The organism is Pseudomonas sp. QE6 (genome assembly GCF_041379005.1).
Taxonomy (GTDB): Bacteria; Pseudomonadota; Gammaproteobacteria; order Pseudomonadales; family Pseudomonadaceae; genus Pseudomonas.
Genome location: NZ_CP166873.1, coordinates 687744 through 1595688, shown reverse-complemented (window position 1 = coordinate 1595688; position 907945 = coordinate 687744). Strand labels below are relative to the sequence as shown.

General features: G+C 65.4%; 809 protein-coding genes, 3 tRNA genes, 3 rRNA genes, 1 other RNA gene and 10 pseudogenes (2 of these 826 only partly in view). 452 read left to right on the top strand and 374 right to left on the bottom strand.

Going from position 1 to position 907945, the window contains the following annotated elements:
* Positions 1–17: the start of an ATP-dependent zinc protease gene (locus ACAW63_RS07225; RefSeq protein ID WP_371232701.1), read on the bottom strand. It extends 520 nt beyond the left edge of the window; only the first 17 of its 537 coding nucleotides appear in the window; the start codon lies at positions 15–17; its stop codon lies off the left edge, out of view.
* Between the two features lie 93 nt (positions 18–110).
* Complete coding sequence (locus tag ACAW63_RS07220) at positions 111–323, bottom strand: cold-shock protein (RefSeq protein ID WP_015475193.1); 213 nt, start codon at positions 321–323, stop codon at positions 111–113.
* A 321-nt stretch (positions 324–644) separates the two neighbouring features.
* On the opposite strand from ACAW63_RS07220, the gene dbpA reads away from it, so the two are divergent.
* Positions 645–2021, top strand: a complete 1377-nt coding sequence (gene dbpA / locus ACAW63_RS07215; RefSeq protein WP_371232699.1) for an ATP-dependent RNA helicase DbpA — start codon at positions 645–647, stop codon at positions 2019–2021.
* 196 nt (positions 2022–2217) lie between these two features.
* Complete coding sequence (yccS, locus tag ACAW63_RS07210; RefSeq protein ID WP_371232697.1) at positions 2218–4413, top strand: YccS family putative transporter; 2196 nt, start codon at positions 2218–2220, stop codon at positions 4411–4413.
* A 162-nt stretch (positions 4414–4575) separates the two neighbouring features.
* Here the strand turns inward: yccS and ACAW63_RS07205 are convergent, their stop codons facing one another.
* The 8 genes from ACAW63_RS07205 to rpmE form a co-directional block, all read right to left on the bottom strand.
* Positions 4576–5310 carry a substrate-binding periplasmic protein gene (locus tag ACAW63_RS07205; protein WP_371232695.1) on the bottom strand — a complete coding sequence of 245 codons (735 nt, stop codon included), beginning with the start codon at positions 5308–5310 and terminating at the stop codon, positions 4576–4578.
* Between the two features lie 64 nt (positions 5311–5374).
* Positions 5375–6193: a phosphatase PAP2 family protein gene (locus ACAW63_RS07200; RefSeq protein WP_371232693.1), complete on the bottom strand. Its 819-nt coding sequence runs from the start codon at positions 6191–6193 to the stop codon at positions 5375–5377.
* Positions 6194–6241: 48 nt separating this feature from the next.
* Entirely contained in the window at positions 6242–7012 is a 771-nt protein-coding gene (locus ACAW63_RS07195; RefSeq protein ID WP_371232692.1) for a slipin family protein, read from the bottom strand.
* On the bottom strand, positions 7012–8355 hold the full coding sequence (locus ACAW63_RS07190; RefSeq protein WP_371232690.1) for a nodulation protein NfeD: 1344 nt from the start codon (positions 8353–8355) through the stop codon (positions 7012–7014). Before ACAW63_RS07190 ends, ACAW63_RS07195 begins: the two co-directional genes overlap by 1 nt.
* 141 nt (positions 8356–8496) lie before the next feature.
* On the bottom strand, positions 8497–9765 hold the full coding sequence (locus ACAW63_RS07185; protein WP_275609844.1) for a malic enzyme-like NAD(P)-binding protein: 1269 nt from the start codon (positions 9763–9765) through the stop codon (positions 8497–8499).
* Positions 9766–9868: 103 nt separating this feature from the next.
* On the bottom strand, positions 9869–11320 hold the full coding sequence (locus tag ACAW63_RS07180) for a M48 family metalloprotease (RefSeq protein ID WP_371232689.1): 1452 nt from the start codon (positions 11318–11320) through the stop codon (positions 9869–9871).
* Positions 11317–12084: a thermonuclease family protein gene (locus ACAW63_RS07175; protein WP_371232687.1), complete on the bottom strand. Its 768-nt coding sequence runs from the start codon at positions 12082–12084 to the stop codon at positions 11317–11319. The genes ACAW63_RS07180 and ACAW63_RS07175 overlap by 4 nt, the downstream gene beginning before the upstream one ends.
* Before the next feature lie 61 nt (positions 12085–12145).
* Positions 12146–12361 (bottom strand): 50S ribosomal protein L31, encoded by a 216-nt coding sequence (gene rpmE / locus ACAW63_RS07170; RefSeq protein ID WP_090264577.1) that lies wholly within the window; start codon positions 12359–12361, stop codon positions 12146–12148.
* A 210-nt stretch (positions 12362–12571) separates the two neighbouring features.
* Here rpmE and ACAW63_RS07165 point away from each other — a divergent pair, with 210 nt between their 5' ends.
* The 10 genes from ACAW63_RS07165 to ACAW63_RS07120 all read left to right on the top strand — a co-directional run bounded on the left by ACAW63_RS07165 (position 12572) and on the right by ACAW63_RS07120 (position 26288).
* Positions 12572–14791 (top strand): primosomal protein N', encoded by a 2220-nt coding sequence (locus ACAW63_RS07165; protein ID WP_371232685.1) that lies wholly within the window; start codon positions 12572–12574, stop codon positions 14789–14791.
* A gap of 212 nt (positions 14792–15003) precedes the next feature.
* On the top strand, positions 15004–16743 hold the full coding sequence (gene argS, locus ACAW63_RS07160) for an arginine--tRNA ligase (protein WP_371232683.1): 1740 nt from the start codon (positions 15004–15006) through the stop codon (positions 16741–16743).
* 6 nt (positions 16744–16749) lie between these two features.
* Positions 16750–17586: an SPOR domain-containing protein gene (locus tag ACAW63_RS07155; RefSeq protein ID WP_371232681.1), complete on the top strand. Its 837-nt coding sequence runs from the start codon at positions 16750–16752 to the stop codon at positions 17584–17586.
* 143 nt (positions 17587–17729) lie between these two features.
* Positions 17730–18266 carry an ATP-dependent protease subunit HslV gene (hslV, locus tag ACAW63_RS07150; RefSeq protein WP_275609839.1) on the top strand — a complete coding sequence of 179 codons (537 nt, stop codon included), beginning with the start codon at positions 17730–17732 and terminating at the stop codon, positions 18264–18266.
* A gap of 29 nt (positions 18267–18295) precedes the next feature.
* A complete protein-coding gene (hslU, locus tag ACAW63_RS07145) occupies positions 18296–19636 on the top strand; it encodes an ATP-dependent protease ATPase subunit HslU (protein WP_275609838.1) in 1341 nt (446 codons plus the stop codon).
* 92 nt (positions 19637–19728) lie between these two features.
* On the top strand, positions 19729–20100 hold the full coding sequence (locus tag ACAW63_RS07140; RefSeq protein ID WP_275609837.1) for a DUF971 domain-containing protein: 372 nt from the start codon (positions 19729–19731) through the stop codon (positions 20098–20100).
* Positions 20101–20747: 647 nt separating this feature from the next.
* Positions 20748–22427, top strand: a complete 1680-nt coding sequence (phaC, locus tag ACAW63_RS07135; protein WP_371232678.1) for a class II poly(R)-hydroxyalkanoic acid synthase — start codon at positions 20748–20750, stop codon at positions 22425–22427.
* The gene (phaZ, locus tag ACAW63_RS07130) at positions 22424–23425 is read left to right on the top strand and encodes a poly(3-hydroxyalkanoate) depolymerase (RefSeq protein ID WP_371232676.1); all 1002 of its coding nucleotides are present in this window, start codon (positions 22424–22426) and stop codon (positions 23423–23425) included. Before phaC (ACAW63_RS07135) ends, phaZ begins: the two co-directional genes overlap by 4 nt.
* 316 nt (positions 23426–23741) lie before the next feature.
* A complete protein-coding gene (gene phaC, locus ACAW63_RS07125; RefSeq protein WP_371232674.1) occupies positions 23742–25424 on the top strand; it encodes a class II poly(R)-hydroxyalkanoic acid synthase in 1683 nt (560 codons plus the stop codon).
* A gap of 249 nt (positions 25425–25673) precedes the next feature.
* Positions 25674–26288: a TetR/AcrR family transcriptional regulator gene (locus ACAW63_RS07120; RefSeq protein ID WP_371232672.1), complete on the top strand. Its 615-nt coding sequence runs from the start codon at positions 25674–25676 to the stop codon at positions 26286–26288.
* A 49-nt stretch (positions 26289–26337) separates the two neighbouring features.
* On the opposite strand, the gene ACAW63_RS07115 is transcribed toward ACAW63_RS07120, so the two are convergent.
* The 3 genes from ACAW63_RS07115 to ACAW63_RS07105 form a co-directional block, all read right to left on the bottom strand.
* On the bottom strand, positions 26338–27228 hold the full coding sequence (locus tag ACAW63_RS07115) for a phasin family protein (RefSeq protein WP_371232671.1): 891 nt from the start codon (positions 27226–27228) through the stop codon (positions 26338–26340).
* A gap of 10 nt (positions 27229–27238) precedes the next feature.
* Entirely contained in the window at positions 27239–27649 is a 411-nt protein-coding gene (locus ACAW63_RS07110) for a phasin family protein (RefSeq protein WP_371232669.1), read from the bottom strand.
* A gap of 170 nt (positions 27650–27819) precedes the next feature.
* Positions 27820–28095 (bottom strand): polyhydroxyalkanoic acid system family protein, encoded by a 276-nt coding sequence (locus ACAW63_RS07105; RefSeq protein ID WP_275609830.1) that lies wholly within the window; start codon positions 28093–28095, stop codon positions 27820–27822.
* Between the two features lie 140 nt (positions 28096–28235).
* On the opposite strand from ACAW63_RS07105, the gene ubiE reads away from it, so the two are divergent.
* The 13 genes and pseudogenes from ubiE (at position 28236) to ACAW63_RS07040 (ending at position 38979) form a co-directional block, all read left to right on the top strand.
* Positions 28236–29018 (top strand): bifunctional demethylmenaquinone methyltransferase/2-methoxy-6-polyprenyl-1,4-benzoquinol methylase UbiE, encoded by a 783-nt coding sequence (ubiE, locus tag ACAW63_RS07100; RefSeq protein WP_275609829.1) that lies wholly within the window; start codon positions 28236–28238, stop codon positions 29016–29018.
* Positions 29015–29641, top strand: a complete 627-nt coding sequence (locus tag ACAW63_RS07095) for an SCP2 domain-containing protein (RefSeq protein ID WP_371234601.1) — start codon at positions 29015–29017, stop codon at positions 29639–29641. The genes ubiE and ACAW63_RS07095 overlap by 4 nt, the downstream gene beginning before the upstream one ends.
* A complete protein-coding gene (gene ubiB, locus ACAW63_RS07090; RefSeq protein ID WP_275609828.1) occupies positions 29638–31245 on the top strand; it encodes a ubiquinone biosynthesis regulatory protein kinase UbiB in 1608 nt (535 codons plus the stop codon). Before ACAW63_RS07095 ends, ubiB begins: the two co-directional genes overlap by 4 nt.
* 83 nt (positions 31246–31328) lie before the next feature.
* Entirely contained in the window at positions 31329–31742 is a 414-nt protein-coding gene (hisI, locus tag ACAW63_RS07085) for a phosphoribosyl-AMP cyclohydrolase (protein ID WP_024766215.1), read from the top strand.
* The gene (locus ACAW63_RS07080) at positions 31732–32070 is read left to right on the top strand and encodes a phosphoribosyl-ATP diphosphatase (protein WP_045212901.1); all 339 of its coding nucleotides are present in this window, start codon (positions 31732–31734) and stop codon (positions 32068–32070) included. The genes hisI and ACAW63_RS07080 overlap by 11 nt, the downstream gene beginning before the upstream one ends.
* Positions 32071–32095: 25 nt before the next feature.
* Positions 32096–32344, top strand: coding sequence for a twin-arginine translocase TatA/TatE family subunit (locus tag ACAW63_RS07075; RefSeq protein ID WP_275609827.1), 249 nt, complete (start codon positions 32096–32098; stop codon positions 32342–32344).
* An 11-nt stretch (positions 32345–32355) separates the two neighbouring features.
* Entirely contained in the window at positions 32356–32865 is a 510-nt protein-coding gene (gene tatB, locus ACAW63_RS07070; RefSeq protein WP_371232665.1) for a Sec-independent protein translocase protein TatB, read from the top strand.
* Positions 32862–33659: a twin-arginine translocase subunit TatC gene (gene tatC / locus ACAW63_RS07065; protein WP_371232663.1), complete on the top strand. Its 798-nt coding sequence runs from the start codon at positions 32862–32864 to the stop codon at positions 33657–33659. The genes tatB and tatC overlap by 4 nt, the downstream gene beginning before the upstream one ends.
* Positions 33656–34363: a 16S rRNA (uracil(1498)-N(3))-methyltransferase gene (locus ACAW63_RS07060; RefSeq protein WP_370600547.1), complete on the top strand. Its 708-nt coding sequence runs from the start codon at positions 33656–33658 to the stop codon at positions 34361–34363. Before tatC ends, ACAW63_RS07060 begins: the two co-directional genes overlap by 4 nt.
* Before the next feature lie 145 nt (positions 34364–34508).
* A pseudogene (locus ACAW63_RS07055) lies at positions 34509–35540 on the top strand (methyl-accepting chemotaxis protein); the annotation flags it as partial.
* 48 nt (positions 35541–35588) lie between these two features.
* The gene (locus ACAW63_RS07050; RefSeq protein ID WP_371234599.1) at positions 35589–36461 is read left to right on the top strand and encodes a methyl-accepting chemotaxis protein; all 873 of its coding nucleotides are present in this window, start codon (positions 35589–35591) and stop codon (positions 36459–36461) included.
* Positions 36462–36873: 412 nt separating this feature from the next.
* Positions 36874–38451: a methyl-accepting chemotaxis protein gene (locus tag ACAW63_RS07045; protein WP_371232660.1), complete on the top strand. Its 1578-nt coding sequence runs from the start codon at positions 36874–36876 to the stop codon at positions 38449–38451.
* A gap of 99 nt (positions 38452–38550) precedes the next feature.
* Positions 38551–38979 (top strand): UPF0158 family protein, encoded by a 429-nt coding sequence (locus ACAW63_RS07040; RefSeq protein WP_275609821.1) that lies wholly within the window; start codon positions 38551–38553, stop codon positions 38977–38979.
* A 166-nt stretch (positions 38980–39145) separates the two neighbouring features.
* On the opposite strand, the gene ACAW63_RS07035 is transcribed toward ACAW63_RS07040, so the two are convergent.
* Genes ACAW63_RS07035 through mexA form a run of 3 tightly spaced genes read right to left on the bottom strand, consistent with a single transcriptional unit; the run spans position 39146 to position 44912 of the window.
* Positions 39146–40594 (bottom strand): AdeC/AdeK/OprM family multidrug efflux complex outer membrane factor, encoded by a 1449-nt coding sequence (locus ACAW63_RS07035; RefSeq protein WP_371232658.1) that lies wholly within the window; start codon positions 40592–40594, stop codon positions 39146–39148.
* Position 40595: 1 nt separating this feature from the next.
* Entirely contained in the window at positions 40596–43739 is a 3144-nt protein-coding gene (locus tag ACAW63_RS07030) for an efflux RND transporter permease subunit (RefSeq protein ID WP_371232656.1), read from the bottom strand.
* 15 nt (positions 43740–43754) lie between these two features.
* Entirely contained in the window at positions 43755–44912 is a 1158-nt protein-coding gene (mexA, locus tag ACAW63_RS07025; protein WP_371232654.1) for a multidrug efflux RND transporter periplasmic adaptor subunit MexA, read from the bottom strand.
* Positions 44913–45181: 269 nt separating this feature from the next.
* Here mexA and ACAW63_RS07020 point away from each other — a divergent pair, with 269 nt between their 5' ends.
* Positions 45182–45616 carry a MarR family winged helix-turn-helix transcriptional regulator gene (locus ACAW63_RS07020; protein ID WP_371232652.1) on the top strand — a complete coding sequence of 145 codons (435 nt, stop codon included), beginning with the start codon at positions 45182–45184 and terminating at the stop codon, positions 45614–45616.
* 52 nt (positions 45617–45668) lie between these two features.
* On the opposite strand, the gene ACAW63_RS07015 is transcribed toward ACAW63_RS07020, so the two are convergent.
* The 3 genes from ACAW63_RS07015 to ACAW63_RS07005 form a co-directional block, all read right to left on the bottom strand.
* Entirely contained in the window at positions 45669–46244 is a 576-nt protein-coding gene (locus tag ACAW63_RS07015; protein ID WP_371232651.1) for a YceI family protein, read from the bottom strand.
* 27 nt (positions 46245–46271) lie between these two features.
* A complete protein-coding gene (locus ACAW63_RS07010; RefSeq protein ID WP_371232649.1) occupies positions 46272–46826 on the bottom strand; it encodes a cytochrome b in 555 nt (184 codons plus the stop codon).
* Positions 46827–47004: 178 nt separating this feature from the next.
* Positions 47005–48492 carry a flavin monoamine oxidase family protein gene (locus tag ACAW63_RS07005; RefSeq protein WP_275609814.1) on the bottom strand — a complete coding sequence of 496 codons (1488 nt, stop codon included), beginning with the start codon at positions 48490–48492 and terminating at the stop codon, positions 47005–47007.
* Between the two features lie 191 nt (positions 48493–48683).
* On the opposite strand from ACAW63_RS07005, the gene ACAW63_RS07000 reads away from it, so the two are divergent.
* Together ACAW63_RS07000 and ACAW63_RS06995 are read left to right on the top strand one after the other, a co-directional pair.
* On the top strand, positions 48684–50087 hold the full coding sequence (locus ACAW63_RS07000; protein WP_371232647.1) for an adenosylmethionine--8-amino-7-oxononanoate transaminase: 1404 nt from the start codon (positions 48684–48686) through the stop codon (positions 50085–50087).
* 65 nt (positions 50088–50152) lie between these two features.
* Positions 50153–50872 (top strand): 16S rRNA (uracil(1498)-N(3))-methyltransferase, encoded by a 720-nt coding sequence (locus ACAW63_RS06995; RefSeq protein ID WP_371232645.1) that lies wholly within the window; start codon positions 50153–50155, stop codon positions 50870–50872.
* Between the two features lie 135 nt (positions 50873–51007).
* Here ACAW63_RS06995 and ACAW63_RS06990 read toward each other — a convergent pair whose 3' ends face one another.
* From ACAW63_RS06990 to pilG, 10 genes are all read right to left on the bottom strand, one after another.
* Entirely contained in the window at positions 51008–51619 is a 612-nt protein-coding gene (locus ACAW63_RS06990; RefSeq protein WP_371232643.1) for a LysE family transporter, read from the bottom strand.
* Positions 51620–51693: 74 nt separating this feature from the next.
* On the bottom strand, positions 51694–52491 hold the full coding sequence (locus tag ACAW63_RS06985) for a helix-turn-helix domain-containing protein (protein ID WP_371232641.1): 798 nt from the start codon (positions 52489–52491) through the stop codon (positions 51694–51696).
* 7 nt (positions 52492–52498) lie between these two features.
* Positions 52499–52984, bottom strand: a complete 486-nt coding sequence (locus ACAW63_RS06980; protein WP_371232639.1) for a chemotaxis protein CheW — start codon at positions 52982–52984, stop codon at positions 52499–52501.
* Positions 52985–53000: 16 nt separating this feature from the next.
* On the bottom strand, positions 53001–54032 hold the full coding sequence (locus ACAW63_RS06975; RefSeq protein WP_371232637.1) for a chemotaxis protein CheB: 1032 nt from the start codon (positions 54030–54032) through the stop codon (positions 53001–53003).
* Positions 54025–62436: an Hpt domain-containing protein gene (locus ACAW63_RS06970; protein ID WP_371232636.1), complete on the bottom strand. Its 8412-nt coding sequence runs from the start codon at positions 62434–62436 to the stop codon at positions 54025–54027. The genes ACAW63_RS06975 and ACAW63_RS06970 overlap by 8 nt, the downstream gene beginning before the upstream one ends.
* A 24-nt stretch (positions 62437–62460) precedes the next feature.
* Positions 62461–63324: a CheR family methyltransferase gene (locus ACAW63_RS06965; RefSeq protein ID WP_371232634.1), complete on the bottom strand. Its 864-nt coding sequence runs from the start codon at positions 63322–63324 to the stop codon at positions 62461–62463.
* Positions 63325–63383: 59 nt separating this feature from the next.
* Complete coding sequence (locus ACAW63_RS06960; RefSeq protein WP_371232632.1) at positions 63384–65432, bottom strand: methyl-accepting chemotaxis protein; 2049 nt, start codon at positions 65430–65432, stop codon at positions 63384–63386.
* An 80-nt stretch (positions 65433–65512) separates the two neighbouring features.
* On the bottom strand, positions 65513–66049 hold the full coding sequence (locus ACAW63_RS06955) for a chemotaxis protein CheW (RefSeq protein WP_275609805.1): 537 nt from the start codon (positions 66047–66049) through the stop codon (positions 65513–65515).
* A 62-nt stretch (positions 66050–66111) separates the two neighbouring features.
* On the bottom strand, positions 66112–66477 hold the full coding sequence (pilH, locus tag ACAW63_RS06950) for a twitching motility response regulator PilH (RefSeq protein ID WP_009615257.1): 366 nt from the start codon (positions 66475–66477) through the stop codon (positions 66112–66114).
* Between the two features lie 46 nt (positions 66478–66523).
* The gene (pilG, locus tag ACAW63_RS06945) at positions 66524–66931 is read right to left on the bottom strand and encodes a twitching motility response regulator PilG (protein WP_015475142.1); all 408 of its coding nucleotides are present in this window, start codon (positions 66929–66931) and stop codon (positions 66524–66526) included.
* A gap of 269 nt (positions 66932–67200) precedes the next feature.
* Between pilG and gshB the strand changes: the two genes are divergently transcribed.
* From gshB to ACAW63_RS06910, 7 genes are all read left to right on the top strand, one after another.
* A complete protein-coding gene (gene gshB, locus ACAW63_RS06940) occupies positions 67201–68163 on the top strand; it encodes a glutathione synthase (RefSeq protein WP_371232629.1) in 963 nt (320 codons plus the stop codon).
* A 56-nt stretch (positions 68164–68219) separates the two neighbouring features.
* Positions 68220–69113, top strand: coding sequence for a TonB family protein (locus ACAW63_RS06935; protein ID WP_371232627.1), 894 nt, complete (start codon positions 68220–68222; stop codon positions 69111–69113).
* 76 nt (positions 69114–69189) lie between these two features.
* Positions 69190–69759 carry a YqgE/AlgH family protein gene (locus ACAW63_RS06930; RefSeq protein ID WP_275609802.1) on the top strand — a complete coding sequence of 190 codons (570 nt, stop codon included), beginning with the start codon at positions 69190–69192 and terminating at the stop codon, positions 69757–69759.
* Positions 69756–70193, top strand: coding sequence for a Holliday junction resolvase RuvX (gene ruvX, locus ACAW63_RS06925; RefSeq protein WP_088416421.1), 438 nt, complete (start codon positions 69756–69758; stop codon positions 70191–70193). Before ACAW63_RS06930 ends, ruvX begins: the two co-directional genes overlap by 4 nt.
* Before the next feature lie 151 nt (positions 70194–70344).
* Positions 70345–70857 carry a bifunctional pyr operon transcriptional regulator/uracil phosphoribosyltransferase PyrR gene (gene pyrR, locus ACAW63_RS06920; RefSeq protein ID WP_371232625.1) on the top strand — a complete coding sequence of 171 codons (513 nt, stop codon included), beginning with the start codon at positions 70345–70347 and terminating at the stop codon, positions 70855–70857.
* A 188-nt stretch (positions 70858–71045) separates the two neighbouring features.
* Positions 71046–72050, top strand: a complete 1005-nt coding sequence (locus tag ACAW63_RS06915) for an aspartate carbamoyltransferase catalytic subunit (RefSeq protein WP_331315657.1) — start codon at positions 71046–71048, stop codon at positions 72048–72050.
* Positions 72047–73318 carry a dihydroorotase gene (locus ACAW63_RS06910; RefSeq protein WP_371232623.1) on the top strand — a complete coding sequence of 424 codons (1272 nt, stop codon included), beginning with the start codon at positions 72047–72049 and terminating at the stop codon, positions 73316–73318. The genes ACAW63_RS06915 and ACAW63_RS06910 overlap by 4 nt, the downstream gene beginning before the upstream one ends.
* Positions 73319–73496: 178 nt before the next feature.
* On the opposite strand, the gene ACAW63_RS06905 is transcribed toward ACAW63_RS06910, so the two are convergent.
* The 5 genes from ACAW63_RS06905 to pilT form a co-directional block, all read right to left on the bottom strand.
* Positions 73497–74666 (bottom strand): cystathionine gamma-synthase, encoded by a 1170-nt coding sequence (locus ACAW63_RS06905; RefSeq protein ID WP_371232622.1) that lies wholly within the window; start codon positions 74664–74666, stop codon positions 73497–73499.
* Entirely contained in the window at positions 74663–76036 is a 1374-nt protein-coding gene (locus tag ACAW63_RS06900) for a pyridoxal-phosphate dependent enzyme (RefSeq protein ID WP_371232621.1), read from the bottom strand. Before ACAW63_RS06900 ends, ACAW63_RS06905 begins: the two co-directional genes overlap by 4 nt.
* Before the next feature lie 225 nt (positions 76037–76261).
* Complete coding sequence (locus tag ACAW63_RS06895) at positions 76262–76666, bottom strand: NINE protein (protein ID WP_371232619.1); 405 nt, start codon at positions 76664–76666, stop codon at positions 76262–76264.
* A 92-nt stretch (positions 76667–76758) separates the two neighbouring features.
* Positions 76759–77904: a type IV pilus ATPase PilU gene (gene pilU / locus ACAW63_RS06890; RefSeq protein WP_371232617.1), complete on the bottom strand. Its 1146-nt coding sequence runs from the start codon at positions 77902–77904 to the stop codon at positions 76759–76761.
* Positions 77905–78010: 106 nt separating this feature from the next.
* On the bottom strand, positions 78011–79045 hold the full coding sequence (pilT, locus tag ACAW63_RS06885; RefSeq protein WP_151189058.1) for a type IV pilus twitching motility protein PilT: 1035 nt from the start codon (positions 79043–79045) through the stop codon (positions 78011–78013).
* Between the two features lie 73 nt (positions 79046–79118).
* Between pilT and ACAW63_RS06880 the strand changes: the two genes are divergently transcribed.
* From ACAW63_RS06880 to ACAW63_RS06825, 12 genes are all read left to right on the top strand, one after another.
* Positions 79119–79808: a YggS family pyridoxal phosphate-dependent enzyme gene (locus ACAW63_RS06880; RefSeq protein WP_371232614.1), complete on the top strand. Its 690-nt coding sequence runs from the start codon at positions 79119–79121 to the stop codon at positions 79806–79808.
* Between the two features lie 17 nt (positions 79809–79825).
* Positions 79826–80659, top strand: a complete 834-nt coding sequence (gene proC / locus ACAW63_RS06875) for a pyrroline-5-carboxylate reductase (protein WP_371232613.1) — start codon at positions 79826–79828, stop codon at positions 80657–80659.
* 13 nt (positions 80660–80672) lie between these two features.
* Complete coding sequence (locus ACAW63_RS06870) at positions 80673–81266, top strand: YggT family protein (RefSeq protein WP_275609792.1); 594 nt, start codon at positions 80673–80675, stop codon at positions 81264–81266.
* 51 nt (positions 81267–81317) lie between these two features.
* Positions 81318–81608, top strand: coding sequence for a DUF167 domain-containing protein (locus ACAW63_RS06865; RefSeq protein ID WP_371232610.1), 291 nt, complete (start codon positions 81318–81320; stop codon positions 81606–81608).
* A gap of 118 nt (positions 81609–81726) precedes the next feature.
* A complete protein-coding gene (locus tag ACAW63_RS06860; RefSeq protein ID WP_371232608.1) occupies positions 81727–83694 on the top strand; it encodes a dynamin family protein in 1968 nt (655 codons plus the stop codon).
* 76 nt (positions 83695–83770) lie between these two features.
* A complete protein-coding gene (locus ACAW63_RS06855) occupies positions 83771–84910 on the top strand; it encodes a homoserine O-acetyltransferase (RefSeq protein WP_343578258.1) in 1140 nt (379 codons plus the stop codon).
* 11 nt (positions 84911–84921) lie between these two features.
* Positions 84922–85542 (top strand): methionine biosynthesis protein MetW, encoded by a 621-nt coding sequence (gene metW / locus ACAW63_RS06850; protein WP_371232606.1) that lies wholly within the window; start codon positions 84922–84924, stop codon positions 85540–85542.
* A gap of 20 nt (positions 85543–85562) precedes the next feature.
* Entirely contained in the window at positions 85563–85985 is a 423-nt protein-coding gene (locus tag ACAW63_RS06845) for a DUF4426 domain-containing protein (protein ID WP_371232604.1), read from the top strand.
* Positions 85982–86575, top strand: coding sequence for an RdgB/HAM1 family non-canonical purine NTP pyrophosphatase (gene rdgB / locus ACAW63_RS06840; protein ID WP_371232602.1), 594 nt, complete (start codon positions 85982–85984; stop codon positions 86573–86575). The genes ACAW63_RS06845 and rdgB overlap by 4 nt, the downstream gene beginning before the upstream one ends.
* Complete coding sequence (gene hemW / locus ACAW63_RS06835; protein ID WP_371232600.1) at positions 86572–87759, top strand: radical SAM family heme chaperone HemW; 1188 nt, start codon at positions 86572–86574, stop codon at positions 87757–87759. The genes rdgB and hemW overlap by 4 nt, the downstream gene beginning before the upstream one ends.
* Before the next feature lie 84 nt (positions 87760–87843).
* Positions 87844–88167, top strand: coding sequence for a DUF3392 domain-containing protein (locus ACAW63_RS06830; RefSeq protein ID WP_371232598.1), 324 nt, complete (start codon positions 87844–87846; stop codon positions 88165–88167).
* 41 nt (positions 88168–88208) lie between these two features.
* The gene (locus ACAW63_RS06825) at positions 88209–88463 is read left to right on the top strand and encodes a hypothetical protein (protein ID WP_275609784.1); all 255 of its coding nucleotides are present in this window, start codon (positions 88209–88211) and stop codon (positions 88461–88463) included.
* Positions 88464–88649: 186 nt separating this feature from the next.
* On the opposite strand, the gene ACAW63_RS06820 is transcribed toward ACAW63_RS06825, so the two are convergent.
* From ACAW63_RS06820 to ACAW63_RS06800, 5 genes are all read right to left on the bottom strand, one after another.
* The gene (locus ACAW63_RS06820) at positions 88650–89996 is read right to left on the bottom strand and encodes a DUF1329 domain-containing protein (RefSeq protein ID WP_371232596.1); all 1347 of its coding nucleotides are present in this window, start codon (positions 89994–89996) and stop codon (positions 88650–88652) included.
* Between the two features lie 164 nt (positions 89997–90160).
* The gene (gene trmB / locus ACAW63_RS06815) at positions 90161–90832 is read right to left on the bottom strand and encodes a tRNA (guanosine(46)-N7)-methyltransferase TrmB (RefSeq protein ID WP_275611867.1); all 672 of its coding nucleotides are present in this window, start codon (positions 90830–90832) and stop codon (positions 90161–90163) included.
* A 123-nt stretch (positions 90833–90955) separates the two neighbouring features.
* Complete coding sequence (locus ACAW63_RS06810) at positions 90956–91762, bottom strand: thiazole synthase (protein WP_371232594.1); 807 nt, start codon at positions 91760–91762, stop codon at positions 90956–90958.
* Between the two features lie 60 nt (positions 91763–91822).
* Positions 91823–92023, bottom strand: coding sequence for a sulfur carrier protein ThiS (thiS, locus tag ACAW63_RS06805; RefSeq protein ID WP_275609782.1), 201 nt, complete (start codon positions 92021–92023; stop codon positions 91823–91825).
* A gap of 100 nt (positions 92024–92123) precedes the next feature.
* Positions 92124–92492: a DUF423 domain-containing protein gene (locus ACAW63_RS06800; protein WP_371232592.1), complete on the bottom strand. Its 369-nt coding sequence runs from the start codon at positions 92490–92492 to the stop codon at positions 92124–92126.
* 32 nt (positions 92493–92524) lie between these two features.
* Between ACAW63_RS06800 and mtgA the strand changes: the two genes are divergently transcribed.
* Positions 92525–93247, top strand: coding sequence for a monofunctional biosynthetic peptidoglycan transglycosylase (mtgA, locus tag ACAW63_RS06795; protein ID WP_371232590.1), 723 nt, complete (start codon positions 92525–92527; stop codon positions 93245–93247).
* A gap of 34 nt (positions 93248–93281) precedes the next feature.
* Here the strand turns inward: mtgA and ACAW63_RS06790 are convergent, their stop codons facing one another.
* From ACAW63_RS06790 to ftsY, 5 genes are all read right to left on the bottom strand, one after another.
* On the bottom strand, positions 93282–93896 hold the full coding sequence (locus ACAW63_RS06790; RefSeq protein WP_371232588.1) for a hypothetical protein: 615 nt from the start codon (positions 93894–93896) through the stop codon (positions 93282–93284).
* Between the two features lie 79 nt (positions 93897–93975).
* A complete protein-coding gene (rpoH, locus tag ACAW63_RS06785; RefSeq protein WP_371232586.1) occupies positions 93976–94830 on the bottom strand; it encodes an RNA polymerase sigma factor RpoH in 855 nt (284 codons plus the stop codon).
* Positions 94831–94940: 110 nt separating this feature from the next.
* Positions 94941–95951, bottom strand: coding sequence for a permease-like cell division protein FtsX (gene ftsX / locus ACAW63_RS06780; RefSeq protein ID WP_275609778.1), 1011 nt, complete (start codon positions 95949–95951; stop codon positions 94941–94943).
* Positions 95951–96622, bottom strand: coding sequence for a cell division ATP-binding protein FtsE (gene ftsE, locus ACAW63_RS06775; RefSeq protein ID WP_275609777.1), 672 nt, complete (start codon positions 96620–96622; stop codon positions 95951–95953). The genes ftsX and ftsE overlap by 1 nt, the downstream gene beginning before the upstream one ends.
* On the bottom strand, positions 96619–98034 hold the full coding sequence (gene ftsY, locus ACAW63_RS06770) for a signal recognition particle-docking protein FtsY (RefSeq protein ID WP_371232584.1): 1416 nt from the start codon (positions 98032–98034) through the stop codon (positions 96619–96621). Before ftsY ends, ftsE begins: the two co-directional genes overlap by 4 nt.
* A gap of 191 nt (positions 98035–98225) precedes the next feature.
* Between ftsY and ACAW63_RS06765 the strand changes: the two genes are divergently transcribed.
* From ACAW63_RS06765 to ACAW63_RS06740, 6 genes are all read left to right on the top strand, one after another.
* A complete protein-coding gene (locus ACAW63_RS06765; RefSeq protein WP_371232583.1) occupies positions 98226–99596 on the top strand; it encodes a M16 family metallopeptidase in 1371 nt (456 codons plus the stop codon).
* Positions 99589–101082, top strand: coding sequence for a M16 family metallopeptidase (locus ACAW63_RS06760; RefSeq protein ID WP_371232582.1), 1494 nt, complete (start codon positions 99589–99591; stop codon positions 101080–101082). The genes ACAW63_RS06765 and ACAW63_RS06760 overlap by 8 nt, the downstream gene beginning before the upstream one ends.
* Entirely contained in the window at positions 101082–101693 is a 612-nt protein-coding gene (rsmD, locus tag ACAW63_RS06755) for a 16S rRNA (guanine(966)-N(2))-methyltransferase RsmD (RefSeq protein ID WP_371232580.1), read from the top strand. Before ACAW63_RS06760 ends, rsmD begins: the two co-directional genes overlap by 1 nt.
* A 46-nt stretch (positions 101694–101739) precedes the next feature.
* Positions 101740–102747 (top strand): RhuM family protein, encoded by a 1008-nt coding sequence (gene rhuM / locus ACAW63_RS06750; RefSeq protein WP_371232579.1) that lies wholly within the window; start codon positions 101740–101742, stop codon positions 102745–102747.
* A 4-nt stretch (positions 102748–102751) separates the two neighbouring features.
* Complete coding sequence (locus ACAW63_RS06745) at positions 102752–103741, top strand: hydrolase (protein WP_371232577.1); 990 nt, start codon at positions 102752–102754, stop codon at positions 103739–103741.
* Between the two features lie 83 nt (positions 103742–103824).
* On the top strand, positions 103825–104241 hold the full coding sequence (locus ACAW63_RS06740; RefSeq protein WP_371232575.1) for a GNAT family N-acetyltransferase: 417 nt from the start codon (positions 103825–103827) through the stop codon (positions 104239–104241).
* A 110-nt stretch (positions 104242–104351) separates the two neighbouring features.
* On the opposite strand, the gene ACAW63_RS06735 is transcribed toward ACAW63_RS06740, so the two are convergent.
* Entirely contained in the window at positions 104352–105005 is a 654-nt protein-coding gene (locus ACAW63_RS06735) for a TetR/AcrR family transcriptional regulator (RefSeq protein WP_371232573.1), read from the bottom strand.
* Positions 105006–105235: 230 nt separating this feature from the next.
* Between ACAW63_RS06735 and ACAW63_RS06730 the strand changes: the two genes are divergently transcribed.
* The 6 genes from ACAW63_RS06730 to ACAW63_RS06705 all read left to right on the top strand — a co-directional run bounded on the left by ACAW63_RS06730 (position 105236) and on the right by ACAW63_RS06705 (position 111940).
* Positions 105236–106666, top strand: a complete 1431-nt coding sequence (locus ACAW63_RS06730; protein WP_371232572.1) for a coniferyl aldehyde dehydrogenase — start codon at positions 105236–105238, stop codon at positions 106664–106666.
* Between the two features lie 84 nt (positions 106667–106750).
* Entirely contained in the window at positions 106751–107296 is a 546-nt protein-coding gene (locus ACAW63_RS06725) for a twin-arginine translocation pathway signal protein (protein ID WP_371232570.1), read from the top strand.
* Between the two features lie 39 nt (positions 107297–107335).
* Entirely contained in the window at positions 107336–108931 is a 1596-nt protein-coding gene (locus ACAW63_RS06720; protein WP_371232569.1) for a GMC family oxidoreductase N-terminal domain-containing protein, read from the top strand.
* Positions 108932–109244: 313 nt separating this feature from the next.
* Positions 109245–109724 (top strand): pantetheine-phosphate adenylyltransferase, encoded by a 480-nt coding sequence (gene coaD / locus ACAW63_RS06715; protein WP_207885703.1) that lies wholly within the window; start codon positions 109245–109247, stop codon positions 109722–109724.
* 137 nt (positions 109725–109861) lie between these two features.
* Complete coding sequence (locus ACAW63_RS06710) at positions 109862–110113, top strand: YfhL family 4Fe-4S dicluster ferredoxin (protein WP_207885708.1); 252 nt, start codon at positions 109862–109864, stop codon at positions 110111–110113.
* Between the two features lie 123 nt (positions 110114–110236).
* Positions 110237–111940 carry a gamma-glutamyltransferase family protein gene (locus ACAW63_RS06705; protein ID WP_371232567.1) on the top strand — a complete coding sequence of 568 codons (1704 nt, stop codon included), beginning with the start codon at positions 110237–110239 and terminating at the stop codon, positions 111938–111940.
* A 14-nt stretch (positions 111941–111954) separates the two neighbouring features.
* Here the strand turns inward: ACAW63_RS06705 and ACAW63_RS06700 are convergent, their stop codons facing one another.
* The 6 genes from ACAW63_RS06700 to nudE all read right to left on the bottom strand — a co-directional run bounded on the left by ACAW63_RS06700 (position 111955) and on the right by nudE (position 117293).
* Positions 111955–113802: a Na/Pi cotransporter family protein gene (locus ACAW63_RS06700; RefSeq protein ID WP_371232566.1), complete on the bottom strand. Its 1848-nt coding sequence runs from the start codon at positions 113800–113802 to the stop codon at positions 111955–111957.
* An 84-nt stretch (positions 113803–113886) separates the two neighbouring features.
* Positions 113887–114228, bottom strand: a complete 342-nt coding sequence (locus ACAW63_RS06695; RefSeq protein ID WP_275609762.1) for a multidrug transporter — start codon at positions 114226–114228, stop codon at positions 113887–113889.
* Between the two features lie 83 nt (positions 114229–114311).
* Complete coding sequence (locus ACAW63_RS06690; protein WP_371232564.1) at positions 114312–114890, bottom strand: lysophospholipid acyltransferase family protein; 579 nt, start codon at positions 114888–114890, stop codon at positions 114312–114314.
* A gap of 82 nt (positions 114891–114972) precedes the next feature.
* Complete coding sequence (gene mutM / locus ACAW63_RS06685; RefSeq protein WP_371232562.1) at positions 114973–115785, bottom strand: bifunctional DNA-formamidopyrimidine glycosylase/DNA-(apurinic or apyrimidinic site) lyase; 813 nt, start codon at positions 115783–115785, stop codon at positions 114973–114975.
* 123 nt (positions 115786–115908) lie between these two features.
* Entirely contained in the window at positions 115909–116727 is an 819-nt protein-coding gene (cysQ, locus tag ACAW63_RS06680) for a 3'(2'),5'-bisphosphate nucleotidase CysQ (RefSeq protein ID WP_371232560.1), read from the bottom strand.
* On the bottom strand, positions 116727–117293 hold the full coding sequence (gene nudE, locus ACAW63_RS06675) for an ADP compounds hydrolase NudE (protein ID WP_371232558.1): 567 nt from the start codon (positions 117291–117293) through the stop codon (positions 116727–116729). Before nudE ends, cysQ begins: the two co-directional genes overlap by 1 nt.
* A gap of 125 nt (positions 117294–117418) precedes the next feature.
* On the opposite strand from nudE, the gene yrfG reads away from it, so the two are divergent.
* Complete coding sequence (gene yrfG, locus ACAW63_RS06670; protein WP_371232557.1) at positions 117419–118081, top strand: GMP/IMP nucleotidase; 663 nt, start codon at positions 117419–117421, stop codon at positions 118079–118081.
* 47 nt (positions 118082–118128) lie between these two features.
* On the opposite strand, the gene lysM is transcribed toward yrfG, so the two are convergent.
* A complete protein-coding gene (gene lysM / locus ACAW63_RS06665; protein WP_275609756.1) occupies positions 118129–118566 on the bottom strand; it encodes a peptidoglycan-binding protein LysM in 438 nt (145 codons plus the stop codon).
* A gap of 153 nt (positions 118567–118719) precedes the next feature.
* Here lysM and ACAW63_RS06660 point away from each other — a divergent pair, with 153 nt between their 5' ends.
* The 6 genes from ACAW63_RS06660 to ACAW63_RS06635 all read left to right on the top strand — a co-directional run bounded on the left by ACAW63_RS06660 (position 118720) and on the right by ACAW63_RS06635 (position 125034).
* Positions 118720–119616 carry a LysR family transcriptional regulator gene (locus tag ACAW63_RS06660; RefSeq protein WP_371232555.1) on the top strand — a complete coding sequence of 299 codons (897 nt, stop codon included), beginning with the start codon at positions 118720–118722 and terminating at the stop codon, positions 119614–119616.
* Positions 119617–119714: 98 nt separating this feature from the next.
* The gene (gene fdhD, locus ACAW63_RS06655; protein ID WP_371232554.1) at positions 119715–120563 is read left to right on the top strand and encodes a formate dehydrogenase accessory sulfurtransferase FdhD; all 849 of its coding nucleotides are present in this window, start codon (positions 119715–119717) and stop codon (positions 120561–120563) included.
* Between the two features lie 47 nt (positions 120564–120610).
* Entirely contained in the window at positions 120611–122932 is a 2322-nt protein-coding gene (locus ACAW63_RS06650) for an FdhF/YdeP family oxidoreductase (RefSeq protein WP_371232552.1), read from the top strand.
* Between the two features lie 498 nt (positions 122933–123430).
* The gene (locus ACAW63_RS06645; RefSeq protein ID WP_275609752.1) at positions 123431–123925 is read left to right on the top strand and encodes a glycine zipper domain-containing protein; all 495 of its coding nucleotides are present in this window, start codon (positions 123431–123433) and stop codon (positions 123923–123925) included.
* 122 nt (positions 123926–124047) lie between these two features.
* On the top strand, positions 124048–124509 hold the full coding sequence (locus ACAW63_RS06640) for a glycine zipper domain-containing protein (protein WP_371232549.1): 462 nt from the start codon (positions 124048–124050) through the stop codon (positions 124507–124509).
* A 165-nt stretch (positions 124510–124674) separates the two neighbouring features.
* Positions 124675–125034: a hypothetical protein gene (locus tag ACAW63_RS06635; protein WP_371232547.1), complete on the top strand. Its 360-nt coding sequence runs from the start codon at positions 124675–124677 to the stop codon at positions 125032–125034.
* A gap of 506 nt (positions 125035–125540) precedes the next feature.
* Here ACAW63_RS06635 and ACAW63_RS06630 read toward each other — a convergent pair.
* The 3 genes from ACAW63_RS06630 to ACAW63_RS06620 all read right to left on the bottom strand — a co-directional run bounded on the left by ACAW63_RS06630 (position 125541) and on the right by ACAW63_RS06620 (position 128330).
* On the bottom strand, positions 125541–125975 hold the full coding sequence (locus ACAW63_RS06630) for an acyl-CoA thioesterase (RefSeq protein ID WP_371232545.1): 435 nt from the start codon (positions 125973–125975) through the stop codon (positions 125541–125543).
* A 7-nt stretch (positions 125976–125982) separates the two neighbouring features.
* Entirely contained in the window at positions 125983–127140 is a 1158-nt protein-coding gene (locus ACAW63_RS06625) for an iron-containing alcohol dehydrogenase (RefSeq protein ID WP_371232543.1), read from the bottom strand.
* 395 nt (positions 127141–127535) lie between these two features.
* Complete coding sequence (locus ACAW63_RS06620; protein ID WP_371232541.1) at positions 127536–128330, bottom strand: thymidylate synthase; 795 nt, start codon at positions 128328–128330, stop codon at positions 127536–127538.
* A gap of 219 nt (positions 128331–128549) precedes the next feature.
* On the opposite strand from ACAW63_RS06620, the gene ACAW63_RS06615 reads away from it, so the two are divergent.
* The 7 genes from ACAW63_RS06615 (at position 128550) to ACAW63_RS06585 (ending at position 136505) form a co-directional block, all read left to right on the top strand.
* Positions 128550–129056: a sugar dehydrogenase complex small subunit gene (locus ACAW63_RS06615; protein ID WP_371232539.1), complete on the top strand. Its 507-nt coding sequence runs from the start codon at positions 128550–128552 to the stop codon at positions 129054–129056.
* Between the two features lie 2 nt (positions 129057–129058).
* Complete coding sequence (locus ACAW63_RS06610) at positions 129059–130642, top strand: GMC family oxidoreductase (protein WP_371232537.1); 1584 nt, start codon at positions 129059–129061, stop codon at positions 130640–130642.
* Positions 130643–130644: 2 nt separating this feature from the next.
* Entirely contained in the window at positions 130645–131925 is a 1281-nt protein-coding gene (locus ACAW63_RS06605; RefSeq protein ID WP_371232535.1) for a c-type cytochrome, read from the top strand.
* Between the two features lie 235 nt (positions 131926–132160).
* Complete coding sequence (locus ACAW63_RS06600; RefSeq protein WP_371232534.1) at positions 132161–133093, top strand: transporter; 933 nt, start codon at positions 132161–132163, stop codon at positions 133091–133093.
* Positions 133094–133316: 223 nt separating this feature from the next.
* A complete protein-coding gene (locus tag ACAW63_RS06595) occupies positions 133317–135674 on the top strand; it encodes a tetratricopeptide repeat protein (protein ID WP_371232532.1) in 2358 nt (785 codons plus the stop codon).
* 73 nt (positions 135675–135747) lie between these two features.
* Positions 135748–136065 (top strand): DUF2388 domain-containing protein, encoded by a 318-nt coding sequence (locus tag ACAW63_RS06590; RefSeq protein ID WP_371232530.1) that lies wholly within the window; start codon positions 135748–135750, stop codon positions 136063–136065.
* A gap of 113 nt (positions 136066–136178) precedes the next feature.
* Positions 136179–136505 carry a DUF2388 domain-containing protein gene (locus ACAW63_RS06585; protein WP_371232528.1) on the top strand — a complete coding sequence of 109 codons (327 nt, stop codon included), beginning with the start codon at positions 136179–136181 and terminating at the stop codon, positions 136503–136505.
* A 270-nt stretch (positions 136506–136775) separates the two neighbouring features.
* On the opposite strand, the gene gcvP is transcribed toward ACAW63_RS06585, so the two are convergent.
* The 4 genes from gcvP to ACAW63_RS06565 all read right to left on the bottom strand — a co-directional run bounded on the left by gcvP (position 136776) and on the right by ACAW63_RS06565 (position 142995).
* Complete coding sequence (gene gcvP / locus ACAW63_RS06580; protein ID WP_371232526.1) at positions 136776–139652, bottom strand: aminomethyl-transferring glycine dehydrogenase; 2877 nt, start codon at positions 139650–139652, stop codon at positions 136776–136778.
* Between the two features lie 75 nt (positions 139653–139727).
* Positions 139728–140117 carry a glycine cleavage system protein GcvH gene (gene gcvH, locus ACAW63_RS06575; RefSeq protein WP_371232524.1) on the bottom strand — a complete coding sequence of 130 codons (390 nt, stop codon included), beginning with the start codon at positions 140115–140117 and terminating at the stop codon, positions 139728–139730.
* Between the two features lie 63 nt (positions 140118–140180).
* Entirely contained in the window at positions 140181–141263 is a 1083-nt protein-coding gene (gene gcvT, locus ACAW63_RS06570; protein WP_371232522.1) for a glycine cleavage system aminomethyltransferase GcvT, read from the bottom strand.
* 112 nt (positions 141264–141375) lie between these two features.
* Complete coding sequence (locus tag ACAW63_RS06565; RefSeq protein ID WP_371232521.1) at positions 141376–142995, bottom strand: ABC transporter permease; 1620 nt, start codon at positions 142993–142995, stop codon at positions 141376–141378.
* A 175-nt stretch (positions 142996–143170) separates the two neighbouring features.
* On the opposite strand from ACAW63_RS06565, the gene ACAW63_RS06560 reads away from it, so the two are divergent.
* Entirely contained in the window at positions 143171–143509 is a 339-nt protein-coding gene (locus tag ACAW63_RS06560; RefSeq protein WP_371232520.1) for a hypothetical protein, read from the top strand.
* Between the two features lie 15 nt (positions 143510–143524).
* Here the strand turns inward: ACAW63_RS06560 and ACAW63_RS06555 are convergent, their stop codons facing one another.
* From ACAW63_RS06555 to ACAW63_RS06535, 5 genes are all read right to left on the bottom strand, one after another.
* Positions 143525–144526, bottom strand: coding sequence for an extracellular solute-binding protein (locus tag ACAW63_RS06555; RefSeq protein ID WP_371232518.1), 1002 nt, complete (start codon positions 144524–144526; stop codon positions 143525–143527).
* Positions 144527–144647: 121 nt separating this feature from the next.
* On the bottom strand, positions 144648–145865 hold the full coding sequence (locus ACAW63_RS06550) for a 2-octaprenyl-3-methyl-6-methoxy-1,4-benzoquinol hydroxylase (protein ID WP_371232516.1): 1218 nt from the start codon (positions 145863–145865) through the stop codon (positions 144648–144650).
* A 25-nt stretch (positions 145866–145890) separates the two neighbouring features.
* A complete protein-coding gene (gene ubiH, locus ACAW63_RS06545; RefSeq protein ID WP_371232515.1) occupies positions 145891–147075 on the bottom strand; it encodes a 2-octaprenyl-6-methoxyphenyl hydroxylase in 1185 nt (394 codons plus the stop codon).
* Position 147076: 1 nt separating this feature from the next.
* Complete coding sequence (gene pepP / locus ACAW63_RS06540) at positions 147077–148411, bottom strand: Xaa-Pro aminopeptidase (protein ID WP_371232513.1); 1335 nt, start codon at positions 148409–148411, stop codon at positions 147077–147079.
* 9 nt (positions 148412–148420) lie between these two features.
* Positions 148421–148975 (bottom strand): UPF0149 family protein, encoded by a 555-nt coding sequence (locus tag ACAW63_RS06535; protein WP_275609731.1) that lies wholly within the window; start codon positions 148973–148975, stop codon positions 148421–148423.
* Between the two features lie 186 nt (positions 148976–149161).
* Between ACAW63_RS06535 and ACAW63_RS06530 the strand changes: the two genes are divergently transcribed.
* From ACAW63_RS06530 to ACAW63_RS06515, 4 genes are all read left to right on the top strand, one after another.
* The gene (locus tag ACAW63_RS06530) at positions 149162–149371 is read left to right on the top strand and encodes a TIGR02449 family protein (RefSeq protein ID WP_371232512.1); all 210 of its coding nucleotides are present in this window, start codon (positions 149162–149164) and stop codon (positions 149369–149371) included.
* Positions 149368–149682 carry a cell division protein ZapA gene (locus ACAW63_RS06525; protein WP_371232510.1) on the top strand — a complete coding sequence of 105 codons (315 nt, stop codon included), beginning with the start codon at positions 149368–149370 and terminating at the stop codon, positions 149680–149682. Before ACAW63_RS06530 ends, ACAW63_RS06525 begins: the two co-directional genes overlap by 4 nt.
* Positions 149683–149714: 32 nt before the next feature.
* Positions 149715–149893, top strand: a non-coding RNA gene (ssrS, locus tag ACAW63_RS06520) — 6S RNA.
* A 9-nt stretch (positions 149894–149902) separates the two neighbouring features.
* On the top strand, positions 149903–150556 hold the full coding sequence (locus ACAW63_RS06515) for a 5-formyltetrahydrofolate cyclo-ligase (RefSeq protein WP_371232508.1): 654 nt from the start codon (positions 149903–149905) through the stop codon (positions 150554–150556).
* Here the strand turns inward: ACAW63_RS06515 and ACAW63_RS06510 are convergent.
* Positions 150544–150675: a hypothetical protein gene (locus tag ACAW63_RS06510; RefSeq protein ID WP_371232507.1), complete on the bottom strand. Its 132-nt coding sequence runs from the start codon at positions 150673–150675 to the stop codon at positions 150544–150546. The two genes, ACAW63_RS06515 and ACAW63_RS06510, sit on opposite strands and share 13 nt — an antisense overlap.
* Before the next feature lie 324 nt (positions 150676–150999).
* Between ACAW63_RS06510 and ACAW63_RS06505 the strand changes: the two genes are divergently transcribed.
* Together ACAW63_RS06505 and ACAW63_RS06500 are read left to right on the top strand one after the other, a co-directional pair.
* The gene (locus ACAW63_RS06505; protein ID WP_371232506.1) at positions 151000–151461 is read left to right on the top strand and encodes an EVE domain-containing protein; all 462 of its coding nucleotides are present in this window, start codon (positions 151000–151002) and stop codon (positions 151459–151461) included.
* An 85-nt stretch (positions 151462–151546) separates the two neighbouring features.
* Positions 151547–153385 carry a diguanylate cyclase gene (locus ACAW63_RS06500; protein WP_371232504.1) on the top strand — a complete coding sequence of 613 codons (1839 nt, stop codon included), beginning with the start codon at positions 151547–151549 and terminating at the stop codon, positions 153383–153385.
* 110 nt (positions 153386–153495) lie between these two features.
* On the opposite strand, the gene ACAW63_RS06495 is transcribed toward ACAW63_RS06500, so the two are convergent.
* The 4 genes from ACAW63_RS06495 to ACAW63_RS06480 form a co-directional block, all read right to left on the bottom strand.
* Complete coding sequence (locus ACAW63_RS06495; protein ID WP_371232502.1) at positions 153496–154620, bottom strand: ABC transporter permease; 1125 nt, start codon at positions 154618–154620, stop codon at positions 153496–153498.
* Position 154621: 1 nt separating this feature from the next.
* Positions 154622–157357 carry a ribosome-associated ATPase/putative transporter RbbA gene (gene rbbA / locus ACAW63_RS06490; RefSeq protein WP_371232500.1) on the bottom strand — a complete coding sequence of 912 codons (2736 nt, stop codon included), beginning with the start codon at positions 157355–157357 and terminating at the stop codon, positions 154622–154624.
* Entirely contained in the window at positions 157354–158427 is a 1074-nt protein-coding gene (locus tag ACAW63_RS06485) for an HlyD family secretion protein (RefSeq protein ID WP_371232499.1), read from the bottom strand. Before ACAW63_RS06485 ends, rbbA begins: the two co-directional genes overlap by 4 nt.
* A gap of 167 nt (positions 158428–158594) precedes the next feature.
* Complete coding sequence (locus tag ACAW63_RS06480; protein ID WP_275609722.1) at positions 158595–159002, bottom strand: flagellar basal body-associated protein FliL; 408 nt, start codon at positions 159000–159002, stop codon at positions 158595–158597.
* 148 nt (positions 159003–159150) lie between these two features.
* Between ACAW63_RS06480 and ACAW63_RS06475 the strand changes: the two genes are divergently transcribed.
* Entirely contained in the window at positions 159151–160128 is a 978-nt protein-coding gene (locus tag ACAW63_RS06475) for an NADPH:quinone oxidoreductase family protein (RefSeq protein WP_371232497.1), read from the top strand.
* A 664-nt stretch (positions 160129–160792) separates the two neighbouring features.
* Here the strand turns inward: ACAW63_RS06475 and ACAW63_RS06470 are convergent.
* The 7 genes from ACAW63_RS06470 to ACAW63_RS06440 form a co-directional block, all read right to left on the bottom strand.
* Entirely contained in the window at positions 160793–162316 is a 1524-nt protein-coding gene (locus ACAW63_RS06470; RefSeq protein ID WP_371232495.1) for a malonyl-CoA synthase, read from the bottom strand.
* Between the two features lie 9 nt (positions 162317–162325).
* Positions 162326–163645, bottom strand: coding sequence for a malonyl-CoA decarboxylase (locus ACAW63_RS06465; RefSeq protein WP_371232493.1), 1320 nt, complete (start codon positions 163643–163645; stop codon positions 162326–162328).
* Between the two features lie 27 nt (positions 163646–163672).
* Positions 163673–165133, bottom strand: a complete 1461-nt coding sequence (locus ACAW63_RS06460; protein ID WP_371232491.1) for an amidase — start codon at positions 165131–165133, stop codon at positions 163673–163675.
* A gap of 166 nt (positions 165134–165299) precedes the next feature.
* Positions 165300–166334, bottom strand: a complete 1035-nt coding sequence (locus ACAW63_RS06455) for an extracellular solute-binding protein (RefSeq protein ID WP_331315525.1) — start codon at positions 166332–166334, stop codon at positions 165300–165302.
* A gap of 21 nt (positions 166335–166355) precedes the next feature.
* A complete protein-coding gene (locus ACAW63_RS06450) occupies positions 166356–167162 on the bottom strand; it encodes an ABC transporter permease (RefSeq protein ID WP_275612058.1) in 807 nt (268 codons plus the stop codon).
* Positions 167162–168085: an ABC transporter permease gene (locus ACAW63_RS06445; protein WP_371232490.1), complete on the bottom strand. Its 924-nt coding sequence runs from the start codon at positions 168083–168085 to the stop codon at positions 167162–167164. Before ACAW63_RS06445 ends, ACAW63_RS06450 begins: the two co-directional genes overlap by 1 nt.
* A 13-nt stretch (positions 168086–168098) precedes the next feature.
* A complete protein-coding gene (locus ACAW63_RS06440) occupies positions 168099–169217 on the bottom strand; it encodes an ABC transporter ATP-binding protein (protein ID WP_371232488.1) in 1119 nt (372 codons plus the stop codon).
* Positions 169218–169446: 229 nt separating this feature from the next.
* Here ACAW63_RS06440 and ACAW63_RS06435 point away from each other — a divergent pair, with 229 nt between their 5' ends.
* Entirely contained in the window at positions 169447–170361 is a 915-nt protein-coding gene (locus tag ACAW63_RS06435; protein WP_371232486.1) for a LysR substrate-binding domain-containing protein, read from the top strand.
* A gap of 90 nt (positions 170362–170451) precedes the next feature.
* On the opposite strand, the gene ACAW63_RS06430 is transcribed toward ACAW63_RS06435, so the two are convergent.
* From ACAW63_RS06430 to trxA, 4 genes are all read right to left on the bottom strand, one after another.
* Complete coding sequence (locus ACAW63_RS06430; RefSeq protein ID WP_371232484.1) at positions 170452–171420, bottom strand: CDP-6-deoxy-delta-3,4-glucoseen reductase; 969 nt, start codon at positions 171418–171420, stop codon at positions 170452–170454.
* 125 nt (positions 171421–171545) lie between these two features.
* Complete coding sequence (ubiD, locus tag ACAW63_RS06425; RefSeq protein ID WP_275609712.1) at positions 171546–173012, bottom strand: 4-hydroxy-3-polyprenylbenzoate decarboxylase; 1467 nt, start codon at positions 173010–173012, stop codon at positions 171546–171548.
* Between the two features lie 219 nt (positions 173013–173231).
* A complete protein-coding gene (gene rho / locus ACAW63_RS06420) occupies positions 173232–174494 on the bottom strand; it encodes a transcription termination factor Rho (protein ID WP_207885760.1) in 1263 nt (420 codons plus the stop codon).
* Between the two features lie 251 nt (positions 174495–174745).
* Positions 174746–175072: a thioredoxin TrxA gene (gene trxA / locus ACAW63_RS06415; RefSeq protein ID WP_015475045.1), complete on the bottom strand. Its 327-nt coding sequence runs from the start codon at positions 175070–175072 to the stop codon at positions 174746–174748.
* Between the two features lie 190 nt (positions 175073–175262).
* On the opposite strand from trxA, the gene ppx reads away from it, so the two are divergent.
* On the top strand, positions 175263–176765 hold the full coding sequence (gene ppx / locus ACAW63_RS06410) for an exopolyphosphatase (RefSeq protein ID WP_371232483.1): 1503 nt from the start codon (positions 175263–175265) through the stop codon (positions 176763–176765).
* 212 nt (positions 176766–176977) lie between these two features.
* On the opposite strand, the gene ppk1 is transcribed toward ppx, so the two are convergent.
* Both ppk1 and hemB read right to left on the bottom strand, forming a co-directional pair.
* Positions 176978–179170 (bottom strand): polyphosphate kinase 1, encoded by a 2193-nt coding sequence (ppk1, locus tag ACAW63_RS06405; protein WP_371232481.1) that lies wholly within the window; start codon positions 179168–179170, stop codon positions 176978–176980.
* Positions 179171–179191: 21 nt separating this feature from the next.
* Positions 179192–180205 (bottom strand): porphobilinogen synthase, encoded by a 1014-nt coding sequence (gene hemB, locus ACAW63_RS06400; RefSeq protein WP_371232479.1) that lies wholly within the window; start codon positions 180203–180205, stop codon positions 179192–179194.
* A gap of 221 nt (positions 180206–180426) precedes the next feature.
* Here hemB and ACAW63_RS06395 point away from each other — a divergent pair, with 221 nt between their 5' ends.
* The gene (locus ACAW63_RS06395; RefSeq protein WP_275612057.1) at positions 180427–180987 is read left to right on the top strand and encodes a DedA family protein; all 561 of its coding nucleotides are present in this window, start codon (positions 180427–180429) and stop codon (positions 180985–180987) included.
* A 1-nt stretch (position 180988) separates the two neighbouring features.
* Here ACAW63_RS06395 and ACAW63_RS06390 read toward each other — a convergent pair whose 3' ends face one another.
* On the bottom strand, positions 180989–182227 hold the full coding sequence (locus ACAW63_RS06390) for a sterol desaturase family protein (RefSeq protein WP_371232477.1): 1239 nt from the start codon (positions 182225–182227) through the stop codon (positions 180989–180991).
* Positions 182228–182368: 141 nt separating this feature from the next.
* Here ACAW63_RS06390 and elbB point away from each other — a divergent pair, with 141 nt between their 5' ends.
* Positions 182369–183022: an isoprenoid biosynthesis glyoxalase ElbB gene (elbB, locus tag ACAW63_RS06385; protein ID WP_371232475.1), complete on the top strand. Its 654-nt coding sequence runs from the start codon at positions 182369–182371 to the stop codon at positions 183020–183022.
* A gap of 140 nt (positions 183023–183162) precedes the next feature.
* On the opposite strand, the gene ACAW63_RS06380 is transcribed toward elbB, so the two are convergent.
* From ACAW63_RS06380 to ACAW63_RS06360, 5 genes are all read right to left on the bottom strand, one after another.
* A complete protein-coding gene (locus ACAW63_RS06380) occupies positions 183163–183633 on the bottom strand; it encodes a YaiI/YqxD family protein (RefSeq protein WP_275609705.1) in 471 nt (156 codons plus the stop codon).
* A 72-nt stretch (positions 183634–183705) separates the two neighbouring features.
* Entirely contained in the window at positions 183706–185607 is a 1902-nt protein-coding gene (locus tag ACAW63_RS06375) for an FTR1 family protein (protein WP_371232473.1), read from the bottom strand.
* A gap of 128 nt (positions 185608–185735) precedes the next feature.
* A complete protein-coding gene (locus tag ACAW63_RS06370; protein WP_371232471.1) occupies positions 185736–186365 on the bottom strand; it encodes a LysE family transporter in 630 nt (209 codons plus the stop codon).
* A gap of 169 nt (positions 186366–186534) precedes the next feature.
* Entirely contained in the window at positions 186535–187293 is a 759-nt protein-coding gene (locus tag ACAW63_RS06365) for a TerC family protein (protein WP_371232469.1), read from the bottom strand.
* Positions 187294–187400: 107 nt separating this feature from the next.
* On the bottom strand, positions 187401–189311 hold the full coding sequence (locus ACAW63_RS06360) for an ATP-binding cassette domain-containing protein (protein WP_371232467.1): 1911 nt from the start codon (positions 189309–189311) through the stop codon (positions 187401–187403).
* A 47-nt stretch (positions 189312–189358) separates the two neighbouring features.
* Between ACAW63_RS06360 and ACAW63_RS06355 the strand changes: the two genes are divergently transcribed.
* A complete protein-coding gene (locus ACAW63_RS06355) occupies positions 189359–189823 on the top strand; it encodes a TIGR02444 family protein (RefSeq protein WP_371232465.1) in 465 nt (154 codons plus the stop codon).
* Positions 189824–189826: 3 nt separating this feature from the next.
* On the opposite strand, the gene ACAW63_RS06350 is transcribed toward ACAW63_RS06355, so the two are convergent.
* Positions 189827–191083: an AlgP family protein gene (locus tag ACAW63_RS06350; RefSeq protein ID WP_371232463.1), complete on the bottom strand. Its 1257-nt coding sequence runs from the start codon at positions 191081–191083 to the stop codon at positions 189827–189829.
* A gap of 127 nt (positions 191084–191210) precedes the next feature.
* Here ACAW63_RS06350 and ACAW63_RS06345 point away from each other — a divergent pair, with 127 nt between their 5' ends.
* On the top strand, positions 191211–191861 hold the full coding sequence (locus ACAW63_RS06345; protein ID WP_371232461.1) for an FKBP-type peptidyl-prolyl cis-trans isomerase: 651 nt from the start codon (positions 191211–191213) through the stop codon (positions 191859–191861).
* A gap of 58 nt (positions 191862–191919) precedes the next feature.
* Here the strand turns inward: ACAW63_RS06345 and rsd are convergent, their stop codons facing one another.
* On the bottom strand, positions 191920–192387 hold the full coding sequence (gene rsd, locus ACAW63_RS06340; protein WP_275609698.1) for a sigma D regulator: 468 nt from the start codon (positions 192385–192387) through the stop codon (positions 191920–191922).
* 254 nt (positions 192388–192641) lie between these two features.
* A complete protein-coding gene (locus tag ACAW63_RS06335) occupies positions 192642–193124 on the bottom strand; it encodes a disulfide bond formation protein B (protein WP_275609697.1) in 483 nt (160 codons plus the stop codon).
* Between the two features lie 114 nt (positions 193125–193238).
* Here ACAW63_RS06335 and ACAW63_RS06330 point away from each other — a divergent pair, with 114 nt between their 5' ends.
* Positions 193239–194324 carry a sorbosone dehydrogenase family protein gene (locus ACAW63_RS06330; RefSeq protein WP_371232459.1) on the top strand — a complete coding sequence of 362 codons (1086 nt, stop codon included), beginning with the start codon at positions 193239–193241 and terminating at the stop codon, positions 194322–194324.
* Positions 194325–194569: 245 nt separating this feature from the next.
* Here ACAW63_RS06330 and ACAW63_RS06325 read toward each other — a convergent pair whose 3' ends face one another.
* From ACAW63_RS06325 to ACAW63_RS06300, 6 genes are all read right to left on the bottom strand, one after another.
* The gene (locus ACAW63_RS06325) at positions 194570–195802 is read right to left on the bottom strand and encodes a heme biosynthesis HemY N-terminal domain-containing protein (RefSeq protein ID WP_371232457.1); all 1233 of its coding nucleotides are present in this window, start codon (positions 195800–195802) and stop codon (positions 194570–194572) included.
* Positions 195799–196908, bottom strand: a complete 1110-nt coding sequence (locus ACAW63_RS06320; RefSeq protein WP_371232455.1) for a uroporphyrinogen-III C-methyltransferase — start codon at positions 196906–196908, stop codon at positions 195799–195801. The genes ACAW63_RS06325 and ACAW63_RS06320 overlap by 4 nt, the downstream gene beginning before the upstream one ends.
* A gap of 15 nt (positions 196909–196923) precedes the next feature.
* Positions 196924–197694: a uroporphyrinogen-III synthase gene (locus tag ACAW63_RS06315; protein ID WP_371232453.1), complete on the bottom strand. Its 771-nt coding sequence runs from the start codon at positions 197692–197694 to the stop codon at positions 196924–196926.
* Positions 197691–198632: a hydroxymethylbilane synthase gene (gene hemC / locus ACAW63_RS06310; protein WP_371232451.1), complete on the bottom strand. Its 942-nt coding sequence runs from the start codon at positions 198630–198632 to the stop codon at positions 197691–197693. The genes ACAW63_RS06315 and hemC overlap by 4 nt, the downstream gene beginning before the upstream one ends.
* Positions 198633–198745: 113 nt before the next feature.
* Positions 198746–199492 (bottom strand): alginate biosynthesis regulator AlgR, encoded by a 747-nt coding sequence (algR, locus tag ACAW63_RS06305; protein ID WP_275609691.1) that lies wholly within the window; start codon positions 199490–199492, stop codon positions 198746–198748.
* A 4-nt stretch (positions 199493–199496) separates the two neighbouring features.
* The gene (locus tag ACAW63_RS06300; RefSeq protein ID WP_371232450.1) at positions 199497–200567 is read right to left on the bottom strand and encodes a sensor histidine kinase; all 1071 of its coding nucleotides are present in this window, start codon (positions 200565–200567) and stop codon (positions 199497–199499) included.
* Positions 200568–200798: 231 nt separating this feature from the next.
* Between ACAW63_RS06300 and argH the strand changes: the two genes are divergently transcribed.
* Positions 200799–202193, top strand: coding sequence for an argininosuccinate lyase (gene argH / locus ACAW63_RS06295; RefSeq protein WP_371232448.1), 1395 nt, complete (start codon positions 200799–200801; stop codon positions 202191–202193).
* Here the strand turns inward: argH and ACAW63_RS06290 are convergent.
* The 3 genes from ACAW63_RS06290 to gabD form a co-directional block, all read right to left on the bottom strand.
* Positions 202190–203416, bottom strand: coding sequence for an HDOD domain-containing protein (locus ACAW63_RS06290; protein ID WP_371232446.1), 1227 nt, complete (start codon positions 203414–203416; stop codon positions 202190–202192). The genes argH and ACAW63_RS06290 overlap by 4 nt on opposite strands.
* A 225-nt stretch (positions 203417–203641) precedes the next feature.
* The gene (gene gabT, locus ACAW63_RS06285) at positions 203642–204922 is read right to left on the bottom strand and encodes a 4-aminobutyrate--2-oxoglutarate transaminase (protein ID WP_275609687.1); all 1281 of its coding nucleotides are present in this window, start codon (positions 204920–204922) and stop codon (positions 203642–203644) included.
* A gap of 202 nt (positions 204923–205124) precedes the next feature.
* Entirely contained in the window at positions 205125–206576 is a 1452-nt protein-coding gene (gabD, locus tag ACAW63_RS06280) for an NADP-dependent succinate-semialdehyde dehydrogenase (RefSeq protein ID WP_275609686.1), read from the bottom strand.
* 658 nt (positions 206577–207234) lie between these two features.
* Here gabD and ACAW63_RS06275 point away from each other — a divergent pair.
* From ACAW63_RS06275 to ACAW63_RS06240, 8 genes are all read left to right on the top strand, one after another.
* A tRNA-Arg gene (locus ACAW63_RS06275) sits at positions 207235–207311 on the top strand.
* 166 nt (positions 207312–207477) lie between these two features.
* Entirely contained in the window at positions 207478–208713 is a 1236-nt protein-coding gene (locus ACAW63_RS06270) for a tyrosine-type recombinase/integrase (protein WP_371232443.1), read from the top strand.
* A 213-nt stretch (positions 208714–208926) separates the two neighbouring features.
* Positions 208927–209199 (top strand): helix-turn-helix transcriptional regulator, encoded by a 273-nt coding sequence (locus ACAW63_RS06265; RefSeq protein ID WP_371232441.1) that lies wholly within the window; start codon positions 208927–208929, stop codon positions 209197–209199.
* A gap of 2 nt (positions 209200–209201) precedes the next feature.
* Positions 209202–209414, top strand: coding sequence for a hypothetical protein (locus tag ACAW63_RS06260; protein WP_371232440.1), 213 nt, complete (start codon positions 209202–209204; stop codon positions 209412–209414).
* A complete protein-coding gene (locus ACAW63_RS06255; RefSeq protein WP_371232438.1) occupies positions 209402–210274 on the top strand; it encodes a toprim domain-containing protein in 873 nt (290 codons plus the stop codon). Before ACAW63_RS06260 ends, ACAW63_RS06255 begins: the two co-directional genes overlap by 13 nt.
* The gene (locus ACAW63_RS06250; protein WP_371232436.1) at positions 210271–211914 is read left to right on the top strand and encodes a YfjI family protein; all 1644 of its coding nucleotides are present in this window, start codon (positions 210271–210273) and stop codon (positions 211912–211914) included. Before ACAW63_RS06255 ends, ACAW63_RS06250 begins: the two co-directional genes overlap by 4 nt.
* Positions 211911–212474 carry a hypothetical protein gene (locus tag ACAW63_RS06245; protein WP_371232435.1) on the top strand — a complete coding sequence of 188 codons (564 nt, stop codon included), beginning with the start codon at positions 211911–211913 and terminating at the stop codon, positions 212472–212474. The genes ACAW63_RS06250 and ACAW63_RS06245 overlap by 4 nt, the downstream gene beginning before the upstream one ends.
* Positions 212475–212586: 112 nt before the next feature.
* Entirely contained in the window at positions 212587–213186 is a 600-nt protein-coding gene (locus ACAW63_RS06240) for a hypothetical protein (RefSeq protein ID WP_371232433.1), read from the top strand.
* Positions 213187–213302: 116 nt separating this feature from the next.
* Here the strand turns inward: ACAW63_RS06240 and ACAW63_RS06235 are convergent, their stop codons facing one another.
* From ACAW63_RS06235 to hsdR, 8 genes are all read right to left on the bottom strand, one after another.
* Positions 213303–213911, bottom strand: coding sequence for an HNH endonuclease (locus ACAW63_RS06235; RefSeq protein WP_371232431.1), 609 nt, complete (start codon positions 213909–213911; stop codon positions 213303–213305).
* Between the two features lie 13 nt (positions 213912–213924).
* Positions 213925–214545: a hypothetical protein gene (locus tag ACAW63_RS06230; protein ID WP_371232430.1), complete on the bottom strand. Its 621-nt coding sequence runs from the start codon at positions 214543–214545 to the stop codon at positions 213925–213927.
* Positions 214546–214595: 50 nt separating this feature from the next.
* Complete coding sequence (locus tag ACAW63_RS06225) at positions 214596–215507, bottom strand: restriction endonuclease (protein WP_371232429.1); 912 nt, start codon at positions 215505–215507, stop codon at positions 214596–214598.
* Positions 215508–215522: 15 nt separating this feature from the next.
* Positions 215523–216389, bottom strand: a complete 867-nt coding sequence (locus ACAW63_RS06220; protein ID WP_371232428.1) for a hypothetical protein — start codon at positions 216387–216389, stop codon at positions 215523–215525.
* A gap of 32 nt (positions 216390–216421) precedes the next feature.
* Positions 216422–217897 carry a restriction endonuclease subunit S gene (locus ACAW63_RS06215; RefSeq protein WP_371232426.1) on the bottom strand — a complete coding sequence of 492 codons (1476 nt, stop codon included), beginning with the start codon at positions 217895–217897 and terminating at the stop codon, positions 216422–216424.
* A complete protein-coding gene (locus ACAW63_RS06210; protein WP_371232424.1) occupies positions 217890–219437 on the bottom strand; it encodes an N-6 DNA methylase in 1548 nt (515 codons plus the stop codon). The genes ACAW63_RS06215 and ACAW63_RS06210 overlap by 8 nt, the downstream gene beginning before the upstream one ends.
* 74 nt (positions 219438–219511) lie before the next feature.
* On the bottom strand, positions 219512–220510 hold the full coding sequence (locus tag ACAW63_RS06205) for an Abi family protein (protein WP_371232423.1): 999 nt from the start codon (positions 220508–220510) through the stop codon (positions 219512–219514).
* 241 nt (positions 220511–220751) lie between these two features.
* A complete protein-coding gene (gene hsdR, locus ACAW63_RS06200) occupies positions 220752–224228 on the bottom strand; it encodes a type I restriction-modification system endonuclease (protein WP_371232422.1) in 3477 nt (1158 codons plus the stop codon).
* A gap of 930 nt (positions 224229–225158) precedes the next feature.
* Here hsdR and ACAW63_RS06195 point away from each other — a divergent pair.
* On the top strand, positions 225159–225755 hold the full coding sequence (locus ACAW63_RS06195) for a hypothetical protein (protein ID WP_371232421.1): 597 nt from the start codon (positions 225159–225161) through the stop codon (positions 225753–225755).
* 42 nt (positions 225756–225797) lie between these two features.
* Here ACAW63_RS06195 and ACAW63_RS06190 read toward each other — a convergent pair whose 3' ends face one another.
* Both ACAW63_RS06190 and ACAW63_RS06185 read right to left on the bottom strand, forming a co-directional pair.
* Entirely contained in the window at positions 225798–226529 is a 732-nt protein-coding gene (locus tag ACAW63_RS06190) for a hypothetical protein (protein ID WP_371232420.1), read from the bottom strand.
* Between the two features lie 65 nt (positions 226530–226594).
* Positions 226595–226774: a hypothetical protein gene (locus tag ACAW63_RS06185; RefSeq protein ID WP_275609683.1), complete on the bottom strand. Its 180-nt coding sequence runs from the start codon at positions 226772–226774 to the stop codon at positions 226595–226597.
* 166 nt (positions 226775–226940) lie between these two features.
* Here ACAW63_RS06185 and ACAW63_RS06180 point away from each other — a divergent pair, with 166 nt between their 5' ends.
* Complete coding sequence (locus ACAW63_RS06180) at positions 226941–227375, top strand: CBS domain-containing protein (RefSeq protein WP_371232418.1); 435 nt, start codon at positions 226941–226943, stop codon at positions 227373–227375.
* Between the two features lie 18 nt (positions 227376–227393).
* Here the strand turns inward: ACAW63_RS06180 and ACAW63_RS06175 are convergent, their stop codons facing one another.
* Complete coding sequence (locus ACAW63_RS06175) at positions 227394–228131, bottom strand: metallophosphoesterase (protein ID WP_371232417.1); 738 nt, start codon at positions 228129–228131, stop codon at positions 227394–227396.
* A 352-nt stretch (positions 228132–228483) separates the two neighbouring features.
* Here ACAW63_RS06175 and ACAW63_RS06170 point away from each other — a divergent pair, with 352 nt between their 5' ends.
* Together ACAW63_RS06170 and ACAW63_RS06165 are read left to right on the top strand one after the other, a co-directional pair.
* A complete protein-coding gene (locus ACAW63_RS06170; RefSeq protein ID WP_371232416.1) occupies positions 228484–230700 on the top strand; it encodes a TonB-dependent receptor in 2217 nt (738 codons plus the stop codon).
* Positions 230701–230714: 14 nt separating this feature from the next.
* Entirely contained in the window at positions 230715–231791 is a 1077-nt protein-coding gene (locus tag ACAW63_RS06165; protein ID WP_371232415.1) for an ABC transporter substrate-binding protein, read from the top strand.
* A 416-nt stretch (positions 231792–232207) separates the two neighbouring features.
* Here ACAW63_RS06165 and ACAW63_RS06160 read toward each other — a convergent pair whose 3' ends face one another.
* Positions 232208–232939: a class II aldolase/adducin family protein gene (locus ACAW63_RS06160; RefSeq protein ID WP_371232414.1), complete on the bottom strand. Its 732-nt coding sequence runs from the start codon at positions 232937–232939 to the stop codon at positions 232208–232210.
* A 339-nt stretch (positions 232940–233278) separates the two neighbouring features.
* Between ACAW63_RS06160 and ACAW63_RS06155 the strand changes: the two genes are divergently transcribed.
* The 9 genes from ACAW63_RS06155 to ACAW63_RS06115 all read left to right on the top strand — a co-directional run bounded on the left by ACAW63_RS06155 (position 233279) and on the right by ACAW63_RS06115 (position 241973).
* Positions 233279–234433 (top strand): LLM class flavin-dependent oxidoreductase, encoded by a 1155-nt coding sequence (locus ACAW63_RS06155; RefSeq protein ID WP_371232413.1) that lies wholly within the window; start codon positions 233279–233281, stop codon positions 234431–234433.
* A gap of 17 nt (positions 234434–234450) precedes the next feature.
* Positions 234451–235506, top strand: coding sequence for an ABC transporter substrate-binding protein (locus tag ACAW63_RS06150; protein ID WP_371232411.1), 1056 nt, complete (start codon positions 234451–234453; stop codon positions 235504–235506).
* A gap of 76 nt (positions 235507–235582) precedes the next feature.
* A complete protein-coding gene (locus tag ACAW63_RS06145) occupies positions 235583–236638 on the top strand; it encodes an ABC transporter substrate-binding protein (protein ID WP_371232410.1) in 1056 nt (351 codons plus the stop codon).
* Positions 236625–237836, top strand: a complete 1212-nt coding sequence (locus ACAW63_RS06140; RefSeq protein ID WP_371232408.1) for an MFS transporter — start codon at positions 236625–236627, stop codon at positions 237834–237836. Before ACAW63_RS06145 ends, ACAW63_RS06140 begins: the two co-directional genes overlap by 14 nt.
* Before the next feature lie 2 nt (positions 237837–237838).
* Complete coding sequence (locus ACAW63_RS06135) at positions 237839–238597, top strand: ABC transporter permease (protein ID WP_371232406.1); 759 nt, start codon at positions 237839–237841, stop codon at positions 238595–238597.
* The gene (locus tag ACAW63_RS06130; protein ID WP_371232404.1) at positions 238594–239355 is read left to right on the top strand and encodes an ABC transporter permease; all 762 of its coding nucleotides are present in this window, start codon (positions 238594–238596) and stop codon (positions 239353–239355) included. The genes ACAW63_RS06135 and ACAW63_RS06130 overlap by 4 nt, the downstream gene beginning before the upstream one ends.
* 26 nt (positions 239356–239381) lie before the next feature.
* Positions 239382–240176 carry an ABC transporter ATP-binding protein gene (locus ACAW63_RS06125; RefSeq protein ID WP_371234595.1) on the top strand — a complete coding sequence of 265 codons (795 nt, stop codon included), beginning with the start codon at positions 239382–239384 and terminating at the stop codon, positions 240174–240176.
* 106 nt (positions 240177–240282) lie between these two features.
* Positions 240283–240963, top strand: a complete 681-nt coding sequence (locus tag ACAW63_RS06120; RefSeq protein ID WP_371232402.1) for an SDR family NAD(P)-dependent oxidoreductase — start codon at positions 240283–240285, stop codon at positions 240961–240963.
* 80 nt (positions 240964–241043) lie between these two features.
* Complete coding sequence (locus ACAW63_RS06115; protein ID WP_371232400.1) at positions 241044–241973, top strand: AEC family transporter; 930 nt, start codon at positions 241044–241046, stop codon at positions 241971–241973.
* A 155-nt stretch (positions 241974–242128) separates the two neighbouring features.
* Here ACAW63_RS06115 and ACAW63_RS06110 read toward each other — a convergent pair whose 3' ends face one another.
* From ACAW63_RS06110 to ACAW63_RS06040, 15 genes are all read right to left on the bottom strand, one after another.
* Positions 242129–243658, bottom strand: coding sequence for an APC family permease (locus ACAW63_RS06110; RefSeq protein WP_371232398.1), 1530 nt, complete (start codon positions 243656–243658; stop codon positions 242129–242131).
* 122 nt (positions 243659–243780) lie between these two features.
* Positions 243781–244797 carry a DUF3445 domain-containing protein gene (locus ACAW63_RS06105; protein WP_371232397.1) on the bottom strand — a complete coding sequence of 339 codons (1017 nt, stop codon included), beginning with the start codon at positions 244795–244797 and terminating at the stop codon, positions 243781–243783.
* Between the two features lie 14 nt (positions 244798–244811).
* Positions 244812–245780 carry a 2Fe-2S iron-sulfur cluster-binding protein gene (locus tag ACAW63_RS06100; RefSeq protein WP_371232395.1) on the bottom strand — a complete coding sequence of 323 codons (969 nt, stop codon included), beginning with the start codon at positions 245778–245780 and terminating at the stop codon, positions 244812–244814.
* Positions 245777–246376 carry a dimethylamine monooxygenase subunit DmmA family protein gene (locus ACAW63_RS06095; protein WP_371232394.1) on the bottom strand — a complete coding sequence of 200 codons (600 nt, stop codon included), beginning with the start codon at positions 246374–246376 and terminating at the stop codon, positions 245777–245779. Before ACAW63_RS06095 ends, ACAW63_RS06100 begins: the two co-directional genes overlap by 4 nt.
* Before the next feature lie 461 nt (positions 246377–246837).
* Complete coding sequence (locus tag ACAW63_RS06090; RefSeq protein WP_371232392.1) at positions 246838–248274, bottom strand: sigma-54 interaction domain-containing protein; 1437 nt, start codon at positions 248272–248274, stop codon at positions 246838–246840.
* On the bottom strand, positions 248271–249392 hold the full coding sequence (locus tag ACAW63_RS06085) for a PAS domain-containing protein (RefSeq protein WP_275609661.1): 1122 nt from the start codon (positions 249390–249392) through the stop codon (positions 248271–248273). Before ACAW63_RS06085 ends, ACAW63_RS06090 begins: the two co-directional genes overlap by 4 nt.
* A 332-nt stretch (positions 249393–249724) precedes the next feature.
* Positions 249725–250720, bottom strand: a complete 996-nt coding sequence (locus ACAW63_RS06080) for an ATP-grasp domain-containing protein (RefSeq protein ID WP_371232390.1) — start codon at positions 250718–250720, stop codon at positions 249725–249727.
* A gap of 242 nt (positions 250721–250962) precedes the next feature.
* Positions 250963–251892 (bottom strand): phosphatidate cytidylyltransferase, encoded by a 930-nt coding sequence (locus ACAW63_RS06075; protein ID WP_275609658.1) that lies wholly within the window; start codon positions 251890–251892, stop codon positions 250963–250965.
* 1 nt (position 251893) lies between these two features.
* Positions 251894–252523: a lysophospholipid acyltransferase family protein gene (locus tag ACAW63_RS06070; RefSeq protein ID WP_371232388.1), complete on the bottom strand. Its 630-nt coding sequence runs from the start codon at positions 252521–252523 to the stop codon at positions 251894–251896.
* Positions 252524–252537: 14 nt separating this feature from the next.
* The gene (locus ACAW63_RS06065; protein ID WP_371232387.1) at positions 252538–252984 is read right to left on the bottom strand and encodes a hypothetical protein; all 447 of its coding nucleotides are present in this window, start codon (positions 252982–252984) and stop codon (positions 252538–252540) included.
* A complete protein-coding gene (locus ACAW63_RS06060; RefSeq protein WP_371234593.1) occupies positions 252974–254314 on the bottom strand; it encodes a phosphatase PAP2/dual specificity phosphatase family protein in 1341 nt (446 codons plus the stop codon). The genes ACAW63_RS06065 and ACAW63_RS06060 overlap by 11 nt, the downstream gene beginning before the upstream one ends.
* Before the next feature lie 11 nt (positions 254315–254325).
* Complete coding sequence (locus tag ACAW63_RS06055; RefSeq protein WP_371232385.1) at positions 254326–256083, bottom strand: bifunctional alpha/beta hydrolase/class I SAM-dependent methyltransferase; 1758 nt, start codon at positions 256081–256083, stop codon at positions 254326–254328.
* Positions 256084–256147: 64 nt separating this feature from the next.
* Positions 256148–256768 carry a CDP-alcohol phosphatidyltransferase family protein gene (locus ACAW63_RS06050; protein WP_371232383.1) on the bottom strand — a complete coding sequence of 207 codons (621 nt, stop codon included), beginning with the start codon at positions 256766–256768 and terminating at the stop codon, positions 256148–256150.
* 234 nt (positions 256769–257002) lie between these two features.
* Positions 257003–257332 carry a multidrug/spermidine efflux SMR transporter subunit MdtI gene (mdtI, locus tag ACAW63_RS06045; protein ID WP_371232382.1) on the bottom strand — a complete coding sequence of 110 codons (330 nt, stop codon included), beginning with the start codon at positions 257330–257332 and terminating at the stop codon, positions 257003–257005.
* Positions 257326–257625 (bottom strand): SMR family transporter, encoded by a 300-nt coding sequence (locus tag ACAW63_RS06040; RefSeq protein WP_371234591.1) that lies wholly within the window; start codon positions 257623–257625, stop codon positions 257326–257328. The genes mdtI and ACAW63_RS06040 overlap by 7 nt, the downstream gene beginning before the upstream one ends.
* A gap of 526 nt (positions 257626–258151) precedes the next feature.
* Between ACAW63_RS06040 and ACAW63_RS06035 the strand changes: the two genes are divergently transcribed.
* Both ACAW63_RS06035 and ACAW63_RS06030 read left to right on the top strand, forming a co-directional pair.
* Positions 258152–259795: a SulP family inorganic anion transporter gene (locus tag ACAW63_RS06035; protein ID WP_371234589.1), complete on the top strand. Its 1644-nt coding sequence runs from the start codon at positions 258152–258154 to the stop codon at positions 259793–259795.
* Position 259796: 1 nt separating this feature from the next.
* Positions 259797–260462, top strand: coding sequence for an HAD family hydrolase (locus tag ACAW63_RS06030; RefSeq protein WP_371232380.1), 666 nt, complete (start codon positions 259797–259799; stop codon positions 260460–260462).
* A 9-nt stretch (positions 260463–260471) separates the two neighbouring features.
* Here ACAW63_RS06030 and ACAW63_RS06025 read toward each other — a convergent pair whose 3' ends face one another.
* A complete protein-coding gene (locus tag ACAW63_RS06025; RefSeq protein ID WP_371232379.1) occupies positions 260472–261422 on the bottom strand; it encodes an adenosine deaminase in 951 nt (316 codons plus the stop codon).
* Between the two features lie 151 nt (positions 261423–261573).
* Here ACAW63_RS06025 and ACAW63_RS06020 point away from each other — a divergent pair, with 151 nt between their 5' ends.
* Together ACAW63_RS06020 and ACAW63_RS06015 are read left to right on the top strand one after the other, a co-directional pair.
* Positions 261574–262656 carry a calcium:proton antiporter gene (locus tag ACAW63_RS06020; RefSeq protein ID WP_371232378.1) on the top strand — a complete coding sequence of 361 codons (1083 nt, stop codon included), beginning with the start codon at positions 261574–261576 and terminating at the stop codon, positions 262654–262656.
* A 2-nt stretch (positions 262657–262658) separates the two neighbouring features.
* Positions 262659–263165 carry a nucleoside 2-deoxyribosyltransferase gene (locus tag ACAW63_RS06015; RefSeq protein WP_371232377.1) on the top strand — a complete coding sequence of 169 codons (507 nt, stop codon included), beginning with the start codon at positions 262659–262661 and terminating at the stop codon, positions 263163–263165.
* An 83-nt stretch (positions 263166–263248) separates the two neighbouring features.
* On the opposite strand, the gene ACAW63_RS06010 is transcribed toward ACAW63_RS06015, so the two are convergent.
* Both ACAW63_RS06010 and ACAW63_RS06005 read right to left on the bottom strand, forming a co-directional pair.
* Positions 263249–264268, bottom strand: a complete 1020-nt coding sequence (locus ACAW63_RS06010) for an energy transducer TonB (RefSeq protein ID WP_371232375.1) — start codon at positions 264266–264268, stop codon at positions 263249–263251.
* Positions 264269–264353: 85 nt separating this feature from the next.
* Positions 264354–265316 (bottom strand): GTP-binding protein, encoded by a 963-nt coding sequence (locus ACAW63_RS06005; protein WP_371232373.1) that lies wholly within the window; start codon positions 265314–265316, stop codon positions 264354–264356.
* A 76-nt stretch (positions 265317–265392) separates the two neighbouring features.
* On the opposite strand from ACAW63_RS06005, the gene ACAW63_RS06000 reads away from it, so the two are divergent.
* On the top strand, positions 265393–265746 hold the full coding sequence (locus ACAW63_RS06000) for an NADH:ubiquinone oxidoreductase (RefSeq protein ID WP_343576298.1): 354 nt from the start codon (positions 265393–265395) through the stop codon (positions 265744–265746).
* A gap of 158 nt (positions 265747–265904) precedes the next feature.
* Here the strand turns inward: ACAW63_RS06000 and ACAW63_RS05995 are convergent, their stop codons facing one another.
* From ACAW63_RS05995 to dksA, 3 genes are read right to left on the bottom strand one after another with little or no spacing between them, the layout of a single operon-like run.
* The gene (locus ACAW63_RS05995) at positions 265905–266534 is read right to left on the bottom strand and encodes a DUF1826 domain-containing protein (protein WP_371232371.1); all 630 of its coding nucleotides are present in this window, start codon (positions 266532–266534) and stop codon (positions 265905–265907) included.
* A complete protein-coding gene (gene zigA / locus ACAW63_RS05990; RefSeq protein WP_371232369.1) occupies positions 266534–267736 on the bottom strand; it encodes a zinc metallochaperone GTPase ZigA in 1203 nt (400 codons plus the stop codon). The genes ACAW63_RS05995 and zigA overlap by 1 nt, the downstream gene beginning before the upstream one ends.
* A gap of 29 nt (positions 267737–267765) precedes the next feature.
* The gene (dksA, locus tag ACAW63_RS05985) at positions 267766–268170 is read right to left on the bottom strand and encodes an RNA polymerase-binding protein DksA (RefSeq protein WP_371232367.1); all 405 of its coding nucleotides are present in this window, start codon (positions 268168–268170) and stop codon (positions 267766–267768) included.
* 114 nt (positions 268171–268284) lie between these two features.
* Here dksA and ACAW63_RS05980 point away from each other — a divergent pair, with 114 nt between their 5' ends.
* Both ACAW63_RS05980 and folE2 read left to right on the top strand, forming a co-directional pair.
* The gene (locus ACAW63_RS05980; protein WP_371234588.1) at positions 268285–268683 is read left to right on the top strand and encodes a hypothetical protein; all 399 of its coding nucleotides are present in this window, start codon (positions 268285–268287) and stop codon (positions 268681–268683) included.
* 69 nt (positions 268684–268752) lie between these two features.
* Positions 268753–269640, top strand: coding sequence for a GTP cyclohydrolase FolE2 (folE2, locus tag ACAW63_RS05975; protein WP_371232365.1), 888 nt, complete (start codon positions 268753–268755; stop codon positions 269638–269640).
* Here the strand turns inward: folE2 and ACAW63_RS05970 are convergent.
* Both ACAW63_RS05970 and cfaB read right to left on the bottom strand, forming a co-directional pair.
* Positions 269637–270107: a GNAT family N-acetyltransferase gene (locus ACAW63_RS05970; RefSeq protein WP_371232364.1), complete on the bottom strand. Its 471-nt coding sequence runs from the start codon at positions 270105–270107 to the stop codon at positions 269637–269639. The genes folE2 and ACAW63_RS05970 overlap by 4 nt on opposite strands.
* Positions 270108–270246: 139 nt before the next feature.
* The gene (gene cfaB / locus ACAW63_RS05965; protein ID WP_371232362.1) at positions 270247–271431 is read right to left on the bottom strand and encodes a C17 cyclopropane fatty acid synthase CfaB; all 1185 of its coding nucleotides are present in this window, start codon (positions 271429–271431) and stop codon (positions 270247–270249) included.
* 406 nt (positions 271432–271837) lie between these two features.
* Here cfaB and ACAW63_RS05960 point away from each other — a divergent pair, with 406 nt between their 5' ends.
* Complete coding sequence (locus ACAW63_RS05960; protein WP_371234586.1) at positions 271838–273256, top strand: MDR family MFS transporter; 1419 nt, start codon at positions 271838–271840, stop codon at positions 273254–273256.
* A gap of 21 nt (positions 273257–273277) precedes the next feature.
* Here ACAW63_RS05960 and ACAW63_RS05955 read toward each other — a convergent pair whose 3' ends face one another.
* Positions 273278–274585 carry an MFS family transporter gene (locus ACAW63_RS05955; protein ID WP_371232361.1) on the bottom strand — a complete coding sequence of 436 codons (1308 nt, stop codon included), beginning with the start codon at positions 274583–274585 and terminating at the stop codon, positions 273278–273280.
* Positions 274586–275153: 568 nt separating this feature from the next.
* Here ACAW63_RS05955 and ACAW63_RS05950 point away from each other — a divergent pair.
* On the top strand, positions 275154–275801 hold the full coding sequence (locus ACAW63_RS05950) for a lipid-A-disaccharide synthase N-terminal domain-containing protein (RefSeq protein WP_371232359.1): 648 nt from the start codon (positions 275154–275156) through the stop codon (positions 275799–275801).
* Between the two features lie 69 nt (positions 275802–275870).
* Here the strand turns inward: ACAW63_RS05950 and ACAW63_RS05945 are convergent, their stop codons facing one another.
* From ACAW63_RS05945 to ACAW63_RS05915, 7 genes are all read right to left on the bottom strand, one after another.
* Positions 275871–276842 (bottom strand): SdiA-regulated domain-containing protein, encoded by a 972-nt coding sequence (locus ACAW63_RS05945; RefSeq protein WP_371232357.1) that lies wholly within the window; start codon positions 276840–276842, stop codon positions 275871–275873.
* A 26-nt stretch (positions 276843–276868) separates the two neighbouring features.
* The gene (locus tag ACAW63_RS05940; protein ID WP_371232355.1) at positions 276869–278464 is read right to left on the bottom strand and encodes an ArnT family glycosyltransferase; all 1596 of its coding nucleotides are present in this window, start codon (positions 278462–278464) and stop codon (positions 276869–276871) included.
* A gap of 3 nt (positions 278465–278467) precedes the next feature.
* Positions 278468–279208, bottom strand: a complete 741-nt coding sequence (locus ACAW63_RS05935; RefSeq protein WP_343576272.1) for a glycosyltransferase family 2 protein — start codon at positions 279206–279208, stop codon at positions 278468–278470.
* Positions 279209–279232: 24 nt separating this feature from the next.
* Complete coding sequence (locus ACAW63_RS05930; protein WP_371232352.1) at positions 279233–280234, bottom strand: NAD-dependent epimerase; 1002 nt, start codon at positions 280232–280234, stop codon at positions 279233–279235.
* 500 nt (positions 280235–280734) lie between these two features.
* On the bottom strand, positions 280735–282066 hold the full coding sequence (locus ACAW63_RS05925) for an AAA family ATPase (RefSeq protein ID WP_371232351.1): 1332 nt from the start codon (positions 282064–282066) through the stop codon (positions 280735–280737).
* A complete protein-coding gene (locus ACAW63_RS05920; RefSeq protein WP_371232349.1) occupies positions 282066–284069 on the bottom strand; it encodes a transposase in 2004 nt (667 codons plus the stop codon). The genes ACAW63_RS05925 and ACAW63_RS05920 overlap by 1 nt, the downstream gene beginning before the upstream one ends.
* Entirely contained in the window at positions 284066–285040 is a 975-nt protein-coding gene (locus ACAW63_RS05915; RefSeq protein ID WP_371232347.1) for a hypothetical protein, read from the bottom strand. The genes ACAW63_RS05920 and ACAW63_RS05915 overlap by 4 nt, the downstream gene beginning before the upstream one ends.
* A gap of 639 nt (positions 285041–285679) precedes the next feature.
* Here ACAW63_RS05915 and ACAW63_RS05910 point away from each other — a divergent pair.
* From ACAW63_RS05910 to ACAW63_RS05900, 3 genes are all read left to right on the top strand, one after another.
* Positions 285680–287323, top strand: coding sequence for a TnsD family Tn7-like transposition protein (locus ACAW63_RS05910; protein WP_371232346.1), 1644 nt, complete (start codon positions 285680–285682; stop codon positions 287321–287323).
* A 282-nt stretch (positions 287324–287605) separates the two neighbouring features.
* Positions 287606–287743 carry a hypothetical protein gene (locus ACAW63_RS05905; protein WP_371232345.1) on the top strand — a complete coding sequence of 46 codons (138 nt, stop codon included), beginning with the start codon at positions 287606–287608 and terminating at the stop codon, positions 287741–287743.
* A 475-nt stretch (positions 287744–288218) separates the two neighbouring features.
* On the top strand, positions 288219–288851 hold the full coding sequence (locus ACAW63_RS05900; RefSeq protein WP_371232344.1) for a hypothetical protein: 633 nt from the start codon (positions 288219–288221) through the stop codon (positions 288849–288851).
* A 248-nt stretch (positions 288852–289099) separates the two neighbouring features.
* Here the strand turns inward: ACAW63_RS05900 and ACAW63_RS05895 are convergent, their stop codons facing one another.
* The 7 genes and pseudogenes from ACAW63_RS05895 to ACAW63_RS05865 form a co-directional block, all read right to left on the bottom strand.
* Positions 289100–289522, bottom strand: a complete 423-nt coding sequence (locus tag ACAW63_RS05895; protein ID WP_285887725.1) for a hypothetical protein — start codon at positions 289520–289522, stop codon at positions 289100–289102.
* Positions 289519–290001, bottom strand: coding sequence for an ImmA/IrrE family metallo-endopeptidase (locus ACAW63_RS05890; protein ID WP_371232341.1), 483 nt, complete (start codon positions 289999–290001; stop codon positions 289519–289521). The genes ACAW63_RS05895 and ACAW63_RS05890 overlap by 4 nt, the downstream gene beginning before the upstream one ends.
* A 434-nt stretch (positions 290002–290435) precedes the next feature.
* A complete protein-coding gene (locus ACAW63_RS05885) occupies positions 290436–290864 on the bottom strand; it encodes a hypothetical protein (protein ID WP_371232340.1) in 429 nt (142 codons plus the stop codon).
* Positions 290861–292717, bottom strand: a complete 1857-nt coding sequence (locus tag ACAW63_RS05880) for a DEAD/DEAH box helicase (RefSeq protein ID WP_371232339.1) — start codon at positions 292715–292717, stop codon at positions 290861–290863. The genes ACAW63_RS05885 and ACAW63_RS05880 overlap by 4 nt, the downstream gene beginning before the upstream one ends.
* 638 nt (positions 292718–293355) lie before the next feature.
* Complete coding sequence (locus ACAW63_RS05875) at positions 293356–293823, bottom strand: RES family NAD+ phosphorylase (RefSeq protein WP_371232337.1); 468 nt, start codon at positions 293821–293823, stop codon at positions 293356–293358.
* Positions 293823–294290 (bottom strand): antitoxin Xre/MbcA/ParS toxin-binding domain-containing protein, encoded by a 468-nt coding sequence (locus ACAW63_RS05870; RefSeq protein ID WP_371232336.1) that lies wholly within the window; start codon positions 294288–294290, stop codon positions 293823–293825. Before ACAW63_RS05870 ends, ACAW63_RS05875 begins: the two co-directional genes overlap by 1 nt.
* Before the next feature lie 320 nt (positions 294291–294610).
* A pseudogene (locus tag ACAW63_RS05865) lies at positions 294611–295589 on the bottom strand (transposase).
* 273 nt (positions 295590–295862) lie between these two features.
* Here ACAW63_RS05865 and ACAW63_RS05860 point away from each other — a divergent pair.
* The 3 genes from ACAW63_RS05860 (at position 295863) to ACAW63_RS05850 (ending at position 299890) form a co-directional block, all read left to right on the top strand.
* Entirely contained in the window at positions 295863–297122 is a 1260-nt protein-coding gene (locus tag ACAW63_RS05860; RefSeq protein ID WP_371232334.1) for an SIR2 family protein, read from the top strand.
* 146 nt (positions 297123–297268) lie between these two features.
* Positions 297269–298819, top strand: coding sequence for an ATP-binding protein (locus ACAW63_RS05855; protein WP_371232332.1), 1551 nt, complete (start codon positions 297269–297271; stop codon positions 298817–298819).
* A gap of 180 nt (positions 298820–298999) precedes the next feature.
* On the top strand, positions 299000–299890 hold the full coding sequence (locus ACAW63_RS05850) for a hypothetical protein (protein ID WP_371232330.1): 891 nt from the start codon (positions 299000–299002) through the stop codon (positions 299888–299890).
* Positions 299891–300035: 145 nt separating this feature from the next.
* Here the strand turns inward: ACAW63_RS05850 and ACAW63_RS05845 are convergent, their stop codons facing one another.
* A complete protein-coding gene (locus ACAW63_RS05845) occupies positions 300036–301064 on the bottom strand; it encodes a restriction endonuclease (RefSeq protein ID WP_371232328.1) in 1029 nt (342 codons plus the stop codon).
* 82 nt (positions 301065–301146) lie between these two features.
* Entirely contained in the window at positions 301147–301704 is a 558-nt protein-coding gene (locus ACAW63_RS05840; protein ID WP_371232326.1) for a hypothetical protein, read from the bottom strand.
* Between the two features lie 477 nt (positions 301705–302181).
* On the opposite strand from ACAW63_RS05840, the gene ACAW63_RS05835 reads away from it, so the two are divergent.
* Entirely contained in the window at positions 302182–303204 is a 1023-nt protein-coding gene (locus tag ACAW63_RS05835) for a DUF4238 domain-containing protein (protein WP_371232324.1), read from the top strand.
* A gap of 306 nt (positions 303205–303510) precedes the next feature.
* On the opposite strand, the gene ACAW63_RS05830 is transcribed toward ACAW63_RS05835, so the two are convergent.
* The 8 genes from ACAW63_RS05830 to ACAW63_RS05795 form a co-directional block, all read right to left on the bottom strand.
* Entirely contained in the window at positions 303511–304425 is a 915-nt protein-coding gene (locus ACAW63_RS05830) for a TniQ family protein (protein ID WP_371232322.1), read from the bottom strand.
* Between the two features lie 159 nt (positions 304426–304584).
* Positions 304585–306420: a glutamine--fructose-6-phosphate transaminase (isomerizing) gene (gene glmS / locus ACAW63_RS05825; RefSeq protein WP_371232320.1), complete on the bottom strand. Its 1836-nt coding sequence runs from the start codon at positions 306418–306420 to the stop codon at positions 304585–304587.
* 16 nt (positions 306421–306436) lie between these two features.
* Positions 306437–307207 (bottom strand): DeoR/GlpR family DNA-binding transcription regulator, encoded by a 771-nt coding sequence (locus ACAW63_RS05820; protein ID WP_371232319.1) that lies wholly within the window; start codon positions 307205–307207, stop codon positions 306437–306439.
* Between the two features lie 139 nt (positions 307208–307346).
* On the bottom strand, positions 307347–309254 hold the full coding sequence (locus ACAW63_RS05815) for a diguanylate cyclase (protein WP_371232317.1): 1908 nt from the start codon (positions 309252–309254) through the stop codon (positions 307347–307349).
* Entirely contained in the window at positions 309251–310123 is an 873-nt protein-coding gene (locus ACAW63_RS05810; RefSeq protein WP_371232315.1) for an endonuclease/exonuclease/phosphatase family protein, read from the bottom strand. The genes ACAW63_RS05815 and ACAW63_RS05810 overlap by 4 nt, the downstream gene beginning before the upstream one ends.
* A 10-nt stretch (positions 310124–310133) precedes the next feature.
* Positions 310134–310775 carry a thiol:disulfide interchange protein DsbA/DsbL gene (locus ACAW63_RS05805; RefSeq protein WP_371232313.1) on the bottom strand — a complete coding sequence of 214 codons (642 nt, stop codon included), beginning with the start codon at positions 310773–310775 and terminating at the stop codon, positions 310134–310136.
* 168 nt (positions 310776–310943) lie between these two features.
* Complete coding sequence (locus ACAW63_RS05800; RefSeq protein ID WP_371232312.1) at positions 310944–311549, bottom strand: cytochrome c; 606 nt, start codon at positions 311547–311549, stop codon at positions 310944–310946.
* 47 nt (positions 311550–311596) lie between these two features.
* A complete protein-coding gene (locus ACAW63_RS05795) occupies positions 311597–311887 on the bottom strand; it encodes a cytochrome c5 family protein (RefSeq protein ID WP_152219061.1) in 291 nt (96 codons plus the stop codon).
* A 191-nt stretch (positions 311888–312078) separates the two neighbouring features.
* On the opposite strand from ACAW63_RS05795, the gene yihA reads away from it, so the two are divergent.
* Positions 312079–312738 (top strand): ribosome biogenesis GTP-binding protein YihA/YsxC, encoded by a 660-nt coding sequence (yihA, locus tag ACAW63_RS05790; protein ID WP_371232309.1) that lies wholly within the window; start codon positions 312079–312081, stop codon positions 312736–312738.
* 263 nt (positions 312739–313001) lie between these two features.
* On the opposite strand, the gene polA is transcribed toward yihA, so the two are convergent.
* Entirely contained in the window at positions 313002–315743 is a 2742-nt protein-coding gene (gene polA, locus ACAW63_RS05785) for a DNA polymerase I (RefSeq protein ID WP_371232308.1), read from the bottom strand.
* A 74-nt stretch (positions 315744–315817) separates the two neighbouring features.
* Between polA and ACAW63_RS05780 the strand changes: the two genes are divergently transcribed.
* Entirely contained in the window at positions 315818–316105 is a 288-nt protein-coding gene (locus ACAW63_RS05780) for a DUF2782 domain-containing protein (protein ID WP_275609624.1), read from the top strand.
* Positions 316106–316139: 34 nt separating this feature from the next.
* Positions 316140–317090, top strand: coding sequence for a homoserine kinase (locus ACAW63_RS05775; protein WP_371232306.1), 951 nt, complete (start codon positions 316140–316142; stop codon positions 317088–317090).
* 252 nt (positions 317091–317342) lie between these two features.
* Here ACAW63_RS05775 and ACAW63_RS05770 read toward each other — a convergent pair whose 3' ends face one another.
* The 3 genes from ACAW63_RS05770 to znuA form a co-directional block, all read right to left on the bottom strand.
* A complete protein-coding gene (locus tag ACAW63_RS05770) occupies positions 317343–318029 on the bottom strand; it encodes an NrdJb (RefSeq protein ID WP_371232305.1) in 687 nt (228 codons plus the stop codon).
* A gap of 18 nt (positions 318030–318047) precedes the next feature.
* Positions 318048–320282 carry an adenosylcobalamin-dependent ribonucleoside-diphosphate reductase gene (locus ACAW63_RS05765; protein WP_371232304.1) on the bottom strand — a complete coding sequence of 745 codons (2235 nt, stop codon included), beginning with the start codon at positions 320280–320282 and terminating at the stop codon, positions 318048–318050.
* Between the two features lie 296 nt (positions 320283–320578).
* Positions 320579–321523 (bottom strand): zinc ABC transporter substrate-binding protein ZnuA, encoded by a 945-nt coding sequence (znuA, locus tag ACAW63_RS05760; RefSeq protein WP_371232302.1) that lies wholly within the window; start codon positions 321521–321523, stop codon positions 320579–320581.
* A gap of 70 nt (positions 321524–321593) precedes the next feature.
* Between znuA and zur the strand changes: the two genes are divergently transcribed.
* The 14 genes from zur to cls all read left to right on the top strand — a co-directional run bounded on the left by zur (position 321594) and on the right by cls (position 333930).
* A complete protein-coding gene (gene zur / locus ACAW63_RS05755; protein ID WP_371232300.1) occupies positions 321594–322100 on the top strand; it encodes a zinc uptake transcriptional repressor Zur in 507 nt (168 codons plus the stop codon).
* The gene (gene znuC / locus ACAW63_RS05750; RefSeq protein ID WP_371232298.1) at positions 322100–322900 is read left to right on the top strand and encodes a zinc ABC transporter ATP-binding protein ZnuC; all 801 of its coding nucleotides are present in this window, start codon (positions 322100–322102) and stop codon (positions 322898–322900) included. Before zur ends, znuC begins: the two co-directional genes overlap by 1 nt.
* Positions 322893–323681 carry a zinc ABC transporter permease subunit ZnuB gene (gene znuB / locus ACAW63_RS05745; protein WP_371232296.1) on the top strand — a complete coding sequence of 263 codons (789 nt, stop codon included), beginning with the start codon at positions 322893–322895 and terminating at the stop codon, positions 323679–323681. The genes znuC and znuB overlap by 8 nt, the downstream gene beginning before the upstream one ends.
* A gap of 37 nt (positions 323682–323718) precedes the next feature.
* The gene (locus tag ACAW63_RS05740; protein WP_371232295.1) at positions 323719–324105 is read left to right on the top strand and encodes a hypothetical protein; all 387 of its coding nucleotides are present in this window, start codon (positions 323719–323721) and stop codon (positions 324103–324105) included.
* Between the two features lie 196 nt (positions 324106–324301).
* Positions 324302–325312 carry a methionine ABC transporter ATP-binding protein gene (locus tag ACAW63_RS05735; protein ID WP_275609613.1) on the top strand — a complete coding sequence of 337 codons (1011 nt, stop codon included), beginning with the start codon at positions 324302–324304 and terminating at the stop codon, positions 325310–325312.
* Complete coding sequence (locus ACAW63_RS05730; protein ID WP_371232292.1) at positions 325309–325974, top strand: methionine ABC transporter permease; 666 nt, start codon at positions 325309–325311, stop codon at positions 325972–325974. Before ACAW63_RS05735 ends, ACAW63_RS05730 begins: the two co-directional genes overlap by 4 nt.
* Before the next feature lie 41 nt (positions 325975–326015).
* Positions 326016–326798: a MetQ/NlpA family ABC transporter substrate-binding protein gene (locus ACAW63_RS05725; protein ID WP_371232290.1), complete on the top strand. Its 783-nt coding sequence runs from the start codon at positions 326016–326018 to the stop codon at positions 326796–326798.
* A 418-nt stretch (positions 326799–327216) separates the two neighbouring features.
* Positions 327217–328029, top strand: coding sequence for an energy transducer TonB (locus ACAW63_RS05720; protein WP_371232288.1), 813 nt, complete (start codon positions 327217–327219; stop codon positions 328027–328029).
* Between the two features lie 49 nt (positions 328030–328078).
* Positions 328079–328792 carry a MotA/TolQ/ExbB proton channel family protein gene (locus tag ACAW63_RS05715; RefSeq protein ID WP_371232286.1) on the top strand — a complete coding sequence of 238 codons (714 nt, stop codon included), beginning with the start codon at positions 328079–328081 and terminating at the stop codon, positions 328790–328792.
* Position 328793: 1 nt separating this feature from the next.
* On the top strand, positions 328794–329195 hold the full coding sequence (locus tag ACAW63_RS05710; protein WP_275609608.1) for a biopolymer transporter ExbD: 402 nt from the start codon (positions 328794–328796) through the stop codon (positions 329193–329195).
* Positions 329196–329601: 406 nt separating this feature from the next.
* Complete coding sequence (locus ACAW63_RS05705) at positions 329602–330255, top strand: gamma-glutamylcyclotransferase (RefSeq protein ID WP_371232285.1); 654 nt, start codon at positions 329602–329604, stop codon at positions 330253–330255.
* Positions 330256–330373: 118 nt separating this feature from the next.
* Positions 330374–330955 carry an alpha/beta hydrolase gene (locus tag ACAW63_RS05700; RefSeq protein WP_275609606.1) on the top strand — a complete coding sequence of 194 codons (582 nt, stop codon included), beginning with the start codon at positions 330374–330376 and terminating at the stop codon, positions 330953–330955.
* A gap of 101 nt (positions 330956–331056) precedes the next feature.
* Entirely contained in the window at positions 331057–332454 is a 1398-nt protein-coding gene (locus ACAW63_RS05695; RefSeq protein WP_371232283.1) for an amidase, read from the top strand.
* A gap of 42 nt (positions 332455–332496) precedes the next feature.
* On the top strand, positions 332497–333930 hold the full coding sequence (gene cls, locus ACAW63_RS05690; RefSeq protein WP_371232281.1) for a cardiolipin synthase: 1434 nt from the start codon (positions 332497–332499) through the stop codon (positions 333928–333930).
* Between the two features lie 159 nt (positions 333931–334089).
* On the opposite strand, the gene ahpF is transcribed toward cls, so the two are convergent.
* Together ahpF and ahpC are read right to left on the bottom strand one after the other, a co-directional pair.
* Positions 334090–335655: an alkyl hydroperoxide reductase subunit F gene (gene ahpF, locus ACAW63_RS05685; protein WP_371232279.1), complete on the bottom strand. Its 1566-nt coding sequence runs from the start codon at positions 335653–335655 to the stop codon at positions 334090–334092.
* A 200-nt stretch (positions 335656–335855) separates the two neighbouring features.
* Entirely contained in the window at positions 335856–336419 is a 564-nt protein-coding gene (ahpC, locus tag ACAW63_RS05680; RefSeq protein ID WP_275609602.1) for an alkyl hydroperoxide reductase subunit C, read from the bottom strand.
* 432 nt (positions 336420–336851) lie between these two features.
* Here ahpC and xdhA point away from each other — a divergent pair, with 432 nt between their 5' ends.
* The 5 genes and pseudogenes from xdhA to ACAW63_RS05655 all read left to right on the top strand — a co-directional run bounded on the left by xdhA (position 336852) and on the right by ACAW63_RS05655 (position 343479).
* Positions 336852–338276 carry a xanthine dehydrogenase small subunit gene (gene xdhA / locus ACAW63_RS05675; protein WP_371232277.1) on the top strand — a complete coding sequence of 475 codons (1425 nt, stop codon included), beginning with the start codon at positions 336852–336854 and terminating at the stop codon, positions 338274–338276.
* Positions 338269–340608 (top strand): xanthine dehydrogenase molybdopterin binding subunit, encoded by a 2340-nt coding sequence (gene xdhB / locus ACAW63_RS05670; protein ID WP_371232275.1) that lies wholly within the window; start codon positions 338269–338271, stop codon positions 340606–340608. Before xdhA ends, xdhB begins: the two co-directional genes overlap by 8 nt.
* On the top strand, positions 340605–341441 hold the full coding sequence (xdhC, locus tag ACAW63_RS05665; protein WP_371232274.1) for a xanthine dehydrogenase accessory protein XdhC: 837 nt from the start codon (positions 340605–340607) through the stop codon (positions 341439–341441). The genes xdhB and xdhC overlap by 4 nt, the downstream gene beginning before the upstream one ends.
* A gap of 109 nt (positions 341442–341550) precedes the next feature.
* Positions 341551–342564: pseudogene (locus tag ACAW63_RS05660) on the top strand (cache domain-containing protein); the annotation flags it as partial.
* Positions 342565–342741: 177 nt separating this feature from the next.
* Positions 342742–343479, top strand: a complete 738-nt coding sequence (locus tag ACAW63_RS05655; RefSeq protein ID WP_371234584.1) for a methyl-accepting chemotaxis protein — start codon at positions 342742–342744, stop codon at positions 343477–343479.
* A 461-nt stretch (positions 343480–343940) separates the two neighbouring features.
* Here ACAW63_RS05655 and ACAW63_RS05650 read toward each other — a convergent pair whose 3' ends face one another.
* The 4 genes from ACAW63_RS05650 to ACAW63_RS05635 all read right to left on the bottom strand — a co-directional run bounded on the left by ACAW63_RS05650 (position 343941) and on the right by ACAW63_RS05635 (position 348262).
* Positions 343941–344531, bottom strand: coding sequence for a YigZ family protein (locus tag ACAW63_RS05650; RefSeq protein ID WP_371232272.1), 591 nt, complete (start codon positions 344529–344531; stop codon positions 343941–343943).
* Positions 344528–345196: a TetR/AcrR family transcriptional regulator gene (locus tag ACAW63_RS05645; protein ID WP_371232270.1), complete on the bottom strand. Its 669-nt coding sequence runs from the start codon at positions 345194–345196 to the stop codon at positions 344528–344530. The genes ACAW63_RS05650 and ACAW63_RS05645 overlap by 4 nt, the downstream gene beginning before the upstream one ends.
* A 140-nt stretch (positions 345197–345336) precedes the next feature.
* Complete coding sequence (locus tag ACAW63_RS05640; RefSeq protein ID WP_275609595.1) at positions 345337–346173, bottom strand: outer membrane protein OmpK; 837 nt, start codon at positions 346171–346173, stop codon at positions 345337–345339.
* Between the two features lie 472 nt (positions 346174–346645).
* A complete protein-coding gene (locus ACAW63_RS05635) occupies positions 346646–348262 on the bottom strand; it encodes a gamma-glutamyltransferase family protein (RefSeq protein ID WP_371232269.1) in 1617 nt (538 codons plus the stop codon).
* A 77-nt stretch (positions 348263–348339) separates the two neighbouring features.
* On the opposite strand from ACAW63_RS05635, the gene ACAW63_RS05630 reads away from it, so the two are divergent.
* From ACAW63_RS05630 to ACAW63_RS05615, 4 genes are all read left to right on the top strand, one after another.
* Positions 348340–349137, top strand: coding sequence for a helix-turn-helix transcriptional regulator (locus ACAW63_RS05630; protein WP_371234582.1), 798 nt, complete (start codon positions 348340–348342; stop codon positions 349135–349137).
* A gap of 313 nt (positions 349138–349450) precedes the next feature.
* Entirely contained in the window at positions 349451–350758 is a 1308-nt protein-coding gene (locus tag ACAW63_RS05625; RefSeq protein WP_371232267.1) for an MFS transporter, read from the top strand.
* 227 nt (positions 350759–350985) lie between these two features.
* The gene (locus ACAW63_RS05620) at positions 350986–351669 is read left to right on the top strand and encodes an SDR family oxidoreductase (protein ID WP_371232266.1); all 684 of its coding nucleotides are present in this window, start codon (positions 350986–350988) and stop codon (positions 351667–351669) included.
* Positions 351670–351819: 150 nt separating this feature from the next.
* Positions 351820–353178 (top strand): 8-oxoguanine deaminase, encoded by a 1359-nt coding sequence (locus ACAW63_RS05615; RefSeq protein WP_371232264.1) that lies wholly within the window; start codon positions 351820–351822, stop codon positions 353176–353178.
* Positions 353179–353252: 74 nt separating this feature from the next.
* Here ACAW63_RS05615 and ACAW63_RS05610 read toward each other — a convergent pair whose 3' ends face one another.
* The 3 genes from ACAW63_RS05610 to ACAW63_RS05600 form a co-directional block, all read right to left on the bottom strand.
* Positions 353253–354143, bottom strand: a complete 891-nt coding sequence (locus ACAW63_RS05610) for a TauD/TfdA dioxygenase family protein (protein WP_371232262.1) — start codon at positions 354141–354143, stop codon at positions 353253–353255.
* A gap of 81 nt (positions 354144–354224) precedes the next feature.
* Entirely contained in the window at positions 354225–355130 is a 906-nt protein-coding gene (locus ACAW63_RS05605) for a TauD/TfdA dioxygenase family protein (protein ID WP_371232261.1), read from the bottom strand.
* Between the two features lie 56 nt (positions 355131–355186).
* Positions 355187–357583, bottom strand: a complete 2397-nt coding sequence (locus tag ACAW63_RS05600; protein WP_371232259.1) for a TonB-dependent receptor — start codon at positions 357581–357583, stop codon at positions 355187–355189.
* Between the two features lie 334 nt (positions 357584–357917).
* On the opposite strand from ACAW63_RS05600, the gene ACAW63_RS05595 reads away from it, so the two are divergent.
* The gene (locus ACAW63_RS05595; protein WP_371232257.1) at positions 357918–358826 is read left to right on the top strand and encodes a LysR family transcriptional regulator; all 909 of its coding nucleotides are present in this window, start codon (positions 357918–357920) and stop codon (positions 358824–358826) included.
* A gap of 1122 nt (positions 358827–359948) precedes the next feature.
* Here the strand turns inward: ACAW63_RS05595 and ACAW63_RS05590 are convergent.
* The gene (locus ACAW63_RS05590; protein WP_371232255.1) at positions 359949–361007 is read right to left on the bottom strand and encodes an ABC transporter substrate-binding protein; all 1059 of its coding nucleotides are present in this window, start codon (positions 361005–361007) and stop codon (positions 359949–359951) included.
* Between the two features lie 248 nt (positions 361008–361255).
* Here ACAW63_RS05590 and ACAW63_RS05585 point away from each other — a divergent pair, with 248 nt between their 5' ends.
* From ACAW63_RS05585 to ACAW63_RS05495, 19 genes are all read left to right on the top strand, one after another.
* The gene (locus ACAW63_RS05585) at positions 361256–362863 is read left to right on the top strand and encodes an ABC transporter permease (RefSeq protein WP_371232254.1); all 1608 of its coding nucleotides are present in this window, start codon (positions 361256–361258) and stop codon (positions 362861–362863) included.
* On the top strand, positions 362860–363687 hold the full coding sequence (locus ACAW63_RS05580) for an ABC transporter ATP-binding protein (protein WP_371232253.1): 828 nt from the start codon (positions 362860–362862) through the stop codon (positions 363685–363687). Before ACAW63_RS05585 ends, ACAW63_RS05580 begins: the two co-directional genes overlap by 4 nt.
* A gap of 125 nt (positions 363688–363812) precedes the next feature.
* Complete coding sequence (locus ACAW63_RS05575) at positions 363813–365423, top strand: arylsulfatase (protein ID WP_371232251.1); 1611 nt, start codon at positions 363813–363815, stop codon at positions 365421–365423.
* Between the two features lie 300 nt (positions 365424–365723).
* On the top strand, positions 365724–366923 hold the full coding sequence (locus tag ACAW63_RS05570; RefSeq protein ID WP_371232249.1) for a methyl-accepting chemotaxis protein: 1200 nt from the start codon (positions 365724–365726) through the stop codon (positions 366921–366923).
* Between the two features lie 138 nt (positions 366924–367061).
* A complete protein-coding gene (locus tag ACAW63_RS05565; RefSeq protein ID WP_275609582.1) occupies positions 367062–367427 on the top strand; it encodes a response regulator in 366 nt (121 codons plus the stop codon).
* A gap of 11 nt (positions 367428–367438) precedes the next feature.
* A complete protein-coding gene (locus ACAW63_RS05560) occupies positions 367439–369292 on the top strand; it encodes a chemotaxis protein CheA (protein WP_371232248.1) in 1854 nt (617 codons plus the stop codon).
* Complete coding sequence (locus ACAW63_RS05555; RefSeq protein ID WP_371232246.1) at positions 369279–369764, top strand: chemotaxis protein CheW; 486 nt, start codon at positions 369279–369281, stop codon at positions 369762–369764. Before ACAW63_RS05560 ends, ACAW63_RS05555 begins: the two co-directional genes overlap by 14 nt.
* A 40-nt stretch (positions 369765–369804) precedes the next feature.
* A complete protein-coding gene (locus tag ACAW63_RS05550) occupies positions 369805–372219 on the top strand; it encodes a methyl-accepting chemotaxis protein (protein ID WP_371232244.1) in 2415 nt (804 codons plus the stop codon).
* A gap of 321 nt (positions 372220–372540) precedes the next feature.
* A complete protein-coding gene (locus ACAW63_RS05545; protein ID WP_371232242.1) occupies positions 372541–373383 on the top strand; it encodes a CheR family methyltransferase in 843 nt (280 codons plus the stop codon).
* A 1-nt stretch (position 373384) separates the two neighbouring features.
* Positions 373385–373966: a chemoreceptor glutamine deamidase CheD gene (cheD, locus tag ACAW63_RS05540; RefSeq protein WP_371232240.1), complete on the top strand. Its 582-nt coding sequence runs from the start codon at positions 373385–373387 to the stop codon at positions 373964–373966.
* Positions 373967–373977: 11 nt separating this feature from the next.
* On the top strand, positions 373978–375027 hold the full coding sequence (locus ACAW63_RS05535; protein ID WP_371232238.1) for a chemotaxis response regulator protein-glutamate methylesterase: 1050 nt from the start codon (positions 373978–373980) through the stop codon (positions 375025–375027).
* Between the two features lie 191 nt (positions 375028–375218).
* On the top strand, positions 375219–377207 hold the full coding sequence (gene siaA / locus ACAW63_RS05530) for a biofilm regulation protein phosphatase SiaA (protein ID WP_371232236.1): 1989 nt from the start codon (positions 375219–375221) through the stop codon (positions 377205–377207).
* A gap of 10 nt (positions 377208–377217) precedes the next feature.
* Positions 377218–377760, top strand: coding sequence for a biofilm regulation protein kinase SiaB (gene siaB, locus ACAW63_RS05525; RefSeq protein WP_371232234.1), 543 nt, complete (start codon positions 377218–377220; stop codon positions 377758–377760).
* Between the two features lie 26 nt (positions 377761–377786).
* Positions 377787–378167: a biofilm regulation phosphoprotein SiaC gene (gene siaC / locus ACAW63_RS05520; protein ID WP_371232232.1), complete on the top strand. Its 381-nt coding sequence runs from the start codon at positions 377787–377789 to the stop codon at positions 378165–378167.
* Between the two features lie 5 nt (positions 378168–378172).
* Positions 378173–378961, top strand: coding sequence for a biofilm regulation diguanylate cyclase SiaD (gene siaD / locus ACAW63_RS05515; protein ID WP_371232230.1), 789 nt, complete (start codon positions 378173–378175; stop codon positions 378959–378961).
* Between the two features lie 89 nt (positions 378962–379050).
* On the top strand, positions 379051–379857 hold the full coding sequence (locus tag ACAW63_RS05510; protein WP_371232228.1) for an NYN domain-containing protein: 807 nt from the start codon (positions 379051–379053) through the stop codon (positions 379855–379857).
* Positions 379858–379951: 94 nt separating this feature from the next.
* Positions 379952–380266 (top strand): DUF2845 domain-containing protein, encoded by a 315-nt coding sequence (locus ACAW63_RS05505; protein ID WP_275609571.1) that lies wholly within the window; start codon positions 379952–379954, stop codon positions 380264–380266.
* A 233-nt stretch (positions 380267–380499) separates the two neighbouring features.
* Positions 380500–380925, top strand: coding sequence for a GNAT family N-acetyltransferase (locus tag ACAW63_RS05500; RefSeq protein WP_371232226.1), 426 nt, complete (start codon positions 380500–380502; stop codon positions 380923–380925).
* Between the two features lie 1266 nt (positions 380926–382191).
* Positions 382192–382479, top strand: coding sequence for a BRO family protein (locus ACAW63_RS05495; protein ID WP_331315308.1), 288 nt, complete (start codon positions 382192–382194; stop codon positions 382477–382479).
* Between the two features lie 217 nt (positions 382480–382696).
* Here the strand turns inward: ACAW63_RS05495 and ACAW63_RS05490 are convergent, their stop codons facing one another.
* From ACAW63_RS05490 to ACAW63_RS05480, 3 genes are all read right to left on the bottom strand, one after another.
* Positions 382697–384193, bottom strand: coding sequence for a CoA-acylating methylmalonate-semialdehyde dehydrogenase (locus ACAW63_RS05490; protein ID WP_371232223.1), 1497 nt, complete (start codon positions 384191–384193; stop codon positions 382697–382699).
* A 176-nt stretch (positions 384194–384369) separates the two neighbouring features.
* Complete coding sequence (locus ACAW63_RS05485) at positions 384370–384678, bottom strand: cupin domain-containing protein (RefSeq protein WP_371232221.1); 309 nt, start codon at positions 384676–384678, stop codon at positions 384370–384372.
* Positions 384679–386025 carry an aspartate aminotransferase family protein gene (locus ACAW63_RS05480; RefSeq protein WP_371232219.1) on the bottom strand — a complete coding sequence of 449 codons (1347 nt, stop codon included), beginning with the start codon at positions 386023–386025 and terminating at the stop codon, positions 384679–384681.
* A gap of 137 nt (positions 386026–386162) precedes the next feature.
* Here ACAW63_RS05480 and ACAW63_RS05475 point away from each other — a divergent pair, with 137 nt between their 5' ends.
* The 5 genes from ACAW63_RS05475 (at position 386163) to argE (ending at position 391344) form a co-directional block, all read left to right on the top strand.
* Positions 386163–387083, top strand: coding sequence for a LysR family transcriptional regulator (locus tag ACAW63_RS05475; protein WP_371232217.1), 921 nt, complete (start codon positions 386163–386165; stop codon positions 387081–387083).
* A 404-nt stretch (positions 387084–387487) separates the two neighbouring features.
* The gene (locus ACAW63_RS05470; RefSeq protein WP_371232215.1) at positions 387488–388816 is read left to right on the top strand and encodes a flavin-containing monooxygenase; all 1329 of its coding nucleotides are present in this window, start codon (positions 387488–387490) and stop codon (positions 388814–388816) included.
* Positions 388817–388819: 3 nt separating this feature from the next.
* Positions 388820–389230, top strand: a complete 411-nt coding sequence (locus ACAW63_RS05465) for a RidA family protein (protein ID WP_207884764.1) — start codon at positions 388820–388822, stop codon at positions 389228–389230.
* Positions 389231–389317: 87 nt separating this feature from the next.
* Complete coding sequence (locus tag ACAW63_RS05460) at positions 389318–389992, top strand: DUF1028 domain-containing protein (RefSeq protein WP_371232213.1); 675 nt, start codon at positions 389318–389320, stop codon at positions 389990–389992.
* A 200-nt stretch (positions 389993–390192) separates the two neighbouring features.
* The gene (argE, locus tag ACAW63_RS05455) at positions 390193–391344 is read left to right on the top strand and encodes an acetylornithine deacetylase (protein ID WP_370600424.1); all 1152 of its coding nucleotides are present in this window, start codon (positions 390193–390195) and stop codon (positions 391342–391344) included.
* A 305-nt stretch (positions 391345–391649) separates the two neighbouring features.
* Here argE and ACAW63_RS05450 read toward each other — a convergent pair whose 3' ends face one another.
* Positions 391650–392294, bottom strand: a complete 645-nt coding sequence (locus tag ACAW63_RS05450) for an HAD family hydrolase (RefSeq protein WP_371232211.1) — start codon at positions 392292–392294, stop codon at positions 391650–391652.
* 86 nt (positions 392295–392380) lie between these two features.
* Entirely contained in the window at positions 392381–393460 is a 1080-nt protein-coding gene (locus ACAW63_RS05445; RefSeq protein WP_371232210.1) for a hypothetical protein, read from the bottom strand.
* A 375-nt stretch (positions 393461–393835) separates the two neighbouring features.
* On the opposite strand from ACAW63_RS05445, the gene ACAW63_RS05440 reads away from it, so the two are divergent.
* From ACAW63_RS05440 to ACAW63_RS05425, 4 genes are all read left to right on the top strand, one after another.
* Positions 393836–395428 (top strand): inorganic phosphate transporter, encoded by a 1593-nt coding sequence (locus ACAW63_RS05440; RefSeq protein ID WP_371234581.1) that lies wholly within the window; start codon positions 393836–393838, stop codon positions 395426–395428.
* Positions 395429–395888: 460 nt separating this feature from the next.
* Positions 395889–396947, top strand: coding sequence for a PA0069 family radical SAM protein (locus ACAW63_RS05435; RefSeq protein WP_371232208.1), 1059 nt, complete (start codon positions 395889–395891; stop codon positions 396945–396947).
* 275 nt (positions 396948–397222) lie between these two features.
* Entirely contained in the window at positions 397223–397939 is a 717-nt protein-coding gene (locus ACAW63_RS05430) for a carbonic anhydrase (RefSeq protein WP_275609557.1), read from the top strand.
* A gap of 183 nt (positions 397940–398122) precedes the next feature.
* The gene (locus ACAW63_RS05425; protein ID WP_371232205.1) at positions 398123–399658 is read left to right on the top strand and encodes a SulP family inorganic anion transporter; all 1536 of its coding nucleotides are present in this window, start codon (positions 398123–398125) and stop codon (positions 399656–399658) included.
* 4 nt (positions 399659–399662) lie between these two features.
* Here ACAW63_RS05425 and ACAW63_RS05420 read toward each other — a convergent pair whose 3' ends face one another.
* Positions 399663–400307 carry a hypothetical protein gene (locus ACAW63_RS05420; protein ID WP_275609555.1) on the bottom strand — a complete coding sequence of 215 codons (645 nt, stop codon included), beginning with the start codon at positions 400305–400307 and terminating at the stop codon, positions 399663–399665.
* A gap of 421 nt (positions 400308–400728) precedes the next feature.
* On the opposite strand from ACAW63_RS05420, the gene coxB reads away from it, so the two are divergent.
* The 4 genes from coxB (at position 400729) to ACAW63_RS05400 (ending at position 405030) form a co-directional block, all read left to right on the top strand.
* The gene (coxB, locus tag ACAW63_RS05415) at positions 400729–401853 is read left to right on the top strand and encodes a cytochrome c oxidase subunit II (RefSeq protein ID WP_371232203.1); all 1125 of its coding nucleotides are present in this window, start codon (positions 400729–400731) and stop codon (positions 401851–401853) included.
* A 10-nt stretch (positions 401854–401863) separates the two neighbouring features.
* Positions 401864–403459: a cytochrome c oxidase subunit I gene (ctaD, locus tag ACAW63_RS05410; protein WP_371232201.1), complete on the top strand. Its 1596-nt coding sequence runs from the start codon at positions 401864–401866 to the stop codon at positions 403457–403459.
* Between the two features lie 103 nt (positions 403460–403562).
* Entirely contained in the window at positions 403563–404120 is a 558-nt protein-coding gene (locus tag ACAW63_RS05405) for a cytochrome c oxidase assembly protein (protein ID WP_371232199.1), read from the top strand.
* Positions 404121–404142: 22 nt separating this feature from the next.
* Positions 404143–405030: a cytochrome c oxidase subunit 3 gene (locus ACAW63_RS05400; RefSeq protein ID WP_371232197.1), complete on the top strand. Its 888-nt coding sequence runs from the start codon at positions 404143–404145 to the stop codon at positions 405028–405030.
* A 109-nt stretch (positions 405031–405139) separates the two neighbouring features.
* Here ACAW63_RS05400 and ACAW63_RS05395 read toward each other — a convergent pair whose 3' ends face one another.
* Positions 405140–405349: a twin transmembrane helix small protein gene (locus ACAW63_RS05395; RefSeq protein ID WP_371232195.1), complete on the bottom strand. Its 210-nt coding sequence runs from the start codon at positions 405347–405349 to the stop codon at positions 405140–405142.
* A 44-nt stretch (positions 405350–405393) separates the two neighbouring features.
* Between ACAW63_RS05395 and ACAW63_RS05390 the strand changes: the two genes are divergently transcribed.
* From ACAW63_RS05390 to ACAW63_RS05340, 11 genes are all read left to right on the top strand, one after another.
* On the top strand, positions 405394–406158 hold the full coding sequence (locus ACAW63_RS05390; RefSeq protein ID WP_371232193.1) for an SURF1 family protein: 765 nt from the start codon (positions 405394–405396) through the stop codon (positions 406156–406158).
* Positions 406136–406699, top strand: coding sequence for a hypothetical protein (locus tag ACAW63_RS05385; protein WP_371232192.1), 564 nt, complete (start codon positions 406136–406138; stop codon positions 406697–406699). The genes ACAW63_RS05390 and ACAW63_RS05385 overlap by 23 nt, the downstream gene beginning before the upstream one ends.
* Before the next feature lie 57 nt (positions 406700–406756).
* Positions 406757–407830, top strand: a complete 1074-nt coding sequence (locus tag ACAW63_RS05380; protein ID WP_371232190.1) for a heme A synthase — start codon at positions 406757–406759, stop codon at positions 407828–407830.
* A 75-nt stretch (positions 407831–407905) separates the two neighbouring features.
* Positions 407906–408808 (top strand): heme o synthase, encoded by a 903-nt coding sequence (cyoE, locus tag ACAW63_RS05375; RefSeq protein ID WP_275609546.1) that lies wholly within the window; start codon positions 407906–407908, stop codon positions 408806–408808.
* Positions 408809–408946: 138 nt separating this feature from the next.
* Positions 408947–409582, top strand: a complete 636-nt coding sequence (locus ACAW63_RS05370; RefSeq protein ID WP_371232187.1) for an SCO family protein — start codon at positions 408947–408949, stop codon at positions 409580–409582.
* Between the two features lie 618 nt (positions 409583–410200).
* Positions 410201–411319, top strand: a complete 1119-nt coding sequence (locus ACAW63_RS05365; protein ID WP_370600420.1) for a Re/Si-specific NAD(P)(+) transhydrogenase subunit alpha — start codon at positions 410201–410203, stop codon at positions 411317–411319.
* A 69-nt stretch (positions 411320–411388) separates the two neighbouring features.
* Complete coding sequence (locus ACAW63_RS05360; RefSeq protein WP_015474896.1) at positions 411389–411703, top strand: NAD(P) transhydrogenase subunit alpha; 315 nt, start codon at positions 411389–411391, stop codon at positions 411701–411703.
* Position 411704: 1 nt separating this feature from the next.
* Positions 411705–413141 (top strand): NAD(P)(+) transhydrogenase (Re/Si-specific) subunit beta, encoded by a 1437-nt coding sequence (locus tag ACAW63_RS05355; protein ID WP_371232185.1) that lies wholly within the window; start codon positions 411705–411707, stop codon positions 413139–413141.
* Between the two features lie 186 nt (positions 413142–413327).
* A complete protein-coding gene (locus ACAW63_RS05350) occupies positions 413328–414824 on the top strand; it encodes an acetyl-CoA hydrolase/transferase family protein (protein WP_371232183.1) in 1497 nt (498 codons plus the stop codon).
* Positions 414825–414856: 32 nt separating this feature from the next.
* On the top strand, positions 414857–415150 hold the full coding sequence (locus tag ACAW63_RS05345; protein ID WP_371232182.1) for a hypothetical protein: 294 nt from the start codon (positions 414857–414859) through the stop codon (positions 415148–415150).
* Positions 415151–415181: 31 nt separating this feature from the next.
* Positions 415182–415388, top strand: coding sequence for a DUF1127 domain-containing protein (locus ACAW63_RS05340; RefSeq protein ID WP_015474893.1), 207 nt, complete (start codon positions 415182–415184; stop codon positions 415386–415388).
* 72 nt (positions 415389–415460) lie between these two features.
* Here the strand turns inward: ACAW63_RS05340 and ACAW63_RS05335 are convergent, their stop codons facing one another.
* From ACAW63_RS05335 to ACAW63_RS05300, 8 genes are all read right to left on the bottom strand, one after another.
* Positions 415461–416618, bottom strand: a complete 1158-nt coding sequence (locus ACAW63_RS05335) for a glycosyltransferase family 4 protein (protein WP_371232179.1) — start codon at positions 416616–416618, stop codon at positions 415461–415463.
* Positions 416619–417752, bottom strand: a complete 1134-nt coding sequence (locus ACAW63_RS05330; protein ID WP_371234579.1) for a glycosyltransferase family 4 protein — start codon at positions 417750–417752, stop codon at positions 416619–416621.
* Positions 417736–419127, bottom strand: a complete 1392-nt coding sequence (locus tag ACAW63_RS05325; protein WP_371232177.1) for a glycosyltransferase family 4 protein — start codon at positions 419125–419127, stop codon at positions 417736–417738. Before ACAW63_RS05325 ends, ACAW63_RS05330 begins: the two co-directional genes overlap by 17 nt.
* Entirely contained in the window at positions 419124–420386 is a 1263-nt protein-coding gene (locus ACAW63_RS05320; RefSeq protein ID WP_371232175.1) for an ABC transporter ATP-binding protein, read from the bottom strand. Before ACAW63_RS05320 ends, ACAW63_RS05325 begins: the two co-directional genes overlap by 4 nt.
* Positions 420386–421183 carry an ABC transporter permease gene (locus ACAW63_RS05315; RefSeq protein WP_371232173.1) on the bottom strand — a complete coding sequence of 266 codons (798 nt, stop codon included), beginning with the start codon at positions 421181–421183 and terminating at the stop codon, positions 420386–420388. The genes ACAW63_RS05320 and ACAW63_RS05315 overlap by 1 nt, the downstream gene beginning before the upstream one ends.
* Positions 421183–422619, bottom strand: a complete 1437-nt coding sequence (locus ACAW63_RS05310) for a mannose-1-phosphate guanylyltransferase/mannose-6-phosphate isomerase (protein ID WP_371232171.1) — start codon at positions 422617–422619, stop codon at positions 421183–421185. The genes ACAW63_RS05315 and ACAW63_RS05310 overlap by 1 nt, the downstream gene beginning before the upstream one ends.
* A 3-nt stretch (positions 422620–422622) precedes the next feature.
* On the bottom strand, positions 422623–423594 hold the full coding sequence (gene gmd / locus ACAW63_RS05305) for a GDP-mannose 4,6-dehydratase (RefSeq protein WP_243807080.1): 972 nt from the start codon (positions 423592–423594) through the stop codon (positions 422623–422625).
* Between the two features lie 217 nt (positions 423595–423811).
* A complete protein-coding gene (locus ACAW63_RS05300; protein WP_371232169.1) occupies positions 423812–424717 on the bottom strand; it encodes a GDP-mannose 4,6-dehydratase in 906 nt (301 codons plus the stop codon).
* A 292-nt stretch (positions 424718–425009) separates the two neighbouring features.
* Here ACAW63_RS05300 and ACAW63_RS05295 point away from each other — a divergent pair, with 292 nt between their 5' ends.
* The 3 genes from ACAW63_RS05295 to ACAW63_RS05285 all read left to right on the top strand — a co-directional run bounded on the left by ACAW63_RS05295 (position 425010) and on the right by ACAW63_RS05285 (position 428305).
* Positions 425010–425342 carry a GtrA family protein gene (locus tag ACAW63_RS05295; protein ID WP_371232168.1) on the top strand — a complete coding sequence of 111 codons (333 nt, stop codon included), beginning with the start codon at positions 425010–425012 and terminating at the stop codon, positions 425340–425342.
* A complete protein-coding gene (locus ACAW63_RS05290; RefSeq protein WP_371232166.1) occupies positions 425339–427216 on the top strand; it encodes a hypothetical protein in 1878 nt (625 codons plus the stop codon). Before ACAW63_RS05295 ends, ACAW63_RS05290 begins: the two co-directional genes overlap by 4 nt.
* A gap of 78 nt (positions 427217–427294) precedes the next feature.
* Positions 427295–428305 (top strand): acyltransferase family protein, encoded by a 1011-nt coding sequence (locus tag ACAW63_RS05285; protein WP_371232164.1) that lies wholly within the window; start codon positions 427295–427297, stop codon positions 428303–428305.
* A 52-nt stretch (positions 428306–428357) separates the two neighbouring features.
* Here the strand turns inward: ACAW63_RS05285 and ACAW63_RS05280 are convergent, their stop codons facing one another.
* The 5 genes from ACAW63_RS05280 to ACAW63_RS05260 form a co-directional block, all read right to left on the bottom strand.
* Positions 428358–429929 (bottom strand): hypothetical protein, encoded by a 1572-nt coding sequence (locus ACAW63_RS05280; RefSeq protein ID WP_371232162.1) that lies wholly within the window; start codon positions 429927–429929, stop codon positions 428358–428360.
* 61 nt (positions 429930–429990) lie between these two features.
* Positions 429991–430848, bottom strand: a complete 858-nt coding sequence (locus ACAW63_RS05275; RefSeq protein WP_371232160.1) for a class I SAM-dependent methyltransferase — start codon at positions 430846–430848, stop codon at positions 429991–429993.
* A 21-nt stretch (positions 430849–430869) separates the two neighbouring features.
* The gene (locus ACAW63_RS05270) at positions 430870–432027 is read right to left on the bottom strand and encodes an acyltransferase family protein (protein WP_371232158.1); all 1158 of its coding nucleotides are present in this window, start codon (positions 432025–432027) and stop codon (positions 430870–430872) included.
* Positions 432024–433622 (bottom strand): glycosyltransferase, encoded by a 1599-nt coding sequence (locus ACAW63_RS05265; protein WP_371232156.1) that lies wholly within the window; start codon positions 433620–433622, stop codon positions 432024–432026. The genes ACAW63_RS05270 and ACAW63_RS05265 overlap by 4 nt, the downstream gene beginning before the upstream one ends.
* Positions 433619–435127 (bottom strand): glycosyltransferase, encoded by a 1509-nt coding sequence (locus ACAW63_RS05260; protein ID WP_371232154.1) that lies wholly within the window; start codon positions 435125–435127, stop codon positions 433619–433621. Before ACAW63_RS05260 ends, ACAW63_RS05265 begins: the two co-directional genes overlap by 4 nt.
* Before the next feature lie 290 nt (positions 435128–435417).
* Here ACAW63_RS05260 and ACAW63_RS05255 point away from each other — a divergent pair, with 290 nt between their 5' ends.
* The 5 genes from ACAW63_RS05255 (at position 435418) to ACAW63_RS05235 (ending at position 438748) form a co-directional block, all read left to right on the top strand.
* Positions 435418–435615 carry a DUF1127 domain-containing protein gene (locus ACAW63_RS05255; RefSeq protein WP_371232152.1) on the top strand — a complete coding sequence of 66 codons (198 nt, stop codon included), beginning with the start codon at positions 435418–435420 and terminating at the stop codon, positions 435613–435615.
* A 90-nt stretch (positions 435616–435705) separates the two neighbouring features.
* Positions 435706–436026, top strand: coding sequence for a DUF2388 domain-containing protein (locus tag ACAW63_RS05250; protein ID WP_371232150.1), 321 nt, complete (start codon positions 435706–435708; stop codon positions 436024–436026).
* A gap of 100 nt (positions 436027–436126) precedes the next feature.
* Entirely contained in the window at positions 436127–436420 is a 294-nt protein-coding gene (locus tag ACAW63_RS05245; RefSeq protein WP_371232148.1) for a DUF2388 domain-containing protein, read from the top strand.
* A gap of 37 nt (positions 436421–436457) precedes the next feature.
* Positions 436458–436793 (top strand): DUF2388 domain-containing protein, encoded by a 336-nt coding sequence (locus ACAW63_RS05240; RefSeq protein ID WP_275609521.1) that lies wholly within the window; start codon positions 436458–436460, stop codon positions 436791–436793.
* Positions 436790–438748: a DUF4105 domain-containing protein gene (locus ACAW63_RS05235; RefSeq protein WP_371232146.1), complete on the top strand. Its 1959-nt coding sequence runs from the start codon at positions 436790–436792 to the stop codon at positions 438746–438748. Before ACAW63_RS05240 ends, ACAW63_RS05235 begins: the two co-directional genes overlap by 4 nt.
* Positions 438749–438841: 93 nt before the next feature.
* Here the strand turns inward: ACAW63_RS05235 and ACAW63_RS05230 are convergent, their stop codons facing one another.
* The 5 genes from ACAW63_RS05230 to ACAW63_RS05210 all read right to left on the bottom strand — a co-directional run bounded on the left by ACAW63_RS05230 (position 438842) and on the right by ACAW63_RS05210 (position 443358).
* A complete protein-coding gene (locus ACAW63_RS05230) occupies positions 438842–439243 on the bottom strand; it encodes a GFA family protein (RefSeq protein ID WP_371232145.1) in 402 nt (133 codons plus the stop codon).
* A 14-nt stretch (positions 439244–439257) separates the two neighbouring features.
* A complete protein-coding gene (locus tag ACAW63_RS05225) occupies positions 439258–439989 on the bottom strand; it encodes a phytanoyl-CoA dioxygenase family protein (protein ID WP_371232143.1) in 732 nt (243 codons plus the stop codon).
* Positions 439986–440912, bottom strand: coding sequence for a LysR family transcriptional regulator (locus ACAW63_RS05220; RefSeq protein ID WP_371232141.1), 927 nt, complete (start codon positions 440910–440912; stop codon positions 439986–439988). Before ACAW63_RS05220 ends, ACAW63_RS05225 begins: the two co-directional genes overlap by 4 nt.
* A gap of 75 nt (positions 440913–440987) precedes the next feature.
* The gene (speB, locus tag ACAW63_RS05215) at positions 440988–441944 is read right to left on the bottom strand and encodes an agmatinase (protein ID WP_371232140.1); all 957 of its coding nucleotides are present in this window, start codon (positions 441942–441944) and stop codon (positions 440988–440990) included.
* Positions 441945–441972: 28 nt separating this feature from the next.
* Positions 441973–443358: a sodium:solute symporter gene (locus ACAW63_RS05210; protein WP_371232138.1), complete on the bottom strand. Its 1386-nt coding sequence runs from the start codon at positions 443356–443358 to the stop codon at positions 441973–441975.
* Between the two features lie 264 nt (positions 443359–443622).
* Here ACAW63_RS05210 and ACAW63_RS05205 point away from each other — a divergent pair, with 264 nt between their 5' ends.
* Positions 443623–443850, top strand: a complete 228-nt coding sequence (locus tag ACAW63_RS05205) for a CopG family ribbon-helix-helix protein (RefSeq protein ID WP_275609514.1) — start codon at positions 443623–443625, stop codon at positions 443848–443850.
* A complete protein-coding gene (locus ACAW63_RS05200; RefSeq protein WP_275609513.1) occupies positions 443847–444128 on the top strand; it encodes a type II toxin-antitoxin system RelE/ParE family toxin in 282 nt (93 codons plus the stop codon). The genes ACAW63_RS05205 and ACAW63_RS05200 overlap by 4 nt, the downstream gene beginning before the upstream one ends.
* A gap of 245 nt (positions 444129–444373) precedes the next feature.
* Here ACAW63_RS05200 and ACAW63_RS05195 read toward each other — a convergent pair whose 3' ends face one another.
* Complete coding sequence (locus tag ACAW63_RS05195; RefSeq protein WP_371232136.1) at positions 444374–444661, bottom strand: DUF2218 domain-containing protein; 288 nt, start codon at positions 444659–444661, stop codon at positions 444374–444376.
* A 97-nt stretch (positions 444662–444758) separates the two neighbouring features.
* On the opposite strand from ACAW63_RS05195, the gene ACAW63_RS05190 reads away from it, so the two are divergent.
* Positions 444759–445676 (top strand): LysR family transcriptional regulator, encoded by a 918-nt coding sequence (locus tag ACAW63_RS05190; protein WP_371232134.1) that lies wholly within the window; start codon positions 444759–444761, stop codon positions 445674–445676.
* Positions 445677–445719: 43 nt separating this feature from the next.
* Complete coding sequence (locus ACAW63_RS05185; protein ID WP_371232132.1) at positions 445720–446175, top strand: GNAT family N-acetyltransferase; 456 nt, start codon at positions 445720–445722, stop codon at positions 446173–446175.
* Between the two features lies 1 nt (position 446176).
* Here ACAW63_RS05185 and ACAW63_RS05180 read toward each other — a convergent pair whose 3' ends face one another.
* Positions 446177–447127, bottom strand: a complete 951-nt coding sequence (locus ACAW63_RS05180; RefSeq protein WP_371232130.1) for an alpha/beta fold hydrolase — start codon at positions 447125–447127, stop codon at positions 446177–446179.
* 164 nt (positions 447128–447291) lie between these two features.
* Between ACAW63_RS05180 and ACAW63_RS05175 the strand changes: the two genes are divergently transcribed.
* From ACAW63_RS05175 to ACAW63_RS05160, 4 genes are all read left to right on the top strand, one after another.
* Complete coding sequence (locus tag ACAW63_RS05175) at positions 447292–447576, top strand: hypothetical protein (protein ID WP_275609508.1); 285 nt, start codon at positions 447292–447294, stop codon at positions 447574–447576.
* Positions 447577–447743: 167 nt separating this feature from the next.
* On the top strand, positions 447744–449837 hold the full coding sequence (locus ACAW63_RS05170) for a 3-hydroxyacyl-CoA dehydrogenase NAD-binding domain-containing protein (RefSeq protein ID WP_371232128.1): 2094 nt from the start codon (positions 447744–447746) through the stop codon (positions 449835–449837).
* A gap of 10 nt (positions 449838–449847) precedes the next feature.
* The gene (locus ACAW63_RS05165) at positions 449848–451038 is read left to right on the top strand and encodes an acyl-CoA dehydrogenase family protein (protein WP_371232126.1); all 1191 of its coding nucleotides are present in this window, start codon (positions 449848–449850) and stop codon (positions 451036–451038) included.
* A 10-nt stretch (positions 451039–451048) separates the two neighbouring features.
* Positions 451049–452179: an acyl-CoA dehydrogenase family protein gene (locus ACAW63_RS05160; RefSeq protein WP_370600406.1), complete on the top strand. Its 1131-nt coding sequence runs from the start codon at positions 451049–451051 to the stop codon at positions 452177–452179.
* Positions 452180–452639: 460 nt separating this feature from the next.
* Here the strand turns inward: ACAW63_RS05160 and ACAW63_RS05155 are convergent, their stop codons facing one another.
* On the bottom strand, positions 452640–453425 hold the full coding sequence (locus tag ACAW63_RS05155; RefSeq protein ID WP_371232124.1) for an IclR family transcriptional regulator: 786 nt from the start codon (positions 453423–453425) through the stop codon (positions 452640–452642).
* A gap of 208 nt (positions 453426–453633) precedes the next feature.
* Here ACAW63_RS05155 and ACAW63_RS05150 point away from each other — a divergent pair, with 208 nt between their 5' ends.
* Positions 453634–455265: an AMP-binding protein gene (locus tag ACAW63_RS05150; RefSeq protein WP_371232122.1), complete on the top strand. Its 1632-nt coding sequence runs from the start codon at positions 453634–453636 to the stop codon at positions 455263–455265.
* 47 nt (positions 455266–455312) lie between these two features.
* Positions 455313–456836, top strand: coding sequence for a 3-hydroxyacyl-CoA dehydrogenase (locus tag ACAW63_RS05145; protein ID WP_371234577.1), 1524 nt, complete (start codon positions 455313–455315; stop codon positions 456834–456836).
* Positions 456837–456917: 81 nt separating this feature from the next.
* Here ACAW63_RS05145 and ACAW63_RS05140 read toward each other — a convergent pair whose 3' ends face one another.
* The gene (locus ACAW63_RS05140) at positions 456918–458006 is read right to left on the bottom strand and encodes an aminopeptidase (RefSeq protein WP_371232120.1); all 1089 of its coding nucleotides are present in this window, start codon (positions 458004–458006) and stop codon (positions 456918–456920) included.
* 67 nt (positions 458007–458073) lie between these two features.
* Between ACAW63_RS05140 and ACAW63_RS05135 the strand changes: the two genes are divergently transcribed.
* Together ACAW63_RS05135 and ACAW63_RS05130 are read left to right on the top strand one after the other, a co-directional pair.
* Positions 458074–458490: a hypothetical protein gene (locus ACAW63_RS05135; RefSeq protein WP_371232119.1), complete on the top strand. Its 417-nt coding sequence runs from the start codon at positions 458074–458076 to the stop codon at positions 458488–458490.
* A gap of 62 nt (positions 458491–458552) precedes the next feature.
* Complete coding sequence (locus ACAW63_RS05130; protein ID WP_371232118.1) at positions 458553–458978, top strand: hypothetical protein; 426 nt, start codon at positions 458553–458555, stop codon at positions 458976–458978.
* A 95-nt stretch (positions 458979–459073) separates the two neighbouring features.
* Here the strand turns inward: ACAW63_RS05130 and ACAW63_RS05125 are convergent, their stop codons facing one another.
* The 4 genes from ACAW63_RS05125 to ACAW63_RS05110 all read right to left on the bottom strand — a co-directional run bounded on the left by ACAW63_RS05125 (position 459074) and on the right by ACAW63_RS05110 (position 461038).
* Entirely contained in the window at positions 459074–459310 is a 237-nt protein-coding gene (locus ACAW63_RS05125; protein ID WP_331315838.1) for a DUF1161 domain-containing protein, read from the bottom strand.
* A gap of 147 nt (positions 459311–459457) precedes the next feature.
* Positions 459458–459679: a DUF1161 domain-containing protein gene (locus tag ACAW63_RS05120; RefSeq protein ID WP_207884827.1), complete on the bottom strand. Its 222-nt coding sequence runs from the start codon at positions 459677–459679 to the stop codon at positions 459458–459460.
* Between the two features lie 145 nt (positions 459680–459824).
* Positions 459825–460040 carry a dodecin gene (locus ACAW63_RS05115; protein WP_017518905.1) on the bottom strand — a complete coding sequence of 72 codons (216 nt, stop codon included), beginning with the start codon at positions 460038–460040 and terminating at the stop codon, positions 459825–459827.
* Positions 460041–460147: 107 nt separating this feature from the next.
* On the bottom strand, positions 460148–461038 hold the full coding sequence (locus tag ACAW63_RS05110; protein ID WP_371232117.1) for a LysR family transcriptional regulator: 891 nt from the start codon (positions 461036–461038) through the stop codon (positions 460148–460150).
* Positions 461039–461197: 159 nt separating this feature from the next.
* On the opposite strand from ACAW63_RS05110, the gene trpB reads away from it, so the two are divergent.
* Positions 461198–462406 carry a tryptophan synthase subunit beta gene (trpB, locus tag ACAW63_RS05105; protein ID WP_371232116.1) on the top strand — a complete coding sequence of 403 codons (1209 nt, stop codon included), beginning with the start codon at positions 461198–461200 and terminating at the stop codon, positions 462404–462406.
* Complete coding sequence (gene trpA / locus ACAW63_RS05100) at positions 462403–463209, top strand: tryptophan synthase subunit alpha (protein WP_371232114.1); 807 nt, start codon at positions 462403–462405, stop codon at positions 463207–463209. Before trpB ends, trpA begins: the two co-directional genes overlap by 4 nt.
* 197 nt (positions 463210–463406) lie before the next feature.
* Here trpA and ACAW63_RS05095 read toward each other — a convergent pair whose 3' ends face one another.
* Positions 463407–464909 (bottom strand): YdgA family protein, encoded by a 1503-nt coding sequence (locus ACAW63_RS05095; protein ID WP_371232113.1) that lies wholly within the window; start codon positions 464907–464909, stop codon positions 463407–463409.
* A 179-nt stretch (positions 464910–465088) separates the two neighbouring features.
* Between ACAW63_RS05095 and ACAW63_RS05090 the strand changes: the two genes are divergently transcribed.
* Complete coding sequence (locus ACAW63_RS05090) at positions 465089–465475, top strand: VOC family protein (protein ID WP_371232111.1); 387 nt, start codon at positions 465089–465091, stop codon at positions 465473–465475.
* Between the two features lie 134 nt (positions 465476–465609).
* Here ACAW63_RS05090 and ACAW63_RS05085 read toward each other — a convergent pair whose 3' ends face one another.
* Positions 465610–466542, bottom strand: a complete 933-nt coding sequence (locus ACAW63_RS05085) for an AraC family transcriptional regulator (RefSeq protein ID WP_275609493.1) — start codon at positions 466540–466542, stop codon at positions 465610–465612.
* A gap of 311 nt (positions 466543–466853) precedes the next feature.
* Here ACAW63_RS05085 and ACAW63_RS05080 point away from each other — a divergent pair, with 311 nt between their 5' ends.
* Positions 466854–467171 (top strand): putative quinol monooxygenase, encoded by a 318-nt coding sequence (locus ACAW63_RS05080; protein ID WP_371232110.1) that lies wholly within the window; start codon positions 466854–466856, stop codon positions 467169–467171.
* Positions 467172–467187: 16 nt separating this feature from the next.
* Here the strand turns inward: ACAW63_RS05080 and ACAW63_RS05075 are convergent, their stop codons facing one another.
* The 5 genes from ACAW63_RS05075 to ACAW63_RS05055 all read right to left on the bottom strand — a co-directional run bounded on the left by ACAW63_RS05075 (position 467188) and on the right by ACAW63_RS05055 (position 472601).
* Positions 467188–469569: a TonB-dependent receptor gene (locus tag ACAW63_RS05075; RefSeq protein ID WP_371232108.1), complete on the bottom strand. Its 2382-nt coding sequence runs from the start codon at positions 469567–469569 to the stop codon at positions 467188–467190.
* Positions 469570–469809: 240 nt separating this feature from the next.
* On the bottom strand, positions 469810–470748 hold the full coding sequence (locus ACAW63_RS05070; RefSeq protein WP_371232106.1) for a FecR domain-containing protein: 939 nt from the start codon (positions 470746–470748) through the stop codon (positions 469810–469812).
* On the bottom strand, positions 470745–471266 hold the full coding sequence (locus ACAW63_RS05065) for a sigma-70 family RNA polymerase sigma factor (protein WP_371232104.1): 522 nt from the start codon (positions 471264–471266) through the stop codon (positions 470745–470747). The genes ACAW63_RS05070 and ACAW63_RS05065 overlap by 4 nt, the downstream gene beginning before the upstream one ends.
* 103 nt (positions 471267–471369) lie before the next feature.
* Complete coding sequence (locus tag ACAW63_RS05060; RefSeq protein ID WP_371232103.1) at positions 471370–471708, bottom strand: DOPA 4,5-dioxygenase family protein; 339 nt, start codon at positions 471706–471708, stop codon at positions 471370–471372.
* Positions 471705–472601, bottom strand: a complete 897-nt coding sequence (locus tag ACAW63_RS05055; RefSeq protein ID WP_371232101.1) for a LysR family transcriptional regulator — start codon at positions 472599–472601, stop codon at positions 471705–471707. The genes ACAW63_RS05060 and ACAW63_RS05055 overlap by 4 nt, the downstream gene beginning before the upstream one ends.
* A 128-nt stretch (positions 472602–472729) precedes the next feature.
* Here ACAW63_RS05055 and betC point away from each other — a divergent pair, with 128 nt between their 5' ends.
* The 3 genes from betC to ACAW63_RS05040 are packed head-to-tail and all read left to right on the top strand — an operon-like array spanning position 472730 to position 476795.
* Positions 472730–474238, top strand: a complete 1509-nt coding sequence (gene betC, locus ACAW63_RS05050) for a choline-sulfatase (RefSeq protein WP_371232099.1) — start codon at positions 472730–472732, stop codon at positions 474236–474238.
* A gap of 33 nt (positions 474239–474271) precedes the next feature.
* The gene (locus ACAW63_RS05045) at positions 474272–475228 is read left to right on the top strand and encodes a choline ABC transporter substrate-binding protein (protein ID WP_371232097.1); all 957 of its coding nucleotides are present in this window, start codon (positions 474272–474274) and stop codon (positions 475226–475228) included.
* Between the two features lie 7 nt (positions 475229–475235).
* On the top strand, positions 475236–476795 hold the full coding sequence (locus ACAW63_RS05040; RefSeq protein ID WP_371232095.1) for a SulP family inorganic anion transporter: 1560 nt from the start codon (positions 475236–475238) through the stop codon (positions 476793–476795).
* 41 nt (positions 476796–476836) lie between these two features.
* Here ACAW63_RS05040 and aroE read toward each other — a convergent pair whose 3' ends face one another.
* Positions 476837–477658, bottom strand: a complete 822-nt coding sequence (aroE, locus tag ACAW63_RS05035; RefSeq protein ID WP_371232093.1) for a shikimate dehydrogenase — start codon at positions 477656–477658, stop codon at positions 476837–476839.
* A gap of 163 nt (positions 477659–477821) precedes the next feature.
* On the bottom strand, positions 477822–478736 hold the full coding sequence (hemF, locus tag ACAW63_RS05030; RefSeq protein ID WP_371232092.1) for an oxygen-dependent coproporphyrinogen oxidase: 915 nt from the start codon (positions 478734–478736) through the stop codon (positions 477822–477824).
* Between the two features lie 173 nt (positions 478737–478909).
* On the opposite strand from hemF, the gene ACAW63_RS05025 reads away from it, so the two are divergent.
* Positions 478910–479887, top strand: a complete 978-nt coding sequence (locus ACAW63_RS05025) for an NADPH:quinone reductase (protein WP_371232090.1) — start codon at positions 478910–478912, stop codon at positions 479885–479887.
* 102 nt (positions 479888–479989) lie between these two features.
* On the opposite strand, the gene ACAW63_RS05020 is transcribed toward ACAW63_RS05025, so the two are convergent.
* The 3 genes from ACAW63_RS05020 to ACAW63_RS05010 all read right to left on the bottom strand — a co-directional run bounded on the left by ACAW63_RS05020 (position 479990) and on the right by ACAW63_RS05010 (position 482848).
* A complete protein-coding gene (locus ACAW63_RS05020) occupies positions 479990–480547 on the bottom strand; it encodes an L-threonylcarbamoyladenylate synthase (protein ID WP_371232088.1) in 558 nt (185 codons plus the stop codon).
* Between the two features lie 41 nt (positions 480548–480588).
* Entirely contained in the window at positions 480589–481683 is a 1095-nt protein-coding gene (gene dprA, locus ACAW63_RS05015) for a DNA-processing protein DprA (RefSeq protein ID WP_371232086.1), read from the bottom strand.
* A gap of 139 nt (positions 481684–481822) precedes the next feature.
* Entirely contained in the window at positions 481823–482848 is a 1026-nt protein-coding gene (locus ACAW63_RS05010) for a LysM peptidoglycan-binding domain-containing protein (RefSeq protein ID WP_371232084.1), read from the bottom strand.
* A 138-nt stretch (positions 482849–482986) separates the two neighbouring features.
* Here ACAW63_RS05010 and def point away from each other — a divergent pair, with 138 nt between their 5' ends.
* Genes def through ACAW63_RS04985 form a run of 5 tightly spaced genes read left to right on the top strand, consistent with a single transcriptional unit; the run spans position 482987 to position 487550 of the window.
* Positions 482987–483493 carry a peptide deformylase gene (gene def, locus ACAW63_RS05005; RefSeq protein ID WP_207884848.1) on the top strand — a complete coding sequence of 169 codons (507 nt, stop codon included), beginning with the start codon at positions 482987–482989 and terminating at the stop codon, positions 483491–483493.
* A 54-nt stretch (positions 483494–483547) separates the two neighbouring features.
* Positions 483548–484492, top strand: a complete 945-nt coding sequence (fmt, locus tag ACAW63_RS05000; RefSeq protein ID WP_371232082.1) for a methionyl-tRNA formyltransferase — start codon at positions 483548–483550, stop codon at positions 484490–484492.
* Complete coding sequence (gene rsmB / locus ACAW63_RS04995; protein WP_371232080.1) at positions 484489–485799, top strand: 16S rRNA (cytosine(967)-C(5))-methyltransferase RsmB; 1311 nt, start codon at positions 484489–484491, stop codon at positions 485797–485799. The genes fmt and rsmB overlap by 4 nt, the downstream gene beginning before the upstream one ends.
* Positions 485800–485844: 45 nt before the next feature.
* On the top strand, positions 485845–487218 hold the full coding sequence (trkA, locus tag ACAW63_RS04990) for a Trk system potassium transporter TrkA (protein ID WP_275609475.1): 1374 nt from the start codon (positions 485845–485847) through the stop codon (positions 487216–487218).
* 14 nt (positions 487219–487232) lie between these two features.
* Complete coding sequence (locus ACAW63_RS04985; protein ID WP_343575986.1) at positions 487233–487550, top strand: tetratricopeptide repeat protein; 318 nt, start codon at positions 487233–487235, stop codon at positions 487548–487550.
* A gap of 148 nt (positions 487551–487698) precedes the next feature.
* On the opposite strand, the gene ACAW63_RS04980 is transcribed toward ACAW63_RS04985, so the two are convergent.
* From ACAW63_RS04980 to ACAW63_RS04940, 9 genes are all read right to left on the bottom strand, one after another.
* Positions 487699–489078: an aspartate aminotransferase family protein gene (locus ACAW63_RS04980; protein ID WP_371232077.1), complete on the bottom strand. Its 1380-nt coding sequence runs from the start codon at positions 489076–489078 to the stop codon at positions 487699–487701.
* Between the two features lie 16 nt (positions 489079–489094).
* On the bottom strand, positions 489095–490552 hold the full coding sequence (locus ACAW63_RS04975) for an NAD-dependent succinate-semialdehyde dehydrogenase (RefSeq protein WP_371232075.1): 1458 nt from the start codon (positions 490550–490552) through the stop codon (positions 489095–489097).
* A 135-nt stretch (positions 490553–490687) separates the two neighbouring features.
* Positions 490688–491338 carry a 7-cyano-7-deazaguanine/7-aminomethyl-7-deazaguanine transporter gene (locus tag ACAW63_RS04970; RefSeq protein WP_371232073.1) on the bottom strand — a complete coding sequence of 217 codons (651 nt, stop codon included), beginning with the start codon at positions 491336–491338 and terminating at the stop codon, positions 490688–490690.
* A gap of 216 nt (positions 491339–491554) precedes the next feature.
* The gene (locus ACAW63_RS04965; protein WP_371232071.1) at positions 491555–492043 is read right to left on the bottom strand and encodes an Lrp/AsnC family transcriptional regulator; all 489 of its coding nucleotides are present in this window, start codon (positions 492041–492043) and stop codon (positions 491555–491557) included.
* A gap of 13 nt (positions 492044–492056) precedes the next feature.
* On the bottom strand, positions 492057–493061 hold the full coding sequence (doeB, locus tag ACAW63_RS04960) for a N(2)-acetyl-L-2,4-diaminobutanoate deacetylase DoeB (RefSeq protein ID WP_371232070.1): 1005 nt from the start codon (positions 493059–493061) through the stop codon (positions 492057–492059).
* A 4-nt stretch (positions 493062–493065) separates the two neighbouring features.
* Positions 493066–494256, bottom strand: a complete 1191-nt coding sequence (gene doeA / locus ACAW63_RS04955; RefSeq protein WP_371232069.1) for an ectoine hydrolase DoeA — start codon at positions 494254–494256, stop codon at positions 493066–493068.
* 161 nt (positions 494257–494417) lie between these two features.
* A complete protein-coding gene (locus tag ACAW63_RS04950; RefSeq protein WP_371232068.1) occupies positions 494418–495410 on the bottom strand; it encodes a cyclodeaminase in 993 nt (330 codons plus the stop codon).
* On the bottom strand, positions 495403–496377 hold the full coding sequence (gene eutB, locus ACAW63_RS04945) for a hydroxyectoine utilization dehydratase EutB (protein WP_371232067.1): 975 nt from the start codon (positions 496375–496377) through the stop codon (positions 495403–495405). The genes ACAW63_RS04950 and eutB overlap by 8 nt, the downstream gene beginning before the upstream one ends.
* Positions 496378–496668: 291 nt before the next feature.
* On the bottom strand, positions 496669–498063 hold the full coding sequence (locus tag ACAW63_RS04940; protein ID WP_371232065.1) for a PLP-dependent aminotransferase family protein: 1395 nt from the start codon (positions 498061–498063) through the stop codon (positions 496669–496671).
* Positions 498064–498447: 384 nt separating this feature from the next.
* Between ACAW63_RS04940 and ehuB the strand changes: the two genes are divergently transcribed.
* The 4 genes from ehuB to ehuA all read left to right on the top strand — a co-directional run bounded on the left by ehuB (position 498448) and on the right by ehuA (position 501573).
* Positions 498448–499302 (top strand): ectoine/hydroxyectoine ABC transporter substrate-binding protein EhuB, encoded by an 855-nt coding sequence (gene ehuB, locus ACAW63_RS04935; protein WP_371232063.1) that lies wholly within the window; start codon positions 498448–498450, stop codon positions 499300–499302.
* A 77-nt stretch (positions 499303–499379) separates the two neighbouring features.
* Positions 499380–500036 (top strand): ectoine/hydroxyectoine ABC transporter permease subunit EhuC, encoded by a 657-nt coding sequence (gene ehuC, locus ACAW63_RS04930; protein WP_371232062.1) that lies wholly within the window; start codon positions 499380–499382, stop codon positions 500034–500036.
* Positions 500036–500692, top strand: coding sequence for an ectoine/hydroxyectoine ABC transporter permease subunit EhuD (ehuD, locus tag ACAW63_RS04925; protein WP_207884865.1), 657 nt, complete (start codon positions 500036–500038; stop codon positions 500690–500692). The genes ehuC and ehuD overlap by 1 nt, the downstream gene beginning before the upstream one ends.
* A gap of 56 nt (positions 500693–500748) precedes the next feature.
* Positions 500749–501573 carry an ectoine/hydroxyectoine ABC transporter ATP-binding protein EhuA gene (ehuA, locus tag ACAW63_RS04920; RefSeq protein ID WP_371234575.1) on the top strand — a complete coding sequence of 275 codons (825 nt, stop codon included), beginning with the start codon at positions 500749–500751 and terminating at the stop codon, positions 501571–501573.
* A gap of 112 nt (positions 501574–501685) precedes the next feature.
* On the opposite strand, the gene ACAW63_RS04915 is transcribed toward ehuA, so the two are convergent.
* The 4 genes from ACAW63_RS04915 to ACAW63_RS04900 all read right to left on the bottom strand — a co-directional run bounded on the left by ACAW63_RS04915 (position 501686) and on the right by ACAW63_RS04900 (position 505100).
* On the bottom strand, positions 501686–501952 hold the full coding sequence (locus tag ACAW63_RS04915) for a PilZ domain-containing protein (RefSeq protein WP_371232059.1): 267 nt from the start codon (positions 501950–501952) through the stop codon (positions 501686–501688).
* 57 nt (positions 501953–502009) lie between these two features.
* Positions 502010–503323, bottom strand: coding sequence for an Nramp family divalent metal transporter (locus tag ACAW63_RS04910; RefSeq protein WP_371232057.1), 1314 nt, complete (start codon positions 503321–503323; stop codon positions 502010–502012).
* A gap of 109 nt (positions 503324–503432) precedes the next feature.
* Positions 503433–504320, bottom strand: coding sequence for a lysophospholipid acyltransferase (locus ACAW63_RS04905; RefSeq protein WP_371232055.1), 888 nt, complete (start codon positions 504318–504320; stop codon positions 503433–503435).
* A 231-nt stretch (positions 504321–504551) separates the two neighbouring features.
* Positions 504552–505100, bottom strand: coding sequence for a DNA-3-methyladenine glycosylase I (locus ACAW63_RS04900; protein ID WP_371232054.1), 549 nt, complete (start codon positions 505098–505100; stop codon positions 504552–504554).
* A gap of 189 nt (positions 505101–505289) precedes the next feature.
* On the opposite strand from ACAW63_RS04900, the gene glyQ reads away from it, so the two are divergent.
* The 4 genes from glyQ (at position 505290) to ACAW63_RS04880 (ending at position 509698) form a co-directional block, all read left to right on the top strand.
* On the top strand, positions 505290–506237 hold the full coding sequence (gene glyQ / locus ACAW63_RS04895; protein ID WP_275609457.1) for a glycine--tRNA ligase subunit alpha: 948 nt from the start codon (positions 505290–505292) through the stop codon (positions 506235–506237).
* Complete coding sequence (gene glyS, locus ACAW63_RS04890; RefSeq protein ID WP_371232051.1) at positions 506237–508291, top strand: glycine--tRNA ligase subunit beta; 2055 nt, start codon at positions 506237–506239, stop codon at positions 508289–508291. The genes glyQ and glyS overlap by 1 nt, the downstream gene beginning before the upstream one ends.
* 99 nt (positions 508292–508390) lie before the next feature.
* A complete protein-coding gene (gene gmhB, locus ACAW63_RS04885; protein ID WP_371232049.1) occupies positions 508391–508921 on the top strand; it encodes a D-glycero-beta-D-manno-heptose 1,7-bisphosphate 7-phosphatase in 531 nt (176 codons plus the stop codon).
* A 6-nt stretch (positions 508922–508927) separates the two neighbouring features.
* Positions 508928–509698 carry a lysophospholipid acyltransferase family protein gene (locus ACAW63_RS04880; RefSeq protein WP_371234574.1) on the top strand — a complete coding sequence of 257 codons (771 nt, stop codon included), beginning with the start codon at positions 508928–508930 and terminating at the stop codon, positions 509696–509698.
* Between the two features lie 58 nt (positions 509699–509756).
* On the opposite strand, the gene gyrB is transcribed toward ACAW63_RS04880, so the two are convergent.
* From gyrB to dnaA, 4 genes and pseudogenes are all read right to left on the bottom strand, one after another.
* A complete protein-coding gene (gene gyrB, locus ACAW63_RS04875; protein ID WP_331315138.1) occupies positions 509757–512174 on the bottom strand; it encodes a DNA topoisomerase (ATP-hydrolyzing) subunit B in 2418 nt (805 codons plus the stop codon).
* 3 nt (positions 512175–512177) lie between these two features.
* A pseudogene (recF, locus tag ACAW63_RS04870) lies at positions 512178–513280 on the bottom strand (DNA replication/repair protein RecF).
* A gap of 9 nt (positions 513281–513289) precedes the next feature.
* Positions 513290–514396 (bottom strand): DNA polymerase III subunit beta, encoded by a 1107-nt coding sequence (dnaN, locus tag ACAW63_RS04865; protein ID WP_275609452.1) that lies wholly within the window; start codon positions 514394–514396, stop codon positions 513290–513292.
* Between the two features lie 29 nt (positions 514397–514425).
* On the bottom strand, positions 514426–515961 hold the full coding sequence (gene dnaA / locus ACAW63_RS04860) for a chromosomal replication initiator protein DnaA (RefSeq protein WP_371232047.1): 1536 nt from the start codon (positions 515959–515961) through the stop codon (positions 514426–514428).
* 521 nt (positions 515962–516482) lie between these two features.
* Between dnaA and rpmH the strand changes: the two genes are divergently transcribed.
* The 21 genes from rpmH to ACAW63_RS04755 all read left to right on the top strand — a co-directional run bounded on the left by rpmH (position 516483) and on the right by ACAW63_RS04755 (position 535661).
* Positions 516483–516617, top strand: coding sequence for a 50S ribosomal protein L34 (gene rpmH / locus ACAW63_RS04855; RefSeq protein ID WP_003100258.1), 135 nt, complete (start codon positions 516483–516485; stop codon positions 516615–516617).
* A gap of 14 nt (positions 516618–516631) precedes the next feature.
* Positions 516632–517039 (top strand): ribonuclease P protein component, encoded by a 408-nt coding sequence (gene rnpA / locus ACAW63_RS04850; protein ID WP_275609450.1) that lies wholly within the window; start codon positions 516632–516634, stop codon positions 517037–517039.
* The gene (yidD, locus tag ACAW63_RS04845; RefSeq protein ID WP_275609449.1) at positions 517032–517280 is read left to right on the top strand and encodes a membrane protein insertion efficiency factor YidD; all 249 of its coding nucleotides are present in this window, start codon (positions 517032–517034) and stop codon (positions 517278–517280) included. Before rnpA ends, yidD begins: the two co-directional genes overlap by 8 nt.
* Positions 517281–517282: 2 nt before the next feature.
* The gene (gene yidC, locus ACAW63_RS04840; RefSeq protein WP_371232045.1) at positions 517283–519034 is read left to right on the top strand and encodes a membrane protein insertase YidC; all 1752 of its coding nucleotides are present in this window, start codon (positions 517283–517285) and stop codon (positions 519032–519034) included.
* 107 nt (positions 519035–519141) lie between these two features.
* Positions 519142–520509 carry a tRNA uridine-5-carboxymethylaminomethyl(34) synthesis GTPase MnmE gene (gene mnmE, locus ACAW63_RS04835; protein WP_371232043.1) on the top strand — a complete coding sequence of 456 codons (1368 nt, stop codon included), beginning with the start codon at positions 519142–519144 and terminating at the stop codon, positions 520507–520509.
* A gap of 548 nt (positions 520510–521057) precedes the next feature.
* On the top strand, positions 521058–522950 hold the full coding sequence (mnmG, locus tag ACAW63_RS04830; protein WP_371232041.1) for a tRNA uridine-5-carboxymethylaminomethyl(34) synthesis enzyme MnmG: 1893 nt from the start codon (positions 521058–521060) through the stop codon (positions 522948–522950).
* Positions 522950–523600, top strand: a complete 651-nt coding sequence (rsmG, locus tag ACAW63_RS04825; protein ID WP_371232039.1) for a 16S rRNA (guanine(527)-N(7))-methyltransferase RsmG — start codon at positions 522950–522952, stop codon at positions 523598–523600. The genes mnmG and rsmG overlap by 1 nt, the downstream gene beginning before the upstream one ends.
* Before the next feature lie 18 nt (positions 523601–523618).
* Positions 523619–524407, top strand: a complete 789-nt coding sequence (locus tag ACAW63_RS04820) for a ParA family protein (RefSeq protein WP_275609444.1) — start codon at positions 523619–523621, stop codon at positions 524405–524407.
* Positions 524408–524423: 16 nt separating this feature from the next.
* Positions 524424–525296, top strand: a complete 873-nt coding sequence (locus ACAW63_RS04815; RefSeq protein ID WP_275609443.1) for a ParB/RepB/Spo0J family partition protein — start codon at positions 524424–524426, stop codon at positions 525294–525296.
* Positions 525297–525445: 149 nt separating this feature from the next.
* Positions 525446–525853, top strand: coding sequence for a F0F1 ATP synthase subunit I (locus ACAW63_RS04810; protein WP_371232037.1), 408 nt, complete (start codon positions 525446–525448; stop codon positions 525851–525853).
* A gap of 16 nt (positions 525854–525869) precedes the next feature.
* Positions 525870–526739, top strand: coding sequence for a F0F1 ATP synthase subunit A (gene atpB, locus ACAW63_RS04805; RefSeq protein ID WP_275609441.1), 870 nt, complete (start codon positions 525870–525872; stop codon positions 526737–526739).
* Between the two features lie 109 nt (positions 526740–526848).
* On the top strand, positions 526849–527106 hold the full coding sequence (gene atpE / locus ACAW63_RS04800) for a F0F1 ATP synthase subunit C (RefSeq protein WP_003457994.1): 258 nt from the start codon (positions 526849–526851) through the stop codon (positions 527104–527106).
* A 52-nt stretch (positions 527107–527158) separates the two neighbouring features.
* Complete coding sequence (locus ACAW63_RS04795) at positions 527159–527629, top strand: F0F1 ATP synthase subunit B (RefSeq protein WP_109935329.1); 471 nt, start codon at positions 527159–527161, stop codon at positions 527627–527629.
* Positions 527630–527641: 12 nt separating this feature from the next.
* Entirely contained in the window at positions 527642–528178 is a 537-nt protein-coding gene (locus tag ACAW63_RS04790) for a F0F1 ATP synthase subunit delta (protein ID WP_275609440.1), read from the top strand.
* 18 nt (positions 528179–528196) lie between these two features.
* The gene (atpA, locus tag ACAW63_RS04785) at positions 528197–529741 is read left to right on the top strand and encodes a F0F1 ATP synthase subunit alpha (RefSeq protein WP_275609439.1); all 1545 of its coding nucleotides are present in this window, start codon (positions 528197–528199) and stop codon (positions 529739–529741) included.
* A 52-nt stretch (positions 529742–529793) separates the two neighbouring features.
* Positions 529794–530654 carry a F0F1 ATP synthase subunit gamma gene (atpG, locus tag ACAW63_RS04780; protein ID WP_015479767.1) on the top strand — a complete coding sequence of 287 codons (861 nt, stop codon included), beginning with the start codon at positions 529794–529796 and terminating at the stop codon, positions 530652–530654.
* A 30-nt stretch (positions 530655–530684) separates the two neighbouring features.
* A complete protein-coding gene (gene atpD / locus ACAW63_RS04775; RefSeq protein ID WP_109935325.1) occupies positions 530685–532061 on the top strand; it encodes a F0F1 ATP synthase subunit beta in 1377 nt (458 codons plus the stop codon).
* 182 nt (positions 532062–532243) lie between these two features.
* Positions 532244–532669 carry a F0F1 ATP synthase subunit epsilon gene (locus ACAW63_RS04770; RefSeq protein WP_275609438.1) on the top strand — a complete coding sequence of 142 codons (426 nt, stop codon included), beginning with the start codon at positions 532244–532246 and terminating at the stop codon, positions 532667–532669.
* Between the two features lie 114 nt (positions 532670–532783).
* The gene (gene glmU, locus ACAW63_RS04765; protein ID WP_371232033.1) at positions 532784–534151 is read left to right on the top strand and encodes a bifunctional UDP-N-acetylglucosamine diphosphorylase/glucosamine-1-phosphate N-acetyltransferase GlmU; all 1368 of its coding nucleotides are present in this window, start codon (positions 532784–532786) and stop codon (positions 534149–534151) included.
* Positions 534152–534282: 131 nt separating this feature from the next.
* Positions 534283–534870 carry a MarC family protein gene (locus tag ACAW63_RS04760; protein WP_015479763.1) on the top strand — a complete coding sequence of 196 codons (588 nt, stop codon included), beginning with the start codon at positions 534283–534285 and terminating at the stop codon, positions 534868–534870.
* An 8-nt stretch (positions 534871–534878) separates the two neighbouring features.
* Positions 534879–535661, top strand: a complete 783-nt coding sequence (locus tag ACAW63_RS04755) for an N-acetylmuramoyl-L-alanine amidase (RefSeq protein WP_371232031.1) — start codon at positions 534879–534881, stop codon at positions 535659–535661.
* Here the strand turns inward: ACAW63_RS04755 and ACAW63_RS04750 are convergent.
* Positions 535658–537451: an ATP-binding protein gene (locus ACAW63_RS04750; RefSeq protein ID WP_371232029.1), complete on the bottom strand. Its 1794-nt coding sequence runs from the start codon at positions 537449–537451 to the stop codon at positions 535658–535660. The genes ACAW63_RS04755 and ACAW63_RS04750 overlap by 4 nt on opposite strands.
* Positions 537448–538794 (bottom strand): sigma-54-dependent response regulator transcription factor AlgB, encoded by a 1347-nt coding sequence (gene algB / locus ACAW63_RS04745; RefSeq protein WP_371232028.1) that lies wholly within the window; start codon positions 538792–538794, stop codon positions 537448–537450. The genes ACAW63_RS04750 and algB overlap by 4 nt, the downstream gene beginning before the upstream one ends.
* A gap of 219 nt (positions 538795–539013) precedes the next feature.
* Here algB and ACAW63_RS04740 point away from each other — a divergent pair, with 219 nt between their 5' ends.
* The 4 genes from ACAW63_RS04740 to ACAW63_RS04725 all read left to right on the top strand — a co-directional run bounded on the left by ACAW63_RS04740 (position 539014) and on the right by ACAW63_RS04725 (position 541194).
* Positions 539014–539892: a BON domain-containing protein gene (locus ACAW63_RS04740; protein WP_371232027.1), complete on the top strand. Its 879-nt coding sequence runs from the start codon at positions 539014–539016 to the stop codon at positions 539890–539892.
* Between the two features lie 268 nt (positions 539893–540160).
* Entirely contained in the window at positions 540161–540427 is a 267-nt protein-coding gene (locus ACAW63_RS04735) for a hypothetical protein (RefSeq protein WP_371232026.1), read from the top strand.
* Positions 540428–540525: 98 nt separating this feature from the next.
* Complete coding sequence (locus ACAW63_RS04730; protein WP_371232024.1) at positions 540526–540687, top strand: DUF1328 domain-containing protein; 162 nt, start codon at positions 540526–540528, stop codon at positions 540685–540687.
* A 33-nt stretch (positions 540688–540720) separates the two neighbouring features.
* A complete protein-coding gene (locus ACAW63_RS04725; RefSeq protein ID WP_371232022.1) occupies positions 540721–541194 on the top strand; it encodes an inhibitor of vertebrate lysozyme family protein in 474 nt (157 codons plus the stop codon).
* Positions 541195–541388: 194 nt separating this feature from the next.
* Here the strand turns inward: ACAW63_RS04725 and ACAW63_RS04720 are convergent, their stop codons facing one another.
* Complete coding sequence (locus ACAW63_RS04720; protein ID WP_371232020.1) at positions 541389–542048, bottom strand: DUF3313 domain-containing protein; 660 nt, start codon at positions 542046–542048, stop codon at positions 541389–541391.
* A 655-nt stretch (positions 542049–542703) separates the two neighbouring features.
* Here ACAW63_RS04720 and gltP point away from each other — a divergent pair.
* From gltP to ACAW63_RS04700, 4 genes and pseudogenes are all read left to right on the top strand, one after another.
* On the top strand, positions 542704–544053 hold the full coding sequence (gltP, locus tag ACAW63_RS04715) for a glutamate/aspartate:proton symporter GltP (RefSeq protein WP_371232018.1): 1350 nt from the start codon (positions 542704–542706) through the stop codon (positions 544051–544053).
* Positions 544054–544161: 108 nt separating this feature from the next.
* Positions 544162–545391 (top strand): nucleoside recognition domain-containing protein, encoded by a 1230-nt coding sequence (locus ACAW63_RS04710; RefSeq protein ID WP_275609427.1) that lies wholly within the window; start codon positions 544162–544164, stop codon positions 545389–545391.
* Between the two features lie 260 nt (positions 545392–545651).
* Positions 545652–546027 (top strand): annotated as a pseudogene (locus ACAW63_RS04705) (GNA1162 family protein); the annotation flags it as partial.
* A 222-nt stretch (positions 546028–546249) separates the two neighbouring features.
* Positions 546250–546804 (top strand): N-acetyltransferase family protein, encoded by a 555-nt coding sequence (locus tag ACAW63_RS04700; protein ID WP_371232017.1) that lies wholly within the window; start codon positions 546250–546252, stop codon positions 546802–546804.
* 21 nt (positions 546805–546825) lie between these two features.
* Here the strand turns inward: ACAW63_RS04700 and ACAW63_RS04695 are convergent, their stop codons facing one another.
* Positions 546826–548199, bottom strand: a complete 1374-nt coding sequence (locus ACAW63_RS04695) for a M16 family metallopeptidase (protein ID WP_371232016.1) — start codon at positions 548197–548199, stop codon at positions 546826–546828.
* A 203-nt stretch (positions 548200–548402) separates the two neighbouring features.
* Here ACAW63_RS04695 and ACAW63_RS04690 point away from each other — a divergent pair, with 203 nt between their 5' ends.
* Entirely contained in the window at positions 548403–549359 is a 957-nt protein-coding gene (locus tag ACAW63_RS04690) for an NAD-dependent epimerase/dehydratase family protein (protein WP_371232014.1), read from the top strand.
* A gap of 75 nt (positions 549360–549434) precedes the next feature.
* Here ACAW63_RS04690 and ACAW63_RS04685 read toward each other — a convergent pair whose 3' ends face one another.
* Together ACAW63_RS04685 and ACAW63_RS04680 are read right to left on the bottom strand one after the other, a co-directional pair.
* Positions 549435–550469: an AraC family transcriptional regulator gene (locus ACAW63_RS04685; protein WP_371232012.1), complete on the bottom strand. Its 1035-nt coding sequence runs from the start codon at positions 550467–550469 to the stop codon at positions 549435–549437.
* Between the two features lie 106 nt (positions 550470–550575).
* The gene (locus tag ACAW63_RS04680; RefSeq protein ID WP_371232010.1) at positions 550576–552282 is read right to left on the bottom strand and encodes a Na/Pi cotransporter family protein; all 1707 of its coding nucleotides are present in this window, start codon (positions 552280–552282) and stop codon (positions 550576–550578) included.
* A gap of 359 nt (positions 552283–552641) precedes the next feature.
* Here ACAW63_RS04680 and ACAW63_RS04675 point away from each other — a divergent pair, with 359 nt between their 5' ends.
* Positions 552642–553127, top strand: coding sequence for an LEA type 2 family protein (locus tag ACAW63_RS04675; protein WP_371232009.1), 486 nt, complete (start codon positions 552642–552644; stop codon positions 553125–553127).
* Positions 553128–553149: 22 nt separating this feature from the next.
* On the opposite strand, the gene ACAW63_RS04670 is transcribed toward ACAW63_RS04675, so the two are convergent.
* The 7 genes from ACAW63_RS04670 to ACAW63_RS04640 form a co-directional block, all read right to left on the bottom strand.
* Positions 553150–553581, bottom strand: coding sequence for a hypothetical protein (locus ACAW63_RS04670; protein WP_371232007.1), 432 nt, complete (start codon positions 553579–553581; stop codon positions 553150–553152).
* A 90-nt stretch (positions 553582–553671) separates the two neighbouring features.
* A complete protein-coding gene (locus ACAW63_RS04665; RefSeq protein ID WP_371232006.1) occupies positions 553672–554433 on the bottom strand; it encodes a TerC family protein in 762 nt (253 codons plus the stop codon).
* A 32-nt stretch (positions 554434–554465) separates the two neighbouring features.
* Positions 554466–555770 (bottom strand): CitMHS family transporter, encoded by a 1305-nt coding sequence (locus ACAW63_RS04660; protein WP_371232004.1) that lies wholly within the window; start codon positions 555768–555770, stop codon positions 554466–554468.
* 405 nt (positions 555771–556175) lie between these two features.
* Positions 556176–557150 (bottom strand): AEC family transporter, encoded by a 975-nt coding sequence (locus tag ACAW63_RS04655; protein WP_371232002.1) that lies wholly within the window; start codon positions 557148–557150, stop codon positions 556176–556178.
* A 79-nt stretch (positions 557151–557229) separates the two neighbouring features.
* Positions 557230–559635 (bottom strand): carbohydrate-binding family V/XII, encoded by a 2406-nt coding sequence (locus tag ACAW63_RS04650; protein ID WP_371232001.1) that lies wholly within the window; start codon positions 559633–559635, stop codon positions 557230–557232.
* A gap of 168 nt (positions 559636–559803) precedes the next feature.
* A complete protein-coding gene (locus tag ACAW63_RS04645) occupies positions 559804–560274 on the bottom strand; it encodes a DUF1348 family protein (protein WP_371231999.1) in 471 nt (156 codons plus the stop codon).
* Positions 560275–560614: 340 nt separating this feature from the next.
* Positions 560615–561589, bottom strand: coding sequence for a GlxA family transcriptional regulator (locus tag ACAW63_RS04640; protein ID WP_371231997.1), 975 nt, complete (start codon positions 561587–561589; stop codon positions 560615–560617).
* Between the two features lie 225 nt (positions 561590–561814).
* Here ACAW63_RS04640 and choX point away from each other — a divergent pair, with 225 nt between their 5' ends.
* From choX to ACAW63_RS04615, 5 genes are all read left to right on the top strand, one after another.
* A complete protein-coding gene (gene choX, locus ACAW63_RS04635; protein WP_275609411.1) occupies positions 561815–562753 on the top strand; it encodes a choline ABC transporter substrate-binding protein in 939 nt (312 codons plus the stop codon).
* A gap of 69 nt (positions 562754–562822) precedes the next feature.
* On the top strand, positions 562823–563707 hold the full coding sequence (locus tag ACAW63_RS04630; RefSeq protein ID WP_371231995.1) for a 3-keto-5-aminohexanoate cleavage protein: 885 nt from the start codon (positions 562823–562825) through the stop codon (positions 563705–563707).
* Positions 563708–563814: 107 nt separating this feature from the next.
* Positions 563815–564780: an L-carnitine dehydrogenase gene (locus ACAW63_RS04625; RefSeq protein ID WP_371231993.1), complete on the top strand. Its 966-nt coding sequence runs from the start codon at positions 563815–563817 to the stop codon at positions 564778–564780.
* 82 nt (positions 564781–564862) lie between these two features.
* Entirely contained in the window at positions 564863–565339 is a 477-nt protein-coding gene (locus ACAW63_RS04620; RefSeq protein ID WP_371231992.1) for a thioesterase family protein, read from the top strand.
* Positions 565340–565345: 6 nt separating this feature from the next.
* The gene (locus ACAW63_RS04615; protein ID WP_371231990.1) at positions 565346–566278 is read left to right on the top strand and encodes an alpha/beta hydrolase; all 933 of its coding nucleotides are present in this window, start codon (positions 565346–565348) and stop codon (positions 566276–566278) included.
* On the opposite strand, the gene ACAW63_RS04610 is transcribed toward ACAW63_RS04615, so the two are convergent.
* From ACAW63_RS04610 to ACAW63_RS04600, 3 genes are read right to left on the bottom strand one after another with little or no spacing between them, the layout of a single operon-like run.
* The gene (locus tag ACAW63_RS04610) at positions 566275–566907 is read right to left on the bottom strand and encodes a c-type cytochrome (RefSeq protein WP_371231988.1); all 633 of its coding nucleotides are present in this window, start codon (positions 566905–566907) and stop codon (positions 566275–566277) included. The two genes, ACAW63_RS04615 and ACAW63_RS04610, sit on opposite strands and share 4 nt — an antisense overlap.
* A gap of 16 nt (positions 566908–566923) precedes the next feature.
* On the bottom strand, positions 566924–568156 hold the full coding sequence (locus tag ACAW63_RS04605; RefSeq protein ID WP_371231986.1) for a molybdopterin-dependent oxidoreductase: 1233 nt from the start codon (positions 568154–568156) through the stop codon (positions 566924–566926).
* A gap of 13 nt (positions 568157–568169) precedes the next feature.
* Positions 568170–568328, bottom strand: coding sequence for a hypothetical protein (locus tag ACAW63_RS04600; protein WP_371231984.1), 159 nt, complete (start codon positions 568326–568328; stop codon positions 568170–568172).
* A gap of 106 nt (positions 568329–568434) precedes the next feature.
* On the opposite strand from ACAW63_RS04600, the gene ACAW63_RS04595 reads away from it, so the two are divergent.
* The 6 genes and pseudogenes from ACAW63_RS04595 to ACAW63_RS04570 all read left to right on the top strand — a co-directional run bounded on the left by ACAW63_RS04595 (position 568435) and on the right by ACAW63_RS04570 (position 573070).
* On the top strand, positions 568435–569319 hold the full coding sequence (locus ACAW63_RS04595) for a LysR family transcriptional regulator (RefSeq protein ID WP_371231982.1): 885 nt from the start codon (positions 568435–568437) through the stop codon (positions 569317–569319).
* 286 nt (positions 569320–569605) lie between these two features.
* Entirely contained in the window at positions 569606–569854 is a 249-nt protein-coding gene (locus tag ACAW63_RS04590; protein WP_207884921.1) for a hypothetical protein, read from the top strand.
* Between the two features lie 188 nt (positions 569855–570042).
* Positions 570043–570165, top strand: a pseudogene (locus ACAW63_RS04585) (transposase); the annotation flags it as partial.
* 149 nt (positions 570166–570314) lie between these two features.
* The gene (locus ACAW63_RS04580) at positions 570315–571001 is read left to right on the top strand and encodes a transposase (protein WP_371231980.1); all 687 of its coding nucleotides are present in this window, start codon (positions 570315–570317) and stop codon (positions 570999–571001) included.
* A 915-nt stretch (positions 571002–571916) separates the two neighbouring features.
* Positions 571917–572603, top strand: coding sequence for a transposase (locus tag ACAW63_RS04575; RefSeq protein WP_371231979.1), 687 nt, complete (start codon positions 571917–571919; stop codon positions 572601–572603).
* 62 nt (positions 572604–572665) lie between these two features.
* Entirely contained in the window at positions 572666–573070 is a 405-nt protein-coding gene (locus tag ACAW63_RS04570) for an Imm63 family immunity protein (RefSeq protein ID WP_371231977.1), read from the top strand.
* A gap of 129 nt (positions 573071–573199) precedes the next feature.
* Here ACAW63_RS04570 and ACAW63_RS04565 read toward each other — a convergent pair whose 3' ends face one another.
* Positions 573200–573346, bottom strand: a complete 147-nt coding sequence (locus ACAW63_RS04565; RefSeq protein WP_371231976.1) for a hypothetical protein — start codon at positions 573344–573346, stop codon at positions 573200–573202.
* A gap of 137 nt (positions 573347–573483) precedes the next feature.
* Complete coding sequence (fabF, locus tag ACAW63_RS04560; RefSeq protein ID WP_371231975.1) at positions 573484–574752, bottom strand: beta-ketoacyl-ACP synthase II; 1269 nt, start codon at positions 574750–574752, stop codon at positions 573484–573486.
* A 106-nt stretch (positions 574753–574858) separates the two neighbouring features.
* Here fabF and ACAW63_RS04555 point away from each other — a divergent pair, with 106 nt between their 5' ends.
* The 3 genes from ACAW63_RS04555 (at position 574859) to ACAW63_RS04545 (ending at position 576737) form a co-directional block, all read left to right on the top strand.
* Positions 574859–575353 carry a winged helix-turn-helix transcriptional regulator gene (locus tag ACAW63_RS04555; RefSeq protein WP_371231974.1) on the top strand — a complete coding sequence of 165 codons (495 nt, stop codon included), beginning with the start codon at positions 574859–574861 and terminating at the stop codon, positions 575351–575353.
* 139 nt (positions 575354–575492) lie between these two features.
* Complete coding sequence (locus ACAW63_RS04550) at positions 575493–575897, top strand: VOC family protein (protein ID WP_371231973.1); 405 nt, start codon at positions 575493–575495, stop codon at positions 575895–575897.
* A 363-nt stretch (positions 575898–576260) separates the two neighbouring features.
* Entirely contained in the window at positions 576261–576737 is a 477-nt protein-coding gene (locus ACAW63_RS04545; RefSeq protein ID WP_371231971.1) for a Bro-N domain-containing protein, read from the top strand.
* A 181-nt stretch (positions 576738–576918) separates the two neighbouring features.
* Here ACAW63_RS04545 and ACAW63_RS04540 read toward each other — a convergent pair whose 3' ends face one another.
* Together ACAW63_RS04540 and ACAW63_RS04535 are read right to left on the bottom strand one after the other, a co-directional pair.
* Positions 576919–578025 carry a GlxA family transcriptional regulator gene (locus ACAW63_RS04540; protein ID WP_152227726.1) on the bottom strand — a complete coding sequence of 369 codons (1107 nt, stop codon included), beginning with the start codon at positions 578023–578025 and terminating at the stop codon, positions 576919–576921.
* A 374-nt stretch (positions 578026–578399) separates the two neighbouring features.
* Positions 578400–579776 carry an L-serine ammonia-lyase gene (locus tag ACAW63_RS04535; protein ID WP_371231969.1) on the bottom strand — a complete coding sequence of 459 codons (1377 nt, stop codon included), beginning with the start codon at positions 579774–579776 and terminating at the stop codon, positions 578400–578402.
* 341 nt (positions 579777–580117) lie between these two features.
* Between ACAW63_RS04535 and ACAW63_RS04530 the strand changes: the two genes are divergently transcribed.
* The 4 genes from ACAW63_RS04530 (at position 580118) to choV (ending at position 584315) form a co-directional block, all read left to right on the top strand.
* Positions 580118–581056, top strand: coding sequence for a choline ABC transporter substrate-binding protein (locus ACAW63_RS04530; protein ID WP_371231968.1), 939 nt, complete (start codon positions 580118–580120; stop codon positions 581054–581056).
* Positions 581057–581298: 242 nt separating this feature from the next.
* On the top strand, positions 581299–582237 hold the full coding sequence (locus ACAW63_RS04525; protein ID WP_275609395.1) for a choline ABC transporter substrate-binding protein: 939 nt from the start codon (positions 581299–581301) through the stop codon (positions 582235–582237).
* Positions 582238–582291: 54 nt separating this feature from the next.
* A complete protein-coding gene (gene choW / locus ACAW63_RS04520) occupies positions 582292–583131 on the top strand; it encodes a choline ABC transporter permease subunit (RefSeq protein ID WP_275609394.1) in 840 nt (279 codons plus the stop codon).
* A gap of 5 nt (positions 583132–583136) precedes the next feature.
* Positions 583137–584315 (top strand): choline ABC transporter ATP-binding protein, encoded by a 1179-nt coding sequence (gene choV / locus ACAW63_RS04515; RefSeq protein ID WP_371231966.1) that lies wholly within the window; start codon positions 583137–583139, stop codon positions 584313–584315.
* Between the two features lie 314 nt (positions 584316–584629).
* Here choV and ACAW63_RS04510 read toward each other — a convergent pair whose 3' ends face one another.
* From ACAW63_RS04510 to ACAW63_RS04495, 4 genes and pseudogenes are all read right to left on the bottom strand, one after another.
* Positions 584630–585637 (bottom strand): alpha/beta fold hydrolase, encoded by a 1008-nt coding sequence (locus ACAW63_RS04510; protein ID WP_371231964.1) that lies wholly within the window; start codon positions 585635–585637, stop codon positions 584630–584632.
* A gap of 279 nt (positions 585638–585916) precedes the next feature.
* Positions 585917–586783: a response regulator transcription factor gene (locus ACAW63_RS04505; RefSeq protein ID WP_371231963.1), complete on the bottom strand. Its 867-nt coding sequence runs from the start codon at positions 586781–586783 to the stop codon at positions 585917–585919.
* A 41-nt stretch (positions 586784–586824) separates the two neighbouring features.
* The gene (locus tag ACAW63_RS04500; protein ID WP_371231962.1) at positions 586825–588243 is read right to left on the bottom strand and encodes an aminotransferase; all 1419 of its coding nucleotides are present in this window, start codon (positions 588241–588243) and stop codon (positions 586825–586827) included.
* Positions 588244–588468: 225 nt separating this feature from the next.
* Positions 588469–589571: pseudogene (locus ACAW63_RS04495) on the bottom strand (polyamine ABC transporter substrate-binding protein).
* A gap of 197 nt (positions 589572–589768) precedes the next feature.
* On the opposite strand from ACAW63_RS04495, the gene ACAW63_RS04490 reads away from it, so the two are divergent.
* From ACAW63_RS04490 to ACAW63_RS04415, 16 genes are all read left to right on the top strand, one after another.
* Positions 589769–590416, top strand: coding sequence for a TetR family transcriptional regulator C-terminal domain-containing protein (locus ACAW63_RS04490; protein ID WP_371231961.1), 648 nt, complete (start codon positions 589769–589771; stop codon positions 590414–590416).
* Positions 590417–590525: 109 nt separating this feature from the next.
* Complete coding sequence (locus ACAW63_RS04485; RefSeq protein WP_371234572.1) at positions 590526–591266, top strand: response regulator; 741 nt, start codon at positions 590526–590528, stop codon at positions 591264–591266.
* Between the two features lie 105 nt (positions 591267–591371).
* The gene (locus ACAW63_RS04480; protein ID WP_371231959.1) at positions 591372–592127 is read left to right on the top strand and encodes a substrate-binding periplasmic protein; all 756 of its coding nucleotides are present in this window, start codon (positions 591372–591374) and stop codon (positions 592125–592127) included.
* On the top strand, positions 592124–594361 hold the full coding sequence (locus tag ACAW63_RS04475) for an ATP-binding protein (RefSeq protein ID WP_371231957.1): 2238 nt from the start codon (positions 592124–592126) through the stop codon (positions 594359–594361). Before ACAW63_RS04480 ends, ACAW63_RS04475 begins: the two co-directional genes overlap by 4 nt.
* A gap of 370 nt (positions 594362–594731) precedes the next feature.
* A complete protein-coding gene (locus ACAW63_RS04470) occupies positions 594732–596144 on the top strand; it encodes an amino acid permease (protein WP_371231955.1) in 1413 nt (470 codons plus the stop codon).
* A 368-nt stretch (positions 596145–596512) separates the two neighbouring features.
* Entirely contained in the window at positions 596513–597301 is a 789-nt protein-coding gene (locus ACAW63_RS04465) for an enoyl-CoA hydratase/isomerase family protein (RefSeq protein WP_371231953.1), read from the top strand.
* Between the two features lie 17 nt (positions 597302–597318).
* The gene (locus ACAW63_RS04460; RefSeq protein ID WP_275609383.1) at positions 597319–598479 is read left to right on the top strand and encodes an acyl-CoA dehydrogenase family protein; all 1161 of its coding nucleotides are present in this window, start codon (positions 597319–597321) and stop codon (positions 598477–598479) included.
* A 194-nt stretch (positions 598480–598673) separates the two neighbouring features.
* Complete coding sequence (locus ACAW63_RS04455) at positions 598674–600761, top strand: acetate--CoA ligase family protein (RefSeq protein ID WP_371231951.1); 2088 nt, start codon at positions 598674–598676, stop codon at positions 600759–600761.
* A gap of 243 nt (positions 600762–601004) precedes the next feature.
* Positions 601005–602615, top strand: a complete 1611-nt coding sequence (locus ACAW63_RS04450; RefSeq protein WP_371231949.1) for a 5-guanidino-2-oxopentanoate decarboxylase — start codon at positions 601005–601007, stop codon at positions 602613–602615.
* 96 nt (positions 602616–602711) lie between these two features.
* Positions 602712–603902 carry a pyridoxal phosphate-dependent aminotransferase gene (locus tag ACAW63_RS04445; protein ID WP_371231948.1) on the top strand — a complete coding sequence of 397 codons (1191 nt, stop codon included), beginning with the start codon at positions 602712–602714 and terminating at the stop codon, positions 603900–603902.
* Positions 603895–605313 carry an aldehyde dehydrogenase family protein gene (locus tag ACAW63_RS04440; protein WP_371231947.1) on the top strand — a complete coding sequence of 473 codons (1419 nt, stop codon included), beginning with the start codon at positions 603895–603897 and terminating at the stop codon, positions 605311–605313. Before ACAW63_RS04445 ends, ACAW63_RS04440 begins: the two co-directional genes overlap by 8 nt.
* A gap of 55 nt (positions 605314–605368) precedes the next feature.
* On the top strand, positions 605369–606073 hold the full coding sequence (locus ACAW63_RS04435) for an NAD(P)H-dependent oxidoreductase (protein ID WP_371231945.1): 705 nt from the start codon (positions 605369–605371) through the stop codon (positions 606071–606073).
* 558 nt (positions 606074–606631) lie between these two features.
* The gene (locus ACAW63_RS04430; protein WP_371231944.1) at positions 606632–607567 is read left to right on the top strand and encodes a LysR family transcriptional regulator; all 936 of its coding nucleotides are present in this window, start codon (positions 606632–606634) and stop codon (positions 607565–607567) included.
* Between the two features lie 181 nt (positions 607568–607748).
* The gene (locus tag ACAW63_RS04425) at positions 607749–607943 is read left to right on the top strand and encodes a hypothetical protein (protein ID WP_331315027.1); all 195 of its coding nucleotides are present in this window, start codon (positions 607749–607751) and stop codon (positions 607941–607943) included.
* A gap of 381 nt (positions 607944–608324) precedes the next feature.
* On the top strand, positions 608325–609314 hold the full coding sequence (locus tag ACAW63_RS04420; protein ID WP_371231942.1) for a hypothetical protein: 990 nt from the start codon (positions 608325–608327) through the stop codon (positions 609312–609314).
* A gap of 61 nt (positions 609315–609375) precedes the next feature.
* The gene (locus ACAW63_RS04415) at positions 609376–610353 is read left to right on the top strand and encodes a hypothetical protein (RefSeq protein ID WP_371231940.1); all 978 of its coding nucleotides are present in this window, start codon (positions 609376–609378) and stop codon (positions 610351–610353) included.
* Between the two features lie 8 nt (positions 610354–610361).
* Here the strand turns inward: ACAW63_RS04415 and ACAW63_RS04410 are convergent, their stop codons facing one another.
* Both ACAW63_RS04410 and ACAW63_RS04405 read right to left on the bottom strand, forming a co-directional pair.
* Positions 610362–611696, bottom strand: a complete 1335-nt coding sequence (locus ACAW63_RS04410) for a sigma-54-dependent transcriptional regulator (protein WP_371231939.1) — start codon at positions 611694–611696, stop codon at positions 610362–610364.
* Entirely contained in the window at positions 611693–613456 is a 1764-nt protein-coding gene (locus tag ACAW63_RS04405) for an ATP-binding protein (protein ID WP_371231937.1), read from the bottom strand. Before ACAW63_RS04405 ends, ACAW63_RS04410 begins: the two co-directional genes overlap by 4 nt.
* A gap of 105 nt (positions 613457–613561) precedes the next feature.
* On the opposite strand from ACAW63_RS04405, the gene ACAW63_RS04400 reads away from it, so the two are divergent.
* Entirely contained in the window at positions 613562–614440 is an 879-nt protein-coding gene (locus tag ACAW63_RS04400; RefSeq protein ID WP_371231935.1) for an alpha/beta fold hydrolase, read from the top strand.
* Positions 614437–614790 carry a hypothetical protein gene (locus ACAW63_RS04395; protein WP_371231933.1) on the top strand — a complete coding sequence of 118 codons (354 nt, stop codon included), beginning with the start codon at positions 614437–614439 and terminating at the stop codon, positions 614788–614790. The genes ACAW63_RS04400 and ACAW63_RS04395 overlap by 4 nt, the downstream gene beginning before the upstream one ends.
* Here the strand turns inward: ACAW63_RS04395 and ACAW63_RS04390 are convergent.
* The gene (locus tag ACAW63_RS04390) at positions 614787–615257 is read right to left on the bottom strand and encodes a DUF3301 domain-containing protein (RefSeq protein WP_371231931.1); all 471 of its coding nucleotides are present in this window, start codon (positions 615255–615257) and stop codon (positions 614787–614789) included. The two genes, ACAW63_RS04395 and ACAW63_RS04390, sit on opposite strands and share 4 nt — an antisense overlap.
* 120 nt (positions 615258–615377) lie before the next feature.
* On the opposite strand from ACAW63_RS04390, the gene pdxY reads away from it, so the two are divergent.
* Positions 615378–616247 carry a pyridoxal kinase PdxY gene (gene pdxY / locus ACAW63_RS04385; RefSeq protein WP_371231929.1) on the top strand — a complete coding sequence of 290 codons (870 nt, stop codon included), beginning with the start codon at positions 615378–615380 and terminating at the stop codon, positions 616245–616247.
* A 168-nt stretch (positions 616248–616415) separates the two neighbouring features.
* On the opposite strand, the gene ybaL is transcribed toward pdxY, so the two are convergent.
* The 5 genes from ybaL to ACAW63_RS04360 form a co-directional block, all read right to left on the bottom strand.
* On the bottom strand, positions 616416–618119 hold the full coding sequence (gene ybaL, locus ACAW63_RS04380; RefSeq protein WP_371231927.1) for a YbaL family putative K(+) efflux transporter: 1704 nt from the start codon (positions 618117–618119) through the stop codon (positions 616416–616418).
* A gap of 205 nt (positions 618120–618324) precedes the next feature.
* Complete coding sequence (locus tag ACAW63_RS04375; RefSeq protein ID WP_371231925.1) at positions 618325–618804, bottom strand: acyl-CoA thioesterase; 480 nt, start codon at positions 618802–618804, stop codon at positions 618325–618327.
* Between the two features lie 159 nt (positions 618805–618963).
* Positions 618964–619722 (bottom strand): SDR family NAD(P)-dependent oxidoreductase, encoded by a 759-nt coding sequence (locus ACAW63_RS04370; RefSeq protein WP_275609366.1) that lies wholly within the window; start codon positions 619720–619722, stop codon positions 618964–618966.
* A 396-nt stretch (positions 619723–620118) separates the two neighbouring features.
* Complete coding sequence (locus tag ACAW63_RS04365) at positions 620119–621486, bottom strand: glutamine synthetase family protein (protein ID WP_371231923.1); 1368 nt, start codon at positions 621484–621486, stop codon at positions 620119–620121.
* 143 nt (positions 621487–621629) lie between these two features.
* Entirely contained in the window at positions 621630–623024 is a 1395-nt protein-coding gene (locus ACAW63_RS04360) for an aspartate aminotransferase family protein (protein ID WP_371231921.1), read from the bottom strand.
* A 214-nt stretch (positions 623025–623238) separates the two neighbouring features.
* Between ACAW63_RS04360 and ACAW63_RS04355 the strand changes: the two genes are divergently transcribed.
* On the top strand, positions 623239–623904 hold the full coding sequence (locus ACAW63_RS04355; RefSeq protein ID WP_371231919.1) for a GntR family transcriptional regulator: 666 nt from the start codon (positions 623239–623241) through the stop codon (positions 623902–623904).
* A 91-nt stretch (positions 623905–623995) separates the two neighbouring features.
* On the opposite strand, the gene ACAW63_RS04350 is transcribed toward ACAW63_RS04355, so the two are convergent.
* The 3 genes from ACAW63_RS04350 to ACAW63_RS04340 all read right to left on the bottom strand — a co-directional run bounded on the left by ACAW63_RS04350 (position 623996) and on the right by ACAW63_RS04340 (position 625787).
* On the bottom strand, positions 623996–624208 hold the full coding sequence (locus ACAW63_RS04350; protein WP_371231918.1) for a YgdI/YgdR family lipoprotein: 213 nt from the start codon (positions 624206–624208) through the stop codon (positions 623996–623998).
* Between the two features lie 108 nt (positions 624209–624316).
* The gene (locus ACAW63_RS04345) at positions 624317–624718 is read right to left on the bottom strand and encodes an SMI1/KNR4 family protein (RefSeq protein WP_254469601.1); all 402 of its coding nucleotides are present in this window, start codon (positions 624716–624718) and stop codon (positions 624317–624319) included.
* Positions 624719–624911: 193 nt separating this feature from the next.
* Entirely contained in the window at positions 624912–625787 is an 876-nt protein-coding gene (locus ACAW63_RS04340) for a Tim44 domain-containing protein (RefSeq protein ID WP_371231916.1), read from the bottom strand.
* Between the two features lie 239 nt (positions 625788–626026).
* On the opposite strand from ACAW63_RS04340, the gene ACAW63_RS04335 reads away from it, so the two are divergent.
* On the top strand, positions 626027–627787 hold the full coding sequence (locus tag ACAW63_RS04335; protein ID WP_371231914.1) for a cation:proton antiporter: 1761 nt from the start codon (positions 626027–626029) through the stop codon (positions 627785–627787).
* Between the two features lie 96 nt (positions 627788–627883).
* On the opposite strand, the gene uvrD is transcribed toward ACAW63_RS04335, so the two are convergent.
* Positions 627884–630064, bottom strand: a complete 2181-nt coding sequence (gene uvrD, locus ACAW63_RS04330) for a DNA helicase II (RefSeq protein ID WP_371231913.1) — start codon at positions 630062–630064, stop codon at positions 627884–627886.
* Between the two features lie 178 nt (positions 630065–630242).
* Here uvrD and ACAW63_RS04325 point away from each other — a divergent pair, with 178 nt between their 5' ends.
* Positions 630243–633086, top strand: coding sequence for an EAL domain-containing protein (locus ACAW63_RS04325; RefSeq protein ID WP_371231911.1), 2844 nt, complete (start codon positions 630243–630245; stop codon positions 633084–633086).
* A 24-nt stretch (positions 633087–633110) separates the two neighbouring features.
* Here the strand turns inward: ACAW63_RS04325 and ACAW63_RS04320 are convergent, their stop codons facing one another.
* A complete protein-coding gene (locus ACAW63_RS04320; protein WP_371231910.1) occupies positions 633111–633416 on the bottom strand; it encodes a c-type cytochrome in 306 nt (101 codons plus the stop codon).
* A gap of 200 nt (positions 633417–633616) precedes the next feature.
* Here ACAW63_RS04320 and ACAW63_RS04315 point away from each other — a divergent pair, with 200 nt between their 5' ends.
* The 6 genes from ACAW63_RS04315 (at position 633617) to ACAW63_RS04290 (ending at position 639325) form a co-directional block, all read left to right on the top strand.
* Positions 633617–634414 carry a CbbQ/NirQ/NorQ/GpvN family protein gene (locus tag ACAW63_RS04315; protein WP_371231908.1) on the top strand — a complete coding sequence of 266 codons (798 nt, stop codon included), beginning with the start codon at positions 633617–633619 and terminating at the stop codon, positions 634412–634414.
* Positions 634398–634991 carry a cytochrome c oxidase subunit 3 gene (locus ACAW63_RS04310; protein ID WP_371231907.1) on the top strand — a complete coding sequence of 198 codons (594 nt, stop codon included), beginning with the start codon at positions 634398–634400 and terminating at the stop codon, positions 634989–634991. The genes ACAW63_RS04315 and ACAW63_RS04310 overlap by 17 nt, the downstream gene beginning before the upstream one ends.
* Positions 634988–635236 carry a cytochrome C oxidase subunit IV family protein gene (locus ACAW63_RS04305; RefSeq protein WP_371231906.1) on the top strand — a complete coding sequence of 83 codons (249 nt, stop codon included), beginning with the start codon at positions 634988–634990 and terminating at the stop codon, positions 635234–635236. The genes ACAW63_RS04310 and ACAW63_RS04305 overlap by 4 nt, the downstream gene beginning before the upstream one ends.
* A 113-nt stretch (positions 635237–635349) precedes the next feature.
* Entirely contained in the window at positions 635350–635790 is a 441-nt protein-coding gene (locus ACAW63_RS04300; protein ID WP_169935397.1) for a cytochrome c, read from the top strand.
* Between the two features lie 2 nt (positions 635791–635792).
* Positions 635793–637217 (top strand): cbb3-type cytochrome c oxidase subunit I, encoded by a 1425-nt coding sequence (locus tag ACAW63_RS04295; RefSeq protein ID WP_371231904.1) that lies wholly within the window; start codon positions 635793–635795, stop codon positions 637215–637217.
* A 260-nt stretch (positions 637218–637477) separates the two neighbouring features.
* Positions 637478–639325, top strand: a complete 1848-nt coding sequence (locus ACAW63_RS04290; protein ID WP_371231903.1) for a nitric oxide reductase activation protein NorD — start codon at positions 637478–637480, stop codon at positions 639323–639325.
* A gap of 101 nt (positions 639326–639426) precedes the next feature.
* On the opposite strand, the gene ACAW63_RS04285 is transcribed toward ACAW63_RS04290, so the two are convergent.
* The 6 genes from ACAW63_RS04285 to nirK form a co-directional block, all read right to left on the bottom strand.
* Positions 639427–639609, bottom strand: coding sequence for a protein DnrP (locus ACAW63_RS04285; protein WP_371231901.1), 183 nt, complete (start codon positions 639607–639609; stop codon positions 639427–639429).
* 3 nt (positions 639610–639612) lie between these two features.
* Entirely contained in the window at positions 639613–640296 is a 684-nt protein-coding gene (locus tag ACAW63_RS04280; protein ID WP_371231900.1) for a Crp/Fnr family transcriptional regulator, read from the bottom strand.
* Positions 640297–640404: 108 nt separating this feature from the next.
* Positions 640405–641076, bottom strand: a complete 672-nt coding sequence (ytfE, locus tag ACAW63_RS04275; RefSeq protein WP_371231898.1) for an iron-sulfur cluster repair protein YtfE — start codon at positions 641074–641076, stop codon at positions 640405–640407.
* A 95-nt stretch (positions 641077–641171) separates the two neighbouring features.
* On the bottom strand, positions 641172–641897 hold the full coding sequence (locus ACAW63_RS04270) for a Crp/Fnr family transcriptional regulator (RefSeq protein WP_371231896.1): 726 nt from the start codon (positions 641895–641897) through the stop codon (positions 641172–641174).
* Between the two features lie 65 nt (positions 641898–641962).
* Positions 641963–642775, bottom strand: coding sequence for an SUMF1/EgtB/PvdO family nonheme iron enzyme (locus tag ACAW63_RS04265; RefSeq protein ID WP_371231894.1), 813 nt, complete (start codon positions 642773–642775; stop codon positions 641963–641965).
* 62 nt (positions 642776–642837) lie between these two features.
* Complete coding sequence (nirK, locus tag ACAW63_RS04260; protein ID WP_371234570.1) at positions 642838–643860, bottom strand: copper-containing nitrite reductase; 1023 nt, start codon at positions 643858–643860, stop codon at positions 642838–642840.
* 376 nt (positions 643861–644236) lie between these two features.
* On the opposite strand from nirK, the gene ACAW63_RS04255 reads away from it, so the two are divergent.
* Positions 644237–646414: an outer membrane assembly lipoprotein YfiO gene (locus tag ACAW63_RS04255; protein ID WP_371231892.1), complete on the top strand. Its 2178-nt coding sequence runs from the start codon at positions 644237–644239 to the stop codon at positions 646412–646414.
* Between the two features lie 4 nt (positions 646415–646418).
* A complete protein-coding gene (locus ACAW63_RS04250; RefSeq protein ID WP_371231890.1) occupies positions 646419–647132 on the top strand; it encodes a DUF3142 domain-containing protein in 714 nt (237 codons plus the stop codon).
* 180 nt (positions 647133–647312) lie between these two features.
* Here ACAW63_RS04250 and yegQ read toward each other — a convergent pair whose 3' ends face one another.
* Positions 647313–648716 (bottom strand): tRNA 5-hydroxyuridine modification protein YegQ, encoded by a 1404-nt coding sequence (gene yegQ / locus ACAW63_RS04245; protein WP_371231889.1) that lies wholly within the window; start codon positions 648714–648716, stop codon positions 647313–647315.
* Positions 648717–648834: 118 nt separating this feature from the next.
* Entirely contained in the window at positions 648835–650307 is a 1473-nt protein-coding gene (gene zwf, locus ACAW63_RS04240; RefSeq protein ID WP_371231887.1) for a glucose-6-phosphate dehydrogenase, read from the bottom strand.
* Positions 650308–650397: 90 nt separating this feature from the next.
* Between zwf and hexR the strand changes: the two genes are divergently transcribed.
* On the top strand, positions 650398–651282 hold the full coding sequence (hexR, locus tag ACAW63_RS04235) for a transcriptional regulator HexR (protein WP_152227592.1): 885 nt from the start codon (positions 650398–650400) through the stop codon (positions 651280–651282).
* Positions 651283–651512: 230 nt separating this feature from the next.
* Positions 651513–651728 carry a PA3496 family putative envelope integrity protein gene (locus ACAW63_RS04230; protein WP_371231885.1) on the top strand — a complete coding sequence of 72 codons (216 nt, stop codon included), beginning with the start codon at positions 651513–651515 and terminating at the stop codon, positions 651726–651728.
* Here the strand turns inward: ACAW63_RS04230 and ACAW63_RS04225 are convergent.
* Positions 651682–652617: a LysR family transcriptional regulator gene (locus ACAW63_RS04225; protein ID WP_275612038.1), complete on the bottom strand. Its 936-nt coding sequence runs from the start codon at positions 652615–652617 to the stop codon at positions 651682–651684. The two genes, ACAW63_RS04230 and ACAW63_RS04225, sit on opposite strands and share 47 nt — an antisense overlap.
* 228 nt (positions 652618–652845) lie before the next feature.
* Here ACAW63_RS04225 and ACAW63_RS04220 point away from each other — a divergent pair, with 228 nt between their 5' ends.
* The 3 genes from ACAW63_RS04220 (at position 652846) to ACAW63_RS04210 (ending at position 656885) form a co-directional block, all read left to right on the top strand.
* Positions 652846–654261 (top strand): acetyl-CoA carboxylase biotin carboxylase subunit, encoded by a 1416-nt coding sequence (locus ACAW63_RS04220; protein ID WP_370600322.1) that lies wholly within the window; start codon positions 652846–652848, stop codon positions 654259–654261.
* 11 nt (positions 654262–654272) lie between these two features.
* Entirely contained in the window at positions 654273–656087 is a 1815-nt protein-coding gene (gene oadA / locus ACAW63_RS04215; RefSeq protein WP_371231883.1) for a sodium-extruding oxaloacetate decarboxylase subunit alpha, read from the top strand.
* A 231-nt stretch (positions 656088–656318) separates the two neighbouring features.
* Positions 656319–656885, top strand: coding sequence for a cytochrome c (locus ACAW63_RS04210; protein ID WP_371231882.1), 567 nt, complete (start codon positions 656319–656321; stop codon positions 656883–656885).
* Between the two features lie 43 nt (positions 656886–656928).
* Here the strand turns inward: ACAW63_RS04210 and ACAW63_RS04205 are convergent, their stop codons facing one another.
* Entirely contained in the window at positions 656929–657171 is a 243-nt protein-coding gene (locus ACAW63_RS04205; RefSeq protein WP_371231880.1) for a hypothetical protein, read from the bottom strand.
* Positions 657172–657402: 231 nt separating this feature from the next.
* Between ACAW63_RS04205 and ACAW63_RS04200 the strand changes: the two genes are divergently transcribed.
* Complete coding sequence (locus tag ACAW63_RS04200) at positions 657403–657744, top strand: zinc ribbon domain-containing protein YjdM (RefSeq protein ID WP_207884978.1); 342 nt, start codon at positions 657403–657405, stop codon at positions 657742–657744.
* A 124-nt stretch (positions 657745–657868) separates the two neighbouring features.
* Here the strand turns inward: ACAW63_RS04200 and ACAW63_RS04195 are convergent, their stop codons facing one another.
* The 3 genes from ACAW63_RS04195 to ACAW63_RS04185 form a co-directional block, all read right to left on the bottom strand.
* Positions 657869–658708, bottom strand: coding sequence for an acyl-CoA thioesterase (locus ACAW63_RS04195; RefSeq protein WP_371231878.1), 840 nt, complete (start codon positions 658706–658708; stop codon positions 657869–657871).
* 78 nt (positions 658709–658786) lie between these two features.
* Positions 658787–659815: a DUF5924 family protein gene (locus ACAW63_RS04190; protein WP_371231876.1), complete on the bottom strand. Its 1029-nt coding sequence runs from the start codon at positions 659813–659815 to the stop codon at positions 658787–658789.
* A 233-nt stretch (positions 659816–660048) separates the two neighbouring features.
* Complete coding sequence (locus ACAW63_RS04185) at positions 660049–660957, bottom strand: LysR substrate-binding domain-containing protein (RefSeq protein ID WP_371231875.1); 909 nt, start codon at positions 660955–660957, stop codon at positions 660049–660051.
* Positions 660958–661147: 190 nt separating this feature from the next.
* On the opposite strand from ACAW63_RS04185, the gene ACAW63_RS04180 reads away from it, so the two are divergent.
* From ACAW63_RS04180 to ACAW63_RS04140, 9 genes and pseudogenes are all read left to right on the top strand, one after another.
* Positions 661148–661948 carry a carbon-nitrogen hydrolase family protein gene (locus ACAW63_RS04180; RefSeq protein WP_371231873.1) on the top strand — a complete coding sequence of 267 codons (801 nt, stop codon included), beginning with the start codon at positions 661148–661150 and terminating at the stop codon, positions 661946–661948.
* 183 nt (positions 661949–662131) lie between these two features.
* Positions 662132–663622: an aldehyde dehydrogenase gene (locus tag ACAW63_RS04175; RefSeq protein WP_343575675.1), complete on the top strand. Its 1491-nt coding sequence runs from the start codon at positions 662132–662134 to the stop codon at positions 663620–663622.
* A gap of 75 nt (positions 663623–663697) precedes the next feature.
* Positions 663698–663765: pseudogene (locus ACAW63_RS04170) on the top strand (hypothetical protein); the annotation flags it as partial.
* 49 nt (positions 663766–663814) lie between these two features.
* On the top strand, positions 663815–665197 hold the full coding sequence (locus tag ACAW63_RS04165) for an aspartate aminotransferase family protein (protein ID WP_275609334.1): 1383 nt from the start codon (positions 663815–663817) through the stop codon (positions 665195–665197).
* A gap of 230 nt (positions 665198–665427) precedes the next feature.
* A complete protein-coding gene (locus ACAW63_RS04160; protein WP_371231870.1) occupies positions 665428–666480 on the top strand; it encodes an ABC transporter substrate-binding protein in 1053 nt (350 codons plus the stop codon).
* Positions 666481–666549: 69 nt separating this feature from the next.
* Positions 666550–667941 (top strand): cytosine permease, encoded by a 1392-nt coding sequence (locus ACAW63_RS04155; protein ID WP_371231868.1) that lies wholly within the window; start codon positions 666550–666552, stop codon positions 667939–667941.
* A complete protein-coding gene (locus ACAW63_RS04150) occupies positions 667938–669050 on the top strand; it encodes a class II histone deacetylase (protein WP_371231866.1) in 1113 nt (370 codons plus the stop codon). Before ACAW63_RS04155 ends, ACAW63_RS04150 begins: the two co-directional genes overlap by 4 nt.
* Before the next feature lie 434 nt (positions 669051–669484).
* Positions 669485–671062, top strand: coding sequence for a fatty acid--CoA ligase (locus ACAW63_RS04145; RefSeq protein ID WP_371231865.1), 1578 nt, complete (start codon positions 669485–669487; stop codon positions 671060–671062).
* A gap of 172 nt (positions 671063–671234) precedes the next feature.
* The gene (locus ACAW63_RS04140) at positions 671235–671627 is read left to right on the top strand and encodes a lysozyme inhibitor LprI family protein (protein ID WP_371231864.1); all 393 of its coding nucleotides are present in this window, start codon (positions 671235–671237) and stop codon (positions 671625–671627) included.
* 186 nt (positions 671628–671813) lie between these two features.
* Here the strand turns inward: ACAW63_RS04140 and fdhA are convergent, their stop codons facing one another.
* The 7 genes from fdhA to glyA all read right to left on the bottom strand — a co-directional run bounded on the left by fdhA (position 671814) and on the right by glyA (position 681180).
* Positions 671814–673013 carry a formaldehyde dehydrogenase, glutathione-independent gene (fdhA, locus tag ACAW63_RS04135; RefSeq protein ID WP_207884989.1) on the bottom strand — a complete coding sequence of 400 codons (1200 nt, stop codon included), beginning with the start codon at positions 673011–673013 and terminating at the stop codon, positions 671814–671816.
* A gap of 288 nt (positions 673014–673301) precedes the next feature.
* Entirely contained in the window at positions 673302–674159 is an 858-nt protein-coding gene (locus ACAW63_RS04130; protein WP_371231862.1) for a formyltetrahydrofolate deformylase, read from the bottom strand.
* 96 nt (positions 674160–674255) lie between these two features.
* On the bottom strand, positions 674256–674891 hold the full coding sequence (locus ACAW63_RS04125; RefSeq protein ID WP_371231860.1) for a sarcosine oxidase subunit gamma: 636 nt from the start codon (positions 674889–674891) through the stop codon (positions 674256–674258).
* A 172-nt stretch (positions 674892–675063) separates the two neighbouring features.
* Positions 675064–678084 (bottom strand): sarcosine oxidase subunit alpha, encoded by a 3021-nt coding sequence (locus ACAW63_RS04120; RefSeq protein WP_371231859.1) that lies wholly within the window; start codon positions 678082–678084, stop codon positions 675064–675066.
* Positions 678084–678413: a sarcosine oxidase subunit delta gene (locus ACAW63_RS04115; RefSeq protein WP_343575646.1), complete on the bottom strand. Its 330-nt coding sequence runs from the start codon at positions 678411–678413 to the stop codon at positions 678084–678086. The genes ACAW63_RS04120 and ACAW63_RS04115 overlap by 1 nt, the downstream gene beginning before the upstream one ends.
* Positions 678414–678544: 131 nt before the next feature.
* The gene (locus ACAW63_RS04110) at positions 678545–679795 is read right to left on the bottom strand and encodes a sarcosine oxidase subunit beta (RefSeq protein ID WP_207884994.1); all 1251 of its coding nucleotides are present in this window, start codon (positions 679793–679795) and stop codon (positions 678545–678547) included.
* Positions 679796–679926: 131 nt separating this feature from the next.
* Positions 679927–681180, bottom strand: a complete 1254-nt coding sequence (gene glyA, locus ACAW63_RS04105; protein WP_371231857.1) for a serine hydroxymethyltransferase — start codon at positions 681178–681180, stop codon at positions 679927–679929.
* A gap of 240 nt (positions 681181–681420) precedes the next feature.
* Here glyA and ACAW63_RS04100 point away from each other — a divergent pair, with 240 nt between their 5' ends.
* The 3 genes from ACAW63_RS04100 to ACAW63_RS04090 all read left to right on the top strand — a co-directional run bounded on the left by ACAW63_RS04100 (position 681421) and on the right by ACAW63_RS04090 (position 683844).
* Complete coding sequence (locus ACAW63_RS04100) at positions 681421–681945, top strand: hypothetical protein (protein WP_371231856.1); 525 nt, start codon at positions 681421–681423, stop codon at positions 681943–681945.
* Between the two features lie 65 nt (positions 681946–682010).
* Positions 682011–682688 (top strand): hypothetical protein, encoded by a 678-nt coding sequence (locus tag ACAW63_RS04095; protein ID WP_371231854.1) that lies wholly within the window; start codon positions 682011–682013, stop codon positions 682686–682688.
* Between the two features lie 109 nt (positions 682689–682797).
* Positions 682798–683844, top strand: coding sequence for a low specificity L-threonine aldolase (locus ACAW63_RS04090; RefSeq protein WP_371231852.1), 1047 nt, complete (start codon positions 682798–682800; stop codon positions 683842–683844).
* A gap of 246 nt (positions 683845–684090) precedes the next feature.
* Here the strand turns inward: ACAW63_RS04090 and ACAW63_RS04085 are convergent, their stop codons facing one another.
* Complete coding sequence (locus ACAW63_RS04085; RefSeq protein ID WP_275609320.1) at positions 684091–684408, bottom strand: heavy metal-binding domain-containing protein; 318 nt, start codon at positions 684406–684408, stop codon at positions 684091–684093.
* A gap of 927 nt (positions 684409–685335) precedes the next feature.
* Here ACAW63_RS04085 and fusA point away from each other — a divergent pair.
* Together fusA and ACAW63_RS04075 are read left to right on the top strand one after the other, a co-directional pair.
* Positions 685336–687384, top strand: a complete 2049-nt coding sequence (gene fusA, locus ACAW63_RS04080; RefSeq protein WP_371231850.1) for an elongation factor G — start codon at positions 685336–685338, stop codon at positions 687382–687384.
* A 377-nt stretch (positions 687385–687761) separates the two neighbouring features.
* Positions 687762–690275, top strand: coding sequence for a ferredoxin (locus tag ACAW63_RS04075; protein WP_371231848.1), 2514 nt, complete (start codon positions 687762–687764; stop codon positions 690273–690275).
* Here the strand turns inward: ACAW63_RS04075 and gbcB are convergent.
* A complete protein-coding gene (gene gbcB, locus ACAW63_RS04070; protein ID WP_371231846.1) occupies positions 690221–691324 on the bottom strand; it encodes a glycine-betaine demethylase subunit GbcB in 1104 nt (367 codons plus the stop codon). The genes ACAW63_RS04075 and gbcB overlap by 55 nt on opposite strands.
* Before the next feature lie 426 nt (positions 691325–691750).
* Here gbcB and gbcA point away from each other — a divergent pair, with 426 nt between their 5' ends.
* The 9 genes from gbcA to ACAW63_RS04025 all read left to right on the top strand — a co-directional run bounded on the left by gbcA (position 691751) and on the right by ACAW63_RS04025 (position 702675).
* Positions 691751–693040, top strand: coding sequence for a glycine-betaine demethylase subunit GbcA (gene gbcA, locus ACAW63_RS04065; RefSeq protein ID WP_207888184.1), 1290 nt, complete (start codon positions 691751–691753; stop codon positions 693038–693040).
* 547 nt (positions 693041–693587) lie between these two features.
* Positions 693588–694565 (top strand): dipeptidase, encoded by a 978-nt coding sequence (locus tag ACAW63_RS04060; protein ID WP_371231844.1) that lies wholly within the window; start codon positions 693588–693590, stop codon positions 694563–694565.
* A gap of 126 nt (positions 694566–694691) precedes the next feature.
* Positions 694692–695222, top strand: coding sequence for a DUF5943 domain-containing protein (locus tag ACAW63_RS04055; RefSeq protein ID WP_371231842.1), 531 nt, complete (start codon positions 694692–694694; stop codon positions 695220–695222).
* Positions 695223–695308: 86 nt separating this feature from the next.
* A complete protein-coding gene (gene dgcA / locus ACAW63_RS04050; RefSeq protein WP_275609315.1) occupies positions 695309–697369 on the top strand; it encodes a dimethylglycine demethylation protein DgcA in 2061 nt (686 codons plus the stop codon).
* 182 nt (positions 697370–697551) lie between these two features.
* Entirely contained in the window at positions 697552–699519 is a 1968-nt protein-coding gene (gene dgcB / locus ACAW63_RS04045; RefSeq protein WP_371231840.1) for a dimethylglycine demethylation protein DgcB, read from the top strand.
* Positions 699520–699652: 133 nt separating this feature from the next.
* Positions 699653–700885: an electron transfer flavoprotein subunit alpha/FixB family protein gene (locus tag ACAW63_RS04040; RefSeq protein ID WP_371231838.1), complete on the top strand. Its 1233-nt coding sequence runs from the start codon at positions 699653–699655 to the stop codon at positions 700883–700885.
* Between the two features lie 162 nt (positions 700886–701047).
* Positions 701048–701824, top strand: a complete 777-nt coding sequence (locus tag ACAW63_RS04035; RefSeq protein ID WP_371231836.1) for an electron transfer flavoprotein subunit beta — start codon at positions 701048–701050, stop codon at positions 701822–701824.
* Positions 701825–702151: 327 nt separating this feature from the next.
* On the top strand, positions 702152–702382 hold the full coding sequence (locus ACAW63_RS04030) for a hypothetical protein (RefSeq protein ID WP_371231834.1): 231 nt from the start codon (positions 702152–702154) through the stop codon (positions 702380–702382).
* Positions 702379–702675 (top strand): cell division protein ZapA, encoded by a 297-nt coding sequence (locus tag ACAW63_RS04025; protein WP_275609312.1) that lies wholly within the window; start codon positions 702379–702381, stop codon positions 702673–702675. The genes ACAW63_RS04030 and ACAW63_RS04025 overlap by 4 nt, the downstream gene beginning before the upstream one ends.
* 422 nt (positions 702676–703097) lie before the next feature.
* On the opposite strand, the gene aspA is transcribed toward ACAW63_RS04025, so the two are convergent.
* The gene (aspA, locus tag ACAW63_RS04020; RefSeq protein WP_275609311.1) at positions 703098–704522 is read right to left on the bottom strand and encodes an aspartate ammonia-lyase; all 1425 of its coding nucleotides are present in this window, start codon (positions 704520–704522) and stop codon (positions 703098–703100) included.
* Positions 704523–704734: 212 nt separating this feature from the next.
* On the opposite strand from aspA, the gene ACAW63_RS04015 reads away from it, so the two are divergent.
* Positions 704735–705649, top strand: a complete 915-nt coding sequence (locus ACAW63_RS04015; RefSeq protein ID WP_370600315.1) for a LysR substrate-binding domain-containing protein — start codon at positions 704735–704737, stop codon at positions 705647–705649.
* Between the two features lie 233 nt (positions 705650–705882).
* Here ACAW63_RS04015 and adhP read toward each other — a convergent pair whose 3' ends face one another.
* Entirely contained in the window at positions 705883–706911 is a 1029-nt protein-coding gene (adhP, locus tag ACAW63_RS04010) for an alcohol dehydrogenase AdhP (protein ID WP_371234567.1), read from the bottom strand.
* A 320-nt stretch (positions 706912–707231) separates the two neighbouring features.
* Here adhP and purE point away from each other — a divergent pair, with 320 nt between their 5' ends.
* The 4 genes from purE to ACAW63_RS03990 all read left to right on the top strand — a co-directional run bounded on the left by purE (position 707232) and on the right by ACAW63_RS03990 (position 709937).
* Positions 707232–707723: a 5-(carboxyamino)imidazole ribonucleotide mutase gene (gene purE / locus ACAW63_RS04005; RefSeq protein WP_015479603.1), complete on the top strand. Its 492-nt coding sequence runs from the start codon at positions 707232–707234 to the stop codon at positions 707721–707723.
* A gap of 56 nt (positions 707724–707779) precedes the next feature.
* Entirely contained in the window at positions 707780–708865 is a 1086-nt protein-coding gene (locus ACAW63_RS04000) for a 5-(carboxyamino)imidazole ribonucleotide synthase (protein WP_371231831.1), read from the top strand.
* Positions 708866–709064: 199 nt separating this feature from the next.
* On the top strand, positions 709065–709310 hold the full coding sequence (locus ACAW63_RS03995; protein WP_017521572.1) for a GlsB/YeaQ/YmgE family stress response membrane protein: 246 nt from the start codon (positions 709065–709067) through the stop codon (positions 709308–709310).
* 84 nt (positions 709311–709394) lie between these two features.
* Positions 709395–709937: a DUF3299 domain-containing protein gene (locus ACAW63_RS03990; RefSeq protein ID WP_275609308.1), complete on the top strand. Its 543-nt coding sequence runs from the start codon at positions 709395–709397 to the stop codon at positions 709935–709937.
* Positions 709938–710125: 188 nt separating this feature from the next.
* Here ACAW63_RS03990 and ACAW63_RS03985 read toward each other — a convergent pair whose 3' ends face one another.
* From ACAW63_RS03985 to ACAW63_RS03975, 3 genes are all read right to left on the bottom strand, one after another.
* Positions 710126–711037 (bottom strand): D-hexose-6-phosphate mutarotase, encoded by a 912-nt coding sequence (locus ACAW63_RS03985; protein WP_371231828.1) that lies wholly within the window; start codon positions 711035–711037, stop codon positions 710126–710128.
* Between the two features lie 81 nt (positions 711038–711118).
* Positions 711119–711799 (bottom strand): GNAT family N-acetyltransferase, encoded by a 681-nt coding sequence (locus ACAW63_RS03980; protein WP_371231826.1) that lies wholly within the window; start codon positions 711797–711799, stop codon positions 711119–711121.
* A gap of 13 nt (positions 711800–711812) precedes the next feature.
* Positions 711813–712262, bottom strand: coding sequence for an N-acetyltransferase family protein (locus ACAW63_RS03975; RefSeq protein WP_371231824.1), 450 nt, complete (start codon positions 712260–712262; stop codon positions 711813–711815).
* A gap of 117 nt (positions 712263–712379) precedes the next feature.
* On the opposite strand from ACAW63_RS03975, the gene ACAW63_RS03970 reads away from it, so the two are divergent.
* Positions 712380–713834, top strand: a complete 1455-nt coding sequence (locus tag ACAW63_RS03970) for a PLP-dependent aminotransferase family protein (RefSeq protein ID WP_371231822.1) — start codon at positions 712380–712382, stop codon at positions 713832–713834.
* 147 nt (positions 713835–713981) lie between these two features.
* Here ACAW63_RS03970 and ACAW63_RS03965 read toward each other — a convergent pair whose 3' ends face one another.
* The 3 genes and pseudogenes from ACAW63_RS03965 to ACAW63_RS03955 form a co-directional block, all read right to left on the bottom strand.
* Positions 713982–714170 carry a hypothetical protein gene (locus tag ACAW63_RS03965; RefSeq protein WP_331320171.1) on the bottom strand — a complete coding sequence of 63 codons (189 nt, stop codon included), beginning with the start codon at positions 714168–714170 and terminating at the stop codon, positions 713982–713984.
* A complete protein-coding gene (locus ACAW63_RS03960; RefSeq protein ID WP_371231820.1) occupies positions 714163–714723 on the bottom strand; it encodes an HdeD family acid-resistance protein in 561 nt (186 codons plus the stop codon). Before ACAW63_RS03960 ends, ACAW63_RS03965 begins: the two co-directional genes overlap by 8 nt.
* A 69-nt stretch (positions 714724–714792) precedes the next feature.
* Positions 714793–716476 (bottom strand): annotated as a pseudogene (locus tag ACAW63_RS03955) (BCCT family transporter).
* A gap of 306 nt (positions 716477–716782) precedes the next feature.
* Between ACAW63_RS03955 and betI the strand changes: the two are divergent.
* From betI to betA, 3 genes are all read left to right on the top strand, one after another.
* Positions 716783–717376, top strand: a complete 594-nt coding sequence (gene betI, locus ACAW63_RS03950; RefSeq protein ID WP_275609300.1) for a transcriptional regulator BetI — start codon at positions 716783–716785, stop codon at positions 717374–717376.
* Between the two features lie 53 nt (positions 717377–717429).
* Complete coding sequence (gene betB, locus ACAW63_RS03945) at positions 717430–718902, top strand: betaine-aldehyde dehydrogenase (protein ID WP_371231818.1); 1473 nt, start codon at positions 717430–717432, stop codon at positions 718900–718902.
* 128 nt (positions 718903–719030) lie between these two features.
* Positions 719031–720713 carry a choline dehydrogenase gene (gene betA, locus ACAW63_RS03940; protein WP_371231817.1) on the top strand — a complete coding sequence of 561 codons (1683 nt, stop codon included), beginning with the start codon at positions 719031–719033 and terminating at the stop codon, positions 720711–720713.
* 65 nt (positions 720714–720778) lie between these two features.
* Here the strand turns inward: betA and ACAW63_RS03935 are convergent, their stop codons facing one another.
* A complete protein-coding gene (locus tag ACAW63_RS03935; protein WP_015479588.1) occupies positions 720779–721183 on the bottom strand; it encodes an acyl-CoA thioesterase in 405 nt (134 codons plus the stop codon).
* Positions 721184–721449: 266 nt separating this feature from the next.
* Here ACAW63_RS03935 and ACAW63_RS03930 point away from each other — a divergent pair, with 266 nt between their 5' ends.
* From ACAW63_RS03930 to ACAW63_RS03870, 13 genes are all read left to right on the top strand, one after another.
* The gene (locus ACAW63_RS03930) at positions 721450–722769 is read left to right on the top strand and encodes an MFS transporter (protein ID WP_371231814.1); all 1320 of its coding nucleotides are present in this window, start codon (positions 721450–721452) and stop codon (positions 722767–722769) included.
* Positions 722770–723334: 565 nt separating this feature from the next.
* A 16S ribosomal RNA gene (locus ACAW63_RS03925) occupies positions 723335–724870 on the top strand.
* Positions 724871–724934: 64 nt separating this feature from the next.
* Positions 724935–725011, top strand: a tRNA-Ile gene (locus tag ACAW63_RS03920).
* Positions 725012–725038: 27 nt separating this feature from the next.
* Positions 725039–725114, top strand: a tRNA-Ala gene (locus ACAW63_RS03915).
* Between the two features lie 232 nt (positions 725115–725346).
* Positions 725347–728237: ribosomal RNA gene (locus ACAW63_RS03910) — 23S ribosomal RNA — on the top strand.
* A gap of 131 nt (positions 728238–728368) precedes the next feature.
* Positions 728369–728484 (top strand): 5S ribosomal RNA (gene rrf / locus ACAW63_RS03905).
* The 16S, 23S and 5S rRNA genes sit together here with 2 tRNA genes alongside, the layout of an rRNA operon.
* 425 nt (positions 728485–728909) lie before the next feature.
* Positions 728910–729881 (top strand): phosphate ABC transporter substrate-binding protein PstS, encoded by a 972-nt coding sequence (gene pstS, locus ACAW63_RS03900; protein ID WP_192433446.1) that lies wholly within the window; start codon positions 728910–728912, stop codon positions 729879–729881.
* Between the two features lie 395 nt (positions 729882–730276).
* Positions 730277–732310 carry an ABC transporter permease subunit gene (locus ACAW63_RS03895; protein WP_371234565.1) on the top strand — a complete coding sequence of 678 codons (2034 nt, stop codon included), beginning with the start codon at positions 730277–730279 and terminating at the stop codon, positions 732308–732310.
* A 24-nt stretch (positions 732311–732334) separates the two neighbouring features.
* A complete protein-coding gene (pstA, locus tag ACAW63_RS03890; RefSeq protein WP_371231812.1) occupies positions 732335–734011 on the top strand; it encodes a phosphate ABC transporter permease PstA in 1677 nt (558 codons plus the stop codon).
* A gap of 52 nt (positions 734012–734063) precedes the next feature.
* Positions 734064–734900, top strand: a complete 837-nt coding sequence (gene pstB, locus ACAW63_RS03885; RefSeq protein ID WP_371231810.1) for a phosphate ABC transporter ATP-binding protein PstB — start codon at positions 734064–734066, stop codon at positions 734898–734900.
* 85 nt (positions 734901–734985) lie between these two features.
* Positions 734986–735726: a phosphate signaling complex protein PhoU gene (phoU, locus tag ACAW63_RS03880; protein ID WP_371231808.1), complete on the top strand. Its 741-nt coding sequence runs from the start codon at positions 734986–734988 to the stop codon at positions 735724–735726.
* A gap of 133 nt (positions 735727–735859) precedes the next feature.
* Positions 735860–736762 carry a response regulator gene (locus ACAW63_RS03875; RefSeq protein WP_371231806.1) on the top strand — a complete coding sequence of 301 codons (903 nt, stop codon included), beginning with the start codon at positions 735860–735862 and terminating at the stop codon, positions 736760–736762.
* 114 nt (positions 736763–736876) lie between these two features.
* Positions 736877–737776, top strand: a complete 900-nt coding sequence (locus ACAW63_RS03870) for a peptidoglycan DD-metalloendopeptidase family protein (RefSeq protein WP_371231804.1) — start codon at positions 736877–736879, stop codon at positions 737774–737776.
* 227 nt (positions 737777–738003) lie between these two features.
* Here ACAW63_RS03870 and ACAW63_RS03865 read toward each other — a convergent pair whose 3' ends face one another.
* The 3 genes from ACAW63_RS03865 to phoB all read right to left on the bottom strand — a co-directional run bounded on the left by ACAW63_RS03865 (position 738004) and on the right by phoB (position 741473).
* Positions 738004–739344: a hemolysin family protein gene (locus tag ACAW63_RS03865; RefSeq protein WP_371231802.1), complete on the bottom strand. Its 1341-nt coding sequence runs from the start codon at positions 739342–739344 to the stop codon at positions 738004–738006.
* A 93-nt stretch (positions 739345–739437) separates the two neighbouring features.
* On the bottom strand, positions 739438–740742 hold the full coding sequence (gene phoR, locus ACAW63_RS03860) for a phosphate regulon sensor histidine kinase PhoR (RefSeq protein ID WP_371231800.1): 1305 nt from the start codon (positions 740740–740742) through the stop codon (positions 739438–739440).
* A 41-nt stretch (positions 740743–740783) separates the two neighbouring features.
* Positions 740784–741473 (bottom strand): phosphate regulon transcriptional regulator PhoB, encoded by a 690-nt coding sequence (gene phoB, locus ACAW63_RS03855; RefSeq protein ID WP_275609290.1) that lies wholly within the window; start codon positions 741471–741473, stop codon positions 740784–740786.
* 256 nt (positions 741474–741729) lie between these two features.
* On the opposite strand from phoB, the gene ACAW63_RS03850 reads away from it, so the two are divergent.
* Positions 741730–742098 (top strand): hypothetical protein, encoded by a 369-nt coding sequence (locus tag ACAW63_RS03850; protein ID WP_371231798.1) that lies wholly within the window; start codon positions 741730–741732, stop codon positions 742096–742098.
* A 113-nt stretch (positions 742099–742211) separates the two neighbouring features.
* On the opposite strand, the gene ubiA is transcribed toward ACAW63_RS03850, so the two are convergent.
* Positions 742212–743102, bottom strand: a complete 891-nt coding sequence (gene ubiA / locus ACAW63_RS03845) for a 4-hydroxybenzoate octaprenyltransferase (RefSeq protein WP_371231796.1) — start codon at positions 743100–743102, stop codon at positions 742212–742214.
* Between the two features lie 26 nt (positions 743103–743128).
* A complete protein-coding gene (locus ACAW63_RS03840) occupies positions 743129–743668 on the bottom strand; it encodes a chorismate lyase (protein ID WP_371234563.1) in 540 nt (179 codons plus the stop codon).
* Between the two features lie 223 nt (positions 743669–743891).
* Between ACAW63_RS03840 and ACAW63_RS03835 the strand changes: the two genes are divergently transcribed.
* The 5 genes from ACAW63_RS03835 to ACAW63_RS03815 all read left to right on the top strand — a co-directional run bounded on the left by ACAW63_RS03835 (position 743892) and on the right by ACAW63_RS03815 (position 746683).
* Positions 743892–744059, top strand: coding sequence for a rubredoxin (locus tag ACAW63_RS03835; protein ID WP_015479573.1), 168 nt, complete (start codon positions 743892–743894; stop codon positions 744057–744059).
* A 199-nt stretch (positions 744060–744258) separates the two neighbouring features.
* A complete protein-coding gene (locus ACAW63_RS03830; RefSeq protein WP_371231794.1) occupies positions 744259–744426 on the top strand; it encodes a rubredoxin in 168 nt (55 codons plus the stop codon).
* A 91-nt stretch (positions 744427–744517) separates the two neighbouring features.
* Positions 744518–745672, top strand: coding sequence for an NAD(P)/FAD-dependent oxidoreductase (locus ACAW63_RS03825; RefSeq protein WP_371231792.1), 1155 nt, complete (start codon positions 744518–744520; stop codon positions 745670–745672).
* A 202-nt stretch (positions 745673–745874) separates the two neighbouring features.
* A complete protein-coding gene (locus ACAW63_RS03820; RefSeq protein ID WP_009614168.1) occupies positions 745875–746147 on the top strand; it encodes an HU family DNA-binding protein in 273 nt (90 codons plus the stop codon).
* A 134-nt stretch (positions 746148–746281) separates the two neighbouring features.
* Positions 746282–746683, top strand: a complete 402-nt coding sequence (locus ACAW63_RS03815; RefSeq protein WP_371231790.1) for a helicase — start codon at positions 746282–746284, stop codon at positions 746681–746683.
* Between the two features lie 171 nt (positions 746684–746854).
* Here ACAW63_RS03815 and ACAW63_RS03810 read toward each other — a convergent pair whose 3' ends face one another.
* The 3 genes from ACAW63_RS03810 to oxyR all read right to left on the bottom strand — a co-directional run bounded on the left by ACAW63_RS03810 (position 746855) and on the right by oxyR (position 751357).
* Complete coding sequence (locus ACAW63_RS03810; protein ID WP_371231789.1) at positions 746855–748261, bottom strand: aminoacyl-tRNA deacylase and HDOD domain-containing protein; 1407 nt, start codon at positions 748259–748261, stop codon at positions 746855–746857.
* Between the two features lie 91 nt (positions 748262–748352).
* Positions 748353–750428 carry an ATP-dependent DNA helicase RecG gene (gene recG, locus ACAW63_RS03805; RefSeq protein ID WP_275609282.1) on the bottom strand — a complete coding sequence of 692 codons (2076 nt, stop codon included), beginning with the start codon at positions 750426–750428 and terminating at the stop codon, positions 748353–748355.
* The gene (gene oxyR, locus ACAW63_RS03800; protein ID WP_015479567.1) at positions 750425–751357 is read right to left on the bottom strand and encodes an oxidative stress transcriptional regulator OxyR; all 933 of its coding nucleotides are present in this window, start codon (positions 751355–751357) and stop codon (positions 750425–750427) included. The genes recG and oxyR overlap by 4 nt, the downstream gene beginning before the upstream one ends.
* Before the next feature lie 93 nt (positions 751358–751450).
* Between oxyR and ACAW63_RS03795 the strand changes: the two genes are divergently transcribed.
* The 3 genes from ACAW63_RS03795 (at position 751451) to ACAW63_RS03785 (ending at position 753810) form a co-directional block, all read left to right on the top strand.
* Positions 751451–752320, top strand: coding sequence for an NAD-dependent epimerase/dehydratase family protein (locus ACAW63_RS03795; protein WP_371231786.1), 870 nt, complete (start codon positions 751451–751453; stop codon positions 752318–752320).
* On the top strand, positions 752320–753120 hold the full coding sequence (locus ACAW63_RS03790; RefSeq protein ID WP_371231784.1) for an AraC family transcriptional regulator: 801 nt from the start codon (positions 752320–752322) through the stop codon (positions 753118–753120). Before ACAW63_RS03795 ends, ACAW63_RS03790 begins: the two co-directional genes overlap by 1 nt.
* Before the next feature lie 66 nt (positions 753121–753186).
* Entirely contained in the window at positions 753187–753810 is a 624-nt protein-coding gene (locus ACAW63_RS03785) for a LysE family translocator (protein ID WP_371231782.1), read from the top strand.
* Positions 753811–753971: 161 nt separating this feature from the next.
* Here the strand turns inward: ACAW63_RS03785 and ACAW63_RS03780 are convergent, their stop codons facing one another.
* The 6 genes from ACAW63_RS03780 to ACAW63_RS03755 form a co-directional block, all read right to left on the bottom strand.
* Positions 753972–754706, bottom strand: a complete 735-nt coding sequence (locus ACAW63_RS03780) for a hypothetical protein (protein ID WP_371231780.1) — start codon at positions 754704–754706, stop codon at positions 753972–753974.
* Between the two features lie 60 nt (positions 754707–754766).
* A complete protein-coding gene (locus tag ACAW63_RS03775; protein WP_089390740.1) occupies positions 754767–755147 on the bottom strand; it encodes a RidA family protein in 381 nt (126 codons plus the stop codon).
* 20 nt (positions 755148–755167) lie between these two features.
* On the bottom strand, positions 755168–757279 hold the full coding sequence (spoT, locus tag ACAW63_RS03770; protein WP_371231778.1) for a bifunctional GTP diphosphokinase/guanosine-3',5'-bis pyrophosphate 3'-pyrophosphohydrolase: 2112 nt from the start codon (positions 757277–757279) through the stop codon (positions 755168–755170).
* A gap of 60 nt (positions 757280–757339) precedes the next feature.
* The gene (rpoZ, locus tag ACAW63_RS03765; protein WP_043256481.1) at positions 757340–757606 is read right to left on the bottom strand and encodes a DNA-directed RNA polymerase subunit omega; all 267 of its coding nucleotides are present in this window, start codon (positions 757604–757606) and stop codon (positions 757340–757342) included.
* 99 nt (positions 757607–757705) lie between these two features.
* The gene (gmk, locus tag ACAW63_RS03760; protein ID WP_275609275.1) at positions 757706–758317 is read right to left on the bottom strand and encodes a guanylate kinase; all 612 of its coding nucleotides are present in this window, start codon (positions 758315–758317) and stop codon (positions 757706–757708) included.
* A gap of 50 nt (positions 758318–758367) precedes the next feature.
* On the bottom strand, positions 758368–759231 hold the full coding sequence (locus ACAW63_RS03755) for a YicC/YloC family endoribonuclease (RefSeq protein WP_371231776.1): 864 nt from the start codon (positions 759229–759231) through the stop codon (positions 758368–758370).
* A 196-nt stretch (positions 759232–759427) separates the two neighbouring features.
* Here ACAW63_RS03755 and rph point away from each other — a divergent pair, with 196 nt between their 5' ends.
* Both rph and ACAW63_RS03745 read left to right on the top strand, forming a co-directional pair.
* Positions 759428–760147 carry a ribonuclease PH gene (rph, locus tag ACAW63_RS03750; RefSeq protein WP_152227344.1) on the top strand — a complete coding sequence of 240 codons (720 nt, stop codon included), beginning with the start codon at positions 759428–759430 and terminating at the stop codon, positions 760145–760147.
* A gap of 49 nt (positions 760148–760196) precedes the next feature.
* Positions 760197–760568 (top strand): DUF4870 domain-containing protein, encoded by a 372-nt coding sequence (locus ACAW63_RS03745; protein ID WP_371231774.1) that lies wholly within the window; start codon positions 760197–760199, stop codon positions 760566–760568.
* A 78-nt stretch (positions 760569–760646) separates the two neighbouring features.
* Here ACAW63_RS03745 and ACAW63_RS03740 read toward each other — a convergent pair whose 3' ends face one another.
* Positions 760647–761426, bottom strand: coding sequence for an exodeoxyribonuclease III (locus ACAW63_RS03740; RefSeq protein ID WP_275609271.1), 780 nt, complete (start codon positions 761424–761426; stop codon positions 760647–760649).
* Between the two features lie 81 nt (positions 761427–761507).
* Between ACAW63_RS03740 and pyrE the strand changes: the two genes are divergently transcribed.
* Together pyrE and ACAW63_RS03730 are read left to right on the top strand one after the other, a co-directional pair.
* Positions 761508–762149 carry an orotate phosphoribosyltransferase gene (gene pyrE / locus ACAW63_RS03735; protein ID WP_275609270.1) on the top strand — a complete coding sequence of 214 codons (642 nt, stop codon included), beginning with the start codon at positions 761508–761510 and terminating at the stop codon, positions 762147–762149.
* A 19-nt stretch (positions 762150–762168) separates the two neighbouring features.
* Entirely contained in the window at positions 762169–762786 is a 618-nt protein-coding gene (locus ACAW63_RS03730; RefSeq protein WP_371231773.1) for a DUF4124 domain-containing protein, read from the top strand.
* Positions 762787–762796: 10 nt separating this feature from the next.
* On the opposite strand, the gene ACAW63_RS03725 is transcribed toward ACAW63_RS03730, so the two are convergent.
* The 5 genes from ACAW63_RS03725 to coaBC all read right to left on the bottom strand — a co-directional run bounded on the left by ACAW63_RS03725 (position 762797) and on the right by coaBC (position 768610).
* The gene (locus tag ACAW63_RS03725) at positions 762797–763243 is read right to left on the bottom strand and encodes an acyl-CoA thioesterase (RefSeq protein WP_371231771.1); all 447 of its coding nucleotides are present in this window, start codon (positions 763241–763243) and stop codon (positions 762797–762799) included.
* Between the two features lie 110 nt (positions 763244–763353).
* The gene (gene argB / locus ACAW63_RS03720) at positions 763354–764259 is read right to left on the bottom strand and encodes an acetylglutamate kinase (RefSeq protein WP_275609267.1); all 906 of its coding nucleotides are present in this window, start codon (positions 764257–764259) and stop codon (positions 763354–763356) included.
* Between the two features lie 20 nt (positions 764260–764279).
* On the bottom strand, positions 764280–766901 hold the full coding sequence (locus ACAW63_RS03715) for a phosphomannomutase/phosphoglucomutase (RefSeq protein WP_371231769.1): 2622 nt from the start codon (positions 766899–766901) through the stop codon (positions 764280–764282).
* A gap of 37 nt (positions 766902–766938) precedes the next feature.
* Positions 766939–767394, bottom strand: coding sequence for a dUTP diphosphatase (gene dut, locus ACAW63_RS03710; protein WP_331319564.1), 456 nt, complete (start codon positions 767392–767394; stop codon positions 766939–766941).
* Between the two features lie 7 nt (positions 767395–767401).
* The gene (coaBC, locus tag ACAW63_RS03705) at positions 767402–768610 is read right to left on the bottom strand and encodes a bifunctional phosphopantothenoylcysteine decarboxylase/phosphopantothenate--cysteine ligase CoaBC (RefSeq protein ID WP_275609264.1); all 1209 of its coding nucleotides are present in this window, start codon (positions 768608–768610) and stop codon (positions 767402–767404) included.
* A gap of 142 nt (positions 768611–768752) precedes the next feature.
* Between coaBC and radC the strand changes: the two genes are divergently transcribed.
* Positions 768753–769427: a DNA repair protein RadC gene (radC, locus tag ACAW63_RS03700; RefSeq protein WP_371231768.1), complete on the top strand. Its 675-nt coding sequence runs from the start codon at positions 768753–768755 to the stop codon at positions 769425–769427.
* Positions 769428–769449: 22 nt separating this feature from the next.
* Here the strand turns inward: radC and ACAW63_RS03695 are convergent, their stop codons facing one another.
* Positions 769450–771021: an ABC transporter substrate-binding protein gene (locus ACAW63_RS03695; RefSeq protein ID WP_371231766.1), complete on the bottom strand. Its 1572-nt coding sequence runs from the start codon at positions 771019–771021 to the stop codon at positions 769450–769452.
* A gap of 365 nt (positions 771022–771386) precedes the next feature.
* On the opposite strand from ACAW63_RS03695, the gene rpmB reads away from it, so the two are divergent.
* Together rpmB and rpmG are read left to right on the top strand one after the other, a co-directional pair.
* A complete protein-coding gene (gene rpmB / locus ACAW63_RS03690) occupies positions 771387–771623 on the top strand; it encodes a 50S ribosomal protein L28 (RefSeq protein WP_009614118.1) in 237 nt (78 codons plus the stop codon).
* An 11-nt stretch (positions 771624–771634) separates the two neighbouring features.
* A complete protein-coding gene (rpmG, locus tag ACAW63_RS03685) occupies positions 771635–771790 on the top strand; it encodes a 50S ribosomal protein L33 (RefSeq protein ID WP_017520721.1) in 156 nt (51 codons plus the stop codon).
* Positions 771791–771915: 125 nt separating this feature from the next.
* Here the strand turns inward: rpmG and ACAW63_RS03680 are convergent, their stop codons facing one another.
* The gene (locus ACAW63_RS03680) at positions 771916–772278 is read right to left on the bottom strand and encodes a cupin domain-containing protein (protein WP_371231764.1); all 363 of its coding nucleotides are present in this window, start codon (positions 772276–772278) and stop codon (positions 771916–771918) included.
* 304 nt (positions 772279–772582) lie between these two features.
* Between ACAW63_RS03680 and ACAW63_RS03675 the strand changes: the two genes are divergently transcribed.
* Both ACAW63_RS03675 and ACAW63_RS03670 read left to right on the top strand, forming a co-directional pair.
* Positions 772583–774076: an aldehyde dehydrogenase gene (locus ACAW63_RS03675; protein WP_370600299.1), complete on the top strand. Its 1494-nt coding sequence runs from the start codon at positions 772583–772585 to the stop codon at positions 774074–774076.
* 295 nt (positions 774077–774371) lie between these two features.
* Positions 774372–775541: an MFS transporter gene (locus tag ACAW63_RS03670; protein ID WP_371231762.1), complete on the top strand. Its 1170-nt coding sequence runs from the start codon at positions 774372–774374 to the stop codon at positions 775539–775541.
* Here ACAW63_RS03670 and ACAW63_RS03665 read toward each other — a convergent pair.
* The 3 genes from ACAW63_RS03665 to dadR all read right to left on the bottom strand — a co-directional run bounded on the left by ACAW63_RS03665 (position 775538) and on the right by dadR (position 779104).
* Complete coding sequence (locus ACAW63_RS03665; protein WP_371231760.1) at positions 775538–777091, bottom strand: phospholipase D family protein; 1554 nt, start codon at positions 777089–777091, stop codon at positions 775538–775540. The two genes, ACAW63_RS03670 and ACAW63_RS03665, sit on opposite strands and share 4 nt — an antisense overlap.
* 68 nt (positions 777092–777159) lie before the next feature.
* Positions 777160–778479 carry an NAD(P)/FAD-dependent oxidoreductase gene (locus tag ACAW63_RS03660; protein ID WP_371231759.1) on the bottom strand — a complete coding sequence of 440 codons (1320 nt, stop codon included), beginning with the start codon at positions 778477–778479 and terminating at the stop codon, positions 777160–777162.
* A 136-nt stretch (positions 778480–778615) separates the two neighbouring features.
* Entirely contained in the window at positions 778616–779104 is a 489-nt protein-coding gene (gene dadR, locus ACAW63_RS03655; protein WP_015479539.1) for a transcriptional regulator DadR, read from the bottom strand.
* 163 nt (positions 779105–779267) lie between these two features.
* Between dadR and ACAW63_RS03650 the strand changes: the two genes are divergently transcribed.
* The 9 genes from ACAW63_RS03650 (at position 779268) to ACAW63_RS03610 (ending at position 788894) form a co-directional block, all read left to right on the top strand.
* Entirely contained in the window at positions 779268–781832 is a 2565-nt protein-coding gene (locus ACAW63_RS03650) for a YdbH domain-containing protein (RefSeq protein WP_371231757.1), read from the top strand.
* 17 nt (positions 781833–781849) lie between these two features.
* Positions 781850–782041: a YnbE family lipoprotein gene (locus ACAW63_RS03645; protein WP_371231755.1), complete on the top strand. Its 192-nt coding sequence runs from the start codon at positions 781850–781852 to the stop codon at positions 782039–782041.
* Positions 782042–782055: 14 nt separating this feature from the next.
* Entirely contained in the window at positions 782056–782400 is a 345-nt protein-coding gene (locus ACAW63_RS03640) for a YdbL family protein (protein ID WP_371231754.1), read from the top strand.
* A 361-nt stretch (positions 782401–782761) separates the two neighbouring features.
* Complete coding sequence (gene dadA / locus ACAW63_RS03635) at positions 782762–784057, top strand: D-amino acid dehydrogenase (RefSeq protein ID WP_331319572.1); 1296 nt, start codon at positions 782762–782764, stop codon at positions 784055–784057.
* Positions 784032–784385, top strand: a complete 354-nt coding sequence (locus ACAW63_RS03630) for a RidA family protein (protein ID WP_371231752.1) — start codon at positions 784032–784034, stop codon at positions 784383–784385. Before dadA ends, ACAW63_RS03630 begins: the two co-directional genes overlap by 26 nt.
* A gap of 87 nt (positions 784386–784472) precedes the next feature.
* A complete protein-coding gene (gene alr / locus ACAW63_RS03625; protein WP_371231750.1) occupies positions 784473–785552 on the top strand; it encodes an alanine racemase in 1080 nt (359 codons plus the stop codon).
* Between the two features lie 164 nt (positions 785553–785716).
* The gene (locus ACAW63_RS03620; RefSeq protein ID WP_207886750.1) at positions 785717–786265 is read left to right on the top strand and encodes a cupin domain-containing protein; all 549 of its coding nucleotides are present in this window, start codon (positions 785717–785719) and stop codon (positions 786263–786265) included.
* Positions 786266–786441: 176 nt separating this feature from the next.
* Positions 786442–786870, top strand: a complete 429-nt coding sequence (locus ACAW63_RS03615; protein ID WP_331319575.1) for a cytochrome c5 family protein — start codon at positions 786442–786444, stop codon at positions 786868–786870.
* Between the two features lie 182 nt (positions 786871–787052).
* Positions 787053–788894, top strand: coding sequence for an acetyl-CoA hydrolase/transferase C-terminal domain-containing protein (locus ACAW63_RS03610; protein ID WP_371234562.1), 1842 nt, complete (start codon positions 787053–787055; stop codon positions 788892–788894).
* A 164-nt stretch (positions 788895–789058) separates the two neighbouring features.
* Here the strand turns inward: ACAW63_RS03610 and ACAW63_RS03605 are convergent, their stop codons facing one another.
* Both ACAW63_RS03605 and rep read right to left on the bottom strand, forming a co-directional pair.
* Complete coding sequence (locus ACAW63_RS03605) at positions 789059–789634, bottom strand: xanthine phosphoribosyltransferase (RefSeq protein ID WP_275609250.1); 576 nt, start codon at positions 789632–789634, stop codon at positions 789059–789061.
* 268 nt (positions 789635–789902) lie between these two features.
* Entirely contained in the window at positions 789903–791912 is a 2010-nt protein-coding gene (gene rep / locus ACAW63_RS03600; protein ID WP_371231748.1) for a DNA helicase Rep, read from the bottom strand.
* A gap of 290 nt (positions 791913–792202) precedes the next feature.
* Here rep and ACAW63_RS03595 point away from each other — a divergent pair, with 290 nt between their 5' ends.
* Positions 792203–793882: a putative bifunctional diguanylate cyclase/phosphodiesterase gene (locus ACAW63_RS03595; protein ID WP_371231746.1), complete on the top strand. Its 1680-nt coding sequence runs from the start codon at positions 792203–792205 to the stop codon at positions 793880–793882.
* Here ACAW63_RS03595 and ACAW63_RS03590 read toward each other — a convergent pair.
* A complete protein-coding gene (locus ACAW63_RS03590; RefSeq protein WP_371231744.1) occupies positions 793879–795264 on the bottom strand; it encodes a NorM family multidrug efflux MATE transporter in 1386 nt (461 codons plus the stop codon). The genes ACAW63_RS03595 and ACAW63_RS03590 overlap by 4 nt on opposite strands.
* A 149-nt stretch (positions 795265–795413) precedes the next feature.
* On the opposite strand from ACAW63_RS03590, the gene ACAW63_RS03585 reads away from it, so the two are divergent.
* Entirely contained in the window at positions 795414–796334 is a 921-nt protein-coding gene (locus ACAW63_RS03585) for a LysR substrate-binding domain-containing protein (protein ID WP_371231743.1), read from the top strand.
* Positions 796335–796504: 170 nt separating this feature from the next.
* Positions 796505–797554, top strand: a complete 1050-nt coding sequence (locus tag ACAW63_RS03580; protein ID WP_371231741.1) for a haloacid dehalogenase-like hydrolase — start codon at positions 796505–796507, stop codon at positions 797552–797554.
* A gap of 41 nt (positions 797555–797595) precedes the next feature.
* Here the strand turns inward: ACAW63_RS03580 and betT are convergent, their stop codons facing one another.
* The 3 genes from betT to ACAW63_RS03565 form a co-directional block, all read right to left on the bottom strand.
* Positions 797596–799569 (bottom strand): choline BCCT transporter BetT, encoded by a 1974-nt coding sequence (gene betT, locus ACAW63_RS03575; protein ID WP_371231739.1) that lies wholly within the window; start codon positions 799567–799569, stop codon positions 797596–797598.
* 234 nt (positions 799570–799803) lie between these two features.
* Positions 799804–800613 (bottom strand): redoxin family protein, encoded by an 810-nt coding sequence (locus ACAW63_RS03570; RefSeq protein WP_371231738.1) that lies wholly within the window; start codon positions 800611–800613, stop codon positions 799804–799806.
* Positions 800614–800710: 97 nt separating this feature from the next.
* Positions 800711–802159: a PLP-dependent aminotransferase family protein gene (locus ACAW63_RS03565; RefSeq protein WP_371231736.1), complete on the bottom strand. Its 1449-nt coding sequence runs from the start codon at positions 802157–802159 to the stop codon at positions 800711–800713.
* Between the two features lie 186 nt (positions 802160–802345).
* Between ACAW63_RS03565 and ACAW63_RS03560 the strand changes: the two genes are divergently transcribed.
* Positions 802346–802576 carry a DUF1127 domain-containing protein gene (locus tag ACAW63_RS03560; protein ID WP_371231735.1) on the top strand — a complete coding sequence of 77 codons (231 nt, stop codon included), beginning with the start codon at positions 802346–802348 and terminating at the stop codon, positions 802574–802576.
* Here the strand turns inward: ACAW63_RS03560 and ACAW63_RS03555 are convergent.
* Positions 802573–804063, bottom strand: coding sequence for a YifB family Mg chelatase-like AAA ATPase (locus tag ACAW63_RS03555; RefSeq protein ID WP_371231734.1), 1491 nt, complete (start codon positions 804061–804063; stop codon positions 802573–802575). The genes ACAW63_RS03560 and ACAW63_RS03555 overlap by 4 nt on opposite strands.
* 39 nt (positions 804064–804102) lie before the next feature.
* The gene (locus tag ACAW63_RS03550) at positions 804103–804384 is read right to left on the bottom strand and encodes an accessory factor UbiK family protein (RefSeq protein WP_275609239.1); all 282 of its coding nucleotides are present in this window, start codon (positions 804382–804384) and stop codon (positions 804103–804105) included.
* Between the two features lie 403 nt (positions 804385–804787).
* Here ACAW63_RS03550 and glnK point away from each other — a divergent pair, with 403 nt between their 5' ends.
* The 4 genes from glnK to sutA all read left to right on the top strand — a co-directional run bounded on the left by glnK (position 804788) and on the right by sutA (position 807439).
* A complete protein-coding gene (gene glnK, locus ACAW63_RS03545; protein WP_003457590.1) occupies positions 804788–805126 on the top strand; it encodes a P-II family nitrogen regulator in 339 nt (112 codons plus the stop codon).
* Positions 805127–805167: 41 nt separating this feature from the next.
* Entirely contained in the window at positions 805168–806502 is a 1335-nt protein-coding gene (locus ACAW63_RS03540) for an ammonium transporter (RefSeq protein ID WP_371231732.1), read from the top strand.
* 106 nt (positions 806503–806608) lie between these two features.
* Positions 806609–807034 carry a secondary thiamine-phosphate synthase enzyme YjbQ gene (locus ACAW63_RS03535; RefSeq protein ID WP_371231731.1) on the top strand — a complete coding sequence of 142 codons (426 nt, stop codon included), beginning with the start codon at positions 806609–806611 and terminating at the stop codon, positions 807032–807034.
* A gap of 78 nt (positions 807035–807112) precedes the next feature.
* Complete coding sequence (gene sutA, locus ACAW63_RS03530) at positions 807113–807439, top strand: transcriptional regulator SutA (RefSeq protein WP_207886733.1); 327 nt, start codon at positions 807113–807115, stop codon at positions 807437–807439.
* Between the two features lie 223 nt (positions 807440–807662).
* Here sutA and ACAW63_RS03525 read toward each other — a convergent pair whose 3' ends face one another.
* From ACAW63_RS03525 to ACAW63_RS03500, 6 genes are all read right to left on the bottom strand, one after another.
* A complete protein-coding gene (locus tag ACAW63_RS03525; RefSeq protein ID WP_371231729.1) occupies positions 807663–808355 on the bottom strand; it encodes an HAD family hydrolase in 693 nt (230 codons plus the stop codon).
* Positions 808352–809269 carry a tyrosine recombinase XerC gene (xerC, locus tag ACAW63_RS03520; protein ID WP_371231727.1) on the bottom strand — a complete coding sequence of 306 codons (918 nt, stop codon included), beginning with the start codon at positions 809267–809269 and terminating at the stop codon, positions 808352–808354. Before xerC ends, ACAW63_RS03525 begins: the two co-directional genes overlap by 4 nt.
* Positions 809270–809354: 85 nt before the next feature.
* The gene (locus ACAW63_RS03515; protein WP_275609233.1) at positions 809355–810056 is read right to left on the bottom strand and encodes a DUF484 family protein; all 702 of its coding nucleotides are present in this window, start codon (positions 810054–810056) and stop codon (positions 809355–809357) included.
* Positions 810057–810108: 52 nt separating this feature from the next.
* Complete coding sequence (gene dapF / locus ACAW63_RS03510) at positions 810109–810939, bottom strand: diaminopimelate epimerase (RefSeq protein WP_343578103.1); 831 nt, start codon at positions 810937–810939, stop codon at positions 810109–810111.
* 13 nt (positions 810940–810952) lie between these two features.
* A complete protein-coding gene (gene lysA / locus ACAW63_RS03505; protein ID WP_371231726.1) occupies positions 810953–812200 on the bottom strand; it encodes a diaminopimelate decarboxylase in 1248 nt (415 codons plus the stop codon).
* Positions 812201–812211: 11 nt separating this feature from the next.
* Positions 812212–812352, bottom strand: a complete 141-nt coding sequence (locus tag ACAW63_RS03500; protein WP_015479508.1) for a lipoprotein — start codon at positions 812350–812352, stop codon at positions 812212–812214.
* A 152-nt stretch (positions 812353–812504) separates the two neighbouring features.
* Here ACAW63_RS03500 and ACAW63_RS03495 point away from each other — a divergent pair, with 152 nt between their 5' ends.
* From ACAW63_RS03495 to rnk, 4 genes are all read left to right on the top strand, one after another.
* Positions 812505–813566, top strand: coding sequence for an AraC family transcriptional regulator (locus ACAW63_RS03495; RefSeq protein ID WP_371231724.1), 1062 nt, complete (start codon positions 812505–812507; stop codon positions 813564–813566).
* Positions 813563–813898: an iron donor protein CyaY gene (gene cyaY / locus ACAW63_RS03490; protein ID WP_015479506.1), complete on the top strand. Its 336-nt coding sequence runs from the start codon at positions 813563–813565 to the stop codon at positions 813896–813898. Before ACAW63_RS03495 ends, cyaY begins: the two co-directional genes overlap by 4 nt.
* The gene (locus ACAW63_RS03485; RefSeq protein ID WP_371231722.1) at positions 813876–814082 is read left to right on the top strand and encodes a DUF1289 domain-containing protein; all 207 of its coding nucleotides are present in this window, start codon (positions 813876–813878) and stop codon (positions 814080–814082) included. Before cyaY ends, ACAW63_RS03485 begins: the two co-directional genes overlap by 23 nt.
* Positions 814083–814264: 182 nt before the next feature.
* Positions 814265–814669 (top strand): nucleoside diphosphate kinase regulator, encoded by a 405-nt coding sequence (gene rnk, locus ACAW63_RS03480; RefSeq protein ID WP_371231720.1) that lies wholly within the window; start codon positions 814265–814267, stop codon positions 814667–814669.
* A gap of 50 nt (positions 814670–814719) precedes the next feature.
* On the opposite strand, the gene ACAW63_RS03475 is transcribed toward rnk, so the two are convergent.
* From ACAW63_RS03475 to ACAW63_RS03465, 3 genes are all read right to left on the bottom strand, one after another.
* On the bottom strand, positions 814720–817566 hold the full coding sequence (locus ACAW63_RS03475) for a class I adenylate cyclase (protein ID WP_371231718.1): 2847 nt from the start codon (positions 817564–817566) through the stop codon (positions 814720–814722).
* 92 nt (positions 817567–817658) lie between these two features.
* Positions 817659–817892 carry a TIGR02647 family protein gene (locus ACAW63_RS03470; protein WP_371231716.1) on the bottom strand — a complete coding sequence of 78 codons (234 nt, stop codon included), beginning with the start codon at positions 817890–817892 and terminating at the stop codon, positions 817659–817661.
* A gap of 68 nt (positions 817893–817960) precedes the next feature.
* Positions 817961–818239, bottom strand: a complete 279-nt coding sequence (locus ACAW63_RS03465; protein WP_371231714.1) for a hypothetical protein — start codon at positions 818237–818239, stop codon at positions 817961–817963.
* A gap of 87 nt (positions 818240–818326) precedes the next feature.
* Between ACAW63_RS03465 and ACAW63_RS03460 the strand changes: the two genes are divergently transcribed.
* On the top strand, positions 818327–819295 hold the full coding sequence (locus ACAW63_RS03460; RefSeq protein ID WP_371231713.1) for a magnesium transporter CorA family protein: 969 nt from the start codon (positions 818327–818329) through the stop codon (positions 819293–819295).
* A gap of 183 nt (positions 819296–819478) precedes the next feature.
* Positions 819479–820348 carry a polyphosphate kinase 2 gene (gene ppk2 / locus ACAW63_RS03455; protein WP_371234561.1) on the top strand — a complete coding sequence of 290 codons (870 nt, stop codon included), beginning with the start codon at positions 819479–819481 and terminating at the stop codon, positions 820346–820348.
* Positions 820349–820352: 4 nt separating this feature from the next.
* On the opposite strand, the gene ACAW63_RS03450 is transcribed toward ppk2, so the two are convergent.
* Both ACAW63_RS03450 and ACAW63_RS03445 read right to left on the bottom strand, forming a co-directional pair.
* Complete coding sequence (locus ACAW63_RS03450; protein ID WP_371231711.1) at positions 820353–821120, bottom strand: hypothetical protein; 768 nt, start codon at positions 821118–821120, stop codon at positions 820353–820355.
* Between the two features lie 144 nt (positions 821121–821264).
* Complete coding sequence (locus tag ACAW63_RS03445) at positions 821265–821954, bottom strand: Crp/Fnr family transcriptional regulator (protein ID WP_343578098.1); 690 nt, start codon at positions 821952–821954, stop codon at positions 821265–821267.
* Positions 821955–822029: 75 nt separating this feature from the next.
* Here ACAW63_RS03445 and ACAW63_RS03440 point away from each other — a divergent pair, with 75 nt between their 5' ends.
* Positions 822030–822554: a DUF962 domain-containing protein gene (locus ACAW63_RS03440; RefSeq protein WP_371231709.1), complete on the top strand. Its 525-nt coding sequence runs from the start codon at positions 822030–822032 to the stop codon at positions 822552–822554.
* A 6-nt stretch (positions 822555–822560) separates the two neighbouring features.
* Here the strand turns inward: ACAW63_RS03440 and ACAW63_RS03435 are convergent, their stop codons facing one another.
* Positions 822561–823364, bottom strand: coding sequence for a helix-turn-helix domain-containing protein (locus ACAW63_RS03435; protein ID WP_371231708.1), 804 nt, complete (start codon positions 823362–823364; stop codon positions 822561–822563).
* 128 nt (positions 823365–823492) lie between these two features.
* Between ACAW63_RS03435 and ACAW63_RS03430 the strand changes: the two genes are divergently transcribed.
* The gene (locus tag ACAW63_RS03430) at positions 823493–823894 is read left to right on the top strand and encodes a hypothetical protein (RefSeq protein WP_371231706.1); all 402 of its coding nucleotides are present in this window, start codon (positions 823493–823495) and stop codon (positions 823892–823894) included.
* Positions 823895–824077: 183 nt separating this feature from the next.
* Here ACAW63_RS03430 and ACAW63_RS03425 read toward each other — a convergent pair whose 3' ends face one another.
* Entirely contained in the window at positions 824078–824668 is a 591-nt protein-coding gene (locus ACAW63_RS03425) for a 2-hydroxychromene-2-carboxylate isomerase (RefSeq protein WP_371231704.1), read from the bottom strand.
* A 184-nt stretch (positions 824669–824852) separates the two neighbouring features.
* Entirely contained in the window at positions 824853–825584 is a 732-nt protein-coding gene (locus ACAW63_RS03420) for an SDR family oxidoreductase (protein ID WP_371231702.1), read from the bottom strand.
* Positions 825585–825675: 91 nt separating this feature from the next.
* Here ACAW63_RS03420 and ACAW63_RS03415 point away from each other — a divergent pair, with 91 nt between their 5' ends.
* Positions 825676–826248 carry a TetR/AcrR family transcriptional regulator gene (locus tag ACAW63_RS03415; RefSeq protein WP_371231700.1) on the top strand — a complete coding sequence of 191 codons (573 nt, stop codon included), beginning with the start codon at positions 825676–825678 and terminating at the stop codon, positions 826246–826248.
* Between the two features lie 109 nt (positions 826249–826357).
* Here ACAW63_RS03415 and ACAW63_RS03410 read toward each other — a convergent pair whose 3' ends face one another.
* The 7 genes from ACAW63_RS03410 to ACAW63_RS03380 all read right to left on the bottom strand — a co-directional run bounded on the left by ACAW63_RS03410 (position 826358) and on the right by ACAW63_RS03380 (position 833835).
* A complete protein-coding gene (locus tag ACAW63_RS03410; protein WP_371231698.1) occupies positions 826358–827107 on the bottom strand; it encodes a sulfite exporter TauE/SafE family protein in 750 nt (249 codons plus the stop codon).
* Positions 827108–827252: 145 nt separating this feature from the next.
* The gene (locus ACAW63_RS03405) at positions 827253–828242 is read right to left on the bottom strand and encodes a sulfate/molybdate ABC transporter ATP-binding protein (RefSeq protein WP_371231697.1); all 990 of its coding nucleotides are present in this window, start codon (positions 828240–828242) and stop codon (positions 827253–827255) included.
* Between the two features lie 10 nt (positions 828243–828252).
* Positions 828253–829125: a sulfate ABC transporter permease subunit CysW gene (gene cysW / locus ACAW63_RS03400; RefSeq protein ID WP_371231695.1), complete on the bottom strand. Its 873-nt coding sequence runs from the start codon at positions 829123–829125 to the stop codon at positions 828253–828255.
* A gap of 10 nt (positions 829126–829135) precedes the next feature.
* Positions 829136–829954 (bottom strand): sulfate ABC transporter permease subunit CysT, encoded by an 819-nt coding sequence (gene cysT / locus ACAW63_RS03395; protein ID WP_017520777.1) that lies wholly within the window; start codon positions 829952–829954, stop codon positions 829136–829138.
* 124 nt (positions 829955–830078) lie between these two features.
* Complete coding sequence (locus tag ACAW63_RS03390; protein ID WP_371231693.1) at positions 830079–831077, bottom strand: sulfate ABC transporter substrate-binding protein; 999 nt, start codon at positions 831075–831077, stop codon at positions 830079–830081.
* A gap of 162 nt (positions 831078–831239) precedes the next feature.
* The gene (oscA, locus tag ACAW63_RS03385; protein WP_275609213.1) at positions 831240–831422 is read right to left on the bottom strand and encodes a sulfur starvation response protein OscA; all 183 of its coding nucleotides are present in this window, start codon (positions 831420–831422) and stop codon (positions 831240–831242) included.
* A 139-nt stretch (positions 831423–831561) separates the two neighbouring features.
* The gene (locus tag ACAW63_RS03380; protein ID WP_371231692.1) at positions 831562–833835 is read right to left on the bottom strand and encodes a putative bifunctional diguanylate cyclase/phosphodiesterase; all 2274 of its coding nucleotides are present in this window, start codon (positions 833833–833835) and stop codon (positions 831562–831564) included.
* Between the two features lie 167 nt (positions 833836–834002).
* Between ACAW63_RS03380 and desA the strand changes: the two genes are divergently transcribed.
* The 23 genes and pseudogenes from desA (at position 834003) to ACAW63_RS03265 (ending at position 872275) form a co-directional block, all read left to right on the top strand.
* On the top strand, positions 834003–835184 hold the full coding sequence (desA, locus tag ACAW63_RS03375; protein ID WP_371231690.1) for a delta-9 fatty acid desaturase DesA: 1182 nt from the start codon (positions 834003–834005) through the stop codon (positions 835182–835184).
* 137 nt (positions 835185–835321) lie between these two features.
* Positions 835322–836293: a sensor domain-containing diguanylate cyclase gene (locus tag ACAW63_RS03370; protein WP_275609210.1), complete on the top strand. Its 972-nt coding sequence runs from the start codon at positions 835322–835324 to the stop codon at positions 836291–836293.
* A 1029-nt stretch (positions 836294–837322) separates the two neighbouring features.
* Entirely contained in the window at positions 837323–838735 is a 1413-nt protein-coding gene (locus tag ACAW63_RS03365; RefSeq protein WP_371231689.1) for a hypothetical protein, read from the top strand.
* 39 nt (positions 838736–838774) lie between these two features.
* Positions 838775–839869, top strand: coding sequence for a DegT/DnrJ/EryC1/StrS family aminotransferase (locus tag ACAW63_RS03360; RefSeq protein WP_371231688.1), 1095 nt, complete (start codon positions 838775–838777; stop codon positions 839867–839869).
* A 10-nt stretch (positions 839870–839879) separates the two neighbouring features.
* Positions 839880–841400: a lipopolysaccharide biosynthesis protein gene (locus ACAW63_RS03355; RefSeq protein ID WP_371231686.1), complete on the top strand. Its 1521-nt coding sequence runs from the start codon at positions 839880–839882 to the stop codon at positions 841398–841400.
* 2 nt (positions 841401–841402) lie between these two features.
* Entirely contained in the window at positions 841403–842332 is a 930-nt protein-coding gene (locus tag ACAW63_RS03350) for a glycosyltransferase family 2 protein (RefSeq protein WP_371231685.1), read from the top strand.
* Between the two features lie 31 nt (positions 842333–842363).
* On the top strand, positions 842364–844577 hold the full coding sequence (locus ACAW63_RS03345) for a polysaccharide biosynthesis tyrosine autokinase (RefSeq protein ID WP_371231683.1): 2214 nt from the start codon (positions 842364–842366) through the stop codon (positions 844575–844577).
* A 158-nt stretch (positions 844578–844735) separates the two neighbouring features.
* A complete protein-coding gene (gene rfaH / locus ACAW63_RS03340) occupies positions 844736–845257 on the top strand; it encodes a transcription/translation regulatory transformer protein RfaH (protein WP_371231682.1) in 522 nt (173 codons plus the stop codon).
* 22 nt (positions 845258–845279) lie between these two features.
* Complete coding sequence (locus tag ACAW63_RS03335; RefSeq protein ID WP_371231680.1) at positions 845280–846278, top strand: glycosyltransferase; 999 nt, start codon at positions 845280–845282, stop codon at positions 846276–846278.
* Positions 846275–847510: a glycosyltransferase family 4 protein gene (locus ACAW63_RS03330; protein WP_371231678.1), complete on the top strand. Its 1236-nt coding sequence runs from the start codon at positions 846275–846277 to the stop codon at positions 847508–847510. The genes ACAW63_RS03335 and ACAW63_RS03330 overlap by 4 nt, the downstream gene beginning before the upstream one ends.
* A complete protein-coding gene (locus tag ACAW63_RS03325) occupies positions 847479–850118 on the top strand; it encodes a hypothetical protein (protein ID WP_371231676.1) in 2640 nt (879 codons plus the stop codon). The genes ACAW63_RS03330 and ACAW63_RS03325 overlap by 32 nt, the downstream gene beginning before the upstream one ends.
* Positions 850119–850150: 32 nt before the next feature.
* Positions 850151–851242, top strand: a complete 1092-nt coding sequence (locus tag ACAW63_RS03320; RefSeq protein ID WP_371231674.1) for a glycosyltransferase family 4 protein — start codon at positions 850151–850153, stop codon at positions 851240–851242.
* Positions 851243–851278: 36 nt separating this feature from the next.
* Positions 851279–852154, top strand: a complete 876-nt coding sequence (gene rfbA, locus ACAW63_RS03315; protein ID WP_371231672.1) for a glucose-1-phosphate thymidylyltransferase RfbA — start codon at positions 851279–851281, stop codon at positions 852152–852154.
* A gap of 91 nt (positions 852155–852245) precedes the next feature.
* Positions 852246–853646, top strand: a complete 1401-nt coding sequence (locus ACAW63_RS03310; protein ID WP_371231670.1) for an undecaprenyl-phosphate glucose phosphotransferase — start codon at positions 852246–852248, stop codon at positions 853644–853646.
* Between the two features lie 42 nt (positions 853647–853688).
* On the top strand, positions 853689–854810 hold the full coding sequence (locus tag ACAW63_RS03305; RefSeq protein ID WP_371231668.1) for a polysaccharide biosynthesis/export family protein: 1122 nt from the start codon (positions 853689–853691) through the stop codon (positions 854808–854810).
* 371 nt (positions 854811–855181) lie between these two features.
* Positions 855182–856882 carry a ShlB/FhaC/HecB family hemolysin secretion/activation protein gene (locus tag ACAW63_RS03300; protein WP_371231667.1) on the top strand — a complete coding sequence of 567 codons (1701 nt, stop codon included), beginning with the start codon at positions 855182–855184 and terminating at the stop codon, positions 856880–856882.
* 105 nt (positions 856883–856987) lie between these two features.
* Positions 856988–867055 carry a filamentous hemagglutinin N-terminal domain-containing protein gene (locus ACAW63_RS03295; protein WP_371231666.1) on the top strand — a complete coding sequence of 3356 codons (10068 nt, stop codon included), beginning with the start codon at positions 856988–856990 and terminating at the stop codon, positions 867053–867055.
* A gap of 8 nt (positions 867056–867063) precedes the next feature.
* Positions 867064–867312 (top strand): MafI family immunity protein, encoded by a 249-nt coding sequence (locus ACAW63_RS03290; protein WP_371231664.1) that lies wholly within the window; start codon positions 867064–867066, stop codon positions 867310–867312.
* A gap of 539 nt (positions 867313–867851) precedes the next feature.
* A complete protein-coding gene (locus ACAW63_RS03285; protein WP_371231663.1) occupies positions 867852–868352 on the top strand; it encodes a hypothetical protein in 501 nt (166 codons plus the stop codon).
* Entirely contained in the window at positions 868349–868627 is a 279-nt protein-coding gene (locus ACAW63_RS03280; RefSeq protein WP_371231661.1) for a hypothetical protein, read from the top strand. The genes ACAW63_RS03285 and ACAW63_RS03280 overlap by 4 nt, the downstream gene beginning before the upstream one ends.
* A 1-nt stretch (position 868628) precedes the next feature.
* A complete protein-coding gene (locus tag ACAW63_RS03275) occupies positions 868629–869441 on the top strand; it encodes a hypothetical protein (RefSeq protein ID WP_371231660.1) in 813 nt (270 codons plus the stop codon).
* Positions 869442–869950: 509 nt separating this feature from the next.
* Positions 869951–870222: pseudogene (locus ACAW63_RS03270) on the top strand (hypothetical protein); the annotation flags it as partial.
* 694 nt (positions 870223–870916) lie between these two features.
* Positions 870917–872275: an OprD family porin gene (locus ACAW63_RS03265; RefSeq protein ID WP_371231658.1), complete on the top strand. Its 1359-nt coding sequence runs from the start codon at positions 870917–870919 to the stop codon at positions 872273–872275.
* A gap of 166 nt (positions 872276–872441) precedes the next feature.
* On the opposite strand, the gene aguA is transcribed toward ACAW63_RS03265, so the two are convergent.
* The 4 genes from aguA to ACAW63_RS03245 all read right to left on the bottom strand — a co-directional run bounded on the left by aguA (position 872442) and on the right by ACAW63_RS03245 (position 877199).
* Positions 872442–873551 (bottom strand): agmatine deiminase, encoded by a 1110-nt coding sequence (aguA, locus tag ACAW63_RS03260; RefSeq protein WP_371231656.1) that lies wholly within the window; start codon positions 873549–873551, stop codon positions 872442–872444.
* Positions 873552–873826: 275 nt separating this feature from the next.
* Entirely contained in the window at positions 873827–874462 is a 636-nt protein-coding gene (locus ACAW63_RS03255) for a TetR/AcrR family transcriptional regulator (RefSeq protein ID WP_371231655.1), read from the bottom strand.
* 55 nt (positions 874463–874517) lie between these two features.
* A complete protein-coding gene (locus ACAW63_RS03250; protein ID WP_371231653.1) occupies positions 874518–875579 on the bottom strand; it encodes a polyamine ABC transporter substrate-binding protein in 1062 nt (353 codons plus the stop codon).
* 240 nt (positions 875580–875819) lie between these two features.
* On the bottom strand, positions 875820–877199 hold the full coding sequence (locus ACAW63_RS03245) for a glutamine synthetase family protein (protein WP_371231651.1): 1380 nt from the start codon (positions 877197–877199) through the stop codon (positions 875820–875822).
* Positions 877200–877477: 278 nt separating this feature from the next.
* Between ACAW63_RS03245 and ACAW63_RS03240 the strand changes: the two genes are divergently transcribed.
* From ACAW63_RS03240 to ACAW63_RS03205, 8 genes are all read left to right on the top strand, one after another.
* Positions 877478–878227: a gamma-glutamyl-gamma-aminobutyrate hydrolase family protein gene (locus tag ACAW63_RS03240; protein ID WP_371231649.1), complete on the top strand. Its 750-nt coding sequence runs from the start codon at positions 877478–877480 to the stop codon at positions 878225–878227.
* A gap of 40 nt (positions 878228–878267) precedes the next feature.
* A complete protein-coding gene (locus ACAW63_RS03235) occupies positions 878268–879626 on the top strand; it encodes a glutamine synthetase family protein (RefSeq protein ID WP_371231647.1) in 1359 nt (452 codons plus the stop codon).
* A gap of 61 nt (positions 879627–879687) precedes the next feature.
* Complete coding sequence (locus ACAW63_RS03230) at positions 879688–881052, top strand: aspartate aminotransferase family protein (protein WP_371231645.1); 1365 nt, start codon at positions 879688–879690, stop codon at positions 881050–881052.
* Between the two features lie 117 nt (positions 881053–881169).
* On the top strand, positions 881170–882270 hold the full coding sequence (locus ACAW63_RS03225) for a polyamine ABC transporter substrate-binding protein (protein WP_371231643.1): 1101 nt from the start codon (positions 881170–881172) through the stop codon (positions 882268–882270).
* A gap of 226 nt (positions 882271–882496) precedes the next feature.
* The gene (locus ACAW63_RS03220) at positions 882497–883585 is read left to right on the top strand and encodes a polyamine ABC transporter substrate-binding protein (protein ID WP_371234559.1); all 1089 of its coding nucleotides are present in this window, start codon (positions 882497–882499) and stop codon (positions 883583–883585) included.
* Positions 883586–883737: 152 nt separating this feature from the next.
* A complete protein-coding gene (locus tag ACAW63_RS03215) occupies positions 883738–884892 on the top strand; it encodes an ABC transporter ATP-binding protein (protein ID WP_275609186.1) in 1155 nt (384 codons plus the stop codon).
* A gap of 26 nt (positions 884893–884918) precedes the next feature.
* Positions 884919–885800, top strand: coding sequence for an ABC transporter permease subunit (locus ACAW63_RS03210; protein WP_371234557.1), 882 nt, complete (start codon positions 884919–884921; stop codon positions 885798–885800).
* Positions 885797–886672 (top strand): ABC transporter permease subunit, encoded by an 876-nt coding sequence (locus ACAW63_RS03205; RefSeq protein WP_275609185.1) that lies wholly within the window; start codon positions 885797–885799, stop codon positions 886670–886672. Before ACAW63_RS03210 ends, ACAW63_RS03205 begins: the two co-directional genes overlap by 4 nt.
* Positions 886673–887073: 401 nt before the next feature.
* Here the strand turns inward: ACAW63_RS03205 and ACAW63_RS03200 are convergent, their stop codons facing one another.
* A complete protein-coding gene (locus ACAW63_RS03200) occupies positions 887074–889461 on the bottom strand; it encodes a penicillin acylase family protein (RefSeq protein ID WP_371231641.1) in 2388 nt (795 codons plus the stop codon).
* 121 nt (positions 889462–889582) lie between these two features.
* Here ACAW63_RS03200 and ACAW63_RS03195 point away from each other — a divergent pair, with 121 nt between their 5' ends.
* Entirely contained in the window at positions 889583–890635 is a 1053-nt protein-coding gene (locus ACAW63_RS03195) for an AraC family transcriptional regulator ligand-binding domain-containing protein (protein WP_371231639.1), read from the top strand.
* A 6-nt stretch (positions 890636–890641) separates the two neighbouring features.
* On the opposite strand, the gene ACAW63_RS03190 is transcribed toward ACAW63_RS03195, so the two are convergent.
* Positions 890642–891142: a transcriptional regulator gene (locus ACAW63_RS03190; protein ID WP_371231637.1), complete on the bottom strand. Its 501-nt coding sequence runs from the start codon at positions 891140–891142 to the stop codon at positions 890642–890644.
* Between the two features lie 85 nt (positions 891143–891227).
* Positions 891228–891854, bottom strand: a complete 627-nt coding sequence (locus ACAW63_RS03185) for a DUF6436 domain-containing protein (protein WP_371231635.1) — start codon at positions 891852–891854, stop codon at positions 891228–891230.
* 74 nt (positions 891855–891928) lie between these two features.
* Here ACAW63_RS03185 and ACAW63_RS03180 point away from each other — a divergent pair, with 74 nt between their 5' ends.
* Complete coding sequence (locus ACAW63_RS03180) at positions 891929–892867, top strand: alpha/beta hydrolase (protein WP_371231633.1); 939 nt, start codon at positions 891929–891931, stop codon at positions 892865–892867.
* A 138-nt stretch (positions 892868–893005) separates the two neighbouring features.
* On the opposite strand, the gene ACAW63_RS03175 is transcribed toward ACAW63_RS03180, so the two are convergent.
* Positions 893006–893746 (bottom strand): hypothetical protein, encoded by a 741-nt coding sequence (locus ACAW63_RS03175; protein ID WP_371231632.1) that lies wholly within the window; start codon positions 893744–893746, stop codon positions 893006–893008.
* A gap of 100 nt (positions 893747–893846) precedes the next feature.
* Here ACAW63_RS03175 and ACAW63_RS03170 point away from each other — a divergent pair, with 100 nt between their 5' ends.
* The gene (locus tag ACAW63_RS03170) at positions 893847–894470 is read left to right on the top strand and encodes a 2OG-Fe(II) oxygenase (protein WP_371231630.1); all 624 of its coding nucleotides are present in this window, start codon (positions 893847–893849) and stop codon (positions 894468–894470) included.
* Positions 894471–894480: 10 nt separating this feature from the next.
* Here ACAW63_RS03170 and ACAW63_RS03165 read toward each other — a convergent pair whose 3' ends face one another.
* Positions 894481–895029, bottom strand: a complete 549-nt coding sequence (locus ACAW63_RS03165; RefSeq protein WP_371231629.1) for a DUF6160 family protein — start codon at positions 895027–895029, stop codon at positions 894481–894483.
* 254 nt (positions 895030–895283) lie between these two features.
* Here ACAW63_RS03165 and ACAW63_RS03160 point away from each other — a divergent pair, with 254 nt between their 5' ends.
* Both ACAW63_RS03160 and ACAW63_RS03155 read left to right on the top strand, forming a co-directional pair.
* The gene (locus tag ACAW63_RS03160) at positions 895284–895778 is read left to right on the top strand and encodes a DUF523 domain-containing protein (protein ID WP_371231627.1); all 495 of its coding nucleotides are present in this window, start codon (positions 895284–895286) and stop codon (positions 895776–895778) included.
* 132 nt (positions 895779–895910) lie between these two features.
* Positions 895911–896342: a DUF4399 domain-containing protein gene (locus ACAW63_RS03155; protein ID WP_331319613.1), complete on the top strand. Its 432-nt coding sequence runs from the start codon at positions 895911–895913 to the stop codon at positions 896340–896342.
* Between the two features lie 179 nt (positions 896343–896521).
* Here ACAW63_RS03155 and serA read toward each other — a convergent pair whose 3' ends face one another.
* Positions 896522–897751, bottom strand: coding sequence for a phosphoglycerate dehydrogenase (gene serA / locus ACAW63_RS03150; RefSeq protein ID WP_275609174.1), 1230 nt, complete (start codon positions 897749–897751; stop codon positions 896522–896524).
* A 190-nt stretch (positions 897752–897941) separates the two neighbouring features.
* Here serA and ACAW63_RS03145 point away from each other — a divergent pair, with 190 nt between their 5' ends.
* The 4 genes from ACAW63_RS03145 (at position 897942) to ACAW63_RS03130 (ending at position 901646) form a co-directional block, all read left to right on the top strand.
* The gene (locus ACAW63_RS03145) at positions 897942–899336 is read left to right on the top strand and encodes an FAD-binding oxidoreductase (RefSeq protein ID WP_331319614.1); all 1395 of its coding nucleotides are present in this window, start codon (positions 897942–897944) and stop codon (positions 899334–899336) included.
* A 147-nt stretch (positions 899337–899483) separates the two neighbouring features.
* Entirely contained in the window at positions 899484–900149 is a 666-nt protein-coding gene (locus tag ACAW63_RS03140) for a fumarylacetoacetate hydrolase family protein (RefSeq protein ID WP_371231624.1), read from the top strand.
* Positions 900150–900232: 83 nt separating this feature from the next.
* The gene (locus ACAW63_RS03135; protein ID WP_371231622.1) at positions 900233–901153 is read left to right on the top strand and encodes an SdiA-regulated domain-containing protein; all 921 of its coding nucleotides are present in this window, start codon (positions 900233–900235) and stop codon (positions 901151–901153) included.
* 115 nt (positions 901154–901268) lie between these two features.
* Positions 901269–901646, top strand: a complete 378-nt coding sequence (locus tag ACAW63_RS03130) for a NirD/YgiW/YdeI family stress tolerance protein (RefSeq protein WP_275609170.1) — start codon at positions 901269–901271, stop codon at positions 901644–901646.
* A gap of 170 nt (positions 901647–901816) precedes the next feature.
* On the opposite strand, the gene ACAW63_RS03125 is transcribed toward ACAW63_RS03130, so the two are convergent.
* From ACAW63_RS03125 to ACAW63_RS03100, 6 genes are all read right to left on the bottom strand, one after another.
* Positions 901817–902848, bottom strand: coding sequence for a histone deacetylase family protein (locus tag ACAW63_RS03125; protein WP_371231621.1), 1032 nt, complete (start codon positions 902846–902848; stop codon positions 901817–901819).
* A gap of 99 nt (positions 902849–902947) precedes the next feature.
* Entirely contained in the window at positions 902948–904333 is a 1386-nt protein-coding gene (locus ACAW63_RS03120) for an APC family permease (RefSeq protein WP_275609168.1), read from the bottom strand.
* 396 nt (positions 904334–904729) lie between these two features.
* Positions 904730–905779: an extracellular solute-binding protein gene (locus ACAW63_RS03115; RefSeq protein WP_371231619.1), complete on the bottom strand. Its 1050-nt coding sequence runs from the start codon at positions 905777–905779 to the stop codon at positions 904730–904732.
* A 43-nt stretch (positions 905780–905822) separates the two neighbouring features.
* Positions 905823–906611 (bottom strand): ABC transporter permease, encoded by a 789-nt coding sequence (locus tag ACAW63_RS03110; RefSeq protein ID WP_275609166.1) that lies wholly within the window; start codon positions 906609–906611, stop codon positions 905823–905825.
* On the bottom strand, positions 906608–907522 hold the full coding sequence (locus ACAW63_RS03105; protein ID WP_371231617.1) for an ABC transporter permease: 915 nt from the start codon (positions 907520–907522) through the stop codon (positions 906608–906610). Before ACAW63_RS03105 ends, ACAW63_RS03110 begins: the two co-directional genes overlap by 4 nt.
* Positions 907519–907945, bottom strand: the end of a protein-coding gene (locus tag ACAW63_RS03100; RefSeq protein ID WP_371231615.1) for an ABC transporter ATP-binding protein. The gene runs 623 nt beyond the window's last position; only the last 427 of its 1050 coding nucleotides appear in the window; the start codon falls outside the window, past its right edge — the gene reads right to left on this strand; its stop codon occupies positions 907519–907521. Before ACAW63_RS03100 ends, ACAW63_RS03105 begins: the two co-directional genes overlap by 4 nt.

Genomic DNA, 907945 nt, shown 5'->3' with positions numbered 1-907945 from the left:
AGGACAGGCGACGACATGGATGGAGACTCCGGAAGGGATAACGGCAGCTTTAGGCAATAAAAAACCCCGGATGTTTCCACCCGGGGTTCTTTGGCTGACGCCAGGGGATCTTAGTTGATCACCTGAACGCGCTCGGCCTGCATGCCTTTCTGGCCCTGCACGACTTCGAAGCTGACCTTCTGGCCTTCGGCCAGGGTCTTGAAGCCGTTACCTTCGATAGCGCGGAAGTGAACGAATACGTCCGGGCCGCTTTCCGGGGTAATGAAGCCGTAGCCTTTGGTTTCGTTGAACCACTTGACGGTGCCGTTCTGACGATTCGACATGGTGTTCTCCTTGGAACGAATTGGAAATTAGCCACACGAGTGGCCAGGAACTGAGTTGCAAGGAGTTACAAGGAGTCGAGCAGGACGGGGTGGAATAACCGACCGCATCAGGTCACGATCGACGGCGACCCATGCAAACACAGTTCAGGCACTCTACGACAAAAATCTGCGGAAAGCGAATCTGTATAAAAAACCATATGTGCCCGGTCGCGCGTTTTCTGACGAGTGGCCGCAAAGCCTTGCACCGCCGGTATCCCGGCCCGCTGGAAGGCGCCCTCCTGCTACACTGCGCGGCCATATGGATTCACCCGGGCCTCTTTCGTGACCACCTCCGCATTCTCCAGCCTTCCCCTGTCGGCCGACCTGCTGGCCAACCTCGATTCCCTCGGCTACCGCGAGATGACCCCGATCCAGGCCGCCGCCTTGCCTGCGATCCTCAAGGGCCGCGACCTCATTGCCCAGGCCAAGACCGGCAGCGGCAAGACCGCCGCCTTCGGCATCGGCCTGCTCAGTCCGCTGAATCCGCGCTACTTCGGCTGCCAGGCGCTGGTGCTGTGCCCGACCCGCGAGCTGGCCGACCAGGTGGCCAAGGAAATCCGCCGTCTGGCCCGCGCCGCCGACAACATCAAGGTGCTGACCCTCTGCGGCGGCGTGCCCTTCGGCCCGCAGATCGGCTCGCTGGAGCACGGCGCCCACGTGGTGGTCGGCACTCCGGGCCGGGTGCAGGAGCACCTGCGCCGCGAGACCCTGAAACTCGACGGCCTCAATACCCTGGTGCTGGACGAAGCCGACCGCATGCTCGACATGGGCTTCTACGACAGCATCGCCGACATCATCGGCCAGCTGCCGACGCGCCGTCAGACCCTACTGTTCTCCGCCACCTACCCCGAAGGCATCGGGCAACTGGCGGCGAAGTTCCTGAAGAATCCCGAGCGCGTGGAAGTGGAGGCGCTGCACGACGACAGTCAGATCGAACAGCACTTCTACGAGATCGATCCGAAGCAGCGTCTCGATGCCGTCGTACGCCTGCTTCAGCATTTTCGTCCGCAGTCCTGCGTGGCCTTCTGTCATACCCGCCAGCAGTGCATGGAAGTGGTGGAGCAGCTCAACGCCCGCAAGATTTCCGCCCTGGCCCTGCACGGCGACCTGGAGCAGCGCGAGCGCGACCAGGTGCTGACGATGTTCGCCAACCGCAGCTGCAGCGTGCTGGTGGCCACCGACGTGGCCGCCCGCGGGCTGGACATTGCTGCGCTGGAAGCGGTGATCAACGTCGAGCTGTCGCGCGATGCCCAGGTCCACGTGCACCGCATCGGCCGTAGCGGCCGCGCCGGCGAGAAGGGCCTGGCGCTGTCGCTGGTCACCCCGGCCGAGGCCAGCCGCGCCCAGGCCATCGAGGACCTGCAGGGCGCACCGCTGAACTGGGAACGCATCGACTTCCTCAAGGCCAACGACGCCCCGCTGCTGCCGCCGATGACCACCCTGGCCATCGCCGGCGGGCGCAAGGACAAGCTGCGCCCTGGCGACATCCTCGGCGCGCTGACCGGCGACGCGGGCCTGAAAGGGACCCAGGTCGGCAAGATCGCCATCTTCGACTTCCAGGCCTTCGTTGCCGTGGAGCGCGACGTCGCCAGGCAGGCGCTGAAACACTTCAACGAAGGCAAGATCAAGGGCCGTTCGTTCAAGGCGCGGATTCTCTGAGTGGCTCTTCTGTAGGAGCGAGCTTGCTCGCGAACCGCACGGCATCGGTATCGCCGGCAAACACCGTTCGCGAGCAAGCTCGCTCCTACGAGAAGCCCCTCTGCGCAGCCGAGACAGCTGCGTGTAGCACTCGCGATAGCAGCGCGGCAGACGTTCCGCTAGTCTGAGCGCAGACACCCGGAAGTCCCGCACGCGCATGTTTTCCTCCCCACTGCTCCAGTCCCTGCGGCGCCTCTGGGCGCTGGACAAGTTCGCCTACAGCCTGCGGGTGTTCGTCGCCCTCAGCGGGGTCATGCTCGCGTGCTGGCTGCAGGGTCGGCCGGAGCTGGTGATCCCGCTGTTCCTCGGGGTCATCGCCAGCGCCCTGGCGGAAACCGACGATCACTGGCTGGGCCGCCTGCAGGCGCTGCTGGTGACCCTGGCGTGCTTCAGCATCGCCTCGCTGGCGGTGGAGCTGCTGTTCCCCTACCCGCTCGTTTTCGTCGCCGGCCTTGCGCTCTCGACCTTCGCCATGACCCTGCTCGGCGCGCTGGGCGAACGCTACGCGGCCATCGCCTCGGCCACGCTGATCCTGTCGATCTACACCATGATCGGGGTCGACCAGCGCGGCGGCACGCCCAGCGACTTCTGGCGCGAGCCGGCGCTGCTGGTGATCGGCGCCGGCTGGTACGGCCTGCTGTCGGTACTGTGGAACGCGCTGTTCGCCAACCAGCCGGTACAGCAGAGCCTGGCCCGGCTGTTCCTCGAACTGGGCCAGTACCTGAAGATCAAGTCGACCCTGCTGGAGCCGCTGCGCCAGCTCGACGTCGAGGCCCAGCGCCTGGCCCTGGCGCGGCAGAACGGCCGCGTGGTGGTGGCGCTCAACCAGGCCAAGGAAACCATTCTCGCGCGCCTTTCCCATGGACGACCGAGCCCGAAGATCAGTCGCTACCTGAAGCTCTACTTCATCGCCCAGGACGTCCACGAGCGCGCCAGTTCCTCGCACTACCCGTACAACCAGCTGGCCGAAGCCTTCTTCCACAGCGACGTGCTGTTCCGCTGCCAGCGCCTGCTCAACCAACAGGGCAAGGCCTGCAGGGCGCTGGCGAAGGCCATCCAGCTGCGCCAGCCGTTCGACTACAACGACAGCGAACTGGCCCTGGCCGACCTCAACGCCTCGCTGGAATACCTGCGCCAGCAGGGCAACCCGGCCTGGCGCGGGCTGCTGCGTTCCCTCGGCGCGCTGGCGGCCAACCTCACCACGCTGGACCGGAAACTCAGCGGCGCGAGCAACCCCGACGCCCTGGACGACGAGCAGGACAGCACCCTGCTCGACCGCTCTCCCCGCTCGCTCAAGGATGCGCTGGAACGCATCCGCCTGCAGATCTCGCCGACCTCGTTGCTGTTCCGCCACGCCCTGCGCCTGTCGTTGGCGCTTGCAGCCGGCTATGGCGTGCTGCACCTGATCCACCCGACCCAGGGCTACTGGATCATGCTCACCACCGTATTCGTCTGCCAGCCCAACTACGGCGCCACGCGCATCCGCCTGGTGCAGCGGATCCTCGGTACGTTGATCGGCCTGGTGGCCGGCTGGGCGCTGATCGACCTGTTCCCCAACCCGCTGATCCAGTCGCTGCTGGCGGTGGTCGCCGGGGTCGCCTTCTTCGCCACCCGCAGCACCCGCTACACCCTGGCGACAGCGGCGATCACCCTGCTGGTGCTGTTCTGCTTCAACCAGGTGGGCGACGGCTACGGGCTGATCCTGCCGCGCCTGTTCGATACCCTGCTCGGCGCGCTGATCGCCGGCGCGGCGGTGCTCCTGGTCCTGCCCGACTGGCACGGCCGCAGCCTGCACCGCCTGGTCGGCGGCACCCTGGCCTGCAACAGCCGTTACCTGCGCGAGATCATGCAGCAGTACGCCAACGGCAAGCGCGACGACCTGGCCTACCGCACTGCCCGGCGCAACGCGCACAACGCCGACGCCACGCTCTCCACCACGCTGTCGAACATGCTGCTGGAGCCCGGCCACTTCCGGAAGGACGCGGAAATCGGCTTCCGCTTCCTGGTGCTGTCCCACACCCTGCTCAGCTACCTCTCCGCCCTCGGCGCGCACCGCGACCGCCTGCCACCGGCGCCGAGCGACAACCTGATCGGCGAAGCTGCCGAACGCCTCACCGCCAGCCTCGACGACATCGCCACGCGCCTCACCGAGCAGCGCCCGGTGGCGATCTACAGCGATGAGGAAGATGCGCTGGCCAAGCGCCTGGAGGAGCTGCCCGAGGAGGAGGATGACGCGCATCGACTGGTGCAGACCCAGCTGGCGCTGATCTGCCGGCAGCTCACGCCGCTGCGCACCCTGGCGGCGCATCTGCTGAAGAAGAAGATTGGCGCGGAGCAGTCCGAAGCGGCATGAGTCCCCTGCAAGGCCGAGCATCCTCGCGAGCAGGACAGAATAGGGCGTATGACGCTCGCCGACATACGCAACCCGACCTTGTTTTCGGATCGCTCGGAGCCTGACTCCGAGTTGCCGTTTCGGGGCACTCCGAGTGCGGCTGCAGAGCCGACGATAGGCGCCCTACAACCCATGCTCCCGCAACAACGCGTCGTAGCTGCCGTCTGCCTTCATCTCGCGGATCGCCTTGTTGAACGCCGCAACGATCTTCGCGTGCTGCGGAACATGCCGTCCCACCAGGATGTGCAGGCCATTCTCAGTCAGTGGCAGCGGCAGGAACTCCAGCTGGTCCTTGAGTTCGGCAAGGTCGCCGTTGAAGTGCACGCGCGCGGTGATCTCGTCTTCCAGCGTCAGATCCACGCGCCCGGCCTGCAGCATCAGCGCCGCATTGACGAAGCTGAACACCGGCACCCGCTGCAGTTTCGGGTCGCTGTTGAAGGCCTCGGAATAGGCGTAACCACGCACCATGGCGATGCGATACGGGTAGAGATCGGCCAGTTTGGCGAAGGTGATGGGCGCGCCCCGGCGCTTGATCAGGCGCACGCGGTTGACCATATAGGGTTCGGAATACACGGCGAAAGCCTCGCGCTCCGCCGCGTACCAGGCATCGGCCACCAGGTCGTATTCGCCATTCGCCACGCCATGCAGGACACGCGGCCAGGGCACCTCGATGTATTCGCTGGCGTAGCCGGCACGCTTGAGCGCGGCCTGCACCAGGTGCACCGCCACGCCGTTGCCCGGCAACTGGCGGTCCGCGTAGGGCGGCCAACGGTCGGCGGCGACGCGCAACACTTCCCCGGCCCGCGCCGCGCTGGAAACGCACAGGAACAACAGGATCAGCAGCAGGCGCAGCGGCATCGAGGGGGTATCGTCCAGGGAGTAGCTTTCAAGACTAGACGCTGCCCACGGGGCCGCACCAACCTCAGAACAGCATCGCCGCGCGCAGGCTCATGCCACCGCCGGTCTCGGGGACCACCGTCAGGTTGTAGCGGTCGCGCTCGGGCCCTTCGAGGAACAGGTTGTAGGTGAAGTTGGCGAAGAAGTTGCCCACCGCCATGCCCACCAGCACGTCCGTGGGGTAGTGCTTGTCGCCCTCGACCCGCGCCAGCGCCGTCAGCCCATCGAGCGTGTAGAGCCCGGCCTTGGCGGTGTAGCGCAGGGTCGGGTCCATGTCGATGTAGTCCAGGTTGCGCCGGGTGAAGCTGGTGTGCACGGCGGTGACGGCGGTGTGCTTGGACGGGAAGGAGTCGTCGGGAACGCCATCGGGGCGCTCGCGTCCGGACCACTCCTTGGCCTCCTCGACGAATCCGGTCACGGCGTAGCGATCCGCCGCCAGCAGGGCCAGGTTGCGCCCGCGCCAGCTCCATTTCTCCTCGGTGTCCGCCTCTTTCGGCGCGGCAATCAGGGCACTGGCTACGCTCAGCCCGGTGGCAAGATTGAGCATGTGGTCGGCGGCCTGGTTGGCATCGCCACCGAAGAACCAGTCGTGATCGCTCGCCGAGCGTTGCCATTTGTGGTCCCAGTTTCCGGCGGCGATCACCGCGGCGCCGGCCACCGGTCCCCAGACATCCGGGCTGACCACCGCGCGCTGGGCGGAGTCGCCCACTCGCGACCAGCTCATCTGAGGTGCGCCTGCGCAACCGAGCAGGCCAGTGGCAACGGCCAGCGTCAGGGCCGTCAGCAGGGTAGGTTTCATCATTTCCCCCAGGGCGCCCACTTCGTCCTGGAATGGACGCGTCAATGCATGAGCCTGGAACTATAGACGCTGACTATCCGAAGGAATTTGCCTTCAGTCAGGCTTGTTCGACTTGCCGCCGGGCTCCAGCAGGCCCCTGAGCAACTCGATGGGCATGGGGAAGACGATGGTGGAGTTCTTGTCGCCGGCGATCGAGCCCAGCGTCTGCATGTAGCGCAACTGCATGGCGCCGGACTGGCGGCTGAGCATCTCGGCGGCCTGCATCAGCTTCTCGGACGCCTGCAGCTCGCCCTCGGCATGGATGACCTTGGCCCGCCGTTCCCGCTCCGCCTCGGCCTGGCGCGCAATGGCGCGGATCATCGACTCGTTGAGATCGACGTGCTTGATCTCGACGTTGGCGACCTTGATGCCCCAGGCGTCGGTCTGCGCATCGAGGACCTTCTGGATGTCCATGTTGAGCCGCTCGCGCTCGGCCAGCATCTCGTCCAGCTCGTGCTTGCCCAGCACCGCGCGCAGGGTGGTCTGCGCCAGCTGGCTGGTGGCGGCGAGGAAGTTCTCCACCTGGATGATCGCCTTCTGCGGGTCGAGCACGCGGAAGTACACCACCGCATTGACCTTCACCGAGACGTTGTCGCGGGAGATCACGTCCTGCGGCGGCACGTCGAGCACCACCGTGCGCAGGTCGACCCGGACCATCTGCTGCACCACCGGAATCACCAGCACCAGCCCCGGCCCCTTCACCTTCCAGAAGCGGCCCAGCTGGAACACCACCCCACGCTCGTATTCACGCAGGATTCGCAGCGCGCTGAGTACCAGGAACAGCAGCAGGATCAGCGCCACCAACAGCCCGAAGGGAAAACCCATCACACACCTCCTGAATCGTCGTTGGCCGCCACTTCGAGGCTCAGGCCGTTACGCGCCATCACCCGCACCCGCTGGCCACTGTGCAGCGGCCGGTTGGCGTGGACCTGCCACTGCTCGCCCTGCAGCAGCACCCAGCCGGCGCAGGGATCGTCATCGGCCACCCACTGGATGGTCGCCAGGCTCCCCACCAGGCCCGCCGGACCGCTGACCACGGCGCGGCGGCGCGCCTTGAGCGCAACACTGAGGACACCGGCGATGAACAGCGCGCTGACAGTCGCCAACGCCACCACCAGCCCCAGGGGAATGCCGTAGCCGGGAGCGTCGGTGTCCACCAGGATCAGCGCGCCGACCACGAAGGCGGCAATGCCGCCCAGCCCGAGGGCGCCGAAGCTGGGCATGAAGGCTTCGCCGACCATGAAGGCCAGGCCGAGCAGGATCAGCGCCATCCCGGCATAGCTCACCGGCAGCATCTGCAGTGCGTACAGCCCCAGCAGCAGGCAGATCGCACCGAGCACGCCGGGCAGCGTCATGCCGGGATTGGCGAACTCGAAGATCAGCCCGTAAATGCCGATCATCATCAGGATCAGCGCCACGCTGGGATCGGTGATCACCGCCAGCAGCCTGGTCCGCCAGTCCGCCTCACGCTGCACCAGCGCCGCTCCAGCCACCTGCAGGCGCAGGTCGTGACCTTCGACGCTGACGCTGCGGCCGTCGATCATGGTCAGCAGCATGGGAATGTCCGGCGCCACCACATCCACCACCCTCTCCTTCAGCGCCTCGTCCGCCGCCAGGCTGACCGCCTCGCGCACCGCGCGTTCGGCCCACTCCGCGTTGCGTCCGCGCAGTTGCGCCAGGCCACGGATATAGGCCGAGGCATCGTTGATCTGCTTGCGTTCGAGGGTGCTGCGGTTGTCGTCAGGCTTGGCGGCGCCCTTGTCCTGCGAGTGTTCGGGGTCGGGCATGCCGATCGCTATCGGCGTCGCCGCGCCCAGGTTGGTGCCCGGCGCCATCGCCGCGATGTGGCAGGCGTAGAGGATGTAGGTCCCAGCACTGGCGGCCCGCGCACCGCCGGGGGCGACGTAGCCGGCCACCGGCACCGGGCTGACCAGGATCGCCTTGACGATGCTGCGCATCGCGCTGTCCAGCCCGCCGGGGGTGTCCATGCGCAGCACCACCAGCGCCGCGCCCTCACCGGCGGCGCGATTGATGCCACGCACCACGTAGTCGGCGGTCGCCGGCCCGATGGCGCCGTCCACATCCAGCACCACCGCCGTGGGAGCCGCCAGCGTCCCGCCCGCGCCAAGCAGCAGGAAACAGGCGAGTCGACGGAGCAGCCTCAACATGGCGCCTCCCGGCCGCAGCCGGCGGGCGCCGCAGCGAATGGATGGACGACGCCCTTCCCTAAAGCATAGCCCTCCGGGTCCGGCCTCCCGCCAGAAACGAAAAACCCCGCCGAAGCGGGGTTTCTCGTGAGCCGTAGCGAATCAGCCGTTGAAGACGTCTTCGACGGACTTCAGCGGGTAGTGCTTCGGATACGGCAGGGTCGCCACGCCGGTCTCGATGGCGGCCTTGGCCACGGCGTCGGAAACGACGGTGATCAGGCGCTTGTCCATCGGCTTCGGAATGATGTACTCGCGGCCGAACTCCAGGGCGCTCACGCCGTAGGCGTCGCACACGTCCTTGGGTACCGGCTGCTTGGCCAGGTCACGCAGGGCCAGGGCGGCGGCGATCTTCATCTCTTCGTTGATGCGGGTGGCGCGTACGTCCAGGGCACCGCGGAAGATGAAGGGGAAGCCCAGCACGTTGTTCACCTGGTTCGGGTAGTCCGAACGGCCGGTGGCCATGATCACGTCATTGCGGGTGGCGTGGGCCAGTTCCGGCTTGATTTCCGGGTCCGGGTTGGAGCAGGCGAAGACGATCGGGTTGGGTGCCATGCGGCTGAGGTCTTCGGCGCTCAGCAGGTTGGCGCCGGACAGCCCGACGAACACGTCGGCGCCATCCAGGGCGTCGGACAGGGTGCGCTTGTCGGTCTCGGTGGCGAACACAGCCTTGTACTGGTTCAGGTCGTTACGGCCAGCGTGGATCACGCCCTGGCGGTCGATCATGTAGATGTTCTCGACCTTGGCGCCCATGCTCACCAGCAGCTTCATGCAGGAGATGGCGGCAGCGCCGGCGCCCAGGCAGACGATCTTCGCGGACTCCAGCTTCTTGCCGGCGATTTCCAGGGCGTTGAGCATGCCGGCGGCGGTCACGATGGCGGTGCCGTGCTGGTCATCGTGGAACACCGGGATGTCGCACTGTTCGATCAGCGCGCGCTCGATCTCGAAGCACTCGGGTGCCTTGATGTCTTCCAGGTTGATGCCGCCGAAGGTGATGGAGATGCGCTTGACGGTATCGATGAAGGCCTGCGGGCTTTCGGCGTCGACTTCGATGTCGAACACGTCGACACCGGCGAAGCGCTTGAACAGCACGCCTTTGCCTTCCATGACCGGCTTGGAGGCCAGCGGGCCGAGGTTGCCCAGACCGAGGATGGCGGTGCCATCGGAAATGACCGCGACCAGGTTGCCCTTGCCGGTGTACTTGAAGGCCAGCTCCGGATCACGCGCGATTTCGCGGACCGGCTCGGCAACACCCGGGCTGTACGCCAGCGACAGGTCGCGGGCGGTGGCGGTCGGCTTGGTCAGCTCGACGCTCAGTTTACCGGGGCGGGGTTGGGCGTGATATTCGAGGGCAGCGGTCTTGAGATCAGACATTTGGGCACTTCCGCTTTTGTTACTTGTTGGACAGACGGGGGTCCGAGCATACGCAGAAAGCCCGCACCTGCCAAGGTAGCCCAAGCCCCTGCTGTCAAGACCTCTAGCGTACGACCTTCAGCCAATCTCCAGATTTTGGCCGGCCGATTGGATACAAGTCATTCAATAAGCGTATACGATTTATCGAGTCAGTTTCCAGACCCGGCCCCGCTTTCGCAAACTCCTCGACAGTCTGCCCGGATTTGACCTGAACGACGGCGATCCGGCGCGGTTGCGCCAGTTTCTTCTCGTCCGCGCGCAGCGGCCGGAAGCTGCGGATCACCTGCAGGAACTGGTCGTCCACGCTCTCCAGGGAGGCGCGGCCTTTGACCGCACCCACGAACAGGTAGGCGCGATCCTTCTGGTAGATCACCGCGACGCGGCGCGCGGGCGAGCCGGGCACCACGCCGGTGGCGACGTCCAGGCCGGCCTGCTGGAAGCTCTCCTCCCCCGCCAGGCGGCCGCCCGCGCCCTTGCGCAGGAACTCCGCCGGCGTCAGCTGGCCATCGCGCTGCACCAGCTTCATGCCGATGTAGGCCTGCTGGTCGGCGGTGAAGCCCACCAGGGCGGTCGGCTGGTTGAGAATGCCCCAGCCCGCCGGGTAGGTCAGGGTGAAGTCCAGCTCGGAGTGGTAGAAGCTCTGCCCGCGGCGTACGCCACTGGAGGCCGAGTCGCCGAAGGGCATGCCGTCGATGGCCTTCAGGTAGCGCTCGGCGCCGACTTCACGCTGGCCGCTGCCGGCCAGGGCCTGGGCCGGACCGATCACCTGTTTCAGGCGCTGATCGTTGTCCGGGTGGGTGTCGAACAGGCCGTGGTAGCCCACCGGCTGGGTGGCCTGGCCCTTGCGCCTGGCCTCGTCGCGGGCGAAGTCTTCCTGGTTCTTCAACACCCGCACCACCTGGATCATCGCAGTGGGGTCGTAGCCGGCGCGAGCCAGGTATTTGGCGCCCAGTCCGTCCGCTTCCAGCTCCATGTCGCGGCCATAGCCGCGCACGAAGGCGGTACCCAGCACGTTGGTGAGGTCGGCGGCGGCGCCAACCCCGGTGCCGATGGCCACGGCCTGGCCGAGGATGTTCCAGGCGCTGGACTGGCTCTGCTGGCGCACGCTGTGGCGGGCGGTGACGTGGCCGACTTCGTGGCCGAGCACCGCAGCCAGCTCCGCTTCCGAGCCCAGGTAGGCCATCAGGCCGCGATGGATGTAGACGTAACCGCCGGGCAGGGCGAAGGCGTTGATGTCCGGGGTGTCGATGACGGTGAAGTGGTATTGCAGGTTGGGCCGGTCGCCGGCGCGGGCGACCCGTTCGCCGACCTGCTGCACGTAGGCCTGCAGCTTCTCGTCCTCGTAGCGCGGGTACTGCTTGAGGATTTCCTGGCTGTACTTCTGCCCCAGGCCGAGCTCCTCCTGCTCGCTCATCATCACGAAGTCGGTCTTGCCGGTGGCCGGGTTGACCGCGCAGCCCGCCAGGACGCTCAGCAGCGCCAGCAGGGCAAGGATTCCGAACGAGCGCACGCTCATGGCAATACCTCCATCATCGCCGGGTCGGTCAAAGGCAGCATCCAGCGTGCCTGTCCTGGTTTGATTGCACCGCGCTCGGACCGGTCGATCACCCAGCCGCGCGCTTCCACCTGTCGACCGCGCAGGTCACGCAGGGTTGCACTGTCGAAGTTCTTCAGCAGCCGTGGATCGATACGCAGCACCAGCGGGCCATCGAGATCGATCCACAGGCCACCGCCGTTACGCTGCACCTGTTCGACGCGACCGCGAACCACGGCAAAGCCGCTGTCGTGGAGTTGCTGCGCCGCCTGCACCGGCGGACGCTTCCACAGCCCCAGCCCGGCGCTGCGCGCCTCGCGCTCGGCAGCCTGCTGGCAGGCGGTGAGATCGGTATTCGGCGCAATAGCTACAAGGTAGCCCAGACCTTCGGCGAGCAGGCGGGATTCGAGATTGTCGCCGCGGGAATCATAGGCGTGGGCCAGGGTGCGGCCGTACTTGTCCTTGCCCTGGCGGCCGCTGACAAGGCCGACCTCGCCGTCGCTGGCCGCCACCAGCGCCTGCAAGCGACGCTGTGCGGCAACGGCGAAGGGCTCTTCCGGGCGCCCGCGATGGGCCAGCTCCGGGGCGTTCACGCCGATCAGGCGCACGCTGCGGCCATCGGCGAGCTTCAGGGTGTCGCCGTCCACCACCCGCGCCACGCGCACCGTTTCGGGCGACTCGGGCTTCGGGCAGGCAGCGGCAGCCCCGTCCGCCGCAAAGCAGACGGCCATAAAAAAGGCGCCCACGAGGGACGCCTTTTTCGAGATACCGTGAAAAACCATCGAGGGCCTTTCCCGGAAATCGATCTTACTTCTTGCCACCGAACATGGCGAAACGCTGGTTGAAGCGATCGATACGGCCGCCGGTGTCGACGACTTTCTGCTTGCCGGTGTAGAACGGGTGGCACTCGGAGCAGACGTCCAGGTGGATGCTCTTGCACAGGGTCGAACGGGTCTTGATCACGTTGCCGCAGCTGCAGGTAGCTTCGATTTCTTCGTACGCGGGATGGATTTCCGGTTTCATGATGTCTTCTCTCTGGTTGGTGTGCCGCCACCCAGTCTCTGTCAGAAGCCGAGCCACGGTCATCGAGGACCGCAGGCGGGATCTTTACCGGGCACCGCACAAATTAAGGGCGTGGATCATACCAGAGCTGTTTTTCCACGCAAGTCAAGCCTCGACCGATGGTCGCCGGGTGCTAAGATCGCCGCTCCCCGCCGCTCCGGAATCCGCCGCGTGCCCTCACCAGCCATTCTACGCCTCGCCCTGCCCTCGCCGCTGCGCCGCCTGTTCTACTACCTGCCCCCGCGCGGCGTCGATGTGTCGCGCCTGCAGCCGGGCGTGCGGCTGCGCGTGCCATTCGGCCGCCGCGAGATGGTCGGCGTGCTGGTGGACAAGGTGGAAACTTCCGACGTGCCGGCGGACAAGCTGCGCCCCGCCCTGGCCGTGCTCGACCGCGAACCGCCGATGCCGGCACACCTGCTGGAGCTGTGCCGCTGGACCGCGCAGTACTATCAGCACAGCCTGGGCGACACGCTGTCCTGGGCGCTGCCCAACCTGTTGCGCCAGGGCGACCCCGCCGAGGTGCGCCAGCAGCGCTTCTGGCATGCCGAACCCGGCGCCCGCGAGGACGACCCGCGCCTGGCTCGCGCGCCGCGCCAGCGCGAGACGCTGAAGGTTCTCAAGCAGCACCCCCACGGCGTCGCCCACGAACTGCTCAGCCAGTTGCAGATCAACAAGGACAGCCTCGACCTGCTGCAGGAAAAGGGGCTGGTCTCGCTGGAGGTACGCGTCCACAGCGTGCCGCCGCACCACGGCCCGTGGCTCGCGCAAGCCGAGCTGCCGCTCAATGCCGAGCAGCGCGCCGCCTTCGAGTCCGTGCGCGCCGGTTTCGGCGGCTTCCACAGCTTCCTCCTGGCCGGCGTCACCGGCAGCGGCAAGACCGAGGTCTACCTGCAGCTGATCCGCGAAACCCTGGAGGCCGGCAAGCAGGCGCTGGTGCTGATCCCCGAGATCAACCTCGGCCCGCAGACCCTCTCGCGCTTCGAGCGTCGCTTCAATGCGCGCATCGCCCTGCTGCACTCGGCGCTGACCGACCGCGAGCGCCTCGACGCCTGGCTCGCCGCCCGCGATGGCGAGGCGGACATCATCATCGGCACCCGCTCGGCGCTGTTCACCCCACTGAAGAGTCCGGGGCTGATCATCATCGACGAGGAGCACGACGCTTCCTATAAACAGCAGGAAGGCCTGCGCTACCACGCCCGCGACCTGGCCATGGTGCGCGCACGACTGGAGAACGTGCCAATCCTGCTGGGCTCGGCCACGCCGGCGCTGGAAAGCCTGCACAACGCCCAGAGCGGCCGCTACGGCCTGCTGCGCCTGACCCAGCGGGCCGGCGGCGCGCACCAGCCGAAGTTCCAGCGCCTGGACGTGAAGAGCCTGCCGCTGGATTCGGGCATCTCCATGCCGCTGCAACGCTCGATCAAGGAAACCCTGGCCGCCGGCCAGCAGGTGCTGGTCTACCTGAACCGCCGCGGCTTCGCCCCGACCCTGCTGTGCCACGACTGCGGCTGGATCAGCCAGTGCCCGCGCTGCGACGCGCGAATGACCGTGCACCAGGGCAGTGGCGAGTTGCGTTGCCACCACTGCGACCACCGCGAGCGGCCGCCGCGCAACTGCCCGAAATGCGGCACCGTGGACCTGCGCCCGGTGGGTGCCGGCACCGAGCGCGCCGAGGAGCGCCTGCGCATCCTCTTCCCCGATTACCCGGTGCTGCGCATCGACCGTGACAGCACCTCGCGCAAGCACGCCATGCGCGACCTCTTCGCCACCATCAACAAAGGCGAGCCGTGCATCCTGGTCGGCACCCAGATGCTCGCCAAGGGGCACCACTTCCCGCGCGTCACCCTGGTGGCGATCCTCGATGCCGACGGCGGGCTGTTCTCCGCCGACTTCCGCGCAAGCGAACGCATGGCCCAGCAGATCGTCCAGGTCGCCGGCCGCGCCGGGCGCGCCGAGGAACCGGGCCGCGTGCTGATCCAGACCCACCTGGCCGACCACCCGCTGCTGGTGCAGCTCACCGAACAGGGCTACTTCGCCTTCGCCGACCAGGCCCTGGCCGAACGCCGCGCCGCCGGCCTGCCACCCTTCGCGCACCTGGCGCTGCTGCGCGCCGAGGCGCACAAGCCGGGGCAGGCCGAAGGCTTCCTCGATGAAGCCTGCGCCGAAGCGGAGCGCTTGCAGGCCACGCTGGGCAGCGACGTGGAGCTTCTCGGCCCGGTGCCGGCGCCCATGGAACGCCGCGCCGGCCGCTACCGCGCCCAGCTGCTACTGATGAGCCCCGCCCGCGCACCGCTGCACCGCCTGCTCACGCCCTGGCTGCAGACGCTCGAAGGCATGCCCAGCGGACGCCAGGTGCGCTGGTCGCTGGACGTCGACCCGATCGATCTTTTCTGACGATTCGCCCGGACGATCTCTTCCCAAGAAACCGCCCGGCCTTGCGCATCCGTCCTGCATTGACTTCCATCAGCCGCGACGGACGGCACAGCGGCGAGACTGAGCAAGGAGTGCGCCGCGGTTGGCAAGCCATGCCCAGCCACGGATAATGCGCGGTTCTGAGCCCGATAACCGGTCGCGCGCGCCGGATGCACGCGAGCACGGAGAAAACCATGAAAGACACGATTCGCCACCTGATCCAGCAAGCCCTTGTCAGCCTCACCGAAGACGGCACCCTGCCGGCCGGCCTGACGCCCGACATCCAGGTGGAGAACACCAAGGACCGAACCCACGGGGACTTCGCCAGCAACATCGCCATGATGCTGGCCAAGCCGGCCGGCATGAAGCCGCGCGACCTCGCCACCAAGCTGGTCGAGGCGCTGCCGCAGAGCCCGGAAGTGGCCAAGGTCGAGATCGCCGGTCCCGGCTTCCTGAATTTCTTCCAGGACCAGGCCTGGCTCGCCGCCAGCCTCGACAAGGCCCTGGCCGACGGTCACATCGGCGTGCGCAAGGCCGGTGCCGCGCAGCGCGTGGTGGTCGACCTGTCCTCGCCGAACCTGGCCAAGGAAATGCACGTCGGCCACCTGCGCTCGACCATCATCGGCGACGCCGTCAGCCGCGTGCTGGAATTCCTCGGCGACACCGTGATCCGCCAGAACCACGTGGGCGACTGGGGCACCCAGTTCGGCATGCTGCTGGCCTACCTGGAAGAACAGCCGGTGGACGCCCAGGCCGAGCTGCACGACCTGGAAGTCTTCTACCGCGCCGCCAAGAAGCGCTTCGACGAGTCCCCCGAGTTCGCCGACCGCGCCCGTGAGCTGGTGGTGAAGCTGCAGGCCAACGATCCCAAGTGCATCGCCCTGTGGACCCGTTTCAACGACATCTCCCTGTCCCACTGCCAGAAGGTCTACGACCTGCTGGGCGTGAAGCTGACCATGGCCGACGTGAAGGGCGAGAGCGCCTACAACGACGACCTGGCCAACGTGGTCGCCGACCTCACCGCCAAGGGCCTGCTGGTCGAGAGCGACGGCGCCCTGTGCGTGTTCCTCGACGAGTTCAAGAATGCCGAAGGCGAGCCGCTGCCGGTGATCGTGCAGAAGGCCGGCGGCGGTTATCTCTACGCCACCACCGACCTCGCCGCCATGCGCTACCGCCACAAGGTGCTGCACGCCGACCGCGTGCTGTACTTCGTCGACCAGCGCCAGGCCCTGCACTTCCAGCAGGTGTTCGAAGTGGCCCGCCGCGCCGGCTTCGTCCCGGCCAGCATGGAGCTGGAGCACATGGGCTTCGGCACCATGAACGGCGCCGATGGCAAGCCGTTCAAGACCCGCGACGGCGGCACCGTGAAGCTGATCGATCTGCTGATCGAGGCCGAGGAGCGCGCCTACACCCTGGTGAAGGGCAAGAACCCCGACTTCAGCGAGCAGGATCTGCGCCAGATCGCCCATGCCGTCGGCATCGGCGCGGTGAAGTACGCCGACCTGTCCAAGCATCGCACCAGCGACTACAGCTTCAACTTCGACCTGATGCTGAGCTTCGAAGGCAACACCGCGCCGTACCTGCTGTATGCGTACACCCGCGTGGCGAGCATCTTCCGCAAGCTGGGCAAGGGCTACGACGAAGTGGGCGGAAGGATCAATCTCCAGCAGCCCCAGGAAATCGCCCTGGCCGCGCAGCTGGCGCAGTTCACCGATCTGCTCAACAACGTGGCGGTCAAGGGTGTGCCGCACATCCTCTGCGCCTACCTGTACGAGCTGGCCGGCCTGTTCTCCAGCTTCTACGAGCACTGCCCGATCCTCGCAGCCGAGGACCCGGCGCAACAGGAAAGCCGCCTGCGCCTCGCCGCGCTGACCGGCCGTACCCTCAAGCAGGGCCTGGAGCTGCTGGGCCTGGAAACCCTGGAGCGCATGTAAGCACCCATGGCGAAGAAGAAACCCGCTCCCAAGCGCGGCGCCAGCCGCTACCAGGCCCCGGCCAAGAAGAGTTCGGTCCCCGGCTGGGTCTGGCTGGTCGCCGGCCTGGCCATCGGCGGCTTCATCATGTTCCTGATGAAGCTGGAGCCGGGTCGCAACGACGTCAAACGCGAGAAGCCCGAGGCGCCCAAGGCCGTCGTGGGCTCCAACAAGCCGTCGGGCACCGTGCAGCAGCAACAGCCCGGCGCGCCGACCGGGGTGAAGCCCAAGTACGACTTCTACACCCTGCTGCCGGGCTCGGAAGTCGCGGTTCCGCCCGAGGCCGTACCGCCGCCGGCCAAGCCTGCGCAACCGCAGCAGCCGCCGACCGTGGTCGCCACCAAGGAAGAAGCCGAGAAGATCGACACCCAGCGCGCCCTGGCCGCCCTGAGCGGGCAGAATCCGCCGCCGCCCGCGGTGGTCAAGCCTGCCGCTACCCCGGCCACTCCGGCTGGCGCCGCCACCGCCAACCCGGCGGCGACGGCGCAGAAGCAGGCGCAACCGCAGCCCCCGGCAACCCCGACCGCACCGGCCAAGCCCACGCCGCCGCCGGCCGTGGCCGCCACCCAGTACTACCTGCAGGCCGGCTCGTTCCGTAAGCAGTCCGACGCCGACCACCTGCGCGCGCAGATCATCATGATGGGCCAGAACGCCCGCGTGGAATCCGGCACCGTGCGCGACGAAACCTGGTACCGGGTGATGGTCGGCCCCTATGGCGACCGCACCAAGGCCTCGGCCGCGCAGAAGCAGCTGGCCGGCAACGGCTTCAGCAATCTGCTGTTACAGCAGCGCCAGACCCGCTGATCCCTCCAGGAATCGAGCCCTGCGCCGACAGGCGGCGCGCGAAAAGCGCGTTCACCGCTCGGCGCAGGACTTGAACCCCGCCTTTGTAGTCCCCATCTGACTCTGCATTCGGGCACATCGCCCCGCAGTGTGGAGTAAGACCCTTGACCACCATCGTATCTGTCCGCCGTAACGGCAAAGTCGTCATGGGCGGCGACGGCCAGGTTTCCCTGGGCAACACCGTGATGAAAGGCAACGCGAAGAAAGTCCGCCGCCTGTACCACGGTGAAGTGCTGGCCGGCTTCGCCGGCGCCACCGCCGATGCCTTCACCCTCTTCGAACGTTTCGAGCAGCAACTGGAGAAACACCAGGGCCACCTGGTGCGTGCGGCCGTCGAACTGGCCAAGGACTGGCGTACCGACCGTTCCCTGAGCCGACTGGAAGCCATGCTCGCCGTGGCCAACAAGGACGCCTCCCTGATCATCACCGGCAACGGCGACGTGGTCGAACCCGAGCATGGCCTGATCGCCATGGGTTCGGGCGGCGGCTTCGCCCAGGCAGCGGCCATGGCCCTGCTGCAGAAGGCCAGCGACGACATGAGCGCCCGCGAGATCGCCGAGACCGCCCTGAACATCGCCGGCTCCATCTGCGTGTTCACCAACCAGAACCTGACCATCGAGGAGCTCGACAGCGCCATCTGAGGCGTTGTCGTTCCGGAGTAACGCATCAAATGTCCATGACTCCCCGTGAGATCGTCCACGAACTCAACCGTCACATCATCGGCCAGGAAGACGCCAAGCGCGCCGTGGCCATCGCCCTGCGCAACCGCTGGCGGCGCATGCAGCTGCCCGCCGAGCTGCGCGCCGAGGTGACGCCGAAGAACATCCTGATGATCGGCCCGACCGGCGTCGGCAAGACCGAGATCGCCCGTCGCCTGGCCAAGCTGGCCAACGCCCCCTTCATCAAGGTCGAAGCGACCAAGTTCACCGAAGTCGGCTACGTCGGCCGTGACGTCGAGTCGATCATCCGCGACCTCGCCGATGCCGCGATCAAGATGCTCCGCGAGCAGGAAGTGCAGAAGGTGAAGTACCGCGCCGAAGATGCCGCCGAAGAGCGCATCCTCGACGCCCTGCTGCCGCCGGCGCGCACCGGGGGCTTCGGCGACGAGCCGCCGCGCGAGGATTCCAACACCCGTCAGCTGTTCCGCAAGCGTCTGCGCGAAGGCCAGCTGGACGACAAGGAAATCGACGTCGAAGTGGCCGACATTCCCTCGGGTGTGGAAATCATGGCCCCGCCCGGCATGGAAGAAATGACCAACCAGCTGCAGAACCTCTTCTCCAACATGGGCAAGGGCAAGCGCAAGACCCGCAAGCTGAAGGTCGCCGAGGCCATGAAGCTGATCCGCGACGAGGAAGCCCAGCGCCTGGTCAATGAAGAAGACCTCAAGGCCCGCGCCCTGGAAGCGGTGGAGCAGAACGGCATCGTCTTCATCGACGAGATCGACAAGATCGCCAAGCGTGCCAACGCCGGCGGCGCCGACGTTTCCCGCGAGGGTGTGCAGCGCGACCTGCTGCCGCTGATCGAGGGCTGTACCGTGAACACCAAGCTGGGCATGGTGAAGACCGACCACATCCTGTTCATCGCCTCGGGCGCATTCCACCTGTCCAAGCCCAGCGACCTGGTGCCGGAACTGCAGGGCCGCCTGCCGATCCGCGTCGAGCTCAAAGCCCTGACCCCGAGCGACTTCGAGCGCATCCTCAAGGAGCCGCACGCCTCGCTGACCGAGCAGTACACCGCGCTGCTCAACACCGAGGGCCTGGGCATCGAGTTCGCCGCCGACGGCATCAAGCGCCTGGCGGAGATCGCCTACCAGGTCAACGAGAAGACCGAGAACATCGGTGCCCGTCGCCTGCACACCCTGCTCGAACGCCTGCTGGAAGAGGTGTCCTTCGACGCCGCCGACCTGGCCAGCGAGCACAGCGACAAGCCGATCGTGATCGACGCGGCCTACGTCAACGGCCACCTGGGCGAACTGGCCCAGGACGAAGACCTGTCCCGCTATATCCTGTAAGCGATCCGCATCGTTGCGACGGGGCACCTCAGGGCGCCCCGCTCGTTTGTGCCGGCGCTACAATGGCCACACGCACGTATCAGGAGCCGTCCATGCGCATTCCCACCGCCATCAAGCTGCACAAGGCCTCGAAGAAGCTTTCGCTGACTTATGGGGAGCAGTCCTACGACCTCTCGGCCGAGTTCCTACGCGTGCACTCCCCTTCGGCGGAGGTGCAGGGGCATGGCAATCCGGTGCTGCAGGTCGGCAAGCTCAATGTCGGCCTGTCCGGACTGGAGCCCGCCGGGCAATACGCACTGAAACTGACCTTCGACGACGGCCACGACAGCGGGCTGTTCACCTGGGACTACCTGTACGAACTGTGCACCCGCCAGGACGAGATGTGGGCGGATTACCTGGCCCAGTTGGAGAAAGCCGGGAAGTCGCGCGATCCGTCGGAGTCGGTGGTCAAGCTGATGCTGTAGGTTCCGCCTGTAGGCGCGATCGCGGACAAGGTCCGCTCCTACACCGGGAGCGTAGGGCGTATAAGGTTCGACGTTATACGCCGCCTAACCGTGGCTTCCGGCCGCGCAGGCTTCAACCAGGAATCTGTCATCGAGCGCTTCGAACCCAACCACTGCGCCAACTGACGATCCTGGTGTATCGGCGTACAACCGCGAACGGTTGTACGCCCTACGAATGCGCAGACAGTTGCCCCGGCAAGCAAGCCCCTCCAACTCATTCGAAATTTCCCTCCCCCCTCCTCCGCACAAACCTTCGTCGGGCAATCACCTTGGGGCACGCCATTTGCAACATTCGCCATGCAGACTGGTTCTTGCGTGGTTGCCGTGGACGAGTTCGGAGGATCCCCCCTCTCTAGAGCGCGTTTTCTAACTTTTCCCGACATACTCCTAGGAGAAGGCCCACGCTGCACCAGCTTGCGCGGTGAAGGAAACTCGGGTAACCAAGACAGTGCAATGCACCGCACTTGAGGTTCCTGACTTCCAGTGACGCCGCCAAGTGATGAACCGCGTGGAGTGTTCTCCACGTTCCGCCAACCCGAGCAGTACTTGGCCGCGTCACTCCAGATGAGCCTCGCCAGTATTCGTCTCAGGACAATGGAGCGTCGCCGATGACCCAGAAAAAGAACAACGATCTGCCTCAGCAAGCCGCGGAAAACACACTCAACCTCAACCCGGTGATCGGCATTCGCGGCAAGGACCTGCTTACGTCTGCCCGCATGGTGCTGCTGCAAGCGATCAAGCAGCCTTTCCACAGTGCCAAGCACGTGACCCATTTCGGCCTGGAGCTGAAGAACGTGCTGCTCGGCAAATCCGAACTCAAGCCGGCCGACGACGATCGCCGCTTCAACGACCCGGCCTGGAGCCAGAACCCGCTCTACCGCCGCTACCTGCAGACCTACCTGGCCTGGCGCAAGGAACTGCATTCGTGGATCGGCGACAGCGACCTCTCGTCGCAGGACATCAGCCGCGGCCAGTTCGTCATCAACCTGATGACCGAGGCCATGGCGCCGACCAACACGCTGTCCAACCCGGCGGCGGTCAAGCGCTTCTTCGAGACTGGCGGCAAGAGCCTGCTCGACGGCCTCACCCACCTGGCCAAGGACCTGGTGAACAACGGCGGCATGCCCAGCCAGGTGAACATGGAAGCCTTCGAGGTCGGCAAGAACCTGGCCCTGACCGAAGGCGCGGTGGTGTTCCGCAACGACGTGCTGGAGCTGATCCAGTACAAGCCGATCACCGAGAGCGTGCATGAACGCCCGCTGCTGGTGGTACCGCCGCAGATCAACAAGTTCTACGTCTTCGACCTGTCGCCGGAGAAGAGCCTGGCGCGCTTCTGCCTGCGCAACAGCGTGCAGACCTTCATCGTCAGCTGGCGCAACCCGACCAAGGCGCAACGCGAATGGGGCCTGACCACCTACATCGAGGCGCTCAAGGAAGCCATCGACGTGGTCCTGGCCATCACCGGCAGCAAGGACCTGAACATGCTCGGCGCCTGCTCCGGCGGCATCACCACGGTGACGCTGCTCGGCCACTACGCGGCCCAGGGCGAGGAGAAGGTGCATGCCTTCACCCAGATGGTCAGCGTGCTCGACTTCGAGCTGAATACCCAGGTCGCGCTGTTCGCCGACGAGAAGACCCTGGAAGCCGCCAAGCGCCGCTCGTACCAGTCCGGCGTCCTGGAAGGCAAGGACATGGCCAAGGTGTTCGCCTGGATGCGGCCCAACGACCTGATCTGGAACTACTGGGTCAACAACTACCTGCTGGGCAACGAGCCGCCGGCCTTCGACATACTGTTCTGGAACAACGACACCACCCGCCTGCCGGCCGCGCTGCACGGCGAGCTGGTGGAGATGTTCAAGACCAATCCGCTGACCCGCGCAGGCGCGCTGGAAGTGTCCGGCACGCCGATCGACCTCAAGCAGGTCACCTGCGATTTCTACTGCGTGGCCGGCCTGTCCGACCACATCACGCCCTGGGAAGCCTGCTACCGCTCCGCGCGGCTGCTGGGTGGCAAGTGTGAGTTCATCCTGTCCAACAGCGGGCACATCCAGAGCATCCTCAACCCGCCGGGCAACCCCAAGGCACGCTTCATGACCGGACCTGAGCTTTCCGCCGATCCGAAGACCTGGCAGGAAAACGCCAGCAAGCATGCCGACTCCTGGTGGCTGCACTGGCAGAACTGGCTGGCCGAGCGCTCGGGCAAGACCCGCAAGGCGCCCACCGCGCTGGGCAACAAGGCCCACCCGGCCGCCGAAGCCGCCCCCGGAACCTACGTACACGAACGATGAAGACAGAACCTGTCCCGCCCGTCGGCGCCGCCCTGGACGACGCCTCCCCGCAACCGACAGCGACCACCGAAGTGGTCGCCGGGCCCCGCCGCGCCAAAACCCGGCGCAGCAGCCCGGAGGTGTTGCCGGACAAGGCGCCGGCCGCCCAGCCCTTCGAGTTCCGCACCATCGAACTCGACGGGCAGACCATCCGCACCGCCGTGCGGCCGGGCAAGACACACATGACGCCGCTGCTGATCTTCAACGGCATCGGCGCCAACCTGGAACTGGTGTTCCCCTTCGTCGCCGCACTGGACCCGGACCTGGAGGTGATCGCCTTCGACGTCCCCGGCGTCGGCGGCTCGTCCACGCCCAACACGCCGTACCGCTTCCCCGGTCTGGCCAAGCTGGCCGCGCGGATGCTCGACTACCTGGACTACGGCCAGGTGACGGCCATCGGCGTGTCCTGGGGCGGCGCGCTGGCGCAGCAGTTCGCCCATGACTACCCCGAGCGCTGCAAGAAGCTGATCCTCGCCGCCACCGCCGCCGGCGCGGTGATGGTGCCGGGCAAGCCCAAGGTGCTCTGGCGCATGGCCAGTCCGCGCCGCTACATCCAGCCGTCCTACGGCATACATATCGCCCCGGACATCTATGGCGGCGCCTTCCGCCGCGACCCCAAGCTGGCCCTGGCGTTCGCCAGCAAGGCGCGCTCCTCGGGCAAGATGGGCTACTACTGGCAGCTCTTCGCCGGCCTTGGCTGGACCAGCATCCACTGGCTGCACAAGATCCGCCAGCCGACACTGGTCCTGGCTGGCGATGACGACCCGATCATCCCGCTGATCAACATGCGCCTGATCGCCTGGCGCATCCCCAACGCCGAACTGCATGTGATCGACGACGGCCACCTGTTCCTGGTGACCCGCGCCGAGACCGTGGCGCCGATCATCATGAAGTTCCTCCAGGAGGAGCGGCAGCGCGCGGTCATCCACCCGCGACCGTTCACGCCAAAGGCCAGCTAGGTGTCATGGCTTCGTCATGCTCGGCGGGCACCCTGCCTTGACCAATCGTTTCGCAGTTACTAACAACAAACAGGCGTGTTCGCGGGTATCGACACGTAGCGCCTGATTCGGGCCAGCAGCTCCCGGCCGCCCCAAAAGGGGCCGAACTGCTGCCCGGCTGCTGATCCGCTGCTCTGTTTTCGGGCAGTTTTTCCTCTTGCGTCGATACCCGTGCATCCCTCGAACCGGCGGCAGCCGCCTGCGATGGGGTCCCCCCGACTCCGGTACAGGCCTTGCTTTGCCATTGTCAGGTCGGCCCCTTTACGGAGTGCAGTTCATGCGAGAGAAAGCCGAGTCGGGTAGCGTCCCCGCCCCCACCGAGTTCATGAATGCGCAGAGCGCCATCGTCGGCCTGCGCGGCAAGGACCTGCTGTCCACCCTGCGCCTGCTCGCCGTGCAGGGGGTGCGCCAGCCGATCCACTCGGCGCGGCACCTGGCCGCCTTCGGCAAGCAGATGGGTCGTGTGCTGATCGGCGATTCACCACTGCAGCCCAATCCGCAGGACGCGCGCTTCCAGGACCCGTCCTGGCGCCTCAACCCGATCTACCGGCGCACCGTGCAGGCCTACCTCGCCTGGCAGAAACAGCTGCTGGCGTGGATCGACGAGAGCAACCTGGACTGCGACGACCGCGCCCGCGCGCGCTTTTTGCTGTCGATCCTGTCCGATGCCGCCTCGCCGTCGAACACCTTGCTAAACCCGCTGGCGGTTAAGGAACTGTTCAACACCGGCGGCCAGAGCCTGCTCAAGGGCGCGCAGCATCTGCTCGACGACCTGATGCACAACGGCGGCATGCCCAGCCAGGTCAACCGCAACGCCTTCGAGATCGGTCACAACGTCGCCACCACGCCCGGCGCCGTGGTGTTCCGCAACGAAGTTCTGGAGCTGATCCAGTACAAGCCGATGGGCGAGCACCTGCACGCCAAGCCCCTGATGATCGTGCCGCCGCAGATCAACAAGTACTACATCTTCGACCTGACGACGGAGAAGAGCTTCGTCCAGTACGCACTGAAGAACAATCTGCAGGTCTTCATGGTCAGCTGGCGCAACCCCGATGCGCGCCACCGCGAGTGGGGCCTGTCGACCTACGTCAGCGCGCTGGACGAGGCCATCGAAGCCTGCCGTTCGATCAGCGGCAGCCGCAGCGTCAACCTGATGGGCGCCTGCTCCGGCGGCCTGACCATCGCTGCGCTGCAGGGGCATCTGCAGGCGCGCCGGCAGTTGCGCAAGATCGCCAGCGCCACCTACCTGGTGAGCCTGCTCGACAGCCAGGTGGAAACCCCCGCCGCGCTGTTCGCCGACGAGCAGACCCTGGAAAGCAGCAAGCGCCGCTCCTACCAACAGGGCGTACTGGACGGCCGCGACATGGCCAAGGTGTTCGCCTGGATGCGGCCCAACGACCTGATCTGGAACTACTGGGTCAACAACTACCTGCTGGGCAAGGAGCCGCCGGCCTTCGACATCCTCTACTGGAACAACGACAACACCCGCCTGCCGGCCGCTCTACATGGCGACTTCCTCGACTTCTTCAAGCACAACCCGCTGGCCCGGCCAGGAGCGATGGAAGTCAACGGCACGGCCATCGACCTGAAGAAGGTCGCGGTGGACAACTTCCACGTCGCCGGCATCACCGACCACATCACGCCCTGGGACGCGGTCTATCGCTCGGCCCTGCTGCTGGGTGGCGAGAGCCGTTTCATCCTGTCCAACAGCGGGCACATCCAGAGCATCCTCAATCCGCCGGGCAACCCCAAGGCGTGCTACTTCGACAACGGCAAGCTCAGCTCCGACCCGCGCGCCTGGTACTACGACACCCAGCGCCACGAGGGCAGCTGGTGGCCGCTGTGGCTGGAGTGGATCCAGCAGCGCTCCGGCGAACGCCGGCCGGTGAGTTTCGAGCTGGGCAACGCCGAATACCCGGCGAAGGAAGACGCGCCGGGCACCTACGTGCACGTGCGCTGACGGACACCCCATTGCGGGCGGTTCGCGCCACCTGCAGCCGGCACTGTGAGAGGCACCTGTAGGATGGCGTGGAGCGAAGAGATACCCATCGATAGAGTCACGGGCATGCACCGCTGATGGGTATCGCTTCGCTCCCCCATCCTACGAAGGAGTTTCCCCAAAGCCATGCGGAAGTTTGAAATCGGCCGATTGGCAGCCACCCTCCCCTGAAGCTATCGTCGGCCCACTGCGGCCAGAACCAGAACACGGATGAAAACGCGCGACCGGATCCTCGAGTGTGCTCTGCTGCTGTTCAACGAGCGGGGCGAACCCAATGTCTCCACCCTGGAGATCGCCACCGAGCTGGGCATCAGCCCCGGCAACCTCTACTACCACTTCCACGGCAAGGAGCCGCTGGTGCTGGCGCTGTTCGAGCGCTTCCAGGACGAACTGGCGCCGCTGCTCGATCCGCCGGCAGACGTGCGCCTGGGCGCCGAGGACTACTGGCTGTTCCTGCACCTGATCGTCGAGCGGCTGGCGCACTACCGCTTCCTGTTCCAGGACCTCTCCAACCTCGCCGGGCGCCTGCCCAAGCTGGCGCGCGGCATGCGCAGCTGGCTCAACGGGCTCAAGCGCACCCTGGCGACCCTGCTGGCGCAGCTCAAGGCCCGCGGCGAACTGCGCAGCGATACCGAATCCCTCGGCCAACTGGTCGAGCAGATCACCCTGACCCTGCTGTTCTCCCTCGACTACCAGCGCATCCTCGGCCACCCGGGCGACGTGCGCCATGTGGTCTACCAGGTGATGATGCTGGTGGCTCCGCACCTGCGGGAAGAGTCGCGGCTGTTCGCCGAGCGCCTGGCCGAGCGCTACCTGGAACGCTGAAATGAAAACGCCCGGCGCGAGGCCGGGCGTGGGTACGGCGACAGGCTTATCAGGCCTGGGTCGGCGGCGTCACCGGAGCGGCGGCGGGCGTCACGGCCGGAGCAGCGGCAGGCGCCGCCGGTGCCGGAGTGGCGGCCGGAGCCGCCGGCTTGGCGGCAGCTGGCTTGGCAACAGCAGGCTTGGGCGCAGCGGCTTTCTTCACCGCCGGCTTCTTCGCGGCAGCCGGTTTCGCAGCGGCGGGCTTCGCCGCAGCGGGCTTGGCAGCAGCCTTGGCGGCCGGTTTTGCAGCGGGCTTGGCCGCCGGCTTCGCAGCCGGTTTGGCGGTAGCCTTGGCAGCAGGCTTCGCGGCAGCTTTAGCGGCCGGCTTGGCGGCCGGTTTCGCCGCAGGCTTGGCAGCGGGTTTTGCGGCAGCGGTCTTCGCAGCGGGTTTCGCGGCCGGCTTGGCTGCGGCTTTCGCGGCGGGTTTGGCAGCAGCCTTGGCTGCAGGCTTGGCGGCAGCCTTGGCAGCCGGTTTCGCGGCGGGCTTCACACTGACGCCGGTGAGCTTCTCGATCTGCTTGGTCAGGCTCTCGACCTTGCTGTGCAGGTCCTTCACCTCATTGCGGCTCGGCACGCCCAGGCGGGAAATCGCGCTGTTCAGACGCTTGTCGAACGCCTCCTCCAGCTCGCCCCACTTGTCGATCGCCTTGCCCTTGACCGCCTCGACCTTGGACTTGGCCGAACGCGCGGAAGACTTCACCGCGCCAACGGATTTGTCGACTTCGGTCTTGGCTTCCTTTTCAGCCTTCTCGCCGTCCTTGACCAGGGTCTCGAACAACTTGCTGCCGTCCTTGCTGACCTTCGAGTAGGCCCCCAAGCCGGCCAGCCAGATCTGCCGCGAGTACTTCTCGATCTCGCCGATCCAACTGGACTCTTTATCGGTAGTTTTTTTGCCAGCCATCCTGCTCTCCTTATTGAGTTCTCGCGACACGCTCGAGCGCTTCGCTCAGCGAATCCAGCTTAGCAGAGAGCGCCGCCACATCACGCCTGGAGGGAATTCCGATGCGATTGAGAGCGGCAGCGACACGGACGTCGAAAGCCTCTTCGATCCTGTCCAGGTTGAGCTTGGCCTTCACGCCGTGCAGGCGGCCCTTGACGCTGTCGTTGGCGGCATCGATCTGGGTGGTGACCAGCTCGCGGCCCTTCTTCTCCACCGACTCGCCGGACTTGACCAGTTCCTTGAAGTACTCGCTGCCTTCGTGGCCGACCTTGGCGTAGGTACCCAGGCCCGCAAGCCAGATCTGCCGCGCGTAGTGCTTGGCGTCGGTGTAGAAGGAGGATTCGAGTTCTGCGACTTTCTTCTTGCTGACTGCCTTGGCCATGGTGGCACCTCACAGGATTCAGATTCGATGATGTCGAATAGCTGCCCGCGAAAGGCGGGACTGTGGGCCAAGGTATCGGGGAAAATTAGAAAACACATACCAGCGTTCACAGGAACGCCGGCGCCGTCCGGAAAACGGCATGGCCCCGCAGGGAGCGGGGCCGCAGAGAATCACGCCAGTGCCTTGTCCAGCGCGCGCTCGATCTCGCCCTTGAGCAGGCCACTCATGGCCGAGAGCATCAGGCCCAGTTTCACGTCCACCGCGATCTTGTCCTCGCCCACCTCGATGCGCCCGTCCACGCCGCTGCGCTTGATCACCAGGGTGTCGCCCTGCCACTCGCTGCTCACGCCGTGCTCGCGAGTGAGCTTGTCGGCAAGCTTCTCTGCCTTGGCGCGGGCGGCCTCGCGGCCGAGGGAATGGGGACGTTCGACGTGGATACGGGACATGCTGGGACTCCGTGACTGACTGACCCCGCGATCATACGCGCCGCGCCGTATCGCCGCACCCCGAGGGCACGGTGACCGGGGCGGCGTTTTCTCTGCTTCCTGTTAGAATGCCCGCCACTGACTTCCAGGGTAGAAATGCCATGAGCGAACCGCGCAAGCCCCAAGCCGGCCAGGACAGCGCCGACCCCACCACGCACTTCGGCTACAAGACCGTGCGCGAGAGCGAGAAGGCCGAGAAGGTCGCCGAGGTCTTCCACTCGGTGGCGGCCAAGTACGACCTGATGAACGACCTGATGTCCGGTGGCGTCCACCGTCTGTGGAAGCGCTTCACCATCGAGCTGTCGGGCGTGCGCGCCGGCAACCGGGTGCTGGACATCGCCGGTGGCACCGGTGACCTGACCCGCCAGTTCTCCCGCCTGGTCGGCCCGACCGGCGAAGTGGTGCTGGCCGACATCAACGCCTCGATGCTCAAGGTCGGCCGCGACAAGCTGCTCGACAGCGGCGTCGCCGGCAACGTCAGCTTCGTCCAGGCTGATGCCGAGAAGCTGCCCTTCCCGGACAACCATTTCGACGCGGTGACCATCGCCTTCGGCCTGCGCAACGTCACCCACAAGGACGAAGCCATCCGCTCCATGCTGCGGGTGCTCAAGCCGGGTGGCCGCCTGCTGGTGCTGGAATTCTCCAAGCCCACCAGCAGCCTGCTGTCCAAGGCCTATGACGCCTACTCCTTCACCCTCCTGCCGCTGATGGGCAAGCTGGTCACCAACGATTCGGAAAGCTATCGCTACCTCGCCGAGTCGATCCGCATGCACCCGGACCAGGAAACCCTGAAGTCGATGATGGTGGAAGCCGGCTTCGACCGCGTCACCTACCACAACATGACCGGCGGTATCGTCGCCCTGCACCGCGGCATCAAGCCCTGATGACCCTGCTGACCCAGGCCGTGCTGGCCAGCGCCGAAGCCACCCTGAACCGCGTCCTGCGGCTGGACGGCGTGGCGCTGCAGCGCCTGGGCCGACTGGCCGGCGAAGTGCTGGAGGTGGACTGCCAGGCGCCCGCGCTCAGGCTGTTCATCCTCCCCGACGCCGACGGTCTGCACCTGGCCGCGCACTTTGAGGCCGAAGTCGACTGCACCCTGCGCGCGCCAGCCGGCAGCCTGCTGCAACTGGCCCTGGCGCGGGACAAGACCCGCGTGCTGCACAGCCCGGAAGTGGAGATGAGCGGCGACAGCGCCATGCTGCTGGAGATTGCCGACATCCTGCAGAGCCTGGAGCTGGACTGGGAATACGAAGTCTCCCGCTGGCTCGGCCCGGTGCCCGCGCACCTGCTCGGCGCACGCCTGCGCGGCAGCATGGCCTGGGCCGGAGACAGCCTGGAAAGCCTGCGCCTGAGCCTGGCCGACTACCTGGCCGAAGAAAGCCGCACCCTGGTCGGCCAGCATGAAGCCGAAGCCCGCTTCGAAGAGCTGGACCAGTTGAAGATATCCCTCGACCGCCTCGACGCGCGGATTACCCGCCTGACCCAGAAGATCAAGCCCGACGCATGAAGCTGCTCGCCTTCCGCCGCCTGCTGCGCATCCAGCGCGTGGCGATCCGCTACCGACTCGACGACATGGTCCTCGAACTGCCCTTCCTGCCCTGGTGGCTGCGACTGGTCGGCGGCCTGCTGCCGTGGCGCTGGCTGCCGCGCAAACCCTTGCAGCTCACGCGCGGCGAGCGCCTGCGCCTGACCCTGGAAGACCTCGGGCCGATCTTCATCAAGTTCGGCCAGATCCTCTCTACCCGCCGCGACCTGCTGCCGGACGACATCGCCAACGAGCTGGCGCGCCTGCAGGACAAGGTCCCGCCCTTCCCGCCCGAGCTCGCCGTGGCGCGCATCGAGGAGCAGCTGGGGGCGAAGATCGAGCAGGTGTTCTCGCGCTTCGAGCGCGAACCGCTGGCGTCGGCCTCGGTGGCCCAGGTCCACGCCGCGCAGCTCAAGAGCGGCGAAGAAGTTGTGGTGAAGGTGATCCGCCCGAACCTGGAGCCGGTGATCCGCTCCGACATCGCCTGGCTGCACATCCTCGCCCGCACCGCCGAACGCATCTCCGCCGACGCCCGCCGCCTGCACCCGGCGGAAGTGGTCAGCGACTACGAGAAGACCATCTACGACGAGCTCGACCTGCTGCGCGAGGCCGCCAACGCCTCGCAGCTGCGGCGCAATTTCGACGGCTCGCCGCTGCTCTACGTACCCCAGGTCTACTGGGACTGGTGCCGCCCCAAGGTGCTGGTGATGGAGCGCATCTACGGCATCCCGGTCACCGACCTGGACACCCTGCGCGACCAGCGCACCGACTTCAAGGCGCTGGCCGAACGCGGCGTGGAGATCTTCTTCACCCAAGTGTTCCGCGACAGCTTCTTCCACGCCGACATGCACCCGGGCAACATCTTCGTCAGCACCCGTACGCCCTGGAGCCCGCAGTACATCGCGGTGGACTGCGGCATCGTCGGCAGCCTCACCGACGAGGACCAGGACTACCTGGCGCGCAACCTGATCGCCTTCTTCAAGCGCGACTACCGCAAGGTCGCCCAGCTGCACATCGACTCGGGCTGGGTGCCGGCCGAGACCAAGGTCAACGACTTCGAGGCGGCGATCCGTACCGTGTGCGAGCCGATCTTCGAGAAGCCGCTCAAGGACATCTCCTTCGGCCAGGTGCTGCTGCGCCTGTTCCAGACCGCGCGGCGCTTCAACATGGAAGTGCAGCCGCAACTGGTGCTGCTGCAGAAGACCCTGCTGAACATCGAAGGCCTGGGCCGCCAGCTCTACCCGGAGCTGGACCTGTGGACCACTGCCCAGCCCTTCCTCGAACGCTGGATGCGCGACCGCGTCAGCCCCGGCCAGTTGCTGCGCAACGCCCAGCAACACATTGAGCAGCTGCCGCACCTGGCGCAGATGACCCGCGACACGCTCGAACGGCTATCCCGCGAACCGCAGAACGAAGCCCGCGATGGCAACGGCCAGGCCGGCATGGCCAGCGCCTGGCCGGCGCGTCTGATTGGCGCGGTGCTGGTCGCCGGCGCCGCCGAAACCGGCCTGGCCACCCACAGCCTCGCGGCCTGGCCGGCCTGGGCGATGCTGGCCGGCGGTCTGTATCTGATCCTGCGCCGATAGCCAGTCGCCGCCCCGGCTGGCACACTTAAGCGTTGTAGACAGTGGCTCCGGGCATCGCGTGTGCCCGCCGTACGGAACCCGAGATGAAAGACTGGCTGGACGAAATCAAGTGGAATGCCGATGGACTGGTGCCGGCGATCGCCCAGGACCATCGCACCGGTCGCGTGCTGATGATGGCCTGGATGAACCGCGAGGCCCTGGCCCTGACCGCGGCGGAAAACCGCGCCATCTACTGGTCGCGCTCGCGCGGCAAGCTGTGGCGCAAGGGCGAGGATTCCGGGCACGTGCAGAAGCTGCACGAACTGCGCCTGGACTGCGACGCCGACGTGGTGATCCTGATGGTCGAGCAACTGGGCGGCATCGCCTGCCATACCGGTCGCGAAAGCTGCTTCTACCGGGTGTTCGAGAACGGCGCCTGGCAGACCGTCGACCCGGTCCTGAAGGACCCGGATGCCATCTACTCCCACGTAGGTACAGGAAAACCCCATGAGCACTGATACCCTCGCCCGTCTGGCGGAAGTCCTCGAAGCGCGCAAGAATGCCGCACCGGACAGCTCCTATGTGGCCAGCCTGTACCACAAGGGCCTGAACAAGATTCTGGAAAAGGTCGGCGAGGAGTCGGTGGAAACCATCCTGGCCGCCAAGGACGCCGCCGCGAGCGGTGACTGCACGGACCTGATCTACGAAACGGCCGACCTCTGGTTCCACTCCCTGGTCATGCTCGCCGCCCTCGGCCAGCACCCGCAGGCGGTACTGGACGAGTTGGACCGCCGCTTTGGCCTTTCCGGGCACGACGAGAAGGCAGCCCGCCAACCGTCGGCCTGAACCCGATTACCTCAAGGAGAACAAGATGGGCATCTTTGACTGGAAACACTGGGTCGTCATCCTGATCGTCGTGGTCCTGGTCTTCGGCACCAAGCGCCTGAAGAACCTGGGTTCGGACGTCGGCGAAGCCATCAAGGGCTTCCGCAAGGCGATGAACACCGAGGAAGACGAGAAGAAAGACCCCAACGCCGCTGCCGGCACCCCGCCGCTGAACCAGCCGCACACCATCGACGCCACGGCGCAGAAGGTCGAAGAGCCGGCTCGCAAGGACTGATGGGATAAACCATGTTCGGTATCAGCTTCAGCGAACTGCTGCTGGTGGGCCTCGTCGCCCTGCTGGTGCTCGGTCCTGATCGCCTGCCCGGTGCCGCGCGCACCGCCGGGCTGTGGATCGGCCGGCTCAAGCGCAGCTTCAACGCCATCAAGACGGAAGTGGAGCGTGAGCTGGGTGCGGACGAAATCCGCCGCCAGCTGCACAACGAACACATCCTGCAGATGGAACAGGAAGCCAAGAAGCTGATGGCGCCGCTGACCGACCTGCAATCCCAGGCTCGGGAAACCTTCAACCCGCATCGGCAGCCGGCCCAGCCCGAAGGCCAGGGCGCGCCCGTCGAGCCGCCCGCGGCGCCGACCATCGCGCCCAACAGCCGCCTGAACAGCCTGCCGGGCGCGGGCATCGTCCCGCCGGCCGCCCCGGAATCGGCGCCTGCCGCTGCGCCACAAGCGCCGGAAGCCAGCCAACCGACTGCCGCGAGCCAGCCGCCCGCTTCGTCCGAGACGCCGCGTAACCCATGAGCGCCGAAAAACCCGACCAGCCCGAAAACGACCAGGAAATGCCCCTGGTCTCGCACCTGACCGAGCTGCGCACCCGCCTGCTGCGCTGCGTGATCGCGATCTTCGTGATCTTCATCGGCCTGTTGTACTTCTCGCAGAAGATCTATGCCCTGGCTTCCGAGCCGCTGCGGCGCTTCCTGCCCGAAGGTGCGACCATGATCGCCATCGACCCGGCGTCGGCCTTCCTCGCGCCGCTGAAGCTGACCATGATCGTCGCCGTGCTGATCGCCATGCCGGTGATCCTCGGCCAGGTCTGGGGCTTCATCGCGCCTGGCCTGTACAAGCACGAGAAGCGCGTCGCCCTGCCGCTGCTGGCCTCCAGCATCGTGCTGTTCTACGCCGGCATGGCCTTCGCTTACTTCCTGGTGTTCCCGTTGATGTTCCACTTCTTCCTCGGCCAAGCCCCGGAAGGCGTGACGCCGATGACCGACATCAACAGCTACCTGGACTTCCTCACCCTGCTGTTCGCCTTCGGCGTGGCCTTCGAGATTCCGGTGGCCACCGTGCTGCTGGTGTGGATCGGGGTGGTCGACGTGGCCTACCTGAAGAAGATCCGCCCCTACGTGATCATCGGCTGCTTCGTCGTCGGCATGATCCTCACCCCGCCGGACCCGCTGTCGCAGACCCTGCTGGCGGTGCCGATGTGGATGCTGTTCGAGGCCGGCGTGCTGTTCAGCCACCTGATCCGCAAGCGCGGCCCGGAGACGGAAGAAGACGAGTCCAAGGGCGACCAGCCGCCGGCGACCCGTCCGTGAACCTGCTGCTGCTCGACGACGCCGACTTCGTCGCGGCGGATCGCGTGATCCTGCGCGACCGCCGCCTTACCCACATGCAGGAAGTCCACCGTGCCGAAAGCGGCGACAGCCTGCGTGTCGGCCGCCTCGGCGGCCTGATGGGCGAAGGCCGCCTGCTGCGGCTGGAAGCCAACGAAGCCGAGCTGCAGGTCAGTTTCGACCAGGCGCCGCCGGCCAAGCTGCCGCTCACCCTGCTGCTCGCCCTGCCCCGCCCGAAGATGCTCCGCCGCGTGCTGCAGACCGTCGCCGCCATGGGCGTGCCGCACCTGGTGCTGCTCAACAGTTACCGGGTGGAAAAGAGCTTCTGGCAGACCCCCTTCCTCGAACCCGAGGCGGTGCGCGAACAACTGATCCTCGGCCTGGAACAGGCCCGCGACACCGTGCTGCCGGAGGTGATCATCGAGAAGCGCTTCAAGCCCTTCGTCGAGGACCGCCTGCCCGCCCTGGCCGCCGGCAGCCTCGGCCTGATCGGCCACCCCGGTCCCTGGCCCGAGTGCCCGCGCGCCCTCGCCGAGCCCGTCACCCTGGCCATCGGCCCGGAGGGTGGCTGGATTCCCTACGAAGTGGAAAAACTCCGCGAAGCCGGGCTCAATCCCGTCCAGCTCGGCGAGCGCATCCTGCGCGTCGAAACCGCCGTCACCGCGCTCCTGGCACGCCTGTTCTAGTCCAGGCTGGCTCCAGGCCAGCAACCACGCGGCATCCAGCGTGAACCACCAGTCAGAAAAACACCGCAAAACACTTTAGTTCCAGGCGCAGGCGCCGATACCCGCAGTACCGGTCGCTCCCACTCAGCGCACATCCCGCTCTGCCATGCGTACCGGCCCTGTTCATCGCTGGAGCTCCACCGCCATGTTCCGCTGGTTCAACAACCTGACTGTCAAACTCAAACTCGCCGCAGGCTTCGGCCTGGTGCTGTTGCTCACCCTGCTGATCGCCCTCACCGGCTGGATCAACCTGGGCAACGTGATCAACCGTGGCGACAAGCTCGGCGAGATTTCCGGGTTGGTGGCCGGCGCCAAGGACCTGCGCATCGCCCGCCTGAAGTTCCAGTCCACCCGCGCGCCGGAAGACGCCAAGCTGGTGGTCGACGCCCTGGACCAGCTGGACCAGCGCCACCAGGCCCTCTACGACAAGTTCAGCGAAGCGCAGGACCGCCGCAAGCTGGACCAGCAGCATGAGCTGTCCGCGGAGTACCGCCGACTGTATGACGAACTGCTGAAGTCCTTCGCGGCCCGCGACGCCGCCAAGCAGAACCTCATCCGCAACGCCGCGCTCATCACCGGCGGCCTGGAGAAGGCGGAGCAGAAACTGGTCGCCAATGGCAGCAGCGAAAGCCTGCAGCAACTGCAGACACTGGCCAGCCTGGGCCGCCAGGTGATGGCAGCGCGCTTCCAGGTGCTCGCCTACACCAGCGTCGACAATCCCGCGCTGGAAAATACCGCCATCGACGGGCTCCAGCAGGCCACCCAGGCCGTAGAAGCGGGCATGCAGCATGCTCCCGCCGACCTGGCCGCCGACTACCAGAGCGCCCTCGATGCCCTGGCCGCCTACCGCGCGGCACTCGATACCTACCGCACCGAGGTCAACGCCAGCCAGGCCGCCCGTGATCGCATGCGCGACGCTGGCGTGCAGATCGAGAAGATCAGCAACGAACTCACCGTCAGCGAAACCGCCAAGCGCGATGCCGGCGTCGCCCAGGCCAAGACCCTGCTCGGCCTCTCCGCGCTGATCGCCCTGGTGCTGGGCCTGATCGCTGCCTGGATCATCACCGGGCAGATCGTCGATCCGCTGCGCGAGGTGCTGGGCCACGCCGAACGCATCGCCGACGGCGATCTCTCCCACGACATCCACGCCAGCCGCTCCGACGAACTGGGCCAGCTGCAGAAGAGCATGCAGCGCATGAACCTGTCCCTGCGCGAGCTGATCGGCCGCATCCACGACGGCGTGACGCAGATCGCCAGCGCGGCCGAGGAGCTTTCCGCGGTCACCGAGCAGACCAGTGCCGGGGTCAACAACCAGAAGACCGAGACCGACCAGGTCGCCACCGCCATGAACGAGATGGCCGCCACCGTGCAGGAAGTCGCGCGCAACGCCGAGGAGGCCTCCGAGGCCGCCTCCGCCGCCGACCGCCAGGCCCGCGACGGCGAAGGTGCGGTGAACGAGGCCGTGGGGCAGATGGACCGCCTGGCCGGCGAGGTCGACCGCTCCAACGAGTCGGTGCTCAAGCTCAAGCGCGAAAGCGAGAAGATCGGCAGCGTACTGGACGTGATCAAGGCGGTGGCCGAACAGACCAACCTGCTGGCGCTCAACGCCGCCATCGAGGCCGCACGCGCCGGCGACGCCGGGCGTGGTTTCGCCGTGGTGGCCGACGAGGTGCGCGCGCTGGCGCAGCGCACCCAGTCCTCCACCGAGGAAATCGAGGAGCTGATCGCCGGCCTGCAGAGCGGCACCCAGCAGGCCGTACAGATGATGGAAACCAGCCGCGAACTGACCGTCAGCACCGTCGACCTGACCCGCCGTGCCGGCGAGCGCCTGGGCGCCATCACCCGCACCGTGTCGACCATCCAGTCGATGAACCAGCAGATCGCCGCCGCCTCCGAGCAGCAGAGCGCCGTGGCCGAGGAGATCAACCGCAGCGTGATGAACGTGCGCGACATCTCCGAGCAGACCGCCGCCGCCAGCGAGGAAACCGCCGCCTCCAGCATGGAGCTGGCGCGCCTGGGCAACGAACTGCAGATGCTGGTCAGCCGCTTCCGCGTCTGATTCCTGCCGTGCTGAAGAAGGCCCGCGCAATGCGGGCCTTTCTCTTTCCGTAGGGCGTACAACCGTTCGCGGTTGTACGCCGATACACCGTGATCGTCGGTTGGCGCATGGAGGTGCTTCGAAGCGCTCGGTGACTGCTTTCCGGTCGAAGTCCGTATGGCCGGATGACAAGGCCAGGCGGCGTATAACGTGGAGCGTTATACGCCCTGCGTTCCTGTGGGCTTCTCGTAGGGCATGCGGGCGGCGCCACGAACATATCGTGACCATTTCCGACCTTTAGTTTCCGAAACAGCCGCCGATAGCCTCTGGCGCGCACAGATGCGCCCCGAGAAATCCGCCTCACCTGCCCCATCCCGATCCTCCCTGCCCCGGGCCGTCGATCCCGTGGCGAAGCCTTTCTGGAGCTTTCGACATGTACGATTGGTTAGTAGTCCAGCTGGGACGTCTGAACGTCAGCCTCAAGCTGGTGGTGGGATTCGGCATCCTCCTGTTCCTCACGCTGCTGGTCCTGCTCGGCGGCCTGCGCAGCCTGGACAACCAGACCCAACGCGGTGAGCAGCTGGCGACCATCGCCGAGCTGGGCAATCTCGGCCAGCAGGCCAACCTCGCCCGCCTGCAGTTTGAACTGGGTGGCGACCGCGCCCAGGCCCAGCGGGTCGAGCAGCACAGCACGAAGCTGCTGACGCTGATCGAGCAGCGCCTGAGCGGCAGCGACATCGATGCCGCCAAGCTGAACGCCGTACGCCAGGCCGTGACCGGCTACCAAGCGGCATTCAATGGCATGACCGGTGCCGGGGGCAGCGCCTCGCAGCAGGCGCGTCAGGCCCTGGACGCCGCCAGCCAGGCGATGCTCGGCGCCAGCACCCGCCTGTACGACGACACCCTGCAACGCAACGCCGCGGAAACCGCCGCCGCCAAGACCCGGCTGATTCTCATCTCGCTCCTCGCCCTGGCCTTCGGCCTGCTCTCCGGCTGGGCCATCAACCGGCAGATCGTCCGGCCACTCCATGAGGCGCTGGAACTGGCGGAGTACATCGCCGAGGGCGACCTGTCGCGGGGCCTGGCGCGCGACCTGAACCTGCAGCGTCCCGACGAGCTCGGGCAGTTGCAGCGGGTCATGCTGCGCATGCGCGAGAACCTGGCCCGGCTGATCGGCCAGCTCGGCGGCAGCGTCGGCCAGCTGGCCACGGCCGCCGACGAGCTTTCGGCGGTCACCGAGCAGACCCGTGCCGGGGTCAATGCCCAGCGGGTGGAGACCGAGCAGGTGGCCAGCGCCATCCACGAGATGGCCGCCACCGTGCAGGAAGTCGCGCGCAACGCCGAACAGGCCTCCGCCGCCGCCCAGCAGGCCGACCAACAGGCCCGCCAGGGCGACCAGGTGGTGCAGGATGCGGTGGCGCAGATCGACCGCCTGGCCAGCGAGGTGGATCGCTCCGCCGAGGCCATGGAGTCGCTGCGCAAGGAGAGCGAGAAGATCGGCAGCGTGCTGGACGTGATCAAGTCGGTGGCCGAGCAGACCAACCTGCTGGCGCTCAACGCCGCCATCGAGGCGGCTCGCGCCGGCGAGGCAGGGCGTGGCTTCGCCGTGGTGGCCGACGAAGTGCGCGCCCTGGCCCGGCGCACCCAGCAGTCCACCGAGGAGATCGAAGGCCTGATCGCCGGCCTGCAGCGCGGCGCCCAGGATGCGGCGCAGCGCATGGACGGCAGCCGCCGCCTGACCGGCAGCTCGGTGGAACTGACGCGCCGTGCCGGCGAGGCACTGAGCACCATTGCCCGCACCGTGGCGGACATCCAGGGCATGAACCTGCAGATCGCCTCCGCCGCCGAACAGCAGAGCAGCGTGGCCGAGGAGATCAACCGCAGCGTGGTGCAGGTCCGCGAGATCGCCGACCAGTCCGCCGCCGCCAGCGAGCAGACCGCCAGCTCCAGCACCGAACTGGCGCGCCTGGGCAACGAGCTGCAGCTGCAGGTGGGACGCTTCCGCCTGTGACCCCGAACCGGTCGGTGCTCCCGCGCCGACCGGCAATGGCAGGACAGTTGTCATCCGCATGGCGTAGCATCGGTGACTCGCCACTTTGGGAGAGTGACCATGCGCCCGCTGACCATCGACCTCGACGAACTGGCCTTCGCGCTCGATACCCAGGGGATCGATCATTACCTGGACCTCTTCAGCGGCCAGGTGCTGCTGATTCCCGAAGACGATCCCGACCCGGAGCTGGCCGAACTGCTGCACCGCGAGCCGGAACGCCTGCTGCCCATCGAACCGCTGAGCAGCGGCCAGTCACTGGAGCTGATGCGCGACTTCCTGCGCGAGGTGCCCGATCCCCACGCCTACTCCGCCCTGGCCAACGCCATCGAGGGGCGCAAGCCGTTCAAGGCCTTCCGCCATGTACTGATGGGCTACCCCGAGCTGCTGCAGGCCTGGTACGCCTACCAGGCCGAACGCCTGCGCGAGTGCGCGCTGGATTGGCTGGCGGACAACCATATCCAGCCGGCGACGCGCAGCGCGATGCTCTAGTCCGGCGGGTTCGCGAGCAAGCTCGCTCCTACGAAGAGCACGGAGGCCGGCCCCTGCAGGAGCGAGCTTGCTCGCGGACCAAACTCCGACGCCCTGCGCCCGCCATTTCTGCACAAACAAAAACGCCGCCCCGAAGGGCGGCGTTTTCATTTCCAACCGGGAGCGATCAGCCCTTGGGCGCCTCGTCCTTGATCGGCTTGGCTTCCGCCGCCGTCGCCTGCCAGCCGCCGCCGAGGGCCTTGTACAGGTTGACCTCGCTGGTCAGCTGGTTCAGGCGGTCGCTGATCAGCTGCTGCTGGGCACTGAACAGCGAGCGCTGTGCATCGAGCAGGGTCAGGTAGTTGTCCACGCCGGTGCGGTAGCGCTTGTCGGCCAGGCGGTAGTAGCGGTCGCTGGCTTCCACCAACGCACGCTGCGCCTGCAGCTGCTCGCCGAAGGTGCCGCGGGCGGCGAGGCCGTCGGCGACCTCGGAGAAGGCCGTCTGGATGGCTTTCTCGTACTGCGCCACGTTGATGTCCTTCTGCACCTTGGCCAGGTCCAGGCTGGCGCGCAGGGCGCCGGCGTTGAAGATCGGCAGGCTGATGGACGGCTGGAACAGCCAGCTGCCGGAACCGGCGTCGAACAGACCGGAGAGATCCGGGCTGAGACTGCCGGCATTGGCAGTCAGGCTGATGCTGGGGAAGAACGCCGCGCGCGCCGCGCCGATATTGGCGTTGGCGGCCTTGAGCTGGTGCTCCGCCTGGAGAATGTCCGGACGGCGCTGCAGCAGGTCGGAAGGCAGCCCCGCCGGTACGCTGGCCAGCAGTTCGTCGTCCAGGCCCCTGCCTTGAGGCAGGTCGGCCGGCAGGCCGGAACCGAGCAGCAGCACCAGGGCGTTCTGGTCCTGGGCGACCAGGCGCGTGTACTGCATCGAGATCGCACGGGCGCGCTCCACCGAGGTCTGCGACTGGCTCAGGTCCAGCGCCGAGGCGGCACCCACCTCGTAGCTGCGCTTGGTCAGGTCGTAGCTCTTCTGGTAGGTGGCCAGGGTATTGCGGGCCAGCTCCAGCTGGGCCTGGTCGGCGCGCAGCGTCAGGTAGGCGTTGGCGACGTTGGCCACCAGACTGGTCTGGGTGCTGCGGCGCGCTTCCTCGCTGGCGAAGTACTGTTCCAGCGCCTGGTCGCGCAGGGCGCGCAGGCGGCCGAACAGATCGATCTCCCAGGCGGTGACGCCCAGGGTCGCGCCGTACTGGCTGCTGATCGTCGAGCTGCCGGTCTGCGACAACCTGCTCGGCACGTGCTGGCGCGAACCACTGACGCCGGCATCCACCGCCGGGAACAGGTCGGCCCGCTGGATGCGGTACTGCGCCCGGTAGGCTTCGATGTTCAACGCGGCCACGCGCAGATCACGGTTGTTTTCCAGCGACACTTCGATCAGCCGCTGCAACTGCGGGTCCTTGAAGAACTCGCGCCAGCCGATGTCGGCGCCGGCGTTGGCCGGCTTCGCCGCATCGTAGGCTTCGCCCTGCGGGTAGGCCGCGGCCACGGGCGCCTCGGGGCGCTCGTAGTCGGGGATCAGCGAGCAACCGGACAACACGCCGGCGGCGATCGCAAGGGACAAGAGGGACTTTCTCATATCAATGGCCCTTCTCGGTGGCTTCCTGTTCCTTGGACGCGGCGTCCTTGAACAGGGTACTGACCACCACGTAGAACAACGGCACCCAGAAGATCGCCAGGACGGTCGCGGTGACCATGCCGCCGATCACACCGGTACCAATCGCGTGCTGGCTGCCGGAGCCGGCGCCAGAGGAAATCGCCAGCGGCACCACGCCGAGGATGAACGCCAGGGAGGTCATGACGATCGGACGCAGACGCATCCGGCAGGCCTCGATGGCCGCCTCGACGATGCGCTTGCCCTCGCGCTCGTGCAGTTCCTTGGCGAATTCCACGATGAGAATCGCGTTCTTCGCCGACAGGCCGATGGTGGTCAACAGGCCCACCTGGAAGAACACGTCGTTGGACAGGCCGCGCATGGAGGTCGCCAGCAGTGCACCAATGACGCCCAACGGCACCACCAGCATCACCGAGAACGGAATCGACCAGCTCTCGTACAGCGCCGCCAGGCAGAGGAACACCACGATCAGCGACAGGGCATAGAGCGCCGGGGCCTGGGAGCCGGACAGCCGTTCCTCGTAGGACAGGCCGGTCCAGGCATAGCCAACGCCCTTGGGCAGTTGCTGGACGATCTCCTCGACCGCCGCCATGGCCTCACCGGTACTGCGGCCCGGAGCCGGCTCACCGAGGATTTCCATGGCCGGCACGCCGTTGTAGCGCGCCAGCTTGGGCGAGCCGTAGCTCCACTCGCCGGTGGCGAAGGCGCTGAACGGCACCATCTCGCCCTTGTCGTTGCGCACGTACCACTTGTCCAGGTCTTCCGGGCTCATCCGCGCATTCGGGCGACCCTGCAGGTAGACCTTCTTCACCCGCCCACGGTCGATGAAGTCGTTGACGTAGTTCGAGCCCCAGGCGATGGAGATAGTGCTGTTGATGTCCGCCAGCGAAACACCCAGTGCGCTGGCCTTCTCGTCATCGATCAGCAGCTTGTACTGCGGCTCGTCGTTCAGGCCGTTGGGACGCACGCGTTGCAGCGCCGGGTGCTTGCTCGCGAGGCCGAGGAACTGGTTGCGCGCCTGCATCAGCACGTCGTGGCCAACGCCCGCCTGGTCCTGGAGGAAGATGTCGAAGCCCACGGCGTTACCCAGTTCGAGTACCGCCGGCGGGGCGAAGGCGAACACCATCGCATCCTTGAAGCTGAAGAAGTGCTGCTGGGCACGCTGGGCCAGGGCGAAGACGCTGTTCTCCGCCCCCGGACGCTCTTCCCAGGGCTTGAGCATGATGAACGCCATGCCCGAGCTCTGGCCGCGGCCGGCGAAGTTGAAGCCGGTCACGGTGAACACCGAGGCCACCGAGCTGCTTTCCTTGTCCAGCAGGTACTCGCGCATCGAGTCCACCACCACCTGGGTGCGCTCGGCGGACGAGCCGGCCGGGGTCTGCACCTGGGCGAACAGCACGCCCTGGTCCTCGTCGGGGAGGAACGCGGTGGGAATGCGGGTGAACAGGTAGACCATGCCGCCGAGGATCAGCACGTACATCAGCAGGTACGGGATGCGGTGCTTGAGGATCGACGCCACGCCACGCTCGTAACCGTGGGTGGTGGACAGGAACATGCGGTTGAACCAGCCGAAGAAACCCCGCTTGTGCTCGCCGTGGTCGCCCTTCTCGATGGGCTTGAGCATGGTGGCGCAGAGCGCCGGGGTCAGGATCAGCGCCACCAGCACCGACAGGGCCATGGCCGAGACGATGGTGATGGAGAACTGCCGGTAGATCACCCCGGTGGAACCGCCGAAGAACGCCATGGGCAGGAACACCGCCGACAGCACCAGGGCGATGCCCACCAGCGCGCCCTGGATCTGGCCCATGGACTTGCGCGCGGCTTCCTTGGGCGACAGGCCTTCCTCGGCCATCACCCGCTCGACGTTCTCCACCACGACGATGGCATCGTCCACCAGCAGGCCGATCGCCAGCACCATGCCGAACATGGTCAGGGTGTTGATCGAGAAGCCGAAGGCGGCGAGCACACCGAAGGTGCCCAGCAGGACCACCGGCACGGCGATCGTCGGGATCAGCGTGGCGCGGAAGTTCTGCAGGAACAGGTACATCACCAGGAATACCAGCAGGATCGCCTCGCCCAGGGTCTTCACCACCTCATGGATGGAGGCGGAGACCACCGGGGTGGTGTCGTACGGGTAGACGATCTTCATGCCCTGCGGGAAGAACGGCTCCAGGGTCTTCAGGGTGGAGCGGATCGCCTTGGCGGTGTCCAGCGCGTTGGCGCCGGTGGCCAGCTTGATCGCGATACCCGAAGCCGGCTTGCCGTTGAACTGGGCGTTGATGCTGTAGTCCTGGCCGCCCAGGGCCACGTCGGCGACGTCCTTCAGGCGGACCTGAGAGCCGTCGGCGTTGACCTTGAGGAGGATTTCCTTGAACTGCTCGGCGCTCTGCAGGCGGGTCTTGCCGATGATGGTGGCGTTGAGCTGCTGGCCCTTGACCGCGGGCAGGCCGCCCAGCTGGCCGGAGGAGATCTGCACGTTCTGCGCCTGGATCGCCGCCTTCACGTCGGCCGGGGTCATCTGGAAGCTGTTGAGCTTGGCCGGGTCCAGCCAGATGCGCATGGCGTACTGCGAACCGAACACCTGGAAGTCGCCCACACCGGCGGTCCGCGACAGCGGGTCCTGGATGTTGGAAACGATGTAGTTCGACAGGTCTTCCTTGGTCATGCTGCCGTCGGTGGAGACGACGCCGACCACCATCAGGAAGTTCTTCACCGCCTTGGTCACGCGGATGCCCTGCTGCTGCACTTCCTGCGGCAGGAGCGGGGTGGCCAGCTGCAGCTTGTTCTGCACCTGGACCTGGGCGATGTCAGGGCTGGTGCCCTGGTCGAAGGTCACGGTGATGGTCATGCTGCCGTCGGAGTTGGACTCCGAGGAGATGTAGCGCAGATGGTCGAGACCGTTCATCTGCTGCTCGATGACCTGCACCACGGTGTCCTGCACCGTTTCGGCGGACGCACCGGGGTAGGCGACCTGGATGGCGATGGCCGGCGGTGCGATGGCCGGATACTGGTTCACCGGCAGCTTGAGGATCGACAGACCGCCCGCCAGCATGATCACCAGGGCGATCACCCAGGCGAAGATGGGCCGGTCAATGAAAAACTTCGACATTACGAATCCCCTTGATTAACCCTGCTTGGCCGGCTGAGCGGCGGCGGGCTTGTCGGCGGCGCCGGCGGTAGGCGCCACGTTCTTCGCGGGTACGGCCTTGGCCTGGACGCCCGGCTGGACGTATTGCAGGCCCTCGGTGATCAGGCGGTCGCCCGGCTTCAGGCCATCGCTGACCAGCCAGTAGGCGCCCACGGTGCGCTCGGCCTTGAGGGTGCGCTGCTCGACCTTGTCGCCCTCACCCAGCACCAGCGCGGTGGCCTGGCCACGGAAGTCGCGGGTCACGCCCTGCTGCGGAGCGAGGATGGCCTGCTTCTTCACGCCTTCCTGCAGCTGCGCGTGGACGAACATGCCCGGCAGCAGCTCCTTGTTCGGGTTGGGGAAGATCGCACGCACGGTGACCGAGCCGGTGCCCTGATCGACCGACACTTCGGAAAACTCCAGCTTGCCCTCCAGCGGATACTCCGAGCCGTCCTCCAGGTAGAGCTTGACCTTGGCGGCGTTGTCGCCGGCCTTCTCCAGCTGTCCGGCGGCCAGCTCGCGGCGCAGGCGGATCAGCGCGGTGGTGGGCTGGGTCACGTCGACGTAGATCGGGTCCAGCTGCTGCACGGTGGCCATCGCGTTGGCCTGGCCGTTCTGCACCAGCGCGCCCTCGGTCACCGAAGAGCGGCCGATGCGGCCGGAGATCGGCGAGTAGACCCTGGTGTAGCGCACGTTGATCTTGGCGTTGTCCACCGTGGCCTTGGCCTGCAGGTAGGCAGCCTGGGCATCGGCGTACTGCTGCTTGCTCACCGCCTCGTCCTTGACCAGCTCCTTGTAGCGCTCGGCCTGCTGCTGGGTGGACACCAGATTAGCCTGGGCACTCTGCAGGGTCGCTTCGTAGGTGGCCGGGTCGATCTGGTACAGCTGCTGGCCTTCCTTGACGTCGCTGCCCTCCTTGAACAGGCGCTTGAGGATGATGCCGTTCACCTGCGGGCGAACTTCGGCGATGCGATAGGCAGTCGTCCGGCCGGGCAGCTCGGTGCTCAGGGTCACCTCCTGCGATTGCAGGGTCACCACCCCGACTTCGGGGATCGGCTTCTCCTGCGGAGCCTGGCTCTTGTCACAGCCGGCAAGGGTGGCCATGGCGACGAGCAGGGCCGGGACCAGGGCGCGCATGGCTGGCTTTCGTTGCATATCGTTGTCCTCGTGAGCGAAGCATCCGGGTTGGCTGTGGGCTTGCCGGTCCGGAAAAGCTGGCAAAAATACTTACATTCAGTAGTGTCTGTAAACGTCCGAAAGCCCTGAGGGAAAACTACTGAAACGATTTAGCTTCTTGCCGAATTCGCAGTAGGTTTCCCGCAAGGCGGACGCCTGACAGCATAAAGTTGATAACATCAACTAAAATAAGAAAAATGGTTGATCCAATCAACCGGATTTACATTCCTTTTACCGTGACCGCGCCGATGACCCATACCGTGAATCCCGAGCTGCCGCAGGCCCTGATGAAGGTCTTCGACCACCTGCGCGAAAGCATCCAGGACCAGCTGTACGCCGAAGGTATCGACCTCGCGCCACCGGACATCCGCCTGCTCGAACTGATCGCCGCCGATGCCGGACAGAGCCTGCAGAGCCTGGGCCGCAAGCTGTGCCGCGACAAGGCACTGGTCACCCGCAAGATTCGCGAGATGGAAGCGCTGGGACTGGTCCGCCGCGAGCGCAACCCCGGTGACCAGCGCAGCTTCCAGCTGTTCCTCACCGAGGCCGGGCTGACCGTCGAGGCCCGCACCCAGGCCATCCTCGCACGCACCCATGACGCTCTGTTTGCGCCGCTGGACGATGCCCAGCAACAGTTGCTCACCCACTTGCTCCAGGAGTGCCTTCCGGGCCGCCCGGAGTGAGGCGCAGAAACGAAAACGCCGGCATTCGCCGGCGTTTTCGCACTGGGGCGTCTTACTGACGCACCCCTTCGACCGACAGGGTCAGCTCCACTTCCTGGGAAGCCGGACCGAGGTCGCGCTGAATGTTGAAGTCCTTCAGCTTGAGGGTGGTGGTGCCGAGGAAGCCGGCACGGTAGCCGCCCCACGGGTCGTCGCCCTGGCCGATCAGTTCAGCCTTGATGGTGACCGGCTTGGTCACGCCGTTCAGGGTCAGGTTGCCGGTGATCTCGGCGTTCTTGCCATCGGCCTTCACGGCGGTGGACTCGAAGGTGGCGGTCGGGTTCTTCGAAACGTTCAGGAAGTCCGCGCTGCGCAGGTGCTTGTCACGTTCGGCGTGGTTGGAGTTCACGCTGTTGGTGTTGATGGTCACCTTGACCTTGTCGGCGGACGGGTTCTTCTCGTCGAAGGTGAAGGCACCGTCGAAGTCGTCGAAGCGGCCATACAGCCAGCTGTAGCCCAGGTGCTTGATGCGGAACTCGATGAAGGCGTGCTGGCCTTCCTTGTCGATCTTGTAGTCCGCGGCCATGGCCTGGCCGGCGGAGAGCAGAGCGGTGCCCAGAGCCAGCGCGGCGAAGGTCTTCTTCAGCATTGAACAATCTCCCTGTGAGTGAGGTTTTTACTTCGCGGCGCGGCCGAGCATGCGCGTCAGCGTGGCGTCGCGATCGATGAAATGGTGTTTGAGGGCCGCCAGGGCGTGCAGCACGGCCAGCACCACCAGCGCCCAGGCCAGGTACAGGTGGATGACGCCCGCGACGTCGGCCTGGTCGGGCAGCCCGCTGAGGGTGGCGGGCACGTCGAACCAGCCGAACACGCTGATCGGCTTACCTTCGGCGGTGGAGATCAGGTAGCCGGCGATCATGGCGGTGAACAACAGGCCATACAGGCCGAGGTGGCCCAGCACGGTCGCCCGCCGGGTGTTCCGGCCATGAGTGGCCGGGGCCGGCGGCGGCGGGCTGACGAAACGCCAGAGCACACGCAGAACCAGCGCGATGAGCAGCAGGATGCCGATGCCTTTGTGGATGTCCGGAGCGCGGTGGTACCAGGTGTCGTAGTAGTCCAGCTCGCGCATCCACAGGCCCAGGCCGAACAGGCCGAAGACCGCCAGCGCACTGCCCCAGTGCAGGAACAGGCTGACCAGTCCGTAGCGGGAGGGGGAATTACGCCATTGCATCGATCAACATCCTTGAAAAACGGAGGCTCAAGACTAACGGCAAATCCATCGAATAAAAGTGGAAAATCCTGCTCTGAAACATCGATTCACAAGATAGATTGCCGGTGAAAGGGGCGTACCAGAGCCCCAGAAACAACAATGCCGGCTTTCGCCGGCATTGTGTGTAGGACGCTTCCGATCAGAACGGCAGCCAGGACAGGATGCCCTTCTTCTCGCCCTTGGCGGCCGGAGCCTCGCCAGCGGCCGGCTTGCTGTCGGCCACGGCCATCTTGCCTTCCAGCACCGGCGTCTTGCCGGCATACAGGTCGCGGACCTGGCTGGCGGCGCGCTTGCCGCTGCGCAGGGCGCCTTCCAGGGTGCCCGGGTAGAGCGCATCGGTGTGCTCGCCGGCGAAGGCCACGCGGGACACCGGGGTTTCCCAGACGCGCCAGAAGCGGCTGATCTGGCCCGGACCGTAGGCCAGGTAGGAGCCGCCGGTACCGACGTCGGTGCTGTAGCGGCGCATTTCATAGCCGTCGTACGCGCCGCGCATCTTCGGGTAGTACTTGTTCATGCGGATCAGCACCTGCTCCAGCACCTGGCGGTCGCCGAAGGCCTGCATCACGCGGGCGTTGTCGCCGGACAGGTTGATCAGCACGTTGGCGCCGCCCTTGGTCGCAGGCTCCACCCAGATCATGCCCAGGCCCTGGTCGCTGAAGATTTCACCGGACAGGCGCGACTTGTCGTCCCACACCGGGCGCTTGAACTTCATCAGGATCTGGTCGCGCCAGCCGTAGTTGGTGCCCTTGAGCGCCGCCTGCTGCTTCTCGTTCAGGCTCGGGATCATGGTGATGTTGCCCAGCGCACGCAGCGGCACGGCCAGCACCAGGTAATCGGCGCTGTAGCCGGTGGGGCCGACCTTGACGGTCACGCCGTCCTTGTCCTGGCTGATCGAGGTGACCTTGGCGTTGGTCTTGATGGTCTTGAGCTGCTTGACGAAGCCCTGGGCCAGCACCTGGCTGCCACCCGGCAGACGCGCGGCACGCAGGTCGCGGTCGTCGACGTTGCGGTACACGCGGCCCTGCTGGGCGAGGTACAGCAGCGACAGGCGCGACGGTTCGTCATAGCGCGAGCGGATGCGCTGGTTGACCAGCAGGCGAGCGGTCGGCGACAGGTTCAGCTTGTCCAGCCAGCGCGCGGCGTTCATCTGGTCCAGCGCGAACAGGGTCTTGCTCGACAGTGGGTTGAGCGGGTCCTCGATGGAGGCGGCCAGTTCGTCCAGGGACTTCTCGAAGCGCTCCAGATCAGCGGCGACGGCCGGCATCTTCTGCTTCAGGTCGCTGCTGGAGTAATACACGCCGTCGATCAGGTAGCTCGGCGTACGCACGAACTCGGGGGCCGGAACGGCCTTGATCTTCAGGGTATCCAGATAGCCGTTGAGCGTCGGCTGCACCTTGGCATTGCCGATCCACTCGCTGGTGGCCAGGCCCGAACGACCGCCCACCTGCGGCTTGGCCTCCAGCACGGTGACCTGCCAGCCGGCCTGTTGCAGCTCGTAGGCCGCCGACAGGCCCGCCAGTCCACCGCCGACCACGATGGCCGTCGGCTGTTTGTCCTTGCCCAGCGCCACCGCGCTGAACACCCCCAGAGCGAGCAACGCGGCAGCGCGCAGCCATCCCATTTTCATCGCCAAGCTTCCCCAGTTGGTACAAAGGCGCGAAGCATACGTGAGCGCCCGGAAGCCGAATAGCTGTCTTGGTCGGCAACCTGCGGCATGTGTCGTAGGACCCGTCCTTGTTCATCTCAATCGCATTGCATAGGCTTGCCCGACCCTCTCAAGCCGCCAGTCAGACGACCAGCCAGATAAGGAGCAGCCCCATGGGCCTGAATGCCGAGTGGATGCAGCGTGATCTCCAGGTGCTGTGGCACCCCTGCACCCAGATGAAAGACCACGAACGCCTGCCGGTGATTCCGATCCGCCGCGGCGAAGGCATCTGGCTGGAGGACTTCGAAGGCAAGCGCTACCTGGATGCGGTCAGTTCCTGGTGGGTCAACGTCTTCGGCCACGCCAACCCGCGCATCAACCAGCGCATCAAGGACCAGGTGGACCAGCTGGAGCACGTGATCCTCGCCGGTTTCAGCCACCAGCCGGTCATCGAGCTGTCCGAGCGCCTGCTGCGCCTGGCCCCGGCGGGCCTGTCCCGGGTGTTCTACGCCGACAGCGGCTCGGCGGGCATCGAGGTGGCGCTGAAGATGAGCTACCACTACTGGCACAATCTCGGCCAGCCGCAGAAGAAACGCTTCATCACCCTGACCAACAGCTACCACGGCGAGACCGTGGCGGCGATGTCGGTAGGCGACGTGGCGCTGTTCACCGAGACCTACAAGTCGCTGCTGATGGACACCATCAAGGTGCCGACGCCCGACTGCTACCTGCGCCCCGAAGGCGTGAGTTGGGAAGAACACTCGCGGACGATGTTCGCCGCCATGGAGCAGGCACTGGAGCAGCACCATCAGGAAGTCGCGGCGGTCATCGTCGAGCCCCTGGTGCAGGGCGCCGGCGGCATGCGCATGTACCACCCGGTCTACCTCAAGCTGCTCCGCGAAGCCTGCGACCGCTACGACGTGCACCTGATCCACGACGAGATCGCCGTCGGCTTCGGCCGTACCGGGACGATGTTCGCCTGCGAGCAGGCCGGCATCACCCCGGACTTCCTGGTGCTGTCCAAGGCGCTGACCGGCGGCTACCTGGCGATGAGCGCGGTGCTCACCACGGACAAGGTCTACCAGGCCTTCTACGACGACTACGCCACCCTGCGCGCCTTCCTTCACTCGCATACCTACACCGGCAACCCGCTGGCCTGCGCCGCCGCCCTGGCGACCCTGGACATCTTCGAGCAGGACAACGTCATCGAGGCCAACAAGGCCCTGGCGGCGAAGATGGCCAGCGCCACCGCGCACCTGGCCGACCACCCGCATGTCTCGGAAATCCGCCAGACCGGCATGATCCTCGCCATCGAGATGGTCCAGGACAAGGCTACGAAGACCGCCTACCCCTGGCAGGAACGCCGCGGCCTGAAGGTCTTCCAGCACGGCCTGGAACGCGGCGCGCTGCTGCGTCCGCTGGGCAGCGTGGTGTACTTCCTGCCGCCGTACATCATCACCCCCGAACAGATCGACTTCCTCGCCGAAGTCGCCAGTGAAGGCATCGACATCGCCACCCGCGACAGCGTGAGCGTGGCGGTCAGCGAACGCTTCCCCGGGCATCGCGATCCGGGCTGATCGGCTACAAGCGGCAGGCCGAAAGCTTTAAGCTTGCCGCTTTCCCCTTCTGCACCGATACCGCCATGCGCCTCTCCCGCTTCTTCATCGACGCCCCGCTCTCCCTCGGCCAGCACGAGCTGCCCGAAGCCCAGGCCCACTACATCGGCCGCGTGCTGCGCCATTCGGCGGGCGACGCCGTGCAGCTGTTCGACGGTTCCGGCCGCGAATACCTAGGCGAGCTGATCGAAGTCGGCAAGAAGACGGTGCGCGTGGAACTGCGTGAAGCATTCGACGGCCAGCCCGAATCGCCGCTGCGCGTGCACCTGGGCCAGGGACTGTCCCGTGGCGAGCGCATGGACTGGGCGATCCAGAAGGCCACCGAACTGGGCGCCAGCGAGATCACCCCGATCGTCAGCGAACGCTGCGAAGTGCGCCTGAAGGACGAACGCGCCGACAAGCGCATGGCCCACTGGCGCCAGGTGGCGATCAGCGCCTGCGAGCAGTGCGGCCGCTCGGTGCTGCCGGTGCTCAATGCGCCGGTCCCCCTAGCGGAGTGGCTGGAGGGCTGCGAGGCGCAGCTCAAGCTGGTGCTGCACCCGGTGGCGGAGCCGTTGACCAGTCATGACAAGCCGCAGAGCCTGGCTTTTCTGATCGGGCCGGAGGGTGGCTTGAGCGATGCCGAGGTGGAGCAGGCGAAGTCGGCGGGCTTCCACGCCGCCCGGCTCGGGCCGCGCGTGCTGCGGACAGAGACGGCGCCCGTCGTTGCGCTGAGCGTGGCGCAGCAGCTATGGGGCGATTTCTAAACGCATCTGCGTTGGGCGGGTTCGCGAGCAAGCTCGCTCCTACCCAAAGCGCACCGTGCCAGCCGGCTGTCGGTAGGACCGAGGGGGACGCCCAGTCCTTGCTCGCGAACAGCCCCGGCACTGAGCCCCGGCGATTCATATCCCCCGCAGCGCCAACCCCGCCAACACCAGCAATACCACCCCGCACAACGCGTGGCTCACCCGGTGCCAGCGCGGCGAAGCGTTGCGCCGCAGCCAGTCCACCAGTGCCGCGCAGAAGAAGCAGCAGAGCACCGACGCCGTCATGAAGCCGGCGAAGAACACCAGCGAGTCCCCCAGCGTCGGCACATCGTCCACCAGACCGGCCATCGCTCCACCCAGCGCGCCCCAGTAGACGATGTTCTTCGGGTTCGACAGCGACAACATCGCCCCGGAAGCGAAGGCGCCGGCGTTGTGCTCGCCGCTATCGCCCTCATCCACTACCCCGACCTGGCGGGCATCGCGCAGGCTCTGTACACCCAGCCAGGCCAGGTAGGCCGCGCTGGCCAGGGTCAGCGGCAGGCGCAGCGTCTCATGGCCCAGCAGCAGCGCCAGGCCGGTCAGGCCGATCAGCGCCCATACCGCATCGCCGATCAGCGAGCCGAACTGCACCAGCAGCGCCGGGCGGAATCCGCCCTTGAGCCCGCGGCGCAGGGTTTCGGCCAGCACGGCGCCGGGCGACAGGCAGAACACGATGCCGAACAGCAGCGCGGCGAAGAACAGGGTCATGGATTAGTTCTCGAACAGAATGGCGATGGCGCAATTCTGCCTGGGCAAAGGCTGTCGTACTTGAACCGGATTGCTCAGCGCAGGGCGCGCTGGAAGTCGCCCGGCGACACGCCATAGGCCGCGCGAAAATGCCGGTTCAGGTGGCTCTGGTCGGCGAAACCCAGTTCGTGCGCCACCTCGGTGGCCGGTAGGCCGGCACGCAGCAGCGCCTGGGCGCGGCGCGTACGCAGCTGCATCGCCCATTGCCGGGGGCTCAGGCCCACCTGCTTCTGGAAGCTGCGCAGCAGGTGGAAGCGCGACAGGCCGAGATAGGTCGCCATCTCATCCAGGCTCGGCTGTCGCGCCAGATCGGCGGCCAGCCAGTCCTGCAGGTCGGCAATCCGACCACCGCTCTGCACACCCTCCTGTGACAGGCGCACCCCCATGACACGGGCGATTTCGGCGAGCAGCAGCGTCAGGCGCTCCTCGCCGCGCTCGCGGATGAAGGCGTCACCACCCAGCACACGCTCGACGGCATCCGCCATCGCAAACGCGAGAGCGGGCAACCGCGCAGTGGGGCGCTCGAACTCCAGGCGTGTCAGACCGAGCATGGCGGCCAGCTGTTCGGGCGCGAGATAGAGGCTAACGAACTGCCAGGGCTGGTCCTCGGCGACTCCGCCGCCCTGGATCTGCCCGGGGTTGTAGCTGGTGATGACGCCAGGGCCGGCGGCGAAGGTGCGGCCGTCCAGCCACACCCGCTCCTCGCCGCGCAGGTTGGCGCTGATGACGAATTCGTCGTGGCTGTGGCGCTCGAAGGAATGTCCGCCGAGGGTGGCACTGGCCACCTCGAAGCCGGGCTCACCACCCAGCTGTGCGAGACGCAGGCCGTTCATGCCGGCATCAGATCAGGCCGGAATCGGCCAGCATCTGTTCCAGCGCGATCAGGTCGGGAATGCGCGCCTGCTCGTCGCCCAGGCTGACCGCATCCAGTTCCAGCCGCGCCAGCGGCACGTTGGCGCGCTGCAGGTCGGCGCCGACCTTCAGCGAGCGCGGAATGCCCTGCACCAGCAGGGCGAGGAACTTGACGTTGGGGCGCCCGCCGAGGGCGTTGAGCACGAGCACCCGGGCACCGGCGTTGACTTGCGCCTGGCCACCGGAAGCCGCCTCGAAGGACAGCAGCGGCAGGCGAAGTTCACGCCAGGCCACCTGGCCCAGGTACCAGGAGGGCAGGCCGTCCACCGGGTGCGGTGCGCGGTAGGTGATCAGTTCGGCCACCGCCACGTTGGGCAGCAGCAGGTTGCGGTCGGCCAGCGGCACCAGCAGGCCGGTCAGGCTGTCCGGCGCGGCAACCTGGCCGCCTTCCCTGACCACGGAAAGATCACTCATCGCAGCACTCCACGTCTCACGTTACTTCGGCCACGCACTGCGCGGCCAGGTGGTTGACCAGCGTCGCCGCGAGCTCGCGCGGGTCGCCCGAGAAGGTGCTGTAGCCCCCTTCACGCAGGCTGTCGGGCATGCTCGAACAGGCGCAGCTGTCGGCGCGCTGGGTCCAGATTTCCGCGCCCTGCCTGCGCACGTAGGCCGCCGCCGCGCTGCCATCGCTGCACATGCCACTGAAGACGATCACGCCACAGCGATCGCCGTACTGCTGGGCCAGGTTGAGCATCATCTGGTCAATGGACGGGCTGTAGGGCTCCGGCCAGGCACGTTCGAGGACGCGCATCCGCGCTTCGCCGTCGAACCCCAGCTCCTGGCTGATCGGCACCACCACCACTTCGCCGCAGCGCACCGGATCGCCGTCGCGCACGGTGTTCACGTGCCACTGGCTGTGACGGCCGACCGCCTGCGGCAGGTTGGCCTCGAACGCCGGATCGATGTGCTGGGCGTAGAGGAAACCGACCGGCAAGGCGCCGGGCAGTGCATCGAGGAAGGCCTTCACCGCCGCCGGACCGCCCAGCGACGCCGCCAGCAGCCAGACCTGCGCGGCAGGCTCACCGGCTTTCAGTGGCGATGCGGCGAGGTCGTCGGGCAGCGCCACGCGGCTGGGCCGCTGCGCTTCATCGAGCAGCGCCGCCAGGCTTCTGCCGACGCCGGCGCTGGGGTCGCCCACCAGCTTGCGCAGTTTGGAGACCAGGCGCCGCTCCCAGCGCGGGTAATGCTCGGAATGCCGCTCCGGCGCGTGCCCCTCGCCGAACAGCACGGGTATCCGCGACTGCTCCAGCAGGTTGTCCACCAGCGGCGAGTCTTCCTGCTGGGCCAGGTCCACCAGCCACAGGTCGGTCTCGCAGGCGTCCAGTTGCTCGCTGTCCAGGCGCGCCGGGTCGGCGTTGAGCACCACCTGGTAGCCGTGGCCGGCAAGCGCCTGCGCCAGCACATGGCGTTGCAGGGAGGTGTCGGCGATGACCGCGATACGCGGCGTGCTCTGCTCAGACATGGGACTTCACCAGGCTCAGGATGCTCTCCAGCAGTTCAGTTTCCTGGTACGGCTTGCCCAGGTACTGGTTGACGCCGATGGCCAGGGCGCGATCGCGGTGCTTCTCGCCAGTTCGCGAGGTGATCATGATGATCGGCAGGTCCTTGAGTTGCTCGTCGTGGCGCACCAGGGTCGCCACCTCGAAGCCGTCCATGCGCGGCATCTCGATGTCCAGCAGCATGATGTCGGGCTTGTGCTCCTGCAGCTGGGCGATGGCGTCGACCCCGTCCTTGGCGGTCAGCACGTTCATGCCGTTGCGTTCCAGCAGGCGGCTGGTGACCTTGCGCACGGTGACCGAGTCGTCCACCACCATGACCAGGGTCGGGCGCTGGTGTTCGACTTCCGCCGCGGCAGGGCCTGCCAGCTGACGGCGCGGCTGGGCTTGCAGCGCGTGGGCATGGCGCACGCGGATGGTCGCCAGCAGGTCGAGAATCACCACCACGCGGCCGTCACCGAGGATGGTCGCGCCGGAGATGCCGGCAACCCCGGCGAACTGCGCGCCGAGGCCCTTCACCACGATTTCGCGGGAGCCCGCCAGGGCATCGACCTGCACCGCCACGGCATGGTCCGCCGAGCGCACCAGGATCACCGGCAGCGGCAGCGACTGGCCCACCAGTTTCGGGTGCTGGCCGTTGTTGAGCAGGTCGCCCAGGTACTTCAGCTCGTAGTCCTGACCTGCGTATTCGAAGCGCGGCGCAGTGCTGCCCTCGGCCGCGGCCTGCTCGTAGAGCGCCTCCAGCTCGTAGGGGGACACCCGCACGATACCTTCGATGGTGTTCAGCGGCAGGGCGTAAAGGTCCTCGCCGGAGAGCACCATCAGCGCGCGGTTCACCGACACGGTGAACGGCAGGCGGATGTTGAAGTGCGTGCCCTCGCCCAGCGTCGAGTGGATGCTGATGGAGCCGCCCAGTTGCTTCACTTCGGAGGCGGCCACGTCCATGCCGACGCCACGGCCGGAGATCTGCGTGATCTTCTCGGCGGTACTGAAACCGGCTTCGAGGATGAACTGCAGCACCTCGTGGTCGGTCAGGTCGCTGTCCTCGGTCATCAGGCCGCGCTCAATGGCCTTGCGCCGCACCGCATCGAGGCGAATGCCGCCGCCGTCGTCGCCCAGGGTCAGGAGGATGTCGCCACCCTCGCGCCCCAGGGTCAGGCGGATGGTGCCGGTTTCCGGCTTGCCGGCCAGGCGGCGTGTCTCGCCGGACTCGATGCCATGGTCCACCGCGTTGCGCAGCATGTGTTCCAGCGGTGCGACGATGCGTTCGAGCACCGTGCGGTCCATCTCGCCTTCGGCGTTGCTGACCACGAACTCGACCTGCTTGCCCAGCTCGTTCGCCACCTGGCGGACGATGCGACGCAGGCGCGGCACCAGGCGATCGAACGGCACCATGCGGGTGCGCATCAGGCCTTCCTGCAGCTCGGTGTTGACCCGCGCCTGTTGCAGCAGCAGGGTCTCGGCGTCGCGGTTCTTCGCGGCCAGGGTTTCCTTCAGGTCGAACAGGTCGGAGGCGGACTCGAACAGTGCGCGCGAGAGCTGCTGCAGCTGCGAGTAGCGGTCCATCTCCAGCGGGTCGAAGTCTTCGTAGCCGGCGCGCTCGGCGTCGGCCTGGTGGCGCGAGAGGATCTGCGCCTGGGTTTCGGTATCGAGACGGCGCAGCTGGTCGCGCACACGCTCGATGGTGGCTTCCATTTCCGTCAGGGTCGAACCGACGTCGCTCACCTGCTGCTCGACCCGGCCGCGGAAGATGGAGGTCTCACCGGCGAGGTTGACCAGGCCTTCCAGCAGTTGCGCGGGGACTTTCACCAGCTCCTGCGGCGCGCGGCGGGCGGCCGCTTCCTGGGCAGCCTCCTGGGCGCGGCGGACGAACGGCAGCACCACCGGCGCCTCGACGCGCTGCGGCACGGTCGCGGCCATGATGGCTTCGGGCAGTACGCTCGGCAGGGACGCCGGCGGCGCCACTTCGAGCGGCAGCGGTGCCGGCTCGGGGGCGGTCACTTCGGTTTCGCCCAGGTGCTGGCGCAACTGGTCGACTTCGGCCTGCAACCCTTCGAAGCCGGACTGCACGTCCAGCAGCAGGCTGTCCGGCCAGGGCGCGCCCTGCTGCTGGGCCTCGGACAGGTGCTGTTCGAGGTCGTGGGCCAGGTCGCCCAGACCGCTCTGGCCGGCCAGGCGCGCACCGCCCTTGAGGGTATGGAGGATCCGCAGCAGTTCGTCCAGCGCACCGTTTTCGCGCTCGGCGTCCCAGCGGCCCAGGGCCTGTTCCATGGCGTCGAGGAGGTCGTCGGCCTCTTCGAGGAAGATATCGAGGATGTCCGCTTCCGGACCTTCCGCCAGGGCGGGTTCGGCGGTCAGGGCCTGCAGGCTGACACTGCTGGGGACGCTCAGTTGCTCGTCGGGGCTTGCACGAAATCGGTGGATCGCCTCGATCAACGAGTCGCCCTCCGGAATCCGCCGGTGCCCCTGGACGGCCTCGAGCATCTCGGCGAGACGATCGTGGCAGCGCTGCAGCAGTTCGAACAGCGTGGGGCTGGCGCGCAGGCGCCCGCCGCACAGGCCTTCGTAGAGGAATTCCAGCTCGTGGGCGAGATCGCCGATGGGACGGATCTCGGCCATTCGCGCACCGCCCTTGAGGGTATGCAGATCCCGCTGCAAAGCCTCCAGTTCGACACTGTTGTCGACGTTTTCCATCCAGCGCTGCAAGGCGCCGGAGGAGCTTTCAAGGATATCGAAACCTTCCTCGAGGAAGATTTCCACCAGCTCCTGGTCGTGTTCGTCGTCCAGCTCGTAGCCGGCGGTGGCCATCGGTTCCGGCGCACCGTCCTGCGGCGTTTCGGCGATATCCGCCTCGGCCTCGTCGAGGAAGGCCTGCAGATCGACCTCCGGCAGCGCCGCCGGGGTTTCCTCGGCTTCGGCGGCGAGCTCAGGCTCGGCGGGCAGCTCCAGCTCGATCTCCTGCGCGACAGGCTCCTGCTCCGCTTCGGCGTCCACCGCCAGCGGGGCCTGGGCCAGCGAGGCGCTCAAGCCGGCGGCGGGATTCTGCCGAAAGGTACGGATGGTCTGCACCAGGTCGGCCGGGTCGGTCAGCGCCTGCCCGGCCTGCAACTGGTCGAGCTGGGTCGCCAGGCGGTCGTGGCAGGTACGCAGCAGGCCGCCCAGCGCCGGGCTGTGCTGGAAGCGATGGTCCAGCAGTCCTTCGTAAAGCGATTCGAGTTCGTGGGACAGGTCGCCGATCTCGCGGATCTCGGCCATGCGCGCGCCACCCTTGAGGGTGTGCAGGTCGCGCTGCAGGGTCGACAGGGCCGCCAGGGCCTCGGGTGACTGCAGCCACTTCTCCAGCGCCTGGCCGGCGTTGTCCAGGATATCCACCGCCTCTTCGAGGAAGATCGCGACCATTTCCTCGTCCAGCGCTTGCGGCGGAGGCTGCGGGGCGGCATAGGGACGCGGGTCGGCGGCGGTGATGACTTCGTCGTCATCGGCAGGCTGCGCCTGCTCGGCATTGTCGTTGCGCGGCGGCCAGGTCAGGCCGTCCGGCAGGTCTTCCTCGGCCACCGGGCGGGTGTCGAGCAGGAACTCTTCGTCCTCGGCCGGGAAGTCGTCGGCGGTCAGGCTCTCCAGGTCGACGAAGTCCTGTTCCGGCTCAGCCGGCGAGTCCAGCAAGCGACGCAGGGCCTCGACCTGTTCCGGGCGGGCGCTGACCTGCAGGGCCGCGGCCACCTGGTCCATCATGCCGATCAGGGCTTCGTGGGCCTCCTCGGCGGCACTGAAGAAGGCATCGCCGACATCCAGGCGACCCTGCTGTACCGCGCCATAGACCGCCAGCAGAGCATCGGCCAGTTCGGCCATCTGCGGCAGCTCGGCCATCTGCGCGCCGCGGCTGAGGGTTTCCAGCTCGTCGTGCAGCGCGCCCAGCTCCTGGCGCTCCTGCGGATGTTCGCGCCAGCGCCGCAGCAGGTCCTCGGCGTCCAGCAGGATGTCCATGCCCTCTGCGAGGAACATACCGATCAGCTTCGGATCGCTACCCTCGCCGCTTTCGCCACGGCGCTTGGCCTCGGCGGCCTCCAGGCGCTCCTGGTGGACCTGGGCGATGCGCGCCAGCAGTTCGGCGCTGCCGTCGATGGGCGCCAGCGGGCGGCCTTCCAGCAGCTGGTCCAGGCCGACCCGGAACAGACGCTCGGCGCCGTGCAGCAGCTCGGCCTCGCGCAGGTCGATCTGCAGCAGGTTGGTCTTGAACTCTTTCATCAGCCGCTCGAGCGGCGTGGCGATTTCGGCGATCGGCAAGATGCCCGCCATGTGCGCGCTGCCCTTGAGGGTATGCAGGGCGCGCTGCAGGTCGTCGGTCACCGGCTGCGGCAGCTGCTGCGCGCAATCGGCGAGGAAGCCGACCAGGGTCTCCAGATGGGTTTCCGCCTCGTTGCGGAAGATTTCCAGCAGTTGCGGGTCGAGGCTTTCACCTTCGACTTCCGCGCTGCTCGACGCGGCGGGCGCGCTCGTCTCCTCGATGGCGGCCTCGGCAGCAGCGTCCGGCTGCGGCTGTCCACCGCCGGGCGGCGGGACCGGCTGCCCCTTGGCCAGGGCATGCGCGGTGGCGGCCAGGCGGTCGACATCGTCGCGCTGGCGCTGGGCGTTGGCGGCGAATTCCTCGACCAGCTCCGGCATCAGCGCAACCACGTCCTGCACCACCTGCTGCACGGCCGGGGTGGTGGAGATGCTGCGGTCGAGCACACGGTTGAGCAGGTTCTCGATGGACCAGGCCAGCTCGCCGATGACCAGCGCGCGGACCATGCGGCCACTGCCCTTGAGGGTGTGGAAGGCGCGGCGGATCTCGGTCAGCGCATCGCGCTCGTCGCCGTTCGCCAGCCAGGCGGGCAGATACTCGCCAATGGTTTCCAGCACCTCGCCGGCTTCTTCGATGAAGACCTCGCGCAGTTCCTCGTCCATCGGCTCTTCGTCGGCCGGTGGCGGCAGCAGGCTGGGCGGCACTTCCTGCGCCGGCGGGTTGATGGCCTGGGTGGGAGCGGCCATCACTTCGGCGAGGGACAGGGGCTTCGCCACCGGCTCGGCGACCGGCTCCGCCACGGGCGGCGGACTCGGCAGTTCGACTTCCGGCAGGTCGAGGTCGGTGATATCCAGATCGTTCCAGTCTTCCACCGGCGCGTGCGGCTCGCCGCCATCAGCGGCCAGGGCATCCAGCTCCAGCGGCGCATCCAGGCTGAAGTCGATGCCGTCGGCCAGGGCGGGCGTCTCGGACAGCTCACCGAGGGTCCAGTTGTCATCGCTGACCAGAGGCTGTTCGGCGGCGGGCAATTCGACATCCCAGCTCAGCTCATCCGCCGAGGCAATCGGCGCGACCGGGGTCGGCTCGAGGGCCGCCGGAAGCTCGTCCAGCGCCAGCGGCGCGTCCAGGCTGAAGTCGACGCCCTCGACCAGGGCGGGCGTCTCGGACAGCTCGCCGAGGGTCCAGTTGTCATCGCTGACCAGCGGCTGCTCGGTGGTCGGCAGTTCGACGTCCCAGCTCAATTCGTTCGCCGGGGCGGCGGAGGCGGTCGGAACCGACTCCAGGGTGCCCGGGAGTTCGTCCAGGGTCAGCGGCGCATCCAGGCTCAGGTCGACGCCTTCGCCCAGGGCGGGCGTCTCGGACAGCTCGCCGAGGGTCCAGTTGTCGTCGCTCACCAGCGGCCGTTCGGCGGCAGGCAGTTCGACGACATCCCAGCTCAGCTCGTCCGCCGGGGTGGTCGGCTCGGTGGCGCCCGGGAGTTCGTCCAGGGTCAGCGGCGCATCCAGGCTGAGGTCGACGCCTTCGCCCAGGGCGGGCGTCTCGGACAGCTCGCCGAGGGTCCAGTTGTCGTCGCTCACCAGCGGCTGTTCGGCGGACGGCAGTTCGACGATGTCCAAATTCAGCTCGTCAGCCAGCGTAGCGGGCGTCGGCTCGCTGACGCCGAAGCTCTCATCCAGCGCCAGCGGTGCCATGGGTTCGGTAGACGGCTGGCTCGGGTCGCTGCTCAGCCAGTCCTCTTCGACAGCGGGCGCGTTGTCGCCAGCAGGCTCCAGCGAAGCGCTCGCTTCGTCGGTCCTGGCCGGCGCATCGCTCAGCTCGGGCTGGGTGGGAAGCTCGTTGGGCTCGGTGCTCAGGTCGAGCGATTCCCAGAGGTTATCTTCCGAGGCCACGGGCTCGACGATGTTGTCCAGCTCCCAGGCCGGTTCGCCCAGGTCCGGAGCCGGGACATCCAGCGCCAGGGGTTCCAGCGGGGCATACGCCGCAAGGTCGACTGGCGCGGCAGCCGGCTCATCCAGCAGGCTTTGGCCCCAGCTCAGCGCCTCGGGCGCCTCCTGGCTGGCCTCCGGCGCAGCGTCTGGTTCGTCCAGCACCCCGGCGCCCAGATCGGCCACTGGCTCGGCATCGAGTTGCGGTGGTTCGAAGGTCGGCGCTTCGACCTGGAGATCGTCGAGGGTCAGTTCCTCCGCCGGCGCCAGGGTGCTGAAATCGTCCACCGGGGCGGCGGGCAGTTCTTCCACCGGTTCATCCAGCGCCGCCAGCAGGACGCTCGGCGCCTCCGGCTGCTCCGGCTCGACGGCGAGGTCAGCGGCCAGGGCCGCGCTGGCGAGCACGTCGATTTCATCCAGCGGATTGTCCAGCGGCGCCGGAGCCGGCGGCTCGACGGCATCGAGGATCGACGGGCGCGGCTTGAGGGAGTAGCCCAGGCTTTCCAGGCTTTCCTCGGCCACGTCGAGAATCAGGTCGCCCTGGGTGCCCTGGTCCTCGGACAGGCGCTCCAGGTAGTACTCGACGCTGGTCATGGCGTCGGCGAGGGTGTCGAGGCTGTGCCAGTCCGGCACGGCCTGGCGCACCAGCAGTTGTTCCTGGATGTAGCGATTGCAGGATTCCAGCAGTTTCGCCGCACGTTCCTGGGAGATCATCGCCAGACCACCGCGCACTTGCGTCAGCAGCTCCGGCACGCGGGCCAGGTGCTGGTGGTTCCATTGCGAGGCGATGAACTCGATGATCGCGTCCTTGGCCAGCTCCAGGCCATTGCGCGCTTCCTTGATCACCACCTGGTGGATCTGCTCGACATCGGTGGTCGGCAGGCGGCTTTCCTCGCTGCCCGGTTGCTCGCTCGGGCCGACCATGCCGGCCAGGGTCGCTTCCACGTAGAGCAGCGCGCCGGCCACGTCCATCAGCGTCGCATCGTCCGGCTTGCGCTGGCCGCGCGCCAGGGCGCCGACCACGTCGATCTGGTCGAGGATGACCTTGCGCGGCTGGCCGAAGCCCAGCACCGCGAGGGTGTCGGCGATCTGCTTGAGCGGCGCCAGCAGGCTTTCCAGCTCGCCCACCACGCTGCGGTCGCTGCGCACGAAGAGGTCGAGGCTGTCCTTGACCCGCACCAGTTCCTCGCACAATGCGCCCACCACCGAACGCATGGCGTCGCGGTCGGGGCCGGCCAGGCGGGCACGTTCCTCGTCGACCACCGCCGCGCCGGGCAGGGCGTCATCCAGGCGGTACTCGTCCTTCACCGCACGCACACGCGGCGACTGGTCGGAGGCCTTGGCCACGTAGAACAGCAGGTTCTTGATCAGTTCGTCCGGCGCCGGCTGGTTCATCGCATCGGCGCCCTGCTCGACCAGGCGCTTGAACTCGCGGTCCACCTGGCGCAGCAGGTTGCGCATGGAGGTGCCGTTGGCGATGCTGCCATTGGCCAGGCCTTCGACAATCGCCGAGGCGATCACCCACAGACGGCCCAGCGGCGCGTCCTTGCACAGCGACTCCAGGCGGGCGAAGACGCGCGCCATGTAGCCCAGGTTGGTCGGCAGGTCCTGGTTGCGTATGACGCCGACCAGGGCGACCTGCAGCATCTGCCGCAGCTTGCGCAGCAGCGTGGTGAACTCGGCGGTACGCAGCCGCGCCAGGGCGTCCACCGGCAGCGCCGTGGCACCGCGGGAGAGGTCGGGGGCGAACAGGCTGGTTTCCGACAGCAGCTTCTCGCCACGGGCGGTGCGCAGGTCGTTGAGCAGCGGCAGCACGACCATCGGCAGGTCGCGGCGGGCGCTCTGGATGCGATCCAGGTACACCGGCAGCTGCAGGATCGCCTGCATCAGCACTTCCAGGGCCTCGCCCTGGCTGGTGACGCGCTGGTCGATCAATGCCTGGGTCAGGTGCTCCATCTCTTCGGCGAGCAGTGCCGCGCCGTAGAACTCCACCATCTGCAGGGTGCCCCGCACCTGGTGGATATAGGCCAGGCAAAAGCCCATCCGCGTCGGGTCCTGGGGATTCTCGACGTAGGATTCGAGCGCCTGCCGCGCCTGCTTGAGCGTTTCGGCAATCTCGCCTTTTACCCATTCCAGGGCGACATAATCGTGCCGATCACCCATAGCCACTCCACTCATGTGTCTGTGTCATCCCTTCCGGGTAAAGGCCAGAACGCGCTCGTCGGCGACCGGTTCGAGGGCCGGATGGTGCCAATCCACCACCTCGCCGACTCCGACCACCATCAGTCCCCCCGGCGCCAGCCGCTCGGCCAGGCGATTGAGGATTTCCCGCCGCCGCCAGCGGCGGAAGTAGATCAGCAGGTTCTGGCAGAAGATCACATCCATGCCGGACATTGGCGCCTGGGCCAGTTCCAGCACATTCAGCCGGGCGCAGCAGACGCGCTCGACCAGATTCGGTACCACCTGATAACGCCCGTCGTCCCGCACGCTGAAAAAGCGCCCGGTCAACGCCGCATCGATCTCATCCAGCTTGCGTGCCGCGTACACCGCCTCACGCGCCTTGCTCAGGGCGTTGAGGCTGATGTCGGTCCCGGTCACGCCGAACAACGGCGCGCGCCCGGCGGCCTCCAGGACCTGCGTGGCGACCATGGCGAGGGAGTATGGCTCCTCGCCACTGGAACAGCCCACGCTCCACAAGGCCAGCGGCCGGCCCTGGCCGACCTCTTCGAGGCGCCGGCGCAGGTAGCGCTCGAGCAGCTCGAAGGAGGGCTTGTGGCGAAAGAAACGGGTTTCCTGAACGGTGAGACGGTCCAGCAGGTTCGACCATTCCACGGCACCGCGCGGGCCGTCGGTGACCTGCCGGTAGTAGCTGCCGTAGTCGCTGATGCCCAGTTCGCGCATGCGGGCGCCCAGGCTGGTCTGCAGGAAGGCGCGGCGTTGCTCGTTGACGACAACGCCGGTACGGTCTTCCAACAGTGCCTGCCAGTCGCGGAATTCCGCGGCCGACATGTCGGCCAACGGCTGCAACGACCAGACGCCACTTGCCTGCATGTCGCGCCCCTCGCTCAAGACAATCGTGCGCTACCGCCCGGGCAGCGCACCTCCCCTGCTCAGGCCTGTTCCGCGAGGTCCGGCAGTTTGAAGCCGGATACGGAATTACGCATTTCACTCGCCATCTTCGCCAGGTTACCGATGCTGCGCGCGGTGGCAGTGGTACCGGCGGAGGTCTGCGAGGTGATCTCCTGGATCACGTTCATGGTGTTGGAAATGTGGCCGGCGGAGGACGCCTGCTGACGGGCGGCGTTGGAAATGTTCTGGATCAGCGCCGCCAGGGTCTTGGATACCTTCTCGATCTCTTCCAGGGCCACACCGGCGTCCTGCGCCAGGCGGGCACCGCGCACCACCTCGGAGGTGGTCTGTTCCATGGAGATCACCGCTTCGTTGGTGTCGGTCTGAATGGTCTTCACCAGCGCTTCGATCTGCTTGGTCGCCGCGGAGGAACGTTCCGCCAGGCGCTGTACTTCGTCCGCTACCACCGCGAAGCCGCGGCCCGCGTCGCCCGCCATGGACGCCTGGATCGCGGCGTTCAGGGCGAGGATGTTGGTCTGGTCGGCAATGTCGTTGATCAGGCTGACGATGTCACCGATCTCCTGGGACGATTCGCCCAGGCGCTTGATTCGCTTGGAGGTGTCCTGGATCTGCTCGCGGATGTTGTCCATGCCGGTGATGGTGTTGTGCACCACTTCGTTGCCCTTGTTGGCGATGGCTACGGAACGTTCCGCTACCGCCGAGGACTCGGAGGCGTTCGCCGATACCTGGTCAATGGACACGGCCATTTCGTTGATCGCGGCGGAGGCGCCGGCGATTTCCTGGGCCTGGTGCTCGGAAGCTTCGGCCAGGTGCATGGCGGTGGCCTGGGTTTCCTGGGCGGCGGCGGCCACCTGCACGGCGGTCAGGTTGATGGTTTCCACCAGCTCGCGGAGCTGGTCGATGGAGTAGTTGATGGAGTCCGCGATCGCACCGGTGAAGTCCTCGGTCACGGTCGCGGCCACCGTCAGGTCACCGTCGGCGAGGTCGGCGATTTCGTCGAGCAGTCGCAGAATCGCCGCCTGGTTGCGGTCGTTCTTCTCGGCGGTTTCGGCCAGTCGGCGGTTGGTCTCGCGCACCATCACCAGGCCGATGAGGATGATCGCGCCCAGGGCGATCACGCCCAGCATGGCGCTGGCGACCTGGTTGAAGACACGGCCCTCGGCCAGGTTCTCGAAGCCGTTGGCCAGGCTGGAAGCCTTCTCCAGCAGGGTCTGCGAACCGCCGAAGATGGTGTTGGCCGCTTCACGGACCTGGAACAGTTCCGGCGAGGTTTCGAGGATCTCGTCCACGGAGCCGGAAACGAATTCGAAGAGTTCGGAAATCTCGTTGAGACGGTCGACGGCCTCGGCGTTGGTCACCTTGGAGATGCTCATCGCCGCGTTGCCTTCCTTCATGCCCTTGAGCACGCGGCCGAACAGGCTGGCGTCGCGGCCGAAGCTGTCGGCGGCCTGCACGGAGTTCTCGTCACCGGCCAGTACCTTGTTCACCGAGCCGAGGATACGTTCGGCCAGCAGCGACTGGCGCTGGGCTACCGCAACCTGGTCGGCCGGGGCGCCGTTTTCCAGAAGGATGTCGACGACCTCTTCGTACTCCACCTGCAGCTGCGGGATGGTTTCGGCCAGCGTCGCGGCCACCTGGTGCAGCGACAGTACGGTCTGCTCGCTGGCCAGAATGGAGTCGGTGTTCTTGCGCAGGGTGTCCCAGTCCTTCTGCACCTGGTCCATCTGCGGTTGTACCGAAGCGGGGCTGGGCGGCAGGCCGGTGGTTTCGTCACCCTTGACCAGGATGTTCCAGCGCTTCTCGAAGTCGTTGCGCGCTTCTTTCAGCAGCTTGAACGCCTCGCCCTTGCCCGCCGCGGCTTCCGTGGCGTTCTTGGCGATACGCTGGGACAGCACGCGCAGTTCGCCGGCATGGCCGATGTACTGTTTGTCGTGGTCCGCCTGGGTGTTGAGGTAAGCGAAGTTGGCGAACAGCAAGACGATCGCCACGATCAGGACCACGAAGAGTCCGAGGATCAGCGAGCTGCTACGCGTGCCCGAAAAGAGACTGCCTGCCTTGATTTTTTTCATATACGGCCCCCGCCTGGACCCCCACGCTTACGGTTTCCATGTCACACACGGGCTGGCGAGCCAGCCCAACCGGTCAAAATCTAGCTGGCGACGTCGAGAAACGCCGGGTGTTGCGCCAGCGCATGCGGGCTGAACACCAACCAGGGCTGTTCTCGATTGAAGACGCCATGAATAAAGGGTTGCAGGACCGCTTCGAGGGGCGGCAGCTGCTCGCTGAAGGTTTCCACCGGGAAGTGCTGCATGCCGAACACCTCATCGACGATGAGGCCGGCGAAGACTTCCTGGTGTTCCACCACCAGCACGCGCCGCTGTTTGCGCAGAGGCGACAGCTCCGCGCCGAGGAAGCCGCACAGGTCCATGATCGGCAACAGGCGGCCGCGCACGTTGGCGACCCCCTTCACCCAGTCACGGACACCGGGCAGCAGTGTGTAGCGCGGCTCGTGAAGAACCTCGCCGACCTCCCCCATGGGTGCCACGAACAGGCGCCCGGCCATGCGAAAGCCAATCCCGTTCCAGCTCTGCGCCACTTCGCGCTGCGCAGGCAGGCCCGCGGCCAGCAGACGACAGCGCTGATCGATCTGGACGAGAACCTCGAAAGGACTCTGGACTTCCGCCATGCCGGCCCTGGCCTTCTTTAATAATTATGTTCTTGAAGACTTTCAGCGCGTGCGGCCCGGCTTCAGCCGGCCAGCACCGCATTGATGGTCTTGAGCAGTGTTTCTTCGTCCACCGGTTTGGTCAGGTAGTCGCGCGCGCCCTGGCGCTTGCCCCAGACCTTGTCGGTTTCCTGATCCTTGGTGGTGACGATGATCACCGGAATCGCGCTGGTTTCCGGGTCCTTGGACAGCTGACGAGTTGCCTGGAAGCCGTTCAGGCCGGGCATGACGATGTCCATCAGGACCACGTCCGGCTTCTCCTGGCGGGCCAGGGCCACGCCGTCGGCGCCGTTCTCGGCCTTGAGCACCTGATGCGAATGCTTTTCCAGCATCGCGGTCAGCTTGTACATCTCGGTCGGCGAGTCATCAACAATCAGAATTCGAGCCATTGTGGTCCCCATACGGAAAAGGCGTCACCGGCGGCTGGGCCGGACTTCAGGAAGCGTGCTCCACCGGGGTAAAGTCAGGCACATGGGTCTTGATCGCGCCGAGCAGCTCTTCCTTGCTGAAGGGCTTGGTGAGGTACTGGTCGGAACCGACGATGCGACCCTTGGCCTTGTCGAACAGGCCGTCCTTGGAGGACAGCATGATCACCGGGGTGGATTTGAAGGCACTGTTGTTCTTGATCAGGGCGCAGGTCTGATAGCCATCCAGGCGGGGCATCATGATGTCGACGAAGATGATGCTGGGATGGGTATCGGCAATCTTGGCCAGGGCGTCGAAGCCGTCGATGGCTGTGATGACATCGCAGCCGACTTTCTTCAGCAGGGTTTCGGCGGTGCGACGAATCGTCTTGGAGTCGTCGATCACCATCACTTTCAAACCGTCGGAATGCTGTTCCATGTTCGCCCTTACCATCTCGGTGAATCGTTTTTCCACTTTTTATATCAGTGCGCGAGCGCCCTGCCACCGTCGGGCTGCGACCCAATCGTGGGAACCTTTTACCACAATCGTCAGAATCTTTACCACGCCCAGCAAATTCAGGCCATAAGACCCGGAACGCGCAGGCTTTTTCCTTGACCGAGCGCACATCCAGCGCCACCCTGAGCATCCTTTTTCAGCCTTTTCGACGGTGCTCTTCACCGCCCTCTTCAGTCCCAGGAGGACATCCCATGAGCGTACGCCTCGGGATCGTGATGGACCCCATCGCGCAGATCAATTTCAAGAAGGACAGCTCGCTGGCCATGCTGCTGGCTGCCCAGGCCCGTGGCTGGGAGCTGTTCTATATGGAACAGCAGGATCTTTACCAGAAGGAGAACCTGGCCCGTGGCCGCATGCGCCCCCTGAAGGTCTTCTACGATCCGGCCCACTGGTTCGAGCTGGACGCGGAAATCGACCAGCCGCTGTCGGAGCTGGATGTGATCCTGATGCGCAAGGACCCGCCCTTCGATAACGAATTCGTCTACTCCACCTACCTGCTGGAACAGGCCGAGACCGCCGGCACCCTGGTGGTGAACCGCCCGCAGAGCCTGCGCGACTGCAACGAGAAGTACTTCGCCACCCTTTTCCCGCAGTGCTCGCCGCCCACCGTGGTGAGCCGCCGGTCCGATATTCTGCGCGAGTTCGCCGCCGAGCATCGTGACATCATTCTCAAACCCCTGGATGGCATGGGCGGCTCGATGATCTTCCGCCACCGCGAAGGCGACCCGAACCTCTCGGTGATCCTCGAGACCCTGACCCGCCATGGCCAGCAGCAGGTGATGGCGCAGCGCTACATCCCGGCGATCAAGGACGGCGACAAGCGCATCCTGATGATCGATGGCGAGCCGGTGGAATACTGCCTGGCGCGCATCCCGGCGCAGGGCGAGACCCGTGGCAACCTGGCCGCCGGCGGCCGTGGCGTGGCCCAGCCGCTGTCCGAGCGCGACCGCTGGATCGCAGCGCAAGTCGGCCCGGAGCTGCGCAAGCGCGGCCTGCTGTTCGTCGGCCTGGACGTGATCGGCGAGAACCTCACCGAAATCAACGTCACCAGCCCGACCTGCATCCGCGAGATCGATGCGGCCTACGACACCCGTATCGGTGAAAGGCTGATGGCGGTCATCGACGAAAAGCTCAAGGCGCGTAGTGCGTCATAGACTTTTATAAGCCCGGTCGGCAGACTTTCGCCCCACCCTGGCCTACGCGACCTGCAATGAACGCTGCAACCCATTCCGACTTCCCCGTGTCCTCCGGCGTACGCCCGGCGGACCGGCTGGGTTTCACCCTGTTCGTTGCGGCCATCGTGCACGTGGCCGTGCTGCTGGGCGTGGGCTTCACCATGCCCATGCCCAGCCAGCTGAGCAAAACCCTGGAAATCACCCTGGCCAGCTTCAAGAGCGAGAAGGCGCCCGAGAAGGCCGACTACCTCGCCCAGATGAACCAGCAGGGCAGTGGCACGCTGGAACACAAGGCGATCCCCAAGACCACCGAGCAGGCGCCGTTCCAGGACACCGAGGTGAAGAAGGTCGCACCACCGGCCACGCCGAAGCAGGCCAAGAGCCCGGAAGCGCCCAAGACCGCCGTCGCCACCCGCAGCCCGCGCCCGGACAAGGTCCAGGCCAAGACGCAGACGCCCAAGGCGGAAACCGTCGCCAAGCCCGCGCCGCAGTTCGACTCCAGCCAGCTCTCCGCGCAGATTTCCAGCCTCGAAGCCGACCTCGCCCGCGAACAGCAGGCCTACGCCAAGCGCCCGCGCATCCACCGCCTGAGCGCCGCCTCGACCATGCGCGACAAGGGCGCCTGGTACAAGGAAGAGTGGCGCAAGAAAATCGAGCGCATCGGCAACCTGAACTATCCCGACGAGGCCCGCCGCCAGCGTATCTACGGCAGCCTGCGCCTGCTGGTGTCGATCAACCGCGACGGCTCCCTCTATGAAGTGCAGGTGCTGGAATCCTCCGGCCAGCCCATGCTCGACCAGGCCGCCCAGCGCATCGTACGACTGGCGGCGCCCTTCGCGCCCTTCTCCGGCGACCTGTCGGACATCGACCGCCTGGAAATCATCCGCACCTGGCGCTTCGAACGCGGCGACCGCCTGTCCAGCCGCTGAGCCAGTCGTGCCTGAAGGCACAGGGTGGCGTTTTCAAGGCTTGTCCCTTTGGTCCGCAGGCCTGAAACTAGCTGGCATGAAAAGCACAGCCGCAAGCTCTCTCAAGCACCACTTCCTGATCGCCATGCCACACATGGCGGATCCCAACTTTGCCCAGACCGTCACCTACATCGTCGACCACAACGAGCAGGGCGCCATGGGCCTGATCATCAACCGCCCAAGCGGTCTGAGCCTCTCCGACGTGCTCGAACAGCTGCGTCCGGACGAACTGCCGCCGGCACGCTGCCAGGGCATGGTCATCTACAACGGCGGCCCGGTGCAGACCGACCGCGGCTTCGTCCTGCACCCTGCCGGACGCAGCTACCAGGCCACCCTGGAGCTGGGCGAGCTGTCGCTGTCCACATCCCAGGACGTGCTGTTCGCCATCGCAGACGGCAGCGGCCCGGCGCAGCACCTGATCACCCTCGGCTACGCGGGCTGGGATGCCGGGCAGCTGGAAGCGGAACTGACCGACAACGCCTGGCTGACCTGCCCCGCAGACCCCGCGGTGCTCTTCGAGGTGCCGGCCGAGCAACGCCTGTCCGCCGCCGCCGAGCGCCTGGGGATCAACCTCAACCTGCTCACCGCCCAGGCCGGGCACGCCTGATGTCGAGCAAACCCCTGCGCCTACTCCTGGGCTTCGACTACGGCACCAAGCAGATCGGCGTCGCCGTCGGCCAGGCCATCACCGGCCAGGCCCGCGAGCTCTGCGTACTCAAGGCGCAGAACGGCGTGCCGGACTGGAACCGCGTGGAAGCCCTGATCAAGGAGTGGCAGCCCGACGCCATCGTCGTCGGCCTGCCGCTGAATATGGACGGCACCCCCAGCGACATGAGCGAACGCGCCGAGAAGTTCGCCCGGCGCCTGCACGGCCGCTACAACCTGCCGGTGCATACCCACGACGAACGCCTGACCACCTACGCCGCCAAGGGCGAGCGCCTGGCCCAGGGCCAGCGCGACGGCTACCGCGAGCGCCCGGTGGACGCCCTGGCCGCCGCCCTGCTGCTGGAGGGCTGGCTGGCCGAAAACGCCCCCGCCTGACCTGCGACCTGATCTGCAAAAAAGTCCCCTTGACCTGTGACAGCGCCAGGGGAGCGAAAGCCGCTAAGCTTGCCGGACCAGTCCTTCCCGGAACGGTCCGCCCCGATGGCCGCCCGCGCCGGGTGGCCTCGCCAACCGAACCGGAGACGTCATGACCCTGCCCAGCCCCGCCGAACTCCTCCCCCGCATGGCCACCGACCTGCGCAACTACCTGGCGCAGCGCAACATCGACTCGCCACGCTTCGTCGGCATCCACACCGGCGGCATCTGGGTCGCCCAGGAACTGCTCAAGGAACTGGGCAGCGACGAGATCCTCGGCATCCTCGACGTTTCCTTCTACCGCGATGACTTCACCCGCAGCGGCCTGCACCCCCAGGTCCGTCCGTCGGAGCTGCCCTTCGAGATCGACGGCCAGCACCTGGTACTGGTGGACGACGTGCTGATGAGCGGCCGCACCATCCGCGCCGCGCTCAACGAGCTGTTCGACTACGGCCGCCCGGCCAGCGTGACCCTGGTCTGCCTGGTGGACCTCAACAAGCGCGAACTGCCGATTCGGCCGGATGTCGTCGGCGAAACCCTGTCGCTCGCCCCCAATGAGCGGGTAAAATTGCGCGGTCCCGCACCACTCGTCCTCGAGCGCACGCTTCTCAGCTCCGCGCTGTAAGAACCTGCTTACGATCTTGCGAGCTAGAGCAGAACAAGGCGAAATCGGTTGAGGGAGCGGAGTTTACAAGCAGTAAATGAGCATCCCGAGAACGATTTCAACGCGGTTATGCCGACGCGCAGCAGATCGTAAACAGGTTCTAACCCCGCGCGCCCGGACATCCATCACCTACCTTCAGGGCCTGCCACATGCCGACCGACGCCAAGCGCCCGCTGCAGCTCAACGACCTGGGCCAGCTGCGCCACTTCCTCTCGCTCGACGGGTTGTCCCGCGAACTGCTGACTGAAATCCTCGATACCGCCGACTCCTTCCTCGAAGTCGGCGCCCGCGCGGTGAAGAAAGTCCCGCTGCTGCGCGGCAAGACCGTGTGCAACGTGTTCTTCGAGAACTCCACGCGCACCCGCACCACCTTCGAACTGGCCGCCCAGCGCCTGTCCGCCGACGTCATCTCGCTGAACGTGTCGACCTCCTCGACCAGCAAGGGCGAGACGCTCACCGACACCCTGCGCAACCTCGAGGCCATGGCCGCCGACATGTTCGTCGTGCGCCACAGCGACTCGGGCGCGGCGCACTTCATCGCCGAGCACGTCAGCCCCAACGTCGCCGTGATCAACGGCGGCGACGGCCGCCACGGCCACCCGACCCAGGGCATGCTGGACATGCTCACCATCCGCCGCCACAAGGGCAGCTTCGAGAACCTCTCGGTGGCCATTGTCGGCGACATCCTGCACTCGCGGGTGGCGCGCTCCGACATGATCGCGCTGAAAACCCTGGGCTGCCCGGACATCCGCGTCGTCGCCCCGCGCACCCTGTTGCCGGTCGGCCTGGAAGAGCAGTACGGCGTGAAAGTCTACACCGACGCCAACGAAGGCCTGAAGGACGTCGACGTGGTGATCATGCTGCGCCTGCAGCGCGAGCGCATGCAGGGCGGCCTGCTGCCCAGCGAGGGCGAGTTCTTCAAGCTCTACGGCCTGACCGGCAAGCGCCTGAAGCTGGCCAAGCCCGACGCCATCGTCATGCACCCCGGTCCGATCAACCGTGGCGTGGAGATCGACTCTGCCGTGGCTGACGGCGAACAGTCGGTGATCCTCAACCAGGTCACCTACGGCATCGCCATCCGCATGGCCGTGCTGTCCATGGCCATGAGCGGCCAGAACGCCCAACGACAGCTGGAACAGGAGGACGCGCAATGACCGTCAGCATCCGTGGCGCCCACCTGATCGACCCCGCCAGCGGCCTGGACAAGGTCTGCGACCTGCACATCGAAGCCGGCAAGATCATCGCCATCGGCGAAGCCCCCGAAGGCTTCCACGCCGCCCAGGAAATCGACGCCGCGGGCCTCACCGCCGCGCCCGGCCTGGTGGACCTGAGCGTGGCCCTGCGCGAGCCGGGCTACAGCCGCAAGGGCAACATCGAAAGCGAAACCCGCGCCGCCGCCGCCGGTGGCGTCACCAGCCTGTGCTTCCCGCCGCACACCAAGCCGGTGCTGGATACCTCGGCAGTGGCCGAGCTGATCCTCGACCGCGCCCGCGAAGCCGGCAACGCCAAGGTCTTCCCCATCGGCGCGCTGACCAAGGGCCTGGGCGGCGAACAGCTGTCCGAACTGGTCGCCCTGCGCGATGCCGGCTGCGTGGCCTTCACCAACGGCCTGGCGCCGATGGCGAGCAACCGCGTGCTGCTGCGTTCGCTGGAATACGCGGCGACTTTCGACCTCACCGTGATCTTCACCTCCCAGGACCATGACCTGGCCGAAGGCGGCCTCGCCCACGAAGGCCCGACCGCCAGCTTCCGCGGCCTGGCCGGCATTCCGGAAACCGCCGAGACCGTGGCCCTGGCCCGCAACCTGCTGCTGGTGGAGCAGTCCGGCGTGCGCGCGCACTTCAGCCAGCTGACCAGCGCCCGTGGTGTCGAGATGATCGCCCAGGCCCAGGCCCGCGGCCTGCCGGTCACCGCCGACGTGGCGCTGTACCAGCTGATCCTCACCGACGAAGCGTTGGCGGACTTCTCCAGCCTGTACCACGTGCAGCCGCCGCTGCGCTCGCGCAAGGACCGTGATGCGCTGCGCGAAGCGGTGAAGAGCGGCGTGATCCAGGCCATCGCCAGCCACCACCAGCCCCACGAGCCGGACGCGAAGAACGCCCCGTTCGCAGCGACCGACCCGGGCATCAGCAGCGTCGAGCTGCTGCTGCCGCTGGCCATGACCCTGGTGCAGGACGGCCTGCTCGACCTGCCGACCCTGCTGGCACGCCTGTCCAGCGGCCCTGCGGCGGCGCTGCGCCTGCCGGCCGGCAAACTGGCGGTGGGCTCGGCGGCGGACGTGGTGCTGTTCGAAGCCGACGGCCAGACCCTGGCGGGCGAGACCTGGCACTCCCGTGGCCAGAACTGCCCGTTCCTCGGCCACTGCCTGCCGGGCGTGGTGCGCTGCACCCTGGTGGACGGGCATATCGTCCACGCGGTGTAACGCCCCGTCGCCCCATGAAAAAGCCCGCCGATTGGCGGGCTTTTTCATTTGCCCCGGACCTGCAGCGAGGCCGACCACCTCTTGTAGGAGCGAGCTTGCTCGCGAACCGACCCAACTCAGGTGCTCGGGATGTTCGCGAGCAAGCTCGCTCCTACGAAAAGCGCATCAATGCAGGGCGTCAGATCATCGCCAAGGCCTTCGCCAGGTCGGCGCGCAGGTCCTCCACGTCTTCCACCCCCACCGACAGGCGGATCAGCGAGTCGCCGATACCCAGCTCCGCACGGTTCTCCGCCGGGATGCTGGCGTGAGTCATGATCGCCGGGTGCTCGATCAGGCTTTCCACCCCGCCCAGGCTTTCCGCCAGGGCGAACAGCCGGACGTTTTCCAGGAAACGCTTCGAACCCGCCAGATCGGTATTCAGGTCCAGTGAGATCATCCCGCCGAAGCCTTTCATCTGCTTACGCGCCAGCTCGTGCTGCGGATGCGACGGCAGGCCCGGATAGTAGACCCGCTTCACCTGCGGCTGCTGCTCCAGCCACTTCGCCAGTTCCAGCGCGTTGGCGCAGTGCCGTTCCATGCGCAGGGCCAGGGTCTTCACCCCGCGCAGGGTGAGGAAGGCGTCGAACGGGCCGGCGATGGCGCCCACCGAGTTCTGCAGGAAGCCCAGGCGCTCGGCGAGGTCGGGGTTGTCGCCGACGATGGCGATGCCGCCGATCACGTCGGAGTGGCCGTTGAGGTACTTGGTGGTGGAGTGCACGACGATGTCGAAGCCCAGGTCCAGCGGGCGCTGCACGTAAGGACTGGCGAAGGTGTTGTCGGCCACGCAGAGGATACCGCGCTCGCGGCAGGTGCGGGCGATGGCGGCCAGATCGGTCAGGCGCAGCAGCGGGTTGCTCGGGGTTTCCACCCAGACCATGCGGGTCTTGTCGGTGAGCGCCGCTTCCAGCGCGCCGGGCTGGGCCAGGTCGGCGAAGTGGAAATCATGCCCGGCGCTGCGCCGGCGCACCCGCTCGAACAGGCGGAAGGTGCCGCCGTAGAGGTCGTTGCCGGAAACCACGTGCGAGCCGGCGTCGAGCAGCTCCAGCACTGCCGAGATGGCCGCCAGCCCCGAGGCGAAGGCGAAGGCCTTGCTGCCGCCTTCCAGGTCCGCCACGCAGCGCTCCAGCGCCCAGCGCGTGGGGTTGTGCGAACGGCCGTAGTCCAGGCCCTTGTGCACGCCGGGGCTGTCCTGGCGGTAGGTGGAGTTGGCGTAGATCGGCGGCATGATCGCCCCGGTGGACGGGTCCGGCGCCTGCCCGGCGTGGATCACGCGGGTGGCGAAACCGAGGCGGTCGTCGTGCTGGCTCATGCGAGGGTCCTCCGCAAATGGTTGAGCAAATCGAATCGTGTGATCAGGCCATGGAAGCCCGAGGCATCGGCAATGATGGCAACCAGTCCGCGCGCCAGCACGGCTTCGAGCTCCTTGAGGCTGGCGCCCGGCGCAAGGGTTTCCGGGGCCGTGCTCATGGCGCTGGCGACGTCGCTGCGAAAATGTTCGGGGTCGTCATGCACGCCCAGCAGGATATCGGACTCGTCGATGACGCCGACCAGGCGCTGGCCGTCGAGTACCGGGAGCTGGGAGATGTCCGCCAGGCGCATGCGCTGGAAGGCGGTGAGCAGGGTATCTCCGGGGCCGACGCTGACCACCCGGCCCTCCTCGAAACGCCGCGCGACGATGTCGCGCAGGTCACCGTAGCGCTTGCGCTGCAGCAGGCCCTGGTCGGTCATCCATTGGTCGTTGTAGATCTTCGAGAGGTAGCGGGTGCCGGTGTCGCAGACCAGGCTGACCACGCGCTTGGGCTCGGTCTGCTCGCGGCAGAAGCGCAGCGCGGCGGCCAGCAGGGTCCCGGTGGATGAGCCGGCGGCGATGCCTTCGTTGCGCAGCAGCTCACGGGCGGTGCGGAAGCTCTCCTCGTCGCTGATCGAGTAGGCGTGGCGGACGCTGGAGAGGTCGGCGATCGACGGCACGAAGTCCTCGCCTATGCCCTCCACCGCCCAGGAACCGGGCGTGCCCAGCTGACCGGAGCGCGAGTACTCGGCCATGATCGAACCCACCGGGTCGGCCAGGACCATTTCCAGCTGCGGCTGGACCTTCTGGAAGAAGCGGGTCAACCCGGTCAGGGTGCCGGCGGAGCCGACGCCGACCACCACCGCATCCAGATCATGGCCGGTCTGCGCCCAGATCTCCGGGCCGGTGCCGGTTTCGTGGGCCAGGGGGTTGGCGGGGTTGTTGAACTGGTCGGCGAAGAAGGCATCGGGCAGCTCCTTCGCCAGCCGCGCGGCGACGTCCTGGTAGTACTCGGGGTGGCCCTTGCCGACGTCGGAGCGGGTGATGTGCACCTCGGCGCCCATGGCGCGCAGGTGCAGGACCTTCTCGGTGGACATCTTGTCCGGCACCACCAGCACCACCCGGTAGCCCTTGGCCCGGCCCACCAGCGCCAGGCCCAGGCCGGTGTTGCCAGCGGTGGCTTCGACGATCACGCCACCGGGCTTGAGCCGACCCTCGCGCTCGGCGGTTTCGATCATGGCGACGCCGATGCGGTCCTTGATGGAGCCGCCGGGGTTCTGCGATTCGAGCTTGAGGAACAGGGTACAGGGTCCGGTATCGAAGCGCGTGACGCGGACCATGGGGGTATTGCCGATCAGGTCGAGCACGGCGGGGCGGGATTCGTTGCTCATGGCAGCCACTCCTTCGGGGCGAGCCGGGGATCGCCCGGCGGCGCCTGCTACTGTCCTCCTGACCTTAGGCGGGCGGCGGTGCTCGCGCCAGGCGGCGCGACGAAAGACGGCGGAGTTGTTTTTCGTAGGAGCGAGCTTGCTCGCGAACGTGCTGCCCGGCAGCGCTGGCCTTGAAGCGGTTCGCGAGCAAGCTCGCTCCTACAAGGGAGGGGGTCCGCGCAGGCGTCAGATCCGCTGCGGCCCGTTGCGCTCGGAAATCTGGCTGTTCAGCGTCCAGAAGTCATAGAGCACGCCGATGAAGAACAGCCCGCCGGTGAACAGGTAGAGGATGCCGGTGAGCCACTTGCCCATGTACATGCGGTGCACGCCGAACACGCCGAGGAAGGTCAGCAGGATCCAGGCGACGTTGTAGTCCACGCCGCCAGACCGATAGCGCCGGTCTGCCGCGTCGTCCATGGAGGGGATGAGGAACAGGTCGATGATCCAGCCGATGAAGAACAGGCCGAGGGTGAAGAACCAGATAGTGCCGGTGATCGGCCGGCCATAGTAGAAGCGGTGCGAACCGGTGAAGCCGAAGATCCACAGCAGGTAGCCGATGACCTTGCTGTGGGTATCAGGGTTGGCGGACATGCCTTTCTCCCGTGTCGTTGCGGTACGCCCAGGATAAACGAAAAGCCCGCGCCAGGCGGGCTTCTCGGGTGCCATCTGTTCGGAAAGCAGGATCAGCGGAAACGGCGGTTGGGGTCGTCGTCGCTCATTTCCAGGGTCAGCCCCTGGGTCATGGTGGAGAGATGATCGGCGTCGGTTTCCGAGCCCAGCTTGATCATCAGGCGCAGGTCGTTGGCCGAGTCGGCGTAGGCCAGCGCATCTTCGTAGGTGATCTCGCCCTGGCTGTAGAGCTGGTACAGCGCCTGGTCGAAGGTCTGCATGCCCTGCTCGGTGGAGCGCTTCATCAGCGGCTTGAGCTCGTGCACTTCGCCCTTGCGGATCAGGTCGGCGGCCAGCGGGGTGTTCAGCAGCACCTCGATCACCGCGCGGCGGCCCTTGCCGTCAGGGGTCGGTACCAGTTGCTGGGCGACGATGGCCTTGAGGTTGAGCGACAGGTCCATCCACACCTGGCCGTGCCGGTCGGCCGGGAAGAAGTGGATGATCCGCTCCAGCGCCTGGTTGGCGTTGTTGGCGTGCAGGGTCGCCAGGCACAGGTGGCCGGTTTCGGCGAAGGCCACCGCGTGGTCCATGGTCTCGCGCGAGCGCACCTCGCCGATCATGATCACGTCCGGCGCCTGGCGCAGGGTGTTCTTCAGGGCCACCTCGAAGGAATCGGTATCCAGCCCCACCTCGCGCTGGGTGACGATGCAGCCCTGGTGCTGGTGGATGTATTCGATCGGGTCTTCGATGGAGATGATGTGGCCGGTGGAGTTCTTGTTGCGGTAGCCGATCATCGCCGCCAGCGAGGTGGACTTGCCGGTACCGGTGGCGCCGACGAAGATCACCAGGCCGCGCTTGGTCATCGCCAGCTTCTTGAGGACTTCCGGCAGCTTGAGGTCCTCGAAGGTCGGGATGTTGGTCTCGATGCGGCGCAGCACCATGCCCACCAGGTTGCGCTGGTAGAAGGCGCTGACGCGGAAGCGGCCGACGCCGCGGGCGCTGATGGCGAAGTTGCACTCGTGGTTCTCGGCGAACTCGCGGCGCTGCTGCTCGTTCATCACCGAGAGCACGGTCTCGCGGGTCTGCTCCGGCGACAGCGCGGTCTTGGTCACCGGCAGCACCTTGCCGTTGACCTTCATCGAAGGCGGCACGCCCGCCGTGATGAAGAGGTCGGAGGCACCCTTTTCCACCATGAGGCGCAACAGCTTCTCGAATTCCATGATCGTTCTCGCGAAGGTTCACGCTGACTGCGACAAGGCTGTCGAATCACGGAGCGAGTGCGTGTGGCGCGCTCCGTGCGCCGGGCCGGGGAGCGGCCCGGTGGGGTTAGAAGTTTTCCGGAATCTTGGCCTTCTCCTTGGCCGCCTCGCGGGTCACCAGACCCTTGGCGACCAGGCCCTTCAAGCACATGTCCAGGGTCTGCATGCCGATCGCGCCACCGGTCTGGATTGCCGAGTACATCTGCGCGACCTTGTCCTCGCGGATCAGGTTACGGATCGCCGGGGTGCCGATCATGATCTCGTGGGCCGCGACACGGCCGCCGCCGATCTTCTTCAGCAGGGTCTGGGAGATCACCGCCTGCAGCGATTCGGAGAGCATGGAACGGACCATAGACTTTTCCTCGGCGGGGAACACGTCGACGATACGGTCGATGGTCTTGGCCGCGGAGGTGGTGTGCAGGGTGCCGAACACCAGGTGACCGGTTTCCGCGGCGGTCAGCGCCAGGCGGATGGTCTCCAGGTCGCGCATCTCGCCCACCAGGATGATGTCCGGGTCCTCACGCAGGGCCGAGCGCAGCGCCTCGTTGAAGCCGAGGGTGTCGCGGTGCACCTCGCGCTGGTTGACCAGGCACTTCTTCGACTCGTGGACGAATTCGATCGGGTCTTCGACGGTGAGGATGTGGCTGTACTTGGTGTTGTTCAGGTAGTCGAGCATCGCCGCCAGCGAGGTGGACTTGCCCGAACCGGTCGGGCCGGTCACCAGCACCAGGCCCCGCGGCACGTCGGAAACACGTTTGAACACTTCTCCCATGCCCAGGTCCTCCATCGTGAGTACCTTGGAGGGAATGGTACGGAACACGGCGCCGGCGCCACGGTTCTGGTTGAAGGCGTTGACCCGGAAACGGGCGACCCCGGGGACTTCGAAGGAGAAGTCGGTCTCCAGGAATTCTTCGTAATCCTTGCGCTGCTTGTCGTTCATGATGTCGTAGATCAGCGCATGGACCTGCTTGTGCTCCAGGGGCGGCAGGTTGATCCGGCGAACATCGCCATCGACGCGGATCATCGGCGGCAGACCGGCCGAGAGGTGCAGGTCCGAAGCGCCCTGCTTGGCGCTGAAGGCGAGCAACTCGGTAATATCCATGGGACTCCCCAATCAAGAGCAAGCAGGTAGAATGCCGCAGAACTCGCAGCAGCCGGGCGGAAAAGCGACGGTAATGTCCACGATAGCAGAGAATATTGCAAAGGTTCGCGCACGCATCCGTGAGGCGGCGCAAGCTTGTGGGCGTGCCCCGGACACGGTGCGCCTGCTGGCGGTCAGCAAGACCAAACCGGCCGGCGATATCCGCGAGGCATTCGCCTGCGGATTGGCCGATTTCGGCGAGAACTACCTGCAGGAAGCGCTGGCCAAGCAGACGGAGCTGGCCGACCTGGCGCTGACCTGGCACTTCATCGGTCCGATCCAGTCCAACAAGACCCGGCCGATCGCCGAGCACTTCCAGTGGGTACACTCGGTGGACCGCCTGAAGATCGCCCAGCGCCTGTCCGAACAGCGTCCGGCGCACCTGCCGCCACTGAACGTGCTGCTGCAGGTGAACGTCAGCGGCGAGGACAGCAAGTCCGGCTGCTCCCCCGAGGAACTGCCCGCCCTCGCCCAGGCGGTGGCACAGTTGCCCAACCTCAGGCTGCGCGGCCTGATGGCGATTCCCGAACCGACCGAAGATGTTGCCGCACAGCACGCTGCATTCGCCCGCCTGCGCGAGGCGATGCACGCCCTGAACCTCGGCCTGGACAGCCTGTCCATGGGCATGAGCCACGATCTCGAAGCCGCCATCGACGAAGGCGCCACCTGGGTGCGGATCGGTACCGCCCTGTTCGGCGCCCGCGACTACGGCGCTTCGCACTGAATAAAGGAAGAGACTAAATGAGCAGCACCCGCATTGCCTTCATCGGCGCCGGCAACATGGCCGCCAGTCTCATCGGCGGCCTGCGCGCCAAGGGCGTCGAAGCCAGCCACATCCGCGCCAGCGATCCGGGCGCCGAGCAGCGCGCGAAGATCGCCGCCGAGCACGGCATCGAGGTCGTTGCCGACAACGCCAGCGCCGTAGCCGGCGCCGACGTGGTGGTCCTGGCGGTCAAGCCGCAAGTCATGAAGGACGTCTGCCAGGCCCTAGCGCCGGCGCTTTCGGGCAACGCCCTGATCGTCTCCATCGCCGCCGGCATCCCCTGCGCCAGCCTCGAACGCTGGCTGGGCCCGGTGGACGGCCAGCCGCGCGCCATCGTCCGCTGCATGCCCAACACCCCGGCACTGGTCGGCCTGGGCGCCAGCGGCCTGTACGCCAACGCCAGCGTCAGCGCCGCCCAGCGCGAGCAGGCGCAGAAGCTGCTGAGTGCCGTCGGCATCGCCCTGTGGCTGGACGCGGAGAAGCAGATCGACGCGGTCACCGCCGTCTCCGGCAGCGGCCCGGCCTACTTCTTCCTTCTTATGGAAGCCATGACCGCCGCCGGCGAGAAACTCGGCCTGTCCCGCGAGGTCGCCGGCCAGCTGGCCCGCCAGACCGCCCTGGGCGCCGCGCAGATGGCCACCACCAGCGATGTCGACCCGGCCGAACTGCGCCGCCGCGTGACCTCGCCCAATGGCACCACCGAAGCCGCCATCAAGACTTTCCAGGCCAACGGTTTCGAAGCGCTGGTAGAGAAGGCGGTAGGCGCCGCCGACCATCGCTCCGCCGAGCTGGCCGAACAACTGGGTCAATGACAAGGAGCCCTCAATGACCGGTCTTTCCACCGCCGCCATCTACGTCATCCAGACCCTCGGCAGCCTGTACCTGCTGATCGTCCTGCTGCGCTTCATCCTGCAACTGGTGCGCGCCGACTTCTACAACCCGCTCAGCCAGTTCATCGTGCGCGCCACCAAGCCGCTGCTGAACCCGCTGCGCCGCATCATCCCCGGCTTCGGCGGCGTCGACTTCGCCTCGCTGGTGCTGGCCATCCTGGTCCAGCTGGTGCTGATGATCGTCACCCTGACCCTGATGGGCTACGGCGTCGGCGGCTACATCCTGCAGCTGCTGGTGTGGTCGGTGATCGCGGTGACCTCGCTGTTCCTCAAGGTGTTCTTCTTCGCCCTGATCATCAGTGTGATCCTCTCCTGGGTCGCCCCGGGCAGCTACAACCCCGGCGCCCAGCTGGTGAACCAGATCTGCGAGCCCTTCCTGGCGCCCTTCCGCAAGCTGCTGCCGAACCTCGGCGGCCTGGATATCTCGCCGATCTTCGCCTTCATCGCGCTGAAGCTGATCGACATGCTGGTGATCGGCAACCTGGCGGCCATGACCGGGATGCCGCAGATCCTCAGCCCGTTCATGTAATTGGCAGAGGAGCTCGCCAGCCCCGGCGAGCTCCGAGAGTTCGCAAGACAGATGAGTTTCTACCACTGGGACGGCGAGGACCTGATCCTCGACTGCCACCTGCAACCCAAGGCGAGCCGTGACGAGTTCGCCGGGTTGCACGGTGAGCGCCTGAAAATCCGCCTCACCGCTCCGCCCGTGGAAGGCAAGGCCAACGCCCACCTGCTGGCCTTCCTCGGCAAGGCCTTCGGCGTGCCCAAGAGCCAGGTGAAACTGGAAAGCGGCGAGCTGAATCGGCAGAAGCGCGTGCGCATCCCCAAGCCGTCGAAGCTCCCGGAAGAGCTGGGGATTACCGCTCGGTAGCCTTGGCCGACCTTACGCGCGGTATTGTGATGAAGGCCAATTGACGCTACTTCGCGCCATCGCATAATCCGGGGTATTCATCCCCGCGCCGGACGCGCCAGCCTAAGGAAACGCCTGAATGAGCATGGAGCGTCTCAGCCAGCAGATCGATGCCTACGTTACCTGGAAGCGGGAGCTGGTCCGGGAGATCACCCGTTATCGCAGCCTGCTGGAGCGTTGCCGGCTGAACACGCCGGACATCGAGAGCCGCCTCGAACGCACCCTGCGCCTGCTGCGCATCGACCACATCACCCTGGCCTTCGTCGGCGAGTATTCGCGCGGCAAGACCGAGCTGATCAACAGCCTGTTCTTCGCCGGCTACGGCCGGCGCATGCTGCCGTCCCACGCCGGGCGCACCACCATGTGCCCCACCGAGCTGTTCTTCGACCCGCGCTCGGAGCGCCCCTACATCCGCCTGCTGCCGATCGAGACCCGCGTGGCCGATGCCAGTGTCGCGCAGTTCAAGCGCATTCCCCGGCACTGGGTGAACATTCCGCTGGACACCTCGGACCCGGCGAACATGGCCGAAGCCTTCGCCCAGGTCGCCAAGACCAAACCGCTGCCGGTGGAGCAGGCGATCCAGCTGGGCTTCCACCCGGACCTGCTGGAAACCACCGACAAGCCCGGCATGGTGCTGGTGCCGGCCTGGCGCCACGCGCTGGTCAACTTCGACCACCCGCTGCTGCGCCAGGGGCTGCGCATCCTCGACACCCCGGGCCTGAACGCCCTGGGCAGCGAGCCCGAACTCACCCTGTCCATGCTGCCCGCCGCCCAGTCGATCCTGTTCCTGCTGGCCGCCGACACCGGCGTCACCGCTTCCGACATGGCGATCTGGGAGAACCATATCCGCCAGCTGAGCGAGGACAGCCACACCACGCTCTACGCGGTGCTGAACAAGGTCGACGTGCTGTGGGACGACCTGGCCGGCGAAAGCTTCGTGCAGGGCGCCATCCGCCAGATCCAGGAAGCCACCGCGCGCCAGCTGGGCATCGCCCGCAACGACGTGCTGCCGCTCTCGGCCAAGCAGGCGCTGCTGGCCAAGGTCCGCGGCGACCGCGAGCTGCTGGCCCGCAGCCAGATGGAAAGCCTGGAGGACCTGCTCTGCGAACGCATCGTCACACAGAAGGAGCGCCTGCTCGAAAGCGCCGTGGTCGGCCAGGTATTGTCCCTGGCGCATAACACCCAGCACACCCTGCGCGTGCGCCTGGAGAAGGTGAAGGAGCAGCACGCACTGCTCGACAGCCAGCAGCACGACAGCGGTCAGTTGCTGTTCGAGCTGACCGCCAGGACCAAGGAAGACCACAGCCAGCACCACAAGCGCCTGCTCAACCTGAAGACCAACCAGCGCCTGCTGCGCCACCAGGGCGAGCAACTGCGCGAGGCGCTGCACCCCGAGCGCCTGGAGCTGCACCTGAAGCGGGTTCACCAGAAGCTGCGCGGGAGCTGGACCACAGTGGGCATCAACCAGGCGATCCTGCAGTTCTTCCACACTGTGCAGGGGGACCTGGTCGGCCTGCACCATGAGGCGGAGACCGCCAACCGCATGGTCGCGGCCATCTACCAGCGGCACAATCAGGAAAACCCGCTCAATGCCCTGGACGCCCCGCAGTTCAGCGTCGAGCGTTACCTGCGCGAGCTGGCCAAGCTGCAGGACAAGGCCGACCGCTTCCGCCTGCACCTGAAGACCCTGCTCACCGAGCAGCGCACCCTCACCCGGCGCTTCTTTGCCACCGTGGCCCAGGAAGTCATCGGCCTGCACCTGCGCCTGCGCGAGGAGGCCGAGCAGTGGGCCACCGATGCGCTGATGCCACTGATGCAGTACAGCCTGGAGCACAAGCAGTTGCTGGAAACCCACATGCTGCGGCTCAAGGCGCTGGCCCAGGAAACCCAGCAGGCACGGCAGCGCTCGCTGCTGCTGGGGCGCTATACCGACGAGCTGGAAAAGCAGCTCGCCGAGGCCTCCGACATCCTCCGCCAGCTGCGTCGCCCCTCGCCGCTGCACCGCCAGGCCAAGGTCGTCACACTGCCCGGTTCGCAGCGCGCCTGAACCCCGCCCCCAGCGCTTGCCGCTGGGGGCGGCGCTCTTTAGACTGGCTCTCCTTTTTTATTCATGAGCTGGGTCGATGCCAACAGTCTTCCCCGAAGATTCCGTCGGTCTGGTCTCCCCCCAGACGTTGCAGTTCAATGAGCCGCTGCCCCTGGCCTGCGGCAAGACACTGCCCGAATACCAGCTGGTGATCGAGACCTATGGCGAGCTGAACGCCACGGCGAGCAACGCCGTGCTGATCTGTCACGCGCTGTCCGGCCACCATCACGCCGCTGGCTACCACAGCAGCGAAGACCGCAAGCCCGGCTGGTGGGACAGCTGCATCGGCCCCGGCAAGCCCATCGACACCCGCAAGTTCTTCGTCGTCGCGCTGAACAACCTGGGCGGCTGCAACGGTTCCACCGGGCCGACCAGCCTCAACCCGGCCACTGGCAAGGTCTATGGCGCGGATTTCCCGGTGGTTACCGTGGAAGACTGGGTACACAGCCAGGCCCGCCTGGCCGATCGTCTGGGCATCGCCCAGTGGGCGGCGGTGATCGGCGGCAGCCTGGGCGGCATGCAGGCCCTGCAATGGACCATCAGCTACCCCGAGCGAGTGCGTCACTGCCTGTGCATCGCCAGCGCGCCCAAGCTGTCGGCGCAGAACATCGCCTTCAACGAAGTGGCGCGCCAGGCGATCCTCTCGGACCCCGAGTTCTTCGGCGGCCATTTCCAGGAGCATGACGCGATCCCCCGCCGCGGCCTGAGCCTGGCGCGGATGGTCGGGCACATCACCTACCTCTCCGATGACGCCATGGGCGCCAAGTTCGGCCGCGACATGAAGTCGGAGAAGCTCAACTACGATCTGCACAGCGTCGAGTTCCAGGTGGAAAGCTACCTGCGCTACCAGGGCGAGGAATTTTCCACCCGCTTCGACGCCAATACCTACCTGCTGATGACCAAGGCGCTGGACTACTTCGACCCCGCCGCCGCCCATGGCGACGACCTGGCGCGAACCCTGGCCGGAGTGAAAGCGGACTTCTGCCTGATGTCCTTCACCACCGACTGGCGCTTCTCCCCGGCGCGCTCGCGGGAAATCGTCGACGCCCTGCTGGCGGCGAAGAAGAACGTCAGCTACCTGGAAATCGACGCACCGCAAGGCCACGACGCCTTCCTGATGCCGATTCCCCGCTACCTGCAAGCCTTCAGCGGTTACATGAACCGCATCAGCGTATAAGAAGGAACGCCATGCGCGCCGACCTGGACATCATCCAAGACTGGATCCCCGCCGGCAGCCGGGTACTCGACCTGGGCTGCGGCGATGGCGAATTGCTCGCCTGGCTGCGTGACCACAAGCAGGTCAGCGGCTACGGGCTGGAAATCGACGCCGAAAAGATCGCCAAATGCATCGAGCGTGGCGTCAACGTCATCGAACAGGACCTGGACAAGGGCCTGGGCAACTTCGGCAGCAACAGCTTCGACGTGGTCGTGATGACCCAGTCCCTGCAAGCCCTGCGCTACCCGGACAAGGTGCTGGCGGAAATGCTGCGGGTGGGCAAGACGTGCATCATCACCTTCCCCAACTTCGGCCACTGGCGCTGCCGCTGGTACCTCGCGCGCAACGGTCGCATGCCGGTGTCGGACTTCCTTCCGTACACTTGGTACAACACGCCGAACATTCACTTCTGCACCTTCCGCGACTTCGAGGCCCTGTGCCGGCAGCTGCAGGTGAAGGTTCTCGACCATCTGGCGGTGGACCGCGAGCACCAGCATGGCTGGGCCTCGCGAATCTGGCCTAATCTGTTGGGTGAGATCGGTATCTACCGGGTCAGTGGCCCTGGCGTGCAGGACCATCGCATCGCCATCTGATCGCCCCCAGGAGAACTATCATGCGCCGCCTGCTTACCTTCATCGCCTGCCTGGTCTTGGCCCTGCCCGCCGTCGCCGAGCAGGTCAAACGCCTGGGTGACCTCCAGGTCCACTACAGCGTGTTCAACTCCAGCTTCCTCCAGCCCAAGGTCGCGCAGGCCGTGGGCGTGGTGCGCAGCAAGGCCCAGGGCGTGGTCAACATCGTGCCGCTGGACGCCAACGGCAAGCCGGCCAACGCCACGGTCGCCGGCAGCGCCAAGAATCTGATGGGCCAGGAAATCCCCCTGACCTTCAAGCGCGTGGTCGAGGAAGGCGCCGTCTACAACCTGGCGCAGTTCCCCATCGAAGGCCGCGAGACCCTGACCTTCACCATCCAGGTCCAGTCCGGAGGCGGAGCTCCGCAGAGCTTCGACTTCATGCAGGAAATCTTCCCCGACGAATGATCAAGCTCGAACAACTGGTGCTGGCCAGTCACAACGCCGGCAAGCTCAAGGAACTCCAGGCCATGCTCGGCGCCCACGTGAAGGTGCGCTCGATCGGCGAGTTCAGTGATGTGGAACCGGAAGAAACCGGCCTGTCCTTCGTCGAGAACGCCATCCTCAAGGCCCGCAACGCCGCACGCATCTCCGGCCTGCCGGCGCTGGCCGACGACTCGGGTCTTGCGGTGGACTTCCTCGGCGGCGCGCCGGGCATCTATTCCGCGCGCTATGCCGACGGCAAGGGCGACGCGGCGAACAACGCCAAGCTGCTCGACGCCATGAAAGACGTGCCGGACGAAGAACGCGGCGCCCAGTTCGTCAGCGTGCTGGCCCTGGTCCGCCATGCCGACGACCCGCTGCCGATCCTCTGCGAAGGCCTCTGGCACGGCAGCATCCTGCGCGAAGCCCGCGGCGAGCACGGCTTCGGCTACGACCCGCTGTTCTGGGTGCCGGAAGCCGAATGCTCCAGTGCCGAACTGCCCCCCGAACAGAAGAACCAGCTCAGCCACCGCGCCCGCGCGATGGCCCTGCTGAAGCAGCGGCTGGGTCTATGAGCCAGGCAGGAAGCCACGGGCTCGACGCCGGGCCGGTGGTTTCCGGTTTCCGCCTGCCGCCGCTGTCCGCGTACGTACACATTCCCTGGTGCGTGCGCAAATGCCCCTATTGCGACTTCAACTCCCACGCCGCCGGGCCGGAGCTGCCGGAAGACGCCTATGTCGAGGCGCTGCTGGCCGACCTCGCCGCCGACCGCGCGCACGTGCACGGCCGCAAGCTGACCTCGATCTTCTTCGGCGGCGGCACGCCGAGCCTGTTCTCCGCCCAGGCGCTGGGCCGCATCCTCGAAGGCCTGGAGAAGCAGGTCGGTTTCGAGGACGACATCGAGATCACCCTGGAAGCCAACCCGGGCACCTTCGAGCAGGCCAAGTTCGCCGATTACCGCAAGCTCGGCATCAATCGCCTGTCCATCGGCGTGCAGAGTTTCCAGGCCGAAAAGCTCAAGGCATTGGGCCGCATCCATGACGGCGAGGAAGCCGTGCGCGCCGCCGAAATGGCCCGCCGCGCCGGCTTCGACAACTTCAACCTGGACCTGATGCACGGCCTGCCGGAACAGAGCGTCGCCGATGCGCTGAGCGACCTGAAGCAAGCCATCGCCCTGGCACCGACGCACCTGTCCTGGTACCAGCTGACCATGGAGCCGAACACGGTGTTCTGGAGCCAGCCGCCGGAGTTGCCCGAGGACGACCAGCTGTGGGAAATCCAGGAAGCCGGCCAGGCCCTGCTCGGGCAGGCGGGCTACCTGCAGTACGAAACCTCCGCCTACGCCCGTGGCGGCAAGCGCGCGCGGCACAACCTGAACTACTGGACCTTCGGCGACTTCCTCGGCATCGGCGCCGGCGCCCACGCCAAGCTGAGCACGCCCGAGGGGCGCATCCTGCGCACCTGGAAGACCCGCCTGCCGAAGGACTACCTGAATCCGGAGAAGCCCTTCCAGGCCGGCGAACGCGAGCTGGAGGCGGACGACCTGCCCTTCGAATTCATGATGAACGCCCTGCGCCTGACCGACGGCGTCTCCGCGGCGACCTTCACCGAGCGCACCGGCCTGCCATTGGCCGCCATCGACGAAGCCTGCCGGCAGGCACGCAAGGACGGCCTGCTGGTCGACGACCCGCAGCGCCTGGCCCCGACCGAACGCGGCCAGCTATTCCTCAATGACCTGCTGCAGCGCTTCCTGCCTTGAGCTTTTAACGCGAGCATGGCCGGGCGACGCCATCGTCGCCCGCCGTGTACACTCCCCGGCGACTCTCGATCCCAAGGAGCCCCAATGGACTTCGCGCTCGACCTGATTGCCACCGTCTCCCGCTGGTGCCGTGGCCATTTGTCCGACATCGCCCTGGCGATCATGGCCACCGTGCTGGTGCTGTTCGGCCCGGCGATCAACGCCTGGATTCAGCAGCGTATCGGCAGCCTGAACTTCGTCTTCCGCACCCTGCTGTTCGTGCTGATCTGCGCCGTGGGCTACGGCCTGGCGATGGTCTTCGTCACCCCCTGGCTGGCCAAGGGGCTGGGTTACTTCAACAACTACACCCTGGCGCCGATCCTGCTGCTAGTGTTCTTCGTGATTGGCATGATCGCCGACCGCAGCTGACCTGCGTGCCTCCGGCGGTTGGCCCCACCGCCGGAGGACACATGAAACCGATCAAGCACCTCTACCTGCACTTCACCGACGGCCAGCGCCTGGCGCTGCGCTTCCCGCAGCAGAGCGACGACCCCGCCGAAGTGGCCCGCGGCATCCGCAAGCAGATGGAGTCGCCGGCCATCAGCATCGAGGTGGATGGCGACCTGCTGATCATTCCGCGCACCAGCATCAAGTACCTGCAGATCAGCCCAGCGCCAATGCGCATGCCGGAGACCACGGTATTGGGGGCAGAGTTGATCGAGTGACGCGCTCGGACATCAGCGGGGGCATGGGCTTTTGTAGGAGCGAGCTTGCTCGCGAACCGCCTCAACGCTGATGCAGCCGGATGGTACGTTCGCGAGCAAGGACTGGGCGCCCCCCCGCTCCTACAGCTCTGCCCACCCACGTCACGCGGATAGACAAAGGCCGCCTCACGGCGGCCTCTGCTTGCGTCAATTACCCTCGCGGCGCAGCGCCTGCGGGGTGAAGTCGCGCGGCCCCAGCGGGGCGTTGAAGTCGTACATCGGCTCGTTGTTGTCCAGGCCGTCGACGAAGTAGCGCGCGCCATCCAGGTCATACAGCGCCTCCAGGGTGCTGAGCACCGTGGGCACATCGTAGTAGTTGATCGGGTGCACTTCCTGGGCGCGGATCAGCTTGCCGTCCTGGTTGTAGATGTCGGAGGCGAGGATCTGCCAGCTGTCCTCGTCCAGGTAGAAACGGCGCTTGGCGAACGGATGGCTCATGCCCTTGCGCAGGGTCGCCTCGACCACCCAGACCCGGTGCGGCTCGTAGCGCAGCAGCTCGGGGTTGAGGGTCTTGGTGCGCAGGATGTCGGCATAGGGAATGCCCTTCTGGTGCACCGCGTAGCTGTTGTAGGGCACCAGCATCTCGCGCTTGCCCAGCAGCTGCCACTCGTAGTGATCCGGCGCACCGTTGTAGACGTCCACGGTGTCGGCAGTGGCCAGGCCATTGGTGTCCGGTTGCAGGCTGTCGTAGGCCAGGCTCGGCAGACGGCGTACGCGGCGCTCGCCACGACTGAAGCGCCAGGCCTTGCGGATCGACAGCACCTGGTCGAGGGTCTCCTGCACCACCAGCGCGGAGCCGGCCAGCTTGGCCGGGGCGACCACGTTGTACTTGTAGTAGAACAGGGTGTTGTTCAGGTCCTGCGGGGTCATGCCCTCGCGGCCGTAGTTGAAGTACACGTCGCGGCCGAGCTTGAGCAGGTTGTAGCTGCCGTTGGCGAGCACGGCGGCCTGGTTGGTGACCATGTGAATCTGCTCGCCACGGTAACGCATGATGTGGTTCCAGATCGCTTCCAGGCCGCTCTTCGGGATCGGGAAGGGCACGCCGGCGGCGGCGCCCTGCACACCATTGCCGTCGGCGATCAGCTCGGCGTTCTCGGCGTTGAAGCGGGTGGCGTCATAGATGCGCTGGGGCAAGGATGCGCTGCGGCGGCTGGGGAAAACGCGCAGGTAGTAATCCGGGTTCTCCTGCAGCAGCGCCTGGGTGCCCGGGGTGAGCAGCGCCTGGTACTGCGCCAGATTCTTGCTGTCGACCTTGTACTGCACGGCGTCGCCGGCATAGGGATCGATATGGTGGGCGCCGGGCTGGTAACCCGCCGGCGGCGTGGTGATGCCGCCCGTCCAGGCCGGGATGGTGCCGCTGGCGTTGCCGGCCTTCTCCGCCCCCATCGGCGTCAGGTCGCGGCCCAGTCGCGCCGCCTCGGCAGCGTCGACTTTCGCCTGCGTCGGCAGGGCCCACACCCCTGCCACCAGCAGTACAGCAAGTTTCTTCAACACAGCAGACTCCTTTGCGACGGACTCCTGTCCGCCACTCTTATTTTCGTCCGCGGCGGGTGCCGCTTCTGTCAGGAGGTGAGGGTGGCCTTCCCGGCCGCCGGGTGGTCCCGGTCTAGTCGATGTTCATCCATGAAAAAGGCCTGCTTGGCAGGCCTTCGGGTGGTTCAGTCGACGCGCTCGAACTTGAGGTCCCAGACGCCATGGCCGAGGCGTTCGCCGCGGCGTTCGAACTTGGTCACCGGCCGCTCGTCCGGGCGCGGTACGTAGGTATTATCCGCCGAAAGGTTGCGGTAGCCGGGTGCGGCATTCATCACTTCCAGCATGTGCTCGGCATAGTTTTCCCAGTCGGTGGCCATGTGCAGCACGCCACCTACCTTGAGCTTCTGCCGCACCAGTTCCGCCCAGGCCGGCTGGACGATACGGCGCTTGTGGTGACGCGATTTGTGCCACGGATCGGGGAAGAACAGCAGCACGCGGTCGAGACTGGCATCGGCCACGCAATCGCGCAGCACTTCCAGCGCGTCGCAGCTGTAGACGCGGATGTTGGTCAGGTTCTGCGTGAGCATGCCGTTGAGCAATGCGCCCACGCCCGGACGGTGCACCTCCACGCCGATGAAGTCCTGGTCCGGCGCGGCGGCGGCCATTTCCAGGGTGGCGTGGCCCATGCCGAAACCGATCTCGAAGGTGCGCAGCGCCTGGCGCCCGAACACCTGGTCGAAGTCCCGCAGACCGTCGGCCAGCTCCAGGCCGTACTTCGGCCAGCCCTGCTCGAGGCCGCGCTGCTGGCCCTCGGTCATGCGCCCGGCGCGCATCACGAAGCTCTTGATGGTGCGCATCGGCCGGTTTTCGCCATCGGGCTGGTTTTCGAAGGATTCACTCATGACTCGAACCTTGCGGGTAAATGCACACGCGGGCCGGTTACCAGAGGCAAACCGGCCCGCGCGCTGGGGTGGAAATACTTAGTTGATCAGGCCGGTCATCGGCGACGACGCGCTGGCATACAGCTTGCGCGGCATGCGGCCGGCCAGGTAGGCCAGGCGACCGGCGACGATGGCGTGCTTCATGGCCTCGGCCATCATCACCGGGTTCTGCGCGTGGGCGATGGCGGTGTTCATCAGCACGGCCTCGCAGCCCAGCTCCATGGCGATGGTGGCGTCGGAGGCGGTACCCACGCCGGCATCCACCAGCACCGGGACGGTGGCTTCCTCGAGGATGATGCGCAGGTTGTAGGGGTTGCAGATGCCCAGGCCCGAGCCGATCAGGCCGGCCAGCGGCATCACCGCGATGCAGCCGATCTCGGCCAGCTGGCGGGCGATGATCGGGTCGTCGCTGGTGTACACCATGACGTCGAAGCCGTCCTTGACCAGCACTTCGGCGGCCTTGAGGGTCTCGACGACGTTGGGGAAGAGGGTCTTCTGGTCGGCCAGGACTTCCAGCTTGACCAGATTGTGGCCATCCAGCAGCTCGCGGGCCAGGCGGCAGGTGCGCACGGCCTCGACGGCGTCGTAGCAGCCGGCGGTGTTCGGCAGGATGGTGTAGCGATCCGGCGGGATCACGTCCAGCAGGTTGGGCTCGCCCGGGTTCTGGCCGATGTTGGTGCGGCGCACGGCCACGGTGACGATCTCGGCGCCCGAGGCCTCGATGGCCACGCGGGTCTCTTCGAGGTCCTTGTACTTGCCGGTGCCGACCAGCAGGCGCGAATTGTAGGTGCGGCCAGCCAGGGTGAAGGGCTTGTCGACCGGCGGGGTGGAGGAAGCTTGGCTCATCGGATCACTCCTCAGGAATTGGGAAAGCTTTGCGGGGCCTGAAAGATGTGGCGGCGGACTCTAGCCGCCGCCGATGGCATGCACCACTTCCACCTGGTCGCCTTCGCTCAGGGCGGTGGCGGCGTGCTGGCTGCGCGGCACGATGTCCAGATTGAGCTCGACCGCGACACGCTTGCCGGTGAGGTCGAGACGCTCGAGCAGGTTGGCGACGGTCTGGCCGTCGGGCAGCTCGAAAGATTCGCCGTTCAACAAAATACGCATGGGCGGGACGGTCATTGCTGGAGGGGGTCGGCATTCTAGCCCGATCGCGCCCGATGACCAAGGTATCGGGCGTCGCAGCCCCGTTTTTCTGACGTCCGGGTCAGCCCAGGCGCGCGGCCGTGGCGAACAGCAGGGCCCAGCCGATGAGGAAGAACAGGCCGCCGATCGGGGTGACGATGCCCACGCTCAGGCCCGCCAGGGTCAGCAGGTAGAGGCTGCCGGAGAACAGCAGGATGCCGGTGACGAAGGCCCAGCCGGCCCATTTCACCAGCGCCCCGCCGACCTGCACCGAGAGCAGCGCCACGCCCAGCAGGGCCAGGGCATGCAGCATCTGGTAGTGCACGCCGGTCTGGAACACCGCCAGGTACTCCGGGGTAAGACGGTTCTTCAGGCCGTGGGCGGCAAAGGCGCCAAGGGCCACGCCGGTGAAGCCGAAAAAGGCGGCGAGCATGAGGAAGATGCGCAGCATGCGAAAGCTCCAGACAGATGAGTGCCGCTATAATGGCCCGCTCATCCGCCCCGGCAAAGTCTCGAATGCCCAAGCTGCTCCGCCGCCTGTTCAAGTTCGCGCTCTGGTTCGTCGCTGTCAGCGTGGCGCTGGTCATCGTCCTGCGCTGGGTGCCGCCGCCGGGCACCATGGTCATGGTCGAGCGCAAGATCGAATCCTGGTTCGACGGGCAGCCGATCGACCTGCAGCGCAGTTGGCGCTCCTGGGACGAACTGCCGGAGAGCCTGAAGATCGCGGTGATCGCCGGCGAGGACCAGAAATTCGCCGAACACCATGGCTTCGACCTGCCGGCGATCCAGCAGGCGCTGGCCCATAACGGGCACGGCGGCAGCGTGCGCGGCGCCAGCACCATCAGCCAGCAGGTGGCGAAGAACGTCTTCCTCTGGTCCGGTCGCAGCTGGGTTCGCAAGGGATTCGAGGCCTGGTTCACCCTGCTGATCGAGACCTTCTGGTCCAAGCAGCGGATTCTCGAGGTCTACCTGAACAGCGTGGAGTGGGATTCCGGGGTGTTCGGTGCACAGGCCGCCGCGCAGCATCACTTCGGGGTCGATGCCAAGCGCCTGTCGCAACAGCAGGCCAGCCTGCTGGCCGCCGTGCTGCCCAACCCGCGCAAATGGAGCGCCAGTCACCCCGGCGCCTACGTGCGCCAGCGCGCCGCCTGGATCCGCCAGCAGATGTGGCAATTGGGCGGCAGCGACTACCTCGGCCGGCTGTAACCCCCGCCGGCGCGGGACTCCCCAGTCCAGCGACTCAATGCGGCCGGGTCTTCTCGAAGGTGTTGCGCGGCACCACACGCAGCCATTGCAGCAGACCATCCTTGTGCAGCAAGGTCAGGCCCCGCTCGGGGTAGACCCAGGCTTCGCCCGCATCGGTCTGCAGGCGCAGCCTGGGATCGCCCAGGCTGGCCGCCAGACGGCCGACGGCCAGTTCTTCCTGCGGCGCCAGCGCCAATTCCGCCACCGACTTGCCTTCCAGCTGATGCATCAGCCCGGCACTCAACGGCAGGTCCTTGCTGCCGGGATGAACACCGGTGGCCTTGGCCAGGCTGTCCTGTTCAGACGTGCTCAGCTGCAACTCCGCCTCGACCTGCCAGAGACCTTCATCGGTGTGCAACTGGCCACGGTAGGACAGTTGCGGCCCGTCCTGGCTGGCGATCAGCCAGAGTTCGCCCGGCAGCCGAGCCTGGACCACGCCCAGGGTCAGGCGGCCATCGGCCAGCGGCTCGAACACCCCGTCCTTCCACTCGCCGAACCAGTGCGGCGGCTTGGGCGGCGCCGAAGTGCGGGCGACCCAGGAGCCCAGGGCGAAGGCCAGCACGGCGATGACCAGGAAGAACAGGCCGTAGGCGGGGCGAATGCGCGGCATGGAGCTCTCCGGTTGCGCGGGCAGAAAAAAACCGCACCAGGGGTGCGGTTCTCGGACTCGCCGGGCGCGCCGAAGCCGGTCAGGCTTCGATGCGACCCTTGAGTTTGTTCATCGCGTTCTTTTCCAACTGCCGGATGCGCTCGGCGGACACGTTGTACTTGGCCGCCAGGTCGTGCAGCGTCGCCTTCTCCTCGGCCAGCCAGCGCTGGTAGAGGATGTCGCGGCTGCGCTCGTCCAGGCCTTCCAGCGCCTCGTGCAGGCTGGCGGTGGAGCTGTCGCTCCAGTCCGCTTCCTCCAGCTGGCGCGCCGGGTCGTAGCGATGGTCTTCCAGGTAATGCGCCGGAGACTGGTAGGCACTTTCGTCGTCGGCATCGGCCGCCGGGTCGAAGGCCATGTCCTGCCCGGTGAGACGGCTCTCCATCTCGCGGACTTCGCGGGCCTCGACACCCAGGCTTTCGGCGACGCTGTTCACTTCGTCGTTGCTCAGCCAGGCCAGACGCTTCTTCTGGCTGCGCAGGTTGAAGAACAGCTTGCGCTGCGCCTTGGTGGTCGCGACTTTCACGATCCGCCAGTTGCGCAGGATGAACTCATGGATTTCCGCCTTGATCCAATGGACGGCGAACGACACCAGGCGCACACCCATTTCCGGGTTGAAGCGCTTCACGGCCTTCATCAGGCCGACGTTGCCTTCCTGGATCAGATCGGCCTGGGCCAGGCCGTACCCGGAATAACTCCGGGCGATGTGCACGACGAAGCGCAGGTGCGCCAGAACCATTTGCCGTGCCGCTTCCAGATCTTGCTGATAGAAGAGGCGTTCGGCCAGTTCGCGCTCCTGCTCCGGCGACAACAGCGGAATGCTGTTCACCGAGTGCACGTAGGCTTCCAGGTTCGCACCGGGAGCCAGGGCATAAACAGGTTGCAGAGAAGTGGTCATGCGAATCCTCCGATTCACGAAACTCGCGCAGTGTAGCACTGCGAAATCTGACTGCAAGCGGGTGTAAAAGTTCCTTTACACCCGCTTAACCCCAGCAAAATCAGGGGGTTTCAGCGCGGCGCCAGCTCGCGCAGGTGGCGCGCCACGGCCAGCCAGGCGCCAATCCAGCCCAGCAGCACGGCGCCGACGGTGAGCGACAGGCCATCGTCCACCGGCACCCCGGCCAGGCCGAAGTCGCTGCCGTAGAGCCCGGCCAGGTTGACCACCGCGTCGTTTAGCCAGTTCAGGCCGAAGGCCAGCAGCGCCCAGGACAGGATGCCCGCGCCCAGGCCGTACAAGGCGCCCATATAGAGGAAGGGGCGGCGCACGTAACCGTCCGTCCCGCCGACCAGCTTGATCACCTCGATTTCGTTACGGCGGTTTTCAATGTGCAGGCGGATGGTGTTGCCGATGACCAGGAGCAGGGTCAGCACCAGCAGGATCGTCAGGCCGAAGACGAAGCGGTCGCCCAGCTTGAGGATCGCCGACAGCCGTTCAACCCAGACCAGGTCCAGCTGTGCCTGTTGTACGCCCGGCAGTTCGGACAGGCGTTGACGCAAGGCATCCAGCTGGGCCTTGTCGATCTGCTTGGGAGTCACCGAGATCACCGCCGGCAGCGGGTTGTCGGGCAGCTCCTTCAGAGCCTCACCCAGGCCGGACTGTTCCTGCAGCTCTTTCAGCGCATCGTCGCGGCTGATCAGCTGCGCCTCGATCACGTCGGGCATTTTCTCGATCTGTTCGCGCAGGTCCTGGCCCTGGCTGTCAGTGGCCTTCAAATCGAGGAACAGGGAAATCTGCGCGGCGCGCTGCCAGGAGCCGCCCAGACGCTCGACGTTGCCCAGCAGCAGCGACAGGCCCATGGGCAGGCTGAGGGTAATGCCCATCACCAGGCAGGTGAAGAAACTGCCGAAGGGATGGCTGAACAGGCGGTGCAGGCTGTCGGCCAGGCTGGCGCGGTGGTTTTCCACATAGGCGGCCAGCGAGGCGCTCTGGTCCTGGTTTTCGTGCTCGTCCGGGCGCTCGCGGGTGTTGCGCTGCGGCGTGCCCTCTTCCGGGCCGTGGGGCAGGTCGTTGGCGCTCATCAGGCGGTCTCCTCGCGGTCGGCGATGATGCGGCCGCGCTGCAGGGTGATCATCCGGTGACGCATCCGCGCGATCAGCGCCAGGTCGTGGCTGGCGATCAGCACGGTGGTGCCCAGGCGATTGATGTCTTCGAATACGGCCATGATTTCCGAGGCCAGGCGCGGGTCGAGGTTGCCGGTGGGTTCGTCGGCGAGCAGCAGGGCCGGACGGTGCACCACCGCGCGGGCGATGCCGACGCGCTGCTGCTGGCCGGTGGAGAGGTCGGACGGCAGGTCCTGGGCCTTCTCCTTGAGGTTCACCCGTTCCAGCGCTTCTTCCACGCGGCGGGCGATCTCCGGCTTGGGCAGGCCGAGGATCTGCATCGGCAGGGCAACGTTGTCGAACACGCTGCGGTCGTTGAGCAGCTGGTGGTTCTGGAACACCACGCCAATCTGCCGGCGCAGGAACGGAATCTGCGCGGTGGAGATGCGCGACACGTCCTGCCCGCCGAGCAGCAGCTTGCCGGAGGTGGGTCGCTCCATCGCCAGGATCAGGCGCAGCAGGGTGCTCTTGCCAGCGCCGGAGTGGCCGGTGACGAACATGATCTCGCCGCGGGGCACGCGGAACGAAATCTCGTGCAGGCCAACATGGCCGTTGGGATAGCGTTTGCCAACCTGCTCGAAACGGATCATGCGATCTCCCGGGTCTCGAAGAGTGCGCGGACGAAGGCGTCGGCCTCGAAGGTTCGAAGATCGTCGATCCCCTCGCCGACGCCGATGTAGCGGATCGGCAGGCCGAACTGCTTGGCCAGGGCGAAGATCACCCCGCCCTTGGCGGTGCCGTCCAGTTTGGTCAGGGCCAGGCCCGTGAGCTCCACCGCGTTGTTGAACTGCTTGGCCTGGTTGATGGCGTTCTGCCCGGTGCCGGCATCGAGCACCAGCAGGACTTCGTGGGGAGCCGTCTCGTCCAGTTTGCCGATCACGCGGCGCACCTTCTTCAGCTCTTCCATCAGATTGTCCTTGGTGTGCAGGCGACCGGCGGTGTCGGCGATCAGCACGTCAATGCCACGGGCCTTGGCGGCCTGCACGGCGTCGAAGATCACCGAGGCGGAATCGGCGCCGGTGTGCTGGGCGATCACCGCGATGTTGTTGCGCTCGCCCCACACCTGCAGCTGCTCGACGGCAGCGGCACGGAAGGTGTCGCCGGCAGCCAGCATGACTTTCTTGCCTTCCAGCTGCAGCTTCTTGGCCAGCTTGCCGATGGTGGTGGTCTTGCCGACGCCGTTCACGCCGACGACCAGGATCACGTAGGGCTGCTTGCCGGACTCGATGGCCAGCGGCTGTTCCACGGGGCGCAGCAGGCCGGTCAGTTCTTCCTGCAGGGCCTTGTACAGCGCTTCGCTGTCGGCCAGTTCCTTGCGCGCCACGCGCCTGGTCAGGTTCTGCACGATGGCGGTGGTGGCCTCGACGCCGACATCGGCGGTCAGCAGGCGGGTTTCCAGTTCGTCCAGCAGGTCGTCGTCGATGGCCTTCTTGCCCAGGAACAGGCTGGCCATGCCCTCGCCGATGCTGGCGCTGGTCTTCGACAGGCCCTGCTTGAGGCGGGCGAAGAAGCCGAGCTTGGCCGGCTCGGCGGCGGCAGGCTTGGCCTGCAGCTCGGGTCCCTGCTGTGGGACAGGCTCGGGCTCCGGCTGTGCGATCACGGCGGGGGCTTCAACCACGGCCACGGGCTGGGCGGGCGCGGCGACGGGCGCAGGCTCGACCGGCTGGACGGCCGGCTGCGGAGCCTCGGCGACGACCGGTTGCGGAGCGGGCTGCGGCTCCGGCTGCACCGGCTCGACCGGCACGCTGGCCGGCACCACGTCGATTATCGGTTCGGGGGTCGGTTCAGGCGTCGGCTCGGCGCGCGGGGCTACCGGCTCGGCCTGGGCGGCGGGCGCCTGCTCGGGTGCGGGAACCGGTTCGGCGGCAACAGGCTGTTCAACCTGCGGCGCGGCTTCGGCGGCGGGTTGTTCCTCGGCCTGCGGCTTTTTGCGCCACCAGCTGAACAGTCCTTTCTTTTCCCCGGCGGGCGGGGCCTTCTTGTCGTCGTTGGAACCAAACATGTAGGGATCGAATCTCTAGGGGACGCCACGGAGGCAGGCAGCAAAAAAGCCTCGAAACAGCTTTGAGAAGCCCTGAACGTGGCCGCCCGGAAAACGGATGGGTATCCTAGCATCTCCTCGCCCGCCGGGGTTAAGAGGCTGGCCGCCAGCCTGCATAGACCCTGCGGATAGCCCGAAAGGTTCATTCGACGATGAAAACCCCTGCACGCCGCCACGCCGGCCTGCTGCTCGGTTCCCTGTTGCTGCCGCTGATGGCGATGGCCGCAGACCCACAGCCCACCCACGAATACACCCTGGACAACGGCCTGAAAGTCGTGGTCCGCGAAGACCATCGCGCCCCCGTGGTGGTTTCCCAGCTCTGGTACAAGGTCGGCTCCAGCTACGAGACGCCCGGCCTCACCGGCCTGTCCCACGCCCTGGAACACATGATGTTCAAGGGCAGCCGCAAGCTCGGCCCCGGCGAAGCCTCGCTGGTGCTGCGCGAGCTCGGCGCGGACGAGAACGCCTTCACCACCGACGACTACACCGCCTATTACCAGGTGCTGGCCCGCGACCGCCTGCCGGTGGCGCTGGAGCTGGAAGCCGACCGCATGGCTCACCTCGCCCTGCCGGCCGACCAGTTCAACAGCGAGATCGAGGTGATCAAGGAGGAGCGCCGCCTGCGCACCGACGACAAGCCCAACTCGCTGGCCTTCGAGCGCTTCAAGGCCGCCGCCTACCCTGCCAGCGGCTACCGCACGCCGACCATCGGCTGGATGGCCGACCTGCAGCGCATGACCATCGACGATCTGCGCCACTGGTACCAGGCCTGGTACGCGCCGAACAACGCCACCCTGGTGGTGGTCGGCGACGTCAGCGGCGACGAGGTGAAAGCCCTCGCGCAGAAGTACTTCGGCGAAATTCCCAGGCGCGACCTGCCTGCCGCGCGCAAGCCGCTGGAGCTGGCCGAACCCGGCGAGCGCCGTCTGACGCTGCATGTGCGCACCCAGCTGCCGAGCCTGATCATGGGCTTCAACGTGCCGAGCCTGGGCAGCATCGACAATCCGCGCGAGGTCAACGCCCTGCGCCTGCTCTCGGCGATCCTCGACGGCGGCTACAGCGCCCGCCTGGCCTCGCGCCTGGAGCGTGGCGAGGAAATCGTCACCGGCGCCTCCGCCTCCTACGACGCCTTCGCCCGTGGCGACAGCCTGTTCTTCCTCTCCGCGACGCCCAACGTGCAGACCGGCAAGACCCTCGACCAGGTCGAGGCCGCCCTCTGGCAGCAGCTGGAAGAGCTGAAGAAAACCCCACCGAGCAAGGAAGAACTGGAGCGCGTGCGCGCCCAGGTGATCGCCGGGCTGGTCTACGAGCGCGACTCCATCGCCAGCCAGGCCAGCACCATCGGCGAGCTGGAAAGCGTCGGCCTGTCCTGGAAGCTGGCCGACCAGGACCTGGAGTCCCTGCAGGCGGTCACCGCCGAGGACATCCAGAAAGCCGCCCGCACCTATTTCACCCGCTCCCGCCTGACCCTCGCCCAGGTCCTGCCGGAAGTCGCCACCGACAAGGAGCCGAGCCATGAGTGAACGCAATGGCCTGCGCTACGGCCTGCTCGGGCTGATCGTCATCCTGCTGATCGCCGGACTGGTACTGTTCGTTTCCCGCCCCGCCGCCAATACCGGGGGCGCCAAGCCGGCGCCCGAGGCGAGTACGCCCACCGGCTTGCAATCCCTCGCCGAAGCCGCCGGCAAGGCGCCCAGCCACCGCAAGCTGAACATCCAGCAATGGCAGACCGCCGAAGGCGCCCGCGTGCTCTTCGTCGAAGCCCATGAGCTGCCGATGTTCGACCTGCGCCTGACCTTCGCCGCCGGCAGCAGCCAGGATGGCGACACCTACGGCCTGGCCATGCTGACCAACGCCATGCTCAACGAAGGCGTGCCCGGCAAGGACACCAGTGCCATCGCCGCCGGCTTCGACGACCTGGGCGCCAACTTCGGCAACGGCTCCTACCGCGACATGGCGGTGGCCAGCCTGCGCAGCCTGAGCGAGCCGGCCAAGCGCGACGCCGCGCTGGCGCTGTTCGACCAGGTGATCGGTCAGCCGACCTTTCCCGAGGACGCTCTGGTGCGCATCAAGAACCAGGTGCTGGCGGGCCTCGAGTACCAGAAGCAGAACCCCGGCAAGCTGGCGGGTCTCGAGCTGTTCAAGCGGCTGTACGGCGATCACCCTTACGCCCACTCCAGCGACGGCAACGAGAAGTCGATCCCGAAGATCACCACCGCCCAGCTGCGCGCCTTCCACCAGAAGGGCTACGCCGCCGGCAACGTGGTCATCGCGCTGGTCGGCGACCTGACCCGCGAGCAGGCCGAGAGCATCGCCAACCGCGTCTCCCAGTCGTTGCCCAGGGGCCCTGCCCTGCCGGCCCCGGCCGAGCCGCAGACGCCGAAGGCCGGCGTCACCCATATCGAGTTCCCGTCCAAGCAGACCCAGCTGATGCTGGCGCAGCTGGGCATCACCCGTGACGACCCGGACTACGCCGCGCTCTACCTGGGCAACCAGATCCTCGGCGGTGGCGGCTTCGGCTCCCGGCTGATGGACCAGGTACGCGAGAAGCGCGGCCTGACCTACGGCGTCTACTCCGGCTTCACCGGCATGCAGTCGCGCGGGCCCTTCACCATCGGCCTGCAGACCCGCGCCGAGATGAGCGAGGGCACTCTCAAGCTGGTCCAGGACATCGTCCGCGACTACCTCGACAAGGGCCCGACACAGAAGGAACTGGACGACGCCAAGCGCGAACTGGCCGGCAGCTTCCCGCTGTCCACCGCGAGCAACGCCGACATCGTCGGCCAACTGGGCGCCATCGGCTTCTACAACCTGCCGCTGGACTACCTGGAAACCTTCCTCGGCCAGGTGCAGGCACTGAGCGTCGAGCAGGTGCAGCAGGCCATGCGCCGCCACCTCGACCCGGACGCCTTCGTCATCGTCACCACCGGCCCGACCGTGCCGCAGAAGCCGCTGCCGCCGCCCACCGAAAAGCCCGCCGCGCAACCTGCCGGCGTACCGGAGCACTGATGAGCAAACGACCCGGCGGCGCCCCGCGCGCCGCACAACGTCCCCACGGCGGCCAGGGCCAGCTGCGCATCATCGGTGGCGAGTGGCGCAGCCGGCGTTTCGCCTTCCCCGACGGCCCGGGTCTGCGCCCGACCCCGGACCGCGTGCGCGAGACCCTGTTCAACTGGCTGGCCGCCTACGTCCCCGGCGCCCGCGTGCTGGACCCCTTCGCCGGCAGCGGCGCGCTGTTCCTCGAAGCCCTGTCGCGCGGCGCCAGCGCGGGCCTGGCGCTGGATACCAACGCGGAAGCCGCTGCCGCCCTGCGCGGCCACCTCGGCACCCTCCAGTGCGACAGCGGCCAGGTCCTGCTGACCGACGCCCTGCGCTACCTGGAAGGTCAGCCGCCGGCCCCGTTCGACCTGGTGTTCCTCGACCCGCCCTTCCACCAGGACCTGCTGCAGAACGCCTGCAGTCTGCTGGAAGAACGCGGCTGGCTGGCCAAGGACGCCTGGGTCTACACCGAAAGCGAAGCCGCACCGTCCAGTCTCGGCCTGCCGGCCAACTGGCGGCTGCACCGGGAGAAGAAGGCCGGGGCGGTGAACTACGCGTTGTGGCAGCGGGAAGAGCCGTAGGGCGAGGAACCGCCCTCGACTATGTTGAGCGACAGGGAGGCCAACGGTGAGCGAATCGACAGTTTCTACCCCAATAGCCATTTATCAGTCCGGCAATGGGGATAAAAAAACCGAGGTTCGCCTGGAGGGTGACAGCGTCTGGCTCACCCAACGGCAAATGGGCGAGATTTTCGGCACCACTCCGGAAAACGTGCTGATTCACCTGAAGAATATTTATCGAGACGGCGAACTGGACGAGCCAGCAACTACTAAGGATTTCTTAGTAGTTCGCGAAGAAGGCACTCGAAAAGTGCGCCGCCAACTCAAGCACTACAACCTCGATGCCATCATTTCCGTCGGCTACCGGGTGAACTCCCGTCAGGGTACCCACTTCCGTATCTGGGCCAACCAGATACTCAAGGACTACCTGGTCAAAGGGTACGCACTCAACGAGCAACGTCTCACCACCCAGCAAGCCCGCATCCGAGAGCTGGAACGCACTCTGACGCTATTCCAGGAAAACCTCATCGATCAGGCCAGCCTTCCGGAAGCCAAGGGCCTGGTTTCCGTCATCGCCGGCTATGCCCGGACTTTCGTCCTGCTCAACCAGTTCGACAGCGAACGCCTACCCAGCGAAGGTTTCGACGAGAACATCCGCTATGCCATCGAGCCCTCCGAAGCGAATGGCGCTATCGCCGCGCTCAAGGCAGATCTGCTTGCCAGAAGCGAAGCGAGCGAGCTCTTCGGGCGCCCCAAGGACGACAGCTTCCTTGGCGTACTGGGCAACGTCACGCAGTCTTTCGACGGCCAGTTCCTTTACCCAAGCATCGAGGAACAGGCCGCTCACCTGCTGTATTTCGTGATCAAGAATCATCCCTTCACTGACGGCAACAAGCGTATCGGTGCCTTCCTCTTCATCTGGTTCCTGCAGCGCAACCAACATCATCTGAAGCAAGATGGTGAATTGAAGATCAACGACAACGCGCTGGCTGCCATAGCGCTACTGGTGGCGCAAAGCGATCCATCACAGAAAGAGTTGATGATTCACTTGATCATGAACCTGATCCGAAACTGACTCGATGAACTCCCCCTTCAAACCCGCCTGGTGGCTCCCCGGCCCGCACCTGCAGACGCTCTACGGCTCCCTTCTGCGCCAGTTGCCGAGCCTTGCCCGCACCCGTGAACGGCTGTGGCTGGAGGATGGCGACTTCATCGACCTGGACTGGCACGGCCCGCATGAGGCCGGTACGCCGCTGGTGCTGGCGCTGCACGGGCTGACCGGCTCCTCGTCCTCGCACTACATCCTCGGCCTGCAGCAGCAACTGGCGGCACAGGGCTGGGCCAGCGTGGCGTTGAACTGGCGCGGCTGTTCGGGGGAGTCGAACCTGCTGCCGCGCGGCTACCACTCCGGCGTCAGCGAAGACCTCGCCTCGGTGATCGCCCACGTCCGCGCCAGACGACCCATGGCGCCGCTGTATGCCGTGGGCTACTCGCTGGGCGGCAATGTGCTGCTCAAGTACCTGGGCGAATCCTCGGACAGTTGCCCACTGAGGGGCGCGGTGGCGGTGTCGGTGCCGTTCCGCCTGGATCAGTGCGCCGACCGCATCGGCATTGGTTTTTCCAGGGTCTACCAGGCGCACTTCATGCGCGAGCTGGTGGCCTACGTGCAGACCAAGCGCCAGGCCTTCGCCGCCAGCGGTCATGCGGAGAAGCTCGCCGCGCTGGAGCGTCTCGGCCCGCTGGACGGCATGCGCACCTTCTGGGACTTCGACGACCGAGTGACCGCACCGCTGCACGGTTTCGCCGACGTCCACGACTACTATCGACGGGCGTCCAGCCGCTACTACCTGGGCGGCATCCGCGTGCCGACCCTGGTCATCCAGTCCAGCGACGATCCCTTCATCCACGCCCAGAGCATTCCGCAGACCAGCGAGCTCTCGGCCTCCACCGAGCTGGAGCTGCTGGCCCATGGCGGCCATGTCGGCTTCATCGGCGGCTCGCCAGGGCGGCCGGACTACTATCTGGAACGCCGCATCCCGCAGTGGCTGCAGCAGCGGCACGGCGCCTGACTGCCCTGGATCAGCCAGCCGGGGCCGCGATGGGGCAGACTGGAGGTGTACCCAGGAGGGGAAGGCCGGACAGGAGTGATGCCATGACCGACACAGCGCTGACGATTCTGCACAACCCGGCACTAAGCGATGCGCAGTGCGCCGGGATCGCCGCGCTCTACCGCGCGGTGGGCTGGGGCTCGCCCGGCACGACCCAGGAAATACGCGAGCTCTACGAATTCTCCAGCTACACCCTGCTGGTCCAGGACGGCGAGCAGGTCATCGGCCTGCTGCGGGCCGAGAGCGAAACGGCGCAGACCACCTGGCTGGCGGAAATCGCCGTGCTGCCGGGCTTTCAGTCGCGCGGCGTGGGGCGCCTGCTGATGGCGCGGTTTCTCGCCGATCATCCGCAGCGCACGCTCTATACGGACGCCACCGAGGGCGTGGAGGAGTTTTTCCTGCGCCACGGCATCGCCCTGCGCCGGCCAAGGGTGCCGGGGCCGCGCAAGGTGGATGCTTGAGAGGGATAGCGCACGACGAGAGCCCCCAGCCCTCTCCCTCCGGGAGAGGGCTGGGGTGAGGGAGAACCAGTCACGCGAAAGCATCCGCGCCGCTCGAATCCCTCGGAAAATCAACCCTCCAGCGGCACGTACAACCGATCGAATACCGCCGCCACCGCCTCGCGCGCATCCGCGGCGATGTGTCCGCTTTCCAGCGCCAACACCTGGTACAGCCCCCGGCGCAGCTGGGCTTCGCTGAGGTCGCCGGTTACCTCGCGGGTGGTGCAGAGGAAGCGCACCCAGGAGGTGAGGATGATCCAGGCGTTGAGGGTCAGGGCTTCGAGCTGGGTGTCATCCATCAGCAGGATGCCGGCGTCGACGAAGCCCCGATAGATGGCCTTGGCGTTGACCAGCGCGCGACGGGCGAAGCTGCGGTAGTTGGCGGCCAGTTCCGGATCGGCGTCGAGCAGGTGCTCGAGGTCCCGGTGCAGGAAGCGGTAGCGCCACATCGCCTCCAGCAGCGATTCGAGGTAGTAGATCTTGTCTTCCACCGTCAGCGCACGGTCGTCCGGCACGCGCAGGAACTGGTCCACATAGCCTTCGTACTCGGCGAACAGCTCGGCGATGATCGCCTGCTTGTTGCGGTAGTGGTAGTACAGGTTTCCTGGCGAAATGCCCAGGTGCGCGGCGATGTGGTTGGTGGTGACGCTGCGTTCGCCCTGGGCGTTGAACAGCTCCAGGCTGGCCTGGGCGATGCGTTCGCGGGTCTTGATGCGTGGGGCCATTCGCGGAACTCGTGAAGACGGATTGCGGGGGCAAAGGTACACCGATTGCTACCGCGTAACACCTGGGCAGGCGCATTCCAGCTTTTCGTTGGCTGGGCCTGGCGACACGGGCACGGCATGCTGATTGACACTCTAGAGTAATTGCTCTAAAAATCCAGCGACAGTACAACAACAGGAAGCGCCTACCCACCGGACGCTTCCCCCAGTCGCTTCCGCCAAGGAGCCCCGTCATGGTCGCCGACATCGCCTACCTGCAGCAGAGCCAGCAGCAGATCAGCCAGCTGGAATCCCTCCTCGAACGCCAGCGTCAGGCCTACCGTGCCAACCCGATGCCCGACGCCGGCCAGCGCATCGCCTGGCTGAAGAGCCTCGCCAACCTGCTGGTTACCGAGCAGCAGGCGATCATCGACGCGATCAACAGCGACTTCAGCAACCGCTCGGCCGACGAAACCCTGCTCGCCGAGGTGTTGCCCAGCCTGCACGGCGTGCACTACGCGGCCAAACGCGTGAAGAAATGGATGAAGCCGTCCCGCCGCAGCGTGGGCATGCAGTTCCAGCCGGCCACGGCCAAGGTCGTCTACCAGCCGCTGGGCGTGGTGGGGGTGATCGTGCCGTGGAACTACCCGCTGTTCCTCGCCATCGGTCCGCTGACCGGCGCCCTGGCCGCCGGCAACCGGGTGATGATCAAGATGAGCGAATCCACCCCCGCCACCGCCCGCATGCTCAAGACGCTGCTGGCGAAGATCTTCCCCGAGGACATGGTGGCGGTCGTCGAAGGCGAGGTGGAAGTGGGCGTGGCCTTCTCCAAGCTGCCGTTCGACCACCTGCTGTTCACCGGCGCCACCAGCATCGGCAAGCACGTGATGCGCGCCGCCGCCGAGAACCTTACCCCGGTGACCCTGGAACTGGGCGGCAAGTCGCCGGCCATCGTCTCCACCAGCGTGCCGATGAAGGACGCCGCCGAGCGCATCGCCTTCGGCAAGTCGCTCAACGCCGGGCAGACCTGCGTGGCGCCTGACTACGTGCTGGTGCCGCACAACCGCGTCGACGAGTTCGTCGACAGCTACCGCCAGGTGGTGCAGGGCTTCTTCCCGAAACTGGAGAACAACCCGGACTACACCGCAATCATCAACGAGCGCCAGCTGTCGCGCCTGAACGGCTACCTGGCCGATGCCAAGGCACGCGGCGCCACGGTCATCCCGCTGTTCCCGCAGGCCCAGGGACGCCGTCTGCCGCAGGCGCTGCTGCTGAACGTGAACGACGAGATGAAGGTGATGCAGGAGGAAATCTTCGGCCCGCTGCTGCCGGTGATCCCCTACCAGAGCCTGGATGAGGCGCTGCGCTACATCAACGAGCGCGACCGCCCGCTGGCGCTGTACTACTTCGGCTACGACAAGCGCGAGCAGGATCACGTGCTGGCGCAGACCCATTCGGGCGGCGTGTGCCTGAACGACACCCTGCTGCACGTGGCCCAGGACGATATGCCGTTCGGCGGCGTCGGCCCCTCGGGCATGGGGCACTACCACGGCCATGAAGGCTTCCTGACCTTCTCCAAGGCCAAGGGCGTGTTCAGCAAGCCGCGCTTCAATGCCGCCCGGGTGATCTACCCGCCCTATGGCAAGTCGCTGCAGAAGCTGGTGTACAAGCTGTTCATCCGCTGAGCTTTCCGGCCGCCGGCAACCCCGGCGGCGCTACACACCGGTACCGTCCATCACAGGTACCTCCATCACAGGTGACCAACAAGAATGACAGACACCTCCCTGAGCGCACCGGGCCTGTCCCGGCGCGGCGTTCTCAAAGTCGGCCTGCTCGGTGGCGCCTTCCTCGCCACCGCCGGCATCACCGCCACCCTGAGCGGCTGCTCGGCCAGCGTGCCGGCCAACGGCTACAAGGTCCTGCGCGACTCCGACCTGCCCTTCCTGCGCGCCCTGATCCCGGTGATGCTGGCCGGCGCCGTGCCCGCCGAGCGCATGGCCGACGCGGTCAAGGGCACCCTGGAAAGCATGGACTTCGGCCTGAATCGTCTCTCTCCGGAGATGCTCAAGCTCACCGTGCAGCTGTTCGACGTGCTCGCCCTGCCGATCACCCGTGGCCCGCTGACCGGCGTCTGGGGCAGCTGGGACAACGCCAGCGCCGCCGACGTGAAGCACTTCCTCGACCGCTGGCAGAACAGCTCGATCTCGCTGCTGAAGATGGGCCACAGCTCGCTGCTGCAACTGGTCCTGATGGCCTGGTATGGCCGCCCGGAGTCCTGGGGGCACTGCGGCTACCCCGGCCCGCCGAAGGTCTGACCCGGCCAGAACAACAAGAATTCGCCTGAGAGAATCCCGATGCCTGTACCCGATCTGTTCGCCGCCGGCCTGGCCGGTGGCTGGAAAGTCCATGACGGCTCACGCCTGGAAAACGACCTGACCCTCGAAGCCGACGTGGTGATCGTCGGCACCGGCGCGGGCGGCGGCACCACCGCCGAAACCCTCAGCGCCGCCGGCTACAAGGTGCTGCTGGTGGAGGAAGGCCCGCTCAAGACCAGCTCCGACTTCAAGATGCAGGAAGCCGAGGCCTACCCGACCCTTTACCAGGAAGGCATCGGCCGGATGAGCAAGGACGGGGCCATCACCATCCTCCAGGGCCGCGCCGTGGGCGGCACCACCCTGGTCAACTGGACCTCCAGCTTCCGCACGCCGGAGCCGACCCTGGAGCACTGGGCCAAGGAGCACGGCGTCAAGGGCCACAGCGTGGCCGAGATGGCGCCCTGGTTCGAGAAGATGGAACAGCGCCTGGGCGTCGCGCCCTGGGCACTGCCGCCGAACGCCAACAACGACGTGATCCGCAAGGGTTGCGACAAGCTCGGCCTGCACTGGAAGGTCATCCCGCGCAACGTGCGTGGCTGCTGGAACCTGGGCTACTGCGGGATGGGCTGCCCGACCAACGCCAAGCAATCGATGCTGGTGACCACCATTCCAGCCACCCTCGACAAGGGCGGCGAGCTGCTCTATCTCGCCCGCGCCAATCGCCTGCTGATCGACGGTGACAAGGTCAGCGGCCTGGAATGCCTGGCCATGGACGAGCGCTGCGTCGCTCCCACCGGCCGCAAGATCACCGTCAAGGCGCGCCACTACGTGCTCTCCGGCGGCGGCATCAACACCCCGGCGATCCTCATGCGCTCCAAGGCCCCGGACCCTAACGGCCGCGTAGGCCAGCGCACCTTCCTGCACGTGGTGAACTTCAGCGCCGCGCTGTTCGACGAGGTGATCAACCCCTTCTACGGCGCGCCGCAGTCGATCTACTCCGACCACTTCCAGTGGGACGATGGCGCCACCGGGCGCATGTCCTACAAGCTCGAAGTGCCGCCGCTGCAACCCTCCCTCACCGCCACCCTGCTCGGCCGCTTCGGCGAGGACAACGCCCTGCGCATGGAGCAGCTGCCACACACCAACGTGCTCCTCGCCCTGATGCGCGACGGCTTCCACCCCGATAGCGCGGTCGGCAGCGTCAGCCTGCGCGGCGACGACACCCCGGTGCTCGACTACCAGATGACCGACTACACCTGGGACGGCATCCGCCGCGCCTTCCACACCATGGCCGACATCCAGTTCGCCGCCGGCGCCAAGGCGGTGCTGCCGCTGCATGCCGACGCCGGCTATGTGAAGAGCGCCAAGGAAGCCCACGCGCTGATCGACGGCCTGAGCCTGGAGCTGTACCGCACCCGCCTGGGCAGCGCCCACGTGATGGGCGGCTGCGCCATGGGCGAAGACCCGAAGCAGTCGGTGTGCGACAGCCTCGGCCGTCACCACCAGCTACAGAACCTGTCGATCCACGACGGCTCGCTGTTCCCCACCAGCATCGGCGCCAACCCGCAGCTGTCGGTGTACGGCCTTACCGCGCAACTGGCCGACGCCCTGGCCAAGCGCCTGGGCAAAGCCTGAAGCGATTCCCCGGCCGCCCATGCCGGCGGCCTTTCGTAGGAGCGACCTTGCTCGCGAACCAGGGTTTCCCGGAGAAATCGGAACCGGGCGGTTCGCGAGCAAGCTCGCTCCTACAAGGGGGGCAGCGACCGGGAAGCCGGCCGCGCAGGCTCTGGCACGGGCCCTGCGCGTGACTGCATGGTCCGCCGCCGATAAACTCAGGTAGTCCGTGCGCGGAAGCACTACCAAGGTCGCTTGGCCCCACGGACATGCTGCGTTACCATCCGCCCCGCTAATGCCCAGCCTGCCAACAAGAGCCGACCAGGACGCCGCGATGAATCGAGTGCTGTACCCGGGTACCTTCGACCCCATCACCAAAGGCCATGCGGATCTGGTCGAACGCGCCTCGCGACTGTTCGACCAGGTGATCATCGCCGTCGCCGCCAGCCCCAAGAAGAACCCCCTGTTCCCGCTGGAGCAACGGGTCGAGCTGGCTCGCCAGGTCACCTCGCACCTGCCCAACGTCGAAGTCGTCGGCTTCTCCTCGCTGCTCGCGCACTTCGCCAAGGAACAGAACGCCAACATCCTGCTGCGCGGCCTGCGCGCGGTGTCGGACTTCGAGTACGAATTCCAGCTGGCCAACATGAACCGCCAGCTCGCCCCTGACCTCGAAAGCATGTTCCTCACCCCGTCGGAGAAGTACTCCTTCATCTCCTCCACCCTGGTGCGCGAAATCGCGGCGCTGGGCGGCGATATCGCCAAATTCGTCCATCCCGCGGTCGCCAGCGCCCTGGCCGAGCGCTTCAAGCGCTGACACGCGCGGCCGCCAAGGATGGCGGCAGCAGCTCCTCCTCTGATCCCACTTCGCGTGCAACGAACGCGCCGATGCGGCACAATTTCACCATTGTTGCTACCGATCGCCATGGCCGCCGCCCTGGTTGGAGTTGTTCGATGTCCCTGAAAATCACCGACGATTGCATCAACTGCGACGTCTGCGAACCCGAGTGCCCCAATGCCGCGATCTCCCAGGGCGAGGAGATCTACGTGATCGACCCGAACCTGTGCACCGAGTGCGTCGGCCACTACGACGAACCACAGTGCCAGCAGGTCTGCCCGGTCGACTGCATCCCCCTCGACGAAAACAACGTCGAGAGCAAGGAGCAGTTGATGGAGAAGTACAAGAAGCTCACCGGCAAGGCCTGATCACGCGCGTTTCGACATTTTTTCATTGAGCTCTCACAAACCCTTGGGCCACGGGATTGTCTATCCTCCCTACTTCGCCCAATCAGGTTTCCAGCCGGTGCAACCGGCGGTTCGTGAGATGCCATGTCCCTGTTGAATATCCGCTCCCGCGCCACCCTGCTCGGCTTCTGCAGCCTGCTGCTGCTCAGCGCCGCCCTGCATGCCGCGGAACACCCGGCGCAGGCCGGCGTTGCCAGCGCCCATCCGGCCGCCACCGTGGCCGGCCTGGAAACCCTCGCCGACGGCGGTAACGCCTTCGACGCCGCCGTGGCCATCAGCGCCGCGCTGGCGGTGGCCGAACCCTATGGCTCGGGCCTGGGCGGCGGCGGCTTCTTCCTGCTGCGCCAGGCCGGCGACCCGCCGACCTACCGCTTCATCGACGCCCGCGAGCGCGCCCCGCTGGCCGCCCATGCGCGGATGTACGAGCGCAGCGGCAGGGTCGACCCGCAGCTGTCGATCAATGGCGCACTGGCCGCCGGCATCCCCGGCCTGCCCGCGGCGCTGGCGGACATCACCAGCCGCTACGGCAAGAAGACCCTGGCCAATAACCTGGTGCCGGCGATCCGCCTGGCCACCGACGGCGTCTCCGTCGACCGCGTCTACATCGATCGCGCGTCCTGGCGCCTGGACGCCATGCGCAAGGACCGCGAAACCGCGCGCATCTTCCTCCCCAGCGGCAACCTGCCCGAAGAATGGGACCTGGTGCGCCAGCCGGAGCTGGCGCGCACCCTGGAGCGCCTGGCCCGTTATGGCCGGATCGGCTTCTACGAAGGCGAAACCGCCGACAAGCTGGTACAGGGCGTCCGCGCCGCCGGCGGCGTCTGGAGCCTGGAGGACCTGGCCAGCTACCGCACCGTGGAGCGCCCGGCGCTGCGCTATCCGCTGGCCGGCGGCAAGGAGCTGATCAGCGCCCCGCCGCCCTCCGCCGGCGGTGTCGCCCTGGCCCAGAGCCTGGGGATGCTGCAGCAGTTGCCGTGGCAGAAGGCCGAGCCGGTGCAGCGCACCCACTATGTGGTGGAAGTGCTGCGCCGCGCCTACCGTGACCGCGGCCTGCTGGGCGACCCCGACCGCGTCGCCAATCCGCTGCCACAGCTGCTCGCTCCCGACTACCTCAAGCGCCTGGCCGGCGGCATCGACCCGCAACGGGCCACCCCGAGTGCATCGCTGCCCCCGGCGCCGGCCTGGCGCGAGGGCGACCACACCACCCACTTCGTGGTCATGGACGCGGACGGCAATGCGGTGGCCGCGACCCTCTCGGTCAACCTGCCGTTCGGCGCCGCCTTCACCGTGCCCGGCACCGGCGTGCTGCTCAATGACGAGATGGATGACTTCGCCACCGACGTCAGCGGCGCCAACGCCTATCAACTGGCCGGCAGCCAGGCCAACGCCGTGGCGGGAGGCAAGCGTCCGCTGTCGAGCATGAGCCCGAGCTTCATCGAGAGCCCCACGGAACTGGCAGCCTTCGGCACCCCCGGCGGCAGCCGGATTCCCAGCATGGTGCTGCTGGCGATGCTGGATTACCTGGATGGCAAGCCGATCCGGCAATGGGTGTCGTCCCCACGCTACCATCACCAGTACCTGCCGGACGTGATCGAGCACGAGCCGCGCGCCTTCAGCGGCAGCGAGATGGCCGAGCTTAGCCGCCGTGGCTACACGCTGAAGGATGTCGGCCGCGCCTACGGCAACCAGCAGGTGCTGCTGTGGAACAAGAAGTCCGGGGCGGTGCAGACGGCCAGCGATCCGCGCGGTATCGGCATCGCCACCGAGCTGGCGATGCCGCTGCGCTGATCAGGGGCAGCACATCAGGGGAGAATCAGGGCCGGCGCGTCGTCGTCCTGCGGCTCGAACAGGCCATGTTCGGTGCCCAGCTGCAGCACGTTGCGCAGGCTCTGGACGATGCGGCTGGCATAGCCCAGGTCGTTCATCAGCGAGCTGGTCTGCAGACCGTCCAGCTTCTGCTGGCGCACCGCAGCGAACAACCGCTGGCGGAAGGCCGCGTCGAACGCCGCGGCGCTTTCGTCGAGCAGTTGCAGGCGCGCCAGGAGCGCGTCTTCCGGCAGCTCACCACCGATCAGCGTGCCCATCGCCCGCACTTCCCGCAACATGCCGAGCAGGTGGCGGCGCAGTTCCACATAGGCCTCGCGAGTGCTCGATGGTTCGCCCTGCAGGGCCTGGCCGAGGTTCTTCTGCAGGTGCTTGGCGTCCTTTACCGCGTCCACCAGTTGCAGCGCCACCACCTGGCAGGACAGCCAGAGCCGCTGGTGCTCCTCGTCCAGCGGCACGTCCAGGCGGCCCATGAAGCTCAGCAGGTCGCCGTAGACGCCCTTGATATGGCGCTGGTAGAGCACCTCCGCGGACAGCGCGTGGCGGTCCGGCGCGGCCTGCAACTGGCCCTCGTCCACGCGCGGCTGGCTGAGCATTTCCACCGGCAGGTACAGCGCGTGGCAGATCACCTCGATGCTCAGCCGCCCCAGGTGGCGCAGCTCCTGCAGCACTGCGCTGGCGGAGGCGTCGGCGGAGTCCAGGGCCCGCTCGTTGAGGTAGCGCGCGTGGGTGCGCTCGATGCTCGGCTCGGCGGGCGCCATGTCGGTGATCAGCACCGGCGGCTCCTCCACTTCCGGCAACCAGCGCACCAGCGCCTTGGCCAGGGCACCCTGCAACGGCCAGAACAGCAGCACGCCCATGGCGTTGAACAGCGTGTGGAACAGCGCCAACTGGATCATCGGGTTGTCCGCCAGCCCGAACGGCGCCACCAGCGCGTGCACCAGCCAGGTCAGGGGCGAGAGCAGGATGAAGGTCAGCACACCGGTCACCACGTTGAACAGCACGTGCGCCAGCGCCAGCCGCTGCCCGCTGCGGTTGCCGCCCAGGGAGCCGACGAAGGCCGTGGTGACGCTGCTGCCGACGTTGGAGCCGATGGCAATCGCCAGGCTCTGGCCCAGTTCCAGCTGGCCGCCGGCCAGTGCCGCCAGGGTGAGCATCAGGGTGGCGTGGCTGGATTGCAGCACCACGGTGATCAGCACGCCGAAAGTGACGAACAGCAGCGAACCGAGCATGCCCTCGGCCTGCAGCTCGCTGGCGTCCAGGGCGTCGCCGAAGCTCTGGAAACCCTCCTTGATCTGGTCGATGCCCAGGAAGATGAAAGCGATCCCCAGGAGGATGCGCCCGGCCGCCTTGCTCTTGTCGCCGTTGAAACCCATCAGCACGCCGAATACCAGCAGCGGCAGGGCCAGCGGGCTCAGGCTGAGGTTCTGTCCGGCCAGGGCGAGCAACCAGATGCCGCTGGTGGCGCCGAGGTTGGCGCCGAAGAGGATGGCGATACCACCGGCCAGCTGGATCAGCCCGGTGCTGATGAAGGCGATGGTGAGCAGGGAAACCAGGGTGGAGGATTGCAGCAGGAAGGTGCCGACCAGGCCGAACAGCAGGCTCTTGCCACGGGTCGCGGTGCTTTTCTCCAGCCAGCGCTCCAGCTGGCTGCCGGCCAGGTCGCGCAGGCCCTCTTCCAGGCACTGCATGCCGAACAGGAACAATGCCAGCCCCGCGCCCAACTGCAGCAGACCGGCACTGGACCAGAAGCTATAGCCAAGACCAACGGCAACCAGCAACAGAAGCACGGGACGCAGGTGCTTCTTCAGCCGGGTCGTATCCATACGTTACCTGCTGCAATCGACGCATCGCCGAGGATGCGTTCGCTATCACGGGACGGCCGAAGCAGCCGTCCCCGAGGGCAGGACTCAGTCCTGCTTGTAGCCGCTCTTGGTGCAGCCCAGGCAGCGAACGAAGGCGGACTTGCCCGGCTCGACCACCAGCGCCTGGCCCGCTTCCTTGACGTTGCCACCCAGCGCACTGAACGGCAGGGTCACCACGAACGCCGCGGCCCCCACCACGGTGGCGGCGATCAGCAGCGGACGGGCGAAGATCAGGTCGCCCATCATGGCGTAGCCGGGCGGAGCCTCGACGGTGTAGATCGGGTCGCCGCTGGTGCTGGAAGCCACCACTTCTTCGGCGACGGCCGGCATCGCCGACAGCCCGCAGGTCAGAGCCAGGACAACGGCGGTGGTGCGAAACAGGTTCATGGAGAGAAGTCCTTTTTATGTAGTTGGGCAGGCAGACTGCCATTAACTATAACAGTGCTCCGTGACTTGTCGCGTGACAGCCTTCAATCGCCGAAGAATGCATATTCAGGCTTTTTCGGCACGAACGGCCGGTAGAAATCCAGCATCCGCCGCAGATCGGCCGCCTCGTCCCCCGTCGGCCAGAAAGGCTCGCCGATGACGATGCGCCGCCCCGGATAATCCAGCGCGGCCAGCACGATGGGCACGCCCGCGCCACGGGCGATGTGGTAGAAGCCCATCTTCCAGCGCTCGACCTTCTTGCGGGTGCCCTCCGGCGAGAGGATCAGCATCATCTCGCGGCTTTCGCGGAAGGCCTGCACCGCCTGGTCCACGGTATTGAGCTTGAGGTGCCGCTGGATCGGGATGCCGCCCCAGCGACGCATCAGCCCGCCCAGCGGGCCACTGAACAGGGTGTGCTTGCCGAACCACCGCGCGTTCAGGCGCAGCACGAACTTGGCGGCGAGGAACAGCATGAAATCCCAGTTGGAGGTGTGGTGGGCGCCGATCACCACGAACTTGTCGAGGGCGGGCAGCGAGCCCTCGATGCGCCAGCCCGCAACGCGCAGCATGGCATGGCCGAGCGCCTCGGCCAGCGGATTGCGGGGCAGATAATTACCGGACATGAATCACCTGGTGGCCCCCTCGAGAGGGGCCATTGTTGTTATGGATTATTTTAGAGCGACAGATTAACGGGGGGCGCGAGTGTCAACGTTGGCAGCGCGGACAGTACACGCTGGCGCGCTGGCCGAGCCGGACCTCGCGCAGGGTCGAGCCACAGACCTTGCAGAACTCGCCGCCGCGTCCGTAGACGAACAGCTCCTGCTGGAAGTATCCCGGCTGGCCGTCGCCGCCGACGAAATCGCGCAGCGTGGTGCCGCCACGCTCGATGGCGATCGCCAGGATGCGTTTGATCTCCTGCGCCAGCTTCAGGTAGCGGGCACGGGAGATGGTACCGGCCTCGCGGCGCGGGTCGATACCGGCGGCGAACAACGCCTCGGTGGCGTAGATGTTGCCCACGCCGACCACCACCGCGTTGTCCATGATGAAGGGCTTCACCGCCATGCTGCGGCCGCGGGACATCTGGTACAGCCGCTCGCCCTCGAAGGCGTCGGTCAGCGGCTCCGGGCCGAGGTGGCGGAGCAGTTCGTGCTCCAGCGGCGCCTGGCTCCACAGCAGCGCACCGAAGCGCCGGGGATCGGTGTAGCGCAACGCCAGGCCCGACTCCAGCTCGATGTCCACATGCTCATGGCGCGCCGCCGGCAGCCCGCACTCGACCAGGCGCAGGCTGCCCGACATGCCCAGGTGGCTGATCAGCGTGCCGACCTCGGCATTGAGCAGCAGGTACTTGGCCCGCCGTTCCACCTGCAGGATGCGCTGCCCGGAGAGGCGCACGTCGAGGTCCTCGGGGATCGGCCAGCGCAGTCGGCGCTCGCGGACGATCACGCGACTGACGCGCTGGCCTTCGAGGTAGGGCGCGATGCCCCGGCGGGTGGTTTCGACTTCGGGTAATTCAGGCATGGATCACGACGATAGAAGAAGGTCTTTGTAGGAGCGAGCTTGCTCGCGAACGGGTCGACCGGCAACACCGGCGTCAGGCTGGTTCGCGAGCAAGCTCGCTCCTAGGCAAAGCAGCAGGGCCAATCAGTCCAGCGCACGCGCCAGCTGGATCAGCTCCTCACGCCATTCCGCGGCCTTCGGCAGGGCGAGGAACGACGGATTGAGCAGCGTATCCCGCGCCTCATAGGTGAAGGCCTGGCCATGCAGGTCGAGCATTTCGCCGCCGGCGCCTTCCAGGACGCCCTGGGCCGCCGCCGTGTCCCACTGCGAGGTGGGCGCCAGGCGCGGATAACAGTCCGCCGAGCCCTCGGCCAGCAGACAGAACTTCAGGGAACTGCCGATATTGGCCAGCTCCAGATCGCCGAAACGCTCCGCCAGGCCGGCCAGCAGGCGCTCCTGGGCGGGACTGGAGTGGCGCTTGCTGGCCACCACGGTGAAGGCTTCGGTCGGGCTGACCCGCACGCTGATTTCCTGCGGATCGCCACTGCGCTCCTCGCGCCACGCGCCGAGCCCGGTGCCGCCGTAGTAGCAACGGCCGCTGGCGGGGATGCCGACGACACCGAACACCACCCGACCGCGCTCGATCAGCGCCACGTTGACGGTGAACTCCTCGCTGCCGGCGATGAACTCCTTGGTGCCGTCCAGCGGGTCCACCAGCCACCAGCGCGTCCACTGGGCACGCTGCTCAAGCGGGATGTCGCAGTCTTCCTCCGACAGCACCGGCACTTCCGGCGCCAACGCGCGCAGGCCGTCGGCCAGCAGGCGGTGGGCAGCCAGGTCGGCGGCGGTCACCGGCGACGCGTCGGCCTTCTGCTCGACGTTCAGATCACTGCGCCAGAACGGCAGGATCACGTCGCCGGCCTTGTGCACCAGGTCGATGACCGCGGGAAGAAAGGCATGCATCACGGTTGGTACTCTCCTCGTTGGGTCAACAGGTCGCGCACCAGATAGAGCGCGGCCAGTGCGCGTCCTTCGCTGAACTGGGCATGCTGGGCGAGGCTGGACAGCTCCCGCAGACTGATCCTGTCCACCCGCATCGGCTCCGGCTCGTCGCCGGGCAGGCTTTCGGGATAGAGATTGCGCGCCAGCACCACCTGGATGCGCTGGCTCATGTAGCCGGGCGACAGCGACAGTTCGGTGATGTGCTCGAGCTGGTGGGCGCCGTAGCCGGCCTCCTCCTTGAGCTCGCGGTCGGCGGCGGCGAGGATGTCCTCGCCCGGCTCCACCAGCCCCTTGGGCAGCGACAACTGGTATTCGTCGACCCCGGCGCAGTATTCCTCGACCAGGACCACATGCTCGGCGTCGAGCATCGCCACCACCATCACCGCGCCATAGCCCTGCCCCTTGCCCACCAGCCGCTCATAGGTGCGCTCGACACCGTTGGAGAAGCGCAATTGCAGCTCTTCGACGGCGAACAGTCGGCTTTTGGCGACGATCTCGCGGGCGAGCACCGTGGGTTTCTGACGCATGGGGCGACTCCTGGGGGTGGCCGGGTCGGCTATGATAACCCGCCTTCTCCGATTGTCCGTGTCGGATGTTGCGCGGAGCCTGCCGATTCACTGCGCAATTACGACACCCTGTTACCGAGCCCACCATGCCAAGCCTGCCCTGGTCAGCCATCGATACCGTCCTGCTCGACATGGACGGAACCCTGCTCGACCTGCACTTCGACAATCATTTCTGGCTCGAACACCTGCCCCAGCGCTACGCCGAACACCACGGCATCAGCCGCGAGCAGGCCGACGCCGAGCTGCTGCCGCTGTTCCGCGAGCATGCCGGACAACTCAACTGGTACTGCCTGGACTTCTGGACCCGCGAGCTGAAGCTGTCGGTCCGCGACCTCAAGCGCGAGGTGGCCCACCTGATCGCCCTGCGCCCGGATGCCGACCTGTTCCTCGCCGCGCTGCGCCTGCACGACAAGCGCGCGGTGCTGATCACCAACGCCCACCGCGACTCGCTGTCGCTGAAGCTGGAACGGGTCGAGCTCGCGCCCTGGTTCGACCGCCTGATCAGCTCCCACGACTACGGCTACCCCAAGGAAGATCCGCAGTTCTGGCAGGCGCTGCACGCCGACATCGGCTTCGACCCGGCGCGCAGCCTGTTCATCGATGACAGCCTGCCGATCCTGCGTGCGGCGCGGCAGTTCGGCGTCGGCCATCTGCTGGCGGTGCGCCAGCCCGACAGCCGTGGCGGGCCCAAGGACACCGAGGAGTTCGCCGCCCAGGACAGCTACCGGACGCTGATCGAAGGGCTCTGACTCCCGCTTGGCGAAAAAAGCCCGGCACCGGGCCGGGCTCCTGGGCGTTACGCCGGAATCCGCAGCACCTGGCCGGGATAGATCTTGTCCGGATGGCTGAGCATCGGCTTGTTCGCCTCGAAGATCTTCATGTAGGCGTTGGCGTTGCCGTACTCGGCCTTGGCGATGGCGCTCAGGGTGTCACCCTTCTTCACGGTGACGAAGCGCGCCTCCGGGGCCGGCGTGGCGACGGTGATGTGGTCTTCCACGCCGGAGACACCCGCGACGTTGCCCAGGGTCAGCAGGATCTTCTCCTTCTCCTCCTGGCTGGCCACCTCGCCGGTGGCGATCACCTTGTCGCCCTCGACACTGACCTGGATGTTCGGGTTGCCCAGGCCGACCTTGGCAATATGCTCCTTGAGCGATTCCGCCGCCTGCGCCTCCTGGCCCACGATGCTTTCCCACAGCTTCTCGCCGGCTTCCTTCACAAAAGCAAAAATGCCCATTTCCAATCTCCCTACGGTTACAGTGACAGGCGGCCGGCATTGGGCCGACCGCGTGCGCTAGGAGTCTAGTCGGCAAGATTGGCAACGCCCGCCGGATTATTCCCAGCCCGGCCTTTTTACTGACTGAAAGCCGCCTCCCGGAGCCATCCCACGATGGACATCAAACAGCTCAAGTTCCTCTGCGCCCTCGACGAGACGCGGCATTTCGGCCAGGCGGCGGCGCGCTGCCACGTCACCCAGCCGACCCTGTCGATGCGCCTGCGCAGCCTGGAGGAGGAGCTGGGCCTGGAGCTGGTGCGGCGCGGGCAGCGCTTCGAAGGCTTCACCGAGGCCGGCGAGCGCGTGCTGGCCTGGGCCCGCAGCCTGCTGGCCGCCCACGACGGCCTGTACGCCGAGGCCGCCGCCTGCCGGGGCCAACTGGTCGGCACCCTGCGCCTGGGGCTGGTGCCGCTGGCGGGTTTCGACCCCATGCGGCTGATCGAGCTGTTCGCCCAGCGCCACCCGGAGCTGCGCTTCCAGCTCTATGCCCTGAGCTCGGAAAACATCCTCGAAGGTCTTGGCCGCAACCAGCTGGACCTCGGCCTGTCCTACCTCGACCGCCTCGACCGTGAGCACTTCGAAGGACTGGAACTGGCCGGCACGCGGATGGGCCTGTTGCACGACCGCCGGCACTTCCAGTTCGCCAGCCCGACCCTCGGCTGGGACGCCCTGGCGGACCTGCCCCTGGGCCTGCTGTCGACCGGCATGCATTTTCGCCAGTCCATCGACCATGGCTTCCGCAGCCGTGGCCTGACACCCCGGCCGCGCCTGGAAACGGACGCCGTGCACCAGTTGCTGCAAGCCGTGGAGCGCGGCCTGTGCTGCGCGATCATGCCGCTGGGCAGCGGACTCGACGCCCAGGGCGAGCACTTCGCCCTCACCCCGATAGAGGACGCCCGCACCCTCTCCCCGCTGGGCTTGATCATTCGCCGTGGCGAGCCGCGCTCGGCCCTGGCCGAAGCCTGCTTCCGCGAAGCGGCCACGCTGCTGGACGGCTCTCCGGCGGAGTGATAGATGGCGTCGATCACGGTATCGAAACTACCCATTAGACGCTTCCCGCGTATCGGCCTAGTCTGGCGCTATTACTAGAGAACCATAGGGCTCAGCCCATGCCTTGCTTGATCGCCCGCCCGGCCGCCGCCGAGGTCCGGGCTCCCGACACGTCCGCCGACGCCGCCGTCGACGGCTACACCTACGCCGAACTCACCCCGGAAAGCGACATCGGCAGCGCCCCACTGGCCGACGAAGTCGCCCTGGCCATCGCCTACAACGGCCTCAGCCAGGCCGTGATGATGGTCTCGCCGAACGATCTGGAAGATTTCGTCCACGGCTTCAGCCTTGGCGCCGGTTTCATCGAGTCCATCGACGACATCTATGACATCCGCCTGACGCCCCACGGCGATGCAATTGCCGCCGAGGTGCAGGTCAGCAACCGCGCCTTCTGGGCGCTCAAGGAGCAGCGGCGCCAGCTGGCCGGCAATACCGGCTGCGGCCTGTGCGGTGTCGAGGCGCTGGACCAGGCGCTGCCGAACCTGCCGGTACTGCCGTCTGCACCGCTACCACCCGCCGCCCACCTGGCCGGCCTGCGCGAGCGGGTGAACGCCGCGCAGGAAATCGCCCGCCGCAGCGGCGCCGTGCACGCCGCGCTGTTCGTCGACGGCAGCGGCGAGATCCGCCTGTGCCGCGAGGACATCGGCCGGCACAACGCCCTCGACAAGCTGATCGGCGCCCTCAAGCGCCAGCGCCTGGACCTCCGCGACGGCTTCGCCGTGGTCACCAGCCGCTGCAGCCTGGAGCTGATCCACAAGGCCCTGCGCGCCGGATTGCCCACCCTGGTCAGCCTGTCCGCGCCCACCGCGCTCACCGTGCAGTGGGCCCGCGAGCACAACCTGAACCTGATCCACCTGCCCCACCGCAGCGCCCCGCGCGTCTACAGCCCGGCGCCGAAAGCCGTCTGACCGCCCCCTGAAAAAGCGCCGCCGCCGTCCTTCAAGAAAGAGCCCACATGAGCCTGCAACCCGTAAAACCCCGCTACCAACCCTACAAAGGCCCGGCCGCCGGTTGGGGCGCGCTGATCAGCGTCACCCGCTTCTGGCTGGACAGCAAGCAGCCGTTCAAGAACCTGCGCGCACTGCTCAAGACCAACCAGAGCGGCGGCTTCGACTGCCCCGGTTGCGCCTGGGGCGACTCGCCCGAGGACGGTCGGGTGAAGTTCTGCGAGAACGGCGCCAAGGCAGTGAACTGGGAAGCCACCAAGCGCCGCGTGGACGCTGCCTTCTTCGCCCGCCACAGCGTCAGCGCGCTGCGCGAGCAGAGCGACTACTGGCTCGAATACCAGGGCCGCCTGACCGAGCCGATGCGCTACGACCCGGCCACCGACCGCTACCGGCCGATCGCCTGGGACGACGCCTTCGCCCTGATCGCCGAGCACCTGAACGCGCTGGAAAGCCCCGACCAGGCCGAGTTCTACACCTCAGGCCGGGCCAGCAACGAGGCGGCCTTCCTCTACCAGCTGTTCGTCCGCGCCTTCGGCACCAACAACTTCCCCGACTGCTCGAACATGTGCCACGAAGCCAGCGGCGTGGCCCTGGGCGCGAGCGTGGGTGTCGGCAAGGGCACCGTGACCTTCGACGACTTCGAGCATGCCGACGCAATCTTCGTGTTCGGCCAGAACCCCGGCACCAACCATCCGCGCATGCTCGAACCGCTGCGCGAAGCGGTGCAGCGCGGTGCCCAGGTGGTCGCCTTCAACCCGCTCAAGGAGCGCGGCCTGGAGCGTTTCCAGCACCCGCAGAACGCGCTGGAGATGCTCACCAACGGTTCCGAACCGCTGAACACCGCGTTCTTCCGCCCGGCGCTGGGCGGCGACATGGCCGCGGTGCGCGGCATCGCCAAGTTCCTCCTGCGGTGGGAGCGCGAGGCCCAGGCCAAGGGCGAGCCGGCGGTGTTCGACCACACCTTCATCGCCGAGCACACCCAGGGCGTCGAGGCCTACCTGGCCGCAGTGGACGACACCAGCTGGGACCACATAGTCCAGCAGTCGGGCCTGAGCCTCGACGAGATCGAGCAGGCGGCGATCATGTACCGCCGCGCCGAGCGCGTGATCGTGTGCTGGGCCATGGGCATCACCCAGCACCACCATTCGGTGCCGACCATCCAGGAACTGGTCAGCCTGCAACTGCTGCGCGGCAACGTCGGCCGCCCCGGCGCCGGCCTGTGCCCGGTGCGCGGCCACAGCAACGTGCAGGGCGACCGCACCATGGGCATCAACGATCGCCCGCCGGCAGCCCTGCTCGACGCCCTCGAACGCCGTTTCGACTTCAAGGTACCGCGCAAGCACGGCCACAACACGGTCGAGGCGATCGAGGCGATGCTCAAGGGCGAGGCGAAAGTCTTCATCGGCCTGGGCGGCAACTTCGCCCAGGCCACCCCGGACAGCGCGCGCACTCACCGCGCCCTGGAGCGCTGCGCACTGACCGTGCAGATCAGCACCAAGCTCAACCGCAGCCACCTCACCGTGGGCGGAGACGCGCTGATCCTGCCCTGCCTGGGCCGCACCGACATCGACCGCCAGGCCGAAGGCCCGCAGGCGGTGACCGTGGAAGACTCCTTCAGCATGATCCACGCGTCCTTCGGCCAGCTGGAGCCTTCCTCGAAGCTGATGCGCTCGGAACCCGCCATCATCGCCGGCATCGCCAAGGCCGCCCTGGGCAACCACCCGGTGGACTGGGACGCGCTGATCGCCCACTACGACCGCATCCGCGACCTGATCGCCGACACCATCCCCGGCTTCACCGATTTCAATCGCCGCGTGGCGCACCCCGGCGGCTTCCACCTGGGCAACACCGCCGCCGACCGGCGCTGGAACACCGCCAGCGGCAAGGCCAACTTCCACGACCAGCCGCTGCCGGCGGACCTGGTCCACGAGAAGGTCCGCCAGTCCGGCCAGGAACCGCACCTGATCCTGCAGACGCTGCGCTCCCACGACCAGTACAACACCACCATCTACGGCCTGGACGACCGCTACCGCGGAGTGCGCGGCCAGCGCGAGGTAGTGTTCGCCAACGAAGCGGACATCCGCCGCCTGGGCTTCGAGCCGGGCGAGAAGGTCGACATGGTGTCGCTCTGGGCGGACGGCGTGGAGCGCCGGGTCAGCGGTTTCACCCTGCTGGCCTATGACATCCCCAGCGGGCAGGCGGCGGCCTACTACCCGGAAACCAACCCGCTGGTGCCACTGGAAAGCCACGGCGTGGGCAGCTACACCCCGACCTCCAAGTTCGTCGCCATCCGCTTCGAGAAGGCCCGACCGAGCCTGCGGATCGTTTGATGTTGTGCGGCAAGCCGGGGCCTGTGCCTTCTGTGGGCCCCGCAGGGCGTACAACCGTTCGCGGTTGTACGCCGATACACCTTGATTATCAGTTGCCGCGTGGGCGGGCTCGGGGCGTTCGGTGACAGGCCGCCAGGTTGAAGACCGGGCCAGCGGGAACCACGGTCAAGCGGCGTATAACGTCAAACGTCATACGCCCTACGTTCCTGCGAAAAATCCGCCGAAGCACGTCCCACAGGAGGAGGTTGAAAGGTAAACTCGGAAGGGACGGGCCTGTCGCGTGAAAAGCCATCATTGCAATGGCACTTTGCGTGAAAAACACACACAAAACAGAACCCTGGAATAACACTCAGACCGCGCAAAATCGAAAAAGTTCTGACCTTAAATCAAATACTTGCATTATTTGATGAAAGTCGTGTTATTCGTCGGAAGTACCTTGCCAGAGCCTTCGCACGACCCGAGGATCGCTTCCAACATCCCCACAGAGAGATCCTCTCTATGAAATACTCCTCGATGCTCCTGTTGTCTCTTGCGCTGGTTGGTGGCACCGCCTTCGCGGACGGCGACACCCGTGCCGGCGTCGGTGGCGCCCTGGGCGGGGTATTGGGTTCGGTCATCGGCCAGTCGGTCGGTGGCAGCACCGGCGCCGCCATTGGTAGTGGTATCGGCGGTGCGGCCGGTGGTGCGGTCGGTGCCCGCCATGGCAACAAGACAGAAGCCGCCATCGGCGGTGGCCTGGGCGCAGCCGGCGGCCAGGTGATCGGCAACAAGATGGGCGGCACCACTGGCGGTCTGATCGGCGCGGCCCTGGGCGGCGGCGCGGGCGGCGCGCTGGGCAACCACTACGCCGACAACAACCGCGACGACGACGATGATGACTACCATCACGGCTACCGTCGTGCCCGCTACTACGACCGCGGCGACTGGCACGATAACGGCCGCCATCGCGGCTGGTACAAGCACAAGCACCATCGTCGCCATTGGGACGATTGATTCGCGGCAGGCAAACCGCGATCAGTCCACGGAAATGATGACTGACAGCCGGGCAGGCGTTGCCCGGCTGTTTTGTGTGCGGGACAATTTCCCCATCCCATTCCTAAATTCAGGTTCGCAAGATGCGTAAGACTCTTTCTGTTCTGGCGCTGGCCCTCCTGGCCAGCCAGGCCAGCCAGGCCATGGCCGATGACACCAAGGCTGCCATTGGCAGCGGCGTAGGCGGTGCCCTGGGCAACGTCGTGGGCGGCGCCCTGGGCGGCTCCACCGGTGCGGCCATTGGCGCGGGCGTTGGCGGCGCGGCCGGCGGCGCGATGGGCGCGAAGAACGGCAACAAGACCGAGGCGGCCATTGGCGGCGGTCTTGGCGCCGCGGGCGGCTCGGTGATCGGCAACAAGGTCGGCGGTTCCACCGGCGGCACCATCGGCGCAGGCCTGGGCGGCGCCGCGGGCGGCGCGCTGGGCAACCACATGTCCGACAAGAACAACGATGACGATGATGACCACGATGGCCATCACGACAACGGCTACCACAAGGCCAAGGGTCACCATAAGCACAAACACAAGTATCACGACGACGATTGATGCTGCGTTGAGCCCAGAAAGAGCCCGCCTTCCGGCGGGCTCTTTCATTTCAGGCCTGGCGAACCGAGAGCAGCGCGCTCAGCTCGACCGGTGGCCGCCCTACCATCCGGCGCGCCTGGTATAGGCTTGCGGGTGAAGGATCACTGCCTACAAGGAGTTCTTGTCGTGAAAGTTGCTGCTGGACTGTTCCTGCCCCTGTTCATTGCACCCTGCACTCAGGCGGCGAATTGGCAGGTTTGCCGGATGGAGGTGGAGATCACCGGGAGGGTGACCCAGCCCCACCCTGCCCTGAAGGGACGGGTGGAGTCGGTGAAGGCCCAGCCGGCGTCGACCGAGTGCCCGATTCGCGGCGAAGTGATCGCCTTCGCGCCGGAGAGCGCCGATTACCAGAGCATGATTGCGCGCAGGCACTGGCCCAAGCCGGGCCAGCGGGTGTGGATGCGCTATCAGTACCTGGATGGGGAGTGCAAGAACGACGGCAATCCCAAGCCCTGCCGGATTCAGCATTACCCGATGGGATGGTGAGGCGCTGCCCTTTCCATGTGACATCGCGCCTATCGCGGACAAAGTCCGCTCCTACGGGAGCAGAGTGCCGCGCTCTGGCTCTGGCTCTGGCTCTGGCTCTGGCTCTGGCTCTGGCTCTGGCTCTTTAAGACTTCCAGAGAAATCTCCGCGCACGCCGGAACGCCCCTTCAGGAGGCCGAGTGGAATCGGAGCTTCAGGGGTTGAGCGGCATGGATGCCGCGAGAGCCGCGATGGGCCAGGGATGGCCCTTCGCGGCGTGCCCCTGAAACTTCGATGGAGCGAGGGGACCCCGGCGAAGCCGGGGCCGGATGCAGGGACAAGCGCTTTGGTTACTTTCTCGCGTTTGAGAAAGTGACTCGCCCGAGGGGGCGAAACAAAATCTCTCAGCACACGCCGAAGCGACGCAGAAACACCCAAAGCCAAGGCGGCGGATAACGCCAGAGGCGTTATTCGCCCTACGAAGAGCAAGAGCATCGCGGACGGAGTCCGCTCCTACGAAACACCGTTCAGGCGCGGAGCAATACTTCCATCGCCTCGCGCAACGGCGCGGGAATCGGCACCGGACGATTGCTCGCGCGATCCACGAACACGTGCACGAACCTGCCCGCCGCACAGGCCAGGTCTTCACCTGCGCGGAAGATCGCCAGCTCGTACTGCACCGAGCTGCTGCCCAGCTTGCCTACCCGTAGGCCGACCTCGATGCGCTCGGGGAAGGCCACGGGCGCGAAGTAGTCGCAGCTGGAACTGACCACGAAGCCCACCACCTCGCCGTCGTGGATATCCAGGCCGCCGCGCTCGATCAGGTAGGTGTTCACCGCCGTATCGAAGAAGCCGTAGTAGGTCACGTTATTCACATGGCCGTAGATGTCGTTGTCGTGCCAGCGAGTGGTGATCGGCTGGAAGTGTGCGTAATCGGCGCGGCTGGGGTGCTGTTCGCTCATCGTTCTCTCAGTAGGCGGCTCGGTAGATGGCCAGCGCATCACTCTCGCTGACCTCACGGGGATTATTCACCAGCAGGCGTTGCTGCAGCATGGCGTCGGCGGCCAGGCGTGGCAGGCTGTCCTGCGGCACGCCGGCGTCGCGCAGGCGCGAGGGCAGGCCGCAGCGCGGGCTGAGCTCGGCCAGTTCGGCGATGAGCTGCTCGGTGCGGTCCGCGTCCGCGCGCAGGCGTTCGCCCAGCAGCAACGGCGCCAGCTCGGCGTAGAGCGTGCCGGCATTGGCCGCATTGAAGCGGATCACTTCCGGCAGTACCAGTGCATTGCTCAGCCCATGGGGAATGTGAAAGTGCCCACCCAGCGGATAGGCCAGCGCGTGCACGGCGGCCACCGGGGCGTTGGCGAAGGCCTGGCCGGCCAGGCAGGCGCCCAGCAGCATGGCCTGGCGCGCCTCGCGGTTGCTGCCGTTGTGCACCGCCTCGTCGAGGTTCAGCGCCAGCAGGCGCAGGGCCTCGCGGGCCAGCAGGTCGGACAGCGGGTTCTTCTTCAGCTTGCTGGTGTACGCCTCGATGGCGTGGACCATGGCGTCGATGCCGGTGGCGGCGGTGACCGCGGGCGGCAGGCCGAGGGTGAGGTCGGCGTCGAGCACCGCCAGGTCCGGCAGCAGGTGCGGGCTGACCACGCCCATCTTGGTGGTCTCGCCGGTGGTGACGATGGCGATCGGCGTGACTTCCGAGCCGGTGCCGGCGGTGGTCGGCACCTGCAGCAGCGTCAGGCGCGGGCCGCGGGCGTTGCCGACGCCGAAGATATCCTTCAGCCCCTGGGAGGCCAGCGGATGCGCCAGCAATGCCACCAGCTTGGCCACGTCCATCGAGCTGCCGCCGCCGAAACCGATCACCAGTTGCGCAGCCATCCGGCGCGCCTGGTCGGCGGCTTCCAGCACCACGCTTTCCGGCGGATCGGCCAGCACCTGGTCGAAGACCTCCACCGCCACACCGGCGGCGGCAAAGCCCGGCAGCACGCCATCAAGCATGTTCAACCGGGTGATGCCGGGGTCGGTGACGATGAGTACACGCTGGGCGCCGCGTTCGCGGCAGAGTTCACCCAGGCGGGCGGCGGAACCACTCTCGCAGAGGATCTGCGCGGTGGTGGCGAAGCTGAAAGGCTGCATGACGGTCCCCGGTCTTGTCGTTATTCGGCGGAAAATCCGTTGGCCTACTTGGCGGCCAGCCCGGGGAGCATAGCAACCGGGCGCAGTATCACGAAACCCTGTACCGCCTGGCGAAACAGCTATTCATCAAGTGAATAGGGAGACACGATGGTTCATGGGGCGATGGAGCGGACTCCGTCTGCGATCCGGCCTCACGCTGGGTCCATCGCAGACAAAGCCCACTCCTACGAGATACATCTGCGTTTGGGTCGGCCCTCACCCAGAGGGAGAGGGCTGGGGAGAGGGAGATGCGCAGGCACGGACTCCTCCAGAAGAAGACAGTTGCTCCTGCGAAACAGGCCCCGCAGAAACAAAAAAGCCGGCATTGCGCCGGCCTTTTCTTCATCGAGGACAGGTCAGACGGCGACCGGCGCCTTGATGTGCGGGTGGGCCTCGTAGCCGACCAGCTCGAAGTCCTCGAAGCGGAAGTCGAACAGGTCCTTCACCTCGGGATTGATCTTCATGGTCGGCAGCGGCAGCGGCTGGCGGGTCAGCTGCAGGTCGGTCTGTTCCAGGTGGTTGGCGTACAGGTGGCAGTCGCCGCCGGTCCAGATGAACTCGCCCGGTTGCAAACCCGCGACCTGCGCGACCATCAGGGTCAGCAGCGCGTAGCTGGCGATGTTGAAGGGCACGCCGAGGAAGATGTCGGCCGAGCGCTGGTACAGCTGGCAGCTGAGCTTGCCGTCGGCGACGTAGAACTGGAACAGCGCGTGACACGGCGGCAGGGCCATCTCGTCGATCAGCGCGGGGTTCCAGGCGGAGACGATCAAACGGCGCGAGTCCGGGTTGTTCTTCAGCATCGTCATCAGGTTGGCGATCTGGTCGATGTGACGGCCGTCCGGCGCCGGCCAGGAGCGCCACTGGTAGCCGTAGACCGGGCCCAGGTCGCCGTTCTCGTCGGCCCACTCGTCCCAGATCGAGACGCCGTTTTCCTTCAGGTAGGCGATGTTGGTCGAGCCTTTGAGGAACCACAGCAGCTCGTGAATGATCGATTTCAGGTGGCACTTCTTGGTGGTCACCAGCGGGAAGCCTTCGGCCAGGTCGAAGCGCATCTGGTGGCCGAACACGCTGTAGGTGCCGGTGCCGGTGCGGTCGCTCTTGAAGGTGCCGTGTTCGCGCACGTGGCGCATGAGGTCGAGGTACTGTTTCATCGATGCAGTCTTATCCGGTGAGGCTCTGCGGCGCGGCTCGCGGTGGCCGTCGGGGGATCGATCCGCCCGGGCAGAATCTGAACAAGCGGCAATACTAAGGGGCGCGGCCCGCTCTCGCCACCCCGACCGGCCCGGTGGCCGCCGCAAGTTCCGAACGACACGACGCCAGCGGCGCCAGACCGCGCGCCGCCACCAATGCCTGGTGCCAGAGAGGTTCGCATGTCCGACGTTCAACGACCCGACTTTCCCCTTTCCCGCCGCCGCCTGCTGGCGGTGGCCTGCGCCGGCGCAGCAGTAGGCGGCCTGCTGCTCAGCCCCGCCGCCCGCACCTGGGCCGCGCTGACGCCCCAGGCCGAGGCGGAACTGGCCAGCTTCATGACCCTGTCCCAGCGCCTGACCGGGCGCAGCAACCTCGACCCACGCATCGGCCAGCGCCTGTTCGAGGCCCTGGCCCAGCGCGACACCGCGCTCAAGCAGAGCCTCGCCGAGCTGCAGGCGAACCTGGCCGAGCCGCCCGCCAGCTGGGGCGAGCGCCCGCAGTGGCTGGCCCGGCAGATCCTCGGCGGCTGGTACCTGGGGCAGATCGGCGATGCCAGCAACGCCACGCTGATCACCTATGAGCAGGCGCTGATGTTCAAGGCGGTGGACGACGTGCTGGTGATCCGCAGCTACTGCCCGAACAAGCCGGGCTTCTGGGCGGCCCAGCCGGCCGAGCGGGAGGTGTGAACATGGCCGAGACGCAACGCGCGGATTTCGTGGTGGTCGGCTCCGGCGTCGCCGGGGCGCTGGTGGCCCATCAACTGGCGCTGGCCGGCAAGGACGTGCTGATCCTCGAGGCCGGGCCGCGCATGGCGCGCTGGGAGATCGTCGAGCGCTTCCGCAACCAGGCGGACAAGTCCGACAACCAGGCGGCCTACCCCTCGAGCCCGCACGCGCCGCACCCGCAGTTCAAGCCGGACAACCACTACCTGATCCAGAAGGGCACCCACCCCTACGACGTGCAATACCTGCGCGTGGTCGGCGGCACCACCTGGCACTGGGCGGCCTCGGCCTGGCGCTTCCTGCCCAACGACTTCAAGCTGCTCAGCCTCTACGGCGTGGGCCGTGACTGGCCCATCGAGTACGCGGAACTCGAACCCTGGTACCAGCGCGCCGAGGAAGAACTGGGCGTCTGGGGACCGGGCGACGAGGAGCTGGACTCCCCGCGTAGCCAGCCCTACCCGATGCCGCCCCTACCGCTGTCGTGGAACGAACAGCGCATCAAGACTCTGCTCAACGCCAACGGCTACCGCGTGGTCACCGAGCCGGTGGCGCGCAACAGCCGCCCCTACGATCAGCGACCGACCTGCTGCGGCAACAACAACTGCATGCCGATCTGCCCCATCGGCGCCATGTACAACGGCATCGTCCACGTCGAGAAGGCCGAAGGCGCCGGCGCGCGGCTGGTGGAAAACGCCGTGGTGTTCAAGCTGGAGAAAGGCGCCGGCGGCAAGATCACCGCCGCGCTGTACAAGGACCCGCAAGGCAACGAGCACCGGGTCGAAGGCGGCACCTTCATCCTCGCCGCCAACGGCATCGAGACGCCCAAGCTGATGCTGATGTCCGAGGTCGGCAACAGTTCGGACATGGTCGGCCGCAACCTCATGGACCACCCCGGCACCGCCGTGCAGTTCTTCGCCAACGAGAAGCTCTGGCCGGGCCGTGGGCCGCAGGAGATGACCTCGATGGTGGGTTTCCGCGATGGCGCCTTCCGCAGCGAATACGCCTCCAAGAAGATCCACCTGTCGAACCTCTCGCGCACCGACCAGGTGGCCGCCGAGCTGATCCGCAAGGGCCCGCTGCTGCTGGGCCGCGAGCTGGAGGCGCAGATCCGCGACCGCGCCGCGCGTTTCGTGCGCTTCGACAGCTTCCACGAGATCCTCCCGCACCCGGAGAACCGCATCGTCCCCAGCGCCAGCGAGCGCGACGCGGTGGGCATCCCCAAGCCGGAGTTCACCTACGCGATGGACGACTACGTGCACAAGAGCGCGGCGCACACCCGCGAGGTGTATGCCCACGCGGCAAAACTGCTGGGCGGCACCGAGGTGGTGTTCGAGGACAACTTCGCCAACAACAACCACATCACCGGCACTACCCTGATGGGCGCCGATCCGAAGGACTCGGTGGTGGACAGCCACTGTCGCAGCCACGACCACCCCAACCTGTTCATCGCCGGCAGTGCCGTGATGCCCACCGTCGGCTCGGTGAACTGCACCCTGACCATCGCCGCCCTGGCCCTGCGCCTGGCCGATCAACTGAAGCGGGAGGCCTGACGATGAAAGCTCTCGCACTCCTCTCCCTGCTCGCCGCACCGCTGCTGAGCCACGCCGCCAATGCACTGGATCCGGCGCCGCAGGAACTGCTGCAACGTGGCGAATACCTGGCCCGCGCCGGCGACTGCGCCGCCTGCCACACCGCGCCGGGCGGCAAGCCCTTCGCCGGTGGCCTGCCGCTGGCCACGCCGCTGGGCGCCGTGTACTCCACCAACATCACTCCCGACCCGAAGACCGGTATCGGCAGCTACAGCTACGACGACTTCGCCCGCGCCCTGCGCGACGGTGTGGCCAAGGGCGGCACCCGGCTCTACCCGGCGATGCCTTATACCGCCTACGCGAAGATCAACGACGAGGACATGCAGGCGCTCTACGCCTGGTTCATCAACGGCGGCGTGCAGGCGGTGGCGCAGCCCAACCGGGACTCGGACATCGCCTGGCCGCTGGACATGCGCTGGCCGCTGGCGATCTGGAACTTGCTGTTCCACGACGACCAGGTCTATCAGCCCAATCCGAAGCAGAGCGAGGCCTGGAACCGCGGCGCCTACCTGGTCCAGGGTCTGGCCCACTGCGGCACCTGCCATACCCCGCGCGGCATGGCCTTCCAGGAAAAGGCCATGAACGAACGCGGCACCGGCTTCCTCGCCGGCGCTGCCCTGGGCGGCTGGTATGCCTTCAACATCACCCCCGACACCCACAGCGGTATAGGCGGCTGGAGCGACGCGGAGATCGTGCAGTACCTCAAGACCGGCGGCGTGCCGGGCAAGGCCCAGGCCGCGGGCCCCATGGGAGAGGCAGTCGAGCACAGCTTCCAGTACCTGACCGAAGCCGACCTGCAAGCCATCGCCAGCTACCTGCGCAGCGTCCCGGCGGTCAGCGACGGCGAGCGCAAGGCGCGTTTCCAGTGGGGCAAGCCGGCCGAGGACGTGATTACCCTGCGCGGCCAGGACTTCGCCGCACAGAAGCAGGACGACGGCGCCCGCCTGTTCCTGGGCAACTGCGCCAGCTGTCACTCCTGGAGCGGCGAAGGGGTGAAGGATGGCTACTACCCGATGCTGCTGAAGAACAGCGCGGTCGGCGCCCTGCAGCCGGACAATCTGGTGCAGGTGGTGCTCGGCGGCGTACACCGCAAGGTTGGCGACGAGGAGCTGTTCATGCCCGGTTTTGCCGGCACCCTCAACGACGAGCAGATCGCCACGCTGGTGAACTATCTCACCGCGCAGTTCGGCAATCCCGAAGTGAAGGTGGACAGCGCAAGGGTGGCGGCAATTCGGCAGCCTTGAGCACCCGCCACCTGCACTCCTGAAAATCCGGCCGAGTCCCACCCGCACGGCTTCACGGTGCCCCGTTCTGCGGACATTTCGTCGCGCCCGCTCGCCACGCCGGACCAGCTACCAAGCCCGACTTCACCCCAATGGGCGATTTCCAACTCGCAGCCGCCTCGCTAGCCTCGGCCGAAGCCGAAATCCCGACGGCCAGCCAAAAACGGACATCTCATCCAAGAGCTGGAAATACGCAATGAGAAGTCACGCGCAGCACCGCAGCCCCACTCCGGCACGCCGTCATCCGATCGCCCTCGCCGCCACGCTCGGCATCGGCATGCTGGGTCTCGTCAGCGCCCAGGCCGACAACGCTCGCGACTGGCAGAACCTGCCGATCGATACCAGCGTCGCCTTCCTGTACCTCACCGTGCTCGACTCCAACACCTCGGTGGACCAGGCCATCGCCATCAACGGCGTCTCAGTCAATGCCGACGTGTGGCTCGCCCGTTATGCCTACAGCTTCGGCGTCGACGGCCGCTCCACCGGCATCCAGGTCCTTCAGCCCTATGTCAACGGGGAAGCGGGCTTCGACGGCATTCCCGGCAAGAAAGGCAACGACGGCATGGGCGACACCACCATCGTGCTCGCCCACAACCTGTTCGGCGCTCCCGCGCTGACCCGGCAGGAGTTCGCCAGCTGGAAGCCGCAAACCTTCCTTTCCGGCGCCATCTTCGTCACCGCTCCGACCGGCGATTACGACAACAAGAAGCTGTTGAACATCGGCACCAACCGCTGGATCGTCAAACCCGAGCTGGCGTTCGGCACGCCGATCGGCAGGACCTGGCTGGAGGCCAACGCCTACGCCAGTTTCTTCCAGGACAACGACGAGTTCCTCGGCCACCACAAGCTCAAGCAGGACCCGCTGTACGCCACCGAACTGCATTACAGCTACAGCTTCAATCCCGCCCTCTGGGCCTCGCTGGACGCCAGCTACAAATGGGGCGGCGAAAGCACGATCGCTGGCGAGGAGCAGGACAACGCCCAGGACACCACTATGGCCGGCGCCTCCCTGGGCTTCATGCTCTCGCGCAACGTTGGCGGCATGATCTCGTACATGGACACGGTCTCCCGCCCGGATTCGGCGCCGGAAGCCAATACGTGGACATTCCGCATGCAATACGCATGGTGAATCAGGAAGCCGCCCCCAGCCTTGCAGAGCCGTTCGAGAGCGTTTCCGATCAGTACAACGACGAGCCGGAGGACATCGGCAGCACCAGGCCGACGCTTTCCTCTCCCCGTGCGGGGAGAGAGCCCGCCGCAAACGATCCCCCGGCCCCATCCTCCGCTCGGTTTGACATCCCTCCGGCAGTCACCGAAGCTCCTCCACTCCGTGACATTCGCCGCAGAGCCGCATGCCAAAGCCCAAGAACAACGACGCCACGAATCCTCTCGTCCGCCGCATTGCCTTTGGCCTGGCCTGCATTCTGCTGATCGCCGCCGCCTGGGCCTGGTGGTACGTGCAGAACAGCGCACCGCAGCCACAATTGGCGTCACGCCCGCAAACCCAGGCCAGGCCCACCGCGCAGGCGGAGGTCGAGACGACGGCCAGTTTCGTCGCCGAGCAGCAATGCCAGGGCTGTCACCAGGATCAGTTCAAGGACTGGCAGGGCTCCCATCACCAGCAAGCGATGAAGCCGGCCAGCGCAGGCAACGTGCTCGGCGATTTCGCCGATGTCACCTTCAAGGGCGAGGTCGAGACCACCCGCTTCTTCCGCAAGGGCGACGAATACTGGGTCAACACCCCCGGCAACGACGGCAAGCCGGCGGACTTCAGGGTGGCCTACACCTTCGGCTTCGAACCCCTGCAGCAGTACCTGCTGGAGTACCCCGGCGGCCGCCTGCAGGCCCTCGGCGTGGCCTGGGATAGCCGCAAGAACCGCTGGTTCCAGCTCATGCCCGGGCAGCGTATCGACTACAGGGACGAACTGCACTGGACCCGCCCCGCGCAGAACGCCAATTTCATGTGCGTGGAGTGCCACACCACCGGCTTCAAGCGTAACTACGACGCCAGGACCGACAGCTTCGCCAGCCACTGGAACAGCCTCGGTGTCGGCTGCCAGGCCTGCCACGGGCCGGCGTCGAAACACCTGGAATGGGCGCAGAAGCCCGACCGCAGCGCCGACAAGGGCTTCGAGGCGCCGCTGAAGAATGCCAGCCAGAGCACCGTCGTCGAAACCTGCGCCCGCTGCCATGCCCGCCGCGCGCCGCTCGGCGACGGCTACCGGAACAAGCAACGTTTCATGGACGACTACCTGCCCAGCACCCTGACCCTCGAGCTCTACGAGATCGACGGCAAGATCAAGGACGAAGTCTTCGAGTGGGGTTCCTTCACCCAGAGCAAGATGTTCGCCAAGGGCGTGCAGTGCACCGACTGCCACAACCCGCACAGCGGCGAGCTGAAGGCGCCGGGCAATGGTGTCTGCCTGCAATGCCACAACACCGCCGGCAAGCCGGTGCGCCCGCAGATCGACGGCAAGGGCCTGCAGGCGAAGAACTACGACTCGCCCGAGCACCATCACCACGAACCCGGCAGCCCCGGCGCGCAGTGCACCTCATGTCACATGCCGGGCCGCTACTACATGGTCAACGATTACCGCCACGACCACGGCTTCAGCCTGCCCGACCCCGCCCATGCCCGGCGCATCGGCGCGCCGGATGCCTGCCTGGCCTGCCACAAGGACACTCCGGCGAAGAAGGTCACCGAGCAGTTCCGCCAGTGGTACGCCAGCGAACAGCCGGCCAAGCCGAGCGCCTCCGGCAACCCCACGCCGCGCTATGACGACACCCTGTGGAAGGCCCGTGGCGGCAAGCCGGGCGCATCCCGCGCGCTGCACCTGCTGCTGGCCTCGCCGGAGCTGCCGGCGATCCGCCGCGCCACCCTGCTCGCCGAACTGCCCGCCTACCCCAGCCCGCGCTCACTGGAACTGGTGGTGCTGGGCCTGAAGGATGCCGACCCGCTGGTACGCAACGCCGCCATCGGCGCCCTCGCTGCGCTGGCTGCGCCACAGCAGCAAGCGCTGTGGCTGGCGCCGCTGCTGTCCGACCCGATCCGCGCCGTGCGCATCGCCGCCGCCTGGCAGCTGTCGCAGGTGCCGCCGCAAGCGCGTCCCGGCCTGGACGAGGCGCTGGACCAGGGTCTGCGCGAGTACGAGGACGTGCAGAAGAGCCTGGCCGAACGCGCCGAAGCCAACCTCAACCTCGCCATGCTCTACCAGCGCACCGGCCGCACCGAGCAGGTCGAGCCCGCGCTGCGCGCGGCAATGGCGCACAACCCGGACTTCCTGCCGGCCACCGTCACCCTGATCCAGTGGCTGGAAGCCAACGGTCGCCAGGCCGACGCCCGCCAACTGCTCGACGACGCCCTGCGCCAGCATCCCAACGCCGGCCTGCTGCACCACGTCAACGGCCTCGCCCTGGTGCGCCAGGGTGAACGCGCGGCGGCGCTCAAGGAGCTGCGCGAAGCGGTGCGGCTGTCCCCGGACGACGACCAGCTCCGCTACGTGCTGGCCATCGCCCTGCACGACAGCGGCGAAGCCGATGCCGCCGCCCATGAGCTGGAGGCGCTGCTGCAACGTCACCCGGCCAACCGCGCAGCGCGCCTGACGCTGATCGCCTACCTGCGCGAAACCGGACAGATGCAGAAGGTGCAGATGCTGCTGGCGGAACTGGAGCAACAGAATCCGGACGATCCCACGCTCAAGCGCGAGTGAATCTTCCGACGAACAGATGGGAACTAGCGAAGCGGCAAAAGCTCTGACAGACGCACTCAACCAAGGAGTTACCATGCGTCGCCGCTTCATCCCCGCCGTCATTGCCCTGACCCTGCTCCCCCTGGCCTCGGCCATGGCCGAAGACAACGATTTCTGGCGCTCGGTCCTGACCTCTGGCGCCACCACCGCCTCCAGCTACCTGACCAGCCATGATGACCACAAGCTGGTCGGCCCGGCCCAGGACGACGCCGCCAGCTTCATCGCCACCGATGGCGCCATCCGCGGCCCCTATCTGGAGGCCGCGCTGTTGCAGATGCGCACCAGCAACCCGGCACTGGCCAGCGCCAGCGACGCGGACCTGGCCACCGCCCTCCTCGCCAGCCAACGCTGACCGCGACGGCGCGCGCTGCCACCAGCGCAACGCGCGCCGCCCGGCGCAAAGGTGGAACTCCCCGCAAAACCCACGCATCTCACCTGTACACGGACCCTCCGGAGGTGATTCTGATGCACACCGCCAAACTGGCCACCGTTCTCGCCCTGCTCGCAGTGCCTGTTGCCTCGGCCATGGCCGACGACTTCCTGCGCGACATCATTTCGTCCGGCGCGACCACCGCGTCGCTTTACCTGACCTTCAGGCACGACGACAAACTGATCGCCGCCGCCCAGGACGACGCGAGCACCTATGTCGCCAGCGATGGCGCGATCCGTGGTCCTTACCTTGAATCCGCACTGACCCGCCTGCGCAGCGACAACCCCGGTCTGCGCCAACGCAGCGACATGGAGCTGGCCAACGCCATCCTGATCCGCGGCAACGATGCACCTGCCCAGTGAACCCCACCGGCGCGGCCCCTGGCGCTCGTCCAGGGGCGTATCGCCGTGGCTGGCGAAGCATGGGTACCGCTTCGCCCCGTCGGCACCGCGAGTCGTTCCTGCGCCGATCTGCTCGCTGTAGGAGCTCGCTCGCGAACGGTGTTTGCCGGTGAGTGCGTCGCTGGGTCGGTTCGCGAGCAAGCTCGCTCCTACGAAGAGCCTGTCCATAACGGCGAAATCGCCACCAAGAAAAAGCCGCCCGAAGGCGGCTTTTTCAGTTCGACTCAGCGATCACTCGCGATAGTCATCCACCGGCACACAGGCGCAGAACAGGTTGCGGTCGCCGTAGACGTTGTCCACACGGTTCACCGCCGGCCAGTACTTGAAGGCACGGGTGTGCTCGGTCGGGGTCACGGCTTCGGCAATCTCGTACGGGCGCTGCCAGACGCCAGTGACGTCCGCCAGGGTATGCGGCGCGCGCTTGAGCGGGTTGTCCTCCGCCGGCCATTCGCCCGCCTCGACCTTGGCGATCTCGGCGCGGATCGACAGCATCGCCTCGATGAAACGGTCCAGCTCATGCTTGGACTCGCTCTCGGTGGGCTCCACCATCAGCGTGCCGGGCACCGGGAAGGACATGGTCGGCGCATGGAAGCCGTAGTCCATCAGACGCTTGGCCACGTCTTCCTCGCTGATCCCGGTCTGCGCCTTGAGCGGGCGCAGGTCGAGGATGCACTCGTGGGCGACACGGTCGTTGCGGCCGCGGTAAAGCACCGGGAAGGCGCCGTCGAGGCGGCTGGCCACGTAGTTGGCGTTGAGGATCGCCACCTCGGTGGCATCCGCCAGCTGCGGCCCCATCATGGCGATGTACATCCAGCTGATCGGCAGGATGCTGGCGCTGCCCCAGGGCGCGGCGCTCACTGCGCCGTTGAGCGGGTTCGGGCCTTCGATGCGGATCACCGGGTGGTTGGCGACGAAGGGCGCGAGGTGCTTCTTCACGCCGATCGGGCCCATGCCCGGGCCGCCACCGCCGTGGGGAATGCAGAAGGTCTTGTGCAGGTTCATGTGCGACACGTCGGCGCCGATGTCGGCCGGACGCGCCAGGCCGACCTGGGCGTTGAGGTTGGCGCCGTCCATGTACACCTGGCCGCCCTGGGCGTGGATGACCTCGCAGATTTCGCGGATGCCTTCCTCGTACACGCCGTGGGTCGAGGGGTAGGTGATCATCAGGCAGGACAGCTGCGGACCGGCTTCCTCGGCCTTGCGCTTGAGGTCCTCCAGGTCGACGTTGCCGCCCTTGTCGCACTCGACGATGACCACGCGCATGCTCGCCATGATCGCCGAGGCCGGGTTGGTGCCGTGGGCCGAGGACGGGATCAGGCAGATGTTGCGGTGCGCATCGCCCCGGCTCTCGTGGTACTTGCGGATCGCCAGCAGGCCCGCGTACTCGCCCTGGGCGCCGGAGTTGGGCTGCATGCAGATGGCGTCGAAGCCGGTGATCGCGCAGAGCCAGCGCTCCAGCTCCTCGATCATCAGGCGGTAGCCCTCGGCCTGCTCGCGCGGCACGAAGGGGTGCAGGGTGGCGAATTCCGGCCAGGTGATCGGGATCATCTCGCTGGTGGCGTTGAGCTTCATGGTGCAGGAGCCCAGCGGGATCATCGCCTGGTTCAGCGCCAGGTCCTTGCCTTCGAGCTGGCGCAGGTAGCGCAGCATCTCGGTTTCGCTGTGGTGGCGGTTGAACACCGGGTGGGTCAGGTAGCCGCTGCTGCGCTGCAGGTCGGCGGGAATGCCGTCGGCGACCTTGCCGGCGTCAAGCTGGGCGACGTCCAGTCCGTGACCGGCACCCAGCAGGATGTCGAACAGGGTGGCGAGGGTTTCGGCGCTGGTGGTTTCGTCCAGGCTCACACCCAGGCGGTCTTCACCGACGATGCGCAGGTTCACGCGGGCAGCGCGGGCGCGCTCGACGATGGCCTGTTGCTGTGCGCCGACGTCCAGGGTCAGGGTGTCGAAGAAGTGCTGGTTGACGCGCTTCACGCCCTTGGCTTCCAGGCCGGTGGCCAGGACCGCGGTCAGGCGGTGCACGCGCTGGGCGATGCGCTTGAGGCCCTGCGGGCCGTGGTAGACGGCGTACAGGCTGGCGATGTTGGCCAGCAACACCTGGGAGGTACAGACGTTGGAGTTGGCCTTCTCGCGGCGGATGTGCTGCTCGCGGGTCTGCAGGGCCATGCGCAGCGCGGTGTTGCCGCGGGCATCCTTGGACACGCCGATGATCCGCCCCGGCATGGCGCGCTTGTATTCGTCGCGGCAGGCGAAGAAGGCCGCGTGCGGGCCGCCGTAGCCCATGGGCACGCCGAAGCGCTGGGCGCTGCCCAGCACCACGTCGGCGCCCAGCTCGCCTGGCGGGGTGAGCAGCAGCAGCGCGAGCAGGTCGCTGGCCACGCAGGCGATGGCCTGCTGGGCGTGCAGTGCGTCGATCAGGCTGCGCAGGTCGCGGACCTCGCCACGGGTGTCGGGGTATTGCAGCAGCGCGCCGAACACCGCGTGCTGGCCGAGGTTCTCCACCTCGTCGACCACCACCTCGAAGCCGAAGGCGTCGGCGCGGGTCTGTACCACGGAGATGGTCTGCGGGTGGCAGTTGGCGTCGACGAAGAACAGGTTGCTCTTGGCCTTCGCCACGCGCTTGGCCAGGGCCATGGCCTCGGCGGCGGCGGTGGCTTCGTCCAGCAGCGAGGCGCTGGCGAGGTCCAGGCCGGTGAGGTCGATGGTCATCTGCTGGAAGTTCAGCAGGGATTCGAGACGACCCTGGGCGATTTCCGGCTGGTACGGCGTGTAGGCGGTGTACCAGCCCGGGTTTTCCAGCACGTTGCGCAGGATCACCGTGGGAGTCAGGGTGCCGTAGTAACCCGTGCCGATCAGGCTGGTCCACAGCTCGTTCTTCTGCGCGTACCCCTTCAGCTTGGCCAGCGCGCCCTGCTCGTCGAGCGCGGCAGGCAGGTCCAGCGGCCGGTTCAGGCGGATGGCCGGCGGCACCGTCTGCACGATCAGGTCGTCGAGGCTGCTCACCCCCAGGGTATCGAGCATGGCCTGTTGTTCGGCGGCATCCGGGCCCAGATGGCGGACGAGGAAGGCATCGGGCTGGTGCAGCTGGGAAAGCGAAGGGGTGTTCGACATGGCGTCGGTCTCGAAAAGGTCGTTCCCTAAAAGAACAGGCCCCGACGAATCGAGGCCTGTGTGTACAGCGGTGTCTTACGCGTCGGCGTCGCAGGAAGCGCGGTAGCCGGCGGCGTCGAGCAGCTTTTCCAGCTCCGCCGGGTTGCTCGGCTTGAGCTTGAAGAACCAGGAGCCGTACGGGTCGTTGTTCACTTCTTCGGGGGTGTCGGCCAGCACGTCGTTGACGGCGATGACTTCGCCGCCCACCGGGGCGTAGATGTCCGAGGCGGCCTTCACCGACTCCACCACACCGGCTTCCTGGCCGGCGGCGAGGGTCTTGCCCAGCTCCGGCAGTTCGACGAAGACCACATCGCCCAGGGCTTCCTGGGCATGGTCGGAGATGCCCACGGTCACGGTACCGTCGGCTTCCAGGCGCGCCCACTCATGGCTGGCGGCGTAACGCAGGTCGGCGGGGATATTGCTCATCTTGTTTTTCCTCGGTGACTGGGCGACGGGCGGCGATGCCGCCCTATTCAAGTTAGATGCAATTTAGATCAGGGCTTTGCCATGACGCACGAAATTCGGCTGAACGACGCGAACCGGGTACCACTTGCCACGGATTTCCACCTCGGCGCGATCGCCGGTGGCGGCCGGCACGCGGGCCAGGGCGATGGATTTGCCCAGGGTCGGGGAGAAGCTGCCGCTGGTGATCTCGCCATCGCCGACGCCCGCGACGCGAACCACCTGGTGGGCGCGCAGCACACCGCGTTCTTCCAGCACCAGGCCGACCAGCTTGGGCGCATCGCCCGCGGCCTTCTGCGCTTCCAGGGCCTGGCGGCCGATGAAGTCGCGCTCGGCCGGTTCCCAGGCGATGGTCCAGCCCATGTTGGCGGCCAGCGGGGAAATCTCTTCGTCCATGTCCTGGCCGTACAGGTTCATCCCGGCTTCCAGGCGCAGAGTGTCGCGCGCGCCGAGGCCCGCCGGGGCGATGCCGGCGCCGACCAGTTCGTTGAGGAAGCCCGGCGCCTCGGCGGCCGGCAGCATGATTTCCAGGCCGTCCTCGCCGGTGTAACCGGTGCGGGCGATGAACCAGTCACCGTCGGCCTTGCCCTGGAAGGGCTTGAGTTCGCCGATCAGCGCGGCGCGGGAGGGAGTGACCAGTTCGGCGGTCTTCTCGCGGGCGTTCGGGCCCTGCACCGCCAGCATCGCGAGGTCCGCGCGCTCGCTCAGGGTGACGTCGAAGCCTTCGGTATGGGCCTGCATCCAGGCCATGTCCTTGTCGCGGGTGGAAGCGTTGACCACCACGCGGTAGCCGTACACGCCGAGGTAGACGATCAGGTCGTCGACCACCCCGCCCCGCTCGTTGAGCATGCCGCTGTACAGCGCCTTGCCCGGGGTCTGCAGTCGTTCGACGTCGTTGGCCAGGAGTCGCTGCAGGTATTCCTTCGCCTGCGGACCGGTGACGTCGACCACGGTCATGTGGGAAACGTCGAACACGCCGCAGTCGCGACGTACCTGGTGGTGCTCTTCGACCTGCGAGCCGTAGTGCAGCGGCATGTCCCAACCGCCGAAATCGACGATCTTGGCGCCGAGGGCGACGTGCAAATCATAGAGCGGTGTGCGCTGTCCCATGGGTGGTCTCCTTCCGGGCGAGGCGGGTGCGGAGCGCGAGAGCGGCCCGCACGAAACGCGCGCATTGTAGTCGCATGACCGGCCTGTGGACAGCGGGTCCGACAGTCGAATCTCAGCGATCGGCGCAACCGGCCGCGCGCGCCGAGCGGCGGATCAGGCCGACGACCGGGAACAACCCCACCAGCACCAGCGTCAGCGCCGGCAGCGCCGCCCGCGCCCACTCGCCCTCACTGGTCATTTCGAAGACCCGCACCGCCAGCGTGTCCCAGCCGAAGGGGCGCATCAGCAGCGTCGCCGGCATTTCCTTGAGCACGTCGACGAACACCAGCAGCGCGGCGCTCAGCGTCCCCGGCAGCAGCAGCGGCAGGTAGACCCTGAAGAATAGTCCCGCACCGCCCACCCCGAGACTGCGCGACGCCTCCGGCAGCGACGGACGGATGCGCGCCAGGGCGCCCTCCAGCGGGCCATGGGCCACCGCCATGAAGCGGATCAGGTAGGCCACCAGCAGCGCGCCGAGGCTGCCCAGCAGCAACGGCTTGCCGGCACCGCCTAGGGCGGTGGACAGCGGAATCACCGCGTGGTTGTCCAGCCAGCTGAAGGCCAGCATGATCGCCACCGCCAGCACCGAGCCGGGCAGCGCATAGCCGAGGTTGGAGATGCCGACCGCCGAACGCACCGCCGGCGTGGGCGACAGACGGCGGGCGAAGGCCAGCAGCAGCGCCACCGCCACCGTCAGCAGCGCGGCGCAGCCGCCCAGGTAAAGACTGTGCAGTATCAGCCCCCAGTAACGCTCGTCGAGGTCGAAACGGCCCTTCTGCCAGCACCAGGCCAGCAGTTGCAGCAGCGGAATGACGAAGGCACAGGCGAACACCAGCAGGCACCAGGCCGTCGCCGCGAACGCCTTCCAGCCATGCAGGCGATACAGTGCGGCACCGCGCGGCCGCTCGCTGGGCACGCCGCTGCGACCCCGGCTGTAGCGCTCGCCCAGCAACACCAGCATGACGAACAGCAGCAGCAGGCTGGCCAGCTGGGTGGCGCTGGAGAGGCTGTAGAAGCCGTACCAGGTCTTGTACACGGCGGTGGTGAAGGTATCGAAGTTGAACACCGAGACGGTGCCGAAATCCGCCAGGGTTTCCATGATCGCCAGGGCAAGGCCCGCGCCGATGGCCGGCCGCGCCATGGGCAGGGCGACCCGCCAGAACGCCGCCCACGGCGACAGCCCGAGCACCCGCGCCGCTTCGGTCAGCCCGCGCCCCTGGGCGAGGAACGCGGTGCGCGCCAGCAGGTAGACGTAGGGATAGAACACCAGCACCAGGACGATGATCACCCCGCCGGTGGAGCGCACCCGTGGCAACCGCAGGCCGCTGCCGAACCACTCGCGCAGCAGCGTCTGCACGGGCCCGGCGAAGTCCAGCAGGCCGACGAAGACGAACGCCAGCACATAGGCCGGCACCGCGAAGGGCAGCATCAGCGCCCAGTCCAACCAGCGCCGGCCGGGAAACTCGCAGAGACTGGTGAGCCAGGCCAGGCTCACGCCGAGCACGGTCACGCCAACCCCGACGCCGCCGACCAGGACCAGCGTATTGCCCAGCAGGCGCGGCAGCTGGGTGTCCCACAGGTGCGCCCAGATCTCCCGGTCGATCTCCGCCCAGCTCAGCAGCAAAACGCTGATCGGCAGCAATACCAGGGCGGCGACGAGGAAGGTGGTGGGGTACCAGCGGTTGACGCGCATGCAGCGGACTATCCAGAAACTTCAGTGGGTACTCGGGTCAGACATATCCGAATGGCGCTCGGAACACGCCGCCAGCGAGCTCGAAATCGACTGATCCTCAACGAGCAGGGATAAAGCGCAAGGTAGAGCGGTCGAATCGGCCACTTTGCCATTCCCCTCCTTCAGGAAAAAGCCCATGTTTCTTCGCCGCGCTCTGCCAACCCTGCTATTCGCCCCGCTGTGTGGACTGGCAGTGGCCGACGAGCCCACCGCCACCGAAGCCTGCCTGAACCTCGCCCACCGCTCCCTGGCCGGCGATCCGCAACAGGCGCAACGCTGGCAGGAGGTCTGGGTCGACGCGGGCCTGACGCGCGAGGAGGCCTATGATGGCGAAGTCGAAGGCCAGCAGGTCGACCGGCGCCTGCGCCTGGTACTGCGCCGGGACAACGCCGAGGACGGGTTGCTCACCTGCTTCCTGCGGGGCACCAATCAGGCCGTTTCGGCACAGTACCAGGCAAAGGCCGACGCCCCTTGAGGCGTCGGCAGGCAATCAGTTCCAGCCGGCGCGATCCATCAGTTTGATCGCCTCGGCCTGGCGCTTGCCGGCAACTTCAACCGGGATGCTGTCGGCCTTGAATGCGCCCCAGGCCGCCACTTCCTGCGACGGAGCCACCTTCGGGTTGGCCGGGAATTCCTGGTTGATACCGGCGAACAGCGCCTGGGCCTGCGGGCCGGTCATCCATTCCACCAGGTTCTTGGCCTGCTCCGGGTGCGGCGCGTACTTGGTCAGGCCGATGCCTGACAGGTTGACGTGCACGCCACGGTCGCCCTGGTTCGGCCAGAACAGCTTCACCGGCAGGTCCGGCTTTTCCTGGTGCAGACGGCCGTAGTAGTAGGTGTTGACGATGCCGACGTCGCACTGGCCGGCGGCGATGGCCTGGAGCAGCGCGGTGTCGTCGGAGAACACGTCGGTGGCCAGGTTGCTCACCCAGCCCTTGAGGATTTCCTCGGTCTTCTGCTCGCCGTGGGTCTCGATCAGGGTGGCGGTCAGCGACTGGTTGTAGACCTTCTTCGCCGTGCGCAGGCACAGGCGGCCTTCCCACTGCTTGTCGGCCAGCGCCTCGTAGGTGGAGAGCTCATCTGGCTTCACCCGCTGGGTGGAGTAGGCGATGGTGCGCGCGCGCAGCGACAGGCCGGTCCAGCTGTCGGTTCCGGAGCGGTACTGCGGCGGGATGTTGGCATCCAGTGTGGGCGAGTCGAAGGGCTGCAGGATGCCCATCTTCTCGGCCTGCCAGAGGTTGCCGGCGTCCACGGTGAGCAGCAGGTCGGCCGGGGTGTTGGCGCCTTCGGCCTTGATCCGCGCCATCAGCGGCGCTTCCTTGTCGGTGATGAACTTGATCTTCACCCCGGTCTTCTCGGTGTAGGCGTCGAACACCGGCTTGATCAGTTCGTCGATGCGCGAGGAATAGACCACCACTTCGTCGGCGGCCTGGGCAGTGCCAGCGATGGCGGCCAGCAGGAGGGTGGCGGGAAGACCTTTGCGCATGAGCATGGGCGTGTCCTTTGCGGGGAAGATATCCCGCAAATGATAAGGAACCGCATTTGCCACTGGGTCGCGCAGGTGTGTCGGGGTATTTCGGCGGGGTGCGGCTTGGGGCCGCAGGCCGCCGTTATCAGACCTGCGCCAGTGTCGGCAGATCGCCGGAAAGCCCCAGCGCCTGCCGCACGAACATGCCCTTGGCTTCATGGTGCTTGTCCACCAGCCGCAGCCCGGCATTGCGCAGCCAGCGCACCGCCAGCGGGTCGGCCTGGAACAGGCGCTGGAAGCCTTCCATCGCCGCCATCATCGCCAGGTTGTGCGGCATCCGGCGGCGCTCGAAGCGGCTCAGCACGCGCTCTTCCGCAATGTTCTCGCCCCGCTCGTAGGCATGCAGAATCACCTCGGCGAGCACCGCGGCATCGAGGAAACCGAGGTTGACGCCCTGCCCGGCCAGCGGATGGATGGTGTGCGCGGCATCGCCGATCAGCGCCAGCCCCGGCTCCACGTAGCGCTTGGCGTGACGCTGGCGCAGCGGGATGCACAGGCGGCGGTCGGCATGCTCGATGGCGCCCAGGCGGTGCTCGAAGGCCCGTCCCAGGGCGGCGCGGAAACCGTCGTCGTCCAGCGCCATGATGCGTTCGGCCTGCTCCGGAGTGGTCGACCAGACGATCGAGCACCAGTGCGCGTCGCCCTCCTTCGCCAGCGGCAGGAAGGCCAGCGGGCCGTCATCGGTGAAGCGTTGCCAGGCCGTGGCCAGGTGCGGCTTCTCGCAGCGCACGCTGGTGACGATGGCGTGGTGCAGGTAATCCCACTCGCGGGTGGCGCAGCCGGCCAGGCGGCGCACCGCCGAGTTGGCGCCGTCGGCGGCGATCACCAGCGGCGTGCGGATTTCCCGGCCATCGGCCAGGGTCAGCAGCCAGTCGTCGCCGGAATGGCGCAGCTGCTCCAGGCGCGCGCCGGGCAGCAGGCCGAGGGCGGAGTCGTGCAGGCGATCCAGCAGGGCATCCTGCACCACGCGGTTCTCGACGATATGGCCGAGCACCTCGGCATGCACGCTGGCGGCGCTGAAGTGGATCTGCCCGGTGCCCGAGCCGTCCCACACCTGCATCTCGCGATAAGGCTCGGCGCGGCGCGCGGCGATGCCGTCCCAGGCGTGCAGGCGCTGGAGGATGCGCCGGCTGGCTTCGGACAGCGCGCTGACGCGCGGCTCGAAGCTCGACTCGCGGTCAAACGGCTTGACGCTCATCGGGCTGCCGTCCAGCAGCAGGATGTCCAGGCCACTGCCTTCCAGGGCCAGGGCCAGCGCGCTGCCGACCATGCCGGCCCCGACTATTACCAGATCCGCGTGCATCGAATTTCCTTCTGACTGGGGGCTGTCACACCGGGCGGGCGCCCAGGCCCATGGCCTGGCGAGCGAACCAGCGCTTGGCCGGCGGCAGCAGGTCGAGGCCGAGCAGGCCCAGGTTGCGGCCGGTGGCGAGCAGCGGCTGGGCGTTGGAGAACAGGCGGGTGACACGGTCGGAGAAGCCGACGGTCATCTGCTGGTCCAGGCGCTGGCCGTCGAGATAACGCTGCAGCACGGCGAAATCGCCCGGCACGGCCTCTTCCTGCAACAGCCGGTCAGCCAGTGCCTGGGCATCGCGCAGCGACAGGTTGAAGCCCTGTCCGGCGATCGGGTGCAGGCTGTGAGCGGCATTGCCCAGCACCACCAGGTGCGGGCGAATCTGTTCCTCGGCCTCGATCAGGCTCAGCGGGTAGCCATAGCGGGCGCCGACCTGGCGGAAGGCGCCGAGGCGATAGCCGAAGGCTTCCTGCAATTCAGACAGGAAGGCCGCATCGGGCAGCTCGCGCAAGCGCTCGGCATCGCGGCCGTTGCGGGTCCAGACCAGCGCGCAGCGGTTTTCCGGCAGCGGCAGCAGGGCCAGCGGGCCGTTCTCGGTAAAGCGTTCGAAGGCCTGGCCACGGTGGGCTTCGGACGGACTGACGTTGGCGATCAGCGCGGTCTGCCCGTACGACGAGGAGCGCACGCCGATGCCCAGCTGCTCGCGCAGGCCGGAACGGCCGCCATCGGCCAGCACGGCGAGGTCGCAGTCCAGCTGCGTGTCGTCGTCCAGAGTCAGGCGATAGCCATCGCCGATCGCTTCCATCCGCCGCACCTCGGCGGGGCAGCGCCAGCTGACCACTTCCGGGTCCAGGGCACGCCACAGGCTCTGGCCGAGCCAGGCGTTCTCCACCACATAGCCCAGGGCCGGAACGCCCTCCTCCACCGCCGTCAGGCGCGCGGAGCCGAAGCGACCGCGGTCGGAGACGTGAATCTGCGAGATCGGCTCGGCGCGCTGGGCGATCTGCTGCCAGAGCCCCAGGCGTTCATAGATCTGCCGGCTGCCGAAAGACAGCGCGGACGAGCGCGCATCGTAGCTGGGCTGATAGGCATCGCCGGGGGCGAACGGCTCGACCAGCACGATCCGCCAGCCGCGCTCGCGTGCGCCAGCCTGGAGAATCAGCGCCAGGCTGGCGCCCACCAGGCCACCACCGATTATGGCCAGTTGCGCTCGTTGCATGTCAGGCGGCCTGGGCGCGGGCTTGCGCCATCAGTGCCTCGATCTCGGCGACGGTCTTGGGCACACCGTTGGTCAGGATCTCGCAGCCGGTCTTGGTCACCACCACGTCGTCCTCGATGCGCACGCCAATGCCGCGCCACTTCTTCGGCACATCGGTGTTGTCCGGGGAAATGTAGATGCCCGGCTCGACGGTCATCGACATGCCCACTTCGAGCACGCGCCACTCGCCACCGACGCGATACTCGCCGACATCATGCACGTCCATGCCCAGCCAGTGGCCGGCACGGTGCATGTAGAAGGCCTTGTAGGCTTCGTTGGCGATCAGTTCGTCGACATCGCCGCTGAGCAGGCCGAGCTTCACCAGGCCGGCGGTGATGACCCGCACGGTAGCCTCGTGGGCCTCGTTCCAGTGGCGGCCCGGCGCGATGTAGTCGAAGGCCGCCATGTTGGCGTCGAGCACCAGTTGGTAGATGGCCTTCTGCTCGGGGCTGAACACACCATTGGCCGGGAAGGTACGGGTGATGTCGCTGGCGTAGCAGTCGATCTCGCAGCCGGCGTCGATCAGGATCAGGTCACCGTCCTTGATCGGCGCGTCGTTCTCCCGGTAGTGCAGGATGCAGGCGTTGCGGCCGGCGGCGACGATGGAACCGTAGGCAGGCATCTTCGCCCCGCCCTTGCGGAAGGCGTAGTCGAGCTCGGCTTCGAGGTGGTACTCGCTGAGCCCCGGACGGCAGATCTGCATGGCGCGCACGTGGGCGCCGGCGGATACCTCGGCGGCGTAGCGCATCACCTTCACCTCGCCCGCGCTCTTGTACAGGCGCATGTCGTGCAGCAGGTGGTCGAGGGCGACGAACTCGTTCGGCGGCTGCGCCCCCTGGCGGGCCTTGGAGCGGATCACGTTGATCCAGTCCACCAGCCGGCGGTCGAATTCCTGGTTGGCGCCCAGCGCGTAGTAGACGCGGTCGCGGCCTTCGATCAGGCCGGGGAGGATGTCGTCGATGTCGCCAATGGGGAACGCATCGTCGGCGCCGAAGCTGCTGATCGCGCCGTCCTGCCCGGCGCGCAGACCGTCCCAGAGTTCACGCTCCGGATCGCGCTCGCGGCAGAACAGCACGTACTCGCCATGTTCGCGGCCGGGGATCAGCGCCATCACCGCCTCCGGCTCGGGGAAGCCGGTGAGGTACTGGAAGTCACTGTCCTGGCGGTAGACGTGCTCGACGTCGCGGTTGCGGATGTACATCGGCGCCGCCGGGAGGATGGCGATGCTGTTGGGTTCCATCTGCGCCATCAGCGCCTTGCGCCGACGGGCGTATTCCGACTTGGCGATACGGATCATGCAGCAACCTCAATGCAGGGACGGTTTCTCGGCCGGTGCCGGCACCTTGCCGAACTCGGAGAACAGCAGCAGCGGGGCGACGCGCAGGTACTCCTGCACTTCCATATAGTCGGCCTCGCCGTCTTCGGAATCTTCCAGCGCGCCCTGGACCTGAGCGATGGCGGCGATGTCCTGGAGCACTTCGTCGGCTTCGTCGGACAGGCTGGGGGAGCGCAACGCCAGGCCGAAGCCGGCGAGGAAACCCTGGCACCACTGGCCCAGGGCCGCGGCGCGCTCGGCCAGCGGGGCGTCGTCGTTGGGCAGCATCAGCACCACGGCCATCTCGCCGGCGCTGAAGTCCTGCTGGACCATGCCCAGCAGGCCGCCCAGGGCCGCACTCAGGCGTTCGCCCGGCTCGCCGCCGAGCAGTTCGCCGGCGGCCTGCAGCCACTCGTCCTGGTCGAAGCCGGAACCGGCGCAGACGCGGCCGAGCAGGTGGCCGTGCAGCTCGGCGGGGGAAATCGGCAGGGCGGCCTCGGCGAGCAGGGCGGAGAAGGCGGTATAGGCGGAACTTGACGTGGACATGATCGAACCCGGGGTAAGGCAGCTAGGCGCCATCGGGCGCCGCGCATAGAATGTGGTCCCGTATCCTAGCACCGCCGCCCTGTGCAAGACCATGTAACGGGTCGCCGCGTTGACCCACCCCCGCGGCGGTCCTATATAGTTTCCGGTCACTCCCATTCTTACGAGTAAAGAGCCAAGCGAGAGCCCATGGAAGACGCCGACCTGCACATGCTGATCGCCAAGTTCGACCAGCTGCTCCAGCGCCTGGAGCAGCTCAAGGCCGAGAACCGGCTGCTGCGGGCGAACGAGAAAAGCTGGCGGGAAGAACGCGCCCATCTGATCGAGAAGAACGAATTGGCGCGGCAGAAGGTCGAAGCGATGATTTTGCGACTCAAAGCCTTGGAGCAGGACTCATGAGCCAGTCGAATACCCTCAATGTTCAAATCCTCGACAAGGAGTACTGCATCACCTGCCCTCCCGAGGAACGCGTCAACCTGGAAAGCGCTGCGCGCTACCTCGACAGCAAGATGCGCGAGATACGCTCCAGCGGCAAAGTGATCGGCGCCGACCGCGTGGCGGTGATGGCCGCACTGAACATCACCCACGACCTGCTGCACAAGCAGGAGCGCCAGGACCACGACAGCAGCTCCACCCGCGAACGCGTGCGCGAACTGCTCGAACGCGTGGACCGTGCCCTTACCACCGATAAGGAGCCGGGTGAAGTCTGACCAGGGAAATTTCCTTGGGGTATAATCCGCATCGTTCCCTGGTGTGTTGGCCAGTCGGTGATGTCCCTGAGCCGATAATTGCAACAACGGGGGTTGCCAGTTGGGCTGGTGTGCATGTCCGCACGACGGAAAGCCTTAAAGCCTACTGCAACCACCACCTTGAACTCTCGGGTTCAAGGGCTAACCCGACAGCGGCATGTCCGGGGAGCTTTACCCTTCCATGATCCATTCCGACGGTCTCTCCCGTCCCGCCCTGCGCCGCCAACTGCGCCAGGCCAGACGCGCCCTAACCCCGCTCCAGCAACGCCTCGCGGCCCAGGCCTTGTATCGCCAGCTGGCGCAGCACCCGCTGTTTCGTCGGGCGAAGCACATCGCCCTGTACCTGCCGGCTGACGGCGAGATCGATCCACGGCCCCTGATGAAGGCGGCGCAGAAGCGCGGCAAGGCAACCTATCTGCCGGTGCTGTCGGACTGGCCGAAAACCCACATGACCTTCCAGCGCGTCGGCATCGGCGAACGCTGGACGCGCAACCGCTTCGGCATCGCCGAGCCGGTGCCCAACCGCGGCCAGCAACGCCCGGCGTGGGCGCTGGACCTGTTGCTGTTGCCACTGGTGGGGTTCGATCCGCAGGGCGGACGCCTGGGCATGGGCAAGGGGTTCTACGATCGCACCCTGGCCTACCTGGGCATGCGCAAAAATTGGCACACACCGACACTATTGGGTCTGGCGCACGAGTGTCAGAAGGTCGATCAGCTGGAGCTGGCCAGCTGGGACGTACCGCTGATGGGCACGGTGACGGATGGCGGCTGGTATGGCCGGCTTGCACAGGCGTCGCGATCCCTGCGACACCCGGCAGGCAATCAGGGCTGCTGAGTGACCTGGGCAGGAATACTGCCCTGGCGTTCCCAGAGGCTCTGGGTGTAACCGGTGGTGACGACCCCCAGGCCGAACAGGATTACCAGAACCCACAAAAGATCAGGCTTGCGTTTCATCGATTGCCTCCCCCTTCCAGGCAAACTGTCCACGATGGCCGGCGGTGTTTTTTTGTCCGTCCGGCGGGCCAAGCTAAAAACGGCGGCATTCTCCGACAATGAAATGCTTCTCGCAATTCTGACGCCAACCGATCGTCGGAGGAGGCGCACCTGCCAAAACTTCGGGCACTTTCAGGCAATGTTCATGCCGTTTTCCTACATTTTCTTCCTACGGTAAATCTTCCGCGAGCCGGCAGCTTGTCGCAGGGGAAACACCTACCCTTAGTCCCCGGACGGCCCGCGCCCGCTTCCGGACACTCGCCACATACAAGGAGCCCTTCGCCAATGGCACGCGCTTACTGGCTGATGAAATCCGAGCCCGACGAACTCTCCATCCACGACCTCAAGCGCCTGAAGACCGCGCGCTGGGACGGCGTGCGCAACTACCAGGCACGCAACTTCATGCGCAGCATGCAGCCGGGCGACCTGTTCTTCTTCTACCACTCCAGTTGCCCCGAGCCGGGCATCGCCGGCATCGCGCAGATCGAGGGCGAGGCCTACCCCGACCCTACCGCGCTCGATCCGCAGAGCCACTATCACGACCCCAAGGCCAGCGCGGAAAAGAACCCCTGGACCGCGCGCGACGTGGGCTTCGTCGAAGCCTTCACGGCGGTGCTGCCGCTGGCCGCGCTCAGGGCCCAGGCAGGGCTCGAAGACATGCCGCTGGTCCAGCGCGGCAGCCGTCTGTCGGTGATGCCGGTGACCGAGGAGCAGTGGCGGATCGTGCTGGGCCTGGCCCGGCACTGACGGGGGACAAGCCTGGAAATAGCCTGGCCGTGAAAGGCAGATATCACTGTGCTATTAGGTAAGGAACGCTTCCGGAATTCATCGCATGGACCGCCTGAAGTCCTCCCTTGCCACCTACCTCGGACTTGGCGGCCTGCTCTGTGTTCTGCTGCTGGCCAGCGCCTGGCTCGGCCTCGAACTGGCCAACAGCGAACGGCAACGGGTTCGCGAACGCCTGAACTTCCAGGCGCGCGCCCTCGCCCATCAACTGGAGGCCAACCTGCACGAACAGGTGCAGGGGCTGGACCTGCTGGCCGAGCTCTGGACCCACCACGGGCGCATCCAGCGCTCGGAATGGGAACTCAACGCACGCTTCTACATCGACAACTTCCCCGGCTATCAGTCGATCCAGTGGGCCGATGCGGACCTGCGCATCCACTGGGTGGAGCCCCTGCAGGGCAACGAGGTGGCGCTGAACTACTGGCTGACGCCGATGAGCCCCGGCTATGCCACCGCCATGGCCGCTCGCGACACCGGCAAGCCACACCTGAGCGACAGCATCGAGCTGCTCCAGGGTGGACGCGGCTTCGTGCTTTACACGCCGGTCTACCTGCGCGCGCCGGACGGCAACCTGCAATTCGACGGTTTCATGGAGGGTGTGTTCCGCGTCGGCAACCTGATGAACCATCTGCTGGAGCAGGCCGACAGCCAGCTGTTCAGCGTGCGCCTGCTGGAGCATGGCCAGCCGTTGTACGTCCGCGCCCAACCGGATAGCCGCGCCGAGGACACCCTGCGCCTGCCGCTGCAGCTGCTGAACAACCGCAGTTTCGAACTGGAGCTCAGCCCCAGCGCGGCACTGGTGAAATCGCTCTCCACACCGCTGCCGGCGGTCGTCTTCAGCGCCGCCGTGACCATCAGCCTGCTGTTGATCGCCGCCCTCGCCCTGGCGCGGGACAACGCCCGTCGCGCCACCGCGCTGAGCGCCAGCAACCGCCTGCTGAACCTGGAGGCCGAGCAGCGCCAGGAAATCGAGGGGCACCTGCTGGACAGCCGCGAACGCCTGCAACTGGTGCTCGACCTGACCGACTCCAGCCGCGACGCCCTGTTCATCTTCGAACTGCACACCCGCGAGCTGCTGCACATGAACTGCGCCACTTACAGCAGCCTGGGCTACAGCGCCGAGGAGTTCCGCCAGTTGCTGCGCGACGACCCGGAGCGCCTGATTCCCGGCTTCTTTGCCTGGCTGCAACTGGTACAGCAGGCCAATCGACTGAACCTGTCGATGATCTTCCAGCGCGAGATGCAGCGCCGCGATGGCAGCCTGCAGGCGGCGGAGATCAATACTCAGCTGGCCCGCCAGGGCGAACGCGAGTACCTGATCGCCGTGGCCCGCGACAACGGCGAACGCCTGCAGCTGGAAGCCCAGTTGCAGAAGCAGTCGCAGCAGGACGGCCTCACGGGCCTGTACAATCGCCGCTACTTCGACCGCCAGTTGCAGAGCGAATGGCGTCGCCTGCGCCGTTCCGACTCGCCGCTGGCGATCCTGATGCTCGACGTCGATCACTTCAAACTGTTCAACGACTGCCTCGGCCACCTGGCCGGCGACGATGCCCTGCGCCGGGTCGCCGGCGCCCTTCGCGGCTGCCTGCAGCGCGAAGGGGACGCGGCCTGCCGCTACGGTGGCGAGGAGTTCGTGATCATCCTCGCCGATACCGGCCTGGACGGTGCCGCCCACGTGGCCGCGCGGGTGCACCAGCGGATCGCCGAGCTGGGCATCGCCCACCCGGCGACGGAGCTGGGGCGCCTAGCCATCAGCATCGGCGTGGCCATCGCCAAGCCGGGGCAGGACAGCGAGCCGGACCAGCTGATCGCCCAGGCGGACCAGGCGCTGTACGCGGCGAAGCATCGGGGGCGGAACCAGACGTGCGTGTGGCCGGTGGAGTGAGGATGGCATTTCTGTAGGAGCGAGCTTGCTCGCGAACCCGCTTGACTCCGGAACTGCCGGACAGCTTGTTCGCGAGCAAGCTCGCTCCTACGAAGAGCAAAGAGCGGACATTACGCCATCTGCCCGATGGTCCGGCGGAAGCGCCACAGGGCGCCTGCGAAGAACGCCGCGCCAATCCCGATGATCGCCAGCAGCTGCGGCCAGACGATGGACAGGTCCGCCCCACGATAGAGGATCGCCTGGGCCAGGCTGACGAAGTGGGTGGTCGGCGCCGCCAGCATGATGGTCTGCACCAGCTCCGGCATGCTCTCGCGCGGCGTGGTACCGCCGGAGAGGATCTGCAGCGGCATCAGCGTCAGGATCACCAGCAGGCCGAGCTGCGGCATCGAGCGCGCCACGGTGCCAAGGAAGATGCCCATGGACGTGGTGGCGAACAGGTGCAGCGCCGCGCCCAGCAGGAACAGCCCCACCGAACCGCTGATCGGCACGTCCAGCCAGCCGCGCACCACCAGTTGCAGGGAGATGGCCGCCGCCACCAGCACCACGGTACCCATGGACCAGACCTTGGCCATCATGATCTCGAAGGCGGTCAGCGGCATCACCAGCAGGTGCTCCACCGTGCCGTGCTCGCGCTCGCGGATCAGCGCGGCGCCGGTGAGGATGATCGACAGCATGGTGATCTGGTTGATCACCTCCATCACCGCGCCGAACCAGGCCTGGGTCAGGTTCGGGTTGAACTCCATGCGCACCGCCAGGGCCGCCGGCATCGCCGCCTCGGCGCGGTAGCGGCTGACGAACTCGCGCACCTCGGTGCCGACGATGTTCTGGATGTAGCCGGCGCCGGAGAACGCCTGCCCGGTCTGGGTCGCGTCGACGTTGACCTGGATCGCCGGCTGCCGCCCGGCCAGCACGTCGCGCTGGAAGTCCGGCGGGATGTCCAGGGTGAAGGTGTACAGGCCGACGTCCATGCCGCGGTCCATCTGCGCGTGGCCGATCATTTCCGGGACACGGAAGTACGGCGGCTGGAAGGCATTGATGATGCGCGTGGAGAGCTGCGACTGGTCCTCGTCGACGATGGCGATGGGCGCGTGATGCAGGGTTTCCGGCACGCCGGTGGCGGAGCTGTAGACGCCCAGGGTGAAGGCCCAGGCGATCAGGATCAGCATCGCGTAGTCGCGGCCCAGGCTGCGGAATTCCTTGATGCCGAGGTTGAAGATATTCGCCAGTTTCTTCATCTCAGGCCTCCTGCTTCTTCAGGCAGGCCACGCTGAGCAGCGTCAGCACCACCACCATCGCCAGCAGCGGCAGGTAGTAGACCCACAGGTCGGCAAAACCCAGCGCCTTGGAAAAGGCGCCGCGACTGACGACCAGGAAGTGCGAGGTCGGGTACAGCTGGCCGATCACCGCCGCCGCGCCCTCCAGCGACGACACCGGGTGGATCAGCCCAGAGAACTGGATGGCCGGGATCATGGTGGCGATGGCGGTGCCGAACACCGCGGCGATCTGGCTCTTCATGAAGGTCGAGAGCAGCAGCCCCAGCCCGGTGCTGGTCACCACGTAGAGGAAGGCGCCGATCAGCAGCGCGAGGAAGCTGCCCTTGAGCGGCACCTGGAACAGCAGCACGGCCATGGCCAGCATCAGCACGAAGTTGATCATGCCCATGCCGATGTAGGGCAACTGCTTGCCCAGCAGGAACTCCAGGCGCGTCACCGGCGTGACGTAGAGGTTGGTGATCGAGCCCAGCTCCTTCTCGCGCACCACGCCCAGGGCGGTGAGCATCGCCGGGATCATGATCAGCAACAGCGGGATCACCGCCGGCACCATGGCCTTCAGGCTCTCCACGTCCGGGTTGTAGCGGTAGCGCACTTCGGTGCTGGCCGCCGCACTGGCGGCAGCACTGCCATTCTGTCGGGCGAGATCGGCGAGGTAGCTCGAATGCAGGCCCTGTACGTAGCCGAGCACGGTGTTGGCGCGGGTCGGCATGGCGCCGTCGATCCATACGCCGATCTGCGGATCGGCGCCGCGCTTGAGGTCGCGGCCGAAGTTCGGCGGGATCTCCACTGCCAGGCTGATCTCGCCGCTGCGCAGGCGCCGCTCCAGGTCGTCCGGGTCCTGAATGGTCGGTTTCTCGATGAAGTAGCGCGAGCCGGCGATGTTCAGCGCGTAGGCCTGGCTGGTGGTGGTCTGGTCACGGTCGAGCACCGCGTAGGTCAGGTCCTCGACGTCCATGTTGATGCCGTAGCCGATGATGAACATCAGCAGCGCGGTGCCCACCAGCGCCAGGGTCAGGCGGATCGGGTCGCGGCGCAGCTCCATGGCCTCGCGGCGCGCGTAGCTGAACAGGCGCAGCCAGCTGAAACGGTCGCTGCCGGTGTACTTCGAGGGCGTCGCGGGCGCTTGTGGCGCGGGCGCCGCCTCCGGCACCGGCGCGCTGCCGGCGGCCTCTTCCAGGTAGGCGATGAAGGTGGCTTCCAGGGTCGGCAGGCCACGTTTTTCCATCAGGCCCTGCGGAGTATCGCTGTCGAGCACCTTGCCGGCGTGCATCAGCGAGATGCGGTCGCAGCGTTCGGCCTCGTTCATGAAGTGGGTGGAGATGAAGATGGTCACGCCGTCGTTGCGCGACAGCTCCACCATCAGCTCCCAGAAGCCGTCGCGGGCCACCGGGTCGACGCCCGAGGTGGGTTCGTCGAGGATCAGGATTTCCGGCTTGTGGATCACCGCCACGGCCAGCGACAGGCGCTGGCGGATGCCCAGCGGCAGGCTGTCGGGCAGCTCGTTGCACACCTTGCCCAGGTCGAAACGTTCGAGCATCTCCTGTACGCGCGGCCCGATCCGGTCGGCCGGCAGGTGGAACAGCTTGGCGTGCAGCTCCAGGTTCTGCAGCACCGTCAGTTCGGCATAGAGCGAGAACGCCTGGGACATGTAGCCGACGCGCCGGCGGGTCTCCATGTCGTTGGCGTTCACCGGCTGGCCGAACAGCGCGCAGGTGCCTTCGCTGGCCGGCAGCAGGCCAGTGAGCATCTTCATGGTGGTGGACTTGCCGCAGCCGTTGGAACCGAGGAAGCCGAAGATTTCCCCGCGCTCGATGCGGAAGCTCACATGGTCCACCGCGACGAAATCGCCGAAGCGGCAGGTCAGTCCTTCGGCCTCGATGGCGATCTGCGGAGCGCCTTCGCTCTGCGCGCGCGGCGGAATCACCAGCGTGTGGTGAGCGGCGCGCTTGCTCTCGGGCAGCAGGGCGATGAAGGCTTCTTCCAGGTTCCGGGTGCCGGTGTGCTCGCGCAGTTCGGCGGGCGTGCCAGTGGCGAGCACCTTGCCGTCGTCCATCGCCACCAGGTGGTCGAAGCGCTCGGCCTCCTCCATGTAGGCGGTGGCCACCAGCACGCTCATGCCTTCGCGGCCGGCACGGATGCGGCCGATCAGCTCCCAGAACTGGTTGCGCGAAAGCGGATCGACGCCGGTGGTGGGTTCGTCGAGGATCAGCAGGTCGGGGTCGTGGATCAGCGCGCAGCACAGCCCGAGCTTCTGCTTCATGCCGCCGGAGAGCTTGCCCGCCGGCCGTTCGGCGAACGGCGCAAGGCCCGTGCTGTGCAGCAGGTCGGCGATGCGCCGCTCGCGCTCGGCCTTGTCGTGGCCGAACAGGCGGCCGAAGAAGTCGACGTTCTCGAACACCGAGAGCGTCGGGTAGAGGTTCTTGCCCAGGCCCTGGGGCATGTAGGCGATGCGCGGGCACACGGCGCGACGGTGGCGGGCGTCGCGCATGTCGCCGCCGAGCACCTGGATTTCGCCGTCCTGCATCTTCCGCGCACCGGCGAGCAGCGCCAGCAGGCTGGACTTGCCCACGCCGTCCGGGCCGATCAGGCCGACCATGCGGTTGGCCGGGATTTCCAGCGTGACGTCGTCCACCGCGCGAGTCTCGCCGTAGCGCAGCGAGACGCCGGCCAGACGGGCCACGCAGTCGGCGGCGTTCATTGCGGAACCTTGATCTGCAGTTCAGCCGGCCACTGCGCTTGCGGGTCGAGGCGCAGGTAGGCCATGCCCGGCACGCCGGTCTTCACGTAGGTGATGTACTTCGCAAGCAGCTGCGGATCGAGCCGCGCCTTGACGCGGAACATCAGCTTCTCGCGCTCGTTGGCGGTTTCCACGGTCTTCGGGGTGAACTGCGCGACGCTGGCGACGTAGGAGACTTTCGCCGGGATCACGTACTCCGGCACCGCATCGATCACCAGGCGCACCTCCTGGCCCAGCTCGACCTTGCCGGCCTGGCCAGACGGCAGGAAGAAGGTCATGTAGACGTCGGCCAGATCGACCATGTTGAGCAGCTTGCCGCCAGCGGCCAGCACTTCGCCCGGCTGCGCCACGCGGTACTGCACGCGGCCGTTGCGCGGGGCCTTGAGCAGGCTGTCGTCGATGTCCGCCTGCAGGCGCACGGTGCTCGCGGTGGCGGCCTCGATGGCCGACTGCGCCTCGATCACCTGGGAGCGCGCGGCGGCAATGCCGGCCTGCGCCGACACCACCTGCGAGCGCGAGGCGGCCAGTGCGGCCTGGGCGCTCTGCATCACCGCACGGTCATCATCGAGTTGCTGTTGCGGCAGCGCGTTGCGCTTGACCAGTTGCTCGGTGCGGGTGAAGCGCTTCTGCGCGGCGGTCAGTTCCGCCTGGCGCTGGGCGACCACGGCTTCGGCGGTGGCCTTCTCGCTGGTGCGCTGGGCGACCAGGGATTCGGCGGTGAGCCGGGCGTTCTGCGCCTGGCGCACCTCGGCCTGGGCCTGGGCGAGCTGGGCCTGGAGCACCTGGGTGTCCATCCTCGCCACCACCTGGCCGGCCTTCACGAAGTCGCCCTCGTCCACCAGGATTTCCGCCACCCGTCCAGGCAGTTTGGTGGCCACGTCCACCTCGGTGGCCTCGATGCGTCCGTTACCGCCGGCGAAGCCTTCGGGGAGGCCGGCCGGTTTGAACGTCTGCCAGGCCAGCGCGGCGAGCACGGCCGCAACCACCACGATCAGTCCGCGGGTGCGCCAGCTTTTTGCGATTCCTGCCATCCGATAATCCCCTTCTGCGTGCGCTCGAATTCGAGCGAATCATGAGGGGATCATCGGTAATCGGCGGCGAATGACGCTTGATACAAGTCAGGCGTGACTAGGAAATTTCCTACATGCCTGGTTTGACGGGGCTTAGGGCCATACTGCGCGATGGGCAGGCCCTGAGGTCAGGGCTGGACGATCAGGTTGTTGAACAGCAGGTCGTCCACCAGCGGCTTGCCCTCTTCCTGTTGCAGGACGCCCTGCACCTGCTTGAGAGCCTCCTGGCGCAGCTTTTCCTTGCCATCGACACTGCCGAGGGAGTCGTCGGTCTGCTGGGCGAACAGCATCACCAATTGGTTGCGGATCAGCGGCTCATGATGCTCGACCTTCTCCGAGGCCTCCTTGCCGGTGACCTTCAGGGCGATGTCGGCCTTGAAGTATTTCAGCTTCGGACCGCTGCCGTAGTTGCCCACCAGCGCCGGGGTAAGGTCGACGAAGACCGGCTTGTTGGCGTCTTCGGGCTTGGCCTCTTCTTCCGCGGCAACGAAGGGGCTGAAGGACAGGACCAGCAACAGGGCGAGGAAAGCTCTCAAGGCGATGTCTCCGGATTCGATGGCCCAAAGGATAGCCACACTCGCGCCGCCGCCCAAGCTATATCGGGGCATAAGCCGGGACCATGGTGATTTGCCCCCTCGCCATGCACTCCTACACTGGCCCGATACCTAAAGCGGAGAAATCCCCATGAAAGCCGTGCTGTGCAAAGCCTTCGGCCCCGCCGAAACCCTGGTGCTGGAAGACGTCGCCAGCCCCGAGCCGAAGAAGAACGAAGTCCTGCTGCAGGTGCATGCCGCCGGGGTGAATTTCCCCGACACCCTGATCATCGAGGGCAAGTACCAGTTCAAGCCGCCCTTCCCGTTCTCTCCGGGTGGCGAGGCCGCCGGCGTGGTCGGCGCGGTCGGTGAAAAGGTCACCCACGTGAAGCCCGGCGACCGGGTGATGGCGCTGACCGGCTGGGGCAGCTTCGCCGAGGAAGTGGCGGTGCCCGGATACAACGTGATGCCGATTCCCGACGGCATGGACTTCGCCAGCGCAGCGGCCTTCGGCATGACCTACGGCACCTCCATGCATGCGCTCAAGCAGCGCGCCAACCTGCAACCGGGCGAGACCCTGCTGGTGCTCGGCGCCTCCGGCGGCGTGGGCCTGGCGGCGGTGGAAATCGGCAAGGCCATGGGTGCGAAGGTGATCGCCGCCGCCAGCAGCGACGCCAAGCTGGAAGTGGCCAGGGCCGCCGGCGCCGACGTGTTGATCAACTACAGCGAGGGCAGCCTGAGGGACAAGCTCAAGGAAATCACCGGCGGCCAGGGCGTGGATGTGATCTACGACCCGGTGGGCGGCGAGCTGTTCGAGGAGGCCTTCCGCTCCATCGCCTGGAACGGCCGCATGCTGGTAGTGGGGTTCGCCAGTGGCACCATCCCCTCGCTGCCGGCCAACCTCACCCTGCTCAAGGGCGCGTCGCTGGTCGGCGTGTTCTGGGGCTCCTTCGCCCAGCGCCAGCCGCAGGACAACGCGGCGAACTTCCAGCAGCTGTTCAGCTGGTTCGCCGAGGGCAAGATCAAGCCGCTGGTGTCGCAGACCTTCCCGCTGGAGAAGGCGGCGGATGCGATCAATCACCTGGGCCAGCGCAAGGCGGTAGGCAAGGTGGTGGTGACCGTGCGCTGATAGCGTTCCGGCGACACCAAAAAAGCCCCGCTCAAGCGGGGCTTTTTCATTCTGTCGCTCCTGCAGGGAAATCCGGCGTTGAGCGATTCGCGAGCAAGCTCGCTCCTACGAAGAGCCCCATCTCGCCGGCTTTGGCTTTGGCTTTGGCTTTAAAAAGATTTCCAGAGAAACATCCACGCACTCCGAACCGCCCCGTTCAGGAGGCCTCGTTGAAGCGGAGTTTCAGGGGTTGAGCGACATGGATGTCGCGAGAGCCGCGATGGGCCAGGGATGGCGCATCGCGGCGTGCCCCGGAAACTTCGCTTCAACGAGGGTATTTTTCGCCCCAAGCGAAAAACCGGATGATTGGGGCAAGACCTTTGCCTCCTTTGGGTGGGGCGGCCATCCGTCGTTTGCCAAAGGAGGTCGCCCGAGGGGGCGAAACAAGAAGTCCGCGCGCACGCCAAAGCGGCGCGGGAACACCCAAGCCAACGCAGACGACCTGCAACATCAGCGCAAAAGGAAATGCCGGCCCTGCCGGCGGATTGCGTGCATGGCCCGCTCCTACAATGGGTACCGGCGTTGGGCGGTTCGCGAGCAAGCTCGCTCCTACGAAGAGCGCTCCGGCGCTAGGCCCGACCTGTAGGAGCGAGCTTGCTCGCGAACAACTGACCCGCGCGGACTATCAGGAATACAAAGCCTTGAACTGCTCGCGCAGCACATTCTTCTGCACCTTGCCCATCACGTTGCGCGGCAGCGCGTCGACCACCATCACCCGCTTGGGCTGCTTGAAGCGCGCCAGCTTGCCGTCCAGGGCGGCGAGGACCTCCGCTTCGGTCGGGGTGTGTTCCTTGTTCGCCACCAGCACGGCGGTGACGCCTTCGCCGAAGTCCGGGTGTGGCACGCCGATCACCGCCGACTCGGCGACGCCCGGCAGGGTGTCGAGGATCTGTTCCAGCTCCTTCGGGTACACGTTGTAGCCGCCGCTGATGATCATGTCCTTGCTGCGGCCGACGATCTGCACGTAGCCCTTGTCGTCGATGAAGCCGATGTCGCCGGTCATGAAGTAGCCGTCCGCGCGCAGTTCCTCGGCGGTCTTTTCCGGCATGCGCCAGTAGCCCTGGAACACGTTCGGCCCACGCACTTCGATCATTCCCGGCTCGCCCTGGGGCAGCAGTGTCGGCTCGGCCTTGGCCGGGTCGGTGATGCGCAGCTCGACGCCCGGCAGCGGGAAGCCGACGGTGCCGGCGATGCGCTCGCCGTCCAGCGGGTTGGAGGTGTTCATGCCGGTCTCGGTCATGCCGTAGCGCTCGAGGATCGCCATGCCGGTGCGCTCGGAGAATGCGCGGTGGGTCTCGGCGGTGAGCGGCGCGGAGCCGGAGATGAACAGGCGCATGTGCGCCACCGCCTCGCGGGTCAGGCCCGGTTGGTCGAGCAGGCGGGTGTAGAAGGTCGGCACGCCCATCAGCAGGTTCACCCGGGGCAGCAGCTTGAGTATCTGCGCGGCGTCGAACTTGCTCAGGAACAGCATCGAGCCGCCGGCCATCAGCAGGCTGTTGCAGGCCACGAACAGGCCGTGGATGTGGAAGATCGGCAGCGCGTGGAGCAGCCAGTCCGAGGGGGAAATCTTCCAGTAATCCACCAGTGCGCGGGCGTTGGAGACCAGGTTGCCATGGCTGATCATCGCGCCCTTGGAGCGCCCGGTGGTGCCGGAGGTGTAGAGGATCGCGGCAAGGTCGCTCGATGCGCGCTCCACGTCGACGAAGCGTCCCGGCTTGCCCTGCACGGCGTCCATCAGCGAACCGTCGCCCTGGTCACCCAGGGTCGCCACGCGGGCCACGCCGCTGGCCTCGGCCAGTTCGCGGGCCTGGGCTTCGAAGGCCGGGGCGCAGACGAACAGTGAAGGCTCGGCGTCGTCGAGGAAGTAACGCAGCTCCTCGCCGGTGTAGCCACTGTTGAGCGGCAGGTAGACCGCGCCGACGCGCAGCACGGCAAGATAGAGCATCACCGTCTCGGGGCTCTTGTCGACCTGCACGGCGACGCGGTCGCCCGGCTGCACGCCGAGTTCCACCAGCGCATGGGCGAACTGCGAGGTGCTGCGCAGCATGTCGGCGTAGCTGTAGCCGCCGCCCTCGGGGGTGCGGATGAAGGGCTTGGAAAGGTCGCTGGGCAGGTGTTTGCCGACTTCGGCGAAAAGGCTCTGGTTCATGTGCGGGTCCTAGCGTTTTGTTTTCGCCGACAGGGTGGCCAGCTTGCGGACCTCGGCAGAGGCCGTGACCGCGCCCTGGTTGGCGTAGGCTTCGTGGTTCTTTTCGATCTGGCGCAGTTCGTAGCGGTAATTGACCATCAGCCCGGCGGCCTGGCGCAGACCGGTCGCGGAGAGGTCGCCGCGCCAGTTCAGGCGTTCCAGGCGGGCACCGTTGCCCAGATGGAAGCGCGCCACCGGGTCCAGCGGCAGGCCGCCGCCGTTCTTGGCGTGCAGGAAGTATTCGGCGGCCAGCGCCAGCAGCGGGTGCTCCGTGCGTGGCGGCGGCGGTGTGTCAGGCTTGAGGGCCTTGAGCACGTCAGCGGCGGCCGCGCCCAGTTGCGGGTCCTCGCCCAGGCCATCGAGCCAGCGGCGGAAGCCGGGCACCGGCGAGAGGGTGACGAACTGGCGCAGGGCCGGAATCTCCCGCGCCAGCTCCTCCACCACCTGCTTGATCAGGAAGTTGCCGAAGGAGATGCCGCGCAGGCCGTCCTGGCAGTTGCTGATGGAATAGAACACTGCGGTGTCCGGCTCCTCCGCCGGTTGCGCTGTGGCGCCGGGTTCGAGAATGTCAGCGATGGCGCCCGGCATGGCGCGGGTCAGCGCCACTTCGACGAAGATCAGCGGCTCGTCGGCCAGGGCCGGGTGGAAGAAGGCGAAGCAGCGGCGGTCCGCCGGCTGCAGCCGGCTGCGCAGGTCGTCCCAGTCCTTGATGGCGTGGACGGCCTCGTACTTGATGATCTTTTCCAGGATCGACGCCGGGGTCGACCAGTCGATGCGACGCAGCACCAGGAAGCCCCGGTTGAACCAGGACGCCAGCAGGTGTTGCAGGTCGTGGTCCACCGCCGTCAGTTCCGGCCTGGCTTTCAATTCCTGCAGCAACAGGCGGCGCATGGCGATCAGTTGGGCGGTGCCGCCGGGCGCCTGGTTCAGGCGGCGGAACAGTTCCTGGCGTGGCGGCTCGCTGGCCTGGAACAGCGCCGTGGTGTTGGCCGAAGACGGGTCGTCGAGATAACGCTGGCAGGCTTCGGCCAGCGCTTCGCGGGATGGGGCGAAATCCTTCAGCAGGATGTCGAAGAAGGCTTTCTGCTGCGCCTGCGGGCAATCCCGATAGGCACACAGCACCTGCTGCGCCAGGGCGACGCCCGAGGCTTCGCCGTGGCTGGAGATCAGCTTGTGGCACGCCTGCGCCAGCGCCTGGGCATTGCCCGGCGCTGGCTCGCGCGACTCCAGCAATTGCCGGCCGCGCTCGCTGATGCTTTGCAGCAGTTCCTGGAAGAAGCTGATGTTCATGCGTCCCCCTCGCTGTGGATAAGTGGGTCAATCGCCCTTGAGCATGGGCGGCGGACAGCGCTGGTACCAGCGCGACGCCTGCTCGTAGGCGTGGGCCAGTTGCAGCACGGCCATGTCGGCCTGGTGCTTGCCGATGATCTGGATGCCCATGGGCAGGCCCTGCTCATTGAAGCCCACCGGCACGTTGGCCGCCGGACAACCGGACAGCGTGGCCGGAATCACCACCTCCATCCAGCGGTGGTAGGTGTCCATCGGCTTACCAGAGATTTCCTTCGGCCAGTCCCAGGTCTTGTCGAACGGGAACACCTGGGTGCTGGGCAGCAGCAGGTAGTCGTAGCGCTCGAACAACCGGCTGATGGCGCGGTACCAGTCGCTGCGCGCGGCGGAGGCACGGAACACGTCCATGGCGGAGAGCTTCAGGCCGTTCTCGATCTCCCAGATCGCTTCGGGCTTGAGCAGCTCGCGCTTGGCCGGGTCGGCGTAGGCCGCGCCCAGGGAGCCGGCGACCATCCAGTGACGCAGGGTGCGCCAGGTGTCCCAGAGCCGCTCTGCGGAGAAGCCCAGGGCGGTGTCCTCGACCTGGCAGCCGATGGCTTCGAAGTCGGTGAAGGCGGTCCGACACAGTTCCAGCACGCCCTTCTCCATGGCCAGATGACCGCCCAGGTCGCCCAGCCAGCCCAGGCGCGCCCCCTTGAAGTCGCGCTCCAGGCTGCCGGCGAACTGCTCGCCGGACTCGGCGATGGACAGCGGTGCACGGGCGTCGCCACCGGCCTGCACCGACAGCAGCAAGGCCACGTCGCGCACGCTGCGGCCCATGGGGCCTTCATAGCCGAGCTGGTCGATGAACAGGTCGGCGCTGTCGTCGAAGGGCACGCGGCCCTGGGACGGGCGGAAGCCGATGATGTTGTTGAAGGCCGCCGGGTTGCGCAGCGAGCCCATCATGTCGCTGCCGTCTGCCACCGGGACCATCTGCAGCGCCAGGGCCGCTGCGGCGCCGCCACTGCTGCCGCCGGCGGTGCGCTCCGGCGCGTAGGCGCAACCGGTGGCACCGAAGATCGGGTTGTAGCTGTGCGAGCCCAGGCCGAATTCCGGGGTGTTGGTCTTGCCGATGATGATGGCGCCGGCCGCCTTGATGCGCTCGACCATGATGCCGTCGCGCTCGGGGATGTAATCGCGGTACAGCGGCGAGCCGAGGGTGGTGCGGATGCCCCGGGTCAGCGACAGGTCCTTCACCGCGTGCGGCAGGCCGTGCATCCAGCCGTGGTACTCGCCACGGGCCAGCTCGGCGTCGCGCTGGTCTGCCTCGGCCAGCAGGCTGTCCGCCGGCCGCAGGCTGACGATGGCGTTGACCGCCGGGTTGTAGCGCTCGATCTGCCCGAGGTAGGCCTGCATCACTTCGCGGCAGGACACCTGGCGCAGGCGGATGCGCTGGGCCAGTTCGTGGGCCTGGAGCTGGACGAGTTCGTTATTGTGCTTGTACTGGCTCATGGAGCGCGGCCTTCTTTCATCAGGCTTCCGGCAGGTGGGAAGCGTCGGTCGGGTTCAGCGACCCCGCCCGCAGGCGGGGCTTGTTGCGTTCTTCAGGCCGAGCGATGCCGCTGCGCCGAGCCGGCGCACGCGCGCATCGCTTTGCCGTATTCCCGCTTGGCGGGGATCAGCGCATCAGGTTGGTCCAGATACGGTCGGCCAGGCGGATCGCGCCTTCGCCGCAGGTCTGGCTGAATACCACCTTGGTGCCTTCGGGGATGTGCAGTTCAGGCGCATCCTTCAGGCCAGCGTCGAGGAAGGGCTCCACGCCCTTGATCGGGCTCTGGTGCTTGAGGAAGTTCTGGGTCATCGCCGAGTTTTCCGGCTGGCTCATGAAGGCGATGAACTTCTTGGCGCTCTCCGGGTGTTTGGCGCCGGCCGGGATCACCAGGTTGTCCACCCAGGCCATCACGCCCTCTTTCGGGTAGAGATACTTCAGGCTCGATTTCATCTCACGCGCACGCATCGACGAGCCGCCCCAGAACATCGACATGTCGACCTCGCCCGAGGCCAGGTTCTCGCGGATCGAGCCGGCCTTGGAGCTGTAGGTCTTCACGAAGGGCTTCTGGTTCTTCAGCAGGGTGAGCACCTGCTGCATCTGCTTGGGGTCCTCGCTGCACGGCGGGATGCCCAGGTAGAGGCTGGCGGTGTCGATCACCTCGCTGGAGGAGTCGAACATGTTGATCCTGCCCTGCAGTTCCTTGGGCGGGGTGAACAGCACCGAGTAACTGTCCATCGGGCCGCTGTACCTGGCGGTATCCAGCACCACGCTGGTGGTGCCCCAGATGAAGGGCACCGAGTAGGCGCCTTCCGGGTCCCAGGTAGGCTTCTTCAGGTTGTCCACGATGTTCGCGTAGTACGGCTGGCTGACCGGATCGAAGCGCTCCAGCAGCTTCTCCTTCACCAGGATCGGCACGAACTGGTGCGAGGGAATGGCCACGTCGTAGCCGGCACCGCCCTGCTTGAGCTTGGCCAGCAGGGTCTCGTTGGAGTCGTAGGAATCCACGGTCACCTTGATGCCGGTTTCCTTCTCGAACTTCTCCAGGATCTGCGGGGTGAAATAACCACTCCAGCTCACCACGTTCAGTTGCTCGGCGGCTTGCGCGTGGACGGCCACGGCCAGCGTCAGCGAGGCCCCTACTGCTGCGATCAGTTTGCTCATCTTCTACTCCGGTATGTGGGCTCAGGCCTTCTTCTTGCCGAGCAGGAACGACAGGGTTACGAACAACACGGAAACACCGAGGATCAGGGTCGACACCGCGTTCACATCGGGCGTCACGCCCATGCGCAGCAGGCCGAAGATGAAGATCGGCAAGGTGGTGGTGCCGGCCTGGGAGACCATCATCGAGATCACGAAGTTATCCAGCGAGACGATGAAGGCCAGCATCAGCCCGGAGACGATCCCCGGGGTCAGCAGCGGCAGGGTGACCTTGCGGAAGGTCCGCCAGGGGCCGGCATAGAGGTCGGCGGCAGCCTGTTCCAGGGACAGGTCCATGTCGTTCAGGCGGGCGCGGATCGGCAGGTAGGCGAACGGGATGCAGAACACCGTGTGGGCGATGATCAGGTTGCCGTAGCCCAGCGACAGGCCGAGGGTGGAGAACAGTGCCAGGGTGGCGACGCCGACCACGATCTCCGGCAGCACCAGCGGCAGCATGATCGCCCCCATGGACAGGCGCAGGCCCTTGAACTTGGCCCCGCGCGAGGTGCCCAGCGCGGCCAGGGTGGCGATCACGGTGGACAGCACGCAGGCGCACACGGCGATCAGCAGGCTGTTGCCGGCGGCCTGGCGCAGCGCCTGGTTGGCAAAGGCGCTGCGGTACCAGTCGAGGCTGAAGCCGGTCCACACGGTGGCGGACTGGTTGGCGTTGAACGAGAGCACCACCAGCACCACGATGGGCGCGTAGAGGTAGATGTAGAACAGCAGGCTCAGGGCGCCGAAGCCACGGAAGTCCTGCACGCCCAGACGGCGTTTGGTCAGCAGCGAGAGCATCATTCACCTCCCCGGGCGATGCGCAGGCGCTCGGCGCGCATCGCGTAGAACATCAGCACCAGCATCACCGCGGCCATCAGCACCAGCGACAGCGCCGCGCCGAAGGGCCAGTTACGCCCGTCGCTGAACTGCCGGAAGATCAGGTTACCGAGCATCATCTTGGTGCCGCCGCCGAGCAGTTCGGGAGCGATCATCGCGCCCAGGCAGGGCACGAAGGTGAGGATGGCGCCGGCCAGGATGCCCGGACGGGCGATCGGCAGGACCACCTTGCGCAGGGTGCGGATGCGCCCGGCGTAGAGGTCCTGGGCAGCTTCGAGCAGGCGCATGTCCATCTTCTCGAGGGTTGCGTAGATCGGCAGCACCACGAAGGGCGCGTAGGTGTAGACCAGGCCCAGCAGCACGGCGCCATCGGTGTACAGCAGGTCCAGCGGCTGGTGGATGATGCCGAGGCTCATCAGCGTGCCGTTGATTACGCCGGTGCCGCGCAGCAGCAGGATCCAGGCGTAGGTGCGGATCAGCAGGTTGGCCCAGAACGGCACGGTGATCAGGAAGATCAGCAGGCCACGGCGATGCGCCGGCTGCATCGCCAGCCAGACCGCCACCGGGAAGCCCACCAGCAGGGTGATGAAGGTGGTCGCGGCCGCGATGCCGATGGAGCGCAGGGCGATCACCATGTAGGAGTCGGCGAAGGCCAGGCTGTCGTCGAGCTGGCGCTCGAACAGCAGCGAGACATAGGCGTCGGTGCTGAAGTGCGGGTTGACCCCGCCATAGGGGTTGGCCTGCATCAGCGAATAGCCGATCACGATGAAGATCGGCACGATCAGGAACAGCCCGATGGAGACCAGCGCGGGCGACACGCCGAGGAAGCTCCTCAGCGCCTTGCGCCGCTCCAGCGCACCGCCGGTGGTGGATATCTGGTTCATGCTCACCCCCCGCTCAGTCCAGCAGGACACTGGCGCTGCCGGTTTCGAACAGCAGCCCGGCGCGTTGCCCGGCCACCAGGCGCTGACGCTGGCCGGCGCTGTTGGGCGCACGGACGGTCAGGCGGGTGCCGTCGGCGAGGCTGACCTGGTACTGCAGGTCGGTGCCCAGGTAGATCTGCTGGGCGATGCTGCAGGGCGTGGCGGACGGGTTGTCCTCGGCCACCAGTTGCAGGCGTTCCGGGCGGATCGACAGGGTGACCTCGGCGCCGCTCCTGAGGCCGTCGCGGCTGGCAGCCTGGATCAGCTGGCCACCGGGAATGCGGAACTGCGCGCAGTCGCCAGCGATGCTCTCGACCCGGGCCGGGAGGAAGTTGGTCTCGCCGATGAAGTCGGCGACGAAGCGATTGCGCGGATGCTCGTAGATCTCGTCCGGGCAGCCGACCTGCTGCACCTCGCCCTCGGAGAGCACGGCGATGCGGTCGGACATGGTCAAGGCTTCTTCCTGGTCATGGGTGACGAAGATGAAGGTGATGCCGGTCTTGGACTGGATCGCCTTGAGCTCTTCGCGCATGGCCTGGCGCAGCTTGAGATCGAGGGCGGAGAGCGGCTCGTCGAGCAGCAGTACCTTGGGATGCGGCGCCAGGGCACGGGCCAGGGCGACGCGCTGTTGCTGGCCGCCGGAGAGCTGGGTCGGCTTGCGCTGGGCGAAGCGTTCCATCTGCACCAGGGCGAGCATCTCGCGAACGCGCTCGGCGACTTCCGCCTTGCTCATGCGCTGGCCCATCGGGTGCGATTCCAGGCCGAAGGCCAGGTTCTCGGCAATGGTCATGTGCGGGAACAGCGCGTAGTGCTGGAACACGGTGTTCACCGGACGCTCGAACGGCGGGCGGTCGGCGATGTTTTCGCCATACAGCTGGATTTCCCCGGCGGTGGGGAATTCGAAGCCGGCAATCATCCGCAGCAGGGTGGTCTTGCCGCAGCCCGAGGGGCCGAGCAGGGTGAAGAACTCGTTGTCGCGGATATCCAGGTCGACGCATTTCAGCGCCACGGGGCCGCTGGCCGGATCGCCGTAGACCTTGCGCACGGAGCGGATCGAAACCGCCGCCGTCTGCAGGCTGTGCAGGGCATTCATGGTGAAACCTCCGCATCCTTCCCGTCCGCCGCACGCTGGCGGTCGGGGGATCTTGTAGTTGTTCTGGCAGGACTAGAGAAACGCTGGAACCAGCGCCGGCCGCATGTTCGGCTCGAATTATCGTGGTGCTCCTGGAGCGGATATTCGAAGAAAGGTGGTTGAGCGGAAAGCTCAATTTTCTTACATTCGGTATTAAAAAAATTAACAGCTCACCGTCGAGGCCATTTCCATGTCGATCCAGCGCCTTCCGCCGCTCAATGCCGTCCGTGCCTTCGAGGCCGCCGCCCGGCTGGGCAGCTACGTCGCGGCCTCCCGGGACCTGCACGTCACGCAGCCGGCCATCGGCCGCCATGTGAAGCTGCTGGAGGAGTGGCTGGGCGTGCAGCTGTTCGAGCGCACCCCGCGCGGGGTCAGCCTCACGCCCGCCGGGCAGCGCTACTACGCGAAGATATCCACAGCCCTGCAGCAGATCGCCGACGCCGGCCACGAGCTCGCCCCCGGTGGCTCGGCCCGCTGGCTGAAGATCATGGCGGTGCCGGCCTTCACCAAGCGCTGGCTGATGTCGCGCCTGGAAACCCTGCGCCAGCAACGACCGGGCCTGAAGGTGGCGGTGGAGCCCAACCCCACCTTCACCGAGGTGGACGGCAAGAGCGCGGACCTGGGCATCGTCTACGGCCTGCCGGGCATCTACCCGCAATGCCACGCAACGCTGATCCGCCCGGCGGTGTTCCCGGTCTGCTCACCGTCCTACCTGGCCGAGCACGGTCCGCTGACCAGCGCTCGCGACCTGGCGCAGCACGAACTGATCCATGTGGACGACGGCGAATGGTGGAACCTCTGGCTGTCCACCATCGGCCTGGACCTGCGGGTGAGCCCGGAAGTGCTGTACGTCAGCAACGACCACGCCCTGTCGATGGCCGAGGCGGGCCACGGCATCGCCCTGGCCAACCTGGTGCTGGTCAAGCACCAGCTGGCTGCCGGCACCCTGGTGCGGCCGCTGGCCGAGGAAGTGCCGCTGGAGAGCTACCAGTTGCTGCTCCCGCCGGGACCGGTGAGCGCCGATGCGGCGTGGTTCGAGGAGTGGATTCGCGCGGCGTTGCAGGAGGAGTTTTCCACCGGCGCCGAAGCGCAGCGGGACCTGTAGGAGCGAGCTTGCTCGCGAACCGCCCAGCATCGGCATGCCCGTTTACTCTGGTTCGCGAGCAAGCTCGCTCCTACGAAAAGCTCGTTCAGGTCAGCCCCGCGGCGCGTAGGCAAACACATCCGCGCGCATCTGATGTGGATCCATGCCCGCCGCCACCAGCGCATCCAGGGTGCCGTAGACCATCGCTGGCGAGCCGCTGGCGTATACGCGCAGGCCGGAAAGATCGGAGAAGTCCTCGCATACCGCCTCATGCAGCAGGCCGCAGCGCCCCACCCAGCCGCACAGATCGCTGACGATCTTGTGCAGGTGCAGGTTGGGCACGCCCTGCCACTGTTCCCAGTGCGGCAGCTCGTAGAAATCTTCCGGGCGGCGCACGCCCCAATACAGGTGCACCGGGTGGGCGAAGCCGGCGGCGCGGCAGTATTCGATCAGGCTGTGCATCTGCGCCATGCCGGTGCCGGCGGCGATCAGCACCAGCGGGCCGTCCGGCAGGTCGGCCAGGTGGGCATCGCCGAACGGCATCTGCACGCGGGCGAAACGGTCGCGCTGCAACTGCGCCAGCAGGTCGATGGCGCTGTTCTCCCGGGCCAGGATGTGCAGCTCCAGATCGCGCCCCTCCTGCGGCGCGGAGGCCATGGAGAACGCTGCCGGGTCGCTGCCATCGCGCTCGATCAGCAGGTACTGCCCGGCGTGGTAGCGCGGCGGCTTGCCGGCCGGCGCGCGCAGGCGCACGCGCCAGACATCGCCACCCACCGGCTCGCAAAGGATCAACTGGCAGGACAGCTTGCGTACCGGCAGCTCGCCCGGTGCCAGCACGCCATCCCAATGCAGCACGCAATCTTCCAGCGGCTCGGCCAGGCAGGTGAAGAGTTCGCCGTGGTCGCGCACCTCCCCGTCCTGGCGCACGCGCCCCTCCACCAGCAGTGCCGCACAGATGTGGCAGTTGCCGTTGCGACAGCTCTGCGGGCACTCGTAGCCCAGGCGCCGCGCACCGTCGAGGATACGTTCGCCGGGCCTGAGCTCAAGCTGGGCGCCGGAGGGTTGCAAGGTCACTTTCAAGCGTTGTTCTCGTTCTTCTGATTTCTGTAGGACCGAGGGGGACGCCTTAGTCCTTGCTCGCGAACCCATTCCCGCTGCGGGGGCTGTTCGCGAGCAAGCTCGCTCCTACCGGGGGAGAGCCTGCATCAATCGATACCCAGGCTCGCCCAGATTTCATCGACGCGGCGAGTCACCGCCGGGTCCTTCTCGATCACCCTGCCCCACTCCCGGCTGGTCTCGCCCGGCCACTTGTGGGTGGCGTCCAGGCCCATCTTCGAACCCAGGCCGGAAATCGGCGAGGCGAAGTCCAGGTAGTCGATCGGCGTGTTGTCGATCATCACCGTGTCGCGCTTGGGGTCCATGCGCGTGGTGATCGCCCAGATCACATCGTTCCAGTCGCGGGCATTGATGTCATCGTCCGTGACTATGACGAACTTGGTATACATGAACTGTCGCAGGAACGACCACACACCCAGCATTACGCGCTTGGCATGGCCGGGGTACTGCTTCTTCATGGTCACCACCGCCATGCGGTAGGAGCAGCCTTCGGGCGGCAGGTAGAAGTCGGTGATCTCCGGGAACTGCTTCTGCAGGATCGGCACGAAGACTTCGTTCAGCGCCACGCCGAGGATCGCCGGCTCATCCGGCGGCCGGCCGGTGTAGGTGCTGTGGTAGATCGGCTTTTGCCGGCGAGTGATGCGCTCGACGGTGAACACCGGGAAGCGGTCCACCTCGTTGTAGTAGCCGGTGTGGTCGCCGTACGGGCCTTCGTCGGCCATCTCGCCGGGATGGATCACCCCTTCGAGGACGATCTCGGCGCTGGCAGGCACCTGCAGGTCACTGCCGACGCACTTCACCAGCTCGGTCTTGTGCCCACGCAGCAGGCCTGCGAAGGCGTATTCGGAAAGGGTGTCCGGCACCGGGGTGACGGCGCCAAGGATAGTCGCCGGGTCCGCGCCCAGGGCCACGGCCACCGGGTAGGGCTTGTCCGGGTGCTTCTGGCACCACTCGCGGTAGTCCAGCGCGCCGCCACGATGGCTGAGCCAGCGCATGATCACCTTGTTGCGGCCGATGACCTGCTGGCGGTAGATGCCCAGGTTCTGGCGTTCCTTGTTCGGCCCGCGGGTAACGGTGAGGCCCCAGGTGATCAGCGGCGCGACGTCGCCGGGCCAGCAGGTCTGTACCGGCAGCTTCGACAGGTCGACGTCGTCGCCCTCCTCGATCACTTCCTGGCACGGCGCGTCCTTGAGGACCTTCGGCGCCATGCTGATGACCTTCTTGAAGATCGGCAGCTTCGACCAGGCGTCCTTGAGCCCCTTGGGCGGCTCCGGCTCCTTGAGGAAGGCCAGCAGCTTGCCGATCTCGCGCAGCTCGGAGACGTCCTCCGCGCCCATCCCCAGGGCCACGCGCTCGGGCGTGCCGAACAGGTTGCCGAGCACGGGGATGTCGTAGCCGGTGGGTTTTTCGAACAGCAGGGCCGGGCCCTTGGCGCGCAGGGTGCGGTCGCACACCTCGGTCATTTCCAGCACGGGGGAAACCGGCGCCTGGATGCGCTTGAGCTGTCCACGCTGCTCCAGGGCGGCGATGAACTCGCGCAGGTCGCGATACTGCATGAGGGTCTCGATGCGAAGGTGAAGATGCGACAGTTTAGCCGCTAACAACGCCTCGCAGAAACACGAAGGCCGGGTTTCCCCGGCCTTGTGGCATTCAAAAGCGCGTAGCGTCGCTGACAAATCCGAGCGAAGCGGTTCTGGCTAGGCGCCTGGCCGCAGACAGTACTTCTCGTAGGGCAAGGCCAGGCAACAACGCCAGAACGGATTTGTCGGCGGCGCTTACTTGCTGCGCTTCATGGAGTCGAAGAACTCATCGTTGGTCTTGGTCTGCTTGAGCTTGTCGAGCAGGAATTCGACCGCGGCGATCTCATCCATCGGGTGCAAGATCTTGCGCAGGATCCACATGCGCTGCAGCTCTTCCTCACCGGTGAGCAGCTCTTCGCGACGGGTGCCGGAGCGATTGATGTTGATCGCCGGGAACACGCGCTTCTCGGAGATGCGACGGTCGAGGATGAGTTCCGAGTTACCGGTGCCCTTGAATTCCTCGTAGATCACTTCGTCCATCTTCGAGCCGGTTTCGATCAGCGCGGTGGCGAGGATGGTCAGCGAACCGCCTTCCTCGATATTGCGCGCGGCGCCGAAGAAGCGCTTGGGCTTTTCCAGGGCGTGGGCGTCGACACCGCCGGTGAGCACCTTGCCGGAGCTGGGGATCACGGTGTTGTAGGCGCGGGCCAGACGGGTGATGGAGTCGAGCAGGATGATCACGTCCTTCTTGTGCTCGACCAGGCGCTTGGCCTTCTCGATCACCATCTCGGCGACCTGCACGTGGCGGGTCGGCGGCTCGTCGAAGGTGGAGGCGACCACTTCGCCGCGCACGGTGCGCTGCATCTCGGTCACTTCTTCCGGGCGCTCGTCGATCAGCAGGACGATCAGGTGGCACTCGGGATTGTTGCGGGTGATGTTCGCCGCGATGTTCTGCAGCATGATGGTCTTACCGGCTTTCGGCGGTGCGACGATCAGGCCGCGCTGACCCTTGCCGATCGGGGCGCAGAGGTCGATCACCCGGCCGGTGAGGTCCTCGGTGGAGCCGTTGCCGGCTTCCATGGTCAGGCGCTTGTTCGGGAACAGCGGGGTCAGGTTCTCGAAGAGAATCTTGTTCTTCGCGTTTTCCGGGCGGTCGAAGTTGATGGTGTCGACCTTGAGCAGCGCGAAGTAACGCTCGCCTTCCTTCGGCGGACGAATCTTGCCGATGATGGTATCGCCCGTGCGCAGGTTGAAGCGCCGGATCTGGCTGGGCGAGACGTAGATGTCGTCGGGGCCGGCCAGGTACGAGGAATCGGCGGAGCGCAGGAAGCCGAAGCCGTCCTGGAGAATCTCCAGCACGCCGTCGCCGGAGATTTCCTCACCGCTTTTCGCGTGCTTCTTCAGCAGCGCGAAGATGATGTCCTGCTTGCGCGAACGAGCCATGTTTTCCAGGCCCATGGCATCGGACATTTCCAGCAATTCGGCAATCGGCTTTTGCTTGAGTTCGGTCAGATTCATAGAAGGGGACGTAAATACGCTGAAAGGGGAATAGGGAACAAGCGTGATGCTTGAAGAGCCGTGCCGCAGATGACGGACAGGATCGCTTGGAATTCGAATAGGAAGTGCGTCGGCGACGGCTTGCAGGGGACAACGTAAATCAACGTTGTGCGCCCGAATTTAACACCCGAGTTTCGGAGCGTCTAGGGGAAAATCACCGCAAAAAGAAAAAAGCCCCGCTGATTTGCGGGGCTTTTCATGCAGGCTTCGACTCAGATGTTGCTGTCGAGGAAGGCTGCCAGCTGGGACTTGGACAGTGCACCAACCTTGGTCGCTTCGACGTTGCCGCCCTTGAACAGCATCAGGGTCGGGATGCCGCGCACGCCGTATTTCGGCGGGGTGTCCTGGTTCTCGTCGATGTTCAGCTTGCAGACTTTCAGCTTGCCCTGATAGTCCTTGGCGATCTCGTCGAGTACCGGGGCGATCATCTTGCACGGGCCGCACCATTCAGCCCAGTAGTCGACCAGCACGGGACCGTCGGACTTCAGTACGTCCTGCTCGAAGCTGGCATCGGTAACATTGACGATATGTTCGCTCATGTATTCTCTCCGTCAATCGGATGCGAAAAAGTGTCCGTCATCATATCCCGCCTCGGCCCGCACCGAAAGGCACAGCTGATTGAGTCTATCTATCGCTGATGCGGCATTCGCTGATCGGTGACACCCTCTTCATTGGCACTCCTTGCCTAAAATGGCAGGATGTCTCCTGTATTTGTCCGGACCTTCAAACATGCCCCATACCCCAGCCAAGACCTTTCCCTTGATCGCGGCCATCGACCTCGGCTCGAACAGTTTCCACATGGTTTTGGCAAAGGCCGATCACGGCGAGATACGCATCCTTGAGCGGCTCGGCGAGAAGGTCCAGCTGGCCGCCGGCATCGGTGAAGACCGCATGCTCACCGAAGAATCCATGCAGCGCGGCTTCGATTGCCTGAAGCAATTCGCCCAGTTCATCAGCGGCATGCCGCCGGGCTCGGTCCGCGTGGTGGGCACCAACGCCCTGCGCGAGGCGCGCAACCGCGCCGACTTCATCCGCGTCGCCGACCAGATCCTCGGCCACCCGGTGGAAGTCATCTCCGGCCGCGAAGAAGCGCGCCTGATCTACCTGGGCGTGTCCCATACCCTGCAGGACACCTCCGGCAAGCGCCTGGTGGTGGACATCGGCGGCGGCAGCACCGAGTTCATCATCGGCCAGCAGTTCGAATCGCAACTGCGCGAGAGCCTGCAGATGGGCTGCGTGAGCTTCACCCAGCGCTATTTCAAGGACGGCAAGATCACCCCGGCGCGCTATGCCCAGGCCTACACCTCGGCGCGCCTGGAGCTGATGAGCATCGAGAACAGCCTGCGTCGCCTGGGCTGGGACGAGGCGGTGGGCGCCTCCGGCACCATCCGCGCCATCTGCCTGGCGATCCAGGCCGGCGGCCACGGCAACGGCGAGGTCAATCCCGAGGGGCTGGCCTGGCTCAAGCGCAAGATGTTCAAGATAGGCGAGGTCGAGAAGCTCGACATCGACGGCATCAAGCCCGACCGCCGACCGATCTTCCCGGCGGGTCTGGCGATCCTCGAGGCGCTGTTCGACGCCCTCGAACTGAACCGCATGACCCACTCCGAAGGCGCCCTGCGCGAAGGCGTGCTCTACGACCTGCTTGGCCGCCACCATCACGAAGACGTCCGCGAGCGCACCATCGGCGCGCTGATGGAGCGCTACCACGTCGACCCTGAACAGGCCGCGCGTGTCGAGGCCAAGGCACTGGAGTCCCTGGACCAGGTCGCCGACGCCTGGGACCTGAACGACGACGGCCACCGCGAACTGCTGATGTGGGCCGCCCGCGTCCACGAGCTGGGCCTGGACATCGCCCACTACCACTACCACAAGCACGGCGCCTACCTGCTGGAGCACTCGGACCTGGCCGGCTTCTCCCGCATCGACCAGTTGACCCTGGCACTGCTGGTGCGCGGCCACCGCCGCAACATCCCGGCGGACAAGTTCAACGAACTGGGCGACGAGGGCGACAAGCTGATCCGCCTGTGCATCGTGCTGCGCTTCGCCATCCTCTTCCACCACATCCGCGGCACCCAGCAGATGCCGGCGGTGGCCCTCAAGGCCTCTTCCAAGGGCCTGAACGTGCGCTTCCCGGACGGCTGGCTGGCCGCCAACCCGCTGACCCAGGCGGACTTCGAGCAGGAAGCCGGCTGGCTTGCCCGCGTGGGTTATTCGCTCAGCGTGAGCTGATCTCCCCCGCGACAGAAAAAGGCCCCGGCGCGCAAACGCCGGGGCCTTTTCATTCCGGGCGCCAGGCCTGGCATGACCTGTAGGAGCGAGCTTGCTCGCGAACAGCCTCCGTTGCGGGTCCATGGTTCGCGAGCAAGCTCGCTCCTACTAAGAGCCTTGGTGCCCCCATGAAAAAGCCCTGCCGAGGCAGGGCTTTGGGTGACATCCGCCGATCAGCGCGAACTGATCACCGGGGTGCACAGGCGTTCGAGCAGCATCGCCTGGGAGTTGCGGGCGTTCTGGTTGCCGCTGGGGCTCTGGCGCACGTAGCTGCCGTCGGCCTGCAGCACCCAGGCCTGGGTATTGTCGGCCAGGTATGACTCCAGCTCCTTCTTCACCCGCTGCACCAGCTTCTTGCCTTCCACCGGGAAGCAGGTCTCCACGCGCATGTCGAGGTTGCGCTCCATCCAGTCTGCACTGGAGAGGAACAGCTTCTCGTCGCCGCCGTTGAGGAAGTAGTAGATCCGGCTGTGCTCCAGGAAGCGGCCAATGATCGAACGTACCTGGATGTTGTGCGACACGCCCGGAACGCCCGGACGCAGGCAGCACATGCCGCGCACCACCAGGTCGATCTTCACCCCGGCCTGGCTGGCCTTGTACAGCGCGCGAATCACTTTGGAGTCGGTCAGCGAGTTGACCTTGGCCATGATGTGCGCCGGCTTGCCCTCGGCGGCCTGGGCGGCTTCGCGGTTGATCATCTCCAGCAGGTTCTTCTTCAGGGTGAAGGGCGCGTGCAGGAGCTTCTTCATGCGCAGGGTCTTGCCCATGCCGATCAACTGGTTGAACAGCTTGTGCAGGTCCTCGCAGAGCGCCACGTCGGCGGTCAGCAGGCTGTAGTCGGTGTACAGGCGGGCGTTGCCGGCGTGGTAGTTGCCGGTACCCAGGTGCGCGTAGCGGCGCAGTTCGCCGTCCTCGCGACGCAGGATCAGCATCATCTTGGCGTGGGTCTTGAAGCCGACCACGCCGTAGATCACCACGGCGCCGGCCTGCTGCAGGCGGCTGGCCAGCTGCAGGTTGGATTCTTCATCGAAGCGTGCGCGCAGCTCGATCACCACGGTGACTTCCTTGCCGTTGCGCGCGGCTTCCACCAGCGCGTCGACGATCTCGGAGTTGGCGCCGGAACGGTACAGCGTCTGCTTGATCGCCAGGACGCTCGGGTCCTTGGCGGCCTGGCGCAGCAGGTCGATCACCGGGGTGAAGGACTCGAACGGGTGCATCAGCAGCACGTCGAGCTTGCCCAGCACGTTGAACAGGTTTTCCTTCTTCTGCAGCAGCTTCGGGATCGCCGGGGTGAACGGCGGGTACTGCAGCTCCGGATGGCTGGCGAGGCCGGTAACGCTGAACAGGCGGGTCAGGTTGACCGGGCCGCTGACCTTGTACAGCTCGCTTTCGGCCAGGCCGAACTGCTTGAGCAGGTAGTTGGACAGGTGCGTCGGACAGGTGTCCACCACCTCCAGGCGCACGGCGTCGCCGTAACGGCGCGAGAACAGTTCGCCGCGCAGCGCGCGGGCCAGGTCCTCGACATCCTCGGCGTCCACCGAGAGGTCGGCGTTACGGGTCAGGCGGAACTGGTAGCAGCCTTTCACCTTCATGCCGTGGAACAGATCGTCGGCATGGGCGTGGATCATCGACGACAGGAACACGTAGTTGTCGCCGGCGCCGGCAACGTCTTCCGGCAGGCGGATGATCCGCGGCAGCGAGCGCGGCGCCGGGATGATCGCCAGGCCGGAGTCGCGGCCGAAGGCATCCAGGCCTTCGAGCTCGACCATGAAGTTCAGGCTCTTGTTCACCAGCAGCGGGAACGGGTGGGTCGGATCGAGGCCGATGGGGGTGACGATCGGCGCGATCTCGTCGCGGAAGAAGCGGCGTACCCAGGCCTTGATCTTCGGCGTCCAGTAGCGGCGGCGGATGAAGCGGATGTCGTGCTTGGCCAGCTCCGGCAGCAGGATGTCGTTGAGGATGCTGTACTGGCGGGCGACCTGCTCGTGCACCTGCTCGCTGATGCGCGCCAGCGCCTGGTGCGGCAGCAGGCCGTCGGCGCCGGCCTGTTCGCGGGCGAAGGTGATCTGCTTCTTCAGGCCGGCGACGCGGATCTCGAAGAATTCGTCGAGGTTGCTGGAGAAGATCAGCAGGAACTTCAGGCGCTCCAGCAGCGGGTAGGACTCATCCAGTGCCTGTTCCAGCACGCGGATGTTGAACTGCAGCTGCGAGAGCTCGCGATGAATGTAGAGGGCACTGTCGTCCACGTTGACCGCAGGAGCGGCCACCTCCGGAGGAGGAGGCGTCGCCTCGGTGGTCTCGGCCACGACGACTTCGGTGGATTCAGCTTCGATAACTTCGGTTTCGCTAAGGCCTTCGGTATTCATCGCAAGTCTCGTCGGCGGGGGTCAGCCCCCCTTTTTCAATTGTTCTGCAGCGCGTTTGGCGAAGTAGGTCAGGATGCCATCTGCACCGGCGCGTTTGAAGGCCAGCAGCGATTCCAGGATGACCGCCTCGCTGAGCCAGCCGTTCTGGATGGCGGCCATGTGCATCGCGTACTCGCCGCTGACCTGGTAGACAAAGGTCGGCGCGCGGAATTCGTCCTTCGCCCGTCGAACGATGTCGAGATACGGCATGCCCGGTTTGACCATGATCATGTCGGCGCCTTCGGCGAGGTCGGCGTAGATCTCGTGCAGCGCTTCGTCGCTGTTGGCCGGGTCCATCTGGTAAGTGGCCTTGTTGCCCTTGCCCAGGTTGGCGGCCGAACCGACGGCGTCGCGGAACGGGCCGTAGTAGGCGCTGGCGTACTTGGCCGAATAGGCCATGATGCGCGTGTTGACGTGGCCGGTCGACTCCAGGGCTTCGCGGATGGCGCCGATGCGGCCGTCCATCATGTCCGACGGGGCAACCACCTGGGCGCCGGCTTCGGCGTGGGACAGCGCCTGCTTGACCAGCACGTCGACGGACATGTCGTTCAGCACGTAGCCGTCCTCATCGAGGATGCCGTCCTGGCCGTGGCTGGTGAAGGGGTCCAGGGCGACGTCGGTGATGATCCCCAGCTCCGGGAAGCGCTCGCGCAGGGCCCGGGTGGCGCGCTGGGCGATGCCGTCGGGGTTGAAGGCTTCGGCGCCGTCGAGGGACTTCTTCTCCAGCGGGGTCACCGGGAACAGCGCGACGGCCGGAATGCCCAGCTCCACCAGCTCCTCGGCTTCCTTGAGCAGCAGGTCGATGGACATGCGCTCCACACCCGGCATCGAGGCCACCGCCTCGCGCTGGTTCTTGCCGTCGAGGACGAACACCGGAAGGATCAGGTCATTGGTGGTCAGCACGTTCTCGCGCACCAGACGACGGGAAAAGTCGTCACGGCGATTGCGGCGCAGGCGGGTGAAAGGGAAGGCACGATCGGCAGGAATGAAGCTCACGGCGTACTCCAGGGCCTGGACAGACAGGCACAGTGTGACAGTTATAGCCGTGAATTATGACCGATTGGTAACAAGCGGTAACAGTGACCCTTGGTCGCGGCATCCTGCCACACCGGCTGGCGGCCGGAGGGAGTTGCCCCAGGTCAGGGGCGCGACTGGCACGCCTTCCCCCGGAGCGACAACCGAGTTAGGCTTCGCCTTCATTTCGCTGCGTTGCCTCGATAATGCTTCAACAATTCCTGCAGGATTTCGGCTATATCGCCCTGTTCCTCGGCACCTTCTTCGAGGGCGAGACCATTCTGGTTCTGGCCGGGTTCCTGGCATTTCGCGGCTACATGCAGCTCGAATACGTGATCGCCGTGGCCTTCCTCGGCAGTTACGCGGGCGACCAGCTGTGGTACTTCCTCGGCCGCCGCCATGGCCGCAAGCTGCTCGCGCGCAAGCCGCGCTGGCAGCAGATGGGCGACAAGGCGCTGGAACACGTGCGCCGTCGCCCGGACATGTGGGTGCTGAGCTTCCGCTTCGTCTACGGCCTGCGCACGGTAATGCCGGTAGCCATCGGCCTGTCCGGCTATCCGCCGGGACGCTACCTGCTGCTCAACGGCATCGGCGCCATCGTCTGGGCCACCGCGCTGGGCTCGGCAGCCTACTACTTTGGTAGCGTGCTCGAAGGCGTGCTGGGCAACATCAAGAAGTACGAATTGATGGTGCTCGGCGGCCTGATCGTCATCGGCCTGCTGCTCTGGCTGCGCCGCCGCTTCAAGAGCGCCAGCAAGGCCTGAGTCAGGCGGCCAGGGTCAGCCGCTCGGCGCGCCGCAGACCGAGCAGCCCGATCAGGCTCCCCAGCGTGTAGAACGCCAGCGCCCAAGGCGTCCACTGCGGCAGCTCAATCCCACCCCACAGCGCCAGTGCCGCCAGCGCCGGCACGTTGAGCGCCAGGCGCAGCACTTCCATGCGCAGCGCCCAGGCGCGGTTCTCCAGCCAGCAGCCGATGGCGTAAAGCCCGAAGGCCATCCAGCTCCAGCCGATCAGCAGCGGCAACACCTGCCAGCCTTCCCCCACGCCCAGCAGCCAGGTGCCGATCACCACGTAGGTCGCAAACTGCATACCGGCGTACCACTGCCTGCCCCGCGTGAGCGGCACCTCGAACTTGCGGAAAGCCGCCAGGTCCGGCTTGGCCATGGGATAGCGCTGGGCGACGTCCTCCGGGCGCCAGCCGGTACGCATGAACCAGATGCGCAGCTTGTCCCGGACGCTGCCGGCGCGGCGCGCATCGTTCCACAGGTGCGCGTAGACCTGCAGGTTGGCCCACAGTGGGTTCCAGCTGGCCAGCGGCACGCTCACGCCGAACACCACCGGCTCCTCGTCCAGCTCCTCCTGGAAGGTGCCGAACAGACGGTCCCAGAGGATGAACACGCCGCCGTAGTTGCGATCCATGTACACCGGGTTCTGCGCGTGGTGCACGCGATGGTTGGACGGGGTGATGAAGACCCACTCGAACACGCCGAGCTTGGGAATGTGCCGGGTGTGCACCCAGAATTGATACAGCAGGTTCAGCGCGCCGACGCTGAGGAACACCAGCGGCGGCACGCCGGCCACCGCCATCGGCAGGTAGAAGATCCAGCCGAAGATGAATCCGGTGCTGGTCTGGCGCAACGCCGTGGAGAGGTTGTACTCCTCGCTCTGGTGGTGCACCGAATGCGCCGCCCAGAGCACATTGCGCTCGTGGCCCAGGCGGTGGTTCCAGTAGTAGCAGAAGTCGTAGAAGACAAAGGCGAAGGCCCAGACCGACAGGCTCCCCGCCGACAGCTCGAACAGTGCAAGCTGTTGCCAGGCCAGGGTGTAGGTCACCACCGCGAGCCCCTTGCTCAGCAGTCCGCTGGTGGTGGACAGCACCCCGGCGCTGAGGCTGTTCAGCGCATCGCTCAGGCGATAGGTGCTGATGCCCCGCCAGCGGTCCGCGAGCAACTCGATCGCGATCAGGAGGAAAAAGAAGGGTACGGCGAAGAGGATGTAGTTCATGGCGCGGCCGAGTCGTTATGCTTGTGGGTAAGGCCCTGGTTTCATCGATCCTAGCCTCTTGCCCCGCGCCGGCCCCGACCGCCGGCGACAACCCGGGCGGCATATCGCGACACGCCCGGCACCCTCGAACAGGAGCAGTCCATGCAGAAGAAAGTTGCCGTCATCCTCTCCGGCTGTGGCGTCTACGACGGCGCTGAGATCCACGAAAGCGTGATCACCCTGCTGCGCCTTTCCCAGCGCGGCGCGAAGGTGCAGTGCTTCGCCCCCAACATCGCCCAGCACCACGTGCTCAACCACCTGACCGGCGAGGAGATGGCCGAGAGCCGCAACGTGCTGGTGGAGTCCGCGCGCATCGCCCGTGGCGAGGTGAAGGACGTTCGCGAAGCCAGGGTCGAGGACTTCGACGCGCTGCTCATCCCCGGCGGCTTCGGCGCCGCGAAGAACCTCAGCGACTTCGCCTTCAAGGGCGACCAGTGCGAAGTGCAACCGGACGTGCTGGCCCTGGCCAAGGCCTTCGCCGCGGCGAAGAAGCCGGTCGGCCTGATCTGCATCGCTCCGGCCATGGCCGCGCGCATCTACGGCGCCGGCGTGGAATGCACCATCGGCAATGATGAAGGCACCGCCCAGGCGCTGACCCGCATGGGCGCCAAGCACATCGACTGCGCCGTGGAAGACATCGTCGAGGACAAGGACCACAAGCTGGTCACCACCCCGGCCTACATGCTGGCGCAGTCCATAGCCGAGGCCGCCAGCGGGATCAACAAGGCGGTGGATCGGGTGCTGGAGCTGGCCTGAAGCCATTGAGCGTCGAATGAGCAAGCTCGCTCCTACGAAGAGCGGATGCCCCCCGTAGGAGCGAGCTTGCTCGCGAACCGATGCCACACCGATCTGCCCATTGAAATAAAAACGCCCGGCAATGCCGGGCGTTTTCATGTTCAGGCCTTGCGACTCTCCGCCTCGCGCATCAACCGCGTCAGCAGCCGATCCAGGCCATTGGCGAAGGCCTGCCGGTCCTTGTCGCCGTAGGGCGCCTGCCCTCCCCCCACCTGCCCCTGCTCGCGCAGGTCGGTGAACAGGTTGCGCACCGCCAGGCGCTCGCCCATGTTCTTCTCGTCGAACTCGCGGCCGCGCGGGTCGAGGGCATCGACGCCCTTCTTCACCAGCCGGTCGGCCAGCGGCACGTCGCTGCAGATCACCAGGTCACCCGGCTCGGCCTGCTCCACCAGGTAGTCGTCGGCGGCGTCCATTCCGCTGGGCACGACGATCAGGCTGACGCAGGCGAACGGCGGCTTGGCCACGGGTTGGCCGGCGACCATCACCACCTCCAGCTTGCGCTTGAGGGCGAACTTCGCCACCAGGTCCTTGGCCGCGCGCGGGCAGGCGTCGGCATCGATCCAGATACGCATCAGGAAAACCTTCCTTCGAAAAGCACGACGGCCAGTATCGCACTGGCCGTCGTGAAGCGCGTGGTCATCGCATCAGGAGGAGGCGATGCTCTCCGCCTTGCGACGCTCGCTGAGGTAGCTGCGGCCGTAGAACAGGGCCACCGCCAGCAGCGCTACGGTCTGGGCCGACAGCGAGTAGGCGTCGGCCTTGATGCCGAGCCAGTCGAAGTCGAAGAACGGCACCGGGCGGGTACCGATCACCCCGGCTTCCTGCAGGGCGACCACGCCATGGCCGGCGAAGACCACCGACAGGGCGCAGAGCAGCGCGGCGTTGACGGTGAAGAACAGCTTCAGCGGCAGCCTGGCCGAACCACGCAGGATCACCCAGGCGATGCCGACCAGGACCACCACGGCAGTGCCCGCACCGGCGATCACCGCGTTGTGCCCGGCCGGGCCGGCCTGCAGCCAGAGGGTCTCGTAGAACAGGATGACTTCGAACAGCTCGCGGTACACCGAGAAGAACGCCAGCACGGCGAAGCCGAAGCGGCCACCGCCGCCGACCAGGCTGCTGCGGATGTAGTCCTGCCAGGCAGCGGCGTGGCGCCGGTCGTGCATCCACACGCCGAGCCAGAGCACCATCACGCAGGCGAACAGCGAGGTGAAGCCCTCCATCAGCTCGCGCTGGGCGCCGCCGATGTCGATCACGTAGGCGGCCACGGCCCAGGTGGCGAAGCCGGCGACGAAGGCCAGGCCCCAGCCGAAATGCACACCGCGCACGGCCTTCTCCTGCCCGGTGTTGCGCAGGAAGGCGAGGATGGCGGCCAGCACCAGGATCGCTTCCACGCCCTCGCGCAGCAGGATCAGCAGGGCCGAGACGAAGCTGATGGAGAAGCTCAGCGAGTCGCCGCTCAGGGCCTTGGCAGCCGCGGCCAGCTTGGCCTTGGCCAGTTCCAGCTGCTGGGCCACTTCGCCTTCCGACAGGCCGTCACGCAGGGCCTGACGGTAGGCCATCAGCTGCTTCTCGGTGGCCTTGCGCAGGTCGGCGTCGACGTTGTCCAGCGAGCTTTCCACCAGCTCGAAGCCTTCCAGGTAGGCCGCCACGGACAAGTCGTAGGCCTGGTCGTGGTCGCCTGCGCGATACACGGCGAAGCTCTTGTCCAGGGTCGCGCTGGTGTAGTCGATCTGCTGCGCAGGGCCGCGGTGCTCCAGCGGCGGATGGGCGCGCAGGGCGCGGAAGCTTTCCGCTGCGGCCTCGCCATCGCGCTCGGCGACTTCGGCCGGGGTCTGGGTCGCCAGGGTACCCAGCGGGTAGGCATGGGCTGGATCGGCCTTGGCCTGGCCGGCGCTGAGGCTCGCGACGTAGGCTGCCAGGTCCCAGCGCTGACGCTCGTCGAGCTGGTCAGCGAAGGCCGGCATGTCGGTGCCGGCGACACCCAGGCCGATGACGTTGTGCAGGTCATACAGGCTCAGGTGATCCAGGCGCGCGCGGTCGGTCAGGTTGGCCGGCGGCGGCTCCAGGCCGATGCCCGCCGGGCCATCGCCCTTGCCGGCGTCACCGTGGCAGATCGAGCACTGCTGGGCATAGGTCTCGGCGGCGCGGGACGGATCCGGCGTGATCGCCGGGGTCTGCACCACCTGGTAGATGTCCGCGACGCGCGCCTCCAGATGGCGCGCCTGCTGGGCGACCTGCGCACCGGGCTGGCGTTGCTCGATGGCCTGCCTGAGGGCTTCAGCCGCCTTCTCCAGGTCGGCACGCTCGGGGCGGGCCGGCAGGGCCAGGATCAGCGCATGGAGATTGCCGACGAATTCCAGCTGCTCCTTGTACTCGCTGGCGTCGACGATCTGGCCGTCGGCAACGGTCGCCGGGTAGTCGGCGGCGAGATAGCTGAGCAGGTGAAGGGCTTGCGAGGGGTCGACAACCGTGTCGGCATGAGCTCCAAGGCTGAAAAGGCCGAGCAGCGGCAACAGCCAGACGAGAAGTTTGGAGGGTTGCATAGCGGAAGCTAAATGAGAATGAATGAGGTTAAATTGTCACCTCAGGTTTCCATCTATGCAAGGACAATGTCCCACGACACGGCGCCCGATGAGTCTTTGACGACACCGCGGGCGCGCTGCAAACGCCCTCAGGCCGGGGCGCGGCGGACGGTGGCGAGCAGCGTGGCAGCGCCCACGAAGAGGGTAGCGAAGGTGCGGTTCATCACCTTCTGCTGACGCGGCGAACGCAGGGCGCGCAGCACTCGGGCCGCCAGACCGGTGTAGCCGGCCATGACGATCAGGTCGACGGTGATCATGGTGACGCCCATGATCAGGTACTGGATTGCCATCGGCCGGTGCGGATCGACGAACTGCGGCAGCACCGCGAGCATGAAGATCACCGCCTTGGGGTTGCTGGCATTGACCAGGAAGCCGCGCAGCACCAGGGACAGCGGCCGGCCGATCGGGCGCTCGCCACCCGCGTCCATCGCCTGCGGCGGCGAGGTCCATTGGCGGTAGGCGAGGTAGACCAGGTAGACCACGCCGAACCACTTGATCGCGCTGAAGGCGAGCGCGGAGGCGGACAGCAGCGCCCCCACGCCGGCGGCGACCACGGCGATCTGCAGGGCCAGTCCGATTTGCAGCCCCAGGGCGTTCCAGTAACCACGCCAGAAACCGTATTGCAGGCCGCAGGACATCGAGGCGATGGCCCCGGCGCCGGGCGACAGGCTGATCACCCAGCAGGCGATGAAGAAGGCGAACCAGGTACTGGCGAGCATCTCGAACCTCACGGCGCCCGAGCGAGCGCAATATCTTGTTACGGGCAGCCAGTGTGCCCTAGTCCCGGCGCGCCGCCCAGTGCCGCCGACGAAGGTCGCATTCCTCCTCGCTCCTGCGAAAAACAAAAAGCCCGGCACGAAGCCGGGCTTTTTCATCGACACGGAGCGATCAGCTCGGCACATCCTTGCGCAGCTTCACCGGCTCTTCGCCACGCTTGCGCGCCATGGCGCCGCGCAGGCGGATGTTGATTGCCTCCACCGCCAGCGAGAAGGCCATGGCGAAGTACACGTAGCCCTTCGGCACGTGGATTTCGAAGGCCTCGGCGATCAGCACGGTGCCGACCACGATGAGGAAGGACAACGCCAGCATCTTCAGCGACGGGTGCTTGTCGATGAAGGCACTGATGGTCCCGGCCGAGAGCATCATCACGCCGACCGAGATGACGATGGCGGCGATCATCACCGGCACGTGCTGCACCAGACCCACGGCGGTGATCACCGAGTCCAGGGAGAACACGATGTCGATGATCGCGATCTGGATGATGATGCCCATGAAGCCGCGCGCCTTGCCGCCCTGCTGCTCGCCGTCTTCCGCGCCCTCCAGGCTGTGGAAGATTTCCATGGTGCTCTTGAACAGCAGGAACAGGCCGCCGAAGAACAGGATCAGGTCGCGCCCGGAAATGCCGTGGTCGAACAGGGTGAACAGGTCGGCGGTCAGGCGCATCACCCAGGTGATCGACAGCAGCAGCAGGATGCGCGTGCCCATCGCCAGCGCCAGGCCGAAGAAGCGCGCCTTGGGTTGCTGGGCGACCGGCAGGCGGCTGACCAGGATCGAGATGAAGATGATGTTGTCGATGCCCAGCACGATTTCCAGGGCAGTCAGGGTCAGAAAGGCAACCCAGATCTCGGGGCTAGTGAGCCATTCCATAGTGGGGGACGTCCGTCAGTGGGGGTGGGAAGATTCGGTCCGCGCCAGCGCGGATGGATTTCTGGAAAACAGCTTGGACGCCTGCCGCAACGCAGCAGGCCCCTCCATCACTCGCTGGCCTCGAGCTGGCGCTGCAGCTCTTCGAGGGTTTCCAGCGCCATCAGCCAGCCTTCTTCCAGTTCGCTTTCGCGCGCCTTGAGGGTGGACTGACGGGCCAGCAGGTCACGCAGTTCATCCTTGCGCGCGGCTTCGTAGAGCGCGCTGTCGCCCAGGCGCTCCTCGATCTCGGCGAGCTGTTCGTGGACCTTGCCCAGCTCCTTTTCCAGCTTTTCCGCCTCGCGCTTGTGCGGTGCCAGTTGCTGACGCAGTGCGGCGGCGGCCTGGCGCTGGGCGCGCTTGTCGGTCTTGTCGCCGGCCGGTGCGGCAGGCGCGGATGGCGCCTGGCGGGCACGGAAATCCACCAGCCAGCGGGCGTAGTCGTCGAGGTCACCGTCGAACTCGCGGATGCACCCATCGGCCACCAGCAGGAACTCGTCGGTGGTGCTCTTGAGCAGGTGACGATCGTGGGACACCACCACCACGGCACCAGAGAATTCCTGCAGCGCCAGGGTCAGCGCCAGGCGCATTTCCAGGTCGAGGTGGTTGGTCGGTTCGTCGAGCAGCAGCAGGTTGGGCTTCTGCCAGGCGATCAGCGCCAGGGCCAGACGCGCCTTCTCGCCACCGGAGAAATTCACCACCGGTTCGTCGCAACGATCACCGCGGAAGTCGAAGCCGCCGAGGAAGTCGCGCAGGGTCTGTTCGCGCTCGGCCGGCGCGATGCGCGCCAGGTGCAGCAGCGGGCTGGCCTTGGGGTCGAGCGAGTCGAGCTGGTGCTGGGCGAAGTAGCCGATGGCGAGGTTCTCGCCACGGCTCAGTTCACCGGACAGCAGCGACAGGTCGCCGGACAGGGTCTTGATCAGGGTCGACTTGCCCGCGCCGTTGGGGCCGAGCAGGCCGATGCGCGCGCCGGGCACCAGCTGCAGTTTCACCTTCTCCAGCACGGCTTTTTCGCCATAGCCAAGGCGCGCTTCGGACAGGTTCAGCAGCGGGCTGGAAATCTTGTCGGACTCGCGGAAGGCAAAGTCGAACGGCGAGTCGACGTGGGCCGGCGCCAGTTCTTCCAGGCGCTCCAGCGCCTTGATCCGGCTCTGCGCCTGGCGGGCCTTGGTGGCCTGGGCGCGGAAGCGGGCGATGTACTTTTCCATGTGCGCGCGCTGCGCCTGCTGCTTCTCGTACGCCTGTTGCTGCTGGGCGAGACGTTCGGCGCGGGTGCGCTCGAAGGCCGAATAGCCGCCGCGGTACAGGGTCAGCTTGCGCTGTTCGAGATGGGCGATGTTGTCCACCACGGCGTCAAGGAAATCTCGGTCGTGGGAGATCAGCAGCAGCGTGCCCGGGTAGCCCTTGAGCCACTCTTCCAGCCAGAGGATGGCGTCGAGGTCGAGGTGGTTGGTGGGTTCGTCGAGCAGCAGCAATTCGGACGGGCACATCAGCGCCTGCGCCAGGTTCAGGCGCATCCGCCAGCCACCGGAGAAGTCGCCGACGCGGCGGTCCATCTGCTCGGGCGTGAAGCCCAGGCCGGCCAGCAGCTTGCGCGCACGGGCGTCGGCGGTATAACCGTCGGCGCTGTCCAGCTCGCTGTGCAGGCGCGCCAGGGCGGTGCCATCGTGGGCCTGTTCGGCCGCGGCGAGGTCCGCCTGGATCTTGCGCAGGTGCACGTCGCCATCGAGCACGTAGTCGACGGCGAGGCGGTCGAGGGTATCGACTTCCTGGCGCATGTGCGCGATGCGCCAGTCGGCCGGCAGGTAGCAGTCGCCGGCGTCCTGGCCGAGTTGGCTGCGCAGCAGGGCGAACAGGCTCGACTTGCCGGCGCCGTTGGCGCCGATCAGGCCGACTTTCTGTCCGGCATGCAGGGTGAGTTCGGCACCTTCCAGCAAGCGCTGGGGGCCACGCTGTAGCGTAAGATTTTGTAGTCGAATCATGGCGGCGGAGTTTATCAGCTTCGCCTGGCAATCGCTGTGGGTGGTCTATGTCTGATGATGTCTGGTCGTATGCGCTGAAACTCTACGCCCGCCCTGGGGTTGAGCCGGCTTGCCTGGCCTTGCAGGAAGCGGGGGCGGACGTCTGCCTGGCGCTCGCGGCGGCCTGGCTGGGCAGCGCGGGCGTGGCCTTCTCGCAGGCGAGGATGGATGCGCTGGACAGTGTGGCGCAGGACTGGCGCGAAGACGTGATTGTGCCGCTGCGTTCGTTGCGTCAGCGTTGGCGGGAAGCGGCGAAGCAGGATACGGAACTGGCGCCGCTGCGCGAGCGAATCAAGCAGCTCGAACTGGAAGCGGAAAAGGTGCTGCTGGAGCGACTGGAAAGCGTGGCGAAGGATTGGCCACGGGGTAATGCGGAAGACTTGTCGCGCTGGCTGGAAGCAGCGACGGGTGATGCGGGCAGCTTGCGCCGCGATGCGCGGGAGACCCTGCGCACCGCGGCGAGCCTCTCCTGAGCCTTAGGAAGCGCTGGAGGAGGTGCTGCTGGTGGTGGCCGGAGCTGCCGGTGCCGGTGCCGGAGTGGCGCTGGCGGCAGGAGCAGCGGCAGGAGCAGCCGGTGCGGTCGGTTGAGCAGCCGGTGCGGCAGGCGCTACCGGAGCGGCAGGCTTGGCGGCAACAGGCTTGGCAGCCGGTTTGGCTGCGGGCTTGGCGGCCGGTTTGGCTGCGGGCTTCGCAGCAGCAGGCTTGGCGGCCGGTTTGGCAGCGGGCTTCGCAGCAACAGATTTAGCAGCCGGCTTGGCGGCAGGCTTCGCAGCGGTAGCTTTGGCAGCCGGTTTTGCAGCGGGCTTCGCGGCAGCAGCTTTGGCGGCAGGCTTCGCAGCGGCAGCTTTGGCAGCAGGCTTGGCGGCAGCAGTTTTAGCAACCGGTTTTGCAGCGGGCTTCGCGGCAGCAGCTTTGGCAGCCGGCTTGGCGGCGGGCTTCGCAGCAGCAGCTTTGGCAGCCGGCTTGGCGGCGGGCTTCGCGGCAGCAGCTTTGGCGGCCGGTTTGGCGGCGGGCTTCGCAGCAGCAGCTTTGGCGGCCGGCTTGGCGGCGGGCTTCGCAGCAGCAGCTTTAGCGGCCGGTTTGGCGGCGGGCTTCGCAGCAGCAGCTTTAGCGGCCGGCTTGGCGGCGGGCTTCGCAGCGGCAGCTTTGGCAGCCGGCTTGGCGGTGGGTTTCGCAGCGGCAGCTTTGGCAGCCGGCTTGGCGGCGGGTTTCGCAGCGGTAGCTTTGGCAGCAGGCTTGGCGGCGGGCTTCGCAGCAACAGCTTTGGCAGCAGGCTTGGCGGCGGGCTTCGCAGCAACAGCTTTGGCAACCGGCTTGGCCGCGGCGGCCGGCTTGCGGCTGGCCAGGGACTTGCCTGCGGCTTCCTTCACCTTGGCCACGCCCTGGGCCAGCTTCAGGCTCTCCTGTACGTCGCGCTTGAGGTTGGCGATGTAGGCACGGGTTTCGGTCTGACGGGCCTTCAGGGTATCCAGCGCTTCGTCCAGCTCAGCGATGGCGGACTTCGCCTTGGCCTGGGCCTTGGTCTTACCCTCTTTGGTGGCGTCCTGCAGTTTGGTGCGTGCGTTGTGCAGCTTCTCTTGTGCCTTGCCGCGTTGTTTCTCGAGCTTGGCGAGGAGCTTTTCTGCGTCGACGAGGGCCTGCTTGCAGGCACCTTCGAGGTGATCGATCAGGCTGTGGGACAACTGCTGCAGCAGGTGCAAAGGGGTAGTGACAGGTTTCTTGTTGGCCGACATGACGTGCCTCCTGGCGGACGTGGTTGCGCCCATACTAGCCCCGTCGGAAGCGGCTCGCCACTGTCCTGATTGAGCTGGAGCCCGCGCCGGGCATAATCTCCAGCGGATTTCACCGCCGAGAGAACTCATGCATCGTCTTGCCCTGCTCTGCTTGCTGGTCACTCCTCTGATGGTCAGCGCCGCACCTCCCAAGGACGAACTGGCCTACAGCCTGGGCGTGCAACTGGGCGAACGACTGCATCAGGAGGTCCCGGATATCGCCATCGGCGACCTGCTGGAAGGCCTGCGCCAGAGCTATCGCGGCGAGCCGCTGGCACTGCCGCAGGAGCGCATGGCGACTGTGCTCAGCGCCCATGATCAGCCGCAGCAAGGTACCCCAGCAGCCACCGCTTCCGCCGACTCCGCCAGGGCTGCGGAGAAGCGTTTTCTGGTCAACGAAAAGGCGCGCTACGGCGTTCGTGAATTGCCGGGCGGGGTACTGGTCAGCGAGCTGAAAAGCGGACACGGCAACAGCAATCCGCAACTGCGCGAGGCACGGGTGAACTACACCGGCAGCCTGGCGGATGGCAGCCAGTTCGATGCCAGCAGCTCACCGCAATGGTTCCGTCTGGATGCGGTCATTCCCGGTTGGCGTACGGCACTGCAGGCGATGCCTGTGGGTGCACGCTGGCGAGTGGTGGTGCCTTCGGCGCAGGCTTATGGCGCCGACGGGGCGGGCGACCTGATTCCGCCGTACGCGCCCCTGGTGTTCGAGATCGAGCTGCTGGAAAGTCGCTGAAAATAAAACGGCGCGATCGCTTCAAGCGCTCGCGCCGTCTTCACACCCGGTGCGTCGATCAGACCGTGGCGACGTTCTGTCCGTGAGCGTTGTGCAGCACTTCGATCAGGCAATCTTCCAGTTCGAAGCGTTCGTGCAGTTGCTGACGCAGGCTCTTCAGCTCGCTGGTGAGGCAGGTGCCTTCGCGGCAGTCGCCGTTGTCGCAGCGGTCGTTGAAGTTGAGTGCGTTGGCGGTGATGGTTTCGAGACGGGGATAAATCTGCTTGGCCAGTTCCAGACCCCGGGTGTCGCCGAAGGCCTGCGCTTCGTTCATCAACTGTTCGTAGACTTCGAAGTGCCCTGCCGACACGTAGTCGAGCAGGAGCTGGCAAAAGCTCTGCAGGGATTCGGCATTGGTCTTCGGCGCCTGGACACCGTCCAGGGAATCGAATGCCCGGACCAATTCATGTCGATCCCGCAGCCAGCGATCGATCAGCTGGTGTACGCCTCCCCAACGTTCCTGGGCATTACGGCAGCTCTCGAGCATGTTGTCCTCACTTCCCTTGTCGCCGTCCCGGCAATGTCCGCCCCGGGACAATATTCTGTCGAACCTCGGTACCCGCGTGATTGGTTTTCTTCGGCGGCGGCTTTCCGGCGGAATGGAAGTCCAGAGTATGCCCGCGCGATTTCGCCTTCAAGACACCGGCGCGCGGAAAATTCATACGAGCGTTTAATCGGAAGACCGCGGCCTCTCTGGCCTGCGCCAGACAGCGCAGGCCAGAGCAGAAAGGCCTGCGACGCTCAGCCGCGGCGGAAGAACTGGAAGATGGCGAACAGCGAGAAGGCGATGAAGGCGAGCAGGCTCCACTCCGGAATGCTCAGGCTGAGCAGGGTCCAGCTGACCTCGGCGCAGTCGGCCGAACCGTGGAACATGGTGTAGATGATCTTGGTGTAGGGCATGCTTTCGAGCATGTAGTCCAGCGGCGGCAGACACGCCGGCAACTGATCCGGCGGCAGGGTCTGCAGCCAGATCTGCCGGCCCGCGGTGCCGGCACCGGCCAGCGAGAAGAGCAGGATCAGCACCGAGTACAGCCGCGGAGCACGGCCATGCAGCCCGGCGATCAGGGCGAAGAGCCCGGCGCCGGCGAAGAAGATGCGCTGCAGGATGCACAGCGGGCAGGGCTCCAGCCCGACCACATATTGCAGGTAGAAGCCGGTGCCGAGCATGGCGGCGCAGGCGAGGAAGGCGAGGAAGAACAGGGAACGAGGGCTGGCCAGGTTCATGGCGGCTCCGCTGAATGGGCTGCTGCAGGAAGGGCGCTACGGTAGAGGAAAGACCGGCGCCGTTTCAAGGCGGCTGTCTACACTGCCGGTGGCACTCATCCGGGAATCCATGCCATGCGTCGTCCGCTGCCGCTTTTTGCGCTCCTGTGCCTGGTCAGTCTTCCGGCCTGCTCGGAGAGCTCCCTGGAACACATCCGACTGCCCGAGGGCTTCCACATCAGCCTGCTCACCGATCAGGTGCCCGGCGCGCGCGCCATGACCTGGGGCGATGCGGGCACCCTCTTCGTCGGCAGCACGAACGCCGGCAAGGTCTATGCGGTGCGTCCGGACGGCCGCGTCTCGGTGGTGGCGGAGAAGCTGAAGATGCCGGTGGGTGTCGCCTTCCACGAGGGCGACCTGTATGTCTCGGCCATCAGCCGCGTGGTGGTGCTGCGCGGCATCGAGCAGCACCTCGATAGCCCACTGGCTCCCGAGGAATTGCCCGCCCGGTTCCCGTCCGAGACGGCCCACGGTTGGAAGTTCATCGCCTTCGGGCCGGACGGCAAGCTCTATGTCCCGGTGGGCGCCCCCTGCAACCTTTGCCGCCCGGACCGCGAGCGCTACGCCAACCTGCAACGCATGAACACCGATGGCAGCACGCGAGAGGTGGTTGCCTACGGCATCCGCAACACCGTCGGCTTCACCTGGCATCCGCAGACGCACCAGCTCTGGTTCACCGACAACGGTCGCGACCTGCTCGGCGATGACCGGCCCGACGATGAGCTGAACACGATCAGCCGCGTCGGCGAGGACTTCGGCTACCCCGACTGCCACCAGGGCGACCTTGCCGACCCCGAGGAAGGCAGGACGCCCTGCTCCGCCTTCACGCCGCCGGTGGCCAGGCTCGGCCCGCACGTGGCGGCGTTGGGGCTGCGCTTCTACACGGGCGACCAGTTCCCGCCGGAGTACCGCAACAACCTGTTCATCGCCGAGCACGGCTCCTGGAACCGCAGCCGGAAGATCGGCTATCGCGTGGCCCGGGTCGAGCTCAACGAGGACGGCACGCTCAAGCGCCAGAGCGTGTTCGCCGAAGGCTGGCTGGATGCGGACGGCAAGGTACACGGCCGGCCGGTCGACGTACTGGTGGCGCCCGACGGCGCACTGCTGGTGAGCGACGACCAGAACGGAGCGATTTATCGCATCAGCTACGACAAGCCCTGAGAGCCTGCCCACGATCGGCTGCGCGTCGGCATAACTGCGTTAAAAACAGGCGAGAACTGCTCATTTACAACGCGTAGGACTCCGCGTCCTCGCCTGTTTGATTCGCTGGCGCTCACCCTTCGGGCCAGCCTGCGGCTGTTACTCCAGCTGGTGGTTGCGCCTTGTTCTGCTCTAGCTCGCGAGATCGTGAACAGGCTCTGAAAAACGAAAACGGCGCCCGCAGGCGCCGTTCTCTTGCAGCGGGGTCAGGCCCGAACCGCCACCGGCAACGAGGCCGACGGCGCCAGCAGGCCCAGGCCTTCCTGGAACAGCTGGTTGCTGCGTTCCACTTCGCCCAGCTGCGCCAGCAGACGCGCCAGCTCGGCGCAGGTCTCCGCGCTGCGCTGGCGAGCAAGGCTCGCCTCCAGATACTCGCGCGCCTTGCCCCACAGCTTGTTCTGCAGGCTCAGGCGACCAAGGGTGAGCAACAGTTCAGGATCATCTCCATGCTGCTTCAGCCAGCCTTCGGCGGTCTTCAACTGGTGCGCGCCATCGCGGCCACGGGCGCGGCCATACAGATACACCAGGCGGCTGTCGTAGCCTTCCTTGAGCGCCTTGCGCAGCACGTCCTCGGCCTCTTCCGGAGCGCCCAGGCGCAGCAACTGCTCGGCGTACGCAGCCACCAGCGGCGGCTGCGCGCGAAGATTGGACGGCACGTTCTGCCAGCGCTGGGTCAGCGGTTGCAGGCTGCTCTCACCCTGCCCCACGCCCCGCTCACCGGCCTCGGCAAGCGAAGCGATCCAGCTGCGGCGCTCCAGATCGGCCAGCTCGGCGTTCTGCAGCACGCGCTCCTTGCGCAGCTCGGGCAGCAACACGCAGAGGGCCTGCCAGTCATGCTGGCTGACGTACAGCTGCTGGAGCAGACGCAGCACGGTGGGATGACGCGGATGGTCCTGGTGCAGCTTGTCCAGCACCCCGCGTGCCTGGGCGACATCGCCCCGGTTGATCAGCAACTGGGCGCGGGTCAGGCCCACGGCCAGCTCGGCGCCCGGCTCACGCTTCAGGGCGTGGTCGAGCAGCTCATCGCACTCTTCTGTCTTGCCAAGCTCGTTGGCCGCGCGGGCGGCGCCCAGAAAGTGCGGCAGCGGACGCTCGCTCAGTTCGGCGGCGCGGCGCAGGTGACGCAGCGCCTGCTGCCAGTGTCCCTCGGCGAGGTCGCGCTGGCCGTTCTCCTCGGCCAACAGCGAACGGCGACGACGGTTGAAGCGCGACCAGGGATTGACCACTCGCCCGGAGACACCCAGCAGACGCATCACCAGCCGCACCGCCAGGTAGAGCGCCCAGAGCACCACCAGCAGGGCGAGGAAGGTCCAGAGGCTGGACTCGTAGCGGAAGCTCTTGTAGGCGATCAGCACATAGCCGGACTGTTCGGCGACGGCCAGCCCGATAAGGGTGGCGGCCAGCACGACGGCCAGGATCAGTACATAGACGCGACTCATGGCTGGGCCCCCGCGTCAGGCGCGACGGTTTCCTGCTGCGCGGCAGCGGCGTCGCGGCGTGCGAGGTAGGCCTGCAGCGAGCTGAGGGCGGGGCCCAGGTCCGGCGTCTGCACGGTCACGGCCTGGCCGCCCAGTTCGTCGAGGCGGGTCGCCAGGGCGCGGCTGTCGGCAAGGTCGGCGTTGAAGAAGTCGCCAACGATCTGCCGGGCCTGTTTCAGCGCCTGCTGGTAGACCTCCTGCTTGCCGTTCAGGGCCGCCCACTGTGCCTGTTCCAGCGCCAGGCTGAGGGCCAGGCGCACGCGGTCGAGCTGCTGGCCGGAGAGCAGCGGGCGGATGTCCTGGCCGGCGTTGAAATCGATGCGGACGTAGCGCGAGATGCGCTCCCACCACTGGTCCCAGGTGCTGCTGCCGTCGCCCCAGGCAGTGCTGGCGACGGAGCCGCTGTCGTCGGCCTTGAAGGCCGGGTTGAGCGGCTGCAGTTGCGCGGCCTGGTCACGCAGGGCGCCCAGTTGCAGGAACAGCCCGGTGCGGTCCGGACGCGGCAGGCTGCGCAGCGCTTCCAGGCTCTTGGCCAGTTGCGCGCGGGCCGCGAAGGCACCCGGATCGTTCTGCAGGCGCAGGATATCGTCGGCACCCTGCACCAGCTCGGTCGCGCTATCGATGTCCTGCAGCGCGGACAGGCGCAGCGCGGCCAGACGCAGCAGGTGTTCGGCCTCCGCCAGGCGCCACTGCTGGCGGCTCTGGCCCAGCACCTGCTTGAGCTGCTTGGACAGCTGCTGCTGATCGCCCTGCAGCTCCACCACCAGGCGCCGGCGGGCCTCGAGCTCATCGGCGGTCGGCAAGGCATCCAGGCGCTTGTTCAGCTCGCTGTTGCTGTTCTGCACGCTCTGCGCCTGCCCGCGCGCATCCTCCAGCTGGGCAGCGCGCTGCTGCTCGGCAGCCTTCAACTGCTGGACTTGCCAGATACCCCAGCCGCCCGCGGCGAGGCCGGCGGCGCCGACCAGCAGGGCCAGCAGGGCAATGCCGGTGCCGCCCTTGCGCGGTACAGGCTCACGGGCCGGATTGGTCGGAGTGGGAGTCTCTTGGGGAGTGACGGCTTCGCTCACAGATCCATCCTTCGCTCAGAAATTGTTCTTGTCGGCGCTTCGCAGCGCCTCCATCAGTGCCGCAGCGCTGGCGCCCCGACAATCGATCACCCGCTGCGCGCCCAGCTCGCGGGCCTGCTCGGCCACGCGCGGACTGGGCACGAACAGTGGCAACGCACTCACCTGCGGCCAGTCCTGCCCCGCCAGGTGATGCAGAAACTCCAGCCCCTGCCCGCTGCTGACCGCCACGGCATTCAGCTGTTCTTCCCGGATGCGCCTCGGCAGTTCACCCGGGGGATAGGACGGCAACTCGCGCCGGTAGAGTTCCAGATAGTCGACCGCCACGCCTTGGCCGCGCAGGCAATCGGCGAGGAATTCTCGGCCACCTTCGCCGCGCAGGATCAGCACCTTCGGATCATGCACCTGCAAGGCCTGCTCCAGCGCCGGCAACCTCAGCAGCGCCTCGCTGTCGTCGCCGTCCGCCGGGTAGTGCACGGTCAGGCCGTAGTCTTCGAGGATAGCCGCGGTCGCCGCCCCCACGCTGAACCAGCTCTGGGTCAGCGGCGGCTGCGGCCAGTAGCGGTCCAGCCGCTCAAGGCCCAGGCGCGCCGCCGGTTTGCTGACCACGATAACCGCGCAGTAGCGGTCCAGGTCAAGGATCAGGCTGCGCTCGGCCGGCGACTCCTCCCGCGGGACTATCGCCAGCAACGGCAGACTGGCGCTGTGGACGCCCGCCTCGGCAAGGCTGGCGGCCAGTGCCGCGCACTCCTCCTCGGGGCGGGTCAGCAGCAGCCGCCAGCGGCTCACGGGTGACCGGCCTCGCCGTACACCGCCGTGAGGATTTCCTGGGCGCCCTGCTCCAGCAGGTCTTCGGCCACCTTCACGCCGAGCGCTTCGGCGTCGGCCCGCGAGGCGCGCGCTTCGGCGCGCAGCAGCTGCGAGCCATCGGGCTGGCCGACCAGGCCACGCAGCCACAACTGGTCGCCTTCGAGGATCGCGTAGCAGGCGATCGGCACCTGGCAGCCGCCGTTGAGGCGCTTGTTCAGGGCACGTTCGGCAGTGACGCGTACAGCGGTTTCGGCGTGATGCAGCGGCTTGAGCAGCGCATGGATTTCGCTGTCGGCGGTACGGCACTCGATGCCCACCGCGCCCTGACCGCCCGCCGGCAGGCTGGCTTCGACGCTGATGGAGGAGCGGATGCGAGCTTCGAAGCCGAGACGGATCAGGCCGGCGGCGGCGAGGATGATGGCGTCGTATTCGCCGGCGTCGAGCTTGGCCAGACGGGTGTTGACGTTGCCGCGCAGGAAGCGGATCTGCAGGTCCGGACGGCTGGCCAGCAGCTGCGCCTGGCGGCGCAGGCTGGAGGTGCCGACCACGCTGCCGGCGGGCAGCTCATCGAGGCTGGCGTAGGTGTTGGAGACGAAGGCGTCGCGCGGGTCTTCGCGCTCGCAGATGCAGTACAGGCCCAGGCCTTCGGGAAAGTCCATCGGCACGTCCTTCATGGAGTGCACGGCGATATCCGCCTCGTTCTCCAGCAGCGCGGTCTCCAGCTCCTTGACGAACAGACCCTTGCCGCCAATCTTCGCCAGCGGCGCGTCGAGCAGCTTGTCGCCGCGACTGGTCATCGGCAGGAGGGTTACGACCAGGCCGGGATGGGCCTGTTCCAGGCGGGCCTTGACGTATTCGGCCTGCCACAGGGCCAGCGCGCTCTGACGCGTGGCGATACGGATTTCGCGAGAAGACATGGGCATTTCCGTGCAATGGAAGCGTGCAAGAGATTGCCCGCATCATAACAGCTCGCGCGCGCAGAAACCCGGGCGGCGGGCCCAGGCTTCAGGCGGAATGCGGCACTGTGTCGCTACAGGTTATGCATGAGTCGCCGTACGCCCGCGACATGCCGGCGGCTGACGGTCAGGGCATCGCCATTGAGCCCCTTGAGGTACAGCTGGAAGTGCCCCAGCGGGGTGCGCTGCAGACGCTCGATACGCTCGCGGGAGACCAGCGCGTTGCGGTGGATACGCACGAAGCGCTCGCCGAACTCATCCTCCAGCGCCTTCAGTGGCTCATCCAGCAGCACCTCGCCACCGGCGTGGCGCAGGGTCACGTACTTGTGGTCGGCGATGAAGAAGATCACTTCTTCCAGCGGAATCAGTTCGATGCCTTTGCGGGTCCGCGCGCTGATGTGGCTGCGCGGACCGGGACCGCCGGCCGCCGGGGGCTTGGTCAGCGCCGCCAGTTGCACGCGGTTGGGCCGCGAGGCCTTCTTCAGGGCGTCGGCTAGGTCCTCGCTGCGGACCGGTTTGACCAGATAGCCCACCGCGCTGACCTGGAACGCTTCCAGGGCGAATTCATCATGGGCGGTGCAGAAGATCACCGCCGGAGGGGCTTCACGCTCGCACAGCTTGGCCGCCACCTGAAGCCCGTCCAGGCCGGGCATGCGGATATCCAGCAGGACGATATCCGGCTTCAGGCTGTCGATCAGCGTCAGCGCTTCTTCACCATTGCTGGCCGAGGGCTCCAGGACGCGATAGCCGTCCATTTGCCCTACCAGCCGGGCCAGGCGCTCTCGCGCCAGGGGTTCGTCATCGACGATCAGGACATTCATAAGCTCAGGCTTCCTGCATGAGACGCGCACATGGATAGCGTAGACAGGTGTAGTGCCGTCCGTCACGGCGCTCGACGCTGAGACTAGCTTTTGGCCCGAAAAGTGCCGCAAGTCTCGCCGCAATATTTTGCAGCGCCTGCTTGGTCCCCTTCGTGGGCAACGTCTGCGTCGACTCGTCGTACGGGTTGCTCACGCAGAGCTGGAACACACCGTCACGGTAGTCCGCCTCAACCTTCACCAGACCGCCCTCTATGCGCGGCTGGATGCCATAAATCAACGAGTTCTCCAGCAAGGGCTGCAACGTCAGCTGGGGGATCGGCACGCCATCGGGCACGCCGTCCACCTGCCAGTCCAGCTGCAAGCGGTTGCCAAGACGAAACTGCTCTATGGAAAGATAGCGTCTGGCCAACTCGAGTTCCTCCCCCCAGGAAATTAATGTTCCGGGTTTGGCCAGGCTGGCGCGGAACAGGTCCGACAGATTCAGCACCGCCTGCTCGGCCTTGCCTGGGTCGAGCTCGATCAGGCTGGCGATGCTGTTGAGGCTGTTGAACAGGAAATGCGGACGGATACGCGCCTGCAGCGACTCGATCCGTGCCCGCAGTTCGGCCTGTTCCTGGCGCCGCCATTGGCTCAGGAGATAAAAGTAGCGTAGCAACAGGGTGGACATGATGAGGGCGATCAACGCATGGCGCAGGTAAAGATTCACCTCGCCGACGCGGGACATCGGCCCGCCAAGGGAGAGATAATCGGCCGCCGCCGTGCAGGCGAGTGTCAGGGCCACTACCAGCGCACAGCTGATCACCCCGGCGCGCCAGGCGGGCCAGCGCGCCAGCAGCGGGCGCATCCGGCACAGCAGGCCGGCCGAGAGCAGTACGTTCCACTGCACGAAGAGCGAGATCAGCGACAGGCGCACCCAGTTGAAGCTCGGCGTCATCGGCTCGGCCAGCACGATCACCAGCACCAGCATCTCGGCCAGCACCACCAGGCTGAACAGCGCTTCGGGCTGGCACAGTTCGGGAATGAAGAAGTCGTCGTCGGGTGCCGGCCGGACGCCGGTCTTGGCAAGTATGGGCATCGACGCAGTTTCCGTAAGCGCCCGCACGGCGGCAAGCGCGGCGTGCGACCAGAACCGGGAAATGTCGGGCAGCGCAAGGATCGGCCGGGGCCGCGCTGCGATTCATCGCCGCTCCCCCACCCCCAACCGCCAAAGCGCCGCCGGTTTTGTGCTTCAGCCTGCTATTATCGTCGCACTTTGCCCTTCATGCAGGCCGCGCGCCGCGCCTGCCCGTTTCCGCGAGAGAGATCCATGAGCGTAGAGAAGACCAACCAGTCCTGGGGCGGCCGTTTCAGCGAGCCCGTCGATGCCTTTGTCGCCCGCTTCACCGCTTCCGTCGACTTCGACAAGCGCCTCTACCGCCACGACATCATGGGCTCCATCGCCCACGCCACCATGCTGGCCAAGGTCGGCGTGCTGACCGACGCCGAGCGCGACACCATCATCGATGGCCTGAAGCAGATCCAGAGCGAGATCGAGGCCGGCACCTTCGACTGGCGCGTCGACCTGGAAGACGTGCACATGAACATCGAAGCGCGCCTGACCGACCGCATCGGCATCACCGGCAAGAAGCTGCACACCGGCCGCTCGCGCAACGACCAGGTGGCCACCGACATCCGCCTGTGGCTGCGCGACGAGATCGACCTGATCCTCGCCGAGATCACCCGCCTGCAGCAGGGCCTGCTGGGCCTGGCGGACGCCGAAGCCGACACCATCATGCCCGGCTTCACCCACCTGCAGACCGCCCAGCCGGTGACCTTCGGCCACCACCTGCTGGCCTGGTTCGAAATGCTCAGCCGCGACTACGAGCGCCTGGTGGACTGCCGCAAGCGCGCCAACCGCATGCCCCTGGGCAGCGCCGCGCTGGCCGGCACCACCTACCCGATCGACCGGACCATCACCTGCGAACTGCTGGGATTCGAAGCGATCTCCGGCAACTCGCTGGACGGCGTGTCCGACCGTGACTTCGCCATCGAATTCTGCGCCGCCGCCTCCGTGGCGATGATGCACCTGTCGCGCTTCTCCGAAGAGCTGGTGCTCTGGACCAGCGCCCAGTTCCAGTTCATCGACCTGCCCGACCGCTTCTGCACCGGCTCCTCGATCATGCCACAGAAGAAGAACCCGGACGTGCCGGAGCTGGTTCGCGGCAAGTCCGGCCGCGTGTTCGGCCACCTCGCCGGCCTGCTGACCCTGATGAAGGGCCAGCCGCTGGCGTACAACAAGGACAACCAGGAAGACAAGGAACCGCTGTTCGACGCCGCCGACACCCTGCGCGACAGCCTGCGCGCCTTCGCCGACATGGTCCCGGCGATCAAGCCCAAGCGCGAGATCATGCGCGAAGCGGCCCGCCGCGGCTTCTCCACCGCCACCGACCTCGCCGACTACCTGGTGCGCAAGGGCCTGCCCTTCCGCGACTGCCACGAGATCGTCGGCCACGCGGTGAAATACGGCGTGGACAGCGGCAAGGACCTGGCCGAGATGAGCCTGGACGAGCTGCGCCAGTTCAGCGACCAGATCGGCGACGACGTGTTCGCCGTGCTGACCCTGGAGGGCTCGGTGAACGCCCGTGACCACATCGGCGGTACCGCGCCCAAGCAGGTTCGCGCCGCCGTCGTGCGTGGCAAGGAACTGCTCGCCGCGCGCTAAGCGTGATCGGCCGCGCCATCCGGCGCGGCCGCCTTCCTCAGCAGGCCCAGCTGCGCCGACGACAGTTGCAGCATGCGCACCGCCTTGTGCTCCGCCAGGCTCGGCAACTCGGCCTCCGGCAGACGCGCCGCATTGGCGGCCAGGTTGACGATCAATGCCTCGCGGCTGAGCACCCCGCCACTCAGGGCATAGGCCGCCGCGATCAGGTTGCGCAACTCCAGCGGCAGGCGCCAGCGGGTCCGCAACGCCGAACCAAAGCTCGCCCCATGCTCGGCCAGCGCCGCATCGACTTCACGCTCACTGAGTGCCCCGCCCGCACTACTCCAATCCTGCAGGCTGCGCAGCAACGCCAGGTCACCCAGGCAGTGCAGCAGGCCCGCCGTGAAGCAGCGGTCGGCGTCCGCGCCCAGCGACTCGGCCAGCGCAAAGGCGGCATCGGCACTGTGCTGCGAGAGCTGCCAGAAGCGCTCGGCGCGCTCCGTCAGCAACGGATCGTCCAGCGTCGCAGCACGCTGCAAGGCCACCGCCAGCATCAGGTTCAGGGCATGGGCCACACCCAGTCGCGACAAGGCCTGCAGAAGCGTCTGGCAGGGCATGCCGACGTGCCGGGCGGCACTGTTGGCGGCGGAGATCAGGCAGGCGGTGATCTGCGGATCATGGCCGAATTCCTGCTCGAGCATCTCCAGATTGATGTCGCTGGCCTCCATGCAGCGGTTCACCGCCTTGCCAACCTCGCCCATCAACGGCGCGCCATCGGTGGCGTCCCGCTCGGTCTGCAGGAAGCGCGCAAGCGACAGGCTCTGCTCCAGGGCCGGCAGCTCGCAGACGACGCTCTCACCCGGCACCAGCAGCACCGCCCGCAGGCGCGCGCGCAGATTCTCCGCGTTGTAAGGCTTCACCAGATAAGCCGTCGGCGCCAGCGGCAGCGCAGCGCGAACGCTGGCGGCGTCCGCCTTCGAGCTGATCAGGATGAAGGGCTGGGTCACCGATCCTCGGCGCAGGGCTCGGACCTGGCGCAGCAGCTCCAGGCCATCGCTGCCGGGCAGCTCCTGCTCGGCCAATACCAGGGCGAACGGCTGCCGCCGGCAGGCATCGATTGCCGCCAGTCCATCCTCGCAGAACTCCACACTGGCATCGCAGCGCACGCTGAGCACCAGCTGGCCCAGCAGTTCACGGCTCCAGGGATCGCTGGCCGCGACCAGCACGCCGGGAGATACACTCATCAATCACCTCGTTCGAAACGGACGCCAGACGCCGGCACGAACAACCGATCCAGAGCGTTCCCTGCCGGTTTGCGCGTCCTCGGATGTCGCCGGCCAATGGCCTACGAAATAACGCGCAGCGTAGTCCAAAGCCTAGGCGCTTTCCCATGAGTGCAATCAAATTCAGGCACAAAAAAAGGCCCGCTTTCGCGGGCCTTTTCATTACAGCGGCTAAACCGTCAAGGCTCAGGCCAGCTCGTCGAAGCACTCGGCCAGGATGGCCAGGCCCTTGTCCAGCTGGGCGTCCGGAATGGTTACCGGCATCAGGAAGCGGATGACGTTGTAGTAGGTGCCGCAGGAGAGCAGGATCAGACCTTTCTCACGGGCGCGAACCACGATCTTGCTGACCAGCTCGGCGGCCGGCTTGTTGTGGTCGCCGCCTTCGAACAGCTCGATGGCAACCATCGAACCCAGGCCACGAACGTCGCCGATCACCTTGTGCTTGGCCTGGATGTCGCGCAGACCAGCCTTCAGACGCTCGCCAACAGCCTGCGAACGCTCCAGCAGCTTCTCTTCTTCGAAGACCTTCAGCACGGCCAGGGCCGCGGCGCAGGCGATCGGGCTACCGGCGTAGGTGCCGCCCAGGCCGCCGGGAGCGATGGCGTCCATGATTTCGGCCTTGCCGGAAACGCCGGAGATCGGGAAACCGCCGCCAACGGACTTGGCGAAGGTGGTCAGGTCCGGAACGATGCCCAGTTGCTCGGTGGCGAAGAAGGTGCCGGTACGGCCAGCGCCGGTCTGTACTTCGTCAGCGATCAGCAGGATGCCGTGCTCGTCGCACAGGGCGCGCAGGCGCTGCATGAAGGACTTGGAGTTGACGTAGAAGCCACCCTCGCCCTGAACCGGCTCGATGATGATGGCAGCGATGTCGCGCGGCTGAGCATCGTTCTTGAAGATGCGCTCGATGCTGGCGATCGACTCGTCTTCGCTGATGCCGTGCAGTTCGCACGGAGCCAGGGCGCGGAAGATGCCGCCCGGCATCAGACCCATGCCAGCGGAGTACGGAACGACCTTGCCGGTCAGGCCCAGGGTCATCATGGTACGGCCGTGGTAGGCACCGGTGAAGGCGATCACGCCAGCGCGGCCGGTGGCGGCACGGGCGATCTTGACGGCGTTCTCAACGGCTTCGGAGCCGGAGGTGACCAGCAGGGTCTTCTTCGGGAAGTTGCCCGGAACGCGCTTGGCAATCTCTTCGGCCAGCTCGATGTAGGGCTCGTACGCCAGCACCTGGAAGCAGGTGTGGGACAGCTTGGTCAGTTGTTCCTGAACGGCGGCAACCACTTTCGGGTGCAGGTGGCCGGTGTTCAGTACTGCGATGCCGCCGGCGAAGTCGATGTACTCACGACCTTCGACGTCCCACACGGTGGAGTTCTCGGCGCGCTCGGCGACGACCGGGTGGATCTGGCCTACACCGCGCGGTACGGCGGCCTGACGACGTTGCAGCAGGGATTCGTTGGTTTTGCTCATAGCTTCCTCAGTGGCCGCTCATCGGGCGACCGGATCAAAGGATGAAAGCGGGGAGAAGCCACACACGACAGCATACGATGATCGACTGTCGCGGCACTTGCGGCCCGCCGGACGGGTTGTCCGGTGCTACCACCGGAAAACGCCGGCGCGAAGGTGGCTGTCAGCTCTTGCCTGCCACCCGCGCGCCCACGGAAAAACGGAATCAGATACCGCCGAGGCAGAGGTACTTGATCTCGAGGTAGTCCTCGATGCCGTACTTCGAACCTTCGCGGCCCAGGCCCGAAGCCTTGATACCGCCGAACGGCGACACTTCGTTGGAGATCAGGCCGGTGTTGATGCCCACCATGCCGTATTCCAGTTGCTCGGCCACGCGGAACACGCGGGCCAGGTCACGGGCGTAGAAGTAGGAGGCCAGGCCGAACTCGGTGTCGTTGGACATGGCGATGACTTCGGCCTCGTCCTTGAAGCGGAACACCGGCGCCAGCGGGCCGAAGGTTTCGTCCTTGGACACCAGGGCGCTCTTCGGTACGTCGACCAGGATGGTCGGCTCGAAGAAGGTGCCACCCAGGGCGTGCGGCTTGCCGCCGGCGAGGACCTTGGCGCCTTTGGAAACGGCGTCGGCGATGTGCTCCTCGACCTTGGCAACCGCCTTGGAATCGATCAGCGGACCGGTGGTGATGCCCTGCTCCAGGCCGTTGCCGATGTTCAGCTTGGCCACGGCAACCTTCAGCTTCTCGACGAAGGCATCGTACACGCCGTCCTGTACGTACAGGCGGTTGGCGCAGACGCAGGTCTGGCCGTTGTTGCGGTACTTGGAGATCAGCGCACCTTCGACAGCGGCGTCCAGGTCGGCATCGTCGAACACGATGAAGGGAGCGTTACCGCCCAGCTCCAGGGACACCTTCTTGATGTCCTTGGCGCATTCGGCCATCAGCTGGCGACCGATTTCGGTCGAGCCGGTGAAGGTCAGCTTGCGCACGATCGGGTTGCTGGTCAGCTCACCGCCGACTTCGCCGGCGCTGCCGGTGACGACGCTGAACACACCCTTCGGAATACCGGCGCGCTCGGCCAGCTCGGCCAGGGCCAGGGCGGAGTACGGGGTCTGCGAAGCGGGCTTGAGCACCATGGTGCAGCCAGCGGCCAGGGCCGGGCCGGCTTTACGGGTGATCATCGCGGACGGGAAGTTCCACGGGGTGATAGCCGCGGTCACGCCGATCGGCTGCTTGATCACGATGATGCGCTTGTCGGGCTGGTGGCCCGGAATGGTGTCGCCGTAGATGCGCTTGGCTTCTTCGCCGAACCACTCGAGGAAGGAGGCGGCGTAGGCGATCTCGCCCTTGGCTTCGGCCAGCGGCTTGCCCTGCTCGATGGTCATCAGGCGAGCCAGGTCGTCCTGGTTCTCGATCATCAGGTCGAACCACTTGCGCAGCTTGTTGGCGCGCTCCTTGGCGGTCAGCGCACGCCAGGCCGGCAGGGCCTTGTCGGCGGCTTCGATGGCGCGACGGGTCTCGGCGGCGCCCATCTTCGGCACGGTGCCGATGATCTCGTTGGTGGCCGGGTTGTTCACCTTGATGGTCTGGCCGTTGTCGGCGTCGACCCAGGAACCGTCGATGTAAGCCTGTTGACGGAACAGCTTGGCATCATTGAGTTGCATGACCTGTCTCCTTTCGAGGAAAGCCTGTGGACGGCGGGTCTACCTCGAGTCCCCACCTGTCTTGTTGTCTGGAATGGAGAGACCGCAGTCCCTACCGTTCATTCACCCCGACCGATCCATGTCGGTGCCAGGGGCGAAGGTCGCCACAGCAAGGGGCGACGCCAGGCGAACGGCTCTTAGTTCGCTCGGCATGCGGACACGAAAAAACACAGACGGGGTCATTGCCCGGTCTGGTCCAGTTCGCTCACGCACGGATTCCTGGATTGAGTCCAAGAAGACGTCTGCCCTACAACCTTCCGGTACGCTGATCGACGGAAGCCGCACAGGGACCTGCTGCCAGTGAAGACAAGCGGTTGGCACAACGGAAGAATGTCATCCCGCAGGCTGTTGGCCGGCTGGTGTGATGCCAATTCTCCGGTCTCCTGTTGTTGTGATGGGGAGGCGTTTGAAATCTCAAACGAATCCTAGGGCCCTCAACCGCAAAGGGCAAGAGCTTGTTCGACAAAACCCACGAAGGTATCCGATGGCAGAGCCTTTTCGGAGCATTTCTACCGACAGGCGGCACTTTTCGTTCGATATCATGAACGAGCGTACTGCTATTGGACGCCCAAGCCCGAGATGCGTATGATTGCCGCCTGCCGCGCCAGGCGCGGCATACGCATCCGTAGCTCAGCTGGATAGAGTACTGCCCTCCGAAGGCAGGGGTCGTGGGTTCGAATCCCGCCGGATGCGCCAAATAGCTGTTTCGAGCAGTCTCCAACAGTCTACGAAACACCCTGAAAAGCCCGCCCCGTGCGGGCTTTCTTGTTTCTAGCTGTATCTCCTTATCTACCTCTATGCTTGACCGCCATGTACACCAGCGTGTACACCTGATGAAAATTAGAACCGGTGGTGTACAAGCATGAAGCGCAGCGAAATCAAGCGTCGCCCCCTGGCAGATACCGCACTGGCTGGCCTGGAGCCGGAGAGCTCCCCCTACCGGGAACTTGACGGCGGCGGGCTGTACTTCCGGGTCAAGCCCAACGGTCAGAAGTCGTGGAACTTCCGTTACAAGAAACCGGACGGCAAGTGGTCATGGCTCGGCCTGGGCAGTTACCCCGAGGTGAGCGGATCGACCGCCAGGCAGAAAGCTGCCGAGCTGCGCATTGACCTGGCGGACGGCAAGAATCCCATCGCCAGCAAGCAGGCCCGCAAGGCTGCCGACCTGGTGGCCGCCAATAGCACCTTCGAGGCTCTGGCCCGGGAGTGGATAGAGATTCGGGTGGCCACCTGGGCACCGGCTACTGCCAAGCGCACCATCGGCGCTCTGGAGCTGCACGTCTTTCCGGTGTTCGGCCCGCGCTTGTATACCGAGATACTTCCCATCGAGTGGATGGAGTTCTTCAAGGCTATGGAGCAGAAGGGCATCATCGAGCAGATGGGCCGGGTGCGCCGTTCCTGCAAGGAGGTCTATGACCTGGCCCGCGTCACTGGCCGCGCTGTACATAACCCTATCGAGGGGCTGAGCCGCTTCCTGCAGAGCAAGCCGGCGGAGAACTATGCCCACGTCAGCGCTAACGAACTGCCCTCCCTCCTGCGGGCCATTGCCGCTTACCCCCATGCACACGATCTGCGTCTTGGTCTGCGCCTGCTGATGCTTACCGGAGTGCGCCCCAGCGAGCTGCGCGAAGCGCGCTGGGATGAGTTCGACCGCAAGGCAGGCTTGTGGTCGATACCGGCCGAGCGGATGAAGAAGCGGCGGGCGCACCTGGTGCCGCTCTCCCGCCAGGCACTCGAAGCGCTGGAGCAACTGCACACCCTGACCGGTGCCTACCCTTTATTGTTCCCCGGGCGCAGTAGCCGAACCAAGCCGCGCAGCAACATGGCCTTCAACATGGCCTTGCGGCGCATGGGTTACGCCGGCCGCCAGACCGGCCACGGCTTCCGCCATATCGCTTCCACCACCCTGCGCGAGCATGGTTTTGCTAAGGAGCATGTAGAAGCGCAGCTATCCCATGTTGAGGATGGAGTGGCCGGGGTCTACAACAAGGCCATCTATCTGGAGCAGCGGCGCAGCATGATGCAGTGGTACGCCGACCACCTGGACAAGCTGGCTGCTGGCAACGTGGTGCCGGTTAGTTTCGGCAAGCAGGCGTAACTGCAATCGCAGAGATCGCCGCACGGCACATGATCGTGGTGAAGTCGGGCGCTGCCAGTGAGCACGAGGGTACCTGCTATTCCCTCAAGAACAGGCTGACGCCCTAGGGGAACCACAAGGCTGTATCAGAATAAAAAATATTGGTTCTTCTTGTTTACAAGGCAGTTGAGTCACATAGCTTGCGTATCCACCTCATAAAACGTGGATACTCAAATGCCGAATCTCCGCAATCTTGTCCCCTCCTCGGCTGTTGCCACCCTTCAGCCGTTCGATCCGTCCCTGATCATCATCAGGATTCCCGAAGTCGAGCAAATCACCGGCCTCGCGCGCGCCACCGTTTACAAGCGCCTGAAGGACGATCCGACCTTCCCTAAGCCGGTCCCGCTGAGCGACAGCCAGTCGCGTGGCGCCCCTGTCGGCTGGGTTCTGGCCGAGGTTCAAGAGTGGGTGCGTAAGCGCATCGCGCTCAGGGTGGGGGGCGCCTAAGAATGACGGACAAGAAGAAGGCCGACCAACAGGTCGGCCCCAAAGATATGCGTCCCCATGATGCCAGCTGGAACGTCCAGCACGCTCGCCAGCAGGGTCCTATCAACGCCTTCGATGCCATCCGCCCTCCTTGCTTGGAAAAAGCCAGCTTACTGCTGCTGGTGCTGCATCTGGCACTGCTGATCGGTTTGGGGGTACTGCAATGGACTTCGTAATAGCCTTCCGTGACGCCCTGCAATCCGCATTCGGCCCGCTGGACTGGCTGCCAACCCCTGATGGTGCGATTCATCGTTTCCACGTCCCTGGCGACCGGACCGGATCGCGCAACGGCTGGTATGTGTTGTTCCTCGACGGCATCGCCTCGGCCTGCTTCGGCAGTTGGAGGGCGGGCACGTCGCACACCTGGAGCAGCCGCAAGCCTGCTGATCCGCTGGAGACTGAATTGATCCGCCAGCGCATCGAGCAGGCCAGGCGCCAGCGCGAGGCCGAGCAGCACCAGCGTCAGCAAGCCGTCGCCGAGTATGCCGCCCGCCTGTGGCGTGATGCTCGCCGCGCCGATCCTGTACACCCTTACCTGATCGCCAAAGGCTGCAGCCCGTACAACCTGCGCCAGCGGGGTGATGTGCTGCTGGTGCCTCTGTACTACTCGGGCGAGCTGGTGAACCTGCAATGCATCGGCTCCGATGGGCAAAAGCGCTTCCTCTCCGGTGGCCGGGTGAAGGGCTGTTACTCGCCGCTCGGGATTATCACCGTCGGCCAGCCTCTGTACCTGTGCGAAGGCTGGGCCACGGGCGCCACCCTGCACGCCGAGACGGGCCACCCGATCGCCTGCGCGATGAATGTCGGCAACCTGCTGGAGGCTGGCCGCCACCTGCAACGCCGCCACCCGAACGCCGTGTTGATCGTCGCCGGGGATGACGATCGCCAGACCGAAGGCAACCCCGGCAAGACGGCGGCCATCGCCGCTGCCGCTGCCCTGGGCTGCGGCCTGATCCTGCCGACCTGGCCCGCTGATGCCCCCCTGCACCTCTCCGACTTCAACGACCTGCGCCAATGGCGGGAGGTCCACGCATGACCGCACCCTTGATCCCGGCACCCATCTATCTCGAACCGCTGCCCTTGCTGCCCGAACTGGAGAAGTCTGCACCGTACCCGATCCATGCTTTGGGTGATCTGATCGGCCAGGCGGCAAAGGCTATTGTCGAGGCCGTACAGGTGCCCGACGTATTGGCCGCACAGTCGGTACTGTCCGCTGCGGCAATGGCCGCCCAGGCACACGGCAACGCCCAGCGCGCCGGCCAACAAATCCCGCTATCGCTGTTCGCCATGACCGTGGCGGAGTCGGGCGACCGCAAGTCGGCAGCGGATCGCCTGGCCTTGCAGGCGCACCAGCAGTACCAGCGCGAACTGCTGGAGCAGTACAAGACCGATACCAAGGAATACCGCGACCAGCGCGACGCCTACCAGAAAGCCCGCACCAACATTCTTGAAAAAGCCAAGGGCAACCCCGAGGCGGTAGCCGAACAGCTGAGTGAGCTGCTGGAGCCTGAGACGCCGCCATGGCCCTTCATCCTCTCCGAAGAGCCGACCCTCGAAGGGCTGCAAAAGTCCCTGCTGCGCGGATATCCCTCGCAAGGGCTGTTCAGTGATGAGGGCGGCCAGTTCTTTGGCGGCTATGCCACCAAACCCGAGAACGCTCTCAAGAGCGTAGCGGGCTTGTCCAAGCTGTGGGACGGCGCTCCCATCAGCCGTACTCGCGCCTCCGAGGGTGAAAGCTCGGCTCGCTATGGCTGCCGCCTCAGTGCCCACCTGATGATCCAGCCCATCGTCGCCACCGAGGTACTGAGCAACCCGGTTATGCAGGGGCAAGGCTTTCTCGCCCGCTTTCTGATCGCCTGGCCTGAGTCGCTGGCCGGCACGCGCTTCTACCGTGACGCCGACCCGACCCGTGATCCTCGCCTTAGTCGCTACTGGGAGCGTATGACCTGCTTGCTGGCGCAGGAGCCCACCAAGGATGAATACGGCGAGCTGAACCCGCCCACACTGGTGCTGGAGCCTGATGCCCTGGCTGCATGGATCGCTGCGCACGATGCCATTGAGCGTCAGCTTGGCCAGGGTGGCGAAATGCAGGAGATCAAGCCAACTGCCTCCAAGGGTGCTGAAAACCTGCTGCGTATTGCCGGTGTACTGGCCGTGGTCGAAGGCCGGAAAACCATTGGTGTTGACTTGATCAAGCGAGCTACCGAGTTGGTGAGCTGGTATCTGGCCGAGGCTATGCGCCTGACCAACCCGAGCAAGGTTGATCCGCAGTTGCTCCAGGCCCAGCGCCTGCTGGATTGGCTGCAGAACAACCACTGGCACCGCTTCGATGCTCGCTCCCTGCAACGCGAAGGCCCGCCCTTCATCCGTAAAAGTGCCAAGCAACGGGACGCGATCTTGGCCGTACTGGTTGAACACCGCTGGCTGAGCTCTGCCGATGGCAAGACCTTCAATCTCGTCCCCTCTGCGACAAGTGCGACTTTTGCGACAGCCCGCACCACTGAGAGGCCGAACGCTTGCGACACGGCTGCGACACCTTGCGACAGTGGCGCACCGACTCAGAGTTTGTCGCAGCCTGTCGCAACGTTGCTGCAACCGACGAACCCAGCAACCACTGGGCTTGTCGCAAAAGTCGCAAATGTCGCAGCCCCTGCCAAGTTGCGGGGTGTGATATGAGCGCCATCGAACTGCTGGCACTGGCTCAAGCCAACGGCGTGCTGCTGTTGCTGGTCGATGGAAAGCTGACCTGGGAGGCTGACCACGAGCCCGACGCCGACCTGCTGACCCTGCTGGCTGCACGCAAGCCTGAAATCATTGACGCTCTGAACTTGGCCAACACTCCGCCGCAGCAAGGCTGGGAATGGTTGACGCGCCTCGCCAGTCTGCTGGACTGCGCGCCGGCCGATCTGCTGGATCGTGGTTTTGTGGATCACCACGACCTGGCCGAACAGCACCAACTGCACCCTCGCTTTGCTGCGAAGTTGATCCGCTCGCACCCGCAATGGTGCCAACCCATAGCGCCTAGTGAGCAGCAGACGCCGGAGCATGGGGAGTCTAGCGAGCCGCAGCACGCCCACCACACGGCGGCCACTGCATCTCAGGCCTGGCTCACGGCCCGCGATGCTTTCCATGCCCACGCCCTGGGAGGTTGTCCGCACTGCTATCCCTCGCTCGGGCGTTACTGCGTAACAGGTGCCGAGTTGCGTGCCCGTTATGACAGCACCGCATGGAGCTAACCGATCGAGCAAAACCTCCCATCCAACAACGCAAAGGCAAAAAATCGGCTAGAGCCCCATCAGACAAGGCGCTGGTGGCCCTGGCCTATCGCAAACATCCTGGAGCCCCGTAATGAAACAAAAACGAGAGGTTGAGCCTCACCAAGCGGTGAGCTCCAACCAGTCGCTGGCCCGAACCGTTACCGGACCGGAATGCATGAGTGCCTCGGTGCTTACCACCTGTCATAACCTCGACCACTCCCAAACCAGCGAGATTATCGATGAGCTCAGACAACAGACTGCAGCCATTCACGCAGACGACCTGTCGCGCGCCGAGAGCATGCTAGTGGCCCAGGCACACACCCTAGATGGTCTGTTTGCCAGGCTAGCCGTTAAAGCGCTGGGCGCTGGACACCTAGAGACCATGGATCGCTACATGCGCCTGGCATTGAAGGCGCAGAACCAGGCGCGGGCGACCCTGCAAACCCTGGGTGAGCTCAAAACGCCGAAGCAGATCGCATTCGTCAAACAGGCCAACATCGGCAACCAGGTGCAGGTAAATAACGACAGCAGCCCCGCACGCACGCGCACGCGGAAAAAACAAAATACGCAGAACGAACTATTGGAGGTGGGACATGGCGAACAGCTGGACACCCGAGCGGAAGGCACGGCAAGCGGAGCAGATCCGGCAATGGCAGCCGTGGCAAAAAAGCAGCGGGCCGGTAAGCGCTGAAGGAAAGGCCAAATCTGCTCGCAATGCTTGGAAAGGCGGTATCCGATCGCAGCTGCGGGAGCTAAGGCAGCTCCTGCGCGAGCAGAACGAGTGGCGCAACAACCTGCCGGACTGATTCAGCGGCTCAACAGCCGCTCCAAGCCATCCCACTGAGACCGCACAGGTGCCCGCTCGCGCGGGTCACTCAGATTGAGTTCCTCTAGGCGGTAAGACATCTTGCCGAAGTTGCACGCAGCGCAACTCACCACCAGGTTATCCAGATCATTAGTGCCGCCATACGCGTGGGGCAGTACATGGTCGTACTGCGCCCACAGCGTTTGGAAGCCTGTATGCTGGGAGGCATTGGTGGAGCCCCATGTCACCTGTTCGGGATACAGCTGGCAAACCCTCTTGCGCACCTCCGGACGGATCACCGGGATGCCGCAATAACGACAGTGGTATCCATCGCGCGCATGCAGCTGAGCCATCTGCGCTTTGCTCGGCATACGCGACTGCACGCGCCGGGCCGGATCATGCGGCTGATCAGGCAAAGGTGTCAGCTGCACATAAGGACTCTTGCCGCCCCAGATGGACTCCAGCCAGGCTCGGGTCGTGTCGCAATTAGCCAGCTGGAACAGTGCAGACGCCATTTTCCGGTGGCCCGAGAGATGCGCCGAAGCACCAGCATCCAGGTAGCGTGCGGTATCTAGGATCGCCGGAATCGGCTCGCGAAAGCAGTTTCTCATGCCCACACTCCCATCAGACTTCGGCAGAAGGATGCACCTGCAGATCTGCGGCCAGGCCGTTTCTGAGTAGCGCCACGATCGGTTCCGGAGTCAGCACCGTAACCACCCCGTTAGCCAGCGCTGGAGAAAGCGGACTGTAACCGTCGAAACTCCAGCGCCACTGACGCCCGCCCCAGAGCAGCACCACTTCCCCCTCATGCTCGACCATGGTTCCTTCCGGCAATACTGCCAAGCTCGCTTGCCAGGTGCGCAGGCTGTTATCGGTATTCAAGCGAGCGGCATGCAAAACCTTGTCGATACCTGCGGCTGACTGATCCTGATCCGGGAAGGCTTTCGCCCAAGCTGCCTTGAAGGCTTTGTAGCGCTCCTTCCTGCAGTCGCCGCAGGGGCGGTGCCCAGCGGCATAGCTGGTGGGCTCATCGAGAAAGAACAGCTCGGTATAGCTGTTCGGTGCCATCAACTCACGCTTGATGCCCTGGTACTCCAGGGCACAGGTGATCCAACGGTTCAGTTTCCAGGACCGTACGATCTCGCGTGCCGCATTGTGTAACTGGCCACGATTGCCCATTAGATGGCCTCGGGCTTTGACGCTATGCAGTTGTCCCCTGGGATTCATTCGATTTTGCAGGGGCATCACGGACACTCCATGGCAACGACCCATTCAATGGTTGTTGAAGCAGTAGCTCATTCCTCGACGAAGTAATCGCTGTCCAGCTGCTTCACTTCGTAGGTGTGTTTGACGCTACAGCCGAGGTTGTTCTCGACCATCAGGCGGGCCAGTTCCACGCCGTCGATCAGCACCACTTTGATGTCCAGGCCCATGGCAGCTTCACGCGCACCGGCAGAGAATTCTGAGGTGGTGATGAACACGCCTTTGCGCGCGCGTTGGCGGGTGAGGGCGCCGATGAACTTGTCGATTTCCGGGCGGTGTACCGTGTTGGTCCAGCGCTTGGCTTGCAGGTAGATCACGTCCAGTCCTAGCTTGTCTTCCTTGATGATGCCGTCGATGCCGTCATCGTTGGTCTGCTGGGTGGCACGTCCGGCTTCCTTGCGCGAGCCGCCGTACCCCATGGCAATCATCAGATCGACCACTAGCTGCTCGAAGAAGTTGGGCGTTGCGGCGCGCACCTGGGCCAACAAATCATCCGCCAGCGACTTCATCAGAGCCTGGTGCGCCTGGCTCAATTGCTCATCGGGCGTGATGTCTTCATCAACGCTGACTGGCAGCACTTCACTGTCGGTGCTGCTGGGCCGGGCCGAGTGAAACTCAGCGAACTCCGGGTAGCGCTTCAGCCAGCCCACGGTGATGCGCTCTGGACCTGAGGTCAGGGCTTCCAGCCCGCGCGGGGTGATCTGTACCTGGCCTTTGGCTGGAATGCTCAGCAGCCCAGCCTTGTTCAGGTAGGTGCGTGCCCAGCCCACACGGTTGTTGATTACGGTCTGGCGCCCTGAAGGCAGGCGTTCATGGCATTCTGTTTCGCTGAGTTGGAATTCGTCGGCAATGCGTTCACGCAGTGCGCTCAGGCCCAGCGGTGTGCCATCGGCGACGGCATTGAGCACTGGACGCATGACGCTCTGGAAATCTGGAATAGGCATAGGGCCTCCTTGCAATCAGCGAGCTAGAGCAGTCGGCGATGGGCCGCTGCTGGGCAGGCGGGAAAAACGTTGTGTATCTATTTGCAGCCGCTCAACCACTTCGTTCAGGCCGGCGCGGAGCAGGCCTTCCTCAGCCTCGGCGCGTAGTGCATCCAGCCATGGAGAGTGTCCGGAGAAGTGCGGCCATAGCTCATGGTCAGCGGCCAGCGGGTGGGGACGGCAGCGATCCAACCAAGATGGAATCAGACCCTGGTGATGGCTCAATTGGTACAGAGAGGTGGTGTCCAACTGCGAGCGCTGGAAGATGGCGCCGTGGTAGTGGGCAATGGCCAGAACCTGCAGCAGATGCACCAGGCTGGGGTGGTGCTCGAAATGTCCGCCTCCGGCGAGGTGGAAGAAACGGCTGCAGGCAGAGTAATCATCGCCCAGCTGCTCCAATACCAGGGCGTAGTAGCCCTCACTGTCAGGGCTGATTTCGTGAGTGTCCGGGGTGATCAGATAGAGCCGAAACTCGATGCCCTCCGCCACATGGCTGTGCTGCATAAACCACTTATGCAGTTCAGCCGGAGTCTTGTAACTGAAAATCTGCTGGTGAGCGGCATTGCTCGTACCGCTCAGCCAGCCGGGCTCAAGAGCGAAATAATGGTTGATCCAGTCGAGATGCGCTTGCTGCAATACCAGCTTGAGCTGATCGGGGTTGGACCACTGGTACGCCGTTAGCTGCAGCGAGGCCGGCAGCAGTGCATTGATCTCGGTGCAAGCCACGCCGTAGGCTTCAAAGGTCGCGAGCACGCGCACAGCCTGCCGGCGAACCGGATTGCGTCGGTCACTGATCCAGCCGACCAAGCGTTGCAGTAGGTCAATCCAATCCTTGGGGTTCATGGGGCTGCTCCTTCAGCGAATCGATGGTCTGCTCAGGCCGAAGCCTTTCTGCCGCGTTTGGCTTTGGGGGCGGCGGCGCGTTGGGCCTGGATGCGCTCGAGCAGCAGACTGGCGGGTTCGTCATTCGGGTCTTGGGGCACCAGTTCGCCCCGGAAGGCCTTGGCCAGGATGCTTTGGGTCAGGCGGTCGATACGGGCCTGGGCGGTGGCGACCTTGGCTTCCAGTTGATCGGCAAAGGCGAAGAGCTGTTCGACCGAACGAACAATCTCGTCTTGCTCACTCTTCGGGGGGACTGGAACAGGGCATTTAGCGAAATCAATGATCGACAAGTGTTGAATTGCCATTCCCTGCGCTTTGTCCAGTACAAAGCGCTGAGTGAAGTCGCTATTGGAAAGCAGCTCCAGGTAACTCTTGTTCATTGCCGTAGATCGCAGCCAGCAAACCGCAACGCTTTGATTGATACAAAAGTCTTCCTCTGTTCTGACTAAGGCCGCGCGACCGATGCTGCCATCCTTGGTAATGAGTAGGTCGCCATTTTGAGGACGGTCTTTGTCCGAAAGTGATTCGAACGCATCCGTCGTTGTGAGCCCGCACTCGACAAGCTCAAGCGCGAAGCGTTGAACATCCTTGGCTGTCAGTAACTTCTTTCCTGATTCAGACTTCGGCATTGGGCGAGTGAATCCGTATGTGATCCACTCGGAAATTTTCCCCCATGTTGTAAATGCCCAGCCCTCAGGGATTGCAAAAAGATAATCCTCATCAATCTCAGACTGTATTGATGACTTCTTTTTCTTGAGTTCTGGTTGCTCCTCCAGCAGAGCCTGCTTGGCCAACTGGTCTCGCTTGATTACATCTAAGCCTGTTTCTGATGCCGAATTTACTTCTCGCCATTTCTCCGTCAACCGCCCGGAAACCGCTGCGGCGAGGACGGATTGGCGGAAGCGTTTGAGCAGGGCGGGGATGGCGTCGATGCGAGCTTTGAGGGTGTCGACCTGGGCCAGCAGTTCATCGAGTTTTTGGGCGATGCGGGTTTGTTCTGCAGCTGGCGGAACGGGCACTAAATAGCTTTCCACGAACTGCTTGGGCACTCGGCGCAAACCAACTGCGCCGGTCATGTTTTCCGCGCCTTCGCTCAGGAAATCATGGCTTTTGACCAAGGCAAGCAGATACTTGGCCGACACCCCATCGCAACTCGGCCGAAGCACGAAAAACTCGCTACTACCAGCACCGATACCGTTGGGCATTCCTTCAACAAAGGCCGCCTTGCCGTTTTCAAAGCAGGGCGTGACCTTGGCAAAAATCACGTCTCCATCTTTGAAGTTCGTGTAAGCCTTCTTGATTTCACCCCACGGGCGCTCATCGAAACGCAGCTTGTCCCGAAAGTTGGTTGGCGCATGGGACATCGGGACGAAACCCGCTGCCAGCTCATCATCAAAGCTCTGTTTGGGATTCAATTCGGCCAAGTCTTCCAAACGAGCAAGTGCCCAGCCAGCCGGCAACTCACTCATCCCCAACCTCCTGAGCCACCGCCAACCCCATCACCTCCGCCAGCATGCGCTTCTGCTGCTCCGCCTCATCCCCGGCCCCCAGCGCCTGCATCAGCTGATCCAGTTCACGCAGGGCCTCGGTCAGCTCGGCCATGGCCTCACCGGCCAGCACCTCGGGCGCCGGCAGCTCGCTGGCATCCAGACTGTCGGCATCCTTGAGCCAACTGATATCCAGCGAGTCGCCGCGTTCGCGGATCTGCTCGCGGGTAAAGACGCGGAAGCGGCTTTGCTCGGCGATGCCCTCGACATTCTCGGCGCGCGGGCTGGTGCCGTTGGCATCGGCACCGTAGGCCTCCTCGAAGGGCTTGAGGTGCTGGGCGCCGAAGGGGGTGCGCTTGCCGAAGCTGGGCATGTTGGTGCGCAGGTCGTAGATCCATACGCTGCGGGTGCAGCCCTGTTCTTGACGCGGGTTGTCCGGTGAGCCTTTCTGGAAGAACAACACATTGGTCTTCACGCCCTGGGCATAGAAGATGCCGGTGGGCAGGCGCAGGATGGTGTGCAGGTTGCACTTGTCCATCAGGTCGCGGCGCACGTCGGTGCCGACGCCGGCCTCGAACAGCACGTTGTCCGGCAATACGACCGCCGCGCGGCCGCCGGGCTTGAGGCCTCGGTAGATGTGCTGGAGGAAGGCCAGCTGCTTGTTGCTGGTCTTGTAGGTGAGGTCGTCGCGGGTGGGGCCGCCGCCGCCTTTGGCGGTGCCGAAGGGCGGGTTGGAGAGGATGACATCGGCCTTGGGCAGGTTCACGCCGGCCTGGCCGAGGGCGTTGCCCAGGTGCACCACGCCCTCGGCGTCGCCCTCCATTCCGTGCAGCAGGCAGTTCATCAGGGCCAGGCGGCGGGTGCCGGGCACCAGCTCGATGCCGACGAAGGCCTGGTTGCGCTGGAAGGCGCGCTCACGGTCGTTGAGGTCGTAGTGATCGTCGCTGTGCTCCTTGATGTAGGCATCGGCGGCAATGAGGAAGCCGGCGGTGCCGGCGGCCGGGTCTTGGATCACTTCGCCGGGTTGCGGCCGGATGACACGGATGATGCTGTCGATCAGCGGGCGTGGGGTGAAGTACTGGCCAGCGCCGGACTTTGTTTCGCTGGCGTTCTTTTCCAGCAGGCCTTCGTAGAGGTCGCCGAGGCCGTCCTGACGGGCGCTGAACCAGTCGATGCCGTCCAGGCTCTGGATCAGCTGGTCGAGGTGGCGCGGCTCCTTGAGGCGGGTTTGGGCGTCGGCGTAGATGGCAGCGATCAGCGGGTCGCTGTTCTTGCCCAGATCCAACAGCATCTGCCGGTAGTGGTTGAGCAGGTTCAGGCCGGATTTGCCGGTAAGGTCCGGCCAGCGGGCGCCTGCGGGCAGCTTGTGCTCGAAGCCGCTGCCGTTCTGCACCTGCTCGTATTCCATCTTGATGAACAGCAGCAGGACCAGTTCGGTGACGTAGTCGCTGTAGTTGACGCCGTCGTCACGGAGGACGTCGCAGAGGCTCCAGAGTTTCTGGACGATATCGGTGTTGGTCATAGCGGACTTTCTCTAATTGGCTCATGCCGTGAGCCGAATAAATGGGCTATTCGGCTCACGAGGGAAAATGGGGTTTAGCCGGGCGCTTGCCAGAACGGGTCGTTTTGCCAGTCGGGCGGGAAGCCCATGGCCGGCAGGTTGATCTCGGCAAACTCGTTCAGCAGCTCATGCAGGCGCCTGTCCCAGCTGGTATGCGGGCTGACCTGGCGCATCAGCAGGTTGAGGATGCACAGCACAGTGAACATCCGGGCATGCTGCCCCTGTTGTTGCAGATGCTGCGGCCAGAGGAAATTGACCGTTCTGGGCAGCTCGGGGCGTATGCCCAGCTCGCGGTTCCACAACCGCGCGTGATGGGCGCAGATGTTGCGGATGGTGGTCAGGGTGTGCAGCCAGGATTGCAGTAGTGGGGCCGGCAGCTTCAGGCGCTTGGCGATGGCCTTTTTGTCGGCGTCACGGGCCAGGCCTTTGTACAGGTGCGAGAGGTCGCCCAGGGTGATTTCCTCCATGGCCGCCCAGGCGGGCATGAGGTCGGGGGCGTTGTAGGTCAGGGCGTAGTGCCGCGCGTAGCTTTCCTTGGCGCGCAGGCTCTTGAGTTGCTCCTTGCGGGCATCCGGCGCTTGGGAGGCATCGATGCGCTGGCATTCCCGCAGATGATCCTGCAGTGCCTTGTCCTGCTTGCTGCGAATGCTGTCGAGCAGCGCCTGGTGGCGATAGCCCCGCTGAAAGAAACGAGCGTCCAGGTACCAGTGCGAGCCGCATTGCGGCCCCATGTGGTTGCTGATGACGGCCCTAGTGGCGACTTCAATGCGTTCGATAGCGTCCATGACCAGCAGGCGCAGCCGACGATCGAAGTCGTACAGGCGGGTGAGCGCTTGTAGGCGCGTGTTCGGTTTGAAGCCGTGATCGGCATCTTCCGATAGCTGGAACGGGCGCATGTAGGGGGTAAGGCGAAAGAAGCTGACGGCTTCCAGAAAGCAGTGCGCCTTGCCTTCATCCTGAATGATGAGCCCGCGCTGCTTGAGCAGGGCCAGCTGCGCAGGAATGTCGATGGCTGGCTTGCCGAAGGGCTTCATGCGGAAAAACTACCGGGCATAAAAAACCCGCTCAATTTGTGCGTAGCTGCCGAAGCAACCATAGGCATGGCGGGTGTGTTGCGTGAGAGGTTATGCATCAGCGCATCGTTTTGCAAGAAATTTGGCACTCTTTCGCAGGCTCTTTGGCACTGCTCTGATGGACGGACGTCCACTAGAAAGCTGCTGCGAGCACCCTGCATGCAGGAAGTATGAGTACTGAGCTGGGCGGCTATCGGAGCGCTCATACTGCGGCTGACCACAGATTGTCATTCAGGGCTTCCAGCACTCGATCCAGGTTGCCACCCAGGTTTCGATCCAGGCCTTTGAGCCCACCGTCATTTCTGAACGCGTCGTTAACCTGCTGTGGATCGATGACCACTTCATGCACCAGCTGTTTGGCCAAGCGTTCCAGCCATCTGCGTTGAACGGGTGTCCAGAGCTGCAGGGCATAGATCTTTTGCATGGCCTGCTGCACGCGCTGCTCGAACGGCAGCAGGGCTTCTCCGATAGCGGCCTGGCGGATGTAGCCGATGATGCTGGCGGCGATCTCCTGGTTGGTGGCGTTGCGCCAGGCGCTTTGCAGATTGGCCTCGCTGAAACCGGCGTTGTCCAGCAGCAGGCGTACTTCGCGCAATTGCTCGCGGGTGAGGTCGCGTGGGCGGTTGACCACCACGGCCAGCGCGGCGGACTGGTTGAGCTGGTTACGGATGAAGTCGTGGAAGCTTTCCAGGTAGTCGGCGGGCTTCTGGTTCTGCCCGTAGTTCTGCTCGCGCACCTTGAGCTCGTCAGGGTGGGTGGCGATCACCGGGTAGTTTTCTGAGGCGAGCAGGGCCTTGACGCTGTCCAGCTGCTGCAGCAGACGGCTGTGGGTTCTGACGAAGTGCGCGGCCTGCTGTGGGCCAAGTTTATGCAGGTGCTGGTGCAGTTCGGCCGGCGGCACGCCCCAGGCTTCCTGCAGCTCGTCGAGCCTCTGCTTGAGCGTGGGTTTGTGTTCGGCCTTGTGCTGCGCCTTGCGCAGGATGCGCATAACGCGCTGGCCGAGCTGATCGAGGACGTCGTCGGCATGACTGGCGCCCTCGCGGCTGCCGGGCGCCTCCAGGCTGGCGGGGTTGGCCAGCTCGGTTAGTAGCTGCTCCAGCGGCACGTTGGGGTTCTTCACCAGCGGTTGCATGGTGTCGACCGCTTCCAGCGCGGCATAGAGGTCGACGGGGTCGTAGATGCGGAACACTGTCTTGCCGATGTCGTCGCAGCGGCGGGTGGCGCGGCCCTTCATCTGTTCGTAGAGGATGCGCGAGCGTACCCGGCGCATGAACACCAGGTTGCAGATGCTTGGCACGTCGATGCCGGTGGTGAGCAGATCGACGGTGATGGCGATGTTGGGGAAGCGCTCGTTCTTGTACAGGCGGATGAGCTGGTCGACCTTGTCACTCTGCCCGGTGATGATGCGCACGGCGGCTTCGTTGTACTGCTCTTCGTAGTGGGCGGCGAAGGCGTCGTCGAGCAGGCGCTTGATGCGCTCGGCGTGCTTCTGGTTGACGCAAAAGATCATGGTCTTCTCTTCGCCGAAGGGGTCGAGCTCCTTGGCCAGCTCGCTGCAAATCACCTGGTCGAAGGCCTCGGTGATCACGCTGCGGTTGAACGACTCGATGTTGAAGTCGAGTTCGTCTTCCAGCTCTGCGCTTTCCACTTCGCCGGTCTGGGTGTCGAGCACGCTGACCGTCTCGCCCCTGGCGAAGTGGATGCCTTCAGCGGCCAGGCGGGTGACGTAGCGAATCGGCGGTTCGTGGTCGATCAGCCAGTCGTCGGCCACGGCCTCGCGGTAGCTGTAGGTGAACACCGGCTTGCCGAAGATTTCGCTAGTGTGCCGCGCAGGGGTGGCGGTGAGGCCGATCTTGCAGGCGTCGAAGTAGTCGAGCACGCGGCGGTATTGCGAGAGGTACTGGGCGGTGTCGCGCAGGGCCAGTTCACCTTCGGTCATGTCCTGGTCGAGGGTGTAACCGCGGTGCGCTTCGTCGACGATGATGCAGTCGAACTCGTCGATGGGCAGTGGGTTGTCGGACTGGAACACGCGGCGAACCATGGACTGCACGGTGGCCACCTGCACGCGGGTGGCGGCCTCGGCGGCCATGTCGCCGAGCTCCTTGATGTCGTAGATCTGCGCCAAAGTCTGGTTCTGCTCCAGCGTCATGTCGTGGAAAGCTTCCACGGCCTGCTGGCCGAGGGCGCTGCGGTCGACCAGGAAGAGAATGCGCTTGAAGCGCTCGGCCTTCAGGAAGCGGTAGAGCAGGCCGATGATGGTGCGGGTCTTGCCGGTGCCGGTGGCCATGGCCAGCAGGCAATCGCGCTGGTTGTTGGCCAGGGCCTGCTCGACGGCCTGGATGGCCTTTTCCTGGTAGGGGCGCAGCTTGAGGTAGGCGAAGCCTTCGCTTTTGAGTTTGGCTTCGGCGTCTTCGCGGCTGCGCTTGAGCAGGTCGAGCAGGCCTTCCGGGGTATGGAAGCTGGGCAGCGGGCGGCCGGTGTTGGCCGGGCTGCGCAGGTCACGGAACCAGGTGCCGGACTGTTCGGCCAGCTGCTTGATAAAGGGTCGGCCGTTGCAGGCGAAGGCGAAGGGCACGCGGAATTGGCCGCCCTGGCCGTCGGCCCAGGGCTGGCTGAGCCCGGCCAGCTCCCAGGCGGGCTGCTGTTCGCCGCTCATCGGATAGTCGCGGGCATAGCGCTCGGCCTGGGGGATGCAGGCGCTGATGTTGATGCGCTTGCGCTTGGCTTCGACGATTGCGATGGGCGTAAGGCCTGCGAACAGTACGTAGTCGGCACAGGCCTTGGGGCTGCTGGTGGGCCATTCGGCGATGGCTTTGTTCTTGCCCTTTTCCGGGCGCGCGCCCTTGGCGTGGGTGAGGTCGAGGGAGTCGGCCTCCCAGCCGGCTTCGAGCAGCTGCTGGTCGATGATGATGCGGGTGAGGTCTTCCGACAGGTCGAAATGGCTGCTGGCCTGTTGGGTCTTGTGCAGTACCTGCTGAGTGGCCTGGGGTTTGGCCTCCAGCTCGTGCTGCAGGGCTTTGAGGCTGCGCTCGTGTTCGGCGCGCAGCTGGGCGAGCGCGGCTTCATGGGCGGCAGCCTGTTCCTTGTAGCGGCGCGACTCGGCATCCATCTGCTCGGCGAGCACGGCGTATTCCTCGGCCTCGCGTTTGAGCAGTGCCGTGAGCTGCTGATTGCTTTCCACCTGCTGGCTGGACTCGTGCAGCTGCGCCTTGAGCTGTTCGATCTCACCCTGCAGCTCGCGCAGCGGCGCGCTGGGGTCGCTGGGCATCACGAAGGGGCCGGGCTTGAAGTTGCTGCCGGCCTTGCCGAGAGCCTGGTGATACCAGACGCAGAGGGCGCGGGCGACCTTGAGGCCGTCGAGGGCTTCGCGGTGCTGGGTGCGGAACTGATGGGTGGCCTTGTTGCCTTCGATGCGCAGGGTGTGGAACAGACTGCTGATGCTGCGATCCAGCTGGATTTCGCGGCCGAGCTTGTAGAGCAGGTCGGCCTGGGAGGTCTGCTGGTCGAACTCGATGCCGGCGCGGCTGGCCAGATCCTGGGCCAGGGCTTCGCCGAGCTGGCGTAGTTTGATCAGGGTGGTGTTGGGATCGGCGGCGAATACTTGTTCAGCGGTGCTGGCCAATTGCAGGAACAGCGGGTCGTGTTCCTGTAGAAAAGCGAAGTTACTACTGGCTGCCATGTTTCATCCCTTGAATCATCCGCCCGGCCATCTGGGAACGGTTTTGCATTGAAATTGGATGATGCCAGACGATAGTCGGCAGGGGTACTTCAGACAAAAGGGGCAGAAATGCACTGAAGCAGTTGGGGCAAACTACGTTGAACCAGTGTTGGAATTAGAGCCCCCATCTCCGCCTCGCGCGAAAACGAATTGGTGATGACATGAGCCTCCCGTCAGTTACGAGTGACATTTACCTAATATTGGGCGCGGCCTTGGTCGGCCTGATCTGCTATTTCTGGTGGCGCCGCAAACAGCGCCGCCTCGCCGCATTACGCCGTGAGCGGTTCGCCAAAATCCAGGCCAGCTCCGAGGTAGTGGACGATGACTTTTACTGCATCATGCGAACGAACGGCACCTGTAGCTCTGGCTACATGAAGCGCCAGTCGAGTGACTAGCGAGCCGGGCGCGGGGCAAGTAGGCGACTATGTGACCCTGCAGGCACTGACGAAGCTCTAGCGCAGTGAAGCAGACCTACAACCGTTGGTCGGCTTTGAGATCCGCCCAAACATTTAGCCAAGAAAGGGCCGGCTTCGAATGATTCCGACCCCAGCAGCCGAGCTCGTGTACACCAGCATGTACACCAGGTGAAAATTAATAAAACAAAACCATAAATATCATATAGATAGAGATTAGGTTAGAAGCTCGCCGGAGCGCCATCTCCCTGTTTCGAGCTGCCTCAAGCGGTCTGCGAAACGACCCGAAAGCCCGCCCTGAGCGGGCTTTCCTGTTTCTGGCCATTCGGCCTTGCGCATGCCCGCCGCTTCCCACCGGGTATACCGGGCAACTGGCGGATTCCAGCGCCAAAATTGCCCTCGACGCCATACGATTCATCTTCACCCGCAAAGACTGTATAAGCCTGCTGCCATCGCGCGCGAAAAGGATAAACCGCCAATGCTTCGGCTCCTGATGCCAGCCCTGCTCCTGGCCCTTGCCGGTTGCGCCACCAAGCCGCCTGCCAATCCCGACAACCTCTGCGAGATCTTTCGCGAAAAGCCGGAATGGCACGAAGCGGCGCTGAAGATGCAGAAGCGCTGGGGAGCACCGATCCAGGTGCCGATGGCGATGATGTACCAGGAGTCATCCTTCAGGCACGACGCCTTGCCGCCCCGCTACTACTTCCTCGGCTTCATCCCCTGGGGCCGGGTCAGTTCCGCCTACGGCTACGCCCAGGCCAAGGACGAGACCTGGGCGGACTACAAGAAGGACGCCGGCGACTGGGGCGCGGACCGCGACGACTTCGCCGACGCACTGGACTTCATGGGCTGGTACATGCAGAAAACCTACAGCGTCAACCGCGTCTCCAAGTGGGACGCCTACGCCCAGTACCTGAACTACCACGAGGGTTGGGGCGGCTATCGCAATCGCAGTTACGACGCCAAGCCGTGGCTGAAGAACGTGTCGCAGAAGGTCCAGGCACGCGCCTCGCTGTACAGCGCACAGTACAAGAGCTGCCAGCAGGAGCTGTCGGACGACGGCTGGTTCTGGTAGCCCCGAACGCCCGACCTAGGGCGCAGAGACGCGGCGCCGCCGTCAGCGTCCCATGATCCGCCGGTACTCGTCCCGGTATTCCTCGTAAGGCAGGTTGCGCTGCTGCAGGTCGAGGATCTGCTGCTCCTGGCTTCGCGGCGGGGCGGCGTGGGCGACGGTTTCGACCGCTGTCGGGGCGACCGGAGCGGGGACGCTCCGTTGCGGAGAGACCGGGGCGGCGGGAGTCGTGGGTGACGGCAGCGGGCGGGAAGGACGGGCGACCAGCAGGGCGCCGGTGATTTCCTCGACGATCTGCTCGGACACCGCATCCAGCTGCGCCGCCCCCATCGAGGCGAACAGGTCGCCGGTGGATTCGGCTTCGCTGTCGTAGCGACGCGAAGCGAGCAGTTGGCCGGTGAGACCGTCGTGGTAGCGCACGGTGGAGGTGACCCACTCGCCGTCGTCGGCGCGCGGGCGATTGTTGGCGCTATGGCCAGCGCCAACCTCGATCACCACCAGGGTGGACAGGGTTTGCGTGGCGCGCGGCTCGCCGTCCTGGACCGACAGCTGATAGTCCGCCGAATCCGCCTCCTCGCGCAGGGCCTCTCGCCAGTTGTTCATGAGCGTGCGCCAGCGCGGGTTGGCCGCCACCTGGGGGTCCGGCTGGAAATTCACCACCAGGTTGTGGCGGGTATCGCGGTACAAGGAAATCGGGGCGCCGCGCTCGTCAGTGCGGACCGAGGAGGAGCAGCCGCCCAGCAGGGCGAGGCTCAGGACGATGGGGAGGTAGCGCATGGTGATCCCTCTTCTGGTCTGGGGCATTCTGCCAGCACTTCATGACGCAAAGAAGCCGTCTGGAATCAGTCCTCCGGCCAATCGTCCTCATCGTCCAGACCCGACTGGTATTCCTCCGGCTCATCGTCATCCGGATGGTCGTCGAAGTACGCCGCGTCCGCGTCCAGCAGGCTGTCGAGGTCGTCGTCGAGGTCGAGCAGATGGTCATGTTCGGGCTCGGGGAGATCGCGGTCGTCGTCAGTCATGGTCGATCAGAGAAGCAGGAGGGGAAGGACAGTATAAGTCGCGCAGCCGCAGCATGACGCTTTCAATCCTCTGTACGCCGCTTTCCGACCTTGCCGGATCGCCATCTGTCCACGATTCTCTATGAACCTCGGGCATCGCGCCGTGAGACGACGAAAGGGGGCAGGAATGAAGAATGTGGCTCAGCTGTTGAACGCCAAGGCGGACCAGCAGGTTTACACCATTGGCCCGGACGCGCTGGTGATCGACGCATTGCGCCTGATGGCGGACAAGAACCTCGGCGGCTTGCCGGTGGTGGAGGCCAACCAGGTGGTCGGCTTCTTCAGCGAGCGCGACTACGCCCGGCGCCTGGCGCTGAAGGGGCGCAACTCGGAGGACACGCCGGTGCGCGAGGTGATGACTGCGCCGGTGATCACCGTGGAAACCCACCTGAACATCGACAAGTGCATGAGCATCATGACCGAGCGCCACCTGCGCCACCTGCCGGTAGTGGAGAACGGTGAGCTGCTGGGCCTGCTGTCCATCGGCGACCTGGTGAAGGCGGCCATCGCCGAGCAGGCCGACCTGATCCGCCAGCTGGAGCAGTACATCCGCGGCGAGTAAGCGTACGCCGGCGGCCGCTCAGTGGGCGGTCGCCGTTTCCACCTTCCCGCTGTGCACGTCCACCAGGCTCAGGACGCCGTCGGCATAGCCGCTGCCGGTGTCGATGTAGTGCGTGTTGCCCAGCCGGCGTACCCGGGTCTGCGCCGTGTGGCCGACATACAGACGCTCCAGGCCAGGCACCGGCGTATCGTCCTCGCCCTCGATGCGGGTGCGCGCCCACATCGCCAATGCCGCCGCGCTACGCCGGGCGGCGCTGCCCAGTTCCCCGGCCAGGGCGGCCATGCCGCTGTCCCAATCCGGGAAAGCGGGCGAGATCGGCGGTTCGGCGTGGACGATGCCGACGCGCCGCCCCTCCGCGACTTCCACTTCGATGACCAACGGCAGGCGCTGCAGGCGTCGGGCGATGCGCTCGCGTTCATCCTGCGGCAAGGCGTAGAGCCACACGCCGCCGTTGCGGTAGTGCAGGTCGCGGTCATCGCCGGCCAGCACCGAGTCGATCACCAGTTGCTCATGGTTGCCGCGCACCGAGGCGAACCAGGGGTGCTCCAGCCACTCCAGCACGCGCGGCGAATAGGGCCCACGGTCCACCAGGTCGCCAGCGGCGAACAGGCGGTCAGCGGCGCTATCGAATGCCACCCGTTCCAGCAGGCGTTCGAGCAGTTCGAAATGGCCATGCACATCCCCCACCACGAAATCGCGTCCACGCAGATTGCGCGGGAAGCGTTGCAGGGGGCGTTCCGGCAGGAGGGTATTCATTGCCAACTCCAGGACTTGCAGGACTTCAGCTTAGCAGCGGCAGATGGCGTTCCCATGGCCTTTCGACGAAAGCCGGATGACCTGCTGCCCCACTGCTGCCCACGCAGCGGCAGGCCAGCATGGGCTGCTTCCCCAGCAGCAACACATCTTCAGTCGAAATAAAAAATCCTTACATATCAATGCATTGCGGCCGACCAACAAAGCGGTACGGATGTTGCGATAGCCCCAGCAAGCCAACCGGCCTTATCACGCGTGAGCCAACACAAGAGCAACGCAATAACAGCTAGATGCCTTGCGGCGACGACCGAGCACCACAGAGCCGGCCGTCCTTTCGCCGCCCCTTGGGGACACCATGTTCAAACGCAACACCCTTTCCCTTGCCATCCTGGCGAGCCTGGCCAGCGTCGCCGTCCATGCGGCCGAGGGCGATACGCAGAACACTGAAGAGACCAGCGCCGCGCCGACCCTCGGCAAGGTGGTGGTGACCGCGCAGAAGCGCGAGGAGTCGGTACAGGAAGTACCGGCGCCAATCACCGTGCTCAGCGGCGAGAAGATCCGCGACGCCTCGCTGCAATCGGCCAATGAAGTGACCCGCTACACGCCCAACGCCTCGGCGGGCACCACCGACGGCCACGGCCGTCCGCGCTGGTGGATTCGCGGTCTGGGCACCGGCGACCAGGGCGCCAACACCGTCAGCCCGATCGGCATCTACGTCGACGACGTGTACATCGCCAACATCAGCGCCACCGGCTTCCCGCTGTTCGACCAGGAGCGCGTGGAGGTGCTGCGCGGCCCGCAAGGCACGCTGTGGGGCAAGAACACCACGGGCGGCGCGATCAATTTCATCTCGCGCAAGCCGACCTTCAGCCCCGAGGGCTATTTCAAGGTCGACATGGGCAATTACGCCAACCGCATCGTCGAGGGCGCGGTAAGCGATGCGCTGGTGGACGACAAGCTGGCCGGGCGCCTGTCCTTCCATCACCAGGGCCGCGATGGCTACACCGAGAACATCAACGACAACGACGACCAGGGCGCGCTGGAAGACGACGCCGTGCGCCTGCAGTTCGCCGCGCGGATCAACGACGACCTCGACGCCAACCTCAACCTGCACGCCCGCAGCTACCACGACACCGCCAGCTACAACACCGTCAGCTACGGCACCCGGCCCAACGGCACCAACCAGTTCGGCTATTCCATCGACCCGAAGCTGGGCAAGGCCAACTTCAACGCCAAGTACCAGGCCGAGATCGACCAGCTGGGCAGCAACCTCAACCTGGTCTGGCAACTGGGCGACCTGGAGCTGACCTCCATCACCGCCTTCGAGCACTTCACCCGCGACGGCTGGACCGACAGCGACAACACCCCGCTGGAGCTGCAGCGCAGCTACGCCTATGCCGACAGCCAGCAGTACTCCCAGGAGTTTCGCCTGGCCTCGCCGCGCACCGACCGGCTGAACTGGGTGCTGGGCTTCCACTATTTCAACGAGGACCTGCAGGCGGAAAGTGTCAACGCGGCGCTGACCAACCCCTACATCCCGCGCTCCTACAACAACGTCAGCTACGACCAGCAGAGCGAGAGCTACGCCGTCTTCGGCAGCACCACCTACAACTTCACCGATGACTTCAGCCTCACCGCCGGCCTGCGCTGGACCCGCGAGACCAAGGACATCGACCTGCTGCGCCTGCAGAACCGCGGCCCCGCGGTGTTCGGCAACGGCGACTGGTGGAAGCAGGACAACGTCCTCTCACAACTGGTCGCCAACGCCAGCCAGGACGAGAGCAACACCTGGAGCGACTACAGCTGGGACCTGACCCCGGAGTACCGCATTTCCGATAACGCCCGCGCCTACTTCCGCTATGCCCGTGGCTTCCGTTCCGGCGGCTACAACACCGGCGTGACCAGCCAGGCCACCGTCGCCACGGTGGACCCGGAATACCTCACCTCCTACGAGCTGGGCCTGAAGTCGGAATGGTTCGACGGCCGCCTGAACGCCAACGCCAGCCTGTTCTACTACGACTACGAGGACATCCAGCTCAACATCGTTACCGCGGTGAACAACCAGACCGTCTCGCGCCTGGCCAACGGCGCCCAGGGCGAGGCCTACGGCGCCGAGTTCGAACTGGAAGCCATCCCCGTGCAGAACCTCCACGTCAACTTCGGCCTGGGCCTGCTGCACACCGAGTTCACCGACTACACCTCAGGCCCCAACGACTACTCGGGCAACAACTTCGTCCGCGCACCCAACGTCTCGGCCGTGCTTGGCGCCGACTACCGCATCCCGCTGAACGTCGGCGGCGCGGTGATCCTCGGCACCGACTGGAACACCCGCAGCCGCCAGTACTTCTTCACCAACGACCAGAGCGCCAACATGCGCTCCGGCGGCTACACCCTGGGCAACGCGCGGGTGACCTACGAGCTGCCGGGCGAAACCACCCGCGTCACCGCCTACGTGAACAACCTGACCGACAAGGAATACCGCAACCACACCCTGCCGGGCGGCTTCCAGACCGCCGCCGTGATGTTCGGCGACCCGCGCACCTTCGGCGTCTCGGTCACCACCGACTTCTGAGCGAGGTAACGACCATGTCCCTGATCCATCGCACGCTGCGCCGGCTGCTGCCGGCCGCCGCCCTGCTGCTCGCGGGCCACGCCCTGGCCGCCGAGCAGCCGACCACCCTGCGCATCGCCACCGTGGCCTATGCCAATGCCGGGCAGATCACCTTCAACGGCCCGGCCTCCGTCATCGACCGCGACAAGTGGCTGCAGCAGCAACTGGCCCAGCGCGGCATCAAGCTGGAGTGGGTGCCCGCCGCCACCGCCTCGGTGGGCACCTTCGTCAACGAGGAGTTCGCCAACAAGCGCATCGACTTCGCCTTCTATGGCGACCTGCCGTCGATCATCGCCAACGCCTCGGGCGTGCAGACCCAGCTGATCGTCCCCGGCGGCATCGGCAACAACGTCTACCTCGTGGTGCCGCCGGGCTCCACGGCGAAATCCATCGCCGACCTCAAGGGCAAGCGCATCGCCCTGCACCGGGGTCGGCCGTGGGAGCTGTCGTTCGCCAAGCTGCTGGAAGCCAACCACCTGGGCTTCGAGGACTTCCGCATCTTCAACCTCAACCCGCAGGCCGGCGCCGCCGCGCTGAGCGCCGGGCGGGTGGATGCCTTCTTCACCCTGAGCGACGCCTTCCTGCTGGAAGACAAGCAGGTCGGCCGCATCATCTGGTCGAGCAAGGAGGCCCCGGCGGACTGGAAGATGCGCGCCGAAGTCTGGGCCGCGCGGGACTTCGTCAAGGACCATCCCGATCTCACCCAGTTGGTGGTGGACGCCTACCTGAAGGCCGCGTGGTGGGTCTCCCAGGACGCCAACCAGGCGGCCTACCAGGAGGCGCAATCGCGCTCCGGCGTACCGCTGAGCGTGCTGCAGCGCGAGGTGGCCGGCGAGCCCTGGTCGGCGCACTTCTCGCCGATCTACGACGAGGACCTGCGCAAGCACTACGCCGACGGCATCGCCTACAGCCAGCAGGCCAGGCTGATCCGTGGCGAGGTGAAGGTGGAGGACCTGCTGGAACCGAAGTTCGTCGAGCAGGGGCTGAAGAACCTGCAACTGGAGAGCTTCTGGCAGCCCAGCACAGGGCCCTCCGTCGCGGCCAAGCCTTGACCTTCGCATAGGAACGGATTCCGTCCGCGATGGGCCACCGGCCAGCTCCGAGCGGCCGGGAATCGATCGCGGATAAATCCGCTCCCACCTGAAACATCGCGCCGGGGCCAGCCCTCTCCCCCCGCCCTTTCCCTGAAGGGAGAGGGCGCTGTCCGTGCTGGCTGGCGCCATGGATTCATACTGCACCGTCCGGTCCCCTCTCCCTTCCGGGCGAAGGAGTTTCTCGGCACGGACCTTCAGAGAAAGACAGTTGCTCCCACAGCACAGAAGCCAACCGAACCTGTAGGAGCGAGCTTGCTCGCGAACAAGCCCAGTCGCAGGCACGGTTCGCGAGCAAGCTCGCTCCTACGAAAAGCCGCCGATTCGCAGCCATGAAAAAGCCCTCGCAAGAGGGCTTTTTCGGTTCAGGCGAATACTCAGGCCGCAGCACCCAGCAGCTTCTGGCCCTGCTCCCAGAGGCCGGTCATTTTCCACTGCTGCTCCAGCACGCCGGGACCGAATTCCTGGGAGCCGCCAAGGCCTTCGGCGAGGCCCTGGAAGTAGGCACCTTCCTCGATCAGCAGGATCAGCTTGGATGCCTTGATCAGGTCCTCGCCCCAGAAGGTCGCGCCGCCGTTGGCTTCGAGGATGGCCGGGGTGTGCGGGTTCTCGGCGATCCTGTCGAGGATGAACAGCGGCTCAGGCTGGCGGCGGTCGATGTAGATCGGCAGCTCGCGGGCCAGGGTCACGCGCTGGGAGGCGGCGTAGCGGATCGGCAGCACGCGGTGGGCGCTGGCCCAGCCGCCGAGGTAAGGGGTGTGGACGTGGATCACCACATTGATTTCCGGGCGCGCCTGGAAGATCGCCGCGTAGCGCTTACCGTTGCCGCCAGCGCCACGGCCGCTGAGCGGGGTCGCGCCAGGGATGCTTTCGTCGAGGATCACTTCGCCGTCCCAGGTGGCGATGACCGCGCGGATTTCCTGGTCGTCGGCCCAGGGGTTGGGAGCGTGGACGGCGATCACCTGGTCGCTGTCCGGCACGCGCACGTAGGCCTGGTAGGTGTTGGTGGCGGTCAGGGTGCGGCTTTCCTTGAGCACGCGGAAGGCCTTGGCGAAGTCGCGGCGGACCTGTTCGAGCTGGCTGGCGAGTTGCGGGTCGAGGGTGGACATGGAATGCCTCCTGGCAGTCGGGGATGGATGAACCGCGTGGCGGTGTTCCAGTGACTGAGCAGGACTTGTGCCACTCAAAAATACCCATACAAATCAGCTAATTACGAATCATCAAAGCGAACGGAAGGCCACCAATGGCCCGAACACCGCCGAAATTGCTGCCCGCCCAGCATCCCCTGCTGCCCCACTGCTGCTGTACAGACAAACGCCCTGCTGCCACAGCAGCACGCCACCCTGAAAGCCCCGCCACGCCTGGCCTGCAGCCTTTGGGCACAGCCCTTGCTCAAGACCCTGCACGAGCAGCACGACGCTGCCCCCGCAAAGCAAAGGAGCAAGGCCATGAGCACCGAATTCTTCTGGCGACTGCCGCTGGGCAGCGACGGTCCCTATCTCGCCTCGGACAAGAACAACCGTGGCAGCCATATCGAGCGTCCCGGCAACATCGCCCCGGGCCGCCTGCCCAACGGCGAGCCGGACGGCTTCACCTACATCGACTACATCGCCCAGGTGGCCAAGGCCGCCGAGATCGCCGGCTTCGAGGGCGCGCTGCTGCCCACCGGACCGGAGCCGTGGATCGCCGCCGCCGCTCTGGCCCGCGAGACCCGCCGGATCAAGTTCCTGATCGCCTTCCAGGCCGCCTGGACGCTGCCCGCCTACGCCGCGCAGCAGGCGGCGATCCTCCAGCACCTGTCCCGCGACCGCCTGGAGTGGAACATCATCACCGGCGGCAACCCCGCCAGCCAGCGCGCCAATGGCGACTTCCTCGAACACGACAAGCGCTACCAGCGCACCGGCGAGTTCCTCGACATCATCGACGGGCTGTGGAAGAACGAGCAGTTCTCCTACCAGGGCGAGGTCTACCAGCTGGAGAACGGCTCGCTGCCCATCGCGCTGAAGCACGTGCGCAAGCCCGGCGTGTACTTCTCCGGCTTCTCCGACCCGGCGCTGGACGTTGCGGCGAAACATGCCGACGTCTACCTGAACTGGGCCGAGCCCATCGACAAGCTCAAGCCGCACCTGGAGCGCGTGCGCGAGCTGGCCGACAAGCAGGGCCGCGAGATCCGCTTCGGCATCCGCATCGACCTGTTCGCTCGCGAAACCGAAGAGGCCGCCTGGAGCGAACTGCGCCGCCAGTACGAGCGCATCGACGCGCGCACCAGCGCCTTCATCAAGAACTTCGCCACCGGCTCGGATTCCGTCGGCGCCGCGCGGCAGACCGCCTACCACCAGAACGTCGAGCGCTTCGACGACCTGATCATCGGCCCCAACCTCTGGGCCGGCTTCGGCAAGGCCAAACCGGGGCCGACCATCGGCCTGGTGGGCAGCCACGAGAACGTCGCCGAACGCCTCGCCGAATACCGCGACGCCGGCTTCTCCACCTTCATCCTCGCCGGCAACCCGCACCTGGAAGAAGCCCTGCGGATCGGCCAGGAAGTCCTGCCGCTGGTCCAGGGCAAACGCGCCGACGTCCACGAACTCAAGGCTCGCGCCTGAGCCACAAGGAGCTGAACATGTCCCGTCCCCTCGATACCCTCTGGTACACCCGCTGCCCGGTGCCCACCGGCCTCGGCATTGCCGTGCAGAAAGGCTGGCTGGAAGAAGCCCTGGCCGAGCAGGGCACGCAGATCAGGTCGCTGCGCGAGTCCGCCGACCAGGCGGTGCGCGAGTCGCACTTCGACCACACCCTGCAGAACTCGGTGCGCCACGGCGGCAACATCCCTGCCATCTGGGCCCGCGCCAGCGGCCGCGAGACCCGCGTGATCGGCCTGTCCTGGGCCGACGAGGCGCAGCTGATCCTGACCACCGCCGAGAGCGGCATCCGCACCGTGCGTGACCTCAGGGGCCGGCGCTTCGGCCTGCCGGACTGGAGCGGCGCACAGATCGACTTCACCCGCGCCCAGGCCATCCGCGGCCTGGAAAACGCCCTGCGCCTGGAAGGCCTGGAAGTGCGTGACGTTGAGCTGGTGGACTTCGGCCTGAAGGGCACCTTCAGCGACGAGGCGCCGAGCAACATCGTCGGCATCACCGGCCACGGCGGCAGCCGCCAGCGCAGCCAGAACCCGGAGCTGGTCGGCCTGCTGCGTGGCGAAGTGGACGCCATCTTCCTCAAGGGCGCCCACGCCGTGCAGCTGGCACAGCAGTTCGGCCTGCACACGGTGATCGACACCGGCGCCCACCCGGAGCCGCTGATCCGCTCCAACAACGGCACGCCGCGCACCCTGAGCGTCGACCTCAACCTGCTGCAGCAGCACCCCGACGCCGCCAGCGCGATCCTCGCCTCTGTGCTACGCGCCGAAGACTGGGCGCACCAGCACCCGGACGAGACCCGCCGCTACCTGGCGCGGGAAACCAACAGCAGCGAGTTCTGGGTCGCCACCGCCTATGGCGAGGACGCCCACCTGCGCCTGCGCACCAACCTGGACGAAGGCTCGATCCTCGCCCTGCAGGACTTCACCGACTTCCTGCAGCGCTGGAACTTCATCCCGGCACGCTTCGACGTGCGCGAGTGGATCGACCCGCGCCCGCTGGAAGCCCTGCGCAGCCGCCTGGCACAGAAGACCGGCTGATCAACGTCACGAGGGCGATTCCCTCTCTCCGGCCCCTGCGCGACGGCGCAGGGGTTTTCTTCCCTGACGGACACCCATGAGCACACCGCTGGAAACCCTCTGGTACACCCACAGCCCCGTTCCCACGGGGCTCGGCATCGCCGTCGAATCCGGGCGCCTGGCCCAGGCCTTCCGCCCGTTCGGCACGCGCATCCAGTCGCTGCGCGAATCCTCCGAACGCGAGGTGCGCGAGGCACATTTCGACCATCACCTGCCCTACTCCGTGCGCCACGGCGGCAACATCCCGGCCATCTGGGCCCGCGCCAGCGGCGCGCGCACCCGGGTGATCGGCTTGTCGTGGAGCGACGAGGTGCAACTGATCGTCAGCGCCCCGGACAGCGGCGTGCGCAGTATCCGCGACCTGCGCCACCGGCGCTTCGGCCTGCCGAAGTGGGCCAACGTGCAGATCGACTTCACCCGCGCCCAGTCCCTGCGCGGCCTGGAGAACGCCCTGCGCGTGGAAGGCCTGGAGGTGCGCGACGTCGATCTGGTGGACTACCCCTACGGCGGCACCTACAGCGACGACCCGGTGCGCCACGTGTTCGGCGCCCAGGTGGCGCTCAAGGGCAACCGCGTGGTGCAGCGCAACAACGAGCTGATCGGCCTGCTGCGCGGCGACATCGACGCCATCTTCCTCAAGGGCGCCCACGGCCTGCAGCTGGCCCATGAATTCGGCCTGCACGTGGTGCTGGACGTCGGCTCGCACCCCGAGCCGCTGGTGCGTTCCAACATCGGCACACCGCGCACCCTGACCGTCGACCAGCAATTGCTGGACGAACATTTCGATGCCGCCGTGCGGGTGCTCGACACCGTGCTGCGCGCCGAGCAATGGGCCTGGGCGCACCCGGAGGAGACCCGCCGCTTCCTCGCCCGCGAGCTGAACACCAGCGAGTTCTGGGTGGCCAGCGCCTACGGCGAAGACGCGCACCTGCGCCTGCAGACCAACCTGGCCGAGCGCTCGGTCAACGCCCTGCGCGACCTCACCGCGTTCCTGCAGCGCTGGGAGTTCATCGGCAACCACGTCAACGTGGACGACTGGATCGACCCGCGTCCGCTGGAAGACCTGCTGGGGAAGATCGATGTCGCCATCTAGCCCGGCGCGGCCCGGCGCCTTCCTGTTCAACTTCATGCTGCTGGCGGCGTTCAGCGGCGCCACCATCGGCATGGCGAAGATCGTCACCACGCTGTACGCCATCAGCATCGGCGCCAACGCCATGCAGATCGGCATCATCTCGGCCATGGAAGCCCTCGGCATGGTGATCCTCACCCTGCCCGCCGGCTTCGTCATCGCCCGCTTCGGCGCGCGCCGGGTGTACTTCCTCGCCAGCCTCGGGCCGATGCTGCTGAACCTTGCCATTCCCCTGTTCGGTGGCTGGCTGTGGCTGGCGTTTGCGCGCCTGCTGATCGGCCTGTGCATCCCGTTCCGCATCGTCGCCATGAACAGCGCCTTCCTGCGCCAGCTCAAGCGCATCGGCAATGACAAGGCCGGCTGGTACCGCGGCTCGCTGACCCTGGGCATGGGCCTGCTCGGGCCGCTGCTGGGCAACTGGCTGAGCGGCGCGACGAGCTTCACCTGGGGCTTTGCCGCCATCGGCCTGTGCTTCGGCCTGATGGCCTTCTACAGCCTGGGCTTCTGGGAAGGCGAGGCGCCCAGCGAGGACGTACCCGTGGCCGCCGCCACCGGCGGGTTGCTGCAACAGGTCGGCGCCATGCTGGCCAATGTGGAGATCGCCGAGAGCTGCCTGATCGAACTGCTCAGCGCCGCCACCAGCGCGCTGTTCGGCACCTTCATCCTGCTGCTGGCGATGGAAGTCGCCGGCCTGTCCCAGGGCCAGGCGGTGAGCCTGGTGATGATCCAGGGCCTGGCCTCGGTGCTCGGGCTGTTCGGCTTCGGCTACTTTATCGAACGCAGCGGACGGCGCCTGGCCTATGTCGGCAGCCTCACCGCGGCGCTGGCCGCCCTGCTGTTGCTGGGCGTCGCCCGCGACTACTGGCTGCTGGCCCTGGGCGGCGTGCTGCTCAGCGCGGCGGCGGCGCTCATCCACCTGGTGAACATGGCCCAGCTGGGCGAGCACGCCATGGACAAGAGCAAGATTTCCGGGCTGTTCAACCTCGCCTCCATGTCCGGCAGCTTTTCCGGCGCGCTGCTGGGCGGGGCGATCAGCCACTTCGTCGGCCTGGACAACCTGTTCCTCTGCTGGATTCCCCTGGTGCTGCTGGCCGCGCTGTTCTGCTGGCAACGCAAGCTGCGCCGCCACAGCGCCGGGCCGCTGCTCGGCCAGGAGGGTTGAGCATGACTCGCACCCTGGATCGCCTGAGCTGGTTCGCTTCCCCGCTGCTCCTGCTGCTGGCCTGGTTCGTCGCCACCCGCGCCGGCTGGTTCCCGCCGCAACTGCTGGTGCCGCCTGCCGAAGTCTGGGCCAGTTTCAAGGACCTGCTGGCCAGCGGCGAGCTGCGCGAACACGTGGCGAACAGCCTGTCGCGCCTGGCCATCGGCTTCTCCATCGGCGCCGTCGGCGGGCTGCTGTTCGGCACCGCCATGGCCCTGTCGAAAACCGTGGAAGCCTACTGCGCGCCGTTGTTCCACACCTTGCGCCAGGTGCCGTCGATCGCGCTGATCCCGATATTCATCCTGTTCTTCGGCGTGGAGGAGACCTTCAAGATCCTGATCGTCACCAAGGCCGCCTTCTTCCCCGTGGCGCTGGCCGCCAGCGAAGGCGTGAAGGGTATCCCGCGCGGTTACTTCGAGGTCGCCAGCGTGTACCGCCTGCCGCTCTGGAGCCTGCTGCGCGACGTCGCCTTCCCCGCCGCCGCGCCGCCCATCGTCACCGGTCTGCGCATCAGCCTGAGCCGCGCCTGGATGGTGCTGGTGGCCGCCGAACTGCTCGCCGCCGACAGCGGCCTGGGGCAGCTGATCGAGCTGAGCCGGCAGATGCTGCGCATCGACATCGTGATGGTCGGCGTGGTGGTCACCGGGGCCATCGGCTTCGTCCTCGACTTCGCCTTCCGCCTGCTGGAGAAGCGCCTGCTGCGCTGGAGACCGACGCCATGATCCGTTTGCTCAAGAGTCTTCGCGGACTGCTGCTGCCGGCGCTGCTGATCGCCGCCTGGCACTGGCAGTCGCAACAGGGCGCCAGCGCGGCCTACGCCTTCGTGCCGCTGGAGCGCATCGGCGCCGGCTTCGCCGAGCTGATCCGTACCGGCGAGCTGTGGCTGAGCGTCTCCGCCAGCCTGCAACGCACCTGCCTCGGCCTGCTGCTGGGCGTGCTCGCCGGTTTCGCCCTGGGCGCCGGCATGGCGCTGTCGCGGCCGCTGGAGCGGCTGTTCGCGCCGCTGTATCACACCATCCGTCAGGTGCCGATACTCGGCCTGATCCCGCTGATCGCCCTGTGGTTCGGCAGCGGCGAGCCGTCCAAGGTGCTGATCGTCAGCCTCGCCGCCTTCTACCCGATGACGCTGAACGCCTTCGAGGGCTTCCGCGACGTGGAGAAGCGCTACCGCGAAGTGGGCCGCCTGTATGCCTTCGGCCCCTGGCAGCAGTTCCGCGAGGTGCTGCTGCCAGGGGCGCTGCCCAGCCTGAGCAACGGCGTGCTGCACGCGCTGGCCTTCGCCTGGGTCAGCTCGGTGGGCTGCGAGCTGTTCCTCTCCACCGGCATGGGCCTGGGCAACCTGATGATGAACGCCGAGACCGGATCGCGCATGGAGATCGTAGTGATCGGCGTGCTCAGCATCGGCCTGCTCGGCTACGCCATGAACCAGCTGTTCGCCCGCGCCGCGCGCCATCTGCTGCGCTGGCGCAACCTGCGCTGACCCTATTTGCCATGAGTGCCCAGACCATGAACGCGATCCTCGACCCCGCCATTCTGCCGACCCGGCAGGCGCAATACGGCGCCCTGGCCATCCAGGGCCTGAGCAAGGCCTATTCCATCGACGGCCGCAGCCTGCCGGTGCTGGAGAACATCGACCTGGCGGTGCGCCCCGGCGAGTTCGTCAGCATCGTCGGCGCCAGCGGCTGCGGCAAATCCTCGCTGCTGCGGCTGATCGTCGGCCTGGAGAACGACTACAGCGGGCGCATCCTGCTCGACGGGCAGACCGTGACCGGCACCAGCCTGGAGCGCGGTATCGTGTTCCAGGACCACCGCCTGTTCCCCTGGAAGACCGTGCAGGAAAACGTCGCCCTGGCGCTGAAGAACCAGAAGCTCAGCCGCGCCGAAAAGCGCGAGCGGGTCGCCGATCACCTGGAACTGGTGGGCCTGACCGGCTTCGAGCAGGCCTACCCGCACCAGCTTTCCGGCGGCATGGCGCAGCGCGCCGCCATCGCCCGCGCACTGATCACCCGGCCCAAGGTGCTGCTGCTGGACGAACCCTTCGGCGCCCTCGACGCCCTCACCCGCGTGCGCCTGCAGCACGAGCTGCAACGCATCTGGGTGCAGCAGCGCAGCACCATGATCATGGTCACCCACGACGTGGAAGAGGCGCTGTACCTGGGCGACCGGGTGATCGTCATGGACGCGCGGCCGGGGCGGATACGCCATGAGGTACGGGTGGACCTGCCGCACCCGCGCCAACGCGGGGATGCGCTGCTGCAACGGCTCAAGGACGAACTGCTGGGCGAGCTGATGCAAGGCTGACACCGCCCGTCCCGATCCGTCCCTGCATCTGGCGTCGGCGACCTTCCTACGCCTGGCGTGCTAACCCTATAAGAGCCGCTCTTCCAACGCCACGAGGGTGCACTCCATGAACAAGATCGTCGCCATCACCGGCGGCTTCGGCCACCTGGGCAGCGTGGTCGGTCAGGCCTTCGCCGACGCTGGCTGGCAGGTCGCCTTGCTCGACCGGGCCGTCAGCCCGCGTTATCCACAGGCCGGCGCGCTGTCCCTGGGCGGCGTCGACCTGACCGACAGCACCGCCGCCCGTACCGCCATCGACCGCGCCAGCGAGCACTTCGGCGGCCTCGACGCGCTGATCAACGTCGCCGGCGGCTTCCACTGGGAAACCCTGGCCGATGGCGACGTCGATACCTGGGACCTGATGTACCGCATCAACCTGCGCACCGCCGTGGTCTCCAGCCAGGCCGCGCTGGCGCACCTGAAGGCGCGTGGCCAGGGTCGCATCCTCAATATCGCGGCGGCCGCCGCCACCCGCGCAGCGCTGGGAACCGGCGCCTATGCGGCGTCCAAGGCCGGCGTGATGCGCCTGACCGAGGCGCTGGCGGAAGAGCTGAAAGACGCGCGCATCACCGTCAATGCACTGATGCCGAGCATCATCGACACGCCACAGAACCGCGCCGACATGCCCGACGCCGAATTCGACCGCTGGGTGCGTCCGGAGCAACTGGCGGCGACCCTGCTGTTCCTCGCCTCGGATGACGCGGCCGCGATCACCGGCGCCTGCATCCCGGTCAGCGGGCGCGTCTGACCTCAGACCGAGGTCGCATTGGACGTCGGCGGCCCCGGCCCCTATGCTCGCCGGCCGTTCCATTGTCCGGTTGTGCCGCCATGTCCCACGTGCTGTCCGTCGTCCTGCCGATCTTCGCGCTGATCCTGGTGGGCTGGCTGTGCCGGCGCACCCACCGCCTCGGCCCGCAGGCGGCCTCGGAGATCAACCGGCTGGTGGTCTGGCTGTGCCTGCCGGCGCTGCTGTTCAAGGTCACCGCCACCGCGACCTGGGCGGAAATCTGGCAGCCGGGCTTCCTCGCCGCCTTCACCGGTGGCTGCCTCCTGGTGTTCTTCGCCACCCTCGCCTGGCGCCTGCTGCAGGGCCGCCCGCTGCCGGCGGCGAGCATCGACGGACTCAGCGCGTCCTACGCCAACACCGGCTACATGGGCATCCCCCTGTGCCTGCTGGTGTTCGGCCAGGACGGCCTGGAGCCGGCGCTGATCGCCTCCCTGCTGGTGGTCTGCGTGCTGTTCGCCATCTCGGTGGTGTTCATCGAGGTCGGCCTGCAGAGCGAGAAGCACATCGGCCGCGCCGTGTGGGTGGTGACCAGAGCGCTGGGCAAGAACCCGCTGGTGGTGTCGCCGATCATCGGCGGGCTGTGGGCCGCAAGCGGCATTGGCCTGCCGGAACCGCTGCTGCATTTCCTCGACATGCTCGCCGCCGCCACCACGCCCTGCGCGCTGGTGTCGCTGGGGCTGTTCCTGGCGCAGAAGCAGGAAAGCGAACAGGTCGGCGCCTGGCCACTGGTGATGATCAAGCTGATCGGCCAGCCGCTGCTCACCGGCTTCCTCGCCTACAAGGTGTTCGACCTGCCGCCGCTGTGGGCGGACTCGGCGCTGCTGCTCAGCGCGCTACCCACCGGTACCGGGCCGTTCATGCTCGCGGAGTACTACCAGCGCGAGGCGGCGGTGGTGTCGCGGAGCATTCTGGTGTCGACCTTGGGCTCGTTGGTGACGCTCTCGCTGTGCCTGCTGTGGATTGCCAGATAGCAGGCTCGCTCCTACAAAAGCGGGCATAAAAAAACGGACCAGCCATCGCGGGGATGGTGGTCCGTTGCGCAAACGCAGGGGAGCGTCACCAGGGGAAGGTGACGATCCAGACGCAGCCCCTCAGGCGTATGGCCCGAATTGCGTCAACGTTGCGATCAAGCCGGTTCGGTCAGCGCGCCCGCAGCGCGCGCGGGTAGTTGGCGGCCGGAGATCCGGTGGGCGTCGCCCGCCGGCGCGGTGCCCTTGTCGTAGGGCTTGGCCAGCAGCATGTAGAGCAGGCCCGCGCCCAGCACCACCAGGGTGGTGAGGATCATCGAGTAGTTCATGTACCAGGGCGCATCCGGGGTGCGCGGCCAGACCATGTTGGTGATCGCCGCCACGCCGTAGACCAGCGCCGCCACGTTCACCGGCACGCCCCAGTTGCCGAGGGTGAACTGCCCGCCGGGCACCCAGCCCTTGGCGCGGGCGATCAGCGCGGCGATGACGATCAGCTGGAACGACACGTAGATGCCGATCGCGGCGAAGCCGACGATGGTGGCCACGGCATCGGCCATGAACAGGCCCAGGCAGACGATGGCCGCGGGCATGACGCCCGCCACTACCAGCGCGACCGCCGGGACGTGGTTGGTGTTCAGCTTGGACAGGGCCTTGCTGCCGACGATCATCTCGTCGCGGGCATAGGCGAACAGCAGGCGGCTGGCTGCGGCCTGCAGGCTGAGCACACAGGACACGAACGACACCATCACCACCGCCATCACCAGCTTCGAACCCACCGGGCCGAAGGCGTTGGCCAGGATGGTGGTCACCGGGTCGGTGTCTTCGCCGTTGATCACGCGCTGGATGTCCGGCACCGAGAGGATCAGCGCCAGGCAGGCGAACATCGCGGCGGCGCCGCCGATGTAGATGGTCATGCGCATGGTCTTGGGAATCATCCTGCCGGGGTTCGGGGTTTCCTCGGCGACGTCACCGCAGGCCTCGAAGCCGTAGTACTGGAACAGCCCCGCCAGGGACGCGGCGAGGAAGGCCGGCCAGTAGGAGCCGTCGACCTTGATGTCGAAGGTGTTGAACAGCACGCTGAAGTCGTTGTGGCGCTCGAAGATCAGCAGGTAGCCGCCCACCAGCAGCGCACCGCCCAGCTCGCAGATGAAGCCGAACATGGCCACGCGGGCCAGCAGCTTGGTGCCGGACAGGTTGAGCACGGTGGACAGCGCGATCAGCGCCAGGGCGATGCCGATGGCCGCGTTGCCGTGCATCTCGAAGCCAAGCATGGCCGCCATGTACGGGCTGGCGCCCACGGCGATGCCGGCGATGGAGGTGCACAGCGCCCAGGCGTACACCCAGCCCACCATCCACGCCCAGCGCTTGCCCACCAGGCGACGCGCCCAGGGGTAGACGCCACCGGAAATCGGGAACTGGGAAACCACTTCGCAGAACACCAGGCACACCAGCAGCTGGCCCAGGCCGATCAGCAGGTAGGTCCAGAACATCGGCGGACCGCCGGCGGCCAGGCACAGGCCGAACAGGGTGTAGACGCCCACGACAGGCGACAGGTAGGTGAAGCCCAGGGAGAAGTTCTCCCACAGGCTCATGCTGCGTTCGAAATTGGAGCTGTAGCCAAGCGCGGCGAGCTGCTCGGCATCGGAATCGGTTACGCCAGCGGCACGCTTGGCAGGGGACCCACTCATCGTTGTTTCCTCTCAGGGGTTGATGGGCAGAAGGCAATCGACCGGCGGGCCTCACGACGCCCGCCGATTCCCTTTTCGGGTTGGTTTCTTATGGGTGCAAAGCGACGATGCTCTTTGTGCTGTCACTTGCCGTCGTCGAACTGCGAGAGCCACTCCACCGCCTGGTCGCGGTAGCGGGTGAAGCCCTTGTAGTCCACCAGTTCCTGGTTGAGGGACTTGAGCACGCGGTGCATGCGCTTGGCCCACGCCGGGTTGGTGGCGATGTCTTCCAGGCTCAGCAGGTAGGTGCGGATCGGGAATACGATGGCGTTGCTGCGCGGCAGACGGTGCAACGGCTGCAGCTCGATGCGCAAGTAGACCTTTTTACCGGCGTTCTCGGCGGTCACCGTGGTGCGGTCCGGCGCCCACTCGGGCAGGGACTCGGCGGACACGTCCAGGCGCGGGTTGACGGTCAGCGACCAGTTCAGGCGGCGCACCGGGTGGCCGTTGCGCAGGCGCAGCAGGAACTTCAGCGCGCGGTCGAGCATGCCGGTTTCCTTCACCAGCGGCACCGGACCGTGGAATTCGTGCCAGGCCATGCCCAGGTTGAAGCGCAGCGAGTAGTCCGCGCGCTGGGTGGCGATGCCCGCGCCCCAGTACAGGGTGCCGTCGCGTTCTTCCTGCAGGACCCAGTCGCCCTGGGCCTGGCGGGTGACGTACTCCATCGGTTCATAGGGCAGGGTCGAGGGATCACCGAAGGTGAAGGTGTCGTCGATGTTCAACAGCTTGTTGGTCCAGTGCCAGCGGGTGCCGTCCTTCTCCAGGGAGAAGTACTCCGGGTAATCCTTGGCGTAGGACTCCATGATCAGTTCGAGCAGGTCCCACTGCGCCTCCATCATGTGCGGCGCGGAGACGTAGTGCATGCCCGGGTCCTTCTCCAGGGTGATCGCACGGTCGCGGCACTCGCTGATGTAGTGCTCGTCGATGTCGAACACCGCGCGGAAGGCGCCATCGCCGACGCTGACGTGCGGCTCCAGGTTCATCGAGTACATGTACTCGTCGTCCGGGAAGGGCCAGGGGGCGCGGTCGATGCATTCCTGGCTGTTGGCGTAGGTGTAGTCGTCGCGGTAGGTTTCGTCGGGGCGGAATTGGATGGTCATGGTCGTTCTCCGGCTCAGCAGTCGATGACCAGCCGCGAGCACTTGGCGCGCGACACGCAGGGCATGATTTTGGTGTTGGCGGCCTTGTCCTCGTCGGACAGCCAGTCGTCGGTGTGGAGGATCTCGCCGTCCAGCTCCAGGACATTGGTCTCGCACATGCCGCAGGCGCCGCCGCGGCACAGATACGGGATCTCGTGGCCGGCGGCCTCGGCGGCCTCCAGCAGGCTCTGGTCGGGCGATACCTGGATGGTCGCGCCGCTGCGCGCCAGGGTGACCTGGAACGCCTCGCCGACACTGCCCTGTTCGAGGAAGCGCTCGTAGTGGATGTGGCTGTCGGTCCAGCCATGGGCGTGGGCGGCGTCGATCGTCGCCTGGATCATGCCCTCGGGGCCGCAGACGTAGACGTCGCTGCCCAGCGGGCGGTCGGCCAGCACTTCGGAAATATTCAGGCGCTCGCCACGGTCGTCGCGGTACAGACGCACGGCGTCGCCGTATGCCTGCCGCAGTTCTTCACCCAGGCGCGCATGGGCGTCGCCGCGCACCGCCAGGTGCACTTCGAAGGGCGTGCCGCGCAGGCGCAGTTCGGCCAGCTGCGAGCACACCGGGGTAATGCCCACGCCGCCGGCGATGAACAGGTGCAGGCGCGCGTGCTTGCTCAGCGGGAACAGGTTCACCGGGCGGAGGATTTCCAGCTCGTCGCCTTCCTTCACCACGTCATGCATGTGTTTCGAGCCGCCACGGCCTTCTTCCACGCGGCGCACGGCGATCTGGTAGGCGCTGGCGTCGTAGGGCGAACTCATCAGCGAGTAGGCGTTGCGGTAGGTGCCGGTGGCGTGGGGCATCAGTACCACGACGTTGCTGCCGCCGGAGAAGGGCGTCAGGTGCGCGCCGTCGGTGGACACCAGGGTGAAGCGCTTGATCTCCGGGGTCACCTGCTCGATGCGGGTGACGCGGACCTTGAGGGTTCCGTTGGACTGGCTCATGTGTCGAGCTCCTCGGCTTCCGGCAGCTCACCGGGGACTTCGGCGTCGGCCTTCACCGCCTGGAAGGCGGCGAGGCGGCGGGAGTAGTGGTCGCGGACCACCAGGGTGCGAGCGCAGTGCGGGCACTCGAAGACGCGCTGGGTGACGTTCTCGGTGTAGCCGTCGCAGTGCACGCACCAGACGCGACGTACGAAGGAGCCGGCGTGTTCGCGCAGCACCTCGTCCTTGTTCAGGTTGATCGCGTCGGCGGCCTGCATGGCGGTGCCGATGAAGCTTTCCGAGCCGGCCAGATACAGGCGGGTGCCCATGCGCGACTGGCCCAGCAGCGCGTGCAGGTCATCCACCAGCGCGCGATTGCTCGGGTAGATCGCCAGCTCCACGTCGGTGATGTCGCGCAGCGCGGCGAGGTGATCCTGGCCGGAGAAAGTCTCGGTGGAATACAGCACGCGGATGGGCGCGGTGCGCGGCATCTCGGCGAGCAGGCGGAGCATGGCGGCGCCGCCGCTGCCCTGGCCGGCGATGATGTGGTGGTGGCCACCGGCGAGCGGGCGCAACTGGTCGTAGACCGGCCGGCTCTTGATACCTGTGATGAGCATTGTTCTTGTGCCTCCAGAACTGCCGGCGCTCTCGGTCAGGAGCGCCGGCGCGATTCGAGGACCCGTGCACGGTCACGGGTCGCAGGAGACAGGGCACAGACTGTGCCAAATATTTAAGTAATTGAAATTTAAAGAAAAAATAAAATCACGAGATTAGAGGTGTAAGCAGAAATGACAACGCCTGTAGGCAGGCTTGCAGCGGTGGATTGTCGCAGGGGCGCTCGTGCCTCGCGTGCGAAAGCAGCGTGACCGGTTGGTCGCGCGGATGCGTAGATGGTGAGCTTTCCGTAGGAGCGAGCTTGCTCGCGAACCGCCGCCGCGCGGGGATTGTTCGCGAGCAAGAACTGGGCGTCCCCCTCGCTCCTACAGGTACGGGAAATTCCGGCATGGTAGGCGGAACGTAGGCGCATAACCCGGAACGGGTTATCCGCCCTACGTGAGGCGAATTTTTCGGAGGACGCTCAATCGTCCCGCTGCAACTTGCGGATCAAGGTGCCGACGTCGATACCCAGGTGGATCGCCGCCTTGCGCTTGCTGCCGCACAGGCGCACCGCGCGCAGGATCACCTGGCGCTCGTAGCGCTGCACCTGGGCCTTGAGCGGCTGGTCGTCGATGGTCGCAGCCGGTTCGTCGGCGGCGACGGGACTGCCGGCCGGCGGCGCGCCGAGCAGTTCCGGCGGCAGGTGCAGCTGTTCCGCCACGTCGTCGGCCAGCACGGCGAGGCGTTCGAAGATGTTCACCAGCTCACGGATGTTGCCGGGGAAGTCGTAGGCCAGCAGGCGCTCGCGGCAAGCCGAGGACAACCGCAGCAGCGGCTGACGGTCGCGGTTGATGCGTGCCAGGAGGATGTCCATCAGCACCGGCAGGTCGTCGCGGTGGGCGCGCAACGGCGGGATTTCCACCGGCAGCACGGCCAGGCGGTAATAGAGGTCGGCGCGGAACTCACCGGCCGCCACCAGGGCGCGCAGATCCTTGTTGGTGGCGGCGATCACCTGCACCTGGACCTGCTTGGACAGCGGCGAACCCACCGGCTGGATGGTGCCGTCCTCGAGGAACTTGAGCAGCTTGGCCTGCACCTGCAGCGGGATTTCGCCGATCTCGTCGAGGAACAGCGTGCCGCCCGAGGCGCTCTCGATATAGCCACGCTTGCCCGACTGCAGCGCGCCGGTGAAGGCGCCGCGCTCGTAGCCGAACATCTCCGACTCGAACAGGGTTTCCGGGATGCTCGCGCAGTTCACATCGATGAAGGGCCGGTCGCCCCAGCCGGCGGCGCGGTGGATGTGCCGGGCGATGGCGGTCTTGCCCACGCCGGGCTCGCCGAGCAGCAGCAGGCGCGCGCGGCGGCGGAAGGCGCGCACGCCCATGTCGGCGATGGATGACAGCAGCGGCGACATGTGCAGCGCGTTGTCCTGCGGGTCGCCCAGGCCCTGCAGGTCGGTGGTCGAGGCGCGCCCGGAAGGGCTGCGCAGGCTGCCCGCGGTGCCCGGCTCGTACTCGCGCTGGATCAGCAGGCTGTAGGGCTTCTCGTAGGCCGTGGTCGGCACCGCCTGGGCGCGGGTGAGGAATACCCGGCCATCGCGCGAACGGGTCAGCGCGCTCTTGCCGCCACGCCGCAGGGTCTGCTGGAAATCGTCGAACTGCAGTGCCGAACGCTGGAAGAAGTCCACGTCCGGCAAGCCCAGCACGTCCACGCGAGTCACGCGGTTGACCCGCTCCGCTGCCAGGTTGATGAAGCGCACCCGCGATTCACCGTCGCAGACGATCAGCGCCTCGCTGAAGCTGTCCAGCAGGGCATGCAGCGCCGGCGTCTCCAGCAGCGCGGAGAGCATCTCCCCGGAAGCGCTGACCGAGGAGCGCATGCCCATGCGCGGGGACGCGAAGAAACCTTCTTCGCTCATGGATGCAGCTCCGTCGCCTTGTTCGCCTGGCGCAGCACGAAGACGCGCCAGGCCACGCCCTCGCGGATGAGGATGCGCGAGCAGTGGCTGTTGAAGGACTGGTAGTTGCCGAACTGGTCGGGCAGGTCGAGCACCTGCCAGGTGCGCTCCGGCAGCGGCATGCGGTTCAGGGTCGAGGCCAGGCCGGCCGCGCGAGTGATGCCGAAGGTCTGCTCGAAGGCCGCGTTGCGCCATTGCGGCTGGGCCGCCTCGTCGATCACCAGCACGGCGTCGGGCACCGCGTCGAACACCCGCCGCAACGCTTCGATGCGCTGCTCGGCATCGTGCTGCATGCGCAGTTCCTGGCTGACGTCGCGCAGGCTGCCCCACATCCGCAGCATGCGGCCGTTGTGGATGCTGGCGCGCACGTCGTTCTCCACATAGGCGGGCGAGCCGTCGTGGCGGCGGTCCACCGACAGCGCGCCGTCGACGTGGAAGTCCGCCTCGATCAGGCGCCGCACGAACTCTTCGTTGGCCGGGCTGCGCGGCCAGTACAGGCGCACCGGTTGCTCGCTGAAGTCGACGTCGGCGGGCATCTCGTAGATGTTCGCCATGGCGCGGTTGCACATGCGCCAGTAGGAGCGATTCTCGAACACCTGGCGGACGATCTCGTCGGGCGTCTCGCGCACGTCCACCGACTCGGCGAACTCGATGCACCAGTAGGCCACCCGCGCGCTGAAGAGCATCTGGCTCATCACTTCGTTGGCGCTCTGCAGCTCGCCCAGGCGGCGGCTGATCGGGCCCAGCGGCATCTTCACCAGGTGCAGGCGCGCCGGCTCGCCGTCGCGCCACTGCAGCACGCCGCTGGCGAGCACCGGCAGCAGGCCGCCGTTGTGGCGGATCAGGGTCAGCTCCAGGTCCTGTACGCGCTCATCCGCCGGCGGGTTGGCGAACAGCTGCATCAGCGCGTTCAGCGAGTCGGCGGTGTAGATCAGCTCGGCGCCCTGGCCATCCAGCGAACCGGGCGCATAACCGAGCTGGTCGGTCTGCTCGGCGGAAACCTCGATGAAGCGTCCCTGGGACGTCAGGCTGTCGGACAGCAGCAGGCCCCTGTCCAGCAGCAGTTTTAGCGGGTCCATTTCCCTCTCCAATGCAAATTCCCAACACGACGAAGCGACCGCTCGAGTTCGCCCGGCGGCTCTCAAGAAGATCAAGGCATGTTGCATGCCAGCCTGAAACGCCCGTGCGCCGTGGGCTGGAGCGGAAGGATGTATGCAAGAACGCAGCACTGCGCGCAATCGTGCAGCACAGATTGCAGGGTATCCGCTGCATGACTGCAGCGGAGCGCCGGACGATGAAAGATAGGGAGTTTAGCGCCACAAAATCACGGCCCAGCAGATCACCGATGACGCGGCGCACCCGGGATTGAACCCGCGCGCAGCGCACCATGTGGTATCACGGCCAGGAACGCCTAAGTCCCGCTGACGGTGGTGACCTCCACGTAATGCCGCGCATGGATGGCCGGCGCGGGCACGACAGGCGCATCCAGTTGGCTCCGCGAGAAGCAGCGGAAATGATTGAGCACCATGTCGTAGCCGGAGAGCCTGGTGAAGGCGATCCCACCGGAAAACCTCGGGTTGACGTCCATCAGCAGCGCGTCGCCCTCATGGACGAGGAACTCCATGTTGATGCAGCCATTCACGCCGAGCACCTGTGCGACCCGGCCCGCGGCTTCGACCAGCGACGCATCGGGCAGCATCTGCACGGTCAGGCCGGCGCCGTTGGAGGTACGAACCAGCTCCTGCCGGGCCATGCCGGCCCACTGCCCGCTGCCGGCATGCCGCACCACGTCGACGACGCACACCTCGCCGGGCAGCAGCGGCTGCACGATGTAGTCGCGATCCTGGCACTTGTCCTGGATGTAGCGCAGGTAGTCCAGGTCGTGGATACGCACCAGCCCTTCGCAGTTGCGGCCATCGCAGGGCTTGGCGATCAGCGGCAGCTCCAGTCCCGGCACCGGCAGGTCCTGCAGGCGCCAGGTGGGAATGGCGCGGATGCCCTGGACGTCCTGGAATGCCTGGAACACCCGCCACTTGTCACGGGCGACGTGGATGGTATCCAGCGGCGGCATGCACAGCGTGATGCCACGGGAGGTGAACGTCTCATGATGCAGTGCGAACGCGTCGATCTCGGGGTCGATCTGCGGCAGCACATGGGTTACCCGCTCGGCCTCGCAGATCGACAGTACGCGGCGGATGTAGGCGGTCACGTCCCTTGCGGGGGGCACCTGGTAGGCAGCATCCAGCAGCGTCGAGGTGGTGCACCACTCCGGGGGCTGGATATTGGTCCCGATGAGCCGCGCAGTGGAGTGGCGCCGCAAGGAAGTGATCACCGCCTCGGTGCAGAACGCGCCGGTGGCCGTGATCAGGCAGGCGGGGGAAAAAACGCCGTCAAATAGCGTGCTCATGGGCGAACTCCGCCGAAAGCACGCCGAAAGAGCTCAACAATGAAGTGAGTTCCCATGGTTCGTGGCCTCGCAGTGAGTAGACTGGCTGCCCCCCTGGCGTACCGCTGGCCCCACGGCAATTTGCCAGCGATCCCATCAAGCGTAGCCGCGAACCCGTCCCCGCAACGGCAACGACATCGGCCAGGGCAGGAAAAACTCCCTCACCCTGGCTCCAGGCCCCGTCCTGTCTGGCCTGCCGCTCGTCAGGTCCACCAGTAGCGCACGAAGTGGAAGAACACCGGCGCCGCGAAGCACACCGAATCCAGGCGGTCGAGCATGCCGCCGTGGCCTTCGATCATATGGCCCCAGTCCTTCACGCCCCGGTCGCGCTTGATCGCCGACATCACCAGCCCGCCGAAGAAGCCGAGGATGTTGATCATCAACGCGATCAGCAGCGCCTGCCAGGGCTTGAACGGCGTGATCCACCACAATGCGCCGCCGACCAGGGTAGCCAGCGCCACGCCGCCGACGAAGCCTTCCACGGTCTTGGACGGCGACAGGTTCGGCGCGATCTTGCGCTTGCCGAACAGCTTGCCGCAGACGTACTGCAACACGTCCGAGAGCTGCACGACGATCACCAGGAAGGCGATCAGCAGCAGGTTGCGGCCCTCGTAGCCGGCGATGTCCAGCGTCAGCAGCGCCGGCACGAAGGATATGCAGAACACCGCCAGCATCAGCCCCCACTGCACCTTCGAGGCACGTTCGAGGAAATGCTTGGAGTCGCCGCCCAGCGAGGCGAGGATCGGCAGCAGGAGGAACATGTAGACCGGGATGAAGATGGAGAACAGCCCGTACCACTGGATGCCGATCAGCAGGTACTGCATCGGCAGCACGAAGTAGAACGCCGCCACCAGCGCCGGGTAGTCGCTGCGGCGGGTCGGCATCAGCGTGAGGAACTCGCGCAAGGCATAGAAGGACACGCCGTAGAACAACAGGATCACCGCCCAGTGACCAAGCGCGAAGGCACCGCCGATCACCGCGACCATCACCCACCAGGCGTTGATCCGCGCGTTGAGGTTGTCGATCACCGCATGCGGTCCAGGCGGCGCCTTCCAGCGCAGCACCGCGCCGACCAGCGAAGCGAGAACGAGGATGGCGCCGATGCCACCGAAGAGTAGCCAGGTCTGGTTCATCTCAGTGGCCCTCCGGCGCAGCGAGCTTGAGCAGCGCCTCGCGGGCGCGTTCGAGGAAGGCCTCCTTGCCCTCGCCCTCCTGCACCGCCAGCGGCGCACCGAAGCTCAGAGTGCACAGCAGCGGCAACGGCAGCGCGCGCCCCTTGGGCATCACACGGTTGAGGTTGTCGAGCCACACCGGCACCAGCTCCACCTCTGGATGTTTTTTGGACAGGTGATAGATGCCGCTCTTGAACGGCAGCAGGCGCACCTCCTCGTCGAGGTTGCGCGTACCCTCGGGGAACAGGATCAGCGAGTCGCCGTCGGCCAGCGCCTGCTCCACCGGCTCCAGCGGATTGCGGCCTTCGGCCGCGCCCTGGCGGTCGATCAGCACGCCATGGAACACGCGATTGATGATGAAGCCACGCAGGCCGCCCTTGCCCCAGTAGTCCATGCCGGCCACCGGCCGGGTGCGGGCGCGCAGCTCGGGGGGCAGCGAAGCCCAGAGCAGAACGAAATCGCCATGGCTGCTGTGGTTGGCGTAGTAGATGCGCTGCGCCGGAATCGGCGTGGTGCCGATCCACAAGCTGCGCAGGCCGGTCACCGCGCGGGCGCCGGCGATGATGGCGTAGGCGAAGAGTCGTTCCAGCATTCCGGGTACGTTCCTCAGGATTGGAAGGTCAGGGTGATCAGGCACAGCAGCGCGAGCAGCCACTGCGCCGCACAGAACAGCGCCTGCCGGCGCAACAGGGCGAGCGCGCCACGACTGCGCTCGCTCCAGGGGCGGCCGGCTTTATCCGCAGGTACGCCGGCGTAGGTGGCGAGTGCGTCGTCCAGCTGACGGGTTTTCTCCGGCAACGCATCACCGGCATTCGCCATGGCCTGGAACAGATCGGCGTCCAGCGCCACGCGCATGGCGTAGAACTTCTGCACCAGGCCCAGCAGCACCAGCAGCGCCATGCACAGGCTGAACGCCAGTGTGGCGCTGGCCATCAGCACACCGTAGAAGCCGAGCGCCAGGGCGAGCACGGTCAGCGCCGAGGACAGCCCATTGAGGCTGCCGCCACGGCGCAGCAGGCTGGCAACCAGGATCAGACCCGGATCAACCGACATGGCTCACCTCCTGCGGCTCGTGCGGCTGGCCGGCGATCTGCGCCAGCACCGCCAGTTGTTCGGCCTTGAGCACCACCTGCGGGCGCGCCCGGCGCAGCTGCGCCACGGCGTCATCGACGGTGGCGGCGCGTCCGGAAATCAGCAGCCAGGCGGCGACCACCGTGGCACTGCGCGAATAGCCCAGCGCACAGCACACCAGCAGCGGGCCATGGCGGCGCAACGTCTCGATCAGTTCGGCGCCGATCCGGCACTCTTCGGCACCGGGCGCCAGCAGATCGAGCAGCGGCAGCGTGGCATAGCCTTCGCCGTGCGCCGCGCACGGCAGCTCGGCACACAGATCAAGAACGGCGAGGTCCGGCCTTGCTGCCAGATCGGCGGCGCCGGGCAGGCGGCCGAGCCAGAGGCCGGGCAGCACTTCGTCCGGCTGGGGATGGCGGCGCGTCCAGGCGCGGGAGTTGATCCAGGCGGCCAGCAGATAGGGCGCCAGCAGCCAGGACACTGCCAGCGAATGCCGACCGTCCGCGCGCTTCTGGAAGCCCTCCGCGCCGATGCCCAGGTAGCAAAGCGCGACCAGCGCCAGCGAAACCGCTGGCCAGCACAGCCAGAGCCAAGCCCCGCCAGCGGCGGATGCCAGCCACGCGCACAATGCCGATCCGATGGCGTAGAAGGCCGCCAGGCGCAGCCGGCGCGGATCGCCGCTCAACTTCCAGGCGGCAATGGGCGAGCGGCCCTCGCGCGGCCACAGCCAGACACACAGCCAGCCGGCCAGCGCGCCGGTCGGCACATCGATGAAGTGGTGCTGCCAGGTGGTCAGTACCGACAGGCCGATCAGCGCGAACCAGCCGTGCAGCAGCCAGCGCCACAGGCCGCCGGCATAGCGGCCGTAGGCGACCCAGAGGATCACCAGCAGCGCGATGTGCAGCGAAGGCGCCTGGTTGAAGGGCTTGTCGAAGCCCATCAGCAGGTCGAACAGCCAGCCGAACACGCCCTCCAGCGCCGGACGCTCGAAGCTGAAGCGCAGCGGGAAGAGCAGGAAGCAGCTCACCGCGATCACCTGCGCGCTGAGCAGGCGCAGGGCGTGGCTGTCCAGCTCGCGGCGGGTGCGCGGCAGCAGGAAGGACAGGCCATAGAGCAGGTCGATGGACCAGTACGGGATGATCGTCCAGGGCCACAGCGGCATGCCGCGCTCCCAGTCGAACACCCATACGCCGACCGCCTCGCGCTGCGCCGCTGCCCAGTTGGCGAAACCGTAGCTGGCGAAAAAGAACGGCCCGAGGAACACCAGCCAGATCACCGCCCGGCGCAGCACGCCGGGATCGCGCGCCGGCATTGCTGCCGCCATCAGCTGCGCTCCCGGCGGGCCAGGGACACGGTGAAGATGCCGTCCTCGTCGATGCGCTGGGCCAGCTTGCGGAAGCCGGCGGCCTCCACCAGCTGATCCATCTCCAGCTGCGTGCGCCGGCGCATCACCCAGGCCTGGCCGGCGCGATGGCTGGTCAGGGCGCGGGCGATCAGCTCCAGTTGCGGGTGCCAGGGCTGGCCGGTGTAGATCAGGTAACCGCCCTCTTCGACCGCCTCGCCGAGGCCGGCCAGCGAGCCGCTGACCATCGCGTTGTCGGCGAACAGCTCGTAGAGGCCGGAGACCACCGCCAGACTCGGTTTGGGTTCGACGGCGGCCAGGTCGGCGCCATCGAAGGCGTCGCCCTGGACGAAGCGGGCGCGGTCCTTCAGGCCCAGCCGCTCGATCAGTGCCGAGCCTTCGCGCACGTTCAGCTCGCTGTAGTCACGCAGCAGCACGCTCTCCGGCAACGGCTCGACGCCCTGCAATGCTTCGAGGATATAGCGCCCGTGGCCGGCGGCAATGTCGAGGATGCGCACCTCGCGGCCCTGCTTGCGCAGCTCGGCCATGGCCAGGCGCAGCAGTTCCTCGATGTTCACCTTGCGCTGGCGGATACCGCGCCAGCCGGCGGATTCCAGGTAGGTCCTGTCGATCAAGCGACCCACGGGGCCAGCGCCGGTGGGCTGGTTGCGGTAGACGTAGTCGAGGGTGCTGCCCGAGTCGAAGCCGGTCTGGAAGCCCAGGTTGATGCCGTCGGACAACAGCCGGCCGAGGCGCATGTTGGCGCGGGTCGCGCGCCAGTAGAGGTCGCGGATCGACCAGGTCGGCAACGGCGTGGCCAGCGCCTCGGCCTCGGCACAGGTGTAACCGAAACGGTCGGCATCGCGCAGGTCGGGGCGCTCCGGCGCGCGGCCGAAGCATTCGAGCATGAAGCGCCGGGCGCGGCCCACCGCCTGCTCGCGGTTCAGCTCGCCGAGGGTGTCGTGGAAGAAGCCGGGCAGGATGTGCAGCTCCTTGCGCGCCGTACCGAGGTTGTCGAAGAAGCGCTGCTGCGGCTTTCGGTGCACCACGAAGTCGGAGCCCGAGATCAGCAGCTGGGTCGGCACCTTTATCGCCTGGGCGTCGGCCACCACGCGCTCGGCCGCGTCATAGAGGCCGAGCAGCACGTTCACCGAGATGGCCCGGGCGATCAGCGGGTCGTTGTCGAAGGAGGCGATGCGCTCGGGGTCGTGGGTCAGGAAGTTGGATTTGACGTAGCTGTTGACGAAGAAGTTGCCGCGCCACCAGCGGGCCAGCTTCAGCCCCGGCCGGGCGAAGGGCACGTAGAGCTTGACCTTGAACGCCGGCGAGGCGAGCACCAGGCTGCGGATCGGCGGTGCGTAGTCGTGCACCCAGGTGGAGACCAGCACCGCACCGACGCTCTGCGCCACCACCGCCATCTCGCAGATGGCGATGCCATGGGTCGCGGCGATGTGCTCGACGAAGGTCTGCACGTCGCGCACGCTGGTGCCGAAGCTCGGGCTGTCGCCGCGCGCGCCGGGGGACTGGCCGTGGCCGCGGGCGTCCCAGGCGAAGATGTCGAAGCCGGGCATGTCCAGTTCGTCGGCCAGGTGGGCGATGCGCCCGGAGTGCTCGTGGCCGCGATGGAACAGCAGTACCGCGCGGCGTGGCGCATCAGCGGCCGGCGCAGCGGGCCAGTGGCGATAGAACAGCTCGACGCCGTCGTGGGTAACGAAGTGGTGATTCGAAGATTCGCGCATGACTTCCTCTGTTCGATGGCTTCGGGGACGATCCCATCCCCGCCGTTCAGGCCGTGAGACGCGCTCAGGCGGCCGACTTTTCCCGCTGCTCCGACAGCCCGTGGCGCACGCGATTGACGATAGTCAGGACCAGCAGCACCGCCACCACCACCAGCAGGTCGTTCAGCCAGTCCAGCGGCAACAGTCCAATCGCCAGCCCCGCACCGAAGAGGCCGAAGCACAGCGCGCGATCGCTCTTGCCCATCGGGCCGTCATAGCGACGCGAGGCACCGACCATCACGCCCAGCACACCGGCGTATTCGCTGATGACCGCCAGCAGCACCACCAGCACCACCAGCCCTGGCGAAACACCCGGCAGCAGGGCGAACGGCAGGTACAGGGCGCTGTCGGCGATCACGTCGGTCAGTTCATTGAGGTAGGCGCCCAGCTTCGACTGCTGGCCGAATTCACGGGCGAGCATCCCGTCCATGGCGTTGAGCGCCATGCGCACGAACATCCACAACGGAATCAGCAGGAAGACCCAGGCATGGGCACTGAGCAGCGCTACGACCAGTGCGACCAGCAGCGAAGCACCGCACGCGGCGAGCGTCACCTGGTTGGCCGTCACGCCGCGCTGGTGAAGGCGCGTCACCTGGGGACGCAGGAGGTTCTGGAAGCGGGACTTGAGTTGGTAGACGGAGATCATGAAGGTCCTTCTCGTCGATCGGAACGAACTATCCACAGCCCTGTGGACCCACCGAGCATAGCCTCACAGTGGAAGCGGAGCTGTAGGAAGTGTCTCAGTACAATAGATGAACGATCCCACCTACAAAGACACAGATCCAGTCCACGGCGCCGAGCACGATGACAGTACGGCGCCACGAAAAAAGGCGGAGCCCCCCCCTTTCGGAGACTCCGCCTTTTCGTCACTACGGGCTGATCAGGCCAGCTTCAGCAGTCCCATGCCCAGGATCAGCATCGCCAGACCCAGCCAGCCGCGCCAGGACAGGCGCTGGCCGAACAGGGCCCAGCCCATGGCCACGGTGGCGAGGATGCCGAAGCCGCCCCACACCGCGTAGGCCACCGACAGCTCGATGCCACGAACCGCCTGCGACAGCGCGGTGAAGGCACCGAGCACGAAGAGAATCGAGGTGACGCCGAGGATGCGCTTGCGGAAGCCGTCGGAGTATTTCAGCAGCAGGTTGGCGATCACTTCCAGGACGATGGCCAGGCCCAGCCAGGCCATCGGAATCAGGTCATGGTTCAGCATGCTACGGCCTCCATGTCGGTCTCACGCTCGTTCTTGCGGGTGCCGGACTTCACCAGCAGGATGCCGGCGATCATCACGACCAGGCCCAGCCCTTTCTCCAGGGTCAGGTCCTCGCCCAGCCAGGCGGCGCTGACCAGCGAGATCAGCACGATGCCGATGCCTTCCCAGAGGGCGTAGGCCACGCCCACCGGTACATGCTTGATGGCCAGGGACAGGAAGTAGTACGACAGGCCGACCATCAGGTACATCAGCAGCAGACCCGCGACCGGGTACAGCGCATGGGTGAATTTCATCGAAGTGGTGCCAACGACCTCAAAGCCGATGGCGGCAAACAGATAGATCCAGGAACGCATGGTGCAAGCCCTCCCACGGGCGGCCGCGCGCAGTCTCGCTAAGAGCATCCTTGCGGCGGTTTTCGGTTCGGGTTCGGTGGCGCCGACTCGGGCAGCGGAGGTTCCGCCGCGCTTGGCGCCACCAACAGGTGGCAGCCGAAGGGAGGGGCTAGAGGTCGCCGGTCCAGTAACGCTCGCGCGAAACCAGGCGGGAAGTGGGAAGAGGTAGAGCCTTGATGTTCAACATAATGAACATATTGTGCCAATTTTCCGGTCAACTGGCAAATCGACGGCCTCGATACTCATCATGAACGCCCATATACAGGCGTCTGCGGAGCGACCCGGACATCAGGCGCCATCAGGGTTGTGCAATATTCTGATCACGCTGTTCAACCTGCGACAGCACGCCGCGGCCATGACCTGCGCCACCACCCGCCCGCGCGCCGCCCTGTTAGTATCTGCAGCCAGTACCCCGTCGGAGACCGCGATGATCGCCCTGCTGGACGCCTGGAAGGCCGGCCTGTTCGGCCGTGAGCACTGGACACGCAACCTGGTCGCCGGCGTGATAGTCGGTGTGGTGGCACTGCCGCTGGCCATGGCCTTCGCCATCGCCAGCGGGGTCAAGCCGGAACAAGGCATCTATACGGCGATCCTGGCCGGCGCACTGGTCTCCCTGCTGGGCGGCAGCCGGGTGCAGATCGCCGGGCCCACCGGCGCCTTCATCGTCATCCTCGCCGGAATCACCGCCAAGTACGGCGTCGACGGCCTGCAGATCGCCACGCTGATGGCCGGCGCCATCCTCGTGCTGCTCGGTGTGAGCCGCCTCGGCGCGATCATCCGCTTCATCCCGGCACCGGTGATCGTCGGCTTCACCGCCGGCATCGGGGTGATCATCTGGGTCGGCCAGTGGAAGGATTTCTTCGGCCTGCCCGCCGTCAGCGGCGAACACTTCCACCAGAAGCTCTGGCACCTGCTGCAGGTGCTGCCGCAACTGCATATCGCGACCACCCTGCTGGCGCTGCTGAGCCTGGCGCTGGTGCTCTTCACGCCGCGCATCAAGGCCCTGCAGCGAGTCCCCGGCCCGCTGGTGGCGATGGTGGTGGTGACCGCCATCCAGTCGCTGTTCCACTTCGCCGGCGTGGCCACCATCGGCAGCGCCTTCGGCGGCATTCCCCAAGGCCTGCCGAGCTTCAGCCTGCCGGAAGTGACCCTGCCGCGCGTGCTGGAGCTGATCGGTCCGGCCTTCGCCATCGCCATGCTCGGCGCCATCGAGTCACTGCTCTCCGCGGTGGTGGCCGACGGCATGGCCGGCACCCGCCACGACTCCAACCAGGAACTGATCGGCCAGGGCATCGCCAACCTGGTGACCCCACTGTTCGGCGGCTTCGCCGCCACCGGCGCTATCGCCCGCACCGCCACCAACATCCGCAACGGCGGCAACAGCCCGCTGGCTGGCGTCACCCATGCCGTGACCCTGGTGCTGATCCTGCTGTTCCTCGCCCCGCTGGCCTCGAACATTCCGCTCTGCGCGCTGGCGGCGATTCTCTTCGTGGTGGCCTGGAACATGAGCGAGATGCGGCACTTCCTGTTCATGGTCAAGCGCGCACCGCGCGCCGACGTGGCGATCCTGCTGATCACCTTCCTGCTCACGGTGTTCAGCGACCTGGTGATCGCGGTGAACATCGGCGTGATCCTCGCCATGCTGCACTTCATGCGGCGCATGGCGTCGTCGGTGGAAGTGCATGCCAACGAAGGCCCGGAACTGGAGGTGGAACTGCGCGGCCGAGGGCTGGCGGATCTGCCACCGGGGGTGCTGGTCTACAGCATCGAGGGGCCGCTGTTCTTCGGCGCAGCGGAAACCTTCGAGCGCGCCCTGGTCACGACCCACACCGACCCGAAGGTGCTGATCATCCGCCTGCGCCGGGTCCCCTTCATGGATATCACCGGCCTGCAGACGTTGCGGGAGGTGATCGAGGACCTCCAGCGGCGCGGCATCGAGGTGCGCCTGTGCGAAGCCAACTCGCGGGTACTGCGCAAGTTGCGCAAGACCGGGATACTCGACGTGCCGAGTGCGGCCATCTATCACCACGACTTCCCTGCTGCGCTGACGGCCACGGTGGCCGGGGCCTGACATGCCGGGGCGGATCGACGCGCTGATCTTCGACTGCGACGGCACGCTGGTGGACAGCGAGCAGCTGTCCGCCGAACTGCTCGTCCGGCTACTCGACGAGCGTGGTGCGCGTACCACGCTGGACGCCATCCTGCCGATCTACCGCGGCGAGCGCTTCCAGGACGTGGTGGAGCATCTGGGGCGACTTTATCCACAGGTGGCGCCCGCCGACTTCCTCGTCGAATACCGCCACCGCAGCCTGCCCTGGCTGCGCGCCCGGCTACAGCCGATGCCCGGCGCGGTGGAACTGGTGCGCCGGCTGCGGGTGGCGAAGTGTGTGGCCTCCAACGGCCCGCGCGAAAAGATCGAGACCAGTCTGGATTGCGCGGGGCTGTTGGACGACTTTCGCGGGCGCGTGATCAGCGCCTACGAAGTCGGCGCCTGGAAGCCCGATCCCGAACTGATCCGCCACGCCGCCCGGCGGATGGGCGTGGCGCCCGAGCGCTGCCTGGTGGTGGACGACAGCCTGCCCGGCCTGCGCGCCGGTCTGGCTGCCGGCGCACGGGTGGTCGGGTTCGGCGAGCTGGACTTCAGCGGGTTGACCGGAGCGTTCGAGCGGGCGCGGGACATGCGGGAGCTGGAGTGCCTGCTGGACAGCCTGGGCCTGCTGGCGCCCACCGCTCCCTGACAAACCGCATCACTTCACCAACCGCGCATCCAGGCTGTTCTGCGCCAGCCGCTGCGCCTGCTCCCTGGTCATGCCCAGGTGCTCGTGCAGCGCCTGGAAGTTCTCGGTGACGTAGCCGCCGAAGTAGGCCGGATCGTCCGAGTTCACCGTCACCTTCACCCCGCGTTCGAGCATGTCGAGGATGTTGTGCTCGCGCATGTGGTCGAACACGCAGAGCTTGGTGTTGGACAGCGGGCAGACCGTCAGCGGGATCTGCTCGTCGATGATGCGCTGCATCAGGCGCTCGTCCTCGATGGCGCGCACGCCGTGGTCGATGCGCTCGATCTTGAGCAGGTCCAGGGCTTCCCAGATGTATTCCGGCGGGCCCTCTTCGCCGGCGTGGGCCACGGTGAGGAAGCCTTCGGCGCGGGCACGGTCGAACACGCGCTGGAACTTGCTCGGCGGATGGCCGACCTCGGAGCTGTCCAGGCCGACGGCGATAAAGGCGTCGCGGAACGGCAGGGCCTGCTCCAGGGTCTTGAACGCTTCCTCCTCGGACAGGTGCCGCAGGAAGCTGAGGATCAGCCCGTGGCGGATGCCCAGCTGCTTCTCGCCATCCTTGAGCGCGCCCTGGATGCCGCGCAGCACCACTTCAAAGGGGATGCCACGGTCGGTGTGGGTCTGCGGGTCGAAGAACGGCTCGACGTGGATGACGTTCTGCGCCTTGCATTTCTCGAGGTAGGCCCAGGTCAGGTCGTAGAAGTCCTGCTCGGTGCGCAGCACGTCGGCGCCGGCGTAGTAGAGATCGAGGAATTCCTGCAGGTTGTTGAACGCGTAGGCCTGGCGCAGGCTCTCGACGTCGCCCCAGGGCAGGGCGACCTTGTTGCGCTCAGCCAGGGCGAAGAGCAGCTCGGGCTCCAGCGAACCCTCCAGGTGCAGGTGCAGTTCGGCCTTGGGCAGGGCATTGAGCCAGTCGTACATGGTGAGGTCTCGTGATCAGGCGGTCGGGGAAATTATCGCATGCCCGGGCGCGGCTGCTGGCAAAGATGCTGTGAGCCGACGGCCGCTGGTGCGCCTTCCGGGCATTGCCTAAGATGGCGCACTCGCTCCTACCGGATATGGATAGCCCTCGATGCTGCGCGCGCTCAAAGACGAAAGATTCCTCCTCCTTGCCCTGCTGGTGGCGACCGCGGTGTATCCGCTGGAACATGGACTGCTGGGCGGCGGCAAGCTGCTCGCCGGGATCACCGCCAGCGTCCTGCTGGCCGTGATCATCAGCGTCTCGCTGCGCGTTGCGCACCACGCCGAAATCCTCGCGGAGAAGGTCGGCGAGCCCTACGGCACCATGATCCTGACCCTGGCCGCAGTGCTGGTGGAAGTGGTGATCCTGGCGATCATGATGGGCCACAACCATTCGCCGACCCTGGCCCGCGACACCATCTACGCCGCGGTGATGCTGGACATGAACGGCATCCTCGGCCTGGCCGCGCTGCTGGGCGGCCTCAAGCACGGCGAGCAGTCGTACAACGACGACTCGGGCAAGACCTACGTGACCATGATCCTCACCGCCGTGGGCATCTCCATGGTGGTGCCGGAGCTGATCCCCGCCGAGCAGTGGAAGCTCTACTCCTTCTTCACCATCGGTTGCATGGTCATGCTCTATGCCTTGTTCCTGCGCATGCAGACCGGCCAGCACAGCTACTTCTTCAGCTACAACTACGCCGCCCACGGCGAGCATGGCGAAAGCCACGAGAGCGCGGGTAGCAGCAAGCAGTCCATGGCGTTGCTGGTGGTCGGCGTGGTGCTGATCGGCGCGCTGGCCGAGGTGATGTCCAAGGCCCTGGATGTCAGCCTGGAAGGCAGCGGCGTGCCACCCATCGTGCCGGCGCTGCTGGTGGCGGCGATCTCCGCCAGCCCGGAAATCCTCACCGCGCTGCGCGCAGCCCTGGCCAACCGCATGCAGCCGGTGGTCAACATCGCCCTAGGCGCCTCGCTGTCCACCGTGATCCTCACCGTGCCGGTGATCGAGGCCCTGGCGCTGTTCAAGGGCCAGCCGATCCAGATGGCGATGACCCCGCTGCAGACCGGCATGATGTTCATCACCCTGATGGTCGCCGGCTTCAACCTGCATGACGGCAAGACCAATGCCATCGAAGGCATGACCCACTTCGTGCTGTTCGCCACCTTCCTGATGTTGTCGCTGATGGGACTCTGACCATGCTCAAGATCTACCTCGCCGGCCCCGACGTGTTCCGCCCCGACGCCTTCGAGCAGGGCGAACGGCTGAAGGCCCTGTGCGCCGAGTTCGGCCTGCAAGGGCTGTATCCGCTGGACCACTCGGTGCCCGAGGGGATCGACCGGCCGCGGGACCAGGCCCTGTGGATCTACCAGGCGAACCTTGCGCTGATCGCCGAGGCCGACGCGGTAGTCGCCAACCTCAACCCCTTCCGTGGCGCCGAGCCGGACAGCGGCACGGCCTTCGAGCTGGGCTACGCGGCCGCCCTGGGCAAGCCGCTGTATGGCTACATCCAGGAGGGCGGCAGTTGCGCCGAGCGCCTGCCGTGCGAGTGGAAGGGCGACGAACCGGAGTGCGACCGCGAGGGCAACCAGGTGGAGGCCTTCGGCCTGCCGCTGAACCTGATGCTCGGGGTGCCGGCGCAGATCGCCGTGGGTGGGGCGCGTGAGGCGCTGGAGTTGCTGCGTGCGGAGCTGATGCTTTCGTAGGAGCGAACTTGCTCGCTCCTACGAAGAGCCGTGCCAATAGAAAACGCGCCCTGGGGCGCGTTTTCTATTGGGTCAGAAGAGCCTCAGCGGCCTTTCTTCAGCTCGAAGTTGAACACCTTGGTCGCCTGGCGTGCCACGATCCGACCGCCCAGTGTGCGGGGCTCGAAGCGCCACCTTTCCATGGCGTCGCGCACGCTGCGCTCGAACACGCGCGGTGGTGTGGACTCAAGGAACTGGATGTCGGTGATCCGGCCGTCGCTGGTGATGGTGAACAGCACCTTCACGCGCCCTTCGATCTGCTTCGCCTGCGCCATGCGCGGATAGGTCGGCGGATCCATGCGCAACGGCTTGATGTCGCTGTCGTTGAGGCTGCCGGTCGGCAGGCCGGCGGGGCCTTGCGCGCCGGTCGGCGCCGACTGCGCGCCCGGGGTGGACTGGCCAACGGTCGGCGCGGCGGGCGGCGGCGGTGCAGCCGGGGTCGGCGGCGCGGTGGTTTCCGGCGCCGATTCCGCTTCAGGCTCGGGCTTGGGTTTCGGCTTGGGCTTGGGCGCGACCTTGGGAATCGCCTTTTCCACCGGCTTGGGTTTGGGCTTGGGCTTTTCCACCGGTTTGGGCGGCTCGACCGGCTTGGGTGGTTCGGGCGGCGTCGGCACCGGCGCGGCGGCCGGCGGTTGCTGCACCGGCTCGGGCTTGGGCGGCAGGGTGACGACGCTGACCTGCATCGCCTTGGGCAGCTCGCCCTGCCCCAGGTTCAGCTCCGTCGGCGCAGGGACGACCCAGAACAGCGCGGCGACTATCGCCGCATGCATGCCGATCGCCAGACCCGAGGGGCGCCACCAGCCGCCACTGCGCGGCGGTTCCTCGCCCTCCTCCACGCCTTCCACGGGAATGGCGTAGGGGATCAGCACCTCTTCGGGGATTACGTCCACATCCCGGCGTTCCCCCTCGCAACTGACCAGGCGCAGGTTGGCCTCGTTGACGCGCTGGGCGTTCACGCTGGGCAATACGGCGCTGTCTTCCACCGTGGCTGCAGGGAACAGCGGGGCCTCGGCGGACACGGCGAGAGGGTCATCAGCCGCTTCGCGCAGTTGGGGTAACGACATGAGAAAGCCTGCGGAAAGAGTTCAGGAAGCAGTAACTTCTGATAATTATTATCATTCACTAATCCCGCAAGGGCAACCTCGTCCGTCAGGACGGCGCGATGGCATGGCGCAAAAGCGCGTCGTGGAGCGGTTGCGGGTCCATTTGCGCCGCCAGGATCAGCTCGATCCGGCTGTCGCGCCGCCAGGGGCTGGGTGTCCAGGGCGCAACCTCTGCGGTGCGGTTGCACGCCAGCCAGCCGGCCTCGCCGTGCAGGACCGCCTTGGCCCGCAGCAGCCCCGGTAAACCGGCGAGCCAGTTATCCAGTTCGGCAATGCGGAAGCGCCAGTCGGGGTGAAAGCGCCAGCCGATCGCCTGCCGGCCATCCTCGATACGCACCTGCCGCATCGGCTGGTCGCGACGCAGCAGCACGGCACCTTCCACACCCTTCGGCAGGGTCGGCAATTCGCTCGCGGCCTCCGTCAGGGGCGTGGTCGGCAACTCGGGGAACGCCAGCCGGCCCTGGGTGGTCCAGCGCATCGGTAACGCCGGCAAGCCGGCCAGGAGCGCGGTGCGGGCCGCGTCATCGAGGTCTTCGCTCTTGTTCAACAGCAACAGTCCGGCCTGCGCCAAGGCATTCTGCTGGGCCTCGGGCAACGGCTGCCCGGCAGCCAGCGCCGCGGCGTCCAGCACCATGACCAGCGGCTGGACCGCCAGCACGCCCTGCCAGGGCGCGGCGCGCAGTTGCGCCAATAGCTGCGCGGGATGCCCGAGCCCGGAGGGTTCGATGAACAGCCGCTGCGGCCTGGCCTTGCGCAGCAGCCGGCCCAGGCCGACCTGGAAGGGCGCGCCATTCACGCAGCACAGGCAACCTCCGGCGACCTCGCCGAGGGCGACGCCGTCCTCGTCACGGCTGAGCAGCGCGGCGTCCAGGCCAACCTGGCCGAATTCGTTGACCAGCACCGCCCAGCGCTCGTGGGCCGGACGTTGGGCCAGCAGGTCGCGCAGCAGGCTGGTCTTGCCCGCGCCGAGGGAGCCGGCAATGAGATGAGTCGGGATCTGCTTCAACATTCGCCCATGGTGCCGCCTGACGCTCGCCGGGAAAAGCGCTAGAGTCGCGGCTTCTTATCGCACCCCCGGACCGACCATGCGCCAGCTCCTGCCCTTCGCCCTCGCCTGCCTGCCGCTGCTCGCCCACGGCGAAGCCTGCGTGGTGCACAGCCAGGGCGCCAACCTCGACGTGAAGGTCTGCCAGCAGAACCGCAGCATTCCCGAAAAGCTGTTCCGCGAAGGGTTCTGCCAACCGCAGCTCAAGGACCAGAAGGTCCAGGTCACCTACGCTGACAGCTGCCCCAGCGGCGCCTTCGGCGTCTGCGAGAACGCTCAGGTGCAGGGCATGCCCTACCGCCAGGACATCCATTACTACGGGGTGGCCAGCGATGCGCGGATCCTCCAGCCGTTCTGCGAGAGCCAGAGCCACGGCCAGTGGCGCAAGCCCTGAACCCCGGTCATCGTCCTGTCACACGCATCAGGCTTACTGTCGCTGGGTACCTCACACCCTCTCGGCACCCCACGCCGAACATGATCTTGGTGAATCGGGTCGCCATCCCCTGGCGGCCTTTTTTTTGCCTGCCCTGCGCCAGTCCGGCGGTGTGGAATTCAGCCCAGCCAGTCCAGTGTCAGCAGCAGGCGCCGTTCACCGGACTCCGGTTGCGGCGAGCGGTGGACGATGCCGCGACCAGGATTGCCGGCCCACCTCTCGCCCTTGAACAACCCCACGTCGCCGGCCGCCATCTGACGTATCGGCGCAGAGTCGGCGGGCTCCGCCTTCGGCTCGCCCAGGCAGTTGCGGGCCATCGCCCCCTCCTCCAGCCACTGGCTGGCCGGGCCGGCGTAGGTGGTGACCAGCCGCAGCGGCACATGATCGACGTGAAAGCGTGGGCACATGGCGCGATCCAGACAGCGCAGGCGCAGGCCGATGCGGCGTGCGCCCGTGAGGCAGGCAAAGGCTTCCAGCAGCCACTCCAGGTCGGCGCGGAACAGCGCGCAGCCGTCGAAGGGAGCATGCTCGAGCAGCTCACCCAGCACCACGCGCTCTTCCTGCACGTCCAGACTCTGCTTCAGGTCCAGCGGCCGGCTAGCCAGTCGGTCGGCGAAGGCGCTGATTTCCGGGTAGAGCGTGCGTTGCCAGACGGCCAGGTTGACGTCGTCCATCAGGACCTCGGCCAGCACCTGCGGATCGCTCCCCAGCACCTGGCGCGGCCAGGCCGGCGTATCGAAAGCGAACATCAGGCCTGCGCCTCCCAAGGGTCGAAGGGGTCGGGCAGACGTTTCCAGGCGGACGTGCCGGCCGCCATCTCGGCGTCGTTCAGCAGGCAGCGATCCAGCTCGGCGCACAGGCGGCCGACGTCCAGGTCCTGGCCGATGAATACCAGCTCCTGGCGGCAGTCGCCGCTGTCGGCGTCCCAGTGCTTGAGCACGGCCTGCAGCTCGGTGGTGTCCTGCGGCCAGTCCTCGCGCGGCACGAAGCGCCACCAGCGTCCGGCCAGACCATGGCGCAGCAGGCCGCCGGCCTGGGACCAGCTGCCCGCCTCGCGGTAGCGGCTCGCCAGCCAGAAGAAGCCCTTGGAACGCAGGAGGCGGCCATTGCTCCAGGGCTGCGCCAGGAAGTCGTGGAAGCGCTGTGGGTGGAAGGGCCGGCGCGCGCGATAGACGGTAGAGGCGATGCCGTAGGCCTCGGTCTCCGGCAGGTGCTCGCCGCGCAGTTCCTTGAGCCAGCCAGGTGCACGGGCGGCACGCTGGAAGTCGAAACGGCCGGTGTCGAGAATGCGCGCCGACGGCACCTGGCCCATCACCATGGGCTGGATGTAGGCGTCCGGATTGAGCCTGCGCAGGATCGCCAGCAGCTCGTCGCGCTCGGCATTGCTGATCAGGTCGATCTTGCTCACCAGGATCACGTCGGCGAACTCCACCTGCTCCACCAGCAGGTCGCTGAGCGAGCGCTCGTCATCCTCGCCGAGGGTTTCGCCGCGCTCGGCGAGGCTGTCGGCACCCTGGTAGTCGGCGAGGAAGTTCAGCCCATCGACCACCGTGACCAGCGTATCCAGCCGCGCCAGGTCGGACAGGCTGCGGCCCTGCTCGTCGCGGAAGGTGAAGGTTTCGGCCACCGGCAACGGCTCGGAGATGCCGGTGGACTCGATCAGCAGGTAGTCGAAGCGGCCTTCGCGGGCGAGGCGACTGACCTCTTCCAGCAGGTCCTCGCGCAAGGTGCAGCAGATGCAGCCGTTGCTCATCTCCACCAGGCGCTCCTGCCCGCGCTTGAGGCTGACATCGCGCTGGACCTCGCGACCGTCGATGTTGATTTCGCTCATGTCGTTGACGATCACCGCGACCCTGAGCTGCTCGCGGTTCTTCAGCACATGGTTGAGCAGGGTGCTCTTGCCGGCGCCGAGGAAGCCGGACAGGACGGTGACGGGAAGTGGCTTGTTCATGGGGCTGTTCACGGGTGGGCTCCAGAAAATCAGGCTTCGCGGACGTGCAGTTCACGCCGTTCCTGGCGCTCCTTGGCCTCGACGCAGAGCGAGGCGGTGGGGCGTAGCAGCAGGCGGCGCAGGCCGATCGGCTCGCCGGTCTCCTCGCACCAGCCGTAGTCGCCCCGGGCCAGGCGCTCCAGCGCCTGGTCGATCTTGTCCAGCAGCTTCTTCTCGCGCTCGAGCACGCGCAGTTGCCACTGGCGCGCTTCCTCGCGGCTGGCGATATCGGCGTCGTCGCTGGGACGCTCGCCGTCCTGCAGGGCGTGGAATTCCTCGTCGATGCGCACCTGCAACTCGCCGCGCTGGTTCAGCAGCAGGTCGCGGAAGTAGCCCTGTTGTGCCTCGCTCATGTAGGCCTCGCCGGGCTGTGCGAGCAGTTCCTGTTCGGTCATGGCCGTCTCCGGATCGGAGGTGATCTTTTATGTTATATTATAACAATGCAAGATCGACAAGCGACCGCTGACGTGCGATACCACTGCCCTCACCGATGCTCCGGATACCCGATGCTGCGCCGCGCCCTGCTGTTCTGCCTGTTCGCTCCGTTCGCCCATGCCAGCGGACAGGCGCCGCTGCCCTTCCCCGGCGAGGTGCCGGCACGCTGCGCCTGGTCGGCGCAGGTGCTGGCCTGCATGACCGACGCGGGCGATCTCTACAGCGTCGCCACTCAGGGCCACGACACCTACCTGCGCGGCTTCGAGGCAGCCAGTGGCAGGCGCTGGGCGCAGACCGGCACGCGCTACGGCAGCCTGACCTTCTTCAGCGGCATCGCCAGCGACGGGCAGGTGTGGGTCGGCACCAGCCGGGGTATCGGCTGGACCAACATCAGCCGCTTCAGCAGCTCCTCCGGCGACAGCACCCGCCTGACCTGCGGACGGGTGAGCGGCTGCAGGCAGCAGGCACGCTGAAGGAATCCGTTGCGGAAATGCTGCCAGGCAAATACGTTATATTATAACAATTGCTGACTGTGACCGCCCATGACCGCCTTCCTTCCCGACATCGCTTGCCAGTCCACGCACCCGTCTGTCCCGCTCGACTGGGTCGGCATGCAGGGCATCGCCGTGCCACTGCAGATCGCCGGCGAGCGCGTCGCCGCCTTCGCCGACGCGGGCGTCAGCCTCGATGACGCCGAGGCACGCGGCATCCACATGTCGCGGCTGTACCTGGCGCTGGAGGCGTTGGCCGAGGCGGAACTGTCGCCCGTCCTGCTGCGTGAAACGCTGGGGCAATTCCTCATGAGCCATGCGCAGCTTTCCTGCCAGGCCAGCCTGACGCTGCGCTTCGAGCTGATGCTGCGCCGCCCCGCCCTGGTCAGTCCGCTGCGCGGCTGGAAGCGCTACGCCTGCGAAATCCATGCGCGCCTGGAGGGCGATGAGCTGGCGCTGGAGCTGCACCTGTCGCTGCCCTACTCCTCCACCTGCCCCTGCTCCGCGGCGCTCGCCCGCCAGTTGATCCAGCAGCGCTTCGACGCCGACTTCGCCGGCAGGGCCCTGCAGGCCGAGGAAGTCCGCGCCTGGCTCGGCAGCCCGCAGGGCATCGCCGCTACCCCACACAGCCAGCGCAGCGAGGCGCAATTGCGCCTGCGGCTCGTCCCGGCGGCCATGGCCTTTCCGTTCAACGAACTGATCGACCACGCCGAAGCCGCCCTCGGCACCGCCGTGCAGACCGCGGTGAAACGCGCCGACGAGCAGGCCTTCGCCCTGGCCAACGGGCAGAACCTGATGTTCTGCGAGGATGCGGCGCGCCGCCTGCACCGGGCTCTGGTGCAGCGGGAAGAGGTGTCAGGCTTCGAGGTGCGCGTGGTGCATGCGGAAAGCCTGCATGCCCACGACGCGGTGGCGGTGAGCCGCTGGGCGCGCCCTTAGAGCACCATGTCCAGGCGCAGTCGGTCCCGGCAGCGGATGCCGTTTTCGATGATGGGCTCCGGGTAGTTCAGCGAGAAGTAGTCGTGCTCCACGCTGGCGATGCGAAAGCCCATGCGCTGGTACAGGCCGAGTTGCGTGAGGCTGGAATTGCCGGTGGCGATGTCCAGGCGCAGGGCGCCGATGGCGCGCGCTGCGTCGATCGCGGCAGTCAGCAGGCGACGAGCCAGGCCGCGACCCTGCCACTCCTCCTCCACTGCGAGGTTGGTGATCTCGACGACGCCCCAGCTGCGTGCCGTCAACGTCAGTACGCCGCGCACCGACTCGCCATCGCGGAGCGCCAGCACCCGGGACTGCGGCAGGTAGCGCTCGATCTGCGCTCGACAGGGGTCGGCCAGCAGCAGGAGAGGCCACGGCGCCTGGGCCGGAGTGAGTTCGACGAGGGACAGTTCAGAGAGGAAGGACACCATGGATCCGAAGGGGCGAGCCAAAGGGAGGCGACGGTTTACCCTCTACCAGCCCCCGATGCAAGCATTGCGACATCATCTTTGGTCTTAGTTCGGACGAACCAGGCCCGCAAAGCGGGCCCGGAATCGCCCGTGGAACGCCTCAGGCATAGATATCGCCCCGACTCCACGGCACCTCATGGCTGCCATCGGCGTGCGGCCTGCTGGCGAGGATCTGGTGCAGGTTGATCCAGCCCTGCTTGAAGCCGTAGGCACAGCCCGCCAGGTACAGGCGCCAGATGCGCAGGGCCTGCTCGGGGACCAGTTTGGCCGCCTGCGCCAGCTTCGCTTCGAGGCTCGCGCTCCAGAAGTCCAGGGTGCGCGCGTAGTGCAGGCGCAGGCCTTCGACGTCGACCACCTCCAGCCCCGCCTCGCTCATGCGGGCAACGGCCAGCGACAGGTGCGGCAGCTCGCCGTGGGGGAACACATAGCGGTCGATGAAGTCGCCGGCGCCGCGGCCCACCGGACGCCCATCGGTATTGCTGGATGTAATGCCGTGGTTCATCACCAGCCCACCCGGGCGTACCGCGTCGAACAGGTGCTGGAAGTAGATGCCGAGGTTGGCATGGCCGACGTGCTCGAACATGCCGACACTGACCACCTTGTCGAAGCGGCCGTCGCGCGGCAGGTCGCGGTAGTCCCGCAACTCCAGGGTCACCTTGCCTTCCAGGCCGTCGGCCTTGACCCGCTCGCGGCCGAGCTTGAGCTGTTCCTCGCTGAGGGTGATGCCATGCACCAGGACGCCGAATTCCTTCGCCGCCAGGCGCGCCAGCCCACCCCAGCCGCAGCCGACATCCAGCAGCCTCTCGCCAGGCTTCAGGCGCAGCTTGCGGCACAGGTGCCGCAGCTTGGCCAGCTGGGCCGTGGCCAGGTCCTCATTGCCGGTCTCGTAGTAGGCGCAGGAGTACACCATCTCCGGGTCCAGCCAGAGCTGGTAGAACTCGTTGGACAGGTCGTAGTGGTAGTGGATCGCCTCGGCGTCGGTGGCCTTGTCGTGGCTTTCGCGCACGTAGTCACCCGCGTCGTCATCACCGCCCAGGGCTGCGCTCAGGGCATCCCCCATGGCGATCACCTCGCCGATCGGGCCTTCGATGTCCATGCGCTTTTCGACGTAGGCGCGCCCCAGCACATCGAGGCTAGGCTGGGTGATCTCGGTCAGCAGCGTCGGGTCACGCACGACGAGAGTTACCTGCGGGTCCGGCCCCAGGTCGAAGGCCTGGGCCTCGCCGATGCGTATGCGCAGCGGCAACTGCAGGGACAGCAACTCAGAGGGCAGATTGGCTTTCATGCATACCTCCTGGTCACAGGGCTGAAGAACTATAGACCAGTTACTCCATAGTCTGTCCCTATGGCCTGGCCCGCAAAAGACTATCGGGCACCCATGCAGCGGTGCGTCTACCGGGTTCTTTGCAGTGGATTGCACCCCCGGCGGGGGCGTTCCAAAAAGAACGTATGCAACGATAGTTCGCTACGCAAGCGTAGCAGCGCCGCCGTGATACTTCGTTTCCAGTCCTGAGATAGAGCCTTTCCCAGCCGGTAACGATGATGCCGGCATGACCGGCCGTTACTTCATTGGACTACACTGTCGCCCCCTCCGCGTGCATTCCGACCGGAGGACCTCTGTAGTGAAGGGGGCCACCTTGAATACCTTCTCCGCGCCGCGTCCGGCGGTCCGCACCGTTCTGGTGGGGCTGATGCTGGCGATCTTCCTCGGTGCGCTGGACCAGACCATCGTCGCCGTGTCGCTACCGGCGATCTCCGCCGGCTTCGGCGACTTCGACCTGCTCGCCTGGGTCATCTCCGGCTACATGGTGGCTATGACCATCTCCATGCCGATCTACGGCAAGCTCGGCGACCTCTACGGGCGGCGCGTGCTGATGCTGTTCGCCATCGCCCTGTTCACCGCCGCCTCGGCGCTCTGCGGCGCCGCGCAGAGCATGGAACAGCTGGTGCTCGCCCGCGTGCTGCAGGGCATCGGCGCCGGCGGCATGATGTCGGTGAGCCAGGCGATCATCGGTGACATAGTCCCGCCCCGCGAGCGCGGCCGCTACCAGGGCTATTTCAGCAGCATGTACGCCATCGCCAGCATCGCGGGTCCCGTGCTCGGCGGCCTGCTGACGGAGTACCTGTCCTGGCGCTGGGTGTTCCTGATCAACCTGCCGGTGGGACTGGTCGCCCTGGCCGTCTCGCGGCGCACCCTGCGCGGCCTGCCGGTGCCGGGCCGGCAGCCGGTGATCGATTACCTGGGCACCGCGCTGATGATCGCCGGCCTGGGCAGCCTGCTGCTGGCGATCACCGAAGTCGGCCAGGGCGCGCGCTGGAACGATCCGCAGATGCTCGGGCTGTTCGCCGCCGCGCTGGTACTGATCGCGCTGTTCGTGCTGCAGGAGCGTCGGGCGCCGGAACCGCTGGTGCCGATGCACCTGTTCCGTATCCGCGCGGCAACGCTGAGCTGGCTGATCAGCTTCTTCGCCAGCTTCCAGGTCATCTCGCTATCGGTGCTGGTGCCATTGCGCTTCCAGTCGGTCACCGGCGCCGGTGCGGACAGCGCGGCGCTGCACCTGCTGCCCCTGGCCATGGGCGTGCCGCTGGGCGCTTACTGCTGCGGGCGGCTGACAGCGATCCTCGGCCGCTACAAGCCGCAGATCGTCGCCGGCGCGCTGTTGACGCCCTGCGCCATCGCCGGCCTGGCGCTGGCGCCGCCGGACGCCTACCTGCTCTCGGGCCTGTGCATGCTGCTGACCGGCACCGCCGCCGGCACCCAGTTCCCCACCAGCCTGGTGGCGGCGCAAAGCGCCGTGGACACCCGCTACCTGGGCGTGGCCACCAGCAACATCACGCTGTTCCGCTCCCTGGGCGGTGCGGTGGGCATCGCGCTGATGTCAGCCCTGCTGCTGGCCATGCTGCAACCGCTGGCGGGCGATGCCGGCCATGGCCTGTCGGCCAGCGCCCTGCTCGACAGCCTGAGCGGCGCCGGCCATGAGCCCCAGCGGCAGACACTGGACCGGGTGTTCAGCCACCTGTTCCTGATCAACGCCGGCTTCGGTGCCCTGACCCTGCTGATCGCCCTGGCGCTGCCCGATCACGCATTGCGTGGCCGGGGCAGCGACTGAACAGCCGGGCGCCGGGCAAGGTCAGTCCTCGTCGTTGAGGTAGCTGACCTTGCGCAGGTCCGGCAGCAGCAGGCAGACCACCAGCGCCACGCCGCACATGATCGAGACGTAGATATAGAAGTACTCCTCGACGCCGAGGTTCTTCAGGCCCAGGGCGACGTATTCCGCCGAGCCACCGAAGATGGCGTTGCCCACCGCATAGGAAAGGCCCACGCCCAGGGCACGGATCTGCGGCGGGAACATCTCCGCCTTGATCAGGCCGCTGATGGAGGTGTACAGGCTGACGATGGCCATGGCCGCGATGATCAGCACGAAGGCCAGGTAGGGGCTGCTCACCGCCTTGAGCGCGGAGAGGATCGGCCAGGTGAAGAGCATCCCCAGGAGGCCGAACCAGAGCATCGAGGTCTTGCGCCCGATGCGGTCGGACAGCGCGCCGAACAACGGCTGCATGCACATGTAGACGAACAGCGCGAAGGTCATCACGCCGCTGGCCACCTTGGGGTCCATCCCGGCGGTGTTCACCAGGTATTTCTGCATGTAGGTGGTGAAGGTGTAGAAGATCAGCGAGCCGCCGGCGGTGAAACCCAGCACGGTGAAGAAGGCGCGCTTGTGGTGGGCGAACAGTTCGGTGAGGGTGCCGGACTCCTTGCGCTGGAGGTTGGATTCCTTGGCCGTCTCGCTCAGCGAACGGCGCAGGTAGAAGGCGATCACCGCGGTGATGGCGCCGACCACGAAGGGAATCCGCCAGCCCCATTCCTTCAGCTCGTCGGTAGTCAGCAGCTGCTGCAGGACCACCACCACCAGCACCGCGAGCAACTGCCCGCCGATCAGGGTGACGTACTGGAAGGAGGCGAAGAAGCCGCGCTGGCCCTTGAGCGCCACCTCGCTCATGTAGGTGGCGCTGGTGCCGTACTCGCCACCCACCGAAAGGCCCTGGAACAGTCGCGCGAGCAGCAACAAGGCGGGCGCGGCGACGCCGATGCTGGCGTAGGTCGGCATCACGGCAATCGCCAGCGAGCCGCCGCACATCATCAGCACCGAGATCATCATCGCTGTCTTGCGGCCCTTCTTGTCGGCGATGCGGCCGAACATCCAGCCGCCGATGGGGCGCATCAGGAAGCCGGCGGCGAACACCCCGGCGGTGTTGAGCAGTTGCACCGTCGGGTCGTCCGAGGGGAAGAAGGCGTGGGCGAAGTACAGGGCAGTGAAGGCGTAGACGTAAAAGTCGAACCACTCCACCAGGTTGCCCGAGGAGGCGCCAACGATGGCGAGGATGCGCGTACGGCGCTCATGGGCGGAGTACTGCGGCGCGGAGGCAGGTGCGTTCATGGGGCTTCTCTGATTGGGTTGAACAGCGTCCCGGATCTTTGGGCGGAGGTCCCTGGCCGCCCCGTATCAGCCCTATCACCGCGTGGTCCGGGCGATCTGACGCTGACACAATCAGAAACAGTATAGACACCTCCGATAGCCGGCTAACGAACTCCGCGGCATTGCCTCGCGCTTTTGGTTCGAATATCGGACAGGCCCAACGGGCGTTTGTCGTTTTCGATTGACCGGCCAGTGGCCAGCTTCTATCGTTGGCCCGCCTTGCGCCCTTCGGGAGACTTGTCAGGTACCCCTCGGAGGGTCGGGGCCCGACCTTGTCCACAAGACAAGGTCGATTTCCATTCCCCTCGTGTTGCGGCTCCTGCCGCCTGGCCTCGGTGCCCCGTCCACACCCCCGGACGTGCAGGCACCGGGGGAATGTTGATCTGCCCTCTTCCCTCGCCGCCGCTCAGCCCTATCGCTCGACCATTGGTCGCCGACATTTAACAGACATCTGCCCCGTGTATACTGCCGGGCAGTGCTACAGGCCGCGAAAGACGCGGCTTTCGTCGATTCGACCGAGGGGCTCTGCTTGAACGCAGCCAATCCATTGTGGTTTGCCATCGGACTGGCCGCGCAGGCGGCTTTTTCTGCCCGTTTCCTGGTCCAGTGGGTGCTGTCCGAACGCGCCCGCAAGAGCCTGATGCCGGTGCACTTCTGGTACTTCAGCTGTGCCGGCGCGGTGCTGCTGCTGGCCTACGCCACCCATCAGCGGGACCTGGTGATCTGCCTGGGGCAACTCGCGGGCCTGGCGATCTACCTGCGTAACCTGGAATTGGATCGTCGCCACGGCGGCGGCCGGGCGCTGTTCTTCGCCTGGCCCTGGCTGACCTGGTCGGCGGTGGCCATCGCGCTGGGCTGGATGTCCAAGCCCGAACCGATCATCCATGCCATCACCGGCGCCGATCCGTTCTGGACCACCCTCGGCATGGTCGGCCAGGTGCTCTTCACCGGGCGTTTCGTGCTGCAGCTGTGGTATTCCGAGCGCGCCGGACGGCCGGTCAACCCCATCTACTTCTGGTACCTGTCGATGGCCGGCAGCGTGCTGCTGTTCAGCTACGCCGTAGCGCAGCGCGACCCGGTCATCATCCTCGGCCAGTCCTTCGGCATCGTGGTCTACCTGCGCAACCTGGCGCTGATCCGGCGCCAGGCCGAGGGCGCCAGCGCGCAGAGTCAGTGAGCCGTCGGGGACCCTGAAGCCGTTTCGCTGAATGAAGGAATCGCCCCAGGGGCACCCGAAGCGGCCCCCTCAGCGCTGCTTCTCGAAGCGGTAGAAGAGGTTCGGCTCGCTGCCCACGTAGAGATTGCCGTCGGCGTCCATGGTCATCCCCTCGGCCTGGGGCGCCGCGTGTTTCAGGTCGCCAAAGCCGCCGAGCGAGCGGAAGCTGACCAGCTTGCCCTGCCCGTCCAGCTCCATGATCAGCTTCGACTCCTCGCTGAGCACCAGCAGATGGCCGCTCTTGCGGTCGTAGTGGAGGTCGGAGATATCGGTACCGAACACACTGCGCTTCACCCAGGCGGTGTGGTCGATCACCCTGAGCTGCAACTTGCCGGCGAGGCTCGCGCGAACCCCGGTGACCTCGTAGATCTGCCGCGGGCCGCGCTCCTTGCCGATGAACAGGCGGTCGTGATCCGGGTCGTAGGTCAGCCCTTCGAAACCCTTGTTGTGCACGCTCGGGTTGATCTCCAGGGCGAACGACTGCGCATCGCGGGCGTCGATGCCCTGGCCAGGCTGCTCCGGCAACGTGAAGAAGTCGATCTGCTGAAAGTTTTCATCGGACACCGCCACCAGGCCGCCGCCCAGGTAGGCCACGCCTTCCACGTCCTGGAAACCGGTCATGGAATACTGCGCCAGCAGCACCCCGGTCTTGCTCAACACCGCCAGCTTCATGGCACCGGCGTTGGTCACGGCGATCAGGCGATCATGGTCGAAGTCGTAGCTCAGGGCGGACAGGTCGGACTCGATGCCCTTCACCGGCTGCGCATCGATCACCACCTTGTAGTCGGGCAGCCAGACGCTGCGCCCGGCCCACTCCGAAGCATGCAGCTGGCTGCTGAGGTAGAAGTAGGCCTGCTGCGGCCAGTGCTTCATGAGCAGCAGCGTCACACCCGGCACCAGCAGCACCAGTGTCAGAGCCAGCCACAGCACGGTGCGCCGGTCGAAACGGCGGCGCAGGGGATGCAGCTGCATGACGTCCACGCTATTGGCGACTCGGTTCACGTTCAGACTCCCAGCAAAGTGGACACTCAGAAATACGGCTGCTTCCAGGCGAAGCGGTAGGCCGGGGCGGAAGCGTCGTCGGCGCACTGGCCGTTGTCGGCGTCGGCGCCCACCAGGAACCAGTGCTCCTCGTAGTCCCCCTTCACTTCGCGGGCGCGCTCGCGGCGGAAACAACGCTCGAGGCCCTCGGCGGAGACCATGGCCAGCGCCTGCGGATGGCCGCGCAACCAGGTCAGCGCCTTGTTCAATGGGGCCGGGGTATCCAGGCCGAAGTGCACCAGCGGCTGACGGGCGTAGAGCCAGTGGCCCTCGCGCCAGTTGGTCAGCACCAGCTCGGCGCCGCCGCTCAGGCGTGCCACCTCCGCCATCAGCGGACGGCGGTCGTCGCCGGGGTCGCGCAGCGGCTCGATGAAGCCACGGGCGAACCAGGCGGCAAACCAGAACAGCGCGATGACCAGGAAGACCTTGCGCGCCCTCGGCCGCTCGGCGAACCAGCGGCGCAGCAGCCAGGGCACCAGCGGCGCCATGGCCAGCACCAGGGCGGGCAGCGCGGGGAAGATGTAGAGCTTGCGCTTGCCGGAGCTCAGGCTGAAGAACAGCAGCACCAGCGCCACCCAGCCGAGCAGCACCAGCAGGCGGCCGTCATGGCGGGCCAGCTGGCGGCGCCAGGCGGGCACCATCCACGGCAGGGCCAGCACAAGCGGCAGCCAGTACTGCGGTATGACCTTGGCGAAGAAGTACCAGAACGGTTCCTGGTGCTGCCAGGCGCTGGCGTAGCGCCTGGCGGTCTGGTGCAGGAGGATGTCGTCGAGGTAGGCGCGGCCATCGGCGCTGCCGCTCAGCAGAACGTGCAGCACCACCGGCACCAGCCACAGCGCGATGGCCCCCAGGGCCACCAGCAGGCCCAGCCACCAGGCGCGCGCCTGGCCAGGCATGCGCACCACGCCGGGCCAGCCCTTGCGCGCCGCATAGGCGTAGGGAATCAGCATCAGCGCCGGGAGGAAGCCCACGCCCTTGCTGATGATGCCCAGGCCCATCGCCGCACAGGCCAGGTAGAACCAGCGCCACGCCGGACCGAGCAGCAGGTGGCGGCCCAGGCCATAGATGCCCAGGCTGATCCACAGGCAGAGGAAACCGTCGATGCCGCCATCGCGCAGCACCGAATAGGTCTGGTAGGTGGCCAGGAACAGCAGCCCGGCGATGACGCCGATGCGACGATTCCACAGGCGACGGCCCAGGTCGTAGAGGCAGGCGGTGGCCACCAGAGCGGAACCGAAAGCCGGCAGGAACAGCGCCAGGTTCGGTGTCACGCCCAGGCGCACCAGCAGCGCCACCAGCCACATGAACAGCGGCGGCTTGTCCGGATAGATTTCCGCGGCGCGGTGGGGAATCAGCCAGTCACCGTTCTGCAGCATTTCCAGGGCGACGCCGAGGAAGCGCTCCTCGTCGACGTTGCCCGGCTGGCGCAGCCCCAGGCCGGCCCCCAGCAACAGGGCCGCCAGCACCAGCAGCAGCCAGGGTCGCTCGGCGCAACGCCACAACCAGGAATGCTGCGTTCCGCGCCCGACACACAGGAGGGCCAGGCTGGAAAGGGGGTTGCCCGGCTCGCCCTGGTTCGCCATGGATCAGCGTCCCAGTTCGCGGGGAACGGCATCCAGGCGGGTGCGCCGGATCAGCCACCAGACGCCGAACAGATCCAGGATGCCCACCAGCGCGCGGTCCAGGTTGCCGTACTTGGACACCCCGGCATTGCGCGGCCGGTGATTCACCGGGTGCACGCGCATGGCGCCCTGGTGGCGCTGGATCAGCGCCGGAATGAAGCGGTGCATGTGATCGAAGTACGGCAGGCGCAGGAAGGCCTCGCGCTCGATCAGCTTGAGCCCGCAGCCGGTGTCGGGCGTGTGGTCGTTGAGCAGACGGCCGCGCAGGCGGTTGGCGAAGCGCGAGGCCCAGCGCTTGCTGGCGCTGTCCTGGCGCTTCACGCGGTGTCCGGCGATCAGCTTGAGGTCCGCCGGGCAGTCGGCGGCGCGGACCATGGCGAGCATCCCGGGGATATCCGCCGGGTCGTTCTGCCCGTCGCCATCCAGGGTCGCCAGCCAACGGCCACGGGCGGCCTCGGCGGCGTGGTAGATGGACGTGCTCTGGCCCAGCGAACGCTCGTGGGTCAGCACCCTCAGCTCGGCGTAACCACTCCGCTGCAGGCTCTGCAGCACGGCACGGGTCGCGTCGGTACTGCCGTCGTCGACCACTATGACTTCAAAGGTCTCACCGGCCAGGGCCTGACGGACTTCCTCGAGGAGCCCGGGAAGGTTCTCGGCTTCATTCTTCGCCGGAATCAGCACCGACACGTAAGGGCTGTTGGACATGCTTGGACTCTTACTCCGTGGCCTTCACGCCGCACCGGCGCAGGGCTCTTCAACCGCGTAGAACTCGCGGTACCAATGAACGAATCGCTCGACCCCGCTCTGCAGCGAAGTCGCCGGGCGGAAGCCGGTGCGCTGAGCCAGCGCCTCGACGTCGGCCCAGGTCTGCAGCACGTCACCGGGCTGCAGCGGCAGGTAGTTGCGAACGGCCCGGCGGCCCAGCGCGTGCTCCACGCACTCCACCATGTCGAGCAGGCGCACCGGCTCGCCACGGCCGATGTTGTAGAGCGCCACCGGCGCCTCGCCGTGCTCGCCCGGCTGGGGCGGGCAGTCCTGGATACGCACTACGCCCTCCACCACATCGTCGATGTAGGTGAAGTCGCGGGACATCTCGCCGTTGTTGTAGATATCGATGGGGCTGCCTTCGAGGATCGCCCGGGTGAACTTGAACAGCGCCATGTCCGGACGCCCCCAGGGGCCGTACACGGTGAAGAAGCGCAGGCCGGTGAGGGGCAGCCGGTAAAGGTGCGCGTAGGTGTGCGCCATCAGCTCGTTGGCGCGCTTGGTCGCGGCGTACAGCGACACGGGCTGGTCCACCGCCGCGTCGGTGCTGAACGGCATGCTGCTGTTCATGCCATACACCGAGCTGCTGGAGGCATACACCAGGTGGCCGACCTGCGAATGGCGGCAGCCTTCGAGCAGGTTGACGAAGCCGGTCAGGTTGGCGTCGGCGTAGGCCTGCGGGTTTTCCAGCGAATAGCGCACCCCGGCCTGGGCGGCCAGGTGGATCACCCGCTCGAAGCGCTCCCGCTGGAACAGCGCGGCCAGGGCCGGCGCATCGGCGATGTCCAGGCGCTCGAAGCGGAAGTTGCGCTCCTGGCGCAGCAAGGCCAGGCGGGCCTCTTTGAGCTCGACGCTGTAGTAGTCGTTGAGATTGTCGATGCCGACCACGTCGTGGCCGTCGCGGCACAGCCGCTGCGCAGTGTGGAAGCCGATGAAACCGGCAGCGCCGGTGACCAGGAACTTCATGGATGTCGACCCCAGCGGGAAGCGAGGGCGGAAACATCCCGTGTCAGCACGAACGCTTCGATCGTCATGGGTCGCCCGAGCCAGTGTGTTGTTGGTGACCGGCCATGGCCGGTTCCTGGTCTTGTAAGTCCGGAGCCGCAAATGGCCTCGGCTACGCAGTTCGCCCGTTACGGACGCTGCGCAAAGGCTGACTTATCGTCTTGGCAGGAGCGCGAAGAATTCGTGAAGGTTTTGTAGGGAAATTGTGACGCCTTTGCGGCGAAAACGCCTATCGACCAGAGGCGGGGGAAGGAAGGACCGAAGGCCGGCGCAATGCGCCGGCCCTCGGAGATGATCTCAAAGAATAAAGTCCGTCTTAGATCCTCCCATGATCCGGGGCCTCCAGAGAAGCGCTTTCCAATCCAAAGTCCGTCACTTTCTCCCCCTCAAGCACCGCGGGGCGCATTTTTTCGAATAAAGTCCGTCCCCACAGTGAAACCGCGGCCTCTAGGGCGTCGAAGCTACGCTTTGCGGGCGCTCGAGGACCACGCTTGCCCGAATTTGTAGAAAGCCTCAACAAGCTGCTCATTGGTAGCTTTCTTGGGTGCAGGGCGCCTCTTCGTCTTGGGCTTGACTGGATCCGGGGCCATTCCCTCGGCTGCAGACCTCTCTGCTGGAGTCAGAGCAGACATTACCGCGATGCGGTTCGCTGCGATATCACGCTCTCTACGTATATAACTCGCCACGTTTGCACTATATTCAGATGGGAGTTCAAATGGACAGACGAGGTCTAGCCTCCTCCTAGAGCTTTTGCCTTGCACGGAAATACTCTGCAACTCCTCAACATCCAGCCGATTCGAAGCGTATTCGACTGAGCGATATCCGTTCACGATATCTGCGAACGTAATACTTACCCTTCCGGACCGCCGCGCCTCGAAATAAGCAGCTTTGAAAAGTTGAACAACAAGTCTTTTGATACCATGAGTTGATTTAAATACCTCATCGACAATCTCATCTGCTGTCACAGAGAAATTTTCCCCACCAACCGATACGCACTCATGCAAGTAGTCATACCATTCCTGGCTGCCAGGGATATCCGGAACCATAATTTTGGGCTCAGACAATAGGCGTTGCTTATCCTCACTATTCCTCGCAAGGAGTTTATGAAGAAGACTATAGTTGGATACAAACAGGACAGACGGACCGATGCCGGACAATGTGAGTATGATCTCTACGACTCTGGCTGCACCGCTACCAGTATTAATATGCTGAGTTTCGTCCAAGATCGCTAATGCGACTGCCTCTTGCCAAGCACGCCGCCGACTCTCCTGCAAAAGCTTTGCTGAGTTCACTTTCGGGACTGACGTTTTAAACTCCTCACCCAAGAAATCGAGCAGCAACTGCCGCCCTCCAGCCTTCTCCCGTCCGCTGGCGTACCAATGGGACACTGCCTGTAGCTTTCCACTGACGTGATCTGTCTCTAACTCAACAGGCCCAGGAAGAACCTTCCGGAGAGCGGCGATGAGTTGTGACTTTCCGACCCCAGCCAAACCAGTCAAACAAATAGGAAAAACTTCAGTGTCACGTGGGGAATAAACCCCTCTCAGGTAAGCCGCCTCCGAGCTGTACACATCAGAGCAGTACAAAGCTGAGCGACCAACCATCTCTTTTATGAACTCGACTACAAACTTGTTAGGGAGAAATATTTCTTTGAGCGAGGCAGTTAGAACTTCAGCCGCAACCCCCACCTCCAGACTCGCCAGACCACCCAGCGCAGGTGGGATTACTTCCACAGTCTCTTTTATATAATCATCGCGGCATAATCCATCAAAGCGGGAGGTTAGGATTCTCATCACTCGCCCCCTTGATGAGTTGAGCGGTAGGCCGATTCATCCGCGCGGCTCGCGGCGTTCCTCTTAACTGGGCCCCACTTCCATCGTCCAGCCATCCACCTGTGACCCGAGCTAACTTCAAAGCGGTCTTCTAGCTCCTGCTCTTTGGCGGGCTTTTGCTCTCTGGCTATAGCCTTCAGGTCTAGCAGGGTGTCATTGAGCTCAATAAGCTCGTAGAGCGAAATGTCCTGACTGCCAGGAGCGGCACGTGCGGGCACAACTACATCCAGTTCGAGTAATTCTCCTTCATACTCGATCCAAATATGCCGAAGACAGGCGTTGAGTACGTATGCCTTTACAGGGATCTTTCCCCGCCTCGCGGCGCGATCAAACGCCCCCGACTCGACTAAGGTCTTCGAGATATACTTCCTGTGTAGAAAATATACTGCGTCTCTGCCAATAGTGGCCGGCTGCGGCGAAAGGAACTCCCTGGCAGCCTCATCGAAGGGCATCTCACGGCCGCTATCACGGCCCCGCTTGCTGTAGTAGGCCCAGACCGCAGCCGGGTTAGGCTCGACTCGAGCTTCGATTAGCTCACCTTCCATCCTGGCAGACGCATCCGAAAGCAAATTATCCTTCAACACTTGAAAAATCGCATGCTTAGCCATGTCAACAAAATTAAAATCAGCTTGAAAGTGCTTAGGCTGACCCTGACTTTCTTTCGACCTAGGGTGAGATGACTCAACTGTGGCCTTAGACTGGCCCGAATAAGAAGGAGGAATCTCAAGAGCCTTAAGCCACTTGATTTGAGCGAAGCTAGGCAAGGTAGCCCCTGGGCCGCGATCAACTACAATGTCTGAAGGAAGGCCATAGCATGGCCACTCATAATCCTCAATCGAAATACCAAACAAACTGCAGAACCTCACCTTTCGGACAGCCATAGAAAATAAACACATCTTATAGGCTTCCAGGGTTTCATTTGCTTTGGCAAAGCCTATGCCAAGAATAGCGCCAGAAACTCCGCATACAGCGCGAACCCAACAAAACGCTTTTTGTGCGCTATTTTCCTCTAAGCCGGAAACCTTCATCCCCGGATTATATCCATCCAACTCCACTCGCTGGTTTACGTTCAACAGTTTGGCGGAAAAACTACCTTTCGACCCTGACTTGCTTCGCGCCAAATTTTTTCCCTTTAGATCGCGGTTCAGCTCTTCGCGATCGGAAAACTTAAAGAGGACGTCCCTGAATTGATTTTCCGAAGGGAATGACTCACCGGTAGGACTTACGAAACCTTTGTCTTTCCCTAAAGACTTACACTTGAAGTGGCTTACCAAAGTAGCTCGCCAAATTTGGTTCAGGGTCTTGTCTTCACCTTTGTGCTTTTTGAAACCCGCTAAGATCCTCTCCTTCATATCGCTAGTAACGTTAAAACCAGCATTCCGTCCATTTACTCGTGACGGCCGGCCATATTTCTTAGCCGTCCTAGCTTTTGCCTCACGGTCCCAATGCCCTATCCTGTGATAGACAGGGAGAAGCGCTCTGACCTGTCGACCGAAACAAATATAGGAATAGAACCAAAATTTAAGGCGTGTCGAATTCTGCGCGTGAGCCTTGGCGTGCGCGACAATTATTGAGTTAGGATTATCAGACGCAAGAATCTCCTCAAGGCGGTCATCAAGCTCTTTGATTGCCATGTACCGATCGTCAACGATTTCCTGATAGCTCACCTTCCGACTCTTACGCCCCTCCTCTATCTGCGACAGCGACTTGCCCCAGATCGGTTGTAGCCATGGCGGGCCTGCATATTCGTCATCAATTTCCACCAGAAAACCTTGCTCAAGCGCACTCTCAAACTCTACTCGGGTGAGTGTTACGAGGTTGGCTCGCATGCCTTCCTTACCCTCGCCGAACAAAACAAGGAGCACTCGATTTCGTGCACCGTCATTACGCAGAAAACGATACTCCTGATTCTTTGAGAATCCACGGTATCCCTCCGGAGCGACGATGATCGATCCCGTCATCATTTCTCGTCTCCTTTGTAGAGTTCCGCGTATACATCCAATATGTCACGTTCAGCGCGTTGGAGCGGATGATCAATCAGAACTGGGCTAAACAAATCGACAGATAGTCGCCGTGCCCAGACATCCTTGTAGAACTTTCGTATAAATTGATCTCGACGCCCCCATTTCCGACCATAACTTAAAGCCACATTTGAAACAGGGACTCCATCATCAATCGCCAACTCAACGTCGCAGGAATAATCATCAAGGAGGCTTTCATCCAAGTCAAAATCGTCGTCGTGGCAGCCATATAGCAAACTAAGGTTTGCAGCCACAGTTTGATCAATATCCTCGGAAGATACCCTAATGGTTTTTATGCCCATCTCCCGATAGTACTCTTCTTCCAGCAAGTGCCTCAGGCGGGCCTTTTCCTTATCACGCCGCTGCTGAACAAGAGGTTTCACGGACTTCCTCTCGTTCTCAGCAAAGTCAGCACGACTCCCCTTAACCGACCAATTTATGGCGTAAGGAATTCCCGACTCATCTTTTAGATAGAGAAGAAGATCTCCCAAATAGGGAAATGGCGTGGACTCACGCTGGCCATCAGCACATTCCACTGTCACCTTGTGATGTTTAAGACCGATCCTATCCGCAATGCTTACAGTTCCGGAAGTTGATCCAAGGCTCATCCCTATCGCGCTCGGATGGCCATGTAAAGGATGCAACATGGCGGCGGGAGATAGCATCTTTTGCTCGTGAAGATCGAACAATCGCGGATGATAGAGAGCAAGTTGAGCAAAAGTCCGCTCATGCGTTGAGATAAGGTGAATCGACCGACCGAGCTTTCTACTATTCAACTGACTGCAGCGAGAACCGCGGGGAGCTTCGTTTCGCACAGCCATAATAGAAGGGCAGTAAGTCATTCCCCATTGGAACCCGAACTGTCTCTCGTAGATCGTTTTTACTTTCTGTTGAGTTGCCATCTTGTTGTCCATTCTCTAATGGCTCGCCCGTGCCGGCCTGGCAGAGGCCGGCACGAAATCGGCGCGCCTAAGCCTCGCTTGGGCACGATTTATTTGGGACGAACGGAACCAGTGCAGGGCTTGACGCTCCGCACGTTGAGATAGAGAATGGGGTCGTCAGCCTTCTTATTCTGACACCCCTACAAAGGCCCAACTCGCAATTGGGTCTTTGTCTATCTGGCTCCTGATATTTTTAGGTAGCCGTCATATGCAGTCTCCATTTCGCAAAATCAGCCCGATCGCAGCCCTTCCGGGGGCGTGCAGCACCAGGCCATAAACTCCTCCGTGGCCGGCCATTCCTGCCATTGAGGCCAGCGTACCGATAAAGGAAACGCCAGTTAGCTCTTCATCGTACCGCCAGATGACACTTCCTGACAACTTCCAGACCATTTCCGACTTATATTTAAGTTGCTTTTTGGCATAATTTCTTGATCCTTAATCTTCTTAAAAATAATAAGATCCATCTTATGCCATCCCCGCCATCGAAATAGCCTTGCTATATATCCATATAACCAAAAATTCACAACACACTCCCACTACCATCTTGGAACTGCATTAAACTAATTCCAGCGTTTTCTGGACAAACCCAAGCACCTTTCTTGTAAGAAAATCATGGCAAGGTCATTAATCTTAAGATGGCTTGATGACGAATCATTCTATAGCTGGTGCGTCAGACACCGGCGATTCTTCGGATATCAATTCGCTGAGACCCCTCTAGCCACAGCGATTGGCACTGGATGGCGCGCTCCTAGACATGACTTCCCTTGCAATCTTTCCGTGTTTGACACGCTCAATATTCCAGAGATTGGCGTCTCCGAAAGAATAATAAAGGAGCGCACTATTTTACCCTTCTTCGCTCCATTTCAATCTGAAGCCAACTTGGACGGAGCCATCAACTCAATGAAGGGCCAACTGCTTGGATCAATCAAATACCGCCTCGGCTTGATTGTAAGTAAATACGGAGCAGAACACCCCCTCAAATTCTGCTCCGCTTGTGCGAAAGAAGATAATGAAAGGCATGGCGTCGCCTATTGGCATCTCAGCCATCAATATCCGGGTTCACTTCTCTGCCTTCCCCATAAAATGGAACTCACGACCTTCAGTCAGAAACGCAAGTGGAACTCCCCCCATTCGTGGGCACTTCCTAATGACGAGTGCAATCACAACACTCAGAAAGGTTATTCATTGCTTGTACAGAATGCACTTACTAGCATTTCAAAGTCTGCTGTTGATCTAGCCAGAGCAGGCTTCGGTCTGACCTTTCAACCTGAGCTGGTCGCTGAGACGTACCGCCAGGAATTACAGCGCCGGCATGAGCTGGGCGAAACGGTTACGGACCTTGAGACGGCCCTGCTTGGACACTTTGATCTCTTGGCGCCATTCCACCCCCTGGATGCTCTTCCAAGGGACCGGGCGGCATTACGGTCGATGCTGCAGCAACTGACGACGACTCCCCGAGGTCACTCCCATCCCCTGAAGCATCTGGCGTTGATCAGCTGGTTGTTTGGAGACCTACAGCACTTCTCAGCAGCCTACCTAGCGGTCGAGGCCGATCATCTGAGGCCCGCTAACGAACCTCAGACATCTCAGCTCGCCCACCACCACGAAACTGCGGCTCTGCCACCAAACACACCGCGAGGCGCACCACGTCCCAAAGTACTCAAAGGAGGCATGAGGTCTGAAGCGTTAAGGCAGCTCACCGAAGGCGCGCTCAAGGCCGAGATCTGTTCGAGCTTTGGAGTGACCATATCGACGGTGAACAAGCTTCTTCGCAGTGCACCAGAGGCCAAAGCTGCATGGCTTAAAGCCAGCTTCACGAGAAGCCAGGTAGAGCATCGAAGGGAGTGGTTATCGATGCAGGAGCTTCATCCTAGCCTTGGTGCCAAGGCCCTTCGCTCGCACGCATCGGCTGTCTACGCCTGGCTCTATAGAAACGACAGATCTTGGCTGCTTCAGCACACAGCCTCGTTGCCGACAGGACGCTGCGGCAATAACTCGAACATAGACTGGAATGCTCGGGACCTCGAACTTGCGTCGGCCGTTCAAGGTGAGATCGCGCGGATGCAGAAGGACGAACCCTGCGCGGCTCCATCACGCGAGCAGCTCTTCATGCAGATCCCCCGTCTCTCGGCCTGTTTAGAGAAGCGAAACCGATACCCCAAAACCCGAGCTCTTCTAGCGACCCTGTGGAAACCACCTGCCCTGGAATCCGCACAAAGGCATTCGCGTCGAAGGCGAGCTACTCACCTAGAGTGAGCGGCGCCTCCGTTGATCCGAGAACCCTTCGACTTTACCTACCCCCGACAGAGAGCGCTTCCAAGCCATGCGGCGCACGATCGCATAGGACAAATCATTCGTTGGGAAGAGCTCTGTATTAGCCGGCCAGCGTGCACCCATCTTGCCCGTAACCTCAGGGCTCGCCACCGTGGGCGTTTTTCGCTCCCGGCTATTTGCCCCCCAAAACGGTACGAATTGAGCACCCACAGAGCTTTCAGCTCATGAGGATAGGAGACTCAATCCACAATGTACGGAGTCTCCATGAGCACACCCAACATCATCGCAATCACCACCGTGTTGGCCATCTACCTCTGGCCTTACCTTAAGAAGAACAAGACTTGGCTGATCTTGCTGCTCGGAGCCATTGCGTGGCAGGGGATGCAGTCTCTATTCGACTGATACCGAATCCGCACAGCAGCGTCGTGAGTCGCGGCGTACGAATGCATTGGAGGCCACGAAGTGCCTTCGTCGAGTCGAAGGCACTTCGTGTTTAGCTGTGCAGCCTCCCTCGGCGCCCTTCATGGGCAGCTGCCTCAGCAATTTCCGCAGACCAGATTTTGTGCCCCAAGACAGCACCCTCGTCCCCTTAAGAATCCCACGAGCACGACGAGCACATCAGCACGCCGAGCACACGGAGAACCACGAGCACACGGTTAACTTTTAACCAATTGTTTTTAAACATAAAAAAAATAAAATCTGCGCGGAATCATGCAAATTGATAACTATGAACTAGGCTGAATCATAGAAACCCAAATCAATATATAGGTCTTTCGATCTGCTTAGATCTGCCTTATCAGCGCGTGTATCCACGGGTTGTCGGCCTGGCCCCACAGGCGGAGACTGGCCCCAACAGCAAGTGAACCAGGAAATGAACATGGCGAATGGAAAGCAGTCCTCGGCAAAGCGCATGAAAATGGCCGAGCGTGCTCAGCAGTTGATGAGCATTCATTTTCCCAACGTCGCACCTATATGGCTCTGGCATCGGAAGACCAACGATGGTTACAGCACCATCCCTCGAACGATGCCAATTGCGATGCAGGCTATCGATATGCAATCCAAAGGGCAGCCAGCAGGACACACTCTCTTCTGCCTTTGGGCTCGTTCTCCCGACCATGCTTTCGTCACTGTTGAACATCCCGCGACGTTTGCCGCGGAGGCGGGTTTTCTAGGTGAGCGAGCTGTCGACACTTGGCGTAGGAGGATGAAAAAGCTCCGTGAGCTGAATTTTATTGCGACTAAGTCAGGGCCATCCGGTGATTTCCACTACGTACTGCTGCTTAACCCGAACGCTGCAGTTGAATGGATGAGGTCGACCGGGAAAGTCCAAGACGTTGTTTATGCACGCTTCATCGACCGTTTGATCGAGGTCGGCGCATACGGTGAGATTGAGGCGTTCAGGCAGACTTGCGAAGCCCAACGAGCTGCAGAGGCCGCTGCTGCAGCTGCTATAGCCGCCACTCCCAAAGCGTCGGCATCGACAAGCACTACAGGTAAGGCGGAGGCCTAAAGGGAGGTCATCATGATCAAAAGAAGGGCCTGCGGGCATCCGGTGCAAGCTTGCCCACCAGGTGCCCATGAAAGGAAGGCCCCAAACTAGGCTGATCTGTGCGAGACGAGACCTAGCTGGGGCCGTGGCAAGCATCACACTGCTGAGAAAGGACGCTAACCAAACTCAGCTTCTGTAGTGTAGCAATGGGAAAGGCCCGCACTCAAAGCGGGCCTTTCTTTATTTGGAGGCCATCACCTTCAGGTGGGTTAGTTAGCAGGCCCCTTCATTGCGTCTGTTGTTGCCTTGATGATCTCTTTGGCCGCTTCAACGCTTATCGGAAGCGGCGCCTGTGGATCATCCTGCTCAGATTTTGGCCGATGGTGGAAGTATCTGAGCAGCGCAATGAGCAGCAGAGTCGGGACGCTCGAGAGCGATACGATGATAGGGATGTCACCTGTGGTGTGAGGCCTCACAGCGGCGAAGAAGTACCAGAGTCCTGCTGAAACTCGAATATTCCCGAAAAAAACGAAGCCCAGCAGCGCCAGGTAGAAAACGACCACCAACCCAACCGTAACGTTGGTCAGACGCTTTTCCCACCGGAACCGCCAAGCTTCCTTTCTCAGATAGTCGCTTATCAAACCAGGGTTATCCGCCTCTCCCAAAGACAGATCGTCGCTCGCCTCGCTCATAGAAGCCCAATCGCCTTCAACCTGAATTCCATGGCAGCTGTCGAGACACCGAAGGCCTTCGCCAGACGAGACAGGTCCGTAACTCTCTGCTCCAGCACCATATGCTTCACCAGCGCCGCAGGCATGAGCAGCGCGGCAGCAAACCTGTTGGCGGCAACCTCTTTGGGGTCACGGGCTTTTGCGCTGAACTGCTCATACGTATCTCGCGGTGCATCGAGATCGCCGTGCACGTGGTGGCCTATCTCGTGGGCAATTGTGAAACGCTGACGCACAGGAGCATCGGTGAAGTTGAAAGTGATCAGAGGCCTACCATCTCGATAGGAATAATGACCGCTTTCATTGGGCCGCCACGTCTCTGGGTCAAACGGAGTGAGAGGCCTGACCTCGATGCCCATTGCCTCAGCAATCGCTCGAGGATTCACGGGGAGCCGACCATCCCAATGCGCCTGAAGGACGTCGTTTGCAGTGCGGTACTCCATGCGGCCTCCTCGTATCAGTGGGTGGTTTATAAAAAATGAGGGGCGATTCTCTACAAGTCAATGCTCTTGGTCAAATTTAAGTTGACAGCTGCAGGACATTTCGTTCTATCGAGAACCATATCACATACTGTATTTAAATACAGTGCTTTAGCGAAGACGCACAAGCCTTCGCCCTCGGCCTTCCACATCTACAGATCAAAGCCCCAGGGACCAGCCAAGAGATGCCTGAGCTGAACCAGCTGCTGCCCCATTGCGGCACTTCGGTCAGTGGCAGGACGGCCCCTGACGGCTTTAGCCTTCCAATAGAGCCCACGAGCAACTGTGGGCTCAACCGGTTGTACCTATAGTCGCTTCACGCCGGTCATTCCTTCGATACACACAGGTCACCAAGTTAGGTTGGGCCCGGCTGCGAAGAGAGGAGATAGTGGGTTGTTCTAGGCGACCAGTTGGAGCTTGGGGAAAAGCTTCAGGAAGTCAGAGGGGATGGTAGCGAGGATAGAACTCACTCGCTCTTTAGGCAGCTCAGCGCTGAGTAGCCCTTCGAGCTGGTCGACCTTTCCCTTGATGCAGGCAGCGCGATCCCACTGCACCACGAACCTTTTGCCCGAGACCTTTTGCTCCACCAGCAGCAGATAGCGAGCCTGATCGTAGGTATACCGCATCGTCACCTGGCTGACCTGGTCGTCTTCATCGACTTCTTGGAAGGTCATCTCGAATTGAGCGCCAGTCGGCGTCTTACGCGAGCTAGACGTCACGTAGGAGTCTTCGAAGATGTTATCGGCCAGATCGCCTGGCTGAACCCCACGCGTGATATGGAGGGTGGTTAGCTCGTCAACGAGCGTTTGAATCGTTTCGAGGCTCATCTCAGCATCCCCCTCAGCTCTACGATGATCACTGCGACATGCTCGATTGACTTGGTAAGGGAGCCGCTATCCCGGTCTGCGACCTTACCAAACTTCTTCGCGAGCTTCGTGTTGATAAAGCTAACCAGTATACCGTCGTTCGGTGTATTGGGCTGAATCATCGGCAAAAGCGGCGCGAATTTCCGATAAAGCGTCGACGATTTTTCAGAAATGCCCAGGTCGCTTAACAGCGTAGCCACCTCATCCTGAGCCTTCTTCGTCAGGATCTCCCGAAGCCTCTTCCGAGCGATTTCAGGACGCTTGGCCACCAGGTTCGGGTCGATAATCTCAGCCGCGCGCTTGGTCTCTGCCTCCACAAGCACGCTTTTCAATCTAGCCAGCGTTTCAGCATCGTACCCTTCGATGTTCGGCAAAGCCTGGATGGTTTGGCTGGCCTTCAGATCGATCTCTGCGCGCTTCTCCGAGAAGATCTTGTTGAAATCGAGATCCTCCAGATAAGAATCCTGGTCGCTGACGAATGCGCTGGATGACGTAACCCCGGCCAGCGATTGGTCCCGCCTGACGTACTCGTCATCAGTAATGATGTACTCGCGAGTGCGCTGGTGCTTCGCGCGATCGACCTCCTTCTGGAACTCACTCCACATTGAGTCCAGGCCGGTCTCTTGGTGATAGATGACTACCGCGTTGTTATCGATCTCGAAGGCGGTGATTTCCTCGGCGGGGATTGCGCGAAGAACTCGCCCAACGATTTGGGCAAATGCGTTGATGCTCCGGTATGGGCGGAACAGCGCCAGAACCGTGAGGTACCTGTGATCGTAGCCCTCCATAAGCATGTTTACGGAGATGACTACATCGCACTCGTGGTTCTCCACAACACGGAAGGCCGCATCCACATCAGAGGCGTCCATATCACTATGCAGGATTGCGGCTCTCAACCCCTGCCCCTGGTACCACCTGAACAGATCCTCGGCATGCGCGATGCTACAACCCACAGCCAGAATCTTGTGAGGGACGTTGGGTGACGCTTTCTTCAAGTCACGAAGGTTCTGCAGGCTCTGCTGGATCACATCCATTGAGCACTCTTCAGAGAGGGCAACACTCCTCTCGATCCACTCGCGATCCTTGAGCTTCAGCACCTCGTCCTTGGAGAACTGCCGGTCGGGATAGTCAGCCAGAGTGAAGAAGAGGCTGTGAGCATTGACCGTTTCCTTGCGCAGCCACTTCACGTACCGGTCCCGCATTACCTCGGAAAGCGGCGTCTCGTGGATGAGCGTCCCTGGGAGCTCTTGATTATCACCTCGGAAAGGAGTGCCCGTAACGAAGATCTTCTTCGCCTTCGAGAAATGCGCGAGCGTTTGTCTCCAGCTGGAGGCCGGAGCGTGGTGCGCTTCATCGACGATGATCAGGTCAAAGAAATCGGCGGGAACGCGCTTGGTAAGTGCAGAACTGCGTTCGCTGTGAATCTGATGGATATTCGAGTAGACGATATGGCTGCTTTCAAGGCTGCTCTGTAGCGTCTGCGACTGATACTCGCAGAGAACTGGCAGGTCATCTCCGCTGAAGATCACGTCGAAGTTGATCCAGAAATTATCCTCTAGCGCGTCCTGAGTTTTGCGGATGCTCTGCTTGGTGACGAGGCCAGGCGTGATGATGAGTACTCGCCCTTTAGCCAGGCCAAACGGAACGATCGAGATCAGCCCACTCTTGCCCGTCCCTGTCGGTAGCACGATGAGAGCATCTTCCGCGGGACTGTTCGCGAAGTGTTCCTGCGCCTTTATGTACGCCTCGATTTGAGGTGAGCGCAGCTTGCTGTTACCGAGGATGTTGACGGCTGTATCAGTAAAATAATTCATGAAAGTCTCTGCAAGAAACTCGGAAGAACCGCGCGCTCACGCTTGTGCGTGACGGAAGGGAGGCATTCGTAGAACCTGCTTCCTTGCGGCGTTCTGAGCATAGAAATATCCATATTTCTGCTTAGAGGAGACGTCAGAGCGTACGGGCAAATACACGATGACGCCTCTGACGGATGTCATCTTTTATCATAATAGCCGATTGATATCGCCAACCACCCATCCGACAGCGCTAGTGAGACTTCGCGATGTTCGATTGCATTCCTACCTGGAGAAGTCATTGCCCGGTCAGCGCGATCGCGCGGCCCGCTATGGCGTAGCACCGGATGGTGTAGCTCCCAGATCAGCAGCTTGTCTCCTTCAGGATTTGGGCGGTAATTACGGGTGTCTTGCATTGATCGTCATCGGACAGTCCATTCGAATAAAGCCCGACCAGTGACGGACGTGAAGAAGGCATTCCTGCCCGGCACAACCGTTTCCTTAGCTCAAACCCCTAGTTTAGCTGTACAGCTAAACTAGGGGTTTGAGCTAAGGAAAAGCAGTATTAGGCAAGTCTCCCGCCGGTTTCCGTCAGTCGTGCCTGGCAGGGCCCGTACGGCTGTGCGTTCGCTAGCGGCCCGCGGCAGGCGTTAGCCAACCCATCACTTCTTCAGCGTAAACATCCTGGCGTCATACACGAATGTGTCCTGCCTGGTGACAACCACCTGTTTGATCGCCGGATGCCTCGGGTTAAGCACAATGTTCCGCTCAAGCGGCATCACCGCCGAAGGCACGATCAGACCCAGCTGGCCCCCTTGGCGCAACCATTGGGTACCAAAGGACATACTGGGCGTATCAGCTGGAAGCGCATTCCACCCTACAGGTAGCTCTGCCTGATTAGGCTTCCAATACAGATCCTCATCATCTGGCAGAGCCCATTCCGTAATCGCCATCGGAATCAAGGGCAGCCCGTTCTGATGAACAAAGGTCTCCAGGACGCAGATAGCCGGGGACAATCCCATGTAAACCGCATCCACCTGTTGCTCGTTCCAACGCCCGCCTTCGATTCCCGCTCCTATGCCAGATAGGTCATTTGCCCGCGATGTCTTGCAGATCCGCCAAGCCCGCATCAGGCCACACCGCCCCATTCGATGGCATGAAGAATTCGCCGAACCTGGCGGGCGCCGAGCTCGGTCAGGCAACGCTGAAACGGTGTTGAGCCCCCCAGGGCACTGTTAGGTGTCGTCATCCAGCACGTAGCCACGCCCTTGTCCTCGAACACCGACTCGGCCAGCACCGAGACCTCCGCTAACCTGTCCAGACGCTCTGACGCCACGACACCAAGCGTGCGCCCCCCCTTAACGGTACGGTCGATCGTTGAGGGCGAAACCTCAAACAGCCTGGCTAAGCCAATCTTGTTGATGTCGAAGGCACGCTGCACTGCAAACAGCCATTGCGTCTTGAAGCCCGCCGCCATGGCCTCTATGCGATCCGCTTCGGACTTCTCGCTCAGGCTATGCGCCAAACGGTAGAAAGCTTCATAGCCCTCCCGCTCGCGCTTCCCCGGCGCAGCCGTCAACTCAATCGAAGGGTTCATGTCCGGCACCTCAAATGACAAATTTTGGAACGTCATTTGATGATACTACACCACCTTTCAAAACAGATCAGTTCTCAAGAGTAAGCGCACGGGATGTGGGCGCGCACTTCCAAGAGAAGGAAGCAGGGTATGCCTAATGAGGGGCTGCTTTGGGTCCAGGCTGTGTGAAAACGGCGAAGTGCTTACACCGGAACCGAATTTGGGGTTAGCCCCCGAAAGTGCACGCGACTAAAGCGACCACTGGCTATTAACCAATGCGTGAGTCTCCTGAAACGGCAGATGGCTGTTTGAGGTGAAGAGCCGCAGGAAAATGGCAGACCTCAGGCCCGCAGTGCCTCCATCGCACCGCTGACGCCGAAGATGCTCATCAGTCGTTTGAGGTTGTAGGCCAGCACATGCAGGCTCATTTCCGTGCTGAATCGGGGCAGCGTTCTGGTCAGGAAGTGCGTCGCGCCCATCCAATGTTTGAGCGTGCCAAACGGGTGCTCCACGGTCTGACGGCGCACGCTCATCATCTCTGGTTCGCGATCTATCGACCGCCGTCTGCACGTTGTAGCCGACTACGCCGCTGCCTTTGCCGCTGGTAGCCATGGAGCGTGCATCCGGATCGGTGAGCGAGACTTGTCCATCCGGTGCTTCGCGTAGCTGCTGCTCCATCTCCTTGAGCGCCTGCATCTGCTGGCGGAGTTTCTCGATTTTATCCTGGAGGCGGCTGGCCTTGGCTTCGGCGACATCGGACTAAGTTCGGTCGGCGGTGTCCATCGCGGCCAGATAACGGTCGATGCTTTTTTCAATCTGCTCCATCCGGGCGCGCAGCTTGCCGTGGGTGAAGTTGCGATCACGGTTGTTGACCGCTTTGAACTTGCTGCCGTCAATGGCCACGAGCGACTGGGAGAACAAATCGAGTTGGCGACACAGCACGACGAACTGCCGGCAGACATTGCGAATGGCTTTGCCGTTGTCACGCCGGAAGTCGGCAATGGTTTTGAAGTCCGGAGCCAGTCGCCCAGTCAGCCACATCAGTTCGAGGTTGCGCTGGCATTCGCGCTCCAGGCGACGGCTGGATTGAATGCGATTGAGGTAGCCGTAGATGTAGACCTTCAACAGCACAGCAGGGTGATAGGACGGTCGCCCAGTCACGGCAGGAGTCACCCCATCGAACTCCAGGGCCACCAAATCCAGTCGCTCGACGAAGGCTTCGACCACGCGGATCGGGTTGTCTTCGGCGACGAAGTCATCCAGGCATTCGGTAAGCAAGCTGACTTGTGTCCGGCTCACCTCTTCGATGAATCGCTTCATACGCCGCCCCCGCTGAGGTTGCTCCAGCAACTCTAGGCGAGGACGACGTTTTCACACAGCCTGGCCCCATTGCGGAGCAACCGCTGGCCAGTTTAGCTTCTCCAAAGAAGGCATTCGTTGCCCAGGACTAGTGAGCTAATCTCGGACACTTGTCGACCGCCCACAATGACAGCCGTGCCCCCATGTGCGTTAGCCCTTCGGTGGGTACAGCTCAGTGGGGTGAAAGCAGCAGGAAGGAAACTGCTCCGCGCTGCACCTTCGAGGGAGTTTCAAATGCAGGTTTTCAGTTCCAGGACCAACCATCAGTGGCTAGAGGCGGCGCCTCCACTGCCAGTCGGTGCTGCAGCCGCAATTCCGGCTGTACCAGGTGCTCCCCAAATTGACGATCCGGCCTTGTCGGAAGCTAAGCGCGCGCTCTCCGACGTACTACGTTGCAGCAACTTGGTTGTCCTTTCTGGGCTGGGAACTTCTCTGTGCGTGCAGCCTGCCACCCAAGGGGGAGGTAAAGCGCCGACTATGCGGGATCTTTGGCAACAGATTCAGGCCAAGCAGGACGCTGCCTCAGTTGCTCGTACGCCTCCTGGCCCCACCTTTATCCAGCTCCTGGAGCTTGTGGGACACCCTCAAAGCATGACAGACATTGAGGCCTTAATGTCTAGGTGTCGCCTTGCCGAGTCCTTCCTTACCGGCGCGGTGAAGGATGAGGTTGTAGGGTTCGTCTCCCTTGCTGAAGCGCACATCATTGCGGCAACAAATTTTGTCGTGCAGAACCACCCCCTGCCTATCCACACAGAGTTCCTTCGCAGAGCAGCACGCCGACCGCAGCGTAAGTCGCGAATGAAGATATTCACCACCAACTACGACCGCTGTTACGAAGAGGCCGGCCGGCAAGGGCGATACGTCGTAGTCGATGGATTTTCCCATACTGCGCCGCCAACCTTCGATGCCATTCACTTCACTTATGAGACGGTACGCCGGTTAGGTGACACCGAATCCTTTGACCCGATTCCCAACTCATTCCTGCTCTACAAGCTGCATGGTTCGGTCGATTGGCAACGTCAGGAGGCCTCGGGCGAAATCACCAAGTGGATGCAGACGGGCAAGCCAGTCCTCATTTATCCGCGCAACTCGAAGTACGAACTGGCATTCGAGCAGCCGTACTTGGAAATGATCAGCGCATTTCAGTCGGCCGTGCGTGAGCCTGACACGGGGATTCTGGTTATTGGCTTTGGATTCAATGACAACCACCTCGCCGAACCCATCATGTCAGCCATCCGCTCCAACCTATCGTTGAAGATTGTGGTGGTGAGTCCGGGGCTGGCCCCATGGAACAATGGCCAGCAGCAGGGCGACGGAGAATGTGCAGCCAACAAGTACCTTGGCCAACTTCGCAACCTCGCAAGTGCTGGTGATGCACGAATCACCCTCCTTAACTGCGGCTTCGAGCAAATGGTCCCGCTTGTGCCAGATCTGGCCGCCGAAACCGACCTCGAGCGTCATGTCGCGAGACTCCGCAACATTGGTGCGGCATGAGCGGCCTCGTCGTATCGCCCTTTGACCGCCAGCGATACGTTGGTTCGGTCTCCGTCGTTCGCCCAGCGTCGGTTGATGTCAATCTCCCTCTAGCGCCTGGCCAAGGAAGTACCCATGTCGCGGGCTACCCGCTGCAGCGAGGCCAGGTGGGCGAGTTTGTCATCATCGAAGGTGAAGAGCATGCCGTACTCGGTCGCATTGTCGAAACCCGGCTCCCTGAACGTGAGCGGCTGACTGTCGAGCCCACTCGCGAGCGCGATACAAATCCTAATCCCTTAGGCGTGGTTCAACTTCTTACTGCAATCGATCTAGAAACGGGGCATGCGCTACGAGGAGTTCCTGTGTCGCCGCGGATCGGTCAACACGTCTTCTCCGCACACCCATTGATCGTTAAACAGGTTGTCGAGTCAGGTGCGACCCCTGATACAAAACGCATCCAACTCGCCAACTTTCCGCATGCTCGCGACACCTTAGTCTCACTTTCGCCCAGCCACCTCCTAGGGCGTCATTGCGCAGTTCTTGGCGCAACTGGCGGAGGCAAAAGCTGGACGTTGGCTCGACTCACTGAGGAGATCGCCCGCCTAGGCGGTAAAGCAATTCTATTCGACGCTACCGGGGAGTTTCAGACCCAAACCGGTGCCGGTATCAGTCATGCTTACCTAGGTGGTCGCAGGACAAACCAGAACGACACGAGGCAATTCCTGAGCTTTCCGTACTGGGACCTGACCGAGTCGGACCTCTTTGTCCTACTGCGCCCAAGCCCGGGGGTTCAGGCTCCCAAACTTAAAGAAGCTCTGCGCAGCCTGAAAATTGCGCATTTGGTCCCAGGGCTCGCAAATGGCGGTTTGATACGTAAGGCCGGGCAGCCCCGCCAACACTTTGAAGCTGCTTGCGTTCAACATGCCTTAGCATTGAATCGACCGGGTGCGTACTTCGACATCACGCAGCTATCAAGCCAAATTTGGGAAGAGTGCGTCTACCCAAGCGGCTTCGGCGCACAAGCCGGAAGCTGGGGCGCGCCCACGCAAAACGAGCAATCTGCCTGCGTTACGCTCTTGTCGCGAATCGAAAGCGAACTGGCTTCTCCCAACCTTGAGTGCCTATTCGCCCCCGCCGGGCTTGCTCCACTCCCTGACGTCGTCAACGCATTTCTGGCCGACCCAAATCAGCGCGTGCTGCGTATCAGCTTGGAATACCTCTCCTTTGAACATAATGCACGTGAGGTCGTCGCGAATGCGGTCGGGCGTTATTTGTTAGGCCTTGCACGGCAAGGGAGATTCCTTGCTGTGCCCCTGGTCGTCATGCTCGACGAGGCGCACCAGTTCCTAGACAAGTCCGTCGGTGATGAATTTACACGGGCAGATTTGGATGCGTTCGGTTTGATCGCCAAGGAAGGTCGAAAGTACTCGTTGACCTGCGTTCTTGCCACCCAACGACCGCGTGATATCCCAGAGGACGTACTGAGCCAGATGGGGATGTTCATCGTTCACCGTCTCATTAACGAGCGGGACCGGCACATCGTTGAGAAAGCATGTGGCGACTTAGATGCGACTGCGGCATCGTTCCTGCCGACGCTGGGACAAGGTGAGGCGATGGTGGTCGGTGTCAGCTCTCCTATGCCTCTGCCGGTCACGATCCGCCGTCCCCTCTACCCACCCAGTTCGCGGTCTGCGGATTACGAAGGACTCTGGGGTTAGTCCCACGTACCGGAGTGAAGTTAAAACACTGGAGAGCGGCCCCTGGTAACTGATGCAAAAGAATCTGACATATTGAAGGATGTGATCAGTTCAATTTTGCCATAATCTACAGAGAGCCTTTAACTGCTCCTGTTATGGATTAAAATTTGTACTGGATTTTTTAGGAAATAAGGGAAACGCATGCGTCTTGTGATGACCTCGGGCCCAGCAACAGTCGTGCAGGTTAACAACATAAATGTGCTGGACAGTAAGGAATCTACTCCGCTGGGCGAAGGCGTTAAGGTGTATCAAGCAGACGACAGAGAGGTTGTTCTAGAAGGGGACTTCTCTGGGTTTCACTTCTACATGATCGTCACCCACACACGCTTTGAAATTTTGCAGAACAGCGTAGGTGTGACCACGCCAGAAAGCTTCCGGGCGGAGATCAGCATGGAATTGGAGCCTGGCGTACACACATCTCATATCCAGAATTTCCATTCATTACTGGTTCCTCTTAAATATGTAAGCGCTGCGAGAATGGGCAGACAACTTGACGGATTCGAACTGGCCCTACCCAGAGATACGAGAAGGTTCTTAAAATGCGACTTACCTTTAATGAGTAGCCGTCGGCTCATCAAGCATCCGCTCATCCCCCTGAATATCGAGTACATCGGTATTGCTGCAACTGGAGAAAGGACGGCACAGAAGCGACTCGGTGAGGGGCACGAGAAACTTCAGGAACTACTGGCTCGTTTACACGCACATGACAGCCCACGCGCCGTGTCATTGTTGCTATATCGCCCAGGCAAACTGGACGACATAAACTGGACTTTCGAGGAAACGGTCGAAATATTCGAGGCTTGCCAGATTCAGAAATTTAAACCGACGCCCTTGAATTCTGAGCATCTGAACTTCCCAAGAAACAAGACGCAGCTGACCGACAAATTAAGATCGTTGGGAGTCTCTGAGATCGAGATCGAACTACAAGCGCCGGACGGGACCGCCATCCACTCCATCTATGCACCGACGCTTGCGGCCAAACACCAGTTTATCGTGCCAGTCCCGTCAATTCGAAAAGGATCAAGCAAATAAAGAAGCAGCTCTCAAGAGCTGCTTTTTATCCTACCCCCTTTTTATACTTATGGATTCTCAGGTCTACGCCCGCGCCCCAAGAGCAGATACTAAAATCTGAATTCAGCTACCGCCCCGAAGGTGCGTTAGAGTAATTTTTTAGAACTCACCTTGGCAAGGTCAGCAAGAAATCATCGGCAATTTCGAAAAGGCAGTCAGTGGGGTCCTCTCCCCGCTCTTTCATATGAAGCATTTCGCATACCTTTTCATCGTTCACGATGAGCATTAGCTTTCCCTGTTCACGCATGGCTCCCTGCGTCATTGCAACGGCATTAGACTCTGCGCCAGTTCTAGTCATAATAATTGCCATGCGTCGGAGGCCGCGCTCCAAAAGGTACTTTTCCGTCGTTAGCACTTGCCCTTGCTTAATTTTTCCCGAGTAATTCTTGAACTCAAAAAGCACATATCGACTATCAAGATGGTCGATGACAAACTTCCAGAATTCAGTGGTTGGCCTCACGCGGCATATGTAGTCGTAACGACTAAGCCCGTCATCAGTTCTCTTTTGAGAGTGCCACCCATGAAGGTCGTTCGAAAATAGGTACTTTAGGATTCTTTCGCATACTTTTTCATACTTCGCCCAAGATGCCTTACCCTTGCTAATGCCTTTGAGTTCCTGGCATAACTCGGTTCCTCTCGTGTCGTGAAATTTTGGCGAGACTTCTCTGAGAGGCTTGCTATGTAGCGTAGGACCATTAGATGTCAAGTATGTTGCTGGGGGCTCGCTCGGACTAGACTCCAACAGCGCATCTAACTCCTCCAAGAGGTCAGGGTATGATGCACACCAGTTTCTCAGGTCAATCTGATCTATAAAAGTAATACTAAACTTCTGCCCAAGCACCTCTCTCAGCTTTTCTGGGAGAAAGCAGGAAACTACCAGCATTCCTTTTTGGGCCTTTGCCATTATCCCATTACCCGCTACACGAGCTGCGGCCGCATCAATGAGAGAGGGCTGAGCGCGTGCGGTGCGGTAATATTTTACCTCAATTGCCCAATTCTCCCTCCCGTAGGTAGCCAGCAGGTCAAACCCTCTGTCTCCTCTGAGGTTATGAGTCGTCACGTGAAAACTGTTCGCTTCCAAAATACGACTAACAAGATCTTCAAATAGCTTCCATGTCGGCACTGACTTATTCATATTTATGAGCTCTAGCTCTTGGCTCGAAGGAGATCAACAACTCAACTTCCAGGCGCATTGAGCGAGGCGCCTGAACTACTAATCAAGAGTTAACGTGCGAATTTATTTCGAACAAGGAAAATTCGTGCTTTGATTTCGCCTTTTTCTTTAGAAAATATTTAATCTGATGAAGAGCGCCTATGTCATGCGAGAATCTTTGCTCTAACTGGTGGCGAAGGCTTGCAATTTTCTGGTATTTTTCTTTTCCGACATTTACAAGCTCTTCATCGTCTTGGGCTATGAATGAAGCATCAAGAAGCTCGCGATTAATGCTGACTACGATATCTTGTAGCTCATCACTTAGCCATAGGCTTTTTGCCATTACAGCCATAAGGCCTTTTTGAAGGTCGTAGAAACTGTTTATCCCATAGGCAAATATTAAGTGATATGCTTTCCCATCATCTGCCAAGCATGACTGCTTGAGTATGCCAATTTCTGCCTCCAGGAGTTCGTAGGCTTCAATTCTGCGCTGGAGGACTTGCCTATAGTATTCGTCTGCATAATCAATTCGCTTTAGCCAGCCTGAAATCATTCCACCAAGAACGGTTGATATAACGGCGGAAGCAAGTGAGCTTGAAAGCACAAGTGCGAGAATTTCCATAGTCGTCATTACTAAACCATTCCCCGACAAAATTAATTAACGCTCTGATTATAAATAGATATCAAACGGAGCATTCATGCACACAATCTGGCAAGCGATATAAAATACTGATCTCAGCGACTGCTCTGAGATAGACTTGGTGGAGCAATGACATGGATGAATTCACCATCCTGCAATTCCTTAAACTGGACTGTTGGATTTTAGACAGTCTAGGACATCCATGTGGAGGCGGGATACAAATTCTAACCTAGCCGCATCCGGTTACAACAGCGCTTCATTTACCACTCCCCAAATAGGGTCCGCCGGGCCCAGATATTAGTCAATGGGATGGCTTCTAGCGATGCGCCAACGGAGGTTACTGGCGCCCAAATCCACTTCAACCATCCTCAAATACCATCGAAGCTGCTACGGTAACCAAGGTGACGCGGCTACGCCGCAGTATTTGGAATTCCCGCCTACTCGCGAAATCACTAGACGATGCAGCAACTACGTAAAGACAATCACTATGTACCTAAGCTCTACCTAAAGCAGTGGGCGACTGGCGGCATGATCCCCACATATCGCCTTCTCGTACCTAGTGAGAATATCCCTCTTTGGCGAACTCAATCGCTGAAGGGGATTGCCTACCACCAACACCTTTATACCTACCTCGCGGGGCATGAGGAGACGGACGAATTCGAGCGCTGGCTCGACTCTGAGTTCGAAGGTCCTGCCGAAGAGCCTATCCGTCGGGCAGTCCTAGGCGAGCGCCTACTGCCAGAGCATTGGAAGCGTCTGGAGCGCTTCGCTATGGCATTGGATGTTCGGACTCCGGCCAGTCTCCGGAGCTTCTTGAAGCGCCAAAAGGCGACCTTGCAGGATCTGATGGAGGAGACAATGGAGCGATCCATCTCCACATTGGAAGATCTAATCCGACGAAATGAACCGCTACCGACTCGTTCAGATGCCCCCTTTGACGCTGGATTATTCAAAGTCCGCGTTGAGCGACTTCCAGACGGTAGTGGGCAGGTCCGCGCTGAGACCATCATTGGCCGGCGGTTATGGCTCGACCAAATGAGGCGCACACTCACGGAAACAATCCATAAGCTCCCAGCGCTCAAATGGACGATCCTGCATTCGCCGTCCGGCATGGCTTGGCCGACGACAGACAATCCTCTCGTAAAGCTCAATTTCGAGGATCGGAATAGCTATGATTTTGGGGGCGGCTGGGGAGTGAAAAACGGAGATATCCTCCTCCCACTCAGCCCCAAACATCTGCTCTATACATGTATTGGAAGACGATCCTGGCCGCGGGGAACGACAGCCGATGTAGATACAGCGCGATTAATCCAAAAGATCATCATTGAGCATGCTGATCGTTATGTTTTTGCTAAGGAACCGTTCGACGTTCAGTGGATTCGCAAGAGATTGGTATGCCCATTGACCTTCAAGAGCGAAATAGAAGCCTGGCAGAACTGGCACAGTGACCAGATACAAGCCGAACGAGAGCTTCAGCAGTAGCCATATCTGTCACTCAGACACCTACTCACCAGACGCATGATATGTGATGTGAGAGTCAAAACGGCGGTTAAATCTAAAGCGCGCTTGGGCTGCGATATTCAGCACGAAGGGTAAGAACATGTCCTTTGAAGTTTACTTTAACCCAAAACCCGGTTAGAAATACATCTTCTGAGATAGAACGATCCGCAACTCAATAGAGCGTCGCTTTGACGCACAGAATTTCGGCTTCACGAGATGATATAGCTTGGCCTACTCATTCATGGAAGGCTGCCAACAGATAAACGCCTGTAATCCCAGCGTTGGATTTTAAGCCCCCAAGAGCAACCTATCTCGCGGGCTTTCTCGAGAAAATGAAGTCACCGAAGTACACTCCGAAACAAACTCATCACATTCTCGGTAAGCCACAGCAGCAAGCCGCACAATATCATTCGTGGACACAAAACTTCCGCATGCAGCCATATTCCTATAGTAATCTATATTAATCCACCACTTGGACGAATCCTTATAATGTGCAATCCCATCTAAGCTATTAAAAAGACCGACCCCCAGCGAATCAAGCTCAACGCTCTCCAGCCGACAAACCACTTTTGACAACGCTTCCTGGGCATCAAAGCATTTACTTTGATTGAGAACTGCGCAATAGAACCTAGCAACTTGCAGGGAATGCCAGTCCTCATTTAAACAGCACTCACCAGCCATGGGGCTCGCTCCACAGTCGCAACCCTCCCATAAAAATTGAGAATATAATCCGTTTAGCGAAAAAGCTTTACCACAAGCATGACAATTACGATTGATACGTACATTATGAAGGGGGCACACATTCGCATCTGTTTGATGACTTCTGCGCCAGTATGTGAACCCCTTTGAGTCCATATCATCTTCTGCGCAAAGTATACAAATACCGATACCTTGGCTTCGTATATAAGATGAAATATTCTCATCACCTTGCGCAAAACCCCTACTAAACTTAAATCTACAATCAACAAAAGTCTCGTGAGCGGGACGCAGGGTATGATTTTGGAGGATCATTTCAATCACACTAAGATCCCGGCCACCCAATAGTCCCGAGAACTCCTCAACTACCGAATAGACCCATTTGTTGCCGACTGTATTTTTTGCCTTGACGAATGCAGATGCCTCATCAGAACAACGGCCTAGGAAGAGGTTATTTCTCGAAAGAAACGAGTCAAATGACTCATCTTTTTGGATGTTCAGAAACACTTGAAGCTGACTCCAGCGCCCTCAAAACGGAGAGGGTTAGCATCGAGCACGGACGAGCCAGCCCTAGATGAAATCCACCTAGGGCTGGCTGATACGGACTTTATTCTTCAGATACGGACTTTATTGTTAAAGACCAGAGACTACCTGGTGGTGACCGGCTTACTCCACGGTCACGGACTTGGCGAGGTTGCGCGGCTGGTCGACGTCGGTGCCCTTGAGCACGGCCACATAGTAGGACAGCAGCTGCAGTGGCACGGTGTAGAGGATCGGCGCCAGGCAATCGTGGATCGCCGGCATGCCCACTACATGGGTGCCCGCGCCATTGGCGATGCCGCTGCCGCCTTCGGCGAAGACCACCAGTTCGCCGCCACGGGCGCGCACTTCCTGCAGGTTGGACTTGAGCTTTTCCAGCAGCTCGTTGTTCGGCGCCACGGTGACCACCGGCATATCGGCATCCACCAGGGCCAGCGGGCCGTGCTTGAGCTCGCCGGCCGGGTAGGCTTCGGCGTGGATGTAGGAGATTTCCTTGAGCTTCAGCGCGCCTTCCATCGCCACCGGGTACTGCGCGCCACGACCGAGGAACAGGGTGTGGTGCTTCTCGGCGAACAGTTCGCTGACCTTCTCCACCACCTTCTCCATCGCCAGGGCTTCTTCCAGGCGGGTCGGCAGGCGGCGCAGCTCGGCCACCAGCTCGGCCTCGACGCCCTCGCCCAGGCGCTTCTGCACCTGGCCGATGCCCAGGGTCAGCAGCAGCAGCGCCACCAGCTGGGTGGTGAAGGCCTTGGTCGAGGCGACACCGATTTCCGGGCCGGCGTTGGTCAGCAGGGTCATGTCCGATTCGCGCACCAGCGAACTGGTGGCGACGTTGCAGATCGAGAGGCTGGCGAGGAAGCCCAGCTCCTTGGCATAACGCAGTGCGGCCAGGGTGTCGGCGGTCTCGCCGGACTGGGAGATGGTGACGAACAGCGAATCCGGGTGCACCGCCACCTTGCGGTAGCGGAACTCGCTGGCGACCTCGACCTGGCAGGGGATGCCGGTCAGGCTTTCCAGCCAGTACCGGGCGACCATGCCCGCGTGGTAGCTGGTGCCACAGGCGACGATCTGCACGGTGCGCACCCTGGCCAGCAGTTCGCGGGCCTGCGGACCGAAGTTGTCCACCAGCACCTGCTCGGTGCCCAGGCGACCTTCCAGGGTGCGCTGCACCACGGACGGCTGCTCGTGAATTTCCTTGAGCATGAAGTGGCGGTACTCGCCCTTGTCGGCGGCCTCGGCGCCTTCGTGGTAACGCACGGCCTCGCGCTGCACCGGATCGCCCTTCACGTCCCACAGCTGCACGCTGTCGCGACGGATCTCGGCGATGTCGCCTTCTTCCAGATAGATGAAGCGGTCGGTGACCTGGCGCAGGGCCAGTTGGTCGGAAGCCAGGAAGTTCTCGCCGTGACCCAGGCCGACCACCAGCGGGCTGCCGCTGCGTGCGGCAAGGATACGGTCCGGTTGCCTGACGCTGATCACCGCCAGGCCATAGGCGCCGTGCAGCTCCTTGACGGTCGCCTTGAGCGCGACGGTGAGGTCGCCCATCTCGCTCAGGCGCAGGTGCAGCAGGTGGACGATGACCTCGGTGTCGGTCTGCGAGGTGAACAGGTAACCGCGCGCCTTGAGCATCTCGCGCAGGGTTTCGTGGTTCTCGATGATGCCGTTGTGCACCACCGCCAGCTCGCCATGGGAGAAGTGCGGGTGGGCATTGGCCTCGGTGGGTGCGCCGTGGGTGGCCCAGCGGGTATGGGCGATGCCCAGGCGGCCGAGCAGCGGCTGCTCCTCGATGGCCTGCTCCAGGCTGGACACCTTGCCGGCGCGGCGGCGACGATCCAGCGCGCCGGAGCCATCGACCACCGCCACCCCGGCACTGTCGTAGCCACGGTATTCGAGGCGCTTGAGGCCTTCGACGAGGATCGGGGTCACGTTACGTTCGGCGATGGCGCCTACGATTCCACACATGGGATGGCTCTCCTTTTCAGTCTTCGCAGCGCGCGCGGATCACTTTCACGCCACGCGCCTGGATCAGTTCGAACGCTTCGTCACTCAGGCGTTCGTCGGTAATCAGGATCTGGACGCTGCTCCAGGGCAGTTCCAGGTTGGGGATGCGCCGGCCCAGCTTGTCGGACTCGGCCATCACGATCACTTCGCGGGCGACCTCGGCCATGACCCGGCTCAACCCCAGCAGTTCGTTGAACGTGGTGGTGCCGCGCTCCAGGTCCAGGCCGGTGGCGCCGATGAACAACTGGTCGAAATCGTAGGAGCGCAGCACCTGCTCGGCCACCTGGCCCTGGAAGGACTCGGAGTGCGGGTCCCAGGTTCCGCCGGTCATCAGCAGCACCGGCTCGCGCTCCAGCTCGCGTAGGGCGTTGGCCACGCTCAGGGAGTTGGTCATCACCACCAGCCCCGGCTTGCGCCCCAGCTCAGGGATCAAGGCCGCGGTGGTGCTGCCGCTGTCGATGATGATTCGCGCATGCTCGCGGATGCAGGTGGCCGCCGCGCGGGCGATGGCCTGCTTGTAGCGCGACAGCGGCTGGCTTGGCTCGCCGATCAGCTCATGGGGCATCGGCACCGCGCCGCCGTATCGGCGCAACAACAGGCCGTTGCCTTCCAGGGCGGCGAGATCCTTGCGGATGGTCACCTCGGAGGTGGCGAAACGGCGGGCGAGATCGTCAACGCTGACCTCGCCCTGCTCGGCGAGCAGCGCCAGGATGTCGTGGCGGCGTTGGGGCGTGTTGCGTTTCGACATGAATGCTTAAGTTTCGATTCGAAAGATAATTGCGCGAATCAAAACCTATGTTCTTTCGTTCGTCAAGAATTTCCCGCACGAACGGCAGCGGTTGCTGCAGGAGCGAGCTTGCTCGCGAATCCGGTCGCCGCCGGCGATTTCAGTCGACTTCCAGTCGATTGCGCCCGCCACGCTTGGCGCGGTACAGCGCCTGGTCGGCGCGCTCGAAGACCGCATCGCTGCGCTCGTCGGTACGGAAGGCGGTCAAACCGGCCGAACAGGTGATGACCAGACGCTCACCCTTGAAGTGGAACGGGCAGGCTTCCACCGCGCCACGCAGCAGGTCGAGCAGCCGCCGGCCGCCCTCCAGGGGAGTGGCCGGCAGCAACACGACGAACTCCTCGCCGCCGTAGCGGGCGATGAAATCGGTCTTGCGCAGGCGCTTGGAAAGCTCCGAGGCGATGATTTTCAGCACCTTGTCACCGGCCAGGTGGCCGAAGTCGTCATTGATGCGCTTGAAGTGGTCCACGTCCAGGACCGCCAGCAGCAGGTCACCGCCGGACCGCTGCCAGCGCGCCACTTCCTGCTCCAGGCGCTCGATCAGGGCGGCGCGGTTGGGCAGGCCGGTGAGCGCGTCGGTCATGGCCTTCTGCCGCTGGTCCTCGATATTGGCCTTGAAGGTCCGCGCCTCCTCTTCCATGCTCGCGACCCGCGTCATCAGCGACTGGATGCGCTCACCCACTTCGCGTTCGCGGGCTTCGCGCTCCTCGCGGAACTGGTCCATGGTGCCGACCAGGCCCTGCAGGCGGCTTTCCACGTGGCGCTTGAGGCCCTCGAGGTCGGTGGCCTCCAGCACGCTTTCCTTCAGGTCGCTGACCTGCTCACGCAGCGTGTCATCCAGAGCGCGGGCGCTGGAGCTTGCACCGTCGTGGTTGTCGTGAACGGCCTGCAGCCCGTCGAGGAAGACGCCCAGGCGCTCGTTGAGCTGATACAGGTAGCCTTCGAATTCACGCTGGCCACTGTCGTTGAGCGATAGCACCAGCACCGCCAGGTCATCCAGCACCGGCACCAGCTCGTACCAGTTCAGGCTGCCGTGAATGCGGGTGCGCAGGGCATCAGCCTGGGGCTGGTGGGTGATCGGCAGGCGCATCTCGTCCAGCAGATGCAGCAGGCTGGCTTCGATATGCGGCGCGACCGCGCTGTAGCCCGGCTCCGGGCGCGACGGCAGGGCGTACGGATCGGTTGTCTCGGCGGGCTCGCCGAACAGGCCGGGGGGCAATGGCAGACTGTCGAGCAGGGCAGGTCCCGGCGTCACGCCTGGAGAAACGGCCGGCGCTTCGGCAGCCACCGGGGTGGCCGTCGCCACGACCGGCTCGGCAAAGGGCTTGGCCGCTACAGGCTCGGGTTCGGGGGCAGGTGCAAGTGCCGGCGATTCAACCTGGGCTGCCTCCGGCTCACCCAGCGCCGCCGCTTCGACCACAGATGCTTCGGCCATGGCGGCAGTGGCCACCTGCAACTCTTCCGGCGCATCGGCGGCAGCCTCTCGCCCACCGAACAGGCGTTGCAGCAGGCCAGGGCGTTGCTCATTGTCGACGTCGTTGAAATGTTCCAGTACACGGCGCTGCAAGCCGCTCAGCTCGGTGAGCAGGGCCGGCAGCTCACGGGAGCTGCTGGCCCGCGCGGCGATGTCCCTGGCGAAATGCTTGAGCGGCTTGCGCACGTCCCCCGGCAGCTCCAGCGCCAGTAGTTGCTGGGCGAGTTGGGAGAGCGCCGCGATGTTCTGCTCGATGCGCTGCTGGCGGCGCTGCTCGGAATCGAGCACCGCACGCTCCAGTTGCGGGATCAGGCGGGCAAGGCCGGCGTCCATTTCGTCGCGGCGCAGGACCTCGCGCAGCTCCTTCATGCAGGCGTCCACCGCCTTGTCGCTGCCTTCCGCCGCCAGGCTGCTGCGCACCAGGCCTCGGCGCAGCAGGTCGACGCGGGCGTTCCAGCGCCGCTCGAGCTTCTCCTGTTGCTCGAGGTTGTCGAGGTACTTCTGTTTCCAGCGCGGCTCGGCTTCGCGACTCATTCAATGGCCTCGCCGCGCAAGGCGAGCGACGAGGAGGTGCGCAAGGCATCCGGCAAGCGGATTTCCACGGCCACCGGCAGATGGTCGGAAATCGGTTGCGGCAGGACGCTGACGCGCTCCAGCGCCAGCTCGGAACTGAGCAGGATATGGTCCAGGCAGCGCTGCGGGCGCCAGCTGGGGAAGGTGGCCTCCACCTGCGGCGCGATCAGCCCGAGGTCGCGCAGGGGCGAGCTTTCCAGCAGGTCGGCGGCGTGGGTGTTCATGTCGCCCATCAGCACCTGGTGGCGATAGCCCTGCAGCAGCTCGCGGATGTAGGCGAGCTGGCGGGTGCGGGTTCGCGCGCCCAGGGCCAGGTGCATCATCACCACTGCGAGGGCGTCCTCGCCTTCGCCGAAGCGCATGAGGATCGCGCCGCGTCCGGGCGGGCCGGGCAGCGGATGGTCTTCCAGGGCGGTGGGCTGCAGACGGCTGAGCAAGCCATTGCTGTGCTGGGCGATGCGCCCGAGATTGCGGTTGAGTTGCTGGTACCAGTAGGGAAAGGCACCGAGCTGGGCCAGGTGTTCGACCTGGTTGATGTTGCCGGAGCGGATGCTGCCGCCGTCGGCCTCCTGCAGCGCGACCAGATCATAGTCGGCGAGCAGCTCGCCAATGCGTTGCAGGTTGCCGGCCCGCCCCGCGGTCGGAAGCAGGTGCTGCCAGCCGCGGGTCAGGTAGTGCCGGTAACGCTCGGTGCTGATACCGACCTGGATGTTGAAGCTGAGCAGGCGGAGCCGGCCGTCGTCGGGCAAGCCCGAAGCGCTCCCGTGGATGGGATTCACCCTCGGGACACAGGCCCCCGCGACACGATCTCGAGTCCGCCGGCGCAGCATCGCCAGCTCCTTACTGGGCGGCCTTGGCGGAGGTGCGTTCCTTGGCGATCAGCTGGTCAGCCAGCTCCAGGGCGGCCTCCGGGCTGCCGGCCGAACCGATGTCGAAACGGTACTTGCCGTTGACGACCATGGTCGGTACGCCGCTGATCTGGTAGGCCATCGCCAGTTTCTTGGCCTTCTCGATCTGGCCCTTGATGGCGAAGGAGTTGTAGGTGCTGAGGAACTTGTCCTTGTCCAGGCCCTGCTCAGCCACGAAGGCGGCCATTTCTTCCGGGGTGGTCAGGCTCTTGGGGTTGTTGTGCAGCTTTTCGAAGATCGCATGGTGAACCTTCTGCTCCACGCCCATGGATTCCAGGGTCAGGAACAGCTGGCCATGGATGTTCCACAGGCCGCCGAACATGGCCGGGATGCGTACGAAATGCACGTCGGCCGGCAGCTTCTCGACCCACGGATTGATGGTCGGCTCGAAGGCATAGCAGTGCGGGCAACCGTACCAGAACAGCTCCACCACCTCGATCTTGCCCGGCTGGGACACAGGCACGGCCTGGCTCAGCTCGGTGTAGTTCTTGCCAGCCTCGAACTCGGCGGCATTCGCGTTGAAGGCGAACAGACCGGCAACGGCAAGCGCGGCGGTGAAAATCAGGTTACGCATGGTTCACTCCTTGGCTGAGCGGATCCGCCTCGCTCGGGCGCGGCGGGATGAAGCGGTTTTGACCTGGGGCGCCAGGTGCGGTTCCAGCATTGTAGTGGCGGCGGATGCGAAAAAGGGCGGCCGAAGCCACCCTTTTTTCATTCCAGCGATTTCCGCCCGGCGCGCGGCTTAGTGCAGGCCTTCGATGTAGCTGGAGATCGCAGCGATGTCCTTGTTGGACAGCTTGGCGGCGATGCTGCGCATGATCATGGCGTCGCCGTCGTTGGTGCGCTCGCCTTCGCGGAAGGCGGTCAGCTGCTTGGCGGTGTAGGCCGAGTGCTGGCCACCCAGGTGCGGGAAGCCGGCTTCGGCGTTGCCCAGGCCGCTGGGGTTGTGGCAACCGGTGCAGGCCGGCATGCCTTCGCCCAGCTTGCCGCCGCGGAACAGGGCTTCACCCTGGGCGACCAGCTTCGGATCGGCCATGCCGATGCTCATGTTCTGGCTGGAGAAGTAGGCGGCGATGTCGGCCAGATCCTGGTCGCTCAGGTTGGTCAGCAGGCCGGTCATTTCCAGCACGGTGCGGCGACCTTCCTTGATGTCGTGCATCTGCTTGAGCAGGTAACGCTCACCCTGGCCGGCCAGTTTCGGGAAGTTCGGCGCCATGCTGTTGCCATCGGCGCCGTGGCAGGCACCACATACAGCAGCTTTCGCCTGACCGGCCTTGGCATCGCCAGCGGCGTGCGCTACGCCGGTAAGGCCCAGGGTCAACAGCAGACTCACGATCAATTTGTTCATCAGCTAATCCAATAACGGCTAAGGGTGAAAGAGTAGGGCTTCCGGGATTACTTGGACATCCACTGGATGATGGCCTGGTAATCCTCGGCGCTGCAGTCGGTGCACAGGCCGCGAGGCGGCATCGCGTTGAAACCGTTGGTCACGTGTTGCACCAGCGTGTCCATGCCCTTGTCCAGGCGCGGCTTCCACGCGGCGGCATCGCCCTTCTTCGGCGCCATCGGCAACTGACCACTGTGGCAGGCGCCACAGGCTCGGTTGAACACGGCTTCCGGATCCTGGGCGGCCTGGGCGCTGGAGGCCAGCGCGGCAACGATGGCTGCGAACAGCAGTTTCTTCATGATTGTCCTCATCGTCAGGGAACGTTCGCGTTCTAAATGCGCGAACTTCTGGAGTTCCCGTGGCGCCCGACCCTGGGGGATAAAGCGCACACAAAATCCGCGGCATTATATACTTCCAATGCCGAAACGGAAACGAGCCCGCTCCCCGCGACACCTGGTCGCACCCCTCTGCGAATATGCCCATGCCCCCCATGAACCCTGCGAAAAACCCGATTCTCGGCCTGTGCCAACAGGCCACGTTCCTCATCAGCGCCGCCAAGGTGAACCAGTGCCCGGAAGACACCGGCCTGGAAGTCGCCTTCGCCGGCCGCTCCAACGCGGGCAAGTCCAGCGCGCTGAATGCCCTGACCCACGCGAACCTGGCGCGCACCTCCAAGACACCGGGCCGCACCCAGTTGCTGAACTTCTTCCGCCTGGATGACGAGCGCCGCCTGGTCGACCTGCCCGGCTACGGCTACGCCAAGGTGCCGATTCCGCTGAAACTGCACTGGCAGCAGCACCTGGAGGCCTACCTGAGCAGCCGCAACGCGCTGGCCGGCGTGGTGCTGCTGATGGACATCCGCCATCCGCTGACCGATTTCGACCGCCTGATGCTGGACTGGGCCCAGGCCAGCCAGTTGCCGATCCACGTGCTGCTGACCAAGGCCGACAAGCTCGCCTTCGGCGCGGCGAAGAACGCGCTGCTGAAAGTGCGCAAGGAAATCCAGCAGGGCTGGGGCGACGTGGCCACCCTGCAGCTGTTCTCCGCCCCCAAGCGCCAGGGCGTGGAAGAGGCGCAGATGGTCCTGGCCGGCTGGCTGGGGCTGCTGGATGACGAGGAAGAAGAGATGGGCGAGGAAGCCGAAGGCTGAATCGCAGGCAAAAAAAACCCCGAGCTTCGTATGGGGAGGGGGAAGTTCGGGGTTTAAGTCCGGACCGCTAGGGCGGGGTCCAGTAATCTGCCAACACTAAACACTGCAAAGGAGCATCGAAGGGCTTCACCAGCCATTCACGTGTTCTGACTGAGGCCTTTGCGGGAAAGTTCAGCAGGTCACAGAAATATTTTTTGCGATGTTCTGAACGAACAGTGACAGGCTCGCTGAAGGGCCCGCCAGCCGGGCCCCTCGACCGTTCGTCAGTGTGCCTCGTCCCAGTTCGCCCCCACCCCGGCCTCGACTACCAGCGGCACATCCAGCTCTGCCGCGCCGCTCATCAGCGGCCGAATGGTGTTGCTGACCTGCTCGACCAGGTCTTCCCGCACTTCCAGCACCAGTTCGTCGTGTACCTGGAGAATCACGCGGGCGTCGATCCCGCTCTCCTGCAGCCAGTTATCCACAGCCACCATGGCGCGTTTCATGATGTCCGCGGCGGTGCCCTGCATCGGCGCGTTGATCGCGGTGCGCTCGGCGGCCTTGCGCATGGCGGCGTTCTTCGAGCCGATTTCCGGCAGGTACAGGCGGCGGCCGAACAGCGTCTCGACGAAGCCCTGCTCGGCGGCCTGGGCGCGGGTGCGTTCCATGTAGGCCAGCACGCCGGGATAGCGGGCGAAGTAGCGGTCGATGTAGGCCTGCGCCTCTTTACGCTCGACGCCGATCTGCTTGGCCAGGCCGAAGGCGCTCATGCCGTAGATCAGGCCGAAGTTGATCGCCTTGGCGCTGCGGCGCTGGTCGGAGGTGACCGCCTCCAGCGGCACGCCGAACACTTCGGCAGCGGTGGCGCGGTGCACGTCGCGGTCGTGGCGGAAGGCGTCCAGCAGGCCTTCGTCCTTGGCCAGGTGGGCCATGATGCGCAGTTCGATCTGCGAGTAGTCCGCCGCCAGCAGCTTGTAGCCCTTGGGCGCGACGAAGGCCTGGCGGATGCGTCGGCCCTCGGCGGTGCGGATCGGGATGTTCTGCAGGTTCGGGTCGCTGGAGGACAGCCGGCCGGTGGCCGCCACGGCCTGGTGGTAGCTGGTATGGATGCGCCCGGTGCGCGGGTTGATCTGCTCCGGCAGCTTGTCGGTGTAGGTGCTCTTGAGCTTGCTCAGGGAGCGGTACTGCATGATCACCTTGGGCAGCTCGTAGTCCTGCTCGGCGAGATCGGCGAGGACGTTCTCGGCGGTGGACGGCTGACCGGTGGCGGTCTTGGCCAGCACCGGCAGGCCAAGCTTTTCATAAAGGATGGCGCCCAGCTGCTTGGGCGAACCAAGGTTGAACTCCTGCCCGGCCAGGTCATAGGCCTTGCGCTCCAGCTCGACCATCTTCTCGCCCAGCTCGACGCTCTGCCTGCCCAGCAGGTTGGCGTCGACCAGCGCGCCGTTGCGCTCGATGCGCGCCAGTACCGGCACCAGCGGCATCTCGATCCCGGTCAGGACCTTCTCCAGCGACGGAATGGCCCGCAGCCTGGCCCACAGGGTCTGGTGCAGGCGCAGGGTCACGTCGGCATCCTCGGCCGCGTAGGGGCCGGCCTGCTCGATGGCGATCTGGTCGAAGGTCAGCTGCTTGGCGCCCTTGCCGGCGATGTCCTCGAAGCGGATGGTGCTGTGGCCGAGGTACTTGAGCGCCAGGCTGTCCATGTCGTGACGGGTCGCGGTGGAGTCCAGCACGTAGGATTCGAGCATGGTGTCGAAGGCGATGCCCTGCACGGCGATGGGCGTCGAGGCGTTGGCCAGGACGTTCATGTCGTACTTGGCGTGCTGGCCGACCTTGTGCTTCTTCGGGTCTTCCAGCAGCGGCTTGAGGGCCTTGAGCACGGCGTCGCGATCAAGCTGCGCCGGCACGCCCATGTAGCTGTGCGCCAGCGGCACGTAGGCGGCTTCGCCCTCCTTCACCGCGAAGGACACGCCCACCACCTGCGCCTGCTGCGGGTCGAGGCTGGTGGTCTCGGTGTCGAAGGCAATCAGGTCGGCGGCTTCCAGCTTCTTCAGCCAGGCGTCGAACTCGGCCTGTTCCAGCACGGTGTCGTACTTCGCGGTGGCCTGGACGGACGCCGCCTCGACGTCGCCGCCGCCCTCCTCCTTGGCCTCGCGCAGCAGGTCGTCCAGCCAGTTCTTGAATTCCAGCTCGCGGTACAGGCCGATCAGCGCCTCGCGCTGCGGCTCGCCGGGATGAAGCGCCTCGACTTCGACGTCCAGTTCGACGTCGGTCTTGATGGTCGCCAGCTCGTAGGAGAGGAAAGCCATCTCGCGATGCTCTTCCAGCTTGGCCGGCAGGCCCTTGGCGCCGCGGATCGGCAGCTCGGGCACCTTGTCCAGGCTGGCGTAGAGCACATCCAGGCCGCCACCGACGCCCAGCAGCAGGCCCAGCGCGGTTTTCTCGCCCACCCCGGGCACGCCCGGAATGTTGTCCACCTTGTCGCCCATCAGCGCGAGGTAGTCGATGATCAGCTCAGGACCGACACCGAATTTCTCTTTTACGCCATCGGGGTCGAGCACGCTTCCGGTCATGGTGTTGACCAACGTAATGTGCCCATCGACCAGCTGCGCCATGTCCTTGTCGCCGGTCGAGATCACCACCGCCCGCCCCGCCGCGGCGCTGCGCCGGGCCAGGGTGCCGATCACGTCGTCCGCCTCCACGCCTTCCACGCACAAGAGCGGCAGGCCCAGCGCCCGCACGCTGGCGTGCAGCGGTTCGACCTGCACGCGCAGCTCGTCCGGCATCGACGGGCGATTGGCCTTGTACTCGGCGAACAGCGCATCGCGGAAGGTCGGGCCCTTGGCGTCGAACACCACCGCGAAGGGGCTGTCGGGGTACTGCTTGCGCAGGCTCTTGAGCATGTTCAGCACGCCCTTCACCGCGCCCGTGGGCATGCCGGTGGAGGTGGTCAGCGGCGGCAGGGCATGGAAGGCGCGATACAGGTAGGAAGAGCCGTCCACGAGGACGAGGGGTGCTTGGCTCATGAGGGGAATCAACCTTTTCAGAAGGGCTCGGGCTAAACTGTCCGTAGCCAATTCGACAAAGGGACAAGGTTATCATGCGTACGTTGAACCGCCTGTTGCTCGCCGCTCTGCTGGGTCTTGGCGCGACTTCCGTCATGGCGGCGGACGATGCCCCGACGCCGGAGCCGGATGTAACCATCCGCCAGGAAGGCGACAAGACCATCCAGGAATACCGTGTGAACGGTTTCCTCTACGCCATCAAGGTCACGCCCAAGCACGGCAAGCCGTACTTCCTGGTGCGCCAGGACGGCAGCGACGGCAACTTCATCCGCTCGGACCAACCAGACAAGCTGATTCCACAGTGGCAGATCTTCAGCTGGTAACCCTTTCCACCCACGACGCTCCAGAGGATTGAGCATGTCGGTATTCACACCTCTGGAACGTCCGGTTCTCGAAGACTTCCTCGCCCCCTACGGCCTCGGCCGCCTGCACGACTTCCGCGGCATCGCCGAGGGCTCGGAGAACAGCAACTTCTTCGTCAGCCTGGAGCAGGGCGAATTCGTCCTGACCCTGGTCGAGCGCGGCCCGGTGCAGGAAATGCCGTTCTTCATCGAACTGCTCGACGTCCTGCACGAAGCCGACCTGCCGGTGCCCTATGCGCTGCGCACGAAGGATGGCGAGGCGCTGCGCCAGCTCGAAGGCAAGCCGGCACTGCTGCAGCCGCGCCTGCCGGGCCGCCACGAGCGGACACCGAACAACCACCATTGCCGGGAAGTCGGCGACCTGCTGGCGCGCCTGCACCTGGCGACACGCGGGCATATCATCGAACGCCCCAGCGATCGTGGCCTGAGCTGGATGCTGCATGAAGGCCAAGCCTTCCAGTCGCACCTGTCCGGCCAGGCTGCCGACCTCCTGGCCGATGCGCTGGAAGAGATCGCCCGCCTGCTCGCCGAGCAGCCGGCGCTGCCGCGCGCGAACCTGCACGCCGACCTGTTCCGCGACAACGTGCTGTTCGACGGCCCGCACCTGTCCGGGCTGATCGACTTCTACAACGCCTGCTCGGGCTGGATGCTCTACGACCTGGCGATCACCGTGAACGACTGGTGCTCCAGCGAAGATGGCGCCCTCGACGGCCCGCGCGCCCGCGCGCTGCTGGCGGCCTATGCGGCCAAGCGGCCGTTCACCGCGCTGGAAGCCGAGCTGTGGCCGGAGATGCTGCGGGTGGCCTGCGTGCGCTTCTGGCTGTCGCGGCTGATCGCCGCCGAGGCCTTTGCCGGGCAGGACGTGCTGATCCACGATCCGAGCGAGTTCGAGCGACGGCTGGAGAAGCGGCAGAAGGTGGAGATTCATTTGCCGTTTGCGCTGTGACACCGGATTTGGTCGCGACGCGGGATCTGTAGGAGCGAGCTTGCTCGCGAACAGCCCGGCAGCGGAGTTCATTCGCGAGCAAGCTCGCTCCTACGGAAGAACAGTCCGGCGTGAAGCGGGGGCGTAAAGATCCAACCCGGAGCTGGCAGCCCTGCCGCAGCTCCCCTGCTCAAGCTCAACCCCGGCCCGGCCATCCATGGCCGGTCGTTCGCCGGGCGACGCATGCGTCGCAAAGACTCCGGCTCACCCCGCTCACCCACACTTCGAATGCCCACAATTCAGGCAGGTGGCGCAGCCATCCATCTGCACCACCGCCATGGTGTTGCACTTGCCGCACAGCTGGGCGCCCGGGGGGAAGCCTTCGCCGGGCTCGGCCTTGTTGGTGCCCTGCGCCGCTTCATAGGCCGCGCGCTTCTCGGCCAGGTACAGGCGCTGCTCCTCGTCCAGCTGCGGGCCTTCCATCAGGCCGATGGCGACCAGGTGGCGCTCCACCACCGCACCGATCTCGGCCACGATGGACGGCATGTAGACGCCGCCGCGCTTGAGATAGCCGCCACGCGGATCGAACACGGCCTTCATCTCCTCCACCAGGAAGGTGCAGTCGCCGCCCTTGCGGAACACCGCCGACATGATGCGGGTGAGCGCGACGATCCACTGGAAGTGATCCATGTTCTTCGAGTTGATGAAGATCTCGAAGGGCCGGCGCTGCTCGTAGGGGGTGTCCGGGTTGAGCACCATGTCGTTGATGGTCACGTACAGCGCGTGCTCGAACAGCGGCGACTTGATCTTGTAGGTGGCGCCCACCAGCATCTCCGGCCGCTGCAGGGTCTCGTCCATCTTCACCACGGATGCTGCCGCGGCGGCCTCGGCGCGGGCCTTTTCCTCGGCCACGTCCACCACCTGGAAGCCCTTGATCTTCTGGTTGATCTTGACACTCATGACGTCTCTCCAGGGGTATCAGTACTTGCCGTAATAGCCTTCTTTCAGGGCGTCGAAGAGGTTGGCGGCGGTATGGATCTCGCCGTCGTACTCCACTTCCTCGTTGCCCTTGAGCTCCACCACGCTGCCGTCTTCCAGCTCGAAGCGGTACACCGTCTTTTCCAGGTCAGCCTCCTTCACCAATACGCCCTGGAAGGCCGCCGGGTTGAAGCGGAAGGTGGTGCAGCCCTTCAGGCCCTGGCGCCAGGCATAGAGGTAGATGTCCTTGAAGTCCTCGAACGGGTAGTCGGTGGGCACGTTGGCGGTCTTGGAGATCGACGAGTCGATCCACTTCTGCGCGGCGGCCTGGATGTCCACGTGCTGCTGCGGGGTGATGTCGTCGGCGGTGATGAAATAGTCCGGCAGACGGTGCTTCTCCTCCTCGGAGTCCGGCACCGCGTGGTTGTCCACCCGGGCGCGGTAGGCCAGCAGTTCGTAGCTGTAGACCGAAATCTTCTCCTTGGTCTTGCGCCCGGCGCGGATCAGGTTGCGCGAGTAGTGGTGGGCGAAGCTCGGCTCGATGCCGTTGGAAGCGTTGTTGGCCAGGCTCAGGCTGATGGTGCCGGTGGGCGCGATGGAGCTGTGGTGGGTGAAGCGCGCGCCCTGTTCGGCCAGCTCCTCCACCAGCCGCGGCGCGTACTCTGCGACCCGCTGCATGTAGCGCGAGTACTTCGCGTGGAGCACCCGGCCAGCCACCTTGTCGCCGACCTTGTAGCCATCTTCGACCATCTCCGGCCGCTTGCGCAGCATCTCGGCGGTCACTTCATAGTCCTGTGCCAGGGCCGGCGCCGGGCCTTTCTCGCGGGACAGCTCCAGGGCCACTTCCCAACCCACCAGGGCCATTTCGCGCGCCACTTCCTCGGTGAACACGCAGGCTTCCGGGCTGCCGTAGCGCAGCTTGAGCAGGGTCAGCGCCGAGCCGAGGCCCAGGAATCCCATGCCGTGGCGGCGCTTGCCGAGGATTTCCGCGCGCTGCTGCTCCAGCGGCAGGCCGTTGATCTCCACCACGTTATCGAGCATGCGGGTGAACACGCGCACCACCTCGCGGAAGCGCTCCCAGTCGAAGCGCGCGCTCTCGCCGAAGGGATCATTCACGAAGCAGGTCAGGTTCACCGAGCCCAGCAGGCAGGAACCGTAGGGCGGCAACGGTTGCTCGCCGCAGGGGTTGGTGGCGCGGATGGCCTCGCACCACCAGTTGTTGTTCAGCTCGTTGACCCGGTCGATGAGGATGAAGCCCGGCTCGGCGTAGTCGTAGGTGGAGACCATGATCATGTCCCACAGGTGCCGCGCCTTGACCCGGCCGTAGACCTTGCAGGCCACGCGGCCGTCCTCGCCCACCAGGTAGTCGTCGTGCAGCGGCCAGTCGCGCCAGAGCACCTGCTCGGCGTCCTCCAGGTCGACTTCGTCGCGCTCCTTCTGGTGGATCGGGAAGAGCAGCGGCCAGTCTTCGTCGTTCTCCACCGCGGACATGAAGCCGTCGGTGATCAGCAGGCTGAGGTTGAACTGGCGCAGGCGACCGTCCTCGCGCTTGGCGCGGATGAACTCGCGCACATCCGGGTGGCTGACGTCGAAGGTGCCCATCTGCGCACCGCGCCGTCCCCCGGCGGAGCTCACGGTGAAGCACATCTTGTCGTAGATATCCATGAACGACAGCGGCCCGCTGGTGTGCGCACCGGCGCCGGAGACGTAGGCGCCGCGCGGGCGCAGGGTGCTGAATTCGTAGCCGATGCCGCAGCCGGCCTTGAGCGTCAGCCCGGCCTCGTGGACCTTCTGCAGGATGTCGTCCATGGAGTCGCGGATGATCCCGGAGACGGTGCAATTGATGGTCGAAGTGGCGGGCTTGTGTCCCTGGGCGCCGGCGTTGGAGATGATCCGCCCGGCCGGGATGGCGCCATTGCGCAGGGCCCAGAGGAAGCGCTCGTACCAGTGTTCGCGCAGCGCCTCGTTCGCCTCGACGCCGGCCAGGGCGCGGGCGACCCGTTGCCAGGTCTCGTCGACGCTGCCGTCGACGGGTTTGCCGCTCTTGTGCTTCAAGCGGTATTTGCTGTCCCAGATATCCTGCGAAGCGGGTTGCAGGGCGAGGACTCCTTGGTCTGCGCCGCGGGGGCGCGCATCGGTCTTGGCCATCCGGTAAATAACCTCCTGGCAGTTGGGTGGCAGGCACAACGGAGCGCGAGTAAACCCAATATGTGGGAGCCAAAAACTGACAGGCATCAATATGTAGTGCCGGCTACCCATAAAGACAGACAATAGCCGGTTGACCGGCAGACGCAGCGATGGGTCCGGAATTCCAGACGATCGGCAGGCTTGGGGGCAGGAGGGGAGGGTTTTCGGAGGGGGTGGGTGCGACGATCAGGCGCGGGAATGCGCCCGTAGGAGCGGACCTTGGCCGCGATCTTTCCGGACGCGGGTTCTGCGGCGGATTACGAAGAGCCCCTACCCCTCTCCCATTGGGAGAGGGGTAGGGTGAGGGGATACCCCAGGCAGAGGAAATTCCCGGGAAGCCCGGATCAGAGCTTCTCCAGACACCCCGCGAACTCACCCGCCAGGTTGCCCAGCAGGTTCTCGTAGCCCTGGGCATCCACCTTCACGCCGACACCCAGGTCATCCAGCTCGGCCAGGCGCACCGGCAGGCCCTGGCTCAGGGTATCGGCCAGGCGCGGGCGCAGCGGCGGTTCGCTGAAGATGCACGACGGCCCGGCCTTCTGCAGTTGCGCGCGCATGGCGGCCACGTGGCGGGCGCCCGGCTGCACGTCGGCGGATACCGCGAATACCCCGGTGTGACGCAGGCCGTAGGCCTCCTCGAAGTAGTCGAAGGCTTCGTGGAAGACGAAGAACGGCTTGCCCTTGAGCGGATCGATGCGCTGCTTCAGGCGCGCATCGAGCGTCTCCATGCGCTCGTCGAAAGCCTTCAGGTTGGCCTGATAGCGGCTGGCATTGGCCGGGTCGGCGATGGCCAGGTCCTCGGCCATGCGCGCGGCGATCACCTGGGCGTTGGCCGGCAGCAGCCAGAGATGGGCGTCGATCATGCCGGGGCGATGGTCGTGGTCATGGCCAATCTCGTCATGGCCTGGGTCGTCGTCGTGATCCGGATGGTTGGACCCGCTGAAATCGGCGAACTTGCGCAGGTGCATGCCGGCCTGGTCCTGCACGGCGACGCTCGGGCCCTTGCGGCTTTCCAGCACCTTGGGCAGGAAGTTCTCCAGGTCCGGGCCGATCCAGTAGAACAGCTGAGCGTCGCGCACCCGGCGGATATCGGAGGGGCGCAGCGAGTAGCTGTGCGGCGAGGCGCCCGGCGGCAGCAGCACGTCCGGCGTGCCTTCGCCGTCCTGGATGGCGGCGGCGATCAGTTGCAGCGGCTTGATACTGGTCAGCACGCTGACCTCGGCGCGCACGGGGAGGCTGAGCAGCAGCGCGCAAGCGGCGGTCAGCAGGGCGACGGGACGGAAGGACACGGCGGTACTCACACAGGGGGAGATGAAAGAGTAATATAATAACGTCTCTACACAAGAGCGTCGCCGCCGCATGTACAAGATCGCCCCCAAGACTCCCCTCGCCTGCCGTCCGCATGACCACGCCAATTGCGTGGCCAGCGCCCTGGCCGACGCCGATGCGCTGTGCGCGCGCCAGGGTGTGCGCCTGACCGAACTGCGCCGGCGCGTGCTGGAGCTGGTCTGGGCGAGCCACAAGCCGCTGGGCGCCTACGACATCCTCGCCGTGCTGAGCGAGGAAGATGGCCGCAAGGCAGCGCCGCCGACGGTCTACCGCGCGCTGGACTTCCTCCTGGAAAACGGCCTGGTGCACCGCATCGCCTCGCTCAACGCCTTCATCGGCTGCGCCCACCCCGAACACGCCCACGAAGGCCAGTTCCTGATCTGCCGCGCCTGCAAGACCGCCATCGAGCTGGAGCAGCCGGCGATCAGCGAAGCCATAGTCGCCGGCGCCAAGAGCGTCGGCTTCGCCGTGGAAACCCAGACCGTCGAAGTGGTCGGCCTCTGCGGTGCCTGCGCCCCCGGCAAGCGGGAGGCCTGATGAGCGACGCCCTGATCCGCCTGCAAGGCGTCGGCGTCAGCTACGCCGGCCAGGCGGTGCTGCAGAACGTCGACCTGACCATCGCCCCCGGCGAGATCGTCACCCTGATCGGCCCCAACGGCGCCGGCAAGACGACCCTGGTGCGCAGCGTACTCGGCCTGCTCAAGCCCGACACCGGCAGCGTCTGGCGGGCGCCCAGGCTGTCCATCGGCTACATGCCGCAGAAGCTCCACGTCGACCCGACCCTGCCACTCACCGTGCTGCGCTTCCTGCGCCTGGTGCCCGGCGTGCAGCGCTCCCAGGCGCTGGCGGCGCTGAAGGAAGTCGGCGCGGCACATGTGATCGACAAGCCGCTGCAAAGCGTCTCCGGCGGCGAACTGCAACGCGTGCTGCTGGCCCGCGCCCTGCTGCGCAAGCCGGAACTGCTGGTGCTCGACGAGCCCGTGCAGGGCGTCGACGTCGCAGGGCAAGCCGAGCTGTACCGCCTGATCGGCCGCCTGCGCGACCGCCTGGGCTGCGGCGTGCTGATGGTTTCCCACGACCTGCATCTGGTGATGAGCGCCACCGACAAGGTGGTCTGCCTGAATCGCCACGTCTGCTGCTCCGGCCATCCGGAACAGGTCAGCGGCGACCCGGCCTTCGTCGAGCTGTTCGGCCAGGACGCCCGCAGCCTCGCCGTCTATCACCACCACCACGACCATTCCCACGACCTGCACGGCGAGGTGGTGAAACCCGCCTTCCCCGCCGGCACGCGCTTCACTCCGGTCCACCAGCACGGCCCCGACTGCAACCATGGCTGACTTCCTGCTCAACGCCCTCCTCGCCGGGCTGGCCCTGGCGCTGGTCGCCGGGCCCCTGGGTTCGTTCGTCGTCTGGCGACGCATGGCCTATTTCGGCGACACCCTGTCCCACGCCGCCCTGCTCGGCGTCGCCCTCGGCTTCCTGCTGGATGTCAGCCCGACGCTGGCCGTGACCGTCGGCTGCGTGCTGCTCGCCGTGCTGCTGGTCACCCTGCAGCAGCGCCAGCCGCTGGCCGCCGACACCCTGCTGGGCATCCTCGCCCACAGCACGCTGTCGCTGGGCCTGGTGACCCTGAGCTTCATGAAGGAGGTGCGCGTCGACCTGATGGCCTATCTGTTCGGCGACCTGCTCGCCGTCAGCCAGACCGACCTGCTGTGGATAGTCGCCGGCAGCGCACTGGTGCTGGGGTTGATCGGCTGGCTCTGGCGGCCGCTGCTGGCGATCACCGTGCACGAGGAACTGGCGCGGGTCGAAGGCCTGCCCGTTACCGCCATCCGCCTGGCGCTGATGCTGCTGATCGCCATCGTCATCGCCGTGGCCATGAAGATCGTCGGCGTGCTGCTGATCACCTCGCTGCTGATCATTCCCGCCGCAGCCGCCCAACGGCATGCGCGCAGCCCTGAACAAATGGCCTTCGGCGCCAGTCTGATTGGATTGGTGGCGGTGTGCGCCGGGCTCTCGCTGTCCTGGTTCAAGGACACCCCCGCCGGCCCCTCCATCGTGGTCAGCGCAGCCGGGCTGTTCCTGCTGAGTTTTGTCCTGCCGCGCCGGACGGTGTAGAATTTGGCGATTTTTTGATCAAAAGAGACCCTGACGCATGAAGTCGTTCGTCATCCGCCTGTTCTCGCTGATGGCTCTGGCGCTGGCCCTCACCGCCTGCCAGAGCACCGCGAGCACCCCGGCCAGCAGCAGTGGCTTCGAAACCGAACTGGCCGCCGGCCGTCTGGAATCCGCGCAACTCAAGCTCGGCTCCGAGCAGGAGACCGCCACCCAGCTCGCCGAGCGCCGCCAGCGCCTGGCCGACGCCTACCTGGAGCGCAGCCGCACGGCGCTGCAGAACGGCGACGTCAACGGCGCCACCGCGGCCCTGACCCGCGCCCGCTCGCTGATGCCCCGCGCGCCCGGCGTCGCCGCCGATGTCAGCGGCCTGCAGAAGCCCGCCGTGCCGGTCGCCCCGGCTGCCCAGCCGAACTGCACACCGTAACGTCCTCACGGGCGCCCGTTCGCGGCGCCCTTTATTCTCTTTTGTTCTGCGCTTATCTGAACAAAGATTAATCAGCCATAAAAAAGCAGGTTAAAATGCGCGGTTTTGGCTGACCGCCTACGCTCGTTGCCTACGCCTGTTCATCCGACGGCCCCGGCAGCGAGCGGCGCCTCCTCGTACCCACAAGGTTCGCTAAGTGATCGAATTCCACGACGTCCACAAGACCTATCGCGTCGCCGGACGCGATATCCCGGCCCTGCAGCCGACCCGCCTGACCATCGAGGGCGGCCAGGTCTTCGGCCTGATCGGCCATTCCGGCGCCGGTAAAAGCACCCTGCTGCGCCTGATCAACCGCCTGGAAGAGCCCAGCGGCGGGCGCATCGTCATCGACGGCGAAGACATCACCGCCCTCGACGCCGACGGCCTGCGCCGCTTCCGCCAGCGCGTCGGGATGATCTTCCAGCACTTCAACCTGCTGGCCTCCAAGACCGTCGCCGACAACATCGCCATGCCGATGAAGCTCGCCGGCACCTACAGCGCCGCCGAAATCACCGCGCGGGTGGACGAACTGCTCGAACGCGTCGGCCTCAAGGACCACGCCCGCAAGTACCCGGCGCAGCTCTCCGGCGGCCAGAAGCAGCGTGTCGGCATCGCCCGTGCGCTGGCCTGCCGGCCGAAGATCCTGCTCTGCGACGAGGCCACCAGCGCGCTGGACCCGCAGACCACCGGCCAGGTCCTGCAACTGCTGGCGGAGATCAACCGCGAGCTGAAGCTGACCATCGTCCTGATCACCCACGAGATGGACGTGATCCGTCGCGTCTGCGACCAGGTGGCGGTGATGGACGCCGGCACCATCGTCGAACAGGGCGACGTCGCCGACGTGTTCCTGCACCCGCAGCACGAAACCACCCGCCGCTTTGTCTTCGAAGCCGAGCGCGTGGACGAGGACGAGCAGCACGACGACTTCGCCCACGTGCCGGGCCGCATCCTGCGCCTGACCTTCCGCGGCGAGGCGACCTACGCGCCGCTGCTGGGCACCGTCGCGCGCCAGACCGGCGTGGACTACAGCATCCTCGCGGGGCGCATCGACCGCATCAAGGACCAACCCTACGGCCAACTGACCCTGTCCCTGGTAGGCGGTGATATCGAAGCCGCGATGGCGCAGCTGAACGCCGCCGAAGTCCACGTCGAGGTGCTGCGCGCATGAGCGAGTTCTTTGTAAACATCGACTGGTCGGAAATCCTCCAGGCCAGCATCGACACCTTCTGGATGCTCGGCGGTTCGCTGCTGTTCACCATCGTCCTGGGCCTGCCGCTGGGCGTGCTGCTGTTCCTCACCGGGCCCAAGCAGATGTTCGAGAACCGCGCGGTGTATGCCCTGCTGTCCTTCGTTGTGAACGTGTTGCGCTCGCTGCCGTTCATCATCCTGCTGATCGTGATGATCCCCTTCACCGTGCTGATCACCGGCACCTCGCTGGGTGTCGCCGGCGCCATCCCGCCGCTGGTGGTGGGCGCCACGCCGTTCTTCGCGCGCCTGGTGGAAACCGCGCTGCGCGAAGTGGACAAGGGCATCATCGAGGCCACCCAGGCGATGGGCGCCAGCACCCGCCAGATCATCTGGAACGCACTGCTGCCCGAGGCCCGTCCGGGCATCATCGCCGCCATCACCGTCACCGCCATCACCCTGGTGTCCTACACCGCGATGGCCGGCGTGGTGGGCGCGGGCGGCCTGGGCGACCTGGCCATCCGCTTCGGCTACCAGCGCTTCCAGACCGACGTGATGGTGGTCACCGTGGTGATGCTGCTGGTGCTCGTACAGATTCTGCAGACCGTCGGCGACAAGCTGGTGGTCCACTTCTCCCGCAAGTAACCGACTGGCCCGCCGGACGCGGGCTTTCTTAGGAGCCAACAATGAAAAAACTGCTCGCTGCTTTCGCCGCTGCCGCAGCCATCTCCGCCCCGCTGGCCCAGGCCGCCGACAGCTTGACCGTCGCCGCCACCCCGGTGCCGCACGCCGAGATCCTCAACTTCGTCAAACCCATCCTGGCCAAGGAAGGGGTTGAGCTGAAAGTGAAGGAATTCACCGACTACGTGCAGCCCAACACCCAGGTTGCCGAGAAGCGCCTGGACGCCAACTTCTTCCAGCACCAGCCGTACCTGGATGAGTTCAACAAGTCCAAGGGCACCAAGCTGGTTGCCGTCACCGGCGTGCACATCGAGCCGCTGGGTGCCTACTCCACCAAGTTCAAGAAGCTCGAAGAGCTGCCCTCCGGCGCCACCGTGGTGATCCCCAACGACGCCACCAACGGCGGCCGCGCCCTGCTGCTGCTGGACAAGGCCGGTGTGATCAAGCTGAAGGACAACAAGTCCATCACCGCCACGCCGAAGGACATTGCCCTGAACCCGAAGAACATCAAGGTGCGTGAGCTGGAAGCGGCCACCCTGCCGCGCGTGCTGACCCAGGTCGACCTGGCCCTGATCAACACCAACTACGCCCTGGAAGCCAAGCTGAACCCCACTCAGGACGCCCTGGCCATCGAAGGTTCCGACTCCCCCTACGTGAACATCCTGGTTGCCCGCCCGGACAACAAGGACAGCGCCGCCATGCAGAAGCTGGCCGCCGCCCTGCACAGCCCCGAGGTGAAGCAGTTCATCCTCGAGAAGTACAAGGGTGCCGTGGTCCCGGCGTTCTGATCGCCGCGAGCCTGAGGCTCTGGAAAAGCCCGGTCATTCGACCGGGCTTTTTCGTTTCCGGGAGGTGCTTTTGTTCTTTGTAGGAGCGAGCTTGCTCGCGAACAATGTTTGCCGGTCGCGCCGGAACTGGGCGGGTTCGCGAGCAAGCTCGCTCCTACAGGAAAGCTCTACCCCGCAGTTCTGAGCCGTTTTCACCAGCCTTCCCCGCATATTTTCCATGCAGCAAAAGCATCGGTTTTTAGCCACTTCCCGCAATCCCGCGCACGGCGTGGCCTGCAGCGATGTAGCCGAAACACATAGTCCTGAAAGTTATTTCAATAACAAAAATAATCACTTCAAGAGCTAAGACGCTCCGCCAATCATGCAGGTCCGTTCCAAGCGCGACTTAGAGCCGCGCAGACCTGCAAGGAGATCGTTCATGGCTCAACCCCAGCATGCCCTCGCGCCGGATGCCTTCCTGCGCCACGTGCCCGGCGGCGACCTGGTCGATCTCGGCCGCCCGTTGCGCCACGCGCTGGAGCTGGGCCGCCATGTGCCGGCGAAAGCCCGCACCCTCGGTCGCCGCGAAGCGGTGCTGCTCGGTCTGTTCGCCCTGACGCTACACGGCGCGGTGATCTACTGGCTGAGCCAGCAGCCCACGCCGAAGCTGCCGGAGGTACCGCCGCAGGTGCCGCCGATGACCATCGAATTCACTGCGCCCACCCCGCCGGTAGTCGAACCGCCGCCACCCGAGCCGATCCCCGAACCCGTGGTGCAGGAGCCGCCACCCCCGGTGGTGGACGAGAACGCGGTGAAACCGCCGCCGCCCAAGCCGATTCCCAAACCCAAGCCGAAACCGGTCGCCAAGCCCAAACCCGTGCCCAAGCCGGTCGAGCAGCCCGCGCCGCCGAAGGCCAAAACTCCGCCGCCTCCGGCTCCGCCCGCCCCGGCGGCACCGGCTCCGGCCCCGCTGACGCCGCCCTCGGCCAGCGCCGGTTACCTGAAGAACCCGGCGCCGGAATATCCGCCACTGGCCCAGCGCCGTGGCTGGGAAGGCACCGTGCTGCTGCGTGTACATGTGCTGGCCAGCGGCAGCCCGAGCGAGATCCAGGTGCAGAAGAGCAGCGGCCGCGACGCCCTGGACGATGCCGCGGTGCGCGCGGTGAAACGCTGGAGCTTCGTCCCCGCCAAGCGCGGCGACGTGGCCCAGGACGGCTGGGTCAGCGTGCCCATCGACTTCAAATTGCATTGATTCCATTTGCCCAGATCAGCCGCACGAGAAACGCGGAAGGAGAACACCCATGAGTCTGCCCCTGAACCCACTGGAATCCGTCGAAGGCGCAGTCATCTGGCTGCTGGTCGGCTTCTCCGTTGTCACCTGGGCCCTGGCCCTGGTGAAAGGCGTCCAGTTCACCCGCCAGAAATCCCAGGACAAGCGCTTCCAGAAGCAGTTCTGGAGCGCCACCAGCCTCGAATCCGCCGGTGACCAGGCCGCCGGCAAGCCCGGCGCCGGCGCTCGCGTGGCGCAGGCCGGTTTCGCTGCAATCCAGGTGCAGGACCACGGCCAGCCGGACCTGGCGCAGTCGATCAACCACCAGGACCGCCTCGAACGCGCCCTGCGCCAGCAGATCCAGCGCGAGCGCCGCTCCCTGGAATCGGGCCTGGCGGTGCTCGCCTCGATCGGCTCCACCTCGCCCTTCATCGGCCTGTTCGGCACCGTGTGGGGCATCATGGAAGCGCTCAAGGGCATCAGCGCGGCGGGCTCGGCGAGCCTGGAAACCGTCGCCGGCCCCATCGGCAGCGCACTGATCGCCACCGGCGTGGGCATCGCCGTCGCCGTGCCGGCGGTGCTGGTCTACAACTACTTCCTGCGCCGCCTGAAGCTCACCGCGGCCGATCTGGACGACTTCGCCCACGACTTCTACAGCCTCGCGCAGAAGAGCGCCTTCCGCGTCGTCAGCCTGCCCACCGCGCGCAAACCCAGCACCGGCGCCAGCGTGAAGGAGGCGAGCTGACATGGCCTTCTCGACCCAGGACAGCGACGAGGTTCTTTCCGAAATCAACGTGACCCCGCTGGTGGACGTGATGCTGGTGCTGCTGGTGGTCTTCATCGTCACCGCGCCGCTGCTGACCAACGCCATCCCGATCAACCTGCCCAAGACCGAGGCGGTCGCCCCGCCGGAGCAGAAGGACCCGCTGGTGGTGAGCATCGACGGCGCCGGCAAGTGGTTCATCAACAAGGACGAGATCCAGCCGGACCTGCTGCAGAGCAATCTGGCGGCGGCCAAGGCGAAAGATGCTGAACTGCGCGTGCAGTTGCAGGCGGACGAAGGGGTGAACTACGGCCAGGTAGCCAAGGCCATGGCCTCCATCGAGAAGGCCGGGATCACCAAACTGGCGGTGATCACCGCGCGTTGAGGCGACTGTAAAACCCTTGAAATAGAGCGGGTGTACAACGGGTCTTCCACAACGCAACAGGCTTCAAGGTCGCTCACCCATTACTCAGGCAGGGGTGAGCGGCCTTTTTTTATTCCCGACATCCGTCGGGGTTCGCGAGCGAGCTCGCTCCTACGAAGAGCGGGCTCGGCCTGAAACTGTAGGAGCGAGCTTGCTCGCGAACCGCCCGTCCCGATCCCTGCGGACGGAGTCGGCCCAAGGCCGATACGCTGGGGTAGACATAGAATCTCCTGCGGTTGCCCCGCCCGCTACCACCGCCGTTCGTCGTCATCCCCACTCCGGCGCTATCCCTTTGCCCATCAGGGCCTTCCGCGCCTCGCGCGCTTACACTAAGTTGATGACAGTCAGGAGACCTGAGGGGTACCGCATGACATCGTCTCCCGCCCTGGATGGCCCGTTCTATCCGCCGACACTGGGGGTGCCGGAACGCTTCACAGCACAACAACTGCGCGCCTCGCTCGACATCACCATGGGCGAACACGGCGCCGGTCCCGTCTGGCTGTTCGCCTACGGCTCGCTGATCTGGCGGCCGGAGTTCCCGGTGGCCGAGGCCCGCCGCGCGCGGGTGCACGGCTACCATCGCGGTCTCTACCTGTGGTCCCTCACCCACCGCGGCACGCCGGAAGCGCCGGGCCTGGTGCTCGGTCTCGACCGGGGCGGTTCCTGCTCCGGCTTCGCCTTCCGCCTGCCGGAAGAAAACCTCGACGCCAACCTCTACGCGCTCTGGGAACGGGAGATGCCCTACGCCTCCTACCGCCCGGAGTGGCTGAGCTGCCGCCTGGACGACGGCACCCGCGTGCGCGCGCTGGGCTTCGTCCTCGAACGCCACCTGCCCACTTACGCCGGCTCCCTGCCCGACAGCATCTTCCAGCACGTGCTGGACAGCGCCCAGGGCCACTTCGGCACCACCCGCGACTACGTCGAGCAGACCGCCAAGGCCCTGCGTGACTGCGCCATGCCCGACCTCAACCTGGAAGGCATCCTGGCGCGCTGCTGCCCACTGCGCCGGGTGCAGGAATAAGCCCTTATAGCCGTTCGTTTAGCAGAAATATTGCATAAGCAAAGAATTTCTTATTCCTTAACGAATATTAAAACCCTCCCTAGAATGCCTTCTCATGACGATTCGAGAGGGCCGCTCCATGCGCAACGAACGCATCCGCTACCTGATCGTGCCGGGCTGGCACGGATCCGAGGACGCCCATTGGCAGAGCCACTGGCAGCGCGCCCTGCCCAATGCCGCGCGGGTACAGCAGCGTGACTGGATCACCCCGCAGCGCGCCGACTGGGTCGCCGAACTGGACCGCGAGATTCGCCGCGAGCCGGGCCGCGTGGTGCTGATCGCCCACAGCCTGGGCTGCGTCACCGTCGCCGCCTGGGCCGCCCGCGCCGATCGCCGCGTCCTGGCGCAGGTCTCCGGTGCCCTGCTGGTCGCCCCGGCGGACGTGGAGCGGGAAACCTGCCACGAAGCCCTGCGCAACTTCGCACCGATCGCCCGCGAGGCGCTGCCTTTCCCGGCCGTGCTGGTGGGTTCGGACAACGACTCGGCCTGCAGCCCGCAGCGCGCCCTGATCCTCGGCCGCACCTGGGGCGCCGAGACGGTGATCCTGCCGTCCGCCGGCCACATCAACGTGAAATCCGGGCATGGCGCCTGGGAAGCCGGCTACCGCCACCTGTACCGCCTGCAGTACCTGATCGACCAGCAGTCGCGCCAGCGCGCCTGAACCCTGACTCAGGACAGGGCGAGCGCGTTGTCTCCACCGCGCCTATCCCTTCTTGGCGCGGATTCGGCTAGGGTGAGACGACGCCCCCGCCGGAGACCGCCATGCCACCGTTGCACGACCTGTCCGCCGTCGAACTGCTCGCCCTGTATCGCTCGCACCAGCTTTCGCCGGTGGAGTACCTCAACCACCTGATCGCCCATATCGAACACTGGGAGCCGCAGCTCTGCGCGCTCTTTGCCTTCGACCCGCAGCGCGCGCTGGAACAGGCGCGGCGCTCCGAGGCGCGCTGGATACGCTGCGCGCCTTGCGGCGAACTGGATGGCGTGCCGGTGACCATCAAGGAACTGATCGCCACCCGCGGCGACCCGATCCCCCTGGGCAGCGCCGCCACCCTGCTGCAGCCGGCCAGCGCCGACGCACCGCCTGCCGCGCGGATGTTCGAAGCCGGCGCCATCCTGCTGGGCAAGACCACGGTGCCGGACTACGGCATGCTCTCCTCCGGGCTTTCCAGCTTCCACAAGCTGGCGCGCAACCCCTGGGACCTGCGCATGAACCCGGGCGGTTCCAGCGCCGGCGCGGCCTCCGCCGCTGCGGCGGGCTACGGGCCACTGCACATCGGCACCGACATCGGTGGATCGGTGCGCCTGCCCGCCGGCTGGTGCGGCCTGGTCGGTTTCAAACCGAGCCTCGGGCGCATTCCCATCGATCCTTACTACACCGGACGCTGCGCCGGGCCGATGACCCGTACCCTGGACGATGCGGCGCTGATGATGCAGCACCTGTCCCGTCCCGACTGGCGCGACGCTACCGCCCTGCCCCCGGCCGACCTCGACTGGCACGTCCAGCCCGCTGACGTGCGCGGCCTGCGCATCGGCCTGCAGCTCGACCCCGGCTGCGGCCTGCAGCCCGAACCCGAGGTGCGCGCCGCCGTGGAAGCCGCCGCACGACGCTTCGCCGAGGCCGGTGCGGAGATCATCGAGGTACGGCCGATCCTCGATGGCGAGCTGCTGGAAGGGCTGGACCGGTTCTGGCGCGCCCGCCTGTGGGCCGACCTGGAAAACCTCCCGGCCGAGCGCCAGGCCAGGGTGCTGCCGTACATCTTCCAATGGGCCGAAGGCGGCGCGGCGGTCTCCGGCGCCGAAGCCGTGCGCGGCTTCAACTGCACCTTCGAGATGCGCAGGCGCGCCGCCGAGCAGTTCCACACCGTCGACTTCCTGCTCTCGCCGACCAACCAGGTGGCGGCCTTTCCGGCCGAGTTCGCCTCGCCCAGCAACGACCCGGCGCGACCCTTCGAGCACATCGGCTTCACCGTGCCGTGGAACATGTCCGAGCAGCCGGCACTCTCGATCAACTGCGATTTCACCGCCGAGGGGATGCCCATAGGCTTGCAGATCGTCGGCCCGCGCTTCGCCGATATCGAGGTACTGCGCCTGGGCAAGGCCTGGGAGCGCTGGCGCGGCCCGGTGCCGCATTGGCCGCAGCCGCCGGGCACCAACTAAGCTCAGGACACACGCCGACCACAAGGATTCGATCGCGCGCCCATGCAGTATTCCTCCTACATCACCCACCTGCTGGTGCTGATCCAGATACTGGGTGTCATCGCCGCGGTGCACGCCGTACTCACCGTGCGCACGGCCCAGGGCGCCATCGCCTGGGCCACCTCGCTGGTGTTCATGCCACTGCTGACCCTGGTGCCGTACCTGGTGTTCGGCCGCAGCCGCTTCGATGCCTACATCGGCGCGCGCCGGCAGGCCAACGAGGAGATGCACGTGGCCGCCGCCGAGCTGGACTGGCGGCCCTGGGTCGAGGAAGCCCTGGCGGCGCGCCAGTACGATGGCTACAAGGGGCTCAAGGCGATGGTCGGGCTGGCGCGCATGCCGACCCTGGCGAACAACCACGTGCGCCTGCTGGTGAACGGCAAGGCGTCGTTCGAGGCCATGTTCGAGGCCATCTCCGCGGCGAAGCAGGTGGTGCTGGTGCAATTCTTCATCATCCGCGACGACGCCCTCGGCCAGCGCCTCGCGCAACTGCTGCTGGAGCGCGCGGCCAACGGTGTGGACGTGTTCCTGCTCTACGACGGCATCGGCAGTCACGCCCTGCCCGGCCGCTACGTCGACAAGCTGCGCAGTGGCGGGGTGCAGGTGCATGCGTTCAGCACCGGCAGCGGGATGATCAACCGCTTCCAGGTGAATTTCCGCAACCACCGCAAGATCGTGGTGGTCGACGGTGTGCGCGGTTTCGTCGGCGGACACAACGTCGGCGTCGAATACCTCGGCGAGAAGCCGCCGTTGTCGCCCTGGCGCGACACCCACATCGAACTGCGCGGCCCGGCGGTGGCCTGCCTGCAGGAGTGCTTCGCCGAGGACTGGTACTGGGCCAGCCACACGTTGCCGACGCTGATCCTGCCCAAGGCCTACGAAGAATCGGGGATGCTCTGCCAGGTGGTGCCCAGCGGCCCGGCCGACCCGCAGGAGACCTGCTCGCTGTTCTTCGTCGAGGCGATCAACGCGGCGGTGGAACGCATCTGGATCACCACGCCGTACTTCGTTCCCGACGAGGCGGTGGCCGCCGCGCTGCGCCTGGCGGTACTGCGCGGGGTGGACGTGCGCATCCTGCTGCCGTCACGGCCCGACCACAAGACGGTGTACGCCGCCTCCAGCCTGTATGCGCTGGACGCCGTGCGCGCCGGTTTGCGCATCTTCCGCTACCAGCCCGGGTTCCTGCACCAGAAGGTGCTGCTGATCGACCACGACACGGCGGCGGTGGGCAGCGCCAACCTGGACAACCGTTCGTTCCGCCTGAACTTCGAGATCATGGTGGTGACGGTCGACGAAGGATTCGCCCAGGAGGTGGAGCGCATGCTGGAGGCGGACTTCGAACAATCGGTGGAGATGAACCTGGACGACCGCAAGCGCCTGCACCGGTTGCAGCAGTTGGGCATGCGAGTAGCGCGGTTGGTGTCGCCGATTCTCTGAAGCTTTGGGCGAGGCGATGTTCGCGAGCAAGCTCGCTCCTACGAAGAGCAGATCGCGCCTCCCACTGTAGGAGCGAGCTTGCTCGCGAACGCTTTCCCCGCACAAAAGAAAACGCCCGGCTCACTCTCGTGAACCGGGCGTCTTTCTAGCGCTGGACCATCAGGCCGGCGCGGAGGTGCGGATCAGGTGGTCGAAGGCGGAGAGCGACGCCTTGGCGCCTTCGCCGACCGCGATCACGATCTGCTTGTACGGTACGGTGGTCACGTCGCCGGCGGCGAAGATGCCCGGCAGCGAGGTTTCGCCGCGAGCGTCGACGATAATCTCGCCACGCGGGGTCAGCTCGATGGTGCCCTTGAGCCATTCGCTGTTGGGCAGCAGGCCGATCTGCACGAAGATGCCTTCCAGGTCGATGGACTTGAACTCTTCCGAGTTGCGGTCCTTGTAGACCAGGCCGGTGACCTTCTGGCCGTCGCCTTTCACTTCGCTGGTCAGCGCGCTGGTGATCACTTCCACGTTCGGCAGGCTGAACAGCTTGCGTTGCAGCACGGCGTCGGCGCGCAGCTTGCTGTCGAACTCCAGCAGGGTCACGTGGCTGACGATACCGGCCAGGTCGATGGCCGCTTCGACGCCGGAGTTGCCGCCGCCGATCACCGCCACGCGCTTGCCCTTGAACAGCGGGCCGTCGCAGTGCGGGCAGAAGCACACGCCCTTGGCCTTGTATTCCTTCTCGCCCGGCACGCCCATTTCGCGCCAGCGGGCGCCGGTGGCCAGGATCACGGACTTGGCCTTGAGGCTGCCGCCGCCCTCGAACTGCACTTCGTGCAGCTCACCGGCATTCTTCGCCGGGATCAGCGCGCTGGCGCGCTGCAGGTTCATGATGTCCACGTCGTAGTGCCTGACGTGCTCTTCCAGCTGGCGAGCCAGTTTCGGGCCTTCGGTCTCGGTCACCGAGATGAAGTTCTCGATGGCCATGGTGTCCAGCACCTGGCCGCCGAAACGCTCGGCGGCAACGCCGGTGCGGATGCCCTTGCGAGCGGCGTAGATGGCCGCCGCGGCGCCAGCCGGGCCACCGCCGACGACCAGCACGTCGAACTCTTCCTTGGCCGACAGCTTCTCGGCTTCGCGAGCGGCGGCGCCGGTGTCGATCTTGGCGAGGATTTCTTCCACGCCCATGCGGCCCTGGCCGAACACTTCACCGTTGAGGTAGATGCTCGGCACAGCCATCACCTGGCGACGCTCGACCTCTTCCTGGAACAGCGCACCGTCGATGGCGACGTGGCGGATGTTCGGGTTGAGCACGGCCATCAGGTTCAGCGCCTGCACCACGTCCGGGCAGTTCTGGCAGGACAGCGAGAAGTAGGTTTCGAACTCGAACGAACCCTGGATGCCCTTGATCTGCTCGATCACGTCGGCTTCGAGCTTGGACGGGTGGCCGCCGACCTGCAGCAGCGCCAGCACCAGGGAGGTGAATTCGTGGCCCATGGGGATGCCGGCGAAAGCCAGGCCGATGTTCGCCCCCGGGCGGTTCAGCGCGAAGGACGGCTTGCGCTCGTCGCTGCCATCTTCACGCAGGGTGATCTTGTCGGTCAGGCCGACGATTTCATGCAGCAGTTCGCTCAGTTCGCGGGATTTTTCGCCGTCATCCAGGGACGCAACGATCTCGAACGGCTGCGTGACCCTTTCCAGGTAGGCCTTCAACTGAGTTTTAAGAGTGGCGTCCAACATGATCCGACTTCCTTTGAAATTTGGGCAAAAGGGTTCCCCGGCGCGTCCCTCGGGACCGCCCTACGCACGCTTTTGGCTTGGGTAGGGAGGATGCCGGTAGGCATCCTCGGGGTATTGCGAAAACGGATTGGGAAGCGTCGTGAGCAGATACCCGGAAGTTGCGCGGCAGGAACCGCCGCGCAACCGCTTCCCGACCGTTCTTAGATCTTGCCGACCAGGTCCAGGGACGGAGCCAGGGTCTTCTCGCCTTCTTTCCACTTGGCCGGGCAGACTTCGCCCGGGTGAGCGGCGGTGTACTGGGCAGCTTTCAGCTTGCGCAGGGTTTCGCCGACGTCACGAGCGATCTCGTTGGAGTGGATTTCGACGGTCTTGATCACGCCTTCCGGGTTGATCACGAAGGTGCCACGCAGAGCCAGACCTTCTTCCGGGATGTGCACGCCGAAAGCGTTGGTCAGCTGGTGGGTCGGGTCGCCGATCAGCGGGAACTGAGCCTTGCCCACGGCCGGGGAGGTTTCGTGCCACACCTTGTGGGAGAAGTGGGTGTCGGTGGTAACGATGTAGACCTCGGTGCCAGCGTCACGGAAAGCGGAGTAGTTGTTGGCCGCGTCTTCGATCTCGGTCGGGCAGTTGAAGGTGAAGGCTGCCGGCATGAAGATCAGAACCGACCAGTGGCCCTTGAGGGACTCTTCGGTGACTTCGATGAACTTGCCGTTATGGAAAGCGTTGACCTTGAACGGTTGAACTTGGGTGTTGATCAGGTTCATTAGGCAATTCCTCGTAGAGAGTTGTCGTTTAATCGAGTGGGTCGATCGTTGGAATTCGACAGGGAGAAGATTATCGCCTGATGACAAGAAAGGCCCATTGATTTAGGGCATCAATTTAATTGAGCGTGTCTATCGGTAGATATATAAAAGGAAGAAGTTTCCTATCGAAACCAGCTTCCTCGTCCTACGCCTGAAGGCATCCGCGTAGGGCGTATAACGCTCCGCGTTATACGCCGATTGACCTTGCCCCCAAGGCACTCCGAGCCCGCGCCGGAGCCGACGACGCAACGCGGTGTATCGGCGTACAACCGCGAACGGTTGTACGCCCCACGCATCCGCAAACCCCGTCGGCATTCCTGGCTGTCTGGTCAAAAAGCCCCACGAGCCTATGCTTGCCTTGAGGGCACCGGCGCCTGACGACGAGGACTCCCCATGATCCAGTTCCTGCTGGGCGACGAGCTGATCCGGGCCGACGGACTGCCGCCGGAAACCAGCCTGCTCGACTACCTGCGCAGCCACCTGGCCCGCACTGGCACCAAGGAAGGTTGCGCCTCCGGCGATTGCGGTGCCTGCACGGTGGTGCTCGTCGAGCCCGACGGCGAGAAGCTGCGCTACCGCGCGGTGAACGCCTGCATCACCCTGCTCGGGGCGGTGCATGGGCGCCAGGTACTGACCGTCGAGCACCTCGGCCAGGCAGGCGCGCTGCATCCGGTGCAGCAGGCGATGGTGGACTGCCACGGCTCGCAATGCGGTTTCTGTACGCCGGGGATCGTCATGTCGCTGTTCGCCTGGCACCACTCGCCGCCGCCCCACGACCGCGAGACGGCGCTGACCGCCCTGTCCGGCAACCTGTGCCGCTGCACCGGCTACCGGCCGATCCTCGACGCCGCCACGCAGATCGCCGGGCAGCCGTGTACCGATCGCTTCGCCCGGGACGCCGCGCTTACCCTCGCCCGGCTGCGCGAACTGCCCGCCAAGGGCACGCTGCACGACAGCGAACAAAACGCCTGGTTACCCACCTCGCTGGATGAGCTGGACGACCTGCTGCAACGCCATCCACAGGCACGGCTGATCGCCGGCGGCACCGACCTGGCGCTGGAAGCCACGCAGAACCTGAAGGCCTTCCCGGCGCTGATCCACCTCGACAACCTGGGCGAACTGCAGCACCTGGAAACCCACGCCGACCACCTGCTGATCGGCGCCGCCCGCCCCTACGCCGACTGCCTCGAAGCCCTCGCCGAGTTCCCCGGCGTCGCCGCCCTGATGGAGCGCCTGGGTTCGCTGCAGATCCGCCAGCGCGGCACCTTGGGCGGCAACATCGCCAACGCCTCGCCCATCGGCGACATGCCGCCGGTGCTGCTGGCGCTGGATGCGAAGCTTCGGCTGCGCCGCGCCGGCACGACGCGCGAGGTGCCCGTCGATGGCTTCTTCACTGGCTATCGCACGACGATCCTGCAACCCGGCGAGTACATCGAGTCGGTGCTGATTCCGCGCCTGAAAGCCCACCAGAAATTCCGCATCGACAAGATTTCCAAGCGCCGCGACGACGACATTTCCGCCGTCTGCATGGCCCTGCGCCTGGACTTCGATGACGCCGGCATCGTTACCGATGCGCGCCTCGCGTGTGGAGGCATGGCGGCTACGCCATTGCGCGGTGTGCGTAGTGAAGCGGCCCTGCGCGGACGGCCCTTCGATGCCCGTGCGGTGGCTGCCGCGCAGGCCGCGATCGCCGAGGACTTCCAGCCCATCGACGACCTGCGCGCCAGCGCCGCCTATCGCCTGAAGGTGGCGCAGAACCTCCTGCAGCGCGCACTACTGGAATGGACTCAGAGCCCTGCGGAGGTGCGCCATGCGTAGTCTGCCGCCGCTGGCCAGCAACGGCGTAACGGCCGCCGTACACAGCGCGGGACAGCCCCGCGAACACGACAGCGCGGCGCTGCACGCCAGCGGCGCGGCGCGCTACGTGGACGACCTCAAGGAGCCCCGCGAGCTGCTGCACGCCGCTGTCGGCCTGACCGGCATCGCCTGTGGCGCCGTGCGCGCCCTCGACCTCGACGCCGTGCGTGCCGCCCCCGGCGTGATGGCGGTACTGACCCTGGACGACGTGCCCGGACACACCGACATCGGCCCGGTGTTCCCCGGCGACCCGCTGCTGGCCGGAGACCGGGTGAAATACCACGGCCAGGCGCTGTTCGCGGTGGCCGCCGAAAGCCTGATCCAGGCGCGCCGCGCCGTGCGCCTGGCGAAGGTCGAATACGCCGAGGAAAGCGCCCTGCTCGACCCGCTCCAGGCCAAGGCCGAGGAACGCTTCGTGCGCCCGCCGCATCACATGCGCCGGGGCGATGCCGAGGCCGCGCTGGCCGCTGCGCCGCACGTGCTGGAAGCCCGCCAGTTCGTCGGCGGGCAGGAGCATTTCTACCTCGAAGGCCAGGCCTCGATGGCGCTGCCCACCGACGACGGCGGAATGCTGGTGCACACCTCCAGCCAGCACCCCAGCGAAGTGCAGAAACTGGTGGCCGAGGTGCTGGCGATTCCGCTGGCCAAGGTCACGGTGGAAGTGCGGCGCATGGGCGGCGGCTTCGGCGGCAAGGAGACCCAGGCTGCGCCCTTCGCCTGCCTCGCCGCGCTGCTCGCACGCAAGACCGGTCGCGCGGTGAAGCTGCGCCTGCCGCGTGCCGACGACATGCGCCTGACCGGCAAGCGCCACCCCTTCCACAACCGCTACCGCATCGGCTTCGACGACGACGGCCGGCTGCTGGCCGCGCAACTGGAAGTGGTGGGCGACTGCGGCCACTCGCCGGACCTCTCCGACGCCATCGTCGACCGCGCGATGTTCCACGCCGACAACGCCTACTTCATCCCCGACGTGGCCATCTCCGGCTACCGCAGCTTCACCAACATCGTCTCGCACACCGCCTTCCGGGGCTTCGGCGGGCCGCAGGGGATGATGATCATCGAGCGCGCCATGGACGACATCGCCCGCGCGGTGGGCAAGGACCCGCTCGACGTGCGCAAGCTGAATCTCTACGGGAGCATGGGGCGCGAGCTGACGCCCTACCACCAGAAGGTCGAGCACAACCTGCTGGGCGAGCTGATCGCACGCCTGGAACGGAGCAGCGATTACCACGCACGGCGCGAGGCGATCCACGCCTTCAACGCGCAGAGCCCGGTGCTGAAGAAGGGCCTGGCGCTGACGCCGGTGAAGTTCGGCATCTCCTTCACCGCCCAGCACCTGAACCAGGCCGGCGCGCTGATCCACCTGTACACCGACGGCAGCATCCAGCTGAACCACGGCGGTACCGAGATGGGCCAGGGGTTGAACACCAAGGTCGCGCAGATCGTCGCCGAGGAATTCCAGGTACCGCTGGAGTGCGTGGCGATCACCGCGACGCGCACCGACAAGGTGCCCAACACCTCGCCCACCGCCGCCTCCAGCGGTACCGACCTGAACGGCATGGCCGCCCGCGACGCGGCGCGCACGCTGAAGAAGCGCCTGGCGGAATTCCTCGCCGAACGCGACGGGGTGAAGCCGCAGGAGGTGCGCTTCGAACACGGCGGCGTGACCGTCGGCACGCAACGCCTGGGCTTTGCCGAAGTCATCCAGGCGGCCTATTTCGCGCGCATCCAGCTCTCCGCCACCGGCTTCTACCGCACGCCGAAGATCTTCTACGACCGCGACAAGGGCCAGGGCCATCCGTTCTTCTACTTCGCCTATGGCGCGGCGGTGTCCGAGGTGGAGGTGGACACGCTCACCGGCGAGTACCGCGTGCGGCGAGTGGACATCCTGCATGACGTCGGCCGCAGCGTGAACCCGGCCATCGACATCGGCCAGATCGAGGGCGGCTTCGTCCAGGGCATGGGCTGGCTGACCACCGAGGAGCTGCGCTGGGACGACGCGGGCCGGCTGCTCACGGTGGGGCCCGCGACCTACAAGATTCCGGCGGTGAGCGACATGCCCGAGGACTTCCGCGTGGCGCTGTTCGACCGGCCCAACGAAAAGGACAGCGTGTACCTGTCCAAGGCCGTGGGCGAGCCGCCGTTCATGCTGGCGATCTCGGTGTGGTCGGCGCTGCGCGATGCCGTCGCCAGCCTGGCGGACTACCGGGTGAGCCCGGAGCTGGATACGCCGGCGACGCCGGAGCGGGTACTCTGGGCCTGTGAGGCGCTGCGCAAGGAGACCCACTCATGACCCAGACCTGGATGGACGCCATCGCCCGCCTGCGCGACAGCGCCGAGCCCTATGTGCTGGTCACCGTGGTCGGCGTGCAGGGCTCCACCCCGCGCGAGTCCGGCAGCAAGATGCTGGTCACCGCCGAGACCACGGTGGACACCATCGGCGGCGGTCACCTGGAGTTCGCCGCCATCGAGCACGCGCGCAAGCTCCTGCTGGCCGGCCGCGATGCGCAGGCGTTGGAGCACTTCCCCCTCGGCCCGCGCCTGGGCCAATGCTGCGGCGGGCGCGCCAGCCTGCTGTTCGAGTGCTTCGCCGCGCGCGGGCCGCAGGTGCTGCTGTTCGGCGCCGGCCACGTGGGCCGCGCCCTGGCGCCGCTGCTGGCGGGCTTGCCGCTGCGCCTGGAATGGGTCGACAGCCGCGCGGCCGAGTTCCCGCAGACGGTCCCCGAGGGCGTACGCATGCGCCTGCTCGACGAGCCGGAAGACGCGGTGAGCGAAGCGCCGCCGGGCAGCTACTTCCTGGTCATGACCCACAACCACCCGCTGGACTACGCCCTCGCCGAAGCCGTGCTCAAGCGCGGTGACGCCGGTTTCCTCGGCATGATCGGTTCGCGCACCAAGGCCCAGCGCTTCCAGATGCGCCTGGAACAGCGCGGCTATGCGCCGGAGGTCATCGCCCAGCTGCACTGCCCCATCGGGCTGGCCGAGGTGCCCGGCAAACGGCCGCTGGAGGTCGCCATCTCCATTGCCGCCCAGGTCATCGCCCGCTATCACCAGGACGCACCGCCGCGCCAGACCCGTGAAGGCGTGGCCTGGGCGGCGCTGTGCAGCGACCCGACGAAAAGCTGACCAACTGGACAACAGTTTTCCGCACCCCGGCCGATAACCTCCTGACCCCGTCTCTTCGCCCGCTTCCTGCAGCGGGCGATTCGCCGTGCGTTCGGAGGAGAACAAGAACATGCGCCTGCGAAGTATCCAGACCCAACTCATCCTCAGCATGGGCGCTGCCCTGCTGATCAGCCTGCTCATCGTCCTCGGCCTGTATGCCGTGCTGGTCAATCGCCTGAGCGAGCGCTACCTGCTCGAACAGGCCCTGCCAGCGAGCATCCAGGCAATCGCCAACGATTTCGAACGACGCCTCACCGGGCCGATCACCGCCGCCTCCGGCATCGCCGAGAACACCCTGGTGCAGGACTGGCTGGCCGCCGGCGAAAGCCCGGAACGGCTCGCCGAATTCACCCGTTACCTGGGCGGCATCCGCGCCTCGCAGAAAGCCTTCTCCGCGTTGATCACCTCCAACGCCAGCGGCGCCTATTACAGCGACAAGGGCAAGGAGCGCACCCTGAGCCGCAGCGAGCCGAAGGACAGCTGGTACTTCCAGTTCATCGACAGCGGCAAGCCACGCATGTGGAATATCGACACCGACGGCGGCACCGGCGAACTGGCGCTGTTCATCGACCAGCGCGTGGAGCGCGATGGCAAGCTCCTGGGCATCGCCGGGCTGGGCCTGGAGATGCGCGAGCTGTCGGCGCTGATCCGCGACTTCCGCTTCGGAGCGTCCGGGCGCGTGTACCTGGTGAAGAACGACGGCCAGGTGCAGATCCACCCCGACCCGTCGTTGCCCAAGGGCCGCACCCTGGACGATCTGCTCGGCGCCCAGGCGGCGGCCGCGCTGCTCGGCAAACAGGGCTTCCAGAGCGCCCGTTTCGAGCGCGACGGCGACGACTTCCTGGCTGCCAGCCTGCCCTTGCACGACCTTGGCTGGACCCTGGTGAGCGAAGTGCCGGAGGCGGAAATCTACGCCGACGCCCGCGAAGCGCTGGCCTTCTCGGGCCTTGCCGGCGCGCTGGTGGCGCTGGTCTGCCTGGCGCTGGTGGTGCTGATGGCGCGCAGCCTGGTGAAACCGATTCGCCAGGTCACCGGCGCGCTGCTGGACATCGGCGCAGGCGGTGGCGACCTGACCCGCCGCCTGGACGACAGCCGCGCCGACGAGCTGGGCGACCTGGCGCGCGGCTTCAACCGCTTCCTCGAAGGCCAGCGTGCGCTGATCGGCGCCGTGCTCGCCACCAGCCAGCGGCTGCTACAGACGGTCGGCGAAGTGGCGCGGGTGGTGGATAACACCGCCGAACGCGCTGGCCGCCAGCAGGAGATGACCGACATGGTCGCCACGGCGGTCAACGAAATGGGCAGCACCGTGCAGGAGATCGCGCGCAACGCCGAACAGGCGGCCAGTGCCTCGCAGCAGGCGCGGGAAGAGGCCGGCGAGGCGCGGCGGGTGGTCGATGGCTCGCTGCAGCTCGGCCAACGCATGTCCGGGGAGATCGGCGAGGCCGCCAGCGCGGTGGGCCAGCTGGCCGACCAGGTGGCGAGCATCGACCAGGTGCTGGCGGTGATCCGCGGCGTGTCCGAGCAGACCAACCTGCTCGCCCTCAACGCCGCTATCGAGGCGGCGCGGGCCGGCGAACTGGGCCGTGGTTTTGCCGTGGTGGCGGACGAGGTGCGCACCCTGGCCAGCCGCACCCAGGGTTCCACCGACGAAATCCTCGCCATGATCCAGCGGCTGAAGAACGGCGCCGAGGTTGCCGTGCGCTCGATGCACTCCGGCCAGCAGGCCACCGGCCAGAGCCTGACCGCCAGCGAACAGGCCGGAGTCTCGCTGGGCGCCATCGCCGACCAGGTGGAACGCATCAGCGACATCAACCACCAGGTGGCCACCGCCACCGAGGAGCAGTCTGCGGTGACCGAGGAGATCAACCGCAACGTGCAGGGCATCGCCGACCTGGCCCATGCCACCACCCGCGAAGTGCAGCACGGCAGCGAGCAGTGCCGCGAGCTGCGCGCCCTGGCCGACGACCTGGCGCGGCAGATGGCGCAATTCCGCTTGTGAGCCCCCGGCGCCGGCCTCCGCGCCGGCGTCTTTTCCCCAAAGTTACCCACAGGCTGGCGGGACCCCTGGTTCCGCGCAACCTGCTTGTCAGTGAGCCTTGCTGATCGATCATCGCCCCGGACGAGCAATGATCGGGCCCGAATAGCGCACAGATTACCCACAAATTGTTCAGAGCTTTTACACCGGGTTCTCCACTGCCACTGAACATTCGCTCGAAAGGTCCGAGCCCAGTCGCTCCGGGAGCTGCATAAGTTCACTGAATGATTCGGCGGCCGCCGGATCAGGAAAATCCGGGCAAATCTGCCAACAGCTTTTCCACAGCTTGTTCAAATAATGTCCAGCGCCTGCCGGCGCTTTTGATCAAAAATCGAGCAACCCGCCCAAGACCACGATTCATCCGGGCAGGCGGCGTCGAACCACAGGTTATCCACAGGCGGTTCCACGGCGATTGGGGAGAAGCTTCAGGTGTCCAGCGATTGCGCCTGGATACGGCCCCGGCTGAGGTCGCTGACCAACCGCTGCAGGGCATCCACCTGGGCCGTGGGCAGGTTCAGCGTCAGCTGTACGCCATTGGCGCCGAAGGCCTCGTCTTCGATGGTGGCGCCCAGGGCCAGCAGGCGCGCCTTGAACAGCGCGTGCTCGGCGAAGCTGCACTCGAAGGCCAGCCGGCTGCTGGGCACCAGCTCCACGCGCGGCGCGTCCTGCAGGCATTTCGCCGCGCAGCCGCCGTAGGCGCGGGCCAGGCCGCCGGTGCCGAGCTTGATGCCGCCGAACCAGCGGCTGACCATGACCACCACGCGGTCCATGTCCTGCCCCTCGATGGCCACCAGCATCGGGCGTCCGGCCGTGCCGCCGGGTTCGCCGTCGTCGCTGAAGCGGTACTGGTTGCCCAGCTTCCAGGCCCAGCAGTTGTGCCCGGCGCTGGCGTCGCGGTGGGCGGCGAGGAAGGCCAGCGCCTCGGCCTCGCTGGCGATCGGCGCGGCAACGCAGTGGAAGCGGCTCTTGCGGATATCTTCCTGGTAGAGGGCGGGCGCGGCGAGGGTGAAACTCATGCCGTCGCCGGCGGTGTCAGGCCGCAGCCCTTGAGGATGATGCGGATGAGGTTGTCGCCGGCCTCGCCGAAGTCCTGCCTGGACATGCGCTTGCGGCCGGTGACGAAGGCGATCTGGGTGGCGAAATCGGCGTAGTGCTGGGTGCTGCTCCAGATCAGGAAGATCAGGTTCACCGGGTCGACCGGGTCCATCTTGCCAGCGGCGATCCAGGCCTGGAACACGGCGGCGCGGCCGGCGAACCAGGTGCGGTAGTCCTGGCTGAAATGCTCGGTCAGGCACTCGCCGCCGCTGATGATCTCCATGGCGAACACCCGCGAGGCCTGCGGGTAGCGGCGGGAGAACTCCATCTTGGCGCGGATGTAGGCAGCCAGCGCGGTGGCCGGGTCGTCGTCCACGGTGAGATGGTTGAAGGTGCTGTCCCACAGGTCGAGGATGTTGCTCAACACCGCCACGTACAGCCCCAGCTTGTTGCTGAAGTAGTAGTGCAGGTTGGCCTTGGGCAGGCCGACGCGCTGGGCGATGGTGTTCATGCTGGTGCCCTTGAAACCGTGACGGGCGAACTCTTCCTCGGCGGCCGTGAGGATGGCTTCTTCGTTCTTCTGGCGAATGCGGCCGGCGGGCTTGTCGCCGTTCTGCACGGTATGGGCGGGCACTTGGAGGGTCATGGGGCGAGTCCACGTCTACGGGGGGCGCAGCATGGATAACCCAGGCAGGGCGGGCGATTCAAGCGCTCGTCGGAGAAAATGAGTGGCAATGCGCCATGCGGGACCGCGGACCCCGCCGCGTGGCGGGGCCCGGCGAGCCGTCAGAAGTGGTACTTGACCAGTGCGCTCATGGTGTTCTGGTCGGTGGTGAAGTACTGGGAATCCTTGATGCCGTACTTGTCGGACCAGTAGTCGTACTCGATACCCACGTACAGGTGCTTGGCCTCGTAGCCCATGGCCTTGCCCAGGTCGTACTTGATCTGCGGGTTGAAGTGCAGGTTGGCGTGGTAGTCGCTCTGGCCGCGCTCGCTGGAGCTGGCGTCCTTGTTGTTGACGACCCAGTCCATGAAGCCGTCGAACAGGATGTCGGAGTTGCCCACCGGGATGGTGATGGCCCACGCCGGGGTGATCTGCCAGGCGCCGGAGGGTACGCGGTTGCCGTCGGGCTTGCGGTAGTAGAAGTTCAGCTGGAAGTAGTCGAAGCCGGGCAGGGCCAGGTCGAAGCCCGGGCCGAGCAGGTAGGACTCGACGTCGCCTTCACCGAACTCGTAGGTGCTGGCCAGCAGCACGTCCTTGACCGGGCCGAAGGACAGGTCGGTGCCGGTGAGTTTGCCGAACGACAGGCGCGGGCTGAACTCGCCGTAGTAGCTGTTCTTGCCGTTTACCGAGCTTTCCTTGCCGTTGTAGTTGATCTGGTCGACGAAGAACCAGATGTCGCCCCAGGTCCAGGCGCTCGCACTCTCGAGGGTGAAGGTCTGCTGGATCGGCGGATCGACCTTGTAGTTCTTGCCCCACAGGTAGCTCAGGCTTTCGTTGTGCCAGATCAGCGGGCCGTCGTTGGAGGCCGGAGCCGGAGTCAGGTCTTCACCGCCGGCCATGGCTTGGCCGGCCGCCAGCAGCCCGCTGGCAAACAGCAGGGATGCGAGAGTGCGAGTCATGCGTTGCTCCTAAATCAGTGCAGTCGAATTACGTTTTTAGTTGTCAGCGGAACCTGTCCTGTCGGTCAGGTCTGGCCTGGGAAAGCAAGATTGGCGCCAAACCTGACCGAGCGCTCCATTTTTATGCCGGATCCATGATCGATCCGTGCTTTTTGCGTGGTCCCCGCAGGGACGGCGGACACTCTCAAGCCGGCTCTGGGTCGGCAATTTTCTGACCCACGAGACAACTTTTCCGGATTCCAGGGCAGCCTCGCGCCATTCAGGTGCAGACTTTGGCGATCACCAGGAAGAAAATTGGATACATGACAGATTTGTGTTGAATCGAATCAATTCAAATTGTGTATACAACTCTTCTGTAGGAAATCTACACAGTGCCCCGAGGGAAACATCACGCATTTTTTCGGGCGCGAATGATGCCAGAGGCGGGCACGCGCCACACCTGAAGATTGCGCCGGACTGCCGGGCGGTTGCGTTACCAGACGGCGATATGGGCGTCGGTGCGCGGCTCGGTGCCGCCACAAAGAACCCCGCTCACCGGGTCGCGCAGGACGATCTGGCCGCGGCCATAGGTGGTCAGGTCATGGGCCACTTCCACATGGTGGCCACGCCGCGTCAGCACCGCCGCCAGGCTCCGCGGCGCGTGGTATTCGATGCCCACGCGCTTGTCCCCCAGCCACTGCCAGCGCGGCGCGTCGAGTGCGGCCTGGGGGTTGAGGCCGAAGTCCACCAGGTTCATCACCATCTGCACGTGCCCTTGCGGCTGCATGTAGGCGCCCATCACGCCGAACGGGCCGAGCGGCACACCGTCCTTGCTGAGGAAGCCGGGAATGATGGTGTGGAAGGTCTTCTTCCCGGGGCGCAGGGCGTTGACGTGCTGCGCATCGAGGCTGAACTCGGCGCCCCGGTTCTGCAGGGCGATGCCGGTGCCGGGTACCACCACGCCGGAGCCGAAGCCGTGGTAGTTGCTCTGGATGAAGGAGACCATGTTGCCCTCGCCGTCGGCGCAGGCCAGGTACACGGTGCCAGCGGATTTCGGCTTGCCCGGATGCGGCTCCAGCGCCCGCGCGCCGATCAGTTCACGGCGGCTGGCGGCGTAGTCGTCGCTGAGCAGATCGGCCACGCTGACGCGCATGCAGTCCGGCTGGCCGATGTAGGCGCGGCCATCGGCGTAGGCGAGCTTCATCGCCTCCACCTGGCGGTGCCAGGTTTCCGGGCTGTCGCGGTCGCCGAAGTCGAAGCCCTGGAGGATGTTCAGCGCCATCAGCGCCACCAGGCCCTGGCCGGCGGGCGGGATTTCCCAGACGTCGTAGCCGCGGTAGTTCAGCGAGATCGGTTCGACCCACTGCGGCCGGTAGCCGGCCAGGTCATCGGCGCGCAGGTAGCCGCCGCTGCGCTCGGCGTGAGCGGCGATGCTGCGCGCCAGCTCGCCACGGTAGAAGCTTTCGCACTGGCTTTCGGCAAGGGCCTGCAAGGTGTCGGCCTGGGCCGGATTGGCGAATAGTTCGCCGGCGAAGGGGGCACGGCCGTCGAGGAGGAATTCGTCGAACCAGGTCTGCAACTCGGGATGTTGCGGCCGCGCCGTGCGGAACTTGTCCAGGCCGCTCTGCCAGAGGCCGGCGATCACCGGCGAAACCGGGAAACCGTCGCGCGCCAGTTCGATGGCCGGCGCCAGCAGCTCGGCAAACGGCAGGCGACCGAAGCGCCGCGACAGTTCGGCCCAGGCCGCCGGGCAGCCCGGCACGGTCACCGGGGTCCAACCGTACAGCGGCATCTTCGAATGGCCGGCGGCCTGCACCGCCTCGATGCTCAGCTTCTGCGGCGCGTGGCCGCTGGCATCCAGGCCGTAGAGGCGGTCCTTCACCCAGACCAGGGCAAAGGCGTCGCCGCCGATGCCGCAGCCGGTGGGCTCGACCACCGTCAGCGCCGCCGCCGTGGCGATGGCCGCGTCGATGGCGTTGCCGCCGCGCCTGAGCATGTCCAGCCCGACCTGCGCCGCCAGCGGTTGCGAGGTGGCGACCATCCCGCGACGGCCGAAGACCAGCGAGCGCTGCGAGGGATAGGGGTACTCCTGGGCGGAAAAGCTGAGCATCGACGACCTCCGGATACGGCTTGAGACGGCAGGGTAGCCCTGCCAGACTTCGTCAGCTAGCGACATACACCCAAGATATACCGATGAAAGGACAAGCTCCCGAACTGCAACGCCTGATCCCGGTGCTCGAACGCCTGCCCCGGCCGGTCTACGCCCGCGCCGAGCGCCTGCGCGCCGGTTCCTGGACCAGCAAGCACCATCACGCCTGGGTGCAGCTGTCCTACGCCATCAGCGGCGTGCTCGGCGTGCATACCGCCGAGGGCAGCTTCTTCGCGCCGCCGCAGCGGGCGATCTGGATTCCGGCCTATCTCGACCATGAGGTGGTGACCTCGACCCAGGCCGAGATGCGCAGCCTGTACATCCGCGACGATGCCTGCGAATGGGCGCCGGACCGCTGCCGGGTGCTGGAAGTGACGCCGCTGGCCCGCGAGCTGATCAAGAGCTTCTGCGAGCTGCCGGTGGATTATCCCCAGGGCGACAGCCCCGAATCGCGGCTGGTGGAGGTGCTGCTGGACCAGCTGCGCACCCTGCCGGAAGTCGCCTTCTCCCTGCCGATGCCGCAGGAGGGCCGACTGCTGCAACTGTGCCAGGCGCTGATCGACCAGCCCACCGACAACCAGACCCTGGGCGACTGGGCGCAGCGCATCGGCACCTCGGAGAAGACCCTGTCGCGGCTGTTCCAGCGCGAGACCGGGATGACCTTCCGCCTCTGGCGCCAGCGCCAGCGCCTGCTCGCCTCGCTCGGTTCGCTGGAGGCCGGCGACAGCGTCACCGCCGCGGCGCTGGATTGCGGGTATGACTCCACCTCGGCGTACATCGCCTCGTTCAAGGGGTTGTTCGGGTTTACACCCGGAGACTTGTTCCGGCAGCGGTAGGGCATCCAGCAGCGTTTTCCTCGGATGGGTGGAGATTGCGATCCCCATCGGCCGGGAATGATAGGTATCGCTTCGCTCCACACCATCCTACGGCTCCTCACATCGGCGGATTTCCGCTCACCACCCTCGCCCATCGGCATTCCTTCGCCTGCCCAAATACCTTCTCGAAACGCCGGAACCCTTCTGCCACGGGGCTTTCGCGCCTTGGCACGCTGCCTGCTATCGCCCTGCTCACTGCGCCGCCCTCGCGGCGCGCCGGCGTGCCGTTCCGTAGTCCGCACGCCTGACGACAACAACGACAAGAGGAATACCCATGGATAGCGCAAGCGCCGTCTCCGCTTCTGCCGCACCTCGTACGACTTCCCAGCGCATCAAGTCGATCTTCAGTGGCTCGGTGGGCAACCTGGTCGAGTGGTACGACTGGTATGTCTACGCCGCCTTCTCGCTGTACTTCGCCAAGGCATTCTTCCCCCAGGGCGACATGACCGCCCAACTGCTGAACACTGCCGCGATCTTCGCCGTGGGCTTCCTGATGCGCCCGATCGGCGGCTGGCTGATGGGCATCTACGCCGACCGCAAGGGCCGCAAGGCGGCGCTGCTGGCCTCGGTCCTGCTGATGTGCTTCGGCTCGCTGATCATCGCCCTGACCCCCAGCTATGAAACCATCGGCGTCGGCGCCCCGATCCTGCTGGTGCTCGCGCGCCTGCTGCAGGGCCTGTCGGTCGGCGGCGAGTACGGCACGTCCGCTACCTACCTGAGCGAGATGGCCAACAAGGAACAGCGCGGGTTCTTCTCCAGCTTCCAGTACGTGACCCTGATCTCCGGCCAGCTCATCGCCCTGGCAGTGCTGATCGTGCTGCAGCAGACCCTGACCACCGAGCAGCTGGAAAGCTGGGGCTGGCGTGTGCCCTTCTTCATCGGCGCGCTGTGCGCGGTCGTGGCCATGTTCCTGCGTCGCGGCATGGAAGAGACCGAGTCCTTCACCAGGAAGAAGGAAGAGCCCAAGGAAAGCCTGATCCGCGCCCTGCTGCGCCATCCAAAGGAAGTGCTCACCGTGGTCGGCCTGACCATGGGCGGCACCCTGGCCTTCTACACCTACACCACCTACATGCAGAAGTACCTGGTGAACACGGTGGGCATGAGCAAGACCGACTCGACCATGATCTCGGCGGCCACCCTGTTCCTGTTCATGCTGCTGCAGCCCATCGTCGGCGCGCTGTCGGACAAGATCGGCCGCCGCCCGATCCTGATCGCCTTCGGCGTGCTGGGCACCGTCTTCACCTACCCGATCCTCAGCACCCTGCACACCGTCACCACCTGGTGGGGCGCGTTCTTCCTGATCATGGCCGCGCTGGTCATCGTCAGCGGCTACACCTCGATCAACGCCGTGGTCAAAGCCGAGCTGTTCCCCACCGAGATCCGCGCCCTGGGCGTGGGACTGCCCTACGCGCTGACCGTGTCGATCTTCGGCGGCACCGCCGAGTACGTGGCGCTGTGGTTCAAGAGCATCGGCATGGAGAGCGGCTTCTACTGGTACGTCACCGCGTGCATCGCCTGCTCGCTGCTGGTCTACGCGACCATGAAGGACACCCAGAAGCACTCGAAGATCACCACCGACTGATTGGGCGACTTGCCCTGGCCCCGGCGCACACTCTCCGGGGCTTTTTATCCACAAGGCCCGGCTCATGCCGGGCCTTGTCGTTTGCGCGTTTGCTCTTTGTAGGAGCGAGCTTGCTCGCGAACCGATTCCTCAGCGGGGCTCGTTCGCGAGCAAGCTCGCTCCTACAAGGGCTGGTACCTCGCGGCGTGGGTTATCCTTCCCTATCCCTTCCCCACCGGAGCCCCGCCATGACCCTCCCGAAATCCGCCCTGATCATCGGCGCCTCGCGTGGCCTCGGCCTGGGCCTGGTGCGTGAACTGCTGGACCGTGGCTGGGACGTCACCGCCACCGTGCGCGACGTCGTCCACCCCGGTGAGCTGGCCAACCTGCCGGTGCGCGTCGAACCGCTGCTGCTGGACGACGTGCACTCCCAGGACCGCCTCGCCGAGGCCCTGGCCGGCGCGCACTTCGACCTCGTCTTCATCAACGCCGGCATCTACGGCCCACCGCACCAGTCGGCCATCGACGCCAGCCTTGCCGACATCGGCCAGCTGTTCATGGTCAACGCCGTGGCGCCGCTGCGCCTGGCCGAGCGCCTGCTGCCGCGCCTGGACGGCGAACGCGGCGTGCTGGCCTTCATGACCTCGGAGCTGGGAAGCGTCGCCGGTAACGAATCCGGCGGCATGGCGCTGTACCGCGCGAGCAAGGCGGCGCTCAACTCGCTGACCCGCAGCTTCGTCGCCGAACTGGGGGAAACCGGCATCACCGTGCTCAACCTGCACCCCGGCTGGGTGCGCACCGACATGGGCGGCGAAGCCGCGCCGCTGGATGTTCCGACCAGCGTGAAAGGCCTCGCCGATCAGGTCGAAACCCACGCCGGCCGTGGCGGCCAGTTCTACCTGGACTACCAGGGAACGACGATCGACTGGTGACGAAGCGTCCCGGCGGCGTTACCATGCGCCCACGTCTGACCTCCGGGTCAACGAACCTGGATCAGCAGACAGGGTGAACACTGAGCTGGCTCTCTCATCAATGGAGCCGGCTCGCCTCACACGGCGGCTCCGCCCAACGAGGAATCACTCATGCCTTCTACCCGTCTCTGGCTGCGCAATCCGCTCGCCGTCTTCACTGCCAACGATCAGGACGCCCGCGGCGGCATCGTCGTGCAGGACGGCCGCATCGTCGAACTGGTCGCCGCCGGCCAGCAGCCCAAGGCTCCCTGCGAGCAGACCTTCGACGCCAGCCAGCACGTGCTGACGCCCGGCCTGATCAACACCCACCACCACTTCTACCAGACCCTCACCCGCGCCTGGGCGCCGGTGGTGAACCAGCCGCTGTTCCCCTGGCTGAAGACCCTCTACCCGGTATGGGCGCGCCTGACCCCTGACCAGTTGGGCGTGGCCACCAAGGTGGCCCTGGCCGAGCTGCTGCTCTCGGGCTGCACCACCGCCGCCGACCACCACTACCTGTTCCCCGATGGCCTGGAGCAGGCCATCGACGTGCAGGCCGGCGTGTTTCAGGAACTGGGCATGCGCGCCATGCTCACCCGTGGCTCCATGAGCCTGGGCGAAGCCGACGGCGGCCTGCCGCCGCAGCAGACCGTGCAGAGCGCCGAAGCCATTCTCGACGACAGCCAACGCCTGATCCGCGAGTACCACCAGCGCGGCGACGGCGCCCAGGTGCAGATCGCCCTGGCGCCCTGCTCGCCCTTCTCGGTGACCCCGGAAATCATGCGCGCCAGCGCCGAACTGGCCGAGCGCGAAGACGTGCGCCTGCACACCCACCTCGCCGAAACCCTCGACGAGGAAGACTTCTGCCTGCAGCGCTTCGGCCAGCGCACCGTGGACTACCTGGACAGTGTCGGCTGGCTCGGCCCGCGCACCTGGCTGGCCCACGGCATCCACTTCAACGACGAGGAAATCCAGCGCCTGGGCGCGGCCGGCACCGGCGTCTGCCATTGCCCCAGCTCGAACATGCGCCTGGCCTCGGGCATCTGCCCGACCGTGGCCCTGGAAGAAGCCGGCGCGCCGGTGGGTATCGGCGTGGACGGCTCGGCCTCCAACGACGCCTCCAACATGATCCTCGAAGCCCGCCAGGCCCTGTACATCCAGCGCCTGCGCTACGGCGCCGAGAAGATCACCCCGGAACGCGCGCTGGGCTGGGCGACCAAGGGTTCGGCCAAGCTCATCGGCCGCAGCGACATTGGCGAACTGGCCGTGGGCAAGCAGGCGGACCTGGCGCTGTTCAAGCTCGACGAACTGCGCTTCTCCGGCAGCCACGATCCGCTTTCGGCGCTGCTGCTGTGCGGCGCCGACAAGGCCGACCGGATCATGATCGGCGGCACCTGGCGGGTCATCGACGGCGAAGTCGAAGGCCTCGACCTCAAGCGCCTGATCGCCGACCACACCCAGGCCGCGCGCAAGCTGCTCGGCACCCTGTAAGCCGTAATTGGTGAGGCGCGGCGGAACGGCTGGCGGATAGGTCGCCGGCCATTCCCCCGCGCCTCATTGCTCACTCAAAACGGACGGCTACCACTCAGGCTGATGCGTTTGAGGCGCCGCCGCTCGCTGGCCGGGAACGCGTTGCGCGCATGCAGCGTGGCCTGGTTGTCCCACCAGACGATATCGCCCACTTCCCACCGGTGCGTGTAGCTCAGCTCCGGCCGCTGCAGGTGCTCGCGCAGCCGCTCGATCAGCGCCGCGCCCTGCCGCGGATCATGGCAGGGGATTTCCACCTCGGTGTGCACCGAGAGGAACAGCACACGCTTACCGCTCTCCGGATGGGTGCGCACCAGCGGGTGCTCGGTGCCCTGGATCGGCTCGATGTCCGGCGTGCGGTAGCGTACGAAGCCGCCGTTGTAACCGCCGTTCTTGAGACGGATGAAGGGGTTGTAGTTGATCAGCTTGAGCGGATCGATCTCGGCGCGGGTCGCCTCGTCCAGTGTCTCGTAGGCGCGCGCCAGGTTGGTGAACAGGGTTTCGCCACCGGTCTTCGGCACCTCCAGCGCGTAGAGGAAGGAGCCGGACGATGGCACTGGCGTCCACTGGTGATCGACGTGGGCCGGCAGGGCGAAATTGCCCAGCTCGCCGTCGCCGGTATTGGCCACCTTGACGATGTCCGGCGCCTTGCCGTCGGCGCCGGAGGAGAGCACCGGTACGTCCGCCGGCGGCTGGAACACCGCGCCGAACAGAGTGGCGAAGCGCAGGTACTGCTCGTCGTCGAGCTGCTGGTTCTTGAAGATCAGAATGTGGTGGTCGCGGTGGGCCTGCTTGATCGCCAGGATCTGCTCCGGGGTCAGCGGCTCGCGGGCGTCCAGGCCACGCACCTCAGCACCCAGCGGGGCGTCGAGGGGGACGATGGCGAAGGGTTCGGGGGTGGATTGCTTGAGGGCGGTGGATTGGGTCATGGGTACTTTCCTGTGAGTCCGTGCGATGCGGCCCTCACCCCGCCCTCTCCCAGAGGGAGAGGGCGGGGTGAGGGGCCCTGGTCAAACCTTCCTGATCGTCCGGCTACGCTGCCCGTCGATGCCCACCGGCACTTCGCCGGCCAGGGTCACGCGGCGCACGATGCGCGGTTGGGTGCCGTAATCGTCCACGGCATAGTGCTGGGTCGCGCGGTTGTCCCAGATCGCCACGTCGTCCGGCTGCCAGCGCCAGCGCACGGTGTTCTCCAGGCGGGTGACGTGGCTCTGCAGCACCGCGAAGAGGTGCGCCGAGTCATGCTGCGAGAGTCCCTTGAGGCGTTTGACGAAGTGCCCCAGCAGCAGCGTCCGCTCGCCGCTGACCGGGTGCACGCGCACCACCGGGTGCTCGGTTTCGTAGAGGGTCGAGGTGAACACCTTGCGGTATTCCTCCAGGCGCGCCGGATCGGCGTTCGGGCGGATGCCGGCATAGTCGTACTCGTTGCTGTGCACCGCCCAGAGCGAATCGGCCAGCGCCTTCAGTTCCGGCGTCAGGTCGTCGTAGGCGGTCGCCGTGTTGGCCCACACGGTGTCGCCGCCGGCCTCGGGCGCTTCGACGTTGCGCAGGATCGAGGCCTTGGGATAGGCCTCGACGAAGGTCACGTCGGTGTGCCAGGAGTTGGCGCGTCGGCCCTGGGCGCCGTCCAGCTCCAGCAGGTAACGGGTGCCCTTCTCCACCGGCACAGTGGGGTGCGCCACCGGCTCGCCGAGCAGTTGGGCGAAGGCTTCCTGGCCCGCGTCGTCGAGCTGGCCCTGGCCTCGGAAGAAGATCACCTTGTGCTTCACCAGGGCGGCCTGGATCGCCTCGACGGTGGCGGCGTCGAGCGTGCCGGAAAGGCTCACGCCACGGATTTCGGCGCCGATGCGGCCGGCCACCGGATGGATGTCGAGTTCGATGCCCGGTTGCGGAATGACTTGTGCTGCGTTGCTCATGTCGAAGTCCTCTTGCTTTGGCAATGGACCGCGCCGCTGCCGACGCGGGAGTGGGATCAGAAGTCGTAACGGACCGAGGCGCCCAGCGTGCGCGGCTGCCCCACCGAGGCGGTGTAGGAGCCGTTGATGCTGGCGAAGGCGGCCAGGTAGTAGTCCTTGTCGAAGGCGTTCTTCAGCCAGATCGAGGCATCCAGCTGGCCGTCACCGATGTCCTTGCGCAGGCCGGCGGAAAGGTTCACCAGGCCGTAGCCGTCGATCTTCGAGAGGTCGGAGTTGTCCAGCGTGCCTTCGGCCTCGGAGCGGTAGGCGTAGCTGCCGGTCACGTAGGGGCGGACGCCGTCGTCGAGGTTCCAGGTGTATTCGCCGTTGAGGTTGGCGATCCACTTCGAGGCGCCCACCACGTCCTCGCCGGTGAGGTCGCAGGTGGCCGGCGCGCCGGGTTTGGTGGAGACCTCCGCCGGGCACGGGGCGTCCTTGAACGACAGGTAGGTGACGTCGTTGTAGGAGCCGTTGAAGTTCAGCGTCAGGCCGCGCACGGGCAACGCCGTGGCTTCGAACTCCAGGCCGCGCGAGCGCACGCTGCCGGCGTTGGAGAGCACCGAGACCAGCTGGGTCGAGCCCGGCGGCTGGTACAGGGTGGTCGCCTGGTAGCCGTGGATGCCGGTCCAGAAGATATTGGTGTTGAGCTGCAGGCGGTTGTCGAACAGGGTCGACTTGATCCCCAGTTCGGCATCGTTGGCGCGCTCCGGGCCGACCAGCAGGGAATCCGCCCCGGCAGTCGGCGCGCTGGCCACGGCCAGGTTCACCCCGCCGGACTTCTCGCCGTGGGACAGCGAGGCGTAGCCCAGCAGGTCATCGCTGAACTGGTAGCTCAGGCTCAGCAGCGCCGAGGGAGCGAAGCTGTACAGGCTGAGGTCGCCCGAATCGTAGGCGCCCAGCTGGTTGCGCCGCACCACCGCGCCCGCGCCGGTGACCGGCGCGCCGCCCACGGGGGCGAAACGTTCGACCTTGGCGGCCTTTTCCTCATAGGTGCCGCGCAGGCCGGCGGTGAAATCCAGCTTGTCGGTAAGGTGCCAGGTGCCCTGGGAGAACAGCGCGAAACTGTCGGTCTCGATCTTGCCGTTGGCCTTGGTGTAGGTGTCGTTCAGCGCGTTGAGGTTGGTGCCCAGCAGGTACTGGTCGGCCAGAGGGCCGTAATCGGTGAAGGTCTTGTTGCCCAGGTTCTGGTTGAACGCGTAGGCGCCGAGCACGTAGTCGAAGGCGCCGCCGGTGGGCGAAGCCAGGCGGATTTCCTGGGAGAACTGGCGGTCGTGGACTTCCACGCCGGTGTTGTTGATCGCCGAGACGTTGAGCTGCTCGTCGTTGGCCGGGGTGAAGTGCCAGTAGCGGTAGGCGCTGATGGAGGTCAGCTTGAAGCCGCCATCGAGGTTCCAGTTGGCCTCCACCGAGCTGCCGCCCTGGTGCACGCTGACGTTCTGCCGGCCGTTGATGTTGACCTTGTGCCGGTCCGGGTCGCGGATCGGCGAGGCGCCCACGGCGGCGGCGCGCTGCCAGAAGCGGTCGGCGGCGCCGTACACCACCATGCTGCCGTTGCTGGAGTCCTCCTCGTTGTAGTCGTTGATCCAGCGCAGGTCGAAGTCGTCGTTGGGCTTGAACAGCAGCTGGCCACGGATGCCCTGGCGCGCGCCGCCGTTGAGGTCGTTGTCGTCGTAGACGTTCTTGATGTAGCCGTCGTCGCGGGTGCGGTAGGCCGACACGCGCCCGGCCAGGGTCTCGGTCAGCGCGCCGGACACGGTGCCCTTGCCCTGGAAGTAGCCATCCTGGCCACCGGACACCTCGACGCTGCGCTCGGGGCTGAAGGTCGGCGCGCGGGTGCTGATGTTCAGCACGCCGGCGGTGGTGTTCTTGCCGAACAGCGTGCCCTGCGGGCCGCGCAGCAGTTCCAGCTGCTCGATGTCCAGCAGGTCGAACACCGCCATGCCGGGGCGGCCGAGGTAGACGTTGTCCAGGTAGACCCCGGCGCTGCCTTCCAGGCCGTCGCTGGCCGGGTTGTTGCCGATGCCGCGCACCGCGATGCTCGACTGGCGCGCATGGATGAAGGCGACGTTGACGCTCGGCAGCACCTGCTGCAGGTCCTGCACCTTGTAGATGCGCTGGCTTTCCAGGGTCTCGCCGCCGAGCACGGTGATCGGCGTCGGCACCTTCTGCGAGTCCTCCTCGCGGCGGCGGGCGGTGACGGTGACCTTGCCCAGGGTCGCATCGGCCTTGGCGGGCTCAGCCTTGGTGGACTTGGTGGCGGGCGCCACGGCGGTGGTCGCAGTGGTCGTGTCCTCGTCCTGCTCGTCGGCGAGGACCGGCAGCGCGCCACCGAGGGCCAGCAGCAGGATGACGGCGTAGTCCGGCGCACGCAGCCGGCGCGGGGCGATGGAGGGGAAGTGCTGTCTCGAACTCATGGGTGATTCCTTGGGCGACCGCGAAGTGCGCGGGCAAAAGGGGGCCGCACCGCGTCAGCGCGGCGAACGGCAGCTCAGTGATTCGGGATGACGCCGCGTCAGGGCGGCGGGGCGGTCAGCGGCAGCGCGGACGGCCGCAGCAACGGCACATTCGGCAAGGCGGGCGGCTCAAGACATGCATCGGGCGGCTCCTGGTCTCATGCATATTCTTATTTCTTAAAAGAATAGATTTAAGTTTTATTCTTCATTGACGGAATAAGAGCTTGCATTTAAAACCAGCGCATCCCCTGGGGCAAATGCCTTTGCCCACTATTTTCAATGCCGGAAATGCATCATGGATCTGCGCCAACTGCGGTACTTCATCGCCCTCAACGAACACCGGAGTTTCGTCCGTGCCGCCGACGCCATGGGCATCACCCAGCCGGCCTTCAGCCGCAGCATCCAGGGCCTGGAACAGGAACTGGGCTGCCGCCTGGTGGACCGCGCCAGCAAGGAGCTGCGCCCCACCCCCGAGGGCCAGGTGGTGCTGCAGCATGCGTTGAGCCTGGTGCAGGGCGCGAGCAACCTGAGCCACGCCATCGCCCAGCTGAACAAACTGGATTCGGGCGAGCTGCGCTTCGGCTGTGGGCCGGCACCAGCGCAGAAGCTGGTGTCCGATGCGGTGGCGCAGTTCGTCCGGCGCTACCCACGCCTGCACATCCAGTTCGGGGTGGACAACTGGGAACGCCTGGCGCGCAACCTGAGCCGCGAGGAGATCGAATTCTTCGTCGCCGACATCCGCCACTTCGAGGCCGACCCCAACTTCCAGACCCGCCCGCTCAGGCCGCGCAACGGCCTGTTCTTCTGCCGCCAGGGGCACCCGCTGCTGGCCAAGGAGAGCCTTTCCACCAACGACATGTTCGCCTACCCGCTGGCCGCCACCCTGATCCCGCCCAGCGCGCGCAAGATGCTGGCGAACCTGAGCGGCAAGATCGACGTCACCGCCAACATCCAGTGCGAGGACATGGCCTCCCTGGTGCGCATCGTCAGCCAGACCGAGGCCATCGGCATCGCCGTCGAGGAAGCGGTGAGCGAGCCCATGGCCCGTGGCGAGCTGGTGCGCCTGTACTTCCGCAACCTGCCGGCCAACGTCGACATCCTCCAGGCCCGCTGCGGCATCGTCACCCGCACCGGCGACCGCCTCTCGGCGGCGGCGCGGGCGATGATCGAGTTGCTGGTGGAGTTGGATGGGGAGGCGGCGTGACGCCGCTGGAGGCCGTCGGTGACCAAGCGGGGCATGTCGTCCCAGTACAGTAAAAACCAATCGATACCGCGAGCCCCGTAGGAGCGGACTCCGTCCGCGATGCTCTTGCTTTTCGTAGGGCGGATAACGCCGAAGGCGTTATTCGCCGTTGTGGGGTATGGGTGTTCCAGCGCCACTTCGGCGTGTGCTGAAAGATTTTGTTTCGCCCCCTCGGGCGAGTCCCTTTTGGGGCCCCAAAAGGAACCAAAAAGGCCCGTCCCGACATCCGGCCCCGGCTTCGCCGGGGGTGATTCGCTTCGCTCACCCTTCGGGTCAGCCTTCGGCTGTTACTTCGCTTCGCTCCGTTTCCCTCCTTCCGGTATTGCTCCGAGGGTCGGCGTACAAGGGCCATCCTGGCCCTCTTAGCGGGGACGCCTAGTCCTCTCGCGGCATCCATGCCGCTCGCCCCTCTGCGCAATACCTCCACTCGGCCTCCTGACGGGACTCTGCGCGCGCCTGGGACTTTGGCTGCTTCATGCTGGATTGCTCTTCGTAGGATGGTGTGGAGCGAGGAGATACCCATCACGGCGGATAACGCTGCGCTTTGCCCTACAGGATAGATTCCACGTGCGGGCTGCTCTTCGTAGGAGCGAGCTTGCTCGCGAACAGATTTTCCCGGTCACATTGAAGTTGGGCGGTTCGCGAGCAAGCTCGCTCCTACAAAAAGCGGTTTCCAGAGAAATATCCACACGCACCGGAGCGCCCCTTCAGGAGGCCGAGTGGAATCGGAGTTTCAGGGGTTGAGCGACATGGATGCCGCGAGAGCCGCGATGGGCCAGGGATGGCCCTTCGCGGCGAGCCCCTGAAACTTCGATGGAGCGAGGGAAACGAAGCGCAGCGAAGTAACAGCCAAAGGCTGGCCCAAAGGGTGAGCGAAGCGAATCAGTCCCGCGAAGCGGGACCCGGATGATGGGGCAAGACCTTTGCCCACTTTGGGTCGTTTGCCAAAGTGGGTCGCCCGAGGGGGCGAAACAAAATCTCCCCGAACACGCCGAAGCGGCGCTGAACACCCAACAAAAAGCATCGCGGACAGAGTCCGCTCCTACGAGAGCGGTGCTTCCTGTCCGCGACAGGCGCCCTGCGTCACTGGATCGCCGCCACCGGCTGCCCGGCGATCTGCTTGCCCGCGGCCGCCTGCAACTCCGGCTTCGCCCAATCCGCCGCCTTGAACTCCCGCCGGATCAACCCGTAGCGCTTCGCGGCCTGGATGGACGCATCCAGCTTCGCCAGGAACCCCGCATCCAGCTTCGGCGACAACACCTCCGCCAGCCCACGATCCTGATACTCGCTACGGAAGATCACCGCCGGGTAGTTGGCCTGCTTCGACACCAGGTCAATGTAGGCATCGCGGTTGGCCTCGGCGCTGGCCCACTGCACCGCCTGCAACTGCACCTTCAGCAGCCGCTCGGTGAGGTCGGGATGGGCGTCGACGAACGCGCCGTTACCCACCAGCCCCGCCTGCAGGGTGCCGGCGCCGCCGAGGTCGTGGGTGCTCAGGACGATGTCTGCCAGGCCCTTCTCGCGCAGGGCGAACAGCCCGGCAAGGCCCCAGGTGGCGTCGATCTGCTTGGCCGCCAGGGCCGCCAGCGCGGCGCTGAAGTCGAGGTTGATCACCTTCAGGTCCTTCTCGGAAAGCCCGGCGCTGGCCAGGGCGTTGTCGAACGACAGCTGGCTCGCGGTGCCGCGGAAGATCCCCACGCGCTTGCCCTTGAGGTCGGCCAGGGACTTGATGTCCGAGCCCGGCTGCACCCCGAGGTAGTGATTGACGTCGCGCGCAGTGGCGGCCAGCAGGCGGGTGTCCAGCCCGCTGGATTTGCCGATGATCGCCGCGAGATCGCCGAGATAGGCGAAGTCCACCTGGTCGTTGGCCAGGGCTTCGTTGATCACCGGGCCGGCGCCCTTGAAGAAGGTCCACTTGATGGCGATGCCGTCGGCGGCGAATTCCTTTTCCAGCAACTGGCGGGTGGTGAGCACGTCGACGATGCCGCCGCCGGACGGCTTCGGGCCGGCGCTGACGTCGGGGACGGCGATGCGGATTTCCTTTACCGGCGCGGCCTGGGTGAAGGTCGGATAGGCGCCGAGCAGGCCGGCCAGCACCGGTGCGGCGAAGAGGGACAGCAACTGTTGGATGAGGGCCTTCATGGCGCCTGCCTCCTGCAATGGGTTGAATGCGTGGGAGGCACTAAAGGCAGCTCTTGGCCTGCAAAGAAAATAATAAAAACTTATTTTTTAGTAACTGAAAGACCTAAATCAGGCGCACTCGGGCTCCGCGCGGGAATGCCCCGACGGCATAAAAAATATTCCTCGAATGCATTGGCCGAGGCAGAAGGGCTTCCCTTAAATGACCTTTCTTAGCTCATAAATGCATTGATTGGATTTTTCATATTCCAATGAAGAATAATACAAAGCCCTCCGGCCTTGCCCTTCCCGCTCCCCGTCCGGCGCTCGCTCCACCGCGCCTGCCGTGGGTTTCGGCCTCCCGCGCGCTGCCCTGGCTGGTGCCGTCCGCCCTGGCCTTGCTGTGGTGGGTCGCCAGCCACCGGCACTGGATGTCGGCGCAGATTCTGCCGACCCCGGAGCTGGTGCTGCAGGCCGCCCGCGAGCTGCTGGGCGGCGAGCTCTGGCTGCAACTGGGCATCAGCCTGAAGCGCCTGGCCTGGGGCCTGCTCGCCGGCATCGCCAGCGGGGCCGCCCTCGGCGCCTGGCTGGGCTTCAGCCGGCGCGCCGAGCGCTTGATCCTGCCGACCTTCAGCGCCCTGGCGCAGGTGCCGACCCTGGCCTGGATTCCGCTGTTCATGCTGTTCTTCGGCATTGGCGAGCTGCTCAAGCTGGTGGTGCTGATCAAGGCGGTGATCGTTCCGGTCACCCTGCACACCCTGGTCGGCGTGCGCGACGCCCAGCCGCGCCTGCGCGAGGCCGCCGCCGTGCTGCGCCTGCCGCGTCACCTGCTGGTGTTGCGGCTGATCCTGCCGGCGGCGTTGCCCTCATTCCTGACCGGCGTGCGCCTGGCCCTGGCGCAGGGCTGGACCTCGCTGCTGGCCGTGGAGCTGCTGGCCTCCAGCGAAGGCATCGGCTACCTGATGGTGCAGGCGCGCCAACTGTTCATGCTCGACACCGTATTCGTCTGCATCCTGGTCATCGGCCTGGTGGGCGCGGCCATGGACCGTGGCCTCCAGGCCCTGGACAAGCGCCTGCTGCACTGGCCGCAGCAGGCCGCCGGTGAGCTGCGCCGCAGCGCACGCGGGCAAGGCTGGCAACGACTGCAACCCTGGCTGCTGCCGCTGGCGCTGCTCGCCCTGTGGCAGGGCGCCAGTGCCTTCACCTGGGTCGATCCGGCCATCCTCGCCAGCCCCGCCTCGGTGGCCATCGCCCTGTGGCAGGGGCTGCTCGACGGCAGCCTGCCCGGTGCGCTGCTGGCCAGCCTGAAGCGCACCCTCGGCGGCCTGCTGCTGGGCGGCGCGCTGGGCTTCGCCCTGGGTCTCACGCTCGGCCTGCTGCGTCCCGCCGAGCGCCTGTTGGGCCCGAGTTTCGCCGCGCTGCGGCAGGTGGCGATCTTCGCCTGGGTGCCGCTGCTCACCGCCTGGTTCGGCCTGGGCGAGACGGCCAAGGTGGTGTTCGTCGGCCTGGCCGCCTTCTTCCCGCTGCTGTTGGCCACCCAGCGCGGCGTCGCCAGCCTGCCGCCGCAACTGAGCGAAGCGGCCCTCGCCCTGCGCCTGTCGCCATGGCAGCGGCTGCGCCGACTGGTGCTGCCGGGAGCCGCGCCCTCGGTGTTCGCCGGCATCCGCCTGGCACTGATCTACGCCTGGCTGGGCACCATCGGCGCCGAGTACTTCATGCCGTCCAACGGCGGCATCGGCAGCCTGATGATCGGCGCCCAGCAACTGTTCCGCATGGACCTGGTCGGCGCCGGCATGTTGCTGGTCGGCCTTACCGGCGCCCTGCTCGCCGCCCTCGGACACCGCATCGAAGCGCGCACGACGCGCTGGAGACACGCATGAACGCCTTCACTTCCCAGGCTCTGGTGAGCTTTCGCCAGGTCGCCAAACGCTTCCCCGTGGACGGCCGCGAGCTGCAGGCCATCGAACGCTTCGACCTGGAGATCGCCGAGGGCGAGTTCATCGCCATCGTCGGCGCCAGCGGCTGCGGCAAGTCGACCCTGCTGCGCCTGCTGGTCGGCCTGGACCGCGAGTTCCAGGGCGAGATCCGCATCGCCGGCAAACCCATCGACGGCATCGGCGGCGAGCGCGGCATCGTCTTCCAGGAACACCGCCTGTTCCCCTGGCTGACGGTGGAACAGAACATCGAACTCGGCCTGGTCAACGAACCGCTGAGCACCACCGGCAAGGCCAGCAAGGTCGCCGACTACCTGCAGCTGGTGGGTCTGAAGGGCTTCGAGCGGGCCTACCCGCACCAGCTTTCCGGCGGCATGGCGCAGCGCGTGGCCATCGCCCGGGGGTTGGTGGCCAGCCCGCGCATCCTGCTGCTGGACGAGCCCTTCGGCGCCCTCGATGCCCTCACCCGCCAGCAGTTGCAGGAAGAGCTGCTGCGCATCCGCCAGCGCGAGCGGATCACCACCGTGCTGGTCACCCATGACGTGGAGGAGGCGTTGTTCCTCGCCGACCGCGTGGTGGTGATGGCGCCGCGGCCGGGGCGGATCAAGCGGATCGTCGAGGTGCCGCTGGCGCATCCGCGCGAGCGCGGCGGCTTCGATTTCCTGCGCCTGCGCGAGGCGTTGCTGCACGAGTTGACCGGCGATGGCGATTACGTCGCGCCGCAGCCCAGGCGGGTCGAGGACCTGCCGTTCGAGTTCATTGCCTGCTGATTCAAAGAACCCCGCCCTTGTAGGAACGAGGGGGACGCCCAGTCCTTGCTCGCGAACAAACCCCGCTGCGGAGCGGTTCGCGAGCAAGCTCGCTCCTACGAAAAGCCAACCTACCGAGTCCGACCATGAGCAAACGCCCCAACTTCCTCGTCATAGTCGCCGATGACCTCGGCTTCTCCGACCTCGGCGCCTTCGGCGGCGAGATTTCCACCCCGAATCTCGACGCCCTGGCCCTCGACGGCCTGCGCCTGACCGATTTCCATACCGCGCCGACCTGCTCGCCGACCCGCTCGATGCTGCTCACCGGCACCGACCACCACATCGCCGGCATCGGCACCATGGCCGAGGCGCTGACCCCGGAGCTGGAAGGCAAGCCGGGCTACGAGGGCTACCTCAACGACCGCGTGGTGGCCCTGCCCGAACTGCTGCGCGAGGCCGGTTACCAGACGCTGATGGCCGGCAAGTGGCACCTGGGCCTGAAGCTGGAACAGGCGCCCCACGCGCGCGGTTTCGAGCGCTCCTTCTCGCTGCTGCCCGGCGCCGCCAACCACTACGGTTTCGAGCCGCCCTACGACGAGACCACGCCGCGCATCCTCAAGAGCACGCCGGCGCTGTACGTCGAGGACGACCGGTTCATCGAGGAGCTGCCGGCGGACTTCTATTCCTCCGATGCCTTCGGCGACAAGCTGATCCAGTACCTGAAGGAGCGCGACCAGAGCCGGCCGTTCTTCGCCTACCTGCCCTTCTCCGCGCCGCACTGGCCACTGCAGGCGCCCAGGGAGGTGGTCGACAAGTACCGGGGCCGCTACGACGCCGGCCCCGAGGCGCTGCGCCTGGAGCGCCTGGAGCGGCTCAAGGCGCTGGGCCTGATCGACGCCGACGTGAAGGCGCATCCGGTACTGGCGATCAGCAAGGAGTGGGCGCAGCTCAGCGACGAGGAAAAGGCGAAATCGGCGCGGGCCATGGAGGTCTACGCGGCGATGGTCGAGCGCCTGGACTGGAACGTCGGCCGCGTCGTCGACTACCTGCGCCAGCAGGGCGAACTGGACAACACCTTCGTCCTGTTCATGTCCGACAACGGCGCCGAGGGCGCACTGCTGGAAGCCTTCCCGCGCTTCGGCCCGGACCTCTTGAGCTTCCTCGACCAGCACTACGACAACAGCCTGGAGAACATCGGTCGCGCCAATTCCTACATCTGGTACGGCCCGCGCTGGGCGCAGGCGGCCACCGCGCCGTCGCGGCTGTACAAGGCCTTCACCACGCAAGGCGGCATCCGCGTGCCGGCGCTGGTGCGCTACCCGCAGCTCAAGCGCCAGGGCGAGATCAGCCACGGTTTCTCCACGGTGATGGACATCACCCCGACCCTTCTCGACCTCGCCGGCGTGCGCCACCCCGGCAAGCGCTGGCGCGGCCGCGACGTGGCCGAGGTGCGCGGCAAGTCGTGGCTGGGCTGGCTGTCGGGCGAGACCGAGCAGGCCCACGACGAGAAGACCGTCACCGGCTGGGAGCTGTTCGGCATGCGCGCCATACGCCAGGGCGACTGGAAGGCGGTGTACCTGCCGGCGCCGGTCGGCCCGGCCACCTGGCAGCTCTACGACCTGGCCAGCGACCCCGGCGAGACCCAGGACCTGGCTACGCGCCAGCCGGAAAAGCTGCAAGCGCTGATCGAACACTACAAGCAGTACGTCAACGAAACCGGAGTGATCGACGCACCGCCGCCGTTCCTCGCGCGCTGAACCCTCGACGGGAAAATCGGGCTGGCACGCAATGCCAGTCCCGACCCGTTTTGCCACCCAAAAAACACCTGGAGCCCCCGGGATACGGGGCTTCCAGACTACCGTCCGTCGCCGGATGCAAAGCGCGACCAACGGCCCTCCACGCAAAAATCCATCTAAATCAAGGCCCCTTGCCGGCCGCCGACAAACTAGCGTCAATTTGACATCATCCAACGACACTCTAGCTTTAAGAAGCCAGGCCGACGTACTGCTCAGGACCTATCTCAGCAGCCGCGTGGCCTACCTTCCTGGCGCTCGGCAATGGAGTGCAGCATGCGCGATACCCGATTCGATTCGCCTGTCGATCAGGCCGGCGGCCCGCTGTGGCCGAAACGCCTGATCCTCCAGTCGCTGCCCTGGGCCCTGGTAGCCGGGCTCTGCTGGGTAGGTGTGCCGATCTGGATACTGCTGCCGGTGGGCTGGCTCTCCAGCCTGGCCCTGGGCACCCTGCTGACCGGCCCCGCCCAGGCGCCGGCCAGCGCGCAGCAGGTGAGCCTGGACAGCGAGCAGTTGCCGCAGTGGCGCCCGCTGCAGGACGCCATGGAAAACCACCTCTCCAGTCTCAACGGCCACACCCACCAGATCGACAGCATCCTGCACCACGCCATCGGTCAGCTCACCGACAGCTTCCACGGCCTGGCCGAACGCATCGATACCCAGCGCGGCCTGTCCCACTCGCTGATCGAGCGCTACGACGGACGCGGCCACCTGGACGACGACATCGACTTCCAGCGCTTCATCCACGCCACCCAGGAAACCCTCGGGCTGTTCGTCGAGGCGACCCTGGAAACCAGCCGCACCTCGCAACAGCTGGTGGAGCGCATGGACCGCGTCACCCACAAGATCGCGGAAATCCTGCAATCCACCCAGGACATGGACGCCATCGCCAAGCAGACCAACCTGCTGGCCCTGAACGCCGCCATCGAGGCCGCCCGCGCCGGTGAGAGCGGTCGCGGCTTCGCCGTGGTGGCCGATGAAGTGCGCGCGCTGTCCACCCGCTCCACGCACTTCTCGCAAGCCATCCGCGAACACGTCGACGTGGTCTACCACGAGATCAAGGATGCCGAAGGCGCCATCGCCCAGCTGGCCGACAAGGACATGTCCTTCGCCCTGGACTCGCGCCAGAAGATCCAGAGCATGCTCGACGACCTCGACGCGATGAACCAGCACACCGTCAAGGTGGTGCAGGAGCTGGACCGGATTTCCCTGGAAGTGGGCGACGGCGTCAACGCGGCGGTCACCGCCCTGCAATTCCAGGACATGAGCAGCCAGTTGCTGGGGCAGATCGGCAAGCACAGCGCGCGGCTCGGCGCGCTGGCCGTCGGCCTCGGCACGCTGGATGGCCGCGAGCCCCGCGAATGGGGCGAGCGGCTGCGAACGGAAGTCGCCGAACTCGGCCGTCCGCTGAGCAACCCGGTGGCGCAGACCAGCCTCAGCGCTGGGGAAGTCGAGCTGTTCTGAATGCGCCCGGCCAACGGGTGCGAAGGAGGCAGGACATGTTGCAGTCGATCATCGAGTACCTGGCAAACATCGCCCTGGTGGGCTGACGCCCACCGACACCCCCGAATGCAGTCCCCTGGAGCAAGGAGAAGTCACGCAATGGGAAAGCAGATTCTGATCGTCGACGACTCGGCCTCGATCCGGCAGATGCTGAGCTTCACGCTCAAGTCCGCCGGGTATGACGTGGACGAGGCCGTGGACGGCAAGGACGGCCTGGGCAAGGCCCAGCGCAAGACCTACAACCTGGTGTTCACCGACCAGAACATGCCGAACATGGACGGCCTCTCGCTGATCCGCAGCCTGCGCGACATGGCCGGCTACCGCAGCGTGCCGATCCTCATGCTGACCACCGAATCCAGCGACGCCATGAAGCAGCAGGGCAAGAGCGCCGGCGCCACCGGTTGGCTGGTCAAGCCGTTCGACCCGCCCAAGCTCCTGGAAGTGACCCGCAAGGTCCTGCCGTAGGGGAACCCTCAATGGCTACCGGTATGGAGCAATTCCTCCAGGTGTTCTTCGAGGAAACCGACGAACACCTGGCCACCCTCGAACTCCTGCTGATCGGGCTCGACCTCGATCAGCCGGACGCCGAGGCGCTCAACGGGATTTTCCGCGCAGCCCACTCGATCAAGGGCTCCAGCGGCATGTTCGGCTTCGACGACCTGACCGCCGTCACCCACGAGCTGGAAACCCTGCTCGACCGCATCCGCTGCGGGCAGACCGCCCTGCGCGCGGAGATGATCGGGGTGTTCCTCGAAGCCCGCGACGTGCTGCAGCGTCTGCTCGACGCCCACCGCGACCAGAGCCCGGACCCGAGCGTGCCGGTGCAGGCCACGGTGGAACGCCTGCGCGCCTGGCTGGCGGAGCCTTCGAATGCGCCGACCGACGACGGCTTCGGTTTCTTCGATGACGCCCCCGGCACGCCTGGGGCGACCGCCGCCAGCGACGACGCCTTCGGCTTCTTCGATGACGCGCCAGGTACGCCCTCGGCCACGCCTGCCGGTGAAGACTTCGGCTTCTTCGACGATGCACCGGGTTCGCCCGGCGCCGCCAGCGAGACCCCCGCCGCACCCACTCCCGTGCCCGCGCCAGCCCCGGCCAAGCCCGTGGCGGCGACGCGCGCGGACAGCCGCAGCGAGGGTGAGTCCAGCTCGATCCGGGTCAGCGTCGAGAAGATCGACAGCCTGATCAACCTGGTGGGCGAGCTGGTGATCACCCAGGCCATGCTCAGCCAGCTCAGCGAAGACCTCGACCCCAGCCACTACGAACGTCTGCAGCAGGCCCTGGCGCAGCTGGAACACAACACCCGCGACCTGCAGGAATCGGTGATGTCGATCCGCATGCTGCCGATCAGCTTCATTTTCAGCCGCTTCCCGCGCCTGGTGCACGACACCTCGGCGCGCCTGGGCAAGCAGGTGGAACTGATCCTCCAGGGCGAGCACACCGAGCTGGACAAGAGCGTGATCGAAAAGCTCAGCGACCCGCTCACCCACATCGTGCGCAACAGCATCGACCACGGCATCGAGACGCCCGCCGAACGCCTGGCCGCCGGCAAGCCGGCCCAGGGCTCGGTGAAGCTCGCCGCCAGCCACCAGGGCGGCAGCGTGGTGGTGGAAATCTCCGATGACGGCCGCGGCCTGTCCCGCGAGCGCATCCTCGCCAAGGCCCGCGAGAAGGGCATGGCGGTGCAGGATTCGATGGCCGACGCCGAGGTCTGGCAGCTGATCTTCATGCCCGGCTTCTCCACCGCCGAGACCGTCACCGAGCTCTCCGGGCGCGGCGTCGGCATGGACGTGGTACGGCGCAACATCCAGGCCATGGGCGGGCGCATCGAGATCGACTCGGCCCCCGGCATGGGTACCCGCCTGTGCATCCGCCTGCCGCTGACCCTGGCCATCCTCGACGGCCTGATCGTCGCGGTGGAGAAGGTCAACTACGTGATCCCGCTGACCTACATCGTCGAGTCGCTGCAGGCCCGCGCCGACGACGTGCGCGGCATGGCCGGCGACGAGGCGGCGGTGATCCGCGTGCGCGGCGAGTACCTGCCACTGTTCTCCCTGCACGAACTGCTGCACATCGACGCCACGCCCCTGCCGCCGGAACAGGCGATCGTGGTGATCCTCGAATCCGAGGGCAAGAGCTTCGCCCTGCAGGTGGACGAACTGGTCGGCCAGCAGCAGGTGGTGATCAAGAGCCTGGAACAGAACTTCCGCCGGATCGACGGGATCGCCGGCGCCACCATCATGGGCGACGGCAGCGTCGCCCTGATCCTCGATGTCGACGCGCTGCCGCGCCTGGCGGCACAAGGAGAAAGCCTTCATGAGCGCCACTGAAGCCAGCGCAGCGACCAGCCCCGCGCAGGAATACCTGACCTTCACCCTGGGCCGCGAGGAGTACGCCATCGACATCCTGCGGGTGCAGGAGATCCGCGGTTACGACCAGGTCACCGCGATCGCCAACGCCCCCGCCTTCATCAAGGGCGTGATCAACCTGCGCGGCGCCATCGTGCCCATCGTCGACCTGCGCATCAAATTCAACCTGGACGACATCAGCTACGACCAGTTCACCGTGGTGATCATCCTCAACGTCGGCCGGCGCATCGTCGGCGCGGTGGTGGACTCGGTATCCGACGTGATCGCCCTGTCCGGCGAGGAGATCAAGCCGCCGCCGGAGTTCGCCGCCAGCTTCGATACCGAATACCTGCTCGGCCTGGCCACCGCGGGCGAGCGGATGCTGATCCTGGTGGACATCGAAAAACTCATGACCAGCCGCGAGATGGCGCTGGTCGATGAAGCCGCCGCCTGACTGCCACACGACCAAAAAGAATGAGCCGAGGATAACGACAATGGGTCTGTTCAACGCACACGCCGTGGCGCAGCAGCGCGCCGACCGCATCACCGCGATTCTCCACAGCCTGGTCGACGGCAACCTCGATGTCGCCATCGGCGAGGCTCCCGCGCCCGGCTACGAGCGCCTCTACGACGGCCTGCGCAACGTGCAGCGCACCCTGCGCGAGCAGCGCGCGGAGCTGGCGCAGAACGAGGCCCTGGAGGCCGGCCTGGTGGAAATGACCCGCCAGCACGAGCTGGGCTGGATCGACGAAGTGATCCCCGCCGACAGGCTCGGTGGCCGCCAGGCGCGCATCGCCAAGGGCATCAACGACCTGGTCGCCGCGCACATCGCGGTGAAGATGAAGGTCGTCTCCACCGTCACCGCCTACGGCCGTGGCGACCTCAGCGTGGAGATGGACCGCCTGCCGGGCAAGAAGGCGGTGATCACCGAGGCCATCGACGGCGTGCGCGCCAGCCTCAAGGCTTCCGCCGAAGCCGCCGAGTACAACGTGCGACTCAAGAGCGCGCTGGACAACGTCACCGCCAACGTGATGATCGCCGACCGCGACTTCAACATCGTCTACATGAACCAGGCGGTGGGGCAGATGTTCCTGGCTGCCGAAGCCGATATCCGCAAGGAGCTGCCGGACTTCCGCGCCAGCAACATCCTCGGCGGCAGCATCGACCGTTTCCACAAGCAACCGGCACACCAGCGCGGCCTGCTGGACCGTCTGACGGGCACCTACGAGGCCAAGATCAAGCTGGGCGGGCGCACGCTCACCGTGGTGGCCAACCCGGTGATCAACGAAGCCGGCGAACGCCTCGGCGCCGTGGTGGAGTGGCAGGACATCACCGAGCAGCTGGCCGCCCGCGAGCGCGAGCAACGCATCGCCGGGGAGAACGCGCGGATCAAGAGCGCCCTGGACAACTGCAGCACCAACGTGATGATCGCCGACGGCGAGCGCAACATCATCTACATGAACAAGACCGTCACCGCCATGCTGCAGAATGCCGAGGCCGATCTGCGCAAGGCACTGCCGAACTTCTCGGTGAACAAGCTGATGGGCGGCTCGATCGACCAGTTCCACAAGCATCCCGAGCACCAGCAGCGCCTGCTCGCCACCTTCACCAGCACCTTCCGTACCCAGATCGAAGTCGGCGGACGCACCTTCGGCCTGGTGGCCAACCCGGTCATGAGCGAAACCGGCGAGCGCCTCGGCTCGGTGGTGGAATGGAACGACCGCACGCTGGAAGTGAACGTCGAGCGCGAGGTGGCCGGACTGGTCAATGCCGCCGCCGCGGGCGACTTCTCCAGGCGCATCGCCGAGGAGGGCAAATCCGGCTTCCTCCTCAACCTCACCAGCGGCCTCAACCAACTGGTGGACACCGCCGACAAGGGCCTGCGCGACGTCACCCGGATGCTCGCCGCGCTGTCCCAGGGCGACCTCACCCAGCGCATCGACGCCGACTACCAGGGCACCTTCGGCGAGCTCAAGGACTACTCCAACGAGACTGCGCAGAGCCTGTCGCGCATGCTCGGGCAGATCCGCGAGGCCGCCGATACCATCCACACCGCCGCCAGCGAGATCGCCAGCGGCAACGCCGAGCTGTCCACCCGCACCGAGCAGCAGGCCTCCAGCCTGGAAGAAACCGCTTCCAGCATGGAAGAGCTGACCAGCACCGTGAAGCTCAACGCCGAGAATGCCCGCCAGGCCAACTCGCTGGCGGTGAACGCCTCGGAAGTCGCCACCGAGGGCGGCAACGTGGTGCAGAAGGTGGTGGGCACCATGTCCGCCATCAACGACTCGGCACGCAAGATCGCCGACATCATCGGGGTGATCGACGGCATCGCCTTCCAGACCAACATCCTCGCACTGAACGCCGCGGTTGAAGCCGCCCGTGCCGGCGAGCAGGGCCGTGGCTTCGCGGTGGTGGCCGGGGAAGTACGCACCCTGGCGCAACGTTCCGCCGCCGCCGCCAAGGAGATCAAGACGCTGATCAACGACTCGGTGGACAAGGTGGAGAACGGCAACACCCTGGTGGCCCAGGCCGGCCAGACCATGAGCGACATCGTGGTGGCGATCAAGCGCGTCACCGACATCATGGCCGAGATCGCCGCGGCCAGTGCCGAGCAGAGCAGCGGCATCGAGGAAGTGAATGGCGCGGTATCGCAGATGGACGAGATGACCCAGCAGAACGCCGCCCTGGTGGAAGAGGCCGCGGCCTCCGCAGAAGCCCTGCAGGAACAGGCCGGGCTGCTCAACCAGTCGGTCTCGGTGTTCAAGCTCGACACCTCGGCCACCGTGGTGCCCCTGGCTGCCGCCCGCCCGGCGCGGACCGAGGCGCCGGCCCACAGTACCCGCGCCTCGCGCGGGGTGGCCAAGGCGGTGCGGGCCAAGGGCAAGGAGGAGGATTGGGAAGAGTTCTAGTGGGCGGGGCAGGGACGGCGGCGACCGGAGCAATGGGAGGGCCGGTTGCCGCGTGTTGACCAGGGAGGGTCGGAGATGAGTCGTAAGCGTAGACCGTATAACGTTCGACGTTATACGCCGTTTGATCTTGACCCCAGGCACTCCGGGCTCGGTCACGCAGTCGCGGCTTCACGGCGCTCAGGGCTCAGCCATAACGCCGACGATGAGTACGGTGTATCGGCGTACAACCGCGAACGGTTGTACGCCCTACAACTCCAGTAGGGCGCATGACGCCACGGGCGTTATCCGCCCTACGCAAGCTGCTCACCATCGAGACTGACGATGTCGATCAACCTGCCCGCCCCCGACCACGAATTCCACTACACCCGCCGCGACTTCCAGCAGGTGCGCGAACGGCTGTACCGGCACGCCGGCATCAGCCTCTCGGAGAACAAGCAACAACTGGTCTACAGCCGCCTGTCCCGGCGTCTGCGCAGCCTGCGGCTGAACAGCTTCGCCGAGTACTTCGCCTACCTGGAGAACCACGAGGAAGAGTGGCAACTGTTCGTCAACGCGCTGACCACCAACCTCACCGCCTTCTTCCGCGAGCGCCACCACTTCGAACACCTGGCGCGCTTCGCCGACGAGCAGCTGCTCGACCACCGCCCGCTGCGCGTCTGGTCGGCCGCATCGAGTACGGGGGAGGAGCCCTACTCCATCGCCATGACGCTGGTGGACGCCCTGGGCAGCTTCACCCCGCCGGTGCAGATCGTCGCCTCGGACATCGACACCGGCGTGCTGCACAGCGCCCGCCAGGGCATCTACCCGCTGGAGCGCCTGGAAGCACTGAGCACCTCGCAGAAGCGGCGCTTCTTCCTCCGCGGCACCGGCGCCAACGCCGGCAAGGCGCGGGTGGTCGGCGAGCTGCGGCAACTGGTGGAGTTCCGCCAGATCAACCTGCTGGACGCCAACTGGGGCATCGCCGGCGGGCTCGACGCGATCTTCTGCCGCAACGTGATGATCTACTTCGACAAGCCGACCCAGACCCGCCTGCTCGAACGCATGGTCGCCCTGCTGCGGCCCGGCGGGCTGCTGTTCGCCGGGCACTCGGAGAACTTCGTCCACGCCGCCCACCTGGTGCGCTCGGTGGGCCGCACCACCTACCAGGCGGCGAGACCCGCCTGAGATGAGCCAACTCAACCGCTATTACGATCCGCGCTTCGGCCTGGACGCGGTCAAACTGCTGCCCGGCGAATGCTTCGTCACCGACGAGGAACTGATGATCGTCACCGTGCTCGGCTCCTGCGTCTCGGTCTGCCTGCGCGACCGCAGCCTGGGCCTGGGCGGGATGAACCATTTCATGCTGCCCGGCGACACCGGCGCCAACAGCCTGCTGACCAGCTCCGGGCGCTACGGCGTGCACGCCATGGACCTGCTGATCAACGGCCTGATGCGCCGCGGCGCACAGCGCCGGAACTTCGAGGCCAAGGTGTTCGGCGGCGGCTCGGTGCTGCAGAACCTCAGCGCCGAAGTGGGCCAGCGCAACGTCGAATTCGTCCTCGACTACCTGAGCGCCGAGGGCATTCCCGTGCTCGCCCAGGACCTGCTCGACGTGCACCCGCGCAAGGTCTACTACTTCCCCGGCAGCGGCCGGGTGCTGGTGCGCAAACTGCGCGCGCTGGCCAACGACACGCTGTTGCAGCGCGAGCGACAGTACCGCCAGCAACTGTCGCGGCAGGCTCGCGGCGGCACCATCGACCTGTTCTGAAGGAGGACGTCATGGCGGTCAGGGTTCTGGTGGTGGACGATTCGGCGCTGGTCCGCAGCCTGCTCAAGGACATCATCCAGGGCGACCCGGAGCTGCAACTGGTGGGCCTGGCGCCAGATGCCTTCGCCGCCCGCGACCTGATCAAGCAGCACTCGCCGGACGTGATCACCCTCGACGTGGAAATGCCGCGCATGGACGGCCTGACCTTCCTCGACAAGCTGATGAAGGGCCGGCCGACCCCGGTACTGATGATCTCCTCGCTCACCGAGAAAGGCTCCGAAGCCACCCTGCGCGCCCTGGAGCTGGGCGCCATCGACTTCATCGCCAAGCCGCGCCTGGGCATTGCCGAAGGCATGCAGGCCTACACCGAGGAAATCCGCGCCAAGCTCAAGACCGCCGCCCGCGCGCGGATGCGCAGGCCCAGCGCCACGGCCGGAGCGAGCGTCGCGGCCGGCGGGCCGCTGCTGAGCACCGAGAAGATCATCGCCATCGGCGCCTCCACCGGCGGCACCGAGGCGATCAAGGAAGTGCTGCTGGGGCTGCCGCCGGACTGCCCCGGCACCGTGGTCACCCTGCACATGCCGCCGGGCTTCACCAGATCCTATGCCGAACGCCTGGACCGCCAGACCCGACTGTCCGTGCGCGAGGCCCGGGACGGCGACCGGGTCCTCCCCGGCCATGTGCTCATCGCCCCCGGCGACTTCCACATGGAAGTGCGCCGCAGCGGCGCCAACTACGTGGTACACCTGCAGCACGAGGCGGCGGTCAACGGCCACCGGCCCGCGGTGGACGTGATGTTCGACTCCCTCGCCCGCTGCGCCGGGCGCAACCTGCTGGCGGCCCTGCTCACCGGCATGGGCAAGGACGGCGCGCGGGGCCTGCTGGCGATCCGCCAGGCCGGCGGCCACACCGTCGCCCAGGACGAAGCCAGCTGCGTGGTCTACGGCATGCCCCGCGAGGCGGTGGAGCTGGGCGCGGCGAAGGAAGTGCTGCCGCTGGAACGCATCGCCGCAGCCCTCCTGCACCAGGCTCGACAGAGCGGTGGCGGAAATCGCGTCTAGTAGCGCACGAAACTAGAACGCCATCAGAACGATCTTTCAGACAGTGACTAGACTCTCAGTCGATAGCATGGCGCCAAAATCATGGCGTTGCGCCATTAATTTGGTTTGATTGTGCCGGTATACAAACTGCACAATTGAGCTTTCGCCAAAAGACCGGCAGACGGCGGGCGACGAGGGGAACTGAGAGAGCCATGGCGGCAAGATGGGGGTTGCGCGGTAAATCGGTGGTGGCACTGCTCATCGCCTGTCTTCTGGCGTTGGTACCGGCGGTGTTGCTGGGCTGGAAGGCCATGGAGGACATCCGCACGCATTTCGGCCTCGCCTTTGCGAGAAACTTCACCCTGCTCAACCAGCAGAAGATCATCGCTCCGGTGATTCGCGAGCTTGCGCTGTCGCGGCGACTGGCCGAGTCCGTGGTGACCCAGGACTGGATGCTCGCCGAGAACAATCCGGCACGCCGCTCGCTGTTCTTCCGCGAAGCCGAGGGCTTCCGCGCCGACCAGCACAACTACTCCTACTTCGTGGTGGTGAACGCCTCGCACCACTACTACTTCAACGACTCCAATTCGCCGCTGTCCAACTCGCCGCGCTACACCCTGAGCCCGGACGACCCGAAGGACGCCTGGTACTTCGAGACCCTGGCGCGCGACGAGCCGTACAACATCAACGTCGACTACAACGAGAAGCTCAAGGTCACCAAGGTCTGGTTCAACATGGTGGTCCGCTCCGGCAACGAGAAGGTCGGCCTGGCCGGTGGCGGCCTGGACCTCACCGAGTTCCTCGACCAGTTCATCTCGCGCCGCGAGGCCGGGGTGACGCCGATGATCGTCGCCCCCGACGGCGCCATCCAGGCCCACCCGGACACGAACATGATCGCCTACTCCTCCGGCGCCGGCGCCAAGGCGCAGCATCGCGTGTTCGACCTGCTGGGCAACGACCGCGAGCGCGACGCCCTGCGCCAGACCCTGCGCCAGGCCGAGACCAACCCCGGCGAAGTCGAGATGATGTGGGCGACGGTGGACGGCAAGAACCAGCTGCTGGCCATGGCCTACATCCCGCAGCTGCGCTGGCACGTGCTCAGCGTCATCGACCTGCACGCCGCCCAGGTGCTCGACAGCCGCTGGATGTGGCCGCTGGTGGGCACCCTCGCCGGGCTGCTGGCGATCCTCCTGCTGGGCTTCGCCTACACCGTCGACCTGCTGGTGCTGCGCCCGCTGCGCGGCCTCAAGCAGTCGGCCAAGGCGATTGCCGCCGGCCAGTACGACAGCCCGCTGCCGCGCACCCGCCCGGACGAGATCGGCGAGCTGTCGTCGGCCTTCGCCAGCATGGCCGACCAGGTACGCCGGCACACCGAGGAACTGGAAGACAAGGTGCAGCAGCGCACCCAGGCGCTGGAAGCGGCCAACCGCGAGATGGCCGCCGCGCAGAAGAAGATCGGCGACTCCATCGACTACGCCAGCCTGATCCAGCGCGCCATCCTTCCCGACCGCCAGCTGCAGAAGTCCCTGGGCGAGCACCACTTCGTCCTGTGGAAGCCGCGCGACGTGGTCGGCGGCGACTTCTACATCTACCGCGAAGGGCCCATCGACAGCCTGATCGGTGTGGTCGACTGCGCCGGCCACGGCGTCCCCGGCGCGCTGATGACCATGCTCGCCCTGGCCGCCATCGACCACGCGGTGGACAGCGTGAAGAGCCACGACCCGGCCGCCATCCTGCGCGAGACCGACCACGTCATGCGCGGCATGCTCAGCGAGGAACAGGTCACCCGTTCCCTGGCCACCAACATGGACGCCGGGCTGGTGCGCGTCGACCACGGCCGCCGCCTGCTGCACTTCGCCGGCGCGAAGATCTCCCTGTTCGCCAGCGACGGCACCGACGTGCGCGAATACAAGGGCGCACGCCGCGCCATCGGCGACAAGCGCCAGGGCGACTACCAGGACGTCGAGATCCCCATGGAAGCGGGCTGGACCTACTACCTGTGCACCGACGGCTTCCTCGACCAGGCCGGCGGCGAGCATGGCTTCGGCTTCGGCAACAGCCGCTTCGCCGACATGCTGCGCAGCCACGCGCGCCGACCGCTGGCCGAGCAGGCGGACGTGTTCGCCGCGACCCTGGCCCGGTACCAGGGCGAGCGACCGCAGCGCGACGACATCACCATCCTCTCCTTCCGATTCGACTAGGGGTTAATCCATGGAATCGCTAGATCTGTTGGCCATGCGCGAGAGCTTCACCCGGCAACGCATCCTGCTCTGCTTCAACGGCCCCATCTCGCGCAGCCTGATCGAGGAAATCGGTCACGCCCTGCGCAACTACCTGCAAGCCGAACAGGCGCATCCCAGCGAAGCCATGGACGTGTTCGCGGTGTACATCGAGATGACCCAGAACATCCGCCATTACGCCGCCGTGCGCGGCTACGGCGAGCAGGAAGCCTCGGCCACCGTCGCCATCGCCCGTAACGACGAGGGCCACTACGTGGTCTCCGCCGGCAACCTGGTGGAGCTCGAGGACGGCCGCAGCCTGGTGCGCAGCATCGAGGCCATCGCCGGTCTGGACAAGGTCCAGCTCAAGGCCGCCTACAAGGAACAACTGCGCCGCCCGCGCGATGCCGAAGCCACCTCCGGCGCGGGCCTTGGCCTCTTGGACATCGCCCGCAAATCCAGCGCGCCGCTCAAGACCTCCCTTACCGAACAACCCGATGGCCGCGCCTTCTTCAGCCTGCGCGCCGTGATCTGAACCTGCGAATTCAGGAACACCCAGCCATGACCGAGCTCAACATCTCAGGAACCCAGTCCACCCCCTCGATCCACGGCGACTGGCAGGCCGGCACCCTCACCATGCAGGGCGACTCCTACCCGGAAAACTCCTATGAACTGTTCGGCCAGGTGATCGAATGGGTCGAGCGCTTCCTCGCCGAAGCCCGGCGCCCGCTCGCCCTCGACCTGCGCCTGCTGTACCTCAACACCAGCTCCATCAAGGCCATGATGGATATCTTCGACCTGCTCGAAGAAGCCCACCGCGACGGCCGCACCGCCACCGTCACCTGGCACTACGACCGCCGCAACGAGCGCGTCGCCGAGCTGGCCGAGGAATTCCGCGAAGACTGTACCTTCCCGTTCGTCATCCAAGCCTACGACGAGTAAGAGCCATGACAAGCGAGCGCGAGCTGGACCTGCTGATCGACGAATTGCTGGCCGATCCTCAGTACGAAGGGCACCCCCTGCGCGAGGCCCTGTACCTGAAACACCAGCAATCGCTCGACCAGCTCGCGCGCCTGGAGCGCATCGCGAAGATTTCCGACGGCTTCCAGTCCATGGCCCGGGCGCAGAACAGCACCCTGTCCGAGCGCTACCACAAGCAATTGCGCCAGCTGGAAAAGGTCGCGCGCATCTCCGACCGCTACCAGAACATGATGCGCGACCTGAACATCGCCCTGCGCGAAGCCTCCACCCACGACCCGCTCACCGGCATCGCCAACCGCCGCCTGCTGATGGAGCGCCTGCGCGAGGAAAGCGAACGGGCCCAGCGCAACCGCGAAACCTACGTGCTGGCCATGCTCGACGTGGACCGCTTCAAGCAGGTCAACGACACCTGGGGCCACGACATCGGCGACCGCGTGCTGGTGGAAATCGGCCGCGCCATGCAGGCCGCGCTGCGCCAGTACGACCTCTGCGGGCGCTGGGGCGGCGAGGAATTCCTCATCCTCCTCCCGGAAACCCGCCTGACCGATGCCGCCGCCATCATCGAGCGCGTGCGCAACGACATTCGCTGCCTCGTCGTACGTGTCGGCACCGAAGCCCTCTCCGTCACCGCCAGCTTCGGCGTGGCCGAACACCAGCCCGGCGAAAGCTACTCGCAGACCGTCAGCCGCGCCGACGCCGCGCTGCTGGATGCCAAGCGCAGCGGGCGGGACAAGTGCGAGTTCGCGCAGGGGTGAGCTGAAGCAGCGCACCGGTGTGCTTCACTCTTCTGGCATCTGTCGCCAGCCCCGATTAAGGTCCATGGACCGCCAGGAAAGGATGCAACATGGCTATCAAGACCCCCGTTCCCCGCCAGCAGAAGCACCTCGCCGTCCTGATTGACGCCGACAACGCCCCCGCCGCCATCGTCGAAGGGCTGTTCGAAGAGATCGCCAAGTACGGCGTCGCCAGCGTAAAGCGCATCTACGGTGACTGGACCAAGCCACAACTGGGCAAGTGGAAGCAGGTGCTGCTGGACCACTCCATCCAGCCGATGCAGCAGTTCGCCTATACCAGTGGCAAGAACGCCACCGACAGCGCGCTGATCATCGACGCCATGGACCTGCTGTACACCCGTCGTTTCGATGGCTTCTGCCTGGTCTCCAGCGACAGCGACTTCACCCGCCTGGCCGCGCGGCTGCGCGAGGAAGGGCTGACCGTCTACGGCTTCGGCGAGGAAAAGACACCCAAGCCCTTCGTCTCTGCCTGCGACAAGTTCGTCTATACGGAGATCCTGCGCGCCACGCCGGAGACGCTGGCCGAGCCGCCCGCGGCCAGCGATAGATCGGCCGCCCCTAATGTCGAAGATGCGCCCAAGCCAGCCGCCAAACCGAAACCTCAGAAGGTTCCGCTCGAATTCATCGCCAAGGTGCTTGATGACATCGCCGACGACGATGACGACTGGGTACATTTGGGCGCGCTTGGTCAGAACATCAGCAAACTGCGCCCTGCATTCGACTCACGCCTGTACGGCTTCAAGAAGCTCAGCGACCTGATCAAGGGACACCCGAAGCGCTTCGAGCTTCAGGCCAGGGGCGGTGCCAACGGTGGGAGCAAAGACTTCTACGTGCGCAACGTCAGCACCGCGCACTGAGGCGGCGCGACGAATCCGGACATCTGCCACAGCTCAACACCCGGTGCGTAGTGAGCGGCTAGAGTACCTCCAGATGACGGCCAGGGAAGCCCACATGCGCCCCCTCTTGATTTCAATGCTCATGCTACTCGCCACCAGCATTGCCCACGCCGGTACCCTGCGTTGCGGTACCAGCCTGATCAACGAAGGCGACCCGATGGACGAGGTGCTCGCCAAGTGCGGGCAGCCGGACAAGCGCGCCATCGTCCCGCCGACTCCGCCCCGACGCGGGCAGGACGGCGAGATCATCCCCGGCAGCCCGCAACTGGAAACCTGGATGTACGGCCCCGCCAACGGTGCCTATCGCTACCTGCGCTTCCGTGACACCACGCTCGAGCTGATACGGACTTCACGCAAGGAGGAAATTTGAGAGGCCTCCTCCCCCGAACGAGGGCGGTATGTGCTGGGTAGCTCCCTCAGCCGGCACGGAACGCGCCCTCTCCCTCCAAGAGAGGGCCCGGGTGACGGCTGCCCCGACACGAATGGCGCAGGTGCCGCCTCTCCCGGGGCCCAGTCTTTGTGCGCCGCACCCTTACCAAAGGCATCTACCCATCGGGGCGGCATCTCCCTAGACTGGTCGCCTTCGCCAATCCGGAGGGCACCATGCAAACCACCTTCAACTTCACCCTCGGCGTCGACCCTCGCGCGCGCGAGGTAGTCGTCCAGGGCCTGCTCGCCTACAACTTCGAGCAGATGGGCCGCAGCAACACCTACGACGACTTCGAGCTCTACGCCCGCGACGAGCAGGGCGAAGTGGTCGGCGGCATGTTCGGCCAATCGGGCATGGGCTGGCTCTACATCGACTACCTCTGGCTGCCGGGCGACCAGCGCGGCAACGGCCTCGGCGCCCAGCTCATCGCCCACGCCGAAGCGGAAGCCCGCCGCCGTGGCTGCGTAGGGGTGTTCCTCTACACCTACAGCTTCCAGGCGCCGGGCTTCTATGAGAAGCAGGGCTTCGAGCGCATGGGCGTGCTGGAAGATTGCCCGCCGGGGCATCAGCGGATTTACCTGAAGAAGCATTTCGGCTGATCGCCGATGGGGCTCGCTTCTACGCGGCGCGATGAACTCCCGTAGGAGCGGACTCCGTCCGCGATGCACTTGTAGGGCGCATAACGCCTAAAGCGTTATCCGCCGTCCTGGTCGGTGTTTCTGCGCCGCTTCGGCGTGTGCTGAGAGATTTTGTTTCGCCCCCTCGGGCGAGTCACTTTTCTCAAACGTCGGATAGCCGCCCTCACAAAAGGAACCAAAAGGGCTCGTCCCGACATCCGGGTCCGGCTTCGCCGGACTCCCCTCCTTCCGGTATCGCTCCGAGGGTCGGCGTAGAAGGGCCATCCCTGGCTCTCTTAGCGGGGACGCCTAGTCCTCTCGCGGCATCCATGCCGCTCGCCCCTCTGCGCAATACCTCCACTCGGCCTCCTGACGGGACTCTGCGCGCGCCTATGACTCTGGCTGCTTCATGCAGGACTGATCTTCGTAGGATGGCGTAGAGCGAAGCGAAACCCATCACGGCGGATAACGCTGCGCGTTATTCGCCCTACGGGTATTCATCCGGCAACGTGGGTGCAGGGATGAGCCTTCGCGGACAAGGTCCGCTCCTACGAAGGCATACGCACCGCATAGCTCTGGCTCTGGCTCTGGCTCTGGCTTTAAAGACTTCCAGGGAAATCTCCGCACGCACCGGAGCGCCCCTTCAGGAGGCCGAGTGGAATCGGAGTTTCAGGGGTTGAGCGGCATGGATGCCGCGAGAGCCGCGATGGGCCAGGGATGGCCCTTCGCGGCGGGCCCCTGAAACTTCGATGGAGCGAGGGGACCCCGGCGAAGCCGGGGCCGGATGATGGGGCAAGACCTTTGCCCACTTTGGGTCGTTTGCCAAAGTGGGTCGCCCGAGGGGGCGAAACAAAAAGTCCCCGCGCACACAGAAGCGGCGCAGAAACACCCAAACCAGAGACGAAAAGCATCGCGGACAACGTCCGCTCCTACAGTCCTCCCGGAATCGGCCGGCTTGCTGGGAAATCCGCTCCATTTCTATCCTCCCGCCGTTACATTCCGTGACCCGGGTTTGGCGACCTGGTTGTTGATAGGCGCGATTGCGCCACAAGGTGCGTGCGAAAACGGCGTAAGTTTTTGCAGGCATTCGCACAACTGCAGAATTTTCTGCAACGCTAATGGCAGATCGCGCGGGGAGACCCTCGTGTCTGCCGGGTCCTATCAACCGGTTCGCCAACCCCGCGCGGTCTGCCTCCCTTCGTTTGGCGACGCAGGTGGCAGCTCATTCAATTGATAGGAGCTCCATCCATGCACGACGCATACACCCCAACCTTCTTCACCCGCCACAAACGCTTCCTGCGCGGCGTCATGATCGACAACCAGGCCTGGTTCGTCGCCTCGGACATCGCCCGCCTGCTCGCCTACCGCTTCCCTCACAGCATCCACCACCGCTTCTACGATCACGAAGTCCGCACCGTCCAACTCGCGTACAGCACCGGCACGGAAGAGCAAACCGTGATGCTCAGCGAAGCCGCCGTATACAAGGCCCTGCTCCGCTTCGGCCACCCGAACTCGAAGCCCTCGACCGCTGGCTGACCCAGGACGTCATCCCAACCCTGCGCGACGAACGCGCACCGGAAACCGAAGCACCCCGACGCGTGATGCTCGCGTGGAATACGAAGCGATGGATGCTGAACTGGCAGGGCGGAATCTGGATGCGCTGGGAGGACGTGCTGAGACTCATCTGGTCCGACTAGCCCGAATGAAAAAGGGCCGGTCTTCCGACCGGCCCTTCTCGCTTACCTATCCACCATCAACCATTGCTGGGGAAGGCGAACTGCGCCGCTTCGTGCGACTTGCGCTGCGGCCAGCGCTGGGTGATGGCCTTGCGCTTGGTGTAGAAGCGCACGCCGTCCGGGCCGTAGGCGTGGAGGTCGCCGAACAGCGAACGCTTCCAGCCGCCGAAGCTGTGGTAGGCCACCGGTACCGGCAGCGGTACGTTGACGCCGACCATGCCGACTTCGATCTCGTCACAGAACAGGCGGGCCGCTTCGCCGTCGCGGGTGAAGATGCAGGTGCCGTTGCCGTATTCGTGGTCGTTGATCAGCTTCATGGCGTCTTCGAGGCTGTTCACGCGGACGATGCACAGGACCGGGCCGAAGATTTCTTCCTTGTAGATGGTCATCTCGGGGGTCACCTGGTCGAACAGGGTGCCGCCGACGAAGAAGCCGTTCTCGTGGCCGGCAACCTTGTAGCCACGGCCGTCGACCAGCAGCTTGGCGCCCTGCTCGACGCCGCTGTCGATGTAGCCGGTGACCTTGGCCTGCGCCACGCCAGTGACCAGCGGGCCCATGTCGAGGCCGCAGGAGGTGCCGGCGCCGATCTTCAGGCCCTTGATCTGCGGGACGATCTTGTCGACCAGCGCGTCGGCGATCTGGTCGCCCACGCAGACCGCCACGGAGATGGCCATGCAACGCTCGCCGCAGGAGCCGTAGGCCGCGCCCATCAGGGCGCTGACGGCGTTGTCCAGGTCGCAGTCGGGCATCAGTACGGCGTGGTTCTTGGCGCCGCCCAGGGCCTGCACGCGCTTGCCGCGCTTGGTGCCTTCGGAATAGATGTATTCGGCGATCGGGGTCGAGCCGACGAAGCTCAGTGCCTTGACTTCCGGGGCCTCGATCAGCGCGTCCACGGCTTCCTTGTCGCCGTGCACGACGTTCAGCACGCCCTTGGGCAGGCCGGCTTCTTCGAAGAGTTCGGCGATCAGCAGGGTGGAGCTCGGGTCACGCTCGGACGGCTTCAGCACGAAGGTGTTGCCGCAGGCGATGGCCAGCGGGTACATCCACAGCGGAACCATGGCCGGGAAGTTGAACGGGGTGATGCCGGCGACCACGCCGATGGGCTGGAAGTCACTCCAGGCGTCGATGTTCGGGCCGACGTTGCGGGTGTATTCGCCCTTGAGGATTTCCGGGGCGGCGCAGGCGTATTCGACGTTCTCGATACCGCGCTTGAGTTCGCCGGCGGCGTCTTCGAGGGTCTTGCCGTGTTCTTCGCTGATCAGCTGGCTGATGCGCTGCTCGTTGGCTTCGAGCAGTTGCTTGAAGCGGTACAGGACCTGGGCACGCTTGGCCGGCGGGGTGTTGCGCCAAGCCGGGAAGGCGGCCTTGGCGGCGTCGATGGCCTTCTGCACGGTGGCGCGGCTGGCCAGGGGGACCTTGCGCACGGCTTCGCCGGTGGACGGGTTGAAGACGTCGGCGCTGCGGCCGGTGTCGGCGATCAGTTCGCCGCCGATCAGGTGCTTGACGGTGCTCATGGGTTGTCTCTTCTCGCTTGAGTGGTTCGGGTGAAGGGCTTCAAGAGCCCCTCTCCCCAGCCCTCTCCCTGAAGGGAGAGGGGGCTTGTTCGATGTGTGGGCGGAGCCGCGTGGCTCGCCGGGCACTGCACTTTAAAAGGAGTTTCCCGGCCAAGCCTTCTCGCGTGCCCGCGCGCTCAGTGGTCGTGCGGCTGCCCGTCCTTGAGCTCGATCTCGATGAAGGCCACTTCGTGATCGCAGGGGTTGATCACGTTGTGCTCGGTACCGATCTGGCGGGTGTAGCTCTGGCCCAGGACCAGCGGCGCGCGCCGCTCGCCCTCGGGGGTTTCCAGCAGCAGCTCGCCGCCCGTCACCGGGACCACGACGTACTCCATGCCGTGGCGGTGCCAGCCGGTCTCGGCGCCAGGGGCGAAACGCCACTCGGTGACCAGGACCTTGTCGTTGTCGATCTGTACCGTGGGGACGGCCTTGGGACGCTCGCTCACTTAAGCCACCCCGTTGAGGGCATCGCCGACGGCGCTGAACAGGCGGTCCAGGTCTTCGCGCTTGGCGTTGAAGGTCGGGCCGAACTGCAGGGTGTCGCCGCCGAAGCGCACGTAGAAGCCTTCTTTCCACAGCTTCATGCTGGCTTCGAACGGACGCACGATGGCGTCGCCGTCGCGGCCGGCGATCTGGATCGCGCCGGCCAGGCCACAGTTGCGGATGTCGATGACGTTCTTCGCGCCCTTCAGGCCGTGGATGGCCTTCTCGAAGTACGGCGCCAGCTCCAGGGACTGCTGGATCAGGTTTTCCTTCTCCAGCAGGTCCAGCGCGGCGATGCCGGCGGCGCAGGCGACCGGGTGCGCGGAGTAGGTGTAGCCATGGCCGAATTCCACCGCGTATTCCGGCAGGTTCTGGCCCATGAAGGTGTCGTAGATTTCGCTGCTGGCGATCACCGCGCCCATGGGGATGGCGCCGTTGGTGACCTGCTTGGCGACGTTCATGATGTCCGGAGTCACGCCGAAGTATTCGGCGCCGGTGGCCTTGCCCATGCGGCCGAAGGCGGTGATCACTTCGTCGAAGATCAGCAGGATGTTGTGCTGGTCGCAGATTTCGCGCAGGCGCTGCAGGTAGCCCTTCGGCGGTACCAGTACGCCGGCGGAACCGGACATCGGCTCGACGATGACGGCGGCGATGTTGGACGCGTCATGCAGTTCGATCAGCTTGAGCAGCTCGTTGGCCAGCTCGACGCCGCCGGTCTCGGCCATGCCCGGAGTGAAGGCCATGCCCGGCTGCAGGGTGTGCGGCAGGTGGTCGACGTCCATCAGCTGGCCGAACATCTTGCGGTTGCCGCCGATGCCGCCCAGGGAGGTGCCGGCGACGTTCACGCCGTGGTAGCCACGGGCGCGACCGATCAGCTTGGTCTTCTGCGACTGGCCTTTGATGCGCCAGTAGGCACGGGCCATCTTGATGGAGGTGTCGGCGCACTCGGAACCCGAGCCGGTGAAGAACACGTGGTTCAGGTTGCCGGGGGTCATCTGGGCGATCTTCTCGGCCAGCTTGAAGGACAGCGGGTGGCCGTACTGGAAGCCCGGGGAGTAGTCGAGGGTGGTCAGCTGCCTGGACACCGCGTCGGCGATTTCCTTGCGCGAGTGGCCGGCGCCGCAGGTCCACAGGCCGGAGAGGCTGTCGTAGATCTTGCGGCCCTTGTCGTCGACCAGGTAGCTGCCTTCTGCGCCGACGATGATGCGCGGGTCCTTGTGGAAGTTGCGGTTGGCGCTGAAGGGCATCCAGTGGGCCTTCAGGTTCAGTTCGCTGGCCACCGACGGGGTGACGTTCACGTGCTGGTTCATGGAGCTTGTCCTCGACGACAGTCTTGTTGGGCGCGCAGGCCGCGTCGGGCCTGGTGTATTAGGACTAGATTGGGCCTGACTAAACGTGAGTTAAAGCCTATTCTTCTCACGTTCAGTTTCGAATCGGTAAAACTAAAATGGCAAAATCCCGCGCCCCCTCCCTGGGCCAGGTCAGCGACTTCGAGATCCGCCTGCTGCGGATCTTCAAAACCATAGTCGAGTGCGGCAGCTTCTCGGCCGCGGAAAGCACGCTGGGCATCAGCCGCTCGGCCATCAGCCTGCACATGGGCGACCTGGAGAAACGTCTGGGCATGCGCCTGTGCCAGCGCGGCCGCGCCGGCTTCGCCATGACCGACGAGGGCCGCGAGGTGTACCGCGCCACCCAGTCGCTGCTGGCGGCGCTGGAGGGCTTCCGCGCAGAAGTGAACGAGCTGCACCAGCACCTGCGCGGCGCGCTGAACATCGGCATCATCAACAACCTGGTGACCCTGCCGCAGATGCGCATCACCCACGCCTTGCGCACCCTGAAGGCCAGCGGGCCGGGGGTGCGGATCAATATCGGCATGACCACGCCCAACGAGATCGAGCTGGGCGTGCTCGACGGACGCCTGCACGTGGGCGTGGTGCCGCTGATCAGTCCGCTGTCGGGGCTGGAGTACTCCTCTCTCTATGAAGAACGCTCGTTGCTGTACTGCAGCCGCGAACACCCGCTGTTCGAGCGCGACGACGCGAGCATCACGGTGGAGGAGGTACACGCCTGCGATGCCGTGGCGCCGAGCTATCGCATCCCCGCCGAGGCGCAGGAGCGGCATCAGGAACTGCGCGGCGGCGCCAATGCCTCCGACCGCGAGGGCATGGCCTTCCTGATCCTCACCGGCAGCTATATCGGCTACCTGCCCGACCACTACGCCGCCGACTGGGTCGCCCAGGGCCGCATGCGGGCGCTGCGGCCGGAGCGCTTCCACTACGACATCCCGCTGACCGTGGTGACCCGCAAGGGCCGCCGGCCGAACCTGGTGCTGGAGCGGTTCCTGGAGGCGGTGGCGGAGAGTCGCTGATCCGTACCCGTAGGGCGTATAGCGCTCCGCGTTATACGCCGATTGGCCTTGGCTTCAGGGCATTCCGAGATCAGCCACGGAGCTGCGATAGGGCGAGGTGTATCGGCGTACAACCGCGAACGGTTGTACGCCCTACGCGGCTGGCCCAAAGCCCGGAAAAACCGCCTACAGCGCCCTGCCCACATCCTGCCTATCCAATTTGTCATCCCAGCCACCAAAAATCCTATACCCCCGCCCTTTCGGCCCTCATGCCGCGTGGCTTGCGGCCCGACAGCTTTTCCCTAGCCAGCGACTACAAAAAACATAATTTCGCTATTGCCAGCCTCTGAACAGAATGCGCCCAAGCACCTCGCTACTAGCCGCAACAAGCAGAACAACGAGATCAGAGTCAGAGGAAGCAAGCCATGACCGAGCTGAATCCGAACGCCTTCGCCAAGAAGTCGCTCGATAACCTGGAAATCGATACGCTGGTCGTTGGCGCCGGTCAGGCCGGCGTGGCCATGAGCGAGCACCTGACCAGCCTGGGCGTACCGCACATCGTGCTCGAGAAGAGCCGCATCGCCGAAGCCTGGCGCACCGGCCGCTGGGACTCCCTGGTCGCCAACGGCCCGGCCTGGCACGACCGCTTCCCGAACATGGAATTCTCCGTCGGCCCGGACGAGTTCCCGGCCAAGGAGCAGGTAGCGGACTACTTCGTCGCCTACGCCAAGCAGTTCAACGCGCCGATCCACACCGGCGTGGAAGTGAAGAAGGTGACCCGCAACAACGGCCGTCCCGGCTTCACCGTGGAAACCTCCGAAGGCACCCTCCAGGCCCTGCGCATCGTTTCCGCCACCGGCCCGTTCCAGCGCCCGGTGATCCCTGCCATTGCGCCGAAGACCGAGAGCCTGCAGCAGATCCACTCGGCCCAGTACTACAACCCGCAGCAGCTGCCCGAAGGCGCCGTGCTGGTGGTGGGCGCCGGCTCCTCCGGCGTGCAGATCGCCGACGAGCTGAACCGCGCCGGCAAGAAGGTCTTCCTCTCCGTGGGCGCCCATGACCGTCCGCCGCGCTCCTACCGCAACCGCGACTTCGTCTGGTGGCTGGGCGTGCTCGGCCTGTGGGACGCCGAGGAAGTGCAGCCGGGCCGCGAGCACGTGACCATCGCCGTGAGCGGCGCCCGTGGCGGCGAGACCATCGATTTCCGCCGCCTGGCCAACGAGGGCATCACCCTGGTCGGCCTGACCAAGGCCTTCGAAGGTGGCAAGGTGACCTTCCAGGACGACCTGCTGAAGAACCTCAAGGCGGGCGACGAGAACTACCTGGGCCTGCTGGACGCCGCCGATGCCTACATCGAGCGCAACGGCCTGGACCTGCCGGAAGAGCCGGAGGCCCGCAGGGTCTACCCGGACGCCGAGTGCGTGCGCAACCCGATCCTGGAACTGGACCTGGCCGCCGCCGGCATCACCTCGATCATCTGGGCCACCGGCTACGCCGTGGACTTCGACTGGCTGCAGGTCGATGCCTTCGACGAGAAGGGCAAGCCCAAGCACCAGCGTGGCGTATCCCGCGAGCCGGGCGTGTACTTCGTCGGCCTGCCGTGGCTGTCGCGCCGGGGTTCCTCGTTCATCTGGGGTGTCTGGCACGACGCCAAGCACGTGGCCGGCCACATCGCCACCCAGCGTAAATATGTCGAATACCAGGACGCTTCGCAGCGCGAAGCCTCCGTTCAAAAAGCCGCTTCCTGGGAGTAAGAGATGCCTACCCATACTCGCATCCGCATGTTCAACACCAAGGACACCTATCCGAACCAGACCCTGGACAACGACCTCTGCCAGGCCGTACGCGCCGGCAACACCGTGTACGTACGCGGCCAGGTCGGCACCGACTTCGAGGGCAACCTGGTAGGGCTGGGCGACCCGCGCGCCCAGGCCGAGCAGGCGATGAAGAACGTCAAGCAGCTGCTCGAAGAAGCCGGCAGCGACCTGTCGCACATCGTCAAGACCACCACCTACATCATCGACCCGCGCTACCGCGAGCCGGTGTACCAGGAAGTCGGCAAGTGGCTGAAGGGCGTGTTCCCGATCTCCACCGGCCTGGTGGTGTCGGCCCTCGGCCAGCCGCAGTGGCTGATGGAGATCGACGTCATCGCGGTGATCCCGGACTGATGGACGGCTGAGGCGAAGCGGCGACGCGGGGATCCCCCTGCCTCGCCGTTTTGTCGTTTACGACGCAAGATTGATTAAGGAGCTCCCATGACCTTTTCCATCGTTGGACGCTGCGCCGAAACCGGCCAGCTGGGTATCGCCATCAGCTCCTCGAGCATTGCCGTGGGCGCTCGTTGCCCCTGGGTTCGCGCCGGCGTTGGCGCGGTGGCCACACAGAACGTCACCCTGCCGGCCCTCGGCCCGCAGATCCTCGACCTGCTGGAGACCGGCCTGGAGCCGGGCGCGGCGCTGGACAAGGCGCTGTCGAGCAACGGCTACAGCCAGTACCGCCAGGTGACCGTGATCGACCAGCACGGCAAGGTCGCGCTGTTCACCGGCAGCGAAGCGCTGGGCGTGAACCACGCGGTGGCCGGCGAGAACTGCGTGGCGGCGGGCAACCTGCTGTCCTCCACGTCGATCATGGAAGCCATGACCAAGGCATTCGAGCAGGCCGACGGCTGCCTGGCCGAACGCCTGCTGGCGGCCATGCAGGCGGCGATGGCCGCCGGTGGCGAAGCCGGCCCCGTGCATTCGGCGGCGATGAAGGTGGTGGGCGATCTGGTCTGGCCGATCGTCGACCTGCGCGTAGACTGGGCCGACGAGGCGCCGATCGATGAGCTGGAGAAGCTCTGGATCGCCTACAAGCCGCAGCTGCAGGACTATCTCACCCGCGCCCTCGACCCGACCAAGGCGCCGAGCTACGGCGTACCGGGCGACGAGTAACGCCGTACCTCGCCTGCGAGAGCCCCTCTCCCTAACCCTCTCCCTGAAGGGAGAGGGGACAGATCGGCGCAGGATGAAACAGAGCTGTCAGCCGGTAAGGACAGCTCCCTCTCCCTTCAGGGAGAGGGCGGGGGAGAGGGTAGCCGCGCGTGCATTGAAGTACTGCATCGCCAAAGAACGCTCTGAAGCAGGACCCGACCATGTCTACCAGCCGTGAAATCCTCGCCAAGCTGATCGCCTTCGACACCGTCAGCCGCAATCCCAACCTGGCGCTGATCGAATACATCCGCGACTACCTCGCAGGTCTAGGCGTCGAGAGCGAGCTGTTCTACGACGCCGAAGGCGGCAAGGCCAACCTCTACGCCACCCTCGGCCCGCGGGATCGCGGCGGCGTATGCCTGTCCGGGCATACCGACGTGGTGCCGGTGGACGGGCAGAACTGGACGGTCCCGCCGTTCGAGCTGACCGAGCGCGACGGTCGCCTCTACGGCCGTGGCACGGCGGACATGAAGGGCTACATCGCCTGCGTGCTGGCGGCGGTTCCGGCCTTCCTCGCCCAGCCGTTGCGCCTGCCGGTGCACCTGGCCTTCTCCTATGACGAAGAAGTCGGCTGCCTGGGCGTGCGCTCGCTGATCGCCGCATTGGAGCAGCGCAAACACAAGCCGATGGTCTGCATCATTGGCGAGCCCACCGAACTCAAGCCGGTGCTGGGGCACAAGGGCAAGCTGGCGATGCGCTGCAACGTCCATGGCGCGGCCTGCCACTCGGCCTATGCACCGCAGGGCGTGAACGCCATCGAGTACGCGGCCAGGCTGATCGGCCGCCTCGGCGAGATCGGCACCCGCCTGGCGGAGCCTGCGCGCCACGACCCGCGCTTCGATCCGCCCTACTCCACCGTGCAGACCGGCGTTATCAATGGCGGCCGCGCGCTGAACATCGTGCCCGCCGAATGCCAATTCGATTTCGAAGTGCGCGCGCTGCCCAGTGACGACCCGCAACAGGTCGCCGATGACCTGCGCGCGTTTGCCGAGACCGAACTGCTGCCGAAGATGCGCGCAGTGAAGGCCGAGGCGGACATCCGCTTCACCCCGCTGTCCGCCTACCCGGCACTGGCCACCGACCCGCAGACCGAGGCGGCCGACCTGATCGCCCTGCTCAGCGGCTCCCGCGAGTTCTCCACCGTGGCCTATGGCACCGAGGGCGGGCTGTTTGACCAGGTCGGCATTCCCACCGTGGTCTGCGGCCCCGGCAGCATGGACCAGGGGCACAAGCCGGACGAGTTCGTCAGCCTGGAGCAGCTGGCGAAGTGCGACGCGATGATGGCGCGCCTGGCAGAGTGGCTGCGCGGCTGATGTGAGCAAAGCCGCGCGCGAGGTGTGCATCGCGTAGGAGCAACTGTCTTCTTCCGGGTAGTCCGTGCCGATGCCTACCCCTCACCCCATCCCTCTCCCTCAGGGAGAGGGGGCAGTCCGAGCCGGCTGACGCGAAGGTTTCATCCTGCACCAAACGGTCCCCTCTCCCCCTGGGAGAGGGTTAGGGTGAGGGCCAAACCGAGCGCAGATGCATCTCGTACAAGCGGACCTTGCCCGCGAAATCCCGACGCCGTGCCACGGCCATCGCGGATAAGATCTGCTCCTACAGGTGAGGCGCAACGCCGTCAGGCAAACGCCGCGCGCAACTCGTCCATGCTCGCGAAGTAATGCGCCGGGCTTTCCGCCAGCAGCTCTTCACGGCTGCCGAAGCCGTATCCAACGCCTGCGGCAGACAGGCCGTTGCGATGGGCGCCGATCAGGTCGTGCTTGCGGTCGCCGATCATCAGCGTCTGCTGCGGGTCCAGCCCTTCGAGGCCCAGCAGGTGCTCGATCAGCTCGACCTTGTTGGTGCGCGTGCCGTCCAGCTCGCTGCCGTAGATCACCTTGAAGTGGCGGGCGAAGTCGAAGTGCCGGGCGATCTCGGCGGCGAACACCGTCGGCTTGCTGGTGCAGATGTACAGCGTGCGGCCCTGGCCGCCGAGCAGTTCGAGCAGTTCGCCCACGCCGTCGAACACCTTGTTCTCGTACAGCCCGGTGTCCTTGAAGCGCACGCGGTAGTGGTTCACCGCCTCCCAGGCGCGCGCCTCGTCGAAGTCGTAGGTGCTCATGAAGCACTGCAGCAGCGGTGGGCCGATGAAGTGTTCGAGCTGGCGCAGGTCGGGTTCGTCGATGCCGAGCTGGGCGAGGGCGTACTGGATCGAGCGGGTGATGCCTTCACGCGGGTCGGTGAGGGTGCCGTCGAGGTCGAAGAGGATGTTCTGGTAATGCATGGGATCAGCGTCCGGCCGCGAAAGTCGGGCGGCAAGGATACTGCGCATGGTCGCCTGCGCGAAGCGTCAGGCGCCGAATGTCGCGCTCAGGGTGCGGATCCCTGTCCCTGGCGCAGCACACGAATCCCGCCGCTGGCGTCGATGGGCGGAGGCGGCGTGGCGCCAAAGGACTGAACGTCTTCAGTCCCCTCCCCATCCTCCACCGGTTGCGCCAGCTGCCCCGTCAGGCTTTGCCGGACCCGTCCGCCGAGGTAGTCGACACCCGCCATCACGCCGCCCTGCGGGTCATGCATCAGCGCCAGCCACTGTTCGTCGAAGGCTTCGTTGATCTCCTTGCGCAACTGGCTTTCCACCTCGGGCCGGTCGTGGTCGTTGCTGCTCAGGCTGAACAGGGTGAAAGCCACCGAGATGATCGAACCGGCGACCTTGCCGGCCGCGCTGGCGACTACCCCGGCGATGCTGCGATTGCGCAGCTCGTTGACCAGCTTGGCACTGGTTCGCTGGGCCACCGGCGAAACCCCGCTGACCTTGGTGCCGGCGCCCGCCTTGCCCGCCGCCTTGCGAATCGCCTGCATCAGCGCGGCGAAGGCCGGCAGTTCGCCGACGTCCTTGGCGCGCACCACGTCATACAGCGAAGCGTCGCGGCTCGACGGCGGACCGAGGGAAATCGCCGGAATGCCCCTCAGGTGCTCGTCGAAGGCCTTCTGCGGCACGCCGCGGCGCTGGGGAATCGCACCGAGGGCCTCCACCAGCTCGCCGATGTAACGCCGGGCGGCGGTTTCCATGATGGAATCGGGATCGAGTTCCTTCGCTACCGGCACCAGCACCTGCTGGTGGTATTCCTCCTGCAGGTAGGCCGCCAACCGATCCACCGTGGGATCAAGATCGCCCTGGGAGCCCATCTTGTACCAGGCGACCTTCATGCTCAGCCATTGCTGCGTCCAGTAGCTGGAAAACCAGGGGATGAACTTGCTGTCGGTGCGCTGGTAGACCAGGTCCATCCAGTGCTCCATGGCACCTTCGGCGTAGGCGCGGGCCTGGGACGTGGCATTGAGGGAGGCGGCGCCGATGTCGGCGTCCACCTGCCGCCAGGTGGCCTCGCTGACCGGACCGACAGGCTCGGGGGGGCGATGGGAACAACCGGCCAGCGCCAGCAGAAGCAACATGAGGACACCGCACCGTCGCCAGGGCGCCCCGATGGCACTGCAGAAACACAGACTGTTCATGGCCGCTCGCCGGCTCGACGGCGTCCGAAGGACCTGCCGCCCGCTCCTGACCCTGGCCGGGCACACAGAGCGCCCGGTCGTCCAGGCTTCAGTATAGGGCCGTGCATCGGCGCCAGCGGGCCGTCCGGCGGTTCCCGGCGAACGGCCCGCTGGCAACCGGAAGATGCTGTCGATTGACCTGCGTTGAGGCCGGTCGCCCGCAGGGCGGCTAGTCTGTAGCGCATCACCGCAAGGAATCCGCCGTGACCGACATCCCATTCACTCCCCGGAGGGAGCGCCACTACCGTGCTTGACCGCTATGGCCTGCTGGAAGTGATGCGCGCCTCGCGCCTGACCCAGTTCCCGATCAGCCCCGTACTGCGCGAAACCCATGGCCTAAAGGGGCGCCTGACGTTCTTCCTGCTGCTGGCCGGGGCCCTGGTGTTCACCTTCACCAGTCTCGGCCAGGACATTCGCGCCAGCGGCACACCGCTGCAAGCGGGCTGGCCGACGCTGGTCCTGGTCGTCGCCCTGCTGGTGGCGCTGGGCTTCGAATTCATCAACGGCTTCCACGACACGGCCAACGCCGTGGCCACGGTGATCTACACCAACGCGCTGCCGCCGCGTTTCGCGGTGGCCTGGTCGGGACTGTGGAATTTTCTCGGCGTGCTCTTCTCCAGCGGCGCGGTGGCCTTCGCCATCGTCTCGCTGCTGCCGCTGGACCTGTTGCTGAAGGTGGACAGCAACGCGGGCCTGGCGATGATCTTCGCCCTGCTGATCGCCTCGATCCTGTGGAACCTCGGCACCTGGTGGCTGGGACTGCCGGTGTCCTCGTCGCACACGCTGATCGGCTCCATCGTCGGCATCGGCCTGGCCCACGGCGCGATGGCCGGACACCTGGGCCTGTCCGGCAGTGCCTGGTCGCAGTTGCTGACGGTGGGCTATGCCCTGCTGCTGTCGCCGGTGGTCGGCTTCTTCAGCGCCTTCGTCCTGCTGCGGGTGATGAGCGCGGGCATCCGCAATCGCGCGCTGTTCCGCTCGCCCGAAGGGCGCACGCCGCCGCCCTGGTGGATTCGCGGATTGCTGATCGTCACCTGCACCGGGGTTTCCTTCGCCCATGGCTCGAACGACGGTCAGAAAGGCATCGGCCTGATCATGCTCATCCTGATTGCCACCGTTCCCCTGGCGTTCGCCGTGGATCGCGGCCACTCCCCGGAACAGTCCCGCCAGTTGCTGGGCCTGGCCCAGGCCAGCCAGGCACAACTGCAACATGCCGGCGGCGCCGCCAGTGGCGATCCGCGCCAGGTGCTGCTGGCCTATCAGGAGGACGCGCGCGTCGATGCGGGCCTGCTACCGGCGCTGGGCGCGGTCATCGGCGATGTCGCCGCGCGCCTGGAGCGGCACGGCGAGATGGCGAAGGTCCCCGGCGAGGAGGTACAGGCCCTGCGCAACGACCTGTACCTGAGCCTGGAGACCATCCGTCTGCTCGACCACAGCGAACAGCAGGTCGACCTGGAAACCTGGAGCACCCTGCAGGCACTGCGCAGCGAAGGCGAACGGACGATCCGCTTCATTCCCCTGTGGGTGAAGGTGGCCGTCGCCCTGGCGCTGGGCCTGGGCACCCTGGTGGGCTGGCGGCGCATCGTCACCACCGTCGGCGAAGGCATCGGCAAGACGCCAATGACCTACGCCCAGGGCGCCGCCGCACAACTGGTGGCGATGCTCACCATCGGCGCGGCGGACGGCTTCGGCCTGCCGGTGTCGACCACCCACGTGCTGTCCTCCGGCGTGGCGGGCACCATGGCCGCCAACGGCAGCGGCCTGCAATGGCCGACCATCCGCAACATGCTGCTGGCCTGGGTGCTCACCCTGCCGGCGGCCATCGGGCTCGCGGCGGGGTTGTACTGGGTGTTCGCGCGGGTGCTTTGATCGTTTCGCGGACAGAGTCCGCTCCTACGAGATGCATCTGCGCTCGGGTCGGCCCTCACCCTAACCCTCTCCCAGGGGGAGAGGGGACCGTCCGGTGCAGGATGAAAGCACTATGTCAGCCGGCACGATCTGGCTCCCTCTCCATGAGGGAGAGGGCTGGGGTGAGGGGGAAAGCCCTGGCACAGATTCAGCCGGGACAAGACAGTTGCTCCTACAACAGCTCCTCAACCAGCATGGTCGTAGGGCGTACAACCGTTCGCGGTTGTACGCCGACTCACCGATCCCAGCGCGCCTTCATGGCCAACCTCGAAGCGCGCTGGAACCAGGATCAATCGGCGTATAACGCGGAGCGTTATACACCCTACAGGCGTGAATCCGACCACCGGGCGGTTCACGCTGGCTGTGGAAAACTCCGTGGATTACTGTATTTATATACAGCATTCTTTCAGAGCCTTCCCACATGACCTTCCAGCTCCCACCCCGCGGCCGTGGCACCGCCAGCAATCCGCACAACCGTTTCGCGCCGACCACCTCGGTGCCTGTGGATAACGACTGGTTCGACGAGGTCCCCAGGCCCCAGGTGACCGAAATCCGCACCGAGCTGGCAAAGACCGTGATCTCTCGCAACCAGTCGCCAGACCTGCCCTTCGACCGCTCGATCAACCCCTATCGCGGCTGCGAGCATGGCTGCATCTACTGCTACGCGCGGCCCAGCCACGCCTACTGGGACCTGTCGCCAGGATTGGATTTCGAGACGAAGCTCATCGCCAAGAGCAACGCCGCCGAGGTGCTGGAGCAGGAATTGAGCAGGAAGGGCTACGTCTGCGCGCCGATCAACCTGGGCGCCAACACCGACCCCTACCAACCCATCGAGCGCCAGCAGCGCCTGACCCGGCAGATCCTCGACGTGCTGCTGCGCTTCCGCCATCCGGTGACCATCGTCACCAAGGGCTCGCTGATCCTGCGCGACCTCGACCTGCTGGCCGAACTGGCGAAGCTGAACCTGGTCGGGGTGATGATCAGCCTGACCACCCTGGACGATGAACTCAAACGCATCCTCGAACCCCGCGCCGCCGCACCCTCGGCGCGCTTGCGGGCGATCCGCGTGCTGCGCGAACAGGGCATTCCGGTGGGGGTTCTGTGTTCGCCGATGATTCCGATGATCAACGACCGCGAGCTGGAAGCGCTGCTGGAAGCGGCGCACGACGCCGGCGCGCAAAGCGCCAGCTACATGCTGCTGCGCCTGCCGCGGGAAGTCGGGCCGCTGTTCGAGGAATGGCTGGCGGCGCATTACCCGCAGCGCGCCAACCATGTGATGAGCCTGATCCGCCAGGTGCGCGGCGGGGAAATCTATGACAGCCGCTTCGGCCACCGCTTCCGTGGCGAGGGGCCGTTCGCCGAGTTGCTGGCCAAGCGCTTCGAGGTCGCCCTGCGCCGCCTCGGTCTGAACCGCCGTGGCGGCTTCGGCCTGGACTGCACGGCGTTCGCGCCACCGCGTAGCCAGATGAGTCTGTTCTGACGCATTGCGGGAAAATTCGACGAGCGCAACGACATCACGACAACATCGTAACGCCATGATAGCTTGCCGATATCATCGCTGAATATCGGCGAAACATCATGCAAAAGCTCATGCCAGAGCGGTTTTTAATTTTGGTTTAATCTTCCTTCTCTAGGGTTTGAGCACAAAGTGACTTACCGGTCACGACAGATTTTTTCCCACGGCTGTGCCTTTTCTCCCTGGGGAGAGCGTCGGCTGACGTGGGAAAATTCTTCGTCATTCTTCGAGGCTGATACATGAACGACAAAACGCACGGTGAGGATCACGCCCACGAATCTGCTGATGAGGCGCTTCGCCATATCGTCGAGGGCTTCCGTCAATTCCGTCATGAGGTCTTCCCGCAGCAGGAAGAGCTGTTCAAGAAGCTGGCCCACGCGCAGAACCCGCGTGCCATGTTCATCACCTGCGCCGACTCGCGCATCGTTCCGGAGCTGATCACCCAGAGTTCGCCGGGCGACCTGTTCGTTACCCGCAACGTCGGCAACGTCGTGCCGCCTTACGGCCAGATGAACGGCGGCGTGTCCACCGCCATCGAGTTCGCGGTCATGGCCCTGGGCGTGCAGCACATCATCGTCTGCGGTCACTCCGACTGCGGCGCGATGAAAGCGGTGCTGGCGCCCCAGACGCTGGAAGGCATGCCGACGGTAAAAGCATGGCTGCGCCACGCCGAAGTGGCTCGCACCGTGGTCGCGCAGACCTGTGGCTGCGCCAGCCATGAGCACCTGGGCATCCTCACCGAGGAGAACGTGGTGGCCCAGCTGGATCACCTGAAGACTCACCCCTCGGTAGCGGCGCGCCTGGCGTCCGGCCAGCTGTTCATCCACGGCTGGGTGTACGACATCGAGACCAGCGCCATCAAGGCCTACGACGCCCAGGAAGGCCGCTTCCGCGCCCTCGACGGCGAAGGCCCGACGCCCAACGCCACTCCGCGCCCGCGTTACTCCCCTCAGTAAAAAGCTTCCAGGGGCGCGGCGGCCCTCAGAACAAACGCCGCGCCCCGCGTCTGACTTGATCCCTGCCTGAGGCGAGCGCCGCCACCGCGTTCGCCGCCCCGTTGAATTGCGCGTGTCGATGCGGTCGAGGCCGTCATCGTGGGCTTTCGCGTGCCCGAAAAATGCCCGAAGGAGAACAGCGCCATGTCGGCTTCCCACTCTGTTGCATCCGGATTTTCCCAACTGCGCCAAGCGCTGCCACGCGACCTGCTCGCGTCGGTGGTGGTCTTTCTCGTCGCCCTGCCGTTGTGCATGGGCATCGCCATCGCCTCGGGCATGCCGCCCGCCAAGGGGCTGGTGACGGGCATCATCGGCGGCCTCGTCGTCGGCTTTCTCGCCGGCTCGCCGCTGCAGGTCAGCGGCCCGGCGGCGGGCCTTGCGGTGCTGGTCTTCGAGCTGGTGCGCACCCACGGCATGGCCATGCTCGGGCCGATACTGCTGCTGGCCGGTGCGCTACAGCTGCTCGCGGGCCGGCTGCGCCTGGGCTGCTGGTTCCGCGTGACCTCGCCGGCCGTCGTGTATGGCATGCTCGCGGGTATCGGCATTCTCATCGTGCTGTCGCAGGTACATGTGATGCTGGACCTCAAGCCGCAGGCATCCGGGCTGGATAACCTGCTGGCTTTCCCGACGGCGCTGCTGTCCGAGGCGAGCGGGTTCGACGCGGCGATGCTCGGGCTGGGCACCATGGCCTGCATGGCGCTGTGGGACCGCTTCAAACCGAGCCGGCTGCGCATGCTACCCGGCGCGTTGCTTGGCGTGAGCCTGGCAACGGCGGCGAGCATGGTGTTTCACCTCGACGTACTGCGCGTGAACGTGCCGCAGAACCTCGGCGACGCCATCGACTGGCTGCGGCCCGCGGACCTTGGTGCGCTGCTCGATCCGACGCTGTTGCTGGCCGCCGTGGTGGTGGCCTTCATCGCCAGCGCCGAGACGCTGCTTTCCGCCGCCGCGGTGGACCGCATGCACAGCGGCCCGCGCTCGGACATGGACCGCGAACTGAGCGCCCAGGGCGTGGGCAACATGCTCTGCGGGCTGGTCGGCGCGCTGCCGATGACCGGGGTGATCGTGCGCAGCTCGGCCAACGTGCAGGCCGGCGCGCGCAGCCGCGCCTCGGCGATCCTCCACGGGCTGTGGCTGCTGGCGTTCGTCGCTCTGCTGGGCGGGCTGCTGCGGCAGATCCCCGTTGCAAGCCTCGCCGGCGTGCTGGTCTACACCGGCATCAAGCTGGTGGACCTCAATGCGCTGCGCTCACTGGGCCGCTACGGGCGGATGCCGGTGCTGGTCCATGCGGCCACCGCGCTGGCCATCGTCGCCACCGACCTGTTGACCGGCGTACTGCTGGGCTTCGCGCTGACAGTGCTGAAGCTGGTGTTCAAGGCCGCGCGGCTGAAGATCCAGCTGCGCTACGACGACGAGGGCAACGGTGCGGAACTGCGACTGGTCGGCGCGGCGACTTTCCTGAAGGTGCCGGCGCTGTCCAGGGTGTTGCAGTCGGTGAAGCCCGGAACGCACCTGCGTGTGCCGCTGCAGCACCTGAGCTACATCGACCACGCCTGCATGGAATTGCTGGAGGATTGGGGACGCACTGCCGCGGCCAGCGATTGCCGGCTCTGCATCGAAGGCAACGGCCTGCGGCGCCGCGTGGAAGGACGGGTGCGCGCGCTGCAAGGCGCGAGCTGACCCCTCAGTCGCGGCCCAGCTCCAGTTCGACGCCGAACTGCCGCGACAGGCATGGCCACTGCTGCCAGGCCATCACCACCTGCGGGTCGTTCAGGCGCGCGCGGTAGCTCTGCGCCGTGTCCGAGGCGAAGGTGCTTTCGTCGAGCATGCCGTCGACCGCGTGGTGCACGGCTTCATCCAACTGGTTGGCGAAGGGCTCGCCGATCAGCTGGTGCGCCACCAGGTTCGCCACCGTGGTGTCCAGCGGGATCAGCGGCTGGTTGAAGTGGGCGATGTAGCGGTCGTTCACTTCCTCCACCAGGCGATGGGCGAGGTAGGCCTCGTCCAGCAGCGCATCGAGTCCGTCATGGCCGTCGAGCAGGGCTGGCGGGGTGAGGAAGAATTGCTCGGCGAGTTTGAGCACCGGCTTGATGCGGTCCTCGATACCCGCCTCGCGGGCCACGGCGTTGGCCGCGTCGAGAAAATCCGGCACCTGTTCGATGTAGGCGTGAACGAAACGGGTCAGCGTACCGCTGGGGTCTTCACCGGCGAGCGCGATGCTCTTGTGCAGGCTCTGCAGTTGGCTCTGGATCAGGCGGGCGAGATGGCCGTGGCGGGACTCGAGCAGATGGGCATTACGGATCAGCTCACGCAGTGCAGCGGTATTCATGACAACTCCAAGACAACGGGTTTGGAACGTGAAGAAAGACCTTAGCCGGCGTCCGGCTGCAGCTAAGACGCGATTGTCATATTCATGAAGTGTTTATGCCGTCCAGGCATATCACACCGCCACCATGGTACTCCAAAGCCGCGCCGGCCGTGGCTTTGAGATCACTCTTCGGTCTTTAGAAACGGTTTTTTACTCTGCGTTGTTATGTCGCAAGCCGTGTCTATACTCCGACTCGACACACGAAAAACCTGATGGACCCGGCCTGCCCTGCGTGCGCCGAGGTAATGACGGTCAAAGTCAGTTGTCTTGGCGGTCGCTCCCTTGGCCGTTGGTGAGTTCAGGCTCGCAACCTCTCTGGAACGAGGGGTTGCAGCCGGGGCGCAATGCCGGCGGGATAAAAACAACGATAAGGGGAACCCGAATGCTGCGACATCCACGAGTCTGGATGGGCTTCCTTTTGCTCTTGGCTTTCAGTCAGGCAAACGCCGCCTGGACGGTCAACATGGCCCCCGGTGCGACGGAAGTCAGCCGTAATGTCTTCGACTTGCACATGACCATCTTCTGGATCTGCGTGGTCATCGGCATCATCGTGTTCGGCGCGATGTTCTGGTCGATGATCGTCCACCGCCGGTCCACCGGGCAGCAGCCCGCGCATTTCCACGAAAGCACCACGGTGGAAATCCTCTGGACCATCATTCCCTTCCTGATCCTGGTGGTGATGGCCGTCCCGGCCACCCGGACGCTGATCCACATGTACGACACCTCGGAGCCCGAGCTGGACGTGCAGGTCACCGGCTACCAGTGGAAGTGGCAGTACAAGTACCTGGGCCAGGACGTGGAGTTCTTCTCCAACCTGGCCACCAGCCAGGAGCAGATCCACAACAAGGCCGACAAGGACGAGCACTACCTGCTGGAGGTGGATAACCCGCTGGTGCTGCCGGCCGGGGTCAAGGTGCGCTTCCTGGTCACCTCCAGCGACGTGATCCACTCCTGGTGGGTGCCGGCCTTCGCGGTCAAGCGCGACGCCATTCCCGGCTTCGTCAACGAGGCCTGGACCAAGGTCGACAAGCCCGGCATCTACCGTGGCCAGTGCGCCGAGCTGTGCGGCAAGGACCACGGCTTCATGCCCATCGTGGTGGACGTCAAATCCAAGCCCGACTTCGACAAGTGGCTGGCCGAGCGCAAGGAAGAGGCCGCCAAGCTCAAGGAGCTGACCAGCAAGGAGTGGACGAAGGACGAGCTGGTCGCCCGTGGCGACAAGGTCTACCACACCATCTGCGCGGCCTGTCACCAGCCCGAGGGCCAGGGCATGCCGCCGATGTTCCCGGCGCTCAAGGGCTCGAAGATCGTCACCGGGCCCAAGGAGCACCATCTGGAGACCGTGTTCAACGGGGTCCAGGGCACGGCCATGGCGGCCTTCGGCAAGCAGCTCTCGGAGGTCGACATCGCTGCGGTGATCACCTACGAGCGCAACGCCTGGGGCAACAACGACGGCGACATGGTGACCCCGCAAGAAGTGGTCGCCTACAAGCAGAAGCAAAAATAAGGAGGCCGCGATGAGTGCTGTGATCGATCACCCCGACCATTCTCACGCCGGCGACCACCACCACGGCCCCGCCAAGGGTCTGATGCGCTGGGTCCTGACCACCAACCACAAGGACATTGGCACGCTTTATCTGTGGTTCGCCTTCTGCGCCTTCCTGCTCGGCGGCTCCTTCGCCATGGTGATCCGCGCCGAACTGTTCCAGCCGGGCCTGCAGATCGTGGAGCCGGCGTTCTTCAACCAGATGACCACCATGCACGGCCTGGTGATGGTCTTCGGTGCAGTGATGCCGGCCTTCGTCGGCCTGGCCAACTGGATGGTGCCGCTGATGATCGGCGCGCCGGACATGGCCCTGCCACGCATGAACAACTTCAGCTTCTGGTTGCTGCCGGCGGCCTTCGCGCTGCTGGTGAGCACCCTGTTCATGCCCGGCGGCGGCCCGAACTTCGGCTGGACCTTCTACGCGCCGCTCTCCACCACCTTCGCGCCGCACAGCGTGACCTTCTTCATCTTCGCCATCCACCTGATGGGCATGAGTTCGATCATGGGCGCGATCAACGTGATCGCCACCATCCTCAACCTGCGCGCCCCGGGCATGACGCTGATGAAGATGCCGCTGTTCGTCTGGACCTGGCTGATCACCGCCTTCCTGCTGATCGCCGTGATGCCGGTGCTGGCGGGTTGCGTGACCATGATGCTGATGGATATCCACTTCGGTACCAGCTTCTTCAGCGCGGCCGGCGGCGGCGACCCGGTGCTGTTCCAGCACGTGTTCTGGTTCTTCGGCCACCCCGAGGTGTACATCATGATCCTGCCGGCCTTCGGCGCCGTCAGCTCGATCATCCCGGCCTTCAGCCGCAAGCCGCTGTTCGGCTACACCTCGATGGTCTACGCCACCGCATCGATCGCCTTCCTCTCCTTCATCGTCTGGGCGCACCACATGTTCGTGGTCGGCATCCCGCTGGTGGGCGAGCTGTTCTTCATGTACGCGACCATGCTGATCGCCGTGCCCACCGGGGTGAAGGTGTTCAACTGGGCGTCGACCATGTGGCAGGGCTCGCTGACCTTCGAGGCGCCGATGCTGTTCGCCGTGGCCTTCGTCATCCTGTTCACCATCGGCGGCTTCTCCGGCCTGATGCTGGCCATCGCCCCGGCGGACTTCCAGTACCAGGACACCTACTTCGTGGTGGCGCACTTCCACTACGTGCTGGTGCCAGGGGCGATCTTCGGCATCTTCGCCTCGGTGTACTACTGGATTCCCAAGTGGACCGGGCACATGTACGACGAGAGTCTCGCCAAGCTGCACTTCTGGATGAGCTTCATCGGCATGAACCTGGCGTTCTTCCCGATGCACTTCGTGGGCCTGGCGGGCATGCCGCGACGGATTCCGGACTACAACCTGCAGTTCGCCGACTTCAACATGGTCTCGTCCATCGGCGCCTTCATGTTCGGCACCACGCAGCTGCTGTTCCTGTTCATCGTCATCAAGTGCATCAAGGGCGGCAAGCCGGCCCCGGCCAAGCCATGGGATGGCGCCGAAGGCCTGGAGTGGACGATTCCTTCGCCCGCGCCGTACCACACCTTCAGCACGCCTCCGGAAGTGAAGTAAGGGCTTACCTGCAGGAGCGCGCTTGCTCGCGAACCGGCCTCCCCCAGAGGCCATGGCTTCAAGTGGTTCGCGAGCAAGCTCGCTCCTACAGAGGAGGAATCCCATGAGCGACGGCAACATCGAAACGCGCAAGCTGGTGACCCGGCTGGTCATTGCCGTGGTCGCCATGTTCGCCTTCGGCTTCGCCCTGGTGCCGCTGTACGACGTGATGTGCAAGGCGCTGGGCATCAACGGCAAGACCTCCGGCAGTGCCTACCGGGACGACGGCCAGGTGGTCGATCAGTCGCGCGAGGTGAAGATCCAGTTCGTCGCCAACAACAACATCGACATGGTCTGGGAATTCCACCCCGAGGCCGAGCAACTGGTGGTGCATCCGGGCGCGGTGAACCAGATGCTGTTCGTCGCCCGCAACCCCACCGACAAGCCGATGACCGCCCAGGCGATCCCGAGCATCGCGCCGTCGGTAGCGGCCACCTATTTCCACAAGACCGAATGCTTCTGCTTCACCCAGCAGGTCCTGCAGCCGGGCGAGCGCATCGAAATGCCGGTGCGCTTCATCGTCGACCGCGACCTGCCCAAGGATGTGCGTCACCTGACGCTGGCTTACACGCTGTTCGACATCACTGCCCGCAAGCCGCCCGTGGCCAGTAACGAGCGCTGAAAGGAACAGGAGAACAAGAACGATGACCACCCACGATCCCTATTACGTCCCCGCGCAGAGCAAGTGGCCGATCATCGCCACCATCGGCATGCTGGTGACGATGTTCGGCGTCGGCACCTGGATGAACGACATGAGTGCCGGCCATGAGAAGTCCCACGGCCCGTGGATCTTCTTCGCCGGCGGACTGATCCTGGCCTACATGCTGTTCGGCTGGTTCGGCAACGTCATCAAGGAAAGCCGTGGCGGGTTGTACAGCCCGCAGATGGACCGCTCGTTCCGCTGGGGCATGAGCTGGTTCATCTTCTCCGAGGTGATGTTCTTCGCCGCCTTCTTCGGCGCGCTGTTCTACGTGCGCCACTTCGTCAACCCGTGGCTGGGCGGCGAAGGCCACCACGGCATCTCGCACATGCTCTGGCCGCAGTTCGAGCAGGGCTGGCCGCAGCTGAGCAACCCGGACAACAAGCTGTTCCCGCCGCCCAAGGAAGTGATCGATCCGTGGAAGCTGCCGCTGATCAACACCCTGCTGCTGGTCAGCTCCAGCTTTACCGTGACCTTCGCCCACCACGCGCTGAAGAAGAACCATCGCGCCCCGCTGAAGCTGTGGCTGGCGCTGACCATCGCGCTGGGCGCCTGCTTCCTGGTGCTGCAGGCCTACGAGTATCACGAGGCCTACAGCGAACTGGGCCTGACCCTGGGCTCGGGCATCTACGGCGCGACCTTCTTCATGCTCACCGGCTTCCACGGCGCCCACGTGACCATCGGCGCGATCATGCTGACCATCATGCTGATCCGCATCCTGCGCGGGCACTTCGACGCCGAACACCACTTCGGTTTCGAAGCGGCCAGCTGGTACTGGCACTTCGTCGACGTGGTGTGGGTCGGGCTGTTCACCTTCGTTTACGTGCTGTGAGGCGGGAGAAATTGCAGGACCTGTAGGAGCGAGCTTGCTCGCGAACCGCCCAACACTGGGGCATCAGAAAAAAAAGCGTTCGCGAGCAAGCTCGAAAAGCAATGCGGAATCAGAAATGCCAGGGAGCGGGGCTGCTCAGTTGACCGCTGTAGAAGCCCCAGGCGATGAGTGCGACGGTCAGGGCGGCGAGGATCACACGAACGGTCAGGGCGTTGACCACGCGCGAACCGTGCCCTTCGTCCTTGACCAGAAAGAACAGACCACTGAACAGACTGACGACGGTCGCCAGCAACAACAGGACGATCGCAGCTTTGAGCATTACCGGCCTCCTGTCCGCGGGGGACTGGGGTTAAGGGGGATGTCTTGCAGTATAGCCAGCACGCTACTCCGCACCGTTCGAGCCGCGTGGCGCAGGCCTTCCGGCCCGGCCTTGCGCCGACGCTGGTGGTGCTCGCGCTGCTGCCGGTGCTGCTCGGCCTGGGCTGCTGGCAGCTCTCGCGCGCCGCCGAAAAGCGCACCCTGCTCACCGCCGCCGAAACCCAGCGCCAGCAGGACCCGATCTCCGCCGCCGAACTCGAACGCCTGCCACCGCGCAGCTATGTGCGGGTGCGCCTGCAGGGGCAGCTCGACGCCGAACACACCGTCCTCCTGGACAACCGCACCCGCGACGGCCGCGCCGGCGTCGAGGTGCTGCAACCCTTCTATGACCGGGCCGGCCACCAGTGGCTGCTGATCAATCGCGGCTGGACCGCCTGGCCGGATCGCCGCGTGCCGCCGCGAATCGACACGCCCGACCACGACCTGCTGCTGGACGCCTGGACCTACCTGCCGCCGCCCGCCACGCCAACCGCGCCGGTCGCCGGCTGGCCGCGCCTGGTCACCCAGGTGGACGCCCCTGCCCTGTGGGACCAGCTCGGCCGCCAAGGGCTGCCGCTGGAAATCCGCCTGGAACCGGGCGACGCCGCCCTCGACACCGACTGGCCGATCGTCGCCATGCCACCGGAGCGCCACGTCGGCTATGCCGTGCAATGGTTCGCCCTGGCGTTCGCACTGACCGGCCTTTACCTCTACCTCGGCATCCGTCGCGCACGGGAGACTTCCAACCATGACCGCCATGACTCTGCCTGACGCCACCGCCCGCCGCCGCGGACGCGTGCAACTGCTACTGATCCTCGGCATGGTGCTGGGACCAATGCTGCTCGCCACCGCCATGTACAAGCTGCAATTCTGGGTGCCGGAAGGCCGCAGCTACCACGGCGACCTGATCGCCACCGGGCAGACCCCGGCCGACCTCGGCGTGCAGGACGACAAGGCCAGCGACCAGTGGCAACTGCTGGTCACCGCGCCGGAAACCTGCGCCAGCGACTGCCAGCAACTGGTCTACCTGGCTCGCCAGATCAACATCGGCCTGGGCCGCGAAGCCAGCCGCGCCGAACATGTGCTGGCCTTTGCCAAGCCATTGCCGGCCGAGTTCACCAGCCTGCTCGACAAGGACTACCCGCGCCTGCAACGCCTGGGCCTGACGCCGACCCAGCACACCGGCGCCCAGCCGCAACTGTGGATCGTCGACCCCCACGGCAACCTGGTGCTGCGCTATGACGCCGGGACCGACGGCAAGTCGATCCTCAAGGACCTGCAGCTGCTGCTGAAGCTGTCCAACATCGGTTGATGCTCTTTTGATCGGGAATCGCCAGCCCCACGACAACAACAAGATCGGGAGCGACGCATGATCCAGGCAACACGCAAACCCGCCTTCTACGTCGCCGTCCTGGCGACGGCCCTGGCCTTCGTGGTGATCCTGCTGGGCGCCTATACCCGCCTGACCCACGCCGGCCTCGGCTGCCCGGACTGGCCCGGCTGCTATGGCTTCGTCCATGTGCCGACCAGCGAGGCGCAGCTGGCCCACGCCGAGATGCGTTTCCCGGACGCTCCGGTGGAGGCGCAGAAGGGCTGGAACGAAATGATCCACCGCTACTTCGCCGGCAGCCTGGGCCTGCTGATCCTCGGCCTGGCCATCCACGCGCTGGTCCGGCGCGGCCGTGACGGCCAGCCGCTGCGCCTACCGCTGCTGCTGCTCGGCGTGGTGATCGCCCAGGCCGCGTTCGGCATGTGGACGGTCACGCTCAAGCTCTGGCCGCAGGTGGTCACCGCGCACCTGCTGGGCGGTTTCACCACGCTGTCGCTGCTGTTCCTGCTGAGCCTGCGCCTGTCCGGCGCGTTCGCGCCTCTGCAACTGCCCTCGCGCCTGCGCGCCCTCGCCGCCTTCGCCCTGCTGCTGGTGATCGGGCAGATTGCCCTCGGCGGCTGGGTCAGCAGCAACTACGCGGCGGTGGCCTGCGTCGACCTGCCGATGTGCCACGGCCAGTGGTGGCCGGACATGGACTTCGCCAACGGCTTCCACCTCACCCAGCACATCGGCCCGAACTACCTGGGCGGCCAGCTCGACAGCGACGCGCGCACGGCAATCCACATGACCCACCGCATGGGCGCGCTGTGCGTAACGGCGGTGCTCCTGCTGCTGGCCTGGAATCTCCAGCGCCACGGGCTGATCGGCATCACCGCGCTGATGCTGCTGGGGCTGTCGATCCAGATCGGCCTGGGCATCAGCAACGTGCTACTGCACCTGCCGCTGCCGGTGGCGGTGACCCACAACGGCGGCGGCGCCTTCCTGCTGCTGATGCTGGTGCTGGTGAACTACCGGGTGCGCGCACCCGCAGCGAAACGCGTCGAGTTGCCCGCCAGCAGCCCGATCACCCTGGACGCCCTGGAGCGCCCGGTGGCCTATCCCTCTCAAGGTTGAAATTGCACGGTTGAGCACGACGGCCGGCCGGCGCCACGGTGCGCCGGCCCCGATCCACCAGACGGAGAAATGACCATGGCCAGCGTCATCAGCACATCCAGCCACGCCAGCTGGCGCGACCTGCTCGAACTGACCAAGCCCAAGGTGGTGTTGCTCATGCTGATCACCTCGCTGATCGGCATGCTGCTCGCCACCAAGGCCGGCGTGTCCTGGCAGGTGCTGGTATTCGGCAACCTCGGCATCGGCCTGTGCGCCGGCGGCGCGGCGGCGGTGAACCACGTGGTGGACCGGCGCATCGACTCGATCATGGCGCGCACCCACAAGCGCCCGCTGGCCGAGGGCCGTGTGTCGCCGCCCCTCGCGCTGGGCTTCGCCATGCTGCTGTCAGTGGCGGGGATGGCAGTGCTGCTGGTGTTCACCAACGCCCTCACCGCCTGGCTGACGCTGGCCTCTCTGCTGGGCTACGCGGCGCTCTACACCGGCTTTCTCAAGCGCGCCACGCCGCAGAACATCGTCATCGGCGGCCTCGCCGGCGCCGCCCCGCCGCTGCTGGGCTGGGTGGCGGTGACCGGGCAGGTGTCCGCCGAACCGCTGCTGCTGGTGCTGATCATCTTCGCCTGGACGCCGCCGCACTTCTGGGCGCTGTGCCTGCACCGCAAGGACGAGTACGCCAAGGCCGACATTCCGATGCTGCCGGTGACCCACGGCGAGCACTACACCAAGCTGCACATCCTGCTCTACACCCTGGTGCTGTTCGCGGTGACGCTGATGCCCTTCGTCATCCACATGGCCGGGCTGGTCTACCTGCTCGCCGCGCTGGCCCTGGGCGCGCGCTTCCTCGACTGGGCCTGGGCGCTCTATTGCGGCAGTCGGCCCCATGCGGCGATCAAGACCTTCAAGTACTCTATCGCCTACCTTTTCCTGCTGTTCATCGCGCTGCTGGTGGACCACTACCTGCCGCTGCACCTGAACTATTGAGGCCGGTTCGCGAGCAAGCTCGCTCCTACAATTCTGGACTCCCCTGTAGGAGCGAGCTTGCTCGCGAACATCGCCGCGTCCATGCCAAGGGTATGAACAGCAGCTCAAAGCCCAGACGTCCCGACCCACGAGAACCCCATGTCCCGAGTCAACAAGACCGTCTTCATCCTCGTCGCCATCGTCGCCCTGATCCTCGGCCTCACCATCCACAAGGTGCTCACCCAGCGCCACCAGCTCGATCCGACGGTGCTGCTCGACGCCGGCATCGTGATCCTGCCGCAGACCCGCAACGTCCCCGACCTGACCTTCACCGACCAGGACGGCCAGCCGTTCCAGACCGCCAACCTGAAGGACAAGTGGTCCCTGCTGTTCTTCGGCTACACCTTCTGCCCGGACGTCTGCCCCACCACCCTGGCGCAACTGCGCGAACTGCAGACCAAGCTGCCGCCGGAAGTGGCGAAGAACCTGCAGGTGGTGTTCGTCAGCGTCGACCCGCACCGCGATAGCGCGCCGCGCATCAAGGAATACCTCGGCTTCTTCAACGCCGGCTTCCAGGGCATCACCGGCTCCGAAGAGAACGTGCAGAAGCTGGCCAACGCCATGAGCATCCCCTACATCCCGGCAGACACCAGCAAGCCCAACTACACCGTCGACCACAGCGGCAACCTGGTGATCATCGGCCCGGACGGCACCCAGCACGGCTTCATCCGCGCCCCGCTGCACAACGACAAGCTCGCGGCCCAGCTGCCCAGCGTGATCAGCGCGAACAACTGATCCCCCGCGACACCATGTCTCACCCCCAACGGCCACCCGACAACGGTGGCCGTTGTTTTTTCTGTGTCATTCCCGCCCCGGCAGGACAACCGCGAACTTTCTGCTAAACCTCTTCCTTAGGCTCTGATCCGGCGCAATGCGCGGATTTGAAGCCTCGCGCAGGGTTTTCTGACCCCGTAGTCAATGTAAAAAATCTGCTACAGGAAATCAGACATCAGTAATGACTCATACTCCATATTAGAAACATTAATTAACACCTATGCCTGAGCCTGTTGCAGGATTACCGGGCCTTTCGGTGGGTATGGGGAGCCTCTGATGGGTGGTCATTCACGGCGAGGATGACGTTTCCGTCTGGTCACAATAGGCAATTAGGCTAAACGCCAAGGCACACGCGGCCTCGGCGGCGACCGGAAAACCATTGGTCGAAACGTGACTTGTAGTTATCGCTGCGTACCACTCCAGAACTTCTTGAAGCCCTCCAGGCTAGATTGCACAATGCCGCGGCCACCGGGTCACCCGCCCGGCCACTAAAACAAGAAAAGACCGTTGCCAGTTCGATAACCCGGGTCACCAACGTAGTAGCCCGGACAATCCCAGGATCACGCAGGAGATTTGCGAGTGCAGATCGGTGTACCCCTCGAGACCCAAGCCGGTGAGACGCGGGTCGCAGCAACGCCGGAGACGGTCAAGAAACTGATCGGGCAAGGCCATCAGGTCGTCATTCAGAGCGGTGCGGGCGTCAGCGCCAGCCAGCCGGATGCCGCTTACGAAGCCGTTGGTGCGAAGATCGGCACTGCCGCCGATGCCTTCGGTGCAGAGCTTGTGCTGAAGGTTGTCGCGCCCAGCGAAAGCGAGCTGGCGCAGATGAAGCCGGGTACCGTGCTGATCGGCATGCTCAACCCCTTCAACAACGAGAACATCGCCCGCATGGCCGAACGCGGCGTCACCGCCTTCGCCCTCGAGGCCGCGCCCCGTACTTCCCGCGCGCAGAGCCTGGACGTGCTCTCCTCCCAGGCCAACATCGCCGGCTACAAGGCCGTGATGCTCGCTGCCAACCACTACCCGCGCTTCATGCCCATGCTGATGACCGCCGCCGGCACCGTTAAGGCCGCCCGCGTGCTGATCCTCGGCGCCGGCGTTGCCGGCCTGCAGGCCATCGCCACGGCCAAGCGCCTGGGCGCGGTGATCGAGGCGTCGGACGTACGCCCGGCGGTGAAGGAGCAGATCGAATCCCTGGGCGCCAAGTTCGTCGACGTGCCGTACGAGACCGACGAAGAGCGCGAGTGCGCCGAAGGCGTTGGCGGCTATGCCCGTCCGATGCCGGCTTCGTGGATGGAGCGCCAGGCCAAGGCCGTGCACGAGCGCGCCAAGCAGTCGGACATCGTCATCACCACCGCACTGATTCCGGGCCGCAAGGCGCCGACCCTGCTGCACGAGGCGACCGTCGCCGAGATGAAGCCGGGCTCGGTGGTCATCGACCTCGCGGCGTCCCAGGGCGGCAACTGCCCGCTGACTGAAGCCGACCAGGTCGTGGTCAAGCACGGCGTGACCATCGTCGGCCTGAGCAACCTGGCCGCGCTGGTGCCGGCGGACGCCTCCGCACTCTACGCACGCAACCTGCTCGACTTCCTCAAGCTCACCCTGACCGCCGAAGGCTTCACGGTGAACCTGGAAGACGACATCGTCGCCGCGTGCCTGATGTGCCGTGACGGCCAGATCGTGCGCAAGAACGGCTGAAGCGCCACGCCCTTCTTATATAAGAACGCGCCGGACCCCGCGTCCGGCCCTGAAGACCGGTGAGAAACTATGGAAGACATGCTGATCTCCCACGGCATCTACAACCTGATCATCTTCGTGCTGGCGATCTACGTCGGCTACCACGTGGTCTGGAACGTCACCCCTGCCCTGCACACCCCGCTGATGGCCGTGACCAACGCCATCTCGGCGATCGTGATCGTCGGCGCCATGCTGGCCGCCGCCCTGACCGTCACCCCGCTGGGCAAGGCCATGGGCACCCTGGCCGTGGCCCTGGCTGCAGTGAATGTGTTCGGTGGCTTCCTGGTCACCCGCCGCATGCTGGAAATGTTCAAGAAGAAAGCGCCGAAGGCGGAGAAGCACTGACATGAGCATGAACCTCGTCACCCTCCTCTACCTCATCGCCTCGGTCTGCTTCATCCAGGCGCTCAAGGGCCTTTCGCACCCGACCTCGTCGCGCCGCGGCAACCTGTTCGGCATGGTCGGCATGGCCATCGCGGTGCTCACCACCGTGGCCCTGGTGTTCAAGATCAGCAGTGAGATCGCCACCACCGGCATCGTCTACGTGATCGTCGGCCTGCTGATCGGCGGCACCGCCGGTTCGATCATGGCCAAGCGCGTCGAGATGACCAAGATGCCGGAACTGGTCGCCTTCATGCACAGCATGATCGGTCTGGCCGCCGTGTTCATCGCCATCGCCGCCGTGGTCGAGCCGCAGTCCCTGGGCATCGTGCAGAACCTGGGCGACACCATCCCGTCCGGTAACCGCCTGGAACTGTTCCTCGGCGCGGCCATCGGCGCCATCACCTTCTCCGGTTCGGTGATCGCCTTCGGCAAGCTGTCGGGCAAGTACAAGTTCCGCCTGTTCCAGGGCGCCCCGGTGCAGTTCACCGGCCAGCACATGCTCAACCTGGTGCTGGGCCTGACCACCCTGGGCCTGGGCCTGCTGTTCATGTTCACCGGTAACCTGACCGCCTTCGTCGTGATGCTGGCCCTGGCCTTCATCCTCGGCGTGCTGATCATCATCCCGATCGGCGGCGCGGACATGCCGGTAGTCGTGTCGATGCTGAACTCCTACTCCGGCTGGGCCGCGGCAGGTATCGGCTTCTCGCTGAACAACTCGATGCTGATCATCGCCGGCTCCCTGGTAGGTTCCTCGGGCGCGATCCTCTCCTACATCATGTGCAAGGCGATGAACCGCTCGTTCTTCAACGTCATCCTCGGTGGCTTCGGCGCCGAAGCGGACGCTGGCGGCCCGGCCGGTGCCAAGGAAGCCCGCCCGGTGAAATCCGGGTCGTCCGACGATGCCTCGTTCCTGCTGACCAACGCCGACACCGTGATCATCGTTCCCGGCTACGGCCTGGCGGTGGCCCGTGCCCAGCACGCGCTGATGGAACTGGCGGAGAAGCTGACCCACCGCGGCGTCAACGTGAAGTTCGCCATCCACCCGGTTGCCGGCCGTATGCCAGGCCACATGAACGTCCTGCTGGCCGAGGCCGAAGTGCCTTACGAGCAGGTGTTCGAGATGGAAGACATCAACTCCGAGTTCGGCCAGACCGACGTGGTGCTGGTCCTGGGCGCCAACGACGTGGTGAACCCGGCCGCGAAGAACGATCCGAAGTCGCCGATCGCCGGCATGCCGATCCTCGAGGCCTACAAAGCCAAGACCGTGATCGTCAACAAGCGCTCGATGGCCAGCGGCTACGCCGGCCTGGACAACGAACTGTTCTATCTGGACAAGACCATGATGGTCTTCGGCGACGCCAAGAAAGTCATCGAAGACATGGTCAAGGCCGTCGACTAAGACGACCGCAGGTCCCAAGACACCGGCCTCGCGCCGGTGTCTTGCTTTCGGGCAATGGGAAATCTGGTGGACTTTGGTAGTAAGAAGGCGACCGGCCGGGCGATTTTTCGACCTTGGTATAAGAGCCAAAAATCGCCGAGTCCCTAGACTGGCGGCCTCGCACTTCCTACTGCCCGAGGTTTTCCCATGTTCCGTGATCGCGTGCGTATGTCCTCCCTGCTGGACAAGGTGATGACTGCCGACCAGGCCGCGGCCCTTATCAAGGACGGCATGACCGTCGGCATGAGCGGTTTCACCCGCGCCGGCGAAGCCAAGGCCGTACCCAAGGCCCTCGCCGAGCGCGCCAAGCAGGAGCCGCTGCGCATCAGCCTGATGACCGGCGCCAGCCTGGGCAACGACCTCGACAAGCAGCTCACCGAAGCCGGCGTGCTGGCCCGTCGCATGCCCTTCCAGGTCGACAGCACCCTGCGCAAGGCGATCAACGCCGGCGAGGTGATGTTCATCGACCAGCACCTGTCCGAAACCGTCGAACAGCTGCGCAACCACCAGCTCAAGCTGCCGGACATCGCCGTCATCGAAGCCGTCGCCATTACCGAGGAAGGCCACATCGTGCCGACCACCTCCGTGGGCAACTCGGCCAGCTTCGCGATTTTCGCCAAGCAGGTGATCGTCGAGATCAATGTCGCGCACAACACCAACCTGGAAGGCCTGCACGACATCTACATCCCGACCTACCGCCCGACCCGCACGCCGATCCCGCTCACTCGCGTGGACGACCGCATCGGCAGCACCGCCATCCCGATTCCGGCGGAAAAGATCGTGGCCATCGTCGTCAACGACCAGGCGGACTCCCCGTCCACCGTGCTGCCGCCGGACGACGAGACCCAGGGCATCGCCAACCATCTGATCGACTTCTTCAAGCGCGAAGTGGAAGCCGGCCGCATGAGCAACAGCCTCGGACCGCTGCAGGCCGGCATTGGCAGCATCGCCAACGCCGTGATGTGCGGCCTGATCGAGTCGCCCTTCGAGAACCTGACCATGTACTCCGAAGTACTGCAGGACTCGACCTTCGACCTGATCGACGCCGGCAAGCTGCGCTTCGCCTCGGGCAGCTCCATCACCCTGTCCACGCGCCGCAACGCCGACGTGTTCGGTAACCTGGAGCGCTACAAGGACAAGCTGGTGCTGCGTCCGCAGGAGATCTCCAACCACCCTGAAGTGGTCCGTCGCCTGGGCATCATCGGCATCAACACCGCGCTGGAGTTCGACATCTACGGCAACGTGAACTCCACCCACGTGGGCGGCACCAGGATGATGAACGGCATCGGCGGCTCGGGCGACTTCGCCCGCAACGCGCACCTGGCCATCTTCGTCACCAAGTCCATCGCCAAGGGCGGCAATATCTCCAGCGTGGTGCCGATGGTCAGCCACGTCGACCACACCGAGCACGACGTGGACATCCTCGTCACCGAAGTGGGCCTGGCCGACCTGCGTGGCCTGGCACCGCGCGAGCGCGCCCGGGTGATCATCGACAACTGTGTGCACCCGTCCTACCGCGACGCCCTGAACAGTTACTTCGAAGCCGCCTGCGAGCGCGGCGGCCATACCCCGCACATCCTGCGCGAGGCCCTGGAGTGGCACATCAATCTGGAAGAACGCGGCCACATGCTGGCGGCGAGCTGATCCGGAGCCTTTTGCGGGCCATTCAGCAATGAATGGCCCGCAAGGGTTTACAGCCGAAAAAAAACCACGTAAAAACACTCCTGAACAGATTTTTATCCCGCTTCAACTGTTCAGCTCTCCCCGCCGCCACCCCGGTCGGCACCCTCGAAATACCTCAGACGCCTATCAATTGCGCACCAGAATGGAGCGCAACGGTACAGTTCGTCCCGAAAAACACCATTACAGTTCAAAATAACAATCGCCTGACCAGCTGCAATACAGTGCAACTGTACCTGTCGTCCCTGACCAAAAAGTCAGATCATATGCTCAATCAATTCAGCAACTGACTACTCGCCACAAGCGAGAAGGATGACCACCATGGAACGTACCCTCGGTTCCGCAGCTCTGAGCACCACCCGTAGCACCTCCAGCGCCCACCGTGGCCTTGTCGGCACCGTTCGCCTGTGGCAGCGCCGCATGGAAAGCCGCCGTCAGCTGGCCCGCCTGGACTCCCGCCTGCTGGCCGACGCCGGCATCAGCGAAGCCCAGCGTTACGCCGAACTGAACAAGCCGTTCTGGCGCTGATTCAACAGTACAACTGAGCCACTCTCTCCAGGCTCGCCGTAACTGTACTGGTAAGTATGTTGCCCCGGCCGTTCAGCCAGAACGGCCTTCGGGCAGCAGAATCCCCCTCTCCGCTTTTTCGTCCAGCAGATTGCGATACAGATCTGCCCAGACCCGCCCCATAGCATCCGCGGTGAATAGCTCGCGATAGCGAACTTCCGCCTGCCGCCCCATCTCAGCCGCCGCCTGCGGATTCTCCCAGCACCAGCGCATTGCCTGTCGGAACGCCTGCGGATCGCTCGGTGGCACCACCAGCCCGGTCAGACCATGAGCATTGATGAAGCTCGTGCCAGTGCCGATCTCGCTGGAAATCATCGGCTTGCCATACATCGCCCCTTCGAGCAGGGAGATACCGAAGGCCTCCGAGCGCAGGTGCGAGGGGAATACGATCGCGCGTGACAGCTGCAACAGGGCGACCTTGTCTTCCTCGCTGACACGGCCGACGAAGCGGACGTGCGACTCGACGCCGAGCGCCGCGGCCTGCGCCTTGAGCTGCTGCTCCAGCGGGCCGGCCCCGACGATCACCACGGGATAGCCGGTGCCCTTCACCGCCTCAAGGAGGATGTGCAGCCCCTTGTAGTAGCGCATCACACCGACGAACAGGAAGAACTGTTCCCCTACCGCCCGCCGCCAGCGCTCGACGCACTCCGCAGCGGGGGTGGGATAGGCCTGCTTGTCCAGGCCGTAGGGGATGACTTGCGCCTTGTGCGGGTAACGGCGCAGCACATCGCTCGATTTCAGATAGTTGGGCGACGCGGCGACGATCCGGTCAGCACTGTTCAGGAAGCGATGCATGAGCGGCTGGTACAGTTTGAACAGATGCTTCTGGCGGACGATATCGGAGTGATAGGTGACCACGGTCGGTTTGCGCACGCCCGACAGCAGGTGCACCACGTCCATGAACGGCCAAGGGAAGTGGAAGTTGATGATGTCCGCTTCGGCCGCCAACCTGCGGAACTGCGGTACGACGCTGTAGGAGAAGCCGGTGGAGGCCAGTTGCAGATCGAGGCGCGCCCGGAACACCCGATGACCGTCGACCATCACCTCGGCCGGATCGGGACTGGCGCTCAGGGTCAGCACCTGGTTCTCGATGCCATGACTGTGCCCCGTGCGGCAGAGCTGGTTGATCACCTGCTCGATGCCACCGACCGAGTCCGGCAGGTAGGTCTTGAAGAAATGTAGTACGCGCATTCAGCCTCCCACAGCCTTTCGGTAGGCTTCGCTGGTTATCCGGGCGCAGCGTTGCCAACTGAACTCCTGTGCCCTTTCCAGCCCAAGTTCGCGGCAACGTTGCCCGAGAGAAGAGTCGTCCACCAGTTCCTGGATAGCGGCACACATCTCCTGCGGATCGTGGGCGTCGACGTAAATACCTGCCGCACCTGCGACCTCCGGTAACGATGAACTGCGCGTGAGCAGTACCGGCACGCCACTGGCCATCGCTTCCAGCACTGGCAGGCCAAAGCCTTCGTAGAGCGAGGGGAAGAGCAGTGCTTTTGCTCCGGCCAGTAGCTCCGCCAACACGTCGTCGCGCTGATAGCCCAGCACCTTGGCCCAGCCCCCCTTCACCGCGGCATCCAGCGTCCCATCCAGCCCCTCGCTGCGCCAGCCTGGCATTCCGACTATCACCAATGGCAGACGCGTGCGCAGCGCCGCCGGCAACAACGCATGGGCCCGCAGCGCCAGCTGAAGGTTCTTGCGCGGCTCCAATGTGCCGACGCAGATCAGATAGCGCCCCGCTGACAAACCGAACGACGCCAGCGCGCTCGCCAGTTCCTCATCCGTGCGTGGGCGAAAGCGCGTTGCGTAGCCAAGAGGCGCCACCACCACGCGCTCCGCGGGCAGGGCAAAGTGACGACGAACCTCGCTGGCCACATGCTCTGAGTCAGTCAACACGCACTGCGCCCGCTCGACGCCACTGCCGACATGTCGCTCGATTTCGGCCAGGCGATCAGCCGGCTGAGTGTGCGGGTAATGCACATGGGTCAGATCGTGCAGGGTCATGACCATGGGCCCGTCGAACTCAAGCGGCCACAGGCTGGGCTCGTGGTAAAGGTCAATTGAGCGCTGGCGCAACCCACGGTCGAAGCTGCCCTGCTCCAGCCAACGGCGGATGCGGTAAGCGCCTGGCACCCGCTTGGCCAGCGCAACGCGACGCGAGTAACCGGGCATCGGTGCGGGCGGCAGATCGACCGCCCAATGACGGCCGAGGAACAGCTGCAGACTGACTCCCGCCTGTCCCTGCAACGCCTGGGTTAGGGACGACACATACTGGCCGATACCGGTTCTCGGCGCCTGGAGGATGCGGGCGTTAAACGCAATCTGCATCGGCATGTTCGAGAACGGGAAAACCGGATCGACGACGCTCAACGTCAACCATGATTCGATCCAACAGTTGATGGCTTGCCTCGCGCCAACCGATCCACTGCCATTGAGTCGGGTCGGCGAAGGCGGGGAAGCGACCGCTGGTTTCAAACTCCTCAATCAGGCAAGCCAGGGCGTCCGGTGAGTCAAGGTCGAAGTAAGCCATGTAGTCTCGCCCAATCTCGCGAAACACCGGAATATCGCTGGCCATGACCGGCAGCGAGCGCTGCATTGCCTCCACCAACGGCAGGCCGAAGCCTTCCGCGTGCGAGGGGAAGACCAGCGCGCGAGCCCGCGCGTAGGCATACTCCAAGCCCCTGTCGTTTAGCTGGTTGAACATGAACAGTCGTTTGCCCAGCTCTGGATGTCGGTGTATATCGCCGATCAGACTTTCGCTTTTCCAGCCGATCTTGCCGATTATGCACAGTCGCGCATTCGAACCTCGCGCCCAAAGCCGGGCAAAGGCGTCCAGCAGATACTGATGGTTCTTTCGCGGCTCGATGGTGCTGACCATCAGATAGACCGGGGCGGTGTCCTCGAAGACCTTCATCAGCTTGGGGTCCAGCACGCTGTCGCGGCGACTCAGGTCCAGCTCCGAGCCCAGGTAGAAGTAGTCGAAGAGACGCTTATCGGCCTCTTCCGGCCCAAGACGGCGCACTACTTCCTCACGCACTTCATCGCGCACGGTCTGCGAGATGGCCATGAAACCATCGGCCGTGTTGGCGACCCAGCCGAACCAGCGGTCGAACACCTTGGTCAACCCAGCATCGCAGAACTGCGAGTGAGTCAGCGGAATCAGGTCATAGATGACCGAGATGATGATCACGCCCTGTCGCTTCAGCTTGTCCGCGAGGGAATAGAAATCTACGTGCCAGGAGGAGTCGAGCATCAGGAACACATCGCCTGGCGCCGTCTCCAGATCGATACTGCGTTGCCGGGTAAGCCCCAGACGCCGCTCCAGCCACAGCAGGAGGCGAATCGGAGCCGTCAGGCTGAGCCCCGCGATGCGCCAGGTCCAAAACAGCGCCTGGCGCGCGCGACTGTCATCGCGTATCCGCAATAGCGAGGCCACTCGGGCGTACAGCCCCCAGAAGCGCAGCCGAGCATGGTCAAATCGATGGATCCAGCGGCGAATGCCGCTGGGTTCTTCGCTCCTGCCACTGGGAATCAGCTCAAGCACACGCTTGAGTTGGCCATCCTGCATGACAACGGGAATGCATTCCACCTTGCCCCGCGGGCCTCCCAGGTGCTGGATGACGTTGCGCACCACGCGCTGGATGCCGGAATTAAGGTCGGGGTGCTCGTAGACATAGGTGCATTCGATCAGCAGACGCGTCATGACAGACTCCTGCTCAGGGCCGCAGCTTGCGGGTGTCCCTCTCGTTCCACGGACAGCTGCGCTCCCAGCCAGGAGTAGCCAATGAAGTTTTCGCGGGTACTGTTGATGACATGGAAGATCATGGCGCAGTCACGCCATTCGTAATTGCCATCCAGGTGAGAATCGAATCGGGAAAGGCTCAGCGATACCGAGTAATTGCCCTGCCCCAGCCGCATCGGAAACGCGTAGCGATAGACCACCAGTTCGCCGGCGACCAGGTTTTCCTGCTCCATCTGCAGGCGGTGCGAGTTGATGCCGTACATCGCCTGGCCAAGGCGATCCTTGAGCATAAAGCCCAACACCAGCCGGTCGATGTCCCTTTTCACACGGATGCCTACTTCGAGCACGACTGGACGGCCGACCTCTACAACGTCAAGCTCTTCACCGTTAGATCCAAGAATGCGCACAAACTCGGTTTCCGCCTCGCCCGTGCCGGAGATGGTGCGGGTCTTGCCATTCTCAAGCATCTCCTGGCGCGCCATCTGGTTAAGACCATTTCCCATCCGGGCATGGTAATAATCCATAACCATCTCCGGATCACCCTGCATTACCATTCGGCCGAACTCCAGCAGCACCGCACGATCGCAGATCGACTGGATCGCATAACGGTCGTGAGAAACGATCAGCAATGTGGTTCCGGCCTGCCGGAAGCTGCGGATGCGCTCGAAGCTCTTGTGCTGGAAGTAGGCGTCCCCCACCGACAGAGCTTCGTCGACTATCAGTACGTCGGGCCGACGAGCCGTGGCCACGCTAAACGCCAGGCGCATCTGCATACCACTGGAGTAGGTGCGCACCGGACGATCGATAGCATCACCGATCTCCGCGAAATCCTCGATGGCGGGCATCAGTTCTTCGATCTCATCACGTTGCAGGCCGAGCAACTGCGACGCCATATACACGTTCTGGCGGCCGGTAAAGTCATGATGAAACCCCATCCCCAGCTCCAGCAACGCAGAAACCAGGCCACCCACGCTGCAGGAACCACTGGTGGGTATCGTGGTGCCGGTAATGATCTTCAGCAGAGTGCTCTTACCGGCGCCATTGGAGCCGACGATACCGACCGCCTCTCCGGGACGCACATCCAGACTGATGTCCTGCAGAACCCAATTCTGCTGGTGCCGCGCCGCGCCCCCGGGAATCAGCCATTCTGCAAGGCGTGACCAACGCGTGGGGTATTGCCGGTAGGCCTTGCCCAGATTTTCGATGCGTATATGTCCCATCAGAGTTCATCCACCATCTCGCCGGATCGCGCGCGGAAGAGGGCCAGCGCCATCATGCAGAGCACGCCGCTGACAATGAGGAGTGGCAGTAGACTCGACCACTGCGGCCAGCGGCCATAGAGGAAAAGATTCTGATAGGCCTCAATGAGCGCGCTCAATGGGTTGAGCTGCACGAACCGGCGGATCTGCTCGGGCAGGATGCTCAGCGGGTAGACGATAGGGGTGAACCAGAACCAGAACTGCAAGGCGATACCGAAGATCTGGCCGACATCCCGGAAGAACACGTTGAGCAACCCGAGCAGCATGCCCAGGCCAATCGCGAACAGCAGCTGCAACGCCACCAGCATCGGGAACGCCAGCAGCGCGACGCCGGGAAGACGACCGGTGATGAGCAGGAAGCCGCAGAACAGGCCGAAGATAATGGCGAAATTGACCAGTGAGCTGCAGGCACTGACCACCGGCAGGCAGATGCGCGGGAAGCTGAGTTTCTTCAGTAGATTGGCGTTGTCCAGGAACATCGTCAGACAACGCGAAACCACCTCGGAGAACAGCCCCCAGGTAAGCAGACCGGAGCACAGGAACACACTGTAGGCGAGCTTGTCGTCAACGCCAGGAAGGCGCGCCCGCATTACCTCCGAAAAGATCACCGTGTAGACCACGATCATTGCCAGGGGGTTGAGCACCGTCCAGGCAGCCCCCAGCAATGACCCCCGATAACGCGACTCGAACTCCCTGCGCACACTGCCGAAGATAAAGCCTCGATAGTGCCAGACACCTTTCAACATGCTCAGCGACATCAAACGATCCTGCCGTAGATATCCTCGAAGCGGACGATATCGTCCTCGCCCAGATACTCACCGCTCTGCACCTCGATCATCACCAGATCGATCACGCCTGGGTTCTCCAGGCGATGACGGTGCCCCGCGGGGATGTAGGTCGATTCGTTGCTGTTCACCAGCCGTACGGATTCGCCGTTGGTGACCTTGGCCATGCCCTGTACCACCACCCAGTGCTCACTGCGGTGATGGTGCATCTGCAGCGATAACGCAGCTCCGGACTTGACCACGATGCGCTTGATCTTGAAGCGCGAACCTTCCTCGAGAACGGTGTAGGTGCCCCAGGGACGGCTTACCGTGCGGTGCAGGCGATACGCCTCGTTCTCGCTGTCCTTGAGCTGCTTGACGACCTTGCGAACGTCCTGCACCCGATCCGCGCGCGCCACCAGGATGGCATCGGCGGTCTCGACCACGATCAGACCCTCGACGCCCACGGTGGCGATCAGGCGCCCCTCGCTCTGCACGTAGTTGTCTCGGCTGTCGACGAAGATCGCGTTGCCGGCCGCACGATTGTTGTCGGCGTCCGCGTCCACCAGCGTACTCATGGCGGTCCAGGAGCCGATGTCGCTCCAGTCGAAGGTCGCGGGTACGACGGCAACACGATCGGAGCGCTCCATCAGCGCATAGTCGATGGAGATGTCTTCCAGATTACAGAAATGCTCGTGTGGCAGCTCCTGCTGGACTACATTGCCCATCTCCTCCGGCTGGCTCGCCAGTTGGCAGTCGATGGCCAGCGCCAGCATCTGCGGCGCATGCTTTTCCAGCTCGCTGATGAAGGTGCCGACGGTGAAGCAGAACATTCCCGAATTCCAGAGGAAGGTGCCGGCCTGGAGGAACTGTCTGGCGGTATCCAGATCGGGCTTTTCGACGAAGCGTTTCACCGTGCTGCCGCCCTTGGCGTCCAGCGCGTCTCCGGTCTCGATGTAGCCGAAACCGGTCTCCGGCGTGGTGGGGACTACACCGAAGGTCACCAGTCGCCCCTGTGCAGCCAGTTCGACCGCGTGTTCCACGGCGTTGGCGAACGTCTCGACATCGCGGATCAGATGATCCGCCGGCATCACCACCATGGTCACGTCATCGCCGTACATGGCACGCAACGCCAGGGCCGCGACCGTGATGGCGGGTGCCGTATTGCGCCCAGTCGGCTCGAGAATGAAGTGGCCGCGCTGGCGCAGTCTGGCGGCCTGGAAATGGTCCTTGCTCTGGAAGTAGTAGTCGCGGTTGGTCACCGTGACGATGCTGCCGTCGCCCCCCAGCAGGCCGGCCGCACGCCGATAGGTCTTGTTGAGCAGGGACTGCCCATCGGGCATTGCCATGAAGGGTTTCGGCTGACCTTCGCGGGATACCGGCCACAGCCGTGTGCCGGCGCCGCCGGAGAGAATGACGGGAATGAGCATGGCTTACTCCTTGCCGACTCGACGCAGGTCGGCGTCAACCATCATGTGAATCAGCGACTCCAGGCTGGTCTTTGGACTCCAACCCAGAACGCGTTCGGCCTTGCCCGGGTTACCCAGCAGTACATCCACTTCCGCCGGGCGGAAGAAGGCAGGATCGATCACCACATGGTCCTGGTACTTCAGGTCGACGTACTCGAATGCAATGCGGCACATCTCGCGCACGGTGGTGGTCACGCCAGTGGCCACCACGTAGTCATCCGGCTGGTCCTGCTGCAGCATCCGCCACATGGCTTCCACGTAATCACCGGCAAAGCCCCAGTCGCGCTTGGCATCGATGTTGCCCAGGCGCAGTTCGTTCTGCTTGCCGAGCTTGATGCGCGCCACCGCATCGGTGACCTTGCGCGTCACGAACTCGATGCCGCGCAGTGGCGACTCGTGGTTGAAGAGGATGCCGCTGGAGGCGTGCAGCTTGAAGCTCTCGCGATAGTTCACCGTGATCCAGTGACCATAGAGCTTAGCCACCCCGTAGGGGCTGCGTGGGTAGAACGGTGTGTTTTCGTCCTGCCGCTCGGCCTGGATCAGGCCGAACATTTCACTGGTGGAGGCCTGGTAGAAGCGCGTTTCCGGGCTGAATTGGCGGATGGCTTCCAGAAGATGAGTGACCCCCAGGCCGTCGACGATCCCGGTGGTGACGGGCTGGTCCCAGGAGCTGCCGACGAAGCTCTGCGCACCCAGGTTATAGAGCTCGTCCGGCTTGGCCTTGATGACGGCACGCTGGACGGAAGAGGCATCCGCCAGATCGCCGTCGAGGTAGACCAGTTCGGACTCGATACCCAGCTCGCGCAAGCGCCAGCGCGTATCGCTACTGCGGCGGGCGACCAGTCCGTGGACCTTGTAGCCCTTCTCCAGCAGCAGCTTCGCAAGGTACGCGCCATCCTGGCCGGTCAGGCCGGTGATCAGAGCACTTTTTGTCATTCTTCTGGCATCCGTGATGTCTCGCAGAATCATGGCCTGCGAGTTGATTTTAGTTATTCCGGATCCCCTGGCTGGCGGGGCATGCCCTCCATGGTCTCCGCGTGAAGCGTTACTGCGGTCGCGCATTTGCACGCTTGTGGCGTTGCCGCGCCGACTTCACTGGCGATTGCTCGTCGCCGGATCGGGGTTCCCGACCATTCCCCCAATAGCGAAGGATCTACTCCTGCAACACCCTGACATCCCAGTCCGCCAGAATATCCCGGAGCGTCCGCTCCATACTGATCTCTGGCGCCCAGCCCGTTTCCTGTCGCAACTTGGCATGGCTACCGCAGACCCTGCGCTGCTCCGCGCGCCGCAGACGCTGCGGGTCCTGGCAGATCTCCAGTTCGACCTCGGCCAACCGGACCATCCGCTCGATCAGGTCTCGCACCCGGTATTCCTGTCCCGAGCACACGTTGTACACCTCCCCGCTGCGACCATGCTCCAGCAGCGCGAAATAGGCCGCCAGCACGTCCCGCACATCGAGAAAATCACGGGAGACATCGATGTCACCCACCTCGATGCGGGGAGCCTGCAAGCCACGCCGGATACGCGCCACTTGCCTTGCCACCGCAGGCAGGACGAAATCCGCCTTCTGACCCGTCCCCACATGGTTGAACGGACGTGCCACCATCATGCGCCACGACTCGGTGAAGCTCCACTGCTGGCACAACAGCTCCGCCGAGACCTTGCTCACACCATAGGGATTGCGTGGGCGAGGCATCTGTTCCTCGGTGATGGGCAATTGCGCCTCACTCACCTGTCCATAAACGTCTCCGGAACTGACATAGAGAAAAGCCCCGGAAAAACCGCAACGCTTGAGCGACTCCAGCAGATTCAGGGTCCCCAGTACGTTCACTTGCAGCGTTCCCGCCGGGTCCTTGAACGCCTGCGGCACGAAGGTCTGGCCGGCCAGATGGATCACCGCATCGGGCGGCCCGTCTGCCAGGTATCCGTCCAGTGCGCCGGGGTCACGCAAGTCCAAGCGAGGCAGCTCCATGAGCCGCCATCCGGAAGGCTGCGATGCTCGCAACTGGGTCCCTACAAACCCGGAAAGCCCTGTTACGAGGAGTTTTCTGTCCAAAGGCCAGTCTCTCTGATTGTTCTGGTGAATAGGAACCCAAAAATGGCTGACTGGTCAGTCATGTTCAAGCCGTCTACAGTGAGGTCGCCAGGCGGTAGGGCGATCACTCACCCGACCGCGCCGACACCCCATCCGTTCAGGCACGAAATGCGTTCAGACTGATCGTCGGCCCGCTTGACCCGACCTTCATGAAGCATCCCCGATCCTCAACCGTTTGCACTCTGGAGACAGGGTCCTCCGTGGGGTAGCATTCACGCCACTCGGCCCCGGATGGCCCTTTGCAGACACACTGATGAAACCTGCCCTGATCTACACGTTATTGCCGGTAATCGCAACTGTTGCCAACATTTTCTGTCAGGATATGACGACCCGTCAGTATGCAAGCCCCTACCACATCACACTCCCGCTCCTGATCGGCACAGGCGCTGGCCTGGTCATCAAGTACATCCTCGACAAGCGCTACCTGGGCGGAGTGACAGGCCTGGTGATCGGCCATGTTGCAGGCGACATCGAAAGGGGCATCGACAAGGGCGAGGACGTGCTCTACACGCCGGGATTCTGCTGCCTGATCATGACCATCATCCGCTCCATCCTGGAGTTCGGCTTCAGGCGGCTGTCGCTGTGACGGGCGCCCGGGAAGAGATTCGCGGGAGAATCCTGCTCACCTGCTGCCTCTACTGGCTTTTGTGCCTCTCCGCCCTTCTGTTATGGCAGAATAGAAGCATCAACGATGTAACTGGCGATGAGCCCCACTATCTGATCATCAGCCAGAGCCTCGCCAGCTATGGCAGCCTGGAACTGACCCGGGCGTACGAAGACGAGTTCGCCAGCCACCAACTCGTCAAGGAAGGCCTGGCAGCCCCGGGCACACCCGCCGCCGACTCCAACACTCACGCGGCCGGCGGGGCCAATGGCCGATACAGCTTCCACAACATCGGCCTGCCGCTGCTATTGACGATCCCGTTCGCTCTCGGCGGGGTCTGGGCCGCCAAACTCTTCATGGTACTGCTGAGCACCCTGGGCGTGCTGCTCAGCTGGAGGATCGCACTGCATGCCGGGCTCGACCGGCGCCTGGCGACCCTGGGCGTGCTTGCCCTCACGGCGGGGCTGCCGCTAGTGCCGGCCGCAGGCCAGATCTACCCGGATGTCCTCGCCGGCAGCATTGCGCTGGCGGCTTTGTACTGGCTGCATACGCCGCGAATCCCGAGACGCCTGCCAATCCAGGCAACCTACGCCCTGGCCGTGGCCTTCCTGCCCTGGCTGCAGATCAAACTCAGCGCTACGGCTCTGGTGCTTGCCGGCGCGGGGTGCTGGGTCGCATGGCACAGCAGCGCAAGCCTGCTGCAGAGACTGGCTTGGCCGGTCCTGCTGGGCGGCTCACTGCTGTTGCTGGCGAGCTACAACTTCCATGCCTTCGGGAAGATATCGGGACCATACAGCGATGGCGCGCTGGAGCTAAGCACCACGACCGGCATGGTTCTGCTGGGCCTGCTGCTCGACCAGAACCAGGGCATGCTCCTGCAGAACCCGCTGCTCTGGCTGGGCATCCTGTATCTGCCAGGGATGCTCCGGAAATATCCCGTGCCGACGCTGTTCTGGGGGCTGACCTTCTGCTCGCTGGTCGTGCCCAATGCCATGCACCCGAACTGGTATGGCGGCCTGTCGTTTTCGGGACGCTTCGGCTGGTCAGCGGCGTTAGTCCTGTTCCTTCCGACCATGGCCGCGCTGAAACCATTGCAGGGGGTACTGGGCAGGAACAAGCTGATCCTGCTGCTGCTCACGCTCATCACGCTACAGCTGACGTTCTTCTTCAAGTACGCCTACTTTGGCGTCAGTCTCTACAACCGCCCGGCCGCGAACTGGCTGAGCGAGTACTCCGCCCTCTATCGCCCTCTGCAGAACTGGGTGCCGGCGCTGTACAACATCGACTGGGCCGGCCGCTTCGCGCCGAATTACCTGTTCACCGCCCTGCTGCTGTTCGTACTCGCCTACGGCGCCTGGTTGTTCGCTAGGCAGCAAGTGCCCAACAGGCCACGCGCGGGGTTGGTCGTCATCGCGTATGCGATGGCCGTCGCGATCACCGGCTATTTCAGCAAGCCGGGCGATCCCTCGAGGTACTACCCGGCCGGACAAATGCCCTCGCTGACGGGGCGCACTGCAGGCTCCGAGCGCATCGCGATCAGCCAACAGGACGCGCCGGGGTTCCTCTCGTTCGGCCCCTACGTGGGCCTGTCCAGAGGCACCTACGAAGTCACGCTGAAGTACCTGAGCCCGGCTCCCGAAGCGATAGCGGCGGCCACTTTCGACATTTTCCACTCTGGCCAGCCCGGCGAGCAGAAACAGGCACTCGAACTGGTTGGCACCGACGGGAAAGCACGTAGCGTCTGCATTCGCTTCAATGTTTCCGCTCTACGAGCATCACCCTACGAGTTCCGGGTGCTGTGGAATGGCCAGGTCGACATGCGCCTGCAAGGCATGACCCTGACTCGGCTGGACTGACATACCTGCGTGTCCGCGACTGAATAACAAGAGGTCCCCTGGATGCTGGGAACAACCCGATTCATTCTCGCTCTGCTCGTGCTGCTCTCGCACATCCCGGGCCTCGGTCTGCCGCTTAATACCGGGGTCACTGCCGTCATAATCTTCTACTTCACCAGCGGGTTGCTGATGCGCCGCAGCTATCGGCGGTTCACCAGGATGTCCTCATTCCCGGTACGCGATTTCTATGTTGACCGCCTGCTCAAGCTCTACCCACAGTATGCCGTCATGGTCGCGCTCAGCTTCAGCGCAATCGCCATGATCGGGCCGGCAGAACATACCTTGTTCATGAACCAGCAAGCGGACCTGACGAAGGTGCTGCTCAATCTCGCTCTGCTGCCGGCGAATTATGTCTTCGAGCCTCTGGTGATCCCGGGCATGCTGCCCCACCCGATCATCCCGCCAGCCTGGTCGCTGGCCGCCGAATTCCATTTCTATCTGCTGGTACCGCTGCTGGCGCTCCTTCCGCGAACGGTATTCCTGGCACTTTGCCTCATCACCGGCAGCATCCAGATCGGCGCACTGTTCTTCGTTGCAGGCGACTACAACAGCAACAACTTCGGCTACCGATTCATATTTGGCGCCCTGGTCTTCTTCCTGTTCGGCTGTGCACAGGCCGACAAGGACGATGCGTTCTATCGCCGAGTCAGCCTGGCCCTGTGGCTGGTCTATGCCGTCATGCTGTTCGGCATAGCACCGTGGTTCAGTCTATTGGCCAATCCCCAGGTCAAGGAGGTGCTGCTGGGCGCGGTGCTGGCCCTGCCGCTGGTGAGCGCGGCGATGCGCTGCAAACCCTCGCCAGCACGCTGGGCGACGGTGGACAATCACCTGGGACGAATGGCCTATCCCCTGTTCATCTGCCACATCTTCGCCTTCTACCTATGCGAACGGCTCTGGAACATCAGCTACGACCGCCCCACCCTGATGATTCCGGTCACGCTGCTGGTCAGCCTGATGGTCGCGCAGCTGCTGCTGACCCTGCAGCAACTGTTCGATCGTTACCGGCTGGAACGCCGCGGATTTGCCAGCATGAGCCAGGAGCCGGCCTGAACGGACCGGGCTCCTGTGTCGCCGCAATAGCCCGAAGCGGCACTGCCCACGCTCACTGCCCCAGATAGTCCCGGCGCCTGTAGGCATTGAAATCGCTGTCCCAGCGGTACTCCTGATCCAGTCGTGGATTGGTCCACAGGTCAACGGTCGACGGCAGTGTCAGAGCGCCGGGAGTGTCGCGACGAAGAATCAGAATGAAGTCCGGCTTCCTGTCGAGAACGTAGTCGGAATCCGTCCGCTGATGCCCCGGTATCAACAGCAGCGCCGGAACGACCTTGGTACTGCGCGCCACATGCTTGTCGACCAGGCCCAGCACATCCAGGATCTCCACATCCTTCGCGTAATACCCGAACTTACCGATCCCGACCGCAGCGACGAGCTTCGGCGCCGGGCGCAGCGCGGTCATGCGCTGCACGTAATTGCGAATTCCCTCCTCGGTGTCTCCGAAGATGTGCAGGCGAGCGGCATCGCGCTTGGCGAGCGCCAGAGACAAGGCGGGCTCCAGATCATAGTGATCGATCGTTCGCGGCCAGCTCAGCCAGAGCGACCATATGATAGTCGCCGGTAGCAGTAGCCCCAGGAGCACGCCGGCTGCGCGCTGCTTCGACCAGAGCCACAGAACACCAGCTATGGCACCCGCCGTCAGCAACGGCAGTACGGGCAGGGTAAAGCGACCAAAGGCGAATACATCCCCACCGACATACACGATGTAGGCGAACGTGATCAGTATGTAGGCCATGGCAATGCGGAACCGGCGGAACGCGAAGGCAGCCAGCAATGCGGGAAATACCAGGAGGATCGGGCCATCCACACCGGCGTTGTAGAGATACTCGAACCCACGCGATAGCGGGATACCGCCGACCTTGGCGTAGAAAGTATTGGGTACGACGTCGTGGTAGTAATACAGCCGGAACGCCGTATGTGCAGCCAGGTAAGCAGCAAAGGCCAGACTGGGGAGCGACAACCTCCACCAGCCCGCCAGGTCCCTCGGGCGCTGCAGGAGTGCAGCCTGGAGCCAGCTGCCGCCCAGCAGCACACCGGCCAGGATCGCCCCTTCCGGACGTGTCATGGTGGCCAAAACGCACCAGAACGCCACCCGGCCGAACCGCCGTTCCAGATGGTCGATGAAGGCCATCAATACCAGATAGCCGAACAGGGTCGTCTCCAGGCCGCCACCGGTCCAGCAGGCAAAGGAGTTACTGGCCAGGAGTACGATGGGGGCCCATCCGGCCCACCCCTTCATCGAGGGTGCCAGCAGGCGCGAGGCATAGACATAGCTGGCCACCAGCAGGAGCGTACCGAATATCTGCACCAACCAGCCGCCCACCTGCACCGCGTCGCCCCCCAGGACGATGCCCAGGGCAACCAGCAAGGTCCACAACAGATTGGTGTAGCCCTCCACCGGCTCACCGATGTTGAACACCAAGCCATGCCCTGCCACCAGGTTCTGCGCATAGCGATAACTGATGAACGCATCATCCAGCTGCTCGACCGGATACATTCGGAACTCGAACAGAAACACCAGGACGCAAAGTGCGACGGCGACCCAGCCGGAGTATCGGGCTACAGAGAAGACAGTTGTGCGCGCATGCTGGCCGCTGTGGGTGGTATCGATCTGGCTCATGGTCACTTCTGGTTATGGTTGATTTGGGGGCCATGCCCGGTCAGGGGGGAGCGCCATGGATTCAAGGCTTGCGCGCGATGATGACCTGACTCTTGGGCAGCACTTCATCCAGCGCCTGCTTGATCTTGCGCCCCTGAGGTGTCGACAGGATTTCCCCCCACATCTCCCGCCACTTCTCAATCAGCGGATTGGAGTCCGCTTCATGCAAGGGAGGGTGATCGGTCGTCCAGTAGAGCATCCACCAGATCGTCCGATAGAAGCCGTAGTGAAGCCTCTTCTCGACCGTCAGCCCGGCGCTACGGACCAGGCTCTCGAATTCGTCGCGCTCGAAAATGCGAATATGGTTCGGCTTGCGGTAGTAGCTCTCAGGGGCGAGGCCCTGTTGCGCCCTCTCGCCCGCCGCATCGGGTACCGTCAGGAGAAACAAGGCTCCCGGGTGGGCGACCCGCACCAGTTCAGCCATGAACTTCGCCGGGTCGTCTACATGCTCCAGCACTTCCATGGCGATCACCCGGCTGACCCGGCCGTCTTCCAGCGGTATCGGGTCGCCATCGGTGATCAGCGGATGCACGGCACGGGCGGGCGTTTCTTGCAGACGCTTCACCGCCGCGCTGACGTTTTCCTGATTGATGTCGGCGATGAAGACTTCCGCCCCCTGGCGACCGGCGAACGCCGTAAAACCGCCGTCACCGCAACCGATATCGAGGACCGAATCCTGGGCCAAAATCGGGAAGTCTTCGAGCAGCTCCCCTGTCTCGTTGCGGAACCAGCCGCTCAGGGACATATCGATCAGCCCCAGTTCCGGTAGCGCTTCCTCAGGCGTCTGCACCTGCATGCTCTGCGGTGGCGTCAGTGGCAGTACCGGCGCATCTGCCGCAGGAGCAGACGCCCGCAGCATTCTTTTGAGTCGAGAAAACATTCGATCCTCTGACGTTCAGGTTTAGTCGGGCAGCGCCATGGGCGACTGCATCGCAGGGCGAGGCCGCTTGGCGATGCCATCGGCGATCCGGGCTCCACGGCGACGCAGGGGCATTTCCACGAAGCGATAATTCAGTTCCGCGAGCAGGCCGATCAGGACGAGTACTACCGGAAACGCCACCAGGAAGTACCCGCGGCCATCGATACCTACTCCGGGGAAGAGGCGGAACTGCAGCTCTCGAACGAAGAAGAACATCGGGACGTGGATGAGATAGATGGCATAGGAGCGAGCGCCCAGCCAGAGCATCAACCGACGCAAAGGCGCCCAGCGACAGAACCAGTTCTGGTCATAGGAAGCCAGCCACACCAGCGCCGCCGAGACCAGCGCCATCAGCCCGACCTTGTAGTGGAAATCTTCGGCAAAGGGTGACGCCAGGTAGGCCAGCAACGCCACGCTGCCCAGCAGCAATGCCGTCGCCAGCGCCGGCACCCGTGACAGAAATCCAGGCATCATCGCGGCATGGGAAGGTCGCGCGCTCCAGACGGCCAGCAGAATCCCCAGCGCCAGCGCATCGGTGCGGAAAACCATCAGCCACGGCGTGCGGACCTGCACCAACTGCACCAGCACCAGCGCGATCAAGGCCAGCGGCAGATAACGCCGGGCCACGAAAAGGAGCAAGGGGAACAGCAGGTAGAACTGCTCTTCCAGGGACAGACTCCAGTAAACGAAGCTGGCGCCGTACTCGCAGCGCATGAAGCAATTGGCGAAACGGATGTTGGCAAAATTCAACACGCCGGCGAGGGTCGCCTCCAGGTTCGCCCTGAGGGTACCGAAGGCGCCTGACTGGTTGAACACGAGCACGGCGAGCAGGACCAGGGCCAGCCACAGCCAGGCCGACGGCAGGAGCCGCCAGATACGGCGTACCCAGAATGCCTGGGCGACAGCCAGCGACGCGCGCCAGCCCTGGCAGGCGGCCATTCTGGGAATCAGGTCCCGGGCGATGACGAATCCGGAAATGGCGAAGAACAGATCGACGCCGAACCAGCCCCCCAGGTGCAGAAGTGGCCATGGCAATCCCGGCGCTTGCATCGACGTCAGATTACCGTTGATGTGATGCAAGACCACCGCCAGCACGGCAAATGCACGGAGGACTTCGATATCGCAGATTCGCCGGCTCACGCGCTCATACCTCGGGTTCTCGATTCCACGGCGGCGGCAGCCCGCCAGATGACGGCTTGCAGGAAGGGTTCAAGCTGCTCGATCACCGCCTGTCGCGAGCAGTACCCACGCATACGTTCGATCGCCCGATCGCCCATCTCCCGATAGCCATCAGGCTGCTCGCGGTACAGTGTCCAGGCTTGCAGGTAGGCCGTTCGCAAGGAGTCCCAGTCGACCTGCTGACGGCAGGTCCTGAATGCGCTGCGAGGGTCATGCGGCCAGGTTGCAGCTTCAGCCCAGCTGCCGACTCGAAACGCCACCTGCTCATCGATGTAGTCACTCATCCCTGAGTGCGACGGCGCGATGGCCGGCTTGCCGCAGGACAGGAATTCCATCAGCGGCAGGCACTGTCCCTCGCCGAAAGACGCGTTGACGACGTAGGAGGTGGCCTGCATCAGCGCCCGGTAATCCTCGTCTTCCAGGTAGCCGTGCATGAGCACCACGCGGCAGCGGAATTCCGGCAGGCGCGCCAGGAAGCGCAACATCTCCGTCATGGCCGAGCAGTATTCCCGGTGGGTCAGCTTGAACACCAGGACGGCATCGGCCTTGTCGGCGAAGGCGGAGCAGAAGGCACTGATCAGGTCGGGCCAGTTCTTGCGGCCGTCATAGGGGTTGAACACCGTCGAGAAGACTACGCCGTCGAGCTCCACCGAGAAGGCCCCGGGAATGAACAGCGCCCGTTGCGGGAACGGATCGTCTTCGATGGGTTCCGGTGCTGGCGCGGCCACCTCAGGCTTTGGTGCCACCGTGATCGCATCGCGGCCACGCAGCCGACGGACCAGGCGCCTCAGGCGTTCCGGCAGCAAATCCGCCAGCACCGTCTGGTACCAGGCCCCGACATACCGACGCGTCACCCGCAGGCAGTCCGCCAGACTCTCGGGCGGTGGATAGGCCGGCGCCTCGGGCGGCGACTCGATGACTGGAGCCGGTGGCTCAGGCTCGCCAACCACTCCTGGAGCGGGCTCCCCTTTGAACAACAGGTGCCAATGCTCCGGATCGGCCTGCAGGAACTGTTGCAGATCCAGATTCGCGGTATCGAAGACCACGCCCTTGCCATTGATGCGGCCAGTGCCCCGCTGCTCCTTCAGCCGCCGCAGGCCATCGAAGGCATCCCAGACCGGCGAAGGCACAGAGAGCATGGGATAGAACGGCGGGACCTTCTTGCGCACAGCCTCGACCGTCGAGCGGGAATGAGTGATCGCTTGGCCGAACTGCCGCAGCATGAACGACCAGTCCTGCCCGGCATCATTGAGCCAGACCTCATCGGGGATGGTGTCGAACTCCCAGGCGAACACCGGCACGGTCGGACATTCCAGCGTGTTCAGAGTCTTGTGTGGCGGCGAGAAACTGAGGAAAACGCAACCCTCCCCACGCCGACGACAATCCTGGTAGATCGCGTCGACCTGTTCGGCGGGATCGTCGATCACCACCACCTCGCCGAACTCGCGCAGTGCCGGCAGGAATTCCTTCAAGACGAAGTAGTAGCTGTACTCCGGCGCCCCGAGGCTGGTGCGGATCGTTGCCGCACTGGTTGCGGAATAGGCCAGAATCCTCATGTCCGGGCTCCCAGCACGCGCCCAAGGGGCCGGCTTGCGACGGGTTCCCGGCAAACCCTCGAAAAGAATTCGCGCCACTGCGCAAGGAGCAGGTTCATGGACGCACGCACCTGCATGCCGGTGCGAGCACCCGCCGACAGGGCCTGGTATTCCATGGGGCGGCTCACGGCAAGATCGAAGCTGGCCTGGAACACAGCGCACATCGACTGCCAGTTCAGGCGATGGTCGAAGAAGCGCATACGCTTGTCAGGGTCACCTGCCCAGTGGGTCGGCTGACGGCTGCACTGGAAGAGCAGCGGATAATCCTCCTCCAGCCAGTCGCCCAAGGCACTGTGGCGCGGCGCGAGCACGGGCCGGCCTGCACTAAGGAACTCCTGCACGGTGACAGCGGACGATTCGCTCAACGCCGGATGAACCAGATAGTGGCTGGCCGCAATCAGTTGCGCATACTCCGGCTCATCGAGATAGCCATTGATCACGACCACCCGGCATCGGAAGGGCGACAACCGAGAGAGGTTGGTCAGCATGGCGATGCGGCCCGAGCTGAGATTGGCATGGGTGAACTTGAAGACCAGGGTCGCATCGGGCTCGTCACGGAAGGTAAGGCAGAAAGCCGTCAGCATTTCCGTCCAGTTGCGTGTTTCATCTTCCGCGCGCAACACGCAGGTATAAACCACGCCATGCAGCGTGATGCGTTGCGGCAGGGCTGGAAGCGTCTCGACGTGAGCTGCCTCCATCACGGGCTCGGGTTCGACTTCGAGCTTCGCTTCCACCACGACGGGCGCTCTATTCCGATGGCCGTCAGCATCCGTCATTTCCCGCCACCAGCCTCGGGCAAGGGCCGAGGAAACCTGCAAACGCTGACGCCAATTCAGGCGCGCGGGCTCGGCCTGGGTCCGTGCCAGAAGCTCTTCGATGACAGGGGACTCCTCAGCCGCTGGCTCAGGGCGCGCCAGGGCATCGACCGACAGGCCGATGGAGGGGCTATCCAGCAATTGCCCGGTGAAACGGAGCGTGCGTGGCGACAGGAGCGGAAGAGCGCCTTCAGCAGGGCAGAGGACGGCGAACCGCTCCCAGGGTTGGGCCGGCGTCACCAGGACCGGGAAGTCTTCACCCATAAGGTGACGAATGGCCTGCGCGCTCTGCTGGCTGAAAGTAATGACACCGGCACATAGCAGGAGGCGTTCGCGCCAGGCGGGGTCGAAATCGGATGGCAGAATCTCGAAAGGCCAGGCAATGGCCGCGATGACCGGGCAGCACTCGGGAGTATCCGCCTCGCCGGGAAGGCCGAACACGCAATAAACCGGCTTATTGCCATCCGCGCGAACATCCTGGCAGAAACGATGAAGATCGGCGCCCGCAGCAACCTCCACCACATCGCCCAGCCCGTTCAGTACGGCAAGCAGGTTTTGATACAGGAAACTCAGGCCCGGACCGGGGCCATTGGGCACGATCGAATAATCGGAATCGCCAGCTCGGTTTCTGACAAAAATCGTCATCGTCATTCTTCAGCCCTAGTAACGCAGGGTCGTTTATTGTTCTTTCAGCTGAACCGAGGCCCTACCTCGCAGCCGCCCTTGTCGGAAGCGTCAGCTAGAAAGCCACTTAAGCCACCTCATTGCAAGGAAAACGGCAAATTCGGAACAGTTGGGCGCAGAGGGGCAGGAACAGCTGAGAAAAAGCCGCAAGTGTGGCTAGGCAATCACATCCAGCTGTGACTGGCGAGTCACCCCACCTCCACCCAATCATGTCCTCCCATACCACTCGCTCCCTAAAGGAGCCGGAGGACACCGCCATGGAACACGCCCTCGCCCGACCGGCAACCAAGCCGCGCACCGGGATGCAACGTACCCTCTGGAAGTTGCTGCGCCAGTGGCACCAGAACACCCGCACCCGCCTCCAGCTGGCCGAGCTGGACAGCCGGCAGCTCGCCGACCTCGGCATCAGCCCCAGCGAGCGTGTCGCCGAAATCTCGAAACCATTCTGGCGCTGACCTCTGGTGATGCGAATCAGTCTTGGCTAGTCTGTGCTCCAGTAGAGTGGCCCCCCGGCCACCTTTTTGTGCCTTATCCGGAGCCACTCCATGAAGAAAAGCCTTCAACTGATCGCCGCAGCCACCCTGCTGGGCTGCGCCACCGGCGCCTTCGCCACCAGCTTCGTCTACACCACCGACCTGTCGGTACGTGCCACCGGCGCCACCTCCGATGCCACCTCCAACATCAGCAACTCCTTCAAGGACGACAAGATCGTTCTCGAAGCCAAGGACGACGCCGCGACCTTCGTGGCGAGCCAAGGTGACATCCGCGGCGCCCACCTGGAAGCCGCCCTGCGCCACATCCGCAACAAGATGCCGACCCTGGCGGCCAACGACCAGCAGCTGGCACAGGCCATCCTGACCATCTGATGCCTCCCCGCGCCGGGCGCTCCGCCCGGCGCGTCGCGCTGGCCCTCGGCCACGCATTCCGTTAGCCTTGGCGGTCGTGCTTTTCCGATCATCTCCGCCCATGCGCCCTCTACTGCTCATGCTACCGCTGTTGTTCTGCACCCTGCCTGCCCGGGCATTCGACCAGACGACCCAGTTCCCGGTAGGGACCAGCTATGTCACCAGCAAACTGACCAGCACTCCGTTCGAGAACAAGCTGCTGCGCAGCGCTCGTGACGATGCGGCAGGGTTCATCGCCAGCGGTGGCGAGCTGCGCGGCGCCCGTCTCGAAGCAGCGCTGCAATGGCTGCGCGAGCGGCACCCGGCACTCGCGGCGAATGATCGGGAACTGGCCGAAGCGATTCTTGCCCAATAAGTCGTGAGCAGCTCCCGCTGCCCTTTCGGAGACATCCATGCGCCTCTGCTCGATCCCCAAGAGCCCCCTGATCCTCGGCCTGCTGCTCGCTGCCTGCGCTTCCGGCGCCCAGGCGCAGTCGGTGATTCGCGTGTTCAACATCACCACCAACGCCTTCGCCCGCAGCATCGACTTCACCTCGGACACCACCACCTCCGTGCGCGACATGAAGATCGTGCAGGAAGCCCGTGACGACGCCGCCAGCTTCGTCGGCAGCGACGGCGCCATTCGCGGCGCCCAGCTGGAAGCCGCGTTCAAGGTACTGCGCGAAGACGTGCCGCAGGCGCGTGAGGCCTCCGACCAGGCCCTGGCCGAAGCCATCCTCGCTCTGTGAGGCTCCGGGTTGGCCGCTGGCTGGCGGCCCTTGCACTGATCGTCGCCGCCAGCAGCCAAGCCTCGCTCCGCCTGGAGCTCGACACTGACGGATTGAGCGGCGCCCAGCGCCAGGCCAGCCAGCAACTGCTGGACGAGGCCCTGCAGACCCTGCCGGCCAGCTTCGTCGAGCGTCTCGACCGCAAGGTCGAGGTGCAATGGCGCGAAGACCTGCCCAGCAACGGCATGGGCCGCGCCCTGCGCCCCGACGCCATCGCCCTCAGCACCCGCTACCTCGCCGCGCTCACCGACGGCAGCGCCGCTACCCGGCAGACCGGGCGCACCCACGGCACCCTGCGCCGCGAACTGCTGGCCGCCCTGCTCCACGAACTGACCCACCTCTACGACCGCGCGCGCCTGTGGGATGCCGACGAAGCCCGCGTCATCCGCCGCTGCACCCTGCGCGACAAGAGCCTGGGGCGTGTCGGCGCGCCCGATGAATGCCGCGGCCAGACCGGTCGCCGCTTCACGCTGTCGGACGACCCGCGCCTGCTCGACCTCGCCGGCTGGCCGCAGTACGCCGGCAAGCATGGGGAACGCGAGCAGCACAACCGTTTCGTCCTGCGCAGCCCGGACAGCTATGAGCTGAGCAACCCGCGCGAATACGTCGCGGTGAACATGGAGTATTTCCTCCTCGACCCGAGCTACGCCTGCCGCCGCCCCGCGCTGTACCGCTACTACGCCGCACGCTTCGGCGAGCGCCCGCACGACGCCTGCGCCAGCAGCTACGCCTACCTCAACGCCGGCCGCGACTTCGGCCAGCAGCCGCTGGGCTACCTCGACCCGGAGCGGGTCTACGAGGTGGACTACTTCATCGCCGAGGCCAACGCCGACATCGCCAGCCGCTGGGGGCATACCATGCTGCGCCTGGTGGTCTGCGCGCCGGGCCGCCCGCGCGGGCCGGACTGCCGCCTGGACCTCGACCGGCACCTGGTGCTCTCCTACCGCGCCTTCGTCGGCGACCTGCAGCTCTCCAGCTGGGACGGCCTGACCGGCGCCTATCCCTCGCGACTCTTCGTGCTGCCGCTGTCGCAGGTGATCGAGGAATACACCAAGGTCGAGCTGCGCAGCCTGGCCTCGATCCCGCTGCGCCTGAGCCGCGAGGAGATCAACAGCCTGGTGGAGCGTTCCGCGCAGAGCCACTGGAGCTACGACGGCAACTACTACTTCCTGTCCAACAACTGCGCCGTGGAGACCCTGAAACTGCTGCGCAGCGGCATCCAGCGGCAAAGCCTGCAGAACATGGACAGCATCACCCCCTATGGCGTGCTCGGCCTGCTGGAGAACCAGGGCATCGCCGATCCGAGCGTGCTGGACAACCCCAAGGAAGCCCTGCGCCTGGGCTATCGCTTCGACTCCTTCCGCGACCGCTACCAGGCGATGTTCGAGGTGCTGAAGAAGCGTCTGGACATCCGCCAGGACAAGGTCGAGGACTGGCTCGCGCTGCCCGCCACCGAGCGCCGCCCCTGGTTCGACAAGGCCGACCTGCGCGCCAGCGCCGCCCTGCTCCTGCTCGAACAGGCCTCGCTGCGCCGCCAGTTGCTGCTGGCCCAGGACGAACTCAAGCAGCTCTACCTGAGCAACCGCGGCGACCTGAGCGCCGACACCCGGCTGGCCACCGCCGGCAAGACGCTGCAGCAGATCCTCGACGACAGCGGCTTCCTCAGCCGTCCGGCGGAGTTGCTCGACGGTGGCTACGGGCTGCCCCAGGCGAAGGAAACCGTCACCCTCGAACAGCAGACGCAGCAACGGCAGAAGCGCCTGCGCCAGCTCAGCGACAACCTCGACCGCGAAGTGCGCGCCCTGCTGACGCCCGAGCGCCGCGCCGAGCTGGCGGCGCTGGAGGCCAACACCAAGCAGATCGGGGCGCACCTGCGTGCGTTGCACAAGGCGGCGGGCGGGTTGGAGTTGCCCTGATCCGGCCACCCGGCCGGATCGCGGATAAATCCGCTCCCACGGGCAACTCTCCACGGCTGGGCGTTGCTCGCGAACCCATCCGAACCGCGGGAGCTAGAGCTTCTCCTCCTGCTCCTCGGGCAACTGCTCATCCAGGTGAATCCACGGCAGCCGACTCTTCACCCAGATATGCCGGTTCGGCAGCACCTCGGCCACGTCATCCAGCGTCGCGGTAGTGAGGTCCAGGGTGTCCGGTGCGAGGTCGGTGAACAGCGCCAGCTGCGCCCCGCAGTTGACACAGAAGTAACGCACGCAGGACGGCGAAGAGCGGTACTCGGCGGGCGTGCCGGCGGTCCAGCGGAAGCTTCCCAGCGGCACCGTGGCCCAGGTGGTGACGATGCCGCCGGTGGTGCGCCGGCAGATCGAGCAGTGGCAATGGGCGACGTCGTTCAACTCGGCGTCGCATTCGTAGCGGACCTGCCCGCAATGGCAGCCACCGGCATGCACAGCAGCCATGGAGTCCTCCTGGTTCAGTCGTATTCGGCGGCCTCGTGGTCGCCCAGCAGGCGCCGCTGTCGTGGCGTGCAGGCGGCCAGCACCTCCGGGTTGAAGGCCCAGTCCAGATAGGGCGAGAACTTCTGCGCAACCATCCGCCGGCCATAGTGCACCTGCAGCAGGTAACGCGTACGCGGGCTCAGGTTGCGGCTGCCGGCATGCCACAGGTCACTGCGAAACAGCAGGCAGTCGCCGGCCTGGCAGAGCACCGGCCTGGCCGCCCTGCCCTGCCATTCGCGCTCATCGGGCGCCGGCGCGCGGCCGGCTCGATGGCTGCCGGGAATCACCCAGGTCGGGCACAGCGCCTCGTCGATGTCGTCGAGGTAGATCTGCGCGGTAGCGATGAACATCGGCAGGTCGAATCCCGACGCCAGCAGTTGCTCCGGCAGCGCGACGGGCAGGTAGTCCTGGTGCATCTCCGCGCCGATGAAACCGGGATGGCAGCGCCAGGCCGTCTGGCCGATCACATGGCAATCCCCGCCCAGCGCCGCTTCCACCACCTCGATCAGTCCCGGCGGGTCGAGATAGGGCAGCCACAGCGGCGAGCGGTTGAACACACACTTGTAATGATCCACCAGGCCCTCATAGTCCCAGTGGAGCGGCCGCAGGCCATCGATCAGCCCACGCACCTCGGCTATCTGCGCAGCATCCAGCAGGCCACGCAGCAGGACGAAGCCATCCTCGTGCAGGGCCTGCAAAGGGCTCATGGGGCGCACACTCCGCTCCCCAGCTTGGCCTGGGCCCGCGCCAGCGCATCGAGGAACGCCCCCAGCGCCTCGCCCGGCTCCGCGCCTTGGCGAGTCACGCAATGGAAGTCTGAGACGTAGGCCAGCTGCGCCGGCCGGATCGCCCGCAGGCGCCCGTCGGCCACCCATTCGCTGGCGTAGTGGGTCGGCAGGTAGCCTATGAAGGTGCCGCTGAACACCAGGTTGGCGATGGCTTCCATGCTGTAGGCATTGGTGGTGTGGCTGAACACCAGGCCGTGCGGACGCCGGCTCTCGGCCATGTAGCCACGTCCGACGTACTCGGCGGCGCAGATCTGCTCCAGCGACGGCTCGTCTTCCGCGCGCCCGAAGAACGGATGCTCGCGGGCGCAATACAGGTTCTGCTCCTCGCGGAACAGCAGTTGGTAACGGAGCCCGGACAGGCGATGGTGAAAGGCGCCGATGGCCAGCTGCAGGCGCTCTTCCAGCACGGCGTTTTCCAGCTCGTCCGGACGTTGGGTGTGCAGGTTCAGGCGCACCCGCGGATTGCCCTCGCGGAACAGCCGGATCGCCAGCGGCAACGGCCAGCACTGCTGGCCGAGCACGCCGTCGACGCAGCCCAAGTGCAAGACCTCGCGGTCGCGTCCACCCAGTCCCGTCACCTGCTCGCGGAAGCGCTCGATGTCGACGAACAATCCGAGCGCCGCCTCATAGAGCTGCTCTCCTTCCTCGGTCAGCTGGAAGCCACTGCTGCCGCGCCGGCACAGCGAATAGCCCAGGCGCAGTTCCAGATCGCGCACCAGCACGCTCAAGCGCGACAGGCTGGTATTCAGGCGCACCTGGGCGGCGGTGAAGCCACCCGCCTCGACGATAGTGCAGAAGATGCGCAGCAGGCGCAGGTCGATATCGGAAAGATTGCCCAGCATGGGAGTTCTCGCGGCGGCGGGCGCAGGCCTTTCGTTATAGCGCCGAGGGCGCCGCCCCGTGAACCCCCATGGCGGTCAACGGCGCGCAGCGATCGAGTCGGCCAGTACGCAGAGCAGCTCGAACATCATGGTGGCGCCCACCAGCGCGGTCGCCCCGCCCTGGTCGAACGGCGGCGAGACCTCCACCACGTCGGCGCCGATCAGGTTCAGCCCCTGCAGGCCGCGGATCATGTGCTGCGCCTGCAGCGTCGTCATGCCGCCGATCTCCGGCGTACCGGTGCCCGGCGCGAAGGCCGGATCGAGCACGTCGACGTCGAAGGTGACGTAGGTCGGCCCCTGCCCCACCACTCGGCGCACTTCGGCGAGGGTGGCCTCGACACCCAGGTCGGCGAACTCTTCCATGTGGATCACACGGATGCCGCATTCCTGCGCGAAGGCTTCGTCGTTTGCGTCATAGATCGAGCCGCGAATGCCGATCTGCACGGTACGTTTCGGGTCCAGCAGCCCTTCCTCGATGGCGCGGCGGAACGGCGTACCGTGGGTGTACGGGTTATCGCCGAAATAGCGGTCGTTGGTGTCGGAGTGGGCGTCGAAATGGACCATGCCGATGGGCCGCTCGGCGGCCAGCGCGCGGAAGATCGGCAGGGTCACCAGGTGGTCACCGCCCACCGACAGCGGGACGGTCCCCGCGGCATGGATACGCCGGTAGAAGCCCTCGATGCGCTTGAGCGAATCCAGCAGGTCGATGGGGTTCACCGGCGCATCGCCGATGTCGCCGACGCGCACCAGGTCGTAGGGCGCGATGTGGCTGACGTGGTGCACCTTGCGCATCAGGCTCGACTGGTTGCGCACCTCGCGCGGACCATGGCGGGCGCCGGCGCGGTTGGTGGTGCCGCCGTCCCAGGGCACGCCGAGCAGCGCGATGTCCAACTGCGCCGGGTCCTCGAAGATCGGCAGGCGCATGAAGCTGGGGATGCCGGCGAAGCGGGGAATCTCGGCGGCGTCCAGGGGTTGCGGGTAGTCATGGGACATGGCGGGTCTCCTGATGGATTAAGGGGGATCAGTCGGCCTGCGCCTGCAGGCTGGCGGCCGGCTCGCCGGCGAGGCTGACCACCACGAAGGTGACCAGGCTGGCGAGCAGGCCGTAGGCGATGGGGGTGTTGGCGAGCACGCCGTCGATGGCCATGAACAGGACCACCACCAGGCAGCCGACGACGATGCTGGCCATCGCTCCGCGCGCCGAGGCGCGGCGCCACAGCAGCGCACCGAGGATCGGCACCAGCAGCCCGCCGACCAGCAGGTTGTAGGCAATGCTCAGGGCGCCGATGACGTCGTTGACCAGGCATGCCAGGGCCAGCATCACCACGCCCATCAGGAGGGTGAACAGGCGGCTCTCGCGCAGGCCGTTGGGCGCGCCGGGACGCAGGAAGCGCGCGTAGACATCCTCCTGCAGCACCGTTGCGGCGGCCAGCAGGCAGCCCGATGCGGTGGACATGATGGCCGACAGCGCCGCCGCGACCACCAGCCCGCGCAGGCCGGGTTCGAGCACCTGGCGGGTGATCTCGGCGTAGGCGTTCTCCGGTACCGCGAGGTTGGGAATCAGCACGTGGGCGGCGGCCCCGATCAAGGCGCAGGCCAGGCCGTAGAGCATGCAGTAGATGCCCGCGCCGAGGCCGGCGTAGCGCACCACCTTCTCGCTGCGCGCGGTGAACACGCGCTGCCAGATGTCCTGGCCGATCAGCGCGCCGAAGAAGTACAGCAGGAAGTAGGTGAGGATGGTGTCCAGGCCAATGTGCCCGAGGTCGAAGAAGCCCGCCGGCAGCACTTCCTGCATGCGCGACAGGCCGCCCGCCTGGTGGATCGACAGTGGCAGCAGCACGGCGAAGATGCCGAGGGTCTTGATCACGAACTGGATGATGTCGGTGAGGGTCAGCGACCACATGCCACCGATCACCGAATAGACGATGACGATGCCGCCACCGCAGAGGATCGCCGGGATGCGCGGGATCTCGAAGACCACCTCGGTCACCGAGCCGATGGCGATGGTCGCGGTGACCGCCACCATCAGGTCGTAGGCCACCATGACGATGCCACCGATCAGTCGCGAGGACGCCTGGTAGCGCTGCTCCAGGATCTGCGTGACGGTGTAGACCTTCAGCCTGGCGATCTGCCGCGAGAACACCAGGCTGAGGACGATGATTCCCAGGCCCAACATGAACACCAGCCACAGGCCGGACAGCCCGTAGAGGTAGCCGAGCTTCACCGTACCGATGGTGGACGCGCCGCCCAGCACCACGGCCGCCATGGTGCCCAGGTAGAGGCCGGGACCGAGGCGGCGCCCCGCCACGAGGAAGTCGGTCTGGTTGCGCGCCTTGCGCATTCCGTACCAGCCCAGGGCGAGCATGCCCAGGGCGTAGACCAGCATGATCAGGTAATCGAGCAACATGGCGGGAGGCTCCTGTTGTTGTTGTGTGGGATGCAGGCCGTTGCCCGCAAAAGCCTGATCCGCCACCTCCTCCCGGCAAATCCCCAAAGCCTGAAGCCAACTTTCGCTACCGCGAAAGTGCCCCGTCAGCCCTTGCCAGACGGGTTTTTTCCCCCTCCTCCGGCTCCCGTCGGGAAAAAACTTCTACTCCGCCAAGTGCTTGATTCGTATACGTATGTTATCGTTGTAAACACTGTATACAGCGTAAACGGAACTGTACGAAAAGTGACCACCGTTGTCTCCTTCCGCGCCGATGACGCCCTCGTCCAGGCCCTGGACCAGCTGGCCCGCGCCACCCACCGGGACCGGCCGTACCACCTGCGCCAGGCCCTGGCGCAGTACCTGGAGCGCCAGAGCTGGCACGTCGCGGCCATCGATGAAGGCGTGGCAGACGCCGATGCCGGCCACCTGTTGGAACACGCCGTCATCGAAGCCAAGTGGGGGCTGGCATGAGCCTGAAGTGGACGCACAAGGCGGCGGGCGACCTGGACGCCATCTATGACCACTACGTCGTGCTGATCGGACCGGAGAAGGCGCTGCGGGCCATCCAGGACATCGTCGAGCAGGTTCGTCCGCTGGCGAACCTCGACCTGAGCAGCAGCGGCGTGCCCAGCGAAGTGCCCGGCGTCCGGGAATTGCCGGTGGAGCGCTGGCCCTACCAGGCCGCCTACCGGGTAAAGGGGCGTTCTGTACAGATTTTGCGCATCGACCGTGTGGATAACTCGGGGTAAAAGTGGCCACACGGTTACAAAATATTTCAAAGTATTGACTTTTCGATTTGATCAAAAAGCATACAAATAACCTTAAAATACATATTGGGTCATTTAATGTTCATTTCTAAATGATATGAACAAAATACAAACAAATAAGACTGAGTTAGTCATTCACGCTGAGCGACGACTGCCTTTTTCCAGGCAACAAAAAACCCGGCCAAGGCCGGGTTTTTTCGTTTTTGCGGGCTTTTTTCGAAGGCGGGTCAGGCAGCCTGCCAATTGACCGGCAATTGCCCTTCTTTCCAGGCGAAACGATCGAGGTGGCTGACCACCACGTTCTGCAGGCGCTCCAGTGCCTGCGCATCGGCAGCCTCGGCGTCCATCAGCAAGGCGTCCGGCGTGGCGTGCAGGCGGCAGGTGCCGAAATCGAAACGCAGCACGCCGCGATCCTCGGTCAGCTCGACCGGCAACTTGTGGGCGAAGTGGTTGCACAGGCGCTTGAGGTAGCGCGCGGCGTCAGGGGTGGCGACAGTGGCACGGCTTAGCGGCATCGTTCTCTTCTCCTTTTTTGGGAGTTGTCATGCTAGGCGGAGGAAATCCAGGGAAAAACCGGCTAATTTGCCTTTCACTCTTAAGCGGAGCTTCACAATGGACAACCTCAAGGGCATGGCGGTCTTCGCCACCGTGGTGGCCCGCGGCTCCATGGCCGCCGCCGCCGAAAGCCTGGGCATGACGCCCTCGGCGGTCAGCCAGCAGATCCGCAAGCTCGAAGCCCACGCCCAGGTGACGCTGCTGCACCGCACCACCCGCAAGCTGACCCTGACCGAGGCGGGCGAGGCCTTCTACCGCAGTTGCGCGCAGATGCTGGCAATCGCCGAGGAAGCCGAACAACGCCTGGGCGAATGGCGCGAGGCGCCGGTCGGCGAACTGCGCCTGGCCGCCCCGGTGGGCTTCTCCGGCCAGCTGATCACCGAGGCCCTGCGTCCGCTGCTGGAAAACCACCGCCAACTGCGCCTGCAGCTGTTCTTCCACGATGAGCAGATCGACCTGATCGAGCAGCGCATCGACCTCGCCATCCGCGTCGGCAGCCTGTCCGACTCCAGCCTGGTGGCGCGTCACCTGGCCGAGTGGAACAACGTCATCTGCGCCGCGCCGTCCTACCTGCGGCGAATGCCGCCGATCGACCATCCGCAGCAACTGCAGGGCGTCGACTGGCTGGCCCTGAATACCGTGGCGCACCAGAGCTACCTGAACTTCAGCGGCCCGGGCGGGGAGAGCTGCAAGCTGCGGCTCGAAGCGCGAGTCGCCGCCAACAGCATGATCGCCCTGCGCCAGTTCACCCTCGACGGACTCGGCGTTTCCGCCCAGCCCGAACCGGAAGTGCGCGAGGCGCTGGAGGAGGGCAGGCTGGTACGGCTGCTGCCGGAATGGAAGCTGCCGCCGTTCGGCATCTACGCGGTCACACCGCGCCGCGATGCGCAGCCGGCCAAGGTCAAGGTCGCCATCGAAGCGCTGCGCCGCCACTTCGGGGGCTCGTCGCGCCTGCGCTTCCAGGCGCCGGTCTGAGCGACGCGCTACCATGACGCCCCCATCGACAGGAGTACCCAGCATGGCCCGGAACTGGACCTGCAAGCACCACCGCGACCTGAGCAAGGAGGAGCTGTACGCCATCCTCAGCCTGCGCACCGAAGTCTTCGTGGTCGAGCAGAAATGCCCCTACCAGGAAGTCGATGGCCTCGACCTCATCGGCGACACCTGCCACCTGATGGTAGAGGAGGGTGGCCGTCTGCTCGGCTACCTGCGCCTGCTGGACCCCGAGCGTCATGAGGGCGACGTGGTCATCGGCCGCGTGGTGATCGCCCCGCAGGGCCGTGGCCAGGGTCTGGGGCACGAACTGATGGAGCAGGCGCTGCAGGCCATCGCCCGGCGCTGGCCGGGGCTGCCGATCTACCTCTCGGCGCAGGCGCACCTGCAGGGCTACTACGGCCGCTACGGCTTCGCTCCGGTCACCGAGGTCTACCTGGAAGACGACATCCCGCACATCGGCATGCGCCGCGGCGCCTGATTCAGGTTGGGTAATGCCGGGCGAGGAAGTCGCCCAGCAACGCATTGACCCGCGCCGGCTGCTGGTTCTGGATCCAGTGGCCGCAGTTTTCCAGCACATGCTGCTCCAGCTTCGGCACATGCTCGGGCATGCGTTGCAGGGTATACGCCTCGAAGCGACCGACCGGGTCGCGGTCACCGATCAGGAACAGCGTCGGCTGCTCGACCTTGCGCCCCGCCAACGGCGCGGTGAGTTGCCAGCTGCGCTCGAAGTTGCGGTACCAGTTCAGCGCGCCGCGGAAGCCGCGTCCCTCGAAGGTGTGCACGTAGTACTGGAAATCCTCGGCGCTGCACCAGGCGGGCTGCGCCGGTGGCGGTGGCAGGCCATCGAACAAACGGCCATCGGGGGACTGGTCCGGCGCCAGGTGCACGTTGTCGCCGAGGAAGTGGCGCAGGCTCAGGGCGATGTTCGCATTCAGCTCGGCCTCGGCGCAGCCCGGCTCCTGGAAGTAGAGGATGTAGAAGAACCTACCGGCGAACACCTCCCGCATGATCTCCACCGGCGGACGCTTGGCGCGGCCGGCGAAGGGTACTGACAGCGTCGCCAGAACCTCTACCCGCTGCGGCTCCAGCAGCGCCAGATGCCAGGCCACCGGCGCGCCCCAGTCATGGCCGACCATCGCCACCCGCGAATGCCCCAGCGCATCCATCGCGCCCTGGATGTCCGCGCAGAGGGTCAGCAGGTCGTAAGCGTCCACCGCATCCGGCGCGCTGGTCTGGCCATAGCCGCGCATCTCAGGGACGAACACGCGATAACCGGAGGAGGCGAGGGCGCGCATCTGGTGCTGCCAGGAATGCCAGCACTCGGGAAAGCCGTGCAGCAGCCACACCGGCTTGCCGTCCGCCGGGCCGGCGCTGTACAGGCTGAGCAGGATGCCGTTGACCGCCAGCAGCTGGTGTTCGAACTCGTTCATGGCGCGCGCTCCTGCAGAGGGTGAGCTTCACTATGCCAAGTCCGGAGTGCCGGCCGAACCCTATTCACCAGGCGAATGGAGGGACCTTTCCACTCGGCGATGCAGTGCGGGAAACGGCGGATAATGTCCGGCGCCACAATAGATTCTCTCCAGGAAGGACTCCCATGAGACGCCAACCCACCGCCCAGCTCTGCCCGGAACTCGATGCCATCCTGAGGGCCGAACTGCGCGCCGGCAACCAGCTCGGCGAAGGCCCCGTGCGCACCGACTGGCCGCAGCCTGGCTCGATCTACGCGGCCTTGCGCGACAACTTGAAAACGCGCAAACCCGGCAATGCCGGCCCTGTCCGACATTCGATCTGCCGCGATCCTCACTATGGCTGGAACGACGAGTGCTACTGCGAGTTGCACGGCGACCTGCTGGTCGCTGGAAGCACGCAGAGGCCCTGACGGAGATCCCTGTAGGAGCGAGCTTGCTCGCGAATCGCCTTGCAGCGGGTTCGTTCGCGAGCAAGCTCGCTCCTACGAAAAGCCTTGCAATCAATCGATAAAAAACTGCATCGTATTCTGCACAGCGAAACATCATTCCGTTAAAACAACTCTAAACGGAGCACAGCATGTCAGAAGCGGTACAGCTCGAACGCCGGGGCGAGATTGCCCTGGTCACGGTCGACGGCCCACCAGTGAACGCCCTCGGACATGGCGTCCGCACGGGCCTGCTCGCCGCCTTCCAGCAGGCCGAGGCCGATCCGCAGGTGCGCGCGGTGGTGCTGGTCTGCGCCGGACGCACCTTCATGGCCGGCGCCGATATCCGCGAATTCGGCAAGCCACCGCAGGCCCCCCTGCTGCCGGAAGTGGTCGAGGCCATCGAAAGTGCGACCAAGCCCAGCGTCGCCGTGATCCACGGCACCGCCCTGGGCGGCGGGCTGGAAGTTGCCCTGGCCTGCCACTACCGTATCGCCCGCCGCGACGCCCAGGTCGGCCTGCCGGAAGTGAAGCTCGGCCTGCTCCCCGGCGCCGGCGGCACTCAGCGCCTGCCGCGCCTGGCCGGTGTCGAGAAGGCCCTTGACATGATCGTCAGCGGTGCGCCCATCCGCGCCACCGAAGCCCTTGAAAGCACCATCGTCGACGAACTGTTCGACGGCGACCTCATCGAAGCCGGCCTCGCCTTCGCCCAGCGCCTGCTGGCGGGCGGCAGAGGCCCGCGCCGCACCGGCGAGTGCAACGAGCGTGTTCAGCAAGCAGGCCTCGCCGAGCTGATCGCCCAGAAGCGCAGCGAAGTGCAGAAGCGCCTGCCCGGCCAGTTCTCGCCGCTGCGCTGCATCGACGCAGTGGAAGCCACGACGCAGTTGCCGCTGCGCGAAGGCCTGGCCCGCGAGCGCGAGCTGTTCCAGCAGTGCATGGCATCGCCGCAACGCGCCGCGCAGATCCACGCCTTCTTCGCCGAGCGCGATGCCGCCCAGGTCGAAGGCCTCGCCGCCGACACCCAGCCGCGCGACGTACGCAGCGCCGCGGTGATCGGCGGCGGGACCATGGGCATCGGCATCGTCCTGTGCTTCGCCAATGCCGGCATCCCGGTGAAGCTGCTGGAAGTGAACGAAGAAGCCCTTCAGCGCGGCCTCGACCGCGCCCGCAGCCTTTATGCCGCCAGCGTGGCGCGCAGCAGCCTGAGCGCGGCAGAGCTGGAGCAGCGCATGGCCCTGATCAGCGGCGTGCTCGATTACGCCGTACTGGGCGACGTGGACGTGGTGGTCGAAGCCGTGTTCGAGAGCCTGGACGTGAAGCGCCAGGTCTTCGAGCAGCTGGACGCCGTGTGCAAACCCGGCGCAATCCTCGCCAGCAACACGTCTTCGCTGGACCTCGACGAAATCGCCGCTTTCACGACGCGTCCGCAGGACGTGGTCGGCCTGCACTTCTTCAGCCCGGCCAACGTCATGCGCCTGCTCGAAGTGGTGCGCGGCAAGGCCACCAGCGATGCCGTGCTGGCCACCGCCATGCAGTTGGGCAAGCGCCTGAAGAAGGTCTCGGTGGTGGTCGGTGTGTGCGACGGCTTCGTCGGCAACCGCATGATCTTCCAGTACGGCCGTCAAGCCGAATTCCTGCTGGAGGAGGGCGCCACACCGGCGCAGGTGGACCGCGCCCTGCGCACCTTCGGCATGGCCATGGGGCCGCTGGCGGTGCGCGACCTGTCCGGCCTGGACATCAGCCACGCGATCCGCGCGCGGCAGCGACCGAACCTCAAGCCCGGCCAGACACTGCCCACCGTGCTCGATCACCTGATCGCCGCCGGCATGCTCGGGCAGAAGACCGGCGCTGGCTTCTATCTCTACGGCGAAGGCGGTCGCGCCCCGCAGGACAACCCGGCGCTGCCGGCCATGCTGGAGCAGGCCGCCGCCGATCGCGGCATCACCCGCGCACCGGTGAGCGATGAAGAGATCGTCGAGCGCTGCATCTGCGCGCTGATCAACGAGGCCGCCAACATCCTCGACGAAGGCATCGCCCAGCGTGCCAGCGACATCGACGTGATCTTCCTCAATGGCTACGGCTTCCCCGCCTGGCGCGGCGGCCCGCTGTTCCATGCCGACAGCCTGGGCCTTGCCCATGTGCTCGAACGAATCCGCGAGTTCCACCAGCGCCTCGGCGCCTGGTGGCAACCCGCGCCGCTGCTCGAACGCCTGGTGGCCGAGGGCCGCCGCTTCGCCGATCTGTAGAGGAACCGCCATGGACATCCATTTCACCCCCGACGAGCTGGCGTTCCGCGACGAAGTCCGCGCCTTCCTCGAAAGCAAATTGCCCCAGGACATCGCCACCAAGGTGCGCCTGGGCAAGCACCTGAACAAGGGCGACCACCAGCGCTGGCAGCGCGTGCTCGCCGAGCAGGGCTGGTACGCCACGCACTGGCCGGAGGAGTTCGGCGGCACCGGCTGGAACGCCGTGCAGAAGCACATCTTCGAAGAGGAATGCGCCGCCTTCGGCGCGCCGCGCACCATCCCCTTCGGCGTCAACATGGTCGCCCCGGTGATCATCAGGTTCGGCACGCCCGAGCAGCAGGCGCACTACCTGCCGCGCATCCTCGACGGCAGCGACTGGTGGTGCCAGGGCTACTCCGAGCCGGGCGCCGGCTCCGACCTCGCCAGCCTGAAGACCCGCGCCGTGCGCGACGGCGACCACTACGTGGTGAACGGCCAGAAGACCTGGACCACCCTCGGCCAGCACGCCGACTGGATCTTCTGCCTGGTGCGCACCGACCCGGAAGCGCAGCAGCAGCGCGGCATCAGCTTCCTGCTGATCGACATGAAATCCCCTGGCATCACCGTGCGCCCGATCATCACCCTGGATGGCGAGCACGAGGTCAACGAAGTCTTCTTCGACAACGTGCGCGTACCGGTGGAAAACCTGGTGGGCCGCGAGAACGAAGGCTGGACCTGCGCCAAGTACCTGCTGACCTACGAGCGCACCGGCCTCGCCGGCATCGGCGCATCCAAGGCGGTGCTCGGGCACCTGAAACGCGTGGCCAGCCGCGAGCTGTGCGATGGCAAGCCGATGCTCGATGACCCGCTGTTCCGCGCCCAGGTAGCGGAGGTGGAGATGCAGCTGATGGCCATCGAGATGAGCACCCTGCGCATCCTCGCCGCCGCCCGCGAAGGCGGCGTGCCGGGGGCGGAAAGCTCGATCCTGAAAGTGAAGGGCACCGAGATCCGCCAGGCCATCAGCCACCTGCTGCGCAAGGTCCTCGGCCCCTATGCGCTGCCCTTCATCGAGGACGAATTCGAGCTGGGCGCCGAGCCGTTGCACGCGGACTACTCGGCGGCACCGGCCAGCCAGTACTTCAACCTGCGCAAGCTGTCGATCTTCGGCGGCTCCAACGAAATCCAGAAGAACATCGTCTCCAAGATGATTCTCGAGCTGTGAGGGGCTGACCATGGACTTCAAACTGAGCGAAGAGCAGCAGATGCTGCAGGACACCGCGGCCCGCCTGGTCCGCGACGCCTACCCGTTCGACAAGCGTGAGGGGTTCAGCAAGAGCGAGCTGGGCTACAGCGCCGAATTCTGGCGCCAGTTGGGCGAGCTGGGGCTGACTTCGGTCTCGCTGCCGGAAAGCCACGGTGGCTTCGGCGGCGGCGTGGAAAGCCTGCTGGTGCTCACCGAACTGGGCCGCGGTCTGTGCCTGGAGCCCTACCTGCAATCGGTGGTGCACGCTGGGGGCCTGATCGCCCAGTTGGGCAGCGACGTGCAGAAGGACCACTGGCTGCCGCGCATCGCCAGCGCCGAGGCGCAGCTGGCGGTGGCCCTGGAAGAGCCGCAGAGCCACTACCAGCTGCACGACGTGCAGACCCGCGCGGAGCAGGCCGGCGACGGCTGGAAACTGAGCGGCCGCAAGGCAGTGGTGATCGGCGGGCAGAGCGCCACGGCGATCCTCGTTTCGGCGCGAGTCGCCGGCAATGCGCGGGACGAAGCAGGCATCGGCCTGTTCCTGGTCGACCCGCAGCAGACCGGCGTCAGTCGCCGCGACTACCCGACGGTGGACGGCCAGCGCGCCTGCGAGCTGTTCCTCGACGGTGCCGTTGGTGAAGCGGTCGGCACACCCGGCGAGGCGCTACCGGCGTTGCGTTATCAACAGGGCAGGGCGATTGCCGCGCAGTGCGCCGAAGCCCTCGGCAGCCTGCAGGAAGCCTGCGCACTGACCCTGGACTACCTGAAGACGCGCAAGCAGTTCGGCGTGCCGATCGGCAAGTTCCAGGTGCTGCAGCACCGCATGGTGGACATGCGCAGCGAGCTGGAACAGGCCACCAGCATGGCCATCCTCGCCGCCTGCGTCGCCGACCAACCCGACAGCGCCGAGCGCAGCCGCACCCTGGCGGCGGCCAAGTTCATCGTCACCCGCGCGGCGCGTTACGTGGCGGAGCAGGCGATCCAGCTGCACGGCGGCATCGGCATGACCTGGGAATACGTGCTGGCGCACCACGCCAAGCGGCTGGTGATGCTCAGCCATCAGCTGGGGGACGATGATCATCATTTGAAGGTGTATGCGGGGTTGATGGAGGTGGCGTAACGCATCCACCTACCCTTGTAGGAACGAGCTTGCTCGCGAACATATCTGCTGGCGACTTGGGCACTGGGGCGGTTCGCGAGCAAGCTCGCTCCTACAGGAAAGCATGCCCTGCGCCTCGGTTCGGGTTCTGGCCCGTGCTCTGGAAGGCTTCCAGAGAAACATGCGCGCACTCCGGACCGCCCCTTTCAGGAGGCCTCGTTGAAGTGGAGTTTCAGGGGTTGAGCGACATGGATGTCGCGAGAGCCATGATGGGCCAGGGATGGCCCGTCGTGGCGTGCCCCTGAAACTTCGCTTCGACGAGGGAATTTTTCGCCTAAGCGAAAAACCGGATGAAGGGGCAAGACCTTTGCCTCCTTTGGGGCGTTTGCCAAAGGAGGTCGCCCGAGGGGGCGAAATACAATCTCTCTGCACACGTCGAAGCGGCGCAGAGACTCCTACACGAAAAGCATCGTGGAGAAAATCAGGCCCCGAGGCTCTCGATATCCCGCGCCAGCATCTCCAGCTCATGGGCCAGCGACCCGCGCAGCGTCTCTTCGCTCAACTGGAACGATGGCGCCCCGCAGGTCAGCGCCATCAGCCCGCCGTCGGCCAGGCGCAGCGGCACGCCGGCGGCGCGCACATTGCGGTCCCAGTCGCCCAGGGACAGGCAGAACCCATGTTGGCGATACTCCTCGAACGAAGCCTCCAGCGAAGCACGCATGGCGGACCAGTCGCCTTCATGGCGCTCCTGCAGCGCCGACAGCAGATGCTCGCGCTCCTGCTCCGGCGTCGCCGCCAGGTAGGCGCGGCCCGCGGCGGTAGTCGCCAGTGGCAGACGTACGCCGGCGTCCATGCGCAGGGAGGTCGCCTCCGGCGGGCGGCAATTCTCCACGTAGATCATCGACAGCCAGTCGCGGCAGGTCAGGCCGACCGTGGTGTTGGTGCGTCGCGCGAAGGCATCCATGTACGGCTTGGCCAGCTGGCGCACGCGCAGGTTGGAAACGTAGGCATACCCCAGCGCCAGCACGCCGGAATCCAGCTGGTACTTCTCGTGCTGCTGCGAGTAGCAGAGGTAGCCGAGCTTGGTCAGGGTGTAGGTCATGCGCGACACGGTGGGCTTGGGCAGCCCGGTGATCCGCGCGATTTCCTGGTTGCCGAGCACCACCGAGCCGTGGGTGAAGGCGCGCAGCACGTCCAGCCCGCGGGCGAGGGCCTCGACGAACTTGCGGTCCTTGGGGTTGCTGCTGTCTTCGACGTCGTCGCTCATGGGGCCTCGGCGGGGGAATCTGGATGACGGGCGCCGCTGGCGGCGCGGGCGAACGATAGCAGATCGGCCCCTCGCCCCGCAGCGGTCCGAATGTGCTCGTTGCACCGGGTAAGCCTATCGCATACCATCGATTTCGACACGATGTTTCGCTGTGCAGAACAACAATTCAAAGCTCAGAGCCAATCGAAGCGAAGAAACGGAGAAGTCGATGCCCGCCATTGCAACCGGATACGTGGCCAACGAGATTGCCCGCCACGGTTACCAGAACCTCCACGACCTGTTGCGCGATGCCTGTCGCGACTTTCCCGAACGCTCCGCGTTCTCCTGCGGCGACAGCCACCTGAGCTTCGCCGATCTGGAACGCCAGGCCGACGCCTTCGCCCGCTACCTGCGCCACCACGCCGGCCTGCAACCGGGCGAGCGTTTGGCACTGATGCTGCCCAACTCCCTGCAGTACCCCATCGCCACCTTCGGCGCGCTGAAGGCCGGCGTGGTGCTGGTGAACACCAATCCGCAGTACACCTCCAGCGAGCTGCGCCACCAGCTGGCCGACTCCGGCGCCAGCGCCATCCTGCTGCTCGACCGCCTGCTGCCACTGCTGCGCGGCGTGCAGGCGCAAACCGACGTGCGACAGGTGCTGCTGACCTCGATCGACGATATCGAGCGCCCGCAATTCGACTGCGGAGACGCCGACTGCATGCGCTTCCAGCAGGCCCTGCGCCTGGGCGCCGAGGCGCCGCCGGTGGACACCGAGCCGGGCCTGGACCGCCTGGCGCTGCTGCAATACACCGGCGGCACCACGGGTGTGTCCAAAGGCGCGATGCTCAGCCATCGCAGCCTGATCGCCAACGTCATCCAGACCCTCGAACTGTTCATGCGCCCTGGCCTGCTGGAGCCGGCCAGCGACCTGCGCATCGCGCCGCTGCCGCTCTACCACATCATGGCCTTCGCCACGAATTGCCTGTCCTCGGTGGGCATGGGCCTGCACACGGTGTTCATCCGCGACGGTCGCAACCTGGATGAAATCCTCGGCGCCATGCGCCGCTATCCCTTCACCCTGATGAGCGGGATCAACACCCTGTTCGTCGGCCTGATGAACCACCCGGATTTCGCCGGCATCGACTTCAGCCACCTGAAGTGGGTGACCTCCGGCGGCGCGCCGCTGAACCGCGAAGTGGGCCGGCGCTGGGAAGCGCTGACCGGCGCCCCGGTGCGCGAAGGCTTCGGGCTGACCGAGGCCTCGCCGGTGGTCTCCACCGGCACGCTGCTGAGTCCGTATCGCGAGGGCTATGTCGGCCAGGCGCTGGTGGACACCGAGCTGCGCACCGTGGACGAGGAGGGCGCCGACACCGGCCCCGACCAGCCCGGCGAGCTGTGGCTGCGCGGCCCGCAGGTGATGCAGGGCTACTGGCAGCGCCCGGAGGAGAGCGCCCAGGTGCTGACCGAGGATGGCTGGCTGAAGACCGGCGACATCGCCGAAGTGGATGCCAACGGCATGCTGAAGATCGTCGACCGCAAGAAGGACATGATCCTGGTCTCGGGCTTCAACGTGTTCCCCAACGAAGTGGAAGACGCGGTGATGCGCCACCCCGGCGTGCGCGAGTGCGTAGCCATAGGCGTGCCGGACACGCGCAAGGGCGAGGCGGTGAAGCTGTTCGTCAGCCTGCGCGACCCCGCGCTGGATACGGCCGCAATCATCGCCCACTGCCGCGAGCACCTCACCGGCTACAAGGTGCCCAGCTTCGTCGAGGTGCTCGACGAGCTGCCCAGGACCGCCGTCGGCAAGCTGCTGCGCCGCCAATTGCGCGATCTCGAACTGGGCAAAGGGACCAACGCATGACCGAAGCGTCTATGGTTGAAGCAGGTTCGCACGACGAGACCCGCAGCATGACCGAGTCCTTCAACCGCATCGGCGTGATCGGCGCCGGCGCCATGGGCCGTGGCATCGCCCAGCTGTTCGCCACGGCCGGCCTGCCGGTGCGCCTGTACGACAGCAATCCGCAGACCGTGGAGCAGGCGCTGGCCTTCAACCGCGAGCTGCTGGAACGTTCGGTGGCCAAGGGCAAGCTCAGCCCGGAGGCGCTGGCCGGGACCCTGCAGCGCCTGCTGCCGACCCATAGCCTGGACGAACTGGCCGACTGCGACCTGCTGATCGAAGCCATCGTCGAGGACCTCGGCGCCAAGCAGGCGTTGCTCGCCGAGCTGGAAAAGCGCGTGGCGCCGGACGCCGTGCTGGCGAGCAACACCTCGTCGCTGTCGGTCACCCGCATCGCCGCCCGCTGCCAGCATCCGGAGCGGGTCGCCGGCTTCCACTTCTTCAACCCGGTGCCCCTGATGCGCATCGTCGAAGTGGTGCGCGGCCAGCGCACCCAGGACTCCGTGGTGCGCCGCCTGAGCCGCCTGGCGGAGCAGGCCGGGCACTTCCCGGCGGTGTCGCCGGACAGCCCCGGCTTCATCGTCAACCACGCCGGCCGCGCCTTCAGCACCGAGGCGTTGCGCATCCTCGGCGAAGGCATCGCCACCCCGGCGCAGGTCGACCGCATCCTGCGCGACGGCGCGGGTTTCCGCATGGGGCCGTTCGAGCTGTTCGACCTCACCGGCCTGGACGTCTCCCACGCGGTGATGGAATCGCTCTACCAGCAGTTCTACCAGGACCCGCGCTACACGCCGTCACCGCTGGCGGCTCAGCGCGTGGCCGGCGGACTGCTCGGGCGCAAGACCGGCGAAGGCTTCTACCGCTACCGCGACGGCCAGCCGCTGCACGAAGTCGAGGTACCACCGGAGCCGGTGCTGCTGAACCGTCCGTACTGGCTCGACAGCCAGGACCCGGAGCTGCGCCACCGCATCGCCGCGATCCTCACCCTGGGCGGCGTGGTACTGGAAACCAGTGAAGCGCCTTCGTCCCGCGCCATCTGCCTGGTCACCCCGCTGGGGACGGACGCCGCCACCTGCATCGACGCCCTGGGCCTGCCGCCCGAGCGCAGCCTGGCGCTGGAAACCTTCACCGACCTGGACCGCCGCCGCGTGCTGATGCGCCAGCCCGCCCTCGACCCGAAGCTGGAGATCCAGGCCCGGCAGGCGCTGGGCAGCGACGGCGTGCCGGTGGAAGTGATCAATGATTCGCCCGGTTTCATCAGCCAGCGGGTGGTCGCCAGCATCGTCAACCTGGGCTGCGAGATCGCCCAGCGCGGCATTGCCACGCCGGTGACGCTGGACCGCGCGGTGCAACTGGCGCTGGGTTATCCCTTCGGCCCGCTGGCCTTCGGCGAACACTACGGCGCGGCGCGCATCCTCACCATCCTCCAGGGCCTGCAGGCCTGCTACGGCGAGGCACGCTACCGGCCCAGCCCGTGGTTGCGGCGTCGGGTGCAACTGGACTTGCCGCTGCACAGTCCCGATCGGGCGGAGTGATTCCGTGGGGACGATGACCGAAATCGACGCCGGCGGCGGCCTGTAGGAGCGAGCTCGCTCCTACGAAAAGCGGCGGCGTCGTCAGAACGCCACGCGCTGCCCCGCCAGCAGCTTTTCCAGCGCCGCCGTGCGCTGCGCCGGTGCCATGGCCGCGAGCTTCTCCACCCGCGCATAGAACGCCGGCCAGTTCCCGCCCACCTGGGCGAACAGCGCAGCGAAGGCGGGCACCCACTGGTCGTAGAGCCCGAAGGGCAGCAGCTTGGCGTTGTTCAGCGGGCCGTTGACCCAGTTGTCGAACGGCGCCTTGCCGCCCCATTCGTGGTCACACAGCTCGCGGTACTCGCGGCGCAGACGCTCGAATTCCGCGGCCTTGCCGGCGCGCTTCTCGGCGTCGCTGCGCGGGCTGGCATAGAGCTTCTGCAGGCGCTCGCGGGTATCCAGCACCAGCTGGGTAAAGCGCTTGCGCTGCTCGGCCAGCTGCGCCGACTCATCCGCCAGCCCACGTGCGGCGCGCCAGCGGCGGCCGCCCTCGGCCTCGACGAAGGAGGCGAAGGACTCGTTGAAGGCGGTGTCGCCCGGCAGGTAGAACTTCTGGTGCGCCAGCTCGTGGAAGATGGTTTCGGCCAGGCGCTGGTCGCCCCAGCGCAGCATGCTGCTGAGGATCGGATCGTTGAACCAGCCGAGGGTCGAGTAGGCCTCGACGCCGCCGACATAGACGTCCATTCCCTGTTCCTGCAACCGCTTCGCCTCGCCCTGCGCGCCGGCCTCGCCGTAGTAACCGCGGTAGGCCACGCAGCCGGCGATGGGGAAGCAGTGCGTCACCGGCCGCAGCGACAGCTCCGGGGTGGCGAAGACGTTCCACACCACGTTGGGCCTGTGGATATCCGTATAGAGGCGGTAGCTCTGGTTATCCGGCAGGCCCAGCGCGGCGCTGGCGAAGGCGCGCGCCTCCTGGGACTGCTCCAGGCGCCGGCGCAGCACCGGGTCGCGGGAGGGATCGGCAACGACCTCCGAGACCGGTTCGCGGGCGGCGAGAAGACGCAGCTGCCCATCGGCCAGCTGCCCGTAATAACTCACCGTGGAACAACCGCTCAGCGCCCAGATCGCCAGGCAGGGAACCCAGCGGCACAGGCGACGGTCGAGTGTCGGGATAAGAAGGCGGAAGGGCATGCGCGGAACATAGCACAGCGCCTGGTCCGCCCGCTGGCACGACGTAACCTACCCAGGAGTCCCCCCGATGCGCGCCGTTCTCACTGCCATCAGCCTGCTCGCCCTGAGCGGCTGTTCCCTGCTGCTGCCTCAGCCCGACCCGAACCGCGCGTGGATCGACCTGGACACCAACAGCCAGAGCGACCTCGCGGCGACCAAGGTAGACGACAAGGAGTGGCCCAGTTCGCGCTACTTCGAGGTCGATCCGGGCCAGCACGAGCTGCGCGTGCGCTTCCAGTTCCAGGTCGAACCGGTGGATATCGGCCCGGTGGACGAAGCCCTCTGGCGCGATTGCGAGATGACGGTGAAGTACAAGGACTTCGCCGCCGGCCAGCGTTATCGCCTGGAAACCGGCAGCATCGGTTTCCGTCCCTGGGCCAAGCTGTATGACGCGCAATCCAACGAAATCGCCCGGGGCCGCGAGCGCGGTTGCGATCGCGCCTGACCCTCGCCGAGCCGGCACGGGGTTATGCTGTGGCCATCGTTCCTTCGCCACGGTGAACCGCCATGCGCCTGTGTCTGCTCTTCGCCCTCGTCCTGCTGGGTGCCTGCGCCGGCCCGCTGCCCGCCCACGACCCGCAGCTGGCCTGGGTCGATCTCTACACCACGCCAGGCAAGACGCTGATGGCCGAGCGACTGGACGGCAAGTCGGTCAACGACGGGCGCTATTTCCAGGTGACGCCCGGCCGCCATGACCTGGTGGTGCGCTTCCAGTACGAAGTCCCCGCCGGTGGCGGCATGGGCATGAACAACGAACCCTCGGAGCTGACCTGCCGGGTCAAGGTGACCTACGACGGTTTCGCCGCGGGCCAGCGCTACCGCCTGGAACTGCGCCCGCAACTGCGCAGCGCCCTGGCGCTGCTGACCGATGCCAGCGGAACGCTGGTGGCGAAGACGGACTTCCAGGGAGCGGTGAGCTGCGGGCCGTTCTAGGCGCTGAACGGATGGATCGCGGAGCGAGGGGCGATCCCACGCCGATACGCCTGTCGGAGCGAGCTCGCTCCTACAGAAGAACAGTCCGGCGTTCGTCAGCTGTCGTTCTTCTGGTAGATGATCCGCCGCTTCCCGCCATCGCAGCTGCCGACCACCATGCTCGGATCCTTCACCTCGGATTTGTCCACGATCTCCAGGGTGTAGGAGGTCACCCCGGCGGCCTGGATCTTGGTCTCGATCTCCGCCTTGAGCTCTTCGCACGACTTGGGCACCGCCCAGCTCGCCGGCGTCACCAGCAGCAACGCCACGCTTGTCGCCACGGCCCATTTCATCGTCATCGCAATCCCTCGTCATACCCCAACGCGGGGCACTCTATCCTAACGGTGGACCACCGCCGGGCGACAGAGTGCCGGGCGGGCAGCCAAGAAAAAGGCCGGGGCCCATGCGGGCTCCCGGCCAGTTCATCCACTGCGCAGGGTTTACTTCGAGTAGACGATTTCCTTCGTGCCGCCATCGCAGGTGCCCACGACCTTCTTGTCGGTAGCAGAGCCCTTGTCGACGATCTCCAGCGTGTAGGAGGTGACGCCCTTGGCTTTGAGCTTCGCGTCGATCTCCGCTTTCAGCTCCTCGCACGGTTTGCCGGCGGCCAGGACATTACCCGCCAGTGCGAAGACCCCCACGGCCAACAGAAACTTCTTCATCGTTAACGCTCCCTCGCCATTCACAGAAAAAGGCCCAGCCGGGCCGAAAGCCGGGCAAACCCGGTGCACCGCTCAAGACGCGCTGCGAGCATCGCAGACACGCATGACAAAAGTCGGAGGGTCAGTCGCGGCTTCCCGACTGCCCTCAGCTGTTGGCGATCCGGAAGCCCACCTTGATGGTCACCTGATAGTGACCCACCGCGCCGTTCTCGATGTGCCCACGGGTGTCGACCACCTCGAACCACTCCAGGAAGTCGATACTCTTGGCCGCCTCGGCCAAGGCGTTGTTGATGGCGTCCTCGATGCTGGTGCGCGAGGATCCAACCAGTTCGATCTTCTTGTAGGTGTGATGATTCGACATGTCCGCTCTCCTGTATCCGCCGCGCGGCACAGGCAGAGTGCCAGCGCCTTCCTAGGACACTAGTAGAGGGGTGGACTCAGGGCAAACGGCGCAAGCCGCAGACTCGCTCAGACTTTCAGCTCGCCGCGCAGCCAGTCCGCCAGCAGCACCGCCCGCCGGTCGGGCAGCCGCGCGGGCACCCAGAGCGCCAGCCGCGCGCGGGTTTCGACGAAGCCCCAGGGCGCGGCCAGGCGCCCGGCGGCGAGGTCGTCGGCCACTACCTGCTGCGGCGCGATGGCCACGCCCAGGCCGGCCACCGCCGCTTCCAGCAGGTAGTAGAGGTGTTCGAAACCCTGCCCGAGCCGCAAGGCGCCAGCGTCCAGGCCACTGTTGGTCGCCCACGCCGGCCAGGCCTGCGGGCGCGAGGTGGTGTACAGCAGCGACTCGTCCAACAGCGCGGTGGCCGGCGCCGCGCAGAGTTCGGCGAAGCGCGAGTAACGCGGGCTGAGCACCGGACCGACGCGCTCCACCGCCAGTTCGTGCACCTGCATGTCCGCCGGCCACGGCGGCTCGGCGAAGTGCAGGGTGGCATCGAGACCGGCACGGCGCGGGTCGATCTCGCCCTCGCTGGCCGACAGCTGCAGGCGCAGGCCGGGCAGGTCGCGGTTCAGCCGGTCCAGGCGCGGGATGAACCAGCGGGCGAGCAGGCTGCCCGGACAGCCGAGCACGAAGGGCGCGTTGCCGTCGGCCTGGCGGCGCAGCTCGGCGCAGACGCTGCGCAGGCGTTCGAAGGAATCGCTGGCGACTTCGCTCAGGCGCTGGCCGGCATCGGTGAGTTTTACGCCACGTCCGTCCTTGACGAACAGGGTGACCCCCAGGTCCTCCTCCAGTTGGCGGATCTGCCGGCTCACCGCGCCGTGGGTGACACTGAGCTCATCTGCCGCCGGGCTCACACCGCGCAGACGCGCCGCGGCCTCGAAGGCGCGCAGGGCATTTAGCGGGGGAAGGTCTCGGCTCATGGCGATCGATCCGTGAGTTTTTCTGACAGGTCGAGGCGATCTTATCGCTTTTCCCGCCCCTCGCGCAGCCGTATCCTGAGCACCATTCGCAGGAGCGGACGCTGTCCGCGAAAGTGCCCGCCGGGCGCTCCCGCATCACGACCCCACAGGAGCCTTCCCATGTCCACACTGCGCAACGGTCCCGACGCCAAGGGCCTGTTCGGCAGCTTCGGCGGCCAGTACGTCGCCGAAACCCTGATGCCGCTGATCCACGACCTGGCCCGCGAATACGAGAAGGCCAAGGACGATCCGCAGTTCCAGAAGGAACTGGCCTACTTCCAGCGCGACTACGTCGGCCGCCCGAGCCCGCTGTACTTCGCCGAGCGCCTGACCGAGCACTGCGGCGGCGCGAAGATCTACCTGAAGCGCGAAGAGCTGAACCACACCGGCGCGCACAAGATCAACAACTGCATCGGCCAGATCCTGCTGGCCAAGCGCATGGGCAAGCAGCGCATCATCGCCGAGACCGGCGCCGGCATGCACGGCGTGGCCACCGCCACCGTGGCCGCGCGCTTCGGCCTGCAGTGCGTGATCTACATGGGCACCACCGACATCGATCGCCAGCAGGCCAACGTCTTCCGCATGAAGCTCCTCGGCGCCGAGGTGATCCCGGTCACCGCCGGCACCGGCACCCTGAAGGACGCGATGAACGAAGCCCTGCGCGACTGGGTGACCAACGTCGAGAGCACCTTCTACCTGATCGGCACCGTGGCCGGCCCGCACCCGTACCCGGCGATGGTCCGCGACTTCCAGGCGGTGATCGGCAAGGAAACCCGCGAGCAGCTGGCCGAGAAGGAAGGGCGCCTGCCTGACTCGCTCGTCGCCTGCATCGGCGGCGGTTCCAACGCCATGGGCCTGTTCCACCCCTTCCTCGATGACCAGAGCGTTGCGATCGTCGGCGTGGAAGCCGCCGGCCACGGCATCGAGACCGGCAAGCACGCGGCCAGCCTGAACGGCGGCGTACCGGGCGTGCTGCACGGCAACCGCACCTTCCTGCTGCAGGACGAGGACGGCCAGATCATCGACGCGCACTCCATCTCCGCCGGCCTGGACTACCCCGGCATCGGCCCGGAGCACGCGTGGCTGCACGATATCGGCCGCGTCGAGTACACCTCGATCACCGACCATGAGGCGCTGCAAGCCTTCCACACCTGCTGCCGTCTGGAAGGCATCATCCCCGCGCTGGAGTCCTCCCACGCGCTGGCCGAAGTCTTCAAGCGCGCGCCGAACCTGCCCAAGGACCACATCATGGTGGTGAACCTGTCCGGTCGTGGCGACAAGGACATGCAGACCGTCATGCACCACATGCAACAGGAGCAGAAAGCATGAGCCGCCTGCAAACCCGCTTCGCCGAACTGAAACAGCAGAACCGCGCCGCCCTGGTGACCTTCATCACCGCCGGCGACCCGGGCTACTCCACCTCGCTGGACATCCTCAAGGGCCTGCCGGCCGCCGGCGCCGACGTGATCGAGCTGGGCATGCCGTTCACCGATCCGATGGCCGACGGCCCGGCGATCCAGCTGGCCAACATCCGCGCCCTGGGCAACGGCCAGAACCTGGCCAAGACCCTGAAGATGGTCCGCGAATTCCGCCAGGACGACAGCACCACGCCGCTGGTGCTGATGGGCTACTTCAACCCGATCCACTACTACGGCGTCGACAAATTCATCGCCGACGCGAAAGAGGCCGGCGTCGATGGCCTGATCGTGGTGGACCTGCCGCCCGAGCACAACGAAGACCTGTGCCACCCGGCCCAGGCCGCCGGCATCGACTTCATCCGCCTGACCACTCCGACCACCGACGACCAGCGCCTGCCGACCGTGCTCGAAGGCAGCTCGGGCTTCGTCTACTACGTCTCGGTAGCCGGCGTGACCGGCGCCGGCGCGGCGACCCTGGAGCACGTCGAGCAGGCCGTGGCACGCCTGCGTCGCCACACCGACCTGCCGGTCTCCATCGGCTTCGGCATCCGCACCCCGGAACACGCGGCGAGCGTCGCCCGCCTGGCAGACGGCGTGGTGGTGGGCTCGGCGCTGGTGGACAAGATCGCCAACGCGGAAAGCTCCGCCGATGCGGTGCAAGGCGTGCTCGGCCTGTGCCGCGAGCTGGCCGAAGGCGTGCGTAACGCCCGCTGAGGACTGCTATTCGGCTCCATGCCATCCTGCGATCGTGCTGAGGACTGCTTTTCTGTAGGAGCGAGCTTGCTCGCGAACAGGTTCACCGGCAGCGCTGGCGCTGGGTGGGTTCGCGAGCAAGCTCGCTGCTAGAAAATCAAAGTCCACACCCAGAAAAAAGCCCGGCGAAAGCCGGGCTTTTTCGTTTCAGGCGAGGCTCATTCCACCGCTTGTTCCACCGCCTCGTCATCGGCGCCAGCACCCAGGCCCAGCCCCTGCACCGAGCCCGTGGCGAAGGCGACGAACTCCTCGGTGGTCATGTCCTTGCCATTGAACTTCACCTTGTCGTCGGCATAGGCCAGCGAGCTGCTCAGGCTGTTGCCGTCGAGCACCGCCCACTCCGATTGCAGCGCCATGCCACTGAACAGGTCGGTCATGGCGTCGGTCTGCTGCTTGAGCGCCACCGGATCGACGCTGCCGGCCTCGGCGCCACCCAGGGCGGCCTGCAACGAGACGACGTCACCGATCACCGCCTTGTCCACCTTGAGGTTGGCCCGCAGGGACGCCAGCACGCTGCGCGCCATCTCGTCCGGCGTTTCGGCGGTTTTCGCGGGCTTGCGCAGGTCCACGGCGAGGGACACCTTGGCCACCCCGTGGGCGGTCTGCAGCGACAACTCGTCCAGCGCCAGCTTCGGCGAGCTGTCGAGCAGGCGCAGGAACTGGCCCTTGAGCGCTTCTTCCTGCTCCGGGGTCAGCTCGCCGGTTTCGCCGACGCTGCTCATGCCGTACTGGTTGTAGGTTTCCTTGAGGGACTTGAGGGTGCCTTCATCGAGGTTGCGCAGGCTGGTGTCGAGCTTCAGGCCACCGATCTCCTGGCCCTGGACCACCAACTGGCCGACGCGGTAGGACAGGGTCTGGTCGAGGCCCTTTTCGCCCTGCTTGAGCACTTCCTCGCCGACGGCCTGGCGCAGCTCCACGTCCGGGCTGCCGGGGGCCTTCACATGCAGGCTCTTCAGGCTGACCGAGCTGGGGCCGAGGGCGAAGCCGTTGGCGTTTTCCTTCTTGTCGCCGGCGATGCCCAGGTCGCGCAGCTGGACCTGGACCGGCTGGCCGCTCTGCGGGTCGAGGAACACCAGGTCGGCTTCGGCCAGCTGGCCGTCGGCGCGCACGTCCTTCTTGTCGCCGGACACGCTGAAGTTCACCTTCGCCGGCGACAGGCGCAGGCTCTCACCGTCCTTGGCGAACTGCAGGGCGGCGCTCTCGAAGACGCCCTCCTGCTGCTGGTCGTAATGAATGGCCAGCTCGCCGCTGATCGGCGCCTTGCCGGCGGCCGCGGCGAACAGCGGCGCGGTGAACTCGTTCTGCTCCAGGGCGAAATGACTCTGCGCCATGACCGGCGCCAGCTTGCCGGCCGCCAGGCGCGAAGCTGGGAAGGGGCCGTGTTCCAGGCGGTCGGTGAACACCAGGGTGGTGGGTGCTTCGCCTTCGTTGCCGGCGATGGTCACCTGGTAGCGCGCGCTGCTGGAGAGCAGGCCGCGTTCCACGCCGAGCAGGGAGACGCTCATGCCCAGGTCCGGGGCGTCGGTCTTGAGGAGGGTGTTGGCCTGTTCGATGCCGCGGGTGATTTCCTGCTCGACGCGCGAGCCGGTGTACCAGGCGCCTGCGACGGCAACGCCGACGATGGCCAGGGGAATGGCGATGGCCAGGGTGGTCTTGTTCATGCTGCTTCCTTTCGTGTGCGGCCGTACGGGGGACATCCTGTCGACCGTTTTGAGTGGGCGGCGCGATGCTAGCAGGCACAATGCCCACACTCCAACCGCCAGTTTCAGACAGCCAGCATTGACCCTGGGTGTACGACTGGCAGGATGGGCCGATTGATCGTCCTCGGAAGCCTGCCTCCATGCCCCTGCTGCACAGCGTCCACCACGTTGCCCTGATCTGCTCGGACTACCCGCGCTCCCGGCACTTCTACTCCCAGGTGCTGGGCCTGCGGGTGATCGCCGAGACCTACCGCGAAGCGCGCGACTCCTGGAAGCTCGACCTGGCGTTGGGCGAAACGCAGCTGGAGCTGTTCTCCTTCCCCGGCGCGCCGCCGCGCCCGTCCTATCCCGAGGCGCAGGGGCTGCGGCACCTCGCGTTTGCGGTGGATGACCTGGACGCCGCCGTGGCGCACCTGGAAAGCCATGGCGTGACGTGCGAGCCGATCCGCGAGGATGAGCTGACCGGCAAGCGGTTCACCTTCTTCGCCGATCCGGATGAGTTGCCGTTGGAGCTTTACGAGCGGTAGGGCGTACAACCGTTCGCGGTTGTACGCCGATACACCGCGCCTCGCCGCTGGCGCCAGGGCCGAGTTCGGCAGGCACTGGAATCAAGGTCAATCGGCGTATAACGCGGAGCGTTATACGGCCTACGCCTACCGGATCACGCCGGCACCGCCGCCTCTCCCAACGCCCCGCGCAAGCTCGCCAAGTCGCGCAACGGCGGCGCGCCGAACAGGCGGCTGTATTCACGGCTGAACTGCGACGGGCTCTCATAGCCCACGCGATGCCCGGCCACCGCCACTTCCAGGCCCTCCGACAGCATCAGGCGCCGCGCTTCCTGCAGGCGCAGTTGCTTCTGGTACTGCAGCGGACTCAGCGCAGTCACCTCCTTGAAGCGGTGGTGCAGGGTGGACACGCTCAGGTTCACCTCGCGCGCCAGCTCCTCGATGCGCAGGGACTTGTCGAAGTTGCGGTTGAGCCACTCGATGGCGCGGGTAACGCGGTGGGTCTGGCTGTCGGTCATCGCCAGGTCGTGCAGCAGGTGCCCCTGCGGGCCGCGCAGCAGGCGGTAGAGGATTTCGCGGACGAACAGTGGCGCCAGCATCGGAATGTCGCGCGGGCTGTCGAGCAGGCGCATGAGCCGCAGCAGGGCGTCGAGCACGGTGCAGTCCACGCGCTGCAGGTAGATGCCGCGGCTGGCCGGCCGCGGCGTGCTGCCGGCCAGCCCCGCTTCGGCGATCAGCCGGGTGAGCTCGCCCGGATCGATGTCCAGGCGGATCGACAGGTAGGGCTTTTCTTCCGAGGCCTCGATCACCTGGCCGGAGACCGGCAGGGTCACCGACACCACCAGCAGGTTGAGTTCGTCGTAGCGGTACACCTCATTGCTCAGGCGCACTTCCTTGCAGCCCTGGGCGATCACGCACAGGGCGGGGCGGTAGAGGGTGGGCATGCGCCCCTCGCTGGGGCAGTCGCTGCGCGCCAGCAGCAGCGAATCGATGGCGGTTTCGAAGACGCCTTCACCCTGGCAGTGGCGCTGGATGATGTCGGCCAGTTCCTGGCGGCCGGCGGCAACGGGATCGTAGGGCTGGGACATGCGGGACCTCCAGTGGCGGCGCACGCAGCTTACGCCCGCGGCGCGCGCACGAGTGTGACAGTAAGGCAGCCGTTGGAGGATCAGGCAAGCAATCGGCAGAAATGGACAAGCCGTATGGGCATCGGCGCGCGCACCGTGACGGTGCAGGGCACGAACACGGGGTTTCCAATGGATTGGCGAGCACCGCGCAGGATCAGGCAAGAAGCCGGCAGCATCCGGATAACGCCGGGCGCTTCCCGGCCCGTAATCTTCCCGTCAGTCGTCCGAGGAGCCACCTTCGGACTTCTTCGATGTAACGCGGAGGACAGGACATGCCCTGGCACACACCCATCGAACATGAGTTGCAGATTCATCCCCGCAGCGGACACGAAGCACAGCTCGGCGCCCTGATCGACAAACTGGTGGACGGCGCCCGCCGCACGCCGGGCTGCCAGGAGTGCCGGCTGGTCATGCAGGGGGCGAACCGGCCCTGGCTGCTGCAGGGCCGTTGGCGCGACGAGGAGGCGCTGCTGACCTACTTCGCTTCACCCTCGCAGCAACTGCTCAGCGAAGCACTCTTCACCCACTGCCGAAGCCTCAGCGGCGGCATAGTGGAAACCCTCGATCAGGCCACCGGAAAGGTGGCCTGAGTTTTTCTGGGCCTTTTTAGTATTCCAGGCTCCAGCCCAGCGTGAAGGTCCGCCCGCGACCCTGGTAGTCGTACAGGTAGGCCGGTCCGTAGGTCGGCGAATAGAACAGCGCGGCACGCTGGCCCCAGACGGTGCTGTACTGCTTGTCCAGCAGGTTCTGGATGCCGGCGCTGAAGGTGCCGAAGCCGGTCTTCTGCTCGCCCATCAGGTCGAAGGTGGTGTAGCCGTCGATCTCGTGGTCCGCGTCGTCCTTCAGGTTGAACGCATGTTGGGCCTGCAGGCGGGCGCTGCGCTCGCCATCGCCCCAGCCGACGAAGGCGGTGGACTTGGACAGCGACGCATAGCGCGCATCGCGCTTGATCCAGTCGCCGTCGGCATCTTCCTCTTCCGAGCGCACCAGGTGCAGCGTGGTGCCGCCCTGCCAGCCATTCTCGAAGTAGCGGGTAACCGCGCCCTCGAAGCCGAAGTCGCGGCTCTTCTGGTCCTGTACGTCGATGGTCAGGGTCGCCTGGTCGGTGGTGATGATCTTGTCCGACCAGATGTAGTACACCGCCGCCTGCGCCTGCCACTGCATGTCGCTGTAGCGCCAGCCGCTCTCGACCTGGCGGCTCTTGATGCCGGCCAACGGGTTGTCGTCCACCGACAGGCCGGGCTTGCCGTAGTACTTGGCCGGGTCGGGCAGGTCGAAGCCTTCGCTGTAGTTGCTCCAGACCTGGTGGCCATTGCTGAAGTCGTAGATCGCGCCGAGGTTGAACAGGTTGACCTGGTAGTCGTTGCTGCCGCCGGGCACGCCTTTGAAATCGTCCACCTCGACGTCCATTTTCTGGTGGCGCGCGCCGCCGGAGAGGGTCAGGTTGTCGGTGACCTTCCAGTCCAGCTGGCCGTACACCGACAGGCCGTCGACGATGTAGCTCGGGTAGCGCGGCGCGCTGCTGGCGGTTTCCAGGTCCAGGCCGCCGCTCTCGGAGGACAGGCGCTGGTCGAAGACCTTCTGCTCGGCGTTGAAGCGCTCGTGGTCGAAGTCCACGCCATAGGTGAACTTGAGCGAATCCCACTGCTTGCTGAACAGGCCCTTCAGGCCGCTGACCTCGAAGTTCTGCTGCGAGGCGGCGAAGTACACGCCTCTGGAGCCGGTGGGTTTGCCGGCGTTGTAGTAGGGGAAGGGATAGAAGTTGTCGTCTTCCTTGCGGTAGTACGCCTGCAGGTAGAAATCCTGCTCCAGCAGGTTGCTGTGGTGATAGTTGGCGTTGAGCAGCACGCGGCGCGAGCGCGGCTCCAGGTCGGTATCCAGGCCATTGCGGATTTCCGCGTCCTCCAGGCTCGACGGCCCCTGGTACTTCAGGTTGGGAAAGTAGATGCCGGTGCTGCCGTCGTTGCCCGAGTCGTAGTACTGCGCCAGCAGGTCGAGGCTCTGCTCGTCGCTGAACTGCGCGGTGAGGTTGCCCATCACGTCGACGGTGCGGTTGTACTGCAGGTCGGTCTGGGTGTTGTCGATGAAGATCTGGTTGCCGGCGCCGTCGTAGAAGGCTTCGTTCTTCTCCGCCGACACACCCAGGCGGCCCGCCACGCGGTCGGTCCCGCCGCTGATGGACTGGGCGGCGCGGGTGGAGAGGTCGTCGCTGTTGTTGAAACCGCTGGTGGCGCCCAATTGCGTCTCGAAGCGCGCATCGCCGGCCGCGCCCTTCTTGGTGATGATGTTGATGATGCCGCCGGTGGCGCCGCCGCCGTAGATGGCGCTGGCGCCGGAGAGCACTTCGATGCGCTCGACGTTGAACGGCGAGATGCTGTCGAACTGGCGCGACAGGCCACGCGAGCTGTTCTGGCTGACGCCGTCGATCATCACCAGCACGTTGCGCCCGCGCATGTTCTGGCCGTAGTTGGTGCGGCCCTCGGGCGCCAGGTCAAGGCCGGGAACCAGCTTGCCCACGGCCTCCTTCAGGCTCACGCCGGTATCCAGTTGCTCGCGCAGCTGGGTCTGCTCGACGACCCAGACGGTGCCGGGAATCGAGCTGATCTCGGTGGGCGTACGCGCCGCCACGCTGATCTGCATCGGCGCCAGGCTGAGGGCGGCGGAATCATCCGTTTCGCGCTTGAGCAACACGGTGCGCTCGTCGGTGAAGCGCCAGCTCATACCGCTGCCGGAAAGCAGCTGGTTGAGCGCCTCGTCGGTGCTGTAGGTGCCGTCCAGCCCATCGCTCTGCAGGCCCTGGATGTCCTCGGAGTTGAACAGCAGGTGCAACCCGGCCTGGTCGGCGAACTGGGTCAGCGCGCTGTCCAGGCTGCGCGGCGCGATATGCAACTCGACGGCGGCGCCGGCAGCGTGGACAACGGGAGCGGCGGCGCCGAGCAGGGAAGCGAGCAGGATCGCGCGGTGCAGCGGGGAAGGACGGTAAGGCATGCGGGAGAAATCCGTTCTTGTGTGGGCATGGTCGCGTATTGAGAATTTTTCGCGTTCCTGCCTACGACGAAACGGCCAGCCGAACCTTGCAGTGCTGAATGGAAAATATTTTCATTTTCTTGTTTGGGCGGCCCGGAGTGGGCTTTGCCGTGTAGGAGCGAGCTTGCTCGCGAACCGCCCAACGTTGGAGCCGCGGGGGAAATCCGTTCGCGAGCAAGCTCGCTCCTACAGGAAAGGCTGTCAGGCCTTGGGGACAGGGCGGATCAGCACCAGCCAGGGCATATGGGTGACCTTCACCGGCTGCAAGCGCTCCAGCGTCTTGAGCAAAGCGTCAGGGTCCTTGAGGTCGAACACGCCGCTGACCTTGTGCTGGCGCAGCGCGCTGTCGGTCAGCACGATGCGCCCAGGCACGTAGCGCTCCAGCTCGTCGAGCACCTCGCCCAGCGGGCGCTGGTTGAAGATCAGCTTGCCGCGCTGCCAGGCACTGGCGCTGGACAGGTCCAGCGGCTGCACCGCCTCGGGCGCGGCTGACTCGCGGTAGCTCAGGCGCTCCCCGGCGGACAACCGCACCGGCTCGCTGCCGGCACTGTTCACCTGGACCACGCCTTCAGTCACGTCCACGCGCACCTGCGGCCCACGGCTGTCCACATCAAAGCGCGTACCCACGGCACGCACCTCGCCGCCCCTTGCCTCGACGATGAAGGGCCGCGCGGCATCCTTGGCCACTTCGAACAAGGCTTCGCCACTGTGCAGGCGCAGGCGCCGTTGCTGTGGGCTGAAATCCACCGACAGCGCGCTGTCGCTGTTGAGCCACACGCGGCTGCCATCGGCCAGCTCCAGCATTCGCCGCTCGCCGGTGCGGGTGGCGTAATCGGCATACAGCCCGGCCAGCGGTTCGGGCAGGGCGAGGGTCACGGCAATCGCGGCGACACAGGCCGCAACAGCCAGCGCCGGCCAGCGACGCAGGCGTCGGGCGCGACGGCGGTACTCCTCGGCGTTGCGGGTTTCCGGCAGGGCGCCCCAGAGCGCCTCGGCTTCGCGGGCAGCGCGCTCGTGTTCCGGGCTCTGTCCGCGCCAGCGCAGGAACTCCATGCGCTCGGCGGCGCCAGCGCTGCCCGAATGCAATTGCGCCAGGCGCTCGATGGCTTCGTTGGAAAGCGCCAGGTCCACGCGGCTCATGGCGTGTCCTCCTGGCGCTGCGCCCAGTCGCGGCAATGGCGCATGGCCTGGACGATGTACTTGCCCACCATGCTCTCGGACACGCCCAGGTGCCGGGCGATCTGCGCGTGGGTCAGGCCGTCGAGGCGGTTCATCAACAGCGCCTGGCGAACGTTGGGCGGCAACTGGTCGAGCGCCGCGTCCAGATGCTCCAGTGCCTCGTGGGCGAGCAAGCGGTGCTCCAGCGTGGAGGCGGGGTCGCTCAGGTCATTGGCGGCGGTTTCGTCGACATGCAGTTCAGCCAGCCGGCCCTCACGGCGCAGGTTGTCGATGGCGATGTTGCCGGCGACACGGAACAGGTAGGCGCGCGGGTCCTGCACCTCGGCTTCGGCGGGCTGGTCGGCCAGGCGCAGCCAGGTGTCCTGGGCCACGTCCGCCGCACGCTGGTTGTCCCCCAAGCGCCGCGCAAGGAAGCGCATCAGGTCCGCATAGTGCGCCTGGAAGCTCTGCAGCAGGGAAGAGGAGGCGAAGCGCCGCATGATGGCCGAAATACCCTGGAAAACCGGCCAACGTCTGTCAGGCCGATGCGAAGGGTGGGCAGCATACACCGAATCGAGAATTATTATCGAATGCAAAAAGGTGTCAGCTCGTGAACTGCGACAGGTCCAGCGGCCGCACCGCGCCCATCCAGATGCCGTGGTCGCGGTGATCGCGCAGGTCATCGCCGGTGTTGGGATGGACGAAGACCACCAGGCCGTCGCGGTTCAGCGCCAGCCACGGCACCAGGGTGGCGAAGGTGGCGTTGTCGAAGGCGAGCTGGCAGCTCCAGTCCGGGTGCGGGCCGACCGGGCGTTCATGGACACGGCCCATCGTCGCGCCGAAACGGCGTGCCGCCTCTTCGCACAGGGCGCGGGCGCGCGAGAGGCTGCTCGCGTCGAAATAGACGTGGGCGTGGAAATCCTTGATCGGGGTGTCGTTCATCGGTCCTGCTCCAGTTCCGCCTGCAACCAGTCAACGAAGCGCTGCACCAGGCGCATGCGGCGCTTGCGCTCGGGCAACACGGCGTAATAGCCGAAGCGCGATTCCACCGTTTCGGCGATGGGCCGGCACAGTAACCCCTGTTCCAGCAGTTCGTCGACCAGGTGCCGCCAGCCGATGGCCACACCCTGCCCGGCAATGGCCGCCTGTATCAGCAGTGTGTAGTTGTCGAAGCGTAGCCCGGCGGGAGCAGGAGCCCCTTCGATGCCCAATGCGCGGTAAACGCCGGCCCAGTCGAACCAGCGGCTGTGCGCCTCGGGCTTGAGGTGCAGCAGCGGCAGGCCGGTCAGCGCCTCGGGCGACAATGGCAGGTCGCGCCCCTCGAGCAGCCTGGGGCTGCACACCGGAAAGACTTCCTCGCTGAACAGCCGCAGCGCCTGACCATGTTTGAAGCGTCCATCACCAAAGGCGATGGCGACGTCGATGTCACTGCGCAGGGAAACGGGACTGCGGTCGCTGCTGATCAGGCCGACGTCCAGCTCCGGGTGCGCCTGGCGGAAGCGCGGCAGGCGCGGCATCAGCCAGTAGGCGGCGAAGGCGAAGTCGGTGGCGACCTGCAGCACTTCATGGGGGTTCTTCGCGGTGACCGCGGCGATGCCGGCGTCGATGCTCTCCAACCCCGCCTGAACGTGCTGCTGCAGCACCTGTCCACTTTCCGTGAGGGCGATGCCGCGGTGGATGCGATCGAACAGCCGTACCGCCAGCAGCTTTTCCAGGCGCTTGATCTGCTGGCTGACCGCCGGCTGGGTGGTGCCCAGTTCGCCGGCAGCGGCGGTGAAGCTGAGCAGGCGCGCCGCGGCTTCGAACACGCGCAGCAGTTCCAGCGGCACGCTCACGCCATGCCCTCACATAAGACTGTGTTATCCGAAGCATGTTCCAGCATGCGCTTTACCCCAGTTTTCGCCGGGAAGAGACTGAACCCCAGCACTATCCCATAACAGCGCCAACAGGATAAGCCCACGCCATGAAGCGCCCGAACATCCTCTTCATCATGGCCGACCAGATGGCCGCGCCGCTCCTGCCCTTCTACGATGCCCAGTCGCCGATCAAGCTGCCCAACCTCTCGCGCCTCGCCAGCGAAGGCGTGGTATTCGACTCGGCCTACTGCAACAGCCCGCTGTGCGCGCCGTCGCGCTTCACCCTGGTGAGCGGCCAACTGCCGACGAAGATCGGCGCCTGGGACAACGCCGCCGATTTCGCCGCCGACATCCCGACCTACGCGCACTACCTGCGCCGCCTGGGCTACCGCACCGCGCTCTCGGGCAAGATGCACTTCTGCGGCCCGGACCAGCTGCACGGCTACGAACAGCGCCTGACCAGCGACATCTACCCCGCCGACTACGGCTGGGCAGTGAACTGGGACGAGCCGGACGTGCGCCCGAGCTGGTACCACAACATGTCCTCGGTGCTGCAGGCCGGCCCGTGCGTGCGCACCAACCAGCTGGATTTCGACGAGGAAGTGGTGTTCAAGGCGCGCCAGTACCTCTACGACCACGTGCGCGAACACGCCGGACAGCCGTTCTGCCTCACCGTGTCCATGACCCACCCGCACGACCCCTACACCATCCCCCGCGAATACTGGGACCTGTACCGCGACGAGGACATCCCGCTGCCCGCCGTACGGATCGCCCAGGACGAGCAGGACCCGCATTCCCAGCGGCTGCTGAAGGTGATCGACCTGTGGGGCCAGGAAATGCCCGAGGAGAAGGTCCGCGCCGCGCGCCGTGCCTACTTCGGCGCCTGCAGTTACGTGGATTCGCAGATCGGCGCGCTGCTGCGCACCCTGGAGGATTGCGGCCTGAGCGAAGACACCCTGATCCTGTTCTCCGGCGACCACGGCGACATGCTCGGCGAGCGCGGCCTCTGGTACAAGATGCACTGGTTCGAGATGGCCGCCCGCGTGCCGCTGCTGGTGCACGCGCCCAAGCGCTTCGTCCCGCATAGGGTCGGCCAGTCGGTGTCCACGGTGGACCTGCTGCCGACCCTGGTGGAACTGGCCGGCGGCCAGGTGGAAGCAGGCCTCGAACTGGACGGCCGCTCGCTGCTGCCGCACCTGCAAGGCACCGGCGGCCACGACGAGGTGATCGGCGAGTACACCGCCGAAGGCACCGTCAGCCCGCTGATGATGATCCGCCGCGGCGACTTCAAGTTCATCTACTCCGAGCAGGATCCCTGCCTGCTCTTCGACCTGGCCAACGACCCCCGCGAGCTGGAAAACCTCATGGACTCCCCGGCCCACGCCGAGCTGGCTCGCACACTGCTGAACGAAGCCCGGGCGCGCTGGGATATCCCGGCCATCACCGAACGAGTCCAGGCCAGCCAGCGCCGCCGCCGGCTGGTGGCCGACGCGCTGACCCGCGGCACCCTGAAAAGCTGGGACCACCAGCCCATGGTCGACGCCAGCCAGCAGTACATGCGCAACCACATCGACCTCGACGATCTGGAGCGCCGCGCCCGCTATCCGCAACCGTAACGACAACCACAACACGCCGAAGGGGATGGGAGCATGAACAAGCTATTCGCCGTACGACGCTTCACCGCACGAGAAGCATCCGCGTTATTGCTGGCCGGCGCGCTCGCGCTGGGCGGTCCGCTGGCGCGGGCCGAGGATGAAGCCTGCGCTACGGTGAAGCTGGCCGATCCGGGCTGGACCGACATCGCGGTGACCAACGGCGTGGCCGCCTTCCTGCTCGAAGGCCTGGGCTACACCGTGAAGATCGACACCCTCTCGGTGCCCATCACCTACGGCGGCCTGCGCGACGGTCAGGTGGACGCTTTCCTCGGCAACTGGATGCCGGCGCAGCAGGGCTTCCATGACCAGTTCATCGCCAGCAAGCAGGTCACCCAGCTGGCGAAGAACCTGCAGGGCACCGAGTTCACCCTGGCCGTGCCGACCTACGTGTGGAACGCCGGGGTGAAGACCTTCGCCGACCTGGACAGGCACGCCGACCAGTTCAACAGGAAGGTCTACGGCATCGGCTCCGGCGCGCCGGCCAACCAGTCGATCCAGAAGATGATCACAGGCGACGAGTTCGGCCTGGGCGACTGGAAGCTGGTGGAATCCAGCGAGCAGGCGATGCTCGCCGAGGTCGGTCGCGCGGTGAAGCGCGAGCGCTGGGTGGTGTTCCTCGGCTGGACGCCGCACCCGATGAACGTGAAGTACGACATGAAGTACCTGACCGGCGGCGAGAAATACTTCGGCAGCACCGGCAGCGTGTTCACCGTCACCCGCAACGGCTACAGCGAGCAGTGCCCGAACAGCGGCAAGTTGCTGGCGAACCTGTCCTTCGACCTGCCGATGGAGAACGCCATCATGGCCGAGGTGCTGGAGAAGAACGCGAAGAACCCCGACGCGGTGAAGGCCTGGATCAAGGCCAACCCGCAACGCCTCGACCAGTGGCTGGCCGGCGTGAAGACCCGCGACGGCGGCGACGCCATGGCCGCCGTGAAGGCCAGGCTGTAGACCGTCGATGGAGCGCCTGATCCGCCTGCTACCGTTTCTCGCCTGGCTGCCGCAGGTCACGGGGCGCGACCTGCGCCGTGACCTGGGCGTCGGCCTCTCCGGCGCGGTGCTCGCCCTGCCGCAATCCATGGCCTACGCGCTGATCGCGGGGCTGCCGGCGGAATACGGGCTCTACGCGGCGATGCTACCGGTGCTGATCGCCTGCCTGTGGGGCTCGTCGAAACACATGGTCGGTGGGCCGACGGCGGCGATCTCGGTGGTGCTGTTCACCGCCATCGCACCACTGGCTGCGCCGGGCAGCGCGCAGTTCATCCAGTACGCGCTGCTGCTGACCTTCCTCGCCGGGCTGTTCCAGTGGCTGTTGGGGATGCTGCGCTTCGGCGTACTGGTGAACTTCGTCTCCCATTCGGTGCTGCTGGGCTTCACCTGCGGCGCCGCGCTGGTGATCGTCATCGGCCAGTTGCCCTATCTGCTGGGCATCACCGCGGGCGGGCAGGGCACGGCGCTGACCAGTGCCGCCGCGTTGTGGTGGCAGCTGCCTCAGTTCCATGGGCCGTCCTTGCTGGTGGGGCTGTTCAGCCTTGCACTGAGCCTGCTGGTGAAGCGTCTGTGGCGGCGCGGGCCGGCATTGCTGGTCGGCCTGTTCAGCGCCAGCGCGCTGGTCTGGGCGATGCCGGCGACCTTCGCCGGAGTCGCCAAGGTGGCCGCCTTCCGCAGCGCGCTGCCGCCACTGAGTCCGCTGTCGTTCGATCTCTCCGCCATCGCCCAGTTGCTGCCCGCCGCCGTGGCCTGCGGCATGCTCGGGCTGGTGACGAGCCTGTCCATCGCCCGCGCCCTGGCGGCGCGTTCACACCAACCGCTGGATGCCAACCAGGAGGTGCGTGCACAGGGGCTGTCCAACCTGATCGGGCCCTGGTTGTCGGGCACGCTGTCCGCCGGCTCATTCACCCGCTCCGGGCTGAACCAGGACGCCGGCGCACGCACGCCGCTGGCCGGGGTCTTCTCGGCGCTGTGGGTGGCGCTGCTGGCTGTGGCCGGCGCCGGGTTGATCACCCACATCCCACTGCCGGCCATGGCCGCCGGAATCCTGCTGATCTGCTGGAACCTCGTCGATCGCCCTGCCCTGCGCGCCCTGTGGCAAGGCAGCCGCGCGGAATCCCTGGTGATGCTGCTGACCCTCGCCGCGACCCTGCTGCTGCCGCTGCAGAACGCCGTCTACGCGGGTGTACTGGCCTCGCTGTTCTTCTACCTCAAGCGCACCTCGCAGCCGCGCGTGCAGCAGTGGGCGCGCGAAGACGAGGAAGTGCTGCGCATCGAAGGCTCGATCTTCTTCGGCGCCTGCGACTACCTGCAGAAGCTGATGCAACGCAGCCATGGCGAACGGCTGGTGCTGGACGCCCACCACGTCAACTTCATCGATTTCGCCGGCGCGCAGATGCTTCAGCAGGAAGCCCGCCGCCTCGCCAGCGAAGGCCGCCGCCTGGTGTTGCGCAACGCGCGGCCACGGGTGCGCGCGGAGCTGGAGAAGCAGATGGGGAAGGGTGGGGTGTTGCAGGTCGAGGAATAGAACCGGGCTTCATCTGTAGGAGCCCGCTCGCGAATTGGTGTTCAGCCCTTGAGCTGACGCCGCAACTCCTCGAGCACCGGCGCCGAATTCGGCCGTACGCCGCGCCACAGCAGGAAGGCTTCCGCCGCCTGCTCCACCAGCATGCCCAGCCCGTCAATGCAGCGCGCCGCGCCGTGCTCGGCGGCCCAGCGGTTGAAGGCGGTCACGTCCTTGCCGTACATCATGTCGTAGCAGACGGTATGCCCCGGCTTGATCAGCGCCGGGTCGATGGGCGGCAACTCGCCGGCCAGGGAGGCCGAGGTGCCGTTGACGATCAGGTCGAACGGCTCATCGCGCAGGTCGAAACCGCCGCCGCTGACCGCCCCCAGGTCCTTGAATTCTTCCGCCAGCTGCTGAGCCTTCGATACCGTGCGGTTGGCAATCACGATGCACGCCGGCTGCTCGGCGAGGAAGGGTTCGAGAATGCCGCGTACCGCGCCGCCAGCCCCCAGCACCAGGATGCGCGCATCGCGCAGCACGACGCCGTGGTTCACCGTCAGGTCGCGGGTCAGTCCGGCGCCGTCGGTGTTGTCACCCAGCAGGCCGCCGCCTTCCAGCTTCTTCAGGGTGTTCACCGCGCCGGCCCGGCGCGCGCGCTCGCTCAGCTCGGAGGCCAGGCGGTAGGCGTCTTCCTTGAACGGCACGGTGACGTTGCCGCCCAGGCCCTGCTCGAAGAATTCGCGGGCGTTCCCGGCAAAGTCGTCCAGCGGCGCCAGCCGCGCGTCATAGCTCAGCGTCTGGCCGGTCTGCTCGGCGAACAGGCGGTGGATCTGCGGCGACTTGCTGTGGCCGATGGGGTTGCCGAAGACGCAGTAGCGGTCCATGGAAAGTCCTGGGACGAGAGGATCGGAAGGGCGGAGAGCTTGCCGGTTTTTCCGCCGTCGTGCCAGGCGGGTTCGCGAGCAAGCTCGCTCCTACGAAGAGCGACCCGGCTCGCAGGCTTTTTGTAGGAGCGAGCTTGCTCGCGAACCGCCCGAAAGAGGAGGGTCAGGCCTGCACCAACCAATCCCGGTCAGTCAGGAAATACTCGGTCAACCGCGCTTCCTCGCTGCCCGGCTCCGGCTTCCAGTCATAGCCCCAGCGCACCTGCGGCGGCAGCGACATGAGGATCGACTCGGTACGCCCGCCCGACTGCAGGCCGAACAGGGTGCCACGGTCGTAGACCAGGTTGAACTCCACGTAGCGGCCACGGCGGAAGGCCTGGAACTCGCGCTGCTGCTCGGTGTACGGGGTGTTCTTGCGCTTGCGCACGATGGGCAGGTAGGCGTCGATGTAGGCATCGCCGATGGCGCGCAGGAAGGCGAAGCTGGTGTCGAAGTCCCACTGGTTCAGGTCGTCGAAGAACAGGCCGCCGATACCGCGTGGTTCGTTGCGGTGCTTGATGTGGAAGTAGCGGTCGCACCATTCCTTGTAGCGCGGGTAGACGTCCTCGCCGAAGGGCGCACAGGCGTCGCGGGCGACCTGGTGCCAGAGCACGCAGTCTTCCTCATGGGCGTAGTAGGGCGTCAGGTCGAAACCGCCACCGAACCACCACACAGCCTCTTCGCCTTCCTTCTCGGCGATGAAGAAGCGCACGTTGGCGTGGGAGGTCGGCACATGGGGGTTGGTCGGGTGGATCACCAGCGACACGCCCAGCGCCTGGAAACCGCGCCCCGCCAGCTCCGGACGGTGCGCGCTGGCGCTCGGCGGCAGGCCGGCGCCGAAGACGTGGGAGAAGTTCACGCCACCCTTCTCGATCAACGCGCCATCGCCGATCACCCGCGTCCGTCCACCACCGCCGGCCGGACGCTCCCAGGCGTCCTCGATGAAGCGGGCGCTGCCGTCCTCGGCTTCGAGTGCGGCGCAGATGCGGTCTTGCAGGTCGAGCAGGTAGGCCTTCACGGCCTCGATGCGGTCGGTCACGAGAATCACCTTGGAGCGGGAAAGCCACGCGTGGCGCGGGCCGGAGCAGAATGTGGGGCGCAAGCATACCACCCCCGTCGGCAAAGCTGGTCTTGACGGCCGTCAAGCCGGCGGCTTGGATGAAGGTCTTTTCCCCAGCGGGGCGCCAGCCTCGCGCATTGCAGGAGAGCGACATGGCCAAGCGTGTTCAATTCGCCAAGACCGGCGGCCCGGAAGTCCTGGAGCTGGTCGATTACACCCCGGCCGAACCCGGCCCCAACGAGGTGCGCGTGCGTAACCGCGCCATCGGCCTGAATTTCATCGATACCTACTACCGCAGCGGTCTGTACCCCGCGCCGGCGATGCCTTCGGGTGTGGGCACCGAAGGCGCCGGCGAGGTGGAAGCCATCGGCAGCGCGGTGACCAATGTGAAGGTGGGCGACCGTGTCGGCTACGCCACCGGCCCGCTGGGCGCCTACAGCGAGCTGCACGTGCTGCCGGCGGCGAACGTGGTGAAGCTGCCGGACGCGATCACCTTCGAACAGGCCGCCGCCGTGATGCTCAAGGGCCTCACCGTGCAGTACCTGCTGCGCCAGACCTACAACGTGCAGCCCGGCCAGACCATCCTCTGGCACGCGGCGGCCGGCGGCGTCGGGTTGATTGCCTGCCAGTGGGCCAAGGCCATCGGCGCGCACCTGATCGGCACGGTCAGCTCGACCGCCAAGGCGGAACTGGCGAAATCCCACGGCGCCTGGGCGACCATCGACTACAGCCACGAGAACGTGGTGGAGCGTGTGCTGGCGCTGACCGAAGGCAGGAAGTGCCCGGTGGTCTACGACTCGGTGGGCAAGGACACCTGGCTGACCTCGCTGGACTGCACCGCCCAGCGCGGCCTGGTGGTGAGCTTCGGCAATGCCTCCGGCCCTGTGGACGGAGTGAACCTGGGCATCCTGTCGCAGAAGGGCTCGCTCTACGTCACCCGCCCGACGCTGTTCGGCTACGCCAATACGCCGGAACGCCTGCAGGCGATGGCCGACGACCTGTTCGGCATGATCACCAGCGGCAAGGTGAAGGTGGAGATCAATCAGCGCTTCGCCCTGGCCGATGCCGCCAAGGCGCAGACCGAACTGGCGGCGCGGCGCACCACGGGGTCGACCATTCTGCTGCCCTGATCACGGCAAAAGAGCGTTCGCGAGCAAGCTCGCTCCTACAGGGTGCTTCCGCTCTTGTAGGAGCGAGCTTGCTCGCGAACCGCATTACACCTCTTATCCGGCTTACGACGGGCGAACGGTCTCGCCGGTCCGCAGATCGCGAATCAGGCTCGGATTGCGGCGCCCGCCCAGGGCGCCGCCGAGTACCCCATCCAGCTCATCATGGAAGTACTGCTCGATGCGCAGGCGCGTACGCGCGGCCGGACGGCCGGCAGGGTTGGCGGAGGTGGAGATCAGCGGGCCGGTATGGAGACACAGCTCGCGCACCAGCGGATGGTCGCTGACACGCAGGGCAACGGTGTCGTGCTGGCCGGTCACCCACTCGGGCAGGCGGTCCTGGTGCGGCACCAGCCAGGTGTTCGGGCCGGGCCAGCTGGCGGCCAGCTTCTCCCGCCAGGCGTCCGGCAGGTCGTCCAGCAGGAAGTCGAACTGGCCGATGTCGGCGGCCACGACGATCAGGCCCTTCTCCACCGGACGCGCCTTGATCGCCAGCAGGCGGTATACGGCGTCGGCGCTCCACGGGTCGCAACCCAGGCCCCAGACGGCTTCGGTCGGATAAGCGATCACACCGCCATCGCGCACGACCTGGGCCATGCGCTGGGTACGCCAGTTGCTGTACATCGGGAACTCCTCGGATCTGCGATGCGCGGCAGTTTACGTGCTCAGGGGACGCGATGCACCCAGACGCCGGCCTCGCAGGCCACCCGTCCGTCCAGCTCCAGCTCGGTCAGCGTCACCAGCACGTCGGGCAGCTCCATGCCGCTGCCCAGCGCCAGCTGTTCGCTGCTCTGCGGGGCGGCGCGCAGGAGGTCGAGGAGGGGATGCGCGGGTTCGCGTTCCGGCGATGCCGCAGGCGCGGCTGGCCGGGTCCAGCCGCGCAGGCCCTCGAGGATGTGGTCGACGCTTTCCACCAGCGCGGCGCCCTGGCGGATCAGTTCGTGACAGCCGCGCGCGCCGGGATGGTGGATCGACCCGGGAATGGCATAGACCTCGCGCCCCTGCTCTGCCGCCAGGCGGGCGGTGATCAGCGAACCGCTGGAAGGACTGGCCTCCACCACCAGCACGCCCAGCGACAGGCCGCTGATGATGCGATTGCGCCGGGGAAAGTTCGCCGCCTGTGGCGGGCTGTGCAGCGGCAGCTCCGAGACCAGCGCGCCACCCTGCTCGACGATGCGCTGCGCCAGGCCGACATGCCGGCGCGGGTAGAGATGCTCAAGACCGGTGCCGAGCACGGCGACGGTCCCTCCGGCGGCCTCCAGCGCGCCTTCGTGGGCGGCGCCGTCGATGCCCAGCGCCAGGCCGCTGGTGATGACGAAGCCGCCGCCGGCCAGGCTGCGGGCAAAGGCCCGTGCCGTATCCAGCCCCGGTTTGCTGGCTCGCCGGCTGCCCACCATGGCCAGCTGCGGGCGCTCCAGCAACGCCACCTCGCCGGCCACGAACAGCAGCGGCGGTGCGTCCACCAGCTCGGCCAGCAGCGCGGGGTAGGCGGGGTCGTCCCAGGCCAGCAGGTGGTGAGCGGGGTCGTCCAGCCAGCGCAGCGCGGTGGCCGCCTGCTCGCGGATACCGGCATCCCGGCGCCGTTCGGCGGACTCCTGTGGCAGGCCCAGCGAACGCCAGGCGGAGGAAGGTGCGCTCAGGGCAGCGGAAGCCGAGCCGAACGCCGACATCAGGCGCCGGAAGCGCCTGGGGCCCAGCTCGGGCAGGGCATGCAAGCGCAGGCGCGCCTCGGCTTCGGCAGGGGAGACATCGACGGGCATGGCGGCAGTCCTTTGCGGCGAGCGGGAAGAGTTCGCTCAGACTTTGCCGTCCAAGACGCGCCACCGCAGTCGGACCGTTCCGAAACACACCCATAAAAAACCCCGCCGAAGCGGGGTTTTCTTCAGCCAGGGGCTGAACTCAGGGGTTCTGCACCTTGTCGTTCACTTCCAGCGAACGGCTGGCGGTCAGCACCAGGCCATAGCTCAGGCGGTTGTAGGTGCGGAAGATCATCAGCAGGCCCGAGCGCTCGTCCGGGATCTTAACCATGTCATCGGTGACGCGGTCGCGCACGGTTTCGCCCAGCTTGTAGATCGCCAGCACGTTGCCTTCGGCCAGACCGTCGCGAGAGCCCTTGTCGATGGTCACCACGTCGTACTTGCCGATCTGGGTCACGCCGCGCGGCACGTCGATGATGGTGCCCTTGACCGGGGTGGTCGGCTCGCTGGGCATGAAGGTCGAGGTGATCGCGCGCTCCTCGGTGGGGAACAGGCGGTCGCCCGGACGGACTTCCTGGGTGGTGCGCGTCAGCTGGAGGGTCGCGACGTCGCCTTCCTTCGCGGTGACGTTGGCACCGCCGACGTCCATGGCGTCGATGCCCAGCACTTCGCCGGTCTCGGGGTTGGAGTAGACCTTGGCCTGGCGGAAGATGCCGTAGCTGTTCTCTTCGGACAGCGCGTTGCCGCGGGCGTAGGCGCGATCGCCGGCGCCGCTGATCACGCTCTCCTGGTCGCCAGCGACCACATAGGGCGCGCTGGTGAACGCGGATTCGTCATCGACGATGCGGTTGGAGAGCAGGAAGGCGTTGATCTTGTCCAGCGGAATGGTCGGGATCGCTTCGGCGATCGGGGTGCTGCGCACCCGCGGCGACAGCTTGATGGTGCCGCGCGACTCACCGCGGTTGAGCATCAGGCGCGGCTGGCCATCGATGTACACCAGACTCAGCACGTCGCCCGGATAGATCAGGTGCGGGTTCTGGATCTGCGGATTCACGTGCCAGATTTCCGGCCACTTCCAAGGCTTGCTGAGGAACTTGCCGGAGATGTCCCAGAGGGTGTCGCCTTTCACTACGGTATAGCGGTCCGGGTGGCCTTCCTTGAGCTGCACGGCAGCTTGAGCCACCCCGCCTGCGGCCAGCAGCAGCAGGGCGAGTAGTGTTTTCCTCATGCGGTGAATCCCTTTATTATGTGTACACATGAAACGCCTGGAAGCCGCCCCTACCGCGCTTTCCAGCCGTTTTTCGATGCTGCTCAGCATATTAGCAGTCGATTTTGACTTTATTCCACAAGTGCATCACAAACGCATATGGCCATTCTGAACATTCTCGAATTCCCCGATCCGCGCCTGCGCACGATCGCCAAGCCGGTCACGGAGGTCGATGACAGCGTTCGCCAGCTGATCGACGACATGTTCGAGACCATGTACGAGGCCCCCGGCATCGGCCTGGCCGCCACCCAGGTGAACGTGCACAAGCAGATCATCGTGATGGACCTCTCCGAGGACAAATCCGAGCCGCGCGTGTTCATCAATCCCGAGCTGGAAGAGCTGACCGAAGAGAAGGGTCCGTACCAGGAAGGTTGCCTGTCGGTTCCCGGCTTCTACGAAAATGTAGACCGTCCCCTGCGCGTGCGCATCAAGGCGCTGGATCGCGACGGCAAGCCCTTCGAGGAAATCGCCGAGGACCTGCTCGCCGTGTGCATCCAGCACGAGTGCGATCACCTGAACGGCAAGCTGTTCGTCGATTACCTGTCCAACCTCAAGCGCGACCGCATCCGCAAGAAGCTGGAAAAGCAGCATCGGCAACAGGCGTAACCCCCATCCCCAAAGGCTTGCCCCGGCAAGCCTTTTCTTTTTGAAGAGCCCGATATGAGCCAAGCACTGCGCATCGTCTTCGCCGGCACCCCGGAATTCGCCGCCGAGCACCTCAAGGCCCTGCTCGATACGCCGCACGAGATCGTCGCCGTCTACACCCAGCCGGACCGTCCGGCCGGCCGCGGCCAGAAGCTGATGCCCAGCCCGGTCAAGCAGCTCGCCCTGGAGAACGGCCTGACCGTGCATCAGCCGCCGACCCTGCGCGACCCGGCCGCCCAGGCTGAACTCGCGGCGCTCAAGCCGGACCTGATGGTGGTGGTGGCCTACGGGCTGATCCTGCCGCAGGCGGTGCTGGACATCCCGCGCCTGGGCTGCATCAACAGCCACGCCTCGCTGCTGCCGCGCTGGCGCGGCGCCGCGCCGATCCAGCGCGCGGTAGAAGCGGGCGATGCCGAAAGCGGTGTCACCGTGATGCAGATGGAAGCCGGCCTGGACACCGGGCCGATGCTGCTCAAGGTCAGCACGCCGATTTCCGCCGAGGATACTGGCGGCAGCCTGCATGACCGTCTGGCCGAGCTCGGCCCGAAAGCCGTGGTCGAGGCCATTGCCGGTCTCGCCGCCGGCACGCTCGAGGGCGAAGTGCAGGACGATGCCCTGGCCACCTACGCACACAAGCTGAACAAGGAAGAGGCACGCATCGACTGGTCGCGCCCGGCCGACGAACTGGAGCGCCGCATCCGCGCCTTCACGCCCTGGCCGGTCTGCCACACCACCCTGGGCGATGCCGCGCTGAAAGTGCTCGGCGCCAAGCCCGCGCAGGGCAAGGGCGAGCCGGGCAGGATCCTCGACGCCAGCCGCGACGGCCTGCTGGTCGCCTGCGGTGAAGGCGCACTGCTGCTGACCCGCCTGCAACTGCCCGGCGGCAAGCCGCTGGCCTTCGCCGACCTGTTCAACAGCCGCCGCGAGCAATTCGCCGCCGGCCAGGTGCTGGGCGCATGAGCACCAATCCCCGTCTGGCGGCGGCCCGCGCCCTGGCCGCCGTACTCGCCGGCCGCGCCTCGCTGGGCAGCTCGCTGCCGACCCAGCTGGAAAACGTCGAACCGCGCGATCGCGGCCTGGTGCAGGAGCTGGCGTTCGGCGCCGCCCGCTGGCAGCCACGCCTGTCCACCCTCGCCGCGCGCCTGCTGCAGAAGCCGTTCAAGGCTGGTGACCGCGACGTCGAGGCGCTGCTGCTGGTCGGCTTGTACCAGTTGCTCTACACCCGCATTCCGCCGCACGCGGCCATCGGCGAGACCGTCGGCTGCGCGGACAAGCTGAAGAAGCCCTGGGCCAAGGGCCTGCTCAACGCCGTGCTGCGCCGCGCCCAGCGCGAGAGCGAAACCCTGCTGGCCGAAGTCGACAAGGACCCGGCCGCGCGCCTGGCGCATCCGCGCTGGCTGCAGAAGGCCCTGAAGAAATCCTGGCCCGAGCAGTTCGAAGCCATCTGCGCCGCCAACAACGCCCACCCGCCGATGACCCTGCGGGTGAACCGCCGCCACGGCAGCCGCGATGCCTATCTGGAAGAGCTCAACCGCGTGGGCTTCGAAGCCGTGGCCTGCGAGTTCAGCCGCGACGGCATCAACCTCGTGCAGCCCTGCGACGTGCGCGAGCTGCCAGGCTTCGCCGAAGGCCGCGTCAGCGTGCAGGACGAAGCCGCGCAACTGGCCGCCGACCTGCTGGAACTGGCGCCCAACCAGCGCGTGCTGGACGCCTGCTGCGCCCCCGGCGGCAAGACCTGCCACCTGATGGAAGCCGAGCCCGCGCTGGCCGGCGTGGTCGCCGTGGACCTGGAAGAGAGCCGCCTGGTGCGCGTTCGCGAGAACCTCGCGCGCCTGCAGCTGGATGCCCAATTGTTCGCCGCCGACGCCCGCGACACGGCCAAATGGTGGGACGGCAAGCCATTCCAGCGCATCCTGCTGGATGCCCCCTGTTCCGCCACCGGGGTGATCCGCCGCCATCCGGACATCAAGCTGACCCGCACCGCCGAGGACATCGAAGCGCTGGCGCAACTGCAGGGCGAACTGCTCGATGCCCTGTGGGCAACCCTCGAAGTCGGCGGCGTGCTGGTCTATGCGACCTGCTCGGTGATGCCCCGGGAAAACAGCGAGCAGATCGCCGCGTTCCTCGGTCGCACCCCCGGCGCGCGCGAGCTGGACCTGCCCGGCCCCTGGGGCATCAAGCAGCCGTACGGTCGCCAGCTACTGCCGCAGCAAGGCGGGCATGACGGCTTCTACTATGCCAAGCTGATCAAGATTTCGGCGAAGTAACAGGCGCCGACTCCCAACGGATCGAAACGGAAAGCACCCCGCTCCATGAAGATCATCATCCTCGGCGCCGGCCAGGTCGGCGGCACTCTGGCCGAGCACCTGGCCAGCGAAGCCAACGACATCACCGTGGTCGACACCGACGGCGAACGCCTGCGCGACCTCAACGACCGCCTCGACATCCGCACCGTCCAGGGCAAGGCCTCGTTCCCCACCGTGCTGCGCCAGGCCGGCGCCGACGACGCGGACATGCTGGTGGCGGTGACCAACAGCGACGAAGTGAACATGGTGGCCTGCCAGGTCGCCTATACCCTGTTCAACACCCCGACGCGCATCGCCCGTGTGCGCGAGGCGGCCTACCTGACCCGCGCCGGGCTGTTCGACAACGAAGCGATCCCGGTGGACGTGCTGATCAGCCCCGAGCAGGTGGTGACCAACTACATCAAGCGCCTGGTGGAATATCCCGGCGCCCTGCAGGTGATCGACTTCGCCGAAGGCAAGGCGCAGCTGGTGGGCATCCGCGCCTACTATGGCGGCCCGCTGGTGGGCCAGGAGCTACGCCAGCTGCGCGAGCACATGCCCAACGCCGATACCCGCGTGGCGGCGATCTATCGACGCAACCGGCCGATCATTCCCCAGGGCGACACGGTGATCGAGGCCGACGACGAGGTGTTCTTCATCGCCGCCAAGGCCCATATCCGAGCGGTGATGGGCGAGATGCGCCGCCTGGAAGACAGCTACAAGCGAATCATCATCGCCGGCGGCGGCAACATCGGCGAGCGCCTGGCCGAGGCCATCGAAAGCCGCTACCAGGTGAAGATCATCGAGATGAACCCGGCGCGCTGCCGGCACCTGTCCGACCACCTGGACAGCACCATCGTGCTCCAGGGCAGCGCCTCCGACCGCGACCTGCTGCTGGAAGAGAACATCGGCGACACCGACCTGTTCCTCGCCCTGACCAACGACGACGAGGCGAACATCATGTCCTCGCTGCTGGCCAAGCGCCTGGGCGCGCGCAAGGTGATGACGCTGATCAACAACCCCGCCTACGTGGACCTGGTGCAGAGCGGCGACATCGACATCGCCATCAGCCCGCAGCTGGCCACCATCGGCACCCTGCTGACCCACGTGCGCCGCGGCGACATCGAGAGCGTGCACTCGCTGCGCCGGGGCGCGGCGGAGGCCATCGAGGTGGTCGCCCACGGCGACGCCAAGTCGAGCAAGGTGATCGGCCGCAAGATCAGTGACGTGCACCTGCCGCCGGGCACCACCATTGGTGCGGTGATCCGCGACGACGACGTGCTGATCGCCCACGGCGAGACGGTGATCGAAACCGGTGACCACGTGATCCTCTTCGTGGTGGACAAGAAGCGCATCCGTGACGTCGAGCGGCTGTTCCAGGCCGGTCTGACGTTCTTCTGAGAAGGAGCCCCGACATGCTCGAAGGCCTGGAAAAGATGCTCGCCAAGGGCGTGGACAACCCGCTGCTGCGCTTCGGCCTGGGCAAGGGTTACCTGGATGCCGGCGACGCGGCGAAAGCCGCCGAGCACCTGCGCCGCTGCGTGGAGCAGGACCCGAAGTACTCCGCCGCCTGGAAGCTGCTGGGCAAGGCGCTGCAGGCCGAGGGCGACCTGGACGGCGCCCGCGCCGCCTGGACCGACGGCCTGGCCGCCGCCCAGGCCCATGGCGACAAGCAGGCGGAGAAGGAGATGACGGTGTTCCTGCGCAAGCTGGACAAGACCAAGGGCGCGTAAGCGCCCTTTGTCATCCGCCAGCCTCGAAGGGCGAGATTACTTGTAGGACCGAGGGGGCGCCTCGCCCTTGCTCGCGAACCGCATGACACCGGAGCTGGTGCCAGGTGTCCGCGAGCAAGCTCGCTCCTACAGAAAAGCAGGCCGCGCGTTAAAGAACTTCGGCCGCCACCGCATCCACCGCCGCCTTGGCGATGCCGACGATCTCGTCCGCCTCGGCGCGGGTCAGCACCAGCGGTGGGGCGAAGCCGAGGATGTCGCCGTGGGGCATGGCGCGGGCGATCATGCCGCGTTCCAGGCAGGCCGCCGAGACCTTCGGGCCGACCTTCAGCGCCGGGTCGAACGGCGTGCGCGCCTCGCGGTCGGCCATGAATTCCAGCGCCGCCAGCATGCCGTCGCCACGCACCTCGCCCACCAGCGGATGACCTTCGAAGGTCTGGCGCAGCTGGTGATTGAGGTAGCCGCCGACCTCCGCCGCGTTGGCGGTGATGTTCTCCCGCTCGAGGATGTCCAGGTTGGCCAATGCCGCCGCCGCGCAGATCGGGTGGCCGGAGTAGGTCCAGCCGTGGCCCATGGCGCCTTCGCGGGTCGACGCGCTGTCGATCACGTCCCACACCTTCTCGCCGACGATCACCGCCGACAGCGGCGCGTAGGCGCTGGTCAGGCCCTTGGCCGTGGTGATCAGGTCCGGGCGCATGCCGTAGCGCTGGCTGCCCATCCTGTCGCCGAGGCGGCCGAAGGCGCAGACCACTTCATCGGCGATCAGCAGCACGTCGTACTTCGCCAGCACCGCCTGGATCGCCTCCCAGTAGCCCTTGGGCGGGACGATGATGCCGCCGGTGCCCATCACCGGCTCGCCGATGAACGCGGCCACGCTGTCCGGGCCTTCGGCGAGGATCAGGTTCTCCAGCTCCTGGGCACAGTGGCGGACGAAGGCCACCTCGTCCATGCCGGCCGGCGCCTTGTAGAAGTGCGGGCAGAGCGTATGCTTGACGCCTTCCACCGGCAGGTCGAAGTGCTGGTGGAAGCTCGCCAGCCCGGTGAGGCTGCCGGTGACGATGCCCGAGCCGTGGTAGCCGCGCTGGCGGGAGATGATCTTTTTCTTCTGCGGCCGGCCCAGCACGTTGTTGTAGTAGCGCACCAGCTTGACCTGGGTTTCGTTGGCATCGGAGCCGGAGAGGCCGTAGTAGACCTTCTTCATGCCCGCCGGCGCCCAGTCGCGGATGATCCGCGCGGACAGCTCGATGATCGCCTCGGAGGAGTGCCCCACGTAGGTGTGGTAGTAGGCCAGCTGCCTGGCCTGCTCATGGATGGCGTCGGCCACTTCGGTGCGGCCGTAGCCGATGTTCACGCAGTAGAGGCCGGCGAAGGCGTCCAGCAGCTCGCGGCCCTGGTGATCCCGGATGTGCACGCCGCTGGCGCCGGTGATGATCCGCCCCGGCAACGTGCCGCTGGCGTGATCGTGGGCGTGGGTCGAGGGGTGCATGAAGTGCGCGCGGTCGTCTTCGAACAGCTTGGCGTATTCGGTCATGGCGGTGGTCTCCCGGTCAGATGGCGCCGTGGTGCAAGGCGAAGTACTTGGTTTCGACGAAGGGTTCGAAGCCCTCGCTGCCGCCCTCGCGGCCGAGGCCCGAAGCCTTCATGCCGCCGAAGGGAATGGGGTGGCCGGTGAACTTGGCGCCGTTGACCGCCACCATGGCGAACTCCAGGCGCCGCATCAGCGGCCAGATGTGATCCAGGCGTTGCCCACAAAGGTAGGCGGCCAGGCCGTACTCGGTGTCGTTGGCCTGCCGGACGGCTTCGTCCAGGTCGTCGTAGGCGCTGACGCCGGCAATCGGCGCGAAGTTTTCCTCGCGCCAGATGCGCATCTGCGGGGTGACGTCGGCCAGCACGGTTGGCTGGTGGAACCAACCGCCCAGCGCATGGGGTTCACCGCCGGCGAGCAGGCGCGCGCCCTGGGCGATGGCGTCCTGCACGCGCTCGCAGGTGACGTCGAAGGCGCCCTGGTGCATCAGCGGGCCGATCTGGCTGCGCGAGTCGCTGGCCGGGCCGACGCGCAGTTCACGCACGGCGCGGGCGAAGCGTTGCAGGAAGGGTTCGTAGAGTTCGCGGGCGACCAGGATGCGGTTGGCCGCGCAGCAGTCCTGCCCGGAGGTCTGGAACTTGGCGTCGATGGCGAACTTCACCGCCTGCTCCAGATCGGCGTCGGGCAGCACGATGAAGGGCGCGTTGCCGCCCAGTTCCAGGGCGACCTTCTTCACGTCCTGGGCGGCCGCTTGCAGCACGAGCTTCCCTACGCGGGTCGAGCCGGTGAAGCTCACGGCGCGCACGCGGCTGTCGCCGACCAGGGTTTCCATGGCCATCTGCGGCTCGCCGAGCACGACGTTGAACACACCGGCGGGGAAGCCGGCCTCATCGGCCAGTTGCGCCAGGGCAAAGGCGGAGTAGGGCGTCTCGTGGGCCGGCTTGACCACCGCGGTGCAGCCGGCGGCGAGCGCGGCGGCGGCCTTGCGGGTGATCATCGCGGAAGGGAAGTTCCACGGCGTCAGCAGCGCGGCGACGCCAACGGGTTCGACCACCGTGCCCAGGTGCGCGCCGGGAATGTGGCTGGGGATGTTGCGGCCGTTCAGGCGGCGCGCTTCCTCGGCGAACCAGGGGATGAAGCTGGCGGCGTAGTCGATCTCGCCGAGGGCTTCGGCCAGCGGCTTGCCCTGTTCCAGGCTGAGGATCTGCGCGAGGTCGTCGCGGTGCTGGCGGATCAGCTCGGCCCAGCGGCGCAGCAGCGCGCCACGGTCATCCAGGCTGCGTGCACGCCAGGCGGGAAAGGCGGCGGCGGCCGCATCGACGGCACCGACGATCTGCTCGCGGTCGAGCAGCGGCACATGGCCGATCGCTTCGCCGGTGGCGGGGTTGTCGACGGCGATGCTGGCGCCGCTGGCGCTGTGCAGCCAATGGCCGTTCACGTAGCAGAGCGACTTGAACAGCAGGGGATGGGCGTAGGACATGGCGGCGGCTCCTCATGCGGATGGCATGGGAACCATCCTAGGGGCCGCGGGCGCACGGTTTTTTCCTAAGCGGGGGACGGCGGCGGCAAATCTTTTTGCAGTTCTGCCGCCGCTGTTGGGCTTTTTCGGGTGGGCTCAGATGGCCGCGGGTTGGCGCCGCAGATTGCGGGTAATGGCGCTGAGCAGCATGCCGTAGAGCGGCACGAAGAGCATCAGCATGACCGCCAGCTTCACGCCGTAGTCGACCCAGGCGATCTCCACCCAGTGCTCAGCCATGAAGGGGTTGTCGCTGTGCCAGAAGGCGATGGAGAAGAAGGTGAAGGTATCCAGCAGGTTGCCGAACAGGGTCGAGACCACCGGGGCGATCCACCACTGGCGCAGGCGACGCAGGCGGTCGAAGACCTGGATGTCGAGGACCTGGCCGAACACGTAGGCCAGGAAGCTGGCCAGGGAAATCCGCGCGACGAAGGTGTTGAATTCGCCCAGCGATGCGAAGCCTCTGAAGGCGCCTTCCTGGAAGATCACCGAGATCACGTAGGAGGCCAGCAGCGCCGGGATCATCACCCGCGCGATGACCAGCCGCGCCGGGCGCTTGCCGAGCAGGCGGACGGTGAGGTCGGTGGCCAGGAAGATGAATGGGAAGCTGAACGCGCCCCAGGTGGTGTGCCAGCCAAAGAGGGTCATTGGCAGCTGCACCAGGTAGTTGCTGGCGATGATGATCAGGATGTGGAACGCGACCAGGCCGGCGAGTGCGCCGCGCCTTGCCGCCGGAAGGGATGCCGACATGCTTCGGGCCTTTTTCGTCGATGGGGTGAGGGAACCCATGCCCGGCACCATGCCGAGCGGCGCGCATTGTATACGAATCGGACCCTGAAGTCAGGATTTTTTGGGTGTTTTTTGTTCAGCTCCGGCACGGCGCCCGAGGCACCTGTAGGAGCGAGCTTGCTCGCGAACCGCCTCACGCCAACGTCGTCGGGAATTTGTTCGCGAGCAAGCTCGCTCCTACGAAGAGCAGCCCTCCTGCGCCTCAGCGGGAATCGCCGCATCCAGCGTCTTGATCACCTTGGTGACGATGTAGGTGAAATACCGCTCGATGCCCACGTCCTCCAGCAGCAGCTGGTCGATGAAGCGCTGGTAGTGGTCGATGTCGCGCGCCTGGATCATCGCGATGTAGTCCACCCCACCGCCGGTGGCGTAGCAGAAGCCCACCTCCGGCGCCTGTTGCAGGCGCTGCTCGAAGCGCTTCATGTCCTGCGCGGTGTGGCGCGCCAGGGTGATTTCCACCAGCACCTGCTGCTGCCTGAACAGCGCCGGCCAGTCGATCTGTGCGCGGTACCCCTTGATCAGCCCGGCCTCCTCCAGCTTGCGCACGCGCTCCCAGGCCGGGCTGACCGAGAGGTTGATCGCCTCGGCCAGGCTCGACTTGGTGATGCGCCCGTCGCCGGCGAGGATGCGCAGGATCTTCAGGTCGTAGCGGTCGAGCTTGATCATGGCGGGCTCCCGTTCAGTCCAAAACCTCGGCGACCACCGCAAGGGTGTCGCCGATCTGCACCAGCCCGGGGAAATGCCGCGCGGCGAGGATGCCGCTGCGCTTGGCGCAATACTCCACCGGCGCTGCTCCGGTACGCAGCACGTCGTGCACCCGCGCCAGCACCTCGCCGCGTTCGACCCGGTCGCCCAGGTCGCGGCACATCTCGAGCAACCCACCATGTTCGCTGGCGACGAAGCAGTCACCATCGGGCATGTCGAGCATCACCGACTTCGCCGGCTCGACCTTGCCGCGCAGGATGCCGGCCTGCACCAGCACGTTGCGCACGCCGCGCCAGGCGATGGCCACGCTGCGCGCCGTGCTGCTGCCGCCGCCACCCAGTTCGGTGGTGACGAACAGCTTGCCCTGTTCCTCGGCGGCGGTGTCGTACATGCCCACCGCGTCCAGTTCCAGCATGCGCATGGCATAGGGCGCGGCGAAGGCGCGCATCAGCGCCTCGCTCGCTTCCTGCTGGGCCTTGTCCGGCAGCACGTGGCAGGCGGCGAAGGGCAGGAAGTCCAGCGTCCGCCCGCCGGAGTGGATATCCAGCACCACGTCCGCCAGCGGCAGCAGGGTGCGCTGGAAGTAGTCGGCGATCTTCTGCGTTACCGTGCCGTCGGGGCGGCCGGGGAAGCTGCGGTTGAGGTTGCCGGCGTCGATGGGCGAGGTGCGCTTGCCGGCGAGGAACGCCGGGGTGTTCATGAACGGCACGATGATCACCCGGCCGCGCACGTCCTCGGCGCGCAGCTCCTGGGCCAGGCGGCTGAGCGCCACCGGCCCTTCGTACTCGTCGCCGTGGTTGCCGCCGGTAAGCAGCGCAGTGGGGCCGTCGCCGTTCTTCACCACGCAGATGGGGATCATCACCGCGCCCCAGGCCGAATCGTCCCGCGAGTAGGGCAGCTTGAGGTGGCCGTGCTGCACGCCGTCGCGCTGGAAATCGACGCTGGCGGAGATGGGGTTTTCGCGCAAAGCCTGTGTCATTGCCTTACTCCTTCACGAACAACTGGCGCGGGTAGTCGCAGAAGGTCTCCACGCCGCGCTCGGTGATGAAGATGCTTTCGGTGATCTCCAGGCCCCAGTCGTCCATCCACAGGCCGGGCATGAAGTGGAAGGTCATGCCCGGTTCGAGCACGCTGTTGTCGCTCGGGCGCAGGCTCATGGTGCGTTCGCCCCAGTCCGGCGGGTAGCTGATACCGATGGGGTAGCCGCAGCGGCTGTCCTTGTGGATGCCGAATTTCTCCAGCACGCCGAAGAAGGCGCGGGCGATGTCACCTGTGGTGTTGCCCGGCTTGGCCGCGTCGAGGCCGGCGGCGATGCCTTCGACCACGGCCTTTTCCGCGTCGAGGAAATGCTGCGGCGGCGTGCCGAGGAACACGGTGCGCGACAGCGGGCAGTGGTAGCGCTTGTAGCAGCCGGCGATCTCGAAGAAGGTGCCGGCGCCGCGCTCGAAGGGCGTGTCGTCCCAGGTCAGGTGGGGTGCGCTGGCGTCGGCGCCAGTGGGCAGCAGCGGGACGATGGCCGGATAGTCGCCGCCGTGGCCGTCGGCACCGAGGATACCGGTGCTGTAGATCTCGGCGACCAGTTCGTTCTTGCGCATGCCCGGTTCGATGCGCTCGACGATGTGCGCATGCATCTTCTCGACGATGCGCGCGGCGACACGCATGTACTCGATCTCGCGCGGGGATTTCACGGCGCGCTGCCAGTTCACCAGGGCGGTGGCGTCGACGAACCTGGCGTTCGGCAGGTTGGCCTGCAACGAGCGGAAGGCGGCGGCGCTGAAGTAGTAGTTGTCCATCTCCACGCCGAGGGTCCGGCCCGCCCAGCCGCGCGCGGCGATGACCTCGCGGGACAGGTAGTCCATCGGGTGGCGCTCGGTGGACTGCACGTAGTGGTCGGGGTAGCCGACGATGTTGTCCGCCTGCATGAACACGGTGCGCCGCGCGCCGTTGGCGTCCTGGCCACGGCCGAACCAGACCGGCTCGCCGTCCAGCGCCAGCAGCACGCACTGGTGCACGTAGAAGGACCAGCCGTCGTAGCCGGTGAGCCAGGCCATGTTCGACGGGTCGGTGACCAGCAGCAGCTCGATGCCGCGCTCAAGCATGCTGGCGCGGACCTTGGCGATCCGCTGGGCATATTCCTCCCGGCTGAAGGGGAGGTTGACGACGATTTCGGACATGCGGAAATCCTCTTTCGGTTTTTGTTTTTTGTAGGAGCGAGGGGGACGCCTAGTTCTTGCTCGCGAACCCGCCCAGCGCAGGCGCTGCCGGAAATCTGTTCGCGAGCAAGCTCGCTCCTACAGGTGTTTCCCGGCTCTTCCCGCGAAGCGGGACGAATTTTTCAGCTGCTGAAGCGGAACCCCTTGCCCATCCGCTGCGCCCGCTGGAAGGCCAGGCCGGCGATGGCGGTGTCCTGGGCGCCGGTGCCGGTGAGGTCGCAGAGGGTGATGTCCTCGGCGCGACGGCGGCCTGCGCGCTGCCCGGCGATGACCTGGCCCAGTTCGGCGAAATCGGCATCGAGACTGACGTTGCCGGCCTCCACCGCATGGTGCAGTTCGCCCAGCACCAGGGTCTGGCTGAGTCGGTCGGCGACGTAGCAGTCCACCGTCGCCAGCGCGTCTGCGGCGACCTCGTTCTTGTGCTCGGCATCGGAGCCCATGGCGGTGATGTGCAGGCCGGGGCGCAGGTGCCGCTTGTGGATCAGCGGCTCGCGGCTGGGCGTGGTGGTGATGGCGATGTCGGCGCCTTCCAGCGCTTCGTCGACGCTGGCGCAGGCGGTGACCGGAATGCCCAGGCTGGTGCTCAGTTCTTCCGCGCATTGCCGAGCCTTGGCGATGTCCCGCGCCCAGACGCTGGCGCCTTCGACGGGACGCACCAGGCACAGCGCCTTGAGCTGCAGCCGCGCCTGTTCGCCGGCGCCGATCAGCGCGACCTGGCGCGAGTCCTCGCGGGACAGCCACTTGGCCGCCACCGCGCCGGCGCAGGCGGTGCGCACGGCGGTGAGGTAGCCGTTGTCCAGCAGCAGCGCATCGAGCAGCCCGGTTTTCGAGGAGAGCAGCATCATCATGCCGTTGAGGCTGGGCAGGCCGAGCCTGGGGTTGTCGAAGAAACCGGGACTGACCTTGATGGCGAAGCGCGGCAGGCCGGGCAGGTAGGCGGTCTTCACGTCCACCTCGCCGTTGTGCTCGGGCACGTCCAGGCGAAGGATCGGCGGCATCGCCACCGGCGCGGTGGCGAGCAGGCGGAACGCGTGTTCGACGGCGTCGAGGCTTTCGTGGTCGAGCGCCACGCAGGCACGCAGGTCGGCTTCGCTGAGCAGGGTGACGTCAGCCATGGATGGATTCCTCGAGGATGCGTTGGTGTTGTTCGATGGCGATGTTGCGGCCGCTGACGATCACCACCACCGGCCCGACCGGGGCGATCAGGCCGTCCAGCAGCGCGGCGATGCCGACCGCGGCGGCGCCTTCCACCACCTGCCGCTCCTCGCGGTAGGCGTGGCGGATGCCGGCGGCGATGGAGTCTTCGTCGAGCAGGTGCAACTGGTCGCAGTAGTCGCGGGCCAGGGCGAAGGTGTAGCGGTTGTCCAGGCCGATGCCGCCGCCGAGGGAGTCGGCCAGGGTCGGCAGTTCTTCGACTTCCACCGGGTGGCCGGCGGCAAGGCTGGCGGCCATGGCAGCGCCGCGCCGCATGCAGATGCCGTGCAGGCGGATGCTCGGGTCGACGTGCTTGAGCGCCAGCGCCACGCCGCCGAACAGCCCGCCACCGGAGAGTGGAACCAGCACCTGGCGCACGTCAGGCAGTTGTTCGAGGACTTCCAGCCCGAGAGTGCCCTGGCCGGCGATGATCTGCGGATGGTCGAAGGGCGGCAGCAGCGTCGCGCCCTGCTCGCGTGAGATACGCTCGGCTTCGGCCTGGGCGTCGTCCTGGCTGTGGCCGACGATGCGCACCTCGGCGCCGAGTTCGCGGATCGCCTGGACCTTGTTCGCCGGCACCAGTTGCGACAGGCAGACGGTGGCGGGCACGCCGAGCATGCGGGCGGCATGGGCCAGCGCCCGGCCGTGATTACCGGTGGACGCGGCGACCACGCCCTTGGCTTTCTGCTCATTGCTGAGCAGGGCGATCGCATTGCTGGCGCCGCGCAGCTTGAAGCTGCCGGTGATCTGCTGCGATTCGAGCTTGAGGTACACCGGCGCGCCGAGCAGGCGCGACAGGCTGGGTGAATGCTCCAGCGGCGTCTGCCGCACCAGGCCCTGGATGCGCTGGCGTGCGCGGTACAGCTCGACGAGGTGAATCGGCTCCATCTCGACCTCCGGGTATGCAGTTGGGCCGAGTGTAGGGGCGGGAAATTGTCGCGATGAATGTACTAGGACGATGTAGTCGTCAGCGGTGATTTCCGCATGTCGGAGCGCAAGAGCCGAGAGCTTTCGTAGGGCGGATAACGCACCTGCGTTATCCGCCGCAGGAAGCAGGCGGGGAACGGGCTGAGGCCCGCGCGGAATGTTTCAGGCAGGAGCGAGCTTGCTCGCGAACCCGCCCAGCGTCAGAGCCTTCGCGAGCAAGCTCGCTCCTATAAAAGAGCCACCTGTTCAGCGTTAGAAATCGTGAATCTTCGGGTACTGCCCGAACAGCTCGCGCATATCTTCCAATGCAGAAACCATGCGCTCGTCGCTGCACTCCGCGCCCATGCACAGGCGTATCGCACGCGGGCGTGGGGTGCCGCGAACCATGAAGGGGTCGGGCGGGGTCACGGCGATATGCCGGTGGCGCAACTCGCGCACCAGGCTGTCCAGCTCCCAGTGCTCGGGAATGCCGATCCAGGCGCTGAGGGAGTGCGGATCGCGGCCCAGCAGAGAGTCGCCCAACCACTCCTGCACCCATCCCTGGCGCTTCTCCAGCACACGGCGTTGCAGCGCGATCAGCGCCTGGGCGTTGCCGTTGTGAATCCACCGCGAGGCCACCTCGGCCAGCAATGGCGTGGCCATCCAGCTATTCACCCGCAGGATGCTTTCGGTGCGCAGCGCCAGCCGGCGAGGCATGGCCAGGTAGCCGATGCGCAGGCCGGTGAGCACGCTCTTGGTGAAGCTGGTGCAGTAGAAGGACAGGTCCGGCAGGTAGTGGCTGAGCGGGGGCGGTCGGCGATCGCCGAGCAGCGGGCCGTAGACATCGTCCTCGATCACGTGGACGCCGTAACGCTGGGCGATGGTGGCAATCTCCCGGCGGCGCGAGTCGGGCATCAGGCTCGACGTCGGGTTGTTCAGGTTCGGCGTGCACACCAGCGCGGTGATGCGTTCGTTGGCGCAAAGGTCCTCGAAGTGTTCCGGGTCGATGCCTTCGCGGTCGATCTCCACGCCCTTCAGGGTAAAGCCCAGCACCTGTGAGTTGCCGATCACACCGTGGTCGGTGAGCTGTTCGCAGAGCACCACGTCGTCCGGCCCGGCGAGGGAAGCCAGCGCGAGGAAGATGCCGTGGGCGGCGCCGTTGGTGATCAACACGTCGTCGCGCTCGCGCTGCAGGCCCTGTTGCGCCAGCCATTGCACGCCGGCGTCGCGGTGGGCGTCGAAGCCGGCCACCGGGCGGCAGGCGCGCATCCACGGCTGGTCGCTTTCCTGCGCCAGCGTGCGGCAGGTCTCCTGCCACAGGCGGTCGTGCTCGCGGGTATGCACGATGCTGGCGATGGAGAAGTCCACCAGGGCGCGTTCGGGGTGGTCGACCATGTAATGCGCCATGCCTTCGGTCATCCGTCGCGAGACGAAGCTGCCGCGCCCCACCTCGCAACGCACCAGGCCCTGGCGCTCCAGTTCCTTGTAGGCGTTGGTCACCGTCTGCACGCTGATCCCCAGGCCGTCGGCGACCTGACGCTGCGGCGGCAGGCGCTGGCCGTCGCTGAGCAGGCCCTGCTCGATATCGCCGGCAATGGCCTGCACCAGGGTCTTGTACTTGGATTCGCCGACCCGCAGGTCGGCCAGGGCGCGACGCCAGGCTTCCATCTTGAGCGCTCCGTCTGGTCAGGCGCTCAGAGTGACCGACCAGCACACCGGCAGCAATTGTCCTAGTGCAATGTTGACGCACACCCCCGCTTTGTATGCTCGGGTGCAGGACATCGGACCGCATTGTCAGGCCCGTGCAGAAAAAACCCGCAGATGCGCTCGTCGCAACGGTGGCTTTTTCCCGCCGCGAGCTTGTCGATCGGTAAGAGCCGCAAGACGGCCGGGCTTAGTCTGGCGTCGTTGCCCCATCACCTCGCCTGGCGAGTGAACTTCGGAAGGCCCCGCAGGGGCCCTGCCAACAAGAACAATAGTCGTACGACATTGCTACCTGCCATCCAGCGCCGCGCGCCGAACGCGCCGGCAAGACGATCAGGAGATCCGAAGATGAGTACCGCCCCTGTTTTGCTGCACCGCCTGAGCCTCGCCTGTACCCTCGTCGCCTGCGCGCTGGCCAGCGCCGGCAGCTACGCCGAGACCACCCTCGAACGCATCCGGAGCACCGGCACCGTGCGCATCGGCTACGCCAACGAAGCGCCGTTCGCCTATACCGAGACCTCCGGCAAGGTCACCGGCGAATCCCCGGAAATCGCCAAGCAGATCTTCACCAAGATGGGTGTGAAGAAGATCGAGCCGGTGCTCACCGAATGGGGCGCGCTGATCCCCGGCCTGCGCGCCGGCCGCTTCGACGTGATCGCCGCCGGCATGTACATCACCCCGCCGCGCTGCCAGCAGGTGATCTTCACCGACCCGCACTACCAGATCCCCGACTCGCTGCTGGTGAAGAAGGGCAACCCGAAGAACCTGCACAGCTACGCCGACGTGAAGAACAACCCGGACGTGAAGCTGGCGATCATGTCCGGAACCGCCGAGCTGGGCTACGCCCGCGCCGAGGGCGTGGCGGAAGAGCAGATCGTCCAGGTGCCCGACACCACCGCCCAGCTGCAGGCGGTGCGCGCCGGCCGCGCCGACGCCAGCGTCGGCACCGCACTGACCATGAAGGGCCTCGCGGCGAAAGGCGGCGATACGGTGGAAGCCATCGCCGACTTCAAGGACGACCCGTCGCACATCGGCTACGGCGCCCTGGCCTTCCGCCCGGACGACAAGGACCTGCGCGACGCGGTGAACGCACAGCTCAAGCCGTGGCTGGGCAGCGCCGAGCACCTGCAGACGGTCAAGCCGTTCGGCTTCGACAAGTCCAACGTCACCGACAAGACCGCCACCGAGCTCTGCAAACAGTGACCGGGCAGGGCGCGGCTCTGCCTTAGAGCGCGCCCGCCTGGCCGTTCCGTCGAACCTGTCGTTACGGGATGCGTATCATGGGTGAATTGCTTCCTCTGCTGCTGGAGGGCGCCTGGGTCACCGTCCAGGTGACCCTCTTCGGCTCCCTGCTGGCGATCGTCGCCGCCGTCATCGCCGCGCTCGGTCGGCTCTCGCCATGGCCTGCGGTACGCTGGCTGGCGATCGGCTACATCGAGCTGTTCCGCGGCACCTCGCTGCTGGTGCAGTTGTTCTGGCTGTACTTCGTGCTGCCGCTGCCACCTTTCAACCTGGAAATGAGCGCCTACAGCGTGGCGATCCTCGGCCTGGGCCTGCACATCGGCGCCTATGGGGCCGAGGTGATGCGCGGCGCCATCGGCTCGGTGCCCAAGGGGCAGTACGAGGCGGCGCTGGCGCTGAACATGACGCCCTTCACGCGCTTTCGCCGGATCATCCTGCCGCAGGCGCTGCTCTGTGCAATCCCGCCGGGCACCAACCTGCTGATCGAGCTGCTGAAGAACACCTCGCTGGTGTCGCTGATCACCCTCTCCGACCTGACCTTCCGCGCCCGCCAGCTGGACCAGGCGACCTTCGAGACGCTGAAGATCTTCGTCCTCACCCTGGTGCTGTATTTCGTCATGGCCCAGATCATCGTCTTCCTCATGCGGCGCGTGGAGCGCTGGTTGGGGCATGGCCGAATCCGCGGAGGCCTGTGATGAAACTCTTCGACTGGCACTTCGCCTGGCAGATCCTGCCGCAACTGCTGCACGCCTCGCTGCGCACCATCGCCATCACCCTGGTGGGCTTCGCCCTGGCGGTGGTGTTCGGCCTGCTGTTCGCCATTGCCCGACGCAGCCGGCACTTCTGGCTGTCGTGGCCGGCGGCCTGGCTGATCGAGTTCATCCGCAGCACGCCGCTGCTGATCCAGGTGTACTTCCTGTTCTACGTGCTGCCGACCTACGGGCTGAACATGACCGCGCTGGTGGCCGGCACGCTGGGCATCGCCCTGCACTACGCCTGCTACACCGCCGAGGTGTACCGCGCGGGCCTTGAGGCGGTGCCGCGCGGGCAGTGGGAAGCGGTGACGGCGCTGAACTTCTCACCCTTCAAGGCCTACCGCGAGGTGATCCTGCCCCAGGCAATCCGCCCGGTGCTACCGGCGCTGGGCAACTACCTGATCGCCATGTTCAAGGACACCCCGGTGCTCTCCGCGATCACGGTGGTGGAAATCATGCAGCAGGCGAAGAACATCGGCTCCGACAGCTTCCGCTACCTGGAGCCGATCACCCTGGTCGGGGTGTTCTTCCTGCTCATCAGCATCAGCCTGGCCGGCGTGGTTCGCCAGGTGGAAAAACGCACGGCGCTGCCATGACTGACTCTTCCGGAGGAAAACCGATGACCGTTCACTCCCTGCAAGCCGCCGGAGCCATGCCCCCTCGCGTGGCCCCCCAGGAGGCGCCTACCGCGCGCGCCGAGACCGCCCAGCCCATGGTGAGCTTCCGCAACGTGTGCAAGAGCTATGGCAGCTTCAGCGTGCTCAAGGACCTCAACCTGGAAGTCGGCGCCAACGAGAGGGTTGCCATCATCGGCCCCAGCGGTTCGGGCAAGTCGACCCTGCTGCGCGCGCTGATGACCCTGGAAACCATCGACAGCGGCGTGATCTCGGTGGACGGCGAACCGCTGACCCACCTGATGCGCAACGACAACCTGGTGCGTGCACCGGAAAGCCATGTGCGCCGGGTGCGCAGCAAGATCGGCATGGTCTTCCAGTGCTTCAACCTGTTCCCGCACATGACCGCGCTGCGCAATGTGATGGAAGCACCGGTGCAGGTGCTCGGCCTGCGCCGCGACGAAGCCCGCCAGCGCGCGGTGGAGTTGCTGGAGATGGTCGGCCTCGGCAACAAGCTCGACCACTATCCTTCGCAGCTCTCCGGCGGCCAGCAGCAACGGGTGGCCATCGCTCGCGCACTGGCGATGCGGCCGAAGGTGATGCTGTTCGACGAGGTGACGTCAGCGCTGGACCCGGAGCTGTGCGGCGAGGTGCTCAACGTGGTGCGCCGGCTGGGCACCGAGCACAACCTGACCATGCTCATGGTCACCCACCAGATGGGCTTCGCCCGCGAATTCGCCGACCGCGTGTGCTTCTTCCACCAGGGCAACATCCTCGAACAGGGCAGCCCGCAACAGCTGTTCGGCCATCCGCAACATGAGCGGACGCGGGCGTTCCTCAGCGCGGTGAACGAGGCGAACTGAGGATTTGGGCTTTTCGTAGAAGCGAGCAAGCTCGCGAACAAACGCTGCCGCGGGGCTCGGGTTCGCAAGCAAGCCCGCTCCTACAGAAAAGCAGTTCGCAATGCAGTGGGAATCAAGCGTTGCCGACGAAGCGGAAGCCCGCGCCTTCGGCGTCGCTGCGCATCACTTCCATCTCCAGGATCGGCGCGTCGAAGGGCAGGTCCTGCACCTGGCCATTCACCCGTATGCCGGCGGGCAATCCGGCGAGCATTTCATGGCGAACGTAGACACCGCCATCGGACAGGTCACGGGTATGGCCGAACACCTCGCCCAGGCTGGGATGGCTGATCTTGATCCGGCACTTCATCGGGGTACGCGGGTGTTGCCGTTGGTTGGCCATGGATGGCATCCGTCCTGAATGTCAGCGCACTAATGGGCCTGAAAGCAGGTGGCCGGGTCAAGCCAGCAACTGCAATAACAGCCAAAGGTTGGCGGCGCTGATGACGCCGAACAACACCCACGCCAGCACACGGGTGCCGATGCCGTTGGCAAACTCGCCCATCAGCGCGCGATCGCTGGTGAAGCGGATCAGCGGCCAGAGCGCGAACGGCAGTTGCAGGCTGAGCACCACCTGGCTGAACACCAGCAGCTTGCCCACCGCCTTGTCGCCCAGCATAACCACGCCGATCAGCGCCGGGATCAGCGCCAGCACGCGGGTGATCAGGCGGCGCTGCCAGCAGGGAATCTTCATTTGCAGGAAGCCGTCCATGATCACCTGACCGGCGATGGTGCCGGTGAAGGTGGAACTCTGCCCGGAGGCGAGCAGGGCAACGCCGAAGAGGATCGCCGCAAGGCCGGTACCTACCAGCGGTTCGAGCAGGCGGTAGGCGTCCTGGATTTCGGTGACGCCGGTGTGGCCGGTTTCGTGGAAGGCCGCCGCGGCGAGGATCAGGATCGCCGCGTTGACCAGTAGCGCGAGGCTCAGCGAGACCACCGTGTCGATGCGCGTCAGGCGGATCGCCGCGGCCTTGCCGTGGCTGCCGCTGACCTGCCGCGTCTGCACGATGGAGGAGTGCAGGTAGAGGTTGTGCGGCATCACCGTGGCGCCGAGGATGCCGATCGCCAGGTACAGCGGCTCGCGCTGGGTCACCGCGTCCCAGCTGGGCAGGAAGCCGGCGGCAACGTCCGGCCAGTAGGGCTTGATGAGGATCAGCTCGACCAGGTAGCAGCCGCTGATGGTGACGATCAGGCCGAGCATGATCGCTTCCAGGTGGCGGAAGCGCTGTCCCTTGAGGCCGAGCACGATGAGCGTGTCGAAGGCGGTGAGGATGACGCCGGTGACCAGGTCGACACCCAGCAGCAGGTGGAAGGCCAGGGCGCAGCCGAGCACTTCGGCGAGATCCGTGGCGACGATCGATAGCTCCGCCAGCAGCCATTGCAGGCGCGCCGTGCCGAGGCTGTAGCGGCTGCGCGAGAGCTGCGCCAGGTCCTGGCCGGTGACGATGCCCAAGCGCATCGCCAGGCATTGCAGGACCATCCCGGCAAGGCTGGAGAGCAGCACCACGAACAGCAGCTGGTAGCCGAAGCCCGAGCCGGCCTCGATGGCGGTGGCCCAGTTGCCCGGGTCCATGTAGCCGATGGAGACCAGCAGGCCGGGGCCGGCGAATTGCAGGATGCGTTTCCACAACGGCGCGCCGGCCGCGACCTGGATGCTGCCTTTGACTTCCGAGGGACAGAACGGCGCAGTGGCGGTGGTTGGCAGGCCGAGCATGGGGCTATTCCTGGCTTATGAGCGGACGATGCTGATGTGTGGAAAGAAACCTGTTTCGGGAGCCTCCGGCAACAGCTGTACCCGGGCCGGCGACGCCGTCACAGACGAATCAGTACCACCGGGCCTCGCCCTCGGGGCGCTTCTTGAAGCGCTTCATGGTCCACATGTACTGGCTCGGGTAGGCGCGCACGTAACGGGCCAGTTCGCGGCTCAAGGCGGCGACCGAGACTTCCATATCCTTGTCGTACATGTCCGCCGGCGCGGCTTCGAGGATCACCTTGTAGCCGCTGCCATCGGGCAGGCGCACCGCATGGAAGAACACTCCGCGCGCCTTGCCGCGCGAGAGCAGCGACGGCACGAACTTGCTGGTCAGCGCCGTGGTGCCCAGGTAGGGCACGAACAGGCCCGAGCCCAGGTCCGGCTCCGGGTCGCAGGGAATGCCGACGCAGCCGCCGTTCTTCACTTCCTTTATCACGCTCTTGATGCCTTCGGGCGTCGAAGGCGCGACGCGGTTGCCCAGCTGCACGCGCTGCTTCTTCAACAGCTCGTCCACCGCCTTGAGCTTGGGCGGGCGGTAGAAAATGATCGGCTTGGCGTAGGAGCAGTAGAAATGGTTGAGCACTTCCCAGTTGCCCAGGTGGCTGGTGATACCGACCAGGCCATCGCCGGAGGCCAGCGCTTCTTCCAGCACCTCCATGCCTTCCACTTCGAGGATGTACTGCAGCGACTTCTGCGGCGACCACATCCAGGCGCAGGCGCTTTCGGTGAGCGTGCGGCCGATATCCATCAGGCTCTGGCCGAGCAGCTTCTCCAGCTCCGCCTGGGACAGCTCGGGGAAGCAATGCGCCAGATTGGTCCGTGCAACCTCGCGGGAACGGTTGGGAATCTTCCACATCAGCCAGCCGATGGCCGCGCCCAAGACCCCCACCGCGCGCCACGGCAGCATGGCGAACAAGCGCAGGAAGCCCACCACCAGTGCGCCCTTGAATTTCTCCACGGGAAACTCCTTCATTCAGAGGCGCACATTCTAACCAGCGGCGAAGAGTGAAGGCGAAAGACGTACAGCAACCGAGACAACGATCGGCGTGAATCCGCGTGCCCGGTCGATCTCATGTAGGAGCGAGCTTGCTCGCGAACCGCCCCAACACCAATGTCGCCGGGAAACTCTGTTCGCGAGCAAGCTCGCTCCTACAAGCCACGTCGTCGGCGCAGCGATCTCCGTCCGTGATCAAGAGAGTTCGGCATAGCGGTCGCAGTCGGTGGTGTGGTCCATCACCATGCCAGTGGCCTGCATGAAGGCGTAGCAGATGGTCGGCCCGACGAAGTTGAAACCGGCCTTGCGCAGCGCCTTGCTCATGGCCTCGGCCTCGGGCGTCACCGCCGGCACCTGGCCGCGTTCACTGAAGTGGTTGACCTTGGGCTGGCCGCCGACGAAGGACCAGAGGAAGCCCACCGGGTCCTCCAGCTGCAGCCAGGCCTGGGCGTTCTGCCGCGCGGCCTTGAGCTTGGAGAGGTTGCGGATGATGCCGGGGTCCTGCATGCGTTCCTCGATTTCCTCGTCGCTCATGCGCGCCAGGCGCTCGGGGTCGAAGCCGAACAGGACTTCGCGGTAGCGCTCTCGCTTCTTCAGCACGGTGATCCACGACAGTCCGGCCTGGGCGCCCTCGAGAATCAGCATCTCGAACAGCGCCCGCGCATCGCGCTGGGGCACGCCCCATTCGGCATCGTGGTAGGCGATGTACAGCGGGTCGTCGTTACACCAGAAACAGCGGGGCATGGCAGTCGTCCTGACAGGGAAAGCCTGACTATAGCCAATCACCTGTATAAAAACACAGTCATCCAGCGGATTTTCCTGCCGATTCGTGATCTTCAGCCGGACGCCCGGAAATCGCTGTGAGGCCCAAGCTGCAAGCGTCTTGGGGTATACTGCCGGGTTTTAGTCGCATACCCAGCACAGGTGAAATTCGTGAGCCAGACTACGCCCGCCGTGCCCACCTTCCAGGACCTGATCCTCGCCCTGCAAAAATACTGGGCTGATCAGGGCTGTGTGGTGCTGCAGCCCTACGACATGGAAGTAGGCGCCGGCACCTTCCACACCGCCACCTTCCTCCGCGCCGTGGGCCCGGAAACCTGGAACGCGGCGTACGTGCAGCCCAGCCGCCGTCCCACCGACGGCCGCTACGGCGAGAACCCCAACCGCCTGCAGCACTACTACCAGTTCCAGGTGGTCTTGAAGCCCAACCCGGAGAACTTCCAGGAGCTGTACCTGGGCTCGCTGAAGGCCATCGGCATCGACCCGCTGGTCCACGATATCCGTTTCGTCGAGGACAACTGGGAATCGCCGACCCTCGGCGCCTGGGGCCTGGGCTGGGAAATCTGGCTGAACGGCATGGAAGTCACCCAGTTCACCTACTTCCAGCAGGTGGGCGGCATCGAGTGCTACCCGGTCACCGGTGAGATCACCTACGGCCTGGAGCGCCTGGCGATGTACATCCAGGGCGTCGATTCGGTGTACGACCTGGTGTGGGCCGACGGCCCGTTCGGCAAGGTCACCTACGGCGACGTGTTCCACCAGAACGAAGTGGAGCAGTCGACCTACAACTTCGAACACGCCAACGTCGAGAAGCTGTTCGAGCTGTTCGACTTCTACGAAAGCGAAGCCAACCGCCTGATCGAGCTGCAGCTGCCGCTGCCGACCTACGAGATGGTCCTCAAGGCCTCGCACACCTTCAACCTGCTGGACGCCCGCCGCGCCATCTCGGTGACCGAGCGTCAGCGCTACATCCTGCGCGTGCGCACCCTGGCCCGTAACGTGGCGCAGAGCTACCTGCAGGCCCGCGCCCGCCTCGGCTTCCCGATGGCCACCGCCGAACTGCGTGACGAAGTACTGGCCAAGCTGAAGGAGGCCGAATAATGAGCGCGAAGGATTTCCTCGTCGAACTGGGCACCGAAGAGCTGCCACCCAAGGCCCTGAAAAGCCTCGGTGAAGCCTTCCTGGGCGGCATCGAGAAGGGCCTGAAGGCCGCCGGCCTGACCTACGCCGCGGCGCGCTGCTACGCCGCGCCGCGGCGCCTGGCCGTGCAGATCGACCAGCTCGCCGTGCAGCAGCCCGACCGTACCGTGAACCTCGACGGCCCGCCGCTGCAGGCCGCCTTCGACGCCAGCGGCAACCCGACCCAGGCCGCCCTCGGCTTCGCCAAGAAGTGCGGCGTGGCCCTGGAACAGATCGACAAGAGCGGCCCGAAGCTGAAGTTCAGCCAGAGCATCGCCGGCCAGCCGGCCGTTGACCTGCTGCCGGGCATCGTCGAAACCTCGCTGAACGAGCTGCCGATTCCCAAGCGCATGCGCTGGGCGGCCCGTCGCGAAGAGTTCGTGCGTCCGACCCAGTGGCTGGTGATGCTGTTCGGCGACGCCGTCGTCGACTGCGAGATCCTGACCAGGAAGGCCGGTCGCGAATCCCGTGGCCACCGCTTCCACAACCCGGACAACGTGCGCATCTCCAGCCCGGCCAACTACCTGGAAGACCTGCGCAGCGCCCACGTGCTGGCCGACTTCGCCGAGCGCCGCGAGATCATCGCCAAGCGTGTGGCCGAACTGGCGGCCGAGCAGAAGGGCACCGCCGTGGTTCCGGCCGACCTGCTGGACGAAGTGACCGCCCTGGTCGAGTGGCCGGTGCCGCTGGTGTGCTCCTTCGAGGAGCGCTTCCTCGCCGTGCCGCAGGAAGCCCTGATCACCACCATGCAGGACAACCAGAAGTACTTCTGCCTGCTGGACGCCAATGGCAAGCTGCTGCCGCGCTTCATCACCGTGGCCAACGTCGAGAGCAAGGCGCCGGAGCACATCGTCTCCGGTAACGAGAAGGTCGTGCGTCCGCGCCTGACCGACGCCGAGTTCTTCTTCAAGCAGGACCAGAAGCAGCCGCTGGAAGCCTTCAACGCCCGCCTGAAGAACGTGGTGTTCCAGGCCCAGCTGGGCACCGTCTACGAGAAGGCCGAGCGTGTTTCCAAGCTGGCCGCCTACATCGCCGAACGCATCGGCGGTGACGCGACCAACGCCGCCCGCGCCGGCATCCTCTCCAAGTGCGACCTGGCCACCGAGATGGTCGGCGAGTTCCCGGAGATGCAGGGCATCGCCGGTTACTACTATGCCACTGCCGGTGGCGAGGCCAAGGACGTCGCCCTGGCGCTGAACGAGCAGTACATGCCGCGCGGCGCCGGTGCCGAACTGCCGACCACCCTGACCGGTGCCGCCGTGGCCGTGGCCGACAAGCTCGACACCCTGGTCGGCATCTTCGGCATCGGCATGCTGCCCACCGGCAGCAAGGACCCGTACGCCCTGCGCCGTGCCGCCCTGGGCGTACTGCGCATCCTCATCGAGAAGCAGCTGGACCTGGACCTCGCCGACGCCATCGGCGTGGCCGTGGCCCAGTACGGCGACAAGGTGAAGGCCGCCGGTCTGTCCGAGCAGGTGCAGGACTTCGTCTTCGACCGTCTGCGTGCCCGTTACGAAGACGAAGGCGTGGACGTTGCCGTGTACCAGGCCGTGCGCGCCCTCAAGCCGACCGCACCGCTGGACTTCGACCAGCGCGTGCAGGCCGTGCAGGCCTTCCGTCAGCTGGCGGAAGCCGAGGCCCTGGCGGCCGCCAACAAGCGTGTGTCGAACATCCTGGCCAAGGCGGAAAGCGAGGTTCCTGCCGCCGTCAACGCCAGCCTGTTCGCCGAGACCGCCGAGAAGGCCCTTGGCAGCGCCGTAGCGGCTGCCGAAGGCGAAGTGGCTCCGCTGGCCGCGGCTCGCGACTATCGCGCAGCCCTGGCCCGTCTGGCGGCCTTGCGCGCGCCGGTCGATGCCTTCTTCGAGGAAGTACTGGTCAACGCGGACGACAACGCCGTGAAGGCCAACCGCTACGCGCTGCTGGCCAAGCTGCGCGGGCTGTTCCTCGGCGTCGCCGACATCTCGCTGCTGGGCTGATGCCCACCTGAAAGCCGGGAGTTCGCAACGGTTCGCCGTGACGGACTCCCGGCTTTTTCATTTCCGACCTTTCCAAGCGTCTGACTTATCGAAGCGCCCATGAAGCTACTGATCCTCGACCGCGACGGTGTCATCAACCAGGACTCCGACGACTACATCAAATCCCTCGACGAGTGGATTCCGATCCCCAGCGCCATCACCGCCATCGCCCAGCTGAGCAAGGCCGGCTGGACCGTCGCGGTGGCCACCAACCAGTCGGGCATCGCCCGGGGCTACTACGACCTGGCGACCCTGGAGAGCATGCACCAGCGCCTGCGCGAACTGGTGGCGGAGCAGGGCGGTGAGCTCGGGGTGATCGTCTACTGCCCCCACGGCCCCGACGACGGCTGCGACTGCCGCAAGCCGAAACCCGGTATGCTGCAGCAGATCGCCCGCCACTACGGCGTGGAACTCCACGGTATCTGGTTCGTGGGTGACAGCCGGGGTGACCTGGACGCCGCGCTGGCCGTCGATTGTCAGCCAGTGTTGGTAAAGACCGGCAAGGGCGAGCGCACCCTGGGCAAAGCCTTGCCCGAGGGCACCCTGGTATTCGACGATCTGGCGGCAGTCGCTGCCCGTCTACTTTCCTGAGGATTCATCACAGTGCAGGCCATCAGAACCGTTCTCTTCTACCTGCTGCTGTCGTTCAGCGCCTTCGTCTGGGGCACCCTCAGCCTGTTCATCGCGCCTTTTCTGCCATTCCGCGCGCGCTATCGCTTCATCGCCCAGGCCTGGTGCAAGTTCGCGGTATGGCTGGCCACCTGGATGGTCGGCGTGCGCTATGAGCTCAAGGGTGTGGAGAACATCCCCGAGCAGCCCTGCGTGATCCTGGCCAAGCACCAGAGCACCTGGGAAACCTTCTTCCTCACCGGCTACTTCGAGCCGCTCAGCCAGGTGCTCAAGCGCGAGCTGCTGTTCGTACCCTTCTTTGGCTGGGCGATGGCGCTGCTCAAGCCCATCGCCATCAACCGTGACCAACCCAAGGTGGCCCTCAAGCAGATGGCCAAGCAGGGTGACGAGCGCCTGAAGCAGGGCGCCTGGGTGCTGATCTTCCCGGAGGGTACCCGCGTGCCCACCGGCCAGATCGGCAAGTTCTCCCGTGGCGGCGCGGCCCTGGCGGTCAACGCCAACCTGCCGGTGCTGCCGATCGCGCACAATGCCGGGCACTGCTGGCCGAAGAACGGCTGGGCGAAACATCCCGGCACCATCCAGGTCGTGATCGGCCCGGCGATGTATGCCGAGGGTGATGGCGCACGCGCCATCACCGAGCTCAACCAGCGCGCCGAGAACTGGGTCGTGCAGACCCTGCGAGACATGGGCGAGCTACCGCCCGAGGCCGCCCCTCAGGCGGTTGCCGAAGCCTCCTGAAGCCTTCAGCCGGACAAAAGAAAAGGGCCCCGAAGGGCCCTTTCTTTTTGCCTGCGGATCAGACGTCCAGGTTGGACACCGCCAGGGCGTTGCTTTCGATGAAGTCGCGGCGCGGCTCCACGGCATCGCCCATCAGGGTGTTGAACAGCTGGTCGGCAGCGATGGCGTCCTCGATGGTCACCTTCAGCATGCGGCGCACGTTCGGGTCCATGGTGGTTTCCCACAGCTGCTCCGGGTTCATCTCGCCCAGACCCTTGTATCGCTGGATGCTGTGGCGCTTGGTGCCTTCGGCCATCAGCCAGTCCAGGGCTTCCTTGAAGCTCGATACGGTCTTCTTGCGCTCGCCCTTCTGCACGTAGGCGCCTTCTTCCATCAGGCTGTTCAGCTTGGCACCCAGCTCGGTTACCGCGCGGTAATCGTTGCTGGCGAAGAAGTCGCGGTTGAAGGTGACGTAGCTCGACAGGCCGTGAGCGACCATCTCGACTTCCGGCAGCCACAGGTGACGCTCGCGGTCTTCGCGCAGGCTGACCTTGTAGACCAGGCCGGACTTCTCGACGGCCTTCAGGCGCGCCTGGTACTGCTCCAGCCAGGACTGCATGGCGGCCTGGTCGCCCAGTTTCTCTACCTCGATGCGCGGCAGGTAGACGAAATGCTCGGTCAGGTCCTGCGGGTACAGACGGGACAGGCGGGCGAGGGTACGCATGACGCCACGGTACTCGTTGACCAGCTTCTCCAGCGCTTCGCCGGACAGGCCCGGGGCGCTTTCGTTGACGTGCACGCTGGCTTCCTCGAGGGCCGACTGGGTCATGTATTCCTCCATGGCCACGTCGTCCTTGATGTACTGCTCCTGCTTGCCCTTCTTCACCTTGTACAGCGGCGGCTGGGCGATATAGATGTAGCCGCGCTCGACCAGCTCGGGCAGCTGACGGAAGAAGAAGGTCAGCAGCAGGGTACGGATGTGCGAACCGTCGACGTCAGCATCGGTCATGATGATGATGTTGTGGTACCGCAGCTTGTCGATGTTGTACTCCTCGCGACCGATACCGCAGCCCAGTGCGGTGATCAGGGTGCCGACCTCCTGGGAGGACAGCATCTTGTCGAAGCGAGCCTTCTCGACGTTGAGGATCTTGCCCTTGAGCGGCAGGATCGCCTGGGTCTTGCGGTTACGGCCCTGCTTGGCAGAACCGCCCGCGGAGTCACCCTCCACGATGTACAGTTCGGAGAGGGCGGGGTCCTTCTCCTGGCAGTCGGCGAGCTTGCCCGGCAGGCCGGCGATGTCCAGCGCGCCCTTGCGGCGGGTCATCTCACGGGCCTTGCGCGCGGCCTCACGGGCGCGGGCGGCGTCGATCATCTTGCCGACCACGGCCTTGGCTTCGTTCGGGTTCTCCAGCAGGAAGTCGGCGAAGTACTTGCCCATTTCCTGTTCCACGGCGGTCTTCACTTCCGAGGAAACCAGCTTGTCCTTGGTCTGGGAGCTGAACTTCGGGTCCGGCACCTTCACCGAAATGATCGCGGTCAGACCTTCACGGGCGTCGTCACCGGTGGTGGCGATCTTGAACTTCTTCGCCAGGCCTTCCTGCTCGATGTAGTTGTTCAGGTGGCGGGTGAGGGCGGAGCGGAAGCCCGCCAGGTGGGTACCACCGTCACGCTGCGGAATGTTGTTGGTGAAGCAGAGGATGTTCTCGTTGAAGCTGTCGTTCCACTGCAGGGCGATCTCCACGCCCACGCCGTCTTCTTCACGCTGGCAGTTGAAGTGGAAGACCTGGTTCACCGCAGTCTTGTTGGTGTTCAGGTACTCGACGAAGGCACGCAGGCCACCCTCGTACTTGAACAGCTCTTCCTTGCCGGTGCGCTCGTCGCGCAGGACGATGCCCACGCCGGAGTTCAGGAAGGACAGCTCGCGAATCCGCTTGGCCAGGATATCCCAGCTGAAGTGGATGTTGTGGAAGGTGTCGGGGGAGGGTTTGAAATGCACCTCGGTGCCCGAACCCTCGGTGTCACCCACCGGGCGCAGCGGGAACTGCGGCACGCCGTGGTGGTAGACCTGTTCCCAGACCTTGCCTTCGCGGCGGATGGTCAGGCGCAGTTCGTTGGAGAGGGCGTTCACTACCGACACACCTACGCCGTGCAGGCCACCGGAGACCTTGTAGCTGTTGTCGTCGAACTTACCGCCGGCATGCAGCACGGTCATGATGACCTCGGCTGCGGAAACCCCTTCTTCCTTGTGGATATCCACCGGAATGCCGCGGCCATTGTCGCGGACGGTAATGGATTCATCGGTGTGAATGGTGATGCTGATCTCGCTGCAGTAGCCCGCCAGCGCTTCGTCGATCGAGTTGTCCACCACCTCGAAGACCATGTGGTGCAGGCCGGTGCCGTCGTCGGTATCACCGATGTACATGCCCGGACGCTTGCGTACGGCGTCCAGCCCCTTCAGCACCTTGATGCTGGAAGAGTCGTAGGTGTTCTCGCTCATTCTTCACTCCCGATGGTAGTGTCCTGAGAGACTCGTCCATGTTCCACGTGGAACATCGACACCGGCGTTTCCGTTCGCCAGCCGTCTTTCAATAAGTGCGGGTCGACGCAGGTGATGAATACCTGGCAACCCAGATCTTCGAGAAGCCGGCACAACGAAAGCCGATGCTTCTCATCCAATTCAGAAGGCAGGTCGTCCACCAGGTAAACGCATTGGCCGCGCTTGGCCTGGTTGATCAGGTGCCCTTGGGCGATCCGCAACGCGCAGACCACCAGTTTCTGTTGGCCGCGAGACAGGATCTCCGCGGCATTGTGCCCCCCAAGGCGAATTCTCAGGTCCGCCCTTTGCGGTCCAGCCTGGGTGTGTCCCATCTGCTGATCGCGCAGCAGGCTGGCAGACAATACTTCGCTGAGGTCTCGTTCCTTGTCCCAGCCCCGGTAATAGCTCAACGTCAGCTCATCCAGCTGGATAAGCTCCGCCAGCGTCTTCTCGAACTGGGGCTTGAGCGCCTGGATATAGGACCGCCGATAGGCGTCGATTTCGTCGCTCGCCGCGCATAATTCGCGGTCCCAGGCGGCCTGCGAAGCACCGTCCAGTTTACCATGACGGAGCCACGAGTTCCGCTGCCGCAGGGCCTTCTGCAGTCGTTGCCAGGCGACCATGAAGCGTTGTTCCACGTGGAACACTCCCCAGTCGAGGAACTGCCGACGAACCTTGGGCGAGCCCTCGAGCAAGCGGAAGCTGTCCGGGTTGATCAACTGCAGCGGCAGCGTTTCAGCCAGCTGCGCAGCACTGCGTGCATTCTGCCCGTCGATACGTATCTGGAATTCCCCCTGGCGATCCCGGGAAACGCCCAGGCTGCTGTCGAAGCCATTGCCCAGACGCACCTGTCCGAAAACCGTGCAAGCCGGTTCTTCGTACTGGATCACAGGTTGCAGACGAAGGCTGCGGAAGGAGCGGGCCAGGCCGAGCAGGTGAATGGCTTCCAGCAGGCTGGTTTTGCCGCTGCCGTTTTCGCCGTAGATGATGTTGATGCGGGGGGAGGGGGAGAAGGTCACCGGGTGCAGGTTGCGCACCGCGGTGACCGAAATGCGGGTCAGGGACATCGATACGCGTCAGAGGCGCATCGGCATGACGACATAGGCCGAGTCGTCGTTGTCCGCTTCCTGCACCAGCGCACTGCTGTTGGCGTCAGAGAGGATCATGCGCACCTGCTCGGTACCCATCACGCCCAGGACGTCCAGCAGATAGCTGACGTTGAAGCCGATTTCCAGGCTGCCGCCGTTGTAGTCGACCTGCACTTCTTCTTCCGCTTCTTCCTGCTCCGGGTTGTTCGCCTGGATTTTCAGAAGGCCGTTGGAGAGTTGCAGGCGAATGCCGCGGTACTTCTCGTTGGAGAGAATCGCGGTACGGCTGAAGGCCTCACGCAGCACCTGGCGATCACCGATGACCAGCTTGTCACCGCCCTTGGGCAGTACGCGCTCGTAATCCGGGAACTTGCCGTCGACCAGCTTGGAGGTGAAGGTGAACTCGCCGGTGGTCGCACGAATGTGGTGCTGGCCGAGGACGATGGACACTTCGCCGTCCTGCTCGGTGAGCAGGCGAGCCAGTTCGAGGATGCCCTTGCGCGGCACGATCACCTGGTGGCGATCCTGGGCTTCCGGCACGCCGTTGCTCAGCGAGCACATGGCCAGGCGGTGACCATCTGTGGCGACAGCGCGCAGCGTGCCGCCGCCCACTTCCAGCAGCATGCCGTTCAGGTAGTAACGCACGTCCTGCTGCGCCATGGCGAAGCTGGTACGGTCGATCAGGCGACGCAGCTTGCTCTGCACCAGGCTGAAGGTGAGCGATCCCGGACCTTCTTCCACGGTGGGGAAGTCATTGGCGGGCAGGGTGGAGAGGGTGAAGCGGCTACGGCCGGCCTTCACCAGGAGCTTCTGCTCGTCGACGCGGATGTCGATCACGGCATCGCTGGGCAGGCTCTTGCAGATGTCCATCAGCTTGCGCGCCGGCACGGTGATCTCGCCCGGTTCGGCAGCATCTTCCAGGGTGACGCGGCCGACCAGTTCGACTTCAAGGTCGGTACCGGTCAGCGACAGCTGCTGACCTTCGACAACCAGCAGGACGTTGGAAAGAACCGGCAGCGTCTGGCGGCGCTCGACAACGCCAGCGACCAGTTGCAGGGGTTTCAACAGAGCTTCGCGTTGAATAGTGAAATGCATGGTCTAGTCCCTTGCCTCGTGAGGCTGCGTCAGGTGGTCAGAGTACGCAGCAGGTTCTTGTAGTCCTCGCGGATATCCGCGTCGGATTCCTTGAGTTGAGCGATCTTACGACAGGCGTGCAGCACCGTGGTGTGGTCCCGACCACCGAAGGCCACCCCGATTTCCGGCAGGCTGTGGTTGGTCAGTTCCTTGGACAGTGCCATGGCTACCTGACGCGGACGTGCTACCGAGCGCGAACGGCGCTTGGACAGCAGGTCGGCGATCTTGATCTTGTAGTACTCGGCGACGGTGCGCTGGATGTTGTCGATGCTGACCAGCTTGTCCTGCAGGGCCAGTAGATCCTTCAGCGACTCGCGGATCAGCTCGATGGTGATCGGCCGGCCCATGAAGTGGGAGTGGGCGATCACGCGCTTGAGCGCACCTTCCAGCTCACGCACGTTGGAGCGAATGCGCTGGGCGATGAAGAACGCGGCGTCGTGCGGCAGCTCGACCTTGGCCTGTTCGGCCTTCTTCATCAGGATCGCCACGCGGGTTTCCAGTTCCGGCGGCTCCACGGCCACCGTCAGCCCCCAGCCGAAGCGCGATTTCAGGCGCTCTTCCAGGCCTTCGATCTCCTTCGGATAACGGTCGCTGGTCAGGATGACCTGCTGGCCGCCTTCGAGAAGGGCGTTGAAGGTGTGGAAGAACTCTTCCTGGGAACGCTCCTTGCGGGCGAAGAACTGGATATCGTCGATCAGCAGCGCATCCACCGAACGGTAGAAGCGCTTGAATTCGTTGATGGCGTTCAGTTGCAGCGCTTTCACCATGTCCGCGACGAAACGCTCCGAATGCAGGTACACGACCTTGGCATTGGGGTTCTTCTTCAGCAGATGGTTACCCACAGCGTGCATCAGGTGGGTCTTGCCCAGGCCGACGCCTCCATAAAGGAAGAGCGGGTTGTAGCCGTGCTTGAGGTTGTCCGCCACCTGCCAGGCCGCTGCGCGGGCCAGCTGGTTGGACTTACCTTCGACGAAGTTCTCGAAGGTAAAGGTGCGGTTGAGATAGCTGGTGTGCTTGAGCGCACCTTCTACCTGCACGTTGCGTTCGGTTCGCACGGCAGCAGCCGGCATGGCAGCCGCCAACGGATCGATCCCCGGACTGGACTCATCCAGATCGGGCAACGGCTGGACGACAGGCTGCGCCGGCACAGGTTGCGGCTCCGCGACCAGCACGGGTGCGGGAGCGACAGCGGCCACCGGCGCCGCCACAACGGCGGGCGCAGGAGACGGCGGCACACTCACATGGCTCTGCGGAACCAGCGCCGGACGGGGTGTGCGGCTGCGGCGACTGCCGATCAGCAGCGACAGCGCCGGGATCTGGCCATTGCCACGCTCACTGAGCAACTCGAGCATGCGCCCCATGTACTTCTCGTTGACCCAATCGAGCACGAAGCGATTGGGTGCATAGACGCGCAACTCCTCACCCTCGGCCTCAACCTGCAGCGGTCGGATCCAGGTGTTGAATTGCTGGGACGGCAGCTCGTCGCGCAGAAGCTCCACGCACTGCTGCCAAAGTTCCACGGACACGGATATCCCCCAAAAGAAGTCGCAAAGCGAAACAGGCCGCTATTGTAGCCCCGCCGGACCAACTTATCCACATGAGAAACACGCTTGGACACAAGCAAAATCAAGGTGTTAATGATCTCGCCAGTGGTCGGATAATAACGCCATGAGCCTTGTGGATAACAACTGAATGAGGCAGGGGATGGCTCTGGTGATGGTCCTGTGGAAAAAATCCCTGTGGAAAAATCAGCCATCCATACCCAGCTTTCCAACCGGCGCCGCACAGGCCACCCACCCATTCCGGACAAGGTTATCATTCGGCCAATCCGTGCAGTTCCGCTGCCTCCATGAAGTTATACACAGGGCAGGGCATCCCTAAACATAATCATCGCTTCAATCTTTAAAAAAGAGATTTCCTCCCCTTCTATTCATATTTGTATCCGCCGCTGGTTGGAAATTGACCTGACCGCGCGATTTCACTAGAATCGCCGGTCTCTTTAAACGGGGTCACTGCGACCTCAAGTCGTCAACCCAGGTACCGAATCATGAAACGTACTTTCCAACCCAGCACCCTCAAGCGCGCTCGCGTCCACGGTTTCCGCGCTCGCATGGCCACCAAGAACGGTCGTCAGGTTCTGTCGCGTCGTCGCGCCAAGGGCCGTAAGCGTCTGACCGTCTGATTTGTCCGACACAGGTGGTGAGTCAAGGCTTCGACCGGGATAAACGTCTACTGACAGCCCGGCAATTCACAGCAGTCTTCGACTCCCCCACCTCCAAGGTTCCCGGCAAGCACATCCTGCTGCTGGCGCGCGAAAACGGTCTCGATCACCCCCGCCTCGGCCTGGTGATCGGCAAGAAGAACGTCAAGCTCGCCGTCGAGCGTAACCGCCTCAAACGCCTTCTCCGCGAGTCCTTCCGCCACAACCAGCAAAGGCTGGCCGGCCTGGATATCGTGGTCATCGCGCGCAAGGGCCTCGGCGATCTGGAGAATGAAGAGCTGCACCAGCAGTTCGGCAAGCTCTGGAAGCGCCTGTTGCGCAATCGGCCCAGCCCGGAACCTACGACAGAATCTCCGGGAGTGGCCGACAGTTCCCATGCGTAGACTGGCGCTTCTACTGATCCAGTTTTACCGCTACGCCATCAGTCCCATGATGGGCAGGCACTGTCGTTTCTATCCCAGCTGTTCCTGCTACGCGCAGGAAGCCATCGAAACCCATGGCTTCCTGCGTGGTGGCTGGTTGGCCGCTCGTCGCCTCGGCCACTGCCACCCCTGGCACCCCGGTGGCTATGATCCGGTACCGCCAGCCCCATCCAAGACCGCCCCTTCCTCGACGGCCGAGTAATCATGGACATCAAACGTTCAATCCTATTCGTCGCCCTGGCAATCGTGTCCTACGCGCTGGTTCTCCAGTGGAACAAGGACTATGGCCAGCCCGAACTGCCAGCGCAGACCGCGACCTTCAACCAGAACGAAGGCCTGCCGGATACCTCCGTGCCTGCCGGCAGCGCGGCCAGTAACGCCGACGTACCGACCGCCCAGAATGCCCAGGCAAGTCTGCCCACCGAGCAGAAGCCGGCGGCCGTCAGCGACCAGCTGATCCGCGTGAAGACCGACGTTCTGGACCTGGCCATCGATCCGCGCGGTGGCGATGTGGTGAAACTGGGCCTGACCCAGTACCCGCTGCGCCAGGATCGCCCGGACGTACCCTTCCCGCTGTTCGAGCGTGACCAACAGCGCACCTACCTGGCGCAGAGCGGCCTGACTGGTGCCAATGGTCCGGATGCCGCTGCCAGTGGCCGCCCGCTCTATGCTTCGGCCAAGCCGGTGTACGAACTGGCCGACGGTCAGGACCAGATGGTTGTCGACCTGACTTATGCACAGGATGGCGTCAACTACATCAAGCGCTTCACCTTCCATCGCGGCCTGAAAGGCGACTGCACCGAGAAGGAAAAGGCCCAGAAGAAGCTCGAGTGCATCAACCCCAATGCCTATCAGGTCGGCGTGAGCTACCTGATCGACAACCAGAGCGACAAGCCCTGGAGCGCTTCGCTGTTCGCCCAGCTCAAGCGTGACGCCAGCGCCGATCCGTCCTCCACCACCGCCACCGGCGTGTCGACCTACCTCGGCGCCGCGGTCTGGACCCCTGAAAAGCCCTACGTGAAAGTGTCCATGAAGGACATGGACAAGGAGCAGTTCAAGGAATCCGTCCAGGGTGGCTGGGTTGCCTGGCTGCAACACTACTTCGTCACCGCCTGGGTACCCGCCAAGGGCGACACCCACAACGTGATGACCCGCAAGGACGCCCAGGGCAACTACATCGTCGGCTTCACCGGCCCGAACATCACCGTCGCGCCGGGCGCCAAGGGCGAAACCAGCATGACCCTGTATGCCGGTCCCAAGCTGCAAGCCTACCTGGGCGATCTGTCCAAGGGCCTGGAGCTGACCGTCGACTACGGCCCGCTATGGTTCATCGCCCAGCCGATCTTCTGGCTGCTGCAACATATCCACAACCTGGTGGGTAACTGGGGCTGGTCGATCATCCTGCTGACCATCGTCATCAAGATGGCCTTCTTCCCGCTGTCCGCCGCCAGCTACCGTTCCATGGCGCGCATGCGTGCCGTATCGCCGAAGATGCAGGCTCTCAAGGAGCAGCACGGTGACGATCGCCAGAAGATGTCCCAGGCGATGATGGAGCTGTACAAGAAGGAGAAGATCAATCCGCTGGGCGGCTGCCTGCCGATCCTGGTGCAGATGCCGGTCTTCCTGTCCCTGTACTGGGTACTGCTGGAAAGCGTCGAGATGCGCCAGGCCCCGTGGCTGGGCTGGATCGTCGACCTATCGGTGAAGGATCCGTTCTTCATCCTGCCGATCATCATGGGTGCCACCATGCTGGTTCAGCAGATGCTCAACCCGACGCCGCCGGACCCCATGCAGGCCAAGGTCATGAAGCTGATGCCGATCATCTTCACCTTCTTCTTCCTGTGGTTCCCGGCCGGTCTGGTGCTGTACTGGGTTGTGAACAACTGCCTGTCCATCGCACAGCAGTGGTACATTACCCGTCAGATCGAGGGTGCGGCGAAAAAGGCCTCCGCCTGATCGCCCCTCCCGACGATTGCCAAAACGCCCCCTTGTGGGGCGTTTTGCTATGTGGATAGTTTTGCCCAGCGTCCTCTTTGTCCTGAGAAAGCCACGAGACCGCCGACATGAATGCAGCCCGTGAAACCATCGCCGCCGTCGCCACCGCTCAGGGCCGTGGCGGGGTCGGCATCGTCCGCGTCTCCGGCCCCCGTGCCCGCGCCATGGCCATCACCCTCAGCGGCCGCGAGCCACAGCCCCGCTACGCTCACTACGGGCCATTCCACGCCGACGACGGCGACGTCATCGACGAGGGCCTGCTGCTGTTCTTCCCCGGGCCGAACTCCTTCACCGGCGAAGACGTTCTGGAACTGCAGGGCCACGGCGGCCCGGTGGTGATGGACATGCTGCTGCAGCGCTGCCTGGAACTGGGTGCTCGCCAGGCGCGCCCGGGCGAGTTCAGCGAGCGCGCCTTCCTCAACGACAAGCTCGACCTGGCCCAGGCCGAAGCCATCGCCGACCTGATCGAGGCCAGCTCGGCCCAGGCTGCGCGCAACGCCGTGCGCTCCCTGCAGGGCGAGTTCTCCCGTCGCGTGCACCATCTCACCGACCGGTTGATCCAGCTGCGCATGTACGTCGAGGCCGCCATCGACTTCCCGGAAGAAGAAATCGACTTCCTCGCCGATGGCCACGTCCTCTCCCAACTGGATGCGGTACGCGCCGAACTGGCCGCCGTATTGCGCGAAGCCGGCCAGGGCGCGCTGCTGCGCGACGGCATGACCGTGGTCATCGCCGGGCGTCCCAATGCCGGCAAATCGAGCCTGCTGAACGCCCTGGCCGGCCGCGAAGCGGCCATCGTCACCGATATCGCCGGTACCACTCGCGACGTCCTGCGCGAACATATCCACATCGATGGCATGCCGCTGCACATCATCGATACCGCGGGCCTGCGCAGCACCGATGACCATGTGGAAAAGATCGGCGTGGAACGCGCCCTGAAGGCCATCAACGAGGCCGATCGCGTGCTCCTGGTAGTGGATTCCACAGCCCCGGAGGCCAGCGATCCCTTCGCCCTGTGGCCGGAGTTCCTCGACAGCCGGCCCGATCCGGCCCATGTCACCCTGATCCGCAACAAGGCGGATTTATCCACAGAGACGATCGGACTGGAAGAAAGCGCCGACGGTCACGTCACCCTCACCCTCTCCGCGCGCTCCGGCAATGGCCTGGATCTGCTGCGCGAGCACCTGAAGGCCTGCATGGGCTTCGAACAGACCGCCGAAAGCAGCTTCAGCGCCCGCAGGCGCCATCTGGAAGCCCTGCGCCAGGCTGGCGACAGCCTCGAGCACGGCCGCGCCCAGCTCACCCTGAGCGGCGCCGGCGAGCTCCTGGCCGAGGATCTGCGTCAGGCCCAGCAAGCCCTGGGCGAAATCACTGGCGCCTTCACACCGGATGATCTGCTGGGTCGCATCTTCTCCAGCTTCTGCATCGGCAAGTAATCCACAGAACCGCTTTTCTTCAACGGTGACGGAGCCATTCCGTCACCGCGCCCGCTCCTGCGCGCTGATTTCTCAGAAGCGCCTCTATCCACAACCGTATTAACGACGAAACCAGCGCCGTTCCTGGATTTCAGACCTGAAAATACGTATTTCACAGGCCTCCGTGAACCCTGTGGAAAACTCACGTACAGCCACGTTGACAACACCTGTCGCAAGCCGTGGATAAATCCGCCTGTTGATAACAGATCACTTAATCCACAGGCTGAAAACCGGAGATCCCCTGCCACCTGACAGCATCGACACAGGGTTGTTATGCCGTGAAACACACACGGCACATGGGCTCAAGGTGGTTATCCACAGAAATCGGCTTCACCATACATAAACACAAGCTCTAAAAAGATTTAAAAAAGTTCCTCTCTTTTATTTTCTATAGAAGCCCACCGCACCGATTGGCTATTTTTTGTTCAGGTGCCTTCAATCGAGAGCCCTTAACCCCTATACTGTCCGGCTCTCTTATTTCTCCTTGATCAACAGGCACGAGGTGCGTGGTGGATTTCCCTTCCCGTTTTGACGTGATCGTGATCGGCGGCGGCCATGCCGGCACTGAGGCCGCACTCGCGGCTGCACGCATGGGCGTGAAGACGCTGCTGCTCACCCATAATGTGGAAACCCTTGGCCAGATGAGCTGCAACCCCGCCATCGGTGGGATCGGCAAGAGCCATCTGGTGAAGGAGATCGATGCGCTGGGCGGTGCCATGGCACTGGCCACCGATAAAGGCGGCATCCAGTTTCGCGTCCTGAACAGCCGCAAAGGCCCGGCAGTGCGCGCTACCCGTGCACAGGCCGACCGCATCCTCTACAAGGCAGCGGTACGCGAAATCCTGGAGAACCAGCCCAACCTGTGGATATTCCAGCAGTCCTGCGACGACCTGATCGTCGAGCAGGACCAGGTGCGCGGCGTGGTGACCCAGATGGGTCTGAAATTCCATGCGGATAACGTCGTACTCACCGCCGGCACTTTCCTCGGCGGACTTATCCACATCGGTCTGCAGAACTACTCCGGCGGTCGCGCCGGCGATCCGCCGTCGATCGCCCTGGCCAAGCGCCTGCGCGAACTGCCGCTGCGCGTCGGTCGCCTGAAAACCGGTACTCCGCCGCGCATCGACGGCCGCAGTGTCGATTTCAGCGTGATGACCGAGCAGCCGGGCGATACGCCCATCCCGGTGATGTCCTTCCTCGGTTCCAAGGAAATGCACCCGCGCCAGGTCAGCTGCTGGATCACCCACACCAACGCGCGCACCCACGAGATCATCGCGTCCAACCTCGATCGCTCGCCCATGTACTCCGGCGTGATCGAAGGTGTCGGCCCGCGCTACTGCCCGTCGATCGAAGACAAGATCCACCGCTTCGCCGACAAGGACAGCCATCAGGTCTTCCTCGAACCGGAAGGCCTGACCACCCATGAGCTGTACCCGAACGGCATCTCCACCTCGCTGCCCTTCGACGTGCAGCTGGATATCGTGCGCTCGATCCGTGGGATGGAGAATGCGCACATCGTGCGTCCCGGCTACGCCATCGAATACGACTACTTCGATCCGCGCGACCTGAAGTACAGCCTGGAAACCAAGGTCATCGGCGGCCTGTTCTTCGCCGGCCAGATCAACGGCACCACCGGCTACGAAGAAGCCGGCGCCCAGGGTCTGCTCGCCGGCACCAACGCCGCGCTGCGTTCGCAGGGCCGTGACAGCTGGTGCCCGCGTCGCGACGAGGCCTACATCGGCGTACTGGTCGACGACCTGATCACCCTCGGCACCCAGGAGCCGTACCGCATGTTCACTTCGCGTGCCGAGTACCGGCTGATCCTGCGCGAAGACAACGCCGACCTGCGCCTGACCGAGAAGGGCCGCGAACTGGGCCTGATCGACGACGAGCGCTGGGCGGTATTCGAAGCCAAGCGCGAAGGCATCGAGCAGGAGGAACAGCGGCTGAAGAGCACCTGGGTTCGTCCGAACACTCCCCAGGGCGACGCCATCGCCGCGCGTTTCGGCACGCCGCTGGCGCACGAGTACAACCTGCTCAACCTGCTGGCCCGTCCGGAAATCGACTACGCCAGCCTCGCCGAAGTGACCGGCGCCGGTGCGCAAGACCCGCAAGTCGCCGAACAGGTGGAGATCCGCACCAAGTACGCGGGCTACATCGACCGTCAGCAGGAAGAGATCGCTCGCCTGCGCGCCAGTGAAGACACCCAGCTGCCTGTGGATATCGACTACCAGAGCATTTCCGGTCTCTCCAAGGAGATCCAGCTCAAGCTGGGTAACGCCCGTCCGCAAACCCTCGGCCAGGCCGGCCGCATCCCGGGCGTAACCCCGGCGGCCATCTCCCTGTTGCTGATCCACCTGAAGAAGCGCTCGTCCGGCCGTCAGCTGGAGCAGAGCGCCTGATGTCCCTGGTCACTGCCCGCCACGCCGACGAACTCGCGCGTGGCATCGAAACGCTCGGCCTGAACATCGACGCCGCCACCCAGCAGCGCCTGCTCGACTACCTGGCCCTGCTGGCCAAGTGGAACAAGGCCTACAACCTCACCGCCGTGCGCGATGTGGATGAAATGGTCTCGCGCCACCTGCTCGACAGCCTGAGCATCGTCGCTCGGTTCGAAGCCGCCGGTGGCGAACGCTGGCTGGACGTCGGCAGTGGCGGCGGCATGCCCGGTATTCCGCTGGCCATCCTGTTCCCCGGCAAGTCGCTGACACTGCTGGACAGCAACGGCAAGAAGACCCGCTTCCTCACCCAGGTGAAGCTGGAACTGAAGCTGGACAACCTCCAGGTTATCCACAGCCGGGTGGAAGCCTTCCAACCCGAACTGCCGTTCAACGGCATCGTCTCCCGGGCGTTCAGCAGCCTCGAAGACTTCACCAACTGGACGCGCCACCTCGGCGACGGCCACACCAATTGGCTGGCCATGAAAGGCGTACACCCCAGCGAAGAGCTCGCGGCACTCCCGGAGGATTTCCGGGTCGAAGCCGAACACGCTCTGGCGGTGCCGGGTTGCCAAGGCCAGCGCCATCTGCTGATACTGCGCCGCATTGCATGACGGGGAGTGGGGGAAACCATGGCTAAGGTATTCGCGATCGCCAACCAGAAAGGCGGCGTCGGCAAGACCACGACCTGTATCAATCTCGCCGCATCGCTGGTTGCCACCAAGCGACGCGTGCTGATGATCGACCTCGATCCACAGGGCAACGCCACCACCGGCAGCGGTGTGGATAAGTTGTCGCTGGATCATTCCATCTACGACGTGCTGACCGGCGAGTGCGACCTGGCCCAGGCCATGCAGTTCTCCGAGCACGGCGGCTACCAGCTGCTGCCCGCCAACCGCGACCTCACCGCCGCGGAAGTGGTGCTGCTGGAGATGGACATGAAGGAGCACCGCCTGCGCCAGGCGTTGGCTCCCATTCGCGAGAACTACGATTTCATCCTCATCGACTGCCCGCCGTCGCTGTCGATGCTGACTGTCAACGCCCTGTCCGCCTCGGACGGCGTGATCATTCCGATGCAGTGCGAGTACTACGCGCTGGAAGGCCTGACCGACCTGATGAACAGCATCCAGCGCATTGCCGAGCGGCTGAACCCGGCGCTGAAGATCGAGGGCCTGCTGCGTACCATGTACGACCCGCGCATCAGCCTGACCAACGACGTCAGCGCGCAGCTGCAGGAACACTTCGGCGACAAGCTCTACACCACCGTGATCCCGCGCAACGTGCGACTGGCCGAGGCACCCAGCTTCGGCATGCCGGCGCTGGTCTACGACAAGCAATCCCGCGGTGCCCTCGCCTACCTGGCGCTGGCCGGCGAGCTGGTGCGCCGCCAGCGCTCCGCCCGCACCACCGCCACCGCCTAAAGATTAAGGAACCCGCATGGCCGCCAAGAAACGAGGTCTCGGACGCGGGCTGGATGCCCTGCTCAGTGGCTCCAGCGCCGCTACCCTGCAGGAAGAAGCCGTTCAGGTCGACAACAAGGAACTCCAGCACCTGCCGCTGGACCTGATCCAGCGCGGCAAATACCAGCCGCGCCGCGACATGGACCCGCAAGCCCTGGAAGAACTCGCCCAGTCCATCAAGGCCCAGGGCGTGATGCAGCCCATCGTGGTGCGCCCCATCGACAAGGGCCGCTACGAGATCATCGCCGGCGAGCGCCGCTGGCGTGCCAGCCAGCAGGCCGGCCTGGACAAGATCCCGGCCATGGTCCGCGAAGTGCCGGACGAAGCCGCCATCGCCATGGCGCTGATCGAGAACATCCAGCGCGAGGACCTCAACCCCATCGAGGAAGCCGCCGCGCTGCAACGCCTGCAGCAGGAATTCCAGCTGACCCAGCAGCAGGTCGCCGACGCCGTCGGCAAATCCCGCGTGACCGTGGCCAACCTCCTGCGCCTGATCGCCCTGCCGGACGAGATCAAGACCCTGCTGTCCCATGGCGACCTGGAAATGGGCCATGCCCGTGCCCTGCTCGGATTGCCCGAGAATCGGCAGGTCGAAGGTGCGCGACATGTTGTCGCACGCGGCCTCACCGTACGCCAGACCGAAGCCCTGGTGCGCCAGTGGCTCAATGCCCCCGCGGAACCTGTCAAACCGGTCAAGAGCGATCCGGACATCAGCCGCCTGGAACAGCGCCTGGCTGAGCGCCTGGGCGCTCCAGTGCAGATTCGCCATGGGCAGAAGGGCAAGGGACAGTTGGTGATTCGCTACAACTCCCTCGATGAATTGCAGGGTGTCCTCGCCCACATCCGCTGACGCCTGCGACTATGTAGGGGTCGTCGGAAATCACTACCTGACGGTTGAACGGGTATGCGGCGCCCCCTATACTCTGCGCGCAATTTTGTCGGCACAAAGTATGCCAAGTTGTTGATTTGCGAAGCCGACGCCAGAGGACTGTGAGACAGATGGAACCCCGCAAGCCCAATCGCCTGCCCTTCCATCGCCAACCGGCTTTTCGCCTGTTGCTCGTCCAGCTGGTGGTGCTGCTTATCGGTGCAGCGGCCCTGTGGTTTGCCCAGGGATCGGTCGCAGGCTATTCCGGCCTGCTGGGTGGCCTGATTGCGTGGTTGCCGAATCTGTACTTTGCTCGCAAGGCGTTCCGCTACAGCGGCGCCCGTTCAGCCCAGCTGATAGTCCGGTCCTTTTATGCCGGCGAGGCGGGAAAACTGATTCTGACGGCAGTGCTCTTCGCACTGGCGTTCGCAGGTGTGAAGCCTTTGGCGCCGCTGGCGCTGTTCGGCATCTACCTGCTGACCCTGGTGGTCAGCTGGTTTGCACCCCTGCTGATGCGAAACACATTTACAAGACCTTAGAGCGATTGAGGCAAACATGGCAGCAGAAAGCGCTTCGGGTTACATCCAGCACCACTTGCAGAACCTGACCTTCGGTCGTCTGCAGGACGGTTCCTGGGGGTTCGCCCACACCGCCGAACAAGCCAAGGAAATGGGCTTCTGGGCATTCCACGTTGATACCCTGGGTTGGTCCGTATTCCTCGGCCTGGTATTCATCTTCCTTTTCCGCATGGCGGCCAAGAAGGCTACCAGCGGTCAACCTGGCGGCCTGCAGAACTTCGTCGAAGTTCTGGTCGAGTTCGTCGACGGCAGCGTGAAGGACACCTTCCACGGCCGTAACCCGCTGATCGCACCCCTGGCGCTCACCGTGTTCGTCTGGATCTTCCTGATGAACCTGATCGACCTGGTGCCTGTGGACTTCCTGCCGCTGGCGGCCCAGGCGGTCACCGGCAACGAACACCTGTTCTTCCGCGCCGTATCCACCACCGACCCGAATGCCACCTTCGGCATGTCGATCGCGGTGTTCGCGCTGATCATCTTCTACAGCATCAAGGTCAAGGGCATCGGCGGCTTCCTCGGCGAGCTGACCCTGCACCCGTTCCACAGCAGCAACATCGTGGTTCAGATCATCCTGATCCCGGTGAACTTCCTGCTCGAGTTCGTGACCCTGATCGCCAAGCCGGTATCCCTGGCACTGCGTCTGTTCGGCAACATGTACGCCGGCGAGCTGATCTTCATCCTGATCGCCGTGATGTTCGGTACCGGCATCCTCTGGCTGGGCGGCATGGGTGTCGTGCTGAACTGGGCGTGGGCCGTGTTCCACATCCTGATCATCACCCTGCAGGCGTTCATCTTCATGATGCTGACCATCGTCTACCTGTCGATGGCCCACGAAGACAGCCACTGATCAAAAGATTCTGTACGCCCTCTCCCCTTGCGGGAGGGGGTGAAAGAAGAGTTTCACCACCTTAACTTGCTTCACCTTTAACCAACACGACAAAAAGTCGGGAGGAAAAATGGAAACTGTAGTTGGACTCACTGCTATCGCCGTTGCTCTGCTGATCGGTCTGGGCGCTCTGGGTACCGCCATCGGCTTCGGCCTGCTGGGCGGCAAGTTCCTGGAAGGCGCTGCTCGCCAGCCGGAAATGGTTCCGATGCTGCAGGTCAAGATGTTCATCGTCGCCGGTCTGCTCGACGCCGTGACCATGATCGGTGTTGGTATCGCTCTGTTCTTCACCTTCGCTAACCCGTTCATCGCTCAGGTTGCCCAGTAATTTCCGCAGTGCGGAAATCTGTGACTGAACAACGAACGAGCGAGGTATTGGCGTGAACATTAATGCAACTCTGATCGGCCAGGCCATCGCGTTCGCCATCTTCGTCATCTTCTGCATGAAGTTCGTATGGCCGCCGGTCATCGCGGCTCTGCACGAGCGTCAGAAGAAGATCGCCGACGGCCTGGACGCTGCCAACCGCGCGGCTCGTGACCTGGAACTGGCCCACGAGAAAGCGGGTCAGCAACTGCGCGAAGCCAAGGCTCAGGCAGCCGAAATCATCGAGCAGGCGAAGAAGAGCGCTAACCAGATCGTTGACGAAGCCCGTGATCAGGCCCGTGCCGAAGGTGATCGCATGATTGCCCAGGCCAAGGCCCAGATCGAGCAGGAACTCAACAGCGTCAAGGACGCCCTGCGTGCCCAAGTGGGTGCCCTGGCCGTCTCCGGCGCCGAGAAGATCCTGGGTGCTTCGATCGATGCCAACGCGCAAAAGCAGCTGGTTGATCAACTGGCCGCCGAGATCTAAGCAGAGGGCGATATGGCAGAACTGACCACATTGGCTCGTCCTTACGCGAAGGCGGCTTTCGAGTACGCCCAGGCTCATCAGCAATTGGCCGATTGGTCTGCTGCTCTGGGTGTGCTGGCTGCAGTGTCGCAGGACGACACCGTGCGCCAGCTGCTCAAAGAGCCTCAGCTGACCGCCGCAGCCAAGGCTGACGCGCTGATCGACGTGTGTGGCGACAAGCTCAATGCTCCGGCCCAGAACTTCGTCCGGACTGTGGCTGAAAACAAGCGGCTCGACCTGCTGCCGACCATCTTCGAGATGTTCGAGCAACTCAAGGCCGAGCAGGAAAAGCTGGTCGAGGTCGAGGTCACCAGTGCCTTCGCCCTGGACCAGGAACAGCAGGACAAACTCGCCAAGGCTCTCAGCGCCCGGCTCAGTCGCGAAGTGCGACTTCATGCGTCGGAAGACGCGAGCCTGATCGGCGGCGTGGTGATCCGCGCCGGTGACTTGGTAATCGATGGCTCGGTGCGCGGCAAGCTCGCGAAACTGGCCGAAGCGTTGAAATCTTGAGTTTGAAGGGGCAGCGGCATGCAGCAACTCAATCCTTCCGAAATTAGTGAAATCATCAAGGGGCGCATCGAGAAACTCGACGTCGCCTCGCAAGCGCGTAACGAAGGCACCATCGTCAGTGTTTCCGATGGCATCGTGCGCATCTTCGGTCTGGCCGACGTCATGTACGGCGAAATGATCGAATTCCCGGGCGGCGTCTACGGTATGGCGCTGAACCTGGAGCAAGACTCCGTTGGTGCTGTGGTACTGGGTGAATACCAGGACCTCAAAGAAGGCATGAATGCCAAGTGCACCGGCCGCATCCTGGAAGTACCGGTTGGTCCGGAACTGCTGGGTCGTGTCGTCGACGCACTGGGCAACCCGATCGATGGCAAAGGCCCGATCGATGCCAAGCTGACCGACGCCGTCGAGAAAGTGGCACCGGGCGTGATCTGGCGTAAGTCGGTAGACCAGCCGGTTCAGACCGGTTACAAGTCGGTCGACGCCATGATCCCGGTAGGCCGTGGCCAGCGCGAGCTGATCATCGGTGACCGTCAGATCGGTAAGACTGCCCTGGCCGTCGACGCCATCATCAACCAGAAAGACAGCGGCATCCGCTGCGTATACGTTGCCATCGGTCAGAAGCAATCGACCATCGCCAACGTCGTTCGCAAGCTGGAAGAAAACGGTGCCCTGGCCAACACCATCGTGGTCGTTGCCAGCGCCTCCGAATCCGCTGCTCTGCAGTACCTGGCGCCGTACTCCGGCTGCACCATGGGCGAATACTTCCGCGACCGCGGCGAAGACGCCCTGATCGTGTACGACGACCTGTCCAAGCAGGCTGTTGCCTACCGCCAGATCTCCCTGCTGCTGCGCCGTCCGCCGGGCCGTGAAGCCTATCCGGGCGACGTGTTCTATCTCCACAGCCGTCTGCTGGAGCGCGCTTCCCGCGTTTCCGAAGAGTACGTCGAGAAGTTCACCAACGGCGAAGTGAAAGGCAAGACCGGTTCCCTGACCGCCCTGCCGATCATCGAAACCCAGGCGGGTGACGTTTCCGCGTTCGTTCCGACCAACGTGATCTCCATCACCGACGGTCAGATCTTCCTGGAAACCTCCATGTTCAACTCGGGTATCCGTCCGGCCGTCAACGCCGGTATCTCGGTATCCCGTGTGGGTGGCGCGGCTCAGACCAAGATCATCAAGAAGCTGTCCGGCGGTATCCGTACCGCGCTGGCCCAGTACCGTGAACTGGCGGCCTTCGCCCAGTTCGCTTCGGACCTGGACGACGCGACCCGCAAGCAGCTCGAGCATGGTCAGCGCGTTACCGAGCTGATGAAGCAGAAGCAGTACGCGCCGATGTCCATCGCCGAGATGTCGCTGTCCCTGTACGCCGCCGAGCGTGGCTTCCTGCAGGACGTCGAGATCGCCAAAGTAGGCGCCTTCGAACAGGCGTTGATCGCTTACTTCCAGCGCGAGCACGCCGCTCTGCTGGCGAAGATCAACGAGAAGGGTGACTTCAACGACGAAATCGACGCAGGCATCAAAGCCGGCATCGAGAAGTTCAAGGCCACCCAAACCTGGTAAGCCGCAGCGGGGGTCGGTAACGGCCCCCGCCTGCTAACCCGATAGGTGTGAAATGGCAGGCGCAAAAGAGATTCGCAGCAAGATTGCGAGCATCAAAAGCACGCAAAAAATCACCAATGCCATGGAAAAGGTGGCGGTGAGCAAAATGCGCAAGGCACAACTGCGCATGGCGGCCGGCCGTCCCTACGCGGAGCGCATTCGCCAGGTGATCGGCCATCTGGCCAACGCCAACCCCGAGTACCGTCATCCGTTCATGGTCGAGCGTGAAGTCAAGCGCGTCGGCTACATCGTGGTGAGCTCCGACCGTGGTCTGGCCGGCGGCCTGAACATCAACCTGTTCAAGGCGCTCGTCAAGGACATGGCAGCCCAGCGCGATCGTGGCGCGGAGATCGACCTCTGCGTGATCGGTGCCAAGGGTGCATCCTTCTTCAAGAACTATGGCGGCAACGTGGTTGCAGCCATCAGTCACCTGGGCGAAGAGCCGTCGATCAACGATCTGATCGGCAGCGTCAAGGTCATGCTGGATGCCTACCTGGAAGGGCGTATCGATCGCCTGTACGTGGTTTCCAACAAGTTCGTCAACACCATGACCCAGAAGCCGACCGTGGAACAGATGATTCCGCTGGTGGCCGAGGACAACGCAGACCTGAAACACCACTGGGACTACCTCTACGAGCCCGACGCCAAGGCCCTCCTCGATGGCCTGCTGGTGCGCTACGTGGAATCCCAGGTGTATCAGGCGGTGGTTGAGAACAACGCCTGTGAGCAGGCGGCCCGGATGATTGCAATGAAGAACGCTACCGACAACGCCGGTGATCTGATCAGCGAACTCCAGCTGGTCTACAACAAGGCGCGTCAGGCGGCGATCACCCAGGAAATCTCGGAAATCGTCGGCGGCGCTGCCGCGGTGTAAGAACAGGTTCAAAATTCAGAGGAACCAGACATGAGTAGCGGACGTATCGTTCAAATCATCGGCGCCGTGATCGACGTGGAATTCCCGCGCGATGCCGTGCCGAGCATCTACGAGGCCCTGAAGGTTCAGGGCGTCGAAACCACCCTCGAAGTTCAGCAGCAGCTGGGCGACGGCGTGGTTCGTTCCATTGCAATGGGTTCCACCGAAGGCCTCAAGCGTGGCCTGAACGTGGAAAGCACCGGCGCAGCCATCTCCGTACCGGTCGGTAAAGCGACCCTGGGCCGGATCATGGACGTACTGGGCAACCCGATCGACGAAGCCGGTCCCATCGGCGAAGAAGAGCGTTGGGGTATCCACCGCGAAGCTCCCTCCTATGCCGATCAGGCTGGCGGCAACGAGCTGCTGGAAACCGGCATCAAGGTAATCGACCTGGTCTGCCCGTTCGCCAAGGGTGGTAAGGTCGGTCTGTTCGGTGGCGCCGGTGTAGGCAAGACCGTAAACATGATGGAGCTGATCCGTAACATCGCCATCGAGCACAGCGGTTATTCCGTGTTCGCTGGTGTGGGCGAGCGTACCCGTGAGGGCAACGACTTCTACCACGAGATGAAGGACTCCAACGTTCTGGACAAAGTGGCCCTGGTATACGGCCAGATGAACGAGCCGCCGGGCAACCGTCTGCGCGTTGCACTGACCGGCCTGACCATGGCCGAGAAGTTCCGTGACGAAGGTCGTGACGTACTGCTGTTCATCGACAACATCTACCGTTACACCCTCGCCGGTACCGAAGTGTCCGCACTGCTGGGCCGTATGCCGTCCGCAGTAGGTTATCAGCCGACCCTGGCCGAAGAGATGGGCGTTCTGCAGGAGCGCATCACCTCCACCAAGCAAGGCTCGATCACCTCGATCCAGGCCGTATACGTTCCCGCGGACGACCTGACCGACCCGAGCCCGGCGACCACCTTCGCCCACCTCGACGCTACCGTGGTACTGTCCCGTGACATCGCCTCGCTGGGTATCTACCCGGCCGTGGACCCGCTGGACTCCACCTCCCGTCAGCTGGATCCGCTGGTCATCGGCCAGGATCACTACGACACCGCTCGTGGCGTGCAGTACATCCTGCAGCGCTACAAGGAGCTGAAGGACATCATCGCGATCCTCGGCATGGACGAACTGTCCGAGTCCGACAAGCTGCTGGTGGCCCGTGCTCGTAAGATCCAGCGTTTCCTGTCCCAGCCGTTCTTCGTGGCAGAAGTCTTCACCGGTTCCCCGGGCAAGTACGTCTCCCTGAAGGACACCATCGCTGGCTTCAAAGGCATCCTCAACGGCGACTACGACCACCTGCCCGAGCAGGCGTTCTACATGGTCGGCGGCATCGAAGAAGCCATCGAGAAAGCGAAGAAGCTGTAATCCGTGCGCCCGGAAACGGGCGCGCCAAGGCCGTCGAGGAGCGTCGCGAGCGACGGCCAGGCAAGGCGGAATCGATCGAAGAAGCGCAGTTTACGTTGGTAAATGAGCATTCTGAGATCGGTTCCAACGCCGCCTGGTCTAGCGCAGTAGCTCATCGGCAGCCTATTACGTGAGGCAAGGGTATGGCTATTACAGTCCACTGCGACATCGTCAGCGCCGAAGCGGAGATCTTCTCCGGTCTGGTCGAGCTGGTCGTTGCGCACGGCTCCCTGGGTGATCTGGGTATCGCTCCGGGCCACGCGCCGCTGATCACCGAGCTCAAGCCGGGTCCGATCCGCCTGGTGAAGCAGGGTGGCGAGCAGGAGGTGTACTACATCTCCGGCGGCTTCCTCGAAGTACAGCCGAACATGGTCAAGGTTCTCGCCGACACCGTGATTCGCGCAGGCGACCTCGACGAAGCGGCTGCCCAGACCGCACTGAAGGAAGCTGAGAAGGCTCTGCACAGCAAAGGTGCCGAGTTCGACTACAGCTCCGCCGCAGCCCGCCTGGCCGAAGCCGCAGCGCAACTGCGCACGGTCCAGCAGGTTCGCAAGAAGTTCGGCGGCTGAGCCGCGCGAAGCTCCTCGGGGCTTCAGCGACATATTGGAAAAGGGTAGCCTTGGCTACCCTTTTTCTTTTTCTACACCCGGGGTTTCCCCGCTCACCAGGACGGTCTGTCATTCATGTCCCTCGAAATCGTCATTCTCGCCGCTGGCCAGGGCACGCGCATGCGTTCGGCCCTGCCGAAAGTCCTCCACCCGGTCGCTGGCAAACCGATGCTCGGCCATGTGATCGATACCGCGCGTACGCTCAATCCTTCCCGCATCCATGTGGTGATCGGGCACGGTGCGGAGCTGGTGCGCGAACGCCTGCAGGCGGATGACCTGAATTTCGTGATCCAGGAGCAGCAGCTCGGCACCGGCCATGCGGTGGCCCAGGCCGCGCCGTTCCTGAGTGCGGACAAGGTGCTGATCCTCTACGGCGACGTGCCGCTGATCGAGCAGCCGACCCTGGAGCGCCTGATGGCACAGGCCAATGCCGAACAGCTGGCGCTGCTGACCGTCGAGCTGGATGACCCGACCGGCTACGGCCGCATCATCCGTGACGCTGCCGGCGAGGTTCAGGCCATCGTCGAGCAGAAGGACGCATCCCCCGAGCAGCGCGCCATCCGCGAAGGCAACACCGGCATCCTCGCCGTGCCGCGCGAGCGCCTGGCCGGCTGGCTGTCGCGCCTGTCCAATTCCAACGCCCAGGGCGAGTACTACCTGACTGACGTGATCGCCATGGCCGTGGCCGATGGCTTGCGCGTCGCCACTGCGCAGCCGCAGGCCGCCATGGAAGTCCAGGGCGCCAACGATCGCCTGCAGCTCTCCGAGCTGGAGCGCTTCTTCCAGCAGCGCGTGGCGCGTCGACTGATGGCCCAGGGCGTGACCCTGATCGACCCGGCACGCTTCGACGTGCGTGGCGAGGTGAGTGTCGGCCGCGACGTGCAGATCGACATCAACGTGATCCTCGAAGGCCAGGTGGAAATCGAGGAAAACGTACAGATCGGCCCGAACTGCTACATCAAGGACAGCACCCTGCGCCGCGGCGCCATCATCAAGGCCAACTCGCACCTGGAAGGCGCTCATGTCGGTCCGGACAGCGATGTCGGCCCGTTCGCCCGCCTGCGTCCGGGCAGCGTGCTGGAGCGCCAGGTGCATGTGGGTAACTTCGTCGAACTGAAGAACGCCCATCTGCAGGATGGTGTGAAGGTCGGCCACCTGACCTACCTGGGCGACAGCGAAGTCGGTGCGCGCACCAACATCGGCGCCGGTACCATCACCTGCAACTACGATGGCGCCAACAAGTGGCGCACCACCATCGGCGAAGACGTCTTCATCGGCTCCAACAACTCCCTGGTGGCGCCTGTGGATATCGGTGCCGGCGCCACGACTGGCGCGGGTTCCACCGTTACCGCCGAGGTTCCGGCCGGCACTCTGGCGGTCGGTCGCGCCAAGCAGCGCGTGATCGAAGGCTGGAAGCGTCCGGAAAAGATCAAGAAGTCCTGACGTCGTCTCATTCCGCCTGTGGGTAAGTCGTTATTCACAGGCGGGACTACGCTAATTCGTTATCCACAGACGTTTTCCTCACCCGTGCTGCCGTTCGGTTGGGGCGTCCTTCCTGCCGGAGTTTCTCGATCATGCTCGGCGTCGCCGTCCTGATCTTTCTGATCACCGACCCGTTCGGCAACATCGCGGTGTTCCTCGCCGCCCTGAAATCCGTCCCGGCCGAGCGTCGCCTCAAGGTCGCCCTGCGCGAACTGCTGCTCGCGCTTGGCCTGCTGCTGATCTTCCTCACACTCGGTGAGCACATCCTCACCGGCCTGGGGCTGTCGAAGGAAGCCACCGGGATCGCTGGCGGCATCATTCTCTTCGTGGTTGCCATGCGCCTGATCTTCCCGACCCCGCAGGGCGTGCTCGGCGACATGCCAGACAGCGAACCGCTGCTGGTGCCGCTGGCCACCCCGGCCGTGGCCGGCCCCTCGGCGCTGGCCATGCTGATCACCCTGCGCACCACCTACACAGGCCCGTTGTGGGAGTTGTACCTGGCGGTGATTCTCGCCTGGGCGGCGACGGCGCTGATCCTCCTGCAGGCCTCGTTCCTGCAGCGTTTCCTCGGCCCTCGCGGGCTGACCGCCGTGGAGCGCCTGGCCGGCATGCTGCTGATCATGCTCAGCGTGAACATGCTCCTGCAGAACCTGCGCAGCGTCCTGCACATCGCAGCGTGAGTGAGCCCATGACCCTTCGCATCCCCTGTCTCGCCCTGTCCGCCTTGCTGCTAGCCGGCTGCGCCGAGCAGGGGTTGCAGATCGATCGTTCGCACGTCTCGCGCAACCAGGACAGCCGCGTCCAGTACATCATCATCCACTACACGTCGGAGAACCTGTCGCGTTCGCTGAAGGTCCTGACGCAGGGTGAGGTCAGCGCCCATTACCTGATCGGCGACCAGCCGCCGACCATCTACGAGCTGGTGGACGAGAACCGCCGCGCCTGGCACGCCGGGCAGAGCGAATGGCAGGGTCGCACCTGGCTGAATTCCACGTCGATCGGCATCGAGCTGGTCAATCCCGGCTATCGTGAAACCCCCAATGGCAAGATCTGGTATCCCTACCCGGACGGGCAGATCGATGCGCTGATTGCCCTGCTCAAGGACATCAGCAAGCGCCAGGGCATCACCCCGGAACACATCCTCGGCCACAGCGACATCGCCCCGCAGCGCAAGGTCGATCCGGGCCCGCTGTTCCCCTGGAAGAAGCTCGCCGATGCCGGCCTGATCCCCTGGCCGAAGCCGGGCGAGATCGCCCGCCGCCTGGGTGAGCTGAACGGCCAGTTGCCCGTCCCGGGGTGGTTCCAGCAGCAGCTGGCGCGCCACGGCTACGCGGTGCCGCTCGATGGGGTGCTGGATGAGGAAACCCGCAACGTGATCGCTGCCTTCCAGATGCGCTTCCGCCCGGACCGTTTCGACGGCGAGCCGGATCTGGAGACCGCTGCGCTATTGCTGGCCGTGCCGACCAGCTAAACCGGCAGCAGCAGGTAGAAGCGCGAGCCTTTGCCCGGCTGCGAGTGCAGCAGGATGCGCCCGCCGTGCAGCTGGACGATCTCCTTGCACAGCGCCAGGCCGAGGCCGGCTCCCCCCTTCTTGCGCCCGACCTGGACGAAGGGTTCGAAGATGCGGCTCTGCTGGCTGAAGGGAATGCCGTCGCCGTTGTCTTCCACGGCAATCGCCACCCGCTCGTCGTGACATTGTGCCTGCAGCCGGATGATCCCACCCTCGTGCGTGTGGCGCAGGGCGTTGCTGATCAGGTTGTCGATGACCCGCTCGATCTGCAGGCGGTCCAGATTGATCGGCGGCAGGTCGCTGGCGGTTTCCAACTGGATATCGATGAGCTGACTGCGTGCCTGCCCCTCGAAGCGCTGCCTGGCCTGCGTGAGGATCTCGGTGACGTCGCAGGGTTGCAGGTCGAGCTTCTGTGTGCCGCTCTGGTACCGGGAGAAATTCAGCAGGTCGCCGATCAGCAGTACCAGCCGACGCATCTCTTCATCGACCGTGGTGATCAGTTCGTGCTCGCGGGAGCCCTTGGGGAAGGTCAGGCGCTCGGAAAGCAGGCCGAAGGCCATGTGCATGCCGGTCACCGGCGTGCGCAGTTCATGGGAAGCGCGCAGCACGAAGTCGTTGCGCACCCGCTCGAAGGCGCGTTGCTCGGTGACATCACGAAGCACCATCACCGCGCCGATGTTGCGTCCATCGTCGTGGGTGACCGGCGACATGCCCCAGGACAGCAGCCGCTGTTCCCCATTGACCTCCACCACCAGGTCCTGGGGTGTTTCTTCCAGCAGGTTGCCCGCCAGAACCCGCTGGGTGGCCTGGGTCAGTTCCGGGTTGTCCAGCAGCACGCCGAGGTTCTGGCCGTGGGGATCGCTCCTGGAGAACAACTGGCGACTGGCGACCGGGTTGGCGTGCTCGATACGGCCGTCGCGGTCGAGGATCACCAGGCCGTCGTCGATGCTGTCGAGCACGGCTTGCAGGCGTCGGCGTCCATAGCCGATGGCTTCGGTGTTGGTCTCCCGATACAGGCGCAGGGCCTCCGCCATCAGGCCGAAGCGGCGACTCAGGGTCGTCATCTCGGCCACCGGGGAGATCGGCAGGGTCAGGTCGAAATCACCGAGCCCGATCTTGTCTGCGGCCCTGGTCAGGGCTTCGATGGGCGCACCGAAGCGGCGGGCGATGCTGTGGGCGGTAACGAAGCCGATCAGCAGGATGGCCACCCCCACCAGTCCGAGCAGCCCGCTGATCAGCAGGGTCCGCGTGCGCGCATCGATTTCCTGGGTGTCGATGTTGCGCATGGCGAATTCATGCAGCGCGAGCAACTGCTGCCGGAGCGCCTCCAGGTTCCGGCTGAGGTTGCTGTCGTCCAGCAACTCGGGGCGGCCGGGCCCCGGGTTGTCGGTGGCTGATACGAATTTCCGGTGGGCGTCGGCTATCTGCTGCAAGAGTTGCCGCTCCGTGTCGCTGGAGGCCTGCTGCTGACCGTGCTCCACGGCATCGCGGAAGTTCTGGCGGGCATCCGCCAGGCGCTGGGTGTCGGGTTGCGCATTGAGTACCTCGACCAATTCATCACCCAGGGCCTGGCGCAACTGCTGGCTGACTTCGATGGTGTCGAAATTGCGCTGGATGAGTTCCGCCTGCTCGCGACCGGTGAGCACCACGCTGAACAGCCCCAGCAGCAGCCCCAGCAGGGCCACCGTCATGAGCGCCGAGATGCTCAGGAAGAGCTGGGTGCGCAACGTCAGCGACAGAGGCAGTTTCACAGGCTGTATTGCTTGCGCTTGCGGTACAGCGTGGAGGCGTCGATGCCCAGGGTCTTGGCGGCCTGATCGAGGGTGGCGCTGGAAGCCATCACCGCGGCGATGTGGGCCTTTTCGAGTTCCTCCAGGCTGAGTGCTTCGCCGATGCGTGGCGCAGCATTTGCCGAATGTTCGCCAGGGGCGAGGTGTTCGATGCCAATGAGCTCCTGATTGCAGATGATGCTTGCACGCTCGATGACGTTTCTCAGCTCGCGAACATTGCCTGGCCAGCCATAGCGGCGCAGCAGGTCGCGGGCGTCATCGGTGAAGCCGCGGGCCGGGCGGCCGTAGTCCTTGACGAAGCGGGCGAGGAAACGATCGGCAAGGTTCAGGATGTCTTCGGCGCGTTCGCGCAAGGGCGGTAGGTTGAGCACGATGACGTTCAGGCGGTACAGCAGGTCCTCGCGGAAGCTGCCCTGGGCGACCATGCCGGCCAGGTCGCGGTTGGTCGCGGCGAGGATGCGTACATCGGCGGTGCGCGTCACCGGATCGCCCACCCGCTCGTATTCCTTGTCCTGGATGAAGCGCAGCAGCTTGGGTTGCAGGCCCAGTGGGAAGTCGCCGATCTCGTCGAGGAACAGGGTGCCTCCGTCGGCCTGGCTGATGCGTCCAAGGGTGTTCTCGGTGGCGCCGGTGAACGCGCCACGGCTGTGCCCGAACAGCTCGCTTTCGGTCAGCTCGGCACTCAGTGATGGGCAGTTGATGGTCACGCAGGATTTCCTCGCCCGCTTGCTCCAGCCGTGAATGGCCCGCGCCAGCTCGCCCTTGCCAGAGCCCGACTCGCCAAGGATCAGGATGTTGGCGTCGGTGGCGGCGACCTGGCGGGCGGTTTCCAGAACTGCGGCCATGGCCGGGCTCTGCGATTCGAGTACATCGCCCTGCTTGCGCATCTCGCCTTCCAGCGCCTCGATACGCGCCGTGAGCTGATGGACCTCCAGTTGCTTGGCGGCGGCCAGGCGCAACTGATCGGGACTGCAGGGTTTCACCAGGTAGTCGGCGGCGCCGCCCTGCATGGCGTTCACCGCGCTGTCCACGGCGGAATGGGCGGTGATGATGACGACGCGCATCCAGGGGGCTTGCACGCGCATCTGCGCGAGCACGTCCAGGCCGTTGTCTTCGCCCAGGCGCAGATCGAGGAAGCACAGGTCGAAAACCTGTCGTTGCAGCAGCGTGTCGGCCTGGGCGGCGCTGCTGGCGGTCGCCACGCTATAGCCTTCGTCCTCCAGGCAATAGCGGAACGAGCGCAGGATGGAAGGCTCGTCATCGACCAGAAGGATGCGGCCTTGTTGCTCAGGCTGAGCGTCCATTCAGGGTGATCCTCATTTCTGTCTTAGGTTATTTCTTAGTCCCGGAAATTTCGTGCAAGTTGCAAAGGCCCTTTCCTAAGCATCGGGCAGGGTGCAAGGACAGAGTTACCCACAGGTTGGGTAATGGATTGAAATAAAAGGACTTATCAACAGAATGGCACTGGCATGGGCATTTCGCTGTCTCTACTGGCAGTACAGAAAAACGCCAAGGAGCGCACCATGCCCACCCCGAAGCTGCTTGTCCTGGCCCTTGGCAGCGTGTTGCTGGCCACTCAGCCGTTGGTCGGCCGGGCCGAGGATTCCACGCTTACCGAACAACTGGCCGAGGCGCGCCAGGAAGGATCGATCTGGACGGCCATCAACCTCAACCGCGACCTGAAACCCTTCAAACTCAGCGTGGATGTGGAAAAGGGCCGGGCCGTGCTGGGCGGCAAGGTCGCCAGTGACGAACAGCGCGAACTGGCCGCGCAGGTCGCAATGAGCGTCGAAGGCATCACCTCTGTGGATAACCGCATCAGCGTCGATCCGGCACTGGCCAGTGGCGAGGCGCCGCGCGGCGATGCGGTACAGCGCTGGGACGATGCGGCGCTGGCCGCCCGAGTCAAGGCCAAGCTGCTCCTGGACAAGCCTGCCGAAGGCCTGGACATCAAGGTCTCCAGCAAGGCTGGCGCGGTCACCTTGGAAGGTACGGTGCCCAGCGAGGAGGCCAGCCAGCAGGCGTCTCACCTCGCCGCGCAGACCGAAGGGGTCGCCTCTGTGGATAACCGGCTGAAGGTGATGCCCGAAGGCTCGTCGACCAAGAAGCTGGAGGATTCCGTGAACGATGCCCAGGCTGCGGTCAGCGATGCCTGGATCACCAGCCAGATCAAGGCCGATGTGCTGGCGCGCCATGCGTTGAGCGGGCTCTCCATCGGTGTGTCGACCCGTGATGGCGTGGTCAGCCTGCGTGGCGTAGTGCCCAGCGATGCCGAGCGCCAGCAACTGATCGAAACCGCACGCAAGACCCGCGGCGTTCATGAAGTGGACGCCAGCGCCTTGAAGGTGGCTGGCCAGACCACCGACCTGTATCGACCGTCCCCGGAAACCCTTCATTCATGAGCCGCATGGGCCGTGGTTCGGAGGAGTCATCCGCGGGGACGGTGCGGCCCATGTCCGACAAATGATCGCTGTCACACGGCCCCGGGAGGATTGCAAAACGCACGGCTAAAGCCTGCCAATCGTGCAGGATGCGGGCGGAAGCGCTCGGTAGAAGTTATCCAACAAGTTGTTTTCAAAGGATAAAAAAGTCGCAGGCAGCCTGGCATGTGGCGTGCAGACTCCCAGGGAAAGTCAGTCCATGCCGCCTGCATTGGCCAGGAGAGTCGGGATGAATAGCCACGAAACGCGTGTCGATGTCTGGAGCCGGCTCCTGCTGGCCATCGCCCTGCTACTGTTGCTGATCCACCAGGCGCAATTGATGTCGCCGCTCTCGGGCTATCCCCACGTATTTGTCCCCAGCGCTTCCAGTGTGCTGCCGGCTGTCCAGCGTTATCCACAGCCTCTTCCGGGCAGGGATAACTTCGACCGGCAATGGAGCGCGAAGACCCAGGAGCCGCAGGCGCCAACCCCGCGTCGCGGTGGCTGGGTGTTCTGAATCCGAGGCCGGATGGCCTGAACGCCGGAATGGTGGGTCATCCAGGCGGCTGCTCCGGCAGCGGCGCCGAATCGACCACGAGATAGAGGAGAAACCCCATGCTCAGTTGGGCTCTGACATTCCTGATCATCGCCATCATCGCCGGCGTGCTCGGTTTCGGTGGTATTGCGGGCGCTGCGACCAGCATTGCCAAGATCCTGTTCATCCTGTTCCTGGTGCTGTTCGTCGTGTCGTTCATCGTCGGGCGTTGGCGAGGCTGACGCGTTTCTCTCCATTGAGCGAGGAGCTGGGTGATGGGCGTCATCCGCCATCTGCTGATCGGTCTTCCATTGCTGGTCGGCGTCGGGACTCAGGCCCTGGCGTTGGGGCCGGACAGGATCTCCGGGCAGCGGGTCGACCAATTGATGGCTTCCGATCAACAGTACCGGCAGACCTGGCATTCCGTGGTCCGCAATGAAGATCAGTTGCCCGGCTGGGTGACGAATCTCACCGGCACCTCGATGCCGATGCACTCTGTCGATCAGCCGAGCGGCAAGTACCTGGTGGGTGAGCTGTGCGACGCCTACGACTGCACCCGACACCGGCTCTATGTTGCCTTCACCTGGGATAAACATAAGGCCTATGCCCTCTATGTGAAGGTGCCCGAAGGCCTGCCGCCGGACCAGGCGCCGAGCCGGCACGCCCACTTGCGCTGGTTGGGCGATCCCAATGACGCGGTGAAGAGCATCCTGGATGAGGAGCTCAAGAGTGATCCGAGCTGGTTCTGATTTGCGCGGCCAAGGGCCTGCGCATGACCAGGGGGCCGGGATGTTCGGGGTGATGCTTCAGGCCCTGAGCGACCCTGGGGTACAGGGGGTACCTCCGCAGCGGCGGACCGGGTCAGGGTAAGAAGGCTGCGGCGGAACCGGGGTGAGGAGCATGCCGTCATTTGCCTCACTTCGGTTCCGCAGAGCCGGACCGGTTACGGCTTGAAGTTGGCGGCGTCGCGCGCCCAGCCGTCGAGCACGGGTTTCAGGTCGTTCAGCGTCAGGTGCGTGCTGGAGTTCTCCAGCGTCTCGCCGGCACCCTTGCGCACCACCTTGGCCACCGGCTTGCTGGTGGCGCCGTCGAGCGCTTCCATTTCCACATAGACCTCGGTTGCCTGGTCCCGTGTGCCGATGGCGGTAGTGGTGGCCGCGACCACCAGGGCGATCGGGATCACCTCATAGGCGTGCAGACCCTCGGTGGAAACGTTGACGCCGGTGATTGCCGTCTTCAGCACCAGGGTGTCGCGGTCGGCCTGCTGCACCACGCGGTAGCGGCTGCTCAGTTGCCGCTCGATCTGCTGCTTCAGGTAGTCGGGAATGGCGTTCAGAGTCGTCTGGTCGACGTTCTCGGTCGGTTTGGGCTGTGGGAAGTACACCGGCCGCTCCACCAGCACCGAGCTGTAGTTGCTCAGTTTCAGGTTCGGGTCCACCCAGCGCAGCACCGGCTGTCCGCTGGGCGAGGTCGCGGGTTCGAGCTGGGAGTAGTCGTCGAGGAAGCCGGAATACTGCGAGGCATCCGGTTTCTGGCTGGAGCAACCGGCCAGCGCCAGGGTGCCGGCCAACAGCAGGGTGGGTACTACCGAGAGTCGCGTCATAGAGAGTCCTGTATCTGAAGGTTCACCGCGTCGTTCACAGACTTGGCTGGTGCGCTTGCGCTGGCAAAGATTAGCCGCGCGCCGTTTCGAACCAGCACGAACTTACTGATACCGATCAAGCCGACGTGACCGGGAAGCGTCCTACAATGCCTCGCCGATTCCCGTCGGCTGATTTCATCCCGATAAACCTGCACCGCAACAATGAAAAGCGGATTCCGGCGACTTATCCACAGCGCCTGCGACCCTGCCAGCCCTGCGGTCCAATGGCCTCATTCCTTGGCCGCGACCCTCCGTGACGGTCCTTCAAGGTGACCGTACATCCGGTAACAGGAACGCCGGATGTCTCGATTGCGGACGGCTCATCCGTTCAACCCGCGCCATTGACGGCATGAATGCAGACAAGCCTAGCCGGCTTTGCAGACCGCTGCGTGACAGGCGTTGAGGAACCTGGTTCATGCAATAAATCAAGGGCCGAAAGACCTGGAACCAAGGTTTCAAGTGCTTTTTCTTATGCCGATTGTGCATAGGGTAGGCGCCTCCGGCATTAGACGAGGGCGTGGGGCATAGGAATCATGCGCCCCTTTTTCGCTGGCCGTCGGCACCCCGATGGCCATGCGGAACCCCGACTTCCACAAGAATCAAGGGTGACTCAACTATGGGCAAAGCCAAGCTCAGCCTCGCCTGGCAGATCCTCATCGGCCTGGTACTCGGAATTGCACTGGGCGCCGCGCTCAACCACTTCAGCGCGGACAAGGCCTGGTGGATCAGCAACATCCTCCAGCCAGCCGGCGACATCTTCATCCGCCTGATCAAGATGATCGTGGTGCCGATCGTGATCTCCTCGCTCGTCGTCGGTATCGCCGGCATGGGGGATGCGAAGAAACTCGGCCGGATCGGCCTGAAGACCATCGTCTACTTCGAAATCATCACCACGGTCGCCATCGTGGTCGGCCTGCTGCTGGCGAATGTCTTCCAGCCGGGCGCCGGCATCGACATGAGCACCCTGGGCACTGTGGATATCTCCCAGTACGCGCAGACCGCCAAGGAAGTCGAGCACCATCACGCGTTCATCGAGACCATCCTCAACCTGATCCCGTCGAACATCTTCGCGGCCATGGCCCGTGGCGAGATGCTGCCGATCATCTTCTTCTCGGTGATGTTCGGTCTGGGCCTGTCCTCGCTGCCGGCGCCGACCCGCGAGCCGCTGGTGAAAATGTTCCAGGGCGTGGCCGAGGCCATGTTCCGCGTTACCCACATGATCATGCGCTACGCCCCCATCGGCGTGTTCGCGCTGATCGCCGTGACGGTGGCCAACTTCGGCTTCGCCTCGTTGCTGCCGCTGGCCAAGCTGGTGGTGCTGGTGTACTTCGCCATCGCCTTCTTCGCCTTCATGGTGCTGGGCCTGGCCGCGCGCCTGTTCGGCTTCTCCATCATCAAGCTGATGCGCATCTTCAAGGACGAGCTGATCCTGGCGTACTCCACCGCCAGCTCCGAGACCGTGCTGCCGCGCATCATCGAGAAGATGGAAGCCTATGGCGCGCCCAAGGCGGTGAGCAGCTTCGTGGTGCCCACCGGCTACTCCTTCAACCTCGATGGCTCGACCCTGTACCAGAGCATCGCGGCGATCTTCATCGCCCAGCTCTACGGCATCGACCTGTCCATCGGCCAGCAGCTGATGCTGGTGCTGACCCTGATGGTCACCTCCAAGGGCATCGCTGGCGTGCCGGGCGTTTCCTTCGTGGTGCTGCTGGCGACCCTGGGCAGCGTGGGCATTCCGCTGGAAGGCCTGGCGTTCATCGCCGGTGTCGACCGCATCATGGACATGGCGCGCACCGCGCTGAACGTGATCGGCAACGCCCTGGCCGTTCTGGTCATCTCCAAGTGGGAAGGCGTGTACGACGCGCAGAAGGGCGCCCGCTACTGGGAAGCCATGCGCAATGGCCGTGTCGAAGCCTTCCTCGAAGGGGAGAGCCCGAACGGCAAGCAGAGTCCCGCCACTCACTGACCCGCAAGGGTTATCCACAAGGCCCCGGCATAGTCCGGGGCCTTGCCGTTTCTGGCGTCGGGTGGGCCCGTGCCGCTATCATCCGGGCCATTCCAAGGGGGACTCTGCATGCTCAACGGCCTGTGGCTGGGCTTTTTCATCGTCGCGGCGGTTACCGCGCTTTCCCGCTGGCTGCTCGGAGGCGAGGCGACCGTCTTCGCCGCCATGGTGGAGAGCCTGTTCGCCATGGCCAAGCTGTCGGTGGATGTGATGGTGCTGCTGTTCGGCACCCTGACGCTCTGGCTCGGCTTCCTGCGCATCGCCGAGAAGGCCGGTCTGGTGGAGAAACTGGCGGTCCTGCTCGGCCCGCTGTTCCGCCGTCTGATGCCGGAAGTGCCCGCCGGCCACCCGGCCATCGGCCTGATCACCCTGAACTTCGCCGCCAATGGCCTGGGCCTGGACAACGCCGCCACGCCCATCGGCCTGAAGGCCATGAAGGCGCTGCAGGAGCTGAACCCGAGCAGTACCACCGCGAGCAACGCGCAGATCCTCTTCCTGGTGCTCAACGCCTCGTCGCTGACCCTGCTGCCGGTGACCATCTTCATGTACCGCGCCCAGCAGGGCGCCGCCGACCCGACCCTGGTGTTCCTGCCGATCCTCCTGGCCACCAGCGCCTCCACGCTGGTGGGCCTGTTGAGCGTGTCGCTGATGCAGCGCCTGCGCCTGTGGGACCCGGTGGTGCTGGCCTACCTGATCCCGGGCGCGCTGGCGCTGGGCGCCTTCATGGCCTTGCTCGCCGGCCTCTCCGCCACCGCGCTGGCGCAGTTGTCCTCATTGCTGGGCAACGTGACCCTGTTCGGCATCATCATGCTGTTCCTCGTCGTCGGCTGGCTGAAGAAGGTGCCGGTATACGAAGCCTTCGTCGAAGGCGCGAAGGAAGGCTTCGACGTCGCCAAGAGCCTGCTGCCCTACCTGGTGGCGATGCTTTGCGCGGTCGGCGTACTGCGGGCCTCCGGCGCGCTGGAAATGGCGCTGGACGGCATCCGCTGGGCTGTCGAAGGCCTGGGCTGGGACACCCGCTTCGTCGACGCCCTGCCCACCGCGCTGGTCAAGCCGTTCTCCGGCAGCGCGGCGCGGGCCATGCTGCTGGAAACCATGCAGTCCCACGGCGTGGACAGCTTCCCCGCGCTGGTGGCAGCCACGGTGCAGGGCAGCACGGAAACCACCTTCTACGTGCTGGCGGTGTACTTCGGCGCAGTGGGTATCCAGCGTGCCCGTCATGCCGTGGGCTGCGCGCTGGCGGCGGACCTCGCCGGGGTGCTGGCGTCCATCGGTGTGTGCTACTGGTTCTTCGCCTGATGCGACCTCCGGACGCAGCCATGCTCCCGGAAATATGACGCCTGCTTTTTGTCATTGATGGCACATTGCCGTATCATCGCCGCGTGACTCTGGTATCACAGCGTTTTCGACCAGGGCCGCTGGAAGACCGAAGGGATGCGGTGCACGTGGCAACAGGATGCCAGGCTGTCTTCATTTCCCCTGTGTGATCGTTCGTTCCCCGAATCGTCCCGCCGCTGCGTGGAGACGCCAGGCGGGGAACGCCCCTGATCGATTCCCTGGTCATGCCCGCCGGCAAGCTGCGCGAAATCTTCGGCGCCGATGCCGGGGCTCTACGTCACCGTCACCGAGTACGGCACCAGCTACATGGTGCTGAGCAGCGCAAGTGTCGTTACCGCGAGCGTCCGGCTGGTCGACCTGTGTTCCGGAACCACCCTCTGGACCGGTACCGCCACCGCTTCCAGCGAGGAGGGCAGCCAGAACAGCGGCGGCCTGGTCGGCATGCCGATCAGCGCTGCAGTGAAGCAGATCATCTCCAGCGCCCAGGAAGACGCCAGCTACCCGATCGCCGGTATCACCGGTGCCCGCCTGTTGTCCGCCGGACACAACGGGGGACTGCTGTACGGTCCACGTTCGCCCAACTACGGTACCGACTGACCGGAGGTGGCCGTGGTGTTTGCCGGCCTGCTCGCCACCCTGGATCTGTTCAAGGGTGCCCGCGTGCGGGACGGCTCACTGGCGGCCGTCGGCAACGGACGCCGCTGCGGCGTTCTGTCTCACGGCTGATCCGGACGGCCTTGATTCAAGTCAGGCTCGTCCGGACGCGGAGGGAGAAGGATAGGGTCATCCCAATCCCTCTTCGCCAGCGGAGACCGCGTCATGATGACCCACAGCAACCCTGCGGAGCTTGCAGCCCTCGCGGCTGTAGGTACCGATCACTGGATAGAAACCCTCGACGACGGCAGCCATGTGCTGATCCGCCCGCTGCGTGCGGAAGACCGTGAACGCGAGCGCCTGTTCCTCGAGCGCCTGTCGCCCATGACCCGCAAGTTCCGCTTCCACGGCGAAGTGAAGATCGACGACAAGCTGCTCGACCAGCTGATGGACGTGGACTACCAGACGACCATGGCCTTCATTGCCTTGACCCATGTCGACGGCGAGCTGCGGGAAGTCGGCATCAGCCGTTACGCAGCAGTGGATGGCCAGCAGTGCGAGTGCGCGGTGACCATCGCCGATGAATGGAAGCAGCTGGGCCTGGATGTCGCGCTGATGCGCCACCTGATCGACGTCGCCAAGCGCAATGGTTTCAGTCAGATGTACTCGATCGACTCGTCCATGGACCGCGATATGCGTGACATGTCCCGTGAACTGGGCTTCCGCGCCCAACTCGATCCGGACGATGCCTGCCAGGTGATCCGCCGCCTGGCCCTGTAACGCCTCAGCTCCGGCGGGGCGTCAGCCTCGCCGGCGCCACAGCAGCAGGCCCAGCAGCCCCGCAATCAGCAGTGCAGCCCCCGCGGCCAGCGGATAGACCGCATCGTCGTCCAGCAGTGGCTTCTCGATGCGCAGGTAGCCGTCATCCTTGAACAGCTGCTGGGCCAGCTCGTTCATCTGTTGCAGGCTGACCTTCGCCAGGCGCTTGTCCTCGTCGGGGAAGTGGCCGTCGTCGAAATCCGCCAGCGCGCCCCAGTAATAGTCCGCCAGCGTCGAGTTGCCCGGCGTGCTCCAGGCCAGCTGGGCCCGCGCCACGCGCTGGATGCGGCTGAAACGCGCCGGGTCCAGGCCGTCGTGGCGAATCTTTTCCACCACCTCGTGCAACGCCTTGAGCGTGGCGTCCTGATCGTCACGCTCGATGTCGGCGTTCAGGCTGAGGAACCCCTGGTTGGCCCAGGCACTGCGTTCGCTCCAGGGACCGTACGACAGCTCGCGGCGTACCCGCAGCTCGGTGTAGAGCACATCGTTCAGGTACGCCTGCAGAAGGTCCAGGGACGCGCCTTCGGCATCGCCCGGCTCGGGGAATATCCAGTGCAAAACCGCGCTCTCGCCAAACAGGCTGGTGGTCAGCGTGCGCTGGCGTTCGGCCGTGCCCTTCATCACCGGCAGCTCGCGACGTTCCGGTGTGTCGTGATCGACCAGCGCGCCATAGCTGTGGCCCAGGTACACCGGCAGGCGGGGATCGAGGTCACCGACGATGATCAGCGTCATGTTGCTCGGCACGTACCAGTCCTTGCGCAACTGGTCCAGCTGGGCCTGGCTCAGGTGCCCGACCGGCGCGCGCTCGGCGCAGGCCAGCCCCAGCTCCACGGCAAGCTGTTCCTGGCCGGCGCGGCTGACGTTCTGGTGGTCGAGCCAGCGCTGCAGGTGCGAATAGTGGCCGCCGTCCTCGCGCACCAGCACCTGCTTGGCCGAGGCGATCTTCTGCGTGTCCAGCTGGGTGCGGGTGATGGCTTCCAGCAGCAGGTCGAGCACCTGGCGCTGGGTGGCGGCCGGCGACTCGACGACGAAGGCGGTATCGCCTTCACTGGTATAGGCGTTCCACTGGCCACCCAGAGCCTGCATGCGGGCTTCCAGGTCAGCCTCGTCACCGCCGTCCAGGCCGCTGAAGAACAGGTGCTCCATGAGGTGCGGCAACTGGCGGTCCTGGCAGGAGAAGTCGCTGAAGCCGACGCCGACGATCAGCCGGATGGAGACGTGGCCCTTCTCGCGGGTGGGCTTGAACAGCACACCCATGCCGTTTTCCAGCTGATATGCCTCCACCGTCTGGCGCTGATCGGCGTGCGACCAGCCAGCAAGCAGCAGGGACAGCAGGGGGAACAACAACCAGCGCATGAGCAAAAAGCCTGGGGAGCCAGAACGCAAAGCGACGAGGATAGCGGATTGGCTGGCGCGAACCTACCCGTAGTCCGCCCTATGGTCGGGCGCCTTGCATCATCGTCCACGGCTTCTATCGTCACTGTGGGGGCACGAGGCGGATTCACCCTCCGGCGCCGGCGGACATGCCCTCGCCGTGGATGTAGAGATTCGGAGGCTTCATGCGTGTCCTGATTACCGGTGCGGCCGGGTTCCTCGGCCAGAGCCTGCTCAGCGACCTGGCGGTGCAGCATCTCGACTGGACCCTGATCGCCGCCGATGTCCGCTGCCTGAGTCTGCAGGGGTTGCGCCCGAACATCGAGCCGCTTCAGATGGACATCAGCGTGCCTTCCAAGGTGAGGCACTGCCTGGAGAAATGGCGCCCCGAGGCCATCGTGCACCTCGCCGCCGTGATCAATCCCCCGCGCGAGATGACCCAGTCGCAGCTTCACGCCATCGAAGTCGGTGGTACCAAGGCGCTGATCGAGGCCGCCTGCGAGGCCGGCGTGCAGCAACTGATCGTCACCAGTTCCGGGGCCGCGTACGGCTATCACCCCGACAACGCCGAATGGATCGACGAGAGCCAGCCGTTGCGCAGCCATCCCCGCTTCCTGCATGTCCGGCACAAGCAGGAGATCGAGCAGGTGCTGGCCGACATGCGGCAGCGTTATCCACAGCTCAGGCAACTGGTCCTGAGGCCCGGCACTATCCTCGGCCGGCGTGTGCATAACCCGCTCATCGAACTCTTTGGTCGGCGCAAGCTCCTGGGCGTTACCGGCTACCCCAGCCGTTTCGTGTTCATCTGGGACCAGGACGTGGTGAACGTCATCCGCCAGGGGCTGGAGCAGCGCAGCGAGGGCATCTACAACCTGGCGGGCGATGGTGCCCTGTCGCTGCGCGAGATCGCCGAACTGCTCGGCAAGCCTTACCGCGCCTGGCCGGCACCCTTGCTGCGTGCCGGCCTGGGCCTGCTCAAGCCGTTGGGGCTTTCGACCTACGGCCCGGAACAGGTGGACTTCCTGCGTTACCGTCCGGTGCTGGACAACCGGCGGCTCAAGGAGGAGTTCGGCTACCAGCCGCGCTACTCCAGCCGGGAGGCGTTCCTGGCGTTCCTAGAGGCCCGCGGGATGAACGGCTGACACACCGTTCCTGTTGATAACCTGTAGACAAGCCTGTGGAAAGCCAGCCCCGACAAGGCGCAGTGCCGCCGGGCTTCAATTGCCCGAGTGGCGTCGGCGCTGGCGGTATTCGCCTGGCGTCAGGCCCGTCCAGTGGCGGAACGCACGGAAGAACACGCTGGGTTCGGAGTAGCCGAGCAGCGCGGCGATATCGGTGGCGGGCAGGTTGTCTTCGCTGAGATAGCGCTCCGCCAGTTGCCGCCGGGTGTCGGCCAGCAGTTGTTGATAACTGCTGCCTTCCTCCGCCAGGCGCCGTTGCAGGGTGCGCTCGCTCAGGCCCAGTGTGTTGGCCAGGGCTGCGCGGCCGGGTTCGCCGCGGGTGAGCTGTTCGCCGAGGAGCGCGACTACCCGACCGCTGACACTGGCGCTGGGCAGGCGCGCCAGCAGTCCTTCGGCATGCTGGCGCAACAGGTCGCGCAGTGGCGCATTGGCCTGCGGCAGGGCGACGCCAACCATCGCCTTGGGCAGGCCCAGGGCATAGTCGTGTGCCTCGAAGTGCAAGGCGCAGGCAAAGGCCTTCACATAGTCGTCGAGGTGCGCCGGCTGGCGGTGCATGAAGCGGCAGCCGGCGAGCTGCAGGCCGGGCAGCAGGGCCTTGAGCTGGCGCGCCCAGAAGCTCAGCAGGGCCAGTGCCCGGGGGCGGGTGGCGGACTGCTCGGGATTGAGCGGACGGTAGGCGACCCAGATGGTCTCGGGCTGCACCTCGATCGTCACCTGGCCGCCTTCACCGACCAGGCGCTGATAGCGCAGGGCCGATTCCAGGGCTTCGCCCAGCGTCGTACTGCTTTGCAACAGATAACCCAGGGCGCTGAAGGAGGCCGGCGACAGCGCACGGCCCACGGCGAGGCCAGGCTCGGGGTTGGCCAGGCGGGTCTGGATCGCCTCCCAGAGTCGTTCCTGGTGAGGGAAGTCGATGCGCGCGTCGGGATCGCCGAGCTGGGTTTCCTGCAGACCGCTGGCGGCGAGCAGTGCATTGCGGTCGAGGCCCAGGCGGGCTGCGGCCAACAGCACGGCCTGGGTCAGGCTGGCGCTGACCGAGGGCGTACGGTGTGTTTGAGAGCTTTCGTCCATGGCGGGGGATTCTGCCCTAACCCTGGGCCCTGGGTAACCTGTGTTGTGCGCGGACTCGCTCGGCGCGGCCGAGCGCCACGCGAAACGCGTCCGGCTGGCGTCCGATTCAACTTGCCGCGCGCGAGCCGGGTGCCGGGGGTTGCTGCGCCTGCTCGACCTCATGCTCGACGAAGTCTTCGGCAGCTCTGGCGTCGCCGACGCTGGCGTCCGGGTTGTCCAGCACAGCATAGGCGATGGCGCAGAACAGCGAGTTCAGCCGCTTCATGTCGCTGATCAGGTCCAGGTGCAGCGAGCTGGTCTCGATGCTCTGCACTACCTGCTGGCGCAGGCGGTCGACGTGCGCGTGGGCGTAGTGGCGCTCCTGCAGGCGGAAGCGTTGCTTGGCGCGGCGCAGGCGCCGGGCGCCTTCCTGGTCGCCATTGAGGAATACCGACAGGGAGAGACGCAGGTTGCTGACCAGTTGCCCGTGCAGCACGGTGATCTCTTCCAGACCGCTGTCGGAGAACGAGCGGCTGCGCGAGGTCTTCTTGTCCTGCACGGCGCCAAGCATGTGCTCGATGATGTCGCCGGCCTGTTCCAGGTTGATCGCCAGTTCGATGATCTCCGCCCAGCGGCGGCTGTCACGCTCGCCCAGATCCTCGCGGGGCATGCGCGCCAGGTACAGCTTGATCGCGGTGTAGAGCGCGTCGACGTCGTCATCCTGCTTGCGGATCTGCTTGGCGAGCAGCGGATCGCCGCTGTGGATAACCTGCATCAGGTGGTTCAGCATCTGCTCGACGATATCGCCCATGCGCAGGGTCTCGCGTACCGCGTTGACCAGCGCCAGGCTCGGTGTGTCCAGCGCCGCCGGGTCGAGGTGGCGGGGGCGCACGGTGTCTTCGGGGGACTGCCGGTCCGGCATCAGGCGCGTGCACAGCTGCGCCATCTGCTCGGTGAGCGGCAGGCACGCCAGGCAGCGGGTGGCGTTGTAGAGCACGTGGAAGGCGATCACCAGTTCCTGGGTGCGGAACGGCCAATCGTCCATCCACACCGCTACCGGCCCGACCAGCGGCAACACCAGCAGGCAGCCGGCGAACTTGAACAACAGGCTGCCCAGGGCCACGCGCCGACCGGCGGCATTCTGCGAGGCAGAGCTGATCAGGGCGAGGATGCCGCTGCCGAGGTTGGCGCCGACCACCAGGCACAGCGCCACTTTCAGCGAGATCACCTTGGAGGTGGCCAGCGTCGCGGCGAGCAGCACCGCGGCCAGGCTGGAATAGGAAATCATGGCGAACAGCGCGCCGGTCAGGGCGTCGAGCATCACATCGCCGGTCAGGCTGGAGAACAGCACCTTCACGCCCTTGGCCTGAGTCATCGGCTCGGCGGCGGCGACGATCAGCTGCAGCGCCAGGATGATCAGCCCCAGGCCGATGAACACCCGGCCGAGCTGGCCGGCGCGTGTCTGCTTGCGGCTGAGGAAGAGGATCACCCCGAAGAAGATCAACAGTGGCGAGAGCCATGACAGGTCCAGCGTCAGCACCCGCGCCATCAGCGCCGTGCCGACGTCGGCGCCGAGCATGATCGCCAGGGCTGGCGCCAGCGCCATCAGGCCAGTGGCGACGAAGGAGGTGGCCAGCAGCGCGGTGGCGTTGCTGCTTTGCACCAGGGCCGTCACGCCGATGCCGGCGGCGAAGGCCAGCGGCCGCTTCTGTACGCTGTTGCTCAGCACGCGCCGCAGATGGGTGCCGTAAACCCTGAGAATGCCGGTGCGGACGATATGGGTGCCCCACACCAACAGGGCGACGGCGGAGAGTAGATCGAGCAGTTTGAGCATGTCGGGCCCCCTCACGCTTTCCGGGGCCGCTGACCTCAACAGCCCCTGACGACCTCGCCCGCAATCCGATAGCGCGGAAGGCCGATAAGGACACGGCAGCGTTCAGGCGTTGTCATCCAATTGTCTTGGGTAGACCCGTGTTTTTCCCTGAGGGTTCGCCAAATGCCTGATTCGCTGGGGTTCCTGTGCTTGAGTAAAGCTGATCCGGCGCCATCGTGCGGGCGGATATTGCAGCGAAACGCGGCGCCGGGCCTGACCTGGAACAGTCGGCCCGCCGGCCCTGTGGATAAAATCCCCGGGCACACCAGCGCGTCGGGCATCGGGTCGGCGGCCGAACCATCCACCAGCAAGGAGTATGCATGCGAGGTATTCGAGAGATCGCCCGGCGGGGCGGCCTGATCGCAGTGATGCTGGCGCTGGGCGCCTGCAGTAGCCTGTTCGGCCTGCGCGATCCGCTACGGGTCGACCTGGTCGGGCTGGAACCCGTTGCCGGGCAGGGCATGGAGGCGCGTTTCATGGTGAAGCTGCGGGTGCAGAACCCCAACGACGATGCCATCGACTACAACGGCATCGCCCTGGACCTGGCGGTGAACGGCCAGCCGCTGGCCAGCGGGGTGAGCGACGCCAGCGGCCAGGTGCCGCGCTTTGGCGAAAAGGTGATCAGCGTTCCGGTGAGCTTCTCGGCGTTCTCCGCATTCCGCCAGGCCTGGGGCCTGTCCGGTGGGCCGCCGCGTGAGGGCATGCCCTACGAGATCAACGGCAAGCTGGCCGGCGGGCTGTTCGGTACGGTGCGCTTCAACGACAGGGGCGTGCTGAAGTGGCCGGAGCCCAAGGTGCAACGCTGAGGCGGGTTGTGGATAACCCTGCCTAGAGGCTGTTCCAGCGTTGCGCCAGGCCAAGCAGGTGGACCAGGCCGAAACCCAGGCAGACCAGCGAACTCCAGATCAGGAACGGGGTGGAATGGACGCGGGCGACCGTCAGCAGGGGCAGGATCGCCAGGCCCCGCAGCAGGTAGATGCCGGTGATCAGGCAGAGCCCGCTACGCAGCAGGGGCAGCGGGGCGATGAGTCCGGCGCCGGACAGCGCGTAGAGAGACCAGAGCGCGAGTATCGAGGCGATGCCGGTGGTAATCAGGGTGGGGCGCAGATGGCCGGCTTCCGCCGCCCGCGCCATTCTTTCACCGGCGCCGAAGAAGCGGTACCACGGGGCGCCGCCGAAGATGATCGCCACATGCAGAAGCGCCGCCAGGGCGCTCAGGGCTGCGCCAACCAGCAATGCCTTGTTGATAACTTCTTCCATGAACTCGCTCTCCCGCTGCGGCGTGCTTGCCGCACCGGGAGCATAGCCGGCATCGATTGCCTCCCGTCGCGACCGGTTGTCGCGGCGGGATCACTGGCCGGGAATATCCTTGCGCAGCTTCACCGGCTCCCGGTCCTTCTTCCCGCGCGTGGTGCGCATGCGGATGTTCAGGGCTTCCACCGCCAGCGAGAAGGCCATGGCGAAGTAGACGTAACCCTTCGGCACGTGGACTTCGAAGGCCTCGGCGATCAGCACGGTGCCGACCACGATGAGGAAGGACAGCGCCAGCATCTTCAGCGACGGGTGCTTGTCGATGAAGTCGCTGATGGCGCCGGCCGCCAGCATCATCACCAGCACGGCCACGACGATCGCGGCGATCATCACCGGCACGTTGGACACCATGCCCACGGCGGTGATCACCGAGTCCAGCGAGAACACGATGTCGATGATGGCGATCTGGATGATGGTGCCGATGAAGCCGCCCATCATGCTCTTGGGTTCGCCTTCGGTTTCGTCTTCGCCTTCCAGGCCGTGGTAGATCTCTGTGCTGCTTTTCCACAGGAGGAACAGGCCGCCGAAGAACAGGATCAGGTCGCGCCCGGAGATGCCCTGGCCGAACACCTGGAACAGGTCGGCGGTCAGGCGCATCACCCAGGTGATCGAGAGCAGCAGGAGTATGCGCGTGACCATCGCCAGCGCCAGCCCGAAGAAGCGCGTGCGCGGCTGCATCTGCTTGGGCATGCGGCCGACCAGGATGGAAATCATGATGATGTTGTCGATGCCCAGGACGATCTCCAGGGCAGTCAGGGTGAAGAACGCAATCCAGATTTCAGGGCTGGTCAGCCATTCCATTTACGGTCACTCGAAGTCAGTCATTGAACTGTTCATTGATTGAACAGAGGGAACAAGCCCAGCAGCAGGGCGGCGGCAAGGATCGCCAGGCACACCAGCACGGCCCATTTCAGGGTGAAGCGCTGGTGATCGCCGAAGTCCACCTTGGCCAGGCCTACCAGCAGGTACGTCGACGGCACCAGTGGGCTGAGCAGGTGTACCGGCTGGCCGACGATGGAGGCGCGGGCCATTTCCACCGGGGTGATGCCGTACTGCGCGGCGGCCTGGGAGAGTACCGGGAGCACGCCGTAGTAGAAAGCGTCATTCGACATGAAGAAGGTGAACGGCATGCTCACCAGCGCCGTGATGGTCGCCATGTACGGCCCCAGCGACGGCGGAATCACCGCCAGCAGGCCCTTGGACATCGCCTCGACCATGCCGGTGCCCTGCAGGATGCCGGTGAACACCCCGGCGGCGAAGATCAGCGAAACCACCGCCAGGACGTTCCCGGCGTGGGCGCCGATGCGCTCCTTCTGCTCGATAATGCAGGGATAGTTCACGATCATCGCTATACCGAAGGCGATCATGAAGAGAACCGGCATCGGCAGCAGGCCGGCGATCAGGGTGGCCATCAGCGCCACCGTGAGCGCGCCGTTGAACCACAGCAGCTTCGGCCGGCGCGCGTCGGGGTACTGCGAGACACTGACCTCGGCCAGTGCTTCAGGGTCGGTCGGCAGGTGCAGCTCGCCCAGGCGCTCGCGCTCGCGTTTGCCGTAGACCCAGGCGATGGCGAAGATCGCCACGATGCCGGCGAGCATGGCCGGGATCATCGGCACGAAGATGTGCGCCGGGTCCACGTGCAGCGCGCTGGCCGCGCGGGCGGTGGGGCCGCCCCAGGGCGTCATGTTCAGCACGCCGCTGGAGAGCATGATCAGGCAGGCCATCAGCAGCGGGCTCATGCCCAGGCGGCGGTACAGGGGCAGTACGGCGGCCACGCAGATCATGTAGGTGGTCGAGCCGTCACCATCGAGCGAAACGATCATCGCCAGCGCGGCGGTGCCCATCGAGACCTTCAGCGGGTCGCCTTTCACCAGCTTGAGGATCTTGCGCACCGCCGGGTCGAACAGGCCCGAGTCGATCATGATGGCGAAGTAGAGGATGGCGAACATCAGCATCACCCCGGTGGGCGCCAGGGTGCGGATGCCGTCCAGCATCATCGGGCCGAGCCCCGCGGCGAAGCCGCCGAGCACAGCGAAGGAGATCGGGACCAGGATCAGCGCGATCAGCGCCGACAGCCGCTTGGTCATGATCAGGAACATGAAGGTCGCCACCATGGCGAAGGCGAGGAAAGTCAGCATGGGGATAACTCCGTGTCGGCGCGGGATCAGCGGTGGCTGTGGGAGAGCGGGTGCGGCGAGGACGGAGCGGGGGAGGACAGGGCATGGAACATGGCGATCACCGATTGTTGTTTTTGTGCGGCCGGAAGGGCCGAGGGCGGCGATGCTAGGAGGCCAAGCTTTCAGCAGGCTTTCGCGGGAGGGTGCCGTTGATCGGAGCGGTTCTTGTTGGAGCGAGCTTGCTCGCGAACCGAAGCCAGACCCTGTGGGTAAGTCGCAGGTCGAACGGCGGAGTTCATTGTAGGAGCGGACCTTGTCCGCGAAGCCTTGGCCTTGCACCGGCCTGCCGGCCGGATCGCGGATAAGATCCGCTCCTACGGAAGCGGTGTGCCATGTGGATAAGTTTCCGGCCTTTTCAGGAGCGGGTCAGCCGAGCGCCTGAATCGCCCCCATCACCACCAGCAGGCTGGCGCCGGCCAGCAGCGTCTGCAGGGTGATGATCCCGGCCATCAGATGGCTCTCGCCGCCCAGCTGCCGCGTGAGCACATAGGCCGTCGGCGCGGTGGGCAGGGCGAAGAACAGCACCAGCAGCGCGCTTTCCAGCGCCGGCAGGGCCAGCAGGCGGGCGATGGCGAAGGCCAGCAATGGCATTGCCAGCAGGCGGATCGCGCAGTTCCAGCCCAGCGCCGCGACTTCCGCGCGCAGCTCCTGAGGCTGCAACGCCGCGCCCACGCACAGCAGGCCCAGTGGCAGGCTGGCCACCGCCAGCAGGTTGAGCAGCCGGTCGCTGCCGCCCGGCAGGCCGATGCCACTCAGGTTGAGCAGTGCACCGACTACGCAGGCGAGGATCAGCGGGTTCTTCACGATCGGCAGCAACAGCCCGCGCAGGCTGATGCCGCGCTCGGCGGTCAGTGCCCACACCGACATCACGTTCACCGTCGGCACCATCAGCGCCAGCATCAGCGCGGCCAGGGTCAGCCCCGGCTTGCCATACAGGCTGCCGACGGCGGCCAGCCCCAGGTAGGTGTTGAAGCGCAGCACGCCCTGGGCGATGGCGCCGAAGCGCGCCGCGCTCCAGCCGCGCTGGCGCTTGACGATCAGCAGGGCGCCCCAGGCGATGCCCAGCCCGAGGATCACCGCCAGCGCCTGACGGGCCAGGCCGGGATCGTTCAGCGGCGCGTTGGCCAGGCTGCTGGCCAGCAGCGCGGGGAACAGGAGGAAGTAGTTGAGCCGCTCGGCGGCGGGCCAGAACGCCTCGCCGGGGAAGCCCTTGCGACGCAGCACGTAGCCGCCGACGATCAGCGCGAACAACGGCCAGAGGGCCTGGAACAGAGCGGTCACGGCGACCCCGCAAGATGGCTGGAAGCGGGCATCTTGCCGAGCCGGCGAGGGGGAGGGCAAGGCGTGTGGATAAGTTTCTCAGCCTTGCCTGCGCGGTTTTCCACAGTCTTTCAGGGTGTGGAAAACCTTGTCCACAGGGTCAGCGGCGGAACCCGCCAAAGTGCCCGCCACCGAAATGGGCGCCGCCGAATCCGCCACCGCCCCACTGGCGCTGGGTCTGGCCGAAGCGCTGCTGACCCAGCTGGCGCGACTGCCATTGCTGGTCGAGCTGGTTGCGCACGGTGCCCTGGTTCGGCTGTACGGGCTGCCAGCCATTGTCGGTGTGTTGCTGCCAGCCGCCGTCCTGGGTGTGCTGGTAGACGTTGCCATCGTGGCCGGCATAGACGTCGCCGTTCTTCCAGGCCACGGCGTTGCCGGTCCGGCGGTTGTAGCTGATGCCCTGGTTCTGGCGGTCGTAGCTGCCGCGGCCGTCGTCCACGTCCCCGGAGATGCCGCGTTCGGCGATGGTGGTCCGGCCGGTCTGGGCGTTGTGCTTGATCCCCTGCTGGCCCGCCTCGAAATCGCCCGAGTCGCGGTCGTAGGCGACACCGCTGCGGCCCGCGGCGGAGATGCCGGTGGAAGCGTTGGCGTAGGCGCCCCTGCGTCCGGCGGCGCCCTGGTCGGTATAGGGGTTGAAGGCCGAGCCCTGGCTGCCGGCGAAGCGGGTGCCGGTGCGCGGGTTGTAGCCGACCGCCGAGCTGCCCTGCCATTGGGTGCCGGTCCAGCCGTTGTAGCCGTAGGCATGGGTGACGGAGCCCTGGCCCCAGCGGCCGTAGAAGTTCGCCTGGTTGATGTTGGTGTAGCTCCAGCCGCCGGCCGGGTAGGGCCCCCAGTACGGGCCCCAGTAGGGCTCGGGCGCGCCCCACCAGGCACCGGCGGCGAAGCCGAAGGCGAATCCGGTCAGCGCGCCCACGGCGAAGCCGGCGCCGTAGCCATAGGTCGGTGGGTAGCCGTAGTACACGGTGTTGCTGACGTACGCCGGGTAGGTGTAGCCGGTGCCGTAGACCACCGTGCCGTCGCTGTTCACCACCACGCCCAGGTAGCCGGGCGTGTAGCCCACCACCACGGTCTGCGGGGTGACCGAATAGATGTGCACGTAGGTCACGTAGTACAGCGGCGAGCTGGGCGGGATGCCATAGATCACCGCCGGCACTTCGGTTGCCACCTGCCAGGCGCCGGTGGCGCTGGGGGCGACGAACCAGACGCCGTTGTTCATCGCGTAGAACTGGTTGGGCGCTACCTCGATCACCGGTGTCGGGGTGTTCACCGCATAGCTCAGGCTGGTGCCGGCGATCGGCTGGAAGTTCGGCGCGCCATCGTAGTTCACCGTCAGCGTCGTCTTGCTGCGGGAGACGGTGGCGGTCTGCGGGATGCTCGCGGCGATGGCCGCTTCCTTGGCCTGCGGCGTGCCGGGTACCGAGACCAGCACGTTGGCCTTCGGGTCCTTGGGCGAGATCTTCGCGAAGTCAGCGGGCAGGTCCTTGCCCTGCACATACTGCCACGGGCCCTTTTCACCGGGGCCGCTGAACCAGCGACCGGAGACCAGCACGTACCAGGTGTCGTGGGTGGGATCGACGAACACTGCGTGGTCGGCGTTCTGCAGGGTCAGCAGGCTGACGCCGTCCACCGGCGCCATCTGCGCGGTGCCGTCGCTGACGATCAGCTCGGTGGGGCGGGTGGCGACCAGCACCGCCGGCGCTTTCGCCGGTTGCTTGCCGTTCTTGGGCAGCAGCGCGTCCACCGGGCCGTTCCTGCTGGCGATCTGCTCGGCGCCGAGCAGCGCCTTGGGCGGCTGGCTCAGCACCAGCCAGTTGCCGTCCAGCGACTGGGACGTGTACCAGCTGCCCGCCGCGTGCAGATAGTTGTTGCCCTGGGCGTCGCGCAGGATCAGCACGCGGCTGTTGATCACGCGCTCGAAGTCGCTGCCGGGCAGCGACTGCCAGTTCGGCTGGCCGTCGATCATCACCAGCACGGTCGGGGTATCAGCGAAGACGATCTGCGGCGCGTCGTTCCTCACCTCGACGTGACGCAGCTTGTCCAATTGCTGGTTCACCGCGTAGCTGGCCTGCAGCTCGTCGAGGGAGACAGTCAGCCCGTCCTTCGGCAGGTGCGCCACCAGGGCGTCGCGGACCTTGCCGGCGCTGTCCGGCTCGGTGGGGACTTCCACCTTGTCGATGCGGATATCGCTGAGCTGCACCAGGCCGCTGGTCTTGTCGATGGCGGCGGCGGCGGAGAACAGCGCCACACCATAGGTCGGCGCGGCATTGGCGGTGCCCACGGCGATCGCGGCGCGGCCGCTCATGCGGGTGCCGTCCCAGGCTTCCACCTGGGGCTGGAAGATCTGCACGTGCTGCTCGCCCAGGGCGAAGTCGCGCGGCCACTTCAGCTCGGTCGCGGCGCTCGACTGCGCGGCGGCTGGCGGGGTGTCGGCCGCCAGTGCGACGGGAAACCCGTGCGCCAGGCCAATGGCCAGGGCGAGGGACGGCAGGAGCGGGCGTAGCAGCATGGTGGAAACCTTCCTTGAGAAACCTGCGCTCAACGATAGTGCAGCGCCGGCAATCTGCGCGGACCTGCGTTTCATGTTGCGCCATGCTCGCTCAACTTCGCGGGCGGGCAAACAGCCTGCCGCCGGAATAGACGCTGTACGAGTCCCCTGCCGTCCCCGTTCCGGCCGTTACAGCCCCAGGTCGCTGAGCGACGGGTGATCGTCCGGCCGCCGCCCCTGCGGCCAGCGGAACAGACGCTCATCCTCGCGGATCGGCAGATCGTTGATGCAGGCGTGGCGCTCGAACATCAGGCCGTTCTCGTCGAACGCCCAGTTCTCGTTGCCGTAGGAACGGAACCAGTTGCCCGAGTCGTCGCGCCACTCATAGGCGAAGCGCACGGCGATGCGGTTGTCGGTGAAGGCCCAGAGTTCCTTGATCAACCGGTATTCCTGCTCGCGCACCCACTTGGCGGTGAGGAAGGCGACGATCTGCTCGCGGCCCTGGACGAAGGTCGCGCGGTTGCGCCAGCGGCTGTCCGGCGTGTAGGCCAGCGAGACGCGCTGGGGATCGCGGCTGTTCCAGCCGTCCTCGGCGAGGCGGACTTTCTGGATCGCGGTTTCACGGGTGAAGGGCGGGAGAGGGGGACGGGCTTCGCTCATGGTGGTCTCCAAGGCAGTGAGGGGGGAACCTGGTGTCCATACTCCGCTCGGCCCCGGATGGGGTAAATGACGGTGATCCCACAGATATCGCCAAACACGCTACGGCGTACTGGGTAGGAGCAGCTGTCGTTCACGCACTTGCAGATGGCGTAGAGCGTAGCGAAACCCATCGATCCCATGCACCGACAGCATGGGTATCGCTTCGCTCCACCCATCCCACGCGCTGCCAATCGCTGCGCAGCGTTGTTGCTCTTCGTAGGAGCGAGCTTGCTCGCGAACTCGCCCAACTCGGTGCCGCCAGTTGCTCCGGTTCGCGAGCAAGCTCGCTCCTACAGGGTATTCATGCCTGCGGAATCACGGCCTTGGCGACGACCTTGCGCAGCCCCACCCGGTCCTGGCTCGGACACACCCCGAACTTCGCCCGGTAGCTGCGTGACAGGTAGGAGGGCGACTCGAACCCGCAGGCCACGCCGACCTCCAGCACGCTCATGTCGGTCTGGCGCAATAGCTGGCGCGCCTTGTCCAGGCGCAGGCCGAGGTAGAAGTTCGATGGCGTGTCGTTCAGGTGCAGGCGGAACAGCCGCTCCAGCTGGCGCCGGGTGACCCGGATGTGCTCGGCCAGCTCCAGGGTGGAGAGCGGTGGCTCGGTGTGCCGCTCCATCTCGCCGATCACCTGCACCAGCTTGCGGTTCGTCACCCCGTAGCGGCTGGCCACCTGCAGACGCTGGTGATCCTGGCGGGTGCGGATACGGCTGACCACGAACTGCTCGGAAACCTGCACCGCCAGCTCCGCACCGTGGTCCTGGGCGATCAGGTCGAGCATCAGGTCGATGGACGCGGTGCCGCCGGCGGAGGTGATGCGCGGGCCGTCGATCTCGAACAGCTCCTGGGTCGCCTGCACCTGTGGATAAGTCTCCCGGAAGGCCTCCAGCGCCTCCCAGTGCACCGTGCAGCGCTGGCGCGCCAGCAGTCCCGCCTCGGCCAGCACGAAGCTGCCGGTGTCGATACCACCCAGGGTCACGCCGTCGCGGTCGAGTCGTTTCAGCCAGTGCAGCAATGCCGGGGTGCAGGCGCGCAAGGGCTCGAAGCCGGCCACCACCAGCAGCGTGTCGCCTTTCTTGAGCGCTTCCAGGCCGCTGTCGGCGTTCATCGACATGCCGTTGCTGGCCAGCACCGGCCCGCCGTCCAGGCTCATCAGGTGCCAGCGGTAGAGCTCGCCGCGGAAGCGGTTGGCCACGCGCAGCGGCTCCACGGCGGAGACGAAACCCATCACGGAAAAGCCGGGCAACAGCAGGAACCAGAAGTCTTGGGACATGGTGGGTACCGTGCGATTCAAGGCGGCGGCCGGGAGGCATTCGACTGGCATAGTGCAATTCGCCGGCGCTGGCAATCGGGGTGGTCGCTGCTGTGCAAGAGCTGGTCGCCCCAGTGCGATTCGCGGGGTCTTCGGCTGCGTAACGTGAACACCAGTCCCGCCGTGAGGGACCGCATGACAAACAACAACGATAACCAACGCCGCAAAGGCCTTGTGGGAGATGTCATGAAGTCAACGATCAAAGCGGTCGGCTGCGCCGCGCTGTTAGTCGCCGCCAACACCACCTGGGCCGCCGAGCCCGCGCAATGCCAGAACGTGCGCATGGGGTCGGTGAACTGGACCGACGTGGTGGCCAGCAGTGCAATCGCCGAAGCCGTGCTCGACGGCCTGGGCTACAAGGTCAAGCAGACCAGCGCCTCGCAGCAGATCATCCTCGCCGGCATGGCCGACAAGCAGCTCGACCTCTTCCTCGGCTACTGGCAGCCGACCATGCAACCGGTAGCCAAGCCTTACCTCGACAAGCAGCAGATCGAAGTCATCACCCCGGCGACCCTGGCCGATGCGCAGTCCACCTACGCCGTGCCGACCTACGTCTACGACGGCGGCCTGAAGACCTTCGCCGACATCGCCAAGTTCAGGGACAAGCTCGACAACAAGATCTACCTGATCGAGCCGGGCAGCGGGTCCAACCGCATCACCGCGAAGATGATCGCCGACGACAAGTTCGGCCTGAAGGGCTTCCAGATCGTCGAGTCCAGCGAGGCCGGCATGCTCACCGCCGTCAAGCGTGCCATCAAGCGCCAGCAGTGGGTGGTGTTCTTCGGCTGGAAACCGCACCCGATGAACCTGCAGATCGACATGAAATACCTCACCGGCAGCGACGACGCCTTCGGTCCCAACGAAGGCGCCGCCACCGTCTCCATCATGACCGCCGGCGGCTACCAGCAGCAGTGCACCAACGTCGCCAAGCTGCTGCACAACCTGAACTTCACCAGCGAACAGGTTAGCCAGGTGATGGAGCCGATCCTCGACCGCACCCAGCCGGTGGATGCCGCCAAGGCCTGGCTCAAGGCGCACCCCGAGTCGCTGCAGAAGTGGCTCGCCGGCGTCACCACCTTCGATGGCAAGGATGGCCTCGGCGCCGTCCAGGTCTCGCTCAAGTAACTCCCCCTACAGGACTCCCTGCGCACCGCCGCGCAGGGGGCCCGCTCGCCCACAAGAAGGAGTTCCCCCGTGAACTACGAAGTCATCGTCACCTGTGCGGTGACCGGCGCCGGCGACACCGTCGGCAAGCACCCGGCCATCCCCGTCACCCCCAAGGAAATCGCCGCTGCCGCCATCGAGGCTGCCAAGGCCGGCGCCACCGTCGCCCACTGCCACGTGCGCGACCCGCAGACCGGCAAGCCCAGCCGTGACGTGAACCTCTATCGCGAAGTGGTGGAGCGCATCCGCGAGAGCGACACCGACGTCATCATCAACCTCACCGCCGGCATGGGCGGGGACCTGGAGATCGGCAAGGGCGAACAGCCGCTGGAATTCGGCGCCGGCACCGACCTGGTCGGTCCGATCGAGCGCCTCAAGCACGTCGAGGAACTGCTGCCGGAAATCTGCACCCTGGACTGCGGCACCCTGAACTTCGGCGACGGCGACTTCATCTACGTCTCCACCCCGGCCCAGCTGCGTGCCGGCGCCAAGCGCATCACCGAGCTGGGCGTAAAGGCCGAGCTGGAAATCTTCGACACCGGCCACCTCTGGTTCGCCAAGCAGATGCTCAAGGAAGGCCTGCTGGAAGACCCGCTGATCCAGATCTGCCTCGGCATCCCGTGGGGCGCGCCGGCCGACACCACCACCATGAAGGCCATGGCCGACAACCTGCCGCCGGGCCTGACCTGGGCCGGCTTCGGCATCGGTCGCTCGCAGATGCCCATGGTCGCCCAGGCCATGCTGCTGGGCGGCAACGTGCGCGTCGGCCTGGAGGACAACATCTGGCTCGACCGCGGCGTGCATGCCAGCAACGGCCAACTGGTCGAACGCGCCATCGAGATCATTGAACGTCTCGGCGGCCGCGCCCTGACCCCGGCCGAGGGGCGCAAGAAGATGAACCTCAAGCCGCGCTGATCCCGAACCGCTCTTCGTAGGAGCGGACCTTGTCCGCGAAAGCCCGCAGCGGGCCATTCGCCAACGGGTTCGCTCCAGCCACAACGCCCCAATTCGCTGGAGTCGCCATGTCCTTCATCACCGAAATCAAAACCTTCGCCGCCCTCGGCAGCGGCGTTATCGGCAGCGGCTGGGTCGCCCGCGCCCTGGCCCACGGCCTCGACGTCATCGCCTGGGACCCGGCCCCTGGCGCCGAAGCCGCCCTGCGCGCGCGCATCGCCAACGCCTGGCCGGCGCTGGAAAAGGCGGGCCTGGCTCCCGGCGCCTCGCAGGATCGCCTGCGCTTCGTTCCCACCATCGAAGAATGCGTGCGCGACGCCGACTTCATCCAGGAAAGCGCCCCCGAACGCCTCGACCTCAAGTGCGAGCTGCACGCCAAGATCAGCGCCGCGGCCCGCCCCAATGCGCTGATCGGCTCCAGCACCTCCGGCCTGCTGCCCAGCGAGTTCTACGCCGACGCCACGCACCCCGAGCGTTGCGTGGTCGGCCACCCGTTCAACCCGGTCTACCTGCTGCCGCTGGTGGAAGTGGTGGGCGGCGAGAAGACCGCGCCCGAAGCGGTGCAGGCCGCCATCAAGGTCTACGAATCCCTCGGCATGCGCCCGCTGCACGTGCGCAAGGAAGTCCCCGGCTTCATCGCCGACCGCCTGCTCGAAGCGCTCTGGCGCGAGGCGCTGCACCTGGTCAACGACGGTGTCGCCAGCACCGGCGAGATCGACGATGCGATCCGCTTCGGCGCCGGCCTGCGCTGGTCCTTCATGGGCACCTTCCTCACCTACACCCTGGCCGGCGGCAACGCCGGGATGCGCCACTTCATGGCCCAGTTCGGCCCGGCGCTGCAACTGCCCTGGACCTACCTGCCAGCCCCCGAGCTGACCGACACCCTGATCGACCGCGTGGTGGAAGGCACCTCCGAACAGCAAGGCTCGCGCAGCATCGCCGAGCTCGAGCGCTACCGTGACGATTGCCTGCTGGCGGTGCTTGGTGCCATCAAGGACACCAAGGCGAAACACGGCTTCGCCTTCGCCGACTAACCTCACGGTTCATCATTCGCTCCAAACCACCCCCTCTCCCTTCAGGGAGAGGGCCGGGGAGAGGGGCTCTTCGGACGCGAACATGACCCACGCCCTGAAAACCTACGAAACGCCCATCCTCGCCGAGTGGACCGACTACAACGGCCACCTGCGCGACGCCTTCTACCTGCTGCTGTTCAGCTACGCCACCGATGCCCTGATGGATCACCTGGGCCTGGACGCGGACAACCGCGCGCTGACCCACAACTCGCTGTTCACCCTCGAAGTCCACCTCAACTACCTGCACGAAGTGAAGGAAGGCGAAAAGGTGGAAGTGCGCACCCAGCTGATCGCCCATGACCGCAAGCGCCTGCATATCTTCCACAGCCTGCATCGCGCCGGCGAAGACCTCGCCCTGGCCGCCAGCGAACAGATGCTGCTGCACGTGAACCTCGACGGCGGCGCGCGCTCGGCGCCCTTCGAGGGCGTGGTGCTCGAACGGGTGCTGGCACTGGCCGAGGCGCATCGTCCGCTGCCGCGCCCGGACCATGTCGGGCGCACCATCGGCCTGCCGGGCTGATCGCCGATGGCGCGGCGCTATCCGCTGTCCGATGCCCTGCAGGCTTTCGTCGCGAGGACCCGGTCCTACGCCGAAAGCGATCCCTCCATCACTGCCCAGCGCGCGGCCTACGAGCGCATGGCGGCGGCCTTCACACCGCCGCGTCCGCCGGGCTTGCGTATCAGCGAGCTGTGCCTGGACCGCCTGCCCACCGTACGCCTGTACCGTCCGACTGACCTGCCACCGGCTACCGGCTGGCCCACCGTGCTCTACCTGCACGGCGGCGGCTGGATGCTGGGCGGCCTGGGCTCCCATGAGTTCATCACCGCCGAGCTGGCGCTCGAGCTGGGCGCGCTGGTGGTGGCGGTGGATTATCGGCTGGCGCCGGAGCACCCCTACCCCGCCGCGCTGGATGATTGCCTCGCCGTCTGGCGGCGCCTGCGCAACGGCAGCCTGGGCGAGCCGGTCGATACCTCGCGGTTGCTGGTGATGGGCGATAGCGCCGGCGGAAATCTTGCCGCCGCCTTGTGTCTGGCCCTGCGTGAGGCAGGCGAGCCGCTACCCTGTGGACAAGCGCTGGTCTACCCCGCCCTGGGCGACACCCAGACCCCCTCGCGGAACTCCTGTGCCGATGCGCCACTGCTGTCGCGGACGGACCTCGACGCCTGCCTGGCGGCCTACCTGCCCCATGCCGGCGACCGGCGCGATCCGCTGGCGCTGCCATTGCGGGCCCGCGACTTCCGTGGCCTGCCGCCGGCATTCGTCGCCGTCGCCGAGTTCGACCCGCTGCGTGATGACGGGGAGCGATACTGCGAGGCGTTGCACGAGGCCGATGTCGACGCGGAGTTCTTTCCCGGCGTCGGCCTGGTGCATGGCGCCTTGCGCGCTCGCGGCGTGGAGGAGGTGGAAACCCTGTACCGGGCGCTCTACCAGGCACTGCGGGGCTTCCTCGGGAACTAGGGCGTCGGCTGGCCGAGGATGAATTCGGCGAGCGTCTTCACTTGCACGTCGTCCAGCGCGGGGAAGGGTGGCATCGGAATCTGCCCCCAGCGGCCGACGCCGCCCTGGCGAATGTGCTCGGTCACGCTCCGTAGCGCCTGCGGATCGCCCCGGTAGCGCTCGGCCACCGCCTGGTAGGCCGGGCCGACCACCGTGCGGTCGAGGGCGTGGCAGCCCAGGCAGCCGTTGGCGTCGAGCAGGCTGCGGGCATCCTGCTTCGCCGGGCTGGCTGGCAGTGACGCCGGTGCTGTGGCGACGGCCTGGGCGCGGGGCTTGCCGGAATAGGCGTCGGCCAGGTAGGCGGCGATCGCATCGGCCTGGCGATCGTCGACCGGTGCACCGTAGGCGTGCTGCATCTTCGCGACTTCTCCGCGCCATTGGCTTTCGTTCATGCCGGGAGGCTGCAACTGGATGTAGTCCGCCGAATGGCAAAGGGTGCATTTCTGGTTGGCGATGGTGTAGCCGGGCAGTTCCGATGGCGTCAGGCGCGCTGTTTCCTCGGGTAACTCGATGCTCACGGGCTCGGCCCGGACAGCGGTCGCCAGCAGGCCGGAGCAGGCGAGTGCGAGCAGGAATCTGATTGCAGGCATGGCGGGCGTTCCTGTTCTAGATGATGTGCAGCGGCAATGCTTCGATCGAGTGACGGGCATAGCCGCCGGGGTTCCAGGTCGGCTCCGCAGGCTGCGTTTCGCCCCGTGCGTTATGGGCCCGCACCAGCAAATGAATGACCCCGCGCTGACGCGGCCGCCAATCGGTGCGCCATTCGCGGAACGAGTAGTTGCCCAGGTCCTCGCCGAGTTGCGTGGGTTGCCAGTTGCGCCCGCCGTCGTCGGAGATCTCCACGCTGCGGATGCCGCTACCACCGTCGAAGGCGATCCCGCGCAGGGCCTGGTTCTGTCCCTGCTGCAGGGTCTGCCCCTCGCGCAGGCTGGTCACGAAGGAGCGCACCGGAAGGCGACCGATGGGGCGGCTGGCGCCCAGCGCACTGCCGGCGGGCAGGCACTGGCAGTCGTTGTCGGGGACGCGGTAGGCCTTCTGCATGAAGAAGCCGTCGAACTCATGGTCGATGACCTCGATCTCGCTCAGGTGCTTGATCCAGTAAGTGCCGAAGTAGCCCGGCAACACCAGGCGCAACGGGTAGCCATTGAGGAAGGGCAGGTCCTCGCCGTTCATGCTCCAGGCGATCAGCGGCTCGGCACTGAGGGCATGCTCGACATCGATGGCCTTGGTCATGCTCGGCGTGGCCGGCAACACCGGTTGGTCGAGGCCCCGGAAGGTGACCTGGCGGGCGCCATCGAGCACGCCGGCGTGGTTCAGCAGGGTGCGCAACGGCAGGCCGACCCAGCGCGCGTTGCCCATCGACCCATGGCCCAGCTGGGCGCCGAAGACGCGCGGCTCGAAATAGCCCCGGCTATTGCCGGAACACTGGTTGACCGCGACCACGGTGACGGCCTCGCCCAGCGACTTCAGCGTCGCCAGGTCGAGGTCCAGCGCCTGGCGCACCTGGCCATGTACGCGCAGGCGATAACTGGCCGGGTCGATGCGGGTGGGAATGTTGGCCAGGTGATAGCGCACGAAGAAGGCATCGTTGGGCGTCAGCAGGCTTTCATTGAAGACTTCGAACGGCGTCTCCAGATGCGGGGGACGGGTGGTGATGCGCATCAGCGGGCGCTTCTGCGGATAGGCGACCAACTCCCGGTCGCCATTGCCGAAGGGCTGCCGGGCGACGTTCGCCGCCAGTGCCTGGAGCGGTTGGGTAGCCAGGCCCGCGCCTGCGAGCAGGGCGGCCTGGAGGAACTGGCGGCGATCGAAGCCGCCGCGCTGCCGGGAATCGCTCATACGGTTGGCTCCTTCATACCAGGATCAGTCGGAGCAGAACGCCGACGCCGCTGCAGGACGGCCAGGCGAGCATTCCGGGGAGGGTCGCCGCACAGGCAAGGGCGGCGCCCAGGGGCAGGCAGAACAGCAGGTTCCGGTTCCGTGGTCGGGTCCCGGCAGTGAGGGTGTGCATCCTTCGCTCCTCAGGTGAGGTCACGGGAGCACGGTAAGTGCCGGGTTTTAATTTGTTAAACGAATAGTTCCTGTATTAAATACCTGAAAAACAGGTAGATAAGTCCATGGCCCTGAGCTTTCGCCAACTCCAGATCTTCTGCGCAGTGGCCCGCACCGGCAGCACCACTGCGGCGGCGGAATCCATTTCGCTGTCGCAATCGGCCACCAGCGCGGCCCTCAATGAGCTGGAATCGCAACTCTCCACGCGCCTGTTCGACCGGGTCGGCAAGCGCCTGCAACTGAGCGAGGTCGGCCGTCGCTTCCTGCCCCAGGCGCAACGCCTGCTGGATGCCATGACGCAGCTGGAACAGCAGTTCAGCGCTTCCGAAAATCCCCAGGCGAGCATCACGGTGGCCGCCAGCAGCACCATCGGTAACTATGTCCTGCCGCGCCTGCTGGCGTCGTTCGACCAGGTGCAGCCGGGCGTCCGGGTGAACGCGCACATCGGCAATACCGGCGCGGCGGTGGCGGAGGTGGTGGCGTTTTCCGCGGACGTCGGCCTGATCGAAGGTCCCTGCCACGAGCCGGGTTTGCTGGTGGAGCCCTGGCTGGAAGACAGCCTCATCGTGGTGGCGGCGCCGGGACATCCGCTGGCGTCGCGCACGCAGGTCTCCCGCGAGGCGTTGCGCCGCGCCCGCTGGCTGCTGCGCGAGCCGGGCTCGGGCACGCGCGAGGAGGTCAGCCACGCCCTGCTGAGCCACCTGCACTACCTGGAGGACAGCCTGGACCTGGGCAGCTCAGAGGCCATCAAGCACAGCGTCGCCGCCGGGCTGGGGATCAGCTGCCTGTCGCGCTGGGTGGTCGAGGAACAGCTGGCATCGGGTGCGCTGGTGGAGCTGCGCAGCAGCCTGCCGCCGCTGCGCCGGCGCTTCTACATGCTGCGCCAGCGCTGCAAGTTCCTCTCGCCGGGCTTCGAATCCTTCTGGCAGCACTGCCGCAACGGTGTCTAGCCGCCCGAGGCCGGCCGAATCGAAGGCAAAAAAAATCCCCTGGGACGCCCGACGCGTGACAGGGGACAAAGCGAGCCGGTATCGGGCTCTCAGTGTGTTCAAAGCCCGGGCCGGCAAGGCGCGCGGGTTGTGCATGGATTGGAGTCTGCCTGTCGGGTTGCCGGTGCGATTAGCCGAAAACGACCTGCGCGTGCCCGTTGAGGACATTCAGTCATCCGGGTGCTTGCCGCCCCTCGCCGGGCTTACCAGAATCGGGGAAAACCCAAGCCGCTCCAGGAGAACTGCCATGATGCACGCCGACCTGATTGACCAGGACGATTTCCGTGAACGCCTGCAGGCGCTGGGCTTCGCCGTGCCGCCGGACGTCACCGCCGAGCAGGCCTGCGAATACGCCGTGCGTGCCCTGACTCCGGAGCGCTCCATGGCCCTGCGCCGCCTGGTGGAGGAGCTGCTGGTCGGCAACGCCACCCTGCTGCCCGCGGTGCGCGAGGCGATCTCCCGCCAGCTGCTGCCGGCGTTGGTGCCCAGGCCCTGATGACCGGGCGCACGGGAGACTGTTCCTGTGCGCCGAATCCTTAAGAATAGGAAAAGGCTTACATCCTTCAAGGACGGAAAAGGGGACAGATTTATTTTTCCTACTCTAGTCTCGGCCGATGTGAAGGCGACTGTGCATAGTTAGGCGTGGCAGTCTTGCTCCGGTGCTAAGGACGTATGGAGAGTACGATGCCCAGGATTGGCCGTGTCATGCTGCCAAATTACCCCCACCATATAGTTCAGCGGGGCCATAACCGGCAGGTGGTCTTCGCTGAGCGGAAGGACTACGAACGCTACCTTTCTGATCTCCGTGAGCTGAAGGACGGAAAAGGACGGAAAAGGGGACACGGAAAAGGGGACAGATTTATTTTTCCTACTCTAATCTCGGCCGATGTGAAGGCGACTGTGCATAGTTAGGCGTGGCAGTCTTGCTCCGGTGCTAAGGACGTGTGGAGAGGGCGATGCCCAGGATTGGCCGTGTCATGCTGCCCAATTACCCCCACCATATAGTTCAGCGGGGCCATAACCGGCAGGTGGTCTTCGCTGAGCGGAAGGACTACGAACGCTACCTTTCTGATCTCCGTGAACTGAAGGACGCATTTGGCGTGAAGGTCTATGCATACTGCCTGATGACCAATCACGTGCATCTGCTTCTAGCGCCAGATGAGTCTGTAGCCGGATTGAGCCAATTGATGAAAACGCTCTCCGCTCGGATGACCCGATATCGAAACCGCCTGGAGGGTCGCAGCGGAACCTTGTGGGAAAGTCGCTTCAAATCCAGCGTAGTGCAGTCGGACGCCTACTTGTTAGCATGTAGTCGCTATATAGAGCTAAACCCTGTTCGCGCTAAGTTAGTACGGCATGCTGCTGAATACCCGTGGTCCAGTTATACCCAACACGCGGGGCTTGCCTCTATGTGGTTGGATATCGATCCATGCTTTGAGGCGCTTGGCAATTCTGAAGATGAGCGTTGTGACCGTTATCGCTCCTTTCTCAATCAGACTGCCCACGATGAAGAGACTCAACTGATTCGCGATGCATTGCAGAGGGGACAGTTGACGGGCAACTCTCATTTTGTGGATGAGATAGAGAGGATTGCTGGGGTTCGGATTGAGCGGCGAGGTCAGGGCAGGCCAAAATTAGAGTAGGGAAAATAAATCTGTCCCCTTTTTTTCTAAGTTTCTTCAGTGAGGCTAGGTCATGGGAAAGGTTGAAATAATCAGAAGCCTAATTAGCTCTGGCAGAGTGAAAGACGTTCTTGACTTTGTTGAAGGTGATTCTGTTTATATCTCGGATGCTTCGGAAGGGGCCCGCAGAGTCCGGAGCTTAGAAGGGTTTGGATTTTGATGGTTCATCATTTAAGGTTTGTGTCAGAGTTTGGTGATATTTCAATAACTCAGCAAAAGAACGGTAAATATTTAAGTCCGCATCCTGAAGAGTTTGAAGCTTGGTTGAATGTCGGGGCTCCAGGAATTGCAGATAAAGACTTAAGGTCTTACCTAAAAGAAAATCCGTTGTAACGCTCTGTCCCGTCCAAGCGTCCAAACCACTTTCCCCGCCTGCTGGCGGGGATGTTTTTCGTGGACGGACCACTGAAATCCCGCTTTGCCACCTCCCGCCTGTCGGTTTTTCGACTGACTTCCTCTGTGGTAAACCCGCGATCTCCTGACTTTTCCAGCACCCGGCCAGCCGGGTTCGTCTGTACCGTGGACAGGTGGCTTTTCACAGGGCGAGGTCGCGCCGGCAGCTATCCGCTCAGGAGGAAAAGGGGACAGGAGGAAAAGGACGGGAAAAGGGGACGACGGGAAAAGGGGACAGATTTATTTTTCTACTCTAAATCTGGTTGGTGGGTCAGGATTAGAGTAAAGAAAATAAATCTGTCCCTCCTTTTTCCCCCTTTTTCTATGCCCCGTCCAAGCATCCCAATCAATTTCCTGGTCCGAGAAAACGAGAAAAGGGGACAGATTTATTTTTCCTACTCTAATCTCGGCCGATGTGAAGGCGACTGTGCATAGTTAGGCGTGGCAGTCTTGCTCCGGTGCTAAGGACGTATGGAGAGTACGATGCCCAGGATTGGCCGTGTCATGCTGCCAAATTACCCCCACCATATAGTTCAGCGGGGCCATAACCGGCAGGTGGTCTTCGCTGAGCGGAAGGACTACGAACGCTACCTTTCTGATCTCCGTGAGCTGAAGGACGCATTTGGCGTAAAGGTCTATGCATACTGCCTGATGACCAATCACGTGCATCTGCTTCTAGCGCCAGATGAGTCTGTAGCCGGATTGAGCCAATTGATGAAAACGCTCTCCGCTCGGATGACCCGATATCGAAACCGCCTGGAGGGTCGTAGCGGAACCTTGTGGGAAAGTCGCTTCAAATCCAGTGTGGTGCAGTCGGACGCCTACTTGTTAGCATGTAGTCGCTATATAGAGCTAAACCCTGTTCGCGCTAAGTTAGTACGGCATGCTGCTGAATACCCGTGGTCCAGTTATACCCAACACGTGGGGCTTGCCTCTATGTGGTTGGATATCGATCCATGCTTTGAGGCGCTTGGCAATTCTGAAGATGAGCGTTGTGACCGTTATCGCTCCTTTCTCAATCAGACTGCCCACGATGAAGAGACTCAACTGATTCGCGATGCATTGCAGAGGGGACAGTTGACGGGCAACTCTCTCTTTGTGGATGAGATAGAGAGGATTGCTGGGGTTCGGATTGAGCGGCGAGGTCAGGGTAGGCCAAAATTAGAGTAGGGAAAATAAATCTGTCCCCATTTTTCCTCTATTGATAATGGATATTTGAAGCAGGTTAAACAATGAGCATCCAATTGATTAATATTCAAGAGAAAGTTTATGAGCTTGGGGGAAGGCTAAATGCACCAAGAACATTATTGGTAGTGCATGATAAATCCGTAGATGACGGAACTCCTTATGTGAGAATTGATAATGGAGTATTTCATTATATTTCCTCTGAGCGTGGCTATGAATTATTTAATAAGGTTGCGCCATCTCTTGATGTCTTGCTTTATTGGATTCTTGATCGAGTGGTATCAAGGTTGGCTATGGACTACGAGTTGCATCATAGAGTTGAGGGGCAGGATTCAAGGAGAATCTATTTTTCCAAAAGAATAGAACTAATGAAGGAAATTGATCCAAGGTGGGGGGATATGGTCGGTCAAGATATAGAAAGGATACTGCAGTCCAATCCATACACCGACTGAGCGAAGAAAAGGGGACCGAAGAAAAGGGACGAAAAGAAAAGAAAAGGGGACAGATTTATTTTTCCGCTATAAATATATCCGGCGGGTAATGGTTAGAATACTGAGTGAAAAGGGGACAGATTTATTTTTCTACTCTAAAACGGTCTGGCGGGTCAGCATTAGAGTAAAGAAAACAAATCTGTCCCCTTTTTCCTTTTTTCCTTTTTTCCTTTTTTCCTTTTTTCGCGCGCCAGCTGCTGCCGGCGTTGGTGCCCAGGCCCTGATGATCGGGCGCACGGGAGGCCCTTCCTGTGCGCCGATTTCCATGTTCCGTCCAAGCGTCCCGATCAATTTCCCTGCCCGAGGTGGGGAAGTGCCCACGGTCGAGCCGCCGAAACTCCCTTCCCCACTGTCCACCTGCCAGCTAACGCCCGCTACTCACCCTGCCATTTCCTGAACAGAACGCTGGCGTTTACACCGCCGAACCCGAATCCATTCGACAGCGCGTATTCGGTCGCCAGCGCTGTGCTGGTGCGGGCGATGTTCAAGCCCTCGGAGGAGGGATCGGCGTTCTCCAGGTTCAGTGTCGGTGGTGCTACCTGGTCCCGCAGTGCCAGCACCGTGAAGATGGCCTCGATCCCTCCCGCCGCGCCGAGCAGGTGGCCCGTGGAGGATTTGGTGGCGCTGATGACGGGCGAGGTCTCGCCGAAGACGGCCTTTATCGCCGCCAGCTCGGCGTTGTCGCCAACAGGGGTCGACGTGGCATGTGCGTTCAGGTGGCCGACCTGGTCCGGCGCGACGCCGCCTTGCTGCAATGCCTGGCGCATGGCCCGTTGGGCGCCGTCTCCATCTTCCGGCCCCGAGGTGATGTGGTAGGCGTCGGCGCTGGTTCCATAGCCGACCAGTTCCGCAATGGGCGTGGCTCCGCGTGCCAGGGCGTGCTCGAGTTCTTCGATCACCAGCAGGCCCGCGCCCTCGCTCATGACGAAGCCATCCCGCGCGCTATCGAAGGGGCGAGAGGCTTTTTCAGGGGTGTCGTTGAAAGCGCTCGCCAAGGTTCGCGCGGCGGCAAAACCCGCGAGGCTGACCCTGTGAATGGCGGCTTCTGCGCCCCCACACAGCGCGATGTCCACTTCGCCGGACCTGATCATGCGAGCCGCGTCACCAATGGCCTGTACGCCAGCGGCACAGGCCGTGACCGGCGCCCCGAGGGGACCTTTCAGATGGTGGCGGATGGAGACCTGGCCGGCGGCGAGGTTGCAGAGGAAGGACGGTATGGTGAACGGCGAGAGACGGCGTGGGCCTTTGCTGTCGGTGGTACGCACCGCGTCCGCAATGGCCGGGAAGCCACCGATGCCCGAGGCGATGATCGTGGCGGTGCGCTCCTGCTCGATGGCGGAGGTCGGCGCCCATTGGGCCTGTGTCAGGGCGTCTTCCGCTGCGGCCAGTGCGAACAGGATGAAGCGATCGACCTTGCGCTGCTCCTTCTGGGAAAGAACGCTGTCAGGGTCAAACCCGCCCAGAGGATCTGTCTCAAGGCCGGGGACCTGGCCGCCGATGCGCACGGCCAGGTCGCCAATCAGCTCCTCTGGCAGCGCACGAATGCCCGAGGCGCCCGCCAGCAGTCGCTGCCATACGAGCTCAACACCCCGACCGAGCGGTGTAACCGCCCCCATTCCGGTAACGACGACACGCTTTCTCATGAAGGCTTCGCTCCTTTGCGGTTAAATACCTGGGTAAAGGAAGTTACTATCATAATGAAAGTCACATCCGGAACGGATTTTTTCCGGACAACCATGAGCGATGCCTATGCAGCGTAAGACCCTCTCCGACTCCCTATGCCCGATCGCCCTCAGCCTGGAGCAGGTTGGCGAATGGTGGAGCCTGCTGATCATGCGCGACGCGCTGCAGGGGGTGTCCCGGTTCGACGAGTTCTCCAGAAGCCTGAACATCGCTCCCAACATGCTGACCCGCAGGCTCAACGCGCTCGTGGAGGCTGGACTGCTGGAGCGCCGCGCCTACTGCGTCAAACCGCTCCGGCACGAGTACATCCCGACCGGGAAAGGGAGGGATCTGCAGGTCGTGCTTTATGCACTGATCGCCTGGGGCAATCAGCACTTCGTCGCGGATGAGGTCGCCGTACAGGTTGTGGACAGGACTTCAGGAAGGCCGCTGCGTCCCATGATGGTCGATGAGGTGGACGGCAGGGTGGTGCCCTGGGATGAATGCGACCTGGCGGCCGGGCCTGGCGCCAGTCAGGGGATTGTCGAGAGACTGCAGCTCATGAAGGCGTCGCTGAAGTAGTGGACCGATGGCAAACGCATCGTCTCGGAAACGGCCTACCGAGAACTCATCCTGGCTGTTTCTGCTCCCGCTCATCACGTCTTTCTGCGCCAATCGCGGGGTGACCTAGACTGCCCCCTTCAACCGAAGGAGAGCCGTCATGACCCAAGCCACCCCCTTCCTCATGTTCCAGGGCGGTGCCGCGCAGCCGGCGCTGGATTTGTACCTTGCCACCTTCCCCGACTCCCGCGTGCTGCACGTGGAGCGCTACGCCGCCGGTGAGCCCGGGCCGGAGGGGAGCATCAAGGTGGCGCGCTTCGTGGTATGCGGGCAGGCGTTCATGTGCTCGGACAGCCCGGTGAAGCATGACTTCGATTTCACGCCGTCCAGTTCGATCTTCGTGGAGTTCGACTCGCAGGATGTGCTGGATCGGATCTTCGACGTGCTGGCGGAAGGTGGGCGGGTCTATATGCCGTTGGGGGATTACGGCTTCAGCCGGCGCTTTGGCTGGGTAAGCGACAGGTTCGGGGTGTCGTGGCAGCTCAGTCTGCCGCTGAGTGCCTGAGACGGGGTTCTCCTGCTGCGGAAAATCCTTCCCGGTCGGGGTTCGTTGCCTTGGCTGATTCGGGAAACGCCCTACACTGCGCCGGCGTTGCGGTCTTACAAGCCCTCTGCGTAGCGTTCCTTGTACCGCGTTTCGGCGTGGTCAGGTGTGGAAACCTGAGCTCATACGAATACACCCGCTATGGCAGAAGCGCTCAGTCCCAATGGACCTGATTGGGTCTGGTTGTCTATGGCGGACCGTGTAAGGCGGACCTTGGTCCGGCCGGTTTTCGTTCGTATGAGCTGGTTTTCCACCCTTGCACGGTCCGCCCCCCTTCCGAATGTTTCGGGCGGCGGCCTCCTGTCCTGAGCAAGGAGCTACAGCATGAATACGTCGACGTTCTTAACGGCCGATGAAGGCCTGAGACCTCATTTCTTCCATCGTTACAGCCGACGTCTGCGCGGCGTGCTGCTCGATCAGCAGGCGTGGTTCGTCCTGCGTGACCTGGTCAAGCTCACGGCCGGCCACCTGAGCCCGCGCGTGGTGCAGAAGCTGGATCCGGACCAGTCGCGCTGGGAGCGTCTGGTGGGCGCGGAGGAGGACGAACTGCTGGTGAGCGAAAGTGGTGTGTATACGCTGCTGATGCTGCATTTCTACCACCCGGAGAACCGCAGCCTGCGGCAGTGGCTGAGCAACGAGGTGGTGCCGGTGTTGCGGGAGTCGGAGCAGCACGATGCGCTGTTGCCGCGCCATCAGTTCCGGCAGATGCAGGGGCAGCCGGTGGCAGTGCTGGAGTGGCAGGGGCGGCTGTGGATGCGGGTTGTCGACGCGGCGCGGTTGATGGAGCTGGAAAGGCGGTAGCCGCATTTCGTAGGAGCTGATTTAGCCGCGACCAGGGGCCGGTGTGCGGCTGAGGCGATCGCGGACGAGCCCGCTCCCGCGAAGGGGGATAGTTCCGCGCGAGATTGCCCTCACCCCAACCCTCTCCCTGAGGGAGAGGGGGCCGTTCGGTACGGACGCGTGCCTCGGCGCTAGCCGGCAGTCAGAGCACCCGCACGCTGGCGAAGGTGGATTCGCCCTGGGCCTGGCTGAGGGCGGAGATGGCCGAGGAGTTGGGCATGAGGGCCAGGTCCTGCGGGATGGGCATGACCATGACCGGTTGGCCGATGGGCTGGCCCTGGCGCTCGTCGCGCGGCGGAATGCCGAAGTACTCGCGGTAGCACTTGGAGAAGTGCGGGGTGGAGACGAAACCGCAGACCGAGGCGACTTCGATGATCGACATGGAGGTCTGCTTGAGCAGCTGGCGCGCGCGGATCAGGCGCAGCTTCAGGTAGTAGCGCGACGGCGAGCAGTGCAGGTACTTCTGGAACAGGCGCTCGAGCTGGCGGCGCGAGACGTTGACGTAGACGGCCAGTTCGTCGAGGTCGATGGGTTCTTCGAGGTTGGCTTCCATCAGCGCGACGATTTCCTGCAGCTTCGGCTGGTTGGTGCCGAGCATGTGCTTGAGCGGCACACGCTGGTGGTCCTGTTCGTTGCGGATGCGTTCGTAGATGAACATCTCGGAGATGGCGGCGGAGAGTTCGCGGCCATGCTCGCGGCCGATCAGGTGCAGCACCATGTCCATCGGCGCGGTGCCGCCGGAGGAGGTGAAGCGGTTGCGGTCGATGGAGAACAGGCGGGTGCTCATGGCCACGCGGGGGAAGGCTTCCTGCATGGCGGCCAGGCATTCCCAGTGCACGCTGCAGTCGTAGCCGTCAAGCAGGCCGGCGCGGGCCAGGGCCCAGCTGCCGGTGCACACGGCGCCCAGCTTGCGGCCGTGGCGCGCCTGGGCCTGGAGGAAGGTGACGTGTTCGCGGGTGACGCTGCGCTGGATGCCGACGCCGCCGACCACGATCAGGGTGTCCATCTGCGGGGCGCTGTCGCAGGAGGCGTCGGGGGTGATCTGCAGGCCATCGCTGGCCCAGACCTGGCGGCCGTCGAGGCTCAGGGTGTGCCAGCGGTAGAGTTCGCGACCGGAGAGCTGGTTGGCCATGCGCAACGGTTCCACCGCCGAGGCCAGGGAGATCAGGGTGAAGTTGTCCAACAGCAGGAAGCCGATGGACTGCGGAGCTCGGTTTTGCGGGGGAACTCCGGGGTTGAACGCGTTCATTCAGTCACCTCACGCTAGTCACAGTCGCCTCTTGGGAGGCGTTTCTTATGCTTGTTTTCTGCTCGGGAAATCTGCCCTGGGGCGGTCCCGTGGCTGTTCCTCTACGTATAGCAAGGCAAATGCCATGCCTACATTGATTGACTGTTCAATAAAAAAAGAAAACGGCATGGGAATGCCGTTTTTGCCGGGTCGGATTGCGACGCGCTGCAGGTCGCAAATACGCATGAGGCGGGGGCTGGGGATTTCGGTAGCACTCGCCGGTCACGCTACCGGCGGTGCGTTGCGCCAAACGGTAACGCTCGTGGTTGGGACGGGACGAGCGTACCGGTGCGCCAGAATGTGGCGTTTTTACGACCGGGTGGTCGATTTTGGGCTCAGCACTCGATGCTGCTGACGGCCAGGCCGCCGCGCGAGGTTTCCTTGTACTTGTCGTGCATGTCGGCGCCGGTGTCGCGCATGGTGCGGATCACCTGGTCGAGGCTGATGAAGTGCTGGCCGTCACCGCGCAGGGCCATCTGCGCGGCGTTGATGGCTTTCACCGCGGCGATGGCGTTGCGTTCGATGCAGGGCACCTGAACCAGCCCGCCGACCGGGTCGCAGGTCAGGCCGAGGTTGTGCTCCAGGCCGATCTCGGCGGCGTTCTCGACCTGCTCGGGGCTGGCGCCGAGCACTTCGGCGAGGCCCGCCGCGGCCATGGCGCAGGCCGAGCCCACTTCACCCTGGCAGCCGACTTCGGCGCCGGAGATGGACGCGTTCTTCTTGCACAGGATGCCGACGGCGGCGGCGGCCAGTAAGTAGTCGGTGACGTCGTTGTCGCTGGCGTCGGGGTTGAAGCGCATGTAGTAGTGGAGCACCGCCGGGATGATCCCCGCGGCGCCGTTGGTGGGCGCGGTGACCATGCGCCCGCCGGCGGCGTTCTCCTCGTTCACCGCCAGGGCGAACAGGTTGACCCATTCCATGGCGCTCAAGGTCGAGCCGATGACGTTGGGCTTGCCGATCTCCAGCAGGTTGCGGTGCAGGCGCGCGGCGCGGCGCTGCACATTGAGCCCGCCGGGGAGGATGCCTTCGTGACGCAGGCCGGCATCGACGCAATCGCGCATGGCCTGCCAGATCGCCTTGAGGCCTTCGCGGATGTCGGTTTCGCTGCGCCACATGCGCTCGTTAGCCATCATCAGCTCGGACACGCGCAGGTTGTGGCGGCGGCACAGGGTGAGCAGTTCGGCGGCGCTGGAGAAGTCGTAGGGCAGGACGGTGTTGTCGGTGTCGAGGCTGCCGGAGGCGGCCTGCTCTTCGTCGACGACGAAGCCGCCGCCGATGGAGTAATAGGTATCGCTGTGCAGCTCGCCTTCGTTGTCGAAGGCGGTCAGGCGCATGGCGTTGGGGTGGTAGGGCAGGTTCTCGTCGAGCAGGCGCATGTCGCGCACCCAGTCGAAAGGCACGGGATGGGTGCCGGCCAGCAGCAGCTCGCCGCTCTCCCGCAGCGCGGCCATGCGCGGTTCGATCTGCTGCGGGTCGATACGGTCGGGCCATTCGCCCATCAGGCCCATGATGGTTGCGCGGTCGGTGCCGTGGCCGACGCCGGTGGCCGACAGCGAGCCGTACAGGCGGACTTCCACACGGCGGGTGCGTTCGAGCAGCCGGCGCTCGCCCAGGTGGCCGACGAACAGCGCGGCGGCGCGCATGGGGCCTACGGTATGCGAGCTTGAGGGGCCGATACCGATCTTGAACAGGTCGAACACACTGATTGCCATGCCGAACTCCGAGCGGGCTGCATCCTGCGAGGGTGGGGGCGTGGGCACGTCCCTGTGCCCGCGTTGCGCCGTCATCATCGACCCAAGCGCCGGCGCGGCCCCTTCCGGCACCGACTTGGCCATATCCAAAAGCGCCGTGGACGCCGTGCGGCAAGGCGCGGCCGCGGCAACGCCGGCGCTGGTGTTCCGCCGACGACGAGGTCATGTCTGGACGCGACATCCCGGCGCCGGACGTCGATTGGTCGATAGGCGCGGGAATCCACCTTGCCCCATGATCCGATCCCGACGAACGGTATCGGACCGTGCGCGCCCCCCTTTCTCCGCAGTCAGAGGCTGGTCTCATGAAGAGTCTTGTGTCGTCGCTGTTGGCGTTATCCGTGGTACTGCCGGGCGTTGCCCGGGCTGCCGAGCCGGAATCCTGTGCCGTCGTGCGTTTCGCCGACGTGGGCTGGACCGATATCACCGTCACCACGGCGGTTACCCGCCTGGTGCTCGCCCACCAGGGCTACCGCACCAAGGTCGAACGGATGTCCGTGCCGGACACCTACAAGGCCATGGCGGAGGGCAAGATCGACGTGTTCCTCGGCAACTGGATGCCGAGCATGGCGGGCGACATCAAGCCCTACGCCGACAAGGGCACGGTGGAAACCGTGCGGGCCAACCTCGAAGGCGCCAAGTACACCCTGGCGGTGCCGCAGTATGCCTATGACGCGGGCCTGAAGAGCTTCGCCGACATCGCGAAGTTCAGGGAGCAACTGGGCGGCCGCATCTACGGCATCGAGCCGGGCAACGACGGCAACCAGCTGATCCAGAAGATGATCAACGACAAGGCCTTCGGCCTGGGCGACTTCAAGCTGGTGGAGTCCAGCGAGGCGGACATGCTGGCCTACGTGAAGCGCGCCGGGGCGCTGAAACAGCCGATCGTGTTCCTCGGCTGGGAACCTCACCCGATGAATACGCGTCTTCAAATGAAGTACCTGGACGGCGGCGATGCCTACTTCGGGCCGAATTATGGCGGCGCCACGGTCTTCACCAACGTCAGGGCAGGCTATCTTCAGGAGTGCCCGAATGTCGCGCGGCTGCTGAAGAACCTGAAATTCGACCTGGCGATGGAGAACCAGCTGATGGATGCGGTGCTCAACGAGCGGCGCAATCCGCGGCAGGCCGCCAAGAGCTGGCTGAAGGCCAATCCGCAGGTGCAGGACATGTGGCTGCAGGGTGTCGCACCGAGTGCTTCGGGCAGTACGGCAGAGGGTTCGAAGTCCCTCGCGAAGGACTGATCACGACCCTCGCAGGTCGCCTGGACCGGGCCTTTGAATTGGATGCGACATGCCTGGTGCTGAATGCGACTTCGCCTGCACTGGTTGCGACGCACCCGGTATGCGGCGAATTTTTCCTGTTCCATGATCGATTACGAAATGACGAAAAAAGGGCCTGAATCGCTGGCCCTACCAATAAAACAAGAGTCCGCCGCGCCCACTGCGGGAAGCGCCGGCGCCCCACCCCGCAGAGGAGTACGTCCATGAAAGGTTGCAAGTCTTTGCTGCTGGCTGTGTCCATTTGCGCGCCGCTGGCGGTTCAGGCCGCTGAACCTGAGTCGTGCGGCACGGTCCGCTTCTCCGACGTCGGCTGGACCGACATCACCGTGACCACGGCTACCACCCGCCAGGTGCTCGAATCGCTTGGCTACACCACCAAGGTGACCATGCTGTCCGTGCCGGTGACCTACAAGTCGCTGGCGAACAAGGACATGGACGTGTTCCTCGGCAACTGGATGCCGAGCATGGCCAACGACATCAAGCCCTACGCCGACAACGGCAGCGTGGAAACCGTGCGGGCCAACCTCGAAGGCGCCAAGTACACCCTGGCGGTCACCCAGGCGGCCTATGACGGCGGCCTGAAGTCCTTCGCCGACATTTCCAAGTTCGCCGACAAGCTGGACAGCAAGATCTACGGCATCGAGCCGGGCAACGACGGCAACCGTCTGGTCCAGGGCATGCTCGACAAGAACCAGTTCAACCTGGGCAAATTCAAGCTGGTGGAGTCCAGCGAGGCCGGCATGCTCTCGCAGGTCGGACGCGCCGACCGCCGCAACCAGTGGATCGTGTTCCTGGGCTGGGAACCGCATCCGATGAACACCCGCTTCAAGATGAAGTACCTCGAAGGCGGCGATGACGTGTTCGGTCCCAACTACGGCGGCGCGACCATCTACACCAACGTCCGCAAGGGTTACGTCCAGGAGTGCCCGAACGTCGGCAAGCTGCTGACCAACCTGACCTTCACCCTGGAGATGGAAAACAAACTCATGGACGCCGTGCTCAACGGGGGCAAGAAGCCCGAAGAGGCGGCAAAAGCCTGGTTGAAGGACCATCCGGAACTGCTCGACGCCTGGCTCGCCGGCGTGACCACCCGTGACGGCAAACCGGCCTTGGCGGCAGCCAAGGTGGCATTCGCGAAGTAAGTGCCGAAGTAATTGTCGTTGGCCGATTCCTCAAGCTTCTGATGGGCCCGCATTATGTTTCTGACTGACCACAAGCTCCCGCTGGGCGAACACATCGCCGCCTTCGTCGATTGGCTCACCCAGCATGGCGCCGCGTTTTTCGACAAGATCTCCGACACCCTTGAGTTCCTGATTCACGCTGTCACCAACAGCCTGCTCTGGTTCAACCCGCTGGCCCTGATCGCGCTAATGGTCATCCTGGTGTTCTACATCCAGCGCAGCTGGGGGCTGGCGGCGTTCGCGCTGGCCTCGCTGCTGCTGATCCTCAACCTGGGGTACTGGCAGGAGACCATGGAGACCCTGGCGCAGGTGATCTTCGCCACGGTCGTGTGTATCGCCATCGGGGTGCCGCTGGGCATCCTGGCGGCGCACAAGCCCTGGTTCTACACCGCCCTGCGCCCCCTGCTGGACCTGATGCAGACGGTGCCCACCTTCGTCTACCTGATCCCGACCCTGACCCTGTTCGGCCTGGGTGTGGTGCCGGGCCTGATTTCCACGGTGATCTTCGCCATCGCCGCGCCCATCCGCCTGACCTGCCTGGGTATCCAGGACGTGCCGGCGGAGCTGATGGACGCCGGCAAGGCCTTCGGTTGCTCGCGCTGGCAGCTGCTGACCCGTATCGAACTGCCCCACGCCATGCCCAGCATCGGCGCCGGGATCACGCAATGCATCATGTTGTCGCTGTCGATGGTGGTTATCGCCGCGCTGGTGGGTGCCGATGGCCTGGGTAAACCCGTGGTCAACGCGCTCAACACGGCGGACATTTCCCTCGGCTTCGAGGCCGGTCTGGCCATCGTCCTGCTCGCCATCCTGCTCGACCGGGTGTGCAAGCAACGTTCGCTGCGGGGGAGGTAAGCACTATGTCGGCGATTCGATTCGAACATGTGGATGTGATTTTCGGCACCCACACCAAGGAAGCCATCAAGCTGCTGGACCAGGGCATGGGCCGCGAGGAAATCCTCAAGCGCACCGGCCAGGTCCTGGGGGTGGAGGACGCCAACCTCGACGTCAACCGCGGCGAAATCTGCGTGATGATGGGGCTCTCCGGCTCGGGCAAATCCAGCCTGTTGCGCTGCATCAACGGCCTCAACCGGGTCAGCCGCGGCAAGCTCTTGATCGAGCACGAAGGCCAGCAGGTGGATATCGCCAACTGCTCGCCGGCAACGCTCAAGACCATGCGCACCAAGCGCATCGCCATGGTGTTCCAGAAGTTCGCGCTGATGCCCTGGCTGACCGTGGCCGAGAACATCGGCTTCGGCCTGGAGATGCAGGGCCGCCCGGCCAACGAGCGGAAGAAGGTGATCGACGAGAAGCTGGAGCTGGTCGGCCTGTCGCAATGGCGCGACAAGCGTCCGGACTCGCTCTCCGGCGGCATGCAGCAGCGCGTGGGCCTGGCCCGTGCGCTGGCGATGGATGGCGACATCCTGCTGATGGACGAACCCTTCTCCGCGCTGGACCCGCTGATCCGCCAGCAGCTGCAGGATGAGCTGCTGGTGCTGCAACGCCAGCTGCACAAGACCATCGTCTTCGTCAGCCACGACCTGGACGAGGCGCTGAAGATCGGTACGCGCATCGCGATCATGAAGGACGGCCGCATCATCCAGCACGGCAAGCCCGAGGAAATCGTGCTCAGCCCGGCGGACGACTACGTGCGCACCTTCGTCGCCCACACCAACCCGCTCAACGTGCTGTGCGGTTCCAGCCTGATGCGTGGCCTGGACCAGTGCCGCCGCCAGGCCGACGAGGTGTGCTTCGACCAGGGCCGCGACTGCTGGATCGGCCTGACCGAGACGAACCAGATCAAGGCCGCTCGCCAGGGCAGCAACATCATCGACCTGCAGCGCTGGCAGCCGGGCGATGCGGTGGAGAAGCTCAAGCACGAGCCGACCCTGGTGGACGTCAACATCCGCATGCGCGACGCGCTGCAGATCCGCTACCAGACCGGCCACAAGCTGGTGCTGCAGGAACAGAACCGCGTAGTGGGCGTGCTCGGCGACAGCGAGCTGTACCACGCGCTGCTGGGCAAGAACCTGGGCTGACGGGGCTCGGGGCACTCGACGCCGGCTCGCCGAGAGGTGAGCCGGCGTTTTTATTGGTGCGGATGGGGCGGTTTGCGCAGCGTTGCCGGGAATCGCGGACGGAGTCCGCTCCTACAGGCTGAGCCGACGCTGCTTATCGTAGGAGTGGATCTTATCCGCGAAATCCATCGCGGATGACGCTGTTCCCACAGGGAAATGCCCACGCTTTGCGCCCGCGTAGGAGCGGACTCCGTCCGCGATAGCTCAGCATTGGGCCAGGATCGCGGGCATGGCTCGTGGGGGCTTCTCTTCCTACAAGGGCTGGAGCCCTGCGGTCAGTGCTTGAGGTCGGCCAGCCCCTTGAGCAGCGCTTCGTGGAAGCGCTTCGGGTCCTGGATCTGCGGCGCATGGCCGAGGTCGTCGAACTCCACCAGCGTGGCGTTGGGGATCGCCTCGGCGGTCTGCTTGCCCAGCTCGGCGTAGTTGCCCAGCCTGGCCTTCAGCTCGGCTGGCGCGAGGTCCTTGCCGATGGCGGTGTTGTCCCGGGTGCCGATCAGCAGAAGGGTCGGCATCTTCAGCTGGCCGAATTCGTAGACCACCGGCTGGGTGAAGATCATGTCGTAGAGCAGCGCCGAGTTCCACGCCACGCGTTCGTGGCCGGCGCCGTTGAACAGGCCGGCGAGCATGTTCACCCACTTGTCGTACTCCGGCTTCCACTGGCCGGCGTAGTAGGTCGCCTGCTCGTACTGGCGGATGCCTTCGGCGCTGGTCTTGAGCTCGCGCTCGTACCACTGGTCCGGGGTGCGGTAGGGCACGCCCAGGGCCTTCCAGTCCTCAAGGCCGATGGGGTTGACCATCGCCAGCTGCTCCACCTGCTGCGGGTACATCAGCGCGTAGCGGGTGGCGAGCATGCCGCCGGTGGAGTGACCCAGCAGGGTGACCTTGCCGATCTTCAGGTGCTCCAGCAGGGCGTGGGTATTGGTCGCCAGCTGCTGGAAGCTGTACTGGTAGCGCTCGGGCTTGGTGGACTTGCAGAAGCCGATCTGGTCCGGCGCCACCACCCGGTAGCCGGCGTCGCTCAGCGCGGCGATGGTGGATTCCCAGGTGCCGGCGCAGAAGTTCTTGCCGTGCAGCAGCACCACGGTGCGGCCGTTGGGCTGCTTCTTGGGCTTCACGTCGATGTAGGCCATGTGCATGTGGTGGCCCTGGGAGGCGAAGCTGTAGTGACCGACCGGGAAGGCGTACTGGAAGCGCTCCAGCTCCGGGCCGTAGGTGGGCTTGGTTTCGGCGGCGTGCAACGGCAGGGTGGTGGCCAGTAGCAGGGCGGGTAGCCAGCGGCGCATCGGGAGCTCTCCGGGTGGTTTGGGCACGGATCAGACAGCGGCAAAGCCAATAGGTTGGCAGATTTTGCAGCCGGACGCCGCATCGGCTGAGTTCGAAGTGTTCTCGATACCCACGCCGCCGGCCAACCCAGATGCAGGGCGTATGACGCTCCGCGTTATACGCCGTTTGGCCTTGGTATCCGACCACTCCGCGTTCGAACCCGAAGTGCGGTTCCAGGGCGCTTCGAGCATGACCGTGAAGTGGATGATGGCCCGGTGAAACGGCGTACAACCGCTGCCTCAGGCCGCGCTCACGCCGCCGGTGAGCCAGTCGATGAACAGCGAGAACAGCTCAGCCTGGGAGTTGATCTCCAGCTTGGTGTAGAGGTGCTTGCGGTGCATGCGCACCGTTTCCGGGGAGATGTCGAGCACCCGTGCGCTGGACTTCACCGAATGGCCGCGCAGCAGCAGGTGGGCGATTTCCCGTTCGCGTTCGGTCAACAGGTCCGCGCCGAAGTTCATGAAGGCGGCGCGGATGTGCCGGTTCAGCGGTGCCTGCGCCGCTTGTGCACTGCCTTCACCGTGCCCGGCCAGCAGCAGGTCGAGGCCGCCGTTGCGCTCGAACTGACGGATCAGTTCGCGCACCAGTGGCAGGGCGCCGGCCAGCAGGTCCAGCTGGGTCTCGCTGAAGCGTGCGCCGCTGTTGCCCTGGTAGAGGCACAGGGAAACCTTGCGCGCCTCGCCCAGGTCGACGATGAAGTGACAGTCCTCGGTGCAGCCGCAGCGCAGGTAGTAGGTCTTGTAGTACTCGCTGGCGAAGAAGTCGTCCGGGGCGATATCCGCCAGTGGGTAGAAACCTTCGGTGAGGCCGTCTTCCATGGCCAGGCAGAAGGGGTCGAGCAGGTAGCCGCGGGCGTAGTAGCGGTCGATCAGCGCCTCGTGGTGCGCCGGGGCGATGCCGCGCTGGTACAGCGGCTGTGGCGGCTGCCCGCGCTGCTCCAGGCCGAGCATCATCGATTCCACCGGCACCAGGCAGTCCAGCGCCTCGGCCAGGCGTTCGACGAAGGCCACGTCGCCCACGCTGGCCATGGCGCGCGCCAGCCCCGCATGCCAGGCATGCAGGGCTGGTGCGTCGGACGATTCGCTCAGTGCCTGGGATTCGCTCATGTCCGGCAGTCTAAAGGGCTGCCGGGGTGTAGGCAAAATCATCAGTGCCCCGCGTAATCACCGCTGCGCTTGAGGTCTTCAGCCGCTTCGAGGATCGATTCGCGCAGGGTGTCGACGATCTCGTCGACCTGCTCGCGGGTGATGGTCAGCGGCGGCGACATCACGTTCAGGTGCACGATCGGCCGTACCAGCAGGCCGCGGGCCTGGGCGCGCAGGTGGATCTTCTCGCCGATGTTCAGCTCCTCGGGGAACAGCGTCTTGCTGCGCTTGTCGGCGACGAACTCGACGCAGGCCATCAGCTTCTGGCAGCGCACGCTGCCCACCAGCGGCAGCCCGGCCAGTTCCTGCAGACGCTGCTCCAGGTAGGCGCCGACGTCCTTGACGTGCTCCAGCAGGTTCTCGCGCTCGATGATCTCGATGTTCTTCAGCGCCGAGACGCAGCTCACCGGGTGTCCGCTGTAGGTGAAACCGTGGGCGAAGCAGCGGCCCTGGTCGGCTTCGGCGATCACCTTCCAGATGCGCTCGGAGAAGATGCACGCACCCAGCGGCAGGTAGCCGGAGGTCAGGCCCTTGGCGGTGGTGATGATGTCCGGCTGCATGCCGAACACGTCCTCGGAGGCGAAGAAGGCGCCGAGGCGGCCGAAGGAGGTCACCACTTCGTCGGCGACGTAGAGGACGTCGTACTGCTGGCACACCTCCCACATGCGCTTGTGGTAGCCCTTGGGCGGGATGATCACGCCGCCCGAGCCCATGATCGGTTCGGCGAAGAAGGCCGCCACCTTGTCTGCGCCCAGCTCGAGGATCTTGTCCTCGAATTCCTTCACCAGGAATTCGAGGAAGTCGCCTTCGGTCATCCCTTCCGGCGCGCGGTAGGGGTTCGGGCAGGAAATGTGGTGGATGACGTCCTTGAGGAAGTCGAACTCGGCCGGGTGGTCGGCGACCTTGCCGCCCAGGGACATGGTGAGGAAGGTCGAGCCGTGGTAGGCGTTGACCCGGCTGATGATGTGCTTCTTCTCACGCTTGCCGCGGCAGTTCTGGTAGTACTGGATCAGCCGGTAGGCGGTGTCCACGGCGGTGGAGCCGCCGGTGGTGAGGAACACATGGTCGAGGTCGCCCGGCGCCAGTTGCGCGAGCTTCTCGCAGAGCTGGATGGCGGTGACGTTGGCCATGTCGCAGAAGGGGTTGGAGTAGGCCAGCCGGCGCACCTGCTCGGCGATGGCGTCGGCCATTTCCGTGCGGCCCAGGCCGATGTTGGTGCACCACATGCCGCCCACGGCATCCAGGTAGCGATTGCCCTTGGTGTCGTAGATATAGGCGCCCTCGCCGGCGGCGATGTTCAGCGCACCGTTGACACGGTGATCGTCGAACACGTGGTAGCCGTGCACGTAGTGGGCTTTGTCGGCGGCGACCAGCTGCTCGTCGTTGAACTGGGCGAAGAAGGCTGGGGTTGGGGTGGTCATCGTCTGTACCTCGAAATTACGGTTCGTCGTGCGAGTCCTTGCCCTCTCCCTGACCCTCTCCCTGAAGGGAGAGGGGACCGTTCGGAGTACTCGGTGACTACGAAGGTCATTGCGGGCCCGCTGCCAGCGGGGCATCAGGAAGATGACTTCCATGAACCCTGCTGCGGGCTGCCCCCTCTCCCTTCAGGGAGAGGGCTGGGGAGAGGGGGCTTTGGGACTGACTGATCAGGTTCCGGTTTTCACCGCAGCCCAGGTGCGGGTGATCAGGCGAGTGGCCTTGGGGTTCTGCACCTTCTGGGTGAACAGCCGGGCGCGGGTCTCGGCGTCGGGATAGATCGCCGGGTCGTTGCGCACTTCGGCGGTGAGCATGGGTTTGGCGGCGGCGTTGCTCGAGGCATAGCGGATGTAGTCGCTGACGGCTGCGGCCACCTTGGGCTGGAGCATGTACTCGATGAACTTGTGGGCGTTGGCCACATGCGGCGCATCGGCCGGGATGTAGAAGTCATCGAACCAGATCAGCGAGCCTTCCTTGGGCACGAAGTAGCCCAGCTTCACCTTGGCGCCGGCCTCGTCGGCGCGGGCCTGGGCGGTGGCGTAGTCGCCGGACCAGGTCATGGCCATGCACTGGTCGCCGTTGGCCAGGCCGTTGAGGTAGCTGGTGGAGTCGAACTTGCGGATGTACGGACGGATCGACTGCAGCAGGTCCTGGGCGGCCTTCAGGTCCTCGGGCAGGGCGCTGTTGGGGTCGCGCTTGAGGTAGGCCAGGGCCAGGGGGATCACGTCGGTGGGCGAGTCGATGATGGTCACCCCGCAATCGCGAATTTCGACACGATCTTCGGATCGAACAGCATCGCCAGCGAGCCGATGGGCGCGTCGGGCATGCGCTGCTTGATCTTGTCGATGTTGTAGGTGATGCCGTTGCTGCCCCAGGTATAAGGCGCCGAGTACTGCACGCCCGGATCGTAGTGATCCAGGTGCTTGAGCACCTCGGGGTCGAGGTTGTTCCAGCTCGGCAGCCTGGACTTGTCCAGCGGCTGGAACACGCCCGCTTTCAGCAGCGGCGGCACCAGGGCGGCATTCAGTACCACCAGGTCGTAGCCGGAGCGGCCGGGCAGCAGCTTGCCCTGCACGGTCTCATAGGAGTCGAAGGTGTCGTAGACCACCTTGATGCCGGTGGCCTTCTCGAAGTCGGCGATGGTGTGTTCGCCGATATAGTCGGACCAGTTGTACAGCCGCAGCGTATTGGCGCTACTGCTGTCTTCCCCGTGGCCCAGCGCCGGCAAGGTCGCCAGCGCCGCGCTCAATACTGCAGCGAGGGTCTTCTGCATGTCAGTCCACCTGTTGTTGTTGTGTTCGCTGATGGGGCCACTCTCGGCCACACCCGGTTGGCGGACCATTCCCCGAACGGGTAGGTAGGGTCTGTTACTGTGTCAGCACCCGTGTCGAAACGACCGCAGACCCCGGGGCTGGCATCTTGTCGAACAATCGTTCAAATTCTCCCCATACCCCACTCGGAATCACAGGAATGAACCAGGAAGTCCGCTTTTCCCGACTGGAGCCCGAACAGCGCAAGGCGTTGCTGATCGAGGCGACGCTCGCCTGCCTGAAGCGCCATGGCTTCCAGGGTGCGTCGATCCGCAAGATCTGCGCCGAGGCCGGGGTCTCGGTGGGGCTGATCAACCACCACTATTCGGGCAAGGACGAATTGGTGGCCGAGGCCTACCTGACCGTCACCGGACGGGTGATGCAACTGCTGCGCGAGGCCATCGCCGAGGCGGCGCCCGATGCCCGTGCGCGGCTGTCGGCGTTCTTCCGTGCGTCGTTCTCCGCCGAACTGCTCGACCCGCAGCTGCTGGATGCCTGGCTGGCGTTCTGGGGCGCGGTAAAGACCGCCGAGGAAATCAACAAGGCGCACGACCATTCCTACGGCGAGTACCGCTCGTTGCTGGCGCAGGCGCTGAATGAGCTGGCGAAGGAGCAGGGCTGGTCCGACTTCGATGCCGACCTCGCCGCCATCGCCCTGAGCGCCCTGCTCGATGGCCTGTGGCTGGAGTCCGGCCTGAACCCCAATACCTTCACCCCGGAGCAGGGCGTGCAGATCTGCGAAGCCTGGGTGGATGGCCTGCAGCACGGCGGCCGGCAGCGCTTCAGCCGTGCGGCGGCGGCCTGTTGATCGATTGTTCAGTGGCCGGTAACCTGCTGCCTCCGCAGGACCGGTCCTTCAGACCTCTCTAGACTAATAACAAGAATTGCCCCGCACACAGCGGTGGCGTCAGCAGGGTATTGCGATGACTTCCCGTGTACTGATCGTCGACGACGATCCGGTGGTTCGCGAGCTCCTCCAGGCTTACCTCGGCGAGGAAGGCTACGACGTGCTCTGCGCGGGCACCGCCGAACAGGCCGAGGCGCACCTGGCCGAGGCCGAGCAGGCCGAACAGCCCATCGACCTGGTGATGCTCGACATCCGCCTGCCCGGCAAGGACGGCCTGACCCTGACCCGTGAGCTGCGCGTGCGCTCGGAGGTCGGCATCATCCTGATCACCGGTCGCAACGACGACATCGACCGCATCGTCGGCCTGGAATGCGGCGCCGACGACTATGTGATCAAGCCGCTCAACCCGCGCGAGCTGGTGTCTCGGGCGAAGAACCTGATCCGTCGCGTGCGCCACGCCCGTCAGGGCCCGGCTACCCAGCCGGCGCGGCAGAACCACAAGCGCTTCGCCCACTGGACGCTCGACCCCGACCGCCGCCGCCTGATCGACCGCGACGGCAACGAAACCCCGCTGACCCACGGCGAGTTCCAGCTGCTCTGCGTGTTCCTGCGCAACACCGGCCACACCCTCAGTCGCGACCAGCTGATGGACCAGATCCGCAACCGCGAATGGCTGCCCAACGACCGCTCCATCGACGTGCTGGTCGGCCGCCTGCGCCGCAAGCTGCGCGACGACCCGGCCGAGCCCGAGCTGATCATCACCATCCACGGCGCCGGCTACCTGTTCACCGCCACGCCTGTCGATGCCTGAGTTGGATCGATGATTTCAGGGGGCGTAGGACAGTCCCCTCTCCCTTCAGGGAGAGGGCTAGGGAGAGGGCAATCGCCTCGCCGCTATCTCCAGCAGCTATTCGCTTTGTTCGCTCTGGCATTTTCTGCCATCACCCAAGCCGCCCAACCCATCCGCTACTGCGATTACCCCGTATACCCGCCCATCTCCTGGAGCGACGGCCATGAGGTGCGTGGCCTGGCGCCGCAGACCGTGCGCAGCGTGCTCGGCGAGCTGGGCTACGAGGTGCGGACCGTGGTGCTGGGCAACTGGAAGCGCTGCCTGCTGGACGCCGCCGAAGGCCGCGTCGATGTGGTGCTTGCCTACCAGACGCCGCAGCGCGACGGCGGCCTGGTGTTCTCCCGCGTGCCGGTGCTGCGCGAGGAAGTGGCGATCTTCTACAACCGCCGCAAGCCGGTGCGCTTCGACCAGCTGGGCGACCTCGCCCACTACCGGGGCGGGCTGCTGTTCGGCGAAAGCTACGGGCCGGCGTTCGACCGCCTCATCGCCGAGCATGGCAACGTCGAATGGGTCTCCGACAGCCGGCAGAACTTCGGCAAGCTGATCCGCCAGCGCATCGACTTCATCGCCCATGAGCGGCGTACCGGCACCCTGTTCGTCGAGCAGTTGGCCGGCGGCGAGGACATCGCCGCGCTGCCCCGGCCGCTGACCGTGGATTACTTGCGCATCGCCGTGTCGCGCCATTCGCCGCTGGCCGCGCGGATGAACGAGATCGACGCGGCATTGAAGAAACGCGTGGACGACGGCAGCGTGGCGCGCTGGCTGGACGACAGCGAACGTGGCTACCGGGCCATGCTCGCCGGCGACGGGGTGCCGCGTTGAAACTGCCCGGCGGCCTGGCCCGGCGCCTGCTGCTGCGGGTGTTGCTGTTCAGCCTGTGCTTCACCGTGCTGGCCAGCGCCGTGCAGCTGTACTTCGAATACCGCCGCGAGATGCGTGACATCGATGCGCGCCTGGAACTGATCCGCGTCGGCTACCTGGCCAGCTTCGAACGCAGCCTCTGGGACCTCAACCAGGAGCAGCTCAACGTGCAGTTGCACGGCCTGGCCGACTTCCCCGACATCGCCCAGGTGCGCCTGCGCAGCGTCGACTTCAACCTGGCGCAGGACGCCGAGGTGAAGCACGGCCCGTTCCGCGTCGAGCACTACGCCCTGGCCTTCCAGCCGCCGGATGGCGAGCGCCGCGCCCTGGGTGAACTGGAAATCAGCATCGACCTCGGCGCGGTCTACCGTCGCCTGCTGCACGGCGGCCTGACCAACCTGCTGTGGATGGGCGCGTTCCTCTGCGGCCTGGCGGTGGCGCTGAGCTGGCTGTTCCACAGCCTGGTCACCCGCCACCTGCGCGCCATGGCCGACTTCGTCCGCGGCCTCACCGGCGGCGACCTGCAGACCGAGCTGGCGCTGCACAAGCGTCGTCATGAGGACGAGATCGACACCGTCGCCGACGCCCTCGACGACCTGCGCCGCGCCCTGCGCGCCGAGCTGCGGCGCCGCGAGGCCGACCGCGCCGCCCTGCAGAGCAAGCGCGACGAGCTGCAACGCCGGGTCGAGCGGCGCACCGCCAGCCTGCGCCGTGCCAAGGAGGACGCCGAGGAGGCCAACCGCGCCAAGAGCCGCTTCCTCGCCACCATGAGCCACGAAATCCGCACGCCGCTCAACGGCATCCTCGGCATGGCCGAACTGCTGCGCGCCGCGCCCCTGGGTGAACAGGACCGGCGCCGGTTGCAGGCGCTGTCCACAGCCGGCGAGGGGCTGCTGGCGATCCTCAACGAGGTGCTGCACTTCGCCAAGCTGGAGGACGGCGCCAGCCAGCCGGAGCCGGTGGACTTCTCCCTGCGCCGCCTGCTGGACGACGTGGTGACCCTGCTGGAGCCGCGTGCCGAAGGCAACGGCATCTGCCTGCGCCTGCGCGTCGACCCGCAGGTGCAGGACGCCTGCCGGGGCGCCGAACAGTTCCTGCGCCAGGTGCTGAGCAACCTGCTGGCCAACGCGGTGAAGTTCACCGAGGACGGCGAGGTGCTGCTGGAGGTGACGCTGCTGGAACGCGGCGAGGCCTGGCAGCGCCTGCGTTTTGCGGTGATCGACGATGGCATCGGCATCTCCGCCGAGCAGCAGGAGAAGATCTTCCAGCGCTTCACCCAGGCCAGCGACGAGGTGGCGCGGCGCTACGGCGGCACCGGGCTGGGGCTGGCGATCAGCAAGCGCCTGGTGGAGGCCATGGGCGGCGAGATCGGCGTGGAAAGCCTGGAGGGCGAGGGCAGCACCTTCTGGTTCGAGATCGTGCTGGCGCCGGGAGATGTCCCGCGCGCTCCGCAGGTGGACGAACCGAAGCTGGCGCTGGAGGTGCTGCTGGTGGAGGACGTCGCGCTCAACCGCGAGGTCGCCCAGGGGCTGCTGGAGCGCGACGGTCATCATGTCTATCTCGCCGACGACGCCGAACCTGCCCTGGCGCTCACGGCCGAGCGCGCCTTCGACCTGATCCTGCTGGACATGCACCTGCCGGGCATGACCGGCCTCGACCTGTGCCGGGCGATCCGCAAGCAGCCCAACGGGCTCAACGCCACCACGCCGATCCACGCCTTCACCGCCAGCGTGCAGCCGGGGATGGTTCGCCGTTACTTCGAAGCGGGTATGCAGGGCGTACTGGGCAAGCCGCTGCGCCTGGATGACCTGCGCCGGGCGTTGTCCGGGGTGGCGTCCGCGCCTGTGCCGGAGGCTGTGGATAACGGGCCGCTGGACCGCCAGGTGCTCGATACCCATCGTCGTCTGCTGGGCGAGCACAAGCTGAACGAACTGCTCGCCAGTCTGTGGAAGCTGCTCGACGAGCAGTGGCCGCTGTTGCTGGAAGCCTTGCGGCAGGAGGACGCCGTGGAGGTCGCCAGTCTGGCGCATCGGTTGGCGGGGAGCTGCCGGTCGATGGGCTTGCGCGGGTTGGGGGATGGCCTGGGCGAGCTGGAGCAGGCGGCGTTGGCGGGGGATTCTCTCGGTGACTGGGCTGAGCGGTTGGAGCGGGAGAGGGGCGTTGCCTCTGAACTTTTGAAGGGCGCCCAGGCGTAGTTCCTGCGTGGGTGAGGGGGATTCCTCCGCTCCGGGTCATCCGCGGGCAGCGAACCCTGTAGGAGCGAGCTTGCTCGCGAACCCGCCCAACCCCGTCATAGCCGGCTGAATCCGTTCGCGAGCAAGAACTAGGCGTCCCCCTCGGTCCTACGAAAATCAAAAGCCTGAAACTCCCGCCCCACGCGCTCCGCACAAAATCCTTACAACTTCCTACAACTTCGATCCGCCCGAACAACGGCGTCTTACATCGCCTTCCAATAATCCGGTGGCATCCGTGCCCGAGCCACGGCCTCTGATTGATTGGAGATAACAATAATGATCCAACGTAGAGTTCCGCTCAGCCGCGCCCGCCGTTCCCTGGAGGTGCGCCATGTCTGAGTCGCAAGAGAAGATCCAGCTCACCCGCGCGCTGAAGAGCCGCCACATCTTCATGCTGTCCCTGGGCGGCGTGATCGGCACCGGCCTGTTCATGGGCTCGGGCGTCACCATCGGCTCCGGCGGCCCCATGGGCGCCATCCTCGCCTACCTGGTCGCCGGCCTGCTGATGTACCTGGTGATGGTCTGCCTGGGCGAGCTGTCCGTGCAGATGCCGGTCTCCGGCTCCTTCCAGGCCCATGCCACGCGCTTCATCGGTCCGGCCACCGGCTTCATGATCGGCTGGGTCTACTGGATGAGCTGGGCCTCCACCGTCGGCCTGGAATTCACCGCCGCCGGCATGCTGATGACCCGCTGGTTCCCCGACGTGCCGATCTGGATCTGGTCGGGCTTCTTCGTGGTCGTGCTGTTCTCCCTCAACGCCCTGGCCACCCGCGCCTTCGGTGAGGCCGAGTACTGGTTCTCGGGCATCAAGGTCGCCGCCATCCTGGCCTTCATCGTGGTCGGCCTGCTGGTGATCTTCGGCGCCATCCCGCTGAGCGATGGCACCGCCGCGCCGGGGCTGCACAACCTGGTCAGCGACGGCCTGTTCCCCAACGGCCTGTCCGCCGTGTTCGCGGTGATGATGACGGTGGTCTACGCCTTCCAGGGCTGCGAGATCATGGGCGTCGCCGCCGGCGAGACCGACCAGCCGGAAAAGAGCATCCCGCGCGCCGTGCGCAACGTGGTGTTCCGCGTGCTGATCTTCTACGTGCTGGCGATCGTCGTGCTGTCCTGCATCGTGCCGTGGAAGCAGGCCGGCCTGATGGAAAGCCCCTTCGTGCAGGTGTTCGACATGGTCGGCATTCCCTACGCCGCCGATCTGATGAACTTCGTGATCCTCACCGCCATCCTGTCCGTGGGCAACTCCGGCCTCTACGCGTCCACCCGCATCCTCTGGGCCATGTCCAAGACCGGCATGGCGCCGCGCAAGCTGTCCCAGCTGAGCGCCCGCGGCGTGCCGCTCTACGCGCTGCTGATCAGCCTGGCCTTCGCCCTGCTGTCGCTGCTGACCAGCATCGTCGCCGCCGACACCCTGTTCATGGTGCTGATGGCGGTGAGCGGGATGTCCGGCACCGTCACCTGGATCGTCATCGCCTACGCCCAGTACCGCTTCCGTCGTGAGCACATGGCCAAGGGCGGCACCGTGGCCGACCTGAAGTACGCCGCACCGCTGTTCCCGCTGATCCCGCTGGCGTGCATCGCGATCTGCTGCTCGCTGTTCGTGTTCCTCGCCCTGGACCCGACCCAGCGTCCGTCGCTGTACTGGGGCTTCGGCTTCATGGCGGCCTGCTACCTGGCCTACTACGCGCTCAAGCGCAAGCGCGGCCAGGTGCTGACCGATGAGGCGGTGCCGAGCATCGGTTGAGTCTGACTGCACCGGAAAAGCCCCGCATTGCGGGGCTTTTTCTTTGGCTCTTGGTCTTGGGCTCTTCGTAGGAGCGAGCTTGCTCGCGAACCTACCCAGCTCCGGAGTCGCCGGGACGTCCGTTCGCGAGCAAGCTCGCTCCTACAGGTACTCCACCCGTCCCATCTCTTGCTGAACAATTGTTCAAAGTTGTAACAAGCCCGCCCGCCAAGCCCCCGCAAAACCCCTCAACCCCCGCACCGAGCGGCCTTCCGCCGCTGCCAGGGGCGTTACAAGCCCCCCATTCGGGTGGATTGCCGCCTTACTGAACACTTGTTTAGTATTGGCTCCAACGCCTCAACACAATCGTCTACAAGAATGAGGGCCGCATGACTCAAGCATCCCCGCTCAGCCGGGTCCAGGACGGCATCGCCTGGATCACCCTGAACCGTCCCGAGCAGCGCAACGCGCTGGACATCCCGACGCTCAAGAACCTGCACGCCCTGCTCGACGCCCACGAGGCGGACCCGGCGGTGCGCGTCATCGTGCTCACCGGCCAGGGTCGCAGCTTCTGCGCGGGCGCCGACCTCGCCGAATGGGCCGAGGCCGAGGCGCGCGGCGAGCTGGAAACCTACGGCTGGACCGAAACCGCCCACGCCCTGATGCGCCGCCTGTACAGCCTGGACAAGCCGACCATCGCCGCCGTCAACGGCACCGCCGTCGGTGCCGGGATGGACCTGACCCTGTGCTGCGACTTCCGCGTCGTCGGCGCCTCCGCCCGCTTCAAGGCCGGCTACACCGGCATGGCCTACTGCCCGGACGCCGGCGCCAGCTGGCACCTGCCGCGCCTGATCGGCAGCGAAGCGGCCAAGCGCCTGCTGTTCCTCGACGAACTGTGGAACGCCGAGCGCGCCCTGAGCGCCGGCCTGGTCAGCGAAGTGGTCGCCGATGAACAACTGCTGGAACACGTCGGTGAATTCGCCGCGCGCCTGGCCGCCGGCCCGACCTTCGCCTTCGCCCAGACCAAACGCCTGATGCGCGACGGCGCCGCCCGCACCCTGGCCCAGCAACTGGAGGCCGAACAGGCCGCCGGCCTGCTCTGCGGTCGCAGTGAAGATGCCGCCGAGGCGCTGCGCGCCGTGGCCGAAAAACGCTCCCCCCAATTCAAAGGCCGCTAACGGCTGCAGGTGATGTGATGGATTTCCAACTGACCCAGGAACAGGAAATGCTCGTCGAGGCGGTCAAGGCTTTCGTCGAGAAAGAACTGCTGCCCTACGAAGAAGAAGTGGACCGCGCCGACGCGGTGTCCCCGGAGCTGGCCGCACAGATTCGCGGCAAGGCCCTGGCGGCCGGCTTCTATGCCTTCAACATGCCCGAGGAAGTCGGCGGCGGCGGTCTGGACTACCTGTCCCAGGCGCTGGTCGAGCGCGAGCTGTCCAAGGTCTCCTGGGCGCTGCACGTGTTCGTCGCGCGTCCGTCGAAGATCCTCATGGCCTGCAAGGGCCAGCAGATCCAGGACTACCTGCTGCCGGTGGTGCAGGGCGAGAAGATCGACTGCTTCGCCCTCACCGAGCCGGGCGCCGGCTCCGACGCCAACTCGATCAAGACCCGCGCCGTGCGTGACGGCGAGGACTTCGTGATCAACGGCTCCAAGCACTTCATCAGCCACGCCGGCCACGCCGACTTCGCCATCGTCTTCGCGGTGACCGACACCTTCGAGCGCAACGGCAAGAAGCGCAACGCCGTGACCGCCTTCCTGGTGGACAAGGGCACCCCGGGCATGACCGTACGCCGCGGCCCGAAATGCGTGAGCAACAAGGGCTACCACACCTACGAAATTTTCTTCGACGACTGCCGCGTGCCGGCCTCCAAGGTCCTCGGCGAAGTCGACAAGGGCTGGGAAGTGGCCAACGCCTGGCTCACCGCCGGCCGCGTGATGGTCGCCGCCAACTGCGTAGGCCAGGCCCAGCGCGCGCTGGACCTGGCGCTGCAGTGGTCGGCCGACCGCAAGCAGTTCGGCCAGGCCATCGGCAGCTACCAGGGCATCTCCTTCAAGCTCGCCGACATGGCCACGCAGATTCGCGCCGCCGAGCTGATGACCCTGCACACCGCCTGGAAGATGGACCGCGGCAGCATGACCGACGGCGAGGCTGGCATGGCCAAGCTGTTCGCCAGCGAAGTGCTGGGCAAGGTCGCCGACGAGACCGTACAGATCTTCGGCGGCATGGGCCTGATGGACGAGGGCCCGGTGGAGCGCATCTGGCGTAACGCGCGCATCGAGCGCATCTGGGAAGGCACCTCGGAAATCCAGCGCCACATCATTTCCCGCGAACTGCTGCGGCCATTGCTGCGCTGACTCTCGGTGCTATTCGGGGAAGACGGGCTTGTGCTGAAACCCCCTCTCCCCAGCCCTCTCCCTGAAGGGAGAGGGGGCAAGAGCGATTCGGCGCGTGGGCTGGCACCAGGCGCTGAAGGATGACCCTGAAAGCTCCCCTCTCCCTTCAGGGAGAGGGGTTGGGGGAGAGGGCGCAGGCCCGTACGAGACCCGACATGAAAAGAGAAAACCTCCAGCGCCTGCTGGCGCCCCGGCACCTGGCCTTCATCGGCGGCCGCAGCATGGCGCGTGCGCTCAAGCGCTGCGCCGAAGGCGGCTTCGACGGCCAGATGTGGCTGGTCAACCCGCAATATGACGAACTCGAAGGCGTGCCCTGCGTGCGCAGCATCGCCGAGATGCCCGAAGGCCCGGATGCGGTGTTCATCGCCACCAACCGCGACCTGACCGTACAGGCCGTGGCCGAACTGGCCGCGAAAGACGCCGGCGGCGCCATCTGCTACGCCTCCGGTTTCGCCGAGACCGGCGCCGAGGGCGAAGCGCTGCAGCGCCGCCTGCTCGCCAGCGCCGGCGACATGGCCCTGCTCGGCCCCAACTGCTACGGCCTGCTCGATTACCTGCACGGCGCAGCGCTGTGGCCGGTGGCCCACGGCGGGCACCTGGTGGAGAAGGGCGTGGCCGTGCTCACCCAGAGCGGAAACTTCGCCTACAACCTGTCCATGAGCGACCGCTCGCTGCCCATCGCCTACATGGCCTCGGTGGGCAATCAGGCGCAGCTGGGCGTGGCCGAACTGATGGACGTGCTGCTCGACGAGCCGCGCGTCACCGCCATCGGCCTGCACCTGGAAGGCCTGAAGAACGTCCCCGGCTTTGCCCGCGCCGCCTACAAGGCGCTGCAGAAAGGCATCCCGGTGATTGCCCTGAAGACCGGCGTTTCCGAGATCGGCGCCGAGCTCGCGCTCAGCCACACCAGCTCCCTGGCCGGTTCCGACGCGCTGTACGACGCACTGTTCGACCGCCTCGGGGTGATCCGCGTCAGCGGTCCGGTGAGCTTCATCGAAACCCTCAAGGCTGCCGCCTGCGGCAACCTGCCGGCCGGCCCGAGCCTGGCCGCGCTGGCCTGCTCCGGCGGCGACGCCGGGCTGATCGCCGACTACTCCGAGCGTAACGGCCTGACCCTGCCCAAGCTGGTCGACGCGCAGCGCGCGGAGCTGGCCCAGGTGCTGCCGGACTACGCCAACATCGCCAACCCGCTGGACTTCACCACCGCCATCTGGGGCGACGGGCCGGCACTGGAGCGCATGCTCGACAGCGCGCTGCAGACCGATGCCGATGCCGCCCTGCTGGTGCTGGACTACCCCGGTGAAGAGACCGGCGAGCGCCCGCAGTGCGACCTGCTGCTGGAGCTGTACTGCGCCGCGCTGGAGCGCCACGGCAAGGTGGGCTTCATCGCCTCGGCATTGCCGGAGTTGCTGCCCAAGCATGCCCGCGAACTGCTGCACTCCCACGGCGTCGCCGCACTGCAAGGTGTGGAAGACGGTCTCGCCGCCTGGGGTCGTATCGCCCATTACCGTCAGCGCCGCGAAACACTGCTGGCCCGTGGCGAGGCAGCCCTGGTGCCGCTCTGCCCACAGGCCATCGACGGCGAAGGCCGCCTGCTGGACGAATGGAATTCCAAGCAGGCGCTGAAGCCCTTCGGCCTGCCGCTGCCGCGCGCCGCGCTGAGCACCCCGGCCCAGGCCCGCGAAGCGGCCGCCGACGTGGGTTTCCCGCTGGCGCTGAAAGTGGTCAGCGCGCAGTTGCCGCACAAGACCGAAGCCGGCGGCGTGGCGCTCAACCTGCGCAACGAGGCGGCGCTGGAAGCCGCGCTGTTCGACATGCGCGAAAACATCGCCCGTCATGCGCCGGGCGTGCCCTTCGACCAGGTGCTGCTGGAGAGCATGGCCAACCCGCCGCTGGCCGAGCTGATCGTCGGCATCAAGCGCGAGAACGGCTTCGGCCTGGCGCTGGTGCTGGGCGCCGGCGGGATTCTCGTCGAGCTGCTCAAGGACAGCCGCAGCCTGCTGCTGCCGACCACCGATGCGGCGATCCGCGATGCCCTGCTGAGCCTGCGCAGCGCGCCGCTGCTCACCGGCTTCCGCGGCCGCCCGGCGGTGAACCTGGAGGCGCTGGTGGAAGCCATCCGTGCGGTGGCCGACTACGCCTGCGAGCACGTGGACAACCTGCTGGAACTGGATGTGAACCCACTGCTGGCGGACGCCGAAGGCGCCGTGGCGGTGGATGCGCTGATCCGCACCGCCGGGTGATCGGCAGCAGGACCTGAAGGAAGAACACGAACGCTCCCCTCTCCCGCTTGCGGGAGAGGGGCTGGGGGAGAGGGTGGTGGGCCCGGAACTCGGTGCCACCGACAAGAGCCCCTCTCCCCAGCCCTCTCCCTGAAGGGAGAGGGAGCAAAAGCGGCGCACGCCGGAGACTCGGCGTGAGCCCCAACGAGTAGCGCGAATAACCGCTCGCAGTTATCCGCCGAAGAACCATTCGGGAGATCGTTCATGCAAAACGACAAAACCCTCACCGGCGGCCAGGCCCTGGTCCGCCTGCTGGCCAACTACGGCGTCGACACCGTGTTCGGCATTCCCGGTGTGCACACCCTGGAGCTTTACCGTGGCCTGCCCGGCAGCGGTATCCGCCACGTGCTGACCCGTCACGAGCAGGGCGCCGGCTTCATGGCCGACGGCTACGCGCGCGTCAGCGGCAAGCCGGGCGTGGCCTTCATCATCACCGGCCCCGGCGTGACCAACGCCGCCACCGCCATTGGCCAGGCCTACGCCGACTCCATCCCGATGCTGGTGATCTCCAGCGTCAACCACACCGCCAGCCTGGGCAAGGGCTGGGGCTGCCTGCACGAGACCCAGGACCAGCGCGCCATGACCGCGCCGATCACCGCGTTCTCCGCCGTGGCGCTGACCCCGGAAGACCTGCCCGAACTGATCGCCCGCGCCTACGCCGTGTTCGACAGCGAGCGTCCGCGCCCGGTGCACATCTCCGTGCCGCTGGACGTGCTCGCCGCGCCCATCGCCCGCGACTGGACCCACGAAGTCGTCCGCCGCGCCGGTCGTGGCCAGCCCAGCAGCGAAGCGCTCCAGCAGGCTGTGGATAAACTCAAGGCCGCGCAGCGTCCGATGATCATCGCCGGCGGCGGCGCGCTGCACGCCGCCGACGCCCTGGCCGCGCTGAGCGAGCGCCTGGCCGCGCCGCTGTTCACCAGCGTCGCCGGCAAGGGCCTGCTGGCGCCGGAAGCACCGCTGTCCGCCGGCGCCACCCTGTGCACCCAGGCCGGTTGGGACATGATCGCCGAGGCCGACGTGGTCCTGGCCATCGGCACCGAAATGGCCGACACCGACTTCTGGCGCGACCGCCTGCCGGTCACCGGCGAGGTGATCCGCGTCGACGTCGACTCGCGCAAGTTCAACGACTTCTACCCGAGCGCCGTGGCGCTGCTGGGCGACTCCAAGGCCACCGCCGAAGCGCTGCTCGCCGCGCTGCCCAGCGCCACCCGTGACGCCGCCAAGGCGCAGTCGCGGATCGCCGAGCTGCGCGCGCAGATCGATGCCGGCCACGCGCCGCTGCAACTGATCCACAAGTCGATCCTGGAGCGCATCGCCAAGGCCCTGCCGGACAACGCCTTCATCGCCAGCGACATGACCCAGCTGGCCTACAGCGGCAACTACCTCTACCCGAGCAAGGCCCCGCGCGGCTGGCTGCACCCCACCGGCTACGGCACCCTCGGCTACGGCGTGCCCGCCGGCATCGGCGCCAAGTTCGGCGCGCCGGAGCGTCCGGGCCTGGTGCTGGTGGGCGATGGCGGCTTCCTCTACACCGCCCAGGAACTGGCCACCGCCACCGAGGAGCTGGATAGCCCGCTGGTGGTGCTGCTGTGGAACAACGACGCGCTGGGGCAGATCCGCGACGACATGATCGGCCTCGACATCGAGCCCATCGGCGTCCTACCGCGCAACCCGGACTTCGCCCTGCTCGGCCGCGCCTACGGCTGCGAAATGCGCCAGCCGCAGAGCCTGGAAGAACTGGAGCGCGACCTGCGCGCCGGCTTCGCCCATCCGGGCGTGACCCTGATCGAGCTGAAACACGCCTGCGCCAAGTAGGTCCGTCGTACTCGCCGGGGCCGCGCAGGCTCCGGCGTGGTCACTGAGCATTCGAGCCTGTTGCCACCCGTGCCGGCAGGCTCCAAGGAGATTCCCATGCGCTATTCCAACTTCACCCAACGCATCGCCGGCGACGGCGCCGCCGCCTGGGACATCCACTACCGCGCCCTGGCGCGCATGGAGCAGGGCGACGACATCCTCCTGCTGTCGGTGGGCGACCCGGACTTCGACACTCCGGTGCCCATAGTGCAGTCGGCCATCGACAGCCTGCTGGCCGGCAACACCCACTACGCCGACGTGCGCGGCAAGCGCTCGCTGCGCGAAGCCATCGCCCGCCGCCACACCCAGCGCAGCGGCCAGGCCGTCTCCGCCGACGAGGTCGTGGTGCTGGCCGGCGCGCAGTGCGCGCTCTATGCCGTGGCGCAGTGCGTGCTCAATCCGGGCGATGAAGTCATAGTCGCCGAGCCGATGTACGTCACCTACGAAGCGGTGTTCGGCGCCTGTGGCGCCAAGGTCATCCCGGTGTCGGTACGTTCCGAGCACGGCTTCCGCGTGCAGGCCGAGGACGTCGCCGCGCTGATCACCCCGCGCACCCGCGCCCTGGCCATCAACAGCCCGCACAACCCCTCCGGCGCCAGCCTGCCGCGCGCCACCTGGGAGAAGCTGGCCGAGCTGTGCGTAAAAAATGACCTGTGGATGATTTCCGACGAGGTCTACAGCGAACTGCTGTTCGACGGCGAGCACATCAGCCCCGCCAGCCTGCCGGGCATGGCCGAGCGCACCGCGACCCTCAACAGCCTGTCGAAATCCCACGCCATGACCGGCTGGCGCGTGGGCTGGGTCGTGGGCCCGAAGGAACTCTGCACCCACCTGGAAAACCTTGCCCTGTGCATGCTCTACGGCTCGCCGGACTTCATCCAGGACGCCGCCTGCACCGCGCTGGAAGCCCGGCTGCCGGAACTGGACGCGATGCGTGAGGCCTACCGCCAGCGCCGCGACCTGGTGCTCGACTGCCTGGCCGATTGCGTCGGCGTGCGTGCCCTGCGTCCGGACGGTGGCATGTTCGTGATGGTGGATATCCGCGCCACCGGCCTCTCCGCCCAGGAATTCTCCGACCTGCTGCTGGACCGCCACGGCGTCTCCGTGCTCGCCGGCGAGGCCTTCGGCCCCAGTGCCGCCGGGCACATCCGCCTCGGTCTGGTACTTGGCGCCGAGCCGCTGCGCGAAGCCTGCCGCCGCATCGCCCTGTGTGCCGCCGAGCTGCTCAAGGAGAAGCGTTATGCATGACCGCCTGCAGCTGTATATCGACGGCGCCTGGGTGGCGCCGCAAGGCCAGGGTCTGGCCGAGGTGCAGAACCCGGCCACCGAGGAATGCGTTGGCCGCGTCCCGCTGGGCGGCGAAGCCGACGTGAAGCGCGCGGTGGACGCCGCGCGCCGTGCCTTCCCGGCCTGGTCGCAGACGCCGTCCCACGTGCGTGCCGGCTACATCCGCGCCCTCGCCGAACAACTGAAGAACCGCGCCGACGAAATGGCCGCGCTGATCACTGCCGAGCTGGGCATGCCGGTGCAGTGGTGCCGCATGGTGCAGGTGGATGGGCCGATCGAGGGCCTGGAAAGCTACGCCGAGATGGCCGCGCACATGGACGAGGTGCGCGAGGTCGGCAACTCGCTGATCGTGAAGGAAGCGGTGGGCGTCTGCGCCTTCATCAACCCCTGGAACTACCCGCTGCACCAGCTGATCGGCAAGCTCGCTCCGGCACTCGCCGCGGGCTGCACCGTGGTGGTCAAGCCGAGCCAGGACACCCCGCTGCATGCCTTCCTGCTGGCCGACATGGTCCACGCCATCGGCCTGCCGGCCGGTGTGTTCAACCTGGTCAGCGGCCCCGGCTCCAAGGTCGGCGAAGCCCTGGCGCGGCATCCGGACGTGGACATGGTGTCCTTCACCGGCTCCACCGGCGCGGGCGTCAAGGTCTCCGAAGCGGCGGCGCCGACGGTCAAGCGCGTGTGCCTGGAGCTGGGCGGCAAGTCGCCGTTCCTGATCACCGCCGATGCCGACCTGGCCGCCGCCGTGCGCCACGGCGTGCAGGACGTGATGATCAACTCCGGGCAGACCTGCACCGCGCTCACCCGCATGCTGCTGCCGGCCCATCGCTATGCCGAGGCCGTCGAGATCGCCCGCGCCGAAACCCTCGCGCTGAAGATGGGTGACCCGCTGGACGCCGACAGCTTCCTCGGCCCGATGTGCTCGGGTGGCCAGCGCCGCACCGTGCTGGATTACATCCGCGTCGGCCAGGAAGAAGGCGCGCAGCTGGTGTGCGGCGGTGCCGAACGTCCCGTCCATCTGGAGCGCGGTCACTACGTGCAGCCGACGATTTTCGCCGGCGTGAACAACCGGATGCGCATCGCCCGCGAGGAAATCTTCGGCCCGGTGCTCTGCCTGATTCCCTACGCCGACGAGGCCGAGGCCATCGCCATCGCCAACGATTCGCCGTTCGGCCTGTCCAGCGCCGTCTGGGCGGGAGACCGCGAAGATGGCCTGCGCCTCGCACGGCAGATGCGCGCCGGCCAATGCTTCGTCAACGGCGGTGCTTTCAACTACCGTGCGCCTTTCGGTGGCTACAAGCAGTCCGGCAACGGCCGCGAATGGGGTGAGCAGGGCTTGCACGAGTTCGTCGAGCTCAAGGCCATCCAGCTGTGAATAACTGCCGCGCTCCGCGGAAGAGCGCGGCAGGTTCGAACCTTCAGGAATCCCTATGAACGTACTGATCGTCCACGCCCACAACGAACCGCAATCCTTCAGCACCGCGCTGTACCAGCTCGCCGAGGAAACCCTGCGAGGCCAGGGCCATGAAGTGCGGGTCTCCGACCTCTACGCGATGAACTGGAACCCGGTGGCCAGCGCCGCCGACTTCGGCGCCCGCGCCAACCCGGAGTACCTGGTCTACGCGCTGGAGCAGCGCGAAGGCGCCAAGAGCCAGACCATCGCCGCCGACATCCAGGCCGAGCTGGACAAGCTGCTCTGGGCGGACCTGGTGATCTTCAACTTCCCGATCTACTGGTTCTCCGCGCCGGCCATCCTCAAGGGCTGGTTCGACCGCGTGCTGGTGTCGGGCATCTGCTACGGCGGCAAGCGCTTCTACGACCAGGGCGGCCTGGCCGGCAAGAAGGCGCTGGTCACCGTGACCCTCGGCGGGCGCGACCACATGTTCGGCGAAGGCGCCATCCACGGCCCGCTGGAAGACATGCTGCGGCCGATCCTGCGCGGCACCCTGGCCTACACCGGCATGACCGTGCTGCCGCCCTTCGTGGCCTGGCACGTGCCCTACATCAGCAACGACGCGCGCGTGGACTTCCTGCGCCAGTACCAGGAGCGCCTGCAGCACCTGGACGAGGACAAGCCGCTGGAGTTCGTGCGCCTGGACCAGTTCGACGAGCGCCTGTATCCGCTGCCGCGCTGAGCGCTTTTGCTCTTCGTAGGAGCGAGCTTGCTCGCGAACAGGGATAGATGACGGCGCCAGAGCCAAGCGGTTCGCGAGCAAGCTCGCTCCTACAGGTTCTGCCCTCTGCCAGGTGTAATGGCTTGCACTCGGCAATCACCCAGCGAGAAACGAAAAAGGGCGGCCATCCGCAGATGGCCGCCCGAGGAGAAAAAGTCAGTCGCTGCAGCCAGGTATGCGCGGGGGAGATGGCCGTCGATTGGTGTATCGGCGGCCGTACGATGAGCCTGGTATGCCCAACGTTGCTGCAGCGACCTGGCCGGCACTATACGTGGTAACAATCGGTAAAAAACGACCCTATACTGCGATTCAGTTTTGCGGCGAAGACAACAATTGCCTTCGTTTCTTAGAACCTGTTTACGATCTCGCGAGCTAGAGCAGAACCAGGCAGAAACAGGCTAAAAAAGCGGAGTTTACGCGGTGTAAATGAGCATTTTTTAGCCTGTTTCTAACGCAGTTATGCCGACGCACAGCAGATCGTAAACAGGTTCTTACAAGCTGGATGAGCAAGGGGAATCCATGGACGTACTTCACGCGATGCGGGCCTTCGTCCGGGTGGTGGATGCCGGCAGCTTCACCGCCGCCGCCAACGCCCTGGGGTTATCCACAGCCCAGGTCTCGCGTGTCGTCTCCGATCTCGAATCCCAGCTCGAAGCCCGCCTGCTGCACCGCACCACCCGCCGCCTGGCGCTGACCGAAACCGGCGAGCGCTACCTGCAGCGCTGTCGGGAAATCCTCGCCGATGTCGACGAAGCCGAGGCCGAAGCCAGCGGCGCGCACCTCAAGCCGCGCGGCCGCCTGCGCGTGCACTCGCTCACCGGCCTCGGCCAGCAGCACCTGATCCCGCTGATCTCGCGCTACTGCGAATCCTTCCCCGAGGTCTACATCGAGCTGACCCTGGCCCAGCGCCAGCCGGACATCCTCGAGGAAGGCCAGGACGTGGTGATCACCCGCGACCGCGAGCTGCCCGACTCCGAGTTCGTCGCCCAGACCCTGGGCACCATCTACAGCGTGCTCTGCGCCAGCCCCGAGTACCTCAAGCGGCGCGGCATCCCGACCAGCGTCGCCGACCTGCACCAGCACCAGTGCCTGCGCCTGCAGGACCCGACCTTCCCCGAGGGCTGGGCCTTCGAGGAAGGCAATGAGGCGAGCGTGATCCGCCCGCGCGACACCTTCATGGTCAACGTCGCCGAGGCGCTCACCGGTGCCGCCGCGGCCGGCATGGGCATCTGCCTGCTGCCCAGCTACGTCGCCGCGCCCGCCCTGCGCAAGCGTTCGCTGGTGCGCGTGCTGCCCCGGCACAGCCTGCATGTGCGGCAGATCTACGCGCTGTACCCGTCGCGGCGATTCCTCGATGCGAAGATCCGCACCTGGGTGGAGTTCCTCAAGGCGGAGCTGCCCAAGGTCTTCGAGGAAGACGAAGCAGCGCTCAACGATCCCGTCAACTGGGCCTGAGCCGCCGCCAGGCTGCGACAGATCGCCACGGATGCTCTATATCGGGCTTCTCGAACGATTGGCGACGATTGTTGCTTTTTAGGCAATGCTTTGTTGGTTAGCTAGCTATTTTTCGCCCGACTGTTGCGCCGTAACCTTTCTCCAACCCCGACCAACCGGGTGTTCAGAAAGGATCTTCATCATGTCCCGTTCGCTTTATGTTGCTGCCCTGCTGTCCGTTTGCACGCTGTCCTTCACCCAACTGAGCTTCGCCGAAGAGTCGCGCCTGATGACCGACAAGATGGTCAAGGCCAACGAAGCCGCCATTGCCCAGCAGCAGGCCCAGTCCGCCGAGCAGACTGCCAAGGCCGCCGCCGACAGCCGCGCCGATTCCTGATCGGCCACTTCCCCCGGGAGGTCCGGTGCGTGAGCCGGGCTTCTCAACACCTTGCGCCGCATAAGACATGCGGCGTTTTTTTGCCTGCGTTTCCTGCGGCTGGAAGGCGACTATTACAGATGCTGTAACAGTCTTTCGCCGCCAGCGGCCTGTATTCCTGTCTTATCGGTCAATATACTTGACCCAACAGCGCTGCTTTCGAGGGGCGCCGTTCCCGGCCTCACCGCCGGCAAGCTTCCCGACGCCGATATGTGATTGCTCCGAATCGACGTCTATCTCAAGGCCGCTGCTATCAGCGGCTTTTTTTTGTCTGCACGCAACCGCTTGGCAACGGCGGCAGGCTTCTGGTGGAATCGTCGCGGTTCGACAAGGATGCCGCCCATGAACACCGATAACCCCTTCGCCACGCCGCACGCCGAGCTGACCTCGCCAGAGTCCGTATCGGCGCCCGCTTCCCGCCAGCCCTATCCCTTCATCGTTGCGCAGATCGTCGCGACCCTCTGCCTGTTCGGCCTCAGCATGGGTTGGCAGTGGTTCAACAGCGGGGAGCAGTTTCGCGAACAGATAGAGCGCGTCATGCCGATGCTGATCTCCAGCACGGTGGGCAGCCTGCTCATCTACAGCGCTGCCGTCCTGCTGCTGGTGCATGGCCAGCGCGAGCGCCACGGCATCCTGCGCTTCCGCCCGCTGGGCGCTCTGCTGGCGGGCTACCTGGTGCTGTATCTGCTGTGCAGCCTGGCGCTCAACGCCGGCCTGGCCGTCCTTGGCTCGTCCTACTACGGCTGGGCGCTGGAGCAGGAAAACCGTCAGTTCTGGGTGCTCCTGTATACGCAGGGCAGCGGCCTGCTGAACCTGCTGCTGACCTGCCTGCTGCCCTTGTGGCTGGTGCTGTGCCTGGCCCGCTCCGGCTCGGAGCGCATCGGCAAGGGTTTGCGCACGCCCGTGGCCGGCTGGCAGGTGGCGCTGGGTATCGGGCTGTGCTTCAGCGCGGTGCTCTACAAGGCGGCGTCATCCCTGGCGGTCAGTGTGATGATGCTCTACCGGGAGGGCGATTACTGGCAGCCATTCTTCCAGTTCATCGGCTGCGCGGTGCCGTTCGCGGTGGTCATGCTGGCGGCAAGGGCACGGTTGCCCGCGCAGGTGGAGCGTTTCGCCGCCGGCCGGGTCCTGGGCGCTTCGCTGGTGCTGCTGACGATGTGGGGCGCCTGCGTGCTGCTCTGCTCGATCGCGCTGGCGTTCCTGGTGCTGGACAGCGGGAACTATCTCGATCCGCCGCCAATCGTGCTGGTGCCCGCCATCCTCTGCCTGGCGGCGCTCTGGCCGCTGACGCGGTGGAGCACCGGCTGGTTCTTCCCCGCGCGGGCGAGCTGATCCCGCGCGCTGTATCCCGGGCATAATGACGCTTCGCTCCCATCGCCCAGGATACCGATTAGTGCAGGAAAACCCCTTCATCGCCCCAAGGGCTGAACGCGCGGCGGAAACGGGTGCTTCCGTTCCGGCGCTCCGGCAGCCCTATCTGGTGGCTGCCGCGCTGTTCCTGCTCGGCGCCGGCGCGGTGCTGGCGGACCTGCTGCGGCAGTGGCTCGGCGGCGCTCCCATCGGGCGGCTGCTGCACGCCGTGCCGGGGCTGCTCGGTCCCTGGCTGTCGTCCCTGGCCGTCAGCGCCGCCCTGGTGGTGCTGTTCATGCAGGCCCAGCGCGAGCGCCACGCAATTCTGAGATTCCGTCCCCTGGCGATCATCGTGATGGTGTTTTTCGTGCTGCAGATCGCTGCCGAGCAGCTTTACAGCAAGGTGCTCGTTCAGCCGATACAGGAGCTCGCCTTCTGGCTGGGCGATCTCAGCGACCAGTCGTTCATCGTCATACCGGTAGCACTGCTTGGCGGGGCGTTGGTGCAGTTGGGTCTGTACCTGATCTGCCTGTGGGTGGTCCTGGCGGCGACCCGCTCGCGCGCTGAGCGCCAGCCCTCGGACGTGCAGCCGCCGATTCGGCGGCTGCACGTCGCGGTCGGGGTTGCTCTTGCCTTCGCCGGGCTCACCGCAAAGCTGCTGTCGGGGCTGGTGCGTCTCTTCGTGCTCAACCGGATGGGGTATTGGGGGACTGTGCTGGAGGTCCTGGCATGGATGCTTCCCGCCGCGCTGGTTCTGCTGTGCATCTACACGCGGCTTCCAGGCTGGCTGCCGCGCTATTCGGCCGGCCGCGTACTGCTGGTGGGCATGACCATCGGTCTTGGCTGGCTGCTCTGCACGGTGCTGCTCGGCGTGCTCGGCTACGTACTGTTCCATGAAGCGCTGACGCGCGCGCAGACCTCCGCCGGCCTGCCCCTGATGGCGTCGATCGCGATCCTCGGGCCGCTGCTGTTGCTCGCGTGCTGGGCGCGCCTCGGCGGACGGTGGTTGCCGAAGCGGTAGCGCCAGCCTCAGTCCTCGCTCAGGTAATCCCCGCGGCTCAGCCCGTGGCGCTGCATCTTCTCGTTGAGGGTGCGGCGCGGCAGGCCGAGCAGCTCCATCACCGCCTTGATGTCACCCTTGCATTGGGCCAGCGCCTGGCGGATGCACTGCGCCTCGTAGGCCTCCATGCGTTCGAACAGTCCGTTGCCGGCCGGCTCGACGGGCGCCTCGTCGCGGTCCAGGCCGAGCACGTGACGCTCGGCGGCATTGGCCAGTTCGCGCACGTTGCCCGGCCAGTCGTGGGCGAGCAGGCGGGCCAGTTCGGTGGCGGAGAGCGGCGCGGCTTCGCGGGCGAACTTCTCGCTGGCCAGCCCGGCGTAGTGCTCGAACAGCAGCGGGATGTCCTCGCGCCGTTCGCGCAGCGGCGGCAGGCGCAGTTCGGCGACGTTCAGGCGGTACACCAGGTCCTCGCGGAAGCGTCCGGCGCGGGCCTCTTCCAGCAGGTCCGGCTTGGTCGCGGCGATCACCCGCAGATCGACCTTGATGCTCTGGTTCGAGCCCAGGCGCTCCAGCTGTTGCTCTTGCAGCACGCGCAGCAGTTTCACCTGCTGGGCCAGCGGCATGCTTTCGATCTCGTCGAGGAACAGGCTGCCGCCGTTTGAATGTTCCAGCTTGCCGATGCGCTTGCCCTGGGCGCCGGTGAAGGCGCCGCTTTCATGGCCGAACAGCTCGGTCTCGAACAGCTGCTCGGGGATCGCCGCGCAGTTCAGCGCGACGAAGGGCTTGCCGGCGCGCGGGCCGAATTCGTGCAGGCAGCGCGCGACCAGTTCCTTGCCGCTGCCGGTCTCGCCACGGATCAGCACGTTCACCGGCGTGCCGGCCAGCGCCATGATCTGCCGCCGCAGGGTTTCCATCGGCCGCGATACGCCCAGCAGGCGCGATTCGATCTGGTCCTTGAGCGCCGCCTGTTCGCGCAGCTGGCGGTTCTCCTGCACCAGCCGGCGTTTCTCCAGGGCGCGGCGCAGGCTGTCGAGCAGGCGTTCGGGGGTGAAGGGCTTTTCGATGAAGTCGTAGGCGCCCTGGCGCATGGCCTGCACTGCCATGGGCACGTCGCCGTGGCCGGTGACCATGATCACCGGCAGGTCGCGGTCGAGCTGCTGCAGGCGTTCGAGCAGCGCCAGGCCGTCGGTGCCGGGCATGCGCACATCGCTGATGATCACGTCGGGCAGCTCGCGCGCCACGCTCTTCAGGCACTCGTCGGCGCTGCTGCACAGGCGCACCTCGAAGCCGGAGAGTTGCAGCCACTGCTGCACGGCTTCGCGGATGGCGGCTTCGTCGTCGACGAAGAGAATGGTCTGGCTCATGCTCGGTTTTCTTCGGGGGCGGCGGGCAGGCTCAGGCGGAACAGTGCGCCGCCGGAGGGCCGGTTGGCGGCGCTCAGGCGGCCGCCGAGTTCGTGGACGATGCCGTAGGATACCGCGAGCCCCAGGCCCAGTCCTTCGCCCACCGGCTTGGTGGTGAAGAAGGGGTCGAAGACGCTGGCGAGGTTCTCATCGTCGATGCCGGGGCCGTTGTCGGCCACGTCGAGGCACCAGTGATCGTCCGCGCGGCGCAGGCTCAGGGTGATCCGTGGGTGCTCGATGCCCGCCAGCGCATCCAGGGCGTTGCGCAGCAGATTGACCAGCACCTGTTCCAGGCGGATCGCATCGCCCAGCACCCAGGCCGGCTCGTCCAGCTGGCGGAGGATTTCCACGCGTTCGTCGCGGATGCGCACGGCGAGCAGGTGCAGCGCCTGGTCCAGTACGTGGCCGAGTTCGATGCGCTCGCGCAGGCCGCCGGGGGTCTTGCGGGCGAAGGTCTTCAGGTGGCCGGTGAGCGCGGCCATGCGTTCGAGCAGTTCATCCACCCGCAGCAGCGCGGTGCGCGCTTCGTCCTGGCGGCCGGCGTCGAGCAGCAGGCGCACGCTGGCCAGCTGCATGCGCTGGGCGGTGAGCGGCTGGTTGATTTCGTGGGCGAGCGCTGCGGACATCTGCCCCAGCGCGGCCAGCTTGGCGGCCTGCACCAGGCCATCCTGGGCGGTGCGCAGGGCTGCGGTGCGCTGCTCCACCAGGCGTTCCAGTTCCTCCTGGTTGCGCTGGCGCAGGCGCGCGAGCCGTCGCCGCTGTTGCAACCAGAGCACCAGGAACACCAGCGCCAGCCAGGCGCCGGCGGCGGTGAGACGGGCGCTGGTGATGTCGCTCTGGACGCCGCGGGCATCGCGCAGCAGGTGCAGGGTCCAGTCGTCCTCGGGCAGCTCGACCGATTGCCAGAGGTAGTCGCCGCCGATCTCCTGGCCCTCCACCCGTGCCAACCGGGCGTTGTCGCCCAGACGCTGGAGAGTCTGGTGGGGCAGGGCGCTCAGCGGCTGCCGGTGGTACTGGCGGGTGTCCCTGAGCTCGGCGCGGGCCACGGCGTCCAGCGGCAGCAGCTCGCGGTAGCGCCAGCGCGGGTGGTTGGCGAGGAACACGATGCCCTTGCTGTCGCTCACCAGCACCACGTCCGGGGTCTGGCTCCACTGGCGCTCCAGGTCGGGAAATTCCAGTTTCACCACGATGGCGCCGAGGAAACGGCCGTCGTCGTCACGCAATGCATTGGACAGGAAGTAACCAGGAATCCCGCTGGTAACGCCGACCGCGTAGAAGCGCCCGGCGCCGTGAGCGATGGTCTGGCGGAAATATGGGCGGAAGCCATAGTTGTGGCCGACGTAGCTGACCGGCAGGTCCCAGTTGCTCGCCGCCACGGCGAGCCCGGTGTGGTCCAGCAGTTCCAGGGTCGAGGAGCGCGCCGCGCCGTTGATGGCCTGCAGCTTGAGGTTGAGCTGGTGCTGCAGGTCGCTGTCCACGGGGCCGCGCATGGCGGCGCGCAGTTCCGGGTCGAGGGCGAGCACCGCCGGAATGCTGCGGAAGCGCTCGATCAGCGTGTGCAGGGAGTTGGCGTAGAGGCCGAGTTGTTCATGGGCCGCCTCCGCCTCGGCGAGCAGCGCCCGGTGCCGCGCCTGCTCCCCCGCCCAGTATGCCGACAGCAGCAGGCCGGCCAGCAGGAGCAGGCTGATCAGGGCGAGGCGAAGGGGGCGGGGTGGCGGCATTTTCGAAGCAAGTCGAGCATAGGACGGCGACGATAGCATGTTGTCGCACTGGTTCGGCGCCCGGCCGCCTCGTTACACTGCGGGCGTCCTGACGGAGACGCATCCATGCAGTTGTTGTCCTGGGCCCACGAAGGGTCCGCCGGTTTCACCCTGCGCGGCTGGCGCAGCGAGCCCAGCGGCAAGCCGCTGTTGCACTTCATTCATGGCAACGGCTTCTGCACCCGAGCCTATGAGCCAATGCTGAAACTGCTGGCGAAGGATTTCGACCTCTGGCTGTGCGATGTCCAGGGCCACGGCGACAGCGACCATGGCGGGCGCTTCCATGGCTGGAACCGCAACGCCGAGATGGCGGTGGAAGCCTTCGAGGCCGGACGCGGAGTCTTCGGCGACGTACCGACGTATGCCTGCGGGCACAGCTTTGGTGGCGTGCTGACCAGCCTGATCCTCGGGCGTCATCCGCAGCTGTTCCGCCGCGCCGTGCTGCTCGATCCGGTGCTGTTCACCCCGGCGATGATCGGCGTGATGGCGCTCTCCGAGGTGCTCGGCCTGCACCAGCGGCGCACCATGGTGCAGAAGGCACGCGCACGGCGCAGCCGCTGGCCGGACCGCGAGGCCGCCTACGCCGGACTGCATGGCCGGGGCATCTTCAAGGGCTGGACCGACGCGGCGCTGTGGGCCTACGTCGAGCACGCGATGAAGACGGTGGAGGGCGGCGTCGAGCTGAAATGCCGGCCCAGCCGCGAGGCGGAAATCTTCAGCTCCTTCCCCAAGCGCCTGTGGCCGTCGCTGAACAAGGTGGTGACGCCGACCCAGGTGCTGTTCGGCGAGCACACCTATCCCTTCGTGCCCAAGGCGGTGGCGCGCTGGTGCGCGAGCAATCCGGCGATCAGCGGCCAATGCGTCGATGGCGGGCACTGCTTCATGCAGGAGTATCCCGAGGACAGCGCGGAGCGTGTTTCGCGCTTCCTGCTGGGCCATGAATGAACGACCCGGCCCGCGAGTCCGTCTGGCTGGCGCTGTCCGAGCTGTGGCTGGACACCGAGCTGGACAAGTCCGGCCGCGCCACCATCGCGAAGACCCTGGCGATCAGCGGCTTTTCCGTGGCGGAGCTGGAGACGATCTACCGCCTGGAGGTGGCGCCGGTGGTCTGGAGCAACGCCTGGGCGACGGCGGGCGTGTGGGACGGCTTCGATCCGGACTGGCTGTTCGAGGCCTGCCGGCACAATCAGAAGCGCCGGAATTCGCCCTGGCACCGTGGGCGTTGCTGGTTGTTGCGAAGGGCGATGACGGCAGCGGTGGAAAAGGACTGGCGCAAGATCCGCGCGCAGCTCTAGTCACCGACCTTCTTGTCCTGGTGCGCCCGGCGCCATTCATCCAGGCGCACCACCTCGGCCTTGGGGCGCGATGGCGGGGTGTCGTCGAACACCGCATCGACGATCTCGTCGTCCACGGGGTTGAAGGTAGCGACCGGCGCAACGCTGGCGCGTGGCTCCATGCGGAAGGGCGCCAGCTCGATGCGGCCCAGGTAATGACCGAACATGCGGATGGTGCCGGCGTAACGTTCCTGCCCGGTGGCGGTGAACTCGAAGCCGTATTCGCGGGCCAGCCGCAGGTGGTTGCGGCCGTCGCGGCGGAAGCGGATGCGTTGCAGGGCCATGGCCTCGTCGAGCAGTTCCACGCCCTCGCGCGCGCAGTGCTGCTTGGCCAGGACCAGCGCACGCTCGCGGATGCCGTGGGCGCGCCACCACCAGGCGGCCGCCGCTACAACCAGCATGAAGACGAAAAGATTGCCCAGGTCCACTTCAACTTCCTCGGGGTCGGCGCAACAGCTTACTCACTCCGCCGCCGGGCGGCGAGGGGCGGATGTTCACAGCCTGTGAATTGCGCCCCATACTGCCCCATTCCGTAGCAGGACACCGTTATGTCGCGCACTCCCCACGTTCTCGCCATCCAGTCCCACGTCGTCTTCGGCCATGCCGGCAACAGCGCCGCCGAGTTCCCCATGCGTCGCGTCGGGGTCAACGTCTGGCCGCTGAATACCGTGCAGTTCTCCAACCATACTCAGTATGGCCACTGGACCGGCCAGGTGCTGCCGCCGGAGCAGATCCCCGCGCTGGTCGACGGCATCGCCGCCATCGGCGAGCTGGGCAACTGCGACGCGGTGCTCTCGGGTTACCTGGGCAGCGCGGAGCAGGGCCGTTCGATCCTCGAGGTGGTGCGCCGCATCCGCGAAGTGAACCCGCGCGCGGTGTACCTGTGCGACCCGGTGATGGGCCATCCGGAGAAGGGCTGCATCGTCGCGCCGGAAGTCGGTGAATTCCTGCTCGACGAAGCCGCCGCCGTGGCCGACTACCTGTGCCCGAACCAGCTGGAACTGGACAGCTTCTGCGACCGCCAGCCGACCTCCCTGGAGGATTGCGCAGCCATGGCGCGCAGCCTGCTGGAGCGCGGCCCGAAGGCGGTGCTGGTGAAGCACCTGAACTACCCGGGCAAGCCGGCGGATGCCTTCGAGATGCTGCTGGTGACGCAGGGCGAGACCTGGCACCTGCGCCGTCCGCTGCTGGCCTTCCCGCGCCAGCCGGTGGGCGTGGGCGATCTCACCTCCGGGCTGTTCCTCGCCCGCCTGCTGCTGGGCGACGACCTGCGCAGCGCCTTCGAATTCTGCGCCGCCGCCGTGCATGAGGTGCTGCTGGAGACCCAGGCCTGCGGCAGCTATGAGCTGGAGCTGGTAAGGGCGCAGGACCGTATCGCCCATCCGCGAGTGAAGTTCGAGGCGGTGAAGCTGGGGTGATTTCGTGATGGCCGTGGCGGATCGTGCCACGGCTGTTCGCGAGCAAGGACTGGGCGTCCCCCTCGGTCCTACGAAAAGCAGCTCAGACCTGACCTGTAGGAGCGAGCTTGCTCGCGAACCCGCCCAGGCGCGATTACTGGCCTGGGCATCTATCCAGAACGTTGCGCCTCAGGCCGACTGCGGCAGCGGATCGTCGCTGACGGCTTCCCCGGTGCCCTGCCGCTCCACCCGCTCGACCATCCCCCGGGCGATTTCGCGTTCGCCCATGATCACCAGGTTGGCGCCGTTCTGCTCCAGGTAGTCCACCTCGGCGTCGAAATGGGCGCGGGCGATGATGTCCAGGTTCGGGTTGATCGCCCGCGCGTGGCTGGCGATGGTCCCGGCCTCGAAACCGTTGGGGATGGCGATCAGCAGCCAGCGCGCCGAGGCGATGTTGGCCTGGGCCAGCACCTCGGGGTGGGCGGCGTTGCCGACCACCACGCAGAGGCCGTGCTCGCGCAGTTCGGCGGCCTTCTCGCGCTTGTCCTCGATCACCACCACCGGCACCTTGTCCTGGCGCAGGCGCTCGCTGACCAGCGCGCCGACCCGGCCGTGGCCGATGAGGATCGCATGGTCATGCTCCAGCACCGGCGGCGGCAGGTCGGGGGCTTCCACCTGCACCACGCCCGGCTCGCTCTCGGCCTTCTGCGCCTGGCGCGCCTGCAGGCGGTCGATGGCGATGAACAGCAGCGGGTTGACCAGGATCGACAGGATCGCCCCGGCCAGCACGAGGTCGCGGCCGGCTTCGGGCAGCAGGTTCAGGCTGACGCCCAGGCCGACCAGGATGAAGGAGAACTCGCCGATCTGCGCCAGGCTGGCGGCGATGGTCAGCGCGGTGCTGTTGGGATGGCCGAACAGTCGCACGATGATGTACGCCGCCACGGATTTGCCGAACACGATGACCAGGAAGGTGGCCAGCACCGGCAGCGGCTCCTGGACCAGGATCGCCGGGTTGAACAGCATGCCCACCGAGACGAAGAACAGCACGGCGAAGGCGTCGCGCAGCGGCAGCGAGTTTTCCGCCGCCTCGTGGCTGAGCTCGGACTCGTTGAGGATCATCCCGGCGAAGAAGGCGCCGAGGGCGAAGGACACGCCGAAGACCACCGCCGAGCCGTAGGCGATGCCCAGGGCAATGGCCAGCACGGCCAGGGTGAACAGCTCGCGCGAGCCGGTCTTGGCCACGCGCTCCAGAGCCCAGGGCACGATGCGGCGGCCGCCGAGGATCATCACCGCGACGAAGGCGGCGACCTTGCCCAGGGTCAGCAGGATCGGCAGCAGCACGCCGCCTTCATTGGCGTCGGCGGTGCCGCCCAGGGAGCCGGCCAGCGCCGGCAGCAGGACCAGGGTGAGGACCATCGCCAGGTCCTCGACGATCAGCCAGCCGATGGCGATGCGGCCGCGCTTGGTGTCGATCAGCTGGCGCTGTTCCAGGGCGCGCAGCAGGACCACGGTGCTGGCCACCGACAGCGCCAGGCCGAACACCAGGCCGGCGCCGAACTGCCAGTCCATCATCCAGGCCAGGCCCATACCCAGCAGGGTGGCGACGCCGATCTGCACCACCGCGCCGGGGATGGCGATGGCTTTGACTGACAAGAGGTCCTTCAGCGAGAAGTGCAGGCCGACGCCGAACATCAGCAGGATCACGCCCAGTTCGGCGATCTCGCCGGACAGCGCCTGGTCGGCGACGTAACCGGGGGTGAAGGGGCCGGCGAGCACGCCGGCGACCAGGTAGCCCACCAGCGGCGAGATGCGCAGGCGGTTGGCCAGGGCGCCGAGGACGAAGGCCAGCACGAAGCCGACGGCGAGGGTGGTAAGCAGGGGCGTGTGATGCATGGTCTGGGCTCCGGGCACGCAGGGAGCAACCGGAGCCGGCGGGCCCGGGTTGCTCGAAGGTGGATCACGGGGGCAAACCCGCGTACGAAAACTCTAGGCGCTGAAATGAATTCCTACATTGCGTTCACGCAAGAGTAACCTGTTGACGCAGCAGATATTTTCCGCGACACAGGCAATTCTTATCAAGAAATGTCGCGATCGTCTGTCATTCGTCGCGAATTGCCTTGTAGCGCTGTTCCAGCTCCTGGCGCAGCTGGCGGCGCTGCTGGGCCTGGGCGAAGCGGCGCTTCTCGTCCTTGGTCCGCGGCTCCAGTTGCGGAACCACCGTGGGCTTGCGCTCGTCGTCCAGCGCCACCATGGTGAAGAAGCAGCTGTTGGTGTGGCGCACGGACTTTTCGCGGATGTTCTCGGTGACCACTTTCACGCCGATCTCCATGGAGGTGCGGCCGGTGTAGTTCACCGAGGCGAGGAAGGTGACCAGTTCGCCGACGTGGATCGGCTCGCGGAAGATCACCTGGTCCACCGACAGGGTGACGACGTAGTGGCCGGCATAGCGGCTGGCGCAGGCGTAGGCGACTTCGTCGAGATACTTGAGCAGGGTGCCGCCGTGGACATTGCCGGAGAAGTTGGCCATGTCGGGGGTCATCAGGACGGTCATGCTGAGCTGGTGGTTGCCGGGTTCCATGCTGTTCTCTGTGGCCAATGGAAAAGGGACCCACTCTGGACGCACCGGGGCGGGGCTGACGACACAGTTTTTTCTATACCGCTCATTGGCCATGGGCGCCAATGCTCGCCGACGGATGCAAAACGGGCGGCCAATGGCCGCCCGTTCGGTGGTGCCGGATCAGCGTCCGGCCGAGAGACCGAAGTCGATCGCCAGGTCCGCGCCGGTGATGGCTTCGGATTCCGGTTTGCAGAGGTACCAGACCAGTTCGGCGACTTCTTCGGGACGGATGAAGCGCGCCACCTTGCCCTGTGGATAATCCTTCAGCAGCGCGCGCTTGTAGGCGTCCGGGTTGCCCTGGCCGTAGCGCTCGGCCTGGTAGTCGAGCATGGGCGTGGCGATGTCGGCCGGAGAGATGGCGTTGACCCGCACGCCCGACTCGGCCAGCTCCAGGGCCAGGGTGCGGGTGAGCATGGTCAGCGCCGCCTTGCTCGCGCAGTAGGCCGCGGAGCCGCGATAGGCCTGGCGGCCGGAGTCGCTGGAGATGTTGACGATGCAGCCGTGGTTTTCCTTCAGGTAAGGCGTCGCGGCCTGGCACATGTAGAAGGCGGCCTTGAGGTTGACCCCCAGCACCAGGTCGAAGTCATCCTCGTTGAAGTCTTCCACCGGACCTTCGCGCCACACGCCGGCGGCGTTCACCAGGGCGTCGAGGCGACCGGTGCGGGCGAGAATGTCGGAGACCAGGCTGTGGCAGTTGTCGGCTCGTCGAAGATCGCCCACAGCGGTGGCGTCCAGCGGTACCTGGGCGTTCAGCGCGTGCAGGCCAGCCTTGTCCACGTCGGTGGCGGCGATGCGCCAGTGGCTTTGGGCGAAACGTTTGGCGATGGCTTTTCCGAGGCCACCGGCGGCGCCGGTGATCAGTACGACAGGAGTGCTCATTGTCTACGGGTTCTCCCTGCCTGAGAGAGGACGGCGGCCGGCAGGCAGTACCGGCGGGCGCCGTTTCGACGACGGGACGCATCTGCGTCCCGTGCAATTACAGACCAAGAAAAGACCAGATTCTTCACTCTGCCAGGGTAAATTTTTCGTAAGGCTGTCGTGTGTCAGCGGGTACGCGAAAAGTACGGCCCGCCTTGAGCGATTCGTCTGGTGGATTTGCGTCCGGTCAGCGCTTGCAAGAGCCCCTCACCCTAACCCTCTCCCAGGGGGAGAGGGGACCGATCGGTGCAGGACGAAACGGTATCGTCAGCCGGCACGGACGGCTCCCTCTCCCTGAGGGAGAGGGCTGGGGTGAGGGGGAAGCCCTGGCACGGAGTGACCGGTTCAGCCCGCCGATCAGGCGTGATGCAGGTACCAGCGCCAGTCCTGCTCGCCGACCTCGCCCATGAACTGGCGGTATTCCTCCCACTTGATCGCCAGGAACACCTTGAGGAATTCCTCGCCCAGCGCCTCGCGGGCCCAGGTGGAAGACTCCAGCGCGCGCAGCGCGGTGAGCCAGTCGGTGGGCAGGAACTCGGTGGCCTGCTCGTAGCCGTTGCCGACGATGGGCGCGCCCGGATCGATCTGCTCGCGGATGCCTTCGTGGATCGCCGCGAGGATCGCCGCCGCCGCGAGGTAGGGGTTGGCGTCGGCGCCGCAGATGCGGTGCTCGATGTGCCGGCTCTTGGCCGGGCCGCCGGGCACGCGGAAGGACACGGTGCGGTTGTTCACGCCCCAGCTCTTGGCCAGCGGCGCGTAGCTGTTGGCCTGGAAGCGGCGGAAGGAGTTGGCGTTGGGGCAGAAGATCGCCAGGGAATCCAGCAGGCGCGCCATCATGCCGCCGATGGAGTGGCGCAGCAGCGGCGTGCCGTGAATGTCTTCGCTGGCATAGAGGTTGTTGCCCTGTTCATCGGCCAGGCTGACGTGCAGGTGCATGCCGCTGCCTGCGCGATCGCCGAACGGCTTGGCCATGAAGCAGGCCTGCAGGCCGTGCTTGTTCGCCACGCCTTTCACCAGGCGCTTGTAGCGCACGCCTTCGTCGATGGCCTGCATCACGTCGAAGCGATGCTCCAGGGTCAGCTCGACCTGGCCCGGCGCGTATTCGGAAATCGCCGTGCGTACCGGCAGGCCCTGCACTTCGCAGGCTGCGTAGAGGTCGTCGAGGAACGGCTGCAGCTGTTCCAGTTCGTAGACGCCATAGACCTGCGGCGCTTCCGGGCGAATGCCGTTCATCTGCAGCGCCGGCTGCGGGCGGCCGTTGGCGTCGCGCTGCTTGTCCAGCAGGTAGAACTCCAGCTCCACCGCCATCACCGGATGGAAGCCGTCGGCTTTCAGTCGGTCGACCACGCGGGAGAGCGCCTGGCGCGGGTCGGCCGGGGTGGCCGGCAGGCCCTGGGTCGGGTGCATGCTCACCTGAAGCTGGCCAGTGGGGCTGGCGCGCCAGGGTTGCAGGGTCAGGCTGCCGGGCAGCGGGTAGGTCCAGCAGTCGGCGTCGGCGACTTCCCAGACCAGGCCGGTGCCTTCGACGTCCTCGCCCTGCACGGTCAGCGCGAGGATCGAGCTGGGCAGCGGGCGGCCGTTGTCGTAGATCGCCAGCAGCTCGTCGCGGTGCAGCAGCTTGCCGCGCGGAATGCCGTTGGAGTCGATGATGAAGAGTTCGATGCTGCGCACGTCCGGGTGGGCGGCGAGGAAGGCTTCGGCTTCCTTTCGATCGGCGAATTGCATGATGGTCCTCGGTGGCGCGGTGCGCCGGGGGTATTTGCTTTTCGTAGGAGCGAGCTTGCTCGCGAACGCTCTTCTGCGAATTCGCAGCGGGAGCTGGTTCGCGAGCAAGGACTAGGCGTCCCCCTCGCTCCTACAGGTATCTATCAGGCCTCGCGGGCGCCGGGGATGGCCAGCAGCTCGGTGATGCCTTGGTCCAGCGTCGCGATCAGGCGATCCACGTCTTCGGCTGTGGTGTCCGGACAGCACAGGGTCATGTTGTGGAACGGCGTGATCAGGATGCCGCGGTTGATCAGGTACAGGTGCAGCGCCATCTGCAGCTCGTCGTGGAAGGCCGCTTCGGCCTCTGCGCCGGTACGCGGGGAGACGGGGCAGAACTGGAACTCGCTGCGCGCGCCCAGCTCGGTCACCGACCACTTCAGCTCGTGCTTGGCGATCAGCCCGCGGAAGCCGTCGGCCAGACGCTTGGCCAGCGGCAGCATGTGGTCGTAGGCGGCCTGGGTCATCACCTGTTCCAGGTTGGCGCGCATGCAGTGCATGGCCAGGGCGTTGGCCGAGAGGGTGGTGCCCATGCCGCTGTGGCCGTGGCCATGGCTGTCTTCCTGGGCGCTCTTGCGCGAGGCGGCCATGCGTTCGGCCATCTCCGCGCTGCAGCCGAAGATGCCGCAGGTCACGCCGCCGGCGATCGGCTTGCCGACCACGAAGAAGTCCGGGTCGAGGTTCCACAGCTGGGTGCAGCCGCCGATGTTGGTGGAGATGGTGTGGGTTTCGTCGATGATCAGCAGCGAACCGTACTTGCGGGTCAGTTCGCGGCACTTCTGCATGAAGCCCGGATCGGGCAGGACCATGCCGATGTTGGTCATCGCCGGCTCGCACAGCAGGGCGCAGACATCGCCCTGGGCCAGCGCGGCTTCCAGCGCTTCCACGTCGTTGAAGGGAATGGAGCGGCTGTGCTGGGTCAGGTCGTAGGCCTGGCCGACCAGGCCGGAGCGGTGCACGGTCTCGCCGTCGCGGTAGCGCACCATCACGTCGTCCACGGTGCCGTGGTAGCAGCCGTCGAACACCAGCAGGGTCTTGCGCCTGGTCACCGCGCGGGCCCAGCGCAGCACGTAGCGGTTGGAGTCGGTGGCGGTGGCGGTCACCTGCCAGTAGGGCAGGCCGAAGCGCGCGGCGAGCAGTTCGCCGCAGACCACGGCGTCTTCGCCCGGAAGCATGGTGGTCAGGCCGCGGGCGCCCTGCTCGGCGAGGGCGCGGGCGACCGGCGCCGGGGAGTGGCCGAACATGCTGCCGGTGTCGCCCAGGCAGAAGTCCACGTAGTCATGGCCGTCCACATCGTAGAAGCGGGCGCCCTGGGCGCGCTCGACGAACAACGGGCAGGGCGTGGACCAGTCGGCCATCCAGTGCATCGGCACGCCGGCATACAGCGACTTGTGTGCGCGCTCGGCGAGGGCGACGGACTTGGGGTTCTGTTCCAGGAAGCGCTGGCGCTCACGGGCGGTGAAGAGATCAACGGCCTGTTGGGCGATTCCGCTGGCGGTCATGTTGCACACCTCGTTTGTTTTTTTGCACATCTTCTATTTGTGATCACAAAAAAGTCAATACAGAGGATTTGTAGCCTGATAATCTGCCCTTTAAAGAATTCTGTGATCACAGAATTTGTCTGATCGAAAACAAGGGATACGCAAGATGATGCACAACTGCAGCCTGACCTTCGCCCAACTGCCGGCGCCGCCGGCCGGCCGGGAGTGACGTGCGATGGCCGACAACCTTCAGGAGCAGCTGTACCTGAACCTGCGCCAGGCTCTATTGAGCGGGCGCTTCCAGCCCGGCGAGCGGCTGAAGATCCGCGACCTGGCCCAGGAGTGGGGCACGAGCCCGATGCCCGTGCGCGCCGCTTTGCAGCGGCTGGTCGCCGAGGGCGCGCTCGAAGGCGAGCCGCAGCGCTCGCTGCGGGTACCGGTGATGACCCGCGAGCGCTACCTGCAGATCCTGCAGGTGCGGCAATCCCTGGAGGGACTGGCGGTGGAGGATGCGGCCAGGCATCTGCGCCCGGCTGACATGGAGGTGCTGCGCGAATGCACCGAGCGCATGGAAACCGCGCTGAATACCCGCGACGTCCAGGGTTATCTGGACGCCAACAGCCTGTTCCACCTCACGCTCTACAGCGCCTGTGGCAACCCGACCCTGCTGCGCATGATCGAGGCGCTGTGGCTGCAGGTCGGGCCGTTCTTCAACCGCCTGTTCACCGAGGCCGACCTGTCGCTGCGCCTGAACGACTTCCACGAAGACGCGTTGAGCGCCCTGGAGCGTGGCGATGGCGCGGGCGCGCGCAAAGCCATCGAGCAGGACCTGGGCTACTGCGGCCAGTACCTGCTCAATCTGCTCGAACTGGAGAGCGGGGGACGGCTGGGGGTGCGATAGGTCCCGCAGCGAAGTGGATTGGATCAGCCAGGAGCGCGGGCACTGCGCTCACCTCCTCGCTGATCGGCGTCTCACCGGATCGGCGCTCAACTCAAGGCGTCTTGATGAAGCGGACATTATCCTTCTTGATCAGAATCGTCTCGCCATTGAGCTGCTCGAATTCGTAGTAGTCATTGTATTTGTCGTAATCAGAGTGATCCTTCACCAGGACTTCGCTGCCATCCTGCAGCGTCACCACGGCCTTGTCGGCGCATCCGGCGAGGCCGAGCAGCAACAGGCAGGTGAACAGGGCTTTGAACTTCATAGCATCTCCACAACAAGGCATCGTGCCTGGCCTGGACAGCAAAGGGCCGAAGGTACGGTGAGTTGCCAGTGAGACCACCGAAGTGTCAGGAAATTCCGAAGCTCACGATCAGGTGTCGAGCCATACGTCGCGTGCCCAGGTCCATACCGAGTCCCAGGTCTCCTCGGTGAGTTCGCCGTCGGCCCAGAGCACCACTTCGCCGTCTTCGGCCACCGCGTAGTAGTCGTCACCATCGGCGCAGAGCGGTATCAGCTCGCGCGGCAGGCCCATCGACCAGGCCACGGCGGCCACCTCCGGCAGGTAGGTATGGGAGTGCGGATCGGTCACCGTGACGGGTTCCAGGCGACCATAAACCACGTCGCTGACCTGCAGAAGAAATTCGCGGAATTCCGACGGAATGCCTATCAGCAGGGCTTCTTCGATCTCCACCAGCAGTTCTTCGTCCGGCAATTCCAGCGGGACGGGAACCGGTTCGTTCGCTTCACGCAGTTTCTCGATCACATCTTCCACAGGCGGGGCCTCTCTACTTTCGACGAATGGCGCGCTTTATACAGTAGTAGCCGGCCCTCGGTGCAAGGCCACTGTGGGGACGCTGGCCGGACAGGCGGCTCCGGTGCCGGGGAGGGGAATCCAGCACATCGACCTTCCCCGAGAAACGAAAAAGCCCGGCCAGGGCCGGGCTTTTCCTGTGGGACGCGTAGGATCAGTTCTGACGGATGCCCGCCACCAGCCAGGGCTGGTTTTCGCCCTGGGCACGCTCCATGCGCCAGCTTTCGCTGAAGGGCTCGCCCTGGTCGAAGCGCGAGGACTTCGACACGCCGCTGAAGGTCAGGGTGGCGACGGTCTTCTCGGCGTTGTCGTCGACGCCTTCGAGCTGCACGTCGAGGTTGTCGATGTAGGTGGACTGGTAGCCGTCGCCCAGGTCGGCGCGTTCCTGCTTGAGGAACTGCAGCATCTGCGGGGTGACGAACTCGGCGATCTTGTCCATCTCGTTGGCGTCCCAGTGCTGCTGCAGGGACATGAAGTGCTCGCGGGCCGCGCCGATGAAGCGGGTTTCATCGAACCAGCTCGGCGCGTTGATCACCGGGCGGGTGTCCATCACCGGACGAGCGGCGCCACCGAAGACCGACGGTTGGGCCGGCATTTCACGCTGCATCGGTGCATGACCGGCCATGGCGGGCTGGTGGCCCTGCTGCTGGCGGCGACGGGAAGCGATGAAGCGGAAGGCGATGAACGCGATCAGCGCGATGATCAGGATGTCGAGGAACTGCATGCCCTGGAAGCCGTCGCCCATCAGCATGGAGGCGAGCAGGCCACCGGCGGCCAGGCCGGCCAGCGGGCCGAGCCAGCGCGAAGCGCCGCTCTTGGCGGCGGCACCGGCTGCGCCAGCGGCAGCGCCGGTAGCGGCAGGCGCCGCGGTGGGGGAAGTCGGGGCGGCGGAAGGTTGCGCCTGGCGGGTCTGGTGGCTCGGCGCCGAGCCCAGGCTCTTGCCGCCACCGAAACGTTTGGCGGCGTTGACGTCGAGGCTGAGCGTCACGGCGACACAGAAGGCCATGGCAAGGCTGAGAAAGCGCTTCATCGTTGTCATTCTCTTGGTTGGTATTCGACGCGCGTCATGTTGCCGCCCCGGCCCGGTGAGGGCCAGCCGGATTTTGTTTCGCGCTGTTGCCCTGTATGGGGGTTGTGGATTCCCTTTCCAAATCAGTCTGTTACTGATTCTTTCAGAACCGACGGCCGACGAAATCCGGATGATAGGCTTCGCTGAGCGAGGCCTTCGCCGCGCGATCCCCAGACCCCACGCCGCGAGGACCGCCGACCATGCATGCCATCGACTTCATCCAGGACCTCGCGGTGATCATGCTGATCGCCGGCTTCGTCACCATCCTCTGCCATCGCTTCAAGCAGCCGGTGGTGCTGGGCTACATCATCGCCGGGGTGATCATCGGCCCGCACACCCCGCCGTTCGCCCTGGTGCACGACCAGGAGACGATCAAGACCCTCGCCGAGCTGGGGGTGATCTTCCTGATGTTCTGCCTGGGCCTGGAGTTTTCTCTGCGCAAGCTGTTCCAGGTCGGCGCCACGGCCTTCATCGCCGCCTTCCTGGAGATCACCCTGATGATCTGGGCCGGCTTCGAGATCGGCCGGCTGTTCGACTGGGGCACCATGGATTCGCTGTTCCTCGGCGCGATCCTGGCGATGTCCTCCACCACCATCATCATCAAGGTGCTGGGCGACCTGAAGATGAAGAACGAGCGCTTCGCCCAACTGATTTTCGGCGTGCTGATCATCGAGGACATCCTCGGCATCGGCATCATCGCGCTGTTCTCCGGCATCGCCGTGAGCGGCACGGTGGAGGCCGACCAGGTGTTCTCCACGGTCGGCAAGCTCAGCCTGTTCATGGTCGTCGCGCTGGTCGTCGGCATCCTGCTGGTGCCGCGCCTGCTGGCCTACGTGGCGAAATTCGAAAGCAACGAGATGCTGCTGGTGACGGTGCTCGGCCTGTGCTTCGGCTTCTGCCTGCTGGTGGTGAAGCTGGAATACAGCATGATCCTGGGCGCCTTCCTGATCGGCGCGATCATGGCCGAATCGCGCCAGCTCATTCAGATCGAACGCCTGATGGAGCCGGTACGCGACATGTTCAGCGCGATCTTCTTCGTCGCCATCGGCTTGACCATTGACCCTCGGGTGCTGGTGGACTACGCCGCGCCGATCCTGGTGATCACCCTGGTGGTGGTGCTGGGCAAGCTGGTGTCCTGTGGCGCCGGCGCTTTCATCGCCGGCAACGACGGACGGACCTCGATGCGCGTGGGCATGGGCCTTTCGCAGATCGGCGAGTTCTCCTTCATCATCGCCGCGCTGGGCATGAGCCTGGGCGTGACCAGCGACTTCCTCTATCCGGTGGTGGTCGGCGTGTCGGCCATCACCACGCTGCTGACCCCCTACCTGATCCGCTCCGCCGACCCGCTGGCGCTCTACCTGGGGCGCAGCCTGCCGTCGCCCATGGTGCGGGTGTTCAGCCTGTACGGCGAATGGCTGCGCAGCATCAAGCCGCGCGGCGACAAGGCGATCCTCGCCGGGCTGATCCGCCGCATCCTGCTGCAGGTGGGCGTGAATCTGACGCTGGTGATCGCCATCTTCTTCGGCCTGGCCTACTTCGCCGGGACCATTTCCCAGTGGTTGGCGGATATCGTCGAGCAGGATGCGCTGCACAAGGCGCTGGTCTGGGGCGCCGCGCTCTTGCTGTCGCTGCCGTTCCTGATCGCCGCCTACCGCAAGCTCAAGGCGCTGGCGATGCTGCTGGCGGAAATGGGCGTGAAGGCGGAAAGCGCCGGGCGCCATACGGCCCGCGTGCGCCGGGTGATTTCCGAACTGATCCCGCTGCTCTCGCTGGGCGGCATGATGCTGCTATTGGCGGCACTCAGTTCGAGCATCCTGCCGCCGGGCGAGCTGCTGGTGGTGGTCGTGCTGATCGCCGCGCTGGTGATCGCGGTGTTCTGGCGCTGGTTCATCCGCGTGCACTCGCGGATGCAGGTGGCGCTGATCGAGACCTTCGAGCAGAACGGCGGCGGGCAGCACTGAGGATTGACTGCAGGAGCGAGCTTGCTCGCGAACATCTCGGCGCCAGAGCCGCCGGTGAATCCGTTCGCGAGCAAGCTCGCTCCTACAAAAGAGCCGTCAGATCGCTTCCAGCTTCGCGTAACCCATCATCAGCCACTTGCTGCCCTCGCTGTCGAAGTTCACCTGCACCCGCGCCTGGGCGCCGGAGCCTTCGAAGTTGAGGATCACGCCGTCGCCGAACAACGGGTGGCGCACGGACTGGCCGAGGCTGAACGGGGTGTCCGGCACGCTGGCGCCGCTGAACAGGTTGCCGCTGCGCTGGCCGCCCGAGAGCGGACGGCTCACCGAGTTGGACAGGCGCACTTCCTGGATCAGGCTCGGCGGGATTTCGCGGACGAAGCGCGAGACCTTGTTGTAGGTCTCGCTGCCGTACAAACGGCGGGTTTCCGCGTAGGTCATGACCAGGCGCTGCATGGCGCGGGTGATGCCGACGTAGGCCAGACGGCGTTCTTCTTCCAGGCGCCCGGGTTCTTCCAGGCTCATCTTGTGCGGGAACAGGCCTTCTTCCATGCCGGCGAGGAACACCAGCGGGAACTCCAGGCCCTTGGCGCTGTGCAGGGTCATCAGCTGCACGCTGTCCTCGAAGGCGTCGGCCTGGGTGTCGCCGGATTCCAGCGCGGTGTGGTCGAGGAAGGCCACCAGCGGCGGGGTGTCCTCGTCGTCCGGGTTCTCGAAGGCGCGGGCGGCGCTGACCAGTTCTTCCAGGTTTTCCACCCGGGCCTGGCCTTTCTCGCCCTTCTCTTCCTTGTGGTAGGTGATCAGGCCGGACTGCTCGATGACGATCTGGGTCATCTGGTGCAGCGGCAGGCCTTCCACTTTCAGCGCCAGCAGGTCGACGGCTTCGAGGAAGCCGTTCAACGCACTGGCGGCGCGGCCGGCCACGGCCTTGGCGGCGATCACGTCGTTGATCGCGCGCCACATGGAGGTGCCGTTGTGGCGCGCGGCGTTGCGGATCGCCTCGACGGTCTTCTCGCCGATGCCGCGCGGCGGCACATTGATCACCCGCTCCAGCGCGGCGTCGTCGTCGCGCAGGCGGATCAGGCGCAGGTAGGCCAGGGCGTTCTTGATCTCGGCGCGCTCGAAGAAGCGCTGGCCGCCGTAGATGCGGTAGGGGATCTTCTCCCGCAGCAGCGCCTCTTCCAGCACGCGGGACTGGGCGTTGGAGCGGTAGAGAATGGCGATTTCGCTGCGCTTGAGACCGTCCTTGCGCAGGGCGTCTTCGATCGTTTCGACGATGTAGCGCGCCTCGTCGTGTTCGTTGAAGCCTGCGTAGAGGGTGATCGGGTCGCCGTCGACGCCGTCGGTCCACAGTTCCTTGCCCAGGCGCCCGCTGTTGTTGGCGATCAGGGCGTTGGCGGCCTTCAGGATGGTCGCCGTGGAGCGGTAGTTCTGCTCCAGGCGGATGTCCTCGGTGCCGGCGAAGTCATCGGCGAAGTGCTGGATGTTCTCGATCTTCGCGCCGCGCCAGCCGTAGATCGACTGGTCGTCGTCGCCCACCACCATCAGGCTTTCGCCGCCCTTGGCGAGGAAGCGCAGCCAGGCGTACTGCACGGCGTTGGTGTCCTGGAACTCATCCACCAGGATGTGGCGGAAGCGCCGCTGGTAGTGCTCCAGCAGGCTCGGGCGGTTGCGCCAGAGGTCCAGCGAGCGCAGCAGCAGCTCGGCGAAGTCCACCACGCCGGCACGGGCGCAGGCTTCTTCGTAGGCCTGGTAGATGCTGACCATGGTCGACAGGTACAGGTCGCCGCTGGCCTGGATGTTCTGCGGGCGGTTGCCCTCGTCCTTCTGCCCGTTGATGAACCACTGCGCCTGGCGCGGCGGCCAGCGCTGCTCGTCCAGCCCCAGTTCGCGGACCACGCGCTTGACCAGGCGCAGCTGGTCGTCGCTGTCGAGGATCTGGAAGTTCTCCGGCAGGTTGGCCTCCTGCCAGTGCGCGCGCAGCAGGCGGTGCGCGAGGCCGTGGAAGGTGCCGACCCACATGCCGGCCGGGTTGATCCCCAGCAGCTGCTCGATCCGCGCGCGCATCTCGGCGGCGGCCTTGTTGGTGAAGGTCACGGCCAGGATGCTGTGCGGCGAGGCGCGCTCCACCTGGATCAGCCAGGCGATGCGGTGCACCAGCACGCGGGTCTTGCCGGACCCGGCGCCAGCGAGCACGCGCTGGCGCCCCAGCGGCGCGGCCACGGCCTGGCGCTGCGGGTCATTGAGGGAGTTGAGCAGGAGGGAGAGGTCATCGTTCATGGGACGGCATTCTACCGACGGGCGGTTTTCCCCGGCAAACCGGCCCGCCGTCCGGCGTATTCCCGACGAAAGTTGGGCAGGCAGCCGGCCAAATGCCATCTGTGATGCTGTCAGCGGAGGATTGTCCTCGGTTATGCTCCGCCGACTCTTAGGCCAGAACCTACAAGAAAAACTGCCTATGACTGCGTATGTAGAGCCTTCGGCGATCCCGGTGAGCCATGCCGAGATCCGCCAGCAGTATGCTCACGAGATTGCCGTCGAACGCACCCGCCTGCTGTATCAGGGGTCGCGGATTCCGACGCTGCTCATGCTGCTCAACGGTCTGGCCTGTGCCGGCCTGCTGTGGGAGCGGGTATCCACCGCGCTGCTCGGCGGCTGGCTGGTATCGCTGGTGCTGCTGGCGGTGTTGCGGCTGATCCAGGTTTCGGCGTTCAACGGCGCCTGCGCCGAGCGCCAGGCCAGCCCGCACTGGCAACGTGCCTTCCTGTTCGGCGCCGGGGCCTCCGGCCTGACCCTGGCCTTCGCCGCCATCGCCCTGGTTCCGGCGGACGCCTTTCTCCAGCAGTCCCTGGTGTTCGGCCTGATCGCCGCCGCCATCCTGTCGGCCAGCGTGGCCTACGCGGTCAGCCTGCCGGCCTTCCTGACCTTCGCCTTGCCCTGCCTGTTCCCCTCGATTGCCTATCTGCTGCTCAGCGAAAACCCGTTGCAGCAGGGCTGGGGCGTGCTCGGGGTGATCCTGCTGGCGGCGCTGCTAGTGGTGGCCTGGCAGATTCACCGGCTGGTTCATACCAGCCTGCTGCGGCGTTTCCAGGCCCAGGCGCTGGTGGCGCACCTGGAGCGCGCCAAGGGCCAGACCGAGGCGCTGAACCAGGATCTGGAGCGCGAAGTCGAACAGCGCCGCCGCGCCGAACGCGAGCTGTGCCGCGCCCGCGACGCCCTGCAGGCAAGGGTGGAGGCCGGCAGCGCGCAGCTCAGCCACACCGAGGCGCGCCTGGCCCTGGCGCTGGAAGCCAGCGAGCTGGGCCTGTGGGACTGGAACCTGCTGACCGACGAGGTGCACCACTCGCACCTGGAGGAAATCTTCGGGATCACCCAGGACACGGTGAAGAGCGTGCGCAATGACCTGCGCCCGCGCCTGCACCCGGACGACCTGCCGCTGCTGCGCCGGGCGCTGGTCGAACACCTCAAGGGTCGCACCGACGGCTACCGCATCGAATACCGCGTGCGCCATGCCGATGGCCACTGGGTCTGGGTCGAAGACCGTGGCCGGGCGATGGAGCGCGACGCCCTCGGGCAGGTGACGCGGATGGTCGGCACCCGCTGCGACATTTCCGCCCGCAAGCTGCGCGAGGAAGAGCAGCGCCTGGCCGCCACGGTGTTCGAGGCGGCCAGCGAAGGCATCATCATCCTCGACCCGAACTACCGCCTGCTGGCCCTCAACGAGGCCTTTACCCACCTCACCGGCTACCGCCGCGAGGAGCTGCTGGGGCGCAACGTCAGCCGGCTGATGGGCTCCGCGGAGACCTTGCGCCGCTACCAGGCGATCCGCACCGAACTGGAGTGCCAGGGCACCTGGCAGGGCGAGCTGATCGAGACGCGCAAGAACGGCGAGCTGTACCCGCAGTGGCTGCAGCTCAACGTGGTGCGCGATGGCCGTGGCCAGGTGACCCATGTAGTCGGCTTCTTCGCCGACCTGACCGCCCGCCGCGACGCCGAGGAGCGCCTGCGCTACCTGTCGCACTACGACGAACTCACCGGCCTGGCCAACCGCACGCTGTTCAAGGAGCGCCTGCACGAGGCCAGCCAGCGCGCCCGCCAGGAAGGCCGCACGGCGGCGCTGCTGCTGATCGACCTGGACCGCTTCAAGCTGCTCAACGACAGCCTCGGCCACGAAGTGGCCGACCAGCTGCTGCGGCAGATGTCGCGGCGCATGACCCAGACGGTGCCGGAGGCCGACACCATCGCCCGGCTGTCCGGCAACGAATTCGCCGTGCTGATCGACTCCTACGCCAGCCTTGCGGCGCTGGCGCGGTTGTCCAGCCGGCTGCTGGCCAAGCTGCGCACGCCGATGACCGTCGGTGGCCACGAACTGGTGATCAGCGCCTCGGTGGGGATCAGCCTGCTGCCGGACAACGCCTGGGAAATCTCCGCACTGATGAGCCAGGCGAACATGGCCATGCAGCACGCCAAGCACCTGGGCGGCAACACCTTCCAGTTCTTCACCGACAACCTGCAGGCCTGCACCCTGGAGCGCCTGCAACTGGAAACCCGGCTGCGCAAGGCCATCGACGAGGGCCAGCTGGACGTGCACTACCAGCCCAAGCTGAACCTCGCCAACGAGCGCCTGGACAGCGCCGAGGCGCTGGTGCGCTGGCGCCATCCGGAGATGGGCATGGTGCCGCCGGGGGATTTCATCGGCCTCGCCGAGGAAACCGGGCTGATCGGCGCCATCGGCGAGTTCGTCCTGCGCCGCGCCTGCCAGCAGGCCCGCGCCTGGCAACTCCAGGGTCATGAGCTGCGGGTCTCGGTGAACCTCTCGGTGCACCAGCTGCGCACCGGAAACCTGGTCGAACTGGTGCGCACCGTGCTGGAGGAGACTGGCCTGCCGTCGCACCTGCTGGAGCTGGAACTGACCGAAAGCCAGCTGCTGGACAACGTCGAGAGTGTCACCACGACTTTCCGCCAGCTGCGCGAGATGGGCATGAAACTGGCCATCGACGACTTCGGCACCGGCTATTCCTCGCTCAGCTACCTGAAGCGCTTCCCGGTGGACTACGTGAAGATCGACCAGACCTTCATCCGCGACCTGTCAGAACGCGGCGAGGACGCAGCGATTACCCGGGCGATCATCGCCATGGCGCACAGCCTGGAGTTGAAGGTAGTGGCGGAGGGGGTCGAGCACGCCGAGCAGCTGCGCTTCCTGCGCGCCCATCACTGCGACGAGATCCAGGGCTTCCTGATCAGCCCGCCGCTGGCGGCGGGGGATTGCCTGGAGTTGCTGAGGAGCGTCGGCCGGCACTGAGCGCGCCGGCCGCATGGGGTGGCGTCACTTGAGGGTGACGATCCACTCGGCGAGAGTCTTGGCCTCATCCGGGCTGACGGCGTTGGCCGGCATCGGGATCGGGCCCCACACGCCCTTGCTGCCCGTCTCGATGCTGTTGCTGATGTGCGCGACACCGCCGGCCCCGTACTTCGCCGCGACCTCCTTGAAGGCCGGACCGACGACCGTCTTGTTGACGGCATGACAGGCCACGCAGGCCTTGGCCTTGAACAGCTCCTCGCCGGTACTGGCCATTGCGGTGCTCTGCGCCAGCAGGCCGCCGAACAGCAGGGCTACCAGGGCTTTGTTCATGAAGGTCTCTCCTCACAAGCTTGGCGCCCTGTGGCGCCGATCGTTTTCGCCGGCTTCCCGCCCGGCGTCTGTGGCGATTCTAGGAGCGGCCCGTGCGGCTTCCGCTTGATGCCAATCAAGAACTTCCGGCGCCGTGCTTGAGGCGATACGCCGCGCTGGATAGCGTGCTAAGCGAACTTTCCTACCGAGATTCGTCCGTCATGAATGCCCCTGTGCAGAACGATCCGTCGCTCTTCTACCAGCCATCCGGCAACGAGGTGGCGCTGTTCACCGAGGCCTCTGCGCAGGGCATGCCGGTGCTGATCAAGGGCCCGACCGGCTGCGGCAAGACCCGCTTCGTCCAGCACATGGCCCGGCGCCTGAACCTGCCGCTGTACACCGTGGCCTGCCACGACGACCTGTCGGCGGCGGACCTGGTCGGCCGTCACCTGATCGGCAGCGACGGCACCTGGTGGCAGGACGGCCCGCTGACCCGCGCGGTGCGCGAAGGCGGCATCTGCTACCTGGACGAAGTGGTGGAGGCGCGGCAGGACACGGTGGTGGTGCTGCACCCGCTGGCGGACGACCGCCGCGAGCTGTTCATCGAGCGCACCGGCGAATCCCTGGTGGCACCGCCGGGCTTCATGCTGGTGGTGTCCTACAACCCTGGCTACCAGAATCTGCTCAAGGGCATGAAACCCAGTACCCGCCAGCGCTTCGTCGCCCTGCGCTTCGACTACCCGACGTCGGAGCTGGAGGCCGCGATCATCGCCCGCGAGGCCGGCGTTTCTCCCGAGCTGGCGCAGCGCCTGACGCAACTGGGGGTGGCCCTGCGCCGGCTGGGGCGGCAGGAGCTGGAGGAAGTCTGCTCGACACGCCTGCTGGTGCTCACCGCGCGCCTGCTCAACGCCGGCGTGGCGCCGCGCGATGCCTGCCGCGCCGGGCTGGCCGAGCCACTGTCGGACGACGAAGCCACGGTCGCCGCGCTGATGGACCTGGTCGATGTCCACTTCGGCTGAGCTGCCGGTCAGCGCCCGGCACCTGCCGGGTGATCTGGCGATGTGGTTCTTCATCCTCGCCGAGCTGACGGTCTTCGCCATCCTGATCATCGTCTTCGCCGTGGCCCAGCACCTGGACGTCGAAGGCTTTCGCGCCGGCCGTGCGCAACTGGACCTGTCCACTGCCCTGGCGCTGACCCTGACCCTGCTCACCGCCGGCTTCTGCGCGGCGCTGGCGGTGGAGCAGGTGCGCCACGGCCACCAGCGCCGCGCGGCGCTCCTGCTCGGCGTCGCGGTGCTGCTGGGGCTGGCCCATGTGCTGCTGAAGTCCGCCGAATACCATCACCTCGCGTCGCGCGGGCTGGACCTGGAATACAGCACCTTCTTCACCCTGTTCTGGCTGATCACCGGCTTCCACTTCCTGCACGTCTGGCTCGGGCTGGTCATCCTCGTCTGGATGACGCTGCGCTGCCTGCGCGGCGCGTACCGCCGCGAGGCGCTGGGCGGGCTGGAATCCGGCGCACTGTACTGGCACATGGTCGACCTGGTCTGGGTGGTGCTGTTCCCGCTGGTCCACGTGCTGGCGCCCGGCGCATGAAGACGCTGCTGGTCGCCTGGCTGCTGATGTTGCCGATGTCGGTGGCTGGCGTCTGGCTGGGCCATCACGCGGCCGATGCGCTGCTGCCGGTGGCGCTGATCCTGCTGCTCGGCCTGGGCAAGGCCTGGCTCATCGCGCTGCGTTTCATGGAGCTCGACCGTGGCCCCCGGCTGTGGCGTTCGCTGCTGCTCGGCTGGCCGCTGGTGGTTACCGGCGTGATCCTCACTTTGCACGCAACCCACTGATTTTTCTTCGGAAAAATACCTGACTGGAAGCATTGGTCTTTCTTGATTGCCATCAAGCGAGACGCCTGGGGACGGTTCCTACAATGGCACCGACCGTGACCTAGGAGGGCCCCATGTCAGAGACATTCACAAAAGGTATGGCGAGGAACATCTACCTGGGAGGAGGCGTTTTCTTCTTTCTGGTATTCCTCGCCCTGACCTATCACACCGAAACCACCTTCCCCAAGCGCACCAACCAGAGTGAGCTCACCGAGTCGGTGGTGCGCGGCAAGCTGGTGTGGGAGCAGAACAACTGCGTGGGTTGCCACTCGATCCTCGGCGAAGGCGCCTACTTCGCGCCGGAGCTGGGCAACGTCGCCATCCGCCGCGGCGGCGATGCAGCCTTCGGCAGCTTCCTCGCCGCCTGGATGAAGATGCAGCCGCTGGGCGTCCCCGGCCGCCGGCAGATGCCGCAATTCCACCTGAGCGATCAGGAGGTCACGGATCTCGCGGCGTTCCTGCTCTGGACGTCGAAGATCGATACCAACAAATGGCCGCCGAACAAGGAGGGTTGAGCATGAACCCGGGCAATCCCTATCTGAAATTCGCCTCGCAGTCGGTGGCCAAGCCGTACTTCGTGTTCGCCCTGATGCTCTTCGTCGGGCAGATCGTCTTCGGCCTGATCATGGGCATGCAGTACGTGGTCGGTGACTTCCTGTTCCCGGCCATCCCGTTCAACGTCGCGCGGATGGTGCACACCAACCTGCTGATCGTCTGGCTGCTGTTCGCCTTCATGGGCGCGGCCTACTACCTGATCCCGGAGGAGGCCGACCGCGAGCTGTACAGCCCGAAACTGGCCATCGCGCTGTTCTGGGTGTTCGCCATCGCCGGCGTGCTGACCATCCTGGGCTACCTGCTGGTGCCCTACGCTGGCCTGGCGAAGATGACCCACAACGAGCTGCTGCCGACCATGGGCCGGGAGTTCCTCGAGCAGCCGACCATCACCAAGATGGGCATCGTGGTGGTGGCGCTGGGCTTCCTGTTCAACATCGGCATGACCATGCTCAAGGGCCGCAAGACCGCCGTCAGCGTGGTGATGATGACCGGCCTGGTGGGCCTGGCGGTGTTCTTCCTGTTCTCCTTCTACAACCCGGAAAACCTCTCCCGCGACAAGTACTACTGGTGGTGGGTCGTGCACCTGTGGGTGGAGGGCGTGTGGGAGCTGATCATGGGCTCGATGCTGGCCTTCGTGCTGATCAAGATCACCGGTGTGGACCGCGAAGTCGTGGAGAAATGGCTGTACGTGATCATCGCCATGGCCCTGATCACCGGCATCATCGGCACTGGCCACCACTTCTTCTGGATCGGCGCGCCGGGCGTGTGGCTGTGGCTGGGCTCGATCTTCTCCGCGCTGGAACCGCTGCCGTTCTTCGCCATGGTGCTGTTCGCCTTCAACATGGTGAACCGTCGTCGCCGCGAGCACCCGAACAAGGCCGCCGCGCTGTGGGCCCTGGGCACCACCGTGACCGCCTTCCTCGGCGCCGGCGTGTGGGGCTTCCTGCACACCCTGGCCCCGGTGAACTACTACACCCACGGCTCGCAGCTCACCGCGGCCCACGGTCACCTGGCCTTCTACGGCGCCTACGCGATGATCGTGATGACCATGATCAGCTATGCCATGCCGCGCCTGCGGGGCATCGGCGAAGCGCCCGACGCCCGTGCGCAGAGCCTGGAGATCTGGGGCTTCTGGCTGATGACCATCTCCATGCTGCTGATCACCCTGATGCTCACCGCTGCCGGTGTGGTGCAGGTCTGGCTGCAACGCATGCCCGCCGATGGCGCCGCGATGCCGTTCATGGCCACGGTCGACCAGCTGAAGATCTTCTTCTGGCTGCGCCTGTATTCGGGCATCGGCTTCTTCATCGGGCTGATCTGCTACCTGCTCAGCTTCCGCCAGCGTGGCCGTGTGGCCGTCGCCTCCGGCGTAGCGCAGGTGAGCTGATCGATATCGTCCATCCGGGCCCGTCTGCTTTGCGGCGGGCCCTTTTGACGTTTACGGAGCCTGCCGGGCTGCGACCTGGCCGGTAGCGCCTTTAGCTCCATCTCCCTTCAGGGAGAGGGCGGGGGGAGAGGGCCGCACCCAGTGCCGGAGTGGCCGGTAGCACCCTCTCCCTAACCCTCTCCCTGAAGGGAGAGGGGACTGGCTCAGTGTTCTGTTGGGACACCGTGCCCTGTTCCTTCTCTCTGCCTTCCGGAGGCGCCATGACCATCCACCTCGAAATCGAAGAAGGCTTCGGCCGCGCCTGGCACCGCTTCATCACCCGCCGCGCCAGCCCGGAGTTCGAGGACGCGGCGGTGACCCTGGACGAGATGCGGCGCAGCCTGTTGTTGCTGTTCCGCGGCACCGGCGGTGAACCCGGCGTCGGCGTGGAAGCGGCCAGCGCCCGCGAGCTGCTGGTGCGGCGCAGCCTGCTGCAACAGGTGGCCGGTACCTGCCAGCAATTGCCGGTGGCCTGGTTCGATGCCGACTCCCTGCGTCTGCCCGCGCAACTGGCGGTGTTCCCCGATGCCGACCTGAACCGCGAGCTGTACCGCTGGCTGGCGCTGCTCGCCGCCCATAGCCAGCCGATGCGCCATTGGGCACAGGACAATCAGGCCTGGACCCTGGTCGTGCTCGAACGCTACCCGCTGCTGCGCCCGCGCTATCGGCGGTTGGTGGAGGCACTGCTCTGCCTGCGCCCCGATTCCGCCGCGCTGCCGCCCGCCGAGGCAGCGCTGGAACGCGCGCTGCAACAGGCGCTGCGCGAACCGGGCAGCGTCGCGCGCCTGCCACGCAGCGAGAAGGCGCCCTGGCCGCTGCCGCTGTGGCTCTACCCGCCGCAACGCCTGGCCACGCCGCAGCACACCGACCTGATCGACGGCGACGAGCACGGCCGCTCCGCCCACAGCGAGGCCAAGGGCGTGGCGCGCAAGCGCGGCGAGCGCACTGAACAGGATCCCGGCCGTGGCGGCCTGCTGCTGTTCCGCCTGGAAAACCTGTTCAGCTGGTCCGAGCACGTCGAACTGGACCGTGCCGGCGACGACAGCGAGGACCTCGATGCCGCGCGCGTGGCGGACGACCTCGATCACCTGAGCCTGTCCCGCCAGCGGCAGAAGAAGGGCGGCGGGCTGAAGCTGGATCTCGACCTGCCGGCCGCCGACTTCGACGACGTGCCGTTGGGCGAGGGCATCCGTTTGCCGGAATGGGATTACCGCCGACAGCAACTGATCGACGACCACGTCTGCCTGCAGCCGATGCTGCCGCGCGACGCCGTGCCGGCGCCGCTGCCGGATTCCCTCGCGCCGATCGCGCGGCGCCTGCGCCGTCAGTTCGAAAGCCTGCGCCAGCAGCCGCAATGGCTGCGCCGTCAGCCGCAAGGTGTGGAGCTGGACGTGGATGCCTGGCTGGATTTCAGCGTCGAACGGCGCCTGGGTGCATGCAGCGAGCCCGGCCTCTTCCTCGAGCGCCGGCAGACCCGCCGCGACCTGGCCTGCCTGCTGCTGGCGGACCTGTCGATGTCCACCGATGCACACATCGACAACGAGCACCGGGTGATCGATCTGATCAGCGACAGTCTGCTGCTGTTCGGCGAGGCGCTGCAGGCGGTGGGCGATCGTTTCGCGCTCTACGGCTTCTCCTCGCTGCGCCGCCAGCAGGTGCGCCTGACCCGGCTGAAAACCTTCGACGAGCGCCACAATGACACCGTCCGCGGGCGCATTCGCGCACTGCGCCCCGGCTATTACACGCGCATGGGCGCGGCGATCCGCCGGGCCACGCAACTGCTGCTGGAGCGCAAGGAACGTCAGCGCGTGTTGCTGATCCTCACCGACGGCAAGCCCAATGACCTGGACTTGTATGAGGGCCGCTACGGCGTCGAGGACACCCGCCAGGCGGTGCTGGAAGCGCGCCGCGCCGGGCTGCTGCCGTTCTGCATCACCATCGACCGCGAGGCGGCGGACTACCTGCCGCACCTGTTCGGCAGTCAGGGTTACCTGCTGATCAACGATCCGGCGCAGCTGCCGGTGCAGTTGCCGCAGCTCTACCGGCAGCTCACCCGCCGCCAAGGCTGACAGAGCTGTCTGTAGGAGCGAGCTTGCTCGCGAACCAAATCCCGCGGCGGGGCCTGTTCGCGAGCAAGCTCGCTCCTACAAGGGGCAGTCCGGTTTGGGGTTCAGCGCGGTAACCAGACCATCATCACCAGACAGAACACCGCAAGAAACGCGCAATACCAGGCGAAGCGCCGCAGCCGGCGTTGCTTAGCCAGTTCCTGATCCACCGGCAACGGCATCCCGCACTGCAGGCAATCCGCATGGCCCTCGGGGCTCTCGTGCTGGCAGTACAGGCACTGGCGCATGGCTTACTCGAACTGTTCCAGGCGCGCGACGTCGAGCACCTGCACGGTACGGCCGTTGAGGTCGATGATGTTTTCGTCGATCAGCCGCCGCAGTACGCGGGAGAAGGTCTCCGGCTGGATCGACAGGTGCCCGGCCACCAGTTGCTTGGCCATTGGCAGCTCGAAGCGATTGTCCTCGCCGCCCTGGCGGTTCAGCTGGGTCAGCAGGTAGCGCACCACGCGGTGGGTGGAGTTCTTCAGCGACAGCGTCTCGATCTCGTTGATCCGCCGGTGCAGGCGCACGCAGAGGGTGGCGAGCAGGGAGAAGGGCAGCTGCGGGTTGCTGTGCAGCAGCTCCATGTAGGTGCGGTTGGCGAAGCGGTAGACCTGGGTGGGCTCCAGCGCCTGGGCCGAGGCCACGTAGTTGGAAGTGTCCATCAGCATCATGGCTTCGGCGAAGGTCTGCCGGCTGCCGACGACCTCCAGCACCTTCTCCTGGCCCTCCGGGGTCAGGCGGAAGATCTTCACCGCGCCGGAAATCACGAAATAGAAGGCGTGGGCCGGTTCACCCTGAAGGAACAGTTTGTCGCCTTTCTCCAGGTTGAGCAGTGTGCTGGTGGCGAGCAGCTGCTCCATCTGTTCTTCGTTGAGCACGTTGAACAGATGGTGGCCGCACAGAATCTGGTGGTGGACGCGATGCGCGAGCATGGCGGAGCGCTCCTGGGCGGGGACAATCCCGCCAGTATGCGCGATGCCACCTGGCAGCGTGGTGAGACAAGCTGTCACTGGTCGTCCTCCTGGCTCCAGGGCCGGCGCTCAGGCCGGGTGGTTGGCGCCCAGGAACAACAGGTTGTTCTCCAGGTGGATGTGCTGCATCAGGTCGCGGCGCAGTTCTTCCAGGCCGCTGTAGAGGCGGCGCCAGCTGTTGCAGCCGTCCGCCGGCACGGTGAGGTCGCCCGTCAGGTCGGCCAGTACGGCGAGGGACTGCGAGTGTTCGTCGTGCTCATGGCGCATCACGCCGATCGGCCCCTGCACGTGGGTCAGCGGAATGCCCTGGCGCAGCCAGGGGAACAGCACGCTTTCTTCCTTGCACATGTGCCATTCGAGTTCCTCCAGCATCTTCCTCAGGTGCGCGGTCAGGCCGGCCGGGCACTGCGGGTGCGCGGCGTGGGTGTTCTCGACGCGTTCGGCCAGCGGGATCAGCGCCGGCAATTGCTCGCGATGGACCTTGTGGTAGCGCTCCAGGATGTGGTCGATCAACTGGTCGTTGCTGCTGTATCGCCAGTCGATCTGCTCGTTCGCGGGCGGCAGCGCCTGCAGCTCTTCGGCGATGCGCTGGGCGTCGAGGCCCTGTTCGCTGGCCGCTTCGCCCAGGCTGCGCTGGCCGGCGCAGCAGAAGTCGAGCTTGTAGTCGTGGAACAGCGCGGTGCTGCCCGGCACGCTGAAGGCCAGGTCGCTCAGGGTGCGTTCGGTAAGGTTGTCGGTCATGGCGGGCCTCGGTTCAGTGGGGCACGGCGGCCGCAGTCGTCGTGATGGTGGCTGCCAGTCTAGGGAGGGCCGCGCGCGGAGCTCCTTGATTGCAGTCAAGCGTCTTCGCGCGCGGGTTCCCGCTCGTCGCCGGCGATCCGCATCAGCTGCTGCGGGGCGCAGACCAGCAGTTTCTGCCGTCCGCCGCGAACCAGGCCGCGATCCTCCCAGGCGCTGAGGATGCGCGAGACGGTGTGCAGGGTGGTGCCGGTCATCTCGGCAATATCCTGGCGGGTGACCGGGAAATCGATGCGGATGCCGTCCGCCTCCGGAAAACCGGAGTGCTGGATCAGCCGCAGCACGGCGTGGGCGACGCGCCGTTCGACTTCCTCGGTGGCCAGTTCGCAGAAGCGCACATGGGCCTCCTGCAGGCGCTCGCCGATGGCCTGCACGGTGTTCAGGGCGAAGCCGGGGTGGCGCGCCAGCAGGGGTTCCCATTGGCTGGTCGGCCAGGCCAGCGCCAGGCTGTCCAGGGTTGCGCAGGCGGTGGCGGGGTAGTCCGGCCGGCCGAGGGCGCGGGCGAAACCGAACAGATCGCCCGGATTGACCATGCGCACCAGCACGCGCTGGCCGTCGCCGGTGAGCTGGGTCGCCTTCAGGCGGCCATGGACCAGCAGGTAGAAGGCTTGCGCCGGCGCGCCCTGCTCGAACACGGTGGCGCCGCTGCGCAGACGCAGCACGCTGGCTTCGCGCAGGATGTCGTCCTGTTCTTCGCGGCTGCTGTTGGCGAAGGGCGGCAGGTTGGCCAGCCAGGCGCGGTTGACGGAGAGATGGGTGGTCACGACTACGATTCCCTGGGTCCCGCCGCAGCATACTTGCGATGGCGGGTCGCGGGACTTGAGGGGAATCAAGGGATGTCCCTGACCAGGCGGAAGCCCAGGTTGTCCGGCGGCTGCCCGGCGCTGCAGCCGCCGCCGCGGGCGTCGCGGACGAAATCATTGATGGCGGCGCGATGGCGGCCCTCGGCGATGCGGATCGAGCAGTACTGCGCACGATCGGTCTGGCTGCCCCGGGCGTCGAGGTTCACCCGCTGGTGGCAGCTTTGCGTCCATTCCCAGACGTTGCCGCCCAGGTCCGCCACGCCGAACTCGTTCAGGCCGTGGCTGCCGCGAGGCTGCGGCAACGCCGAGGCGCTGGTGCGGGTTTCGGCCTCGAAACGGTAGCGGGCCAGCCAGCGCCGGGCCGGGTTGCTGCCGTCGTCGTCCTCGATGCGCAGGGCGTCATCGGCCCAGCGCGAGCCGGCGAAGAAGGCCCACTCCTGGTCGGTGGGCAGGCGCCAGCGTTGTCCGGTGCGCCGGGACAACCAGTCGGCATAGCGCTGCGCGTCCAGCAGGCTGGCGCCGGTGAGCGGCAGGTCCGGGCTCGGTGAGCGGGTGTCGAGTGTCAGGCAGTCGCCGTCGGCTACGCAGCGAGCGTACTCGCCCTGGCTGACCTGGAATTTCATGACTTCGAAACGGGGGGCGAGATGTTCACGCTGCGAGGGCGCGTCCACCGCCCGCTTTTCCTGCCAGTAGTCGCCGGCGGGGCGGAAGTTGAACTCACGCGGCGCCAGCGTCACGGTTTCCGGCGCCAGCGCTGGGTCGTGCTGCAGCCTTGGCAGCAGGGCGGCGGCGCCGATCAGGAGCACGACGGGCACACCGATCAGGGTTGTCTTGCGCATGGGCTGCGATGTCCGGGAAGAGACCGGGAAATGGCCGGCCCCCGAGGGGCCGGCCGAGGGGCTTACTTGATCGGCGTCGGCGGCTCGATCTGGGTCATCAGGTCGGAGTTCCACTTGCCTTCGACCTGGATGTGGGCGGCGGCGCCCAGCAGGACAGCTTCGATCAGGTTGTGGTTGAGGTAGGTGTACAGGCCCGGCTGCAGGAAGGTGTAGAGCGATGCGCCGGCCGCGCCGCCGGGGATCAGCCAGGTTTCCAGGTCCTGCTCCGGCGGGTTGTTGAACTTGCCGGTGGCCCAGACATGGTCGCCGTGGCCGCCGATCAGGTGCGGGCGGGTATCGCGGTTGGCCTGGGAATGGACCAGCAGCACGGTCTCGCCGACCTTGGCGGTCAGCGCGTTCTTGCCGGTCAGGGCGCCAACCTTGCCGTTGAACACGATGTGGCTGGGGACCAGCCCCTTCATCACTTCCTGCATGTCGTTGTAGCCGTCCATGGGCTTGGCGTAGCGCTTGAAGTTGCCGTCCTTGTCGCGCGGGACATAGAAGTCCTGCTCGCCGATGTAGAACACCTTGTCGTACTTCAGCGGCCGGCCGTCGCGGTCCTTCAGGCCGTCGCGCGGCAGCACCATGAGCGCGCCGTTCATGCCCGAGACCACGTGCCAGGGGATCATCGCCCCACCCGGCGCACAGTGGTAGACGAACACGCCGGGACGGGTGGCCTTGAAGCGCAGTTTCACCTCTTCGCCGGGCTGGATGATGGTCAGCGCGCCGCCGCCCAGGGCGCCGGTGGAGGCGTGGAAGTCGATGTTGTGGGTCAGGGTGTTGCTGGTCGGGTTGACCAGGGTGAGTTCGACGTAGTCGTCCTGGTGCACCACCATCAGTGGTCCGGGCACCGAGCCGTTGAAGGTCATGGCGTGGATTTCGGTGCCATCGTCGTCGATGACCAGCTTCTTCTCCTCGATCACTATGCGGAACTGGACCACGCGTTGCTTGCCCGTGGCGCGTTGTTCGTGGGCGTGGACGAAGGGCGGGGCGACCAGTTCGACCTGGACGTGTTCCAGCTTGGACAGGTCAGGCGCCGGCCCCATGTTCTTCGGCGCGGGCTCGCTGCTGGCGAAGGCGCGCGTGCTGCCGAGCATCGAGCCGGTGACGCCGAGCACCACCGCGCCGGCCAGCAGGCTGCGCCGGGAAAGGGACATCTCTTCCTGATCATGCATGAGTACTTCTCCGTAATGGACGAACTGTCGTCGCGCACAGAGATACCCCTTGGGCTGGAATCTTCTTTGCGCCGGAGCAAACAAGCCCACAGCTGGACAACGTGTCGCAGGCTCTGACAGGCGGTTGCTGGCCGTTACAGTCCGGCGACGATAGAAACGGGCAAGTGTGGGGACGGCGAGGTAAGATTCTTCCCCTGAACCAACCTCCCGCGCCCGGCGTGCGGGCCTCAACGGACAAGGACCCTCCATGCGTCTGCACGGACTCACCCTACTGGCCCTGACCATTGGCTGCCTCGGCGTGCAGGAAGCGCGCGCGAGCAGCGACGATTCCTGCTACCCGAGCTGGAACCTCAAGCGCGACACGCTGGACGTGTGCAACAGCCTGCCGTTTCTGAGCCCCGGCAACGACAGCCGGATCAACCTGCAGCTGCTGCTGGCCGACGCCGGCCAGGCGAATCTCCCGGACCGGCCGCTGTCGGACGACGAGCAGCAGCTGGGCTACGGCAAGGTGCCGTTCCCGATGGCGCGCCTGCTCGACGATGGGCAGTCCACCGATGCCGACGGCCCGGCGAGCGGCACCCAGGCGAGCGCGCCGCTGGCCGACCTGGTGGCGCGCATCGGCCTGCCGGCGGACAGCCTGGCGCAATCCGCCGACAGCTTCGCCAGCGGCGAAGGCAGCCGCTGCCGCAGCAACAACGCCGCTACCGCCCAGGACTTCCTCAGCCAACTGCTGCTGGTGGAAGGGCTGTCGGCCGAAGAGCGGCAGAGCCTGGCGCGCGGCCGCCTGACCCTGCTCGGCGCCTGCCAGTGGGACGACACCCAGCTCACCGTCATCCTCCCCGGCGACCTGCAATCCGCGCCGGGCAAGGCGTTCGCCACCTACCTCAAGGGCGCGGCGGAGTTCTACAGCGGCCGCTTCGGCGAGGCGCTCAAGGCCTTCCGCGCCCTGCAGGACAGCGACCTGCCCTGGCTGCAGGAAACCGCCCGCTACATGATCGCCCGCAGCCAGCTCAACGAGGCCCAGCAGAACGCCTTCGACGACATGGGCTACCCCGACCTGCGCAAGGTCGACAAGAACGTCCTGAAGGGCGCCGAGGCGAGTCTGGGCGACTACCTCAAGCGTTATCCACAGGGTCAGTACGCCGGCTCGGCCAAGGGCCTGCTGCGCCGCGTCTATTGGCTGATGAGCGACGAGGGCCGCCTGGCCGGGGAATACGCCGAGCTGTTCGCCCGTCGCGACGCCGACCTGGCGCCGCTGATCCAGGAAGTCGACAACAAGCTGCTGGTCACCGCCCATCCGGCGGACGTCCGCGACCCGCGCCTGCTGGCCGTGCTCGACCTGATGCAGATGCGCCATCACGAGCCGAATGAGCCGCGTGCCCTGGACAGTGCAGGTCTGGCGGGGCAGAAGGAACTGTTCGCCAAGCAGCCTGGCCTGCATGACTACCTGACCGCGGCCTACCAGCTGTATGTGGAAGAAAAGCCGGCCGAGGCGTTGAAGAGCCTGCCCGAGGAGATTCCCGAGAAGCTCGACTACCTCGCCTTCAGCCAGCAGGCGCTGCGTGGTTTCGCCCTGGAGGCCGGCAACGACTGGCTGAGCGCCGAGAAGCTGTGGTTGCGCCTGCTGCCCCTGGCCAGGCAGCCGCTGCAGCACGACCAGCTGGAGCTGGCACTGGCCTTCAACTACGAGCGCAGCGACCGCCTGGTGAAGGTCTTCGCCGAGGGCTCGCCGGTGCAGACGCCGATCATCCGCGAGATTCTCCTGCGCCACATCGCCGGCCCCGATCTGCTGCGCCAGCAGGCGCGCTCCACCTCGGCCTCGGTCGAGGAGCGCGACACTGCGCTGTTCGCCCTGCTCTACAAGGACCTGCTGCATGGCCAGTACCAGGCCTTCATCGACGATCTCGCGCTGCTGCCCGCCGAGCCGTCCAGCAAGCCGCTAGGCGCCAGCATCGGCTACCTCTACGGCAGCATGCCGCTGACGCTGTTCCAGTGGCCGGGCGGCAAGAACGACAGCGGCTACGAGTGCCCGGCCATCGTCGACGTGGCGCGTGACCTGCAACAGAACCCGCAGCCGCCAAGGGCGCTGAATTGCCTGGGTGAGTTCATCCTGCGCAACAACCTGGACGGCTTCCCGCTGGACAACCCGCCGGGCGAGCGCGAGCTGGGTGGCAGCGAGTCGCTGTTCCCCGGCACCGCCTATTCGCGCATGGACGGCTACCTCAAGGTCATTGCCGACAAGCAGGCGCCGGAAGACGATCGCGCCTACGCACTGTTCCGCGCGATCAACTGCTACGCGCCCAGCGGCTTCAATGGCTGTGGCAGCCAGGACATCGCCCCGTCCCAGCGCAAGCAGTGGTTCCGCACCCTGAAGAGCCAGTACGCCGCCACGCCCTGGGCGAAGGCGCTGAAGTACTACTGGTAAGCCGATGCTGCGCGCCGTCGCGGTTGCCCTGGCACTGCTGCTGGGCAGCACCGGAGCCGCCGCGGGCGAGGTGGATGCCGCCGACCACGATGCCTTCTGGCTATGGAGCGGCGTCGCCGCGCAGCCGGTGCTGGCCCGGGCGCGTACCCTCTACGTGCTGCAGGGCCAGGTCAGCGCGCCGCGCTACAAGGACGGCAACGCCCGCCTGATCGCCCAGGGCATCGCCATTCCGCGCCTGACCCGGGGCGAGGTCTGGGTGGTCTACCGCGCCCACACCCTGCACTGGCACGAGGACATCTACCGGACCCTGCTGGCCCAGTTGCGCCGCTGGCGTGCCGCCGGCAATCCGGTGGTGGGGGTGCAGATCGATTTCGACGCGCGCACCCGCTACCTGGACGAGTACGTCGACTTCCTCCAGGACCTGCGCAAGCGCCTGCCGCCCGACTGCCGGTTGAGCATCACCGGGTTGATGGACTGGGGCAGCAACGGTGCGCCGGAGACCATCAACCGCCTGGCCGGCGTAGTGGACGAGGTGGTGGTGCAGACCTACCAGGGGCGGCACACCATTCCCAACTACGCGGCGTACCTGCCGCGCGTGGCCCGGTTGCAGCTGCCGTTCCGCATCGGGCTGGCGCAGTACGGGGAATGGCAGGCGCCGGATTACCTGGCGCAGAGCCCGTGGTTCAGGGGGTATGTGGTGTTTCTGCAGAATCCGTGAGGCAACGGCGTAGGGCGTATAACGTTCGACGTTATACGCCGTTTGACCCTGGTCTCCGACCGCGCGAATTCCAATCTGAAAACCTGTGACAGGGCGCTTCGAGCTCGACCGATGCGTCTGCTGATGATCAGGGTGCATCGGCGTACAACCGCGAACGGTTGTACGCCCTACGCCTGGGCATCAGTTCCCGCCACACCCGCACTTGCCGCAATCGTTCCCGCAGCTGCCGGCCGCAGCCGGCTCCCGCGCATCCCGCGTGGTCCCACCATTCAGGTTGCGCATCAGCAGCGCGTACTGCAGGTCCAGCGCCTCGGGCACCGGCAGGTAAACCACATGCCCATCCCCCGGCGCCACGCCGATGGACTCGCCCCGGTTGTTCTCCAGCGCCGGCAAACGCAGCGTGTGGTTGCCCGCCGGGGTCATCAGCTCGACGCTGTCGCCCACTTCGAAGCGGTTCTTCACCCGCACCTCGGCCAGGCCGTTGCGGCGTTCGCCGGTGAACTCGCCGACGAACTGCTGGCGCTCGGACAGCGAATGGCCGTACTGGTAGTTCTGGTACTCGTCATGCACATGGCGGCGCAGGAAGCCTTCGGTGTAGCCGCGATGGGCGAGGGACTCCAGGGTGTCCATCAGGCCGAGGTCGAAGGCGCGTCCGGCGACGGCGTCGTCGATGGCCTTGCGATAGGCCTGGGCGGTGCGCGCGACGTAGTAGTGGGACTTGGTGCGGCCCTCGATCTTCAGCGAATGCACGCCCATCTGCGCCAAACGCTGCACGTGCTGGATGGCGCGCAGGTCCTTGGAATTCATGATGTAGGTGCCGTGCTCGTCCTCGAAGGCCTCCATCAGCTCGCCGGGGCGGTTGGCTTCTTCGAGCAGGAAGATGTCCTTGGTCGGCGCGCCGATACCCAGGGTCGGTTCGACGTTGCGCACCGCGTGGCCCAGTTCGTCCTCGTGGGCGGCGTGGGTCTGGTACTCCCAGCGGCAGGCGTTGGTGCAGGTGCCCTGGTTGGGGTCGCGGCGGTTGATGTAGCCCGATAGCAGGCAGCGCCCGGAGTAGGCCATGCACAGTGCGCCGTGGACGAAGACTTCCAGCTCCATGCCGGGGACCCGTTCGTGGATTTCGCCGATTTCCTCCAGCGACAGCTCGCGGGACAGGATCACCCGCTTGAGTCCCTGCTGTCGCCAGAACTCCACGCTGGCCCAGTTCACCGCGTTGGCCTGTACCGACAGGTGGATGTCAACCTCGGGGAAATGCTGGCGAACCAGCATGATCAGGCCGGGATCGGACATGATCAGTGCATCCGGTCCGAGGGCGATCACCGATTCGACATCCTGCAGGAAGGTCTTCAGCTTGGCGTTGTGCGGGGCGATGTTCACCACCACGTAGAGGCGCTTGCCCTGGGCGTGGGCCTCGTTGATGCCGGTGGCGAGGTTGGCGTGGTCGAACTCGTTGTTGCGCACCCGCAGGCTGTAGCGCGGTTGGCCGGCGTAGACGGCGTCGGCGCCATAGGCGAAGGCGTGGCGCAGGCTCTTCAGCGAGCCGGCGGGGCAGAGCAGTTCGGGGGAAAACGGCGTGGGGGACATGGCGGCGGAGCGGGTCGTGGGAAAAAGGCCGCCACTCTAGGCAATCCGCGGGTTGTACGTGCTGAGCGAGGTCAACGCCAAGGCGCTTTTCGTAGGTCATGCTTGAGGATGCGGCACGTCACTCCAGCCACTTGCGCCCTTGCAGCTCCAGCAACGCCTGCGCCTGCTCCGGCCCGTTGCTGCCGGCGGGGTAGGGGCGCGGGCTCTGGTAGTGCTCCTGCCAGCCCTTGATGATCGGGTCGACCCAGCTCCAGGCCGCTTCCACCTCGTCGCGGCGCATGAACAGGGTCGAGTCGCCTTCGATCACGTCCAGCAGCAGGCGCTCGTAGGCGTCCCAGCGGCGTTTGTTGCGGCTGAAGGCCTCGGCCAGGTTGAGGTCCAGCTCCACCGGTTCCAGCTGCATGCCCTTGCCCGGCGCCTTGGCCATCAGCTGCACGCTGATGCGCTCTTCGGGCTGCAACCTTATCCACAGGCGGTTGGCGGTGCTGGCGCCGCCGATCAGGCCGTTGGGCGCCGGCTTGAACTGGATGACGATCTCCGAGCACTTCTTCGCCATGCGCTTGCCGGTGCGCAGGTAGAACGGCACGCCGGACCAGCGCCAGTTGTCGATCTCGGCCTGTACGGCGACGAAGGTCTCCGTATCGCTGTCGTTGTCGACATTTTTCTCGAACCAGTAGGCCGGCACCTCCTGCCCGCCGATGTGTCCGGCGGTGTACTGGCCGCGCACGGTCTTGTCCTGCACGTCCTGCCCGGAAATCGGCTTGAGCGCCTGGAGAATCTTCACCTTCTCGTTGCGCACCGCCTCGGCGTCGAAGCGCACCGGCGCTTCCATCGTCACCAGGCAGAGCAGCTGCAGCAGGTGGTTCTGCACCATGTCGCGCATGGCGCCGGCGTGGTCGTAGTAGGCGCCGCGGTTCTCCACGCCCAGGGTCTCGTTGACGGTGATCTGCACGTGGTCGATGTGCCCGTTGCGCCACACCGGCTCGAACAGGGTGTTGGCGAAGCGCAGAGCCATCAGGTTCTGTACGGTTTCCTTGCCCAGGTAGTGGTCGATGCGGAATACCCGCGATTCGTCGAACACTTCGCCGATCGCCTGGTTGATCGCCAGCGCCGAGTCCAGCGAATGGCCCAGCGGCTTCTCCAGCACGATACGCGCCAGGGGGCCGGCCAGCCCGGCGACCTTGAGGTTCTGCGCGATGGGCGCGAACAGGCTCGGCGCGGTGGCCAGGTAATGCACCAGCACGCGGCCCTCGCTGCGCTTGAGCGCCTTGGCCAGCCGGCCGAAGTCGGCGCTTTGCGAGGCGTCCATCGCCAGGTACTCCAGGCGTTGGGCGAAACTGCGCCAGGCTTCGGCGGAGAAGTCGTTGCGCGCTACCTGGGCACGGCAATTGCGCTCGGCCAGGGCGAGATAGGACATCGTGTCGCGGTTGCCGCGGGCGAGGGCGAAAATCCGCGTGTCCGCCGGCAGGCGGTTTTCCCGGTGCAGGTGATAGAGCGCTGGCAGCAGCTTGTGCAGGGCCAGGTCGCCGCTGCCGCCGAACACCAGGATGTCGCAGGAGCTGGGAAGACTAGGGCTGGCGGGCGTATTCAAGACTTATTCCCTGGGCGTGGCGAGTCGATTTGTAGTATAACTACAACAAGACTACAGAATTCTCAGACAATCATCACCGAGCCTACCCCTGTGAACCTTTTGCAGCACATTGCCCAGTCGCGTCATCTGCTCCGCAAATCGGAGCTCAAGGTTGCCGATCACGTGATGCAGGACCCTGCATCGGTCATGCACAGCTCCATGGCGGACCTCGCCCATGGCGTCGGCGTCAGCGAGCCGACCATCGTGCGCTTCTGCCGCGCCATCGGCTGCAGCGGTTTCCAGGACCTCAAGCTCAAGCTGGCGCAGAGCCTGGCCGCCGGCGCCAGCTTCGGCCAGTTCTCGATCAACGAGACCGACTCGGTGGCGGACTTCAGCCTGAAGATCTTCGACACCACCCTGCACTCGCTGATGGAAGTGCGCGAGCACCTCGACACCCATGCACTGGAGCGCGCCATCGCGGCCATCGCCCATGCCCAGCGCGTGGAGTTCTACGGCTTCGGCGCGTCCGGCGCGGTGGCGGCGGACGCCCAGCACAAGTTCTTCCGCCTGCTGCTCTCGGCGGCGGCCTATTCCGACCCGCACATGCAGGCCATGTCGGCGGTGACCCTGAAGCCCTCGGACGTGGCGATCTGCATCTCCCAGTCCGGCCGCTCCAAGGACCTGCTGGTGACCGCCAACCTGGTGCGCGAGGCCGGCGCCACGCTGATCACCCTGTGCCCCAGCCAGACCCCGCTGGCGGACCTGGCCACCGTGAACCTGGCGGTGGATGTACACGAAGACACCGACATCTACACTCCGTTGACTTCGCGTATCGCCCACCTGGTGGTGATCGACGTGCTGGCGATGGGCGTTGCCATGGCCCGCGGGCCGGATCTGGTCAACCACTTGAAGAGCGTGAAGCGCAGCCTGCGCAGCCTGCGCCTGTCGCCGAAAGTGGTGAAGAGCCACGAGGAGCGCCCGGAAGAGGCGTCCTAAGCGCTTTTTCTGTAGGATCGAGAGGGACGCCTGGTTCTCGCTCGCGAACTGATTTACCGGCAGCCTCGGAGCTGGGCGGTTCGCGAGCAAGCTCGCTCCTACAAAAAATATCCTGCCGTCTCCTGCGAGCCGCTCGTCGGCGTCACCGGCGCTTCATTGCCACGTAGTCAAACGGTCATCCGTCGTCAGCATGCTGGCGTCTCCAGCCCTTCGGCCTTGGGAGATGCGAGATGCCCCGCCATATCGACGACACCCAGCTCCAACTGGACGCCAAGACCCGCCGCAAGCTCGAAGACCAGCGGCGCATGCAGTTCCGCCGCGCCATCGAGGACCGCATGGAGGCGCAACGCCTCGCCGTGGAAACCTCCGATTACCCCGATCTGATCGCCGTCGCCTACCTCACTTCTGCACGGGCGGGCCGGCGAAACGTTCGGCCAGCTGGCTGATCAGCGCCCGCTCTTCACGGATGAAGGCGACGAACGCCTGGGCCACCGGGCTCAGGCGCTTGCCGCGGGCGTGCACCAGACACCAGCTGCGGTAGAGCGGCAGCTCTTCCACCGGCAGCTCGCGCAACAGGCCCGAGTGCAGTTCGCGGCTGACCGCATGGCGCGGCAGCAGCGCCAGGCCCAGGCCCGCCAGCACCCCTTCACGTGAGCCTTCGAGCGATGCGAATTCCAGCGTCTGCGGGAAGTGCGCGCGCTTCTGCTGGAAGTGTTCCTCGCAGGCCTTGCGCGTGCCCGAGCCGGGTTCGCGGACCAGCAGCGGATAGGGCTCCAGGTCCTTGAGCGACAGCTTGGCGGCGTTGCACAGCGGGTGATCCGGCGGCGCCACCGCGATGATCGGGTTGTTCAGGAAGGGCAGGAATTCCAGGGCCATGTCCTGGGGCACCAGGGACATGATCACCAGGTCGTCGCGGTTGTCCGACAGGCGCTTGATCGCCTGGGCGCGGTTGACCACCGTGAGGTTCAGGCTCACGTCCGGGTGCTGCGCATGGAAGGCGGCGAACAGGTGCGGGGTGATGTACTTGGCGCTGGATTCCACCGCCAGGCGCAGCTGGCCCTGCAGCGAGCCCTTGAGGTCGGAGAGGTTCATGTCCAGCACTTCCAGGCGCTGGAAGATGTCGTTGGTCGCGCGCAGCAGGGCGTCGGCGGCGTCGGTCTGGTAGAGCTTCTTGCCGATGTACTCGAACAGCGGCTGGCCGACCAGTTCTTCCAGCTGACGAATCTGCAGGCTGACCGCCGGTTGGGTCAGGGCCATTTCCTCCGCCGCGCGGCTGTAGGAACGGCTTTCGCACACTGCGCGGAAAACCTGCAGTTGGCGAAGGGTCATACGCATCAATGACTTACGCATAGTAGCCTGCCTGATGGCGACATTTTTCGAGGACTATAAAGCATTCTTTATGGCTACCCCAATAATTATTGATTTTGGTTAATCCTCCCTCCCGCGCTAGGGTAAATCCCACGCCGGAACCCGCTCCGGCCAACATATCCAGCTGCCGGTTGCGGAGCTGCCGATTGGTTTTTACGCCGGGGTCCACAAGGCCCGGGCCGAGGGAAAGCCGCAGTGATCAAGAAAATCCTGATCGCCAACCGTGGGGAGATCGCTGTCCGTATCGTGCGTGCCTGCGCCGAGATGGGCATCCGCTCGGTGGCCGTCTATGCCGACGCCGACCGCCACGCGCTGCACGTCAAGCGTGCCGACGAAGCGCACAGCATCGGCACCGACCCGCTCGCCGGTTACCTCAACCCGCGCGCCCTGGTGAACCTGGCGGTGGAAACCGGCTGCGACGCCCTGCACCCGGGCTACGGTTTCCTCTCCGAGAACGCGGAGCTGGCGGAAATCTGCGCCGAGCGCGGCATCAAGTTCATCGGCCCGTCGGCGGAAGTGATCCGCCGCATGGGCGACAAGACCGAAGCGCGCCGCAGCATGATCGCCGCCGGCGTGCCCTGCACTCCCGGCACCGAAGGCAACGTCGCCGACCTCGCCGAAGCCGTCTCCGAAGCCGAGCGCATCGGCTACCCAGTGATGCTCAAGGCCACCTCCGGTGGTGGCGGCCGCGGCATCCGTCGCTGCAACAGCCGCGAGGAACTGGAGCAGAACTTCCCCCGCGTCATCTCCGAGGCCACCAAGGCCTTCGGCAGCGCGGAAGTCTTCCTCGAGAAGTGCATCGTCAACCCGAAGCACATCGAAGCCCAGGTGCTGGCCGACTCCTTCGGCAACACCGTGCACCTGTTCGAGCGCGACTGCTCGATCCAGCGCCGCAACCAGAAGCTCATCGAGATCGCCCCCAGCCCGCAGCTCACCCCCGAGCAGCGCGCCTACATCGGCGACCTGTCGGTGCGCGCGGCCAAGGCCGTGGGCTATGAGAACGCCGGTACCGTGGAGTTCCTGCTCGCCGATGGCGAGGTGTACTTCATGGAGATGAACACCCGCGTGCAGGTGGAACACACCATCACCGAGGAAATCACCGGCATCGACATCGTCCGCGAGCAGATCCGCATCGCCTCGGGCCTGCCGCTCTCGGTCAAGCAGGAAGACATCATCCACCGCGGCTACGCGCTGCAGTTCCGCATCAACGCGGAAGATCCGAAGAACAACTTCCTGCCGTCCTTCGGCAAGATCACCCGCTACTACGCGCCCGGCGGCCCCGGCGTGCGCACCGATACGGCGATCTACACCGGCTACACCATCCCGCCGTACTACGACTCGATGTGCCTGAAGCTGGTGGTCTGGGCGCTGACCTGGGAAGAGGCGCTGGACCGTGGCCTGCGCGCACTGGACGACATGCGCGTGCAGGGCGTGAAGACCACCGCCGCCTACTACCAGGAAATCCTCAAGAACCCGGAATTCCGTAGCGCGCAGTTCAACACCAGCTTCGTTGAGAGCCACCCGGAACTGACCGAGTACTCCATCAAGCGCACCCCGTCGCACCTGGCCATCGCCATCGCCACCGCCATTGCCGCCCACGCTGGCCTGTGAGGATCTCGTACATGACCGTTTCCAAGAAAGTCACCGTCACCGATACCATCCTGCGCGACGCCCACCAGTCGCTGCTGGCGACCCGGATGCGCACCGAGGACATGCTGCCGATCTGCGACAAGCTCGACCAGGTCGGCTACTGGTCGCTGGAAGTCTGGGGCGGCGCCACCTTCGACGCCTGCGTGCGCTTCCTCAAGGAAGACCCGTGGGAGCGCCTGCGCAAGCTCAAGGCCGCGCTGCCCAACACCCGCCTGCAGATGCTCCTGCGCGGTCAGAACCTGCTCGGCTACCGTCACTACAGCGACGACGTGGTGCGTGCCTTCGTCGCCAAGGCGGCGGTCAACGGCATCGACGTGTTCCGCATCTTCGACGCGATGAACGACGTGCGTAACCTGCGTACTTCCATCGAAGCGGTGAAGGCCGCCGGCAAGCACGCCCAGGGCACCATCGCCTACACCACCAGCCCGGTGCACACCATCGAGGCCTTCGTGGCCCAGGGTCGCGCCATGGCGGACATGGGCGTGGACTCCATCGCCATCAAGGACATGGCCGGCCTGCTGACCCCCTACGCTACCGGCGAACTGGTCAAGGCGCTGAAAGACGCGCTGCCGCTGGACGTGGTCGTGCACTCCCATGACACCGCTGGCGTCGCCAGCATGTGCCAGCTCAAGGCTGTGGAAAACGGCGCCGACCGCATCGACACCGCCATCTCCAGCATGGCCTGGGGCACCAGCCATCCGGGCACCGAGTCCATGGTCGCCGCCCTGCGCGACACCCCGTTCGACACCGGCCTGGACCTGGAGCTGATCCAGGAAATCGGCATGTACTTCCACGCCGTGCGCAAGAAGTACCACCAGTTCGAGAGCGAGTTCACCGGCGTGGATACCCGCGTGCAGGTCAACCAGGTACCGGGCGGGATGATTTCCAACCTGGCCAACCAGCTCAAGGAACAGGGCGCGCTGAACCGCATGCCGGAAGTGCTCGCGGAAATCCCGCGGGTTCGCGAAGACCTGGGCTTCCCGCCCCTGGTCACCCCGACCTCGCAGATCGTCGGCACCCAGGCGTTCTTCAACGTACTGGCCGGCGAGCGCTACAAGACCATCACCAATGAGGTGAAGCTGTACCTGCAGGGCCGCTACGGCAAGGCGCCGGGCAAGATCGACGAAGCGCTGCGCCGCCAGGCCATCGGCAACGAGGAAGTGATCGATGTGCGTCCGGCTGACCTGCTCAAGCCGGAGCTGAACAAGCTGCGCGAGGAAATCGGCAGCCTGGCCCAGTCCGAAGAGGACGTGCTGACCTACGCCATGTTCCCGGACATCGGTCGCAAGTTCCTGGAAGAGCGCGCCGCCGGCACCCTGAAGCCGGAAGAGCTGCTGCCGATCCCCAACGGCAAGGGCGTCGCCCCTGCCGGTGGCGAGGGCGTGCCGACCGAGTTCGTGGTCGACGTGCACGGCGAAAGCTACCGCGTGGACATCACCGGCGTCGGCGTGAAGACCGACGGCAAGCGCCACTTCTACCTGTCGGTGGATGGCATGCCGGAAGAGGTGGTGTTCGAGCCGCTCAACGAGTTCATCGGCGGCGGCGGCAACAAGCGCAAGCAGGCCAGCGAGCCGGGCCACGTCACCACCACCATGCCGGGCAACATCGTCGACGTGCTGGTGAAGGAAGGCGACAGCGTCAAGGCTGGCCAGGCGGTGCTGATCACCGAAGCGATGAAGATGGAAACCGAGGTGCAGGCGGGCATCGCCGGCACCGTGAAGGCCATTCACGTGGCCAAGGGCGATCGGGTCAATCCCGGTGAGATCCTGGTGGAAATTGAAGGCTGACCAAGGACAGACGGGTCTTTAAGGTTCAGTCCCCGGGGGAGCACGATGCTCCCCCTTTTTTTTGTCCGCAGGATTTGCGCGCCGGCTTGATCTGCGTCGGAAACTTCCCTCAGAAAGCCTCTATGTTCCACGCTGGGAAAACCGAGCATGGGTGCGGCGATGGGGAGAGTCGTTCTGTTGTGGGCGCTGCTGTGCGCGAGTGTCCAGGCATTGGGTCAATCCTCGGAGATGATGGATCGGCTCGCCGCCCTGGAGAAAGACCCCGCCGCGCGGGAGCGCTCCTACGCTGCGGCGCAGGAGCGCATCCTGCTGTGCAGCAAGTGCCACGGCGAGGACGGCAACAGCAGGCGCGACTACATTCCCAACCTTGCCGGACAGAATCCGCAGTACCTGTTCGACGCCTTCGAAAAGTACGTCACCCGTCAGCGCACCGACTTCGTGATGAACCAGGCCGCGAAGCTGCTGACCCTGGATGAGCGGGTGAACATCGCCTTCTACTTCAGCCAGCAGAAGGTCCATCCCAGGCCCGTCGCCGAACCGGTGGACAACGCACTGGTGGCGCAGGGCGCGCAGCGCTTCGGCACGCTCTGCGTCGCTTGCCACGGTGCCGCCGCACTGGGGCGCGACGGCATTCCACGCATCGCCGGCCAGCCCCGGCCGTATCTGAGCCACGCCCTGCAGCGCTACCGCGACAAGGACCCCAGCCGGGCGGATTCGCCGATGCTTGGGGTGGCGGCGTCGCTCAGCGACGGAGATATCGCTGCGCTGGCCGCCTATCTCAGCCAGTTGCAGCCCTGACGCGGGACCGGCGGTGCCGGGTGAGGCACGCGCCGGTTCGGCATTACTGCTGTTGTTGCTGCTCGGTGGCGGGCTGCTCTACGGGCTGCTCGGTGGCCTGCGGTGTTTGTGTCGGTGCGGCGGCAGGCTCAGCCGGAGCCGGAGCCGGAGCCGGAGCCGGAGCCGGAGCCGGAGCCGGAGCTGCCGGCTGGGCGGCAGGTGTGCTGGCTTGCGGGGCCGGTTCGGGTTTCTTGTCGCAGGCGGCGAGTACGGCGCAGGTGGCGAGGAGGATGCAGAGTCGTTTCATGGCGTGTGCTCTCTTGAACGGTTGGCGGAAAATCGGCCGGAAGACCGAGGCCGGCAAGCTTTGCCGTGCATTGCGGAAGGGGGAATGCCGTAGGTTCCGAGCCTTGGGGGGAGTTTTCCGAAACGTTCTTGCGAGAAGGAAAGGAGGCCTGTCCGACGGTGGTAGCCGACAGCAAGGGCTTAAACCTTATATACTCTGCGGTCTTTCAACCGTTCCAATGTGAGAATCGCCGTGAGCACCTTGCCTGCCTGCCCGAAATGCAACTCCGAATACACCTATGAAGACGGCGATCTGCTGATCTGCCCGGAGTGCGCCCACGAGTGGTCCGCCAATGGCGCGGCCGAAGCGGACGGCGATGCCCGCGTGATCAAGGATTCCGTCGGCAACCTGCTGCAGGACGGCGACACCGTCACCGTGATCAAGGACCTGAAGGTCAAGGGCTCGTCCCTGGTGGTGAAGGTCGGCACCAAGGTGAAGAACATCCGCCTGGTGGACGGTGACCACGACATCGACTGCAAGATCGACGGCATCGGCGCGATGAAGCTGAAGTCGGAGTTCGTGAAGAAGGTCTGAGCCTTCTCGCAGCCATGAAAAAGCCCGGCCATGTGCCGGGCTTTTTGCATCTTGTGGGAGCGAGCTTGCTCGCGAACCGGCCCCACTGCGGACCTGGTTCGCGAGCAAGCTCGCTCCTACAGGTTCATTCCTTGTAGTAAACGATCTGGTTGCTGGTCGCCAGTAGTTCGCCCGACTCGCTCCACAGCTCCGCCGCCTGGTCGAAGAAACCATTGCGGAAGGCCTGTCCACGGGCGTCGCCGAGCAGGTAGCCGGTGCCGACTTCGGCCAGTTGCGCGTGGTCGGTATGGAAGTAGGTGGTGATCGACACGGTGCCTGCCGGTACCGGGGTGGCGCGGCGCAGCCAGACGCGCGGGTAGAAGATGTCGCTCATCGCCGCCAGCGACAGGAAGTCCAGCGGGCGGGGCTGGGCGTCGCGCAGCCAGAACTGGCTGCGGCTGTGCTCGCCGCTGCCGTCCCAGCGGGTCGGGATGCTGCCGCTGGCGGCGCGCATTTCGTACTGCTGCGGCCAGGCCACGCTCTTGCCCGCAAGGGACATCCGCTCCAGTTCGCCGGGCGGGGTCACCTGTGGCATGTGCAGGTCGCTCTGGCTCCAAGTCTCGCGGCGCAGGGCGGTGACCAGGGTGGCGGTGGTGGTGACCTGCTGCTCGCCGCTTTCATCGGCCTGCAGCAGCTGCAGCAGCCAGTGCTGGGTGGAGCGGTTGGTGCGGACCGGCGTGGCCTGGACCTGGAACGCCCCGGCCACCACGGCGCTGGCGTAGTTCACCGTCAGCGAGAGCGGGCTGCCGAGCAGCTGCGGATGGCGCAACGCGCCCTGCAGGAGAATGGCCGCGGTAATGCCGCCGAAGGGGCCGACCATGTTCCAGTAGTCCGGGCTGGTGTGGCCGTCGTAGAGGTCGGGCTGGCCTGCCACGGGTTGCAGGGCGACGGCGCGGTCGAACGGGTGCAGGGCAGTATCGGTCATGACTCTCTCGGCGCTTTCTGTTCTCGGAAGAGGGTCTTGTAGGGGAAAGCGCCGCCCTGGGTCAAGGATACCGGCGGGTCAGGGCGTGACCTCGAAGCGCAGCGTACCGATGACCTGGCCGGCTTCCGTCAGCACCTGCACCTGCCAGTCACCGACCGGGTCGGTCGGGAAGTTCTGCTTGTGCGTCCAGGCGCGGTAGCCGGCCTCGCGGCCACCCTTGATGTCCAGGGCGATGCGGTCGACTTCCTGGCCGTTCAGGCGCCAGGCGTGGTAGATGCGCTCATTCAGCCCGCGCGGGGCGGTGATCGCGGTGTAGGCGTAGAGGCCCTGGGCTTTGATCTGCGCGACGCTGACGGTATCCAGGCTGTCGCCGGGGGTGCGCTGGGCGTTGTCGAAGCTTTCGGTCACCGCCATCTCGGTCATCCACAGGGTCGAGGGCGGCACCCAGGCGCGGGCGAACCAGCCCACCGCACCAATCGACAGGGTCAGGCCGACGAGGGCGAGCCAGCGCCACCATTTGTGGATCTTCACCGTCACCGCCAGGCTCGGGAAGGACAGCAGCACGGCGATGCCCAGGGCCGCCTGGTAGCTCTGCGGCGTGCTCAGGTGGAGGATGATCGGCAGGGCGGTGAGCAGCACCGCGAAGAGCGTCAGGGTGTGGTAGCCGAGGAAGGTCCAGCGCCGCACCGAGAGGAACTTGTAGTAGATCGGGTCGGTGATCGCCATCAGCCCGGCCAGCGTCAGCGCGCCGGTGAACAGGGCCTGGCCGCTGTTCCAGGTGGTGGTGATGAAGAAGAACGGCAGGCAGAAGAACAGGCTTTCCTGGTGGATCAGCTGGGTCGCGTAGCGCAGCAGCCCCGGCGGCACCTCCCAGCCGAAGCGGCGCTTGAAACGGTCGGTGAGCAGGTTCTCCAGCATCAGCCAGACCCAGCTCACCAGCATGACGATGGCCATCACCCGAGCGAAGCCGGCGCGGTGGCGGTCCACCATGATGAAGCTGAACACCCCGGAACAGAAGCCGAACAGGGCAATGACGCGCGGGTAGCGCTGCAACAGGCCGAGGACGAGGGTGATCAGGCGCTGCACGCGCTCTTTCCAGATGAGCATGGGGCGGTGAGGAGAAGAAAAGCTGAAAAGGGGCGGGATTGTAACCCCCTGAGGGCGATTGGGGGCAGCGGGGGATGACGGGAGGGATTTTCCTGCGCCTGCGATTGCACCGGTGGTTGCATTGTGGCCAGACGGCTCTTCGTAGGAGCGAGCTTGCTTGCGAACAGCCCTGCAGTTGGGCGGGTTCGCGAGCAAGCTCGCTCCTACGAAAAAGCGAAAAGCAAAAAGCAGCCTCAGTGCTTGCCGCTCAACTCTTCCCGCGCGTAGTCGACGAACAGCTGCGCCGGCTTGGTCAGCTGGGCGCGCTTGAGCCAGGCGGCGACCAGGCCGGAGGCGCTGACGTCCTCGGCGATGTTCACCATCACCACCTGCTTGCCGTCGTAGGTGCACTCCGAGTGCGGGCGGGTGACCAGTACCGAGAAACCGAAGCCCTGGCCGACCATGCCGCGCACCATCTCGATCGACGGCGAGCTGAAGGCGATGTGCGGGTTCAGTCCCAGTTCCTCGAAGATGCTCACGAAATAGGTACGACTTGGCTGCACATCGAGCAGGATCATCGGCTCCAGGGCCAGGTCGCGCAGGGACACCTTGTCCTGCTGGGCGAAGCGATGGTCCGCCGGCAGCAGCGCATAGGGCCGCTGGGCCGGCATCAGCGGATCGGTGGCGATGGTGCCGTCCAGGTCGTGGTCGTAGAGCAGCGCGAGGTCGAAGCGGCCGGCGGTGAGGCCCTGCACCAGTTCCTGCTGTTCGCCGTCGCTGATGCGGATTTCCACCCCCGGATAGCGCTCGCGGAAGCCTGCGATCAGGCGCGGCAGGTAGAGCGGGGCGACGGTCTCGAAGCAGCCGATGTCGATCTGCCCGGCCACCACGTCGTTGTCGGCCAGGGCGTTCTGCTCGAACTCATGGGCCATGCGCAGCAGTTCCTGCGCCTTGCGGTAGAAGCGCGCGCCGCTGGGGGTGAGCGACACGCCCTGGGCATGGTGGCGGATGAACAGCTGCACGCCGAAGCTCTCCTCCAGACCCTTGATCGCCGTGGAGATGGATGGCTGCGCGATGTACAGCTTGCGCGAGGCCTCGGCCACGCTGCCGCATTCCACGGTGGTCACGAAATACTTCAATTGCCGCAAGGTATAGGAAGCCACTGCACGCCTCGTTGATGCTTTTTTATACAAGATACCGTGTTGCGCCTGCCCGCGGGGGCGGCCCGTGGCGAAGATTTTCCTCGCCGGCGACCACATTTTTCATGGCCTTGACCGTCTGCTGCGTCCCGCCGGGCACGGGCATACTCCGGCGACCGCGCAATTTTCCTACACGCAGCTCGGAGTAAAGCTCATGCGCATCGCCTTGTGGCAGACCTGCGGACTTCCCGGTGACATCGCCGGCAATCTCGAACAGCTGGAGCGCCAGGCCGATGCCGCCGCGGCTGCCGGCGCGCAGCTGCTGCTGTGCCCGGAGCTGTGGCTGGGTGGCTACAACGTCCCGCAGCGCATGGCCGAGCTGGCCGAGGCGGCGGACGGACCGTCGGCGCGCTGCATCGGCGAGCTGGTGGCGCGGCGCCTGGGCATCGCCATCGCCTACGGCTACGCCGAACGCCATCCCCAGGGCGGCAAGCCGTACAACGCGGTGCAGGTGATCGGCCCGAGCGGCGAGCCCATCGCCCATTACCGCAAGACGCACCTGTTCGGCGCCATGGAAGCGGAGCTGTTCAGCGCCGGCGATCACCTGCCGCAACCCTTCGAATACGCCGGCTGGCGCATCGGGCTGCTCAATGGCGTCGACCTGGAATACCCCGAGGCGGTGCGCACCCATGCCCTGAACGGCGCCGGGCTGGTGCTCATCCCCACCGCGCTGACCCCCGAATACGGCGTGGTGTCGAGCGTGATCGCCCCGGCGCGGGCGCTGGAGAACCAGCTGTTCGTCGTCTGCTGCAGTCGCTGCGGGGTGGAAGAGGGGTTGCAGTTTCTCGGCGGTTCCTGCGTCGCCGCGCCCGATGGCCAGCGGCTGGCGGCGGCCGGTTCGGGTGAAAGCCTGCTGCTGGTCGACCTGGACCCGAACCAGCGCGCCCGCCTGAGCGAGACTTTCCCCTATCTGCCTGGTCGCCGCCCGGAGATGTACAGCGCGCTCACCCGTTGACGGAGTGGCCCGAAGCGGTGCGCGCCGGCACACCGCGAACCGACGTGGTGCGTGCTGCCCAGCTTTTTCATATACCCCGAAGACAAATTTAATAATTTTCCTATGCCGGGGCTTGGGCGACCATCGATTGCACATCCAGAACAAACAAAGTCGCCTCGACGCGACTGAAGCAGGAGTGCCTTGGTGTACGAGCTCAACGACTGGCAGCAGCGCGCTGCCCGGCAGACCTTCATCGACAGCGCCCTGATCGGCGGCCGCCGCGTGGCCGCTCGTGACGGCGCCACCTTCGCTTCCATCGACCCGGCGACCAACCGTCTGCTGGCGAATGTCGCTGCCTGCGGCGAGGCCGAAGTCGACGCCGCCGTGCGCATCGCCCGCCAGGCCTTCGAAGAAGGCCCCTGGGCGCGCATGGCGCCGCGCGAGCGCAAGGCTGTGCTGCAGAAGCTCGCCGAACTGATGATGGCGCACCGCGACGAGCTGGCCCTGCTCGACACCCTGAACATGGGCAAGCCAGTGATGGACGCCTGGAACATCGACGTGCCCGGCGCCGCCGGCGTGTTCTCCTGGTACGCCGAAAGCCTCGACAAGCTCTACGACCAGGTCGCGCCGACCGCGCAGAACGCCCTGGCCACCATCACCCGCACCCCGCTGGGCGTGATCGGCGCCGTGGTGCCGTGGAACTTCCCCCTCGACATGGCCGCCTGGAAGCTGGCGCCGGCCCTGGCCGCCGGCAACTCCGTGGTGCTCAAGCCCGCCGAGCAGTCGCCGTTCTCGGCCCTGCGCCTGGCCGAGCTGGCGCTGGAAGCCGGCCTGCCCGAAGGCGTGCTGAACGTCGTGCCGGGCCTGGGCGAGACCGCCGGCAAGGCCCTCGGCCTGCACCCGGATGTCGACGCCCTGGTGTTCACCGGCTCGACCCAGGTTGGCAAGTACTTCATGCAGTATTCCGCCCAGTCCAACCTCAAGCAGGTCTGGCTGGAGTGCGGCGGCAAGAGCCCGAACCTGGTGTTCGCCGACTGCCGCGACCTCGATCTCGCTGCCGAGAAGGCCGCCTTCGGCATCTTCTTCAACCAGGGCGAAGTCTGCTCGGCCAACTCGCGCCTGCTGGTGGAGCGTTCGATCCACGACGAATTCGTCGAGCGCCTGATCGCCAAGGCCCGCGACTGGGCGCCGGGCGACCCGCTGAACCCGGCCAGCCGTGCCGGCGCCATCGTCGACGGCAAGCAGACCGCCGGCATCCTGCGCTGCATCGACCAGGCCGCCAGCGACGGCGCCACGCTCGCCTGCGGTGGCCGCCAGCTGAGCTTCAACGGCTCCGGCAACTTCATCGAGCCGACCATCTTCACCGGCGTGCGCCCGGAGCAGAGCCTGGCCCGCGACGAAGTATTCGGCCCGGTGCTGGCGGTGATCCCGTTCGACAGCGAAGACGACGCCGTGCGCATGGCCAACGACAGCATCTACGGCCTGGCCGCCTCCCTGTGGAGCGATGACCTGCACCGTGCCCACCGGGTGGCGCGCCGCCTGAACGCCGGCACCGTGTCGGTGAACACCGTGGATGCCCTGGACCCGGCGATTCCGTTCGGCGGTGGCAAGCAGTCCGGCTTCGGCCGCGACCTGTCGCTGCATTCGTTCGACAAATACACCCAGCTCAAGACCACCTGGTTCCAGCTGCGCTGAAGTCCCGCAGGACCCGACTCGCACCCCGACGCGGGTTGCGGTCCGCAGGATCAGGCAAGAGATGCTCTAGAACTTATTTTCGTACCCGAACCGCTCGAGACGGCCGGTGAGACTGCCCAGGTAAGTCCGTCGCCCTCGATCCCTGCAAACCCCGATGGCCAGACGTACGCCTCGGGAACTTGGAGAATGTCGATGACCGACCAGATCAGACCGCAACGTGACACCCGCGATTACCAGAAAGCGGATGCGGCTCACCATATCCATGCCTTCCTCGATCAGAAGGCGCTGAACGCCGAAGGCCCGCGCGTGATGGTGCGTGGCGAAGGCCTGCACCTGTGGGACAACGATGGCAACCGCTACCTGGACGGCATGTCCGGCCTGTGGTGCACCAACCTGGGCTATGGCCGCAAGGACCTGACCGCCGCCGCCACCGCGCAGCTGGACGAGCTGCCGTACTACAACATGTTCTTCCACACCACCCACCCGGCGGTGATCGAACTCTCCGAGACCCTCTTCAGCCTGCTGCCCGACCACTACAGCCACGCGATCTACACCAACTCCGGCTCCGAGGCCAACGAGGTGCTGATCCGTACCGTACGCCGTTACTGGCAGGTCGCCGGCAAGCCGCAGAAGAAGATCATGATCGGCCGCTGGAACGGCTACCACGGCTCCACCCTGGCGGCCACCGCGCTGGGCGGCATGAAGTTCATGCACGAGATGGGCGGCCTGATCCCGGACATCGCCCACATCGACGAGCCCTACTGGTTCGCCGCCGGCGGTGACCTGACCCCGGCCGAGTTCGGCCGCCGCTGCGCCCTGCAGCTGGAAGAGAAGATCCTCGAACTGGGCGCGGAAAACGTCGCCGGGTTCATCGCCGAGCCGTTCCAGGGCGCTGGCGGCATGATCTTCCCGCCGGAAAGCTACTGGCCGGAAATCCAGCGCATCTGCCGTCAGTACGACGTGCTGCTGTGCGCCGACGAAGTGATCGGTGGCTTCGGCCGTACCGGCGAGTGGTTCGCCCACCAGCACTTCGGCTTCCAGCCCGACACCCTGTCCATCGCCAAGGGCCTGACCAGCGGCTACATCCCCATGGGCGGCCTGGTGCTGAGCAAGCGCATTGCCCAGACCCTGGTGGAAGAGGGCGGCGTGTTCGCCCACGGCCTGACCTACTCCGGCCACCCGGTGGCGGCGGCGGTGGCCGTGGCCAACCTGCGCGCGCTGCGTGACGAGGGCTGGGTCAACCAGGTGAAGAACGACACCGGTCCGTACCTGCAGCAGTGCCTGCGCGAAGTCTTCGGCAACCACCCGCTGGTGGGCGACATCCAGGGCGCCGGCTTCGTCGCCGCGCTGCAGTTCGTCCAGGACAAGGCCACCCGCAAGCGTTACGAGAACGAGAACGACATCGCCTGGCGCTGCCGCACCATCGGCTTCGAGGAGGGCGTGATCATCCGCTCCACCCTCGGCCGCATGATCATGGCGCCGGCGCTGGTCGCCGGCCGTGCGGAGATCGACGAGCTGGTCGAGAAGACCCGCCGCGCGGTCGACCGCACAGCCCAGGAAATCGGCGTGCTGTAACGGCACACGATGGTGTAGGAGCGAGGGGGACGCCTAGTCCTTGCTCGCGAACCGCTTCGCTGCGGATTCGCAAAGAGCGTTCGCGAGCAAGCTCGCTCCTACAAAAAGCTATTCCAACAACAACGCCGCGGGCGCAACGACGCCCGCGCGATGGAACCCCTTAAGGCCGGCTTCTGGTCGGCTGCTGCCCAGCAACACAACAACGCCAACCGGCTGTGGGAGTTCGTTCCATGTATCCGTCCTTGCTCAAGCACGCAACCCTGTCCTGCGCCCTGCTCGCCACTGCCATTGCCGGCAGTGCCCAGGCGCAATCGCAAAGCCTGACCGTGATCTCCTTTGGCGGCGCCACCAAGGCGGCCCAGGAGCAGGCCTATTTCAAACCCTTCGAAGCCAGCGGCGCCGGGAAGATCGTCGCGGGTGAATACAACGGCGAAATGGCCAAGGTGAAAGCCATGGTGGACGTCGGCAAGGTCACATGGGACGTGGTTGAAGTGGAAAGCCCGGAGCTGCTGCGCGGCTGCGAAGAAGGCCTGTTCGAGCGTATCGACCCGGCGGCCATCGGCAACGAATCGCAGTTCGTACCCGGCACCCTGAGCGAGTGCGGCGTGGCCACCTACGTCTGGTCGATGGTGATGGCCTACAACAGCACCAAGGTCGCCAAGGCGCCGCAGACCTGGGCGGACTTCTGGAACACCACCGAATATCCGGGCAAGCGCGGCCTGCGCAAGGGCGCCAAGTACACCCTGGAAATCGCCCTGCTGGCCGACGGCGTGAAGCCCGAAGACCTCTACAAGGTGCTCGGCACCAAAGAGGGTGTCGACCGCGCCTTCGCCAAGCTCGACCAGCTCAAGTCCAACATCCAGTGGTGGGAAGCCGGCGCGCAACCGCCGCAGTGGCTGACCGCCGGAGACGTGGTGATGAGCGCCGCCTACAACGGCCGTATCGCCGCCGCCCAGAAAGAGGGTGTGAAGCTCGGCATCGTCTGGCCGGGCAGCCTGTACGACCCGGAATACTGGGCCGTGGTGAAGGGTACGCCGAACAAGGCGCTGGCCGAGAAGTTCATCGCCTTCGCCAGCCAGCCGCAGACCCAGAAGGTCTTCTCCGACAACATCCCCTACGGCCCGGTCAACAAGGGCACCCTGGACCTGCTGCCGGCGAACGTGCGCGACGCACTGCCCACCGCGCCGGCCAACCTGGAAGGCGCCCGCGCCGTCGACTCCGCCTTCTGGGTCGACCACGGCGAGGAGCTGGAACAGCGCTTCAACGCCTGGGCGGCGCACTGATCCCGTCCTGACTCGTGCCCGGCGTCCGCGCCGGGCACCTGCCTTGCATTACCCCGCGTGAGACCTCCAATGACAACGACGCAAAATTCGTCGGCGACCCTGGAGCTGAGCACCATTCAGCCCATTGCCGCCCATGAACGTCACGGCCGTGCCCGTGATCTTTTCACCATCTGGTTCGGCAGCAACATCATGCTGCTCACCGTGGTCACCGGTGCGCTGGCCGTCACCGTGTTCAAGCTGCCGTTCTTCAGCGCCGTGCTGGCCCTGGTGCTCGGCCACCTGCTGGGCGGCATCTTCATGGCCCTGCACTCGGCCCAGGGGCCGCAGCTGGGCGTGCCGCAGATGGTGCAGACCCGTGGCCAGTTCGGCTCCTTCGGGTCCTTGCTGGTGGTGGCCCTGGTGGTGATCATGTACCTGGGCTTCTTCGCCTCCAACCTGGTGCTCGGCGGCCAGACCCTGAGTGCGCGCTTCCCGGCGATCAGCACCAACCAGGGCATCCTGGCGGTGGGTGCGCTGAGCGTCATCGCCACCATTTTCGGCTACCGCCTGATCCACGGTTACACCCGGCTGATGTGCTGGCTGTCCGGCGCGGTGCTGCTGGTCTGCTTCGTCTGGCTGCTGTTCGTCCACGGCCTGCCGGCGGACCTGCTCGAACGCAACGAGACCACCATTCCCGGCTTCCTCGGCGCCCTGTCCATCGCCGCGCTCTGGCAGCTGGCCTACGCGCCCTACGTTTCCGACTACTCGCGCTACATGCCGCAGGGCACCGGTTCGCGCACGGCCTTCTGGTCCAGCTACTGGGGCTGCTGCCTCGGCTCGATCCTGCCGATGCTGCTGGGCGTGCTGGTGGGCCTGGCGGTCGGCGAAGGCGACGTGATCGCCGGGCTGATCGAAATGACCGGCGGCTTCAGCGCCGTGATGGTCGCGGTGTTCTCCTTCGGTATCGCCGCCACCAACTCGATGAACCTGTACTGCGGCACGCTCTCGACCATCACCGTCGGCCAGACCCTGATCCCGGCCTGGAGCGCCAAGGCCGGCTGGCGCGCGGTGATCGCCCTGGCGCTGTTCGGTGGTTCGCTGGCCATCGCCCTGCTGGGCCAGGACAACTTCATGGCCAACTACACCAACTTCATCCTGCTGCTGCTCTACGTGCTGGTGCCCTGGAGCGCGATCAACCTGGTCGACTACTACCTGGTAGCCCACGGCGAGTACGACGTGCTGTCGTTCTTCCGCCGCGACGGCGGCATCTACGGCACCTTCAACTGGACCGCGGTGAACTGCTACATCTTCGGCATCCTGGTGCAGATTCCCTTCATGTCCACCGCGCTCTATACCGGTCCCGCGGCCCAGGCCATGAACGGTGCGGACATCTCCTGGGTCGTCGGCCTGGCGGTGGTTTCGCCGGTCTACTGGCTGTTCAGCCGCAAGCGTCAACAGAGCCTGAAGGTGGCCCGCGCATGAGCCGTCGTACTGGATTCTTCTTCGACGAGCGCTGCTTCTGGCACGCCACCGGGTTGCATGCCCTGATCCTCCCCGTCGGCGGCTGGCTGCAGCCGCCGGTGGGTGGTGGCCACGCCGAATCGCCCGAGAGCAAACGCCGGCTGAAGAGCCTGATGGACGTCTCCGGCCTGAGCAATCAGCTCAAGCTTTCCAGCGCGCCACTGGCCAGCGAGGAAGACCTGCTGCGGGTGCACCCGGCGAGCTACCTGGAACGCTTCAAGGCCTACAGCGAAGCCGGCCATGGCGACATGGGCGAGGAAACCATGGTCAGCCATGGCACCTACGACATCGCCCGGCAATCCGCCGGCCTGACCATCGCCGCGGTGGACGCGGTGCTGCGCGGCGAGCTGGACAACGCCTACGCGCTGTCCCGTCCGCCGGGTCATCACTGCCTGCCCGATCGCGGCATGGGCTTCTGCTACCTGGCGAACATCGCCGTGGCGGTGGAGACGGCCAAGGCGCGCCACGGCATCAAGCGCGTGGCGGTGCTGGACTGGGACGTGCACCACGGCAACGGCACCGAGGCGATCTTCTACGGCCGCGACGACGTGCTGACCCTGTCGATCCACCAGGCCGACTGCTATCCCACCGGCACCGGCGCGGTGGACGATATCGGCGAGGGCGCGGGCAAGGGTTACAACCTCAACGTGCCGCTCTATCCGGGCAGTGGCGATGACGCCTACCGCGTGGCCATGGAAACCCTCATCGTGCCGGCGCTGGAACGCTTTAAGCCGGAGCTGATCGTGGTTGCCAGCGGCTTCGATGCCAACGGCGTGGACCCGCTGGCGCGCATGCTCGCCCACAGCGAGACCTTCCGCTTCATGACCGCCGCCGTGCGCGACGCCGCCGAGCGCCTGTGCGATGGCCGCCTGGTGGTGGTGCACGAAGGCGGTTACGCCGAAGCCTACGTGCCGTTCTGTGGCCATGCGGTGATCGAGGAAATGGTCGGCGTGCGTACCGAAGTGGTCGATCCCTTCCTGCCGATGCTCGAAGGCCAGCAGCCGGACGCGGATTTCCGCGCCTTCCAGCGCCAGGCGCTGGAACGGATGGCGGCGAAGCTGCTGGGCTGAGGCCGCCACTCGCGGCGGCACCGGGCGGGTCGAACCTGATGGGCGATCCGCCCATGACTACTCTGCTTTCCCCCTCTCGCCGCTGCTTCTTGCAGCGCAGTCATTTGCCTGCGCGGACGCCCAGGTCCAGGGCGAAGTCAACGCCCAAATCGACTCAGCACTGACGTCTACTCGGGTGGCGGACGTATTTCTCACGCAGTGCGAATAGTTCCTTCGAACGTCGCTGGCATGGCGGGCGTGGCACAGAATGCCCGGGTTTCGTTCGCACCGAAGGGCCTGCCCGTGGATTTCCGCTTCAGCGAGGAACAGCGCCTGTCCTCGCGCTGCCCGCCCGCCGGCCCGGTGCGCGCCAGTCCGCGTTCGGCGCCGCTCCGAGGACGCCTCTCAACATCATTACCCATCCTCTACAAAAATCAGAACAGGAGGCTAGGTTCATGGACACGGAATACCTCGCGACACTGCCCAGCGCGATTCGCCACTTCGCCCGGGAGCGGGCCGGGGCCATTGCATATGCCTTCGAAGGCCGCGACACCACGTTTGCCGATTTCGATCGCCATACCGACCGCGTGGCCCAGGCCCTGCTGGCCGACGGTGTGAGGGCGGGCGACCGCATCGCCTATGTCGGCAAGAACAGCGACCACTACTTCGAACTGTTCTTCGGCGCGGCCAAGATGGGCGCCGTCATCACACCGGTGAGCTGGCGGCTGGCGGGACCCGAGATCCAGTACATCGTTTCGCACTGCGATGCGACGCTGGTCTTCGTCGGCGCCGAGTCATCGGCGTTGGTACGCAACCTGCTGCCCGAGTTGCCGCTGGTGCGTCGCGCGGTGGCGATGGAGGGCGGGGAGCCCGGCTGGCCGGCTTACACGCACTGGCGCGACGCCTGCCCGAGCACCCCGCCGGCGCACGAGGCGGACCCTGCCGACGTGGTGCTGCAGCTCTACACGTCGGGCACGACGGGCCGTCCCAAGGGCGTGATGCTGATGCATCGGAACCTGACCTGCGGTACCCGGATTTCGCTGAGCGAGGGCGCGGACTGGTCGCAATGGAACGACGACGACGTCTCGCTGGTGGCCATGCCGGTCGCGCATATCGGCGGTTCGGGTTGGGGCGTGCGCGGCATTCTGGTCGGCTGCAAGGGCGTCGTGGCGCGCGAGTTCGATCCGAGCAAGGTGCTCGACTACATCGAGCACGATCGGGTCAGCAAGCTGTTCATGGTGCCAGCGGCCCTGCAGATCGTGCTGCGCGATCCGCGCGTGCGCCAGGTGGACTATTCGCGTCTCAAGCACATGCTGTACGGCTCCTCGCCAATCCCCGCGGCGTTGTTGCGCGAGGGCATGGAGGTCTTCGGCTGCGGTTTCGTCCAGCAATACGGCATGACCGAGACCACGGGCACGATCGTGGCGCTGCCACCGGAGGACCACACCCCCGCCGATGTCCCGCGCATGCGCGCCGCCGGCAAGGCCATGCCCGGCTGCGAGGTGGCGGTGGTCGGTGCGGACGGCCGGAGGCTGCCGCCCGGAGAGGTCGGCGAAGTGGTGATCCGCTCACCGCAGAACATGGCGGGCTACTGGAAGCAGGAGGACGACACCGCCCGCGTCATCGATGCCGACGGCTGGCTCCGCAGCGGCGATGCCGGCTACATGGACGCGGACGGCTATCTGTACATCCACGACCGGGTCAAGGACATGATCATCAGCGGCGGGGAGAACATCTACCCGGCCGAGGTGGAGAGCGCCATCTACGGTCACCCGGCCGTGGCCGATGTGGCCGTGATCGGGGTGCCCGACGAGCGCTGGGGCGAGGCGGTCAAGGCGATGGTGGTGCTGCGCTCCGGCGCGCCAGCCGATGTCGACGGTATCCTGGCCTGGGCGCGTGAGCGAATCGCGGGCTTCAAGGTGCCCAAGAGCATCGACTTCATCGACGCCATGCCGCGCAATCCGGCCGGCAAGTTGTTGCGTCGGGCGCTGCGGGAGCCTTACTGGACGGGTCGCACCCGTCAGGTCAATTAGGGATCGAGCAGCCCCGTAGGGCGCATGACGCCTCGGGCGTTATCCGCCTTCGATGTCGTGACGGGCGCATCGGTGCAGGCGCTCATTCGCCGTTCATGGCCCGACGGTACCCCGCTGGGGAGTTCGAGCGGCTAGAGTGGGGGTTCAATCCAGTAGAACGGATCGCGTCCCCATGAAGCTCATGCTCCTGCCCCTCGGCCTGCTGGCCGCCTCCTTCGCCGCCCAGGCGGCCGACTGCGCCAATCCCATGGACCAGGCCACCTTCAATGCCTGCGCCGCCCAGGAATATTCGGCTGCCGACAAGCGCCTCAAGCAGGTCTACAACGACTATCGCCAGCGTCTGGACGCCAGGCAGAAGGACGGCCTCAAGGACGCCCAGCAGGCCTGGCTGCATTACCGCGACCTGCACTGCAAGTTTGCCGCCTCCTCGGTGGAGGGTGGTTCTGCCTACGCCATGGTGTTCGACGGCTGCCTGGCCGAAGTCACCGATGCGCGGGTGAAGGAGCTCAAGGGCCTGTCCAGTTGCGAGGAAGGCGACTTCGACTGTCCTGCGCCGAAGCCGTGATGCTGCGCCTTTCGTAGGAGCGAGCGGGGACGCCTGGTTCTTGCTTGCGCATCGTCCCGCTGCGGAACCTGTTCGCGAGCACGGCGTTGGGCTGGGTGGAATAGCAGGCAAAAAAAGAGGGAGCCTTGCGGCTCCCCTGGAGAGACGGCCGCGGTAGTGGGACCGCGGCCGGGGGTGGCTGCGCCGTCAGGCGGCGCGGAAGGTGTTGTGCGGGTCGATGACGAATTTCTTCGGCACGCCGGCATCGAACTGGCCGTAACCCTTCGGTGCGTCGTCCAGGGTGATGACTTCCACCCCGACGATGTCGGCGATCTTGATGCGATCCCACATGATGGCCTGCATCAGCTGGCGGTTGTACTTCATCACCGGGGTCTGGCCGGTGTGGAAGGTGTGCGACTTGGCCCAGCCCAGGCCGAAGCGGATGCTCAGCGCGCCGTGCTTGGCGGCATCGTCCACCGCGCCCGGGTCTTCGGTGACGTACAGGCCCGGAATGCCGATCTTGCCGGCCACGCGAACCACGCCCATCAGCGAGTTGAGCACGGTGGCCGGAGCCTCGTGCTGCGACCCGGAATGGCCATGGCCACGGGCTTCGAAGCCCACCGCGTCGATCGCGCAGTCCACTTCCGGCTCGCCCAAGAGGTCGGCGATCTGCTCGTGCAGCGGGGTGTCCTTGGACAGGTCGGCGATCTCGAAGCCCTGGGACTTGGCGTGGGCCAGGCGGGTCGGGTTGACGTCACCGACGATCACCACGGCGGCGCCCAGCAGGCGGGCCGAGGCGGCGGCGGCGAGACCCACCGGGCCTGCGCCGGCGACATAGACGGTGCTGCCCGGACCGACGCCAGCGGTGACGGCGCCGTGGTAGCCGGTGGGCAGGATGTCGGAGAGGCAGGTCAGGTCGCGGATCTTCTCCATCGCCAGCTCGCGGTTCGGCAGCTTGAGCAGGTTGAAGTCGGCGTAGGGGACCATCACGTACTCGGCCTGGCCACCGACCCAGCCGCCCATGTCGACGTAGCCATAGGCGCCGCCGGCGCGGGCCGGGTTGACGGTCAGGCAGACGCCGGTGTGCTGCTCCTTGCAGGTGCGGCAGTGGCCGCAGGCGACGTTGAACGGCACCGAGACCAGGTCGCCGATCTTCATGGTTTCCACGCCACGGCCGATTTCCACCACCTCACCGGTGATCTCGTGACCCAGCACCAGGCCGACGGGCGCGGTGGTGCGGCCGCGCACCATGTGCTGGTCGGAGCCGCAGATGTTGGTGGAGACCACGCGCAGGATCACCCCGTGGTCGATCTGCTTGCCCTGCGGGTCCTGCATCTTCGGATAGGGGATGTTCTGTACTTCGACCTTGCCCGGGCCGAGATAAACCACACCACGATTGCCAGACATACGCATTCCTCATTGTGTTTGTGGGTACAAATGCGGGCACTACGGCCACGCGGTTTTGCACTGGGATGTCGTGTGTTGCGCGACAGGGCCGGTAAGTACTGCTGGCAGCCGGCGGGTCTGTCGGTGTTGCTCGGTGCTTGGGAGCGGGGCCTTGAGAGCCCCTCTCCCCAACCCTCTCCCTGAAGGGAGAGGGGGCTTGTTCGGTGCATCGACTGGGCACCGGTTTCACCGGCGGCTCCAGACAGTCCCCTCTCCCGCCTGCGGGAGAGGGCTAGGGAGAGGGCGCTGTTACAGCACCACCGTCCGGTTGGCGTTCAGGAAGACTCGCTTCTCGATGTGGAAGCCCACGGCTTTCGCCAGGGTCAGGCACTCCACGTCACGGCCCTTGGCGATCAGGTCCTCGGGGTAGTGGGAGTGGTCCACGGGCTCGACGCCCTGGGCGATGATCGGGCCCTCGTCGAGGTCGTTGTTGATGTAGTGGGCGGTGGCGCCGACCAGCTTCACGCCCTTCTGGTAGGCCTGGTGGTAGGGCTTGGCGCCCTTGAAGCCGGGCAGCAGCGAGTGGTGGATGTTGATCGCCCAGCCGTCCAGGCGGCGGCACAGCTCGGGGGAGAGCACCTGCATGTAGCGGGCGAGGATCACCAGCTCCGCGCCGGTTTCCTCGATCACCTGCCACACCTTCGCCTCCTGCGCGCCCTTGTCGTTCGGGTCCAGCGGGAAGTGGTGGTAGGGGATGCCATGCCAGCGGGCCAGGGGTTCCAGGTCCGGGTGGTTGGAGACCACCGCCACCACGTCCATCGGCAGCTGGCCGATGCGTTGGCGGTAGAGCAGGTCGTTCAGGCAGTGGTCGGCCTTGGAGACCATGATCACCACCTTGCTGCGATAGCCCGGCGGGGTCAGTTCGACGTTCATCTGGAAGGGCGAGACGCGGTCGGTGAGGCCGGCGCGGAAGGCCGCTTCGTCGAAGCCGTCGCCGGCACGGAACTCGATGCGGATGAAGAAGCGCTGCGCCAGGCGGTCATCGAACGAATGGTGCTCGGTGACGTAGCAGCGCTGCTCGAACAGGTAGCGCGTGACCACGTCGACCGTGCCCAGCAGGCTCGGGCTGTCGGCGGTGAGGATCCAGGTATCGGGTGTGCGGCTCATGGTCTGGCTCCGAAATGTTCCTCTCGTCGGAGAGGTTGGGGTGGGCTGACCCTCACCCCGGCCCTCTCCCGGAGGAGAGGGGGGACGATGCACCGCTTACGCGGCCACCTGCAGGCCGTACTCGGCGCAGGCGTCCTGCAGCCACAGCCAGAAGTAGTCGGAGAAGCTGCGGCGAACCACCAGTTCCCAGGTGTGCTCGCCGGTATGGCGGATCACCAGCTGGGACTTGGCGAAGATGGTGCCCACCGCCTTGCCCACCGGGAAATTGCTCGGGTGCACGTCGTAGCTGGTGGACTTCATCAGCACTTCGCGGACCTTGGGGCCTTCCAGTTCCAGCAGGGTCTGGCCGCCGCTGACATTGATCACCGAGTAGTGCAGGTCTTCGCCGAGGGCCTTGCGCAGGCTCTGCTCGACGGCGAATTCCTGGCCGCCGGGGACGATCAGCAGCCACTCGTCCGGGCCGAGCCACTGCAGCGAGGTGTCGCCCTTGGCCACCAGGGTCAGGGCGACTGGCAGCTCCAGGCCCAGGGCCTTTTTCACGCCGGCGGCGAAGGCCGGGTCATGGGCGTCGCCACGCAGGGTCAGGTGGCCGAGGAATTTCTTCTCGCGCAGGGTCACGCCGGCATTGGCCACCTTGCGCGTAGCGAGCTTTTCCAGCTCGGCGTGGTGCAGGGGCGATTCGGCCTGGATGCCGGCTTCGGGACGCTGTTCGTAGAGGTTGGCTTTGCTCATGTTCTGTTCACCTTGGGGGCGCTTATCGCCTGTTTCCCCTCACCCCAGCCCTCTCCCGGAGGGAGAGGGGGCCGAGCTGAGTGTGCTGTGAGTGTCGTGCTCGCCGGCGGCTCCAATCTGTCCCCTCTCCCCCTGGGAGAGGGTTAGGGTGAGGGCAGCCGGCGGCTCCGAATCAATCCACGTTCTGCCGTTCCCCTTTCGGGTCGTAGAACACCGAGCTGCAGATTTCCGCCTCGATCACCCGGCCATCGGCCAGCGGGGCGTAGACCTTCTCGCCCATGCGCTTCAAACCACCCTTGACCACCGCCAGGGCGAAGCCGTAGCCGAGGCTGCTGCTCATGTAGCTGGAGGTGACGTGGCCGACCATGTTCATGGGGATCGACTGCTGGGTGTTGAACACCAGCTGCGCACCCTCGGGCAGGACTTCCATGGGGTTGGTAGGTTTCAGCCCGACCAGCTGCTTGCGGTCTTCGCGCTGGCAGTCGGCGCGGTTCATGCCACGCCAGCCGATCCAGGAGAACGGCTTGGTGCGACCCACCGCCCAACCCATGTTCAGGTCGTCCGGGGTGACCGAGGCGTCGGTGTCCTGGCCGACGATGATGAAGCCCTTCTCGGCGCGCAGGACGTGCATGGTCTCGGTGCCGTACGGGGTCAGGTTGTACTTGGCGCCCGCTGCGACGATCGCTTCCAGCACACCCATGGCGTAGTTGGCCTGGATGTTCACCTCGTAGGACAGCTCGCCGGTGAAGGAGATGCGGAACACCCGCGCCGGGACGCCGGCGACCTTGCCTTCCTTCCAGGTCATGAAGGGGAAGGCTTCCTTGTCCAGGTCGATGTCGGTGACCTCGGCCAGCAGCTTGCGGCTGTTGGGGCCGGACAGGGTCAGGGTGGCCCAGTGGTCGGTGACCGAGGTGAAGTACACCTTCAGCTCCGGCCATTCGGTCTGGTGGTACAGCTCCAGCCATTCCATCACGCGAGCGGCGCCGCCGGTGGTGGTGGTCATGACGAAGTGGTTGTCCGCCAGGCACGCCGTGACGCCATCGTCGAAGACCATGCCGTCTTCCTTGCACATCAGGCCGTAGCGGGCCTTGCCCACGTCCAGCTTGGTCCAGGCGTTGGTGTAGACGCGGTTGAGGAACTCGCGGGCGTCCGGACCCTGGATGTCGATCTTGCCGAGGGTGGAGGCGTCCAGCAGGCCGACGCTTTCACGCACGGCGCGGCATTCGCGGGCCACGGCGGCGTGCATGTCTTCGCCACGCTTGGGGAAGTACCAGGGGCGCTTCCACTGGCCGACGTCCTCGAACTCGGCGCCGTTCTTCACGTGCCAGGCGTGCAGGGCGGTGAAGCGTACGGGTTCGAACAGGTGGCCGCAGTGACGGCCGGCGACGGCGCCGAAGGTCACCGGGGTGTAGTTCGGGCGGAACATGGTGGTGCCGGTGTCGGCGATGCTCTTGCCCTGGGCGCGGGCCGCAATGGCCAGGCCGTTGATGTTGCCCAGCTTGCCCTGGTCGGTGCCGAAGCCCAGCGCGGTGTAGCGCTTGACGTGCTCGATGGACTCGAAGCCCTCGCGGCAGGCCAGTTCGATGGCGGCGGCGGTGACGTCGTTCTGGGTATCGACGAACTGCTTGGGCGCACGGGAGGTGGGCTTCTCGTGGGGCACCTGGAACAGCGCCAGGGTGGCTTCCTCGACACGCTCGGAAGCGGCCGGCAGGTCGCCTTCGACGGCCTTGAAGCCTGCGTCGACTGCCGCCTGGCTGCCGGCCTGGTAGCCGTCGGCCAGGGCATCGGCGAGGCGGAACACGCCGTTCACTGCACCGGCGCAGATGCGCTTCTGGAAGGCCAGGCCGGGGACGAAGGCGAGGATGTCTTCACGCCATTCCGGCTTGCCGCCCAGGTGCGAAGCCAGGTGCACCACCGGGCTGTAGCCGCCGGAGCTGGCGATCAGGTCGCAGTCCAGCCAGTCGCCCGGGGCGTTGACCTTCATGCGGAAGGTATCGATGGAGGCCACCTTGGCGCCGCTCACGCGCTTGCTGCCGCGGGCTTCGATCACCGAGCTGCCGGTGATGACGCGCATGCCGCGCTTGCGTGCTTCCTCGACCCACTGGCCCTGCGGATTGGGACGCGCATCGGCGATGGCGACCACTTCCAGGCCGGCTTCCTGCCAGTCCAGGGCGACGCGGTAGGCGTAGTCGTTGTTGGTGGACAGCACCAGCTTCTTGCCCGGCGCCACGCCATAGCGGCGCACGTAGGTGGAGACGGCGCCGGCCAGCATATTGCCCGGCACGTCGTTGTTCGCGTAGACCAGCGGACGCTCGTGGGCGCCGGCGGCCAGCACCACGCGCTTGGCGCGGACGCGGTGCACGCGCATGCGCACCTGGCCCAGCGGGGCGGTTTCGCCCAGGTGGTCGGTACGGCGCTCGTGGATGGTGAGGAAGTTGTGGTCGTGGTAGCCGTTGACGGTGGAGCGCGGCAGCAGGATCACGTCCGGGTTGCCTTCCAGCTCGGCGATGGCCTTGGCGACCCACTCCGCAGCGGGCTTGCCGTCGAGGGTTTCGCGGGTGTCGAGCAGGCTGCCGCCGAACTCTTCCTGTTCATCGGCGAGGATCACCCGCGCGCCGCTGCGCGAAGCAGCCAGGGCGGCGGCCAGGCCGGCAGGGCCGGCACCGACGATCAGCACGTCGGCGTGGTGGTTCATCCAGTCGTAGCTGTCCGGGTCCACTTCGGTGGGCGCACGGCCCAGGCCTGCGGCCTTGCGGATGTACTTCTCGTAGGTCAGCCACATGGACTGCGGGTACATGAAGGTCTTGTAGTAGAAGCCGGGCGGCATCATCTTGCCGCCGACCTTGCCGAAGATCCCCATGAGGTCGTTCTGCACGTTTGGCCAGCCGTTGGTGGCGCTGGCCACCAGGCCGTTGTACAGCGCCTGCTGGGTGGCGCGCACGTTGGGCACCTGGGTCGCTTCGCGCGAACCGATCTGCAGGATGGCGTTGGGCTCTTCGGCGCCGGCGGCGACGATGCCGCGCGGGCGGGAGTACTTGAAGCTGCGGCCGAGGATGTCGACGCCGTTGGCCAGCAGCGCGGCGGCCAGGGTGTCACCGGCGAAGCCCTGGTAGGTCTCACCGTTGAAGGTGAAGGTCAGGGGCTTGCTGCGGTCGATGCGACCGCCACGGGAAAGGCGATTGATCTGGCTCATTAGGCCTTCTCCACGGCAGGCTGGGAAGCGGCTTTCTTCTCGGAATCAGCGGCGGTCACACTGGGTTTTTCGCCGATCTTGTAGGTTTCGAGAATTTCGTAGGTCACCGTGTGGCGGGTGACGTTGAAGTACTGGCGGCAGCCGGCGGCGTGCACCCACAGTTCGTGGTGGATGCCGCGCGGGTTGTCGCGGAAGAACATGTACTCGCCCCATTCCGCGTCGGTGCAGGCAGAGGGGTCGAGCGGGCGCGGGATGTGCGCCTGGCCCTTGGCGTGGAATTCCTCTTCGGAACGCAGCTCGCCGCAGTGGGGGCAGAAGATGTGAAGCATGGTTGAAGCCTCCCGGGTTTCTTTCCGAGTGGCGTGGGGTGTTGGCACTTCGCCGAACCACCCTCACCCGCCCTTCGGGCACCCTCTCCCAAAGGGAGAGGGTCATCAGTTGTCGCCCTACGGGCGAATGTTCAATGAGCTACGGCGGCAGCGCCGTGTTCGTCGATCAGCGCGCCGGTGTGGAAGCGTTCGATGGAGAAGGGCGCGGCCAGCGGATGCGGCTCGCCCTTGGCCAGGGTCGCGGCGAAGACGTTGCCCGAGCCGGGAGTGGCCTTGAAGCCGCCGGTGCCCCAGCCGCAGTTGAAGAACAGGTTCTTCACCGGGGTCTTGCCGATGATCGGGCAGGCGTCCGGGGTGGTGTCGACGATGCCGCCCCACTGGCGGTTCATGCGTACGCGGGACAGCACCGGGAACATCTCCACGATGGCCTGCAGGGTGTGTTCGATCACCGGGTAGGAGCCGCGCTGGCCGTAGCCGTTGTAGCCGTCGATGCCGGCGCCGATGACCAGGTCGCCCTTGTCCGACTGGCTGATGTAGCCATGCACTGCGTTGGACATGATCACGCTGTCGATGATGGGTTTCAGCGGTTCGGAAACCAGGGCCTGCAGCGGGTGCGATTCGATCGGCAGGCGGAAACCGGCGAGCTTGGCCATGTGTCCGGAATTACCGGCGGTGACCACGCCGACTCGCTTGGCGCCGATGAAACCGCGGTTGGTCTCGACGCCGATGACCGCGCCATCCTGCTTGCGGAAGCCGATCACTTCGGTCTGCTGGATCAGGTCCACGCCCAGGGCGTCGGCGGCACGGGCGAAGCCCCAGGCCACGGCATCGTGGCGGGCCACGCCGCCACGGCGCTGCACGGTGGAACCCATGATCGGGTAGCGGGCGCTCTTGGTGCAGTTCAGGTACGGAATCTCTTCGGCCACCTGTTGCGCATTGAGCAGCTCGCCGTCCACGCCGTTCAGGCGGTTGGCGCTCACGCGGCGTTCGCCGTCGCGCATGTCCTGCAGGGTGTGGCAGAGGTTGTAGACGCCGCGCTGGGAGAACATGACGTTGTAGTTCAGGTCCTGGGACAGGCCTTCCCACAGCTTCATGGCGTGTTCGTAGAGCAGCGCGGATTCGTCCCACAGGTAGTTGGAGCGCACGATGGTGGTGTTGCGCGCGGTGTTGCCGCCGCCCAGCCAACCCTTCTCGATCACCGCGACGTTGGTGATGCCGTGTTCCTTGGCCAGGTAGTAGGCCGTGGCCAGGCCGTGGCCGCCACCGCCGACGATGACCACGTCGTAGACCGGCTTGGGCGTGGGCGTGCGCCACATGCGTTGCCAGTTCTCGTGGTGGCTCAGGGAATGCTTGAACAGGCCGAAGCCGGAATAGCGTTGCATGTCGATGCTCCTGATCTTTTGCTCCCCTTCCCGTGGGAAGGGGGTGGGGTGAGGGTTGCGGCGCTGGGGTCGGGACCGATGTTTCCCTCACCTGCCCTTGGGGCGCCGTCTCCGCGAGGAGACGGGAAAACTCAACTGTAGACCGGGTAGTCCGCGCAGAGGCCGGCGACCTGGGTGGCCACCTTGGCCTCGACGTCGGCGTCGCCCAGATGGTCCAGCACGTCGCAGATCCAGCCGGCCAGTTCGCGGCACTGCTGCTCCTTCAGGCCACGGGTGGTGACCGCCGGGGTGCCGATGCGGATGCCGGAGGTGACGAACGGGCTCTGCGGGTCGTTCGGCACGGCGTTCTTGTTCACCGTGATGCCGACGCGGCCGAGGGCGGCGTCCGCTTCCTTGCCGGTCAGGCCCTGCTTCACCAGGCTGATCAGCATCAGGTGGTTGTCGGTTCCGCCGGAGACCACGTCGTAGCCACGGTCGATGAACACCGAGGCCATGGCCTGGGCGTTCTTGATCACCTGGGCCTGGTAGTCCTTGAAGCCGGGCTCCAGCGCTTCCTTGAAGCACACCGCCTTGGCGGCGATCACGTGCATCAGCGGACCGCCCTGGGCGCCGGGGAAGACAGCGGAGTTGAGCTTCTTCTCGATCTCTTCGTTGCTGCGCGCCAGGATCAGGCCGCCGCGCGGACCGCGCAGGGTCTTGTGGGTGGTGGTGGTGACCACGTCGGCGTAGGGCAGCGGGTTCGGGTACAGCCCAGCGGCGACCAGGCCGGCGACGTGGGCCATGTCGACGAACAGCAGCGCCCCGACCTTGTCGGCGATGGCGCGGAAGCGCGGGAAGTCGAGGGTCTTGGAGTAGGCGGAGAAGCCGGCGACGATCATCTTCGGCTTGTGCTCCACGGCCAGGCGCTCGACTTCGTCGTAGTCGATCAGGCCGGTGGCGGTGTCCAGGCCGTACTGCACGGCGTTGTACAGCTTGCCGGAGGAGGAGACCTTGGCGCCGTGGGTCAGGTGGCCGCCGTGGGCCAGGCTCATGCCCAGGATGGTGTCGCCGGCGTTGAGCAGGGCGAGATAAACAGCGGCGTTGGCCGAGGAGCCGGAGTGCGGCTGGACGTTGGCGTAGTCGGCGCCGAACAGCTGCTTGGCGCGGTCGATGGCCAGCTGCTCGACCTTGTCGACGTGCTCGCAGCCACCGTAGTAGCGCTTGCCCGGGTAGCCTTCGGCGTACTTGTTGGTCAGCCCGCTGCCCTGGGCCTGCATGACGCGCTTGCTGGTGTAGTTCTCCGAGGCGATCAGCTCGAGGTGGTCCTCCTGGCGAGCCTCCTCGGCGTCCATCGCCGCGAGCAGTTCGTCGTCATAGCCCTGGATCTGGTCGTGCTTGCTGAACATCGCTGGTCTCCCTGCGGCGCGGGACGCGCGCCAATGGCTGGTGCGGGACCGAGTGGCCCCCTTGTCTGCGATGGTATGACTGGCCCTGCTGACCCAGATGCCTATGTACGCCACGGGTAAGTGCGTTTGCGACATGGCGCGAATGGCGCAAAAGCGACCCGGCGCGTGGAATTGCCCGCTGCGGGTGGTCAGAATGCGACATGCCCGCGCCAGGACGGCGCGACCTGCGGAGCTTTGCAGATGAAGCGCTTCTTTCTATCCGTGTCGCTGTGCCTTGCCCTGCTGCCCCAGGTGTCGGCCTGGGGCATGTCCCGCCTGTTCGACGGCGACGCGACGGTCTGGATGCGTGGCGAGACGCTGTGCTTTGGCGGTGTGGCCTTCAAGTCGCCCGGCCTGTTCTTCAACCGCCTGCTGAAGGTCGATGACCGGCAGGTGTCGGTGCACTTCATCGAGCTGTCCCGCGAGCCCTACGAAACCTTCTGGTCGACGGGCGGTGAAGATCCGTCCCGCGGCGTGCCGCTGCGCGGTGACACCTGCTTCGCCTATGGCCAGGCGATTCCCGGCTTCAAGGAGAGGACCCCGGCGCGGCCGCTGGCGCCCGGCATGTACCGCGTCACCGTCGGTGGGCACGACAGTGCGGGTGACGGCGCGCGAGCGACTTTCATCAAGACCTTCTGCCTGGCGTCGCGCGGCAAAGGGCTGGCAGTCGTGGATGCCGGCTACGACGAGAAGGCCGGCCGCTGGCTCTGCAAACCGGTGCAATGAAGCTGCCGATAGGAAGCATTCGGCCAAGGGACTAAACTGCGGCCCTCACGAAATGCGAGGATGCCATGAACCGCTCCCTGACTCTGCTTTCCGCCCTGCTGCTCACCGCGACGCTGCAGGGCTGTGGTGACGACAGCAAACCCGCCAAGGCCGAGGCTCCCGAAGCCGCCAGCGCCGCCCCAGCCACCCCGGCCGGCGACAGCTGCACCGGCCACGTGCTGGAAAAGGCGCTGCCGCCGACCAAGGCCGTCTACGGCTATCCCTACCTGTCCCGCGAGTGCGGCTACGACGACGCCACCATCGTCTATGGCAAGGCCGATGGCAGCCAGCACCTGGTCGTGACCCTCACCGACACCGGCCTGCCGGCGCCGGGCGCCGACCAGCAGGGCGAGGCCGCCAAGCAGTACCTGGCCGCCCAGGCCAAGCTGCGCGACACCACCAGCAAGAACGTTTCGCTGCTCAACCAGGCGCGCCAGGCTGCGCTGCAGAACGGTACCGCCGCGCAGTTCGGCGGCGAGCAGTACCTGCCGGTGATCGACAGCACCCGCATGGGCGACCCGCTGGCGATCAGTGTGCCGGCGCCGGACGACAAGACCGGCGAGGCGACCCTCACCGGCCTGATCAAGGGCCGCTACGTGCTCAACATGAGCTCGCCGGACAAGCCCAACGGTGGCACCACCCAAGCCCTGCGCGAGCTGTTCGTGCCCATCTCCGAACAGATGGCGCTGACCAAGCTGCCCTGATTGACCGCACGGCCTTCCTTATTAGGGAGGCCACGCGCCCCCTCCGGTGGCGAGCGACTATCCGTTGCTACGCTGCTGTCAGACGTACAACGTTTTTCGAGGCCGCCCCATGACCGACAACTCCCAACAGTTCGCCAGCGACAACTATTCCGGCATCTGCCCCGAAGCCTGGGCCGCCATGGCCGAGGCCAATCGCGGCCACGAGCGCGCCTACGGCGACGACCAGTGGACCGCCCGCGCTTCCGACTACTTCCGCGAGCTGTTCGAGACCGACTGCGAGGTGTTCTTCGCCTTCAACGGCACCGCAGCCAACTCCCTGGCCCTGGCGTCCCTGTGCCAGAGCTACCACAGCGTGATCTGTGCCGAGACCGCCCACGTCGAGACCGACGAGTGCGGCGCGCCGGAGTTCTTCTCCAACGGCTCCAAGCTGCTGCTGGCGCGCACCGATGCCGAAGGCAAGCTGACCTCCGAGGCGATCCGCGAGATCGCCCTGAAACGTCAGGACATCCACTATCCCAAGGCGCGCGTGGTCACCATCACCCAGGCCACCGAGGTCGGCACCGTCTACCGCCCGGACGAGCTGCAGGCGCTCAGCGCCACCTGCCGCGAGCTGGGGCTGCACCTGCACATGGACGGCGCGCGCTTCTCCAATGCCTGCGCGTCGCTGGGGGCCACGCCCGCGGAGCTGACCTGGAAGTCCGGCGTCGAGGTGCTGTGCTTCGGCGGCACCAAGAACGGCATGGCGGTGGGCGAGGCCATCCTGTTCTTCAACCGCGAACTGGCCGAAGGCTTCGACTACCGCTGCAAGCAGGCCGGCCAGCTGGCCTCGAAGATGCGCTTCCTCGCCGCGCCCTGGGTGGGCGTGCTGCAGGACGGCGCCTGGCTGCATTACGCCAATCACGCCAACCAGTGCGCGCGCTTGCTCGCCGAACGCGTGGCGGACGTGCCGGGCGTCAGCCTGATGTTCCCGGTGGAGGCCAACGGGGTCTTCCTGCAGATGTCCGAGCCGGCGCTGGAAGCCCTGCGCCAGTTGGGCTGGCGCTTCTACACCTTCATCGGCGCCGGTGGCGCGCGCTTCATGTGTTCCTGGGACACCGACATCGCCCGCGTCGAGGCGCTGGCTGCCGACATCCGTCGGGTAATGGGCGCCGCCTGAGTTGTCCCCAGGCGCTGGGGACGGTTGCTCGCGCAACCTGTCCCCTTCCTGTGGATGAATGGCTGTAGGTCGCGGACGGCGTGGCGTGCAGGTTGTTGATCGAAATTTGAACGGTGTGGCTTTTCTTTAGAGATTGCTCGCGAACCGAATTCCGCCTGATCCTACGGTGTGAAGTGAAGCTACGGATGTTCGCGAGCAAGCTCGCTCCTACACGCCATCCTGCGGGCCTGCCAAAGACCGTTGTTGCTACACCCGCACCGCTGTCCCACTCACGCTGACCATCAGCATGCTGCCGTTCTGCCCCACCACTTCGTAATCCAGATCGATGCCCACCACCGCATTGGCGCCCAGCTCCTGTGCGCGCTCCCGCAACTCCTCGAAAGCGATCTCCCGCGCCCGGCCCAGCTCCTTCTCGTAGGCGCCGGAGCGGCCGCCGATGATGTCGCGCAGGCCGGCGAACAGGTCTCGGAACACGTTGGCGCCGAGGATCGCCTCGCCGACCACGATGCCGTGGTATTCCTGGATGGTCTTGCCCTCGATGCCGGGCGTGGTGGTCAGGATCATGGGGATGACTCCTCTGCTGGGGGAAACCCAGCATAGTCCTGCACTCCCACGAAGGCCCCTGGCGCATTGTTTCGGCATTTCACCGAAAAACTGGGGGCAGCCTTGTGATAAAGCTGTGGAAAACTTCGTGGAAGGTTACCGGTGCGCTTTGCCTTCAGGAACGCGGCAGGGGCATTGATGATTTGGCTGAAAGGCTCATGCTTCGTGGCTTTCAGAGGGGAGCCAATGGGCTGTGAAAATCTCCACAGGCGCTGTGGAGGCACGCTTGGCCAACCTGTGGAAAATCTGTTGGCGGGCGTCTGCAGGGCCGATGCACCGGGGCTTCGCTGGATCAGGTTGTTTTTTGATCAGTCACGCCTTTTCAGTCACTTGCGGGCCTGTGTATCGATTTATTCGGAAATTCTGTGCACGAAGTTTCCACCGCTATCCCCGGTTTGTGTTGAGCCTCCTGTGAGCCGCCTGTGGAAAACATCCTCGGCACCACGTCCGGCGAGGCTTGCACAGCCTTGCTCGAATAATGATCAGCGATGGATGCAAGTGACTGATCCACAGGTGCTTTTCCCCAACGGCGGGCTCTCCGCGAAACTTTCCACAATGCCTGTGGGGCGAATCTCGCAGAAGGTGTGGACAACCTGTACCCAGATCGCTGAAGCCCTCGCCGGGCGCGGCTCCGTTGTGTCAGGTCGTTTTTTGATCAATTGCCGGAGGTCCGATGGATTCCGGCTTTCGGCGATTTTTGCGGGATGTTTTCCACATTGGCTGTGCAGCGTTCTGCCGGGAAGGTGTGGGCGGGTTGTGGATGGATCGCTGTAGCGTCGATGGCTGCTGGGCTACGCCGGATTGATCAATTTTCGTCCATGGGCGCCGGAGGTGACTGCCTATAATCCATGAACTGCGAAGCAGGAACCCTGGGGGCGGGAGATCAGCATGTCCAGTTACTCGGTGGAACAGATCCGCACGGTCGCCCTGGTCGGCCACGGCGACAGCGGCAAGACGCTGCTCGCGGAAGCGCTGCTGCAGGGTAGTGGCGCGATCGCCAGCATGGGCTCGCTCGAGCGCGGCGACACCGCCTGCGACTCCGACCCCATGGAGCGCGATTACCATCATTCGCTGGCCGCTGCCCTGGTGCATTTCGAGCACGAAGGCGCGCACGTCCGCCTGATCGATACACCCGGCTATCCCGATTTCATCGGCCATGCGCTGCCCGCGCTGGCGGCGGTGGAGACCGCCCTGGTGGTGGTGAACGCACAGAACGGCGTCGAGCTGACCACCCGGCGGATGATGGACTGGGCCGGCGAGCGGGGCCTGTGCCGGATGCTGGTGGTGAACAAGATCGATGCCGAGCGCGTCGACCTGCCGGGCTTGCTGGCGGACCTGCGCGAAGCCTTCGGCAAGGAAGTCCTGCCGCTGAACCTGCCCGCCGACGGCGGCACGCGGGTGGTGGACTGCTTCTTCGCGCCCGACGGCGAGGCGGACTTCTCCTCCGTGGCCGAGGCGCACCAGGCGCTGGTGGACCAGGTGGTGGAGGTCGATGAAGCGCTGATGGCGCATTACCTGGAGGAGGGCGAGGTGGCGCCCGAGGCGCTGCATGAGCCCTTCGAGCGGGCGCTGCGCGAGGGCCATCTGATCCCCCTGTGCTTCGTCTCGGCGCGCACCGGCGCGGGAATCGCGGAGCTGCTGAATGTGCTGGCGCGGCTGGCGCCCAACCCCGCCGAGGGCAACCCGCCGCTGTTCGTACGTACCGACGACAGCGGCGCGGTGGAGGATTTCCATTCCGCGCCGGACCCCAAGGGCCATGTGCTGGCCCATGTGTTCAAGGTGGTGATCGACCCCTTCGTTGGCCGCCTGGCGGTATTCCGCGTGCACCAGGGCACGGTGCAGCGGGACATGCAGTTGTTCGCCGGCGATGGCCGCAAGTCGTTCAAGGTCGGCCACCTGCTGCGCCTGCAAGGCAAGAAGCATGAGGAGGTGCCGCACCTGATTCCCGGCGACTTCGGCGCGTTGACCAAGGTCGACGAGCTGGAGTACGGCGTGGTGCTGCACGACTCCCACGACGAAGACCATATCCGTCTCAAGCCGCTGAATTTCCCCACGCCCATGCAGGGCCTGGCGATCGAGGCCAGCCGCCGGGGCGACGAACAGCGCCTGGCGGAGATTCTCCAGCGCCTGCAGGCCGAGGACCCCTGCGTGCGCCTGGACTACAACGCGTCCACCCAGGAAACCGTGCTGCGCGGCATGGGCGAGCTGCACCTGCGCTACCTGCTCGAACGCATGTCCGGCCAGTACAAGCTGGAGGTGCAGACCCGCGCGCCCAGCGTGCCCTACCGGGAAACCGCCACGCGCATGGCCGAGGGGCACAGCCGGCACAAGAAGCAGACCGGCGGCGCCGGGCAGTTCGGCGAGGTGTTCCTGCGGGTGGAGCCGCTGCCGCGCGGCGGCGGCTTCGAGTTCATCGATGCGGTCAAGGGCGGGGTGATTCCCGGCCAGTTCATTCCCTCGGTAGAGAAGGGCGTGCGTTCTGCGCTGGCGGCGGGGCCGCTGGCGGGCTTCCCGGTGGCCGACGTCCGGGTCACCGTCTACGACGGCAAGAGCCACTCGGTGGACTCCAAGGACATCGCCTTCCAGGCCGCCGGGCGCAAGGCGATGCTCGATGCGCTGCGCAACGCCGGCGGAATCGTCCTGGAGCCGGTGGTGAGCATCGAGGTGACCGCGCCCGATGCGCGCCTGGGCGACATCACCGCTGACCTGACGGGGCGGCGCGGCCAGGTGATGGGTACCGAGTCGCTATCGCCCCATGTCGCGCTGATCCGTGGCCAGGTGCCGCTGGCTGAGCTGGAGGGCTACGCCAACCGGCTCAAGTCGATCACCGCCGGACAGGGGCTCTATGACCTTTCTCCCAGCCACTACAGCGCTGTGCCGCAGGACGTGCAGCAGCGCCTGTCCAGCAGCTACAAGGCAGCGCCGGAAGAAGACTGAACGAATGTGGATAGTCGTCGCGGCCGGAGCACGAAGCGCGCTCCGGTGCGTGCTTGCGCGCGTGTGGCGGGCGAACCCTCAGGGTTTGCCAAAGCCAAGTGGCATGCGGGTTGCAGACGGGATCGGGACGGCCATTCGGCTCGGCCAGCGGTGTCTCCGATCTGACGGCAGGCCCCCGAAGTCCTGTGGATAACTCAGTGGGTAACGTGTGCGGCGGGTGGGGGCAGGCTGTGATCAGATTTCGATCTTTCGTCGCCCGCGGGTCTCCGCTGGCAGCGCTGGGCCGCTTCGTCGGTGAGATTGCGCAGGGCGAGAGCGCTGGTGGCTGGCCAGGGGCTTGATTACCCTTGGGGTTTGCCAATGGAGTGGAAACGATCATGGATGAGCGGACGACGGAAAAGTCCCTCGGGCAACTGCTGCTGACGGCAGCGCTGGAGATCGCCTGGATCGGTGTCCTGGTCGCCCTCGGTGCTTTGCTGCCACTGCCGTTGGTGGCTTTGGGCTGGTTCGCGCTGCTGGGTGCGGAATGGGCGATGGACCGCTGGCGCGGCAAGGTGCCGTACCGGCTGCAGCAGGTGCTGTTCTTCTGGGTTCTGGGCGGCGGTTTTGCGCTGAGCCGGGCATTGCCGGGGTTCTGGCTGGGGCTCGGGGGCGGCGTGGCGCTGATCGTCGCCTGCATGCTGGTGCAGATCCGCTTCGAGCGCGGGCTGCGCCTGGAGCGCCAGAAGCCCGAGTCGCTGGACGCACCGCTGCCGCGCGGCGTCAGTGCCTGGGGCGGCGAGGCGCCGCAGCGCACGCCGGAGGGTGAGCCGATCCGGGTGATCGACGGGGGCGAGATCGCCATGGGCGGCCCGGTTCTCTGCGATTACCTGATGCCCGACGGCTGTTTCATTCCCGACGGCAATCCCTCGGCGCGATTTTCCAGCGATGGCCGCCATTTCGTCTCGCCGATGCCGAGCCGGGGCGCCTGGGGGTTGCTGATCTTCGACCGCCACGAGCGCCTGCTCTACCGCTGTGCGGTGAGCGATTTCTGGGAGCTGGACAGCGTTACCGAAACCGAGGTGATCGGCCGCCGCAGCCCCCTGACCTCGAACGCTGCCCGGCGTCTGGACCTGAATGCACTCAAGGCTGCCGCGGAGGCCGAGCCCTTCGTCGCCATTGGCGATCTCTGGCTGCCGCAGGCGGAGTGGCAACGCTGGGCTACGGACCAGCAGCCGCAGCCGCTCCCGGCGCCGGCTGGCGGCCCGCGCCTGGAAAACCGTCCCTGGCTGCCGGACAGCCTGCTGGCGCTGGACGATCCCTTCGCGCCGTTGCGCGCCGGCCAGGCCGAGCTGTGGATAGAGGGTGAAGCCAGCGGCCTGTACCTGGCCGGGGGCCAGCCGCCGATGGCTTGGCGTGACGACGGACAGGCACTGGTCTTCCCGGCCGCAGACGAACCCCTTGGGCGCTTCCGCTATTGGTTGTGGCGGCGCGATGTGGGCGTGCAGCCGTTGGGCGAACCCTGGGGTTCGCTGTCTCGCGAACCCCATGCCGGTGCCCCCGAGCTGCTGACGCTGGAAGACGGCTGGGCACGCCTGGGCCTGGTGCTCAGCCAACCCTGCCTGTCGTACGAGCGCTACGGCAACCTGGGTTCATACAGCTACTCGACCCTGTTCCTGCTGCACGGTCATGGGGTGGATGACCGGCCGCGCTGGGTCGAGTCCGAGATGCCACGCCTGGAGATCCTGCTGCCCCTCGAAGGCCCGGCCGGGAGGCCCGGATGCCTGCTGCAAAGCGCGCCGCTGGTCGAGGGTCAGCGGGCGACCTGGGAATGGCGGCGCGACGACGCCGAGGCGGAGCGGGGCGCCTACCTGCTGCGGCTCGGCGACTGGCGTCTGGAAGGCGAATGGCTGATCGACCACCGGGTTTCCGATTGCGGCCGCTACCTGGCCCTGGTGGCCTACGCCGAGGCGCCGACACTGCCCCATAGGCTGGCCATCCTCGACTGCCGGGAGCGACGCCTGGCGTGGCTCGACGAGCCGTTGGCCGATCTGCACCTGCAAGGTTTCGCCGACGGCCAGGTGCATCTGCTGCGCCTGCTCGGGCGCAACCGCTACCAGCCGCCGAGCGGGCCGGGAGAGGGCGATCCGGGCCTGCAGCGACGCTTCGACGAAGCCTTGCCCACGGCCCAGGCATGGCATGACTTCGGTCGCTGGCGGGACGACTGGCAGCTCTACTACGAGCAGGAGCGGGTGGGGTTCGATGGCCAGACCTGGCGGCGGCTACCCAAGGTGCGCTGGCTCGATGCGCCGCCACGCGTCTGGAGCGACGGCGGCTTCGTCCTGCCGGCGCCGGTCGCGGAGGATGCCGCCTGGGGCCTGGGCTTCGACTACGACAGCGTGCACCGGGACGAGGACGTGAAAGCCGGCTTCAGCCGCAATGGCTACCTGCTGACCGCGTCGGGTATCGGGGTGTCCAACCTGGCGGCGCCGATGATCTGGTCGGCCGATGGGCGCTACCTGGCGTTGACCCGGCATGTCGGGCGTCATGAGGAGAGCGGCCTGGAGGCGGATCAATGGCGCCTGCTGCTGCTCGATGTGCGGGAGCGCACCTTGCGCCGCTATCGCGATGACCTGGGGGAATGGCCGCGCTTCGAGGCCTTCGATGCCGACCTGCAATTCCGCAGCGGTGGTGAAGGTCCGGTCGGAGCGAACGGCACGGGGCGCTACGCGCTTGCGCTGGATGCCTTGCTGAAGGCGCCCGCCGAGCCGTTGCAGGCTTGCGGCGGGCGCTGGTTGCCGGCGGAGGAGCTGCCGCGGCGGGATTACTGGGAGCGTCTGGTGTTCCCGACGCGGCATCAGTACTCGATCACCACGTCGCCCTTGGGCACGCTGCAGCAGGACAGGATGTAGCCTTCGGCCACGTCTTCGTCGGTGATGCCACCGTTGTGCTCCATGTCGACTTCGCCGGAGCGCTTCATCACCTTGCAGGTGCCGCAGATGCCCATGCCGCAGGCCTTGGGAATGTGCAGGCCGAGCTTGGCGGCGGCGGCGTGGACGGTCTCGCCCGGCGCCACGCGGATGCTCTTGCCGGTTTCGCAGAAGTCCACCTGGTGCAGGTCGGCGGCCGGGATTTCCGGTGCGTCGGCGGCTTCGGCGGCGAGTTCCTTCACTTCCTCGCGGACTTCCGGCGGGGTCGGGCCGAAGGCTTCCTCGTGGTAGCGCGACATGTCGAAGCCCTCGGCTTCGAGCAGGCGCTTGACCGCGTGCATGTAGGGCGTGGGGCCGCAGCAGAAGATCTCGCGTTCGAGGAAGTCCGGGGCGATCAGGTGCAGCATCGCCTTGTTCAGGTAGCCGCGGTAGCCGGCCCAGGTCTCGCCGATCTCGTACTTCTCGCAGATCAGGTGCAGCTTGAAGTTGTTGATCCGCGAAGCCATGTGGTCGAGCTCGCGGTGGTAGATGATGTCCTTCGGCGTGCGCGCGCTGTGCACGAAGATCATGTCGACGTTGCCGTTGGTGTCGAAGAACCAGCGCGCCATGGACATCACCGGGGTGATGCCGACGCCGCCGGACAGGTAGAGCACCTTGTCGGCCTGGAAGTCGATGGCGTTGAAGTTGCCCACCGGGCCGTGCACCGGCAGCACGTCGCCTTCCTTGAGGTTGTCGTGCAGCCAGTTGGAGACCTTGCCGCCCGGCACGCGCTTGATGGTGATGGAGAAGCTGTAGGGCACCGAGGGCGAGCTGGAGATGGTGTAGGAGCGCATGATCGGCACACCGTCGATCTCCAGCTCCAGGGTGACGAACTGCCCGGGCTTGAAGAAGAACATCAGCGGCTGGTCGGCCGCGAAGCAGAAGGTGCGCACATCCCAGGTTTCCTGGATGGCCTTGACGCAGCGCACCAGGTGGCGGCCGTTGGCCCAGGTCTGGGTGTTCACCGGATTGAGGAAGTTGTTCGTCGACATGCTGTCTCTCCGCGCACGCGGGCCGTCGTCGGCCTTGTAGGGGCAGCGCCGGGGCCGGTGCGCGTCGCCGGTGGGCGACGGCTGAAGCACGGGCCTTTCGGCATGCCTGATGGGGCCGATTGTGTACATGGGCCGTCGCGCCCATTTACCTGCCAGCGACATTTGCATGCTTATCGCGACCTGCCGCCTGGCGTGCGGGCCTGCGCGTCGGAAACGGATGCGGTCGTGTCGCCCATGGATAAGGGTCCTGGCGGGGCGCGGCCCCACACTCAGCCTCAGCCGAGCAACCCTTCACGGTTGTACGAGGACGACGGGCAACGGCGCTCTCGGCGCGCCTGACACCTGTCGCCACCGCCCTGCGTGGCACACCGTATCAGCCACTTAATTTCCGCCGGCAGCCCAGGGCTGCGGCATGAGGACCTACCGATGGACGTCACCACCAAGCTGAGTCTGGGCGATCCGCTGGAACCGGCCCGCAAGGCCACCGTCGAGATGCTGCAGACCCGCGACCACAGCTTCTCGCTGCCGCAGCCCTTCTATAACGATGAGCGCCTGTTCCAGATCGACATGCAGGAGATCTTCCACAAGGAATGGCTGATCGCCGGCATGACCTGCGAGATCCCGGCCAAGGGCAACTTCCTGACCCTGCAGATCGGCGACAACCCGATCATCGTGCTGCGCGGCGCCGAAGGTAAGATCCATGCCTTCCACAACGTCTGCCGCCACCGTGGCTCGCGCCTGTGCGTCAGCGACAAGGGCAAGGTCGCCAAGCTGGTCTGCCCCTACCACCAGTGGACCTACGAGCTGGACGGCCGCCTGCTGTTCGCCGGCACCGAGATGGGCGCCGACTTCGACATGAAGGACTACAGCCTGAAACCGGTGAACGTGAAGACCGCCGGCGGCTACATCTTCATCTCCCTGGCCGAGAACCCGCCGGCCATCGACGACTTCCTGCGTACGCTCGAGCACTACATGGAGCCGTACGACATGGAGAACGCCAAGGTCGCCGTGCAGACCACCCTTCGCGAGAAGGCCAACTGGAAGCTGGTGATCGAGAACAACCGCGAGTGCTACCACTGCAACGGTTCGCACCCGGAGCTGCTGAAAACCCTGCTGGAGTGGGACGACGTGACCGACCCGCGAGCCAGCCAGGCGTTCAAGGATCAGGTCGCCGCCTGCACCAAGGCCTGGGACGAGGAGAAGATCCCTTACGCCCATGCCAGCTTCGGCCTGCGCAACCGCATCGTGCGCATGCCGCTGCTCGACGGCACCGTGTCCATGACCATGGACGGCAAGCCGGGCAGCAAGAAACTGATGGGCCGCATCAAGAACCCGGACCTGGGCTCCATGCGCATCCTGCACCTGCCGCATGCGTGGAACCACTGCATGGGCGACCACATGATCGTCTTCACCGTGTGGCCGATCAGCGCGCAGGAATCCGTGGTCACCACCAAGTGGCTGGTGCACAAGGACGCGGTGGAAGGCGAGGACTACGACGTGGCGCGCCTGCGCGAAGTATGGGACGCCACCAACGACCAGGACCGCCGCCTGGCCGAAGAGAACCAGCGCGGCATCAACTCCACCGCCTACCAGCCGGGGCCGTACTCCAAGACCTACGAGTTCGGCGTGATCAACTTCCTCGACTGGTACAGCGAGCGCATGCTCAACAACCTGGGCGAGGAGTCCGCTCACGCTCGCCTGGTCGCTGGCGAGTAACCGCACCAACCGGCGCCCCCCTTGCGGGGCGCCGTCGTTTTCGGAGGATTCCACGTGGACGCCATGCTCTTCTATAGCAGCTCCGCCTTCGTCACCGGCCTGGTGGCGTGGAATATCTTTGCCTGCTGGCGCAAGCGCTGAGATTCATCGCGTAACACGCCGTTCGCTCTTCGTAGGAGCGAGCTTGCTCGCGAACCATCTGCCGCTCAGGGCTTGGCGCCGCCGTTCGCCCTATCCCTTCCTTTCAGGACGAGGGTGCCCTCGATTTCCCCGTCTTAGCCCGTACCGAAGCGTGTTCGCGAGCAAGCTCGCTCCTACAGGATTCGGCGCGCCTTTCGACATTCCCGCAACAACACTTTCACCCCCGGCTTTTCCTGCTGCGACGCAAACGCTGTCGCCCATGTCGTGAGGTTGACGCTTTCGGTACGACCCTGGTCGTTTTCGAAGCGGGTCCCCTCCGGTGCCAGGGATATCCTGCCTCAAAGCGTCGGCACAAGTCCCGGCGTACCAAGCCCGACAAGCCTTGCCTGACTAGAGAGACACCAAGATGAGCCCAGCCGAAATTCACGCCGACAGCATCGTCATCGATGGCCTGATCATCGCCAAGTGGAACCGCGAGCTGTTCGAGGACATGCGCAAGGGCGGCCTGACCGCCGCCAACTGCACCGTCTCGGTGTGGGAAGGCTTCCAGGCCACGGTGAACAACATCGCCGCGAGCAACAAGCTGATCCGCGAGAACAGTGACCTGGTGATCCCGGTGCGCAGCACCGCCGACATCCGCAAGGCCAAGGAGCAGGGCAAGACCGGCATCCTCTTCGGCTTCCAGAACGCCCATGCGTTCGAGGACCAGATCGGCTACGTCGAGGTGTTCAAGCAGTTGGGCGTGGGCATCGTGCAGATGTGCTACAACACCCAGAACCTGGTCGGCACCGGCTGCTACGAGCGCGACGGCGGCCTCTCCGGCTTCGGCCGCGAGATCGTCGCGGAAATGAACCGCGTCGGCATCATGTGCGACCTGTCCCACGTCGGTTCCAAGACTTCCGAGGAAGTCATCCTCGAATCGAAGAAGCCGGTCTGCTACTCCCACTGCCTGCCGTCGGGCCTGAAAGAGCACCCGCGCAACAAGTCCGACGAGGAGCTGAAGTTCATCGCCGACCACGGCGGCTTCGTCGGCGTGACCATGTTCGCGCCCTTCCTCGCCAAGGGCATCGACTCGACCATCGACGACTACGCCGAGGCCATCGAGTACGTGATGAACATCGTCGGTGAAGACGCCATCGGCATTGGCACCGACTTCACCCAGGGCCATGGCCAGGACTTCTTCGAGTGGCTGACCCACGACAAGGGTTACGCCCGCCGCCTGACCAGCTTCGGCAAGATCGTCAACCCGCTGGGCATCCGCACCGTGGGCGAGTTCCCCAACCTCACCGAGACCCTGCTCAAGCGCGGCATGCCCGAGCGCGTGGTGCGCAAGGTCATGGGCGAGAACTGGGTGCGCGTCCTGAAGGACGTCTGGGGCGAATAAGCCGCTGTTCCCCCTCTCCCTCCGGGAGAGGGTCGGGGTGAGGGCTGCCGCACTCACCCGTAATACCTCTCACCCCAACCCTCTCCCCTAGGGAGAGGGAGCCAAAAGAATCGGAGCTCTACCACCATGGCCAAACACGCCCCCGAACTGCCCATCGAAGTCGACAGCGAAACCGGCGTCTGGACCACCGACGCCCTGCCGATGCTCTACGTGCCGCGGCATTTCTTCGTCAACAACCACATGGGTATCGAGGAAGAGCTGGGCGCCGAGCGCTACGCCGAGATCCTCTACAAGGCTGGCTACAAGTCCGCCTGGCACTGGTGCGAGAAGGAAGCCGAGTGCCATGGCCTGGAAGGCGTCGCCGTCTTCGAGCACTACATGAAGCGCCTGTCCCAGCGCGGCTGGGGCCTGTTCCAGATCGAGAGCATCGACCTGGACAAGGGCACCGCCGAGGTCCGCCTGAAGCACTCCGCCTTCGTGTACGTCTACGGCAAGGTCAACCGCAAGGTCGACTACATGTTCACCGGCTGGTTCGCCGGCGCCATGGACCAGATCCTCCAGGCGCGCGGCAGCAGCATCCGCACCGTCGCCGAGCAGGTCTACAGCGGCGCCGAGGAAGGCCATGACGACGGCCTGTTCGTCGTCAAGCCGCTCTGATCCCGACCGCTGACAAGAACCGGCAGAAGCGGCCCCAGCGGGCCGCCACCACAACAAGAAACCTCTGATTCCGTGAGGATGCCGCAATGGCTTTCGAGGCAATGTTCCAGCCGATCCAGATCGGCAAACTGACCATCCGCAACCGCGTGCTCTCCACCGCTCACGCCGAGGTGTATGCCACCGACGGCGGCATGACCACCGAGCGCTACGTGAAGTACTACGAGGAGAAGGCCAAGGGCGGCATCGGCCTGGCCATCTGCGGCGGTTCCTCCGTGGTCGCCATCGACAGCCCGCAGGAATGGTGGAGCTCGGTGAACCTCTCCACCGACCGCATCATCCCGCACTTCCAGAATCTGGCCGACGCCATGCACAAGCATGGGGCCAAGATCATGATCCAGATTACCCACATGGGCCGCCGCTCGCGCTGGGACGGCTTCAACTGGCCGACCCTGATGTCGCCGTCGGGCATCCGCGAACCCGTGCACCGCGCCACCTGCAAGACCATCGAGCCGGAAGAGATCTGGCGCGTGATCGGCAACTACGCGCAGGCGGCGCGCCGGGCGAAGGAAGGCGGCCTGGACGGCGTCGAGCTGTCCGCCGTGCACCAGCACATGATCGACCAGTTCTGGAGCCCGCGCGTCAACAAGCGTACCGACGAGTGGGGCGGCACCTTCGAAGGCCGCATGAAGTTCGGCCTGGAAGTGCTCAAGGCCGTGCGCAAGGAAGTCGGCGACGACTTCTGCGTCGGCATGCGCATCTGCGGTGACGAGTTCCACCCGGACGGCCTCACCCACGACGACATGAAGCAGATCGCCAAGTACTACAGCGACACCGGCATGATCGACTTCATCGGCGTGGTCGGCTCGGGTTGCGACACCCACAACACCCTGGCCAACGTCATCCCGAACATGACCTACCCGCCGGAGCCCTTCCTGCACCTGGCCGCCGGCATCAAGGAAGTGGTCAACGTGCCGGTGCTGCACGCGCAGAACATCAAGGACCCGAACCAGGCCACCCGCATCCTCGAAGGCGGCTACGTGGACATGGTCGGCATGACCCGCGCGCACATCGCCGACCCGCACCTGATCGCCAAGATCAAGATGGGCCAGGTCGACCAGATCAAGCAGTGCGTCGGCGCCAACTACTGCATCGACCGTCAGTACCAGGGCCTGGATGTGCTGTGCATCCAGAACGCCGCCACCTCCCGTGAATACATGGGCGTGCCGCACATCATCGAGAAGACCACCGGCGTGAAGCGCAAGGTGGTGGTCGTCGGTGGTGGCCCGGCCGGCATGGAAGCGGCGCGCGTCGCCGCCGAGCGTGGCCACGACGTCACCCTGTTCGAGAAGAAGGACCAGCTGGGCGGGCAGATCACCACCGCCTCCAAGGCCCCGCAGCGCGACCAGATCGCCGGCATCACCCGCTGGTACCAGCTGGAGCTGGCGCGGCTGAACGTCGACCTGCGCCTGGGTACCGGCGCGGACGCCGACACCATCCTGGACCTGCGTCCCGACGTGGTAGTGCTGGCCAACGGCGGCCATCCGTTCCTGGAACAGAACGAACACTGGGGCGCCGCCGAAGGGCTGGTGGTCAGCAGCTGGGACATCCTCGACGGCAAGGTCGCGCCGGGCAAGAACGTGCTGGTCTACGACACCATCTGCGAATTCAGCGGCATGTCGGTGGCCGACTTCCTGGCCGACAAGGGTGCCCAGGTCGAAATCGTCACCGACGACATCAAGCCGGGCGTGGCCATCGGTGGCACCACCTTCCCGACCTACTACCGCAGCATGTACCCCAAGGAAGTGATCATGACCGGGGACCTGATGCTGGAGAAGGTCTACCGCGAGGGCGACAAGCTGGTGGCGGTGCTGGAGAACGAATACACCGGCGCGAAAGAGGAGCGGGTGGTCGACCAGATCGTCGTGGAGAACGGCGTGCGTCCGGACGAGAGCCTGTACTACGCGCTCAAGCAGGGCTCGCGCAACAAGGGCCAGATCGACGTCGAGGCGCTGTTCGCGATCAAGCCGCAGCCGTGCCTGTCCGAACCGGGCGAAGGCTACCTGCTGTTCCGCATCGGCGACTGTGTGGCCCAGCGCAACACCCACGCCGCGATCTATGACGCACTGCGTCTGTGCAAGGACTTCTAAGACACGCCTTGTGATGTCCGGTAGGCATGGACAGCCCCCTCTCCCTTCAGGGAGAGGGTTGGGGAGAGGGAGGTGGCCCGAGTGATCGAGCCTGCCGGAAACACCCTCTCCCCCCGCCCTCTCCCGCAAGAGGGAGAGGGAGCTGTTCCAGCGCCCCTTGAGGTCCCGTAGGGAGACCAGAAATGCTCAACATCATCCTCCCCATCCTGCTCTTCGCCGCCCTCGGCCTCGCCGTGCTGGGCGCCGTGAAGCGCTTCGCGATGTGGCGCCGTGGCCGACCCGCCCAGGTCGACTGGATCGGCGGCCTGCTGAAGATGCCGCGCCGCTACCTGGTGGACCTGCACCACGTGGTCGAGCGCGACAAGTACATGTCCAAGACCCACGTGGCCACCGCCGGCGGCTTCGTGCTCGCCGCGCTGCTGGCCATCCTCGTGCACGGTTTCGGCCTGCACAGCCGCATCCTCGGCTTCGCCCTGCTGGCGGCCACCGCGCTGATGTTCACCGGCGCGCTGTTCGTCGCCAAGCGCCGCCTCGACCCGCCGTCGCGCCTGTCGAAAGGCCCCTGGATGCGCCTGCCGAAAAGCCTGCTGATGTTCTCGGCGAGCTTCTTCATCGCCACCCTGCCGGTGGCCGGCATCCTGCCGGAAGGCTTCGGCGGCTGGTTCCTGGCTGCCATCCTCGCCATCGGCGTGGCCTGGGGCGTGTCCGAGCTGTTCTTCGGCATGACCTGGGGCGGCCCGATGAAGCACGCCTTCGCCGGTGCCCTGCACCTGGCCTGGCACCGCCGTTCCGAGCGCTTCGGCGGCGGCCGCTCCACTGGCCTCAAGCCGCTGGACCTGGCCGACCCCATGGCGCCGCTGGGCGTGGAAAAGCCCACCGACTTCACCTGGAACCAGCTGCTGGGCTTCGACGCCTGCGTGCAGTGCGGCAAGTGCGAGGCCATGTGCCCGGCCTTCGCCGCCGGCCAGCCACTCAACCCGAAGAAGCTCATCCAGGACATGGTCATTGGCCTCGCCGGTGGCAATGACGCCAAGTTCGCTGGCAGCCCGTATCCGGGCAAACCGCTGGGCGAACACAGCGGCGGCCCGCACCAGCCCATCGTCGCGCTGGACGGCAAGGCCCTGGTGGACGCCGAGACCCTCTGGTCCTGCACCACCTGCCGCGCCTGCGTCGAGGAGTGCCCGATGATGATCGAGCACGTCGACGCCATCGTCGACATGCGCCGCCACCTCACCCTGGAAAAGGGCGCGACCCCGAACAAGGGCGCCGAGGTGCTGGAAAACCTCATCGCCACCGACAACCCCGGCGGCTTCAACCCTGGCGGCCGACTGAACTGGGCGGCGGACCTGAACCTGCCGCTGATGAGCGACAAGCAGCAGGCCGACGTGCTGTTCTGGGTCGGCGACGGCGCCTTCGACATGCGCAATCAGCGCACCCTGCGCGCCTTCGTGAAGATCCTCAAGGCCGCCAACGTCGACTTCGCCGTGCTCGGCCTGGAAGAGCGCGACAGCGGCGACGTGGCCCGTCGCCTGGGCGATGAAGCCACCTTCCAGACCCTGGCCAAGCGCAACATCGCCACCCTGGCCAAGTACCGCTTCAAGCGCATCGTCAGCTGCGACCCGCACAGCTTCCATGTGCTGAAGAACGAATACGGCGCCCTCGGCGGCAACTACCAGGTCCTGCACCACACCACCTTCATCGACGAGCTGGTGCAGAAGGGCTCGCTGAACCTCGGCCAGAGCAAGGCCGACAGCGTGACCTACCACGACCCGTGCTACCTCGGCCGCTACAACGGCGAGTACGACAGCCCACGCGCTGTGCTCAAGGCCATCGGCATCCAGGTCAAGGAAATGGAACGCTCCGGCTTCCGCTCGCGCTGCTGCGGCGGTGGCGGCGGTGCGCCGATCACCGATATCCCCGGCAAGCAGCGGATTCCCGACATGCGCATGGTCGACATCAAGGAAACCGGCGCGGAGCTAGTGGCCGTGGGCTGCCCGCAGTGCACCGCGATGCTCGAAGGCGTGGTCGCCCCGCGTCCGGAGATCAAGGACATCGCCGAACTGGTCGCCGAGGTCCTCATCGAGGCCACCGAGGTGGCGGCAAAAAAGCCGTCGCTGGCCAAGCGTGACGAAATGGCGGAGGTGCATTGATGACTCTCCACACTCGTACGCTGCACGAACCTGTAGGAGCGAGCTTGCTCGCGAACCGCCCCAACTTCGGTGCTGATCCGTTCGCGAGCGAGCTCGCTCCTACGAAAAGCACTTTCGCGCTGGAGGTCCTCGCATGAGCGACATCATCCGCCGCGATCCCCGCGCCGAGTGGATCGCCCGTAACCGCCTGCATCCGCTGCACGCGGCCATGCAGTCCGCCCAGGGTGGCGAAAGCCGCTGGATGGGCCCCAATGGCGTGATCCGCAAGAACCCCCACGCGGTCGGTTTCATCGGGCCCAACGGCATCAAGCGCATCGACCGCTCCGGTGGCCAGCAGGGCACCGGCGGCAAGCGCAGCAGCGCGCCGGAAGTGGTGCAACTGCCGCTGGTGACGATCGAGCAGCCGGCCTTCCTGATCGCCGTGGTGCCGGACATGGTCGGCGGCCGCCTCTCCAGCCACGACCGCGACCTGCTGGGCCTGGCCCGCAAGCTCGCCGGCAGCGACGGCGCGGTGCTGGCCGTGGTCTTCGGCGAGCACAAGGAAACCGCCTTCGACGCCGTCGGCGTCGACCGCCTGCTGCAGATCGAAGGCAGCGAATACGACGGCTACGCCCCGGAGCAACGGGTGCTGGCGCTGCGCTCGGCGAACAGCCAGTTCGCCCCGCGCCACTGGCTGCTGCCCGACAGCCGCAGCGGTGGTGGCGAGCTGGGTCGGCGCCTGGCGGCGAGCCTGGGCGAGCGCCCGGCCACCCGCGTCTGGCAGGCCGAGGGCGAGCGCTGCGTCGGCCGCGCCGGCGCCGGCCAGCAGGACCTGCACCGCGACCTGCCGCGCCTGATCCTGGCGGCCGCCGAATGCGCCGAGCCGGTCAGCGAGACGCGACATGAAGTGCGCCCCGTCGAACTGGACAGCAACGTCGCCCGCAACCTCCCGCGCATCGAGGACCTCGGCCCGGTGGCCGTGGACCCGGCGCAGATTCCCATGGCCGAGGCGGAGTTCATCCTCTCCGGCGGCAACGGCATCAAGGACTGGGACCTGTTCCACCGCGCCGCCGTGGCCCTCGGCGCCACCGAAGGCGCTTCCCGCGTGGCGGTGGACGACGGCCACATGCCGCGTGCCCGTCAGGTCGGCGCCACCGGTACCTGGGTCACCGCGCGGGTCTATCTCGCGGTGGGCATCTCCGGGGCGATCCAGCACCTGCAGGGCATCGGCTCCTGCGACAAGGTGGTGGCGATCAACATGGACCCGGGCTGCGACATGATCAAACGTGCCGACCTGTCGGTGATCGGCGATTCCACCGCGATCCTCAAGGCGCTGATCGAGCTGGCAGAGGCCCATCGCAATGGAGCGGCGCGTGATGCCGCTTAAAGGCTTCTGGTGTGCAGGATTGCATCGGCTTGGTCGCCGCACCGAGCGCTCGGCCGGGCTTCACCCTCTTCCCCTGGGAGAGGGCCGGGGTGAGGGCGCTCTCGCCCTGGACCATCTTCCCGTGAGTGACGCGCTGCGCCACTCGCTTTTCGAGGTTGCGTTATGAACGACCTGAACATCGTCACCCTGGTCTCCATCGGCGCCCACCCGGCGTCCGGCCGCGCGCGTCGCGCCGAGCAGGATGCCCGCGCGGTGGAGCTGGGCCTGCGCCTGGCCGGCAAGCGCCTGCGTGTGGTGCACGCCGGCAACGCCGCGGAAGAAGCGCTGCGCGGCTACCTGGGCATGGGCCTGGACGAGCTGGCGGTGCTGGAACAACCCGCCGGCGCCGACGCCCTGCCGCCGCTGGCGGCATACCTGGCGGACAGCGACGCCCAGCTGGTGCTCACCGGCACCCAGGCGGAAACCGGGGAAGGCTCCGGCATGCTGCCCTTCCTGCTCGCCGAGCGCCTCGGCTGGCCGCTGGTGGTGGGGCTGGCGGAAGTGGAAAAGGTGGAGAACGGCAGTGCCCAGGTACTGCAGGCCCTGCCGCGCGGCCAACGCCGCCGGCTGAAGGTGCGCCTGCCCTTCGTTGCCAGCGTCGACAACGCCGCTCCGGTCGCCCGGCAAAGCGCCTTCGGCCCGGCCCGGCGCGGCTACCTGGAAGCGTCCGAGGTGGAAGTGGTGGACGATCCGCTGCTGGCCGAGGGCAACCTGCAACCCGCGCGCCCGCGTCCCAAGCGTCTGAAGGTGATCAAGGCCAAGACCGGCGCCGAACGGATGAAGGCCGCCACCGCCAAGGCTTCCGGCGGCACCGGCCAGGTACTCAAGGACCTGTCGCCCGAGGCGGGCGCCGAGGCCATCTTCAAGCTGCTGCGCGAGGAAGGCGTGATCCGCGTCTGACCGAGCTGAACTGCTCTTCGTAGGAGCGAGCTTGCTCGCGAACCCGCCCGGCTTCGGTGCGTCCGGCAAACACTGTTCGCGAGCAAGCTCGCTCCTACAAAATCGCGCCTCTGCCTTCCTGGTAATTTCCGTAGGAGCGGACTTAGTCCGCGATTTTCCGGTCCAACCCCCGGTGGCGGCAGGAAATTATTGAAACCACAAGAAAAAGCGTCTCTAAGCCATTGAATTGACAGCATACGGCTTGTCCGAAGATCGCCGTTTTCGCTGGCCCCGCGGCGCCCCTTTCTTTATCCTCCGCACCCTTTGAAAGGCTTTGCGGAGGCTCCCATGCTCGATTCCACCCTCGAACAACTTGAACAGCTGGTCGCCGAACTGCTGCAGCAGAACGAAGTGCTGGTGCAGGACAACGCCGCCGTGCGTGAAGAGCTGCTCAAGGTCCGTGAGGAAAACGACAGCCTGCAGCTGTCGCTCATGGAGCAGGAAGAGAAGCACAACGCGACCGCCACCCGCCTGCAGGCGCTGATCCGCCGCGTCAGCGACAGCCGCGCCCACGCATGAGTGGCGACGGCGTCCGCGTCCTGCGCATCCTCGGACGCGAATACAGCGTCCGTGCGCCGGCCGGTGAAGAGCGCCGGCTGCAGGACGCGGCCGCGCTGTTGCAGGCGGAGATTGCCGCCAGCAAGAAGAAATTCCCCTACGTCACCAGCAATGAATTGATGGTGCTCTCCGCGCTCAACCTCTGCGCCCGCCAGCTTGGCGACGAGGTCCCGGAGCGTGACGATGCGGACGCCGTGGAGCGTATCGCCGCTCTCAACCGCCGGATTCTCGATCACCTGCAGCGGCAGGATTGAGCCCCCGCGCGTCTCTCTTCTCGCAAACCACGCCAATCGCGGACGGAGTCCGCGATGCTTTTCGTAGGGCGTATAACGCTCCGCGTTATGCGCCGATTGGCCTTGATCTCAAGGCACTCCGAACTCAGCCCGGCGTCGACGACGAATCACGGTGTATCGGCGTATAACTGCGAACGGTTATATGCCCTACGTTCCGCTCGCCCCCAAATCACAGGCAAAAAAAAGGGACACCGGGGTAAGCGGTGTCCCTTCTAAAGGAGAGTGGGCCCAAAGGCCCCTCAACCGGTGAGACGTGGCGCTCCGGGTAAACCCGCAGCGCCGGGTATAAAAGAAGGGACCGGGGGTAACCAATCCCTGAAAGGTGAGGGAGGAATACTCCCCCTCAACCGGTGAGACGTGCCCGGCTCGCGCCGGGCGGGTGATCAGGCGCGCAGCGGAATCAGGCGCGGGGCGATCATGTTTTCCGGCTTGAGGATGTCGGCCAGGGTGGCCTCGTCCAGGAGCTTCTCCTCGCGTACCAGTTCCAGGACGCCGCGGCCGGTTTCCAGCGCGGTCTTGGCGATACGGGTGGCGTTCTCGTAGCCGATGTAGGGGTTCAGCGCGGTCACCAGGCCGATGCTGTGCTCCACCAGCTGGTGGCAGCGTTCGACGTTGGCGGTGATGCCGGTGATGCAGTGCTCGCGCAGCATGTCCATGGCGCGCTGGAGCAGGCGGATCGAGTCGAGCACCTTGTAGGCGATCAGCGGCTCCATCACGTTCAGCTGCAGCTGGCCGCCTTCGGCAGCGATGGTCAGCGCCAGGTCGTTGCCCATGATTTCGAAGGCGCACATGTTCACGGCCTCCGGGATCACCGGGTTGACCTTGCCCGGCATGATCGAGCTGCCCGGCTGGCGAGCCGGCAGGTTGATCTCGTTGATGCCGGTGCGCGGGCCGCTGGAGAGCAGGCGCAGGTCGTTGCAGATCTTCGACAGCTTGACCGCGGTGCGCTTGAGCATGCCGGAGAACAGCACGAAGGCGCCCATGTCGGAGGTGGCTTCGATCAGGTCGGCGGCCGGGACGACCGGCTGGCCGCTGATGGCTGCCAGGCGCTCGACGGCCAGCTTCTGGTAGCCGGGGTCGGCGTTGATGCCGGTGCCGATGGCGGTGCCGCCGAGGTTCACTTCGGTCAGCAGTTCCGGCGCCAGGCGACGCAGGCGGTCGAGGTCTTCGCCCAGGGTGGTGGCGAAGGCCTTGAATTCCTGGCCGAGGGTCATCGGCACAGCGTCCTGCAGCTGGGTACGGCCCATCTTCAGTACGCCGGCGAACTCTTCGCCCTTGGCGGCGAAGGCCTGGATCAGGCTGTCGAGGCTGGCCAGCAGGGTGTCGTGACCCAGCAGCAGGCCCAGGCGGATGGCGGTCGGGTACGCGTCGTTGGTCGACTGCGCCATGTTCACATCGTTGTTCGGGTGCAGGTACTTGTACTCACCCTTGGCATGGCCCATGGCTTCGAGCGCGATGTTCGCGATGACTTCGTTCGCGTTCATGTTGGTCGAGGTGCCGGCGCCGCCCTGGATCATGTCCACCACGAACTGGTCGTGGAAATCGCCACGGATCAGGCGAGCACAGGCTTCGCTGATGGCGGCGTGCTTCTCGGTCGACAGGTGGCCGAGCTGGTGGTTGGCATCGGCTGCCGCCTGCTTGACCATCGCCAGACCGACGACGAGCTTCGGGTAGTGCGACAGCGGCACGCCCGAGAGGCGGAAGTTGTTCACAGCGCGCAGGGTCTGGATGCCGTAGTAGGCGTCAGAAGGTACTTCGAGGGTGCCGAGGAGGTCTTTCTCGATGCGGAACGATGCAACAGGGGACATGACGGGGATTGTCTCAGAGAAACACGGCCAGTGCCGCGATGCCCGGTAGACTAGGGATTTCGCCGATCGTCGGCCAATGCTGTTAAAAGCTGCCTCATGCACAAACGGCATAATGTACGCTGTGACGAATGGATGACGGCAAGCGTGTGGCTGTGCTACGCGCGCCCGGCTCCTGACCAATCGATCAAGCGCTGCGCCGCGCTGGAGATGACGTGAACCTCGAAACCAAATGGCTGGAAGACTTCAGCACCCTGGCCGCCACCCGCAGCTTTTCCCAGGCGGCGGAGAAACGCTTCGTGACGCAGCCGGCGTTCAGCCGGCGCATCCGCAGCCTGGAGGACGCTCTCGGGCTGACCCTGGTGAACCGCCAGCGCACCCCCATCGAGCTGACCGAGGCCGGGCAGCTGTTCCTGGTCACCGCCCGCGCGGTGGTCGAGCAGCTCGGCCAGGTGGTGCGCCACCTGCACCACCTCGAAGGCGGGCAGGGCGAAGTGCTGCAATTCGCCGCCGCCCACTCCCTGGCGCTGGGTTTCTTCCCCTCGTGGATCGCCCGCCTGCGCTCCGAGGGCCTGAACATCGCCAGCCGCCTGGTGGCGACCAACGTCGGTGAGGCCGTGCACCTGCTGCGTGAAGGCGGCTGCGACCTGATGCTGGCCTTCTATGACCCGGACGCCGCGTTGCAGATGGACCCGGAAGTCTTCCCCTCGCTGCACCTGGGCCGCACCGAGATGCTCCCGGTGTGCGCGGTGAACTCCGCCGGCCTGCCGCTCTATGACCTGGACAGCGGGCAAAGCGTGCCGCTGCTGGCCTACAGCGCCGGTGCCTTCCTCGGTCGCGGGGTGAACCTGCTGCTGCGCCAGCGCAACCTGCGCTACACCACCGTCTATGAAACGGCGATGGCCGACAGCCTCAAGAGCATGGCGCTGCAAGGCATGGGCGTGGCCTGGGTGCCGCGCCTGAGCATGGAGTCGGAGCTGGCGCGCGGCGAGCTGGCGCTGTGCGGCGGTCCGCACTGGATCGTCCCGCAGGAGATTCGCTTGTATCGCTGCGCCCTGGTGCGCAAGGCGCAGATCCGCCTGCTGTGGCGCAAGCTGGAGGGCGGGCTGGGGTTGGACGAGACGCCCTGAGGTGACGGCTGCGTAGGGCGTACAACCGTTCGCGGTTGTACGCCGATACACCGTTCATGGTTGGCATCACGGCCGAGCCCGGAGCGCCCTGAAGTCGGGGGCTCCGCGAGGCTTTCGTAGGAGCGGAGCTTCTCCGCGAAATCCCGGCGAAGCCGGGACACTCATCACGACCGGTTCGCGGATAAGGCCGGAGTGGTGAGGCGCGGGACGAGAGCCCGTCCCGCGCGTTGGTCCTACATCTCCACCACGATCCGCCCTTCGATCTGCCCGGCGCGCATGCGGTCGAGGATGGCGTTGATGTCATCCAGCTTGCCGGCGCTGACGGTGGCCTTGACCAGGCCTTCGCCGGCGAAGTCCAGGGCCTCCTGCAGGTCGGCGCGGGTGCCGACGATGGATCCGGTGATGTGCAGGCCCTTGAGCACCACGTCGAAGATCGGCGTGGGGAAGTCGCCCGGCGGCAGGCCGACCAGTGACACGGTGCCGCCGCGGCGGGCCATGCCGATGCCCTGGCCGAAGGCGCTGTTGGACACCGCTGTGACCAGCACGCCGTGGGCGCCGCCGATATCGCGCTGCACCACCAGGGCCGGGTCTTCCTTCTTCGCGTTGATGGTCAGGCTGGCGCCCAGGCGCTTGGCCAGCTCCAGCTTGGCGTCATCCACGTCCACCGCCACCACGTGCAGGCCCATGGCCTTGGCGTACTGCACGGCGACGTGGCCGAGGCCGCCGATGCCGGAGATCGCCACCCACTGGCCGGGCCGCGCTTCTGTTTCCTTCAGGCCCTTGTAGACGGTGACGCCCGCGCAGAGGATCGGCGCGATCTCGGTGAAGCCGACATTTTTCGGCAGGATGCCGACATAGTTCGGGTCCGCCAATACGTACTCGGCGTAGCCGCCGTTCACCGAATAGCCGGTGTTCTGCTGGTGCTCGCAGAGGGTTTCCCAGCCGGTCAGGCAGTGCTCGCAGCAGCCGCAGGCGGTGTACAGCCAGGGCACGCCGACACGGTCGCCTTCCTTCACGCGGGTAACGCCGGCACCGACCGCAGCGACGAAACCGACGCCTTCATGGCCGGGAATGAAGGGCAGGGCAGGCTTCACCGGCCAGTCGCCTTCGGCGGCGTGCAGGTCGGTGTGGCAGACGCCGGAGGCTTCGATCTTCACCAGGATCTGCCCGGGGCCGGGCAGCGGGACTTTGACTTCCTCGATCCGCAGCGGCTCGCCAAAGGCATGGACGACGGCGGCTTTCATGGTCGTGGGCAGGGTCATGGACATTGCACTCGCTCCTTGAAGGGTGAGGTTCCTGCCCCATCCGGGCAGGGTCGTCAGACGAGTCTGAGCCTCTGAGCCTAGGCCATCTTGAGCTGCGGCAAGCTTTTCCGAAGTTGTCGCGGCCTCCTTCGGCTTCTGAATGACGAAATCGGGACCAACGGTCACGCACAGTGCACTCCGCTGCGCCCTTTGCGGTATACTGCGCCGCCTTCAAGCCGGCACTGCCCGCCGGTTTGGCCACGTACAAGCCACGCCCCGACGAGCGTGGCTTGTTGGTTTCTGACGCGCACAAGAGCGCACTTGAGAGAGGCACGACGATGAGCGCACTGGTTGGCGTGATCATGGGTTCCAAATCCGACTGGAGCACCCTGAGCCACACCGCGGACATGCTGGACAAGCTCGGCATTCCGTACGAAGTGAAGGTGGTTTCCGCCCACCGCACCCCGGACCTGCTGTTCCAGTACGCCGAAGAGGCCGATGGCCGCGGCATCGAAGTGATCATCGCCGGCGCCGGCGGTGCCGCCCACCTGCCGGGCATGTGCGCCGCCAAGACCCACCTGCCGGTGCTCGGCGTGCCGGTGCAGTCCTCCATGCTCTCGGGCGTCGACTCGCTGCTGTCCATCGTGCAGATGCCGGCGGGCGTCCCGGTCGCCACCCTGGCCATCGGCAAGGCCGGCGCCACCAACGCAGCACTGCTGGCCGCCAGCATCCTGGGCGGCAAGTACCCGAAATATCACGAAGCGCTGAAGCAGTTCCGCACCACCCAGACCGAATCGGTCCTGGACAACCCGGATCCGCGCGACGCGTGAGCAATGGGCGCCCGCGCGGCGCCCCCGAACAGTGTCAGCAAGCACAGGCTCGAACCATGAAAATCGGTGTCATCGGTGGCGGTCAGCTCGGCCGCATGTTGTCCCTGGCGGGTACGCCGCTGGGCATGAACTTCGCCTTCCTCGATCCGGCTCCGGACGCCTGCGCGCAAGCGCTCGGCGAGCACATCCGCGCCGATTACAGCGACCAGGAACACCTGCGTCAGCTCGCCGATGAAGTCGACCTGGTGACCTTCGAGTTCGAGAGCGTGCCGGCCGAGACCGTGGCCTTCCTCTCGCAGTTCGTGCCGGTCTACCCGAACGCCGAGTCGCTGCGCATCGCCCGCGACCGCTGGTTCGAGAAGTCCATGTTCAAGGCCCTGGGGATTCCCACCCCGGCCTTCGCCGACGTGCAGTCCCAGGCCGACCTCGACGCCGCGGTAGCCAGCATCGGCCTGCCGGCGGTGATGAAGACCCGTACCCTGGGCTACGACGGCAAGGGCCAGAAGGTCCTGCGCAAGGCCGAGGACGTCACCGGCGCCTTCGCCGAGCTGGGCAGCGTGCCCTGCATCCTCGAAGGCTTCGTGCCCTTCACCGGCGAAGTCTCGCTGGTTGCGGTACGCGCCCGCGATGGCGAAACCCGCTTCTACCCGCTGGTGCACAACACCCACGAGAACGGCATCCTGCGCCTGTCCGTGGCCAGCACCGACCACCCGCTGCAGAAGCTGGCCGAAGACTACGTCGGCCGCGTGCTGGACAAGCTGCAGTACGTCGGCGTGCTGGCCTTCGAGTTCTTCGAGGTCGACGGCGGCCTGAAGGCCAACGAGATCGCTCCGCGCGTGCACAACTCCGGCCACTGGACCATCGAAGGCGCCGAGTGCAGTCAGTTCGAGAACCACCTGCGCGCCGTTGCCGGCCTGCCGCTGGGCTCCACCGCCAAGGTGGGCGAGAGCGCCATGCTCAACTTCATCGGTGAAGTGCCGCCGGTGGCCGACGTGCTGAACATCGCCGACTGCCACCTGCACCACTACGGCAAGGCCTTCAAGGCCGGACGCAAGGTCGGCCACGCCACCTTGCGCAGCGCCGATCTGCCGACGCTCAAGGCGCGCATCGCCGAAGTCGAGGCGCTGATCGCCAAGGCCTGAGGGCTGGCTGATCCGCTTATGAAAAAGCCGCGTCAATCGCTGACGCGGCTTTTTTCTGCCTGATTTCCAGAGTGCTGTAAGGGCCCCGAAACACCGGCGCTCGCTCTGCCGCGCGGGGAAACACGGAACGCCAGCCTTTTCTACACTGTCCCATGACAGGCGCGCACCCACCGCGCTCAACCCACAAGGAGGGACTGTCATGGGATTAATCGGAACCATCGTCATCGGCCTGATCGTCGGACTCATCGCGCGCTTTCTGAAGCCCGGCGATGACAGCATGGGCTGGATCATGACCATCCTGATCGGCATCGGCGGCTCGCTGTTGGCCACCTACGGCGGCCAGGCGCTGGGCATCTATGCCGCGGGCCAGGCGGCGGGCTTCATCGGCGCGGTGATCGGCGCCATCGTCCTGCTGGTCATTTACGGTCTGATCAAGAAGAATTGACGGTGATTTCCGGCCCTCTCCCGCCAGGGGGAGGGCGCTGGAGGAACATCCCGCCTGTGCCCGACCGGGCCTTTCGAGTCCACGATGCGCCGTACATTGCTCGCCTGCAGCCTGGTGCTGCTGACTTCCCTGGCGTCCGCCGCCGAACTCCCCGAAACCGACTGGCTGTCCCTGATGCCGCCCAGCGACCGCAAGGCGCTGGAAGACATGCCGGAAATCACCCACAACGGCCCCGAGGCCAATGGCACCTTCACCAACAAGGGCGGCCTGAAGCAGAGCGACAAGAAGCTGCCGCAGGTGATGTATTCCACCCGAACCGTCGCCGCGCTGAACGGCAAGGCACTGCGCCTGGGCGGTTACCCGGTACCACTGGAGAACGACGCCAAGGGCCGGGTCACCGAGTTCTTCCTGGTGCCCTATCCGGGCGCCTGCATCCACGTGCCTCCGCCGCCGCCGAACCAGATCGTGCTGGTGCGCTACCCCAAGGGCATCAAGCTCGACGACATCTACAGCCCCATCTGGGTCAGCGGCACGCTGAAGATCGAGAAGGTCAGCAACGAAATGGCCGACGCGGCCTACGCCATCGATGACGCCAAGGTGCGGCCGGTGGAGGAGAGCGACCTGTAGTGCTCTTCGTAGGAGCGAGCTTGCTCGCGAATCGCTTCGTATTGGGGTTTGGTTCGCGAGCAAGCTCGCTCCTACAGGTATGCGCCGGCGGGTTTTTCGTAGCACGTAGGGCGAATAACCTGGAACAGGTTATCCGCCGCATCGTCCGCGGCGGGTAACGCTGGCGCGTTATGGACCCCACCGGGAGATCATGCGTGTAGCGGCTCACTCCAGATTTCCACCTGCATCGTCTCGCTGCGCCCCGGCGCCACGCTCATCACGTCGTCCCACACCCGCGCGGTCTCGATGCACAGCATGTTCTGCCAGGCGTCGTCGGGGAACTGCGACAGACGCGCGGCCTTGTCGATCCACGGGTTCCATACCACCGCCGAGCGCGAGCCGCTGGCCTGGATGTGGATGCCGCGCTCCCACAGCGGGTCGCGGATCACCAGGGGCTTCTCCACGTCCAGGTAGATGCGGTCGGTTTCCCCGGCGATGCGCACCAGGCCGTGCTGCTGGCGCTCCTCCCAGTTCTCCAGGGTTTCGATGTAACGGCAGCCCTGCAGGCCGTCGACGCTGATCTCGCGACTGTTACTCACTGCGAAGTAGGTGTGCAGTGCCTGGCTGATCGGCAGTGGCTTGTCGCCAAGATTGTGGGTGGTCATTTCCAGGGCCAGGCGCTCGCCGAAGCGCATCACCAGTTCCAGGCGTGCCGAGTGCGGCCAGCCGGGCAGGCCGTGGCGGGCGTCGATGCTGAAGTGCACGGCCAGCTCGCCCAGCTCGTCGGCGATGTCGTCCAGTTGCCAGTCCAGCGCGCGCACCAGGCCGTGGGCCGGGGCACTGTCGCCGGTATATGCGGTCCGGACATCCACCGGGTTGCGTTCCAGGTTGCCGAACCAGGGCCAGCACACCGGTACGCCGCCACGCAGGGACTGGCCGTGGTGGAATTCGGCGGTTTCGCTCAGCCACACCAGCGGTGGCTGTTCGTGGGGCTGGTAGCTCAGCAGTTGTGCGCCCTGCTGGGCGATCAGGGCCTCACCATGGGCGGTGTGGATGCGCCAGCAGGGCAGTTCGTCGACCTGCACCTGCTCGACACGGGGAGTCTGGATATCGCTGCTCATGGTGGTCTCCGGGGCTGCGATGGGAAAGATTCAGTATCACCGATCCTCCGCACGCCGGGCAGTTCCCGGAGAATGAAAAGATCAGCGCAGGCGGAGGTCCGCCAGGTGCGTCCGCTGCAGCCCTTCGCCGTCGAAGTTGGATGCTCCCAGCCAGGCCTCGAAGGCCTGCTGACAGCGTGGCCACTCGCTGTCGATGATGGAGAACCAGGCGGTGTCGCGGTTATGGTCCTTCACCACCATGTGCTGGCGGAAGGTGCCCTCGAAGGTGAAGCCCAGGCGTTGCGCCGCGCGCATCGAGCGGGCGTTGAGCGCGTTGCACTTCCATTCCAGGCGTCGGTAACCCAGTTCGAAGGACAGCCGGGCGAGCAGGTAGACCGCCTCGGTGGAGCCCGGGGTGCGTTGCATGCCGCGACCGAAGGCGATGTGGCCGATCTCGATCACGCCGTCCCTGGGGGTGATGCGCAGGAAGCTGAGCAGGCCCACGGCGCGGCCGCTGGCGCGGTCGATCACGGCGAAGAACATCGGGTCGGCGCTGGCGGCGTTGCCGGCCAGCCACTCGTCGAAGCTCGCCCGTTCGCTGAACGGGCCGTAGGGTAGGTAGTCCCACAGCCGCGGGTCGCAGCCCGGGCCTTGCAGCGCCTGCCACAGGTCGTCGCCGTGGGTGGCCAGGTCCAGTGGCGCCAGGTTCACGTAGCGGCCGGGCAGGGTGCTGCGTTCGGGGCTGGCGACCGGGCGCCAGTTAAGGGGGGGGTGCTCAGTCATGGGGTACTCCCGGTCAGATGATCTTGCGGTACTGGACGAAGCCGGAGCGGTCGGCGATCCGGTCGTAGAGGAACATGGCGTCGGTATTGGTCTCGTGGGTCAGCCAGTGCACCCGCGAGGCGCCGTTGGCGCGGGCGTCGGCGTAGACGTGCTCGATCAGCGCCGCGCCGATGCCGCCACCCCGCTGGCCTTCGGCGACGAACAGATCCTGCAGGTAAACGTAGTCGCCCTGGGTCCAGCAGGAGCGGTGGTAGATGAAGTGCACCATGCCGATGGCTTCGCCGTCGCGCCAGGCGAGGGCGGCGTGCATCGGCTCGGCCGGGTCGAGGAAGCGCTGCCAGGTCAGGGCGCTGGTGGCCTCATCTATGGTGGTCTTGTAGAAGCGCTGGTAACCCTGCCAGAGCGGCAGCCAGGCGGCGTGATCGGCAGCGGTGACAGGGCGGATCTCGACAGCGGAAGACATGGTGACGGCCTTGTTTGGGTTGGAATGGTTACAGCCTAGGTTGGGAATTGGTTCTACTAAAGAGCCATTCATGGTGAAATCAAAGGAACCATTGCCGTCATCCCGGAATCCGCCTGCATGAGTGTCCCGTTGCCCTTCAACCCCTCCGGCATTCGCCTCGATCCGGCGCGTCCGCTGGGCGTGCAACTGTTCCAGGCGCTGCGCGAGCGCATCCTCGACGGCCGCCTGGCGGCGCGCTCGCGATTGCCGGCGAGCCGCGACCTGGCGGCGTCCCTGGGCGTTTCGCGCAATACCGTGGTGCGCGCCTACGAGCAGCTTTATGCCGAGGGTTACATCGAAGGGCGCACCGGCGACGGCACCTATGTGGCCGAGCGGGTTCAACCATCAATGGACGCCGTGCGCGGCGAGGCGCGCAGTCCGGATGCGCCGTCACTCGAACGATTGGCGCGGCACCACCTGCCGCTGCCGCCCAGCGGTGCGCCGCGCGCCTTCCGCGTCGGCGTGCCGGCCTTCGACCTGTTCCCCTTCGACACCTGGGCGCGGCTGCAGGCGCGCTTCTGGCGCGACCCGCCGCTGGACTGCCTGGGCTACGGCGACCCGGCGGGCGAGCAGCGCCTGCGCGAGCTGGTCGCCGCCTACCTGCGCAGCACGCGCGGCCTGCATTGCGACGCCCAGCAGATCATCATCACCAGCGGCGCCCAGCAGGGCATCGCGCTGTGCGCCCAGGTGCTGCTGGCCGAAGGTGACGGCGCGGCCATCGAGAATCCCGGCTACCGCGCCGCCGGCCACGCCTTCGCCACGGCGGGCGCACGGCTGCACGGCGTGCCGGTGGATGCCGACGGCCTGTGCACTTCGCACCTGGAACGGCTGTCGGACTGCCGGCTGGTTTACGTCACACCGTCGCACCAGTACCCGACCGGGGTGACCCTGTCCCTGGCGCGGCGCCTGGAGCTGCTGGAATGGGCCGAGCGCAGCGGCGGCTGGATTGTCGAGGACGATTACGACGGCGAGTACCGCTACAGCGGAACGCCATTGATGCCGTTGGCGGCATTGGATCGCCATGACCGGGTGCTCTACGTCGGCACCTTCTGCAAGATCGCCTTCCCCGCGCTGCGCCTGGGCTACCTCTTGGTCCCTCCGGCGCTGGCGCAGGCCTTCGCCCGGCGTCGCGCGCTGGATGTGCGGCACTCGGAGGTCGGCACCCAGCGGGTGATGGCCGACTTCATCGCCGAAGGGCATTTCCAGCGTCACGTCCGCCGCATGCGCCGGGCGGCGCGCAGTCGGCGCGATGCCTTGCTGCGCGGCTGGCCGGAGGTCGCCGGCTGCGCTCCGATGCCGACGGTGGAAGCGGGGCTGCACCTGTGCGTGCGGGTCGACAGCCGCGAGCGCGAACTCGACCTGGTGCAGCGTGCGCTGGCCGTGGGTGTAGAGGTGAATGCGCTGAGCGACTACTGGCTGCCGGAGTCCACCGAGCCGGAAGATCAGCGTGCCGGGTTGGTCCTGGGCTTCGCGGCTGTACCCGAGGCGCGGATCGCCGAAGCCTTGAAGGCGTTGCGCAAGGCGTGGCGGTAGGGCGTACAACCGTTCGCGGTTGTACGCCGATACACCATGCATATCGGCACCTCCACGGTCGACCTCGGAGCGACCTGCGGCCTTGGTGAAACGGCGTATAACGTCGAGCGTTATATGCCCTACGCTTCTGCGGCAGTGGGGAGTCCGTCACTCCCGCGAACGCGGAAGCCCGGCATCAGCCCGCCCCTCCCGCTCCGCCCAGTAGGTCTGCTTGTGCCCACGGGCCTGGTAGTCCCGCGCCAGGGCCTCGGCCTCGGCGCGGGTCAGCTGGCGACGCATGACGAAGCGGTTGCCGTTGTCGTCCAGGCGCAGCAGGCACCAGTCCCGTTCAGGCATTGAAGGTCGAGGTCTTGCGCAGGCGCAGGGCGAGCATTACCAGCATCACGCCGAAGAACACCGCGTAGGCGCCGATCACCCAGGCCACCGCGACCGCGCCGGCGCCGGGGTTGGCGATCATCATCACCCCGAACAGCACCGACAGCGCCCCGGAAAGACCCAGCCACCATTCATTGACCAATGCCCTGCGCAGGCGGATCGCCGCGACGATCTGCAGCACGCCGGTGACCAGCGCCCAGACGGCGATCAGCATGAGCAGGCCGAGCGCCGTCAGCGCCGGCCAGAAGAACGCCACCAGCCCCGCGCCGACACCCAGCAGGCCGACCAGCACCAGCGGCCAGATCGGCCGGCCCGATTCGCGCATGCGCGCGGCGGCGAGCAGGGTGAACACCCCGTCGACGAAGGCGTAGGCGCCCCAGACCAGGACCAGCACGGCCAGGGCGATGGCCGGCCAGGCGAGCGCCAGTACGCCGAAGATCACCGCCGCCACGCCGCGCAGGGCAATCCATTTCCAATGCTGGCCGAGGGCCTGCCAGAGGGGGTTGTCGCTCATGACCGTCTCCACGAAAGGTTTCGCAGACACCATAGTCGCTCGCCAGCGCCGGTGCCTGAGCGGCCCAGGTCAACCCGCGGAAAAGAAAAGCCCGGCGCGGGGCCGGGCGAAAGGGCCTGCCTTGGCAGGCGGGCGGCGTCGGGCGACGCCGCCGGGGAGATCAGGCTGCGGGGGCCAGGGAGACGGGCGACGTGGCTTGGCCGTGCAGTGCCTCGTAATCCGCCTTCATGGCCTTGTAGAGGCCGAACATGAACAGGATCAGCACCGCCGAGAACGGCAGGCCGGTCAGCACCACCACGGTCTGCATGGCCGTGAAGTTGCCGGCGAACAGCAGGCCGATGGTCACCAGGGTGATCACCACCGACCAGAGGATGCGCAGCCAGTGCGGGGCGTCCTCGTCGAGATCGCCGCCCTGGCGCGACAGATTGGCCAGCATCACCGAGCCGGAGTCGGCCGGGGTGAGGAACAGCACGAAGCCGACGAAGATCGACATGCCGATCACCACCTTGGCCAGCGGGTAGTGCTCCAGCAGCAGGTAGATCGACATCGACGGCTGCTCCAGCGCGGCCTTGCCCAGGTCGACGGCGCCGTGGTTCATCACCAGGTCCACCGCGCTGTTGCCGAACACCGAGAGCCAGGCGAGGGTGAAGCCCAGCGGGATCAGCAGCACGCCCATAACCAGTTCACGCACGGTACGGCCACGGGAAATACGGGCGATGAACATGCCGACGAAGGGTGCCCAGGAGATCCACCAGGCCCAGTAGAACAGGGTCCACAGGCCCAGCCACTCTTCGTTCTTGCCGGCGCCGCCGCCGGTGTAGACGTAGAGGTCGAAGGTCTTGAGCACCAGTCCGTTGAGGTAGTCGCCGAGGTTCTGCACGAAGCCGTTGAGCAGCTCCAGGGTAGAACCGCAGACCAGCACGAACAGCAGCAGCGAGCTGAACAGCACGATGTTCAGGTTGGACAGCCGGCGGATGCCTTTCTCGATGCCGGACACCGCCGCAAGGGTGGCCACCAGGCTCATCACCAGCAGCACGATCAGCAGGGTGGTCTTGGAGTGCTCCATGCCGGTCAGGTACTCGATGCCCGAGGACACCTGCAGCGCGCCGATCCCCAGGTTGGTCACAAGACCGAGCAGGGTGACGAAGATGCCGAAGCAGTCCACCGCATGGCCGGCGCCGCCCTTCACCCAGCGCTCACCGAGGATCGGCAGCAGCGCTGAACGCAGGGCCAGCGGTTGGCGGTGGCGGTAGGCGAAGTAGCCGACGGCCAGGCCGACCAGCGCGTAGATCGCCCAGCCATGCACGCCCCAGTGCAAGAAGGTCAGCTGCAGCGCCTGACGTGCCGCCTGCGGGGTGCCTGCCACGCCTTCCGGCGGATGGTAGAGGTGGTCGATGGGTTCGGAGGCGGCGAAGTACAGCAGCGAGATGCCGATTCCGGAGGAGAACAGCATGCCGGCCCAGGCGCCATAGCTGAAGTCCGGCTTCTCGTGATCGGCGCCGAGCTTCAGCTGGCCGTAGCGCGAGAACGCGACCCAGAGGACGAAGAACAGGTAGCTCCCGATGGCCAGCATGTAGTACCAGCCGAAACTGTGTGAAAGCCACGCTTGAGTACGGTTCAGGACCGCACCGGCGCTGTCGGGAAAGAGAATCAGGGCGGCGGTCAGAACCAGGATCAGCACGGTGGAACCGTAGAAGACGATCGGATTCAGACGTACCTGCTCGTTTGTTTTTATTGGCGAAGCAGTACTCATTTGGAGGATGACCCCATGACAGTGAACGCATGGCGGCCGGCGACGAGTGCGACTAAGGCACGGCGACGGGCCGCAAACCACAGACACAGCACTGCCGCATGACACTTACCAGCTGGATTCTGCGATCCTTGAAGGTTGGATGGAAATGCGGCGATGAACGGCTCGGGCCCGCTTGCACACAAGGCTCGGAGAGGTTCACGGAGCGCAGCTTATTCTTAGTTGATTGAACGTTCAATAAAAACAAAATAGACTGGCCAACAAGTCGCCGGACGGCACAGGTACGTCCAGGCGAAGAGGAGAGACGAAATGCCCAAGGTCGGTATGCAGCCGATTCGCCGTTCCCAGTTGATCCACGCCACTCTCGAGGCGGTGGACCAGGTGGGCATGGGTGACGCCAGCATCGCCCTGATCGCCCGCCTGGCGGGGGTCTCCAACGGCATCATCAGCCACTACTTCCAGGACAAGAACGGACTCCTGGAAGCGACCATGCGCCATCTGATGCTGGCGCTGAACAAGGCCGTCGGCGAACGCCGCCAGGCCCTGAAGGATGACGAGCCGCGCTCGCACCTGCGCGCGATCATCGAAGGCAACTTCGATGCGAGCCAGGTCAACGGGCCGGCGATGAAAACCTGGCTGGCGTTCTGGGCAACCAGCATGCACCAGCCGTCGTTGCGCCGCCTGCAACGGGTCAACGACCACCGTTTGTATTCAAACCTGTGCTGCGAGCTGCGCCGGGTGTTGCCGATCGCCGAAGCGCGCGCGGCGGCCCGTGGGCTGGCAGCGCTGATCGATGGACTGTGGCTGCGTGGCGCGCTCTCGGGCGATGCCTTCGACACCGAGCAGGCACTGGCCATCGCGTACGACTACCTCGATCAACAACTGGCGAAACAGGCGGGATAGCCCGCTGCGCCGGCCTTGCGCACTGACACCTAATAAGAGAGGACACCATCACCATGGCTCGATTCGAAGTACAGAAGCTCTACATCGGCGGTCGCTACGTGGAAGCCACCAGCGGCGCCACCTTCGAAACCATCAATCCGGCCAACGGTGAAGTGCTCGCCCAGGTTCAGCGCGCCTCCAAGGACGACGTCGAGCGCGCCGTGCAGAGCGCGGTAGAAGGGCAGAAGGTCTGGGCGGCGATGACCGCCATGCAGCGCTCGCGCATCCTGCGCCGCGCCGTGGAAATCCTCCGCCAGCGCAACGATGAGCTGGCCGAACTGGAAACCCTCGACACCGGCAAGCCGCTGGCCGAGACCCGCAACGTCGACATCGTCACCGGCGCCGACGTGCTCGAGTACTACGCCGGCCTGGTTCCGGCCATCGAAGGCGAACAGATTCCGCTGCGCGAGACCAGCTTCGTCTACACCCGCCGCGAGCCGCTGGGCGTGGTCGCCGGCATCGGTGCCTGGAACTACCCGGTGCAGATCGCCCTGTGGAAATCCGCTCCGGCCCTGGCCGCCGGCAACGCGATGATCTTCAAGCCCAGCGAAGTCACCCCGCTGACCGCGCTGAAGCTCGCCGAAATCTATACCGAGGCCGGCCTGCCCGATGGCGTGTTCAACGTCCTCACCGGCAGCGGCCGCGAAGTCGGCCAGTGGCTGACCGAGCACCCGCTCATCGAGAAGATCTCCTTCACCGGCGGCACCTCCACCGGCAAGAAGGTCATGGCCAGCGCCTCGAGCTCCTCGCTCAAGGAAGTCACCATGGAGCTGGGCGGCAAGTCACCGCTGATCATCTTCGAAGACGCCAACCTCGACCGCGCCGCCGACATCGCCGTCATGGCCAACTTCTTCAGCTCCGGCCAGGTGTGCACCAACGGCACCCGCGTGTTCATCCCGCGCAGCCTGCAGGCGCGTTTCGAAGCGAAGGTCGTCGAGCGCGTGAAGCGCATCCGCCTGGGCCGTCCGCAGGACGAAAACACCAACTTCGGCCCGCTGACCAGCTTCGCGCACATGGAGAGTGTGCTCTCCTACATCGAGTCCGGCAAAGAGCAGAAGGCCCGCCTGCTGTGCGGTGGCGAGCGCGTCATCCAGGGCGAGTTCGCCAAGGGCGCCTACGTCGCGCCGACCGTGTTCACCGACTGCACCGACGACATGACCATCGTCCGCGAAGAAATCTTCGGGCCGGTCATGAGCATCCTCGTCTACGACACCGAAGACGAAGCCATCCGCCGCGCCAACGACACCGAGTACGGCCTGGCCGCCGGCGTCGTCACCCAGGACCTGGCCCGTGCGCACCGTGCGATCCATCGCCTGGAGGCCGGCATCTGCTGGATCAACACCTGGGGCGAGTCGCCGGCCGAGATGCCGGTTGGCGGGTACAAGCAATCGGGTGTCGGTCGCGAGAACGGTCTGACCACCCTGGCTCACTACACTCGCATCAAATCCGTGCAGGTAGAGCTGGGCGACTACGCCTCGGTGTTCTGACCGCCGCGAGCGAGCCCTGAACGGCCGGTCGCAGGCCCCACTCCCTGACCACCGGCCATCCCGAATACGCAGACACCGACGCGCATGCGTCGCGGGCGGTGTCGTGCCTGAAAAAGAGGAAGGCCTGCATGTCCCAGGAATTCGACTACATCATCATTGGTGCCGGTTCCGCCGGTAACGTACTGGCGACTCGTCTGACCGAAGACGCCGACGTCAGCGTCCTGCTGCTCGAAGCCGGCGGCCCGGACTACCGCGCCGACTTCCGCACCCAGATGCCGGCCGCGCTGGCCTACCCGCTGCAGGGCCGGCGCTACAACTGGGCCTATGTGACCGATCCCGAGCCGCACATGAACAACCGCCGCATGGAGTGCGGTCGCGGCAAGGGCCTGGGCGGCTCCTCGCTGATCAACGGCATGTGCTACATCCGCGGCAACGCCATGGACTTCGATGGCTGGGCCCAGGCCAAGGGCCTGGAGGACTGGACCTACCTCGACTGCCTGCCGTACTTCCGCAAGGCCGAGACCCGTGACATCGGGCCGAACGATTACCATGGCGGCAACGGTCCGGTGAGCGTGACCACGCCCAAGGCCGGCAACAACCCGCTGTTCCACGCCATGGTCGAGGCCGGCGTGCAGGCGGGCTACCCGCGTACCGAAGACCTCAACGGCTACCAGCAGGAAGGCTTCGGTCCTATGGACCGTACCGTGACCCCGCAGGGCCGCCGCTCCAGCACCGCGCGCGGCTACCTGGACCAGGCCCGCGAGCGTCCGAACCTGACCATCGTCACCCACGCGCTGACCGACCGCATCCTGTTCAGCGGCAAGCGCGCCATCGGTGCGACCTATCTGCATGGCAACGACAATGACCTGAAGGAAGTCCGCGCCCGCCGCGAAGTGCTGGTGTGTTCCGGCGCCATCGCCTCGCCGCAGCTGCTGCAGCGTTCCGGTGTCGGTCCGTCGGCGCTGCTGCGTGATCTGGGCATCGACGTGGTGCATGACCTGCCCGGCGTCGGCCGGAACCTCCAGGATCACCTGGAGATGTACCTGCAGTACGCCTGCAAGCAGCCGGTCTCGCTGTACCCGGCACTGCAATGGTGGAACCAGCCGCAGATCGGCGCGGAGTGGATGTTCCTCGGCACCGGCCTGGGTGCGAGCAACCAGTTCGAAGCCGGTGGCTTCATCCGCACCCGTCCGGAGTTCGAGTGGCCGAACATCCAGTACCACTTCCTGCCGGTGGCGATTAACTACAACGGCAGCAACGCGGTGAAGGAACATGGCTTCCAGGCCCACGTCGGCTCCATGCGCTCCCCCAGCCGCGGCCGCATCAATGTGGTCTCCCGCGACCCGCGCAAGCACCCGAGCATCCTGTTCAACTACATGTCCACCGAGCAGGACTGGCAGGAGTTCCGCGATGGCATCCGCCTCACCCGCGAGATCATGAACCAGCCGGCACTCGACCCTTTCCGTGGCCGCGAGCTCAGCCCGGGCCTGGACAAGCAGAGCGATGCCGAACTGGATGCCTTCGTGCGCGAGCATGCGGAAACCGCCTTCCACCCCTCCTGCTCCTGCAAGATGGGCGAGGACGACATGGCGGTGGTCGACGGCCAGGGCCGTGTGCACGGCATGCAGGGGCTGCGCGTGGTCGACGCCTCGATCATGCCGCTGATCATCACCGGCAACCTCAACGCGACCACCATCATGATGGCCGAGAAGATCGCCGATAAGATCCGTGGCCGTGAGGCGCTGCCCCGCAGCACCGCTGACTACTACAAGGCCAACGGTGCCCCGGTGCGCGGAAAGCCGATGCGCTGATTCCGAAATAGAGAGACGGAACGCGAAGACGAAAACGCCGGCGAGAGAGCCGGCGTTTTCAGTTTTCAGCCACGACGCGGAGGAACCGGACGGGTGCGACCGCTGCCATCGATGGCGACGAAGACGAACACCGCTTCGGTGACCTTGCGCCACTCGCTGGACAGCGGGTCGTCGCTCCATACCTCGACCAGCATGCGGATCGAGCTGCGGCCGACCTCCAGCGATTGCGTATAGAAGGAGAGCTGTGCGCCAACGGCGACCGGGACCAGGAAGGCCATGCGGTCGATGGCCACTGTGGCGACGCGACCACCGGCGATGCGACTGGCCATGGCGGTACCGGCGAGATCCATCTGCGCCACCAGCCAACCACCGAAGATGTCGCCAAAGCCGTTGGTCTCGCGCGGCAGGGCGGTAATCTGCAGGGCAAGGTCACCCTGCGGGATGGGATCTTCTTGTTCGAGCTCGATCATAGGTCAGGGCCTCTTGCCCCCGGCGTACTCATGGTGAGGTTGTGGAAAAACTCTCCCAAGACACCTGCCGGTGCAAGGCCTTGGGACAGCTTTTGATCGGCCTGGCTGCATTATATAGAGCAAGGCCTTCTACGACGACCGCAGGGTTTCGACTTTGCCTCGTCTGTCGACTGCGCATGCCTGTGTCGTCTCAACGCAATTTGCTATGGTGCGGCACCGGTGGTTCACGCCGTCGTCATCTGCCTTGCCTGTCGAGAATAATCACAATGCCTTCTGTGAACGCTCCTGCCGCGCCCGCGTCACGTCCGTTGACCCGCAGCGACTACAAGACCCTGTCCCTGTCTGCCCTGGGCGGTGCCCTGGAGTTCTACGATTTCATCATCTTCGTGTTCTTCGCCACCGTGGTCGGCAAGCTGTTCTTCCCCGCCGACATGCCCGAGTGGCTGCGCCAGCTGCAGACCTTCGGCCTGTTCGCTGCCGGTTACCTGGCCCGCCCGCTGGGCGGGGTGGTCATGGCGCACTTCGGCGACCTGCTGGGCCGCAAGAAGATGTTCACCCTGAGCATCTTCCTGATGGCGGTTCCCACGCTGATCATGGGCCTGCTGCCCACCTACGAGCAGATTGGCATCTGGGCGCCGCTGGCCCTGTTGCTGCTGCGCGTCATCCAGGGCGCCGCCATCGGTGGTGAAGTGCCGGGCGCCTGGGTCTTCGTCGCCGAGCACGTTCCGCACCGCCATGTGGGCTATGCCTGCGGCACGCTCACTTCGGGTCTGACCGCTGGCATCCTTATCGGTTCGTTGGTGGCGACTCTGATCAACAGCGTCTTCAGCGCCGAAGAAGTCCAGGGCTATGCCTGGCGGATCCCGTTCCTGCTTGGTGGCATCTTCGGGCTGTTCTCCGTCTACCTGCGCCGCTGGCTGCACGAGACCCCGGTATTCGCCGAGCTGCAACTGCGCAAACAGCTGGCCGAGGAAGTACCCCTGGGCGTGGTGGTGCGCGAGCATCGTCCGGCGGTGGTGCTGTCCATGCTGCTGACCTGGGTGCTGTCGGCCGGCATCGTGGTGGTGATCCTGATGACCCCGTCGGTGCTGCAGAGCGTGTACGGTTTCGATGCGGCGACCGCCTTGAAGGCCAACAGCCTGGCCATCGTCTTCCTCAGCGTCGGCTGCATCCTGTCCGGGCGCCTGGCCGATCGCATCGGTGCCGGTCGCACCTTTATATATGGCAGCGTGCTGCTGGGTGCCGTCTCCTGGACCTTCTACACCAGTCTCAAGGCTCATCCGGACTGGCTGTTCCCGCTCTACGCGGTGACCGGCCTGTGCGTCGGCGTCATTGGCGCGGTGCCCTACGTCATGGTGAATGCCTTCCCGCCGGTCGTGCGCTTCACCGGCCTGTCCTTCTCCTACAACCTGGCCTACGCCATCTTCGGCGGCCTGACGCCCATGGTGGTTGCCCTCCTTATGAAGGAAGACCCGCTGGGCCCGGCCTACTACGTCGTGGCTCTGTGTGTGGTCGGCCTGCTGGTGGGGGGCTACCTGCTGCGCCAGGAGCGCCGTCTGGTGGGGCAGGGTGTGGCGGTAAATTGAACAATCGGACAGTTTTCTGCAGAAAGTTTAAAAAAGTCGTTGACGGGTCTTTTTAAGTCCCTATAATGCGCACCACTCCCAGCGACGAAGCGCTGAAAGAGCTTGAAAATCAAGCACTTACAATGATTCAAAGTTGAGAGTGGTGGTCCGGCAGGTGAATCGCTTGCCACTCTTCATTCGCTGCTCCGGCAGTGAGTCGAAAAGAAGATCATCGAGGTGCTTGACAGTGAGTTTGATCGCTGTAGAATGCGCCTCCCGCTGATGAGAAGGTTTCCTTCGCTGAAGCGCAAGCGGTTGAGTAGAAAAGAAAATTTTCGAAAACAACGCTTGACAAGATGAGACGCTGCTGTAGAATGCGCGCCTCGGTTAAGACGAAAGCCTTGACCAACTGCTCTTTAACAAGTCGAATCAAGCAATTCGTGTGGGTGCTTGTGATGTAAGACTGATGATCGACTGATTATCAGCAGCGCAAGTAACACTCGTGAATTCGAGAGTTTTAGCTCTTTAAATAGAGCATGCGATTGCTGAGCCAAGTTTAGGGTTTTCGCAAAACCCAAGCAGTATTGAACTGAAGAGTTTGATCATGGCTCAGATTGAACGCTGGCGGCAGGCCTAACACATGCAAGTCGAGCGGATGAGTGGAGCTTGCTCCATGATTCAGCGGCGGACGGGTGAGTAATGCCTAGGAATCTGCCTGGTAGTGGGGGACAACGTTTCGAAAGGAACGCTAATACCGCATACGTCCTACGGGAGAAAGCAGGGGACCTTCGGGCCTTGCGCTATCAGATGAGCCTAGGTCGGATTAGCTAGTTGGTGGGGTAAAGGCCTACCAAGGCGACGATCCGTAACTGGTCTGAGAGGATGATCAGTCACACTGGAACTGAGACACGGTCCAGACTCCTACGGGAGGCAGCAGTGGGGAATATTGGACAATGGGCGAAAGCCTGATCCAGCCATGCCGCGTGTGTGAAGAAGGTCTTCGGATTGTAAAGCACTTTAAGTTGGGAGGAAGGGCAGTAAGTTAATACCTTGCTGTTTTGACGTTACCAACAGAATAAGCACCGGCTAACTTCGTGCCAGCAGCCGCGGTAATACGAAGGGTGCAAGCGTTAATCGGAATTACTGGGCGTAAAGCGCGCGTAGGTGGTTTGGTAAGATGGATGTGAAATCCCCGGGCTCAACCTGGGAACTGCATCCATAACTGCCTGACTAGAGTACGGTAGAGGGTGGTGGAATTTCCTGTGTAGCGGTGAAATGCGTAGATATAGGAAGGAACACCAGTGGCGAAGGCGACCACCTGGACTGATACTGACACTGAGGTGCGAAAGCGTGGGGAGCAAACAGGATTAGATACCCTGGTAGTCCACGCCGTAAACGATGTCGACTAGCCGTTGGAATCCTTGAGATTTTAGTGGCGCAGCTAACGCGATAAGTCGACCGCCTGGGGAGTACGGCCGCAAGGTTAAAACTCAAATGAATTGACGGGGGCCCGCACAAGCGGTGGAGCATGTGGTTTAATTCGAAGCAACGCGAAGAACCTTACCTGGCCTTGACATGTCCGGAACCTTGCAGAGATGCGAGGGTGCCTTCGGGAATCGGAACACAGGTGCTGCATGGCTGTCGTCAGCTCGTGTCGTGAGATGTTGGGTTAAGTCCCGTAACGAGCGCAACCCTTGTCCTTAGTTACCAGCACCTCGGGTGGGCACTCTAAGGAGACTGCCGGTGACAAACCGGAGGAAGGTGGGGATGACGTCAAGTCATCATGGCCCTTACGGCCAGGGCTACACACGTGCTACAATGGTCGGTACAGAGGGTTGCCAAGCCGCGAGGTGGAGCTAATCCCACAAAACCGATCGTAGTCCGGATCGCAGTCTGCAACTCGACTGCGTGAAGTCGGAATCGCTAGTAATCGTGAATCAGAATGTCACGGTGAATACGTTCCCGGGCCTTGTACACACCGCCCGTCACACCATGGGAGTGGGTTGCTCCAGAAGTAGCTAGTCTAACCGCAAGGGGGACGGTTACCACGGAGTGATTCATGACTGGGGTGAAGTCGTAACAAGGTAGCCGTAGGGGAACCTGCGGCTGGATCACCTCCTTAATCGAAGATCGCAGCTTCTTCATAAGCTCCCACACGAATTGCTTGATTCACTGGTTAGACGATTGGGTCTGTAGCTCAGTTGGTTAGAGCGCACCCCTGATAAGGGTGAGGTCGGCAGTTCGAATCTGCCCAGACCCACCAATTGTTGTGGTGTGCTGCTGATCCGATGGGGCCATAGCTCAGCTGGGAGAGCGCCTGCTTTGCACGCAGGAGGTCAGGAGTTCGATCCTCCTTGGCTCCACCATCTCTAAATCGTCGAAAGCTCAGACAGGAATGTTCGGTGTAACGAACCTTGCTGTCTGGTCTTTGTGCCAGAACTGTTCTTTAAAAATTTGGGTATGTGATAGAAGTAGACTGAATGATCTCTTTCACTGGTGATCATTCAAGTCAAGGTAAAATTTGCGAGTTCAAGCGCGAATTTTCGGCGAATGTCGTCTTCACGTTCGAGACAGTAACCAGATTGCTTGGGGTTATATGGTCAAGTGAAGAAGCGCATACGGTGGATGCCTTGGCAGTCAGAGGCGATGAAAGACGTGGTAGCCTGCGATAAGCTTCGGGGAGTCGGCAAACAGACTTTGATCCGGAGATCTCTGAATGGGGGAACCCACCTAGGATAACCTAGGTATCTTGTACTGAATCCATAGGTGCAAGAGGCGAACCAGGGGAACTGAAACATCTAAGTACCCTGAGGAAAAGAAATCAACCGAGATTCCCTTAGTAGTGGCGAGCGAACGGGGACTAGCCCTTAAGCTTCTTTGAATCTAACAGAACGCTCTGGAAAGTGCGGCCATAGTGGGTGATAGCCCCGTATGTGAAAGGTTCTTTGAAGTGAAATCGAGTAGGACGGAGCACGAGAAACTTTGTCTGAATATGGGGGGACCATCCTCCAAGGCTAAATACTACTGACTGACCGATAGTGAACCAGTACCGTGAGGGAAAGGCGAAAAGAACCCCGGAGAGGGGAGTGAAATAGAACCTGAAACCGTATGCGTACAAGCAGTGGGAGCCTACTTGTTAGGTGACTGCGTACCTTTTGTATAATGGGTCAGCGACTTATATTCAGTGGCGAGCTTAACCGTATAGGGAAGGCGTAGCGAAAGCGAGTCTTAATAGGGCGATTTAGTCGCTGGGTATAGACCCGAAACCGGGCGATCTATCCATGAGCAGGTTGAAGGTTAGGTAACACTGACTGGAGGACCGAACCCACTCCCGTTGAAAAGGTAGGGGATGACTTGTGGATCGGAGTGAAAGGCTAATCAAGCTCGGAGATAGCTGGTTCTCCTCGAAAGCTATTTAGGTAGCGCCTCACGTATCACTCCAGGGGGTAGAGCACTGTTTCGGCTAGGGGGTCATCCCGACTTACCAAACCGATGCAAACTCCGAATACCTGGAAGTGTCAGCGTGGGAGACACACGGCGGGTGCTAACGTCCGTCGTGAAAAGGGAAACAACCCAGACCGTCAGCTAAGGTCCCAAAGTTGTGGTTAAGTGGTAAACGATGTGGGAAGGCTTAGACAGCTAGGAGGTTGGCTTAGAAGCAGCCACCCTTTAAAGAAAGCGTAATAGCTCACTAGTCGAGTCGGCCTGCGCGGAAGATGTAACGGGGCTCAAACCACACACCGAAGCTACGGGTGCATCGTAAGATGCGCGGTAGAGGAGCGTTCTGTAAGCCTGTGAAGGTGAGTTGAGAAGCTTGCTGGAGGTATCAGAAGTGCGAATGCTGACATGAGTAACGACAATGGGTGTGAAAAACATCCACGCCGAAAGACCAAGGGTTCCTGCGCAACGTTAATCGACGCAGGGTTAGTCGGTCCCTAAGGCGAGGCTGAAGAGCGTAGTCGATGGGAAACAGGTTAATATTCCTGTACTTCTAGTTACTGCGATGGAGGGACGGAGAAGGCTAGGCCAGCTTGGCGTTGGTTGTCCAAGTTTAAGGTGGTAGGCCGAACACTTAGGCAAATCCGGGTGTTCAAGGCCGAGAGCTGATGACGAGTCGTCTTTTAGATGATGAAGTGGTTGATGCCATGCTTCCAGGAAAAGCTTCTAAGCTTCAGGTAACTAGGAACCGTACCCCAAACCGACACAGGTGGTCGGGTAGAGAATACCAAGGCGCTTGAGAGAACTCGGGTGAAGGAACTAGGCAAAATGGCACCGTAACTTCGGGAGAAGGTGCGCCGATGAGGGTGAAGCATTTACTGCGTAAGCCCATGTCGGTCGAAGATACCAGGCCGCTGCGACTGTTTATTAAAAACACAGCACTCTGCAAACACGAAAGTGGACGTATAGGGTGTGACGCCTGCCCGGTGCCGGAAGGTTAATTGATGGGGTTAGCGAAAGCGAAGCTCTTGATCGAAGCCCCGGTAAACGGCGGCCGTAACTATAACGGTCCTAAGGTAGCGAAATTCCTTGTCGGGTAAGTTCCGACCTGCACGAATGGCGTAACGATGGCGGCGCTGTCTCCACCCGAGACTCAGTGAAATTGAAATCGCTGTGAAGATGCAGTGTATCCGCGGCTAGACGGAAAGACCCCGTGAACCTTTACTGTAGCTTTGCACTGGACTTTGAGCCTGCTTGTGTAGGATAGGTGGGAGGCTTTGAAGCGTGGACGCCAGTTCGCGTGGAGCCATCCTTGAAATACCACCCTGGCATGCTTGAGGTTCTAACTCTGGTCCGTCATCCGGATCGAGGACAGTGTATGGTGGGCAGTTTGACTGGGGCGGTCTCCTCCTAAAGAGTAACGGAGGAGTACGAAGGTGCGCTCAGACCGGTCGGAAATCGGTCGCAGAGTATAAAGGCAAAAGCGCGCTTGACTGCGAGACAGACACGTCGAGCAGGTACGAAAGTAGGTCTTAGTGATCCGGTGGTTCTGTATGGAAGGGCCATCGCTCAACGGATAAAAGGTACTCCGGGGATAACAGGCTGATACCGCCCAAGAGTTCATATCGACGGCGGTGTTTGGCACCTCGATGTCGGCTCATCACATCCTGGGGCTGAAGCCGGTCCCAAGGGTATGGCTGTTCGCCATTTAAAGTGGTACGCGAGCTGGGTTTAGAACGTCGTGAGACAGTTCGGTCCCTATCTGCCGTGGACGTTTGAGATTTGAGAGGGGCTGCTCCTAGTACGAGAGGACCGGAGTGGACGAACCTCTGGTGTTCCGGTTGTCACGCCAGTGGCATTGCCGGGTAGCTATGTTCGGAATAGATAACCGCTGAAAGCATCTAAGCGGGAAACTAGCCTCAAGATGAGATCTCACTGGGAACTTGATTCCCCTGAAGGGCCGTCGAAGACTACGACGTTGATAGGTCGGGTGTGTAAGCGCTGTGAGGCGTTGAGCTAACCGATACTAATTGCCCGTGAGGCTTGACCATATAACACCCAAACAATTTGTGTGTTCGATGGTGAAGTCGACGAACCGAAAGTTCGTGTGAACCGCAAATGACTGTCACATACCCGAATTCGGATGAGCGTGTGCGAATGCCACGAGCGTCCTAAAGAATTGCTTGACGACCATAGAGCGTTGGAACCACCTGATCCCATCCCGAACTCAGTAGTGAAACGACGCATCGCCGATGGTAGTGTGGGGTTTCCCCATGTGAGAGTAGGTCATCGTCAAGCACCTATCCCAAAGCCCCTGGTTAGCGAAAGCTGGCCGGGGGTTTTGCTTTTGCGCGCGGGAAAGTCGGGCCGCTTCCCGAAGTCCTTTACCCAACCTGCGCTGAGACGGTGGCTATCGCGAACGGGGTCCGCTCCCTAGATCGGAGCGCATGCGGCGGTGCGTGCTGTGGCGTCAGATTATGACGGTGTGGCTGCCTGCTAAGGTTCGCGAGCAAGCTCGCTCCTACAAGGGCATACAGGGCCCTTCCGCGGCTCTGGAGCACACCTTTCGCCACTTCCCCCGACTGTTTTGCCCTGCCATGCCGTTCGCGTAATTGCCTGATGGCATTTCATCCAACTGTCACATTCTCGTCATAGAGTCTTCATGCGGCCTGACGATACTGGCCCCCGTTCCATCCAACCCCATTCTCCTCAAGGAGCAAGGCATGAAACTCAAGCGTTTGATGGCGGCCCTGACCTTTGTCGCCGCGGGCGTAGGCACCGCCAGTGCGGTCGCCGCAATTGATCCGGCCCTGCCGGAATACCAAAAAGCCAGCGGTGTGTCGGGCAACCTGTCGAGCGTTGGCTCCGATACCCTGGCCAACCTGATGACCATGTGGGCCGAAGAGTACAAGCGCCTGTACCCGAACGTGAACGTGCAGATCCAGGCCGCCGGTTCCTCCACCGCGCCGCCGGCGCTGACCGAAGGCACCGCCAACCTGGGCCCGATGAGCCGCAAGATGAAGGATGTCGAACTGCAGGCCTTCGAACAGAAGTACGGCTACAAGCCGACCGCTGTTCCGGTTGCCGTGGACGCCCTGGCGATCTTCGTGCACAAGGACAACCCCATCAAGGGCCTGACCATGCAACAGGTCGACGCCATCTTCTCCTCCACCCGTCTGTGCGGCGGCAAGTCGGAAGTGAAGACCTGGGGCGATCTGGGCCTGACCGGCGACTGGGCGAACAAGCCCGTGCAGCTGTTCGGTCGTAACTCCGTATCCGGCACCTACGGCTACTTCAAGGAAGAGGCCCTGTGCAAAGGCGACTACAAGCCGAACGTGAACGAGCAGCCGGGTTCGGCTTCCGTGGTTCAGTCGGTCAGCCAGTCCCTGAACGGCGTTGGTTACTCCGGTATCGGTTACAAGACCGCTAGCGTGAAGACCGTTGCCCTGGCCAAGAAGGAAGGCGGCGAGTTCATCGAAGACAACGAAGCCAATGCCCTGAACGGCAGCTACCCGCTGTCCCGCTTCCTCTACGTCTACGTCAACAAGGCCCCGAACAAGCCGCTGAACCCGCTGGAAGCCCAGTTCCTGAAGATGGTGCTGTCCAAGACCGGCCAGCAGGTTGTGGTGAAAGACGGCTACATCCCGCTGCCGTCGAAAGTCGCCGAAAAAGCGATCAAGGACCTGGGTCTGTAATCAGCCCGCCAACCGGGCGGCCAGTGCCGCCCGGCATGGGCTGACGCCTTCCCGACCGGGCCCGCCAGCATGGCTCTGCTGGTGGGCTTTGTCGCGTCACCTCCATGTCATCTTTCTGTCACACAGAGCCGCTAGGGTGTCACTGCATGAACGACCTGGCCAACTCCCCGATGACTTCTTCTCTCCCCGAGCGGATCGATTTCAATACGCCTGCGCTGCAGCGCAAGCGCCGCATGCGTGCGCTCAAGGATCGACTCACCCGCTGGTACGTGCTGGTCGGCGGTCTCGCTGTCCTGGCTGCCATTACCCTGATTTTCTTCTACCTCGCCTATGTGGTGCTGCCGCTGTTCCGTGGCGCCACGCTGGAGGCGCGCGACCCCCTGGCTCCGGCCTGGCTGAAGACGGCGCAAGCGCCGCTGCTGCTGAGCATCGAAGAGCAGAATATGGTGGGCATGCGCGTCGCCGCCAACGGCGAGGTGGTGTTCTTCGACGCGAAGAAAGGCGACGAGATGGACCGCGTCGCGCTCAAGCTGCCTGCCGGCAGCAGCGTGACCTCCATCGCCGAGGACCAGCCGGGTCAACCGACCGTGGCCCTGGGCCTGTCCAACGGCCAGGCACTGGTGTTCAAGCACACCTACAAGGTCACCTACCCGGACAACAAGAAAACCATCGCCCCGCAGATCAGCTACCCCTACGGCGAGACCGCGATCAACCTGGACCCCCAGGGCCGCCCGCTGGAGCACGTTGCGATCGTCTCGGGTGATGAAGGCCTGCTGCTGGCTGCCTCCACCGGCAGCCAGATGCTCCTGCTCAGCCTGACCAGTCAGGAAAACATGCTGACCGGCGAGACCTCGCTGGAAGAGGAACGCATCGACCTGCCGCAGATCGCCGAGCCGGTGAAGGCGATCTACATGGACCCGCGCAAGCAGTGGCTCTATGTGATCAACGGCCGCGCGCAAGCCGACGTGTTCAACCTCGGCACCCACCAGCTCAACGGCCGCTACAAGCTGCTGGATGACGCCTCCACCGCAGTGACCGCCAGCAGCCAGCTGCTGGGAGGCATCTCGCTGATGGTCGGCGACTCCAAGGGCGGCATCGGCCAGTGGTTCATGGCCCGTGGCGAAGACGGCGAACCGCGCCTGTCCCATGTGCGCGACTTCAAGCTGGGCGACCAGCCGGTGACCGAAATTGCTCCCGAGCAGCGCCGCAAGGGCTTCCTGGCCCTCGACAAGCAGGGCAACCTCGGCATCTTCCACAGCACGGCGCATCGCACCCTGCTGGTGGAAAACGTTGCCCCGTCGGCCGGCCTGATGGCCCTGTCCCCGCGCGCCAACCGCCTGATCGTCGAGCAGGGCGGAGAACTGCGCCGCTTCAGCCTCAGCAACCCGCACCCGGAAGTGTCCTGGAGCGCGCTGTGGGGCAAGGTCTGGTACGAGAGCTACGACAAACCCAGCTACGTCTGGCAGTCCACCGCCGCGACCACTGACTTCGAGCCCAAGCTGAGCCTGTCGCCGCTGACCTTCGGCACCCTGAAGGCCGCGTTCTACGCGATGATCCTCGCAGCGCCGCTGGCCATCGCCGCCGCCGTCTACACCGCTTACTTCATGGCTCCGGGCATGCGCCGCAAGGTCAAGCCGGTCATCGAGCTGATGGAAGCGCTGCCGACCGTGATCCTCGGCTTCTTCGCCGGCCTGTTCCTGGCGCCTTACGTCGAAGGCCACCTGCCGGGCATCTTCAGCCTGTTGCTGCTCACGCCGCTGGGCATCCTGCTTGCCGGCCTGATCTGGAGCCGCCTGCCCGAGCGCATCCGCCTGAGCCTGCCGGCCGGCTGGGAAGCGGCGATCCTGATTCCCGTGGTCCTCGCCACCGGTGCCTTCGCCCTGTGGATGAGCCCGCACCTGGAGACCATGTTCTTCGGCGGCGACATGCGCCTGTGGATCAGCCACGACCTGGGCATCACCTACGACCAGCGCAACGCCCTGGTAGTGGGCCTGGCCATGGGCTTCGCGGTGATCCCGAACATCTTCTCCATCGCCGAGGACGCCATCTTCAGCGTGCCCAAGAGCCTGACCTACGGCTCCCTGGCCCTGGGCGCCACGCCCTGGCAGACGCTGACCCGCGTGGTGATCCTGACCGCCAGCCCGGGCATCTTCTCCGCCCTGATGATCGGCCTGGGTCGTGCGGTGGGCGAGACCATGATCGTGCTGATGGCCACCGGCAACACCCCGGTGATGGACGTGAACATCTTCCAGGGCATGCGCACCCTTGCGGCGAACGTCGCGGTGGAAATGCCCGAGTCGGAGGTGGGCGGGACTCACTACCGTGTGCTGTTCCTCTCGGCACTGGTGCTGCTGTCCTTCACCTTCGTGATGAACACCCTGGCAGAGCTGATCCGTCAGCGCCTGCGCAAGAAATATGCGTCGCTCTAAGCGACGCCCGACGAGGCTAGTTCCGTGAAACAGAAACAGGAATCCGTCAAAGCGTGGTTTGCCAGCGGTACTCCCTGGGTGTGGATGAACGCAGGAGCCGTGTCCATCGCCGTGATCATGACCATCGGCCTGCTCGCCGTGATCGCCGTGCGCGGTCTCGGCCACTTCTGGCCGGCGGACGTGATCGAGGCGACCTACACCGTCCCCGGTGAAGCGCCCAAGACCCTGATCGGTGAAGAGGTGCAGGTCGAGCAGGTACCGCGCGAGCGTCTGCGCGGTGCCGGTCTGCCGGTGCCGGACAACGGTCCGGAGTTCATGACCCGCGAGCTGCTCAAGCTGGGCAACCGCGACCTCTACGGCAGCGACTTCTCCTGGGTGATCGGCGAGTGGCTGGGCGACAAGCGTCACCCGGCCGATCTGGTGACCCTGGAGCGCCGCGAGTGGGGCAACTTCTATGGCTACCTGCTGAACGTGAAGGAAAACGGCAAGGTGGTCGCCGAAGGGCCGGCTGCCATGGCCGAGCTGCAGACCCGTCTGAAGCGCGTCGACGAGCTCTACGCCAAGCTGTACCAGCTGGAGAAGAAGGACATCGGCGGCATCAACCACGGCCTCGAGCGCCTGCGCCTGAAAGAGCGCGGCCTGCAGCTCAACGGCAAGCTGGATGCCGCCGCCGAAGCCGATATCGCCGCCAGCCGCGCCGAGCTGAACGCCCAGTACAAGGTGCTGGAAGAGCAGCTCAATGCCCTGCACCAGGAATTCAACCGCGACAGCGTCGTCATGCGCGATGCCACCGGCAATGAAACCGAGATCACCCTGGGCAAGTTGGTGCACGCCTACCAGCCCAACGCCATGGGCGTCGGCGCCAAGCTGAGCTTCTACTTCCAGAAGCTGTGGGAATTCCTCAGCGACGACCCGCGTGAAGCCAACACCGAGGGCGGCATCTTCCCGGCCATCTTCGGTACCGTGATGATGACCCTGGTAATGGCCGTGATCGTCACCCCGTTCGGTGTGATCGCCGCGGTCTACCTGCGCGAGTACGCCCGCCAGGGCCTGCTGACCCGCATCATCCGCATCGCGGTGAACAACCTCGCGGGCGTCCCGGCGATCGTCTACGGCGTGTTCGGCCTGGGCTTCTTCGTCTATGTGCTGGGTGGCTCAATCGACCGGATGTTCTTCCCCGAAGCCCTGCCGGCGCCGACCTTCGGCACGCCGGGCCTGTTCTGGGCTTCGCTGACCCTGGCGATCCTCGCCGTACCGGTGGTGATCGTGGCCACCGAGGAAGGCCTGGCGCGTATCCCCCGTGCCACCCGCGAAGGTTCCCTGGCTCTGGGCGCGACCAAGGCCGAGACCCTGTGGAAAGTGGTCCTGCCGATGGCCAGCCCGGCCATGATGACCGGCCTGATCCTCGCCGTAGCCCGTGCCGCCGGTGAAGTGGCGCCGCTGATGCTGGTGGGCGTGGTGAAGCTGGCCCCGGCGCTGCCGGTGGACGGCAACTACCCGTACGTGCACCTGGACCAGAAGATCATGCACCTGGGCTTCCACATCTATGACGTCGGCTTCCAGAGCCCGAACGTCGAGGCCGCGCGCCCGCTGGTGTACGCCACCGCGCTGCTGCTGGTGATGGTCATCGCCCTGCTGAACTTCTCGGCCATCGCCATCCGTAACCGCCTGCGCGAAAAGTACAAGGCGCTGGAAAACTGATTCTGCCGGCGGCGGGCCAGGCCCGCCGCCAAGCCTCCAAGGGAGACTGAAGATGCAACAAGAAACCGCTACCCACGGCATCGACATCGGCGCGCTCGGCCGCGGCGACCGCCAGGGCATGAGCCTGGAGAGCGAGACCGTCGCTCTCGAAGTACCCGGCCTGAGCCTGTTCTACGGCGAGAAGCAGGCGCTGTTCGACGTCAGCATGAACATCCCCAAGCAGCGCGTGACCGCCTTCATCGGCCCGTCCGGCTGCGGCAAGTCGACCCTGCTGCGCTGCTTCAACCGCATGAACGACCTGGTCGATGGCTGCAACGTGAAGGGTGAGATCCTTCTGGATGGCCACAACATCTTCGCCAAGAACGTGGACGTCGCCGAACTGCGCCGCCGCGTCGGCATGGTGTTCCAGAAGCCCAACCCGTTCCCCAAGAGCATCTACGAGAACGTGGTGTACGGCCTGCGTATCCAGGGCATCAACAAGAAGCGCGTGCTCGACGAAGCCGTCGAGTGGGCGCTCAAAGGCGCGGCCCTGTGGGACGAAGTGAAGGACCGCCTGCACGAATCCGCCCTCGGCCTGTCCGGCGGTCAGCAGCAACGTCTGGTCATCGCCCGCACCATCGCCGTGGAACCGGAAGTCCTGCTGCTCGACGAACCCTGCTCGGCACTGGACCCGATCTCCACGCTGAAGATCGAAGAGCTGATCTACGAACTCAAATCCAAGTTCACCATCGTCATCGTGACCCACAACATGCAGCAGGCCGCGCGCGTCTCCGACTACACGGCGTTCATGTACATGGGCAAGCTGATCGAGTTCGGCGACACCGATACCCTGTTCACCAACCCGGCCAAGAAGCAGACCGAAGACTACATCACCGGTCGTTACGGCTAGTTTCGCGGTATTGCGTGCGCGGTAGAACTTCCCGGAGAACATTTGAAGCCTGCGGCCCGGAGCCAGCGGCTTTCGCGGAGCGAACATGATCAACAAAGAAAGCCTGACCCATCACATCTCGCAGCAGTTCAACGCCGAGCTGGAAGATGTGCGCAGCCACCTGCTGGCCATGGGCGGCCTGGTGGAGAAGCAGGTCAACGACGCGGTCAACGCGCTGATCGACGCCGACTCGGGCCTGGCCCAGCAGGTGCGCGAGATCGACGACCAGATCAACCAGATGGAGCGCAACATCGACGAGGAATGCCTGCGCATCCTCGCTCGCCGCCAGCCGGCCGCCTCCGACCTGCGTCTGATCATCAGCATCTCCAAGTCGGTGATCGACCTCGAGCGCATTGGCGACGAAGCCTCGAAGATCGCCCGCCGCGCCATCCAGCTGTGCGAGGAGGGCGAATCGCCGCGCGGCTACGTCGAGGTGCGCCACATCGGTGGCCAGGTGCGCAAGATGGTGCAGGAGGCGCTGGACGCCTTCGCCCGCTTCGATGCGGACCTCGCCCTGTCGGTCGCGCAGTACGACAAGACCGTCGACCGCGAGTACAAGACCGCCCTGCGCGAGCTGGTCACCTACATGATGGAAGACCCGCGGGCCATCTCCCGCGTACTCAACGTCATCTGGGCCCTGCGTTCGCTGGAGCGCATCGGCGACCACGCGCGCAACATCGCCGAACTGGTGATCTACCTGGTGCGCGGCACCGATGTTCGCCACCTGGGCCTGACCCGCATGAAGGAAGAAGTGCAGGGCACCGGCAACGGCAACAAGCCCGAATAAGGCGTGCGCACGCGGCACCGACGAACCCGGCCAGACGCCGGGTTCGTCATTTTATGGCCGGCTGGTTCCGCGCCGATGGCATGTCGCCACTCAGCGAGGCTATTCTTCGCCCTATCGTTCGAAGGAGCTGCCGATGGGCAAGGTCAGTGTGCTGGTGGTGGATGACGCTCCGTTCATCCGGGACCTGGTGAAAAAGGGGCTGCGGGACCATTTCCCCGGCCTGCAGATCGAGGAGGCGGTTAACGGCCGCAAGGCGCAGCAGTTCCTCGCGCGCCAGAGCGTCGACCTGATCCTCTGCGACTGGGAGATGCCCGAGTTGTCGGGCATCGAACTGCTCACCTGGTGCCGCGAGCAGGACAGCCTGAAGACCACGCCGTTCATCATGGTCACCAGCCGTGGCGACAAGGACAACGTGGTGCAGGCCATCCAGGCCGGCGTCTCCGACTTCATCGGCAAGCCGTTCTCCAACGACCAGTTGGTGAGCAAGGTGAAGAAGGCGCTGTCCCGCGCCGGCAAGCTCGAAGCCTTGGCCGCCCAGGCGCCGCAGCGCAGCCTGGTCGGCTCCATGCCCAATGACTCGCTCAGTGCGCTGACCGGCGGCAAGGCTGATGTGGTACGCCCGGCTCCTGCTCCTGCTCCTGCTCCGGCTGCGGCGCCGCGTCCCGCTGTTCCGGCGGCTACCCCGGCTGCCGCGCGCGCCGCCGCGAAGGGCCAGCAGGGCCAGTTGCGCCTGCCCCAGGCCAACCTGCCGTGCGTGATCAAGGCCCTGAGCCTGAAGGAAGCGCTGCTGGTGGTGAAGCGTGGCTCGCCGCTGCCCCAGGTGCTGGAAAGCGCTGTGCTGGACCTGGAGGAAGACAGCGACGTGGCGCGGCTCAATGGCTACCTGCACGCCGTGGCGGCGCTGGAGCCCAAGCCCGACAGCGAGTGGCTGCAGCTCACCTTCCGCTTCGTCGACCGCGATCCGCAGAAGCTCGATTACCTGTCGCGCCTGATCGCCCGCGGCAGCTCCCAGAAGCACTACGTGCCCGGCGCCTGACCGTGCGCCGACCGGTGGGCGGCACTGCTTCACACGCCGGCCGTCGACAGGTCGCTCCGGGTCTGCCGCGCTGCTAGTCTTGCCGTTGTCGCCATACCTATAACCAGAGTCGACATGCTAGGGCGCAGTATCTTCCTGTGCGGCCTTTTGGCCGCATCAGGGACGGCTTCGGCCGTGACCATCTACAAGTACACCGACGCCAATGGCGTGGTCACCTACACGGACAAGGCCGTGCCGGGTGCGGCGGTGTTCGTCTTCCGCGACCGCATGGTCGAGCACCTGGAGCAGCAGGTGAAGCTGGAGACCAGGAAGCACGCCGGCGGCGAGACGCTGCAAGTGCGCAACGACCTGTACGCGCCGGTGGAGGTTGAGCTGAGCGTGACCGGCGCGCAGAACGCCATTGGCGTGCCGGAGCGACCGATCCGCTGGGTGCTGCCGCCGCGCAGCGCGATCCGCCTGGCGACGCTGACCCCGCGTGAACCCGGCAAGCCCATGCTGTACAAGCCCAAGCTGCGCTATGCGCTGGGCGATCCGCGTCCGCAACCGCTGGCTTACCAGTACGCGTTGCCCTGGGTGGGTGGCCCGTTCCGCCTGACCCAGGGCGCCAATGGCCGCTACAGCCATTTCACGCCCAAGGGGCGCTACGCCATGGACATCGCCATGCCGGTGGGTACGCCTATCGTCGCGGCCCGTGGCGGCATGGTGGTGAAGATCGAGAACAGCCAGGACGGGCGCGGCAAGAACCCGTCCGGCAACTTCGTGCGCATCCTGCATGACGACGGCACCATGGGCGTATACCTGCACCTGATGCGCGGTTCGGTGCTGGTCCACGAGGGGCAGCGTGTGAGCACCGGGACCTCCCTGGCGCGCTCGGGCAACACCGGCAACAGCAGCGGCCCGCACCTGCACTTCGTGGTGCAGCGCAACGTCGGCCTGGCGCTGGAGTCGATTCCCTACAACTTCGCCCAGCCGGTGGATAGCCTGCCGAACTTCGCGGTGGTGAAGGAAAACTGAGACGTAATCCCCTGTAGGAGCGAGCTTGCTCGCGAACCCGCCCAGCTCCGACGCTGCCGGTGAATACTGTTCGCGAGCAAGCTCGCTTCTACAATCAATGCCAGGTCTGCGGCTTTCGCTGTGCGCGAAAAAGCCGGACCGCGGAGAAGCTCCGCTCCTACGAGGGCGTACATGGCCAATAAAAAAGGCTGCCCGAGGGCAGCCTTTTTCGTTCATGGGCGTAGCCGTCAGTCCAGCTTCACCACCTTGGCGAGGACGATCTTCGGGCCTTTCATCTTCTTCACGATGATGCGCAGGCCTTCGGTATCGAGCACTTCCTCTTCTTCCGGCACGCGTTTGAGCGTGTCGTAGACCAGGCCGGCGAGGGTATCCGCCTCGACGTGGTCGAGGTCCAGGCTCAGCAGGCGCTCCAGCTTGAACAGCGGCGTGTCACCACGCACCAGCAGCTTGCCGGGCTGGTAGGCGACGATTCCGCGCTCGGCCTTGCGGTGTTCGTCCTGGATATCGCCGACCAGCACTTCCAGCACGTCTTCCATGGTCAGGTAGCCGATCACCTTGTGGTCGGCTTCCTCCACCAGGGCGAAGTGCGAGCCGCCCTGGCGGAACTGCTCCAGCAGGCGCGCCAGCGGCATGTGCTTGGTCACCATTTCCAGCGGATGGGTCAGCTCGTCGAGGTCGAAGGACTCAGGCAGGCTTTCCAGCGTGGTCAGGGCCAGCAGCAGGTCCTTGATGTGCAGCAGGCCGATGAACTCGCCCTTGCCGCTGTCGTACACCGGGTAGCGACTGTACTTGTGGCGGCGGATGGTGGCGAGGATGTCGTCCAGCGGCGCGTTGCGTTCCAGGTAGACCAGGTCCTCGCGGGAGTTGGCCCAGTCCACGACTTCCAGTTCGCCCAGTTCCACCGCCGAGGCCAGCACGCGCATGCCCTGGTCGCTGGGGTCGTGGGCGCGGCTGGAGTGCAGGATCAGCTTGAGCTCGTCACGGCTGTAGTGATGTTCGTGGTGCGGGCCCGGTTCACCCTGGCCGGCGATCTTCAGGATGGTGTTGGCACTGGCATTGAGCAGCCAGATCGCCGGGTACATCAGCCAGTAGAACAGGTACAGCGGCACAGCGGTCCACAGCGACAGCAGCTCGGGCTTGCGGATGGCCCAGGACTTGGGCGCCAGCTCGCCGACCACGATGTGCAGGTAGGAAATGATGAAGAACGCGGTGAAGAACGACACGCCGCGGATGACTTCCTCGGAGTGCACGCCGACCGCGCCCAGCAGCGGCTCGAGCAGTTCGGCGAAGGCCGGCTCGCCGACCCAGCCCAGGCCCAGGGAGGCCAGGGTGATGCCGAGCTGACAGGCGGAGAGGTAGGCGTCGAGCTGGTTGTGCACCTTGCGCAGGATGGTGCCCCGCCAGCCGTGCTGCTTGGCGATGGTCTCCACGCGGGTGGAGCGCAGCTTGACCATGGCGAACTCGGCGGCCACGAAGAAACCGTTGAGCACGACGAGGAAGAGAGCGAAGAGAATCAGGCCGAAATCGGCGAAGTAGGTCAGGAAGTTGCTACTAGGGGAAGGGTCCATGGTTCTGTTGGATAAGGAATGGACGGACAAGAATGCGGTTCACGGACGCCACTGGCAAGCCCGCTGATTGCAAACTCATGTGTACGAGCGCCCTCAGGCGCGACGCTCGACTTGTTGCGGCGGGAAGTGGCAGGTGAAGCTGCTGCCCTTGCCCGGCACGCTGCTGATATCCAGGGTGCCGCGATGGCGCAGCAGCACGTGCTTGACGATGGCCAGCCCCAGGCCGGTGCCGCCGGTACTGGCGTTGCGGCTGGAGTCGACGCGGTAGAAGCGTTCGGTCAGGCGCGGCAGGTGCTTCGGATCGATGCCGATGCCGCTGTCCTGCACCGCCAGGTGTGCGCCCTGGTCGTCGGCCCACCAGCGAATGCGGATCTCGCCTTCCTCGGGGGTGTATTTCACGGCGTTGAACACCAGGTTGGAGAAGGCGCTGCGCAGCTCGGTCTCGCTGCCCTTGAGCTTCACCTTGGCGTCGGCCTCCAGGCTGATGCGGTGGTTGCGCGCGCCGGAGAGCGCCTGGGCATCGTGACGGATCGACAGCAGCAGCAGGTCGATCGCCACCGGCTTGTTGTCGCCCGGGTAGTCCGTGGCTTCCAGCTTGGCCAGCAGGAGCAGATCGTTGAGCAGGTTCTGCATGCGCCCCGCCTGCTGCTGCATCTGCTGCAGCGCGCGGGTCCAGCGCGGGTTCACGTCCTCGACGTTGTCCAGCAGCGTCTCCAGGTAGCCGGCGATCACCGTCAGCGGGGTACGCAGCTCGTGGGAGACGTTGGCGACGAAGTCCTTGCGCATCTGTTCCAGCTGATGGACGCGGGTCACATCGCGCACCAGCATCAGGTGCTCGCCGGCCCCGTAGATGGTGATGTGGAACTGCAGGCGCAGGTTGTCGTTGATCGGCGAGGTGAGCTCCAGCGGCTCGCGGTAGTCCTCGTGGGCGAAGTATTCCTTGAAGCGCGGATGGCGGACCAGGTTGGTCACCGGCTGGCCACCGTCCTGCGGGCTCTTGAGGCCGAGCAGGCGTTCGGCGGACTGGTTCCACCACTCCAGGTTGCCGTCGCGGTCGAGCAGGATCATGCCGTCGCGCAGGGCCGCGGTGGACTCCTGCATGCGGTCGATCACCGCCTGCAGCCGGCCGCGCGCCTTCTGGTTGCGCCGCTGCAGGTGATAGATGCTGTCGAACACCTCGCCCCACAGGCCGTAGCCGTCGGGCGGGGCCTCATCGCTCTGGTGGGTCTTCAGCCACTGGTAGAGCCGCAGCAGTTGCCAGAGGGTCCAGCCGAGGTAGGCAGCCAGGGCAGCCGCCAGAGCCCAGCCCCATTGGCCGGAGACCAGTCCGACCAGCAGGCCGCCGGCGACGACTAACAGCAGGTGGCGAATCAGCACGCCACGCCAGTTCTGGGTCACGAAATTCCGTTCCTTGTACCCGTCAGGCCAGAGCAGCCCGATCAGCTTTTGGTCGAGAAACGATAGCCGGTGCCGCGCACGGTCTGAACCAGATTTTCGTAGACCTCGCCCAGGGCCTTGCGCAGGCGGCGGATGTGCACGTCGACGGTACGTTCTTCCACGTAGACGTTGCCGCCCCAGACCTGGTCCAGCAGTTGGCCGCGGGTGTAGGCGCGCTCCTGGTGGGTCATGAAGAACTGCAGCAGGCGGTATTCGGTCGGGCCCATCTCGGCCGGCTTGCCGTCGATGGTCACGCGGTGGCTGATCGGGTCGAGCATCAGGCCGCCGACTTCGATCGGCGTCTCGCTATCGCCGGCGCCGGTGCGGCGCAGCACGGCCTTCAGGCGGGCCACCAGCTCGCGCGGGGAGAAGGGCTTGGTGATGTAGTCGTCGGCGCCGACTTCCAGGCCCTGGATCTTGTTGTCCTCTTCGCCCTTGGCGGTGAGCATGATGATCGGGATGCCCGAAGTCAGTTCGTCGCGCTTGAGGCGGCGGGCCAGTTCGATGCCGGAGGTGCCCGGCAGCATCCAGTCGAGCAGGATCAGGTCCGGCTTGCGGTCGACGATCACCGCGTGGGCCTGCTGGGCACTGTCGGCCTCAAGGCATTCGTAGCCGGCCATCTCCAGGGCCACGGCGATCATTTCCCGGATCGGAGCTTCGTCATCGACGATGAGGATTGTCTTGCCAACCATGCTGGTGCCTCAGGAATTTTCGTATTGCGCCGCATTAGATAACGGAATTATTTCAGGGATGTGACATGGGAATGTTAGCCGGGCCTCGTCGTAGAGCGCTCGTCTATGCTGAATCAGCCACCGTGATTTTCTCGTGCGGTTGGCGATGCGGCTGGTGCCATGGCGCCGGCATGCCGCGATGACGGTTGCGAGTGCGTAGTCGAGGTCGCCGTGCGATAACACCCGCGCCGTTCCACCTCAGCAGAGGAGACACGCGATGAAGAGGTTGCTCCCGGCCCTTGCCTTTGGGCTGGCCCTCCCGGCGATGGCCGTGCTGGCGGCCGAGCCGGCGATGGAAAAGAACGGCATGCTGGTCGATGCCAAAGGCATGACGCTGTACACCTTCGACCAGGACAGCGGTGGCAAGTCGATGTGCAACGGTGGCTGCGCGCAGAACTGGCCGCCGCTGAAGGCCGCCGCCGACGCCAAGGCCATGGACGACTGGACGCTGGTCAAGCGCGATGACGGCAGCATGCAGTGGGCGTACTACGGCAAGCCGCTGTACACCTTCATTCAGGACAAGAAGCCGGGCGACATGAACGGCGAAGGGAAGATGGGCGTCTGGCACATGGCCAAGCCGCAGTAGCTCCAGCCGCGCCAGTCGGTAGAGAGCTCTTGTAGGAGCGAGCTTGCTCGCGAACCCATGTCCCGTTGCCGGGGTTCATTCGCGAGCAGGCTCGCTCCTGCGAAGGGCTGGCCTCAGCGCAGCGCGTAATCCAGCACCGTGCCGAGGAAGATCGCCAGCCCCGCCCAGTGGTTGTGCAGGAAGGCCTTGAAGCACTTCAGCGGCTCGCGGTCCCGTGTGGAATGGAACTGCCAGGCGAAGCAGCCCGCCGCCACGGCGAGGCCCAGGTAGTAGGGCTGGTGCATGTCCAGCTTGTTGCCGGCCAGGACCAGCAGCAGGAGCATCAGGCCCTGCAGGGTCAGGTTGATCGCCCGGTCGGCGTCGCCGAAGAGGATCGCCGTGGACTTCATGCCCATCTTCAGGTCGTCCTCGCGGTCGGTCATCGCGTAGTAGGTGTCGTAGGCCACGGTCCACAGCACGTTGGCGAAGAACAGCAGCCAGGCCGCCGCCGGCAGTGTGCCGCCGGCCGCGGTGAAGGCCATGGGGATGCCCCAGGAGAAGGCCGCGCCGAGCACCACCTGCGGGTAATAGGTGTAGCGCTTCATGAACGGGTAGAGCGCCGCGATCGCCGCGCCGCCGAAGGACAAGCCGATGGTCTGCGCGTTGGTGCACAGCACCAGCAGGAAGCTCAGACCCAGCAGCACGAAGAAGGTGATCCAGGCTTCGCGCACGGTGATCTTGCCGGTCGCCAGCGGGCGGGCCCTGGTGCGCTCGACGTGGCCGTCGAGCTTGCGGTCGGCGAAGTCGTTGATCACGCAGCCGGCGGCGCGCATCAGCACGGTGCCGACGACGAAGATCAGCAGGTTCTTCGCGCTGGGCACGCCGCCGCTGGCCATCCACAGCGCCCACAGGGTGGGCCACAGGAGCAGGTAGATGCCGATCGGCTTGTCCATGCGCGTCAGCTGGAGGAAGTCCCAGGCGCGGGGGTGCAGGCGGGCGAGGGGTTTGATCAGGGCGACGAACATGGCGGCCTCCGGAAACGATCCGGGGATTATACGGACTGTTCTTCGAGGCGGTGCCAGAGCGTGGGCAGGAATACTTCGGCGACCAGTACGCCGAGGCCGTCGCGACTGAACAGCGAGCGGCGTCCCCAGAGACGCTCGACGCGAACGTCGGTGGGCAGGCAGGCGGCCGGATAACGGCACACTTCGATGGGGCCGCGATGGAAGGCGCGGTCGCTGAACAGCAGTTCGCCCAGGGAGCGGCTGCCGAGCAGGCGCAGGTCGAAGCCGGAACCTTCCAGCGCGTGGCGTGCGGCGACGCTGCGGGCGAACACCCAGGGTTGGCCGTGGCCCTTCAGGTACACCTCGCGGACCCAGCCCAGGCTGCCGTCGGCTACACCCAGGGCGGCGCATTCGTCCGCGCGCATCCGGTGCCAGCCTTCGGCCAGCGGCTGCACCGCGAAGCCGCCGTCGGACAGTGCGGTCAGCCGGCGCGTTAGCGAACCCTCGTCGAACAGCCAGTCCAGAACCTGGGCGGAAGGCGCGGGATGCAACTGGGCGGCGGAGAGCCAGCGGGGCGGGTGGGACAGGGCTGCGTCGGGCACGGTGATGACTGCGGGTGACCAGGGACGCGGCAGCTTAACATGGCGGCTTTGCGCGGCCGATTGTGTTCTCTGCAAGAGTGCCTTACGCCATACCCCACCAAAGGTTTGGCCGGTCGGTCGGTACTTGCGCGCCGGCCCCATCGCCAGTACAAAGCCCGACATTGGATGCACTGACGTCCAAGCGACAAGAACACGAGGGTGAGAGCCGATGAAGAAGTGGCAGTGTGTGGTGTGTGGCCTGATCTATGACGAAACCAAGGGCTGGCCGGAAGAGGGCATCGCCGCCGGTACCCGCTGGGAAGACGTGCCGGAAGACTGGCTGTGCCCGGATTGCGGGGTGGGCAAGCTGGACTTCGAGATGATCGAAATCGGCTGATCCCGCCTGGATGGATTCCCGCGACGGCGGCCTTCGGGCCGCCGTCAGCGTTTGTGGCCCCGACAAGGCAATTCCTGGCGGCGTAGACTGGTAGAGCGCCGGGTTGGCCCTGCTGACGAAACCCGGCGGCGCAGCCGCCGTTGGCCGGTGTGCGCAAATTCGTTAGCTTCACCGGGCAATCCGCAGGAGGGCTTGGCCGATGCGCAAATGGCAATGCGTGATCTGTGGCTTCATCTATGACGAGGCACTGGGGCTGCCGGACGAAGGCATCCCGCCGGGTACCCGCTGGGAAGACATTCCCGCGGACTGGGTGTGCCCGGATTGCGGTACGGGAAAAATCGACTTCGAGATGATCGAGATCTCCTGATCACTCCCCCGGTCGAACGAATTTCACGCGGCGAGCCGTCGGCTGCCGTGCCGTCTATACGAAGTGGCGTCTTTACGAGGTGGAGAGAGCAATGAGTGACAACGCACCGCTGGTGATCATCGGTACGGGCCTGGCCGGCTACAACCTGGCGCGCGAGTGGCGCAAGCTCGATGGCGAGACGCCGCTGTTGCTGATCACTGCCGACGACGGCCGCTCCTACTCCAAGCCGATGCTCTCCACCGGGTTCTCCAAGGACAAGGACGCCGACGGCCTGGCCATGGCCGAACCGGGCGCCATGGCCGACCAGCTCAAGGCGCGTATCCTCACCCACACTCGCGTTACCGGCATCGATCCGGGCCACCGGCGCATCTGGATCGGCGAAGAGGAAATCCGCTACCGCGACCTGGTGCTGGCCTGGGGGGCGGACACCATTCGCGTGCCGGTGGAAGGTGACGCCCAGGACCTGATCTTCCCGATCAACGACCTGGAAGACTACGCGCGCTTCCGCAGCGCGGCGGCCGGCAAGCGCCGTGTGCTGCTGCTGGGCGCCGGGCTGATCGGCTGCGAGTTCGCCAACGACTTGTCCAGTGGCGGTTTCCAGATCGAGGTGGTGGCACCCTGCGAGCAGGTGATGCCCGGCCTGCTCCACCCGGCCGCCGCCCAGGCGGTGCAGCAAGGGCTGGAGAGCCTCGGCGTACGCTTCCACCTCGGACCGGTGCTGAACCGCCTGGTGCGCGCGGGCGATGCCCTGGAGGCGCACCTGTCCGACGGCAGCGTGATCGCCTGCGACCTGGTGGTTTCCGCCGTGGGCCTGCGCCCGCGAATCGACCTGGCCGCCGCCGCGGGGCTGGACGTCAATCGCGGCGTGATGGTCAACCGCGAGCTGCGTACCTCCCACGCCAACATCTATGCCCTGGGCGACTGCGCCGAGGTCGATGGCCTGAACCTGCTCTACGTGATGCCGCTGATGTCCTGCGCCCGTGCGCTGGCGCAGACCCTGGCGGGCAAGTCGACCACCGTGGCCTATGGCCCGATGCCGGTGACCGTGAAGACGCCGGTGTGCCCGCTGGTGGTTTCGCCGCCGCCACGCGGCAGCGAGGGTGAATGGGTGGTGGAAGGCTCTGGCCCGGACCTCAAGGTGCTTTATCGGGATACCGCCGGTCGTTTGCTGGGTTACGCCCTGACTGGGGCAGCCGTCAGCGAAAAACTCTCGCTTAACAAGGAGTTGCCGGCTCTGTTGGCGTAAAAGCCCTTTGCGGTGACGGTTTTACTGTGGGAATGTGCTCTTAAATTGTCGGACGATACTGGCGCGCCTGCTTTCGGCGTGCCATTCTCCCCCCGTCTGCCGCAGCCTAGAGCCTGTACGGCAAGCCTGCGGTGCCTTGGGCGCTGTTGGGAAGACAGCACGGACACAACAACAACAAACCGTCAAAGAGGCATCTATATCTATGCGTAAACCAGAACTGGCCGCCGCCATCGCCGAAAAGGCCGACCTCACCAAAGAACAAGCCAACAAGGTGCTGAACGCGCTGCTGGACGAAATCACTGGCGCACTCAATCGCAAGGACAGCGTTACCCTTGTCGGTTTTGGCACCTTTATCCAGCGCCACCGTGGTGCACGTACCGGCAAGAATCCGCAAACCGGCCAACCGGTAAAGATCAAGGCCAGCAACACCGTTGCCTTCAAACCCGGCAAGGCGCTCAAAGACGCAGTCAACTGATCGCTCGCAGCCCGGAGCCAGAGCGGCTCCGGGTCGCCCCTCCAGTTACATAAACCCACCAAAAGATCGGATGTAGTCCCTTTTCACAGTGGCTACAATGCGCAGACTTTTGTCTCGAAAATCGAGGTTTGTGCATGAAATTTCGTCTTTTGCTGTGGTTGCTCGGGCGCATGATGGCCAAGGCCAGTCGCGAGAATCCGGCATTCCAGAAGCAACTGGAAGGCAAGGACCTGGTGTTCCAACTGCACACCCTCGACGGCAAGGTTGCCCGCCACTACATCGTCAAGGACCTCAAGGTCAGTGCCCGTCGCGGCACCCATCCGCAGCCGGCCTTCGCCCTCGGCTTCAAGGATGGCGCCTACGGCTTCGTCACCATGACCTCGAAGAACCCGCAACTGGCGTTCATGCAGGGCATCCAGAACAAGGACATCCAGATCCAGGGAAACCCGGGCCTGGTGATCTGGTTCCAGGGACTGGTGAAGTACCTCAAGCCAAAGAAGAAAGCGGCACCGGCCAGCGATAAGAAGGCCGCCTGATCCACCATTGCGCACCATGAAAAAAGGCCCCATCCTGGGCCTTTTTTCATTTCAGCCGAGCGAGCTCTTGTAGGATGGGTGGAGCCTAAGCGATACCCATGCTGTCAGTGCTCTGGATCGATGGGTATCGCTGCGCTCCACGCCATCCTACGGACGAGGCCGAGCGCTCTTTCAGTGCGGCGCGTTGAACTGGCTGGCCAGCTCGCGCAACGCGGCTTCGGCGTCCAGCACCTTGCGCACCGCGTCCTCGGCCTTGTCGCGGCTGATGTTCAGGCGCTCCAGCAGGTCGTGCGGAATGCCCGTCTCCGGGCCGCCGCCGATGCCATTGTTGCGCAGCAGGCGGGTCGCCAGGCACACCAGGTTGGCGTAGGTCGCGCAGTCGCCGGCGTAGCTGGGGTCGTGCTGGAAGCGCAGGGCGGTGTAGATCTCCTCGGGCATGTCCCAGGTGCGCATCAGCCAGGCGCCGATCTGCTCGCGGGTGATGCCCAGCAGGTGCTGCTCGACCAGGTTGTGTTCGACGTGCGGGTTCACTTCCAGGTGCCGGCAGATCAGCGAGAAATGCGGCGGGAAGATGTGCGCCAGCACCAGGTAGCCGATGCTGTGCAGCAGCCCGCCGAGGTAGGTCAGGCCGGCTTCCGGACGTTCGGTGCGCGGGATGGCGCGGGTCAGGCCCTCAATCACCGCGGCGGTGTAGATCGCCTGGTGCCAGTAGGGCGTGGCGTGCTGCGGCTGGTCCTTGGGCAGGCTCAGGGTCTTGCCCAGGGCGAGGCCCAGGGCCAGGTTGATCACCAGGTCGAAGCCCAGCACGCGGACGATGGCGTCTTCCACCGAGCGGATCTTGCCGGGTGCGGCGTAGTAGGGCGAGGCGGCCCAGCTCACCACCTGGGCGGCCAGCGCCGGGTCGGTTTCCACCACGCCGGTGATGTCGTCCACCGTAGCGTTGGGATCGACGCGCAGCTTGATGATCTTCTGTGCGGTTTCCGGCAGCGGCGGAATCTCGATGGTTTCCTCGAGACGCTGCTGGATGCGCCGGGCGGTGAAGGCCTGCACGGCCTGTGTGATTTCGGCGCGGTCGTCGTCCGGGCGGTCGAGGTTCGGCCGGATGGCCTCCAGCGGAACGCCGAAGCGTGCGGCGCTGGCCTTCTCCAGCAGGCCGCGGAAGGCCGGGGTGGCGATCTCCAGCAGGACGCCGGCGGTGCCGGACTCGATCAGCAGCTGCGGCTCCTGCAGCAGGCGGTCGTCATACAGGCAGGGCGAGCTGGTCAGCGGCGGCAGCGCCGGCAGGCGGCTGAGCTGGTGTTTGCCAAGCATGCGCTCCAGGCGTTCGGGCTTGACCGCCACCAGCTTGCGACCGGTCAACTCGGCCAGGCGATTGAGGTCGAGCAGTTGGCTCTGCGGGAACAACACCAGCAGCGTGCCGACGCTGTCTTCCAGCAGACCTGCCTGGATGCGTCGGGCGCTGGACAGGGACGGGACGTCGCTGACCTCGCGATAGGCGATCCCCAGCTTGTCGAGCTGTTGCAGGATGACCTCGGGGGCCCGCGATGAGGCGGAAGTGGCGCGTGCGGCGTCGCTCATGAATGTGATCCGGTTATCAACGGCTGGGTCGGAGTATAACCAGCCAGTCAGCGTGACCGCGCAGTCAGCCGACCGGCGAGAGTGAACTGGGTCACACTTGCCCGTATTGCTGGCCGTGGCGCAGCCAGCGCGCCAGCAAGGGGCTGACCGATTGCGGCCAGTGCGCCAGCAGCGCCTGCGCCGCGTCGCGCACGGCCGGCAGCAGGTCGGCGTCGCGCATCAGGTCGGCGACCTTGAATTGCAGCAGGCCGGTCTGGCGGGTGCCGAGCATTTCACCGGGGCCGCGCAGTTCCAGGTCCTTCTCGGCGATGACGAAGCCGTCGCAGGTCTCGCGCATGATCCCCAGGCGCTCGCGGCCGATCTGCGACAGCGGCGGGTGGTAGAGCAGCACGCAGTGGCTCGCCGCGCTGCCCCGGCCGACGCGGCCGCGCAGCTGGTGCAGCTGGGCCAGGCCCAGGCGCTCCGGGTTCTCGATGATCATCAGGCTGGCGTTGGGCACGTCCACGCCGACCTCGATCACGGTGGTGGCCACCAGCAACTGCAGCATGCCTTCCTTGAAGGCTTCCATCACCACGGCCTTGTCCGCCGGCTTCATGCGCCCGTGGATCAGGCCGACGCGCAGCTCGCCCAGCGCCGAGGAGAGTTCCTCGTAGGTGGTTTCGGCGGCCTGGCAGGTCAGCTCTTCGGACTCCTCGATCAGCGTGCACACCCAGTAGGCCTGGCGACCTTCCTGGCAGGCGGCACGGACCCGCTCGATCACTTCGATGCGGCGGCTGTCGGCCACCAGCACGGTATTCACCGGTGTACGGCCGGGCGGCAGCTCGTCGAGGATCGAGGTGTCCAGATCGGCGTAGGCGCTCATCGCCAGGGTCCGCGGGATAGGCGTGGCGGTCATGATCAGCTGGTGCGGGCAGAGTCGGCCGTCCACGCCCTTCTGGCGCAGGGCGAGGCGCTGCTGCACGCCGAAGCGGTGCTGTTCGTCGATGATCACCAGGGCCAGGCGCTTGAACTTCACTTCGTCCTGGAACAGCGCATGGGTGCCGACGATCATCGGTACGCCGCTGGCGATCTGCTCCAGCGCGCTGGCGCGGGCCTTGCCCTTGAGCTTGCCGGCCAGCCATGCGACCTCGATGCCCAGCGGCTGCAGCCATTTGCTGAAGTTGAGGAAGTGCTGCTCGGCGAGAATTTCGGTCGGCGCCATCAGCGCCACCTGGTAGCCGGCCTCCAGGGCCTGCAGGGCGGCGAGCGCGGCGACCACGGTCTTGCCGGCGCCCACGTCACCCTGCACCAGGCGCAGCATGGGCTCTGGTTGCGCGAGGTCGTAGGCGATTTCCGCGCCGACCCGTTGCTGCGCGCCGGTGGGCTTGAAGCCGAGATTCTTCAGGTACAGCGCCGGCAGGCGCTTGGCCGGCGGCAGCTGCGGTGCCGCCTGGGAGCGCACGCTTTCGCGCAGGCGTTGCAGCGACAGCTGATGGGTCAGCAGCTCCTCGAAGGCGAGGCGGTGCTGGGCCCAGTGACGGCCTTCGGCGAGCTCTTCCAGGTCAGCGTCCGGCGGCGGCCGGTGCAGGTAGCGGATGGCTTCGTCCAGCGGGCCCAGGCGGTAGTCGCGGGCCAGCTCCGCCGGCAGCCAGTCCGGCAGACTTGAGGGCCCCAGGCGCTGCAGTGTCTGCTCGCTGAGCTGGCGCAGGCGCTGCTGGGTGAGGCCTTCGGTGGTCGGGTAGATCGGCGTCAGCGTCTGCTCCACCGGCGCGGCGACGGTATCGGTGAGCGAGCGGTATTCGGGGTGGTAAATCTCCAGGCCCGAGGCGCCGGGGCGCGCTTCCCCGTAGCAGCGCAGGTGCGTGCCTCGCTTGAGGTTTTCCTTCTGCGCCTGGCTGAAGTGGTAGAAGCGCAGGCTCAGGGTGCCGGTGCCGTCCTGCAGGCGCACCAGCAGGCTGCGGCGCTTGCCCATCACCACGTCAGCGCCGGAGACCACGCCTTCGACCACCGCATCCTGCCCCGGACGCAGCGCACCAATGGGCGTGATACGGGTACGGTCCTGGTAGCGCAGCGGCAGGTGGAAAAGGATGTCCTGGAGGTTCTCCAGGCCGACCTTCGCCAGCTTCTCTTCCAGCGCGGCGCCCACGCCCTTGAGCGCGGTGACCGGGACGTTCGACAGCTCGGTCATGCCGGCTCGGCTTCACCCTTGACGGTCGGCTTGGCGACCGAACACAGGCGGATCGAGTCCGCCAGCACCTCGATGGCGCGCGGCCGCGGGAAGCTGGCGCGCCAGGCGATGGCGACGGTGCGGAAGGGTACCGGCGCGGTGAACGGGCGAACCTCGATCACGCCGGGCGCGTAGTGGTGGCTGTCCACGGCGGAGAACGGCAGCACCGACACGCCCAGGCCCGAGGCGACCATGTGGCGGATGGTTTCCAGCGAACTGGATTCCACCGTGGTGTGCTTGTTCTCGTCGCCCTTGCGGGTGGTCGGGCAGGCTTCCAGCACCTGGTCGCGGAAGCAGTGGCCCTCGCCGAGCAGCAACAGGCTCTTGTCGTTGAGCAGTTCGGCGTCGATGCTCGGCTTCGCCGTCCAGGCGTGGTCGGCGGGCATCAGCACGTAGAAGGGTTCGTCGAACAGCGGCAAGGTCAGCACGTCGGCTTCCTGGAACGGCAGGGCGATGATGATCGCGTCCAGTTCGCCGGTGCGCAGCTTGTCGCGCAGGATGTGGGTGAAGTTTTCCTCGATGTACAGCGGCATCTGCGGGGCGACCCGGTGCAGCTGCGGAATCAGGTGCGGGAACAGGTACGGGCCGATGGTGTAGATGGCGCCGACCTTGAGCGGCGAGGTCAGCTGGTTCTTGCCGGCCTGGGCCAGTTCGCGGATACCCTGGGCCTGCTCCAGCACCTTCTGCGCCTGCGCCACGATGCCTTCACCGACCGGCGTCAGGCGCACCGCGCTCTTGCTGCGTTCGAAGATCAGCACGCCGAGCTCGTCTTCCAGCTTCTTCACGCCCACCGACAGGGTCGGCTGGCTGACGTGGCAGCGCTCGGCGGCGCGGCCGAAATGTTGCTCCTGGGCAAGCGTGACGATGTAGCGCAGTTCGGTAAGGGTCATGGCACTGAATCCGTTGAGGTGGCCCAAGCATAGCGGCTGCACCGCCGCGAACCAACCGCGCTAAACTCCCAGACCCGATTCACGGAGCCCTGCATGAGCACGAACACCTTCCCAAGCCTGATGATCGTCGGTTGCGGCGACGTCGGCAGCCGTCTGGGACGCCAGCTGGCCGCCCGCGACTGGCGCGTCCATGGCCTGCGCCGCAACATCGCCGCATTGCCCTTCGAGGTGCTGCCGGTGTCCGGCGACCTGGCGCAGCTCGAGTGCCCGGACACCTGGCCGGTGGGCAATCTGGATTACCTGGTGTTCTGCGCCGCCGCGACCCAGCACGATGAAGCCGGTTACCGCGCCGCCTACGTCGAAGGCCTACGCAACACCCTCGGCTGGCTGCAACAACGCGGGCAGACGCCCAAGCGCCTGCTGTTCGTCTCCAGCAGCGGTGTGTATGCCCAGCGCGACGGCGAGTGGATCGACGAGAACTCTCCGGCCCAAGCGCAGAGCTACTCCGGCAGCGTGATGCTAGAAACCGAGCGGCTGGCGCTGGAAAGCGGTATCCCCGCCAGCGTCGTGCGCCTGACCGGCATCTATGGACCCGGCCGCGAGTGGCTGCTCAAGCAGGTCCGCGAAGGCTACCGCGTGGCCAGCGAGCCGCCGCTGTATGCCAACCGTATTCACGCCGAAGACGCCGCCGGTCTGCTGGCTCATCTCCTGGAGGCAGATCGCAGCGGCGTGGCGCTGGAAGACTGCTACCTCGGCGTCGACAACGACCCCGCTGCGCTGCACGAGGTGGTTGGCTGGCTGCGCGAGCAACTGGGCATCACCCACTGGTCCGCAGAGCAAGCCGTGCGCCGCGCCGGCAGCAAGCGCTGCAGCAACGCCCGCGCCCGGGCGCTGGGCTGGGAGCCGCGCTACCCGAGCTTCCGCGAAGGCTACGCGGCCATCCTCGCCGGCAAGCAGGACTGATGGACGCCAACCGGCTGCTGGTACGCCCCTGGTTGCCGGGGGTGGAGTTGTTCCATGCGGACTTCTCCGGGCAGCCGTTCGGCCGTCACAGCCACGATGCCTTCGCCATCGGCGCCATCCTGCATGGCGCCGGCGGCTACCAGTGCCGCGGCGCGCATCACGTGCTCCCTGCCGGCACCCTGTCGCTGATGAACCCGGAGGAGCCGCACACCGGCAATGCCGAGTCCGAGCGGCTGGTCTATCGCATGCTCTACATCGAGGAGTCGCGTCTGCTGCCGCTGCTCGGGCGCAAGCAGTTGCCGCGCGGCTTCCTGGCGCTTAACCCGAATGACGATGGGCAGGTGGCGGAAGCGCTCAGGCGCGTGGCGACTGAGTTCGAACGCAACGACGCACTGGCCCTGGAAAGCGAATTGCTGGCGTTGCTGGAGCTGGTATTCGTCCGCCACGGCGGCATGCGACCGACTGCTTCGGCGGCTCGCGACGGCAGCGTGACGGCGAAGCTGCGCGATTACCTGGAAGCGCACTACCGCGAGGCGGTCAGCCTCGAGGACTTGGCCGCGCTGCTGCAGCGCCATCCGCGCCATCTGATCGAGGCCTTCCGCAATGCCTATGGCGTGCCGCCGCACACCTACCTGCTGCAGCGACGCATCCGTGAGGCCAAGCGTTTGCTGGTGGCCGGGGAGAAGCCACTGGAGGTCGCGCTGGCGCTGGGCTTCTACGACCAGGCACATTTCTCCGGCACCTTCCGCCGCTTCACCGGCGTCCCCCCCGGACGCTTCCTGCGCGCCACCCGCACCTGAGTTTCTTCCAAGACTGCCCGAGGCTCCCGCTTCCAGACTGCGCGACGCCGCATTCGGGAGATCGCCATGTTCGCCGCCTTCGCGCTGGTCGCCAGCACCCACTTCGCCGCCCTGTTGTCGCCGGGGCCGGATTTCTTCCTGCTGATCCGCGCCGCCTTGTTGCGCGGCCGGCGCCATGCCGATGGCTGTGCAGCCGGAATCGCGCTGGCCAACCTGGCGAGCATGCTGCTGGTGCTGTTCGTGCTCGGGCTGCTGCCGGACGTCGCGAGCCACGGGTTGCGTGTCGTGCAACTGCTGGGCGGCGCTTACTTCGTCTGGCTCGGTGCACAGGCGCTGCTGGCGCGGCGGGAGCTGGAGATTCCCACGGAGATGGGCGGCCACAGGGCCGGAGGTTTCCTGCGCGGGGTGCGCGAGGGCTTTCTGGCCAGCAGCCTGAATCCCAAGCTGCCGATCTTCTACACGGGACTGTTCGGCGTGCTTGGCCAGTTCCATCTGCCCGGTTGGGCGCTGGGCGCCTGTGTGCTATGGATGGGCGCGGTGGTGCTGCTGTGGGACCTGTTGCTGGTGCGCCTGCTGGATCGGCCGCGCTGGCGCGGCTGGCTGAAGCGCCGGGTGACAGCGTTGGACCGCCTGTGCGGCGGCCTGTTGCTGGCGCTGGGGGGCTGGTTGCTGTGGAGCGGGCTGCGCTGAGCACCGGCATACGATCTGCTGCGCGTCGGCTGGAGGGCGTTGGAAAGTGCCCTCAGATGCTCATTTACAGCCGTAAATTCCGCTCTTCGGGCACTTTCCGCCTACTCCAGCGCTAGCTCGCGAGATCGTAAGCAGGCGCTGAGGCTGCCCGCTCGCCCGGATCAGTCGCGCTCCAGCGTCCAGACCTTGTTGCCCGGCGCGTACTGCGGCATCTCGTCGGCCTGGGCGCGGTTCACCGCCTCGAACAGCTCCAGCTTGTCGCCGTCGCGTTCGAACAGGTACTCGCGGCCTTGCTGGCCCTGTTGCAGCCAGATGCTGTCGTTGTCGCCGCTCATGGCCGCGCAGTCGCCGGCCAGGCACAGCGCATAGCGATCGGCGCCGGGCATGCCTTCGAGGCCGCCGTTGGGCAGGAACTTCACCTTGCTGCCTTGGCCCTGGCCTTCCTCGATCACCCAGGTGCCCTTGAGGTAGGCGTCGTAGAGGGCGTTCTGGAAGGTGCTGCCGGCCGGGCTCTGGGCGGAGGGCTGCTGCTCGGGGCGGACGAAGCGCTGCTCGGGCCAGTTGTCGCTGCCCACCTGCACCAGCTCCTTGCCGTCCAGCTGCAGGGCCTCCTGGTTGCTGCCGTAGAAGTCGACGCGGTAGTGCCTGGGGTCTTCGGCGGTCAGTTGGCCTTCGCCCAGCTCGAAGCCGTTGCTGAAGGTGGCCTGCTGGGCCTTGGTGTCCAGCTTCCACTCCAGGTTCGGGCCGTAGGCCAGCAGCGCCTCGCGCAGCTTGCCGCCCTTGCCGGCGGCGTCGATGGCGGCCTGGTTGACCCAGACGCCGGAAGGGTCGGACGGGGTGCCGGCGCAGCCGGTGAGCAGGCCGATCAGGGCGCTCAGGATCAGGGCGCGACGCATGTTTGCTCCTTGCAGACAAAGGAACGGGGCCACTGGGGCCCCGTAGGTGTTTCTTACGACTTATTCCAGGACGACGATGGCGTCCATCTCGACCTGGGCGCCCTTCGGCAGCGCGGCAACGCCGATGGCGGCGCGGGCCGGGTAGGGCTGGGTGAAGTAGCGGCCCATGATCTCGTTGACCTTGGCGAAGTGCGACAGGTCGGTGAGGAAGATGTTCAGCTTGGCCACGTCGTGCAGGTAGCCGCCGGACGCTTCGATCACGGCCTTGAGGTTCTCGAAGACCTGGACGGTCTGCTCTTCGAAGCCCTCGACCAGTTCCATGGTCTGCGGGTTCAGCGGGATCTGACCGGAGACATACACTGTGTTGCCAGCCTTGATCGCCTGGGAGTAGGTGCCGATGGCGGCCGGGGCCTTGTCGGTGTGGATAACGGTCTTGGTCATGTCGACTCCTTAGGGTGGGATCAGCTGCGCATGCGGGTGATGCGGATCACGCCCTTGAGCGCGCGCAGCTTCTTGATGACGCGGGCCAGGTGCACGCGGTCGTGCACGCTGACGACCAGCTGGACCACGCTGATGCGGCCATCGCGTTCGTCCATGCTGATCTTTTCGATATTGCCGTCGGCGGCGTTGACGCTGGTGGCGAGCAGGGCGATCAGGCCGCGCTGGTGCTCCAGTTCGACGCGCAGTTCGACGTTGAATTCGCCGGTGACATCCTTGGCCCAGCTGAGCTGGATGCATTTTTCCGGGTTGTGGCGAATCTCGCTGATGTTCTTGCAGCTTTCCAGGTGCACCACCATGCCCTTGCCGGCGGACAGGTGGCCGACGATCGGGTCGCCCGGAATCGGCGTACAGCACTTGGCGTAGCTGAGCACCAGACCCTCGGTACCGCGGATCGCCAGCGGCCCTTCGCTGCTCGGCGCGGCGGCCTCGCCTTCGCTGGACAGCAGGCGGCGCGCGACCACGTAGGCCATGCGGTTGCCCAGGCCGATCTCTTCGAGCAGGTCCTCGAAGACTTCCATGCGGTACTCGGCGAGCACGCCCTGGATGCGTTCCTGGGGAATCTTCTCCAGGTGGCTCTCGAAGCCGGCCAGGGTCTTGTTCAGCAGGCGCTCGCCAAGGCTGATCGACTCGGAACGGCGCTGCAGCTTGAGCGCGTGGCGGATGTGCGTGCGCGCCTTGCCGGTGACCACGAAGTTCAGCCAGGCCGGGTTCGGCCGGGTGCCCGGGGCGGTGACGATCTCCACCGTCGCGCCGCTCTGCAGCGGTTCGGACAGCGGCGCCAGGCGGCGGTTGATGCGGCAGGCGATGCAGCTGTTGCCGACGTCGGTGTGCACCGCGTAGGCGAAGTCGACGGCCGTGGAGCCCTTGGGCAGCTCCATGATGCGGCCCTTGGGCGTGAAGACGTAGACCTCGTCCGGGAACAGGTCGATCTTCACGTTCTCGATGAATTCCAGCGAGTTGCCGGCGCGCTGCTGCAGCTCGAGGATGCCCTTCACCCACTGGCGGGCGCGGGCATGGGTGCCCTTGGGCGATTCGTCCTCGCTGGACTTGTACAGCCAGTGCGCGGCGATCCCGTGGTTGGCCATCTCTTCCATCTCGCGGGTGCGGATCTGGATCTCGATGGGCACGCCGTGCATGCCGAACAGCGTGGTGTGCAACGACTGGTAGCCGTTGGCCTTGGGAATCGCGATGTAATCCTTGAAGCGACCGGGGAACGGCTTGTACAGGTTGTGCACGGCGCCGAGCACGCGGTAGCAGGTGTCGACCTTGTCGACGATGATGCGGAAGGCGTAGACGTCCATGATCTCGTTGAACGCCTTGCGCTTGCCGCGCATCTTCTTGTAGATGCTGAACAGGTGCTTCTCGCGGCCCAGGACCTGGCCTTCCATGCCTTCGCGGGCGAGGCAGTTGACCAGCGATTCCTGGATCTTGCCGACGATCTCGCGGCGATTGCCACGGGCCTTCTTCACCGCCTGGCGGATGCGCTCGGAGCGCATCGGGTGCATGGCCTTGAAGCCCAGGTCCTCGAATTCCACGCGCATGCTGTGCATGCCCAGCCGGTTGGCGATGGGGGCGTAGATTTCCAGGGTTTCCTTGGCGATGCGGCGGCGCTTCTCGCCCGACAGCACTTCCAGGGTGCGCATGTTGTGCAGGCGGTCGGCCAGCTTGACCAGGATCACGCGGATGTCGCGCGCCATGGCCATGGCCATCTTCTGGAAGTTTTCGGCCTGCGCCTCGGCCTTGGACTCGAAGTTCATCTGGGTCAGCTTGCTGACCCCGTCCACCAGTTCCGAGACGGTTTCGCCGAACTGCGCGGTGAGCGCTTCCTTGGCGATGCCGGTGTCCTCGATCACGTCGTGCAGCATGGCAGCCATCAGGCTCTGATGGTCCATGTGCATGTCGGCGAGGATGTTGGCGACGGCGAGCGGGTGGGTGACGTAGGCCTCGCCGCTGCGGCGGCGCTGCCCGTCATGGGCCTGCTCGGCGTAGTAGTAGGCGCGGCGGACCAGGTTGACCTGGTCCGGGCCTAGGTAACTCGACAGTCGGTCGGCGAATGCATCTATGCCCGGCATGGGATCACCCCCTGCCGAGCAGCACGTCGCGGCGCGCCTTTTCGTCGGCCCGACATCGACTTACAGGGCCTCGTTGTTGGCCTCGTCTTCGAATGCAGCGAACAGCGGCTCTTCTTCAACCACGTCCTCCTGCTGAACGATCTCAGCATCCACGAGGCCCGAGGCGATTTCGCGCAGAGCGACGACGGTGGGCTTGTCGTTTTCCCAGGCTACCTTCGGCTCCTTGCCGCCGGTGGCCAGCTGGCGAGCGCGCTTGGTGGCGAGCATGACCAGCTCGAAACGGTTATCGACGTTGTCCAGGCAGTCTTCAACGGTGACGCGGGCCATGGTGTTCCTCGTTACGAAAATGGATGCCCGGAAATACCGGGCGGACTGAATAGTCTAAAAAATCGCCAATCTTTATGGAAGAGCCTTCGCGCTTCCCGTTCAGGCCAGCAATCGTTGCAGCAGTTCGGTGTGCCGCTGCTGCTGGGCGTCCTGGCGCAGCTGGCGGGCACGGAAGATCGCCTTGAGGTCTTCCAGCGCATGGGCGAAATCGTCGTTGATCACCAGGTGATCGTACTCGACGTAGTGGCTCATCTCGCTGACGGCTTCCTGCATGCGTCGCTCGATCACGTCCTCGCTGTCCTGGCCACGGTTGGTCAGGCGCTGGCGCAGGGCTTCCTGGCTCGGCGGCAGGATGAAGATCGATTGCGCCTGGGGCATCAGCCGGCGCACCTGCTGCGCGCCCTGCCAGTCGATCTCGAGGATCAGGTCGAAACCTTCCTTCAGGGTCTTTTCCACCCAGCGCTGCGAGGTGCCGTACAGGTTGCCGAAGACTTCCGCGTGTTCGAGGAACTCGTCCCGTTCGAGCATGGCGGTGAAGGTGTCGCGACCGACGAAGTGGTAGTTCACGCCGTCCACTTCGCCCGGACGCATGCCACGGGTGGTGTGGGAGACGGAGACGCGCACGGCGGGCATGGCGTCGAGCAGCGCCTTGACCAGGCTGGTCTTGCCGGCGCCGGACGGGGCGGAAACGATGTACAGGGTGCCGGACATGGCGCTTTCCTGGAGTTGCGGTTGACGGTGGTAGCCGGGAAGTGCCCGGTTTACTCGATATTCTGGACCTGCTCGCGCATCTGCTCGATCAGGACCTTGAGATTGACGGCGGCCTGGGTGGAGCGCGGGTCGAAGGCCTTCGACCCCAGAGTGTTGGCCTCGCGGTTGAGTTCCTGCATCAGGAAGTCCAGGCGGCGGCCGGCGGCGCCGCCGGCCTTGAGCACGCGGCGCACTTCGGTGACGTGGGTGGTCAGGCGGTCGAGCTCTTCGGCGACGTCGCTCTTCTGTGCCAGCAGGACCATCTCCTGTTCCAGGCGCTGCGGGTCGAGTTCGGCCTTCATCTCGGTGAAGCGGTCGAGGATCTTCTGGCGCTGGTTGGCCAGCATTTCCGGTACCAGCTGGCGCAGGTTGGTCACCTCTTCCAGCATCGCGGCCAGGCGTTCGTCGATGATCTTCGCCAGTTCGGCGCCTTCGCGGGCGCGGCCGGCCTTGAGGTCGTCGAGGGCCTGGTTGAACGCAGCCATGGCGGCGGCGTTGAGCGCCTGCGGATCGGCGACGTCGGCCACCAGCACGCCCGGCCAGGCCAGCACGGCCAGCGGGTCGAGCGGGGCGGGCTGCTGGATCAGGCCGGCCACGGTCTCGGCGGCGGCGACCAGTTGTGCGGCGCGCTCGCGGTCCACCTGCAGTGTCTTGCTGGTGCTTTCCTCGATGAAGCGCAGGGTGCATTCGACCTTGCCGCGCGACAGGCCCTGGCGCAGGGCTTCACGCACGGTGCCTTCGAGGTCGCGGAAGGCCTCGGGCAGGCGCAGGTTGGGTTCGAGGTAGCGGTGGTTGACCGAGCGCAGCTCCCAGCTGAGCGTCCCATGGGGCCCGGCTCGCTCTACGCGGGCGAAGGCGGTCATGCTGTGCACCATGGGGCTACCTCTCTGGCTGTTCGTGACTGGAAAGCTGACGCTTGCAGTCCGAAGAAAATGGGCCGACAGGTCGTCGGAAACCGGCAATTGTACCCCAGCGGGGCGCACAGCCGCACGCCGGCGGTGGTTGCGTCCGTCCGCTGGCCTCTATAATGGCGGTCATTCCCCCGCCAGCAACTCTGTACAGGATGCCTCCATGAACCGTCCCAGTGGCCGCGCCGCCGACCAACTGCGCCCGATCCGTATCACCCGCCATTACACCAAGCACGCCGAGGGCTCCGTGCTGGTCGAGTTCGGCGATACCAAGGTGATCTGCACCGTCAGCGCCGAATCCGGTGTGCCGCGCTTCCTCAAGGGCCAGGGCCAGGGTTGGCTGACCGCCGAATACGGCATGCTGCCGCGTTCCACCGGCGAGCGTAACCAGCGCGAAGCCGCGCGCGGCAAGCAGGGCGGCCGTACCCTGGAAATCCAGCGTCTGATCGGTCGTTCCCTGCGCGCCGCGCTGGACCTGACCAAGCTGGGCGAGAACACCCTGTACATCGACTGCGACGTGATCCAGGCCGACGGTGGCACCCGCACCGCCTCGATCACCGGCGCCACCGTGGCGCTGATCGACGCGCTGGCCGTGCTGAAGAAGCGTGGCGCGCTCAAGGGCAACCCACTCAAGCAGATGGTCGCCGCCGTGTCCGTGGGCATGTACCAGGGCGAGCCGGTGCTGGACCTGGACTATCTGGAAGACTCCGCCGCCGAGACCGACCTGAACGTGGTCATGACCGATGCCGGCGGCTTCATCGAAGTCCAGGGCACTGCGGAAGGCGTGCCCTTCCAGCCGGCCGAGCTGAATGCCATGCTGGAGCTGGCGCAGCAGGGCCTGCGCGAACTGTTCGAACTGCAGCGCGCCGCACTGGCCGACTGAGCCGACGAACGGCGCAACCGCCCGGTCTTCACCTACAAGGAGTGAGAGGATGAGCGAAGAAATGCCGGTGCAACACAGCGAACCGGGCCGCGAAGCCCGGCAATGGGCGATGTTCTGCCATTTTGCTGCCTTCCTGTGCCTGGTCTTTCCCTTCGGCAACCTGATCGGGCCGCTGATCGTCTGGCAGATCAAGCGTGAGTCGGACCCGTTCGTGGACCGGCAGGGCAAGGAAGCGATGAACTTCCAGATCACCGTGAGCCTGGCGATCGTGGTCAGCTGCCTGCTGATGCTGGTGGTGGTCGGCTTCTTCCTGCTGGGCCTGGTCAGCGTCGGTGCCCTGGTCCTGACCATCATTGCCGGGATCAAGGCCAATGAAGGGGTGGAGTACCGCTACCCCTTCACCTGGCGTCCGATCAAGTGACCGCCCCGCGGACATGAAAAAGCCGGCTCGAAGCCGGCTTTTTTCTGGCTGCATCGGATGCAGCGTACGAGATGGGCGTCAGATGCTGAGCGCCCAGTCGTAGTCCACGATCAGCGGCGCATGCTGGGAGAAGCGCGGCTGGCGCGGCAGCTTGGCGCTGCGCACGAAGCGGCGCAGGCCCGGGGTCAGCACCTGGTAGTCGAAGCGCCAGCCCAGGTTGAGCATCTCGGCCTGCTCGCTGTCCGGCCACCAGCTGTACTGGTCGCCTTCGCGATTGACCTCGCGCAGGGCATCGACATAGCCCATGGTGCCGAACACTTCATCCATCCAGCCACGCTCCGGCGCCATGAAGCCGGGCATCTGCTGGCATTCGCGCCAGTTCTTCACGTCCAGCTTCTGGTGCGCGACGTACAGCGAGCCGCAATAGATGTATTCGCGGCGCTTGCGACGCTGCTTGTTCAGGTACTGGGCGAAATCGTCCATGAACTTGAACTTGTGGTTCAGGTTCTCGTCCCCTTCCTGCCCGGTAGGCAGCAGGAGAGTGGCAATACTCACCTTATCGAAATCGGCTTGCAGGTAGCGCCCGTAACGATCGGCCATCTCGAAACCCAGCCCGCTTATGACGGCCTTGGGTTGCAGACGGCTATAGATTGCGACGCCACCCTGACTGGGCACTTCGGCGTCGCAGGCGTACAGGAAGTAGCCGTCCAGTTGATAGGACGGGTCATCCAGATCGAAAGCGGAGGCGCGGGTATCCTGCAAGCAGATCACGTCGGCATTCTGGGCTTGCAGCCAACTGAGCAATCCACGCTCGGCTGCAGCCTGAATACCATTCACGTTCACACTGATGATCCGCATAAATGGCCCCCAAAATCACGTGTGTGTATGATACCCGAGCTCAAACGGTTTAGCTAAATTCATACCGGCCGGTTCTCTCCTATGCAGGCATATCAACGCGATTTCATCCGCTTCGCCATCGAGCGCGGCGTACTGCGCTTCGGCGAATTCACCCTCAAATCCGGGCGCACCAGTCCCTATTTCTTCAACGCCGGCCTGTTCAACACGGGCGTGGCGCTGGCCCAGCTGGGGCGTTTCTACGCCAGCGCGGTGGTCGACAGCGGCATCTCCTTCGATGTGCTGTTCGGTCCGGCCTATAAAGGCATCCCGCTGGCGGCCGCTACCGCCATCGCCCTGGCCGAACAGCACGGCCGCGACCTGCCCTGGTGCTTCAACCGCAAGGAAGCCAAGGATCACGGCGAGGGCGGCACCCTGGTCGGCGCTCCGCTGACCGGCCGCGCGCTGATCATCGATGACGTGATCACCGCTGGCACCGCCATCCGCGAGGTCATGCAGATCATCGACGCACAGGGCGCCCAGGCGGCCGGCGTACTGATCGCGCTGAACCGCCAGGAGCGCGGCAAGGGCGAGCTGTCGGCGATCCAGGAGGTCGAGCGCGACTTCTCCATCCCGGTCGTCAGCATTGTGTCGCTGGAGCAAGTGCTGGAATATCTTGCAGGTGATGCACAGCTGAAACAGCACCTGGCTGCTGTCGAGGCGTATCGCGCGCAGTACGGTATCTAACCGGAACAAGGTGTCGGGCATGGCCGAGCAGGGTGCTTTGCGGGTATTGATCGGACTTCTGGGAGCCATGCTTGCGGCCCAGGCGCTGGCCGTGGAGCCCAAGGGCTCTTCGGTCGAGCTGTATCGCTACGTCGACGACAAGGGCGGAATTGTCATCGACCGCCAGGGCGTGCCGTCGGAGTACATCGGCAAGGGCTACGAGGTGCTCAACGATCAGGGCCGCGTGATCCGTATAGTGCCGCCGGCGCCGACGCCCGCCGAGATCCAGCAGCGCAAGGCCGATGCCGCGCGCGCCAATTCCGACGCGCAGCTGCTGCGCCTGTACACCAGCGTGCAGGATGTGGATCTCGCCCGTGACCGCAAACTGACGGAGCTGGACGCCTTGTCCAGCGTGTCCAGGGGCAACCTGCAGGCGCTCAAGTCGCAGCATGCCACCCTGCAGGCGCGGGCCGCCGACCAGGAGCGTGCCGGTCGTCAGGTTCCGGCCGAGCTGGAGGCCCAGTTGTCCGACCTGCGCGATGAGGAAAGGCGCCTGGAGCAGGACATCAACCGCTATCAGCAACTGCGCGAACAGGCCATCGCCAGCTTTGCCGCCGACCGCGCGCGGGTGGCGCAATTGCTCGGCGCTTCCCACTGAGCCTTGCGGCTTACTGCTGCGGCGTACACCGTTCGAATTCGTTGATCTTCCCGCGCAGCCAGTCCGGCAAGGGCTGGCTGGTGCGGTCCTCGCCGGCATAGGCGTAGATCAGTTCACCCAGCGTCAGCAGCTGCTCGTCGCACCAGATTCCCACCTGGAAAGTCAGGCTGCTGCGGCCCAGGCGGCTCACCCGCACGCCCAGCTCCAGCCAGTCGTCGAAGTGCGCCGGCGCCAGGTATTCCAGGGTGGTCTTCACCGCGAACAGATCGCCGCCGCCGCGCAGCAGGTCGGCCGGGTAGCTCACGCCCAGGTGGCGGTAGTACTCGGTGGTGGCGACGTCGGCGTAGGTCAGGTAGTTGCCGTTGAAGACGATCCCTTGCGGGTCGACCTCCGACCAGCGCACGCGCAGGCCGTGGAAGAAACGGAAATCGTTGCGTGAAACGGGAGACGCGGCCATGTCAGACAAACTCCTGAAGACCTGTTCGAGGCTGGGTATTCATGGCGTCTGATGAGGCCTCGAACAGGCGGAAAAACACCCGCGAGGATCGCTCCTGGCGGGTGTCTTGATCAGTGGTGCTTGCGGTTGGTGATCAGGGTGCCGACGCCGCTGTCGGTGAAGATCTCCAGCAGCACGGCGTTGGGCACGCGGCCATCGATGATGTGCGCGCTGGTCACGCCGCCCTGCACCGCTTCCAGGGCACAGCGGATCTTCGGCAGCATGCCGCCGTAGATGGTGCCGTCGGCGATCAGTGCGTTGACCTGCTCGGTGGTCAGGCCCGTGAGTACCTGGCCCTGCTTGTCCATCAGGCCGGCGATGTTGGTGAGTAGCATCAGCTTCTCGGCCTTCAGCGCCTCGGCGACCTTGCCGGCCACCAGGTCAGCGTTGATGTTGTAGGACTCGCCATTGGCGCCCACGCCGATCGGCGCGATCACCGGGATGAAGTCGCCCTGCACCAGCATGTTCAGCAGGTCGACGTTGACCCCGGTGACTTCGCCCACATGGCCGATGTCGATGATTTCCGGCGTGGTCATTTCCGGCGTCTGGCGGGTGACGGTGAGCTTCTTCGCGCGGATCAGCTCGGCGTCCTTGCCGGTCAGGCCGATGGCGCTGCCGCCATGACGGTTGATCAGGTTGACGATGTCCTTGTTCACCTGGCCGCCGAGGACCATCTCCACCACGTCCATGGTCTGCGCGTCGGTGACGCGCATGCCATCGATGAAGTGGCTCTCGATCGACAGGCGGCTGAGCAGGTCGCCGATCTGCGGCCCGCCACCATGAACCACCACCGGGTTGATGCCGACGGCTTTCATCAGCACCACGTCGCGGGCGAAGCTGTTCTTCAGCTCGTCCGTCTCCATGGCGTTGCCGCCGTACTTGATCACCAGCGTCTTGCCGACGAACCGGCGGATGTAGGGCAGGGCTTCGGCAAGGACGCGGGCAACCTGGGCGGCGTCATCGCGGCTCTGGGTCATGGTGGGCTCCGGCAAATAGGTCAAAAGGGCAGGCTGAGGGCGGGGTCGACCGCTTTCAGCTGGGTGCGGAACACGTCCTTGATGCGTTCCAGTTCGTCCTGGGTGTCCGCCTCGAAGCGCAGCACCAGCACCGGCGTGGTGTTGGAAGCGCGTACCAGGCCCCAGCCTTTGGGGTAATCCACGCGCACGCCGTCGAGGGTGGTGAGGTTGGCTTCGCCCCACTGGCCGCGGGCCTGCAGCGCCTCGATCAGGGCGAACTTGCCCTCGTCGGTGACGGTGATGTTGATTTCCGGGGTGGAGATGTCCAGCGGGAAGGCGGAGAACACGCGCTCGGCGTCACGCTTGTCCTGGCTGATGATTTCCAGCAGGCGCGCGGCGCTGTAGATGCCGTCGTCGAAGCCGAACCAGCGCTCCTTGAAGAAGATGTGGCCGCTCATCTCGCCAGCGAGCAGCGCGCCGGTTTCCTTCATCTTCTTCTTGATCAGCGAGTGACCGGTCTTCCACATCACCGGACGGCCGCCGTAGCCGCTGATCAGCGAGATCAGGCGACGGGTGCATTTCACGTCGAAGATGATGTCGGCGCCCGGGTTGCGCGAGACCACGTCCTTGGCGAACAGCATCAGCAGGCGGTCTGGGTAGATGATGGTGCCTTCGTTGGTCACCACGCCCACGCGGTCGCCGTCGCCGTCGAAGGCCAGGCCGATGTCGGCGCCGGTTTCCTTGACCTTGGCGATCAGGTCTTCCAGGTTCTCGGGCTTGCCCGGATCCGGGTGGTGATTGGGGAAGGTGCCGTCGACGTCGCAGTACAGCGGGATCACGGTGCAGCCCAGGGCTTCGATCAGCTGCGGGGCGATCACGCCGGCCACGCCGTTGCCGCAGTCCACCACCACTTTCAGCGGCTTGGCCACGGCGATGTCGTCGCGGATCTGCTGGAAGTAGCGCGGCAGGATGTCGAGCTGCTGCACGCTGCCCACGCCGGTGGCCAGGTCGTTGTTCTCGATGCGCTCGCGCAGGGCCTGGATCTGTTCGTTGGCCAGGGTTTCGCCGGCGACGACGATCTTGAAGCCGTTGTAGTTCGGCGGGTTGTGGCTGCCGGTGAGCATCACGCCCGACTTGCCTTCCAGGACGTTGGCCGCGTAGTACAGCACCGGGGTCGGCACCATGCCGATGTCGGTGACGTTGCAGCCGCAATCGAGCAGGCCCTGGATCAGTTGCTGCACCAGCTCGGGACCGGACAGGCGGCCATCGCGGCCGACGCTGACGTTCGGTTCGCCGCGCGCCAGGCTCTCGGAGCCGATGGCTCGACCCACCCAGTAGGCGGTCTCGGCGGTCAGGGTATCGCCGACCACGCCACGGATGTCGTAGGCGCGGAAGATACTGGCGGGCAGTTGCGGGGCTTTAGGCGTGCTCATAGCGGTGGTGTGCTCCAATCCCAGGAGGTCCTGGTCTTCATCAAGTATGTCGATATCCAGAATGTCGGTGTTCTGGAACTGCGGGTCGACCAATGGCGTCTCGGTGGCAGCAGCCGGGGCGCGCGCCGGGCTGGCCACGGGGGCCGGTTGGGCGGGAGCGTCGGCGCTGCTGGCACCGGGGGTTTCGGCTTTGCGACGTGGTTGGCGGGCCAGCGCCTGAGCAACGGCCTGCAGGCTTGGCAGGCTCAGCTCAGGAACTTTGGCAGTGCGTTGGCCGGCGAGTTCCTGAGCGAACTGGCCGAGGGTCTGGGCGTCCTTGTTCACGCGGCGTTGCAGACCGCTCTGCGCGAGATAGGCGCCGAGCAGCGAGCCGGCCAGGGCGAGCAGGGCGGCGAGGCCGAGCAGGACGGGGGAGTAGAGCGGCGCGACCAGGGCCGGGCCGGCGGTGAAGCTGAGTTTCCAGTTGGGATTGCCGCTATTGAGCGGCTGCACTGGAGCCTCGGCGGCCTGGCCGGACTGCAGCAGCACTTGTGCCGGCGAGCTGCCGAATTGCTGGGCCAGTTGCAGTTGGCCGACATCGGCGGGCATCGATGGCAGGCCATTGAGCAGGCGCTGCAGATCGAACACCAGCAGCAGGCTGCCCGGAATCGAATTGTCGGCAGCGCGCAGGGCGGTGGCGCTGTAGACCAGCCAGCGCTGGCCGACCTTGTAGGCCTCCGGGGCAACCACCTGGCCGCTTTCGACGCGGTGCAGCATGTCCAGTACCGCATAGTTGAGCGGGCCGGGGCGCTGGGTGTCCTGCACGGCCTGGCCGCTGGCGTTCAGGTGGACATCCACCAGACCGTCGAGGCGCCATTGCGCAAGGGCCTTTTCCAGTGCGGCGATTCGGCTGGGATCGTTGCTCTGCAGCGTCGGCAGCAGTTCCGGATTGCCGGCGATGGTGCGATTGTCGGCGGCCAGCTGGTTCAGCGACTGGCGCAGGGCGCCGGCCTGGTTTTCCGACCAGGCGCTGGCCAACTGCTGACGATGAACCTGCTCGGCGCTGCCGAACAGGCTGAACCAGAGCAGGGCGCCGGCAGCGGCGACACCGGCAGCGGCGGCGCCCATCGCCGGCACCAGGGGCTTCAGATCGACCTTTGCGGCGGCGGGCGCGCGCTTGCTGGCCTTGCCTGCCGGTACGATCTCCGGCAGGTCACCTGCGTCCTTGGCGGTGCGTTGGAAAAGTTTCATGCAACGTCTCCTCGGCGATTCATCCTGAAGTGAGCGATCAGTGGCTGCCCGAATGCCCGAAACCGCCGGCGCCGCGCTGGGTTTCGTCGAAGGTTTCGACCAGCTCGAAGTGCGCCTGCACCACCGGCACCAGCACCAGTTGCGCGATGCGCTCGCCCACGGCGATGTTGAAGGCGCTCTGGCCGCGGTTCCAGCAGGAGACCATCAGCTCGCCCTGGTAGTCCGAATCGATCAGCCCGACCAGGTTGCCCAGGACGATGCCGTGCTTATGGCCCAGGCCCGAGCGCGGCAGGATCATCGCGGCCAGGCCCGGATCGGCGATGTAGATCGACAGGCCGGTGGGGATCAGCACGGTCTGGCCCGGTTCGAGGACCAGGTCTTCCTTGAGCATGGCGCGCAGGTCGAGGCCGGCGGAACCCGGGGTGGCGTACTGCGGCAACGGGAATTCGTTGCCCAGGCGGGGGTCGAGGATCTTGGCTTGCAGAGAGTGCATTGAGTTCTCAGTGTCGTTTGGTGCGGTCAGCGATGAAGGCGATCAGCTGGCGGGCGATCTTGCCCTTGCTGGTCTGGGCGAACGCAGTTTCGTGCAGCCCGCGGTCGATGACCGTGATGGCGTTCTCTTCACTGTTGAAGCCGATCGACGGATTCGCCACGTCGTTGGCCACGATCAGGTCGAGATTCTTGTCCTTGAGCTTGCGCGAGGCGTACTCGAGCAGGTTCTCGGTCTCGGCGGCGAAGCCGACGCTGAACGGGCGGTCGCTGCGCTGCGCGAGGGTGGCGAGGATGTCCGGGTTGCGTACCAGCTGCAACAGCAGGCCGTCGCCTTTGGTGGGGTCTTTCTTGAGCTTCTGCGACGCGACCACTTCCGGGCGGTAGTCGGCCACGGCGGCGGCGGCGATCAGGATATCCGCCGGCATCGCGGCCTCGCAGGCGGCGAGCATGTCGCGGGCGCTGACCACGTCGACGCGGTTGACCCGGTCGGGCGTGGGCAGGTGCACCGGACCGGTCACCAGGGTCACGCGGGCGCCGGCTTCGGCCGCGGCTTCGGCCAGGGCGAAGCCCATCTTTCCGGAGCTGTGGTTGGTGATGTAGCGCACCGGGTCGATGTTTTCCTGGGTGGGGCCTGCGGTGATCAGTACGTGCTGGCCGGTCAGGTCCTTGAATTCGAAGCAGTCGGCGGCGCGTTGCGCCAGCTCTTCGGCTTCCAGCATGCGGCCGGGGCCGACATCGCCGCAGGCCTGGCTGCCGGCGGCAGGGCCGAAGAAGTGCAGACCGCGCGAGCGCAGCAGTTCGGCATTCACCTGGGTGGCTGGGTCGCGCCACATGGCCTGGTTCATGGCCGGGGCAAGGGCGATCTGCGCGTCGGTGGCGAGCACCAGGGTGGTCAGCAGGTCGTTGGCGATGCCCTGGGCCAGGCGCGCCATCAGATCGGCGGTGGCCGGGGCGATCAGCACCAGGTCGGCCCAGCGGGCCAGCTCGATATGGCCCATGGCCGCTTCTGCTGCGGGGTCGAGCAGGTCCAGGTGCACCGGATGGCCGGACAGCGCCTGGAGGGTAAGCGGGGTGATGAACTCGCGGCCGCCCTGGGTCATCACGACACGCACCTCGGCGCCCTGATCGCGCAGGCGGCGAACCAGTTCGGCGCTCTTGTAGGCAGCGATGCCGCCGCCGACGCCCAGGACGATGCGTTTACGATAGAGCCGCTGCATAGGTCAGCCTTGATTTACGGAAATGGATGACGCGCGCTGAAGCCGGCGACGCCTCCCCAGGCCCCCGGCTGCGCGAAGCGAGGGGGGTAAGATATCACAGCGCCCGCATGGGAACAGCGGGCTGGCGTGACTGGGAGGTCTGGTGAGCATTCGTGATTGGCCCGCGGCGGAGCGCCCGCGGGAGAAACTCCTCGAACGAGGGGCGGCGAGCCTGAGCGACGCCGAGCTGTTGGCCATCTTCCTGCGTACCGGCGTGGCCGGTTGCAGTGCCGTCGACCTGGCGCGGCGGCTGCTGGCCGAGTTCGGCAGCCTGCGCGCGCTGCTGGAGGCCGATCTTGAGTCCTTCTGCGGCCACCTGGGGCTGGGCGTCGCCAAGTTCGTGCAACTGCAGGCGGTGCTGGAAATCGCCCGGCGCCATCTCGCCGAGCAACTGAGCCGCGACTCGGCGCTGGAAAGCCCGCAGGCGGTGCGCGACTTCCTCAAGGCGCGGCTGCGCCACGAGCCCCACGAGGTGTTCGCCTGCCTGTTCATGGACAACCGCCACCGTGTGCTGAGTTTCGAGGTGCTGTTCCACGGCTCCATCGACAGCGCCAGCGTCTATCCCCGGCAGATCGTGAAGCGCGCGCTGGCGCACAATGCGGCCGCGCTGATCCTCACCCACAACCACCCCTCGGGCATCTGCGAGCCGAGCCAGTCCGACCGCCTGCTGACCCGGCGCATCGTCGATGCGCTGGCGCTGATCGACGTGCGCGTGCTCGATCACTTCATCGTCGGCGATGGTGAGCCGCTGTCGATGGCCGAGTACGGTTGGCTGTAGCTGCCGTACTCGACTCAAGTGGTCAGAAGGTGATCCTGGAGTAGTCCTGGCGGCCGAACGGACTCACCGCATAACCCTTCACGTCCTTGCGGGTGATGGCCGAGGCCGTCGGGTGGGCCAGCGGCAGCCACAGCGCCTGGTCGTGGATGATCTGCTGCGCCTGGTGATACAGCTCGCTGCGCTTGGCCTGGTCGGCCAGCGTCTTGCCCTGGCTGATCAGGCCGTCGAGCTTCTCGTCGCAGTAACGGGCGAAATTGAGTCCGGACTTGACGCTGGCGCAGGAGAATTGCGGGGTGAGGAAGTTGTCCGGGTCGCCATTGTCACCGGCCCAGCCCATGAACAGCAGGTCGTGCTCGCCGGCCTTGGCGCGGCGGATCAGCTCGCCCCATTCGATGACGCGGATTTCCGCCTGGATGCCGACCTTCGCCAGGTCCGACTGCAGTAGTTGCGCGCCGGTGCTGGGGTTGGGGTTGAGCAGGCTGCCGGAGGGGCGGGTCCAGATGGTGGTCTTGAAGCCGTCCTTCAGCCCGGCCTCGGCCAGCAGGGCACGGGCCTTGTCCGGAGCGTACGGGTAGCCGGGGATGTCCTTGGCGTAGCTCCAGGTGTTCGGCGGGTAGACGCCCTCGGCGGGAATGGCGCTGCCGGCGAAGACCGCCTGCAGGTAGCTGCGCTTGTCGAAGGCCAGGTTGATCGCCTGGCGCACCTTGGAGTTGTCCAGCGGCGCGTGCTGGCTGTTGATGCCGACGAAGGCGGTCATGAAGGCCGGGGTCTGCACCACCTTCAGGTCGGCATTCTTGGCGGCCGCCTCGACGTCCACCGGCTTGGGCGACAGGGCGATCTGGCATTCGCCCTGCTTGAGCTTCTGGATGCGCACGGCGGCGTCCGGGGTGATGGCGAACACGAGGCTATCCACCGCCGGCTTGCCGCCGAAGTATTCGGCGTTGGCGGCGTAACGCACCACGGCGTCCTTCTGGAAGCGCTTGAAGACGAAGGGGCCGGTGCCGATCGGCTGGGCGTTGAGCTTCTCCGGCGTGCCGGCCTTCATCAACTGGTCGGCGTACTCGGCGGAATAAATAGAGGCGAAGCCCATGCTCAGCATCGGCAGGAAGGTGGCGTCCGGGTGGTTCAGGGTGAAGCGCACATGCTGCGCGTCGACCTTCTCCACGGCTTTCACCAGGCTTGGCAGCTGCATCGACTGGGCATGGGGGAAGCCGCTCTGCGCCACCTTGTGCCAGGGCTGCGCGGGGTCGAGCATGCGCTGGAAGCTGAACACCACGTCGTCGGCATCCAGCGTGCGGCTGGGCTTGAAGTAGTCGGTGCGATGGAACTTCACCGCGCCGCGCAGCTGGAAGTCATAGGTCAGGCCATCGGCGGAAACCGTCCAGCGCTCGGCCAGGCTCGGGACCAGTTCGCCGCGGCGGGCGTCGAAGTCCACCAGGCGGTTCATCAGCACGTCGGCCGAGGCGTTGGTGGTGGTCAGCGAGTTGTACTGGACCACATCGAAACCTTCGGGGCTGGCTTCGGTGCAGACGCTCAGCGAGGCGGCGCTGGCAAGGGCCGGGGCAATCAGCAGGGCAAGCAGGGCGAGACGCATGACGGACTCCGTGTGAGCTGGCAAGATGCCCATCCGCGAGGCTGGGCGGGTCATGCAAGGCTGATGGCAGCCTCGAAGGAGCTACCCTAGACCAAGCCGCCGCCCGTCACAACGATGACAGGCGACGAACGGCAGCAGTGCCACGCCCCACGGGGGCTGGCGTCCGCTTCCCGGAGTGGTGCTCGCCCTTGCAGCGCGAAGTGTCTTTCTGATATAAAGCTGCGCTCTTTTCTGGGGCCCTGCTCTGATCTTGCGACCCGATCGCGGCGATGTGGCAGTTAAGACCCCGGTGAAACTGAGAATCCAATTGAGTTAAGCAGCCAACCCATGCCGGGTTTGGCATGTGGTTTACAGAGGGCTGAGCCATGTCGAGAGTTTGCCAAGTGACCGGTAAGGGTCCGGTTACCGGGAACAACATTTCCCACGCACACAACAAAACCCGCCGCCGTTTCCTGCCGAACCTGCAGCACCACCGTTTCTGGGTTGAGTCCGAGAAGCGCTTCGTGCGTCTGCGCGTTTCCGCCAAAGGCATGCGTATCATCGACAAGCGTGGCATCGAGGCCGTTCTGAACGACCTGCGCGCCCGCGGCGAAAAATTCTAAGGAGCACCGTCATGCGCGAACTGATCCGTCTGGTGTCCAGCGCCGGTACCGGCCACTTCTACACCACCGACAAGAACAAGCGTACCAAGCCTGAGAAAATCGAGATCAAGAAATACGATCCGGTTGTTCGCAAGCACGTGATCTACAAGGAAGCCAAGATCAAGTAATTGATCTTCGCCCTTGTGAAGAAACCCGCCCCTCGTGGCGGGTTTTTTCTTGCCCGCAGTTTGCCCATCCGGGCGGCGGGCACAAAAAAGCCCGCCGATTGGCGGGCTTTTTCACATCTGGCCGATCAGGCCTTCTGCTCGAAGATCACGTAGACCTTGCGGCAGGGCTCCAGCACTTCCCAGGTGCCCTGGAAGCCGGCCGGGATGACGAAGCGGTCGCCCACGCGCACGGTCTTGGCGCCGCCGTCGGTATCGCGGATCACCGACACGCCCTGGAGGATCTCGCAGTATTCGTGCTCGGTGTAGCTGACGTTCCAGTGGCCCGGCTCGCCTTCCCAGATGCCGACGTTGAACTGGCCGCAGGGGCTGGCGTAGTGGTTGCGCACGTTCTGCGCCGGGTCGCCCTTGATGATGCGCTCCGGGGCGGGGCGGTAGTGTTCCGGGGCGGTGGTGGCCTGGGCGAAATCGACGATCTGATCGACTTTCATGACGGTCTCGATTCTTGTGTGTTGTTGGCGAGCGGGGCGCCTGCACGGTGGGCGCCGTTGGATATTCCGTTCGGTGCCGACTATGAAAGACCTTCGAGCACCGATCGGAGGGGAGTCTATGTTTAATAAAACGAACGTGACAAGGCTGTTTTGCCGTCTAGTGTAAAAAATATTGAAAATTACCGCCCTCCGGTTTAGGGTGGCGGACAGCATGCGTTTGCTCCGCCTTGCGGAATATTTGACAGCGCGCCCGCACCGGGCGCCTGGACCTTAGATAAGTACATTAATAAGAGGACACGTTGTCATGGGTACCCTCACTCGCGCCGATTGGGAAGCTCGCGCCAAGGATCTGAAGATCGAAGGCCGCGCCTTCGTCAACGGTGAATACGTCGCCGCCGTCTCCGGCGACACCTTCGATTGCATCAGCCCGGTGGACGGCCGCTTCCTGACCAAGGTCGCCAGCTGTGATCTGGCCGATGCCGAACGTGCCGTGCAGGTTGCCCGTGCCGCCTTCGACTCCGGCGTGTGGTCGCGCATGGCGCCGGCCCAGCGCAAGAAGGTGATGATCCGCTTCTCCGAGCTGCTGCTTGCCAACGCCGAAGAGCTCGCCCTGCTGGAAACCCTGGACATGGGCAAGCCGATCAGCGACTCGCTGAGCATCGACGTGAACAGCGCCGCCAACAGCCTGCGCTGGAGCGGTGAAGCGATCGACAAGATCTACGACGAAGTCGCCGCCACCGCCCACAACGAACTGGGTCTGGTGACCCGCGAGCCGGTAGGCGTGGTCGCTGCCATCGTGCCGTGGAACTTCCCCCTGCTGATGACCTGCTGGAAACTCGGCCCGGCGCTGTCCACCGGTAACTCGGTGATCTTGAAGCCCTCTGAGAAGTCCCCGCTGACCGGCATCCGCATCGCCCAGCTGGCCATCGAGGCCGGCATCCCGAAAGGCGTGTTCAACGTCCTGCCGGGCTTCGGCCACACCGTGGGCAAGGCCCTGGCCCTGCACATGGACGTCGACACCCTGGTGTTCACCGGTTCGACCAAGATCGCCAAGCAGCTGATGGTCTACGCCGGCGAATCGAACATGAAGCGCGTCTGGCTGGAAGCCGGCGGCAAGAGCCCGAACATCGTCTTTGCTGACGCGCCGGACCTGAAGGCCGCCGCCGAAGCCGCTGCCAGCGCCATCGCCTTCAACCAGGGCGAAGTCTGCACCGCCGGCTCCCGCCTGCTGGTGGAAAAGTCGATCAAGGCCGAGTTCGTGCCGATGGTCGTCGAAGCCATCAAGGCCTGGAAGCCGGGCAACCCGCTGGACCCGGAAACCAACGTCGGTGCGCTGGTCGACACCACCCAGATGAACAACGTGCTGAGCTACATCCAGGCGGGCCACGACGACGGCGCCAAGCTGGTGGCCGGCGGCAAGCGCACCCTGGAAGAGACCGGCGGCACCTACGTCGAGCCGACCATCTTCGACGGCGTGACCAACGCCATGCGCATCGCCCGTGAAGAGATCTTCGGCCCGGTGCTGTCGGTCATCGAGTTCACCGATGCCGAGGAAGCCGTACGCATCGCCAACGACACCCCGTACGGCCTGGCCGCCGCGGTGTGGACCAGCGACCTGTCCAAGGCGCACCTGACCGCCAAGGCGCTGCGCGCCGGCAGCGTGTGGGTGAACCAGTACGACGGCGGCGACATGACCGCGCCGTTCGGTGGCTTCAAGCAGTCCGGCAACGGCCGCGACAAGTCGCTGCACGCGTTCGACAAGTACACTGAATTGAAAGCCACCTGGATCAAACTCTAAGGACGGTTCGTAGGGGCTGCGCGTCGGCCATGCTGCGTTGAGAACGAATTTTGGCTGCTCATTTACAGAAGTAAACTCCGCACCAAAATTCGCTCTCGCCTTGCCTGGCTCTAGCTCGCGCCCTCCGTGGCGAACTTGGCGATTCAAATGTTTTTAGGTCGGCCCCGCTCGGGGCCGCTCTGACAAGAGCCAAACCTGCGGCCGGGTTTCCTTTGGGAAGCCCGGCCGTTTTGCATTGCGCATCGGGCGTCTTCACTGGCCCGGAGTGCGCTCCGGATGGAACAGGAGAAAGACAATGCGTTGGGGTGCTTATTCTGCGGTCTGCCTGTCGGTCATCAGCATCGGCCTGGCCCTCGGATTGACCATGCCGCTGGTATCGCTGCGCCTCGATGGCTGGGGCTACGGCAGCTTCGCCATCGGCGTGATGGCGGCGACGCCCGCCGCCGGTGTGCTGCTCGGCGCCATGCTCGCCGGCCGGCTCGCGGCGCGTTTCGGTACGCCGCGGCTGATGCAGCTGTGCCTGATTTCGGGAGCCTTCTCGGTCGGCCTGCTGGCGCTGCTGCAGAGCTATCCGATCTGGCTGGTCCTGCGCCTGCTGATCGGCGTGCAACTGACCGTGGTGTTCATTCTCGGCGAGAGCTGGATCAATCAGCTGGCCATCGAGAAATGGCGCGGTCGCCTGGTCGCCCTGTATGGCACCGGCTATGCGCTGAGCCAGCTGTCCGGTCCGGTGCTGCTGACCTTCATCGGTACCGACGACGACCGCGGCTTCTGGTTCGCCGTGTGCCTGCTGATCGGCGGCTCCCTGCTGTTGCTGGGCCGTGGCGGCGCGCCCAAGGTCGACCCGCACAGTGCCTCCGGGCGCGGGCTGTTCGGTTTCTGCGCCAAGCTGCCGGCGATCGCCTGGGCGGTGGTGCTGTTTGCCGGCTTCGAGGCGATGATCCTCACCCTGCTGCCGGTCTACGGCGTGCAACAGGGCTTCACCCAGGCGGTGGCGCTGGCGATGGTCAGCACGGTGGTGGTCGGCGATGCGCTGCTGCAATTGCCGATTGGCTGGCTGGCCGACCGCATCTCCCGGCAGACGCTGTTCAAGGGCTGCGGCACGGTGCTGCTGGCGAGCAGCCTGGGCATTCCGCTGCTGCTGCACAGCCCGGCGATCTGGCCGATTCTTGTGTTGTTCGGTGCCAGTGCAGGTGGGCTGTTCACCCTGTCGCTGATCCTCATCGGCGAGCGCTACCGGGACGACGCCCTGGTGCGCGCCAACGCCCACATCGCCCAGCTCTGGGGCATCGGCTGCCTGATCGGTCCGCTGGCCACGGGCGCCGCCAGCCAGTGGATCAGCGGTCATGCGCTGCCGATGGTGATGGCGCTGGGGGCGGCGGGTTTCGTCGTGCTGGTGTCCTTCCGCGGCCTGCCGCCGGTGATGCAGGCGACCGACGCCGAGCTGCAGCAGGAGCGCTCCTAGAGCATCTTCTCCAGCCCGATGGCGCCGGCGATCCAGGCATTGAAGCGGCGCCACAGGCTGCCCGGCTCGTGGTGCCGGGTATGGCGCTCGCCGTCGCGCTCGTTGACCCAGACCAGGCGGGGCGGACTGCTGTTGCGGTCGATCTTCACCTGGTAGCTGACGTTCGGCGACATGCCGGCCAGCGCCAGGCCACGCACCTGTTCGGCCAGCTCCGGGCTGTCGACTATGACCCCGACCTCGGTGTTCCACAGCACCGAGCGCGGGTCGAAGTTCAGCGAGCCGACGAACACCCGCCGGCGATCGAAAACCGCCGCCTTGCTGTGCAGGCTGGCGTTGCTGGAGCCACGCACCATCCAGGGCGCACCATCGATGCGTCGGTCCGGTTGGGCACGCAGTTCGTAGAGCTTCACCCCGTGTTCCAGCAGGGCCATGCGATACGGCGCATAGCCGGCATGCACGGCGGGTACGTCGGTGGCTTCCAGCGAGTTGGTCAGCAGGCGCACGCTGACGCCCTGGTCGGCGCGTCGGGTCAGGTAGTCGAGCCCGGCGCGGGTGGGCACGAAGTACGCCGAGACCAGGATCAGCTCGTGGGACACCCCGTCGAACAGCGGCTCGAGCTGGGTGCTCAGCATCTGGCCGGGCCTGGGCTCGTCCTGGTTGAGCACCTTCAGCGGGTCGTCCCAGACGGCGCGGGACGGCGCCCACACCAGATCGTCCAGCCAGTTGTCCAGGTGTGGCCGGTTGCTGTTGCGGTTGAGCCGCGCGATATAGCCCGAGCGCTTGACCCGCGCACGCTCCAGGTAGCGGTCGAGCCGGCGCCTCATGCGGTCCAGCTCGACCTTGTCCGGCCGGTCCCACAGATAGTCGTCGATGGGCCGGCTCAGGGCGCTGTTCCAGTACTGGTCGAAGCTCAGCCCGAGCGACTGGGCGATCGGCCCGACACCGAGCAGGTCGAGGTCGCTGAAGTTCATCTCGGCCTTGGCGTCGAAGTACTCATCCCCCAGGTTGCGGCCGCCGACGATGGCCACGCTGTCGTCCGCCAGCCACAGCTTGTTGTGCATGCGCCGGTGCTGCTCGGAGAGATTGAGCAGGCGCCCCATGTTGCGGGTGATGCCGGTGCTGCGGCCCAGGTGCAGCGGGTTGAACAGGCGGATCTGGATGTTCGGGTGGGCGGCGAGGGTGCCCAGCTCGTAGTCCCAGCCGTCGCTGCTGGTGTCGTCGATCAGCACGCGCACGCGCACGCCCCGGTCGGCGGCGTGCAGCAACTCGCGGATCAGCGCGCGGGTGGTGAGGCCGTCGTGGACGATGTAGTACTGGATGTCGAGGCTGCGCTGGGCCTTGCGGATCAGCTCGGCGCGGGCGAGGAAGGCGTCGACGCTGGAGGCCAGCAGGTGGAATCCCGACTCCCCCGGATGCGCGGCGGCACGTTCGCGCACCGCACTGTCCAGCGCGGTCCCTTGCGCGGAGAGGGTGTGCGACGGGGTGGGCGGCGGCGCGCTGGCGCAACCACCAAGGAGCAGCAAGGCCAGCAGCAACAGGCGTGAAAGCAAGAAAGGGTCTCCGACAGGCCGCCCGGGGCGGACTGCCGGAGATTCTAGCCGTTGCTCGCTGCAGGTGGTCAGCTGGACAGGGCTTCCTTGAAGCGATACCAGGCCATGCCCAGGGCCAGCAGCGGCGAACGCAGCAGCTTGCCGCCGGGGAAGGTGATGTGTGGGACCTTGGCGAACAGCTCGAAACCGCTGCTGTGCTGGCCGGCGATGGCTTCGGCGAGCAGCCGGCCGGCCAGGTGCGTGGCGTTCACCCCGTGGCCGGCATAGGCCTGGGCGAAGTACACGTTGGGCTGGTCGGGCAGGCGGCCGATCTGCGGCAGGCGGTTGGCGCCGATGCCGATCATGCCGCCCCACTGGTAGTCGATGCGCACGTTGGCCAGGTGCGGGAACACCTTGAGCATCTTCGGCCGCATGTAGGCCGCGATGTCCGCCGGGTCGCGGCCCGAATAGTGGCAGGCGCCGCCGAACAGCAGGCGGTTGTCGGCCGAGAGGCGGTAGTAGTCGAGCGCCACGCGCTGGTCGCACACCGCCATGTTCTGCGGCAGCAGCGCATGGGCCTGCTCGGCGGAGAGTGGCTCGGTGGCGATCACGTAGCTGCCGGCGGGCAGCACCTTGCCGTCGAGGTAGGGGTTCAGGCCGTTCTGGTAGGCGTTGCAGGCGATCACCAGGGTCTTGGCAAGCACGCTGCCACCGGCGGTGCGCACGCGCACTTCGCGGCCGTAGTCGATCGCGATCACCTTGGCGTTCTCGAACAGGCGCACGCCCAGGCTCTGCGCCACGGCGGCCTCGCCGAGGGCGAGGTTGAGCGGGTGCAGATGGCCTGAGCCCATGTCGACCATGCCGCCGACATAGAGGTCGGAGCCGACGATGGAGCGCATTTCCTCTTTCGGGATCATGCGTAGTTCGTGGCGGTAGCCGAGGCCCTTCAGTTCATCGAAATCTTCCTGGAAGCCTTCGACGTCGGAAGGCTTGTTGGCGAGGTCGCAGTAGCCCCAGGTCAGGTCGCAGTCGATAGCGTACTGCTCGACGCGGCGGCGGACGATTTCTACCGCTTCCAGGCCCATCAGCTTGAGTTGGCGCACGCCGTCGGCGCCAATCACCGGTTCGAACTGCTCGACGCCGTGGCCGACGCCGCGGATCAGTTGCCCGCCATTGCGCCCGCTGGCGCCCCAGCCGATCTGGTGGGCCTCCAGCAGCACCACCGAGAGACCGCGATCGGCCAGCTCGATGGCGGTGTTCAGCCCGGAGAAGCCGCCACCGATGATGCACACGTCCGCCTTTTCCTCGCCGGCCAGGGGCGGCACTTCGATGCGCCGGTTGGCGCTCGCGGCGTAGTAGGAAGGGGCGTGATGGTCGGTGTGCACCGGCTGGTGAACGCGGGCGTTCATGTGCGATATCCTGATTTTTGTGTTGTTAAAATTTTACGCAGGATAAACGCCGACTTCCCGCCACGCCAAGAGCTGGAGCCGTAAAAAGAGCCCGAACGTTGTAAAAGTTCGGCAGATTGCCGCGATCAGCCAGAATTCAATCCGGAATCGGCAGAGTCAGGCTTTCTTTCACCTCTTCCATGACGATGTAGCTCTTGGATTCGCGCACGTGCGGCAGCTTGAGCAGGATGTCGCCCAGCAGTTTGCGGTAGGAGGCCATTTCCGAGATGCGCGCCTTCACCAGGTAGTCGAAGTGGCCCGATACGAGGTGGCACTCCAGCACGTGGGGCAGCTTGAGCACCGAGCGGCGGAAGTCCTCGAAGGTATCGCCGGACTTGTAGTCCAGGCTGATCTCGACGAACACCAGCAGGCTGGCCTTGAGGTACTGCGGATTGAGGCGGGCGTTGTAGCCCATGATGATCCCCTCGCGTTCCAGTCGCCGCACCCGCTCGGTGCAGGGCGTGGTGGAGAGGCCGACCCGCTCGCCCAGTTCGGTGAAGGAGATGCGACCCTCCTCCTGCAGGATGCGCAGGATGTTGCGATCGATCTTGTCCAGTTCGCGGCGGCTTTGATGCTGGGTTCTCATCGGAATGACTCGGAGGTCGGCCTTGGGGGAATATCGGCAATATAGTCGGTTGTGCAGGGAATATCACTGGCAACGCTTGAACTTCCGCCGCTCGTTGGCCAGCCTGTACACCTATTGCTCCCGCCGCAAGGCGCGGAGCCAGACGTTTTTCCCGGAGCCTGGCATGTCGCTACCGCGCCTGCGCACTGTCCTTCTGCTGCTGTTGCTGATCCTGGCGCTGGCTGCGGGCGGCCTGTGGCTGGCCGTGCCGCGGGTGCTGGCCGGCGCCGGCGTGAGTATCGAGCAGTGGCAGGGCCTGGGCATTTCGCGCGCGGGGTTGCTGCTGGAGCACCTGGCGTTGCAGCGGCAGACCCCGGAGGGCGGGCGGATCGCGGTTCGCCTGGAGCAACTGATACTGGGCTGGCCGCAGCATGCGGACGGCCGCTGGCGGCTGGCGGAGGTCTCGGTCGAAAGCGTCGACGTGCGGCAGTGGCCGGACGCGCTGGCGACAGAGAGCGACGGTGCGTTGCCCGCGCCGGAACAACTGGCGCGCTGGCTGGCGCTGCTGCCCGGCCGTCTGGCCCTGGAGCGGGTGAGCGTCGAGCTGCCCTGTGCTCGCCAACAGCGCTGCACGCTGAACGGCAGCGCGCACTGGGAACAACTGCAGGGTGGTGCCGCCGCCCTGGGCGGGGAGCTGCGCCAGGGCGGCCAGCAGTTGGCTTTCAACGGACTGCTGCAGCCCGGCGAGGGGCAATGGCGCCTGCAGCTGGACAGTTTTCTGGATAACCAGTCGCTGCTGTCCCTGCAATCCAGCTGGGCGCCGGCCAGCCGTCAGTTGTCCGGAACCCTGGCCAGCCCGGCCGTGCCGCCGATCCAGGCGGTGCGCAACTGGCTGGGCATGTGGCTGCCGACCCCCAACCTGCCGCTGCCGATCCCCGAAGCCGGGCGCCTGCGCCTGAGCTGGGACACCACCCTGGCCGGTGATGCCGCCTGGCCGGACTGGCCGGGACTGCGTGATGGCCGGGGCAACGTCGACCTTGCCCTGCAGCTCTCCCAGCCATGGCCGCTGCCCGGCCTGGGCAACCTGCAGGGGGACCTGCGGCTGGTCGCCGACGCCGGTGAAAAAGGCTGGCGGCCCTCCGTGGTCGGCGGCGATCTGCGCTTGTCCGATCTCTATGGCGACTGGCTGCAGACGCTGCCGGTCGGACTGCGCCCGGCACGTTTGACGCTGCACCTGGAGCCCGGCGTGGACGATGAAGCCGGCAGCGTGCGGGCCGATCTGCGCGCCATGGGTGCCGCCGATCTGCGCCTGCGCTCGCGTGTGGCTTTGCTGGAAGCCACGCCGTTGGCGCTGCAATTGAATGAAGCACGGCTGGAGGGCAAGGTCCCGCATCTGGAGCTGGCCGGCGTGCGCGCGGACAACAGCCGCGTCGCTCTGAGTTTCGATGGCCGCGTGGATGAGCAGTCGGCGACCCTGGCCTTCGCCGCCGGCCCGCAACTGCAAGTCGGCAGCCTGAATGGGCCGCAAGGGCTCAGGATCAGCAAGTTCAGTGCGACCCTCGGCAAAGGTGCCTTCAACCTGGCGTACCCCGCTGACATGCCGTTGGCTCTGCAACTGGCCGCGCCGCTGCAACTGGCGTTGGGCGAGCTGCGCCAGGCGCACCTCAAGACGCTGGCCTGGAGCGCCAAGGGCGACCTGTCCGTCAGCCTCGATGCCCAGCAGTTCAAGGGTCAGCTGCAGAACGGCGGCGGACTTGACGCAAGGGTCGACCTGACCAACGCCGTCGGCAAGGGCCTGAGCCTGGGCGCGCGCCTGCCGGAATTTTTCCTGCGCACCGGCAACCCGCTGGAAAAGTCGCTGGCCGACTGGCCGCCGCTGCTCAGCCTGAACAACGGCAAGGCAAGCCTGGACCTGAACTGGCGCCAGCCGCCGGGCAGCGCGCCGCAGAACCTCGACCTGGACCTGCGCGGACAGGGGCTCGAAGGCGTCTACGACCGCAGCGAAGTCCACGGGCTCGACCTGCAGGCGAAGGTCGACCTGAAAGGCTCGCAGCTGGAGCTGCAATTGCCTCAGCTGAAGGTTGCCGCGCTCAACCCCGGCGTGACCCTGGGGCCGCTGTCGCTGCAGGGCAGCTACAAGGCATCGCTGAAGGCCCCGATGGCCGGCCATGTCGATTGGCAGCAGGCGGAGCTGGCGCTGTTCAATGGTCGCGCCTGGCTACCGGCGGGCGCGGTGGATCTTTCCGCGCCGGGCCAGGGTCAGATGCTCAGGCTGGAAGGCCTGTCGCTGGAAGCGATCCTCAAGGCCTATCCCGCCGAAGGGTTGACCGGCAGCGGGACCCTCGACGGCACCCTGCCGCTGCGCCTGGAGAAGGGCAAACTGAATATTCACGGCGGGCAGGTCGCGGCGCGCGAGCCGGGTGTGTTGCAGTTCCGCTCGGAAAAGATCCGCTCGCTGGGCCAGAGCAATCCGGCCATGCAGTTGCTGGCGACCGCCATCGACGATTTTCGCTACGACAAGCTCTCCAGCACGGTGGATTATGATGACAGCGGCAAGCTGCTGCTCGCCCTGAGCCTGAGCGGGCGCAACCCCGCGCTGGAACAGGGCCGGCCGATCAACCTCAACGTCAACCTGGAGGAGAACGTGCCCAAGCTGCTCACCAGCCTGCAACTGAGCGACCGGGTCAGCGACACCATCCGCAAGCGCGTGCAGGAACGCCTGCGCAATGACCCGGCCGCCGCGCCATGACCGCAAGGAGAACCCCGATGCGCCTCCGCGCCTTACTGCCTTTCCTGCTCCTGACGGGCCTCGCCCAGGGTTGCACACCCACCGTGCAACTGGCGGCGCCCAAGGAGCCGATCAATATCAACCTCAACGTGAAGATCGAGCACGAGATCTACATCAAGGTCGACAAGGCGCTCGACGGCATCATCAACGAAAACAGCGGCCTGTTCTGAGAAGGAGCCTTTTCATGAGATTGCACCGCAAACTGGGCGCCGCGCTGGTCGCCCTCTGCCTCAGCCTGCCGGTCATGGCGATGAGTCTGGAGCAGGCCATGTCCGCCCTCGGCGGCGCCAAGTCCCAGGGCCTGGTCGGCGAGCAGGCCGACGGCTACCTGGGCGTCGTCAGCAACAGCGGGCAGGCCGCCGACATCGCCGCGCAGATCAACGCCGCGCGTCGCGCCGAGTACCAGAAGGTCGCCAGCCAGAGCGGCGCCACGCTCAAGGACGTGGAAAGCCTGGCCGGCAAGAAGGCGATCGAGCGTACGCCGTCCGGGCAGTACGTGCAGGTCAACGGCCAGTGGGTGCGCAAGTAGGCATCCCAAGGGAATTTCCCTGCTTGTCACTGCTCGCGGCGACAAGCAGGGGGATGGCCGGCGGAAGCAGCTAAATCGTGCTGGGGGAATCTTGCGCGAGAGAAATTCCGGCAGATTGATAGTTGTTCGATATTTCTTCCTGTTCTGGTGAAATTTTCGCCAGATCCTCGACCATTCGGTCTCGGGTGAAAACACCCTTATCCTGGTGGATGTCCCTCCGCTAAACCGAGTTTTACCAGGATTTTTCGTCAAATACCGCATAGCAAACAGTGAATATCGCTGAGCGGGACTTCCTATACTGCGCGCATCTACGTTCAGAATAAAAAACGTCCGTGTCCCTGACGCGGCGTGGGAGGCAAAAATGCGTGTTCTGGTGCTTGGCAGCGGTGTGATCGGTACCGCCAGTGCTTACTATCTCGCCCGTGCCGGCTTCGAAGTGGTCGTCGTCGACCGCCAGCCTGGTCCGGCCCTGGAAACCAGCTTCGCCAACGCCGGCCAGGTCTCCCCTGGCTATGCCTCGCCCTGGGCCGCCCCGGGCATCCCGCTGAAAGCCATGAAGTGGCTGATGCAGACCCACGCGCCCCTGGCCATCAAGCTGACCGGCGACCCGAGCCAGTACGCCTGGATGTGGCAGATGCTGCGCAACTGCAACGCCAAGAGCTATGCGGTGAACAAGGAGCGCATGGTGCGTCTGTCCGAGTACAGCCGCGACTGCCTCGACGAACTGCGCGCCGAGACCGGCATTTCCTACGAAGGCCGCTCCCTGGGCACCACCCAGCTGTTCCGCACCCAGGAGCAGCTCGACGCCGCCGCCAAGGACATCTCGGTCCTGGAAAGCACCGGCGTTCCCTATGAAGTGCTGGATCGCGCCGGCATCGCCCGCGTCGAACCGGCCCTGGCCAAGGTGGCCGACAAGCTGGTCGGCGCCCTGCGCCTGCCGAACGACCAGACCGGCGACTGCCAGATGTTCACCACCAAGCTGGCCGAGATGGCCAAAGCCCTGGGCGTGGAATTCCGCTTCGGCCAGGACATCCAGCGCCTGGACTTCGCCGGCGACCGCATCAACGGCGTCTGGGTCGATGGCCAGCTGGTCACCGCCGACCGCTACGTGCTGGCACTGGGCAGCTACTCGCCGCAGATGCTCAAGCCGCTGGGCATCAACGCCCCGGTCTACCCGCTCAAGGGCTACTCGCTGACCGTGCCGATCACCAACCCGGACATGGCGCCGACCTCGACCATCCTCGACGAGACCTACAAGGTCGCGATCACCCGTTTCGACCAGCGCATCCGCGTTGGCGGCATGGCGGAAATCGCCGGCTTCGACCTGTCGCTGAACCCGCGTCGCCGCGCCACCCTGGAAATGATCACCACCGACCTGTACCCGGAAGGCGGTGACGTCAGCAAGGCCGAGTTCTGGACCGGCCTGCGCCCGGCGACCCCGGATGGCACCCCGATCGTCGGTGCCACCCGCTACCGCAACCTGTTCCTCAACACCGGCCACGGCACCCTGGGCTGGACCATGGCTTGCGGCTCGGGTCGCTACCTCGCCGACCTGATGGCGAAGAAGCGCCCGCAGATCAGCACCGAAGGTCTGGACATTTCCCGCTATGGCGATGCCTCGGAGGCCCAGAATGGCCATCCTGCGCCTGCACACTGATCAGCGGATGAGCCAGGTCGTCACCCACAATGGCACGGCGTACCTCGCCGGCCAGGTGGCGGACGATCTCTCCGCTGGCGTCGAACAGCAGACCCGCGAGGTCCTGGCCAGCATCGAGCGCCTGCTCGACGAGGCCGGCACCGACAAATCGCGGATCCTTTCGGCAACCATCTACCTGAAGGACGTCGCGGCCGACTTCGCCGGCATGAACGGCGTCTGGGACCAGTGGGTCCCGCAGGGCTGCGCCCCGGCCCGCGCCACCGTCCAGGCGGCGCTGTGCTACCCGGAGATCCTCGTCGAGATCTCCATCGTCGCCGCACTGCCCTGATTGTTTTTTGCGTGGCCCGGCCGTAGCGCCGGGTTTTTTTCGCTCGTTTTCTTCGCGTCTGTTTCAACCTAAAAAGAGAGTCTCGCCATGCGTCCCGCCCGTGCCCTGATCGATCTTGCCGCCCTGCGCCACAATTACCGCCTGGCCCGTGAAGTCAGCGGCGCCCGAGCGCTGGCGGTGGTCAAGGCCGATGCCTACGGTCATGGTGCAGTGGTCTGCGCCCGGGCCCTGGAAGGTGAGGCCGATGGTTTTGCCGTGGCCTGCATCGAGGAAGCGCTGGAGCTGCGCGAAGCGGGTATCCGCGCGCCGATCCTGCTGCTGGAAGGTTTCTTCGAGGCCAGCGAGCTGGAACTGATCGACGCCCATGATTTCTGGTGCGTGGTGCACTCGGGCTGGCAGCTGGAGGCCCTCGAGCGCGCCCGCCCGAGCAAGCCGCTCACCGTGTGGCTGAAGATGGACTCGGGCATGCACCGCGTCGGCTTCTTCCCGCAGGACTATGCCGCCGCGCTGGCGCGCCTGAAGGCGCTGCCCCACGTGGCCAAGGTCGTGCTGATGAGCCACTTCGCCCGTGCCGACGAGCTGGACTGCCCGCGCACCGGGGAGCAGGTCGCCGCCTTCCAGGCCGTGCGCGAAGCCGCGGGCCTTGGCCATGAGGTCAGCCTGCGCAATTCCCCCGGCATCCTCGGCTGGTCCGACGTGCCCAGCGACTGGGTGCGCCCCGGCATCATGCTCTACGGCGCCACTCCGTTCGAACAGGCGCACCCGCTGGCCGACCAGCTGCGCCCGGTGATGACCCTGGAATCCAAGGTCATCAGCCTCCGCGAACTGCCCGCCGGTGAGCCAGTGGGCTACGGTGCGCGCTTCGTCGCCGACCGTCCGGTGCGCGTGGGCGTGGTCGCCATGGGCTATGCCGACGGCTACCCGCGCCATGCGCCGGACGGCACGCCGGTGTTCATCGACGGCAAGCCCAGCCGCATCATCGGCCGCGTGTCGATGGACATGCTCACCGTGGACCTGACCGACCTGCCGCAAGCCGGCCTGGGCAGCCGCGTCGAACTCTGGGGGCCGAACGTTCCCGCCAGCCAGCTCGCCGCGCTCTGCGGCAGCATTCCCTACCAGCTGTTCTGCAACCTCAAGCGCGTGCCGCGGGTCTATAGCGGCGAGTGACGGATACCGTCCGTAAAGTTTGCGCAGGATCGACAGCCGATCTGTTGTAAATACTGAACGGTGTTGCCATGATACGTGGCACTTGGAACCCGCTCGGCTCAAGCCGTTGGCGGGTTCTGCCTTTCAGCGCCTGCCTGAACACAAGAATAAGGAGGACCCCACCCTTGGACGTCGGTGCTCGTCTGCAAGCCATCCGTAAGCTCAAAGGTTTGTCCCAGCGCGAACTCGCCAAACGGGCGGGTGTGACCAACAGCACGATCTCGATGATCGAGAAGAACAGCGTCAGCCCCTCCATCAGCTCGCTGAAGAAAGTGCTGGGTGGTATTCCGATGTCCCTGGTCGAGTTCTTCTCCCTGGACCTGGAGCAGAACAGCAACACGCCGGTGGTCTACAAGGCAGACGAACTCAGCGACCTGTCCAGTGGCTCGATCATCATGAAGCTGGTTGGCAAGGACTATCCCAGCCGCGCCATCACCCTGCTCGACGAGACCTATCCGCCGGGTTCCGACACCGGTGACGACATGTATGCCCACGAAGGCGAAGAGACCGGCGTACTGGTCGAAGGCCGCCTGGAGCTGACCGTCGGCGACGAGACTTTCGTCCTCGAACGTGGCGACAGCTACTATTTCGACAGCACCAAGCCCCACCGTTTCCGCAATCCGTTCGATGCCCCGGCGCGGCTGATCAGCGCCACCACACCGGCAAATTTTTGAACAGCCGGTAGGACCGGCCAGACCAGCTGCGACCTAATGCCGCAAGGCCCGGCAAGGCAGAGCAATTGTTTCGAGCTTGCCGGCTTTGCCGTTATACTTGCGCCCGCCCGCGCGGCCCGAGACTGTGATGACTGCTACCGCGCCCGGGTGTGATAAGCCACGATGAGGGTGAAAGGGTGAACCTGATTAAAAAAATGCTGGCAGCCCAAGCTGCCGTGCTGGCCCTGTGGGCTGTAAGCGCTCAGGCCGCGACCAACGATGACGCCATTGCCAAGCGTCTGGAACCAGTGGGGAAAGTCTGCGTGCAGGGTCAGGAATGCGCAGGCGTTGGCGCCGTGGCTTCGGCCGGTGGCGGTGGCGCTCCGCGTTCGGGCGAAGAGATCGTCGGCAAGGTCTGCACCAACTGCCACGGCAGCGGCCTGCTGGGCGCGCCGAAGATCGGCGACAAGGCCGACTGGGGCAAGCGTGCGAAGGAACAGGGTGGTATCGACGGCCTGCTGGCCAAGGCCATCTCCGGCATCAACGCCATGCCGCCGAAGGGCACCTGCGCCGACTGCTCGGATGACGAGCTGAAAGCCGCGATTCATCACATGTCCGGCCTGTAATCGCCGAACTGTGCCGAAAGAGCCGCCTCCGGGCGGCTTTTTCATGCCCGCAATTTGCGGAGCATTGTGTGCCAGGACCGGTCCAAACTCCTGTCACTGACGCGAATCAGGAGGGAAATCCGGTGCAATCCTGCTCACTTGATACCGCCGTCGAACAATTGCTCCGGCGCCTGGATGGGCACATCCGTCTCGGCCTGCCAATCGGACTGGGCAAGCCCAACCAGCTGGCCAATGCGCTGTACCGACACATACGCGAGAATCCCCGGCGCCGCCTGACACTCTATACCGCGCTTTCCCTGGGCCGCCCGCAGGCCGCAGGCGAGTTGCAGCAGCGTTTCCTGGAGCCCTTCGTCGAGCGCGTCTACGGCGACTACCCCGAACTGGACTACCTGCACGATCTGCGCAACGGCACGTTGCCGGAGAACATCCGTGTCGAGGAGTTCTACCTGCAACCCGGCAGCCTGCTGGACAGCGCGCCGGCCCAACAGAACTACATCAGCTGCAACTACAGCCATGTGGCGCGGGACATCAATGCCAAGGGTATCAACGCCGTTGCCCAGCTGGTGGCCCGTGACCCGGCGCGGCCGGGCAAGCTGAGCCTGGCCTGCAACCCCGACGTCACCCTCGACCTGTTGCCGATGCTGCAGCGTCGCCGTGCAACGGGTGAGACCATCGTCACCGTGGGTGTGGTCCACGAGCAATTGCCCTACATGCCCGGCGACGCGGAGGTGGACGAGGATTTCTTCGACCTGCTGGTCGATGCCCCGGGCGACAGCAGCACGCTGTTCTCCACGCCCAACCTGCCGGTGGGGCTGCAGGATCACTGCATCGGTCTGCATGCGAGCAGCCTGGTACGCGATGGCGGCACGTTGCAGATCGGCATTGGCATCATGGGTGATGCACTGACCTCGGCACTGCTCACCCGCCATCGCGATAACGCCTCGTACCGCGAGCTGCTGCGGCGAATCGACGTCGATGCACGGTATGCCGAGCTGATCGAGCGGGAGGGCGGCACTGGCGCGTTCGTGAAGGGTCTGTATGGCTGCAGCGAAATGTTCGTGCCTGGCCTGCTGGCATTGGCCGAAGCCGGGGTACTCAGCCGGCGGGTGGCCGCGCGGCCTGGTGCCGCGCCGGGCGAACCGGGCGTGTGGCTGCATGGCGGTTTTTTCCTCGGCCCGCAGGCCTTCTACCAGCGCCTGCGCGAGATGTCCCACGAAGAGCGGGCCGGTATCGGCATGACCGGCATCGGCTTCGTCAACAACCTGCACCGCGACGGGGAGCTCAAGCGCGAGCAGCGTTGCGACGCGCGTTTCATCAACAGCGCCTTCACCGCCACCCTGCTGGGGGCCGGCGTGGCCGACCAACTGGAGGACGGCCGGGTGCTCAGCGGTGTCGGCGGACAATATGACTTCGTCGCCCAGGCCCATGAGCTGGAGGGCGCGCGCTCCATCCTGATGTTGCGCAGCTGGCGCGAGTCGGAGGGCGAGCTGAGTTCCAACATCGTCTGGAGCTACGGCCACACCACCATCCCGCGTCACCTGCGCGACATGGTGGTGACCGAGTACGGCATCGCCGACCTGCGCGGCAGGAATGACGCCGAGGTGATCGCGGCGATGCTGTCGATCGCCGACTCGCGCTTCCAGGACGGGCTGATCGCCCAGGCCAAGGCGGCCGGCAAGCTGCCGGAGGATTTCGAGCTGGATGCGCGCTACCGCGACAATACTCCCGAGCGCCTGCGCGAAGCGACGCGCGGGTTGCACCGACTGCTGCCGGAATTCCCGCTGGGTTGCGACTTCACCGGGGAAGAGCGCGATCTGCTGCGGGCGCTGGAGTGGTTGAAGAGCAAGCTGCGTCTGAGCGAAATACTTGAGCTGGGCAAGGCGACGCTGGATGCGCCGGAGCCGGAAGACTATGCGGCGCATCTGGAGCGCATGGGGCTGGCGAGCCCGGAGGGGATACGCGAGGAGCTTTACCAGCGGTTGGTTTTGGTCGGTCTTAAGGCCAGCGCCGAGCCGGACCAGTAACCCCGTCGACCGTCTGTAGGAGCGGACCTTGTCCGCAAGTCTTCCAGGCTGCACGGCCGCCTGCCGGCGGATTGCGGATAGGATCCGCTCCTACGGAAAACCGGAATGCAGGCCTGAAAAAAGGCGGGCCCTTGCGGCGCCCGCCTTTTTCGTTGAGCGGTGGATCAGTCCTCGAGGAACTCGACCTTGCCGCTCGCCAGGGACTTCACCCGGGCCAGGGATTCCACCCGATAGCCTTCGCTTTCCAGCAGGGCGCGGCCTTCCTGGAAGGACTTCTCGATGACGATGCCCAGGCCGGCGATGCTCGCGCCCGCCTGCTGGATCAGGTCGATCAGCGCCTTGGCGGCGTGGCCGTTGGCGAGGAAGTCGTCCACCACCAGCACGTGGTCGGCAGCAGTCAGGTGCTTGGCGGAAATGGCGATGGTGCTTTCGGTCTGCTTGGTGAAGGAGAAGACCTTGGAGATCAGCAGGTCATTCTTCAGCGTCAACGACTGGAACTTGCGGGCGAAGATCACCGGAATGCCCAGCTCGAGGCCGGCCATGACCGCCGGGGCGATGCCCGAGGCCTCGATGGTGACGATCTTGGTGATGCCCTGGTTCTTGAAGCGTTCGGCGAACTCGTGGCCGATCTGCTTCATCAGCGCCGGGTCGATCTGGTGGTTGAGGAAGGCGTCTACCTTGAGGACCTGTTCGGAAAGAACGATGCCTTCGCTGCGAATTTTGTCTTTGAGAGTGTTCACGGGGGTGCTTCCGGAGCGGCTGCCGCTGATGAAGCGCGTAATTCTACAACGCCAGTGGGGTTCTGCGCGACGTTCCGACCAATGCAATTGCTGATCAGGTGGACAGTTTTTCGAGGGAGGGAGACTGCTGGCCATCGTAGGGCGTACAACCGTTCGCGGTTGTACGCCGATACACCGACCTCACCGCCAACTCCGTAGCGAATTTCGGAGTGCCGTGAGACCGGGGTCAGTCGGCGTATGACGCGGAGCGTCATACGCCCCACGGTGATCAGCGCTTGAGCATCGCCCGGATATCCGCCAGCGCGGAGTTGCCCTTGGCCACCTTGACCTCCACCGGCGCGTCTTCCTGGCCTTCCCAGACCAGGTCCTCCGGCGGCAGCTCGTCGAGGAAACGGCTGGGCGAGCAGTCGATGATCTCGCCGTACTGCTTGCGCTTGGCGGCGAAGGTCATGGCAAGGTTCTTCTTTGCCCGGGTGATGCCCACGTAGGCCAGGCGCCGCTCTTCCTCGATGGTGTCGGCCTCGATGCTGGAGCGGTGGGGAAGGATTTCTTCTTCCACGCCGAGAATGAACACGTAGGGGAACTCCAGGCCCTTGGACGCATGCAGGGTCATCATCTGCACGCCCTCGGCGCCTTCCTCCTCTTCCTGCTGGCGTTCGAGCATGTCGCGCAGTACCAGCTTGGCGATGGCCTGCTCGATGGTCATGTCGCCTTCTTCGTCGCGCTCCAGGGTGTTCTTCAGCGCGTCGATGAGGAACCAGACGTTGCCCATGCGGAAATCGGCGACCTTGTCGCTGGACGCGTTCTGCCGCAGCCAGTTCTCGTAGTCGATGTCCATCACCATGCTGCGCAGGGCGCCGATCGGGTCGTTGCCGGCGCACTGCTCGCGAACCTTGTCGATGAAGCGCTTGAAGCGCTGCAGGCGCTCGACGTAGCGGGCGTCCAGGCGTTCGGCCAGGCCCATCTCCTCGATGGCGTTGAACATCGAGGTGTTGCGCTCGGTGGCGTAGTTGCCGAGCTTCTCCAGCGTCGCGGAGCCGATTTCCCGGCGCGGCACGTTGATCACCCGGAGGAAGGCGTTGTCATCGTCCGGGTTCACCAGCAGGCGGAAGTAGGACATCAGGTCCTTCACTTCCTGGCGTCCGAAGAAGCTGGTGCCGCCCGACAGGCGATAGGGGATCTGGTGGTGTTGCAGCTTCAGTTCGATCAGCTTCGCCTGGTAGTTGCCCCGGTAGAGGATGGCGAACTCGCTGTAGGGACGCTGCGTCTTCAGGTGGATGGTGAGGATTTCCATCGCCACCCGCTCGGCCTCGGCTTCCTCGTTGCGGCAGCGGATCACCCGGATCGGGTCGCCTTCGCCCATCTCGCTCCACAGCTGCTTCTCGAACACGTGGGGGTTGTTGGCGATGAGGATGTTCGCGCACTTCAGGATGCGGCTGGTGGAGCGGTAGTTCTGCTCCAGCATCACGACCTTCAGCGACGGGAAGTCTTCCTTGAGCTGCATCAGGTTTTCCGGGCGCGCGCCGCGCCAGGCGTAGATCGACTGGTCGTCGTCGCCCACCACGGTGAAGTGCGCGCGCTGCTGCACCAGCATCTTCACCAGCAGGTACTGGCTGGCGTTGGTGTCCTGGTATTCGTCCACCAGCATGTAGCGTACGCGGTTGCGCCACTTCTCGAGGATTTCCGGGTGCTCCTGGAACAGCTTCACCGGCTGCAGGATCAGGTCGTCGAAGTCCACCGCGTTGTACGCCTTGAGCGTGCGCTGGTAATGCAGGTAGACCATGGCGGCGGTCTGTTCCTTGGGGTTTCGCGCCTTTTCCAGCGCCTCTTCCGGAAGGATCAGATCGTTTTTCCAGCCGCCGATCAGGTTCTTGATCTCGTCCAGACCGTCATCGCCGGAATACTCCTTCTGCATGATGTCGGTCATCAGCGCCTTCACATCGCTCTCGTCGAAGATCGAGAAGCCGGGCTTGTAGCCCAGGGCCGCGTGTTCCTTGCGGATGATGTTCAGGCCCAGGTTGTGGAAGGTGGAGACGGTCAGGCCCTTGCTCTCGCCCGGGCGCAGCAGGGTGCTGACACGCTCCTTCATCTCGCGGGCGGCCTTGTTGGTGAAGGTCACGGCGACGATGTACTGGGCGCGGATGCCGCACTGCTGCACGAGGTACGCGATCTTGCGGGTGATCACGCTGGTCTTGCCGGAGCCGGCGCCGGCCAGCACCAGGAGCGGGCCGCCGACGTAGTTCACGGCCTCTTGCTGCCGGGGATTGAGTCGGGACATGAAGGGCGGGGGTCTGTAGTGGAGCGGGCGCGTATTCTAGCAGGCCGTGCCGGGCGTCGGGGTGCCGCTCGGAATAGCGGCGATCTGTGACGGGATCGTACTTCCTAATTTTGGATAAATCCGTACATGTATTAGGCTTGTGTGAGCAATACTTGAAGAAAACTCTTAAGAGTTTCTCTGAAGTCTCGTTGGTGTCCGGGGAGCCGGAGGCGGCGGAGGCTTCAAAAACCGGAAGGACGGGCACAGGGACGGCGCCAGGTTTCTTCCCATCGCATGGATACGGGGGTCGCGTGGCAGCGTCGGTCGAACCAGCGCGCCTGCTCCTGCTGGCGGAAGTGCCGCAGTGGGCCAAGCTACTTCGCGGATATCTGTCCGCGTTGGGGCAGGGCTATTCCCTGATCACCGCGCCGTCCTGGCAGGCCGCCAGCAGCCTGTTCGATGCAGACCAGGTCGGCCTGGTCCTGGCCACGCCCGGCAAGCTGCCGTCCTCCCAGCAATGTCACCTGCCGATGATCCTGCTGCTCGAACGCGAGCCCGCGCAGGAGCCGGTGGGCGTTGTCGACTGGCTGGCCGCGGAAAGCCTCAACGCCGAGGTGCTGCGCCGCTGCCTGCGCTACGTGCGCGAGCGCGCCTCGCTGCAGCACACCCTGCAGAGCCTGGCCGAACAGGACCCGCTCACTGGCATCGCCAACCGCCAGGGCTTCCAGACCCTGCTCGCCGCCCGCCTGCGCGAATGCGGGGGGCACGGCCTGGCGCTGGGGCACCTGGACCTGGACAACTTCCGCCACGTCAACGACGCCCTCGGTCACCAGTCCGGTGACCGGCTGATCCTGCAGGTGGTCGAGCGCCTCAAGGCGCAACTGGACAACGGCGACCTCATCGCCCGCCTGGGCAGTGACGAATTCGCCCTCCTGCTGGATACCCGCCGCGATCCGGAGCGGGTGGAATGGGTCGCCGAACGCATCGTCGAGGTCCTTGGCGAGCCCTACCGGGTGGAGGGTGAGAGCCTGCTGCTGGGTTGCAGCCTGGGCATGGCCCACGCCCACGCCGGCGATGGCGCCGACCCGCTGATGTGGCACGCGCACATCGCCATGCAGCAGGCCAAGGCCCGCCAGGGCTGCACCTTCCATGTGTTCGACGAACGCATCAACCGTGGTGCGCGCAGCCTCACCGATCTTGAAAGCGAGCTGCGCCGCGCCTTGCGCCGCGACGAGCTGGAACTGCACTACCAGCCGCGCCTGGACCTGAAGGATGGCCGCATCGTCGGTCTGGAAGCGCTGGTGCGCTGGCGTCACCCCGAACGCGGCCTGCTGATGCCGGGGGACTTCGTGCCGCTGGCGGAGGAAAGCGGGCTGATCGTGCCGCTCGGCTACTGGGTGATCTCCCGCGCCCTGCGCGACATGCAATGGCTGCGCGGGCGCGGTCTGCCGCCGCTGCACATGGCGATCAACCTGTCGTTCCGCCAGTTCCAGGACGGCCAACTGCTGCCAACCCTGGAACGCCTGATCCGCCTGCGCGGCGTGGATGCCCGCTGGCTGGAGTTCGAACTCACCGAAACCGCCGTGATGCGTCGCAGCGACAAGGTGCTGCAGACCATGCAGGTCCTCGGCCGGCTGGGCGTGCGCTTCTCGCTGGATGACTTCGGCACCGGCTTCTCGTCCTTCGTGCACCTCAGCAGCCTGCCGATCACCCTGCTGAAGATCGACAAGAGCTTCGTCGGCGACATGCAGGAGCGCCCGGAAAACCTGCAACTGGTGCGGGCGATGATCAACCTGGCGCATAACCTCAATCTCGAGGTGGTGGCCGAAGGCGTCGAGACCGTCGAGCAGCAGGACCAGCTGAGTCAGTTCGGCTGTGACCAGGTCCAGGGCTACGGGATCAGCCGGCCGCTGCCGCTGGCGGAGCTGGCGCGCTTCCTGGTGTTCGGCGGAACCCGCGCGCTACGCCTGCAGGATTCGATCAACAGCTAGCAAGCGCCAAGGGCGGAGTCCGTCGACTGCGGTCGCAGCAGCCGGGCGGTCTTGGCTTCGAACGCCAGGCACAGGCCGATCGCCGCGCAAGCCAGCCCCGATGCCAGGCCCCACCACACGCCGCCGGGCCCCCAGCCGAGCGGGAAGGCCAGCAGCAAGGCCATCGGCACCCCGACCAGCCAGTAACCGGCCAGCCCGACCAGGAAGGTGGTGCGCGCATCCTTCAACCCCCGGATCGCGCCCATGGCGATGCTCTGGGTGCCGTCGAACAGCTCGAACCAGGCGGCGATCGCCAGCAGGCTGACGGCCAGTTGCACCACTTCCTGGTTGGCCGGGTCGTCGTGGTCGAGGAACAGGCCGATGACCAGGTCCGGGGCCAGCCAGAACAGCGCGGCGAAGGCGAACATGCAGGCGGCGCCGAAGCCGATGCCCAGCCGTCCGGCGCGGCGCGCCTCGACCAGCCGGCCGGCGCCGTAATGCTGGCCGATGCGGAAGGTCACCGCATAGGAAATCCCCACCGGCACCATGAACGCCACGTATACCGACTGGATGGCGATCTGGTGCGCGGCCAGCGCCGTGCTGCCGATGGCGCCCATGCACAGCGTGGCCACGGTGAACATCCCGGACTCCACCGCGTAAGTGCCGCCAATCGACAGGCCCAGGCGCAGGGATTCGCCGATCACCCTGAAGTCCGGTCGCGACAGCCCGCGCAGCAGCGGGTAGTCGCGGTAGGCCGGGTGCCAGCGCAGGTACAGCGCGAGGATCACCGGCAGGGCGTTCATCACCACCGCGGTGACCAGGCCGATCCCCGCCAGGCCCAGGCGCGGCAGGCCGAACAAGCCCTCGATGAAGGCATAGTTCAGGGCGAAGTTGGCCAGCGCGCCTAGCACGCTGATCGCCATCACCGGGCCGGTGCGCTCGATGGCGCTGGTGAAGCCGCGCAGCACCATGAAGATCATGTAGCCGGGCAGGGCGAAGACGATGCTGCGCAGGAAGCTCATCGTCCCGGCGACGGTTTCCGGCGCCTGGCCGAAGGTCAGCAGGATCGGCCCCAGGTTCCACAGCAATAGCCCCGCCAGCAGCGACAGCGCCAGGCCGATCCACAGGCCGGCCTGGGTCGCCTGGACTACTCCAGAAGCGTCCCGCGCGCCGTGGCGAATGGCGACCAGGTTGCCGGTGGCGGCCACCACGCCGACGCAGAAGGTCGAGATCAGCGCGTAGCTGGACGCGCCCAGGCCGCCGCTGGCCAGGGCCTCGCGGCCGAGCTTGCCCATCATCACGGTGTCGGTGAACACCATGGCCACATAGGCCAGCTGGGCGGCGATCAGCGGGCCGGCCAGGCGCAGGATGGCGGCGAGTTCGTCACGGTACGGGCGTTTCATGAGTCAGGCTCAGTCAGCGGCGGCCCGCAGTGGGGCCTTCCGAATGGAAAGTGCCTCATTCTCCGGCGTGTGTGCGGGCTGGCACAAAAGGAAAAAAACGATGCCATTCATGAGTCATACTCATGCCTGGTTGCGCCCTGGAGCCCGTGATGAACCGCCAACTGCCGCCCCTGTATGCCTTGCGCGCCTTCGAGGCCGCCGCCCGGCATGCGTCCTTCACCCGCGCCGCCGAGGAGCTGGCGATCACCCAGAGCGCCGTGAGCCGGCACATCAGGACCCTGGAAGAACACTTCGCCTGCCGCCTGTTCCAGCGCCGCGGCCGGAAGCTGGAACTGACCGAGCCGGCGCGCCTGCTGCTGCCCGGCCTGCGCGATGGCTTCGACGCGCTGGAGCGCGCCTGTTCCAGCCTGCGGGCGGAGGAGGGCGTGCTGCGCCTGAAGGCGCCTTCGACCCTGACCATGCGCTGGCTGCTGTCGCGCTTGAGCAACTTCCGCATGCGCAACAGCGATATCGAGGTGCAGTTGACCAGCGCCTGGATGGACGTGGATCAGGTGGACTTCGTCAACGAGCCCTTCGACTGCGCGGTGCTGCTCAGCGCCGGGCACTTCCCGCCGGACTGGGAAGGCACCCTGCTGTTCCCCGAATGGCTGATTCCGGTGGGCTCTCCGGCGCTGCTCGATGATGGCCCGTGGGACGCCGAGCGCCTGGCCCGTGCCGAGCTGCTGCACCCCACGCCGGACCGCCGCGACTGGCGCCGCTGGCTGCAGCGCATGGACCTGAGCGAGCTGGTCTCGCTCAAGGGCGGGCAGGTCTTCGACACCCTGGAGCTGGGCATAGTCGCGGCGGCGCGGGGCTATGGCGTATCCATCGGCGACCTGGTGATGGTCGCCGAAGACGCCAACCAGGGTCGGCTGGCGCTGCCCTGGCCGAGCGCGGTGGCCAGCGGCGAAAGCTACTATCTGGTCTGGCCGCGGGCGCGCCGGCAGCAGGAGCGCCTGCGCCGTTTGCGCGACTTCCTCCAGGCCGAAGTCCAGGCCATGCAGCTGCCGCCGGTCGAGCTGCTCGAATAGCGCTGCCGCGGCCAGACAAGTCCTGGCGCGGACACGATGTTCCAGGTCGGCTTCAGTAGTCGAGTTGAAACAGAGCTTTGCTAGCGTCATGGGTGGACTAGTCCAGGGAGGAGCCCGCAACGGGCTCTTTCCAACCCAAAAGACCACCTCGGGGGAACCCCATGAAGCCCATGCGTACTCTGCTCGCCATCCTGCTTCTCGCCAGCACCGCCGTTGCCGCCACCGCTAACGCCGCCACGGAGCTCAAGCACTGGCCGGAGCCGGCCGCGAAACAGCTCGACGCCCTGATCGCCGCCAACGCCAACAAGGGCGCCTTCGCGGTCTTCGACATGGACAACACCAGCTACCGCTACGACCTGGAAGAGTCGCTGCTGCCCTTCCTGGAAATGAAGGGCGTGCTGACCCGCGAGAAGCTCGATCCCTCGCTCAAGCTGATTCCGTTCAAGGACGTGAACGGCCACAAGGAGAGCCTCAACAGCTACTACTACCGGCTCTGCGAAATCGACGACATGGTCTGCTACCCCTGGGTCGCCCAGGTGTTCTCCGGCTTCACCCTCAAGGAGCTCAAGGGCTACGTCGACGAGCTGATGGCGTACGGCAAGCCGATTCCCAGCACCTACTACGAAGGCGATGCGGTCAAGCCCATCGAGATCAACCCACCCAAGGTCTTCACCGGCCAGACCGAGCTGTACAACAAGTTGATGGAGAACGGCATCGAGGTCTACGTGATGACCGCCGCCCACGAAGAGCTGGTGCGCATGGTCGCCTCCGATCCCAAGTACGGCTACAACGTGAAGCCGGAGAACGTCATTGGCGTCACCACCCTGCTCAAGGACCGCAAGAGCGGCGAACTGACCACCGCGCGCAAGCAGATCACCGCCGGCAAGTACGATCCCAAGGCCAACCTGGACCTTGAAGTCACCCCCTACCTGTGGACCCCGGCGACCTGGATGGCCGGCAAGCAGGCCGCGATCCTCACCTACATCGACCAGTGGAAACGCCCGATCCTGGTCGGCGGCGACACCCCCAGCAGCGATGGCTACATGCTGTTCAACGGCACCGCCGACAACGGCATCCACCTGTGGGTCAACCGCAAGCCCAAGTACATGGACCAGCTCAACGGCATGATCAAGAAGAATGCCGAGGCCCAGGCCAAGCTGGGCCAGACGGTCACCGCCGACAAGAACTGGGTGATCGTGAAGCCTGAAGATATCCAGTAACCCCCGAAACGAAGAGGCCGGCATTTGCCGGCCTCTTTCATTCAGCGCACCACGTGCAGGAAGTGCAGGTGGCGTTCGTACTGGTCGAGGATGTCGCTGATCACCCCGTCGCGGCCCCAGCCCATGATGTCGTAGTCCTGGCCGCCCTCCTTGAGGTGCACTTCGGCGCGGAAGTACTTGCGCGACTCGCTGGTGTCCTCGGTATCGCGCATGACGAAGCTGGGGGTGGTGAAGGCGCGCGGGCGGACCTCGTAGATGAAGTCGACCTCGGTGCCATGCCCGACCTCCAGCCGCACCCGGCGGTCGTCGCCCGTCGTCACGGTGGCATCGTAGCCCTGCTTGCGCAGTTCGGCCGCGACATCTTCGCAGGCCGGGCGCGCCACCTCATCGATGAAGCGGTTTACATGGCTGCGCCGCGGGAACATGGCGATGTTGCGCAGGCGGCGCTGCCAGCCCTCGCTGCTGCGGCTGCGGGCGGGGGAGAAGTTCAGCGCCTGGTGGCGGATGCCGCGCTTGGTGGCGTCCAGGTGCAGGGCCTTGAACAGCCCCCAGATCGAGGCGAGCAGGATGATCGCGAAGGGCAGCGCACTGGCGATGGTTGCCGTCTGAAGCGCTTTCAGGCCGTCGGTCAGCAACAGGGCGATGGCCACCACGCCCATCAGCACCGACCAGAAGATGCGCTGCCACAGCGGCGAGTGGTCGTGGCCGGAGGAGGCGAGCATGTCGACCACCAGCGCGCCGGAGTCGGCCGAGGTGACGAAGAACACCACCACCATCGCCACCGCGACCAGCGAGATCAGGCTGCCCAGCGGGAAGTGTTCGAGGAAGGCGAACAGCGCCAGCGAGCTGTCCTGGTTCACCACGTCCGCCAGTTGGGTGAAGCCGTCCTGGAGGATCATGTGGATCGCGCTGTCGCCGAATACGGTCATCCACAGCAGGGTGAAGCCGGCCGGGACGAAGAGCACGCCGCAGACGAACTCGCGAATGGTCCGCCCGCGCGAGATGCGTGCGATGAACAGCCCGACGAAGGGCGACCAGGACAGCCACCAGCCCCAGTAGAGCAGGGTCCAGCCACCGATCCAGTCGGTGGGCTGGTAGGCGTACAGGTTGAAGGTCTTGTTGACGATCTCCGAGAGGTAGGCCCCGGTGTTCTGCACGTAGGTCTGTAGCAGGAACACCGTGGGGCCGAGTATCAGCACGAAGAGCAGCAGGATGACCGCCAGCCCCAGGTTCAGCTCGGAGAGGATACGGATGCCGCGGTCAAGGCCGCTGGCGACCGACAGGGTGGCCAGGCCGCAGGTCACGGCGATCAGGATCACCTGCACCGTCTGGTTCACCGGCCAGCCGAACAGGAAGTGCAGGCCGCTGTTGATCTGCAGCACGCCGTAGCCCAGCGAGGTCGCCACGCCGAATACCGTGCCGATGATCGCGAAGATATCCACCGCGTGGCCGATGGGGCCGTAGATACGTTCGCCGATCAGCGGGTAGAGCGCCGAGCGCAGGGTCAGCGGCAAGCCGTGGCGGAAGCTGAAGAAGGCCAGGATCAGCGCGACGATGGCGTAGATCGCCCAGGCGTGCAGGCCCCAGTGGAAGAAGGTCAGCTTCATCGCTTCGCGTGCCGCTTCCACGGTGTGCGGCTCACCGACAGGGGGCGCGATGAAGTGCATGACGGGTTCGGCGACGCCGAAGAACATCAGGCCGATGCCCATGCCGGCGGAAAACAGCATGGCGAACCAGGTGGTGTTGCGGTAGTCGGGGCGGCTGTGGTCAGGGCCGAGCCGGATGTCGCCGTAACGGCTGACGGCGAGGAAGACCACGCTGATCAGCACCAGCGCCACGGCGAGGACATAGAACCAGCTGGCATTGCTGATGATCCATTTCTGCACCAGGCCGAACAGCGACTGGGCTTGTTCCGGCAGCAGCGTCGCGAAGGCGACGAGGGCGAGGATGAGTACGGCGGAGGTATAGAAAACCGGAGGGTTCAAGGTGCTCCGGGGGCGGGAAGGTGTCTCCATCTTGAGCTAGCTCTCCTTGTTATCGGATTGCCACCCTGAGGGCGGAAGACGAAACATCCTAGCATAAATCGATAGCTTTTTTTGATATGGATGCAGATATTCGATAGGTTTTGGGTATTTGAATGCGGGTCTCGAATGTTTTCGAGATCCTGTTCAGGTTACGCATCAGCACTGCCGTCCTTACTCAGGACCAGCATGAAGGCAGCGGCAATTCCTTGCTCGGAATGAGGGATCTCAGTCGGTGCCCTTGAGCCGGCCCAGCCCATATTCCAGGCTGGCGGCGGAAAGTTCGCCCATCTGGCTGTGCCTCAGTCGCCCCTGGGCGTCATAGAACAGCGTGGTGGGCATGCCATAGGCGCCCGTGGCCTGGCCCAGACGGTTGCCGCTGTCGAGCAGCACCGCCGCATCGCTCAGGCCCTGGTCGCGGAGGAAGCGTTGTACGGCCTCGGCAGATTCGCCCTGGTTGACCAGCAGGAAGCGCACGTCGCGGCGTTGTTGCTGCGCGGCGTCCAGCACCGGCATTTCGCGCCGGCAGGGCGGGCACCAGCTGGCCCAGAGGTTGACCACCAGTGGCCGGCCATCCAGGGCGCGCAGGTCGACCGGCTGGCCACGCAGGTCCAGCACCGTCAGCGCCGGAATCTGCTGGCTGCGGTCCAGCGCCGAAACCACGGCATTGCCGCCGCCCCAGATGCAGGCACCCACCAGCGCGGCCGCCGCCAGCGGCCGGCGCAGTGCGGCCTTGCGCCAGGCCAGCAGCCCGCCGATCACCACCGCCGCGAGGAGGCCCGGCAGGGCGAGGAAGCCGCCGTCGCGGATATCCACGATGCCCAGCGGCGTGGCGGCGTACTGCTCGGCGTAGCGCGCGACGAAGGCCAGCCGCGCCACCAGCAGGCCGCCGACGAGCATGCAGAACAGCGCGCCCTCGGGGTTGGCGCCGCGTTTGCGCCCGGCCAGCCAGCCGGCGAAGAGCGCGGCGAAGAAGCCAAGGTAGAGCAGCACGTGGGGCAGGGGAATGGCCAGGGAGCCGAGGGTGAGACTGGTCAACGCGAGCGCCTTGAATCGAGAGTGCCTTGCGGAAAGGCGGAAGGTACAGCAGCCCGGCGCCGCACGGCAGCGCCAGGCTGTGGATAAATGTTTCCCGTCAGGCCGGCAGCAGTTCCTCGTCCTGCGCGCGGCGCTCGGCGGTCAGCCGCGTGGCGCAGGCGCCGACCTTGCGCACGGCGTCCTCGATCCGCGCCAGGTCGCGGCTGGAGTAGTTCATCCGGATGCAATTGCGGTACTTGCCCGAGGCGGAAAAGATGTTGCCCGCCGCCACCTGCACGCTGTCGCGGCGCAGTTCCTGGTTGAGCCGCACGCTGTCGAACTGCTCGTCCATCTCCACCCAGAGCATGAAGCCGCCACGCGGCCGGCTGGCCAGGGTGCCTTCGGGGAAATAGCGGCCGATCCATTCGGTCATCAGGTCGCGGTGACGCTGGTACTGCGCGCGCATGCGGCGGATGTGCGGCTCGTAGTGGCCGCCGCCGACGAACTCGGCCAGGGCCATCTGCGGCTGCGGCGCGCAGGTGCCGCTGGCGATGTACTTGAAGTGCAGGATGCGATCCAGGTAGCGCCCCGGCACCACCCAGCCGGTGCGCAGGCCCGGCGCCACGGTCTTGGAGAAGGAGCTGGCCAGCAGCACACGATCGTCGGCGTCGAAGGACTTGATGCTGCGCGGCCGCGGGAAGGCATAGGCCAGCTCGCCATAGACGTCGTCTTCCAGGATCGGCACGTCATAGCGCGCCGCCAGGCACAGCAGGGCGCGCTTGCGCGCGTCGGGCATGATGTAGCCCAGCGGGTTGTTGCAGTTGGGGGTGAGCAGGATCAGCTTCACCGGCCACTGCTCCATGGCCAGCTCCAGCGCCTCCAGGCTGACGCCATTGATCGGGTCGGTGGGGATTTCCAGTGCCTTGAGCCCATAGGCCTTCAGTGCCTGCATGGCGCCATGGAAGCTCGGCGAATCGATGGCGACGATGTCCCCCGGCTGGCAGATGGCGCGCAGGGTGATCGCCAGCGCCTCCTGGCAACCGGTGGTGACGACGATCTCGCTGGGCGGTACCTGGCTGCCGGAGTCGAGCATCAGCCGGGCGATCTGCTCGCGCAGCGCCAGCGAGCCCTGGATGCCTTCGTAGCCGAGGCTGTGCATGTCGGTGCGCCGGGCGGCATGCACCATGGCGCGCTGCAGCGGCTTGAGCGAAGGGCTGGTGACATCCGGCGTACCGCGTCCGAGCTGGACGAAGTCGCTGCCCGGCGCGCGCCGCACCTGTTCCAGCACCTGATCCCACTGCGACACCTCCACCGGCCGTTGCGCCGGCCGGGTCATCGCCGGCAGCGGCGGCAGGTGGCGGCGTTCGGGCACGAAGTAGCCGGATTTCGGCCGTGGCTCCACCAGCCCGGAGTCCTCCAGCACGCGGTAGGCCTGTTGCACCGTGCTGATGCTGACGCCGTGTTCTTCGCTCAGCGCGCGCACCGAGGGCAGGCGGTCGCCGGGGCGGTACAGCCCCTGCTCGATGCGTTCGCCGAGGGTGGCGGCGAGCTGTGCATAGCGCTTCATGACAGATCTCCAAAACCGGTCGTGGCTGGTGTAAAGCAGTACAGATCGAACAAAAATACGCCATTCAGAGGCTTTTCTCGCCTTTCTGTATTGAGAAAATTCAGAATGGTTGAATCTGTAATGCTTTTTGCCGATTCGTCAGGCTAATCCCACATCCGGTGAACCCGAACGTGGAGGAACGACGACATGACCGGCATGAGCGACGTACGCCTGACCCTGTACCAGCAGGAACTGCTGGGCCTTCCAGACGCCCGTGTGATGCCCGGCGGCCAGCAGGAAAGCCGTTGGCAGCAGTTCTGGCGCCGGCTGCGCACCCGCAAGCAGCTGCTGGAACTCAGCGACGAGCAACTGCGCGATATCGGCATCAGCCGCGAACAGGCGCGGCTGGAGGCGATGCGGCCGTTCTGGCGCTGCTAGTGACCGGCGCGGTACTGCAGCGCTTCGGCCAGATGCGCCCGGCCGATGGTCTCCGCCTGCTGCAGGTCGGCTAGGGTGCGGGCCACCTTGAGAATCCGGTGCAGGGCACGCAACGACAGGTTCAGGCGCTCGCCGGCCTTTTCCAGCCAGACCTGGTCCTCGGCGCCCAGCGCACAGAATTGGTGCATCTTCTTCAGGTCGAGGAAGGCGTTCGCGCAGCCCTGCCGGTCCAGCTGGCGCTGGCGCGCGGCGGCGACCTGCGCGGCCAGTTCGGCGCTGCCGGTGCTGGGGCCGCTGGGCGCCAGGCTGGTGCTTTCGCGGCTGACTGTCAGGTGCAGGTCGATGCGGTCCAGTAGCGGCCCGGACAGCTTGGCGCGGTAGCGCTGGATCTGCTCCGGCGTGCAGCGGCAGCGGCCGCTGGGGTCGCCGAGATAGCCACAGGGGCAGGGGTTCATCGCCGCCACCAGCTGGAAACGCGCCGGAAAGCGCACCCGGCCGCTGGCGCGGGCGATGACGATTTCGCCGCCTTCCAGGGGTTCGCGCAGCACCTCAAGTACCTTCCTGTCGAACTCTGGCAGTTCATCGAGGAACAGCACGCCTTCGTGGGCCAGGGTGATTTCGCCCGGCTGCGGGCGGCTGCCGCCACCGACCAGCGCTGGCGCTGACGCCGTATGGTGCGGTTGGCGGAAGGGACGCTGCGGCCAGTGGGTCAAAGGTCCGCGCCCGGCCACGGAATGGATCGCCGCCACCTGCAAGGCTTCGTCTTCATCCAGCGGCGGCATCAGGCCGGGCAGGCGGCTGGCCAGCAGCGTCTTGCCGGTGCCGGGCGGGCCGCTGAACAAGAGGTTGTGCGCGCCGGCAGCGGCCACCAGCAGGGCGCGCTTGGCGGCGGTCTGGCCCTGTACGTCGGCGAGATCGGGGTAGGGCGGCGTGCTGCGCAGCAGGCCGTTCGCCTCGTAGGGCCGCAGGCGTTCCTGGCCGCTGAAGTGCGCGGCCAGTTCCAGCAGATGGCCGACGGCGTAGACCGTCAGCCCGCTGGCGAGGCTGGCTTCCTCGGCATTCTCCCTCGGTACCACCAGCGACCGCCCGGCGGCACGGGCGGCCAGGGCGGCGGGCAACACGCCCGGCACCGGGCGCAGGGTGCCGGAGAGCGCCAGTTCGCCCAGGCATTCCAGGTCATCCAGGCCACCGGCATCGGCGAGCTGCCCGCTGGCGGCGAGGATGCCCAGGGCGATGGCCAGGTCGAAGCGCCCGCCGTCCTTGGGTAGATCAGCCGGGGCGAGATTCAGAGTGATGCGGCGAGCGGGGAAGTCGAAGCCGGCGTTGAGCAGGGCGCTGCGCACGCGGTCCTTGCTCTCTTTCACCGCGCCTTCGGGCAGGCCGACCAGGGTCAGCGACGGCAGGCCGTTGGCCAGGTGCGCCTCGACGGTGACGCCGGGCGCTTCGACGCCGACCTGGGCGCGGCTGTGGACGATGGCGAGGGACATGGATCACTCCTTGATCACATGCCGCCCCGCCGGAGGGGCTTATTCGGCGTGTTCGGCCGGGGCCTCGGCGGGCGGCGAGAGCTTGGCTTCCATTTCCGCGACCTTGGCTTCCAGTGCTTCGAGGCGGGCGCGGGTGCGGGCGAGTACCACCATCTGGCTGTCGAACTCGTCACGGCTGACCAGGTCGAGCTTGCTGAAGGCGCTCTGCATCAGAACCTTGAACTGGGCTTCCAGCTCGGCCTTCGGCAGGGGCGATTCGCCACCGAACAGGCGTCCGGCTTGTTGGCTGATGGCATCGAGGAAGGCTTTGGGCGGCAGCATGGTTCATGGGTTCCGGATTGAATCAGAGCGCAGTCTATCACGCAGCCAGCACTGGCAGCGGGGCGGGGGATTGCACGCTTTTTGAGCAGTATGCCCGCTGCGCGTGCGCGCTTTCGGTGCGCCCGATGGCCACTGGCGATTGGCCAGAAGCTGCGGATTTCCAGCAAGTGGCTGAAAGCATGGGCATTTCACCGAACTGGCAAGGTTCATGCTTTGGGGCATGCATGGCGTGCACCGATGCAGTTCCGGTGCGGCAGGCGAGGCGGTGGATTGCTTCGACAAAGGCAGTCGGAGTGCTGAGGTAGGGCGGCCGGCGCATTACAAAAGCCAGACACTGCGCTTAGACTTGTCCCCGGGTTCGTTCTTCCTGGGGCGGGTCCACCAAAACACGGGAGAGAGTTACATGAAGCTAGTCACAGCCATCATCAAGCCGTTCAAGCTGGACGACGTTCGTGAGTCGCTGTCCGAGATCGGCGTGCAGGGCATCACTGTGACCGAAGTCAAGGGCTTCGGCCGGCAGAAGGGCCACACCGAGCTGTACCGTGGCGCGGAATACGTCGTCGACTTCCTGCCCAAGGTGAAGATCGACGTCGCCATCGCCGATGACCAACTGGATCGTGTTATCGAAGCCATCACCAAGGCCGCCAACACCGGGAAGATCGGTGACGGCAAGATCTTTGTCGTAAATCTGGAACAGGCCATTCGTATCCGTACCGGCGAAACCGGCACCGACGCGATCTAAGCCAAGCCCACACCGAACCCCACGCCCCAGGAGAAACAACAATGACTCTGCGCAAATACGCAGGGCTAGGCGCCCTATTGCCTCTCGCAATGCCCGGTCTGGCCCTGGCTGACGAGGCCGCGGCCCCCGTCCTGAACAGCGGTGACACCGCCTGGATGCTGATTTCCAGCGCGCTGGTGCTGCTGATGACCATCCCCGGTCTGGCCCTGTTCTACGGCGGCATGGTGCGCGCCAAGAACGTCCTGTCGATCATGATGCAGTGCTTCGCGATCACCGCGCTGATTAGCATCCTCTGGGTCGTCTACGGCTACAGCCTGGCCTTCGACACCGTCGGCATGGAAAAGGGCGTGGTCAACTTCGCCTCCTTCGTCGGTGGTCTGGACAAGGCCTTCCTCAGCGGCCTGACCAATACCGGTCTGACGTCCGCCGCCGCGCTGTTCCCCGAAAGCGTGTTCGTGATGTTCCAGATGACCTTCGCGATCATCACCCCGGCGCTGATCGTCGGTGCCTTCGCCGAGCGCATGAAGTTCTCCGCCCTGCTGATCTTCACCGCGCTTTGGTTCACCCTGGTCTACGCGCCGATCGCCCACATGGTGTGGAGCGGTGACGGCGGTCTGCTGTGGGACTGGGGCGTGCTGGACTTCGCCGGTGGCACCGTGGTGCACATCAACGCCGGTGTCGCGGGCCTGGTCGCCGCCCTGGTGATGGGCAAGCGCAAGGGCTACCCGAATGCCGCCATGGCACCGCACAACCTGGGCTACACCCTGGTCGGCGCGGCGCTGCTGTGGGTGGGCTGGTTCGGCTTCAACGCCGGTTCCGCCGCTGCCGCCAACGGCACTGCCGGCATGGCCATGCTGGTCACCCAGATCGCCACCGCCGCCGCTGCCCTGGGCTGGATGTTCGCCGAGTGGATCACCCACGGTAAGCCGAGCGCCCTGGGCATCGCCTCCGGCGTGGTTGCCGGCCTGGTCGCCGTTACCCCGGCCGCCGGTACCTGCGGCCCGATGGGCGCCATCGTGATCGGCCTGGCTGCCGGCGTGATCTGCTTCTTCGCCGCCACCAGCCTCAAGCGCGCCATCGGCTACGACGATTCCCTGGACGCCTTCGGCGTGCATGCGGTCGGCGGCATCGTCGGCGCCCTGCTCACCGGTGTGTTCGCCGCGCCGGCCCTGGGCGGCTTCGGCACCGTGACCGACATCGGCGCCCAGCTGTTCACCCAGTTCAAGGGTGTGGCTTTCACCATCGTCTACACCGCGATCGTCAGCTTCGTGATCCTCAAGGTGCTGGACCTGGTCATGGGCCTGCGCGTCACCGAGGAAGAGGAAACCATGGGTCTGGACCTCTCCCTGCACAACGAGCGCGGCTACAACCTGTAAGGCTTCGCGCAAGTTCGACGAAGGGCGCCCACGGGCGCCCTTTGTTTTTTTGAGCATCACGCTAGAATGCGCGCGCATCACCGTTCCCGACGGAGGAGAGCCCGCCATGTGGCAGCAGAAATCCATCACCCTGCGCCCTCGTTCGCGAGGTTTCCACCTGGTCACCGACGAGGTCCTGGACGCGCTGCCGGAGCTTGCGAAGTGCCGCATCGGCCTGTTGCACCTGCTGTTGCAGCACACCTCGGCGTCACTGACGGTGAACGAAAATGCCGACCCCTCGGTGCGCCGCGACTTCGAGCGATTCTTCAATCGCCTGGTGCCGCAGGGCGAGGGCGGTTACGAACATGACTACGAAGGCCCGGACGATCTGCCGGCGCACTTCAAGGCCAGCCTGCTGGGCTGCCAGCTGACCCTGCCGATACAGGATGGCCACTTGGCAATGGGCACCTGGCAAGGTATCTATCTCGGCGAGCACCGTGACCACGGGGGCCCGCGCAGGATACTGGCGACCTGGCAGGGCGAGTTTGTGTGAATTTTTTCCAGCTGCGTTCGTCAAAGCGCGCAGCTGGGCTATAACTAACGTGCTTTGCAGCACCACAGAGGTTGAACGATGAGCGACGAAGAACTGGAACAGGACGAGCTGGACGGCGCCGATGAGGACGATGGCGAGGAACTCGCCGCGGCTGACGATGGTGAAGCCGAAGGCAGCGATGGGGATGAAGCCCCTTCTTCTTCCGGTGGCGGCAAGAAAGCCAAGGCCGCGGTAGAGGAAGAGGAACTGCCCTCGGTCGAAGCCAAGCAGAAGGAACGCGATGCCCTGGCCAAGGCGATGGAGGAATTCCTCAATCGCGGTGGCAAGGTGCAGGAGATCGAACCCAATGTGGTCGCCGATCCGCCCAAGAAGCCGGATAGCAAATACGGCAGCCGCCCTATCTGATATCTGACGCGACATGAAAAAGCCCCGCCAGTCCCGAGAGGGAGTGGCGGGGCTTTTTCATGGCCGTCTGTTGAGTGTATTGCCGTCCCCTGGCCCGAGCACCTAGCCCAACCAGTTGGGTAGCTGCCCTTGTAGGAGCGAGCTTGCTTGCGAACCGCCCAACAACAATGTGAGCGGGAAATCCTGTTCGCGAGCAAGCTCGCTCCTACGAAGAGCCAAAGCCTCAGAGCTTCGCCAGAACTCCCGGTAGCTCGGAAAGGTTGTGGATGATCGCGCTGGGCTCCTCCTCGCCGTCCCAGACCTTGCGAGCCGGGTTGAACCAGATCGCCTTCATGCCCGCGCGCCGCGCCCCGGCGATGTCGTCGCTGGGATGATCGCCGATGTGCACCGCCTGTTCCGCCGCCACGCCACCGCGCTTGAGCGCTTCCTGGAACGGATGCGGGTCCGGCTTGCCGACGCCCAGCTCCTCCGCGCACAGGGCGAACTGGAAGTAGTCGGCCAGGCCCAGGCGGCGCACGTCGGCATTGCCGTTGGTGAGCACGCCGAGGATGAACTGGTTGGCCAGCCGCTCCAGGGTCGGATGCACCTCGGGGAACAGCGCCACCTGGTGCCGCGCGTGGAGGAAGGTCTGGAAGCCGGCTTCGGCCAGGTCACCGGCCTCGGCCTGTGGATAACCGGCGTCGATCAGCGCGTGGAACAGGATGCGCCGGCGCAGTTCGCTCAGGCGGTGCCTGAGCATCGGGTCCTCGCCCAGCAGGCGCGAGCGGATCGCCCACAGGTGCTCGATGGGCACCGGGCCCAGTTGTGCGGCGTTCACCGCCAGCCATTCGCGCAGGGTGGCTTCCGCGCTGTTCATCACCGGGGCGACGTCCCACAGCGTGTCATCGAGGTCGAAGGTGACCAGACGGATACTCATTCTTCAGCTCCCGGCTCGCCATCGTGCTTGCGGCGCGCCCGCGGGTGCGCCTGGTCGTAGACCGTGGCGAGGTGTTGGAAATCCAGGTGGGTGTAGATCTGCGTGGTGGCGATGTCGGCGTGGCCGAGCAGCTCCTGTACGGCACGCAGGTCCTGGGACGACTCCAGCATATGGCTGGCGAAGGAGTGCCGCAGCATGTGCGGATGCAGGTGCTGGCCCAGCTCGCGTACGCCGGCTTCGCGCACCCGCAGCTGGATGGCGCGCGGGGTCAGGCGCTTGCCGCTGCGGCCGATGAACACCGCGTTGTCCTGTGGCGAGGCCAGCGCCCGCAACGGCAGCCAGGCTTCGATGGCCTGCCGTGCGGCGCGGCCCACGGGCAGTTCGCGCACCTTGTTGCCCTTGCCGTGCACGCGTACCAGGCCTTCCTTGAGGTCGAGCCATTCGAGGTCCAGGCCGACCAGTTCGGACAGGCGCAGGCCGGAGGAATAGAACAGCTCCAGCACGGCCTGGTCGCGGCGGGCGATGAAGTCGTCCTCCACACCACCGTCGAGCAGTTGTGCAGTGCGGTCGGTGTCGAGGGTGCGTGGCAGCTTGCGCGCGCCCTTGGGCGCGGACAGGCCGTCGGCGGGGTTGTGCCGGCAGCGGCCTTCACGAATCAGGTACTGGAACAGCCCGCGGGTAGCCGACAGCAGGCGCGCCAGGCTGCGGCTGGCGAGGCCCTGCTGGTGCAGGCGGGCGACGAACAGGCGCAGGTCGCGGACCTGCAGCGCCGGCCAGTCGCCGATGGCGGCCTTCTCGCAGAGCGAGGCCAGGCGCTTCAGGTCGCGGCGGTAACCGTCGAGCGTATGGGAGGACACCTGGCGCTCGCTGCGCAGGTGTTCCAGGTAGGCATCGATGCCAGCGTCAAGCGTCAAGCGACAAGCTCCAAGTGAAAAGCGCCGTTCCCACCACCGTACTGCGACCGCTTACGGCTTGCAGCTTATAGCTTGCAGCTTCGCGCTAGCGCACCGACCGCAGCGGCGTGGAAAAGCGCGGCAGGGTGCGCGCGAGGACTTCGGCGACGTAGCCGAGGAACAGGGTGCCCAGCGAGCTCTTGTAGTGCTGCGGATCGGGGCTGCCGATCGCCAGCACGCCGTGCAGGCCCTGGAAGGTCAGCGGCACCACGGCGGCGGAGCCGACCTGCTCGCGTTCGTCTTCGCAGAACAGGAAGGCCAGCTCGTGGGGGCGCAGCACGCCGCAGACGGTCTTGCCGCCCGACAGCAGGCCGCCGATGGCCTGGTGCGCCTCGGCGCTGCTCACCGAACGGCCCACCGGCAGGTTGTTGTCGCTGAACAGGATCAGGCTGACGTAGGGCACCTGGAATTCGTGGCGCAGGCTGTCTTCCACGGTGCTGACGATGTCTTCCAGGCTGGTAGCGTCGAGCAGGTCGAGCACCAGGCGGCGGGTCTTGTCGAACAGCCGGTCGTTGTCGCGGGCCACGTCCATCAGCTGCGACAGGCGATGACGCATCTCGATGTTGCGTTCGCGCAGCAGGCGTACCTGGCGTTCCACCAGCGACACGGCATCGCCCGGCTGGTGCGGAATGCGCATCTCCGGGATCAGCTCGTCATGGTCGACGAAGAATTCCGGGTGCCGACGAAGATAGTCGGCGACCTGGTCGGCTTCGAGGGTAACGGTGGGTTCCTGCGGAGTATCGGTCATAAGCGTCCCGGTTTATTGCCTGCGCCTGATCATGCGGCGTTGGAAACAGGCCTTATAGACGTACCTGGCCTTCGAACACCCGCACCGCGGGCCCGGTCATCATAACGGGCTGACCCGGTCCTGCCCACTCGATGGACAACCGTCCGCCGGGAAGCTCGATCTGTACCGGCGATTGCAGCCAGCCCTGGCGGATGCCGGCGACCGCGGCGGCGCAGGCGCCGGTGCCGCAGGCGAGGGTCTCGCCGACGCCGCGCTCCCAGACGCGCAGGCGCGCCTGGTGCGGATCGACCACCTGCAGGAAGCCGATGTTGGCCTTCTGCGGGAAGCTTTCATGGATTTCGAGTTTCGGCCCCAGCGTGCGCACCGGGGCGCTGTCCACGTCATCCACGCGCAGCACGCCGTGCGGGTTGCCCATGGAAATCGCCGCCAGCTGGTAACTCTGGCCGTCCACTTCGACGCCGTAGCTCAGCGCCTCGGCGTCGGCCTGGAACGGCACCTGCTCGGGCGCCAGGCGCGGCGCGCCCATGTTCACGGTGACCTGGCCATCGTTGGTGATGGTCAGTTCGATCATCCCGCCCTTGGTTTCCACGCGGATGGTCTTTTTCACCGTCAGGCGCTTGTCGACCACGAAGCGGGCGAAGCAGCGCGCGCCGTTGCCGCATTGTTCGACCTCGGTGCCGTCGCAGTTGAAGATGCGGTAGCGGAAATCCGCTTCCGGCGTGCTCGGCGGCTCGACGATCAGCAGTTGATCGAAACCGACCCCGAAATTGCGGTCGCCCCACTGTTTCACGTGGCGCGGTTGCACATGGGCGTGCTGGCTGACCAGGTCCAGGACCATGAAGTCATTGCCCAGCCCATGCATCTTGGTAAAGCGCAGAAGCATCGTCGTCTCGGCCTCAGTCCGGCAGCAGGCTTTCGCCGGCGAACAGCTCTTGAATCGTCTCGCGGCGACGCACTTCGTGCGCGGCCGAGCCATCCACCAGCACCTCGGCGGCGCGGCCCCGGGTGTTGTAGTTGGAACTCATCACGAAACCATAGGCGCCGGCCGAACGAACGGCCAGCAGGTCACCTTCTTCCAGGGCGAGGCGGCGGTCCTTGGCGAGGAAGTCGCCGGTTTCGCAGATCGGCCCGACCAGGTCGTAGGTGCGCGCTTCGCCGTCACGGGCGACGACCGGGGTCACGTCCATCCAGGCCTGGTACAGCGCCGGGCGGATCAGGTCGTTCATCGCCGCATCGACGATGGCGAAGTCTTTGTCTTGGGTGTGTTTCAGGTACTCGACGCGGGTCAGCAGCACGCCGGCGTTGGCGGCGATGTTGCGGCCCGGCTCGAACACCAGCGCCAGCGGGCGGTTGCCCAGGCGCTCGCGCAGGGCGCGGATGTACTCGGCAGGCGCAGGCGGTGTCTCGTCGCGGTAGCGCACGCCGAGGCCGCCGCCCAGGTCCAGGTGGCGGATGGCGATGCCGCGCGCGGCGAGGCGATCCACCAGTGCCAGCAGGCGGTCGAGGGCGTCGAGGAAGGGTTCCAGGCTGGTCAGCTGCGAGCCGATGTGGCAATCGACGCCGATCACGTCCAGGTTCGGCAGCTGCGCGGCGCGGGCGTAGACCGCCTCGGCGGCGTCGATGGCGATGCCGAACTTGTTTTCCTTCAGGCCCGTGGCGATGTACGGGTGGGTCTGCGCGTCGACGTCCGGGTTGACCCGCAGGGACACCGGCGCCTTCACCCCCAGTTCGGCGGCAACCGCCTGCAGGCGTTCCAGCTCCACCTCGGATTCGACATTGAAGCAGTGCACGCCGACCTGCAGGGCTCGGCGCATGTCCTCGCGGGTCTTGCCGACACCGGAGAACACCACTTTCGCCGGATCGCCACCGGCGGCCAGCACGCGCTCCAGTTCGCCGCGGGAGACGATGTCGAAGCCCGCGCCCAGGCGCGCCAGCACGTTCAGCACGGCGAGGTTGGAGTTGGCCTTGACCGCGAAGCACACCAGATGCGGCACGCCCGCCAGGGCGTCAGCGTAGGCGCGGTATTGCTGCGTCAGGTGCGCGCGGGAATAGACGTAGGTCGGCGTGCCGAAGCGCTCGGCGATCGCCGACAACGGCACGTCCTCCGCGAACAGTTGCCCGTCGCGGACGGAGAAGGCGTCCATGGGAGCTGCCCTCAGAGACCGTAGCGGTCCTTGCTGTGTTCGCTCTTGGCCTTCTCGTCGTCCGGCAGGTACAGCGGGCCTTTCTGGCCACAGCCGGCCAGCGCGGCGGTCAGCACGGCCAGCGCGACGAAGGGAAGCAGCAGTCGCTTCATGGCGGAATCCTTGTAATAAAGCGTCAATTGCACCGGAGTATACCGACCCCCCGCCGGCTTGCCTATTCGAGCGGGCTCCCGCCCGGCGGGGCTTGCGGGTCGCGCCGGGCGGGCAACTGGCCCTATGATGCGGGCAAAAAACGGAAAGCCCGATGGACTATCGCGATCCACTGCCCAGTTCGGTATCGGTGGCCTACCTGCAGGGCCTCGTGGAGCATCTGCAACGCCAGGGCGTAGACCCTGCGCGGCTGCTGGCGACGGTGCACCTGGAACCCTCGATCCTCGCCCAGCGCGACCAGCGCATCGCCGCCAGCGCGTACCTGGAACTGGTGGGCGCCGGAATGCGGCTCAGTGGCGACGACAACCTCGGCCTGCACCTGGGCGAGGCGGTGCGACCAGGCTACTACGGGGTGCTGGGCTACCTGATCATGAGTTGCGCGACCCTCGCCGATGCGCTGCACCGCCAGGCCCGCTACGCCGCGCTGGTGGGCAATCTGGGGCGCGTGGAACTGGCCGACGAGCCGCCGCGCGCGGGCTGCGAAGCCCTGGTGAAGCACAGCTGGGAGCCGCTGCTGCCGCAACAGCAGCGGCAGATGAGCGAGGAGACCCTGGCCGGCTGGGTCAGCTTCGGCCACTGGGTCAGTGGCGTGGACGAGGCGCCTTTCGAGGTGCGCTTCCGCCACGGCGCGCCGGCCGACACGCGCGAGCATCAGCGCATCTTCCGCTGCCCGGTGCTGTTCGATCAGCCGGACAACGCCCTGGTCTTCCCCAAGCGCCTGCTGGCGCTGCCGCTGGGCCAGGCCGACGCCCAGGTGCGCAGTACCCTGGACGCCTACGCCGAACGCCTGCTGGCGGAGATCAACAAGGGCGACAGCGTGCTCGACCGCGCTCGCCTGGAGCTGGCGCGCCAGTTGCCGGAGCAGGGCGCGGACCTCGAGCGCCTGTCGCAGACGCTGGCGTTGAGCCCCCGCACCCTGCAGCGCCGTCTGCGCGAAACGGGCCTTTCCTTCAGCCAACTGGTGGACGAAACCCGCCAGCAACTGGTACTGCACTACCTGCGCGACCCGGCGCTGGACAGCGCCGACATCGCCTACCTGCTGGGCTTCAGCGAAGCCGGCTCGCTTGCCCGCGCATTCCGGCGCTGGACGGGGCAGAGTCTGGGCCAATACCGGCGTAAACTGGTGCCTTTGACCGATCCCGAGGACGATGCATGAGCACTTTGAGCGAAGCCCGCTTCCATGACCTGGTGGACGCCGTACAGGTAACGGTGGAGGACGCCTTCGACGACAGCGACCTGGACGTGGACCTGGAGAACTCCAGCGGCGTACTGACCGTGCGCTTCGAGAACGGCACCCAGCTGATCCTCAGCCGCCAGCCGGCCCTGCGCCAGCTGTGGGTGGCGGCGCGCTCCGGCGGCTTCCACTTCGACTACGACGAATCCGGCTCGCTGTGGATCAGCGACAGCACCCGCGAGCCGCTGGGTGCGTTGCTCAACCGCGCCACGCTGGAGCAGGCGGGCGAGGATGTCGACTTCCCCGGCATCTGAGCCGCCGGCGAGGGTTGCCTCGCCGTGCTGCCGGCGCTGTTGCCTGGACGAGGCGGACATCTGCCTGGGCTGCGGCCGCACCCTGGGCGAGATCCTGGAGTGGAACGAAGCCGACGCCGAGCGCCGCCGGGCGATCCTGGCGGACTGCGAAAAGCGCCGAAACAACCGCCCACCTGCGTGGTGATGGGTTGGTGTTGCTTATTTTCTGTGCTGTGTTAGTGTCCGGAAAAACCCCGCCTTAGGGCGGGGTTTTTCATTTTTCGAATTCCAGAACGCTTTCAGTACCGCAAGCTTTCGATACCAGAGAACCAGGGCCCCGAACGCGCGAGCGTCCGGGGCTCTCCTCTAAGGAGACTGCCGACCATCATGACCACGACACCCATCACCGTTACCCGACTCGACCTGCAACGTCTGGAGCGCCTGCTCGACAGCCTGGATGAGTACGGTCCCGCTGCCGAGGCGCTGGAGGCTGAACTGGCCCGTGCTGCGGTCGTCGGCCACGACGAGGTACCGCCGGGCGTGGTCACGATGAACTCCACCGTGCGCTGCCGCGAGGAAGGCAGCGGCAAGGAGTACCACCTGACGCTGGTCTACCCGGCCGACGCCGGCGGCGAAGGCAAGGTGTCGATCCTCGCCCCGGTGGGTACCGCGCTGCTGGGCCTGACCACCGGCCAGAGCATCGATTGGCCGGCGCCCAGCGGCAAGACGCTGAATCTGACCCTGCTGGAAGTGGAATACCAGCCCGAGGCTGCCGGCGACTTCGATCGCTGAGCGTTCAGTCTCTGAAGAGCCCGCCTCCGGGCGTTTCGCGCCGCGGCCATTCAGGCCTCGGCCAGCGCCCGGTTCAGAGCCAGCTCCAGGCTCTGCTTGTAACGCAGGAAATGCACCGTCTGTAGCTCGCCGCCTTCCTGCATCGCCGTCAGGTCGAGGTCGGTGATGTAGCAGGGATAGCGCTCCTGGCCGCTGCGCTGGCCGAGGATGTGCTGGGCCACCGCCTGGAACAGCCCGTCGCCGTACTCCAGTTCCGAGAATTCGCGGTGGTTGCAGTACAGCGTGATGCGGGCGCGTTGCCCGTCGCCCGGCTCGATGATCGCCTGCACGTTGTAGTACGGCTGCGTTTCCAGCGCTTGCGGAGTGGTGCGCCGCTCGATCCGCTGGGCGCGCTGATGGCCGTTGGGCAGGACCTCGTAGAAGAGGATCTCCGCACCCACCGTGCGCTGGCCTTCGACCAGCGGCAGCAGCGCGTTGCGCCGGTACTGCACCGATTGCAGGAAGCGTTGCAGCGGCAGCAGCAGGCTTTCCTCACTGTCGTAGGCCTGGCGACGGCGCCAGAGCGCGTTGCGCTCGTCGAGGATGCTGATCTCCGCGTTGCCCTCGTCCAGGCGGTAGAACACCTGCACGCAGTTGGCCCGTCCCAGCGGCAGGATCAGCGCCAGGTCTTCGCCTTCCAGCGCGTGCCGGTCCAGTTGCAGGTAGCCGTTGTCCTGCTGCGTGTCGCCCAGGTGTTCGATCAGCGCCGGCATCCCTTCCACCACCCGGTGGCTGACATCGCCCGGTGTCAGCTGCAGCAGATGGAAGTGCTGCCGCACCTGCAGCAAGAAGCGCCCGCCGCGTCCGCTGGCGAGCTGGCCGTGGGCATCGCGGATCAGGTCTTCCACGCGCTGGGCGATGGCGACCGCGCGGTTGCGGCAGAAGCAGCGCACCAGCAGGCGCGGCGGCGGAGCGTCGGTCGGCAGGCCGTTGAGGAAGTCGCGCAGGCAGTCGAGCAGTGCGTGGGGCCCGGCGAAGCGGTTGACCATCAGCTCGTTCCAGCTGTTCAGGGTGATCTGGTCGAGGGTCAGCACCAGGTTGTCGCGCACGCCGGAGTAGCCGAGGGAATCGGTGCGTTCGGTGGTCATGTGCACGTTCATCTGGCTGTGCTGAGGCAACGGGTCGAGTCCGACGTTAACCAGGATCAGCGTCTGCGCTGGCACGCTGCTGCGCAGCAGGGCGCTTTCCGGCACCTCGGCGAGCGGCAGCGGGAAGGCCTGTTGCAGGCAGCCCAGCAGGTTCTGCAGTTCGAACTCGCTGAGGTCGCTGGCGCCCGGTTGCAGGGACAGGCGTGTGGTGGCATCGATCACGCCGTTGCGGTGACTCCAGGCCAGCAGCTCCATCAGGTCGCGGGCGCGGCGCAGCGGGGCGAAGTCGGCCATTTCCTGCAGTGACAGGCTGCCGCTGAACAGCGCCCAGTACGGCGGCTTGCCGGCTTCGGCGGGCAGCTGGGCGAGGGTGAGGATGTCTTCGGCGACGTCCGGGGCGATGCCCGGGTTGATGAACTCGACCTTGCCGGCCTTGCGCTCGAAGGCGGCGTACAGGCGCCGGCCGAGCACGCTCAGGTCGCGCGGGTCGATGCCGCTGGCAGCCTGTTGCAGGCGGGCGAACTGGGAGAGGAAGCGGTAGCTGTGGGTCAGCTCGTTGACCAGCGCGCGGCGCTCCAGCAGCACCTGGCGGACCTTCCACTGGCTGCGGCTGTCGAGCAGCCCGTAGGTGCGGCTGTCCCAGTTCCATTCGGCGGACAGGCGCTCCATCAGCTTGCGCTGCCAGCTCTTGTGGCCCTGGCGCGGCGGGCGGCTGAGTTTCTTGCCGACCTTCAGGTAAAGGCAGCGGCGGATCAGCTCCAGGCGCTCCCGCTCGCCGCGCGCCGAAAGGTATTCCTCCAGGCGACGGTAGAGCATCACGTAGGGATCGAGCTCGTCCTCGTCGAGCCGCCCGGCGTAGATCGCCTGCTTGTAGAGCAGGCTCAGACAGGCGCCGTTCGGGTGCTCGCTGGCGTAGACCTCGGTGAGCAGCAGCTTGAGCACCGACTTGTAGGGCGACTCGATGCCCTTGAACAGCTGCCACATGCCCGCGCCGATGAATTCGCCGGGCGGGATGCGCGCCAGGTGGCCGAGGTCGAGAACATCTTCGGCGCGGATGAAGCGCTTGCTCAGCAGCGTCTGGCAGTACTGCGCGTAGCGGCCCTCTTCATAGACCGGCACCAGCCACCACAATGGCGTGCGGCCGCCGAGCCAGATGGCGGTGCGATAGAACTCGTCGAGCAGCAGGTAGTGCTGGCTGGTGCCGCAGTCGTCGGAGGTCAGGCGGGTGTCGCGCGCGCCCTGAGTGAAGCGCTGCGGCTCGATGAAGAAGCAGTGCACCTCGGCGCCCTGGGTCGCGGCCCACTGTTCCAGCAGGTCGCACTTGCGGCGCAGTTCGGCCAGTTCCTGCGGGGATAGATCGGAGGCGTGGCAGACCCACAGGTCCAGGTCGCTCTGCTCGGCCTGGGCGACGGTGCCCAGGCTGCCCATCAGGAACAGGCCGTGGATCGGCAATGGCGGGTCGCCGCGGCGTGGTTTGTAGCTGAAGGAGCGGGTCAGGCGCTGGGCTTCGGCGAGCAGCTCGTCGTCCGGGACGAAGTTGGACAGGCCCGCCGGCGTTGCCGCCGACACATAGCCGGGCAGCAGCGGATGGTTCACGTCCAGCAGCAGCGGCAGCAGCTTCAACACCAGCTGCTGGCGGGTGGACAGCGCTTCGCTGGCGCGCCGCAGGCGGCCGGCATTGACCTTCAGGAAGCGCTGGCGCAACTGCGCCAATACCTTGCGGTCGATGCCGTCGTCGATGTCCGGGCGAATCTCGGGGGTGAGCGTCATGGCGTACTACGGCCTGGCCAACGGCGCCGCATCAGGGGGTGCGGCGCCCGGAAATTTGCCAGGTTATCGCCCGCTCATGGCGAATCTTGAGATCAGCTGCGCAGGATGCCCAGCAGGACCTGGGCATGCTCGGCGGCGTCGAGACCCAGGCTGGTCAGGTAGCCGCCGTCGGGTTTGTCGATCAGCCCCTTGGCGTGCAGGCGTTCGGCGGCCGCGACGGTGTCCCGCGAGGCGTCGTGGTGGACTTTCAATCCCGCCTGGCTGTTCTCCAGATCGTAGAGCGCCAGCAGGTCCAGTTCCGCAACCATATCTTTGGTGAAAGCCATACGCGCAACTCCCAATGGTCAGTGAGACCCCAGTGTAGTCTCAACTCCGACCGGTTCGGCAAGCGCTCTTATGCCTCGGTGCCGTCGGGCAGGGTCGGCAGCGCGCGCAGGGCCTGCTCGTACCACTCGCCGTCGAAGGCGCGGTCGTCGGCCAGCATGGCCTCGATTTCGTGGGCGAGCACCAGGGCCATCAGGTGCAGCGCATCCTCGCGCTCGTAGCCGACCAGGGTGAGCTTGTTGAACACCGCGCGGGCGGCCGGTGGGCTCTCGCTCTCGATCTGGTTTTCGATGGCCTGGATCAGGGTTTCTTCGGCGAAGGACTCTTCGCCATCGTCTTGGTCGGTCATCACGTTGCTCTCCGATGGACTTGTGAAGCGGCGGGAAGTTGGCCAACCTGCGGGCAACTTCGGCTTGTAGAAGGACTGTCGGGCGACATGATCACCTATTACACCCTCGTCGGCGACCGCCTGGTGCGCCACAACGGCAGCGAATGCCACGGCATGCCCAAGGACACCCTGTGGATCGACCTGTTCCAGCCCACGCTGGAGGAGGAGCAGCTACTGGAGTCGATCATCGCGGTGGATGTGCCGACCCGCGAGGAAATGGCCGAGATCGAGGACTCTTCGCGCTTCTACGAGAGCAATGGGGCGCTGTACATGACCACCACAGTGGTCGGCGGCATCCGCGAGCACAAGCCGAGCACCTCTGAGGTCACCTGCGTGCTGACCCCGCACTGGCTGGTGACGGTGCGCTACACCGACCTGCTGGCCTTCCGCACCTTCGAGGCGCGCACCCAGCGCGGCGGCTGCCAGGGCAAGAGCGACCAGTTGTTCGTGACCCTGATGGACAGCGTGGTGGACCGCATCGCCGACGTGCTGGAGACGGTACAGCAACAGCTCGATTCGCTGTCCAACGGCATTTTCCAGGAAGGCCAGGCCCGCGGCGGCAAGACCGACCTGCAGGGCATCGTCAAGCAGCTGGGGAGGGGCAACTCGCTGCTCTCCAAGCTCAACGAAAGCCTGCTGAGCATCAGCCGGCCGCTGTCCTACTTCCGTCAGGGCAGCAACGGCTGGATCAGCGAGGAGACCAAGCTGGGCATGAAGTCGGTGGAGCGCGACGTGCGCTCGCTGAGCGAGTACCAGTCGAAGATGTCGGCGGAGATCACCTTCCTGCTCGACTCCACGCTCGGCCTGATCAACATCGAGCAGAACAGCATCATCAAGGTGTTCTCCATCGCCGCCGTGCTGTTCCTGCCGCCGACCCTGGTGGGCACGGTGTATGGCATGAACTTCCAGCACATGCCGGAGCTGGCCTGGATGGCCGGCTACCCGATGGCGCTGGTGGCGATGGTGGTCTCGGCGATCATTCCCTACTACTGGTTCAAGTACAAAGGCTGGTTGTAAGGCGTTGATGCGGGTCAACGAGGGCCCGCGATGCGGATTGCACAGTGGAGGGCCGACCCCGTCTCACAGGAGGAGACCATGCCGCAGCCCGACGCCAACAAGCCCCTTCCCGCCCATACCCCCACCGCCGGTGGCGAGGACATCCGCGCGCAAAGCCACGGACCGGTAGCGCTGACCGTGGCCATGGCTCCGCGCGGCAGCAACGAGGACTCCACGTCCGCCGAGCTGCCCGCCGGCTACCCCTACCGCACCCGCCTGCAGCGCAAGGCGTACGAGAAGCAGAAGGCGCAGCTGCAGGTCGAACTGCTGAAGGTGCAGAGCTGGGTGAAGGAAACCGGCCAGCGCATCGTCGTGCTCTTCGAGGGCCGCGACGCCGCCGGCAAGGGCGGCACCATCAAGCGCTTCATGGAACACTTGAACCCGCGCGGCGCCCGCGTCGTGGCGCTGGAGAAACCCAGCGACGCCGAACGCGGGCAGTGGTACTTCCAGCGCTACGTCCAGCATCTGCCCACCGCTGGCGAGATCGTCTTCTTCGACCGCTCCTGGTACAACCGCGCCGGCGTCGAGCGGGTCATGGGCTTCTGCTCGCCGCGCCAGTACCTGGAGTTCATGCAGCAGACTCCGGAGCTGGAGCGCATGCTGGTACGCAACGGCATCCACCTGTTCAAGTTCTGGTTTTCGGTGAGCCGCGAGGAGCAGCTGCGCCGCTTCGTCTCGCGCCGCGACGATCCGCTCAAGCACTGGAAGCTGTCGCCCATCGACATCCAGTCGCTGGACCGCTGGGACGAGTACACCCAGGCCAAGGAGGCGATGTTCTTCCACACCGACACCGCCGATGCGCCCTGGGTGGTGATCAAGTCCGACGACAAGAAGCGCGCGCGGCTGAACTGCCTGCGCCACTTCCTGCACTCGCTGGACTACCCCGGCAAGGACCCGAGGATCGCCCACGCGCCGGACGAGCTGCTGGTCGGCCGGGCCGCCGAGCTGGACCGTGACGAACTGGAGCGCCTGGTACCGGCCCCGGTCCCGGTGGCGGAGCCGGTCCCGGCCTGAGTCCTTATTCCTGGCTGAGCTGCATCAACTGGCCGGACACCGCCCGGGCGTTGCGTTCGACGATGATCGGCGCCCACGGCCGGCCGGAGGCGCTGACCACGGTGTTGCTCCTGCTGTTCATGTCCTGCAGCGCCTTGCTCAGGTACTCCCAGCGGGTGCGCAGCTTCTTGGTCGCATCGCTGTCCGGCAGTTGCTCGATGCGCTGCGACAGCAGTGGAACCAGCACGCGCTCGTCCTGGCCCAGGTACTCCTGGGATTGTTCGCGCGCCAGTTCCAGCCCGCTCAGGTAGGCGCGGCCCAGGTACTGGGTGGCGAGGAATTCGACCCGTACCGGCAGCTGCCACAGCGGAATCTGGTTGGCGTCGGCGCTGGCGGGGACGAAGCGTTCGATCTGGCTCAACAAGTCGCGCACGGCGCGGCTGAGTTCCTGGTTGTAGCGCCAGGGCAGGTCTTCTTCCTTGGGGCCGTAGGAAACGCCATTGCGTATCTGGGTAACGAAGGCGGTGTGGGCCTTTTTCAGCGCCTCATCGGATTTGGGGTAGGTCTTGACCGCCTGGTCCAGCGTGGCGAGGTCTTTCTCCAGTTGGGCGGCGTGTTCTTCCTGGAAGCCTTCGCCGCGCAGCAACAGCAGGCTGTTGATCGAGCGGCAGGTGTAGACCTGCAAGGTCTGCAGCTGCAGTTCGTCGCTGGGCAGGTTGGCCTGGGCGGAGAGGGCGAGGAGTCCGAAACAGCACAGCAGAATACCGCGAAGCACATCGAGCTTTCGGAGCATGGCGGGCGTTTCCTTGTTGTTATTGTGTGCCGCGCCAGGCGTCGGGGCGTGGGCATCTTGGCGCCAGAGTCGCGGCTACTCCAAGGCTAGCGCTGAACGGTGCCTCTGCAACCATCCAAAAGGAGGATTCGTCGGGAGGCAGGCTCAGGCATGTGCGGCGTGGCGCAGGCGCTCGCGGTCGAGAATCTCGATGCCGCCATAGCTCAGGCGCAGGATGCCCTGGGCTTCCAGCTCCTTGAGGATCTGGTTGGTGGTCTGCCGCGACAGCGACAGCATGGCCGCCAGCTGGTCCTGGGGCAGGTGCAGCTCGCGCTTGGCGGTGGCCGACTCGCCGTAGCCCTCGGCGATCATCAAGAGGCGCCGGGCCAGGCGCGGCGCGGCCGGCAGCAGCGACAGCTCCTCCAGCACGGCAAAGGTGATGCGCAGCTTGTGGCTCATCAGCAGGGCGAAGTCGCGCCAGTATTCCGGGTGCTGCGCCAGCAGGGCCTGCAGCGGTGCCAGGGGCACCTGCAGGAGGACGGTGGCACCTTCGGCGTAGGCGTCGTGGGTGCGCGGCTGGCCGTCGAACAGGCAGATCTCGCCGAACCAGTTGGGCGGCTCGACCAGGGCCAACAGCGCTTCCTTGCCGCTCTCGCCGACCACACTGACGCGGATCGCGCCTTCCACCACGCAATACAGACCGCAGGGCGCATCGCCACGGGCGAACAGCCGCTGCCCGGCTGGCAGGCGGCGCACCAGGGCGGCGGCGCACAGCGCGTGGCGCAGGCTTTCGGGCAGGGCCTGGAACCAGCGGCCTTCATTGAGGCGAGGCAGGAAGGGTTTGGCGTCGGTCATGGGCTTTGTCGGCTAACTGACAGAGTGGGAAAGCGCGCAAACGCCATCATGCCAGCACCTTGCGGGAGAACAACAATGAAAACGCTCGTCGATCACCTTGCCCAATATGCCGCCTACCACCGTGACCGGCGGAATATCGTCAGCCACTTCATCGGCATTCCGATGATCGTGCTGTCCATCGCTACCCTGCTGTCGCGCCCCGGCGTCGAACTGGCCGGCCTGCTGGTCTCGCCCGCCGCGCTGCTGGCGCTGGTCTCGGTGGTGTTCTACCTGCGCCTGGATCTGCGCTTCGGCGTGCTGATGGCGGCGTTGCTGGGGCTTTCGCTCTGGAGCGGGGCCGCTTTCGCCGCGGGCTCCACCGCATCCTGGCTGGCCTGGGGCATCGGCCTGTTCGTGGTCGGCTGGATCATCCAGTTCGTCGGCCACTGGTACGAAGGCCGCAAGCCGGCGTTCGTCGATGACCTCACCGGGCTGATCGTCGGCCCGCTGTTCGTCGCCGCCGAGGCGGCCTTCCTGCTCGGCCTGCGCGACGAGGTCCGTCATGCCGTGGAAGAGCGCGCCGGCCCCACCTGCATCCGCGAGAAGAAGGCGACCGCCTGACCGGCCTCATTCCGCGCCGCTGAGCTGGCGCAGGATGCGCGCGCTGTCGGGGTCGGCGGGGAAGAAGGTTTCCAGGGCCAACTCCGACAGCGTCACGTCCACCGGCGTGCCGAACACCGTGATGGTGCCGATCAGGCTGCACACGCCCAGTTCGGTCTGCAGTTGCACCGGGATCAGCACCATGTCGCCGCTGGCGCTCTCGTCGTAGGGCGGCGCCGGATAGGCGGCCACTTCGTCGCGCAACGCCGCCAGTGCCGGGTCGCCGCTGGCCTCGAAGTCGTGCTGCAGGCGCGCCACCACGTGCGCCTTCCACGCCCCGAGATTGAGGATGCGCGGCGCCAGGCCCTTGGGATGGAGGCTCATGCGCAGCACGTTGATCGGCGGTTGCAGCAGCTCCGGATCGACGCCGATCAGGAAGATATCCACCGTGCGGTTGGACGCCAGCAGGTTCCAGTGGCGGTCCACCACCATCGCCGGGTTCGGCTCATGGGCCTTGAGCAGCTGGTCGATGGCCTGTTTCGCCACGGTCAGCGCCGGGTCGTCCAGGCCCTTTTCCGAATACACCGGCGCGTAGCCGGCGGCGCTGAGCAGGCGGTTGCGTTCGCGCAGGGGAATGTCCAGCTGTTCGGCCAGATGCAGGAGCATCTCGCGGCTGGGCAGGGCGCGTCCGGTTTCGACGAAGCTCAGATGGCGCGTGGAAATCTCCGCGTCGCAGGCGAGGTCGAGCTGGCTGAGTCGGCGGCGCTGGCGCCATTGGCGGAGCAGGGCGCCGACGGGGTGGGCTGGGCTGTTCTGGGCTGGACTGTTCATGGCATCGAACGATAGACCCTGCACTTCATTGCGGCCATTACCTGGCAGGTAATCGACGCGCGGCAGGCTCGGGCGGATTCTGCAGCCACACGCCGCCAATCGGTGGCGACACTTGAAGGAGCTTCGCCATGAGTCTGCTGCAACCGTCCCCGCTGCTTCGCCTTACCTTGAAGATCGACGCCCTCGCCGGCGGCGCCATGGGCCTGCTGATGGCGCTGGCCGCGCAGCCGCTCGGCGAGCTGTTCGGCCTGCCCTTCGTCCTGCTGATGGTGGCCGGCATCGTGCTGTTGCCGCTGGCGCTGGTGCTCTACTGGATGAGCAACCAGCCGGCGCTGTCCCGCACCGGCGTCTGGGCGGTAATCGCGCTGAATGGCCTGTGGGTGGTGGAGAGCATCGCTCTGCTGGTGACCGGCTATGTACAACCGACCACTCTGGGTTATGCCTTTGTCATCGGACAGGCGCTGGTGGTCCTGCTGTTCGCCGAGCTGGAGTTCTTCGGCCTGCGCCGGTCGGCTGTGCTGGCGCTGTGAATGCAACAAAAGTAGGGCGCATAACGCGCCAGCGTTATCCGCCGGACCTGCGCCGGCGGATAACCTGTTCCAGGTTATGCGCCCTACGGTGTTGTTTCGCTTCCGTTCTGGCCTTGGGTTCGCGAGCAAGCTCGCTCCTACAGGGTGCGCTCTTCGTAGGAGCGAGCTTGCTCGCGAACCGCTTTAAGCCAGCGCTTCGCGGACGAAATCGAGGCGATCCTGACCGAAGAACATCTCGTCGCCGACGAACATCGTCGGTGCGCCGAACATCCCGCGCTTGATCGCCGCCTCGGTGTTGGCCTTGAGCGCATCCTTCACTTCCTGCTCGGCGGTCAGTGCCAGCAGCGCCTGCGGATCGAAGCCCGCTTCGGCCAGCAACGGGCCGAGCACGGCCGGGTCGCCCAGGTTCAGCGCGTCCACCCACATGCCCTTGAACACGCAGGCCAGCAGCGCCTCGAAGCGTTCCGGCTGGCGCATCTGGATGCCGGTGGCGGCACGCATCAGGGTGAGGGTGGTGATCGGGAAATGCGGGTTCATCTTCAGCGGCACGCCGTAGCGGCGGGCGAAGCGCAGCATGTCGATCAGGGTGTAGCGGCCCTTGGCCGGGATGGCGATGGGCGAGGCGTTGCCGGTGGCCTGGAATACGCCGCCCAGCAGTACCGGGCGATAGACCAGCTCGGCGCCGGTTTCGGCGCAGATCGCCGGCAGCTGGGTGTAGGCGAGATACGAAGTCGGGCTGCCGAAATCGAAGAAGAACTCGACGCTCTTGCTCATGAGTGGCTCTCTCTTTTTTATAGATTCGAAAAATCGACAGACGACCTTGCGAGCTGGAGCCAGGCTAGGCGGAGTCCAGCAGGGGCGCGGACCTTTTGCTTTGATAGTCAGCGTTTGTAAATGAGCAGCCCTGCTGGATTGCAACGACGCCTGGCCGACGCGCAGCTAGTCGTCTTTCGATTTTTCACCAGCGCTCGATCCAGGGGCGCAGGTCCAGTTCGAAGGTCCAGGCATCGCGCGGCTGGCTGTGCAGGTACCAGTAGCTGTCGGCGATGTGTTCGGGGTTCAGGATGCCGTCCTGGTCCTTGAGCTTGTAGCGCTCGGGGAAGGTCTCGCGGATGAACTCGGTGTCGATGGCGCCGTCCACCACCACGTGGGCGACGTGCAGACCCATCGGCCCCAGCTCGCGGGCCATGCTCTGGGCCAGGGCGCGGATGCCGTGTTTGGCCCCGGCGAAGGCGGCGAAGCCCGAGGCGCCGCGCAGGCCGGCGGTGGCGCCGGTGAAGAGGATGGTGCCGCGCTGGCGCTTGACCATGCGCTTGGCCACTTCGCGGCCGGTGAGGAAGCCGGAGAAGCAGGCCATCTCCCAGATCTTGAAGTACTTGCGCGCGGTCTCTTCGAGGATGCTGCAGGGCACATTGGCGCCGATGTTGAAGACGAAGGCTTCGATGGGGCCGATGTCGCGCTCGATGGTTTCCACCAGCTCGATCACTGCCTCCTCCTTGCGCGCGTCGGAGGCGAAACCGTGGGCCTCGCCGCCTTCGGCGCGGATCGCGTCCACCAGCGGCTGAAGCTTGTCCGCCGAACGCCGGGTGACGCAGGCGACATAGCCTTCGCGGGCGAAGCGGCGGGCGATGGCGCCGCCGGTGGCGTCGCCGGCGCCGATCACCAGTACGACTTTCTTGTTCTGCGACATCCTCGTTTTCCTCTTTGGTAAACGATCGTTAGGTAAACGAACGTTATGCTATTCTCCGGCGGACCGTCAACACGCTTTCCGGAGTCGCCCGATGCGCTACTCAGCCACCCATAAGGAAGAAACCCGCCAGCGCCTGCTCGACAGCAGCGGCGCGATTGCCAAGCAGGGCGGTTTCGCCACCACCGGCGTGGACGGGCTGATGAAGGCGGTGGGCTTGTCCGGCGGGGCGTTCTACAACCACTTCGGCTCCAAGGACGAGCTGTTCGCCGCCATCGTCGAGCGCGAGTTGCAGCAGAGCGTCGAACGGCTCGCGGCCAGGGGCAAGGTGCTGGATCGCGCCCGTCTTGAGCGTGGGCTCACGCGTTACCTGAATGTCGCCCACGTGCGGGACGCCGCCGCCGGTTGCGCGATTCCGGCGCTGGGGGCGGAGATCGCCCGTGCGGACGTATCCGTGCGGCAGGGCGCCGAGGATGCGTTGGTGGAACTGCAACAGGCCTGGGCCGAGGTGCTGGGTTCGCAGGAGGATGCCTGGGCGCTGCTGGCGCAGTGTGTCGGCGCGCTCATGCTGGCGCGGATGGTGGCGAGCGAGAAGGTGCAGAAGATGATCGTCGAGTCGAGCCGGGACTTCCTGCTGCGGCATCTGGATGAAGCTGAGCGGGCTTAACACTTGTAGGTGCGAGGGGGACGCCTAGTTCTTGCTCGCGAACAGACCCTCGCTCGGGGTCGGGTTCGCGAGCAAGCTCGCTCCTACAGAAAAACAATCCGGCGCGAGATTAAATACCGCGAATCGCCAGGTCCGCGCCCAGCAGCAACAGCCCACCGAAGAAGCAGCGGCGAAACGCCAGCGGGCTGATCCGCGAGCGCAGCCAGGTGCCCAGGTACATGCCTGCCAATGCCGGCAGCAGGGCCAGCAGGGAGAGGCCGAGCACGTCCGCCTGCAGCAGCGATCCGTGCTGGCTGAGGGTGATCGCCAGGGCCAGCGTCGAGACGGTGAACGACAGCCCCAGCGCCTGCACCAGGTCGTCCTTCTCCAACCCGAGCGCTTGCAGGAAGGGTACGGCGGGAATCACGAAGACGCCGGTCACGGCCGTGACGCCGCCGGTGATCACGCCGATCAGCGGCGACAGCCAGCCTTCATGCCGGGGTGCGACGCTGAAGCGCTTGTTCGACAGCCCCAGCAACGCATAGAGGATCAGCGCCACGCCCAGCAGTGGCGTGGCTGCCGGCCAGTTCTCTCCCGCCAGCAGCCAGCCTACCGCCAGCGTGCCAAGGACGATGCCCGCCAGCATGCCCCACAGGCGCTTGAGCAGCCCGAGGAAGCGCGGGCCGGCGGCGAGTTGCCAGATATTGGTGACGGTGGAAGGTACGACGAGGATCGCGGCGGCCTGCATCGGCGGCATCACCAATCCGAGCAGGCCGACGGCGACCGTGGGCAGGCCGAGGCCCACCACGCCTTTCACCAGGCCGGCGAGGAGGAAGGTGAGGACGATCAGTTCGAGGTGCTGGGGGAGGGCGTCGAACATGGGCGGGCCTGTTGAAAAGCAAGGCCGGCAGGATACGAGGGTTTGGGAGTCAGGGGAAAGCTCGGTCCCTCTCCCCAGCCCTCTCCCTTCAGGGTTAGGGAGAGGGCAATCCCCCGCGCAGGAGCATGGTGCGGGAGGCGCTCGATCAGATATTCGCCACCGGCTGATAGGCCTTCGGCTTGAAGTACAGCGTCTCGCCACGGGCCAGGCCCGTCAGGCTGTCGTGGTCCTTCACCACTTCGGCTTCGATCAGCTCGTCCTGGCCCTCTACCTTCAAGGTCACGCGGGTGATCGCGCCCAGCGGGCGGATGTCGCGGACTTCGGCGGCGCGGTGCTCGGCCACTTCGGAGCGCGACAGCGAGACCTCGTGCGGGCGGAACAGCACGTGCTCGTCACCGCCGATGTGCAGGCGGTTGGAGTCGCCGAGGAAGTGGTAGACGAAGTCGCTGGCCGGGTTCTCGTAGACCTCGCCAGGGGAGCCGATCTGCTCGATCACGCCCTTGTTCATCACCACGATGCGGTCGGCGACTTCCATCGCTTCTTCCTGGTCGTGGGTGACGAACACCGAGGTCAGGTTGATCTCCTCGTGCAGGCGCGCCAGCCAGCGGCGCAGCTCCTTGCGCACCTTGGCGTCGAGGGCGCCGAAGGGTTCGTCCAGCAGCAGGATCTTCGGCTCCACCGCCAGGGCGCGGGCCAGGGCGATACGCTGGCGCTGGCCGCCGGAGAGCTGCTCCGGGTAGCGGTCGGCCAGCCAGTCCAGCTGCACCATGTTCAGCAGTTCGTGGACTTTTTCGGCGATGCGCGACTCGCTCGGGCGCACCGATTTCGGCTTCATGCGCAGGCCGAAGGCGACGTTGTCGAACACCGTCATGTGGCGGAACAGCGCGTAGTGCTGGAACACGAAGCCGACGTTGCGATCGCGCACGTCGTGCTGCGAGACGTCCTCGCCGTGGAACACGATGTTGCCGGCGTCCGGGGTTTCCAGACCGGCGATGATGCGCAGCAGGGTGGTCTTGCCGCAGCCCGACGGGCCGAGCAGGGCGACCAGCTCGCCGCTGTGGATGTCCAGGTTGATGTCGTTCAGCGCCTTGAAGGCGTTGAAGTTCTTGCTGACGTTACGGATCTCGATGCTCATGGTGTGGCTCTCACTCTTCGTCAGCCTTGACTTTGGCGCGGGTCAGGCGCGATTCGCTCCACTGCTTGAGCAGCAGGATGACCAGGGCCATCAGCAGCAGCAGGGTGGCGACGCTGAAAGCGGCGACGTGGTTGTACTCGTTGTAGAGGATTTCGACGTGCAGCGGCAGGGTGTTGGTGACGCCGCGGATGTGCCCGGAGACCACCGACACTGCGCCGAACTCGCCCATGGCCCGCGCGGTGCACAGCACCACGCCGTAGATCAGGCCCCATTTGATGTTCGGCAGGGTCACGTGCCAGAACATCTGCCAGCCGTTGGCGCCGAGCAGGCGCGCGGCTTCCTCTTCCTGCGTACCCTGCTCCTGCATCAGCGGGATCAGTTCGCGGGCGACGAAGGGGAAGGTGACGAAGATGGTGGCCAGGACGATGCCGGGCACGGCGAAGACGATCTGGATGTCGTGGTCCGACAGCCACTGGCCGAAGTAGCCCTGGGCGCCGAACAGCAGCACGTAGATCAGACCGGCGATCACCGGGGAGACCGAGAACGGCAGGTCGATCAGGGTCACCAGGATGCTCTTGCCGGGGAACTCGAACTTGGTCACGCACCAGGCGGCGGCGACGCCGAACACCAGGTTCAGCGGCACCGAGATGCCCACGGCGATCAGCGTAAGCTTCAGCGCGGACAGCGCGTCGGGTTCCAGGATGGCCTCGAAGAAGGTGCCAAAGCCCTGCTTCAGCGCCTCGCTCAGCACCACGAACAGCGGCAGCAGCAGGAACAGGGCGAAGGCCAGCCAGGCCAGCGCGATCAGGGCGCGACGGCCCCAGACATTACCCCGGCGAGCAGCATTGGCAGCGGCCGCGGCGGAAAGGCTTGCGGTACTCATGGCGCGCTCCTCAAGGCGTTTCGATGCGGCGTTGCAGCAGGTTGATCAGCAGCAGCAGGACGAAGGCGACGACCAGCATCAGCACGCCGATGGCGGTGGCGCCGGTGTAGTCGTACTGGTCCAGCTTGACCATGATCAGCAGCGGCAGGATCTCGGTCTTCATCGGCATGTTGCCGGCGATGAAGATCACCGAGCCGTACTCGCCCACGCCGCGGGCGAAGGCCAGGGCGAAACCGGTCAGCCAGGCCGGCAACAGGGCCGGCAGCAGCACGTGGCGGAATACCTGCAGCGGCTTGGCGCCCAAGCACGCAGCGGCTTCTTCCACTTCACGCGGGATGTCCGCCAGCACCGGTTGCACCGTGCGCACGACGAACGGCAGGACCACGAAGGTCAGCGCCAGGGTGATGCCCAGCGGGGTGTAGGCGATCTTCAGGCCGATCTCGGTGGCGAAGCGGCCGACCAGGCCGTTGGGCGCGTACAGCGCGGTCAGCGCGATACCGGCCACGGCGGTGGGCAGGGCGAAGGGCAGGTCGATCATCGCGTCGATGATCTTGCGGCCCGGGAAGCGGTAGCGCACCAGCACCCAGGCCAGCAGGGTGCCGATCACGCCGTTGATCAGGGCGGCGATCAGCGCGGTGCCGAAGCTCAGCTTGAGCGCGGCGATGACGCGCGGCGCGGTGATGATGGTCCAGAACTGATCCCAGGAGAGTTGGGTCGTCTTGAGGAACATGGCCCCCAGCGGAATCAGCACCAACAGGCTGAGATACACCAGGGTGTAGCCCAGAGTCAGCCCGAAGCCGGGTATGACCGGGGAGATGCGTCGTGACATTGGCTGTCCTTTCTCATTAACGCGTTGAGCCCCCGCCATGGGGCGGGGGTTTTTCCTTCCGCGCGAGCTGTGCACCGGCTCGCGCGGATCGGGTCGCCCGGCGCGAGGCCGGGCGGGTGGCGCATCACTGCGCCTGGTAGATCTTGTCGAAGATGCCGCCGTCGTTGAAGAACTTGGGCTGCGCGACCTTCCAGCCACCGAAGTCCTTGTCGATGGTCACCAGGTTGAGTTTCGGGAACTGGTTGGCGAACTCGGCGGCGACCTTGGCGTTACGCGGACGGTAGAAGTTCTGCGCGGCGATGCGCTGGCCTTCTTCGCTGTACAGGTACTTCAGGTATTCCTCGGCGACCTTGCGGGTGCCCTTCTTGTCTACGGTCTTGTCGACCACGGCCACCGGCGGCTCGGCCAGGATGGACACCGACGGAACGACGATCTCGAAGTTCTCGCCGCCCTGTTCCTTCTTGGCCAGGAAGGCCTCGTTCTCCCACGCCAGCAGCACGTCGCCGATGTTGTTGTTGACGAAGGTGATGGTCGAGCCGCGGGCGCCAGTGTCCAGAACCGGCACGTGCTTGTACAGGTTCTTCACGTATTCCTGGGCTTTCTCTTCGCTGCCGTATTGCTTCTTCGCCCAGGCCCAGGCGGCCAGGAAGTTCCAGCGGGCGCCGCCGGAGGTCTTCGGGTTCGGGGTGATGACTTCCACGCCCTGCTTGGTCAGGTCGCCCCAGTCCTTGATGCCCTTGGGGTTGCCCTTGCGCACCAGGAACACGATGGTCGAGGTGTAGGGGGTGCTGTTGTCGGGCAGGCGCGCCTGCCAGTCGGCGGGCAGCAGCTGGCCCAGCTTGTTCAGTTCGTCGATGTCGCCGGCCAGGGCCAGGGTCACCACGTCGGCCTTCAGGCCGTCGATCACGGCGCGGGCCTGCTTGCCCGAGCCGCCATGGGACTGCTGCACGGTCAGATCATCGCCGCCCTGGGCCTTCCAGTGCTTGATGAAGGCGGCGTTGTAGGCCTGGTACAGCTCGCGGGTCGGATCGTAGGAAACGTTCAGCAGTTGGGTGGCGGCGGAAACCGGGCCGGCGATCAGGGCGCTGGCCAGGGCGGCCAGGGCGAAACGGCGGATGGACATGTGCAGCTCCTGAAAAAAATGCAGTTCGTTATGTTTGTTTGGCAGGGTCTTTCGGGGGGCGATGTCAGCCGCGCATTCGCGGCTGGCTGCTGCAGTACCGGTGGGGTAGGGCGGTCATGGCGACGCTCCGGTTGTCCAGTCGTGTTCGCAATCAGCTCAGGCTCAGGCTTGTTTGCCGGGGCTCTGCTGCAGGCGGAATTTTTCCTTGCGCTCGATCTGCACGACCTGGCCGTTGTGCACGGTGATCTCGACGGCGCCGAAACGCAGGCCACGCAGGGCGCTCTGCACTTCGCGCAGGATGTTGGCTTCGTCCTGGCCGTCCAGGCTACGGAGGGTTGCGCTCATGGGTATCTGCTCCTAGTGAGTTGACCACCGGCCGTTTCACTGGCGGCGCGTGCGGTGTGAGCGCATCTTAGGCAGGAGCTGGATATTCTTAAAAATACTGTTTAAGAATTTTTATATACCAGAAAGTTTTTAGCGCCAGCTAGCCGGGCTGGCGCGGCAGTTTCGCCAGCAGGGCCTGCGCGGGCTGCGGCTTGTCGTACCAGTAGCCCTGGCCGAAATCGCAGGCGTGGGTGAGGAGGAAGGCGGCCTGGTCGGGGCGTTCGATGCCTTCGGCGACCACCTGCAGGCCCATGCTCTGGCCCAGGGCGATCACCGCGCGGGCGATGGCGGCGTCCTCGGTGTCGTCGGGCAGACCGGCGACGAAACCCTGGTCGATCTTCAGCTTGTGCACCGGCATGCGCTTCAAGCGCATCAGCGAGGAATAACCGGTGCCGAAGTCGTCGATGGCCAGGTGCACTCCCAGCAGGCGCAACTGGCTGAGCAGTTCCAGGCCCTGGTCGAAGTTCTGCATCACCGCGCTCTCGGTGACTTCGAGCTCCAGGTGGTGCGGGTCAAGGCCGCTCTCTTCCAGTGCCAGGGCGACGCGCTCTTCGAGACCGCCGCGCCCGAACAGCCGGCTGGAAACGTTCACTGCGATGAAGTCCAGGGCGATGCCGGCATCGAGCCAGGCGCGCATCTGCCGGCAGGCCTGGTCGAGCATCCAGGCGTCGAGCGCGGTGATCAGCCCGGTTTCCTCGGCCACGGGGATGAACTCGCTGGGCGGCACCAGGCCGCGCTGCGGATGCTGCCAGCGCACCAGTGACTCGACCCCGACCATGCGCCCACTGGCCAGGTCATGCACCGGCTGGAAATAGATACGCAGTTCATCGTGGTCCAGCGCGTGGCGCAGCGCGGCTTCCACCTGGACGTGAGAGCGCGCGCGGGCGGTCAGTTCCGGGGTGTAGAAGGCGTACAGGCTGCGGCCGCTGGCCTTGGCCTGGAACAGCGCGGCATCGGCGTGCTGCATCAGGTGGTCGACGTTGCGCGCATCCTCGGGGAACAGGCTCACGCCGAGGCTGACGGACATGTAGATGGTCTGTCCGTCGACCGCGAACGGCGCGTTCATCGCCTCCAGCAGGCGCTGGGCGAGGCTGCTGGCGTGCTGTTGCTGCGGGCTTTCGAGGATCACCGCGAACTCGTCGCCGCCGAGGCGCGCCAGGGAGCAGCGCTCGTCGAGGCAGGCTTGCAGGCGTTCGGCGATGGCCTTGAGCAACTGGTCGCCGGTGCTGTGCCCGAGGCTGTCGTTGATGTGCTTGAAGTGGTCGAGATCGATCACCAGCAGGGCGCCGCCGCCTTGTTCGCGGTCGGCGCGGGCCAGGGCCTGTTCGATGCGCTCGCGCAGCAGCAGGCGGTTGGGCAGGCCGGTGAGCGGATCGTGGTGGGCGAGGAAGTCCAGCTCATGCTGTGAGCGCTTGAGGCTGCTCAGGTCGGAGAACACTGCCACGTAGTGGGTCAGCTGGCCCTGGTCGTTGCGTACCGCGCGGATATGCTGCCACTGCGGGTACACCTCGCCACTCTTGCGGCGGTTCCAGATTTCGCCGCTCCACACGCCGTCGCGCAGCAGGGCTTCCCACATGCGGTGATAGAAGGCGGCGTTCTGCCGGCCGGACTTGAGCAGCGACGGCTGGCCGCCGAGCACCTCTTCGGCCGTGTAGCCGGTGATGCGCGAGAACGATGGATTGGTGTGCACGATGATGCCGCGGCTGTCGGTGACCAGCAGGCCTTCCTGGGTCGCCTCGAATACCGCCGCGGCCTGGCGCAGGTGCTCCTCGTTGCTGCGCTGGCGGGTGACGTCGCGGCTGATGCCGGTCATGCGCAGCGCTTCGCCACTGGCGCTGCGTTCAACGCGGCCGCGAGCGTGGATCCAGCGATAGCCGCCGTCACTGTGGAGGATGCGATAGACGCAGTCGAGTTGCTCACTCAGCCCGTCGACATGGTCCTGGTAGGCCGCGAGGGTTGCGCCGCGGTCCTCGGGGTGCAGGCGGTTTTCCCAGAGCAGGAAGTCGTCGCTCAGACGCTCGCAGGGCAGGCCGATCAGGTTGGCGTAGCCCGGCGAATAATAGACGCGCTGGGTGCGCAGGTCCCAGTCCCAGACCCCGTCCTCGATCACGTTCAACGCGCGGCTCAGGCGTTCCTCCCGGTCGGCCAGGGCGCTCACTGTGGTCTGCTGGCGGCAGAGGTGCCGGTTCAGCAGCAGGTACAGCAGCAGCGCGCTGATTCCCAGGAAAACGTACTTCTTGGCGATCATCCAACGCAGGAGCTGGGCCGGCTCGGTGAAGATCATTTGTAACCAATGGTCACCCAGCAGCATCCAGAGGGCGGCGAACACCAGGTACAGCAGGCTGATGCGAAGGGCGCTAAGTCGAGGGTTCATGCGGCGGCAAGCTGGAGATATTGGCTGCGCAGTATAAAGGATGCCCGCCGGCGGTCGTTCTTATCTAAAAGACCGGATGGTTTTCCGGACCCGCTTGGTGATAATGCGAGCTGGCTTTGTCCGACAAAGTCGCTCTTTCACACCACTTCCGAGGTTCATTGTCGACCATGTGGTACAACGGTTTTCTTGACCTGTCGCCGTGGCAACTGGTGGCGGTCACCCTGGTCCTGACGCACATCACCATCGTCAGTGTCACCGTTTATTTGCACCGCTATTCCGCGCACCGCGCCCTCGAACTGCACCCCGTGCTGCAACACTTCTTCCGTTTCTGGCTGTGGATGACCACGGGCATGAACACTCGCGAGTGGACCGCCATCCACCGCAAGCACCACGCCAAGTGCGAAACCGCCGACGATCCGCACAGCCCGGTGTACAAGGGCCTGGGCACCGTCCTGCGGCGCGGCGCCGAGCTCTATCGCGAAGAGGCGAAGAACGAGGACACCCTGCGCATCTACGGCAAGAACTGCCCGGACGACTGGCTGGAGCGCAATGTCTACAGCCGCTACCCGCTGGGTGGCATCGTGCTGATGTTCCTGATCGACGCTGCCCTGTTCGGCGCCCTCGGCCTGACCGTCTGGGCCGTGCAGATGGCATGGATTCCGGTGTGGGCCGCCGGGGTGATCAACGGCCTGGGTCACGCGGTCGGCTACCGCAACTTCGAGTGCCGCGACGCCGCCACCAACCTGGTGCCCTGGGGCATCCTGATCGGCGGCGAAGAGCTGCACAACAACCACCACACCTACCCGAACTCGGCCAAGCTGTCGGTGAAGAAGTGGGAGTTCGACCTGGGCTGGGCCTGGATCAAGGTCTTCAGCTTCCTGCGCCTGGCCAAGGTGGCTCGCGTGGCGCCGATTGCCCACCGGGTGGAAGGCAAGGGCAGCCTGGACATGGATACTGCCATGGCCATCCTCAACAACCGTTTCCAGATCATGGCCCAGTACCGCAAGCTGGTAATCGGCCCGCTGGTGAAGCAGGAACTGGCCAAGGCCGACGCGTCGGTACGCCACCTGTTCCGCCGCGCCAAACGTCTGCTGTCGCGGGAAACCAGTCTGCTGGAAGAGCGCCACCACGCGCGCATCCAGGACCTGCTGGCGCAGAGCCAGTCCCTGCAGGTGATCTACGAAAAGCGCCTGGCGCTGCAGCAGATCTGGGTGAAGACCAGCGCCAACGGCCACGACATGCTCGCCGCGATCAAGCAGTGGGTGCAGGAGGCGGAAGCCAGTGGCATCCAGTCGCTGAAGGAATTCGCCGAGCAGCTCAAGACCTATTCGCTGCGCCCCGCCGTGTAGCCGACTCCATCGTCCTAGGACGATGTGAAGCCGGTCGCAAGAAAAGCCCGCCGTTCGGCGGGCTTTTCGTTTATTTTGCAACCGCCTGGCGTAGTTTGCGGTCATAGCCCCGGTCGATGAGCGGGAGGCGCCAATACATGGATGAACAGAACAAGATGCCTGCGGATCAGGACGAAGCCCTGCTGGCGTTGCTGCACAGCCGCGCCGAGGTACAGCGGCTGAAGGAGCGCGAACAGCTCTTCAGCGTGCTGCTTGCCAGTATCAACTCAGTCCTCTGGGCCTTCGACTGGCAAGCCCAGCGCATGGTCTATGTCAGCCCGGCCTACGAGCGCATCTTCGGCCGTTCCGCGGCATTGCTGCTGGCGGACTACGGCGAATGGCAGAACTGCATCTATCCCGATGACCTGGACTACGCCCAGAGCAGCCTGCTGGAGGTACTCGAACGCGGCGCCATCGAGCAGCGCGAGTACCGCATCCTGCGTGCCGACGGGCAGGTGCGCTGGCTGAGCGACAAGTGCTTCGTCAGCCAGCACAACGACGCCGGCGTGCCGCAGATGATCGTCGGTATTGCCGAGGACATCACCGACAAGAAGCACATGGAGACCGAGCTGCATCGCCTGGCCACCACCGACGTGCTGACCCAGAGCAGCAACCGCCGCTACTTCTTCGACAGCGCCGAGCAGGCCTTCCTCGACTGCAAGGCGACTTCCACGCCGTTGGCCTTCCTGCTGCTGGACGTGGACGATTTCAAGAAGATCAACGATGCCTACGGCCACCAGGTGGGCGACGTGGTGTTGCAACGCATTGCCCAGAGCGGGGCGGGCGCGTTGCGCCGGGGCGACCTGTTCGGCCGCATCGGTGGCGAGGAATTCGCCGTGCTGTTGCCCGGATGCAACGAGACGATGGCGCGGCAGATCGGCGAACGCCTGCAACGCGAAGTCCAGCGCCTGCGCTTCAACGAAGCCGAGCAGGTCTTCAGCGTGACCATCAGCCAGGGGCTGACCTTGCTGCAACCGGACGATCAGAACCTGTCGGCGCTTTACAGTCGCGCCGATGCGGCGCTGTATCAGGCCAAGCGCACCGGCAAGGACCGCATAGTTCAAGGATGAAACACCACTCCTCGGATCAGGTGGCGGCGTTAATACTTTTCGACTAATACCATTGTTTCACGGTGGAGAATAAGCGCCGTTGCCAGTTTGATAATGTCATTATATTGGCGTGTTGATAATCAATAAGTTACAAGTGCGATATTGCCTTTTGTCGGATTATTGGCGGTTCGGGGCTTCGTTGATTGACATACCTCCAGCCCCCCCTCTATTACTAATCACATAGCAATATCGAATGGTGTCTGGATGAGACACCAGGGGAGTTATCTCAAGAGCGGCGTGTCACGGAAGATTTGATCCATCCCCTGTCTTCCCACCACCTCCTGTCCTCAGCTCACGCACTTCCGTGGCGCTCGCCGCAACGGAAGCGAGGCTTTTTTGCTGTCGTTTCCAGATTTTCGGAGTTGGCCGAGGGGCGGTAGCTTTGCCCGGCGGAACGTAACGGCCACGGCAGGGACAAGCAGTTGATCAATCGTTGATGGAATCGGGTCATTCGAACTCGGGCGGTAGCTTTGTCTTCGAATTTTGCCAGGAGCCCGATGCGCAGCGATTTCCGCTGCTGGAGCCACTCCCGTGGATGACCGACGAAAGCAGGGCGGCAGGTGAAGCCCCAGGGGCTGCCGAATAAAGCGGAACGCCTTCTGGTTACGCAGGAACGAACCTCCGGCAGATTTGCCGGAAAAGTAAGCATTAATAGTTTCAAGTCCCGGAAGAAGTTTTATACGACCTTCTGACATATCGCCAATCGTAGTTATCCCTTTCTTCCAGGCTTCGCTGTTCTTGAATTTCCCGTTGAACTTCAAAAGCACCGAGCGCTATTTCCGTTATCGCAGAAAGTGCAACTTCGGCGGGCTTTCCGAAGTGCTTTCTCCGGCACTCGTTCGCGATGTGCCGTTCACGCATCCGTCCCCGCTCCGATCGAGCCTTGCAGTGTGCGACGGAATTTCGGCGCGAACGCGCGCCCCTTGCCGGCCGGTCGTGCCGGCGTCACGACGAGGGCCACGTGCCCGAGCTCGCTAGGGAGTCAGGCTGATGACCGAGCAATCCTTTCGTTCCAGTTATGCCTGCGTGGTCGGTGGTGCCGGCCCGGCCGGCATGGGGTTTCTGTTCAATGCCTACAAGACCGGGGCGCTCGCCAGCCTGGCGCGTTCCGGCCTGCTGGTCGTGGATGCCGCGCTGGCGGTCGGCCGTGGCCGTCTGGGGGACTACCACATCACCGCCAATTCGGTGGGCGATGTGTTCCTCGACTGCCTGCGCGATCCGGCGCTGCTGCCGATCTTCGCGCCGCTGGAGCATTCGGCGGCCTTCCGCCGGTTGCGCGACGACCCGCACGGCGCGCCGATGCTCACGCAAGTGGGCGAGTTGCTGGCGCACGCCTCGACGCTGTTCATGCGCTACGTCACCCAGCACCTGGGCGTCGACGTTGCCCTGGGTACCCGCATCGAGAAGGTCACCGCTCACGGCGATGGCAACTTTCAGCTCGCCCTGCGCAGCGGTTCCTGCTCATGGCAGGTGGAGGCGGGCGGACTGGTGCTCAACCTCGGTGGCCGACAGACCCGCGAGTACCTGCACTGGAGCCTGGCCGAGCAGGACCTGCACCTGAGCGCCGACGGCCCCATCGTCTATTCCTCCGACGCGCTGCTCAGCCTGAGTCCCGCCGAACTGGTGGAACTGTTCAGCGACCGGGTGACACCGGACAGCCATTTCACCGTGGTCGGCGGTTCCCACAGCGCCTTCTCGGTACTCGACAACCTGGCCTGCGCCCTCGACTGTCTCGGCCTTGAACGGCTGACCCTGATGCACCGCGCGCCGATCCGCCTGTTCTTCGAGAGTGTCGAGGAGGCGCTGGCCGCCGGCTACCAGGTGGACGAGAGCATGGATGTCTGCCCGGTGTCCGGCCGGGTCAACCGCTCCGGCGGGCTGCGCTACCGCGCCCACCAGGTGGGTACCGATGTGCTCGCCAACGGCCATGTCAGTGGCACCCGGGTGAAGGTCGAGCTGTTGCGCCTGGAGGACCGCTCGCCGGCTATCCGCGAGCGCCTGGAGCGCTGCTGCAGCGAGCCGGGCGTGATGGTCCAGGCCATCGGCTACCAGCCCTGCCTGCCGGCGATGCGCCACGCCAACGGCGAGCCGTTGCAGGTGCGCGAGAGCAAGGGCGGACTGGACTCCGACGCCGCCGGTTGCCTGCGCGATATCAACGGCCGGCCGATCCCCGGGCTGTACAGCTTCGGCCTCGGATCGGGGTTGGCGGCCAACCCGATGCTCGGCAGCGAGCGCTCCTTCGACAGCCGCATCTATGGCGTCTGGCAGTTCCACCACGACGCCAGCGGCAGGGTCATCGAAGCCCTTCAGGAACACTTGGCCGGCCACGCCCCGCAGGCGCCAGAGCCGTCACTGGAAGCCCCGCTCGACGGCGCGCCTTTCGTGCTGTCCGCGCTGGGTTGAGCGGCAGAGGCACCTTTCATCCATCAGAGGGATGCGATTGTGATCAATGTGACCAAGACGTATCTGGGCGACCTGGACAAGTTCAAGCGCTACGTGGAGCAGATCTACGCCACGGGCTGGCTGACCAACCACGGTCCCTTCGCTACCGCGCTGGAAGAGCGTCTGCAGGACTACCTGGGGGTGCGCAATGTGATCCTCACCTGCAACGGCACCATCGCCTTGCAGGTGGCCTATCGCGCGCTGGGTGTGACGGGCAGCGCGGTGACCACGCCGTTCAGCTTCGTCGCCACCAGCAGCACGCTGGAGTGGGAGCACATCCGGCCGCGCTTCGCCGATATCGACGCGCGCACCTGGAACCTCGATCCGCAGCTGATCGAGGCGAGCCTGGCGCCGGACACCACGGCCATCGTCGCCACCCATGTGTTCGGCAATCCCTGTGCGGTGGAAGAGATCCAGGCGGTGGCCCAGCGCAATCGCCTGAAGGTGATCTACGACGGCGCCCATGCTTTCGGTTCGCGCTATCGCGACCGCTCGGTGCTGGCCTGGGGCGACCTGAGCACCCTGAGCTTCCATGCCACCAAGCTGTTCCACACCATCGAGGGCGGCGCCATCGTGACCGCCGATGACGAGCTGGCCCGGCAGATCCGCCTGCTGTGCAACTTCGGCATCGCCGGCGTGGACAAGATCGTCGGCCCCGGGATCAACGCCAAGCTCAACGAGTTTTCCGCCGCCATGGGGCTGTGCCTGCTCGACGACATCGACAGCATCCTCTCCCAACGCGAGGAAATCGCCGCCCGCTACACCGCCGCGCTGAGCGGTTACTACGACCTGCAGACCGTCCAGGCCGGCGCCCGGCAGAACAACAGCTACTACCCGATCGGCCTGCGCGACGAGGAACAGGTGTTGCGTGTGCGCAGCGGGCTGAACGCCATCGGGGTCAACCCGCGGCGTTACTTCTACCCCTCGCTGGACACCCTCGATTACCTCGCGCCGCAGCAGCCGCAAGCCATCTCGCGCGAACTGAGCCAGCGCATTCTCTGCCTGCCGCTGTATCCGGGGCTGCCGCAGGACGTGCAGCATGCGGTGATCGAGGTGTTGCAGATGGACGCCGGCCGGGTGGCCGTGGCGGTGTGAGGAATCGGTCATGTTGGCCAAGCGCTCGCTGTCGATGATCCGCAATACCCTGCTGAACTACGCGGGGCAGGCCTATGCGATCGCCATCGGCATCCTGATCCAGCCGTTCTATCTCGGCCATCTGGGCGCCGAGGCCTATGGCCTGATCGGTTTCTTCGCGGTCCTGCAGTCCTGGTTGCTGTTGCTGGATGTCGGGCTCTCGCCGGCCCTGGTGCGGCAGGTGGCCCATGTCCGTGGTGCCGAGGGCGAGGCCTATGGCCAGGCGAGCCTGCTGCGGTCCTTCGAGCTGATCCTGCTGCCGCTGACTGTGCTCAGTTCGCTGGCGGTGTATGCCGGCAGCCCGTGGATCGCCGGGCGCTGGCTGAACGTGCACGTGCTGAGTCCGATGCTGGTGGCGCAGTGCATCAGCCTGATGGGCCTGCTGGTCGCCCTGCGCCTGTACGGCACGCTGTACCGCAGCGCGCTGCAAGGGTTGGAGCTGCACGGCTGGATCAACGGGATCAACGTCTTCGTCACCACCCTGCGTTACTTCGGCGGCCTGCTGCTGGTGGCCAAGGTCAGCCAGGACCCGCTGATGTTCTTCCAGTTCCAGGTGGCGGTGTCGCTGCTCGAAACCCTGATGCTCGGCGCCAAGGCTTACCTGTGGATGGAGGTGCGGCTGTTCACGCGGTTCTGCTGGAACACGCTGCGGCCAGTGATTCCCTTCGCCCTGGGGATGAGCTTCACCTCCGGCTTGTGGATCATCCTCACCCAGCTCGACAAGGTGCTGCTGTCGAGCCTGATGCCCTTGCGGGACTTCGGTTATTTCTCATTGGTGGCGCTGGTCAGCGGCGGCATCCTCAGTCTGGTCAATCCGTTGGCGCAGTCGCTGCTGCCGCGCATGACCATGCTGATCGCCGAGGGGCGCCATGACGACATGCAGCAGCTCTATCTGCAGGCGAACCGTTTCGTCTGTGTGCTGCTGCTCCCGATGGTCGCGGTGATCGCCGCTCATGGTCATGACCTGATCCTGGCCTGGAGCGGCGATCCCGAGGCCGCCAGATGGTGCCAGCCGGTGCTGGTCTGGTATGTGCTCGGCGCCGGCCTGATGGCGGTGAGCAGTTTCCAGTTCTACCTGCAGTACGCCCATGGTCAGCTGCATCTGCACGTCTGGTACAGCGTGGTGTCGGCGCTGGTGAGCATTCCGCTGGTGGCGGCCAGCGCCTACCTGTACGGCGTGCTCGGCGTGGCGCTGTGCTGGTTCGGCCTGCGCCTGGCGTCGTTCCTGCTCTTCCCGCCGATCGTGCACCGCCGCTTTGGCGATGACCTGCAGTGGCCCTGGCTGCGCGACACCCTGCAGGTCGCCGCGCTGAGCGGTGCCGGGGTGCTGCTCAGCGAACCCGTCTACGCGTTGCTGGCCCGTTCCGGCGAGCGTCTGTCGCTGCTGCTGGCGCTGGCCGCCTGCGGGTTGATCACCCAGACCCTGGTGGGCGTGGGCTGCGCTGCCGCGTTGCTGCGTCTGTTCAAACCGTTCCAGAAGCCGAGTGCCTAGACATGGATATCCGCTCCGAGCTGCAGATCCTCTCCAACTGGCCGGAAGCCCCCGAGCCGCTGCTGAGCATCGTCTGCCTGGCCTACAACCAGGTGAACTACATCGGTCGCACGCTGGACAGTTTCCTCGAACAGATCACCGACTTCCGCTTCGAGGTGGTGATCAACGACGACGCCTCCACCGATGGCACCGCCGAGCTGATCGCCGACTACGCCGCGCGCTACCCGCACATCATCAAGCCGATCTTCCACAAGGAAAACCAGTACTCCAAGGGCGTCTCCCACGGCATGCCGACCTTCCGCAAGGCGCGCGGCCGCTACATCGCCTACTGCGAGGGCGATGACTTCTGGACCGATCCGCACAAGCTGCAGATCCAGGTCGATTTCCTCGAGCGCCATCCGGACTACGTGATCACCTATCACGATGCCTATGTCTTCGACGAGGGCGGCATCCTCAAGCCGCGGCAGCTCACCGGGCGATTGCGCCGTGACGCCAGCCGTCGGGAGCTGCAACAGGGCCGCGCGATTTCCACCCTGACCGCCTGTTTCCGCAATGTCCTGGGCGAGATGCCCGAGGAGTTGCGCACCACCCGCATGGTGGACCTGTGCTGGTGGTCGCTGCTGGGGGCCTATGGCAAGGGCAAGTTCCTCGAACAGATCGGCCCGGCCGCCTACCGCCGGCACAAGGGCGGGATCTTCTCCATGCAGGCGGACCGCGTGCAGCAGCGGATGACGCTGCACACCTACTACTGCCTGTCGCGCTACTACCAGCGCATTGGCGACCAGGCGCTGCATGAGTACTTCCTGGTCCAGGTCTGCCGCCTGTCGATGGCCGCGATTCCCCTGCCGCGCAAGATCGAGGCATTCCTGCTGCTGGTCGGCAATCACAGCCTGAACCTGCTCAAGCGGCTGAACCCGATCCACGCACGCTGAGCCGCGTCACGTCACCGGAGGATGGAAGTCCATGAGTATCATGCCCCACACGTCCCTGGAGAATGTCCAGGACACCCGCATCGACGTGGCAGGCCTGCTACGCCTGCTCTTCGACCACAAGCGAATGATCATCATCGTCACCGGGCTGTTCGCCACCCTGGGGCTGATCTATGCGCTGATCGCCACGCCGATCTATGTCTCGGGCGCGATGATCCAGGTCGAGCAGAAGAAGAACGGCCTCAATGGCACCCCCGAGGTGATCAACCGTCCCGACTCGGTGTCCCTGGCCGCCACCGAGATCGAGCTGCTGAAATCCCGCGCGGTGCTCGGCAAGGCGGTGGAGCTGCTCAAGCTCTACATCGTCGCCAAGCCCCGGCACATGCCGCTGCTGGGCGACTACATGGCCCGCCACTTCAAGCCGACCCCGGCCCAGCCGCTGGCCTCGCCGCTGTTCGGCATGGGCGCCTACGCCTGGGGCGGCGAGCAGATCAAGGTGTACCAGCTGGAAGTGCCCGAAGAGTACCTCGGCGAACCGCTGACCCTGGTCACCGAGAATGGCGGCGCCTATGTCCTGCTCAATGCCGACGGGGAGCAACTGCTGCGCGGCGAGGTGAACAAGACCGTCATCGAGAAGGGCTTCACCATCGAGGTGGACGCGCTGCTGGCACATCCGGGTACCGAGTTCATCCTCACCCGCAACCGCCTGCTGACCACTACCCTGGAGTACCAGAAGGCGCTCAAGGTGGTTGAGGCCGGCAAGGACTCCGGGATCATCTACATGACCCTTGAGGATCCCAACGCCGGGCAGGCCGACCTCATCCTCGACAAGATCAGCCACCTCTACGTGCTGCAGAACGTCGAGCGCAGTTCCGCCGAGGCGTCTCAGCGCCTGCAGTTCCTGCGCTCGCAGCTGCCGATGGTACGCATGGAGCTGGAGCGCGCCGAGGCCGCCTACAACGCCTACCAGACCAGCGCCAAGTCCGCCGACATCAGCGTCGAGACCCGCGGCGTGCTGGACCAGGTCGTGGGCATCGACAACCAGCTCTCCGACCTCAAGCTCAAGCGCGCCGAGTACGACCGCCTGTATGCTCCCGGCCACCCGACCTACCAGGCGCTGCTGAAGCAGGTGGCGAGCCTCGAGGCCCGCAAGCAGGCGTTGCAGGGGCGTATCCAGGCCCTGCCTTCCACCCAGCAGGAACTGCTGCGTCTCTCCCGCGACATGCGGGTCACCCAGCAGACCTACACCACCGTGCTGGACAAGGCCCAGGAGCAGGACATCCTGCGCGCCGGCACCATCGGCAACGTACGGGTGATCGACACCGCCCAGGCCGACGTGGAGAAACCGGCCAAGCCGATGCGCAAGATCATCGTGCTGCTCGCCACCCTGATCGGCTTCTGCGTCGCGATGGGCATGCTGTTCCTGCGCCAGGCCTTCTACCGGGGCGTGGAAAATCCCGAAGCGATCGAACAACTCGGTCTCTCGGTACTCGCGGCGGTGCCTTACTCCCGTCAGCAGGAGCGCCTGGAAAGGGAGCGCAAGGGGAATATCACCGCCCATGCGCCCATGCTGCTGGCCGCCGCCAATCCGGGCGACCTGGCCAACGAGGCATTGCGCAGCCTGCGTACCAACCTGCACTTCGCCCTGCTGGAAGCGCGCAACAACGTGGTGATGCTCACCAGCCCGGCGCCGGGCGCCGGCAAGTCGTTCGTCTCCTGCAACCTGGCGGCGATCGTTGCCCAGTCCGGCCTGCGCACGTTGCTGATCGACGCCGACATGCGCAAGGGCTACCTGCACCGCGTCTTCGGCCTGACGCCGCGCCATGGCCTGTCCGATGCGCTGAGTTCCGGACGCCCGCTGAGCGAAGTGATCCTGCCGACCGAGGTGTCGGACCTGGACTTCATCTCCTGCGGCTTCGCCGCGCCGAACCCCTCGGAACTGCTGATGCACGAAAACTTTGCCCAGCTGCTGCGCGATGCTTCGGCGATGTACGACCTGGTCATCATCGACACCCCGCCGGTGCTGGCGGTGACCGACGCGTCGCTGGTCGGCCGGCTGTGCGGCATCAGCCTGCTGGTGACCCGCTTCGGCCAGAGTCCGGCCAGCGAGATCGACACCGCCCGCCGCCGCCTGGGCCAGAACGGCATCCATCTGCAGGGCGCGATCCTCAATGGAGTCAGGCGCAAGGCCTCGACCGCCGCCTACGACTACGGCGCCTACGCCTACCGCTACGACAGCCGCGACTGAGCTTCACAACGTCCGGCGTCTTCCTGCCTGGCCCGCCGCTCATGACGGGCCGAGGCTCGACCCGCCAGGCAACCATCCCTCCTTTCGGGGCGTAGTACCAGGCAACGCCTGGCCCCGTCCTCACTCATCGCCCGCCCCGGCGTCGAGGCATACGCATCATGAGTCACGCTGACCCCCTTCATCGCTGGTACCTGATCCAGACCAAGCCTCACCAGGAGCTGCGCGCCGAGGAAAACCTGACGCGTCAGGGCTTCTGTTGCTACCGGCCGGTGGTCGGGCAGGGCCCTCGGCCACAGCCATTGTTCCCCGGCTACCTGTTCATCCACCTGGATCAGCAGCACGACAACTGGTTCCCGATCCGTTCGACCCGCGGTGTGGCGCGCATCGTCAGCTTCGGCCCGCAACCGCTGCCGGTGGCCGATGAGCTGGTGGAGGACATCCGCCAGCGTTCCCAGGCGATGCCGCCGCGTGCAGCCAGGCACTTCGAGCAGGGCCAGGTGGTGCGACTGCATTGCGCCGGAGACTGCGAGGTGGAAGCGATCTTCCTCTGCGACGACGGCACCGAACGGGCGCTGATCCTGCTCAACCTGCTGCAGCGCGAACAGCGCGTGCGGGTGCCGCTGAGCCAGCTCTCGGCGGCCGGCGGGGAAAAGAAGAGGGCGGGCCTGAGTGCCCGCTGAGCGACGAGGGAGACGCCCCATCATGAGTGGATCGACCGTACTGGTGACGCTGACCTATGGCGACCGTCTGGCCTACCTGGAGGAACTGCTCGCCAGGGCCTTGCGCGAGCCCGACATCGCCCGCGCGATCGTTGTCAGCAATGCCTCGGTGGCCGAACTGGACCACTTGTTCAGGCTCTGGCCCAATCGCGTCCAGGTGATCGAACTCAGCAGCAACACCGGTTCGGCCAACGGCTACTGCGTGGGTATCGAGGCGGCGTTGAGGACCGGTTGCGAATACATCTGGCTGATGGATGACGACAACGCGCCAATGCCGGGTGCCTTCCCCCTACTCAAGCAGCGCCTGCTCGATTGCGTGCAGCGCCACGGGGCGGACCAGACGGCGGTGCTGGGCTTTCGCGCGGAGCACCAGGCGGACGTCGTCGCCGGCGTGCCGAAGCGCTTCATCGCGCCGCCGCGCTCCAGCTATTTCGGCTTCCATGTGCATCAACTGCCCTACAAGCTGTGGCGCCGCACCCCCTGGGGCAAGCCCCACCCGCACCCGCTGGAGCCGCTGCTGGAGCTGCCCTTCGCCTACTACGGCGGGCTGCTGGCGCACCGCCGGCTGATCGAGCGCATCGGCCTGCCGCGCCGCGAGCTGGTGCTCTATGCCGACGACACCGAATACACCTTTCGCATCAGTGCCTGCGGCGGCCATCTCTACCTGGTACCCGATGCCGGGTTGGATGACCTGGAGCGTTCGTGGAACCTCAAGCAGCGCACCTCCAACATCTACGAGACCTACCTGCTCGGCAGCTCGGACCTGCGCGCCTACTACGCCGCGCGCAACCAGGCGTGGTTCGACAAGAACCTGTGGGTCGCCTCGCCGCTGATGTACCGCTTCAACCGCTGGGTATTCCTGTGCCTGCTGCATTTCTTCGCCCATCGGCATGGCCGCGAGGGGCGCCTGCAACTGCTGCTGCGCGCGATCCGCGACGGCGAGTCCGGCGCGCTGGGCATGAGCCGGACCTATCCGCTATGAAACTCCTGTTTCTCAATACCCTCTATGCCCCGCAAGTCGGTGGCGGCGCGGAGCTGATGGTGCAGGCCATGGTCGAGGGCCTGCAGGGACGCGGCCATGCGGTACGGGTCCTGAGTGCAGGGCCCGAAGCCGGCCTGCAGGAGGAGTTGTACAACGGCGTGCCTGTATTGCGCGCCGGCCTGCGCAACCTCTACTGGCCGTTCGCCGACCCGCGCCCAGGCCCGCTGCGGCGGCTCGCCTGGCATGCGCTGGACCGCTACAACCGTGGCATGCGCGATGTGCTGGCGCAGGTATTGGCGCAGAACCGGCCGGACGTAGTGGTGTGCCATAACCTGGCGGGCTGGTCGATTGCCGCCTGGGACGCGATCCGCGATGCCGGGTTGCCCATCGTGCAGGTCCTGCACGACCAGTACCTCACCTGTCCGCGCGGGATGCGTTTCAACAAGGGGCGGCACTGCCAGCGGCAATGCGGTTCCTGCGCGTTTTTGCGGCGCTCCCATGCGCAGGCGTCGGAGCGGGTGGACACGGTGGTCGGCGTCAGCCGCTACCAACTGGCAGCCCTGGTCGATGCGGGTTACTTCACTTGCAGCCAGCGCTACGTCGTCTACAACTGCGCGCCGTTCATTCCCTGGCAGGAGGCGCCGGCCGAGGTTGCACAGCACCGGCCGCTGCGTTTCGGTTTCATCGGCGCGCTCACCCCGAACAAGGGTGTGAAGTGGCTGATCGAGCAGTTCCAGAAGCAGGCACTGGATGCCTCGCTGCTGATCGCCGGACGTGGCGAGACGGGATATGTGAACACGCTGAAATCCCTCGCCGACCCGCAGCACGTGCACTTCGTCGGGTATCGCAACCCCTGCGGGTTCTTCGCTGAAATCGATGTGGCCGTGGTGCCCAGCATCGGGCCGGAGTCCTTCGGCCTGGTAGCGCTGGAGGCCTGCGCCCATCACCTGCCGGTGATCGTTTCGACCCGTGGCGGCCTCGTCGAGATCGTCCGGGATGGAATCAACGGACTGCACTGCTCGCCGGAGCGTCCCGACTCGCTGGGCGAGGCCCTTCGCCGCCTCGCCGAGGACGTACCGCTGCGCCAGCGCCTGGCCTCCCAGGCCCGGGACAGTGTGGCGTCGATGCTCAGTGTCGAGCGGATGCTCGACGAATACGAAGCTGTCCTGCAGCACACCCTGCTCAGCCGTGGAGCCCGCCATGGATCTGCAATCGCCGTATCCACGCTTTGAGCGCTCGAGCGGCATCACCTTCGACCGCTCACTGCTGGTGCTGTGGGTGGTGGTGGCGGTGTTGCTGGTGGAGACCTTCAACGGGGCGTTGCGCTTCTACGCCGACCGCGTCGGCCTGTCGGCGCTGGTTTACGTGCCGAAGGTGGGCTGCGTGATCGCGGTGGCCTGGGAACTGTTCACCCGCCCACAGCAGCGCGGCCTGTGGCTGCTGCTGATACTGGCGGCGGCCTCGCTGATGCTCGGCCTGCTGCATGGCGCGAACTCGCTGGCCGGGGCCTTCAGTATTTTCATCTATGCGCCGCTGCTGTTCGGCCTGCTCTGCGGAACCTATCTGGAGATGCACCGCAAGATGCTGGGCTGGGTCATCTTCTTCTGCTTCATCGCCTCGCTGGCCGGCATCGCCCTGGACATGCTCGGCAACGTGCCGTGGAAGGGATACACCTACGCCATGGCCGGCGTGGTGATCAGCGGCAACCGCGCCTGGAGCGCCTACGGGCTGGACCGCATCGCCGGCTTCTCGCGGATGTCGTCGAGTCTGGCGTTCATGCTGTCGATCTTCAGCCTGTACCTGGGGTCGTTCCGCCTCTCGCTGCTGCTGCGCTGGCTGATCTATGGGGTGGCACTGGCGGCTATCGTCCTGACCACTAACAAGACCTCCGCCGTCGCCTTCGTCATCGTCCTGCTGGTGATGAACACGGCCGGCTACCGCCTGATATTCCTGCTGGCCACCCTGGTGGTGGTGTTCGGCGCGCTGGCGCTGCCGCTCTATGGCCTGATCGTGGATGTCGAGCCGTACCTGGCCAGCTCCAGCAGCGACAACCTGCTCGGCTCGATGGTGGAGCGCCTGGTCCACACCTGGCCGAACCTGGTCAAGGTGATGACCTACAACGGCTGGGCCTACACCGGCGCCGGCCTGGGCATGACCGGCAGCGCCTACGCGGCCTATCCGGTGTTCGGCATCGAGCAGCTGGCGGTGGCGGACAACACGCTGCTGTACCTCTGGCTGCTGTTCGGTGTCGCCGGAATTGGGCTCTATGTGCTGGCGATCCCGCTGCTGATGCGTCTGCAGCGCCAGCCGGGAAGCGAGGCCCGTGCGCTGCTGGGCATCACCTACTGCATCCTGCTGATGGGCTGGACCAGCGACGTACTGGAAGCGCAGGTGCCGAGCCTGTTCCTGGGCCTGGCCATCGGCCGGGCACTGCGCCTGCCGGAGGAACTGGTCACGCCGCCGGCGCCGCAGGCCTGGCGCCTGCAGGGCAAGGGCAAGGGCAAGGGCAAGGGCGGGGTGCTGGGCCTGCTGCTGTGTGGCGCGTTGCTGGCCGGGGCAGGGCAGACGCCCCGCGCGTTGGCCAACGAGGCTCCGGTGGCCGAGCGGGGCGCGCCAGAATTCATCGTTGGCGTCAGCACTCACCAGAACATGCGTCCGGGCAACCGCGAGGGCATCAATCGCCTGGCGCAACAGGCCGGCATCCAGTCGTTCCGCGACGATGCCTTCTGGTCCAGCGTCGAGCGCGAGCCCAACGTGCTGTCCCTCTACGACAGCTGGCGCACCCAGCTGCGCAGTACCCGCAGCCTGGGCATCAGCACCCTGCTGATCCTGGGGGTGGAGAACCAGTTCCACGGCAACGCCAAGCCGCGTGACGAGGCCTCCCGTGCCGCCTACCTGCGCTACGTGCGCTATGTGGTGCGCAACTTCAGGGGCCAGGTGGCGATCTACGAGATCTGGAACGAGTGGGATGTGGAGAACCCCACCGACAAGGCTTTCAGCGACGAATACCTGGTCCTGGTCCGCGCCACGGCCAAGGTGATCCGCGAGGAAGACCCGCAGGCCCGGATCATCGCCGGCGCGGTGACGCTGCGCGGCATTCGCGAGGGCTTCGCCGAGCGCCTGGTCGCCGGTGGGTTGCTGGACGTCACGGACGGCCTGTCGCTGCATCCTTCTGTGTACTGCGAGGGCGAGCTGGCGACGCCGGAGAACTGGCTGGAATGGTTCAAGGGCGTCAACCAGCAGCTCGAACGGGCCGCCGGCAAACCGGTGCCGTTGTACTTCACCGAGTTCAGCTGGCCAGCCAACGACGGCGGCTGCGGGCTCAGCCGCGAACGCCAGGCGGCCTACCTGGCGCGCGCCTACTTCCTGCTGCGCAGCCTGCCGAACGTGAAGGGCTCCTGGTGGTACGACCTGGTGGACGACGGCATCGACCGCCGCGAGATGGAGCACAACTTCGGCCTGCTCACCGCCGACGGCAGGCCCAAGCCGGCCTACCACGCGATGGCCAGCGTGGCGGAGATCATCGGTCACTACCGTTTCGTCGGCCGGGTTCACAACGACGACCCGAACCTATACCTGCTGCGTTTCGCCAGGGCCGGCGACGAAATCCTGGTGGCCTGGACCCTGGGCCGTGAGCAGAGCCTGAAGATCACCAGCCAGCCGGGTAGCTCCGATCTCCTCTGGCGCCTGCGGGACTTCGAGGGGCTCAGCGCCAATCCGGGCCAAAAGGTGCCCTGGAACTGCCCCGCGGGTGGAGGGCCGTGCCAGGCCGACATCCGTATCGACAACGCTCCGACGCTGCTGCGCAGCGCTCCGGGCTATCAGCTGTCACTGCGCTGAATACGGCGCGACGACTCGCCGAGAGGGCTTCCATGATCGTTATCAACGCGCGTTTCCTGTCCCAGGAAATCAGTGGCGTGCAGCGCTTCGCCGAGCAGATCTCGCTGTCGCTGGCGCGCTTGCGCGGCGACGTGCATTTCGTTGCGCCACCCGGCCCGCTGCAGCGGGAGGAGGTCGCCCAGCGCCTGCACGTCGAGCGCATCGGGCGCAACCACGGGCACCTGTGGGAGCAGGTCGATCTGCCGCTGTGGCTGTTGCGCAACGGCCGGCCGCTGCTGGTGTCGCTGTGCAATACCGCACCGCTGGCCTACGGTCCGCAGCTGGCGACGCACCACGACATCGCCTACGTGCGGCATCCCGAGAGCTTTTCCTGGCGCTTTCGCGCGCTGTACCGGACGCTGACCCCGCTGATGCTGCGGCGGGTGCTGGCGCTGGTCAGCGTCAGCGAGTTCTCCCGCGAGGAGATCGCCTCGCACTACCACTTCCCCAGCGAGCGCATCCACGTGATCGCCAACGCGGTGTCCGCGGCGTTCTGCCCCGGCCCCGTGGCGGCGGGCGGGCGACCCTATCTGCTGGCGGTGTCCTCGCCGGCCGCGCACAAGAACTTCGCGCGGATGATCGAGGCGTTCGACCTGCTGCACGATCTGGATGTCGACCTGCACATCGTCGGCTCGGCCGCCCGCGCCTTCGTCGATTATCGCTTGCAGTCCAGCGGGCAACGCGAGCGCGTGCGCTGGCTGGGACGCATCGACGACCGCCAGCTGATCGAGGAGTACCGCGGCGCGGCGGCCTTCGTCTTCCCGTCGCTCTACGAAGGGTTCGGCATACCGCCGCTGGAGGCGCAGGCCTGCGGTTGCCCGGTGATCGCCGCTCGCAGCGCCTCGGTCCCCGAAGTGCTGGGCACCTCGGCGTTGTACTTCGACCCCGCCGATACCCAGGCCCTGGCCACGGCGATGCGCCGCGTGCTGCGGGATGCGAAGTTGCGCACCAGCCTGCGCAACGCCGGGCTGGAGAACGTCCTGCGCTTCTCCTGGGACCTCTCCGCCCTGCGTCTGTCCAGCCTGATCGACTCCTTTCTAGCCGAACGCGCGGACTATCTGCCGCGCTTCAAACCGCTCGAGTAGCCCGGTTCCTGGCTACCGCGCCAAGGAGGCATTGCCATGAAAGGCATCATTCTCGCCGGCGGCTCCGGCACCCGCCTGCACCCCATCACCCTCGGGGTCTCCAAGCAATTGCTGCCGATCTTCGACAAGCCGATGGTGTACTACCCGCTGTCGGTGCTGATGCTCGCCGGCATCGACGAGATCCTGCTGATCTGCACCCCCACCGACCTGCCCAACTTCCGCGCGCTGCTCGGTGACGGCGAGCAGTTCGGCCTGCACCTGCGCTATGCGGTGCAGCCTTCGCCGGACGGCCTGGCCCAGGCGTTCCTGATCGGCGAGGAATTCATCGGCAGTGATTCGGTGTGCCTGGTGCTGGGCGACAACATCTTCTACGGCCAGAGCTTCACCGCGACCCTGCGCGAGGCCGCCTCGCGCGAGCGCGGCGCCACCGTGTTCGGCTATCAGGTGGCCGACCCCGCGCGCTTCGGCGTGGTGGAGTTCGACGCCGACGGCAAGGTGCTCTCCATCGAGGAAAAACCCCGGGTGCCGCGCTCCAACTACGCCGTGACCGGCCTGTATTTCTACGACAACCGGGTGGTCGAGATGGCCCGGCAGATTCGCCCCTCGGCCCGTGGCGAGCTGGAAATCACCGACATCAACAACCTCTACCTCGAACTCGGCGAGTTGCGCGTGAGCCTGCTGGGGCGCGGCTTCGCCTGGCTGGACACCGGTACCCACGAATCGCTGATGGAGGCCGGTCACTTCGTCCAGACCATCGAGGCGCGGCAAGGGCTGAAGGTCGCCTGCCTGGAGGAAATCGCCTTCCAGCAGGGCTGGTTGTCCACCGAGGGCCTGGCCCTGCAGGCCGAGCGCCTGGGCAAGACCTGTTATGGCCGCTACCTGCAGCAATTGCTGCGCGATGCCCGTCCCTGAAACCGACTGCCGTCCGTGCGTTGCGTCTGTGATCCGTTTGCCGTGAGAGGCAGTGGCGCCAGGCTGGGCGCCGAGTGTGGTGAGGTTTTCCATGTCCATTCGATCGAAGGGAATACTGCGGGCGAACCAGTCTCTCCTGGCGGTGGCGCACCGTTTGCTCGATCTGCTGGTCATCGTCCTTTCCGGGGCGATTCTCCTGAGTGACGGCAGCGGTACGCCGGACGCCCGCGTCTGGGTATCGGTTCTGCTGTGCGTGATGCTGTTCCACTGGCTGGGCGAGCTGAACCGGCTGTATGGCTCCTGGCGCGGCGAGTCGATGTTGCGCGAGTCGCTGCTGGTCACCAGCTACTGGTCGCTGACGTTCTTCGCCGTGCTGCTGCTGGACGCGGCGCTGCGCCACGGCATCGTCATCGACGCGCGCCGTTTCGCCTGGTTCGCCGGCGCTCTGCTGGTGATGTGCGCCTACCGCCTGCTCCTGCGCCTGCTCCTGCGCCTGGCGCGCCGGCATGGCTTCAACAGCCGCAACGTGGCCATCTACGGTACCGGGGAAGTCGGCGCGCACCTGGCCTCGACCATCCTCGAGGCGCCCTGGATGGGCCTGCGCCTGGTCGGTTTCTACGACGACCGCCCGCAGCAGATGGCGCTGGAGGAGCGGGTGCCGGTCATGGGCGGGCGCCTGGCGCTGATCGAGGCGGCGCGCAGCGGACAGATCGACAAGGTCTACCTGACCCTGCCGCTGTCCCGTGAGCCCTTGCTCAACGAACTGATTCGCGAACTCTCCGACACCACGGTGTCGGTCTACCTGATTCCCGACCTGTTCATGTTCGACCTGTTGCACGCGCGCAGCGAGAGCATCAACGGCCTGGAAACCATCAGCATCTTCGACACCCCCATGGACGGGCCCAACGCAGTGCTCAAGCGTATCGAGGACGTGGTCCTCGCCTCGCTGATCCTGCTGCTGGTGTCGGTGCCGATGCTGCTGATCGCCGTGGCGGTGAAACTCACCTCCCGCGGCCCGGTGCTGTTCCGCCAGACCCGTTACGGGATGGATGGCCGGCCAATCCTCGTGTGGAAGTTCCGCAGCATGACCGTCATGGAAGACGGTGCGCAGGTGATCCAGGCCTCGCGCAACGACTGCCGCGTCACCCGCCTGGGCGCGTTCCTGCGACGCACCTCGCTGGATGAATTGCCGCAGTTCATCAACGTCCTGCGCGGCGACATGTCGGTGGTGGGGCCCCGGCCCCATGCAGTCGCGCACAACGAGCAGTACCGACGTCAGGTCAGCCACTACATGCTCAGGCACAAGGTCAAGCCCGGCATTACCGGGTGGGCCCAGGTCAACGGCTGGCGTGGTGAAACCGACACCCTGGAAAAGATGCAGAAACGCATCGAGTTCGACCTGGACTACATCGAGAACTGGTCCGTCTGGTGGGACCTGAAGATCGTTGGGTTGACCCTCTTCAAGGGCTTCGTCAACCGCAACGCGTTCTGAGGCAGTCCCCCTACCAACACCCTGCTTCAAGGAATGATCGCCATGAAAACTCTGTTCGTGATCGGTCTTGTTGTCGGCAGTCTGGCGCTACAAGGCTGTGTATTTTCCCCCGGTCAGCACATGACGGACTCCGATATCGAGAAAGAAGCGCGGGACCAAGGCATGCGCATCACCCTCGTCCCCATCACCCCGCAGGTGCTGCAAAGCCAGGACATGGCCCGTGCCAACCAGCAGCTGCCGGCGGAGCTGCTCAACTACAAGCCGCAGCAGGGTGAATACGTGATCGGCGCAGGGGATGTGCTGCTGGTCACCGTCTGGGACCACCCGGAACTGACCAGCCCCGGCTCGACGCAGCAGATGGAGGCCAACGGCCGCGTGGTCGGCGCCGACGGCAACATGTTCTTCCCCTACGCCGGCACCGTGGCGGCGGCGGGCAAGACGCCGACCCAACTGCGCGGACAACTGGCCAGTCGACTGGCCAAGAAGGGCATTGTCGACCCGCAGGTGGACGTGACCGTGCTGCGCTATGCCAGCCAGCACATCGTGATGTCCGGGGCCTTCCAGAACGGCGGCCAGGTGGAACTGAACAATACGCCGACGACGCTGGTGCAGGCGGTGAGCAAGGCCGGCGTGGTGGCCGGCGACGCGGACCTGTCGGGGCTGACCCTCAAGCGCGACGGGCGTGAGTACCTGATCGACGTCGATGCGCTCAATCGCAGCGGCTCCACCCTGAGCGGCGTCTACCTGAAGAACGGCGACCAGATCCACCTGCCTTACAACGACCGCAAGAAAGTCTACATCGTGGGTGAAGTGCACCAGCCGACCGTGGTGACCTATCGCACCACTGGCCTGAGCCTGCTGGAAGTGCTGGGCAACGCGGGGGGCCTCAGCCAGGAAACCTCCGATGCCGACGCCGTCTACGTGATCCGCGCCGGTGACCTGCAACCGGACGCCAATGGTTCCCAGAGCGCCCTCACGGCGAAGGTCTTCCACCTGGAGGCGAAGAAGCCCACGGCCTTCGCCCTGGCCCGTGATTTCGCCATGCAGCCCCAGGACGTGGTGTTCATCGGCCCGGCCAACATCACCCGGTGGAACCGCTTCATCAGCCAACTGCTGCCGTCGGCCTCCTTCATCGGCACCAGCGCTACGGTCGGTCATAAGTAACCGGGGCACGCCTTACAACGAAAGGAGAACTCGTGCCTGGCAATCGGACTGGTCACAGGGGCGAGCGGCAATCCGACTGGCGACTATCCGCCGGGCTGTACAGGGCTGTGCACGCTCTTTCGGACCAGCAGAACTCAGCATCGTAATGCTGCGTTTTCTTGGGCATCCCCTAGCAATGCCCATAACCCGCCCGTGTTGCAGCACGGGCGGGTTTCTTTTTTTCTGCGTCAGTGCTTCGTCTGTTCGGAGCTAAAGAAATGTCCTTCAAGATTTGAGGTCGTGTCCTACAAATCAGGCCTTCGGCACCATGCTCCAATTCGCCCCCTGAAAATTGATGTCCAGCCAAGGCGCGGCCACGGGAGAGCGAAAGGATGCCGAACCTCCATTTTCACTGGCTGTTGGCCGGGCTGTTCTGCTTGGCGAGCAGTGTGTTGGCTGAGCCGCTGGCCTCCCCTGGCGACACGAATCTCCAGCGGGAGCGCCAGGAACAACTCCTGCGCGAACAGCGCCAGCGCCTGGAAGAACTCCAGCAGCTCCCCGGCAAGGCACCCACCGAGGCGCCGGCCCCCACCGCGCCGGATACCCGCTGCTTCACCATCCGCACCATCACCCTCGAAGGTGCCGAGCATCTCGATGCCGGTGCCCGTGAGCGCCTTCTGGCCCCCTATCAGGGCAAATGCCTGGGCGTCACTCAGCTCAACGAACTGCTCAAAGCCATCACCGACCACTACCTGGGCCGTGGCTTCGTCACCACCCGCGCCTACCTGCCGCAACAGGACCTCTCCGGTGGCGAGCTGAAAGTCATCGTGGTCGAGGGCCGCTTCGAAGGCTTCGACGAATCCGCGCTGGCCAGCCCCCGCGAGCTGGCCATGACCTTCCCCGGCCACACCGGAGACGTGCTGAACCTGCGCGACCTGGAGCAACTGGTCGACCAGATAAACCGCTTGCCCTCGCGTCAGGCACAGATGGAACTGGTGCCGGGAAAGGAGGTAGGCGGCAGCCGCGTGCAGCTCAAGGGCGAGCGCAGCAAACCCTGGCGCGTTTCGGTCAGCCGCGACAACAACGGCGATACCACCTCCGGCGAACAGCAGGCCGGCGTCGGCCTGGACTGGGACAGCCCGCTGGGCCTGGCCGACCAGTTCGGCCTGCGCTACGGCGAGGACGTGGTCAGCGACCACTGGAAGCACTCCGACAACCAGAGGCTGTGGTACAGCGCTCCCTACGGCTGGTGGACCTTCAACTACAGCTACAGCCGCAACTACTACCGCACCCGCAACGAGGACGCCGGCTTCGCCTTCAAGTACGACGGCGACAACGAAACCCACCAACTGGGTGCCGAGCGGGTCATTCATCGCGACGACGTGAGCAAGACCGCGCTCAACTTCGGCCTCAGCCACCAGCGCACTCGCAACTACATCGATGACACCCTGCTGGACGTTTCCAGCACCCATCTCAGTGAATTCCGCCTGGGCTTCAACCATGGCCGGCGCATCGGCAGCGGCTTCGTCAACCTCGATGCCGGCTGGCAGCGTGGCATCGGCGCCTTCGGCGCGCAGGACGACGACCACGATGCGCCGCACGGCAGCCCCACCGCTCGCTACAACAAATACAGCCTGACCCTGAGCTACCTGCAGCCGTTCAAACTGCGGGACGAAGCCTTCAGCTTCGAAAGCCTCGCCACCGGCCAGCACAGCGAAGACGTGCTCTACAGTCCGCAACGCATCAGCCTGGGCGGCCTCACCTCGATTCGCGGCTTCAAGGACCAGAGCCTTTCCGGCGACTCCGGCTACTACTGGCGCAACCAGCTGCGCTGGCGCCGCGCCGTGACCTGGGCGCCGCTGCTGCCCTGGCTGCAGGAATACGGCGTGGCCTACGCCTACGACGTCGGCGCCATCGAGCATGGCCGCTACAACCCGGAACTCTCCGGGCGCATGAGCGGCCACGGCGTGGAGTTCAGCGCCCGCGGCCAGTACGCCGCCGCCTCCGTGACCCTGGCGCACTCGCTGGAGCGACCCGACATTGTCGAGCGCCGCGAGCACCCGGTCTATTTCCGCCTCAATTTGTTCTTCTGACGAATCCGGACGGATCGCACAAACAGTCGGGAAGGCGCCGACTCGGCTGCTTTGTGACTGCCCGTTAGTGTTCGCGTCCCGGTTTTCTGCGACGAGACGCGCAAAATGGACATTCGCCACCCCGCCTGCAAACTGATTGCCAGCGTCCTGTCGGGCGTTCTGATCCTCAATCCTATCGTCGCGGCGGCGGCCGAACTGGCGGTGGATGCAGCGGCGGGCGGCAATACGCAGATCGGCGCGGCGGGCAACGGCGTGCCGGTGGTGAACATCGCCACCCCCAACGGCGCGGGGCTCTCCCACAACAAGTTCAGCGACTACAACGTCGGCCAGAACGGCCTGATCCTCAACAACGCCACCGGCAAGACCCAGGCCACCCAACTGGGCGGGATGATTATTGGTAATCCGAACCTCAAGAGCAGCGGCGCCGCCAATAAAATCCTTAACGAAGTCACCAGCAACAATCCCGCCCAACTGCGCGGCTATACCGAGGTAGCTGGGCAAGCGGCGCATGTGATCGTCGCGGCGCCAGGGGGCATCACGTGCGCCGGCTGTGGCTTCATCAACACCCCGCGCGCCACCCTCACCACCGGCAAACCGATCCTCAACGCTGGGCGTTTGCAGGGGTATGACGTCGATGGCGGCGACATCGCCATCGAAGGCGCCGGGCTGAATGCCTCCAACGTCGATAAGTTCGAACTTCTGACACGTAGCGCCAAGCTCAACGCCGATCTGTACGCCAACCAACTGGACGTGGTCACTGGCCGCAACCAGCTCGACGCCGAGACCCTGGCCGCCAGCGCCAAGCCCGACAACGGCAGCGCCAAGCCGCAACTGGCCATCGACAGCTCGGCCCTGGGCGGCATGTACGCGGGCGCCATCCGCCTGGTGGGCACCGAGCAGGGCGTGGGCGTGAAGCTGGCCGGCAACCTGGCCGCCAGTGCCGGCGATATCCAGATCGACGCCAATGGCCAACTGAGCCTGGCGCAGACCAGCACGGCCGGCAGCCTGCGGGCCAAGGCGCAGGACATCGCCGTCAATGGCCCGGCCTATGCGGCGGGCAACGTCGAACTGGCGGCCAACGGGCAATTGAGCAACAGCGGCCAACTGGCAGCGGGTTCGCGCGTGCAGTTGCAGGGTGCCCAGGTCAGCAACAGCGGCATTGTCGAAGCCGGAGTCAACCCGGACAACATCCGCAACGCCCAGGGCGACGTGGCGATCACCGCGCAGAACCTGCGCAACAGCGGCAGTGTGGTCGCCAGCCGCAACCTCGGTATCAATGCCAGCGGCACGCTGGACAACCAGGGCGGCACGCTCAAGGGCGCGAACACCCAGTTGGCCGCCAGTACCCTCGACAACCGCCAGGGTCGCCTGATTGCCGGCTCACAACTCACTGTGTCCGCCGCACGGCTGGATAACCGCAACGGCCAAGCCGTGGCCAACCTGGTGCAGGTCAGCGGCGGCGCGCTGGATAACCGCCTGGGCCTGTTCTCCGCCGAACAGGTGCTGAGCCTCAACCTCGACGGCCTGGATAACAGCAGCCAGGGCAACCTGATCAGTAACGGTTCGCTGCAGGCAAGTGTAAAAAATACGCTCAGCAACCAGGCCGATGGTTTGCTCTCGGCCAAGGGCGCCCTCGGCGTGCAGGCCGGCAGCCTGGATAACCGGGGCGGTCTGGTGGTCGGCGATGCCGGTGTGGCCCTCTCTGCGGGTAGCGTGAATAACAGCGCGCAAGGCGTGATCAGTAGCCGGGGCGATCTGCAACTGGACCTCGGCCAGCTGGACAACAGCCAGGGCGGCGCCCTCGACAGCGGCGCGGCACTGCGCCTGAACGCAGACCAGGTGAACAACACCCAGGGCAGCGTGACCGCCAAGGGCGACCTGCAGGCCAAGGTCGATAGCCTCGCCCAGCAGAGCGGCGAATTGCTCGCCCAGGGTGCACTGAACCTCGATGCACGCCAGCTCGACAATCGCAATGGCGGATGGGTCGCCGCCAATAACGGCGTGACCCTCACCGGCGGCGATCTGCTCAACCAGGGCGGTGAAATCTCCAGCCGCGCCGGCGTGGAGATCCAGGCGACCAGCCTCGACAACAGCACTGGCAAGGTGATCGGCGACGCCGGCCTCACCCTGCAGGTGCAGCGCATCGCCAACCGCGGCGGCACCCTGGCCGGGCGCGACGGCCTAAGCGTCACCGGGCAGAGCCTGGACAACAGCCAGGGCGGCCTGCTCAGCAGCCAGAAAAGCATCTGGTTGCAACTGTCCGGCATTTTGGATAACCACGACCAGGGCACTCTGCTCAGTCAGGGCAGCCTGAACCTCTCCGCTGCCAGCCTCGACAACCGAGCCGGCACGCTCTCCAGCGCGGGGACGTTGTTCGCCCGCCTGGCCGGCGCCCTCGAGAACCAGGGTGGCCGGCTGCTCAGCGACGCCGGTATCGATCTGGCGAGCGGCGATCTGAATAACGCGGGGGGCGTCCTCAGCGCCGCTGGCGACATTCGCCTGCACAGCGCGAAACTCAACAACAGCCAGAATGGCCGTATCGTCACCGATGCCGCCCTTCACCTCGACAGTGCCCAGCTGGACAACAGCCAGGGTGGCAGCCTGTCCGCGCGGGGCGTCATCGACGGTCGCGTCAATGGCCTCGACCAGCACGGTGGCCAACTGGTCAGTCAGACTGGCATCGACCTTGATCTGCAAGGCGGTGCGTTGAATAACGCCGGTGGCCTGATCGTCCCCCCTGGCCAATTGCTGCTGCGCAATGCCAGCAGCCTGGATAACCGTGCGGGCGAAATCTCTAGCGACCGCGCTTTCGAACTCACCACCGGCAACGTCCTGAACCAGGGCGGCAAGATCCTCTCCGGGGACCGTCTGACCCTCACCACGGGGGCGCTGAACAACAGCAACGGCGGCGTGCTGTCCGGCAGCAACGGCCTGACTGTAACGGCGGCCAGCCTCGACAACAGCCAAGGCGGTACCCTCGCCAGCCGGGGCGGCCTGCAGGTGCGCAGCCAGGGGGAGTTGGACAACCATGGCGACGGCGCCTTGGTGGCCGGCGGTGAACTCGATATCGGCAGCGCCAATCTGAACAACCAAGGTGGCCTGCTCTCGGCAGGAACGAACCTGCAACTGGCCACCGGCAGCACCGACAACCGCAATGGCCGTTTGCTCGCCCAAGGCAGCCTTACCGCCACCACCGCCGACCTCGATAACCGCGACGGCATCATCAGTGGCACGCAGGGCCTCGATCTCTCCGCCGGCAACGTACTCAACGGCGCGGGCAGCAGCGGAACTTCCGGCGGCCTGATCACCAGCCAAGGCACCTTGAACCTGCGCGGTGGAAACCTGGACTCCATCGGTGGCGGGGAAATCTCCGCCAAGGGCGACCTGCGCCTGATCGTCGCCCGGCTGATCCAGCAGCAGGCCGCGTTGATCGGCGAAGGCAACGTGCGCATCGACCTAGGCAATGGTGCACGGGGCGACTTCGATAACCGGGGTGGCCTGCTCAGTGCAGGTGGCAGCCTACAGATCAATGGCCTGGGCAACCTGGATAACCGAGGCGGGGAAATCTCCAGCAACCAGGGCTTTAGCCTCGCCGCCAGCGGCAGCCTTGATAATGGCGACCAGGGCCGGATCATCAGTGCCGGTCAACTAACGCTGCAGGCCGCTGCGCTGCGCAATGCCAATCAGGGCCTGCTCTCCGGTTGGCAAGGGCTCGTGGTCAACGCCACGAGCTTGGACAACAGCCTCGGTGGCACGCTCTCCAGCCGTAATGGCGCGCTGAACGTGACCCTCAGCGGTGCCCTCGACAACCATGATCAGGGCGCGCTGGTCAGCCTGGGCGACATCAGCCTCGCTGCCGGCAGCCTGAACAACGCCAACGGCATCGTCTCCACCCAGGGCAATCTGGGCCTAACCCTCGGTGGTGATCTCGACAACCGCAACGGCGGCCTGCTCAGCGCCCAGGGTGGCCTGACCGGCAGCGGCCAGGCCCTGGACAACCGGGGTGGCGAGATCAGCGGCAATGGCGTGCAGCTCGACGCCAGCAGCTTGGATAACAGCGGTGGCAGCCTCTCCAGCCAGGGCGCCTTGCACCTGGGCCTGCTCGGTGCGCTGCTCAACGTCGGTGGCAATGCGAAGATCGTCAGCGCGGGTCCGCTGAATCTCCAGGCCGGCAGTGTCGATAACCGCGGCGGACAGCTCGCCAGCCAGGGCCTGCTCAAGGTGCTCGCCGGGCGCTTCGACAACAGCGCCGGCGGCACCCTCGCGGCGCAGACCGATCTGACCCTCTCCCTCACCGGCGACCTGCTCAACGGCCAGGATGGTTTGATCTTCAGCAAGGCCGGCACGCTCGCCGTCACCGCGAACAGTCTCGATAACGCGGGCGGCACCGTACAAGGGCAAGGTGAGACCACCCTCACGACTCATGGCGCCATCAGCAACCAGGGTGGCCGCCTCACCAGCCAGGCCGGCTCGGTCGATATCACCAGCGGCAGCCTGGATAACGGCGCCGGCGGTGTGCTGGCCAGCCTCACCGGCGCATTCAAGCTGATCACCGGCTGGTTTGGCAACAACACCGGCATTACCCAGGCGCAGTCGCTCGACATTCAGGCCAGCAGCGTTATCGACAACCGCGCCGGCCACCTCTCGGCGGTCAGCGGCGACAACCGCATCATCACCAGCGATTTCAATAACCAGGGCGGTGGCCTGTATGCCGGCAACCTGCTGTACCTGCGCGGCAACCAGTTGCTCAACGACGGTGCCGGGCTCGGCCAGGGAGGCAAGATCGGCGCCGGGGTCATCGACTTCAGCCTCGCCGGTGCGCTGAACAACCAGTTCGGCCTGATCGAAAGCAGCGGCAGCCTGACCCTCGGTGCCGTCAGTATCAACAACGTGGTGGGCGCCATTCGTGCCCTGGGGCAGAGCGGGACTACCCAGGTCACCACCTCAGGCCTGCTCAACAACAACCTGGGCCGGATCGAAAGCGCTAACCAGGACTTCTTCCTGCAGACCGGTACGCTGCAGAACGGCAGCGGCACCGTGCTGCATGTCGGCAACGGCCGCTTCGGCATCGACCTGGCCCAGGCAGGCCTGGCCGGCGGCAATTTCACCAGCAATGGCAGCCTCAGCTACCAGGCCGCCAGCTGGACCAACAACGCCATCATTCAGGCGCGCGAGCTTTACCTGGATATCGGACAGCTCACCCAGGGCGCCACGGGGCAGCTACTCGCCGTACAACGCTTCACTGGCACGGGTGGCACCTGGAGCAACGACGGCCTGATCGCCAGCGACGGTTCTCTGGATCTCAATCTGACGGGTAGCTACAGCAGCAGCGGTCGTCTGAGCAGCCAAGGCGACCTCACGCTCGCCGCCAATCAGCTCGATCTCAGCGAAAACGGCCGCATCGCGGGTGGCGCCAACGTCACGCTCAATGCCAACACCCTGAACAACCATGGCCGCCTCACCGCCGCTGGCGACCTGACGGCCAACACCGGCAACCTGCACAACTACGGCACCCTCGGCAGCGCCGGTCTGCTGCGGCTCCAGGCCGGGAACCTGCTCAACGATGGCGAGGCCAACGGCGCGCTGATCTTCAGCAGCGACGACATGACTCTTCGGGTCAGCGGCGCCCTGACCAACCGCTTTGCGGACATTTATAGCCTCGGCGGCTTGGATCTGGCGGCCGACGACCAGGGCGGACGTACGGCACGTCTGGACAACCTCTCTGCCAATCTCGAAAGCCAGCACGACATGCGCCTGAACGTCGGAGCGCTGAATAACCAGCGCGTCGTGCTGGTGGTCAACCGCGCCGGTAAATACACCGCCCAGATCGTCGAGGTGAACTGCTACAAGTACCTCAACGACAGCATTGCTGACTGCTCCGGCAAGCGTAACGGTGTGTGGGAAATCACCGAGCGCGACAAGCTCGAAGTGCTGCAGGCCAGTGCGGCATCCTCCATCAGCGCTGGTGGCGATCTGAACATCATCGGCGACACCCTGAATAACGCCAGCAGCGTGATCAGCGCGGGGCAGAACATCAGCGCCTCGGTGCGTAGCCTGACCAACCAGGGCGTGGTCCCCGGCGAGACCGAGACCTTCCGCGTCTTCAAGTCCGAGCGCACCAACAACATGGGCAGTTGGACCCGTGAGGCCGACGCCTTCACCGATCAGTATTGGATCGACAGCCCCAACTACGTGAACGATCCGGCCGGTCTCGCGGCAGCATTGAGTCATTTCCTCGCGCGTACCGAACAGGAGTTGAGTCAGTACCGCACCGTGACCGAGCTGAGCAGCGGCGACCAGACCTATGCGGCCATCATCCAGGCTGCCGGCAACGTCAATATCACGGCCAGCGAGGAGATCAACAACAGCGTCATCCGCAACCACTACGCCTACGTCAATCCGGGCCAGAAGACCGGGGACACTGCGCTGGGGGACAGTCTGCTCAGCACCGTGGTGCCGATCAATTCGCAACTGCCGCCAGACCTTGTGCAGAAGCAGGTCAATCCCATCAGCCTGCCGGGCTTCAGTCTGCCCACTGGCAGTAATGGATTGTTCCGCCTCAGTGGTCAGGGTGGCAGTGGTGGGGGCGTTGAAAGCGTATCGGGCGGTGGAGAGCTGATCTTCGCAGGGCCGGGCATCGACCCGTCTCAGCGCGAAGTAGCGTTGGGCGGCGGTACAGGCGGCACGGACAGCGTTGCCCTGGGAGGCGGCACTTCCACGGCGGACGCTCAGTCCGGCGCCAGCTTGAACGTATCACGTGTACAAGGCCTACCCAGCAGCGCCCGGCCGGACAACAGCCATAAGTACCTGATCGAGACTAACCCGGATCTCACCAGCCTGAAGAGCTTCCTCAGCTCCGACTACTTGCTGGGCCAGCTCGGCTACGACCCGGATAAGTCGCAGAAGCGTCTGGGGGATGGTCTCTACGAACAGCGCTTGATCCAGCAGGCGGTGGTCGCTCGCACCGGCCAGCGCTTCATCGACGGAATGACCAGCGACGAGGCGTTGTTCCGCTATCTAATGGACAACGCCATCGCCTACAAAGACCGCCTGAATCTGCGGGTGGGTGTTGGTCTAAGCGCCGAGCAGGTGGCAGCGCTGACCCACGACATCGTGTGGCTCGAAGAAGCCATCGTGAATGGCGAGAAGGTGTTGGTGCCGGTGGTGTACCTGGCCCAGGTCGATAATCGCCTCGGCCCCAATGGCGCTCTGATCATGGGCAAGGACGTGTCGCTGATCAGCGGCGGCGATCTGGCGAACCAGGGCACCTTGCGTGCCAGCGGCGACCTCGCCGCCAGCGCTGCCAACATCAATAACGGCGGCCTGATCGAAGCCAGCGGGCGTCTCGACCTGCTCGCCACCAACAGTATCAAGAACACCCAGGGCGGCATCATCAAGGGCCGCGACGTCAGCCTCACCGCGCTGACCGGCGATGTGATCAACGAACGCAGCGTCACCCGCATCGACAGCGCCCAGGGTAGCAACCGCAGCTGGACGTCCAGCTTCGCCGACAGCGCCGCGCGCATCGAATCTGCAGGCAATCTGGAGATCAGCGCAGGGCGTGATATCGGCAACCTCGGCGGGGTGATCAGCAGTGGTCGCGACCTGTCGATGCAGGCAGGGCGTGACGTCAACCTGACCAGCGTTGAGCTGGAGGACGGCCAGGTCAACGGTCGTCGCTACGGTAGCCAGAACATCACCCAACTGGGTAGCGAGACCTCCGCCGGGCGAGACCTCGAGATCAACGCAGGGCGTGATCTGAATGCCGTGGCCAGCCGGATCGATGCCGCGCGTGATGCGGCCCTGAGTGCGGGCCGCGACGTCACTCTCGCGTCGGCGGCAGATGAACAACACAGCTACAGCCACACCAAGAAGGTCACCGCGCAGGAAGACCACGTCACCCAGCACGGCACCGAACTGAGCGCAGGTCGCGACGTACTGATCAGCGCAGGCCAGGACCTCACCCTGGTCAGCAGCAAGATCGGTGCTGGCAACGAGGCCTACCTGGTGGCCGGCGACAAGATCGAAGTCCTCGCCGCCAACGACAGCGACTACAGCCTCTACGACAAGAAGGACAAAGGCTCCTGGGGCAAGAAGCAGACCCGCCACGACGAAGTCACCGACGTCAAAGCGGTCAGCAGCGAAATCAGCGCCGGCTCCGACATCACCCTGCTCAGCGGCGGCGACCAGAAATACCAGGCCGCCAAGCTGGAGAGCGGCAACGACATCGCCATCGTCAGCGGCGGCGAAGTGAACTTCGAAGCAGTCAAGGACCTGCACCAGGAAGCTCACGAGAAGAGCAACAGCAGCCTGGCCTGGAACAGCGCTAAGGGTAAGGGCAAGACCGACGAAACCGTGCGCCAGAGCGAACTGATCGCCCAGGGCAACCTCGCAATCAAGGCCGTGGACGGGCTGAAGATTGACTACAAGCAGATCGACAAGGCCAGCGTCAGCCAGGCCATCGATGCGATGGTGAAAGCCGATCCGAATCTGGCGTGGCTGAAGGATGCCGAGGCCCGTGGGGATGTGGATTGGCGGGCGGTGAAGGAATTCCATGATTCCTATAGCTACAGCCAATCCGGCATGGGCCCGGCTACGCAGTTGGCCGTGGCTATTGCGGCGGCGGCTATCGGTGGAATGGCGGCGGCGGGAGCACTTGGGACCGGAGGCGCGGGGCTGGCCAGTGGCAGCTTCGCCATGGGCGCGGGAGTTGGCGCAGCGGGCAGCCTGTCCGGAACTGCCGCCGTCAGCCTGATCAATAACAAGGGTGACCTGAGCAAGGTACTCAGCGACAGCTTCAGCAGCGACAGCCTCAAACAGATGGCTATTGCCAGCCTGACCGGCGGGCTTACGGCGAAATACTTCAACAGTTTGAGCGGGGCCGATACACATACAAAGATCGTCGGAGGTAAGACAGTTGCCGATCTGAGCAGTTGGGGCGGTGTCGGTAGTTTTGCTGCCAACCAGGGAATGCAGAACTTCACCAGTGCAGCACTGAGCCAAGCGCTGGATCAAGGCGGTAGCTTTGGTGATGAGCTGAAGAACAGTCTCTACAACACCTTCGCGGCGGCTGGGTTCAACCAGGTGGGTGATATTGGGACCATCAATGGCTACACCCCTGGCAGCGCTCCAATGGTGGCCATGCATGCATTGATGGGTGGCCTAGTTTCGGTCGTCAGCGGCGGCGACTTCACCACAGGCGCGGTGGCTGCCGGCGCCAACGAGGCGATGGTGGCGAGTCTCGATGAAACCTTCAAAAAGCTGAGTCCGGACAAACGAGAGCAACTGCTGACAACCAGCTCTCAGTTGGTCGGGTTGGTTGCCACGGCGGCTGTCATCCAGAACGCCAGCACTGACCAGCTTGAAACCGGGGCTTGGGCCGCCAAGAACTCAACGCAGTACAACTATCTCTTCCACGAAGAACTGGATGAGATGGCGAGAAAAATCCAGGGATGTGGAGCCGATAAGGATTGCAAGGATCGCATCGGCCAGCAGTACTCGGAGTTGGATCAACAGCGCAACAATGAGTACCCCGCGCTTTGCCAGAGCGACTTGGCTGCGTGCGGAAAGATCGCGGCCCGTCTGATGGCGGAAGACCCGCAGAACGTCGAGCTGGCGCTGAGTCTGCACAAGGCCCAAACGGTAGGGTTGGAAGCCGTCATCTCGACTAACTATATTCAGTCGAACCGCATGGCGATGGATACAGCCACCTCCGAGTATCTTGCTCAGACAGGCGGTACGATTGAACTGCTCAAGATGGCATTGGCTCAGTCGGCAGCTGGTGGCTTGATTGGTGGTAGTAGCAGTAGTTTTAATAAGCTGCTGCCAAAAGCAACTCCAAGCGCTGACTCGCTCATCAATTTGGCAAGCACTCAACGGACTCAGCATATTCTGCTGGGAGATGCTACTGGCGGTGGGCATTTATGGCCGGGAGCTCCAGGAAAAACAGCTTTCCCGGCTTCTTGGAATGGCGATAAGGTCATGCACAACGTTTCTGATTTAGCTACAGATCCTAAAGCTTCGTGGACACAGTTAACTGGCAAGCCTGGTGCCCAGCTCACTACTAAAGGCAAACCTGTCCGCTGGGCGGTAGAGGGTGTGCGTGATGGCGTAAGTATTCGTGTAATAGTCGAACCTCACGGAGAGGGGGTTATTACTGCATATCCGAAGTAGAGGTACGCATGCGCGAGCCAGAGAAAATAATACAGTCGACGATGGAAGAGCTTTCGGGATGCTTTGACGATGATACAGAGAAAAATGTCAAAGAGTTGGTCGCATGTGGGGAGCCAGGAGTTGCACTGGAAGTACTCTGTTCTCAGTTGGTGGAGTTTGATGTGGCTATTCCATTCCAAGTGAAAGAGCAGCTGGCAGCAGCAGCAGAGCTCATGGGGATGGAGATTGAGGAACTACAGGATTTGAGAGTCTTGTAGTTTCTTTGCTGCAAAAGGGACTGGAACGGTGTTTGACTCAATAAAGGCCACTCAACCTGTATATCCAGGGTCAGTGATTCCTAAGTCTTTTGAGATGTAATTAGCCAATGGTCAGAAAGTTTGGGTTCACGGAAACGCAACAGAGCACATGGCTGAATATGCTGCGTCCAAAGCGATTACCCATACTCCGGAAGCTGTTAGGCTTGTCAGTCAGCAACAGCTGAGCAGTTTCCAGTCTGCTGTGAATACGGCAACCAAAAGCAATATGCCCTATAATCAGTGAACGAAAAGGGGATAGATTTATTTTTCTACTCTAAAACTGTCTGGCGAGTCGGGATTAGAGTAAAGAAAATAAATCTGTCCCCTTATTTCCTTATTTCAATGGAGAGATTGGTGGCTTCAAGGGGCAGATCGATCAGCAGCAATACATCCGAGATGCGCTAGGTCTGACCGTTGGTGACGGCATCATCCGCGACACGACTCTAGAGGAAGCCCTTCTGCCTGCGGGGAAAGGTGCTGGTACAGCGGTTGGAAAAGGGGTGAAAGAGTTCGGTGAAGCGATTGCTGGCAAGATTGAGGCCAAGCTGGCGGAGTCAGTTGTTCCAAAAGGCGCAGGCGGGCTATCAACTCTGGGGCGAGTTGAAGGCACGTACTCAGCAATAAAGCCAGGACGTTTGTCTGATAACATCGCGCAAACTTTCTCTGGTGGTCGATATTCTGTTGTTACTCTTGAGAAAGATACGGTGCTTTATCGCGCAGGAACTTCTGATAAACCACTTGGGCAGTTCTTCAGTAGTGAGCCCCCAGTTGGAGTTATACAAACTAGAATTGATAAGGCGGTTTTGCCTGAGTGGCCAGGCGGAGCGAAGTCCCCCTTAGATACGACTTTTGAAGTAAAGATACCGGCAGGGACGAAAGTATATGTAGGTGAGGTCGGGGCTCAAGGGGGCTTCTACACTGGCGGGACGCAACAGATAGTGGTTCAGAAACCCTGGTTGATTGATGGGGTTGAAGTGATTAATTCGAGTCCGTTGAGATGATTATGCAAAATGATGTTGGTGTGATTCTAAAGAGAATGGTTGAGTTGCTTAGATTAGGAGGCGCAGATGATTGGGCGGCCGCTCTTGAAAATGTTAGGGAAAATTTTGATGAGGATCCCGTCAGGATGTCATCGAAATTGATATCCATGTACGGAGGAATGGGGTCGCTGAATGACATTGTTCTCTATGGGGAACGGAAGGTTCTTATTGCAGAGAATAACGAGTTTGAATCGTTGCGGGAGCGGCTATACGAGATTTGCAAAGGAATAAAGTAATGTGGAAAAGGGGGCAGATTTATTTTTCTACTCTAAAACGGTCTGGTGGGTCAGGATTAGAGTAAAGAAAATAAATCTGTCCCCTTTTTTCACGTTTTTCGGAGGGCCTAAAGTGAGAGCCAATTTGTTATGTGGTGCGTTACTTGTAAGTGTTCTGCCATACGTGTGCGTTGCTCAGGGATTCCGTATTGATGCTCGTAGTGAAGAGCTTTATCAAAAAGCTGTTCCTTATTTGCAGCAAGCACATAGCAAGCTAGAAGCAGTACCATTTAATTTTCCCCAGGCCAACGCTGAAGACAAAAAGCGCGGCTTAGAGCTATCTGAGGAAGCAGGGGGATTTATTGGATCGGCGATTCCTTTGCTTGAGCAGGCATCAGAGCTTGGACATCCAGTGGCGCAATATAGACTGGCACTTCTCTACTATCTTTTTAATTATTCCATTGAGGAAACAAGAGCAAAAGTGTGCCCATTGGTCCAGAAAAGCTTTGCGCACGGATTTGCGCCGTCAGCTCTTATATTTTCGAATGCATGTTGGGATTTCCCCGGAGAGGAAGATTTTAATTCCAACTTGAAAAATGTAGAAAGCGAAGCCTCAGTTTATGAGAAATATTACCCGCAGCCTGCAATACAGTTTGAATGCAGAGAGAAAGTTCCAGAAGGGTTTGCGATGCCTTGGGGAGGCAGCCTCGATTTTCAAGCAGAAATCTATCGCTTACAGGGAGACAGAGATCGCGGAAGACGTAAGGAGTTTTATGAAAAGGCAATAGCAATTAACGGCTGCTATAAGGCTAAAAGGCGGCTTGGTTATAATTGAGCGGGGGCGGCGGAATAGTGGAAAGGTTTAGTTTTCAGCTCTAAATCTACCTTGTGGGTCAGGGTTAGAGTGTGGGAATAAAATCTATAAATTGCCTGTATTTGCTGGAGTTGTTTATTTGTGCGTTGATCCTTGCCAATAAAGTATCCTTGTTTCTCTTGATTGTCTCATTTTCAGCTTTTAGCGTTGGGGTTCGATTACCATATTCTTTAAGCTGGATTTTATTGTGGTGTTGTTCTTTTCTGCAGTTGTTTTCTTGACGTCAATCCTAGTGGGTATTTACTGTCTATTTCTTGCTCGCCGAATTGGGATTGTTGGGCGTGGATATGTTTTCCTCTCGCTGCTTTTGTCATTTATTGTTTGGATGGGGTGGATAATTGTTCCGTTTATGCTCAGAAGAGATATTGAAGAAGAAAAAGGGGACAGATTTATTTTTCTACTCTAAAACGGTCTGGCGAGTCAGGATCAGAGTGCAGAAATAAAGCTGTCCTCTTTTTCACTTTTTGCAGTCCAAAGGCAAGGGCAATACCGACGAGGCCGTGCGCCAGACGCAGATGATCGCGCACGGCGACTTGGTTATAAGGCGGTCGATGGCCTGAGCATCGACTACAAGCACCTCGATAAGAAATCGGTCAGCCAAGCCACCGATGCGATGGTGAAAGCCGATCTGAATCTCGCGTGGCTGAAGGATGCCGAGGCACGGGGGGATGTGGATTGGCGGGCGGTGAAGGAGTTGCATGACAGCTACTCCTACAGCCATTCGGGTATGGGGCACCCGTCAAGTGCAGCGCCCCCACATCATTTAGCGCAGCACCGCCATTCTGCATTTTCTTGGGCATCCCCTAGCGATGCCCATTTCAGCAGGGCTCCACCCCTGGAAAACCACAGTCGGTCTCCTCGATCAACCGGGGTACCTCGTCAGAGGTGCAGTCCGGCGAGGTTTGGGCGTGGTATCATATATTCCATAAAGAAATTACATTGTAATAATTAATTCTTTTTTGATTTATAGAGCTTCTTTTATCGTTGCCCCCAGCGCTGTCGTGAGGACGGTTGGCAAGTGCGGTTGGGGTGGCGGTTTCCCGCCAGCAAGGGCGATGTTCGTGGCGGTTTCCCGCTTAGTGGTCTGGAGGAAAAGATTCGCTGACAAGTCTGAAAGGCAGATTTGGCGGGGAGTCGGGCAGGCAAGGCCGGTTGGCCTGGGGATTGCCTGGCCAGTGGTGCATGCCCCGCGCATCGCCACGACAACAAGACACGAGAACAGACCCATGCCGTCCCTTTCAGCTGCTGCCTTCCCGCCTGCTTGCCTGCGCATCACCCCTGCCTAGGGGAGCGTTGCATCACCACTGAATAACCGTTGCCGCGCGTGTCCGCACGTACGCGCCGTGGCTTCTGCTTGCCGTTCGGTCGGGCTCCGGGGGAGCTGGTTGTCGCGCTGAATGGCCTGTTTTCCAAGATCAATAAATGGGGAAAATCCAATGAAAAGCCGCACTCTCACGCAATCGAGCCTGGCGCTCGCCATCGCTGCCGCGGGCCTGGCCCAGTCGGCCGTCGCCGGTGGGTTCATCGAAGACAGCAAGGCCAACCTCACCCTGCGCAACTTCTATATCAACACCGACAACCGCAACGGCCCCTCCGCGCCGAGCAAGCAGGAAGAGTGGGGCCAGGGCTTCCTGCTCAACTACACCTCCGGCTACACCGAAGGCACCGTGGGCGTTGGCGTCGATGCGCTGGGCCTGCTCGGGGTTCGTCTCGACAGCGGCAAGGGCACACATTACAACCCGACCAGCTCGAACTTTTCCGGGACTGTATTCCCCACCGATAGCGATGGCCGCGCGGTGGACGATTTCTCCCACCTGGGCGCCACCGGCAAGGTGAAGGTGTCGGCCACCGAGCTGCGCTACGGCACCCTGCTGCCGAAGCTGCCGGTGGTCACCTACAACGACGGTCGCCTGCTGCCGCAGACCTTCGACGGCGGCCAGGTTACCTCCAACGAATTCAAGGACCTGACCCTGATCGGCGGCCAGCTGGAGCACATGAAGGGCCGTAGCTCCAGCAACAACGAAGGGCTGTCCATCGCCGGCGCCAACAACGCCCGTACCGGCGAGTTCGTCAACAAGTTCTACTACGGTGGCGCCGACTACAAGCTGACCAAGGACCTGACGCTGCAGTACTACTACGGCAACCTGCAGGACTTCTACAAACAGCATTTCCTCGGCCTGCAGCACAACTGGGCGATCGGTCCGGGCGTGCTGAAGTCCGACCTGCGCTACTTCAACAGCAGCGACGACGGCAAGAACGGTCACGACAAGGCCTTCTACACCAACGGCTACTACGGCAACGGCGTGACCAAGGGCGAGGTCGACAACCGCGCCTGGAGCGGCCTGTTCACCTACACCCTGAGTGGCCACAGCTTCGGCGCCGGCTACCAGCAGCTCAGTGGCGACAGCGACTTCCCGTTCATCAACAACGGTGACGGCGCCACCGCCTACCTGATCACCGACGTGCAGATCGGCAAGTTCCTGCGTGCCGGCGAGCGCACCTGGCAGGTCCGCTATGGCTATGACTTCGCCCAGGCCGGCCTGCCGGGCCTGACCTTCCAGACCCTGTACCTGCACGGCGACAACATCGATACCAAGTACGGTGACAAGAGCGAATGGGAACGCGACATCTCCCTGGCCTACGTGATCCCGGACGGCACCTTCAAGGGCCTGGGCTTCACCTGGAAGAACGCTGCCCTGCGCAGTGGTCTGCCCTACGAGGGCAAGGGCACCGCGACCCAGCGTGACCAGGACGAGAACCGCCTGATCGTCAGCTACACCATCCCGCTGCTGTAAGCCTCGTCGGCTTCTGTAGGAGCGAGCTTGCTCGCGAATGCCTCGGCAGCGGGGCTTGTTCGCGAGCAGGGAGCGGGCATCCGCCGCGGTCCTGCAGGGATACTCCTCCACAAAATGAAAAGGCCGTCGCTCCTTGCGGGGCGACGGCCTTTTCAATGACCGCGAATCAGCGCTTCTGCGGCGCCGGCTGCTGCTGGGTGATGCAGTGGATGTTGCCGCCGCCCAGGAGGATCTCGCGGCCGGGCACCATTACCACTTCGTGCTCGGGGAAGAGGCGCTTGAGGGTGGCTTCGGCCTCGGCGTCCGCCGGGTCGTTGAAGCGCGGGGCGATGATGCCGCCGTTGACGATCAGGAAGTTGACGTAGGAACCGGCCAGGCGGATCGACGGATCGCGCGGCTGGGTACCGATCACCAGGTCGATGCCTTCACACTCGGTCTCGGTGGCGTGGATCGGGCCGGGGATGACGATCTTGTGCACGGTCAGCTGGCGGCCCTTGGCGTCGCGGGCGCTTTCCAGCACGCGCATGGCGGCCTGGCAGCGCTCGTAGTTCGGGTCGTTGACGTCATCGGTCCAGGCCAGCAGGACTTCGCCCGGGCGCACGTAGCAGCAGAAGTTGTCCACATGACCGTCGGTCTCATCGTTGAACAGGCCGTCCGGCAGCCAGATCACGGTATCGATGGCCAGGTGATCGCGCAGGTTGGCTTCGATCTCTTCGCGGCTCAGGTGCGGGTTGCGGTTGTGGTTGAGCAGGCATTCCTCGGTGGTGATCAGGGTGCCTTCGCCGTCCACGTGGATCGAGCCGCCTTCGAGCACGAAGCCTTCGGTGCGGTAGCCGGCGCAGCGCTCGATGCCGAGGATCTTGCTCGCCACCTGGTCGTCGCGGTGCCACGGGAAGTACAGGCCGCCTTCCAGGCCGCCCCAGGCGTTGAAGGTCCAGTCCACGCCGCGCACTTCGCCCTTGTCGTCGATGACGAAGGTCGGGCCGGTATCGCGCACCCAGGCATCGTCGTTGCTGATTTCCACCACGCGGATGTTGGCCGCGTCGGCCAGTTGGGCGCGGGCGTTCTCGTACTGGCCGGCGGAAACACCGATGGTGACCGGTTCGAAACGGGCAATGGCGCGGGCCACGGCGCTGAAGGCGGCCTGCGCGGGCTTGCCGCCCAGACGCCAGTTGTCCGGACGCTCGGGCCAGACCATCCAGGTCTGGGTATGGGGTTCCCATTCCGCCGGCATGCGGAAGCCATCGGCGCGGGGAGTGCTGGTCAGAGTGGTCATGGGGCGATCCTTGGTGAGGGCTTCGAAGGATGGGCGCAAGGCGGATACTTATCGATGAGTATCCCTGCGCTCCACCCATCCTGTGCGGTGGGTTGCGTCATTCAGAGGGCGTCGCCGGCGAGAGTCGCAAGGGGCCAGTATAGGCGGGTGGTTGCGGCGTCGCGTCGAACTTCTCCCAGGGTGGGAGAAGTTATAGCCGATAAAAATCGGTTTATGAAGGGCGTGCGGGAAAAATTTGATCCGCTCGTCCGGATATTTGTCGGATAAAAATCGATTTAAGACAGCGGTGCGGAGCGTTTCGGCAGGCAGGGCGGCAGGTACAGCGAGAGGTAGGCGTCGATCACCCGCATGCCTTCCTCGGCCAGGCGCTCGGTGATCTGCCCGTGACGCTGTACGGAGAGGGCGTAGACACGGTCGCCCAGTTCGATCGCCAGACTGAAGACTTCGATGTCCTGCGGCAGCGGCGGCAGCTCGAAATGGCGCTCGAACAGCTGGCGCATCGCCGCGCCCAGCTGCACGTCGTGCTGGCTGTCGGCCTGGGTGACTTCGGCCAGGCCGTGGCTGGCGAGGATCAACTGGCGCGCGGCAGCATCGCCCGCATACACCGCCAGCGTGCGTTGCTCGACCAGGCGTGCCAGATCGCGCCAGTCGCGCAGGGCGGCATGGTCGACGGGTTGCTCCAGGCAGGCGCGGAAGGCGGCGTGGACGTCGCTGGTGAGGCCCTGGAGCAGGGCCGGCACACTGGGGAAGAAGTGGTAGACGGAGGAGGGCGGTATCCGGGCGCGTTCGGCCACCGCGTAGATCGACAGGCTCGCCGCGCCGCTCTCGGCCAGCAGCGCGCGGGCGGCGTCGAGGATCACGGCGATGCGTGCCTGGCTGCTGGCGCGGGGTTTACGGGTGGGAGCGGGCATGTCGACCTCCGGAGCTGGGCGGTTATTGGACGCCAGCTCCGGGGCGCTCGGCAAGTCAGCTGCCGCCGGCGCGGAGTTTGCCCCAGAGCTCGGTGATCACCGGTGCGGTTTTCTCCGGCGCGGTTTCCAGGGCGAACAGGCGGCGCTTGGTCTCCTGGTCCGGGTACAGGCCGGGCTGGGCGCGCAGGGCGGCGTCGAGGAACTGCGCGGAGTCCTTGTTGCCGTTGGGGTAGAGGGTGGCGGCGGTGATCTGAGCGGCGACCTTGGGTTGCATCAGGTAGTCGATGAACTTGTGCGCGAGGTCGGGTTGTTCGGCCGAGGCCGGGATCACCAGGTTGTCGATGAACAGCACCGAGCCTTCCTGCGGCACCACGAAGCGCACCGGCTGGCCGGCATTGGCAGCGTTCAGCGCATCGCCGACCCAGGCCATGGCGACGCACAGCTTGCCGCTGTTGAGGTCCTGGATGTAGCGCTCGCTGTCGATGTAGCGCAGGTTCGGGCGCAGCTGGGTGAGCACTTCGCCGGCGCGGCGGATCTGCGACGGGGCGCTGCGGGCGAAGTTGCGGCCCTGGTAGTTCATCAGCACCGAGAAGGCTTCATCCGGCGCGTCCAGCAGGCTCATGCCGCAGTTCTTCAGGCGCTGGCTCTGTTGCGCGTCGAACAGCAGGCTCCAGCTGTCAGGCAGTTTGCCGCCGAAGGCCTTCTCGGCCTCCGGCTCGTTGATCGCCAGGCCCACGGCGCCCCACAGGTAGGGCACGGCATGCTGGTTGTTCAGGTCGACCGCGGCCAGCTTGCTCAGCAGTTGGCTATCGAGGTGGCTGCGATTGGGGAGTCTGGCGAAGTCCAGGGGACGGATCAGCTTCTTGCGGATCAGCGCCGGCAGGTCGTTGTGCGAGGGTACCGCGACGTCGATGTGCTCACCCTGCTCCAGGGCCTTGAGCAGTTCCTCGTCGGTGCTGTAGGTGTGGTATTCGACGCGAACGCCGGTGTCCTTCTCGAAGTCCTTGAGCACTTCGGGTGCGATGTAGTCGTTCCAGTTGTAGACGCGGATGACCGGGTCGGCCCAACCGGACAACGGGCACAGCAGCAACAGCAGCAAGACGTACAGGCGTGGCATTGGCGATCTCCCTGATTTGACCACATGTCAGCGGGTGCGGCCGGGGCCGCTGATGGCGCAACAGCAAGGCACGACAGACGCGATGGACGCCCGAGCGGGCGGATGGAGGCATCGCGAGCAGAAGGGAGATGCAGGTATGGGTCGCCGCGGCGCCCCTCTCGCCGTTGCGGTGTCGCAGTCCCCGGGGTGTGCCAGAGGCTCAAGGAAACGCCGGCGCGAGGGCCGGCGTTTCATTACCACTTATACGGTATGCAGATACCAGTTGTACTCGAGGTCGGAGATCGAATACTCGAACTCCTGCATCTCGTGCTCCTTGCACGCGACGAAGATGTCGATGTACTCGGGGCTGATGTACTTGTTCATCACATCGCTGTCGTCCAGCTCGCGCAGTGCGTCGCGCAGGTTGTTCGGCAGGCTCTGTTCCAACTGCTCGTAGGCGTTGCCTTCGATCGGCGCACCGGGCTCGACCTGGTTGGTCAGACCGTGGTGGATGCCGGCCAGTACGGCGGACAGCAGCAGGTACGGGTTGGCGTCGGCGCCGGCGACACGGTGCTCCAGGCGAACCGCTTCCGGTGTACCGGTCGGAACGCGCAGGGCGACGGTACGGTTGTCCAGGCCCCAGCTCGGTGCGTTCGGCACGAAGAAGGCGGAACCGAAGCGGCGGTAGGAGTTGACGTTCGGGCAGAGGAACGCCATCGACGCCGGCAGGGTCTCGAGCACACCGCCGATCGCGTGGCGCAACGCGGCGTTCTGCTCGGGATCCTCGCTGGTGAAGATGTTCTTGCCGTCCTTGTCGAGCAGCGAGACATGGACGTGCAGACCGTTGCCAGCCTGGCCCGGGTAGGGCTTGGCCATGAAGGTCGAATCCATCTCGTGGTCGTACGCGACGTTCTTGATCAGGCGCTTGAGCAGGACTGCGTAGTCGCAGGCCTTCAGGGCGTCGTCGACGTGGTGCAGGTTGACTTCGAACTGGGCCGGGGCGCTTTCCTTGACGATGGCGTCGGCCGGAATGCCCTGGGCGCGGGCGCCGTCGATGATGTCCTGCAGGCAGTCGGCGTACTCGTCGAGGTCGTCGATGGAGTAGACCTGGACCGATTGCGGACGCTTGCCGGAGATCGGCGAACGCGGCGGCTGCGGACGGCCGTTCACGTTCTCCTGGTCGATCAGATAGAACTCGAGTTCGAAGGCCGCGACGATGGTCAGGCCGATGTCGGTGAACCTCTGCACCACCTGGCGCAGCACTTCACGCGGGTCGGCGAAGAACGGCTGACGCTCTTCCATCTCATGCATGGTCATCAGCAGTTGCGCGGTCGGGCGCTTCTGCCAGGGTTCCATGGACAGGGTGTCAGGAATAGGGAAGCAGACGCGGTCCGCGTCGCCAATGTCCAGGCCGAGGCCAGTGCTTTCTACAGTGGAGCCGGTGATGTCGAGAGCGAAGAGAGAGGCGGGGAGGTTGATGCCCTTCTCATAGACTTTGGGCAGGCTGGTGCGTTCGATGCGCTTGCCGCGAACCACACCGTTCATATCTGCAATAAGGAGGTCGACGAACTGGACCTCGGGGTGTTCCTTCAGGAACTCACTCGCTTCTTCAAGCGAAACGGCACTCTGGGGTACCGACATGATGCAACACCTTTATTGTTAAAAATTTCAATCATTCGAAGGCTGAGGTGTGAGTCAATCCGAATTGGCAAGGGTTGTCAATGTCGCACCAAAATAGGGCGCTGCATTCGCAGTAGGCCGTTTTTGGGGCGTTACAGGTCGCTTCGGGTGAGCGGAGAGCCTTGGTTGACGGGCTGTTCAGTGGGGCGTGTTTGATTTTTTACATTCCTATTGTGTAAAAAAATGAACAAGGCTAAGCTCGGCCTCAAGCCCATAACACATACAAACACGGGTGCCCCATGTCTCGCCTGCCGCTGATCGGCGTGTCCGCCTGCCTGAAGCAGATCGGTTCGAAACCCTACCACGTCACTGGCGACAAATACCTCAGAGCTGTGATCTCCGGGGCCTCGGGCATTCCGGTGATCATTCCCTCCCTGGGCGATGCCATCGACCAGGAATCCATGTTGGCCGCACTCGACGGCCTGCTGTTCACTGGTTCGGCGTCGAACGTCGAACCTCATCATTATAGTGGCTCCGCGAGCGAAGCCGGCACTCTTCATGATCCCGCGCGCGACAGCACCACGCTGCCGCTGATTCGCCGCGCCGTCGCGGCCGGGATTCCGGTGCTGGGCATCTGCCGCGGCTTCCAGGAAATGAACGTGGCCTTCGGCGGCACGCTGCACCAGAAAGTGCATCAGGTCGAAGGCTTCATGGACCACCGCGAGCCGGCCGACCAGCCGCTCGAGGTTCAATACGGACTGCGGCACGCGGTGAGCGTGCAGCCGGGCGGCATCTTCGCCGCCATCGGTCTACCCTCGCAGTTCCAGGTCAACTCCATTCACGGCCAGGGCGTTGAACGTCTGGCGCCCGGCCTTCGTGTAGAAGCTCTGGCGCCTGACGGGTTGGTTGAAGCCTTCTCCGTCGAAGGTGTGGACTTTGCCGTCGGGGTGCAGTGGCACCCGGAGTGGCAGGTCGAAACGAACCCCAACTATCTCGCTATCTTCCAGGCCTTCGGCAAGGCCTGCGGCAAGAGGGCGGGGAACCGTTGAGCCTGGCGTGGGTGCCCGGCTCTCAACCCCTGAGGTCTTTATGACTACCAAGTTAGACCAGCTCAGCAGCTGGCTGAAGGAACGCAAGATCACCGAGGTGGAATGCATGATCGCCGACCTGACCGGGATTGCCCGGGGCAAGATCGCGCCGACTGCAAAATTCCTCAACGAGAAAGGCATGCGCCTGCCGGAGAGTGTTCTCCTGCAGACCGTGACCGGTGATTACGTCGAGGACGACATCTATTACGACCTGCTGGACCCGGCCGACATCGATATGGTCTGCCGCCCGGACGAGAATGCCGTATTCCTCGTCCCGTGGGCCATCGAGCCGACCGCGATGGTGATTCACGATACCTACGACAAGATGGGCAACCCCATCGAGCTGTCGCCGCGCAACGTGCTCAAGCGCGTGCTCCAGCTCTACGCCGACAAGGGCTGGAAGCCGATCGTCGCGCCGGAGATGGAGTTCTACCTGACCAAGCGCAGCGACGACCCCGATTACCCGCTGCAGGCTCCGGTGGGCCGTTCCGGCCGCCAGGAGACCGGTCGCCAGTCCTTCTCCATCGACGCGGCGAACGAATTCGACCCGCTGTTCGAGGACATGTACGACTGGTGCGAACTGCAGGGCCTGGATCTGGACACCCTGATCCATGAAGAAGGCACCGCGCAGATGGAAATCAACTTCCGTCATGGCGATGCCCTGGACCTGGCCGACCAGATCGTGGTGTTCAAGCGCACCATGCGCGAGGCGGCGCTCAAGCACAACGTGGCGGCCACCTTCATGGCCAAGCCGATGACCGGCGAGCCGGGCAGCGCCATGCACCTGCACCAGAGCATCATCGACCTCAAGACCGGCAAGAACATCTTCTCCAATGCCGACGGCAGCATGAGCGAGCTGTTCCTGCACCACGTCGGCGGCCTGCAGAAGTTCATTCCTGAGGCCCTGCCGCTGTTCGCCCCGAACGTCAATTCGTTCCGCCGCTTCCTGCCCGACACCTCGGCGCCGGTGAACGTGGAATGGGGTGAAGAAAACCGTACCGTCGGCCTGCGCGTACCGGACTCCAACCCGGAGAACCGGCGTGTGGAAAACCGCCTGGCCGGCGCGGATGCCAACCCCTACCTGGCTCTGGCCGCCAGCCTGCTGTGCGGCTACATCGGCATGGTCGAGGGCATCAAACCCAGTGCCCAGGTCAAGGGCCGTGGCTACGAACGGCGTAACCTGCGTCTGCCCCTGACCATCGAGGCGGCGCTGGAACGCATGGAAGGCAGCAAGACCCTGGAGAGTTACCTGGGCGACAAGTTCATTCGTGGTTACGTCGCGGTCAAACGCGCCGAACACGAGAACTTTAAGCGGGTGATCAGCTCCTGGGAACGTGAGTTCCTCCTGCTTTCCGTCTGATCGGCGTGGGGCCCGGAACCCCGTCCGGGCCCTGTGTTACTTAGAGAGAGGTTTTTACGAGATGACTATCCAGACCAGCGCCAAGACCCAGCATTGGCAGGCGCTCAGCCGCGAACACCACCTGGCTCCGTTCACCGATTACAAGCAGCTGAACGAGAAGGGCGCTCGCATCATCACCAAGGCCGAAGGCATCTACCTGTGGGACAGCGAGGGCAACAAGATCCTCGATGGCATGGCCGGCCTGTGGTGCGTGAACGTCGGCTACGGTCGCAAGGAACTTGCTGAAGCCGCCTACAAGCAGATGCAGGAGCTGCCCTACTACAACCTGTTCTTCCAGACCGCCCACCCGCCGGCGCTGGAACTGGCCAAGGCCATCGCCGACATCGCCCCCGAAGGCATGAACCACGTGTTCTTCACCGGCTCGGGCTCCGAGTCGAACGACACCGTGCTGCGCATGGTCCGCCACTACTGGACCATCAAGGGTCAGCCGCAGAAGAAGGTGGTCATCGGTCGCTGGAACGGCTACCACGGCTCCACCGTCGCCGGCGTCAGCCTGGGCGGCATGAAGGCGCTGCACGAACAGGGCGACCTGCCGATTCCGGGCATCGTGCACATCCCGCAGCCGTACTGGTACGGCGAGGGCGGCGACATGTCGCCGGAAGAGTTCGGCGTCTGGGCTGCCGAGCAGCTGGAGAAGAAGATTCTGGAAGTGGGCGAAGACAAGGTCGCCGCCTTCATCGCCGAGCCCATCCAGGGCGCGGGCGGCGTGATCGTTCCGCCGGAAACCTACTGGCCGAAGATCCGCGAGATCCTCGCCAAGTACGACATCCTGTTCATCGCCGACGAAGTGATCTGCGGCTTCGGCCGTACCGGTGAATGGTTCGGCAGCCAGTACTACGGCAACGCCCCGGACCTGATGCCGATCGCCAAGGGCCTGACCTCCGGCTACATCCCCATGGGCGGCGTGATCGTTCGCGACGAGATCGTCCATACCCTGAATGAGGGTGGCGAGTTCTACCACGGCTTCACTTACTCTGGTCACCCGGTCGCGGCGGCTGTCGCGCTGGAGAACATCCGCATCCTGCGGGAAGAGAAGATCGTCGAGCGAGTGAAGACCGAAACGGCACCGTATTTGCAAAAACGCTGGCAGGAGCTGGCCGACCATCCGCTGGTGGGCGAAGCACGCGGCGTCGGTCTGGTGGCGGCACTGGAGCTGGTGAAGAACAAGAAGACTCGTGAACGCTTTGAGAAGGGCGTGGGGATGGTGTGCCGCGAGCACTGCTTCCGCAACGGCCTGATCATGCGTGCGGTCGGAGACACTATGATTATTTCGCCACCCCTGGTGATCGAGAAATCGCAGATCGACGACCTGATCACCCTGGCGCGCAAGTGCCTCGATCAAACCGCCGCAGCCGTTCTGTCTTGAGTCTTTCACCGGACCTTTGACAGACTGCGCCTGTGCGTTGGCCAGGCTCACCGGGTGGTGACGGATCGAACTGTCCACGCCACCCGGAACATCAAAAAAACAAACGGAGCTACCCGCATGTTCAACACCCTCGGCAAATCCCTGCTCGCTGTGACTCTGGCGGGCGCTGTGGCCGGTATGGCGCAGGCAGATGACAAAGTGCTGCACGTTTACAACTGGTCGGACTACATCGCACCGGACACCGTCGACAAGTTCACCAAGGAAACCGGGATCAAGGTCGTATACGACGTCTACGACAGCAACGAGGTGCTGGAAGCCAAGCTGCTGGCCGGCAAATCGGGTTACGACATCGTGGTTCCGTCCAACTCCTTCTTCGCCAAGCAGATCAAGGCCGGTGTCTACCAGCCGCTGGATCGCTCCAAGCTGCCGAACTGGAAGAACCTGAACGCCGACATCATGAAGACCATGGAAGTCAGCGACCCGGGTAACAAGTACGGCATTCCGTACATGTGGGGCACCATCGGCATCGGCTACAACCCGGACAAGGTCAAGGCTGCGCTGGGCGACAACGCGCCGGTCGATTCCTGGGACCTGGTGTTCAAGCCGGAAAACATCCAGAAGCTCAAAGGCTGCGGCGTGAGCTTCCTCGACTCGCCGACCGAAATGCTGCCGGCCGCCCTGCATTACCTGGGCTACAAGTCGGACAGCCAGGACCCGAAAGAGCTGAAGGAAGCTGAAGCGCTGTTCCTGAAGATTCGTCCGTACGTCTCCTACTTCCACTCCTCGAAGTACATCTCCGACCTGGCCAACGGCAACATCTGCGTGGCCATCGGCTACTCGGGTGACGTGTACCAGGCGAAGTCCCGCGCCGTGGAAGCCAAGAACGGCGTGAACGTCAGCTACAAGATTCCGAAGGAAGGTGCCGGTGCGTTCTTCGACACCATCGCCATCCCGAAGGATGCCGAGAACCCGGATGCCGCGCTGAAGTGGATCAACTTCATTCTTGAGCCGCAGATCATGGCCGAGATCTCCGATACCGTTTCCTACCCGAACGGTAATGCCGCCGCGACTCCGCTGGTGAGCGAAGAGATCCGTAACGACCCGGGTATCTACCCGCCGGAAGACGTGATGAAGAAGCTGTACGCCTTCCCGGATCTGCCGGCGAAGACCCAGCGTCTGATGACCCGCAGCTGGACCACCATCAAGTCCGGCAAGTAATCGGGAAGTCGCCGGCGCGTTCGCGCGCCGGCCGATGTACCGGGTAGGTGGCGGGGGAGTTCGCTCCCCCGTTCTCCCGGCAGGAACTCCGTAGCTTCCATCAGTGGAATGGCTGCGCAAGTCGAGGCGCTCTCGCGCACCTGAAGGCTTTGGCGCTATCCACGGAACGGCCGTCGCCGCCAACCGACAGAAGAAGTTCAAACAACGAGAGGACTAACGTGTGCGCATTCCCTTCCGCAGAACCCTGATCGCCGCAGTCTCCGTATTCAGCCTGACCTCGCTGGCCCAGGCGGGGCAGACCGTCCATATCTACAACTGGTCGGACTACATCGGCGAGACCACCCTGGCCGATTTCGAGAAGGAAACCGGCATCAAGCCGGTGTACGACGTCTTCGACTCCAACGAAACCCTGGAAGGCAAACTGCTGGCCGGCCGCACCGGCTATGACGTGGTCGTGCCGTCCAACCACTTCCTCGGCCGCCAGATCAAGGCGGGCGCGTTCCAGAAGCTGGACAAGAGCCAGCTGCCGAACTGGTCGAACCTCGACCCGCACCTGATGAAACAGCTCGAGGCCAATGACCCGGGCAACCTGTACGGCGTGCCGTACCTGTGGGGCACCAACGGCATCGGCTACAACGTCGACAAGGTCAAGGCCGTTCTGGGTGTCGACAAGATCGATTCGTGGGCCGTCCTGTTCGAGCCTGAGAACATGAAGAAGCTCAGCCAGTGCGGCGTCGCCTTCCTCGATTCGGGCGACGAGATGATGCCGGCTGTGCTCAAGTACCTGGGGCTGGACCCCAACAGCACCAACCCTGACGACTACAAGAAGGTGGAAGAGAAGCTGATGGCGGTGCGTCCGTACGTCACCTACTTCCATTCTTCCAAGTACATTTCCGACCTGGCCAACGGCAACATCTGCGTTGCGGCCGGTTTCTCCGGTGACGTATTCCAGGCCGCCAACCGCGCCAAGGAAGCCGGCAAGGGCGTGAACATCGCCTACGCCATTCCCAAGGAAGGCGCCAACCTGTGGTTCGACATCCTCGCCATTCCGAAGGATGCCTCCAACCCCAAGGCCGCCCACACGTTCATCAACTACCTGCTCAAGCCCGAAGTGATCGCCAAGGTCAGCGATTACGTCGGTTACGCCAACCCGAACCCCAAGGCTGGCGAATTCATGGATGAGTCCGTGCGCAACAATCCTGAGGTGTACCCCCCCCAGGAGGTTCTCGACAAACTCTTCGTGCAGCATGAGCTGCCGCCGAAGACCCTGCGCCTAATGACCCGTTCCTGGACCAAGATCAAGTCGGGCAAGTAAACCCGGGTCCTTCCGAGCTCCATCCGTGCGGGCACGGTGCGTCGGAGCGATCTCGGAATGCCCATTTGGCGCACGTAAACTGCGCCAGCCTGTAGTTATCCAAGCATGCCCGGCCGCGGGGGCCGGGCCTCTATGATTTGGGAGTTGTGGTAATGGCAATAGCCTCCGGTGCCTACAAGAAAGCCCTCAGTGGCGACCAGAAGCCTAAAGAGGTTCTGGTAAAAATCGACCGGGTCAGCAAGCAGTTCGACGAAACGTTGGCTGTGGACAGCGTGTCCCTGGATATCAAGAAGGGCGAGATCTTCGCCCTGCTCGGTGGTTCGGGGTCGGGCAAGTCGACCCTTCTGCGTATGCTGGCTGGTTTCGAGCGTCCCACTGAAGGTCGCATCTTCCTCGATGGCCAGGACATTACCGACCTGCCGCCCTATGAGCGGCCGATCAACATGATGTTCCAGTCCTACGCCCTGTTCCCCCACATGAGCGTGGCGCAGAACATCGCCTTCGGCCTCAAGCAGGACGGTCTGCCCAAGGACGAGATCGACAAGATCGTCGACGAGATGCTCAAGCTCGTGCAGATGACCCAGTACGCCAAGCGCAAGCCGCACCAGCTCTCCGGTGGCCAGCGTCAGCGCGTGGCCCTGGCCCGCTCGCTGGCCAAGCGTCCGAAGCTGCTGCTGCTCGACGAGCCCATGGGCGCCCTGGACAAGAAGCTGCGTTCGCAGATGCAGCTGGAGCTGGTGGAGATCATCGAGCGCGTGGGCGTGACCTGCGTGATGGTGACCCACGACCAGGAAGAGGCCATGACCATGGCCCAGCGCATCGCCATCATGCACCTGGGTTGCATCGAGCAGATCGGCAGCCCCATGGACATCTACGAGACCCCGGCCAGCCGCCTGGTCTGCGAGTTCATCGGCAACGTCAACCTGTTCGACGGCGATATCGTGGAAGACCTGCAGGACCATGCGGTGATCGCCTGTCCGAAGCTGGAAAACCCGATCTACATCGGCCACGGCATCAGCACCCGCGCCGAGAACAAGCGCATCACCTACGCGCTGCGTCCTGAGAAGGTCATGGTCAGCGCGCAGAAGCCCGAGAACCTGGAGCACGAAGGCTGCAACTGGGCTCAGGGCACCGTCTATGACATCGCCTACCTGGGCGGCCACTCGGTGTACTACATCAAGCTGGCCTCCGGCATGATCGTGCAGGCCTTCATGGCCAACGCCGAGCGCCACGTGGCACGCCCGACCTGGGACCAGCCGGTGTACATCAGCTGGTATGACGACAGCGGCGTGGTACTGCAAGCATGAACATTGGCGCATCGATCCTGAAACGTATGCCACGGGGGCGGCATGCCGTCATCGGCATACCGTTCTTCTGGCTGTTCCTGTTCTTCCTGCTGCCCTTCGCCATCGTGCTGAAGATCAGCCTGGCGGCCGCTGACGTGGCCATCCCGCCGTACACCGAGGTGTTCCAGTACGCCGACCAGACGTTGCAGGTGGTGATGAACCTCGGCAACTACCTGATGCTGACGGACGACCCGCTGTACATCGACGCCTACCTCGGCTCGCTGAAGATGGCGGCGATCAGCACCTTCCTCTGCCTGCTGATCGGCTACCCGATGGCCTACGCCATCGCCCGCGCCAGCAAGGAGATGCAGACCGTGCTGCTGCTGCTGATCATGATGCCGACCTGGACGGCGATCCTGATCCGCGTGTACGCCTGGATGGGCATCCTGTCCAACAACGGCCTGCTCAACGGCTTCCTGATGTGGCTGGGCGTGATCAACGAGCCGCTGACGATCCTCAACACCAACTTCGCGGTGTACATCGGCATCGTCTACTCGTACCTGCCGTTCATGGTCATGCCGCTCTACGCCAACCTGGTGAAGCACGACATGAGCCTGCTGGAAGCCGCGTCCGACCTCGGTGCGCGCAACTTCACCAGCTTCTGGAAGATCACCGTGCCGCTGTCCAAGAACGGCATCATCGCCGGCTGCATGCTGGTGTTCATCCCGGCGGTGGGCGAGTTCGTGATCCCGGAACTGCTCGGCGGCCCCGAGACGCTGATGATCGGCAAGGTGCTGTGGCAGGAATTCTTCAACAACCGTGACTGGCCGGTGGCTTCCGCCCTCGCCGTCGTGATGCTGGCGATCCTGATCGTGCCCATCATTCTCTTTAACAAGAACCAGGCGAAAGAGCTGGAGGGCAAGGTATGAACAAGCGTTGGTCGTTCTCCAACATCATGCTGGTGTTGGGCCTGCTCTTCATCTACGTGCCGATGATCATCCTGGTCATCTACTCCTTCAACGGCTCGAAGCTCGTGACCGTCTGGGGGGGCTGGTCGGTCAAGTGGTACGTCGGCCTGCTCGACAACCAGCAACTGATCGGTTCGGTGTTCCGCTCGCTGGAAATCGCCGTCTACACCGCGTTCTCCTCCGTGGCCCTGGGCACCCTGGCCGCCTTCGTGCTGACCCGCATCCCGCGCTTCCGTGGCCGTACGCTGTTCGGCGGCATGGTCACCGCGCCGCTGGTCATGCCCGAGGTGATCACCGGTCTGTCGCTGCTGCTGCTGTTCGTGGCCATGGCCCAGCTGATCGGCTGGCCGCAGGAGCGCGGCATCGTCACCATCTGGATCGCCCACACCAGCTTCTGCTCCTCCTACGTGGCGGTAGTGGTGTCGGCGCGCCTGCGTGAGCTGGACCTGTCCATCGAAGAAGCAGCCATGGACCTGGGTGCCAAGCCCTGGAAAGTGTTCCTGCTGATCACCATCCCGATGATCGCGCCGTCGCTGGCGGCGGGCGGCATGATGTCCTTCGCCCTGTCGCTGGACGACCTGGTACTGGCCAGCTTCGTGTCCGGTCCCGGCTCCACCACCCTGCCGATGGAGGTGTTCTCCGCCGTGCGCCTGGGTGTGAAGCCGGAGATCAACGCCGTTGCCAGCCTGATCCTGCTGACCGTTTCGCTGTTCACCTTCTTCGCCTGGTACTTCACCCGTCAGGCCGAAGAGCGTCGCAAGCGTGCGATCCAGGAAGCCATGGAGTCCAACGCGACCGACTGGCAGCAAAAGGGTTCGACAGCCACCGCCTGACACCGTCTTGTCGGCCGGTTGCTTCCGGCGATTGTCGAACCACGGGCCACCTTCGGGTGGCCCGTGTTTTTTGCGCCCACGTTATTCCGAAGTGTCTGGAATTACTGGGTTTATCGGAAAAATCTGTAAGTACAAAGCCCTACTCCGGTGAAATGGCCAACTAATATTTAACTCGTTCGGTGGCGTTTACCGGCCTCCCCCGAACCAGGGCCGGCAGCGTCAGCGGCAACTTCCAGTGAAACCATTGGCACACGTGCGGGAGAGGGCGCCCAATACAACACCCCGAGTGTTATCCCTAGGGGAAATAACGCGCCAGGGAGCTTCGGCATCTCCCGCAGCACTCTCTTTCAAGCTGCAAAACAAAACCCCGCTTTCGCGGGGTTTTGTTTTGCAGCGGCGGTTCAGCGCTTGGCCGGTACCAGCCTGAGCAGGCCCTGGGTGTTGGCCTTCACTTCGGCCTCCTCGAAGTGCTGGGGCAGGTACTGACCGTCGATGTAGGCCTGCGCCTGATCGTCGTAGTGCTTGTCGAAGGGCACGCCGCTCTGGCCGACCGGGTTGATGCCCAGGCTGTGAGCGGGGTCGGCGAAGTCGATCAGGCGGCGGGTCGACGGGCCGTACACCACCTGCCAGGGCGCCGGGCCGACGCGGTGCGACAGGTTGTTCGGCATCTCGTGCCCACCGGGTGCGGCGAAGGGGCCGACGTTGAAGATCCGATCCAGTGGCTTCTGCTGTCCCAGCGGGTGGCCGTGGGTCAGGGTGTGCGCCTTGCCCCACTGCCATTGCGCCGAATCCTGGCCCAGCGTCGCGCGCAGGTGGTCCAGGCTGGCCTTCCAGGCGGCCTTGACGATATCGGCGCGGGCTTCCTTCTGCTCCGTCTTGCGGTTGTCCCACCAGGGCGAGCTGTCATCGGCCGCCAGGCGCGGCAGGGCGACATCCAGCACGCGGGTCGACAGCAGGTTGTCGAAGAAGGCATCGCCCATCTCGTCGCGCATCGCGCCTTCGGCAATCTGGTACAGCAGCTGGTTGAACAGGGTGGCGGTGACCGAGTCGACCGGGTGATCGCCCTGCCAGGTCGCCAGTTGCTCCACCAGCGCCTTCTCCTCGGCCGTCGAAGCCGCCTCGCGCAGCAGCGGCAGCAACGGCTTGAGGACCCGCGGCCCATAGCCGGTGGCGGTGTCCAGTTGCAGCGCCTGGCTGTTCTGCAGGTCCCACTTCACCGAGGTGTCGGCCAGGCGCTCGTTCAGGCGCTGGCCGCGATCGGGCAGGTTGTAGTAGCCGGGGATCGGCCGGCCATTGGCCGGGACCGGCTGGAAGTTGGCGGACACGATGTAGCCGCGCGCCGGGTTCTCTTCCTGCGGGTTTTCGCGGAAGGGATAGAAGCCGCTCTTGTCGGCCTGCCCCGTGCTGCCGTCGAGCAGGAAGTACGGCACCACCCCGTCCGGGCGCACCGGCAGTTGCGCCGAGGCCCACCAGCCGATGTCGCCGCGGGCGTTGGCCCAGATCACGTTGAGGCCCGGCGAGTGGATTTTCGAGGCTGCGGCGCGGGCCTTGTCCAGGGTGTCGGCACGGTCGAGCTGATAGAAGGCGTCGAGGATCGGGTTCTGGGTTTCGAGGAAGGCCCACCACATCGCCACCGGCGTCTTGCCCGAGGCGGTGCCCAGGGCATCGTTGACCAGTGGGCCGTGGGGCGAGCTGCGCAGGGTGATCTTCACCGGCGCCTGGCCCTTGACCGCGATGCTCTGCTCCTCGCTCTTCAGGTCGACCCATTGCCCCTGGTACCAGACCTGGTTGGGGTTGTCCGGATTGACCTTCTCGGCGATCAGGTCGACGTCGTCGTTCTGGAACATGGTCAGGCTCCAGCCGAACTGCTCGTTGTGGCCGAGCGAGGCGAACGGGTTGAGCGCCTGGTAGTGCCCGTAGAGCTCGAAGCCCGGGGCGCTGGTCTGGATCTCGTACCACACCGCCGGCACCGCGAAGCGGATGTGCGGATCGCCCGCCAGCAGCGGCTTGCCGCTCCTGGTGCGGCTGCCGGAGACGGCCCAGGCGTTGCTGCCCTCGAACTGCGGCAGGCCGGCTTCTTCCAGCGCCGTGTGGCTGATCCGCGCAATGGCGTCGAGGTCCTGCCAGTCGGCGGCGGCCAGCGGGCTCGGCTTGAGCACGCCGTCCGGATGCCAGGCCAGGTCGAAGACCTTCAGGTAGTCCGTCCCCAGCTGGTCGCGTACATAGGTCAGCACCGGCTCGGTGCGGAAGGCGGCGGCGAAGCTGTAGGCCATGTAGCCGGCGACGCTGACCGTATCCTCGGGAGTGAACGGCCGCTTGGGGATACCGAGGATGTCGAACTCCAGCGGGCGCGGATGGCTCTCCTGGAACTGATTGACGCCATCGAGGTAGGCCACCAGCGCCTTCCAGGCCGGGGAGTTCCTGTCCTGGCGCGCCACGTAGTCGGCGGCCTTGTCGCGAATGCGCAGGCTGCGGAACAGGCGGTCGGTGTCCACCAGCTTGGGCCCCAGCACCTCGGCCAGCTCGCCGCGCGACAGGCGTCGCAGCATCTCCATCTGGAACAGGCGGTCCTGGGCGTGGACGTAGCCGATTGCCCGGTACAGGTCATCCTCGCTACCGGCCTTGATGTGCGGCACGCCGCGCTCGTCGTAGCGAACCGTGACCTCGCTGTGCAGGCCGGCCAGGGGCAGCTGTCCGTCACGTTGCGGTTGCTTGCCGTGCAGGTACCAGCCGGCACCCGCCGCGGCGGCGGCCACGACGACAGCGAGGACAGTCAAAGTGCGTTTCATGCGGCAACTCCTTGTTGTTATGCGAGGGATTTTGCAAAGGAAGGACGTTGCCGTTCATTGACCGAATGTCTCTGGGCTGGAATTCTTTGGTCAAACTGCTGTGATCGAGCAACGAGACGCCGTGTCCATCCCCGAGCTGAATTTCCCGGCCACCCCCGCGCTGACCCAGTCCGCCACGCTGCGGCGACTGTTGTATGAATCGCTCGCCGACCTGGGCTTCGACCCGACCGACATCTATCGCCAGGCCCTGCAGAAGGTCCGCCTGCCGGCGCCGGCCCAGAGCGGCCGCCTGGTGCATGACGACGCGCCGCTGTTCTGGAGCACGCTCGATGAGATCACCGGCGACCGCGACATCGGCCTGCACCTGGGCGAGGTGATGAAGCCGCGCCTGCTGGATGTGGTCGGCTACCTGTTGATGGCCAGTGCCGACCTGCGCGAGGCCCTGGCGAGCTTCCTGCGTTTCCAGCACATCCTCTCCGGGGGCTTCGCCGCGCAGATGCAGGAGGAGGGCGAGCAGGTACGGTTGATCCTCGACCTCAACTACCTGGGCGTGCCGAGCCTGCGTCAGCAGATGGAATGCCTGATGCTGCTGTTCCTCAAGCTGCTGGCGCTGATCACCGACGGCGAATTCCGCGTCGGTGCCATCGAATTCCGCCACACCGCGCCGCGGCGCCTGACCGAGCATCGGCGGCTGTACGGGCTCACCCCGCGATTCGGCCAGCCCCACGATGCCGTGCTGTTCGATCGTGCATTGCTCTCGCGTCCTTCGCGCACCGCCAACCCGGACTTGCACCGCCTGCTCAGCGCCCATGCTCGCGAGCAGTTGGGGACGTTCGACGAGAACGACCTGCTCAACCGCCTGCGCTATCTGATCGGCGTGCGGCTGGGGGCGGGGGAGTGCTCGCTGCGCAGTTGCGCGGGCGAGCTGGGCGTGCGTCCCGGGCTGCTGCAGCGCAGCCTGGCGGCCAGGGCGCAGACCTTCAGGGATGTACGAGAGGAGGTGCGCCGGCAGCGTGCCGCGCAGATGCTGGATCAGGGGATGGCGATCCGCGACGTGGCTCGCGCCTGCGGCTTCGCCGAGTTGTCGCCCTTCTACCGGGCGTTCCGACGTTGGTACTCGGCGCCGCCGGAGCGCTACCGACAATGGCTGCGCGAGGGCGGTGCCGAGTCCTGAGCGCGATCAGTCGGCCAGCGGGATCTCGCGGGTCACTTCGAGCAGGGCCATGGCGTCGAGCTGGTCCTCGATCTGCAGGAAGCGCAGGGCGCGGGTGGCCGAGACTTCCTTGGCGATGCGCTTGACGTACTTCTCCTTCAGGTCCTGCTTGTCGTCCTGCAGCTCCAGCACCTGCTTCTGCAGCTTGGTGGCCTCGTCATTGCTGACCGCGCCGGTGTTATAGGCGCCGGCGTAGTCGATGATGATCGACAGCGTCTTCTTGCTCAGCTTGTCGGCCTCGGTACGGTAGCTGTTGTAGATCGGCCAGAACTTCTCGCCTTCCTGTGGGTTGAGCTTCATGTTCGCTTCGACGATGCGCTTGCGCTTGTAGTCGATGTCGGCGAGGCGGTTGTTGATGGCCTCCTTGTGCTGGGCCATCACCTGGCTGCTGCTGGGCGTGTCGTCCGCGTGAGCGGCCAGCGGCAGGGCGAGAGCGGCGCACAGGGCGAGGGCGGGATGAAGACGCATGTGAACTCCTTGATAGCGAACGGCCCTTCATGGGCCGGCGCCTAAGTGTAGCCATGGTTTGGCTGGCATTTCAGGTGTTGCGTCACTACTTCTTCGCGGTGCCGGTCCAGGGGCAATAGCAGCCGACCGCCAGGGTATGGGTCGCCTGTACGCGCCGGCCCTGCACCAGCGCCTCGAGGATCGGTTCGATGAAGCTGTTGCTGGAGGTGCACACCGCGCCTTCGCTGTAGGGGCCGACGTAGGCGAGATTGCCCTGGGCGTCCCAGATCGCCACGGCAGGCGTGGCGGGCAGTTGTTCGGCGCCGGGCAGGGTGGGCAGCGGGCGCATGGACTTCAGGGTGTCGGGCAGTTGCCCGTGACTGCCGGCCTTCTGCACGGCGTAGAAGTCCACGCCTTGCGGGGCGAAGCGCGCGATCAGCTCGGCGAGGTGCTGCTGGTTGCCGACGTTGCACGGACAGGCCGGGTCCCAGAAATGCACCAGGCGGATGTGTCCGGGGCCGGCCAGCTGCGCCGGCAGCATCAGGTGGTCGCCGGAGAACAGCTGCGGCTGCTGGCTGAAGGGGCGGATGTAGCGCTTCTCGTACCAGGCGTAGGTACTGAGCAGGCCGGCGAGGCAGAGGGCGGCGATCAGCCAGCCGATAAGCGTTTTGCGGCGGGTGGACATGCATCTCTCGCAGACGGCGGCCAGTAAGATAGCCGCCAAGCTTGCCATGATCACGGCCGCGGCTGAATATCCCAGCAGCGCACCGAGCTCCCTTTCACTTCCTGCCGATAAGCGAATTGCCCATGCCAGAAGCCTTCCAGCCCGATCTGCTGCGTCCGCTCCTGCGACCACTGACCGCAGCAACGACGGAGGGTGGTATCGCCCTGTATCAGCGTTTCTACGGGCTCGACCTGGGCGGGCGCCACTCCGGCCTGCACAGCCGCCTGGGCACGTTCGAGGCCGGCGGTTATCGCATCGCCGCGCAGCTCTGGCGGCCGGCGCTGGCACGCGGCACCCTGCTGCTGTTGCACGGCTACTACGACCACATGGGCCTGTACCGCCATGTGATCGACTGGGCGGTGGGTATGGGCTTCGCGGTATTGGCCTGCGACCTGCCGGGGCACGGCCTGTCGGAAGGCAAGGCGGCGAGCATCGGCGATTTCTCCGAGTACCAGACGGTGCTGGCCGGCCTGATCGGCCAGGCCCAGGCGCTGGATCTGCCGCAGCCCTGGCACCTGTGCGGGCAGAGTACCGGTGGGGCGATCCTGCTGGACTATCTGCTGACCGGCGAGATGCGGCCGGAGCTGGGGCGAACCATCCTGCTGGCGCCGCTGGTCCGCCCCCGTGCCTGGGGCTGGTCGAAATTGAGCTACCAGGTATTGCGGCCCTTCGTGGATTCGATTCCGCGACGCTTCACCGAAAACTCCACCGACCCCGAGTTCCTGGCCTTCCTGCGGGATCGCGATCCCCTGCAGCCGCGCACCCTGCCGACCGCCTGGGTGGGTGCCCTGGCGCGCTGGATTCCACGTATCGAGGCCGCCTCTCCGGGCGGGCAAAGCCTGCTGGTGGTGCAGGGCGACGCCGACGAGACGGTGGACTGGCGGTACAACCTGAGGGTGCTGGAGGACAAGTTCGAGAAGATCGAGTGCCTGCTGCTCACCGGCGCGCGGCACCATCTGGCGAACGAGAGCGAGGTCCTGCGCCAGCGCTATTTCGAATTTCTCAGCGAGAGATTGGGATAGACGGAAAGGCCGGGGAGATGGGGGTGTGTCCTTCACTCCCTGCGCCATCTTCCTCAGGCGCCACCCCCGCTACAGCGGGAATGATTCTAGGTGAGCGATCCCTCGGAGTGGTCTCCAGGTGCTGTAGGTAAAATCCGATCACTGACCGTCGGATGAAACGGACAACCCGGCGCGCAGGGCGGCCAGGGCGGCGCGATAGTAGCTGCGCCCGGCCGGGGACTCGCTGAACGCAGCGAACTGGCCCAGCTCGGCATCGTCCAGCCCGCGATAGACATAGAGCAGGGTGTTATCCAGATCGGCGCCGATCTGCCCCATCAGCTTCTGTCGTTGGCCATCGAGCATGCCCTGCGCCTGCCCGGCGCCGAGCAGGCCGGGGAGCATCTGGCTGAGGCTGTCGGCGGCGACGCTGGCCAGCGCCAGGCTGACTTCCGCGCCGGCTTCGCGGGCCGGCAGCACCTTGCCCAGGCGTTGCACCAACTGGCGCCGGGCGTCGCTGGCCTGTTGGCGCGGCAGGCCATTGGCGTACTTGAGCAACTGGTCGCTGCGGGTGGCGAAGGTCTCGGCGTTGGCGACCTTGCGGCCCAGGGGGGATTCGAAGAAGGTCAGCGCCGGTGTGCTGTCCGGCAGGTTCTGGCGCAGGCTGGAGAGGGCGCGCTGGTCGATGTCGGCGGCGGCGAAGCGGCGGTTGCTGTTGTCCACCAGGGCCTGGTAGAGCGCCGGCGGCAGGTTGCCCTGGTAGCGCTTCTGCGCGGCGTGCAGGGCGTCATTGAAGTGTGCGCGCTGCTCGGGCCAACCGGCGGCCTGGTAGAGGCGCTGGTAATTGTCAGCCAGGGCGGGCATGCCCAGTACCAGAAGAGTGAGGGCCAGCAGTACGCGCATTGCAACTCCTTGTGGGCGGCAGGGTTCGCTCGCCGGGGGCTATTGTCGGCAAGGCTTGCCCTGCTTGTCGAGCCACTGGCGTCGGACGTTACAATGCGTCATGGATTTCGACACCGATTCTTCCCTCCTGCAGCGCATTGTCGACGACCTTGCCGACAAGGGCTGGTCGCAGCAGGACGCCTTCCTTCCCGATGCCCTGATCGCCCAATTGGCGACGGAGTGCCGTGCCCGTGATGCGGCCGGCAAGCTGGCCGCTGCTGCCATCGGCCGGGGCGAGGGGCAGGCGGTGCGCGAAGGCATCCGCGGCGACCGTATCCAATGGATAGAACCTGGCCAGTCCGAAGCCTGCGATCTCTACCTGGGGGCGCTGGACGAGTTGCGCCGACTGATCAACCGCTCGCTCTACCTCGGCCTGGAAGACTTCGAGGGACACTTCGCCCTCTATCCGCCGGGCGCGTTCTACCAGAAGCACCTGGACCGCTTCCGCGACGACGATCGCCGTACCCTCTCTGCAGTGTTCTACCTCAATCCCGACTGGCGGGAAGCGCAGGGCGGCGCGCTGCGGATGTACCTGCCCGACGAGCAGACGCTGGACCTGGCGCCGATTGGCGGACGGCTGGTGGTGTTCCTCTCCGGCGAGTTCCCCCACGAAGTGTTGCCGGCCAGCCAAGAGCGGCTGTCGCTGACCGGCTGGTTCCGTCGGCGCGGTGATTCGTCCTTCTGAGCCCTCCGGCTCAGTGCCCCCAGACCCTGACGGTCCCGCTGATGTCCTGGATGTCGCGGATCTCCAGCGTGCCCAGGCGTCCGTTACCGACATAGAGGTCGCCGATCATTCGCACGCGAATGGTCTGCGCCGGCAGGCCGCTGGCATTGAGTTGCTGGTTGATGGTGGTGAGGTCCGGCAGCGTCAGGGCGAGCTGTTGTTGCCCGCCGGCATTCTGCACCACGTCCACCTGCAGGGTCGGCAGCTCGATACCGAAGATCGGCAGGGTCAGCCCCAGTTGTGCGGCGCCGTACGGCAGGCTGCCGCCGCGGCCGTTGGGGCAGGCACCGGCATTCACGCAGCCATTGTCGATGGAGACGTTGCGCAACGAGACGCTGCCGCCGTCGTCGTTCCAGGCGGCACTGCCGATATGCGCCAGCACGTCGGCGCGGATGCTGATGCCGTCCTGTCCGCTGACCGCGCCGAGGCTCTCGTTGTCGAGCGCTTCGAGGGCGGCCTGACTGACCGAAAGGTGGAGCAGCGCCGCAGCGGCTGCGGAAAGGACGAACAGGCGGGACATGCTGGAGGCTCCGAAGGGATTGGCCGGTGCGTCAGTCTGGTCAGGCGTCGCCTGAGCGACCAGTGCCGGGCGGCGATTCCCGCCAAAGGTTGTGCCCGGTCACTGTGCCGACGGTCGGTGGATGCACGCGCGCCCCGACTTTTGGCGGGCTCGAAATCCTCGGAAACGGATCGCCGATGAATGTCGTGTTACCCCGCGTGACCCGTCGGAACCTTGCGGCTAGTCTGTGGCATTCGAATTGGAGTGATTGGCCCATGCAGAAGGTTCTCGTCAGCCGTTGCCTGCTCGGACACCGCGTTCGCTACGACGGCGCTGCCCATGGCCCGTTCGACCTGCTGGCGCGCTGGCTGGCCCAGGGGCGCGTGGTGCCGCTGTGCCCGGAAGTGGCCGGCGGCCTGCCGACGCCGCGCGCGCCGGCGGAAATTCCCGGTGGTCAGGGCGTGGCGGTGCTGGATCGGGTCAGTCCGGTGGTCACGGTGGACGGGCAGGACGTCAGCCAGGCGTTCCTGGCGGGCGCCGATGCGGCGGTGAAGCTGGTGCGGCATCACGATATCCGCCTGGCCATACTGAAGGCGCGCAGCCCATCCTGTGGTCACCGCGAGAACTACGATGGCAGCTTCACGGGCCGCAAGGTCGCCGGCGAGGGTGTCACCGCCGCCGCGCTCAGGCGCATGGGCGTGCTGGTGTTCAGCGAGGAAGAGCTGGACGCCGCCGCGGTTTGCCTGGCCGGGCTGGAAGCCGGGGGCTAGAGCGGTCGAAGACATTTGAGGACGCACTCTTTTTCTTGAGCCTGCGGGGGAGCCACCTATGCTTGTGGGTTCCATGCGGGTGAACGGCTGTTGAGTGCGCGTTCCCCGAATCCCGTGAAGAAGGAGAAACCCATGAGAACCATGTTGCCTTGCCTCGGTCTCGCTGCGCTGCTCGCCGCGTCTTCCGCGATCGCCGCCGACATGCCGCGCACCCCGGCCCCGGAAGGCGCCAAGGTGTACTTCATCGAGCCGGCCGACGGCGCCACCGTCGGCAAGACCTTCACCGTCAAGTTCGGCCTCAAGGGCATGGGCGTAGCGCCCGCCGGCGTGGATTCGCCGGCCACCGGCCATCACCACCTGCTGATCGACCTGAAGGAGCAGCCGGCGATGAACATGCCGCTGCCGATGAACGACACCATCAAGCACTTCGGCAAGGGCCAGACCGAGACCGAAGTGACCCTGCCGCCGGGCAAGCACACCCTGCAGCTGCTGGTGGGCGACAAGAACCACGTGCCGTTCGACCCGCCGGTGGAGTCGCAGCAGATCACTGTCAACGTGAAGTGACTCCAGAAGGCTGATGCTTTTCGTAGGACCGAGGGGGACGCCCAGTCCTTGCTCGCGAACCGCTTCGTTGGGGGGCGCGAGCAAGCTCGCTCCTACAGGGCATGTCCTGGTGCCGAAACGCCCGGTAGAAACAAAAAAAGGAGGCCCAAGGGCCTCCTTTTTTCTTGCCACCGTAGCGCTTAGAACAGCACGCGGCTACGAATGGTGCCGTTCACGTGCTGCAGCTTCTCCAGCGCCAGGTCCGAGTACTCGGCGTCGACGTCGATCACCACGTAGCCGACCTTGTCGTTGGTCTGCAGGTACTGGCCGGAGATGTTGATGCCGTTGTCGGCGAACACCTTGTTGATCTCGCTCATCACGCCCGGGATGTTGGCGTGGATGTGCAGCAGGCGGTGCTTGCCCGGGTGCGACGGCAGGGCCACTTCCGGGAAGTTGACCGAGGACACCGAGGTACCGTTGTCGCTGTACTTGACCAGCTTTTCGGCCACTTCCAGGCCGATGTTGGCCTGGGCCTCGGCGGTGGAGCCGCCGATGTGCGGGGTCAGGATCACGCGATCCAGGCCGCGCAGCGGACTTTCGAACTCTTCGTCGTTGGACTTGGGCTCGACCGGGAACACGTCGATGGCGGCGCCGATCAGGTGCTCGTCCTTGATCGCCTCGGCCAGGTGGTCCAGCTCGACCACGGTGCCGCGCGCGGCGTTGATCAGGATGCCGCCCTTCTTGATGGCGCGGATTTCCTTCTCGCCGATCATCCACTGGGTGGACGGCAGCTCCGGCACGTGCAGCGAGACGATGTCGGACATGCCGAGCAGCTCGTGCAGGTTGCCGATCTGCTGGGCGTTGCCCAGCGGCAGCTTGGTCACGGTGTCGTAGAAGAACACCTGCATGCCCAGGGCCTCGGCCAGGACCGAGAGCTGGGTGCCGATGGAGCCGTAGCCGACGATGCCCAGCTTCTTGCCGCGGATCTCGAAGGAGTTGGCCGCCGACTTGATCCAGCCGCCACGGTGGCAGGAGGCGTTCTTCTCCGGGATGCCGCGCAGCAGCAGGATGGCTTCGGCCAGCACCAGTTCGGCCACCGAACGGGTGTTGGAGTAGGGCGCGTTGAACACCGCGATGCCGCGCTCGCGGGCGGCGTCCAGGTTGACCTGGTTGGTACCGATGCAGAAACAGCCGACGGCGATCAGCTTCTTGGCGGCATCGAAGACTTCTTCGGTGAGCTGGGTGCGGGAGCGGATACCGATGAAGTGCACATCGGCGATCTTTTCCTTCAGTTCCTCGCCGGACAGCGCGCCCTTGAGGTACTCGATGTTGGAGTAGCCGGCGGCCTTGAGGGTGTCGACGGCATTCTGGTGCACGCCTTCAAGGAGAAGGAATTTGATCTTGCTCTTGTCGAGAGAAGTCTTGCTCATCTGCTTTGAACCTGTAGTCCCGGGATGTGGCGAGAAAATGAACAGCTCTGGCCGAACCGGCCGATACCACACTTGGCGCCAAGTGGCGATCTGCGTGGGGTGCGTATGCTAGCATGTTCTCCCTTTTCCTTGCCCGGTTACGACCTGAGCTGTTCTCAGGACGACCATGAATCCTTTGAGAGTTCCTCCCATGACCCGCGAAGCCCTGATCGAATCGCTCAAGCCCCTGCTGGAGCCCGGCAAGCTGCTGACTGACGCCGATTCCCTCGAGACCTACGGCAAGGACTGGACCAAGCATTTCGCCCCGGCGCCGCTGGCCATCGCCTTCCCCAAGAGCACCGAGCAGGTCCAGGCCATCGTTCGCTGGGCCAATGAGCACAAGGTCGCGCTGGTCCCCTCGGGCGGCCGCACCGGGCTCTCCGCTGCCGCCGTCGCCGCCAATGGCGAGGTGGTCGTGGCCTTCGACTACATGAACAAGATCCTCGATTTCAACGCCTTCGACCGCACCGCGGTGTGCCAGCCGGGTGTGGTGACCAAGCAGCTGCAGCTGTTCGCCGAGGAAAACGGCCTGTACTACCCGGTGGACTTCGCGTCCTCCGGTTCCAGTCAGATTGGCGGCAACATCGGCACCAATGCCGGCGGGATCAAGGTTATTCGCTACGGCATGACCCGCAATTGGGTCGCCGGGCTGAAGGTCGTCACCGGCAAGGGCGACCTGCTGGAACTGAACAAGGACCTGATCAAGAACGCCACCGGCTACGACCTGCGCCAGCTGTTCATCGGCGCCGAAGGCACCCTGGGCTTCGTGGTCGAGGCCAGCATGCGCCTGGAGCGCCAGCCGAAGAACCTCACCGCGATGGTCCTGGGCACCCCGGACTTCGACTCGATCATGCCGGTGCTGCACGCCTTCCAGAGCAAGCTGGACCTGACCGCCTTCGAGTTCTTCTCCGACAAGGCCCTGGCCAAGGTCATGGCCCGTGGCGACGTGCCGCCGGCCTTCGAGACCGACTGCCCGTTCTACGCCCTGCTGGAGTTCGAGGCGACCACCGAGGAAGTGGCCAACGAGGCGCTGGCGACCTTCGAACATTGTGTAGAGCAGGGCTGGGTGCTGGACGGCGTGATGAGCCAGAGCGAGCAGCAGCTGCAGAACCTGTGGAAGCTGCGCGAGTACATCTCCGAGACCATCTCGCACTGGACCCCCTACAAGAACGACATCTCGGTGACCGTCAGCAAGGTTCCGGCCTTCCTCAAGGACATCGACGCCATCGTCGAGGCCAACTATCCCGACTTCGAGGTCGTGTGGTTCGGCCACATCGGCGACGGCAACCTGCACCTGAATATCCTCAAGCCCGAGAACCTGACCAAGGACGAGTTCTTCGCCAAGTGCGCGACCGTCAACAAGTGGGTTTTCGAAACGGTTCAGAAATACAACGGCTCGATCTCCGCCGAGCACGGCGTGGGCATGACCAAGCGCGATTACCTGGGGTACTCTCGCTCCGAGGCTGAAATCGGCTACATGAAAGCGGTCAAGGCGGTGTTCGATCCGAACGGGATCATGAACCCCGGCAAGATCTTCGCCGAGTAAGTCGCAGCATATCTGGAAGGGCCGGTTTACCGGCCCTTCGCACGTCAGCGTCACGGGAAGTGGCGCGTTCGCCGGCAGGATGCGGGCAACCGCGTGGGATCACCAGCCCCGCGCGGATCATCTCTTCCATGCGTTCAGGAGTCGGTCATGAGTTACCAGCACCAGTATGTCGATGGCACCCCGATCCATTTCACCCTGGGCAAGGTGGTCTGCGTCGGCCGCAACTACGCGGAACATGCCAAGGAGCTGAACAACCCGGTGCCGACCGAGCCGCTGCTGTTCATCAAGCCCGGTTCCTGCACCGTGTCGCCGGCCGGCGGCTTCGCCATTCCCGAGGATCGCGGCGCGGTGCACTACGAAGCGGAGATCGCCGTGCTGATCGGCAAGCCGCTGTCGCGCAAGCCCAGCGCCGAGGAAGTGCTGGATGCCATCTCCGGCTACGCGCCGGCGCTGGACCTGACCCTGCGCGACGTGCAGGCCAGGCTGAAGGAAAAGGGACTGCCCTGGGAGCTGGCCAAATCCTTCGACGGCGCCTTCGTCCTGGCGCCCTTCGTCAGCGCCGACCACTTCCCGGACCCGACCGACATCGGCATCCGCCTCACCATCGACGGCGAAGTCCGCCAGGATGGCAACAGCCGCGACATGCTCAACCCCATCGTGCCGCTGATCCAGCACATCTGCGGGCACTTCTCGCTGCAACCGGGCGACGTGGTGTCCACCGGCACGCCGGTCGGCGTAGGGCCGCTGCAGAGCGGCAATGCCCTGATGCTGGAACTTCCCGGCGCCAGCCGATTCGAAAGCCGCGTGCTCTAACCGTTGTCCCGCCGAAGGCCGCCGTCTGTGCGGCCTTCGTTTATTGCGGGGTGCCTTGTTCGAAACCACCAACAAGAGTCGCCATGGCCATTTCCCTGCTTCGTCCGCGCTGGCTGCTGCTGGCCCCGCTGCTTCTGCTGATCGTGCTCGCCTTGCTGGCCGTGCGCTTCCATTGGGACGACCGCGCCCGCCTCTGGCTGCGTGAACAGGACACCGGTATGCAGGAGCGCGCCGAGAGCGTCTGGCTGCCCGGTTACCGCGCCGTGATCCAGGCCAAGCAACTGACCGGCGGCCTGGAAGGCCAGGAAGCCTCCGATCTGGCCTATAACCCGGTGACCCGTACCCTGTTCACCGTGACCGGCAAGAAGCCGCTGCTCGCCGAGCTGTCGCTCTCCGGCGATGTGCTGCGGGTGATCCCCCTGCTGGGCATGTCCAACCCCGAGGGCGTGGCGGTGCTGGAGAACGGCAATATCGCCGTGACCGACGAGCGCAGGAATTCGCTGACCATCTTCCATGTCGATCCGCAGACCCGCGAACTGAGCACCGAGAAGCTCGCCAGTTTCGACCTCGGCCCGCGCGGCAAGAAGAACAAGGGTATCGAGGGCATCGCCTGGGACCCGCGGCAACATCGCCTGGTCCTGGGCCAGGAGCGTGACCCGCTGGCGCTGTTCAGCCTGCCCAGCAACGGTGGCCCGAGCGTGAGTGGCGCCCTGCAGCCGCTGGCCGGCGACCTGTTGATGACCAACGTCTCGGCCCTGAGCATCGACCCGCGCACGGGGCACACCCTGGTGCTGTCGGCGGAATCGCACCTGCTGCTGGAACTGGACGAAAAGGGCGAACCGGTGAGCTTCATCAGCCTGCTCGGCGGCCTCAATGGCCTGCACGACCGGATTCCGCGTGCCGAGGGTGTGGCCATCGACGAGCAGGGCACCATCTACATGGTCAGCGAGCCCGACCTGTTCTACGTGTTCAAGCGCGAGGTTGCGCCGGCCAAGGCGGATTGATCCCGGCCGGGGAGGGCGTCTGGGGCGCTTAAGTTTGGGTTAAGCCCGGATTCAGGCTGGTTTCAGCCACCGGCACTAGGCTGACCCCATCGAAAACGCCCCAGGAGGCACTTCCATGAAACTGAGTCATCTCCCCCTGATCGCTGCCGCCGGCCTGTTCTCCACCCTCACCCTGGCCGCCGGCTACACCGGTCCGGGCAGCGATGCCGCCAAGCCGGCCGCCGCCGCCCAGGTCACCACCGTCAAGCAGGCCCAGTCCGCCGCCGACGATACCCCGGCCGTGCTGGAAGGCACCATTACCAAGCGCATCGGCGGTGAGCACTACGAGTTCAAGGACGCTACCGGCAGCATCCAGGTCGAGATCGACAACGACGATTGGCCGGCGGGCGCCGGGGTTTCCGAGAACACCAAGGTGCGCCTGACGGGCGAGGTCGATCACCACAAGATGAAGGCCACCGATATCGACGTGGATCGCGTCGAAATCCTGCAGTAGTACGGCCGCGAAACCAACGAAAAAAGCCGCGCAGGGAGTGATCCCCGCGCGGCTTTTTCGTGCTCGTCGTAGGAGCGAGCTTGCTCGCGAAAGAGTCATCCGCGTACGCCGGGCTGTCCGGCGTAATGCGGTTCGCGAGCAAGCTCGCTTCTACAAAGGCAGGCCGGGCGTCAGCCGATGCTGTCGAAGCCTTGCAGCACGTTCACCGCGTTGATGCCGATTTCCTCCACCGCGTAGCCGCCCTCCATGACGAACAGGGTCGGCAGGCCGAGCTTGCCGATGGCTTCGCCCATGCGCAGGTAGTCCGGGCTGTCCAGCTTGAACTGGGAGATCGGGTCTTCCTTGAAGGTGTCCACACCCAGCGACACGATCAGCACGTCCGGCCTGTAGGCCGAGATCTGCCGGATCGCCGCCTGCAGCGCCAGGCTCCACACCGACCAGTCGCTGCCCGAGGCCAGCGGGTAGTTGAAGTTGAAGCCTTCGCCCACGCCCTGGCCCTTCTCGTCGGCGTAGCCGAGGAAGTAGGGGTACTCGAAGCGCGGGTCGCCGTGGATCGAGGTGAACAGCACGTCGGCGCGGTCGTAGAAAATGTCCTGGGTGCCGTTGCCGTGGTGGTAGTCCACATCGAGGATGGCCACCCGGCTGGCGCCTTGATCGAGAATCGACTGGGCGGCGATGGCGGCGTTGTTGAGGAAGCAGTAGCCGCCCATGAAGTCCGCAGAGGCGTGGTGGCCCGGTGGCCGGCAGAGGGAGAACACCGAGCGCGCGCCCTTGGCCAGTTCGGCCTGGCCGGTCATGGCGACGTTCACCGAGCTGGTGATCGCCTGCCAGGTGCCGGCGGTGATCGGCGCGCCGGCGTCGAAGGAGTAGTAGCCCAGGCGGCCGTCGATGCTGTCGGGCTCCTTCTGCCGCAGACGCCGGGTCGGCCAGGCGATCGGCAGCATGTCGTGGGTCCGGCCGGTGGCCAGCCAGTCGCGCCAGGCGTGTTGCAGGAAGCGCACGAAGCCCTCGTCATGCACCCGCAGGATCGGCTCCAGCCCGAAGTCGCGCGGGGCCTGGATGTCGCCGAGTTTCACCGCCTTGACCCGGTCCAGCACCATGTCGGCGCGGCTGGGCTTCTCGAAGCAGGGGGTGAACTGGCCGCCGATCAGCTCGTGCTGACCGTGGTGCAAGCGATGGTCGTCGGTGTAGATCGTCAACATCACGCGCTCCTCATGGCGCCTGGCGGCGCCTGGTTTCTGATTGTCAGGGCGTGCTCAGCGTCCGGCCCGCGCGAAGCGGGCCGGACGCTGAGCACGCCGTCATGCGTTTTCCTCGAAGTTCACGCTCGGTGCCTTGCGGCGGAAGCCGCCGGTGTGCACCGCCAGGTAGGTGAAGCCAACGGCGAACCAGCTCAGGCCGACGATCAGGGTCAGCTGCGACAGGCTGGTCCACAGCCACAGGGTCAGGCACAGGCCGACGAAGGGGATCAACCCGTACTTGAGCAGGTTGGCGGCGCCACGACGGCGCTCGACGCCCAGGTAGGTGCGGATCACTGCCAGGTTGACCACGGAGAAGGCCACCAGCGCACCGAAGCTGATCATCGAGGCCAGGGTGGTCAGGTCCAGCACGATGGCCAGCAGGGAGATCGCGGAGACCACCAGGATCGCCAGCACCGGGGTCTGGAAGCGCGCGTGCAGGACGCCGAACAGGCTGCGCGGGAGGATGCCGTCGCGCCCCATGGTGAAGATGATGCGCGACACCGAGGCCTGGGAGGCCAGCGCCGAGCCGATGCAGCCGGCGATGTAGGCGGCGGTGAAGAAGTTGGTCAGGAACTGCCCGCCGGCCTTGAGCATCACCTCGTTGGCCGCCGAATCGGCGTTCTGGAACACGCTGCCGGGGAACACCAGCTGGCTGATCACCGCCAGCAGGGTGAACATCAGGCCGGCGATCACGGTAGTGATGATGATCGCGCGTGGGATGTCGCGGCGGGCGTCACGGGTTTCCTCGGCCATGGTCGAAACCGCGTCGAAGCCGAGGAACGACAGGCACAGCACCGCGGCGCCGGCCATCAGCGGGGCGAAGCCGGGTTTGCTGCCGTCACCGACGAAGGGCAGGCTGAAGTCGATCGGCGCTCCGCCGGCCAGGCTCTTGATCGACATCACCACGAACACCACGATGAACACCAGCTGGGCGCCGACGATGATGTTGCTCATGCCGGCCACCTGGCTGATGCCGACCACGTTGAGCACGGTGACCAGGGCGATGGAGGCGACCACGAACACCCAGGCCGGAATTTCCGGGAAGGCGATGTTCATGAACAGGCCGATGAGCAGGTAGTTGATCATCGGCAGGAACAGGTAGTCGAGCAGCAGCGACCAGCCGGACAGGAAGCCGACCCCCGGGCCGAAGCTCAGGCTGGTGTAGGAGTAGGCCGATCCGGAAATCGGGTACTTGCGCACCATGAAGCTGTAGGAGGCGGCGGTGAACAGCATCGCCAGCAGGGTGATCAGGTAGGCGGTGGCGGTGCGGCCGCCGGTCATCTCGGTGACCACGCCGTAGGTGGTGAACATGGTCAGCGGGACCATGTACACCAGGCCGAAGAAGACCAGGGCGGGCAGGCCCAGGACGCGTTTCAGGCGGGCGTCGGCGGAGGCCGCGTTACCCTGGGTGGTGTGTGCAGTGCTGGCGCTGTGTTGGCTGGCCATGGGGGATTCCTCGCGATTGTTCTGGCTCTTGTATAGGGCGCGATGGGACGGCGTTCGGTGGCCGTCCGGGTTGTCGTCGGCTACGGATCAGCCGCAGCAGTGACGACGGGCGAGGAATGAAGGGCTGTGCTGCAGGGTGACGCAAAAGCTGGTCATGGGCGTTCTCGGGGACTTTGTTCTTGTGGATAACGCGCTCGCGTTCCCTTGGGATATTCCCGCACCACTGAGTGTGGCGCCGGAGCTGGCCGCCTTTCCTGCCGCTCCCTGCGCGAGCGGCCCGACTCTAGCAACCGGGGTGGCCGGGCAGAACCCTGCAAAGGGTCAAAAAGGGATCGAAATGGCCAAATTGACTGTCAGATCCACCCGGCGCGCACCGCCGCGCCGGGTGGATTCCGGTTATTTCTTCAGCTTGGTCCACACCTTGGAGCGCAGCTGCAGCGCCTTGGGCGAGCACAGCTGGAAGGGCTTCAGGCGGTCCAGCTTGTCGGCCGGGGTGTTGATCGCCGGGTCGTCGAACAGCTCTTTCTCCATGTACTTGTCCGAGCCTTCGATGGCGTTGTTGTACTTGGCGAAGTTGGAGGCGGCGGCGATGTTTTCCGGCTGCATCATCCAGTTCAGGAAGGCGTGGGCTTCCTTGATGTTGGTGGCGTCCTTGGGAATGGCCAGGTTGTCGATGAACAGGCGGATGCCTTCCTTCGGATAGACGTAGACCAGGCTGGCGCGCTGGGCGTGGGCGCGGTGGAAGGCGCCGTTCCACTGCTGGTGCATGGAGACTTCGCCGGCGGCCATGCGCTCGATGGTGCCGTCGCTGTTGTACATCGCCAGCATCGGTTTCTGCTTGAGCAGCAGCTCCTGGATCTTCGCCGCCTCTTTCGGGTCCTCGGTGCACTCGTTGATGCCCAGGTAGTAGGACGCCGGGGCGTACAGCTCCTCGATGGAGTTGAGCGCCACCACCTTGCCCTTGAGCTCGGCCGGTGGCTCGAAGAAGGGCTTCCAGCTTTCCTCCAGCTTGCCGCCCGGCACCTTGGCGCTGTCGTAGCTGTAGCCGGTGGTGCCCCACAGGTAGGGCACGGTGTAGTCGTGGCCCGGGTCGTAGGTCAGGGTCTTGAACTTGTCCTTCAGATTGGCCAGGTTCGGCAGCTGCGCCTTGTCGAGCTTTTGCAGCAGGTCCTCCTTGACGAAGATTTCGATGAAGCTGTCCGAGGGCACCACCACGTCATAGGCGCCGCCACCGGCCTTGAGCTTGGCCAGCAGGGTTTCGTTGCTGTCGTAGGAGTCGAGGGTCGCGTGGATGCCGGTGTCCTTTTCGAACTTCTTCAGCAGCTCCGGCGGGAAGTAGTCCGACCAGTTGGCGAAGTGCAGGGTGCCTTCGGCGTGGGCGCTGCCGGCCAGCAACAGGCTGGCGGCGACGAGCGTGCGGGCGATGGGGGTACGGCGGAATTTCATCGGTGAAGCTCCTTGCAATGTTGTTTTGTTTGGCGGCAGGAGGTCAGCGGCGACGCTGGCCGACGTAGTACGACAACGCAACGAACGCGATGGAAATCAACAGTATTATTGAGGATATGGCGTTGATCTTCGGGGAAATGCCCATGCGGATGGAGCTGAAGATGTACACCGGCAGGGTGGTGGCCCCGGCACCGGCGACGAAGTAGGTGATGACGAAGTCGTCCATCGAGATGATGAACGCCAGCATCGCCCCGGAGAGGATGCCCGGCATCAGCAGCGGGAAGGTCACCTTCCAGAAGGTCTTCCAGGGCGAGGCGTAGAGGTCCGCCGCCGCTTCGGCCAGGCGCGGGTCCATGCCTTCGAGGCGGGCACGGATCGGCAGGTAGGCGAAGGGGATGCAGAACACCACGTGCGCCAGCAGGATGGTGAACAGCGACAGCTTCAGGCCGATGAAGGCGAAGAACATCAGGGTCGCTACGGCGGTGACGATCTCCGGCACCAGCAGTGGCAGGCCCAGCACGCCGCTCATCAGGCCCTGGCCACGGAAGGTCCGGCCGCGCATGCCCAGGGCGGCGAGGGTGGCCAGCGTGGTGGAGATGATCGTGGCGAGGCTGGCGACGATCAGCGAGTTCTTCGCCGCGCGGAGAATCTCCGGGTCGTCCGCCACCACCGCGTACCACTTCAGGCTGAAGCTCTCCCACAGCGTCGCCGACTGGCCGCTGTTGAAGCTCAGCACCACCAGCACGAAGATCGGGACGTAGAGGAAGGCGAAGAACAGCCAGGCCGCGGGCCGTACGCCGGTGAAGCGCCAGAGCGGGTTGGCCGACTTCATGGATGACCTCCCGCGGTGCCCTGCTTGAAGCGCATGCTGTAGATCATCATTGCCAGCAGTACGAAGGCCAGCAGGGCGAAGGACAGCGCCGCGCCGAACGGCCAGTTGTGCGCCGTGCCGAACTGCAGCTGGATCAGGTTGCCGATCATCAGCGATTTACCGCCCCCCAGCAGCTCGGGAATGATGTAGCTGCCCAGCGAGGGGATGAACACCAGGATGCTGCCGGCGACGATGCCGGGCATGGCCAGCGGCACGATGATCCGCTTGAGCGCTTTCCAGCGGTTGGCGCCGAGGTCGAAGGCGGCTTCCACCAGGCGCCAGTCCATCTTCTCCAGGCTGGTGTAGATGGGCAGCACCATGAACGGCAGGTAGGTGTAGAGCAGGCCGATGATCACCGCGTTGTCGGTGTAGAGCAGGCCGATGGAGGCGTCGGTGAAGCCCAGCCCGTGCAGGCCCTCGTCGATCAGCCCGCCGTTGCGCAGCAGCAGGATCCAGGCGTAGACCCGCACCAGCAGGTTGGTCCAGAACGGCACCGTGACCAGGAACATCAGCAGGTTGCGCCGGCGCTCGTCCTGCAGTGCCAGGTACAGCGCGGTGGGGAAGCCGATCAGCAGGCAGCCCAGGGTGGTCAGGATCGACAGCCAGAAGGAGCGCTGGAAGATGCCCAGGTAGTCGGCGTTGAACGACAGGCTGTCGTCCAGGTCGCGCTCCCAGAGGAAGTTGATGTAGGCCTCGACAGTGTGCTGGCCCCATTTCACGCCGCCGTAGTCCCCCGGTGCCTGGATCGACACGGCGAACATGATGCCCAGCGGCAGGACGAGGAACACCACCAGCATGATCATCGCCGGGCTGGTCAGGGCCAGGCGGTTGAACAGCGATTTGCGTTCGGCTTGTGCGCGCAGTGTGCTCATTCGGCCAGCACCCGGATGGCGGTGGCGGGTACGCGGACCCGAACCCGTGCGCCCGGGGCGTGGGTGGAATGGGCGCCGTCACGGTTCTGCTGACGTACGCGGAAGCCGCCCTGACCGGCGACGTTGAGGTGGTACACGGTGTCGGTGCCGACGTAGACGATGTTCTCCACCACGCCTTCGAGCTGCCCGTCCTGCGCAAGCTCAGTGCGTTCCGGGCGGATCGCCAGGGTCACCTTGCCCGGCAGGGTGGTCGCCGCCGGCAGCAGCTGGCCATCGGCCAGGCGCACGCTGTCGCCGCTGGATTCGCCTTCGAGGAAGTTGGTCTCGCCGATGAAGTCGGCCACCAGGCGGTTGACCGGTGCTTCGTAGATTTCCGTCGGCGTGCCGATCTGCATGACCTTGCCGCGACTCATCACCGCGATG

Excerpts from the sequence above, each read along its gene's own strand:
- ACAW63_RS05020 (WP_371232088.1), bottom strand. The coding sequence starts at position 480,547 with ATGTACAGCAACTGGCGTACCCAGCGCATGGCCCAGGTCGTGCGCGAT.
- thiS (WP_275609782.1), bottom strand. The coding sequence starts at position 92,023 with ATGCGTATTTTGTTGAACGGCGAATCTTTCGAGCTGCCCGACGGCCAG.
- ACAW63_RS04300 (WP_169935397.1), top strand. The coding sequence starts at position 635,350 with ATGTCAGAGACATTCACAAAAGGTATGGCGAGGAACATCTACCTGGGA.
- ACAW63_RS04510 (WP_371231964.1), bottom strand. The coding sequence starts at position 585,637 with ATGCGCCGCTGGCTACCCGCCCTGCTACTGGCCACCACCCTGCCGTTG.
- ACAW63_RS04940 (WP_371232065.1), bottom strand. The coding sequence starts at position 498,063 with ATGGAAGCCTGGCGTCGCGCCCTGGCCGACCTGCGGGTCGGCGAATCC.
- ACAW63_RS06225 (WP_371232429.1), bottom strand. The coding sequence starts at position 215,507 with ATGCCTATTCCAGATTTCCAGAGCGTCATGCGTCCAGTGCTCAATGCC.
- ACAW63_RS05255 (WP_371232152.1), top strand. The coding sequence starts at position 435,418 with ATGGAACACGCCCTCGCCCGACCGGCAACCAAGCCGCGCACCGGGATG.
- cysQ (WP_371232560.1), bottom strand. The coding sequence starts at position 116,727 with ATGCATGCCTTTCTTCCCGCGGTCATCGACCTGGTGCACAAGGCCGGC.
- ACAW63_RS03215 (WP_275609186.1), top strand. The coding sequence starts at position 883,738 with ATGGCAATAGCCTCCGGTGCCTACAAGAAAGCCCTCAGTGGCGACCAG.
- znuC (WP_371232298.1), top strand. The coding sequence starts at position 322,100 with ATGAGCGACGCCCTGATCCGCCTGCAAGGCGTCGGCGTCAGCTACGCC.
- ACAW63_RS06465 (WP_371232493.1), bottom strand. The coding sequence starts at position 163,645 with ATGAACATCAGCTTCTTCCAGGAACTGCTGCAAAGCATCAGCGAGCGC.
- yrfG (WP_371232557.1), top strand. The coding sequence starts at position 117,419 with ATGCCAAGCCTGCCCTGGTCAGCCATCGATACCGTCCTGCTCGACATG.
- ytfE (WP_371231898.1), bottom strand. The coding sequence starts at position 641,076 with ATGACCGACAACCTTACCGAACGCACCCTGAGCGACCTGGCCTTCAGC.
- ACAW63_RS06055 (WP_371232385.1), bottom strand. The coding sequence starts at position 256,083 with ATGCGCGAATCTTCGAATCACCACTTCGTTACCCACGACGGCGTCGAG.
- ACAW63_RS07120 (WP_371232672.1), top strand. The coding sequence starts at position 25,674 with ATGAAAACGCGCGACCGGATCCTCGAGTGTGCTCTGCTGCTGTTCAAC.
- ACAW63_RS03305 (WP_371231668.1), top strand. The coding sequence starts at position 853,689 with ATGAAAACTCTGTTCGTGATCGGTCTTGTTGTCGGCAGTCTGGCGCTA.
- ACAW63_RS06085 (WP_275609661.1), bottom strand. The coding sequence starts at position 249,392 with ATGGACCCGCTAAAACTGCTGCTGGACAGGGGCCTGCTGCTGTCCGAC.
- ACAW63_RS05710 (WP_275609608.1), top strand. The coding sequence starts at position 328,794 with ATGGCCTTCTCGACCCAGGACAGCGACGAGGTTCTTTCCGAAATCAAC.
- xdhB (WP_371232275.1), top strand. The coding sequence starts at position 338,269 with ATGCGTAGTCTGCCGCCGCTGGCCAGCAACGGCGTAACGGCCGCCGTA.
- ubiD (WP_275609712.1), bottom strand. The coding sequence starts at position 173,012 with ATGCAGTATCGCGACCTGCGCGAGTTCATCGCCGCCCTGGAGCAGCGT.
- yihA (WP_371232309.1), top strand. The coding sequence starts at position 312,079 with ATGAACCCTGCGAAAAACCCGATTCTCGGCCTGTGCCAACAGGCCACG.
- ACAW63_RS04725 (WP_371232022.1), top strand. The coding sequence starts at position 540,721 with ATGGGCGTCATCCGCCATCTGCTGATCGGTCTTCCATTGCTGGTCGGC.
- ACAW63_RS06980 (WP_371232639.1), bottom strand. The coding sequence starts at position 52,984 with ATGAGTGATCTTTCCGTGGTCAGGGAAGGCGGCCAGGTTGCCGCGCCG.
- glyA (WP_371231857.1), bottom strand. The coding sequence starts at position 681,180 with ATGTTCAGCAAGCACGACCAGATCCAGGGCTATGACGACGAACTGCTC.
- ACAW63_RS05860 (WP_371232334.1), top strand. The coding sequence starts at position 295,863 with ATGCAGGTTTTCAGTTCCAGGACCAACCATCAGTGGCTAGAGGCGGCG.
- ACAW63_RS04090 (WP_371231852.1), top strand. The coding sequence starts at position 682,798 with ATGACCGACAACTCCCAACAGTTCGCCAGCGACAACTATTCCGGCATC.
- gyrB (WP_331315138.1), bottom strand. The coding sequence starts at position 512,174 with ATGAGCGAGAACACCTACGACTCTTCCAGCATCAAGGTGCTGAAGGGG.
- ACAW63_RS07180 (WP_371232689.1), bottom strand. The coding sequence starts at position 11,320 with ATGAGCGTGCGCTCGTTCGGAATCCTTGCCCTGCTGGCGCTGCTGAGC.
- pdxY (WP_371231929.1), top strand. The coding sequence starts at position 615,378 with ATGTCGCGCACTCCCCACGTTCTCGCCATCCAGTCCCACGTCGTCTTC.
- ACAW63_RS05225 (WP_371232143.1), bottom strand. The coding sequence starts at position 439,989 with ATGAGCCCTTTGCAGGCCCTGCACGAGGATGGCTTCGTCCTGCTGCGT.
- ACAW63_RS03825 (WP_371231792.1), top strand. The coding sequence starts at position 744,518 with ATGAGTGACAACGCACCGCTGGTGATCATCGGTACGGGCCTGGCCGGC.
- ACAW63_RS06615 (WP_371232539.1), top strand. The coding sequence starts at position 128,550 with ATGTCCGACGTTCAACGACCCGACTTTCCCCTTTCCCGCCGCCGCCTG.
- gabT (WP_275609687.1), bottom strand. The coding sequence starts at position 204,922 with ATGAGCAAAACCAACGAATCCCTGCTGCAACGTCGTCAGGCCGCCGTA.
- ACAW63_RS06025 (WP_371232379.1), bottom strand. The coding sequence starts at position 261,422 with ATGTACGACTGGCTCAATGCCCTGCCCAAGGCCGAACTGCACCTGCAC.
- ACAW63_RS04450 (WP_371231949.1), top strand. The coding sequence starts at position 601,005 with ATGCAAAACGACAAAACCCTCACCGGCGGCCAGGCCCTGGTCCGCCTG.
- ACAW63_RS06270 (WP_371232443.1), top strand. The coding sequence starts at position 207,478 with ATGAAGCGCAGCGAAATCAAGCGTCGCCCCCTGGCAGATACCGCACTG.
- ACAW63_RS04160 (WP_371231870.1), top strand. The coding sequence starts at position 665,428 with ATGTATCCGTCCTTGCTCAAGCACGCAACCCTGTCCTGCGCCCTGCTC.
- coaD (WP_207885703.1), top strand. The coding sequence starts at position 109,245 with ATGAATCGAGTGCTGTACCCGGGTACCTTCGACCCCATCACCAAAGGC.
- ACAW63_RS03585 (WP_371231743.1), top strand. The coding sequence starts at position 795,414 with ATGAACCGCCAACTGCCGCCCCTGTATGCCTTGCGCGCCTTCGAGGCC.
- ACAW63_RS03630 (WP_371231752.1), top strand. The coding sequence starts at position 784,032 with ATGGCCATCCTGCGCCTGCACACTGATCAGCGGATGAGCCAGGTCGTC.
- ACAW63_RS04225 (WP_275612038.1), bottom strand. The coding sequence starts at position 652,617 with ATGCGTATGACCCTTCGCCAACTGCAGGTTTTCCGCGCAGTGTGCGAA.
- ACAW63_RS05810 (WP_371232315.1), bottom strand. The coding sequence starts at position 310,123 with ATGCTGCGCCGGCGGACTCGAGATCGTGTCGCGGGGGCCTGTGTCCCG.
- ACAW63_RS05705 (WP_371232285.1), top strand. The coding sequence starts at position 329,602 with ATGACATCGTCTCCCGCCCTGGATGGCCCGTTCTATCCGCCGACACTG.
- ACAW63_RS04545 (WP_371231971.1), top strand. The coding sequence starts at position 576,261 with ATGAATACGTCGACGTTCTTAACGGCCGATGAAGGCCTGAGACCTCAT.
- ACAW63_RS05635 (WP_371232269.1), bottom strand. The coding sequence starts at position 348,262 with ATGCTCAGCTTTTCCGCCCAGGAGTACCCCTATCCCTCGCAGCGCTCG.
- ACAW63_RS03245 (WP_371231651.1), bottom strand. The coding sequence starts at position 877,199 with ATGTCGGTACCCCAGAGTGCCGTTTCGCTTGAAGAAGCGAGTGAGTTC.
- ACAW63_RS07110 (WP_371232669.1), bottom strand. The coding sequence starts at position 27,649 with ATGGCCAAGGCAGTCAGCAAGAAGAAAGTCGCAGAACTCGAATCCTCC.
- aroE (WP_371232093.1), bottom strand. The coding sequence starts at position 477,658 with ATGGACCGCTACTGCGTCTTCGGCAACCCCATCGGCCACAGCAAGTCG.
- ACAW63_RS06510 (WP_371232507.1), bottom strand. The coding sequence starts at position 150,675 with ATGAAACGCAAGCCTGATCTTTTGTGGGTTCTGGTAATCCTGTTCGGC.
- ACAW63_RS05175 (WP_275609508.1), top strand. The coding sequence starts at position 447,292 with ATGAGACGCCAACCCACCGCCCAGCTCTGCCCGGAACTCGATGCCATC.
- rpoH (WP_371232586.1), bottom strand. The coding sequence starts at position 94,830 with ATGACCACTTCTCTGCAACCTGTTTATGCCCTGGCTCCCGGTGCGAAC.
- ftsX (WP_275609778.1), bottom strand. The coding sequence starts at position 95,951 with ATGAGCGCCAACGACCTGCCCCACGGCCCGGAAGAGGGCACGCCGCAG.
- rfbA (WP_371231672.1), top strand. The coding sequence starts at position 851,279 with ATGAAAGGCATCATTCTCGCCGGCGGCTCCGGCACCCGCCTGCACCCC.
- ACAW63_RS06810 (WP_371232594.1), bottom strand. The coding sequence starts at position 91,762 with ATGAGCCAAGCTTCCTCCACCCCGCCGGTCGACAAGCCCTTCACCCTG.
- yegQ (WP_371231889.1), bottom strand. The coding sequence starts at position 648,716 with ATGTCCCCCACGCCGTTTTCCCCCGAACTGCTCTGCCCCGCCGGCTCG.
- ACAW63_RS06595 (WP_371232532.1), top strand. The coding sequence starts at position 133,317 with ATGCCAAAGCCCAAGAACAACGACGCCACGAATCCTCTCGTCCGCCGC.
- rph (WP_152227344.1), top strand. The coding sequence starts at position 759,428 with ATGAACCGTCCCAGTGGCCGCGCCGCCGACCAACTGCGCCCGATCCGT.
- ACAW63_RS05265 (WP_371232156.1), bottom strand. The coding sequence starts at position 433,622 with ATGAGGATTCTGGCCTATTCCGCAACCAGTGCGGCAACGATCCGCACC.
- ACAW63_RS04950 (WP_371232068.1), bottom strand. The coding sequence starts at position 495,410 with ATGGCTGACGTCACCCTGCTCAGCGAAGCCGACCTGCGTGCCTGCGTG.
- ACAW63_RS03995 (WP_017521572.1), top strand. The coding sequence starts at position 709,065 with ATGGGATTAATCGGAACCATCGTCATCGGCCTGATCGTCGGACTCATC.
- ACAW63_RS05890 (WP_371232341.1), bottom strand. The coding sequence starts at position 290,001 with ATGGAGTACCGCACTGCAAACGACGTCCTTCAGGCGCATTGGGATGGT.
- ACAW63_RS04250 (WP_371231890.1), top strand. The coding sequence starts at position 646,419 with ATGCTGCGCGCCGTCGCGGTTGCCCTGGCACTGCTGCTGGGCAGCACC.
- ACAW63_RS05915 (WP_371232347.1), bottom strand. The coding sequence starts at position 285,040 with ATGGACAACAAGATGGCAACTCAACAGAAAGTAAAAACGATCTACGAG.
- ACAW63_RS06790 (WP_371232588.1), bottom strand. The coding sequence starts at position 93,896 with ATGCCGCGCATTCGCCCCGCCTACGGCCTGTTCTTCCTGGTCATCGCC.
- ACAW63_RS06020 (WP_371232378.1), top strand. The coding sequence starts at position 261,574 with ATGCTGCGCGCGCTCAAAGACGAAAGATTCCTCCTCCTTGCCCTGCTG.
- zur (WP_371232300.1), top strand. The coding sequence starts at position 321,594 with ATGTACAAGATCGCCCCCAAGACTCCCCTCGCCTGCCGTCCGCATGAC.
- phoU (WP_371231808.1), top strand. The coding sequence starts at position 734,986 with ATGATCAACAAAGAAAGCCTGACCCATCACATCTCGCAGCAGTTCAAC.
- ACAW63_RS06975 (WP_371232637.1), bottom strand. The coding sequence starts at position 54,032 with ATGTCTGAGCAGAGCACGCCGCGTATCGCGGTCATCGCCGACACCTCC.
- ACAW63_RS05820 (WP_371232319.1), bottom strand. The coding sequence starts at position 307,207 with ATGTCGAAACGCAACACGCCCCAACGCCGCCACGACATCCTGGCGCTG.
- ACAW63_RS05060 (WP_371232103.1), bottom strand. The coding sequence starts at position 471,708 with ATGAACGACACCCCGATCAAGGATTTCCACGCCCACGTCTATTTCGAC.
- ACAW63_RS05995 (WP_371232371.1), bottom strand. The coding sequence starts at position 266,534 with ATGTTCGCTTTCGATACGCCGGCCTGGCCGCGCCAGGTGCTGGGGAGC.
- ACAW63_RS06000 (WP_343576298.1), top strand. The coding sequence starts at position 265,393 with ATGCGCCAGCTCCTGCCCTTCGCCCTCGCCTGCCTGCCGCTGCTCGCC.
- ACAW63_RS03645 (WP_371231755.1), top strand. The coding sequence starts at position 781,850 with ATGCGCCTCCGCGCCTTACTGCCTTTCCTGCTCCTGACGGGCCTCGCC.
- ACAW63_RS05155 (WP_371232124.1), bottom strand. The coding sequence starts at position 453,425 with ATGAGCGACGACGTCGAAGACAGCAGCAACCCCAAGGACCGCAAGTTC.
- ACAW63_RS04620 (WP_371231992.1), top strand. The coding sequence starts at position 564,863 with ATGACCCACGCCCTGAAAACCTACGAAACGCCCATCCTCGCCGAGTGG.
- ACAW63_RS05845 (WP_371232328.1), bottom strand. The coding sequence starts at position 301,064 with ATGAATAAGTCAGTGCCGACATGGAAGCTATTTGAAGATCTTGTTAGT.
- phaC (WP_371232678.1), top strand. The coding sequence starts at position 20,748 with ATGACCCAGAAAAAGAACAACGATCTGCCTCAGCAAGCCGCGGAAAAC.
- ACAW63_RS05075 (WP_371232108.1), bottom strand. The coding sequence starts at position 469,569 with ATGCCTTACCGTCCTTCCCCGCTGCACCGCGCGATCCTGCTCGCTTCC.
- ACAW63_RS05550 (WP_371232244.1), top strand. The coding sequence starts at position 369,805 with ATGGGTCTGTTCAACGCACACGCCGTGGCGCAGCAGCGCGCCGACCGC.
- ACAW63_RS05450 (WP_371232211.1), bottom strand. The coding sequence starts at position 392,294 with ATGCATTACCAGAACATCCTCTTCGACCTCGACGGCACCCTCACCGAC.
- hemC (WP_371232451.1), bottom strand. The coding sequence starts at position 198,632 with ATGTCTTCTCGCGAAATCCGTATCGCCACGCGTCAGAGCGCGCTGGCC.
- ACAW63_RS06870 (WP_275609792.1), top strand. The coding sequence starts at position 80,673 with ATGACCGGTCTTTCCACCGCCGCCATCTACGTCATCCAGACCCTCGGC.
- ACAW63_RS03190 (WP_371231637.1), bottom strand. The coding sequence starts at position 891,142 with ATGCGTCTTCATCCCGCCCTCGCCCTGTGCGCCGCTCTCGCCCTGCCG.
- ehuB (WP_371232063.1), top strand. The coding sequence starts at position 498,448 with ATGAGTACCGCCCCTGTTTTGCTGCACCGCCTGAGCCTCGCCTGTACC.
- ACAW63_RS04370 (WP_275609366.1), bottom strand. The coding sequence starts at position 619,722 with ATGAGCACTCCTGTCGTACTGATCACCGGCGCCGCCGGTGGCCTCGGA.
- ACAW63_RS06565 (WP_371232521.1), bottom strand. The coding sequence starts at position 142,995 with ATGCGCGTCAACCGCTGGTACCCCACCACCTTCCTCGTCGCCGCCCTG.
- ACAW63_RS04180 (WP_371231873.1), top strand. The coding sequence starts at position 661,148 with ATGCGCATCGCCTTGTGGCAGACCTGCGGACTTCCCGGTGACATCGCC.
- ACAW63_RS04310 (WP_371231907.1), top strand. The coding sequence starts at position 634,398 with ATGTCCACTTCGGCTGAGCTGCCGGTCAGCGCCCGGCACCTGCCGGGT.
- ACAW63_RS04690 (WP_371232014.1), top strand. The coding sequence starts at position 548,403 with ATGCGTGTCCTGATTACCGGTGCGGCCGGGTTCCTCGGCCAGAGCCTG.
- ACAW63_RS06255 (WP_371232438.1), top strand. The coding sequence starts at position 209,402 with ATGGACTTCGTAATAGCCTTCCGTGACGCCCTGCAATCCGCATTCGGC.
- ACAW63_RS03170 (WP_371231630.1), top strand. The coding sequence starts at position 893,847 with ATGGATTTCGACACCGATTCTTCCCTCCTGCAGCGCATTGTCGACGAC.
- ACAW63_RS04600 (WP_371231984.1), bottom strand. The coding sequence starts at position 568,328 with ATGCACACCCTCACTGCCGGGACCCGACCACGGAACCGGAACCTGCTG.
- cls (WP_371232281.1), top strand. The coding sequence starts at position 332,497 with ATGCAGTATTCCTCCTACATCACCCACCTGCTGGTGCTGATCCAGATA.
- ACAW63_RS05505 (WP_275609571.1), top strand. The coding sequence starts at position 379,952 with ATGCGCCCCCTCTTGATTTCAATGCTCATGCTACTCGCCACCAGCATT.
- ACAW63_RS04315 (WP_371231908.1), top strand. The coding sequence starts at position 633,617 with ATGAATGCCCCTGTGCAGAACGATCCGTCGCTCTTCTACCAGCCATCC.
- ACAW63_RS04360 (WP_371231921.1), bottom strand. The coding sequence starts at position 623,024 with ATGACCGCCAGCGGAATCGCCCAACAGGCCGTTGATCTCTTCACCGCC.
- ACAW63_RS05575 (WP_371232251.1), top strand. The coding sequence starts at position 363,813 with ATGAGCAAACGCCCCAACTTCCTCGTCATAGTCGCCGATGACCTCGGC.
- ACAW63_RS03440 (WP_371231709.1), top strand. The coding sequence starts at position 822,030 with ATGAAAACGCTCGTCGATCACCTTGCCCAATATGCCGCCTACCACCGT.
- betT (WP_371231739.1), bottom strand. The coding sequence starts at position 799,569 with ATGGAGACACCTTCCCGCCCCCGGAGCACCTTGAACCCTCCGGTTTTC.
- ACAW63_RS04980 (WP_371232077.1), bottom strand. The coding sequence starts at position 489,078 with ATGACCGAATACGCCAAGCTGTTCGAAGACGACCGCGCGCACTTCATG.
- ACAW63_RS04455 (WP_371231951.1), top strand. The coding sequence starts at position 598,674 with ATGAAAAGAGAAAACCTCCAGCGCCTGCTGGCGCCCCGGCACCTGGCC.
- dprA (WP_371232086.1), bottom strand. The coding sequence starts at position 481,683 with ATGCCCGTCGATGTCTCCCCTGCCGAAGCCGAGGCGCGCCTGCGCTTG.
- ACAW63_RS05465 (WP_207884764.1), top strand. The coding sequence starts at position 388,820 with ATGCCTACCCATACTCGCATCCGCATGTTCAACACCAAGGACACCTAT.
- ACAW63_RS06600 (WP_371232534.1), top strand. The coding sequence starts at position 132,161 with ATGAGAAGTCACGCGCAGCACCGCAGCCCCACTCCGGCACGCCGTCAT.
- ACAW63_RS07040 (WP_275609821.1), top strand. The coding sequence starts at position 38,551 with ATGCGCCCGCTGACCATCGACCTCGACGAACTGGCCTTCGCGCTCGAT.
- folE2 (WP_371232365.1), top strand. The coding sequence starts at position 268,753 with ATGACCGCCTTCCTTCCCGACATCGCTTGCCAGTCCACGCACCCGTCT.
- polA (WP_371232308.1), bottom strand. The coding sequence starts at position 315,743 with ATGAGCCAAGCACCCCTCGTCCTCGTGGACGGCTCTTCCTACCTGTAT.
- ACAW63_RS05940 (WP_371232355.1), bottom strand. The coding sequence starts at position 278,464 with ATGGCGAACCAGGGCGAGCCGGGCAACCCCCTTTCCAGCCTGGCCCTC.
- ACAW63_RS04570 (WP_371231977.1), top strand. The coding sequence starts at position 572,666 with ATGAGCATCCAATTGATTAATATTCAAGAGAAAGTTTATGAGCTTGGG.
- gbcA (WP_207888184.1), top strand. The coding sequence starts at position 691,751 with ATGGACGTCACCACCAAGCTGAGTCTGGGCGATCCGCTGGAACCGGCC.
- ACAW63_RS04965 (WP_371232071.1), bottom strand. The coding sequence starts at position 492,043 with ATGATCAAGCTCGACCGCTACGACCTGAAGATCCTGCGCATCCTCGCC.
- ACAW63_RS05800 (WP_371232312.1), bottom strand. The coding sequence starts at position 311,549 with ATGAACAAATTGATCGTGAGTCTGCTGTTGACCCTGGGCCTTACCGGC.
- ACAW63_RS04320 (WP_371231910.1), bottom strand. The coding sequence starts at position 633,416 with ATGAACAAAGCCCTGGTAGCCCTGCTGTTCGGCGGCCTGCTGGCGCAG.
- ACAW63_RS05420 (WP_275609555.1), bottom strand. The coding sequence starts at position 400,307 with ATGAATACCGCTGCACTGCGTGAGCTGATCCGTAATGCCCATCTGCTC.
- ACAW63_RS05330 (WP_371234579.1), bottom strand. The coding sequence starts at position 417,752 with ATGCAGATTGCGTTTAACGCCCGCATCCTCCAGGCGCCGAGAACCGGT.
- ACAW63_RS06230 (WP_371232430.1), bottom strand. The coding sequence starts at position 214,545 with ATGCCCCTGCAAAATCGAATGAATCCCAGGGGACAACTGCATAGCGTC.
- ACAW63_RS06585 (WP_371232528.1), top strand. The coding sequence starts at position 136,179 with ATGCACACCGCCAAACTGGCCACCGTTCTCGCCCTGCTCGCAGTGCCT.
- rpoZ (WP_043256481.1), bottom strand. The coding sequence starts at position 757,606 with ATGGCCCGCGTCACCGTTGAAGACTGCCTGGACAACGTCGATAACCGT.
- dadR (WP_015479539.1), bottom strand. The coding sequence starts at position 779,104 with ATGAGAACCCAGCATCAAAGCCGCCGCGAACTGGACAAGATCGATCGC.
- ACAW63_RS04525 (WP_275609395.1), top strand. The coding sequence starts at position 581,299 with ATGAAAGGTTGCAAGTCTTTGCTGCTGGCTGTGTCCATTTGCGCGCCG.
- ACAW63_RS06145 (WP_371232410.1), top strand. The coding sequence starts at position 235,583 with ATGAGCACACCGCTGGAAACCCTCTGGTACACCCACAGCCCCGTTCCC.
- algB (WP_371232028.1), bottom strand. The coding sequence starts at position 538,794 with ATGGACGCTCAGCCTGAGCAACAAGGCCGCATCCTTCTGGTCGATGAC.
- ACAW63_RS05125 (WP_331315838.1), bottom strand. The coding sequence starts at position 459,310 with ATGAAATGGGCCGTGGCGACAAGCGTGGCGTTGCTGCTGGTGACGCCG.
- dapF (WP_343578103.1), bottom strand. The coding sequence starts at position 810,939 with ATGCTTCTGCGCTTTACCAAGATGCATGGGCTGGGCAATGACTTCATG.
- ACAW63_RS05140 (WP_371232120.1), bottom strand. The coding sequence starts at position 458,006 with ATGCCCTTCCGCCTTCTTATCCCGACACTCGACCGTCGCCTGTGCCGC.
- rbbA (WP_371232500.1), bottom strand. The coding sequence starts at position 157,357 with ATGAACGCCGCCGACTGCGTGGCCCGTCTGGCCGGCGTCTCGCTGCGC.
- ACAW63_RS06515 (WP_371232508.1), top strand. The coding sequence starts at position 149,903 with ATGATCCATTCCGACGGTCTCTCCCGTCCCGCCCTGCGCCGCCAACTG.
- ACAW63_RS06445 (WP_371232490.1), bottom strand. The coding sequence starts at position 168,085 with ATGAACCAGATATCCACCACCGGCGGTGCGCTGGAGCGGCGCAAGGCG.
- ACAW63_RS03280 (WP_371231661.1), top strand. The coding sequence starts at position 868,349 with ATGATTATGCAAAATGATGTTGGTGTGATTCTAAAGAGAATGGTTGAG.
- ACAW63_RS07000 (WP_371232647.1), top strand. The coding sequence starts at position 48,684 with ATGGGCCTGAATGCCGAGTGGATGCAGCGTGATCTCCAGGTGCTGTGG.
- ACAW63_RS05510 (WP_371232228.1), top strand. The coding sequence starts at position 379,051 with ATGGCTATCAAGACCCCCGTTCCCCGCCAGCAGAAGCACCTCGCCGTC.
- ACAW63_RS04230 (WP_371231885.1), top strand. The coding sequence starts at position 651,513 with ATGCCCCGCCATATCGACGACACCCAGCTCCAACTGGACGCCAAGACC.
- coaBC (WP_275609264.1), bottom strand. The coding sequence starts at position 768,610 with ATGCAGCGGCTCTATCGTAAACGCATCGTCCTGGGCGTCGGCGGCGGC.
- phoB (WP_275609290.1), bottom strand. The coding sequence starts at position 741,473 with ATGGTTGGCAAGACAATCCTCATCGTCGATGACGAAGCTCCGATCCGG.
- ppx (WP_371232483.1), top strand. The coding sequence starts at position 175,263 with ATGCCCCATACCCCAGCCAAGACCTTTCCCTTGATCGCGGCCATCGAC.
- ACAW63_RS05355 (WP_371232185.1), top strand. The coding sequence starts at position 411,705 with ATGAGCATGAACCTCGTCACCCTCCTCTACCTCATCGCCTCGGTCTGC.
- cysT (WP_017520777.1), bottom strand. The coding sequence starts at position 829,954 with ATGTCACGACGCATCTCCCCGGTCATACCCGGCTTCGGGCTGACTCTG.
- ACAW63_RS04650 (WP_371232001.1), bottom strand. The coding sequence starts at position 559,635 with ATGCTGCTACGCCCGCTCCTGCCGTCCCTCGCCCTGGCCATTGGCCTG.
- ACAW63_RS07020 (WP_371232652.1), top strand. The coding sequence starts at position 45,182 with ATGACCCATACCGTGAATCCCGAGCTGCCGCAGGCCCTGATGAAGGTC.
- ACAW63_RS06155 (WP_371232413.1), top strand. The coding sequence starts at position 233,279 with ATGAGCACCGAATTCTTCTGGCGACTGCCGCTGGGCAGCGACGGTCCC.
- ACAW63_RS04790 (WP_275609440.1), top strand. The coding sequence starts at position 527,642 with ATGGCAGAACTGACCACATTGGCTCGTCCTTACGCGAAGGCGGCTTTC.
- ACAW63_RS04580 (WP_371231980.1), top strand. The coding sequence starts at position 570,315 with ATGCCCAGGATTGGCCGTGTCATGCTGCCCAATTACCCCCACCATATA.
- ACAW63_RS06910 (WP_371232623.1), top strand. The coding sequence starts at position 72,047 with ATGACCGTCAGCATCCGTGGCGCCCACCTGATCGACCCCGCCAGCGGC.
- ACAW63_RS04325 (WP_371231911.1), top strand. The coding sequence starts at position 630,243 with ATGACTGCGTATGTAGAGCCTTCGGCGATCCCGGTGAGCCATGCCGAG.
- ACAW63_RS04055 (WP_371231842.1), top strand. The coding sequence starts at position 694,692 with ATGGCCAAACACGCCCCCGAACTGCCCATCGAAGTCGACAGCGAAACC.
- ACAW63_RS04040 (WP_371231838.1), top strand. The coding sequence starts at position 699,653 with ATGAGCGACATCATCCGCCGCGATCCCCGCGCCGAGTGGATCGCCCGT.
- ACAW63_RS04735 (WP_371232026.1), top strand. The coding sequence starts at position 540,161 with ATGAATAGCCACGAAACGCGTGTCGATGTCTGGAGCCGGCTCCTGCTG.
- trkA (WP_275609475.1), top strand. The coding sequence starts at position 485,845 with ATGAAGATCATCATCCTCGGCGCCGGCCAGGTCGGCGGCACTCTGGCC.
- ACAW63_RS03660 (WP_371231759.1), bottom strand. The coding sequence starts at position 778,479 with ATGAACGCCCGCGTTCACCAGCCGGTGCACACCGACCATCACGCCCCT.
- coxB (WP_371232203.1), top strand. The coding sequence starts at position 400,729 with ATGCTGCGACATCCACGAGTCTGGATGGGCTTCCTTTTGCTCTTGGCT.
- ACAW63_RS03405 (WP_371231697.1), bottom strand. The coding sequence starts at position 828,242 with ATGAGCATCGAGATCCGTAACGTCAGCAAGAACTTCAACGCCTTCAAG.
- ubiH (WP_371232515.1), bottom strand. The coding sequence starts at position 147,075 with ATGCAACGAGCGCAACTGGCCATAATCGGTGGTGGCCTGGTGGGCGCC.
- ACAW63_RS03345 (WP_371231683.1), top strand. The coding sequence starts at position 842,364 with ATGAGTATCATGCCCCACACGTCCCTGGAGAATGTCCAGGACACCCGC.
- ACAW63_RS06360 (WP_371232467.1), bottom strand. The coding sequence starts at position 189,311 with ATGATTCGACTACAAAATCTTACGCTACAGCGTGGCCCCCAGCGCTTG.
- ahpF (WP_371232279.1), bottom strand. The coding sequence starts at position 335,655 with ATGTTGGACGCCACTCTTAAAACTCAGTTGAAGGCCTACCTGGAAAGG.
- ACAW63_RS03715 (WP_371231769.1), bottom strand. The coding sequence starts at position 766,901 with ATGAAACTTTTCCAACGCACCGCCAAGGACGCAGGTGACCTGCCGGAG.
- ACAW63_RS06825 (WP_275609784.1), top strand. The coding sequence starts at position 88,209 with ATGAAACCGATCAAGCACCTCTACCTGCACTTCACCGACGGCCAGCGC.
- ACAW63_RS05470 (WP_371232215.1), top strand. The coding sequence starts at position 387,488 with ATGACCGAGCTGAATCCGAACGCCTTCGCCAAGAAGTCGCTCGATAAC.
- ACAW63_RS06460 (WP_371232491.1), bottom strand. The coding sequence starts at position 165,133 with ATGAGCCAGTACAAGCACAATAACGAACTCGTCCAGCTCCAGGCCCAC.
- ACAW63_RS05080 (WP_371232110.1), top strand. The coding sequence starts at position 466,854 with ATGCCCTGGCACACACCCATCGAACATGAGTTGCAGATTCATCCCCGC.
- siaA (WP_371232236.1), top strand. The coding sequence starts at position 375,219 with ATGGCGGCAAGATGGGGGTTGCGCGGTAAATCGGTGGTGGCACTGCTC.
- ACAW63_RS04695 (WP_371232016.1), bottom strand. The coding sequence starts at position 548,199 with ATGCGCTGGTTGTTGTTCCCCCTGCTGTCCCTGCTGCTTGCTGGCTGG.
- ACAW63_RS06335 (WP_275609697.1), bottom strand. The coding sequence starts at position 193,124 with ATGAACCTGGCCAGCCCTCGTTCCCTGTTCTTCCTCGCCTTCCTCGCC.
- ACAW63_RS05930 (WP_371232352.1), bottom strand. The coding sequence starts at position 280,234 with ATGAAGTTCCTGGTCACCGGCGCTGCCGGTTTCATCGGCTTCCACACT.
- rfaH (WP_371231682.1), top strand. The coding sequence starts at position 844,736 with ATGAGTCACGCTGACCCCCTTCATCGCTGGTACCTGATCCAGACCAAG.
- ubiB (WP_275609828.1), top strand. The coding sequence starts at position 29,638 with ATGAAGCTGCTCGCCTTCCGCCGCCTGCTGCGCATCCAGCGCGTGGCG.
- ACAW63_RS04355 (WP_371231919.1), top strand. The coding sequence starts at position 623,239 with ATGGCCGACAACCTTCAGGAGCAGCTGTACCTGAACCTGCGCCAGGCT.
- ACAW63_RS06605 (WP_371232535.1), top strand. The coding sequence starts at position 130,645 with ATGAAAGCTCTCGCACTCCTCTCCCTGCTCGCCGCACCGCTGCTGAGC.
- ACAW63_RS03785 (WP_371231782.1), top strand. The coding sequence starts at position 753,187 with ATGTTCGCCGCCTTCGCGCTGGTCGCCAGCACCCACTTCGCCGCCCTG.
- rpmG (WP_017520721.1), top strand. The coding sequence starts at position 771,635 with ATGCGCGAACTGATCCGTCTGGTGTCCAGCGCCGGTACCGGCCACTTC.
- trmB (WP_275611867.1), bottom strand. The coding sequence starts at position 90,832 with ATGCGCACCATCAAGAGCTTCGTGATGCGCGCCGGGCGCATGACCGAG.
- ACAW63_RS03390 (WP_371231693.1), bottom strand. The coding sequence starts at position 831,077 with ATGTCCATCCGCCGTTTCGCCCTGGCCGCCCTGGCCAGCGCCCTGATC.
- ACAW63_RS05280 (WP_371232162.1), bottom strand. The coding sequence starts at position 429,929 with ATGAGCCAGATCGATACCACCCACAGCGGCCAGCATGCGCGCACAACT.
- spoT (WP_371231778.1), bottom strand. The coding sequence starts at position 757,279 with ATGCCGGGCATAGATGCATTCGCCGACCGACTGTCGAGTTACCTAGGC.
- ACAW63_RS05935 (WP_343576272.1), bottom strand. The coding sequence starts at position 279,208 with ATGTCCAACAGCCCTTACGTGTCGGTGCTGATTCCGGCGAAGAATGAA.
- ACAW63_RS04445 (WP_371231948.1), top strand. The coding sequence starts at position 602,712 with ATGCGCTATTCCAACTTCACCCAACGCATCGCCGGCGACGGCGCCGCC.
- ACAW63_RS05885 (WP_371232340.1), bottom strand. The coding sequence starts at position 290,864 with ATGAGCCTCGAAACGATTCAAACGCTCGTTGACGAGCTAACCACCCTC.
- ACAW63_RS05925 (WP_371232351.1), bottom strand. The coding sequence starts at position 282,066 with ATGAGAATCCTAACCTCCCGCTTTGATGGATTATGCCGCGATGATTAT.
- ACAW63_RS06050 (WP_371232383.1), bottom strand. The coding sequence starts at position 256,768 with ATGATCTCCGTCTACCAACTCAAGTCCCGCTTCCAGAACCTCCTGCGT.
- ACAW63_RS06500 (WP_371232504.1), top strand. The coding sequence starts at position 151,547 with ATGGACCGCCTGAAGTCCTCCCTTGCCACCTACCTCGGACTTGGCGGC.
- ACAW63_RS05395 (WP_371232195.1), bottom strand. The coding sequence starts at position 405,349 with ATGCTCAAAGCTGCGATCGTCCTGTTGTTGCTGGCGACCGTCGTCAGT.
- siaC (WP_371232232.1), top strand. The coding sequence starts at position 377,787 with ATGACCGAGCTCAACATCTCAGGAACCCAGTCCACCCCCTCGATCCAC.
- ACAW63_RS06970 (WP_371232636.1), bottom strand. The coding sequence starts at position 62,436 with ATGGGTGATCGGCACGATTATGTCGCCCTGGAATGGGTAAAAGGCGAG.
- gbcB (WP_371231846.1), bottom strand. The coding sequence starts at position 691,324 with ATGTCGACGAACAACTTCCTCAATCCGGTGAACACCCAGACCTGGGCC.
- ACAW63_RS03250 (WP_371231653.1), bottom strand. The coding sequence starts at position 875,579 with ATGCCACGCCTGTACGTCTTGCTGCTGTTGCTGCTGTGCCCGTTGTCC.
- ACAW63_RS05325 (WP_371232177.1), bottom strand. The coding sequence starts at position 419,127 with ATGACGCGTCTGCTGATCGAATGCACCTATGTCTACGAGCACCCCGAC.
- ACAW63_RS04340 (WP_371231916.1), bottom strand. The coding sequence starts at position 625,787 with ATGAAGCGCTTTCTCAGCCTTGCCATGGCCTTCTGTGTCGCCGTGACG.
- ACAW63_RS04610 (WP_371231988.1), bottom strand. The coding sequence starts at position 566,907 with ATGCCTGCAATCAGATTCCTGCTCGCACTCGCCTGCTCCGGCCTGCTG.
- ACAW63_RS03850 (WP_371231798.1), top strand. The coding sequence starts at position 741,730 with ATGAAGAGGTTGCTCCCGGCCCTTGCCTTTGGGCTGGCCCTCCCGGCG.
- ACAW63_RS05385 (WP_371232192.1), top strand. The coding sequence starts at position 406,136 with ATGACCGCCATGACTCTGCCTGACGCCACCGCCCGCCGCCGCGGACGC.
- aguA (WP_371231656.1), bottom strand. The coding sequence starts at position 873,551 with ATGACCACTCTGACCAGCACTCCCCGCGCCGATGGCTTCCGCATGCCG.
- ACAW63_RS03145 (WP_331319614.1), top strand. The coding sequence starts at position 897,942 with ATGACCCGCGAAGCCCTGATCGAATCGCTCAAGCCCCTGCTGGAGCCC.
- ACAW63_RS04970 (WP_371232073.1), bottom strand. The coding sequence starts at position 491,338 with ATGTCGGCATCCCTTCCGGCGGCAAGGCGCGGCGCACTCGCCGGCCTG.
- ACAW63_RS04440 (WP_371231947.1), top strand. The coding sequence starts at position 603,895 with ATGCATGACCGCCTGCAGCTGTATATCGACGGCGCCTGGGTGGCGCCG.
- gcvP (WP_371232526.1), bottom strand. The coding sequence starts at position 139,652 with ATGTCGAACACCCCTTCGCTTTCCCAGCTGCACCAGCCCGATGCCTTC.
- ACAW63_RS06070 (WP_371232388.1), bottom strand. The coding sequence starts at position 252,523 with ATGCTGGAACGACTCTTCGCCTACGCCATCATCGCCGGCGCCCGCGCG.
- argB (WP_275609267.1), bottom strand. The coding sequence starts at position 764,259 with ATGACCCAGAGCCGCGATGACGCCGCCCAGGTTGCCCGCGTCCTTGCC.
- aspA (WP_275609311.1), bottom strand. The coding sequence starts at position 704,522 with ATGTCCCCTGTTGCATCGTTCCGCATCGAGAAAGACCTCCTCGGCACC.
- ACAW63_RS06470 (WP_371232495.1), bottom strand. The coding sequence starts at position 162,316 with ATGAACCAGAGCCTTTTCGCCGAAGTCGGCAAACACCTGCCCAGCGAC.
- ACAW63_RS06915 (WP_331315657.1), top strand. The coding sequence starts at position 71,046 with ATGCCGACCGACGCCAAGCGCCCGCTGCAGCTCAACGACCTGGGCCAG.
- ACAW63_RS03330 (WP_371231678.1), top strand. The coding sequence starts at position 846,275 with ATGAAACTCCTGTTTCTCAATACCCTCTATGCCCCGCAAGTCGGTGGC.
- ACAW63_RS03985 (WP_371231828.1), bottom strand. The coding sequence starts at position 711,037 with ATGAGCAGCGATATCCAGACTCCCCGTGTCGAGCAGGTGCAGGTCGAC.
- ACAW63_RS06530 (WP_371232512.1), top strand. The coding sequence starts at position 149,162 with ATGGAAGACGCCGACCTGCACATGCTGATCGCCAAGTTCGACCAGCTG.
- gmk (WP_275609275.1), bottom strand. The coding sequence starts at position 758,317 with ATGTCCGGCACCCTGTACATCGTTTCCGCCCCGTCCGGCGCCGGCAAG.
- ACAW63_RS06990 (WP_371232643.1), bottom strand. The coding sequence starts at position 51,619 with ATGACCCTGTTCTTCGCCGCGCTGCTGTTCGGCATCGTGTTCTGCCTG.
- ACAW63_RS05400 (WP_371232197.1), top strand. The coding sequence starts at position 404,143 with ATGACCACCCACGATCCCTATTACGTCCCCGCGCAGAGCAAGTGGCCG.
- betI (WP_275609300.1), top strand. The coding sequence starts at position 716,783 with ATGCCCAAGGTCGGTATGCAGCCGATTCGCCGTTCCCAGTTGATCCAC.
- ACAW63_RS06760 (WP_371232582.1), top strand. The coding sequence starts at position 99,589 with ATGAGTGAACGCAATGGCCTGCGCTACGGCCTGCTCGGGCTGATCGTC.
- ACAW63_RS05260 (WP_371232154.1), bottom strand. The coding sequence starts at position 435,127 with ATGACGATGACGATTTTTGTCAGAAACCGAGCTGGCGATTCCGATTAT.
- ACAW63_RS06120 (WP_371232402.1), top strand. The coding sequence starts at position 240,283 with ATGAACAAGATCGTCGCCATCACCGGCGGCTTCGGCCACCTGGGCAGC.
- rsd (WP_275609698.1), bottom strand. The coding sequence starts at position 192,387 with ATGCTCGAGAGCTGCCGTAATGCCCAGGAACGTTGGGGAGGCGTACAC.
- ACAW63_RS04755 (WP_371232031.1), top strand. The coding sequence starts at position 534,879 with ATGACCCTTCGCATCCCCTGTCTCGCCCTGTCCGCCTTGCTGCTAGCC.
- ACAW63_RS06095 (WP_371232394.1), bottom strand. The coding sequence starts at position 246,376 with ATGCTCATCACAGGTATCAAGAGCCGGCCGGTCTACGACCAGTTGCGC.
- ACAW63_RS05445 (WP_371232210.1), bottom strand. The coding sequence starts at position 393,460 with ATGTTGCTTCTGCTGGCGCTGGCCGGTTGTTCCCATCGCCCCCCCGAG.
- ACAW63_RS04680 (WP_371232010.1), bottom strand. The coding sequence starts at position 552,282 with ATGCTCAAACTGCTCGATCTACTCTCCGCCGTCGCCCTGTTGGTGTGG.
- ACAW63_RS05500 (WP_371232226.1), top strand. The coding sequence starts at position 380,500 with ATGCAAACCACCTTCAACTTCACCCTCGGCGTCGACCCTCGCGCGCGC.
- rdgB (WP_371232602.1), top strand. The coding sequence starts at position 85,982 with ATGATCAAGCTCGAACAACTGGTGCTGGCCAGTCACAACGCCGGCAAG.
- ACAW63_RS06365 (WP_371232469.1), bottom strand. The coding sequence starts at position 187,293 with ATGGAATGGCTCACTAGCCCCGAGATCTGGGTTGCCTTTCTGACCCTG.
- ACAW63_RS06740 (WP_371232575.1), top strand. The coding sequence starts at position 103,825 with ATGACCGACACAGCGCTGACGATTCTGCACAACCCGGCACTAAGCGAT.
- ACAW63_RS03500 (WP_015479508.1), bottom strand. The coding sequence starts at position 812,352 with ATGAAGCGACTGCTGCTTCCCTTCGTCGCGCTGGCCGTGCTGACCGCC.
- dnaN (WP_275609452.1), bottom strand. The coding sequence starts at position 514,396 with ATGCATTTCACTATTCAACGCGAAGCTCTGTTGAAACCCCTGCAACTG.
- doeA (WP_371232069.1), bottom strand. The coding sequence starts at position 494,256 with ATGTCCGAAATCGTCGTCAACCTCCCCTTCAGCCGGGAGGAATATGCC.
- ACAW63_RS03115 (WP_371231619.1), bottom strand. The coding sequence starts at position 905,779 with ATGAAATTCCGCCGTACCCCCATCGCCCGCACGCTCGTCGCCGCCAGC.
- ACAW63_RS05565 (WP_275609582.1), top strand. The coding sequence starts at position 367,062 with ATGGGAAAGCAGATTCTGATCGTCGACGACTCGGCCTCGATCCGGCAG.
- ACAW63_RS05190 (WP_371232134.1), top strand. The coding sequence starts at position 444,759 with ATGGACAACCTCAAGGGCATGGCGGTCTTCGCCACCGTGGTGGCCCGC.
- ACAW63_RS03415 (WP_371231700.1), top strand. The coding sequence starts at position 825,676 with ATGCGCTACTCAGCCACCCATAAGGAAGAAACCCGCCAGCGCCTGCTC.
- cheD (WP_371232240.1), top strand. The coding sequence starts at position 373,385 with ATGAGCCAACTCAACCGCTATTACGATCCGCGCTTCGGCCTGGACGCG.
- ACAW63_RS06640 (WP_371232549.1), top strand. The coding sequence starts at position 124,048 with ATGCGTAAGACTCTTTCTGTTCTGGCGCTGGCCCTCCTGGCCAGCCAG.
- ACAW63_RS04435 (WP_371231945.1), top strand. The coding sequence starts at position 605,369 with ATGAACGTACTGATCGTCCACGCCCACAACGAACCGCAATCCTTCAGC.
- hsdR (WP_371232422.1), bottom strand. The coding sequence starts at position 224,228 with ATGGCAGCCAGTAGTAACTTCGCTTTTCTACAGGAACACGACCCGCTG.
- gmhB (WP_371232049.1), top strand. The coding sequence starts at position 508,391 with ATGAAGCTACTGATCCTCGACCGCGACGGTGTCATCAACCAGGACTCC.
- ACAW63_RS03130 (WP_275609170.1), top strand. The coding sequence starts at position 901,269 with ATGAAACTGAGTCATCTCCCCCTGATCGCTGCCGCCGGCCTGTTCTCC.
- ACAW63_RS03255 (WP_371231655.1), bottom strand. The coding sequence starts at position 874,462 with ATGCCCGCTCCCACCCGTAAACCCCGCGCCAGCAGCCAGGCACGCATC.
- ACAW63_RS03755 (WP_371231776.1), bottom strand. The coding sequence starts at position 759,231 with ATGGTGCACAGCATGACCGCCTTCGCCCGCGTAGAGCGAGCCGGGCCC.
- ACAW63_RS04085 (WP_275609320.1), bottom strand. The coding sequence starts at position 684,408 with ATGATCCTGACCACCACGCCCGGCATCGAGGGCAAGACCATCCAGGAA.
- pilU (WP_371232617.1), bottom strand. The coding sequence starts at position 77,904 with ATGGAATTCGAGAAGCTGTTGCGCCTCATGGTGGAAAAGGGTGCCTCC.
- ACAW63_RS06955 (WP_275609805.1), bottom strand. The coding sequence starts at position 66,049 with ATGGCGGAAGTCCAGAGTCCTTTCGAGGTTCTCGTCCAGATCGATCAG.
- ACAW63_RS06705 (WP_371232567.1), top strand. The coding sequence starts at position 110,237 with ATGTCCCTGTTGAATATCCGCTCCCGCGCCACCCTGCTCGGCTTCTGC.
- ACAW63_RS05545 (WP_371232242.1), top strand. The coding sequence starts at position 372,541 with ATGTCGATCAACCTGCCCGCCCCCGACCACGAATTCCACTACACCCGC.
- ACAW63_RS03980 (WP_371231826.1), bottom strand. The coding sequence starts at position 711,799 with ATGACTGAGCACCCCCCCCTTAACTGGCGCCCGGTCGCCAGCCCCGAA.
- ACAW63_RS06205 (WP_371232423.1), bottom strand. The coding sequence starts at position 220,510 with ATGAAGCCCTTCGGCAAGCCAGCCATCGACATTCCTGCGCAGCTGGCC.
- ACAW63_RS05850 (WP_371232330.1), top strand. The coding sequence starts at position 299,000 with ATGCGTCTTGTGATGACCTCGGGCCCAGCAACAGTCGTGCAGGTTAAC.
- pepP (WP_371232513.1), bottom strand. The coding sequence starts at position 148,411 with ATGATCCGTATCGCCAAGTCGGAATACGCCCGTCGGCGCAAGGCGCTG.
- ACAW63_RS05895 (WP_285887725.1), bottom strand. The coding sequence starts at position 289,522 with ATGAGCGAGGCGAGCGACGATCTGTCTTTGGGAGAGGCGGATAACCCT.
- ACAW63_RS04335 (WP_371231914.1), top strand. The coding sequence starts at position 626,027 with ATGCATGCCATCGACTTCATCCAGGACCTCGCGGTGATCATGCTGATC.
- ACAW63_RS03420 (WP_371231702.1), bottom strand. The coding sequence starts at position 825,584 with ATGTCGCAGAACAAGAAAGTCGTACTGGTGATCGGCGCCGGCGACGCC.
- ACAW63_RS04280 (WP_371231900.1), bottom strand. The coding sequence starts at position 640,296 with ATGCTCGCGCATCGCGTCCACCACCAGATTCTGTGCGGCCACCATCTG.
- ACAW63_RS03820 (WP_009614168.1), top strand. The coding sequence starts at position 745,875 with ATGCGTAAACCAGAACTGGCCGCCGCCATCGCCGAAAAGGCCGACCTC.
- ACAW63_RS07030 (WP_371232656.1), bottom strand. The coding sequence starts at position 43,739 with ATGTCGAAGTTTTTCATTGACCGGCCCATCTTCGCCTGGGTGATCGCC.
- ACAW63_RS03210 (WP_371234557.1), top strand. The coding sequence starts at position 884,919 with ATGCCACGGGGGCGGCATGCCGTCATCGGCATACCGTTCTTCTGGCTG.
- ACAW63_RS05065 (WP_371232104.1), bottom strand. The coding sequence starts at position 471,266 with ATGCGGCGCTTCGCCTCCTCTTCCCTGCTGCAGAGCTTCCAGGCGCAC.
- ACAW63_RS06380 (WP_275609705.1), bottom strand. The coding sequence starts at position 183,633 with ATGCGTATCTGGATCGATGCCGACGCCTGCCCGCGCGCGGCCAAGGAC.
- ACAW63_RS06485 (WP_371232499.1), bottom strand. The coding sequence starts at position 158,427 with ATGGCAGGAATCGCAAAAAGCTGGCGCACCCGCGGACTGATCGTGGTG.
- ACAW63_RS05045 (WP_371232097.1), top strand. The coding sequence starts at position 474,272 with ATGAACAAGCTATTCGCCGTACGACGCTTCACCGCACGAGAAGCATCC.
- ACAW63_RS03325 (WP_371231676.1), top strand. The coding sequence starts at position 847,479 with ATGGATCTGCAATCGCCGTATCCACGCTTTGAGCGCTCGAGCGGCATC.
- ACAW63_RS06150 (WP_371232411.1), top strand. The coding sequence starts at position 234,451 with ATGTCCCGTCCCCTCGATACCCTCTGGTACACCCGCTGCCCGGTGCCC.
- ACAW63_RS03815 (WP_371231790.1), top strand. The coding sequence starts at position 746,282 with ATGAAATTTCGTCTTTTGCTGTGGTTGCTCGGGCGCATGATGGCCAAG.
- ACAW63_RS04365 (WP_371231923.1), bottom strand. The coding sequence starts at position 621,486 with ATGCAATTCGCCGATCGAAAGGAAGCCGAAGCCTTCCTCGCCGCCCAC.
- ACAW63_RS06300 (WP_371232450.1), bottom strand. The coding sequence starts at position 200,567 with ATGCCCATACTTGCCAAGACCGGCGTCCGGCCGGCACCCGACGACGAC.
- ACAW63_RS06625 (WP_371232543.1), bottom strand. The coding sequence starts at position 127,140 with ATGCAGCCTTTCAGCTTCGCCACCACCGCGCAGATCCTCTGCGAGAGT.
- ACAW63_RS03485 (WP_371231722.1), top strand. The coding sequence starts at position 813,876 with ATGTCGACTTCCCCGGCATCTGAGCCGCCGGCGAGGGTTGCCTCGCCG.
- ACAW63_RS06560 (WP_371232520.1), top strand. The coding sequence starts at position 143,171 with ATGTTTCTTCGCCGCGCTCTGCCAACCCTGCTATTCGCCCCGCTGTGT.
- ACAW63_RS03775 (WP_089390740.1), bottom strand. The coding sequence starts at position 755,147 with ATGACCAAGACCGTTATCCACACCGACAAGGCCCCGGCCGCCATCGGC.
- ACAW63_RS05955 (WP_371232361.1), bottom strand. The coding sequence starts at position 274,585 with ATGAACGCACCTGCCTCCGCGCCGCAGTACTCCGCCCATGAGCGCCGT.
- ACAW63_RS05170 (WP_371232128.1), top strand. The coding sequence starts at position 447,744 with ATGTCAGAAGCGGTACAGCTCGAACGCCGGGGCGAGATTGCCCTGGTC.
- ACAW63_RS04405 (WP_371231937.1), bottom strand. The coding sequence starts at position 613,456 with ATGCCGCCACCCCGCCCCCTTCGCCTCGCCCTGATCAGCCTGCTCCTG.
- ACAW63_RS06965 (WP_371232634.1), bottom strand. The coding sequence starts at position 63,324 with ATGCAGGCAAGTGGCGTCTGGTCGTTGCAGCCGTTGGCCGACATGTCG.
- dgcB (WP_371231840.1), top strand. The coding sequence starts at position 697,552 with ATGCTCAACATCATCCTCCCCATCCTGCTCTTCGCCGCCCTCGGCCTC.
- ACAW63_RS05920 (WP_371232349.1), bottom strand. The coding sequence starts at position 284,069 with ATGATGACGGGATCGATCATCGTCGCTCCGGAGGGATACCGTGGATTC.
- ACAW63_RS06260 (WP_371232440.1), top strand. The coding sequence starts at position 209,202 with ATGACGGACAAGAAGAAGGCCGACCAACAGGTCGGCCCCAAAGATATG.
- ubiE (WP_275609829.1), top strand. The coding sequence starts at position 28,236 with ATGAGCGAACCGCGCAAGCCCCAAGCCGGCCAGGACAGCGCCGACCCC.
- ACAW63_RS04035 (WP_371231836.1), top strand. The coding sequence starts at position 701,048 with ATGAACGACCTGAACATCGTCACCCTGGTCTCCATCGGCGCCCACCCG.
- ACAW63_RS06170 (WP_371232416.1), top strand. The coding sequence starts at position 228,484 with ATGTTCAAACGCAACACCCTTTCCCTTGCCATCCTGGCGAGCCTGGCC.
- rpmH (WP_003100258.1), top strand. The coding sequence starts at position 516,483 with ATGAAACGTACTTTCCAACCCAGCACCCTCAAGCGCGCTCGCGTCCAC.
- ACAW63_RS05795 (WP_152219061.1), bottom strand. The coding sequence starts at position 311,887 with ATGAAGAAACTGCTGTTCGCAGCCATCGTTGCCGCGCTGGCCTCCAGC.
- ACAW63_RS04425 (WP_331315027.1), top strand. The coding sequence starts at position 607,749 with ATGTCCCGTTCGCTTTATGTTGCTGCCCTGCTGTCCGTTTGCACGCTG.
- atpD (WP_109935325.1), top strand. The coding sequence starts at position 530,685 with ATGAGTAGCGGACGTATCGTTCAAATCATCGGCGCCGTGATCGACGTG.
- rho (WP_207885760.1), bottom strand. The coding sequence starts at position 174,494 with ATGAATCTGACCGAACTCAAGCAAAAGCCGATTGCCGAATTGCTGGAA.
- ACAW63_RS06245 (WP_371232435.1), top strand. The coding sequence starts at position 211,911 with ATGAGCGCCATCGAACTGCTGGCACTGGCTCAAGCCAACGGCGTGCTG.
- ACAW63_RS03745 (WP_371231774.1), top strand. The coding sequence starts at position 760,197 with ATGAGCGAAGAAATGCCGGTGCAACACAGCGAACCGGGCCGCGAAGCC.
- ACAW63_RS06440 (WP_371232488.1), bottom strand. The coding sequence starts at position 169,217 with ATGAATGCCCTGCACAGCCTGCAGACGGCGGCGGTTTCGATCCGCTCC.
- gmd (WP_243807080.1), bottom strand. The coding sequence starts at position 423,594 with ATGACAAAAAGTGCTCTGATCACCGGCCTGACCGGCCAGGATGGCGCG.
- ACAW63_RS05130 (WP_371232118.1), top strand. The coding sequence starts at position 458,553 with ATGCGCCTGTGTCTGCTCTTCGCCCTCGTCCTGCTGGGTGCCTGCGCC.
- ACAW63_RS06165 (WP_371232415.1), top strand. The coding sequence starts at position 230,715 with ATGTCCCTGATCCATCGCACGCTGCGCCGGCTGCTGCCGGCCGCCGCC.
- ACAW63_RS03435 (WP_371231708.1), bottom strand. The coding sequence starts at position 823,364 with ATGAACAGTCCAGCCCAGAACAGCCCAGCCCACCCCGTCGGCGCCCTG.
- ACAW63_RS05350 (WP_371232183.1), top strand. The coding sequence starts at position 413,328 with ATGTTCCGTGATCGCGTGCGTATGTCCTCCCTGCTGGACAAGGTGATG.
- rpmE (WP_090264577.1), bottom strand. The coding sequence starts at position 12,361 with ATGAAACCGGAAATCCATCCCGCGTACGAAGAAATCGAAGCTACCTGC.
- ACAW63_RS03370 (WP_275609210.1), top strand. The coding sequence starts at position 835,322 with ATGGATGAACAGAACAAGATGCCTGCGGATCAGGACGAAGCCCTGCTG.
- ACAW63_RS06005 (WP_371232373.1), bottom strand. The coding sequence starts at position 265,316 with ATGTTGAAGCAGATCCCGACTCATCTCATTGCCGGCTCCCTCGGCGCG.
- betC (WP_371232099.1), top strand. The coding sequence starts at position 472,730 with ATGAAGCGCCCGAACATCCTCTTCATCATGGCCGACCAGATGGCCGCG.
- ACAW63_RS06590 (WP_371232530.1), top strand. The coding sequence starts at position 135,748 with ATGCGTCGCCGCTTCATCCCCGCCGTCATTGCCCTGACCCTGCTCCCC.
- atpE (WP_003457994.1), top strand. The coding sequence starts at position 526,849 with ATGGAAACTGTAGTTGGACTCACTGCTATCGCCGTTGCTCTGCTGATC.
- ACAW63_RS06720 (WP_371232569.1), top strand. The coding sequence starts at position 107,336 with ATGCCTGTACCCGATCTGTTCGCCGCCGGCCTGGCCGGTGGCTGGAAA.
- ACAW63_RS03335 (WP_371231680.1), top strand. The coding sequence starts at position 845,280 with ATGAGTGGATCGACCGTACTGGTGACGCTGACCTATGGCGACCGTCTG.
- atpA (WP_275609439.1), top strand. The coding sequence starts at position 528,197 with ATGCAGCAACTCAATCCTTCCGAAATTAGTGAAATCATCAAGGGGCGC.
- elbB (WP_371232475.1), top strand. The coding sequence starts at position 182,369 with ATGCAGAAGAAAGTTGCCGTCATCCTCTCCGGCTGTGGCGTCTACGAC.
- ACAW63_RS06475 (WP_371232497.1), top strand. The coding sequence starts at position 159,151 with ATGAAAGCCGTGCTGTGCAAAGCCTTCGGCCCCGCCGAAACCCTGGTG.
- ACAW63_RS05605 (WP_371232261.1), bottom strand. The coding sequence starts at position 355,130 with ATGAGCAACGCAGCACAAGTCATTCCGCAACCGGGCATCGAACTCGAC.
- ACAW63_RS05240 (WP_275609521.1), top strand. The coding sequence starts at position 436,458 with ATGCGCCTCTGCTCGATCCCCAAGAGCCCCCTGATCCTCGGCCTGCTG.
- ACAW63_RS06985 (WP_371232641.1), bottom strand. The coding sequence starts at position 52,491 with ATGAACGGCCTGCGTCTCGCACAGCTGGGTGGTGAGCCCGGCTTCGAG.
- ACAW63_RS04605 (WP_371231986.1), bottom strand. The coding sequence starts at position 568,156 with ATGAGCGATTCCCGGCAGCGCGGCGGCTTCGATCGCCGCCAGTTCCTC.
- ACAW63_RS03355 (WP_371231686.1), top strand. The coding sequence starts at position 839,880 with ATGTTGGCCAAGCGCTCGCTGTCGATGATCCGCAATACCCTGCTGAAC.
- ACAW63_RS04665 (WP_371232006.1), bottom strand. The coding sequence starts at position 554,433 with ATGGAATGGCTGACCAGCCCTGAAATCTGGATTGCGTTCTTCACCCTG.
- lysA (WP_371231726.1), bottom strand. The coding sequence starts at position 812,200 with ATGGACGCCTTCTCCGTCCGCGACGGGCAACTGTTCGCGGAGGACGTG.
- ACAW63_RS05310 (WP_371232171.1), bottom strand. The coding sequence starts at position 422,619 with ATGCTCATTCCCGTCATTCTCTCCGGCGGCGCCGGCACACGGCTGTGG.
- ACAW63_RS03290 (WP_371231664.1), top strand. The coding sequence starts at position 867,064 with ATGCGCGAGCCAGAGAAAATAATACAGTCGACGATGGAAGAGCTTTCG.
- ACAW63_RS03320 (WP_371231674.1), top strand. The coding sequence starts at position 850,151 with ATGATCGTTATCAACGCGCGTTTCCTGTCCCAGGAAATCAGTGGCGTG.
- ACAW63_RS04350 (WP_371231918.1), bottom strand. The coding sequence starts at position 624,208 with ATGAAGTTCAAAGCCCTGTTCACCTGCCTGTTGCTGCTCGGCCTCGCC.
- ACAW63_RS07005 (WP_275609814.1), bottom strand. The coding sequence starts at position 48,492 with ATGAAAATGGGATGGCTGCGCGCTGCCGCGTTGCTCGCTCTGGGGGTG.
- ACAW63_RS06265 (WP_371232441.1), top strand. The coding sequence starts at position 208,927 with ATGCCGAATCTCCGCAATCTTGTCCCCTCCTCGGCTGTTGCCACCCTT.
- ACAW63_RS03165 (WP_371231629.1), bottom strand. The coding sequence starts at position 895,029 with ATGTCCCGCCTGTTCGTCCTTTCCGCAGCCGCTGCGGCGCTGCTCCAC.
- ACAW63_RS05625 (WP_371232267.1), top strand. The coding sequence starts at position 349,451 with ATGGATAGCGCAAGCGCCGTCTCCGCTTCTGCCGCACCTCGTACGACT.
- ACAW63_RS05620 (WP_371232266.1), top strand. The coding sequence starts at position 350,986 with ATGACCCTCCCGAAATCCGCCCTGATCATCGGCGCCTCGCGTGGCCTC.
- ACAW63_RS03960 (WP_371231820.1), bottom strand. The coding sequence starts at position 714,723 with ATGAGCGACAACCCCCTCTGGCAGGCCCTCGGCCAGCATTGGAAATGG.
- ACAW63_RS05320 (WP_371232175.1), bottom strand. The coding sequence starts at position 420,386 with ATGGGACATATACGCATCGAAAATCTGGGCAAGGCCTACCGGCAATAC.
- ACAW63_RS03680 (WP_371231764.1), bottom strand. The coding sequence starts at position 772,278 with ATGAAAGTCGATCAGATCGTCGATTTCGCCCAGGCCACCACCGCCCCG.
- ACAW63_RS03975 (WP_371231824.1), bottom strand. The coding sequence starts at position 712,262 with ATGTCTTCCGCTGTCGAGATCCGCCCTGTCACCGCTGCCGATCACGCC.
- fdhA (WP_207884989.1), bottom strand. The coding sequence starts at position 673,013 with ATGTCTGGCAATCGTGGTGTGGTTTATCTCGGCCCGGGCAAGGTCGAA.
- ACAW63_RS06725 (WP_371232570.1), top strand. The coding sequence starts at position 106,751 with ATGACAGACACCTCCCTGAGCGCACCGGGCCTGTCCCGGCGCGGCGTT.
- ACAW63_RS06190 (WP_371232420.1), bottom strand. The coding sequence starts at position 226,529 with ATGCGCTACCTCCCCATCGTCCTGAGCCTCGCCCTGCTGGGCGGCTGC.
- ACAW63_RS05870 (WP_371232336.1), bottom strand. The coding sequence starts at position 294,290 with ATGAACCCTTCGATTGAGTTGACGGCTGCGCCGGGGAAGCGCGAGCGG.
- ACAW63_RS04145 (WP_371231865.1), top strand. The coding sequence starts at position 669,485 with ATGGACACGGAATACCTCGCGACACTGCCCAGCGCGATTCGCCACTTC.
- ACAW63_RS05765 (WP_371232304.1), bottom strand. The coding sequence starts at position 320,282 with ATGCCTGTCAGTTTTTGGCTCCCACATATTGGGTTTACTCGCGCTCCG.
- ACAW63_RS05435 (WP_371232208.1), top strand. The coding sequence starts at position 395,889 with ATGACCTTCCAGCTCCCACCCCGCGGCCGTGGCACCGCCAGCAATCCG.
- trpA (WP_371232114.1), top strand. The coding sequence starts at position 462,403 with ATGAGCCGCCTGCAAACCCGCTTCGCCGAACTGAAACAGCAGAACCGC.
- dgcA (WP_275609315.1), top strand. The coding sequence starts at position 695,309 with ATGGCTTTCGAGGCAATGTTCCAGCCGATCCAGATCGGCAAACTGACC.
- ACAW63_RS06495 (WP_371232502.1), bottom strand. The coding sequence starts at position 154,620 with ATGAAGAAACTGGCGAATATCTTCAACCTCGGCATCAAGGAATTCCGC.
- ACAW63_RS06370 (WP_371232471.1), bottom strand. The coding sequence starts at position 186,365 with ATGCTCGCCAGTACCTGGTTCGCCTTCTTCATCGCCTGCTGGGTGATC.
- oxyR (WP_015479567.1), bottom strand. The coding sequence starts at position 751,357 with ATGACCCTTACCGAACTGCGCTACATCGTCACGCTTGCCCAGGAGCAA.
- ppk2 (WP_371234561.1), top strand. The coding sequence starts at position 819,479 with ATGGCTCCGCGCGGCAGCAACGAGGACTCCACGTCCGCCGAGCTGCCC.
- algR (WP_275609691.1), bottom strand. The coding sequence starts at position 199,492 with ATGAATGTCCTGATCGTCGATGACGAACCCCTGGCGCGAGAGCGCCTG.
- ACAW63_RS03780 (WP_371231780.1), bottom strand. The coding sequence starts at position 754,706 with ATGCGTCGCGCCCTGATCCTGAGCGCCCTGATCGGCCTGCTCACCGGC.
- ACAW63_RS06765 (WP_371232583.1), top strand. The coding sequence starts at position 98,226 with ATGAAAACCCCTGCACGCCGCCACGCCGGCCTGCTGCTCGGTTCCCTG.
- gshB (WP_371232629.1), top strand. The coding sequence starts at position 67,201 with ATGAGCGTACGCCTCGGGATCGTGATGGACCCCATCGCGCAGATCAAT.
- mdtI (WP_371232382.1), bottom strand. The coding sequence starts at position 257,332 with ATGCTGAACCATGACCTGATTCCGATGGCCTGGCTGGGCCTGGCCATC.
- rep (WP_371231748.1), bottom strand. The coding sequence starts at position 791,912 with ATGTCCCGACTCAATCCCCGGCAGCAAGAGGCCGTGAACTACGTCGGC.
- alr (WP_371231750.1), top strand. The coding sequence starts at position 784,473 with ATGCGTCCCGCCCGTGCCCTGATCGATCTTGCCGCCCTGCGCCACAAT.
- uvrD (WP_371231913.1), bottom strand. The coding sequence starts at position 630,064 with ATGAACGATGACCTCTCCCTCCTGCTCAACTCCCTCAATGACCCGCAG.
- cfaB (WP_371232362.1), bottom strand. The coding sequence starts at position 271,431 with ATGAAAGCCAATCTGCCCTCTGAGTTGCTGTCCCTGCAGTTGCCGCTG.
- ehuC (WP_371232062.1), top strand. The coding sequence starts at position 499,380 with ATGGGTGAATTGCTTCCTCTGCTGCTGGAGGGCGCCTGGGTCACCGTC.
- ACAW63_RS03790 (WP_371231784.1), top strand. The coding sequence starts at position 752,320 with ATGGACGCCAACCGGCTGCTGGTACGCCCCTGGTTGCCGGGGGTGGAG.
- sutA (WP_207886733.1), top strand. The coding sequence starts at position 807,113 with ATGAGCGACGAAGAACTGGAACAGGACGAGCTGGACGGCGCCGATGAG.
- ftsY (WP_371232584.1), bottom strand. The coding sequence starts at position 98,034 with ATGTTTGGTTCCAACGACGACAAGAAGGCCCCGCCCGCCGGGGAAAAG.
- ACAW63_RS03650 (WP_371231757.1), top strand. The coding sequence starts at position 779,268 with ATGTCGCTACCGCGCCTGCGCACTGTCCTTCTGCTGCTGTTGCTGATC.
- ACAW63_RS03965 (WP_331320171.1), bottom strand. The coding sequence starts at position 714,170 with ATGCCTGAACGGGACTGGTGCCTGCTGCGCCTGGACGACAACGGCAAC.
- ACAW63_RS03155 (WP_331319613.1), top strand. The coding sequence starts at position 895,911 with ATGAGAACCATGTTGCCTTGCCTCGGTCTCGCTGCGCTGCTCGCCGCG.
- ACAW63_RS06220 (WP_371232428.1), bottom strand. The coding sequence starts at position 216,389 with ATGAACCCCAAGGATTGGATTGACCTACTGCAACGCTTGGTCGGCTGG.
- ACAW63_RS04205 (WP_371231880.1), bottom strand. The coding sequence starts at position 657,171 with ATGAAACGACTCTGCATCCTCCTCGCCACCTGCGCCGTACTCGCCGCC.
- ACAW63_RS03470 (WP_371231716.1), bottom strand. The coding sequence starts at position 817,892 with ATGGCTTTCACCAAAGATATGGTTGCGGAACTGGACCTGCTGGCGCTC.
- def (WP_207884848.1), top strand. The coding sequence starts at position 482,987 with ATGGCCATTCTGAACATTCTCGAATTCCCCGATCCGCGCCTGCGCACG.
- argH (WP_371232448.1), top strand. The coding sequence starts at position 200,799 with ATGAGCGTAGAGAAGACCAACCAGTCCTGGGGCGGCCGTTTCAGCGAG.
- ACAW63_RS04460 (WP_275609383.1), top strand. The coding sequence starts at position 597,319 with ATGGATTTCCAACTGACCCAGGAACAGGAAATGCTCGTCGAGGCGGTC.
- ACAW63_RS06610 (WP_371232537.1), top strand. The coding sequence starts at position 129,059 with ATGGCCGAGACGCAACGCGCGGATTTCGTGGTGGTCGGCTCCGGCGTC.
- mnmE (WP_371232043.1), top strand. The coding sequence starts at position 519,142 with ATGAATGCAGCCCGTGAAACCATCGCCGCCGTCGCCACCGCTCAGGGC.
- ACAW63_RS03495 (WP_371231724.1), top strand. The coding sequence starts at position 812,505 with ATGGACTATCGCGATCCACTGCCCAGTTCGGTATCGGTGGCCTACCTG.
- ACAW63_RS06435 (WP_371232486.1), top strand. The coding sequence starts at position 169,447 with ATGTCGATCCAGCGCCTTCCGCCGCTCAATGCCGTCCGTGCCTTCGAG.
- ACAW63_RS03380 (WP_371231692.1), bottom strand. The coding sequence starts at position 833,835 with ATGAACCCTCGACTTAGCGCCCTTCGCATCAGCCTGCTGTACCTGGTG.
- ACAW63_RS05840 (WP_371232326.1), bottom strand. The coding sequence starts at position 301,704 with ATGGAAATTCTCGCACTTGTGCTTTCAAGCTCACTTGCTTCCGCCGTT.
- ahpC (WP_275609602.1), bottom strand. The coding sequence starts at position 336,419 with ATGAACCTGATCAACACCCAAGTTCAACCGTTCAAGGTCAACGCTTTC.
- ACAW63_RS03465 (WP_371231714.1), bottom strand. The coding sequence starts at position 818,239 with ATGACCGACCAAGACGATGGCGAAGAGTCCTTCGCCGAAGAAACCCTG.
- gcvH (WP_371232524.1), bottom strand. The coding sequence starts at position 140,117 with ATGAGCAATATCCCCGCCGACCTGCGTTACGCCGCCAGCCATGAGTGG.
- fusA (WP_371231850.1), top strand. The coding sequence starts at position 685,336 with ATGTCCAGTTACTCGGTGGAACAGATCCGCACGGTCGCCCTGGTCGGC.
- ACAW63_RS07140 (WP_275609837.1), top strand. The coding sequence starts at position 19,729 with ATGCGCATTCCCACCGCCATCAAGCTGCACAAGGCCTCGAAGAAGCTT.
- ACAW63_RS05345 (WP_371232182.1), top strand. The coding sequence starts at position 414,857 with ATGGCCCGCAAGGGTTTACAGCCGAAAAAAAACCACGTAAAAACACTC.
- ACAW63_RS06215 (WP_371232426.1), bottom strand. The coding sequence starts at position 217,897 with ATGAGTGAGTTGCCGGCTGGCTGGGCACTTGCTCGTTTGGAAGACTTG.
- ACAW63_RS03460 (WP_371231713.1), top strand. The coding sequence starts at position 818,327 with ATGATCACCTATTACACCCTCGTCGGCGACCGCCTGGTGCGCCACAAC.
- pyrR (WP_371232625.1), top strand. The coding sequence starts at position 70,345 with ATGACCCTGCCCAGCCCCGCCGAACTCCTCCCCCGCATGGCCACCGAC.
- ACAW63_RS04985 (WP_343575986.1), top strand. The coding sequence starts at position 487,233 with ATGCTCGAAGGCCTGGAAAAGATGCTCGCCAAGGGCGTGGACAACCCG.
- ACAW63_RS06195 (WP_371232421.1), top strand. The coding sequence starts at position 225,159 with ATGCTTCGGCTCCTGATGCCAGCCCTGCTCCTGGCCCTTGCCGGTTGC.
- ACAW63_RS05245 (WP_371232148.1), top strand. The coding sequence starts at position 436,127 with ATGCGCCCTCTACTGCTCATGCTACCGCTGTTGTTCTGCACCCTGCCT.
- ACAW63_RS03930 (WP_371231814.1), top strand. The coding sequence starts at position 721,450 with ATGCCTTCTGTGAACGCTCCTGCCGCGCCCGCGTCACGTCCGTTGACC.
- ACAW63_RS03445 (WP_343578098.1), bottom strand. The coding sequence starts at position 821,954 with ATGACCGACGCCAAACCCTTCCTGCCTCGCCTCAATGAAGGCCGCTGG.
- ACAW63_RS03450 (WP_371231711.1), bottom strand. The coding sequence starts at position 821,120 with ATGCTCCGAAAGCTCGATGTGCTTCGCGGTATTCTGCTGTGCTGTTTC.
- ACAW63_RS04575 (WP_371231979.1), top strand. The coding sequence starts at position 571,917 with ATGCCCAGGATTGGCCGTGTCATGCTGCCAAATTACCCCCACCATATA.
- mexA (WP_371232654.1), bottom strand. The coding sequence starts at position 44,912 with ATGCAACGAAAGCCAGCCATGCGCGCCCTGGTCCCGGCCCTGCTCGTC.
- ACAW63_RS06090 (WP_371232392.1), bottom strand. The coding sequence starts at position 248,274 with ATGAGCGAAGAAGGTTTCTTCGCGTCCCCGCGCATGGGCATGCGCTCC.
- choW (WP_275609394.1), top strand. The coding sequence starts at position 582,292 with ATGTTTCTGACTGACCACAAGCTCCCGCTGGGCGAACACATCGCCGCC.
- ACAW63_RS05875 (WP_371232337.1), bottom strand. The coding sequence starts at position 293,823 with ATGCGGGCTTGGCGGATCTGCAAGACATCGCGGGCAAATGACCTATCT.
- ACAW63_RS05555 (WP_371232246.1), top strand. The coding sequence starts at position 369,279 with ATGAGCGCCACTGAAGCCAGCGCAGCGACCAGCCCCGCGCAGGAATAC.
- ACAW63_RS06175 (WP_371232417.1), bottom strand. The coding sequence starts at position 228,131 with ATGAATACCCTCCTGCCGGAACGCCCCCTGCAACGCTTCCCGCGCAAT.
- ACAW63_RS05960 (WP_371234586.1), top strand. The coding sequence starts at position 271,838 with ATGCTGGCGATCTTCCTCGGTGCGCTGGACCAGACCATCGTCGCCGTG.
- ACAW63_RS06250 (WP_371232436.1), top strand. The coding sequence starts at position 210,271 with ATGACCGCACCCTTGATCCCGGCACCCATCTATCTCGAACCGCTGCCC.
- ACAW63_RS06075 (WP_275609658.1), bottom strand. The coding sequence starts at position 251,892 with ATGAACCAGACCTGGCTACTCTTCGGTGGCATCGGCGCCATCCTCGTT.
- ACAW63_RS05010 (WP_371232084.1), bottom strand. The coding sequence starts at position 482,848 with ATGAGGAAAACACTACTCGCCCTGCTGCTGCTGGCCGCAGGCGGGGTG.
- dut (WP_331319564.1), bottom strand. The coding sequence starts at position 767,394 with ATGCACTCTCTGCAAGCCAAGATCCTCGACCCCCGCCTGGGCAACGAA.
- ACAW63_RS03230 (WP_371231645.1), top strand. The coding sequence starts at position 879,688 with ATGACTATCCAGACCAGCGCCAAGACCCAGCATTGGCAGGCGCTCAGC.
- ACAW63_RS06030 (WP_371232380.1), top strand. The coding sequence starts at position 259,797 with ATGCCGGGGCGGATCGACGCGCTGATCTTCGACTGCGACGGCACGCTG.
- ACAW63_RS06240 (WP_371232433.1), top strand. The coding sequence starts at position 212,587 with ATGAAACAAAAACGAGAGGTTGAGCCTCACCAAGCGGTGAGCTCCAAC.
- ACAW63_RS05230 (WP_371232145.1), bottom strand. The coding sequence starts at position 439,243 with ATGGCTGCTGTGCATGCCGGTGGCTGCCATTGCGGGCAGGTCCGCTAC.
- ACAW63_RS04210 (WP_371231882.1), top strand. The coding sequence starts at position 656,319 with ATGGATCGGCTCGCCGCCCTGGAGAAAGACCCCGCCGCGCGGGAGCGC.
- ACAW63_RS06130 (WP_371232404.1), top strand. The coding sequence starts at position 238,594 with ATGATCCGTTTGCTCAAGAGTCTTCGCGGACTGCTGCTGCCGGCGCTG.
- ACAW63_RS04095 (WP_371231854.1), top strand. The coding sequence starts at position 682,011 with ATGAACCGCTCCCTGACTCTGCTTTCCGCCCTGCTGCTCACCGCGACG.
- ACAW63_RS06535 (WP_275609731.1), bottom strand. The coding sequence starts at position 148,975 with ATGTCCACGTCAAGTTCCGCCTATACCGCCTTCTCCGCCCTGCTCGCC.
- ACAW63_RS04140 (WP_371231864.1), top strand. The coding sequence starts at position 671,235 with ATGAAGCTCATGCTCCTGCCCCTCGGCCTGCTGGCCGCCTCCTTCGCC.
- ACAW63_RS04550 (WP_371231973.1), top strand. The coding sequence starts at position 575,493 with ATGACCCAAGCCACCCCCTTCCTCATGTTCCAGGGCGGTGCCGCGCAG.
- ACAW63_RS07185 (WP_275609844.1), bottom strand. The coding sequence starts at position 9,765 with ATGTCTGATCTCAAGACCGCTGCCCTCGAATATCACGCCCAACCCCGC.
- ACAW63_RS04420 (WP_371231942.1), top strand. The coding sequence starts at position 608,325 with ATGAACACCGATAACCCCTTCGCCACGCCGCACGCCGAGCTGACCTCG.
- ACAW63_RS05615 (WP_371232264.1), top strand. The coding sequence starts at position 351,820 with ATGCCTTCTACCCGTCTCTGGCTGCGCAATCCGCTCGCCGTCTTCACT.
- ACAW63_RS06555 (WP_371232518.1), bottom strand. The coding sequence starts at position 144,526 with ATGCTCATGCGCAAAGGTCTTCCCGCCACCCTCCTGCTGGCCGCCATC.
- ACAW63_RS03295 (WP_371231666.1), top strand. The coding sequence starts at position 856,988 with ATGGACATTCGCCACCCCGCCTGCAAACTGATTGCCAGCGTCCTGTCG.
- ACAW63_RS07015 (WP_371232651.1), bottom strand. The coding sequence starts at position 46,244 with ATGCTGAAGAAGACCTTCGCCGCGCTGGCTCTGGGCACCGCTCTGCTC.
- ACAW63_RS05135 (WP_371232119.1), top strand. The coding sequence starts at position 458,074 with ATGCGCGCCGTTCTCACTGCCATCAGCCTGCTCGCCCTGAGCGGCTGT.
- ACAW63_RS07195 (WP_371232692.1), bottom strand. The coding sequence starts at position 7,012 with ATGGGTTTTCCCTTCGGGCTGTTGGTGGCGCTGATCCTGCTGCTGTTC.
- ACAW63_RS07190 (WP_371232690.1), bottom strand. The coding sequence starts at position 8,355 with ATGTTGAGGCTGCTCCGTCGACTCGCCTGTTTCCTGCTGCTTGGCGCG.
- ACAW63_RS06525 (WP_371232510.1), top strand. The coding sequence starts at position 149,368 with ATGAGCCAGTCGAATACCCTCAATGTTCAAATCCTCGACAAGGAGTAC.
- ACAW63_RS05600 (WP_371232259.1), bottom strand. The coding sequence starts at position 357,583 with ATGAGTTCGAGACAGCACTTCCCCTCCATCGCCCCGCGCCGGCTGCGT.
- ACAW63_RS03640 (WP_371231754.1), top strand. The coding sequence starts at position 782,056 with ATGAGATTGCACCGCAAACTGGGCGCCGCGCTGGTCGCCCTCTGCCTC.
- ACAW63_RS04675 (WP_371232009.1), top strand. The coding sequence starts at position 552,642 with ATGCGAGGTATTCGAGAGATCGCCCGGCGGGGCGGCCTGATCGCAGTG.
- tatB (WP_371232665.1), top strand. The coding sequence starts at position 32,356 with ATGTTCGGTATCAGCTTCAGCGAACTGCTGCTGGTGGGCCTCGTCGCC.
- ACAW63_RS04625 (WP_371231993.1), top strand. The coding sequence starts at position 563,815 with ATGTCCTTCATCACCGAAATCAAAACCTTCGCCGCCCTCGGCAGCGGC.
- ACAW63_RS05720 (WP_371232288.1), top strand. The coding sequence starts at position 327,217 with ATGGCTCAACCCCAGCATGCCCTCGCGCCGGATGCCTTCCTGCGCCAC.
- ACAW63_RS05210 (WP_371232138.1), bottom strand. The coding sequence starts at position 443,358 with ATGTTGCTCGATTACCTGATCATGCTGGTCTACGCCCTGGGCATGCTC.
- ACAW63_RS06060 (WP_371234593.1), bottom strand. The coding sequence starts at position 254,314 with ATGCCGGCGCGCGATCCCGGCGTGCTGCGCCGGGCGGTGATCTGGCTG.
- nudE (WP_371232558.1), bottom strand. The coding sequence starts at position 117,293 with ATGCGTCAGAAACCCACGGTGCTCGCCCGCGAGATCGTCGCCAAAAGC.
- ACAW63_RS03310 (WP_371231670.1), top strand. The coding sequence starts at position 852,246 with ATGTCCATTCGATCGAAGGGAATACTGCGGGCGAACCAGTCTCTCCTG.
- ACAW63_RS04155 (WP_371231868.1), top strand. The coding sequence starts at position 666,550 with ATGACAACGACGCAAAATTCGTCGGCGACCCTGGAGCTGAGCACCATT.
- ACAW63_RS06330 (WP_371232459.1), top strand. The coding sequence starts at position 193,239 with ATGCGTCGTCCGCTGCCGCTTTTTGCGCTCCTGTGCCTGGTCAGTCTT.
- betB (WP_371231818.1), top strand. The coding sequence starts at position 717,430 with ATGGCTCGATTCGAAGTACAGAAGCTCTACATCGGCGGTCGCTACGTG.
- ACAW63_RS04810 (WP_371232037.1), top strand. The coding sequence starts at position 525,446 with ATGGAACCCCGCAAGCCCAATCGCCTGCCCTTCCATCGCCAACCGGCT.
- dksA (WP_371232367.1), bottom strand. The coding sequence starts at position 268,170 with ATGACCGAACAGGAACTGCTCGCACAGCCCGGCGAGGCCTACATGAGC.
- ACAW63_RS03185 (WP_371231635.1), bottom strand. The coding sequence starts at position 891,854 with ATGGCAAGCTTGGCGGCTATCTTACTGGCCGCCGTCTGCGAGAGATGC.
- ACAW63_RS05380 (WP_371232190.1), top strand. The coding sequence starts at position 406,757 with ATGATCCAGGCAACACGCAAACCCGCCTTCTACGTCGCCGTCCTGGCG.
- pilG (WP_015475142.1), bottom strand. The coding sequence starts at position 66,931 with ATGGAACAGCATTCCGACGGTTTGAAAGTGATGGTGATCGACGACTCC.
- ACAW63_RS04615 (WP_371231990.1), top strand. The coding sequence starts at position 565,346 with ATGGCGCGGCGCTATCCGCTGTCCGATGCCCTGCAGGCTTTCGTCGCG.
- ACAW63_RS04740 (WP_371232027.1), top strand. The coding sequence starts at position 539,014 with ATGCCCACCCCGAAGCTGCTTGTCCTGGCCCTTGGCAGCGTGTTGCTG.
- ACAW63_RS07115 (WP_371232671.1), bottom strand. The coding sequence starts at position 27,228 with ATGGCTGGCAAAAAAACTACCGATAAAGAGTCCAGTTGGATCGGCGAG.
- ACAW63_RS04530 (WP_371231968.1), top strand. The coding sequence starts at position 580,118 with ATGAAGAGTCTTGTGTCGTCGCTGTTGGCGTTATCCGTGGTACTGCCG.
- ACAW63_RS05805 (WP_371232313.1), bottom strand. The coding sequence starts at position 310,775 with ATGCGTAACCTGATTTTCACCGCCGCGCTTGCCGTTGCCGGTCTGTTC.
- ACAW63_RS05595 (WP_371232257.1), top strand. The coding sequence starts at position 357,918 with ATGGATCTGCGCCAACTGCGGTACTTCATCGCCCTCAACGAACACCGG.
- glnK (WP_003457590.1), top strand. The coding sequence starts at position 804,788 with ATGAAGCTAGTCACAGCCATCATCAAGCCGTTCAAGCTGGACGACGTT.
- ACAW63_RS06880 (WP_371232614.1), top strand. The coding sequence starts at position 79,119 with ATGTCCACGATAGCAGAGAATATTGCAAAGGTTCGCGCACGCATCCGT.
- fmt (WP_371232082.1), top strand. The coding sequence starts at position 483,548 with ATGAGCCAAGCACTGCGCATCGTCTTCGCCGGCACCCCGGAATTCGCC.
- ACAW63_RS05335 (WP_371232179.1), bottom strand. The coding sequence starts at position 416,618 with ATGCGCGTACTACATTTCTTCAAGACCTACCTGCCGGACTCGGTCGGT.
- ACAW63_RS03200 (WP_371231641.1), bottom strand. The coding sequence starts at position 889,461 with ATGAAACGCACTTTGACTGTCCTCGCTGTCGTCGTGGCCGCCGCCGCG.
- ACAW63_RS05090 (WP_371232111.1), top strand. The coding sequence starts at position 465,089 with ATGCCCCTGCTGCACAGCGTCCACCACGTTGCCCTGATCTGCTCGGAC.
- ACAW63_RS06125 (WP_371234595.1), top strand. The coding sequence starts at position 239,382 with ATGAACGCGATCCTCGACCCCGCCATTCTGCCGACCCGGCAGGCGCAA.
- ACAW63_RS03425 (WP_371231704.1), bottom strand. The coding sequence starts at position 824,668 with ATGAGCAAGAGCGTCGAGTTCTTCTTCGATTTCGGCAGCCCGACTTCG.
- ACAW63_RS05490 (WP_371232223.1), bottom strand. The coding sequence starts at position 384,193 with ATGAGCACCGTCAAGCACCTGATCGGCGGCGAACTGATCGCCGACACC.
- ACAW63_RS04490 (WP_371231961.1), top strand. The coding sequence starts at position 589,769 with ATGAACCAGGAAGTCCGCTTTTCCCGACTGGAGCCCGAACAGCGCAAG.
- ACAW63_RS05220 (WP_371232141.1), bottom strand. The coding sequence starts at position 440,912 with ATGCTGGGCAATCTTTCCGATATCGACCTGCGCCTGCTGCGCATCTTC.
- ACAW63_RS03580 (WP_371231741.1), top strand. The coding sequence starts at position 796,505 with ATGCGTACTCTGCTCGCCATCCTGCTTCTCGCCAGCACCGCCGTTGCC.
- ppk1 (WP_371232481.1), bottom strand. The coding sequence starts at position 179,170 with ATGAATACCGAAGGCCTTAGCGAAACCGAAGTTATCGAAGCTGAATCC.
- ACAW63_RS06185 (WP_275609683.1), bottom strand. The coding sequence starts at position 226,774 with ATGACTGACGACGACCGCGATCTCCCCGAGCCCGAACATGACCATCTG.
- argE (WP_370600424.1), top strand. The coding sequence starts at position 390,193 with ATGTCTACCAGCCGTGAAATCCTCGCCAAGCTGATCGCCTTCGACACC.
- ACAW63_RS06905 (WP_371232622.1), bottom strand. The coding sequence starts at position 74,666 with ATGAGCCAGCACGACGACCGCCTCGGTTTCGCCACCCGCGTGATCCAC.
- ACAW63_RS05370 (WP_371232187.1), top strand. The coding sequence starts at position 408,947 with ATGTCCCGAGTCAACAAGACCGTCTTCATCCTCGTCGCCATCGTCGCC.
- ACAW63_RS05640 (WP_275609595.1), bottom strand. The coding sequence starts at position 346,173 with ATGACTCGCACTCTCGCATCCCTGCTGTTTGCCAGCGGGCTGCTGGCG.
- ACAW63_RS06505 (WP_371232506.1), top strand. The coding sequence starts at position 151,000 with ATGGCACGCGCTTACTGGCTGATGAAATCCGAGCCCGACGAACTCTCC.
- ACAW63_RS04595 (WP_371231982.1), top strand. The coding sequence starts at position 568,435 with ATGGCCCTGAGCTTTCGCCAACTCCAGATCTTCTGCGCAGTGGCCCGC.
- ACAW63_RS06865 (WP_371232610.1), top strand. The coding sequence starts at position 81,318 with ATGAGTTTCTACCACTGGGACGGCGAGGACCTGATCCTCGACTGCCAC.
- znuB (WP_371232296.1), top strand. The coding sequence starts at position 322,893 with ATGGCTGACTTCCTGCTCAACGCCCTCCTCGCCGGGCTGGCCCTGGCG.
- ACAW63_RS06390 (WP_371232477.1), bottom strand. The coding sequence starts at position 182,227 with ATGAACTACATCCTCTTCGCCGTACCCTTCTTTTTCCTCCTGATCGCG.
- ACAW63_RS06140 (WP_371232408.1), top strand. The coding sequence starts at position 236,625 with ATGTCGCCATCTAGCCCGGCGCGGCCCGGCGCCTTCCTGTTCAACTTC.
- ACAW63_RS05905 (WP_371232345.1), top strand. The coding sequence starts at position 287,606 with ATGAGCACACCCAACATCATCGCAATCACCACCGTGTTGGCCATCTAC.
- ACAW63_RS03560 (WP_371231735.1), top strand. The coding sequence starts at position 802,346 with ATGACCGGCATGAGCGACGTACGCCTGACCCTGTACCAGCAGGAACTG.
- yidD (WP_275609449.1), top strand. The coding sequence starts at position 517,032 with ATGCGTAGACTGGCGCTTCTACTGATCCAGTTTTACCGCTACGCCATC.
- betA (WP_371231817.1), top strand. The coding sequence starts at position 719,031 with ATGTCCCAGGAATTCGACTACATCATCATTGGTGCCGGTTCCGCCGGT.
- ACAW63_RS03135 (WP_371231622.1), top strand. The coding sequence starts at position 900,233 with ATGGCCATTTCCCTGCTTCGTCCGCGCTGGCTGCTGCTGGCCCCGCTG.
- ACAW63_RS05970 (WP_371232364.1), bottom strand. The coding sequence starts at position 270,107 with ATGGTGTCCTTCCTCTCTGAACTGTCCCTCGTCGAACTCACTCCGGCC.
- ACAW63_RS03240 (WP_371231649.1), top strand. The coding sequence starts at position 877,478 with ATGTCTCGCCTGCCGCTGATCGGCGTGTCCGCCTGCCTGAAGCAGATC.
- mutM (WP_371232562.1), bottom strand. The coding sequence starts at position 115,785 with ATGCCTGAATTACCCGAAGTCGAAACCACCCGCCGGGGCATCGCGCCC.
- ACAW63_RS04700 (WP_371232017.1), top strand. The coding sequence starts at position 546,250 with ATGATGACCCACAGCAACCCTGCGGAGCTTGCAGCCCTCGCGGCTGTA.
- ACAW63_RS04195 (WP_371231878.1), bottom strand. The coding sequence starts at position 658,708 with ATGACCGATACTGCCCTGCACCCGTTCGACCGCGCCGTCGCCCTGCAA.
- glmU (WP_371232033.1), top strand. The coding sequence starts at position 532,784 with ATGTCCCTCGAAATCGTCATTCTCGCCGCTGGCCAGGGCACGCGCATG.
- ACAW63_RS06735 (WP_371232573.1), bottom strand. The coding sequence starts at position 105,005 with ATGGCCCCACGCATCAAGACCCGCGAACGCATCGCCCAGGCCAGCCTG.
- ACAW63_RS03410 (WP_371231698.1), bottom strand. The coding sequence starts at position 827,107 with ATGTTCGACGCCCTCCCCCAGCACCTCGAACTGATCGTCCTCACCTTC.
- ACAW63_RS06035 (WP_371234589.1), top strand. The coding sequence starts at position 258,152 with ATGATCGCCCTGCTGGACGCCTGGAAGGCCGGCCTGTTCGGCCGTGAG.
- mtgA (WP_371232590.1), top strand. The coding sequence starts at position 92,525 with ATGGCCCGCTCATCCGCCCCGGCAAAGTCTCGAATGCCCAAGCTGCTC.
- ACAW63_RS05040 (WP_371232095.1), top strand. The coding sequence starts at position 475,236 with ATGGAGCGCCTGATCCGCCTGCTACCGTTTCTCGCCTGGCTGCCGCAG.
- ACAW63_RS03795 (WP_371231786.1), top strand. The coding sequence starts at position 751,451 with ATGAGCACGAACACCTTCCCAAGCCTGATGATCGTCGGTTGCGGCGAC.
- ACAW63_RS04540 (WP_152227726.1), bottom strand. The coding sequence starts at position 578,025 with ATGAACGCGTTCAACCCCGGAGTTCCCCCGCAAAACCGAGCTCCGCAG.
- ACAW63_RS07050 (WP_371234599.1), top strand. The coding sequence starts at position 35,589 with ATGCAGCGCATGAACCTGTCCCTGCGCGAGCTGATCGGCCGCATCCAC.
- ACAW63_RS06210 (WP_371232424.1), bottom strand. The coding sequence starts at position 219,437 with ATGACCAACACCGATATCGTCCAGAAACTCTGGAGCCTCTGCGACGTC.
- metW (WP_371232606.1), top strand. The coding sequence starts at position 84,922 with ATGCGCGCCGACCTGGACATCATCCAAGACTGGATCCCCGCCGGCAGC.
- ACAW63_RS05610 (WP_371232262.1), bottom strand. The coding sequence starts at position 354,143 with ATGACCCAATCCACCGCCCTCAAGCAATCCACCCCCGAACCCTTCGCC.
- ACAW63_RS04030 (WP_371231834.1), top strand. The coding sequence starts at position 702,152 with ATGCTCGATTCCACCCTCGAACAACTTGAACAGCTGGTCGCCGAACTG.
- ACAW63_RS06900 (WP_371232621.1), bottom strand. The coding sequence starts at position 76,036 with ATGAGCAACGAATCCCGCCCCGCCGTGCTCGACCTGATCGGCAATACC.
- ACAW63_RS06180 (WP_371232418.1), top strand. The coding sequence starts at position 226,941 with ATGAAGAATGTGGCTCAGCTGTTGAACGCCAAGGCGGACCAGCAGGTT.
- ACAW63_RS06645 (WP_275609752.1), top strand. The coding sequence starts at position 123,431 with ATGAAATACTCCTCGATGCTCCTGTTGTCTCTTGCGCTGGTTGGTGGC.
- ACAW63_RS05475 (WP_371232217.1), top strand. The coding sequence starts at position 386,163 with ATGGCAAAATCCCGCGCCCCCTCCCTGGGCCAGGTCAGCGACTTCGAG.
- serA (WP_275609174.1), bottom strand. The coding sequence starts at position 897,751 with ATGAGCAAGACTTCTCTCGACAAGAGCAAGATCAAATTCCTTCTCCTT.
- ACAW63_RS06105 (WP_371232397.1), bottom strand. The coding sequence starts at position 244,797 with ATGACCATCCAATTCCGCCCCGACGAAACCTACCGCGACGACTACACC.
- ACAW63_RS06290 (WP_371232446.1), bottom strand. The coding sequence starts at position 203,416 with ATGAGTGTATCTCCCGGCGTGCTGGTCGCGGCCAGCGATCCCTGGAGC.
- ACAW63_RS04375 (WP_371231925.1), bottom strand. The coding sequence starts at position 618,804 with ATGGAACCCGGCAACCACCAGCTCAGCATGACCGTCCTGATGACCCCC.
- ACAW63_RS05195 (WP_371232136.1), bottom strand. The coding sequence starts at position 444,661 with ATGCCGCTAAGCCGTGCCACTGTCGCCACCCCTGACGCCGCGCGCTAC.
- dadA (WP_331319572.1), top strand. The coding sequence starts at position 782,762 with ATGCGTGTTCTGGTGCTTGGCAGCGGTGTGATCGGTACCGCCAGTGCT.
- ACAW63_RS04025 (WP_275609312.1), top strand. The coding sequence starts at position 702,379 with ATGAGTGGCGACGGCGTCCGCGTCCTGCGCATCCTCGGACGCGAATAC.
- ACAW63_RS07080 (WP_045212901.1), top strand. The coding sequence starts at position 31,732 with ATGAGCACTGATACCCTCGCCCGTCTGGCGGAAGTCCTCGAAGCGCGC.
- rsmD (WP_371232580.1), top strand. The coding sequence starts at position 101,082 with ATGAGCAAACGACCCGGCGGCGCCCCGCGCGCCGCACAACGTCCCCAC.
- ACAW63_RS06630 (WP_371232545.1), bottom strand. The coding sequence starts at position 125,975 with ATGAGCGAACAGCACCCCAGCCGCGCCGATTACGCACACTTCCAGCCG.
- ACAW63_RS04500 (WP_371231962.1), bottom strand. The coding sequence starts at position 588,243 with ATGACCACCCCAACCCCAGCCTTCTTCGCCCAGTTCAACGACGAGCAG.
- gltP (WP_371232018.1), top strand. The coding sequence starts at position 542,704 with ATGGGCAAAGCCAAGCTCAGCCTCGCCTGGCAGATCCTCATCGGCCTG.
- ACAW63_RS04400 (WP_371231935.1), top strand. The coding sequence starts at position 613,562 with ATGCAGTTGTTGTCCTGGGCCCACGAAGGGTCCGCCGGTTTCACCCTG.
- rnk (WP_371231720.1), top strand. The coding sequence starts at position 814,265 with ATGACCACGACACCCATCACCGTTACCCGACTCGACCTGCAACGTCTG.
- atpG (WP_015479767.1), top strand. The coding sequence starts at position 529,794 with ATGGCAGGCGCAAAAGAGATTCGCAGCAAGATTGCGAGCATCAAAAGC.
- ACAW63_RS05480 (WP_371232219.1), bottom strand. The coding sequence starts at position 386,025 with ATGAACCAGCACGTGAACGTCACCCCGTCGGTGGCCAGCGAACTGAAC.
- ACAW63_RS03175 (WP_371231632.1), bottom strand. The coding sequence starts at position 893,746 with ATGCGCGTACTGCTGGCCCTCACTCTTCTGGTACTGGGCATGCCCGCC.
- ACAW63_RS06455 (WP_331315525.1), bottom strand. The coding sequence starts at position 166,334 with ATGAGCAAACTGATCGCAGCAGTAGGGGCCTCGCTGACGCTGGCCGTG.
- zigA (WP_371232369.1), bottom strand. The coding sequence starts at position 267,736 with ATGAACAAGCCACTTCCCGTCACCGTCCTGTCCGGCTTCCTCGGCGCC.
- ACAW63_RS06930 (WP_275609802.1), top strand. The coding sequence starts at position 69,190 with ATGAAAAGCACAGCCGCAAGCTCTCTCAAGCACCACTTCCTGATCGCC.
- ehuA (WP_371234575.1), top strand. The coding sequence starts at position 500,749 with ATGCCCCCTCGCGTGGCCCCCCAGGAGGCGCCTACCGCGCGCGCCGAG.
- ACAW63_RS03140 (WP_371231624.1), top strand. The coding sequence starts at position 899,484 with ATGAGTTACCAGCACCAGTATGTCGATGGCACCCCGATCCATTTCACC.
- pyrE (WP_275609270.1), top strand. The coding sequence starts at position 761,508 with ATGCAGGCATATCAACGCGATTTCATCCGCTTCGCCATCGAGCGCGGC.
- pilT (WP_151189058.1), bottom strand. The coding sequence starts at position 79,045 with ATGGATATTACCGAGTTGCTCGCCTTCAGCGCCAAGCAGGGCGCTTCG.
- ACAW63_RS06660 (WP_371232555.1), top strand. The coding sequence starts at position 118,720 with ATGGACATCAAACAGCTCAAGTTCCTCTGCGCCCTCGACGAGACGCGG.
- purE (WP_015479603.1), top strand. The coding sequence starts at position 707,232 with ATGAGCGCACTGGTTGGCGTGATCATGGGTTCCAAATCCGACTGGAGC.
- ACAW63_RS04100 (WP_371231856.1), top strand. The coding sequence starts at position 681,421 with ATGAAGCGCTTCTTTCTATCCGTGTCGCTGTGCCTTGCCCTGCTGCCC.
- ACAW63_RS04000 (WP_371231831.1), top strand. The coding sequence starts at position 707,780 with ATGAAAATCGGTGTCATCGGTGGCGGTCAGCTCGGCCGCATGTTGTCC.
- ACAW63_RS06135 (WP_371232406.1), top strand. The coding sequence starts at position 237,839 with ATGACTCGCACCCTGGATCGCCTGAGCTGGTTCGCTTCCCCGCTGCTC.
- ACAW63_RS04255 (WP_371231892.1), top strand. The coding sequence starts at position 644,237 with ATGCGTCTGCACGGACTCACCCTACTGGCCCTGACCATTGGCTGCCTC.
- ACAW63_RS06620 (WP_371232541.1), bottom strand. The coding sequence starts at position 128,330 with ATGAAACAGTACCTCGACCTCATGCGCCACGTGCGCGAACACGGCACC.
- ACAW63_RS04265 (WP_371231894.1), bottom strand. The coding sequence starts at position 642,775 with ATGCGCAAGACAACCCTGATCGGTGTGCCCGTCGTGCTCCTGATCGGC.
- ACAW63_RS06700 (WP_371232566.1), bottom strand. The coding sequence starts at position 113,802 with ATGGATACGACCCGGCTGAAGAAGCACCTGCGTCCCGTGCTTCTGTTG.
- ACAW63_RS03300 (WP_371231667.1), top strand. The coding sequence starts at position 855,182 with ATGCCGAACCTCCATTTTCACTGGCTGTTGGCCGGGCTGTTCTGCTTG.
- ACAW63_RS04640 (WP_371231997.1), bottom strand. The coding sequence starts at position 561,589 with ATGTCCCAAGACTTCTGGTTCCTGCTGTTGCCCGGCTTTTCCGTGATG.
- ACAW63_RS03350 (WP_371231685.1), top strand. The coding sequence starts at position 841,403 with ATGGATATCCGCTCCGAGCTGCAGATCCTCTCCAACTGGCCGGAAGCC.
- fabF (WP_371231975.1), bottom strand. The coding sequence starts at position 574,752 with ATGAGAAAGCGTGTCGTCGTTACCGGAATGGGGGCGGTTACACCGCTC.
- ACAW63_RS05880 (WP_371232339.1), bottom strand. The coding sequence starts at position 292,717 with ATGAATTATTTTACTGATACAGCCGTCAACATCCTCGGTAACAGCAAG.
- ACAW63_RS04760 (WP_015479763.1), top strand. The coding sequence starts at position 534,283 with ATGCTCGGCGTCGCCGTCCTGATCTTTCTGATCACCGACCCGTTCGGC.
- ACAW63_RS05775 (WP_371232306.1), top strand. The coding sequence starts at position 316,140 with ATGTCGGTATTCACACCTCTGGAACGTCCGGTTCTCGAAGACTTCCTC.
- ctaD (WP_371232201.1), top strand. The coding sequence starts at position 401,864 with ATGAGTGCTGTGATCGATCACCCCGACCATTCTCACGCCGGCGACCAC.
- rsmB (WP_371232080.1), top strand. The coding sequence starts at position 484,489 with ATGAGCACCAATCCCCGTCTGGCGGCGGCCCGCGCCCTGGCCGCCGTA.
- ACAW63_RS03235 (WP_371231647.1), top strand. The coding sequence starts at position 878,268 with ATGACTACCAAGTTAGACCAGCTCAGCAGCTGGCTGAAGGAACGCAAG.
- ACAW63_RS05535 (WP_371232238.1), top strand. The coding sequence starts at position 373,978 with ATGGCGGTCAGGGTTCTGGTGGTGGACGATTCGGCGCTGGTCCGCAGC.
- ACAW63_RS03875 (WP_371231806.1), top strand. The coding sequence starts at position 735,860 with ATGGGCAAGGTCAGTGTGCTGGTGGTGGATGACGCTCCGTTCATCCGG.
- eutB (WP_371232067.1), bottom strand. The coding sequence starts at position 496,377 with ATGGAGCCGATTCACCTCGTCGAGCTGTACCGCGCACGCCAGCGCATC.
- ACAW63_RS06355 (WP_371232465.1), top strand. The coding sequence starts at position 189,359 with ATGTCTGATGATGTCTGGTCGTATGCGCTGAAACTCTACGCCCGCCCT.
- ACAW63_RS05740 (WP_371232295.1), top strand. The coding sequence starts at position 323,719 with ATGAAGTCGTTCGTCATCCGCCTGTTCTCGCTGATGGCTCTGGCGCTG.
- ACAW63_RS06160 (WP_371232414.1), bottom strand. The coding sequence starts at position 232,939 with ATGTCCACCCTCGACCCGCAACTCGCCAGCCAGCTCGAACAGGTCCGC.
- ACAW63_RS03740 (WP_275609271.1), bottom strand. The coding sequence starts at position 761,426 with ATGCGGATCATCAGTGTGAACGTGAATGGTATTCAGGCTGCAGCCGAG.
- ACAW63_RS05440 (WP_371234581.1), top strand. The coding sequence starts at position 393,836 with ATGCGCGCCTCGCGCCTGACCCAGTTCCCGATCAGCCCCGTACTGCGC.
- ACAW63_RS07035 (WP_371232658.1), bottom strand. The coding sequence starts at position 40,594 with ATGAGAAAGTCCCTCTTGTCCCTTGCGATCGCCGCCGGCGTGTTGTCC.
- xdhA (WP_371232277.1), top strand. The coding sequence starts at position 336,852 with ATGATCCAGTTCCTGCTGGGCGACGAGCTGATCCGGGCCGACGGACTG.
- ACAW63_RS05725 (WP_371232290.1), top strand. The coding sequence starts at position 326,016 with ATGAAAAAACTGCTCGCTGCTTTCGCCGCTGCCGCAGCCATCTCCGCC.
- ACAW63_RS05700 (WP_275609606.1), top strand. The coding sequence starts at position 330,374 with ATGCGCAACGAACGCATCCGCTACCTGATCGTGCCGGGCTGGCACGGA.
- ACAW63_RS03110 (WP_275609166.1), bottom strand. The coding sequence starts at position 906,611 with ATGAAGTCGGCCAACCCGCTCTGGCGCTTCACCGGCGTACGGCCCGCG.
- ACAW63_RS04590 (WP_207884921.1), top strand. The coding sequence starts at position 569,606 with ATGATGCACGCCGACCTGATTGACCAGGACGATTTCCGTGAACGCCTG.
- ACAW63_RS06450 (WP_275612058.1), bottom strand. The coding sequence starts at position 167,162 with ATGCTCTCGCTGCTGACCAAACGCCGTCTGGGCGTGCAGGACTTCCGT.
- glmS (WP_371232320.1), bottom strand. The coding sequence starts at position 306,420 with ATGTGTGGAATCGTAGGCGCCATCGCCGAACGTAACGTGACCCCGATC.
- ACAW63_RS05095 (WP_371232113.1), bottom strand. The coding sequence starts at position 464,909 with ATGAACAAGACCACCCTGGCCATCGCCATTCCCCTGGCCATCGTCGGC.
- ACAW63_RS06065 (WP_371232387.1), bottom strand. The coding sequence starts at position 252,984 with ATGTCGGTTGATCCGGGTCTGATCCTGGTTGCCAGCCTGCTGCGCCGT.
- ACAW63_RS05425 (WP_371232205.1), top strand. The coding sequence starts at position 398,123 with ATGTCGGCTTCCCACTCTGTTGCATCCGGATTTTCCCAACTGCGCCAA.
- ACAW63_RS06995 (WP_371232645.1), top strand. The coding sequence starts at position 50,153 with ATGCGCCTCTCCCGCTTCTTCATCGACGCCCCGCTCTCCCTCGGCCAG.
- ACAW63_RS05430 (WP_275609557.1), top strand. The coding sequence starts at position 397,223 with ATGAACGACAAAACGCACGGTGAGGATCACGCCCACGAATCTGCTGAT.
- ACAW63_RS05025 (WP_371232090.1), top strand. The coding sequence starts at position 478,910 with ATGGCCAAGCGTGTTCAATTCGCCAAGACCGGCGGCCCGGAAGTCCTG.
- ACAW63_RS06830 (WP_371232598.1), top strand. The coding sequence starts at position 87,844 with ATGGACTTCGCGCTCGACCTGATTGCCACCGTCTCCCGCTGGTGCCGT.
- oscA (WP_275609213.1), bottom strand. The coding sequence starts at position 831,422 with ATGAGCGCAACCCTCCGTAGCCTGGACGGCCAGGACGAAGCCAACATC.
- ACAW63_RS05580 (WP_371232253.1), top strand. The coding sequence starts at position 362,860 with ATGAACGCCTTCACTTCCCAGGCTCTGGTGAGCTTTCGCCAGGTCGCC.
- ACAW63_RS03590 (WP_371231744.1), bottom strand. The coding sequence starts at position 795,264 with ATGAAACGCCCGTACCGTGACGAACTCGCCGCCATCCTGCGCCTGGCC.
- proC (WP_371232613.1), top strand. The coding sequence starts at position 79,826 with ATGAGCAGCACCCGCATTGCCTTCATCGGCGCCGGCAACATGGCCGCC.
- ACAW63_RS03125 (WP_371231621.1), bottom strand. The coding sequence starts at position 902,848 with ATGTTGACGATCTACACCGACGACCATCGCTTGCACCACGGTCAGCAC.
- gcvT (WP_371232522.1), bottom strand. The coding sequence starts at position 141,263 with ATGGGACAGCGCACACCGCTCTATGATTTGCACGTCGCCCTCGGCGCC.
- siaD (WP_371232230.1), top strand. The coding sequence starts at position 378,173 with ATGACAAGCGAGCGCGAGCTGGACCTGCTGATCGACGAATTGCTGGCC.
- ACAW63_RS05120 (WP_207884827.1), bottom strand. The coding sequence starts at position 459,679 with ATGAAGAAGTTTCTGTTGGCCGTGGGGGTCTTCGCACTGGCGGGTAAT.
- ACAW63_RS07205 (WP_371232695.1), bottom strand. The coding sequence starts at position 5,310 with ATGCCGCTGCGCCTGCTGCTGATCCTGTTGTTCCTGTGCGTTTCCAGC.
- ACAW63_RS03730 (WP_371231773.1), top strand. The coding sequence starts at position 762,169 with ATGGCCGAGCAGGGTGCTTTGCGGGTATTGATCGGACTTCTGGGAGCC.
- fdhD (WP_371232554.1), top strand. The coding sequence starts at position 119,715 with ATGCCTTGCTTGATCGCCCGCCCGGCCGCCGCCGAGGTCCGGGCTCCC.
- ACAW63_RS04975 (WP_371232075.1), bottom strand. The coding sequence starts at position 490,552 with ATGTCCTACGCCCATCCCCTGCTGTTCAAGTCGCTCTGCTACGTGAAC.
- ACAW63_RS05185 (WP_371232132.1), top strand. The coding sequence starts at position 445,720 with ATGGCCCGGAACTGGACCTGCAAGCACCACCGCGACCTGAGCAAGGAG.
- ACAW63_RS05070 (WP_371232106.1), bottom strand. The coding sequence starts at position 470,748 with ATGAGCCGCGTGGACCTGGCGCTTTCCAACGAAGCCATCGAGCGCCTG.
- ACAW63_RS06895 (WP_371232619.1), bottom strand. The coding sequence starts at position 76,666 with ATGTCCGCCAACCCTGATACCCACAGCAAGGTCATCGGCTACCTGCTG.
- ACAW63_RS05560 (WP_371232248.1), top strand. The coding sequence starts at position 367,439 with ATGGCTACCGGTATGGAGCAATTCCTCCAGGTGTTCTTCGAGGAAACC.
- ACAW63_RS04645 (WP_371231999.1), bottom strand. The coding sequence starts at position 560,274 with ATGAGCGAAGCCCGTCCCCCTCTCCCGCCCTTCACCCGTGAAACCGCG.
- ACAW63_RS06745 (WP_371232577.1), top strand. The coding sequence starts at position 102,752 with ATGAACTCCCCCTTCAAACCCGCCTGGTGGCTCCCCGGCCCGCACCTG.
- pstS (WP_192433446.1), top strand. The coding sequence starts at position 728,910 with ATGAAACTCAAGCGTTTGATGGCGGCCCTGACCTTTGTCGCCGCGGGC.
- ACAW63_RS05900 (WP_371232344.1), top strand. The coding sequence starts at position 288,219 with ATGGCGAATGGAAAGCAGTCCTCGGCAAAGCGCATGAAAATGGCCGAG.
- ACAW63_RS06235 (WP_371232431.1), bottom strand. The coding sequence starts at position 213,911 with ATGAGAAACTGCTTTCGCGAGCCGATTCCGGCGATCCTAGATACCGCA.
- ACAW63_RS03550 (WP_275609239.1), bottom strand. The coding sequence starts at position 804,384 with ATGCTGCCGCCCAAAGCCTTCCTCGATGCCATCAGCCAACAAGCCGGA.
- ACAW63_RS06110 (WP_371232398.1), bottom strand. The coding sequence starts at position 243,658 with ATGAGTGGGTCCCCTGCCAAGCGTGCCGCTGGCGTAACCGATTCCGAT.
- ACAW63_RS04730 (WP_371232024.1), top strand. The coding sequence starts at position 540,526 with ATGCTCAGTTGGGCTCTGACATTCCTGATCATCGCCATCATCGCCGGC.
- ubiA (WP_371231796.1), bottom strand. The coding sequence starts at position 743,102 with ATGTTCGTCGCCCTGATCAAACCCCTCGCCCGCCTGCACCCCCGCGCC.
- ACAW63_RS05340 (WP_015474893.1), top strand. The coding sequence starts at position 415,182 with ATGGAACGTACCCTCGGTTCCGCAGCTCTGAGCACCACCCGTAGCACC.
- ACAW63_RS04910 (WP_371232057.1), bottom strand. The coding sequence starts at position 503,323 with ATGCTCGGCCTGCCAACCACCGCCACTGCGCCGTTCTGTCCCTCGGAA.
- ACAW63_RS06710 (WP_207885708.1), top strand. The coding sequence starts at position 109,862 with ATGTCCCTGAAAATCACCGACGATTGCATCAACTGCGACGTCTGCGAA.
- ACAW63_RS05315 (WP_371232173.1), bottom strand. The coding sequence starts at position 421,183 with ATGTCGCTGAGCATGTTGAAAGGTGTCTGGCACTATCGAGGCTTTATC.
- yidC (WP_371232045.1), top strand. The coding sequence starts at position 517,283 with ATGGACATCAAACGTTCAATCCTATTCGTCGCCCTGGCAATCGTGTCC.
- ACAW63_RS05730 (WP_371232292.1), top strand. The coding sequence starts at position 325,309 with ATGAGCGAGTTCTTTGTAAACATCGACTGGTCGGAAATCCTCCAGGCC.
- phaC (WP_371232674.1), top strand. The coding sequence starts at position 23,742 with ATGCGAGAGAAAGCCGAGTCGGGTAGCGTCCCCGCCCCCACCGAGTTC.
- ACAW63_RS06015 (WP_371232377.1), top strand. The coding sequence starts at position 262,659 with ATGCTCAAGATCTACCTCGCCGGCCCCGACGTGTTCCGCCCCGACGCC.
- ACAW63_RS04815 (WP_275609443.1), top strand. The coding sequence starts at position 524,424 with ATGGCCGCCAAGAAACGAGGTCTCGGACGCGGGCTGGATGCCCTGCTC.
- hemW (WP_371232600.1), top strand. The coding sequence starts at position 86,572 with ATGAGCCAGGCAGGAAGCCACGGGCTCGACGCCGGGCCGGTGGTTTCC.
- ACAW63_RS06845 (WP_371232604.1), top strand. The coding sequence starts at position 85,563 with ATGCGCCGCCTGCTTACCTTCATCGCCTGCCTGGTCTTGGCCCTGCCC.
- ACAW63_RS07010 (WP_371232649.1), bottom strand. The coding sequence starts at position 46,826 with ATGCAATGGCGTAATTCCCCCTCCCGCTACGGACTGGTCAGCCTGTTC.
- ACAW63_RS04900 (WP_371232054.1), bottom strand. The coding sequence starts at position 505,100 with ATGCCCCGCTGTTTCTGGTGTAACGACGACCCGCTGTACATCGCCTAC.
- ACAW63_RS03555 (WP_371231734.1), bottom strand. The coding sequence starts at position 804,063 with ATGTCCCTCGCCATCGTCCACAGCCGCGCCCAGGTCGGCGTCGAAGCG.
- ACAW63_RS03430 (WP_371231706.1), top strand. The coding sequence starts at position 823,493 with ATGAGTCTGCTGCAACCGTCCCCGCTGCTTCGCCTTACCTTGAAGATC.
- ACAW63_RS06860 (WP_371232608.1), top strand. The coding sequence starts at position 81,727 with ATGAGCATGGAGCGTCTCAGCCAGCAGATCGATGCCTACGTTACCTGG.
- lysM (WP_275609756.1), bottom strand. The coding sequence starts at position 118,566 with ATGGGCATTTTTGCTTTTGTGAAGGAAGCCGGCGAGAAGCTGTGGGAA.
- ACAW63_RS03695 (WP_371231766.1), bottom strand. The coding sequence starts at position 771,021 with ATGCGTCTCGCCCTGCTTGCCCTGCTGATTGCCCCGGCCCTTGCCAGC.
- ACAW63_RS03535 (WP_371231731.1), top strand. The coding sequence starts at position 806,609 with ATGTGGCAGCAGAAATCCATCACCCTGCGCCCTCGTTCGCGAGGTTTC.
- ACAW63_RS05570 (WP_371232249.1), top strand. The coding sequence starts at position 365,724 with ATGGAGTGCAGCATGCGCGATACCCGATTCGATTCGCCTGTCGATCAG.
- ACAW63_RS07220 (WP_015475193.1), bottom strand. The coding sequence starts at position 323 with ATGTCGAATCGTCAGAACGGCACCGTCAAGTGGTTCAACGAAACCAAA.
- ACAW63_RS04820 (WP_275609444.1), top strand. The coding sequence starts at position 523,619 with ATGGCTAAGGTATTCGCGATCGCCAACCAGAAAGGCGGCGTCGGCAAG.
- argS (WP_371232683.1), top strand. The coding sequence starts at position 15,004 with ATGAAAGACACGATTCGCCACCTGATCCAGCAAGCCCTTGTCAGCCTC.
- ACAW63_RS05180 (WP_371232130.1), bottom strand. The coding sequence starts at position 447,127 with ATGAACGAGTTCGAACACCAGCTGCTGGCGGTCAACGGCATCCTGCTC.
- ACAW63_RS04075 (WP_371231848.1), top strand. The coding sequence starts at position 687,762 with ATGGATGAGCGGACGACGGAAAAGTCCCTCGGGCAACTGCTGCTGACG.
- ACAW63_RS03525 (WP_371231729.1), bottom strand. The coding sequence starts at position 808,355 with ATGAGTATCCGTCTGGTCACCTTCGACCTCGATGACACGCTGTGGGAC.
- ACAW63_RS05115 (WP_017518905.1), bottom strand. The coding sequence starts at position 460,040 with ATGTCGAATCATCACACCTACAAGAAGATCGAACTGGTTGGATCCTCG.
- cyaY (WP_015479506.1), top strand. The coding sequence starts at position 813,563 with ATGAGCACTTTGAGCGAAGCCCGCTTCCATGACCTGGTGGACGCCGTA.
- cyoE (WP_275609546.1), top strand. The coding sequence starts at position 407,906 with ATGGCCAGCGTCATCAGCACATCCAGCCACGCCAGCTGGCGCGACCTG.
- phaZ (WP_371232676.1), top strand. The coding sequence starts at position 22,424 with ATGAAGACAGAACCTGTCCCGCCCGTCGGCGCCGCCCTGGACGACGCC.
- ACAW63_RS03935 (WP_015479588.1), bottom strand. The coding sequence starts at position 721,183 with ATGATCGAGCTCGAACAAGAAGATCCCATCCCGCAGGGTGACCTTGCC.
- ACAW63_RS06550 (WP_371232516.1), bottom strand. The coding sequence starts at position 145,865 with ATGCACGCGGATCTGGTAATAGTCGGGGCCGGCATGGTCGGCAGCGCG.
- ACAW63_RS05145 (WP_371234577.1), top strand. The coding sequence starts at position 455,313 with ATGACCGAGTCCTTCAACCGCATCGGCGTGATCGGCGCCGGCGCCATG.
- ACAW63_RS06080 (WP_371232390.1), bottom strand. The coding sequence starts at position 250,720 with ATGAGCACGCTATTTGACGGCGTTTTTTCCCCCGCCTGCCTGATCACG.
- ACAW63_RS05405 (WP_371232199.1), top strand. The coding sequence starts at position 403,563 with ATGAGCGACGGCAACATCGAAACGCGCAAGCTGGTGACCCGGCTGGTC.
- ACAW63_RS05085 (WP_275609493.1), bottom strand. The coding sequence starts at position 466,542 with ATGTCCCAGCCCTACGATCCCGTTGCCGCCGGCCGCCAGGAACTGGCC.
- cysW (WP_371231695.1), bottom strand. The coding sequence starts at position 829,125 with ATGAGTACCGCAAGCCTTTCCGCCGCGGCCGCTGCCAATGCTGCTCGC.
- ACAW63_RS03970 (WP_371231822.1), top strand. The coding sequence starts at position 712,380 with ATGAGTGTCCCGTTGCCCTTCAACCCCTCCGGCATTCGCCTCGATCCG.
- ACAW63_RS06010 (WP_371232375.1), bottom strand. The coding sequence starts at position 264,268 with ATGTCGTTACCCCAACTGCGCGAAGCGGCTGATGACCCTCTCGCCGTG.
- ACAW63_RS06650 (WP_371232552.1), top strand. The coding sequence starts at position 120,611 with ATGAGCCTGCAACCCGTAAAACCCCGCTACCAACCCTACAAAGGCCCG.
- ACAW63_RS04120 (WP_371231859.1), bottom strand. The coding sequence starts at position 678,084 with ATGAGCCAGATCAATCGCCTTTCCCGTGGCGGTCGCATCGACCGCAGC.
- ACAW63_RS03565 (WP_371231736.1), bottom strand. The coding sequence starts at position 802,159 with ATGAAGCGCTATGCACAGCTCGCCGCCACCCTCGGCGAACGCATCGAG.
- ACAW63_RS07155 (WP_371232681.1), top strand. The coding sequence starts at position 16,750 with ATGGCGAAGAAGAAACCCGCTCCCAAGCGCGGCGCCAGCCGCTACCAG.
- ACAW63_RS03865 (WP_371231802.1), bottom strand. The coding sequence starts at position 739,344 with ATGGACCCTTCCCCTAGTAGCAACTTCCTGACCTACTTCGCCGATTTC.
- ACAW63_RS05715 (WP_371232286.1), top strand. The coding sequence starts at position 328,079 with ATGAGTCTGCCCCTGAACCCACTGGAATCCGTCGAAGGCGCAGTCATC.
- ACAW63_RS04535 (WP_371231969.1), bottom strand. The coding sequence starts at position 579,776 with ATGGCAATCAGTGTGTTCGACCTGTTCAAGATCGGTATCGGCCCCTCA.
- ACAW63_RS04710 (WP_275609427.1), top strand. The coding sequence starts at position 544,162 with ATGCTCAACGGCCTGTGGCTGGGCTTTTTCATCGTCGCGGCGGTTACC.
- ACAW63_RS03205 (WP_275609185.1), top strand. The coding sequence starts at position 885,797 with ATGAACAAGCGTTGGTCGTTCTCCAACATCATGCTGGTGTTGGGCCTG.
- ACAW63_RS06935 (WP_371232627.1), top strand. The coding sequence starts at position 68,220 with ATGAACGCTGCAACCCATTCCGACTTCCCCGTGTCCTCCGGCGTACGC.
- ACAW63_RS06695 (WP_275609762.1), bottom strand. The coding sequence starts at position 114,228 with ATGAACCTGTTTCGCACCACCGCCGTTGTCCTGGCTCTGACCTGCGGG.
- ACAW63_RS04770 (WP_275609438.1), top strand. The coding sequence starts at position 532,244 with ATGGCTATTACAGTCCACTGCGACATCGTCAGCGCCGAAGCGGAGATC.
- ACAW63_RS03160 (WP_371231627.1), top strand. The coding sequence starts at position 895,284 with ATGCAGAAGGTTCTCGTCAGCCGTTGCCTGCTCGGACACCGCGTTCGC.
- hisI (WP_024766215.1), top strand. The coding sequence starts at position 31,329 with ATGAAAGACTGGCTGGACGAAATCAAGTGGAATGCCGATGGACTGGTG.
- hslU (WP_275609838.1), top strand. The coding sequence starts at position 18,296 with ATGTCCATGACTCCCCGTGAGATCGTCCACGAACTCAACCGTCACATC.
- ACAW63_RS06115 (WP_371232400.1), top strand. The coding sequence starts at position 241,044 with ATGTCCCACGTGCTGTCCGTCGTCCTGCCGATCTTCGCGCTGATCCTG.
- ACAW63_RS04410 (WP_371231939.1), bottom strand. The coding sequence starts at position 611,696 with ATGAGCCAGACCATTCTCTTCGTCGACGACGAAGCCGCCATCCGCGAA.
- ACAW63_RS03540 (WP_371231732.1), top strand. The coding sequence starts at position 805,168 with ATGACTCTGCGCAAATACGCAGGGCTAGGCGCCCTATTGCCTCTCGCA.
- nirK (WP_371234570.1), bottom strand. The coding sequence starts at position 643,860 with ATGGGGCCGGCGCCTGACCTGTCCAAGCTGGAACACGTCCAGGTCGAA.
- ACAW63_RS04670 (WP_371232007.1), bottom strand. The coding sequence starts at position 553,581 with ATGGAAGAAGTTATCAACAAGGCATTGCTGGTTGGCGCAGCCCTGAGC.
- ACAW63_RS04165 (WP_275609334.1), top strand. The coding sequence starts at position 663,815 with ATGACCGACCAGATCAGACCGCAACGTGACACCCGCGATTACCAGAAA.
- tatC (WP_371232663.1), top strand. The coding sequence starts at position 32,862 with ATGAGCGCCGAAAAACCCGACCAGCCCGAAAACGACCAGGAAATGCCC.
- ACAW63_RS06800 (WP_371232592.1), bottom strand. The coding sequence starts at position 92,492 with ATGCTGCGCATCTTCCTCATGCTCGCCGCCTTTTTCGGCTTCACCGGC.
- ACAW63_RS07045 (WP_371232660.1), top strand. The coding sequence starts at position 36,874 with ATGTACGATTGGTTAGTAGTCCAGCTGGGACGTCTGAACGTCAGCCTC.
- ACAW63_RS05585 (WP_371232254.1), top strand. The coding sequence starts at position 361,256 with ATGAAGAATAATACAAAGCCCTCCGGCCTTGCCCTTCCCGCTCCCCGT.
- ACAW63_RS06100 (WP_371232395.1), bottom strand. The coding sequence starts at position 245,780 with ATGAGCCAGTCCAACGGAACCCTCAAGGTCCGCGTCACCCGCATCGAG.
- ACAW63_RS06855 (WP_343578258.1), top strand. The coding sequence starts at position 83,771 with ATGCCAACAGTCTTCCCCGAAGATTCCGTCGGTCTGGTCTCCCCCCAG.
- ACAW63_RS04115 (WP_343575646.1), bottom strand. The coding sequence starts at position 678,413 with ATGCTTCACATCTTCTGCCCCCACTGCGGCGAGCTGCGTTCCGAAGAG.
- doeB (WP_371232070.1), bottom strand. The coding sequence starts at position 493,061 with ATGACACAGGCTTTGCGCGAAAACCCCATCTCCGCCAGCGTCGATTTC.
- atpB (WP_275609441.1), top strand. The coding sequence starts at position 525,870 with ATGGCAGCAGAAAGCGCTTCGGGTTACATCCAGCACCACTTGCAGAAC.
- speB (WP_371232140.1), bottom strand. The coding sequence starts at position 441,944 with ATGTCCCATGACTACCCGCAACCCCTGGACGCCGCCGAGATTCCCCGC.
- ACAW63_RS03365 (WP_371231689.1), top strand. The coding sequence starts at position 837,323 with ATGACCGAGCAATCCTTTCGTTCCAGTTATGCCTGCGTGGTCGGTGGT.
- pilH (WP_009615257.1), bottom strand. The coding sequence starts at position 66,477 with ATGGCTCGAATTCTGATTGTTGATGACTCGCCGACCGAGATGTACAAG.
- ACAW63_RS05590 (WP_371232255.1), bottom strand. The coding sequence starts at position 361,007 with ATGAAGGCCCTCATCCAACAGTTGCTGTCCCTCTTCGCCGCACCGGTG.
- ACAW63_RS04660 (WP_371232004.1), bottom strand. The coding sequence starts at position 555,770 with ATGCTGACTTTCCTCGCCTTCGCCATGGTGGCGACCTTCATGTTCCTG.
- siaB (WP_371232234.1), top strand. The coding sequence starts at position 377,218 with ATGGAATCGCTAGATCTGTTGGCCATGCGCGAGAGCTTCACCCGGCAA.
- ACAW63_RS04305 (WP_371231906.1), top strand. The coding sequence starts at position 634,988 with ATGAAGACGCTGCTGGTCGCCTGGCTGCTGATGTTGCCGATGTCGGTG.
- ACAW63_RS05360 (WP_015474896.1), top strand. The coding sequence starts at position 411,389 with ATGGAAGACATGCTGATCTCCCACGGCATCTACAACCTGATCATCTTC.
- ACAW63_RS05275 (WP_371232160.1), bottom strand. The coding sequence starts at position 430,848 with ATGTTTTCTCGACTCAAAAGAATGCTGCGGGCGTCTGCTCCTGCGGCA.
- ACAW63_RS04150 (WP_371231866.1), top strand. The coding sequence starts at position 667,938 with ATGAGCCGTCGTACTGGATTCTTCTTCGACGAGCGCTGCTTCTGGCAC.
- ACAW63_RS05695 (WP_371232283.1), top strand. The coding sequence starts at position 331,057 with ATGCCACCGTTGCACGACCTGTCCGCCGTCGAACTGCTCGCCCTGTAT.
- xdhC (WP_371232274.1), top strand. The coding sequence starts at position 340,605 with ATGACCCAGACCTGGATGGACGCCATCGCCCGCCTGCGCGACAGCGCC.
- ACAW63_RS04465 (WP_371231953.1), top strand. The coding sequence starts at position 596,513 with ATGACTCAAGCATCCCCGCTCAGCCGGGTCCAGGACGGCATCGCCTGG.
- oadA (WP_371231883.1), top strand. The coding sequence starts at position 654,273 with ATGACCGTTTCCAAGAAAGTCACCGTCACCGATACCATCCTGCGCGAC.
- ACAW63_RS05160 (WP_370600406.1), top strand. The coding sequence starts at position 451,049 with ATGGACTTCAAACTGAGCGAAGAGCAGCAGATGCTGCAGGACACCGCG.
- ACAW63_RS03670 (WP_371231762.1), top strand. The coding sequence starts at position 774,372 with ATGCGTTGGGGTGCTTATTCTGCGGTCTGCCTGTCGGTCATCAGCATC.
- ACAW63_RS05645 (WP_371232270.1), bottom strand. The coding sequence starts at position 345,196 with ATGACCCTCCAAGTGCCCGCCCATACCGTGCAGAACGGCGACAAGCCC.
- ACAW63_RS05460 (WP_371232213.1), top strand. The coding sequence starts at position 389,318 with ATGACCTTTTCCATCGTTGGACGCTGCGCCGAAACCGGCCAGCTGGGT.
- trxA (WP_015475045.1), bottom strand. The coding sequence starts at position 175,072 with ATGAGCGAACATATCGTCAATGTTACCGATGCCAGCTTCGAGCAGGAC.
- rsmG (WP_371232039.1), top strand. The coding sequence starts at position 522,950 with ATGTCCCTGGTCACTGCCCGCCACGCCGACGAACTCGCGCGTGGCATC.
- ACAW63_RS06375 (WP_371232473.1), bottom strand. The coding sequence starts at position 185,607 with ATGCAACCCTCCAAACTTCTCGTCTGGCTGTTGCCGCTGCTCGGCCTT.
- ACAW63_RS04395 (WP_371231933.1), top strand. The coding sequence starts at position 614,437 with ATGAACGACCCGGCCCGCGAGTCCGTCTGGCTGGCGCTGTCCGAGCTG.
- ACAW63_RS04470 (WP_371231955.1), top strand. The coding sequence starts at position 594,732 with ATGTCTGAGTCGCAAGAGAAGATCCAGCTCACCCGCGCGCTGAAGAGC.
- ACAW63_RS04060 (WP_371231844.1), top strand. The coding sequence starts at position 693,588 with ATGAGCCCAGCCGAAATTCACGCCGACAGCATCGTCATCGATGGCCTG.
- ACAW63_RS05200 (WP_275609513.1), top strand. The coding sequence starts at position 443,847 with ATGAGCCTGAAGTGGACGCACAAGGCGGCGGGCGACCTGGACGCCATC.
- ACAW63_RS06345 (WP_371232461.1), top strand. The coding sequence starts at position 191,211 with ATGCATCGTCTTGCCCTGCTCTGCTTGCTGGTCACTCCTCTGATGGTC.
- ACAW63_RS05250 (WP_371232150.1), top strand. The coding sequence starts at position 435,706 with ATGAAGAAAAGCCTTCAACTGATCGCCGCAGCCACCCTGCTGGGCTGC.
- ACAW63_RS05655 (WP_371234584.1), top strand. The coding sequence starts at position 342,742 with ATGACCGACATGGTCGCCACGGCGGTCAACGAAATGGGCAGCACCGTG.
- ACAW63_RS06730 (WP_371232572.1), top strand. The coding sequence starts at position 105,236 with ATGGTCGCCGACATCGCCTACCTGCAGCAGAGCCAGCAGCAGATCAGC.
- ACAW63_RS06040 (WP_371234591.1), bottom strand. The coding sequence starts at position 257,625 with ATGAAATTCACCCATGCGCTGTACCCGGTCGCGGGTCTGCTGCTGATG.
- ACAW63_RS03810 (WP_371231789.1), bottom strand. The coding sequence starts at position 748,261 with ATGAGCGACGCCGCACGCGCCACTTCCGCCTCATCGCGGGCCCCCGAG.
- ACAW63_RS06960 (WP_371232632.1), bottom strand. The coding sequence starts at position 65,432 with ATGAAAAAAATCAAGGCAGGCAGTCTCTTTTCGGGCACGCGTAGCAGC.
- ACAW63_RS04190 (WP_371231876.1), bottom strand. The coding sequence starts at position 659,815 with ATGCTCATCTGGAAAGAGCGCGTGCAGCGCCTGATCACCCTCGTCCTC.
- ACAW63_RS04720 (WP_371232020.1), bottom strand. The coding sequence starts at position 542,048 with ATGACGCGACTCTCGGTAGTACCCACCCTGCTGTTGGCCGGCACCCTG.
- adhP (WP_371234567.1), bottom strand. The coding sequence starts at position 706,911 with ATGACCCTGCCCACGACCATGAAAGCCGCCGTCGTCCATGCCTTTGGC.
- ACAW63_RS05495 (WP_331315308.1), top strand. The coding sequence starts at position 382,192 with ATGCACGACGCATACACCCCAACCTTCTTCACCCGCCACAAACGCTTC.
- ACAW63_RS04430 (WP_371231944.1), top strand. The coding sequence starts at position 606,632 with ATGGACGTACTTCACGCGATGCGGGCCTTCGTCCGGGTGGTGGATGCC.
- ACAW63_RS05835 (WP_371232324.1), top strand. The coding sequence starts at position 302,182 with ATGCAGCAACTACGTAAAGACAATCACTATGTACCTAAGCTCTACCTA.
- ACAW63_RS04110 (WP_207884994.1), bottom strand. The coding sequence starts at position 679,795 with ATGCAACGCTATTCCGGCTTCGGCCTGTTCAAGCATTCCCTGAGCCAC.
- ACAW63_RS04125 (WP_371231860.1), bottom strand. The coding sequence starts at position 674,891 with ATGAGCAAAGCCAACCTCTACGAACAGCGTCCCGAAGCCGGCATCCAG.
- ACAW63_RS06350 (WP_371232463.1), bottom strand. The coding sequence starts at position 191,083 with ATGTCGGCCAACAAGAAACCTGTCACTACCCCTTTGCACCTGCTGCAG.
- ehuD (WP_207884865.1), top strand. The coding sequence starts at position 500,036 with ATGAAACTCTTCGACTGGCACTTCGCCTGGCAGATCCTGCCGCAACTG.
- choX (WP_275609411.1), top strand. The coding sequence starts at position 561,815 with ATGAAGTCAACGATCAAAGCGGTCGGCTGCGCCGCGCTGTTAGTCGCC.
- ACAW63_RS05770 (WP_371232305.1), bottom strand. The coding sequence starts at position 318,029 with ATGAGTGTCAAGATCAACCAGAAGATCAAGGGCTTCCAGGTGGTGGAC.
- ACAW63_RS05110 (WP_371232117.1), bottom strand. The coding sequence starts at position 461,038 with ATGAGCCGAGACCTTCCCCCGCTAAATGCCCTGCGCGCCTTCGAGGCC.
- ACAW63_RS03120 (WP_275609168.1), bottom strand. The coding sequence starts at position 904,333 with ATGGCCAGCCAACACAGCGCCAGCACTGCACACACCACCCAGGGTAAC.
- ACAW63_RS05165 (WP_371232126.1), top strand. The coding sequence starts at position 449,848 with ATGGACATCCATTTCACCCCCGACGAGCTGGCGTTCCGCGACGAAGTC.
- gabD (WP_275609686.1), bottom strand. The coding sequence starts at position 206,576 with ATGCAACTCAATGATGCCAAGCTGTTCCGTCAACAGGCTTACATCGAC.
- ACAW63_RS04290 (WP_371231903.1), top strand. The coding sequence starts at position 637,478 with ATGACCATCCACCTCGAAATCGAAGAAGGCTTCGGCCGCGCCTGGCAC.
- ACAW63_RS07105 (WP_275609830.1), bottom strand. The coding sequence starts at position 28,095 with ATGTCCCGTATCCACGTCGAACGTCCCCATTCCCTCGGCCGCGAGGCC.
- ACAW63_RS06325 (WP_371232457.1), bottom strand. The coding sequence starts at position 195,802 with ATGAGTCGCGTCTATGTACTGATCCTGGCCGTCGTGCTGGCCGCCACC.
- ACAW63_RS05815 (WP_371232317.1), bottom strand. The coding sequence starts at position 309,254 with ATGAGTCGCGAAGCCGAGCCGCGCTGGAAACAGAAGTACCTCGACAAC.
- ACAW63_RS03870 (WP_371231804.1), top strand. The coding sequence starts at position 736,877 with ATGCTAGGGCGCAGTATCTTCCTGTGCGGCCTTTTGGCCGCATCAGGG.
- ACAW63_RS03225 (WP_371231643.1), top strand. The coding sequence starts at position 881,170 with ATGTTCAACACCCTCGGCAAATCCCTGCTCGCTGTGACTCTGGCGGGC.
- ACAW63_RS07075 (WP_275609827.1), top strand. The coding sequence starts at position 32,096 with ATGGGCATCTTTGACTGGAAACACTGGGTCGTCATCCTGATCGTCGTG.
- ACAW63_RS04295 (WP_371231904.1), top strand. The coding sequence starts at position 635,793 with ATGAACCCGGGCAATCCCTATCTGAAATTCGCCTCGCAGTCGGTGGCC.
- ACAW63_RS03675 (WP_370600299.1), top strand. The coding sequence starts at position 772,583 with ATGGGTACCCTCACTCGCGCCGATTGGGAAGCTCGCGCCAAGGATCTG.
- yccS (WP_371232697.1), top strand. The coding sequence starts at position 2,218 with ATGTTTTCCTCCCCACTGCTCCAGTCCCTGCGGCGCCTCTGGGCGCTG.
- ACAW63_RS06690 (WP_371232564.1), bottom strand. The coding sequence starts at position 114,890 with ATGTCCGGTAATTATCTGCCCCGCAATCCGCTGGCCGAGGCGCTCGGC.
- ACAW63_RS03990 (WP_275609308.1), top strand. The coding sequence starts at position 709,395 with ATGCGCCGTACATTGCTCGCCTGCAGCCTGGTGCTGCTGACTTCCCTG.
- glyS (WP_371232051.1), top strand. The coding sequence starts at position 506,237 with ATGAGCGCGAAGGATTTCCTCGTCGAACTGGGCACCGAAGAGCTGCCA.
- ACAW63_RS04130 (WP_371231862.1), bottom strand. The coding sequence starts at position 674,159 with ATGAGCCGCACACCCGATACCTGGATCCTCACCGCCGACAGCCCGAGC.
- ACAW63_RS03475 (WP_371231718.1), bottom strand. The coding sequence starts at position 817,566 with ATGACGCTCACCCCCGAGATTCGCCCGGACATCGACGACGGCATCGAC.
- pstB (WP_371231810.1), top strand. The coding sequence starts at position 734,064 with ATGCAACAAGAAACCGCTACCCACGGCATCGACATCGGCGCGCTCGGC.
- ACAW63_RS03180 (WP_371231633.1), top strand. The coding sequence starts at position 891,929 with ATGCCAGAAGCCTTCCAGCCCGATCTGCTGCGTCCGCTCCTGCGACCA.
- ACAW63_RS03265 (WP_371231658.1), top strand. The coding sequence starts at position 870,917 with ATGAAAAGCCGCACTCTCACGCAATCGAGCCTGGCGCTCGCCATCGCT.
- desA (WP_371231690.1), top strand. The coding sequence starts at position 834,003 with ATGTGGTACAACGGTTTTCTTGACCTGTCGCCGTGGCAACTGGTGGCG.
- ACAW63_RS04505 (WP_371231963.1), bottom strand. The coding sequence starts at position 586,783 with ATGAGCGAATCCCAGGCACTGAGCGAATCGTCCGACGCACCAGCCCTG.
- ACAW63_RS04285 (WP_371231901.1), bottom strand. The coding sequence starts at position 639,609 with ATGCGCCAGTGCCTGTACTGCCAGCACGAGAGCCCCGAGGGCCATGCG.
- ACAW63_RS03830 (WP_371231794.1), top strand. The coding sequence starts at position 744,259 with ATGCGCAAATGGCAATGCGTGATCTGTGGCTTCATCTATGACGAGGCA.
- trpB (WP_371232116.1), top strand. The coding sequence starts at position 461,198 with ATGTCCACACTGCGCAACGGTCCCGACGCCAAGGGCCTGTTCGGCAGC.
- ACAW63_RS03725 (WP_371231771.1), bottom strand. The coding sequence starts at position 763,243 with ATGGCCGCGTCTCCCGTTTCACGCAACGATTTCCGTTTCTTCCACGGC.
- ACAW63_RS05150 (WP_371232122.1), top strand. The coding sequence starts at position 453,634 with ATGCCCGCCATTGCAACCGGATACGTGGCCAACGAGATTGCCCGCCAC.
- ACAW63_RS04915 (WP_371232059.1), bottom strand. The coding sequence starts at position 501,952 with ATGGCCAACCAACGGCAACACCCGCGTACCCCGATGAAGTGCCGGATC.
- ACAW63_RS04685 (WP_371232012.1), bottom strand. The coding sequence starts at position 550,469 with ATGGACGAAAGCTCTCAAACACACCGTACGCCCTCGGTCAGCGCCAGC.
- ACAW63_RS05295 (WP_371232168.1), top strand. The coding sequence starts at position 425,010 with ATGAAACCTGCCCTGATCTACACGTTATTGCCGGTAATCGCAACTGTT.
- ACAW63_RS05650 (WP_371232272.1), bottom strand. The coding sequence starts at position 344,531 with ATGAGTTTCACCCTCGCCGCGCCCGCCCTCTACCAGGAAGATATCCGC.
- ACAW63_RS03515 (WP_275609233.1), bottom strand. The coding sequence starts at position 810,056 with ATGACCGATACTCCGCAGGAACCCACCGTTACCCTCGAAGCCGACCAG.
- ACAW63_RS03105 (WP_371231617.1), bottom strand. The coding sequence starts at position 907,522 with ATGAGCACACTGCGCGCACAAGCCGAACGCAAATCGCTGTTCAACCGC.
- ACAW63_RS04555 (WP_371231974.1), top strand. The coding sequence starts at position 574,859 with ATGCAGCGTAAGACCCTCTCCGACTCCCTATGCCCGATCGCCCTCAGC.
- ybaL (WP_371231927.1), bottom strand. The coding sequence starts at position 618,119 with ATGCATCACACGCCCCTGCTTACCACCCTCGCCGTCGGCTTCGTGCTG.
- ACAW63_RS03835 (WP_015479573.1), top strand. The coding sequence starts at position 743,892 with ATGAAGAAGTGGCAGTGTGTGGTGTGTGGCCTGATCTATGACGAAACC.
- rpmB (WP_009614118.1), top strand. The coding sequence starts at position 771,387 with ATGTCGAGAGTTTGCCAAGTGACCGGTAAGGGTCCGGTTACCGGGAAC.
- choV (WP_371231966.1), top strand. The coding sequence starts at position 583,137 with ATGTCGGCGATTCGATTCGAACATGTGGATGTGATTTTCGGCACCCAC.
- ACAW63_RS05780 (WP_275609624.1), top strand. The coding sequence starts at position 315,818 with ATGCGTACGTTGAACCGCCTGTTGCTCGCCGCTCTGCTGGGTCTTGGC.
- ftsE (WP_275609777.1), bottom strand. The coding sequence starts at position 96,622 with ATGATCCGTTTCGAGCAGGTTGGCAAACGCTATCCCAACGGCCATGTT.
- ACAW63_RS05910 (WP_371232346.1), top strand. The coding sequence starts at position 285,680 with ATGGCAAGGTCATTAATCTTAAGATGGCTTGATGACGAATCATTCTAT.
- recG (WP_275609282.1), bottom strand. The coding sequence starts at position 750,428 with ATGACCGAGCTGTCGAACGTCCCGGTCACCGCGCTCAAGGGCGTGGGC.